General features: G+C 47.9%; 768 protein-coding genes, 2 tRNA genes, 7 rRNA genes, 1 pseudogene, 2 riboswitches and 1 other annotated feature (1 of these 781 cut by a window edge). Of the genes and pseudogenes, 400 read left to right on the top strand and 378 right to left on the bottom strand.

The window, feature by feature from the left end; genetic code table 11:
- Positions 1–185: 185 nt before the first annotated feature.
- The 5 genes from EL633_RS31595 to EL633_RS31575 form a co-directional block, all read right to left on the bottom strand.
- A complete protein-coding gene (locus tag EL633_RS31595; RefSeq protein WP_126631193.1) occupies positions 186–944 on the bottom strand; it encodes a hypothetical protein in 759 nt (252 codons plus the stop codon).
- A 262-nt stretch (positions 945–1,206) separates the two neighbouring features.
- A complete protein-coding gene (locus EL633_RS31590; protein WP_126631192.1) occupies positions 1,207–1,680 on the bottom strand; it encodes a hypothetical protein in 474 nt (157 codons plus the stop codon).
- A gap of 95 nt (positions 1,681–1,775) precedes the next feature.
- Positions 1,776–2,414 carry a hypothetical protein gene (locus EL633_RS31585; protein ID WP_126631191.1) on the bottom strand — a complete coding sequence of 213 codons (639 nt, stop codon included), beginning with the start codon at positions 2,412–2,414 and terminating at the stop codon, positions 1,776–1,778.
- Between the two features lie 51 nt (positions 2,415–2,465).
- Positions 2,466–3,359, bottom strand: a complete 894-nt coding sequence (locus EL633_RS31580) for a pentapeptide repeat-containing protein (protein WP_161982617.1) — start codon at positions 3,357–3,359, stop codon at positions 2,466–2,468.
- A gap of 50 nt (positions 3,360–3,409) precedes the next feature.
- Complete coding sequence (locus tag EL633_RS31575; RefSeq protein ID WP_126631189.1) at positions 3,410–4,321, bottom strand: pentapeptide repeat-containing protein; 912 nt, start codon at positions 4,319–4,321, stop codon at positions 3,410–3,412.
- A 437-nt stretch (positions 4,322–4,758) separates the two neighbouring features.
- Between EL633_RS31575 and EL633_RS31570 the strand changes: the two genes are divergently transcribed.
- Positions 4,759–5,286 carry a DinB family protein gene (locus tag EL633_RS31570; protein ID WP_161982616.1) on the top strand — a complete coding sequence of 176 codons (528 nt, stop codon included), beginning with the start codon at positions 4,759–4,761 and terminating at the stop codon, positions 5,284–5,286.
- A 277-nt stretch (positions 5,287–5,563) separates the two neighbouring features.
- Positions 5,564–5,956, top strand: coding sequence for a VOC family protein (locus tag EL633_RS31565; protein ID WP_126631187.1), 393 nt, complete (start codon positions 5,564–5,566; stop codon positions 5,954–5,956).
- A 156-nt stretch (positions 5,957–6,112) separates the two neighbouring features.
- Here the strand turns inward: EL633_RS31565 and EL633_RS31560 are convergent, their stop codons facing one another.
- The 4 genes from EL633_RS31560 to EL633_RS31545 all read right to left on the bottom strand — a co-directional run bounded on the left by EL633_RS31560 (position 6,113) and on the right by EL633_RS31545 (position 9,694).
- Positions 6,113–6,661, bottom strand: coding sequence for a P-loop nucleotide/nucleoside kinase family protein (locus EL633_RS31560; protein WP_246039302.1), 549 nt, complete (start codon positions 6,659–6,661; stop codon positions 6,113–6,115).
- A gap of 271 nt (positions 6,662–6,932) precedes the next feature.
- Positions 6,933–7,850, bottom strand: coding sequence for an alpha/beta hydrolase (locus tag EL633_RS31555; protein ID WP_126631185.1), 918 nt, complete (start codon positions 7,848–7,850; stop codon positions 6,933–6,935).
- A gap of 72 nt (positions 7,851–7,922) precedes the next feature.
- Positions 7,923–8,573 carry a flavin reductase family protein gene (locus EL633_RS31550; RefSeq protein ID WP_126631184.1) on the bottom strand — a complete coding sequence of 217 codons (651 nt, stop codon included), beginning with the start codon at positions 8,571–8,573 and terminating at the stop codon, positions 7,923–7,925.
- Positions 8,574–8,992: 419 nt separating this feature from the next.
- A complete protein-coding gene (locus EL633_RS31545; RefSeq protein WP_126631183.1) occupies positions 8,993–9,694 on the bottom strand; it encodes a hypothetical protein in 702 nt (233 codons plus the stop codon).
- 466 nt (positions 9,695–10,160) lie between these two features.
- On the opposite strand from EL633_RS31545, the gene EL633_RS31540 reads away from it, so the two are divergent.
- Positions 10,161–11,144 (top strand): LLM class F420-dependent oxidoreductase, encoded by a 984-nt coding sequence (locus EL633_RS31540; protein ID WP_126631182.1) that lies wholly within the window; start codon positions 10,161–10,163, stop codon positions 11,142–11,144.
- Between the two features lie 168 nt (positions 11,145–11,312).
- Here EL633_RS31540 and EL633_RS31535 read toward each other — a convergent pair whose 3' ends face one another.
- Positions 11,313–11,744 (bottom strand): NUDIX domain-containing protein, encoded by a 432-nt coding sequence (locus tag EL633_RS31535; RefSeq protein WP_218027620.1) that lies wholly within the window; start codon positions 11,742–11,744, stop codon positions 11,313–11,315.
- Positions 11,745–11,853: 109 nt separating this feature from the next.
- On the opposite strand from EL633_RS31535, the gene EL633_RS31530 reads away from it, so the two are divergent.
- The gene (locus tag EL633_RS31530; RefSeq protein WP_126631181.1) at positions 11,854–12,084 is read left to right on the top strand and encodes a hypothetical protein; all 231 of its coding nucleotides are present in this window, start codon (positions 11,854–11,856) and stop codon (positions 12,082–12,084) included.
- A 178-nt stretch (positions 12,085–12,262) separates the two neighbouring features.
- On the opposite strand, the gene EL633_RS31525 is transcribed toward EL633_RS31530, so the two are convergent.
- Together EL633_RS31525 and EL633_RS31520 are read right to left on the bottom strand one after the other, a co-directional pair.
- Positions 12,263–13,000, bottom strand: a complete 738-nt coding sequence (locus tag EL633_RS31525) for an SDR family oxidoreductase (RefSeq protein ID WP_126631180.1) — start codon at positions 12,998–13,000, stop codon at positions 12,263–12,265.
- 114 nt (positions 13,001–13,114) lie between these two features.
- Positions 13,115–13,696 carry a TetR/AcrR family transcriptional regulator gene (locus EL633_RS31520; RefSeq protein WP_126631179.1) on the bottom strand — a complete coding sequence of 194 codons (582 nt, stop codon included), beginning with the start codon at positions 13,694–13,696 and terminating at the stop codon, positions 13,115–13,117.
- A 159-nt stretch (positions 13,697–13,855) separates the two neighbouring features.
- Between EL633_RS31520 and EL633_RS31515 the strand changes: the two genes are divergently transcribed.
- Together EL633_RS31515 and EL633_RS31510 are read left to right on the top strand one after the other, a co-directional pair.
- Positions 13,856–14,122, top strand: coding sequence for an ATP-binding protein (locus tag EL633_RS31515; protein WP_126631953.1), 267 nt, complete (start codon positions 13,856–13,858; stop codon positions 14,120–14,122).
- Between the two features lie 298 nt (positions 14,123–14,420).
- On the top strand, positions 14,421–14,600 hold the full coding sequence (locus EL633_RS31510; protein ID WP_126631178.1) for a hypothetical protein: 180 nt from the start codon (positions 14,421–14,423) through the stop codon (positions 14,598–14,600).
- A gap of 70 nt (positions 14,601–14,670) precedes the next feature.
- On the opposite strand, the gene EL633_RS31505 is transcribed toward EL633_RS31510, so the two are convergent.
- Positions 14,671–15,273: a Uma2 family endonuclease gene (locus EL633_RS31505; RefSeq protein WP_126631177.1), complete on the bottom strand. Its 603-nt coding sequence runs from the start codon at positions 15,271–15,273 to the stop codon at positions 14,671–14,673.
- 287 nt (positions 15,274–15,560) lie between these two features.
- On the opposite strand from EL633_RS31505, the gene EL633_RS31500 reads away from it, so the two are divergent.
- From EL633_RS31500 to EL633_RS31490, 3 genes are all read left to right on the top strand, one after another.
- Positions 15,561–18,812: a S41 family peptidase gene (locus EL633_RS31500; protein ID WP_126631176.1), complete on the top strand. Its 3,252-nt coding sequence runs from the start codon at positions 15,561–15,563 to the stop codon at positions 18,810–18,812.
- Between the two features lie 932 nt (positions 18,813–19,744).
- Complete coding sequence (locus tag EL633_RS31495; protein ID WP_126631175.1) at positions 19,745–20,119, top strand: hypothetical protein; 375 nt, start codon at positions 19,745–19,747, stop codon at positions 20,117–20,119.
- A 1,339-nt stretch (positions 20,120–21,458) separates the two neighbouring features.
- On the top strand, positions 21,459–22,841 hold the full coding sequence (locus tag EL633_RS31490) for a WD40 repeat domain-containing protein (RefSeq protein WP_126631174.1): 1,383 nt from the start codon (positions 21,459–21,461) through the stop codon (positions 22,839–22,841).
- A 154-nt stretch (positions 22,842–22,995) separates the two neighbouring features.
- Here EL633_RS31490 and EL633_RS37155 read toward each other — a convergent pair whose 3' ends face one another.
- From EL633_RS37155 to EL633_RS31475, 4 genes are all read right to left on the bottom strand, one after another.
- On the bottom strand, positions 22,996–23,247 hold the full coding sequence (locus tag EL633_RS37155) for an alpha/beta fold hydrolase (RefSeq protein ID WP_174845189.1): 252 nt from the start codon (positions 23,245–23,247) through the stop codon (positions 22,996–22,998).
- A gap of 17 nt (positions 23,248–23,264) precedes the next feature.
- Complete coding sequence (locus EL633_RS31480) at positions 23,265–24,203, bottom strand: hypothetical protein (protein WP_126631173.1); 939 nt, start codon at positions 24,201–24,203, stop codon at positions 23,265–23,267.
- Positions 24,204–24,762: 559 nt separating this feature from the next.
- Positions 24,763–24,888, bottom strand: coding sequence for a DUF6368 family protein (locus tag EL633_RS38330; protein WP_503826496.1), 126 nt, complete (start codon positions 24,886–24,888; stop codon positions 24,763–24,765).
- 52 nt (positions 24,889–24,940) lie between these two features.
- A complete protein-coding gene (locus EL633_RS31475; protein ID WP_126631172.1) occupies positions 24,941–25,444 on the bottom strand; it encodes a hypothetical protein in 504 nt (167 codons plus the stop codon).
- Positions 25,445–26,089: 645 nt separating this feature from the next.
- Here EL633_RS31475 and EL633_RS31470 point away from each other — a divergent pair.
- The 4 genes from EL633_RS31470 to EL633_RS31455 all read left to right on the top strand — a co-directional run bounded on the left by EL633_RS31470 (position 26,090) and on the right by EL633_RS31455 (position 29,345).
- Positions 26,090–26,680 (top strand): NUDIX hydrolase, encoded by a 591-nt coding sequence (locus EL633_RS31470; RefSeq protein ID WP_161982615.1) that lies wholly within the window; start codon positions 26,090–26,092, stop codon positions 26,678–26,680.
- Positions 26,681–26,769: 89 nt separating this feature from the next.
- On the top strand, positions 26,770–28,143 hold the full coding sequence (locus EL633_RS31465) for an amidohydrolase family protein (RefSeq protein WP_126631170.1): 1,374 nt from the start codon (positions 26,770–26,772) through the stop codon (positions 28,141–28,143).
- A 76-nt stretch (positions 28,144–28,219) separates the two neighbouring features.
- Positions 28,220–28,696 carry a GtrA family protein gene (locus tag EL633_RS31460; protein ID WP_161982614.1) on the top strand — a complete coding sequence of 159 codons (477 nt, stop codon included), beginning with the start codon at positions 28,220–28,222 and terminating at the stop codon, positions 28,694–28,696.
- A 145-nt stretch (positions 28,697–28,841) separates the two neighbouring features.
- The gene (locus EL633_RS31455) at positions 28,842–29,345 is read left to right on the top strand and encodes an SMI1/KNR4 family protein (RefSeq protein ID WP_161982613.1); all 504 of its coding nucleotides are present in this window, start codon (positions 28,842–28,844) and stop codon (positions 29,343–29,345) included.
- A gap of 65 nt (positions 29,346–29,410) precedes the next feature.
- On the opposite strand, the gene EL633_RS31450 is transcribed toward EL633_RS31455, so the two are convergent.
- The 8 genes from EL633_RS31450 to EL633_RS36820 form a co-directional block, all read right to left on the bottom strand.
- Positions 29,411–30,004, bottom strand: coding sequence for a hypothetical protein (locus EL633_RS31450; protein WP_126631167.1), 594 nt, complete (start codon positions 30,002–30,004; stop codon positions 29,411–29,413).
- Positions 30,005–30,535: 531 nt separating this feature from the next.
- Complete coding sequence (locus EL633_RS31445) at positions 30,536–31,264, bottom strand: class I SAM-dependent methyltransferase (protein ID WP_126631166.1); 729 nt, start codon at positions 31,262–31,264, stop codon at positions 30,536–30,538.
- A gap of 447 nt (positions 31,265–31,711) precedes the next feature.
- Positions 31,712–32,293: a dihydrofolate reductase family protein gene (locus EL633_RS31440; protein ID WP_126631165.1), complete on the bottom strand. Its 582-nt coding sequence runs from the start codon at positions 32,291–32,293 to the stop codon at positions 31,712–31,714.
- 63 nt (positions 32,294–32,356) lie between these two features.
- Positions 32,357–33,934, bottom strand: a complete 1,578-nt coding sequence (locus EL633_RS31435; protein WP_126631164.1) for a hypothetical protein — start codon at positions 33,932–33,934, stop codon at positions 32,357–32,359.
- 125 nt (positions 33,935–34,059) lie between these two features.
- On the bottom strand, positions 34,060–34,902 hold the full coding sequence (locus EL633_RS31430) for a helix-turn-helix domain-containing protein (RefSeq protein ID WP_126631163.1): 843 nt from the start codon (positions 34,900–34,902) through the stop codon (positions 34,060–34,062).
- 439 nt (positions 34,903–35,341) lie between these two features.
- Positions 35,342–36,478: a hypothetical protein gene (locus EL633_RS31425; RefSeq protein WP_126631162.1), complete on the bottom strand. Its 1,137-nt coding sequence runs from the start codon at positions 36,476–36,478 to the stop codon at positions 35,342–35,344.
- 89 nt (positions 36,479–36,567) lie between these two features.
- Positions 36,568–36,924: a winged helix-turn-helix transcriptional regulator gene (locus tag EL633_RS31420; RefSeq protein WP_126631161.1), complete on the bottom strand. Its 357-nt coding sequence runs from the start codon at positions 36,922–36,924 to the stop codon at positions 36,568–36,570.
- Positions 36,925–37,326: 402 nt separating this feature from the next.
- Positions 37,327–37,473 carry a hypothetical protein gene (locus EL633_RS36820; RefSeq protein WP_161982612.1) on the bottom strand — a complete coding sequence of 49 codons (147 nt, stop codon included), beginning with the start codon at positions 37,471–37,473 and terminating at the stop codon, positions 37,327–37,329.
- Between the two features lie 105 nt (positions 37,474–37,578).
- Between EL633_RS36820 and EL633_RS31410 the strand changes: the two are divergent.
- Positions 37,579–37,983 (top strand): annotated as a pseudogene (locus EL633_RS31410) (NADPH-dependent F420 reductase); the annotation flags it as partial.
- Between the two features lie 61 nt (positions 37,984–38,044).
- Here EL633_RS31410 and EL633_RS31405 read toward each other — a convergent pair.
- Positions 38,045–38,671 (bottom strand): TetR/AcrR family transcriptional regulator, encoded by a 627-nt coding sequence (locus EL633_RS31405; RefSeq protein ID WP_126631159.1) that lies wholly within the window; start codon positions 38,669–38,671, stop codon positions 38,045–38,047.
- A gap of 192 nt (positions 38,672–38,863) precedes the next feature.
- On the opposite strand from EL633_RS31405, the gene EL633_RS31400 reads away from it, so the two are divergent.
- Together EL633_RS31400 and EL633_RS37960 are read left to right on the top strand one after the other, a co-directional pair.
- Positions 38,864–40,366, top strand: coding sequence for an MFS transporter (locus tag EL633_RS31400; protein WP_126631158.1), 1,503 nt, complete (start codon positions 38,864–38,866; stop codon positions 40,364–40,366).
- Positions 40,366–40,497: a hypothetical protein gene (locus tag EL633_RS37960; RefSeq protein WP_281275962.1), complete on the top strand. Its 132-nt coding sequence runs from the start codon at positions 40,366–40,368 to the stop codon at positions 40,495–40,497. The genes EL633_RS31400 and EL633_RS37960 overlap by 1 nt, the downstream gene beginning before the upstream one ends.
- A gap of 216 nt (positions 40,498–40,713) precedes the next feature.
- Here the strand turns inward: EL633_RS37960 and EL633_RS31395 are convergent, their stop codons facing one another.
- Positions 40,714–41,598 carry an alpha/beta fold hydrolase gene (locus EL633_RS31395; RefSeq protein WP_126631157.1) on the bottom strand — a complete coding sequence of 295 codons (885 nt, stop codon included), beginning with the start codon at positions 41,596–41,598 and terminating at the stop codon, positions 40,714–40,716.
- Between the two features lie 102 nt (positions 41,599–41,700).
- On the opposite strand from EL633_RS31395, the gene EL633_RS37955 reads away from it, so the two are divergent.
- Positions 41,701–41,829 (top strand): hypothetical protein, encoded by a 129-nt coding sequence (locus EL633_RS37955; protein WP_281275961.1) that lies wholly within the window; start codon positions 41,701–41,703, stop codon positions 41,827–41,829.
- Between the two features lie 141 nt (positions 41,830–41,970).
- On the opposite strand, the gene EL633_RS31390 is transcribed toward EL633_RS37955, so the two are convergent.
- The gene (locus EL633_RS31390) at positions 41,971–43,269 is read right to left on the bottom strand and encodes an MFS transporter (RefSeq protein ID WP_126631156.1); all 1,299 of its coding nucleotides are present in this window, start codon (positions 43,267–43,269) and stop codon (positions 41,971–41,973) included.
- A 1,643-nt stretch (positions 43,270–44,912) separates the two neighbouring features.
- On the opposite strand from EL633_RS31390, the gene EL633_RS31385 reads away from it, so the two are divergent.
- The 4 genes from EL633_RS31385 (at position 44,913) to EL633_RS31370 (ending at position 47,483) form a co-directional block, all read left to right on the top strand.
- A complete protein-coding gene (locus tag EL633_RS31385; protein ID WP_126631155.1) occupies positions 44,913–45,554 on the top strand; it encodes a tetratricopeptide repeat protein in 642 nt (213 codons plus the stop codon).
- A gap of 108 nt (positions 45,555–45,662) precedes the next feature.
- A complete protein-coding gene (locus EL633_RS31380) occupies positions 45,663–45,896 on the top strand; it encodes a hypothetical protein (protein WP_126631154.1) in 234 nt (77 codons plus the stop codon).
- Between the two features lie 82 nt (positions 45,897–45,978).
- Positions 45,979–46,293: a DUF8820 family protein gene (locus EL633_RS31375; protein ID WP_218027619.1), complete on the top strand. Its 315-nt coding sequence runs from the start codon at positions 45,979–45,981 to the stop codon at positions 46,291–46,293.
- On the top strand, positions 46,293–47,483 hold the full coding sequence (locus tag EL633_RS31370; protein ID WP_126631153.1) for a DUF6745 domain-containing protein: 1,191 nt from the start codon (positions 46,293–46,295) through the stop codon (positions 47,481–47,483). The genes EL633_RS31375 and EL633_RS31370 overlap by 1 nt, the downstream gene beginning before the upstream one ends.
- Positions 47,484–47,743: 260 nt before the next feature.
- On the opposite strand, the gene EL633_RS36815 is transcribed toward EL633_RS31370, so the two are convergent.
- Entirely contained in the window at positions 47,744–48,028 is a 285-nt protein-coding gene (locus EL633_RS36815) for a pyridoxamine 5'-phosphate oxidase family protein (protein WP_246039342.1), read from the bottom strand.
- A 5-nt stretch (positions 48,029–48,033) separates the two neighbouring features.
- On the opposite strand from EL633_RS36815, the gene EL633_RS36810 reads away from it, so the two are divergent.
- Both EL633_RS36810 and EL633_RS31360 read left to right on the top strand, forming a co-directional pair.
- The gene (locus EL633_RS36810; RefSeq protein ID WP_161982608.1) at positions 48,034–48,255 is read left to right on the top strand and encodes a hypothetical protein; all 222 of its coding nucleotides are present in this window, start codon (positions 48,034–48,036) and stop codon (positions 48,253–48,255) included.
- A gap of 73 nt (positions 48,256–48,328) precedes the next feature.
- Positions 48,329–48,604: a Tn3 family transposase gene (locus EL633_RS31360; RefSeq protein WP_161982606.1), complete on the top strand. Its 276-nt coding sequence runs from the start codon at positions 48,329–48,331 to the stop codon at positions 48,602–48,604.
- A 13-nt stretch (positions 48,605–48,617) separates the two neighbouring features.
- On the opposite strand, the gene EL633_RS31355 is transcribed toward EL633_RS31360, so the two are convergent.
- Together EL633_RS31355 and EL633_RS31350 are read right to left on the bottom strand one after the other, a co-directional pair.
- Positions 48,618–49,640, bottom strand: coding sequence for a PQQ-like beta-propeller repeat protein (locus EL633_RS31355; protein ID WP_161982605.1), 1,023 nt, complete (start codon positions 49,638–49,640; stop codon positions 48,618–48,620).
- Between the two features lie 181 nt (positions 49,641–49,821).
- Entirely contained in the window at positions 49,822–50,043 is a 222-nt protein-coding gene (locus tag EL633_RS31350) for a hypothetical protein (RefSeq protein ID WP_126631149.1), read from the bottom strand.
- Between the two features lie 567 nt (positions 50,044–50,610).
- On the opposite strand from EL633_RS31350, the gene EL633_RS31345 reads away from it, so the two are divergent.
- The 7 genes from EL633_RS31345 to EL633_RS31315 all read left to right on the top strand — a co-directional run bounded on the left by EL633_RS31345 (position 50,611) and on the right by EL633_RS31315 (position 59,729).
- Positions 50,611–50,877, top strand: a complete 267-nt coding sequence (locus EL633_RS31345; RefSeq protein WP_126631148.1) for a site-specific integrase — start codon at positions 50,611–50,613, stop codon at positions 50,875–50,877.
- A gap of 753 nt (positions 50,878–51,630) precedes the next feature.
- Positions 51,631–52,254: a DoxX family protein gene (locus EL633_RS31340; protein WP_126631147.1), complete on the top strand. Its 624-nt coding sequence runs from the start codon at positions 51,631–51,633 to the stop codon at positions 52,252–52,254.
- Positions 52,255–52,312: 58 nt separating this feature from the next.
- A complete protein-coding gene (locus tag EL633_RS31335) occupies positions 52,313–54,487 on the top strand; it encodes a hypothetical protein (protein WP_126631146.1) in 2,175 nt (724 codons plus the stop codon).
- 135 nt (positions 54,488–54,622) lie between these two features.
- Positions 54,623–56,107 (top strand): protein kinase family protein, encoded by a 1,485-nt coding sequence (locus EL633_RS31330; RefSeq protein WP_126631145.1) that lies wholly within the window; start codon positions 54,623–54,625, stop codon positions 56,105–56,107.
- 65 nt (positions 56,108–56,172) lie between these two features.
- On the top strand, positions 56,173–57,738 hold the full coding sequence (locus EL633_RS31325) for an amidohydrolase family protein (protein WP_161982603.1): 1,566 nt from the start codon (positions 56,173–56,175) through the stop codon (positions 57,736–57,738).
- Positions 57,739–57,818: 80 nt separating this feature from the next.
- Complete coding sequence (locus EL633_RS31320) at positions 57,819–58,526, top strand: hypothetical protein (RefSeq protein ID WP_126631143.1); 708 nt, start codon at positions 57,819–57,821, stop codon at positions 58,524–58,526.
- A gap of 240 nt (positions 58,527–58,766) precedes the next feature.
- Entirely contained in the window at positions 58,767–59,729 is a 963-nt protein-coding gene (locus EL633_RS31315; protein WP_126631142.1) for a TIGR03560 family F420-dependent LLM class oxidoreductase, read from the top strand.
- 66 nt (positions 59,730–59,795) lie between these two features.
- Here the strand turns inward: EL633_RS31315 and EL633_RS31310 are convergent, their stop codons facing one another.
- Positions 59,796–60,698, bottom strand: coding sequence for a polyprenol monophosphomannose synthase (locus EL633_RS31310; protein ID WP_126631141.1), 903 nt, complete (start codon positions 60,696–60,698; stop codon positions 59,796–59,798).
- Between the two features lie 340 nt (positions 60,699–61,038).
- Here EL633_RS31310 and EL633_RS31305 point away from each other — a divergent pair, with 340 nt between their 5' ends.
- The 6 genes from EL633_RS31305 to EL633_RS31280 all read left to right on the top strand — a co-directional run bounded on the left by EL633_RS31305 (position 61,039) and on the right by EL633_RS31280 (position 66,358).
- Positions 61,039–61,899, top strand: coding sequence for a YwqG family protein (locus tag EL633_RS31305; protein WP_161982602.1), 861 nt, complete (start codon positions 61,039–61,041; stop codon positions 61,897–61,899).
- Positions 61,900–61,947: 48 nt separating this feature from the next.
- A complete protein-coding gene (locus EL633_RS31300; RefSeq protein ID WP_174845188.1) occupies positions 61,948–62,637 on the top strand; it encodes an HNH endonuclease signature motif containing protein in 690 nt (229 codons plus the stop codon).
- Positions 62,638–62,876: 239 nt separating this feature from the next.
- Positions 62,877–63,140, top strand: a complete 264-nt coding sequence (locus EL633_RS31295) for a hypothetical protein (protein WP_126631139.1) — start codon at positions 62,877–62,879, stop codon at positions 63,138–63,140.
- A gap of 513 nt (positions 63,141–63,653) precedes the next feature.
- Positions 63,654–64,673, top strand: coding sequence for a zinc-binding alcohol dehydrogenase family protein (locus EL633_RS31290; RefSeq protein ID WP_126631138.1), 1,020 nt, complete (start codon positions 63,654–63,656; stop codon positions 64,671–64,673).
- Between the two features lie 99 nt (positions 64,674–64,772).
- Entirely contained in the window at positions 64,773–65,405 is a 633-nt protein-coding gene (locus tag EL633_RS31285; RefSeq protein WP_126631137.1) for an NUDIX hydrolase, read from the top strand.
- 236 nt (positions 65,406–65,641) lie between these two features.
- Positions 65,642–66,358, top strand: coding sequence for a hypothetical protein (locus EL633_RS31280; protein ID WP_126631136.1), 717 nt, complete (start codon positions 65,642–65,644; stop codon positions 66,356–66,358).
- 171 nt (positions 66,359–66,529) lie between these two features.
- Here EL633_RS31280 and EL633_RS31275 read toward each other — a convergent pair whose 3' ends face one another.
- The 13 genes from EL633_RS31275 to EL633_RS31215 all read right to left on the bottom strand — a co-directional run bounded on the left by EL633_RS31275 (position 66,530) and on the right by EL633_RS31215 (position 81,870).
- Positions 66,530–68,350, bottom strand: a complete 1,821-nt coding sequence (locus EL633_RS31275) for an ABC transporter ATP-binding protein (RefSeq protein ID WP_126631135.1) — start codon at positions 68,348–68,350, stop codon at positions 66,530–66,532.
- Positions 68,351–68,353: 3 nt separating this feature from the next.
- A complete protein-coding gene (locus EL633_RS31270) occupies positions 68,354–69,442 on the bottom strand; it encodes an energy-coupling factor transporter transmembrane component T (RefSeq protein WP_126631134.1) in 1,089 nt (362 codons plus the stop codon).
- A 234-nt stretch (positions 69,443–69,676) separates the two neighbouring features.
- A complete protein-coding gene (folE, locus tag EL633_RS31265) occupies positions 69,677–70,366 on the bottom strand; it encodes a GTP cyclohydrolase I (protein WP_246039300.1) in 690 nt (229 codons plus the stop codon).
- A gap of 53 nt (positions 70,367–70,419) precedes the next feature.
- On the bottom strand, positions 70,420–71,181 hold the full coding sequence (queE, locus tag EL633_RS31260; protein ID WP_126631133.1) for a 7-carboxy-7-deazaguanine synthase QueE: 762 nt from the start codon (positions 71,179–71,181) through the stop codon (positions 70,420–70,422).
- 3 nt (positions 71,182–71,184) lie between these two features.
- A complete protein-coding gene (locus tag EL633_RS31255) occupies positions 71,185–71,640 on the bottom strand; it encodes a 6-pyruvoyl trahydropterin synthase family protein (protein WP_126631132.1) in 456 nt (151 codons plus the stop codon).
- 276 nt (positions 71,641–71,916) lie between these two features.
- Positions 71,917–72,660 (bottom strand): 7-cyano-7-deazaguanine synthase QueC, encoded by a 744-nt coding sequence (gene queC / locus EL633_RS31250; RefSeq protein WP_126631131.1) that lies wholly within the window; start codon positions 72,658–72,660, stop codon positions 71,917–71,919.
- 42 nt (positions 72,661–72,702) lie between these two features.
- On the bottom strand, positions 72,703–73,152 hold the full coding sequence (queF, locus tag EL633_RS31245) for a preQ(1) synthase (RefSeq protein WP_126631130.1): 450 nt from the start codon (positions 73,150–73,152) through the stop codon (positions 72,703–72,705).
- A 256-nt stretch (positions 73,153–73,408) separates the two neighbouring features.
- The gene (locus EL633_RS31240) at positions 73,409–74,470 is read right to left on the bottom strand and encodes a DUF2332 domain-containing protein (protein ID WP_126631129.1); all 1,062 of its coding nucleotides are present in this window, start codon (positions 74,468–74,470) and stop codon (positions 73,409–73,411) included.
- Between the two features lie 150 nt (positions 74,471–74,620).
- Entirely contained in the window at positions 74,621–75,163 is a 543-nt protein-coding gene (locus tag EL633_RS31235; RefSeq protein ID WP_161982600.1) for a GNAT family N-acetyltransferase, read from the bottom strand.
- A gap of 266 nt (positions 75,164–75,429) precedes the next feature.
- Positions 75,430–77,556 (bottom strand): PP2C family protein-serine/threonine phosphatase, encoded by a 2,127-nt coding sequence (locus EL633_RS31230; protein ID WP_126631127.1) that lies wholly within the window; start codon positions 77,554–77,556, stop codon positions 75,430–75,432.
- 80 nt (positions 77,557–77,636) lie between these two features.
- Complete coding sequence (locus EL633_RS31225) at positions 77,637–78,467, bottom strand: hypothetical protein (RefSeq protein WP_126631126.1); 831 nt, start codon at positions 78,465–78,467, stop codon at positions 77,637–77,639.
- A 53-nt stretch (positions 78,468–78,520) separates the two neighbouring features.
- Complete coding sequence (locus EL633_RS31220) at positions 78,521–80,374, bottom strand: anti-sigma factor (RefSeq protein ID WP_126631125.1); 1,854 nt, start codon at positions 80,372–80,374, stop codon at positions 78,521–78,523.
- The gene (locus EL633_RS31215; RefSeq protein WP_126631124.1) at positions 80,374–81,870 is read right to left on the bottom strand and encodes a DMT family transporter; all 1,497 of its coding nucleotides are present in this window, start codon (positions 81,868–81,870) and stop codon (positions 80,374–80,376) included. Before EL633_RS31215 ends, EL633_RS31220 begins: the two co-directional genes overlap by 1 nt.
- Positions 81,871–82,328: 458 nt before the next feature.
- Between EL633_RS31215 and EL633_RS31210 the strand changes: the two genes are divergently transcribed.
- Positions 82,329–82,613 (top strand): hypothetical protein, encoded by a 285-nt coding sequence (locus EL633_RS31210; RefSeq protein WP_126631123.1) that lies wholly within the window; start codon positions 82,329–82,331, stop codon positions 82,611–82,613.
- A 636-nt stretch (positions 82,614–83,249) separates the two neighbouring features.
- Positions 83,250–84,137, top strand: coding sequence for a Stp1/IreP family PP2C-type Ser/Thr phosphatase (locus EL633_RS31205; RefSeq protein WP_126631122.1), 888 nt, complete (start codon positions 83,250–83,252; stop codon positions 84,135–84,137).
- A gap of 79 nt (positions 84,138–84,216) precedes the next feature.
- Here the strand turns inward: EL633_RS31205 and EL633_RS31200 are convergent, their stop codons facing one another.
- Positions 84,217–88,095, bottom strand: a complete 3,879-nt coding sequence (locus EL633_RS31200) for a DUF6788 family protein (RefSeq protein WP_126631121.1) — start codon at positions 88,093–88,095, stop codon at positions 84,217–84,219.
- A gap of 415 nt (positions 88,096–88,510) precedes the next feature.
- Between EL633_RS31200 and EL633_RS31195 the strand changes: the two genes are divergently transcribed.
- Positions 88,511–89,299: a phosphotransferase gene (locus tag EL633_RS31195; RefSeq protein WP_126631120.1), complete on the top strand. Its 789-nt coding sequence runs from the start codon at positions 88,511–88,513 to the stop codon at positions 89,297–89,299.
- 43 nt (positions 89,300–89,342) lie between these two features.
- On the opposite strand, the gene EL633_RS31190 is transcribed toward EL633_RS31195, so the two are convergent.
- The 4 genes from EL633_RS31190 to EL633_RS31175 form a co-directional block, all read right to left on the bottom strand.
- Positions 89,343–90,254, bottom strand: coding sequence for a phosphotransferase family protein (locus EL633_RS31190; RefSeq protein WP_126631119.1), 912 nt, complete (start codon positions 90,252–90,254; stop codon positions 89,343–89,345).
- A 61-nt stretch (positions 90,255–90,315) separates the two neighbouring features.
- Entirely contained in the window at positions 90,316–91,125 is an 810-nt protein-coding gene (locus tag EL633_RS31185; RefSeq protein ID WP_161982598.1) for a class I SAM-dependent methyltransferase, read from the bottom strand.
- A gap of 432 nt (positions 91,126–91,557) precedes the next feature.
- On the bottom strand, positions 91,558–91,947 hold the full coding sequence (locus EL633_RS31180; protein WP_126631117.1) for a secondary thiamine-phosphate synthase enzyme YjbQ: 390 nt from the start codon (positions 91,945–91,947) through the stop codon (positions 91,558–91,560).
- Between the two features lie 171 nt (positions 91,948–92,118).
- On the bottom strand, positions 92,119–93,075 hold the full coding sequence (locus EL633_RS31175) for a helix-turn-helix transcriptional regulator (RefSeq protein WP_126631116.1): 957 nt from the start codon (positions 93,073–93,075) through the stop codon (positions 92,119–92,121).
- A gap of 176 nt (positions 93,076–93,251) precedes the next feature.
- Between EL633_RS31175 and EL633_RS31170 the strand changes: the two genes are divergently transcribed.
- Complete coding sequence (locus EL633_RS31170; protein WP_161982597.1) at positions 93,252–94,478, top strand: M20 family metallopeptidase; 1,227 nt, start codon at positions 93,252–93,254, stop codon at positions 94,476–94,478.
- Positions 94,479–94,536: 58 nt separating this feature from the next.
- Here EL633_RS31170 and EL633_RS31165 read toward each other — a convergent pair.
- Positions 94,537–94,611, bottom strand: a tRNA-Asn gene (locus tag EL633_RS31165).
- Positions 94,612–94,998: 387 nt separating this feature from the next.
- On the opposite strand from EL633_RS31165, the gene pulA reads away from it, so the two are divergent.
- A complete protein-coding gene (gene pulA, locus EL633_RS31160) occupies positions 94,999–97,470 on the top strand; it encodes a type I pullulanase (RefSeq protein WP_161982595.1) in 2,472 nt (823 codons plus the stop codon).
- 93 nt (positions 97,471–97,563) lie between these two features.
- On the opposite strand, the gene EL633_RS31155 is transcribed toward pulA, so the two are convergent.
- Positions 97,564–98,007, bottom strand: coding sequence for a response regulator (locus EL633_RS31155; protein WP_126631113.1), 444 nt, complete (start codon positions 98,005–98,007; stop codon positions 97,564–97,566).
- 258 nt (positions 98,008–98,265) lie between these two features.
- On the opposite strand from EL633_RS31155, the gene EL633_RS31150 reads away from it, so the two are divergent.
- Complete coding sequence (locus EL633_RS31150) at positions 98,266–99,066, top strand: phosphatase PAP2 family protein (protein WP_126631112.1); 801 nt, start codon at positions 98,266–98,268, stop codon at positions 99,064–99,066.
- Positions 99,067–99,164: 98 nt separating this feature from the next.
- Here EL633_RS31150 and EL633_RS31145 read toward each other — a convergent pair whose 3' ends face one another.
- A complete protein-coding gene (locus tag EL633_RS31145) occupies positions 99,165–101,432 on the bottom strand; it encodes a peptidase domain-containing ABC transporter (protein WP_126631111.1) in 2,268 nt (755 codons plus the stop codon).
- Between the two features lie 3 nt (positions 101,433–101,435).
- Positions 101,436–101,999, bottom strand: a complete 564-nt coding sequence (locus EL633_RS31140) for a hypothetical protein (protein ID WP_126631110.1) — start codon at positions 101,997–101,999, stop codon at positions 101,436–101,438.
- Positions 102,000–102,533: 534 nt separating this feature from the next.
- On the opposite strand from EL633_RS31140, the gene EL633_RS37055 reads away from it, so the two are divergent.
- The 6 genes from EL633_RS37055 to EL633_RS31110 all read left to right on the top strand — a co-directional run bounded on the left by EL633_RS37055 (position 102,534) and on the right by EL633_RS31110 (position 107,422).
- Positions 102,534–102,818 (top strand): hypothetical protein, encoded by a 285-nt coding sequence (locus EL633_RS37055; RefSeq protein ID WP_170216740.1) that lies wholly within the window; start codon positions 102,534–102,536, stop codon positions 102,816–102,818.
- A 131-nt stretch (positions 102,819–102,949) separates the two neighbouring features.
- On the top strand, positions 102,950–103,231 hold the full coding sequence (locus EL633_RS31130; RefSeq protein ID WP_126631109.1) for a hypothetical protein: 282 nt from the start codon (positions 102,950–102,952) through the stop codon (positions 103,229–103,231).
- Between the two features lie 359 nt (positions 103,232–103,590).
- Positions 103,591–104,826, top strand: coding sequence for a glycosyltransferase family 4 protein (locus EL633_RS31125; protein ID WP_126631108.1), 1,236 nt, complete (start codon positions 103,591–103,593; stop codon positions 104,824–104,826).
- 86 nt (positions 104,827–104,912) lie between these two features.
- Positions 104,913–106,145, top strand: coding sequence for a glycosyltransferase (locus EL633_RS31120; protein WP_126631107.1), 1,233 nt, complete (start codon positions 104,913–104,915; stop codon positions 106,143–106,145).
- A gap of 152 nt (positions 106,146–106,297) precedes the next feature.
- Positions 106,298–106,654: a CU044_2847 family protein gene (locus tag EL633_RS31115; RefSeq protein ID WP_126631106.1), complete on the top strand. Its 357-nt coding sequence runs from the start codon at positions 106,298–106,300 to the stop codon at positions 106,652–106,654.
- A 132-nt stretch (positions 106,655–106,786) separates the two neighbouring features.
- Positions 106,787–107,422, top strand: coding sequence for a histidine phosphatase family protein (locus EL633_RS31110; RefSeq protein ID WP_126631105.1), 636 nt, complete (start codon positions 106,787–106,789; stop codon positions 107,420–107,422).
- A 149-nt stretch (positions 107,423–107,571) separates the two neighbouring features.
- Here EL633_RS31110 and EL633_RS31105 read toward each other — a convergent pair whose 3' ends face one another.
- From EL633_RS31105 to EL633_RS31080, 6 genes are all read right to left on the bottom strand, one after another.
- Positions 107,572–108,132 (bottom strand): dihydrofolate reductase family protein, encoded by a 561-nt coding sequence (locus EL633_RS31105; protein ID WP_126631104.1) that lies wholly within the window; start codon positions 108,130–108,132, stop codon positions 107,572–107,574.
- 81 nt (positions 108,133–108,213) lie between these two features.
- Positions 108,214–110,280, bottom strand: a complete 2,067-nt coding sequence (locus tag EL633_RS31100) for a molybdopterin-containing oxidoreductase family protein (protein ID WP_126631103.1) — start codon at positions 110,278–110,280, stop codon at positions 108,214–108,216.
- Positions 110,281–110,421: 141 nt separating this feature from the next.
- Positions 110,422–111,387, bottom strand: coding sequence for a GNAT family N-acetyltransferase (locus EL633_RS31095; RefSeq protein ID WP_126631102.1), 966 nt, complete (start codon positions 111,385–111,387; stop codon positions 110,422–110,424).
- A gap of 1,823 nt (positions 111,388–113,210) precedes the next feature.
- Positions 113,211–117,281, bottom strand: coding sequence for a DUF6788 family protein (locus EL633_RS31090; RefSeq protein WP_161982593.1), 4,071 nt, complete (start codon positions 117,279–117,281; stop codon positions 113,211–113,213).
- A gap of 592 nt (positions 117,282–117,873) precedes the next feature.
- A complete protein-coding gene (locus EL633_RS31085; RefSeq protein ID WP_161982591.1) occupies positions 117,874–118,323 on the bottom strand; it encodes a YiiD C-terminal domain-containing protein in 450 nt (149 codons plus the stop codon).
- A gap of 266 nt (positions 118,324–118,589) precedes the next feature.
- Complete coding sequence (locus tag EL633_RS31080; protein WP_161982590.1) at positions 118,590–119,540, bottom strand: phosphotransferase; 951 nt, start codon at positions 119,538–119,540, stop codon at positions 118,590–118,592.
- 224 nt (positions 119,541–119,764) lie between these two features.
- Between EL633_RS31080 and EL633_RS31075 the strand changes: the two genes are divergently transcribed.
- A complete protein-coding gene (locus EL633_RS31075) occupies positions 119,765–120,724 on the top strand; it encodes an HAD family hydrolase (protein ID WP_126631098.1) in 960 nt (319 codons plus the stop codon).
- Positions 120,725–120,844: 120 nt separating this feature from the next.
- Here the strand turns inward: EL633_RS31075 and EL633_RS37150 are convergent, their stop codons facing one another.
- Both EL633_RS37150 and EL633_RS31065 read right to left on the bottom strand, forming a co-directional pair.
- Positions 120,845–121,744: a hypothetical protein gene (locus EL633_RS37150; protein WP_174845187.1), complete on the bottom strand. Its 900-nt coding sequence runs from the start codon at positions 121,742–121,744 to the stop codon at positions 120,845–120,847.
- Between the two features lie 168 nt (positions 121,745–121,912).
- On the bottom strand, positions 121,913–122,446 hold the full coding sequence (locus EL633_RS31065; RefSeq protein WP_126631097.1) for a hypothetical protein: 534 nt from the start codon (positions 122,444–122,446) through the stop codon (positions 121,913–121,915).
- Positions 122,447–122,806: 360 nt separating this feature from the next.
- Here EL633_RS31065 and EL633_RS31060 point away from each other — a divergent pair, with 360 nt between their 5' ends.
- The 3 genes from EL633_RS31060 (at position 122,807) to EL633_RS31050 (ending at position 127,933) form a co-directional block, all read left to right on the top strand.
- The gene (locus EL633_RS31060) at positions 122,807–124,087 is read left to right on the top strand and encodes a glycosyltransferase (protein WP_161982588.1); all 1,281 of its coding nucleotides are present in this window, start codon (positions 122,807–122,809) and stop codon (positions 124,085–124,087) included.
- Positions 124,088–124,134: 47 nt separating this feature from the next.
- Positions 124,135–126,867 carry an alpha/beta fold hydrolase gene (locus EL633_RS31055; RefSeq protein WP_161982586.1) on the top strand — a complete coding sequence of 911 codons (2,733 nt, stop codon included), beginning with the start codon at positions 124,135–124,137 and terminating at the stop codon, positions 126,865–126,867.
- Positions 126,868–126,973: 106 nt separating this feature from the next.
- Complete coding sequence (locus EL633_RS31050; RefSeq protein WP_161982585.1) at positions 126,974–127,933, top strand: amidohydrolase family protein; 960 nt, start codon at positions 126,974–126,976, stop codon at positions 127,931–127,933.
- Positions 127,934–127,942: 9 nt separating this feature from the next.
- Here EL633_RS31050 and EL633_RS31045 read toward each other — a convergent pair whose 3' ends face one another.
- On the bottom strand, positions 127,943–128,419 hold the full coding sequence (locus EL633_RS31045; protein ID WP_126631093.1) for a hypothetical protein: 477 nt from the start codon (positions 128,417–128,419) through the stop codon (positions 127,943–127,945).
- 478 nt (positions 128,420–128,897) lie between these two features.
- Here EL633_RS31045 and EL633_RS31040 point away from each other — a divergent pair, with 478 nt between their 5' ends.
- Positions 128,898–129,827 carry a DUF6612 family protein gene (locus EL633_RS31040; protein ID WP_161982584.1) on the top strand — a complete coding sequence of 310 codons (930 nt, stop codon included), beginning with the start codon at positions 128,898–128,900 and terminating at the stop codon, positions 129,825–129,827.
- A gap of 74 nt (positions 129,828–129,901) precedes the next feature.
- Here EL633_RS31040 and EL633_RS31035 read toward each other — a convergent pair whose 3' ends face one another.
- A complete protein-coding gene (locus tag EL633_RS31035) occupies positions 129,902–132,316 on the bottom strand; it encodes a peptidase domain-containing ABC transporter (protein WP_218027618.1) in 2,415 nt (804 codons plus the stop codon).
- Positions 132,316–132,879 carry a hypothetical protein gene (locus tag EL633_RS31030; protein WP_126631091.1) on the bottom strand — a complete coding sequence of 188 codons (564 nt, stop codon included), beginning with the start codon at positions 132,877–132,879 and terminating at the stop codon, positions 132,316–132,318. Before EL633_RS31030 ends, EL633_RS31035 begins: the two co-directional genes overlap by 1 nt.
- 452 nt (positions 132,880–133,331) lie before the next feature.
- On the opposite strand from EL633_RS31030, the gene EL633_RS31025 reads away from it, so the two are divergent.
- The 7 genes from EL633_RS31025 (at position 133,332) to EL633_RS30995 (ending at position 140,912) form a co-directional block, all read left to right on the top strand.
- A complete protein-coding gene (locus tag EL633_RS31025) occupies positions 133,332–133,550 on the top strand; it encodes a DUF2795 domain-containing protein (protein ID WP_126631090.1) in 219 nt (72 codons plus the stop codon).
- Between the two features lie 290 nt (positions 133,551–133,840).
- On the top strand, positions 133,841–135,199 hold the full coding sequence (locus EL633_RS31020) for an ABC transporter substrate-binding protein (protein ID WP_126631089.1): 1,359 nt from the start codon (positions 133,841–133,843) through the stop codon (positions 135,197–135,199).
- Between the two features lie 155 nt (positions 135,200–135,354).
- The gene (locus tag EL633_RS31015; protein WP_126631088.1) at positions 135,355–136,284 is read left to right on the top strand and encodes a carbohydrate ABC transporter permease; all 930 of its coding nucleotides are present in this window, start codon (positions 135,355–135,357) and stop codon (positions 136,282–136,284) included.
- A 49-nt stretch (positions 136,285–136,333) separates the two neighbouring features.
- Positions 136,334–137,239 (top strand): carbohydrate ABC transporter permease, encoded by a 906-nt coding sequence (locus tag EL633_RS31010; protein WP_218027617.1) that lies wholly within the window; start codon positions 136,334–136,336, stop codon positions 137,237–137,239.
- 330 nt (positions 137,240–137,569) lie between these two features.
- Positions 137,570–139,150, top strand: a complete 1,581-nt coding sequence (locus EL633_RS31005; RefSeq protein WP_126631087.1) for a PTS transporter subunit EIIC — start codon at positions 137,570–137,572, stop codon at positions 139,148–139,150.
- Between the two features lie 24 nt (positions 139,151–139,174).
- The gene (locus EL633_RS31000; RefSeq protein ID WP_126631086.1) at positions 139,175–139,624 is read left to right on the top strand and encodes a PTS sugar transporter subunit IIA; all 450 of its coding nucleotides are present in this window, start codon (positions 139,175–139,177) and stop codon (positions 139,622–139,624) included.
- 97 nt (positions 139,625–139,721) lie between these two features.
- Positions 139,722–140,912: a cytochrome P450 gene (locus EL633_RS30995; RefSeq protein ID WP_126631085.1), complete on the top strand. Its 1,191-nt coding sequence runs from the start codon at positions 139,722–139,724 to the stop codon at positions 140,910–140,912.
- Between the two features lie 46 nt (positions 140,913–140,958).
- Here the strand turns inward: EL633_RS30995 and nth are convergent, their stop codons facing one another.
- Positions 140,959–141,633: an endonuclease III gene (gene nth, locus EL633_RS30990; RefSeq protein WP_126631084.1), complete on the bottom strand. Its 675-nt coding sequence runs from the start codon at positions 141,631–141,633 to the stop codon at positions 140,959–140,961.
- A 171-nt stretch (positions 141,634–141,804) separates the two neighbouring features.
- Complete coding sequence (locus tag EL633_RS30985; protein WP_126631083.1) at positions 141,805–142,692, bottom strand: NAD(P)-dependent oxidoreductase; 888 nt, start codon at positions 142,690–142,692, stop codon at positions 141,805–141,807.
- A gap of 180 nt (positions 142,693–142,872) precedes the next feature.
- Here EL633_RS30985 and rfbB point away from each other — a divergent pair, with 180 nt between their 5' ends.
- Positions 142,873–143,913, top strand: a complete 1,041-nt coding sequence (gene rfbB, locus EL633_RS30980; protein ID WP_126631082.1) for a dTDP-glucose 4,6-dehydratase — start codon at positions 142,873–142,875, stop codon at positions 143,911–143,913.
- Positions 143,914–144,109: 196 nt separating this feature from the next.
- Complete coding sequence (locus EL633_RS30975; protein WP_161982582.1) at positions 144,110–145,171, top strand: beta-galactosidase; 1,062 nt, start codon at positions 144,110–144,112, stop codon at positions 145,169–145,171.
- An 83-nt stretch (positions 145,172–145,254) separates the two neighbouring features.
- Here EL633_RS30975 and EL633_RS30970 read toward each other — a convergent pair whose 3' ends face one another.
- Positions 145,255–146,172: a heme-dependent oxidative N-demethylase family protein gene (locus EL633_RS30970; protein WP_126631080.1), complete on the bottom strand. Its 918-nt coding sequence runs from the start codon at positions 146,170–146,172 to the stop codon at positions 145,255–145,257.
- 664 nt (positions 146,173–146,836) lie between these two features.
- Between EL633_RS30970 and EL633_RS30965 the strand changes: the two genes are divergently transcribed.
- Entirely contained in the window at positions 146,837–147,736 is a 900-nt protein-coding gene (locus tag EL633_RS30965) for an NAD(P)/FAD-dependent oxidoreductase (RefSeq protein WP_161982581.1), read from the top strand.
- Between the two features lie 558 nt (positions 147,737–148,294).
- Positions 148,295–149,659 (top strand): GNAT family N-acetyltransferase, encoded by a 1,365-nt coding sequence (locus tag EL633_RS30960; protein ID WP_126631078.1) that lies wholly within the window; start codon positions 148,295–148,297, stop codon positions 149,657–149,659.
- A 51-nt stretch (positions 149,660–149,710) separates the two neighbouring features.
- Here the strand turns inward: EL633_RS30960 and EL633_RS30955 are convergent, their stop codons facing one another.
- Positions 149,711–150,481 carry an HAD-IIA family hydrolase gene (locus EL633_RS30955; protein WP_126631077.1) on the bottom strand — a complete coding sequence of 257 codons (771 nt, stop codon included), beginning with the start codon at positions 150,479–150,481 and terminating at the stop codon, positions 149,711–149,713.
- 405 nt (positions 150,482–150,886) lie between these two features.
- Between EL633_RS30955 and EL633_RS30950 the strand changes: the two genes are divergently transcribed.
- Positions 150,887–151,210, top strand: a complete 324-nt coding sequence (locus EL633_RS30950) for a nucleoside triphosphate pyrophosphohydrolase family protein (protein WP_126631076.1) — start codon at positions 150,887–150,889, stop codon at positions 151,208–151,210.
- 68 nt (positions 151,211–151,278) lie between these two features.
- Positions 151,279–153,834: a glycoside hydrolase family 3 C-terminal domain-containing protein gene (locus EL633_RS30945; RefSeq protein ID WP_126631075.1), complete on the top strand. Its 2,556-nt coding sequence runs from the start codon at positions 151,279–151,281 to the stop codon at positions 153,832–153,834.
- A 131-nt stretch (positions 153,835–153,965) separates the two neighbouring features.
- On the opposite strand, the gene EL633_RS30940 is transcribed toward EL633_RS30945, so the two are convergent.
- Positions 153,966–154,406, bottom strand: coding sequence for a hypothetical protein (locus EL633_RS30940; RefSeq protein ID WP_126631074.1), 441 nt, complete (start codon positions 154,404–154,406; stop codon positions 153,966–153,968).
- A 273-nt stretch (positions 154,407–154,679) separates the two neighbouring features.
- On the opposite strand from EL633_RS30940, the gene EL633_RS30935 reads away from it, so the two are divergent.
- The 3 genes from EL633_RS30935 to rrf (EL633_RS30925) all read left to right on the top strand — a co-directional run bounded on the left by EL633_RS30935 (position 154,680) and on the right by rrf (EL633_RS30925) (position 157,152).
- A complete protein-coding gene (locus EL633_RS30935) occupies positions 154,680–155,693 on the top strand; it encodes a LacI family DNA-binding transcriptional regulator (RefSeq protein WP_161982580.1) in 1,014 nt (337 codons plus the stop codon).
- Positions 155,694–155,951: 258 nt separating this feature from the next.
- A complete protein-coding gene (locus tag EL633_RS30930; protein ID WP_126631072.1) occupies positions 155,952–156,836 on the top strand; it encodes an SCO6745 family protein in 885 nt (294 codons plus the stop codon).
- Between the two features lie 199 nt (positions 156,837–157,035).
- Positions 157,036–157,152 (top strand): 5S ribosomal RNA (rrf, locus tag EL633_RS30925).
- Between the two features lie 138 nt (positions 157,153–157,290).
- Here the strand turns inward: rrf (EL633_RS30925) and EL633_RS30920 are convergent.
- From EL633_RS30920 to thiO, 5 genes are all read right to left on the bottom strand, one after another.
- Positions 157,291–157,363: transfer RNA gene (locus EL633_RS30920), tRNA-Ala, on the bottom strand.
- Between the two features lie 105 nt (positions 157,364–157,468).
- Positions 157,469–160,428, bottom strand: a 23S ribosomal RNA gene (locus tag EL633_RS30915).
- Between the two features lie 137 nt (positions 160,429–160,565).
- Positions 160,566–160,715 carry a hypothetical protein gene (locus EL633_RS36805; RefSeq protein WP_161982578.1) on the bottom strand — a complete coding sequence of 50 codons (150 nt, stop codon included), beginning with the start codon at positions 160,713–160,715 and terminating at the stop codon, positions 160,566–160,568.
- Positions 160,716–160,737: 22 nt separating this feature from the next.
- Positions 160,738–162,224, bottom strand: a 16S ribosomal RNA gene (locus EL633_RS30910).
- Positions 162,225–162,861: 637 nt separating this feature from the next.
- Positions 162,862–163,998: a glycine oxidase ThiO gene (thiO, locus tag EL633_RS30905; protein ID WP_126631071.1), complete on the bottom strand. Its 1,137-nt coding sequence runs from the start codon at positions 163,996–163,998 to the stop codon at positions 162,862–162,864.
- A 606-nt stretch (positions 163,999–164,604) separates the two neighbouring features.
- Here thiO and EL633_RS30900 point away from each other — a divergent pair.
- On the top strand, positions 164,605–166,566 hold the full coding sequence (locus EL633_RS30900; protein WP_126631070.1) for a S9 family peptidase: 1,962 nt from the start codon (positions 164,605–164,607) through the stop codon (positions 166,564–166,566).
- 78 nt (positions 166,567–166,644) lie between these two features.
- Positions 166,645–168,141: a beta-N-acetylhexosaminidase gene (locus EL633_RS30895; RefSeq protein WP_126631069.1), complete on the top strand. Its 1,497-nt coding sequence runs from the start codon at positions 166,645–166,647 to the stop codon at positions 168,139–168,141.
- 72 nt (positions 168,142–168,213) lie between these two features.
- Here the strand turns inward: EL633_RS30895 and EL633_RS30890 are convergent, their stop codons facing one another.
- The gene (locus tag EL633_RS30890; protein ID WP_126631068.1) at positions 168,214–168,606 is read right to left on the bottom strand and encodes a response regulator; all 393 of its coding nucleotides are present in this window, start codon (positions 168,604–168,606) and stop codon (positions 168,214–168,216) included.
- A gap of 919 nt (positions 168,607–169,525) precedes the next feature.
- On the opposite strand from EL633_RS30890, the gene EL633_RS30885 reads away from it, so the two are divergent.
- Entirely contained in the window at positions 169,526–170,023 is a 498-nt protein-coding gene (locus EL633_RS30885; RefSeq protein WP_126631067.1) for a hypothetical protein, read from the top strand.
- 10 nt (positions 170,024–170,033) lie between these two features.
- On the opposite strand, the gene EL633_RS30880 is transcribed toward EL633_RS30885, so the two are convergent.
- From EL633_RS30880 to EL633_RS30855, 6 genes are all read right to left on the bottom strand, one after another.
- Entirely contained in the window at positions 170,034–171,515 is a 1,482-nt protein-coding gene (locus EL633_RS30880; protein ID WP_126631066.1) for a helix-turn-helix domain-containing protein, read from the bottom strand.
- 303 nt (positions 171,516–171,818) lie between these two features.
- Positions 171,819–172,028: a hypothetical protein gene (locus tag EL633_RS30875; protein ID WP_126631065.1), complete on the bottom strand. Its 210-nt coding sequence runs from the start codon at positions 172,026–172,028 to the stop codon at positions 171,819–171,821.
- A 385-nt stretch (positions 172,029–172,413) separates the two neighbouring features.
- A complete protein-coding gene (locus EL633_RS30870) occupies positions 172,414–173,124 on the bottom strand; it encodes a ubiquinone/menaquinone biosynthesis methyltransferase (RefSeq protein WP_161982576.1) in 711 nt (236 codons plus the stop codon).
- Between the two features lie 17 nt (positions 173,125–173,141).
- Positions 173,142–173,876, bottom strand: a complete 735-nt coding sequence (locus tag EL633_RS30865) for a DUF2071 domain-containing protein (protein ID WP_126631063.1) — start codon at positions 173,874–173,876, stop codon at positions 173,142–173,144.
- A 123-nt stretch (positions 173,877–173,999) separates the two neighbouring features.
- Positions 174,000–174,728 carry a TetR/AcrR family transcriptional regulator gene (locus EL633_RS30860; protein ID WP_126631062.1) on the bottom strand — a complete coding sequence of 243 codons (729 nt, stop codon included), beginning with the start codon at positions 174,726–174,728 and terminating at the stop codon, positions 174,000–174,002.
- 255 nt (positions 174,729–174,983) lie between these two features.
- On the bottom strand, positions 174,984–175,361 hold the full coding sequence (locus tag EL633_RS30855) for a hypothetical protein (RefSeq protein WP_126631061.1): 378 nt from the start codon (positions 175,359–175,361) through the stop codon (positions 174,984–174,986).
- A gap of 445 nt (positions 175,362–175,806) precedes the next feature.
- On the opposite strand from EL633_RS30855, the gene EL633_RS30850 reads away from it, so the two are divergent.
- On the top strand, positions 175,807–176,808 hold the full coding sequence (locus EL633_RS30850) for a sigma-70 family RNA polymerase sigma factor (protein ID WP_126631060.1): 1,002 nt from the start codon (positions 175,807–175,809) through the stop codon (positions 176,806–176,808).
- Between the two features lie 641 nt (positions 176,809–177,449).
- Positions 177,450–178,091, top strand: coding sequence for a TetR/AcrR family transcriptional regulator (locus EL633_RS30845; RefSeq protein WP_161982575.1), 642 nt, complete (start codon positions 177,450–177,452; stop codon positions 178,089–178,091).
- 142 nt (positions 178,092–178,233) lie between these two features.
- Here EL633_RS30845 and EL633_RS30840 read toward each other — a convergent pair whose 3' ends face one another.
- Positions 178,234–180,075: a glycoside hydrolase family 15 protein gene (locus tag EL633_RS30840; RefSeq protein ID WP_126631058.1), complete on the bottom strand. Its 1,842-nt coding sequence runs from the start codon at positions 180,073–180,075 to the stop codon at positions 178,234–178,236.
- Between the two features lie 341 nt (positions 180,076–180,416).
- On the opposite strand from EL633_RS30840, the gene EL633_RS30835 reads away from it, so the two are divergent.
- Entirely contained in the window at positions 180,417–181,124 is a 708-nt protein-coding gene (locus tag EL633_RS30835) for a dienelactone hydrolase family protein (protein WP_126631057.1), read from the top strand.
- A gap of 596 nt (positions 181,125–181,720) precedes the next feature.
- On the opposite strand, the gene EL633_RS30830 is transcribed toward EL633_RS30835, so the two are convergent.
- From EL633_RS30830 to EL633_RS30820, 3 genes are all read right to left on the bottom strand, one after another.
- A complete protein-coding gene (locus EL633_RS30830; RefSeq protein ID WP_126631056.1) occupies positions 181,721–183,058 on the bottom strand; it encodes a PP2C family protein-serine/threonine phosphatase in 1,338 nt (445 codons plus the stop codon).
- Positions 183,059–183,117: 59 nt separating this feature from the next.
- On the bottom strand, positions 183,118–183,366 hold the full coding sequence (locus tag EL633_RS37050) for a hypothetical protein (RefSeq protein WP_126631055.1): 249 nt from the start codon (positions 183,364–183,366) through the stop codon (positions 183,118–183,120).
- Positions 183,367–183,974: 608 nt separating this feature from the next.
- The gene (locus tag EL633_RS30820; protein WP_126631054.1) at positions 183,975–184,754 is read right to left on the bottom strand and encodes an aminoglycoside adenylyltransferase domain-containing protein; all 780 of its coding nucleotides are present in this window, start codon (positions 184,752–184,754) and stop codon (positions 183,975–183,977) included.
- Positions 184,755–187,460: 2,706 nt separating this feature from the next.
- On the opposite strand from EL633_RS30820, the gene EL633_RS30815 reads away from it, so the two are divergent.
- Entirely contained in the window at positions 187,461–189,170 is a 1,710-nt protein-coding gene (locus tag EL633_RS30815; RefSeq protein WP_126631053.1) for a DUF3987 domain-containing protein, read from the top strand.
- Between the two features lie 12 nt (positions 189,171–189,182).
- On the top strand, positions 189,183–190,814 hold the full coding sequence (locus EL633_RS30810) for a hypothetical protein (RefSeq protein WP_126631052.1): 1,632 nt from the start codon (positions 189,183–189,185) through the stop codon (positions 190,812–190,814).
- Positions 190,815–191,202: 388 nt separating this feature from the next.
- On the opposite strand, the gene EL633_RS37950 is transcribed toward EL633_RS30810, so the two are convergent.
- The 3 genes from EL633_RS37950 to EL633_RS30800 form a co-directional block, all read right to left on the bottom strand.
- Positions 191,203–191,328, bottom strand: coding sequence for a hypothetical protein (locus EL633_RS37950; RefSeq protein ID WP_281275959.1), 126 nt, complete (start codon positions 191,326–191,328; stop codon positions 191,203–191,205).
- Positions 191,329–191,715: 387 nt separating this feature from the next.
- Positions 191,716–192,255, bottom strand: coding sequence for a transposase (locus tag EL633_RS30805; protein WP_126631051.1), 540 nt, complete (start codon positions 192,253–192,255; stop codon positions 191,716–191,718).
- Positions 192,256–192,787: 532 nt separating this feature from the next.
- Positions 192,788–195,883 carry an FtsX-like permease family protein gene (locus tag EL633_RS30800; RefSeq protein WP_161982574.1) on the bottom strand — a complete coding sequence of 1,032 codons (3,096 nt, stop codon included), beginning with the start codon at positions 195,881–195,883 and terminating at the stop codon, positions 192,788–192,790.
- A 339-nt stretch (positions 195,884–196,222) separates the two neighbouring features.
- Here EL633_RS30800 and EL633_RS30795 point away from each other — a divergent pair, with 339 nt between their 5' ends.
- From EL633_RS30795 to nudC, 5 genes are all read left to right on the top strand, one after another.
- The gene (locus EL633_RS30795) at positions 196,223–197,005 is read left to right on the top strand and encodes a CPBP family intramembrane glutamic endopeptidase (RefSeq protein WP_126631049.1); all 783 of its coding nucleotides are present in this window, start codon (positions 196,223–196,225) and stop codon (positions 197,003–197,005) included.
- A 162-nt stretch (positions 197,006–197,167) separates the two neighbouring features.
- Positions 197,168–199,273 carry a GAF domain-containing sensor histidine kinase gene (locus EL633_RS30790; RefSeq protein ID WP_126631048.1) on the top strand — a complete coding sequence of 702 codons (2,106 nt, stop codon included), beginning with the start codon at positions 197,168–197,170 and terminating at the stop codon, positions 199,271–199,273.
- A gap of 21 nt (positions 199,274–199,294) precedes the next feature.
- The gene (locus tag EL633_RS30785) at positions 199,295–199,957 is read left to right on the top strand and encodes a response regulator (RefSeq protein ID WP_126631047.1); all 663 of its coding nucleotides are present in this window, start codon (positions 199,295–199,297) and stop codon (positions 199,955–199,957) included.
- Positions 199,958–200,021: 64 nt separating this feature from the next.
- Entirely contained in the window at positions 200,022–200,855 is an 834-nt protein-coding gene (locus EL633_RS30780) for a 5'-3' exonuclease (RefSeq protein WP_126631046.1), read from the top strand.
- A 242-nt stretch (positions 200,856–201,097) separates the two neighbouring features.
- Complete coding sequence (gene nudC, locus EL633_RS30775; RefSeq protein ID WP_126631045.1) at positions 201,098–201,958, top strand: NAD(+) diphosphatase; 861 nt, start codon at positions 201,098–201,100, stop codon at positions 201,956–201,958.
- Between the two features lie 121 nt (positions 201,959–202,079).
- Here nudC and EL633_RS30770 read toward each other — a convergent pair whose 3' ends face one another.
- Entirely contained in the window at positions 202,080–202,712 is a 633-nt protein-coding gene (locus tag EL633_RS30770) for a TetR/AcrR family transcriptional regulator (RefSeq protein WP_126631044.1), read from the bottom strand.
- 333 nt (positions 202,713–203,045) lie between these two features.
- Here EL633_RS30770 and EL633_RS30765 point away from each other — a divergent pair, with 333 nt between their 5' ends.
- Both EL633_RS30765 and EL633_RS30760 read left to right on the top strand, forming a co-directional pair.
- Positions 203,046–203,987 carry a serine/threonine protein kinase gene (locus tag EL633_RS30765; RefSeq protein ID WP_126631043.1) on the top strand — a complete coding sequence of 314 codons (942 nt, stop codon included), beginning with the start codon at positions 203,046–203,048 and terminating at the stop codon, positions 203,985–203,987.
- A gap of 528 nt (positions 203,988–204,515) precedes the next feature.
- Positions 204,516–206,321 carry a hypothetical protein gene (locus tag EL633_RS30760; RefSeq protein WP_174845186.1) on the top strand — a complete coding sequence of 602 codons (1,806 nt, stop codon included), beginning with the start codon at positions 204,516–204,518 and terminating at the stop codon, positions 206,319–206,321.
- A gap of 113 nt (positions 206,322–206,434) precedes the next feature.
- Here the strand turns inward: EL633_RS30760 and EL633_RS37045 are convergent, their stop codons facing one another.
- Together EL633_RS37045 and EL633_RS30755 are read right to left on the bottom strand one after the other, a co-directional pair.
- On the bottom strand, positions 206,435–206,590 hold the full coding sequence (locus EL633_RS37045; protein ID WP_170207753.1) for a DUF5679 domain-containing protein: 156 nt from the start codon (positions 206,588–206,590) through the stop codon (positions 206,435–206,437).
- A gap of 353 nt (positions 206,591–206,943) precedes the next feature.
- Positions 206,944–208,371 (bottom strand): MFS transporter, encoded by a 1,428-nt coding sequence (locus EL633_RS30755; RefSeq protein ID WP_126631042.1) that lies wholly within the window; start codon positions 208,369–208,371, stop codon positions 206,944–206,946.
- A gap of 234 nt (positions 208,372–208,605) precedes the next feature.
- Here EL633_RS30755 and EL633_RS30750 point away from each other — a divergent pair, with 234 nt between their 5' ends.
- The 5 genes from EL633_RS30750 to EL633_RS30730 all read left to right on the top strand — a co-directional run bounded on the left by EL633_RS30750 (position 208,606) and on the right by EL633_RS30730 (position 217,925).
- Positions 208,606–209,904 carry an acyl-CoA thioesterase/bile acid-CoA:amino acid N-acyltransferase family protein gene (locus EL633_RS30750; protein ID WP_126631041.1) on the top strand — a complete coding sequence of 433 codons (1,299 nt, stop codon included), beginning with the start codon at positions 208,606–208,608 and terminating at the stop codon, positions 209,902–209,904.
- A gap of 203 nt (positions 209,905–210,107) precedes the next feature.
- Positions 210,108–211,388, top strand: a complete 1,281-nt coding sequence (locus EL633_RS30745; protein ID WP_126631040.1) for a hypothetical protein — start codon at positions 210,108–210,110, stop codon at positions 211,386–211,388.
- A gap of 1,848 nt (positions 211,389–213,236) precedes the next feature.
- On the top strand, positions 213,237–215,390 hold the full coding sequence (locus tag EL633_RS30740) for a hypothetical protein (RefSeq protein ID WP_126631039.1): 2,154 nt from the start codon (positions 213,237–213,239) through the stop codon (positions 215,388–215,390).
- 1,064 nt (positions 215,391–216,454) lie between these two features.
- Complete coding sequence (locus EL633_RS30735; RefSeq protein ID WP_126631038.1) at positions 216,455–217,222, top strand: ParA family protein; 768 nt, start codon at positions 216,455–216,457, stop codon at positions 217,220–217,222.
- Positions 217,206–217,925, top strand: a complete 720-nt coding sequence (locus EL633_RS30730; protein ID WP_126631037.1) for a hypothetical protein — start codon at positions 217,206–217,208, stop codon at positions 217,923–217,925. Before EL633_RS30735 ends, EL633_RS30730 begins: the two co-directional genes overlap by 17 nt.
- 342 nt (positions 217,926–218,267) lie before the next feature.
- Here EL633_RS30730 and EL633_RS37145 read toward each other — a convergent pair whose 3' ends face one another.
- The gene (locus EL633_RS37145) at positions 218,268–219,182 is read right to left on the bottom strand and encodes a hypothetical protein (RefSeq protein WP_174845185.1); all 915 of its coding nucleotides are present in this window, start codon (positions 219,180–219,182) and stop codon (positions 218,268–218,270) included.
- A gap of 664 nt (positions 219,183–219,846) precedes the next feature.
- Here EL633_RS37145 and EL633_RS30720 point away from each other — a divergent pair.
- Together EL633_RS30720 and EL633_RS37040 are read left to right on the top strand one after the other, a co-directional pair.
- Complete coding sequence (locus EL633_RS30720; protein ID WP_161982573.1) at positions 219,847–220,707, top strand: nucleotidyltransferase domain-containing protein; 861 nt, start codon at positions 219,847–219,849, stop codon at positions 220,705–220,707.
- Between the two features lie 309 nt (positions 220,708–221,016).
- Positions 221,017–221,682, top strand: a complete 666-nt coding sequence (locus tag EL633_RS37040; protein WP_126631035.1) for a hypothetical protein — start codon at positions 221,017–221,019, stop codon at positions 221,680–221,682.
- Positions 221,683–221,748: 66 nt separating this feature from the next.
- Here the strand turns inward: EL633_RS37040 and EL633_RS30710 are convergent, their stop codons facing one another.
- The 5 genes from EL633_RS30710 to EL633_RS30690 all read right to left on the bottom strand — a co-directional run bounded on the left by EL633_RS30710 (position 221,749) and on the right by EL633_RS30690 (position 226,566).
- Positions 221,749–222,924 (bottom strand): mandelate racemase/muconate lactonizing enzyme family protein, encoded by a 1,176-nt coding sequence (locus EL633_RS30710; protein WP_126631034.1) that lies wholly within the window; start codon positions 222,922–222,924, stop codon positions 221,749–221,751.
- A gap of 14 nt (positions 222,925–222,938) precedes the next feature.
- Positions 222,939–223,988, bottom strand: a complete 1,050-nt coding sequence (locus tag EL633_RS30705) for a zinc-binding dehydrogenase (RefSeq protein ID WP_126631033.1) — start codon at positions 223,986–223,988, stop codon at positions 222,939–222,941.
- An 89-nt stretch (positions 223,989–224,077) separates the two neighbouring features.
- Positions 224,078–224,968 (bottom strand): fumarylacetoacetate hydrolase family protein, encoded by an 891-nt coding sequence (locus EL633_RS30700; RefSeq protein WP_126631032.1) that lies wholly within the window; start codon positions 224,966–224,968, stop codon positions 224,078–224,080.
- A 36-nt stretch (positions 224,969–225,004) separates the two neighbouring features.
- Positions 225,005–225,700: a FadR/GntR family transcriptional regulator gene (locus EL633_RS30695; RefSeq protein ID WP_126631031.1), complete on the bottom strand. Its 696-nt coding sequence runs from the start codon at positions 225,698–225,700 to the stop codon at positions 225,005–225,007.
- Positions 225,701–225,792: 92 nt separating this feature from the next.
- Complete coding sequence (locus tag EL633_RS30690; protein WP_126631030.1) at positions 225,793–226,566, bottom strand: hypothetical protein; 774 nt, start codon at positions 226,564–226,566, stop codon at positions 225,793–225,795.
- A gap of 220 nt (positions 226,567–226,786) precedes the next feature.
- Here EL633_RS30690 and EL633_RS30685 point away from each other — a divergent pair, with 220 nt between their 5' ends.
- Positions 226,787–229,867: an Eco57I restriction-modification methylase domain-containing protein gene (locus EL633_RS30685; protein WP_161982572.1), complete on the top strand. Its 3,081-nt coding sequence runs from the start codon at positions 226,787–226,789 to the stop codon at positions 229,865–229,867.
- 410 nt (positions 229,868–230,277) lie between these two features.
- Here the strand turns inward: EL633_RS30685 and phnD are convergent, their stop codons facing one another.
- Positions 230,278–232,020, bottom strand: coding sequence for a phosphate/phosphite/phosphonate ABC transporter substrate-binding protein (gene phnD / locus EL633_RS30680; RefSeq protein WP_126631028.1), 1,743 nt, complete (start codon positions 232,018–232,020; stop codon positions 230,278–230,280).
- A gap of 208 nt (positions 232,021–232,228) precedes the next feature.
- Between phnD and EL633_RS30675 the strand changes: the two genes are divergently transcribed.
- The 6 genes from EL633_RS30675 to EL633_RS30650 all read left to right on the top strand — a co-directional run bounded on the left by EL633_RS30675 (position 232,229) and on the right by EL633_RS30650 (position 238,715).
- Positions 232,229–232,909 (top strand): HAD family hydrolase, encoded by a 681-nt coding sequence (locus EL633_RS30675; protein WP_161982570.1) that lies wholly within the window; start codon positions 232,229–232,231, stop codon positions 232,907–232,909.
- Positions 232,910–232,926: 17 nt separating this feature from the next.
- Positions 232,927–234,102, top strand: coding sequence for a TIGR03364 family FAD-dependent oxidoreductase (locus EL633_RS30670; protein WP_126631026.1), 1,176 nt, complete (start codon positions 232,927–232,929; stop codon positions 234,100–234,102).
- Positions 234,103–234,348: 246 nt separating this feature from the next.
- Complete coding sequence (gene phnC, locus EL633_RS30665; RefSeq protein ID WP_126631025.1) at positions 234,349–235,128, top strand: phosphonate ABC transporter ATP-binding protein; 780 nt, start codon at positions 234,349–234,351, stop codon at positions 235,126–235,128.
- Between the two features lie 97 nt (positions 235,129–235,225).
- A complete protein-coding gene (gene phnE, locus EL633_RS30660) occupies positions 235,226–236,458 on the top strand; it encodes a phosphonate ABC transporter, permease protein PhnE (RefSeq protein WP_246039299.1) in 1,233 nt (410 codons plus the stop codon).
- Between the two features lie 70 nt (positions 236,459–236,528).
- Entirely contained in the window at positions 236,529–237,464 is a 936-nt protein-coding gene (locus EL633_RS30655) for a phosphate/phosphite/phosphonate ABC transporter substrate-binding protein (RefSeq protein WP_126631024.1), read from the top strand.
- 438 nt (positions 237,465–237,902) lie between these two features.
- Complete coding sequence (locus EL633_RS30650) at positions 237,903–238,715, top strand: class I SAM-dependent methyltransferase (RefSeq protein ID WP_161982568.1); 813 nt, start codon at positions 237,903–237,905, stop codon at positions 238,713–238,715.
- Positions 238,716–238,717: 2 nt separating this feature from the next.
- Here the strand turns inward: EL633_RS30650 and EL633_RS30645 are convergent, their stop codons facing one another.
- A complete protein-coding gene (locus EL633_RS30645) occupies positions 238,718–239,314 on the bottom strand; it encodes a GNAT family N-acetyltransferase (RefSeq protein WP_126631022.1) in 597 nt (198 codons plus the stop codon).
- 242 nt (positions 239,315–239,556) lie between these two features.
- Here EL633_RS30645 and EL633_RS30640 point away from each other — a divergent pair, with 242 nt between their 5' ends.
- Positions 239,557–240,942: a cytochrome P450 gene (locus EL633_RS30640; RefSeq protein WP_126631021.1), complete on the top strand. Its 1,386-nt coding sequence runs from the start codon at positions 239,557–239,559 to the stop codon at positions 240,940–240,942.
- 86 nt (positions 240,943–241,028) lie between these two features.
- On the opposite strand, the gene EL633_RS30635 is transcribed toward EL633_RS30640, so the two are convergent.
- Positions 241,029–242,336: a serine hydrolase domain-containing protein gene (locus EL633_RS30635; protein WP_161982566.1), complete on the bottom strand. Its 1,308-nt coding sequence runs from the start codon at positions 242,334–242,336 to the stop codon at positions 241,029–241,031.
- Positions 242,337–242,739: 403 nt separating this feature from the next.
- The gene (locus EL633_RS30630) at positions 242,740–243,174 is read right to left on the bottom strand and encodes an SRPBCC family protein (RefSeq protein WP_126631019.1); all 435 of its coding nucleotides are present in this window, start codon (positions 243,172–243,174) and stop codon (positions 242,740–242,742) included.
- A gap of 353 nt (positions 243,175–243,527) precedes the next feature.
- Here EL633_RS30630 and EL633_RS30625 point away from each other — a divergent pair, with 353 nt between their 5' ends.
- Positions 243,528–243,752 carry a hypothetical protein gene (locus EL633_RS30625; RefSeq protein ID WP_126631018.1) on the top strand — a complete coding sequence of 75 codons (225 nt, stop codon included), beginning with the start codon at positions 243,528–243,530 and terminating at the stop codon, positions 243,750–243,752.
- 5 nt (positions 243,753–243,757) lie between these two features.
- Here EL633_RS30625 and dinB read toward each other — a convergent pair whose 3' ends face one another.
- The 3 genes from dinB to EL633_RS30610 all read right to left on the bottom strand — a co-directional run bounded on the left by dinB (position 243,758) and on the right by EL633_RS30610 (position 249,809).
- On the bottom strand, positions 243,758–244,867 hold the full coding sequence (gene dinB / locus EL633_RS30620) for a DNA polymerase IV (RefSeq protein ID WP_126631017.1): 1,110 nt from the start codon (positions 244,865–244,867) through the stop codon (positions 243,758–243,760).
- Positions 244,868–244,877: 10 nt separating this feature from the next.
- Positions 244,878–248,945, bottom strand: coding sequence for a tetratricopeptide repeat protein (locus EL633_RS30615; RefSeq protein ID WP_126631016.1), 4,068 nt, complete (start codon positions 248,943–248,945; stop codon positions 244,878–244,880).
- A 225-nt stretch (positions 248,946–249,170) separates the two neighbouring features.
- Entirely contained in the window at positions 249,171–249,809 is a 639-nt protein-coding gene (locus EL633_RS30610; RefSeq protein ID WP_161982564.1) for an NAD(P)-dependent oxidoreductase, read from the bottom strand.
- Between the two features lie 379 nt (positions 249,810–250,188).
- Between EL633_RS30610 and EL633_RS30605 the strand changes: the two genes are divergently transcribed.
- The gene (locus tag EL633_RS30605) at positions 250,189–250,722 is read left to right on the top strand and encodes a hypothetical protein (protein WP_126631014.1); all 534 of its coding nucleotides are present in this window, start codon (positions 250,189–250,191) and stop codon (positions 250,720–250,722) included.
- A gap of 91 nt (positions 250,723–250,813) precedes the next feature.
- Here the strand turns inward: EL633_RS30605 and EL633_RS30600 are convergent, their stop codons facing one another.
- The 3 genes from EL633_RS30600 to EL633_RS30590 form a co-directional block, all read right to left on the bottom strand.
- Positions 250,814–251,554: a YtxH domain-containing protein gene (locus tag EL633_RS30600; RefSeq protein WP_218027616.1), complete on the bottom strand. Its 741-nt coding sequence runs from the start codon at positions 251,552–251,554 to the stop codon at positions 250,814–250,816.
- Between the two features lie 179 nt (positions 251,555–251,733).
- Positions 251,734–253,254, bottom strand: coding sequence for a S1C family serine protease (locus EL633_RS30595; protein WP_126631012.1), 1,521 nt, complete (start codon positions 253,252–253,254; stop codon positions 251,734–251,736).
- 467 nt (positions 253,255–253,721) lie between these two features.
- The gene (locus EL633_RS30590) at positions 253,722–254,396 is read right to left on the bottom strand and encodes an HAD family hydrolase (RefSeq protein WP_126631011.1); all 675 of its coding nucleotides are present in this window, start codon (positions 254,394–254,396) and stop codon (positions 253,722–253,724) included.
- 535 nt (positions 254,397–254,931) lie between these two features.
- On the opposite strand from EL633_RS30590, the gene EL633_RS30585 reads away from it, so the two are divergent.
- Positions 254,932–255,180 (top strand): hypothetical protein, encoded by a 249-nt coding sequence (locus tag EL633_RS30585; protein WP_126631010.1) that lies wholly within the window; start codon positions 254,932–254,934, stop codon positions 255,178–255,180.
- A 40-nt stretch (positions 255,181–255,220) separates the two neighbouring features.
- On the opposite strand, the gene EL633_RS30580 is transcribed toward EL633_RS30585, so the two are convergent.
- The 6 genes from EL633_RS30580 to EL633_RS30555 all read right to left on the bottom strand — a co-directional run bounded on the left by EL633_RS30580 (position 255,221) and on the right by EL633_RS30555 (position 264,509).
- Positions 255,221–257,488 carry a PAS domain-containing sensor histidine kinase gene (locus EL633_RS30580; RefSeq protein ID WP_126631009.1) on the bottom strand — a complete coding sequence of 756 codons (2,268 nt, stop codon included), beginning with the start codon at positions 257,486–257,488 and terminating at the stop codon, positions 255,221–255,223.
- Between the two features lie 268 nt (positions 257,489–257,756).
- Complete coding sequence (locus tag EL633_RS30575; RefSeq protein WP_126631008.1) at positions 257,757–258,902, bottom strand: zinc-ribbon domain-containing protein; 1,146 nt, start codon at positions 258,900–258,902, stop codon at positions 257,757–257,759.
- Positions 258,903–258,962: 60 nt separating this feature from the next.
- Entirely contained in the window at positions 258,963–259,664 is a 702-nt protein-coding gene (locus EL633_RS30570; protein WP_126631007.1) for a hypothetical protein, read from the bottom strand.
- Between the two features lie 285 nt (positions 259,665–259,949).
- Positions 259,950–260,816 carry a maleylpyruvate isomerase family mycothiol-dependent enzyme gene (locus EL633_RS30565; protein ID WP_126631006.1) on the bottom strand — a complete coding sequence of 289 codons (867 nt, stop codon included), beginning with the start codon at positions 260,814–260,816 and terminating at the stop codon, positions 259,950–259,952.
- Positions 260,817–260,885: 69 nt separating this feature from the next.
- Positions 260,886–261,560: a TetR/AcrR family transcriptional regulator gene (locus EL633_RS30560; RefSeq protein ID WP_126631005.1), complete on the bottom strand. Its 675-nt coding sequence runs from the start codon at positions 261,558–261,560 to the stop codon at positions 260,886–260,888.
- A gap of 447 nt (positions 261,561–262,007) precedes the next feature.
- The gene (locus EL633_RS30555) at positions 262,008–264,509 is read right to left on the bottom strand and encodes a DUF2298 domain-containing protein (protein ID WP_126631004.1); all 2,502 of its coding nucleotides are present in this window, start codon (positions 264,507–264,509) and stop codon (positions 262,008–262,010) included.
- A 452-nt stretch (positions 264,510–264,961) separates the two neighbouring features.
- On the opposite strand from EL633_RS30555, the gene glpK reads away from it, so the two are divergent.
- Entirely contained in the window at positions 264,962–266,464 is a 1,503-nt protein-coding gene (glpK, locus tag EL633_RS30550) for a glycerol kinase GlpK (protein ID WP_126631003.1), read from the top strand.
- Between the two features lie 132 nt (positions 266,465–266,596).
- Here glpK and EL633_RS30545 read toward each other — a convergent pair whose 3' ends face one another.
- The 4 genes from EL633_RS30545 to EL633_RS30530 all read right to left on the bottom strand — a co-directional run bounded on the left by EL633_RS30545 (position 266,597) and on the right by EL633_RS30530 (position 271,308).
- Positions 266,597–266,896, bottom strand: a complete 300-nt coding sequence (locus tag EL633_RS30545; RefSeq protein ID WP_126631002.1) for a GlsB/YeaQ/YmgE family stress response membrane protein — start codon at positions 266,894–266,896, stop codon at positions 266,597–266,599.
- 362 nt (positions 266,897–267,258) lie between these two features.
- Positions 267,259–267,819 carry a hypothetical protein gene (locus tag EL633_RS30540; RefSeq protein ID WP_126631001.1) on the bottom strand — a complete coding sequence of 187 codons (561 nt, stop codon included), beginning with the start codon at positions 267,817–267,819 and terminating at the stop codon, positions 267,259–267,261.
- A gap of 472 nt (positions 267,820–268,291) precedes the next feature.
- The gene (locus EL633_RS30535) at positions 268,292–270,070 is read right to left on the bottom strand and encodes a cation:proton antiporter (RefSeq protein WP_126631000.1); all 1,779 of its coding nucleotides are present in this window, start codon (positions 270,068–270,070) and stop codon (positions 268,292–268,294) included.
- A 467-nt stretch (positions 270,071–270,537) separates the two neighbouring features.
- Positions 270,538–271,308, bottom strand: coding sequence for a ChbG/HpnK family deacetylase (locus tag EL633_RS30530; RefSeq protein ID WP_126630999.1), 771 nt, complete (start codon positions 271,306–271,308; stop codon positions 270,538–270,540).
- Between the two features lie 434 nt (positions 271,309–271,742).
- Between EL633_RS30530 and EL633_RS30525 the strand changes: the two genes are divergently transcribed.
- Positions 271,743–272,789 carry a substrate-binding domain-containing protein gene (locus tag EL633_RS30525; RefSeq protein WP_126630998.1) on the top strand — a complete coding sequence of 349 codons (1,047 nt, stop codon included), beginning with the start codon at positions 271,743–271,745 and terminating at the stop codon, positions 272,787–272,789.
- 141 nt (positions 272,790–272,930) lie between these two features.
- On the opposite strand, the gene EL633_RS30520 is transcribed toward EL633_RS30525, so the two are convergent.
- On the bottom strand, positions 272,931–273,791 hold the full coding sequence (locus tag EL633_RS30520) for a class I SAM-dependent methyltransferase (protein WP_126630997.1): 861 nt from the start codon (positions 273,789–273,791) through the stop codon (positions 272,931–272,933).
- A 505-nt stretch (positions 273,792–274,296) separates the two neighbouring features.
- Between EL633_RS30520 and EL633_RS30515 the strand changes: the two genes are divergently transcribed.
- Positions 274,297–276,027: a hypothetical protein gene (locus EL633_RS30515; protein WP_126630996.1), complete on the top strand. Its 1,731-nt coding sequence runs from the start codon at positions 274,297–274,299 to the stop codon at positions 276,025–276,027.
- On the opposite strand, the gene EL633_RS30510 is transcribed toward EL633_RS30515, so the two are convergent.
- The 3 genes from EL633_RS30510 to rrf (EL633_RS30500) form a co-directional block, all read right to left on the bottom strand.
- Entirely contained in the window at positions 276,012–278,171 is a 2,160-nt protein-coding gene (locus EL633_RS30510) for a WD40 repeat domain-containing serine/threonine protein kinase (RefSeq protein ID WP_161982562.1), read from the bottom strand. The genes EL633_RS30515 and EL633_RS30510 overlap by 16 nt on opposite strands.
- A 362-nt stretch (positions 278,172–278,533) precedes the next feature.
- Entirely contained in the window at positions 278,534–278,836 is a 303-nt protein-coding gene (locus tag EL633_RS30505) for a hypothetical protein (RefSeq protein ID WP_161982560.1), read from the bottom strand.
- Between the two features lie 825 nt (positions 278,837–279,661).
- A 5S ribosomal RNA gene (gene rrf / locus EL633_RS30500) occupies positions 279,662–279,778 on the bottom strand.
- 826 nt (positions 279,779–280,604) lie between these two features.
- On the opposite strand from rrf (EL633_RS30500), the gene EL633_RS30495 reads away from it, so the two are divergent.
- From EL633_RS30495 to EL633_RS30490, 3 genes are all read left to right on the top strand, one after another.
- Positions 280,605–282,091, top strand: a 16S ribosomal RNA gene (locus EL633_RS30495).
- A 41-nt stretch (positions 282,092–282,132) separates the two neighbouring features.
- The gene (locus EL633_RS37945) at positions 282,133–282,264 is read left to right on the top strand and encodes a hypothetical protein (protein ID WP_281275958.1); all 132 of its coding nucleotides are present in this window, start codon (positions 282,133–282,135) and stop codon (positions 282,262–282,264) included.
- Between the two features lie 137 nt (positions 282,265–282,401).
- Positions 282,402–285,362 (top strand): 23S ribosomal RNA (locus EL633_RS30490).
- A 391-nt stretch (positions 285,363–285,753) separates the two neighbouring features.
- On the opposite strand, the gene ureG is transcribed toward EL633_RS30490, so the two are convergent.
- The 6 genes from ureG to EL633_RS30460 form a co-directional block, all read right to left on the bottom strand.
- A complete protein-coding gene (ureG, locus tag EL633_RS30485; RefSeq protein ID WP_126630993.1) occupies positions 285,754–286,467 on the bottom strand; it encodes an urease accessory protein UreG in 714 nt (237 codons plus the stop codon).
- A 48-nt stretch (positions 286,468–286,515) separates the two neighbouring features.
- Entirely contained in the window at positions 286,516–288,240 is a 1,725-nt protein-coding gene (gene ureC / locus EL633_RS30480; protein ID WP_126631947.1) for an urease subunit alpha, read from the bottom strand.
- A 573-nt stretch (positions 288,241–288,813) separates the two neighbouring features.
- Positions 288,814–289,662 carry an NAD(P)-dependent oxidoreductase gene (locus tag EL633_RS30475; protein ID WP_246039298.1) on the bottom strand — a complete coding sequence of 283 codons (849 nt, stop codon included), beginning with the start codon at positions 289,660–289,662 and terminating at the stop codon, positions 288,814–288,816.
- A 54-nt stretch (positions 289,663–289,716) separates the two neighbouring features.
- Positions 289,717–290,628, bottom strand: a complete 912-nt coding sequence (locus tag EL633_RS30470; RefSeq protein ID WP_126630992.1) for an SDR family NAD(P)-dependent oxidoreductase — start codon at positions 290,626–290,628, stop codon at positions 289,717–289,719.
- A 56-nt stretch (positions 290,629–290,684) separates the two neighbouring features.
- Positions 290,685–291,095 carry a MerR family transcriptional regulator gene (locus tag EL633_RS38325; RefSeq protein WP_126630991.1) on the bottom strand — a complete coding sequence of 137 codons (411 nt, stop codon included), beginning with the start codon at positions 291,093–291,095 and terminating at the stop codon, positions 290,685–290,687.
- 393 nt (positions 291,096–291,488) lie between these two features.
- A complete protein-coding gene (locus EL633_RS30460) occupies positions 291,489–292,283 on the bottom strand; it encodes a GNAT family N-acetyltransferase (protein ID WP_126630990.1) in 795 nt (264 codons plus the stop codon).
- Between the two features lie 299 nt (positions 292,284–292,582).
- Here EL633_RS30460 and EL633_RS30455 point away from each other — a divergent pair, with 299 nt between their 5' ends.
- Positions 292,583–293,431: an AraC family transcriptional regulator gene (locus EL633_RS30455; protein WP_126630989.1), complete on the top strand. Its 849-nt coding sequence runs from the start codon at positions 292,583–292,585 to the stop codon at positions 293,429–293,431.
- 14 nt (positions 293,432–293,445) lie between these two features.
- On the opposite strand, the gene EL633_RS30450 is transcribed toward EL633_RS30455, so the two are convergent.
- Both EL633_RS30450 and EL633_RS30445 read right to left on the bottom strand, forming a co-directional pair.
- Entirely contained in the window at positions 293,446–294,810 is a 1,365-nt protein-coding gene (locus EL633_RS30450) for a hypothetical protein (protein ID WP_126630988.1), read from the bottom strand.
- Positions 294,811–294,812: 2 nt separating this feature from the next.
- Positions 294,813–295,781 carry a GNAT family N-acetyltransferase gene (locus tag EL633_RS30445; RefSeq protein WP_161982558.1) on the bottom strand — a complete coding sequence of 323 codons (969 nt, stop codon included), beginning with the start codon at positions 295,779–295,781 and terminating at the stop codon, positions 294,813–294,815.
- Between the two features lie 479 nt (positions 295,782–296,260).
- Here EL633_RS30445 and EL633_RS30440 point away from each other — a divergent pair, with 479 nt between their 5' ends.
- The gene (locus EL633_RS30440; RefSeq protein WP_126630986.1) at positions 296,261–297,085 is read left to right on the top strand and encodes an alpha/beta fold hydrolase; all 825 of its coding nucleotides are present in this window, start codon (positions 296,261–296,263) and stop codon (positions 297,083–297,085) included.
- Positions 297,086–297,308: 223 nt separating this feature from the next.
- Here EL633_RS30440 and EL633_RS30435 read toward each other — a convergent pair whose 3' ends face one another.
- The 4 genes from EL633_RS30435 to EL633_RS30420 form a co-directional block, all read right to left on the bottom strand.
- Positions 297,309–297,641: an urease subunit beta gene (locus EL633_RS30435; protein ID WP_126630985.1), complete on the bottom strand. Its 333-nt coding sequence runs from the start codon at positions 297,639–297,641 to the stop codon at positions 297,309–297,311.
- Between the two features lie 19 nt (positions 297,642–297,660).
- Complete coding sequence (locus tag EL633_RS30430) at positions 297,661–297,963, bottom strand: urease subunit gamma (protein WP_126630984.1); 303 nt, start codon at positions 297,961–297,963, stop codon at positions 297,661–297,663.
- 42 nt (positions 297,964–298,005) lie between these two features.
- The gene (locus tag EL633_RS30425; protein WP_126630983.1) at positions 298,006–298,866 is read right to left on the bottom strand and encodes an urease accessory protein UreD; all 861 of its coding nucleotides are present in this window, start codon (positions 298,864–298,866) and stop codon (positions 298,006–298,008) included.
- Between the two features lie 169 nt (positions 298,867–299,035).
- Positions 299,036–299,743: an urease accessory protein UreF gene (locus EL633_RS30420; RefSeq protein ID WP_126630982.1), complete on the bottom strand. Its 708-nt coding sequence runs from the start codon at positions 299,741–299,743 to the stop codon at positions 299,036–299,038.
- 186 nt (positions 299,744–299,929) lie between these two features.
- On the opposite strand from EL633_RS30420, the gene EL633_RS30415 reads away from it, so the two are divergent.
- Positions 299,930–300,502, top strand: a complete 573-nt coding sequence (locus EL633_RS30415) for a TetR/AcrR family transcriptional regulator (RefSeq protein ID WP_126630981.1) — start codon at positions 299,930–299,932, stop codon at positions 300,500–300,502.
- A 67-nt stretch (positions 300,503–300,569) separates the two neighbouring features.
- Here the strand turns inward: EL633_RS30415 and EL633_RS30410 are convergent, their stop codons facing one another.
- The 4 genes from EL633_RS30410 to EL633_RS30395 all read right to left on the bottom strand — a co-directional run bounded on the left by EL633_RS30410 (position 300,570) and on the right by EL633_RS30395 (position 304,733).
- Positions 300,570–301,745 (bottom strand): zinc-dependent alcohol dehydrogenase, encoded by a 1,176-nt coding sequence (locus tag EL633_RS30410; protein ID WP_126630980.1) that lies wholly within the window; start codon positions 301,743–301,745, stop codon positions 300,570–300,572.
- A gap of 12 nt (positions 301,746–301,757) precedes the next feature.
- Positions 301,758–302,522, bottom strand: coding sequence for a YgaP-like transmembrane domain (locus EL633_RS30405; RefSeq protein WP_161982557.1), 765 nt, complete (start codon positions 302,520–302,522; stop codon positions 301,758–301,760).
- Positions 302,523–303,032: 510 nt separating this feature from the next.
- Positions 303,033–303,296: a 4Fe-4S dicluster domain-containing protein gene (locus EL633_RS30400; RefSeq protein ID WP_126630978.1), complete on the bottom strand. Its 264-nt coding sequence runs from the start codon at positions 303,294–303,296 to the stop codon at positions 303,033–303,035.
- Positions 303,297–303,467: 171 nt separating this feature from the next.
- On the bottom strand, positions 303,468–304,733 hold the full coding sequence (locus EL633_RS30395) for an MFS transporter (protein ID WP_161982556.1): 1,266 nt from the start codon (positions 304,731–304,733) through the stop codon (positions 303,468–303,470).
- An 859-nt stretch (positions 304,734–305,592) separates the two neighbouring features.
- Here EL633_RS30395 and EL633_RS30390 point away from each other — a divergent pair.
- From EL633_RS30390 to EL633_RS30380, 3 genes are all read left to right on the top strand, one after another.
- On the top strand, positions 305,593–306,354 hold the full coding sequence (locus EL633_RS30390; RefSeq protein WP_126630976.1) for a glycosyltransferase family 2 protein: 762 nt from the start codon (positions 305,593–305,595) through the stop codon (positions 306,352–306,354).
- Between the two features lie 253 nt (positions 306,355–306,607).
- The gene (locus tag EL633_RS30385) at positions 306,608–307,540 is read left to right on the top strand and encodes an ABC transporter ATP-binding protein (protein ID WP_126630975.1); all 933 of its coding nucleotides are present in this window, start codon (positions 306,608–306,610) and stop codon (positions 307,538–307,540) included.
- Between the two features lie 19 nt (positions 307,541–307,559).
- Positions 307,560–309,002, top strand: a complete 1,443-nt coding sequence (locus tag EL633_RS30380) for an ABC transporter permease (RefSeq protein WP_126630974.1) — start codon at positions 307,560–307,562, stop codon at positions 309,000–309,002.
- Between the two features lie 266 nt (positions 309,003–309,268).
- On the opposite strand, the gene EL633_RS30375 is transcribed toward EL633_RS30380, so the two are convergent.
- On the bottom strand, positions 309,269–309,448 hold the full coding sequence (locus EL633_RS30375; RefSeq protein ID WP_126630973.1) for a hypothetical protein: 180 nt from the start codon (positions 309,446–309,448) through the stop codon (positions 309,269–309,271).
- Between the two features lie 288 nt (positions 309,449–309,736).
- On the opposite strand from EL633_RS30375, the gene EL633_RS30370 reads away from it, so the two are divergent.
- Both EL633_RS30370 and EL633_RS30365 read left to right on the top strand, forming a co-directional pair.
- Entirely contained in the window at positions 309,737–310,684 is a 948-nt protein-coding gene (locus tag EL633_RS30370) for an aldo/keto reductase (protein WP_126630972.1), read from the top strand.
- A gap of 269 nt (positions 310,685–310,953) precedes the next feature.
- Positions 310,954–312,066, top strand: a complete 1,113-nt coding sequence (locus tag EL633_RS30365) for a dipeptidase (protein ID WP_126630971.1) — start codon at positions 310,954–310,956, stop codon at positions 312,064–312,066.
- A 91-nt stretch (positions 312,067–312,157) separates the two neighbouring features.
- Here the strand turns inward: EL633_RS30365 and EL633_RS30360 are convergent, their stop codons facing one another.
- Positions 312,158–312,766, bottom strand: a complete 609-nt coding sequence (locus tag EL633_RS30360; RefSeq protein ID WP_126630970.1) for a DUF4388 domain-containing protein — start codon at positions 312,764–312,766, stop codon at positions 312,158–312,160.
- 533 nt (positions 312,767–313,299) lie between these two features.
- Between EL633_RS30360 and EL633_RS30355 the strand changes: the two genes are divergently transcribed.
- Complete coding sequence (locus EL633_RS30355; RefSeq protein ID WP_126630969.1) at positions 313,300–314,184, top strand: hypothetical protein; 885 nt, start codon at positions 313,300–313,302, stop codon at positions 314,182–314,184.
- A 56-nt stretch (positions 314,185–314,240) separates the two neighbouring features.
- Here EL633_RS30355 and EL633_RS30350 read toward each other — a convergent pair whose 3' ends face one another.
- The 5 genes from EL633_RS30350 to EL633_RS30330 all read right to left on the bottom strand — a co-directional run bounded on the left by EL633_RS30350 (position 314,241) and on the right by EL633_RS30330 (position 318,519).
- Positions 314,241–314,540: a putative quinol monooxygenase gene (locus EL633_RS30350; protein WP_126630968.1), complete on the bottom strand. Its 300-nt coding sequence runs from the start codon at positions 314,538–314,540 to the stop codon at positions 314,241–314,243.
- Positions 314,541–314,578: 38 nt separating this feature from the next.
- A complete protein-coding gene (locus EL633_RS30345; protein WP_126630967.1) occupies positions 314,579–315,637 on the bottom strand; it encodes a saccharopine dehydrogenase family protein in 1,059 nt (352 codons plus the stop codon).
- Between the two features lies 1 nt (position 315,638).
- Positions 315,639–316,622 carry an NAD-dependent epimerase/dehydratase family protein gene (locus EL633_RS30340; protein WP_126630966.1) on the bottom strand — a complete coding sequence of 328 codons (984 nt, stop codon included), beginning with the start codon at positions 316,620–316,622 and terminating at the stop codon, positions 315,639–315,641.
- 254 nt (positions 316,623–316,876) lie between these two features.
- The gene (locus EL633_RS30335; protein WP_126630965.1) at positions 316,877–317,887 is read right to left on the bottom strand and encodes a CE1 family esterase; all 1,011 of its coding nucleotides are present in this window, start codon (positions 317,885–317,887) and stop codon (positions 316,877–316,879) included.
- Between the two features lie 53 nt (positions 317,888–317,940).
- Entirely contained in the window at positions 317,941–318,519 is a 579-nt protein-coding gene (locus tag EL633_RS30330) for a P-loop nucleotide/nucleoside kinase family protein (protein WP_126630964.1), read from the bottom strand.
- Between the two features lie 269 nt (positions 318,520–318,788).
- On the opposite strand from EL633_RS30330, the gene EL633_RS30325 reads away from it, so the two are divergent.
- The gene (locus EL633_RS30325; RefSeq protein ID WP_126630963.1) at positions 318,789–319,406 is read left to right on the top strand and encodes a GNAT family N-acetyltransferase; all 618 of its coding nucleotides are present in this window, start codon (positions 318,789–318,791) and stop codon (positions 319,404–319,406) included.
- A gap of 99 nt (positions 319,407–319,505) precedes the next feature.
- Here the strand turns inward: EL633_RS30325 and EL633_RS30320 are convergent, their stop codons facing one another.
- The 3 genes from EL633_RS30320 to EL633_RS30310 form a co-directional block, all read right to left on the bottom strand.
- Positions 319,506–320,453 carry a hypothetical protein gene (locus tag EL633_RS30320; protein WP_126630962.1) on the bottom strand — a complete coding sequence of 316 codons (948 nt, stop codon included), beginning with the start codon at positions 320,451–320,453 and terminating at the stop codon, positions 319,506–319,508.
- Positions 320,454–320,563: 110 nt separating this feature from the next.
- Positions 320,564–321,451 (bottom strand): D-Ala-D-Ala carboxypeptidase family metallohydrolase, encoded by an 888-nt coding sequence (locus EL633_RS30315; protein WP_161982555.1) that lies wholly within the window; start codon positions 321,449–321,451, stop codon positions 320,564–320,566.
- Positions 321,452–321,826: 375 nt separating this feature from the next.
- Complete coding sequence (locus EL633_RS30310) at positions 321,827–322,561, bottom strand: SDR family oxidoreductase (protein ID WP_126630960.1); 735 nt, start codon at positions 322,559–322,561, stop codon at positions 321,827–321,829.
- 159 nt (positions 322,562–322,720) lie between these two features.
- On the opposite strand from EL633_RS30310, the gene EL633_RS30305 reads away from it, so the two are divergent.
- Positions 322,721–323,038: a winged helix-turn-helix transcriptional regulator gene (locus tag EL633_RS30305; RefSeq protein ID WP_371865604.1), complete on the top strand. Its 318-nt coding sequence runs from the start codon at positions 322,721–322,723 to the stop codon at positions 323,036–323,038.
- 227 nt (positions 323,039–323,265) lie between these two features.
- Here the strand turns inward: EL633_RS30305 and EL633_RS30300 are convergent, their stop codons facing one another.
- The gene (locus EL633_RS30300; protein WP_161982554.1) at positions 323,266–324,318 is read right to left on the bottom strand and encodes a LacI family DNA-binding transcriptional regulator; all 1,053 of its coding nucleotides are present in this window, start codon (positions 324,316–324,318) and stop codon (positions 323,266–323,268) included.
- 156 nt (positions 324,319–324,474) lie between these two features.
- On the bottom strand, positions 324,475–325,929 hold the full coding sequence (locus EL633_RS30295; RefSeq protein ID WP_126630957.1) for a GH39 family glycosyl hydrolase: 1,455 nt from the start codon (positions 325,927–325,929) through the stop codon (positions 324,475–324,477).
- A 328-nt stretch (positions 325,930–326,257) separates the two neighbouring features.
- Between EL633_RS30295 and EL633_RS30290 the strand changes: the two genes are divergently transcribed.
- Positions 326,258–329,416 (top strand): alpha-mannosidase, encoded by a 3,159-nt coding sequence (locus EL633_RS30290; RefSeq protein WP_126630956.1) that lies wholly within the window; start codon positions 326,258–326,260, stop codon positions 329,414–329,416.
- A 59-nt stretch (positions 329,417–329,475) separates the two neighbouring features.
- On the opposite strand, the gene EL633_RS30285 is transcribed toward EL633_RS30290, so the two are convergent.
- Positions 329,476–330,297 carry a MerR family transcriptional regulator gene (locus EL633_RS30285; RefSeq protein ID WP_126630955.1) on the bottom strand — a complete coding sequence of 274 codons (822 nt, stop codon included), beginning with the start codon at positions 330,295–330,297 and terminating at the stop codon, positions 329,476–329,478.
- A gap of 290 nt (positions 330,298–330,587) precedes the next feature.
- A complete protein-coding gene (locus EL633_RS30280; protein ID WP_126630954.1) occupies positions 330,588–331,508 on the bottom strand; it encodes an NADP-dependent oxidoreductase in 921 nt (306 codons plus the stop codon).
- Between the two features lie 142 nt (positions 331,509–331,650).
- Here EL633_RS30280 and EL633_RS30275 point away from each other — a divergent pair, with 142 nt between their 5' ends.
- Complete coding sequence (locus EL633_RS30275) at positions 331,651–332,070, top strand: winged helix-turn-helix transcriptional regulator (protein ID WP_126630953.1); 420 nt, start codon at positions 331,651–331,653, stop codon at positions 332,068–332,070.
- 166 nt (positions 332,071–332,236) lie between these two features.
- Here EL633_RS30275 and EL633_RS30270 read toward each other — a convergent pair whose 3' ends face one another.
- Positions 332,237–334,432 carry a tetratricopeptide repeat protein gene (locus EL633_RS30270; RefSeq protein ID WP_126630952.1) on the bottom strand — a complete coding sequence of 732 codons (2,196 nt, stop codon included), beginning with the start codon at positions 334,430–334,432 and terminating at the stop codon, positions 332,237–332,239.
- Between the two features lie 400 nt (positions 334,433–334,832).
- Here EL633_RS30270 and EL633_RS30265 point away from each other — a divergent pair, with 400 nt between their 5' ends.
- Together EL633_RS30265 and EL633_RS30260 are read left to right on the top strand one after the other, a co-directional pair.
- On the top strand, positions 334,833–335,267 hold the full coding sequence (locus EL633_RS30265; RefSeq protein ID WP_126630951.1) for a hypothetical protein: 435 nt from the start codon (positions 334,833–334,835) through the stop codon (positions 335,265–335,267).
- 253 nt (positions 335,268–335,520) lie between these two features.
- Positions 335,521–335,829, top strand: coding sequence for a hypothetical protein (locus EL633_RS30260; RefSeq protein ID WP_126630950.1), 309 nt, complete (start codon positions 335,521–335,523; stop codon positions 335,827–335,829).
- A gap of 66 nt (positions 335,830–335,895) precedes the next feature.
- Here the strand turns inward: EL633_RS30260 and EL633_RS30255 are convergent, their stop codons facing one another.
- Complete coding sequence (locus EL633_RS30255) at positions 335,896–337,662, bottom strand: MDR family MFS transporter (protein WP_246039297.1); 1,767 nt, start codon at positions 337,660–337,662, stop codon at positions 335,896–335,898.
- A 471-nt stretch (positions 337,663–338,133) separates the two neighbouring features.
- Here EL633_RS30255 and EL633_RS30250 point away from each other — a divergent pair, with 471 nt between their 5' ends.
- Positions 338,134–339,072 (top strand): MBL fold metallo-hydrolase, encoded by a 939-nt coding sequence (locus EL633_RS30250; RefSeq protein WP_126630949.1) that lies wholly within the window; start codon positions 338,134–338,136, stop codon positions 339,070–339,072.
- A gap of 70 nt (positions 339,073–339,142) precedes the next feature.
- Here the strand turns inward: EL633_RS30250 and EL633_RS30245 are convergent, their stop codons facing one another.
- Both EL633_RS30245 and EL633_RS30240 read right to left on the bottom strand, forming a co-directional pair.
- The gene (locus EL633_RS30245; RefSeq protein ID WP_126630948.1) at positions 339,143–339,568 is read right to left on the bottom strand and encodes an ACT domain-containing protein; all 426 of its coding nucleotides are present in this window, start codon (positions 339,566–339,568) and stop codon (positions 339,143–339,145) included.
- Between the two features lie 185 nt (positions 339,569–339,753).
- Positions 339,754–340,752: a helix-turn-helix transcriptional regulator gene (locus EL633_RS30240; RefSeq protein ID WP_126630947.1), complete on the bottom strand. Its 999-nt coding sequence runs from the start codon at positions 340,750–340,752 to the stop codon at positions 339,754–339,756.
- 768 nt (positions 340,753–341,520) lie between these two features.
- Between EL633_RS30240 and EL633_RS30235 the strand changes: the two genes are divergently transcribed.
- The 9 genes from EL633_RS30235 (at position 341,521) to EL633_RS30195 (ending at position 357,733) form a co-directional block, all read left to right on the top strand.
- Positions 341,521–343,374 carry an ABC transporter ATP-binding protein gene (locus tag EL633_RS30235; protein ID WP_126630946.1) on the top strand — a complete coding sequence of 618 codons (1,854 nt, stop codon included), beginning with the start codon at positions 341,521–341,523 and terminating at the stop codon, positions 343,372–343,374.
- Positions 343,371–345,227 (top strand): ABC transporter ATP-binding protein, encoded by a 1,857-nt coding sequence (locus EL633_RS30230; protein ID WP_126630945.1) that lies wholly within the window; start codon positions 343,371–343,373, stop codon positions 345,225–345,227. Before EL633_RS30235 ends, EL633_RS30230 begins: the two co-directional genes overlap by 4 nt.
- Before the next feature lie 693 nt (positions 345,228–345,920).
- Positions 345,921–347,654 carry a peptide ABC transporter substrate-binding protein gene (locus tag EL633_RS30225; protein WP_126630944.1) on the top strand — a complete coding sequence of 578 codons (1,734 nt, stop codon included), beginning with the start codon at positions 345,921–345,923 and terminating at the stop codon, positions 347,652–347,654.
- 130 nt (positions 347,655–347,784) lie between these two features.
- On the top strand, positions 347,785–348,747 hold the full coding sequence (locus tag EL633_RS30220) for an ABC transporter permease (RefSeq protein WP_126630943.1): 963 nt from the start codon (positions 347,785–347,787) through the stop codon (positions 348,745–348,747).
- A 12-nt stretch (positions 348,748–348,759) separates the two neighbouring features.
- Positions 348,760–349,896, top strand: a complete 1,137-nt coding sequence (locus EL633_RS30215) for an ABC transporter permease (protein WP_246039296.1) — start codon at positions 348,760–348,762, stop codon at positions 349,894–349,896.
- A gap of 455 nt (positions 349,897–350,351) precedes the next feature.
- Complete coding sequence (locus EL633_RS30210) at positions 350,352–352,913, top strand: tetratricopeptide repeat protein (RefSeq protein ID WP_126630942.1); 2,562 nt, start codon at positions 350,352–350,354, stop codon at positions 352,911–352,913.
- Between the two features lie 405 nt (positions 352,914–353,318).
- Positions 353,319–355,931: a PAS domain S-box protein gene (locus EL633_RS30205; RefSeq protein ID WP_161982553.1), complete on the top strand. Its 2,613-nt coding sequence runs from the start codon at positions 353,319–353,321 to the stop codon at positions 355,929–355,931.
- A 174-nt stretch (positions 355,932–356,105) separates the two neighbouring features.
- Positions 356,106–357,260: a sensor histidine kinase gene (locus EL633_RS30200; RefSeq protein WP_126630940.1), complete on the top strand. Its 1,155-nt coding sequence runs from the start codon at positions 356,106–356,108 to the stop codon at positions 357,258–357,260.
- Entirely contained in the window at positions 357,260–357,733 is a 474-nt protein-coding gene (locus tag EL633_RS30195) for an SRPBCC family protein (protein WP_126630939.1), read from the top strand. The genes EL633_RS30200 and EL633_RS30195 overlap by 1 nt, the downstream gene beginning before the upstream one ends.
- On the opposite strand, the gene EL633_RS30190 is transcribed toward EL633_RS30195, so the two are convergent.
- On the bottom strand, positions 357,734–358,216 hold the full coding sequence (locus tag EL633_RS30190; RefSeq protein WP_126630938.1) for an NUDIX hydrolase: 483 nt from the start codon (positions 358,214–358,216) through the stop codon (positions 357,734–357,736).
- A gap of 32 nt (positions 358,217–358,248) precedes the next feature.
- Complete coding sequence (locus EL633_RS30185) at positions 358,249–358,995, bottom strand: HAD family hydrolase (protein ID WP_161982552.1); 747 nt, start codon at positions 358,993–358,995, stop codon at positions 358,249–358,251.
- Positions 358,996–359,898: 903 nt separating this feature from the next.
- Here EL633_RS30185 and EL633_RS30180 point away from each other — a divergent pair.
- From EL633_RS30180 to EL633_RS30170, 3 genes are all read left to right on the top strand, one after another.
- Positions 359,899–360,804, top strand: a complete 906-nt coding sequence (locus tag EL633_RS30180) for a PP2C family protein-serine/threonine phosphatase (protein WP_126630936.1) — start codon at positions 359,899–359,901, stop codon at positions 360,802–360,804.
- 189 nt (positions 360,805–360,993) lie between these two features.
- Entirely contained in the window at positions 360,994–362,064 is a 1,071-nt protein-coding gene (locus EL633_RS30175; RefSeq protein ID WP_126630935.1) for a phosphotransferase enzyme family protein, read from the top strand.
- Entirely contained in the window at positions 362,064–362,564 is a 501-nt protein-coding gene (locus tag EL633_RS30170) for a HEAT repeat domain-containing protein (RefSeq protein WP_126630934.1), read from the top strand. The genes EL633_RS30175 and EL633_RS30170 overlap by 1 nt, the downstream gene beginning before the upstream one ends.
- Before the next feature lie 10 nt (positions 362,565–362,574).
- Here the strand turns inward: EL633_RS30170 and EL633_RS30165 are convergent, their stop codons facing one another.
- The 3 genes from EL633_RS30165 to EL633_RS30155 form a co-directional block, all read right to left on the bottom strand.
- Positions 362,575–363,093 carry a hypothetical protein gene (locus EL633_RS30165; protein WP_126630933.1) on the bottom strand — a complete coding sequence of 173 codons (519 nt, stop codon included), beginning with the start codon at positions 363,091–363,093 and terminating at the stop codon, positions 362,575–362,577.
- 259 nt (positions 363,094–363,352) lie between these two features.
- A complete protein-coding gene (locus tag EL633_RS30160) occupies positions 363,353–363,874 on the bottom strand; it encodes a PaaI family thioesterase (protein ID WP_126630932.1) in 522 nt (173 codons plus the stop codon).
- Positions 363,875–363,888: 14 nt separating this feature from the next.
- Positions 363,889–364,905, bottom strand: a complete 1,017-nt coding sequence (locus EL633_RS30155) for a helix-turn-helix domain-containing protein (protein WP_126630931.1) — start codon at positions 364,903–364,905, stop codon at positions 363,889–363,891.
- Positions 364,906–365,136: 231 nt separating this feature from the next.
- On the opposite strand from EL633_RS30155, the gene EL633_RS30150 reads away from it, so the two are divergent.
- On the top strand, positions 365,137–365,973 hold the full coding sequence (locus EL633_RS30150) for an SDR family oxidoreductase (RefSeq protein WP_126630930.1): 837 nt from the start codon (positions 365,137–365,139) through the stop codon (positions 365,971–365,973).
- Between the two features lie 249 nt (positions 365,974–366,222).
- On the opposite strand, the gene EL633_RS30145 is transcribed toward EL633_RS30150, so the two are convergent.
- Entirely contained in the window at positions 366,223–366,699 is a 477-nt protein-coding gene (locus EL633_RS30145) for a GNAT family N-acetyltransferase (RefSeq protein ID WP_126630929.1), read from the bottom strand.
- A 249-nt stretch (positions 366,700–366,948) separates the two neighbouring features.
- Positions 366,949–367,770, bottom strand: a complete 822-nt coding sequence (locus EL633_RS30140) for a sugar phosphate isomerase/epimerase family protein (protein ID WP_161982551.1) — start codon at positions 367,768–367,770, stop codon at positions 366,949–366,951.
- Positions 367,771–368,015: 245 nt separating this feature from the next.
- Here EL633_RS30140 and EL633_RS30135 point away from each other — a divergent pair, with 245 nt between their 5' ends.
- Together EL633_RS30135 and EL633_RS30130 are read left to right on the top strand one after the other, a co-directional pair.
- Positions 368,016–368,594 (top strand): NUDIX domain-containing protein, encoded by a 579-nt coding sequence (locus tag EL633_RS30135; protein ID WP_126630927.1) that lies wholly within the window; start codon positions 368,016–368,018, stop codon positions 368,592–368,594.
- Between the two features lie 301 nt (positions 368,595–368,895).
- Positions 368,896–369,255 (top strand): hypothetical protein, encoded by a 360-nt coding sequence (locus tag EL633_RS30130; protein ID WP_126630926.1) that lies wholly within the window; start codon positions 368,896–368,898, stop codon positions 369,253–369,255.
- 95 nt (positions 369,256–369,350) lie between these two features.
- On the opposite strand, the gene EL633_RS30125 is transcribed toward EL633_RS30130, so the two are convergent.
- Together EL633_RS30125 and EL633_RS30120 are read right to left on the bottom strand one after the other, a co-directional pair.
- Entirely contained in the window at positions 369,351–370,625 is a 1,275-nt protein-coding gene (locus tag EL633_RS30125; RefSeq protein WP_126630925.1) for an adenylosuccinate synthase, read from the bottom strand.
- Positions 370,626–370,630: 5 nt separating this feature from the next.
- A complete protein-coding gene (locus EL633_RS30120) occupies positions 370,631–371,521 on the bottom strand; it encodes a TrmB family transcriptional regulator (protein WP_126630924.1) in 891 nt (296 codons plus the stop codon).
- A gap of 176 nt (positions 371,522–371,697) precedes the next feature.
- Between EL633_RS30120 and EL633_RS30115 the strand changes: the two genes are divergently transcribed.
- Complete coding sequence (locus EL633_RS30115; protein WP_126630923.1) at positions 371,698–372,498, top strand: AAC(3) family N-acetyltransferase; 801 nt, start codon at positions 371,698–371,700, stop codon at positions 372,496–372,498.
- Between the two features lie 143 nt (positions 372,499–372,641).
- Here EL633_RS30115 and EL633_RS30110 read toward each other — a convergent pair whose 3' ends face one another.
- The 6 genes from EL633_RS30110 to EL633_RS30085 all read right to left on the bottom strand — a co-directional run bounded on the left by EL633_RS30110 (position 372,642) and on the right by EL633_RS30085 (position 381,579).
- Positions 372,642–374,291, bottom strand: a complete 1,650-nt coding sequence (locus EL633_RS30110; protein ID WP_126630922.1) for an efflux permease Rv1217c-related protein — start codon at positions 374,289–374,291, stop codon at positions 372,642–372,644.
- Complete coding sequence (locus EL633_RS30105) at positions 374,278–375,207, bottom strand: ABC transporter ATP-binding protein (protein WP_126630921.1); 930 nt, start codon at positions 375,205–375,207, stop codon at positions 374,278–374,280. The genes EL633_RS30110 and EL633_RS30105 overlap by 14 nt, the downstream gene beginning before the upstream one ends.
- Positions 375,208–375,339: 132 nt before the next feature.
- Positions 375,340–375,624 (bottom strand): hypothetical protein, encoded by a 285-nt coding sequence (locus tag EL633_RS30100; RefSeq protein WP_126630920.1) that lies wholly within the window; start codon positions 375,622–375,624, stop codon positions 375,340–375,342.
- A 373-nt stretch (positions 375,625–375,997) separates the two neighbouring features.
- Positions 375,998–377,410: a F0F1 ATP synthase subunit beta gene (atpD, locus tag EL633_RS30095; protein ID WP_218027615.1), complete on the bottom strand. Its 1,413-nt coding sequence runs from the start codon at positions 377,408–377,410 to the stop codon at positions 375,998–376,000.
- 175 nt (positions 377,411–377,585) lie between these two features.
- A complete protein-coding gene (locus EL633_RS30090) occupies positions 377,586–380,411 on the bottom strand; it encodes a tetratricopeptide repeat protein (RefSeq protein WP_161982550.1) in 2,826 nt (941 codons plus the stop codon).
- Positions 380,412–381,012: 601 nt separating this feature from the next.
- Positions 381,013–381,579, bottom strand: coding sequence for a GNAT family N-acetyltransferase (locus EL633_RS30085; RefSeq protein ID WP_161982549.1), 567 nt, complete (start codon positions 381,577–381,579; stop codon positions 381,013–381,015).
- Positions 381,580–381,725: 146 nt separating this feature from the next.
- Between EL633_RS30085 and EL633_RS30080 the strand changes: the two genes are divergently transcribed.
- Positions 381,726–383,033, top strand: coding sequence for a glycosyltransferase (locus EL633_RS30080; RefSeq protein ID WP_126630917.1), 1,308 nt, complete (start codon positions 381,726–381,728; stop codon positions 383,031–383,033).
- A gap of 147 nt (positions 383,034–383,180) precedes the next feature.
- On the opposite strand, the gene EL633_RS30075 is transcribed toward EL633_RS30080, so the two are convergent.
- Complete coding sequence (locus tag EL633_RS30075; RefSeq protein ID WP_126630916.1) at positions 383,181–383,366, bottom strand: hypothetical protein; 186 nt, start codon at positions 383,364–383,366, stop codon at positions 383,181–383,183.
- Between the two features lie 467 nt (positions 383,367–383,833).
- Here EL633_RS30075 and EL633_RS30070 point away from each other — a divergent pair, with 467 nt between their 5' ends.
- Positions 383,834–384,865 carry an NAD(P)-dependent oxidoreductase gene (locus EL633_RS30070; RefSeq protein WP_161982548.1) on the top strand — a complete coding sequence of 344 codons (1,032 nt, stop codon included), beginning with the start codon at positions 383,834–383,836 and terminating at the stop codon, positions 384,863–384,865.
- Positions 384,866–385,150: 285 nt separating this feature from the next.
- Positions 385,151–386,311, top strand: a complete 1,161-nt coding sequence (locus EL633_RS30065) for a sensor histidine kinase (RefSeq protein ID WP_126630914.1) — start codon at positions 385,151–385,153, stop codon at positions 386,309–386,311.
- 176 nt (positions 386,312–386,487) lie between these two features.
- Here EL633_RS30065 and EL633_RS30060 read toward each other — a convergent pair whose 3' ends face one another.
- The gene (locus EL633_RS30060) at positions 386,488–386,679 is read right to left on the bottom strand and encodes an Lrp/AsnC family transcriptional regulator (RefSeq protein ID WP_161982547.1); all 192 of its coding nucleotides are present in this window, start codon (positions 386,677–386,679) and stop codon (positions 386,488–386,490) included.
- A gap of 706 nt (positions 386,680–387,385) precedes the next feature.
- Here EL633_RS30060 and EL633_RS30055 point away from each other — a divergent pair.
- The 8 genes from EL633_RS30055 (at position 387,386) to EL633_RS30020 (ending at position 394,323) form a co-directional block, all read left to right on the top strand.
- The gene (locus EL633_RS30055) at positions 387,386–387,625 is read left to right on the top strand and encodes a hypothetical protein (protein ID WP_126630912.1); all 240 of its coding nucleotides are present in this window, start codon (positions 387,386–387,388) and stop codon (positions 387,623–387,625) included.
- A 208-nt stretch (positions 387,626–387,833) separates the two neighbouring features.
- Complete coding sequence (locus EL633_RS30050) at positions 387,834–389,114, top strand: ABC transporter substrate-binding protein (RefSeq protein ID WP_246039295.1); 1,281 nt, start codon at positions 387,834–387,836, stop codon at positions 389,112–389,114.
- Between the two features lie 25 nt (positions 389,115–389,139).
- Entirely contained in the window at positions 389,140–390,099 is a 960-nt protein-coding gene (locus tag EL633_RS30045; protein WP_126630910.1) for a carbohydrate ABC transporter permease, read from the top strand.
- A gap of 15 nt (positions 390,100–390,114) precedes the next feature.
- Positions 390,115–390,978 (top strand): carbohydrate ABC transporter permease, encoded by an 864-nt coding sequence (locus EL633_RS30040; protein WP_126630909.1) that lies wholly within the window; start codon positions 390,115–390,117, stop codon positions 390,976–390,978.
- Positions 390,979–391,023: 45 nt separating this feature from the next.
- On the top strand, positions 391,024–391,548 hold the full coding sequence (locus tag EL633_RS30035) for a GNAT family N-acetyltransferase (RefSeq protein ID WP_126630908.1): 525 nt from the start codon (positions 391,024–391,026) through the stop codon (positions 391,546–391,548).
- Positions 391,549–391,786: 238 nt separating this feature from the next.
- A complete protein-coding gene (locus tag EL633_RS30030) occupies positions 391,787–391,999 on the top strand; it encodes a hypothetical protein (RefSeq protein ID WP_126630907.1) in 213 nt (70 codons plus the stop codon).
- Between the two features lie 636 nt (positions 392,000–392,635).
- Positions 392,636–393,460 (top strand): hypothetical protein, encoded by an 825-nt coding sequence (locus EL633_RS30025; protein WP_126630906.1) that lies wholly within the window; start codon positions 392,636–392,638, stop codon positions 393,458–393,460.
- Positions 393,461–393,468: 8 nt separating this feature from the next.
- Positions 393,469–394,323 carry a hypothetical protein gene (locus EL633_RS30020; protein WP_126630905.1) on the top strand — a complete coding sequence of 285 codons (855 nt, stop codon included), beginning with the start codon at positions 393,469–393,471 and terminating at the stop codon, positions 394,321–394,323.
- 13 nt (positions 394,324–394,336) lie between these two features.
- Here the strand turns inward: EL633_RS30020 and EL633_RS30015 are convergent, their stop codons facing one another.
- The 4 genes from EL633_RS30015 to EL633_RS30000 form a co-directional block, all read right to left on the bottom strand.
- A complete protein-coding gene (locus tag EL633_RS30015; protein WP_126630904.1) occupies positions 394,337–395,170 on the bottom strand; it encodes a cold shock domain-containing protein in 834 nt (277 codons plus the stop codon).
- Positions 395,171–395,404: 234 nt separating this feature from the next.
- Positions 395,405–395,917 (bottom strand): universal stress protein, encoded by a 513-nt coding sequence (locus EL633_RS30010; RefSeq protein ID WP_126630903.1) that lies wholly within the window; start codon positions 395,915–395,917, stop codon positions 395,405–395,407.
- 24 nt (positions 395,918–395,941) lie between these two features.
- Complete coding sequence (locus EL633_RS30005) at positions 395,942–397,249, bottom strand: ArsB/NhaD family transporter (RefSeq protein ID WP_126630902.1); 1,308 nt, start codon at positions 397,247–397,249, stop codon at positions 395,942–395,944.
- Positions 397,250–397,388: 139 nt separating this feature from the next.
- Positions 397,389–397,886, bottom strand: a complete 498-nt coding sequence (locus EL633_RS30000) for a hypothetical protein (protein WP_126630901.1) — start codon at positions 397,884–397,886, stop codon at positions 397,389–397,391.
- A 320-nt stretch (positions 397,887–398,206) separates the two neighbouring features.
- Here EL633_RS30000 and EL633_RS29995 point away from each other — a divergent pair, with 320 nt between their 5' ends.
- From EL633_RS29995 to EL633_RS29985, 3 genes are all read left to right on the top strand, one after another.
- Positions 398,207–398,842 carry an RNA polymerase sigma factor gene (locus tag EL633_RS29995; RefSeq protein WP_126630900.1) on the top strand — a complete coding sequence of 212 codons (636 nt, stop codon included), beginning with the start codon at positions 398,207–398,209 and terminating at the stop codon, positions 398,840–398,842.
- A 115-nt stretch (positions 398,843–398,957) separates the two neighbouring features.
- Positions 398,958–399,176 (top strand): hypothetical protein, encoded by a 219-nt coding sequence (locus EL633_RS29990; protein ID WP_126630899.1) that lies wholly within the window; start codon positions 398,958–398,960, stop codon positions 399,174–399,176.
- Between the two features lie 645 nt (positions 399,177–399,821).
- Complete coding sequence (locus EL633_RS29985) at positions 399,822–401,210, top strand: lipid II:glycine glycyltransferase FemX (protein WP_126630898.1); 1,389 nt, start codon at positions 399,822–399,824, stop codon at positions 401,208–401,210.
- Between the two features lie 271 nt (positions 401,211–401,481).
- Here EL633_RS29985 and EL633_RS29980 read toward each other — a convergent pair whose 3' ends face one another.
- Both EL633_RS29980 and EL633_RS29975 read right to left on the bottom strand, forming a co-directional pair.
- Positions 401,482–402,195: a LysM peptidoglycan-binding domain-containing protein gene (locus tag EL633_RS29980; protein ID WP_126630897.1), complete on the bottom strand. Its 714-nt coding sequence runs from the start codon at positions 402,193–402,195 to the stop codon at positions 401,482–401,484.
- Positions 402,196–402,632: 437 nt separating this feature from the next.
- Positions 402,633–403,499, bottom strand: a complete 867-nt coding sequence (locus tag EL633_RS29975) for an alpha/beta hydrolase family protein (RefSeq protein ID WP_161982546.1) — start codon at positions 403,497–403,499, stop codon at positions 402,633–402,635.
- 384 nt (positions 403,500–403,883) lie between these two features.
- Here EL633_RS29975 and EL633_RS29970 point away from each other — a divergent pair, with 384 nt between their 5' ends.
- From EL633_RS29970 to EL633_RS29960, 3 genes are all read left to right on the top strand, one after another.
- Complete coding sequence (locus tag EL633_RS29970) at positions 403,884–404,870, top strand: D-alanyl-D-alanine carboxypeptidase family protein (RefSeq protein WP_126630895.1); 987 nt, start codon at positions 403,884–403,886, stop codon at positions 404,868–404,870.
- A gap of 439 nt (positions 404,871–405,309) precedes the next feature.
- Positions 405,310–405,789, top strand: coding sequence for a response regulator (locus tag EL633_RS29965; protein WP_126630894.1), 480 nt, complete (start codon positions 405,310–405,312; stop codon positions 405,787–405,789).
- 271 nt (positions 405,790–406,060) lie between these two features.
- Complete coding sequence (locus EL633_RS29960; RefSeq protein WP_126630893.1) at positions 406,061–406,714, top strand: uridine kinase family protein; 654 nt, start codon at positions 406,061–406,063, stop codon at positions 406,712–406,714.
- A 77-nt stretch (positions 406,715–406,791) separates the two neighbouring features.
- On the opposite strand, the gene EL633_RS29955 is transcribed toward EL633_RS29960, so the two are convergent.
- The 5 genes from EL633_RS29955 to EL633_RS29935 form a co-directional block, all read right to left on the bottom strand.
- Entirely contained in the window at positions 406,792–408,198 is a 1,407-nt protein-coding gene (locus EL633_RS29955; protein WP_126630892.1) for a hypothetical protein, read from the bottom strand.
- 4 nt (positions 408,199–408,202) lie between these two features.
- Positions 408,203–409,960, bottom strand: a complete 1,758-nt coding sequence (locus EL633_RS29950) for an NAD(P)/FAD-dependent oxidoreductase (protein WP_126630891.1) — start codon at positions 409,958–409,960, stop codon at positions 408,203–408,205.
- A 366-nt stretch (positions 409,961–410,326) separates the two neighbouring features.
- Positions 410,327–410,737, bottom strand: a complete 411-nt coding sequence (locus EL633_RS29945; protein WP_126630890.1) for a cupin domain-containing protein — start codon at positions 410,735–410,737, stop codon at positions 410,327–410,329.
- Positions 410,721–411,569: a phosphoenolpyruvate hydrolase family protein gene (locus EL633_RS29940; protein ID WP_126630889.1), complete on the bottom strand. Its 849-nt coding sequence runs from the start codon at positions 411,567–411,569 to the stop codon at positions 410,721–410,723. The genes EL633_RS29945 and EL633_RS29940 overlap by 17 nt, the downstream gene beginning before the upstream one ends.
- Before the next feature lie 14 nt (positions 411,570–411,583).
- Complete coding sequence (locus tag EL633_RS29935) at positions 411,584–412,837, bottom strand: Tm-1-like ATP-binding domain-containing protein (RefSeq protein WP_126630888.1); 1,254 nt, start codon at positions 412,835–412,837, stop codon at positions 411,584–411,586.
- Positions 412,838–412,979: 142 nt separating this feature from the next.
- Here EL633_RS29935 and EL633_RS29930 point away from each other — a divergent pair, with 142 nt between their 5' ends.
- From EL633_RS29930 to EL633_RS29920, 3 genes are all read left to right on the top strand, one after another.
- Positions 412,980–415,706 (top strand): PAS domain-containing sensor histidine kinase, encoded by a 2,727-nt coding sequence (locus tag EL633_RS29930; protein ID WP_126630887.1) that lies wholly within the window; start codon positions 412,980–412,982, stop codon positions 415,704–415,706.
- A gap of 47 nt (positions 415,707–415,753) precedes the next feature.
- Positions 415,754–416,215: a response regulator gene (locus EL633_RS29925; protein WP_126630886.1), complete on the top strand. Its 462-nt coding sequence runs from the start codon at positions 415,754–415,756 to the stop codon at positions 416,213–416,215.
- Positions 416,216–416,470: 255 nt separating this feature from the next.
- Positions 416,471–418,735 carry an FUSC family protein gene (locus tag EL633_RS29920; RefSeq protein ID WP_126630885.1) on the top strand — a complete coding sequence of 755 codons (2,265 nt, stop codon included), beginning with the start codon at positions 416,471–416,473 and terminating at the stop codon, positions 418,733–418,735.
- 289 nt (positions 418,736–419,024) lie between these two features.
- On the opposite strand, the gene EL633_RS29915 is transcribed toward EL633_RS29920, so the two are convergent.
- The gene (locus EL633_RS29915; protein ID WP_126630884.1) at positions 419,025–419,894 is read right to left on the bottom strand and encodes a DUF6585 family protein; all 870 of its coding nucleotides are present in this window, start codon (positions 419,892–419,894) and stop codon (positions 419,025–419,027) included.
- Between the two features lie 154 nt (positions 419,895–420,048).
- Positions 420,049–421,350 (bottom strand): NCS2 family permease, encoded by a 1,302-nt coding sequence (locus EL633_RS29910; protein ID WP_126630883.1) that lies wholly within the window; start codon positions 421,348–421,350, stop codon positions 420,049–420,051.
- 1,085 nt (positions 421,351–422,435) lie between these two features.
- Between EL633_RS29910 and EL633_RS29905 the strand changes: the two genes are divergently transcribed.
- The 4 genes from EL633_RS29905 (at position 422,436) to ybiA (ending at position 427,063) form a co-directional block, all read left to right on the top strand.
- A complete protein-coding gene (locus tag EL633_RS29905) occupies positions 422,436–423,020 on the top strand; it encodes a hypothetical protein (RefSeq protein WP_126630882.1) in 585 nt (194 codons plus the stop codon).
- Positions 423,021–425,345: a peptidase domain-containing ABC transporter gene (locus EL633_RS29900; RefSeq protein WP_218027614.1), complete on the top strand. Its 2,325-nt coding sequence runs from the start codon at positions 423,021–423,023 to the stop codon at positions 425,343–425,345.
- A gap of 187 nt (positions 425,346–425,532) precedes the next feature.
- Positions 425,533–426,570: a DUF4097 family beta strand repeat-containing protein gene (locus EL633_RS29895; protein WP_126630881.1), complete on the top strand. Its 1,038-nt coding sequence runs from the start codon at positions 425,533–425,535 to the stop codon at positions 426,568–426,570.
- Positions 426,571–426,610: 40 nt separating this feature from the next.
- Positions 426,611–427,063 carry a riboflavin biosynthesis intermediates N-glycosidase gene (gene ybiA, locus EL633_RS29890; RefSeq protein ID WP_126630880.1) on the top strand — a complete coding sequence of 151 codons (453 nt, stop codon included), beginning with the start codon at positions 426,611–426,613 and terminating at the stop codon, positions 427,061–427,063.
- 71 nt (positions 427,064–427,134) lie between these two features.
- Here ybiA and EL633_RS37375 read toward each other — a convergent pair whose 3' ends face one another.
- Entirely contained in the window at positions 427,135–430,473 is a 3,339-nt protein-coding gene (locus EL633_RS37375) for an efflux RND transporter permease subunit (protein WP_246039293.1), read from the bottom strand.
- Between the two features lie 135 nt (positions 430,474–430,608).
- Positions 430,609–431,256 carry a TetR/AcrR family transcriptional regulator gene (locus EL633_RS29870; protein WP_126630879.1) on the bottom strand — a complete coding sequence of 216 codons (648 nt, stop codon included), beginning with the start codon at positions 431,254–431,256 and terminating at the stop codon, positions 430,609–430,611.
- A 352-nt stretch (positions 431,257–431,608) separates the two neighbouring features.
- Here EL633_RS29870 and EL633_RS29865 point away from each other — a divergent pair, with 352 nt between their 5' ends.
- Both EL633_RS29865 and EL633_RS29860 read left to right on the top strand, forming a co-directional pair.
- A complete protein-coding gene (locus tag EL633_RS29865; RefSeq protein WP_126630878.1) occupies positions 431,609–431,869 on the top strand; it encodes a DUF4834 family protein in 261 nt (86 codons plus the stop codon).
- A 516-nt stretch (positions 431,870–432,385) separates the two neighbouring features.
- Positions 432,386–432,958 (top strand): hypothetical protein, encoded by a 573-nt coding sequence (locus tag EL633_RS29860; protein WP_126630877.1) that lies wholly within the window; start codon positions 432,386–432,388, stop codon positions 432,956–432,958.
- Between the two features lie 270 nt (positions 432,959–433,228).
- On the opposite strand, the gene EL633_RS29855 is transcribed toward EL633_RS29860, so the two are convergent.
- Together EL633_RS29855 and fgd are read right to left on the bottom strand one after the other, a co-directional pair.
- Complete coding sequence (locus EL633_RS29855) at positions 433,229–434,308, bottom strand: diacylglycerol/lipid kinase family protein (RefSeq protein WP_126630876.1); 1,080 nt, start codon at positions 434,306–434,308, stop codon at positions 433,229–433,231.
- A 138-nt stretch (positions 434,309–434,446) separates the two neighbouring features.
- Positions 434,447–435,460 carry a glucose-6-phosphate dehydrogenase (coenzyme-F420) gene (fgd, locus tag EL633_RS29850; RefSeq protein ID WP_126630875.1) on the bottom strand — a complete coding sequence of 338 codons (1,014 nt, stop codon included), beginning with the start codon at positions 435,458–435,460 and terminating at the stop codon, positions 434,447–434,449.
- A gap of 230 nt (positions 435,461–435,690) precedes the next feature.
- Here fgd and EL633_RS29845 point away from each other — a divergent pair, with 230 nt between their 5' ends.
- On the top strand, positions 435,691–435,882 hold the full coding sequence (locus EL633_RS29845) for a hypothetical protein (protein ID WP_126630874.1): 192 nt from the start codon (positions 435,691–435,693) through the stop codon (positions 435,880–435,882).
- A gap of 27 nt (positions 435,883–435,909) precedes the next feature.
- A complete protein-coding gene (locus tag EL633_RS29840; RefSeq protein WP_126630873.1) occupies positions 435,910–436,794 on the top strand; it encodes an MIP/aquaporin family protein in 885 nt (294 codons plus the stop codon).
- 168 nt (positions 436,795–436,962) lie between these two features.
- Here the strand turns inward: EL633_RS29840 and EL633_RS29835 are convergent, their stop codons facing one another.
- Positions 436,963–437,184: an ATP synthase subunit C-like protein gene (locus EL633_RS29835; RefSeq protein WP_246039292.1), complete on the bottom strand. Its 222-nt coding sequence runs from the start codon at positions 437,182–437,184 to the stop codon at positions 436,963–436,965.
- Between the two features lie 272 nt (positions 437,185–437,456).
- Between EL633_RS29835 and EL633_RS29830 the strand changes: the two genes are divergently transcribed.
- Complete coding sequence (locus EL633_RS29830; protein ID WP_126630872.1) at positions 437,457–438,146, top strand: response regulator transcription factor; 690 nt, start codon at positions 437,457–437,459, stop codon at positions 438,144–438,146.
- Positions 438,147–438,173: 27 nt separating this feature from the next.
- Here the strand turns inward: EL633_RS29830 and EL633_RS29825 are convergent, their stop codons facing one another.
- The gene (locus EL633_RS29825) at positions 438,174–438,656 is read right to left on the bottom strand and encodes a hypothetical protein (protein ID WP_126630871.1); all 483 of its coding nucleotides are present in this window, start codon (positions 438,654–438,656) and stop codon (positions 438,174–438,176) included.
- Positions 438,657–438,818: 162 nt separating this feature from the next.
- On the opposite strand from EL633_RS29825, the gene EL633_RS29820 reads away from it, so the two are divergent.
- Positions 438,819–439,070 carry a hypothetical protein gene (locus tag EL633_RS29820; RefSeq protein WP_126630870.1) on the top strand — a complete coding sequence of 84 codons (252 nt, stop codon included), beginning with the start codon at positions 438,819–438,821 and terminating at the stop codon, positions 439,068–439,070.
- Positions 439,071–439,677: 607 nt separating this feature from the next.
- Positions 439,678–440,667, top strand: a complete 990-nt coding sequence (locus EL633_RS29815) for an NAD-dependent epimerase/dehydratase family protein (RefSeq protein WP_126630869.1) — start codon at positions 439,678–439,680, stop codon at positions 440,665–440,667.
- 96 nt (positions 440,668–440,763) lie between these two features.
- Here EL633_RS29815 and EL633_RS29810 read toward each other — a convergent pair whose 3' ends face one another.
- Positions 440,764–441,828, bottom strand: coding sequence for a lactonase family protein (locus EL633_RS29810; RefSeq protein ID WP_126630868.1), 1,065 nt, complete (start codon positions 441,826–441,828; stop codon positions 440,764–440,766).
- Positions 441,829–442,107: 279 nt separating this feature from the next.
- On the opposite strand from EL633_RS29810, the gene EL633_RS29805 reads away from it, so the two are divergent.
- The 4 genes from EL633_RS29805 to EL633_RS29790 all read left to right on the top strand — a co-directional run bounded on the left by EL633_RS29805 (position 442,108) and on the right by EL633_RS29790 (position 446,670).
- Positions 442,108–443,379, top strand: coding sequence for an ArgE/DapE family deacylase (locus EL633_RS29805; RefSeq protein ID WP_126630867.1), 1,272 nt, complete (start codon positions 442,108–442,110; stop codon positions 443,377–443,379).
- 377 nt (positions 443,380–443,756) lie between these two features.
- Positions 443,757–444,059 carry a hypothetical protein gene (locus EL633_RS29800; RefSeq protein WP_126630866.1) on the top strand — a complete coding sequence of 101 codons (303 nt, stop codon included), beginning with the start codon at positions 443,757–443,759 and terminating at the stop codon, positions 444,057–444,059.
- Between the two features lie 273 nt (positions 444,060–444,332).
- Complete coding sequence (locus EL633_RS29795) at positions 444,333–445,607, top strand: acyl-CoA dehydrogenase family protein (RefSeq protein ID WP_218027613.1); 1,275 nt, start codon at positions 444,333–444,335, stop codon at positions 445,605–445,607.
- 1 nt (position 445,608) lies between these two features.
- A complete protein-coding gene (locus tag EL633_RS29790; protein WP_126630865.1) occupies positions 445,609–446,670 on the top strand; it encodes a phosphotransferase family protein in 1,062 nt (353 codons plus the stop codon).
- A 527-nt stretch (positions 446,671–447,197) separates the two neighbouring features.
- Here the strand turns inward: EL633_RS29790 and EL633_RS29785 are convergent.
- Entirely contained in the window at positions 447,198–448,169 is a 972-nt protein-coding gene (locus EL633_RS29785) for an aldo/keto reductase (RefSeq protein ID WP_126630864.1), read from the bottom strand.
- 172 nt (positions 448,170–448,341) lie between these two features.
- Here EL633_RS29785 and EL633_RS29780 point away from each other — a divergent pair, with 172 nt between their 5' ends.
- Positions 448,342–449,253 carry an LLM class flavin-dependent oxidoreductase gene (locus EL633_RS29780; protein WP_161982545.1) on the top strand — a complete coding sequence of 304 codons (912 nt, stop codon included), beginning with the start codon at positions 448,342–448,344 and terminating at the stop codon, positions 449,251–449,253.
- A 16-nt stretch (positions 449,254–449,269) separates the two neighbouring features.
- On the opposite strand, the gene EL633_RS29775 is transcribed toward EL633_RS29780, so the two are convergent.
- Together EL633_RS29775 and EL633_RS29770 are read right to left on the bottom strand one after the other, a co-directional pair.
- Positions 449,270–449,854, bottom strand: coding sequence for a Chromate resistance protein ChrB (locus tag EL633_RS29775; RefSeq protein ID WP_126630862.1), 585 nt, complete (start codon positions 449,852–449,854; stop codon positions 449,270–449,272).
- A gap of 13 nt (positions 449,855–449,867) precedes the next feature.
- Positions 449,868–451,250, bottom strand: coding sequence for an amidohydrolase (locus EL633_RS29770; protein WP_126630861.1), 1,383 nt, complete (start codon positions 451,248–451,250; stop codon positions 449,868–449,870).
- A 424-nt stretch (positions 451,251–451,674) separates the two neighbouring features.
- On the opposite strand from EL633_RS29770, the gene uraD reads away from it, so the two are divergent.
- The 9 genes from uraD (at position 451,675) to EL633_RS29725 (ending at position 462,062) form a co-directional block, all read left to right on the top strand.
- Positions 451,675–452,208: a 2-oxo-4-hydroxy-4-carboxy-5-ureidoimidazoline decarboxylase gene (gene uraD / locus EL633_RS29765; RefSeq protein ID WP_126630860.1), complete on the top strand. Its 534-nt coding sequence runs from the start codon at positions 451,675–451,677 to the stop codon at positions 452,206–452,208.
- 54 nt (positions 452,209–452,262) lie between these two features.
- The gene (gene pucL / locus EL633_RS29760) at positions 452,263–453,207 is read left to right on the top strand and encodes a factor-independent urate hydroxylase (protein ID WP_126630859.1); all 945 of its coding nucleotides are present in this window, start codon (positions 452,263–452,265) and stop codon (positions 453,205–453,207) included.
- 12 nt (positions 453,208–453,219) lie between these two features.
- Positions 453,220–453,582 carry a hydroxyisourate hydrolase gene (gene uraH, locus EL633_RS29755; protein WP_126630858.1) on the top strand — a complete coding sequence of 121 codons (363 nt, stop codon included), beginning with the start codon at positions 453,220–453,222 and terminating at the stop codon, positions 453,580–453,582.
- A gap of 2 nt (positions 453,583–453,584) precedes the next feature.
- A complete protein-coding gene (locus tag EL633_RS29750) occupies positions 453,585–454,832 on the top strand; it encodes an allantoate amidohydrolase (protein WP_126630857.1) in 1,248 nt (415 codons plus the stop codon).
- Between the two features lie 5 nt (positions 454,833–454,837).
- Positions 454,838–456,208 carry an allantoinase gene (locus EL633_RS29745; RefSeq protein WP_126630856.1) on the top strand — a complete coding sequence of 457 codons (1,371 nt, stop codon included), beginning with the start codon at positions 454,838–454,840 and terminating at the stop codon, positions 456,206–456,208.
- Between the two features lie 61 nt (positions 456,209–456,269).
- Positions 456,270–457,673 (top strand): FAD binding domain-containing protein, encoded by a 1,404-nt coding sequence (locus tag EL633_RS29740; protein ID WP_126630855.1) that lies wholly within the window; start codon positions 456,270–456,272, stop codon positions 457,671–457,673.
- A complete protein-coding gene (locus tag EL633_RS29735) occupies positions 457,670–459,850 on the top strand; it encodes a xanthine dehydrogenase family protein molybdopterin-binding subunit (protein WP_126630854.1) in 2,181 nt (726 codons plus the stop codon). Before EL633_RS29740 ends, EL633_RS29735 begins: the two co-directional genes overlap by 4 nt.
- A 194-nt stretch (positions 459,851–460,044) precedes the next feature.
- On the top strand, positions 460,045–460,461 hold the full coding sequence (locus EL633_RS29730; protein ID WP_126630853.1) for a DUF3830 family protein: 417 nt from the start codon (positions 460,045–460,047) through the stop codon (positions 460,459–460,461).
- Positions 460,462–460,619: 158 nt separating this feature from the next.
- Positions 460,620–462,062 carry a serine/threonine protein kinase gene (locus EL633_RS29725; RefSeq protein ID WP_161982544.1) on the top strand — a complete coding sequence of 481 codons (1,443 nt, stop codon included), beginning with the start codon at positions 460,620–460,622 and terminating at the stop codon, positions 462,060–462,062.
- A gap of 22 nt (positions 462,063–462,084) precedes the next feature.
- Here EL633_RS29725 and EL633_RS29720 read toward each other — a convergent pair whose 3' ends face one another.
- The 4 genes from EL633_RS29720 to EL633_RS29705 all read right to left on the bottom strand — a co-directional run bounded on the left by EL633_RS29720 (position 462,085) and on the right by EL633_RS29705 (position 468,614).
- Positions 462,085–462,843 (bottom strand): DeoR/GlpR family DNA-binding transcription regulator, encoded by a 759-nt coding sequence (locus EL633_RS29720; RefSeq protein WP_126630851.1) that lies wholly within the window; start codon positions 462,841–462,843, stop codon positions 462,085–462,087.
- A gap of 162 nt (positions 462,844–463,005) precedes the next feature.
- Positions 463,006–464,622, bottom strand: a complete 1,617-nt coding sequence (ggt, locus tag EL633_RS29715) for a gamma-glutamyltransferase (RefSeq protein WP_161982543.1) — start codon at positions 464,620–464,622, stop codon at positions 463,006–463,008.
- A gap of 441 nt (positions 464,623–465,063) precedes the next feature.
- Positions 465,064–466,824 carry an ATP-binding cassette domain-containing protein gene (locus EL633_RS29710; RefSeq protein ID WP_126630849.1) on the bottom strand — a complete coding sequence of 587 codons (1,761 nt, stop codon included), beginning with the start codon at positions 466,822–466,824 and terminating at the stop codon, positions 465,064–465,066.
- Positions 466,821–468,614, bottom strand: a complete 1,794-nt coding sequence (locus tag EL633_RS29705; protein WP_126630848.1) for an ABC transporter ATP-binding protein — start codon at positions 468,612–468,614, stop codon at positions 466,821–466,823. Before EL633_RS29705 ends, EL633_RS29710 begins: the two co-directional genes overlap by 4 nt.
- A 533-nt stretch (positions 468,615–469,147) precedes the next feature.
- Between EL633_RS29705 and EL633_RS29700 the strand changes: the two genes are divergently transcribed.
- From EL633_RS29700 to EL633_RS29675, 6 genes are all read left to right on the top strand, one after another.
- Positions 469,148–470,290 (top strand): aspartyl protease family protein, encoded by a 1,143-nt coding sequence (locus EL633_RS29700; protein ID WP_126630847.1) that lies wholly within the window; start codon positions 469,148–469,150, stop codon positions 470,288–470,290.
- 421 nt (positions 470,291–470,711) lie between these two features.
- Complete coding sequence (locus EL633_RS29695) at positions 470,712–471,599, top strand: RDD family protein (protein ID WP_126630846.1); 888 nt, start codon at positions 470,712–470,714, stop codon at positions 471,597–471,599.
- Positions 471,600–472,226: 627 nt separating this feature from the next.
- On the top strand, positions 472,227–472,766 hold the full coding sequence (locus EL633_RS29690; RefSeq protein ID WP_161982542.1) for a TetR/AcrR family transcriptional regulator: 540 nt from the start codon (positions 472,227–472,229) through the stop codon (positions 472,764–472,766).
- Between the two features lie 142 nt (positions 472,767–472,908).
- Complete coding sequence (locus EL633_RS29685; protein WP_126630844.1) at positions 472,909–473,460, top strand: DUF6036 family nucleotidyltransferase; 552 nt, start codon at positions 472,909–472,911, stop codon at positions 473,458–473,460.
- 130 nt (positions 473,461–473,590) lie between these two features.
- On the top strand, positions 473,591–474,040 hold the full coding sequence (locus tag EL633_RS29680) for a hypothetical protein (protein ID WP_126630843.1): 450 nt from the start codon (positions 473,591–473,593) through the stop codon (positions 474,038–474,040).
- Between the two features lie 404 nt (positions 474,041–474,444).
- Positions 474,445–475,791 carry a hypothetical protein gene (locus tag EL633_RS29675; RefSeq protein ID WP_126630842.1) on the top strand — a complete coding sequence of 449 codons (1,347 nt, stop codon included), beginning with the start codon at positions 474,445–474,447 and terminating at the stop codon, positions 475,789–475,791.
- A gap of 157 nt (positions 475,792–475,948) precedes the next feature.
- Here the strand turns inward: EL633_RS29675 and EL633_RS29670 are convergent, their stop codons facing one another.
- The 6 genes from EL633_RS29670 to EL633_RS29645 form a co-directional block, all read right to left on the bottom strand.
- Positions 475,949–476,758, bottom strand: coding sequence for an alpha/beta hydrolase family protein (locus EL633_RS29670; protein ID WP_126630841.1), 810 nt, complete (start codon positions 476,756–476,758; stop codon positions 475,949–475,951).
- Positions 476,759–476,863: 105 nt separating this feature from the next.
- Positions 476,864–477,388, bottom strand: coding sequence for a DUF4385 domain-containing protein (locus EL633_RS29665; RefSeq protein WP_126630840.1), 525 nt, complete (start codon positions 477,386–477,388; stop codon positions 476,864–476,866).
- 377 nt (positions 477,389–477,765) lie between these two features.
- Positions 477,766–478,872 (bottom strand): ABC transporter permease, encoded by a 1,107-nt coding sequence (locus EL633_RS29660; RefSeq protein ID WP_126630839.1) that lies wholly within the window; start codon positions 478,870–478,872, stop codon positions 477,766–477,768.
- Between the two features lie 39 nt (positions 478,873–478,911).
- Positions 478,912–480,024, bottom strand: coding sequence for an ABC transporter permease (locus EL633_RS29655; RefSeq protein WP_126630838.1), 1,113 nt, complete (start codon positions 480,022–480,024; stop codon positions 478,912–478,914).
- A 14-nt stretch (positions 480,025–480,038) separates the two neighbouring features.
- Positions 480,039–481,025, bottom strand: a complete 987-nt coding sequence (locus EL633_RS29650) for an ABC transporter ATP-binding protein (protein WP_161982541.1) — start codon at positions 481,023–481,025, stop codon at positions 480,039–480,041.
- Positions 481,026–481,281: 256 nt separating this feature from the next.
- A complete protein-coding gene (locus EL633_RS29645) occupies positions 481,282–482,157 on the bottom strand; it encodes an aminoglycoside 6-adenylyltransferase (RefSeq protein WP_161982540.1) in 876 nt (291 codons plus the stop codon).
- A 344-nt stretch (positions 482,158–482,501) separates the two neighbouring features.
- Here EL633_RS29645 and EL633_RS29640 point away from each other — a divergent pair, with 344 nt between their 5' ends.
- The 5 genes from EL633_RS29640 (at position 482,502) to EL633_RS29620 (ending at position 487,947) form a co-directional block, all read left to right on the top strand.
- Positions 482,502–483,347 (top strand): class I SAM-dependent methyltransferase, encoded by an 846-nt coding sequence (locus EL633_RS29640; RefSeq protein WP_161982539.1) that lies wholly within the window; start codon positions 482,502–482,504, stop codon positions 483,345–483,347.
- Between the two features lie 168 nt (positions 483,348–483,515).
- The gene (locus EL633_RS29635; RefSeq protein ID WP_161982538.1) at positions 483,516–484,037 is read left to right on the top strand and encodes a DinB family protein; all 522 of its coding nucleotides are present in this window, start codon (positions 483,516–483,518) and stop codon (positions 484,035–484,037) included.
- 411 nt (positions 484,038–484,448) lie between these two features.
- A complete protein-coding gene (locus EL633_RS29630) occupies positions 484,449–485,330 on the top strand; it encodes a polysaccharide deacetylase family protein (protein ID WP_126630833.1) in 882 nt (293 codons plus the stop codon).
- A 162-nt stretch (positions 485,331–485,492) separates the two neighbouring features.
- Entirely contained in the window at positions 485,493–486,263 is a 771-nt protein-coding gene (locus EL633_RS29625; protein WP_126630832.1) for an SDR family oxidoreductase, read from the top strand.
- Between the two features lie 412 nt (positions 486,264–486,675).
- A complete protein-coding gene (locus EL633_RS29620) occupies positions 486,676–487,947 on the top strand; it encodes an MFS transporter (RefSeq protein ID WP_161982537.1) in 1,272 nt (423 codons plus the stop codon).
- Positions 487,948–488,062: 115 nt separating this feature from the next.
- Here the strand turns inward: EL633_RS29620 and EL633_RS29615 are convergent, their stop codons facing one another.
- On the bottom strand, positions 488,063–488,701 hold the full coding sequence (locus EL633_RS29615; protein WP_126630830.1) for a hypothetical protein: 639 nt from the start codon (positions 488,699–488,701) through the stop codon (positions 488,063–488,065).
- A 358-nt stretch (positions 488,702–489,059) separates the two neighbouring features.
- A complete protein-coding gene (locus EL633_RS29610; RefSeq protein WP_218027612.1) occupies positions 489,060–491,000 on the bottom strand; it encodes a pectate lyase-like domain-containing protein in 1,941 nt (646 codons plus the stop codon).
- Positions 491,001–491,659: 659 nt separating this feature from the next.
- Here EL633_RS29610 and EL633_RS29605 point away from each other — a divergent pair.
- Positions 491,660–492,082 carry a hypothetical protein gene (locus EL633_RS29605; RefSeq protein WP_126630829.1) on the top strand — a complete coding sequence of 141 codons (423 nt, stop codon included), beginning with the start codon at positions 491,660–491,662 and terminating at the stop codon, positions 492,080–492,082.
- A gap of 183 nt (positions 492,083–492,265) precedes the next feature.
- Here the strand turns inward: EL633_RS29605 and EL633_RS29600 are convergent, their stop codons facing one another.
- The 4 genes from EL633_RS29600 to EL633_RS29585 all read right to left on the bottom strand — a co-directional run bounded on the left by EL633_RS29600 (position 492,266) and on the right by EL633_RS29585 (position 497,488).
- A complete protein-coding gene (locus tag EL633_RS29600; protein WP_161982536.1) occupies positions 492,266–492,997 on the bottom strand; it encodes a 3-keto-5-aminohexanoate cleavage protein in 732 nt (243 codons plus the stop codon).
- Between the two features lie 286 nt (positions 492,998–493,283).
- Positions 493,284–494,237 (bottom strand): GNAT family N-acetyltransferase, encoded by a 954-nt coding sequence (locus EL633_RS29595; protein ID WP_161982535.1) that lies wholly within the window; start codon positions 494,235–494,237, stop codon positions 493,284–493,286.
- Between the two features lie 345 nt (positions 494,238–494,582).
- Positions 494,583–496,145: a DEAD/DEAH box helicase gene (locus tag EL633_RS29590; protein WP_126630826.1), complete on the bottom strand. Its 1,563-nt coding sequence runs from the start codon at positions 496,143–496,145 to the stop codon at positions 494,583–494,585.
- A gap of 326 nt (positions 496,146–496,471) precedes the next feature.
- Complete coding sequence (locus EL633_RS29585) at positions 496,472–497,488, bottom strand: aldo/keto reductase (RefSeq protein ID WP_126630825.1); 1,017 nt, start codon at positions 497,486–497,488, stop codon at positions 496,472–496,474.
- 243 nt (positions 497,489–497,731) lie between these two features.
- On the opposite strand from EL633_RS29585, the gene EL633_RS29580 reads away from it, so the two are divergent.
- Together EL633_RS29580 and EL633_RS29575 are read left to right on the top strand one after the other, a co-directional pair.
- Entirely contained in the window at positions 497,732–498,265 is a 534-nt protein-coding gene (locus EL633_RS29580; protein ID WP_126630824.1) for a DUF1269 domain-containing protein, read from the top strand.
- 298 nt (positions 498,266–498,563) lie between these two features.
- Positions 498,564–499,022 carry a nitroreductase family deazaflavin-dependent oxidoreductase gene (locus EL633_RS29575; protein WP_161982534.1) on the top strand — a complete coding sequence of 153 codons (459 nt, stop codon included), beginning with the start codon at positions 498,564–498,566 and terminating at the stop codon, positions 499,020–499,022.
- A 103-nt stretch (positions 499,023–499,125) separates the two neighbouring features.
- On the opposite strand, the gene EL633_RS29570 is transcribed toward EL633_RS29575, so the two are convergent.
- Both EL633_RS29570 and EL633_RS29565 read right to left on the bottom strand, forming a co-directional pair.
- On the bottom strand, positions 499,126–500,226 hold the full coding sequence (locus EL633_RS29570; protein ID WP_126630822.1) for a hypothetical protein: 1,101 nt from the start codon (positions 500,224–500,226) through the stop codon (positions 499,126–499,128).
- Positions 500,227–501,006: 780 nt separating this feature from the next.
- Positions 501,007–503,244 (bottom strand): FUSC family protein, encoded by a 2,238-nt coding sequence (locus EL633_RS29565; protein ID WP_126630821.1) that lies wholly within the window; start codon positions 503,242–503,244, stop codon positions 501,007–501,009.
- A 204-nt stretch (positions 503,245–503,448) separates the two neighbouring features.
- On the opposite strand from EL633_RS29565, the gene EL633_RS29560 reads away from it, so the two are divergent.
- The 3 genes from EL633_RS29560 to EL633_RS29550 all read left to right on the top strand — a co-directional run bounded on the left by EL633_RS29560 (position 503,449) and on the right by EL633_RS29550 (position 507,663).
- On the top strand, positions 503,449–504,564 hold the full coding sequence (locus EL633_RS29560) for a carboxylate-amine ligase (protein ID WP_126630820.1): 1,116 nt from the start codon (positions 503,449–503,451) through the stop codon (positions 504,562–504,564).
- A gap of 678 nt (positions 504,565–505,242) precedes the next feature.
- Entirely contained in the window at positions 505,243–506,376 is a 1,134-nt protein-coding gene (locus EL633_RS29555) for a hypothetical protein (protein WP_126630819.1), read from the top strand.
- 84 nt (positions 506,377–506,460) lie between these two features.
- Positions 506,461–507,663, top strand: coding sequence for a Gfo/Idh/MocA family protein (locus EL633_RS29550; protein ID WP_126630818.1), 1,203 nt, complete (start codon positions 506,461–506,463; stop codon positions 507,661–507,663).
- A 63-nt stretch (positions 507,664–507,726) separates the two neighbouring features.
- Here the strand turns inward: EL633_RS29550 and EL633_RS29545 are convergent, their stop codons facing one another.
- Positions 507,727–508,518, bottom strand: coding sequence for a Nif3-like dinuclear metal center hexameric protein (locus EL633_RS29545; RefSeq protein ID WP_161982533.1), 792 nt, complete (start codon positions 508,516–508,518; stop codon positions 507,727–507,729).
- 274 nt (positions 508,519–508,792) lie between these two features.
- Here EL633_RS29545 and EL633_RS29540 point away from each other — a divergent pair, with 274 nt between their 5' ends.
- Together EL633_RS29540 and EL633_RS29535 are read left to right on the top strand one after the other, a co-directional pair.
- A complete protein-coding gene (locus EL633_RS29540; protein ID WP_126630816.1) occupies positions 508,793–509,101 on the top strand; it encodes a 4a-hydroxytetrahydrobiopterin dehydratase in 309 nt (102 codons plus the stop codon).
- A 201-nt stretch (positions 509,102–509,302) separates the two neighbouring features.
- Positions 509,303–509,776 carry a peroxiredoxin gene (locus EL633_RS29535; protein WP_126630815.1) on the top strand — a complete coding sequence of 158 codons (474 nt, stop codon included), beginning with the start codon at positions 509,303–509,305 and terminating at the stop codon, positions 509,774–509,776.
- Positions 509,777–509,927: 151 nt separating this feature from the next.
- Here EL633_RS29535 and EL633_RS29530 read toward each other — a convergent pair whose 3' ends face one another.
- On the bottom strand, positions 509,928–511,103 hold the full coding sequence (locus EL633_RS29530; RefSeq protein ID WP_161982532.1) for a lipid II:glycine glycyltransferase FemX: 1,176 nt from the start codon (positions 511,101–511,103) through the stop codon (positions 509,928–509,930).
- A 1,194-nt stretch (positions 511,104–512,297) separates the two neighbouring features.
- Between EL633_RS29530 and EL633_RS29525 the strand changes: the two genes are divergently transcribed.
- Positions 512,298–512,549 (top strand): helix-turn-helix domain-containing protein, encoded by a 252-nt coding sequence (locus EL633_RS29525; RefSeq protein WP_246039291.1) that lies wholly within the window; start codon positions 512,298–512,300, stop codon positions 512,547–512,549.
- A 357-nt stretch (positions 512,550–512,906) separates the two neighbouring features.
- Positions 512,907–513,629, top strand: a complete 723-nt coding sequence (locus EL633_RS29520; protein WP_126630813.1) for a YjbE family putative metal transport protein — start codon at positions 512,907–512,909, stop codon at positions 513,627–513,629.
- A gap of 317 nt (positions 513,630–513,946) precedes the next feature.
- Here the strand turns inward: EL633_RS29520 and EL633_RS29515 are convergent, their stop codons facing one another.
- Together EL633_RS29515 and EL633_RS29510 are read right to left on the bottom strand one after the other, a co-directional pair.
- Entirely contained in the window at positions 513,947–515,092 is a 1,146-nt protein-coding gene (locus EL633_RS29515; RefSeq protein ID WP_126630812.1) for a methyl-accepting chemotaxis protein, read from the bottom strand.
- A 19-nt stretch (positions 515,093–515,111) separates the two neighbouring features.
- Positions 515,112–515,651 (bottom strand): hypothetical protein, encoded by a 540-nt coding sequence (locus EL633_RS29510; RefSeq protein ID WP_126630811.1) that lies wholly within the window; start codon positions 515,649–515,651, stop codon positions 515,112–515,114.
- A 477-nt stretch (positions 515,652–516,128) separates the two neighbouring features.
- Between EL633_RS29510 and EL633_RS29505 the strand changes: the two genes are divergently transcribed.
- The 3 genes from EL633_RS29505 (at position 516,129) to EL633_RS29495 (ending at position 519,138) form a co-directional block, all read left to right on the top strand.
- Entirely contained in the window at positions 516,129–516,944 is an 816-nt protein-coding gene (locus EL633_RS29505) for an alpha/beta fold hydrolase (RefSeq protein WP_126630810.1), read from the top strand.
- 356 nt (positions 516,945–517,300) lie between these two features.
- Positions 517,301–518,215, top strand: coding sequence for a LysR family transcriptional regulator (locus EL633_RS29500; protein WP_126630809.1), 915 nt, complete (start codon positions 517,301–517,303; stop codon positions 518,213–518,215).
- A gap of 140 nt (positions 518,216–518,355) precedes the next feature.
- Complete coding sequence (locus tag EL633_RS29495) at positions 518,356–519,138, top strand: PadR family transcriptional regulator (RefSeq protein ID WP_126630808.1); 783 nt, start codon at positions 518,356–518,358, stop codon at positions 519,136–519,138.
- 87 nt (positions 519,139–519,225) lie between these two features.
- On the opposite strand, the gene EL633_RS29490 is transcribed toward EL633_RS29495, so the two are convergent.
- On the bottom strand, positions 519,226–520,779 hold the full coding sequence (locus tag EL633_RS29490) for an alpha-glucosidase/alpha-galactosidase (protein WP_126630807.1): 1,554 nt from the start codon (positions 520,777–520,779) through the stop codon (positions 519,226–519,228).
- A gap of 317 nt (positions 520,780–521,096) precedes the next feature.
- Here EL633_RS29490 and EL633_RS29485 point away from each other — a divergent pair, with 317 nt between their 5' ends.
- The 8 genes from EL633_RS29485 to EL633_RS29450 all read left to right on the top strand — a co-directional run bounded on the left by EL633_RS29485 (position 521,097) and on the right by EL633_RS29450 (position 531,026).
- Complete coding sequence (locus tag EL633_RS29485; RefSeq protein WP_126630806.1) at positions 521,097–522,152, top strand: LacI family DNA-binding transcriptional regulator; 1,056 nt, start codon at positions 521,097–521,099, stop codon at positions 522,150–522,152.
- Positions 522,153–522,293: 141 nt separating this feature from the next.
- A complete protein-coding gene (locus EL633_RS29480; protein ID WP_126630805.1) occupies positions 522,294–523,550 on the top strand; it encodes a hypothetical protein in 1,257 nt (418 codons plus the stop codon).
- Positions 523,551–524,025: 475 nt separating this feature from the next.
- Complete coding sequence (locus EL633_RS29475) at positions 524,026–524,688, top strand: TMEM175 family protein (RefSeq protein WP_218027611.1); 663 nt, start codon at positions 524,026–524,028, stop codon at positions 524,686–524,688.
- Positions 524,689–524,826: 138 nt separating this feature from the next.
- Entirely contained in the window at positions 524,827–525,459 is a 633-nt protein-coding gene (locus tag EL633_RS29470; RefSeq protein ID WP_126630803.1) for a TetR/AcrR family transcriptional regulator, read from the top strand.
- 255 nt (positions 525,460–525,714) lie between these two features.
- A complete protein-coding gene (locus tag EL633_RS29465) occupies positions 525,715–527,043 on the top strand; it encodes a cytochrome P450 (protein ID WP_126630802.1) in 1,329 nt (442 codons plus the stop codon).
- Between the two features lie 165 nt (positions 527,044–527,208).
- A complete protein-coding gene (locus EL633_RS37370; protein ID WP_218027610.1) occupies positions 527,209–527,754 on the top strand; it encodes a VOC family protein in 546 nt (181 codons plus the stop codon).
- Positions 527,755–528,015: 261 nt separating this feature from the next.
- Positions 528,016–529,341, top strand: coding sequence for a nickel pincer cofactor-dependent isomerase, group 22 (locus EL633_RS29455; RefSeq protein ID WP_161982531.1), 1,326 nt, complete (start codon positions 528,016–528,018; stop codon positions 529,339–529,341).
- A 62-nt stretch (positions 529,342–529,403) separates the two neighbouring features.
- On the top strand, positions 529,404–531,026 hold the full coding sequence (locus tag EL633_RS29450; RefSeq protein ID WP_126630799.1) for a UxaA family hydrolase: 1,623 nt from the start codon (positions 529,404–529,406) through the stop codon (positions 531,024–531,026).
- A 63-nt stretch (positions 531,027–531,089) separates the two neighbouring features.
- Here the strand turns inward: EL633_RS29450 and EL633_RS29445 are convergent, their stop codons facing one another.
- Together EL633_RS29445 and EL633_RS29440 are read right to left on the bottom strand one after the other, a co-directional pair.
- Positions 531,090–532,760 (bottom strand): thiamine pyrophosphate-binding protein, encoded by a 1,671-nt coding sequence (locus EL633_RS29445; protein ID WP_126630798.1) that lies wholly within the window; start codon positions 532,758–532,760, stop codon positions 531,090–531,092.
- Positions 532,761–533,046: 286 nt separating this feature from the next.
- Positions 533,047–533,988 (bottom strand): ArsR/SmtB family transcription factor, encoded by a 942-nt coding sequence (locus EL633_RS29440; protein WP_126630797.1) that lies wholly within the window; start codon positions 533,986–533,988, stop codon positions 533,047–533,049.
- Positions 533,989–534,857: 869 nt separating this feature from the next.
- Between EL633_RS29440 and EL633_RS29435 the strand changes: the two genes are divergently transcribed.
- The 5 genes from EL633_RS29435 to EL633_RS29415 all read left to right on the top strand — a co-directional run bounded on the left by EL633_RS29435 (position 534,858) and on the right by EL633_RS29415 (position 540,555).
- Positions 534,858–535,907 carry an ABC transporter substrate-binding protein gene (locus tag EL633_RS29435; protein WP_218027609.1) on the top strand — a complete coding sequence of 350 codons (1,050 nt, stop codon included), beginning with the start codon at positions 534,858–534,860 and terminating at the stop codon, positions 535,905–535,907.
- Between the two features lie 103 nt (positions 535,908–536,010).
- Positions 536,011–537,567 carry a sugar ABC transporter ATP-binding protein gene (locus tag EL633_RS29430; protein ID WP_126630796.1) on the top strand — a complete coding sequence of 519 codons (1,557 nt, stop codon included), beginning with the start codon at positions 536,011–536,013 and terminating at the stop codon, positions 537,565–537,567.
- 1 nt (position 537,568) lies between these two features.
- Positions 537,569–538,585, top strand: coding sequence for an ABC transporter permease (locus tag EL633_RS29425; protein WP_126630795.1), 1,017 nt, complete (start codon positions 537,569–537,571; stop codon positions 538,583–538,585).
- Between the two features lie 48 nt (positions 538,586–538,633).
- Positions 538,634–539,641, top strand: coding sequence for an ABC transporter permease (locus tag EL633_RS29420; protein WP_126630794.1), 1,008 nt, complete (start codon positions 538,634–538,636; stop codon positions 539,639–539,641).
- Positions 539,642–539,961: 320 nt separating this feature from the next.
- Positions 539,962–540,555 (top strand): copper resistance CopC family protein, encoded by a 594-nt coding sequence (locus EL633_RS29415; RefSeq protein ID WP_161982530.1) that lies wholly within the window; start codon positions 539,962–539,964, stop codon positions 540,553–540,555.
- A 1-nt stretch (position 540,556) separates the two neighbouring features.
- Here the strand turns inward: EL633_RS29415 and EL633_RS38320 are convergent, their stop codons facing one another.
- A complete protein-coding gene (locus tag EL633_RS38320) occupies positions 540,557–540,736 on the bottom strand; it encodes an N-acetyltransferase (protein ID WP_126630792.1) in 180 nt (59 codons plus the stop codon).
- On the bottom strand, positions 540,669–541,115 hold the full coding sequence (locus tag EL633_RS29405; protein WP_126630791.1) for a hypothetical protein: 447 nt from the start codon (positions 541,113–541,115) through the stop codon (positions 540,669–540,671). The genes EL633_RS38320 and EL633_RS29405 overlap by 68 nt, the downstream gene beginning before the upstream one ends.
- A gap of 185 nt (positions 541,116–541,300) precedes the next feature.
- Between EL633_RS29405 and EL633_RS29400 the strand changes: the two genes are divergently transcribed.
- Positions 541,301–541,501 (top strand): hypothetical protein, encoded by a 201-nt coding sequence (locus tag EL633_RS29400; RefSeq protein WP_126630790.1) that lies wholly within the window; start codon positions 541,301–541,303, stop codon positions 541,499–541,501.
- A 172-nt stretch (positions 541,502–541,673) separates the two neighbouring features.
- Positions 541,674–542,678: an NAD-dependent epimerase/dehydratase family protein gene (locus tag EL633_RS29395; protein ID WP_126630789.1), complete on the top strand. Its 1,005-nt coding sequence runs from the start codon at positions 541,674–541,676 to the stop codon at positions 542,676–542,678.
- A 134-nt stretch (positions 542,679–542,812) separates the two neighbouring features.
- Here EL633_RS29395 and EL633_RS29390 read toward each other — a convergent pair whose 3' ends face one another.
- Positions 542,813–543,295, bottom strand: a complete 483-nt coding sequence (locus EL633_RS29390; protein ID WP_126630788.1) for a DUF4153 domain-containing protein — start codon at positions 543,293–543,295, stop codon at positions 542,813–542,815.
- Between the two features lie 469 nt (positions 543,296–543,764).
- On the opposite strand from EL633_RS29390, the gene fdhA reads away from it, so the two are divergent.
- A complete protein-coding gene (fdhA, locus tag EL633_RS29385) occupies positions 543,765–544,955 on the top strand; it encodes a formaldehyde dehydrogenase, glutathione-independent (protein ID WP_126630787.1) in 1,191 nt (396 codons plus the stop codon).
- A gap of 107 nt (positions 544,956–545,062) precedes the next feature.
- Positions 545,063–545,623 (top strand): L,D-transpeptidase, encoded by a 561-nt coding sequence (locus EL633_RS29380; protein ID WP_161982529.1) that lies wholly within the window; start codon positions 545,063–545,065, stop codon positions 545,621–545,623.
- A gap of 105 nt (positions 545,624–545,728) precedes the next feature.
- Here the strand turns inward: EL633_RS29380 and EL633_RS29375 are convergent, their stop codons facing one another.
- Positions 545,729–547,540 (bottom strand): glycoside hydrolase family 36 protein, encoded by a 1,812-nt coding sequence (locus EL633_RS29375; RefSeq protein WP_126630785.1) that lies wholly within the window; start codon positions 547,538–547,540, stop codon positions 545,729–545,731.
- Between the two features lie 320 nt (positions 547,541–547,860).
- Between EL633_RS29375 and EL633_RS29370 the strand changes: the two genes are divergently transcribed.
- Positions 547,861–548,733, top strand: a complete 873-nt coding sequence (locus tag EL633_RS29370) for a hypothetical protein (RefSeq protein ID WP_126630784.1) — start codon at positions 547,861–547,863, stop codon at positions 548,731–548,733.
- Between the two features lie 103 nt (positions 548,734–548,836).
- Here the strand turns inward: EL633_RS29370 and EL633_RS29365 are convergent, their stop codons facing one another.
- From EL633_RS29365 to EL633_RS29345, 5 genes are read right to left on the bottom strand one after another with little or no spacing between them, the layout of a single operon-like run.
- Entirely contained in the window at positions 548,837–549,745 is a 909-nt protein-coding gene (locus EL633_RS29365; RefSeq protein WP_126630783.1) for an ABC transporter ATP-binding protein, read from the bottom strand.
- Positions 549,746–549,773: 28 nt separating this feature from the next.
- A complete protein-coding gene (locus tag EL633_RS29360) occupies positions 549,774–550,559 on the bottom strand; it encodes an ABC transporter permease (protein WP_126630782.1) in 786 nt (261 codons plus the stop codon).
- Positions 550,556–551,296, bottom strand: coding sequence for a hypothetical protein (locus tag EL633_RS29355; protein WP_126630781.1), 741 nt, complete (start codon positions 551,294–551,296; stop codon positions 550,556–550,558). The genes EL633_RS29360 and EL633_RS29355 overlap by 4 nt, the downstream gene beginning before the upstream one ends.
- A gap of 39 nt (positions 551,297–551,335) precedes the next feature.
- Complete coding sequence (locus tag EL633_RS29350) at positions 551,336–552,577, bottom strand: HEAT repeat domain-containing protein (protein WP_126630780.1); 1,242 nt, start codon at positions 552,575–552,577, stop codon at positions 551,336–551,338.
- Positions 552,544–553,158 (bottom strand): RNA polymerase sigma factor, encoded by a 615-nt coding sequence (locus EL633_RS29345; RefSeq protein WP_126630779.1) that lies wholly within the window; start codon positions 553,156–553,158, stop codon positions 552,544–552,546. The genes EL633_RS29350 and EL633_RS29345 overlap by 34 nt, the downstream gene beginning before the upstream one ends.
- A 347-nt stretch (positions 553,159–553,505) precedes the next feature.
- Between EL633_RS29345 and EL633_RS29340 the strand changes: the two genes are divergently transcribed.
- Positions 553,506–554,471 carry a hypothetical protein gene (locus tag EL633_RS29340; protein WP_126630778.1) on the top strand — a complete coding sequence of 322 codons (966 nt, stop codon included), beginning with the start codon at positions 553,506–553,508 and terminating at the stop codon, positions 554,469–554,471.
- 118 nt (positions 554,472–554,589) lie between these two features.
- On the opposite strand, the gene EL633_RS29335 is transcribed toward EL633_RS29340, so the two are convergent.
- Positions 554,590–555,021, bottom strand: a complete 432-nt coding sequence (locus tag EL633_RS29335; RefSeq protein ID WP_126630777.1) for an OsmC family protein — start codon at positions 555,019–555,021, stop codon at positions 554,590–554,592.
- A gap of 254 nt (positions 555,022–555,275) precedes the next feature.
- Here EL633_RS29335 and EL633_RS29330 point away from each other — a divergent pair, with 254 nt between their 5' ends.
- Positions 555,276–555,875, top strand: coding sequence for a GNAT family N-acetyltransferase (locus tag EL633_RS29330; protein WP_126630776.1), 600 nt, complete (start codon positions 555,276–555,278; stop codon positions 555,873–555,875).
- Between the two features lie 208 nt (positions 555,876–556,083).
- On the opposite strand, the gene EL633_RS29325 is transcribed toward EL633_RS29330, so the two are convergent.
- Entirely contained in the window at positions 556,084–558,270 is a 2,187-nt protein-coding gene (locus EL633_RS29325) for an alpha-galactosidase (RefSeq protein WP_126630775.1), read from the bottom strand.
- 513 nt (positions 558,271–558,783) lie between these two features.
- Here EL633_RS29325 and EL633_RS29320 point away from each other — a divergent pair.
- Positions 558,784–559,167 (top strand): hypothetical protein, encoded by a 384-nt coding sequence (locus EL633_RS29320; RefSeq protein WP_126630774.1) that lies wholly within the window; start codon positions 558,784–558,786, stop codon positions 559,165–559,167.
- A 488-nt stretch (positions 559,168–559,655) separates the two neighbouring features.
- Positions 559,656–560,027: a DUF7475 family protein gene (locus tag EL633_RS29315; protein ID WP_126630773.1), complete on the top strand. Its 372-nt coding sequence runs from the start codon at positions 559,656–559,658 to the stop codon at positions 560,025–560,027.
- Positions 560,028–560,167: 140 nt separating this feature from the next.
- Here EL633_RS29315 and EL633_RS29310 read toward each other — a convergent pair whose 3' ends face one another.
- The 5 genes from EL633_RS29310 to EL633_RS29290 form a co-directional block, all read right to left on the bottom strand.
- On the bottom strand, positions 560,168–560,611 hold the full coding sequence (locus tag EL633_RS29310) for a GNAT family N-acetyltransferase (protein WP_126630772.1): 444 nt from the start codon (positions 560,609–560,611) through the stop codon (positions 560,168–560,170).
- 276 nt (positions 560,612–560,887) lie between these two features.
- Complete coding sequence (locus EL633_RS29305) at positions 560,888–561,868, bottom strand: D-alanyl-D-alanine carboxypeptidase family protein (protein WP_126630771.1); 981 nt, start codon at positions 561,866–561,868, stop codon at positions 560,888–560,890.
- 126 nt (positions 561,869–561,994) lie between these two features.
- The gene (locus EL633_RS29300; protein WP_126630770.1) at positions 561,995–563,314 is read right to left on the bottom strand and encodes a phospholipase D-like domain-containing protein; all 1,320 of its coding nucleotides are present in this window, start codon (positions 563,312–563,314) and stop codon (positions 561,995–561,997) included.
- Between the two features lie 162 nt (positions 563,315–563,476).
- The gene (locus EL633_RS29295) at positions 563,477–564,226 is read right to left on the bottom strand and encodes a YqjF family protein (RefSeq protein ID WP_126630769.1); all 750 of its coding nucleotides are present in this window, start codon (positions 564,224–564,226) and stop codon (positions 563,477–563,479) included.
- A gap of 91 nt (positions 564,227–564,317) precedes the next feature.
- Positions 564,318–565,535, bottom strand: coding sequence for a 6-phosphofructokinase (locus tag EL633_RS29290; RefSeq protein ID WP_126630768.1), 1,218 nt, complete (start codon positions 565,533–565,535; stop codon positions 564,318–564,320).
- 633 nt (positions 565,536–566,168) lie between these two features.
- On the opposite strand from EL633_RS29290, the gene EL633_RS29285 reads away from it, so the two are divergent.
- Positions 566,169–566,765 carry a sensor histidine kinase gene (locus EL633_RS29285; RefSeq protein WP_126630767.1) on the top strand — a complete coding sequence of 199 codons (597 nt, stop codon included), beginning with the start codon at positions 566,169–566,171 and terminating at the stop codon, positions 566,763–566,765.
- A gap of 230 nt (positions 566,766–566,995) precedes the next feature.
- Here the strand turns inward: EL633_RS29285 and EL633_RS29280 are convergent, their stop codons facing one another.
- From EL633_RS29280 to EL633_RS29265, 4 genes are all read right to left on the bottom strand, one after another.
- The gene (locus EL633_RS29280) at positions 566,996–567,430 is read right to left on the bottom strand and encodes a transglycosylase SLT domain-containing protein (protein ID WP_246039290.1); all 435 of its coding nucleotides are present in this window, start codon (positions 567,428–567,430) and stop codon (positions 566,996–566,998) included.
- 1,136 nt (positions 567,431–568,566) lie between these two features.
- A complete protein-coding gene (locus tag EL633_RS29275; protein WP_126630766.1) occupies positions 568,567–568,755 on the bottom strand; it encodes a helix-turn-helix domain-containing protein in 189 nt (62 codons plus the stop codon).
- Positions 568,756–569,229: 474 nt separating this feature from the next.
- On the bottom strand, positions 569,230–570,993 hold the full coding sequence (locus EL633_RS29270; protein WP_126630765.1) for a peptide ABC transporter substrate-binding protein: 1,764 nt from the start codon (positions 570,991–570,993) through the stop codon (positions 569,230–569,232).
- Between the two features lie 385 nt (positions 570,994–571,378).
- A complete protein-coding gene (locus EL633_RS29265) occupies positions 571,379–571,744 on the bottom strand; it encodes a winged helix-turn-helix transcriptional regulator (RefSeq protein ID WP_126630764.1) in 366 nt (121 codons plus the stop codon).
- Positions 571,745–571,909: 165 nt separating this feature from the next.
- On the opposite strand from EL633_RS29265, the gene EL633_RS29260 reads away from it, so the two are divergent.
- The gene (locus tag EL633_RS29260) at positions 571,910–572,431 is read left to right on the top strand and encodes a DoxX family protein (protein ID WP_126630763.1); all 522 of its coding nucleotides are present in this window, start codon (positions 571,910–571,912) and stop codon (positions 572,429–572,431) included.
- A gap of 185 nt (positions 572,432–572,616) precedes the next feature.
- Here the strand turns inward: EL633_RS29260 and EL633_RS29255 are convergent, their stop codons facing one another.
- The 3 genes from EL633_RS29255 to EL633_RS36800 form a co-directional block, all read right to left on the bottom strand.
- Positions 572,617–572,802, bottom strand: coding sequence for a hypothetical protein (locus EL633_RS29255; RefSeq protein ID WP_126630762.1), 186 nt, complete (start codon positions 572,800–572,802; stop codon positions 572,617–572,619).
- A gap of 42 nt (positions 572,803–572,844) precedes the next feature.
- Entirely contained in the window at positions 572,845–573,027 is a 183-nt protein-coding gene (locus EL633_RS29250) for a hypothetical protein (protein WP_126630761.1), read from the bottom strand.
- 473 nt (positions 573,028–573,500) lie between these two features.
- Positions 573,501–573,638: a hypothetical protein gene (locus EL633_RS36800; protein WP_161982528.1), complete on the bottom strand. Its 138-nt coding sequence runs from the start codon at positions 573,636–573,638 to the stop codon at positions 573,501–573,503.
- Between the two features lie 835 nt (positions 573,639–574,473).
- Here EL633_RS36800 and EL633_RS29245 point away from each other — a divergent pair.
- On the top strand, positions 574,474–575,466 hold the full coding sequence (locus EL633_RS29245; protein WP_126630760.1) for an RIO1 family regulatory kinase/ATPase domain-containing protein: 993 nt from the start codon (positions 574,474–574,476) through the stop codon (positions 575,464–575,466).
- An 81-nt stretch (positions 575,467–575,547) separates the two neighbouring features.
- Here EL633_RS29245 and EL633_RS29240 read toward each other — a convergent pair whose 3' ends face one another.
- Positions 575,548–576,222, bottom strand: coding sequence for an HAD-IA family hydrolase (locus EL633_RS29240; RefSeq protein WP_126630759.1), 675 nt, complete (start codon positions 576,220–576,222; stop codon positions 575,548–575,550).
- Positions 576,223–576,342: 120 nt separating this feature from the next.
- Positions 576,343–577,173: a GNAT family N-acetyltransferase gene (locus EL633_RS29235; protein WP_126630758.1), complete on the bottom strand. Its 831-nt coding sequence runs from the start codon at positions 577,171–577,173 to the stop codon at positions 576,343–576,345.
- A 495-nt stretch (positions 577,174–577,668) separates the two neighbouring features.
- Here EL633_RS29235 and EL633_RS29230 point away from each other — a divergent pair, with 495 nt between their 5' ends.
- Complete coding sequence (locus EL633_RS29230) at positions 577,669–579,210, top strand: serine/threonine protein kinase (RefSeq protein ID WP_161982527.1); 1,542 nt, start codon at positions 577,669–577,671, stop codon at positions 579,208–579,210.
- Between the two features lie 342 nt (positions 579,211–579,552).
- On the opposite strand, the gene EL633_RS29225 is transcribed toward EL633_RS29230, so the two are convergent.
- Complete coding sequence (locus tag EL633_RS29225; RefSeq protein ID WP_126630756.1) at positions 579,553–579,747, bottom strand: helix-turn-helix domain-containing protein; 195 nt, start codon at positions 579,745–579,747, stop codon at positions 579,553–579,555.
- Between the two features lie 1,141 nt (positions 579,748–580,888).
- On the opposite strand from EL633_RS29225, the gene EL633_RS29220 reads away from it, so the two are divergent.
- Together EL633_RS29220 and EL633_RS29215 are read left to right on the top strand one after the other, a co-directional pair.
- Positions 580,889–581,440, top strand: a complete 552-nt coding sequence (locus tag EL633_RS29220; protein WP_126630755.1) for a hypothetical protein — start codon at positions 580,889–580,891, stop codon at positions 581,438–581,440.
- Between the two features lie 205 nt (positions 581,441–581,645).
- Positions 581,646–582,242: a hypothetical protein gene (locus EL633_RS29215; RefSeq protein WP_126630754.1), complete on the top strand. Its 597-nt coding sequence runs from the start codon at positions 581,646–581,648 to the stop codon at positions 582,240–582,242.
- 39 nt (positions 582,243–582,281) lie between these two features.
- Here EL633_RS29215 and EL633_RS29210 read toward each other — a convergent pair whose 3' ends face one another.
- Positions 582,282–583,181: a LysR family transcriptional regulator gene (locus tag EL633_RS29210; RefSeq protein ID WP_126630753.1), complete on the bottom strand. Its 900-nt coding sequence runs from the start codon at positions 583,179–583,181 to the stop codon at positions 582,282–582,284.
- Positions 583,182–583,392: 211 nt separating this feature from the next.
- Here EL633_RS29210 and leuC point away from each other — a divergent pair, with 211 nt between their 5' ends.
- Positions 583,393–584,835 (top strand): 3-isopropylmalate dehydratase large subunit, encoded by a 1,443-nt coding sequence (gene leuC, locus EL633_RS29205; protein ID WP_126630752.1) that lies wholly within the window; start codon positions 583,393–583,395, stop codon positions 584,833–584,835.
- A 22-nt stretch (positions 584,836–584,857) separates the two neighbouring features.
- A complete protein-coding gene (gene leuD, locus EL633_RS29200; RefSeq protein WP_126630751.1) occupies positions 584,858–585,490 on the top strand; it encodes a 3-isopropylmalate dehydratase small subunit in 633 nt (210 codons plus the stop codon).
- A 117-nt stretch (positions 585,491–585,607) separates the two neighbouring features.
- On the opposite strand, the gene EL633_RS29195 is transcribed toward leuD, so the two are convergent.
- Positions 585,608–586,642 carry an SIS domain-containing protein gene (locus tag EL633_RS29195; protein WP_126630750.1) on the bottom strand — a complete coding sequence of 345 codons (1,035 nt, stop codon included), beginning with the start codon at positions 586,640–586,642 and terminating at the stop codon, positions 585,608–585,610.
- Positions 586,643–586,858: 216 nt separating this feature from the next.
- Positions 586,859–587,117 (top strand) — a binding site (T-box leader).
- Between the two features lie 126 nt (positions 587,118–587,243).
- Between EL633_RS29195 and leuS the strand changes: the two genes are divergently transcribed.
- Positions 587,244–589,745, top strand: a complete 2,502-nt coding sequence (gene leuS / locus EL633_RS29190) for a leucine--tRNA ligase (protein ID WP_246039289.1) — start codon at positions 587,244–587,246, stop codon at positions 589,743–589,745.
- Between the two features lie 143 nt (positions 589,746–589,888).
- Here leuS and EL633_RS29185 read toward each other — a convergent pair whose 3' ends face one another.
- From EL633_RS29185 to EL633_RS29160, 6 genes are all read right to left on the bottom strand, one after another.
- A complete protein-coding gene (locus tag EL633_RS29185; RefSeq protein ID WP_161982526.1) occupies positions 589,889–591,739 on the bottom strand; it encodes an MraY family glycosyltransferase in 1,851 nt (616 codons plus the stop codon).
- 501 nt (positions 591,740–592,240) lie between these two features.
- The gene (locus EL633_RS29180) at positions 592,241–592,678 is read right to left on the bottom strand and encodes a Fur family transcriptional regulator (protein ID WP_126630748.1); all 438 of its coding nucleotides are present in this window, start codon (positions 592,676–592,678) and stop codon (positions 592,241–592,243) included.
- Positions 592,679–593,038: 360 nt separating this feature from the next.
- On the bottom strand, positions 593,039–593,935 hold the full coding sequence (locus EL633_RS29175) for a metal ABC transporter permease (protein WP_126630747.1): 897 nt from the start codon (positions 593,933–593,935) through the stop codon (positions 593,039–593,041).
- Between the two features lie 9 nt (positions 593,936–593,944).
- Entirely contained in the window at positions 593,945–594,859 is a 915-nt protein-coding gene (locus EL633_RS29170; RefSeq protein WP_126630746.1) for a metal ABC transporter permease, read from the bottom strand.
- A 15-nt stretch (positions 594,860–594,874) separates the two neighbouring features.
- Positions 594,875–595,663 (bottom strand): metal ABC transporter ATP-binding protein, encoded by a 789-nt coding sequence (locus tag EL633_RS29165; protein ID WP_126630745.1) that lies wholly within the window; start codon positions 595,661–595,663, stop codon positions 594,875–594,877.
- A gap of 27 nt (positions 595,664–595,690) precedes the next feature.
- The gene (locus EL633_RS29160) at positions 595,691–596,614 is read right to left on the bottom strand and encodes a metal ABC transporter solute-binding protein, Zn/Mn family (protein WP_161982525.1); all 924 of its coding nucleotides are present in this window, start codon (positions 596,612–596,614) and stop codon (positions 595,691–595,693) included.
- A gap of 518 nt (positions 596,615–597,132) precedes the next feature.
- Here EL633_RS29160 and EL633_RS29155 point away from each other — a divergent pair.
- The 3 genes from EL633_RS29155 to EL633_RS29145 all read left to right on the top strand — a co-directional run bounded on the left by EL633_RS29155 (position 597,133) and on the right by EL633_RS29145 (position 599,323).
- A complete protein-coding gene (locus EL633_RS29155; protein WP_126630743.1) occupies positions 597,133–597,522 on the top strand; it encodes an SCO5389 family protein in 390 nt (129 codons plus the stop codon).
- Positions 597,523–597,743: 221 nt separating this feature from the next.
- A complete protein-coding gene (locus tag EL633_RS29150; RefSeq protein ID WP_126630742.1) occupies positions 597,744–598,760 on the top strand; it encodes a phosphotransferase family protein in 1,017 nt (338 codons plus the stop codon).
- Between the two features lie 194 nt (positions 598,761–598,954).
- Positions 598,955–599,323 (top strand): hypothetical protein, encoded by a 369-nt coding sequence (locus EL633_RS29145; protein WP_126630741.1) that lies wholly within the window; start codon positions 598,955–598,957, stop codon positions 599,321–599,323.
- Between the two features lie 127 nt (positions 599,324–599,450).
- Here EL633_RS29145 and murA read toward each other — a convergent pair whose 3' ends face one another.
- Positions 599,451–600,743, bottom strand: a complete 1,293-nt coding sequence (gene murA, locus EL633_RS29140; protein ID WP_126630740.1) for a UDP-N-acetylglucosamine 1-carboxyvinyltransferase — start codon at positions 600,741–600,743, stop codon at positions 599,451–599,453.
- 546 nt (positions 600,744–601,289) lie between these two features.
- Between murA and EL633_RS29135 the strand changes: the two genes are divergently transcribed.
- From EL633_RS29135 to EL633_RS29120, 5 genes are all read left to right on the top strand, one after another.
- On the top strand, positions 601,290–601,976 hold the full coding sequence (locus EL633_RS29135) for a DedA family protein (protein ID WP_126630739.1): 687 nt from the start codon (positions 601,290–601,292) through the stop codon (positions 601,974–601,976).
- A 368-nt stretch (positions 601,977–602,344) separates the two neighbouring features.
- Positions 602,345–603,118 (top strand): HEAT repeat domain-containing protein, encoded by a 774-nt coding sequence (locus EL633_RS29130; protein ID WP_126630738.1) that lies wholly within the window; start codon positions 602,345–602,347, stop codon positions 603,116–603,118.
- 207 nt (positions 603,119–603,325) lie between these two features.
- Positions 603,326–603,472: a hypothetical protein gene (locus EL633_RS36795; protein WP_161982524.1), complete on the top strand. Its 147-nt coding sequence runs from the start codon at positions 603,326–603,328 to the stop codon at positions 603,470–603,472.
- Between the two features lie 46 nt (positions 603,473–603,518).
- Positions 603,519–604,775, top strand: coding sequence for an MFS transporter (locus tag EL633_RS29125; RefSeq protein ID WP_126630737.1), 1,257 nt, complete (start codon positions 603,519–603,521; stop codon positions 604,773–604,775).
- A 136-nt stretch (positions 604,776–604,911) separates the two neighbouring features.
- Complete coding sequence (locus EL633_RS29120; RefSeq protein ID WP_161982523.1) at positions 604,912–606,195, top strand: MFS transporter; 1,284 nt, start codon at positions 604,912–604,914, stop codon at positions 606,193–606,195.
- Positions 606,196–606,213: 18 nt separating this feature from the next.
- On the opposite strand, the gene EL633_RS29115 is transcribed toward EL633_RS29120, so the two are convergent.
- Positions 606,214–606,753, bottom strand: coding sequence for a GNAT family N-acetyltransferase (locus EL633_RS29115; protein ID WP_126630735.1), 540 nt, complete (start codon positions 606,751–606,753; stop codon positions 606,214–606,216).
- 187 nt (positions 606,754–606,940) lie between these two features.
- A riboswitch (cobalamin riboswitch) is annotated at positions 606,941–607,089 on the top strand.
- Positions 607,090–607,231: 142 nt separating this feature from the next.
- Between EL633_RS29115 and EL633_RS29110 the strand changes: the two genes are divergently transcribed.
- Entirely contained in the window at positions 607,232–609,688 is a 2,457-nt protein-coding gene (locus EL633_RS29110) for a ribonucleoside-diphosphate reductase subunit alpha (RefSeq protein WP_126630734.1), read from the top strand.
- A complete protein-coding gene (locus EL633_RS29105) occupies positions 609,642–610,754 on the top strand; it encodes a ribonucleotide-diphosphate reductase subunit beta (protein ID WP_246039288.1) in 1,113 nt (370 codons plus the stop codon). The genes EL633_RS29110 and EL633_RS29105 overlap by 47 nt, the downstream gene beginning before the upstream one ends.
- Before the next feature lie 52 nt (positions 610,755–610,806).
- On the opposite strand, the gene EL633_RS29100 is transcribed toward EL633_RS29105, so the two are convergent.
- The 3 genes from EL633_RS29100 to EL633_RS29090 form a co-directional block, all read right to left on the bottom strand.
- Entirely contained in the window at positions 610,807–611,940 is a 1,134-nt protein-coding gene (locus EL633_RS29100) for a potassium channel family protein (RefSeq protein WP_126630733.1), read from the bottom strand.
- A gap of 190 nt (positions 611,941–612,130) precedes the next feature.
- Entirely contained in the window at positions 612,131–612,679 is a 549-nt protein-coding gene (locus EL633_RS29095; protein WP_126630732.1) for a Dps family protein, read from the bottom strand.
- Positions 612,680–612,868: 189 nt separating this feature from the next.
- Positions 612,869–613,192, bottom strand: a complete 324-nt coding sequence (locus EL633_RS29090; protein ID WP_126630731.1) for a hypothetical protein — start codon at positions 613,190–613,192, stop codon at positions 612,869–612,871.
- A 254-nt stretch (positions 613,193–613,446) separates the two neighbouring features.
- On the opposite strand from EL633_RS29090, the gene EL633_RS29085 reads away from it, so the two are divergent.
- Complete coding sequence (locus EL633_RS29085) at positions 613,447–614,169, top strand: response regulator transcription factor (protein ID WP_126630730.1); 723 nt, start codon at positions 613,447–613,449, stop codon at positions 614,167–614,169.
- A 123-nt stretch (positions 614,170–614,292) separates the two neighbouring features.
- Positions 614,293–615,873 carry a sensor histidine kinase gene (locus tag EL633_RS29080; RefSeq protein WP_161982522.1) on the top strand — a complete coding sequence of 527 codons (1,581 nt, stop codon included), beginning with the start codon at positions 614,293–614,295 and terminating at the stop codon, positions 615,871–615,873.
- Positions 615,874–615,881: 8 nt separating this feature from the next.
- On the opposite strand, the gene EL633_RS29075 is transcribed toward EL633_RS29080, so the two are convergent.
- Positions 615,882–618,893 (bottom strand): NACHT domain-containing protein, encoded by a 3,012-nt coding sequence (locus tag EL633_RS29075; protein WP_161982521.1) that lies wholly within the window; start codon positions 618,891–618,893, stop codon positions 615,882–615,884.
- Between the two features lie 370 nt (positions 618,894–619,263).
- Here EL633_RS29075 and EL633_RS29070 point away from each other — a divergent pair, with 370 nt between their 5' ends.
- Both EL633_RS29070 and EL633_RS29065 read left to right on the top strand, forming a co-directional pair.
- Entirely contained in the window at positions 619,264–622,560 is a 3,297-nt protein-coding gene (locus tag EL633_RS29070) for a type 2 lanthipeptide synthetase LanM family protein (RefSeq protein ID WP_126630727.1), read from the top strand.
- Positions 622,561–622,777: 217 nt separating this feature from the next.
- Complete coding sequence (locus EL633_RS29065; protein WP_126630726.1) at positions 622,778–623,032, top strand: mersacidin/lichenicidin family type 2 lantibiotic; 255 nt, start codon at positions 622,778–622,780, stop codon at positions 623,030–623,032.
- Between the two features lie 150 nt (positions 623,033–623,182).
- On the opposite strand, the gene EL633_RS29060 is transcribed toward EL633_RS29065, so the two are convergent.
- From EL633_RS29060 to EL633_RS29050, 3 genes are all read right to left on the bottom strand, one after another.
- Positions 623,183–624,343 carry a carboxylate-amine ligase gene (locus tag EL633_RS29060; protein ID WP_126630725.1) on the bottom strand — a complete coding sequence of 387 codons (1,161 nt, stop codon included), beginning with the start codon at positions 624,341–624,343 and terminating at the stop codon, positions 623,183–623,185.
- 424 nt (positions 624,344–624,767) lie between these two features.
- On the bottom strand, positions 624,768–626,552 hold the full coding sequence (locus EL633_RS29055; RefSeq protein ID WP_126630724.1) for an MFS transporter: 1,785 nt from the start codon (positions 626,550–626,552) through the stop codon (positions 624,768–624,770).
- 13 nt (positions 626,553–626,565) lie between these two features.
- Positions 626,566–627,165 (bottom strand): helix-turn-helix transcriptional regulator, encoded by a 600-nt coding sequence (locus EL633_RS29050; protein ID WP_126630723.1) that lies wholly within the window; start codon positions 627,163–627,165, stop codon positions 626,566–626,568.
- Positions 627,166–627,518: 353 nt separating this feature from the next.
- On the opposite strand from EL633_RS29050, the gene EL633_RS29045 reads away from it, so the two are divergent.
- Positions 627,519–628,802: an LCP family protein gene (locus EL633_RS29045; RefSeq protein ID WP_126630722.1), complete on the top strand. Its 1,284-nt coding sequence runs from the start codon at positions 627,519–627,521 to the stop codon at positions 628,800–628,802.
- Positions 628,803–628,955: 153 nt separating this feature from the next.
- Here the strand turns inward: EL633_RS29045 and EL633_RS29040 are convergent, their stop codons facing one another.
- Positions 628,956–631,211, bottom strand: a complete 2,256-nt coding sequence (locus tag EL633_RS29040; protein ID WP_161982520.1) for a PAS domain-containing sensor histidine kinase — start codon at positions 631,209–631,211, stop codon at positions 628,956–628,958.
- A gap of 588 nt (positions 631,212–631,799) precedes the next feature.
- Between EL633_RS29040 and EL633_RS29035 the strand changes: the two genes are divergently transcribed.
- Both EL633_RS29035 and EL633_RS29030 read left to right on the top strand, forming a co-directional pair.
- Positions 631,800–634,808 (top strand): ATP-binding protein, encoded by a 3,009-nt coding sequence (locus EL633_RS29035; protein WP_126630720.1) that lies wholly within the window; start codon positions 631,800–631,802, stop codon positions 634,806–634,808.
- Between the two features lie 36 nt (positions 634,809–634,844).
- On the top strand, positions 634,845–635,225 hold the full coding sequence (locus tag EL633_RS29030; protein WP_126630719.1) for a response regulator: 381 nt from the start codon (positions 634,845–634,847) through the stop codon (positions 635,223–635,225).
- Between the two features lie 86 nt (positions 635,226–635,311).
- Here the strand turns inward: EL633_RS29030 and rrf (EL633_RS29025) are convergent.
- Positions 635,312–635,416 (bottom strand): 5S ribosomal RNA (gene rrf / locus EL633_RS29025).
- 384 nt (positions 635,417–635,800) lie between these two features.
- Here rrf (EL633_RS29025) and EL633_RS29020 point away from each other — a divergent pair.
- Together EL633_RS29020 and glk are read left to right on the top strand one after the other, a co-directional pair.
- The gene (locus EL633_RS29020) at positions 635,801–636,736 is read left to right on the top strand and encodes an ABC-2 transporter permease (protein ID WP_126630718.1); all 936 of its coding nucleotides are present in this window, start codon (positions 635,801–635,803) and stop codon (positions 636,734–636,736) included.
- Between the two features lie 281 nt (positions 636,737–637,017).
- A complete protein-coding gene (glk, locus tag EL633_RS29015) occupies positions 637,018–638,034 on the top strand; it encodes a glucokinase (RefSeq protein ID WP_126630717.1) in 1,017 nt (338 codons plus the stop codon).
- Between the two features lie 224 nt (positions 638,035–638,258).
- Here the strand turns inward: glk and EL633_RS29010 are convergent, their stop codons facing one another.
- Positions 638,259–639,269 (bottom strand): aldo/keto reductase, encoded by a 1,011-nt coding sequence (locus EL633_RS29010; RefSeq protein WP_126630716.1) that lies wholly within the window; start codon positions 639,267–639,269, stop codon positions 638,259–638,261.
- A 149-nt stretch (positions 639,270–639,418) separates the two neighbouring features.
- Positions 639,419–640,138 carry a ThuA domain-containing protein gene (locus EL633_RS29005; protein ID WP_126630715.1) on the bottom strand — a complete coding sequence of 240 codons (720 nt, stop codon included), beginning with the start codon at positions 640,136–640,138 and terminating at the stop codon, positions 639,419–639,421.
- Between the two features lie 375 nt (positions 640,139–640,513).
- Here EL633_RS29005 and EL633_RS29000 point away from each other — a divergent pair, with 375 nt between their 5' ends.
- Entirely contained in the window at positions 640,514–641,953 is a 1,440-nt protein-coding gene (locus EL633_RS29000) for a hypothetical protein (protein WP_126630714.1), read from the top strand.
- Positions 641,954–642,047: 94 nt separating this feature from the next.
- On the opposite strand, the gene EL633_RS28995 is transcribed toward EL633_RS29000, so the two are convergent.
- From EL633_RS28995 to lepB, 5 genes are all read right to left on the bottom strand, one after another.
- On the bottom strand, positions 642,048–643,562 hold the full coding sequence (locus EL633_RS28995; protein ID WP_126630713.1) for a hypothetical protein: 1,515 nt from the start codon (positions 643,560–643,562) through the stop codon (positions 642,048–642,050).
- A 687-nt stretch (positions 643,563–644,249) separates the two neighbouring features.
- A complete protein-coding gene (locus EL633_RS28990; protein WP_126630712.1) occupies positions 644,250–645,692 on the bottom strand; it encodes a hypothetical protein in 1,443 nt (480 codons plus the stop codon).
- A gap of 255 nt (positions 645,693–645,947) precedes the next feature.
- Positions 645,948–647,030 carry a uroporphyrinogen decarboxylase gene (hemE, locus tag EL633_RS28985; RefSeq protein ID WP_218027607.1) on the bottom strand — a complete coding sequence of 361 codons (1,083 nt, stop codon included), beginning with the start codon at positions 647,028–647,030 and terminating at the stop codon, positions 645,948–645,950.
- 109 nt (positions 647,031–647,139) lie between these two features.
- Positions 647,140–648,213, bottom strand: coding sequence for a uroporphyrinogen decarboxylase (hemE, locus tag EL633_RS28980; protein WP_126630711.1), 1,074 nt, complete (start codon positions 648,211–648,213; stop codon positions 647,140–647,142).
- Between the two features lie 131 nt (positions 648,214–648,344).
- A complete protein-coding gene (gene lepB, locus EL633_RS28975) occupies positions 648,345–648,893 on the bottom strand; it encodes a signal peptidase I (protein WP_161982519.1) in 549 nt (182 codons plus the stop codon).
- A 337-nt stretch (positions 648,894–649,230) separates the two neighbouring features.
- Between lepB and EL633_RS28970 the strand changes: the two genes are divergently transcribed.
- Positions 649,231–651,015, top strand: coding sequence for a protein kinase domain-containing protein (locus EL633_RS28970; RefSeq protein WP_126630709.1), 1,785 nt, complete (start codon positions 649,231–649,233; stop codon positions 651,013–651,015).
- Positions 651,016–651,143: 128 nt separating this feature from the next.
- Here EL633_RS28970 and EL633_RS28965 read toward each other — a convergent pair whose 3' ends face one another.
- A complete protein-coding gene (locus EL633_RS28965; RefSeq protein WP_126630708.1) occupies positions 651,144–651,425 on the bottom strand; it encodes a hypothetical protein in 282 nt (93 codons plus the stop codon).
- A gap of 459 nt (positions 651,426–651,884) precedes the next feature.
- Positions 651,885–652,991 (bottom strand): DmpA family aminopeptidase, encoded by a 1,107-nt coding sequence (locus tag EL633_RS28960; protein ID WP_126630707.1) that lies wholly within the window; start codon positions 652,989–652,991, stop codon positions 651,885–651,887.
- Positions 652,992–653,314: 323 nt separating this feature from the next.
- Between EL633_RS28960 and EL633_RS28955 the strand changes: the two genes are divergently transcribed.
- The 3 genes from EL633_RS28955 to EL633_RS28945 all read left to right on the top strand — a co-directional run bounded on the left by EL633_RS28955 (position 653,315) and on the right by EL633_RS28945 (position 655,084).
- Complete coding sequence (locus tag EL633_RS28955; protein WP_126630706.1) at positions 653,315–653,758, top strand: pentapeptide repeat-containing protein; 444 nt, start codon at positions 653,315–653,317, stop codon at positions 653,756–653,758.
- Positions 653,759–653,836: 78 nt separating this feature from the next.
- Entirely contained in the window at positions 653,837–654,298 is a 462-nt protein-coding gene (locus tag EL633_RS28950) for a nitroreductase/quinone reductase family protein (RefSeq protein ID WP_126630705.1), read from the top strand.
- A 261-nt stretch (positions 654,299–654,559) separates the two neighbouring features.
- On the top strand, positions 654,560–655,084 hold the full coding sequence (locus EL633_RS28945; protein WP_126630704.1) for a GNAT family N-acetyltransferase: 525 nt from the start codon (positions 654,560–654,562) through the stop codon (positions 655,082–655,084).
- Between the two features lie 69 nt (positions 655,085–655,153).
- Here EL633_RS28945 and EL633_RS28940 read toward each other — a convergent pair whose 3' ends face one another.
- Positions 655,154–657,058 carry a bifunctional homocysteine S-methyltransferase/methylenetetrahydrofolate reductase gene (locus EL633_RS28940; RefSeq protein ID WP_126630703.1) on the bottom strand — a complete coding sequence of 635 codons (1,905 nt, stop codon included), beginning with the start codon at positions 657,056–657,058 and terminating at the stop codon, positions 655,154–655,156.
- Between the two features lie 288 nt (positions 657,059–657,346).
- On the opposite strand from EL633_RS28940, the gene EL633_RS28935 reads away from it, so the two are divergent.
- Positions 657,347–657,898 carry a DUF6585 family protein gene (locus tag EL633_RS28935; RefSeq protein ID WP_126630702.1) on the top strand — a complete coding sequence of 184 codons (552 nt, stop codon included), beginning with the start codon at positions 657,347–657,349 and terminating at the stop codon, positions 657,896–657,898.
- A 106-nt stretch (positions 657,899–658,004) separates the two neighbouring features.
- On the opposite strand, the gene EL633_RS28930 is transcribed toward EL633_RS28935, so the two are convergent.
- Together EL633_RS28930 and EL633_RS28925 are read right to left on the bottom strand one after the other, a co-directional pair.
- Positions 658,005–659,489, bottom strand: a complete 1,485-nt coding sequence (locus EL633_RS28930; protein WP_126630701.1) for an FGGY-family carbohydrate kinase — start codon at positions 659,487–659,489, stop codon at positions 658,005–658,007.
- A 121-nt stretch (positions 659,490–659,610) separates the two neighbouring features.
- Positions 659,611–660,375, bottom strand: coding sequence for a 2-phosphosulfolactate phosphatase (locus EL633_RS28925; RefSeq protein ID WP_126630700.1), 765 nt, complete (start codon positions 660,373–660,375; stop codon positions 659,611–659,613).
- Positions 660,376–660,746: 371 nt separating this feature from the next.
- On the opposite strand from EL633_RS28925, the gene EL633_RS28920 reads away from it, so the two are divergent.
- Complete coding sequence (locus EL633_RS28920) at positions 660,747–661,787, top strand: ADP-ribosylglycohydrolase family protein (RefSeq protein ID WP_174845184.1); 1,041 nt, start codon at positions 660,747–660,749, stop codon at positions 661,785–661,787.
- 513 nt (positions 661,788–662,300) lie between these two features.
- Here EL633_RS28920 and EL633_RS28915 read toward each other — a convergent pair.
- Positions 662,301–662,648 carry a hypothetical protein gene (locus EL633_RS28915; RefSeq protein ID WP_126630699.1) on the bottom strand — a complete coding sequence of 116 codons (348 nt, stop codon included), beginning with the start codon at positions 662,646–662,648 and terminating at the stop codon, positions 662,301–662,303.
- Positions 662,649–663,038: 390 nt separating this feature from the next.
- Here EL633_RS28915 and EL633_RS28910 point away from each other — a divergent pair, with 390 nt between their 5' ends.
- Positions 663,039–664,076: an NAD(P)-dependent alcohol dehydrogenase gene (locus EL633_RS28910; RefSeq protein WP_126630698.1), complete on the top strand. Its 1,038-nt coding sequence runs from the start codon at positions 663,039–663,041 to the stop codon at positions 664,074–664,076.
- Positions 664,077–664,193: 117 nt separating this feature from the next.
- Entirely contained in the window at positions 664,194–665,864 is a 1,671-nt protein-coding gene (locus tag EL633_RS28905; RefSeq protein WP_126630697.1) for a CocE/NonD family hydrolase, read from the top strand.
- Between the two features lie 132 nt (positions 665,865–665,996).
- On the opposite strand, the gene EL633_RS28900 is transcribed toward EL633_RS28905, so the two are convergent.
- Positions 665,997–667,649 (bottom strand): L,D-transpeptidase, encoded by a 1,653-nt coding sequence (locus EL633_RS28900; RefSeq protein WP_161982518.1) that lies wholly within the window; start codon positions 667,647–667,649, stop codon positions 665,997–665,999.
- Positions 667,650–667,919: 270 nt separating this feature from the next.
- A complete protein-coding gene (locus EL633_RS28895) occupies positions 667,920–668,501 on the bottom strand; it encodes a TetR/AcrR family transcriptional regulator (protein WP_161982517.1) in 582 nt (193 codons plus the stop codon).
- A gap of 171 nt (positions 668,502–668,672) precedes the next feature.
- Between EL633_RS28895 and EL633_RS28890 the strand changes: the two genes are divergently transcribed.
- Positions 668,673–669,272: a class I SAM-dependent methyltransferase gene (locus tag EL633_RS28890; protein ID WP_126630694.1), complete on the top strand. Its 600-nt coding sequence runs from the start codon at positions 668,673–668,675 to the stop codon at positions 669,270–669,272.
- A gap of 141 nt (positions 669,273–669,413) precedes the next feature.
- Positions 669,414–669,740 (top strand): DUF998 domain-containing protein, encoded by a 327-nt coding sequence (locus tag EL633_RS28885; protein WP_281275950.1) that lies wholly within the window; start codon positions 669,414–669,416, stop codon positions 669,738–669,740.
- Between the two features lie 190 nt (positions 669,741–669,930).
- On the opposite strand, the gene EL633_RS28880 is transcribed toward EL633_RS28885, so the two are convergent.
- Positions 669,931–670,668 carry an SMI1/KNR4 family protein gene (locus tag EL633_RS28880; RefSeq protein ID WP_126630692.1) on the bottom strand — a complete coding sequence of 246 codons (738 nt, stop codon included), beginning with the start codon at positions 670,666–670,668 and terminating at the stop codon, positions 669,931–669,933.
- A gap of 478 nt (positions 670,669–671,146) precedes the next feature.
- Between EL633_RS28880 and EL633_RS36790 the strand changes: the two genes are divergently transcribed.
- The 4 genes from EL633_RS36790 (at position 671,147) to EL633_RS28865 (ending at position 675,863) form a co-directional block, all read left to right on the top strand.
- Positions 671,147–671,320, top strand: a complete 174-nt coding sequence (locus EL633_RS36790; protein ID WP_161982516.1) for a hypothetical protein — start codon at positions 671,147–671,149, stop codon at positions 671,318–671,320.
- A 996-nt stretch (positions 671,321–672,316) separates the two neighbouring features.
- Positions 672,317–673,006 (top strand): zinc ribbon domain-containing protein, encoded by a 690-nt coding sequence (locus tag EL633_RS28875; protein WP_126630691.1) that lies wholly within the window; start codon positions 672,317–672,319, stop codon positions 673,004–673,006.
- Between the two features lie 305 nt (positions 673,007–673,311).
- Positions 673,312–674,397, top strand: coding sequence for a WD40 repeat domain-containing protein (locus tag EL633_RS28870; RefSeq protein ID WP_161982515.1), 1,086 nt, complete (start codon positions 673,312–673,314; stop codon positions 674,395–674,397).
- A 398-nt stretch (positions 674,398–674,795) separates the two neighbouring features.
- Positions 674,796–675,863 carry a fatty acid desaturase family protein gene (locus EL633_RS28865; RefSeq protein ID WP_126630689.1) on the top strand — a complete coding sequence of 356 codons (1,068 nt, stop codon included), beginning with the start codon at positions 674,796–674,798 and terminating at the stop codon, positions 675,861–675,863.
- Between the two features lie 93 nt (positions 675,864–675,956).
- On the opposite strand, the gene EL633_RS28860 is transcribed toward EL633_RS28865, so the two are convergent.
- Positions 675,957–676,328, bottom strand: coding sequence for a hypothetical protein (locus EL633_RS28860; RefSeq protein ID WP_126630688.1), 372 nt, complete (start codon positions 676,326–676,328; stop codon positions 675,957–675,959).
- Between the two features lie 89 nt (positions 676,329–676,417).
- A complete protein-coding gene (locus EL633_RS28855) occupies positions 676,418–676,909 on the bottom strand; it encodes a hypothetical protein (protein WP_126630687.1) in 492 nt (163 codons plus the stop codon).
- A gap of 428 nt (positions 676,910–677,337) precedes the next feature.
- Between EL633_RS28855 and EL633_RS28850 the strand changes: the two genes are divergently transcribed.
- From EL633_RS28850 to EL633_RS28825, 6 genes are all read left to right on the top strand, one after another.
- Positions 677,338–677,721 carry a hypothetical protein gene (locus EL633_RS28850; protein WP_126630686.1) on the top strand — a complete coding sequence of 128 codons (384 nt, stop codon included), beginning with the start codon at positions 677,338–677,340 and terminating at the stop codon, positions 677,719–677,721.
- Positions 677,722–677,898: 177 nt separating this feature from the next.
- Positions 677,899–679,134, top strand: a complete 1,236-nt coding sequence (locus EL633_RS28845) for a glycosyltransferase family 4 protein (RefSeq protein WP_126630685.1) — start codon at positions 677,899–677,901, stop codon at positions 679,132–679,134.
- 165 nt (positions 679,135–679,299) lie between these two features.
- Complete coding sequence (locus EL633_RS28840; protein WP_126630684.1) at positions 679,300–680,343, top strand: LacI family DNA-binding transcriptional regulator; 1,044 nt, start codon at positions 679,300–679,302, stop codon at positions 680,341–680,343.
- A gap of 101 nt (positions 680,344–680,444) precedes the next feature.
- The gene (locus EL633_RS28835) at positions 680,445–681,602 is read left to right on the top strand and encodes an RNA polymerase sigma factor (protein WP_126630683.1); all 1,158 of its coding nucleotides are present in this window, start codon (positions 680,445–680,447) and stop codon (positions 681,600–681,602) included.
- 84 nt (positions 681,603–681,686) lie between these two features.
- Positions 681,687–682,541: an LLM class flavin-dependent oxidoreductase gene (locus EL633_RS28830; RefSeq protein ID WP_126630682.1), complete on the top strand. Its 855-nt coding sequence runs from the start codon at positions 681,687–681,689 to the stop codon at positions 682,539–682,541.
- A gap of 483 nt (positions 682,542–683,024) precedes the next feature.
- Positions 683,025–684,038 (top strand): DUF4349 domain-containing protein, encoded by a 1,014-nt coding sequence (locus tag EL633_RS28825; protein ID WP_126630681.1) that lies wholly within the window; start codon positions 683,025–683,027, stop codon positions 684,036–684,038.
- A 264-nt stretch (positions 684,039–684,302) separates the two neighbouring features.
- On the opposite strand, the gene EL633_RS28820 is transcribed toward EL633_RS28825, so the two are convergent.
- Together EL633_RS28820 and EL633_RS28815 are read right to left on the bottom strand one after the other, a co-directional pair.
- Positions 684,303–684,824, bottom strand: coding sequence for a hypothetical protein (locus EL633_RS28820; RefSeq protein ID WP_126630680.1), 522 nt, complete (start codon positions 684,822–684,824; stop codon positions 684,303–684,305).
- A 210-nt stretch (positions 684,825–685,034) separates the two neighbouring features.
- A complete protein-coding gene (locus EL633_RS28815) occupies positions 685,035–685,427 on the bottom strand; it encodes a response regulator (protein WP_126630679.1) in 393 nt (130 codons plus the stop codon).
- Between the two features lie 923 nt (positions 685,428–686,350).
- Here EL633_RS28815 and EL633_RS28810 point away from each other — a divergent pair.
- Positions 686,351–688,111 (top strand): MptA/MptB family glycosyltransferase, encoded by a 1,761-nt coding sequence (locus tag EL633_RS28810; RefSeq protein ID WP_126630678.1) that lies wholly within the window; start codon positions 686,351–686,353, stop codon positions 688,109–688,111.
- 327 nt (positions 688,112–688,438) lie between these two features.
- The gene (locus EL633_RS28805; protein WP_126630677.1) at positions 688,439–690,157 is read left to right on the top strand and encodes an MDR family MFS transporter; all 1,719 of its coding nucleotides are present in this window, start codon (positions 688,439–688,441) and stop codon (positions 690,155–690,157) included.
- A gap of 123 nt (positions 690,158–690,280) precedes the next feature.
- On the opposite strand, the gene EL633_RS28800 is transcribed toward EL633_RS28805, so the two are convergent.
- The 3 genes from EL633_RS28800 to EL633_RS28790 form a co-directional block, all read right to left on the bottom strand.
- Entirely contained in the window at positions 690,281–691,099 is an 819-nt protein-coding gene (locus EL633_RS28800) for an ABC transporter permease (RefSeq protein ID WP_218027606.1), read from the bottom strand.
- Positions 691,083–691,796 carry an ABC transporter ATP-binding protein gene (locus EL633_RS28795; protein ID WP_126630676.1) on the bottom strand — a complete coding sequence of 238 codons (714 nt, stop codon included), beginning with the start codon at positions 691,794–691,796 and terminating at the stop codon, positions 691,083–691,085. The genes EL633_RS28800 and EL633_RS28795 overlap by 17 nt, the downstream gene beginning before the upstream one ends.
- Positions 691,797–691,940: 144 nt before the next feature.
- Positions 691,941–693,071 (bottom strand): CHAT domain-containing protein, encoded by a 1,131-nt coding sequence (locus tag EL633_RS28790; protein WP_126630675.1) that lies wholly within the window; start codon positions 693,069–693,071, stop codon positions 691,941–691,943.
- 393 nt (positions 693,072–693,464) lie between these two features.
- Between EL633_RS28790 and EL633_RS28785 the strand changes: the two genes are divergently transcribed.
- The 3 genes from EL633_RS28785 to EL633_RS28775 all read left to right on the top strand — a co-directional run bounded on the left by EL633_RS28785 (position 693,465) and on the right by EL633_RS28775 (position 696,907).
- The gene (locus tag EL633_RS28785) at positions 693,465–694,862 is read left to right on the top strand and encodes a peroxidase family protein (protein ID WP_126630674.1); all 1,398 of its coding nucleotides are present in this window, start codon (positions 693,465–693,467) and stop codon (positions 694,860–694,862) included.
- 111 nt (positions 694,863–694,973) lie between these two features.
- A complete protein-coding gene (locus EL633_RS28780; RefSeq protein ID WP_126630673.1) occupies positions 694,974–695,987 on the top strand; it encodes a zinc-dependent alcohol dehydrogenase in 1,014 nt (337 codons plus the stop codon).
- Positions 695,988–696,097: 110 nt separating this feature from the next.
- Positions 696,098–696,907 carry a carbon-nitrogen hydrolase family protein gene (locus EL633_RS28775; RefSeq protein WP_161982514.1) on the top strand — a complete coding sequence of 270 codons (810 nt, stop codon included), beginning with the start codon at positions 696,098–696,100 and terminating at the stop codon, positions 696,905–696,907.
- On the opposite strand, the gene EL633_RS28770 is transcribed toward EL633_RS28775, so the two are convergent.
- Positions 696,904–698,118, bottom strand: coding sequence for a class I SAM-dependent methyltransferase (locus tag EL633_RS28770; protein ID WP_218027605.1), 1,215 nt, complete (start codon positions 698,116–698,118; stop codon positions 696,904–696,906). The two genes, EL633_RS28775 and EL633_RS28770, sit on opposite strands and share 4 nt — an antisense overlap.
- A 260-nt stretch (positions 698,119–698,378) precedes the next feature.
- Between EL633_RS28770 and EL633_RS28765 the strand changes: the two genes are divergently transcribed.
- Entirely contained in the window at positions 698,379–699,353 is a 975-nt protein-coding gene (locus EL633_RS28765) for a DUF4352 domain-containing protein (protein ID WP_126630671.1), read from the top strand.
- 77 nt (positions 699,354–699,430) lie between these two features.
- On the opposite strand, the gene EL633_RS28760 is transcribed toward EL633_RS28765, so the two are convergent.
- Positions 699,431–700,225 carry a phytanoyl-CoA dioxygenase family protein gene (locus EL633_RS28760; RefSeq protein ID WP_126630670.1) on the bottom strand — a complete coding sequence of 265 codons (795 nt, stop codon included), beginning with the start codon at positions 700,223–700,225 and terminating at the stop codon, positions 699,431–699,433.
- Complete coding sequence (locus tag EL633_RS28755; protein WP_126630669.1) at positions 700,218–700,508, bottom strand: hypothetical protein; 291 nt, start codon at positions 700,506–700,508, stop codon at positions 700,218–700,220. The genes EL633_RS28760 and EL633_RS28755 overlap by 8 nt, the downstream gene beginning before the upstream one ends.
- A gap of 248 nt (positions 700,509–700,756) precedes the next feature.
- Between EL633_RS28755 and EL633_RS28750 the strand changes: the two genes are divergently transcribed.
- From EL633_RS28750 to EL633_RS28740, 3 genes are all read left to right on the top strand, one after another.
- Positions 700,757–701,566: an AraC family transcriptional regulator gene (locus tag EL633_RS28750; RefSeq protein WP_126630668.1), complete on the top strand. Its 810-nt coding sequence runs from the start codon at positions 700,757–700,759 to the stop codon at positions 701,564–701,566.
- A 208-nt stretch (positions 701,567–701,774) separates the two neighbouring features.
- Positions 701,775–702,299, top strand: coding sequence for a GNAT family N-acetyltransferase (locus EL633_RS28745; RefSeq protein ID WP_161982513.1), 525 nt, complete (start codon positions 701,775–701,777; stop codon positions 702,297–702,299).
- 127 nt (positions 702,300–702,426) lie between these two features.
- Positions 702,427–703,407 (top strand): DUF929 family protein, encoded by a 981-nt coding sequence (locus EL633_RS28740; RefSeq protein WP_126630666.1) that lies wholly within the window; start codon positions 702,427–702,429, stop codon positions 703,405–703,407.
- 122 nt (positions 703,408–703,529) lie between these two features.
- Here the strand turns inward: EL633_RS28740 and EL633_RS28735 are convergent, their stop codons facing one another.
- From EL633_RS28735 to EL633_RS28710, 6 genes are all read right to left on the bottom strand, one after another.
- Positions 703,530–704,630, bottom strand: a complete 1,101-nt coding sequence (locus EL633_RS28735; RefSeq protein ID WP_126630665.1) for a Gfo/Idh/MocA family protein — start codon at positions 704,628–704,630, stop codon at positions 703,530–703,532.
- Between the two features lie 13 nt (positions 704,631–704,643).
- Positions 704,644–705,699: a glycoside hydrolase family 130 protein gene (locus EL633_RS28730; RefSeq protein ID WP_126630664.1), complete on the bottom strand. Its 1,056-nt coding sequence runs from the start codon at positions 705,697–705,699 to the stop codon at positions 704,644–704,646.
- A gap of 43 nt (positions 705,700–705,742) precedes the next feature.
- The gene (locus EL633_RS28725) at positions 705,743–706,651 is read right to left on the bottom strand and encodes a carbohydrate ABC transporter permease (protein ID WP_218027657.1); all 909 of its coding nucleotides are present in this window, start codon (positions 706,649–706,651) and stop codon (positions 705,743–705,745) included.
- Positions 706,652–706,927: 276 nt separating this feature from the next.
- Positions 706,928–707,689, bottom strand: coding sequence for a carbohydrate ABC transporter permease (locus EL633_RS28720; protein WP_371865603.1), 762 nt, complete (start codon positions 707,687–707,689; stop codon positions 706,928–706,930).
- Between the two features lie 346 nt (positions 707,690–708,035).
- Positions 708,036–709,358 (bottom strand): extracellular solute-binding protein, encoded by a 1,323-nt coding sequence (locus EL633_RS28715; RefSeq protein WP_126630662.1) that lies wholly within the window; start codon positions 709,356–709,358, stop codon positions 708,036–708,038.
- A 279-nt stretch (positions 709,359–709,637) separates the two neighbouring features.
- Complete coding sequence (locus EL633_RS28710; protein WP_126630661.1) at positions 709,638–710,654, bottom strand: LacI family DNA-binding transcriptional regulator; 1,017 nt, start codon at positions 710,652–710,654, stop codon at positions 709,638–709,640.
- Between the two features lie 379 nt (positions 710,655–711,033).
- Between EL633_RS28710 and EL633_RS28705 the strand changes: the two genes are divergently transcribed.
- Entirely contained in the window at positions 711,034–711,498 is a 465-nt protein-coding gene (locus tag EL633_RS28705) for an SRPBCC family protein (protein ID WP_126630660.1), read from the top strand.
- Positions 711,499–711,517: 19 nt separating this feature from the next.
- On the opposite strand, the gene EL633_RS28700 is transcribed toward EL633_RS28705, so the two are convergent.
- Positions 711,518–711,976, bottom strand: a complete 459-nt coding sequence (locus EL633_RS28700) for a hypothetical protein (protein WP_126630659.1) — start codon at positions 711,974–711,976, stop codon at positions 711,518–711,520.
- A 221-nt stretch (positions 711,977–712,197) separates the two neighbouring features.
- On the opposite strand from EL633_RS28700, the gene EL633_RS28695 reads away from it, so the two are divergent.
- From EL633_RS28695 to melA, 3 genes are all read left to right on the top strand, one after another.
- Positions 712,198–712,917 (top strand): YczE/YyaS/YitT family protein, encoded by a 720-nt coding sequence (locus EL633_RS28695; protein ID WP_126630658.1) that lies wholly within the window; start codon positions 712,198–712,200, stop codon positions 712,915–712,917.
- A gap of 94 nt (positions 712,918–713,011) precedes the next feature.
- Entirely contained in the window at positions 713,012–714,070 is a 1,059-nt protein-coding gene (locus EL633_RS28690; protein ID WP_126630657.1) for a LacI family DNA-binding transcriptional regulator, read from the top strand.
- 97 nt (positions 714,071–714,167) lie between these two features.
- On the top strand, positions 714,168–715,469 hold the full coding sequence (gene melA, locus EL633_RS28685) for an alpha-galactosidase (protein ID WP_126630656.1): 1,302 nt from the start codon (positions 714,168–714,170) through the stop codon (positions 715,467–715,469).
- Between the two features lie 209 nt (positions 715,470–715,678).
- Here melA and EL633_RS28680 read toward each other — a convergent pair whose 3' ends face one another.
- From EL633_RS28680 to EL633_RS36785, 7 genes are all read right to left on the bottom strand, one after another.
- Positions 715,679–716,128, bottom strand: coding sequence for a hypothetical protein (locus EL633_RS28680; RefSeq protein WP_126630655.1), 450 nt, complete (start codon positions 716,126–716,128; stop codon positions 715,679–715,681).
- Between the two features lie 339 nt (positions 716,129–716,467).
- Positions 716,468–717,325 carry an NAD(+)/NADH kinase gene (locus tag EL633_RS28675; RefSeq protein WP_126630654.1) on the bottom strand — a complete coding sequence of 286 codons (858 nt, stop codon included), beginning with the start codon at positions 717,323–717,325 and terminating at the stop codon, positions 716,468–716,470.
- A 167-nt stretch (positions 717,326–717,492) separates the two neighbouring features.
- Complete coding sequence (locus tag EL633_RS28670) at positions 717,493–718,152, bottom strand: hypothetical protein (protein ID WP_246039286.1); 660 nt, start codon at positions 718,150–718,152, stop codon at positions 717,493–717,495.
- Positions 718,153–718,221: 69 nt separating this feature from the next.
- Positions 718,222–718,674 (bottom strand): CoA-binding protein, encoded by a 453-nt coding sequence (locus EL633_RS28665; RefSeq protein WP_126630652.1) that lies wholly within the window; start codon positions 718,672–718,674, stop codon positions 718,222–718,224.
- Positions 718,675–718,771: 97 nt separating this feature from the next.
- Positions 718,772–719,269, bottom strand: a complete 498-nt coding sequence (locus EL633_RS28660) for a CoA-binding protein (RefSeq protein WP_218027604.1) — start codon at positions 719,267–719,269, stop codon at positions 718,772–718,774.
- Between the two features lie 2 nt (positions 719,270–719,271).
- Entirely contained in the window at positions 719,272–720,597 is a 1,326-nt protein-coding gene (locus EL633_RS28655; protein WP_126630651.1) for an O-acetylhomoserine aminocarboxypropyltransferase/cysteine synthase family protein, read from the bottom strand.
- A 306-nt stretch (positions 720,598–720,903) separates the two neighbouring features.
- On the bottom strand, positions 720,904–721,140 hold the full coding sequence (locus EL633_RS36785; protein WP_161982512.1) for a DUF2795 domain-containing protein: 237 nt from the start codon (positions 721,138–721,140) through the stop codon (positions 720,904–720,906).
- 215 nt (positions 721,141–721,355) lie between these two features.
- Here EL633_RS36785 and EL633_RS28645 point away from each other — a divergent pair, with 215 nt between their 5' ends.
- Together EL633_RS28645 and EL633_RS28640 are read left to right on the top strand one after the other, a co-directional pair.
- A complete protein-coding gene (locus tag EL633_RS28645; protein ID WP_126630649.1) occupies positions 721,356–722,072 on the top strand; it encodes a DsbA family oxidoreductase in 717 nt (238 codons plus the stop codon).
- A gap of 318 nt (positions 722,073–722,390) precedes the next feature.
- Positions 722,391–722,708 carry a hypothetical protein gene (locus EL633_RS28640; protein ID WP_126630648.1) on the top strand — a complete coding sequence of 106 codons (318 nt, stop codon included), beginning with the start codon at positions 722,391–722,393 and terminating at the stop codon, positions 722,706–722,708.
- Positions 722,709–722,844: 136 nt separating this feature from the next.
- Here the strand turns inward: EL633_RS28640 and EL633_RS28635 are convergent, their stop codons facing one another.
- Positions 722,845–723,591, bottom strand: a complete 747-nt coding sequence (locus EL633_RS28635) for a 3'-5' exonuclease (protein WP_126630647.1) — start codon at positions 723,589–723,591, stop codon at positions 722,845–722,847.
- A gap of 158 nt (positions 723,592–723,749) precedes the next feature.
- Here EL633_RS28635 and EL633_RS28630 point away from each other — a divergent pair, with 158 nt between their 5' ends.
- Entirely contained in the window at positions 723,750–724,781 is a 1,032-nt protein-coding gene (locus EL633_RS28630; protein ID WP_126630646.1) for a hypothetical protein, read from the top strand.
- Between the two features lie 137 nt (positions 724,782–724,918).
- Positions 724,919–725,137 carry a hypothetical protein gene (locus EL633_RS28625; protein ID WP_126630645.1) on the top strand — a complete coding sequence of 73 codons (219 nt, stop codon included), beginning with the start codon at positions 724,919–724,921 and terminating at the stop codon, positions 725,135–725,137.
- Between the two features lie 59 nt (positions 725,138–725,196).
- On the opposite strand, the gene EL633_RS28620 is transcribed toward EL633_RS28625, so the two are convergent.
- Together EL633_RS28620 and EL633_RS28615 are read right to left on the bottom strand one after the other, a co-directional pair.
- Entirely contained in the window at positions 725,197–726,489 is a 1,293-nt protein-coding gene (locus EL633_RS28620; protein WP_126630644.1) for an AGE family epimerase/isomerase, read from the bottom strand.
- A 182-nt stretch (positions 726,490–726,671) separates the two neighbouring features.
- Positions 726,672–727,961: an NAD(P)/FAD-dependent oxidoreductase gene (locus EL633_RS28615; RefSeq protein WP_126630643.1), complete on the bottom strand. Its 1,290-nt coding sequence runs from the start codon at positions 727,959–727,961 to the stop codon at positions 726,672–726,674.
- A 573-nt stretch (positions 727,962–728,534) separates the two neighbouring features.
- Here EL633_RS28615 and EL633_RS28610 point away from each other — a divergent pair.
- From EL633_RS28610 to EL633_RS28585, 6 genes are all read left to right on the top strand, one after another.
- The gene (locus tag EL633_RS28610) at positions 728,535–729,845 is read left to right on the top strand and encodes an NF041680 family putative transposase (protein ID WP_126627163.1); all 1,311 of its coding nucleotides are present in this window, start codon (positions 728,535–728,537) and stop codon (positions 729,843–729,845) included.
- Between the two features lie 105 nt (positions 729,846–729,950).
- Positions 729,951–730,967: an AAA family ATPase gene (locus tag EL633_RS28605; protein WP_126630642.1), complete on the top strand. Its 1,017-nt coding sequence runs from the start codon at positions 729,951–729,953 to the stop codon at positions 730,965–730,967.
- Positions 730,957–732,009 carry a DUF58 domain-containing protein gene (locus EL633_RS28600; RefSeq protein ID WP_126630641.1) on the top strand — a complete coding sequence of 351 codons (1,053 nt, stop codon included), beginning with the start codon at positions 730,957–730,959 and terminating at the stop codon, positions 732,007–732,009. Before EL633_RS28605 ends, EL633_RS28600 begins: the two co-directional genes overlap by 11 nt.
- Positions 732,006–732,950, top strand: coding sequence for a VWA domain-containing protein (locus EL633_RS28595; RefSeq protein ID WP_161982511.1), 945 nt, complete (start codon positions 732,006–732,008; stop codon positions 732,948–732,950). The genes EL633_RS28600 and EL633_RS28595 overlap by 4 nt, the downstream gene beginning before the upstream one ends.
- 164 nt (positions 732,951–733,114) lie before the next feature.
- Positions 733,115–734,026 (top strand): R2-like ligand-binding oxidase, encoded by a 912-nt coding sequence (locus EL633_RS28590; protein WP_126630639.1) that lies wholly within the window; start codon positions 733,115–733,117, stop codon positions 734,024–734,026.
- Between the two features lie 140 nt (positions 734,027–734,166).
- Positions 734,167–734,748, top strand: a complete 582-nt coding sequence (locus EL633_RS28585; RefSeq protein WP_126630638.1) for a PadR family transcriptional regulator — start codon at positions 734,167–734,169, stop codon at positions 734,746–734,748.
- Positions 734,749–734,768: 20 nt separating this feature from the next.
- Here EL633_RS28585 and arsM read toward each other — a convergent pair whose 3' ends face one another.
- A complete protein-coding gene (gene arsM, locus EL633_RS28580) occupies positions 734,769–735,707 on the bottom strand; it encodes an arsenite methyltransferase (protein ID WP_218027603.1) in 939 nt (312 codons plus the stop codon).
- Entirely contained in the window at positions 735,685–736,401 is a 717-nt protein-coding gene (gene sigZ, locus EL633_RS28575) for an RNA polymerase sigma factor SigZ (RefSeq protein WP_126630637.1), read from the bottom strand. The genes arsM and sigZ overlap by 23 nt, the downstream gene beginning before the upstream one ends.
- A 336-nt stretch (positions 736,402–736,737) precedes the next feature.
- Here sigZ and EL633_RS28570 point away from each other — a divergent pair, with 336 nt between their 5' ends.
- On the top strand, positions 736,738–739,332 hold the full coding sequence (locus tag EL633_RS28570) for a DUF8189 domain-containing protein (RefSeq protein WP_161982510.1): 2,595 nt from the start codon (positions 736,738–736,740) through the stop codon (positions 739,330–739,332).
- Between the two features lie 66 nt (positions 739,333–739,398).
- Here the strand turns inward: EL633_RS28570 and EL633_RS28565 are convergent, their stop codons facing one another.
- From EL633_RS28565 to EL633_RS28550, 4 genes are all read right to left on the bottom strand, one after another.
- The gene (locus EL633_RS28565) at positions 739,399–740,361 is read right to left on the bottom strand and encodes a LolA-like protein (protein ID WP_126630635.1); all 963 of its coding nucleotides are present in this window, start codon (positions 740,359–740,361) and stop codon (positions 739,399–739,401) included.
- A 239-nt stretch (positions 740,362–740,600) separates the two neighbouring features.
- Positions 740,601–742,505 carry a glycosyltransferase gene (locus EL633_RS28560; protein WP_126630634.1) on the bottom strand — a complete coding sequence of 635 codons (1,905 nt, stop codon included), beginning with the start codon at positions 742,503–742,505 and terminating at the stop codon, positions 740,601–740,603.
- A gap of 374 nt (positions 742,506–742,879) precedes the next feature.
- Positions 742,880–743,416 (bottom strand): NUDIX domain-containing protein, encoded by a 537-nt coding sequence (locus EL633_RS28555; RefSeq protein ID WP_161982509.1) that lies wholly within the window; start codon positions 743,414–743,416, stop codon positions 742,880–742,882.
- A gap of 148 nt (positions 743,417–743,564) precedes the next feature.
- Positions 743,565–744,476, bottom strand: coding sequence for an EamA family transporter (locus EL633_RS28550; protein WP_126630632.1), 912 nt, complete (start codon positions 744,474–744,476; stop codon positions 743,565–743,567).
- A gap of 513 nt (positions 744,477–744,989) precedes the next feature.
- Between EL633_RS28550 and EL633_RS28545 the strand changes: the two genes are divergently transcribed.
- Both EL633_RS28545 and EL633_RS28540 read left to right on the top strand, forming a co-directional pair.
- A complete protein-coding gene (locus EL633_RS28545) occupies positions 744,990–745,271 on the top strand; it encodes a class I SAM-dependent methyltransferase (RefSeq protein ID WP_126630631.1) in 282 nt (93 codons plus the stop codon).
- Entirely contained in the window at positions 745,261–745,773 is a 513-nt protein-coding gene (locus EL633_RS28540; RefSeq protein ID WP_126630630.1) for a class I SAM-dependent methyltransferase, read from the top strand. The genes EL633_RS28545 and EL633_RS28540 overlap by 11 nt, the downstream gene beginning before the upstream one ends.
- A 109-nt stretch (positions 745,774–745,882) precedes the next feature.
- Here the strand turns inward: EL633_RS28540 and EL633_RS28535 are convergent, their stop codons facing one another.
- The 3 genes from EL633_RS28535 to EL633_RS28525 form a co-directional block, all read right to left on the bottom strand.
- Positions 745,883–746,413 (bottom strand): DoxX family protein, encoded by a 531-nt coding sequence (locus EL633_RS28535; RefSeq protein ID WP_218027602.1) that lies wholly within the window; start codon positions 746,411–746,413, stop codon positions 745,883–745,885.
- A 183-nt stretch (positions 746,414–746,596) separates the two neighbouring features.
- Positions 746,597–747,244 carry an HAD family hydrolase gene (locus tag EL633_RS28530; protein ID WP_126630629.1) on the bottom strand — a complete coding sequence of 216 codons (648 nt, stop codon included), beginning with the start codon at positions 747,242–747,244 and terminating at the stop codon, positions 746,597–746,599.
- Between the two features lie 102 nt (positions 747,245–747,346).
- Positions 747,347–748,477, bottom strand: coding sequence for a serine/threonine protein kinase (locus EL633_RS28525; RefSeq protein ID WP_161982508.1), 1,131 nt, complete (start codon positions 748,475–748,477; stop codon positions 747,347–747,349).
- 483 nt (positions 748,478–748,960) lie between these two features.
- Here EL633_RS28525 and EL633_RS28520 point away from each other — a divergent pair, with 483 nt between their 5' ends.
- The 8 genes from EL633_RS28520 to chrA all read left to right on the top strand — a co-directional run bounded on the left by EL633_RS28520 (position 748,961) and on the right by chrA (position 758,919).
- Positions 748,961–749,848: a helix-turn-helix transcriptional regulator gene (locus EL633_RS28520; RefSeq protein WP_161982507.1), complete on the top strand. Its 888-nt coding sequence runs from the start codon at positions 748,961–748,963 to the stop codon at positions 749,846–749,848.
- Positions 749,849–749,989: 141 nt separating this feature from the next.
- Positions 749,990–750,859 (top strand): phytanoyl-CoA dioxygenase family protein, encoded by an 870-nt coding sequence (locus EL633_RS28515; RefSeq protein WP_126630626.1) that lies wholly within the window; start codon positions 749,990–749,992, stop codon positions 750,857–750,859.
- A gap of 546 nt (positions 750,860–751,405) precedes the next feature.
- Positions 751,406–752,476 (top strand): BMP family lipoprotein, encoded by a 1,071-nt coding sequence (locus EL633_RS28510; RefSeq protein WP_126630625.1) that lies wholly within the window; start codon positions 751,406–751,408, stop codon positions 752,474–752,476.
- A 248-nt stretch (positions 752,477–752,724) separates the two neighbouring features.
- A complete protein-coding gene (locus EL633_RS28505; RefSeq protein ID WP_161982506.1) occupies positions 752,725–754,059 on the top strand; it encodes an ABC transporter permease in 1,335 nt (444 codons plus the stop codon).
- A gap of 2 nt (positions 754,060–754,061) precedes the next feature.
- On the top strand, positions 754,062–755,009 hold the full coding sequence (locus EL633_RS28500) for an ABC transporter permease (protein WP_246039285.1): 948 nt from the start codon (positions 754,062–754,064) through the stop codon (positions 755,007–755,009).
- Positions 755,010–755,021: 12 nt separating this feature from the next.
- Positions 755,022–756,611 carry an ABC transporter ATP-binding protein gene (locus EL633_RS28495; protein ID WP_126630623.1) on the top strand — a complete coding sequence of 530 codons (1,590 nt, stop codon included), beginning with the start codon at positions 755,022–755,024 and terminating at the stop codon, positions 756,609–756,611.
- A 396-nt stretch (positions 756,612–757,007) separates the two neighbouring features.
- On the top strand, positions 757,008–757,523 hold the full coding sequence (locus tag EL633_RS28490; protein WP_126630622.1) for an NUDIX domain-containing protein: 516 nt from the start codon (positions 757,008–757,010) through the stop codon (positions 757,521–757,523).
- 166 nt (positions 757,524–757,689) lie between these two features.
- Entirely contained in the window at positions 757,690–758,919 is a 1,230-nt protein-coding gene (chrA, locus tag EL633_RS28485; RefSeq protein WP_246039284.1) for a chromate efflux transporter, read from the top strand.
- Between the two features lie 274 nt (positions 758,920–759,193).
- Here the strand turns inward: chrA and EL633_RS28480 are convergent, their stop codons facing one another.
- Complete coding sequence (locus EL633_RS28480) at positions 759,194–759,451, bottom strand: hypothetical protein (RefSeq protein WP_126630620.1); 258 nt, start codon at positions 759,449–759,451, stop codon at positions 759,194–759,196.
- Positions 759,452–759,759: 308 nt separating this feature from the next.
- Positions 759,760–760,308, bottom strand: coding sequence for a TetR/AcrR family transcriptional regulator (locus EL633_RS28475; protein ID WP_126630619.1), 549 nt, complete (start codon positions 760,306–760,308; stop codon positions 759,760–759,762).
- Positions 760,309–760,537: 229 nt separating this feature from the next.
- Here EL633_RS28475 and EL633_RS28470 point away from each other — a divergent pair, with 229 nt between their 5' ends.
- Entirely contained in the window at positions 760,538–761,809 is a 1,272-nt protein-coding gene (locus EL633_RS28470; RefSeq protein WP_246039283.1) for a cytochrome P450, read from the top strand.
- A 78-nt stretch (positions 761,810–761,887) separates the two neighbouring features.
- Here EL633_RS28470 and EL633_RS28465 read toward each other — a convergent pair whose 3' ends face one another.
- Entirely contained in the window at positions 761,888–762,535 is a 648-nt protein-coding gene (locus EL633_RS28465; protein ID WP_126630618.1) for a thiamine diphosphokinase, read from the bottom strand.
- A 329-nt stretch (positions 762,536–762,864) separates the two neighbouring features.
- On the opposite strand from EL633_RS28465, the gene EL633_RS28460 reads away from it, so the two are divergent.
- A complete protein-coding gene (locus tag EL633_RS28460; protein ID WP_126630617.1) occupies positions 762,865–765,003 on the top strand; it encodes a hypothetical protein in 2,139 nt (712 codons plus the stop codon).
- Positions 765,004–765,094: 91 nt separating this feature from the next.
- Here the strand turns inward: EL633_RS28460 and EL633_RS28455 are convergent, their stop codons facing one another.
- The 6 genes from EL633_RS28455 to EL633_RS28430 all read right to left on the bottom strand — a co-directional run bounded on the left by EL633_RS28455 (position 765,095) and on the right by EL633_RS28430 (position 770,224).
- On the bottom strand, positions 765,095–766,066 hold the full coding sequence (locus EL633_RS28455) for a glycoside hydrolase family 16 protein (protein WP_161982505.1): 972 nt from the start codon (positions 766,064–766,066) through the stop codon (positions 765,095–765,097).
- 231 nt (positions 766,067–766,297) lie between these two features.
- Positions 766,298–767,146: a CHRD domain-containing protein gene (locus EL633_RS28450; protein WP_126630615.1), complete on the bottom strand. Its 849-nt coding sequence runs from the start codon at positions 767,144–767,146 to the stop codon at positions 766,298–766,300.
- 301 nt (positions 767,147–767,447) lie between these two features.
- Positions 767,448–768,173 carry an aminoglycoside adenylyltransferase domain-containing protein gene (locus tag EL633_RS28445; protein WP_161982504.1) on the bottom strand — a complete coding sequence of 242 codons (726 nt, stop codon included), beginning with the start codon at positions 768,171–768,173 and terminating at the stop codon, positions 767,448–767,450.
- A 177-nt stretch (positions 768,174–768,350) separates the two neighbouring features.
- Positions 768,351–769,238, bottom strand: coding sequence for a LysR family transcriptional regulator (locus EL633_RS28440; protein WP_126630613.1), 888 nt, complete (start codon positions 769,236–769,238; stop codon positions 768,351–768,353).
- 189 nt (positions 769,239–769,427) lie between these two features.
- Complete coding sequence (locus EL633_RS28435; RefSeq protein WP_126630612.1) at positions 769,428–769,814, bottom strand: cupredoxin domain-containing protein; 387 nt, start codon at positions 769,812–769,814, stop codon at positions 769,428–769,430.
- A complete protein-coding gene (locus EL633_RS28430; RefSeq protein ID WP_126630611.1) occupies positions 769,814–770,224 on the bottom strand; it encodes a hypothetical protein in 411 nt (136 codons plus the stop codon). Before EL633_RS28430 ends, EL633_RS28435 begins: the two co-directional genes overlap by 1 nt.
- A 199-nt stretch (positions 770,225–770,423) precedes the next feature.
- Between EL633_RS28430 and EL633_RS28425 the strand changes: the two genes are divergently transcribed.
- Entirely contained in the window at positions 770,424–771,101 is a 678-nt protein-coding gene (locus EL633_RS28425) for a response regulator (protein ID WP_126630610.1), read from the top strand.
- Positions 771,102–771,116: 15 nt separating this feature from the next.
- Positions 771,117–772,649, top strand: coding sequence for a sensor histidine kinase (locus EL633_RS28420; RefSeq protein ID WP_161982503.1), 1,533 nt, complete (start codon positions 771,117–771,119; stop codon positions 772,647–772,649).
- Between the two features lie 123 nt (positions 772,650–772,772).
- On the opposite strand, the gene EL633_RS28415 is transcribed toward EL633_RS28420, so the two are convergent.
- Together EL633_RS28415 and EL633_RS28410 are read right to left on the bottom strand one after the other, a co-directional pair.
- Positions 772,773–773,552, bottom strand: coding sequence for an enoyl-CoA hydratase (locus tag EL633_RS28415; protein ID WP_126630608.1), 780 nt, complete (start codon positions 773,550–773,552; stop codon positions 772,773–772,775).
- Positions 773,553–773,573: 21 nt separating this feature from the next.
- A complete protein-coding gene (locus EL633_RS28410) occupies positions 773,574–775,154 on the bottom strand; it encodes an acyl--CoA ligase family protein (protein ID WP_126630607.1) in 1,581 nt (526 codons plus the stop codon).
- A gap of 540 nt (positions 775,155–775,694) precedes the next feature.
- Between EL633_RS28410 and EL633_RS28405 the strand changes: the two genes are divergently transcribed.
- Positions 775,695–776,090: a PPOX class F420-dependent oxidoreductase gene (locus tag EL633_RS28405; protein WP_126630606.1), complete on the top strand. Its 396-nt coding sequence runs from the start codon at positions 775,695–775,697 to the stop codon at positions 776,088–776,090.
- Positions 776,091–776,207: 117 nt separating this feature from the next.
- Here EL633_RS28405 and EL633_RS28400 read toward each other — a convergent pair whose 3' ends face one another.
- A complete protein-coding gene (locus EL633_RS28400; RefSeq protein WP_126630605.1) occupies positions 776,208–776,717 on the bottom strand; it encodes a cupin domain-containing protein in 510 nt (169 codons plus the stop codon).
- A gap of 43 nt (positions 776,718–776,760) precedes the next feature.
- Positions 776,761–777,381: an HdeD family acid-resistance protein gene (locus EL633_RS28395; protein ID WP_161982502.1), complete on the bottom strand. Its 621-nt coding sequence runs from the start codon at positions 777,379–777,381 to the stop codon at positions 776,761–776,763.
- Positions 777,382–777,641: 260 nt separating this feature from the next.
- On the opposite strand from EL633_RS28395, the gene EL633_RS28390 reads away from it, so the two are divergent.
- Entirely contained in the window at positions 777,642–778,148 is a 507-nt protein-coding gene (locus EL633_RS28390) for a nucleotidyltransferase domain-containing protein (RefSeq protein ID WP_161982501.1), read from the top strand.
- Between the two features lie 25 nt (positions 778,149–778,173).
- On the opposite strand, the gene EL633_RS28385 is transcribed toward EL633_RS28390, so the two are convergent.
- The 5 genes from EL633_RS28385 to EL633_RS28365 all read right to left on the bottom strand — a co-directional run bounded on the left by EL633_RS28385 (position 778,174) and on the right by EL633_RS28365 (position 782,887).
- Positions 778,174–779,049, bottom strand: a complete 876-nt coding sequence (locus tag EL633_RS28385) for an ABC transporter permease (RefSeq protein WP_246039282.1) — start codon at positions 779,047–779,049, stop codon at positions 778,174–778,176.
- Positions 779,006–779,806, bottom strand: coding sequence for an ABC transporter ATP-binding protein (locus tag EL633_RS28380; RefSeq protein WP_126630602.1), 801 nt, complete (start codon positions 779,804–779,806; stop codon positions 779,006–779,008). Before EL633_RS28380 ends, EL633_RS28385 begins: the two co-directional genes overlap by 44 nt.
- Positions 779,790–780,233: a MarR family winged helix-turn-helix transcriptional regulator gene (locus EL633_RS28375; RefSeq protein WP_126630601.1), complete on the bottom strand. Its 444-nt coding sequence runs from the start codon at positions 780,231–780,233 to the stop codon at positions 779,790–779,792. Before EL633_RS28375 ends, EL633_RS28380 begins: the two co-directional genes overlap by 17 nt.
- 313 nt (positions 780,234–780,546) lie before the next feature.
- Positions 780,547–781,845 (bottom strand): zinc ribbon domain-containing protein, encoded by a 1,299-nt coding sequence (locus EL633_RS28370; protein ID WP_126630600.1) that lies wholly within the window; start codon positions 781,843–781,845, stop codon positions 780,547–780,549.
- A 379-nt stretch (positions 781,846–782,224) separates the two neighbouring features.
- Positions 782,225–782,887 carry an alpha/beta hydrolase gene (locus tag EL633_RS28365; RefSeq protein ID WP_126630599.1) on the bottom strand — a complete coding sequence of 221 codons (663 nt, stop codon included), beginning with the start codon at positions 782,885–782,887 and terminating at the stop codon, positions 782,225–782,227.
- 648 nt (positions 782,888–783,535) lie between these two features.
- On the opposite strand from EL633_RS28365, the gene EL633_RS28360 reads away from it, so the two are divergent.
- From EL633_RS28360 to EL633_RS28340, 5 genes are all read left to right on the top strand, one after another.
- Positions 783,536–784,369 carry a MetQ/NlpA family ABC transporter substrate-binding protein gene (locus tag EL633_RS28360; protein ID WP_126630598.1) on the top strand — a complete coding sequence of 278 codons (834 nt, stop codon included), beginning with the start codon at positions 783,536–783,538 and terminating at the stop codon, positions 784,367–784,369.
- A gap of 188 nt (positions 784,370–784,557) precedes the next feature.
- A complete protein-coding gene (locus EL633_RS28355; protein WP_126630597.1) occupies positions 784,558–785,538 on the top strand; it encodes a methionine ABC transporter ATP-binding protein in 981 nt (326 codons plus the stop codon).
- Positions 785,538–786,206 carry a methionine ABC transporter permease gene (locus EL633_RS28350; protein WP_126630596.1) on the top strand — a complete coding sequence of 223 codons (669 nt, stop codon included), beginning with the start codon at positions 785,538–785,540 and terminating at the stop codon, positions 786,204–786,206. Before EL633_RS28355 ends, EL633_RS28350 begins: the two co-directional genes overlap by 1 nt.
- The gene (locus tag EL633_RS28345) at positions 786,199–786,384 is read left to right on the top strand and encodes a hypothetical protein (RefSeq protein WP_126630595.1); all 186 of its coding nucleotides are present in this window, start codon (positions 786,199–786,201) and stop codon (positions 786,382–786,384) included. The genes EL633_RS28350 and EL633_RS28345 overlap by 8 nt, the downstream gene beginning before the upstream one ends.
- A gap of 188 nt (positions 786,385–786,572) precedes the next feature.
- Positions 786,573–788,420 (top strand): ice-binding family protein, encoded by a 1,848-nt coding sequence (locus EL633_RS28340; protein ID WP_126630594.1) that lies wholly within the window; start codon positions 786,573–786,575, stop codon positions 788,418–788,420.
- A 181-nt stretch (positions 788,421–788,601) separates the two neighbouring features.
- Here the strand turns inward: EL633_RS28340 and EL633_RS28335 are convergent, their stop codons facing one another.
- The 3 genes from EL633_RS28335 to EL633_RS28325 form a co-directional block, all read right to left on the bottom strand.
- A complete protein-coding gene (locus EL633_RS28335) occupies positions 788,602–790,074 on the bottom strand; it encodes a beta-galactosidase (RefSeq protein WP_126630593.1) in 1,473 nt (490 codons plus the stop codon).
- Positions 790,075–790,290: 216 nt separating this feature from the next.
- Positions 790,291–790,986 (bottom strand): class I SAM-dependent methyltransferase, encoded by a 696-nt coding sequence (locus tag EL633_RS28330; RefSeq protein WP_126630592.1) that lies wholly within the window; start codon positions 790,984–790,986, stop codon positions 790,291–790,293.
- A gap of 16 nt (positions 790,987–791,002) precedes the next feature.
- On the bottom strand, positions 791,003–793,828 hold the full coding sequence (locus EL633_RS28325) for a winged helix-turn-helix domain-containing protein (RefSeq protein ID WP_161982500.1): 2,826 nt from the start codon (positions 793,826–793,828) through the stop codon (positions 791,003–791,005).
- Between the two features lie 265 nt (positions 793,829–794,093).
- Between EL633_RS28325 and EL633_RS28320 the strand changes: the two genes are divergently transcribed.
- The 3 genes from EL633_RS28320 (at position 794,094) to EL633_RS28315 (ending at position 797,098) form a co-directional block, all read left to right on the top strand.
- Entirely contained in the window at positions 794,094–795,731 is a 1,638-nt protein-coding gene (locus tag EL633_RS28320) for a peptide ABC transporter substrate-binding protein (protein WP_246039281.1), read from the top strand.
- Positions 795,732–796,517: 786 nt separating this feature from the next.
- On the top strand, positions 796,518–796,862 hold the full coding sequence (locus EL633_RS37710; RefSeq protein WP_246039348.1) for a hypothetical protein: 345 nt from the start codon (positions 796,518–796,520) through the stop codon (positions 796,860–796,862).
- Entirely contained in the window at positions 796,778–797,098 is a 321-nt protein-coding gene (locus tag EL633_RS28315) for an RNHCP domain-containing protein (protein WP_246039341.1), read from the top strand. Before EL633_RS37710 ends, EL633_RS28315 begins: the two co-directional genes overlap by 85 nt.
- A gap of 80 nt (positions 797,099–797,178) precedes the next feature.
- Here the strand turns inward: EL633_RS28315 and EL633_RS28310 are convergent, their stop codons facing one another.
- A complete protein-coding gene (locus tag EL633_RS28310) occupies positions 797,179–798,390 on the bottom strand; it encodes an MFS transporter (protein WP_126630590.1) in 1,212 nt (403 codons plus the stop codon).
- Positions 798,391–799,077: 687 nt separating this feature from the next.
- Between EL633_RS28310 and EL633_RS28305 the strand changes: the two genes are divergently transcribed.
- Positions 799,078–799,296, top strand: a complete 219-nt coding sequence (locus tag EL633_RS28305) for a hypothetical protein (protein WP_126630589.1) — start codon at positions 799,078–799,080, stop codon at positions 799,294–799,296.
- Between the two features lie 268 nt (positions 799,297–799,564).
- Complete coding sequence (locus EL633_RS28300) at positions 799,565–801,085, top strand: alpha,alpha-trehalose-phosphate synthase (UDP-forming) (RefSeq protein WP_126630588.1); 1,521 nt, start codon at positions 799,565–799,567, stop codon at positions 801,083–801,085.
- A gap of 75 nt (positions 801,086–801,160) precedes the next feature.
- Here the strand turns inward: EL633_RS28300 and EL633_RS28295 are convergent, their stop codons facing one another.
- Positions 801,161–802,141, bottom strand: a complete 981-nt coding sequence (locus EL633_RS28295; RefSeq protein WP_218027600.1) for a hypothetical protein — start codon at positions 802,139–802,141, stop codon at positions 801,161–801,163.
- 251 nt (positions 802,142–802,392) lie between these two features.
- On the opposite strand from EL633_RS28295, the gene EL633_RS28290 reads away from it, so the two are divergent.
- Entirely contained in the window at positions 802,393–803,883 is a 1,491-nt protein-coding gene (locus tag EL633_RS28290) for a cytochrome P450 (RefSeq protein WP_126630586.1), read from the top strand.
- 57 nt (positions 803,884–803,940) lie between these two features.
- On the opposite strand, the gene EL633_RS28285 is transcribed toward EL633_RS28290, so the two are convergent.
- Positions 803,941–804,855 carry an EamA family transporter gene (locus EL633_RS28285; protein ID WP_126630585.1) on the bottom strand — a complete coding sequence of 305 codons (915 nt, stop codon included), beginning with the start codon at positions 804,853–804,855 and terminating at the stop codon, positions 803,941–803,943.
- Between the two features lie 245 nt (positions 804,856–805,100).
- Between EL633_RS28285 and EL633_RS28280 the strand changes: the two genes are divergently transcribed.
- A complete protein-coding gene (locus EL633_RS28280) occupies positions 805,101–805,973 on the top strand; it encodes a hypothetical protein (RefSeq protein WP_126630584.1) in 873 nt (290 codons plus the stop codon).
- A gap of 566 nt (positions 805,974–806,539) precedes the next feature.
- Positions 806,540–806,764: a hypothetical protein gene (locus EL633_RS28275; RefSeq protein ID WP_126630583.1), complete on the top strand. Its 225-nt coding sequence runs from the start codon at positions 806,540–806,542 to the stop codon at positions 806,762–806,764.
- A gap of 38 nt (positions 806,765–806,802) precedes the next feature.
- On the opposite strand, the gene EL633_RS28270 is transcribed toward EL633_RS28275, so the two are convergent.
- A complete protein-coding gene (locus EL633_RS28270) occupies positions 806,803–806,997 on the bottom strand; it encodes a hypothetical protein (RefSeq protein ID WP_126630582.1) in 195 nt (64 codons plus the stop codon).
- A gap of 223 nt (positions 806,998–807,220) precedes the next feature.
- Here EL633_RS28270 and EL633_RS28265 point away from each other — a divergent pair, with 223 nt between their 5' ends.
- The 6 genes from EL633_RS28265 to EL633_RS28240 all read left to right on the top strand — a co-directional run bounded on the left by EL633_RS28265 (position 807,221) and on the right by EL633_RS28240 (position 813,731).
- Positions 807,221–807,805, top strand: coding sequence for an RNA polymerase sigma factor (locus EL633_RS28265; RefSeq protein WP_161982499.1), 585 nt, complete (start codon positions 807,221–807,223; stop codon positions 807,803–807,805).
- A gap of 4 nt (positions 807,806–807,809) precedes the next feature.
- Positions 807,810–809,714, top strand: coding sequence for a HEAT repeat domain-containing protein (locus EL633_RS28260; RefSeq protein WP_126630580.1), 1,905 nt, complete (start codon positions 807,810–807,812; stop codon positions 809,712–809,714).
- Positions 809,715–809,819: 105 nt separating this feature from the next.
- Positions 809,820–810,440: a TetR/AcrR family transcriptional regulator gene (locus EL633_RS28255; RefSeq protein ID WP_126630579.1), complete on the top strand. Its 621-nt coding sequence runs from the start codon at positions 809,820–809,822 to the stop codon at positions 810,438–810,440.
- A 65-nt stretch (positions 810,441–810,505) separates the two neighbouring features.
- A complete protein-coding gene (locus EL633_RS28250) occupies positions 810,506–811,828 on the top strand; it encodes an MFS transporter (RefSeq protein ID WP_126630578.1) in 1,323 nt (440 codons plus the stop codon).
- Positions 811,829–811,931: 103 nt separating this feature from the next.
- Entirely contained in the window at positions 811,932–813,173 is a 1,242-nt protein-coding gene (locus EL633_RS28245; protein WP_161982498.1) for a copper resistance CopC/CopD family protein, read from the top strand.
- Positions 813,174–813,425: 252 nt separating this feature from the next.
- Entirely contained in the window at positions 813,426–813,731 is a 306-nt protein-coding gene (locus EL633_RS28240) for a hypothetical protein (protein ID WP_126630576.1), read from the top strand.
- Positions 813,732–813,845: 114 nt separating this feature from the next.
- Here EL633_RS28240 and hypF read toward each other — a convergent pair whose 3' ends face one another.
- Together hypF and rpoD are read right to left on the bottom strand one after the other, a co-directional pair.
- Positions 813,846–816,182: a carbamoyltransferase HypF gene (gene hypF / locus EL633_RS28235; RefSeq protein WP_126630575.1), complete on the bottom strand. Its 2,337-nt coding sequence runs from the start codon at positions 816,180–816,182 to the stop codon at positions 813,846–813,848.
- Positions 816,183–816,437: 255 nt separating this feature from the next.
- Entirely contained in the window at positions 816,438–817,562 is a 1,125-nt protein-coding gene (gene rpoD / locus EL633_RS28230; RefSeq protein WP_307720627.1) for an RNA polymerase sigma factor RpoD, read from the bottom strand.
- A gap of 1,087 nt (positions 817,563–818,649) precedes the next feature.
- Here rpoD and EL633_RS28225 point away from each other — a divergent pair.
- The gene (locus tag EL633_RS28225) at positions 818,650–819,819 is read left to right on the top strand and encodes a metallophosphoesterase family protein (protein WP_126630573.1); all 1,170 of its coding nucleotides are present in this window, start codon (positions 818,650–818,652) and stop codon (positions 819,817–819,819) included.
- A gap of 301 nt (positions 819,820–820,120) precedes the next feature.
- On the opposite strand, the gene EL633_RS28220 is transcribed toward EL633_RS28225, so the two are convergent.
- Entirely contained in the window at positions 820,121–821,014 is an 894-nt protein-coding gene (locus EL633_RS28220; protein ID WP_126630572.1) for a LysR family transcriptional regulator, read from the bottom strand.
- 327 nt (positions 821,015–821,341) lie between these two features.
- On the opposite strand from EL633_RS28220, the gene EL633_RS28215 reads away from it, so the two are divergent.
- The 5 genes from EL633_RS28215 (at position 821,342) to EL633_RS28195 (ending at position 826,636) form a co-directional block, all read left to right on the top strand.
- Positions 821,342–823,102 carry an MFS transporter gene (locus EL633_RS28215; RefSeq protein WP_126630571.1) on the top strand — a complete coding sequence of 587 codons (1,761 nt, stop codon included), beginning with the start codon at positions 821,342–821,344 and terminating at the stop codon, positions 823,100–823,102.
- 245 nt (positions 823,103–823,347) lie between these two features.
- Complete coding sequence (locus tag EL633_RS28210) at positions 823,348–824,115, top strand: SDR family NAD(P)-dependent oxidoreductase (RefSeq protein WP_174845183.1); 768 nt, start codon at positions 823,348–823,350, stop codon at positions 824,113–824,115.
- 51 nt (positions 824,116–824,166) lie between these two features.
- Positions 824,167–825,201, top strand: coding sequence for a sugar phosphate isomerase/epimerase family protein (locus EL633_RS28205; RefSeq protein WP_126630569.1), 1,035 nt, complete (start codon positions 824,167–824,169; stop codon positions 825,199–825,201).
- Between the two features lie 52 nt (positions 825,202–825,253).
- The gene (locus EL633_RS28200; protein WP_126630568.1) at positions 825,254–826,039 is read left to right on the top strand and encodes an SDR family NAD(P)-dependent oxidoreductase; all 786 of its coding nucleotides are present in this window, start codon (positions 825,254–825,256) and stop codon (positions 826,037–826,039) included.
- A gap of 210 nt (positions 826,040–826,249) precedes the next feature.
- A complete protein-coding gene (locus tag EL633_RS28195) occupies positions 826,250–826,636 on the top strand; it encodes a VOC family protein (protein WP_126630567.1) in 387 nt (128 codons plus the stop codon).
- A gap of 123 nt (positions 826,637–826,759) precedes the next feature.
- On the opposite strand, the gene EL633_RS28190 is transcribed toward EL633_RS28195, so the two are convergent.
- The 3 genes from EL633_RS28190 to EL633_RS28180 all read right to left on the bottom strand — a co-directional run bounded on the left by EL633_RS28190 (position 826,760) and on the right by EL633_RS28180 (position 829,360).
- Complete coding sequence (locus EL633_RS28190; protein ID WP_126630566.1) at positions 826,760–827,794, bottom strand: redoxin domain-containing protein; 1,035 nt, start codon at positions 827,792–827,794, stop codon at positions 826,760–826,762.
- Between the two features lie 278 nt (positions 827,795–828,072).
- On the bottom strand, positions 828,073–828,924 hold the full coding sequence (locus tag EL633_RS28185) for a sugar phosphate isomerase/epimerase family protein (protein WP_126630565.1): 852 nt from the start codon (positions 828,922–828,924) through the stop codon (positions 828,073–828,075).
- Between the two features lie 172 nt (positions 828,925–829,096).
- On the bottom strand, positions 829,097–829,360 hold the full coding sequence (locus EL633_RS28180; protein WP_126630564.1) for a hypothetical protein: 264 nt from the start codon (positions 829,358–829,360) through the stop codon (positions 829,097–829,099).
- Between the two features lie 516 nt (positions 829,361–829,876).
- On the opposite strand from EL633_RS28180, the gene EL633_RS28175 reads away from it, so the two are divergent.
- Positions 829,877–832,108, top strand: coding sequence for an ATP-dependent Clp protease ATP-binding subunit (locus tag EL633_RS28175; protein ID WP_126630563.1), 2,232 nt, complete (start codon positions 829,877–829,879; stop codon positions 832,106–832,108).
- A 449-nt stretch (positions 832,109–832,557) separates the two neighbouring features.
- On the top strand, positions 832,558–834,786 hold the full coding sequence (locus EL633_RS28170) for an ATP-dependent Clp protease ATP-binding subunit (protein WP_126630562.1): 2,229 nt from the start codon (positions 832,558–832,560) through the stop codon (positions 834,784–834,786).
- Between the two features lie 87 nt (positions 834,787–834,873).
- On the opposite strand, the gene EL633_RS28165 is transcribed toward EL633_RS28170, so the two are convergent.
- A complete protein-coding gene (locus tag EL633_RS28165) occupies positions 834,874–835,779 on the bottom strand; it encodes a PDZ domain-containing protein (RefSeq protein ID WP_161982497.1) in 906 nt (301 codons plus the stop codon).
- 165 nt (positions 835,780–835,944) lie between these two features.
- Here EL633_RS28165 and EL633_RS28160 point away from each other — a divergent pair, with 165 nt between their 5' ends.
- The 7 genes from EL633_RS28160 to EL633_RS28130 all read left to right on the top strand — a co-directional run bounded on the left by EL633_RS28160 (position 835,945) and on the right by EL633_RS28130 (position 841,563).
- Positions 835,945–836,583 (top strand): NADPH-dependent F420 reductase, encoded by a 639-nt coding sequence (locus EL633_RS28160; RefSeq protein ID WP_126630560.1) that lies wholly within the window; start codon positions 835,945–835,947, stop codon positions 836,581–836,583.
- 64 nt (positions 836,584–836,647) lie between these two features.
- Positions 836,648–837,418: a type 1 glutamine amidotransferase domain-containing protein gene (locus EL633_RS28155; RefSeq protein WP_126630559.1), complete on the top strand. Its 771-nt coding sequence runs from the start codon at positions 836,648–836,650 to the stop codon at positions 837,416–837,418.
- Positions 837,419–837,623: 205 nt separating this feature from the next.
- Positions 837,624–837,731, top strand: a riboswitch (TPP riboswitch).
- A gap of 153 nt (positions 837,732–837,884) precedes the next feature.
- Complete coding sequence (locus EL633_RS28150) at positions 837,885–838,673, top strand: ABC transporter ATP-binding protein (protein ID WP_126630558.1); 789 nt, start codon at positions 837,885–837,887, stop codon at positions 838,671–838,673.
- Positions 838,670–839,440 (top strand): ABC transporter permease, encoded by a 771-nt coding sequence (locus EL633_RS28145; protein WP_126630557.1) that lies wholly within the window; start codon positions 838,670–838,672, stop codon positions 839,438–839,440. Before EL633_RS28150 ends, EL633_RS28145 begins: the two co-directional genes overlap by 4 nt.
- 33 nt (positions 839,441–839,473) lie before the next feature.
- Entirely contained in the window at positions 839,474–840,526 is a 1,053-nt protein-coding gene (locus EL633_RS28140) for an ABC transporter substrate-binding protein (RefSeq protein WP_126630556.1), read from the top strand.
- Positions 840,527–840,697: 171 nt separating this feature from the next.
- On the top strand, positions 840,698–840,985 hold the full coding sequence (locus EL633_RS28135; protein ID WP_126630555.1) for a hypothetical protein: 288 nt from the start codon (positions 840,698–840,700) through the stop codon (positions 840,983–840,985).
- A gap of 38 nt (positions 840,986–841,023) precedes the next feature.
- Complete coding sequence (locus EL633_RS28130; RefSeq protein WP_126630554.1) at positions 841,024–841,563, top strand: fasciclin domain-containing protein; 540 nt, start codon at positions 841,024–841,026, stop codon at positions 841,561–841,563.
- Positions 841,564–841,577: 14 nt separating this feature from the next.
- Here the strand turns inward: EL633_RS28130 and EL633_RS28125 are convergent, their stop codons facing one another.
- From EL633_RS28125 to EL633_RS28115, 3 genes are all read right to left on the bottom strand, one after another.
- Positions 841,578–841,994 carry a response regulator gene (locus tag EL633_RS28125; protein WP_126630553.1) on the bottom strand — a complete coding sequence of 139 codons (417 nt, stop codon included), beginning with the start codon at positions 841,992–841,994 and terminating at the stop codon, positions 841,578–841,580.
- Positions 841,995–842,484: 490 nt separating this feature from the next.
- On the bottom strand, positions 842,485–843,255 hold the full coding sequence (locus tag EL633_RS28120) for a glucose 1-dehydrogenase (protein WP_126630552.1): 771 nt from the start codon (positions 843,253–843,255) through the stop codon (positions 842,485–842,487).
- A 180-nt stretch (positions 843,256–843,435) separates the two neighbouring features.
- Complete coding sequence (locus EL633_RS28115) at positions 843,436–844,146, bottom strand: CDP-alcohol phosphatidyltransferase family protein (protein ID WP_126630551.1); 711 nt, start codon at positions 844,144–844,146, stop codon at positions 843,436–843,438.
- Between the two features lie 355 nt (positions 844,147–844,501).
- Here EL633_RS28115 and EL633_RS28110 point away from each other — a divergent pair, with 355 nt between their 5' ends.
- The 21 genes from EL633_RS28110 to hypE all read left to right on the top strand — a co-directional run bounded on the left by EL633_RS28110 (position 844,502) and on the right by hypE (position 862,253).
- Positions 844,502–845,065 (top strand): hypothetical protein, encoded by a 564-nt coding sequence (locus tag EL633_RS28110; RefSeq protein ID WP_126630550.1) that lies wholly within the window; start codon positions 844,502–844,504, stop codon positions 845,063–845,065.
- 34 nt (positions 845,066–845,099) lie between these two features.
- Positions 845,100–846,080, top strand: coding sequence for a glycosyltransferase family 2 protein (locus EL633_RS28105; protein ID WP_126630549.1), 981 nt, complete (start codon positions 845,100–845,102; stop codon positions 846,078–846,080).
- A 200-nt stretch (positions 846,081–846,280) separates the two neighbouring features.
- Entirely contained in the window at positions 846,281–847,627 is a 1,347-nt protein-coding gene (locus EL633_RS28100; RefSeq protein WP_126630548.1) for an AAA family ATPase, read from the top strand.
- Positions 847,628–847,694: 67 nt separating this feature from the next.
- Positions 847,695–849,794, top strand: coding sequence for an acetate--CoA ligase family protein (locus EL633_RS28095; RefSeq protein ID WP_161982496.1), 2,100 nt, complete (start codon positions 847,695–847,697; stop codon positions 849,792–849,794).
- 250 nt (positions 849,795–850,044) lie between these two features.
- Positions 850,045–851,073 (top strand): NADH-quinone oxidoreductase subunit B family protein, encoded by a 1,029-nt coding sequence (locus tag EL633_RS28090; RefSeq protein WP_126630546.1) that lies wholly within the window; start codon positions 850,045–850,047, stop codon positions 851,071–851,073.
- A 106-nt stretch (positions 851,074–851,179) separates the two neighbouring features.
- Positions 851,180–852,919 (top strand): nickel-dependent hydrogenase large subunit, encoded by a 1,740-nt coding sequence (locus tag EL633_RS28085; RefSeq protein WP_126631919.1) that lies wholly within the window; start codon positions 851,180–851,182, stop codon positions 852,917–852,919.
- Positions 852,920–852,999: 80 nt separating this feature from the next.
- On the top strand, positions 853,000–853,578 hold the full coding sequence (locus EL633_RS28080) for a NifU family protein (RefSeq protein WP_126630545.1): 579 nt from the start codon (positions 853,000–853,002) through the stop codon (positions 853,576–853,578).
- Positions 853,579–853,583: 5 nt separating this feature from the next.
- Positions 853,584–854,240: a DUF5947 family protein gene (locus EL633_RS28075; RefSeq protein ID WP_126630544.1), complete on the top strand. Its 657-nt coding sequence runs from the start codon at positions 853,584–853,586 to the stop codon at positions 854,238–854,240.
- Complete coding sequence (locus tag EL633_RS28070) at positions 854,227–854,880, top strand: DUF6084 family protein (RefSeq protein ID WP_126630543.1); 654 nt, start codon at positions 854,227–854,229, stop codon at positions 854,878–854,880. The genes EL633_RS28075 and EL633_RS28070 overlap by 14 nt, the downstream gene beginning before the upstream one ends.
- Positions 854,871–855,875, top strand: coding sequence for a hypothetical protein (locus EL633_RS28065; RefSeq protein ID WP_218027599.1), 1,005 nt, complete (start codon positions 854,871–854,873; stop codon positions 855,873–855,875). The genes EL633_RS28070 and EL633_RS28065 overlap by 10 nt, the downstream gene beginning before the upstream one ends.
- Positions 855,872–856,159: a hypothetical protein gene (locus EL633_RS28060; protein WP_126630542.1), complete on the top strand. Its 288-nt coding sequence runs from the start codon at positions 855,872–855,874 to the stop codon at positions 856,157–856,159. The genes EL633_RS28065 and EL633_RS28060 overlap by 4 nt, the downstream gene beginning before the upstream one ends.
- The gene (locus EL633_RS28055) at positions 856,159–856,713 is read left to right on the top strand and encodes a hydrogenase maturation protease (RefSeq protein ID WP_126630541.1); all 555 of its coding nucleotides are present in this window, start codon (positions 856,159–856,161) and stop codon (positions 856,711–856,713) included. Before EL633_RS28060 ends, EL633_RS28055 begins: the two co-directional genes overlap by 1 nt.
- Positions 856,713–856,832 (top strand): DUF6893 family small protein, encoded by a 120-nt coding sequence (locus EL633_RS38315; protein ID WP_371865579.1) that lies wholly within the window; start codon positions 856,713–856,715, stop codon positions 856,830–856,832. Before EL633_RS28055 ends, EL633_RS38315 begins: the two co-directional genes overlap by 1 nt.
- A 61-nt stretch (positions 856,833–856,893) precedes the next feature.
- A complete protein-coding gene (locus tag EL633_RS28050) occupies positions 856,894–857,313 on the top strand; it encodes a hydrogenase maturation nickel metallochaperone HypA/HybF (RefSeq protein ID WP_126630540.1) in 420 nt (139 codons plus the stop codon).
- Positions 857,270–857,959, top strand: a complete 690-nt coding sequence (gene hypB, locus EL633_RS28045; RefSeq protein WP_126630539.1) for a hydrogenase nickel incorporation protein HypB — start codon at positions 857,270–857,272, stop codon at positions 857,957–857,959. The genes EL633_RS28050 and hypB overlap by 44 nt, the downstream gene beginning before the upstream one ends.
- 47 nt (positions 857,960–858,006) lie before the next feature.
- Complete coding sequence (locus EL633_RS28040) at positions 858,007–858,279, top strand: HypC/HybG/HupF family hydrogenase formation chaperone (RefSeq protein WP_126630538.1); 273 nt, start codon at positions 858,007–858,009, stop codon at positions 858,277–858,279.
- Between the two features lie 16 nt (positions 858,280–858,295).
- Positions 858,296–858,946 (top strand): D-sedoheptulose-7-phosphate isomerase, encoded by a 651-nt coding sequence (locus tag EL633_RS28035; RefSeq protein ID WP_246039279.1) that lies wholly within the window; start codon positions 858,296–858,298, stop codon positions 858,944–858,946.
- A complete protein-coding gene (locus tag EL633_RS28030; RefSeq protein ID WP_126630536.1) occupies positions 858,943–859,275 on the top strand; it encodes a HypC/HybG/HupF family hydrogenase formation chaperone in 333 nt (110 codons plus the stop codon). The genes EL633_RS28035 and EL633_RS28030 overlap by 4 nt, the downstream gene beginning before the upstream one ends.
- Positions 859,256–859,924, top strand: coding sequence for a D-sedoheptulose-7-phosphate isomerase (locus EL633_RS28025; RefSeq protein WP_246039278.1), 669 nt, complete (start codon positions 859,256–859,258; stop codon positions 859,922–859,924). Before EL633_RS28030 ends, EL633_RS28025 begins: the two co-directional genes overlap by 20 nt.
- Before the next feature lie 44 nt (positions 859,925–859,968).
- Entirely contained in the window at positions 859,969–861,120 is a 1,152-nt protein-coding gene (gene hypD, locus EL633_RS28020) for a hydrogenase formation protein HypD (protein WP_126630535.1), read from the top strand.
- Between the two features lie 38 nt (positions 861,121–861,158).
- Positions 861,159–862,253: a hydrogenase expression/formation protein HypE gene (gene hypE / locus EL633_RS28015; protein WP_126630534.1), complete on the top strand. Its 1,095-nt coding sequence runs from the start codon at positions 861,159–861,161 to the stop codon at positions 862,251–862,253.
- 100 nt (positions 862,254–862,353) lie between these two features.
- Here the strand turns inward: hypE and EL633_RS28010 are convergent, their stop codons facing one another.
- Positions 862,354–862,536 carry a hypothetical protein gene (locus tag EL633_RS28010; protein ID WP_126630533.1) on the bottom strand — a complete coding sequence of 61 codons (183 nt, stop codon included), beginning with the start codon at positions 862,534–862,536 and terminating at the stop codon, positions 862,354–862,356.
- A 217-nt stretch (positions 862,537–862,753) separates the two neighbouring features.
- Here EL633_RS28010 and EL633_RS28005 point away from each other — a divergent pair, with 217 nt between their 5' ends.
- From EL633_RS28005 to EL633_RS27990, 4 genes are all read left to right on the top strand, one after another.
- Positions 862,754–863,920, top strand: coding sequence for an oxalate decarboxylase family bicupin (locus tag EL633_RS28005; RefSeq protein ID WP_126630532.1), 1,167 nt, complete (start codon positions 862,754–862,756; stop codon positions 863,918–863,920).
- Between the two features lie 466 nt (positions 863,921–864,386).
- Positions 864,387–865,445 carry a T4 RnlA family RNA ligase gene (locus tag EL633_RS28000; RefSeq protein WP_126630531.1) on the top strand — a complete coding sequence of 353 codons (1,059 nt, stop codon included), beginning with the start codon at positions 864,387–864,389 and terminating at the stop codon, positions 865,443–865,445.
- Positions 865,442–866,290, top strand: coding sequence for a phosphatase domain-containing protein (locus tag EL633_RS27995; protein WP_126630530.1), 849 nt, complete (start codon positions 865,442–865,444; stop codon positions 866,288–866,290). Before EL633_RS28000 ends, EL633_RS27995 begins: the two co-directional genes overlap by 4 nt.
- Complete coding sequence (locus EL633_RS27990; RefSeq protein WP_246039277.1) at positions 866,290–867,315, top strand: phosphotransferase enzyme family protein; 1,026 nt, start codon at positions 866,290–866,292, stop codon at positions 867,313–867,315. The genes EL633_RS27995 and EL633_RS27990 overlap by 1 nt, the downstream gene beginning before the upstream one ends.
- Before the next feature lie 104 nt (positions 867,316–867,419).
- Here the strand turns inward: EL633_RS27990 and EL633_RS27985 are convergent, their stop codons facing one another.
- The 4 genes from EL633_RS27985 to EL633_RS27970 form a co-directional block, all read right to left on the bottom strand.
- Positions 867,420–868,241: a sugar phosphate isomerase/epimerase family protein gene (locus tag EL633_RS27985; protein WP_126631915.1), complete on the bottom strand. Its 822-nt coding sequence runs from the start codon at positions 868,239–868,241 to the stop codon at positions 867,420–867,422.
- Entirely contained in the window at positions 868,241–869,413 is a 1,173-nt protein-coding gene (locus EL633_RS27980; protein ID WP_126631914.1) for a dihydrodipicolinate synthase family protein, read from the bottom strand. The genes EL633_RS27985 and EL633_RS27980 overlap by 1 nt, the downstream gene beginning before the upstream one ends.
- Before the next feature lie 2 nt (positions 869,414–869,415).
- Positions 869,416–870,579, bottom strand: a complete 1,164-nt coding sequence (locus EL633_RS27975) for a Gfo/Idh/MocA family protein (protein ID WP_126630529.1) — start codon at positions 870,577–870,579, stop codon at positions 869,416–869,418.
- A 179-nt stretch (positions 870,580–870,758) separates the two neighbouring features.
- Positions 870,759–871,463 (bottom strand): VC0807 family protein, encoded by a 705-nt coding sequence (locus EL633_RS27970; protein ID WP_126630528.1) that lies wholly within the window; start codon positions 871,461–871,463, stop codon positions 870,759–870,761.
- 484 nt (positions 871,464–871,947) lie between these two features.
- On the opposite strand from EL633_RS27970, the gene EL633_RS27965 reads away from it, so the two are divergent.
- Together EL633_RS27965 and EL633_RS27960 are read left to right on the top strand one after the other, a co-directional pair.
- Positions 871,948–872,994, top strand: a complete 1,047-nt coding sequence (locus tag EL633_RS27965) for a COX15/CtaA family protein (protein WP_126630527.1) — start codon at positions 871,948–871,950, stop codon at positions 872,992–872,994.
- 165 nt (positions 872,995–873,159) lie between these two features.
- Positions 873,160–873,987 (top strand): sugar phosphate isomerase/epimerase family protein, encoded by an 828-nt coding sequence (locus EL633_RS27960; protein ID WP_126630526.1) that lies wholly within the window; start codon positions 873,160–873,162, stop codon positions 873,985–873,987.
- A 59-nt stretch (positions 873,988–874,046) separates the two neighbouring features.
- Here EL633_RS27960 and EL633_RS27955 read toward each other — a convergent pair whose 3' ends face one another.
- Together EL633_RS27955 and EL633_RS27950 are read right to left on the bottom strand one after the other, a co-directional pair.
- Positions 874,047–874,577, bottom strand: coding sequence for an NADH-quinone oxidoreductase subunit B (locus tag EL633_RS27955; protein WP_371865602.1), 531 nt, complete (start codon positions 874,575–874,577; stop codon positions 874,047–874,049).
- A gap of 37 nt (positions 874,578–874,614) precedes the next feature.
- Positions 874,615–875,568 (bottom strand): NAD-dependent epimerase/dehydratase family protein, encoded by a 954-nt coding sequence (locus EL633_RS27950; protein ID WP_126630525.1) that lies wholly within the window; start codon positions 875,566–875,568, stop codon positions 874,615–874,617.
- A gap of 404 nt (positions 875,569–875,972) precedes the next feature.
- Here EL633_RS27950 and EL633_RS27945 point away from each other — a divergent pair, with 404 nt between their 5' ends.
- The gene (locus EL633_RS27945; protein ID WP_126630524.1) at positions 875,973–876,863 is read left to right on the top strand and encodes an RNA polymerase sigma-70 factor; all 891 of its coding nucleotides are present in this window, start codon (positions 875,973–875,975) and stop codon (positions 876,861–876,863) included.
- A gap of 56 nt (positions 876,864–876,919) precedes the next feature.
- Here EL633_RS27945 and EL633_RS27940 read toward each other — a convergent pair whose 3' ends face one another.
- The gene (locus EL633_RS27940) at positions 876,920–877,663 is read right to left on the bottom strand and encodes a Nif3-like dinuclear metal center hexameric protein (protein WP_126630523.1); all 744 of its coding nucleotides are present in this window, start codon (positions 877,661–877,663) and stop codon (positions 876,920–876,922) included.
- A gap of 188 nt (positions 877,664–877,851) precedes the next feature.
- On the opposite strand from EL633_RS27940, the gene rbp reads away from it, so the two are divergent.
- The gene (gene rbp / locus EL633_RS27935) at positions 877,852–878,178 is read left to right on the top strand and encodes an RNA-binding regulator (protein ID WP_126630522.1); all 327 of its coding nucleotides are present in this window, start codon (positions 877,852–877,854) and stop codon (positions 878,176–878,178) included.
- Between the two features lie 71 nt (positions 878,179–878,249).
- On the opposite strand, the gene EL633_RS27930 is transcribed toward rbp, so the two are convergent.
- From EL633_RS27930 to EL633_RS27905, 6 genes are all read right to left on the bottom strand, one after another.
- A complete protein-coding gene (locus tag EL633_RS27930) occupies positions 878,250–879,290 on the bottom strand; it encodes a PP2C family protein-serine/threonine phosphatase (RefSeq protein WP_126630521.1) in 1,041 nt (346 codons plus the stop codon).
- Positions 879,291–879,294: 4 nt separating this feature from the next.
- Positions 879,295–879,624 (bottom strand): PadR family transcriptional regulator, encoded by a 330-nt coding sequence (locus EL633_RS27925; RefSeq protein WP_246039275.1) that lies wholly within the window; start codon positions 879,622–879,624, stop codon positions 879,295–879,297.
- A gap of 258 nt (positions 879,625–879,882) precedes the next feature.
- Positions 879,883–880,671, bottom strand: coding sequence for an SDR family NAD(P)-dependent oxidoreductase (locus EL633_RS27920; protein ID WP_126631912.1), 789 nt, complete (start codon positions 880,669–880,671; stop codon positions 879,883–879,885).
- A gap of 320 nt (positions 880,672–880,991) precedes the next feature.
- Positions 880,992–883,046: a GMC family oxidoreductase N-terminal domain-containing protein gene (locus EL633_RS27915; protein WP_126630519.1), complete on the bottom strand. Its 2,055-nt coding sequence runs from the start codon at positions 883,044–883,046 to the stop codon at positions 880,992–880,994.
- Positions 883,047–883,185: 139 nt separating this feature from the next.
- Complete coding sequence (locus EL633_RS27910; RefSeq protein WP_126630518.1) at positions 883,186–883,941, bottom strand: carbon-nitrogen hydrolase family protein; 756 nt, start codon at positions 883,939–883,941, stop codon at positions 883,186–883,188.
- A 126-nt stretch (positions 883,942–884,067) separates the two neighbouring features.
- Positions 884,068–885,111, bottom strand: coding sequence for an NAD(P)H-dependent flavin oxidoreductase (locus EL633_RS27905; protein WP_126630517.1), 1,044 nt, complete (start codon positions 885,109–885,111; stop codon positions 884,068–884,070).
- Positions 885,112–885,498: 387 nt separating this feature from the next.
- Between EL633_RS27905 and EL633_RS27900 the strand changes: the two genes are divergently transcribed.
- From EL633_RS27900 to EL633_RS27885, 4 genes are all read left to right on the top strand, one after another.
- Positions 885,499–886,056, top strand: a complete 558-nt coding sequence (locus tag EL633_RS27900) for a fascin domain-containing protein (protein ID WP_126630516.1) — start codon at positions 885,499–885,501, stop codon at positions 886,054–886,056.
- 503 nt (positions 886,057–886,559) lie between these two features.
- Positions 886,560–886,919, top strand: a complete 360-nt coding sequence (locus tag EL633_RS27895; protein ID WP_126630515.1) for a cupin domain-containing protein — start codon at positions 886,560–886,562, stop codon at positions 886,917–886,919.
- A 468-nt stretch (positions 886,920–887,387) separates the two neighbouring features.
- On the top strand, positions 887,388–888,521 hold the full coding sequence (locus EL633_RS27890; protein WP_126630514.1) for a ParM/StbA family protein: 1,134 nt from the start codon (positions 887,388–887,390) through the stop codon (positions 888,519–888,521).
- A 25-nt stretch (positions 888,522–888,546) separates the two neighbouring features.
- Entirely contained in the window at positions 888,547–889,002 is a 456-nt protein-coding gene (locus tag EL633_RS27885) for a hypothetical protein (RefSeq protein ID WP_126630513.1), read from the top strand.
- A 107-nt stretch (positions 889,003–889,109) separates the two neighbouring features.
- Here EL633_RS27885 and EL633_RS27880 read toward each other — a convergent pair whose 3' ends face one another.
- From EL633_RS27880 to EL633_RS27870, 3 genes are all read right to left on the bottom strand, one after another.
- A complete protein-coding gene (locus EL633_RS27880) occupies positions 889,110–889,724 on the bottom strand; it encodes a GNAT family N-acetyltransferase (protein WP_126630512.1) in 615 nt (204 codons plus the stop codon).
- A gap of 133 nt (positions 889,725–889,857) precedes the next feature.
- Positions 889,858–891,126: an RNA polymerase sigma factor gene (locus EL633_RS27875; protein WP_126630511.1), complete on the bottom strand. Its 1,269-nt coding sequence runs from the start codon at positions 891,124–891,126 to the stop codon at positions 889,858–889,860.
- 111 nt (positions 891,127–891,237) lie between these two features.
- Complete coding sequence (locus tag EL633_RS27870) at positions 891,238–891,588, bottom strand: YciI family protein (RefSeq protein ID WP_126631911.1); 351 nt, start codon at positions 891,586–891,588, stop codon at positions 891,238–891,240.
- Positions 891,589–891,842: 254 nt separating this feature from the next.
- Here EL633_RS27870 and EL633_RS27865 point away from each other — a divergent pair, with 254 nt between their 5' ends.
- The 3 genes from EL633_RS27865 to EL633_RS27855 all read left to right on the top strand — a co-directional run bounded on the left by EL633_RS27865 (position 891,843) and on the right by EL633_RS27855 (position 893,899).
- Entirely contained in the window at positions 891,843–892,376 is a 534-nt protein-coding gene (locus tag EL633_RS27865) for a hypothetical protein (RefSeq protein ID WP_126630510.1), read from the top strand.
- A gap of 108 nt (positions 892,377–892,484) precedes the next feature.
- Complete coding sequence (locus EL633_RS27860; RefSeq protein WP_126630509.1) at positions 892,485–893,585, top strand: threonine aldolase family protein; 1,101 nt, start codon at positions 892,485–892,487, stop codon at positions 893,583–893,585.
- An 86-nt stretch (positions 893,586–893,671) separates the two neighbouring features.
- The gene (locus tag EL633_RS27855; RefSeq protein WP_126630508.1) at positions 893,672–893,899 is read left to right on the top strand and encodes a hypothetical protein; all 228 of its coding nucleotides are present in this window, start codon (positions 893,672–893,674) and stop codon (positions 893,897–893,899) included.
- 103 nt (positions 893,900–894,002) lie between these two features.
- On the opposite strand, the gene EL633_RS27850 is transcribed toward EL633_RS27855, so the two are convergent.
- On the bottom strand, positions 894,003–894,620 hold the full coding sequence (locus EL633_RS27850; protein WP_126630507.1) for a TetR/AcrR family transcriptional regulator: 618 nt from the start codon (positions 894,618–894,620) through the stop codon (positions 894,003–894,005).
- A gap of 158 nt (positions 894,621–894,778) precedes the next feature.
- On the opposite strand from EL633_RS27850, the gene EL633_RS27845 reads away from it, so the two are divergent.
- Positions 894,779–895,672: a TIGR03621 family F420-dependent LLM class oxidoreductase gene (locus tag EL633_RS27845; protein ID WP_246039273.1), complete on the top strand. Its 894-nt coding sequence runs from the start codon at positions 894,779–894,781 to the stop codon at positions 895,670–895,672.
- 38 nt (positions 895,673–895,710) lie between these two features.
- On the opposite strand, the gene EL633_RS27840 is transcribed toward EL633_RS27845, so the two are convergent.
- Together EL633_RS27840 and EL633_RS27835 are read right to left on the bottom strand one after the other, a co-directional pair.
- The gene (locus EL633_RS27840) at positions 895,711–896,958 is read right to left on the bottom strand and encodes a DUF790 family protein (RefSeq protein ID WP_126630506.1); all 1,248 of its coding nucleotides are present in this window, start codon (positions 896,956–896,958) and stop codon (positions 895,711–895,713) included.
- On the bottom strand, positions 896,945–898,321 hold the full coding sequence (locus EL633_RS27835) for a DEAD/DEAH box helicase (protein WP_161982495.1): 1,377 nt from the start codon (positions 898,319–898,321) through the stop codon (positions 896,945–896,947). The genes EL633_RS27840 and EL633_RS27835 overlap by 14 nt, the downstream gene beginning before the upstream one ends.
- Before the next feature lie 728 nt (positions 898,322–899,049).
- On the opposite strand from EL633_RS27835, the gene EL633_RS27830 reads away from it, so the two are divergent.
- The 4 genes from EL633_RS27830 to EL633_RS27815 are packed head-to-tail and all read left to right on the top strand — an operon-like array spanning position 899,050 to position 903,493.
- Positions 899,050–900,474 (top strand): ATPase domain-containing protein, encoded by a 1,425-nt coding sequence (locus EL633_RS27830; RefSeq protein WP_371865601.1) that lies wholly within the window; start codon positions 899,050–899,052, stop codon positions 900,472–900,474.
- 2 nt (positions 900,475–900,476) lie between these two features.
- Positions 900,477–900,845 carry a response regulator gene (locus tag EL633_RS27825; RefSeq protein WP_218027597.1) on the top strand — a complete coding sequence of 123 codons (369 nt, stop codon included), beginning with the start codon at positions 900,477–900,479 and terminating at the stop codon, positions 900,843–900,845.
- 6 nt (positions 900,846–900,851) lie between these two features.
- Positions 900,852–901,901, top strand: coding sequence for a sensor histidine kinase (locus EL633_RS27820; protein ID WP_126630502.1), 1,050 nt, complete (start codon positions 900,852–900,854; stop codon positions 901,899–901,901).
- Positions 901,902–901,903: 2 nt separating this feature from the next.
- Positions 901,904–903,493 carry a hybrid sensor histidine kinase/response regulator gene (locus tag EL633_RS27815; protein ID WP_126630501.1) on the top strand — a complete coding sequence of 530 codons (1,590 nt, stop codon included), beginning with the start codon at positions 901,904–901,906 and terminating at the stop codon, positions 903,491–903,493.
- A 117-nt stretch (positions 903,494–903,610) separates the two neighbouring features.
- Here the strand turns inward: EL633_RS27815 and EL633_RS27810 are convergent, their stop codons facing one another.
- Positions 903,611–903,880 (bottom strand): transglycosylase, encoded by a 270-nt coding sequence (locus EL633_RS27810; RefSeq protein WP_126630500.1) that lies wholly within the window; start codon positions 903,878–903,880, stop codon positions 903,611–903,613.
- A 264-nt stretch (positions 903,881–904,144) separates the two neighbouring features.
- Here EL633_RS27810 and EL633_RS27805 point away from each other — a divergent pair, with 264 nt between their 5' ends.
- The 4 genes from EL633_RS27805 (at position 904,145) to EL633_RS27790 (ending at position 917,317) form a co-directional block, all read left to right on the top strand.
- Positions 904,145–906,658 carry an alpha-L-rhamnosidase N-terminal domain-containing protein gene (locus EL633_RS27805; RefSeq protein ID WP_126630499.1) on the top strand — a complete coding sequence of 838 codons (2,514 nt, stop codon included), beginning with the start codon at positions 904,145–904,147 and terminating at the stop codon, positions 906,656–906,658.
- Between the two features lie 562 nt (positions 906,659–907,220).
- Positions 907,221–913,823, top strand: a complete 6,603-nt coding sequence (locus EL633_RS27800; RefSeq protein ID WP_126630498.1) for a type I polyketide synthase — start codon at positions 907,221–907,223, stop codon at positions 913,821–913,823.
- A gap of 504 nt (positions 913,824–914,327) precedes the next feature.
- On the top strand, positions 914,328–915,533 hold the full coding sequence (locus EL633_RS27795) for a S53 family peptidase (protein ID WP_161982494.1): 1,206 nt from the start codon (positions 914,328–914,330) through the stop codon (positions 915,531–915,533).
- Between the two features lie 356 nt (positions 915,534–915,889).
- A complete protein-coding gene (locus tag EL633_RS27790; RefSeq protein ID WP_126630496.1) occupies positions 915,890–917,317 on the top strand; it encodes a spinster family MFS transporter in 1,428 nt (475 codons plus the stop codon).
- Positions 917,318–917,414: 97 nt separating this feature from the next.
- Here the strand turns inward: EL633_RS27790 and EL633_RS27785 are convergent, their stop codons facing one another.
- On the bottom strand, positions 917,415–918,896 hold the full coding sequence (locus EL633_RS27785; protein ID WP_126630495.1) for an alpha-N-arabinofuranosidase: 1,482 nt from the start codon (positions 918,894–918,896) through the stop codon (positions 917,415–917,417).
- A gap of 431 nt (positions 918,897–919,327) precedes the next feature.
- Here EL633_RS27785 and EL633_RS27780 point away from each other — a divergent pair, with 431 nt between their 5' ends.
- A complete protein-coding gene (locus EL633_RS27780) occupies positions 919,328–920,362 on the top strand; it encodes a LacI family DNA-binding transcriptional regulator (protein WP_126630494.1) in 1,035 nt (344 codons plus the stop codon).
- Between the two features lie 33 nt (positions 920,363–920,395).
- Here the strand turns inward: EL633_RS27780 and EL633_RS27775 are convergent, their stop codons facing one another.
- The 3 genes from EL633_RS27775 to ilvA form a co-directional block, all read right to left on the bottom strand.
- Positions 920,396–920,926, bottom strand: coding sequence for an HD domain-containing protein (locus EL633_RS27775; protein ID WP_126630493.1), 531 nt, complete (start codon positions 920,924–920,926; stop codon positions 920,396–920,398).
- Between the two features lie 220 nt (positions 920,927–921,146).
- Positions 921,147–921,752 carry a hypothetical protein gene (locus tag EL633_RS27770; RefSeq protein WP_126630492.1) on the bottom strand — a complete coding sequence of 202 codons (606 nt, stop codon included), beginning with the start codon at positions 921,750–921,752 and terminating at the stop codon, positions 921,147–921,149.
- A 122-nt stretch (positions 921,753–921,874) separates the two neighbouring features.
- Positions 921,875–922,746: the 3' portion of a threonine ammonia-lyase gene (ilvA, locus tag EL633_RS27765; RefSeq protein ID WP_126630491.1), read on the bottom strand. 439 nt of this gene lie beyond the right edge of the window; the window shows 872 of its 1,311 coding nt (coding positions 440–1,311); the start codon falls outside the window, past its right edge; the stop codon is at positions 921,875–921,877.

The following is a 922,746-nucleotide window of genomic DNA, read 5'->3' as shown; positions in this document are numbered from 1 at the left end:
CGCCAAAAGTCGCAAACAATCACACTGTGCAAGCTGTGCAATCAGGTTTGAGCGCGATAGTGATGCTGCCCAGCATATCAGGTAACAGATAGGAAGGCGAGTACACCAACTTTCTTCATGACTACCCATTGTTCACCCACGCTATAGTATTTGGTCGTTGGGCGACCCCATTGGTAGTGGTGATATCAGTAGCCCGATACCATCTTTTTCCAATCAAGATGAGTATGTAAAGCCTCACGTAATTTCTTCGTTAAAGGAGAGGTTTGAGGATCCATGCCATAATCCATCCAATCAGCAAAGGCAAAGAATACGCCACCGTCTAAAAAATATTCGACCCAGAGTGCATTATGAAATAGTGAAACGTCTCGTTGAAGCTGACGCATAAGTCCTGGACCAAAAAAAGTCCAGTCAAGAGGTAAAGATTCGTTAGTCTCAAGAAGTTCTTGCAATCCTATAATAGGGATCCAAGGGCTTTGAACGCCGTAAATAGGATGGACGTGATTATAGACTACCATCCCTATGTGTGCAAACGTTCTCATATTTTGCTCTGCTATCTGCTGAGGCAATTCTTCAACCAGGGTATCATAACTACCACCAATGGCCACACCACATGAAAGGTTATCAATCTCTCTCACACTGAATGTTATCTCTTCTTTTCCAGACGCAAATGGCGCCTCAAATCTAGCTGCAATAAGTGTGTGTGGGACAAGTTGTGTTAATTGAGCCTGTATCATCTTTTCTTGTTCTTCTACAGGTACAAGACTTGTATCAATCGATACATAAAACGTATCATCATAATCGTCTTTATCTATGAGGTATGGAGTACATTCTAGTGGTTCCAGCAGCGTATATCCACTTTTAAGCAACCCCTGTAAACCAGCTATTCCTACATCACGATATGATGTACCATACACACAAAAAGAAGTCGCCATTCGTGGCATCATTTTCTTATTCCTTATTGTACGTACATCCTACGGAGTAAATATCGCTTGTAATCCATAGAATACACATTATTCTACTCATGCCAGAAACCTATTTCTATGGACCCTTCATATAACTCTTCACAAGGTAGGAAGTCTTTACTTTTTACCCTAAATGTGAGTGAACGCCAAATCAGGTGCATAACGTTCGAAATAAGACTGTAGGGGTCCATCTTCCCACTCGCCTTTAGGGACATATAAAAAAAGGGGATGCGGGCGGATGAACTTATCTTTGGTAAAAAGTGATCACTCGACCTTCTTCACCTCCAATATTATCTCCTATCTCAACAACAAAGTCTTTATCCGGAAAAAGATTCTTCAGTCTCAAAGCCCAAAAGAATTTTAGTGTTTCTCCAAAGGCATCCAGGAGTTGTTCATTTTCCAATATCTCTAACTTCTCTGCATAAAACATTTGCCCCAAAGATGAAGCATTCATCACACGTTCCAGAGAACGTCTCTCCTCTTGAGTTCTCTTTTGTTCGTATCGTTCTAGACCAATTTCATCCTTTGAGGGCTGATATTGTTCCGCTAAAAATATCAGGTCTCCTACTTCAACAATACGAGGCCAAAATACACTGGCTACCGCAAGAGTTGCTGGTAATCCCACAAAATTTGTAGCATAGTTGGCTAAGGTGGGAGAACCTTTATCTGGAAAATCGCTAAGCAAACTTTCTTTTACTATACTCTCGTAAATCTTCACCAATCATTTACTCTTTTACCAGCATGACGTACATAGATTATCACCAGATGATGTCTAGCACAAAGCTAGACATCATCCTGAGATCATGAGAAGTCTTAAGGCAATGAAATAAAACCCCAGCTATTTCCCTCCCATAATGGAAAAGGATCAAGGACGGATAATTTTGTATTATAAATGAGTGCAACTTCTCTCCAATGCAATTGCTGATCTCGAAAAGAGAGAATTTGGGACTGTGCTTCCTCCAGTGAATTGGTCATCTGAAGCAAATTGAGTTGCTTTGGAAATGTAGAAATATCTTCATCCCAATACAATCTTACCTGTATAGGGTTACATATTGCATACAAATTTATACTACAATTGATGAATGTATTTAATAGTAACTTTGTGTCGTCAATACTATCAGCATTGAACATACCTTCATCAAGGGTTATATCCAGTTGCCAGAAATCATTATTTTGAGCAAGCGACACCTGGACATAAAATGCACTGTTAGGTAACCAAAAAGACACAAGGACGTCATCATGGTCGTCATAAATAGTTGACCACAAGTCACGAAAAGAACAGTAGATGTCATCGCCCTCGGTGGTAGAAAAATAGACGCCTTTATGATCATTTCTTTGGGGCACTGGAAACCTCAATAAGCTCTTATGCATTGCCTCAAATATCAGTGGCCACCAATACATTTTCTCTTTACTTGATTCCAGGAAAAAACATGCATATAAATAATCGCTCAATATTACCTCCTGGTTACCCCTGTCGCAAAGAACGCCTCCAAGAGTGCATGATTACGCTTCTTCCCACTCCTCCTTATCATGTTCGTTGTCCCACTTCACCCAATCCTCAGAATAGATTTTATGCTTCGAGGTCAATAAACCATTGGATAGAGTCACTTGATCCCAATCCACGAGAGCACCATCGAATAAGGTATCTTCTACCATCGTCTGATCGAAGAAAGCCTTCGTAAGATTAGCTCCTCGTAGATCCGCTCCTCGTAAATCCGCTTGTTGGAAATCGACTTTCCTCAAATCCATCTCTCTCATGAGCGCTCCACGCAAATTGGTCTCGGACAGATAAGCACCACGAAGTTTGAGATGCGTCAAATCAAGACCATTGCGAGCTTCTACTATGTTTGTTCTCGATAAACTGGTCCATCGGAAATCAGCACCGGTCAGATCAGCACCAGCGAAATTGACATCATACATCATACATTCACTCGCATGTATTCCCGCGAGGTTCGCACCACGCAGATCCGAACGTTCAAGACTAGCTTTGCGTAGCGTCGCCTTGCGTAAATCTGCAGCACACAGCTTCGCATCATTCATAATGGTACGCACAAGAAACGCGCCTTGCAAGTTGGCAGAACTCATATTCACACAACTACACATACCATCAAATAAATCAACACCACGCAGATCAGCCCCCACAAAAGACGATTCAGCTAAGAACGCACAGCTAAGGGAAGCACCTACTAAACAAGCCTCATCAAAATTGGCCAGCGTAAGATCCATGTAATGAAATGTGGACCCCGAGCCATTCACACGTTGGAATTCTCGCGTACTCGTTTCACCACCTGAAAAATCAGTTGCTCGTAAATCCGGTACAATGTGTGGATAGGATTCACGCCATTCATCCCAAAGCTTGTCCTCAAAAAACAACCGAACATGTTCTGGATTAGCCATTATAGGTACTCCCTTCATACACACACAACTATGTTCCTCACCGAGAAGAATCACGAACCTGTTTCTCCTTCATTCCATTTCTGGATGTCTCGCCAACGTTGGCGTGGATTTGTAGCCAGCCACCACTTTGGCATCGTATGCAGGGTCAAGAGATCATCAGATCGCGTTATCATATCCCAATTGAGCAGAGCTCCATCTAGAAGCGCTCCAGCAATCATCGTCTGGTCAAAAATGGCGGCAGTCAAGTTGGCGCCTCGTAGGTCAGCTCCTCGTAAATCCGTGCGTTGGAAAGAGACTTTTTGTAAATCCATCTCGCGCATGACCGCTCCCCGCAAATTCAACTCGTTCAAATTCGTGTAGCTTAAGTGTATCTGGGTAAGATCATGTCCACTTTGCGTTTCCAATATATTGACTCTTCGTATATCAGCCCCTTTCAAGTCGGCACCAGTGAGATCAGCGCCAGCAACGTTGGCACCCACAAGCAGCAATTCACACGCTCGCGCTCCTGCAAGCGTTGCCCCTCGAAGATCAGCGAAACGCATGTCAGCTTTCCTGAGGTATGTCTTCTGCAGATCAGCCGCCCTCAACTGTGCATACCCCATCTTTGTATTCGCCAAGCATGCTTCCTGCAGGTTGGCATAAGACATATTCACCTCTCGACAACTTGCAAAGGAAAGATCCACCTGACGCATATCAGCAAAAGCAAAAGAGGCATTGCAGAGTTGTGCCGAATTGAGGAACGCATGGGTAAAGATGCCTCTTTCAAAGTTCACATCTGCCAAATCCATATAGCTCAGATCGGCTTCTGACCAATCGACCTGTTGTACATTTCTGCCATCCATGTGATCAAAAGACGATATATCACTCGCACGTAAATCTGGCACGATGTCTGGGAAGCGCAGGCGCCACGCCTCCCACTGCTGCGGGTCACGAAATAACTGCAGATGCTCTGAATTAGCCATCCAGTTGCCCTTTCCATTTCATTCAAACAAGTTACAACTATGTATCAGGTAATTATCTCTGTGCAGAGGCAGCAAGCAAGGCGTTTACCAAAAGACCTTTTTCTGCATTCACTTTACCCTTATACATATTTATCCTTTAATCCCAAATAAATATAACCTCAAGCTTGATACTGTTGCAATACTCCAACAGGGTTAAGATACCAAAAGATTGTGGTGACTGACGTCATAACTGGCATATTGATTCGGGATGTTGCTCAATGTGAATTATGTATACGCATCTGGTCCAGCAATGTTCGAGGCCGTGTTTTGGAATGCGCAGCGGTGATCCTGCGTGGCAAGAAGAGCAAGATAGAAGAAGTTTTGTTCCTTTCTCTCTGCTATGCTATTCACACTCCTCCTCATGGGAGCACATAATCAGAAGCAAGGAGCAGGCAGCTATGACAGAACAGGTATCTCCCCTGGCCACGTTTTACAAACCAGGTTGGGAAAACTATCAACGAGCCATGGTCAAAACGATCGCACCACTTTCCTCCAAACAACTTGCCCTCTCTGTGGCACCACATTCTGTGTCCATCGGAGAGCTTCTCGCCCGTATGATCGGTACACGCGTCAACTGGTTCTTTGCATGGATGAGGGAAGAAAATGCCGCGATGGTCGCTATAGACCGCTGGGCGTCCAGCGATGAGTCAGCTGTGCCTGAGGCCGCTGAACTGGTCGCCATGTTTGAGGAGACCTGGCGCGTAATCTCTTCCGCCCTGGACCGCTGGACCTCTGCGGATCTGGAACAGCTTATTGTACCTCCGGCTTCTCAGCAGGAATGGCGACGGAGCCATGGGCAAGAGGAAGAGCCTCCACATACACGGCAGTGGATTGTCTGGCATGTCATGGAACAGGAGATCCATCATGGAGGCGAGCTTTCCCTGGCATTGGGAACCTATGGGGTAGACAGTTTCTATACCTGGTGAGGATCAACGATCCTCATACTTGATCCAGTGCTACGTGGTAATAGCATGACTGTCCGACGTTTTTTGAGGTGAAACATGGGAATCAGCCAGGAAGAGGTCAGAAGAACCACTTTCGATCTGAGTTCTGCCATCGCCATTTTGCAAATTGGGGCTACATTTGTGGAAAATGCTGTTTTTCATCTCGTGTGCGAGCACAGGTTGAAAAGTACAGAGTTCAATTCACAATAGGCAAAAACCTTGCTGTGATAACTCACTCAAGAAAGAAGGGATACAAACGATGTTTCACAAAATTGATGCAACGGTCTTATTCGTTCAGGACCTCTCCAAATCTATTGAATTCTATCGGGATACGCTGGAACTCTCGCTGGTCTTTCAGGACGCTGGCTCAGCGACGTTTAAGATGGAAAACCAGTATATTCTCCTGCTAGCCCCCTCGACGGCGACGAATCTGCTCAGTGATGAGGCAAACCCGGTCAAGATCGAGGGGAGCGCGCGCTTTCTGCTAGCAACCGGCGTAGAAAATGTTGACGCTACCTATGAAACGCTCAAGTCCAGGGGTGTGACCTTCCTCAAACCTCCCATTAGCCAGCCCTGGGGACTACGCACGGCACATTTTACCGACCCTGAAGGCAATATCTGGGAAATTAACCAATCTATAGAAGAGAATTAGAAGAGAGGCGAGCCATCCACAGGCTCCTCGCAAAGGGACCTGGATGGTAGATTGGAGAGTATGTGTATAACTGCCAGTACCACTGCAATTCATACGAACAGGATCAGCAGTACACCGCACATCCCGAACAGGATCTCATCGTAGCATTTCAAATGCTCATGCATATTCATCGGGGAACGACGGCCAGCGCGAGGCCGCCCAGGCAGACCAGGACTCATATCCAGGAGGGGCATCCTCCAGGATGGTACCATTTAACTCGGCTTCATCCGGTTCGTTTTCGTGAAAGAAGGCACGCCATTCCATCAGTTCCTCTTCGCTCATCTGCCATGTCTGGTCCGGACTCTCTCCATAGCGGCGTTGGACACGCTTCCGTTGCGTTTCCGGGTCAATCGGCAAATAAATCACCTGACTTTTCGCTCCTATCTGCCTGGCGATCCATCTCAGAGACGAGCGTTCATCTTTGCTCCAAAATCCGAAATCCAGGATGACATTGGTATGAAGCTGAAGAGCACGCAGAGCTAGCCAGATCAAACGACCTTCCAAGATATCTCTTGTTGCCGGATCGTTTCTGCCAAATAATGTCTTCATCCACTCATCTGGAGTCAATCGTAAGGCGGAGGCTTCCACTTCTAATTGCCTGGCTTTTGTGGTCTTGCCAGCGCCTGGAAGCCCCACCAGGAGATACAATATTGCTGGTTCTTTCATTCCTACATTATGGCACATTGAGGGGCCATGACGGCGAGTCTATCCTGCTGGCGTTTGTTCGGTTTATCAATCGCTTTGAAAAAAAGCAACCAGGAGATGAGAGAAAATTGCACTGCCATAGTATAAGAGAGAAGTTTTTCTCAAAAATCGCCTCAATGCGCTCTTCAAGCCAATCTGTATTTCATCTACGTTTTTGCGTAATTCCTCTCGCTCAGATCTCATCTTTAGGCACTCTACGAAAGCGGGTCAAGTCCACTCCTGACCTCTGTGGTTACAAAGTGTCCTTACTCATTGGCATGAGATGAGTCAGAAACCACTCTCTTGCCGCCGCACTCGCTTCTGCAAATGTCCCTACATAGGGTGTGAAATGTTCGCCAGGAAGTAATACCAATCGTTTTGGCTCAAGTGCCTGCTCATATGCATGAAGTGCTAAGTCCGTAAAGGTAACCGTATCGGAATCGGATACAATCATTAAGAGAGGCGTTGGACTGATGCGAGCGATGTAGCTTCCTGGCTCATAGTCACGAGCCATCTCATTCGAACGGAGGGTAATCGCATTGTGCCAGGTGGCTGGTCTGCTTTCTGGGCGTGAGAAAAACGCGACCGCATCAGGGCTGCCATAACGTCCTTGCCCTCCTGCTGTCTCAGGGATTACAGGGCCTAACGCCGGTGACCCACCCGCATAGACACGCTCATGATCAATGGCGAACGCTTCATTCATTCGAGTGATTTGATCTGGTTGCATGCGTCTGAGCCAGGCCTGATAACCACTAATCGTGGGAACCTGTGCCACCACACACCGGATGCGTTTGTCAATCGCACCAAGCACGAGCACATGTCCCCCACTATAGCTGGTTCCCCAGACACCAATACGGTCAGCGTCCAGTTCCTTGCGCGTCCGTGCATAGCTGATCACATTACGGTAGTCACGGATTTGCGCCCACGGATCACTCTCTTGACGTGGCTCACCGTCACTCGTGCCGAAATTGCGATAATCAAACACCAGGGCCGCCAAACCTGCTTGTACAAATACCTCGGCAAAGTGAGCAAGATACTGCTCTTTGACTGCGGCGAAGCCGTGAGCCATAACGATGACAGGGACAGACTCATTGTGCGGCGGCTCTGGAAGGAAGAGCCAGCCACGAAGTGTTACCCCATCCGAAACAACGTTCACCTGTTCGTGCTGCATTACTTTTCCCCTTCTTCTTTCCTTGTGTTTTGCCTTTTTCTTGCTGTTCTAGAAGCGAACCTCTGCTCTCCATCATCCCTTGAGAGGAACAACAGTGCCGCTCGCCGGATCGTAATGACCACGAACGATGGAGAAGGTTTCGTGAACGTAGGTATAGTCTGAACCTGCAAGTCTTCCCAGAGGACGTAGCTTCCGAATATCAATATGGAAACGTTCATCGATGATCTCATCACGAACGTACATCAGAAGCACCTCACCGAGAAGCAGTGTCGCGCCACTCTGCTCCGTTCCTATCGGCAATAGGCCGTAGAGACGGCATTCCATACTGATAGGGGCTTCCGCCACTCGTGGAGCGCACACCTTGCTTCCAGGGACAGCCGTCAGCCCAGCCATCGCGAACTCATCAACATGAGAGGGATAGTCCGTCGCAGTCTCATTCATCGCCTGTGCAAGCGTCTCGTCCGCGATGTTGACCACAAACTCACCACTACTAAGGATATTCTGTAACGTATCTTTCATCTGACTCCTTCCAGGTTCATGAAGCAGTGAGATGCTAATGATTGGAGGATCGTGACTCACTCCATTGAAAAAGCTAAATGGTGCAAGGTTGGCGATGCCATTTCGATCCACCGTCGAAACCCAGGCAATCGGCCTGGGAACAATCGAGCCGGTGAGGACCTTATAACGTGTACGGGCCTCCAAAGCATGTAAATCAAGTTCCATCGTTGTTCCTTTCAACAATGCTTATGCCTCACGAATAAAGGCGAGACGAAGCCGATCCGCTGAATAATTATTCATTGAAATAAATTTCAATGAATAAAGAGAGTATAAATGAGAGTGGCGGTAATGTCAAGGGGAAACAGGCTGAAATCCATTCAGAACCTGGACGTGATGAATGACAACCCTGGTCAGATATCAGAAATGACGAAGCACAAAGCGTTGATCTGGCGAGAGGACGCGTGGTCCAGAAAGAAGCCATAACGAAGAGAGAAGTTTGCAAGCGGAAGACTGGCGGACGGATGATTACCTACACGATTTCCAGACAACATTGGCAGCAGAAAGCCAGGATCCGCAAGCATTTGAGGCAGAGAGAAACACAGATTCTTAACATGCAGGGGGATATGAACCGACTCCCAGGGAGTCTACTCGGTCTGCATAGGATCAAATGGCTTTGTCTGCTCTGAGGGCAACAGCAGGTGCTCCGTACACACGGCACGATAGCGATCATTGAGACGCAACCCTTCGGGCAGAAGGTCAGGTAAGGTCTCCATATCAAATACTCTGTTATCACGGACATCATATATTTGACTATTGCGCGCGACACGTCCGCATTTTGGATCGCGCTCACCATTCACTGGATATGCACACCTGGCTGTACACACGACAACTTTTGCGCCATATCTACGAGCATCTAGCACCAGACCAAACTGATTACCGCTCGCTCCTTGATCAAGTCCTGCCGCATACACGCGCTCGATCCCAGCCAGAGCCCAGCGTCCCATGATTTCACGATAGAGACCTGAGATGGGCCTCCGCTGCTGATCAAAGCCAAACATGAACCACTCTTCCAGAAAAATAGTCTTGATACCGCGCCGTACAAGCTCCTCAACCGGAATATCACCAAGCGCTTCTACAGCTGTACAGTTTGGCGTGAGGGCCTCATTTGCACTCACGACATAGCCACGAGGAGCGATAACCACCTCTCGAACATCCACTCCCGGCCGATATGCTTCATAAGGAACGCCAAGGTGGGTAAGTTCGCCCATCTTGCCATAGAGTCGTGTCGTTTTACCAGCACCCATAGGCCCCGTATAAACGGTTACTTCCGGCAACACCTTCGTCATTAATAATAACCTGATCTATTCAAAATTCAGAGCTTTCGCATCTGTGATCCGCAAAATGGAGAAGCTTTGACCATAAAATCATAAAAAAATACAGCTCTGCCGATTTTGCGACCCGTCAGGCTGCCTCTTTCTCCACGATAAATGGAGAGATACTGATCAAAACCCGTACGCGTAGTATATCACCTCAAAGATGAAATGCCTACGGTACTGGCTCCTTCGGTTAACCGTTCTAAAACAGGTGATCGTTGCTTGCTTCAAACAAAATGGTACAAAAAGAAAAAGAAAAAATAACAATGCTACATCTGGCAAAAAAGCAATAGAATATGTGTTTTTTTGCTTATTTAGAAAATTGTATATACTATATTCATAGCTGCCGTTATAGCAGCATTCCGTTATATCATGATAGCGATAAGTAAATTCTATTGTACTTTGTTCTTTTTGTAGAAAAAACAGGAGGTACATTTTTATGCCAAACAAGAAACCGTTCCGATTTGGTGTCATTACCGAGAGCGCCCCATCACGTGAGCAATGGATCGCACTGGTACAGAAAACCGAGAGTCTTGGCTATGCCACATTTTTACTGGCAGATCACTTTGTCAATGAGTTTCCGCCCCTGGTGGCGCTTATGGCCGCAGCGGACGCCACGAAAACGCTGCGCGTTGGCACGTTTGTGTTCGACAACGACTTTCGCCATCCGGCACTGCTCGCCAAAGAAGTCGCGACACTCGATCTCCTCTCCGGTGGCCGTTTTGAGCTTGGCATGGGAGCCGGATGGCACCGACCCGAATACGAGCAAGCCGGACTCACCTTTGATCGAGCGGGTGTGCGTATCAGCCGCATGGAAGAGGCGCTGAAGGTCATCAAGCAGTTTTTCACCCAGGAATCGGTCACCTTTGCTGGCACCCATTATACGGTGACCAATCTAAAGGCCTTTCCCAAACCACATCAACGTCCTCATCCTCCCATTCTGGTAGGTGGAGGTGGCAAAAGGCTCCTGACGGTAGCAGGACAAGAAGCCGATATCATCAGTCTGCATCTAAGGGTCAAAGATGACGGCACAGTCGATGCCTCTGAGTATACCGATGCTGGCATGGCACAAAAGGTGGAGTGGGTGCGGCAGGCCGCGGGAGAACGATTTGAGGATCTGGAACTCAATCTTCTCATCAATCGCCTGATTATCACGCAGGATCCGCAACAAGCGGCTGAACAGTATATTCGCGAACGCGGGCAATCTGGAGTAACGGCCGAACAATTCTTAGCCAGTCCATATATGTTTGTTGGCAGTATCGAGCAAATCATTGAGAAAATACAACGACTACGTGAACAATTTGGCATCTCGTATTTTGTGCTCGACGCTGATTATATGGAAGAATTTGCACCAATTGTTTCCCGTCTCGCAGGCAGCTCTCCCAACGAAGCAATAGAGCAAACCTGGCCAGATGAGGCTTGACATATATGTGCAGTATTCAATACAAAAACCCTGCGTGCGGTCGCCAAATTAGGTAGGAGTACCTGGTCAATACGTGCAATGAGTAGCAGCCCCGTCAGCCATGTTGCGCCCATGCGTGAGAGTAACGTTTTGATTGGCACCTGCATGGGCGCGCGTTTCCTGGCTACCTTACTGGTTCGCTTGCTCCAGAAAGCGCTCTACAATCAGCCTTATCGTGGGAATCAAATCCAGGTCAAGCACTCTTTCGAGCGGCGTAAAAACCATAGCCTGCCCTTCACCCAGGACAATATCTTCCTGGCGGGCCTGGGTCTGGGTAGAGTAGACATGCCATTGACGATAAACTCCTGGCAGGGGGCCAGCAGGAAGGGTGCTCTCCCAGAACAACTTGAGGTTGCCATTCACCTTGAGGCCTGTCTCCTCTTCCAACTCCCTGCGGGCCGCTTCTTCCGGGGTTTCGCCCGGCTCAATCCCGCCTCCCGGTAGGCCCCATTTGTACGGCCACGCATATGCAGCGCCATCGCGGTGCTGCATCAACAGCTGGTTCTGCTGATCTATGACAAGCACCACGGCAATATCCTGATCCCGAATCTTTTGCTCCATTTTGTATGCTCTTTCTGTCTCTATTTGAGATGAGGGTGCTTCCTAACTTGACCGCGTAGGAGAAACTAATCCGAAATGAGGTTTGCTCCCTCCTCCAAGAGATCAGCTTATGATACCTACGATCATCAACCAAGCAGCACCTGTGGCCCCACCAGCATATCATAGAGTGCAAGGCCGGTCGGGTCCAGCCATGCATATTGATGCCCTCACCCTCGTCAGTACATTGCATCTGCTGGTTTTGTGCCGCCTGGCTGTGCGTCTGGCGTATCGAAGGCTTCTCTTACTCTTTCAAGATTCTCAAGAGCTAATCCTCCACCATAATGAGCGACGGCTTCGTTAGGATTGAGTTTAGCAGCCTGTTCAGAGGAACTGCTCAAAGAAGGTGCTACACATTGGTCCCCTCTTCTCCAGCAGGCTGCTACTGATCCCCTCGCATTTCATCAGATGATTAAGGGGCTGCTCAAATTCGTAGTATTTGGATCGCAGCCCCACGTGAATGTGTGCTCTTTTTTATCACATCAGATCTGTTGCTGTGCTTTATCCCAGTCAGCTTGTATCGGCTGGTAAAAGGATTTTTTGTCACTAGCAAGCGCAGCTTTAGCATAACGACTGGTTTCGTCTGCCAGAACCTCTTCCTGACCGTTGATAACGCCTTCAATAACGCTGGTGGCAACATCTACGGGGCTGACTTTTCTTGAAGGGTCAACATGAGTTGCCATATCCGTATCCATAAAACCAACATGCACTGCGACTACCTGCGTGCCCTGCGATCGTAGCTCAACGCGAATGCCATCGGTTAGAAGTAATGCAGCAGCTTTGGTTGCAGCATAGCTAGTGGTGGTTGGTGTCGTAAACCAGCTAAGAACTGATAACACATTGACGATCGTGCCCCCACCGTTCTTTTTCAGGATAGGCGCAAACGCTCGAACCATGGCCAGCATTCCAAAATAGTTTGTTTCCATAATATCACGTGCAATCTGTATCGATGGTTCTGTGAGCACAGATGTGGAGGATGCGATGCCTGCATTGTTGATCAGGATGTTGACATCCTGTGCTGCCTCAGCCACAGCGGCGATATCTTGCTCGTTTGTAACGTCAAGCTTGATGGGTTGAAGACGTGGATCAGTAGCCTCTATTGGTGTGCGACTCCCGACATAAACCTTCTTCGCTCCCGCCTCAAGTAATTTCTGGACAAATGCTTTACCCAGTCCACGATTGCCGCCGGTAACAAGCACAATGGAACCTTTTATATCCATTTTAGTATTCCTTTCCGGATCACTCTCTCTATAGTGATGTTTGAATGATTATTCAAACATCACTATAGAGAGAGTGATGTTTGAATGATTATTCAAACATCATCGCAAAAAAATTTAGCGAAACACTGATATTGCCGTTTTGGCCATATCTTCGAGGATGCGACGGCTTTGTTGCGCGCGTGCCATAACACGAATGCTGACCAGTGTTCCCAGCAAAAAATGCGCAAGTTGATGTGGATCACACGTCCAGGGCAGTTCGCCTGCAACCTGTGCTTTGATCAAGAGGCGATAGAACCCCTCTTTCATCTCTTGCAATGCAAATTGTGTTAGCATGCTGATCTCTGGGTCTTGCGGAGCCATCTCTAATGACGCATTGACCAGGAAACAGCCTCGGCGAGCAGGATCACTGAGCAGAAGATCAATACTAACTTGAAAAAAGCGTTCAAGGATCTCATAAAGTGACCCACTTTGGTCTTGAAGTGCGAGGATCGGCCCCTGGTATGTTGTCATGTAGCGTTTAAGCGCTGCAAGGTACAGCGCATGCTTATCGCCAAAGGTATCATAGAGGCTGCCGCGTCCAAGACCAGTACACTGTACAAGGTCCTCAATTGATGATCCTTCATATCCCTGCTGCCAGAACAGGCCCATAACTTTTTCCAGAGCCTGCTCTGGCTGAAATGATTTCTTTCCTGCCATCGTATTTTGCTGTCTCCCTTTCTATTTTGATAGTATACATCATCATGGAACGATCAGTCAAGGATAATATCTCCTCCTTCTTAACGGCATGTATAGCGAGGTCAAGCGTATGCAGCATCTGGTTGAGGAGTTGCTTGCTCTTACACCCCTGGATGATGGATACATGAAACACAGATCGGAACGGTACCCATAGCTCCGCTGATTGGTATTCCGCCAAAAGATCTGCCCTATGTCTTTGATCGTTTCTATCGTGCCGATTCTTCCCGAACTCGTCTGTCCCTGCAGGCAGGCGGAAGTGGCCTGGGCCTTTCCATTGCTAGAGAAATCGTTGAAGCACACGGAGGTAAGATAGCTATCAGGAGTTCCTCTGGCATAGGAATCTTTATTGACACCCTGCCTTCAAGCATATTGCGGGCTATAAAGTAATCAGGCTAAAATAAGAATCGATGCTACCTGGCTGGCATAAGCTGCTTATGAACCTTATAAGCTCTACGATGAAGCGATCCAACCACTATAGGATTAGAATGTATGCCGAAGGATTACCTTATCTTTATACATGGTGTCTATACTCGGGGCAACCCGCGCAGCGTCTCATATGCTGATAGATTATTTCAAAGTGTGCAAGAACAGGTAGAACGGAGAAATCCCTCTCGTACGCTTGTCAAGATACCACTCTACTGGGGTGATCTAAACGAGTCAGAGGAAGAGAAGCTAAAGAAAGCCTTTGCCAGTTCACCGCACTGGTCCAAGTTCCATCCTGGCCCTGGCCAATACTGGTAACGCTCACGGAAGTTATTGGCTAAGCACAAAGGTTGCCGAGAAGATTGCCGAGGCGCTTCTCGTATCCACCAGACAATCGTCCCAATCGAAAAATATCAATCAAGCTCGGGATAATATGCTATGATTGCGCCCATAAAGTAAATTACCCAGTAAAAGTCGCTTCTTACTATTTTTAGGGATGTATTGAATCAAGTTCAATCTTCCTCTTGCACCAGAGTATCAGGGAGAGGAATGCGCAAACCAGCATAGATATCATCTACGGACAAGGAGATATCAAGGCAGGCAAGTTGAAAGGTTTCATGAGCATTATAGGTTTGATATGTCCAGGGGTCGCCAGGATTACCACGGCTAAAAATTTCTACCATTTGCATGCGTGTATTGATAAGCATATATTCCTGAATACTGGGATGGCTACGATACCAGTTCAGTTTCCACCCTCGGTCAATGGCTTCTGTGCTCGGAGAAATGACCTCAACAACCAGGCGAGGAGAAAAGAGAGTATCCTGCTCTCCTCGATGATCCTTCTCATCACAGGAGACCGTAACATCTGGATAGACGTATTGCCGTTTGGCAACGAAGACACGTATATCACTATTATAAGTAATACATGAACCTCTGGTGCCCAATGCCTGAGTCAACAGAAAAAAAAGATTACCCGCCAAACGGCTATGATTGACAGAGCCGCCTGACATTGCCACAGCTTCCCCATCGAGATATTCATATTTTGTGTCGCTGGCTCGATCAAACGCAAGATATTGCTCTGCTGTCATATATAAACGTTGTGGATGCGCTGCCATCACCGTATTCCTCGCTCAAATTGGTCTTTTGCTGCAAAAAATCTCTCATTTCTTGCTTTATTATATCATGATTTCTCATAAATCTTCTGCAGACAAGATGTAGACACCCATCGTTCTCGGATAGCTGTAATTATCCTTCTTTTGTCCGAACGGATGTGCTATGAATGCGTTGTAGGCTCCTGGGAAACATCGCTGTTTGTCGAACGGTTCAGATTTTTGCTACAATAACATATATTCTCTCACTCAGCCTCGTTGCACGGCTGGAGTACGTTCCTGAAGGAGGATTCATGGGAACCACAGGCTATTTTCGCTTTCCGACCATTTATCGCGATCAGATCGTCTTTACCGCAGAGGATGACCTCTGGCGTGTCCCCGTTGACGGCGGTCGCGCCGAACGATTAACCGCTGGCGTGGCGGCGGCCACCAGGGCGCGTTTTTCGCCGGATGGTCAGCAGATTGCCTTTACCGGTTGTGGCGAAGGTCCAGATGAAGTCTATGTCATGCCCGCCGATGGTGGGCCATCACGTCGCCTGACCTATCATGCCGGGCGCGCTGAAGTAATTGGCTGGCAGCCCGACGGAGCGCAGATCATTTACGCCAGTTCGGCCGGGTTGCCCTCGCCCCGCTGGCGCATGCTCTCTGGCGTCTCCCCTCAGGGCGGTGAGCCCGTTCGGCTGCCCTATGGCATCGCCAACGCCATCGCCTTTGGCCCCGATAATGCCGTTGTGCTGGGCCGTAATACCCGCGAGCCAGCCTTCTGGAAGCGCTATCGCGGTGGGACCGCTGGCTACCTGTGGATCGATGCGCAGGGAACAGGCGAGTTCAAGCGGCTGCTCGATCTCAACAGCAATATCGCTGCCCCGTGCTGGGTGGGGGATCGTATCTTTTTCCTTTCTGATCACGAGGGCATCAGTAACGTCTATTCGTGCCTGCCCACCGGAGAGGATCTACGGCGCCATAGCAACCAGGAAACGTTCTATGCTCGTAATCTAGCGACCGATGGGCAGCTCTGTGTCTATCACGCGGGTAGCGATCTGTTTGTGCTCGACCCAACAACCAACCGTGAGACGCGGCTGGATGTCGATCTCGCGGGGTCGCAAACGCAGCGGGCGCGCCAGTTTGTCCCTGCGGGCAAGTTTATGGACTCCTATGCACTACATCCCAGGGGCCAGGCGGTCGCCCTCACGACGCGCGGCAAAGCCTTCAGCTTAAGCAATTGGGAAGGGGCCGTATTCCAGCATGGGCAAACCGATGGTCCGCGCTATCGCCTGATAAACTGGTTGGCCGATGGCAAGCGTCTGGTCGCTATCAGCGACGCGGGCGATGAGCCACGCCTGGCGGTCTTTTATGCCGATGGCTCAGTACCTGATCGCATCCTGAGCCCGCTTGATATCGGCCATGTAACCGCACTGTCTGCCTCGCCGGTTGGCGATCAGGTGCTGCTGGTCAACCATCGCAACGAACTGCTGCTGGTGGATCTGGCAGCAGAGACAATGCGCATGCTTGACCGCAGCGACTATGGCCGCGTTGAAGATAGCGACCTCGTGAATGGCATCGCCTGGTCGCCTGATGGACGCTGGGTCGCCTATGAACAGGCTATCCACGCGCAGCAAATCATCATTAAGTTGTGTCGTATCGAGAGTGGCGAGACCTATCAGGTAACTGACGCGGTGCGGCGCGATACCAAACCAGCCTTCGATCCTGCCGGGCGCTACCTCTATTTCTTGAGCGCGCGCGACTTTGATCCGGTGCCCGATGCCATGCACTTTGAATTTAGCTTCCCCAGGGGCGTGCGTCCCTATTTAATTACGCTGCGCAAGGACCTGCGCTCACCCTTTCAGCCGGAATCGGCGCTACTGCGTCCGGAAGATGAGGTGAAGCAGGCGGAGAAGAGGCAGAAAGAGAACACAGGCCATACATCCGTGCCCGAACCGGTGGAGATTGATCTGGATGGCATCGCCAATCGCATCGTGGCCTTCCCCATTCCTGAGGGTCGCTATGGGCAGGTTCTCGGCACCCGCGATGGCGCGCTCTTTACCTCGCTGCCAATCGAGGGATTGCGTGCTGGTGAGACCTCCGGTGTCAAACTGAAGTCGAATGGCAGTCTGGAGTGGTATGACTTTGAGAAGCGCAAACAGGAACATATCGCCGATGAGATTGGCGCTGTCAGCGTCACCGCCGATGGCACAACAATGCTCTATTACTCCCATGATCGGCTACGCGTCCTCAAGGCTGGTGAGAAGACACCAGAACTTTCCGCCCATGCCACTGACAAGCCTGGCCGGGAATCAGGCTGGCTCGATCTGGAACGCATCAAAGTTTCGATCCACCCGGGCGCCGAGTGGCGCCAGATGCTTGGTGAGGCGTGGCGCTTGCAACGTGAGCAGTTCTGGGTAGCTGATATGGCGGGCGTGGATTGGCAGAGCGTCTACGCGCGCTATGCCCCGCTGGTGGAACGGCTGACCTCACGTGGCGAACTCTCGGACCTATTGTGGGAGATGCAGGGCGAGCTTGGCTCGTCGCACGCCTATGAGTTGGGGGGTGAGTATCGTCCCCATCCCGATTATCGCCAGGGTTTCCTGGGTGTGGACTGGCGCTTCGATGCAGATGAGAAGGTCTATCGTATCACTCGTATCCTGCGCGGCGATCCCTGGAATCTGAAAGAGACGTCGCCGCTGCTGGCACCAGGAATAGATGCCAGGGTTGGCGACGCGGTGCTGGCGATCAACGGGCAGCATCTTACGGCGGAACAGGGACCGCAGCATCTGCTAGTAAACCAGGCGGAGGCAGAGGTGCAAATTCTCCTTCAGCCCTCCAATGGCCCGGCACGCAGCGTGACCGTGCGCACCCTCGCCTCGGAATTCGGCGCGCGCTATCGTGATTGGGTAGAGGCGAACCGCCGGCTGGTCCATGAGCAGACACATGGCCGCGTAGGTTATGTGCATGTTCCCGATATGTGGGCAGATGGCTACGCGGAGTTCCACCGCTATTACCTGGCCGAGTATGATTACGAGGGGCTCATCATTGATGTACGCTGGAATGGCGGCGGCGCCGTTTCCGGTTTGCTGCTGGAGAAGTTGGCCCGACCGCGGCTGGGGTATGCGTTCCAGCGCTGGTCGCCACCCGATCCGTATATCACTCATTCCCCGCGAGGCAAGCTGGTGGCAATCACTAACGAGAACGCGGGCTCCGACGGTGACATCTTCTCCCATGCCTTCAAAATGATGGGACTCGGGCCGCTGATCGGCAAGCGCACCTGGGGCGGCGTCATTGGCATCTCCCCCTATATGCCGCTGGCCGATGGGACCGTCACGACCCAGCCAGAATTTAGCTTCTGGTTCAAGGATGTGGGCTGGGGAGTGGAGAACTATGGCACCGATCCAACCATTGACGTCGACTACACGCCCCAGGATTACGCGCGTGGCTTCGATCCACAGCTTGAGCGCGGCATCACTGAAGCGCTGCGTCTGGTAGAGGAGCATCCTGCCGCGACACCGACGCCAGAACAGCCCCCCTATCGAGGCTATCCCAGGCAGTAAGGGGATACACTTCCCGTCAGCCGTTTCTGTGACACAAAGGAACAAGCATTGACCTTACGAGAGCCTGCTGGGACGGATACTCCTCTTTTGTCTCACCTGTTCAGGAAGAGCAACATACTGCTCTTCCTGAACTTTCACCAGGAGTGAATTGCCATGGCTTGTTCCGTTAGATACAGATAGTGATAAAGACATGGAACTGTAGCGACCTTCGCCAGAGCAACAAGAGTCAATACCAGAAACATGAAAAACACTCATCTCCACAGCCCAGAAGATAGGAATCTATCTTCCTGATACATTCATACAGCTTCTGGTCTCAAAAGACTTACAACATTGCATTTCATCCTGCACCGCATGTTATTTTGATCCTTCCGGAAAGCTTATTCCATGCCTAGAAATGAAAAAGGCTTTCACACACCAAACAACTATGCGGTGAGGCGGCGAAACTACCATGATGATCACTTCACGCCTCACCATACAACGAACTTCTTGAGCTTATTGAGATTTTCTCCTTGATCCGGCAAAATATGTGAAGAATAAAAATCAAAGAGCTGTCGATAATCAGCTTCAGAGTGCAATCCTTATCGAAGCTGAGAAGGGATACAAGCTCACCAATCGTAAAAAACTCAGGATCCTGCAATATATTCCAGCCTGACTCTACCCGTTCATATTCATCTATAGACAGTAATTGTGGCATGGACGGATTACGAGAGTAAAATGAGGAAAGAAATCATAAAAATTCTTCGTACTGGTTCTTATATTTATTAACGCAATCGCCAATGCAGTTGAATGCGTTGATGTTGATGAGATTGTTTTCATTAATATTACCAATACAAATTCAGGTGATCAAATTGATTTTGTTGATTTTGTAAAAATTACTTTACCAACAACCGTAGAATATTTGTTGCAAGGAACATATAAAGAATTAAGCTTTAATGGTCCACCGAGAAACACTACTGCTCCAAAAGCAAAAAAAATTTGGCCCCTATCAGAAAATAAAAGAGATACTCGATGGGTCCCAGGTTATCAGGAGAATTAATTATGAGCATTTAATACCAGAGATTGAAGCACTTAAAGGAAAATATATTAAGGAAGATCCACATATCAGCATGGCGATGTATTGGGTCCACTCCTGGGATCCCTTCGATCGAGCGGGGATCGTTGAACGCTATCTGGAACAGCATCATCTTTCATTTGCTGAGTTTGCGCCACGGGTCGCCCTGCGCTGTTTGCGGACTCTGCAAGAGACACTTCCAGTTTGTGGTGGGGAAGATGTACGCGATGAATGGGATTTTGAGAGTCTTGCCTAGACACGGGAGCGGCTGTTGGGATTGCTTGGGCGAATGATGAATGTGATGAGTCGCTCATCTCTATGAGTGAAGCACTCTCGATTGATGGTTGAATCAGGACTGAAGAGAGCCATTAGACGAGCCGATTTAGAGGTGCTTTCATTCAATAGCATAGAAATGGCCATTTCTTTCTTTTCTGAAAAAGGCTCATTTCGGCCCTAAACCGGCGCGTAATTACGTCGGCGTTAATAATACTTCATGACCATCATAACGCACCAAAAAGGGTCAAAATTCACTTATTTCTGAGAGCCCATGTGTTCAACAACAATAATGCTGGCTCTCCCCTCTCATTCGTGCTTCAAGAACGACTCAGTGGTACCTACCCATAAGAAAGACACTTCGAAGGTAAATCGAGACAAGATCCTTTTTGAGGAATGCGGATATAGGCACCAGAGATGTGGAAGATTCTGAAAACCGCAGGCTAACCTCCTGATCCCATTTGACATTGGAGCATACTCCTTTTCCATCCTCACATCCAATGTACACTCTTAACCAAATTGGGTCAGACACATGCACTTACGTGTACCAGGCGGCATGTGTTTTCTTGCAAACTATTCCGCACATGATCACAGATACAGGCTATATAATAAAGATTAACAGAAAAACTGGTGATCGTGGCAGGACAATAAACTGTACGTACCTGGTATACTCTTCAAAAGTAACCTCTCATTCTGCTGTCTTTCTCTCACAAGGGAAAGGGTTCAAGACGAAAGGAAATCGTTTGATGATGCAACGTTGAATTGGGCATGCATTCCTTTTTATCCCGCCACCACCGCTGAAAGAGATCGAGACCATTCCCTGGCACAAGATCCAAGCTGCCAATGGCACCGCCGAACATGTACCTCGGTTGCTTCACCAACTCTTATCCCCTGATTTGCAGACACAGAAGCAAGCCGTCACAGAATTAGACTATGCCTTGCTGGACACCTATCTATTATCTATCACCTCTTATACACAGAAAAACTTTTAGGGCTACTCTTTGAGGAAAGAACGAACCAGCAAAACGCTGCAGCTCTAACAGAGCAACAGAAAGCAACCCTTTTTCTTCTGTTGAGACGAGAAGATCTCTGGAAGAGTGGAGACTTTGTCTGGCTCCTTCAATCCTACGGTTTGCCCAGGAAACGAGAGGAGTTGGCAGCCTATCTAGAAGAGTTGTGATGCTCTCCTTGGGTAATGCACAAATGAGTGGAACATACACTCAGATATAATGTATGCTAACCGAGTAGAAAATGACAATGGACGTGTGAGATACTAAATAAGAAGTAGCCTCTTCACAGCTTGATGCAAGGAAAACTGGAATATGATGAAAGATGATTCTGCCAATACCTATCGGGAAGGTGGTCAACAGTGGCCAATTCATCAAGAGCACTCTACTCCTTCACGGCATAAAGTATCGCGCCGAGCCTTCCTTATAGGTGGTCTGAGTAGCCTCGCTGTTGGATCACTTCTTGCCACCATCATTGGCAGCAAAATTTTGTCGCATCCTCCTCAGTCGCATCCGTTTCTCACTATCCCCGCGGAGGATAAGAACTCAGGCCAGGGAACGCTCTTCTGGTCACCAGATGCCAAACGAGTCGCCATCTGCGAAGAAAACAGTATACGCATTCTAGATGGGCAAAGTGGACATCAACGCTGGAAATATCATTTCCCTCTCCCGAAAGTGATGATTGTCCCTCCTACGTTAACCTGGTCCCCTGATGGCAAGCATCTTTACTATGTCGAAAATAGAGACTTGTATGCTCTGGATGCGGATAGCGGCAATCTCCTGTGGAAAGATACCCTTACCTCAACCCCGAATGTCAATGATATTACCAGGCTAGCCTGGTCTCCCGATGGGAGCCGCTGCGCGATATATCCTGGAACCATCCCATCAGAAACCTCTTCATTGGGGAAGGAGCAAGTTATATTCGTCTGGAATATTGTTGATCGCCGTCGGATCGCCGTCTGTTCTATACCACCTACCATTACGCCACCAGATTTTTTGAGTGAATTGGCATGGTCGCCCGATAGCAGTCAACTTGCATCCATAGATACAAATGGCATTGTCATGGTCTGGCCTGCTTCTGGCGGTCTCCCAACCTGGTCATCACCCTCTGTAAACTATTATGGCTCATCCACTACAATGACCCCATGGATACGCTGGTCCGGAATAGACACACTTACCTCTGGACATTTTCTGGGAGAATATACGCTCTGGCAAGCTTCTTCTGGCAAACAGCTTTTCCAGAAAAAGCCTGACCAGGGACAATACAGCGTATATGGATCAGCAGGCGCCTCTTGTTCACCCGATGGGACACGTCTGACGCTTTTTGCATTCCAGGACCTGGACAATCTACGTTTACAGGTTTGGAATCTCCAAAGCAATCAGGTCCTGTTTACCTGTCAGGGTCCACAAGGATATGCACAGGATATAGCATGGTCGCCCAATGGAAAGTATGTGGCAGCCTGTTATTCAGGCTCGCCAGATAATGCAGACGTTGGTATTCAGCTCTGGGACGCAAGCAATGGGAAGCCCTTTGCTTTCTATAACGTCCTGCTTTCTCCATCTAAACTGCGATGGTCGCCCGATAGCCGCTTTATAGCAATATATACACCAACAGACGAACAATGCAATGACTCAATAATACGTCATGCTTGCCTTTTGATAAAAAACGTTTATCATATCTTTAAGATCTCATCATAATTCTGCTCATAATGACTGTTCACCTCCCTTTTCCTGGTGTGTAATCAAATTGAACCTTATTGGCTAGCGTGAAGCAACTCAAAACGTTTGCGGGCAATCGACGCAATCTCCGAGCTGACTTCCCACCGCTTTTGGAGCCGAGTAAAGCGTCGCTTCACACCACGCGCCCACTCTCGCGTGTGCGCTTCGTCTTGTAATGCATGGATAAAATCAAGCTTGGCCCCACGGCCGTGGTCACGTCGTAGGGAGGTTCTCCGGTAGATCGGCCACAAGCGCGTTGATCATAACGATAGACCGTCATGAGATCATCGATCATCTCTGCTACTGGCGCAAGGTAGTCCCACAGGCCGGGGCCACCATGGCAACACACCAAATTTCGTATGGCATCAGGATTTCGACATATCATATCCTTCACTGGAACAGTCAATCTTCCAGGAACGTGCTGATCATCTCAGCATCTGCAGGAATGATCTGAAGACTGCACCAATCAACTAGATACAGACGATAGGTTGTCATAAAATGTTGCAATGCATAAACGATATCCTCTTTTTTTGTTGGTACACTCGCTCCTACTTTTATCCCCAGCATCTTTACCATGCCATCAACATGCTGGCCATAGAAAAGATGTGTTGCGACGCTGAACGCAAAGCCGCCTTCTATCAGACCATCGGATCCCTGATATGCAATACCATCATAACGCGACAACATCGGGGCGAAGAAATCGGTAAGCTGATCTAACAGGATCCCTTCGGGCAGCAGAACATCGATGGGTTGTCTTACATGGATATGCTTAAAGACAAAAAATTGCCCATTGCTGACGCTGAATTTCTGATAGATGTCCCTGATTTTTGTGAACTCATCGTCAATAGCATCTTGCTGAGCAATGGAGATAAACTCAATTTGTCGCCAGTCATCCTCGTGAAGTTCGCAGATATGCTTCCCCTGTTTGGTTGAACCAGCAAGCACCGGCGGAATTTCATCACAGAGCGTCGGTAGTGTAAATAAAATATCTTTTGCCGGTACCTTGACGACTTTTTGGAGCGTAAGCACCAATTTACCAGTTCTCATAAACTCTTCAGCGGTCATCGGTTCCGCATTAGCCACCGTCCAGTCTTCATCTCCGATATGCATAGTTGTATCCAGTGCAAAACTTTGCGGCAGATTTTCAACTGGCATCTCCGCTTTTCCGAACACTTGTCCAGTACTATTATCAATAAATATCGTCTCTATAGTCGCCATATTCATCTCCAAGCATAAAAAGGCGCTTTGTATTGTATCAATTCCAGGATAGCAGTAGTAATAACCATAGACACTTTTAGTCCCACCATACACGCTCCATACGCTCATAAGAGTATAAAGCATAATGACGTCTCCAACAACTTTTTTAATCTGGCGATTCCTTTTAATATCTCATCCCGATTTTTCGCACTCTTTATCCAAGCTGGGAGTCTACTTGCCATGGTGGTATTTCTGATCTGCCCTCCTGCCGAGAACTTGAGGCGTTGTTCGGCCATGACATAGCGCTCTAAAAAACGTAAGTGTTCCTCATTAAAAGCCCAGAGAATGTTTCCACAACAAGGGATTTGCAACCACAATGGGAGCCCAAAATACCAATCGTACTGACCACGTCCGCCTCGAGTATTTCCACGCCAGATCCTGGTATAGCTACAGTGGAGGCAACTTAACTTCCTGGAACTGAAACTACGCTTAAAACGCTCGGAACCAGAATCATCAGCGCCATTAGCAAGGATCATCTCTTCATCGGTAGCCATACGCTTGACATAAGCACGCTTGTGACATTTTGGGCAGCACACATACATGGTGTCAGCAAAATCTTCAAGTGTCTGTCCCGAATCTGTAAAGATAGACATAATACGCGTTCCCATCCTCAAAAATAACAAAACGGAGAGACATGTGTAAGCTACTTGATCATATGGAAATGCAGGTGTTGCAACCAAGCGCGGAGAAAATCAGGATCAACGAGATGATATATCCAGGGAATATCTCTTGCGGTCTTGTAATACATGTGAAAAATGCGCCCAAGCAACGATCCGGTGCACCTGCGATCGCCTGAAATCAGTATTATATACTGCAAAAAATTACCGTATTCTCAATAAAAGCATATCCTTACTATATCGAAGTATATCTTGAGATACTATCCGAAGATCCCAAAGAACGCTTGAAACATTTTTGTGCACATCCTGGTAATAGAGATGATTAGTAGAATCCTCCGAAGTTAAATGTTGGGCCCAATGCTCAATAATATGCTGCATCCCATCATCACTGAGAGTCGCTATGGCTAAAGGAAACGTTGGTGAGATAAGATCCACCCAAACTGATTCCTCATCCGACCAGACTTCCTTCATAAGGAAACTTGAACAAGTATTAGGAACATTTAATCCTTCTGCCAATAGTAACTGGCAAAGGACATCAATATCTTCAGGCCAATGTATATGAAACGAAAAATCGGCATGCGAATGAAGAGTATATAATTCATTATGCCAGAACTTTTCATCCTCATCATTCTCTGCGTTCAACCATTTTTGAAGAGGGTGAAGAAACGTCGATGTTTGAGCAGAAAAAAATATAGCTGTAACGCTCATTACAATACCTGACTACTAGTATGACTGACCTATTCCGGACAGATCCACGGTTATCTAAAATGTTTGTGAGTTTGGCACTTCCTCACCATCGATGGCTCCATGTCACCTGGAAAGCGTGACCTATCTCATCCATATCCTGGACCGAACACACATCTCTACACAGAAGATGAGTGCATCTAGTCGCCCAACTAACTGACCAGGCTCAAGCAAACTTTGGTTCATTTGTGTCATATCCTTGCGTTGTCCATAGGCCTGGTAAAAAATCCGAAGAGGAACAGGCAGACGAACACCAAGCCGTGACTCCGCATTCACGATTATCAATCTTTCATACCCATCGCCTGGCTGCCAGGGATGATAGAGGGTACGAATATGAGCTGATTGCTCCGACCAATCCAATTCCATACATGCCCCAATCGCTATTCCAATCCACACAACAACACTATGAGTATAAATGCCGCTCCCATCCTTGTCGAGAGCATGTAGCGACCATAGATACCACTAACTATAGGAATGCGCCATGCCTGTAATCTCGTTGAAGTGACAAACCTTCGCTACGCTCGTATTACTAAGTACGGCCCAATGGCAAGGGGTTGTCAGGCGCTATACTACGCCTGGGAAAACTTCATTCGAGAAAAAAGGAAAAGGATGTCCGAAGAAATAGAGAAGCAGAACAAACCCTGGCAAGTTCTTAAAAGCCATATTACCTACGAAGATCGTTGGTTCAAGCTACGTTCGGATACGTGCCAAACAGCTGAGGGGCACATTATCACACCATATCACGTCATAGAGGCGACTACCTGGGTGAATGTTGTTGCTTTAACCCAGGAGCGCCACATTGTTCTCGTGCGCCAATATCGTCATGGGGTTGGACAGATCTTAACAGGCCTGCCAGGCGGTGCCATGGAAGAAGAGGATATCAGTCCACGAGAGACAGTTCGACGTGAGTTGCTTGAAGAGACAGGCTATGGCGGAGGCGAGATCATTGCCACGGGACAGAGTTATGCCAATCCCTCCAATCAGACCAACATGGTCTACTCGTTCTTAGCACGAGGAGTAGAGCGTATCCAGAACCACACCGACGAACTGGAAGGAACAGAACTCGTCTTGCAGGATTTCGCATGCTTTCAGCATCAGGCCTGGAGCGGAGAGATTCCCATGCAGGCTCTGCATCTGGCTGCTCTTGGTTTTGCCGAACAACATATGCCTGATCGTAATTTCAATCTCAGCTTGCCATAGAGTATCATGGATGCACGGCTTCTCATTACGACAGTTCTGTCACTCGCTTGTCTGGATACGCAAGAGGCAAGCATCTTGAGGAGGATCATTTGCATAACTCAAACATACTCACAAGTTGTGAGCTACATATGCATATTCTCGGCGCCTATTACGCTAAAGATGTTCTGGCACTCGGCAAAGATGTCTATCAACAAGGTGCCTGGGATGAATATCATTACGAAGACACCTATCAAGCCCTATTTGGAGTCAGACCTGATCCCAAAGCTATTTTTATGGAGGCTTTAAGCAACGAGGATAAGGGCGTTGAGTTCATCAAGCGCTGGCACGTCTATACAGAGGAGGATGGGGGGGACTTTGCTCGCTGGGAGGCCAAGTTTAACTTCTTTATGGGCATCTGGACACGCTATCGCCACATCGGTGGGCAAGCCGATGTGACACTCCTCCAGCGAATGATCGATCAATATTGGAGCCAGGGACTGGATTACATTGAATACCGCTGTGGAACTGGTCTCAATCTCAATGGCTTTCTCTACTTCCATAGCCTCTGTGCTCGTTTACTTCAGGAAACGTCAGACACACACAGAACCGCACGCTATATTCTCAGTTTACAGCGTTGGGCACCGCTAGAGGCATATGCCAATGTCCGGCAACTTTTTGCCAACCATCCCGAATTGATTCCAACCATCGTGGGAATCGATTTTGTCAGTGTCGAACAGGGTTTTCCTCCAAAAAATATGCGTCCATTGTTTGAACAAATTGCGAGGGATAACCAACAACATCCTGAACAGGCATTAGATATTGTCTATCACGTAGGTGAAGAGTTTTTTGATAAATCGGTTGAGAGCGCGATTCGTTGGTGCCATGAAATCGCCGCGATGGGAGCACAGCGCCTCGGTCATGCGATCGCGTTAGGGCTGGATCCTGATGTTGCAACCCAACGCCGGTCAGATGCTCATGTGTATGAAAGCGTCAGTGAACGGCTCGACCAGATTGAGTATGACCTTCGATACCAGCGAGATTTGCGAACGTATAATATAGAAATAGATGAACAGGCCCTCCTTGCTGAACGGATAGCTTTACAACAGATGCAGCCAGAAAAGCCAATCGAGCGCCGTTACACGAAATCACGTCTGGACGAGATTCGTAGACGGCAACAATTTGTGCTGGATCACCTGATACAATGGGGAACAGTCATTGAATGCTGTCCCACCTCTAACTTGCGGATTGGAGGAGTACCAGAAGCAAAGCATCACCCCGTACATCATTTCCTGGCTTCAAATGTCAACCTGGTCATTTGTACTGATGATCCTGGCAACTTTGATATCACATTAGCCTCAGAAATCGACTGGGTCTTGCGGCAGGCAGGAATGAATGCAGAGACCTTACTGCAACGCCTGGGAGATCCTCGACGCTTCCGGTTAGGACAACAACGAGAGATAAAGAGACCTGACCGAATGGTATAAATGCTTTTACGAAAAAAGAGAAATGTTAGGATGCAATAAATGTATTTGCATTCGCAATGCAATGAGCCTATTTAGTATGATTTCATTAATAAGGCGATTCTTAAAAATCCGCCTTGTTCGCTATAGCCTGGTTGGTGGAGTTGGTATCTTCATCAATGAAGGTGCACTATTCTGCTTTATGCATTTCCTGGGTCTGGTAATCTCTTCAAAAAGCGTGTTTCTCTATCCCGCGTCCTGGGTTTGTGCCTTTGAGGTCAGTAATCTCGCAAATTTTACCCTGAATCAGTTTTTCACCTATAGTGAACAGGTCAAATATATTCATGGATGGGAATGGATCCGACGGGCTTTTAAAGGCCAATTGACTAGCCTCTCGGCTATGTTAATCTCTCTAGCAGTTTCGTGGGGCTTGTATTTTGCCTTCCACGTCGACGTGTATATAGCCAGCTTTATCGGCATGGTCATGCAATTTTTCTATAACTTCTTTATCTCAAACAAACTGGTCTTCCGCACCATTGACCAGGCATTGCCCAAAGTTAAATCTCCATCGAAATAACAATACATCTAGAAACGGGGCCTCCCCGGCTTGATAGAGGCTCCAAAACTGAAATGAGCACACATGATGAATTCATTAGAGCAGTTGAATCGCATAAAAACGAAGTTGAAATCCTTGCAACACCACGATACGCAGTTTCAGACGTTTGGAGCAAGCGAACATATTTATAAGCTGTAATCCTCCTTTAACAGCTGATGAAGTGTCTGCATTTGAACAGAAACATAGCATTATCCTGCCAGAAGACTACCGAAACTTCTTACGTTTCATAGGAAATGGAGGAGCTGGCCCCTATTACGGACTCTTGCCTCTACACATGTATAACTGGGAGCTAGATACTGTCCAGGATCATTTTTTGACGCTCCCCTTCCCACATCAAGCAGCGTGGCGACCCAATTCAGGTACAATTGATAAAGAAGCGCTCGATGAAAATCATACCTACTTTGGAAATTATTGGGTTCAGGGAACGATGAGAATTTGCCACTTTGGATGTGGGGTCTATATATTGCTAGTGGTAAGCGGACCAAAACGAGGAACTATCTGGTTTGATGACCGCACCAGTGACTATGGTATCTATCCTGCAGAGTGTGATTTTCTCACCTGGTACGAAACATGGTTAGATGATAGTTTGCAAAATCTAAAAGCAGATTGATAGAAAGGAAGGATCCTTATGAAGAGATTGAGCGGAAAGCTATATTCTTCCTTTCATTCTTTGAATCACTTGAGCGCTATCAATATGCGCTCAAAAAGGTTACTCCATGGGCGTGCCGGGAGAGTAAGAGCGCCCACACGTTCAGCTTCTTGCTTAAGCCATTGTCCATAGAGCCAACTCACCTGTGCACGCTTTTCTTGCAGACCATGCTCGGGTTCACGTTGCAAAAAATTGTGGCGGAATTGTTCTTCACTTTCTTCATACAAGAAGAGTGCTCGTACCTGGTTCTGGATCGCGCTTTCTACAAAAGAAGTGGGGAGGATGAAATCCCCTTCCAAAACAATCGGCGCCCGGCTCTCAATATGATTGGCAATAACCGCTTCCAAAGCAGGGGCCATCACCTGGCCAACGGCGATAGTGTGTTTGACAATCTCCTCTGCAGCCTGGTTTCCAGCTTCAGGATGGGTATGCCAATAGTGTAAAATAGGCTGCTCGGTAGGAGTTGTCATGCGTTCGAGAATCACCTGGAAATCATCAACCTCCGTGATACCAATTCCGAAGTGATGAGCCAACCGGTAACTGACGCTGGTTTTCCCAACGCCAGAGGGACCTCCAAGCAAGAGAACCTGCCATGAACGGTGAGGAAGGTCAGTATTCAATGAGCGTGATCTCCTTTTGGATTGATAAGTGCAAGAGAACTGTACCATACCAGGGGTAAAAAAGGCAAGAAGAGATTTGATCTCCTTTTTCATTGTCAGATGGTCCAAATTCTGATGCAAAATTGGTCTTCAACAAGATTTTATTTCTAAACTATAAGAAATACTCATGCGCGTGATACAGTGCTATGTTTGACTATTATAATAGTGTATGCAATATTCTTTGCGGACCTATCTTCTTATTTGCCTTCGTTCATAACTAAAATGATACATTCTCCCTCTCTGAGAAAGCAAAAACGGTGTTTCATTTAGCTCAAACGATTTGGCCAACACATGGCTTTCCTGCATCACCCCCACAAGAATTAGGAATGAATCAACATATCTTAGCAGACTTGGATCGCGGTTTAGCGATGATACGCAACAGTTGCAAGCAGCATGTGAGCATCTCTGGCAAGGGATCACTATTTAGGCGCAGGGCAATCGCATCTTCTTTTCATCGGAGCTGCGATTGCCTGGCAGAGAACAGGCTACTTGCTAGCCTTCATACTGGCGCGAGTAAAGACAGTAGTGATATTCGACGCTTGTTCCCTGGTGCTCATGCAAGATCTGTCGAGCGAGCTCACCTGGAAACTCAATGCTCACCACCGCTTCGAGATCTGCCCTGCTCTGAAAGCGCCACTCGCTTGCAATTCGATGGAGGGTAAAGCCATGATGTGCCCAGAACTGCTCTACCTCATCGGGGGTTGTTGATCCCACCCAGGGAGAGCAACGCACCCACGAGGCAAACGTTCCTGTACGTAAGTCATTATCAATGATAAAGACCGTCCCCTCAGGACGGATAACGCGGGCAACCTCTTGTAAGCCGGGTTCACAATCAGGTGCAAAAAAGTAGGCGAAGCGCGCATGGATCATATCGACAGACTTATCGGGTAAAAGGATCTGCTCTGCCGAACCAGTCAGGATTGATGTGCGAGTAAGGCCTGCTGCCGCTACACGGGCCATTGCACGCAACCGCGAGGGATCATGTGGTTCCACAGCGAAAACGTGCGCGGCTGATTCATGAAAACGCGCCAGATGAAAACCAGTCCCAGCACCCAGATCCAATACAATCTTATCATGCCAAGAAGCTAACGTTGCCATGACTCTTTCGATGGAGTGATCAGGATCAGCAGCGCAATTCTCGATCTCATAGATGTCTGGAGCTTTCTGAATATTGGGGGACGCATGCACTCCTGGAAGTAAAAAAGGGGTGATATCGCTCATACGTTATCTCCTCTGTGTCTTGTTCAATTGCAGAGAAAACCCACGCCAGTTTCAGCACAGGGCAACCTGAACCATCAGAAGATACATTCTCCACGAAGGAGAGCAAGACAGTCCAGCCTCTCTATTTACTTCTTCTGTCAGCAAAAACATCATCCCTTCTGAGCTGAGGAGAGAAGTTTCTCCTATGCAGAAGGATTTCTCTAATGTTGCTGTCCTTACTCGAAGAATAGACACATCATAGAACGCAGTACCTCTTCTTTACCTTTTCTTGAGCTACGTGCATTCTACCTGTCCTGAGAGAGCCTGTCAAGCGGGTGAGTGCGCAAGACAATCCCATCTGAATACCTCGGAACGTTTTGCCATCATCCGCCCTGCTTGGAAAACAATATCCCTCAACATGTTTCCCCTCACGTGGGGTGAAGCGAAGGTGCCGCTTCTCGACCGGTGCTAGCTCCGGACGTGGTAGCGGATATGGGTGGCCTGCGGCGTGTCGATCACCCGGACGACCTCCAACTCGACGCGCGACGGCAACACCTCGAAGAGCCGTCGGCCACCGCCGAAGAGCACCGGGATCAGGTGGATCTGCACCTCATCCAGCACCGAGGCTTTGAGCGCCTGTTGCGCCGTGTACGCGCCATGCACCAGCACATTGCGATCCCCGGCGGCGGCCTTGGCCTGTGCCATCGCGCTCTCGATCCCATCGGTCACGTAGGTCACCAAAGGATAGTTGGCCACCGCGGGACCAGGCGGCCGGTGACTGACCACGAAGATGGGGACGCCGTGGTGGTCCCCGCCCCAGTGATCGATCTGCTCCGCAAGCCGCCGACCCATGAGGACTGCGCCAGTCGCGTTTATTTCGTCTATCAATTGTCCCGCCTCCCCGGACGGTCGGAAGAACGCCCCGTCTGGATTGGCGAACCACTCATGCAGCCGCATGAAGCCGTCGCCGCCGGGGTTGCCCACTTCATCGTTGGGGCCGGCGATGTAGCCGTCAAGGGACATCGACATGTAGAGCACTGATGTAGACATTTGACCTCCTCTTTTCTCGATTCACGTTTCCATGGGGCGAGCGAAACATCTCGCCAGAACTGTTCAGCCTTCTCGTCGCTTGAGATAGAGCACGCATGGACCAGTCATGGTGGCCTTTGGGGTGAAGGAGATGGCTCCTGATCTCTCGACGAATTTCTCCCCATCAGCTTCGGTCTGACGCAAGCTTATACTCAACCATTCAATCGTGTAAGTACCCGACTCCAATGTCACGGTAAATGGAGAGACCTCCTCATTTGGCTGGAGCACGAGATATTCTTCGCCTGGATTGGCGAGCGCATAGCCGGTTGAGCTGAGGTCAGAGCGCGGCGTCATCGCGATCAACTGGATGCGTGAGGCAAAGCACAACGTATCGCCCATTGCGTAGCGAGCTGGTTCCAGTGACTCGTAGGAGGGAGCGCCAAGCTCGGGATCAAGCGGATGAACGATATCGATGATTCCATAGTCCATCAAGATCGGATGATGGCCGCGCAGAAACGATTTCCAGGCCCACAATGCGTCACCTCCGCCTGGGGCATAGTGATCGGTATCACTGAGCACTATCTTCCTTCCCTGATTTTCGGGCGGATTCGTCATCCACCGACCATTGGGAATCTCATCATCGTAGCCCGGCGAAATCCAGTCTGCCGGGCTGCTCCAGAGCACGTCGTTGACCTTCCTTTGATCTGGGACAGGATACTGCATTGTCATGCCAATGCAATGCTTGTCATATCCCTGTTGCTGCTCGTAGCGCCTGACGAAATCAATTACCCAGAATTGCCACGCGGTGGAGTCACCCCACTCTGTCGCCTCCGTCAATCCCAGTGCATCTGCGAAGCTCTCGTCGACGGCCCCACCACCCGACGATTCGTTGGCGACCTCGTAGAGAACATTAGGCAGATCAGCAACGGTATCGACAACCTTGCGGAGGTATGCCTCCTGCAACTCCTGGACACGTGAATCGAGAGGAAGCACCTGGTAATCAACGATGGAGGTAATCGAGATCCCGTTGATGTTGTTGGCCGTGTGGAAGGGATGGCCCTCGACGTTGTCTGGTGGCGGACCCAGGTGAAGCCCCCAGCCATCGAAGAACATGACTGCGACATAGATACCTTCCTTGCCCGCAGCGACCACACGCTCACGGAGCCGGGCGAAGTAAGCATCGTCGAATCGGGAGAGATCGAACCTCGGCTTACCGTCTTTTGCTAGCCCAGGACCGGTTCTTTGCCACGGCTGTGGCGTCATACATAGATGAAACCCGCCTCCGACTGACTGGGACTTGAAGTGCTCCCAGCGCCACAGCCGGATAAAGTTGTGGCCATGTTCCTTGAGAAACGTAAGGTACGCGCCGTAATCGTTCTGTTCTGGTGTCTGGGAGCAGGCTGGGCCAGGACCAAGCCCATCATGAAAGTTATTCCAAATATGCGAGCCGGTCAGGTAGACTGCCTTCTGCGAACCTGCTGAGTCGGAGGCAATGGTGAAATAGCGCGGATTCGTCGCACAGACGACCAGAGGTCCAGGAGCGTACTCTGAAAAAGGGGTAATTTTTGATGATACATGATTCTCTGACATATGCAGGCTCTCCTTCTCTTCTTGCTTGTACTTCTGCCACGATGACGTACCATAGTGCTTCCTTCTCCCCATCCTGTTGGCTCAAGAAACACGCTCGGGATCAGCCAGATACCAATTCCCCCTGTCCCCTTGATGCACGCCCGTGGAAACGATAGGTTTATCATAGCAAAAGTTGCGGACAACCTGCTTGTAAAAATTCACTCAATTGGCAGTTGGCCCAGAGACTGGCCCTGTTGTGGATCCTGAGTCGAGATCCTGCGGCGCAGCCGCAGATAATTGGTTGGGCTGTAGCCAGTCAACGTCACAAAATCCTTGTTGAAGTGGGATTGGTCATAGAAGCCGGCCTGGTGCGCGATGAACGTCCAATCAACTGGCTGCATTGGATCAATCGAGCGCAGGACAGAGAAAAATCGCGAAAGCCGTGCGAATTCCTTCGGGGAGATGCCAACCAGTCGTTTGAACTGAGTGTTCAGGTGGTTCTGACTGATCCCAAGTTGATCACTGAGCTTGCGAATCGACAGGGTGCCATGATGGTGGGTAATTTCTCCAAGAGCAGAATGCACCAGGTCTAACCCTGGCAGATTCCAAGAGAGGCGAGCAAGCAAAAGTTGCTCAAAGAGGGCAAATCCTGCCTGAATGGTTGGCGCGTCATGGAGCCGTTCCCGCATTTCGGCGGCGGAGGGTCCCCAGAGAGCATCCAGCGCAACGACCTGATTATGTAATTCAGAGAGGGGCACGTGCAAGAACGCAGCGGCTCCCCCCGGTCTGAAGTGAATGCCGAAAAACTGCACGGAGGACGGCCAGTCCACGATGTGGGAGGTGCTAAACATTCCGACCCACCAACTCTGCCTACAGGTAGCAAAGGGGTGGGCTTGATCCGACAGTGACACAGAGAAAGCCTGGCCAAAGTTCACCATCAAGTGCGGCGATGGCACAGGAAACGTTTTCAAACGGGAATGAGGGGCAGGGCCATCCAGGTAATAGAGGTCATCAATATACAAGTTGAGCGGGGAAGATGGAATGTGACTTATGTAAATCATGCAAAGGATCCTCCTCTAGTTTTCTGGAAAAAACCGCGCGTTCCCCTTGTGGGGGAAGCTGCATTGTTGGGCTTTTTCGAGGCCTGCTGTGTTGGGTTGACGTTTCACAATTGTTGGTTTCTTGCGACACGAACCAAGAAACCAACGATGAGGCACGCAGAACCATCGCTAACACGAGAGATGCGCGAGCCGACGCTCAAGACCATTTTCGCGCCATCAATCGACGCCTGCTCTGTTCATGAGCCATGTTCCTGATTGACATTATATGCTCTTTCTCCTTCTCGAAAAAGCCAAAAGTTATGTTCCAGCATATTATTTTATCCTTATCTTTTTTGTCCGCTGAGGTATCCCATACAATGCATAGAAGAAATCACCATCGTTTTTGACGCCACAAGCTCTTGCATGATTTTCGTACGATTACGACTCGCCTCCATATCCATCAGTTGCATCCCATGGCCTGGGAGGCAACATAGTTACAATCTTCACAAAGAAAGAGGCTACGAAAACCATCACCATACGCACGAATTCCACTGGTAACGGTACAAACATGAAACATCAATCTGTGACAGACCGGGCAATTCGGTGGCTCGGCCAGACCCAATGGAGGCCCTCCCACATCACCATAGACACCTTCAGTCTGCTGCGTGTGGCCGTTACAATAAATGAGGCGATCATCATATGGTAAAAGGACGACTTCTCCTCGCGTCGCGGTTTTCCAGGTATCTGCTTGCTGTCGCCAATACGCTTCATCCTCAAAATCTGTATCTTCAGCAGCACGCAATGTTGCCTGCGTATACCGATTCTGCGGTGAGATCGCACAAAAGAGGTTCCATTCCCCATTAGAAGGCGAACTCACCAGATGAGCCTGCGAAAAAAGCGTGGCAGGAAGTCCATCAATCTGAGCGAGATCAAGCGTCACATAGTGCCAGACAATGAGATCAGGTACTGGTTCCTCGGCGATGAAAGAGAGCGGAAGTCCGACGGGATGAGATCGCGTTTCCTGTTCACTGGCTGACAACGCCTCATCAAGAGCTTGAAAACGCATGGCGCGACGGTGATGCGTAAAACGAGGCACGGCGCTTTTTCCACCACCTGGGAGCCAGAATCCCATCTCCCTGAATACGCGTTCTTTCTGATTTCTCTCTGCATATTCAGCCATCGCAGCCAATGCAGATGGCGTTCCTATTGCGGCAAGCATTGACTCAAGAAAGTGGGAAGTGCTTCCCTGATGAGGAAGCTGGAGGCGTTGCATGAGATGATCAACACAGAAATCAGAAGCTCCTCGAAGCAGATAGAGGTATTCAGCAAAGGAAAAACAAAAAAAGTCAAACTGCTTGCCGGTCAACCGCACCATCGCCTCATGTAAGGGACGAACATATTGTGGATAGAGCGCACCAATATAGTAAAAATGATCCTCAATATCCCTACGATAGCGCTCTCCCGCCAGAGGGCCAGCCGTCAAAGCAAGGGAAAGCGCTTTTTCAAACAATGCAAGAACATCGGCCTCGGTTTCAACAGGCATCTGCAATTTTCCACCACTGGGATGTAAAGGCATAGAGATCCTCTCTTCATCCATTTTTTTGGCTCCCTGAATAGAACCAACCCCAAAGAGTCAAAAATATCATACTCAATAATTATTCTACCCATAAAGAGCTAACGCCTCTTCTATCGCTCCAGACTCAACTCAAATGGCCTGATAGTCAATCCCTCTCGGTTCGCGATCTCTGTTCCCAACATACACAGCGGCTTACAAGCCTCGGCGAGGGCCATTCCACTTTCGGTGAGCGAGTAGACCACCTTCGGAGGGACTTCTTTGAAATCCTGCCGTATCGTGATGTTGTCCGCCACCATCTCTTTCAACTCCTGGATGAGCATCTTCTCGCTGACTCCCCCAACGAGCCTTCGCAACTCACCGAATCGCTTGGGTCCGCTGGCGAGGTTCCACAGGACGAGAAACTTCCATTTGCCCTCGATCAGTTCGAGGACGACATCCAAACCACAGGTATAGTGCGTCTTCTTCATACCAGGTAACTCCTTCTCAAATGGTGAGGACCTCCACAGATAGTGAGGGCATCATTCCTTCCTCGGAAGCAACGGCAAAGAGCGGTCCTCATGTACACCTCTATTTGCCCTCTTGCGAGCAACTCAAGCCTAAATGACACTTACCAAAAGGTCAGTACTTGTCATAAGGCAATCGCTCTTCTATACGCTATCACAGTGATTGAGGAAACACAAAACGCATGTCTCTCAACCAGGAAAACAAAAAGGACCTCGTCTCAACATGACAGGTGCGGATCTGATGAACGACGGTGGCATCGGCCAGGTATGATGACCGGATGTCGATATTAACTACGCGTCGGGACAGGCTGGAGCCGACGTTCGCCCAGGCGATCTCCCTGTTCCCAACGACTATCAAAGGAGAGTTCAATGAGCTATGCAATTATCGGGTTTGGCAAGATTGGGACGGCCATCGATCTCGTTGTCGACGGGGGCATGTCTCAGGTCTGACCCGACGCGGTCCTGCGGCTGGCGCTGGTGAAGCAAGCTCCCGATGTGTTCTGGTGCACTCATCAGAAGCTTCTAGAAGATCTCGCAAAGGTCGCCATGCAGCGAAGCGGTTAACCCGGCGCCGTTGAAGGCCGGGGAATTAATATCAACATGAATTGGAGAAACATTATGAGTTATGCAATTATAGGATTCGGCTCGATAGGCCAGGCCCTCGCCCACGCCTTCGCCCGCAAAAGCATCGACGTAACCGTCGCGAGCCGCAGGCCGCCCGAGGCGTTGGCACCTCAGGCTCGGGCGATTGGACCCACGGTCGTCGCCAGGTCGCTGCGGGATGCACTCGAGGCCGACACAATCATCTTAGCGGTCCCGTTCTGGGAACACCGCGAGGTTGCGAAGGCTTTGCCGAGCTGGGAAGGTAAGACGATCATCGACGCGACAAATACCAATGCTCCCGTTGAAGACCTGGATGGTCAGCCGTCGTCTGCAGTTGTCGCCAAAGCGTTTACCGGCGCCAGGTTCGTAAAAGGCTTTAACCATCTGTCCGCTGCCGTTCTGGCCGCTGATCCAAACGTGATATGCTTCACAAATCGGAAATTGCAGGCCAGCCCACCTGCTTTGCACGAACAACGTGCCGTCACTTACGATGCTCTTCTACTGAGGACGCGAACGAGCGCACATAGCTGAATGCCGTGCGCAGCGCAATCTGTAGTGGCTGTGTCGTCTTGCGAGTCTTGGATAAGAGGAGTCCTCCCTGCAAACTGGTCATCACCGCGACCGCGAGTTCGGCCGGGTTCGCATCCTTTCGGAGTTCACCCCGCTCTTGCATAGCAGTCAAGCCCTCGATCAGGTAGCCTTCCCATTGATCGAAAGAAGTGACCAGGGCCACACGACTTGCCTCGTCCTGATCGGCCAGCTCACTCGCCAGTGAGCCAAGTGGACACCCCCCGATACATTGCCGTTTTTCTACTGAGGCAACCAGAAATGCCCCCCAGCGTTCGAGATCCTCCCAACTGTCTAGATGATCGAGCCAGGGCTGTTCTTCGGCCAGAACATTGCTCGTCTGCCGTTCAATGATCGCCAGCACGAGGTTCTCTTTATTAGCAAAGTAATGGTACAACTGGCTTTTACTGACAGCCATCGCCGCGCAAATGTCGTCCAGGCGGGTGCCCTGAACACCCTTCTCATAGACCAGCTGCGCGGCCTGCGTGAGAATACGCTCACGACTCCTATACCCTCGTGGGGTGAGAAACTCCTTCTGCATTGTTGATTCTCCTTCCTCTCCTGTGCTCCCATTTCGTCGTCACAAGGTGCGAAAAGAGAGTATTCTTGCCTCTGAGTATACCATAATCTGGACTTCCTAGTCCACTTCTGCTATAATGGACTGCATGGTTCAATTTAATGGACTAAATGGTCCATTTTCAAATATTTCCAGGTATAGAAAAAGGAGATTCCTATGTCCACATCGGCTATTCCGCTAGAAGAATGCACTCTCATAGAACAAACAGAGGCAGGACGATCGCAGGAAACACTTGTTCATCCGCATCGCTGGCTTGTTCTGGCAATTGTTATGATTGGCACATTTATGGCGATCCTCGACATTTTTATCGTAAACGTCGCCGTTCCTTCTATCAGTAAAGAGCTGCACACAGACTTTAGCTCGATCGAACTGGTAATCGCTGGTTATACGCTCGCCTATGCGGTTTTAGTCATCACCGGAGGTCGCCTGGGCGATCTCTATGGATACAAACGCCTCTTCATGATTGGAATAGCAGGTTTTACTCTGGCCTCTGCGGGCTGTGGGCTGGCTGCTACCATCCCTATCCTTATTGTGGCACGTGTGATCCAGGGGATCAGCGCCGCACTGATGTATCCACAAGTCCTCTCTATTATCCAGGTCACCTTCACTGGTCGTGAGCGCAATATCGCACTCGGAGTGTTTGGCGCCGCTATGGGCCTGGCTGCTATTGCAGGTCAACTGCTCGGTGGCATTCTGGTTCAAGCCAACCTCTGGGGCTTAAGCTGGCGACCAGCATTTCTGGTCAATATCCCATTCGGCGTGCTCGCACTGGTGGGCTCAAGCATCCTGCTGGTCAATCAGCCAAAGCCCAAGGGTCGCATGCAGCTGGATATCATGGGGGTAGGGATTGTAACGATAACACTCCTACTGCTGGTCATCCCCCTGGTTGATGGCCGGGAAATTGGCTGGCCGCTCTGGATGATCGGTCTACTCATCGCCTCGATCCCCTTCTGCGCCCTGTTTATCTGGTATGAACAACGCGTGACACGGCGTGGGGGAACACCACTGGTGAAACTGGCATTGTTTAAACAACAATCCTTTGCGGTAGGAATGGTGATCGCAATGGCCTTTTTTGCTGGAAATGCTGGATTTCTCTTTGTTTTTACCCTGTTCCTCCAAGTCGGTCTTGGCTTCTCGCCTCTCCACGCGGGACTTACCTTTCTTCCCTACTCGGCGGGCTTCTTCGTTTCATCACTGCTGGCCCCACGGCTGCTCCCACATCTGGGACGAGGCATCCTGAGCCTGGGCTATATCACAACAGCCATAGGCGTCTTTCTCGTTCTGACATTTATACTGTTAGCGGGCTCTTCCGTATCTAGCTGGATACTGACCCCTGCTTTAATTATTCAGGGCATTGGACAAGAATTTGGGTTAACACCACTCGTAGGTTCAATCGTCAGACGCGTGCAAGGCCAGGACGCTGGCGCTGCGGCTGGTGCCCTATCCACAGCTTTCCAGGTAGGCAATATTCTGGGGATAGCAATTATAGGGTTGATCTTTTTTTTCTTTCTAGGGACACAGCCCACCACCAGCGCCCATACTACCCAGTATATCGCAGCCATTAGTGGCACACTACCTTTTATTGCGGCCTTAAACCTCATCTCCTACGCTCTGGTCTTTCTGATCCCTCATTCTGACGATGAAAAGGAGAAAAGGTAATGCGCATGCTTGCCGTAAGTAAAACTACTTCCACTGCTACCCCTGAAGCTATCCAAAATGCCAGAAAAGCTGAAGCAGAACAGGGTATGAAGCTTTTTGAGCAAGGATTGCTCGTCGAAGGATTGTACTAAATGCCTGCTATCCACGCATGCAGTCTGAAACTATTGCAGAAGTCGTGGATTGTGTGATCGGGATGCATGACACCATAGAAGATACGGCCGCAATCTTGTTTGCGGCCTTATTCTACCGAGCGATCTGTTTTGGTCGATCAGTTCAGGAAGCCTTCAAGTAAGGAAGAGAAGACGGCACTCCTTCTGGAAGGGATTGCGGAAGATTGTACAGTAGCTCTATGCAGCTAAAGTCTTTTGCAAAAAAAGCAGAGTCGACTGATTGAATGTTGTTGGATTTTCTATGTTAAGTAAAACATGACTATAGGGAATATATGCTTTTTGTGTATATGGAAGTAATTTTTGTAATGTGTTCGCGGTCTTAGATATGCCAACAGGTGCATTCGTGCCAATCAACATCAAAATTGGCACTTTGATGTTGGGTAATATCGACTTTAAATTAATAAGGCCTCTTACATTCGCTTTTTGAACTCCAACGTTGGCCGAAAATGTAGGAATATTTTTAATAGTCATGTTAAGCAACCATTGATACGTTTCTAAAGAAAGGGAAGAAGAATCTATATTCCATTTCTTTAGAAATAATTGGCCTACAGCATAATCATCATTCTGTCGTAATGCTGTAAGAATCGATAACATTTCTCTCGTATAAGAAATCGTTCTTGGAAAAGAAAGCAAAGCAGATCCCAATGTTTGTATTTCTGGAGAGGTGAGTACCAACGCATGTATTCTTTCAGGATGGTTATATATAAGATCAAAAGCGAATTTAGTTTTTGAAGTAATGATACAAGCAGAAGAGCAATTAAGATGATCTAAAAGTGAGATAAGGTCATTTACATCAGAATAGTAGGTTGTATTTGTATCAGAACTTAAGGATCGCCCAGAACCACGTAAATCGTAGCGGAGAGTACGGTAGTGCTGTGCAAAAAAGGAAAATTGAGTATCCCAGATACCGCAGTCAAGTGGTAATTCTTGTGGAGCAAGAACAACAGGATAGCCTTCTCCAGCTATTTCATAAAAAATTTGATTATTATCAATATTAAAAAAATCAGAAATGTGAGCTGAATGTTTGCGTTCAGAGGGATTACTATGCTCGTTATTATTCATGAGTTTAAAATCCCTTCTTATACATTAAATTGAACAATTAGTTTGTTCGCTAAAGAAAAATTATAGCACATAATTTATGAGCGAAATAGGTAAGAGATGTTCTTGTGTGTTTCGGAGAGTAAGGTTGTAAACCAGAACAACAATAGCATTACGTTCAATTATAATGCGACCGATAATCGTCTGGTGGATGCAGCGGTCGATACGCAGAGACGCACCACCTCGTATTTATAGTTTCATGAGCCGATTGACGAGTTTCAAAATCGTGCGTTTTTTGCAATGAGTTCACCCATTTCCTTAAGAAGTTTATGAGAAGGAAGAGGGAGGGCAATATTTCTCCTCTCCCTCAAAAGCAAGCGATAGGGCAGAACTTTTTCAGTTCTCTTCAAGCGATAACGATGCAGCCTCTTGTTCACCACCAGACGTTTGCTCTTTCGCCTGATGCTTCTGAAGAAGCGGAAGAGCGATCCATAGACAGGCAATGGCGAGGATAGTGCTGAACGAAGCCAGGGCATATGCTTGAAAATGCCCCCATGCTGCGTACACGAAACCGCCGACGAGCGGTCCGACAACCCATCCAAGCGATTGCAGCGATTGCGTAGCTCCAATCACACGACCCTGTTCGCTCCGTCCAACCATTCCAGAGATGAGACCTCGCACAGCGTTTTCGACAAGGCTACCCGAACCTGCGAAGAGTGTGATTCCGACAAGCAAGAGAATTGGCGTGGCGAGAAACGCGAGAGAACCAAGCAATAGATAGCTGATGCCGACAAGCACGAAGGCAATGAGACCGAGTTTGATGTTGCCTAGCATTGCGAGTAACCAGCCAACGAGCACACCCTGTACCAGAATATCTACCGCGCCAAGCACAGTGATCACGAGACTGGCCTGCGTGACATTGAAGCCAAGACTATCTTTCATCAAGACAGTGATCGTCGTCTGTAACATGCCCACCGGAAAAGCATACAAGAACCAGGCCAGCAGGAGCCAGCGCAAGTTTGCCACACGAAATGCGGACGCCAGTTGTTTCAAAGGATTGAGTTCGCTCATCGCAATCGAAGTGATGCGGTGCTCTTTGTGCAGACTCTCTGGTAAAAAGAAGTATCCCCAGACAAGAGTAAGCAGGAGAAGGCCCGCGGCGGCAAAAAATGGTACGCTATAGTTGATTGCAGCAAGAAGTCCACCAAGCACAGGGCCAATGAGAGTACCGATACTTGCCGCAGCACCTAGCATACCGAAGTACTTGCCACGGTCCTTTGGTTCCGTGATATCAGCGACATAGCCAAACAAGACACTGATGTTGCCGCCTGTCAGGCCATCGATGATGCGTCCGAGGAAGAACAGCCAGAGCGCACCACCAAGGCCCAGGATGAGATAGCCAAACACGGAACCGAGCAGGCAGATGAAGAGAATGGGGCGTCGCCCAAAACGGTCGCTCAGAACGCCTAAACCTGGCGCGGCAATCAACTGGCAGATCCCATAGGCTGCGGTCAGCCATCCCACAGTGACTGCGAGATTATTCGAATGAGCCAGGTATCGGAGCAGGAGAAACGGAACAATAGGTACAATGATCGTTATACCCATCGTATTCAAAAGTGCGATAACGAGAAGAAGCACGAGAGACGTGCGTCCTACAGACGGATTCGTGTTCGTAGGAACTGTTGATTTGTTCATGAGGTATGCTACCTTTGCAAAAAAATTCTCTACGACTCCTTCACAGATGAAGAAGTAGCATGAACCTTTTCAAACAAGCTTGAGCTTTTTCGCGCGGTAGATACGCTGCACACCTGTTTACGAACGGTATTCACGGAGAAGAAGAACTGGTTTGTACCCAGAAAGAATGGGTAATGGTAGAGCCTCTATTTCTGCTCTCTCTCCTCACCGTGCGCCACACGCGGCGCGAACACATTCGTAAGATGAGCAAAAACGCTGACAATGAACATTCGTTGGAGGAGTTGTCAACGCTTCACCATTGCTTCATCAATATATTTTCTGTGATATACTGCTGTTTGCTTTTAAAAAAGTTGTGCTTATTTTATCACAGGGCGTTTCTGTCAGTCAAGCGTCGTTTCCGCTATCTCGGCATCACATTGTTTGTAAATTTGAAATGAAGCTGGTAATTTCTTGGTAATTATTCTGGCAGTCAAGTATACTAAGAGGGAATGATGTTGTTAGATTCTTTTATGCGAGAAGGTATTTATCATGGATGAGCATCCTTGCCGCTTATAGCCCTTTCAGAGGCCCAAAGAACGCAAGCGTTGGAACGTTTTGCTATCATCCGCCCTGGGTTGGAAGACAGTATCACCCAGGTTCAGCTTGCGCGTGCCTATCAGATATCCCCTAGATCAAACACTATCGAGAGAAGGGTTTGGCAGGACTGGCAAGCAATATTGCGCGCATGGATAAAGGAAAGTCTTATCGTCTGCCAACAGATCCAACTCGTGACGAAAGATGTGGTCGAGACGGCATAACAGAATCGGATCATTGGACCCAATTGAACGATGCTCTCTTGATGAGGTGTCTCAAAACCGTTCGTTTTCTGTGACAATGAGAGGGAGAGAAAGAGCGGGGGAACAGATATGTATGACCCATCCTGGGATGAGGCGAAACAAAGAGATTGGATAGCTTTGAATAAACGGCTTGAACAGGAGATTTTTCTACAGAGCCTCCCATCTCTCCTGCCATTCCCATTCGGCATTGTTCTTGGCCTTGCAATTATCTTTGAAGTTATCTTCCTCCCTTTCACACTTCAACCTTACATCCTTACAGCAACCTCCATCGTGTCGTTGATTGGTTTTCCGATATGTATGTACGTCATAAAGAGGCGCGATTTCATTGCTATCCTGCAGCCTGGCTTTCATGCCTGGTTCACACAGTATGGAGTGGAGGCAACCGCAACAGTGATAGACTGTGAGGCCAGGATAGACAGAGATGGCAATTTGATGCACTGGCTTGAATTCGTATGGCATCATCCAGAGACCCAACAACGTTATACCAGGAGGGTATCTACTAGCAAGGCAAATTACGTTGCCTGTCCATTAAAGAGTACGCATCCAGTGCTTTTTGATCCCGTTCATCCCACTATCTGCCAATTCTATAGCTCTCAGGTGAAAGCGACTGAGATCATAGCGGGATACTTGGGATAGGGCTAGAATCTCTGGACAATTCTTTGTGAGAGATTTAGGACATCTTAGTCTGCTTCTTAATGCATCTCACAACCGGCCGTTTGATGAGTCTTGAATTCGTTCGTTTACTTGTAACACCAAATCATCTTTAGGGCGCGAGCCTCGCCTCGTAAATGAGGAAAGGAGCAGTTCATGGAAACAGATCAACTTGGCAGAGCTAGCAGCTTGCTCATGCTGGCAGACCTCTACCGAAAACAGGGGAAAAATAGAGAGGCTGAGCCGCTGTATCTGCAAGCACTCTCCATCTATGAACAAGAGGTGGAAGCGGACCATCCGCTCATGGCAACCAGTTTGAACGCTCTCGCTTTCCTCTACCACAAGCAAAGAAAGTATAGAGAGGCCGAGCCATTGTATCAGCGGGCATTGACGATTCGCAAGCATCGGTTGGGGACGAACCACCTTGACACCGCGATCAGCCTCAACAATCTCGCGGCTTGCTACCTGGAGCAGGGGAAGGGTACGGAAGCTGAGCCATTATTGAGAAGCGCCCTGACCATCCGTGAACGGCTCCTAGAGGCCAACCATCTTGATATAGCCACCAGTCTCAACAATCTGGCTTTCTTCTATCACCAGCGAAGAAAGTATGTGGAGGCTGAGCCATTGTACCGACGAGCGCTCGTGATCCGTGAGGAGCAACTCGGTCCTCAACACTCTGACACAGCATTCGTCCTCAACAACCTTGTGGTTTGTTATCAGGAGCAGGGGAAGGTAGTGGAAGCTGAGGCGTTGCTCTTGCGCTCCCTTGCCAGTCATTCACAGCAAGAAGAAACCTGACCTTTATCCAGAAGAGTGCCCAAGACTCTGATGAGGTCATTCCCAGAGGAGTCGCAAAACCGTCGGCTTTCTAAGAAGGACGTCCTTCATGAAAGAGGAGAGAGTGACATGCTTGAAGCTGGACAACGCGAACTGAAACTTTTCCAGGAATTTAAAGCGTTCATGCGTCAATATTCTGGTTGGTATATATTTTTCCTCTTTCTTGACATTCTTCTTTATTATGGCATGCTTGCATTACCTGCAGCATTCATATGTATCTGCATCCTTTCTTCGATGGGATTTTATGCATTGGTGCCTGGAAATGAGTGCATTGCAGCATCTCGTAATCGACCGGTTTTATGAGCCGATTGACGAGTTTCAAAACCGTTCATTTGTTGCGACCGGGGACAAAACACCACTGAACAGATTGTGTACAGGAGGCTTTATGGACCAGAAAATCATCATGCATCGGCAGGGCGATGTCCTGTTTGTCAAAGTTGCTGACCTACCAGATGCACTGGTTGAGCGCAGAACAGACATCCTTGTTGAAGGAGAGGCCACTGGCCACGCCCATCGGCTCACCACAGGCCAGAGCTGGCAGAGCAATGCCGGACAGCTCTTTCTAAGTGCGGTGCTTGGGAGCAAGATCGTCCACGAGGAGCATGCTCCTATTGAGTTGGAACCGGGATATTGGCAGGTCATTCGGCAGCGCGAGTATAGTCCTAAAGCGTTTCGAAAAGAGGAACTGGTGAGAGACTGATGAACTTGATAGACTCCTCTGGACAAATTCAGCTGCATTTGCTACTCAGTGCTCAGCAAAAAGCCTATGCTCACGAGTATGCTCCCAAGTTTGTCAGCGAACAGGTTGCTGCTCTGCTCTCTACCGCTCCTATTGATGAAGAGGAAGTAAAAACACTTCTCTATGACATTTATTGCAGTGCCAAACGTGCTCCCCCAACTATTCGCTGGCTCGATTCTCCTTTCCCCTTTGTACAGGAGTGTCTGAGGATACCGTCTACCAAATATCGCCAGGATTTTTCTTTATCACTCCATACAGACTTGAGTCGCTGGCTTGAATTTAGCGATCAATCCTTCTTGAGCTATGCTATAGGTACTGAAGTGTATTCTCTTCTCGGTGGTATAAAAGAAGATGTAGCATCACGTGTGAAAGAGAATGTGAGGAACATATCATGGGCGCATGCGAGGGAATATCTGTTAAGGCTATATACAGGGGACAACACATGGGGGGATAGATGGTGGCGGGTAGAAGTAGAGTTCTGTGTATCTAATAGCGCTAATGCCTACGAATATGCCCCTAAACTTGCCTGCGCTCGCTTCTTACACGAAGTCTTGGAACGGATTCCTGAGCAACAGCTACAGGATGTGCAAGCACCCATCGACCACATCATACAAAACAAGTATCTCAATTTGATGCGACTCAGCGAACTCGTCTGGGGGTATCAGTTGCACGACCAGGAAGCTGTGCTGGTGCGCAAGCCAGTGTTTCTGGAACGTGACGAAGAGGGACGTTGGCATAATGCATCAGGTCCATGTCTACAGTATCGCGATGGCTGGGGTTGGTATGCCTGGCATGGGGTCACGGTGCCGAAGAACATCATCCTGCACCCTGAGCGCTTGACGAAACGGGACTGGATACAGCAGCGGAATGTGGAGGTACGGCGTGCCATCCAGGAGCGCCTTGGCAACGAGCGTTTTGTCGAGATGATTGGCGGCAGGCTCATCGATACGGGCAGACGTGGTAAGCTCATCGAGATCAAACTGGGGTACCGCGATCCCGAGCGCGTCGCCCGCTTTGTTCAGGTCCAAGACCCCTCCACCAAGAGGCAATACTATCTGCGTGTGCCCCCCTTGATTAATAGCGCTGATGAAGCCATTGCCTGGACCTTTGGAATGAATGCCCAGGATTATCAGCCTGATCGGGAAACGTGAAGAGTATTCACAAGTTCTTTCATTCCTGCTTCCATCCCTTTGCTCTCAAATGCCAGACCTGTGAAACAGGTCTGGATCGATATGGAACATTTACAGCGTGGCTCAGAAGCATTTTTATCTACCGGGAGCGATAGGTGTGGCTGTGAAAGGCCGCTTCCTCACTCTCCCTTGGAACGTATCACAGGACAATTACATCTAAAAAAGCTCATGTCTGCAACTGGCTGGTTGCAGAAGTTGCAGGCATGAGGGGGCAGTACCGCCTACACGTACCCCAGGATGCGGTCAACCTTTATGCACAAAACCACACGCGGATCACCACGATAACGCAAGGAGGAGCCATACTTTTCTGCTAGGGTATTAAAAAAGGCTACAGTGGGATCTTCCTCGATCTTATCAACCACCCCACGAAACTCGGCACAAGTGTACGGGTCATCAGGGTCAGTAATCGTGATAGCCACACGCGGCTCACGCTTGAGATTCTGGTACTTCTGACGTTCAGTGGTATGGGTAAACTTGATGTATTCCTCATCCCACAAAAACCACATCACTGATGAACCGATCGTTGGATGCTCATGAAGTCGCGCATGCTCATACAGACTACCTGGCGCTCCAGCAAGCCCGGGCTGAAACAAAGGCGACGTTGCAAAAGATGGCCGAGGATGCAGCAGCCAAAATCGCTGAGGCAAATCGCCGCTATCAGGAACAGATGCGAGCATCACAAGAAGAACTGGAGAGGATGAAGAGAGCGCATGCTGTACATGTGATTACTTGATGGCGGTAAAATTGGACAATTCTCTAGCGGCATGCTAGGGTTGCCTTTTTCTTTCCCATCGTGGTGCAAAGGCTTGAAAAGCCGATTGAGGAACGTGTTTGTTGAGAAGGCCCTCTGCAAGAAGCGCCACGGAATTATCAAAAAACTACGCCATTTAGTAATCATATTTACCATAAGTAATGTCCTCAATGGGATGGCACAAGAAGGTTTTGTCTTGACCAACGAGGATCTTACCGCGCTTTCTCCCTACCACCCCCAACACATTAAGCGCTTTGGAAACTATGAGGTTGACCTAAATAAGTTGCCACAAGCCATGACCGATGATTTAACCTTTGAAATCGATCGGTAATATGAAATATGGGTCATCCAAATGTTGGATCAGAAGAGAGAAGCTTCTTGCCCAGAGTATTCCAAAGTTGAACCCCATCATCACCTCGTAGCGCGTACATTCCGCCAATGGCGCTGAAGTAGATGTTTCCCTCCAGTGCTAAAGGGTGTGATGAGATTCCACCTGCATAAGGAATACTCCAAGACCACTTTTGAGAACCATTGTTTGCATCGAGCGCATAAACTCTCGTAGACTGGAGAGATTCTAGATCAGCTTTTGTAGAATGAGGGTTTACCATACCTGGAGTTGATGGTGTCTGGATTACTGATGCCACACAATAAATTGTGTTACCCTCTACTGCGGCTATCTTGGATGTGAAGGTGGGGTTTGTCCAAATGATTCTATCATCTTTGGTATCTACTGCATATAACCCTTTACTCATGCTAGAGATGTAGAGTATGGTATCGCTTGCTATCATATGCCTGCCCTCAAAATTATTTAAAGGAGAGCCATCGTTTGCACATAACACATAAATACGGCTATGCTCATATGACGGAACATAAACCTTTCCACTTCTTATCGTGAGATAGGCTGGTGTAAGGCGGAAACGTGGATCATGCCAGAGGAGTGCTCCATCGCTGGCCTGAAGTGCATAAAGACCATCTAAAAAGGTATAAACAACGCCCTTAGTAACTGTCGATACTCTATTGTTTGTATGATGGCTCTCCGGAGACGAAAATTGCCAGATAAGAGATCCATCATACGCATTATAAGCGTAGATTCCGTTTGAAGATCCAATGTATATTGTCTGATAAACGATCCTGGGAGAAAGGTGGAAAAATGTATCATGAACTGTTTTTTGCCAGAGAAGTGTCCCATCTTGGGATCTCAACGCATAGATAATCCCTGTTTCAGTACCAACGAATACTGCCTTTGTTGAGGCAGAAAGACCACCAATCAGTTTTTGACCAAGGGCGTGTTGCCAGAGAAGTGTCCCATCTTGGGATTTCAACGCATAGACTGTGCCATCATTAGATGACATTGTGTAAATACTCATATATTCATAACGAAATCCTCGTGGCTTTTTTGGCTTTGAAGAATATCGCCTCTCCTTTCTTTTCAAACATAATATTAACGCTACTCTGTGAAATCGCTTACCGCAAGCAAAAGTTTTTTTGCAATTCAGAGCGTATCTACAGAGTAGCATTAATATGCGTTACCTTCTCTGCTGCAAATACCTAGCAGCCATAACTGATACGAATAGAAGATAAGCTATCGTTAGGCAGACGGAGACCTTGACCATCAAGGTATTGAGCCTGATTACCTGCAAAACCTTGAGAATGACCTTTCTGATTTGTATCTGTATAGAAGACGCCATTAGTGCAGCCTGTCACATAGCTACTTCCCTGGTCGTTCCAATTCCACCAGTAATAAGGAGCAGGACCATAATAATCAGTCATATTAACGTTTCCACTGCCTTGGAAACAGATAGTAAATCCACTATAGCCTGCATCAGAAAATATTTCCAGTGAATTATCATCGCAACCAACCACACCCGTATGTGATTTTATTGATCCTTTGTTGAGGTTATCTAAGCATGTTGATATATTTTTTGTGCCCTGCACTTTTACCAAAATATGAGCACAATGAGCTAAAGTAACCTTAGATGGGTTGGTGTTGTTGAAGCTACAAAAGCAGATGGTTCAAAAGAAAAGCTCGAAATAGTTAGAACTAATCCTACAAGAAAAATCACAATTAATAATTTACAATTAAAGCTATTCATGAATCCTCCGTTTCTCGAAAAACACGTTTGTCGTCAATCCGATAATGACTAATATGTGACAATTTTGTGGTAGACCGTTCTGAGACCGCTGATTCATCAGGATAATTGTTGGATTTTTACCATAATAATGGGATTTACAGCCTATCAGTCTGGAGAGCGGATTGGACAACTTGAAAAAGCTGTTTGATCTAACAATCCCGACAGGTATGTGTCCAATAGGTCGTGGCGAGGTTAGCCGTCATCCCTGCGGGCACAATTCAAGGAGGCTTTGCAGAAAGCGAACCTGCCAGATATCCGCTTCCACGATCTGCGCCACTCGGCGGCCACCATCCTGTTGTCCATGGGAGTCAACGTCAAGGTGATCCAAGAACTGCTGGGTCATGCCAATGTCAGCATTACGCTCAACATTTACTCGCATGTCACTCCTGCCATGCAACGGGATGCCATGAGTGAACTCGACCACCACTATCAGATCGCGAAAAAAGGAGAGATTGTGATCGGATCAGTTTAGCCATAAGGGCAGGTAGAAACAGGGTTTGTTCAATGCGGCTGGACACCAGATTTTGACAGCCCTATTTGACAGCCAATTTACAAAAACGAGGCGGTTTACGCCGGTTGATAACGGTTCGGTACGAATGCACTTTTGAGCTTACTTCTTCAGAAAAGACATCCTCTGCGCTCCTCACGATAAAGCGGAATTGGTAAGACTGGTATAAGACAAAGCTGTTTTTCTTTTTTTTGGCACAAGACTCTTATCTTTTCTTATACAGAGACATCCAACTTTACTCGCTAGCTTCTACATATATCTCCGTTTTCTGTTGACAGAATGCTGGTATAACACACCTCCGATTGCATTTCACACACGCATGACAGGCATATCCCGACAGAATCTTGCTCTTAACGTCTTTGATGATGGCAGCTTTGTGCTTTTCTACAGGCTCTTTTGAGCTGTATTAAGGCAGCGTAAAGATGGCGTCAACGCCATTCGAGATGCTGCCGAAGAAATTTGGGAGATCATGGAAAGCTTGGGACTCTATACTCACAACATAGATTTCGGACCTGTAGTGATATCACCTGGATAGGAAAACACTTTCCCGTTGGCAGAGGGAGAAAAATAGGAGAACCAGACTGATCGGGAAGCGGCATCTGGCTCTTCTATCCTACCAGGAAGATGGATATTGTAGTTGAAGTTTTAAAGCTTGCGAACAAGCTCGCAGACAATACCTCTTATGCATGCAAGAGCGGCGTGCCAGGAGAAGTATTTGTGAAAAACAAGTTAATTTTAGATGTGCAAGATGTGCAACAGGATCGTAGGCTGGCCGAGAAAACGTGGCTGGCTAAAGCGGATGTCGCCCGGTTTGGCGCCACTTCGCATGCTCCAATGCCGCAAGCCATTTCTCGACCAACGACAAATGTGGAGCTGGCACTCTGGCGCTGGCGCACCGTCGTTCTGTTGCGGGTTCTGATGGGATGTTTTTGTGTGGGGGACGCATGGCTGAAGTGGCATGCAAACATTGAAAATACCTATCTCTTGCTGCTGTCACATGCCGCGAGTAGCCAGACACCGGTCATCTCTAACTGGTTTGCTTGGTGGCTACACCTCGCGCAGATAAATGTCCATGCGTTCGTGGTCATGATGCTCTTGCTGGAAATAGGCCTGGGCATGGCCCTTATCTTTGGAGCTTTCACGAAGCTTGCATGTACTATAGGTATTGCTCTCACCCTGCTAGGCTTCATGGGGGCCGGGCTACTGGATGGTTTCTTTGGACAGGGCTCATTTGATGTGGGTGTGATGATTGTTTTTCTGCTAGTTTTTCCTGGCTTATTGCTAAGTAGTGCGGGCCAGTATCTTGGCCTGGATCGCTGGCTCCGACCAGCTGGCAGATAACCGGGGCAGCGCTGGCTGCACTGGGAAATAGTGTATGTGTAGTCTGAGAGGATCATTTATGGCTTACAATGAAGCATCTCAATTTTCGGGCTACCTGGGTGGACCGGCGAGTAATCAGCTTCCTAATCCGATGATGCCAAACTCTGGTCCCGCCTTTGGGCAGGAACAGATGGCTGGCCTCGGACAACCTAAAGCTCAGGATACGTCGTTCTTCCATGGTGAGGCCCTGGCACGGGACTACTGGGCCGAACGCTATGGACCCTGGATCGTGCTGGGATTTTCCGCAGCCTTCTCGCTGTTCCTGATAGTTATGGTTCTATTTGGACAGGTACCGGGTAAGAGCTTTTCGCTGAAGAGCGCTTCTGATGTACTACAGTTTATCGGCGAGGGAATCGGTTTCGTCTTTTGTGCTCGTATTGCTTTGCGCTTATATAAGGTCTCCAATCAGGTACGCCATCAACTGATTTTACAGAAAGCGGAACGGCGTTCACCTAACGAGCTGGCGAATATCCATAATGAAGCACAGGCGGCTCACCGGGCGTTCCTGGCCTGGGCATTCCTGGCTATTGCCCTCGCCCTCTATGCCAGTGGACAGGCGCTCTGGAGCAGTTATGATGTGCGCATGAATAGCGCTGAAGTACCATTTCCAGGCATCTATGATATTGGCTTTGTGGCTTCGTATCCGTTCTTTTTGCTGGGTACGCTCTTCTTGACGCGCCGCAATAAAGCCTCTGCCGGACGGGCCCGGCTCCTCCTGGATGCTCTGGCAGTTATCGGTACAGCGCTGGCACTCTCCTGGTTCTATCTGCTAAGTCCGTTGATCGCTAGCCTGGCACAATCACCCAGCGCCGGTGCCTCAATTCTCTCTATCTACTTTCCAACCGGAGATCTGTTTCTGGTTGCCATCGGTGCATTCTTAATGTTCAGTCCGCTGGCCAATCGCGCCCAGCAACCTGTCTTTATCCTATTATGTATGGGCCTATTCTTCCTGGCGGTTACTGATAGCTTGCTGGCCTTCTATAATCTCTCGGGCAGCTTCAATACGGGCACGCTGCAGGATGTACTCTGGCCGTTGAGTCTCTCACTGATTGGTCTGGCCGCGGTCGAGTATCCACGTAGTGTGGCTCGCGAGCAGGAGCAGGATGAGCGCTTAAAGAATATACGCCTGACAGGTAGTTCACATTTGATGCCAAACCGCCTGACACAGTTTAGTATGACTGCCCAGACGATCGCTCCGTTTATCCTGGTCCTGGGTACCTGCGCTATTCTTCTGACAGATGTGGCTCGCCATGGTGGCTCAGTATTGATCCTGGCTGATGTGGTTGCCCTGGCCTTGATCCTGATCGTGATCGCTCGTCAGGCGATGACATTGCTGGAAAATAACCACCTGACGATGCAGATGCGCGGTGAACTGGTAATCTCTCGTCGGGAGTTACAGGTAACACGCCGGGAGGCTGATGAGGCTACACGTTCAGCACAGGATAAGCAAGCAATGGAGGAAGGGATTGCGGCCCTGCGCGAGGTGCATGCACGGGTGGCTCGCGGTGATATCATCGCTCGCGCTCCAACAGTGAGTGGTCCCTTGCTGCCGATCGCGATGAGTTTAAACCTGATGCTGGATCGTATCAGTGCACTCTCTCAGCGTGGCGCTAAATATGATCAACTGACACAAGAGTGCCGCCTACTGCAAGAAGGTGTAGACCGCCTGGGACAGGGATTGCCTCCATGGTCACCCAATCAGCAGATGCCCCAGGGGGCGACTGAACTACGCTCGGTCTATCTGGGACTGGCCCATATCCAACGCCGGCAGGAAGGGCAGTGGCGACGCATCGCGGGTGCACTGGGATCGATTAACAATCTGACAAGACGTATCCATGAAGCATTGAATGAGATCAAGCAGTCCAGTCTGTTTACAAGCCAGGCAAATGCTAATTTTGAGCGTATGGTCCTGGATCGCGTCATCCGTGAGGTTGATCTGCTACAAGAGCAGCAGAACAATATCATGGGACAGGTTTCCCAAAGCACGCTACGTGATGAGCGCCAGAAGAACACCGGTGATGCTCAATATCAGCAACCAGTCCGGCAACCCAGGACCGATGCGGCCCACCCTGTACGCCCACTCTTGCCAGCTGAATCTGAGCTTTCACGGGCACTACAGCCAGAAAAACAAAATGCATTTCATCGTCACCTGTATCAATCAAATCACTTAGAACCTTTAGATAGAAACAGCTAAACATACAAGCAAGAGGGATAGACAAACCAGGGGCACTACAAGGCAAACAGGTATCCCTCCTGCTTGATATCTTGATACCGTCAAAATGTGTTATGTAGGAAGGCTTCCACTATCTCAGAAGAGAGGCAGAATGAGATGGATCACAACACACAATACGAGCCACAGGGCAGGCACATGGCTCCGTTTTGTCTTGGACATCCTTCGCACGCGCTACAGTCGGAGGAGACCATTTGCCGCGTATGTGGCGCGCTGGCGGCTCATACTACCCTGGGGATCTATCAGGTCCACAAACTTCTGGGTATTGGAAGAAGCGGTCATGCTTATCTAGCGCACCATCAACGCTCTGGCCAACCGGTGGCCATCAAGTTATCCGCAGCCAGCACGGCGAATCCTGAGCTGTGGCAGGCAGCCAGACGTGAGGTAAGAGTAGCGACAACGTTGCGCCACGACTCGATCCTATCGGTTTTTAGTTGTAGTACCTGGTCACCGGAACAACCAGCCAGTGGTAGTGGCGCGTTTTTCGGACGCCTGGATACTCCACCCCAGACGTACTTACTCACGCTCTGTCAGTATATTCCTGGTACCATCCAACAATTTGTAGCTTATCTGCAAAATAAGGATAACCAGCGCACCCTGTACGAGAAAGGCAGTTCATCAGCCGCAGTACTGTTACAGGTCCTGCAGCAATTGGGGACCGCATTGGAGGCGGCACATGCACGTGGACTCAACCATGGAGCGCTGGTGCCCGGAAATATCTTGTTCTCCAGCCCTGAACGCGCCTGGATCGCCGATTTTGGTCTGGCCCGTTTACAGCCACCACCAACACCGTACTTGCCCGCGGAACTCTACCGAGCAGCGCAGGCAGCTCAACAGGGCAATGCCCAGGCGTATTGGAACGCGGTCAATCCAGCTAGCGATCAGTATATGTTCGCGGTCCTCTGTCAGCAGTTGTTTCCTCAGGTATTGCAACGCCATGAATATGAACCACTATTGCCAGTCTTGAATCGTGGCATGCACAATAAACCGGAGCGCCGCTATCCATCTCTCCATCTGCTGGTACAGGACCTGCTAACATTGATGAGTCGCTCGGGAAATTCCCGGGGAATGCAGCAGTTTAAACAGCCAAATATGAACATCGATGCTGGCTGGTCTTCCTCATCTGGATCCTTGTCACGCGTTCCACCAACAGGACCTGGCAGCTCGGGCAGTTCGCATGGATATAGTAATCCTGTTACACCCATACCAGCTTTGATGGCCGGCCCCATGACACCGGCTCTGCCCGCCACACCAATCACACCAGGCACGCCCTTAACGGCCGAGGATTGGGAGAAGCGGGGGGACAAGTTATTCACCCTGCGGGAGTATGATGAGGCGCTGAAAGCGTACCATCGTGCGATTGAGGTTCATCCAGAAAAAGCTCATATCTGGGTGGCACTGGGAGATACCTATTTCGCCCTTGAGCGCCATAAAGAAGCGTTGATGGCTTATGAACAGGCGATGCATATTGATCCTAATGATCCACAAACATGGACGAACCGTGGTACCGCACTGGATGCGTTAGGACGCCATCGTGACGCAGTAGATTGCTATGATCGCGCTGACCAGCTACGTTCAGCATGAGCGCTGCAGTATGAAGTGATCATCCATCATTTATGCTAAGTGGTTGCACTATAGAGGAGATTTGTATGCAAACGGTTCCACGCTTACAGTCATATGCGCCCGGATCATCTGTAGAAGATACCAACACAGGTCTACAGTATTTGCTTATCCGTGGCTGTACCTTGCTGGCACCAGATGAACCAGGAAAATTATTGCATGAGCAAGATATTCTGATTGCCGGTCAAAGGATTGCGGCGGTTGGTCCAACTGGTAGCTTAACTTTTAATCCACAGCAGGTTGAAAGAGTCATTAGAGGTAAGAATCGTTTAGTGGTGCCTGGTCTGGTAAATGCCCATACACATTCTCTGGAAAATCTCATGAAGGCTACCTCTCTTTCGATGCCTTTGGAACTATGGTTGGTACCGTTATTTGGAGATACGCTTGAATGGTCGCCGAATTTAGTGTATCTTAGCACCTTGCTGGGTGCTTTAGAGATGCTGAAAACCGGCACAACGGCGGTCCTGGATCATCTCTGGACGAGTGCTGGAGTCTCAACGGAATATCTGGATGCGACGATGCATGCCTATCATGATGCGGGCATCCGCGCGGCTGTGGCCCCATCGATTGAGGACCAGGATCTGGTGCTTGAGGCTGGCAATAAATATGGGATGACCTTTCCAAGCCATCCGTTTACCGATCGCTTTAAGGACTGGGCACCTATCAACCAGCAGGTCAAGGCACTGGAACGGTTTATCTCAACCTGGAACAATACGGCGAATGGACGCTTACGCTGCCTGGTCGGCCCAAGCGGTATTCACTGGTGTAGTCCTGAGTTGTTAGAGACTTGTCTGGAACTTTCAGAATGCTATCATACAGGTATGCACCTGCATGCAGTCGAGACAGAGCTACAGGCGGCGGTCATTCGCGACACACTTGGACAGGGGGGTATTCGCTATCTGAAACACATGGGACTACTCCGTCCTGGTACGTCTTTAGCTCATACGATCTGGCTAGAGCCCGGCGACCTACGCATCCTGGCAGACACGGGTACCACGGTCGTGCATAATCCAATCAGTAATCTACGCCTGGGCAGTGGCCGTTTCCCATTATCCGAGGCCCTCGATCAGGGAGTAATTATGGCTCTGGGTAGTGACGGCTCAGCCAGCAATGATCGGCAGAATATGTTTGATGTGCTGAAACAAACAGGATTGATGCATAATTTGCCAGATGTAGATTATCATCAATGGCCTCAGCCAGCTGAAATTTTGCACGCAGCCACCGAGGGAGGCGCCGCAGCCCTGGGGCTTTCAGCCGAGCTCGGTCGTATTGAAGAGCAGCAACTGGCAGATCTCCTTTTGATCGATCTGGAATCCGATGCCTTTCTACCATTACGCGATCCCTACCTTCATTTGATCTATTGCGAACATGGAACGGCTATCGATGGTGTGATTGTCAATGGAGAAGTGGTGGTAGAACATGGGAAGCCACTCAATATAGATGAACAAGCACTACGACAAGAAATCAGAGAACAATATCAGTTCGCGCTAAAATCTACAGCTAACATCGCCACTAGTATGGCCAGTACAGATAAAGTTCTCGCCCAACTTAACAAATTACGTCACTTGATTCTTCAGAAAAATCAAGGATTGTAGTTCTTTATTAGTAGACACAATATTTATTGTTCTTTTCAGCTCACTATTTTTGCAGCATTAGCAGAAAGGATTTTTCCTCAATGGAAGATTCATTGAAACAGCCCGACAGAGTCAACGTTGCCCATGATTATCCAGATGAGCCACCCCAGGTAACTGGTAGTGAATCTACCAGTGTGCGCTACTCGTTCCGCTTCACTGGCTGGCCCACGCTTTCTCAGCTGGTCACGGTAGCCGTAGCTACGGCTGTCTACACGATATTATCCTGGTTGACTATAGCCTTGGTGCCTAATCCAGCTCTTGGTGTCAGCCCACTCTTTATTGCCATCGGCTTCGGTATTCCTTTTGCACTCTGGTTCGGCGGCTGGGCCTTCGTGATCGCCTATATCGGTAATTTTGTCGGCGCAGGCCTCATGTCCGGCTTCCCGCCAATCATTGCCATTCCATTTGGAGCCGCTGATTTTATTCAGCTCTGCATTCCCATGCTGCTCTATCGCTTCTTCGCCTATCGCTTCGGCGTAAGCCCAATCGGCAAAGATGTCTTCACCAAACGCGGCTTCCTCTTCTTCCTGGTCTGTGCCGTACTCCCTAACAACATCATTGGTGGACTCTACGGCAACTATATACTGCTCAATGCAGGCGTTGAGACCGCCAATCAGTTTATTCCCAGCTGGATCACCTGGGCCGTCGTCAATATCATCGTCACTACAGTCATCGGCTCCGTCCTACTCGCCAAACTAGGACCAATCGTCGAACGCTTTGGTCTTACTATCCGCGACGCCCTACGCTAAATCACAGCAAGCCATAGTAAGCAAAGTAAAAGCAGGAAAGAGATTAATGTTCTCCTTCCTGCTTTTATTTTTCCCGTTGAACTCACCTTTTCATCTAATCAAACTGTATGTATGTGTGGTGAGGTGGATGCGCGGCCGCGGCCGCGCATCCACCTCACCACACATACATACAATATTGCGCTTTCAGCTTTCAGCGGTGTATAGTCAAAACATAAACTCAAGGAAGCTGAGGATATTTCTATGGTAAAAGTCTCTATAATGATTGAAGGCCAGATGGGCATGAACTGGCCCTACTGGAAACAGATAGCCGCAACGGTAGATCAGTCAGGCTTCGCCGGACTCTTCCGCTCAGATCACTTCACCAATCCTAATCCACCTGATTTAGATTCTTTAGAAATGATCACGTCGCTGACATACCTGGCGGATCGCACCGAGAATATTCATTTTGGACCACTGGTCGCGCCGATCTCTTTCCGTGAGCCAACGTTGCTGGCCCGTCAGGCCGCCGCTATCGATGATCTTAGTGGAGGTCGCATGATCCTCGGTCTGGGTGCAGGCTGGCAGGAACGCGAACATCATCTTTTCGGACATGCTCTGGGCGATATCAAGACACGGATGGCCCGCTTTGAGGAGGGGTTGGAGGTTGTGACGCGCCTGATACGTAGTGATGAACCGGTGACATTTGAAGGTCGCTTCTTCCAGTTGCATGAAGCCATCCTGCTCCCACGTCCACAGCGATCCGGTGGAACACGCATACTGATCGGTGGCAATGGCGTCAAACGCACGCTACCGCTGGTTGCGCGCTACGCGGATATCTGGAATGGGGTCTTCCTGTCGCCACAGGACTTCCAGGAGCGCTCGAAGTTGCTGGATAATCTCTTACAACAGGCAGGCCGCCAACCTGGTGCCGTTCAGCGTACAGCTATGCATGGACTGATCTTTGGGCGCGATATGGCTGAACTTGAAAGCAAGCTCAGCAATTTTCGGCAGGATGCTGCATTCAAGCACCTCTCAACAGAAGATTTGGTGGCCAGACTGGTCGCAGATAATAAATCCATCATTGGTACTGCTGAACAGATCGTGTCACAGCTACGAGCTTATGAAGAGGCTGGAGCTGAAGAGGTCATGTTACAGTGGTTTGATTTTGATGATATGGAACGTCTACGTGCCTTTGCTACCAGCGTGCTCCCACAACTCTCATGATCCACACACAATACATATGGACGCCAATAGTTGCGTCCATATGTATTTTTTGTATCTCAACATCTGTTATGACCGGCGCGTCGGGCGTGGTGGTATATGGAAAGGCCGGCTACGTGTGCTGCTTGCTGGTATAGTAGCAGGTTGATCATGTACTGCTGGATCGCTCGCACTGGCTGGCGGATTACGAGGCACGAGGGACTCTACACGCTGGGGTAGAGGGACAAGTGGTAAGATTTTATGCATATAAGCTACGCGCTTACGCGTGCTAAACAGGCTTTTCATGCGCGTTCTGATTACATAGGTGAAGGCCTCTACCATAATAGTACGCGACATTTTAGATTGACCAAGGCGGCGATCAACAAACGTAATAGGAGTCTCATATACCTTGAGACCGTGGTGCAGGACACGATATGTCATCTCAATCTGGAATGCATACCCCCGAGACTGTACAGCATCAAGATTAATCGCCTCCAGGGTCTGGCGCCGATAGCAGCGAAAGCCACCGGTACAATCCTGAACCGGTATATTCAATATGCGGCGGGCAAAGATATTACCACCTCCACTGATCAAGCGTCGTGGAAATGACCAGTTGGGTGTACTACCACCCGGGATATAGCGTGAACCTATCACCAGGTCTGCCTCAGCGATGGCAGAAATAAAGGCCGGCAAGTGCTGGGGATCATGAGAAAAATCGGCGTCCATCTCAAATATGGCATCATATTTATGAATAATCGCATACTTAAAACCGGCAATGTAGGCCGTTCCTAAACCTAGTTTTCCTGGCCGATGCAGAATATGAATATGTGGATTCTGCCTACGCATTTCTTCGACCAATCGTCCCGTTCCATCAGGAGAATTATCGTCCACAATGAGCACATCCGTATGGGGAACATAGGAGAAAATACCACTCAAAAGCGACGGCAGATTTTCGGCCTCATTATAGGTGGGAATGATAATCAGTGTCTTCATGTGCTTTCCTTTTGTTGCGCTTCTCTTTAGACGATAAGACTCTGTTCAACACAACGCTGAACAGAGATATTCAGCTTCACAATAAAGTTTACTTCTCACGCAAAATCTCCCTGGCCAGCGCTGGCTAGATATGCTCGTTGGCAGAAAAAAGAGCCACTACGGTTTTATCCATAAGAAAGGCTGGCTCAAAAAACTCGGCTGCAACGTACTATAAGAGTATGTTTTCTGCTGTAGCAGTAAGCTATATGTAGCACTGTCTTTCCGATTGATAACACTATTAGCCTCGGTAGAACAGTGATCGAGATGATATTTAATATAAATGTGATGGAGGATGAATAGCATGGACCTTTCTGCTACTCAAAGCGCCCTGCAAAAAGAGGGGCTGGAACGCCTGAAGCAGTATACTGATGTATTATTGCAGCCAGCAATCCAGCTTGAAGCCACGCCAGTGACGGATGCAGGAGCAGAAGATAAATTAGAGGTTGGTATTTCTAAAATCGGGGGTGTGCCCGATCTACCAGCAGCACAGCAATGGCCGATGTGGAAAGATCTTCCACAATCCTTTGTCGCTCAAATTCGCCTTGCGGATATCACATCCTATGATACGAATCACTGGCTGCCACAGCAGGGGATGCTCTGGTTTTTTTATGATGCTAAACAAGAAACGTATGGCGACGATCCCCAAACTTCTGGCGGCTGGCAGGTTCTTTATAGTGCGGATATACAACATTTGGAGCGCGCGGTAGTACCAGAAAAATTGCCAAAGGAAGCACGCTTCAAAACTTGCGCGGTAAAGGCTAAATCGGAACTCACGATGGCACAACAGCCTCAGCTAGAGATCGCAAATTTAAAGTGGAGTGATGAGGATCAGGAGCACTATGATACTGTCTACGGGCAATTTAATGATGACAGAGATAAGACACTACCACGCCATCTGATGTTTGGTTATCCGGATACCCTGCAAGATGATATGCGTCTTCAGTGCCAGATGGCGAGCAATGGGGTAACCGATATTAATGATCCTAAGGTCAAAGACCTGTCGAAGGACAGCAACGATTGGCATCTCCTGCTGCAAGTAGATAGTGATGACAGAACTGGCATGAACTGGCCCGGTTCTGGTATGCTCTACTATTGGATAAAGCTATCAGATTTAAAAGCGCAAAAATTTGATCATATCTGGCTGGTGGCTCAATCAGCATAAATTCATCGGGAATTTTTAAAGGATTAATTACAAGGAGGTCGCGTTCTCATGAAGAACTCATTTAAATGGCTAGGGCTTGTCTGTCTTCTCGCCCTGATGCTCAGTGGCTGTAGTGGCGGCTCAATCAGTGTTGGCACGAGTCCAAATGGCAACCAATCGTATGGAGGAAGCCAATCGGGCAGTAATAGCAATCCATCATCAGGCTCATCAGGTTCTTCAAATTCATCAGGTTCTTCAAATTCATCAGGTTCTTCAAATTCATCGCAGGCAGGAGAGCCCAATTGGGGTAAGCAGACCCAGACAAGCGGCTGTAAAATAAATGGACCGCTACAGGACAAAGATTGTACACCTGGCGCAATTTTTCCTGATGCTACCAAGGAAAAAATCTGCGTCTCTGGCTACTCAAAATCTGTTCGTAATGTGCCAACCAGTGTAAAGACCAAAGCTTATTCATCCTATGGTATCCTCAGTCACACTACTGGCCAATATGAAGTTGATCACCTGGTAAGTCTGGAATTGGGTGGATCCAATGATATCTCAAATCTCTGGCCAGAAATTGCCACCCCAAAACCTGGTTTTCATGAAAAGGATAAAGTTGAGAATTACCTTCATGCACAGGTCTGTGATGGCAAAATCTCGTTGAAAACCGCCCAGATCGAGATTGCTACCAACTGGATAGATGTGTATAACAAAATGCCCAAGTCCTCCTCCAGTCAATATGATAGTCCTTCTGAATAACGCGTAAACAGGCAATAAAAAAGGTCTCACAATCTATGGGTGAATGTAGATTGTGAGACCTTTTTTATTATGTAAGGCCAACGTAACCTCTTTTTCACTACTATCTTTCGTTCTTATCTTCTCAAGTTCTTACGTTGACACGATGACAATAAAATTTTATAAAAATTTGTTTATGCGAATAGAGATTACCGTTTTGATGACAGGCAAAAAGAATATATATGCGAGGAGGAAATAAAGCTATGGCACATTTACGATTCATGAATCCTGCCAACTCCCAGATCACTGGATCGATCAAACGCGCACAACAGCTTATTCGTAGTCAATATATCTACCTTGAGGATCATCCTCAGTTTGCACCTAAAAATTTCCGCCATTTACGTAATCTGGCTCTGCGCCTGGAGAAGTTAAGTCGTACCGATCCCCGCAACGTCAATGAAGTGGAATTGAATAGTATCCTCAAAGAACTTTCCTCTATTGTTGATAATTTACAACATGCAGCTTAAAGATTTTTAAATATAGATTGCTCTCAGTCTCGTGCCTGCGGCACGAGACTGTTTTTGTATGGTGGTGTGGTGTGGGCGCGCCCACACCACACCACCATACACAATATGAGTCATCGCTGACTTTAATGCCGTGAGGACGCGCCCTCACCACACCACCATACACAATATGAGTCATCGCTGACTTTAATGCCGTGGGAGGCCTCTTATGGTTTTTATTAAATAACGCCATGTGCAATTTTTCCACATACCTACTCTTTTAAGGAGGAAAATGGCGAGGCGGTCGCGACCGCCTCGCCATTTTCCTCCTTAAAACAAGCGAGCGCCGTAGGCGCGAGGTGTGAGGGATAAAAATTGCACATGGCGTTAAATAGGTAACTAGAGTTTAGATACTAATCATGCCCTATTGAATACGATTGAGACGCGATGGCACACTTGAACGTGCCTACAAAGAGGTTACAACCTGTTCTCAGCAGTGTCACTAGCATATATTGTTTTTAACAGGAAGGTTATGCAATGAAAGCAATCGGATTATATCGCTATTTGCCCATTCAGGACCCTGAAAGCCTGATCGATATAGAAGTCGATACACCAACTCCTGGCGGGCGAGATCTCCTGGTGAGGGTCAAGGCAATCTCTGTGAATCCCGTGGATACAAAAGTGCGTGCTCCTAAAGCCCAGGAAGAAAAGACTCCTAAGATCCTGGGATGGGATGTCGCTGGCGTGGTGGAACAGGTCGGTCCTGATTGCCATCTCTTTAAAGCTGGTGACGAAGTTTACTATGCTGGGAGCATGACGCGTCCCGGTGCCGACAGTCAGTTTCATCTGGTCGATGAATATATCGTCGGACATAAACCCAAAAGCTTGAATTTTGCCGAGGCGGCGGCCCTCCCATTGACGGCTCTCACGGCCTGGGAAGCCTTGTTTGATCGTCTGGAAATCAATCATAATCCAGCGAACAATAGCAACAAAAGTATTTTAATTATCGGGGCGGCCGGTGGCGTTGGCTCAATCGCAACCCAACTAGCATCCATGGCCGGCTTAAACGTCATTGGTACGGCTTCGCGTACCGAAACGATCGACTGGGCCAAAGATCATGGTGCCCGACATACCATCAACCATCACAAACCCTTTGCCGAACAGTTAAAAGCGCTGAATTTAGAGACGGTGGATTACATCTTTTGTTTAAATGCTACCGATAAACACTGGGATCAGATGGTCGAGATCATTGCTCCACAAGGCAAGATCTGCTCGATCGTTGAAACCCATCAACCAATCAATCTGAGTGCGCTCCAACAGAAAAGTGCCACCTTTGTCTGGGAGTTCATGTTCACCCGCTCCATGTTCCAGACTAGCGACATGATCGAGCAACACAAAATTCTGGACGCCCTGGCCGAACTCATCAACCAGCAAAAAATCAAAACAACCCTTACCGAGACCCTTACACCCATCACCGCTGCCAACCTGCGCACCGCACACGCCAAACTAGAATCCGGCAGCACCATCGGTAAAGTTGTCCTGGAAAACTTCGACTAACATTACCTCTATGTTTGTAGTACTGGCACACCCTCACGGCTACCATTACTACAAACATAATGGATCCAACCACATATTTGAAAGGATAGTAGTAGAAGAATGGAAACGGAACAGCTAGTTATTTTTACAGAAAAGATGGAGCGCATTGGCGTACGTACCAGGGCAGAGATTCATGAACAGGGATACTGGCATGAGACCTTTCACTGCTGGTTTGTACAAGAGGTAGAGGGGAAAGCTTACCTGCTCTTCCAGAAACGTGCGGCCCAGAAAAAAGATTTTCCTTCGCTACTCGATATCACAGCTGCCGGCCACTTATTATCCCATGAATCTCCACGTGATGGCTTACGCGAAATACAGGAGGAGTTGGGACTGACCCTCTCATTTACAGACCTCGTTCCAGCTGGCATTATTCAGGATCCAATATTGCTAGGATCATTGCTGGATCGCGAGTTCTGCCATGTCTATCTTTATATGTTCACAAAGCCAATTCCAACTCTGGTCTTACAACGCGATGAAGTTGCAGCTATCGTGCAAATCGCGTTGCACGATTTTGAACAACTACTTCAGCAGAGGAACAGTACGATTCCTGCCCTTGTCTATCTTGCTGATCCAGATGATACGCAAAAAGTCACATCAGCCCACTATACACTAACAGATTTCTGTCCGCATAATACGCATTATTATAACGCGGTACTGCATGGTGCGGAACAGCTCCTGCGCGCAAAGAGATAATCACGGTACAGTGAGTTGGAACTGGTCCACACCTGACGCAATGATAAGGCCCTATTTTAAATGGCAAGATTACAGACTAAAAAAAGGCGTGAGAGCCTCTTTCCTCCTTTCAAAGCAATGCACTAGTATATGTAACCATATCAATGATAAGATAATGCATATCTAAGCGTTCTTCACGCCCGCAGACCAACAGGTTCCACTTCAAAATCGATACCCGAGAAAGATGGAGGAAACGCATGGCCTTAGAGCAAGATAAACAGCCCTTATCAGAGAAAGAAGACAACAGCACTCAATCAGTAATCCAACAAAACACCGACATGGATCAGCCCTCTATCGTGGCAATGATGACCACTGAACACTACAATCTTCAGTCTGGACGAGCAATGACCATCTCAGAATCCAATGGCCGTTCAGGCCTTTTTCTCAGTACCGTTTCGACCGCGCTCGTCGCCTTAGCCTTTATCGCACAAATTTCAAAGTTAGGAACAGAGTTTTACGTTTTTGCCCTGATCCTTCTGCCATCACTCTTCTTCATCGGACTCGTCACGTTTGAGCGAACAGTTCAGGTCGCAATTGCAGATATCACCTATGCCCGTGGCATCAACCGCATTCGGCATTTTTATATAGAGGTCGCGCCACAAATCGCTGATTATTTTGTACAGCCATATTACGATGATGAAACCAGTGTGTATGGGAGTGAAGGCGCAACAGCCTCCTGGTGGCCAATTTTTCTCACAACATCAGGTATGATTGCCGTAATTGACAGCGTTATTGGGGGTACCTTGATAGGATTACTGGCCTATCGCTTTCTCGCACTCTCTCTCCCAATATCATCGTTATTTGGATTATTCGCATTTATTGCACTTTTAATATTATTTCTCCGTTATCAGTGGACGCGTTGGGGGAATGCACAGCGACAGTTGAAGACGCTCTTTCCACGCCCGAAGCAATAAACTCAATGGACTCCAAAAACAGTTATTCTGTCTGGCCATTATCAATTCCACAAATAAACGTATCCATTGGCGCTTCTATACTATGTGATGAGCTTGCCAGGTCGCGACCTGGCAAGCTCATCACATAGTATAGAAGGTATAGAAAAAGTCGTATAGCGCGCACGATAGTAATTATGAAAGCAAGACTTCTTTCCATTGTTGCGCGGTCAGCAGGGACGGTAGGTCTGGCTGGCGTTGCCGCAGGCGATCCGCCAGCGCGGCGGCAGCTGGTGGGCGCAGTCCTGTACGTTGCAGATTCTCATTGTTATTGAACAGTTCATCGGGCGTACCAGTGAAGGATAGCTCTCCATCACGGAAGGCTACGACACGCTGACAGTACTCGGCGACCAGCGTCATATCATGAGTAATCACCAGAATAGTCTTGCCCTGCCGCTGCAAGTCACCTAACAAGCTCATAATGCCAAGGATAGAGTGATGATCCTGTCCTGTGGTGGGCTCATCCACTACCAGGATATCAGGTCCCATAGCCAGCACGGCAGCTACGGCCAGACGTTGGCGCTGTCCTTTGCTCAAGAAGAGTGGATCTTCGTCGGCATAGCTTGTCAGGCCGACTGCCTCCAATGTTTCTGCAACGATAGTCTTACGCTTTTTGGCTTCCATACCCAGGTTTTTTAAGCCATACTCGATCTCATCGCTCACCTTACGACAGAAGAGCTGGTGGTCTGGATTTTGGAAGACATAGCCAACCGAGCCTGGGAGGCGCGCCCGCACTTTACGCTTAGAGGCATCCTGTCCAAAAACGTTGAGCTGTCCGCCGGACGCTCGATAGATGCCGGCAATGATCTTTGCGAAGGTGGTCTTCCCACTACCGTTTGGCCCTAGCAGCGCCAGCATCTCGCCACGATAGAGCGTCAGATCGACTCCCTTGAGGGCCAGCGAACCATCTCCATAGTTATAGATCACGTTTTTGGCCTGGACGACTGGTTCGGACTGTGTTGATGGAGTTGAAGTAGGACATACAGGCAACAGCTTGCGCTGCTGGATGACTGGTTCAAAGGCTGCTTCAGCTTCGGTAAGATTTAAGGGGGGCCGGCCCTGATAGGTATAGTTAGTAAGCCAGGAAATCTGGGCCAGCTCACCTACTGAGGCGCCACAGCGCTCCAGGATCTCTTGTTGTGCATAGAATTCTGTTGGCGGCGCGACCAGTTGGATACGTCCCTCGTGCAGGAGAGCGATCCGATCACAAAAGGTGGCCAGGATATCAGGATCTTGCTCGACCAGAACCACAGTCATACGGTAGTCCTGGCGCAGGCGCGCAATAGTCTCGATGACTTCGCGTTTCCCGACAGGATCCAGATCGCTGGTGGGTTCATCGAGGATCAGCACTTCAGGCCGTAGCGCTAAAAAGGCGGCGATGGCAATGCGCTGCTTCTGCCCTCCCGACAGATCGGAGGGATGCAGATAGAGCGCGCCATGCCAGAGCTTTTGTAGGCCAACCCATTGCAAGGCAACATAGATACGCTGCAGGATCTCTTCCTGGGACACACCTTGAATCTGTAATCCCAGCGCAAGCTCATGCAAAAGACTCATACGTAAGAATTGATTCTCTGGATCCTGTAAGACCATACCTATTTTATGGGAAGACGCCGTTTCATGGGTGACGGGTTCACCGAGAATCTCGATCTGGCCGCGATAATGATGTGGCTGCTGCTCTTTATTCAAGCGTGTCGTATGCGGAATAATACCGATTAAAGCCCGGCAGAGCGTGGTTTTTCCGGCTCCACTAGGACCCGTAATCCCAAAGCACTCACCCTGCTTGATCGCCAGATCAATATTGCGTAAGGTCCAGGCACCCGCCTTCTCGCTGAAGGTAGGGTAGCGCCACCACAGACCCGTGGTCTTGATGGCCGCCGGCACTGCTGTATCCATCGGCTCTGACTCTTCTATCTGCACGTTGGAAAACGGCTTTTCGCTAAATTCTTGTGCCACCATCGTTTACCACCATCTCTGAAATAGTGCCGTCAGGCCTGGAAAGGGTCCAACAGCCATGTACAACAAGACGAGACAGATCAACATGATCACCAGATCGAGCGGCTTAAAAGGACTCTTCTCATAGAAATCTACATCTTTTTGGCGCAACGTATAGCCACGGGCCAGCAGGGCATCTCCAATTTCGCTTGAACGGCGAATCATCATCGCCACCATAGGTACGGCGATACTGGCCATATCGCGCAGGTGCTGAATAAAGCTACGTGGGCGGGCATCAATCGCACGTGCGATCTGTGCCTGGTGGATGGTCTCGAAGTCCGTTAGTGCCAGATTTAAAGCTCGAAATACCGTACTTAAAAAGAAGATGATCGGCCTGGGAATGTGCAGCTGGCGCATCAGGCCCATTAACTCAACATCACGACTGGTAACTACCAGGGCTACCGTCAAAAGCATCATCCCTGAGTAACTGACAACTTTGGTCAGGGCCAGTATCAATCCCTGGTCGCTGATAGAAATGGTCATGGGAAAAAGCAGTGGGAGCCGGCCAAAGGTCCAGGATGGCAATGGGAGCAGATAGCATAGAATGATGGCAACCACACTGGCCAGGAGCACTCCGTTGATGATGCCACGCTTCCACTTGTAATAACCAATCACAATGGCGAGCCAGATCAATTGCCAGACAGCCAGACTCAAAGTGAGAAAACCAGGATAGACCTGCTGCCGCACAAATACCACGTTTCCAGGCACAGGATTGAGCAGGGTCCAGGATAAGAAGAGGCTGATCATGGTTGGTAGGATTAAGAGCAGGTAGATACGTGCGACCTTGCCATGCATGCCACTCAGTACAAATATAGCGATACTGGGCACCCATAAAACAACCGCTCCTAACAGGTCAGGATGAGCCGTGTTCATTGTACGCAATTGGGCCGCAGATAAACAGAGTACCAGTAGGGAGCGCACCAGTAGATGCACATGGGCTAAAGGCGCATCCGCGCGACGCGTAAAGAGAAAAGAACGTACATAGCGGCGTCCAGGAGGCGGTTGCAGATATGGAGCCTCCTCAGTCATAGTAGCTAGTGACTTTTGATTAAACAAGCGATCTGGCCTCCATACGCGATGAAACAACTTGACACGTACAAATTATACGATATACGCCTGACATAAACTCATCAGAACATCTTACCATGGTCAACATCCTGATAGCAGCCAGTATATAGAAACAAACCGCGCGTCCTCATGGTTTCGGACAGAAGTCCCGCTAAAAGGCTAGAGCCACAAAAAAAGTGGTTGGCGTCATAGCGATACCAACCACTTCTGTTATATACACCACTATTGTGGTTGAACCATCTGCATGAATTCCATACGCAGGTCGCGATCATTACGGAAAGCGCCGCGCATAACGGACGAAGTCATGACGCCTGGTGTACGAATACCACGGGCAGACATACAGAGATGCTCACCCTTGACGATCACAGCCACATGATTTGTGCCCGTGATACGGCTCACTTCGTCCGCGATCTGCTGGCCCAATCTTTCTTGAATCTGAAGCTGGTGCGCAAACTGATGCGCGATACGTGCGAATTTTGATAGTCCCAGGACTTTATCTCCAGGAATATAGCCAATCGCGACGTCACACCACATTGGTAACAGATGATGCTCACAAAGCGAGAAGACACGCATCCCAGAGACACAAACGATTTGATCGGTCGATACAGAACTAAAAGTTGTATCGGTTGTGCCTGGATCATATTCAACAAACTCACGCCACCAGTCGGCCCAGCGGCGCGGTGTGCCAGCTAATCCTTCGCGATCGGGATCTTCTCCCAGAGCGACAAGTAACTCTCGACCAAGCTCCAGCAACCGCGGGTAATCAACCTTCGGGGTAGCTGTAGCTGCCTGCTTTTCAGCAACAACCACCTGCTCTTGTTCCTGTTCTAAAAGGGGTACGTCTTTCCGGTGCCCATTGTTCTGAGCATGGCCATTGTTCATAGAATGATCCCGATCTAAGTGCAATACCATAATTTATTTATCCTCATTTCAGTGCATTTCGCTGCGTTGCCCTCACGAGGGTTTTATACGCCACGCTTGTTCCCCCACAGCAATGTATGCAGTTGAGGAAGCACCGTCGCCTCATACCAGCGGTCCGCGATGGTACGCTGGATGAGCCAATCCATACGATCCAGGATGCCAGATATATCTATCTCTTGAGCCTGTTGCGGTGGTGTATGGTTTCCTGCCTGCAAGTACATGGGTAAAGCAGGATACCGTTCCGCGACAGATCTGGCATAAGCATAGTCTTCCTCATTAAAGATAACAATCTTGAGGCAGATTTGTATTTCACGATCGTACTTATTGGTTGTCGCGTATAATATACTACGATCCAGACGCTCCCAACGAGTCACTTGCTTACTACTCGGTGGCTTGGGAGAGAGTGTCAGGTAATCCAGACTGGAAAACCATGGCTGCGCGACACTCCCCTGGGTCTCGATGGCAAAGGTATAACCATGTTGATGACCCAGATCAATGAGTTCTTCGAGCGGCTGAATGGCGGGATTTCCACCGGAGAGCGTCACCAGAATAGGTGTGTTATTGGAGAGGCGTTGTATTTCCGCGAAAACCTGCCGGGTATCCATGGATGCCCATTCAGCTTTATGCTCGGGTAACACAGCATACAGGCTGTCGCACCATGCGCAGCGATAGTCACATCCGCCCGTACGGACAAAAACGGTTGGTTTTCCGATCAGTGCCCCTTCACCTTGAATGGTGGGACCAAAGATCTCGGAAACCTGAATGGTTTTTGTGCGCACGCGATTATTCTCTATGGTCTGTGTCATACTCTATACCTCCCCGCGCTCTGCCTGCGTAATCTCCACATATCCTTTTTCCGTTTCCCATAATCTGATGCGGTAAAGTAGTGGATCGGGTATACCGCCTGCTACCAGGGCGTCCCAGATCCAGTGTACCAGGTTTTCAGCGGTCGTTCGGATGCCGGTAATGGTGTTGAGGTCGTTATGATCCATGCCACCTTTTTCCAGCGGGCCCGCTGCGTCTCCACGCGGTACAGCATCTGAGAGGTTGTCGATAATGGTGGTATTGACAATGCTTTTCAGGTCGTCGAAATCCATGACCATGCCATCACTGGATTCGCCTGGCGCTTCTATAATGGGTCCGCGCAAGGAAATCTGGAGGCGATAGGAATGACCATGAGGGCGACGACATTTGCCGCGATGATTCGGTAGGTGATGCGCGGCTTCAAAAGTGAATTCTTTGGTGATTATTGCGTATTTAGTCATCAGATTTCCTCGCATTATGGTGTTAAATGCCACCTGCGGTGGCAGGGGGAGGGGGGATAAACCGGGGCACAGCCCCGGACCCCAGGTTAAGGGCTCGCCGCCCTTAACAATCCCGCTTGATCTCTGACATCCCAGGTAAGGGGTTGCCGTCCTTAACTATCCACTTACTCCCTGACATCCCAGGTAAGGGATTGCCGTCCTTAACTATCCCGCTTGATCTCTGACATCCCAGGTTAAGGGGTTGCCGTCCTTAACTATCCCGCTTACATCCTGGACTTATTTGCCTGGGATGTGTAGATACTGTTCTGGATCGTTGGCATAGGTGGTTGGATCAGGTATGCCGGCGATTTTGAAGGCTTCGTATCTTTCGACACAGGTACCGCAGATGCCACAGTGTTGATCGCCAAGTCCTGAATTGCCGCCTTCGTAGCAGCTCCAGGTTAGCTCAAAGGGTACCTTCAGGCTAGCTCCAAGTTGGGCAATCTGGGCTTTGGTGAAGCGCATAAATGGCGATTCAACTTCGATCTTCTGCCCTTCCATGGCTACGGCGAGCATGTCGTTAAAGGCGTCCACAAAAATTTTACGGCAGTCAGGATACTGTGAGTAATCTCCCTGGTGGGCGGCGTAGGCTACCACGCTGGCATGCTCGTTCCAGGCGACGGTCGCGGCTTGCAGGAGCATGTTTGGATTGCGATAGGGTACGACGGTGGCCTTCATGCTGTCATCGGTATAATGACCATGAGGCATCTCACGTTCAGTATTGATCAGGGCTGAGTCCGAATTGGTCAGCAGACTGGCAATTGGTAGATCAATAGTATCATGAGCGATCTCAAGCTGGCTATAGCGTGTACGCAGATCGTTGATATAGCGCTCGGCGTAGGTGAGCTCCTTGACGTGCTTTTGCCCGTAGTCGAACGAAAGCAGGTGCAGGTGGAAGCCCGCGGCAGCGTAGTAGTGGGCCAGTACACAACTGTCCATGCCTCCGCTGACAATTAAAACTGCCCGGTTGTTTGTAGGCATAAAGATTTCCTTTCTGAATGCGATGAAGATGCAGAGAAAAGACTAGCCGTTAGCGGGCAAGTAGCGTTTCAATTCGGGTCGTGGACCAGTATATTCGGGGTGGGCATACTCGGTCGTAATTACAGTTTTGATATTGCCACGCACGGTAAAGTCTCCAACCACCCTCATCCAACGTGGTGCAAGCAATGCAACCAGATCATCCAGAATGGCATTGGCCGATGCCTCATGGCTGATCTGACGGTTTCTATAGGTATTAATATACAACTTTAAGCTCTTCAATTCAACAACGCTTTTGTCTGGTACATAGTCGACAATGATTGTAGCAAAATCGGGAAAGCCCGAGCGGGGACAAAGACAGGTAAATTCAGGAATCTCAAAGTGCGTGACATAATCACGATCAGTATAAGAGTTAGGCCAGGCCTCAAGCTGATTGGCTGCAATTTCTTCAAAGCCATAACGACCGGGCACGCGCGTCTGTTCAGTTTCTTGCATAATTGACCTCCCACATAGTGGTAAAATGATTCTTCCAATAGCAACGATATCACATTATGCAACAGATTTTACCCCAAAAAATCACCATGAACAGCCATGTCATATGGGGGTTTTGCTGCGACAGAATCCAGTCCTAGTATGGAGGTCCAAAAAAGAGGCGATCTCGTGTTTCTTCTGGCTGATCGTACTGGCCTGTTCAAGCCACACTGCTTGATGCGTAAGACAGACCAGTAAAGAGGCATGTGAAGTGATGCCGCTAGGCGAGCCATTCCAGCCAGTTCCCATGCGGTGCGGCGTGCGCCAATGTCTGTCTGTTTTCTAACCCTTTTAGATAGAGATAGAGATCGATAGTAGGATCTATTGAGTCCGCGGTAGCCTCATAGGCAATGCGGAAAATCTCGCGTGTATGGCTGGCTGTGACGAGTATATTCGAGAGCTCATTGCGAGCCGTCTCGGACATCTGGTTAGTGGTAAAGGAATGGAAAACACACAAGGTGGTGTCGGCAGGTATATTGGCCATAATACCTGGTAATAATTTAAGTGCGTCACCGGCCATGACCAGGGGCCTCTGTTGCCTGGCGATTTCCAGTGCATTCTGTAAACGTGTTACACGCTCTTTATGTTCGGGCCAGATCAATGCACGCAGCCAGAGTACGGCATCTGGATTAGTGATGTTGAGAGGATGCAGATCGAGCCCGACACGCAACGTCACTTCCGGCAATTCAACGGGCAACGGCGGCACCTTCTGTCCTCGTAGCTTGCAGTCCAGCTGGACTGCCGATGTCCTTACACCTGAGTACAGAGCATTGCCATACCTGTATCCATATTGGTCCCAGAGCAGATTTAAACCGGCACTGGTGCCTATCTCAATAATGGCTAATGGACGCTTACGGCCAAGTTGCGAAACTATTTCAAATACAGGTAACAGACAGGCACAGCGGCAGACTTCGTTGGTCTGGACGCGCTGTGTACTGATGATCTCACTTAACTGTTCCTCGTATTGCTGGCAAAAAGAGCGAAAAGCTGGATAGACACCTCTCAATATCATAGGCGATGAAGTCAGATCTGGATAAAATTTGGCCAGAGGATGCTGTATCCCACCTAATAATAAATAGTGGACTGCGGCCAGAAATATATTAGCTACCGGCTGGTCAGGCCTGGCCCGGCTGGCCAGGGCGAGCATGGCTGGATCGGTGGCGATGTTGCGAGCAAGGAAGCTATAAAGCGGGGAAAAATTGGCTTCACTTTCTCTTTGAGCAAACAGTTGAAACTGGTGACCAATACTATCCAATCCACTCTCAAGGTGAGAATGAGGCATACAAAGCTCCCTTCAAACATGTAGAACCCAAATTCTATAACAGGTTACATTCTTAGTAATCAAGTAAGATCAGAAGTACTTTTTATAAATCTTACTTGATATATATTTAAGCATGCTATTGCATTCTATCACATCTTATCATTTTGGGAACTAAAATATTTTCCATTCGCGCTCAAGAATGGAAAATATCAGTGAGTCACATATAACACCTTTAATCATTTTGTTCGCACGCAAATGACCTTCTTGTTGCATGCTAATTTTTTGCATGACACGGATGGAGGCGGTATTTTCGGGGGTGCAGATGCCAATGATGCGCTGCAATTGTAAGGTCTTGAAGCCATAGTTGACCATGGCACGTACGGCTTCGGTCATATAACCATGGCCCCAGTGGCTGCTATGTAAGGCATAGCCCAGTTCAGCTTCGTGTACCTCACGATTGGTGAGCTTTAAGCCACAGGTGCCTATCAGTTGCTTCTGGCGCCGTAAGACGATGGCGAGATGAAAGAGGATGCGATGGGGATCATGCTGGTGTTCTACCAGGAAGTCCAGGTCGCTTTGACATTCGTCTGGTGTTGAGGAGGAGTAGGCCAGGTAGGGTGCTACCTGCGGGTCTGTTTCGTAGGCGTAGACTGCTTGCCAGTCTGTGCGTTCAAATTCTCGTAGGGTTAGGTGGGTAGTTGTTAGTTGTTTCATGTTATCTTCCATTGGCGATTTTTTTTGTTGCGGACACCTTACGCCTCAGGAATAGGCTTGTCAAGGTGTTTGTGGGGGATTGAGGTAAGGGTGTGTTAAACTCACACCCTTACCGGGGAAGGTACAGCCTGCCATACGCGGGTGCTAAAGCACCCACCCTTCTTTTAAATCTATGAAATGCGCGCCTTGCGCGCATTTCATAGATTTAAAACCCTTAGAGCATCCATTTTTCAGCATTTCGCCGCTCATAGATTTAAAAGAAGCGCTTAGAGCATCCAGTTGTCGGCATCATCGCCGCTGGTGAGGCCAACGGCGATGACGCTGATGTTGTCGGCGCCTCCGTGATTGAGGGCTGCCTGGACAAGCATGGCGCTCATCTGAGATGGGTTGTGCGCGGATGATGCGATGATTTTTTCAATGGCGGGATCGCGTATCATTTCCCATAAGCCGTCTGAGCAAAGTAACAGGATGTCGTTGACTTGTAGGGGAATGGCGAACGAGTCAATTTCAACTGAGGCATGCTCACCAAGGCAGCGATAGATCTGATTGCGTTGTGGATGGGTATAGACCTCGTCACGCGTGATTACCCCATCCTCAACAAGGCGGGCAACAACCGAGTGGTCGTGGGTGATCTGTGTCAGTCCCTGATTGGAGCGATACAGATAGGTGCGACTATCACCAACATTGACGATATAAGCCATACGATCCACTACCAGGGCTGCTGTGATGGTGGTGCCCATCATCCGTGTCCGTTCACGGTTACGGCGATAGAGGGCCAGGTTGGCCTGGTGGACCCCATCCTTGAGCATATCCTGGAACAGGGTCTTTTCTTCTTTGGCGCTACTCCCACTGACATCGCGCAGCAGCGCAGGTGCAATCACATCACTGATAGCATGGATCGCCGTCCGGCTTGCCTCACGGCCATTGGCATGTCCACCCATGCCATCCGCGACCATAAAGAGTCCTGCCGGCTTAGAGCCCTCATCGGTCACACGGATACCTTGAATAGCAAACAGACTATCTTCATTGGGAGAATCCTTACGAGCAAGTCCTGGATCCAGACCAATGCCAACCACAAAACGGGGCGCGGCATCGGCAGTCGTCGTCGTCGCAACTGGACCAGTCCTAACCTTTTTTGCTGGCGGCAAATACTGCTGCTGGTCAAAGTCGAATTCTCCTGAATCAGCGACCTGCGCCTGCATACGGGCAACGCGCTCAGATCCAGGCATGGTATCATCCAGACCAGCCAGGGTATCATACTGCGCAAGGTCAATATCGTCGTCTTCAAAGTCACCTGGACGAGTTTCCCAGAGATCTACGTCCAGTCCATCCTCCTGCTCAAGTTGCTGCTGACCGTATGCTTCCGGCTCTTGTTCAAATGGCTCATCTTCGTATTCGGCCTGTTCTTGCTCAAGCTGTTGACGTGCATATTCAGCTTGTTCTTGCTCGAATTGTTGACGCGCATATTCAGCCTGCTGTAGTTCAAATTGCTGGCGTTTGTAGGCCGCCTGTTGCTGCTCACGCTCCGCCTGCTGGCGTTCCGCGCGCTCGGCCATTTCAGCAAAGGCATGCTCAACATCCACATCTTCCGAGGTGTCGGGCCGCTCACGCAATGCGGCTGGTGGCACGCTACGTAGAGGTCTACGCGAGCTTCTGGCGGGTGTAGTTGGATACTCTGGCAGATCATCCTGTTGTATGGGCTGAGTCTGTGGATAGGATGGCTGCCGCAGGTCTGTGGTGCGTCGGTTGACGGCGGGAGCCGCAGGACTGTTTCCGGTCGCATGGTAGACTGGTGTTGGATAGCTCAGGCCAGGAAAACTAATCTCCCGTGGCGCACTGGCATAGGCGGCCTGACGCGCGGCAGGTACGGGCTGCGTCTGCGGATCCTGGCTCGGCCGTGAAGAGCGTGGCTGGCGAGTCGCTGGCTGCTGATATGGCCGGGACGGCTGCGCCAGTGTAGCAGTAGAGCGGGTGCGCATCGGCATTGGCGCGGGTGCCTCTTCTTCCTCTGCCAGTTCCTGATCTTGTACGGCTTGTTCAGCCATGAGCTCAGCTTCACGCAGGTCGTCCGCAAAAGAGGTTGGCCGGGTCTGAAAATCATTCCAGATATGTTTGATGACTTTCACCAACAGGATACCAATTACTATCCACAAAACAAGGAGCGATAGCGAAAGCAGGCATAAACCCACCAGTGGCAACAGCATCGCGGCTCCCTGCATCTGCCAGAGGATCGGGATTTGCGGTAACACCTGCACCAGGAAACGCCAGGCCCAGGGTGGGAAGCCTCCTGAACAGACCAGGAGGAGCAGGCCGCCGAGCACCAGACCGGCTAAGGCGACCAGCTTAACCCAGCGATATTGTCTATAGGCGTCTTTTAATTTTTCGCTCATCATTTTCCATCCAGACTTTTTGCTTCAGATCATTTACGTGACCACAGTACATATATCAGGCTCTTCCATATACATACTATCCTTTATAGATCATTTCCCATGTTGGCAGGTGTAACTATAAATGATGTAATACTGATTACCGTGGTGGGCTGCACAACCACACGGAGGCCGGCTTGTCCGGTTTTGAGCTCAGGATCAGAGATGCTGATCTGCCAATTGTTGGGTTCCGGGCTATTGCTACGCCAGACTTTGGCGAAGAGCATGGCACCAATCGCACGAAAACGGATACTATATAGCTTGTCGTTTTGAGCATCAAACCCCACACTGCGCACCTGGGTAGAAGTCCCATTAACCCTTTTAAGGATACTGAGATGCTGGCCGTCAATCAGGGCCTTGTACCAGTTTTGTCCATTCGTCCAGCGTAACACCACTCCCAGATTGACCCCGTTGCCAAATTGATTGATCGAGCCATTAGCCAGCACATCCACATTGTCAGTGGCCGTACCCAGCACAGCATTAGCGGTACCCTGTCCGTGAGAGATCAGTCCTGTAGCACCAGTAATAGAAAACACCTTTGAGGTATTGGCATCCCCTTCCCATTTACGACCATCGGAAGATTGTCCCCAAAATGGCTGATTGGTGCGCTGAAATGTATCCTGGGCCAACACATTGGCCTGGTTAGGATTCATTTGATTAGGCATGCCACCGGCATTGGGAGTCTTCGCTTGCCCTGGCTGATTCGCCCCGGGCTTGTTCGGCTGCATCGCCGGGGGCTGTGGGGCTTTGTTATTGCCCATAGCATTTGTCATAGCTGGTGTCAGGGCCTTTTGAATGGGACCAGAATAGATACCTGCAATCAGTCCGCCAATAACCAGCATAATGATCAGCGTAATGATCGATAACCGTTTGTTCATGCGCTTTTTTCCCCCATCATTATGCGAATACACTCTATTTCAAAGTTCTGAGTCTATCTGATTTCTGGCGTTCCATCATCTTTTAGCCCGATACGGTAAAAGGCCCTGGGACTTACTTTGCCCGGTAGGATCTGTGGAATGACGCCACTGGCATTGGGTTTAACTTCTTTGAGCTCTAATGTGGCCAGAGATTGCATATGATCATGCAGCCAGATCACGCCCTGACGCATCTGATTCGTCGATGGATCAAGCTGTCCGGCGAAGGCATGGTTAGAATTCGCGATCATATCATTGATGAGTGTCAGCGTTGGTGGCTGTTTTAGCTGTGCATCGCTCATATTGACAATCTGCCGCGCATCGACGCGTACCTGAGCAAGCCACGCATTGATATCACTCATCGAGGAGGTCAGGTCACTCATCTGCTTACGCAGAGCAGTAGATGAATCATCCGCCTGGAGGAGTCCGCGCAAGTGATGATCAATATGGGCCATATAACTTGGCGGCTCCTGATTGGGACCATTGACCTCTAGCAGTCCGACCCGGGCCAGACGCTCATTGACGAGGAGCGGCGATTTGGGCGGCAGGTCTTTATAGAGGAAGGTCGTACCATCCAGATAGGCCAGCACACGCATGGTCTGACGGCGAATAAAGGCGCTATCCTTGGTATCCTCCCAGGTTTCGCGCATGCTCCCACTCCACTCAACAATCTTACTGGTATTGCGATACAGCCAGTTATTCAGTCCACCTGGAAGTTCCATTTCATTCAGCGTTGGATCCGAAGCCAGCAGATGGCGCAAATGGTCCAGATAGCTATAGTTTTTGACGTTGTCGGCGGCCTTGATCGGCGTACTCGAGAATTCTCCGTAGTAACGCCAGCTTTGCATATCCATAGATGGCGAGAGTGGCGTTACCGTCGCATCTTCTTCAGTGACCAGTACACGGCTGGTTGTCAATAAGAGATTTGAATGTTGCGCATCCCCCGCATACATCAGATGTGCGTTGCCAGCGGTAACATTTAACGCACCCAGTGCGATCGAGGTAGGATCATTCTGATTTTTATCACCAAGCAGCCAGGCATAATATTTTTTGCCCGCTCGTGGCGTGGGCAAGCTATGTACATCCAGCACGACTTGATCAGCGATACCCTGACTTGTATTCTCGTTCACTTGTCCGCTACTAATAAAGGAGAGATGTCCAACATCAGCTGGCGCGGATGCTTCTAAAGCCGTCGATTGAAACGAATGCGAAAAGATTAAAAAGGAACCAACAACGGCCAGTATTAAGGCAACCGTAATCACGGTGATGATGGCAGGCAAACGCCTGGAGCGCGGCTTTGGCGGCGTGGCAGCAACCAGAGGCGGCTGTTGCGGTGCCTGGCTCGGTGCTTGCAGCGGTTGCGGCTGCGGCTGTGGTCGCTGTACCTCTGACAACAACTGCTGTGGTTGACGTTGTGTCTCTACTAATGGTGATTGCTGTTGATAGGGAAACTGTTGCTGCTGTACCTGCATCGGTTGTGGCGGCAATGGTCTGGTTGGTATAGTTGGTGTTGCTCTTGCCGTATCCAGAGGAACGGTAGGCCGGGTCAGGGCGCGCTGACGTACCAGTTGTCCACTGCTGACCGCATGCGCGAGCTGATCCATCGATTGGTAGACGGGAAAGCCATTTTTTGCGGCCAGCTGGGCAATCTGCCCGCTATGCGAGATCACAAAAACGATCGTCAGTTCATATTGTCGCTTGATATGTTTCAGTGTCGTAAAATCATCGGGCCGCTGAAAGATGCGGGCCTGCTCAGCCAGCAGCAAGACGACCGGCTTCTTCAGTCCAGCCAGAACTGGAAAGAGTTCCACCCTGTCATCTTCAGGCTCTACATACAATACACTGAAATCGCCGGAATCATTTTTCTTCATTATTTTCTCGCTTCCCTAGCTCCATGCTCGCCCCCCCAGGGCCAGCGATCGCTCAGTGTCTCGCTGTATTCCTGCTTTCGCGTTACAATTGTGCGTCTACCAGGAACATGGGTTGGAGCTTCATATATTTCATCATCATGCGGTTCGATATGCGCCAGACGAACTCGACGATGGAGACGGCGTTGCTGATAAAGTTCTTCGCTTGCTTCTATACTGTGTGGTCTGGTTGGCTGGACTACCGGCACATACGGCGTATAACCCATTTGCCGGATGCTGCGCCCGTCCACTGCGGCGGTGGGCGCGGCCGTACTAAATAGCTTGCTGCTGACGCGGTAGCAGACCAAAATGCCCATGGTGATAATCGCGAACCAGGCAATCAACCAGGAGAGTGATTGCGCCAGGAGCAAGATAGCATCCATGCGCTGCGGGCCTTGTAGCTGACTGTCGAGTAGCGGCCAGCTCTGATATAAATCCTGCCATGCAACCGGCGGAAAGCCACCCATTTTCGCTACCAGACAGGCTCCCAGGATACAGAGGATCAATGGATACATGAAAGACTGTAGCCAGGAGGGTTGTACAGGTTCGCGCAGCCGTGTCTGTTGCGTCACGCCCTGCAACCTGCGACCTGGACGCTCAACCGTACCCCAGGTATGGATCAGAACACCGGCAACGACCATAAATCCACCCAGATAACCGTCCAGCGGCAATACTTCATGGAGATAGAGATAAGCGACAATAGCTCCAAAGATTGGTTCCAGAATATAGATAAAGGAAACCGTCACCGGTGAGATATATTTTTGCAGCAGGACGGTGAACAGGGTCGGCAGAAAGATGGTGCCCAGGCCGATATAGGCAATTACTCCAAGATCCTGGGGCAGCGCAATATGCACCATATGCCAGTCCCCGAAGAGTAAGGCCAGTAGATTGGCCCAAAGCGCCATCGTCAGCAGTTCCACCCCAAAGAGCGGCCAGTAAGCTGCCTGATCCCGCTGCTCATGGTCCGCCAGAAACACATAGAATGTACAGAGCATGCCCCCGATAAAAGCGATAATCGCACCACGAGCACCACCCATCGATGCATTGGCCATCAACAATATCGCCCCGGTCACTGAAACGATGCCAGCAAACCAGGTCGCCTTAGAGATTGGTTGGCGTAGAAAGAGCCAGGTAAAAATAGCTGCCAGCAGACCATTCAGGGACGGGAAAAAGGCGGTTCCGGTAGCACTGTTATATTTTAAGGCGACCGCTAAGGAAAACAGGCCAAGGCAGAGGCAGGTTCCCAGCAGGAAACCACTCTTCACCGCATCCCGCGTCATATGTCGCCTGGAAAAAATCAAGATACAGATCGCGACAGGTACCAGCGTCATCATGGTAAAAAAGGTAAAGACAATAGGATCGATACGGCCAAGCATGCCTTTACCAAAAGAGTAATAGGAGCCAAAGAGAAAGGTATTGAGCACAAAGGCCAGGCCAGCCAGCCATTTCAATTTCTTCACAAAGACACCTACCTTATTATATGTATCGCACTTTCACCATGAGCCGATTAACTATCAATAGAAACATGCCAGCTACAGGCATATATGATCTACAAAGTTGGGGTGCATGGATGTCTCAGACAGCTAGAGCGCAGCCAATCTGAGCAAAGAGCTTAACAAGCGTAAGGCGGTAGGAAGCGGTGTACCGTATATCATTTTACGAGAAAGCAGAAACACCCTATGAGCGAACTGTTCCGGTAATGTCGATACGCCTCTCAAGTTCTTATCTACATACACCCTGCCAAAAGTATACCTGAGGGTGGTCAAGGAATGGGGCGGTTTTATCTACAAATTGCCTGTGCATGCTAGCAGAGCAAGACCAGAAAGCCATTACAATTTTGGATGGTGTGATAGAGAATCTGCGTTAACACATCGCCATTTTTTTGGACGTCAGATGTACCAATCCAGGGAGGAGGAGAATGGCAAGACGACAACGGAGACCGATAACACATAATCAAAGCACACGGTCACACTCCAGTGTCTTTATCATCTGGGGCATCCTGGCTGTGCTTGGCGGCATCTCCCTGTTTATCCTGAATATCCTTTTTATCTTCTTCAAATATATACCTGCCCACCCCCAGTTTAAGCTAACCTTTGCCTCCATGCTAACACTCATTTCAGGTACAGTTATTATAGAAGCTCTATTAGTGATACTAGGTATTCTAGGTATCGTAATTGGCCGTAAGCTAAATAAAAATAAGTAGTACTTTGGGTGATAGGAGTATACTAATTTACTTTCCCGTAGTATAAAATACTATAAAATATTTCTATATGACAACGCTTCAATCAACGTAAATACTTTATAGGATGTAAACAAAATTTGGCTCTGCTGATCTGACCCACTTCATATGATGGGTTGGTTACCCGCTACGCGGGCGGGAGGGGAGGAGGTCGGGGGCGCACAGCCCCCGATCCCCCAGTCAAGGGGTTCGCCCCCTTGCATCCCCGCTTGGCCGTCACATGAGGTCTGACAGACTACTGAGGCGCATTCAATAACTTTTTGTATGCTGTGGTGTAAAAGATGGGCAGTGCCCATCTTTTACACCACAGCATACAAAAAGCAAGTTCCCGTCAGGGAACGCGTATGGATATGTGGCATGAGCACGATAAGCATGGGAATCAACCCATTCGAAAGATCGAGCAAATTCAACTTGGATCAAAGAGTATACTGGTAATTTGAGAGCATTGCTGGCGAAAATATAGCCAGAAACTTTAGAAATTACGGCAATTGTGATATTCTTTTTATTAAGCGAGAGAATAACAACAATCGCCATATGATAGATAATAAGCGAGCAATTTAGTACACATATTCCATAAATGATGGGAATTGGAGAAGCATAATGGAGATACTTCCTTCGCATACCATTCATGACCTATCCACACAGCCACAGAAGGAACGACGTCAGGGGGTTATCTCACGTGTACGGCATCGTTTCTTTAAGCAGACCGAGACGGCACAACCCAAACAGAAGACCAGGCCCCTTGGTTTGAATGTCGCCCAGCGCACAGATGTTGGCCGTAAACGTCAACATAATGAAGATAGTGTTGCCTATATTATCCCGAAAGATCAACAGTTACTAGAACGCAAGGGTGCACTCTTTATTGTCGCGGACGGTATGGGTGGACATGCTGCCGGTGAGGTGGCCAGCGAAATCGCAGTTGATACAGTTTGCACGCTCTATTATCAGGATCCAGATACCGATATACCCACAAGTATAACGCGCGCTATTCAATATGCCAATGCGACTATTTATCAGCGCGCCACGGAAAATGCGCAGCATAGTGGCATGGGTACCACCTGCGTGGTCGCGATCTTACGCGGATCCACAGCCTATATTGCCAATGTTGGTGATAGCCGCGCCTATCTAGTCCATCGCGGCCACGTCCGACAAATTTCACAGGACCATTCATGGGTCTCGGAACAGGTTCGTATGGGACAAATGTCAGAGGAAGAAGCGCAGATGCACTCGATGCGCAACATCATTACACGCTCCCTCGGACCCTTTCCAGAAGTAGAAGTAGATGTTTTTGTGGAACAGGTTGAAGAGGGCGACGCTATGGTTCTCTGTAGTGATGGCCTCTGTGGCATGATTAACGATCAGGAAATCACCAGTATCGTGGAACAATTTGGTCCACAGGAGAGTGTATATCGCCTGGTGGAATATGCGAATGCTCAGGGAGGTATCGATAACATCACGGCTATCGTTGCGCGTGTCTATCAACGCTAAGTACAACCAGCCCAGGACAAACGCCTATAAACACCAGCATTGCTGGCGCGCAGACCAGAACTTATGCTGGATCATGGTGCTACTTTATTTGTGATAATAACACATCAACGCGCCGTACTATTTGTAAATGCTCTGACTTTTTGGCTTCACTCCTGACTTGTTCAAGTACTGCGCTAGCTTGTTGTGGTTGACTACGTAGCAGCGTAATCTGGGCCAACGCCAACTGCCCCTTCATGCGCACCTCTGCCTCCACTCCCAGTTCTAATGCCCGCTCAATATCTTGTTGCGCATGTGACAACAACAGGATGCGCCTCTGCTTCTCCAGATTTTCCGACATGGACTGAGCGATGCGTAAATTACCAAGGGCCACCAATGCCTGACCAATACACGGTGCATTGTGCATAGCACGGGCCGTGGAGAAGGCGGTGTATATACAGCTGGCCGCCCCTTGCAAATTACCACGCTCCTGCAATATGCCAGCCAGACCGGAGTTCCATTTACTCATATACTGTGGATCTTCCAGCAGACTATTAAGTTTTAATGCACTGTTATATTGTTTCTCAGCCTCATCTAAATTACCAACAGCAGCGCCCAGTTCACCAAGGTTACTATGGACCAGGGATAATAAAGCCAGGTCTCGCATTTGCTCAGCCCGATTCAAAGCCAGCCTGAGCGCGGCAGCCGCCTGCTCATACTCGGCCATTTTCAGATGGATAAAACCAATATTACACGAGAGATGGGCAATCTGCCGTAACTCACCCGAATGCTCAAAAAAGGCCAGCGCTTGATTCTGATATTCCAGCGCCAGACTGAGTTGTCCCATGTCGACCACAATCGCACCGATATGCCGCTGGATCCGACCAAGCAGATCTGGATCACCATCGATAATGCGTTGAATCTGGGTTTTGCTCCGACCGGATGGCGCTGGAGCGATACTCTGCTTCTGGCTGGCTTCAAACAACGAAGCCGCCTGCTGCATACTATCCAGAGCCCGATCATACAGACCTTCGGACTGATAGATATTCCCTCTGGTATAGTAGAGCCGTGCCCAAACAGGACCGCCAGCGATGCCAGCACTGGTCAAAAGCTGTTCTCCATGATACAGACACTCCCAGGCACGACGTATATCGCCCCGATAACGCCAGGTCCAGCTGATTTGATCCCAGAGCAAGGCCTGAATGCGGGCTTCCTCTTGCGGTTCAACGGTAGCTTGCTTATAACGACGCCTCAGTTCCAGAATACCCATAAAAATGTCGCAGACCTTGCCATAGTTGCCACCACTATTCACAGTACATTCAGCCAGACGCTCTAATAGAGAAATCAGGCGCGGCACTTCAGACTCTACCTGGACGGTTTCCAGGTAATCAACAACTTTCTGATAATGGGTGGCCGCATCTGCATACGCAGAGATGACATAGGCATTATTCCCGGCCAGCTCAGCATAGTGGGCAATCTTCTCAGCGTCGGCACCTGCTCTCTCCAGATGGATGGTGACTGTGGCGGCTACATCCTCTTCACGACCCTTATTCATGTAGAGGATGGCGTCAGCGGCCCGTCGATGCAGGCGCGCACGACGCATAGAGGATAGGCCTTCCTCATAGAGATAGGTGACGAGTAAAGGATGCCAGAAGTGATAGGTGATACGCGTACCACTACCTTCATCGGTAAGAACCTTAGCCTCCAATGCCTCTTCTAACAATGGCAGGATAACATCATCTTCATCAATATCTGAGCCTGTTTCCATCATGCACACAATCGGTAACTCAAATGAGCCTCCGAGGACAGCAGCATGAGCGAGCAATTCACGGCACTTTGGCTTAAGATGCTTCATACGATAGCCAAGTGCCTCGGTGATTGTCACCGGCAAGGTCTCCTTCGGCGACCGTGCCAGTTCCTCTGCGAAGAAGGGGTTACCAGCGGCATAAGTTTGAATATGCGTGACTGTTTCTTCAGATAGGTTCGAGAGACTGGTCACCAGGAGCTTGATCTGTTCAGGGGAAAGCGGCTCAATATCCAGGGTTCTAATGGTATGTTCCCGCTGCATCTCCAGGATAAGTTTGCGCAATGGATGCGAGTTATCCTTTGGAATCTCGCTCTCACGGCAGGTGGCGAAAAACACGATGGGATAGCCCGTGAGCTGGCGTGCAAGATGTCCGAGCAGTTCATAACTACTTACATCAGCCCACTGGATATCGTCCAGCACAATCATCAGGGGCCCGTTCTCACTGGTCTTTTTAAGAAGGTCGCAGACCGCATTATAGAGGACATATCTGGCCTGTTCTGGAAGCAGCATGTGTGGTGTCAGATCAGGATGGATGTCAGGTGGCAGCAGGTCCAGCAGCCCAGGTAAGGTTGAAAGGGCACGCAGGGATTCCATGCCAAGTAGCGACACGACGTTGGTGCTGGCACCTAATATCTTGCGCAGCGCTTCAATCCAGACACGGTAGGGGACGCCGCTCTCCTGGTTGTAGATATGATTCCAGATGACACTCCAGCCGCTGCGCTGGGCGTCTCGTCCCAGTTCCTCGGCGAGACGCGTTTTTCCGATGCCGGCATCACCTTTCAGGAAAAGCAATTGTGGCTGGCGCTGCGTGTCTAGCGGGATACTACCAACCCGGCGTGAACTTCCCAGTTGCAGCCGGGCATTTCGCTCAACATGCTGCAACATGGTGCGTAACAACTGCAATTCAGCATCTCGACCAATCAATGTACCTGCATGGGCACGTCCTATTGGCTCACTCAGGGGTGAAGTGATGGCCCGATGCCTGAAACGTAAAATGGGAGAGGGATTGGCAAGACTATCTGGCGGCGGCTGGATGGACTCCGAGGTCAGGGGGAGCGGTAAGGCGGCAAATATATTTCTGTCTGGCAGTCCTTCACCTGAACGGACCACTTGATACAAGTTGAGCGTCTCTGGGGCTGGGGTGGCTTTATAATCACGCAATAGCGTGTTCTCAAAACGCTGATATGCCCGTAAGGCTTCACCACGGCGCTTCAGATACATCAACGAAATCATCAACTGCTGGATCGCCAGTTCATTGGTGGGATCTTTGACAAGTAAACTATTGAGCACGTTGATGGCCTGCGCGTATTGGTTGTGCGCCATATGCCAGTTGGATAGCGTCAATAAGAGCTCGATCCACTTGCGGCGTAGCGCCTGCCGCCGGGTCATAACCCATTCAGCGCTACGCTCTTCAGGCAGGAAATCCCCACTATAGAGCGTAATGGTTTTTTGCAAGAGCTCTTCATAAGCTGGCGACTGGCTATCGGCCAGTTCGACCTGTTGCGCCAGTTTCTCAAACTCATCCACATCAATCCAGACACGCTCTTGCTCACCCAGGATAAACCAGTCTCCATCTGTCCTGAAACGCTCAACTTGATCCGACTGCGAGGTCTGTCCCGGTTTTACTGATGGATGTCCCAGAACTTTCCGTAGCACATTCAAGGTCTTATTCAAGGCACTTCTAGCTGCGGTCAGATCATCGTCAGGCCAGAGGGCCGCGATAGCCTGCGACCTGGTTGAGCGCCGGTCTGGACAACAAATCAAATACGCCAGCAAGGCCCGTACGGAACGCTGCTGCCAGGCGGCTTCATCGATGACATGCCAGCTACGATTTTTCAATTTGCTACGAGCCTGCCCGCGCTTCTCTAACCGAAACTGGCCCAGGGTCGAAATGCGTAGCACCACATTATCCGCAGCAGTTTCCTGAGGTGTACGAACCGATGGGTGTAAGGCCACAGCGCTATCACCCGAAGGCGTTAAAGAGGCCTCTGGATAACTTTGCACCTCAGAGGGAAGTTCTTTTCCAATATAGGTGCGTGTAGTCTGCCCGTTCACCGTCTGGTAAGCATACCAATATGGACCATGTCCAATCCCCTCCCGACATCTGCGACACCGTGGCTTACCACAATACGTCACTTGCTGATGATAAGTGATCTTATTAACTTGCTGGGTCATGCCACACGCTCCTCTTTCAGATCCATATCTGCTTTGTTAGCCACAAATCTCTGTTAGTGCCAAAGTCTTCTCAGGATAGCCGACGCAAGAGCTTAATACGCCTCAACTAATGAAGGTATCATATTATTTCAAAATCATCAATATTTCCGAGGGCCAATCTTGTTATAATGGCGCCGGATGGTGGACATTATTCACATATGAAGATCTATCTTCTTATCCTATAAAACAATTTTACTACTATTTTGTAGAAAAATACAAAAAATAGGAGCTATTATTTCAGACGTAGTACATTGTACTTTGATCAAATGTCTTTTTTGTGCAACGGCAGATCACAGCAAGGTGGAAGCATGGGGTGGACTGGGGTATGATAATGGTTGCGGGCTTTGTTTGTGGGAAGTTTATGAATGGAGAAATTATGGGTGAAGAGGAAATAGTGCTGGCGGGCGGTAATGTGTCGCGGGTGATTCGGATTGGGGAGACGGTGCGGCGCACAATGGGTCCGTGGAGTTCGACGGTACATCACTTGCTTCTCCACCTTGAGGGCAACGGCTTTGCGGCGGCACCACGCTTTCTGGGTATAGATTCACAAGGGCGTGAAATATTATCTTTTATTGCTGGCGCGGTGGGACATTATCCTTTACCACCTGCGTTCTGGTCTGATGAGGCTCTGACAAAGATAGCGGATATGCTGCGAGAGTTCCACGCTATTACAACGTATTATGTATCGCCGCAGGAGGCTCAATGGCAGATTACCTATGCGGATGTGACCAGACATGAGGTGATCTGTCACAATGATGTGGCTCCATATAATATGGTTTTTCGGAACAATATTCCGGTGGCTTTGATTGATTTTGATACGGCTGGTCCTGGACCACGGGTATGGGATCTGGCGTATGCGGCGTATCGTTTTGTGCCATTGCTGCATAGCGGTGACGATGAACTACGCTCGACTGGTTTGCTAGAACCAGAGGTCCAGGCCAGGCGTTTGAAGCTTTTTTGTACGACCTATGGCTCAATCGAACCAATGTCAGTGCTGTTGATGGTGGAAGAACGGCTACAACATCTGTGTAATCTGATCATCACACGTGCCGAGGCTGGTGATCAAGCCTTCCAAAAGATGCTGGCGGAAGAACATCTGGTCAACTATCAACGCGAGATTGCGGCTCTGCCTGGGCAAATAAAAAATCTTCAGCCTTATCTTTAAGTTCAGCCACAGGCTGGTTGGGATTGGCTGCCAGGAAGCAGAGCTACAATTCTAGCCAGCTATTGATAGCTTTCAACATACGCTCCGTCCATAATCCATGACCCTCCCCAGGATCTTCAAATTGAAATTTCAAGAAGTCGATGGCATGGATGGCTGAATAAAAATTAACAACCTGCCGCTGCTGCTCCGTTATCTGCCAGCAACGGCATAGCTCTTCTACATAGAAAAGTCCAGGTTCTCCCACATCACTCAATACGCCGGTCTGTGTCAGGCTGAGATTGAATAGAGGATCTCCGTAGCAGACACAGTCAAAGTCTATACAGCCTTGCAAGCGGCCATGCTGGATCAAAACATTTTTGGTGGTCAGATCATCAAGAAAACAGGTGGGAGGAACATGCTCAAGATAAGCCTCAAACTGGCTGAGCTTGTTGCCGATATCTGGCATCTTCTCTCCAAGAGGACCTTGACGCACAACCGACAGCGACTTATACACGGCGTCTTTTATCAACTGTAGCCATGAGGCATAAGGACCCTCTCCACCAATCGCAACAAATCCATAACCACGTCCAGGCGCGAGCGCCATCACTTTGTGCTGAAACGAGACAATCTGTTGCGCCAACACCGTCATCTGCTCATGACTCATTGCAGCCAGCTCGTAGCGCAGATCACGACCAGGAATTTTATCCAGCAACATGTAGCCAAACGGGACATGTGTCATTGTCAGGTCAGTAGTAATTATATGGGGAACTGGAAGACCCAATCGCGCCAGAAGCGTGATGTTGCGCTCAGTATGCGCAAAAACAGAAGCATTATGATGCGTACGCACCATTATATGCCGCTCAGGCAACTGTACATCATACGTCAGGCTATTATGCCCAAAATTCATATGCCTGACCGCTAGTACATCAACGTCCAATACATCCCTGACCAGATCACTTATCGCTTGCTCTTCCACAAAACGAAACCTGCATTCTTTTTATTTGTTATGATACTATCTGCTATTTTGATCTATAATATCATAGCTTCTGCCCAAAACATATATAAATTGGATATTGCAGATGATATTCATCCCACTCTTGCATCGCTGAACTCAAACAGCCGTCAAAGTAATCAGAACTATAATGAAAGTAGGCCATGCATACTTCTTTAAATGACTGCAAGACAGCCGTGAGATTCGTTGCCATAAGCGAGCCAATACGGCCACCCCATTTGCCCACAGGCAATTTTACTACCTTTTTATGCACATTGATCGCGCCAGCCGCCTGCAATAATTCATCAATGGCACTGGCCGGAAGAAGCTCACTGCGATTCATAGTTGCCAGTTGAGCCATATTCTCCATGAGCTGGGCGGTCATGGGTCCCATGGATGTAAGCTGCTCACCACTGGCATCAACCAGCTCGATCCATCCTCCAGGAATAGCAATGTGTAATAGCCTGCTTATAACTATAGGCCATTCCTGAGCGGTAAGAGAACTGATCAGGAAACGCTGATGGATATAGTCAAATGTACCTGGCGCAAACGGCAAATCCTGCCGTATATCGCCTTGAATCAGGCGATAATTCGCAGGCATGTCTGCCCGTGTGACGAGTTCTATATCCAGCCCATAAATTTTTGTTTCAGGAAAATCGCGGGCTATTTCACAGCCCCAAAAATTTGTCCCACTACCAACATCTAAAATCATATGTGGCTGCTGCGTGACTCCAATCGGGGCCAGATAATTGCCACCCAGCGCTGTACGCAAAATAAAGTGCTGAAAATCCAGGCGCTTTATTTCATTGGCATTTTTAGAACATCTATAAGGTATGCTTGAAGATCCTGACAACATTCCTTTTCCCCCTGCTACACCCCAAACAGCCCGGTCGCTAGTTGCCTGTTTGCCAGGCCGAAATCCAAACATAAAGGCGAAGCCTTTCGTGATAGCATACATACTACACGTTTTTACTGTAAAGATTATAAGGCCCTACATGCAAAAATCATATGTAAATTTCATCAAAAAAACATTAATATAGCGCTAAAATCATAAGAGGGTGTTTTGCTATGTATATCTCTTGTTTAACATAAACAAGAGATATACATAGCAAAAATTGCAAGATACTGATGATAAGCCCGCTACGCGAGAGAGAGAGGGGGGAAGAACCAGGGCTGTGCCCTGGAACCCAGTCAGGCCTGCACCCCTGCTTCTGGGGGGCTCAAGGCGTAGCCCTGGAACCCAAGTCAGGGGATTGCTATCTCCTGCACCCCTGCTTCTCATATTTTGTTATAGGCAGGATATTTGTACAGTTCGTTGCCTGGGGCCATCGAGCTCGACTAGCACGATCCTTTGCCAGATACCAAGTAGCAGGCGACGATTGGTATAAGGGATGACCAGAGAAGGCCCGATTAAAGATGATAGGATATGGTCGGGCGCATGTTCTGGATCATGGGGATGGCGATAGTTGAGATCGGGTTGGATAGCTCTCAGGGCATTCAGAAAATCCAGGTCCGTACCGGGATCAAGGTCTGCTGTTGTAATGGCACAGGTGGTATGGGAAACAAAGAGTATGCACATACCGCTATCATTTTTTGATTGCTGTACATATTCTTCAACTGTGTCGGTGATATCTTTGATTTCGTCTTTTTTCTGGGTACGGATATTTAATGTTTTCATTTGGGTATCGATATACTGCTCCTTTACAAGTACTATCGTTTTGTCGGGTATAGAAATTATACTTTGTTATAGCAAAAATAGTCTTTAATTGCGGATACGAGCAGTTTACCAAAAATGTAACAAGGGCTGTCCAGGTTCGATTACGGCGGCTCTGATTACATACTGCCACACCTATTGTTTATAGTGCGCAAGGACGGTTTCGGCGAGTTCAATGATCTGCTGTTTCAATGCAACAGGTTCAAGCACTTCGACTTGAGCACCAAAACTCAGGATGAAGGCACATGCCTCGCTATCATTATCGAAGCGCAGATGCAGGGTGGTCCAGCCCTGCGTATCAACGATCTCTGTTTGCTCGATCCTGAATAGTCGACTGGATCCATAGACACGTGGCAGGGCTTCAGGGGCTACGCGCACACTGGAGTGGTAGCAGCGCAAGGTAGACGTGAAATTCTTTGAGGATTGGGCCCAGAAGGCAGCCAGATCAAAATCAGGTGGACGTACGGCTACTTGCTCTAGCAGTTGAACAGACTGGATACGGGATACACGATAACTGCGTATCTGTTCATCTATGGCGGCCACAAAATACCAGGTGTTGCCCTTGGCCACTAAGCCGAGAGGATCGGCCAGGCGCTCTACACAGTTATCACCACGTAAATAGGTGAAGCATATCTTGCAGCCTTGCCATAGCGCCTGCTGGAGAAATGGGAGGGCCGGAATAGCCTCTTCGCGGTTATGCCAGCCACTGGCATCAATATGGATGCGCTGACTGACATACTCGGCGTCTCTGCGCTGGATGGCAGGTAGTACAGCTAACAATTTGATCAGGGCCGCCTCAGAGGCTTTATGTAAGCCCAGATCATTTAAGAGATGCGAGGGCTGGGCCAGGAAAAGAGACTGGATCTCTGGCTCGGTCAGGCCAGTCAGATTGGTCCGATATTCTTCGAGCAAGCTCCAACCGCCACCCGTTCCACGCTCGGCTACGACTGGGATGCCAGAAATACTGAGCGCCTCCATATCTCTATGGATGGTACGCTCAGACACCTCCAGTCGCCGCGCCAATTCATGGGCGGTCATCTTGCGGTATACTTGCAAGAGCAACATAATAGATAACAGGCGATCTGCACGCATAGTATACTCCCTGCACTGGCATACTTGTATCTTTACAATCTTAACTCTAACCTACAAATATGACAACTAATGTCATGAATGATCCAGAGTTTAAGCAACTATGCTTGTATTTATCGAGTGTGTTACTATTATCAAGGATGCAAGCCCGCATATCTTTTAAAGGATGGAATATATACGTGAGTAATACAGAGATCCAACAAAGCGAATTATGGGAAGTTTCGCGCCAGTTGATCGGCTTTGATACGGTCAGCGCACATAGTAATCTAGAGGCAGTGCATTATCTTGAGGGCTATCTAAAAGAGATGGGCTTTAATGTAAAGGTAATTGTAGATCAGGTGGATGGCGTTGACAAAGCCTCTGTGCTGGCCTGGTATGGTCCTGCGGTAAGTAATGGCCTGATGATCTCGGGACATATTGATGTGGTTCCTTTTGATGGTCAACCAGGTTGGAAAACAAATCCACGGGTAATGCAGACCGATGGCAAGCGCATCTATGGGCGTGGTACGGCCGATATGAAGATTGCGATGGCCCAGGCACTGGTCGCGGCTAAGCAGGTAATAAAACAACAACAGGACTTCAAACGACCTCTGCTCTTTATTTTTACCTATGATGAAGAGGTAGCGGGCCAGGGTTCCGGTAAATTAATCAAGATCCTGCCACAGTTCTTTAAAGAGACGCTACCAATGCCTGAAGTGGCCTTGATCGGTGAGCCGACCGACTTTGAGATTTTTCCAGCTCATAAAGGATACGCGACCTTTGATCTGGTGGTACACGGTAAAGGTGGCCATAGCAGCGTGCCTAAAAAAGGCTTGAACGCGATTGAGAAGATGGGCGATGTGATTCGCATTATCTCTGAGATCGACACGGAACTTGAGGAACGGATTACAGCCGAGAATATCGAACTCTTCCCCGAATGCCCTCCTTCGGCCTTTAACTGCGGTATCATCAATGGGGGTCTGGCTGGCAATATGATCGCCGACACCTGTCGCTTAAAAATGAGTCTGCGTGTCTCGCCAGGCGATAGTTCAGAGGAGATCATTGGTACCTTAAAGGAGCGCATCGAAGATAGAGTTGCCCGTAAGATGCGCGAGTTTGCGCCGGACTGTGATGTGGTTATTGAAAATCTTCATTCGACTCCACCAATGAAATCACCAATGCAGAGTTCATTAAGCGCCTTGCTCAGTCGTGTGATGGAGAAGCAGGTAGTGCATGGTGCTCCTTATGGGACCGATGCAGGTAACTTCCAGCACCTGGGTATCAACTCGTATATCTGTGGCCCTGGCGCTCTGTCCGAGGCACACCAGCCAAATGAGAGCATTCCTGTTGAACATTTTTTGAGCGGCCAGGAAAAATTGGAGCAAATTATTGCAGCCTGGTGCGTTAAAGATGAGGGAACCCATTAAGGGGACAGGTTTGTAGGATAAAAGAAAAGGACCACTTGATGAAGTGGTCCTTTTCTGGTGGCTCCCCGAATAGGACTCGAACCTATAACCGATCGGTTAACAGCCGATTGCTCTACCATTGAGCTATCGAGGAATGTGTGCTCTTTGATGAAAATAATAATAAACGTTCGAGCTTTTTTTGTCAATACTTTTTTGGACTTTTTTTTTACTAACTTTTGGCTATCTATAAGATTTTATTTTTGACACCTCGCGCCCATGGCGCTCGCCATCTTCTAGGTGTGGAGTGTGTGTGGTGCGCGGCTGCAGCCGCGCACCACACACACTCCACACCTAGAAGATGGCGTCGCAGACGCCAAAAAGGAACATGAAAAAGCCCTGCTTATATGGTGCAAAACTTGCCTTTTTCAGGCCGTAGGTATACTTTTAGTAGATGAGCCCAAATGACCATACCTGGCTTGCTCCTGGCAGGAAAAGGGGAGATAGTGGTATGGAATATATACTCTATAGGATTGGTACTAACGTGAACAGCTCAGAAAAAAACTTGCCCTCGCTAATGAATGCATATCTGGATGATGACACAACTCTGCTGGTAGCACTCACTGCTGGCATTCCTCTACCTTATGCGACGAGCAATGTTACCGTCACAGATACGACCAGCGGCCAGCAGCTTGAGGTGGCTGCGCTTAAAAACGCGCATAGCTATCATGCCACGGTGGTTGGGGATCTACAAAAACTCTTGGGGGCCTCCAATAATTGGAATACTGAGGATGAGCATACACTCCTGAAAGAAGTAAACCCTAATCTGTATCAATATACGGCGACCCTTCCTGCCGGTGAGTATCATTATAAGATAGCTTTTAATAATAGTTGGAGCGATGTAATCCCACATACAAACATTAATTTGAGTATTCCTGCGGACAATACTGAAGTCACTTTTTCGTATGTGCCATTTGATGTACAGGTGCAACAACCTCAGGTCTATGACTCTATTAATACCCCTAATGCGATCTTACCTTCTGCTATTGATGTGACCACAAACCTATTAGCAATAACCTTAGCTACGACTCCCGATGTGAGCCACACGTTGATGCTAAAATTACATGGCATGTCAGAGGTGCCAATTATTCCACGTAAGATCCTGAACGCGGAACGCTATACCTATAATGGGAATGATCTGGGATGCACTCTGAGTGAAGATGGGACCAACTTTCGCCTCTGGGCTCCAACGGCGCCCGATGTACAGTTGCTTCTCTTTGAGAGCGAGACTGGTCCGATTAGTCAACAAATATCCATGCAGAGAGCCGAGCAGGGAACATGGCTGGCCAGTATTCCCAATTCCTTAGAAAACTGGTATTACCTCTACCTGATCACGGTCCAGGGAAAAACCCATACCGTGGTTGATCCATATGCACGGGCCCTGGCGGTCAATGCAAGCAGAACCATGATTGTTGATCTGGCTAAAACACAGCCTGAGGGTTGGGAGAATGACCGGCCCGTGCAGCTGAATAATCCTGTTGACGCGATCATTTATGAACTACATATACGCGACTTCTCAATCCATGAAAGCTCAGGCATGCTTCATCGAGGAAAATTCCTGGCCTTCACCGAGCGTACTAGCAGTAGTCCAGATCAACTTTCGACCGGCATCAGTAGCTTGAGTGATCTGGGTGTGACGCATGTTCAGGTGCTACCGGCCTATGAATTTGCCACGGTTGATGAGTTTAAAGAGTATCAATATAACTGGGGTTATGATCCACGCAACTATAATGTACCCGAAGGGGCATATGCAACCACACCTCATGGAACAGCCAGGATTACTGAGTATAAGCAGATGATTAAAAGTCTCCATGATGAACAACTGGGTGTGGTAATGGATGTCGTCTATAATCACACCTTTGCGATTATGGATTCAGATTTCGATAAGATTGTGCCACAGTATTACTATCGTACCGATGCCTTTGGACAGTATACCAATGGTTCAGGAATTGGCAATGAGATTGCCAGTGAGCGTCCAATGGTGCAGAAGTTTATTCGTGATTCGCTGATCTATTGGATGCAGGAATATCACGTCGATGGCTTCCGCTTTGATTTAATGGCGTTGCTGGGAGTAGCACCGATGCGTCAGATCTCTCAAGAGCTTTTTAAGCAAAATCCTCATGTGCTTCTCTATGGTGAACCATGGACTGGAGGCGCTTCAGCCTTGCCAGATCAACAATTGCTTTTAAAGGGGAAACAACAGGATCTGGGTATTGGGGTCTTTAATGATAATCTACGTAATGCGCTCACTGGCAGCGTCTTTTCACGCGAGGCAAAGGGCTTTGCAACCGGTGATCCCAGTCTGGTTGATGCGGTGGAGCGCGGTGTGGTTGGGAGCATCTTCGATTTTACGGCCCACCCTTCCGAAAGCATCAACTATGTATCCAGCCACGACAACTTCACCCTCTGGGATAAAATCACTGCCAGTAATGCTCAGGCCAGCGAGTCAGATCGTATTAAGATGGATAAACTGGCACAGGCTATTATTATGACATCACAGGGAGTCCCATTTTTCCAGGGTGGTGAAGAATTTCTCCGTACAAAAGGTGGCAATGATAATAGTTATAATGCGGGTGATGCAGTCAATCAATTCGACTGGACCCGGAAAGCATTCCATAAAGATGTCTTTGAATACTATAGAGGGCTTATTCGTCTACGCAAAAACCATCCCGCCTTCCGTATGCAGACATCCGAGGAGATTCAGGCACATCTGAAGTTGATGGATAGTCCATCTGGCACCTTGATTTTTCAACTTGGTCCATACGCCAATCAAGATAGTTGGAAACAGATTCTGGTCATCTATAATCCTACAACTACCACAATTCCACTCAAGATACCAACTGGTACCTGGACACTGGTTGGTAGCAGCGAGTTGATCAGTGAGCAAGGCATACGCCAGGTTTCCAGCCTGCTAGAGGTTCCTGGTATCTCTTGCTTGATTCTCTATCAGGCCTGATCCGCCCGCTTTTCGTACTGTGGGGTAGGTATACAGACAGCCATATATCCACCCCCACAGTATGATGGTAAAGAGTAGGGAGATAGCATCGTTTTATTGAGAGATATAGGCGTTCACAACTTCTTGATCGAGCAATGTGTAGGTAGCAGTAACGGGCGAGAGGTAGACCTGGCCGACGGCGGCGGCACGGATGGCAGTGCGTAGATCTGTGGCCTGCGCATTTTTGAGGAGGTAGCCGATTGCACCCGCGCGAATAGCTTTGATAATATCCAATCCATTGTGGGTATCCGTTAGAATCAGGACTTCAGTGGTGGGAAGATCCTTCCGGATGATGGCGGTAGCGCTAATACCATCCATGGTTGGTAGTACAGTATCCATCAAGACGACATCTGGCCGCCATTTCAGGGCCTTCTCTATGGCATCCCGACCATCGGTAGCTTCAGCAACTATTTGTAGCTCTTCATCTGGCTGGAGAAGCGCACGTAAACCTGCGCGGATCACACAATAATCATCCACAATCAAAATACGAATCGTCATCAGAGCGCCTCCTGTTCAAGTCAGTTACCTGCTATGGTGTACGTTCTAAATGACAGTAGATTAAAGCATATAATAATGCCTCTGGATTACGCAAGGTGAACAAGCAACCAGTATATTTGATGAAGAAATTATAAGTCTGCTCCACACACAATACGGATATATTGATGCACTGCTATCCCTCTTCTTGCATCTCAATACATGTCAGTAACGTGTACACAAATAGCTATTTCATAGCTGCAATAAATATGGAGGAACCATATGTCCAAAACTACTGATCCTGAAGGACAGGAGCTTATGGAGGCGCGCGCCGAAAATAACACGACACTTGGTGGTGAGGATGTGCATGATACGCGTGTGCGTCGCATTATTGAGCGGGTGCTCTGGTTTATTGGCTTGTGCGTGTTGCTATCATCAGCGTACTTTATTCATCTCCACAAAGGGCCGCTACCCGGCGAGGTAGATTTTTCCCGTGCGGTACAGTCTATTCATTATTGGCCCTGGCTGCTTTCAGTGCTCACCTTCTTCAGTACATTTAACGATATCCAACCCTCAATCATTGAAGTGAGCGTGGTATTCGTCTTCTTTCTGCTAATTCGCTGGTGGAAGGATGCATTCTTCTTTCTTTTAAGTATTGGACTCGGCAATGGACTCAACATTTTAATTGGTGATTATGTGGTACGCCCACGTCCCAGTCCTAAACTGATTCATGTTTATACCCCACTCATGTTTAATAGTTTCCCCTCAGGCCATACGGAGCATGATGTGGTTTTCTATGGTGCATTGCTTTATATCACCTTCACGAAAGATGTTCGCGAGTGGCGTTATCATTGGATTCTTATTCCTTTCCAGATTTTTGCCTTTGCCGCTATTCTGGGCATTGGTTATTCTCGTGTGTTAGAGGGTGAACATTGGCTTAGTGATGTGCTTGGTGGATATCTTTCGGGTCTGTTGTGGTTGTTTTTGATGATTTTTGTGTATCGTTGGGTGACAAATCTCCAACATAAACATCAGTTGAAAAAAGAGGGCATGCGTCAGGAGGCATCTTCCGTGTCTATATAATGAAGATATGTGTTTTGCCTGCGGTGCTCGCCTGTTTTAAACAATAAAACTGTGGAAGGTTGTTGCCTTCCACAGTTTTATTGTTTAAAGCTTAGGGGTTAGAAGCGGCGGAGCAGTAATCGAGGGGATTTGGTTTCTATTTGTTGTTTGACCAGATTGGTGTAAAAACCGTTTTTGAGCAGGAGATCCTGATGGGTGCCACTTTCGACGATGGTTCCCTGGTCCATTACGAGGATCAGGTCGGCGTTGCGAATGGTGCTCAGGCGGTGGGCGATGATAATCTGGGTGCAAGGGACGTGTTCAAGATTTTGTGCCACCATTTGTTCGGTGACGACATCGAGATTACTGGTCGCTTCATCCAGTAGCAGTATGGCGGGTTGGTGGGCGATGGCGCGTGCCAATGAGAGTCGCTGCCTCTGTCCACCGGATAAGGCACTACCACCTTCAGCGACTGGTGTTTCGTAGCCTAAGGGCATTCTACTGATATCCTCGTGGATGGAGGCCATCTGGGCGGCACGTACGCCATATTCTTTATCCAGCTGAGGGTTATTGAAGAGAATATTTTCCATGATGGTGCCACTGAAGACAGTGGATTCTTGTAGGACGACACCAAACTGACGCCGCACTTCTTGATATTGAAGGTTCTGGAGGGGGATGCCATCATAGTAGATCTGCCCTTCTGTGGGGATATATAGACCCAATAGCAGCTTGCCGAGGGTACTTTTTCCTGATCCAGTACGACCAACGATGGCAACTTTCTGGCCAGCCACGATGTTAAGGTTGATCGAATGGAGTACGCGGGGCATTTCAGGCGCATAGCGAAAGCCGACATTTTCTAGTCGAATATAGCCAGCTAGCTTTGGTGGCGATTGGACCGCCTGGGCATGCTGCTCCGGCTCAGCTGTCATGATATCAGCCAGACGATCCAGGTGCGCCTGGACAATCTGGAGCTGCTGGCCACTACTTACTAGCGAGGAGAGCGGCGAGAGAAATGAGGTTGCCAGTGAGCTAAGAGCAAGCATGGTACCAATAGTCAATGAGCCATTGAGAACCTGCGTGGCACCTACCCAGAGCAAGGCTAATGGCGCAAATCCACGTAACAGGAGCAAGGCGGTACTGGCGAAGGTGGAGAGGTAACTTCTGCGAATGGAGATGTTGAGCTGATCAAAGAAAAGATTCGTCCAACGATCGTGGGCGCTATATTCCGCGCCCGCCGCTTTCAGAGTGGCAATACCTGCCAGCGCTTCAGCCATATAACCCTGAGACTTACCTTGTGCGGTCAGTTCCTGGGCGGCCATGCTGGCAATGGGACGATAGACACTCAGGATCAAAATCACTTGCAAAAAGCCAATCACCAGGGCTAGTAGTCCAAACGTGGGGGCCTCCACCAGCAAGATGCAGAGGTAGAGAATCACCATACTCCCATCTAGAAAGGTGGAGATCAGCTGGCCGCTGAGTGTGTCGCGGATAATAGTGTTACTCCCCATACGCGTAAGCAGGTCACCACTGGAGCGCTGTTGAAAGAAACTATAAGGTAAGAGCAGCAGGTGCTCAAAAAAGCTAAGCATCATATGTGTATCAATACGTGCTCGTACATAGATAAGCAACCACTCGCGTAGCAGGGTAATAAAAGCCTGCGAGAACAGCATCATTAACATACCTGCACCCAGTAGAGGCAAGGCATTATTAACATGAAAAGGAATAATTTTGTCAATGATGGTCTGGGTCAGAATGGGCGGAATCAGGCCGAATACCTGAAGTAATAGCGAGGCCAGAATCACCTGCACCAGGGCAGATGGAGCCTGCCGCACAGCCTGGATAGCATACATCTTTAAGGAGAGCGGTGATGAGATTTTACGACGATCAAAATTCATGCCCGGCTCTAGCATCAGCACAATGCCGGTAAAGCCCGCATTAAATTCCTCGGCATCCATCTGCCGACGTCCAGAGGCAGGATCTACAATGGTTACCTGTTCAGGCGTCCAACGCTCAACAATAATAAAGTGGTTGAATTGCCAATGAATAATGGCGGGAAAAGTCACGTCTCTAAAGTCGTTTTTCTGTAAAGCCACGGCACGCGAAATCATGCCCAGGTTACGGGCCGCCTTCACCAGATTCAAGGCCGAAACGCCATCGCGGCCTGCCCCATAGTTTGTACGTAGCTCTGAGATCGAGGTTTGACGACCATGATAACTGAGCACCATCGCCAGACAAGCCAGTCCGCATTCCACCTCACTCATCTGGAGCATCACCGGTACCCGTTTGTGCCATATCTTATTGACAATCGAGCGTCTTAGATATGCAGCAGATTCTTTTTCTCCTTGCTTTTGAACTACCTGTCCCTGTCGTTGTTCGCTGGTATTCATACCCTACGCCCTCACAATACTACCTATACCCGGTAACAACGAGAGAATTCGTTGTGATCCAGTTTTTACATTTGCTACAACTAAACTACCTGCATACGTGGATGTTGGTAGAGCTTTCATTTCTATCAACACGACAATGGATGGCTGTGAGACCACCTGTGCCACCACGCCATAGCGTTGACGAACAAGATTCGGGCTGATCGCGCTGGCTTCAACCTTGATGACTTTACTGGCAAGCTCTTCTTTAGAAGTACCAATATGCACAAGTGCCAGCTGACCAACCCGAATTTGTGCTGCCTGAGTTCCCACCAGGAAAAGCGCAGCCACCGTATTATGCTGGTTAGTTGACCCCGGACTCTCCTGATCCAGAATAATCCCAGGGGCAGTTTGATATATAGGTATCTCTTCGTTCCATGCCAGCACACCGACCAGCACTACAAGTCCGAGCAAAACCCATAATAAAAATGTTACAGGAAAAGGCATAAAGCGGGTTAATGTTGTTTTATCTTTACGCTTTTTATACTGCTTTATTGCCTCATCACGAAAAATTGAAGGAGGTGTCGGCATAATTAAGATCCACCAATATTCAATACTTTATAAATTAGCTACTGATTATAGTATAAGAATTCACCCAAATAACTCTTGTAAGATCATCGTGCACTTCGCATTTATAACTTTTATTCATTTTTCCAATTTTTAGCGCAAAGGAGAAAAATACATCGCGAATGAAGAAAAATGAGTTCATAACAGTGTTTCAAATCAACTCGAGAAGCTATTTTTGTCGCGAGAATATGAATGTTTTATTCACAAATTTCTAGCATAACACTTTAATCCTGCATCTTTATGAAATTTTTTTTATATTCATACATACTCTTTTACCGCATGGTTGTTTTATAGATTTTTATAATGCATTTAGGTACCGGGTTAAAGAAAAGTTTAGTGAATTAGAGAAACAAATGATGCTTTACATAGCAATGTATTAAGACCAAAAACAGGTTCTAATGCTATTGCAGAGTATATGCTTCACGTATCTCTTAGTAAATTTGTGCGGTACCAGAAAATTTCGTATCTTTGCAAGAGCAGAGAGAAAGGATACATAACATGAACACAGAAAACACAATCGAGCTACAGGATGCTGATCTTGAGGATGTAAATGGAGCCTTCGGTGGCCATTGGGGTCATCATCACCACGGTGGCTGGGGCTACGGCGGTGGCTACGGTGGTAGCTTCTACGGTGGCTATGTCGGCGGTGGCTGCGGCTATGTCGGCGGTGGCTGTGGTGGTTACGGTGGTAACTTCTACGGTGGCTACTATGACGGAGGCTGTGGCTATGCCGCTGGTTGCGGTGGACCTGCCATTTATGCTACTGGCTGTAGCGTCTGCTAATAATAGCTTCTGATGACTATAACTACTTTATAGTCGCCTGCTATGAGCACCATTGGTGCCATAGCAGCCCTTAAGGATAACTATGCACAGTTATCCTTAAGGATCTTCAAAAATGAAAAGGACAATCTAGTATGTTTATTGAATTAAATGATAACGAACTGGCGACCATCCATGGTGCGCTTGGTATTGGAACTCCGGTTACTGGCAATTGTGATGGCAGCAATCTGCTCAACATTAATTTAAGCCTTGGCGCTAGCGGCAGTTGTGGCAACGGTAGCAGCGGCCCAGCCTACTATGCTCAGGGCGACGGCGGTTACTGTGGTAGCGGTAGCTACTGGAACCAGGGATATGCCGCTAATCCTGGAGGTTGCTGCGGCGCTCCCAGTTACTACTCGGCCTGCGGTTCCTGCTAATATAGTTAGCCCGAAAAAAGCTATCTAAACTTTACGAGCATACAAGTAATTACCGCTCGCCAAAGTAGCAGCTTAAATCCAGGTACCGCAGCACGGCTCGGATCGTGTTGCGGCACTCACCACCATACATACATCCTCCTCCTCCAATCCCCTGATTCCAGCCTGATATTTCATTTTCCTACGAGTACACATGGAAAAAGCTCAAGCTATCCCCCATTAGCTCTACAAAGAGATCCTTTTGTTATGTGGCACGTTCTAAGAGATAAGAGATAAATTCGCCGAGAGTTTACTTTCCGGTGGGCGGACAATAAAGGGTATATCATTAAGTAGCAATTGTTGTTGCAGAAGGTGGTGGTGGAATGCATATCCTTTTTATCTCACGCTATTATTATCCTGACAAGGCCGCGGCGGCGGTCTGCGTTGGTGAAACCGCGAAACGCCTCGTCCACTTTGGACATCAGGTAACGGTGCTCACGACCTTTCCCAGTTATCCAACTGGGGTTGTGTCACCTGAGTATCGAGGACGCCTACGACAGATTGAATTTATTGATGGGGTGCGCGTAATCCGCACCTGGAGCTATGCCAGTGCTAACCGTGGCTTCTTTAAACGCATCTGCTCCTATCTATCCTTTGGCTGTCTGGCAGCCCTGATCGCCCAGACCGCATTGGGAGCGCCTGATCTGATTATTGTTGAATCTCCTCCTCTCCTCAATGTAATCGTCGCCCATCTAATCGCCTGGCGGCAACATATTCCCTTTATCTTCTGGGTGGCCGATCTCTGGCCTGAAGCCGCGATACAATTGGGCGCACTGCGTAATCCGATCTTGATCAAATTAGCCCAATGGCTGGAATGGCAAACCTATCAACGCGCGCAACTGGTATGGACAGTGACGGAGGGGATGTACGCAGCGCTCATAAAGCGTGGACTCCAACCAGAGAAGGTTTTTTTTCTTCCAAATGGCGTTGATACCAGGCGTTTTCATCCGATCCCACAAGCAGAGGCCCGTAAGCAGCTGAGCTGGCCTGAACTGTTTACCGTTTTATATGCTGGCACCCATGGACTAACGCATGGACTTGGGACGCTACTGGATGTCGCTGAGAAGCTACGTGAACAGTCGGCTATCCACTTTTTACTAATCGGAGATGGCGCGGAAAAAGCGACCTTGATGGCACAGGCGCAGCAACGACAATTAACAAATATCCACTTTTTACCACCTCTATCCCATGAAGAGATCCCGCTGGCATTAGCTGCCAGTGACATTTGTCTGGCCCATACGCGCAAACTTCCTCTCTTTGAGAGTATGTTGCCGATGAAAATGTTTGAAGCCATGGCCTGCGGGCGCCCGCTTTTGCTGGCCCTGAATGGAGAAGCATGTCGCGTGGCCGTCCAGGAGGCCGGGGCGGCCATCCATTGTGAGCCAGAAAACCCAGAAGCTCTGGTGATGGGTATCGCCTATCTCTATACCCATCCTGATGTCGTTGCGCGCTTAAGCCAGAATGGACGGAATTATATTCAGACCCACTTTGATTATGACTATCTTACAGCCAGACTCCATGAACAGTTACAACAACTCATAGCACAAACAGATTGCTAACGACGGTATGACGGCTTTTTAAGTGGATTGTGTGTGACGTATACGTATACTCGGCAGGCAAAGGATGCGGAGAAAGGACGGCTCTGATGAAGAAGATTTCCTCTCTGTGTGAGGATGAGGCGGAAGATAACCGCTATATTCCAGGCTCGATGCATGTATGTATGCATGTAGTTAGGGATGTCCAGATCGATATTCGAGCACAACGTACGGCGGAAACTCTGGCGCGGGCAGGCTGCCAGGTCACGGTACTGGATGTAGCCACGCTAGAAAATACTATAGGAAATACCAGCGCTACTGGTTATATCGTTCAGCATATTAATGTGGCAACCGATTTTGGCGCAACACGTTTTACCCATGCAGCCTGGAGCAAGGCCCTCTCTATCTTTGTGCGAGGTACACTGAACTTACTGAAGCAACCGGCAGACGTCTATCACGCCTGTGAATTGACGGCTCTGCCCGCCTGTTATCTGGCCGCAACACTCAGGCGCAAACCATTAATCTTTGAAGCCTATGAACTTCCTTTGCAAGATATCCACTATAAAACTATCAGCAAGAGCCATCAACTCTGGTATGGCTTCATGAAAATCGCTCTGCGCTATTTGCTGGCACACTGTACCGCTGTTATCGCGGTCTCTCCCCCGATCGTTGCCGAGCTACAACGACGCTATCATATTTCGCGGATACTATTGCTGCGCAACATCCCTTACTACCAACACCCCATCAAGACTGATATGCTGCGCCAACAATTACGCCTTCCGGCCAGCAAGCGCATTGCTTTGTATCAAGGCAACCTGCAACCTGATCGCGGACTGGATCGCCTGGTGCGGGCCGCCGCTTATCTTGAACCTGAAAATATCATTGTCATGCTGGGACAAAATATCGGTACGACCCGTGCTGAACTTGAGCAGTTGATTATGCTGCAAAAAGTTCAGGCCCATGTGAAAATTCTAGCGCCGGTCCCTTATGCAGAACTTGCGACATGGACGGCCTCGGCAGATATAGGACTGACAATTATCCCACTGGACTATACGCGCAACATGAAACTCTGTCTGCCCAACAAGCTGTTTGAATATATTCAGGCCGGACTGCCGGTCCTTTCGTCTCCCCTGGAGGCTATACGCGATATCCTTGTCAGCTACAATGTCGGCAAGGTCGTACGCTCAATGAATCCAGCGGAAGTAGGTATGGCCATCAATAGCATGCTCAAAGATCCTGATGAACTAGCCTGTATGCGCGCTAATGCTCTGCGAGCAGCCAAACAGGATCTCTGTTGGGAGCGGGAGAGCCTGAAATTAATCGACCTGTATCGCACTATCTAGCCAGAGTTTGTGGAGAGCGATATTGTTGACACGTGGATAAAGCCAACAGTATAATACACGCAACATATCCATGAAACCCATTGCCATTTTTAACAGGTTCTATTAACGTAGAAATATTTCTATGTACTCAACTTGCACAACTGGAGTTTGCGATGACAATTATCAAGGATACTCTGACAAATACAGACGGACAAGAGATCGCTATGTATATTGAGGTGGATAATGTGCGGCAAGCGCCAGCAACGCGTAGCGCTGATCCTTATGGAAACACGCGAGGTGTTCCCCAGCAGGCACAGGACCTCTTTACCAAAGCCATGGGCCTGATCCAGCTCTGTGCCGAACAGGTCTCTACGAGTGTAGCGAACATCACCGAGAAAGCACGTCCACACTCCTTCGAGGTACAATTTTCCGTGAAAATCGACGCCGAAGTAGGTGCCGTCCTGGCGAAATCGAGCAGCGAGGCACAGCTACAGGTCACCCTCATGTGGGGCGAACACACTACCAAATAGCGTTGCCTGCTCAGAGGCATGCGGTCACGCTATTTTGTTGTTATAAGCTGGACCGTGATATAGTAAATGGGGATGATACAGTGAGCAAGGGGGAGGGTGAATATTTCAGCGTTTGAAGGATAGATAAAATTCATGGCGACTACAAAGACAACCATGTATATTACCAGACATGGTCAAACAGAATGGAATGCGGAGCGGAGGATGCAGGGGCATACAGATTCCCCGTTGACTGCCCTGGGTGTACAGCAGGCTTCCTGGCTGCATGATGCATTGAAGGATATAAATTTTTCAGCAATTTATGCCAGTCCACTTTTACGCGCGTATCGTACAGCCGAAATTATCAGAGGAGCCAGGCCAGAGGCGGTCATTCCCTGTGATGAGCTTAAAGAGATCGCTTTAGGAACATGGGAAGGACATCTTGGCAAAGAGATCGAGAAGGAAGATCCTGCCGAGTTTCTGGCATTCTGGAAGTCGCCTCAACAGTACCAGGCACATAATGGTGGTGAGACATTTGCACAGGTGCGCGCACGGGCTGTACCTAAAGTTGAGGAGCTACTGGCAACCCACGCAGGCGAAACAATCCTGCTGGTCACACATGCGGTAACCCTCAAAACCATCCTGAGCGAGTTTGACCAGCGTCCACTGGAGCTCTTCTGGGAACCACCGTTTATCCATCCAACCTCCCTTAGCAAGATTGTCCGCGACACCGAGGCAACAACCATTGAGCTTTACGCCGATATCTCTCATTATCAAGATAAAGAAAAATAGCAACAAGTAGCGGCAAGTCTTGCACCTGCAACCAGTTCACGTACGTAATGTTGTTCAACATGTGATCATGTAAAAAAGGAACCATCCAAATATATACCGCTTTGCATGGTCGTACGTCTACAGGTTGCAGGTGCAAGACCTGCCGCTATTTATATCGTTTGCCGGACAACACGGAACCAGAGGTCGGTTCTGGTGGAGGATTCGAGTATACGTGTTCTTTCTAGCTTCAGCTGCTCGTAGTTTAACGGCTCAAAGAAGCGTAGACCTTCACCGAGCAGGATAGGGACGATACCAATGTGGATTTCGTCCACCAGTCCTGCCCTCAGGCATTGTTGCGCGGTATCGGCTCCACCTACGACCATGACATGTTTATCACCTGCGGCTGCTTTTGCCTGCGCAATCGCGCTTTCAATGCCGGTGGCGACAAAGGTAATCGTCAATTTGTCGTTCTCTCCTCTGGCAGCTTTTTCTGGCACATGGTGCGTCAGGACAAAAATGGGGACTTGATATTCGTATCCGGTCATATCACCTTCTGCCATGTCATAGGCGTGTCGACCCATTACTACCGCACCTGTTGTGCGTATTTCTTCGCGCAACATCTCTGTATTGTGTAGCGCTTCAAAATCTGGGTACAGGCGGCTCACATCACCATTGCGATCACTCATAAACCCATCCAGTGACATGGTTGCGCCAGTAATAACTTTTCCCATAATCCCTCCATAGAATAAGTAGCAGTTTCTGCACTACTCCTATCCTACCCCCTTTGCTAGGAAAAAACTTCTTCTAGCTTGCTACTTTTCTGTATGTGCCGTTACCAGGGGCAGGACTTCAACCCAGGCGTCATAGGCGGCCTGGCCTCCAGGGATACCAGGGACGATGGTGTTGGCTTCAATGGATACGATGGGATCTCCACTGGTGACACGATTGATGCCACTCCAGCCATCGCGCATCCAGACTACTCCCTGGAGAACGTCATCGGTGACGTGGGCTCTGGCTTCAAATTGACCACGCTGATTGCTGATCTGAATCGCGCTCCCATCGGTTATGCCGCGTTGCAGGGCATCCTGGGGATGAAGCCATAATTCGGGTGCGGGATTAGCTCTGGCAAGGGTCGGTAAGGCCTGGCCTTCGTCAAAAAAGGAATGGAAGGCGGTCAGGGTGCGGCCCTGGCAGAAGCGTAATGGATACTCGCTGCCAGCTGGCTCGGTATAAGACGGCAAGGGGGCGATGCCAGCTTGCCTGGCACGCTCACTCCAGAATTCGATCTTTTGGGATGGGGTCTGGAAATTGTGGCCCTGATAGGCAATATGTGAGAGCCCGTTCTTCTGCCAGTAGCCTCCCTGCCGTTGTAACTCGGCGATGGTGAGCGGCTCGCCATCAGCCGTCTTTTGTCCGGCGAGCAGGGCGTTAACATAATCATCTTCATCCTGCCAGGGAAAGAAGTTGGGGATGTTGAGTTTTTGGGCAAGTTCACGCAGAACCGTGATCAGATTACGGCACTCGCCTGCAGGAGTAAGGGCCTGCTGCATAAGATAAATGTGGGTTGCGGTCTGCTTGAGTCCGATACCTTCCAGCCAGGCGGTAGCAGGCAGGATAAGATCAGCAAAGCGGCGGGCGGTCGCGTTCATAAAGAGATCGTAGGAGACGATCAGTTTGATCTGAGCCAGTCCACGGGCCAGTTCATTGGCGTCCGAGAAACTGGAGAGCATATTAGAACCAAACAGGAGCAATACGTCAAGCTGACCGTTAGCTAACGCCTTTGAGATGCTTGTCATATGGCTAGGGATCGCGGCCTCATCTGGCAGGGCTGGCATGGCGTCGGCCAGTACATCCGCGTAACCAGTTCCTTCTGGAGATGCTCCATGGCGCTGACCCAGGCCGCCGCCTGCGATGCCAAATTGACCGGTTAGAGCAGGCAGACAGGCAATGGCGCGCGCAGGCTCCCAGCCGTGCTGGTGCTTGAACATTGAGCTACCACCGAGCACGATGACGGCTGGCTTATCGGTAGCATAGCGGCGTGCCAGCTCACGAATACGCTCAGGCTCAATACCGGTAATCTGCGTGGCCCATTCAGGTGTATATTGTTGCAGATGAGCTTTAAATTCAGCAAAACCCTGTGTATATCTATCAATAAAGTCCTGGTCGTGTAATCCTTCTTGCAGAATCACATGGGCGATCGCCAGGGCGAGCGCGGCATCGCTCCCCGGTGGGAGCAAGAAGATTTCATCGCAGTGGCGGGAAACTTCTGTACGCCGGGTGTCGATCTGAATGACGTGGGCGCCGCGTTTACGAGCCGCAATCAGGTGTGGCGCGAGATCAGGCTGACTGGCCAGGGTCGCGCCCCAGAGAATAATGGTACGCGAGTTGGCGGCCATATCCTGTTTGGTATTGGTCTTCAGAGCGCCCGTCAGACCCAAACCATATCCACCCATGGCCCAACATACAATCGCAGTGATCCACTGCTGATACCCACCCAACAAACCAAGACGACTGAGTAGCACGCCTCCAAGTGGTCCATTGGTGCCGATGCCATGTCCACGCCAGAGTCCTACCCGCTCAGGCTGTGTCTGCTGAATCGCATCAACGATCAGCGTATAAGCATCCTCCCATGAACAGGGCTCCCAACGATCCTCACCCCGCGCACCCACACGGCGCAACGGCTGCAACAAACGTTTCGGATTATCAAAAATCTCGGCGCTAGCCTGCCCCCTGATACAAAGGAAGCCCTGGCTATCGGGATTATGCTTATCGCCTTTGATAGCTATGAGCTTATTATCCTCAACCTCAACAGTCATACCACATTGGGTTGGCAAACAATTCATCGGACACATCGTGGTGATCTGGCGCTTCACAACCATGAGAACTCGACTCCTTTTATACTACTCGATGCTTTTATCCTCTGCTATATAGGCAGCATAACAGATAACGCTATTATAGACAACGGCCAATAATAGCTTAAATTTCACGGAAATACCGGATTGGATGGTCAAGCTTGCGCACTAGAGCTCTCGGCCAGGACGAAGTTCCTTTTCATAGCGGCCAATGCGCATAGATACCTGCATGCCAACACTTTCATACAACCGCTGAGCACCGGTCAGACTCTGTGAATCCACACCGAGACCAACACTGGTGCTCTGCCGTTGATAAAAAGCACCAAAGGACTGATAGAGTAATGCTTTGCCCAGGCCCTGCTTACGCCAGGGGCGACGTACTCCCAGGGCGGAGATCCAACCTTTATTATCCTCAGTAGTACGACAGCGAGCTACGCCTGCGACCTGCTCGCCATCCATAGCGAGAAACCAGAGACTGGGATCAAAGTGCTCGTGCACATGGCCCTTTTTCCATGTCTCATAGCTCTGTGGATTATGAGCCCACATGTCGCGAAAACTGTCCTCGGTTGCTGCATAGACTCGATAAATATCCTCAGGACTGCCATCACAGACTCGCAACGTGATATGAGCCGGCCAGACTGGAGCTAGTGGCGGCTCCGTTAAGGTGATACTCATGCGAAAATAAACACGTGTCAATGTATAAGCGAACTTTTCCAGCAGATTGATCGATGCATTGCTACTAGCCACAACATTATTCACCAATACCAGGCGTGTATCTCCTGGTACCTGCCGCACAATTTCAGCGGCCCGTGCCTCCAGCAACTCGATCAAAGTTGTACCGATACCATTATTATAGTGGCGAGGATGTACATAACCATCAGCCAGCAAGCGTCCACCAGACGACTTAAACGTCAACGTAGCATAACCACACAACACACCATCATCCGCCACGACCACCCAGCTATCTCTGGCTACATCCAGCCCCAGCCAATCATGTTGTATATCCTCAGTCGGATAGAGATCAGCCTCGCCAGTCTCATATTCATCAAAAGCATAGATCAGCTGACTTATCGCAGGTATATCAGCAACAGTTGGGGGGCGCACACTATAGCCAGGACGTAAATGGGGATACATAAAAACCTCTCTCCGCTGTTATTATATGTTGAGCCAGAACAAAGCAAAGGTCCATATTAGAAGATAGATATAGCTAGACTTATTAAAGTCTACATAGTATAAACATCCGCATCAAAAACTTCAAGCCACTCGACACCACGAAATTTATAAGAGGAGCTCCAAAGTAGCAGCATTTCTTGCCCCTGATACCTTTTCATGTAATAAATATCGCTCAAATACACATTATCGATACTGGCAGATCAAAGCGCGACAGCCCCTGGCCTGGACCTGCTCTTACCTGGTAGCAATCGCAAAGGGAGGCCCAATACAGCTCTCGTAGCGGTATTTCATATCCGACATGCTCATGACCAGGCGCTGTAACATAGGCTGAGGAGACGGCCCACGTCAATGTACCCAACATGGTCATGATTGATGATCCGGTTTTGGCTGGTGCAACGTGTGAAGCGGACCGAGCGTACGTCGAGTGGGCGCCACACGCAAGGCCGCACTGCTGAGTTTACGTGGGCCAATGTGCGAGAACGAGACGCAGTGCTGTGGCGCCTACACGCATCTTATTTAGGGTGAGCTAGATACACAGGTACGTTTTAGAGTGGAACGTCCCAGTTCCACCCGTGCCTGGATCAACAGGATCACGAATCATGATGCGTATGCTTAAACATTGCTCAACGATCATGCTTGAAGAATATTGATCAGTGTAGGCGCCACAGGCATGCGCTGCTGACTCAACACGTTTCGCCCTTGATCAAGCCGCATGCCGACCTCGCGTGTGGCGCCCACTCCACGTACGATGCGCTGCTTTTTTATGCCACATCTTTTATAGCCACAAAAGCGCTTAACCGAAAAGTGTTGGTGCTTGTCGCTGCGAACGTATCCCCAATCCACAGCAAGCAACCAGAACCCACCTCGCTCAGAACCTTGCCCCCCCCCTCCCCCACGCAAACACTCACATCCATTTGAACCTTCTATAACCCCATACCTCACAACCAAAAAAGAGAGGCCCACCTTCTAGATCATTCTCCTGATCACGGCGGGCCGCTTCTTGTATCTTATCTACTTATGCTCAAGCTAATCAAAGTGAGACATATTCAACCTCGCTTTCATATGAAAATCACTATAGTTCATATGGACAACATGAAGACATGTTTACCGTACAGTCTCAAATTAACTAAAACCAGGGAACAAAAACATTTGGCTTTACATTAAGCGCTTGCCACATATTAATGTGAGCCAAGCTCAACACAATAAATGTCAAGACTAAGAGGGATAAAACTACCAATACCAAAAGTGCCATAACTTGTTTGTTACGAAGTGAGAGAAGCATCTGTGGCAGTCCTTTCGCTAAATGCGCGTTTCGTTAAATGTGCATAGTCTTTTCAGGGCGCAATGTTTAGTATTCGGTAGATTCAAATAATCTTGAAACGAAGACTAACACGGTTCCTTGTAACAACAAAAACAATGATTGGTTTTTTAGTTGCATGATTTAAAGCCTAAAATGAAGTCGGACATTTATTTCAAAAGCAACTATATCGTCTTCAGCTTGTGATTAAAATATACACGTTTTATGAGGAAAACATGGTCGATTTTGTCCATAAACTAGAGGACTGCCTATATATTGAGAACGAGAAGAGGACCTTCTATTTGTTTGAAGGTATTAAAAAAATTGGGTGGAGATCACAAATTGGGAGGTGTATCACATTATGAGGTGGACATCCAAAAATTGGAAGATGTTTCTTTGCTATTCACAAGTTCACCCCCCTGGGATCTTTGATTAAAAGGGGGGATAAATATCATATCGAAAAATACCATCTGATATGTATTTGAATTCAAGTCCTTTTTACTAAAAGTTTTAATTTTTCCATTTCCATACTTAGTTCTTGTAAATCTAACTCAGCACCACAGGCATCAAATATTTGATAGGCTTCTTGAAGGTAATTTAGTCCACCTTGATTAACTCCTGTATTTGCTTCTACCATCTCTAACAACAAACTACCATAATTTTTCAGAATACGAGCATATTCGATTTTCATACCGCTTTTACGAAAGACGGGAAGCGCTTGTTCATAATATCTGATAGCTTGTTCATGTAATCCACTATGAGCACATAAATAACCTAAAACGTGTTGGGAACGTGCAACAAGCCAACTCAATCTAAGTTGTTGCGCTTCTTTTAATGCAAGAGTGGAATGTAGACGAGCATCCTCATATTGCTTTAGTTGAAATAAAACCTGGGAAATAATTAGTCTTCCTTCAATTCTTGACTCCATTTCAAGACTTTCAGAATTAAGTGCTCGTAACAATGCTTTTTTTGCATTCTTTAGAATGCTTTTTTTATCTGCTTTACTATTGTTATTATCATCACCAATAATATATTTTTTATATTGTATCAGATGTAAATATCCCAGCATTACTAAAGTAAAACTCACATAAGGTAAAACATGTGTTTTACGCCCAACAGTTATAGCATTAACTAATACTGATTGTGCTTCAGAAACTTTTCCCTGTTCCAATAAAGAAAATGCTAGATAAGCGCTATATACACAAGTAGAGGGAGGATCTTTAACCAAATCTAGTGCTCTTATTAATTCGTCAGATGCATCAGCAAGATTTCCTATACGTATATTTAGAACACCCATATTACATAAAATCATTGACTCAAGCGGCTTATCTTCAATATACTCAACAATATTATAGGATTTGCGAAGTACGGATTGTGTTAATGTATATTCTGCCGTTCTCAAATACAAATCACCCATATCACAATTGATAATAGCGATCTCTCTCTGATAATTATTCTGCTCAGCTATTGCAAGAGCTTTATTGAGATGGGTTAGAGCATCCTCACACTGCCCAAGAGCAGCCTCAACATGACTTAGCAATGTATGAATTCGACCAATTTCAACAAGATTCCCATTAAGTGCCCTCTTCTTTATTGACAAATATGACGAATCTTCATCTAATGAATTTGTTTGTATTTCAGAAAAAAAGTTCAAAGCCTCATTCGCTCTTATCTTGGTTTCACTATAATTTCCCTGTCGCAACAAAACATAACTTTGTTGAAATTTAATTTTTGCCCACACAATACCATTAATAACATCCACGTCGTGTAAAGTTTTAGCTGCACGCTCAATATATTGCATACATTTTAATAAATCTCCTTGGCTATACCACGACACACCTATTTCCCATAAAAGCATTGCTTGAACTTGAGCGTCTTGCTTAATTTCAATGGACGGTTTGTTATGTGTTTGAAAGTGTAGCTTAAAAGCATTTTCATAAAAATGACGAGCTTTTTCAAATTCTCCTCTGACTCTATTACACTCCCCTATACGCTCTAGTAGGTACGATACTCGCTGCCAATCATCATGATTTGCCCCTAAGTGCTCAAAAGCAATTCGATAATGATCTTCAGCCTCGCGATAAGAAGAGAGTAATGAAGCATTGTTTCCAGCTAATTCTGCGTATTGAGCAATCAATTCATCGTCGGCTCCGCCCTTTACCAGGTGGTTAGTAATAGTAGCCGCGCCCTCTTCTTCGTGGTTTTTGTACATTTTGCGGAAGACTTCGGCGGCTTTGCGGTGCTGGCTGGCACGGCGGGCGGCGGACGAGCGGTCGTAGAGGTAGGTTGAGAGCAGCGGGTGCCAGAAGTGGTAGGTAATTTTGGTGCCGGTACCTTCTTCTGTAAGCATGCCGGAGGTGAGGGCTTCTTCTAGCAGTTCCAGGACAAGGTCTTCGTTTTCCAGGGTGTTGCCTTTGGATTCCATTTCGCTGATAACCTGGAATTCAAAGGAGCCTCCCAGGACGGCGGCTTTGCCGAGCAGTAGCTGGCATTTTTCGCTGAGACGGGCCATACGTAGGGCGAGGACGGCGCTGATGGTATCGGGCAGGATGTCGTTGCCGCTCCTGGCGAGGGCTTCAAGCGAGGGGAGGTTTTCGACGACGCTACGGGCCAGTTCTTCAGCGAAAAAGGGGTTGCCGGCAGCACGATCGGTGATCTTTTCAATCATGGGCTCAGGTGCGTGCGAGACCTGGGAGACGAGTGAGGTGATATGGTCGGCGCTCAAGAGGTCCAGGGAGATAGTTTCTACGGCGTTCTCGCGGCGCAGGTCGGTCAGTAGTGGCCGTAAGGAGCTATTCTGCTCCAGTTCGTTTTCACGGCACGTGCCGACAATTACAATGGGATAGCCATAGGTACGGCGGGCCAGGTAGGCGAGCAGTTCACAGCTACTACTATCGGCCCATTGCAGGTCGTCGAGCGCGATCAGGAGTGGTGTGCTCTCGCTGATCAGGGTCAGCAGCTCACGAGCAGCTTCCCAGAGGCGCAACTGCTCTTGCTCGGGCGAGAGCGATGAGGGAAAGTTGACGGTCGAGAGCAGATCATGGATCTCGGGTAGCAGGGTACCCAACGGCTGAAAGACCAGGGGCCGCCGCTTGACTTCTTGCCGCTGCCAGACACCCTGGTCCATGGCTTTGCGCAGAACTTCGGTCCACAAGCGATAGGGAATATTACCTTCCTGCGCATAGACACGGCTCCAGGCTACGGCCCAGCCCTTTTTCTTGGCTTCCCGTCCCAGTTCCTCGGCCAGCCGCGTCTTGCCAATACCGACATCACCCATCAACAGGACACATTGGGGGCGGCGATTTGGATCCAGCGTAGCCACCGTCGAGCGGCGCTGTGATCCCAGGCGGAAACGAGCCGTCTGCTCGGTCGCGGCAATCAGGTCCTTGAGTTGAGTAAGTTCCTGCTGACGACCAACCAGAGGACTTTGATGGGTACGTCCAATCTGGACCGCCGCAGACTCACTCACCCCCATAGGAGCGCTGGTGACCTCACGAACCTTGCCATCAACAATCCTCTCATCATGGGGCTGACCATCTTTATTGCTACCGCGGCGCAGATCTTCATACAGCTTGCGCGTATCTGGCAAAGGCAAAATCGCATATTCCTGCTGCAACACATGTGCCAGCTTTTTATAGGCACGGAGCGCCTCACCACGACGTCCCAACTTCTCCAGCACAATCATCAGGCGCTGCACGCCCGCCTCATTGGTAGGATCGGCCGATATCAACTTATCCAGTGGCTCAATCGCATGCAGGAGGGCATCACGATTAATCATCAGATCCGCCAGTTCCAGCAACAAACCAATCCAGCTGCGCTGCAACGACTCACGGCGTGCCCGTGTCCATTCATTGCGGCGATCCTCAGACAAAAATTCTCCGCCATACAGGCTGGCCGCCTCTTTGAGCAACTTCTCCTTCGTGCCAAGATCCTCATCACCCCTGATCTCATGAGCCTTCACAATCAGCTGCTCAAAGACATCAGCATCCACCCAGATCTTTGAGGAATCCGCCAGGGATAACACTTCGCGCTCAGTCAGGAGCAATGGAGAGGTCGCCGGACGATTACGGCCCGGCTCAAATACTTGCCGTAGACTATAGACCGCCCGATCCAGCCGACCGACCGCCGTTTCTATATCCAGGTCCGGCCAGAGCGCATCCATCAACTGCTCACGACCCAGTTTACGCCCACCCACACTGATCAGACAGCCCAGCAGAGCCCGTACACGCTGCTGCTTCCAGGCCGCATCGGTCGCCGTCTGCCAGTCCAGATGATCATGTGGATCGCGGCGCTCAAGCCGAAATTGCCCCAACGTATAAATACGGATAACCGACTGATCCTTCTCAGCCGCCTGCGCTGCCGCCGCCGACTGATTCCCCTGCATCGCAGCCTCTTTATCAGCCGGCAAATGCTTCCCAATATAAGTACGAGTCGTACGACCATCTATCGTCTGGTAAGCATACCAATAAGGACCATGACCAATACCTTCACGGCACCGCTTACAACGAGGCTTTCCGCAATAACTGACTTGCTGATGATAGGTAATTTTATCATTCATCACAGATACTCCTGACTTCTCAGTTAAGTCTAAAGCCACAGCCACAGCCGCCTGACATAGCATTATTCCTGTGGACCGGAACGAGATGCAGTCGCGACATACGCGCTATTTCGATATCCCTGACTGAAAAGTACATAATCGTGAAAGGGATGGCCATGGGCAATTTAGGATCAATACAAAGACGAACGATACCCCCGCTACATCAAAAAACTATCAGAGTAGGAGTATACAGCATATTAGATAAAACATCATCATTGCAAAGAAATTGCATTAAGATTTTATAAACATTGTCCGGCAAAACAGGGTTGCGCGCCAGACAATTGTCATAGGAAATGGTCGGTAGTTTTACATTAGCAGCGAAATAGAGAGACGAAGAGGGCATAAAAAAAAGTCTTTTCAACAGTGCGAGAAAGACATATAGTAGTAGGTCATAGCGCTATCAAAAAGACCTTCAACAAGTCAACCCGGATAATGCATATTTTTAGTATATGGATCTCAAGCTCAGATACACATATTTCGTGCTCACCTGAACTTAAAAACTAGCATATACTATCAAATACAATTCATCAACAGATGCTGACAAAAGGTACATTTATTCTAACAATACAACATAGCGACCCTGAAAAGAGACGGCCAGCGTGTCACCTTCACGGATATCGGCCTGCAATTCCAGGCGTCCTTTTTTATGGGTACGCAACATACGATTGAAGCGCACAATCTGTTCCGGCATAGGCCGATAACAAAAGGCCGAAAAATCCCTTTTAACGGGATGTAAATATTTACATGAGCTATCTTGAATCACGATCTCGCCCGTCACATTACACTCCTGCAGCACAAACCAGACCATGCTCCATCCAGCCAGCGTCAACAGAGCACTGAGACTACCACCAAAGGCCGTGCCAGCGTGATTCACATTTTCGGCCAGCGGCGCATCCAGGCGCAACATACGCTCATTATAAGCGCCCACGGTCAGATGAAAATGCTGCGTAATCGGTATCTCTTTATAGAGTAGAGCTTGCAACTCTTGTAATTGATCTTGCATTGGATAGTTGCCTTCCTCCCCCTGAAAAACACACATGTCTACAGTGTACCTTTTTTTCGGCCGCTAATCAAATGCTGAAAATGTTACATAATAAAACATTTTAGCGATTCATGCCCATGGATAATGACAGAGCTTATCCCTGCGACCAATACTCCGTAAGACCAGGTACCAACCAGAGGGTGGACGTACCTGAATTTTCCAGCCTCAAGGCGACGTGTTTAAGCGGCATAGCATACGTGAACCGGTAGCAGGGACAAGCCCTGCCGTTACTTATGTGTTTTGGGAGGGTATTGTTCGATATTGCGTATCATGGCGGGGATCCACTTTTTGGATTCGGGCAGAACATACATGGCTTCGGAGAGGATCCAACGAATGCTGGTGATCAGGATGCAGACGGCTCCGATGGCGATTTGCCAATCGATCGGCCGACTAAGCATGGGACGGATGCAGTCGTAGGTGCAGGCCCAGCGTTTGACTTCGGTTTCATAGGCCTGGATGATCACATTGGCTTCTACTTTGCGAAAGGTGCCAGCATGGACCAGACTGTACATGTCTCCCAGATACGGACTTATATATGCCATAGCCCAATCGACCGGGACGACGGTATCGTCGCTAATCACGAGATTCTTGACATGGTAATCGTTGTGGCAGAGCACGGCTGGCAGATTGGCATAGAGCTCCTGTAACTGCTCTGGAAACCATTGGGCGACTGCGCTCAAGACTGCTTTTTGCGTGCTATCCAACCCTTCATGTTGTAAGAGAAAATCCAGGGCCTCTATGTAGTAGTCGAGGGTGACTGTATATTGATCAGATAATACTATATGTGCTGTCTGTAGTTGAACTAACGAGGCACAACGTAAACGGGCCAGTACACGGGCCGCTTCCTGAAAATGCTCGGTCTGGGGCTGCTGTTCCAGGGTATCCAGGCCAACATCCTCTAAGATAAACAACTGCTCTGCTTCCGCCTGCCAGTACGAGTGCAACTGAGGTCGAGGAGCATGCAGGGGCACCAACACGTCTTGATAGAGTGGCAATTCTATCGCCATTGATCCTCGACTGCGCTTGGCAATCCACGTCTCCCCATAGCGTGTGGTCATACGCCAGACTTCCGAGAGTCCCCATTGACGTAGAAGATCCCAGCGCACCGTCTCCGCCAGTACAGGTAATTGCCAACTATAATTACGCCAGGGCAGCGGAATAGTATTTATGTTTTGCATATATTTTCTCATTGTTATAGATAACAAAATACAGCACTACACACGATAGTATATACGACATTTTGCCTTGCTAGCAACTACCTGCTGAACACTGGATGTTCATGCCTATACCTCTACAAAAAAGGAAGGGCTTTTCAATTGTCCTGATTACGGAGTACACTAGAGTAGGTGTCGTATGCCTGGCATTGGACGACACTTTATTGTCATAAGGAGACAACTATAAAATGACAGATCAGACAACTTCGACATATGAAGAACCATTACAGTCCTGGCAGGATGGTGCTACCAGGACTGCAATTATAAATTTTGTTCAACGCGTTACAGATAGTACTCATCCAGCTTATGTCCCGCCAGCAGAGCGTATTGCGGCCTTTGATAATGATGGTACATTATGGTGCGAGAAGCCTACCTATGTGCAGGAAATTTTTATTATCAAACATTTCCATAACCAGGTTGAGCAGCAACCAGAACTGCGCCATGTCCAGCCCTACAAAGCTTTCTGGGAGAATGATCGCTCCTATTTCGAGACGTTAGATATGGAAGCAATAAATCAGCTTATGCTGCAAGCAATATCCTCTATTCCACAAGCTGAATATATTCAAAGAGTGCAAGATTTTTTTAGAGATATACGTCATCCACATTATAATCGACCGGTTACCGAGCTGGCCTTCACACCAATGCTAGAACTAATCGAGTACCTGAATGCTTACCAGTTCCAGATCTATATCGTCACCGGCGGCGAGACCGATTTTGTCCGTGAGATATCCGAGAAAATGTATGGCATCCCACGTAGTAAGGTCATTGGGAGCTCGGTCGCGGTCAAATTCGAGCTGCACAACGGCCGTCCAGTATTGGTCCGACAGATGAGTATGCTGGAGCCATTTAACGAGGGTGAAGGCAAAGCCATCAATATCCATCATCATATCGGTCAGCAACCGATTCTAGCCGTTGGCAATTCTAATGGTGATCTGGATATGCTGCTCTACATCGAAGATCAGCAACGTTCAACCCTGCCACTATTGATCCATCATGATGACGCCGAGCGTGAATTCGCCTATGAAGAGGGTGCCGAAAGAGCGCTGAAAGCCGCCGCCGAACGTAACTGGAATATTATCAGTATGAAAAACGATTTCAAACGTATCTTCTCATTTGTGCCCGAGCGTGTAACCAGCACATCTAAATAACTTATATACTTTAGAGGAGGAAAATGGCGAGACGGTCGCGATCGTCTCGCCATTTTCCTCCTCTAAAGAGTGGGTATGTGGAGAACTTGCATATGGCATTAACTGGCCATGAGTTACTCCTTAACGACCATCGGGATAGTTGAGACGATCATCCACAGGAGGCTGCTCACGCTCAGTTCGCTGTGGCTCAGGCGTCTCATTAGGACGTCCAGGTGCCGGCTGACCAGCATAGGATGATGGCTGACCAGGCTGTGGATAGGGCTGCCATCCATAAGGTGGTTGACCCGGGTATGACGGCTGCTGTGGCTGGCCTGGGTATATTGGCTGCCCCGGATACGGAGGCTGGCCCGGCTGTGGATACGGTTGACCAGGATGCGGCTGACCAGGATATGGCTGACCAACAAAGGGCTGACCAGGATATGGCTGACCAACAAAGGGCTGACCAGGATATGGCTGACCAACAAAGGGCTGACCAACAAAGGGCTGACCATAGGCATAACCAGGATGGGCCTTATTAAAAAGATGACGTCCAAGCAATCCACCCAGCGCGCCTACGCCTGCGCCAATGCCAATAGTAAGCAATAATACAAAAATCAAACTAAAAATACTTGTAGCAGCAAGAATTGAGCGCGTGGCATCTGGTCCGAGTTGAGAAGAAGAGCTGCTAGACGGCAACTGATTAAGAGTTTTAGGTAATGAATACGAATAAATGACGATCACGGCAAAAATAGCATAGGGAATTCCATCAAAGATAGCAGTCCATATACCTGCGATAGTACCAGTGCTTACTTTGCCTGTCTTGCGCGCTGCCAGCACACCAACCAGAAACAAGATACCTAACACAAGCAGCCAGTCAAGTCCAGTAGTCAATAGACCAAAACCAGCAACGGAAGGTGAAGCAAGTAAAAATGTATTGATGCTATTATTAATCGCTCCCAGCACAAATAATCCCAGACCAAAGATCAGACCATGGTAGAATGCAACTTTTCCTCCCTCAGGAGGATTATAATCAGGCTGCATACGATACTCCTTGCTAAAAAGCAGAGCGGCATTTCAAATCATTGAATATGCTTTTTTCATTTTAAACTTGTATATAGTTTATTTTGTCCCCGCCTTATTATAAAAGAAAAAAAGCCATATCACCAGCGCTTTAGCGATGATATGGCGGCAATTTGTTAGCTGATCAACTTATTGGTTGTAAGGGGTATCTGTAGGAACCCCTGCTGGAGCGGCTGCCGGACGAGCCTGGCTACGTCCAACCAGTCCAGCCAGTGCACCAATACCGGCGCCCAGGCCAATCTGAACCGCCAGGGCTATAATCAAGCCGATAATAAAGGCGGCAATTGTAGCGCTCTGCAACGCCGCAGCCGATTGATGGGTCTGAGCAGCAGCCCTATTAATAGAGTCCTGTATGTTAGCAGCGCCAACAGTGTAGAGGCTAATAATACCCCAGATCAGGCCAATGATGCCACCAACCAGACCGGCAGCCAGGCCTGCAATTGTAGCGGCCGATACTCTGCCAGTCTGACGTGCAACCAGGAATCCAACCGCACACAGACCAACCAGCCAGACCAACCAGCCGATAATGCTAAAGAAGCCAAGTTTAGTAAAAGTATCCAAAAGACTGCAAATAACGCCAACGACGCCAATACCGGCGCCATAGATAGCGCCCTGACGAAACGCAAACTTCCCTGTACCAGGCTGATTTACAACAGGTTCCATTGTTGTAGCTCCTATCACTAAAATAAAAATACCGTCACAAATTTTGTAGATAAAGATCGATTAGAATGCTAAATGTATTTAGCACCTTATAACTAATTATAACACGTAAGATTGATAAAAATAGATTCTATTCTTTTGGTTTTTTTCTTAAATACACTTCATTTCTAAGCATTTTCTTAACTTTGAGTCAATGCTTGATTCCACTACTATCATTAGGGATAAGTTGTTCATTCATACTTGAACGATAAAAGGCCCATGCCCTCTTTATTCATAGAGATCACTCCAGTATTACGATTACTTGCGTATACTGAAATGGAAAAACACTTAGCAAAGTATTTCGTGAGGAGGGAGAGGTTCATTATGCGCATTCTCTTTGTGACGCCCTATATTCCATCATCAAGCTGCATACGCTCATTTAATTTAATTAAGGCGCTTTCAAAAGAACATGATATCTCTCTTGTTTCCTGGCTGGTAGATCAACATGAATTAAAACTGGTAAAAGAGATCGAGAATTATTGTACCTCGATCGATCTGGTAACCCATTCGCGGCGCCAGGCTTACACCAATTGTCTACGCGCCCTTGTGGCAGAGTTGGCCTTTACGCGTGAGCGTATGCCTTTACAGTTGGCCTACTATCAATCTGACATATTTGTGCGTTGTCTCAAAGAAGTTATTCGGCGACAGAGGATTGAGCTGATCCATGGCGAGCAGATGAGGATGGTACCCAGCCTCAAGGCGCTGCGTAAAGAGAGCAAGCTGCCCATAGTTTATGATGCCGTTGATTGCTCCTCGTGGCCTCTGGAACATACGATGGATCTGTCAGGACATCCATTGAAGAGGCTGTTTATTGCCAGTGAGTTGCGGAAGATGCGCGACACTGAACAGCATGGCTTAAAGCATTTTGATCAGCTAGTAACCACGAATGCAGCGGACAGAGATCGGCTGAGACAATTGTTAGGACCTACATACAAAGTCGCAGCGATAAGCAACGGCGTGGATGTCGATTATTTTACACGTCAGATGCCCCATAGTACGACCTGTTCTCTTGTCTTCTATGCTGAACTTGACTCTTTTCCTAATACTCAGGCGCTATTGTATTTCCGTGAACATATTTTGCCTCTCGTCTGGCAGGAGAAGCCAGAGACGACATTAACGATTGTGGGCGCTAATCCACCACCAGCCGTGAAGGCGCTGGAGTCGGATCCAAGGATTGTGGTTACCAGCGATGTGGCCGATGTACGGCCGTATCTGGAAAATGCGACGGTGGCGCTGGCACCTTTTCTCGTAGCGACTGATATCCAGTTCAATATACTGGTAGCAATGGCTATGGCGCTTCCTCTTGTCACGACCACGCGCTGTAGCCAGGCGTTACGCGCCATACCTGGCCGCCACCTGATGGCCGTCGAAGGTCCCTATGCCTATGCTGAAGCGATTTTGACGCTACTCAATTATCCTTATCTGACTCGCACCCTGGGAGGGCGCGGCCGGCAATTTGTGGTGGATCACTATAGTTGGACCAGCACCAGCAGGACACTTAATCAGCTCTATCACCTCATATCTGATATTACTCCTTATCCAGCAATTGAAACACCATTACCTTTTCCACATAATCCACACACAGAACAGACACGCAAAGTATGAGGCGCTCTATCATAGCGGACAACAAACATACAGAAAAGAGGAGTCCCATGGGAACCGGGCAACATGTACGAGCACTACTCAAACGTTGGAAATTGATCCTCCTGTGTACCCTGGTGCTGGGATCAGGAGCATATCTGGGCAGTGAACTGATTGTGCCCAGGTATCAGGCGACAGCAATCATTGAGATCATGACCCATCCAGAACATAGCTCAATGGATATCAATACTGTGCTGGCCAGTGGCCAGCTGGTACAGACACAGGCACAGCTGGCTATCAGCTTACCTGTACTACGCGAGGTCGCCTCCCATTATCCGGACATGACCATCGAGCGGCTGGCCACCGATATCAGCGTCAATCCTAAAGCAGGCACACAGCTTTTCTCTATTGATGTGCTTGATCAAGATCCCTGGCGGGCGGCGGCGCTCGCGAATGATGTGGCGACAACCTTAATCAAGCAGCAAATTGAACTGATCCAACAGAATAAATCTATCTCACAAAAACAGATTCAGCAGGACATCAAGCAGACACGACAACAGATCGACGTAACCGAGAAGCAACGTTCCCGGCTCCAGGGGACACCAAAAAGCGATTTTGATGTGCGCGCACTGGACGCAAAGGCAGAGGATTTACATCTCCATTATAATCAACTGCAATTATTACTGACGCAATTAGAGTTAGCTGAAGCCCAGGGAAATACGCTGCTACGTATCGCCCAATCCGCCCAGCCCGCCACCAGTCCTGTTCAGCCTGATATAACGGTGAACACCGCTTTAGGATCGCTCCTTGGCTTGTTGGTTGGTTTGCTACTGGCCCAACTCTTTGAACTGCTCGATCCCAGGATCCGTTCTGAGGAAGCCTTGATGCGACTGGTAGATTGGCCGGTGCTGGCCACCATCTGGCGTGAGAAGCAGAAAAACAGCAAAAAGCACGCGGGTAAGAACAATGAACTGCTTCTACCAGAAGAGCATAGCGCCAATATCGAAGCATATCGGCTGCTACGTACCAACATCAGCCTGATCCAGACGCATAAGCCACTGCGCTCAATTTTGCTGATCAGTGCCACGCCCCAGGACGGGAAGAGCACGGTTGCGGCCAACCTGGCAATTTTCATAGCGAAGGCGGGCAAAAAGACATTACTGATCGATGCCGATCTGCGTCGGCCAACCCAGACACGAAAGTTCCAACTAACAGGCGAACGTAAAGGCTTAAGTAGTGCCATTCAATACTGCTCGCAGGAATATCTTATCGCCTCTTCAACCCGTCCCACACACGAACAGGTACGGACAAATTTAAGCTTGCCACTCACTGATTATGTCTATACGACGGATATTCCTGCCCTCTCCATCATGCCAGCAGGTCCCTTGCCGGCCAATCCACCAGATGTCCTGGACTCACAGGCAATGAATCTCGTACTGGCCAATCTGGAGGCCAGTGACTTTGAGATGATCATTTTTGATACACCCCCCTTGCATGGCCTGGCCGACACCACCATTCTATTAGCGAAAGTCGATAGTGTCTTGATCGTGCTCGACATCACTAAAACACACAAAAAGAACTTGAAACGTATGCAAACGCTATTAGAGCAATATGGCAACCAGATTCTGGGTTGCGTCATCAACAAACAAAAATATAATCCAAAAGAAGTTCCTTATAGCTATTACCGCAATCAACCCGTTACGAAAGATGATCGCAGCACCAGCGTACTTCCAGAACAGGAAAAAGCCGATACGAAACGGAAGAAGTCCTATGCAGAAGTTATTGTTACTACGAATACATCCAGAGCAGCCGGCGTAAAAGGAGTGACGGCAGACAAACAGATCGCGGAACAGGATACACTACCAGTCATGGCGACGGGTGATCAGCAACAGGAAGGCTATCTGACCCTTGAGGATGGCATACACCTCTACTATAAGGTCATCGGCAATCGACCAGAGACGCTTATTATTCCAGCGGCTAGCTGGTTGGCCGCTGACCTGGAGGCGCTGGCGAAAGAATATACGCTGATCTTTTATGATCAACGTGGACGTGGCAGGTCCGCTGCGCTGATAGATACGTCCAAAATTGGTATGCAACATGATGTCAGTGACCTTGAAGCGATCCGCCGCCACTTTAAGGTGACCACCTGTTCACTGCTAGGCTGGTCGTATCTGGGTGGAACCACCGCGCTCTATAGCATGCAGCATCCTAAGCGTGTGCAATGCCTGATCCTGGTAGCACCAATGGCCGTGCGCTATGGTGAATATGCCGACGATAGACAGCTTGATCCTGATAAGCGCCTGGACCCTAAAGCAATTCAGCGCTTAAAAGAGATGCTGGACGCAGGTATGGACAAAAAGGAGCCCGGTACATACAACAGAGAATACATCAAAGCGACGCGCTTACCCAGACAGATGGGGAAACCCGCAGCCCTGGCACAGATGAAAAGCGATCCCTGGGTATCATCTAATGAGTGGCCGGAGGCCCTTTCAAACTACTTTGATCAATTCGCCGCATCCATGGGCGAATGGGACTGGCGCAGCATGGCAACCACACTTGAAGTACCAACGCTGATCATACACGGCGCCGAAGATCTGCTTCCTCTGGCAGCATCAAAAGAGTGGGCCGAGACCTTACCCAATAGTCAGTTACTGATTATCCCTGGCGTAGGTCATTATCCCTGGCTTGAAAGTCCTGAGATTTTTCTGCCCGCGATTGCCAACTTTATCAGAGCAACCTCTTCCCAAAAAGTAGTGCCAGTACAAAAAGTAGCAATCCAGCAGAGGCGACGTAGTAAGGGATAATAAGTACTTTTATCATTATCCATTGAAATAATGCACAAAGCATGCTATAACAGAACAGTTCTGAATACCAGGAATGAATAGAAGAGCCATTGGGAAAGGATGCACCATGACGTCACAGGACCTAACTCGCCTGATTGATTTTCATAGCCACTATTATGATGAGGGCTGGCTCCCAATACCAGTTCCACAAGGGACAAACGGCGCTGCTCGCGCCTGGCCTTTGTTGACCAATATCGAAGCACAACTGGCGGCAATGGATGTTGCGGGCATCGACGCCAAAGTTATTAGCGCCCCTGCCAGCACGATAGTGTCACCGGTAGAACAACTGCCATTGATTCTGATGGAGCGTATCAACGATCAAATAGCCAGCCTGGTGGCTCGCTATCCCGATCGCTTATCCGGGCTGGCCACCATCGATGCCTTCCAGGGCAAGGCGGCGGCCCGTGAAGTTGTACGTGCAATAAAATCATTGCATCTGAGCGGGATCTGCGTAGATTGTTCGCAGGGAGGGCGCTATCTGGACGCGATCGAGGCCCGGCCAGTATTAGAAAGCGCCGCCGAGCTTGGCATCGCCGTCTTTGTGCACGCAGTTAGTCCAGCGGGCCTGACCGAACGGCTCTCCCATCTGGGTCATACAGGCACACTTCTGGCCCGAGGTACCGAAAACGCCGCCAGCATCCTCTCGCTCTTAAGTAGTGGTACCCTGGACAAATATCCAACCCTTAGAATTGTCTTGCCAATGATTGGTATCGCATCTCTCTTCTTCTCAGGCATCGCAGAGCAAGAATATCGCCACACAGATAGCTGGAAAGGCTCAAGTCCTGCCAGCCTCCGAAAAAATCTCTATATCGACACTATGGGCTTCGACATTCCCACCCTACGCTTCGCCATTGATCTGCTCGGTCATGAGCATGTGCTTATCGGTAGTGACTGGCCAATTATGCCCATCACCACGCGCCGCCGTGTCGATGAACTCCTGGCAACGCTCAATTTAACCGAGGAGCAAAAAGCCGCCATTCTCAGTAAAAATACAGAACGCCTGCTCACCCCGCTAACAGAACAATAAGCGCCATTCTCATTTTTCTGCTGGCTGGATAAAACGCGTATAGATGCCTGTCCATCCTACTGTACACAACACATTCTTAGCGGGATCGTAGGTCATATCACCTTGCTTCTGTAAATGCAATTGGGTTGGCGTGGGCAATCGTGCCAGCAACGCTTTAGCAGGCACCCTGGACGATGGATACCCAAATACCTGGAAAACCTTCGTGGGCTGATCACACACCTTCTGTAATCCTGTCATCACAGTCGCTTGATGCTGATGAATGGTCTGGATCGCCTGGGTCTCATCGGGTAGCGGCAAAAACCAGATGATACTTAACGCGCAAAGCACAATCAGAGAACAAATAAGACGCCAGCGGTAACGCCGCATTTGATGAATAGACTTAAATAGAGCCAGGCGCTGGCGAACCATAAAGCGGTCTAATTCATCAGGAGAGCGCAAGCCTTTTGCACCCGACGGAGAGGTAAAGCCACGAAATAGATATTTCATTGCACTAATCCCCATTAAGTTGCCGGATAAACCTGGAGGTTGTGGAAAGTACAGTGGACGCTTTCAGGCAATGGTCATGATTAGAAGTACGTTGATCTACATTAATAATAATATAAAAAGCTCTAGAATGGTAGCTTTCGGATGGATAGGAGTGTTGTCTTTAGCATAAACACAAGCACAAATTTATGTTAAGTCAGCGTATACTATAATGAAATCTATGGGGTGCTCTATTCTAGTTGAGCGTGTGGATGACTCCCTCTTTCGTTGGTGAGCATACAACCAGCCGCACGCGGGCGCTAAAGCGCCCATGCTTTTTTGTTTAATGTGGTGTGCAATTGTGGGCAAAGCCTACAATTGCACACCACATTAAACACAGTGTTTGCCAGACTTTTTTTGTATAAAGATGCGTATTAAGCATGGTTGCGCAGAAATTCATAAGGGATAATTGATACCATAAAAAAAGAGGAAGATGATAGTTATGAAAAAAGTTTCTGGAATCATGATGCTACTAGGGGTCTGGATACTGGCTGTCTTTTTTAGTGGGTGTTCGACAGATCTGGGTGCGAGCAACAACGGGAAACAGACTCAGCCATCGACCCCCAGGAGTTCTTATACACTGCAGCAGGTGGTGCAAAAGAGCTCGGATGCGATGAAAAATTTGAAATCTGCGCATATTGAGCTGGCCTCTGAAAGCAATAATCAATTGAGTAGCGGAAAATCTGTCAGTACCATCAAAGGTTCCGGTGATCAGATGCAACCAGATCAACAGCAGTTGAGTTTGACCTTGAATTCCTTTGAGCAGACGATTCCAATTACAGAGATCATTAAAGGCGATAAAGTCTATATTCAAAATCCTGAGAAGAAATGGTTTGTGACCAGTACCAAGACCTACACCAGTATGGGCGCCAATCCCTTTGCAGGTGTGACATTTGATCCACAGGATCTGTTACTGGCCCTGTCACATATCACGATTCAGGATCATGATTTAGAGGCGGTTAATGGCCAGAATATGCGACATATAACGGCGACGCTGGATAAAGAGGCGTTAAAACAAATATTAACTGGTTCCTCACAATTGCAGCAAATCCAGGGGCAGCAATATATCCTGGCTTTACTCAATAGTGCGAATAATTTTCAATCCAGCATAGATATCTGGATCGATGAAACAAACTTTTATATTCACCGAGGCCAGCTTAAGATTCATCTACAGACGGGCACAAATACATCAACGCCAACCAATACAGACACCACACCACCCATACCAGGAACCAACGCCACGATTACGGCCATGGATTTAAACACGACGCTCGATTGGAGCAAGTTTAACGAACCTGTAACCATTACCACTCCTGCGGATGCGACACCAGTTGACAATCCAGAAACAATTTTCAACACCGCCCGCCCTTAACATGCAAAGGGGACAGGACCAGTGCCTGATCAAAGCCACAAGGTCGCACAGAGATCCTGAGTCGATAGGAGTTGCTAATCGCTCTTGATTTCGCCGCGTTCAAGCTGGCTTTGAATCAGTCTGGCGTAGAATCCACCCGCCTTCAAGAGGTCGTAATGGGTCCCGCATTCAATAATCCTCCCCTGGTCCAGTACCAGGATCTGATGGGCATTGCGAATGGTGCTTAAGCGATGAGCAATAATGATCTGTGTACAGGTAAACTTGCGGAGATTGTGCTCAACGACGGCTTCCGTCACGACATCCAGACTACTGGTAGCTTCGTCCAGCAACAGAATGGCGGGCGCGGTCGCGATAGCCCGTGCTAATGCGATACGCTGACGCTGACCACCGGAGAGGGCACTTCCACCCTCAGAGACAAAGGTCTCATACTCCATTGGCATCTGCATCACATCATCATGCAGGGACGCGATCTGGGCGGCCTTAATAACGCGCTCCATGGTCATAGTAGGATCATTAAAGGCGATATTTTGCCGCACCGAACCGCTAAAAATATTGGCCTCTTGCATGACCACGCCAAACTGAGCACGCACCAACTGATAATTCATGGTGCTGAGCGGAATATTGTCATAATAGATCTCACCACTGGTTGGCAAATAGAGTCCTAACATCAACTTCCCCAGCGTCGTTTTACCAGATCCGGATTTACCAACCAGCGCAATCTTCTGACCGGCCGCGATATTGACATAGACATGCTTTAAAATAGGAGCCGAATGCGGATCATACTGGAACGAGACATTCTCCAGCCGCACATTACCCAGCAGGCGCGGCGGTGCTGTAACGGCAGTAACATCCTGTTCCGGTGAAGCATCCATCACATCCGAGATGCGCTCCAGATGCGCCTGGATATATTGCAATGTCTGGGTACTACTGATCAGGGACGAAAGTGGCGTCAGGAAGGCGATCGCCAGTGCATTCAGGGCCAGCATAGTACCAGGGAGCATGCTGCCATTCAAGACCTGCAGGGTTCCAACCCAGAGCAGGAGAAATGGTGCCAGCGAGGACAACGATCCCATTCCCGTAGAGATCAGTGAGGAGATATAGGTGCGTCTGGTCGCCACGTTCATCTGCTCAAAAAAGAAATTGGACCAGGTGGTTCTGGCGCGCTGCTCAGCGCCTGCGGCCTTAAGTGACACAATCCCTTTGAGAACTTCTGAGAAGTACCCCTGCGCTTTGCCATTGGCAATCAGTTCGCGACGTACCAGATCGCGGACAGGACGTGAGGTGCCAAGTAATAGAACGGCCTGAAATGATCCAATCAGGAGCACCACGCCAGCGAGAAATGGCGAGGCCAGCAGAAGGATCAGAAAGTAGACCAGTACAAAGACGCCATCCAGGGCCGTTGAGATCAACTGGTTGCCGATGGCATCGCGGATCACCAGATTGCTACTCAGGCGTGCGATCAGGTCACCACTGGAGCGCTGCTGGAAAAAACGGAGTGGAAGCGTTAATAAGTGATCAAAGAAATGCAGCATCATCTCCATATCCAGGCGAGCTTGTAGATAGGAGAGGACGGTTGCACGCAATAAGGTCGTAACTGTCTGCGATACGATGATTAAGAGCAGGCCAACACTGACCAGAGTCAGGCCGTCATTCAGATGAGCAGGAATTATCTGATCAACCACAACCGCAGTGAAAATAGGCACCACCAGACCAAATACCTGTAACAAGAAAGATGCCAGCATGATTTGTCCCATGACGGCCGGGGCCAGACGCAAATAACGCCGCGCATAAGAACCAAGGTTTATATTCTGGGCACGAGAATGCTCAGGAGAAAACGCTAGTCCTGGCTCCAGCATAATCACGATACCGGTGAAACTACGATCAAACTCCTCGGCAGTAACACTACGCCGGCCAAGGGCCGGATCCACCAGTTGCACCTTTTTGGGTGACCACTTCTCAACAATCAAAAAGTGATTAAACTCCCAGTGCACAATCGCGGGGAGCATGATATGGCGAAAATTATTCTCCTCTAAAGAGATCGCCTTTACCTCCATGCCAAGGGCACGAGCAGATTTCATCAGGGCCAGCGCATTCAAACCATCGCGTCCAACGCCACAAAACTCGCGCATCTCAGTCACCGTCGTCCTGCGACCATAATAACTTAAAATCATAGCCAGACAGGCAGCCCCACACTCCACCGCTTCCATCTGCTGCAAAGAAGGCACACGATACGTATGCTTATGTTTCCTGACGTTAGCTGACTGTGTAGCGAATTTTGGGGTAGGAGGAACAGCATGACGTACAGGTTCCTCCTGCAAGGATACCGTCTGCGTAAGCAACGCATCCTCACGGTGGGAGACTAAATCGCGCACCTCAGGACTAATTGGATGATCCGGTTGGGTATCGCCCTGTAAATCCGCTAGATAAGCCTGGCGACGTTTTCCACTTAGCCGGATGGTAGCCTCCCCATCACCTGGTTTATTCTCCACTACGTATCCTCCACCAGCTGGCTAATCCCGGGTAGCAAGGCAAACATGGGACGAGATCCTATCTGCAACCTGACATCTATACTGCTACCGGCAAAAGCTTGCAACGAAATTTGCGGCATCGACCTGATCTTGATCACCAACGAGGGTTCTCTGATTACTCCCCAGGCGCTACTCCCTAGATTGAAGTGCTGACGCGCCGTGGCTGGCGTCATCACGTCAGTTCCCACATGTTCAATTGTAGTCGTAAAGGTTGGACCATTACTGCCCACATGAACCTGTACTGATTGCCCGGCCCGCACATGCCGCGATTGGCCCGCTGGCAAAAAAATGTAGAGGCCCTCAACGGTCTGGCCACTCATCTGCCCCAGTACAATTCCCGACGCAGCAGTAAATGTGGGAATACGCCCGAACCACGAAACAACCACCGCAGCCAATAGAACCGCAAGCATCGCCCACAAATAGCCTACCAGACGCAAAGAGATAAGGCGAGGCACAACCACAGTCTGACCTTGCTGCGCATAATGCGCTAACGCACGCTCACGATAAGGAGGAAGACCCGACATAGCATCATACCTTCTTGAAGAAATTACCACACCACTATACAAACATCACATCCAGCCAGCAAACGCAGAAATCGGCATTTTTTGAGCGAATAATATGCCAATACGTTAATACTATTCTGCGGGAATGTCAATCGAAATACATAAATATATCCACCTTTCCTCACCCGCATCACCAGCCTTTTTTTCTCGTGCACCCGGATAAAATTCCAGCGAAAAAAAATAGGCTCAGCTTAAGAAAATGAGTGGGAGGCCGAACATAATTAGTGGTGAAGTAGACGACAAGAAAAAAAGATAATGGCAGGACATGAGCAGTTCTAGCCATACTTTTTAGCGCTACTATCACTTCAATAGCCTGGCTACCTTTAGCTAATCTATTGAGAATGTGTCGATTACGAATAGTGATTGTTCAGCTCTCTATACTCATGAACTGAACCTTAAGGAGGATTTTCACAATGACCAAGGCAGATTCAACCAATATTGATACGTACTTAAAAGGTGTAAAATTTCCAGCACAACGTGAAGAGCTTGTTAATCATGCCCGCAAACAAGGCGCCAATGAGCAGGTATGTCGTCAATTAAGCCAGTTACCTAATGTACATTATCGTTCAATCAATGAAGTAAACCGTGACCTGGCCCAGGGTAGCAATCCTGGTCAGTCTGGCCGCAATTAACTTACCCGATGGGCAGATAGTGTATCAATGCATCCATTTTTAACGCTATCTGCCCATCTTCTTCCAGCGCGGCCTCATGAAAATTGCTATTTTTGCCTCTCAGCTTCCCTCCCATTCTTTTATGAAATTTTCATGTCAAAAAAGCCTCTAGATTGTAACCTCAGGCGACATTTTTGTGTTCTCCCTGGTAGAGATCAAAAATAATGGCTATAATATAATCCGCAGAGATGGATTATTGCCAATTTTTGCAATAATACCGGATCATTCTATCCAAGGGAGGATTCATCCTTATGATTCATGAGCAACGTCAAGCTCTCGATGAAATGATTGTTAAAATGCGCTCTGGTCGCCTGACACGCCGTAGCTTTATGCAGCGTGCAGCCGTCATTGGCCTGAGCAGCTCAGCAGCAGTTTCGTTACTGGAAGCCTGTGGAGGTAGTTCAAACAGTACTGGTGGAAATGGAGCTTCAACCAATATTGTTTGGCAGAGTGATAACGATACTACAAACACTTATAAAGGTATAGTTGATAAATTCAATAGTACTATTGGTAAGCAAAAAGGTATCCACGTCACCTGGCTGCAAGGACCAACACAAACACAGGACATGTTGACCAAATACAACAATATGTTCCGTGCTCGTAGCCATAGTAACGATATTATCTCTATCGATATTGTGTATCCAGCCCAGTTTGCGGAGCAGCAGTGGACGGTGCCGATCGATGAAAGCAAATGGCCAGCCAGTGAGCGGGCAAAATATTTGCAGGGACCAATCAAAGGTTGTACCTACAATGGCAAGCTGTGGGCAGTTCCATTCCGTACTGACCTTGGTCTGCTCTACTACCGTAAGGATCTCGTGCCAACAGCACCAGATACCTGGGACGGTCTGACCAAGGCGGCACAGGGTGTTTCGCCTTCGAAGGCAAAGTACGGCTATGTATGGCAGGCTTCCCAGTATGAAGGCCTGGTCTGTAATTTTGTTGAGGTACTCTATGGCTTTGGCGGCTCCGTACTGGATGCCAATGATGCCACGAAAGTTACCGTTAATAGCCCTCAGGCCTTGCAAGCTCTGACCTTAATGACCAGCTGGGTTGGTGGTATTTCCCCATCTGCTATCACCACCTACACCGAGGATCTGTCACTGGCAGCCTGGGAGCAGGGGAACGCAGCCTTCATGCGTAACTGGCCATATGCCTATGTAAAGAGCAATAACCCACAGGAATCCAAGATTCCTAATAAGTTTGATATTGCGCCTATGCCCCATGGTGGTTCGGAAACCGCTGGCCACTCGGCTATCGGTGGATGGAATATCGCCATCAATGCTTACTCACAGCAGCAGGACGCCAGCTGGGAGTTCGTCAAATACACGCTCACCCCTGAGTCTCAGAAAGCGGGTGCAATTGGTGCCAGCTACACCGTCACACTGCAAAGCATCTATGATGACAAAGACGTACTGGCCAAGGTACCTCTCTTTGGCAAGCTGAAACCGATTCTGCAAGACGCCCTGCCTCGTCCAGTGTCACCAAAGTATGTTGATGTCTCGGATGCCATCCAGCGCAACGTCTATAAGGCATTGAAAAAGGAATCAACCCCTGCCGATGCTTTAAAGCAGCTTGAAGCTGACCTGAAAAAAGTCGTCACATCCAAATAGTGTTCCCGACCTGCTGGTAATGCTTGCATAGCATTACCAGCAGGTTTATCAGTCCAATACAAACTTCTAAGCGCAGACTAAAGATAGCAGGCACTTATTATCGATGATGTTCTACGGCCTCTATTATCTTTTTTGAAGTAAAGCGAAAGAGAATCATGGCAACACAACAAGCTGAAATAAGCACAAAGAAAACACCAACGCCACGAGGGCGTAACAAAGATGGCAGTGGAATTTTGCCATATGTGCTGGTGCTTCCAACGATTTTGCTTATCGTGGTGGTCGCAATCTATCCAATGTTGGATTCGCTGCGCATCAGTCTCCTCAATAACCCATTTCTGCCCTCACCAAGTATTGTCGGCCTGGACAACTATACCAGAGTCCTTTCCGATCCCGTCTTCCAAAATTCAATTTTGAATACGGTCATTTTCACCGTTGTGAGTGTGGCACTCGAAACCGTCTTTGGTCTGGGAATCGCATTACTGATCAACAAAACTTTTCCTGGCCGTGGTCTGGTTCGTGCAGCTATTCTGGTGCCGTGGGCCTTCCCAACCGTCGTGTCAGCCCAGATGTGGTTCCTGATGTACAATGATCAGACAGGTATCATTACCTTCTTTCTCCAGTGGATCCATCTACTCAAACCCGGCGACACGCTGATTGGAAGTCCAAGTGGTGTCATTATTGCCGCACTGATCACCGACGTCTGGAAAACCACGCCCTTTATGGCTCTGCTGATCTTGGCTGGCTTACAGGTTATTCCTGACGAACTCTATGAAGCAGCCGGTGTAGATGGGAGCACCCGTTGGCAATCCTTCTGGAGTATTACCCTGCCATTACTCCGGGATTCCATAATCATCGCATTGATGTTCCGTACCCTGGATGCGCTGCGCGTCTTTGACCTGTTCTATGTGTTCGGTAAACGCTCAGTTGAATCCATGTCAACCTATGCTAACTACTTTATGTTTGGTGGCACGACTGGCGATTTCACGCCCGGTGTGGCGGCTGCGGTCATTGTCTTCATCTTTGGTATTATCATCAGTCTGATTTATGTCTCACTGATGGGCAATAACCTGAAACGGTTGAATTAAAGATGTTTACATGCAAGAAAAACATACTTTTAGCAGAAGGAAAAAGACAATGGCTGTAATGGAACAAAGAAAAGATCATACATCGATAGAGGCGGCCCGCGCCCGTATCGTTGCAAAACAACGCATGGAAACAGCGGGAAAAGTTGGGCGCTATATCGCGGTGGCGGTAATTGTTATCGTTTCACTGGCCCCACTTTACTGGACATTTGTGACTTCCGTCAAAAATGGTATTGAGATTAATGCTTCACCTCCCACCATTTTTCCACAGCAGATTGATTTCAGCAATTATGCGCAGGTACTGACCAATTCAACCTTTTTCTTACCAACACTGCGCAATAGCGCGATTATTGCTGCGGTCACGACGGTGCTGGCGCTGCTATTTGGTATTCTCTGCGCCTATGCCCTGGGACGTATGAAATTCAAAGCCAAGCCGGTTGTACTGGGAACGGTGCTTTCCGTCCAGATGTTTCCATTTATCGCGCTGCTGGGACCTCTGTTCGTGCTGTTCACAGGACCAATCTATCTGTACAATACCTACTGGGCTCTGATTATTGCTGACCTGGTATTGAATATTCCACTGGTCGTCTGGTTCCTGACCTCGTTCTTCCGCGATTTACCACCTGATCTGGAGGAGGCTGCCCGCATCGATGGTGCCTCACGGCTCAGAGCGCTCTGGTATGTCATCATGCCATTGACGGCTCCTGGTATCTTCTCGTCAGCAATTCTCTCGTTTATCGCAGTCTGGAACGACTTCCTGTTCGGTCTAAACCTGACCGCCGATGAGAGCGCGCAACCAGTAACTGTGGGTATCACCCGCTTTAATTCCGAGCACGTCGTCGCTTATGGACAGTTGGCTGCCGCAGCCATCATTGTAACCATTCCATTGGTGATCATTGTCCTCTTCTTACAGCGCCGTATCGTCTCTGGCCTGACAGCTGGAGCGGTGAAAGGCTAATCATCAAACGTTTCGACGTCAGCGAGCAGCCGGCCTTAAATATCTAAGGCCGGCTGCTCGTTTTTTGTAGGCGAGGAATCGTCTGGTCAGTCCACTAGTGGTCTAGATATCTTGACATTTCTCGATGGATGTCTTATATTTCATGCATGATACTCATTTAATCCCGCCAAAAGAAAGTAGTCATCTTTATTTAGAGCAAGGCACATTTGCATCCTTGCTCCCACAACGTGCAGCTAGGGTAGACGGCAATGGCGCATGTTGATATAGCTGCACCTATGTGCTAAAAGGTAGCTTGAAGAGAAACCTTTTAGTAGTAGAGGAGAACTTACGATGAGTTCAGTCAGCACATCGTCGACAACGACAGGAGACCGGGTTCTTGGGGCTCTTCAAACTGTTGGTCGTTCTCTTATGCTTCCCATCGCAGTAATGCCGGCGGCGGCACTACTTCTGCGGCTGGGACAACCTGATATGCTTGGCATGATCCACTGGCATTTCATTAATTGGGAGATCCATCTGGATTGGATAGCCAAAGCAGGAGACGCTATTTTCAGCAATCTTCCCCTTATTTTTGCCATCGGTATTGCGATCGGCCTATCTGGCGGCGAAGGTACCGCTGCACTGGCCGCACTGGTCGGCTTTCTTGTCTTTGATGCCGTCTTCAAAAATATCATTCCCCAGATTAAAGCGGCGGATGGCACGTTCTCGCCAGATCCAAATATCACGATGGGAGTCCTTTCAGGCATTCTAATGGGTCTGGTCGCGGCCAGACTGTACAAAAGATATCATGATATCCGCTTGCCTGACTATCTGGGCTTCTTCGGTGGTCGCCGCTTCGTGCCCATTGTGACATCCTTCGCGGCCCTGATACTTGGACTTATCTTCGGCATAATCTGGCCTCCCATCGGACAGGTCATCAATGCGATCGGTAATGGGATAGTTTCTCTGGGTCCTGTTGGAGCGGGCATCTATGGCTTCTTGAATCGCCTGCTGATCCCTACCGGTCTCCATCATGTACTCAATTCATACTTTTGGTTTGAGCTCGGCAACTTTAAAGGTCCTGGTGGGGTAGTTGTCCATGGTGACTTGAACCGCTACTTCGCGGGTGATCCTTCGGCTGGAAACTACATGGCTGGCTTCTTCCCCATGATGATGTTTGGCCTGCCAGCCGCATGTCTGGCCATGATCCGTCATGCCAGGTTCCCAAAGGTAGCCGCAGGTATTCTGATCTCTGCCGCAGTAGCCTCGTTCCTGACCGGCATTACCGAACCAATCGAGTTCGCCTTCCTGTTTGTTGCACCAGTCCTCTTTGTGGTCCATGCCGTACTCACCGGGACCGCCCTGGCTGTCTGCTATCTACTCAATATCAAGATCGGCTTCGGCTTCTCGGCAGGCCTGTTTGATCTACTGCTGAATTTCAACAAATCCAATACCAGCAATCCCTGGCTGCTGATCCTGGTGGGCCTGGTCTATGCCGTCATTTACTATTTTGTCTTCAGTTTCTTCATCACCCGCTTCGATCTGGCCACACCAGGACGTGGTGAGGAATCCACAGGACTGGCCGCGGACTGGATTCTACCAGAGTCGCAACGTACACCTGCAGCTACCACACAAAAATCCATCGAGATTGATAGCACACCAGCAATCAATGAGGATAAAGATACGATCCTGGCTCGCGAAGTTTTACGTGCCCTGGGTGGTAAAGCCAATATTGAAAGCCTGGAAGGGTGTATTACGCGCCTGCGTATCTTCATCACCGAACCCGATAAAATCGACGAGCCGCGCTTGAAAGCCTTGGGATCCTCGGGCGTCATCAAGAAAGGCAAGATTGTCCAGGTGGTGATGGGAACACAGTCTGATCGCATTGCCAGTCGTATTAATCGCTTGCGAAAAGAAGAGACGATTGAAGCCTAAAAGGAAGTAGAAAGTTCGGAAATTATGACAAGGATAAACGTGGTGGCCCCCATTGATGGGACGGTCGTTGAACTTGAAAAAGTTCCTGACGACGTTTTTGCCCAGAAGATGGCCGGGGACGGCAGTGCGATCGATCCAACCGGATCCGTTGCGCTGTCTCCGGTGAGTGGTGAGCTCGTGAAATTGTTTCCTGGTGGGCATGCCTTTGCGCTCGTGGCTGGCGAGGTCGAGCTGATTGTGCATATTGGTCTGGATACCGTCGAGCTCAATGGCACTGGTTTCGAAAATATCGCCACCGAAGGACAAATGGTAGAAATCGGAACACCAATCGTGCGTTTCAATCGCGCCATTATCGAGGGAGAAGGTAAAAGTGTCCTCAGTCCGGTAGTCTCCTGTGGAAGCGGTACCATTGTCAGCCGGGCCAATGGATCGGTTAAAGCAGGCCGTGATATCCTCTTTGTCCTGGAAGTCTAACGCTACGCCTGTGAGTATAGTAAGATTATTATTACAATCGCATCATAAATCTTACTATACTCACAACCATAGCATCTATTAAAGGAAACTCGCCAGCATGCGCAACCCGGTAATTCCACCATCAGAGCAATCGCTAACCGCCCAGATCCTCCAGGACCCACTTCATCCTTTTGCTTGCTATCGCCAGTTGCGAGCACAATATCCGGTCTATTATTCCCATGAATTTCATAGCTGGTTTATTTCGCGCTACAACGATGTGCAGAATGTCATCAATGATCCTGTCATCTTCTCTTCCGAGCAATCGATCAGAAGCAGGCCCAAAGCCCGACAACAGCACGCTAATGCAGCCAGGACCCTGCTCTGGACCGATCCACCACGCCATCGACAACTACGTTCACTGATAAATCTGGCCTTTACACCACGCACCATCTCCAATCTGGCCCCACGCATCACAGAGATTGTACATACCCAACTTGACCACGTCGCCAGCCAGGGCCAGATAAATATCGTTACAGATCTGGCCAATCCCCTACCAATTATCGTGATCGCAGAACTACTCGGAGTGCCTATTCAGGATCAACAACAGTTCAAGCAGTGGTCCGATATCATTGTCAGTCCCGCACGTCAGGAAAAGAAGCAGGCGGTCATCGCCATGAACAGTTATTTCCAAACCATCGTCGATCAACGCCGCCAGCAAGCCAAGGACGATCTGATCAGTGCTCTGCTGAGTGCCCACATTGAAGGTACCTATCTCACAGAGGCAGAGATCCTGAGCTTCTGCCGTCTCCTCCTGGTTGCTGGCCATGAAACATCCACCAATTTGATCGGCAATGCCCTGCTCACCCTGGATGAACACCCACAGATCATGGAAGAATTGCAGGCCGATCTCACCCTTATCCCGGATACCATTGAAGAAGTCATCCGCTATCGCACCCCCATCCAACGCCTGCGCCGCGCCGCAACGGTCGATACACAGTTAGGTGGACAGGTGATTAAGGCTGGCGACATCGTATCGCCAATCCTGGGCTCAGCAAATCGAGATGAAGAGCGTTTTGGGCATCCAGAAGAGTTTGATATTCATCGTATCCCAAACCGGCATATTGGCTTTGGACACGGTATCCATTTCTGTATTGGCTCATCGCTGGCACGTCTGGAAACCAGGATCGCGCTGGAAGTATTGTTAACGCGCTTCAAAGCCTTGAGGAGAAAAACGGATAGTGAGCTTGAGCATGTGGCCAGTTCCTTTGTGTATGGCGTCAAAAGCCTGCCAATGACATGTGAGAACTGAGGTGAGACGTTTACGGCCTCACATTTGCAGGTGAGGCCGTAAGAGCTTACGGTGTAGGAGGTAGAGATGAAGCGGGACAGAGCTGAGCCAGGGTACATTGTTCGCAGTGTGGTTTACGCGCCACACAAACCGCTCGACCATGATAAATCATACGATGAGCCAGGCTGAGCCAGTGTTCACGCGGAACAAGGCGCATCAGTTCTCGTTCCACTTTAACCGGATCATCCTGCTGTGTCCAACCAAAGCGTTTGGCTAGCCGACCCACATGCGTATCAATAATAAAGCCATCTACAATCCCAAAAGCACTCCCAAGGATAACGTTCGCTGTCTTCCGTGCCACTCCCGGCACCTTTACCAGTTCCTCAATAGTCTGTGGTACTTCGCCCTGATGAACCAGCAGTAAATACTGGCAGGCAGCTTGAATCTGTCTGGCTTTCTTGCGATAAAAACCGGTAAGTTTTACATCTTCCTCTAGCTCTTCCACAGGAACCGCCACATAATCTTCCGCCACTCGATATTTTTGAAAGAGCTGTCTGGTTACAGAATTCACACGTTTATCGGTACATTGGGCCGCCAGTTGGGCCGCCACCAATAAATCCAAAGGTGTTGAGAAATTCAGATCATAGCGGGCAGTCGGATATAATTGCTCAAACTCATCAATGGTAAATTGAATAGGTAATGCGTCCACTGGTAGCGCAGCAGGAACTGTCTTCTGAGGCATCTCTTCCATTATGATCCTTTTTATACGAACTAAAGCCTTACAAGAAAAATCTGTTATCCATCTATTCTGATTCTCAATCACAGTTAAGGCAATAAAACAGGACAATTGTATAGCAAAAAGAGGGAAAGATGGTCTACAAAACATCTTTCCCTCTGCATTAATGGCGACTGGTTATTCTATGCCAGCGTCGTCCGCAATGCCACGCGTTAATTCCGCCCAGTCGCTCTCGCCACGGCCTTTAGCGATACCAGACAGAAGACGATCATGCAACTGGCTGGCAAAGGGCATTGGTGATTGAACCTGTTCAGAACTATCTAAGACCAGATTGACATCTTTTAAAGCGAGCCGCATAGGAAAACCAACAGGCTGAAAGTTTTTCTCAGCAATTTTCTTGCCATAATTCTTATAGATAGGACTACTAAAAATGGTCTGCGTCAGCATCTCAAAGATTTGGGTGCGATCAATACCACTCTTTTCAGCCAGCGCAAACACCTCGCCCATGGATTCCATGGCGGCGGCGATCAGGAAATTTCCGCTGATTTTGACGATATTGGCATGGGCTGGATCTTCGCCAAAATCAAAAATGCCCTGTCCAATGGCCTCAAGGATCGGACGAATCCGCTCTTTCGCGGCGGTATTTCCGGCTTCCACGATCCATAACTGCTGGGATTCTGCAGCTTCAGGCCGTCCAAAGACGGGTGCCGCGACATACGAGCAGCCCTCTTTTTCATGAAGCTCATGCATCTCACGGGCCAGATTGGGTGAAACGGTACTCATCGAGATATGGACACCGCCAGGGCCGAGATAATTTAACAGACCGTCATGGCCAAGCGTTACAGCTTTCAGCGCCTCATCGTTTGAGAGCATGGTAATCACTATTCCGCCGCGCTCCACAACCTCTGCCGGCCGTGCACCACTTCTGGCCCCCGCCTCCGTGATGGACTCAGCCTTACGCTGATCGCGATTATACACCTTCATATTATAACCGGCCTTCAGCACATTAATTGCCATCGGCTGACCCATATTACCAAGCCCAATAAAACCAATCGATTCACTCATAATTGATGTACTCCTTCCTTCTTATTTTTATCACGTTTAAAAAGGACCGCTTAGTTGTATTCATTGTATCAAGCTCATGTAATTGACAATCCCCTGCCGAAAATCTCCTCATTTTACACATAGTGCTATGATGAGAGCACGACAATAAAATTATAAATAAATGCAATGAGAGGAATAGGTATGCGTATACTCGTCACCGGTGGTGCCGGCTTTATTGGTAGCAACTTTGTCAGGCATCTGCTGGATCATTATCCTTCAGATGATATTCTTGTTTTTGATCTGTTGACGTATGCAGGTAATCTTGCTAATTTGCCATCATTACCGTCTACCGCTCGACTTTCGTTTATACATGGGGATATCTGTGATGAGCAAACGGTTGCACAAACAATGGCTGGCTGCGATGCGGTAGTACATTTTGCGGCGGAGACGCATGTTGATCGCTCCCTCTTAAATGCGCGGGATTTTATGGCTACCAATGTCCAGGGTACCTATATATTGCTGGAGGCGGCCCGTAAGCACCATATCCAGCGCTTCCTCTATATTTCCACCGATGAAGTCTATGGCAACGCCTGCTCGCCAACAGGAACCAGTCGTCCATCCCAGGAAACCGATACCCTACGGCCACTCTCACCTTACGCCGCCAGTAAAGCAGGCGCGGATACCCTGGCCTTCTCCTACTGGGCCAGTTACGGCTTGCCAGTCATCATTACACGCAGCAGCAACAATTATGGTCCTTATCAATATCCCGAAAAGCAGTTGCCCTTATTCATCCTCAATGCCCTTGAAGATCGCCCTCTGCCCATTTATGGAGATGGACAACACTCACGCGATTGGATCCATGTCTATGATCATGTAGCAGCGCTAAGCTTATTATTGCATCAATCAGAGAGCAATATGGATGGTGAGATCTTTAATGTTGGCGCGCATCAGGAACGCACAACGCTAGAGAATGCGACATTGGTTTTGAAGAGCCTGGAAAAGTCTCCGGAGCAGATCAGCTTTGTACAGGATCGACTGGGACATGTCAGACGGCACGCGGTCGATACCACAAAGATCTCTCAACAAGTGGGCTGGCAAGCTAAGATCTCTTTTGAAGAAGGTATCAAGCAAACAATTGAATGGTATCAGACACATCCAGAATGGATAGAAGGTATCCAACAAAAACAGAACGACTTCTTAGATACCGCTTTGCATCTAGGAGAGATGCGTTCTACCAGGTAATATATACTCGGTAGAGATGTTTGCTCCCATTTTTCAACTATATATGTATATCCCCATATCCATTGTGCCACTACAATACAATATGAGTGTTAGGCATATTGTATTGTAGTGGCATTATTTTTCATGCTTGTTCAAAAGTCAGGACCAGTGTATGAATGACAGATGGTATATATCATCCGGCCTCCAAAGCAAGCTTATGTGTGTCTCAATCCTATTACTGGCAGTTACTGCGCTGATTAGTAGTGTCATTCTCTTTTATCTACTTCAACCATCACATCAACCAGGCATAATCGACCAGGATCGACCTTATGGTATCACGATCCATAATCGCTTTCGTAAGCAGACCATCCAATACATGAAGTACCTTAACATCAACTGGATACGTTATCAGCAAAAATGGAGCGAGCTCGAACCCCAACAAGGCCATTATAACTGGAGTCGGCTAGATGCGGCGGTTGCGCTGGCGAATGCTCAAAAGATTCATATCACTTTTCCGCTTCAGGCGGCCCCTGATTGGGCATTACGTCAAACCTGTGCACATCGAAAACTCTTTCCCGGACCAGACGAGATGGCAAGCTATGGACAGTCCGTTGCTCAACGCTATAACGGCAAGAATGGACACGGCTACATTGAAAGCTATGAAGTGGGCAATGAAGAATTCGATAGTTTATGGACAGGGAACTGGCAAGAATCCATTAGCTGTCGTCAACCATCTTTCTATGGGCCACTTCTTAAGGCGACCTCCAAAGCAATCAAGAAAGCCTCACCCCGTGCTCTGGTCGGAATGGCTGCGATCTGGTGGGTGAATACTGCGCATGTAACCGCATATATGCACTGGCTCTATCAAAATGATTATGGTTCTTCATTTGATTATGCCAATTTTCACTACTATGTCTGTAATGGTGATCCTACACAAACAAAAGGTGACCGACCATCTCTTGATTTGGAGTGGAAGATTATGCATAAAATTATGCAAGAATACGGTGATGAACATAAGCCGATCTGGCTCACCGATGTGGGATGGACGACCAGTGGCGTCAACCATGATCCTCATTGTGTGGTCACACCGAAGACTCAAGTGCTCTACATGCTAGAAGCGACCCAGATGGCCATGAATTCACATGTGATTAATCATATCTTCTGGGACACGGTCGATCAGGATAATGATGGTATGAGTCTAACTCAACCACAAGGCAAGTTACCTGCTTATAATGCGCTCCATGATTTTGTCCAGAAACATCCATGCTGGTCAACCTGAAACCTCGCGCCCATGCGCCGGCTTTATATATGCTATGGGTGCTGAAATTATTATGCGGCCATGGTCCGCAATGAGAGATATAATTATTGTGCCTGAAGATAGTCCAGCAATAGTTGCGCAAAAGGCGTGATGCCCTTGTAGTCGAGTACTTCAGAGGGCGTACTGCCTAGCACGTTGGTCATGAGTCGCGTATAAACTTTGTTATGGACCAGCTCCGCAACGGATTGTTGATAGGTATGCACAGTGAAGAGAATCGCTCCAGTATGAGGTAGTCGAGAAAGGGTTTGTCGTTCGACACGTAGGAAACACTTTTCACCAATATTTTCTCGCGTCAAAGCCCGATAGGATTGCAGGATCTCTTGAGTGGCACGTGGGGTAATATCAAGTCTATCAATAGTTCGGAAAGCCCAGTTGAGACGCCAGACTGCACGGCCAATCTTTAAGCGCTCTAACAATAATTGTGAGGAGCGCCCAATGTGTTCCGCAAATAGAGGAACGGGAGTATGAATATGCAGAAAAGATTGTCCTAGCTTCTCCTCCAAACACCATGAATTTGGAAAACAAAGTTGTCCCGCCACCAGAGGAATACGACTATCAGAGCGACCATCCAGCAGTAACAGATCCTCTTGAATCTGCCGACCCAACCAATCCAACGGAGGCAACGGTAGACTGGAACTTATACCAGGCTGGAAGATAGTATGCTCCTGCAATAAAGAATTTCGCCAGGACCAATGCTCAGCCTGGCACGATAGTGAAAAGTGTTGAGGATAGCAGGCTGCCAGATGAGGTAAAAGATAGAGCAGGACATCCCATTGTAGCGGCTCCGTATGTGGCAAAGCCTGAAAATAGTACGCTGCATCTGCATTCAGAAGCTTCTGCTTCAATGCGATCTCTGTATAATATCGATCTAAATCAATCTCTACGACATGACCCTTGCCAAGAGCCTGTACCCCCATTGTCATCGCAAAATGCTCATCCTCAAAAGGAAAATACTGAAACAAAGAATTTCTCCCCTTGTATATGATGCAACTATCTATCACTCAACATACAAAGTACGTCACTCAATAAGCAAACACTCACCCAATAATTATTTCGCTGAGCATTTGGTACCTATTCAGTCTTCGAATTTTAAAAACGGGCGTTCTATTTTCCTCAATGCGCCTGAGAAGCGGGGGTGCAAGGGGCAGCCAGCCCTTTGCCGGGGTTCGAGGGGTGTCCCCTCGTTTCTCTTCTTCCCCCGCGCGCCGCCTGCGGCGGCGCGCAAAAGGAAAAAAAGGGAGTTTCGGGGCACACCCCCGCCCCCGGCAGGGCGCTCCGCCTCTGCACCCCGGTTTTAGATTTTTGTTCCAAACATTCGGGGTACTCATGATTTTTTTTGCTCTGTGGGGCGGAGTAAGGATATTTGTGCTCGAAGGGGTCTTGGATAGCTACAAGATTTTGAGGCTTCAATACAATATATAAAAAGGGACTGAAATAATATAAAACTTATATGCTGTGCTATGATTGCTACACAAATTTGCGTCATATCTGATTCAGATAACTATAGAATGCTAAAGTACTCAAATATAACATCCAACCATTCTTCATATTGCCACGCAAAGCATAAGACAAAGTTGCAAATAGCACAGCCGGGTCCCATCCATCAGAAAACAGGAGGCTTTTCAGGTGCTTGATGTAATTATTGTTGGTGCCGGCCCCGCTGGCCTGAGTGCAGCGCTTGTACTTGGCCGCAGCCGCCGTTATACATTAGTGTGTGACAGCGGACAACCGCGCAATGCCAGCTCCCGAGCCGTTCATAACTTTTTGACACGTGATGGTATTTCCCCTAAAGAATTCAGACAGATTGGCCGAGAACAATTACAGCCATACGCTAATGTCGAGCTACGGGCAACAACCGTCACAGAAATAAAACGGGAAGGGAATTTCTTTGCCGTCAAACTTTCTGACAATACCATACAAACAACCCGCGCGCTCCTGCTCGCAACCGGGATGACCGATACCCTTCCTCCCATCGAAGGGTTTACAAAATTCTTTGGTGCAGGCGTCTTTTTTTGTCCTTACTGCGATGGCTGGGAGGTACGCGATCAGCCACTGGTCGTTTTTGGTCAGGGGGCAGCCGGAGAAGCACTGGCATTACAACTCCTACAATGGAGCCGCGACATCGTACTATGCACCAGTGGTCCAAGCCAGCTAGATGCCAGAGAACTGGCTTTTCTTGCCCATAATGAAATAAGAGTGCGTGAAGATCCAATCGCCCGCGTAGAAGGCTTTGATCAACAATTAGAGCGCATTGTTTTTGCCGACGGATCCATACTACCTTGCCGTGCGCTTTTCCTGCAATCAAGACCTCAACGTCGCCTGGAGCTACTGGAACAACTTGGTATCGGCTTACCAGAAAGATATCAACAACCCATCGCCCCAGGAGTTTATATGGCGGGAGACGTCTATCAGACGCGCTGGGTAAGTGGTGCCGTAGCCGATGGAGTTGAGATTGGCATCCTCATCAATAAAGAGCTACAAAAAGAAGATTTGACCCGCAGCTATCGTGTCTTCAAAGAAGAATAAATACGTAGCAGCAACGAAACGACAAATGAGTGGGCATGATAGAGAGTCTGGTTTCTGGTTGCACGTCGGACTCTCTATCATGCATACAATAGGGCCTCACTGGATACCAGAAGCAAAATCAAGACCAAATAAAAGCTTGACAAAGATCAATAGATCTTTTATAGTTGTAATGGTTATTTACACATTGATATACACGATATTCAAAAAGGAGGTTTTCTATGAAAAAGTTAGCACACAAACTACCTTTAAATTCAAGCAGAAGCCTCTCTGAGAGAATCGTGTCCACCCTGATCTCTTCCATTAACCGTGTACACGCAGATCTTCAGACCATAGGGGCAGTGTGCCCTCTCTCGGTCGGATATGCATGCAGCATGGTTTCTTCTACCAGCTAAGGAATCAAAAGCATTCTCCGACCGTGGGCGCCAGCAGCATGTGAACCCACGGCTTTTTCTTGCCCGCTAACTTCCATGGGTTGCAGTTTCTGGCTTCCCCATTGTCTCACGATGTTTTTGCGGAGCACGTCCTTGAATTTTTACACCAGAAACGAGGAAAGCACCTATGTCGATTATCGCAGATATTGCCGCCGCCGATTATACGCGCAAGCTTGAAGGCGGCTTAATCGCCCGCTGGTCAACAGCAGCGGATACCGAAAATATTGCAGAACTGGTTAGTCTGGTCTTTCGTGAAAAAGAGGAAGATGAACCCAACAAGCATATCGCAAATATCGCGAGAATCCTTATGAGCGGCACAACGCCAGTTATGGGACCCGGCGATTACGCGCTTGTTGAGGATCCGCATAAAGAAGGTAATCCAATCGTAGCCGGTGTCTGCCTGCAAAGAATGGAATGGTTTTATGAGGGTATTCCATTTTTGATGAGCCGTCCTGAAATCGTGGCTGCTGATCCCGCCTATCGCAATCGCGGACTCATTCGTACCTTGTTTGAGTTTGTCCACGCACGCGGGGCAGCCGAAGGTCGGCTGGTAGATGCAATTACAGGCATCTACTACTTCTATCGACAATTTGGGTATGAATATGCGCTATCGTTAGAGGGCATGCGTGGTATCTATCTGCCAGCCATTCCTAAAGCCAAGGAGGGAGAGGCAGAAGCATATACCCTGCGCGAAGCCACACTGGAGGATGTGCCCAGACTGCACGAAATTTATACCCAACACATCGGGACAGGATATGCCATCACCACCAACATCGATGAAAACTATCTGCGCTGGGAATTGGAAGCATGGAAGGACCATCCTGAGCGTACTAAATTCAGTACAACCCAGCTCATTGTGAAGGCTGATGGCAGTATACAAGGCTGGTTTTATGCACGAGCCAGGCGTAGGACCAGCAGCTTAAATGTATGGGCGCTCTATCTAGCTTCACATGTGAACCTGCAAGCAATCATGCCACCATTGCTGCGTGCATTGCAAAATTATGGGCAGCAGATACCAACAGAAAAGCCAGATGCTGGAGCCTTCAGTGAAATCAAATTTTACCTGGGCGAGAGCCATCCTTTTTACGAGGTCATCGACAAGCTAGCAACGATCAAAGAGCCGTCCTATGCCTGGTATGTGCGGGTAGCCGACCTGCCCAAATTTATCCAGCATATCGCACCGGCGCTAGAAAAGCGCTTACTTGGCTCACTGGTAGAAGGATATAGCGGCGAACTCAAGCTGGACTTTTATCGTAGCGGCTTGCGTATGGTCTTTGAGCAGGGACGCCTCACCACAGTGGAAAACTGGCGCTCAACGGTGCTTAACAACACAGCAGATGGTGGCTTTCCACCCCTCGTCTTTCTAAAAGCACTCTTCGGCTATCGGACGCTCAATGAACTGCGTCAGGCCTATCCCGATGCATGGGTCAACAACGAAGTACTGTTCAACACGCTGTTTCCAGCCAAACCATCTCTCGCGATTCCATTGTAATGTAATATAAATTCTAGTTGTAGCTACACAGATAATCTTCTTGGAAGAAGGCTATATCTCAACCTCAGCAACTGAATTCAAGATCCAGGTGGGACGATAGGGAAAGCGTTCCACCTGTTCCCTTTTAGTGACCCCTGAAAGCACCAGGATTGTACGCAGACCGCTCTCGGTACCCGCCACAATATCGGTATCCATACGATCACCGATCATTGCGGACTCTTCAGAATGGGCATTGAGTTTGCGCAAGGCCATACGCATCATCAAGGGATTGGGCTTACCAACAAAATAAGGCTTCACACCTGTCGCGGAACTCACCAGCGCCGCCACTGCTCCTGTCGCCGGAACAAAGCCGCCTTCTCCAGGTCCCATCACATCAGGATTGGTCGCAATGAAGCGTGCACCATTACTGACCAGGCGCGCGGCCAACGATAGGCGCTCAAAACTATATGTCGTGGTCTCACCAAGGACCACATATTCCGGCTCTTGACTGGTCAAAATATAGCCCACATCATGTAAAGCAGTCGTCAAACCCGATTCGCCAATCACAAAAGCGCTACCGCCTGGACGTTGGGAGTGCAAGAATTGGACGGTTGCCAGAGCAGAAGTAAAGATAGAATCGGCAGAGACTGTTAATCCCATATAAGCCAGACGCACCTGTAGGTCACGTGGAGTATAAAGTGAATTATTTGTAAAAATCAAGAAAGGGATACCTTTATCCTGTAATTTATGTACAAAGTCCGCAGCTCCAGGAATAAGTGTCGAGCCCCATAACAGGACACCATCCATGTCAATTAAGTAGTTTTTGACTCCGTCCAATTGCATGCTCCCATTCTGTGTATATTATTAGCCTTACACCAATAGTAAACATCAAATAGTGTAGCCTACCCATCATTCTGCTGTCAATGTAAACAAAAATCCAACCAGGGCTTTTTCATTTTCAGCCGGGAGTAACTGTCAGGCAAATCATATACAGAGTATTTCTGGTGTGGTGTGTGTTCTGTGGGCGGCCGCGGCCGCCCACAGAACACACACCACACCAGACTCCGGCGCCGTAGGCGCCAGGAAGAGGAAAATTAAAAAGCCCTGAAATCCAACGGCAGTCCTAAAGATTTGACGTAAACTACCAGGATCGTTACATTACAGCAACACCTAAAGATTGTGTATTCTGTGTCATCTGGCTACATATATAAACACGCATAACACAAACAAAGTGGGAGAATTTCATTCATGGATATAGCAACCTACGCCAAAGAGGTTCAGAGAACCTGTGACATAAAAGATCAGAGAGAACGACTGATTTTAAGCGCCCTGGGTATCGCGGGTGAAGGAGGAGAAATTGTCGATCTCCTTAAAAAATCTCTCTATCATTCTCATGACCTTGATACCAGCGATCTCTGTAAAGAGCTAGGCGATCTCCTCTGGTATATGACCCTGCTCAGTGAAAGTGTGGGCTTAACGCTTGAAGATATAATGCAGGCCAACGTCACTAAACTACGTCAACGCTATCCCGACGGCTTTGATCCTCAGCGCAGCAAGAATCGTGAAGAATAACATATAATGATATCTATGTTATTGACGCGATGATGCTATGGTGCAAATCAAACAAAGGGAGTTGATGTATGCTTGATAAAGTTGAAGATCTGTTGGGCAAGTTGACATTAGAGGAGAAGGTCTCGCTTCTGGCTGGCGCTTCAATGTGGGAAACAGTACCAATTGAGCGGCTGGGCATTCCAGCGTTGAAAGTCTCAGATGGTCCGAATGGTGCGCGCGGTGAGGGCAATATCATGGTGGGAACGACCGCTGACGGCGAAGCCAATGCAGGCGTGACATCTGCGTGCTTTCCAGCGGGAATCTCACTGGCGGCCACCTGGAATCCAGAGCTGATTGAACGCATAGGCCAGGCACTGGGACAGGAGGCAAAATCCAAGGGGGCGCAGGTGTTACTGGCGCCAACGGTCAATATCCATCGCTCTCCACTCAATGGTCGTAACTTTGAGTGCTATTCTGAGGATCCTTATTTATCGGCCAGGATGGCGGTCTCCTATATTACTGGTGTGCAGAGTGAGGGCATCGGCGCTACGGTCAAACATTTTGTCTGTAATGATTCTGAATTTGAGCGCAACAGTATCAGCTCGGAAGTCGATGAGCGCACGCTGCATGAGATTTATCTCCCTCCCTTCAAAGCCGCCATCCAGGAAGCTGGTAGCTGGCTCATCATGTCCTCATATAACAAGATAAATGGCATCTACGCTGACGAAAATCCCTATACGCTGACAGAGGTACTGAAAAAGAGCTGGGGCTTTGATGGTGTGGTCATGTCGGACTGGTTTGGTACACAGAGTACAGCGGCCGCAGCCAACGCAGGGCTTGATCTGGAGATGCCGGGACCAGCTATGTGGCGTGGGGAAAAACTGCTTGCGGCAGTTCAAACGGGTGAAGTTGCTGAGGCTACCATTGATGACAGTGTGCGTCGCTTACTGCGCCTGTTTATCAAGGTAGGTTTGTTTGAAATCACTGAAAAGAAAGCCGAACAAGCAATCGATCTGCCAGAACATCGCGCGGTAATTCGTCAAGCGGGAGCCGAAGGTTGTGTCTTACTCAAAAATGAACAGAACATCCTGCCATTGGATCCTGAAAAAAGCCAGTCCATCGCGATCATTGGTCCTAACGCAAAGGTTGCCAGTATGATGGGCGGTGGGAGCGCCTTTGTTAATGCCCACTATGCGGTCACCCCGTATGACGCCATCGTGAAGCGCGTCGGTGCTCATGGGACATTGAACGACGAAACCGGCTTTAGCAACCATAATCTCTTACCACTCCTCAACAACGATGTCTACAGCAACAACGATCAGAACACCACTGCAGGCTTTATTATCGAATACTTCCGTAATAACAATTTCACGGACAAATTAGACGAGACCGACATTAGTACAAGCTCCGAGAAGGTCTGGTTTGGTCCTATCGCTGAGACAATTGATCCACGCAGTTTTTCAGCCCGCTTCACAGCTCATATCATACCCAAAGAGACTGGTTCGCATACCTTTGGACTGGCCAGTTCGGGTGTGAGCAAACTCTCCATCGACGATAAAGAATTAATCGATAACTGGGATAAGCAGGTCAAGGGTCAGACGTATTTTGGTATGGGAAGTACAGAAGCAACTGGCACAATTGATTTAACCGCTGGAAAAAAGTATCAACTGACGATCGATTATGCCAAAGTGGATCCAAACGTCCCGATATCAGCTGTTCGCCTGGGTTATCAGCCACCGGTATCCAGTACTGCACTGCACCATGCCATCGAGTTAGCCCGCCAATCGGATGTGGCCCTGATCTTTGCTGGCCTGAATGGTGAATGGGAAAGCGAGGGCTTTGATCGGCCGAATATGGATCTGCTACCTGAACAGGTTGAGTTGATCGAAAAGGTCGCGCAGGTCAATCCTAAAACAATTGTGGTCTTAAATACGGGTTCGCCAATCACCATGCCGTGGCTGGATAAGGTCGCGGGCGTGCTGCAATGCTGGTTTCCTGGACAGGAATGTGGCAATGCGATGACAGACGTCATCTTTGGCGATGTGACACCTTCGGGGAAACTGCCTCAAACGTTTCCTAAACGGCTTGAGGATAATCCAGCCTATATTAATTATCCTGGCGAAAATGGACGTGTCCATTACGGCGAAGGATTGTTTGTCGGCTATCGCTATTACGACAAAAAGAAAGTTGAGCCCTTGTTTCCATTCGGCTTTGGACTCTCCTATACCACTTTCAGCTATGGCTCTGAGCTAGAACTCAGCACGCCAACGTTACAACCCGATAACCACTTGCAGGTACGTATTCATGTCACAAATACCGGGGAACGTACTGGCAAAGAGGTCGTCCAGCTCTATGTGCGCGACATCAAATCCAGTCTCCACCGTCCAGAAAAAGAGCTTAAAGCCTTCGCCAAGGTCCAACTTGAGCCAGGCGAAACCAAACCAGTGACCTTTACCCTTGGACGCGATGCCCTGGCTTATTACGATGACCTGACTCACCAATGGATTGCCGAGGCCGGCGATTTTGAAATATTGGTCGGTTCCTCAGCTCAAGATATCCATGCTCGCGCCACCTTTACACTCACAGAGACAAGCCACTTCAGCGATGGTCAAGAATCTAAACAGGCCAATACAGCAACCCGTTAATTGACATCCCATATAAGTTCCTGATTACCAACTTTTGAAGAGGAAAATGGGGTGGCGATCATAATCGCCACCTCATTTTCCTCTTCAAAAACAAGCAAGTACTGCAAACTCAAGGTGTCTGCAATGAAAAATCACTTCACCTTTAAATAATTAGTAACCACCGAGATCTGATCTGCATGCAACACTTTAGCAGTATCAAGTTGACCACTGGCCTGAACGATTGCGCCTGGCTGAAGATCCTTATCATGTCCCATCGTAACGTTCTGACTGGATTTCCAGGTGACCGTAATGGTATGTTGAGTGCGTACATAGGAACCATCATTAGAGCGCTCCAACACATAGCCTGTAAGAGAATGGTTCGTGGAAGTAGAAATAATCTCACACATAACATTTGTCGAGCTTCCAGATGAGGCTGAAGCTAATTGTATATTGGTCGTAGGCAAAGATCCTTGTAATGTCAGGCTATGATTTGTATATAACAGATAGCCAATTGCCGCGGCTAGCAAAAGAATTAAGATTATTGGCAAGACACGACCAGGAGGACCTGATCGGCCTTTCTTCGCTTCTGGCATAATTATTGCTCCTCTTAAGAAATGGTAGTGCCAATAGCATCTCTCTATGCATAAAAGTTGGATATTACTTTGGCCACCAACGATTCCCTAAATATTTGCTCGCACCTTCAAAACAGCTTGACCATATCGATGAATATAGCATATGCCTATAATTGATGCAATGAAATATCCATAGAGTGGATAATCTTTCTTGGTCACAAAGATATTGACAATGTATATGTTACAGAGTAGAGTGATATGTAAGCGGTCACACATTTTCTAGTGGAGGTGCATTTGGCAAATATTTATGATGTCGCACGCCTGGCTGGTGTATCGACCGGTACAGTTTCTCGCTACTTAAGCGGAAATGGTTATGTTGGTGAGATCAGCAGGGGACGCATCCAAAAAGCCATCACAGAGCTCAATTTCAGTCCTAGTAGGATTGCGCGCGGCCTGACCAAGAAGCACACGCAGATGATCGGCCTGGTCGTCTCGGATCTGCTGAATCCTTTCATCCCAGAACTGGTACGTGGTGCCCAGGATTGTGCCGATGAGGCGGGGCACTGTACGTTAATCTATAACACTGACGGCAAGGGAGCGCGCGAGGTGCGTGCGCTTAACTTATTATATGAACGTCGGGTTGATGGCTTGATTATTACAGCTCCAGAAACAGTCGAAGGCAATCAGTGTATCCTTGATCTGCATAAACGCGGCTTGCCAATTGTCCTGATCGGGCGCAAACTGGCAACGGAGGATATCGATTACGTCACGACAGATACCTATAGTGGAGCCATTGAGGCGGTTATGCACCTGGCACAGTTGGGACATAGAAGGATCGCTTTTATTGAAGGTGATGCAGCCCATGATGTAGCTTCAGACCAGCAACGCGGATACCTGGATGGGTTAAAGCAGGCTGAATTGACCTACCAAGAACACCTGCTAGTTGCAACCACGTTGACCCGTGAAGGAGGCGCCGCAGCAATGATACAGCTACTTCACCTCCCTACTCCACCCACAAGTGTCTTCGCGGTCAACGATATTGTAGCGGTTGGAGCCATGCAAGAGGCACTTCGACTAGGATATCGTGTTCCAGAACAACTCTCCATCGTTGGTTTTGATGATATTACACTGGCAGCCAATACGCTGCCTGCTATGACAACGGTACGCCAACCAAAATCCCTGCTCGGTAGAACCGCGGTAGAGCTCTTATTGGACCGCATCGATCAATACGAAGATGGCACAGGACGGGAGCTCCAGCTTCCATGCGCATTGATTGTACGTGAGTCAACAATGCATCCGTTGATCTAATACCAGCCTATAATGATTCACCAATAAAAATAAAAACGTCATTTTCTTAGGAGTTGTGTAAGCGCTTACACAACTCCTAAGAAAATGACGTTTTGGATCTTAAATCAGAAAGTATCCAAGGAAGTTCAAACCTGCTTCTATGTATCGACCTGACCTGATCTACACTTGAGATCTGAACAGGATGTATACTCTTACATGATGGCTTTTTTGCAGCATAGCGTAGAGAGTAAGAGACCATATAGAAAATAGGAGGAAGATATGGATACGTTATTCCCTCTGAATACAAATCCCGATGAACATGCTTCACGTCTGGCCTGGAGGGCAATGGAGCCCTATCACGCGATGGTCTATTTTGCTCCTGAAACCAAAGCTGTTTATACGGCCGCTGGTTTAAAAGGTTATTGGATGGGATATTTTGCGTCACGGGCCGCTGCGCTTGGACCAGTTCCAGCTTCAGTGGTATGCGCGACTTTTTATAATTTCCATCCAAACATGGTCGCACGTGCTATCCCAGACGCCTGGCATTTCTCAACTCCCGAGCGCGTCTTAACAGCACGATTAGAGATAGCAGATCTTGCACTTCGGCGGCTACTCGGAGATTTGATTACATCCGAGGATCTGGCAGAGGCAGCCGAAATTGCTCGTATAGCAACCCAGGCATGTTCGGTTGCGGGCCGACCGCTATTCGCGGCCCACCTGGCCCTCCCCTGGCCAGAGCAACCACACTTAGCCCTCTGGCATGCGGCTACACTCCTACGGGAGTATCGGGGCGATGGACATATCGCCACGTTACTGGCCGAAAATATAGATGGCTGTGAGGCACATATCACGTTAGTGGGCACAGGCAGGATACCACGAGAAAATCTGCAACTAAATCGAGGTTGGAGCGATGAAGAGTGGAATGCGGCCAGTGATCGCCTGATACAACGCGGTTGGCTAGACGCATCAGGAACGCTCACAGCAGCAGGAAAAGAGGTCCGGCAATTCATAGAACAACGCACAGACAACCTAGCCCTTCCCCCCTGGCAAGCTCTTGGCATTGAAAAATTTGAACGCCTGCTCTCTTCAATGAACAAGTTCAGAAACACAATTCTCGCTCAAAAAGGCATTCCAGCATCCAGCCCTCTGGGAGATCTAAAATAACAACGCTACGACCTAAAGCTGACCAGAATTCAGGCTGAATCCTGGTCAGCTTTTGATCGCAATGATTTTTTTTGCTATAATAACAAACCACCTTGATCACAATGCAAGTTTAGAGGGCGTACATGGGGAGTAGGGGTTGACAAAACACAAACAGGATGGTATTATTCCATTTGTTAAGAACACCTGCATGTGCAGGTGAGCTGGTGACTTTAGCGAAGAGGGTACACCCGTTCCCATCCCGAACACGGTAGTTAAGCTCTTCCTCCCCGATGATACTACGTGGGCAACTGCGTGGGAAAATAGGAAGTCGCCGTCTCACCCGCCCACACAGGTGTTTTTTATATTGCAAAATTGGTCAAATGCTAGAAGAGAGTGAAATTCGTTATTTCTCGAAATTTAACTAAAAAGAGAGGTTGACAGTATGTTATGATACTGTCAACCTCTCTTTTTAGAGTGGAGACAAGGAGATTCGAACTCCTGACCTTCGCCGTGCAAAGGCGACGCTCTACCAACTAAGCTATGTCCCCGTAAGACAACCGAAATACGGTATATCCTCAATTTTGCCGAGTCACTGGTCAGCCATGATTGAAGCTGAGAAGCACTCACGCGAGGTCCACGATGAAGATACTATGTGAAACAAGCCGTACGATCATTAGGGCGACTTCGCTGCGCCTGTTACCAGGTGTCCACGTGTCGTCTATCTACCAGGTCGTCTTCCTGGGATCTTGACTTTCCGAAGAAAGTGGGAAAACTCGTCTTGGGTGCGGCTTCGCGCTTAGATGCTTTCAGCGCTTATCCCTTCTCGACATAGCTATCCAGCTCTGGCCCGGGCGGGCCAACTGGCGCACCAGCGGTCGAGCCATCTCGGTCCTCTCGTACTGGAGATGACGCCCCTCAATTTTCCTACGCCCACGACGGATAGAGACCGAACTGTCTCGCGACGTTCTGAACCCAGCTCGCGTGCCGCTTTCATGGGCGAACAGCCCAACCCTTGGGACCTACTCCAGCCCCAGGATGCGACGAGCCGACATCGAGGTGCCAAACCTTGCCGTCGATGTGAACTCTTGGGCAAGATAAGCCTGTTATCCCCGGGGTAGCTTTTATCCGTTGAGCCACACTCCTTCCACTCGGGAATGTGGGATCACTAAGCCCGACTTTCGTCCCTGCTCGACCTGTCCGTCTTGCAGTCAAGCTCCCTTCTGCCTTTGCACTCTTACGGGTGATGTCCATCCACCCTGAGGGAACCTTTGGGCGCCTCCGTTACTCTTTGGGAGGCGACCGCCCCAGTCAAACTACCCGCCTGATCTTGTCTACGTCCCGGCTCACGGTGACGTATGAGAAACAAACCGCAACGAGAGTGGTATTTCACTGTTGTCTCCCCCTCCCCCAAAGGGAAGGGTTCTCCGACTCCCACCTATGCTACGCACGCTTCAACTCGTTTCCAGGTCAAGGTGTAGTAAAGCTCCACGGGGTCTTTTTGTCCTGTCGTGGGTAACCCGTATCTTCACGGGTACTTCAATTTCGCCGAGTCCTCTGTCGAGACAGCGCTCAACTCGTTACTCCTTTCGTGCGGGTCGGAACTTACCCGACAAGGAATTTCGCTACCTTAGGACCGTTATAGTTACGGCCGCCGTTCACCGGGGCTTAGATTCGCAGCTACGTGCACCGCTCCTCGTAACCTTCCGGCACTGGGCAGGAGTCAGCCCCTATACTTCCGCTTTCGCGTTCGCAGAGACCTGTGTTTTTGGTAAACAGTCGGTTGAGCCAATTTCTTGCAACCCCCTCACGCTCCTGCAAGCAGGCTCGCTACTAGGGCACCCCTTCTTCCGAAGGTACGGGGTCAATTTGCCGAGTTCCTTAACAGAGGGTCGCTCGATCACCTGGGGAGATTTCCCCCTGCCTACCAGTGTCGGTTTGCGGTACGGGCGGAGAAGATTCTGGCGAGAGGCTTTTCTCGGCGGCGTAGGGGCCAATGACTTCCGCAGACTTGCGTCCGCTCGCTGCACGTGTCATGCACAGGAAACCGGGATTTTCCTCGGTTTCGCACTTCGCCGTACAGACCCATCCTGTCCAATCGATGGGCTCACCTTCCTTACCGCGTCCCCCCATTGCTCATCACAAATTTCTCCGGTGCAGGAATGTCCAACCTGCTTGCCATCGCCTACGACTATAACGTCCTCGGCTTAGGACCCGACTCACCCTGGGACGATTGACGGTGCCCAGGAACCCTCAGGCATTCGGTGTGTCTGGTTATCACAGACATGACGCTACTCATTCCGGCATTCTCACTTCTGATCGCTCCACCAGTCCTCACGGTCTGGCTTCTCTGCTCCAGAACGCTCCCCTACCAATCTCGTAAACGAGATTCCATGGCTTCGGTACCTCTCTTAAGCCTCGATACGTTGTCGGTGCCACGACACTCGACCAGTGAGCTATTACGCACTCTTTAAATGGTGGCTGCTTCTAAGCCAACATCCTGGCTGTTTGGGCGTTGTGACCCCCTTTGACACTGAGAAAGGATTTGGAGACCTTAGCCGATGGTCTGGGCTGTTTCCCTTTTGACGACGAAGCTTAGCCCCCGCCGTCTCACTTGCATGCATGCTGTCCTGGCATTCGGAGTTTGGTTGAGTTTGGTAACCAGCACTTGGCCCCTAGCTCATTCAGTGCTCTACCTCCAGGATAGTGTTTCATACAGCTGTACCTCAATACATTTCGGGGAGAACCAGCTATCTCCGTGTTCGATTGGAATTTCTCCCCTATCCACAAGTCATCCCCCAGTTTTGCAACACTGGTGGGTTCGAGCCTCGACGGACTGTCACATCCGCTTCACTCTGCTCATGGATAGCTCACACGGTTTCGGGTCGCATCGCCGCAACATATGCCTTGTTCAGACTCGGTTGCCCTGGGGCTCCCCAGCTTTAACGCTGGTTAACCACGCTACGACGATGCACTCGCCGGATCATTCTACAAAAGGCACGCCATCAGCCCTTAGTTCCGCAACGGAACAGTGGCCTCTGACTGCTGGTGAGTACGTGGTTTCAGGGTCTGTTTCATCCCCCTCTCGGGGTGCTTTTCACCTTTCCCTCACGGTACTTGTTCGCTATCGGTCGCTAAAGATGTGTAGCCTTGGAGGGTGGTCCCCCCAGCTTCCCACAAGGTTTCACGTGCCTCGTGGTACTCAGGATACCGATCCACGTTAACAAACCGTCCTCTACGGGACTCTCACCCGCTCTGGTCGCGCTTTCCAACGCGTTCAAGTAGTTCGTCATTGCTTGTTATCGGTCCTACAACCCCGACCATCTCGAAAGATGATTGGTTTGGGCTCCTCCCGGTTCGCTCGCCACTACTACGGGAATCTCGGTTGATTTCTTTTCGTCGAGTTACTGAGATGTTTCAGTTCACCCGCTGCCCCCCGTCACTGCCTATGTGTTCAGCAGGCGGTCTCCAGACATCACTCTGGAGGAGTTGCCTCATTCGGAATCTTGGGGTTCATGGCTTGTATGCAGCTCCCCCCAAACGTTTCGCCGGTCTCCGCGTCCTTCTTCGGTCTTTAGCGCCAAGGCATCCACCTCGTACTCTGTGTAGCTTGTTCTCTTCTCTTCATCATGTTTGATCTGTGAATGCTTGTTTACCGTTCCCTCTCTTGCGAGAAAGAACAGCGATCCTCTGCTTCAACTCTGGCTGACCTATCATGGCTCAGCAAAATTGAAGATATACGGTATTTGGTTGTCAAGGTGCGATGCTGGCAGGTACAACGCCGTAGCGTGGCCCTGTTGACCCCAACATCTGGAGAGTGGAAACCAGCCCAACTGCTGGATGAATACTTTCGTCGTCCTGTTCGACCTGGAAGTGTGACATCTTGCTGGCCATGATAGTCATGACCGATGCCAAAGCTCCCTAGAAAGGAGGTGATCCAGCCGCACCTTCCGGTACGGCTACCTTGTTACGACTTCACCCCAATCACTGACCCCACCCTCGACGCTTGCCTCTCTTGCGAGTTAGCCCAGCGGCTTCAAGTGTTGCCAACTTTCGTGGTGTGACGGGCGGTGTGTACAAGACCCGGGAACGTATTCACCGTAGTGTGCTGACCTACGGTTACTAGCAACTCCAACTTCATGGAGGCGGGTTGCAGCCTCCAATCTGAACTGAGGCCAGGTTTGACGAGATTGGCTCCCTCTCGCGAGTTCGCGACTCTTTGTCCTGACCATTGTAGCGTGTGTGTCGCCCAAAGCGTAAGGGCCGTGCTGACTTGACGTCATCCCCGCCTTCCTCCATTTTAAAATGGCAGTTTCGCTAGAGAAATTCAACTAACGACAGGGGTTGCGCTCGTTGCGGGACTTAACCCAACATCTCACGACACGAGCTGACGACAGCCATGCAGCACCTGTGGATCCGCCCCTAAGGGACAACCAATTACGGCTGGTGCAAATCCATGTCAAGCCTTGGTAAGGTTCTTCGCGTTGCATCGAATTAAACCACACGCTCCGCTGCTTGTGCGGGTCCCCGTCAATTCCTTTGAGTTTTAATCTTGCGACCGTACTCCCCAGGCGGACCACTTACTGTGTTAACTGCGACACTGAAGGGGTCGATACCCCCAACGTCTAGTGGTCATCGTTTACGGCTAGGACTACCAGGGTATCTAATCCTGTTCGCTCCCCTAGCTTTCGCACCTGAGCGTCAGGTACTTCCCAGGACACTGCCTTCGCCATCGGTGTTCCTCCGGATATCTACGCATTTCACCACTCCACCCGGAATTCCGTGTCCCTCTGAAGCCCTCAAGTCAGACAGTATCCGAAGTACTTCGTCGGTTGAGCCGACGACTGTCACCCCAGACTGATCTGACCGCCTGCGTGCGCTTTACGCCCAATAAATCCGGACAACGCTTGCCCCCTACGTATTACCGCGGCTGCTGGCACGTAGTTAGCCGGGGCTGATTCCTCTGGTACCGTCCGTTCTCGTCCCAGAGAAAAGCAGTTTACGATCCGAAAACCTTCATCCTGCACGCGGCGTTGCTCGTTCAGGGTTGCCCCCATTGACGAAAATTCCTCACTGCTGCCCCCCGTAGGAGTCTGGGCCGTTCTCAATCCCAGTGTGGCTGATCGTCCTCTCAGACCAGCTATCGATCGCAGTCTTGGTAAGCCATTACCTCACCAACAAACTAATCGAGCGCAGGCTCATCCTCAGGCGCCCTTGCGAGCTTTGCTCTTCCTCGCGAAAGAGCCTATGCGGTATTGTCGGCGATTTCTCGCCGGTATTCCTCACCTGATGGTAGATTGCCCACGTGTTACTCACCCGTCCGCCACTCCCTGCTTGCGCAGAGCGTTCGACTTGCATGTGTTAGGCACGCCGCCAGCGTTTATCCTGAGCCAGGATCAAACTCGCCATCCAATTTTATGATTCATTCCGACTCAACGAGCAGGAAGAAATTGCATGAGAATTGCGATCAAGGCCAAGTCTTCCAACATTGGCTGTAATTTGTTCGCAGATTATTGTGTGATCACCGAACGCGAACGCTCGGGATCGAATTGACAGGAACGTGAAACCTATTCATGTGTTCCAGTTGCTGTTCTGCTTTCCACTCTTCAGTTGTCAAGGTGCCGACGAACCAGAGTTCGTCTGTGTTTACGAGCAGATCATCTGTTTTCGTGTTTCTGTCTCGTGTAGCTGTAGTATCGCAGATCTGTTGTGATTTGTCAAGCGTTTTTCCGAGGAATTTTCGCCGACGCCCAAGATCTCGTGTCTCTCGCTTCTAAGAGCGAGTATCCACATCATCACCTGCAAAAAAGGCCAAAGCCTCCTTCTTTCTCACCACATTGGTTGGGAAATACACAGGAGATCGGTGATCTCGGGGGAGCCACCTTAGCGTGGCACAACGGATGCGAAAGGACAGGAGCACCAATACTCAGAGAGCTCAGTGATTGTCTTGTTTTCTGCAGCTCGATGATTATGCCATAGCGATGTAATTCTGTCAACCCTTTTTGGAACGAATTTCTAACCTCTTTTGAAGTTTGCTAATATTGCGGTATTAACTAAACTCTGGCGTATTAAAACGCTCAAGCCCAAATGGCTGTATAAGTTGGGGCAGATGACCAGTAGTTACATATTCAGCAATGCTCTGGCCCGTTACAGGACTCAAAATAATACCGACACTATTATGTCCAGTTGCCACAAGCAGATTCTCCCAGCCGGGTATTGGTCCTATAATTGGACATTTATCTGGTGTGGTTGGGCGTATGCCGGCCCAGCTTCGACTAATATTTTGAGAAGATAGTGAGGGAAGCAGTCGTAAGGCAGTGTTATATAATCTCTCGGTAGCTTGAGGAGTCACCTGAATATCAAAGCCGCTATCTTCTTTCGTGGCACCGACCAGGATCTCCTTATGTCTGGGGATAAGATATTTTGTGTCGCCAAAGATAATATGCTGTAGTGCTGGCTGAGGTTGGGATAAGGCAAGCATTTGTCCACCTGTAGGGCTCAAAGGCACTGAAATATCATTCAAGGAACGTAATAAGTGGGCGGACCAGGCGCCTGCCGTTACAATGAGCTGTTTACAGGTATAGGTATCGCCCGATGCGGTCCGTATACCTGTAACTTTTGTCCCACTATGCAGGAACTCATTTACTATTATATGTGGATAGATCTGCGCACCGGCTTGCTGTGCAGACAAAGCCAGGGCATTGATAAGCTGCACTGCGTTGACCTGTGACTCTTCCGGAGCGTAAACTGCTCCGCACACATCAGGGGCCAGTAACGGTTCCCGCTTTAGAGCCTCGACGCCTTCTATCCAATTTACATTTAATCCCAGGGTTTGCCACAACTCAAAACGCTGCTTGAGCCGGGCCAGGCGTTTAGCACTATGTACAACTCGTAGTGAACCTGTCTGCTGATACCCAACATCTAATCCATTAATAGCTTCAAGCTCTGACACAAATGCAGGAAATTGACGAAAGCTAGCCAGAATAAGATCAGCAAATACTCCTGGCGCGGGAATAGGACCTAACGGAGCGAGCAATCCAGCAGCAGCGCCAGAGGCTTGTCCACCTATCTCTCCTTGCTCCAGTATAGTAACATCAACACCTGCTTTGCGTAAGAAATAGGCACAAGAACATCCAATTATTCCACCACCAATAATAAGCGCATCCGTAGTTTGTGACCTGATCATTACACCCCTATTCTAAAAATGCCATACATACAAAATTCGCGCGTGAAATGAGCTGCGTATCATCATAGCGTAGAAAGAATGAGGTTAGCAAGCGGAAGGATAGAGGAAAAAAAGGAATACTGCAGAGATGGCAGAGAGTCAGGTTTACAGAACAAGAGAATACGAAGTACCAATAAAGGAAACTATTCATTGTAGATCCTGCTATACGGATGCCATACTCTGGCAGAGATCAGAGTATCATACAGCTGATCACCAACCGGTACTCTGCCTTTATTGGTACTTGCAATTTCCTCTGCAGCATTAACTTTAGTATAGGGCAAAGTTATGTGGAATATGTCAGGGAAAGATCAAAAAAGTATGAAATATTTTTTCGATATACGCAAAGATAATTGATATATCACCAGAAGAATCCACCAATCTACAAATTTTTAAACCCGTTTCTTAACAATTCACAAAAACATAGATGAGAGAATATACTATAATAATATGGTCGCGATTCGATGGAAAAGCCACCTACACTATCTTGCTGTCTACTTTTATGTACGGTCTTCACAGGTCCCTATCTTAGTTTAACTAAATTCTAAGGGACTAGAAAAGAGTTGAAGCTTGAATACATACACTCAATCTGGTATACAAACATCGCTTCAGGGACAGGCGATTACCCCTGAGACCTTTCTTAGCGTACGTACAGCCTCTAATGCCAGGATATCTCCTGACGGCAAAAAAATTGCGTTCCAGGTTGGTGAATGGCTACCGGGGGAAGATAAATATCGTAAGCGTCTCTGGATTACAGATGTTGCCGATGGGAATCCTGAACCATTAACACGGGGAAAACGTCAGGATGGTCCTCCAGCGTGGTCTCCAGATAGTCGCACGATTGCGTTTGCTTCTAAGGTTGAGGGAGAAAAGGGCAATAATCATTTTCAACTCTTTGTGCAAGACATGCAAACGGGTGATGAGCGTCAAATCTGCACGCTAGCAAATGGCATTAGCAATGTCTCGTGGTCACCAGATGGCAAACGAATTGCGTTTTGCTCGGTGGACGGTGAAGCTCCTCCCCAGGATCCACAGGTACAGTATCAGGGCGTGGGGCGTCATACCCGGCTCTGGACAGTGCGGCGGGATTATGATATTGCCGAACCGGTTACGGCGAATGGATTGACAGTCTGGCATTATGCCTGGTCACCTGACAGCAACCGTTTCGCGGTGTATTATGCTACCGGTCCGGATGAAACGGATTGGTATCGTGGTCAGATAGGTCTGGTCGCGGCGCATGGAGGGGCGATTCATCAGATCAGTCAGTTGAAACGTCAGGCTTTTGCGCTTGCCTGGTCACCCGATGGAACACGGCTGGCGTATGTATCAGGTGAATGGAGTGACCCCGATCGTGGTGGTGGTGATATCTATATACACTCGCTAGCCGATGGACAAACCCGCAATATGACACCAAAGATTGATTGGAGCCCTTCCTGGTTGCAGTGGCATCCTGATAATCGGCAGATCTTATGTGCTGGCTGGCATGGCCTCAGTACACGTATCGCGTTGCTGGATGAACCAACAGAAAATCTAACAACGATCTCCGATAATTTCTTACTGGGTGATCGCGGCTGGGCACATTTCTCCGCAAATGCTGACCTGAGCCAGATTGCTGTTACACACTCTGAACAACATCCTCATGATATCTGGTCAGGAGAGCTGACATACAAAGATAATCAATCTCCAACAATTACCTGGCAACGTCACACACAGCTTAATCCACTGGCTGAAGAGACCCTGGAGATGGCCACAACTGAGCGCATCCATTATGACAGTATCGATGGCTGGACCATTGAGGCACTGGTTACCTGGCCGAAAAAATCCACAGATGCGACTCCACCACCGCTGATCGTCAATGTCCATGGTGGTCCATCCGGCGTCTGGCAGGAAGATTGGGAATTCTATCGAAATCAGGTCCTGGCAGCGGCGGGATATGCTGTTTTATGTCCCAATATTCGTGGTAGCATGGGGAGAGGTGTCGCTTTTGCGGATGCTGTCATTGGCGATATGGGCGGTAACGATTATCAAGATGTGCTTAAAGGGATCGATTATCTGGTTGAACGCAAACTTGTTAACGGTGAGCGCGTTGGCATCATGGGATGGAGCTATGGTGGCTTTATGACTGCCTGGACAGTCACTCAAATAAAGCGCTTCAAAGCTGCCATTATGGGAGCTGGTATCAGTGATTTCCATAGTTTTCATGCCCAGACGAATATTCAGGATTGGGACATGCGCTTTCTGGGTAAAATCAATGAGCCAGTTAATCCACTTAGCGATATTGCTATCTATCGCGATCATTCACCTCTTACCTATGCCAGTCAGGTCACGACACCAACCCTGATCGTGCATGGGGAGAAAGATCCCTGTGTACCAGTCAATCAAGCCTGGGCCTTCTATCGCGCCCTACAAGAGCAAGAGATACCAGTAGAACTGATTACGTATCCCCGTGAAGGACATGGATTGACCGAGAGGAAACATAATCTCGATTATATGCAACGCGTGCTCGATTGGTTTAAGCGTTTCTTATCCTGAACAATCAGTGCATATCCTGTAAATTATATTCATGGATAGATAATAGTATTGCTCAATATCATCTTCAAGGAGTGAAACATGATGGATATATCAACGCAGAAGTCGATCAATGCTGATACAACTTTACAGAGACATCCACAGACCATTCCAGCTTTGCAAGAATGGCAGGCGAGTACAGGCGTATTTCACTTTGGTGAACAATCTCGTCTTATACTTGCGAACAGCACGGCTTCTCAACTACAAGTGGTAGCTGAAACGTTTGCCGCAGATTTAAAGCAGGCAACTGGCCTGACTATGCCCATTAATATCACGACAGAAGAACAACCAGGCGATATTGTTTTAATGTTATCTCCTGGAGAAATCTCTGTGGGGCATGAAGGGTATCTACTTGAGATCAGTGATACCATCAGGGTAAGCGCTCCGACAGAACATGGCGTCTTTTATGCAACACGTACGCTATTACAATTGCTCAAACAACATACAGACATCCCTGTGGGTACGGCGCGTGACTGGCCCACATACCCTCAGCGTGGTTTGATGGTGGATGTCGGTCGTAAATACTTTTCGCTCGCGTGGCTGGAAAGCCATATTCGAGAGCTGGCATATCTGAAATTCAACTATTTCCATCTGCATCTCTCGGATAACTATGGGTTCCGCCTGGAAAGTGAACGCCATCCTGAGGCAGTTTCAGCACAACATTATACTAAAGCTGAAATACGAGCATTGTTGGAGCTGGCACAACGCTATCATATTACAATTGTGCCGGAGATTGATATGCCAGGCCATATGGACACCATTCTGGCCCAACATCCTGATCTGCAGATCATAAGCAGAGACGGCAAACGTAAACCAGGCGATATTGATCTGAGTAATGAGCAAGCATACGCTTTAATGAAGGATCTATTGGACGAATTCATCCCGCTTTTTCCCGGCCCTTACTGGCACATTGGCGCCGATGAATATCTCATGAAAGAGGACTACAACGATTATCCTCAGCTTGCTCGCTACGCCCATGAACACTATGGTCCAGCTGCCACGGCCCGTGATACCTATCTGGGCTTTGTGAACTGGGCCAATGACATCGTAAAGTCCCATGGCAAGATTACACGCGTCTGGAATGATGGATTGTATGGGGGCACGGCAATCACCATAGCAACCGATCTTATATATGAACATTGGCTGGACTCTGGCCTGTCTCCTCAAGAGATCACTAAGTTGCCTGCGTCGATCATGAATTGTAATGCCGATCTTCTTTACTATGTGCTTGGATCTTATTTCCCAACTGGACCAGCTAATGTTTATGACAATTTCGAGCAGCATAGCTTCCAGGGGCATACAAAACTTGAGCCTGCCGATACTCAATTGCTGGGTGCAAAGCTCCATATCTGGTGCGATCATCCAGATCAACAGACGGAGCTCCAAATAGCAGATGGTATTAGTGCTATCCTGCGTTCACTGGCACAGGCTAACTGGGGTTCTCCAAAGCCTTTTCCAACCTACAAGCAATATCAACCACTGATTGATACAATAGGACAGGCACCCGGTTATATTGTTCCAGCTTCGACTACAGATTAAGTGGAGCCAGAATTTGTATTATTTATAATGCATGCGCCATCTGCATTGCACTTACTAAGCGTAGAAAGAGGCTTATTTAGCCGTAAGCTCACTGATCAGTTGTCGCAATGCACGTGGCGCAAACGGCTTCCGCAACAAAGGAACGTCATCTGGCAGGATACGCCGAAACTGCTCCAATGTCGGGCCGCTGACTGCAGTAATAATGATCACAGGCAGTTGCCAGGACTCAAATTCTTTCCGAATAGCGAAAAAGACATCTGCTCCAGTCATGGTTCCAGGAAGAAGCAAATCTAACACCACCAGATCATAAGGCTGTGCCTGCTGGTCAGAGGCGGAAGAAGGAAAGATCGCTTCTAGCATCGCTAAACCGGTGCTATGGGTTGTCACTGTATGCCCATCCATCTTCAAGGTGGTTGATAAAAAGGCAAGGATGGCCGGATTATCATCCAGAACGCCAATGTTCATTGTTTTACTTCCCCCTTAGTAAAAAATGCAGTATAAAAACACAGCAACATTATAGCCGATGTACTTATAAAGCACGAAAAACGTGAAAAGCACTCACGTGGAATATGCCTATGGTAACACAAAGAGTGATTCTGCGTAAATACATTTCGAGCATAAATATACCAAACGTCCTAAAAAGTTTTATATATCTGCAGAGCCTATCCTCATGGATAAGTATTTTCTCGCCACACTCGTTCCCTGACGGAAACATGATAGTTATGGCATGGTGAGAAAAATACGCTGCAGCGCATTTTTCTCACCATGCCATAACTATGGGATATATTATAAGAGTGGCTCGATCAACCCCTGCGTAACGGGCGTTCTGTCCTCAGATGAGCCAAAGGCTGTCAGAAGATGACGCACATAGTTCGGGGCGATTGCGTGTTGAGACCCACCTTTTTTATGTGCCGTGAAATTGTGCGCCAGGCGCACAATTTCACGGCACATAAAAAAGGTGGGCCCTTTAGGACCCGCGTGTGGCTGGTCAGATGTTCCTCGGAGAGAGCAGGAAGCAAACACTATCACAAAAAAGCAGGGCTGAAATGCTCAAGTAGAAAAGCAATTTAAAGAAAAACAAGCTATTCCCATCTTAGGACCTTTATTACACTTGAAGAATGCCAGAAAAACATCTCTCATAAGGCATTGATTTTTATATATATTCCGTGTATGTTTATCGTATACAGTATTTTGTGGATTTCTATGTGCCAGATTTTTTTAGGAGAAAACCCTTATCAGGTCACGTTCAATATGCAGTAAGCATATTTTCAACCACTCTTGTGATCGTTTCCATGCCTGTTATGGTCAGAGGAAAATAAGGTTCTCTTAGCGTGTATTTTTATCCCGGCACACTTATTGCGTTAGCCAGACAAGGAGCGCCACTATGCAAAAAGTTTCCCTGCGGAAGGTGAAAACACCTGTTAGTTTTTTGCAGGAAAACAGTGAGGAAGTCTTACATTTTTCATTGCAAGGCTTACTACCTTCAGGCCATACCCTTGCCCTCAACACCCCACTTGGGACTCTTTCGCATCTTGTTTGTAAGGATGATCGGCCACATATGCTGATGGAACAACAGTTTACCACCAGCGAAATTTGTGTCCTCCTCCCTCTTCTCGATGCATACCCCTACTATTGTCCTTACGAAGTCTTGCTGGCAAGTTTCAATAGTGGACGCGTAACTGAGACCGCTGTTGCCCGTAGCCGCAAGCGCTTACAGGAGGCCCAGGAAGCTGGTGTGTGGGATCAAGAGATGCGCCCGGTCCGTAATGTGCTCTCTCGAACACGTTTGAAAACTCGCTCCTTTGGCATTGAAATTTCTTCAATTCTAGAGACTGGTTATATCTTGATGCATATGCCCAGGCATAAACATCCAGAATTTTAAGCGTTCTGTCTTATAAGGGGATGCTTGTCTCAACGGTTTCATTGCTATGCAACTGATGGGCACGCAGGCGATATACTTTGAGTGCCATAAGGAGCGGTAGCCTGTATGGCATGTGATCTATATCTAATGCGCAAAGTTTCTGGATCCGACTGATACGCTGAAGTAGTGTGTTGCGATGTACATCCAATGTACAGGCGGTTTTAGCAATATTGCCACCGCACTCTAGATATACTTCCAGGGTATCTAGCAGGTTTGTTTTTTTGCGCAGATCGTAACGGAGTACTGCAAGAATGCAATCTTGATATTGATCGCTCAACTCCTGCGTTTGGGCAAATGGATAAAGATAGCGATAGGCACCAAGCTCGGCAAAATGAGTACAGTGAAGATCGGTTTTAAAACAAGAACCAACCTGCAAAGCTTCACTGGCCTCAGCATAGCTGCGTGAATAATTACTGATCGCCTGACAGCATGTACCTATCCCGATTGAGATAGAAACATAGCTCTCTTGCCGATTAGCTTTAATCAACGGCTCTAATTGAGTGTTCAAATACTCAAGCGTCAAGTCACTATCACATGGTAGCAAACAGACAAGTCCTGCTTCGCGCTCATCTATGAGCACACCTGGATAGAGAGCCTGCAGGCTCTGTTTGATGCGTGTCAGAGCAGTATTATAGTGGAGTGATTTCTCTTGTCCAGTGGTGTTGGAAACATTTTTGTCGTCAACTGTTTCTGTTACCTCGGACAATTCCACTACAGCAACCACATGGGATTTGGCCAGATCAAACCCTACTATATAAGCACGTCGTTGCAGAATAGCTTCGGCTTCAGCCTTGCCAGCTAAAAGATCATCTACAAATAATCTGATGAGATTATTCTGGGCAATAATATCTTCCTCAACATAGCGTCGATGTTTAATGGCCAGGGCTGTCTGATTAGCAATAGTATTCAGGATAAGTTGCTCATCCCGATCATAATCGAGCTCTCTCTGTGTATAACAATTAAGCAACCCCAGGCACTCATTCCCAACACATAAAGGAATACTGATAAATGTCTTATACGCATTTTCTTGCAGAGGATTCAGTTGGACCGCTTCCTGGCTGGTCAGGATTGGCAGGCACCCTTGCAAAGTGAATGTACGTAAGTGTTCCCACAATGTAGGACTAATGCGTAAATGTTGTTTCTGAATGTTACTGGTTGGTATTTCAGGATGGCTTGCACACTGACGCAAAATGTCGTTAGCCTGTCCGCGTAACATAATCATACAAAGATCAATATCCAGGGACTGCACAATCATCTCTGTTAAAAGATGCAGCATTTCAGGTAAACGTAATGGTAGCGTGATTGTATTAACAAGCTTAAAAAGCACTGCATGCAAATCAGGTTGCTGCTTTTCCGCGCTTGAATAAACTAGTTGTGGAGACTGCGTATAAACCGTTTCAGCGAGAGACAAGGATGCTAACATCTCTTTTTGAGCCAGGCCATGCGTCTTCATTGCTATGCGTCCATTTCTTCTATGCACAGCATTTTTTATATGCTTATGTATTTTTCAAAGGAGTCACATATCAGAATTCTATAAAATGAGCTTGAAATCTTTCTCAGCTTAGCACATTTTGTATGACCTGTCCATCCTAAAATGCATAAAATTTATATAAAATTCTTCACACAATGTCTTACAAAGTGAAATATAAGATTGGTATAAGATGAAGATCTTTTTGTTTTTTACTCAGCCAGGCTCTCCCGAAGTCCTTAAGGGGATTTTAGCTGGCATTGTGGCTGCCAGCCGGCCAGACACCTATTAATAACGGCGCATATGGTTGTCAATCAAATTGGAGAGGTAATCAATCGTCTCTTGCTCGGTCATTTCTGGATGTAGATCACGAATATCAATATTGCCACCAAAACGGTGAATCTGCATAATATCGGCTGCTAAATCTATCTGTCGACCTTCGCTCTCTTGTTCTTCTTCAAGCGCCTTTTCATTTTGTGAAACATGAAAAAGTTTCATTTCGTACCATCCTTTGCTGGAAATCAGGTTCTTGTGAACCAATCGTGTTGTTTGTCATGACTATCATGATATACATTCGCTTACTCATATGAGTAAGCTTACTCTATCAAAAACCTAATTCTGAATATAGCACCTTCCAGAATAGGTTCATTGATATGCCATTCAATTGCGTAAGTGGAAGAGCCTGACAGGCCGCACATGCACCTTTCTCTTGTTAAACAGTAGCGCTTTCCCTAGCCGCAGATGAACGATTATTCACGATTGCTTTACAGGGGCATATGCTAATACAACGCATCACCAAATTTTTTTCAGTCGTGTTCTTCAATATAACGCTGCTGACAACTCATTCTGATCCATGTATAATAAAATCTCTCACAACACCTCATCAAAAGCGCTTTGTGCCAATATGAATGGCGATCAGACCACCATGCAGATGATAAAAGTGTACGTCACTCCAGCCAGATGTTTCCATAATCTTCTTCAGATCAAATGCATCAAGAAAATGCTTGAGTGATGCAGGCAGGTATTGGTAGGCATCAAACTTCTGACCAAGCAACGTGCCAAAGAGAGGTACGATACGGTAAAAGTAACAATGAAACAGGATTTTGAGCAGCACATTTGACAGATGACTGACTTCCAGACAAACGATACTCCTCCCTGGACGGACAACACGCCACATCTCCCGAAAACATTTATCCATGTTTACCAGGTTGCGAACTAGAAAAGCGGAACCACAACGATCGATACTATTATCGGGCAATGCAATGGATGTAATATTGCCGTGCTGTAGTGTAATCTGATCCTGAAATCCTGGTTGATGCAATTTCCGGTAACCCTGTTCAAGCATCTCCGGTGCCCAGTCTATCCCAATCATGTGGGCAGTTCGATCAGAAATACGCATGACCGCGATGGCAAGATCAGCCGTTCCAGTACCTAGATCTAACCCAATTTCTCCGACATCCAGGGCAAGATAACGTGCCGCACGGTTACACCAGGAACGAATCAAGCCGAAGCTGATTAAAAAATTCATTCGGTCATAGATAGGCGCAATATGGCTGAATACATTCTGGCAGGCACCCTTTCTATCTCTCTGCATACATTTTTTTTCTTCTACTAGAGACATACCCTCTTATCCTTTCCAATAAGACCCATATATGTCCACTTGTATAGTCCTCCTGTTGCCCGAACAGCACTGTCAAACATTAGTTCACCATCAGGCCATAGATCATCCAGTAAACTATATTTAACAGTAGCGGTCAGCGCTTCATAGCGCGTATCTTCTTTCTGCAAATCAACACGGGCCAGAGCATTCCCTGAGGCGGCAGGCGTATAACTGGCCACACCTGACTTTATGAAATGAATGAAAGATGTACGTGAGTCAAAAATGTCGGAATTCAGTTCATCAGGACGAACACATGGCTGTACTAATGCGGAAAACAAACATTGATGATCCTTGTATTGGACATGAATATCTCTGACAGAGGCCGCCGAAGTAAGAAGAGCGCGCGCTTCAGGCATAGAACCTGCAAAGATCAATGGACCCAGACGAGAGATCAAGGCATGATCCGTATATCGTTTAAGAACATAGACCGCTGGCTTCCCAGCGGAATCGACGACGCCACAACGATAGGCACAGGAAATGGTTTTTAAGCCAGGCCACGCTGGTACTGGGGAGAGCATTACGTGATCAAGTTTCAACAGACAGAATGAGACCACACTCCAACCATGAATAACCTGGGACAGTAAAGAGGGAACGGGCAAATGTGACAAAAGCACATCAGGTCGCACGCGAAAGTTAAAAATGAAGCGTTCAACAAGCTGAGCATGGACTGAATAAGGAATAAACATAGTTACGGATCCTCCAGTGTATTATCTCCTCTTATAAGCTTTAACAGACAGAATGATGTCTGGTCATACGCACCTATTGCTTCTGCCTCCTCTTACTCATTACATATACCAGGATCAAACAAACTAGCGAGCTGTGTCGTTTTCTTGTGGTTTTTGAGTAAGGGCAGTCTTTCTCTCGTCGCCGAGCAATGGACCAATTATAGCGGCCAGCCTGCCCTGGGCTTGCGCAACGGGCGGAAGCCAGAGAATTGGTTGGAGCAATTTCAACATATCACGCAGAAATGCCAGCAAAAGGCGCGCTCTCCATGCTTGGGGAGTCTCATCAATAAGCCAGAAAAGTACCATGGCCAGATGCATACCATAGAGCACCGTCGCAAGATCTTCGCACTGAGACTCTCTCGGCGCATCTTTGGCACCCAGCACGATTCTTAAATAGGTATTTCTGGCACGTCTACGAATGTCAGCAGTATCCTTACTAAGTACACCTACACGTGAACGAGGATTAAGAGCAGTCCTAAACAGGGCACTGAGTGCTTCGCGATGGGGAGCCATCATTTCAAAATGTTCAGCAACGCTTGAATAAAAGCGCATAGCCAGCGTATCAGGCGCTAAATCACGCGTAAATGCATCCAGCTCCGTGCAGAGGTTCTGATAGAGTTCTAAAACCAATTCTTCTTTATTGGTAAAGTATTTGTATGTGAGTCCAGGTGAATATCCAGCTTCAGCCGCAATTTCACGCATCGTAGTCTCTTCATATCCCCTGGACCCAAACAGGCCTAGAGCACTTTGCAAGATACGCTGGCGCGTCTGCTCTCCTTTCGGCGTTCTCTTACTATCCGCTTCCTCGCCCATAATTTCTCTCTTCTGCTCTCCTCGTTTACTGATATCAATAAAAGTAAACGCGTTTACTTTTATTGATATAAATATAGCTGATAAAATCGGGCTTGTCAATGCAAATCAACACGTATTAAGTACCTTAGCTAAAATATATACAATTTCTCCGTCAATCAACTTTAAAAGAGGAAATTGGATGGCGGTTGCAACCGCCATCCAATTTCCTCTTTTAAGACCAGTGCGCGCCGAAGGCGCGAAGTTTCAGGGATAAAACTACGCTCTGAGCGTGCCACGATAGGCAATAGGGCCTTCATGTGGGCGTTGAAAATAGCCAAAAAAGCTACTCATATCTGATGCAAAACTGATGGCAAAGGAATTCCCCTGTTGATCGCGCCAGGATAAACTGGCCGGAGGAGAGCTGGTGCCAGCATCCACGTGCAGATTAAGGTCAGCAGCTGCATGCCATTCGATGATGGGTCCCCATGAGTTTTCTGTACGATAGGTATAAGTAGTTCCATTCCCAGGTTCAACGTTCTTTGTACTATGAGCAAAAGCGGTACTTACACCGGAAACCAATAGTGTAGCAATACTGGCGGCACTTGCACTTTTGATAAAATTGCGCCGATCTGAGGATACTTTTTTTGTGTCCATTGTCCCTCCTTTATGTTCATCATAAAATGAACAACCCGACCAAACCAGAATTCAAGTAAAATACTCTACTGTCATCTTACAGGGGGAACCAAAAATCGCACAATGGCCTCCAGCCGCTTTACGCTCTATACTCAATCTTTTGAGCTCCATTCTTCAGAAAAGACATCCTCTGCGCTCCTCACGATAAAGCGGAATTGGTAAGACTGGTATAAGACAGGTACATTCTTGCGCTTTTCTTCTGTAAAAAAACGGCTGGAAGTTTCCAGGATATGGAGGGATAGGTGTCGTGTCGGGGGTGGAGAAGGGGGGTTGGGCTGTTCGTGGAATATTTGGGCGTTTTTGTGCTGCGCATTCCGGAAGGAATGTAGGAGATCGTGGAAAGCTCACCCACGTATACTCAGTTTCATCAGAGGCCAATATAATCCATACTTTGGAGGGTGTCCAGATGAAAAGCACAGTGGAAACCGACGCAGCAGCACAGATGACAATAGATACTATTCAGCGTATTGAGGCGGATCCGGAAGTTCTGAGTTTGAATGATTCTTCCCGTTTCTATCGCTATGAGATTGGGCAGGTGGATTTACTTTCGTCCGATGAGGTGAAGAGTTTGGCCCAAAGGATTGAGAAGGCTCGGGCAGTCATAGGCAAACGGCAGCAGCGCGGTCTACAGCGTGTCCCAAAAGAGCCTAAAGAGGTTGAGGCGACACGTGAGGCCAATGAGGCTAAACATTTGCTGGTCGAGGCGAATCTTCGCCTGGTCTTGCATATTGCGCGCAAGTATAAGGGCTTCGGTGTTGACCTGATGGATCTCGTCCAGGAGGGCAATATTGGACTTATGCATGCGGTTGAGAAGTTTGATTATAAGAAAGGCTATCGCTTTAGTACGTATGCGACCTGGTGGATTCGCCAGTATGTGACGCGCGCCCTGGTTGAGCAGGCTCATATGATTCGTGTTCCTCTGTATAAGGTTGAGGAGATTAAGCGCCTGGGTCGCGTACGCCGGCGGATCCAGCAGGAACATGGGTTGGAGAATGAGCCAACCCTGGAGCAACTGGCCCATCAGATGGAGATCAGTGTCCAGCAGGTGATTACGCTCCTGTCGACGAATCAGGAGACAGTGAGCCTGGATATGCCACGCAAAGGTGGCGATGATGAGATCTCTTTGAGCGATATCCTGGAGGATGATCCTATTTATTCACCCGAGCGTATCGTTATTTCAGAGACGCTCAAGGAGCATATTCACGATATGCTGGATACATTGACTCTGCGTGAGAGGAGGGTGATACAGCTGCGCTACGGCCTGGATGGCCTGGGTGAACATAGTTTATCGGAAACGGGTAAAAAGTTAGGCCTGAGTCATGAGGCGGTCCGTCAGGTGGAGTTCCGCGCGTTACGCAAACTCGATCCACCGAGCCGCAACAAGAGGCTTCAGGACTTTTTGGGGTGATGCGATTGAGCCATTTCGATGATGAGGAACAGGAACACAGCTAGGTTCCTGCCAGACCAAAGGTTGAGCCACTCTTGCGCCTGCCAAGCGCATCCGGCTCGACCTTTTTTTATTGCGTTATGCTATTGATAGCCGCTGGTATATAAGAAAGAAAGGACCTGGTCAGAGTTTTCCCCTTGCCAAATAGCCTCCCGTATTCCTTGCCAGGGAATGCCTTTCCTCTCTTACCAGGCATTACTCGATGATGAGTACTTCTAGTCTACCATAGCCCTTCCTGTAACTGCATGAAAAAAGTATTAAAGAATCCACAAATTTGGAATTTATGTTCTATTTTGTTTGAGGTTTCAGGTATGCCAGATCAGGGCTTTTTAATTTTCTTCTTCCTGGCGCCTACGGCACCGGAATCTGGTGTGGTGTGTGTTCTGTGGGCGGCCGCCCACAGAACACACACCACACCAGAAATACTCTGTATATGATTAGCCTGACAGCTACTCCCAGCTGAAAATTAAAAAGCCCTGATGCCAGATTGGGAGCCTTGACGCTGTATGTGGTTGTTGTTAAAATAATGACTATACAGTCAGATAATTACCATGCATTCAGTATTATCATGGATTACAACGGTCACAGTGAGGGAGGCGGCTATGCCATCTATTCCTGTACATGTCTCGCTTAAGGAAAAGCAGCGCGAGGAACGGGAACGGCTTATCGTGCAGACGGCAGAGGAAGTGCTGCTTGAAAAGGGATTTTATGAGACGTCGATGGAGGAAATTGCTGCCCGCGTCGGTATTAGTAAAGGTACCATCTATCTTCATTTTAAGAGTAAGGATGAGCTGGTAACGGCGATTATACAGCAGAATTTGTATGTGTTTCGAGCCGATTTGGATGCCGCGATCACTCAACATACGACGGCCCGGGGAAAATTTGAGGCCATTCTTACCTATCTCTATCAGAAATTTATGTGCCATAATACGCAGTTTCTGACCTCAATTTATAGTGGAGTGGAGCTGCAACATAAGCTGAAGGAACAGAAGAATTTGTTTCGAGAGGTGATGGATTTTCTGTTGCTGCATATCAAGAAAATTATTGAGGATGGGAAGGCCGCAGGTGAGATTGATCCGTCTATTGCAACTCCGGTGATTATGCGTGCTTTCTTTAGTTTGATTACTCCGAGGAGCTACGATGTCTGGCTGGAACAGCATGATGATCTCTCACTCAGCTCGGATGAGTTGATTGCACAGCTCGGGCGGATCTTTTTCGATGGGATTGCGCAGAAAGCTGATTAGAAGCACCCTCGCACCCAATACATCTCATATAGCGACATTCCATACCCTACATGCTCCCTGATGGTGAGCATAACATAGGTCGAGGAGACGACCCACGTCAAAGCCGGGGTTCCCATCTCCTCGGCCCACGTCAAGGTCTCTATTAGCCTGTGAGGGTGCCATTGAGGGCGCGGTCCATGTTGTAGCAGGCGCTGATCAGGGCGAGGTGGGTGAAGGCCTGAGGGAAGTTGCCGAGGGCCTGGCCGGTTGGACTGAATTCTTCTGCATAGAGGCCGACATGGTTGGCGTAGCTTAACATTTTCTCCAGGATGAGGCGCGCTTCTATCAGGCGTCCGGCACGGGCCAGTACTTCGACGAGCCAGAAGCTACAGGGGGTGAATGTGCCTTCGGTACCGCTCAAGCCATCATTGGCGGCTTTGGCTGGATCATAACGATAGACGTGTGAGTCGCTGGTGAGTTCGCGCATGATGCGTTCAAGGGTGCTAATCATCTGGGGATCTGTAGGACCGCAGAACCTGGTTAAGACCATGAGCAGTGAGCTGGCATCAGCCTCAGTACTTCCATAGTATTGCACAAAGCTTTGCTTCTCTGAACTCCAACCATTATCCATAATATCGTCATAAATTTCAGCACTCGTATTTGTCCAATCGGTGATTGGAGCCGGGAGTCCGCGATGCCGGGCGATGCGCAGGGCACGGTCAAAGGCGACCCATGACATGACACGGGAATGGACAAAGTTGCGTGGACCTCCACGTACCTCCCAGATGCCTTCATCCGGAGTGCGCCAATGGTCTCCAAGCCAGCTAAGTAAATGACGCAAATGTTTCCAGAGATCATATGAGATATCCTGATGGCGATTAAAGATGTAGATGGAATCCAGCAATTCACCATAAACATCCAGTTGATTCTGGCAATAGGCTCCATTGCCGATGCGGACCGGTGCACTTTTACGATATCCTTCTAGATGTTCCAGAACCGTTTCGTTCAATTCACGCTTTCCATCAATGGTGTAGATTGGTTGCAGGGAACCGTTTGGCTCTAGTTCGTGACAACGCTGATCCAGCCAGCCCATAAAGGCTTCAGCCTCATCTGTAAAGCCAAGTGTCAATAGACCATAGAGAGTGAAAGAAGCGTCACGCAACCAGACATAGCGGTAATCCCAGTTACGCGGCCCACCAATATGCTCGGGCAAACTGGTGGTCGCGGCCGCGACAATGGCACCGGTAGGAGCATAGGTCAACAATTTCAAGACCAGAGCCGAGCGCTGCACCATCTCACGCCAGCGCCCCTGATAGGTACACTTCGCTAACCAGCCCTGCCAGTATTTCATGGTATCCTGAAAATCCTCCTCATAATGCCGCTCAGTGAGTGGATGGAGCTTCGCATCCCCTTCACGGGTGCACTCCAACAAAAAGTAGACACGCTGATTGGCCTGCAAAGTGAAACTGGCACGCACACCTTTGCGGGCATGTTCTTTTAAAGGGAGGCTCGTAGTCAGGGCAAGACACAAATGCTCGCTTTTAAAAATCACCCCATGCTCATTAAAATCCAGAGTATGCTGGTCGCGAGCATAATTGCAGGCCGGTTGACAGATCATCTCAAAGGGCAGTGATCCCTGCACCACCGATACCGAGCGAATGATATGATGGGGATGCGTGGTATCCCATCCCTGCTTGATCGGCATAAAATCGGTAACCTCGCCGATACCATCATCCGTCAAAAAGCGGGTCACTAAAATATTGGTTTCAGGATAATAGATTTGCCGTGACCGAATCTCCATAGAGTCCGAGAGGGTAGGCGAGATGCGGAAAAAGCCTCCTTTTTCGGCGTCCAGCAGCGCGCCAAAGACGCTGGGAGAATCAAAGCGTGGAATACAACACCAATCGATCGATCCGTTTTTACCTACCAGGGCCACTGTATGCAGATCTCCGATAATACCATAATCCTCAATAGGCTGATACGTAGATGTGCGCATATTTTCCATCGTTTTTTTTCCTTAGCTCGCAGCAAAAAGCGCATTGCAAGAAATAATCGGTTGCTAAACGCTACTATTTATGGATCGACAAAATTCTCCAAGAAATTTATGCTTGTCCTGACAATCATAAGACGCTGCAAAAGTGCAGAAGGAATACATACAAACGCTCCCTCAGGCCAATTCCAAATAGCAGATATAGCCAATTTGGAGGTGGTTGGATTCAGAAAGCAAACAAGGCAGTATAATTACGCGTATATGGGGAAAGGGGTGGGCTGAAATAGATGCGGCATCCCGATCTCGTGGTGCAAATATATGCCATAGAAAAATGAAGATAGATAAAGGTACAGCAAATGCTTATTCATTCACAAATTGTTGAATTTAAAGGGGATGGTACGTCAACCTATGGATATCTGGCCCATCCTAAGGGGGATAGCGGCTTTCCAGCGGTGGTCGTGCTGCAAGAGTGGTGGGGTATTGATACGCATATTCAACAGGTGACTGAGCACCTGGCTCAGGAGGGCTTTGCAGCCCTGGCCCCGGATCTCTACCGAGGTCAGGTGGCCACAACAACTGAGGAGGCCCAGGAGCTATCCCAGAAACTTGATCGCGTGCAGGCGTTGCAGGAAATAGAGCAGGCGATTCACTATTTAGAGACTTCCCCACTGGTACAGGCAAAACAGGTGGGTATGATTGGTTTTGGGATGGGCGCCAGTCTGGCCGCCATGCTGGCTTCGACGGGCCAAAAGTTGGGGGCGCTAGTCTTGTTCTACGGTGGGCGTGGAGATCCTGAGAATTCTAGCCATGAAGAGGCAATCCAGGCGATGAATGCTCCCTTTTTAGGAATTTATGGTGGGGAGGATCAGGCGATTCCCGTGGATTATGTACGCTGGCTTGAAGAGAAGTTAACAACGCTGGGGAAGGAACACCGCATCATTGTCTATCCCGAGGCTTCTCGCTCGTTTCTTAATCCCGGCCAGGAAGCCTATCGGCCCGATGATGCTAGCGATGCATGGTCACAGACCGTCACCTGGCTACAAGACCATCTAGCGCAGGCCTGAGGCCGGCCGAGCGTAGCAATAGCTATACCCGGCATGATTATGATTCTTGATCGGGTTCTTGATGGCGCAAACGTGATGAGCGGGCCGATCGTACGTCGAGTGGGCGCCACCCACATGATCGCGGTTCTTGATGGAACAACGTGATGAGCGGGCCGATCGTACGCCGAGTGGGCGCCACACGCAAGGCCGGCATGCGGCTTGATCAACGGCGATGTGTGTTTAGAGAGCATCACATGCCTGTGGCGCCTACACGAATCATGGTCATTCAACCTTGATCGTTGGGCGACGTGCAAGTACACCAATCATGGTTCGCGAACCTCTCCCACCAGGGAACAAACGTGACTTTTCAAACGTTCCTCATCAATTCCATACCATCCACCGTGATTGGTGTAGGCGCCACAGCACTGCGTCTCGTTCATACGCGTTGGCCCACGTAAACCCAGCAGTGCGGCCTTGCGTGCGGCGCCCACTCGGCGTACGATCGGCTCCCCACAACGCCCACTTGGCGTACGATCGGCTCCCCACAACGCCTACTCGGCGTACGATCGGACCGCCTGTGGTGCACCAATTTGCACGAGATGGATGGTGGTGGTTGATTAGATGTGCGCGACAACGATGCTGATGTTGTCGGCTCCACCACTACGCAGGGCGGTCTGGACCAGACGATCACATAGGACATGGGGATCGTCACAGGCGCGTACGATGCGTTCCATGGCGGGATCGCGCACCATCTCCCAGAGTCCGTCGGAGCAGAGCAGGAGGCGATCGTGGGCTTGCAAGTCGATGGTGAAGGAATCGATGTGCAGCTCTTCACCCTGGCCGAGGCTGCGGTAGATTTTGCTGCGCTCGGGATGTGTGTAGATTTCGTCGGGCGTGATCTCGCCGAAGGCGACTAATGAGGCAACCAGAGAGTGGTCGCGAGTAATCTGGATCAGGCCCGCGCTATCACGGAACAGATAGGTGCGGCTATCGCCAACGTTCACAATATAGGCGCGCTGATTAATCACCAGCGCGGCCGTCAGGGTTGTTCCCATATCCACACCATCGGCCTGCCCACGCTGATAGATGGCCATGTTCGCCCATTCAACTCCCCCGACCAGCATATCCATAAAGAATTCATCGCTAAACTCACGTCCCATGATAATATTCTGCAAGACGGTATGCGACATACTCTGCATAGCGATCTGGCTGGCAAGCAGCCCATCATCATGACCTCCCATACCATCGGCGACCACGAACAGGCCGAAGGGAAGCAACTGGCCCTGGTAGGTATAAGTACCCTGAAACACGACCACACTATCTTCATTGGGAGCAGCACTCCTGGTGAGTCCAGTGTGCCAACCAACTCCAACTTGTAAGGGCAGCACGCGCGGATTTGCGGTGTGAGCAGGTGCCGGAGCAACGCTCAACCGAGGCTCAGAGGCCGGTCGCGTCGGAATTTCTGCCAGATCAACGGTATCACGGCGTTGCGGTAGCGTCAGAGTCGCTATCTGTGCCGTCTGCGGAGCCCGCTGGGGAAGGCGCAAGCGCGGCACCGTCATACTCACCGTGTCAGGGGATACATGCGCGGCCGAAGCAGCCAGAGACAAGTGCTGTGATGGCAGCCAGCTCGCCGCAAGCTGTTGCGAGAGCTGCATTGAGCGCTGCTTATAATGCTGGAAAAGTGCCAGACAGAGACGCAAGAGTAGATACCATAATCCGCCCCATACCAATGACCAGATAAGAGGTGTTCCCAGGAACATCAGGGCCGACATGCGATCAGCAGACCAGTGAGCAGGAAAAACCAGGCATGCCTGAATGAGCAGCAACCATGACTGAGGAGGTAAACCGCCATCAGCAACAAGAAAAAAAACAACCAGGCACGCAACCCCAATCCAGGTCACATAGCGTAGCCAATGATGGATATCATACATGATCAAGAATTCAGCAAACATGCCATATCCCTCTGGTAAGTTTCATAGATCACAACCCACAAATGCATCCACAAAAAGCGTTACTGTGCTATAGGAACAGGAATAGAACCAGTGTCTTCCATCGTCTGCATATATAATTGACACACTACTTCAGTCGCATTATCTTCTCCCAGGTGATCAGCCAGACTATCCTGACAGGCCCCAATGCGATCCATACGAGCGTGAATAAAAGCATGTCGCGCGAATCCAGAAGACAATCCCAGCAATCCGCTGCGCATCGCAACCAGTTCTAGCTCAATCTGTTGGCGAAGTAAAGCAACTTCACTCATCGGAAACACCTCTCACAAAAGACATGTGCAGTGACGATATCTACAGCGTAAAGCGATAAAAACATTGTATCTACAAATTTAACATGCATTGTATGTGCAAACCTGACAATGCAATGAACATGTGTTGAGTATAGGTCACATTGCTTGTCGCGTTCTCCCCGTAAGCTTCAAAATCGACAAAGAGAGCAAGAAAAAAAAGCCCTACAGAGTCCCTTAGTGATAAAATATCGGCAAATGTACAGCCATCAGTACCATAACTATTGACAAAAAATGCACTATATCGTGTAAAATAAACGCATTGCCAAAGAAAATCGAACAAAGACGAGAAGGAATCCCAACCGAATAAGCGAGAGGTAATGCAAGCTGATATGCGAGCATGGAGGGTTAAAAGTGCCCGGGGATACAGGGTAGCGCGACACAGCAGGATCCTCTGCATCGGCTCTACGTGGAGAGAAAGGCAAAACAATCTTTTCTTATACGAAGGGCAATGATCTTATACATCTTATACCAATGTCTTCTATAAATCCTTCATAGTATGTCGTGTATGCCATCTTTTCAGCCATTTGAGCTCAATGAGCGCCAACCATGGACTATTCCCCAGACACATGCTACGTATTTTCTCGTATAGACGTGATGCTCTCTGTGATAAAGGCCAGAAGATGCCTGGTCCTGACGGGATCTAATTTTTCCTCCGTCTTGCCCGCGCGTAGGTCCAACGCCTGTTGTAGCAGATCACTATCAGGAACACGTGGCCTGGCCCAGTCAGTGGCCGCATCTTTTGAAGACCAGCGATTCTCTAGCGCGAAGCGCCACGCCCGACAGGCGTTGAGGATACTGGAATAACCAGCCTCATCATTCTCCGCATGCCAGTGCGCAGACGTAAGAATAGCATCCAGGGACCATGCACGAGGAATCACGCCGAAAATTTCATTGGCCGCCGGACCAAAAATGGGGATGGCATACTCACGTGCAATAGCGCGGTCCAGGATAAACCAGTGAGGAGGTTCATCTTCAGGATGATAGGTAACATGATATGACATACGCGGGCCAGAATTAAGATTAACTTCAAAGCTGGTTGTAACTGAAGGATGCCGGACCGTCTCTTCAGCATAAAGCACAAATTCACAGCCCCGCGTCGGACAGGGCAAGGCTGGATGTGAAAGCAATGCCACAATCTGCTCTTTTTCTTTCTGGCCAAGTGGTTGCGCACAGATCCCCTGTATATCGATATCGCTCTGCCCAGGAATAAATCCACCCAATGCCGCAGAGCCAAGAAGATAAACCCCCACCAGATTTTCCCGCAAATAGTCCTGAAGTCGCTCAACTACCTGCAAAGAATACGCCTGAATTTCCGCTGGTAACTGTTGCAATCGACGATCCAGATCCATAATACTCGACATCTCCTCTTATAATATTGCGACAAATTGATCATGGTATCTCTTATTGTAACAGAAAAGATATTATCTTGAGATCGGTAGCTTAAGACATTTAAGAACTTAGACACTAGAGACATGTGCAGAAATGTCTTAAGTTGGTAGTTCAACCTCGTTTTTAGCTCATAGCTTAAGACATTTAAGAACTTAGACACTAGAGACATGTGCAGAAATGTCTTATCATTGCAAAACTATGATATGAAAGCGTTTCATTTCCTTTTTATAGTAAAATTATCTTTTTCTATTATTATTAATTTATTAATAATATATATTATAATATATTTATATATATAAATATATTATAATAACATACATACGTATGTGGAACCTGGAATGAAGAATGTAAATGTACAAGACAATCCACTTCATTCTTGCACAGCCTGATTCTTCACTGAAATAACATGTTTCCTGATAACTTAAGACATTTTTGCCAATGTCTCTAGTGTCTAAGTTCTTAAATGTCTTAAGCTGTCAATCTCACACAGCTTTTTACCCCACAACTTAAGACATTTTTGCACATGTCTCTAGTGTCTAAGTTCTTAAATGTCTTAAGCTGTCAATCTCAAATCATTATGATAGATAAAAGAAGCGATCTCAGACTTAGCGGTAGGTCTTGTCCCCAATACCTTTCACGTAGCAACGTTGGGGACCACGAAAACGACGTGAAAAGCAGCGAATCGTCCATCGAGGAGAAGACGTGAGAATCCAGCTGAGCGTCCATCGAGAGCGTGATAAGCCGGCGTGACGTACGTCGAGTGGGCGCCACACGCAAGGTCGGCATGCGGCTTGATTAACGGCGATACGTGTTTAGCAAGCATCGCATGCCTGTGGCGCCTACACGAATCATGTTTCTTCATGCATGATCGTTCCGGAACGTTTTGGTGGGCGATCATGGGATCATTCCCTCACACACGTTCCAATATGATCAGGCCACCTCCACCGTGAGTGGTGTAGACGTACGTCGAGTGGGCGCCACACGCAAGGCCGGCGTGCGGCTTGATCAACGGCGATACGTGTAGAAAAGACCTCGCATGCCTGTGGCACCTACACTCATCTTGTTTCTTTAGGCATAATCTCTCCGCAATGTTTTGGTGGGCGATCATGGGATCATTCCCTCACACACGTTCCAATATGATCAGGCCACCTCCACCGTGAGTGGTGTAGACGCCACAGCACTGCGAGTCGTTCATGCACGTTGGCCCTCGTCAACGCAGCAGTGCGGCCTTGCGTGCAATACATCTCACGTAGCGATAGAGAAGCCCGACATGGTCATGATCAGGAACCTTGACGTAGGTCGAGGGGACGGCAACCCGCAAGGGGATTGCCCTACAAAATTCATTTCCAGGTCACTTTATCATGCAGGAAGAGGACAACTATCATGTTCTCTTTAAGAGGATGAAAAAAGAAAAACGACAGATGTAGGGCAATCCCCTTGCGGGTTGCCGTCTCCTCTCCACACGGTTCGGTCGCTGCAACATGATCCTGTCCAGGCCACAAATCGCTACGTGAGATGGATTGGGCCTTGCGTGTGCCCACTCGACGTACGATCCGGGCTGCTCATACCCCATACGACGTACACGACGCCACGCCATGGAGCGGGCTAACCGAAAGGCATTGGGGACGAACTCTGACGCGAAGTTGGGGAGCGTTATCTTTGGCGCTGCTAAATATGTCTCTATGATCTTTTTTGTCTTTGAGAATTTTTTACTTTTTATATTTACTCAGATCATAATATGCTGGCTTATATTTTGAATATCAATAAAAATCTTTGGGTGTATTTTGATGCTAAAACTATGCAATGCTATTTATTGCGATTCTAAGGGCCGCAGAAAGTCCTTGGAGCGATGTAATGTAACCATCAACGTGTATATCACGTAAAGCCTCAGAATTTGATTGTAGCGCTATTTAGAGCCTGTTGCAAAAATGCAGGAGATACTAACAGATAATGGACAGTGGTTTTCCAAAACAAAAAGGCAATAAAGTGGTGGAAAGAAATTTGCTCCTCCTGACATCCTATCGAGTAGTTCATGCTCTTTAGCCCTGCGTAGCTACATCTACGTATCTAGATAAATTCTCATCATGATTGACAAAAATGTCATCCAAAAATATCAATTCTCTTTAGTCAGATTCTTGTGCCAATCGATGTAATTGACAGATGTGTCATTTCTATATACCTATTATTAAATATATTTTTTATGAAATATCCATAGAAAGAAGTATATATTTGATTTATTGAATATTGTTTGTTTTTTTGGTTGAGAAATGGTTGTGTTTTGGTGAACATTTTTTTCTATGAGCACAGCATTGCTAGTATCAGGTAGAGATTTCTACACCTCCAGCAAAGTTGATCGTCTCTACTTATGTGGTGCAAGCCCCCTTGATAGGCTTCTTGACCATATATTTCAAATAGTTTATTTTTGGTTAAGAAATCTTTACTTCCATAAATGCTCAATATATGTTAATATGCGCCTGTAAAGACATATGATCTGTCGAAGAAAGGAGCATACAATGTCTGGTATGTTACAGATCCCATGAGTGTTGGCTGTTGCGATGTATGTGTTGCCATACGATTATAGGTGTACCTATAGCATGGCAGCGCAAAGTAAAAAAGCTTTGATTGTTAAACTGGCAGTTGTGTAGATAGTGAGGAAGCGAATAAGCATGATAACAGATCCAACAGAAGAGCAGAAAGAAGAGTTGGAGAATAACGTTAGAAAGTACATTGACGGGCTGCGTACGGGAAAACTGATAGAGCGTGCCCGCAACTATGGTGAGTGGGAGAGCGTCGTTCGCTCAATCGAAGATGTGTACAACGAGACAGGAGGAAATACGCGCAAAGTAGCGCTACTCCTCGACAATTTGTCTACCCAGAGCAAAGGTATATGTGACATCTTTGAACCTCCTCGTCCTACTCTGGAGCAGGTAGTGGATGCGGAAAGCGGCATGATCAGCTATCCAGAGTTGCCGGCTGAAGTGGTTCTATCACCTGAAATGAGTATTGGCGCATGCCGTTTTCTGGATGAATATGAACGTTTTAGCATAGCGGCCTCACCTGAGGGCTATGGTGATTTCCATGTTTTTTGCGGGCTGTGGTTGCTGTCGGTCGTTGCGGCCAGGCGCATCTACCTGCCGATGAAGCGCAAAAAGATGTACACCAACTTGATGTTTGCGATGTGCGCGCCTACCTCTTTGTATGCCAAATCGACCACCGCCCTGGTTGCCAAGGATATCCTCAAAGCGGCCCACCTGGGCCACTTGCTCGGACCTGACCGAGCAACGCCCGCCAAGTTGATGAGTGACATGGCAGGAGTTTCTGTGATTGAGGACTACGGAGATCTTCCCCTGGAAAAACAAGAGCTGATCAAAAAGCGGCTGGCACTGGCGGGACAACGCGGCCTGTTTTTTGATGAATTTGGAAAATTTGTGCAGGGTATGTTGAAGAAGGGAAGTTCAACGACGGATTTCTCCGAGCTGTTTTTGACGCTCGACAGTTGTCCAGATGAGTATGAGAGCGGGACCATTTCGCGTGGAGGTGAGTCTATTAAACAACCGTATCTGGCGGTGCTGGGTACAATGACGCCTGCGAACTTACGAGAAAATGCCAGTGCCGGTTCTGAACTATGGATCGATGGTTTCTGGGCTCGTATCGGTTTTGTGGTGGCAATGATTGATTCATATAAAGATCAGCCCCTGGATGCGGAAGAGTTGCCGATTCCGGTTGAACTTGTCAATATTATACGCGACTGGCATCAACGTCTGGGTGTCCCTGAGTGCCGCATTGATCGTACGGTTGATGATGTCCCTGGGCGTTCACAAAATACACGCTATCTTGTAGCGAGAGATCCATTACCAGAGACAGCCTGTACAATTTCTGAGGAGGCACATGATGCCTGGAAGCGCTATCGCAGTGCGTTAAAAAAGATGCTGCTGAGCTTTAATCATGAGGATTTCCATGGTAGCTATACACGCTTACCTGAAGCTGGTTTGCGTATGGCGCTTCTCATGGCAAGCCTGGAGAACAATAATCACATTGAACTTCGGCATTGGGCGAAAGCGCAAACCCTGGTTGAGCTGTTACGTAAAAATCTGCACGCATTGTATGCCCAGATCAATAGCGGTCACGTATCCGTAAAAGCGAAACTGGAAGATAAAATATACGAGAAACTGGCCCATCTGAAAGGCAAAGGTGTTTATGCGATCAGCGTCTCGCAATTAAAGAACTCGTATATGAAAACATTGAGCTCAAAAGAGTTGAAGGAGACCCTGGATAGCATGGTCCGAGTTGGTATCCTTAAACACGCTCCCAGCGCGTATTCTCCTTCCGGCAAATATTCTATTGCCGAGAGTTCAACGCGAACCGTTAGTCAGTAGGGGGAAACAAGAATGGCGATTGTTTCAAAGCTCTACGATATTACTAGTTTGATTGAACGCTATGCGAGCATCCAGGTGGTAAATAAAGCGGTCGTACGTGGTATCCGTGAGCTTCACTCCAATTGTCCCTGGTGTGGAGGTCATGATCGTTTCATATCGCGACCAGAAACCGGCCAATATACGTGTGCGACCCGCGCAAGCGGATGTGGACGCCATGGTGATGGGGTGAATTTCCTGGTTGAGTATGTCGGAATGTCGGTACGGGAAGCGATGACTGAACTGGGAATAGATGAATTTTCAGCGCATAAAAGGGCGGCGCCTATTCCTGCTAAGAGTAGCCGGGAAACGCCCCCCAACAAGAACTGGCAAGAGTCTGGCCTTAATTTGCTTGGGTATGCAGAAAAAGCATTATGGAATACATCTGGCGGGAAGGAGATGCTAAATTACTTACGGGGCAGAGGCCTGAATGATGACACTATTAAACGCAAACGCTTTGGCTACATTCCACCCAGGAAAGATGGAAACTGGTATATCGGCTCGTTTGAGGATTGGGGCTTTGATGTAGCCAGGCTCACACCAGAAGTGAAAGCGAAAAAAGGCGTGAGAATCCCACCTGGGATCCTCATTCCCTGGTTGTCCGCCGATGAATTATGGCGCCTGTCTATCAAACGTCCAGATCAGCCAAAGGGGAAAGATTCCGGACAGGTCCTGGGGAGTGGTGAAGGACTATACAATGTGGATCTGGTACGCTACGATCAGCCGGCAATGCTGGTCGAGTCTGAAATCTGCGCATGTAGTGTCGAACAGGAAGCGGGCGATCTCATAAACTGTGTGGCGACTGGCTCTGTCTCACGCGGTCGCTTACTACGCTGGATCGCAAAATTGACCCTGGCTTCTTTTGTGTTGCAAGGATACGATGAAGATGAAGCCGGGTATGAAGGGGCAGCCTACTGGCTGAAAGCCCTGAAGCACAGCTATCGCTGGAGTCCCACGATTGCGAAGGATCCCAATGATATTCTGCGCCAACAGCACAACAAAGCTGCCAGGTACACATTACGACAATGGGTAGAGTCCGGCATCGCGTCTGTACCTCAAGAACTGGTGGCAGAAGCGGCACCAGTAGCTATAAAATCAGTGGAGGTAGCCCCTCAGGAACCTCCGGTTATCCAGTCTGTTGAGCCAGATACGCCAATGGATCGAGAGACAGAGTTGCTCATCACAGCAAACACCGTCTCTCAAATCATCGACATCTTCGGCGGGCCTGAAAACGTGAAGTGGACAATGCGTGAACCTGGTGCCCCACTAGAGATTCCATACTATCCAGTCACGTTATCACAACTCCCCAGGAAAATCTGCCCCCATGTCCACTTACGTGAGCGCCGCATCTCAGCAAATGTCATCCGACCAGTAGCTCGTCAGTGTCCCAATCGTCCTCTCGCCTGTGGATGGTGTGAGGAGCATGCCACATCACACGAGCTACTGTGCCTCCTCTCAAAATTAGCCTATCCAGCCCTCGAATTAGGGGCACGCGGAATAGAGGCCGGCGTCGCCAATGCCGAATGGTATGCATGCCTCGTAAGCCATAAGCACGCAACCGAAGATATCCGCAGGCTAAAAGCCAGATTCTCCCTGGCACCCGCGTAGTAACGCACCCATGAGGTGAGGACCCCTCTCCCCCCACCACGCAAACCATCCCGTGGTTGCGTTTCTCTGCATGGCCTCTCTTTGTACTCATGCCACCACTTCGCGTACGCGTGGCTAGTGAAGCGAGGAGGTCATAAAGCAATATGATCGTGTTAAGAAACCTTAACGTGTGGCGAGGAGGTCGTAAAGCAATATGGTCATGTTAAGGAACCTTTACGTGAGGCAAGGAGACGGCAACCCGCAAGGGGATTACCCTACATCTGTCGTGTTTCTTGTTACATTGTTTGAAGATGCAATAAACGTTCATGCTTGACGTAGAGGAAAAAGCAACCTGGAAATGACTTTTGTAGGGCAATCCCCTTGCGGGTTGCCGTCTCCTCCGCCCTCGTCAACGTTCGTGTTGACGATCATGATCGCCGTCTCCTCCGCCCTCGCCAATGTCCCTGTTGGCGATCATGATCGCCCTCACATCGACACGTTGTTCGGTCGCTTCAACATGATCCTGGACAGGCAAACAAATCCCTACGTGAGATGGATTGCACGCAAGGCCCAATCCATCTCACGTAGCAACGTTTCAGCCCCGACATGCTCATGATCAGGAACCTTTACGTGAGGCGAGGAGGTTATAAAGCAATATGGTCGTGTTGAGGAACCTTTACGTGAGGCGAGGAGACGGCAACCCGCAAGGGGATTGCCCTACATCTATCTTTTCTCTTGTTTCGTTATTTAAAGATGTAATGAATCTTCACACTTTAAATAGATGACAAATCAACCTGGAAATGACTTTTGTAGTCTCCTCCGCCCTTACCAATGTCCCTGTTAACGATTATGGTCGCCATCTCCTCCGCTCTCGTCGAGGTATCTGGTTATGATCATGCCCAATGTTAGAAAAATATACAAGTTAGTCAGAAAAATCTTTCACATCTTTTCCTTCCATTTTCTTCTTTTCTCTCTCCTCTTGCTTTGCCCGTTGCTTCTCTTCAAACGCAGCTGGATTATTCAAAATGTATTTATTCTGCGCATCAAAATCTCGTTTACCTCGAACGATATGGTCATGAAATTGTGCTTGCCATATTTTACCTGGAAGATCAACGTTATTTTCTTTAATATACCGCAACCAAGCATTAGCCGCACACGACTTATAGGCACCAATGATTTGAGAAACACTCGCTATACCGGGTCCTTCTCCTTCTATAACCAAAATACAATGCAAATGATCATACATCACCATAATGGTTCCGGGAGCAACACCTTCATATCTTTGTGAAAGTTTGGTCCATTCCTCATAAAGGATAGCCTGTAAAATTGGATTTTGAAACAACCATTGACGATCTTCCGTACAAATGGTAATCACATATGCACCCGGCAACCGATAATCATACCCTTCTAGACGCAATTTCTTTCTCTGCGGCCAACCTTTTCGCCTCTTAGAATTTTCCATTCATTCCTCCTCATACAATTCTTACATAAACATATGTCTACATTCTCCCCAAAAACGGAAATAATGATAGTATCCCGGTGAAAATGCGAAGGGCTGGTAAAGCAATATGGTCGTGTTGAGGAACCTTTACGTGAAGCGAGGAGACGGCAACCCGCAAGGGGATTGCCCTACATCTGTCTTTTTTCTTGTTACATTGTTTGAAGATGCAATAAACGTTCATGCTTGACGTAGAGGAAAAAGCAACCTGGAAATGACTTTTGTAGGGCAATCCCCTTGCGGGTTGCCGTCTCCTCCGCCCTCGTCAACGTTCGTGTTGACGATCATGATCGCTGTCTCCTCCGCCCTCGCCAATGTCCCTGTTGGCGATCATGATCGCCCTCACATCGACACGTTGTTCGGTCGCTTCAACATGATCCTGTCCAGGCCACAAATCCCTACGTGAGATGGATTGGGCCTTGCGTGCAATCCATCTCGCATACGTTCGGTTGGCTCATACCGCCACTTCGCGTACGTGGGGCTGATAACGTTCCGGCTAGTCTTCGTTCAGGCGTAATGCCTGACCGAGGGTTGGACGGGAAACGACACGGACCATGGTGGCCAGGGCGATTCCATATAAACCGACCATGACGACGAGGCCCCAGATTAAGGTAGAGGGGAAGATCAGACGCGTTGGGAAAGCGGTTTGTAGGGAATATAGCTGGTCATTGTTGGCCAGGGTGGTATTTAGATCGGTGAATGAGAGCGCGGGAATCATGGTGTTGGCCAGTACCAGGCCAAAGCCGATGCCGAGCAACAAGCCAATCGTATAGACAATAGCTTGCTCCCAGGTGAGCATACTGGCTACTTCACGCGGGGTGGTCCCAATCGCTCGTAGGATCGCAAAGTTTGTCAGGCGCATGCGCGCACTCAACCAGGATGCCAGTAGATCACCCACCAGGGCCAGCAGTAACGCGGTAACCGTGCCAACTACCATCAATCCTGAAAGGATCAGATAGAGAGGATCAGTATTCAAGGAAGCCAGAATCTGCCAGCGATCCAGCAGATTTTGTAGCGTGTACTGAGGCTTCTTCAAGAAGGTGCGAAGACCAATCAACGAAGCATCATCCGACTTTGTATGCAGCCAGACATGATTCAAGCCCGGGACATCCGGCAAGAGAAACTTATTCTTCAGCTTATGCAACTTACTGGTATACACCGTCCTATACGTGGTATAGTCCATCAGGACACCGCCAGGGATCACGGCCCCCTGACCGCCAACCGCGATGCGATCATTGACCGTGGGAATATGCGGCACAATCCCCATCACCACACACGACATATCCTGCACATTTAAACCACTGATACGTACCGTCAGGGTGGAATTCACGTGCAGCAGTAAGCGATTAGCCGTATTCGTATCAATGATCACGGGCAGCACTTCCAACTTGGCCGCCACTTTATCTTTCGCGATCATCTGCGTTAAGAGCGCATTACCTTTCTTCGCCTCATCCTGCGAAGGCCAGATCACGGTCGAGCCAAAGGTAGCCGCATCCACCGCACGCACTTCCAGGCTGATGCCGCCGCCACGGCCACCGATGGCCTCGGTAGCATAGCCAGCACTGGCACCCAGCACACCAGGAGCGTTTTTATAGCGCTTGATCAAAGCGGTTGTATCAGGCTGACTCGGACCACCACCGATCTCACCACTCATATCAGCGCCAACCTGATAGGTAGAAATATCCTGAATATGTTGTGCCTGGCTCGCGGTATAGACAAGGGTAAAGAGCGCAAAAGCCGTAGCCAGGGCCAGCAACAAGGTCATACGGATAGATTGGCGTGGCGTACGACCAATTTGTGCCAGGGCCAGCATCGAGACAGCACCACGGCCACGTGCCACCAGCGAAGCCATGAAACGCAGGAGCAGCGGGAAGAGGCGCAAGAACAAAAACATAAAACCAATAATCAAGAAAAACGGCGCAATAATCGACAAAGGGGTCGCAATCAAGGTCCTGGCATCACCCTGGATCACATTACTGATACTGGTCAGGTAATATGAGATACCATAGCCCGCCAGCGCAATGATCGCCGCGATCACATCCAGGTTTAAACGTTGCCACAACGGACGCTTATTCGAGCGGCCAGACTGACGGCGAATCGCCAGCACATCTGAGCGCGAAGCCGCAAAGATCGAGATGGCCATGGTCAGCCACACCACCAGAATCACCGCCAGCGCATACCAGATACCTCTTTGGAGGGCCGCCACAGGATTATTCGTAATCACATTCAGCGCATCACGCGAAGCCACCGGTAACATGCGCGAGGCAATCGAATAGATCAGGAAGACCGCCAGCGGCAGAGCAATCAGCAAAGCCACAATGCCCAGGCTAATACACTGCGCCATCAAAGCCCAGAAAACCTGATTACTACTCGCCCCCCGCGAACGCAAGACCGCGATCGCCTCCGCCTGACGATCCACCAACAGATTCGTCATCAAGCTCACAAAAAAGAGGATCAGCACCATAATCATAATCGTCAGTACAGCCGCAGGAATCTGAGCCACCGCGATCCGACTACGAAAACGCTCCAGATTACTTGGATGATCAGAATAACTAAACAGCGTACTCGAAAGATCAATTTTAGAGACAAAAGGAAAGGTACGCGTCGAATCTCCGACAAAGGTGCTATCCCCATAATCAGCCTGATACTGATTCTGAAGGCCATCAATTCGGTTGATCAGTTCATCCAGATTTCCCACGGTAGCCATGGTAGGATTGAGATGATAGGACCATAAAAACGAATAGCTTCCGGCAGTAGTAAAGGCCGCATCAGCCTTATTCAGCGTCTTGACCTGCTCCACCATAGACACAAAACGCGTATCAGAAATCATGAAATTATACGTATAGAACGCTTTCCCTTGAGATGAAGTAATCAGTGGCTCATAATTATTCCCATGCCAATAGGCACTATTGGCAGAATCGATATCAAAGAGAGCAGACACACGCGCCGTTAAGGGCTGTTTCTTCTGCGGTGGAGAGGGATCATTCGAGTACGCGGTCGGAAGAGGTTTCGCGTAATAATTAAAATTCAATGGGAAGGTCGAACCCACCTTTAATCCCAGCCGCTTCGCTGTGGTAGGCGTCATCATCACATCAAGAGTATTAGGCTCGGCATTCGTCGTACCCGCCATCTTTCCCTTAAGATGAGAGAGATGCGGCTGCGCATGAGCCACATTCACAGCGCTCATCACCAAAGAACGCTGCTCCTTAGAAGGGGCCGCAAAAGAAAGATCGCCCGTCACAAAAGAAAACTCAGGGGCCTGGATATACGAACCCAGGCTCGGCTTCAACAAGCCATCAAACTGATCATGCATGGCCTGAATAGAGGCGGCAGAAATAGCAGACGTATTTGACGTGGCCACAATCTCCGAGTCATCGGGGGTTGAACGCAAGGTATTGCGTAAACCAGCCGTCGTCATCACATCCGAAAAAAGCGGAATAGAACTTGCGATAAGGACCGCTGCAATCATGCCAAGAGCAATAATGCTCAAAAGAAATCCCGTTTGTCGCCAGCGCCACATCGCGAGTGTCACCACAGATGAGAATGGGGAAAGACGACGATTACCACGTTGAGATCGCGTTGATTTGACCATAGAATCCTCTTCTAAACTCAGGGGACAAAGTAGATAATAGATAGAATGGCATTTTACATTGACATAGTGTACAGTATGCATCCACTTGCCTGGATAGGTCAATGCTTGCTTTATATCAATATATGCTGGATTGAGTGTTTACTATAGACACTCTCCAAAGCTTTTCATGAACGTTATTCGTAGTGACAGCTGTCATAAAAAATGTATGACAGCGGATATGACACTACTCACATCTCAATCAAGCTCCTTTTTCAGTATTCTATAATCACAAACACAAATATACAGACACATTTCAAAAAACAAGAAAAAAAGCCAGGATACTGAAAGTAGAGAAACGAAATGAATATCGCCACTAATCAGATTAAAAACAACACAGCCGCCACAAGTGAAGAAAAAGAAATTGCAGCGGCCGAGCAACATTCGCTCCTGCGCACCATCTTATTGCATCTAGTTCCGGGCGCCATCATCTACCTGATTTTCGTCCTGACCGCACCACTTTTCGAGCACTGGGGATATCCAGGATTGATGGGACTCTTACTTGGAGCGACCCTCGTTCTGTTTCCAACCCTGGCCGAACTATACCGCCTGGGGAAAAAGCGCAACGGCAAACTATCTTTGCAAGGCATCATGCTTTACCGCCAACCGATGCCATGGTGGCAATATGCAGGTTTCACCCTGCTCGCCCTGTTGTACGCCCTGGTCGTCACCATTGTCATCTTCAATCCATTTATTCAGCCAGCCATCACCAACTGGTTTAGCTGGTGGCCCGCCTATGAAGCCAGGACCGTCCTGGGACACTATGCAAGCGGACATCTCCTCATCACCGAAATCTTTTATGTAATCTTGAATACCCTCTATCCCATCATCGAAGAGATCTATTTCCGAGGTTACCTGATGCCCCGCATCTCACGCTTCGGCAAATGGACACCGTGGATAAGCATCACCCTCTTCTCGCTCTACCATTTATGGCAGCCCTGGAACAACCTCTTAAATGTCGCCTCCCTCTGGCCCCTGAGCTTCCTATCCTGGAAGAAACGCAACGTCTACCTGGCCATCTCGATCCATTGCACTCTCAACATTATCGGCATGCTACCACTACTTATCACCCTCGTAATGAAATAACACGTGCCAGCACATGAAAGTTGCAGCTTCAAACAACACAGCAACTTTCATGTGACAAACCCAGATATAATCAGTAAAATAGTAGGCGAAAAGCCTTAAGTGAAAGGTATCGGGGCTGTGCCCTGGTCATTTGAACATTAGTATATATAGAGGAAAAAAAAGATGTTGAGTATCAGAAAGCAAAGGATCCTGCAAATTCTCTGGATTTTGCTTGCGCTCGTCATGATCATTCATTCAAGCACCAGCATCTTTAGCATACAACCAGAAAGCTCACAGATCTGTAGTATCACCGGCTGTAGTAGCAACACCTATAGTAAACATGAATTACAAACCCTGGGTCTATCGCTGGCAGAGATCAATCTTTATACCCATATCCTCATGCTCCTCTTCTTAATCACCTGCCTGGGGCTCAGCGCATTACTGATGTGGAAGGTAGCCCATGAACGCATGGCATACTATACCGCCTTTACCCTGGTAGCCTTTGGAGGCACCGCCTTTAGCAAAATAGACACATTCTTCACATCATCCATCTGGGCAACAGGAATAATCGCCATCGCATGTGCAGGACAGATACTATTCTTCCTCTTCTTCTATCTTTTTCCTGATGGCAAATATGTTCCACACTGGACACGATATCCAGGCATAATCAATATCCCATTACTGATCATCTACTATATAGAAATCTATGTTCCCGTAATCTACCATACAGGAGCGATCCCCCCATGGCTCCACACGGGTCTCCTCACAGTGATCACAAGCTGGTCAATCCTGCTTTTCTCAAGCATCATCTTCGCGCAAATCTATCGTTATCGCCATAAATCCGATCTGCTCCAACGGCGCCAGACCATCCTGGTGATGCTATCTCTATTAAGTACACTCTTTGTGTATCTTGCCATTACCGCTATTCGTCCAACCATCATCGCCCACGTTCAAGGGCTCCTTCTCTTTGACGTAACCGCCACCACGATCATGACCATCTGCCTGCTATCGATTCCCATCACCATCGGCATAGCCATCCTGCACAATCAGCTCTGGGAGCTCAATCCACTGCTCAATCGCAGCATAGTGTATAGCACCTTAAGTATCTTGATTATCAGTATTTATATTCTGGTCGTAGGAACACTCAGTACACTCTTCCAGTCCAGCAACAACTTGCTGATCTCACTTATTGCTACAGGCTGTATCGCCATCCTTTTGCAGCCATTACGGAATTTTATCCAGCAAATGATCAATCGTTTGATGTATGGTGAACGCGATAATCCACAAATCGTCCTTTCCCGATTAGGACAACAGCTAGAGGCGGCGCTCTCAACCAGCACGATGCCTCAAACGATCGTAGACACGGTAACCCAGGCACTCAAGCTCCCATATGCGGCATTACAGATCTCGTATAGAGACAAACAGGCAACTGTAGCCAGTTATGGAAATAGCCAGGCGTATCAAGAGGGACAACTACTTCACCTGCCACTCATCGCGCAGAACGAAACCGTTGGTGAACTTATTCTGGCAACGCGCCGTCCCAACGAAACATTCACGGAAGCCGACAAGAGACTCCTGAAAGATTTCGCCTACCAGGCCGGACTGGCAGTACAGGCGGTCCGGCTCAGCGCGGATCTGCAACGCTCAAGAGAACAGCTCATATTGGCCCGAGAAGAGGAACGGCGGCGCATCCGTCGAGATCTCCATGATGGCCTGGCGCCCACGCTGGCCGCGCTGGCACTCGGGGCCAGTACCATCGGCGACGTAATCACGATCCAGCCCGCGCTCGCCATTGACATGGCTAAAGAACTCAATCAGAATTTACTAGACGCCATCGGAGATATCCGGCGCCTGGTCTATGATCTCCGTCCACCCACGCTGGATGAGCTCGGACTGCTGGCAGCTATCCATGAATATATTCAGCAACAAACACAGACAAGTCGGGGAACAAACATCGATGCCAGCATACAACTACCGGAACAGCTTCCCACGCTCCCGGCGGCCCTTGAAGTCGCCATCTTCCGCATCATCCAGGAGGCCTTCATGAATATCTTACGGCACGCCCAGGCCAGCCATTGCCTGCTTCAGCTGACCTATGATGAACACACAGGCATCCATCTCCATATACGCGATGACGGTATCGGCCTGCAAGAACAACATCGTATCGGCGTCGGACTGCTCTCGATGCGTGAACGCGCATCCGAGCTAGGAGGCACCTGTACCATAGCCAACACAGCGGCAGGCGGTACCAGTATCACCATCCAATTACCATTAACAAACGAACACTAGAGCAAAAAAAGGAACAATACCATGGAAAACGAACAACGAAGCATCTTGCTGGTTGACGACCATCCCCTCTTCCGACATGGATTATCAGCGCTGGTCGCGACCTGTGCAGATCTCCATGTCATTGCCGAAGCCACATCAGGACAGGAGGCCATCGAGCGGGCAGAAGAGCTCCAGCCAGACATCATCCTCATGGACATCCATATGCCAGACATCAACGGCATAGAAGCCACGCGCCGCATCCTGCACACCAGTCCGCATATCCGTATCTTAATCATCACCATGTTTGAGGACGATAGTTCCGTATTTGCGGCCATGCGCGCCGGGGCCCGTGGCTATATCCTCAAGGACACCCAGAAAGACGCGATGCTCCACGCCATTCGCGCCATTGGTCGTGGAGAAGCCATCTTTGGTCCAGCCATCGCGACCCGCCTCATGAACTTCTTTACGACAGCCCAACCCGCCACTCCAGGCCATAAAGAGCTGTTTCCCGATCTTACCCAGCGTGAACGCGAGATTCTGGAACTGATCGCCCAGGGCAAAAACAACCAGGAGATCGCCAATCAACTCATACTGGGACATAACACGGTGCGCAACTATGTCTCTAACATTTTCAGCAAACTACAAGTGGTCGATCGGGCCCAGGCCATCATCCGCGCCCGTGAAGGAGGTTTAGGTTTAAACTGACGACAATGGACAGGATGAGATAGAGCATGTACAATATTGAGAAATACAGAGGATAGCAATCATCATGCCACCGCTTGTCATTGTTGATGGACACAATTTATTATTTCGGGCCGCCTTTGGTTTTCCAACACCGATTAAAAGTCGCTCGGGCCAGGATAGGACCGCCACCTTTGGCTTTTTCGCCATTGCGCGGAAAGCGGCAATGGGAATAGGAGAGGCCGAGTGGGTGGTTTTCTTTGATGGTGCCCAGGGGACCGCGACACGTCTGGCCGAGGATGCTACCTATAAGGCGCAGCGCGTCTTGAAAGATCCAACCATCTTTGATGCCATGCCTGATATTAAAGCGGGCCTGGACCTGCTGCAAATTCGCTGGCTGGAACTCCCAACCACCGAAGCGGACGACTTGATCTCAACACTTGTCGGTGTTGAAGCAGAACAGGGTCGGCAGATCTATATTATGTCAATGGATAAAGATTTCTATCAATTAGTCAATCCGACAACCGTCATCTTAAATACAGCTCGTAAACGTGAACAATGGATTATTAGCCACGAAGACATCCTGGCCCAATATGGTGTCCTGCCAGCCCAGTGGTGTGATTTCCGCGCCCTCACCGGCGATCCATCGGATAACATCCAGGGCATCACCGGCATTGGACCGCGCACCGCTGCCCGTCTCTTAGCAGATGGTATGATGCTAGAGGAACTCGTGGACAGCGGACGCTTAAGCGGGACCATCGAAAAAAAGGTCATCGCAGGTTGGGAAAAGGTACTCCAGAACAGGCATCTCTTAAGAATGCGCCTGATCACCGATGCACAACTGGCCAACCTGACCACAGGAAAGATCACGAACTGGCTCCCGGCACAAACTATTCTCAGCCAACTCAACCTCTGGGAATAAGATAGTGTTTGTTTTTTTACTCTCATTGTGGAGCGTGCAGCCAGCCACACTCGGACCCTGAAGGGCCCTTGCTTCTGATACGTGTGGTGTGAAATTGTACGCAACGAGTACAATTTCACACCACACGTATCAGAAGGCCGTTAAAGCGTCAAAGGCGTGGGGAGGGACGCTGATCTATGAGCCGTAGATTTGATGGGAATCAGAGACATTCATTAAGGAAGATACAACCGTAAGGACAGACAATGGAAAATATCACGAGCAACACAGACACTCCCAATACAAACAATGGTTTTGAACGATTATATCCACCGATGCCGATACCCGATGGGCAGGCCATCTGGTTCCCATTTCAAAAACACAAACTCCTGGTGAAGTCCCAGGGCCAGCATATCAGCCTGCTACAGGGAGAAAAAACGCTCCTTGCCAATCTCAAACATGACGAATTATTATATCTCGGCAACCTGAACGGTATGCCCTGTATCGCCAGCGCCGTCGATGCTGAAGAACATATTCCAGCCAACTGGCAAGGGGTAGGCCTACGTGAGCTTTACAGCCTCATGGACGGCATTGAATACACCATAGCCACCTACGCCTCACAGATCATCAACTGGCACCAGACGAGCCGCTACTGCCCCGTCTGTGGCTCTCCAATGGCTTCAGTACCAGGAGGATGGGGAAGACGCTGCACACGCGGCGATTACAGTGGGTATCCACCAGTCATACCGGCGATGATCGTCTTGATCTATGACGGGGACCGCATCCTGTTATCCCATAAACCCGGCTGGGGGAAACGCTACGGCCTGATCGCAGGCTTCGTTGAGCCAGGCGAGACACTGGAAGAATGCGTGCACCGTGAAGTCAAAGAAGAAGCAGGCATAGAGATCGACAACCTGCACTATATCAAAAGCCAGCCCTGGCCATTTCCCAATCAGCTCATGGTAGGCTTCACCGCACGCTACAAAAGCGGAACCCTGCAACCGCAGGATAATGAACTCGACGATGTACGCTGGTTTACCCGTGAAACGCTACCAGAAACGCCTCCCAATATCAGTCTGGCATATATGCTCATTTCCGACTGGCTCAACAAGGAGCAAGATAAATAGTGAAGAAAAAACAAAATAAATAGTGAAGAAGCAACAAGGAAAAGAAGCGTTGCAGGGGAGAATAAAAAAAGACCTGACGCCAGGGTATTCATCAGGTCAGCACAAAAATAGCGAACAGCGTCTATAAATCCTCCACAGGAAGACGACCACCGATGCCACGAAAATAAATCCGCTCGACATAACGCATAACATCCATGTGGGAATACTCACCACTTTGGAACAAGCGGCGATGGGCACGAGGAGAAAGGACGCTGAAAAAGCTATTCAGCATAATGATCGTCGGAATATGCGGATCAAATTCATTGCGCTGCTTACCTTCTTCCAGATAGGACAAAACTTTATCCGAAATACGAGTGAGGGTCGTAGCTGATTTTTCTTTTAAAGTAATCTTAAAATCTTCGCTATTAAACAGAATATACAATAGATCTCCCCGCTTACCCGAAGGATCACTATACATAGCATGCACAATTACTTCCAATTTGGCTTGAGCGCTCATATCAGCAGGCAGAGGCTGATCAATGGTAGAAAGAATTTTCTGCATTTCCCGTTCAAAGAAAGCCACCATTAAGTCTTCTTTTTTAGCAAAATGAAGGTAGAGTGTCCCCTTGGCAATGCCAACCCGGTTAGCAATCTCGTCCATCGAAGTATCCCGATAGCCTTTTTCTAGCAATACATCTTCTACTACATGTAAAATTAACTCTTCACGCTCCTGGCGCTGTTTTTCCTTGAGAGAACGATGCACGGGCCTGGACATTAAGCTGCCTCCTTGCTAATTGAGTGTTCTATGACTATCCGTTTTAATTTATGACTTCCTGGTCAATATTTTAACATCCAGTCAGCAAAAGTCAAGCACAAATATAAACCCCTGCCCTCCTCGGATAGGAGAGTTGTCCCTTATCAGTTGACAAGTATTCCAGTCACAAGTACAATCGCAGTAATGGTTTTACTGCATAATAGCGACAAAGAAAATAGTAAAACTCAGATCAAGCTTGCATTTTTAGAAAAATAAGAATAATGTCCAAAAAGGGCAGCAAGCGATACATAACGTCAAGACGTGCGCGTAGCTGCCAACGAAATTTGGTAATTCATGAATGAATGCCGGTATGCAGATCAATACATTAGCCACTATCATATCAAGCAACTGTTAGGTAAAAGTGACCTATCAGAAGTTTATCTTGCCACAAATATTGAGGACCAGACGCAGGTGGCCCTGAAGCTTCACTATGGACGTTGGAGCGGGGAGAATGCAGAGAAGTTCCTGCATCAGACGACCGCCTTGATGAAGCTTGACCATCCCAATATTGTGCCAATTATGGATCTTGGCGTAGAAGATGATGTGGCCTTCCTGGTGATGAAATATGCTCCAAATGGCAGCCTCAGACAGAAGCATCCTAAAGGAACAAAAATAGCGTTTGAAACGGTCATGCAGTACCTCCAACAGATCGCACCGGCTCTGCAGTATATCCACAGTCTTGGACTTGTTCATCGGGACATCAAACCCCATAATCTGCTCCTGGGGGAAAACCACGAGATCATGCTCAGCGACTTCGGCACCACCATCATCTCCCATAGTCTGAGTCCAATTCATGCTTCTCTTCGTGAATTTGAAGGAACTGCTCCCTACGCCGCGCCAGAGCAGCTACAAGGCAAACCATGCCGGGGCAGCGATCAATATGCATTAGGGATCATGCTTTATGAATGGTTAAGTGGAGATTGGCCGTTTACAGGCACCTTCTACGAAATTACCCATCAACATCTTTTTGTTGCCCCACCCTCCTTTAAAGAGCGCGGCATCAATTATCCAGCCAATATTGAACAGGTTATTTTGCGTACCCTGGAAAAAGAGCCGGCCAAACGCTTTCCCAGCATCAAACGTTTCGCGGAAGAATTAGCATGGGCCTATAAGATAGCGCAGGCAAAAGGATTTCGTAGCACTCCCACGGAGCCTGAAACACCAACAGCAGATCCTCAGCCATCCATACAACCAGCGAAAAAACAATTCAAAACACCATTTACCTTCAAAGCCTGACAACGCACTTCTTTTTGTGTGGGGAAATGTGAGATTGCTTCCTTCCCCATAGAAGAATAGAAAAAGCCGACAAAGTACCAACACCTTTTGAGGTGGAACAGAGTATTGGATAAATCTCTCACATTCGCAATTATCTAGTACTAATTAACCAAATCTAAACCATCAAGGTTAAGATACCTCAACCTCAATTGGTACTTTTCTGTCATCTCATCCCCCTAAGAAAGCAGATATTGACTAAAACGTGCTACTATCCTAACAGTTACTGATTTAAAAGCACCAAAGTCATTCAAGGTGTTTCAGAACATTCAAACATGCGTGCATTTAAATATCTAGCGTACAGAAATTGTCAAAGTGGGAAAAAAGTCAGGGTCGGCGGCTCCGGCCATAATATTTAAAAAACTCAGTTGGCACCGCCGCCAGACCATTTCAGCGGACAAGCGGTTGTCCAGCACAAACATTTCTCTGTAAGCGTCCAATGTGCATGCACAGAACAAGTAACGGCACAAGAGTTGAAAAGGATTTTCTAGCGTGTTAACATTACCAAAACCAGGGCGCGCCAAAGACGCGAGCCCGATCAAGAAACCTGGCAAGCCACGTTTCTCACCACTTATGCTGATAAGTGCAGGCGTCACAGCAGTCCTGATCTTAATTGCAGGCATCGTAATTATTGTGCCACGCCTGGCTTCCCATGCAGCTGATGCCAATGCCAACTGCTCACTCATCGTTCCAAGAAATCCTCTCAGCGCCCGAGGACTAGCCACACCCTATCAGCTCGTTGCCACAGATCCCAACATGGGACCCTGCAACGAGGCCAATGCTGGACAAGCCGCATTCGTCCAGGGAGCAGTGATAGATCCCGCGACAGGAGCGGTTTCAGTCTACAATCCACTAGTCGTTGATAAAGGCACCCAGCCAGGCACCCAGCCAGTGGTACCAAAGTTGCCAGCCAATGCTGTCGTTGGCCTCTGGTTTGGTTTTAACGGTGACAACCTAACCCTGCAGGACAAAAATGGTAGCCTGGGCGATGGACGCTGTGTCAACGGAACCAACAACTCCATCTTTGGCCAGTTTGCCTACTGTAATGCCCGCGCATTTTTCGCCGCCGCCAACACCGCTATTCAGCGCGGAAAACTCACGCCACCCGCGCTGGGAATGGCCGCCGACGGCATGACCTGCCCAACGGTCCGTGATTTTAGCGTTATCGACATGGATCAAAGCGACAACGTCACCACCACCTATCTGGTCACAGCCGACGGGAAGACCGCACAAAATACAGCCGCCAACATCACCCAGCTGAAAAACGCGCAGACACAGATCAATGGTAGCGACAATCGCTTGCTCTCCATCGCTCTAGATGGTGCCCTTAATTGCCAACCATGGATGGCCCCCGATCTGGCCGATAATGGAAAAATGGTCCCGGCCCTGCCACTCAATGAACTGCAGGCCGCAGCCCATCAAGCAGCACCAATGGCCGTCGTGCCTCTGGGCGATCCTATGGCCCTCAACAATGGCAACCAGGACGCCAACAAAATGAATCTCTACCGCCGTGGAGTTGACCAGCTTACAGGTGCTGCGGCAGCCGATAAAGGTGACACCGCAACCTACTGTAAAAACTATCTGGCAGTCGCGCCTGCCCGTATCCAGTTGGACGCCCAATTCACCAAGAACCGGCCCTCACCCGATCCAGCTGCAGCCAACAACCTTTTCACCTTCCTGGCACAACGCTTTAACGCCGGCTTTGGAGATGGTGGACTGAACTGCACCAAACTCATCAATGCGCAGAGTCCTATCACCGTCACCACAGATGGTAATGGGGTTGCCACAGATGCAACCATCGCCCTCAATAACGGCAATGGTAATGGCAACGGTAATGGCAACAACGGAGCCGGTAATGGACAGGCTGCCGCACCAAATTGTAGCGTCAACGGAACGGTCATCAATGGTTGTACCGGTACCACACAGATCAACAACCAGACCTGCCAGGTAGCCTTTGATAAAGCCGCCAATCAGGTGAACCTGACCTGCCCGGCCACCCCAAACCAGGGTCAGCAGAACCCTCCTGGTGGACAGCAGCCTCAGCCAACCGCAACCCAGACCCAGAATCAACCGGGTCAGCAACCACAGCCAACTGCCACCCAGACCCAGAATCAACCGGGTCAGCAGCCAACGCAACAACCTCAGCCGACCCAGGCTCCCAATCAACCTGGGAAGAAACCATATCAGTATCAGAATCAGGGATATAATCAAAATACCCAGCCAGCTCAAGGGCAGGCCAACGCTCCAACATCAACCAATCAAGCAAACCCAAATTGTGACCAGACACCGACACCGTAAATAGGTATCAGGACACAAAAATAATAGCTCTACTTCATTAGTGAGGTAGAGCTAGAAACAAAATAAGTCCCACGCTCGAAAGAGCGATGGGACTTTTTCATGTCTGGAGAAGCTTATGCCTTCTGGCTAGAGAGAATACGAGTCAACTTGGTGCCGCAAACGGCGCAAGTTCCCTGCAGAGCAGGCTTGCCATTTTTCATCGTAATCTGGTGCGCCTCTTTCATGTCTCTTTTTTCTTTGCACTTGACGCAATATGCTATGTCAGCCATTTTTATATCTCCTCACTAATCTTTATTGTGTTCAAGTCCTGCATGAGCCTGATGTAAGGAGGCGATCATGCGCTTCTCTTGTTGTAACGGATCACGAATGCAACAGGACTCAGGTAGAGGAAAGAATTATCCCATGAGCATAGGAGAATCCACGACAAAGTCACCAGAGAACTCGTTCGCAAATGACAAGACAGCACAGATATATCCCCATTCGGGCAACTGCATACTAACAAATAAATGCGATACTAGCCTTCAGTATACAACTGCATACTATTTTTTCAACAAGCAGACGCTATTACATCGTAACGGCAGGTCTTGTACCTGCCGTTACGATATGATGGGAAATGTGCTCATCATTGCAGAAGATCATGCTTGTGCCGTCGCATATAGAGAACACTGATCATAGAAAGGATACCAAGCACGACCGAGAAGCCCATCAAGCCATTAAAACCACCCAGATCAACCGCCATACCGCCAACCGAAGCACCTACTAGCTGACCAATACCCAGCACAACTGAATATAATCCCATGACTGCACCCCGTTTACCGACCTTCCGTTCCGAGATAGCCGCCATATGCGTCAGAGAGGCTGGTGTAAAGCCACTCAGCAGCAATACCCCCAGAAGGACCGCAGGAAGCAATAGCCACAGGGTAGTATGGGCACTGGTACTTAGAGAGGCAATATTCTCTCCCAGGCCATTAATAGCGGTCAGAGACGCAATACACACCCCAAGCCCGATCAGGCCAATCGACATAATGGTTGTCCGGCGTAAACGCGGCAAAATCAACATCCAGAATCCCATGCCAATGAGAAAGAACAGCCCAAAACCGCCAAGAAGCATGGTCGCCAGATCCTTGCCAAAGCCTCCATATAAGAGCTGATGAGGATGACGAAGATCAGCAGCAGGATTTGGATAGGTCAGCATAATCACAATCAACGTTATCCAGGCACCTACCAGCGTATTCACAGACAACCAGGCAGGCAAAAAAGTAAAGATATGCTTATCACGCAGCATCTTCAGGCTTTCAACCAGTGAGCCATGGCTTTCAGCTGTTTCATGGGAGCGATGATGACTTTCCTTCACCAGGAACGTCACCACTAAAAGGTTCGCGACATGTAAACCAATCACCACAAAGAAACCCCAGTTCCCCATCCACTTGGCCACCTGGCCACCAAAAGGAATCGCCAGGGCCAATCCACCAACCGTAGCCACCTCAAAAGCCGTCATCACCCGCGCCCGTAAGCGATCCGAACCAATCGTGATATCCGTGATATAGCCAAGGCTTGCAGGCGTATTTAATGCCGTCGTAGCACCTTCTAATAAGCGTCCGCAGAGAATCAGCAAGAGCAAAAACAATAAGTGAATATCAACATGATTCGCATCTGGACGAGGATAGAGCGAGGCTCCTAACAAGAGCAACAGAGCCGCCAACGCTCCCAGAATAGGAGCAAGAAACAAGAAGGGCTTCCGCCCAATGCGATCCGATAAACTACCAGCCAGGGGAGCTAATAAAAGTTCACTGATATAGAAAGACTCAAGCACCAGCACCACAACCGTAGCCGAAGCAAAATGCTCGCCCAGATAAAAGCCAAGCAACAAAAAGCTCGTACGGCTCGCAATACGTAACAATAATGTAGAAAAGAGATTCGATCCAATTGAGAGATAATCGGGAGAACCCAATGGTTTCGTGACTGCCGGCCTCTTCTCCAAAGAATGTGTATGTGGCGAGACAGTCGGCGGCCCGGATCTATGTTGATCTTTAATGATATCTTGCTTCATAAATTTATTCACCTGATTTTCTTATGCGCACCGCGAACACTGAGTCCTGTCACAAACGACTCTTTAGAGAGCATAAAGCATGTGTGTTACGATTTGATCGCAAAGTTGTCTCAATTTTGTCATATTGATCACTTACACATAGTACAAACGATACTTCCCACGACTTGACCACATCCCAAAATACATTTTTCAACCAGGTGTGGAGAGTCAGCCAAGCAATAAAAGGAAAACTATATGCAATTCCAGATCAGCCCTTCAGACGCCCAGGTTGACCAGAAAGTCGCCATACAGATCAGCAACCTCTCTCCTCATCAGGAGGCAACAATCAACGCAAAAACCACAGACGAGAGTGGGACAATCTGGATATCAAATGCAACCTTCCAGGCCGACGAACATGGCATCATCAATCTCACCACTCAGCGACCTCAGAAAGGTACATACACACAGACAAATGCAATGGGACTCTTCTGGTCGATGCAGCCCCTTATTGAAGAGAAAAACAAAACATTCTTCGCCACACCCACAGGCCAATCACTCACCATCTATTTTAACGTTGAAGCAAAAGATCATTCACCAATTGAAGTCGTGCATAGACGTTCTTTCTCATCTACTCATTGTAGCGTAACCACAATCAAAGATCAGAGATTGCAGGCAACATCCTACCATCCAATAGACAATGGTCCTTACCCGGGAATCATTCTTCTCAGTGGCTCAAGTGGAGCCAGCAGAAATGCAGATGCGGCCTTACTGGCAGCGCATGGTTATTATACCCTGGCACTCAGCTACTTTGGTCCTCCCCCATTGCCTTCCAGCCTGCAGGAGATACCACTAGAATACATCCAGACAGCTATCCAATGGTTACAGGCATCGCCACAGGTGCGCCATGACCAGATTGCCATCATGGGCATTTCCAAAGGCGCAGAACTGGCACTGCTAGCGGGAACAATGTTTCCCGAGATCAAAGCCGTCATTGGCTACGCGCCCAGTGCTCTCGTTCATCAAGGCCTGGGTGCAACGCAGGAAGACGCAAGCGAGCGCTCCTCCTGGACATATCATGGAAAGCCAGTGCCATTTTTACCTTTTCGCCCTTCGCTGGCGTTTCAAGGCTATGTGACAAAGCAGCAACAGGTGCAAGAGCCCATAGCATTTTATACAGCGTATATGGACAGTTTGCGCAATAGTCAGTATCTTGAGCAAGCCAGCATACCAGTAGAAAAAATTCAAGGCTCAATAGTCTTGCTTTCAGGCCAGGATGACCAGATGTGGCCATCAGCCCTCTTTGGAGAAATGATCAAAGAGCGACTTGATACACATCACCATCCTTATCCCTATCAGCATATCATCTACCCTAACGCGGGACACAAACTGGGATATCCTTACGTGCCAACCACGGTTAGTCAGGCTCGGGGTAATGCCTATGGAGGAACACCAGAAGGAAACGCGCATGCCAACGAAGATGCCTGGCGAAGAGTCCTGAAATTTCTACAACAAACGTTTGGGCCCACTAAATTTGCATATAAGGCAAGCGAGTAAACATGACAGATCAACGCATGGACCCTTCACAAGAGTCATTCCATATGCTACCCTACCCACACAGTATAAAAATCTGCTATTACGATCATAGATAGTGGCTGGAGAACGCGGAAATGTACAGTACAATAAGAAGAGGACCAGACTTTTTCGCCATTACTCATGGATAGTGTAATATATAGCAAATATCCTGAAGGGGTTTTTTGATGGAAGAACATCAACAACAGGAGCTAAATCTCATACCAAACGAGAATACAGAAACATTCATTACGGAAGACCTTGAGAGCGAAAGCGAGGTCTCAACCCTCCTTGATCAGACCCTCGCAGATATTACTGATTATATGACGGAGGAAGAGGCGACCGAATATATCGCCCGTATTATGGATGGGGTCGAGATCGAGAGTGAAAATACCCTCTTTGAAAATGTCACGCCCTATGTGCCAGAAAACATTAAAGTCACCAACTATCGACCCGACCAGGCTGTACGTGAGGCATCACTAGCCCAGAAGAATATGTGGAAGCCCGGTGATGGCGAGATCTCGTATCTAGCATCCAATACCCTTGAAGTCTATCTGGGAACACCTGAACGGCCGCTAGAGATCCCCCAGGCATTAAAACAGATTCGCCAGTTGAGTGAGAGCACGGTTCTCACAGCTCGTATCGTTTTAGGACTGTGGAATATTCGCCGCCATAATGATCGTGTCTCTAAAAATGGCAGTGTCGCGATCTTACTGGAAGAGATCCTCCAGTGGCAAGGGGTACAAAAGCATAGCCGTGTGGCGCATCCAAATACAACGAAACGCTATACCGATGGCTATCGAACCGAGCAAAAGCAACGCGTCTTACAAGATCTAGCCTTGCTGGCCTCATGTAATGTCCGTGGCAACTGTACAATTACCGTTAAAGGTAAATCGGTCTCCATCCAGGTGGATGGCACCTATATGCGCTATTCGGTCGTCAGTCGCAAAACATTACTCAACGAAAGAATCATTGTTGGCTTTCTCGTGTCACCAGGCGACTGGATCAGTACCTATGAGCAGCACCAGAACTACTATCTCGCAGAAGTCGATACCCAGATATTCAAGCTCAATCCACAGAATGATCGCTATGCCTTGCGTATTGCCCTCTATATGACCGAGCGTTGGCGAGAGCAGGCCAAGCAGGGCGATTTCAGTACGCCAATTATGATGTCCGAGCTATTGGCCGCCAGTATGATAGAAGTAGACGAACGCCACATGACCTCTCGCTTCGTGCCACGTATCGAAGCCTCACTGCAAAAACTAGAGGAAATGGGCATTATTGGCAAGCAACTCTGTCTGACAGATGTAGATAGAAACCAGACACGTTGGAGTAAAGACTGGCTGGCATCCCGTTGGGAGATCTTACCGCCCATCAAGTTGATTCAGGAATATCAGTCAATGAACAATCCACTAAAAAAACGTATGCGCAATAAAACGCGCACACGTGAGCGTGAGCAGTCGTCCTAGATCCTCTCCGAGAGTAGCGTACTTATTTCCAACAAAATAAGCTCAGATACTCTCCCATGAAGTAGTAATCAAAACAATCTGCGCCGTACCCCACCAGGGTCTGGCGCATTTTTATATGATTAGCCTGATTTGCCCCACCAGGGTCTGGTGCATTTTTAACCCTATCATAGAACTGATGCCCACCGGGGTTCGGTGCATTATACAGCCATTGCGCTAAAAAATTCCCGCTAGAATCGGATACAATGCGAAAACATTAGTGTGTTATCAGACAAAATCTGGCACATCTCAATGCGGGCATCTGGTCAAAAACGCACCGAACCCTGGTGGGTTTTTTTGACCAATCACGTGCTAAAAAACCCCACCAGGGTCTGGCGCATTTCTCGTGGATCTATAATCTGAAACCCCCACCGGGGTTCGGCGCATTTTTGACTACCACCTCTATTGCTAACCCCACCAGGGTTCGGTGCATTTTTGCATGAAGATGAGGTGTATAACCCCACCAGGGTTCGGCGCATTTTCAGAAAGGCTGAAGATCTAAAACCCCACCGGGGGTCGGTGCATTTTCAGAACAGCTAGATGTCAGAAACCCCACCAGGGTCCGGTGCATTTTTCTCAGCTATCGAATAGCGACAAAAACATCATCCTTGATCAAAATACCATTCCATAATTTAAATCTATACGTACAGATGAAAATGCAAAAGATACGTACAAACAAATATACCCCACCGGGGTTCGGTGCATTTTAGAAAAGGCAAAAATGCATCCAAGCTGGTCAAGCCTTGTCTTAGCCCATAGCAACAGAAAAGTGTTAAACACAATAGCAAACCGGCTACTTATATTGCAGGGAGACAAACTCAATGAAAGCACGCATGGTTAGCCCCACCAGGGTTCGGTGCATTTTCAAGGTCCAACAAGCAAAAAATACTACGATCTTTCCAGCGCATAATGAGTACAAACCCCACCAGGGTTCGGTGCATTCTTGACTAATCATGCCGCGCATAACCCCACCAGGGTTCGGTGCATTCTTGACTGATTTCACTCCCAAAATCCCCACCAGGGTTCGGCGCATTTTACAACCAGACATTTCACACGAACCCCACCAGGGTTCGGTGCATTCTTGCTGACCCTCTGACTAAAAATCCCCACCAGGGTTCGGCGCATTTTACAAAAAATTGGTCAGAAAAAAGTCAGAAATGATCAGCAAAAATGCGTTACAAAAACCTCCCAAAATCCTCACAAGAACCCCACCAGGGTTCGGCGCAATTTCTACTGATTGTCACATTAAATCGACGATTTATATTAATGATTTGTATAACACCAATCCTCACAAGGATTGAATTTTATCGATTTTTACTCCTGCCATAAATACATAAATAGACATTCATAATTTTTTAACGGAGACAGAACCGGGTCAGGAAAAGGTAGTTAAACACGAAGCAAAGGAGCAAATACGCGGACATTTAGTGCTTATACCAGAAGTACTGTGCTCAAAAATAGAAACCCCACCGGGGTTAGGAGAAAACCCCACCGGGGTTGGGAGAAAACCCCACCATTGCTAGGTGCAATTTTGAGCGTGAAATGGTCAGAGTGGTATGGGTGTACTCGACCACATTACCACTGGTAAAAAGCGATTTTGCAATGTACTATGTACATCACGACTTGAAATAGCAATGCCGTGGAAAGTGCACAATTGGTTAAGAGAAACAATCATGCGGTAGGACTATCCGAAAAAAAATAGCAATCTTTTTAATCACATATATCACTGTTGAATACAATACCAGGTCCAGATAATACTCAGTAAATATGGGGATTGTGGGAGTGGGAAGTAACGTGGAAAGTGCAATACATATGGGTAACGTCTCGAAAGAGTATGCCGGCTTCGTGCCACCAAATATTGTTCATGAGGAAACGGAAATGTATATGCAGCCAGGTATAATAGATGCGCAGGAATGGCCAATGCCGAGGGTAGAGGGCCCTCAGCCTGCGCTATCCAGCGCTATCGCTCATAGTGCAGACTATGAGCAGGTAGATCCCTATACACTGGATATTATTGCCAGATTATTTCCGAGCAGTGGCCTCGAATTTCTTGCGCTCGTGCTACGTAATGCCACCATCAAACAAAATGTCTTACCTGGTATGGATGGGCACATGGAAAAGGTCGCGGTCATCAGTACCCGTACCATACGCACGCTCGCGAGTACAATCAAGTGGGGCTATGATACAACCCATAAATATGTGACTGTCTTCTGCGCGCTAAATTTGTTACGCAAAAGCAAACACAACAAAGAGTTACAGATCATCTTCCCTCTTGGGAAGTATCAGCCACCAGCAAGCTTACAAGCGCTTGACAACTTAATTACCCAGAGCCGTATCAAAGTCAGCCAGTTCACCAGGAAGGTCAAAGAGCGCTTCCTGTCTCTCAATCTAATGGCTATCCCTCAAATGTTCACACAAGGGACACAACAGCCCTCAGAATGCGATCCACGCGTACATCAGGCACTCTTCCGACCAATGGTAGCGATACTGAAGTCAGAAGGCATTGATGCAGTTAAGGGACAACATATTGTATCGCGCCTAGTTAGCGAGGTTATCAGTAAAATTACCTCACCACTCCAGTTCAACCGTGTCCCAGACAAAAGTCTACCCGAGTCTACCAACTATCAGGAAAGAGGTAGACTTCAGGATAGAAAAGTCTACCATGATGGTAGACCCACAAGCGAAAAAGTCTACCTGTCTGGTAGACTTGAAGATGAAAAGCCTACTTTAAGCGAAAAGTCTACCCAGACCGTTGAAAAAGTCTACCAGAATGAACAAAAAGGACACGCAACTCGGCCTGAAACGGTAGACTCGGTCTCTCAGTTGCTCTATACCTATAGCGATCTGCTTGAAGATAACAGCATAAACTGGGAAGACATGAGTCTACCACGAGACTTTTTCGAAGAACTCTATGCGCAAATAACCACATACTACTGGCGTCTCCATAACACAGGCTTATTGGCACGCACAAAAGGGAATATTTGGAAATCGGTTGAGCTCAGTATCATTAAAAAGATCGCGTATAGCTATCAGGTAAATGAGGATGCTGCCTGTGAATATATCTTTGCATGCACTGGACGCAGTTATCAGCCTCGGACAACGCAACAGGTAGCTACTTATCCAGCTCCGATACAGCCACAAGAGAAGTCAAAGACCATCCAGCAAGATCCGCTCCCAGAAGGGTGGTATGAGCCCCCAACTGGTGAGCAGCTGCAATCGATGGAAAGTCTACCCACGAGGGTAGACTCAAAAAATCAGCAGGTAGACTATTCAGCGTTTAAGTCTACTACAAGTTACGCCGAAGTAGACTATTCGGCGCCCGAGTCTACCACCAACCACGCAGAGGTAGACTATTCAGCGTTTGAGTCTACAGCCAACCAGAGCATGGTAGACTCGCAGCAAACCATGAAAACAGACGACCGGGATGTGGATAAAAGCGCTTCAGAAGCACTTTCAAACAGTATCAGCGACTACCTTACCGAACTCAACAGCCGCGAAAAAGTCTTACGCATACCCGCGCAGGTAGACTCAAAATCCTATGGGGATGAGCTCTATAACGTAATACGTAAACGTAATATAAATATATTATTTAATAAAATATATACTAACGTTACGTTACGTAAAGATGCTTCCAAGTTTATAACAAAAGTCTTCGATGACAAAGAGAGTGACAAGGTCCAGAAGATGAATGAGTCTCTATTGGCTAAATACAAGCCAGAGACAGTCGTGACTGCATTCATTGACACCATACTCTCCATGCATGAGCCTGGTGGAGACTCCCTACAGAAACCAGGAGCATATTTCTACTCTCGTTGCAAATATTATGCGCATGAACCTGTTGACGAAGAGACAGTAAAACTGGTTGATCTTTATGCCAATATGACCTATGAGCAATTTGCTTCTGAGATGAGAATACTTGTTAGCAGTGATAAAAAATTACGCAACAAACAGTATCGTGGTCACTAAACCGCGATCTGGTAAAAACTATTTGATACCAGATACCGCGATACTGAACCTCTATTTCATCCTCTCGTCTTACCACCCGGAGCTATCAGCGGGCTTGCCAGCTAGCTACAAAGCAAGCAAGCTCTGTTGTTTACAGAAAACGGCTGAGAACGTCAGGAAAGCCCTTCAAATAAATCAGACCAGTCATTATAGCTAAAAATAAAGCGAAGGCCATTAAAAAGCTTCTCCGCGCTAAATAAAGCCAGAAACGAATAGCCTATCCTTAAAGCTAATTGTAAAATCTCATAAATCTTCCTTTTTTGGCCACAGTTACCATCTCCATACCATTTTTAATGCTCACTTGCTTGTCTCCCGCATTGTTGGCTGCCTGTGTTGAATTGTGAACGTAAACAAAAGTTCATAGAACAGATGATCAAGTATGAATGAATTGTCAATTACCAATCTTAAAGGCGACTCACGTACAGCAGCGACAAAGATAGCTAGAGAAAAGAAGTCAAGGCCTATTTTCAGCACCTTTGAATTGCACGTATACGTATACGTGTACGTAGATGTACACGTATACGTATACGTCAAAAAAATACAAAATTGAGCTCAATTGAGTCAGTTGCGCCTGCTGATCGCCCCAAAAAATATGTTACAATGCAAGAGCCTATACGTCTTCTAATGTAGGGAGACTCCACGTATACGTAGATGTATACGTATACGTATACGTTAAATTATGCGTCGCAAAGATGTCATTTTAACCTTTGGGAAAGCAAAACCGTTCCTTATATAAGGAACACTTTCTTCATAAAGATGTAAGGAAAGTGGAATTTGTGGAAAAAAACGACCAATCAGATGTGGTCCCACAGGTTGGACTAAAGCCATTGGAGCAGTAGCGTGTGCAGGAGTTTCGTGAACCACACGATCATTCCTTATATATAAGGAACGGTTTCCTTCAAACGGATGATCATAAAAGATCTATAGATAGCAAATATTTTGGATATGTGTAAATGGACCAGGAATTATAAAGAGTGTCCAGTTGAGGATGCACTCTGTCCTGGGAAGGGAAAAAAGCGGCAATCATGACAAGAATTTTTACACTTTGTAACAACAAAGGCGGCGTCACAAAAACAACTACAGCTGTCAATCTTGGGTATGGATTGGCTCGCGCTGGTAAGCGTGTACTCCTGGTAGATACTGATGCCCAGAGTAACAGCACCTATAGTTTATTAGGTGTCCTGGATCAAGAGCTAACACTATTTGATGTTTTGACCCAGGGAGCAAAGATGGCCGATATTCTGGTGGAGTCTGCCAGCCAGAAAAATCTCTTTGTGGCACCTAGTTCGATCAACTTGAGTGCTGCGGATCTCTTAATGGCGTCCGCACCTGGTCGCGAGCATAAACTGGCGCGTGCCCTCAATCAAGTCAAAGACAATTTCGATTACATCTTGATCGATACGCCACCGAATCTAGGTGTGCTCACCGTCAATTCTTTTATTGCCTGCACAGATGTTATCATTCCTATTGCGCTGACTACTTACGCTTTGATCGGTATTAGCATCCTTGAAGCAACCATGCAAGAACTGCGTGAAAATCTTGATGTTAGCCTGCCAATCTTTGGTGTAGTCGCAAACCTGGATGATCACACGCGTCTCAGCGCCGATGTTTTAAGTGCTGTTCGTGAACATTTCGAAGGACTGGTCTTTGATTCGGTCATTCCCCGCAATATTAAAGTGGAAGAGGCCCATAACCAGATTGCCTGCCTATTTGATTACGCGCCCACCAGCACCGGTGCTGTGGCATATAGTAAATTGGTAAAGGAGGTACTTGAGCGTGCCGAAGGACACTAAAAAATTCATCAATCCTTTGCTGCGTCCAAGCCAGACCAGTGAAGCCAGACCCGCAGTACAGACGTCACCAGAAAACGAGCCTGTACATGAAGAAATTCAAGCACCAAATGTTCCCGTTGTAAACAACGTTGAGCATGAAGCTGCCCCTGCATCCGTAGTAGTTGAGCCTATCAAATCTGAGGATCCTCCACTGGATCCTCAGATCAAAGAGAATACTCCCAAAGGAACGCGGCTGGCTCCTGAGTTCAGTAACTCCAATGAAGCAGCAATCGAAGAAAGTAACTCTATCAGGAATAGTGAGACCTCCAGAGAAAGTGCCAGGACGAAGACAGAGCCAAAATCGCGTGCCAGCACCGAGCGTTCAGCAGAAGTTTCTGCCCCTAGATCCGGCCAGGTAACCGCCCGACGTGAACCTGCTACTCTCAACCGGGCAGGCACAGAGCGAACCGATCGTGCATCGGCAAACAGAAAATTCGATGATGATTTGACTGAGCTAGACCCATTGGATGAAGACGATCGTGCGAACGCCAAACGCCGCCGCAATATCCAGTCTTTTGAGAGCACCCACGAACGCATCACACTCTGGATGGATAAACGACTCAAGCAACGTTTTGAAGACCTGGCCTTTCAGCGCGAACTTCCAAAAACAGCTCTCATCAATGAAGCCGTCACAGCTCTATTGCAGAAATACGAAGATCGCTAACCGTTCCTTATATAAGGAACAATGTAACATCCCTATACTCTACCTAAAATAAATCTACCTGGCATATTTTTCACGTGTACGTGTACGTATACATCTACGTCTACGTACACGTACACCTCAAATCCTTACCCTTCATTCATCACGCTTCTATCAACAGCCTGGATTTTGACTACTGAACCTCTTTTGGATCTGGCCTGCTACAAATTTCTTATTAAAAACTATAAGAAGTCCGTATAAGAAAATTTCTACCTGCTTATTTCACTATCTTGAATGTTATCCTGAAAATCATAAAATTACAAAGTGAAAATATTTATATATCTATACCTTTTTGATCGATCGTCTTTAAAGTAGGGGAGAGAATGATTTCTTGTACACGTACACGTACACGTACACGTACACGTACACGTACACGTACACGTACACGTACACGTACACGTACACGTACACGTACACGTACACGTACACGTACACGTACACGTACACGTACACGTACACGTACACGTACACGTACACGTACACGTACACGTACACGTACACGTACACGTACACGTACACGTACACGTAGACGTACACGTACACGTACACGTACACGTAGACGTACACGTAGACGTACACGTAGACGTACACGTAGACGTACACGTAGACGTAGACGTACACGTAGACGTACACGTAGACGTAAACGTACACGTAGACGTAGACGTAGACGTACACGTAGACGTAGACGTACACGTACACGTACACGTAGACGTACACGTAGACGTAGACGTACACGTAGACGTACACGTAGACGTAGACGTACACGTAGACGTACACGTAGACGTAGACGTACACGTAGACGTAGACGTAGACGTAGACGTAGACGTAGACGTAGACGTAGACGTAGACGTAGACGTAGACGTAGACGTAGACGTAGACGTACACGTACACGTACACGTAGACGTACACGTACACGTAGACGTAGACGTAGACGTAGACGTAGACGTAGACGTAGACGTAGACGTAGACGTAGACGTAGACGTAGACGTAGACGTAGACGTAGACGTAGACGTAGACGTAGACGTAGACGTAGACGTAGACGTAGACGTAGACGTAGACGTAGACGTAGACGTAGACGTAGACGTAGACGTAGACGTAGACGTAGACGTAGACGTAGACGTAGACGTAGACGTAGACGTACACGTACACGTAGACGTAGACGTAGACGTACACGTACACGTACACGTACACGTACACGTACACGTACACGTACACGTACACGTAGAAACGGAATTGTTATAGCGTTTCAATATTTCTAAGTCAAAAGACGTATACGTATACGTCTACGTAAAACTGCTTTCACTTATCAGCTCTCATGATTGAGGAGTGGAGGATCAGACATGAAAGCGTTTGACGTTATTATTGTTGTTCGCGTGAAAGAATATTTGGACTGTGAAAGAAGAATGGTCTTATTTGCGATTCTAAGAATTCCTGATGGGCTTTAGATGGCCAAATGGTATAAGATTATATCTGATCTTTTTTAGGACCATTTTTTAGCGTCTGAGAGCGTTTATACTATGTTGATTTTTCTTGCCGCTCATGGCTGTCTCTTGCTTACGTGAGCAGCCTGCACTCTTGCAGTCTGAAAGGCATATTTTTACTCCTCCAACTGACTTGCCTGGGTGATCTGATCAGGAAAATTCCGATCGACTTTTTCTTCGAAGTCAAAACTTCCTTCTTTAACTAATTGAGCTCAAAATAACGTATACGTACACGTGTACGTATACGTTATTTTGAGCTCAATATTTCTTATAGTTTATTTTAGGGATTTTTGTCGTAGAGGGAGTTGGAATAGGAGAATTAAAAATTCTTTAAGGATACTTTTTCGTCTTTCATGGTATACTTTTGCCAATACATTGAAAGATTGAAAGGGAGATTTCTAGTAGTGGCACATGAAATATTGTTGCAGCAAATTGTTGAAAAATTGAACAATGTACGTGGTCTGAAAGCGATTGTTCTGGGGGGATCATATGCCAGTAATACGCAAAGACCAGATTCAGACCTTGATATTGGACTCTATTATGCTGCAGACAACCCTTTAGATATTGAACAGGTGCGTGCTATTGCGCGAGAATTACATGATTTTCCTGATCCTATTGTGACTGATTTAGGTGGTTGGGGCACCTGGGTGAATGGTGGTGCATGGCTAACTATACAGGGTCAACGGCTCGATTTCTTATATCGTGATCTCTCATTTGTGACCGCAACCCTCGATGATTGCTGTAATGGAAAAGTTATTTCCGACTATTGGCAGCAGCCAGCGTATGGATTTCACAACTTTATGTACTGTACAGAGACCAAAATCTGTCGTCCTTTGTATGATCCAGAGCATGTAATTGATGTTTTGAAAGCAAAAATTGCGGTTTATCCGCCACTTTTAAAGCGTGCGATTAGCCAGAATTTTCTCTGGGATGCCAGATTTACACATGAAAATACGTTCAAGGCGGTCGCTCGTGGTGAAGTTTATCGTGTTACAGGTGCCTGGACACGGACCATTCATTGTCTGGTACAGGTGTTATATGCGCTAAATGAACGTTATTATTTAAGCGAGAAGCGCCTGGCCGAGGATATAAATTCCTTCTCGATCAAGCCCGACAACTTTTTGGAGCGCATTTATCATCTGCTCGGTGCGACTGGAACGAGTAGTAGTCAACTACAAGCTTCTCAAATAGCGGTCCAGGCTCTCTATGACGAGGTTGCAATTTTGGTGAAGCGCGAACTGACAGCAACCATCTCGCATGTATGAGTAAACCAGGCAATATTACCATGTATGCTTTAAATTATTTTTCACTATAGTATGAGATTGAAAAAGGATTGAAGCTGCATTCATAGGTGTAAAATTATAAAAGATGTAGCTGAAAATATAATCATGGCATATTGTGCGTTGTATTGCCCAGGCGCTAATAATAGCGCTAAAAGATCCGAATATAATTTGGGGTAATATATAGACAGAATAAAAGAATATTGGTATACTCATCAATATTCTCTAATATAGAGATATGAATCTATATCTGTATTTTTATGCATACGTTTTTCCAAGAAAGGTCAAGCTTGTATGTTACTATCTCGTCGAATGCAGTTCTATGCTGTCTGTCTCTATCTATTCTTCTGCGTTATATTTCTGGCTGGATGCAGTAGTTCAGTCACGGCCATGGAAAATCACTCCACTCCAACGCCGACTCCCACAAAAATTATCCCAACTCCTACTCCGCTTCCAACCCCCACTCCAACTCCAGCAATCCCACAAAAGAACTATAGCGATCATAATTTTAGCCTATCTTATCCTAAAGCATGGACAGTCAAAGAAGAACAGAATGAGCGTTTTCATGTGACCACGATTACAGCACCGGGCGACTCAGATGATTTGACAATTGTTACCTCCGGCCCTTTGAGTAGTGATCTACAGGTCAATCTGAAAACTGGTATTGATAATCAGCTCAAATTAATCTCACAGCCACTCACCAATGTCGAGGATACCACCATTTCCCCGACAACTACCTTTGGAGGGCTGACCTGGCAACAAAAAAGTATCAGAGGCGACTACACCGCCAACAATGACACCTACGCGGTTTACTACACTTTATGGGGAACGGTCCATCCAAAGTATGGTGTCTTTTATATAACAACCTACACATCAGCTGATGATCAAGATCTAAGTGATAAAGAATATTTTCAGCCGATGATGCACTCTTTCCAATTTACCGATGCAAAAACCGTGTAGTTACGGCCTCTGTTAACTTATGAGAGTAAGTTAACAGAGGCCGTAAAGGTCGAAACTAGCGCTGATTTAATTTTTTTGTTGGGTGGCCTGGCGGTATTGCCAATCATCTTTAAAGAGATCAAAGAAGACATCTTCACGGGGATGAGCGGCAATAAAATCTTCGTTGAGTTTGATGCCAAGTCCGGGTCCTGTTGGAAGTGGGAAGCAGCCATCGGTGGGATCAACTTCGGGCATACCTGTAACGACGTCTTTGACCCAGGCATCGGCGAAGTCGTTGAAGTGTTCCTGGATCTTGAAGTTGGTGGTACTGGCCGCCAGGTGTAGCGTGGCTGCTGTTCCGACTGGACCACAGACATTGTGGGGCGCGATCAGCATGTAATAGGCATCGGCCCAGGCGGCGATTTTCTTGGTGGCCAGGAGTCCTCCCGAATGGGTGATATCTGCCTGTACAATATCGGCTGCCTGCAATTCAAATAGTTCACGGAATTCATAGGGTGTATGTAGCCGTTCGCCAGTGGCAATTGGGATTCCTAATGGACCCACGGCATCGCTGACCTTCTTGAGGACGGCGAGGTTCTCTGGCGGGACAGGTTCCTCAAACCAGCCGGGTGTGAAGCGGGCCATTTCACGTATCATCTCCGTGGCGGTGGAAGCATTGAAGCGGCCATGCATCTCTACAAAGATATCAATGTCGGGTCCAACGGCTGCGCGTACCGCCTCAATCAAGGCGATCGATTGGCGCTTCTCCTGGCGGCTCAATTCATAAAATCCAGTGCCAAAGGGATCTACTTTGAGGGCGCGATAGCCACGTTCTACCACTCTTTTGGCCGCCGCATGGAACTCCTCTGCTGAACGCTCAACGGTATACCAGCCATTGGCATAGGCCGGGATGCGATCACGGACAGAGCCGCCGAGAAGCTGATAGATGGGCACATTTAATGCCTGTCCCATGATATCCCAGCACGCAATCTCGATGGTGGCGATCGCCGACATCATGATCTCGCTGGCCCGCGCAAAATCGCGACGAAACATGCGCTGGGTGAGATCCTCAATCTTGAAAGGATCAGATCCCAGGATATGATGTTTGGTGGCCTCCTTTAAATATCCCAGCAAGGACTCGGTATGATTGACCATGCGTACCTCGCCAACGCCACGCAGGCCTTCATCTGTTTCAACGACAACATAGGTGAGATTCCTCCACGGAGTGCCAAGTACTAACGGACGGACAGCACTAATCTTCATGATGTATTTCTCCCTTAACCGACACGCAGGACAATCTTGGTGGCCGCCACCATCCCATCAACAAGTTCCGCGAAAGCGCCAGGACCAGCAGTCAGAGGGCGTTCCTCTAACCAATCTGTATCCGCTTGTAGCAGACCCTGTTCCAGATATGCGAAAGCATGGTCAAAGTCCGTGGGCGTATAGCTAAAGCTGCCGCTGATCGTGACCTCCTGGCGCACCAGATAATTTGCTTCCAGTGGGGATGATTCGTGATGAAGACCAATAAAGACAACCTGGCCGCCTGGAACCACGGCCTGAACCGCCTGTGCACGCGTTGCGTTGAGTCCTACGGCATCAATGACGGTATCTACGCCGCCAGGAAAAAGTCGTTGGATGGTTGTGATCAGATCCTGTTCGCCGACCTGGATTGTCGCTTGCGCCCCCCAGCGTCTGGCGATTTCCAGGCGCGAGGCAGACATATCACTGATCACAATGTTTTGGATCCCCTGTGCTTTCGCGGCGGCCAGACAGAACAGACCAATCGGGCCCGCGCCAAGGATGAGCAGACTTTGATCCGGCTGAACATGGCTCAGCGAAACGGCACGTACAGAGCAGGCCAGCGGTTCCGTGAGGGCCGCCACTGACGTAGACATAGTGGCGGCCAAAGGATAACAGAGATTGGCAGGCACCGCCACATATTCGGCGAAGGCGCCGGGTCGATGAATACCAACAATCTGGCGTGTGCGGCATAGATTTGAGCGTCCAGCGCGACAGCGATCACAGATGCCACAGGTAACCAGCGGATTAAAGGTGACCCTTACGTCCTCACGCGCCTGACTACCATCATGCAGATTGCCTGCTGTGACCTGTACAATCTGGCCGGATGCTTCATGGCCCATCACCAATGGCGGTACCCGCAGACTATTTTCACCCAGATAACCACTCAACTCAGAACCACAGATGCCGGCGGCACTGACGCGGATCAATACCTCACCATCCTTAAGGGTTGGTATCTGTGTTGAGCGCATCTCCATACTGCGTGGCCCAAGCCAGGTCAACGCGTCCATGTGTTGTGAATGATTCATCCCTGTTATCCTTTCAGTCTCGTCCTCTATGACTACAACTAACTGCTGACTATGGATCGATCGCGCTGCTTCCAGCCTGGCCTGTGTGATCAGATGAAGAAATTGTTGAGCTGACCCAGGTTGCCAACCTCGATGGTCACTTTATCGCCGGCTTTCATCCAGGGAAATTCTGGATGACCAGAGATGACGCCTTCAGGGGTGCCCGTAACGATGGTATCTCCAGGCTCCAGCGTAATATATTGACTGAGGTAGCTGACAATATAGGCCACAGAGAAAATCATGTCGCTGGTATTCGAATTCTGGCGTAGCTCTCCATTGAGCCAGAGTTTGATGCTTTGATTTTGAGGATCACCAACTTCATCCGCCGTGACCAGATAGGGTCCGATAGGCAGGAATTTATCAACGGTCTTACCAAGCATCCATTGTGAGGTACGGAATTGCAGGTCGCGTGCACTGACATCATGGCCATTACAATAGCCCAATACATAATCCAGGGCCTGATCTTCAGACACATAGCGGGCACGACGACCGATAACCAGGGCCAGTTCGGCCTCATAATCGTATTTCGTGGCATTGGCGGGCAATGGAATATCCTCGCCGGAACCTGCCAGCGTGTTGGCATATTTGGGGAAAAGTACCGGAGACTCAGGAACTGGCATATTTGATTCTGCCGCATGGCGACGATAATTCAGGCCCACACAAATAATTTTGCCGCTATGGGAGGTGCTAGGACCAAACTGTATCTTCCGCTCATCGAGCAGCCAGTCTCCATCTTTCCCTTCCGTGGCCGTCTCCAATTGCTTTAAACCCTCAAGCTCAACGGCCTCGCCGCTACAGAGAGCCTCAAAGGAGCTAGGAATGTTGGCGCTAGAGAGATCCCCGGACAAGGCTTCCTGTGCTGCGGCGACATCGATAATGCCGCGCTCGGTTTTGAGTCCTAGCTTTAAGCCTGTTGGTGAGTGAAATGTTACGAGACGCATAACGAATCTTCTCCTTTTATAATCCATACATCAGCATCAGTCCTGTTCGGCGAGGAGACGCTGCTCAATATGTTCAAGATGGGTAAGCATAGCGGCCTGCGCGGCCTCTGGATCGTGAGCTTTGAGGGCGGAAATAATCGCTTGATGATCCTGAATAGTCTGCTCAAATACACCCGGTAGGATCGATGTGCGCTCGCGGCTGGCGCGTCCAAGGCTGCGAATACTGCTCATAAAGCGGCTTAATAGCGGATTACGCGCCGCCTGGACAATGATTTCGTGTATGTCCAGGTCTGCCTGTAGATAGATTTCATGTTCCTGGGGACCAACCTTTGAGCGTTCAATACAGGCTTCAAGCTGGGAAATCTCAGCTTGCGTGATGTTTTTTGCGGCCAGGGCACAGATACCGGGCTCCAGGATTTTGCGGGTTTCGAGAAGTTGCAGGTAGGTTGAATCATCCAATGAAAAGACAAAATCAAGATGCTCAACCAGGGTCGCAGGTTCTAAGGCCGTCACATAAGTGCCAGATCCATGGCGTAACTCCACCACACGCATAATTGATAGCGTACGTAACGCCTCCCGCAACGATGGACGGCTCACACCGAGCATACTGGCAAGTTCACGTTCAGGTGGTAGCTTATCACCAGGACGCAACTTCTTCTCGCGAATTAACACCAAAAGATGATTGACAATATCCTCAGCCAGCGCGGATTTTGGGATAACCTGGAACGACATCGCCTATCCTATCCATACTAACAACGCAAAATTGGTAAGATGACTTGTCCAAAACGTACCATGCGCATAGTGTGATTGTCAAGGCAATATATTTACAATGCTGTAATACTCAGAAGGCCGACACGGAGAATGACTTTGCTGCCGGTGAGATGGATTGGACCAGCAGAGAGAAAGTTGGTCTTTGTGCTGGTGGCGTTACTGATGGTTCGGTCATCAATGAAGAGGCTTACCAGTGATCCTCGTACTTCGACGCGAAAGTCATGCCATTGTGTGCCCGGCTCAAAATCTGAGGTTTCAAAGCTGCCACGCTCCATCGACCCCAGGGGATCAATATAGGCCTGGACCTGTGGATGGCTGCCATTGGGATGAATGCCAGCCTCTAATAAGTTTTGTACACTGGCTTTATAACCATCCCGGCCGGGCTGTTTATCGACATCGATCGAGACATAGCCTCCATTGGCAGCCACATAGACAATCTGTAATCGTACATCGATGGCGTAATCAGAGACCTGAGGCTGATAAGGCACAGTAATCGAGAGCTTATCCATCGGCTCGGTTTGCAGATTTTTTCCCAGATGTTTCCAGCCCTGGGTCGCTTGCCAGCTATCCAGGCCAAAGGACCAGTTGGCTTCATAGAGGAGGGTGCCCGCTGGTATGGGGGTCGCCGTCGGAGTTACTGGTCGTATCTTGACTTTCGGTGGCGGGGTTGGTGCACTACCGCAGGCGAGCAATAACGTAGATAGCACCAGGAACAAAGATAGACAAAGAAATATTTTGTTGAACTTTGCGCAATAAGCTATGGCGCTCCCACTTCTTCGGGGGGCGCTATCGGTGATCACACCAGACGGTCCAATGAAGCCAGGCATGATATATCTCCTTAGGTCGATACATTCTGGGAATTCACAAAAGACTTTATATGATATACGCCTATTAAGCACATCCTTCTCACATGAAGACGATCGTGGGATCACAAAAAGCGCATACTGTAAGCTTTCCTGTATGAGTCATGCCTGCTAGGAAGGTTGGCTATACTAGATAAGCAGCCTGTGTGGAAGCGGAATGATGGTGTGGGATGGGAGGTTTGTGGTGGCGGATACAGATAGAGTCATAGCGTATTTTGCGACCGGTGAGCAGGCCGAGGCTGTGTTGGGGATCTTGCTGGAAGCATTGAATGCCTCCCATATGTGTCACTGTCAACTTGTTGCCAATCTGCGCCAGCAGCCAGATGGAACATTGTTGTCCCGGCGTCAGGCATTGGATGCACTGGATCAGGCGATGATCCAATTGATTATGCGCTGTGTCGTGCTCTTGTTTATAGAAGCACGACAACTATTGCCTATCTCCTGCCAGCCATATAACCTCGCGGCGCTCTATGAGCGCTTACAGTATCCTTCTTCCTCATCTTACCAACCCGCGGCCTGGACGTGTCTATGTACACTTTTCACCCTCCTTTATAATAGTGGATCTCTAGATTCTCCAGGTGGCGGCATGGTATTTCAAGCTGGCGATAAAGATAGCGCTGATGGTGTGTTGCGGGCCCTGGCGCTGTTTGAGGATCAAGGGGTGGTCAGGATCTCGGATGAGAGCGTGCTTAAGCTGCTAAGATTGCTAAAATATACAAACTGTCAGCCTGTCGATTTTACTCTCCTGCATGTGGAAGCTATCGGCCAGATCTATCAGAGTCTGCTGGATTTTCGTCTCTCTCTGGATGATCAGCAGACGCCGACTTTTTATCTGGCGCGGCGTAAAGACAGGCGCAAAAGTTCAGGGACCTTTTATACGCAGTCGCAGCTCACCCGTTTGATCGCGCAGCGAACGCTGGAACCATTGGTGTATACCACCGATGGTATACCACGGTCGCCGCAGGCTATTCTGGCCTTGAAGATATGCGATCCCGCCTGTGGCACAGGCTCTTTTCTCTCCAGCGCGCTCGACTATCTTGCCGCTGCACTCCAGCAAGCCTATCTCTATTATGATGAAGAGCCTGCCCCGCCTGAAAACTCTCTACGTAGACAGATCGCCGAGCACTGTCTGTATGGGGTTGATCTCTGTCCGTTTACAGTTGAACTGGCGCGGATAAGTCTGTGGCTGGAGGTGGTCGATTGCCGGCTGACACTACGATTTTTGAATCAGCATATCAAGACTGGCAACGCATTCATTGGCGCATGGGAATCGCCTCCCGTTGATGTTCATTCTTATAAGGAACGGAAGCAGTTCCATGATCGCTGGTGTGCGCGCTGGTTCTGTTCACCTGAACAGAGGCGCTCTCTAGATGGTCCGATGGCGGACACTCTGGTGGCACAACTGGCGGCTACACATCGGTTTTTTCATTGGGAACTGGAGTTTCCTGCGATCTTTCACACCGCCACTTGGGGCTTTGATGCCTGCCTGACGAATCCGCCCTGGGAGGCGCTTAAGCCTGGTTCACGCGAGTTTTTTAGCGCGTATGATCCAGTTTATCTCTCCTATCATAAACAGCAAGCTTTGTCGGCGCAACAGGATCTGTTTGAGGCGGATAAGGAGATCGAATTGGCCTGGTTAGCCAGGCAGGTCGACTATAAAAATATCAAGAATTGGATTAAGCATGCGGGCCTGTCCATGGATAAGCTAGCGGCAAAGCAGACCGCCACCGCTCCGCCGTTCCGCTATCAGGGGAGTGCCGATCTCAATACCTATAAGCTGTTTTTGGAACTTGCCCATTATCTTCTCAAGCCGCAAGGATATCTGGGCATGCTGGTGCCGGCGGCCATCTATAGCGATCAAGGGACGGCGTCTTTGCGTCGGCTCTTTCTGGAGCAGTGTGACTGGCGCTTATTAATTGGATTTGTGAATCGTCGGCATATTTTCCCGATCCACAGCTCGTTTAAGTTCGCGTTTCTCTTGATCCAGAAGGGTGGAAGTACCAGACATGTTTCGGCTAGCTTTCATCAGGAGCAAGCGGCGGCTCTAGAATGCCCTGAACAGGAGATGATCCAACTGTCACGCCAACAGATCGCCGCCTTGAGCCCTGGCTCGTTGGCGATCCTTGAGGTGCAGAAAGCACAGGATAGCGCGATCCTGGAAAAGCTCTATGCCCATGCGATCCCGTTAGGTGAGCAGGCGGAAGGCACATGGCGGATCCGCTATGCCCGCGAATTTGATATGACCAGTGATTCCGCACTCTTCTCCTCCATCCACCACTGGCAGCAACAAGGCTACCGGCCTGACCAGTTCGGCCGCTGGCGAGATCCTCAACAGCGCTACGCCTTACCGCTGTATGAAGGGCGTATGATCGGCGCCTTTGATCCCAGTGAGAAAGGCTGGATAAGTGGCAGCGGGCGCAGAGCACTCTGGAAGGATATTCCGCTGACACAAAAGAGTATCCAGCCACAGTTCCTGCTGCCATGGGAATGCTATCGGGACAGTGGTAAGGTGCTGCACGGCAACAAAATTGGCTTTATGGATATCTGTTCGGCCAGCAACACACGCTCAATGTATGCCAGTATGCTGCATGGTTTTCCCTGTGGCAATGTGATTCCGGTTCTACAGCCGGTCGACGCTGGCATTGTAAGTGTGGCGGCGCTGACCGCTAACCTGAACGCATTGGTCTATGATTACGCGCTCCGCTGCCGGCTAGGAGGTCAACATCTCAACTATTTTATCATCGCCGAAACACCGCTCCTGCCGCCGGCACTGATCACCCAGACTATGTCTAGCCAATGGGCGGCCCGGCTCAACCTGATCATGTCCTGTTACGCGCCGCAATGGCTGGAACTGCGAGCACAGTATCCACATCTTGGCCAGCAGCACTGGCGGCAACTCTGGGCACTCACCCCACACGAACGCCTGCGCCTGCGCTGTCTGCTGGATACGTTGATCGCCGATCTCTATGGCCTCGATTATCATGAACTGGCCTGGATCCTGCGTCCCGATCCACAGCATCTCAAAGGCTTCTGGCGTGTAGATAAAGAGAAGCCCTTTGCTTTACGACACACAACGCTTATCCTGGCCGCCTTCGCATACCTGAAAGAAGTTGGCCGAGAGCACTTTGAACGTAACGAGTGGCAATTTCCGATAGACATTGCCACTCAACTCGGTCCCCGTTTTACCCCCTGGCAGCTCCATGGCACCATAGCAGAGAGCTGGTCCGAATGTGAGCAGCTCGCCGAAAATATGTATAGAGAATAAGCGCAAAAGGGAGCCAGAAGCCATCGTTGCGTACGTCGAGTGGCGCCACACGCAAGGCCGCACTGCTGAGTTTACGTGGGCTGAGGTGTTAGAACGACTCGCAGTGCTGTGGCGCCTACACGAATCTTGTTCGTGTTGCCGTATTGCCCAGGTACGTGTGGAGTGACAACGCTTCGTCTTCATCGTCCCTGGACAAACCGGATCCCAAATCATGATTCATGTAGGCGCCACAGACATGCATGCCATGATGCATGTATCGCCCTTGATCATGCTGCATGTCGGCCTTGCGTGTGGCGCCCACTCGATGTACAATCGGCCTTGCGGGGAGCGTTCTCCTGGCATATACATGGCCGGTTTTATTACGATGCTTAGGATTGCTATGTGGAATGTTTTGGCGACAAGCGTTGCCGTTACTGGGTGCTTGCGGCATGAAATGTATGGGATGGGAGGAAGGAGTTATTAGCTGCTATCTGGAAGTGCAGTTCGATTTGTTCTTCGGGGATAAAGATGTTGAGCATTTTCAGCAGGCGGCGGGCGACCAGTGAGCCGAGATTGAAGCCGTTAAAGGTCAGACTGGGGATGCCAGCCAACTGGGCCACGCGGGTATTTCCGATTCCCAGGATGGGTAGTTGGAGCTGTTGTTGGGCCAGATATGTTTTGACGGCAAGCGCGGTCTCATCATCGGTACAGAGAAAGGCGGTAGTCTGATACTCTGCTTGCTGAAGGAGTTGAGGCCAGCCGGTCTGATTACTGCCGGGGTCCTGTAGACGCAGGTTGTCGCTGGCCAGCTGACTCCAGGCCTGTTGGGCCAGGGTTGGTTCAAGCAGGGATTGCGTGCCGGTGACCAGAATCAACTGCTGGTAGCCCTGTTGTTTGAGCCAATTGTAGGCGAACGGCAACCCTTTATCCAGAAGATCATGTTCGAGCAAAACATAGGGTCGGCGGCTCCGCACCAGGAGATCCATGGCGGTCGGGTCGAGGGCGCTCCAGTGGGTGAGGAGCATGGCTTCAAAGCGGCTGTTGGATAACATTTCAAAGTAAGCGGTATGCCGTGCCGTTGGCTGTGTCCGGGGTGTGTTGCCAGTAGGGCAGATCAGGAGCTGCATCCGCGCCTGCTCCAGCGTAGTCTGGATACCGTCGATGATACTATCAAGGCCAGGATAGGTCAGTGAGGGGAGCAACATGCCGATCAGTTCGCCATTGGCTTTATGCAGGCTGCGTGCATTGGCATTGGGGCGATATCCCAGTTCTTCGACTAGTTGTAGGACACGCGCCGTGGTGGCGGGCGAGATGCGGTCCCGGCCATTGATGGCGCGCGAGACGGTGGCGTAGCTGACTCCCGCCAGTTCGGCGATCCTTTTCAAGGTATGTTCGCGCTGTACGGCTGCCACAAAGCGTTGCTCGGGCATCTTGATCAGTCTGGCCCCTTCAGCCGCGTCGCTGGTATGGAGGTTTTCCAGAGCGGTCAGCAGTTTTTTCTCCAATTGTAGCGGCAAGCCGGGTCGTACGGCCAGGGGACCACGTGATAATAAGGCAGAGGTAGCCAGCAAGCGGATCGGCGGCAGGCCCTTGTCTTTTTTATAATAGACAAACTCCTCTTCCGCGATCGCACCGGCAACGACGTCCCCTTTACTGACCGCTTCAGCAACCGATTGATGGCTAAATAAAAAGGTTCCTTTCAGGTCCGTTTTCGCATCCAGACCCGCCTGCTGAAGCAGAAAGGTGGCGACCAGATAGCCTGAAGCTGACTGAGGATCCACAAAGCCAAATGTCTGTCCCTTCAACTGGACAAGATGGGTAATACCGCTATCGGCGCGGGTAAAGATCAGGCTGCGATACGGGATCGATGGCACGTTCTCGATAGAGGCGATATCAATCGAATTTACCAGTGCCCGGGCCCCAAAGCGGGCCTGGGCCAGCGCGAAGGCATATGGTCCCAACCGAGCGATATCGATGGTTCCAGCCTGCATGCGTGCTAAAATATCCTGATAATTCTCACTGAGGATAACATGCACCTCTGCATCCACCGCGTCACTCAGATAGTGTTCCAGTTGCGCAACTGCTTGCTCCGGCTGACTTACATTCAGCGCAGCCCCTGGTTCAGTTGCCAGGATCAGTTGTTGTGGCTTCCACTTTTCATTCCTCGAAGTCATGGGGTGGATTATAACACATCTATGCTTGCTGAGTGTAGTATCTCTTTGATCTTATTTGCTTTTTTTAAAAAGAATAACAGGGCTTAACATTTCTTTTGCTAATATTTAACACAAATACCGTTGACTTCCTCTGCTAGATGCGCTAAAAATACATGCGTAAAGCTTTACGCAAAGAAATACGATGTTTATTTGAGCAATGGAGGGAACAATGGGACCAATTCAACTGGTAGTTTTTGATATGGCTGGGACCACGGTGGATGATACGGGGAATCGTGTATTGACGTGTCTGATTGAGGCGGCGCGTATTCATGAGTTGCCGGGAACGCCAGACGAGCTGAATGCGCTGATGGGTATGAATAAGCGCGAGGTTTTTGAGATGCTGACCGAGCAGAAACTAGGCGAGACGTCCGATACTTCCAGGCACATGGCCCAGGAAGCGCTGGCAACTTTTGTCGAGCTGATGAAGGAGGCGTATGCGCAGAATGTGGCCGCTATTGCGGGCGCTGAAGAGACCTTTGCCTTTTTGAAGGAGCGCGGGATCAAGATTGCGCTGGATACCGGTTTTGATGCCGTTATCGGCGGGATTATTCTGGAACGCTTAAACTGGCTAGATCGCTATGTGGATTGCGCGATCTTTTCCAGCGATGTCTCTCGTGGTCGGCCGGCTCCCTTTATGATTTTTCGGGCTATGGAACAGCTGGATATTCAGGATGTGCGCCAGGTTATGAAGCTGGGTGATTCGCCGGCGGATATGGATGAAGGCTCTAATGCCGGCTGTGGCGAAGTGATCGGTGTCTTAAGTGGAGCCCATACAGCAGAGACGCTGGGACGTCAGCGCCATACGCGCATCATTGCCAGTGTTGCTGATCTGCCCGCCCTGTTCTCATAGAAAGATAGCTTGTTACCATGGGTTTACCAGCAAATACGCGTCATGCGGATATCATCGTGATCGGGGCCGGTGTCCTGGGCACATTCCATGCTTACTTTGCCGCGCGCAAAGGCTATAAAGTGCTCCTGTTGGAACGCAATACGGTTCCCGGTGATGCTTCAACGCGCAATTTTGGCATGCAGATGCAGACGATTGTGGCTACCAATAGTCCCTGGGCCCAGTTTGCCCTGGATAGTCGGGAGATCTACCAAACGATTCAGCAGAAGTCTGATATCTCGTTTGAGCAGAAGGGGAGTCTGTATCTGGCTGCCACTGAAGTTGAGCGCCAGGTGTTACAGGAATTTGCCGCGCAGTTCGCGGAAACATATCATTGTACTTTTATCGATGCCGCTGAAGTCCAGCGCCGCTATCCTTTTGTGCAGGACAGCTATTGTACCGGTGCGTTGTACTCCTGGGAAGATTGCATGCTTGAGCCACGGGTGACGATGCAGCAGGTGATTGAGTATGCTACGCGCACAGAGGCTATTGAGTATGTGCCGCAAACGCAGGTGGTTGAGGTCACCACCTCAAGCCAGGGTTGCGTGGTCAAAGATGCGCACGGCGATTTGTTTACTGCTGATCAGGTCTTTGTCTGTAATGGCACCCAGTACCAGACCCTGTTTCCTAAGCTGTTCCAGCAGAGCGGTCTACAGCTTTGCAAGTTACAGATGCTGCGCACCGTAGCTCAACCCCGGCAGATCCTGCCGCACTCGATCCTGTCCAGCCACTCCATCAGACGCTATCCAGCCTTCACGGCCTGCCCTTCGTACCATCTGCTGGCAGAGGAGCAACGCGATGATGCAGAGCTACAAAAATATGGCATCCATATGCTGGCTCGGCAGGCCGAAGATGGATCAGTAGTGCTTGGCGATTCACACGAATATATCCCATTCAGTGAGGTCGCCAGAGATACCTTTGAATATACCAACTGGCATATCAATGCCTTGCTCATCCAGTACGCGCAAAGCATGCTAGCCTTGCCAACATGGGATATTCAGGTGATGTGGAATGGTTACTACATGCTCCATCCCGATCTGCCCATCTATACGCATACGCTTGAAGACAAGATCCATATTGTCACCGGCATTGGCGGCAAAGGTATGTCCACCGGACCAGGTTTTGCCCGTCAGTATATCGCCGAAAGATTACACTAATTTAACAGAAAATTATTCTCGCGTTTATTGACTTAACCCTATTCCTGGGATATAAATTAAGTGCGTAAAGCTTTACGCATAGAAATAGCAAAACATTTTACTGGTTTGTTTACGCATAAGAGCAATGCATAGCGCTGCTTGAGGCGTGTCCGTATGGAACGGTAAAGCGATCTGTATAGAGAAATATATCGCCTATACAAGCGGCCAGGAGCAAAAGGGTTCGCGCTTAGTAGGACAGGTAAGAAATTGAGTGACCAGACTTTATTAGCGATACAGGATCTTTCTAAAGTGTATCCTAACGGATACGAGGCACTTGCCAATGTGAGTTTTTCAGTGCAGGCAGGAGAGTTTATCTGTATCATCGGGCGCAGTGGTGCCGGTAAATCCACGCTACTGCGCTGCATCAATGGCCTGGTACCGATTACCAACGGCAGCATCCAGGTACAAGGAACCGATGTGGCCAGTCTGTCTGATGAGCAGAAACTTTTGCTACGACGCAAGATCGGTTTTGTGTTCCAGGAATTCAATCTGGTCGGACGGTTGAGTGTCTTTCAAAATGTACTGACCGGCCGCCTGGGCTATGTCAACAATCTCCAGGCGCTCTTTGGCTACTTCGGACGTGAGCATCGCGAGAAGGCGTTGTCCTGTCTAGAGCGCGTCAATATCTCACATCGCGCCAATTATCGCGCGGATAATCTATCTGGCGGTGAGAAGCAGCGTGTGGCGATTGCCCGTGCGCTGGCGCAGGAGCCCTTGATCTTACTGGCCGACGAGCCCGTGGCCAGCCTGGATCCCGAGCTCTCCTGGAGCGTGATGGCCGATCTACGTAAGGTGGCCAAAGAAGAGGGTGTGCCAACGCTGGTCAACATCCATGATTTAGATACCGCCCGCCAGTTTGCGGATCGCGTCATCGGGATCGCCGAAGGCAAGATCCTTTTTGATGGAACTCCTGCTCAACTTGACTCCGCAACGCTGCGAGAAATATATCGCAATGACCTTTCCAATCCCACATCGCGCTACGCCTGAGTTGCCATAACCGGTAGCCTATGGCCAGAGTGCGGTCAGATAGATCATAACACGAACATGCGTATGTACATATGTCCGTATCAACAAGGAGCTAGTAGTGTCTATTAGAGAAGAAGAGGCGAAAACAGTAGCCAGTACACCTCCTCGTTCAGGCATGCGTAGGCAGTTCTTTCAACTGCCAGAACCAGATTTACGTCGGCCGCTAGGAGCGATACACTGGCCGATCGCGATCCCAGCGCTGGTACTGCTCCTGCTGGCAGGGCTCCTTTTTACACGGATCATCGATTTTGGCTCAATGCCATTTCAATGGACGCTTGCCTTTGATGTAAACATCTTGCTATCCTTGGTCATCCTGTTCGCGGGTGCGCTCGCCATTGTACCTGGCGCCATGAAGAACCGGCAGAACTGGAGAAATCGCACCACCTGGATCTCCATTGGTGTGCTGGTCCTGGTGGCGATCTTTTTCTTCTTCAAGCTCGTAAATCTTGGCACCTTCACCTATACCTTTAATGGACTGGATATCAACGGACTCTGCCTGATCGTGCTCGTGGCGCTCTTAGCCGCGCTGGCCTTCAAGGGTAGCAAGTTCGCGGGCCTGGGCCTGTTGCTCCTGTTCCTATGGTGGGGCATCAGCATCGACGGCTTTGGTCTGGGCACCTTCCAGGATATCTTTACCAGCGACAACGGCAGTCGCCTCTTTAGAGAGATGGTGCCACCCAACTGGTCTTATTTCGCCAATGTTACCACGCCCCTGTTCCTGACAGTCCAAACAGCGGTTCTGGCAACATTGATCGGCGTGATCGGGGCGCTGCCGCTCAGTATTCTGGCGGCCCGCAACACCACGCCCCATCCAGTAATCTATAACATAGTGCGCCTGATCATCAACACCGTGCGGGCCGTACCGGCGCTGGTACTGGCCATGATCTTCGTCACCATTCTCGGCCTCGGACCAGTCGCAGGCGCCTTTGGTCTGGGCGTGCATTCAATTTCAGTCCTGACAAAGCTCTATGCAGAAGCAATCGAGTCGGTCAAACTCCAGCCCATCGAGGCTCTGAGCGCGGCCGGCGCCAACGGCCTGAAGCGGTTCCGCTGGGGCGTCTTTCCCCAGGCCTTTCCCCTGCTGGCCAGCAACTCGATCTACTACTGGGAATCCAATACCAGAGACTCGACCGTGGTCGCCTTCGTTGGTGGCGGCGGACTGGGTTTCATTCTGAACTCAAATCTTTCCCTGTTTCAGTACGCTAACGTCTCGGTGATCCTGATCTCGCTGATCCTGACCGTCATGTTACTGGACCGCATCAGTGATTTCATTCGCTCGAAAATTATGTAGCGCCCTGAACAGTTTTACTAGATAAAAGTGCCTATTATTTTTATTCAATACACAGCCAAGGAGTTTTTTCATGTCTATTTCCAGCAAAGCCAAGAAGCTTATGCGCCTGGTGCCGCTCATGCTCATGATTATGGTCGTCATGGCCGCCTGTGGCAATTCATCCACAGCCTCGACCTCAAACAATGTCAGCAACGCAAAATGCGCGCATCCCATCAGCCTGAGCCAGATTAACTTCGGACTCATCCCAGCTGAGAACGCTACTCAGGTCCTGGACCAGACGAAGCCATTCGCTGATGCCTTGTCCAAACAGGTCTGTAAGCCAGTCAAATTATTTGTTGGTAACAGCTACAATGCGACCATCGAAGCCATGAGCAGCAAAAAAGTCGATGTCGCCCTGTATGGTCCTTTGAGCTACATCCTGGCCGCCGATAAATACAACGCCGAAGTCATCCTGCGCCAGCTCACCGTTGATGGCGCCGATCACTACTATAGTTACATCATCACCAACAAGAAAAGTGGCATCAAAACCCTGAACGATCTCAAAGGCAAACGTTTCTCCTTCGTCGATGCAAGCTCGACCAGCGGCAATCTGGTGCCACGCTACATCTTCTCAAAAAACAACATCGATCCTGATAAAGATATGAAAAGCTTCTACGCTGGCTCCCATGATGTCTCTGTCATGAGCGTCATCAGCGGCAAAGCCGATGCCGGCGCCGTTGCCAGCGACAACTTCGATGACCTGGTCTCCAAGGGCAAATTCAAAAAAGACGATGTCGTAATCATCAAAAAGAGCGATCCGCTGCCAGAAGGCCCTATCGCTGTCCGTAAAGAACTGAGCCAGAGCGACAAAGACTCGATCCGCGCCGCCCTGCTCGACATCAAAGACAAGGCTGCCCTCAACGCCCTGGTCGCTGGCGGCTTCGTCAAAGACACCAACGACAGCTACAACGGTCTGCGCGACATGGCCCGCGTTCTCGGCATCGACCTGAAAAAACTGGCCAGCTAAGCCACAACTCTTAACCTTTCCTCACCAAAGAAATGCCCTCTTCCGCTGTTTGGAAGGGGGCATTTTTCTTATATTTGTAGTTTTTCAACAAGAAACTGGATCTCTTTCAGCCCACGTGGCCCATACGTTTCGTTGAAGCAACGTTTGCCAGAAATGGTCTGGTGTGACCAGCGAGCGAAGCGTACGCCACATGTAAGGCCCAAGACTCACGTAACGGCATGCCCTTGCGGTTGCCCCCGTTCACGTACGTGCCGTTACGCTGGAGAGATGAATTGCATGAATTTGTTGTAACATTCTTTAAAAGATTGCTAAAGTGGATGTATTGGATTTAAAAATCAAAAGCATTAATTAAACTTTAGGGAATATCCTTCGTATTTATAATGATTCCAGCTCTCTTTTTTCTGTGTGATCATTTTAATGAAAAGGATGCTACGTTCTATGTTGCGTAAATCAAGATACTTTGCCCCTAAACATGCTGAGTCTTTTAAAGATCAAAGTATTGCTGAAGCGTATCATTATCGGCCACCATATCCAGCGGAGACATTTGTGAGCCTGGAGGGACTCGTTAAGGAGACGCCGCGCCGTGTGTTGGATGCTGGTTGTGGCATCGGCTATATCGCACGTAATCTTGTCGATGTGGTCGATCATATTGATGCGGTCGATTTCTCACAGGCCATGATCACCGAAGGCCAATCCCATCCCAATGGCAACCATCCCAATATCCGCTGGCTGCACGGTCCGATGGAAACGGTAGAGTTAGAGCCACCTTATGGCCTGATCACCGCTGGAGAAAGTGTGCATTGGATGGATTGGGAGATCGTTTTTCCGCGCTTCCAACAACTCCTGGTTCCAGAGGGTTATCTGGTCATTATGAAGCATAATACGGTACCTGATGAGTGGGACCTGCTAAGCACTATTATCCCTCGCTACACCACGAATAAAGATTATCAGTCCTTCGATATGATTGAAGAACTGGAACAGGTGAACCTGTTTAAAAAAGTCGGCGAGAAGACAACTGTTTCCATGCTATATCCCCAATCCATTGAGGACTATATCGCTTCTTATCATTCTCGCAGTGGTTTCTCTTGCGAGCGCATGGGATTAGAGCAGGCTGCCGCTTTTGATCAAGAAGCTGAAGATATTCTGCGCAAACTCTATCCCGACGGCATCGTTTCGCTACAAATAGCCGCCAACATTATCTGGGGATTGCCCGGCAAACGTGGCGGTCATTTTAGTACTGCATTGTTCTAAGCTTATGGAAACGTCACCAGTGGTAAACCAAGCAGCTGGGCTCCAGCCTGGGCACGTGCCGTATCTTCGCCAGCCACAAGTCCCAGGCCGGCATGATCAAGATGGAAAACACTATTGGCGATACTAAAGCCAGCCTTCGCAATGCCTTTCTGGGAAGCTTGATTGGAGAGCTGGTGGATAATCCAGAAGCGCTCATAATCTTGCTGTGTACGGCGGATAATCTCTTGCAGGAGCCGTGGATAACAGCCGCGTCCACGCCAGGGCAGCATGGTCACAAAATGATAGAGATAAAGGTTGTGCCCCGCCACATAAAAGTTGACATTGGGACTGCCAAAGGCGGCATTTCTGACCGCGCTCCATCCATAGGCCACCAGCTCCTGCTCAACATACGCCATATATGGACGATGTCCTTGCTCATAGCGCTCTTCAGTATTGCCAATCGTGAGATTAGAGATTTTAGCCGCTAAGGCCACATTATCAGATGACTCCACATGCCAGTGAGCAACTTCAGGTAACTTCGGCAAAGCATCCCCTTGCCACCACGTCCATACATAGCCCGCCTGCTTCCCCACATGATACATTTCTTGTTTATTTTGCATAGCATCATCCCCTTTCATTATCTATCCACAAAAGTATTCTATCCCAAAGAGCAAGCAACACGTATTTTGAGTACTTTTTCCTGTGTTGACTTCTGTTTTTCTTCCAGTTATTATATTATCGAGTATAAATACGCTTGCAATGCATAAAGATCAATTTTCGCATAGCTACCAGAGCAACTTGCCCGCCATAAAGATCAAACAGAAATCACGCTGTTTGCTTGTTCATCTCTAAACGGAGGAATATGAATACTACAGCCACCACGACAGCGTCTATTAGCAGACCAGTACCGGGTCCACGCGGTAAATTCCTGCTTGGCAGCCTGCCAGATTTTATGCGCGGTGCGCTTGATGCCAGCTATAAAGGCTTTCTTGAATACGGTGATGTCGTCCAATATCATCTTGGTCCCCGTACAATCTACATCGTATCGCATCCAGATATTGCCCGTACCATACTGATTGAAAAATCGCGCTCATTCCCCAGAAATGATTCCAAAGATGATCTCGGTCCCATTACCGGACAAGGTCTTGTCTCCAATGATAGCTATGAGTCCTGGCTAACGCAGCGCCGTATGATGCAACCCATGTTCCATAAACAACGCCTGACTACCATGGGGAAGCGCATGGAAGAGTCAGCACAGCGCCTGCTAGCACGTTGGGATACCTATCCCGCCGACCACACCTTAGATGTCTCTAAAGAAATGGTCGCCGTGACTCTGGATATCATCAATCAAACTATGTTTAGCACCAACGTACTGGATAAAGTAGATAAAATCGGTCCTGCGGCCGGCATCGCGATGCGCTACTTAGAGCATCACATCAGGAGTCCATTTAAAACCCCGCTAAGCTGGCCCACAGCACGCAATACCCAGTTTAAGCAGGCCAGAGCCACCCTGGATGATATTATTTATGGGATTATTCGTCAGCGGCGCCAGAGTGATGCTCAGCATGATGATCTGCTGGATCTCTTGATCAATGCACGAGACGAGGAGACCGGCGAGGGCATGAATGATACCCAGTTGCGCGACGAAGTGATTACCGTCTTTGGAGCCGGGCACGAGACGACCGCCCACACCATGACCTGGGCCTGGTACGTCCTCTCCCAACATCCAGAGATTCTTCAACATCTCCAGAACGAGATAGATCACGTCTTAGAGGGACGTACTCCTACTATAGCAGATCTGCCCCGCCTGCCGTATGTGCATCAGGTCTTCAACGAAGTCATGCGTTTGTATCCAGCGGCTCCGATCATGGGCATGCGTAAAGTCACCGATCAGACAACGCTCAATACTTATCAATTGCAGAGCGGTGCATTGATTACCGTCAATATCTATAATATTCACCGCCACCCCAAGTTCTGGGATAACCCAGAAACCTTTGATCCCGACCGTTTTAGTCCTGAGCGTAGCAAGGGTCGCCATCCACTGGCCTATATGCCCTTCGGAGCAGGTCCACGTAAATGCATCGGTTCTAACATGGCCCTGATGGAAGGTCCCTTGCTCTTAGCCATGATCGCCCAACGCTACAACCTTGAACTCGTTCCCGGCCAACGCGTCGAAGGAGAGGTCGCGATCACCTATCGCCCACGCTATGGCATGAATATGATCTTGAAGCCTCGCAATGCCATATAAAAACAGCCATAAAAAGGATTGGTTACGAGGGCTGCCTGACGGACGGTGTCAGGCAGCCCTCTTGGCTTTCTTATCATCTGGTTTTATTAGAGGGGAAAGATGGTGGCATATGCGGGCGTTTTGCGGGTGGCGATACTAAAGTGGAGTGGATAGTTGATGATGAGCGAGTGGAATGCGCCATTGCGTTCCTGGGTGAAGTGGTAGGCAACATCGTGGTCGGCTTCGGCGATAAAGGTGTTTTCACTGATTGGGAAGAGGGGAACCTCTTTGCTGCCTTTCCTCAGGAGGATGCGTTGCTCTTGTTTGAGTACTTCGATTGGCGATCCTGGCATGTCGTAGTGGCCGACAATCTTTTTGAAGGCGACGATCTCCTGGGAGAGGGCTTGATGCGTGATTGGTGGGAAGTTGATATATTGGGCGGCGATCTCCAGAGCGATGCGTTCGGTAGAGAATTCTCTATGGTTGGTCAGGATGAGTAATGTCAGTTCGTCTTCAATAAATCTGACGACGAGTGCACGGAAACCGTTGGCCCAGCCGCCATGGCAGGCCAGCGTTTTTCCTCGGTATGTGGAGAAGGACCAGCCGAAGCCGTATTCGACACAGCGTCCATCGGCCAGTCGTACGGGGGTAAACATTAAGCGCTGGGTCTCGGCGTCCAGCAGGCTATGTTTGTGCAGAGCCTGTTCCCATATCAGCAGATCTTCAAGGGTGGATTCCATCGCGCCCGATGAATGGGTGCTGATGGCACTGGTGAAGGGTGCCGGGATGATCTTGTTGTCTTGCGTGATATAGCCGCTAGCCCGGTTGGGGATGATAGGGGTGAGACACTGGAAGTAGGAGTGTCGCATACCAAGTGGCTTGAGTATTGTGCTGCGTATAAATTCCTCATAATTAGTCTGAGTGATGCGTTCGATGATCAAGCCCAGCAGGTGATAGCCGGAATTCCCATAGAAGAAGTTTGTGCCAGGCTCAAACAGGAGGGGCAGCGGCCGAAAAAGATTGATAACCTCTTCCAGTGAAAGATGACGGGCCGTTTGTGCCTGGAATTCTGGTAGCTCCGCGACATTGGCCAGTCCAGAGGTATGGGTCAACAGATGTTTTAATTTGATGTGCTGCCAGCCGGGTGGACAATCTGGCAGCAGGGTCGTCAGGGTATCTTCGATGTGTAATTTACCTTGTGCCTGTAGCATCAGGATAGCCATGGCCGTGAATTGTTTGGTTAGTGAGGCGATGCGGAAGACTGTGTCTGGTCGAATGGGGACATTCCATTCGAGGGAGGCCAGTCCATAGCCCTGGCAATGGAGCAGGCGGCCAGCCTGTAACACTCCAATGGCTGCTCCGGGACCACTGCCTTTCAGGCGTGCATCTACTAACGCGTCGATAGTCTGTCTCAATGCATACTCCTTGCAAGAAAGAGAATAAAAAGGCAGGCTATATGTGGGTGTCCTCTAGATCTGGTTTCGTGGGGTGAGCCGTTCTGACAAGGGGTAGTTCTGGCCGGTTGAACGAGCTCGACGAAACAAGGGTTTCCTCGATATCTATGCTCGCTCATCAACACCATCATGGTGGAGCACATAAAAATCAAAGGGGCATGCAGCACGCGACAATGCGTCAGTAGTGAAAGGACACTGAACTATATCCTATTTATAATCATAATGAATTCTTTGTCGAAATGCAATCATGCTATGTATGATGGCAGGACTTTTTCCTATGCCTGTTTGGCTCCTGCTGCCACACGTTGTAAAGTGTGTGGTGAGCGAATGTAGCCGTGCACCACACACACTGCTGAGATACTACTTACGCTTCAACCAGCCTTCTTAGTGCTGACAGGATGGCGTTTTCCTCTTCTTCGTCTGGTTCGACTTGTTCTTGTAGCTCTTGCTCTCGAGGATCATCCTGAGTGATGGTCAGGGTAGTTTTCCCATTGGCTTCTACCAGGGCATAGATCATAGTGAAGTAGTTTTCAGGTAGATCCTCCAGGCCTGGACGTGGTGCGAACAGCGAGAACTTCACCTGCTTTTGTGGCTCGACCTCAAGGATCGTGCCTTTTTGTTCGTATATGTTGCCATCCCATTCATTGCGATAAATAATTGGGCTACCTTCTTGCCAATCGGTGATCAAGGTCGTTCCATATTGCCACTGCTTGACCAGTTCTGGTTTGGTAATTGCCTCCCATACTCGATCTAGGGGAGCATGCATGGTAACTTTTGAGACGCTTATACGGTGGCTCATACTATCTTCTCCTCATCACTATTTTTTCTTATACATAGTGTCACTCTATCACCCATTCCGGTAATATCCTGTCCTTTATTTTCTTTTATAGCAGAAATAGTGGTATAGCCATAATACGATCGTTGGTTTTAGTCTGACTCATTTTCCTGGCCTTTGGGTACGGTTATTTGGGGAGTTATATAGTAGAAGTTACTTTTTATGTGTGTGTATCGTGGCATTATTAGACGGAACTCCTTATGAATAGGGCGCAAAGCAGCACATATTTTTCATGTGTTTTGGGCATGTTCTGTACTTGCATATTTATGGATGCCGCTATAGATTTAGCTGTGCTGGATGATTGGGAGGAGATTACCATGGCACAAGAGGAGATGCAGGGAGATGGTAGGCGTATTGATCGTGCGAAAAATGTGGCTATTTTCAAGCCTTTTCCATTACATAGTAAGATAACCCATGCGATCTGGGGTGAGGGTGTGTTTTTGCGCCAGGAGGATGATAAATTGATTGTGCTATTTGGGAGCGTTGGGTATCAGGCGCTTACACTGGATGATGTGGAAAATCAGGAGTCATTTTTGTTGTAGACCTCTCAGGCTGGCCAGGTGGATTCATCCCAAAGGGGGAGTGGGTAGATACGGGTAGGATCTTCCAGTTCGTCGTGATTGAGAAAATGGGAGACGGTTACGCCGACCAGGCGTACGCGTTTGGGACCACCTTCAAGTTGGCTGAGCAGGACCGGTGTGAGGATGGCGACCATGGTGCTGGCATCCTGGGTTGCCTGGGGGATGGTGATGCTGCGGGTCAGAATCTGGAAGTTGCTCCAACGTAGTTTTAAGGTGATGGTTTTGCCGCTCAGTTCAAGTTCTTTTAAGCGACGCTCTACCTGACTGGCCATCTGTTGCATAATCTGAAGCAGGCGTTCAGGATCACTGACATCTTCGGCGAGGGTAGTTTCCTTGCCAACTGATTTGCGGACCCGCGTGGGTTGAACTGCGCGTTGATCTTCACCACGTACATAGTGGTAAAGGACGCTCCCCTGTTTATGAAAGAGCTTTCTCAACTCTTCTTCTGTCAGGCGTTTCAGGTCGGCTCCCGTCTCGATATGCAATTCGTGTAGCCGTGCCGCGGTGACCTTGCCAACGCCAAAGAATTTATTGACTGGCAGCCGTTCTAAAAACGCGTTGGCCTTCTCTGGCGGCACCACCGTCAGCCCATCTGGCTTCTGATAATCTGAAGCTAATTTGGCAATAAACTTATTAAAAGAGACGCCAGCCGAGGCCCGCAAGTGTGTTTCCATGTAAATCTGCTGTTTGATGGCCCGTGCAATCAGGGTGGCTGAGGTCATATTTTTATGGTTCAAGGTAACATCCAGATAAGCCTCATCCAGCGAGAGGGGTTCGACCAGATCGGTATAGCTGCGGAAGATCTGCATGATCTGTGTGGATACCGAGCGATAAACCTCAAAGCGTGGCGGAATAAAGATCGCATGTGGACAGCGTTGATAGGCTTTCTGGGCCGACATCGCGGAATGAATCCCATAGCGCCTGGCCTCATATGAACAGGTTGCCACCACACCGCGCCGCTGTGGATCGCCACCCACCACCACCGGCTTCCCGCGCAACTCCGGACGATCCCGCTGCTCAATCGCTGCGTAAAAAGCATCCATATCCACATGGATAATCTTCCGGATCGTCTCCATGGTTGCTTCACTACTCCTTGCGCTTCTGTTTTGCATAGCGTTTTAGTAAATCATCGTATTTGCTGCGCACTACAGGATCCTGTGGATCAAGCGCTATGGCCTGTTCATAGGCGGCCAGTGCCTCATCGTGGCGACCCAGGCGCCGCAGGATCGTGCCTTTCTCCCCATGGGCTTGCGCCGTCAGTGGATTATGTTGAAGTGCCTGCTCGTAAGCTGCCAGTGCCTTGCTATATTCTTTGAGGCTATACAATATTTTCCCGATATTGATATACGCCGTAGCATCCTCAGGCGTTAGTTCCACGATATGTTCAAAGACCGCCAGGGCCTCCTCGTAGCGATAAAGTTTGCGCAACGTAATGCCCTGATGATAGTAGAACGCAATGTTTTGTGGCTCCATCTGGATGGCGTACTTATAGATCGCCAGGGCCTCCGTATAATATTTATACTCATGCAGCACCTCGCCATGTTGCTCTAACAGGGTGAGATAAGTGCTGCGCAGGCTCTCCATCTCTGGTTGTTGCTTCAAGCAGACCACACTATTTAGCAGGGCCCGAGCAATCTGTTCATCCGTGCCATACTGGCGCATGATGGCCAGATAGGTCAGCCAGACCGGAGTATAGGTGGGCTGTTGTTGTAACCAGTTAGCCAGTTCATCCAGCAGCGAGACGCGTTGTGCTTGCGTTCCATGTTGTTCCAGCAATTTCAGATATGAGGTCCAGACCTGGATACAGTCCCAATGCTGCCTCAGCCAATCGGCCGTAATCACCATCTGCCGCTCAATCTGCGTGCGCGAACCATAGTGTTCCACCAGGCGTAAATAAGCTGCCCGCACAAAGACATCATCACTATGAGTATCCAACCACGAGGCAGTAAAGTCAAGTGCCCACTGAAGCTGGTTTTCAGTCCCATAATGTTTGAGCAATCTCAGATAGATAGCCGGAATGGTTGCCGTTTCCGTTACTGGCCGGCACAGCAGGAAATTACCGGTGATCTGCAAGGCACGTAAAATCTGCGGCGTGGAACTGCAAGACTCTACCAGGTCCAGATAGGTCTCTAATACAAAACCATCGATACAATTATGGGACAGCCAGTGGGCGGTCAGATCCAGGGCGATCAGCACCTGTTCGCGTGGCGCATAGCGTTTGATTAAACTGAGATACATGGTAAGCAGATAACTGTCTGGTGTACCCTCCGCCAGCCAGCGGGTTGAGAAATGGAGCGCCTTATGCACCTGCTCGGTTGTGCCATGATATTTGATCTGCTGCAAATAGACTGTGAGCAGAAACGGATTCGGCGTATGCAGTGCCAGCCAGTCATTACTGAAATGCAGCATCTGTTGCATCTGGTTGGATGAGCCATGGCGGCCGAGCAGATTAAGGTAGGCCGAAAGCAGGTACGCACTGGTCTTTGATAGCGTTAAACGCTCTGTTGTAACAGCCAGGGCTCGCTGAATATCCAGCGCCGTTCCACGCTTGCCAACCAGATTAAGATAATGGACCAGCAGATTATCATCAGGTGGATGCCCGGACAGCCAGTGTTCGATGACGCCAATAAAATCCCTGACCTGCTCCTGGCTGCCAGCATGCATAATCAGTTCCATGCTCTGGGCCAGCGCGGCACTACTTTGCTGTAAGAGCGCAGACCACGCCTCGAGTTCAGCTAAGAAGTTCGCCGACTGCTCTGAGGTGCCATGATGATGAAGTAACTTGATATATGTTGCCAGAATATGCGTATTCTTCTTATGAAATGAGAGCCAGGCCTGAAGTGCCTCGATCAACGCAACGAACTGGACATTAGAGGCATGTTGTTCCAATAGTTCCAGATACATCTTGACTTCAGCGCTCTGACGTTTGGGGGTTAGCCAGACAAGCGCCTGCTCGACCGCCAGCGCCACATGCTGCGCCGAGCCGCGCTTCTGTACCAGTCCTATATAGGCGATGCGGATCGCCGCTTCTTGGAGATGGACCGAAGGTAATGCGCCCGTGGCCACAATGGCGGTATCCACTTGTTGAGGAATACCATGGCGCTCAATCAATTTCAGATAGGTTGCGCGCACATGTGCCTCATCGGGATGGATGGCCAGCCAGGCTGTGGTCGCATCGATCATCGCGATAATCGTTTCGCGATTCCCATAGCGATAGAGCAATTTCAAATACGCATTACGCACATAGGGGTCCTGTGGATGGGCCGTGAGCCAGGTTGCGGTATTGGTCAGGGCTTCAGCAATATCTTTATGGGTTCCATTCTGCCCAATCAAGTTCAGATAGATGGCGCGGGTATTGATGCTTTGTGGATTCATTTGTAGCCAGGCTTTTGTGGCCTGGATGGCGGTATGGACCTGCTCAGAACTGCCATGTTGCTCAACAATTTTAAGATAGGTGGCGCGGATCAAACTGCTCTGTAGATTGAGTGTAAGCCAGGCCGCCGTCTCATCGATTGCCTGCCTGACCTGTTCCGTCCTGGCATAATGACTGACAAGTTCCAGGTGCGTCGTGCGGATCGAGTAGTTATGCGGATACGCGGCCAGACTCTCCCTGGTTAACTCAATGGCCGCCACAATCTGCTCCTCGCTCCCATAGCGACGCATCATATCCAGGTAGGTATGTAACACATTGGTATCTGATATGGTCATAATCGCCTGGAATTCAGAAACATCCAGCATCGCACTGATCTGCTCCTTTGTACCCCGCCGCTCTAATGACTTCAGATAGGCCTGCCGCACATAGCAATCCTGTGGATTTTTGGCCAGCCAGCTGGCGGTTGTACGTAACAGGGCCGTTATTTGCTCGGCGCTGCCACAATGCTCGACAAACTTAAAGTACGCCTGACGGATATTTGAGATCTGTGGATGATCCTTAAGCCAGCGTGCCGTCGCATCGATCAGGCGCGTAATTTGTTGAGCATTGCCACAACGCTCAACAAAGATAAGATAGCTCTGCCGCACATGCACATCTTCAGGATGATCCTCCAGCCATATAAACGTCGTTTCGATCCAGCTGTTAATATAACTAGGAGTTCCCGTTCGCTCAACCATGCCTAAAAATGTCTGCCGCACCTGCGTATCCTCTGGATTTTCGGCCAGCCAGTGATCGGTTGAGTGTAGCAGGTTCGCCAGTTGATCTGCCGTACCCCAATGCTCAATAAACTTCAAATAAATCTGTCGCACATTCACATTCTGTGGATTTGCCTCCAGCCACTGTGCCGTCTCGCGGATCAAGCGAGAAATATCAGCCAGACTCCCATGGCGTTCAATAAAACCCAGATACGTATGGCGTACATTTGTATCCTGTGGATTTTGTTCCAACCATTGTGAAACCTGCGTCAACAGAGCCGCCTTCTGTTCAGGTCCCCCCTTCTGCTCCGTTTGTTTGAGGGCCGCCATCCAATCCAGGTCTGTTTCAGGCACCTGTTGCAAGCCCTGGAGCGTAATCTGTTCAGCGCCGCTTACATCGCCCACCATGGTATACAACTGGGTCCAATTCAGCAATTCCGCATTGCCACAATACGCAATAATTTTCCGACATTTTTCCTGCTGCTCTACCAGAATTCGCTGTACAAATGATAGCGAGACCTCACGCACCAGATATTCTAAGAGTCTTTGTAGAAACGTACGTTGCTCACGTTTATCAGCCGCAGCGCTTTGCATATATGTACTGACCATCTGATGGTGATCTGCTTGATAGAAATCCATGGCTTCACGAGCGATATCCGCATTCACCGTACGAATAAGGGCAGGTATATTTGTATCGCGGAACACCAGATCCACATTCGCTGGATGGCTCAGCAGCGCGTCTAGCGGGCAGCCTGGTGCCAGCAATGTCAGCAACGACTCAGGGATAGCCAGTTCATACTGACCTGCAAAATACACATATTTGAGCGCATGATAGATTGGCATCTGCTCATGTAGGAGTTGAGCCAGACTGGTACGGAGTTGGAAGCTTAGCTCGCTAGCAGATAGTGTCTCGGTAGTAGATGCTGCTTGAGGAAGAGGGGTGGTTGGAAGCGTATGTTCTATCGCCAGTATATTTTTTGCTTGTGTTAAGGGTAAGTCTCTATTCGAATTAGTATCCTCATTCATAAATTAAAAACTTTCTTCTATCTGGCATTCCATGGAGGATAAAGAATTGGTGATGTTTAATATACTAGAAATTGCCAGATAATACAACAAAAAAAAGGAAAGCCACTTTTCAGGAATTTGTCTTATGAATATGAGGGAAGGAAGAGGGAGGGGGGCCAGGCAAAAGACAGGCACCATCTGCCACCTGTGCGTGGTGCCTGGCTCTCAACGAGAGATGTTTACATATTAATCCGCGATAACTGGCAACTTCCGCAAATACTGTGTATCTGTCAATTCCTTGAGCATAAATGCTGCCAGGTCTGCCCGTCGGGTCGTGCGATCTTTAGGCGAGGGCCGTAAAGAGATACGATATTCATCGGTTCGAGGATAATCCGTCAACTGTGCTGGCCGCACCACAATCCAGTCCAGATTACTTTTACTGATCTCTCGATGCATCAACTTCATATCAGCATACAGTTTGCGCATAAATAATGGAATAATCACCGAGCCATAAAAGCCCGTCGGCGTAAAATTATCATCGGCTGGCGCAGCCGTCACACAGACCAGGCGACGCACACCATTCTTCTGCATCGCTTGCAGAATGTTCTTAATGCCCTCTGAATAAATACCATCGGGTTTGAACGCGCCCAGCACACCCCGTTTGCGGGTTCCCAGAGCAGAGAGCACAGCGTTCTTGCCCTTAATAACGGCATCAACCGATGCCAGATCAAAGACATCCGCCTTCTCAACATGCAAATGTTCGTGCTGGATAGGATAGTTAGCAGGATTGCGTACGGCCACCGTTACCTCATGACCAGCCTCCAATGCCTGTTCAACCAGGACCCTGCCAGTTCCTCCTGAGGCCCCAAAGATTACCAGTTTCATACTGTCGTTATCCTTCTCTCTTAAAAAAAATAGTGCTCTGATCGAGTTAATGGATGATCTTATAGTCTCTGACATCAATTCAGGGCTTATTATACACGATTGAAGCACTTTTTGCCCCTCCAGATTGAGCCGTGCCTCTAGTATCTACGCCCATGATAGAAAAGTGAGGATGCAAGGGGCTTGCGTAGCGGGCGAACAACCAACCAAGCGAAGTGTTACATCATGTGTGTTGTTTGCGTGTTGTTGGTAGAATTTTTTTTATCTACCAGAGGATAAGTTTTATCTGGTAAAGACTATTGGTCGAATGCAAGCATGTCTATATAGAAGCTAAAAGCAGAGGATTCCCATTATAGGAATATAGAAAGAAACGAGGTGTATTATGGGTACAGATAATGAAGCAGCACAATTTGCTAAAATATTAGAGAAGATTGGCCGCCGCATATTGATCTGTTGTGAAAACCTGCCTGACGATCTCTTGCAATGGTCTCCACCATTTTCAGAGGGCAGTTCACCCATGGCGCTGGCAATCGAACTGACTAAAGACATTGAGCAGTGGGTACTGATACCCATTGGTGGCAAAAAGACCGTTACTTTACCACCCGCTGACCCCAGGCCAATACACTCATTTATCGCATTGTCCGCTTGCTATGGTCAATGCATCAAAGATATGCACACCATATTAGATCCATTACCCGACTCATTTATGAACTTGTTTATTGAACCTAAAGCCGTACCAGAAAAAGCGCGTGGTAAGCATCGGCCAACTGTACGTACCTGTTTGCTAACCGCTGTTGAGCATGCCGCCTACTATCAGGGGAAGATAGAATTATCCTGTAAAGCTGTGAGTTGGAGTGCCATGCCGATGACTCAAAAATCCCATAACCACGCGCGCAACATGAAAATGCACGTCTAACCCCTGCGGCCGCTTGCTCCCTCACATTATCCTCATCTCAACGCGACCGCAAGGGTAGAATTTCCCATTTCGTTATTGAGGCCAGCATGTATTAAAACTTACGAGTTTTGTTGTTTGAGTGTGAATTTGTGGTCCGTTTACTTTGATCCGGTCTATTGTTGTTACTATTTGATGCGTTTGTCGACTCTGGTGTAGTATGAGCTGATTTAGGATTCTCGAACGTTTCAACCGGGAAGATGATTGGATCGTTATCTTCTTCATCCCAGGCACGCTCATAGGTATAACGTCTCGTGGGAGTTGTACCCGGCTTTGTTGTTTTGATGTGTTGGGCCGCAGTTTCGGAGGTCGCATCTGTTTTTATAATGGCTGGTGGTGCCTCAGGTCTGGATGGCGTGGATGTTGTATCAGGTTTGGATGTACTTGATTTACTGTTAAATGTTGCAGGTCGCGTCGTGCTTTCCGCCATACCACTATTGGACGTTGACTGTATCCCTGACATGTTTGTCGTGTCGCCAGTAACCGGTACGTCTTTTCCTGTTGTGCTCGCTCCTGTGAATGGCTGGCTGGTTGTTTTGGATGAGGACATGCCATCTGGTTTTGGACTTTTCATGTTCCTGGGTGGTAGCGTAATGGCTTCTCCACTATCCCCAGACTTACTATAGCCAACACGTTGCGCGTCAATAGAAGTGAGTGGCAGATTTGAACTGGACACTCTATGCTGAAGTTTTTTAAAGCGCTCCTCAAGCTGATTGCGTAGTTCTTCGCCCTTCATTGGAGCAATCAGCAAGCCGGCCGCTGCCCCCACTAAGAGGCCTTGGAGAAACTTTCCCATAGCAATTTACCTTTCTTTAAACGCGTACGCCACACGAGTCATTACGAGGTCTTCTATTAAAGAAATCCTGTCAAACACACGTTTTGTCGTACACAGAAGTTTCAGGATACGTATCCATACTCCTTTCTATTGTAAAGTCAAGGCAAATTGCTATACGGTTAGATTGTCTATCTACAACTTTAACTGTACCGTTGCTCTCCCAATCTGACTCTGGCTGTGCCCTGTTGAGAGCCGCGATAAATCTGTAACGTTATGATATCGCCTGGTCGCTTATTGATCAGGACATCCTGCAGGCTTGAGCTATCGGTGACCGGTTGATTGTCTGCCTGAACAATGATGTCGCCTCTTCTCAGACCCGCCTGGGCGGCCGGGCTACCAGGGACCACGTTTACGATGAGCGCGCCAGTATCTATTGGTAGTTGTGCCTGTGAGGCGATGTTCGAATCGACACTGATAATATTCACGCCCATATCCGCACGACCAGAATTTATGACCCGACCCGATTTGATCAATTGGGGGGCGATAAACTTGACCCGATTGGATGGGATCGCAAAGCCAACGCCTGAGGCAGGTGTTTTAAACTCTGGATCAATCGGGACCAGCGTCGGAATTCCAACGAGATCCCCTTGCATATTGGCCAGGGCTCCACCACTATTCCCAGGATTAATGGCGGCATCAGTCTGAATGGCATCGATGATCAAACTATTTGGACCCTCGCTGACATTACGTCCTAATGCACTCACAATACCACTGGTAACTGTTTGAGTGATGCCCAGTGGATTACCGATAGCCAGTACCGGTTGTCCAACCTGCAATCGGGATGAGTCGCCAATTTTTGCCACCGCCATATGCCGTGGTGGATTTACTTTAATTACCGCAAGATCATCTTGTGGATCTGTACCTGCTAGCGTGGCTGGTAGTTTGGTATTATCGTAAAGTACAACCTGATAAACCTGTCCACCCTGAAGGACGTGATTATTGGTCACAATATAGCCACGTGGATCGATGATCACACCTGATCCGATACCGCTTCCCTTTGGCGTTGCCACATTGATTTGCACTACCGATGGACGTAATTTGCCGGCCACCTGTTCAATAGGCTGAGTGCCATTAGGATTAAAGATGGCGCCCGCCGGACTACTGGTGGTGCCGCTGGACGTAAACCAGCCTCCGAGCGCTCCCATTAAGAGGGCCAGTATGGGGAGTCCTATCCATTTACCCTTGCCACTTGGTCGAGTACCGCCTCCTATTGGTGTCGTACCTGTACCTGTTGGCGGTCCTCCCCCCGGTGTCGTACCAGGAGCATAATAGCCCGTTTGCCTACCGTATGTTGTATCGACAGGCTGATTACCCAGGGATGTAGGGACCGTTGTATGTGGTATGCCATTTCCTGGCCTGTACGTTGTCGGAACATCAGCAGATGGTTGGTTCCCCGATGGATAAAGGGGTTGGTTACCTGATGGATAAGAGGGCTGGTTTGTTCGTGGCCCATTTCCTGATGTATACGTCGGGACGTTTGTTGGTGGCATACCTTGTGAATACGGGGGGGGTGTGCCTGATGGCACATAATACGGTTTTTGTGCTTCGCTAGCCGCGCGATAGGTTGATTGTTCAACCGTCTTTTCGCCGTTTTTTTCCGAAGGTTCTAGTGGACTGTTAAATGATTCTGAAGGATCTGGCTTCTGATCTGGATATGACATGAGGAATCCTCCTTAATCATGGCAGAAGTATGCTGAATAATTACAACAAATCCATAGTAAAGACTATAGCGTGTTGCCGTCCGTTTGTACTCCCCCAAAAGATGGATTACCAGAAACCTTCGATCTTATCACCTCTAATAAGCTGAACTGCAAATAAACTCTTCCCGCCTACGGCGGGAGGAGGGGGGGAGAGCAGCGGGGGACACCCCCGCACCCCCGGCAGGCGGGGCTGGCCGGCCCTCCTGCACCTCCCGGCTTCAAATAAACTCTTTCTGTTTACGATGGGAGAAGGGGGTGGAAAGAGCAGCGGGGGACACCCCCGCACCCCCGGCAGGCGGGGCTGGCCGGCCCTCCTGCACCTCCTGGCTTCAAATAAACTCTTCCCGTTTACGGCGGGAGAAGGGGTAAAGAGAGATGCGGGGGACACCCCCGCATCTCCTGGCTTTATTTACCTGGTATATACTATGTTAGAAATGTTCGCGTAACTCAGAGAATGATTTCAGGGTCAGGTGGCGACTGGGCCCATCAACGATAACTTCTTGCATCTCAAGGGTCCAGGTATGGGAATGAGGAATATAGACCGTGTTCAAGCCCGCTGCACGAGCCGCATTAATATCTGAGCGTGGGGAATTCCCAATCATCCAGGTGTGAGCAACATCCAGTTGGAACTCGGTAACCAGTTGATTATAGGCCTCTGGATGCTTCTCTGGTACTACCAGGGTATGCTCAAAGTAATCCGCCAGCCCTGAACGCTCAATTTTGAGGTGCTGTTCCTCGGCATGACCTTTTGTGAGCAGGATAAGCTGATGACGATGCGATAGATCTGCTAGCGTGTCCTGCACACCTTCAATAATCTCGATGGGATTGTTGGCTAATTGGGTACCAAAGGCCTGAATCTGCTCGATATCGCTATCGCTTACTGGCCGTTCGCTTAACTGTTTGTAGACTTCGATCAAGCTCTTGGTGAAGTTTGCGAAGCCGTAACCCATCTGACGCTCAACATCGTTGAGGAGTGCCTGTACTTCTTCAGGGCTGAGGGAGGAATGATTGAGGAAATTAATGAAGTCCTCGGTTGTCTGCTCAAAGTAGATATTGTTCTCCCAGAGTGTATCGTCGGCATCAATAAAAAGCGTGTAAGACATGATATATTTTCCTATTTGTCAACTATGACTATCTCCTGACAGGGCTTTTTAATTTTCCTCTTCCTGGCGCCTACGGCGCCGGAGTCTGGTGTGGTGTGTGTTCTGTGGGCGGCCGCGGCCGCCCACAGAACACACACCACACCAGAAATACTCTGTAGATGATTTGCCTGACAGTTACTCCCGGCTGAAAATGAAAAAGCCCTGATCTCCTGAGAGCGGGAATAGTATGGTAGATATTTACATATGTGTATAATGAACTCTACCAAAGAATAAGTACATGTGCAAGAGTTTGCTTCGTGACTTGTAGGGCTTTGCCATGTCTGCCGTGCCAGATTGGAGGTGTAGAGTGTACTGGTGCGTGGTCACGCACCAATACATCACACACTGGAAATAATAGTATGATAACTCTATGGGTGTGATACAGACGCGAAAAGAAAGGGTGTTGAAGGTAAGCGGTGGGTGTATACTAAATGTGTTGTATGATAATGAATGGATTACATTTTGTAGAAGGTTGGCGAGTTAGCGAGAATATGCGATGGTGTACAGAGAAGAGGGTACGGCGCGCTATAAAGGGATCACGATCTGGGTAGAGAAGATATCTGATTTTGAATTCGATGGTGTCTTCAAATGGAACGACCGGATCATTAAGACTGATCCTGCTTATGAATATTCGCCATCCCCGGCTGATGCGATTGAAAGTGCTAAAGGGGTGATTGATATTCTGATTGAACTGCGACGAGAGGGCGTGAATGTGGTGGATAGCGATGAGGAGCCCGAAGATTAGCTGTGGGCGTATTGAGATATTTGCTCTTGTTCATGGTACGTTATTCCGCTTTCAAGGGTAGTGTGAACCAGAATGTTGAACCTTTGCCAGGAATACTATCAACACCTACTTCTCCGTGATGCTGTTGAATAATCGTCTGACAAATATAGAGTCCCAGGCCCAGACCCTGCTTGTTATCCGAGGAGGTTGAGGATTCTTTGAGTTGATAAAATCGTTTCCAGATCTGCTTACGCGCATCTTCCGATAGTCCCGGGCCTTTGTCCTGTACCCAGACGCGTGCAACGTCTTCGTTGTAGTGCATGCCAATGCGAATGGGGCGCTCAGGGTCAGAGTATTTGATGGCGTTGGTCACATAATTGCTGATTACCTGGGCGATACGATCGGGGTCTGCTACCACATAGAGAGATTTTTTTGGTGATACCAGGAGTTTTAAGCTGCGTGTCGGTGTGGTTGAGCGCAGGTCGTCAACCGTGTCATGGATTAGTTTGACCAGATCGAAGCGTTGCATTTTCAGTTCTAGCTTATCGACGGTGATCCGTGTAACGTCGAGCAGGTCGTTGACCAGGCGCGATTGTGCATCTATCTGATGTAAGGCGTGGGCTAGATCCTCTGCATTTTTATTCTGTGCTGTCTTTATGGCTGGACTATGCGCTTCGGGCAAGGATGCCATGCGCTTCATGCGGCGCTGGATGAGTTGCAGTGAGCCTTTAATGACCGTCAGGGGTGTGCGTAACTCGTGGCTGGCAATGCTTAAAAAGACATCTTTTTGTTGTTCTACCTCTTTGCGCGCACTAATATCCAGCACGATAGCTACTCCCAGGGTTGACGAACTTTTGAGTTGCGCGATCGCCATCATAATAGGGACTGGCTTATTCTCCTTATTATGAATCGTTAATTCAAAGGGCTTGCTCACACCGGTCGCTAGAAACTCCTCGATCGCTTGAGCCTGGCGGGGCAAGGAATCAGGCACCGTCATGGCCGTCCATTGCAGTTTTCCGGCCGTAATTTCCTCGTTGGTATAACCAGTTATTGAGAGATAGGCCTGGTTAGCTTCATAAATATTGCCATAGATATCAACGACCAGCACACCGATAATATTGGACTCCACAAAGCGCCGAAATTTCATCTCGCTTTCTCGTAGAGCGCGATCCACTCTTTTGCGCTCGGTGATATCCTGATAATACACCGAGAGTCCTTCAGAAGAAGGATAGGCGTGGAGCTCAAACCATTTTTTCTGCGGCAAAGAGAAGGCTTCAAAATGTTGTGCCTGCTGCGTCTTAAATGCCTGCTGAAATTTAAGATGGAAAAAAGAGTCCGCAAACGTTGGTGTTACCTCTTCAATATGCTGACCAATGAGATCCGGCAACTTTTTGCCCAGCAACTCTTCCGCATGGGAATTCGCATAGGTATAGCGCCACTGCGTATCGATCATAAAGAAGGCATCACTGATACTTTCAAGGACAGTCGTTAATTTACTGGCGGCCTGTGATTGTTGAGCCTCGGCTCGTTTGAGTGCGGTAATATCCATCACAGCAGCAATCATGCGTACCGGAAATCCCTGTCCATCATAGAGCCAGCGGCCGCGCACCGTGAGCCAGTGGGTTGTCTGATTGGGATGGATGATACGATAATCCACACTATATTCGCTTTTGGCGACCAGGGCCTCTTGAATCGCTTGATCGCGTTGCGTCAGATCATCAGGATGGACGGCCGCCATCAGTTGCTCATAGCTAACCGTCTCATGGGTTGAAAAACCAAACAGCATTTTGCACTGATCAGTTAAGGTCAACACATCAATGCGTATATCCCAATCACATAAACCGATATTTGCCGCGGCCAGCGCCAGGTGCATCTGCTCCTCGCCCATCTTTCGCCGTTCATTATCACTGATCTCTTGACCGAGGACGATAACCTGAGCAATACTACCATCGGTCTTAGGGACAGGAATATAGCGCAGTCGTAGCAAAGGATAGCTACCATCGTGCCGATGGAGATGGCATTCGGTCTCTGTGCTATGGTGTGAAGCAACGGATTGCAAAAATGCTGCATGGGTTTCGATACGATCAAGGGGATGAATACTTTGCAACCAGTCAGGGCCAGCATAACAACCATCTTCCTGGCCGGTAAAGTTTTTCCAGCTATGTGTATACGTATTTTCAAAATGACCATCAGAAGTTAAGAGCCAGAAAACAGCCGCGCTATCCTGAGCCAATGCCAGGAACAGACTGATATTATCAGCTTGAAGATACATTTGCTGTTCTTCCGCAACCTGATCATGCCTTGAAAATGCGAGATGATCTGATTCCACTGGCTTAACCTCCACACGCAAAGAAATATGCTACTATCTTTATATTACTATATATACCTCGTCTAAGAGGCGCCATAGGAAGACAATTCGCCTATAATAGGAATATAGATGAGCCATGGAAGTGGCTTTAGAGCAAGCAAGCCAACCGCTAAAATCTCGTGTTTTAACGATTGGCTTACGTCCATCTCAAGGTGGATCCGCAAAAAGTCCGCAAGATTAGTGGCCAGTGTGGGTTGATTGTCTTTGGTCACCAGATGCGGACCTCTCTCTACGGAACCTGAAAGGGGATCGTGGCCTGATTTGTTGCGTCAGGAGTGTGCCCTGGCAGTAGTATGAAGGTCGCACTCGTGGTCTCTTGTGGCACCACGAAGGAGACCCGACCCGGAATATTTGTCGCGCCAGCCGCAGCATCGCCAATGACCGCTTGTTCGAGATTACTGGTCGTCCCACCATATTCCAGGCGAATGAAATCGGGCGGGAAGGCACTGTATCCTTCACTACCAGGATTATCAAGTGAGAGCGTGAGGACCAGGAAACGCTTGCCTTTCTCGACCTGTGTACCACTATCACTGAGTTTCCATGTAACCGCTTTTAAGGTCCAAAACATACTCCCAAAGGCTACACGTAAATTAGGAGCACTCTGTTTCGGTTGATACTGACTCAGGTTGGCATGTCCGGTTAACGGAACCTGTATTTGCTCTTCTGTGTCCTTACCAATTTGCAGGATCATCTGGTCCACTTTCAGGCCTGCGGCGGAGGGAAAATCAATCCAGGTCGTCTGATCCCCCTTACGCGCAGGTCCAGTGAGATCTTTATATCCTCCAGTTGTAACCTTGTTTCCTCCTGGTAAAAGCAGATCGAAAGATTCAGGATAGGAAAAAGGGGGAGCGCTCGCAAAGTACACATTGTTTGCATCTGATTGGATCGCGTGTAGATTGAGGCGCACCACTCCATGTGCAGGTGTATTGCGATCATTCGCAAAACTTGTTGCCTGCTGTGCACTAACAATCGTGATAGTGACACTTGCATAGTTGAACATTGCATTGATCGGCGTCGTTGTCAGCGGGGCCTGAGCTGGAATGGCCTGACTCTTTACAGCGCTATTGGTTGTGTTGCTGGCTCTACTGGCAATATAGCGAAAAGCAAAGAATCCACCTGTGCCAAGCAGAAGCAGCAGAAGTAGCAGGATTATTCCTACTTTCAGTATTCCTCGCGACGAGTTTTTTTGTGGCCGCGCATAGGGCAGCGGTGGCTGAAAACTTTGTAATGGTGGTTGATCCCGCTGATTTGGCGGGATCTTTTGTGTTGGAGCATAGCTGGCACTTGCTGGTGTTCCACAATGTGGGCAAAAACTCATAGACCCAGGGATAGATGCATGGCAGTGAGTACAAGTATGGGTGGTGGATTGTGACATCCTATTTTTCCTTTCAACACTCTCTATGGAGTGTAGCCAATCCAATCTGCTTCGACTCATCTAGACAAACTTGAATGACTGCAACATCGGTTGGAAGGCCGTGTTCTCCGTCTGGTCAAAGTCTTTGGCTGGCGCGCTGAACTGGATTTTGTACATTTTGGTGTTTGCATCGTGTGCGGGACGATTGAGAGCCATCGCGATGACCTTGGTCGACACTGGCTGACCATTGTAGGGCAAATCACCAATCGCGCCAGTCTGATCCCAGGACTCTCCTCCAATCGTTGTGTTGGACGCGAGATCCACTTTTTGATAGTGAGGTTTGGACTGCATGGCTGGCACGAGAGGATCGAGCGCAACGGAAGTTGCGGAGTTGGCATTGGGATTAGGTGAGACCGTCACAATGAACTCGATGGTGCGTGTTGGATTGATGAAAATGACCGAGGCAGCCGACGGGGATACCTTCTCGATAGTCCATCCCGCTGGATAGCCAATAGTAAAGCCATTACCTGTATAGTTTGTCAGGTTGGTAGCAGGTGCGGACGTAGGCTGGACAGGAACAGAAGTTGGAGGTTGGGTAGGAATAGAAGTAGGCTGAGTAGTCGCGGTAGTACTGCCACCAGTTGGGGTCGAAACCGTTCCAGTACTTCCCCCTCCCAAACCACAAGCACTCAGCAAAAGCACAAGAAGAAGGCTACAAGCGCTCAATGCGGGCCTGAAACCCGAAAAAAAGGACGGTGAGTGGTACTCGCGTGTGTGATACATGGTGATTTCTCCGTGATGTCATGAATTTATGCATATTGATGTAAAGATTATATGAGAATCAATACATGTAAAGTGAGTGGAGGAAATTAGATTGATCTTTGCGGAATAATCTTCTGCAAAGATGCATTTCATACATTAGAAAGTGGTAACAGTGAGTAGGAACGAGAAACCAGGCAACGTCAGGCGGCACTGCGCGATAATCAATTCCTTTTACACTTCATCATGCCAGACATCACCTACTTTGAGAATTGGCATCGCCTGGTGTGCTGTCATGTAGATTTTTCATTAGTACGGAGCAGCAGTATGTTTGAGGACTTCGCGGGCGAGAGAGGTCTCACCCTCAAACGTGACATGAGACCACACATCTTCTGGAGTGAGTCGCCCCGAAGCCAACAGGTTGAAATTAACGACATCGAGATGAAGCGTTGTCGTGGGAGGCATCTTTGGGCCAATTTGCCATATTTCCTCGATCCCTCCTGAAAGATGATAGACCATAGATGTATCGCGCAGGATCGGCGCAAGCTTCTTTGTTACATCACGCATGATTAGTGAGACGACGCGTCCATCATGCTCAGGGGTCATCACCATCTCGCACCCAGTTGCCTGACACAGGTCCAGTCGATGCATCCACATATCACGGGTATAGATCAGATCGGTCAAGTACCCAACAGGGACGATTCCCAGTGCTGGTAAGGGGACAGGAAGAGCACGTAACAGCCATGGAAGTCGTGCTCGTGTGGCCAGAGCGCGAGGACCCACCGTTCGTAGCTCTTCGATTAATGCTGCTGGTGTAGCAGTAGCGCGGTCATCGACCTGAATCTGGTTCAGGCTATCGAGATATGAGAGGCCAGACATCCGATAGGGGCGGTGAACCTTGAAACTATACTGGCGCCTGAACTCTGTGAAGCTGGCATAGGCAGCGGCTGCCCCTGTCACATGCGCAAGCATTTGTCGGACATTCCAGCGGGAACAGGCTGTTGGTTTCTCCCACGCATCTTCTGATAGAGAAGTCACAAGTGCCAGGAAGCGCTCCAATTCAAGCGTTGCCATGGCCTTTGCCTCACGATGAGAAAGCGGGAGGATAGTACTCGCATGCACAAGAGCGGGACGCGCAACAGAATCATCGCTGCTCATGTTCCTGACTGTTTGCATAATCGTTCTCCTGAACGCAATTCAAACTGAGAAGCCTCTGACAACTTCTGATAAAAAACAACCCTTAACTTATTTTTTCTCTTTTTGCTCGTCATCTATCTTAGATGGCTCCGGCTCCCATGCCGCATGAAACAAGGCAAGTGCCGCCGGAAGTAAGCTGCCAAAGCGACCCGAGCCCACGGGCAGTTCCGGCTCATTGGCCATATGTAACGCCGTCAGCCCATGCATCAAGGCCAGGAACAGGTCTCGGGCCTCCGGAACCGTAATCCCAAGGGCAAGACTTTCCCGCTCAATGCCCTTTTCGATGATAGTATCCGTCATCGTCAGCAAGCGACGGCTTTCTTCCATACTCTCCTCCGAAGGGACAAACCCCGGAACGGGACGTTCCTGGACGAGTTGATACAGTTCCGGATACTCCTGGGCAAACCTCATGTAGTTTTCTAATCCAGCTTGCGCTCGTCCCCAGAATTCATCAGTGCCCTCTGTTAAGCGATTCATGTATTGCGCGTACAGACGAACGCCCATGCGGAAGAGCGCATCATAAAGAGCCATTTTTCCTGGAAAATACTCATACAGGGAGGGAGCGCGTACACCGACTCGACGCGCCACCTCTTGCAGATTCAGAGCTGCAACCCCTTCCTCACGCATAACCTGTCGAGCAGCTTCAAGAATGGCATGCTCCATCTCTTCCCGATTGCGCTGACGACGTTCTTTGGGCGAGAGGATAGACTTCTTCTCTTTCATCGTTTCGCTACTTCTCTACAAATATTCATGTTATCCTAATGCCATTAGAAGAATCTATTTGGAATAGATTGTCCTAATGGCATTAGGTTAACTGATAATTATGAGTTTGTCAATGGTTATTTTTATAATTTTCAGGCTTCATTATTCTGGATGCTTTTAAGGATGCAAGATAAAGAATTATATGAGAATAGACTGCATATAGAATAATTGGAGAATAGAGGGAAGTAATATAAATCAAGGGTCAGAAGACGAGGTTGGGAGCTATGATCTTGATTTCCTAGAAGAGCATAAGGTTAAGCATACGTGGCTGGGCCGACTATGCTAGAACGTTGTTCGTAGTCAGTCCATTTCACTATTGACAGGCGTTCATGATGAAACAACCCTGGCAACACGCGCAATAAACAATCTGGACTGACTACGAGCCGTGAGCACAAAATTAATGGATGTTCAGGACTTTAGTTTGTAAATGGTGACGGTTGGGCTTTTATAGACCACCTGCATGAAAGAGGCGAAGCGATCCAGGTTCGCGTTGCCATATGTTGCGCGCTCCGATGCGCCAACATAGATATATTGTGCATGATAACGATTCATGGTGGCCAGGACACGTTTGGGATCGGGATCTGAATAGATCTGAGTGACATCGGCTTTGCGACTATCAAATTCAGCGGCATTGTCAGGACTACGATTAATCCATTGGATGCGCCATTGAATCTCGTGACCAATCCAACCCATAAGTGTTGGCAATCCGGTCAGGGCTGAGACGCGTGCATAGCCAGTATAATCGTCGCCGACCGCCTCGACTATGACTGGTGAGCCACTAACATGACTGTTGAGCCAGCGAATCGCATCATAATCTCCGGGCAAGGCATCATCATACTTAAGATAATTCAGGCCATCCAGACTATTGGTCCGAAACAGGCCGGTTTGATGGGTGGTGGGATCAACGCTGACAAAGCGATAATAGGGTGCGAACAGAGGATAGAGCGAGCCCGCCAGTAAAAAGAGGAGCAGGACAAGGCCCCAGAGAACTTTGCCACCTGTCACCAGATAGCGTCGAGTGGCTGCAAACACCTCCATGCGCCGGAAATTCTCCAGAATATAGTAGAGGCCAGCCCCGCAGGCAATAGAGAGCAAGATCCAGGCCTGGAAGTAAAACTTGAAGACCGTATTCATACGTGGATTATTATCCACAAACACATCGCGCAGAAAGACGATCTCGCATCCTGCCACCAGAGCTATTGCTACCGCGCCCAGCAATATTGTAAACGCATGAGCCCGATCATCTGTATGTTGTAGCAAGACCACTACCGCGGTAATCGTGATCCCCAGCGTAAGAAATAACGTTGTATTGGCGGGACTAAACAACTGACAGGCCAGTCCAATTGCCATAAAGCCCAGGCCGGTCATAATCCCGATAAATGGCCAGGAAAGATATCTTTCCTGTTGCTCCTCATCGGCCGCAGGCTTTGGATCTTCAATAGAGATTTCTTCATCAATTGGATGGTTACCAGCAATTTCATCCAGTGCGGCCTCTTTGTTCTCAATACCTGTAACTTGTTCCGTGGTTGAATTATGGCGAGCGGCAAGGACACGTGTGCCAATATTCGTGAAGAGGAGGGTTAGAAACAGAAAGGCAAACAGGCTATAAATCAATAGTTCATCGCGTAGAGGTGAGCGCTCATTGAGCGCCACGATGCCGATGCCCTGTGACGGTGAGATAAAGTTCAAGTGGAAAGGCAAGAACAGCAATACCGCCAGCGCGATCAATGCCAGGGCAGCGGAAATGATATTGAGGAGCAGGCTCCAACTCCAGCGTTTCTCGTGGCGCAACCACTGCTGCAAGCCGAGACAGACAATCGCCAATCCCATATACGTAGGCAGATCCCAGCCATTCATGACAAACAGACCACCAAGCAGCAAAGAGGTCGTGCCCAATGTCAACGGCAAACGCCAGCCGCGCCCAAACACAAAGATCCCCTGACCATCCTGCTCCAACAAAAGATTGAGCGCCATGCCAATACCCAGAATCGTAAAGGCCAGAGAAAGCACATGGGCATGGAAATCAGAGAGAAGAAAACTAAAGGCCGGAAACTCATTAATGGTGCGCGGAATAATACGAGTAGGATTAAACCAATCATAGCCACCTCCCACACTGCGATCATGAAACCACTGAATTGTCGAAGCCAGATTGCCCAGCAGTAATCCCAGTGCTACTGTTAAAGCCGCAAAAGGAGTACCAACCAGCAAGGCATTTTTTGTGGCATAGATTGGCTTCTCATGTACCTCTACATTCGCCTCATGAGCCTCTCGTTGCTTACGTACCCGATGTGACCAGGCGATAAGATTGCTTGTGACGCCAAACAAGCTGACCGCAGTCAGGCCATACAGCATACTTATGCCAGTATTGAACGCAACCGATGGGATCTGTCCCAGTAATTTTGCGAGTAGAGCCACAATATAATGGGCGTAATAATAATAGTTGATAGAGTAACCGGCATACCACATATCCTGTGGCGGAAAATGCTCACTACGCATAATCGAAGCCAGGAAACCGCCATCCATAAACATCTCATACGAGTAAATATCTGGCTTGAACGAGCGTAGCCAGCCTAACAGTAGCATCATCAGCAGAAAAACCGCCTCAACCACCGCGATATAGCGACCATTCGCACGCAGGATATGCTCAATCGTCTGGCGTGTACGCAGGAAGCCAATCACATTCAGGACCAGCAGCAGCAAGAGCATCACGAAAATAAACAACTGGCTGAACGGTAAAGCCTGTATCACCATCAAAGGCCACCAGACGCAGAAGGCCAGTACAAAGATAGCCAGAGCCTTACTCCAGGCCCAGCCACGATCCGGAATATTGCGAAAAACCGTTACTGTGAGAGGCAGGAAGAGAATACCCAGAAATTCAACCAGCGCCCACATCTGAAATAGTTCAAGCATATATACTCATCTCTACAAAAAAATCTGTGTCCTGACTTCTGGACATATGTTATTAAGTTTGCACCTGTGCAAGTATGAAAAAAGGCATCCCCAATGCCATTGCTACCTGATCGAGTAGTAGTAGTAGTTACTTCAGGTAAACTGTATCATATTTTTGCGTTTATTGGAGGAGCTTATCTTTTCTGTAGGGCTTTTGGTTACCAATACTCTAGCAAACACTTATATGCTCCCACCCTATGTATACCAAATGTCATAGTATCAAATATAACAGATTTCATCTTTTTTGTGTGGTGATAGAATGTGAGAGAGTTCTCTCTGAATTTCTTATAGCTCAGTAATTGTAATGAACGTATGTGGTTTGAGATCAGCCAGGTACTGAAGCCTGCAAGATCTCATACGATGATGTGAAGAAAAGCATGCAGAGCAATGCATCCTTTAGAAAGAAAAGTAGTATGGCAAAATACATTCTGGCCTTAGATCAAGGTACGACCAGCTCAAGGGCGATCCTATTTGACCACAGTGGATCAATTGTAAGTGTTGCGCAACAAGAATTTCCCCAGTTGTATCCGGCACCCGGCCTGGTTGAGCATGATCCCGAGGCGATCTGGTCCAGCCAGCTGGCGGTGGCGCAAGAGGTATTGAAGAAAGCCGGCGTGAGCGCGAGCGACATTGCCTCCTTAGGCATTACCAATCAGCGCGAGACAGCCCTGGTATGGGAAAAAGCTAGCGGAAAGCCAGTCTTCAATGCCATCGTCTGGCAAAGCCGTCTGACCGCTCCAATCTGTAAGGAATTGATCGCCAAAGGGTTTGATAAAGAGATTCGTGAACGGACCGGCCTGGTCACCGATGCTTATTTTTCGGGGACAAAAGTCAAGTGGATACTGGATAATGTTGAGGGCGCACGTGCCAAAGCGGAGCGTGGTGAGCTCTTATTTGGGACAGTCGATACCTTCTTGTTATGGCGTTTGTCGAAAGGCAGGATTCATGTTACCGATTACACGAACGCCTGTCGTACATTGCTCTTTAATATCCATACAAAAGAATGGGATGATGTGTTGTTGAATGAGCTGGGTGTTCCACGCTCAATGTTGCCAACCGTCATGCCATCCAGTATGGTCTATGGCGAGACCGATCCTGAGTTCTTTGGTGGGCCAATCAAGATGGCTGGTATTGCCGGTGATCAGCAGGCTGCAACGTTTGGGCAGGCCTGCTACGAAGTAGGTATGGCCAAGAACACCTACGGAACCGGTAGTTTTATGTTATTGAATACCGGCTCCAGAGCTGTACCATCCCAAAATGGACTCCTGACCACGATTGCCTGGGGTATGGGCGAGCCCTCCCATGCCGAGATCACCTATGCATTGGAAGGCAGCATTTTCGTGACTGGAGCCGCCGTTCAGTGGCTGCGCGATGGCTTGAAAGCTATTCAGAGCAGCGTTGAAGTTGAGGCCCTGGCAGAAACAGAGGAAGATAATGGTGGTGTCTACCTGGTGCCAGCCTTTGTTGGTTTGGGGGCACCGCACTGGGATTCATATGCACGTGGCACCATTGTTGGCCTGACCCGTGGCTCATCAATTGGACACGTAGCCCGAGCCACCCTGGAGTCCATGTGTTACCAGACTCGCGATGTCCTGGAAGCGATGATCGCAGATAGTGGTACCGACCTCAAATCCTTACGCGTAGATGGTGGAGCTGTACAAAATAATCTCCTGATGCAATTCCAGGCGGATATCCTGGGTGTACCGGTGGAGCGGCCACAGGTCGTGGAAACTACAGCGCTTGGTGCAGCCTATCTGGCAGGCCTGGCCGTAGGTTTCTGGGAAAGTATGCAAGAGGTGTCAAAATACTGGGCCATCGACCGCACATTTGAGCCGCAGATGAGCAAAGACCAGCGCGAACAGCACTATAATACCTGGAAGCGGGCCGTAGAGCGCTCCCTGCACTGGGACGTTTAAATTCTGGAAATGCGCACAAAAAAGGGCCCCCTTTTTCCACTCTGGGAAAGGGGGCCCTTTTTACGTTCAGCTCTTTAATAGCTGTGGACAATGATTTTTTGATTGTCCTTGAGGTTCATCGCTTGCTATGCGTTATACGCGGCGGCGGGTGCTACCACTAACGGCACGCAGGATGGCGATGAAGATACAAGCGCCGATGAAAGCGATGATGATTGAACCAACAAAGCTGCTGGAACCAAGACCGAATAGGCCGGCAACGAAACCACCAACCAGAGCGCCTACGAGACCAACAACGATGTCACCGACGATACCATAACCGCCACCGCGCATGACCAGACCAGCCAGAGCACCAGCGATCAGACCAACAACCAACCACCAAATGATAGCGCCAACTTCAAGAGCGGCGAATGAAAGTGCTGTAGCAGCGAACATGTATGTTCTCCTTTAAACTAACGATTCAATTTTCTAAAGCATTTAAGATTATTCAGGTTTGGAGAATTAATTTTGTTTCTCCGTTATGAGTATTATACGGTTACATAAATGAAAAGGGATACACATTTTTGGCTTTTGTGGGAATGTTAATCATTTACTTAAATAGCTTTAAGATTTCTAAGGTTAGGGAGGTACAGGCTGATAGCTTCATAAGGGATGGTATGGGATATTGTTCTTTTTATTTCAGGTGCTGGGTATGTGGTGTTTGAGGCGATGGCGTTTTTTAGGATCTCTCGAGCCAGCAATAAAAAGGAGGATGGCAACGATACGTTTACCATCCTCGCTAAAAAGTGGTATAGGAGCTATTTTGTGAAGTGGAATGAGTGTAGCATGGGGAGAAAATATTTGTCTGTATAGCAGTCGAATGCCGCTGGATCCCCTTCGGCATGCAGGACGAAGTGAGGAATATGGTCGGGATCAACTGGATTTTTGCTGACCCAGCCAATCTTTTCGTATTGTTTGCCTGTCAATTGATTGATGCCTGACGCTTTCCCTTGTTGCCATTCCACATTATTGACTGTAACGGTGGGAGTAATGGATTGTAGCGTACTATTTAGCTCGCCTGTCAACAATTGATCCAGGATCTGCTTATCCGAAGTTTGATCATGACTGGGATAGACATGAAATACATACGTGTTGGTCGGGTCTGTAAAAAAATCACCAACATAGCCACCTGAATTCGTGGTATTCGTATTGAATGTCCAGTCGCTGGGATAAGAGATGCTATAGCCATCGCCTTTATGTTCGATGAAAGTCACATCAGCCAATTTTAGCGTGTGAGCGTAGGCCGAGCCACTTATCAAGTAGACGCCAAGTAACACCAGTAAGCAGCTCGAAATGAATTGAACTATCCGTCTTCTCATGATACTGAACTCCATTAAGATAGTTGTGTAATGGACAAATACACATTTTTTATGTTTGCATATACTTTTTATTGAAAGAAAGTATATGCGCTACAAGTAATCTTTACGATATTGGAAAGTATCGTAACAGATCCTTATAGGCTGGCGTTATTATAACATAAAAGAGCGGTACAACAATCATGAACCAGGGGAAAAGGGTGCAGCCAGCTGTTTTTTCTTATATATTTCCTGGTATGATCAGGCCTATTACTAAAATGATTTGCAGACAAAGAAGGATACAGTTAGAGAAAAATCATGTATTGCGCAGATTGAATGGGGGCCATTAGAAGGCAAGTGCCCATGGCTGGTGGGCAGTGATGTAAGTTCAGGAGTGCATGGAGACACCGTAAGATGTTCCAGCACACCTGACCATTGATGAAGAAGGCTTTTAGCCAACGGCAGCAGAAAAGGGATATTTCTTGTGCCTGTAGCACTAGCTATTATTGCTAAGCGTTTGCGCCTGTATTCCTTCAAGCGCGTGCCGCTCTTCGTTTGTCAGATTATCGACATCGTAATGATCGTTACGCACACTATCTGTATAATCACGAATCTCTTTATTGGGGTAACCCAGCCGCAAGAGTGTCTGCTGAATAATCTCAAGTCCACCCTCTAATTCAGGTTGAATGACCGCCGTAGCTCCCTGTGCGAAAAGGCGATGCAGGCCCTCCTGCGTTACCGCACGAACAATAATTGGTACCTCTCTAGAGAGTTTGCGGATGCGCATAATGGCAATTTCTGCCGCAGTCTCATCGGGAATCGTAATCACGACGGCACGAGCTCGTTGGATCTGTGCATGGGACAGAATATCGGAACTGGCAACATCTCCGTAGAGCGTTGGAATATCCTGATTACTAAGGAGTTGAATGCGTTGCATATTTAATTCAACGACCACACGCGGCACATTCAACAGGCCAAGTAAATGGATAATGTGTTCACCTACACGGCCGTACCCAATGATTACCACATGCTCATGATACGCATCTGGATTGGCCGCCTCAATGGCTGGTTGTTTGTTCATACGTGACCAGAGAGCAGGCATCCGGGCCAATAGCTTTTCAGACTGAGGTAGAAAGCGGAACAGAAATGGATTCAGAATAATCGCCAGGATAGCGCTAGCCAGCAAGACTGAATACTGTTCAGTGGCTAAGAGTTTCAATGCGATACCAGTTTCGCCCAGAATAAACGCAAACTCACCGATCTGAGCGCGGCCCGCCGCCAGCACAAACGTGGTACGTGCTGGCCAGGCGAAGATCACCCCGAAAATCAACGTGAGAATATATTTACCAAGGACAATAACCGCCGTCAGCCCTAGAATCTCCCAGACATGTCCTGCCATCTGTAATGGGTTGACCAGCATACCAATAGAGACAAAGAAGAGTACCGTGAATGTCTCTCGGAATGGCAGAATCTCATTCTCTACTTGCTGGCTTAACATGGTCTCATTAATTACCGCGCCTGCCAGGAAGGCACCAAGCGCCAGCGAGACACCAAAGAATGCAGCGGCACCAATTGCGGTGCCGATGGTTACAACGACGATCGCGACAATAAAGAGTTCGCGCGAGTGGGTAAATGAGAGCCAGCGCAATACCTTAGGAATCACACGCGTGCCAGCCAGCAGCATAACAGCCGCGAAAGCGATCGCTTTCAGCAAGGCTAAACCGATCGTCTGCCAGAGCGGTGCTTCAGAAGCAGTGCTGGATAATGCGGGAATGAGCACCAGGGCCAGCACAGTGAGCAGATCTTCAAGGACCAGCCACCCAATCGCGACTTTGCCATGTACCGTATTAAGCAAGCCTTGATCCATAAGATTGCGTAACATCACCACTGTACTGGTCGCAATTGGTACCGCCAGACCAACCAGGAGACTACTAGGCAATGACCAGCCCCATTGTAAGGTAACAAGCATCACGAGTGGAGTGAGCACAAGCAATTGCAGCAGGGCGCCAGGGAACGCAATGCGGCGCACCATCCATAGATCCTGTATGGAGAAGTGCAGGCCCACGCCAAACATCAGAAATACAATGCCCAGATCAGCTAATTGTTTAATTGTATTGATATCACCAACATAACCCGGTGTAAAAGGGCCAATTACGACTCCGCCCAATAAATATCCAACCATCGTGGGTAATTTCACGAGACGAGCAAGCAAACCACCAACGACGGCTGCGACTAAAGAAACGGTAATATTAATTAAAAGCGGAAAATCGTGCATCAGGCATAGCCCTTTCTTTACAGGTACGAGAGAAATTGTTGCTAAAAATTTTATAGTAAGATGGCGCAATACAAGAGGTTACATGCAGAAATTAGAGGGTGGATATTTCCACATGCAGAGAATATTTACAGCTACGGGTTGTTTTTCTTGACAAAAAGCAAAGCGATAATGCTCTGTAAATCCAGTATATCACATAGAAAAGGCGCATTACCATGTGGCCAAAGGTCCTTAGCTACCTAAAAATTTTTCTGAACCAATTGGAAATCTTCACATAGGTTGCGCGTCTGTGGAGTGCGAGAAGGAAAGTCTAGTGTGATACCAAAAATGCTCTGAACACACTTTTGGTACCACACCACACATTTTAAACAAGTATGGGTAATCAGGTGTCCAAATGTGGAATGGACAATGTCATGGGACAAAATTAAAGGAAAACCATGGTGTTGATAAAAAGGTAATACATGAAATAATTAGCATTCATCGTAGCGTCTGAGTATAATAGCCCGATCCTGAATAATCTGCAGAACGCCAGGATCACAAAGCATCTGACGATCATTATCACGTTCCTGCGCCATCTGTCCTGCATCTGGAGAATTTCCTCCGGTCACTTGTTGCATCTCCTCATTATCATAAGCCGGGTGAGTAATCAACACATAGTCGCCCGCAGAAATATTTTGTAAGAGGGACTGTAAATCTCCGGCAGTATTACAATAAAGGGGTTGCAGGGCAAGGTCTTGATGCCAGATCAATCCCTCCTGGTGGGCCAGTAGTTGCAGTGCATGCGAAAAACGCCGATCCTCCGAATCAGAGAATAGCCAGCCAATGCCCATATGTTCATCCATATAGCGGATATTTAAATTCCAGGCGCGAGCCAGTGCCAGTTGTGCTCGCGCCTCAAGTAATAACTCATCTAGTATAACACCATTTTTAAATAGGTCATCACTTGAGCGAAAAAAGAATCCCTCCTGATCCAGGAGTGAGGTAACCTGTTCTGGTGCAGCGATTGGTCCCCAGCGCGGAGAATTCCATTCAGATGTGAGTGTGATATGTAAGCCGAGGCAAAGATCGGGTACTTGCTTCGCGAGTGCAATCGCCTGCTGAATATGGGGCGCAGGCATCATTATAGATGCGTTACGCAAAATACCGTATTCGTATGCTGAAATAATGGCCTGATTGCCTGCCTGGAAGGCACCCATATCATCGCCGCGCGTAATCAAACGGATACCAGATTGGTTCGCCATCAAAATCTCCTACTGCTTTTACCGCCTGAGGGCGGTCAGGTTCATACAATTGAGCAATCTTTATTTTAAAAAGAGGACAAATTGTAATCTACATATTCATCTTCCTGTTCTAAAACAGAGATTAATGCCAAAGCTTTTATTTGTCAAGCCTGTAGAGAGACCAATCTTTAAATAGCTCTATTTGCCTCTTATATTCATTTAATAGCAGCGCGTGCTTAGAACAGAGGTAAATTTTTATGTCCATATGCTTGACAAAGCTAATGAATCTGATTATTATTGTTTTAGAACAGACTTGTAGAGCGGCGTAGATGAAGACGAGTTGAACGGAGCAGATTATCAGAAATACAGAAGCCATCCAGATTGTAACACCCAGGCAGTTACGACAGGCTACTACAAAAAGAGCCAATGCTAAAGTTGAGGAAATAAGCAAAAGATTGCGTGAACTGGCTCTGGCAAAAGGTGCGGGAAGTCAGTTACCCACGGCGAGAGAACTTTGTACACAGCTACAAACCTCCAGTGCGACGCTGACCGCGGCCTTAGATCTGCTTGAAAGTGAGCAAATCCTTTGTCGTAAAGAACGGCAAGGAGTATTTGTGGCCGATACTCTCTATCAAAGAACCATCCATATTATCTTTAATATTTCTAATATGTCGAATATCGGGCAGTCTCCTTTCTGGTCGCTCTTATGGGTAAAATTGCTTGAAGAAGCGGAACAGAATGCTGCTTTCAAGAATGAGCAATATCGTTTCCACTTCTTATGTATTGACATGGGCCAGCCACTGCCAGATGATTACATTACCTTATTGAGTTCAGCCCAGGTAGATGGTTTTTTGCTCATTGGTTTAAACGCACGTGATCAAGAACATCGAAGGCTCTTATCCATTCCTCATGTCACGTTTGCTGGTGGAGGGGATATTACGATACAGATCGATCAGCAAGAAGCCGGGCGCCTGGCTGCAAGGCACTTGATTCAACTGGGATGTAAAAAAATTGCGTGTTGGATGCCTACCAACACAAATACTGACATTGATATTATCAATGCAGAGTTGCTTAAACAAGTCGTGGCAGAGCAAAATGCTACAGTATATCCAGAATTTTTCCGCTCGCCTACTTTGCCTCCATCGGTCAATCGAAAAGAGTTTATTTATCAGGAGCAGGGATATATGCTGGCGCGAGAAGTATTCAGCGTATCAAATGATAACAGGCCAGACGGTCTCTATATCACTGACGATATGCTTACCTCAGGCGCGCTCGTCGCGTTAGAAGAGCTCGGTATTCGTATTGGGAAAGATATCAACATCGTGACATATGCTAACGCTGGATCACCAATTTTATTTGGTCGCACGAAGCAGATGGCCGTGGTAGAAATAGATACCTCAGACATCGTCCATGCCATGTTCTCGTTGCTGGATGCCGCGATCAATAAAGGTTATGAACCAGAGGACACAATCATAAATATCCGCCCCCACCTCTCATTATAAGAGCAGATTGGATAGATAGGAATTGAATACAACTACTATGTATGATGATCACGCGAGGCATAATGATTTACAGCGCATACCATTTATCGAATGGAACGCTTGCGCTGTATCATCAAAAAAATGTGCAGTGATCACAAAAACTTAGGACAGAGGCTTATGTCCCCATGCAATCAATCCGAATGAGAGCGCAACAAAATCATGGCGCATCACATCGGTTCCCATCGTCTTATAATCCTCATCGAATACTGCCTCATCTACTACGTTTGATTTGACCAGATAAGGTTTGATCAGAGGATAGAGAAGCTCAATATCTTTGATGGTACTATAATGTAACTCGGCTCCAAATGAGGAATCCATGAAGAAAGATTTGCGGCAAATGTTCGTATAACCAGCCTGTTTCAGTAACTGACCCAACATATGGACAATCCCGATAGAGCGTCCGTTCACTGAGAAGTTGCGTTTTTGTTCATACAATGACTGGTAGATATAGCCACTTAGCCGCTCCAATGCCGCACTATTTGTAATCCCCAACTCCACCTCCGTCAACTGCAAAATCCCACCTGGCTTCAGTAAGCGCATACATTCCTTTAATAGATCGGGCCAGGTAGCGCGCGTGAGAAAGCTTGCGACAAAGCGCGTGTTAATCAGATCAAATGAAGCATCTGGAAAATCGAGCGGTTGGGAGGCATCCATGACCTCAAAAGAAACATTTTGCAGTTTTCTTGTGCGTGCCTGAGCGAAAGCATAGCGTATCATAGCAGAATTAATATCAATGCCAACAACCCCTAAATGCTTATAGGTATAAGCAACCTCTAACGCCCAGCCGCCTGGACCACAGCCGATATCCAAAACACTTTGAATTGGCGTCAGGTCAAGCTCTGTTGGAAAGAGACCTCCCTGAGCGCGATTATAGAGCATGTTCTGTTCAAGAAGCCGCGACGTCTCAGCACCCTCTTCAACATCTATGAGATACGTGCTCTCAGCATCATCTGTTGCTGACATTCTAGTAAAGCCTTTCTGTTCTTACACCTTTTCTTGAGGTGGAGAACATAAATACTTCTATATTACCTGCTAAGCATGAAAATACGCTTTCAAACCCTTTTTGCTATGGTTGATGCCAGTATAGTTACATAATGAGGAACATGTCAATGAATCTATGCATATCAGGCTACTTAAAATAGTAATCGGTACAAATAGGCCTCGATAGAAAAGCATTAAACGATGAGCAAAAGGAGGGGAAGGATGATACGCTTGAAAACATTAGATTCGATGAGCAGTCAGGAAAGTATTCTTTTATTTTTATTGTTGGTTTAAGCGTAAAAAAATATCTACAGATGAAAAAGTGAGAGTGATCATTTGCAGGAACAGTAGTTGTTACTGATTGTAGCCTGTTGGCGTGTTAGCAATGGTATCTGCAAGCTATCAGTGGCTTATAGACGTATTGAGCAGATTATTTATGGATAGATGTCGTAGGGAAAACACAGAACCACCATGAGGAGTGCTGTTTATGTCCCAGAATAAACTTGATACTCCTGTACTTTATCCAACCGCCAGCAATGCTGCTTTTGAGTACAAATTTCGCTTTCTGCCCTGGATATGCTTATTAGGAATCGTCGTAGTTATTACTATAGCAGATTTAACCTTTATTGACCGCCATTTCTGGCTCTATACCGTGATTTACCATCATTTGCATCCGGTGAAACGCCCCATAATTCCAGGTGCAGTTGGCGAGGCAATGCCACTTAATTTGATTAAATCATTACCCCTGACATGTGCATTCGTAGGATTATTTAGTATTCTTTTTACATTCTACTTTTTAGCTGTTCGCTTTCTGCCACGCTTAATAAATCAGCGCTATATCTTTCGTTCGACTATTTTAATGGGCATCGCCTATATCTTGTTACCTGTTGTCACTTCACAAGACATCTTCTCCTACATCGCCTATGCTCGCATGGCTGTGTTGTATCATTTAAATCCTATGGTGGTAGCGCCAACCGCCATCAAACCCGATTTCGTCTATGGTTTCTTATACTGGGTGAACCAACCTTCGGTCTATGGTCCGACATGGCTGGCCATTACTTCATTGCTACAGATCATAGCCAGTGTTATTGGCTTTAAGTATGTACTATCTATGGAGTTGTTATTACGTATCTTTGGCTTTATGATGCACCTAGGATCCACACAACTCGTCTGGATATTGAGTGCGCAACTGAGGAGCAGCAACGCAACCGTGTCTGAAGGAGACTGGCAGAGAAGAAGATTACGTACTACCCTGGCATTTGCCTGGAATCCGTTTTTACTATTAGAAGCCTGCGTGAATGCACATAACGACATCACCATCCTCTTTATGCTCCTGCTCTCACTCTGGTTCCTTATTCCACATCCTGAGAATAAGCGCATAGCATATGTAAGCGCCATAATTATATTAGCCCTGCTCGCCTGTCTGAAAATCTCCTATATCGTACTGCTACCAGGCATTTTATTATTTATCTTACTGCAAGGAGCCGCAGTTAAAAGTCTGCGGACACGTATCTTGCAGACGGTAGTATCGATCATCGTATATAGTGGTTTGATTATAGGTATGCATGCACCATTTTGGGATCATGGTGCTTTACTCAATGTATTGCAAGTGACGCCCTCGGCTTCACGCAACACAAATAGTTTTTATGAAACGGTTGTAAATATATATGCCAGCTTCAAAGGAATTCCCCTCACCCATAAAATGGACCATGGCTCGCGTTTAGAAATAATGTCACATATGGTAAGTACAGGCTTGTTTCTGCTTATCTATGCCGCAATCTGTATACGCTCGATATGCCGGCCACGATATATTAATACATGGCCGGCATTGGTGGCCTGGCTGGCCTTTACATGGCTCCTATATTGTGTGGTGGGTTCGCCATGGTTCTGGCCCTGGTACACCATCATTCTCTTTGGCTTATTTGCGCTATTAGAGGTAAACCAAGAGGAACAAACGACCAGGCGTGAACCTGTACATTTTGTGTTTGGCGCGTTGGATGTTGCTTTATTTGGACGTTTATTATCTGTGAGTATGGTTAGTCTCTATTGTCTCTGGATTTTCTACAATCTGGTCCCCAACTTTCAGTTTACCTATTTTACCAGCGTCTTTGTCTGGGGTATTCCTTTTCTAATCATCGGTATGCGGGCCGCCCAGAAACATATTAAGCAAAAGCTCCTCTATATTAAGCCATCTTTAGACAATCAGCCGAGCGTATAAGTGATGATATTTCCATCCGATAGAGCCGCAGTAAGGACCGGCGAACGTGTGCTGGGCGCAAGAGTAATCGAATTGAGCGCAGCCAGAGTATCATTCCCATTTTTGATAAGATACGGATCTGCCAGTTGAGGATTCCAACAATAGATATCCCCATTGTTTAATGCAATAAAAACACCATCAAACCCGGAATTATAGGCCAGGTCTGTTACAGAATCTGAAAATGTATAGCTATACTTTGTGTTTCCGTTCGTATCGATAAAACAGAATGTATTGTTCATAATGACAAGAATTTGATATACATCTCCAGGCTGCCAGGCAACCATCGTAATAGTTGAAGCAACTTCAGGTGACCAACTGTGGATTATTCGTGTATTTTGCGCATTCCAGAAAGCTATCTGGTTACGTGCTGTGATAGAAACAATTTGCCGCCCATCTGGAGACCACGCCAGATAATGGTTTTCATTATTTGCTTTGACCTTTGGATTTATAAGCGTGTTGGTATAATGACCTATTTCGATAAATTGGTTTGTCGGCGGCTGGAATTGCAGGAGATGTGTCGTACCCTGAAGCGTATCAACTATGGCCAGTATATAATTTTTAGGCGCCCAGGCAATTGTATAAGTGGTGGTATCTGTATCGGACTGCTGAGTCTGTCCACTATATACTAATGCAGGATCCAATAATTTCACAATCGCGTCGCCCTTTGACGTATCCCTTAGAACTTCCATCATATAGACTTCTTTTTTAGTAACGCAGGCCAGGTACTTTCCATCATAGGACCAGGAAAGTGCCATGATCGATGTAGGTGAAACCTGCATACTGGCCACAGGATCAGATATTTGTCCATTCCAGATATTCACGCTGCCCCGAGCGTTGCTTGAGGCATAATAATCTCCCTGTGGAGCGTAAAGTACAGCATTCACCCCCCCTTGATCCTGTTGCTTACGCGTATGGAGAATATTGAAGCGTTTCACTGGTATATGTGTAGGCGCATGGAATTGATTAGCAACCAGCCCTCCCACGCCCCCTACACCGCCAATCAGGATTCCCAGCGCCAACATGCGTTGGATCGTGTGACGTCGTGTAAGGAGCCTGGCCGGAGCTGGCCTCTGCATTTGCTGTTGACCGTTAGTAGAACTTGAAGTAGTAGTATTTGTAGCCAGTGGTTTTGCTATGGATAGTGTGCCAGGAGGACGTACTTGATGGGAAGAAGGGTTGTGTTGCGCATATAGACGTTCTAACTCAGCCTGTACTACCTGTATACTTGCAGGTCGTTGATCGACCTCGATAGAAACCATCTTTTGCAACATCTGATCCAGTGCGGCTAGATTAGTAGTAGCATACAGGCGTAGTGGTCCAAAATGAAAAGGATTTTCCGCAGGATCAATACCGGTTAATAACTGGTGAAGGATAGCTCCCAGACTATAAATATCAGCACGTGTAGTCGTTTGAGCCTTGCCATATTGCTCTGGAGCAGCATAACCGGGAGAGCCAAACTGCAGCGTGTCCCTGGCCTGGCCAGGCTTGAAATAGCGCGCGATCCCGAAATCGATCAAATAAAGCTTACCAGTTGGGGTACGTATAATATTGCCCGGTTTAAGATCTCTAAAGACAATCGGAGGATTATGTGTATGGAGATAATCCAGGACCGAGCATAATTGTATACCAATATCTAACGTTTCGGTGAGCGTCAATAGACGCGTGGCATCGGGCTGTTCTGGCCGCTGTAAATAGGCCTCTAGGGTTTCCCCATCAATAAAATCCATCACCAGATACCAATTATGCTGATCGGTAAAGTGATTATAGATACGTGGTAAACGGGCATGAGAAAGCCTGGAAAGAATACTTACCTCACGATTAAAACCATCCGTAGCCTCAATAGTCTCCTGCATCGTCAAATTGCGCAACATAATCTTTTTAATAGCCACAATTTTATGCTGTTGCTGTATATCTTGAGCTTTATAGACCGCGCCAAAGCCACCCAGGCCAACTTGAAAGAGGAGGCGATACCTATGTTGAAGTAATATCTCCTCATCAGCGTCTATTAATAGTTCATGCAAGTCATACTTACAGGCAAAACACTGTTGCGCAAGCAAATCATTCGCTGCCCCGCACTTCTGGCAGTAAAGAATAGACTGTTCCATTGATGTATCCTTGCTGCACATCCATAAATGTTTATCTGTGTACTATGACGAAGAACACAGGCAAGATATTGCAATAATGAAGTGAAAGTGCGAACGAACTTCTATATGGAACGTAGGAGTGGAAGCACTTCAACTCTCTCATGTAGAGAGTTGAAAAGGGCGGGTAGGCAACCCTGATTAGAGAAGATGAAAGTAGAAACGCGCCAGTTCTGCTATAGAAGGAGGCCGTGTCGAGTAGTCACGCCCGACACGGCCTCTTTCTATCTCATGCGATCGCCGTAGGCCAGAGGTGTCAAAAAAGAAACCACACAACTCTCAAGCACAGCAAAGTACACAAATAACATAGAAAAAATCTAAAAAACCTACACTACCGGAACAACCTCTAACAGCGCACAACGACCTCTGGTTTTTGTTGACAGCATATCTGACTGCTCCTCAGTACAAACCAGACTATAAACACGATAGAGTTGATCCGTATAAGAAGTAAAGTTGCCAATAATATCTTTAAAGCATTGCTCCAGATATTCAATTTCCTTATATACTTTTGTTTTATTGGCACTATCCATTGGTACGATCAACTGCATCTGATATTGTGTCATAGTGATATCTTCTCCTACAGCTCGAAGCCTGGTAAAACACGCCTGGGCAATATGTGTGGATGGCATAAAGTATCCCTGATCAATAAGGTAACGGATACTTGTGGAAAGGATTATCGTGTATCTGTAATAACAGACAAGGATAACTAAAAAGAGGAGAGACACTGAATGGATCTGTATTTCCCCTCGGCAAGGTCTTGTTTTTTGCGAACCTCATTCTATAAAAAGGCTAAAAGAAAATTGCAGAAGCCGTCCCTCATGGAGGGCTTATCACATCTTACTTCTCAATAGAAGAGGCACCTATGCCGAAGTGGTGTAGCCAAAAAACTACTTTGCTGCTGTGATATTTATCAGGTATATCCTGTATACGTTGATCATTCAACATATACTCTCCTGATAATACATTTGGAAGAGCGCCAGGGTTATATTCCCCTTGTTTTGCTTGTCCATATAGAATAACACGTCCACAATTATTATTCAATATCTTTGGGCCTTTGTTCTCAGGACTTTTTAATGTTCGTCCAGAGATCACTCGCAAGCGATCAGATGTACATTATTTCAGATGTGGAGTGTGTGGCGCGCGGCTGCAGCCGCGCGCCACACACTCCCAACCCGGCGCCGCAGGCGCCAAAAAGGAACATGAAAAAGCCCTGCTTTGTTCTGAATATCTGTGTAGTAGACGTTAGCAAATTAGTTTGTTGTCTTAAAGAGCCATTGATCAGCCAGGATGCTCGCCTTAATTAAAACCAGAAGTGGGAGATGTCTTTTATTCACTAAACTATATCGTCAGATTTTTCAATTTTGTTTAGCATGCTGGGATGCGTGTCGTTAAAGCGAAGATATGCATCTTTGGTGCTGAAAAGGGCAACAAAAAACCACCCATGTGGGCGGGTGAGACGGCGACTTCCTATTTTCCCACGCAGTTGCCCACGTAGTATCATCGGGGAGGAAGAGCTTAACTACCGTGTTCGGGATGGGAACGGGTGTACCCTCTTCGCTAAAGTCACCAGCTCGCCTGCACAGACAAGTGGTTTTTTCTGACGAAGTGTATCATACCCGAAAGACTGGTTCTTGTCAATACATTGGTGATCACTTGTTAAAAATTCGCTTTTTTTTCACTAAAAAAGAATTTGCTAAAAGGCAAGGCTTGACAAAATGGGAGGAGTGTGGGAGAATGCATCTTGCCGCTGAACGTAAAGGTAAAGCCGCCTGGGAAGACGGTTAAGAGCAATTTTCTCATTTACGAGAAAGATGCTTGACAACCATGACGGTCTGTGGCATAATCAGCGGGCTGTCGAAATGAGATAATCACTGAGCTCTCCGAGTATTGGTGCTCCTATCCCTTCGCATTTGTTGTGCCACGCTAAGGTGGCTCCCTCGAGATCACTGATCTCCTGTGTATTTCCCAACCAATGTGGTGAGAAATAAGGGGGGCTTTGGCCTTTTTTGCAGGTGATGATGTGGGTTCTCCCTCTTACGAGTGAGGGACACGAGATCTTGGGCGTCGGCGAAAATCCCTCGGGAAACCGCTTGACAAACCACAACAGATCTGCGATACTACAGCACGTGAGACAAGCAAACGAAAAATATTCAGCGCTTGTTGCACATGAAACAAACGTTTCACATGGTACCTTGACAACTGAAGAGTGGAAAGCAGAACAGCAACTGGAACACATGAATAGGTTTCATGTTCCTGTCAATTCGATCCCGAGCGTTCGCGTTCGGTGATCACACAATAATCTGCGAACAAATTACAGCCAATGTTGGAAGACTTGGCCTTGATCGCAATTCTCATGCAATTTCTTCACCCTCGTTGAGGATGAATGAATCATAAAATTGGATGGCGAGTTTGATCCTGGCTCAGGATAAACGCTGGCGGCGTGCCTAACACATGCAAGTCGAACGCTCTGCGCAAGCAGGGAGTGGCGGACGGGTGAGTAACACGTGGGCAATCTACCATCAGGTGAGGAATACCGGCGAGAAATCGCCGACAATACCGCATACGCTCTTTCGCGAGGAAGAGCAAAGCTCGCAAGGGCGCCTGAGGATGAGCCTGCGCTCGATTAGTTTGTTGGTGAGGTAATGGCTTACCAAGACTGCGATCGATAGCTGGTCTGAGAGGACGATCAGCCACACTGGGATTGAGAACGGCCCAGACTCCTACGGGGGGCAGCAGTGAGGAATTTTCGTCAATGGGGGCAACCCTGAACGAGCAACGCCGCGTGCAGGATGAAGGTTTTCGGATCGTAAACTGCTTTTCTCTGGGACGAGAACGGACGGTACCAGAGGAATCAGCCCCGGCTAACTACGTGCCAGCAGCCGCGGTAATACGTAGGGGGCAAGCGTTGTCCGGATTTATTGGGCGTAAAGCGCACGCAGGCGGTCAGATCAGTCTGGGGTGACAGTCGTCGGCTCAACCGACGAAGTACTTCGGATACTGTCTGACTTGAGGGCTTCAGAGGGACACGGAATTCCGGGTGGAGTGGTGAAATGCGTAGATATCCGGAGGAACACCGATGGCGAAGGCAGTGTCCTGGGAAGTACCTGACGCTCAGGTGCGAAAGCTAGGGGAGCGAACAGGATTAGATACCCTGGTAGTCCTAGCCGTAAACGATGACCACTAGACGTTGGGGGTATCGACCCCTTCAGTGTCGTAGTTAACACAGTAAGTGGTCCGCCTGGGGAGTACGGTCGCAAGATTAAAACTCAAAGGAATTGACGGGGACCCGCACAAGCAGCGGAGCGTGTGGTTTAATTCGATGCAACGCGAAGAACCTTACCAAGGCTTGACATGGATTTGCACCAGCCGTAACTGGTTGTCCCTTCGGGGCGGATCCACAGGTGCTGCATGGCTGTCGTCAGCTCGTGTCGTGAGATGTTGGGTTAAGTCCCGCAACGAGCGCAACCCCTGTCGTTAGTTGAATTTCTCTAGCGAAACTGCCATTTTAAAATGGAGGAAGGCGGGGATGACGTCAAGTCAGCACGGCCCTTACGCTTTGGGCGACACACACGCTACAATGGTCAGGACAAAGAGTCGCGAACTCGCGAGAGGGAGCCAATCTCGTCAAACCTGGCCTCAGTTCAGATTGGAGGCTGCAACCCGCCTCCATGAAGTTGGAGTTGCTAGTAACCGTAGGTCAGCACACTACGGTGAATACGTTCCCGGGTCTTGTACACACCGCCCGTCACACCACGAAAGTTGGCAACACTTGAAGCCGCTGGGCTAACTCGCAAGAGGGGCAAGCGTCGAGGGTGGGGTCAGTGATTGGGGTGAAGTCGTAACAAGGTAGCCGTACCGGAAGGTGCGGCTGGATCACCTCCTTTCTAGGGAGCTTAAGCATTGGTCAGGAGTCATCCTGGCACACATGATGCTTCACTTCCAGGTCGAACAGGACGACGAAAGTATTCATCCAGCAGTTGGGCTGGTTTCCACTCTCCAGATGTTGGGGTCAACAGACGCGCACTACGGTGTGCGGCCTGCCAGCATCGCACCTTGACAACCAAATACCGTATATCTTCAATTTTGCTGAGCCATGATAGGTCAGCCAGAGTTGAAGCAGAGGATCGCTGTTCTTTCTCGCAAGAGGGAGAATGGCAAACAAGCATTCACAGATCAAACATGATGAAGAGAAGAGAACAAGCTACACAGAGTACGAGGTGGATGCCTTGGCGCTAAAGACCGAAGAAGGACGCGGAGACCGGCGAAACGTTTGGGGGGAGCTGCATACAAGCCATGAACCCCAAGATTCCGAATGAGGCAACTCCTCCAGAGTGATGTCTGGAGACCGCCTGCTGAACACATAGGCAGTGACGGGGGGCAGCGGGTGAACTGAAACATCTCAGTAACTCGACGAAAAGAAATCAACCGAGATTCCCGTAGTAGTGGCGAGCGAACCGGGAGGAGCCCAAACCAATCATCTTTCGAGATGGTCGGGGTTGTAGGACCGATAACAAGCAATGACGAACTACTTGAACGCGTTGGAAAGCGCGACCAGAGCGGGTGAGAGTCCCGTAGAGGACGGTTTGTTAACGTGGATCGGTATCCTGAGTACCACGAGGCACGTGAAACCTTGTGGGAAGCTGGGGGGACCACCCTCCAAGGCTACACATCTTTAGCGACCGATAGCGAACAAGTACCGTGAGGGAAAGGTGAAAAGCACCCCGAGAGGGGGATGAAACAGACCCTGAAACCACGTACTCACCAGCAGTCAGAGGCCACTGTTCCGTTGCGGAACCAAGGGCTGATGGCGTGCCTTTTGTAGAATGATCCGGCGAGTGCATCGTCGTAGCGTGGTTAACCAGCGTTAAAGCTGGGGAGCCCCAGGGCAACCGAGTCTGAACAAGGCGGATGTTGCGGCGATGCGACCCGAAACCGTGTGAGCTATCCATGAGCAGAGTGAAGCGGATGTGACAGTCCGTCGAGGCTCGAACCCACCAGTGTTGCAAAACTGGGGGATGACTTGTGGATAGGGGAGAAATTCCAATCGAACACGGAGATAGCTGGTTCTCCCCGAAATGTATTGAGGTACAGCTGTATGAAACACTATCCTGGAGGTAGAGCACTGAATGAGCTAGGGGCCACGTGCTGGTTACCAAACTCAACCAAACTCCGAATGCCAGGACAGCATGCATGCAAGTGAGACGGCGGGGGCTAAGCTTCGTCGTCAAAAGGGAAACAGCCCAGACCATCGGCTAAGGTCTCAAAATCCTTTCTCAGTGTCAAAGGGGGTCACAACGCCCAAACAGCCAGGATGTTGGCTTAGAAGCAGCCACCATTTAAAGAGTGCGTAATAGCTCACTGGTCGAGTGTCGTGGCACCGACAACGTATCGAGGCTTAAGAGAGGTACCGAAGCCATGGAATCCTGCTTTGCAGGGTTGGTAGGGGAGCGTTCTGGAGCAGAGAAGCCAGACCGTGAGGACTGGTGGAGCGATCAGAAGTGAGAATGCCGGAATGAGTAGCGTCATGTCTGTGATAACCAGACACACCGAATGCCTGAGGGTTCCTGGGCACCGTCAATCGTCCCAGGGTGAGTCGGGTCCTAAGCCGAGGACGTTATAGTCGTAGGCGATGGCAAGCAGGTTGGACATTCCTGCACCGGAGAAATTTGTGATGAGCAATGGGGGGACGCGGTAAGGAAGGTGAGCCCATCGATTGGACAGGATGGGTCTGTATGATGAAGTGCGAAACCGAGGAAAATCCCGGTTTCCTGTGCATGACACATGCAGCGAGCGGACGCAAGTCTGCGGAAGTCATTGGCCCCTACGCCGCCGAGAAAAGCCTCTCGCCAGAATCTTCTCCGCCCGTACCGCAAACCGACACTGGTAGGCAGGGGGAAATCTCCCCAGGTGATCGAGCGACCCTCTGTTAAGGAACTCGGCAAATTGACCCCGTACCTTCGGAAGAAGGGGTGCCCTAGTAGCGAGCCTGCTTGCAGGAGCGTGAGGGGGTTGCAAGAAATTGGCTCAACCGACTGTTTACCAAAAACACAGGTCTCTGCGAACGCGAAAGCGGAAGTATAGGGGCTGACTCCTGCCCAGTGCCGGAAGGTTACGAGGAGCGGTGCACGTAGCTGCGAATCTAAGCCCCGGTGAACGGCGGCCGTAACTATAACGGTCCTAAGGTAGCGAAATTCCTTGTCGGGTAAGTTCCGACCCGCACGAAAGGAGTAACGAGTTGAGCGCTGTCTCGACAGAGGACTCGGCGAAATTGAAGTACCCGTGAAGATACGGGTTACCCACGACAGGACAAAAAGACCCCGTGGAGCTTTACTACACCTTGACCTGGAAACGAGTTGAAGCGTGCGTAGCATAGGTGGGAGTCGGAGAACCTTTCCCTTTGGGGGAGGGGGAGACAACAGTGAAATACCACTCTCGTTGCGGTTTGTTTCTCATACGTCACCGTGAGCCGGGACGTAGACAAGATCAGGCGGGTAGTTTGACTGGGGCGGTCGCCTCCCAAAGAGTAACGGAGGCGCCCAAAGGTTCCCTCAGGGTGGATGGACATCACCCGTAAGAGTGCAAAGGCAGAAGGGAGCTTGACTGCAAGACGGACAGGTCGAGCAGGGACGAAAGTCGGGCTTAGTGATCCCACATTCCCGAGTGGAAGGAGTGTGGCTCAACGGATAAAAGCTACCCCGGGGATAACAGGCTTATCTTGCCCAAGAGTTCACATCGACGGCAAGGTTTGGCACCTCGATGTCGGCTCGTCGCATCCTGGGGCTGGAGTAGGTCCCAAGGGTTGGGCTGTTCGCCCATGAAAGCGGCACGCGAGCTGGGTTCAGAACGTCGCGAGACAGTTCGGTCTCTATCCGTCGTGGGCGTAGGAAAATTGAGGGGCGTCATCTCCAGTACGAGAGGACCGAGATGGCTCGACCGCTGGTGCGCCAGTTGGCCCGCCCGGGCCAGAGCTGGATAGCTATGTCGAGAAGGGATAAGCGCTGAAAGCATCTAAGCGCGAAGCCGCACCCAAGACGAGTTTTCCCATCACATTCGTGTGATCAAGATCCCAGGAAGACGACCTGGTAGATAGACGACACGTGGACACCTGGTAACAGGCGCAGCGAAGTCGCCCTAATGATCGTACGGCTTGTTTCAATTAGTATCTTCATCGTGGACCTCGCGTGAGTGCTTCTCAGCTTCAATCATGGCTGACCAGTGACTCGGCAAAATTGAGGATATACCGTATTTCGGTTGATCAAGAACACAAGAGACGTTACTCAGCACGAGTAAGGTCTTTTTTGTTTGTCTCTCGCTTTTCTTCGATAAAGTTTGATTCGCATGAAATCCATGCTCCGCTCCTCGTTTTTGCGCCTTTGGCGCTCCAACGGTTTTAAATGTGGTGTCAAATCATGTGCAAAGCACACGATTTGACACCACATTTAAGAGAAGCATGGGCCCTTCAGGGCCCGCGTGCGGCTGGTTGCACCCGCGCTACTGAAGGTGGAAATCAAGCACGTATTTAAAAAGGGCTACTATAACAAATTCTTCAATGACTATGGCTGTGATCGTGATCATGATCATGGCTGTGGGGATGTCCCATATATGGTGCATGCGCGTCTATAATATTGCGGCGTTGCTGGGCCGGGACCATGAGATGTTGTTCGAGCCAGGTGATTACTGTTTCCAGGCCAACTCCTTCTTTCAGATTAGTGAAGACAAATGGCCGCTCACCGCGCTTGATCCGCGCATCATGGTCCATTACTTCTAACGAGGCCCCCACATAGGGTGCTAGATCAATCTTATTAATGATCAGCAGATCCGAACGCATAATGCCTGGACCGCCTTTGCGTGGAATCTTGTCTCCACCGGATACATCAATGACATAGATCGCGATATCAACAAGCTCCGGGCTGAAGGCGGCGGCCAGATTATCACCGCCGCTTTCAACAAAGATCAGCTCAAGCCCAGGCAAGCTTTCTTCCAGGTCGGCGATCGCTTCTAGATTCATCGAGGCATCTTCACGAATTGCGGCGTGAGGACACCCACCAGTTTCAACGCCACGTACCCGTTCCTGGGGAAGTGTACCCTGGCGAAGCAGGAATTCAGCATCCTCTTTTGTATAAATATCGTTGGTGACGACCGCCAGATTATATTTTGGCCATAGCTTTTTGCTCAAACGATCTACCAGGGCGGTCTTGCCACAACCCACCGGACCCGCAATCCCAACGCGAAAGGCACGTGTAAAGGTCGTATTCGTCATATATCATCTTCTTTTCTTTTTACCAGGCGCTATCTTATGAACAAGATTTTAGAATAAGAAATAGCGCTGTGCCAGTGGTAAACTCTCTGCAGGTTCGCAGGTCAGTAGTTCACCATCGGCCCGTACTTCATATGTCTCTGGATCAACCTCAATGTTTGGAGTAGCGGCATTATGAATCATATTGGCTTTTCCTATAGATCGGCAATTCTCTACTGCCACTACTTGTTTTCGTAGGCCAATCTGTTCAGGCAGACCAGCCTCCAGTGCAGCCCTGGAGACAAACGTAAGGCTAGTCGCGGCTGTCGCGCCACCAAACGAACCAAACATCGGTCGATAGAGTATTGGCTGAGGAGTTGGAATAGAGGCGTTCGCATCGCCCATCGCGCTCCACGAAATGAAGCCGCCTTTCACAATCATTTCCGGCTTAACCCCAAAGAGTGCAGGTTTCCAGAGAACAATGTCCGCTAGTTTACCAGGCTCGATAGAGCCAATATGCTGTGCTATACCGTGAGTGATAGCGGGATTAATCGTGTATTTGGCAATATAACGTTTGACGCGAAAATTATCACTACGGCCAGAATCTGGAGATAGTGGGCCGCGTTGAACTTTCATTTTATGTGCAGTTTGCCACGTACGCGTGACCACTTCGCCTACGCGTCCCATCGCCTGTGAATCGCTAGAGATCATACTGAAAACGCCCAGATCATGCAGAATATCTTCAGCCGCAATCGTTTCCGGCCTGATGCGACTCTCCGCAAAAGCCACGTCCTCTGGAACCGATGGATTGAGGTGGTGGCACACCATCAGCATGTCCAAATGTTCGGCAATGGTATTAATTGTATAAGGTCGGGTAGGATTTGTAGAGGACGGTAGAATATTTGGATAAGAGGCAATGCGTATAATATCAGGTGCATGCCCACCGCCAGCACCCTCGGTATGATAGGTGTGGATAGCTCGGTTACCGATTGCGGCAATCGTATCCTCTACAAAGCCTGCTTCATTGATGGTATCCGTGTGAATTGCGACTTGCACATCATATGTGTCCGCGACTTGTAAACACATATCAATGGCAGCCGGCGTGGTTCCCCAGTCTTCATGGAGCTTGAGACCGCAGGCTCCTGCACGCAACTGCTCTTCTAATGGCTCACGTGTCGAGGTGTTTCCCTTGCCCAGTAAGCCGAAGTTGACGGGCCAGTGCTCCACGGCCTGGAGCATACGTGCGAGGTTCCAGGCACCCGGTGTGCAGGTCGTTGCGTTAGTCCCTGTAGCGGGCCCTGTGCCGCCTCCAAGCATCGTTGTGATGCCGTTGGACATAGCTTCATAGATCTGCTGGGGCGAAATAAAGTGGATGTGCGAATCGACTCCGCCGGCCGTGACAATCATGTTCTCGCCAGCGATAACCTCGGTGCCCGAACCAACGATGAGATCGGGATCAACGCCGTCCATGGTATCAGGATTGCCCGCCTTGCCAACTTTAACGATACGTCCGTCGCGAACGCCGATATCGCCTTTGACAATACCCCAATGGTCGATAATGATGGCGTTGGTGATCACCAGATCCAGCGTGCCATGGGCTCCCTCACGGGTAGCACGGCTACTTTGGCCCATGCCGTCGCGGATAACTTTGCCGCCGCCAAAGGTGATCTCATCACCATAAACAGTATAATCCTTCTCAATCTCAATCAGTAACTCGGTATCAGCCAGCCGTACGCGGTCACCCGTGGTCGGGCCATAGAGATCCGCGTACATCTGGCGAGGGATGCGTAAACTCATACGTGTCGCCCTCTCGTCACTCTCTGCAATACTAGCGTAGCGTGCTATCATGAGAGACATTCCTCTGATGATGAATATTCTCTGATGTTTTGTGCGCCTTTCTCCGTGAGAATCTCTCTTTAGTATACTGTGAAAACGGCATCCTCGGTATTTGTCTACAACGTCACATGGTTGTTTTGTACATACTAAAGGTTGTCTGAGGATCATAGTTAAAAATAAGGGGGAGAGCCATTAAGGTGGTGCTTTGGGCTTGAGTTGAAAGATTACTGGTTACTGCGCTGGAAGGATTATAAATCGGAGGAGCATTATCTGTAACCTTATATGCATGTATGATCTTTTAGAAAGGATATAAAATGAAATATTGTGGCAAAATAGCCTTTCAATAAACACTTGAAGCCGTTCATGAAATGTGTATTTTCAGCTTGCGAACGAAGCGATCGTGATGCGGAACACTTAGCGTATGTTTTACCACTGCCAATCTAGAGACCCATTATTGACGAGGTGCCGCGCCACATCTCAAAAGGAGGTTTTATCCCTTTTGAGATGTGGCGCGGCCGTTCTGGTCTTAGCCGTTCACTTCACGTCGACCAATTGCGCGACAGCAGTCAGGCCAGTTGCTCCAGCCACGGCATATCTGGTAATGGCTTCTGCTTCGTAGCCGACTAACGTGACAGCTTCGGCGAACAGGTCCATATCGATGAGTTGGAGCTTCTGTAGATGGGAGGCCTTCTCGGTGGTAATGGCTGTTCCCAGCGCTTCGAGCGCGTAACTTCTTGCGGTTCCCGCACGTAGCACATCGACAAGAGCAGGGATGGCGAGGCCAATGTGTTCTCCAAATTGGAGGATGTCTTCAATATTCTTCTGATTCATCATCAATAAGGCATTATTGATAAGCTTGGCCATCTGCCCTGAACCTGCCGTTCCCATGTATGCGACTGTCTTTGAAAATGTTTCAAAGACAGGGCGACAACGTTCCGCCACCTCAGGCGCTCCTCCAACCATTGTCAAAAGCTGCTTAGCAACTGCAGCTGGATGGCCGCCGCTGACCGGTGCGTCGATAACGTTGACCTGGTATTTAGACGCAATGGTGGTGAGTTCGGCGGCAAACGCGGGGAGACCTGTCCCATGGTTGACCAGCACAGATCCCGGTTTCATATTTGCCAAAAGGCCACCGTCAAGAGCAATGTGCCAGATATCAGAGTCTTCGGTGAGGCAGAGCCCCACCACGTCACTCGCTGCCGCCATCTCACTGAGCGTGTCATATGCTTTATACTTCACTCCTGTTAACGCTTCGAGCGACTGTGGACGTCGCGTCCATACATGTAGCTCATAGCCAGCTTCAGAAATGGCGCGCGCGATCGGAGCCCCCTGATCCCCGAGGCCCACGAAGCCAATGGTCATGCTCGTTTGCAGAGTGTTCATGGTATTTCCTTTCCTTGAGTCATAAAGAGGTACATTGAAGAGAGAACAGAAGTATCAGGCAAGGAAGCGCAATGATGTTTCCCAGAGACGATCAGCATTCTCGGAATTGAGAGCATAGGATGCCACACCACTTATGTAGCCATTGCCATTCGTAACCACGAGAGCCTCATTGCAGTCCTCGAAGTATCGTCCACTCGCGCCCTGAAGGAGCGGCGATGCGGCCAATAAGACAGAAGTGGCTGCCCCCTGCTGTGGCATTTTCCGTCGTTCTGGAGGGGTCCGAAGACCTCCGACGTAACGCTGGAGGTTGGTTGCAATCGCCCCTGGCATCAATGCATTGGTTGTGATACCATCGTTTGCCCAGCGAGCAGTGGCTCCGACTGCGAAGAGGATAGTCGCAGTTTTGGACTGCCCATACGCAAGGAGTGGATCATAGGGGCGGAAGGCAAAGTGAATATCGTCGAAAACCACTGGCGAGATTAGATGCCCGGAGGAACTAACCACGACAATGCGTGCGTTCCCCGTAGCGGCCAGTGCGTCGTGAAGGCCGAGGGCCAGGGCAAAGTGTCCCAGGTAATTGGTGGCAAACTGCATTTCCCAGCCCTCAGGTGTACGCTGTTCTGGTGTTGCCATGACTCCGGCGTTAGCAATAAGGACATCTAGTGGTCTGGTCCACGTGGCAACAAACTCGGAGATTGATGTTCGATCAGCTATGTCGAGCCGGGCGACATGAACATTCTGGTTCCCTGTGGTGGTGATGATGTCTGTTGCAGCCTGTTTTCCTGCGTCGGTATTTCGCACGGCAAGTGTCACCTCGGCTCCAATGTGGGCCAGCGTTCGTGCCGTTTCCAGGCCGATCCCCGATGCCCCTCCGGTAATCACCACCTGTTTGCCTGACACATCAATGCCTTCTGCTACTTCATCAGCAGTAGAGAAAAATCCAAAAGGTGTCGTAATACGTTCCATAATTGTTCCTTTCGATCACTATATAAGCTTTGCAGCAATACGATGATTTTCTTCAGTTATGCTCTGGGCTGCCTCAGTATCTCTCCGTTCCAAGGCATCCCAATAGGCAACTTTTCCCTCAATATACTGTTTTCTAATTTGTAAGTGCTCGATTTGATATTCGAGTTCTTGCTATGCGTATGAGAGAGTTCCTTTTGTTGTATCGCACCCTGTGTTCTTTTCTCGAGCAATTGCAGATACGTTCGCATATCTTCTATTGGGAGATCACTGGCGCGAAGGCAAACAAGCGTCTTGACCATACGCACAGTATCGGCAGGATACCGTCTGTGACCACTACTTGGATCCCTCGGAACAGGTTGTATGATGCCAATCTTCTCGTAGTATCGAAGCGTGGGCTCAGGCAGACTACTCTGTTGAGACAATTCATGAATCGTGAATGATTCTGACTTTGGTATGCTTGATGCCATCTCTCATGGCTCTAGTATAGAAAACTTAAAGCGCTTTAAGTCAAGAGGTCAAAAATGAAACAAATTAATTACTCTGGAGGATGGGGGATGGGGACAATATGAGCTTCGCCTTTTTCAAGTTTCTCTAATGCCCGTTTCATTTCAATGCCGTAACAATAGTTTGAGGTCATGAAGTTGGCGCTTACCAATAAGAGCATGATATCTGCTGTATTTAATTCCTGGTCAGGACAGGGTAATGTCTATGTTGATGATATCTCTTTCAGTTAAGGTCAGGCGGCCGCAGGGATGAACTTTGCGGCCGTCCTTTACCAGATTCGTTGAGCCGAGTTATGTTGGACACTGGCTGCAAGCAGAGTGCGAATGGTGCATACTAAACGCCAGTAGATGGATGGTTCAGGCAAGGGTAAGGTCCTCAAAATAGGTTTCGCGATAGTACTCACGAAAGCCCAGGCTGGCATACAATCCTGCTCCCATGGCTGTGGACTGTAATACTGACCACTCGCACCCTTGCTTCTTTGCGAGGGCAAGTACGCGGGATAAGGTTGTCGCTGCGGCCTTTTGCCGCCGTGCCTCTGGTATTGTGGTGACCCAGTAGATGCCAGCCATCGTACCTTCTACTAAAAGAGAGGTGGCGCAGATCGGTTTTCCGGCGCGAAAACCGATAAAATTCCGGAAGGTGAAATGTGGTCCAGCGGCCTGGGCGGCATTGATGTATACACGTTGATACTCATGCGCCTGGTTCTCTCCAATCCCAAATCCGTCGCATAAGACCTTCCCCCAGACTTCCAGATCGGCCTGTGAAGAGGCCTCTGCAAGCGAAAAATCCTCTGGCTGCTCCTCATATTCAGAAAAATCACGTAACTGCAAGGCCATGGCTGTAAATTGTCCTTTATATGCATGTGGATAGCGGCTCAGCACAGTGGCCAGGGTATCTGGCGTGCAAAGAGGATCGATGATCCACGTGGTAGGAGCCTGTTTTTCTTGAAATATTCTCAGTACGGTCTCGACCTTTTCTTGTACAGACTCCTCCCGAAAGTGCAGGTCAAACACATAATTGGAGTGCGGGTATCCAGTATAAGACCAGCAGACCTCTGCATTGAGAGAAACTTTGCCCTCTGTCCCGTAGCCCAGCGTTTGGTTGAACAGAGACCGATTTGATGCCATTGCCTTTAGCAGCGTCTCATCCATTATAGTACCTCTTACTCCTCAGAACTATTTCATTTTCGCTTTCCTTCCGGGCCTGGCTCGCAAGCGAGCCGGAAAGAGGGAATGTTGTATGTGTTTTGCGAGCTCAGCTCGCAAAACACATACAACATTCCCTGGGCAAGCGCCGCAGGCGTGAGGAAGGACGGCTTTTAAATAGCCCTATCTTACTCCTCAGGGCTATTGACATTGAATGCCAATAATTATACAGTTAAATCTACCTTTTTGGTGTTTTTATTTTGACTACTTGTGTTGATATCTTGCTCTTTCTATGGAGGAAATGTGTGAGGGATTATGTGACCTTTCTCCCTCTGGTGAGCAAGCATGCACAGGAAAATCTCCTCTATTGCTCTATTGTCGGCTTCGCCAAAACTTCTCCTGATGAACGATTTTTTCGCAGTAATGTGCATAGTTATGAAATTTTTTATGTAACCGCTGGCAAAGGAAAACTCTTTGTGGAAGGTGTCCCCTATACGTTTGCGCAAGGCGATCTTGTGCTTTTAAATCTCCAGGCCGATCACGGTTATATCTCCGATGAATGTGATCCCTATGAATTTTTCTATCTGAATTTTCACTATCACGATTTGGCTCATCTGCCAGGAAGCTGGTTCCAGCTACAAAATCCTGTCATCTTGCATCTGGAGTCAGCGAGTATCGAATCTCTATTTATAAAGATTCTTGCGTATGTTGAAGGGCAGTCATCAGACTGGGAAGCGCAGGTTTCAGCGCTGATCTATCTGTTGCTTATGCAATTTTATGCTTTCCTATTTGCTAAAGCTGGAATGTCGTCATTCCAGCCTACCTGGATTGTGCCGGTGAAACAATGGATCGAACAACATCTGGAACAAAAGCTTGCTGTAGAGGACCTGGCAAAAATTGCGAACATCAGTACATACCACTTTATTCGCGAATTTAAAAAACATGTCCATGTGACACCCCTGGAGTATGTGATCTCACGCAGGGTTACCAGGGCAAAATACTTGCTTATGAAATCCAACCAGAGTATCGAGCAGATTGGCCGGATGGTAGGTTTTCCCAGTCAATACTCCATGATCCACAATTTCAAGCGCCTGGAAGGGAAAACACCATCAGCCTTTCGTAAATCGATCCAGGGATTGCACAATGTAGAATAGCGGCTAGTTTTTGCTTACAGGATTGAATGGAACGTCATTCGTTCATCGATATCCTCAAGTATGGCACCTATGCACTGCACCACTTTTATTCCTGTCTCTATTTTATTTATTTCTTTGATCGTTTGCGCAAATGCCTCGCGCCACTTACGTAGATCCTGCCGATACTGGCGCAATGTATCTCCTGGCAGGCGATCCAGGTAGATTGCTGGACCAGCCTCCTCACCGATCAGAGGCTCAAAATCGAACTCGCCTGATACCGGTTCTATTCTGGAAAAATAGTCTGTTTCGGCCTGTAAAAACAGCTGTACCAGATCTTCTCGTACCCCTGCATTACGCGGTGCGAACATGTCCTCCACTACCAGTGCTAGCCCCTCGTGCGTACTCATTGTTGGTTGGGTCAGTATTGTTCCGACAAATTTCGTCATCATTTCATATTGTGGGTTTACCAGCGGACCGGCGAAAAACTCAAACGCGTTGCCACCATCCGCTGCCAGGGATGCAATGTGGTTGCGACTTAATTCAGCATGTGGCAAAAACCAGCGTAGCCGGTCCCAACGCTGTGGAGGAACCAGGATTGTTCCTCCCAGAGAACCAAAACTACTTTCCAATGATTGGATAAGCTGCTTGCGGATCGGTCTGCTGCCTGTGATAGATTGGTCTGTCACATCTATCATATAATCTAATGGCGCGCTCATCTTGCGTAAATAGGGTATATCCGTTTCATCGCGAAACGACATGCCCCAGCCGCTTACCGCGATTGTCATCGCTGGCCATTTTGCTCGGATGTATGCTCCAAACTCAGCGTTTACGGCCGCATGATATTCCATTTCTCCCATCTTCCGACATTCATGGCAAGCGCATCTGCCCTGGTCCGCGGACTGCATCTCAAAGCCATCCAGGCCAAAATTGCCCATGAAATCGATCACGTTGCGTTGCCATACTTTAGCAAGTTCGGTGCTGTAGCACATAGCCACACCATTATCCGAGACAAAATTACCCCACCAAAAGCGGCCCTCCTCTTTTGCGACTTCTGGATATGTGCGAATGATCTCCTCAAAGCCCCAGCTATAGAGGCCTAATCCTCCCAGGACACGAATGCCCTGTGCATGAGCTGTATCAATTAGCTCACGAATATCGTGTTTACGCTTTTCACTAATGGAGTGCTTGATATCTGGATTCCAGCTATGGCTGATAAACAGGCCCCAGATCGCCACGGTATCAAAGCCCCATCGTTTGATTACTGAAAATAGCTCTCGATAATCGTGTAAGGTCTGCTCATCAAGATCAATGATCGGCCAGCGCTTTCCTCTGCGCGCGATCGTCGAGATATCGTTGATCCAATTCAAGAGTACCCTGTGGCGAAATGACGTAGCGGCCATATTTATACCTCTTCTTTCTGGGAAGTAGGATGATACACATATCCTAGTAGCAGTTCTTTCTCTATAAATCCCCACGCATAATACGTGTGAAGGGCGGCTGTATTATTCTGCGTCGTGGCTACCGTTGCCTCTCTGGCTCCAGCTTTATACATTCTGTTTAAGGCAGCGCCCACCAGCGTTTTCCCTATCCCTCGTCGTTGAACCTGTTCGTCTACCGATAGGCTGGCGATTGATCCCACCAGGCAACCTCTTTTACTCTGTAGATCTGGCAGCAGAGCCCATATCAGTTGTCCTACCCGTTTACCATCGATGAAAGCATGAATATGCTGAGGCTGAAGACCATGCCATGACTCTTTTTGCCATGCAGACTCAAAGGCCAGCAGTCCATCCTTCAGTTCAAGAGATCGATTCACATGCGCAAGAGGGGCGTGTTCATCCAGCGTTCTGGCCAGAAAGACGGAATGTTGTTGTAATTGAAATCCTTTCTGCACCAGCCTGACAACGACATGGGGAAGACTGGCCGAGAGCACCGGTTCGGTTCCCATATAGATGCCTTTATAAAAAGGATAGCCAGCCAAACTGGACCAGCCCAGGATCTCACGCGCACCCTGTTTCTGTAAATAGTTCAGTCCCTGTTCCAAGAGTGCATTTCCCATCCCCACCTCCTCCGTCGGAAAAAGCAGCAGCCGTATATTTCCTCGCGTTACATCCAGACCATGCTCTTTTTCTCTCCCAGGGGCGAATGTGCCATGAAATAGCCCCAGAGCGCGATTTCCATGATATGCGATTAGCAAGCCTTGAGCATCAAAATAGGATTTGTTGAGCACACGCTCTTCAAAAAGTGCTTCCGACATTTCTGCTACATAGGGAAAAGCTGAGGTCAGCTCCTGGAAAACGCGCACAACTCTATCTTTTTGCGCTGGTGTATATACCTCTATATGTAGAGGACCGGAAGTGTGTGGGAGTGCCATTGCTTTCTCTTCCTTCTGTGGGGTATTGTTTGTGCTGAACATGGGTTGGTAGGGATAACTATACTCTCAAGAATAGCCTTTGTGTTTTTGTATCTTGCTCAATACTATTGAAAAATTGCTGAATATCTACGATAACACTTCATTTTGTGCTATGAATTTCTATTGACTTTGTACAATCAATCGAGTACAATCACCAAATAAGCGTTGTTTTCCTCTAGTAATAGAAAGGAGCACTCCAATGGATAAGAACATTCTATTATGTGAGGCAGCCTTTCTGGACAGCATCTATCTGCCTCATTCTCTTTAAGATCTCATCACACATCTACTTATGAAGTAGAATTTACTTGCATAAGCCAGCCTTTTATTACTGACTATGCGTAGGCATTTTTTGTGTTGATAGGTCTCTCCTCCTGTTTGGAGAGCAGATGCTAGTATGTTCATAACAGATAGATATCTGTCTAATTTGCTGGAGATTTTTTGTGAAAACACTACAAAAAGAAACTGGTTTCCTTGGTAACAAGGGTGAGCGTTTATATTACGAAGTTGCGGGCTCGGGCCACCCTCTCCTCTTGATCCATGCGGGTATTGCTGATAGCCGGATGTGGGATGAGCAGTTCGATTTTTTCGCTTCTCATTACCGCGTCATTTCTTTTGATTTGAGAGGCTATGGTAGGACAGAATTGCCTGCTGGCAAGGTTTCAAATCATGCGGATGCAGCCAACTTGCTCAGACATTTACACGTGGAAAAAGCTTATGTTCTCGGTGTTTCATTTGGTGGGAAGGTCGCGCTCGATTTTGCTCTGGCTTATCCAGACATGGTTGCTGGTCTGGTCCTTGTTGCTCCAAGCATCAGTGGGCGCCCACCCGCAGAACAAGAGCGGCAGTTTGCTGTAGAAGAGAACAAGTATCTTGCAAAAGATGATCTGATTGGAGCTACCGAGCTCAATCTACGTATGTGGGTTGATGGTCCATACCGCACTCCTGAACAGGTCTCTCCTGCAGTGAGAGAACGCGTGCGGCAGATGCAAATGCATGCCTTCACTATACCTGTTCCAGAAGAAGCCGAAAATATTCCTCTGACCCCGCCAGCAGTTGATAGGTTGAGTGAAATATCTACTCCGACCCTGCTCATAGTTGGTGATTTGGATATTCCGGATAAACTTGTTATTGTGGATGAACTAACCAGGGGCATTGCAGGTGCCAGGCAGGTTCATATTCCACAGACTGCTCATATGCCTGGCATGGAGAAGCCTGAAGAATTTAATCATATTGTTCTGGATTTTCTACGCCAGCATGTTAATTAACGTCATGTGCGAATGTTATCCCGCACACCTCGCGCCTACAGCGCTCGCTTGTTCTTGAAAAGGAAGATGGTGAGGCAGTCGCGACCGCCTCACCATCTTCCTTTTCAAGAGAGTGGGTGTGGAGAGAACTTCAAGAGAGTGGGTGTGGGGAGAACTTGAAAAGAGCGGCCATGTGCAAATTTTGCACATGGCGTTTATTGGGCCTTTTGCTGCTAGCGTATCTTTATGCCTGGTCTTTTTTGATGGCTAGCGCGCCGTTGACGAGTCCATTATGGCCGTGGACGATACGGTTACCTCCAAGGGTTACCAGCTGAACTTCCTTTTCTTCTCCGGGCTCAAAGCGAACTGCGGTGCCGGCGGCGATATGTAAGCGCATGCCATAGGCTTGTTCGCGGGCAAAGTCTAGCGCTGTGTTTACTTCGAAAAAGTGAAAATGGCTGCCTACTTGAACAGGACGATCGCCCAGATTACGGACGAGCAGGGTCGTGGTTGTCCTGCCTGCATTGAGTTCGATATCGCCAGCCGCATCGTTAAGTAGATATTCGCCTGGTTTCATGGATCTCCTCCTGCGTTTTTTAGTTAATAGGATCATGGATGGTGACTAGCTTGGTACCATCAGGAAATGTGGCCTCGATCTGAACCTCGGGAATCATTTCAGCGATGCCATCCATGACATCTTCACGTGTGAGGATCGATCCTCCGAAGGTCATGACTTCGGCAACTGTTTTGCCATCGCGGGCTGCTTCCATGATTTCAGCGCTGATAATGGCGATCGCTTCTGGATAATTCAGTTTGAGTCCTCGGGCCTGCCGTTTGCGGGCCAGTTCCGCAGCCACAAAGATCAGCAATTTTTCTTGTTCACGCTGTGTCAGTAACATCGCTAACTCCTCTTCTCATCTGCCTTGAGGCAGTCTGATCGATTAGTATATTTTTCGTGGCGGGATGGCGTCCCGTCCATAAAGCGCTTGTGTTGCCAGATGCCAGAAGGTAAATAAACCAGCCGGAATAGCTGTGCCACGTTTACTGAGTCCGCGAACAACTAATCCATGCGCGGTCAGCGTACTTACTCCCCAGAGCATTTCGTTAGCAATGGTGAGTTGTTGAGCCATGTTATTTAGCTCGTGTTCAAGTTGTAACCATTGGCTGCCATCCAGGCCTACTTTACATATATAGAAGCTACAAAAATATGTATAGGGTCCAAGCCTTGCCAGAGAAGAAAGATTTTTTTGTTGGGGCTGCAATTTGATCTGTTCGATGGCGATTGGCCTGTTTGCCGCGCTAATGCGACTACTGATCTGAAGCAGGTCATAGTCAAATACTTCACCACGAGCCGTACGACCAGGCGCAATGGTCTCCCACCAGAAAAGCCCTGCTCCTTGCTCTAACTGGATCAGGGTTTGTTGTTGATAACGGGATCCCGCGAAAGGAATCAGTGGATCGGGAACATACTCCAGCAGACCGTTTGTGGCTACCTGGATGCTTGTTTTTTGTTGGGAGGGAGAGGCATCTGGGTGGGTCCGATAGAGACGTGTAGCGCTGGTGGAGGTGAGCTGGGCATAGGCACCTGCTTCGACTTCTACTTTTAGTTCTAACTGATCTCCACCTAATATGCCGCCTGAAATATTGTGGAGATGAACCAATGCACCACCAGTAGAGAGCGGAAAGGCTCGAATTACTTTGAGTGGTGGACTTTGCTCAAGTACCTGCATCCGCGTTCGTTGCATTATGGTATCGCAGGTAAAGTTGAGATGTAATGTACCCTGCACAGGCTTTTTGGACATGAGTATGGTTTGAATCTTTACGTACTCAACTTTCTATCTTCACAATATTTGTCTAATAGAGGAAGACAAATCATTGCGTGGAGCAGGCAGGCGCGGCATTGCGTTTACACACCAGATGCAATAGTATTGCTGCTCAGCGCTGAGCGGGGATAGATGCTTCTCTCTTATTTTAACTGATAAACAGTCGTGTAGTAACCAGTGGATGTCGCATGCTCCCTATATCAAGTAACGGTGTAAAAACTGTGAGTTCTTCAAGCTGCTCGCTGGTATCCAGACTTCTCTGGGACACATCGATCAGAATGGGTTTTAAGCGCCATAAGATACCGCTCGCCTGACTTTGTCCTAGGGGGAGGAGTCGCTGGCAGGCTGATATGAAGCCTGTCAGTGACTGTTGAAGATAGGCCAGGACGGTGGTTGTTTCATCAATACCTGAGATTGCGCTAACCAGGCCAAAGGCTGTACTATAGTGGATATCTGTTTGTTGGATTTTGGCTGTTTGTAGAATTTGGCGCAATAGCGCATTATCTTCCAGAGAGAGTACTAATTGTAAGAAACGGCGTCCCAGTGTGGCACTGGCAATTCTACTTTCACGAGCAGTTTTAAACGCACTCAAATGCATATTGAGTGTGGACCATTTGAGTGTTAGCTGGTCAGTATCAGGCAGTTGTGCCAGTCGATAGCTAAATCGACAAAAGCTGCTTTCAAGCTGACCTGTTTCCAACAGAAACTGTTGAAAAAAGCTCTCTAATTGGGTTACACTCAAATCATCTTCAACGGTCAATGTTTCTAGACCAAATGAATGTGCCGTTGAACCAATAGGTAGAGCACTATCAGCTAATTGAAGTAACTTTAAAAATGATAAAGTATCAATATGCATTCTCCTCCACTAAAGTTGTGAAGAGTCTATTTTCCTGAGCTAAATTTTAAAAACTACGAAATTGTTAGTAGTTTACCTCAGAGAGACAAAAAATACAATTTCCCAGCGTAAATTATTTGTGGGTCTTATCTATTTTTCAATACGGCATACAAACTGCTTCTAATATAAAATAGAGGAGTGTAAAATATGGCATCAACACGAGAGCGTATTCTTAATACTACCAGTAACCTGCTTAAAACGCAGGGATATCATGCGACTGGTTTAAACCAGATTTTGATAAAAAGTTGTACTCCCAAAGGTTCTCTGTACTACTATTTTCCAAAAGGGAAGGAAGAGTTGGCTGGCGAGGCTATTCGTTCTACTTCACAAACAATTGCAGAGCGCATCCAGACTCATCTGGCTACTTATACTGATCCAGCCGAGGCTATCTCGGTTTTTGTGGGATATATTGCTCAGTACATTGAGTTGTCGGATTATCAGGCTGGTGGACCGCTCATGATTGTTGCTCTGGAGACGGTTAATTCGAATGATGGACTGAATACTGTCTGCCGGGAAGCCTATCAATTAATCCAGGATGCTTTTTTTCATAAACTGGTTGATAGTGGCTTTTCCACTGAAAAAGCGAGCACTCTGGCAGAGTTTGTGGTAGCTTCAATTGAAGGTGGCACGATCTTAAGTCGTATCCAGCATTCGGGCGCGCCTCTTTATCGTATCGCAGAAGAATTAAGAGTGTTTCTGAGTGTAGCAGCAAAAGAATGATGTGCTCTATAAAAAAACACATGGACGACTGTAATCGTCCATGTGTTTTTTTATAGAGTGTAGTGCATTAGCCATTAGGCTTGAGGATAACTTTGATGCAATTATCTTCTTTATGTTTAAAAATGTCATAGGCATGGGGTGCCTCATCCAGTGTCATGCGATGGGTGATGACAAATGAAGGATCGATCTCCCCGGATTCAATTCGCTTGAGTAGAGGTTTGAGGTAGCGATGGACGTGTGTCTGTCCCATCTTAAATGTCAGACCTTTACCAAAGGCGGCTCCCATTGGAATTTTGTCCAGGTAGCCTCCATAGACGCCTGGTAGCGAAACCGTTCCACCTTTTCGGCAGGCCTGAATCGCCTGACGCAACACATGTGGACGGTCGGTTCCTAGATGTACTTTTTGCTTGACCGTATCTAAGATCGCTCCTGGTGAGGTTCCATGAGCTTCCAGGCCAACTGAGTCGATACAGGCATCCGGTCCACGTCCTCCGGTCGCTTGTTTGAGCAACTCGACAACATCCTGACCTTCGTAGTTAATGACTTCAGCCTTACTCTGTTCCCTTGCCATCTGCAAACGTTCGGGGACGCGATCAATGGCAATAACACGTTCCGCACCCAGCATATAAGCACTTTGAATCGCAAATTGTCCAACAGGGCCACAGCCCCAGACCGCTACCGTATCTCCCGGTTGGATCTGGCAGTTTTCCGCAGCCATATAGCCGGTGGGGAAGATATCTGACAGGAACAAGGCCTGCTCATCTGTTAGATTGTCAGGAACTTTAATCGGACCAATGTCGGCGAAGGGAACACGTACATACTGCGCTTGTCCCCCGGCGTAGCCACCATATATATGCGAATAGCCAAAGAGTCCAGCTGCCGATTGTCCATATAAGCTTTCCGCTAGCCATGCATTTGGATTAGAGTTGTCGCATAAGGACCACATTTCTCGCTGGCAGAAAAAGCAATGGCCGCAAGCAATGGTAAAGGGCACAACCACGCGGTCGCCCTTTTGTAGATTATCAACCCCTTTGCCGACTTCAACCACCTCGCCCATAAATTCATGGCCTAGAATATCGCCTTTTTTCATACTAGGAATATAGCCATCATAAAGGTGCAGGTCGGATCCACAGATAGCTGTAGTGGAGATCTTGATAATCGCGTCTCGTGGATTAAGTATTTCTGGATCTGGTACATTTTCAACGCTTACATTATGGGTGCCATTCCAGCATAATGCCTTCATATATTTACCTCGTTACTTTCTACCTTTTCCTGTGGGCTGTCCTTTGGTGGTTGCAATTTCGTTTGCCTCCATCAATTGTCTGAAGCGGCGTAGTATTTCAGCAACCTCATATTCGGATGCGGAACTCGCGACATGGCTTAACAGTTTACCAGCTGGATTTGTTTGGAAGAAGTCGAGTTCAAGCGTGACAATCGTTCCTCGACCCTCACTGGCTGGCTGAAAGTATACCTTGCCAGCATTAGCGGTGGTAGGTTGTCCATGCACATGCCATGCGATCAATTCTCCAGGTTTATCTTCCAGTATTTCCGCATTCCACTGGTTATCTCCACTGGCAGTCCAATGATAAGTTCTCTCACCAGTTTTATTCACAACCTTAATGCCAGGCATATAGAGAGGAGCCATTTCCAGGTCGCGCCAGAACGTATAGAGATCCTGCGCATTTTGCTGAACAGTTTGTGAACGTTTCACACGGATCCCTTTATCGCCAGGTATGATGCTCACATTCGCTGAAAGCTGCTGCCCACCAGTATTTATATTCAAAGCTTTATAAAGAGGACTACGTCCAGAGGCGCCACGATATATCAATCCAGCGCCAAGCATCGCCAATCCCACTCCCAGCCAATCCTTACGTGTAATCCCATAGGTTGAAATAACTCCGCCACCAATAGCCGAAATCCAACGCTCTACCTGTCCCACATTTGTCGCTGAAGTTTCCAATTGATTTATTATGTCAGGGGCATTAACTCCCAGTGTCGTTTTTGGTTGTACAGAAGCCATAATCTCCCTCATATTGTTTGCATAAATGAACTCAATTAAACATATGAGTATCACGCAACAAGAGAATCCCTGGTTTCGTTAGTTTCCATTTCTTATGATGCTCAGCATTTCTGATATCGATGAAGGAGTGGATCTTTCAACCTATGAAGCTGGTATCGTGAAGCAATAAATCTCTCAACCCATTTATCTGAAGCTGGCATAGTGAAGGAGTGGATCTCTCAACCCATTTATCTGAAGCTGGTGTGGTAAAAAATGGGCTCAGCCCATTTTTTACCACACCAGCTTCAGATAAGCCAGTTCCCGTCAGGGAACGAGTGCGCCTGTGCAAAATCAAAACGAACACAATACAAATAGAAACTCAACCCACACCAACCCAAAAAAAATGATATCCCCTGCATTCCGGTTTGACAAACCTGTTATCCGGAAGAGGCCTTGCAAGAGATATCACTCTATGTAATACCCTATTTTTTGCGAATCCTCAACTTTTTGTTGAGATAAGAAATAGAGCTATTATGCGCCCTGGAAGAAATCTGCGTTGATTTTGATCCATTGCTTCCACTCACCAGGCACAGCAGACTCTTCGAAGATTGCTGTCACCGGGCAAGCTGGCTCGCATGCACCACAGTCGATGCATTCGTCCGGATTGATGTAGAGCTGCTCATGCTCATCATAACCATCTTCGCCGGGCCCAGGATGGATGCAGTCAACCGGGCAAACATCCACACAGGAAGCATCTTTAGTGCCAATACAAGGCTGGGTGATTACGTAGGCCATATTCAAAAATCCTTTCAAGATTAACAATTAGGGAACAATGAACCCTTCCCCATATTATTGTACAATTCATGGCTGGTGTAAATGTTATTAGAGGTTTTTTTTGAAACCTCCATTTAATCTCCTATTTAAAGTATAGGACTCACTGATGGTTGATTTCCATATTTCGTAAAATTACATTTTTGCTGGGGAAACAGGATGCCTGGCAGCGCGTATTTGTGGCGCTAAACTGAATATTGTGGCGACGAGCATCAAGATGAGCCAGCCTGTAATGACAGTTGTCTGGACCCCATATCGTTCTAGTAATAGTCCCACTAAAAATTGTCCAACTGGATTACTGATCGCGGTAAACATGCGGCAGGCACTGATGACGCGACCCCGAAGTTCATCGGGAATAATTGCCAGTCGGTAGCTGAAATAGGCGACATCTTCAAAAGGATCAACGAAGCTTATGCAGGCTTCTATCAAGCCTAAGACAATAGGATGTGGCGCCAGGATATAGCAGGGCCAGAGTAAGGCGAAGAGCCAGCGTATCAGGATGAGTATTTGCCCGACTGTAAGGAATTTTTGTGCCAGCGGAGCCAGGAGGGATCCTGTGATTGCGCCCAGACCACCAATAACAAAGATGCTACTGATGGTTGAATCTGAGGCGTGTTGTTGTTTGGCCAGTACAATGACGATCAATGCACCACTTGGTACTACCAATGCTGCCAGCGTATTCATAACATTAACTATACGTAGTACCGGTTGCCTCCATGTCCATCGCAGCCCTTCTTGTATTTCTATAATTAGATGGCGTCTTACCTGACTGCGCTGTACTTGAAAGGGAGTGCGAATAGCTGACAACGTGGCAATAGAAATAATGTAAGAGATAACATCAGCCATAAAGGGGAAGATCGGCCCCAGGGAGAAAAGCGGTCCGGCAATGGCAGGGCCAAGCAGAATTGAGGTCCCTTCTACGACTTCTTGCTGTGCCATGGCTGCTGGTAATTGTTCTTCTGACGCTACCTGGCTTAAACTGGATGCCTGTGCCACTCCAAAGAAGACTAGCAGGGTACCTTCAGTAAAGGCGGTAATATAGAGTTGCCAGATGGTCAGACTATGAAAGGCCAGTGCAATTGGTATGCTAAGCAGGCTACAAGCCCGGCCAATATCGCATAAAATCATGACACGTTTGCGATTATAACGATCCACCAGGGCACCGGCCACCAGGAAAAAAAGCATATTGGGTAAGGTACGAATGGTGCCCGCCAGCGCGGCGGCCAGCGCTGAATGAGTCATGTAGAGTACAAGTAGCGGAAATGCAAGCTGAGATATGCCTCCTCCTACATCTGAGATCGTTTGGCCGCTCCAGAGTAAGAGATAATCCCTGTTGCGCCAGAGTGAACCAGGCTTTTGTGCCGGTGGACGGGTGGCTGTATGTTTGTTAGGTGTAGACATGATTGTCCCTTTCATGTCCCGACCAGCAATGACTGACCAGGTAGTACCAGCCTTGTGTTGGATGATATTTGTCATTGCAGACGGGATAAGACTTGCGCAGGGACATATGAATGGCGTTGCAATCTCTGCTGGCCTTTTGCGCGACTATTTGTGGCAATTTGAGCCGCTGTACAGGTTTAAGGCGATGATACTATATATAAGCCGGGTGATCCAGAGGATTGCGCGATCACAGACATATGCCCGGCTATCAGCGGCATCAATACAAAGATTTGCAAGGGTGGGAGGTAGAAGGGAGCTATATTTTTACGAAAGCTATATACAGCTTTTATAGAAGTATAATTGAAAATTAGCGCCCCCCTGAAAGCTACCACGTAAACCAGGGTGCCGGGCTTACGTGGCGGAGGTGCTTGTGGCGCGATTCCTGTTACGATGGATGAGCCATCCTAGTGTGTGGATGCTCAATTGTAAGGAATAGATGAAAGGGTTGTTCATGCATTTATATTAACAGATAATGACGAAATCAGTCAATCCAATATTTTTCGCTTGCTTTCATTTTATGTATTAACATTACCTTCTCTTATGCCTATTTTTTCGACTCTCCGTCCTGCTGGGTAAGATGGTGGGGGAGGAGCGCGAGGTGTCCTCGCGCTCCGTCATGGGCGGCCGCCCCTGCACCCCGCTTTCCCCTCAAGAACATAGAGCCATTTTTTCACTATAGCATTGTCTGCCAAAACAAATTCAGGGATTTCCCCGAAGCTTATCAGGTGTATTTCGTCTACACTACTTATAGTTACTTTTGTTTGGATTATCAAATAACTGTTTAGCATAATAAATGATAAGAAGGAAAGGCATTATCTTTATGCATTCTACTTCTTCTACAGGTAGTGAGCAGGGCGCTATGGAACCATTGACCCGATTGCGGCAAAGTTTATCGGTTGTGTTACCCGCACACAATGAAGAGCAGGTAATTGCTACTACCGTGACATATGCCCTTGAAATATTGACCCCTCTGGCGGGTGATTTTGAGGTAGTAGTAGTCAATGATGGCAGTACCGATCGTACTGGCGAAATCTTACAGGCTATGGCTTTAAAAGATAGACGTGTGCGCGTGATCACGCACGAAGTGAATCGGGGCTATGGCGCAGCCCTGGTGAGTGGTTTTGAGGCAGCGGCTAAGGACCTGACATTCTTTATGGATTCGGATGGACAATTCGATATTCGTGAACTTAAGATGTTCTTTCCTTTAATTGGCCAATATGATGCGGTGTTGGGCTATCGTATTGATCGCCAGGATCCCTGGATGCGTAAGTTGAATGCATGGGGCTGGAAGCTATTGGTGCGCCTCGTGCTTGGTGTCCGTGTACGTGATATCGATTGTGCCTTTAAACTATACAATACACAATTTCTACACACGAATTGTTTTGAGACGCGGGGAGCTATGATTAATGCCGAGTTGCTATATAAATTTAAGCGCGATGGCTATACTTTTACTGAAATAGGTGTACATCATTTGCCAAGGCGTACCGGAAAAGCCACTGGAGCCAACCTCAAAGTAATTGTGCGTGCATTTAAAGAGCTATTCTATTATGCATATAAATGGCGGCAAGAAGAGAAGAAGTAAACAACATCCTGATTCCCACCCCTTATGTCTACTGCCTCACTTATGTTTGAGGAGAAATGGAGAGACTTTCCATTTCTCCTCAAACATAAGTGAGCGCTCAAATTTTTATGTCTGGCAGAATGATCATTTCCAGGTTTTATGTTTGGTCAAAGGCGACGTCCTCTTTATATGTAATGGATTCTCTATACTAAATTTTTTCAACATGTTAGACTATTCATGGTAGAAATCTGTGGCAAGGTACGAGGAGTGATATATGGCACTGGTAGTAGATACTATTAATAAATCATTTGGGAAATTTCAGGCTGTGAAGAATTTATCCATGGAAGTTAAAGAGGGCTCTCTGTTTGGCCTGTTAGGCTCAAATGGTGCCGGTAAAACCACAACCATGCGTATGATCCTGGATATCTTTCGTCCTGATAGTGGACATATTACCTGGAATGGTAAAGATGTGCGGGAGATCCCTCGGCGTGAACTGGGCTATCTGCCCGAGGAACGTGGACTGTATTCAAAGATGGTAGTTGAGGAGCAGCTACTTTTTCTAGCTCAGCTCAATGGTTTATCAAAGCATGATGCAAAAAGGGAATTGGATGAGTGGCTCGATCGTTTCCAAATTAATGCAAATCGTAAAAAAAAGATCGAGGATCTCTCAAAAGGTAATCAGCAAAAAATACAATTCCTGGCAACGATTCTACATAATCCTTCTATTCTCATTATGGATGAGCCTTTTAGTGGGCTGGACCCTGTTAATGCCATTGTGTTGAAAGATGCTTTTTTAGAGATGCATCGCCGAGGAAAGACCATCATTTTTTCAACCCATCAGTTGGACCAGGTTGAGGAGATGTGTGAGGATATTACGATCATTAATAAAGGTGAAGCCATCGTAAATGGCAGTGTACGCGATGTACGCAGGCAGCATGGACGTAATATTGTGCGACTAAAGCTGGAAAATGATGACGAGGTGCCCTGGCTGGATACGCTGGATGGCGTGCACGTAACCAGGCGGCGACAAGATTATATTGAGCTGCAAATGCGCTCAGATCTCAATCCTAATGTGATTATCGAGGAAGCTCTGCGCCGTGGTGGCATCATTAATCGCTTTGAATTGGCGGAACCTTCATTGACGGACATCTTTATTGAGCGTGTAGGAAAAATTGCTCTGCCCGATGCTCCTGTTGCCATTTCTTAGTAGATAAAGAAGAGGACATATGTCGAATAAGACTGAGGTCAAGCCTACAACAGAGGTTGCACCAGCCAACCATAACGCTGAGGCGATTAGAGCGAGCGGCGATACACGCAGTAATACGATCCGCAATATTGGTCTCATTTTGCGCCGCGAGTATAAAAATCGTGTCACTCAACGCAGCTATATTATAACAACAATTTTGTTTGTCGTATTCGCCTTAATTGGCTCCTGTGTGCCAACTGCTATTCAATTTTTCGCGGCCCGTTCAAACTCACAATCGCATGTCACTATTGTGAATAATGCAGGTACGGTTGCTGGTTTTAATGATGATGCTTTAATGAAATACTTTAGCCAGAGTCTCAATGGTACTAATAATCAAAATGCTGGCTCTAGCCAGTCATCCAATCAATCCAGTACAAAGCCTCATTTTATCCTGAATACGGACTCTACAGATTCAGTGCAGCAGCTGCAAAAGAATATTACCGATGGCAAGCTTGAAGTTTTGCTGGTATTGGAGCGGGTGGCTGGAAAAGATGTGCATTTTACCTATTATACGGCTGCTGCCAGCCTTTCTGATACTGATCTAACCCAGATACAGACAGCCACCAGCCAGTTGAGCGTGCTGGATAAATCCTCTCATCTTGGTTTGAGTTCAGCTCAAACTCAGAATTTATTGACTCCGCCAGACTTTAAAGTAGTATATACGCAACCTGGTAAGGGGAATGCATCGGCTCTTTCTCTGGAGGGAGGCTACTTCCTGGGTGTGATCGGGACCGTGTTGATCTTCATGTCGGTATACCTCTATGGTATGTGGGTCGCTGGTGGTGTGGCTGATGAAAAAGGGAATCGCATTATGGAGATCCTGGTCAATGCGGCAACACCTTTCCAACTCCTATGGGGGAAAATTATCGGTATTGGTGCCGCAGGCTTGACCCAGATGGTTTGCTTGATTGGAGCCGCGTTCGCCGGTCTGTTACTCCAAAAGCCATTAAGTGCGCTGTTAAAGACTGAAGGAACAGGCTTTGACTTTAGTTATGTGAATACTTCGGCAACCATGTTGCTTCTCTTATTAGTGTACTTCATCTTAGGCTTTTTGTTGTATTCTACCCTGTTTGCCGCTCTGGGCGCGCTGGTCAAGCGTCAGGATGAGGTACAGAATGCTGTTGGGCCTCTCACGACCATTTGTATGGTTGGCTATATGGCCAGTTTTATTGGTGGCTCGCTTGGTGCAGATGCAACCTGGTTTAAGGTCATGTCGTTTGTCCCTTTCTGGACTCCAATGATGATGTTGATGCGTGCCGCTACAGGTACTGTCAGCAGCCTGGATATAATCGTGAGTATTGTGATTCTGATTGTATCAATCCTCATTTGTAGCTGGATTTCGTCTCGCATCTATCGTATGGGCATTTTGATGTATGGCCAAAAGCCCAACCTCGGCCAACTCATAAAAATATTACGCCAATAGTTGATCGTCTTAAAAAAGAAGGGTCGGGATATTAATCATGCCCGACCCTTCTTTTTTAACTGCTTGCTGACGCCTCGCGCCTGCGGCACCCACCACCTATAAAAATAAAGGAAAACTTCATCTGCAATTATTGAGGCGGTGTTAGCGCCCTGGATTTCCACTCTGTATAGAGAACTAGCTGGGCACTTGCGAACGCCCGGCTAGTTCTCTATACAGAAATAGGCGAGCGCCGTAGGCGCGAGGCGTCAGAGAAAAAACACCTGGTGCTAACTCACTTTGTGGGCGTTCTCTAGTTTTTCGTGTCCAGTCGCTTCAAGTTCACTATATGTCTCAAAGCCACACTTGGAGCAACGATAAGGTTGCCTATCCAGTGGACCACTCAAAAGTAGATATAGGCAGTACACAAATAGCACAAAACCGACACTATAGATAGTGACCTGTTCCATGTTAGGACTCCTTTTGTGTGTAGTAATAGCTAAAAATTCGGATAACCACTCACCTTATTTTTATTGTATGCCTGCCTAAAAATAAGTTATGTCTGTTGTTTTGTGTCAGCACGAATTTGGTCGGATAAACAGAGCTAAGTGGGCCATGTTACTATTATCTGGTTATAGCGTATAATGAGTGACTAAGTAACTCAATGTCCATATAGACGTACGAACATGAGTGCTGCTGGCGCAAAGCACCGGCCCACGGTGTTTATACTAATGTAGTGCGCAAACAAGGAGGGATTTATGACGAACTTTCAACCTACCTCTTCACTTCCTGTTCATAGATTGGGAAAAACTGATTTAGAGGTAGTAAATTTATGCGTTGGTTGTGCTCCGCTTGGAGATATGCCTGATACATTTGCTTATTCCGTACCGGAGGAGCAGGCACTAGAAACTATCCGCACTATTTTCAGAAGTCCGATTACCTTTGTTGATACGGCTGCCTCTTATGGCGATGGTGAGAGTGAGCGCCGCATTGGCGTTGTACTTAAAGAGTTAGGCGGCGTACCTGCAGGTTATACACTGGCTACCAAGGCTGATCGAGATTTAAAGACGAATGAATTTAGTGGGGATCAGATGCGCCGCAGTGTTGAGCGCAGTTTGAAGCTGCTGGGGTTAAGTAAGCTGCCCCTTCTTTATCTGCATGATCCTGAGCACATTACGTTTGAGCAAGCAATGGCTCCGGGTGGACCTGTTGAGGTGCTGCAGCAATGTAAGCAAGAAGGCCTGGTCGAGCATCTGGGCGTGGCTGGTGGACCGATCGATTTGATGACACGCTTTGTTGAGACAGATATTTTTGAGGCCGCCATCTCGCATAATCGTTATACATTACTTAATACCGAGGCCGATCCTTTTTGGGACGTCTGCCAGCGGCATGGCGTCGGTGCGGTCAATGCGGCCCCTTATGGCAGCGGTATACTGGCTAAAGGTCCTCGGGCCTACCCTCGTTATCAATATAGTGAAGCTCCCAAAGCGTATCTTGATAAGGCCTTAAAGCTTGAGGAGGCCGCCCAGAAGTATAATATTCCCCTGGCAGCGGTTGCATTGCAATTTTCTTTGCGCGATCCGCGTATCCACTCTACTATCGTTGGAATGACGCGTCCAGAGCGGCTAGACGAAACGGTAAAACTGGCTCAGATCTCTATTCCTACTGAACTCTGGACCGAGATCGATACCATCCGTCGCGGATAATTGCGCCAACAATTAGTGTTGTTTTTTCGCGCCTGTGGCGCTCCAAGGGTTTTACGTGTGATGTCAAATGTTGCGCATCGCGCAACATTTGACATCACACGTAAAAGAAGGATGGGCCCTTCAGGGCCCGAGTGCGGCTGGCTGAACGCTCCACGAAGAGAGTGGGAAACAAACACCATTAAAGAGAGACTCTTCCCCGGATGTACATTGGATAGATGCTATAATATTGGCGATAACTATGTCTCTTGCTTTGCTAGAAAGAAAATAGTATGACCCACTATCCAACCTTAATCGGCCATATCGATACTTTGCTGCGTTTTTATGAAATGGAGCAGCAGCAGCAGCCCACAACTGCGCGATCCGCTGAAGAACTTGAGTTTGTGCAGTCCTTCTTCTCACGTAGTGCGGAAGGGGATATTGATTATCCTCGGGCGCAAGAAGCTGGAATGTCAGGCGCCTTCTTCGCGGTCTTTGTGCCTACGCCAAAAAATGTGGCGGATTGCTGTACCCCTCCAACCGTTGCAGATATACCTGAGGAGCGCTGGTTTGAGCGCTATATCAGGCCCGCCATCGGTTTTGAGTATGCTCAGCAGGTTGCGCTACAGGTTATTTCATCTTTATTTCGTTTAGAAGCAGGCTCGCAGGGACGTTTAAAAATTGTGCGTAGCGTGGCTGAACTGGTTGCGTGCCAGCAACAGGGGATCATAGCCGCGATCATGCATATTGAGGGCGCCGAGATGATTGATGCGCAACTGACTACGCTTGATGTCCTGTATCAAGCCGGTCTACGTTCCTTAGGACCTGTCTGGAGCCGTCCCAATATTTTTGGTCATGGTGTGCCACTGGTGGTTGGTCATACGCCTGATACAGGCCCTGGCTTAACGGATGCAGGGAAGGCGCTGGTCCAGGCCTGTAATCGCCTCGGGATTCTGTTGGATCTATCCCATTTGAATGAGCAGGGTTTCTGGGATGTTGCGCGCCTCTCTAATGCTCCCCTGGTTGCTACCCATTCCAATGCGCATGCGATCTGCCCCTCGGCCCGTAATCTAACCGACAAACAACTGGCTGCGATCAAGGAATCTGATGGGCTGGTTGGCCTTAATTTCAATGTCTATGATATCCGCCCTGATGGTAAAGGTAACGTCGAGACTCCATTAGAAGAATTAATCAGACATATCGATTATCTGGTTGATCACGTGGGTGTGCAGCGCGTGGCGATCGGTACAGATTATGATGGGGCGACCATGCCGAAGGATCTCCGTGATATTACCGGTCTGCCTGGTTTATATGTAGCCCTCGCGGAGAGGGGGTATGATGAAAAGTCGTTGCGACTGATTGCCTCAGAGAACTGGTTACGGGTCCTGGGTAAAACCTGGCACTAATCTGGTTTGCATGAATAGTAGAGATATCTAAAAAGTAATCAGAGAATGAAGAACGATTGTGATTGATTTCACTGATCGCTTTTTTCTATCTTTACCTGTGTCTTATTAAACCAGTTCTTTCCAAATCCGCCAGGAGTTCTAGTAATTTTTCCGGCGCCCTTCCCATCAAATTGATCAGATCCTGGACCGAGCGCTGTCCATCGATTAACATATACAGGCGTCGATGTTCTCGTGTCATCCCTAGCTGATCTATATATGCGAACGCATTGCTATCCATCTGGGTACGATAGGGTATGCGAAACACTGCTGCAGAGCCAGCGGGAGACACATGTGTTCTGGGTATGGAAGGATTGGTTGTGGGTGGAAGTCCACGCGTATTAGGATAACCTGGCGCTGATGGCGGACCTGACCGACTGCCTATCGGGGATGTTGGCCCGGTTCCCTGTGATTGAGAGGGACCCCCTACCGTAAAAGAAAAACGGCAAGTTGTCCAGGAGGTTAAACGTCCCAGCGCAGTTGGTCCTCGTTGAACACCTGTTTGCGCGTCAGTAATTTGCCCATTCACAAAATTAATCATGCCCTCTTCAAATGTGTTACCCTCACCACGCTCAACTGATAAGGTTCCACTTCGGTGTCCAATCTGAATAAGTTGAATAATATCAGAAAGATTATTTGTCGTCGTTTCGCGTTGTTGGGGCATAAATACACCGCTCTACTCGTCAATGAGTTTGTATTTTATTTTCGGTGCGCTCTATAGGTATCGCCTTGATCTCAATACCAATTTTACTACGAGCACCGAATGACAGGACGTGAAAATAATAGCAGAATTATTATACCTATATTCTTGTGCTTTTACAATACATTTATATGGAATGACTTTTTGTTACAGTTACCCACATATTATTTTTATAATAGCAGTATAATAGCTTATTTTCAGCTTAAAAATCCTCTGTATGAAATATAATGGTACATTTTGACTTGTAAAGTATTATTGGTATTATCTGGTATTCTGTCGACTATTTGTGTTAATAATATGTTAATATTTAACTGACTTATTTATCAAAAAGAAAATTCTTTCTCTGTTACGATGAATAGGAAGTGATATCGCGAGGATCAGGAGTGGGAGGTAGTGATCACTTCAATATTGACTAGTTGAGGTAAAAGATAATAATATAAAGATGGTGATGTGCCTATACTGGAAAAATTATCGTTATGTGAAAAGAGGACCTTTGTATGACAAATCGTGAGCCATTTGATCAGCCACATACGTCTTACCCGGCTTTTCCTCCATCTCAGCCAGAGTTGGCTCCCCCGCCACCACCGGGATACGCTCCTGGTATGCCACAGAATAACTTTCCTGCTGCTGTCCCACCTTATCAGTATCCGCAATCACCGGTTCCTGCAGGGCTGCCTAACAATATGCCCTATACGCCTATGATGAATTATGGTGCGATGGGCTATGCTCCTCTGACCCCGCGATTGACGCGTAAAAGTGGCTGGGGGCTGGATAAAAAGCAACTCATTGCTATGGTGGTTGGCCTGATTATTGTAGGAGCGATCCAGTTTGCTAATTATAAATTTACTCCAGGCATGAACTCTCAGAGCGCCTTTTTTCAGCCTCTTGGCAACTCTTTCTACTTTCCTTCTCTTTATAGTATCAGTCTCGGATTGCTTCTGGGTATCATATTTTTCTTTGGTGTTAAATTTGGACCCTGGGTTGGACTGATACTTGCCCTTATTCCACCTGTAGCTGCCTGTATCCTATTTGATCCTCGTGGTGCTGGGGCGTTGCTAACTTTCTGGTACGAATATGCTGCTGACGCGTTTGCTGGATTTTTTGTTGGTATAACCTTTGTGATTACAAAGGATCGTTATAAGGCGAGTATGGTTATCCTGATTGCTTTTGGCATGAGTATGGTCGCTATAATTATCGATTCAATTGCTATTACGGTTGTTGATGCCCTCTATAATTTGCGTTATGCGTTACCTTACTTTTTGTCGAGTCTCTCGGCGGTCTTTCTCGCATCCCTTTGTAGCCTGGTTCCACTTATTGTTCTGCTGTTTATCTCTGAAAAGATTATTGGCAAGCGCACCAGAAGCACAAATAACAATGGCTAATTGACTTGTAGCCCTTGCTTTATTAAACTTGATGGCGCGCTTGTGCACATTGAATTTTAGAGATCGGATACGGATGATACTTCGTAGCGTTTGATGTCCATGTTGCTTGTCAGTATTGATTGTAGATAGGCGCCAAATGCCTGGAAATGGGCTGAGTGGAAATGTTGCAGCAATGCTTCAGCATTATCCCATTGCTCGAAGATAAAGAAAGTGTTGCGGTCAGTTGGTTCTACATAGAAACGATAGCTGTGGCAACCGGGCTCAGATGCTGATTGTGCACTCATTTGTTGCGCTTGCTGCATGGCTTCGTCCCAATATTCTGGTTTGATGGTGGCTTTGCCGGCAATAACTATCATTGTCTTTCTCCTCGTTTCATATCGTCTGTATGATTTATTCAAGCTACGTTAGTGCGTTCAACTCCGGGCATATTGAGAATGAAATCGGCTCCATAGACCTGGGATGGTGTATGGAAGCCAGATTGAATCTCGCCTGACAGTACGCGTTCGGCAATAGAGAGCGCGGTCAAAACGGTGAAATCATAGGCTTCGGGGCCGCTGAGACGCGAAACTACGTGTGTCCCGTGGCCATCAATTACCTCTCCCCATAGAATAGTCTTTCCCTGCGCTCGTTCCTGGGCATTGGGACCTGCTGGCTGACGTTGCGCCAGGCGTTTAAGAAAGTTTTGCAGTGTAGTGGAACTAAGTATACTCTTGAGTGGCTTGCTCAGGGCCATTACTATACGTAATGCCATGGGATAAACGGTGTAGGTTTTGATGGTAGGAATGCCCGTGCTATAGTAAGCGGTAAAGATGTCACCACGCCAGGGATTGGTTACTGCTGGCACCAATCCTGAACCGAAATCGATGTTCCGCTTCTGGGTTCCTGCGCGTATAGCAATAAGCTCACCACTCTGTCGTATCGCACCCGGGTTGGGCAGATCTTTCAAAGTGGTCAGCACAGTGCCACGTGAGATGCCCCCCTGTGCTTGAAATGCCAGGGACAATTGCACAGCTTCAGGTAGCCGTTGTTTCAAGTGAAGCGCCAGACAGTCCGAAGGCACAATACCGAATCCAACGCCTGGTAAAAGCATGATATTGGCTGCTCGAGCCGCCTCGTCATATGCATGCAGTGCCTGGAATTCTGGCACCTCACCAGCGATGTCTAGATAATGAGCCTGAACACGCACACAGGCCTGTGCCAGTTTATTGGCCGTAAAGGCGAACGGTCCAGCACAATTAAGAACGACACCCACATTAACCAGGTTTTCATCCAGCAGGACAGGATTATTCAAGTTAAATGCACGATACGGCAGCTTGAGTTCATCCGCCAACTTTTGCACGGTGCTGAGATTGCGACCAGCTAGAATAGGTTGCAAGCCACGTTGAACGGCTGCACGGGCGATCAACTCGCCAGTGTAGCCTGTTGCTCCATAGAGAAGAAATTGTGCTGGCATCTTACTTCATCCCTAACAACTGCATCTCATGCTGGAGTGTTTGTGTCAGGCCTTCTTTAAGCGAGCGTGGCTCATAGCCGAGCTCGCGCCTGGCTTTAGCATTGGTGCCAATATAGGTTGTTCCGCCATTGACGCGCAGATATTCGGAACTGTAATCATCAGGGACAGGGATAACCTTTTCGGCTATACTCATGATTGCACTCAACGCTTTCATGACCCCAGGAGCAATAATGCGGCGTGGAGCAGGAATACCTGTGATGGTCTGAGCCATATTCATGGCTTCAACCAGTGAATGGGTAGGTCCAGCGATGATATAGCTTTCACCAACGTTGCCTTTTTCCATCGCTAAAATGTGGCCGCGTGCAATATCTTCAACATGTGCCCAGGAGAATGTGGTTTCACCTGGAAGCATTGGTAATTTGCGTTGTAAGTATTGGATAAAAGTTGTACGTACACTACTGGTGTCTTCTGGTCCATAGATTACGCCTGGGAGAACGATAACCAGAGGGAGACCCTCGTCAATCATGGGATCAGCAACTTCATAATGTGCTACCCATTTGGTCCGGTCATACTCGCTCAAATGTTTGCCCGTAAAGTGATAGCTTTCATCGACCTCTTTTCCGTGGGTATCAGAATTAACAGCGAGCGTACTGGTGTAGACGCCTTTCTTGATGCCGAGCTCCTTCATTAGCTCCAGCACGTTGCATATGCCCTGGATATTAATTTTTTCGCCATCGCTCTTGTCCTTGATGCCAACCTTGTACCAACCGGCGATATGAAAAACACCATCTACATTGCGCATGGGCTCACGCATACTCTCTTTATTTGTCACGTCGCCTTGAGCGATAGTGACACCCAGTTTAGTCAACTCCTGAGCCTTTGCGGGATTGCGTACGATCGCGACTACTTCGTGTCCGCCTTCAATAAGCTGGCGTACAACGTGACTTCCTACAAAACCAGTTGCTCCAGTAACAAAATATCTCATCTGCGTTCCTCCTTCGCGTACATGCCATTCATGTTGTTCTATCTATATGCACATCTTACAGACCACTTTGATTAATGACCACGGGTCAATTATAAAATGACCGTGGGTCATTTGTCAAGGGCCAGGATGGCAGAATCCGCAGAATTTGGTGAGAGATGTTCTTGTTTGTATGCAAGCAATGAGGCATCTATATCTCTTTTAAGATGATCTATCGAAAATGTTGTAGCCGTATTTTTGATAGATCATCTTACATTTTATAAAGAATGGAGCTTAAAGAAATTCCAGATGACCTGTTGAGTAGGTTGATTGCCAATCATTGCTGGAATACTATGTTCGCCGCCTTCAATGCGATAATGCATTATAGTTGCATCCTGGCGGCAATTTGTCCAGCGCAAGCCACTGGTTTCCCCATCATGGAAAAAATTTTCAGGTCCTTTTGTGCAGCCATTACGTTGTGCCCAATCGTGGAGCCAATCCAGTACAGGTGGTAGCGGCCATTGTGGATTCACTGTGGCTGAAATGCCGTTATAGGGGACCGTTGAGTCATTGCTGCCATGTATTTCAAGGAGTGGAACGGGTCTTTTAGGATAGCAACCAGCTTGTAAGGGATAATAATTGCCGGCGATAGGGGCGACGGCAGCGATGCGTGTAGAAAGCTGGCAGGCCACAAAACCACTCATGCCACCACCATTAGAAAAGCCGGTAGCATAAACACGTTGTGTATCTACACAAAAATCCTTTGTGATTTTGTCCAGCATCGTATTCATAAAAGCAGTTTCATCGATATTATAATCAAAAGGACCAATGCTGGCCCACATGAATAATTGATTATCATCCCGTAAACCCTGTGGATATACCGCGATGAAATGCTCTTTGTCCGCGAGCTGAGAGAAGCCTGTACCCTGTTCTGTGCTTTCTGCTGATCCGCCATGGCCGTGGAAGACTATCACGACTGGAAAAGATTTTTTGGGATCATAAAGAGCTGGAACATGGACGAGGTAGGTGCGATAGTTCTGACCGCGTGCTACGGCAGGCTGTGCGGGCACGCTCTGGTTCTTGGTTGTACCGGCCTTAATGGGAGAGGCTTTTGTACACGTGCCAGCGTTTTGTGGGGTGGTATGAGCAGAAATTGGCTGATGCTCGGTATTAACTGATGTGCTTTTGGAAACGTGTGTGCTACTTGTCAGACAACCAGTTACCGCCATACAGCATAAATAGAGCGAGACAAGTAGAATTATTCGCCCTGGTCTTCGTAGATAGCGCATGAAAATCCTTTTCCTATATATACGTTGCCCTACGATGCTTCTCAAATACCTCTCTAGTGCGCTTCAGTGTGTACTAGTGCCGTACGAACTTGTTGTAGCAGGTCAGCATAATCAAAACTTTGAGGGGTAGTATTATCGATTTCAACCAGCTGACCACCGAGGTCCATCGGTATTAGTTGACCCTGTAAGAGGCGCTCCTTGTTTTCTTCAAGCCATTCCAGATCACTATGGCTGGAATGCCGATCTACTGATTCTACACGGTCCATGAAGCGTTGCAGGAGGAGCGTCCCATCTGTCCTGCACACAATTTGAAATGGCTCAAAATCGTGAGCACGTTGCAGTTCCAGAAATTCTGCTCCCCTTAATTCAGGACGCCCAAAGAATCCTTCAACCACTAATGCTTGACCTGCGGCCAATATTGTACCTGTGATAGAGTAAAGTAGTTTAAAGGCTGTACTACCAAGTAGTGGGGGAGCATTATTGTTTGTGTATTCAAGGGCATCGTATAGCGTTTCATATAAGCCATCTCGGGAGAAGACCGGGAGCTGTAGATCGGCTGCCAGCCGTTTGGCTAGGGTCGTCTTTCCCGCGCCAGGCAGGCCATTAATGATAATTAGCACTGGTTTTCGCATACTCTTCTACTCACCTTTCATTTTAAAAGCCTGATTTTCCAATCATGTTTCTATTATTGCACTTTTTTTGTATCCAGACAGTGAAGACGAAAAAAAGCGCACATGATTCGTGCTTGTAGCCATCTGGAGATGCAATTAAAGATGCAGGATTTTAGGAAGCTCTGGCTACAATACTATGCATTTTGTCCGTATGGTTGCTATAATAGAGTAATGTGCTCACGAGCATATGTCGAGCGGCTGTCATATAACTCACAGAAAGAAAGCATATTTTGAGCAACACTCCTGAAATTATTCACCTTAAGGAAGAGCAGATTCCCGCGATAGGTAAAATTCTATCGCAGTCGTTTTTTAACGATCCAATTGATGTGTATACACTTCCCGATCCAGAGCCTCGTCTGAACCTGTTTGCCTGGGTCTTCGAAGCGCTTGTACGTGACTCTTTTCCCCTTGGTCATACCTATACTACCATCGGGGGAGATGGCGTAGCTGTATGGTTGCCACCTCAAACAGGTGAAGCGCAGCCTGAGATGGGACATGAATTAGAGCAGATCGAGGAGCACCTGGGTCGGGAAGCTGCGTTGCGCTTTACCGATACTTTTGCATATCTTGAGGATGTTCATCATCAGTATATGCATGATCCACACTGGTATCTACAACTGCTGGGTGTGGCTTCATATCGACAGAGCCAGGGTATTGGTGGCGCCCTGATCGCCCCTATCCTTGCACAGGCCGATCGTGAGGGGACCCCTTGTTATTTAGAGACGTTTGTTGCCAGTAACGTTCCGTTCTATGAGCGTCGAGGCTTCAAGATCCTTACCTCTGGCGAAGAGCCAAAGAGTAAAGTGCCATACTGGGCCATGAGACGTGATCCACAGGCTGGTCGCTAATCCTGTTTGCGCCCGTGATTGAGTACAGGATCCGAACTGGCTTATGCCAGACCGGATCCTGTGTTTTTTTTGTCACCACAATGGCCAGGTTGTATTGAGCTAGCTGACAATATTTGTTGAATAGAGTAACTTACTTGCGGATGCCCGCACGCAGGAATTGGATGAATTGCTCAATGCCGTATACAGCGATTGCCAGGATTCGGCAGGCATATACGATGATTGATAACCATTCTGTGCCATGGTGCCAATAATGTTGAGGGCGCTTCCTTTGTTGGTGCATGCCCATGCACTTAAGGCCTGCCATTCTGGTGTATTGCCTGAGTAGTAAATTTCTGGCAAGGCGGCAGTATGGGGTGCGCCGGAGGAGACATACCAGACCTGGGCCGGCGTCCAGTTGCCTGCGCTTCCATCTCCACTGGCACCGGCAGGATCATCCCCGTAATCGACTAATGTCGCACTGGTTGAGGTGGTAAATCCATCGACGAAGGATTTTGCTTCCTGATAAGTGGAATAACCCAGTTCAATGTCGTCGGCTCCATAGACTTGGATGCGCTGATTTAAATGGATGTAATCATTGGTCGCGTTAACAATACCAGCCCAGGCCTTGCCTGCGGCCGACAATTGAGCGGTCGTGAGATGCTGAGAGTTATAGTTTGAGGTTCCTACCGCGACTTTAAGTTGCGTTGATTGGATCGAACAACTATTGGCCCCACGTAAGAAGTCAATCACATTACTCTGGATGCTGCTATCTGAAGCAAAGGTGTTAGCTGAGATCAATAGTGCTCCATAGCTGCCTCCAGAGAAGTATTGCTCGCCGTAATCCAACACCACCAGCCCGGGATTTCCGTGGGCGGCTGTACAGCCTTCATTCTGCATCGTTGTTGAATTTAGCGTGGTTTTGTAGTAGGAGGTTGTGTAGGCGGGTGGCGTAGTTGCCGCGTGGGCTGGTCCCGGAAAAAAAATAGCGTGTATACCGCCACCGAAGACGCTGAGCATGAGCACAGCCGTCAGGATAATAAATAGACGTTTATGGTTGCGCAGAGACATGCGAAACTCCTTTTTCTGCGAAGCATCTGCTGCATCGTATTAATTTGTACAAAAATAAGCTTTCAATGGAAAATTATGCCAGATATTGCAGTATCCACCATTGTGTGGTTCTACCAGTTGGTATAGGGAGGATTCTGATAAAATGAGCGCCAATCTGCATGCAGGTGTGGGACGTCGGGTTGCCATGGCTCGATATAACTGGCACCCTCCTGGGTCGCAAAGCTCTTCAAGCTTGTCCACATCGAGTAAGAACTGACGGCGATATCGACCGCCTGACCAAAAGTATGTGAACTACAGGTTGCTGAGCCATCGATTGAGGCGTTATGGGCTGGATCACGATAGCCACTGTTAATGCTTAATGCGCTTCCCCAATCGCTACGAATGTTCTGCATATGCTGGACCATGATCGGATCCACGACAACGTGTGTGACGGTAAGCGAATGTGTAAATTCGCTGAGCTGGAAATTGGTTGCAACGTTATAAGCGCCGTCGTTACTATCATTGGGGATAAACCAGACCGGGGTATTGTAGCAAGTATCGTTATATTGGGCGTAAGAAGCCGTCAGGCTTGCATCTGTGACCATCCTGATGTTCAGTCCTGAGGGATACTTGGCCAGACCAACCGTATTGCTGGTTGCCAGTCGATTGCCACTGGCATCATATGCCTGTAATTGAAAATAGCGATAGCCTGTTGATGAATCCAGAGACAGTGTGAGCGTTGAGCTTGTACCAGAAATATGTTGTGAAACGGCAAAAGCATTGCTCATATTTGGGCGTACAGCCGCCACCAGATTATAGCTATTCGCTCCGACACCACTCCAGGAAAAGCCTGCCTGATGATTGGTGTACGTCTCCTGTGGAATCTGTAATGTCAACTGAGCTGCATGAGCTCTGGGATGCGACGAGAATGACCATACCGCAGCAGAGATGAAAAGTAGCAAAATACAGAAGCGTAAAATCCAGTGAGATAACTTCCCTGTTACCAAAAACTTTGTCATTGTACCTCTTTCTTCTTCCATAACTATACTAATAAATTTAAATACCAGGTGCCATATATAATTATAAAAAGTTGGAGTGTACTTTGGCTTCATTTCTTCTATAAGATGTTGATAGTTATCTATGAGGAAATGGGGCACAGTTAAGTGGCAACAATAACCTTCTTTTTATCTCTTTACATAAGACATGATTGAAGAAAAGCCGATTCTGATTTGATGGCGTTCAGAGGTGAATCTATCTGTGCTGCCAGATCAATAGCGCTGATTGCTGATTTTGTTGGCACTATTGATATCTTTATGTGACAATGAAGAGGGTGTATTCTGCTTATATAGATACGCCCTCTTTATAGAACTTACATATTCTTATACCGAACGTTACTAGACAATGCCGCCGGTGGCGCGGATACGCTGACCGGTAATCCAGGCGGCATCGTCAGAGACGAGCCAGGCGATCGTACTGGCGATATCTTCGGGCTGTCCCAGTCGTCCCAATGGGGTCTGGGCGACCAGCATCTCTGTTTGCTCCTTTGACAGAACAAGGCCATCGGTCTGGGTGACACCCGGTGAGACGGTATTGACAGTGATACCACGTGCACCGATCTCTTTAGCCAGGGCCATACTGAACTGCTCAATTGCAGCTTTACTGCCAGCATAAGCCCCTCCTGCTGCCATACTCATGTCCGTTCCACCGGTTGAGATACTGACAATACGTCCATTGTCATTAAGTCGCTGCGCAGCCTCTTGTAATGTAAAGTAGACGCCACGTGTCAGATCGAACATGCTGTTATACTCTTCGACCGTCATCTCAGCGGTTGGCTTGAAGATATTTATACCGGCGGCGTTATTAACCAGAATATCAACCTTCCCGAAGCGTTGTACTGTCTGCTCAAAGAGCTTATGAATATCAGCGAGCTGCCGTACATCGCTCTGTACCGCTATAGCCTCGCTCCCCATGCCCTGGATGGCCGTGACGACATCCGCCGCCTGGCTGGCTCCTTTAATATAGGTAATCACGACTGTCGCCCCATCCTGTCCCAGTCTTTGGGCAATAGCACGCCCAATACCACGTGATGCACCTGTTACAATTGCTACTTTTCCATTTAACTGTGCCATAGTAAGATAGTATCCTTTCAGCTAACCTTTGTATATGCCTGTTTGCGGACCTTGTTTTCTGCTGGCTCTCACTATATAGTATGCTATAAAGAACAACAAGTACTTACTTCCAGGTAAGCATTTGAAAGTGAAGGAACGATTATGCAGGAGCAAGAGAATATCAGCCAGCGTTCTCTTGGTATTGAGGCGACGCTGGGGGTCATTGGTGGCAAATGGAAGATCCTGATCCTCTGGCACCTTATGGACTCTTCAAAGCGTTATGGTCAGTTGCGACGACTCCTCCCTAATGTGACGGAGAAGGTCCTGATTCAGCAGTTGCGAGAGTTGGAGGCCGATGGTATCGTTGGCCGCCAGATATATGAGTCTGAACCGCCCAAAGTCGTTGAATATAGCCTGACCGACTATGGGGCAAGCTTGATCCCGGCGCTCCAATTACTGTGCCACTGGGGTGATCTGCATCTACAACGTGTGCAATAGCAGGTGATGATAGGCCTCTTTACCCTGTAATATCCACACGCTTTCCTCCGACATACCTAATACCATACTGCATATGGGCGTGCTCCGCCCCGATCATGATGAAATCGATGCAATTGACAGCAAGGACAGCCGGGATGCCAGCGGTACTTTGATGCAGACCGGCTTCATAATTGTTTTGACTCCAGGGCATCTGATACAACTACCGGTGATTTGAAAAAATGTAGCCATTATGGCTTCGTGTACTGCTTGACGGATGCTCTTTCAATCAGTTGAACCTCTAAGAGGGTATGGCGTGCGGCTAACTGAGGATACTTCATGCGTTCTAAGAGATGCCATACTCCTTGCAAACCTAGCAGTTCGGTTTCTGATTTGACGGTGGTTAGAGGTGGATTCATCTGGGCTGCCAGATCGATATCATCATAACCAATCAGTGAACATTGGTCAGGAACGGAGATCCCATGTTCTTTTAATGCGTTGAGTGCTCCTAGAGCGGTTATATCGTTGCAGCAGAAGACCGCGCTTGGAACCTCAGGTAATTGCAGTAGCGCCTGCATTTCATTGTAGCCGCCCGTTATGTTGAGATCACCCATACGCACATAGTCGGCTCTCTCCTGTAAACCATATTCGTTTAAGGCACGCCGATAGCCAGCCAGGCGGCGCGAGACACTCAATAATTGCGGGGGGGCGGTGATCATTGCGGGTGGGGGAGAGACATGTCCATGTTCAAGGAGGTAGCGTGTGGCTAGATAACCACCGTGTTCATCATCTACGGTGACGCTATCAGTCCTTGCCGTATCCAGTTTATGTTCAACGAGCACGAACGGGAGCCCTAGTTCTTCGAGTATGGAAAAAAACGCAGGCTTAAAATAATCAACTACCAGGATCCCTTGAACCTCGCGACGCTGAATCATTAAAGGGAGTTCACTGCTATCTTCGACATTCTCATCGACGACTGAGTACATCAAGCTCATACCATGAGCGCTACAAGCTTTTTCAACTCCATTCAAGATAGGGGCATAATAGGGATTGATGGAGAGAGGGATAGGGGTGCCACGCACCAGAAAACTCAGTGTTGTCGTTTTACTATCGGTGACATCTGTTGGACGGCTGACACGCGGTGAATACCCCATCTCTATGGCGGTCGCAGTGACGAGTAAGCGTGTCTCGGGTGCAACCCAGGCATTGCCTGAAAAGACATTGGATGCGGTACCTATAGAAACGCCTGCCTGCCGCGCAACATCACGTAAAGAAACGCGTCGCGCCTGTTCATTTTTTTTCATTGAAAAAAACCTGTTTTGTGTTGCTGCCAGGAAACGTGCATAATTAAGCATAAGAATAGGCGAGAGGCTGATAATTGTCAAGGTGCTAAACAGAGCTAGCGACAGAATCACTAGCTCTTCTCTATACTGATGAAAAAGATTGTATCCCTTGCTATCTTACGCGTTGTCTGTGAAAGATAGCACGATTACTGTATTGGCTGGCAGATTATAGCCGTTCGAGCTGTTCAGTGCACCAATGCTGGTTGTATTGATCGATCCACCAGCTGCGCTTGCCTGTTTGACTGTTACGGCTGTACCATCATTGACCCCGGATGGAAGGTTGTTGAACGACAACTGGATAGACTGATCTGCTTCAGAACGGTTGATCAGGACAAACCCATGTTGATGGCTGTTATTCACTGCCATAATAACAACTTTCGTCGTGTCGCTCGAAGATGAATTGACCACGGCGCCCTGCATGTCTTCATTCATATACTGATATATATAAGCCGCTGGACGTGGATTGTAGCCGGCGTCAAGTTTACCATACCAGCCATCGGCTTCATTCCAGGCCATGCCACCACTTGCTCCATTGTTGACCAGCGAAACCATTGCCAGGGCATCAAAAATGCCACCAACAATCGTGTTCATTTTTTGATCAGGAGGATTCCAGCTAATGTTATATTCATCATGCAAATAGTCGATGTAATTTGATGAATATTTCTGGAACTCGTTGCGGACATTATCGGTAATTGGACCAATATTGGCAGCATTCCATACAGTCTGATTGCTGGCATTGGAGTCGCCGAGTGCGTAACTATGGTATGAGACAAAATCCATGTTGCCAGCCGCGACGGAAAAGAAGTCATCCACATTGTACGTCAGATCAGGACGTGCGAAGGCGGGTCCGCCAACTTTAATGCCTGCATCGACCTGCTTCATGGCCGCCGCTACCTTATTATAAATGCGTCCGAGCTCAGCCATATTATGATCATAAGCAGAACCTGAACCATTCTCAAGTTCATTAAAGATCTCAAAATAATGGAAGCCATAGCCACCATCACTGTTGATGATTTTTACCAGCTGTGCGCAGAGACTGGCATAAGCATCATACGCATCTGTACGTAAATGTCCGTGACCATCATCCAGGTAGGCGGGCCAGTTCACAATATCCATCAATCTGGTAGGACCATTACGGAACGCGCCGGAAGAGCCAAGTCCGGTGCGCAGCGCGTTATTGATCTTATTGATATCCCATTGATAGGATGACGTATTTGGATTGATAATCCAACCACTTCTGTCAGATGTCGAGTCATTCATTTGTCCGGCATAGTGCCAGCGCACAATGCCAGGTCGCATTGCCGCGACATTATTTTGATAGGTCGAGTTGGCCTGGGTGGCTGGATCATAACCATTATAGGCATTCAAGCCATACTGCATATGCGCAACGTTCCCGGTATTAGCGTTCCAGCCCCAATCAACGCTACCAGTAATAGACGCATCGGCATGCGCGCTGTGGAGCGGCCCCGAAAATAATCCCCCCACCAGGAATAGTAACACCATTGTCAGAGCAACCAGGCTGATCGCTAGATGTCGTTTTCCCATCCAGTGAAATGATGTAAAACGTGCCATAGTATATCTCCTTTGAATATCTCAACTTCGAGGAACATAAATACCTATCGTTTTACGGTTGTCCTCATGTGCGTCATGAGAGAGAAATAGGCATACGCTGTTGGGTCCCTCCTTACTATATTTCAATGAATTTCATTAATCAAAGCATAGTGTTCAATACTTGTTTTGTCAAGTCTTCCAGCTATAACTCCTAACAAGCTAGCTGCTTTTTTTATAGTGAATATAGTATCGTCTATTGCATCAATGTGTCGTGAAATTGGATAAGCGGCTGGTTGGTGGTGTGTTACAATGGGTAAAGTCTACTATACATAGTAAGGAGTATATTGTTGTGCTTCACCAGATTCGTTGGACGATTCCCAAAATTACGCAGCGCTTGAATTTGATTGAGCCGCTGGTGTATCGTCGGCGACAGGCATTGCCGCCGTTTCGTTTTCAGCCTTTGACTAGTCCACTGGAGAAACCAGCGGTGGAGGTTGAAGTTGATGATCGTGATTGGAAGACCATTGAGCCCTATGAGTACTGGGGTGAGTGGCGCCAGAATTTTGTATTGCGGAGCACTTTCCAGATTCCCGAGGAATGGGAAAAAGGCCTTCCGCTGGCGCTCTCGTTACCGATCGGTACGACGGGCGATTTTAGCCATCCCGAGGCGCTGGCCTATATTGATGGTGTTTCATATGCGGCCTGTGATCGCCATCATCATGAGTTCGCTTTACGAGCGGACTGGCAGGATGGTCAATCGCATATCCTCGCATTGCATGGCTGGACCGCTGCTCATGGAGAACATGGCGCGCAGTTGTTGATGAAACCCTGCGAAGTTGTGCAGCTTGATCAGCCAACCCGCGATTTTATCGCCACCGCTCGCGTAGCCCTTGGCGCGGCGCAGGTCCTTGCCGAAGAGGCACCCGCGCGTGGCAAACTCCTCTATGCGTTGAATCGCGCCTTTATTTTGCTGGATACCCGTGAACCCTTTGGCGAGGCCTTCTATGCCAGTGTGGCCGAGGCCCATGCCGCCTTGAAGGAAGGCATTGCCCAGGCAGGCGCTCCGCTGGATGCTGAGGTGACCGCGACCGGTCATGCACATATCGATGTGGCCTGGCTCTGGACGCTGGGTCAGACGCGGCGCAAAGCTTCACGTACCTTCCATACCGTCGATCGTTTGATGGAGCAGTTCCCCGACTATCACTTTACGCAGAGCCAACCACAACTCTATGAGTTTATGCGTCAGGATCATCCTGAGCTTTTCGAGGCGATCAAGCGGCGTGTTGCTGAGGGTCGCTGGGAGCTGACCGGAGGTATGTGGGTCGAGGCCGACTGTAATCTGAGTGGACCCGAATCTCTGGCGCGTCAGTTCTTACTGGGTCGCTCCTTCTTTGCCGAGCACTTTGGCGAAAATGTCGAGACTCCCGTCCTCTGGCTGCCTGATGTCTTTGGCTATGCCTGGGCGCTACCGCAATTGATCAAGCAGGCGGGTCTGGAGTATTTCTTCACCATTAAGATTGGGTGGAGTCAATATAACCGCCTGCCCTTTGATAGCTTCTGGTGGCAGGGAATCGATGGCACACGCGTGCTGACCCACTTCAGTCCCACTCCTGAGAAGGGTAGCGCCTATGCCAGCACCTATAATGCCATGGCCACGCCGGACGATATTCTTGGGACCTGGACCAATTTCCGTCAGAAGGATCTGGGCCATGATAATGTGACGCCGCCAGTCCTGACTGCCTTTGGTTTTGGCGATGGTGGTGGTGGTCCAACTCGCGAAATGCTGGAGAATCTGCGTGAGATGCAGGAGTTCCCCGCCTTCCCTCGCACGCGCCAGGGCGATGTGGGTTCCTTCTTCCGCCAATTAGAGGAGACATCGGGTGCCCAGTTGCCGACCTGGAATGGTGAGCTCTATCTGGAATATCATCGTGGTACCTATACTACACAGAGCCGCAACAAACGTTGGAACCGTAAGAGCGAGTTCCTGCTGCACGATGCCGAGTTCCTGGCTGCCCAGGCAAGCCTGCTCAATAGTGAATATCGCTATCCCACCAAAGAGATTACGCAGGCATGGCAGCTTATTTGTCTGAACCAATTCCACGATATCATTCCTGGCAGTAGTATTCACGATGTCTATGTGGAATCGGAACTGCAGTATGGGCAGATTACCGAACTGGGCAACAGCGTTCGTGACGGAGCCTTACAGGCGATTGCCGAACAGGTCGCCGGTGATGTTCTGATTGCCAATCCGATCTCCTTTGAGCGTCGTGATCTGGCCTTCTGGCCTGGAATGGTGCCGGCTGGACATTATCTTCAAGCCAGCCAGACCGGAGAATCCGTGTCTGTACAGGCGACCGACAATGGAACCTGGATCGATGCCGGGGCGTTCCGCCAGTTTAGCATCACAGGTTTACACATCGCTGAGGGTGAACAAGCGAAGCCGACCACCGAGTTAACCGCCACGTCGGAACTGTTGGAGAACAAGTATATTCGCATCGAGCTCAATAGCGCGGGCGACATCGTCCGTGTCTATGACAAAGTACACGAGCGCGAAGTCCTGCCAGAAGGCGCGATCGCCAACCAGTTCCAGGCCTTCGAAGATCGGCCAATGAGCTGGGATGCCTGGGATGTGGATATCTTCTATGATGATAAGCAATGGCTGGCTGATCCTGCCACCTCGATCCGCGTGCTTGAGAGTGGTCCCCTGCGTGCAACCATTGAGGTACAACGTCAGATTTTGCACAGTCAGTATACCCAGCTCATCTCACTAAACTATAATAGCCCACAGTTAGATATTACGACCGATATCGACTGGCGTGAGCGCCACATCCTGCTCAAAGTGGCCTTTCCCGTAGATATCCTGAATCCTGCCGCCACCTATGAAATCCAATGGGGCAATGTACAGCGTCCCACCCATCGCAACACTTCGTGGGACTGGGCGAGATTTGAAACCTGCGGGCAAAAATGGGTAGACCTGAGTGAAGGTGACTATGGCGTCAGCATTCTGAATGATTGTAAATATGGGCACGATATCAAAGAGAATGTGATTCGTATCAGTCTCTTACGTAGCCCAACCATGCCAGATCCTGAGGCGGACCAGGGGGCACAGCGTTTTACGTATAGTCTTTTACCTCACGTGGGTAATTGGGGTGAGGAGACCGTCAGCGCTGCCTATGCGCTTAATGATCCCTTCGTGGTGTATACACCTGAACGCAAGGTGAGTGTATCAGCACGCCAGCTAGTTCCGGCTCTGCTCTCGGTTGACAAACCACATGTTGTGATTGAGACGATCAAACGTGCCGAGGATGGCAATGGCTTGATTGTCCGCTTGTATGAAAGCCAGCGCCGTCGTGGTCTGGTCACGCTGACCACTGGTTTTGACCTGGCCGAAGTCTGGCATACCAATCTGCTGGAAAAAGAAGGTGACAAGTTGCCAATCCAGGGTAATCAGGTGACCTTCTCAATCAAGCCTTATGAGATTGTTACGTTGCGTCTGGTAAATGCATAAATTGCAGCATCTGTTTGAGCGTCTTCATGGCACCTCTCCTTATTAGGGAGAGGTGCTCTTTAGTTCTGGCTCTGTTTATAGTGTGCCAGTGCTTGCTGTAAAAACGCTGCCTCCTCTTTGCTGTAGCTATACTGGGGCAACGGCTTCTCTTCGGTAGGTAGCTGCTCATGGTTCTTCCACCAGCGTTGCACGCCGGCACATACATCGGTGTCACTCCAGGTTAATTGCCTGATCAACTCGCTATGTTGTTTTGCCAGCGCCTGTCCATCCGTACCGGTTGGATCTGACCCCGCTGCTACCAGTCGCCGCAACTCCGAGAAGACGGCGCTCCACTGCTGGTCCGCGCGTATTTGATCCTCTTCAGTCCAGTTCTTGCTCCATTCCGCCACTTTTTGTGCCGCTTCAGGGCTGTACGACTTACTAGAGATTTCCGCCATCTTCTGCTGTTGTTCTGGCGTCAGGTATTTATTGATCCACTTTTTATGCTGTTCCATTTGTATCGCCTGGATCACATTGATAAGCGATTCCCAGTCCCAGTGATTGCTCTGTAGCAATCCTTCAGCTTTTTCAATAGTCTGAATTACCGTATCTAGCTGGCTACGTTTCTCACGCATCATAGCTTTCTGTGTGGCCAGCGTCTCCTGCAAACGCTCTGGATTTGTCTGCAGACAGACTTTGATCTCTTCCAATGAGAAACCGAAAAATTTGAGCGCCAGAATCTGTTGTAAATTCCACAAATCTTCGTCCGAGTAGAGCCGATGGCCCGCATCAGTATAAGCAGAGGGGGAGAGTAGACCAACTTTGTCATAAAAGCGTAAGGTCCGCGCTGTCACCCTGGCTTTCTGCGCAAATTGACTGGTGGTATAGTGCTGACGATTCACGTGTTTCCGCCTTTCTGTTTCAAGTGTAAGGTATGACGTTACGTCATATGCAATACCCGGCGTGACCAATTTTAGCACGGAACAACTATATAATGCGGAGTTGTGGTGGTTAATCTTTGCATGATTGCTGGTGCAGAAAACGTCTTACGGTACAGGTGTGGGCGCACTTAAGGGCGTATCGATGTGGCATGGCACAAACGCTGTTCCCATTGGATAACACATTCGCGGTCAGAAGCTTTGAGCTTCTGACCGCGAATGTGTTATCCCACTACAACAAACAGGTAAGCAAGTTAAGGTACGAGCACAATCTTGCCATGGGTATGATGTTGCTCTAACTCGCGATACGCCTCTCGAACATCAGCGAGAGGATAGACGCGGGCAATCGGAAATTCTAGATCTCCCTGGTCAATCAGTTGGGCGAGCTCAGCCAGAACTGCTGGGTTCGACGCTTGAGAGCTTCCCTGGGCCTGGATGCCATACTTTTCTACCGCCGCGAAGTTGATAATCGTATTGATACGTTCTGGTCGCACCCCAAGCTTGAGCGCGAGTTCAACATAATCGGCACCGAATGTATCGATGAAGGCATCGAGATGATTGTCAGCCGCCGCGCGCAGACGCTCCTCAACACCTTCGCCATAGGCGACCGGAATAATCTGGTGATCGCTCAACCACTGATGATTGGCCGGGCTGGCCAGTCCAATCACTTTTGCTCCCGCTTTTTTTGCCAGTTGCACCACGATTGAACCTACTCCACCTGCCGCACCCGAGACTGCAACGATATCCCCTGCTTTCAGCGCGACAGCATGAATTGCCGCATAGGCGGTTGTTCCAGCGACAAACAACGAACCGGCTACCTCCCAGGGGACGTTGCGCGGACGACGAGTAAGGTTGCTGACCTCTACTGCGACAAACTCGGCATGACTGGCCCGATTGTCTGTGAAACCAATGACCTCATCGCCAACCGCAAAATTAGTTACACCCTCGCCCACGGCGGTGATGATACCGGCCAGATCACTACCCTGTCCGGATGGAAAGGTGGTCGGCCAAATCGCATGCAGCAGGCCCTTACGAATAGATGCCTCACCTGGATTAATACCGGCTGCCTTGACCTTGACAAGCGCCTGTCCTGGACCTGGCGTGGGTTGCTCAACCTCGACGACCTGTAACACATCGATATCGCCATACTGCTCAAATCTGACTGCTTTGGACATATTTCTACTCCCTTTTGGTCTCTTCGCTACTTTTTTATATGTTATCTTTGACTGCATATGTGAATGAAATATCACTTACAGTTACTATAGCTAAAAAACTAATATCTTGTAAGAAGGCACCAAAAAGTGATATAGTTACCAGATGGAGACTAAGCAACAAACATATCCTGATATTTTTCAGGCGGATTGCCTATCGCGGCGGGTGCTGCAATTGATCGCGGATCAGTGGACCCCTCTAGTCTTCTATGCCTTAGAAGAGGGGACGATGCGCTTCGGCCAGTTGCTCAAGCGCATCGATGGCATCTCGAAAAAGATGTTGACACAGACGTTACGGGCCCTGGAACGCAATGGGCTGGTCAAGCGCGTTGTCTACCCTGTAGTGCCTCCGGTGGTAGAGTATTCTCTTACGCCATTGGGACAGACACTGATAGAACCATTGAGGGCACTACAGGTCTGGGCTTATGGCCATCTGCAGGAAGTTGCCCATGCCCAGACGATGTATGATCAACGCGATCAAAAGCCGCTCCAGGAAGCGACCGCTGCCTTTGTTCAACAGCGTTAGCTACGGCAAACAAGAGCGTATCCTCCACGCAAACATACTTCATGGCGTGGAGGATACGCTCTTGTTTGCCGTTCATCTTCCAGTAAATCATCTACAGGAAAGCGTTATGAGTTCCTTTGAATTGTGATAATTCAAGGAAACTCATAGCTGGAATAGCAAAGATCTATTAGTATGAGGTATAGCCAGTGACGTTGGAGACCTTGCCCATGTCGACCGTACACATTGGTCCGACGTTAGCGACATATTCGGGTATTAATGAGGTAGTTGAATAGATGAATTCGACATATTCGACGCTTCCATTGTTTGCGTACCACATGAGATCATATGTACCTTGAGGGATACCCTGAAAATCGAAGCTCCCGTCAGCCTGGATGTCTGTTTTGTAAGGTGCCGTGTCCCACTTATTGAACAATTCACCCTGTGGCAGCTTACCCCGTAATCCCTGTACCAGCGCAATCTGAGAAAAACTATATGTTGACTCAGTATTGACAAATTTTCCTTTGACATCTGGTGGCGTGTTTAATTCTTGCTGTGCCTGTTGACCTTCGGGAGTATCTTTATAATCGTTGGCTAGCTGCTTATAGTATTGAATTGAATCGGTACAGGATTTTGAGCGCGTTGTTTGACCCAGACCCATGATTGATTTGGAGAGGTCCCCATGTACCTGCCTGGTCTTAGCTGGATCTGGATAGGTCTTGACGATTTCATTGAAAGAATCTATCGCACTACTATAGTCTTTATGCTGTAGTTGTTGTTCACCTAGCCCCAGGAGCGCTTTGGACACATTTGCGCGTGCATTCTTTGTCTCTTTTGCGCTGGGGAATGAATTTAGAATGTTCTTGAAACTGCTAATCGCATTGGTATAGTCCTTTGACTGCAATTGGCTGTTACCGACCTGGTAATAGGAGGTTGCATCCAGGGGTTGAGCCCGTTGTTTGCAGTTAGCATCACAGTATGGCAGGCTCAGCGTGGGATCTAGTGTGTTGATCGCCTCTTTATAGTTTTTGGCCTGGACATTTTGTTGCGCCAGCGCAATGCGGGTGTCAATACTGGTTGTTTGAGCTCGTTGTTTGCAGCCGTTATCACAGTATGCCAGTCCTAGGGTTGAGTCTATCGCACTGATCGCCTCTTTGTAATTTTTGGCCTGTATACTTTGTTGTGCCAGTATAAGGCGTGTCTCAATGTCCAATGATTTTGCTTTTTGTACCCATACCTCTGCGTTTATTAGACCAGAGATACTGTTATTCCCGTTGGTTTGGGTCGCCTTATCAGTATCAGGGGTACGAAAGTGTTCAATAACATAGGTGAATTTCTTTAGCGCATCATTATATTGATGGTTGTTTTTGAAAGCTAATCCCCATGAGGTGTATGTACGTGCCAGGTTCGTGCTGGTTGGTTCTACGTCGCCTGCAAACGTATATTCGTTGATGGCCTGTGGCCATTTTTTTTGGTCCTCAAAGGATTGTCCCTGCCATTGATGGATAGTTCCCTGGGCGGCTCTAGCCCAGCCTGAGAAAATTACCAGCGCCAGCAAGAATACTGTGGCGATAATGCGGCGTATTTTACTGGCAGGTACAATTGTGCGTATAGATGTACGTATCAGCCAGCCGATCGCGACCACCACCCCAATAATCAATGCGGCAACCGATGCCTGCGACACTCCTTCTGCCCAATCGCTGCCCAGCAAATACAATCCAATTAGCACTGCTATAGTTAATACAATACCGCTAATAAAGATCCATAAAGGCAAGGAAGCAGCTTGTTTCTTAGCTGGTCTGGCAGGCCTGGATTGGTAGTTCAGCGGTGGATAGGCTGGTCCAGATTGGTAATTGGGTGGCGGTGGGTAGCTTGGTCCAGACTGATAATTGGCACCGGATTGGTAATTAGGTGGCGGCGGATAGGCAGGCCCAGATTGATTGATAGGTGGCGGTGGATAAGCAGGCCCAGATTGGTGGTTTGTTCCGGATTGATCGGCAGGTAAACCACCTATATTAGCTTTATCATCTGTTGCAGAGATAGTGGGCTCACTAGAGATGGTGGGCTCACTAGAGATAGTGGGTTCACTAGAGATAGTCGCATCACTGGCCGGACTGGTTTGAACTGCTTCTGGAGAACTAACAGGGACGCTATTTTTCTGAGCAGGAATACCTGTAGCGGGGGGCACTAATCTTTGGGTAGCTTCTAATGCTGTGGATTGTGTTGACTGTTCTCCTTTTATTGTCTTATCCTCATCAATGGTAGATGATGATTGTGAAGGGGTTGCCTCGGGCTTTACTGCCTTCATTGCAGGTTGAGTGTCCTCATCATGATCTGCTTCACTAAATGATTGAGGCAAATTTTTATCATTCTCAGATGAATCCATGTTTATGCGAAACCTCCATGCATTGCATAATTAATAAATTATTTCGTATCTATGGCTTCTGGCTATACATATCAAAAAAGTAATTTTGTTAACCCTTTTGACATTCCCTATGTGACATGAACGAGTGGATAAATGCTAAATTTATTTGGATAATCGTTGTTATTTTAATTGATTACAGGCGTATTGTAAACATTATCGTCCTTTAATATAGGACGTTTTATTTTTCGTACAGCGGACAAAAAAAGAAGAAATTTTTGTGGCAACGCTTTTTTTTATGTACCTTTGTTTAAACTAAAAGTATTTTTGAATTTGTGTCGTTATACGTAATATATATATCGCTATAAAGTCATATATATAGGCAGGTTAAAGTGTTGTCGCATTCAGTAGAGGGAGGCGCACAATGTCAGGTGATGAGCATAATCTGCGAACACCATTCGGAACTAAAAGGTTGGTAGGCGTGGCGTTACTTCTCTTACTCTTCTTTTTCGGCAGCTTGTTTGTAGAGGTGAGTGTGGGGGAAGCTATCATCTGGTGGCAACCATTTTTAATCTTGTTGTCTTGTAGTGCTGGCGTTTACTATCTGTATTGTGGGATACAGACTTTGTGCTCGTCTCAGGCTACATGGGATGAGAAGATCTGGCATCGTAATGTGAATCTTGTGAATGGATTAGTCTGGCTTAATCTGGCTGCAGCCCTGGTGGTCGCCTGGTTTCTGGTCCTGGTGGTGTCCACGACCGTGCTGGCACTACTGATGGCGTTCTTTTTTCTGGGCGCGTCCTTGTCCCTGGGTCGTAGTATTCAATTGGTTGCCCCACCTATTCCCGCCAATTTTTAAAAGCACTTATGCATAGCAATGGTGCAGGAAGATTATGCATATCCTCCTGCACTGTTTTATTTTATGTGTGCTAACTCGTTAATAATAGATGTACCTGTCAATACAGAGCAATATATTTTTCAGGTACTTATTAAAGAGGATATGTATGATACCGGAACATGAAAAGAAGCCACCTCATCCCTTGTCATCGAGTAATACACGCTTCATAAATACTCTTTTCACTCTACTTATTGTTTGCGCTGTAGGTGTATGGATGGTTAATACCTATGGCGATGCTAATGCAGGCAAGCTTTTGTGGCATCCTTTAGTGGGAGCTGTTTTTGCGCTATTTGCTGTGTTCTACTTTATTAGAGGATCTCAGCAAATGATCGCTGGCCGCCAGCGTTCCTGGCTGTATAGCCGTTCTATTCTACTCAGTTTTTGCTGGCTCTGCCTCTCTATAAATTCCTGGTTACTGTGGCTTTTTGTGCCATCCCTGCCACTGGCTATTGTCCATCTTTTGCTCTCAATGGGAGCGATCGCCTTTTTGTTTGCCAGCATTATCCTGACTGCGAGAAGATAATAGTCTGGGCCAGTAGACGATCAGCTGCACCTACTATTTATATACGGCGGATCGTTCTGGCTCTTGTCAGTGCAGTATTACTGGGGGCGAATTGATCGATGTATGGTCTGCTGCTGGATTCGTAGTGGAATTGCTCCTGCGATCTTGCAACGGTTTCTCTTCAAGGAAGAAGACCAGGACCAGGCTTATGAGCATGAATGCCAGGCTGAGGATAAAGGTATTATAGATACCTTGTGCCAGACCCAGCCTGACCGCGTGCATTAGCTGTCTGTATTCGATCATTCCTTGCGGTCCCAGGATGGTAAATTGTTTGAGGACCGTGCTTTGTATGTCATGTGAAAGCAGAATATTGGGATTGTCAAAAAGAGCGATGACCTTTGTTGGTAGCAGTTGCCGCGTTGGCGCTGGAATCGATTGATGAAAGGTTGGGCGATAGCTGGCCGCCATCACAGATCCCATGGCGGCCAGCGCGATTGTGCCGCCAATCTGCCGAAAAAAGGTTAATGCTGACGTTGCCTGTCCAAGTTTATCTGGCAATGCGTTCTGTACAATCATTGAATAGAATGACATACCGAAGCCGGTGCCAAATCCCAGCACGATCATCGCGCTCCAAAGATCATTGGCGTTTGCATTAACATTGAGCCGTAGCAGCATAGCTGCCCCCAGCACACTGATAAGCATCCCTATAATCGCAATCATCTTATATTTCCCCAGTCGCGAAACGATCTGTCCTGAGATGATGCTACTCCCGACCAGCGTTAAGGTCATTGGGGAGAGCAAGAGGCCACTATCTGTGGCTGAGATGCCGAGAATACCTTGCGCGAATAGCGGTAGAAAAAAGACGCTTCCCAGCAGTGACATGTTGGCGGCCATTGTAATCAGGACGCTAATCACAAAGATGCGATTGCGAAATAGACTGGGATCGATGATCGGCTGTCTGTTCAAGTGTTCTTTACGTCCCTCAACCCATACAAAAGTGATGAGCGTGATGCCTGCGCCTGCCATAAGCCCTAAAATTTGAGGTGACAGCCATGCATAGGTACTGCCCGCCCAGGTAAATCCCAGGAGTAGGGCCGAGGTTCCCAGAATTAGTAAGGCTGCGCCTGAATAGTCGATTGTTATGCTGGTATTGCCACGTGTCGTCAAAGAGGGCATCAAGAAGATCAGCACCAGGAGAGCCAGGAGTCCAATTGGAAGATTGATATAAAAGACCCAGCGCCAGTTAGCGTTTTCAGTAATCCAGCCGCCAACAGCCGGTCCAATGACTGATGATAGTCCAAACACAGCCCCCGTGACCCCCTGCCATTTTCCGCGCTCACGTGGTGTAAAGAGATCGCCAACCACAGCGATCGCGATAGGAAGTAGTGCGGCCGCCCCTAATCCTTGAAAGGCGCGAAAACCTATCAGCGCATTCATCGATGGCGACATCCCACATAAAGCCGATCCAGCCAGAAAAAGCACAATTCCAACCAGGAAGATCGATTTTCTTCCATATAGATCTGATAACTTGCCATAGATCGGAACCATGACCGTAGACGTTAAAAGGTAGGCAGTCGTAACCCAGGTATAGCGATCAAAGCCTCTCATCTCTGACACAATATGCGGCATCGCAGTCGAAACAATCGTTTGATCTAACGACGCCAGCAACATCACCATCAGCACACCGGCCATCGTGAGCACGATTTCACGTTTGCTGTAGAGAGGCATATCTATGCCCGCCTGCAATGAATAATTTTTCTCCATAAGCCTTCCAAACAGTCCTGCAGCATGGGCCACAAATTCTACATCTATTATCTCTATGCCAGTGCCCCCTCCACCCTTGTGGAAAAGCATCAGTGCCCCTTCCACCCTTGTGGAAAAGCATCAGTGCCCCTTCCACCCTTGTGGAAAAGCATCAGTGCCCCTTCCACCCTTGTGGAAAAGCATCAGTGCCCCCTCTTCCACCCTTGTGGAAAAGCATCAGTGCCCCTTCCACCCTGTGGAAAAGTGCCAGTGGACCCTCCCTCACCCCGTGGAAAAGTACCGGTGCCCCCTCCACTCTGTGGAAAAGTGCCAGTGGACCCTCCTCCATTTTTGTGTGGTGAGGTGGGGCCGCAGCCCCACCTCACCACACAAAAATAAGGCGAGCGCCGCAGGCGCGAGGCCTCCGCTTAAACTGATGCATACCACTTAAATGTAAAGCTACTACAAACAATCGACCACAATAATCAACTTTGCTAGCTTGCCTTATCAGATCAGACATGATACCCTTGGGCTGGACATGCTTTTTGTCACTTTATATTCTGAAAACGAGGCCGTCGCTTTATGAGCTATTCTCTTTCCTCCTTCAATTCTCCATATTTTCAACTGGAACAGGTAGCTGATGGTATTTATGCTGCGCTTGCCAAAGGAGGAGCAGGAGCCTGGGGTAATGCTGGCATTGTGGATCTAGGCGGGCAGACACTGGTATTTGATACGTTTAATACGCCTCAGGCTGCGCTTGGCTTGCGGACAGTCGCGGAACAGTTGACTGGTCGCAAGGTTACGTACGTCATAAATAGTCATCATCATAGTGACCATATCTGGGGCAACCAGGCTTTTGAAGACGCGACTATCTATGCTACCGATAACACCTTTGATCTTATGCGTACCAAAGGAGTGGCCCGTCTGGAACGTATGCGTTCACAGCCGATTCCACTCCAAAGTTTGGAGGCGGCATTAGAGTTGGAGCAAGATCCTGAGCAGCGAAAAGATCTGGAGTTGTACATCAATGAGATGCGACAGGTAACTATGGCCTTGCCCAACCTGACGTTGCGCCTGCCCGATGTCACCTTTGAGCACCGTCTGGCCTTTGCTGGCTCTAAACGTACAGCCGTCCTGCTGACCTTTGGAGGAGGACATAGTCCCAGCGATGCTTTCCTCTATTTTCCTGAAGAGTCCCTGGCCTTTATGAGTGATATCGTACAGATTGGTTTTCATCCTGCTATGGGGGATGGCAATCCTGATGAGTGGTTACGTATTCTGGCCAGGATAGAGGCACTACAATTGACCACTATTGTTCCCGGTCATGGCCTGATCGGCACGGGACAGGCGGTTGGTGTAATGGGTCAATATATTCAACTGCTTCAGCAGATGGCTTATGCGGCCCCTTCCCTGGATGAATTGTTGGCGGTAGAGCCACCTGCTTTTTGTGCTTCATGGCAAGCCAGACCTGTATTTAAAGAGAACCTGCAATTTCTCTACAATCTAACACATAATCTTTAGCACCGTCTGCCTGAAGCATTGCTTCCTGGCACTGCCCATATGTTGAATATGTGTTTATTGCCAGGGAACGCTATTGGATGGCATAGGGAACTGTGACCTTGTTTTCGCTCCGAATGACATGTCCAGTCTGGGTCAGAAGCTGGATGGCGTGGTTCAGATTTTCTTCTTTGATCAATATATGGCCGGTATCAAAGGTGGTGGTGGTGAAGACGCTCAGATGTGCATTTGCCAGTGGGGTAAGGACCGACGCTAAAATCCCACTGGTATCATGGCTGAAAGGGCCCTCAATGCGTAGGCAGCGCCAGCCCTTTGTATAAATAACTTCTTCTGGTATGTTATCCTGTGGACAAATAATAGAGAGCTCTTCGTTGGTTTTGGTTATTGCTACAAAATTTCCGTTCAGGATGTCTTCTGAGATATGCGCCGTTGGTTCTAAGCGGCAGATCGCTAGCATATCTGGTTGAAGTGCAAGCACCAGTCTTTTATGTGTTGTCATCGCCTTATCCCTCTTCTTCTGCTTCTTCTCATATATCCATTCTTCGGCGTTATACCTCAACACTGAAGCTTCCTATTACATAACCACTTTTAGTGTGTCACATTCTCTGTGTTTTCTCAAATTGTGGAATAAATGTATTGGTGGGAATGTTTTGATTAAAGAGAGATGGGAAGAAATAAAAGATATCAGCTATATATTTTGGTGATTGCCTGGGCCGTCTGAGCGACAGCCATGCGGACGTGGGGAGGATCAAGCACAGTAGCATCCGCCCCTAATCCAAGGGCGTAAGAGATTGCGTCATCCATGGATTCCGCATTCACTTGCACAATGGCACTACCATCTGGTTCCTCTTTGAGGATCGTGACATCTCCATGCAAAGTACTATAGCGGGCAACCGCTTTTACATGGAGTTTGAAGATGATTGGTGGCTTTAGCTTTTCAAGCTGTTTGCGAGCTTCGCGCCAATAATCATGCAGATCAAAATTTGGTCGTGGTGTAATCGTCTCTTCATGTACATACACTTGTTCAATATCACTGACACGTAATGTATGAAAAGAGCGGCAGCGTTGACAGAACGCCACCAGATACCAGCGTCCTACACGTGCGTGCCGACGACTGAGGCCCTTAAAGACCAATCCATGAGGTTCGATACGTCGCCAGAGCATACCTGCTCCGGGATGTACCTGGCAGCAACTGGTATCTGAAAAAAGCACATCCAACTGATAAGAGTTCAATACGGCCGCCCGTATCGTCTCCAGATGAGTTGGTTCCTGCGTTTTGTTGCACCAGGCAGAGGTATCCACCAGGATATGTTCCCGGGCCGCCATTACATCTATCCGGTATTCTTCAGGCAGAACCGCCTCAAGTTTCACCAGTGCATGATGTAAATCGGTATCACCGGCAAATAAATTATGATTGCCAGAGATATCCGCACTCAGAATTAAAGAGATGGCTTCCTCACGTGTAAAAATAGCTGACTCTAAGTGATAATCATCCGGCAAATAGTAGCCGCCCCCTGGTCCATATTCCATGGAAACAGGAACATGTGCCAGTGAAAGGGTGATGATATCGCGATAGATCGTGCGTGTTGAGACCCCTAAAATGTTGGAGAGGCGCTGCGCTGTCATCTTTCCACGGGCCTGTAACAATACCGTAATTGCTACAAGTCTTTCAGTCTTTTGCATATCTTTTATTATGTGCTACTCATCTTTAAAAAACAAGAGGAAACCAGCATAAATCCTGACATTTTAGTTATTTTCATGTTGACTACTTCCCACCTGCGGCGGGAAGTAGTGATAGAGAAGTGTGAATGTGGTGTGTGGTGGCGGGCCACCACACACCACATTCACACTTCTCTATGATGATGAAGGTAGTAAAGCGGGGGTGCAGGGGCGGCGAGCCACCTGCCTGGGGAACGGGGGCTGTGCCTCCAAACTTCTTTCCTCTCTGTGGCGGCCAGAGGCAGCAAGAGAGATGCGGACGGTAAAGCGGGGGTGCAGGGGGCGGCGAGCTACCTGCCTGGGGGAACGGGGGCTGTGCCCCCGAACCTCTCTCTCCTCCCTGTGGCCGCCGCAGGCGGCAAAGATAATTCTAGCTGTATAGACAATGTAAAGCGTAATCACAGGCTAATTTCCGGGAAAAAATAAAATTTTCCGGAACGAGATAAAAACTCAATTGCAGAAATTTCCAAAAAAGAAGTGCAATGACTGACAAGCGTATGTCAGCCATTTCCTTTTAGACTCTAAATAGATGATACTAACCTGTCACATCCGTCGATGTATGTGACTATCGGCGAGTAATATTCGCCGAAAAGTTTTATACGTCAGGTATTAATGACAGCGCTATAGGTCATTTTTGTTGTATGGGCATGGCCAGAAATGCCCCGACGTGCGCTGGGTATGTGAACGGGCTCTCGCGGGTTAAAAGCACGTCAAGAAAGGAATAATCTGGAAATGCAGGTAAAACAGGTTAATCAACAATCTCCTTCATCCCCAGGTGTATCTCAGTGGAAAGAGAATTGGCGCATCTATATGCGCATTATCAAGTTGCTCAAGCCTCATTGGGGCCAGGCGCTTGGAACAGTGCTCTGCATTGCTCTGGCGACTGGTTTCTCCTTGATGGTACCTTGGCTCTTACAATGGGTAGTAGATGTAGGCATTCGCACCGGTCGCTTCCAGGATCTCTTGTGGATCGCGCTAGCAATTCTGGTAACAAGTGCGTTACGCGGTCTTTTTTCATATGGGCAAGGGTATCTTTCGCAAGCCATCTCATCCCTGGTCGCCTATGATTTGCGTAATACGCTCTATGATCATTTGCAGAGTCTTAGTTTTTCATTTCATGATGATTCCGAGACTGGTCAGCTGATGTCGCGTATGACGGCTGATATCGAAGCTGTGCGTAACTTTTTCCCAATGGGTCTGATGCGTGCCCTGGTGGCGGTGGCTACATTTGTTTCTGTGACTGTCCTATTATTGCGACTCGATGTATATCTGGCTCTTATTACGTTAATTTCTGTTCCTATTATGTTAATTCTCTCGGCGCAAGTTGTCAAACGTCTACGCCCTCTCTGGCTATCAGTGCAAAATGGCGTAGGTGATTTAAGCACGATCATGCAGGAGAGTCTGAGTGGTGTGCGTGTGGTGAAGTCGTTTGCGCGTGAGGACTATGAAATTGAGAAGTATGGCAAGAAGAACCAGGAGTTGCGCGAACTCAATATGAGTGCGATGCGCTTATCGGCCTGGAATCAGCCATTGATGGTACTTTCTCTGAACGTGGTGACGGTGCTGGTCTTGTGGGTAGGTGGTATCGCTGTCATCAATCGGACATTGAGCCTGGGGACGCTGGTTGCGGTTACCAACTACATTCTGTTGTTGGGTGCGCCCGTGCGTACGTTTGGTTTTATGATTAACTGGTGGGTACGTGGTTTGTCCGGCGGCACACGTATTTTTAGTGTGCTGGATACACCATCTGATGTTACCGATGCGCCCCAGGCTAAAACCCTGGAAAAAGTTGCTGGCCATGTGCGTTATGACCATGTTTCTTTTGCTTATGGCAATGGCGTAGAAGTGTTACATGATCTGAGCATTGATGCCCAGCCGGGTCAGACCATCGCTATTCTGGGTCCAACCGGAAGTGGCAAAAGCTCTCTGCTACACCTGCTGCCTCGTTTCTATGACACGAAGGATGGACGTGTGCTGGTAGATGGTTCAGATGTGCGCGACGTGACGCTGGCTTCGCTACGGCGTAACATTGGTCTGGTCTTGCAAGATGTCTTCCTCTTTAATGCGACGATTCGTGAGAATATCGCGTATGGTGTGAACGGTGCTACCGACGAGCAGGTCATTGAGGCGGCGAAGGCTGCCCGTATCCATGATTTTATCCTGGCCTTGCCGGATGGTTATGATACCTGGATTGGTGAGCGTGGTGTCACGCTTTCAGGTGGACAGAAGCAGCGTGTGGCGATTGCACGCACCTTGTTATTAGATCCAAGTATTCTGGTTCTGGACGATTCAACTTCCAGTGTCGATATGGAGACTGAATATATGATTCAGCAGGCGCTTGAAGAAGTGATGCGTGGACGCACGACGTTCGTGGTGGCATCCCGTTTGCGTACCATTAAAAACGCGGACCAGATTCTAATATTGGAGCGTGGCCGTATCGTGGAGCGCGGTACCCATGCCACGTTGTTGAAGCGTAATGGTCCCTATGCTCGACTCTATGACTTGCAACTGCGTGAGCAGGAAGAGTTTGAGGCCCAGATGCTGGCGACTGAGCCTGGTGAGATGCAGAGAGAGGTGTACCATTGATTAAGGAAAAGAAGAACGAGCAGACAGCCTCTTATGCTACCTATAAACGGTCCCATACGTGGATCGAGAATAGTCTGGCACATTCCGATGAGGAGGAAGGATCAGGCTTCGATTGGAAGCTTGTCCGCATGTTCTTTCCGTATATCGCGCAGTATAAGACGCCCGCCACCTGGAGTATGGTGCTGATGGTGGTCTATACCCTGCTCAACCTGCTGAATCCCTGGTTGATCGGGTTGGCGATCGATAACTTCATTACACGTAGCGACCTGGTGGGACTGGGAATCCTCAGTATCATCTTTCTGGGCGTGAACATTGCGATGTGGCAGGCGCAATACTGGCAGGTCTGGACGATGTCCTGGGCCGGTCAGCAGATCCTGTTTATTCTGAGCGCGGACATGTTTAAGCACTTACAGCGCTTATCTTTAAGCTTCTATGACCATACCCAGATTGGTCGCGTCATGTCACGCTTACAAAGTGATATTGATGTGCTGGAGGCGATGTTAAGTTCAGGCTTGCTTTCGATGATTGGCTCGGTGATCTCACTGATCGGCATTATTATCCTGATGCTGGCGATGAGCCCCTTGTTGGCCTTGCTGACCTTTGTGGTACTGCCAATCATGTTTGTGATCGCGGCCTACTGGCAGAAGTATGCGCAGAACTCTTTCCGGCGTACGCGTGCCTCGATCTCGCTGGTAAACTCGACCCTGCAGGAGAATATCTCCGGCATGCGTGTGATCCAGAGCCTGGTGCGTGAGGATCGCAATCGTTCTGAGTTTTCTGATCTTAATGCCTATAATCGTGATACCAACCTGGACTCCAGTAAGATCGCGGCGTTAGTCTTGCCTCTGGTCGAGGTTGTGGCGGCCCTGGCGATCTGTCTGGCGGTCGTCTATGGTGGTGTCCTGGTTTCACAGGGACATCTGCTGGTTGGTACACTGGTTGCTTTCGTACTCTACATCAACCGCTTCTTCGATCCTATTCGTGATCTGAGTCAGCAATATACGCAGTTGCAGCGCGCAGGCGTGGCGGCCGAACGTATCTTCCAGATCTTGAATATGAAGGTCGAGATCAAGGATGATCCTGAGGCGATCGAACTACCGAAGATTAAGGGTGACGTTGAGTTCCGCGATGTCGTCTTTGGATATAATCCTGAGCGTCCAGTCTTGCGTGGCTTAAACTGGCAGGTCAAAGCTGGACAGACAGTGGCGATTGTGGGACCAACGGGTGCCGGTAAAAGTACGATTATTAGCTTATTGACGCGCTTCTATGATATCCAGAGCGGCGCAATCACTATTGATGGCTATGATCTACGCAAGGTCACACAGAAATCCCTACGCCGCCAGGTAGGTGTAGTGCCACAGGAGCCATTCCTGTTTACGGGCTCGATTGCGGATAATATTCGCTATGGCCGGCTTGACGCCACGGATGAAGAGGTGATGAGGGCTGCCGAGATCGTCGGCGCGCATGACCTGATCATCCAATTACCAGAAGGCTATAATACTCCGATTCGTGAACGAGGCCGTAACCTGAGTATGGGACAGCGTCAGCTGATCTCCTTCGCACGTGCGCTATTGGCCGATCCACACATCCTGATTCTGGATGAAGCAACGGCCAACATCGACACCTTTACAGAAGCCATTGTGCAGCAGGGCTTGAAAAAGCTCTTGCATGGCCGTACCGCGTTCGTTATTGCGCATCGTCTCTCGACGATCAAAGACTCTGATTGCATCGTTGTTCTGCAAGCTGGTCAGATTGTTGAGCAAGGGACCCATAACGAGCTGCTCCAAAGTGAAGGTGAGTATGCGGCCCTCTATGCTATGGGCTTCCGCCATACTGCAGGAGCTGCAGTCTAACTGTAATCTTTTGTCATCTATAGATCAAAAATGGTTCTTCATGTTTAACATGAGGGACCATTTTTTTATATGCCAGTATATCTTTTCTCTTCGATAGTGTTTGTTTCCCACCCTCATCGTGGGGCGTACAGCCAGCCGCATTCGGGCCCTGCAGGGCCCACCCTTCTTTTAAGTGTGGTGTCAAATGTTGCGCATCGCGCAACATTTGACACCACACTTAAAACCGTTGGAGCGCCAAAGGCGCGAAAAAATAATCAGCGAGACATGGATTTGACACCACATGTAAAAGATTTGGAGCGCCAAAGGCGCGAAAACTTGAATGGAAAGATTGTGAAGAGCCTGAAGATAAAGTATTCGCTGGAGGCTGTAAAGGGTGCTCTGGAGTGTATTCCTGGCGATCGCCGAGGTGGCCGGAATGCGCATAGGTGGCACGGAAATTCCGCGAGTTTTCCGCGTTATTCGGCGCGATTTCCGCGAGTTTTATTGCCGTCTTTGTGTATTATGTCTTGTGTGTTCTGTGTGGGAGCGACATACAAGACTCTCTATGAGCGTAAGAAGTGCTCTATGTAAATAAATTGAGAGCAGTAAATCTTGACGCGGATGGTTGGGAATGCATGTGTGCAGATGCTCTCTGGCGTGCCCCGATGCTCCACAGGCACGACGCATACTTACATATGAAGGAGTAATTCACTTATGCGCTCAGGCAAAAAAATCACGACGATGCTGCTACCTACACTCCTTTGTTTATTCGGTGTCCTGCTCTCCGCCTGTGGCGGGGGCTCTGTACCTGGTAGTACTGGCAACACCAACAAAACAAAGGCCGCTGATAGCCAGCAAGTTTATCGCTGGGCTTTTCGTCTACCCGATATTGCTTCATTCGATCCTGGTATCGCTACCGACAATACCTCGATCCAGGCAATTAATATGGCCTTTACCGGTCTGGTGCAGTTAGACGATCAGCTAAATATTAAGCCGCAGCTGGCTCAATCTTACGATGTTTCTGACAATGGATTGACTTATACATTCCACCTGCGACCAAACCTGAAGTTTAGCGATGGTAAGAAGCTGGATGCAAACGATGTTGCATATACGCTTGATCGTTCTCTTTCACCAGAGATCAATGATCAGTCGGGCGTTGCTCTGACCTATTTAGGACTGATCAAAAATGCTCCTGAGCGCACAACAGGTAAGGTCAAATCAGTAATTGGCACAGGCGTGATCGTTAAAGATCCCAATACTGTGGTGATTAAACTGACCAAAGCCACCGCCTATTTTTTGGGCGCTCTGACCTATCCCACGAGCTTTATCGTGGAGAAAAGTGTCATTGAGAAGTATGGCAACAAATGGACAGATCACCTGGCCGATAATGGTGGACAGGGCGGTAATGGTCCTTTCAAGGTTAAAGAATATAGCCATAACACAGGCATCAAGTTTGTGCCTAATCCAAACTACTATGGTAAGCAGCCACAGTTGAAAGAAGTTGATTATCTGCCATATAAAGATCGTCAGACCAGCTATAACTCTTATCTGGCCGATCAGGTAGATATCACTGATGTGCCATTGCCACAGGTTCGCCAGGCGAAGAGCCGTCCTGATTTCACTCAGAACGATGCTCTCACCATCTTCTATGTTGGTATGAACTACAAAGTAAAACCTTTGAACAATATCAATATTCGACAGGCTCTATCCCTGGCTCTGGATCGTGACACCATTGTGAAGGCAGCCTGGCAGGGTGCTTATACACCAACCTGCCACATCATTCCTAAAGGTCAGTATGGTTACAATCCTGATCTGAAGTGTCCTGCTGGTTCAGATGCCCGTGGTGACAAGAAGAAAGCCGTTGAGCTGCTTGAAAAAGGTCTAAAAGAAGAGGGCCTGACCCGTCAGACATTCCCTCAGATTACTCTGACCTATCCTACGCAGTCACCTGAAGCTGCTAATGAGGCCGCGACAGAGGTTCAGATGTGGAAGAGCGTACTGGGTCTCTCGATTGGCTCAACATCAATCAGTCAGAATTCTCTCTACACTGCTCAGGTTCAGACACAGGGTAAAGATGGTCCATTGCAGATGTGGCTGGCCGGTTGGGGTGCTGACTTCCCCGATCCTCAGGACTGGATCTCCCTGCAGTTTGGTCAGGACGCACCAAACAACGCCTATAACTATGGCGACAACAACAGTTCCACCGTCGCTACCCAGAAAGATCTGCAAAAGCAGATGCTGGCCGCAGACGTTATGACTGACAAAGCTGCTCGCTTGAAAACATATAACAAAATTGAGCAGCAGCTGGTCGATGATGTTGCCTGGTTGCCGATTTATCAGCGCCCAGACATCCGTCTCTTGAAGCCATATGTCGTTGGTTTGAAGTTCTCTGCTGCATCGATTATTCCCCCTGATGAATGGGCCAATGTTTATATCGCACAGCACTAAACACTGGTTTCCTTACGCAAGAGGGTCATCCTCTCAAGCTTATCAGTAAAAGCAGGGATAGTGATACAAACAAGAGTATCACTATCCCTGCTTGAGCATCCTCTGACAAGAGAGAGGCGAGGAGTTTTGTATGGTTCAATTTATATTGAAAAGGCTCATAGGCCTGATTTTTGTGGTAATAGGAGTAACCTTTATCACCTTTACCATGGGTTATTTTGCTCCTGATGACCCGATTAAACAACTATTGGGACAGCACTATACTCAGGAAGCATATTTACAATTAAAGCATGCTTATCATCTGGATCTTCCATTCTTTCAGCAATACTTGAATTTCTTAACTGGACTTTTCCATCTGGATTTTGGTTTATCATTCCAATCTAAGGGTCGGCCAGTCTGGGATATTTTGAAGGATGGCATCCCTGTCTCGATCGAGCTGGGCCTCTGGGCTCTATTGGTGCAATTGGCCCTGGGTATTCCTCTGGGTATCTATTCTGCTATTAAGGCGCGTACCTGGGTTGATACCACCAATATGCTGGTTATGTTGATTATCTATGCCTTGCCATCTTTTGTACTGGCTACTTTTGCGCAGATTTTGCTGGTATATTTAGATACATCGATTCCAGGACTCAACTGGCCGGTCTCCAACTGGGGAACTCCCTGGCAGTATAGCTGGACTGATATTCAGTATAAGCTGGTGCCGATTCTTATTTATGGTGCTGCTGGCTTTGCTTATTACGCACGTCTGGCTCGTACCAGTATGCTTGAGGTACTCAATCAGGATTATATTCGTACCGCACGTGCGAAGGGCCTACTTGAGAAAGCAATTACCTTCCGCCATGCGTTCCGTAATGCTTTGATCCCACTGGTCACTGTGGTCAGTGTCTCTCTTGGTTTCCTGGTTTCAGGTGCGTTCTTTGTTGAGCATGTCTTCAATATTCCGGGTATTGCTGAGACAACCCTGTCTTCGGTGGGTGCGAGTGATTATCCGGTCATCCAGGCCACGACGGTGGTGCTTGCCATCGCTGTTGTGTTGGGTAATTTGCTTTCTGACATTTTGTATACCGTCGTTGACCCCCGCATTAAGTCAGAATAGGAGGATATGTAGATGAAGGATCGTACAGATCGGGGATTGAGACCCACGCGTTTTACTAGTAGTGGAACGCCAGTTACCAGTCCCTTTGATCAGCCAGGCGTTGTGGCTCCTGATAATACCGTAGAGCCAATTGAACCTGAGATGCAGCCTATTGCCGCATCCGTTTCCGGTGGGCCAGAAGATCCACGCAAGCAGCAGCGAACGCCGTTCCAGGAATCTTTCAGGCGTTTCCGCCGTGACAAAAAGGCTATGATTAGCCTGAGCGTGATTATCTTCCTGATTGTTGTAGCTATCCTTGGTCCTGTGATCTATCAGCATATTGGTGGGACATATAACAGTACCACCAACGGTGCCATCGGACCTGATCAGTACCACAGCTTCGGACATGCTGAGGTTGATCGCCTGACTGAAGGCCCTTCCGCCCAATACTGGCTTGGAACCGATGGTCTGGGACGTGATATTCTGGCTCGCCTGATGCAGGGTGTCTTAATTTCGATCGCGGTTGCCGTACTGGTTGAGGTTGTAGATATCATCTTAGGTATCATTGTTGGCGTGCTGGCCGGTTACTACGGTGGCTGGATTGATTTCCTGCTGGCTCGCTTCACCGATATCATGTTTGCATTCCCTGGCCTGCTCTTCTTGATCCTGATCTCAGGTATTATGGGACCATGGGCGGACAAGAACCTGAACCATATTCCGGTGATTGGCGCGAATGGTAACGCGCGTCTACTCCTGGTCTCGCTGGCCCTGGCCTTCACTATCTGGCCTCTGATGGCTCGTTATGTGCGTGGTCAGACCTTGCAATTGAAGCAACAGCAGTATGTTGAGGCCGCGAAGACGTTGGGTAGCTCTGACTTCCAGATCATTATGCGCCACATCATTCCCAATCTGTTCAGTATCGTTGTGATTGCTTCGACCCTGAACATTTCAAATACCATTATCTCTGAAGCCGGCATCAGTTTCCTGGGCCTGGGTGTCCAACCTCCCGGCTCCAGTATTGGTTTAATGGTCTCTGAAGGTGCGCAGTATATCCGTACCAATCTCTGGGTAGCTATTGTGCCCTGTACCATGCTGGCCATCATCGTACTCGCCTTCTCCTTCCTTGGTGACGGCGTGCGAGACTCCTTTGATCCTCGCGCCAAAGACTGATAAAGAAGCTAAAAGAAGAGGACGTGCCAGCTGGCACGTCCTCTTCTTTTAGCCTAAATTTCTTTCAGGGCTCTTTCCTCGCGCCTTTGGCGCTCGCCTAGATACCTTTATGCGTGTGTTGCAGGCTAGCCCGCAACACACGCATAAAGGTATCTGGCCCGATTACGGGCCGCGTCTGAAAGGAGAGCCAACATGAAATAGCCCTGATTTTTTTGCTGCTCTCTTCCTTTTTGAGGGGGAGATGTGATAAAGTAGATGAGTATGGATGGGACTATGGTTGGATGATCGTTGTGTTGAAGATTTCTTCTCGCGACCTATAGGCGGGCCTGGGATCGGGTGGGGGCGTACCTCATTTCTCTACTATACTCGCAAATTACAAATGATGTCTTATCAAGACTGGTATATACATATTTAATCGCAAAAGTATTTATGCGTCTGGGAAAACGGAAATTGCAGTGAAAACATCGATGGATGCTATTCAGTTTGGTAAATGGATGAGTGAACGGCGGCGCAAGCGTGGCTGGTCCAGCCAGCGTGCCCTGGTGGAAGTGGTACGCCAGGATCCTCTTTTTGAAGATAGCCATATATCGGAAGATTTTTTGGCGCGCTTAGAAGCCGGTCGCCTGGCATATCCTTTTCGTCGCAATGTGCGTCAGCATCTTTTTGTGTTAGCCTGGTTTCTCTGTACGACGCCGCGTGAAGTACAGTCCTATCTAAATGCAGCCTCCTTGCATGAGCTGACTCCCGACGAAAATGAGCTGGTTCAGCGTCTCTATACGCATATCTCTGGCGCTTCGATGCCAGCTATTGAACTTTTGCCTGTAAGACCGCATCACCTGATTGGACGGGAGGCGCTGGTCCAGCAACTTTTAGACCAGCTTGGTTCGCTGAACGGCGGTCTTTATGCTCTGACAGGGATGCCTGGCGTTGGTAAGAGTGCTATTGCCGCTGAGATCGTTCATCGCCTCGTTGCCGACAAACATCGACCGCTTTTTCAGCATGGCATCATCACGCTTTCCTGTAAAGGACGCCAGGGGATGCCTGGTCTGCTTGCGGTCTTGCAAGAGCTTATTACTATCCTCTTACCGAATGAAGAGCACGCATCACGCGCACCAGGATCCGCTGAGAGAGAGGCACGCGAGGCACGTGATGAAAAAGCCCTGATTTCTCTCTTTCATCAGATGGATAGTAATCTGGCCTATATGGTTGATCGCTTGCGCCTGCTCTTGACTGATAAAAACATCCTGTTCTTGCTGGATGATGTGGATGCACAATTCCCGTTGCGCGAAGCCCTTGAGGTCTTACTGGCCAACACACACCATCCGCTAACGAATAAAGTACATGCAGGACAGCGCGTTGTACTTACGACAGGCCGCTATATTCCCGCACCGGCTCTTGTTAGCTATCATCATCATGTACAGCCATTATTACATGATGATGCCTGTGAGCTGCTTGAGATCCTCATCTCGTCTGATACGTATCCTCTGCCAGGGTTGCCACAAGAAGAACACCAGGAAGCAATTGGCAAACTTTGCACTATTCTCGGCCATCTGCCCCTGGCGATCGAGTTGGCCGCTAATGCGATCGCTGTGAGAGGTATCCCTCTGAAGCTACTGGTTGCCAATGCTAGTGTTGATCCATTTCATCGTTTATTGGATGACGCAGGCATACTTACCACGCTATTTGAGCAGGCCTTTAGTGGTATCAAGCAGGAGCAGCGGGATCGCTTTGCGCTGTTAAGCCTGCCTGGTCCACAGGTTTTTAGCCTTGAATGTGCCGCCGCTCTTGCCGCTAATCGCTGGGCAGACGAGAAACAAGCACGCACAGATCCTTTGTCACTTTTCGCCTCTGCTTATGCTACCAGTAGAAGCGCCGATACTTCCGAGGAATATGTTTTGCCTTCCGCGCGTTCCCGCAGAAATCTGGCCGTCGACAGTACCTATGTGGCTTTTGAAACCCTGACCAATACCGCCTTAGAACTGGGACATTTTGTCAATTGCTCACTGCTAGAACGCGTTACGGCTACCGCCGGGGGAGCCGATAATGATAATCCCCAATATATTCTCCATCCTCTGCTGTTTGCTTATGCCCACGCTTATCTGCAGCGCATAGACAGGGAGAAGATTGACGTAGTCTGGCATAATACCCAGGCGTATGCTGAAGCGTATCTGGAACGCTATCAAGGCGATATTGTGATGCTTGAGCGCGAGTGTGGTGTCTTACTTGAGGTCTTTGCACGTGCCTGTCAGGAACAGCGGCACGAACGTGTTATGCACTGGGCCGCGAAGCTGGCGAGTATTACCAGTCGGATGCAGGATATGTATATTGGTAAGCGGCTCTTACAGGCGGGTATTCAAGCCAGTTGTCAGTTGCAAGATCAATATCAGCAAGCGTTCCTCATCATGCAACTGGGACATCTCTATTGCTGTCAGGGACGTACTGACAAGGCGCGCCTCTGCTGGGAAGAATGCCTGAAGATTGCGCAAGAACTGGGACATCCAGCCTATTTATGGCGCCCATATCTTTTCCTGGCCCACCTGGAATATATTCAAGGCAACCTCTCCGAGGCCCGCGCCCATATCGATGTATTTCTGCAACAAACCCGTGAAAGCGGAGACCTACGTGGTCTGGCGCTTGCATATTTTAAGCGTGGCCTCTATAACCGTGAACTGGACGATATGAATGCAGCCTATAACGATGCCTGTGCGACCTTAAGCCTGCTAGGCATGCTAAAAAATGATCCTTCCCTGTCTGACCAACTTCTGGAAGCAGAAGCGCAAGCCGAACTGGCTCGTATCTCAGGGGACTACACCGGCTCCCAGGAATTCACTACCATCGCCTGGAACCTCGGTTTGCAAGTTTCTGATGCCTATACACGAGCCCTGATCCTCCTGGTACAGGCGAAATTTGCTCGATACAATGGCCATCCACAGGACGCTGCAGCCCTCGCCAGACACATACCAATCCTGGTACCAGCAGCCATGCAATTGCACAAACAAGCCGCCAAATTCTTATAGTTTTTTAATGAAAAATCGTTGGTGCAATAATGGCATGCCCGCGCCATTACTGCACCAATCAATAAAACATGAATAGGGATGCCTGCGCTCCCGACTCAGCCTGGCTGAAAACTCATTACTTCCATGAAATCCGTGATTTGTCTAGCGCTGTTTTCGCGCCTTTGGCGCTCCAAGGGTTTTAAATGTGGTGTAAAATGGTGTGCAAAGCACACCATTTTACACCACATTTAAAAGAAGCATGGACGCTTTAGCGCCCGAGTGTGGCTGGTTATACCCTCGCTGCTGAAAGTGGAAATCAAACGCTGCCAGATTACGATGTGTCAGCCTATCCCCTGGCTCAGTAGCGTTCTCATATACTATAATGGATCTGATAGCATAAAGTATTTTTCCAGGAGTAGATCAGATATGCAACGTGGTTTGAGGCCTACCGTCCAGATTCATCCATATGTAGATAAGCTTGAGGCGTTACTGGAGGCTATTCCAGATGGGGTGGTGAAAATTGATACGGTAGGGCGTTTACAACGTGCTAATGTGACTGCTCAGAGGCTACTCACGCGCATTGCTTCTCTTCCACTTGAGGATATCTTGCGTCCAGATCAGGTTGCTACTTTGCGCGCGCGCGATGTGCGTGGACATTTATTGACGGCCGAGACTGTTCCGGTGGCACGGATCTTGCGTGGCGAGGTCTTATCAGGACAGGGTGCGCCGATTATCCGTTTTCCTATCACAGATGGACAGGAATTATATCTGCAAATCAGTGGGGCGCCACTACAAAATGAGCTTGCTCAGCTGACCGGTGGGGTCGTTATCCTGCGGGATATGACCGAATATATGCAGCGCCGGCGCTATTTGGAGGAGATGTTGCTCCAGGGGGTAATCGAGCAGCGACGGCTACGGGAGCGTGAGGAGCGTGCTTATCGCATCGCGACCCTTGTGCCGGAATCTTCATATCCTTACCAGTTGCGTGTCGCTGGCCATACGATTGAGTGTGTATGGACGACCGAGATTTTTAGTCGTATTACTGGCTATTCACAGGCAGAGGTTAACGCCGTCGGATGGTTTGACGAGTCCTTGTACCATCCCAATGATCATCCAGCCGTTCAGGCACGCAGGCAGGCACTGCTGGCTGGTGTCTCCGACGTGCAGGAATGGCGGCTGCTCACTAAAGCTGGCGAGGTACGTTGGCTACGAGATTCATGCCATCCTGTGGCTGATGAAACCAGCGGTATCTTTCACTTCTATGGCGCGGTCCATGATATTACCAGGCATAAAGAAGAACAGGATCAGATTCATCAGTTGAGCCAGCAACTTTCAACGATCTTTGCCGCTATCACCGATTGCGTGGTGGTCTATGATCGTGAAGGCCATCTGTTACAGATGAATCGTGCCGCTCAGGATCTTGGCGTCTTTGCTGTGCAGTCAGATTATCAAGCCTTGCCACTGGCGCGGCGTGCTCAACTTTTGCAACTCCATGATGGCCGTAATGCCCTCTCTTTAGAGCAGACTCCGGCCTATCGAGTCCTTCATGGTGAGAGCCTTAAAGGCTCGCAGGCAATGGATATTTTTGTCTGCGGCCTGGATGGATCTCAGGTTTGCTTGAATGTCACTGGAGCACCTTTGCGCGATATATCGGATGAGATTGTGGGTGCGGTGTTAATTTTTCGCGATGTGACGGCTAGACGGCAGCAGGAGCAGCGTACACAACATGCTCTGGATGCCTTGCTTGCTATGGCTGAAGCGCTGGTCCATTCAAACGAGCAGATAACTTTCCCTGATGATGTCGCTGACCAGGCAGCCTATATTTCAAAACAGCAGGTTATTCAGCATTTGCTTATGCTGGTTCGCGATCTGCTGAGTGGACAACGGACTTTAATTCTGACTATGGATGACAGCACCCAGCGTTTCACTCCGGTTGCGGTCGCTGGCTTCGCACCTGAGCAGGAAGAGGTTTTTCGCGTCGAGATCGCGCAGACATGTTTAAGTGCTTACTTCTCAACTGAAACCTGCGAACTATTATTAGCGGGCGAAGCAATGCTGGCTGATATGGAAGATCGGCCAGCCACCAATCTGCCAACCTATGGCATCTCGCATATGCTGGTTGCTCCTTTGTATATCGCCGAACACACGCTTGGCGTGCTGATCATGGACTATCCTACCAATGATCAAGAATATCCTGTCCATGAGGCGCTGACCTTATTGAAAGCGGTTGGGAAACTGGCGGCTGTGGTGATTGAGCGTGAACGCCTGATCCATGCGCGCATCATTGCGCAGGCACGGGCCCTATCCGAGGGCGAGGCAAATCGACAAAAAGATGAGTTCCTGCATATGGTTAGCCATGAACTGCGTAATCCACTGGCCACTATCAAGGCAAGCATCCAACTTACGCGACGCCAATTGCAAAATTTTACGACAGGTTCGCATAATGATGACCTTTTGGAGCAAATCGAAAGCATGCTCGATCGAGGTGAGAGGCAGGTAGCGGTTGAGAGTCGTCTGATCGGTGATTTGCTCGATGGCTCGCGTATCCAGGCAGATCAACTAAAACTACAAGTCAAGTTATGTAATCTCCTGGATGTTGTGCGCAATGTCATCGCCGATCTTCAAACTGGCAATACGTCTCGTGTGATTCAAATTATCGAGCCAATGGATGAGGATATGATTCCAGTCGTAGCTGATGTAGAACGTATTGGACAGGTTTTAACACATTATCTTGCGAATGCCATGAAATATTCTCCTGCTGATAAAGCAATTACATTACAGTTTCAGCTTGATGGTCAGAATGTTCGCGTCACTATTTCTGATGAAGGTCCAGGTATCCTGCAAGAGCTACAAACCAGGATCTGGGAACACTTCTATCAGGTGCCAGGGCGCATTGTCTATAGTGGATCAGCAGGATTGGGACTGGGGCTCTCTATTTGCCAGACCATTATTCGCCAACATTATGGACAGGTGGGCGTGGAGAGCCGTCCAGGTCAGGGGGCAGCCTTCTGGTTTACCCTGCCTCTGGCCCGTGTATAAGCCACTCATTCTGCTATCGGGATTGTCAACCTACGCTGAGTATGGTATATAAAGAAGACGAACTTATATGTGCTTGAAAAGAATATGCGTGTGCATTTACCTCTTTTTTTACCTGAATAGTAACGCGCACCAGACAACTCGTGTCAGCTTTTCTGCGTGAACGGAGCAAGTGTCTTGCAATCATTGTCTACCCTACCTTTATCCCTGCGTCACGCGCCTTTTCGCGCCCGCGTCATCACTTTTCTTGGCTGCTGCTGCATTGTATTTCCTATCATGATCTTTTGTCTGTTTGAATTTTCAGATGTAGAGATTATCACTAGCTGTGCTATTCCGGTCGCTGTCGCCTCCTGGATCTTTCGTCCCAGAATTGCGTATATCTGCGCTGTTGCTGTCCTTGTTGCATCCGCGCTCTTACTAAGCTTGTATCTACATACTTTCTTGTGGCCCTTTCGTTTGTGGGAAGGCTTTTTATTTGGCGTGCTGGTGATTATCATTGAACTGGGCTGCTTTGCCTTGCTCCATCATTTCTTAGAACTTTCGGCAGCAGCTAAACAGCAATCCTTGCAGGCTGAGCAGCAGCTGAATATTGCCTATGAGCATCAGCAGCAGTTAGAAATACTTCGCGATCAGTTTCTGATGAGTGTCAGTCATGAATTACGTACCCCACTGACCGAAGTAAAAGGATACATCAATTTATTACTTGAATACGGTAATAAAATAGATGATGAGACGCGGGCCGCTTTTATGCAGAGTGCATCGTATGGTTGTGATGAGCTTGAATTAATTATCAGTAATGTGTTGGGAAGTTCACGTATAGGGCAAGAGATCAAACCATTATCTATGCAAGAACTGCCCTTGTTATCTACAATTACAGAAATCTGTGAACACATTTATCTTGAGGAACACACATTACGCCTGGCTATTCCCGCTGATCTAATCATATTAGCTGATCGTCAGCAGTTGCGGCAGGTCTTACGTAATCTCATCTCGAATGCATGCAAATATTCGCCTGCACAAACCTTGATTGAGATCAGTGCCCTGGTAGAGGATGATTCAGAGCCCATGGTACGTATCTGTTTGCAGGATGCTGGTCCAGGCATCGCGGCCGATGAGATACCCCTGCTCTTTCACAAATTTTCTCGTTTGAAACGTGATATGATGGGATCTGTACGTGGTACTGGACTTGGCTTGTATATTAGTAAGCAGTTTGTGGAAGGGATGGGAGGGCGTATCTGGGTTGAGAGCGCGGGGGTGGCTGGTCAGGGGAGTTGTTTCTGCTTTACCTTGAAGCGTCTGCTTCCTGTTACATCGATAAAAAAGGATGCGTAATGCAACAAAATCATTTTGATATGGTCGCGTTAATTTCTGTTCCGCCCGAGGATGTGTATGCGGTGCTGGCGGATTATCGCCATGGGCACCCGCATATTCTGCCCGCAAAATATATCAGCCAGTTCAAGGTTGAGGCTAATGGACAGGGGGCAGGGACTGTGCTCCGTTATCGGATGCGCATCTTTGGTTTTGCACATGAGAGACGGGCCCTTGTCAGTGAGCCTGAACCTGGCCGTATATTGGTCGAGCGCGAAACAACTACCTCTTTAGTTACGACCTACGCGGTAACGCCCGCTAATAATGGTCTACACGCGCATGTCCAGATTGCCGCGCATTGGGAACCTGCTCACACACTCGCGGGCAAGTTAGAGCAGGCCTTTTATCCCTCGATACTGCGCAAGATGTTTACCTATGAGCTAGATGCCCTGGCGAAATTGGCCGCCAGGAAGAAGCGTGTCGCCAGCAGCCACTAATTATGGGCGCACATAGCTCCAACTGACCATCTCGCCATCGCGCCATGGCATGATTCCATGAAATTGACGCGGATCATCATCAAATACCAGTGGCAAAAATTCGTGATCGCTCGGCCAGACTGCCAGAGTTGGGATAGCACTGCGCTCAACCCATTCCAGTGTACCCTCGGCATTGCCAGCGTGCGCCTCACCATGCCAGCGATCGACAACGAAGATGAACCCAAACCAATCCTCACTATGCTTCCCAAAGCCGGGCCAGAAGATCGTTCCACGTAACGTCATATGATCCACAATCAGTCCCGACTCTTCCTCTATCTCCCGTATCATGCAACTGGCAATATCCTCATCGGGCATCAATTTACCGCCCAGACCATTATATTTGCCATAATGTATATCATCGGGTCGCTTATTGCGATGAATCATCAAAACCTGCGTGCCATCGGGCGATAAGATATATCCCAGTGTAGCTACAATCGATGCCATCCTCTACATATGCTCCTTTTGACTTAAAAAAATTATGATAGCTGTTCCCGTTTAACTGTATCAACGTGCAATCCCAGACCTGGCAACAACTCTGCAAATGAATGAATCGTCAGATCGGCCACATCTTGTGAAATATGTTCAGGCCAGTAGCGTTGCTCATGTTGAATCCAGACCGTTTTCATGCCAACCTGATGTGCTCCCCAGATATCAAACTCTGGATTATCGCCCACAAAAAGAATATCCTGCGTCGGCTTCTGCAAACAATTGGCCGCCGCCAGAAAGATAGAGGCAGCCGGTTTCTGCGCCCCAAAAGCCTTGGAGATAAAAATGCAAGAAGTATATTTATCGATACCCAGCCTGATAATCTTACGCTGCTGCTGCGCGCCTTCTCCATTGGTCACAATCCCAAATGGAATCTGACGTTCTTGCAATCGTTGCAAGAGCAACTGAATGTCATCCTCCAGCACAATATGTTCAATGACATCCCTTTGATATTCTATAATAAGTTGCTCAATTGATCCCTGTATCTCTGGATAGCGTTGCTTCGCCTGTCGAAAATAATCATCTCGTGGTCTATAGCCATGCATATCCAACTCGACCAGATACGCAATCATCGCCTCTAATTTCTCAGTCTGCTCGGCTGTATAATATCGCGCCGCAACCTCGCGTGCCCAGCCATCAAAAGCTTTACTTCTATGATGTAAGGTATCATCTAAATCAAATAGAATCGCGCTTGTCCCAAACGGTAGTGAATTTGATTCCTGTGCTAAATCTGACACTTTTCCATTCTCCATAACAAACAATAGCATAGCCTCGCTATACCCGACAATAAACATCATAACACACCCATACATTTCCCTCACATCTCGCACCTGCGGAGCAGAGCTTTATTGGCGCCTGCGGCGCCAGGGTAGGGGTGTGGAGTGTGTGGTTGTGCGGCCGCTGCCGCACAACCACACACTCCACACATAAAATAATGCATGGATCACCAGGTGGTAGTGACGTTCAGTTCTCCCACCCCTTTTTTATATATGTGTGGGCAGCGGCCGCACTCCACACACCCCACACAAGAAATAATCAATGAATCACCAGGTGCTAGTGACGTTCAGTTTCCCCACCCCTTTATATATGTGGGCAGCGGCCGCACAACCACACACTCCACACAAGAAATAATCAATGGATCACCAGGTGCTAGTGACGTTCAGTTTTCCCATCCCTTTATATATGTGGGCAGCGGCCGCACAACCACACACTCCACACAAGAAATAATCAATGGATCACCAGGTGCTAGTGACGTTCAGTTTTCCCATCCCTTTATATATGTGGACGGTGGTGGCCGCAGCCCACACATAAAATAATCAATGGATCATCAGGTGCTAGTGACGTTCAGTTTTCCCATCCCTTTATATATGTGGACGGTGGTGGCCGCGGCCACCACCGTCCACATATATAATCTTTGCGAGCACCGCAGGTGCGAGGCGTGCGGCAGCACAAACGCACACCATTCACCTGAAAAACAAAAACAATTTCCCTACCCCAAAATCAAGAAAAAGTAAAAACCAAAGAAAAAAGCCCCAACATGTGTTAAAATACTTCAAAATGATCCTTTATTCGGTTGATGCAAAACTTCTCTATTATTCTGTATATGCTAGATAGTATTCTCGAAGAAAGAGAGCTTTTAAATGACAGTCTCTGTTAAAGCTTCTTATACATCTGGCGCTACTCATTCAGCGCTGGCCTTTGTCCAGTACAGTGTGCCGCATGAGGGGCATGCCTATTATAATGATGATACTGTATTGCTAGATAGGCGTCGCGGGCTGGCCGCGGTCTTTGATGGTGTTGGCTCTGGTCCCGGCCAGGTTGCCTCACGCCTGGCTGCGCGCGTCATACGGCGTATCTGGAAGAAGCAGCATACCGAAGCAAGTATTATTATTGCGTCCGAAGAATTACATTTAGCAGACACCTTGCTGCATATGTTTAATGAGGCCCATCGCGAGATTCTCCTGGAAGGAGAACGTCGCGCTCGCAGTATGGAAGATTATGCCAGATATCCAGCAACCACGGCTGCCCTGACCCTGTTTTGTTATAACCAGGATACCCATGTTTACCATATGTTTTACGCGCATGTAGGCGATAGCCGTATCTACCTATGGCGGCCCGAGCAGCCCATTCAGCGTCTCACAGCTGACGATGGTTATCTTTCACTAAAAATATTAGATGGCTCAGTAACTCCTGAAGATGCGCTACGCATTGATCAAGCCGTTTCTATTGATGAGTTGAGTCGCATTGAGAAAAGCTACTTTGATAATCGCAATGGTATTACTCAAGCTCTGGGACATGAAAAATCCCTGGTTGTACACATTGGCGATATTGTAATCCAGCCGCGTGATCGAATTCTTATCTGTTCAGATGGTATTCATGATAATTTAACGGATAAAGACCTGGCAGTATTACTTGAAAAAGAAAATCGTCAGACTGTCGCCAGAAAAATTGTGCAGCAGGCCGTTGAGTGTTCTCATCAATCCACTAATACAAATATGCGGGCGAAGAGTGATGACATGAGCGCTATTGTGGTGACGTGTCATTAAATTTATTAAGGTTATGTAATATACTTGTGAATGTTTATAGACATCGATCAAATAGTCGATGTCTATGTTCTATTTTTGATGTATACTCTTCTTGTGTCTCAATATCTGTCCTATTATTGACACTACATATGCGAAGATATTTTATGGGAAGCAGATAGCTTTGCGCTGTAGTCTGTGGGAGTCAATCTATTGGAAAATTCGAGCTACAATGGTCAAGTTCGGCAGTTGCGCATTCTGGCTGAAGCTGCACTGACGCAATACGATATTGGAAGCGCTCGCCTGACGCTTATGTCTTATGGAGATCATGCCGTTTTTCGTGTTAGCGCGTATACAAAGCCTGGACTATCTGTTTTTGAAACTGGTGGCCAGACCGATGATGATCGTTTTGCTTTACATCTCTGTCGGTCGGAGGGATTTGATCGTCCATTGTGGAACTCTGAGCTCCAATGGTTATTGACCTTGAAAAGTGAGACGGACCTGCTAGTACCTGAGCCAATCGAGGCACGTGATGGAGCTTTGATGGTGAAGGTTCGGGTTGAGGATATTGAGCAGGAATGTATCTGTATGCTTATGCGCTGGGTTCCCGGTCGTAGCATTGATTCTGGCCTGACTCCGACCCTTTTTGAGCGCGTCGGTACGTTTATGGCTCGTTTACATCAATGTGCCAGAACATTTGTGCCCCCCGAAAATTTTGTACGTCCCCATTGGAGCTGGCAACATATAGTAGGGCCTGATACAGTGCTTGATCCCGATTTTGCGTCGACCCACTGCAATGGACTGATCGGTGGCCGAGAGTATCGTCTATTTTCTGAAGTAGCTGAACGTACGCGAGATGAGTTAGCGATTATCCCTACAACTCCGGACTATTATGGATTGATTCATGGCAATTTTCGTCAGGAGAGCTATTTCTTCTATAAAGGGAATGTTTCGGCCATTGATTTTCACAAATGCGCCTGGAATTATTATCTTTTTGATATATCGATTGCATTAAGTGGAATAAGCGGTCGTTCAGACGAAGAACGATTACGACAGGCGTTCTTTCATGGTTATGAGCGTGTGCGTAAGTTGCCAGAGCACTATGAAAAGTGGTGGCGTGTCTTTACTGCTTTACGTTTAATAGAACATATCAACTTCCTTTTTCAATCTGATGATCCTGTCAAGCGTGCCAGTGTCCGAACATATCTGGCACCTGGTCTTCAATGGTTGAACCTGTATATGGAATCTTCTATGAGTTTCACGGTTGCGCTTCCTAAAGGCTGATGGATAAATATATTCAACCCACAGAACTACGGGCGCAATTACATCATGATAAGAGCGCTATCCGTTTATCTGCGATCCAACAATTAGGGAAGCCAGGAAATACCGAGGCAATCGCGCCTCTGACCTTGCTGCTGGATGATCCGGAGGATACTGTACGACTCCATGTGGTCCTTGCGCTTCGTCAGATTGGTGGCCCTCTGATCTTTGATGCTCTGGTTTCTGCGTTGCATAACACATTACCTCCGGTACGTCGGGCCGCTATTGTCGCGCTTGGTAAAATGGATGATCCTCGCAACCTCGCTCCACTCCTCAAGGCAGTACAGGACCCTGATCAACGTGTCCGCGATTCTGCCGTGCTCACCATTGGTGAACTTGGTGATCAGCGCGCCCTGCCAGTTCTAGAGCATCTGCTGTCTATCCATCCTCAGAACGACGTTCAGCTCAACAAAGAATATTTGCACTATGCGCTTAAACGTATCCATCAACGCCAGCAGCGTTAAGATGGTATTTTCAAGCTCTGTGACTGATAGTCAAGCGACGGCGACCTTTGCGTCCCAGATATGCGCCTACCCAGGCGGCTGCAAGGCTTAACGGTACAAGGAGCAGCAGTTCAGTGGCAAAATCTAGCAGGAATGACGACATATATGTGTTGAGTGAATCAAGCGGAACCTGGATCAGTCCAACTTCAATGCCGACTCCTAAGCTCGCGATCGCATAGCAGCAGAGCGCAAAGAATGTGACCAGCAAGCTTGGTTTGATACGTCTCGTACGACGAGCAACCAGTTGTCCCGCGATAAAAGCTATCAGGATGCTTATAAGGATGTCCAGGGCCATATAACCGTAAGGTTGAGGTAATAGAAAGTCTAGTTGTGGAAAATTTGCGAAGATGAAAGCATGAACGATCTCCAGGGCTCCTGTGATTAAGGTTGCGATCAGGATGATGCGGCGATCCCATTTCTTATCGTCTGGTGGTGAAATAAATCCAGCAGCCTGATTGGGATGAGATGACGTGGGAGGTTCGTACGACATCAGTGTTCTCTTTCTTAACCATCTAAGCAGATATACTTTATAATTTTAGTAACTAGTCAGTGCTCTTTCTTGCTCAAATGCCTTGCTCTGCGAAGCAGAGCAAAATTGTTTCTTGTGCCATTGCGGAAAATTGTCGGCACTGCCGACAATTTTCCGCAATGGCACAAGAAGAGTCTGGTTGATGCCGGAGGCATCTATAAGACATGAGTAGTTACAGATTTTATCAGTTATATCTGCATACAATAAAGGAATTATGCGCTTAGCTGGACGGTTTCGATCGTTCGGGTCGCATAATCAGGCAGGTTGTGGTGGCATGGGCATAAAGTTTGCCTGCTTTATCAGTGGCACGCGCTTCAGCGGTTGCTATCCGCCCTCCCATATGAATAACTGTACCTTCGCTATAAATCATGCCTGTCGTATGTGTAACAGCCCGCACATAATTTATTTTTAATTCAATTGTGGTATATCCAGTTCCGGCTGGCAGGAGTGATTGGACGGCGCAACCGAGCGATGAGTCTAACAAACTAGCCAGTACACCACCATGTACACTTCCCAATGGATTATACTGATACTCAGCAGGCTCCAAAGCAAATGTCACACGCCCCTCTTTGACCTCAGTAATCTGCATATCGAGCAGGGGACTGATTGGTGGCGGTGGTAATTCACCGGCCTGGATGGCCTTCAGATATTCAAATCCGCTCATATTTTTTCCTTGCCGTAACGCGATCGTGGGATCTTCCCAACTAAAAGTACGCGTACGAGAAGGCTCTTGTTGATCCATGTCGATTATTGCTCCTATGATGTAAGACTCATGGTTAAAGCAGGTTGGGCGGTCATTGCCAGAAATTCTTGTTCAAAAGCCTGGCAGACTTGTAATTCGACTTCAGGACGGTTCAGTGGCGGTTGCTGGCGGGCAGCCTCAATCAGTATATTCGTAACACGAGTATTGTATTGATCCAGTATCGGCCCTTGAATCTCAGTGGAGGGCATAATACCCAGTGCGATCTGCTCAAAGTCATAGAATTCTGCTGACTCAAAGCCGAGCATAAAAAGATCAACATAACCATTCACCAGATTCACATGGATATCTGTGAAATACTGAGGTTGCATACTGATAATTGTCAGGGAACCAGCAATTTTATTCGCACGAATAAGTGGGCAACATATAATACTTTCCGCGGTCTGATCATAATGAGTAGGATAGAAGCGTTTTTTCTGGGTATGTTCATGAATGAGGATTGGACGTTGGAATTGAACTACATGACCATTCAAGGATTCCAGGCCGAAGAAGCGCATATTATTTTCCATCCTGTGCCAGGGTGGATTACCTCGCCCACTTACAATACGTAGACTACGCACCTTCTGACCCTGTACCGCGGGTCGCGTACATTGGCTGGCGTAGACCACCATTCCTCTCTGTTCAGGATTGAGATGAGCCAGTATTTGTTGTATCACCATGGACTGGACAGTTGTATTACGTATGCCCGGTGGCAATTGATGATAATCCTCCAACACCCTGGCGTAAAAAGCTGGTGGAATTTGTGCTGGCATTTCCTCCTTGACCGCAATATCTGTGCGGAATTCCGGAAACTCTTCAGCTATTAGTGCAATTAACTCTTCGCGCCGGGTGGGTAATGCATCTAGGAGCGCATACAGGTGTTTGGACCGTGGATTTGATGTTCCATTGGCCCAGCGGGTAAGGCTGACCGGATTGACACCAAGTATACTCGCTATGCGCTGCCGTTCACATGGATCGACAATAACCTTTTCTAAGAAGGTACGCCACCCTGACGGTTTATGTGTGTTACTCAATTACCACTCGTCTAACTATTACTAGCTAATCCGTAATGACTAGATAAGTATCTTACGTCAAAAAAGTAGTTCTCGTCAACAACTGGTGATACAATATGCAATTACCTTTTTTTATAAGCCAGGCTTCACCATGAAAATAGTATCTTTACTCTCTCCCTTTAGCCTATGTTACAATGATCATTGAACAGATAAATTTTACGTTGAGTACTAGTACCGCAAGAAAGAGTGAGCATGAATTACGAGTCACAACTTCAATCTTTTTTCACGATAAAGGGTCAGACGGCTGTTGTCACAGGTGGTAGTGGTGGACTTGGTAGTGCTATGGCATATGCATTAGCGCAGGCTGGTGCTAATGTCGCCATTATCGGTCGAAATGCTGATTCAGCGCAGAAGGTTGTCCAGGTAATTCAGGCTCAGGGTGGGAGTGCCCTGGCTTTAGCCTGTGATGTGGTGGATCGTAACGCATTGGAGCAAGCGCTCGAACATATCACGCAGGCTTTTGGTCCAGTAGATATTCTGGTCAATGGTGCCGGTGGTAATCAGCCAGCTGCAACAACCTCACCAGAGCTTTCCTTTTTTCAATTGGATAATGAGGCGATCGACCGTGTATTTGATCTGAACTTTTCAGGAACCGTCAAATGTTGTCAGGTGTTTGGTCGTGGCATGGCTGAACGTAAGCAAGGTTGTATTATCAATATCGCCTCAATGAACTCGCTCCGTCCACTGACTCGTATTCCTGCTTATAGCGCCGCCAAGGCTGCCGTCACCAACTTCACCCAGTGGCTGGCAGTCCATATGGCCCAGGAATATAGTGCCGACATTCGCGTGAATGCGATCGCCCCAGGCTTCTTTCTCACCGATCAGAATCGATTTTTATTAACTGACAAACAGACAGGCGAATATACCGCACGTGGACAAACTATCCTGGCCCATACCCCCATGCAGCGTATGGGTGAACCGGAAGACCTGATTGGAACTTTGCTCTGGCTGGCCAGTCCAGCCTCCAGGTTCGTAACTGGCATTGTCGTGCCAGTGGATGGTGGCTTCTCAGCTTTTAGCGGCGTTTAACCAGGAAAATCACCTGCTTAACAATGCCATGAGCAAGTTTTTACATTTCATCTTTTAAAAATTTAATGGTAAATGCGGGGTGCAATCGTATGCTTTTTACACGATTGCACCCCGCATTTAAAAGAAGCATGGCGCTTTAGCGCCCGAGTGCGGCTGCTTGTACCTTCACCGATGAAAGTGAAAATTAAACACTATTGCAGCTGCATTCATATTTTAGTATGATTTTATAATGGAAAATTATCTTTAGCGCTACAATACTTTCCGGAAAAGCACACGCGTACCCCCACGACCATCATAATTGGTTGTCACAGGTAAACCATTGGTCTCTGAATCACCGGGTTCAACGGTAAATCCCATACTCTGATGAAAAGCGATAGAGCGATCATTCGTTGGCGCCGTCACACTATGGACTTCAGTGCAACCCCACTCGCGCATTTGGGTAAAGAAACGTAAATACAGCAGGCGTCCAATGCCTTTTTTTCGGAAACGCGGATCAACCCCTACAAAGTGGATATATGCCTGATGTGGATAAGTTTGTGAGCGAAATCCTACCAAAAAACCGATGCGTTCTCCGTTATCTTCAACAATAAAGCTACTTTTCTGAAAATGGATAAAAAAGAGCTTCGGCAACATACTTGCCATTGGACGGTTATCCCACCATGCATCAACTACTTGAATAATAGGAGCATAATCATCTGCTTCGATTTGACGGATAATATAGCCCATGTATTACTTTTCCTCCTTGCTAATCTGTGCATATCCATTATACACCTTTTTTGGATATGTATCTTGTTCTATGTTATGAATATTGTATAAGTTTCTATAAAAGTAGGATCAATTACATTGTGTGAAGGAAAAAGCTTGTACATGATATAAAAAGCGGAGTCCACTTTTTATAGGACTCCGCTTGTGGTCGTGAAAATCAGCTACTGATCTCAATTTGGCGCATAGTAAACTCTGATAATGCTCAAGACGTTAGTTTGTCAGTTGCTTTTCGGCTGTATGTAGCCAATTAATATGCTGTGGTAAAGCGATTTCAGGCTCTTCGATCTCTGGATGCCAGCGTTTTTCCCATTCGACGGAGATATAACCATCGTAGCCATGTTTATACAGGCTCTGAAGCTGCTCCAGCACGGGTACCTCGCCTTCTCCCATCAGTACTAATTTCCAGCCAGATTTCTCGGACTCATCGCGGCGTGCATCTTTAACGTGGACGTGGGCGACGCGCGCTCCCAGTACCTGCCATACTTCTTCCGCACTTTCACCCACGCGATAGGGATGATGACTATCCCATAGCGCGGCAATGGCGGGAGAGTTTATGGCTGCAAGCACCTGAGCGGTACGGTGGGCGGAAGAAAAGCCATCATGAGTCTCTAAGGTGATCGTTACGCTAGCCTGTTCAGCCTCGGTGGCTACCTGGCGCAATGCTTCAGCTACCCAACGATTCTCCTGCTCAATATCCTCACCTTTTCCAGCCCCTCCAAATACACGTAGTATAGGTACTTTTAGCTCCTGTGCCAGAGCAATCCAGTGTTGTAAACTCTGCACATTCTTTGCGCGCTCAGCGGCATCACTAAAGTTAAACGTGCAGGATGTATCAAATGCGCAGACCTCAACACCGCGCGTACGGAACGTTTCGACCGCTTTGCGTACCTTGTCTGCGTCGCGCACAGGATCAATAATCTCATTATCCAGTAAACGTAATTCGACACCGTTATAGCCAAGCCGGACCGCATTGTCGGCCACCTGTTCAGTTGTCCACTGCGGACATCCCAGAGTACTAAATGCAAACTTCACTGCTTCTTGCCTCTTTCTACAGCTAAAAACGATCGTAGATAGACAGCATACTTTTCAAAAGCATGTTTTGCCTTATATTTATTATGCCACCATTCTCTATAAATGGATAGTAATGGTTTTCTATTGCTAAAGTAATAGTTCTCTTCCCATACTCACTGGCGCTTGTTTGCCACAACAGGATAACCTTGCGTATGATGATAGCGACCCCTTTACTGGTTGTAACCCTGTAATAAAGGATGGAGATAATGGATAAAAAAGTAGAAATTTTACAGAAGCGCACTGTCTATGATGATTTCTTCAAGATCGAAGAAGCGTACCTGCGCTTTCGTCGCTTTGATGGTAAGATGAGCGATCCTGTACGCCGCCTGCTCTTTGAGCGTGGTGATGCCGTGGCGGCGCTGTTGGTGAATACAGATACCCAGAAGGTCTTGATGACCAGGCAATTTCGCTATCCCACGCTGGAGAAAGGGCCTGGCTGGCTGCACGAGATCGTGGCAGGCATGATCGATGAAAATGAAGAGCCTGAAGATGCAGTCAAGCGTGAAATTGAAGAAGAGATTGGTTATCGTGCTCATGCCCTGACAGCTATCGCAACCTTCTATGTTTCGCCCGGCGGTAGCTCAGAGCGTATCTACCTCTACTATGCCGAAGTAAGCAACGCCGATCGCGTCTCTGATGGTGGTGGGCTGGCTGAAGAACATGAAGACATCGAATTGATCCAGATCACCTTTGAAGAGCTCTGGGACGTCCTCAAAAAAGGCGAGATTCGCGACGCCAAAACCCTGATTGCCGCGCAATGGCTACAACAACAGCAATCCAGATAATCATAAGGTGAAGGAGGGCCTCCCAGAGTTGGAGGTCTTCCTGCCTGGGTAGGCAGGAAGATTCGGCTACTGGTACTTTTTGTCAGTTCCAGGTGATGTATACTGCTATTTACTGAATAAACGCATATAATACCATTAAAGCTTCTACACTATAAAATTGACCTGTATATAATCCATCCTTTCGGACTAGAAACGGATAGTAAATTATTCAATTTATATATATGTTGGCGGCATGTGATTGAAGGGTATGTCTTCCTATAACTTATTGTTTGCCTGGTTTTTTTGTAGAAAAGGAACTGACGTGAGCTCTATAACCTATGAATTTGCGCTATCCGCACCACATGCTCTATCCATCAATAATGGCGGTGAGGCCCACTCTTATCTGCTTGCCGTCCAAACTACAGCCTCCACACCCGGGACTAATGCTGGTGCGCAACATAAGCAGACAGCCCCACCTAAACATGTTCCTGTGAATATTGATCCCACTGATACGCAGGCGCTGGTCGGACAGCCTGCTATGCCAACTATTTCCACTACGCCCTTTAATCCGACCCTTTTCCTGATCGGCCTATTTTTACTGGCCGTTTCTGGTGCCATGTTCTGGTATATGCTAAAACGGTTTCGGTTAAACAAGCCAGATATACAGAATCTCGTTCAATAATTTTGTTGTGGATTCAATTCTTTAAAGAAGGCGCCTTCAATATACTCATTGAAGGCGCTTTCTTTTGTGTTGTAGTAGACTGTATGGTGAGTGTTTTATGCCATCAAGGTTTGATCGCGATTGGGACCAACACCGACGCTGTGGATGCGTACACCAACCAGTTCGGAGAGGCGAGCTAGATATTTGCGGGCATTTTCTGGTAGCTCCTCCAAGGTTTTGGCGTTCTGGGTGGCTTGCTGCCAGCCGGGCAGGACTTCATAGACGGGCTCACACTGCTCATGGATAACAGGATCCGGCAGGTGCTCGATTAACTCGCCTTTGTAGCGATAAGCAGTGCAGACAGGAATTTCTGCCAGCGTGTCCAGCACATCCAGTTTGGTAATATTGAGGTCGGTGCAGCCGTTGATCTCGGTGACATAGCGGGTGACGACAGCATCGAACCAGCCGATGCGGCGTGGACGGCCCGTGGTGGCACCAAATTCTCCACCCAGCTCGCGTAGATGGCTCCCCATCTCGTCATGCAGCTCGGTTGGCATTGGACCGGTTCCAACCTGGGTGCTATAAGCTTTCGCTACGCCGATGACCTGATTGATATAGCGCGGTGGAATGCCCGCGCCAGCGGAAGCGCCGGCGGCAGTTGGAGACGAGCTGGTAACAAAAGGATAGGAACCCCAGTCGATATCTTTCATGGCACTGAGCTGGCCTTCGAGCAGGATCGTCTTGTTCTCTTGCAGGGCTGTACGTACAATTGGCATAGTATCTACAATGCGTGGCTTTAGCTGCTTGCCCCACTCCAGCGCATCAGCGATCAACTTTTCGACATCAAAAGGTTCCTGCCCATACACATGGAATAGAATTGCATTATGCTTTTTGAGGACCGCAGTCAACTTGTCGCGCAGAATCTGTTCATGTAAAAGATCATGGAAACGGATACCGATGCGGCCAACTTTGTCCGTATAGGCCGGGCCAATACCACGTCCGGTCGTCTCTACTCGATAGGCGCCACGAGCTTCATCCTCCACTTTGTCGAGGAGCTTATGATAAGGCATCACCACATGAGCTCGATCAGAGATATATAAATGATCGACCGAGACTCCCTGTTTAGCGATACCCTCCATCTCTGAAATAAGATCCTGTGGATCAATGACTGTGCCTGTTCCCATTACGCAGATGCAATTGGGATTAAAGATGCCACATGGTACCAGATGGAGCTTGAATTCGCCGTAGCTATTCACAACGGTGTGTCCCGCATTACCTCCACCTTGGAAGCGCATGCATAGATCAGCTTCCTTGCTTAAGAGATCGACAAGTTTGCCTTTCCCTTCATCTCCCCATTGTGTACCTACTACTACAGTTACTGTTCCAGCCATGACGGCTACTCCTCTCCAAGCTGCAATGCTTCTCGCATTGATGTATATAAACTCGATGGTAGATCGATTGGTCTTGATCCCATGGTGGTGATCGCGACAAGTTGTTCAGCATCCGCTGCTGGTAGTAATCCACTGCGCAAATTAACCAGGTGAGGACCAAAGGCGGCCTCTAGCTCTGGTGAAAGACGCTCGTAGATTGCGGCCAGATACGCTTCGTTCCGAATTAACTTTTCTACCACGCGTACCATTGTCCGATTTTGGGTGATCACGCCAGTCGCGGGCGCATCCAGTGATGCGACCAGGGCTTCTCCAAAGTCAATTGCCAGTGCGATAACATGGCCACCCACGACTTTTTCAGGTCCCTCGTGTTGATATATCATGGCATAATCGGCGCTGGCCTCACCAAACAGGTTCAGGATAACCGTGCAACCGCGCTCGCGTGCCTCCCGCAGAACATCGGAGAAGCGCTCAAGATCTTCGGCCCACAGGCTGGCGGCAATGCGATGTTGCGCCATCGTAATCAACTCGCGTAGACGCGCCTCAATACGTTTTTGATCATTGAGTTCCCAGAAGTGTCCTACCGAGTCAGGGCGTTCAAGTGCCGCAAATTGCTGCTCTAAATCCTGACAGCGTTGTTTGGTTTCGTCCTGAATACGCCGTAGCAAACGTGCCGGCGGCACAGGAGCGTAGCGCACAGGATCGGCACTTACAGCGGTAACACGTTCTTTTGTGGTCATAGTTTCAAGCGCCTGATACGTGTTAGCCCTGGGTAAGCCAGTGCCTTTGCTAATCTCGTAGCCAGTTGAGAGTGGATGCTGGAGTAAGAAGATATAAATTTGTGCCTCCGCTCCAGTGAAGCCTAAATGTTTCATCTCTTCAATGGTAGAGATACTCATTGCGACTGGCCTCCTTTCTCAAATCCATAGTAGTAGTATGCACTACTACTAGTAAATATAAGGATCAATCTTGTATTTGTCAAGGGGAGTTCATCTGTTGTTTCGCGTTTTTTTACTTGCTTTTGGGCACGAAGGATGGTAGGCTGATGACGTTGTTAGCTGAAAAGGACGAGGTTATGTCTGAAGAACAAGTTGTGCAAGCGACTTCTACGCTGTGTACGCGTGAGAGTCTGGTTGATGATCTACGCCGTCTGGGATTACAGGCGGGAATGACTGTGCTTGTACATTCATCATTACGCTCTTTTGGCTGGGTCTGTGGTGGTCCGGTGGCTGTGGTTGATGCTTTGCTGGAGGTGCTCACTCCCGCTGGTACTCTGGTCATGCCGACCCAGACAGGCAATTATTCTGATCCGGCGAACTGGCAGAATCCGCCGGTTCCTCAGCCCTGGTGGGACGTTATTTATGAGGCGATGCCAGCTTTTCGTCCTGAAATTACTCCCTCCTATAAGATGGGAGCTGTCGTTGAGGTGTTTCGGACGCATCCAGGAGTTGTGCGTAGCAATCATCCGCAGGTTTCTTTTGCAGCCTGGGGTAAGCATGCTGCTTTGATCACTGCGCATCATAGCCTTGAATATGGTCTTGGCGAACAGTCGCCGTTAGCTCGTATGTATGACCTGAATGGTTACGCGCTCCTACTAGGTGTAGGTTATGATAATAATACCACCTTTCATCTGGCCGAGTATCGTATTCCCGGCGCGAATGAAGTCATGTTAGGTGCCCCGATAATTGAGGATGGTAGACGTATCTGGAAACGTTTCAAGGATATTGATCTTGATGCTGATATCTTTCCAACGATCGGAGAGGAATTTGAGCGTACCGGTCAGGTGTTGATCAATAAAGTTGGACAGGCTGATGCACGCCTTTTACCGCAACGGGCGGCCGTTGATTTTGCCACCGCCTGGTTACGCCATCGCTGAGATAAAACAACGTAGCGGCAGGTCTTGCACCTGCAACCTGTAGACGTACAACCATGTAGAAACAGGCGGAACGAGCACGTACCTGGAAAGGTACGTTACGTACGTGAACGGGTTGCAGGTGCAAGACCTGCCGCTACACTGTTTTATTTGCCGATGTCTTTGTAGACAAAGCGTACTGAGGCCAGCGCCAGGACTATGATGGCAGCTACGAGCAGTCCCAGGGTGTTCCATAAGGGTAGGCCATGTAGTAGCGGTGTTCCATAGTAATAGAGGGCGGAGATCCGGAGTGCGTTATCGGACCAGTTGAGTTCGGGACCAACAAAGCTGATAAAGAACCAGATTACGAGTAAAAAGCTCAAGATGCCGGTGTCCAGCGCGGTACTCAACCAGCCCGAGAATAGGTAGCCGATCGCCGCCATCAGGAGTCCCAGCGGTATGATTGAGAGCGTGGCCGCGGCCAGATTGCCCATATCGAGTTTGAAGCCGGTGGCCAGCGATGCCAGCACCGTCGCGGCTAGTGTGAGTAGACCCATAATTACTGTGGCTGTGGTGAGCGCGCCAAAGCGGGCCAACAGGACGGTCAGGCGCGATTGCGGTGTTGCCAGTACCAGATCCTGCAAACCATCCTCTTCATCGGCGGACCAGCGACTGGCCTGCGTGACGGCAAAGGCCATCATCAGTAGCGGCAGTAGGATAAAGAGCGCGCTGAGCAGGGTCGCGTTGGTGTTTATATCACCGCCGCCAACTTTAGTGATAAAGCCTTTAAGGAGTGGCGAGCTTGTATAAAGAGCCGCGAGCTGCTTCTCCGTTTGTTCGGCAATGACGACCATCCAGCCAGCAAAGCCCGCGATACCCAGTGTCCACCAGCAGGCAGGAACTATGATCATCCCCAGACTGCGTGTATAGATTGAGCGCAATGACCAGGCATTGACTGGTAGGGCATGGGCTGGCTGTGCAGTCCTTTCAGGCAGACGCAGCCAGCGGGGCAGTTTGACCGTTCCTCCAACGTCGCGCCGCTCAAACAAGACAAGAGCCACACCGCTTAAGAGGATGTTTAATGCCAGCAGTAAGAGTAGTGCGCCAACATTGATGCCATACTTAGGGACAAGTGGTTTATTGAGGTTATAGTAATAGATGGGCGAAAGGCGGCTGATCCATTCTGTATTGGGAATGGTCCGATGGATCATGTCCAGGACGATAAAGATCAGTAGCAAGCCACCGGTGATGCCAGCCGCTGTGGCACGTTCCTGGGTGAATTGAGAGATCAGTAAGGCCAGCGACCCGAAGATGCCGCAGACGATCACCACATTGAGTCCGAAGAGCAAGGCATCAGCCAGATTAAAGTCTGCATTAATGCTTTTTCCGCCAGCGAAGGTCAGTAGCCCGATGAGCAAGCCCATTCCTGCTAAAGCTGTCCAAACGGCGGCCAGTTTTTCCAGTCCAACGCGCCTGCGTCCACGTGGTAGTGACAGCAGGACATCCATGATGCCACGTTCCTCCTCGCCACGTAGCAGGCGGCTACACGCCAGGAGCGGCCATAGAGCAATGATTAAGATGGTAAAACCATACTTAAAGGTAGCGTAACCGCCTGGAGTATCTACCGCGACCGGTTCAGCCAGCCAGGCGAAAGAGCTCGATAGACTGACAAGTGATGCCCGTGCCTGAGGTGTCTCCACCAATGAGGGATAGGCGGACAGTACAGCATATATGAGCAGGCCCATACCTATTCCCCAACCAAAAATGGCAATGCGGGCCTCGCGCAGCGTTTTGAGATAGATGCTATTGAACCACATGTGAGGCCTCCCTGGCAGTCTGGCCAGCGCTTTCGTAATAATGCATAAAGATATCTTCCAGACTGGGCTCGCGACTGATTAATGAAACAACGGAATGTTTGGCCGCCGCTTTGATTACCGCATCGGCAGGTCCTTGTACGGATAGATGCAGGCTGCGCCCGTCGGCCAGCGCTTCTACGCGCTCAACGCCATCAAGATCCTTGAACAGATCACTGGATACGGCATCGGCAAAGATAATGGTGATGTCGTGGCGCTTGATATCCTTCAGATCCTCTATCAGACCTACTCGTACGAGCTGGCCCTCGCGAATAATAGCCACACGGTTACACGTCTGTTCCACCTCGGTCAGGATATGCGATGAGAGAAAGACTGTACCGCCATCGTTGCGCACTTCCTCCAGCATGTGGTCAAATTCCTGTTGCAGCAATGGGTCTAGCCCGCTGGTTGGTTCATCCAGAATGAGCAGGCGTGGACGATGCATAAACGCTTGAATGATGCCGACTTTGCGTTTGTTACCACTGGAATACTGGCGCGACTTACGGCTGGGATCCAGGTCCAGGCGCTCGATCAGCCTCTTAAGATAGGCTTGATCAACGCCCCCGCGTAGGTGCCCGAAGTATTCCAGAATCTGTCCACCAGTCATTTTAGGATCCAGCGAAAGTTCGCCTGGCAGGTAGCCAACCAGCCTTTTAACCTCTACCGATTGCTGCCAGCTATCCAATCCAGCAATACGTGCTGTACCTGCATCGGCGCGTAGCAACGCCATGAGTAAACGAATCGTCGTTGATTTTCCCGCGCCATTTGGACCGAGAAAGCCAAAGATCTCACCCTCTTCCACCTGGAAGGATACGTCGGTAATGCCCCGCTTACTGCCATAGCTCTTAGTCAGGTTGTCGACTTCGATCATTTTTGCCATATGATTATCCTCTTATATTGAAACCGTTTTTGAACATACTAAGCTTAGTATGTAAGGCTACACTTGAAATGATGTGATGCGCTACTTGATAGATTGAAAAGCACCCGCTATAAGATTTTTTCTGTATGCTTGTCAGTAACCTGGTGGTGCGCCAAACAAAGAAGCTTTGGAGTGTGTTAAAGATGAAAAGATTGGATCTTGGATGATGAGGAGTATAAGCTGTTCGACCTGCTCGCTTAGATACTGAGCCAGTGCAAGCAATAATGCCGACCTGACTGCAACAGAATGGTAAAATGCTCCTGGCAGAGTGGCAGTTGCTAGCTGTGCATTGCCTCTGCTCATGATAGTATGTTGCGCCTCGTCGGGCCTGGCAGCGCGCTTCGCAGTATAAGCTGCTGTGTTAATACTATATACCATCACTTTGCTCTTCGTAATAAACAGAGAATTCGTCTATTAATAATAAAGAGTATAGGCCATTTATGAGCTTTTGTCAATAAGAGTTTCTGACTCCCACTCTCTTAGGGAAGCATACAGCTAGCCGCACGCGGGCCCTGAAGGGCCCACCACACTTAAAACCGTTAGAGCGCCAAAGGCGCGAAAATAACGATCAGCGGAGCGTGTATTCTATGCGAATAAAATAATATATAATAAAATTTATATTATGTGTATAAGTTGAATACAACAAAAATTGTGTGGTAAAGAAGCAACTGAGAGAGTCTCTTTACCGCACAACCGGAGCGAAGGATAATGTATATGGCGTTAACTATTTGGTATTTGTGTGGATTACGTGTTAGCGGCTTGCCTGGTGGCGTTGAACGACCTCGTCGATGCCACCGGCCATGTAGAACAGGTCCTCTGTAATCGCATCATGCTGGCCTGTCAGAATTTCATTAGCTCCTCGCAATGTCTCGGCCAGTGTCACATAGCGTCCTTCGAGTCCGGTGAAGACCTGGGCTGCGCTAAACGGTTGTGTCAGGAAGCGTTGCATCTTGCGGGCCCTGGTAACGGAGAGTTTATCTTCATCGGAGAGCTCCTCAATGCCCATGATGTTGATGATGTCCTGGAGTTCCCGATAGCGTTGGAGCAATTTCTGGACGCCACGGGCTATAGTATAATGCTCTTCACCCACAATATTGGGATCCATGATGCGGCTATTTGAGGTCAATGGATCGATGGCGGGATAGAGCCCTTGCTCAAATAATGTGCGTTCCAGGCTCACGGTTGCATCCAGGTGAGCGAAGGTGGTTACTGGCGCTGGATCGGTGTAATCGTCGGCCGGTACAAACACGGCTTGCAGGGAAGTGATTGAACCATTACCAGTGCTGGTGATGCGCTCCTGTAACTCACCCATCTCCTCAGCCAGATTAGGTTGGTAGCCGACCGCCGATGACATGCGTCCGAGCAAGGCTGAAACTTCGGCACCGGCCTGAGAGAAGCGGAAGATGTTGTCGATAAAGATCAGGACATCTTTGTGCTCTTCATCACGGAAATATTCGGCCATCGTTAAGCCTGTCAGGGCTACCCGTAAGCGTGCTCCAGGAGGTTCATTCATCTGACCAAAGACCATTGCGACGCGATCGATGACGCCGCGCTCAATCATTTCATGGTAAAGATCATTGCCCTCGCGGGTACGCTCACCAACTCCCACGAACACACTATTGCCATTGTGCTGGCGCGCAATATTATTAATCAGTTCCTGGATAATGATAGTTTTTCCGACGCCTGCGCCACCAAACGCGCCGATTTTTCCCCCTTTGACAAATGGACTGATCAGGTCGATAACTTTGATACCCGTCTCCAACATCTCCGCCTGTATGGTTTGATCCTCTAAAATGGGAGCCTCGCGGTGGATCGACCAGAGGGGGGCATCGGTAATGTTTTCTTTATTGTCGACAACCTGGCCAAGTACATTAAAGACCCGACCAAGGGTCTGAGGGCCGACTGGAACTGAGATAGGATGACCGCAGTTGATTACTTCTGCGCCGCGCTGTAGTCCATCGGTAGCGCCCATCGCGATACAGCGCACCCAGTTATTACCCATGTGTTGTTCCACCTCAAAGGACAGTGCCTGCTCCAGATCAGGTCCTTGTAATCGTAGCTCATCATATATTTTTGGGAGCTGGTTGGGAGGGAATTCTATATCAACAACGGCACCTAAGATCTGAACGATTTTTCCCGTGGCAAGTGTAGTAGTTGTCATCATATGCCTCCTTGGGCTTTTCTTTACTTTTTTTCTTCTGTCCCTACTGTACAAAAAAGCGCGAGGCGGCACATGACTTATATTACCTGGTTTTGGCTGACCACGTTTCTGCTCAAAACTGACTGGTATAGGTAATTTAACGTAGCCAGTAGCAAGATGTTGGCTGGAATATCGAGGCTCAGATGAGATGATTTTCCAGTGCGAAGCGGGTGGCGGCACTACGTGAGGAGACACCTAGTTTGGCGTAGATTGAGCGCAGGTGGGTGTTGACGGTACGTGGACTTAGCACGAGTTTGTGCGCGATAGTGACATCGGTCAGTCCATCGGCTACTAACTTCAGCACATCAACCTCGCGTACCGTTAAGCCTGCGGGAAAATGGGTGCTTTGTTTTTCCGGCTGACTTTCAGGTTGTACCTTTAAATGGACATTGGCGATCATGCCCAGGGTCTGGGGTAGACTCATATTTCGTCCGACACTCCAATTTTCGGAGAAGGCGGCCTCGCCAATATTCTTCTTATAGTTTTTTATGCGTTCTTGATATGCCTTTTGATACACCAGTTCTACCGGCGCGGCTATCGCCTCACGCATTGCGGCGGCGCTGCCTAGAAACTGTACTGCGCGTTCTGGTAAATTTAGTTGTCCACACAGCAGGGAGAAGCCTTCCAGGGCGATGGCCATTCCTAAGGTATCTCCTAGTTGGGAGGCCAGGTGGATGGCTTTGCGCATCTCGATGCCCGCTTGCTCATAGTTTTGCTCGACCAGCGCGACACTACCCAGTCCATAAAAGAGCGAAACCTTCGAGAGTTGATTGCCCATGGTTGACATCAAGGCAAGACTCTGAGTGTAGTATGTTCTGGCTTCGGCAGGTTTTTCGCACAGGCGAGCCAGGTCACCAAGATAGTACAGACTGAGGGCGCAACCCGCTTGATAGCTGATCTCTCGTGCGAGTTTTAAGCTCTCTTTCATATATTTCAATGCCTGGGCTGTCTGCCCCTGGCCCATGGCTACGTGGCCAAGCCCCAGTAGCGCATTGGCCCGCTCTCGCCTGGTTCCCAGGATGGTTGCTAGCTCCAGACACTCTTGTAGTACCTGTTGGGCCTCCGTGTAGTTGCCTTGCTGATAGGATGTATTGCCTATATTGTGCAGACACAGGACCTCTCCCCAGCGGTCTTCGAGCTTTTGATAGAGGAGCAAGGCTTTCTGGTAGAGGAAGTGGGCGGTGATAAATTTGCTGCGCTGATGCATAGTATGGCCGATGTTGACCATTACATCCGCCTGACTACGTATATCGCCAGCCTGGCGCAGTAGATGCAGGCTCAATTTATAGCGCACCTGGGCGGCCACAAAATCACATTGCTGATTAGCGATATTTCCACAGATACTGTAGAGTATGCCTCGACACCATAGATCCTGCGAATCCTGTAATGTCTCCAGGCTGGCTTCGGCTAGTGCGCGGGCCTGATCATAGTGTCCCTGGTGTGAGGTGAGCAGGGCAATGGCACCTTGAGAGAGCGCTAAGCTGCGTATATCCCCGGTCTGCTCAGCCATTTTGCTACTGGTCTCCAACCGTGTTTGCGCCAGTGCCAGATCACCGCGCAAATGTGCCATTGTGCCAGCATTATAGTAGACGCGCGCCAGCAGCTGGCTTGGCTGGCAATCCACTGAAATAGTAATCACCTCTTCGAGCCAGTTATGACCTTCACTTAGAGAGCTACGAAGCTGTAGAAAGCGGCCCAGGCTGCTGGCCAGGCGCTGTGCCATCAGTACTTCACGTTGCTTGATCACCAGCCGCATTGCGCTCCAGAGATTGGGCGTTTCCAGATCAAGCCGTGCCAGCCAGTGTTGTTGTTCGCTACCATATAAATGTGTTTCACTCTGTTGCGCGATCCAGGTAAAGTACTGCGCATGGCGCCGCTGGGCATCCAGAAGCTCATCCTGTTTCTCCAGACATTCCAGTGCGTACTCGCGAATTGTTTCCAATAAGAGAAAGCGCGTCTCGGTTCCAGCTGTATCTACTACCCGCACCAGACTTTTATCAACCAGTGATGAGAGTAGGCTAAAGGCCTCTTCTGGCTCATCATTACTGGTTAGTGCGATGGCGGCCGCACCCTCCAGAGTCCAGTTGCCAGTCAGGATACCAAGCTGGCGGAAAAAATGTTTTTCCTCGCTGCTGAGCAGATTATAGCTCCAGTCCAATGTATTACGGAGAGTTTGTTGACGTGAAGGAAGATTACGCGGGCCTCCAACCAGTGTACGCAGGCGAAACTGCAAGCGTTCCAGCAGTTCCTGGGGCGTCAGGATCTTGCTGCGCGCAGCTGCCAGCTCGATGGCCAGTGGCAAACCATCCAATTGGGTGCAGATCTCGGCTACGGCCTCAATATTATCCTTGTTGAGTAAAAAACCTGGTTTGACGGCCCGGGTCCGTTCCACAAAAAGTTTGATGGCATCTGAAGGTTCATCCAGAAATACTGCTGAGGATGTATGAGGATCAGGCAGGGTGAGGGGTTGAACTTCTACTATTTGTTCGCCATAGATATGTAGTGCTTCCCGACTGGTTGCCAGGATTGTGAGTTTAGCAGCCATTGTGAGTATGTCTGCAATGGCGATGTTAGCGGCGAGTACATGTTCAAAATTATCCAGGATAATCAGTATATGTTTATCTTGTAAGAACTCTTGTAGCCGTTCACTCAGGGAATCTGGGCCAGCCTCTTCGATATTCAGCAGCCGAGCCAGCATTGGCAGGACAAATGTATGCTCTCTTAAAGGAGCTAATTGTACAAAGACGACATCATCGCGAAAATAGTGGCGTAAGCGATAGGCCACTTCAAGGGCCAACCGTGTCTTGCCAACACCTCCTGGTCCTGTCAGCGTCAACAAACGCACGTGTTCATTGAGCAATAATTCGGTGGTGGTCTCAATTTCTTGCTCCCGCCCGATCGTCTGGTTCATCTGTACAGGCAACCGTTGTTTTATAGATAAATGTGGTCGATTATCCTGCTCCATAGCACCGTCCTTGCCCCCAGCAATATGCTCTCTCCAGGCAAACGTCATCACGCTTTGACGTAACGCACTCTTTTCTTTTTATTCTACCAGAAATTGACAGCAATGCCCAAAAAAAAAGATCACCCGGCGTTTCGCGTTGGGTGGTCTTGTGCGTTTCTGTAAGCGAGGGTTTTATTATATGTGCAGGAATGCAGCTTGTTTCTCTTTAACCGGTGTACCTTTGATATGGTGAGTAGAACAATGGACACAGTAGGAACGTAAAACTGAACTATGGGAACGCTTCAATGTGCAGGCGTGCTGACTGCAAATAGTTCTACCACATTCCATACAAGATTGTGTGTTCCACCACTTTAATTGTGTATTGCAAAGAGCGCATGTATGTCCGTGTCGTACTTGCTTCATCGCTCTCATCTCCTTCGAACATGCGATATTCAATCAGATAACATCTCTAATAAATAGTGAAATGCTATCGCTAACTATACATTCAGTTTAAATATTAGTGTCGGCTAATATCCGACTTGCCTACTAAGATATTAGCATAGCCTAACAGGTCTCGTCAAGGTAAATTGTAGCAAAAACGGAGCGGTTTTTACAAGCTAGCCTATAAAATCTTATTGAAGCGTAAGAGATTGCGGCCATTTCTGATTTCTGTACCCGCAGGAGTGAATTTGCTGCGCGTAATCACACCGATCGATCTGGCGTTGTCTGGTGCGATTCTGGCATAGAGGTGGCGGAAACCGGCTTCCCGGGCGATATCACAGAGCGCCAGTACCGTGTTGGTCATGATGCCGGAAGCTTGCTCGCTGCACCAGTAACCTATCTCTGCCCCATTAAGCTGATTGGATTTGATGTCTATCGTGGCAACTATCCTGCCCTCAGGATTCAGAACGACAAAGACAAACCAGGCGTTGTTTTTCCAGCCTTCGGGTCCCCAACCAAGAAAATACGCGGCTCTTTCCTCGTCATAAGGTTTTCCTTTTAAGCGTTCGCGAAAGATCCTGTCATAGAGAAAAGGTTCATTACTGGCGGCTATGAGATCCTGCCGGGCGGCGGCCGTGTTGGGAAAGCTGGCATCAAGCGAACGAAGTTGGTAGGGCTGATTATCTGGGAAGCGTAACACTATATGTTGCACCGGGAGGTTAAATTGCGGAGAATTCTGCATACTCATTGTGGTGATGATGCTCCTCTTTCTTCTGGCACTGGAATCCATCTACACAGGTAAAATCCATGTGGGTGTGCTCTCATTATGTATCTATATATTGTACTCTTCCGTAGACAAATTGAGAAGTGATTTTTAGTTTGGAGTACTACTCAATGAGAAGATCAGCACAACTAGATCAATATTCAGCGTATATTGGTGAAGATGTATTAACGACTATCTATAATAAAGCTGACAAATTACGTGGAATTCATGTCTCACATATCAATACAACGGCGCACGGTGGTGGGGTAGCCGAGATTCTAGCGGAACTGGAACCACTCGTGCGCGATTTTGATATTAAACACACACGTAAGATTATCCAGCTTGATGAGAAGGCGCATGATTTTACTTCTTCACTAATCGGTCTATTACAGGGTGGCCAGTCGGGCGATATTTCTGCCACCGATCGCGATAATTTTGTAGATTGGTTGGGTCAGGCGCGCTTATCAGAACATGATGACGCGGCAGATGCGTATATTGTCCATGATTATCAGTTGGTTCCGCTGGCTCAGTTGTATGATTGGATGAAGCCTGCGGCCTGGTTTTGCCATGTCGATACCGCCCATCCTAATCCACATGCCCTCAATTATGTGAAGAGTTTTCTGGATGCATATCAATTAGCTATTTTCAATACTGAGTTGTCAGTTTTCCCTGACCTCCCGACAAATTTTTCGCAGGTCATGATACTTGGTATTGATCCTTTTCAACGCAAGCATGCTCCACTTGAACATGCGCAAGGAGTCAAGATTTTACAGCAATGTGGTATTGATGTTCATCGTCCCCTGATCACCCAGGTCTCTCGTTTTGATCCCTGGAAGAATCCTAAACAGGTAATCGATGTGTATCGCCTGGTCAAGCAACAGCTACCAGAGGTACAACTTGCGTTTGTTGGCGCGATGACGGCCACGGATGATACCGGTGCGGTGGATGTTCTGCATGATTTACAGCATTATGCTGATGGTGATACTGACATCCATTTTCTCTCTGATCCTGCTATTGTAGGAGATGATCAGGTGAATGCTTTCCAACGTTATTCCAGTGTGATTCTCCAGCGCTCCTTGCGCGAAGGGTTTGGTCTGACCGCAACAGAAGCCATGTGGAAAAATCAACCGGTTGTAGGTACATCTGCTACTGGCTTACGCACACAACTTGTGGATGGGCAGAATGGCTATATTGTTGATGATACCGCTACCTGTGCTGAACGCACCCTGGAGCTTTTATTGAAGCGTGATCTCTGGCAGCGCCTGGGAACGAATGCCCATGAGCACGTGCGCACTCACTATCTTCTGCCAATGATGCTACTCAGCTATCTCGATGCATTGGAGAAGATCTATCTTACCCCGTCTCAGCAGACTGGAATAGAGAGTCAAGTTACTGTATCGGATATAGATCCTGAAAATACTGCCTCGCTGGCTGACTGAGGCGCTTATGCTTATGGTTGCAAGCTTGTGTGCAAGGACAGTGACATATTCTTCTGACTGTCCTTTGAAATCAAAATTGTTGCCGGAAACATCATTGCTCTGAGATGTTTTCCGGCAATCAATAGATCCTATTTGAAAGTGGACCCCTTAGCGGCGACGGCGATCAGTAGTATCACAGTCACAATAAGTAAATGTGTTGAGACAAGAGGGACAGTAATACTGCAAGTTACCTCTGTCATCTGTTTCTGGTATCACCTCTTCAAGGTCCGTAACTAGAATACCTTCTTCCTGGTCATAGGGACATGTCTGATATTTAATGCGCTCTAGATTCATGACTTTCTCCCTTTGAGTTTTTTGCCTCGCCACAATAGAGTTTTTTTCCATATGCGCTTCCGCGAGGTGATATTTCAATAACCACATCAGCGACCAGAATTTCTTGATCGCTATTACTGATGAATGTATAGTGGTTTTTTTCAATCCTCAATTTTTTCAACCAAATGTCCATGAAGTACTACTTTTTACCTACCATATTTCATGTATCTGGTTTTAATGGCTATATTTGCACTCTGGTGCTATCAATCTGAAGCATAATCCTACTTTTTGAGGAAGGAAGATGGGAGAATTTACAACCTGTTTCTGACATCATGTGCTATAACTTTAGCTGCATAGACAGAAGTGAGTATAGTATGCACGTATCTTCATTGAGCAATATACTCTATACTCTCTGTAGAATTAGATATCTACTTATGGATCCCTGGTTGTTAAATGTTCTTGATGCTTTAGAGAGGATTTGTCTACTTATGACCCCAGGTAAATTGCAAGCTCTGGCAACAGAAATAAAAGACGATGAGGCGAAGCACCTTGCCGAAAAATTGGCTGATCATGTGACATTGCGAACTACACCCGGTACCCTGGAAAATTTGCCTGCTGAGGAACTCAGCGCGGTTGAAGTGATCATGCCTTTTATTCATACACCAATTGGCCGTACTGAAATTAAGGCTATGCCCAATTTGAAGTTGATTGCCACACGCTCTACGGGTTTTGACCATATTGATCTTGAGGCGGCTAAAGAGCGCAATATCGTGGTCTGCAATGTTCCCGGCTATGGGGAGACCGCCGTAGCTGAATATACGTTTGCTTTACTGCTCAGTATCTCGCGCAAGGTTCACCTGGCTAACTCTAGAACCAAGCGTGGAGATTATACATTGGAAGGTTTGCGTGGTTTCGATCTGTATGGCAAAACCATTGGTGTGATTGGTGCAGGCGCGATCGGCCTGCGTGTCATCCGTATTGCAGCTGGTTTTGGCATGCATATTCTGGTATACGACGAATTTCAACGTAAACGCAATAGCCTTTTAGCCGAGGTACTGAATTTCACATTTGTCCCATTGGACGAACTCTTGGAGAAGTCGGATGTCGTGACCTTGCATGCTCCCAGTCTGCCTGCTACCTACCATATTATCAACCGTGAAAATTTGTCCAAAATGAAACACGGTTCTTATCTAGTAAATACCGCTCGTGGCTCTCTTGTGGACACTCCCGCCGTCGCCTGGGCGCTCGATCAGGGGATTCTGGCTGGTGTAGCTCTAGATACTTTTGAAGGCGAAGAATTTTTGCAGCGCGAAGAAGAACTAATGAATGAACCAGGGGCTGAAGAGAAGTTGCGCATGCTGGTGCAAGGTCACGTGTTGCAGCGCCATCCCAATGTCATTATAACTCCACACATGGCCTTCAATTCCAATGAAGCCTTACTGCGTATCCTCGACACCACCATCGAAAATGTTCAAGCCTTTATCGCAGGAGACATACAAAATGTAGTCCAACCTTATTAATAGCACGGAGATTGGTATGTAACACTGGCTGGCGCATGACTTTTGTCTGCGCCATTTATGCTATTTGGGGCTAGAATTATATATGTGTATAGCTATAACGTCATGTTAATGAGTATTTAACAGTATTTTATATCCTTTTATAGCCCATAAGTATAGAGAAATTGAGATTTTTAGCCTGCCTTTCGTTTATTTGGCTGTAAAGAGGAATATATATAAAGGATATATATACGAACCATCAAGTTTGTCATCGTTTCCATATATTTCCTCGTGAAAGGGGCATTGGGCATGCTTAGAGGCTATGCATTGCCAAAACAATTGAAGCAATTATCTCCTAAAATCTCATGGCGCCTATGCACATTGAGCTTTTTGCTTTGCTCTATTATTTTGATTCCGCACATGTTCATGCCGATCGAACGTGTGTTAATTGCGTTACTCTTGATCTCGGTAGCCGCGCTGGCCTGGATTTTTCGCATCAAATTGCTTTATTTATGTATCGGGGGCGTGATCCTGACCCTGCTTTTATTTTTGTGCTGGATTGGAAAGCTGATCTGGCCATCATCAATCTTGCTGAGTTCTTTGCTGGGCGGTGAAATTCTGCTGGCGGAGGCTTTTGTTGTGAGTTGTCTGCGCACAGCTATGAATGTAGCTGTAGGGGCGCGGCAGCAGAAGATACTGGCCGATCAGCAGATGGCACTGGCTCTGGAGCGGCAGCAGCATCTCAATGAGCTAAAGGATCAGTTTTTGCTGAATGTAAGCCATGAGTTGCGTACACCACTTACAGAAGTGAAGGGCTATCTTGAGCTCTTACGCGAAAACTATACACAATTAGATGCAGATTCGATGCGAGAATTCCTTGATCATGCTACCCATGGGTGTAATGAGCTTGAATTGTTGGTTGATAATGTACTTGAGGCCACTCAATTAGATGTGCTTACCACTTCATATGAACTTTCCTCTGTTTCTCTGGTAAAAATAGTGCAAGAAACACTGGAACAGATACCACATGAGGATCATGAAATTGTGATTGATATTCCCTATGACCTGGCCGCGCTGGCACATCGACAGCAATTAAAACGTGTCCTCTATAATTTACTTTCAAATGCCATCAAATATTCTCCCACGCATACCGTGGTGACTGTTAGTGCCACCTTGATGTCAGGCCAATTGGCTGCATGTCCTGATATCTGTTTTCGCGTGCAAGATCTAGGGCCAGGTGTGCCTGCGGCTGATATGCCCATGTTGTTTCAGAAGGTTATGCGTCTAAAGCGTGATTTGACTGGCTCGATTCGTGGGACAGGACTGGGACTATTTATTAGCAAGCAACTGGTGGAATCCATGGGGGGACGTATCTGGGTTGAGAGTACTGGCATTCCTGGACAAGGGAGTTGCTTCTGCTTTACCCTTGCAGGCGCGCCGATTACGCTGTTGCCGCTTCCTTTGAAATAGCTCTCTAGCTTACACGGAAAATGAGATATATTGTGTACAGAAACAAAAAAGCCAGCTACCGAAACGAAGGGTAACTGGCTTTCGCATATTGCATAGTATCCTTGAGTTATAAGTTTTACTCCCACTCGATACCATTATTGTTTTTTCATTTTTTAGGAACAATCAAAGCTACTAAATTAGTAACCCCATTTCCAGCCCTTCATCGTATCCTCAGCTACTGTTCTCCAGCCACGTGCTGCGGCCTCCGATTTGAGACCTGCCTGTTCCGCTAACTCGGCATCACTGATATTAGGATTTTTCTTCAAAATCTGAATAATTTTATCAGTGGTCTTATGAGTTGATGTTGATTTCTGCTCGGATGTGTTCACTACCAAACCTCCCTTACAATATGTAAATACCTAAGAATTACGACGCTTTACCGGGATGCTCATGCCACGTACGCTTCATTTTCTGTGACTCTTCTGGATTCCTGAGTTCGCTTATCTGAAAACGCCGATACATTTTTGTGTAGTGCATGTATTTTTTTTCGTGGTATCACTATTGTACAACTTTTGTTGGTTTGTAGCCACTCTTTTCAACCATTTAAGGGCAATATTGAGAATCTCCCTCAAGACTGCTCTCAAGCCGGTTGTTTTTTGTGGGTACTATCTCTTTTTTCTTAATTACGATGATTGCTTTAAGCTGCCAGGTTAACGTAACATTTAATTAACTCATCATTACCATTGTACTAAATTCTTTGGAGTATGGATACCGCCGATGGTGGTATTTACCTGTAGCGCAGCACAAATTTATAGGATATAATATGAGCGAGCGATCGAGTGACTATCCAGGAAGCTTGATCGTCCATTACAATAGGTGAAGAAACACGATAGTTCACCTGGCTTTTTTTGAAGCTATGCCCTATATATTATCCATGCAGCATAAGACCGGAATGAACCGGTGGGGACGAGGGGAAGCATCAATGTATAAATATATAAAAAAGTTAATTATGGTTCGCCAAGTTATGAGATCAGTGTAGTTCTTCAAGCAATGTGGTGCTTGGTGTGCCCTTTTTTGTGAAAAGAAGGAATCATCATGAACCTGTTCGGATTTTGGAAACGTCAATCTTTTGGAGCACCCGTAGAAGTTATTCAGGCCGCTTGTGATTTTTATGGTACCTCACCAGAACGTACGCCAGTTGTTAAGGCTGAAAAGCTGAAAGCATTGTCGAATAATGTCTGGGTAGTTAAACTTAACGATAATGATAGCGCCGTTGTTGCTTATACACCTAAGGAGAAGGAGCATACAATTACTGCCGCCTGGTATGGTGAATAAGCTAAAAAGCGTTTTCTAGATAGAACGACTTCTACCTGGTCATCGGAACAAACCCGATGGGCCAGGTTTTTTTCTGGCCTTTTTTCTGGTACTACTGGCTATTTTTCCGCATGTGGTTAGACGACTTGTATTGTATGAGCAGGAACGAAAAAGATTGCTATCAAGGCTGCGATGGCTGGTTGTCGTGTAGGATTTGGGGGATATGTTTATGCATAAGCGGAAAAATACATACATTTCTATGACTGTTATTTGTTTGCTCCTGTTCTTGCTGCCAGACTGTAGTGGATCTTCCTTTTTATCCGCTGGCGACACGGGTAATCCGGGTAAGATTACGCTGACTCTGTGGTATTGGAACCGTGCAATTGATGATGCGTTGATTGCTCGCGTTCAGAAGCAATTTCCACATATTCATTTTCGTCCCCTAAAGATCGGTGGTGGCTACGATGCCAAATTGCGTACCTCTCTGGCCGGTCATGCTAATATTCCCGACATTGTGAGTATTAATTCAAATATTGCCACCTATTTTCCTGATGAAGATCAATTTGTAGATATACGCACGCTAGAACCTCCAACGTTAAAGCAGAGTTATCTGGACTGGAAATGGCAGCAGGCGACGACTCCCGATGGATTTGTACTGGCGCTGCCAATGGATACAGGTCCGACCGCGCTTTATTATCGCGCAGATCTTTTCAAGCAAGCAGGACTTCCCACTGAACCTGATGCCGTTGCGGAGCGCTTAAAGACATGGGAGGATTATCTACAGGCAGGTCAACAAATGAAGCAGGCGACCGGGGGCAAGGTCTTTATGTTTGATAACATCAATACAGTGTTTAATCAGATCCTGGGCCAGGGGAATCTGCAGTATTTCACGGCCGCAAATCAGTATGTTGGCAATCAGAATCATGTGAAGCAGGCCTGGGATTACGCTGCCAGGGTCCATCAACTGGGATTGAGCGCTAAGGCGACTTCATACTCGACAGATTGGAGTGCGGCTATCAGTAATAATGCCATCGCTTCGTTTGTCGGGGCGGTCTGGATGAAGCATCGTTTGAAGGATGCTGGCCCCAAAACCGCGGGCCAGTGGCGGATCGCCTATGCTCCTGGTGGTCCTGGGAATGCTGGTGGTTCTTTTCTAGCTATAACGAAGGCTTCTCAACATCCTCAGGAAGCTTTTGAGGTGGCACGCTGGCTACTGTCTGCGCAGAATCAAGTTATCGCTTATCAGCATACAGGCCTGTATCCCTCGGCGCTTGCCAGCCTGGATAATACTGCCCTCTTACAGCCTGAGCCGTTCTTTGGTGGACAGATAACCACACGGATCTTTAGTCATGTTGCGACACAGATTAAAGCGGCACCAAATAATCCTGATAATGATGTGGTGCAGGGTGTGATACAGCGTACCCTGAACATGATTGAGTTGCAAGATGTTGACCCTCAGGATGCCTGGCAGTATGCTCAGCAACAGATACTGCGTGAACTGTCTCATTAATTATGGATAGAAGGGAGCTATAGTTATGAGTGTTATCAATAGCAGTCCACCACCAGTTATGATGCCCGCTCCAGTGCCAGGCATTGTGCGCTCGTTGCGGCGCAGAAATACATTTCAGCGTGCACTCCCGCTCTATCTTTCAGTTGCGCCATTTTATCTGTTGTTTGCCCTCTTCGGATTTTTTCCGCTCTGTTTCTCACTCTATCTCTCCTTCCACAAGTGGGATGGCATTGGGGCGATGACATTTGTGGGCTGGAATCAGTTTGCCTATCTGTTGACCGATACATACTTCTGGCAGGCGCTGGTGAATACTCTGGAGATCTGGCTGTTGGCGACTTTGCCGATGATCGGGATCTCAGTTGTGCTGGCGTTTTTGCTAGCGTCCCCACTGATCCGGTGCAAAGGATTTTATCGTGTGGCTTTTTTCTTGCCACATATTACTTCTGTAGTCGCTATTGCGCTTGTGTTTGGTTCTCTGTTTAGTAACCAGTTTGGTCTGCTAAACGCGCTTTTGACCTCGCTGGGCTTATCACGGATAGCCTGGTTGAGCCAGCCGTGGAGCATGAAGATCGCGATTGCCGTGATGATCCTCTGGCGCTCAATTGGCTATCATGCCTTGATTTTTATGGCTGGTATCCAGAGTATTCCTGTGGCTTTCTATGAGGCGGCCCGCATAGATGGCGCGAAATCAGCGCAGATCTTTTTCCACATCACCCTCCCATTACTACGACCGATTATGCTCTTTACCATCGTTACCTCAACCATCAGTGGTATGCAAGTCTTCACCGAGCCACAAGTTTTACTGGGCAATGATGGTGGACCCGGCCGCGCTGGCATGACGATTGTCCTGTATCTCTACCAGCAGGCCTTTGCCAGCTATCACTTTGGTTATGGTGCGGCGATAGGTTGGGGCTTGTTTGTCATCATTGTGCTCTTTTCGCTCCTCAACTGGTTTCTAGTCCAGCGACCGGGCCATCGTGCTTAGCAAGGAGGTGATGTTATGTCTGGATTTCAGCTCAAGCAGCAATCTCAGATTCCCATTGGCATTCAGGGCAAAAAGCTGTTACTCCATCTGATCCTGTTAGTCGTAACCGTCGCTTCGTTCTTTCCTTTTTACTGGTTGATCGTCATGGCGACAAACGAGACCAGTGACATTTTCAGTTATCCACCTAAATTAACTTTGGGGAGACATCTGCTTGAAAACGCTGGCAATGTGTTTAAGAATATCCAGTTCTTTGCTGCTTTTGGTAATACGCTCTTTATCGCCGTTGTCGAGACCACACTGGTCCTCTTCTTTTGTTCGCTGGCCGGTTTTACCTTTGCCAAATTTACCTTTCGTGGACGCAACATCTTGTTTATTGTCTTGCTTGTCACTATGATGATCCCATCCCAGTTATCGGCGGTCCCTTCCTTTGTCTTAATGGCCCGACTGGGCTGGGTGGGTAGCTTTAAGGCCTTGATCATACCAGGTATGGTGACCGCGTTTGGTGTGTTTTGGATGCGCCAGTATGCTGAGTCCTCTGTTCCTGGAGAACTGGTCGATGCCGGCCGGATCGATGGTTGCGGGCATCTACGCCTGTACTGGCATGTTGCCCTGCCTATTATGCGTCCCGCGCTGGCTTTTCTGGGTATCTTCAGTTTTATTCATGCCTGGAACGATTATATGTGGCCGCTCATTATACTGAACGATCCTGCTAAATATACCTTGCAGGTTGCACTTGCGCAGCTCGATAATGTCTATGGCGCGGATTATGGGATGCTCATGGCTGGTACACTCATGGCTACGGTCCCGTTGATCGTTATCTTCTTACTGGGAAGCCGCCATTTTATCGCGAATATTGCCACAGGCGCGCTAAAAGAATAATATGATTGAATACATTTACCATCATCATGGAGGAAATTCTCAGACATGGACACGTCATTACAGGTACGATTAGCTTCTGATCGTGATGTTGCATATATAGTCTCGCTGATTGATCGTGTACAAAAGCAACTTACGGCTTCTGGTAGTTTGCAGATCATTGGACCTCTACCACATGCGCTAGTGGCTGAATTTGTGGCTATGGAAGCCGCGTTTGTCTTTGAAAGTCCAGCTGGATTGCTGGGAAGTGTCTTTGTGCAACCGGCCACACCAGAGAGTTGTCCAAACTTGATCAGTTGGCAATTAACTGCCTGTGACCTCCATCCCTGGTTTCTGCAGACACTGGCCCTTGAGCCGGAACAACAGGGCCGTGGACTGGGGTTTCACTTCCTATCTGGCGTGCGCGCCCTGGTCGCTCAACGCGATCCGCAGGCCAACATTATTCTGGATTGTTGGGCTGGTAATACCAAATTGCGTACATTCTATACCCGCGCAGGCTTTACACTCCACGGAGAATTTATTGAAAAAGATCATTGGCTGGCAGTTTTTGTGCAATCTGCCGCCAGCCGCTAAACACAGCGTCCTGGCTGCTTGAGCCTCATTGGATCATGAGTGTAGCAAAGATTTCATGACCTATGTTTAACAAGGGATTCACATCCCTTTTTGCTATGCATCACTTCTTAGTACTTTTGCTATTACATTTTAGAATATGAGTATGCTATGCGTCTTTATAGGTAGAGCAGGTAGGATCGGTGTATCGCTTGCAAGCAGAAGTTTTTTTAGCGTGTAAGCATAGAAATGAGGCTAAAAGATGCACACACAACCAGCAGCGCAATGTCAATGTATGCACGATCATGGTATAGGGATGCTCTTAGTCGATATTGATACTGAGAAGCCACAATTGGATTGTCGTGGGAATTGGCAATACTATTGTCTGCTAGAGCACCATCTTTTTACGGTTCGCCCAACCGAAATTGAAGTGGCACCAGAAGAAAATACACAAAAAGTTGTTACTCTGGTCTAATTAAAGATATTAGCTTGAATATACATAGCCTATTCAAGTTTATGCATAAAAGCTATGGAGCACTTTGACTTCATAGTCTAATCTCAATGTGTCCTATAGCTCATGTATCCTGACATAATTATCCTATTTGTGCGCCGCAAATGCCCATAATTATTTAACGCCATGTGCAAGTCCCCCACATCCTCACAAGTAAGCAAGCCCTGTAGGTGCGATCTGTCAGGGAAAAAACTTGCCCATGGCGTTAGTTATGTGGAGTTGCAATGTACTTCCCCTCATATAAAGATTATCTCCTGGTCATAAAGTACATTCCATAAGAAGTATTGCGTTCTTAATCCCTGTATCTTTATTTGCATTTGAAGAATTTTATTATGAATCTAAACGTAATTATTTATGCGTATATTATATGGCATAAATAATTTTTTTCTATGTTTACACAATGCCATAAGGCAACTCTCCTTACTGTGCTTTTAGCTGCTAGAAGTAGTCGCGTCATTTTAAACATACAAACGAGATGAGCATGGTAAGGTGCGAAACTTGCCCGCTGGTTGTAACTGAATGATAGTGAGAGCAATAATGAAACTTAACGATCCACTAGCACGCAGTCAGCGTATGGCTCTATTAGGGTCTACGCCTGGCTTGATTATTCTTTCATTGAGATATGTTAATTATATAGTTACAGGAAAAATATTCATTGTGTCCTTTGAGAATATTTTCTATTGGCTTTTATTGCCATTGTATCTGGTCGCAATTTATGCATTGATTGACCGGCAGCGCTTCCTTTCACGGTTAGGGCGGAAACGGGCTATGGCTCTCAGCCATCAGGCTGATTTTCCAAGCATAAAGTTGTCCGAGCCCCATGATCTGACCATGATTTCTACGTCGCAATTGGTGCAGCGTCCACATAAGTTCATTCCCATGATTTCTACTGCACTTGTAGTGTTTCTTTTCCTTGCATTAGTCTGGATTTATGTTCTTTTCCTTAACAATTCTTCTCATATAGATGTATCTTTTGTTGTACTCACACTTATCATATTTTCTGTTGTCGTGATTGTATTGATGATCTTCTTCTTTTTCTTGTCGGGTATCCGCTATGAAGGATTACAACGTATTACCCTGACCGATGAAGGTATTACCGTTCGTAGCGGTGATGGTCAGGTGAATAGTTTGCGTTGGCATGAAATACAACTCTTTGCTACCAATCATCTTCCTGGTCAGGTGTGGGCTTGGAAGCGACGTCCTCTTGCGTATGAGGTGTCCAGTGATCAAACTCTGGTACGCTGGGTGCTTGCATCGGACCAGCAGCTGCGCTCAAAACACGTGGTGCTTGAGCCGGATATGAATGTCGCTGAATATCATACCTATATGCAACTGGTAAGCGAGCTGGTGGCGGCTAGAACTGGTTTACCTCTGTATGATTTTGATGCTGACTTCGACAAAAAAATACAAACTTCTCTTGCGTGAAGGAAAAGATGATGATGCTGAAAAAAGATCGAAGTATCTGGCGTATGCGGCTGGAAACGCTGGCGGCGATTGCTTGTTTTTCCTATCTGGTGATCAATACGTATTTGCTGAAGCAGAAGGATTTTGTGGTTGGTGGCATCATCTATCTTGTTCTGGCGGCTTACTATATCTGGCTTTTCAGTGTACGTGAAATGTACTGGCAACGTCTCTTCCAGCTACGTTTAGATGCAGCCGTTCATCGCGAACAGTATCTGGCACATGAGCAACCAACGCCCTCTGTCACCGCCTTGAGTTTGCCTATAAAAATTACCTTGCGCCCGGGCAAGAGGTTGTGGATCTTGTTAGCCGTGCTCTGTGGCCTTCCCCTGTTAATTTTAACGATTCTGGCTATATTCTTTAGCATTAGTGGTCAACTGGCTAATGTGTTATCCAGCTTTAGGTGGATAGGCATTATTCTACTTGTTCTGGTTTTATACTTTTTGTCGGATGCGTCAAATGAATTTTGTCCGACCATTTCTGTGAATGAGCAGGGGATGGCGGTACACTATTTATTACGTCGTACCTTTTTGCCCTGGTCCGATGCACGTTTGTTTGCGTATTATGATACCTATACCAATCCACTAGCCAAACAGCGTTTTCGTGTCTATGAGTTGTCTGGTGAGCATGCCTTTATACACTGGTCGTGGCGTATGTTCTTTAGCTATTGGTGGGAGGTGCGTGTGAATGGGCAAGGCATTGCTTCAGATAAACGCGCGGAATTTGTTGAGCACTTTAGTCAGGTTGTGATGGGCTATACCCATCTGTCACTATGCGAGCTGGTTGTTCCGACCCAGAAAAAGCATGCATGGAGCATGATATGTTAAGCTGATCGCCTGCTTAATTTATGAGCTGAATATTGCGGGCGCTCAGGCCATGCTGACCACTCACGATCTCAAATTTGACCGCTACACCGTGTTTAATGGTACGGTATCCCTGGCCGGGAATGGCGGTAAAGTGAAAGAAGATGTTCTGGTTTGAGTCCACCTGAGCGATCATACCGACGCCTGTATCGACATCAAACCAGAGGATGTTGCCATAGGAGACTGGAAGGCCATTGGAGCCAGCTGGTGGGGCGCCGTTTTCCCATTCTTGTTGCGGGATACGTATCTGTTTGATCTCTGGCTGATTGTAGGTTTCATATGTATAGTCAGAGCGTGTCTCCATAATAGCGCGTAGATCGTGCCGTAATTCTTCGAGCGTCGGTCGACCAACAAAGTACCAGCCATTGTAGATGGCATGGATTTGCAGTGTAGGTCGCAGGACAAAAGTATATGGTTGCGCGCGATAGGCGTATTCACCTTCGGTCTCATCTAAGATATTGAGCCGTGTGATGGTCCTCCTCGATTCATCTGATAAAAAAGTCCACGTAGCTCCCAGCCCGGCGCGAAAGGCGGCATTAACGATTGGAGCATCCACGCTAACCGTGACCAGTCTGGCATAGTTGACGGCAAGTTCATCTTGAAATTCCACCATCTGGCGCATCTGCTGCTGATCCCTTGGACAGAAGAAACCACGCAGGAAAATCACAATCAAAGGATAGCCATCATCAAAGCCAAGGCGCTGATCCAGTAGTCCTGGTTGGGTGAATTGTGAAAGTTGTACCAGTTTGTTATCCTGGTCGGGTAGGACCAGGTCAGGAAATTGATCATTGATCTGGAGATGCGTTGTCATATCCTGTGGGCTCCTCTGTCACTGGCGCGATTTGCCATATTTTATTGAGGATCTTCTTTTACTTGTAGATCTCAGTATAGTGCCCGGAGCACAAATATACAAACATAAACGACCAATATGCTATTGAAAGCACGTGTATGAACGACGGGCCTTTTTTCTTTATAGGTAACAGGATTATCAATGCTTCTCTATTATAATAGATCGGCCAGAAAAATGATCGTGAAGGAGTTCTGTTTATAGTTCACGTAGTGGTTTGCTTGGTGTACGTTTGATGGGAAAGGTCTCGTGTGTTTTCTTACGTACAAGTAGAACTGGACAGGGAGCATGATCTACTACAAAGCGAGCTACGTGTCCGACAGATTTAGGTCCAATCACTGTATTCGTATGCTGGGGATTGCGTGGACAGATAACGATCATATCTGCATCCCATTCGGCGGCCGCATTTACAATTTCACGTTCGGGTCGGCCAGTTTTTTGCAGGCTTTCAGCGCCAGAAAAAACCTGCTTGCCTTCAAATAATATATCCTGCGCTACGGCTACCTCGGCGGCCGCGATCTTTGATTCCTGCATTGGAGCATGGCGCAGAGGCCGCAGGAGTTGATCGCGTTTGCGTGCCATCTCGTCGCGGGGTCCATCATCAATCACATAGATAATACCAATGGTGGACTGACCAGCCTCCATAAATGGAGTGACTGCTGATTGAATTTGCTCTAGATTAGAACCATCCAGACAACAAAGTATGCGCATATAATCCCTCCTGCTTGTATTGTATTACAGTAATAGCCAGATGGCCAGGGCGCCAACTATGAGCATGATGGGTGTGGTAATAATGCCAATCTTAAAATAGTCCCAACCCGAAACATCCAGGTTGCGCTGGCGTAAGATGAGCAGCCAGAGCACGGTAGCCAGTGAGCCTACCGTCGTTAGATTAGGACCCAGGTCACATCCAAAGATGGTGGCCGCGATGAATCCATGTTGTACCGCCAGAGGACTATGCTGGATGCTTTGTAGCGAAGATGTCAGGACGACAGCCATCGGTACATTATTGATCAAGTTGGTTCCCAGCGCCGAACCAAACGTGCCTACCATGACTGCCCCAAATGGTGTGTTGCCTGAAAGATGTAGCAGCAAGCCACCAAATTGCGTGGTGAGTCCTGTACTTTCCAGCGCCTGAACGACAATAAACATGCCAGCGATAAAACCAAAGATACTCCAGGACAATTGTTTATTTAAGTCTGGCAGCGTTATTTGTTTCCAGGTGAGCGCGCCGATCAATAAGATGATGGCACCTCCCAGCGCGACCAGCGATAATGGAAACTGGGTGGCCGCCGCAATGATATAAGCGATACTGATAATGATGAGTGCGCCGCAGACATAGCGAAAATAAGCTTTATGGCGAATCGACTCCTCTGAGGATGGGAGCCGTTTGAGGTCAAATTGGCCGTTCAGCTGCTTGCGATACAACAAAAAGAAAATCCCAATATTGATACCGATCACCAGTAGCGATGGAATAAAGAGCAGACGCAAAAACGTCCAGAGATCCAATGGGAAGCGCGAGGTCACGATGATATTGATTGGATTACTCACCGGCAATAAAAATGATGCTGTATCAGCGATAAACGTGCAGGCAAAAAGAAAAGGTAAAATAGGGAGCCGCAACCTGGTCACCAATGTGTAAACAATCGGTGTCAGGATCAAGGCTGTGGCATCATTAGAAAGAAACATCGAGATCACAGTACCAAGCAAAAACGTATTAAAAAATAGCCTGCGGGCACTATGGCCAGAGTAGCGGGCAGCCTGAAATGCCAACCAATCAAATAGGCCCGCCACCTCAGCCAGAGCGGAAATACTCATCATGCCCAGAAAAAAGAAAAAGGTATTCCAATCACTGATTAATGTCACAAAAGCCTGCTGTGGCGTGATGAGTCCTAATAGTAGCAAGGCTGCCGCCCCTAATAAAGCAATCTGTGCCTCATTTGTTTTCCATGGACGAAACATAATACCTAACAACGTTACAACCGTAATCACGGCGATTAATATTGTCCTGATCTGTGTTGGTATATGTAAGAGAAGCGCCATCTTTGTTGTATCCTTATGTTTTTATGCGGTGAGCTTATGCCTTTAATACGACTGCTCCGCTAAAACAGATGGATTCGGTAACGCTTCCATTCAGCCTGACTGGCGACAGCAAGATTGATGGGATAGGGCACAAGGCATTTTACATATCTTTATAAAGATCATCCACGTTTGTGAAACCGATAGTGTGGCTGAAAAGCTCAAAAAAAGCCTGGTCAGTGTGATGGACATCCTGGGGATGAAAAATATTATCGGTATCAATACTAATAAATGCGCAGCCAGTGATTTCTAATTCCATCGTTTTTATCTTCGTGGTGCCATCCAAAAATGTGAGCTCATATTTAGTCCCGTTGTCCAGCGGACAATTATAAGTTGCGAAAGGTGAGACTCCAGGCAGTGCTAAAGCTGCATTATACAGTTTTTGGACTTCAGTAACGGCTGTGATGCGTTTTTCGAACATCGCTATCTTTGGCCTGAGCGGATTTTTTGGACGGACAACTTGTAATATATCAGGGTTTGCCTTTGAGTTAGCGTTAGCCACAAATACAAAAACGCCGGTTGCGAGTATTACTACTATGAGTAGCGCGCAGATGACTCTAACCGTTTTTAATTTCAGCACTGCTCGCAAGTTTTTTGCCATTGCCGTTCTCCTATTTTCTTGCTGATCCAATCAGGTAGATGCAAAACAACATTTAATGGAATTCAAGGTTATAGCTAGTGAAAGGCCCATAACATATAGGACGTTATGTATGGCAATAAAATTGCACACAATGATGAGTTTCTTTCAGTGTGGGCTGCCGCATGAGATTAGAAAGCTCTAAGCTTGAACTAAGCTGTTGTTAATCTCTTAAGTTTATGCTTAGACTAGCTTATGGAAGAGCTTATATAGGCTAAAAATGCTTGTGTTATTGAGCTAAAAAAACTATGATAATGGGGACGAAAGAAAGTGAGGTTGATGAAATGCAAGTTAGGGAAAACACAAAAGCAACTACACCCAATGATGAATTATCTGATGGTACATTAGTAAAACAGACGCTGGCAGGTGATCAGAGGTCGTTTGAACTACTGGTACGTCGTTATAATACACCTATCTTTAATTTTATTTGCCATCTACTTGGTGATTATGATTTAGCCTGTGATGTATCTCAACAAGTTTTTACTCAACTCTATATATCTATGCCTACGCTAAGAACTGGCGAGCCTTTGAAAGCCTGGTTGTTCCAGGTTGCTCGTAATCGTTGTCTGGATGAACTGCGTCGCAAACGCGCCATCCATTTCTCTGAGTTAGAGTCTTCTCATGATGAAGAGGATCTTTCACCGCTGGCCATTATTCCCGATGGCAGTCCTTTGCCAGACGAGATGGCTGAACGCAGCGATTTAAAGGAAAAGTTGCGTGAGGCGATCGATGCCCTGCCTCCAAAGTTCCGCATGGTAGTACTTTTGCGATACACCTCACAATTAAGCTTCGCTGAAATTGGTAAGACATTAAGTATGCCAGAAGCTACCGCGAAAACGTACTTCCAGCGCGCCCGCCCTCTCTTGCGCGCCTCTATGTCTCAGCACTGGCAGCCACGGGTCGCCCGCTCCGCATCCTAAAATTTTCCCAATTTTTAATAATTCTAATCTAAAGCTTGGAATTCTGAAACTTCCCTCTTATGTGCATCGTGTTAAAACCAGATGATTAACACGATGAATGTAAGAGGGATTTATTATGAACAAAGTATCTTTAGACTTTTTAAACAACAATGTGGCATTGGATGAGTTTGAGATGGATGAACTGTTTTCAGACCTTTTACAGGTAGAACCACCAGCAAATATGGTTGAGCGCATTATGTCAGCCGTCTCTACGCTGCCAAAGCCAAAACCATTATCCCAATGGAAAGATCTCGACTTCTTTGTCGCAGACGATACATACGATCAGCTTTCTTAAAAACACAGGTAAAACACAACCTGTGTTTTTCTTTGTCCTCAATCGCTCGCATAGCTATTATCTTTCAACCTGCCTATCTACAACTCCAATTGACGGTGTGTATTTAAGAAAAATACATACAAGGGATCGAAAGTCTTATTTGCATAGCCCGGCAGTCCTTCCTTCTCTATCTCTCCGTAATATCTTCCTGGGGTGAATCCCTGTATTCCCGATACCAGCAACAAGGGTCTGAAGCAAGGGCTTGTTTCTGCGACGGTACTCGGTTATGATGTATGTAAATGTTTTGCATCCGATTGTGATCTGGATTGGATGCAGTAATTGACGGAAAAGATGTTACATTTACGTACATATCCAATTTTGTGAGCTTCTCAACATCAAGCTTTCACGTTTGCTTGCTCATCTTCTACCACCAATTTTTGGCTAAAAGATTTTTCTTGTAAACACCAGATTAGCATGTTTGTCCTCACATCTCTTGCAGGTAAGAGGACTTTAGAGCTATGTCGTTGCGTCCTCCTACCTAAACAATATATAAAATCGTGGATATGTATCGTTCCCGAGCCGCTTTACGCGGATGGGAACTGCCGCCCTCAGTGGCTTCAGTAAATTTCTTATGATTATAAAATTATCAGGAAAAGGATAGAAAAAATGAAGGCGCAAATCATTACTGATCGCCAGCAATGGAATGACTTCGTGGCGGCGTCTGAGTTATGTAATCTTACCCAGACATATGAGTGGGGCGAGCTGATGGGTAAGCGCCATGCTGATTCGCTGCATGTTGGTGTTGTCAACGAGGATGGCTCGTTGTGCGCAGCTATGCTGGTACTCGTCTCTACCGTGCCCGCGCTCCGTGTACCTTATTTCTATGCGCCCCGTGGACCGATTATTGAGGATCCTGCTTCTCCAGCTATGACTATTTTGCTGAATTATGTAAAGGCTGAGGCTCATAAGCGCGGGGCTTGTATGCTGAAGGTGGAGCCAGGTGTGCCGGATGATGATCAAACCTGGCTGAATGCTCTGCGCCACTATGGTTTTCGTGGTATTCCTTATGCCCACCATCTTCGCCATGAGTGGGTCACCGATATTCGCGCGGACGAGCAAGAGCTGATGTCTAAAATGCATAAGAAGACGCGTCAGTATATTCGTACATCTGCAAAAACTGGTACAACTATTCGTGAAAGCCATGCTCAATCTGATATCGATGCCTTTTACCGTATCTATTGTGAGACTGGTGAGCGTAGCGATTTCATGGTTCTACCCAAAGAGTACTATGAGAATTTCTTGCGCCTCTATAAGGATAATGCGGTCCTGCTCGTCGCTGAATATGAGAACCGGATCATTGCGGCCGCGATCGTAGTACGCCTGGGACGTTGGAGCTGGAATATGTATGAAGCCGCCTCCGATGAGTCTCGTGAGCTGCGCGTCAATTATCTCTTACAATGGCAGCGTATCCTGTGGGCCAAGTCGCATGATTGCTGGTATTTTAACTCGCGTGGTATTCCTGATGTACTGGAAGAGGGTACCGAACTCTACGGCGTCTATAACTTTAAACGTGGCTTTGGTGGCTATGCTATGCGCTCACTGGAGACACAGGATCTGGTGTACCGGCCTGCCATCTATAAAACGTATCGTTTGTTATTGGATGGTAAGCATTGGTATGAGGAAAAGCAGGCAGCTAAGAAAAAGGCTGAAGAGCTGAAAAAAGCTGAAGAGAAGCGGGCAGCCAGACAGGCTGAACAGCAGGCCGCTCCAACTCCTGTTGCCCCTGCCGCTGAAAAGAAAGTCCAGCAGCAGCCTCAGAAGCCCAAAGTAGCTAAGACGCCACGACCGGATGCCGCGACCTTGTCTCAGGTGCTGCCACAACTGCCAGAGACGCCACAGCCAGAAATATTGTCAGGTACCGAGTCACAATCGCAAGCATCTGAGACTCCACGCCCACCAAAAGCAGCCAAAAAATCAAAGAAAGCTGCACAACCAGTGGAAGCAGAAGCGCTAGAAATCCAGTCAGCTGAAGTAGAGAAGACCTCTGGTCAATAAATAAACTATAGCTACTATAGTGGGCTATTTTCTCAAGTTCTTACGCTTATGGGGTGCAAGGCAACCGTCTTGCACCCCATAACTATGCGCTCCTGTCAAGAGTTGCGAGCACGACTATTATCCAGTTAGTGTATATAGTAAAAAGAGAACGTGCCAGGAGTTTTTTCGACAAAAATTCCTGGCACGTTCTCTTTTTTGGAATATTTTAGTTAAGTGAAGTTGTCTCTGACTTAATTAACTAATACTCTGTTCTGTGATTGGGTTTCAACCTCTAGCGGCAAACCCATTCGCGCCAGCTGTAGCCGTCACGCACAAAAATGTCATGTGCTGCGATAATGTTGGCTCTGGCATCATAAGGAGATATACCTGCCTGTGAAGTTGTATTCCATGTGCTTGGATAAAGGATCTGGAACACACCAGCGGCATGACTACCACCGATCGGCATAGGATTGGTAGCACCTGGATTTAATCCCGACTCACATACGGCCACGTGTTTGGCACTGGCAGCGTATGGACCAAAGATCTCGTCAATCATACTACTGACACTGGCATTAGCGGTTGTCGCGGGAGCTGCAGGAGCCGCCGGTGCTGCTGGGGCCGCCGGCACTGCTGGGGCAGCGGGAGCCACTGGGATAGCTGGAGCGGCTTTTGGAGCTGCGGGAGCTGCGGGAACTACCTTAGGCGCTGCTGGAATAGTCTTGGTAGCTTCTTTCGAAACTGCAGGAGCCGCCTTAGGGGCTGCTGGAACTGCGCTCTCGGTATGCCTGGCTGCAGGCTTAATAACTTTTCCTGCTGGCAGACAAATCTTTTGATTGACAAAGATCCGATCCGGATTAGCGATACCATTACTTGTCGCCAGTTTTTTCCAATCGGTATCAGCACGCTTGCCAATTTCACTCAGTGTGTCTCCGGCTACAACTTTGTAGGAGTTGGAACAATTGGGAGCGGCATGGGCCATGTTCGGGGTCGCAAAGCCAATTCCCATACTGGTTCCTAAGATACTTAGTGTTCCTACAACTGCAACTAGATGCTGTTTTTTGTTCGGCTTAATTTTTTCCGCCTTGAAAAAATTCTTTAGATAGTGATGTACTTGCAATGTTTCCTCACTTTGAATAGACAACTTCCGTTCCCTTTGACATGGGAGGTTCCTCGTCCACGCAAATTATCTTCGCGTAGCCTGTTGTTCAGGTCATCGTAGGCACATGCTTAGAATAGCATGAAACAGATTGGTATATCCAGAAACATGGATGATATTAGCCCTAATTACCTATGTATGAGGATAAAGGTTAAGATGACGTGGAGAAAGGAGGCTAAAGAAGGAGATTGTAATAGAGATGTTGTGTGGTAGATGCATGGCTTATATTGCACACTCACCATACCACACAGACAAGCACGATTAAGGAAAAATAGTTGCGCGGCGCATTAGCCAAGTTTAGTTTGTATGCTCGCAGGGAGCGGACCCAGATTCAGTTCTTGACAAAGCCATATTGCCCGATCTATACGAGCCTGGCCGTTGAGCTCATGGCTACTATCGTACCAGCGAATCTGTTTGGGCTTACTGGCTTTCTCCAGATATAAGAGTGCTTGCTCTTCTGAGACAAATTCATCTTGATTGGCGAACTGGAATAATATACTGGCCGGAGCCGTATTACCAATATAGTACACGGCGTCAAGGGGTTCGATCATATCGAGGTAGCGCTCCCATTCTGCGGGTGGCGTCTTCTCGCGTCCCTGGGCGATCATTGGATGTGTGCTCACGCGGTACACTTGGCTGGTACTGGCGTAGCCTGCCATCAAGACATATGTCTTGATACGTTTCTCAACGCCAGCAACGATACCTCCATTGGTAGCACCATAGCTATGACCGACATAACCAATGCGTTGTCTATCAACCCCTGGCTGTGCCATCAGTACATCCACACCACGGCGTACATCAGCTACAATTTGCAAGCCAAGATCTCTGGCCGCTGTTTTGGACGAGATAGGAGCTTTTAGACTGGTTGGACGTAGAAATGGTGCATCGATACACAGTGAAACTATGCCGATCTCAGCCAGAGTAATTGCCTCCTCTAGAAACTCGGTACGATCCCTCTGGCTCCAATGGACAAATATTACGCCCGCAAATGGTCCATTTCCCTGTGGAACAATCATATACGCAGGAACACGACCGCCTTGCGGACTGGCATACGTAATATCTTGTATCGTGATATTTCCACGACGGTTCTCTGAAATGAGCTTGATATCTGGCGTTGATTCTTCATCGTAAGCGAAGAAGGTAGGATTAAGCATGAGCGTTATCTCCATCATCCAGAATTGACTACTAAGCGTTCATAATGAGTAGATTCTGCAAGCAACGTAGCTAAGCGAGTAATTTTCTTCTTTTCTTTATCTTACACTATGGGGTATAGGAGCGCAAAAGCAATTTTATATGGAGTTAATGGAAAAAACATAAATGCTTGCGCTAGTTTTATTCTTGTTCGATTTCAAGTACTCGCATGATCTGAAGAATTACAAATCGAATAGTGATAAATAATAGATTGTAACGTTCAACTAAATAGAAGATAATTTTTTTGCGAAATCTCTCAAACTGTTAACAAAACTTTATTTCATTCGATACTATAAAGGGAGTGATGAGCCCACTAAAAAATTTATTGTTAGTTAGGAGTTCTGTGCATGGAGCGCCGTATTTTTGCCATTGTATTTATTATTGTAATACTTTTATTTGGCTCTATGGTCTATGTCTTTACATTTACACCTTTGAATAATCAGCTTATGGGGACCTTTGGCCTGTTGGAACCGACTGCGACTCCAACCCCCGAACCTGAACCGACTCCCACGCCCGAACCAACTCCAACCCCTATACCTACGCCAACCGCAACGCCTCGGGGTATGATGCCACATGTTCAGGCACCCGCCGTGTATATGGTTGATGGATATACAAATAATGTGCTTTCCAATGTCAACGCAACTATGCCTTTGCCAATGGCCAGTACCGCTAAAATCATGACGGCTCTGATCACAATACAGAGTGTTGGCTTGAATGACAGGGTCACGATTCCACAGGATGCAGTGGATCGGGTTGCGGATGGTACCGCTAGTAGGGCTGATCTGCACACAGGCGAGATTATGAAGGTGCAGGATCTCTTATACGGTAGCCTGCTACCATCTGGCGCGGACGCCGCCACAGCCCTGGCAGACTACGTAGGAGGCTCTACACCTGCCTTTGTTCAGTTGATGAATAATAAAGCCGCAAATCTTGGGCTGTCTAATACCCACTTTGTCGATGTAGATGGTTTGACGCTTGATGGTCCTAACAGTACTACGAGCGCGGCCGACTTGACCAAACTGGCCCAGGTCGCAATGGCGAATAGCACCTTTGCTACTATCGTCCAGCAAACCAGCTACGATGTGCCTCCAACGCAATTTCATTCCAAATTTCATTGGGAAAGCACCAACGGACTACTCAGTACCTATCCTGGCATGCTAGGTGTCAAAACAGGACACTCCACGCAGGCTGGTTTTTGCCTCGCCTTCGCCGCCGCTCGTGATGGACACTATATCGTCGGAGCAATCCTGAATAGTCCCGCTGAAGACCAACGTAATACCGACATCTCAAACCTCCTCGACTGGGGCTTCCTGAAAATCAGCGGCAAGTTATAAATATCTTTCAGTAAGCAAAACATATGCGAAGAAGCCCCCAACGTGCTTTTATAGATAGAGTGGAACAGTTACCATCACTCTTCCACGCCATCTATAAAACAGGCGTTCCCCCAGAAAATAGCTAACGCCATGTGCAAGTTTTCCACATACCCACTTTTGGGGGAGGAAAATGGCGAGGTGGTCGCGACCGCCTCGCCATTTTCCTCCCCCAAAACAAGCGAGAGCCGTAGGCGCGAGGTGTGAGGGATAAAACTTGCACATGACGTTAGTTAACCTCTATCCTAGCCTGATAGTCACTCAAAAACCATAAACCCTCATTTACAGACCAGGAATAGAACACAAGTATGATATACTGAAGCTAAATTGACTACTCAACCTTTTCGATCTGAGGATACTCATTTGGTACCTCTTCATACTCCTTGAGAGTGAGGCCATAGATATGCCATCCCACATAGTTGTTATCAATGATGACGAATCTATTTTGGATTTATTTCGTATGATTCTTGAAGGTGAGGGGTACAAAGTCTCCACTTCGGTTGAAACCATGGAAAATGTCAGGGACGTTGAACGACTCAAACCTGATGTTGTGATCCTGGACCTTAAAATTGGTCAGCAAGAAGAGGGATGGGTGATGATGCAAAAGTTGCGCATGTATCCACCAACCAGATCTATTCCCCTTATTCTGTGCACGGCTGCCCTCAACGAGGTTCGCCAGCAAGAAGATACTTTACAGGACAAAGGCATCCCGGTTGTCTATAAGCCCTTTGATATAGATGAAATCCTTAAAGCCATCAACAGCGTCCTGCCAGATCCAGATATAGAGAAACCGTCTGACGCATCCGATCATGAAGATGGAGAAAAATCCTCTGAGAAAAAAGAGGCACAGAAACAACCATCTGACAAGAAAAATAAGCGCTGATTGCGCTAGAAGTAAATAGATAAACACAGAGTGAACCGACCTGTAGTATTGCAGGTCGGTTCACTCTGTGTTTGATAAATCCTCTACTTAGAATTTTAATGCACCAGTGGTAAGACAAAAGCAACAGGGCTATAACATAGACAAATAACCAATTGTTGGATAGAATTATTAAATTAGCAGCAGATCGATAACAATCTCTTAATATAGCAATGCCAAACGACCATATATATATCAGGAGAAAAAATACAGACTCAGTCTCAAAGGAGTTAGAATGTTAAGGATGCCAACCCTGATTTCGCGGTTCGAGGATCTACCACCTGCACAAGTCTATCTGGTTGCGGGTCCGGCTGCATCAGGCAAAACGACCTTTTCGTCCCAATTGGCTAGCCATCTTCATGCCGCGGTCCTGTCTATGGACCACTATTTTGTGGATGAGGATCAGATCACGGTCGAGCACGATGAAAAATATGGTGAGGCTCCGCAGTGGGAAAGTCCAGAGGCCTATGATATCCAGACGCTAGGGCAAAATATTCGGGAATTGCTACATGATGGGGAGACGTTGATTCCTCAATATAGCTTTGTAAGTAATCGGCGGGTTGGCTATCAGCGTATGCACTTGCAGCCTGGGCAGCCACTGGTGATCGAGGGACTCTACACTATTCGCTGTGAACAATTTTTCCGTGAGTATGCCGACTCTCTGATCAAAGTTTTTGTGGTGGCCGATCTGGATATTCGGCGTGCCCGCGCCCGGGTCCGTGATGTTGAGGAGCGCGGTAAATCGCTAGAGATCTTTGAACTGCGCCGCCATTTTGTTGAGCTAGGAGAGCGCCGCTGGATCCTGAAGCAAGAAGGCGATGCTGATTTTATCCTGGAAATCCACAATGATTTCTCCTATGACACCTTTTTTAGTCGCACTCGATCTTAATATTTGTAGAGTGAGGGTACAGAAAAGTGTTGGCTGGGCCGACACTTTTCTGTACCCTCACTCCATGCTCTACCTCTTTAGCCCAGGATGATTGGTAATACGATGCCCAGACCAAGTGCGAACAGCCAAAGGGCAGGTGCAGATGTGCCTGCCGGACGGCTGAGTCGTTCCTCTTTCGCAAGCAGGCGGGGATCGAGTAATAGCCAGTCCATATGTCGCTTTTTGAGCCAGAAAAAGATGTAGCCGGTCACTCCCCCATAGATGATATGTCCCAGTAATGATGGCAGGAGGATATCTGCGGCCTGGATAGTCCAGGTGGCGGAAGCACCCAGCAGGATTGGCAACAGGGTAAGCGGGCCGATAAACCACCAGGCCAGTCCATAAAGGGTACCCCAGGCCAGGCTGGCTGCTACTGTCGTCGCTTCATGTTCAAACAGAAGTCCATAACTCATGCCGATCAAGGCACTGATAACCAGATGAACCACGAAACCTGTGATTGGTGATGATGAACCAATGAGTGCTGCGATGTGGGGTAGCACACCGGTTGCCAGCATGACCAGGCTGAATAGAAGTCCACCTCCCAGACTGGCTATGGCTCCCCACAGCAGCGAGTTCAAGGTATGGATGCCCGGCCCATCGATCTCGCGTTTGATAGGATCAGACGCGATAAATAGGGTGATCCATAAACGATCGAGTAAGGCATAGACGAGACCAAGCCAGATGCCATAGATGGCATGTCCAATCAAGGAACCAAAGAAAACTCCACCGTTGAGATAGGACCAATTGATGGATTGGTGCAGCATCGCTGGCAGCAGGGTTAACGGTCCCAGGAACCACCAGAAAATGCCATAGGCTAATCCCCAGCAGATACTAGAGCCAGGGCTGCGCAGATCGTGTTGGAATAACAGACCAAAGCTGGCTCCAATGATCATCGCAATACTATAATGGACCAGCATGCCTGCTAATGAGGTGTGTGAGTTGATAATACCCGCCACCAGGATAAAAGCATTATTTTGTGTAAACCAGATGCTAAAGGCCCAGCCCCCAACCAGGCCTGCCAGTCCACCGACAATTATGGCGCGTAATTGCGTTGATATTTTTAGTGGCTGCCGCGTCTGACGCCCATTCCACCATCCATCTAATAAGCCCAATGGCGCGCCCAGAAAAAGGAGGAACGAGACGAGCTGTGGAAAGTGCAGACGAGCACTATCCAACATGACCGCATTGCCTGCCATCATTGAGGGCAAGGCCACCGCTGTAATCAGCCAGAGTAGAAATGCATATCCAACTCCCCAGATTAAGCCGGAGCCAGGATGGACGATATCTTTTCCGATCAGCAAGCCAAAGAGCAGGCCGGCCAAAGCACCCAGCCCTATCATCAGCCATGGTGCGATTGTAAGTGGCGTTGCGTACCAGATGCAAGCGGCTCCCAGACCACCAGTGACAAGGTCAATCAAAAGCGTTTGTCGCAAAGTATGGTTCATAAATTTATCCTTGTGGCCGGCTACTAGCTACCGTTGGTAGGTTGCTTTCCGGATTGCCGATCTTTGTCTGCTCATCTAGATCGATGGTCTGGACGATGTCGCGTGGGAAGAAGAGCTCGATGATCCAATCGCTCAGCACACGTATTTTGCGTTCCAGGCCGGGCAACTTTGAGAGATAGATGCCGCGCCATAACATCCAGGCAAACAAACCTGAAAAGCGGAAGCCTTTGATTTCCGCGCAGGCCGTTTGATATCCCACTACGCAGAGAATGCCAAGCGCATCAAAATGAAATCCTTTCAGAGGCTGTTGATGAACACTGGCACCGATGTTGTGGGCCACCGTTTTAGCCTGTCGTAAAGCAAACTGGGCGGTCGGCGGACTGATCTGATTATTGATGGCATCAGTAACCTGTGCGCAGTCACCCAGAGCCCAGATGCCTGGCAGCTCGGTGACGGCCAGGTATTTATCAACAATAATGGCCCCTTGCTTACTGTGATTAGCTGGCAATGTTTGCATTAAAGGATGGGGCTTTACACCTGCTGTCCAGACAAGTGTACGGGTCGGGAGTTCTTCAGCCGTATTGAGGATAACCCGATCATCGAGTGCTGCGGTAAGCCGTGTATGCAGGCGAATCGTGACGCCACGTGCCTCCATATGGGTCATAGCGTAATCCGCTAAAGAGCTACTCAGTTCCGGTAGGATGCGATCCCGTGAATGCAGCAGCACAATTTTTACTTCCTCAGACTGGATACCGGGATAGTATGGAAGCGCACCACGCACAAGATCGTTCAGTGCTCCCGCTAGTTCGGTACCTGCGAAGCCCGCACCCGCAATCACAAAGGTCAGCATCGCCTGTCGCTTATCGGGATTCGTTTCGCGCTCGGCATATTCAAGCATGGCAATGATATGACCACGGATCCGAATGGCATCTTCAATAGATTTGAAGCCAAAGGAGTGACTTGCGATACTATCAATGCCCATATAATTAGAGACACTTCCGACCGCTAGCACCAGATGATCATATGGGATTGCCGCTTGTGGCGTGACATGGTTTTCGGTTGCCAGTAGTACTTGTTCCCGCTGACTATCAATCCGTTCTACATAGCCATGCACTACCTGTGTACGCCGCAAGCTTGTACGCAAAGAATGGCAGATGTGTGATGGCTCCAGACTGCCACCAGCAACCTCGGCCAGCATAGGTGTGAAGAGCAAGGAGTTCGTTGCGCTAATCAGTGTAATTGACACCGAAGGATCAGCTTCAAATGTATGCTCAAGCTGTTCAGCTGTAGTCATACCTGCGAAACCGCCCCCTATAATCACGATTCTGGTCGTCACCGCTGGCGCTGAACGCCGTACTGGTGTTAGGTCCGGACCAGCCCATAGGCTAACCAGATGATTGGAAAGTGGCAATAATAATCCCAGGCAGCCGCCATAAAGCACCCAGGCCACCAGATCTGGAAAAAGCTGGCGCATCTCAGGTGCCGTCCACTGTGGCATCTGACCCCGCAGCAACGGCAGGAGCAAGCAACTGAAACAGATCCAGAGTAGCATTCCCAATGCCGCTGTTGTCAGCATACTATCTGCGTAATTGAGCTTTCGGGTTTTAAGGGAGAGTGCATAAATGATAGCAAGAACTATTCCGGCAAAAAGATATCCAACCGATTTATATGGCATCAACAACAATAAAACAAAGCTGCTGACAATTCCGGCTAAGAAGCCAATCAAGCTACGGCGTACATAGCTATGTTGTAGGTACTGCATATATGCTCTCTTCTCTCAATCATGGAAACAATCAAGCATACTGACTATTATTCGAGCGCTGCTAGTGAAATTTTTGCCTTAATGTGTAATGGTAATCGGTCCGCAGAAAGACGTTTCAGCGCCTGCAAAATGGGTAGCCTCGATTTGTACCGCGACTCTCTTTTTTACCGTTCACTTTCTGCTTTGAAAAGCATCTTTTACTAATATACACTCATCCTTTAATTATATGTTTTCTTTCGCATATAAAAATGAGAAAGCTGCTGTCTGTGTATCATCACGAGTAAATGTAGCCAGATTTTCCAAACAAAAAAATAACCTTGCTACTACTTGCAGATAAAGGCCAGTAGCAGCAAGGTTTGTGCTATTTTACCGGTGGAGTTCAGGGAGTTTGCCTGCCGGAACTTCCTGGAAATCTGCTGCGGCTTCCAGCACCCTCTCGGCACCGGCTGGATTGTAGGTGGCGAGCAGGCGTAGCGGTTCCCAGCCTGTATTCATGGTTGAGTGGTACATGCCAATGGGCACATAAATGGTATCGCCAGCTTTGATGTCGAATGGATCATCGTCATCGATCATTTGTGCACCGGTACCTGAAAGCACATACAGGATCTCTTCTGATTCTATGTGGTTATGACGTTCATGCCCTTTGCCTGGCAGGAGAATAACCTCTCCAAAGGTGAGTCCAGTGCCCAGCGTGTATTCAGGCTTCACCAGCCACTTGATGATGCCCCAATCAAAGGTCTGACTGGGGACGCTGTGAGGATCAATGGGCTGTGCCATGCTTTTTTTCTCCTATCTGGATAGCTTTGAAGCGGTGTGTATTTTCGGTGATGGCGATTTCGGTTGGCAGTCGTTCCATACTCGATGCTCCAAAGAAGCCAACGACACCTCTGGTATGTGCCAGCACATAAGCGGCGTCCTCTGGCTCGGCAATCGGGCCGCCATGGCAGAGGACAATGATGTCTGGATTCACTTTTTTGGCGGCATCATGCATGGCTTGAATGCGTATGACCGCATCGTCCAGCGTCACCGCTGTATGGGCACCGATAGAGCCCTTAGTGGTAAGTCCCATATGCGGAACCAGAATGTCGGCGCCCGCCTCCGCCATGGCACGGGCCTCCTCCGGTTGAAAGACATAGGGGGCGGTCAATAGATCCAGTTCATGGGCCGTCCGAATCATCTCAACTTCCAGGCCGAAGCCCATGCCAGTCTCTTCGATATTCTGACGAAAGGTGCCATCAAAGAGTCCCACGGTCGGAAAATTCTGCACGCCGCTAAAGCCCATCTCTTTGAGTTGCCGTAAGAAGTAGGGCATGACACGAAAAGGATCTGTGCCGCAGACTCCTGCCAGTACTGGAGTATTTTTGATGATGGGAAGTACTTCGTTGGCCATTTCGACCACAATCGCGTTGGCATCACCATAGGGTAGCATACCAGCCAGCGAGCCACGACCGGCCATACGATAGCGACCAGAATTGTAGATGATAATCAGATCCACCCCGCCCGCCTCCACACTCTTTGCCGATAGACCGGTTCCAGCACCTGCTCCTACAATGGCGCGTCCCGCCTGCATCGTCTGTTGAAGCCGCTTCAACGTTTCTGTTCTTTGCATAATTATGCTCCTTGCTACGATGCCGTTATCGAGTTATTCGCAGGTTGCTTGATCTGCGCATGCACATACTCATCCAGGCGACTGGCCATGGCGCGTGCGAAACGTGGATCATTGAGGTCCATGTCAAGTTCGTGGATCTCGATCTCTTTATCAAGGTGCTCTTTAAGATTTGTAATCAAGGCCTGATCCGCTTTTGGATCGTAAAATGGTGCTCCCTCAACATCGATCATGGAGAAGCCACGCAGCGGAATAAAGACCACGACTGGTCCCTTTGCCTGGTTGAGTTTGCGTGCGATAACACGCCCTAGCTCGGCATTTTCCTCCTCAGTCGTGCGCATCAGTGTGACCGCCTCATTATGTTTATAGAGTTTGCGCTGACTGAACTTATCGGGGACCGTATCCATTGGCCCAAAGTTGACCATGTCGAGTGCGCCCAGTGAGATGATTTGTGGAATGCCCTGGGCTCCTGCCGCTTCGAGCCGCCCGGGTCCGGCACTCAAGATCCCCCCCACCAGCTCATCGGCCAGTTCGGTAGTCGTGGCATCGAGGACGCCAGCGAGAAAACCATCTTTGACCAGTGTCTCCATTGACTGTCCGCCAGTTCCGGTCGCGTGAAAAACCAGCACCTCGTAGCCACGCTCTTCCAGATATTTGCGTGCCTCGGTCACACACGGAGTTGTTACACCAAACATGGTGGCACCAATTAATGGTTTGCCGCTTGTCTGTGAGCTAAAGGCCTCATATGCCTGGGCCATGCCGGCAATGCCAGCCGCTGCATTGCTCAGGATATGTTCGGAGATACGGTTGATACCAGCAATGTCTACCACTGAATACATCATCGTAATGTCGACCGCGCCAACGTAGGGTCGGGTATCTCCGGCGACCATCGTTGAAACTACCAGTTTAGGCACGCCAATGGGGAGTGCACGCATCACCTGTGTGACCATCGTTGAGCCACCGGAGCCTCCCAGGCCAAATATGCCGTGTACACGTCCCTGCTGGAAAAGATCCAGCACGACCTTCGTCGCACCACGCGCCATCGCTTCTACTGCTGCGCCCCGATCACCGGCGGCCGCCAGCTGCGCAACATCCACGCCAGCCGCCTGTGCCACCTGTTCATGTGGGATATCTGGTTTTACCTGGGGTTGACCTTTAACACCAGCATCAATTAGAATGACATCACACCCTGCTTGCAGGATACGTTGACGCAGGTAATCATATTCCATTCCTTTGGTATCCAGTGTACCAATTAATATAACAGTTGCCATGATACTCATCCTTTATTTTTCTAAGAAAACACTACATTGTGCATGGAATGCTAAGCACTGTCATTTCAATAGTATAACTGATAGCACACTGTTGGTGGCATGAGATGAGAGCATAGATACAACTAACGAGGCAATCCGTGCTATGGAGCAAACGACACCGCACATTTTCCCACATTCAGAGCAACCTGTTATTTATCCCTCCTCATCAGATAGGGATGGAGGTGATGATACAGACGCTATGATTGAGGGGGAGACAGCATTGCTGGCCTTAGAGCAGGATGCCAGATTGGTAAGCGAGGTCGAAACGCTGCTGGAGGCTATTCCGGACGCTATTTTTCAATTTGCTACCAATGGTGAGCTTGAATCCTATAACATTGCCGCCCAGACCCTGTGGTCACGTATCTTTAATGAAGATCCGAGCGCTGCTAGTTCAATATTGCAGCTGTGGAGCGAGCGTAGCCAGGATCTTCAAGGACAGTCCTTTACACTTGAGACCTTTCCGCTGGCGCGGCTACTGCATGGTGAAACTCTAGCTGGCACTCAGGCCGCTACAATCCGTACTTTCACATTTGATGGACAGGAACTCTATCTACAATTAAGTGGTAAGCCTTTATTTGAGCAGCCAGGACTGTTAGCGGGAGCACTATTAGTGGTGCGGGATATGACTGCTCCCCATCAATTGCGACAGGATTTAGAGGATACATTGGTGCAGCGCTTACTTGAGCAACGCCAGCGCCAGGAGCGTGAGCAGCGGGTGGAACATCTTTCCAGTACCCTGGCGGAATACGCTTATGTCTATGATATTTTACCTGATGGACAGTTGCGTCATGAATGGGTTTCTGACACGCTCATCAATCTGCTTGGTTATAGTCTGGAAGAGTTGGACACCAGGAGCTGGAATTTTATTCAGCTTTTCCATCCCGATGATCTGGATGAGGTTGCAGCGCGTATTGCTGCTATGCATGCTGGTCAGGATGATGAGCGTGAATGGCGCATAATCTCGAAAAATGGTATTATTCATTGGTTACACGATAGCTGTCATACGGTCAAAGATAATTCAACAGGCTTCATTCGTATGTATGGGGTGGTCAAAGTTATTACTGAACGTAAAGAAGCCGAGCAGCAGATGTGGCAATTGAATCAGCAGCTGGATGTCATGTTTGAGGCTATCACTGACGCCATCATGGTTATGGGACCTGAGGGCAAACTTTTGCGTATGAACTCGGCGGCCCGAGATCTGATCGATCAGATTTTTTCTGATCCTGAATTTTCCCAGCTTTCTTTGCCTGAGCGTATGGCACGTCTGCAGATGAAAGATACCACCGGACAACCATTAGAATTTGAGCAGACCCCACATTATCGCGTCCTGCAAGGAGAAGTTCTGAAGAGCTCTAACACCGCAGATGCTGTGATTTCTACCAAAGATGGACGTGAGCTGATCCTGAATATCAGTGGAGCACCTATCTATACAGCCACTAAACAGCTCCTTGGTGCGGTCCTGATTCTGCGCGAGGTCTCATCACGTTATCAGCAGGCCCGACGTAAGCAGCAGGCGTTGCTGACCCTGCTCGAAATGGCTGAAGCACTGGCGCAGTTGCCCGATCAAAGCGAACAAACCGCGGTCCATAACAGTCAGGAGATTGCTACGCGTTTGCTGGAATTAAGCTGTGATTTGCTGGAGAGTAAGATTGGTTGTATTTTAACTATCGAACCAGAGAGTGGACGTTTCCAGCCACTCGCTGTTATGGGAGGTACTCTCAGCGAGCAGGCATCCATGCGGACAATATTAGCAGGTTTGGCCTTGAATGCATTCTTTGATCCGCATCAATTACTCGTGTTGCAAGCTGGCGAAGCCATACAGCTAGACGTGGCTCATTCATCGTCCCTGGCGGTCCTATTGACTGAATGTGGCATGAAAACTGTCTTGGTGGCACCTCTTTCCATCAACGATACCTATCCGGGTTTAATCTGCATTGATGGTAGTGGTATCGAACGCAGCTATCCCCGTCATGAAGCTATGATGCTCCTGAGAGCGGTCGGTAAGCTGATCGCACTGGTAATCGAACGTGAACGCTTGATGCTCGCCCGTACCGCAGCGGAGACGCGAGCCGTATCTGAACGAGAGGTCAATCGCCAGAAAGATGCCTTTCTCAGTCTGGCCAGTCATGAACTGAGGACCCCGCTGGCAACGATCAAAGCCAGCATTCAGATAGCGCGGCGACGCCTTAAACGTATCAAAGATGCGGCCAATGAGGACCGTGATCACGAACGTACTACAGCAATAGTTCAGCAAATTACAACACTGTTAGATCGGGGGGAGCGCCAGGTCACCTTAGAACATCGCTTGATCAATGCGATCCTTGACGTTTCCTATATACATGAGGAAAGCTTTGCTTTACAGCCGCAGCTTTTCAATTTGTGTGAAGTTATACAGCGGGTGATAGCGACAACTTTAACTGAAGAGAACACCCATCCTATCGTATTTGAGGATGCTAGAAGCGAGCAAGGTATTGCTGTCATTGCGGATCTGGAGCGTATTGAACAGGTCGTATGCAATTACCTTGATAATGCCATCAAATATAGTCCTGAGCATACACCCATCAGAATTTGTGTGCAGCTGGAAGATGCTATGGTCCGCGTTGCGATACAGGATCGAGGACCGGGTATTCCATATGTGGAACAAAAACGCATCTGGCAGCGTTTTTACCAGATTCCTGATCGCATTATTTATAGTGGTGTTGCTGGTATGGGGTTAGGGCTCTATATTAGCCAGGAGATTATCCGCCAGCACCATGGCCAGGTTGGCGTAGACAGCTCTAAAGATTCTGGCTCGACATTCTGGTTCACTTTACCAGTAGCACGTAGATAGTATAGAATGAAAAAAACACCATCACAAAAAAGAGAAATGAGTTTCTGATGAATTTAAGCACCCAGGCTCCTATTTTATTAGTGGAGGACAGCAACGAAGATATGGAATTGATCAAATGGGCACTCAAAAAATTGTCCATTTCTGTTCCTGTGGTGCGTTGTACAGATGGTGGTGAAGCCTTAGATTATCTCTATCAGCGCGAAGAATTTAGCAAGCCGGAACTTGCCCCTCGTCCTGCCTTGATTCTGCTCGATCTGCACCTGGTGGCTGTGGACGGGATAGAGGTGCTACAAGAGATTAAGCATAATGAAGAGTTATGTATGATCCCTGTCATTATTTGGACGACCTCATCCGATCCACATGATATCGAAGTGAGTTTCCAGCAGGGTGCGAATAGCTACATTTTAAAGCCTATGAGTGTTGAACGTTTACTGTCTGTCATTGACATGCTTAATCGATACTGGTTTGGTTTTGCTGTACTACCAGAGCACGACCTTGGTCCCTCCTGACACATAGCAGTAGAATATGTTATAATATCATACGGAAATACGGAAAGAATCTATCAGGTACATAGCTAATAACGTTATGTTTTGATGTCTGTACCTCTATATCCTTGGAAGCATCCTCTTTTCATCGGTGAAAACTTCTGCTGCTTCTCCCATCAACGCTTCGATGACTCTCACATTGCCTGGTGACTTCATGCCTTAAATACACAATTTATTTTATATGTGCTTACTCATTCGCGGCGGAGGTTTTGAGGAATAATGCATTTTGTTTATTCGTCTTCCAAAACATTTCTCAAACATATTCATACAAATCTTTCTCTGGATCGACCAACCATCATCAATGGTTTACGCATGACGGGCATTACCGTTATCCCTATTCTGGTCGGTATGCTTCTGCATGCCTATGAACTGGGTGTGATGTGTTTTCTTAGTGGCCTGTATGTAGCGCTGGCCGATGTGGGTGGTACCTATCGTTCGCGTGCATTTGCGATGGGTACGGCGACGGTAGGGGTGGCGTTGGCCGCGTTTGTGGCAACCCTAACCGGTAGTATCATCTGGTTAGCGGTTCCGCTGATGTTCCTCTTTGCCTTTGGCTTCAGTATGCTGGGAGTCTTTGGCAATATAGGTTCTAAGGTTGGCTTTGTCATTATTGGTATCTTTATTCTCATACTGGGACAGCCTGCAGATTTTACCCACGCCGTTGAACGCTTGCTTGCTTTTATTGCAGGTGGCCTGTGGGCAATGTTGTTGACGCTCTACCTCTGGCCCATCCAGCCTTTACAGCCGATCCGGCGCGCGCTGGCAGATTATTATCATGCCGTCAGCACCTTTTTAATGCGCTCCGCCAGTATGCAGCGCTTGGACAGCATAGCTTCGGATCAACATCATTGGAATGAAGCTGTCAGTCAGGAGCGTACGCGTGTCCTGGCGGCGCATGATCAGGCCCACACCAGTATCGTCTCCTTTCGTTCCGCGCGCCAGGGGGCGAGTCCAATCGGGCAGAGTTTTATGTTACTAACCCTGACCGCTGACCGCCTGTTTGATGCTTCAATCGCGTTAGCCGAAGGTATTGAAATTGCCTCTACGCAAACACGGGTAGAGCATATTCACGCCTTGCTGAATGGCTGTGTGCAACAAGTTTCTACGCTCATAACATCGTTAGCCGCTACCATCAAAGCCGGTCGAGCCCTGGATCAAGCGCTTTTTCAAAAGGAACTGGCTATACTGGAGGAGCGTGAAGCCGCGCTACGTGAGACGTTGCCACGTCTGGTTGACGACTATGCGGCCCTTGTCAGTGTGCGTAACGTAATTCGCTTATTGCGCACCGTGATTGAAGAGGTACGCATTGCCAGTGGATATCTACAATCATCCGCCGCCAATCCAGCTGGTAGCGTGGGTGAAGAGCGCCAGCACCGCTCAATCAGTGTCTGGTTCAAAAGCCTCCAGACCTTCCTGACCAGCCATTGGAGTATTCTCAGGGATAATATGAGTGGCCAATCCCTGATCTATCGCCACTCGCTGCGCCTGGCGGCCTCCACAGCTCTGGCCGTAGCCATCTATATGCTTCCTGGTATCCACTATGGTTACTGGATACCGTTGACCATTCTTTTCATTCTCAAGCCAGATTTTGGTGGTATGCGTAAGCGCGCCAATCAACGTGTGTTTGGTACGGTGATGGGTGGTATTATCGGAACATTGATTGCCGGTGTTGTGCATAATGAACTGATATTGCTGTTTTTATTGATACTCATAGGCTTCTACGCCTTTTCTTTACTCAATGCTGATTACGGTGTCTATGTTGCCTTTCTGACGCTGTTTGTAGTATTGCTATTGGATGTGCCGTTGCCCGGAAACTGGCAAGTGGCCTTGATCAGGATCTTCAATACAGTACTGGGTGGTGTCATTTCGGTAGCCGCTGGCTATCTGATCTGTCCTCAATGGGAGCGTGAGCGTCTACCTGTGCAGCTGGCTAAAACTATTGCCGCTAATCGTCAATACTTCCACTGTGTACTCTCAGCCTATCTGGGAGAGGCTGGTGAATATGAAAAGATTGCTCAGGCCGGCCGCAAGGTCCATTTAGAGAATTCCAATGCAGCCGTAGCCTTTCAACGTATGCTGGCCGAGCCAAAAAATAAACAGGGCGACGTTGAGCGTTTTTATGCGCTGGTAACATATAATCAACACTTCAGTGATCGTATCACGACCCTGGCAACTTATCTGCGTTCTCTTAGTGGTAAGCATCGACTGCCAGGACTGGATAGCTTTACCCGGCAGACTGAAGCGGCCTTACAAACGATCGAGGAAGCGGTACTCTCAGGAAATCGACTGAGCCAGCTTGACTGTCTGGAAGAAAGTTTGAAGGTGGTACAGAACTCACTGCAAGCACTGATTACCTTACGGATGAACGAGCTCGCAAGCGAGCAGATAGATACACCAAATCGTGAAGCCATCCGCGATTTTGTACTGGTGGGTTCGCAGCTCGATCGACTCACACATGATATCTCTGGTATGTCAAATGTGTAATAGCATTCTATAAGTAAAAAGGCTGAAGTAACGCGTTACTTCAGCCTTTTTACTTATAGAGTTTTTAATACATATGAGGTTCATGCCCCACTGATCGTTTTTTCACGCCTCTGGCGCTCCAACGGTTTTACGTGTGGTGTCAAAAAGTGTTCGGAGAACACTTTTTGACACCACACGTAAAAAAAGCATGGGCCCTTCAGGGCCCGAGTGCGGCTGGCAGCACGCTCCAAGATGGGAGTAGAAAGCAAACTTACACACAAAAGCGAATGCTATTCTTGAGATCGAGATCTTAGTGCCGGACGATAGGCAGCAATTCTTTAAGAATCAGGGCATTTTCGATATCGGCAGTGAGTTCCTCGAACCAGGCATGCTCTGTTTGTGCTTTAGACGTGATTCTAGTATATGTGTCACCGACTTCAAATGTTTCAATTTCATCCCAATCGAGCGTCTCTTCGTGATCTGTATTGGCATGTACATGACTGACACCATCCTGATCGATGATCAGATCTCCAAACTCCAGCTCTTCACCGAGCCGAAAAAGTTCCAGCATACCAGGCCGGCGATAGTCTGTATAGGTGCGCTCGATGCTGTCGCATAGCTCTGTTCGCTGCAATACCTTGGGCTCAAAAGCCAGGACGACATCTTTATCCGTGATAAATGTCAGCGTATCATGGCGCACATGACGGGGATGTTTGGGATCTAGCATGCCACGTAGCAGGCTTTCAATCATGTCCCAGCGTAATGCATGGCTCTGCTGGCGGCCTTCCAAAAAAACAAAACCATCCTCAAAAATATGCACCTGCTCGCGACGGCGATAATTGTACTCACGCAGATTGCGCCACCCCTGTAAAAAACAGCCAGACAACACAACCAGACTAACAACAGCAATACCACCAATGGAGCGTAGTGTCTGAGGATCAGCGAGTGTGGTGGCGAGTGCAATCTTACGGATCGCGTCAATAAGAAAGAAGAGTCCGATTGCACTGATCAAAAACCAGACAATCGCGTTAATGAGGAGCCTTGTTCCATTGATAGTCGATTGCGTATACGATGAACGTAGCTCACCTAGCTTCAATTTAGTAGCAATATTTTGTATTTCAGTATAATAGGGCGAGGGTGATCTATTAGCAATATCCTGAGTATCTTGCTGAAATTTCACGTGCGACTGGCCTCCGTTTGTGTGCTTTGTCCTATTATAGCATCATGCCATTCAACCGTGTGAGCTATACTGGCCGCGAATGAGTGGGCTTTTCAATAGTATGAGAGGGGGGTGGGAGAAAGTTCTCCTACTCCCCTCTTATAGGTATCAAACACTAGTGCTGGAAAAATGCTAGCTGTATCAGGAAGAGCAGACCAAAGATATAGATCAGAGGGTGCACTTCGCGCCATTTGCCACGAACTACCTTCATGAGCGGATAAAAGATGAAGCCCAGTGCCAGGCCGGTTGCGATGCTTGAGGTCAGAGGCATCGTCAGAATAACCAGGAAGGCCGGGAACGCTTCGTCAAACTCATCCCAAACGATATGCCGGACATTGCTGATCATCAATGAGCCTACGATGATCAGGGCAGGACCTGTGATGGCCTCGACGCCAGAGATAGCGCTGATAATTGGCGTGAAGAAGGCTGCGATGGCGAAAAGGATTGCCACCACCAATGCGGTGAGACCAGTACGCCCACCTGCTGAAATGCCTGCGGCTGATTCTAGATAGGCTGAGGTCGGACTGGTTCCAAAGATTGAACCAACCAGTGTGGCGGCTGAGTCAGCGAACAGGGCGCGCTCAGCACGAGGTAATTTTTCGCCTTCCATCAAGCCCGCTTGTTTGCCCAGACCGAGAATGGTGCCTGTGGTGTCGAATAGTGTTACCAGCAAAAAGGAGAAGACGGCGCCATACAATCCATAGTGGATGATGTCGCTGACCGCGGTGATCGGATTATAGGCCACAAGCCCTGCTGGTAGGGTGGGAAGTGAAACGATGCCTTTATCGAAATGGATCTGGCCGGTGAAGTAAGCAATGATTCCGGTGATCAACATGCCAATAAACAGTGCGCCCCGCACATTCAGGACCATAAAGATCAGGGTTATCACCAGACCGATGATGGCCAGAAATACTGGTAGCGAATGCAGGTCACCCAGCGTCACGATTGTGCTTGGATCTGCCTTGACCAGTCCGGTTAAGCGCAGACCGATAAAAGCGATAAAGAGTCCAATACCCGCACCAATAGCGTGCTTTAAATTATTGGGGATAATCTCAATGAGCTTTGAGCGCAGTGGTGTGAGCGATAAAATCACAAAAAGGATAGCTGAGATAAAAACGGCCGAGAATGCGACATGGTAATCCATGCCTTTGTGGGTCAGGGCCAGTGAATAGGTGAAGTATGCATTCAAACCCATTCCCGGTGCAATCGCGATTGGATAGTTGGCAAAGAATGCCATTAATAAGGTACCGGCCAGGGTGGCGATAATGGTGGCGGTAAACGCCTGTTCAAATGGAACGCCGCCCTGAGAAAGAACCAGTGGGTTGACGACCATCACATAGGCCATTGTCAGGAAGGTCGTAATACCCGCAATGACTTCTGTCCTGATTATAGGTTGAGTGCCTTTTACGTTGAACATGTAGATTCCCTTGTGCATGAGTTGGTTGGCGCTATAGCGTCGTGCAGAACCTTGCGTTATTCTATGCGAGAGACTGATAATGCAGAGGGAGCCGTCTTTGCCACCACATAACCGCTTCTTCGGTCCATGAAGATTTGAATATTCCTGCTGTCTCAAACGAAGGAATGATGAATAAGTGTTCTGAAATTATAGAGAGATAATCTTCTTGATCTACGCGTCGAACATGCTCATTGCTAGATTATTATTTAATAATAAACCCAGCAAGCTGATGTTCGGCAGATGCGTGTTACAAGCAAGATATGCTCTAAAGAAAATTTTTGTGAGGAATGAGTAGATATCAATTCCACTGAATGTTTTTTCATTGCTAACGCTAAAGCCAGACTAATCCCTAAAAGATAGTACTATAAAGATGTCGAATCACAGTGATATGGTAGCTTGAATCTGTGCCATTTGTCAAGAATAGCCTTGTTATCTATTATAGATCTTTGAATTATTACTATTATTTTATATTTTAATCTCGTTGAATATTTTTTATGTTGCTATGCTGAGTAAGAAGCATTGATCCATGTTTTTTAATGTGTAAAAACATGTCCCTCTCGCCTGCGGCAGATAAGATAGTGTTTGTTTCCCACTCTCATAGTGGAGCGTGCAGCCAGCCGCACGCGGGCCCTGAAGGGCCCACCCTTCTTTTACGTGTGGTGTCAAATGTTGCGCGATGCGCAACATTTGACACCACACGTAAAACCGTTGGAGCGCCACAGGCGCGAAAAACAATGATCAGGGGAGCATGGATTTCATGCAAAACAAACACTAGCTTAGCTCGACTTTCGTACAAAGTCGAGAAATGAGCTCGTAAAATGAGACAATCCAGGACCTTTCTCAGCTCAAAGAGCGAAAGATGTACAAAGTCGAGCTTAGAAGCAGAAGAGAGCTTGAATTTATTTATTTGATTGTTTGGGGTGCTTTTTGTGTATAAAATAATTATAAGTAGATGTTGAGCTTGACTGGAAATCGTCGATAGAGTACTACTAAGCGTACCGGGATTATGACTGTTGTGAAAATATGTATGAGATTTAAAAAAAGCTATGGTACCCGAAAAAAGACGTCCGCTGTTTCGCGAACATGCTTTACAACAATATATGCAGAGGCGCGAAAATGATATTTTGCCGCGAATTGTTTCTCCGCCTGTTTTTCTTTTTAGCTGGTTGCTATTTGCTTTAGTAATCGGTAGTGGAGTTGTCGCCTGGCTGACGCGGGTGCCGATCTATGTGAATAGCGCGGGTGTCGCCGTTTCAAATGAATATAGTATCAATGCCAGGCAAAGTGAAGTTAATGTACTGGTCTTTGTGCCTGTGAATACCAGTAATGCTGTACGAAGTGGGGCGCATGGGATCACACAGTTTGCCTCTTCGAGCCAGTCTTTTGAGGGCACAATTACCCATCTGGATTCAATAGTATTGAGTCCCGGGACTATCCAACGCCAATATCAGCTGAGCTGTAGCACGGCCCAACAGATACGTGTACCTTCGGTCGCAGTCTCTATGTATGTAGTGATCCCAGCTGGCATGCATATCTATAGTGGAATGCCACTACAGACACGTATTCAAACTGGTACCCAGCGGGTGCTGGCATTAATCCCCATTCTGGGTGGATGGATTGGAGGCCCCTGAATGCAACGCATGATCCGACCCGATGATCCTTCTCAGGAGCCGCCAAAGAAGGTTGATTCTACTACCCATAAAGAGCATTCAGGCGCTGCTGAAGTACCACCTGCTCCACAGACACTGCCCACAATTCTTGTAGCTGGTCTGCAAATGCTATGGGGGCGTCTGCATTTTACTCGGCATAAGCGTGTTCCTATCGTTCTGCAAATGAATGCTGTAGAGTGTGGCGTTGCCTGTCTGGCTATGATATTAAGCTATTATGGACGTAAGACGAGTATTGCCGAGATCCGCAATCGTTACAATGTGGGGCGTGATGGCCTTTCAGCACGCAGTATTGCTCAAGCTTCCCGTGATTATGGCTTGCGGGTACGCGCGATCTCGCTGCAACGGAACGATTTTCGCTTTGTAAGTTTACCCGCGATTGTGCATTGGGAGTTTAACCATTTTATTGTGGTTGAGCATTGGACTCCACAATATGTGGATGTGGTTGATCCGGCCGTTGGTCGTAAGCGCTTAACGGCAGAGCAGTTCAATGATGGTTTTACTGGTATTGTAATGATATTGGAGCCGGGGAACAATTTTTCACGAGTGGCTGCGCCGCGCACGTTGACCTTGAAAAGCTATGCTCGCCAGTATATCCGCCGGGCCCCGATGATTTTTGTGCAGATATTACTGGCCTCGATCTTTTTGCAGGTCTTTGGTTTGGCCGTCCCTTTACTGACCAAGGTGATCGTTGATCAGATCCTGCCGCTCCACCTGACTGCCATTATGCCCATTCTTGCCGTTGGTATGCTTGTCCTGATTGTTGGTGAAGGTTTAATCTTGCTTCTGCGCTCTCTCCTGGTCATCTATCTTCAGAATCGCATTGATACCCAGATATTACCTGACTTCTTTGAGCATTTACTGCACCTGCCGCTACGCTTCTTTCAGCAGCGTTCGAGTGGAGATATACTCACACGTATATCTAGCAATACAATTGTGCGCCAGATGATCAGTACACAATTAGTCTCAAGTCTGCTGGATGGTGGGCTGGTAATCGTTTATATGTTTATCCTCTTCTGGCAATCCTGGTCCTTTGGCGTCCTGGTCCTGGCGATCGGTTTTTTGCAGATTCTCCTGATGTTATTCTCCAATAAAACCAACCATCTCCTCTCTAAACAAGAGCTAGAGGCAGGTGGTAAAGCTCAGGGCTATGTGACCGAATTGCTGACCAGCATTGAAACTGTAAAATCCGCTGGCTATGAGCAGCAGGCGTTCCAACAATGGGCTAATTATTTTTACAATCAATTGAATATTTCAAATCGACGCAATACCTTTATGTCGATAATTAATACTGGCATGACTGTATTAGATATTATTGCTCCACTCTTCTTACTCTGGTTAGGAGCGGTGCAGGTTTTAAATGGCAGCATGGAATTAGGAACCATGCTCGCGTTGAATGCTCTGGCAGCCACCTTTCTCGCGCCATTAACGCTGCTGATGAATAGTGCCATCCAGCTACAAGTAGTCCAGTCACATATCGATCGCATCGGGGATGTGTATCAGGCTGGAATAGAGCAGGATATCCAAACAGTCCAGCCGCCACCGCAACTTACCGGTCGCATCGTATTGAAGCATATCAGTTTTCAGTATAATCCACAGCTCCCCAATGTTTTGACCGATCTCTCGCTGGTGATTGATCCTGGTCAGAAAGTTGCCATTGTTGGTCAGACAGGATCAGGTAAGAGCACGCTTGGTAAGTTGTTGTTGGGATTGTATGAGCCGACAAGTGGCGAGATTTTGTATAATGATCTGCCATTGCAACAATTAAATTATCAGGCAGTTCGTGAGCAGATGGGTGTGGTTATTCAAGAAGCAGGCATCTTTAGTGGTTCGATTCGTCAAAATATCGCTTTTGCCCATCCTGATGTGAATATGGAAGAGATTATTTATGCCTCTCAGATGGCCTGTTTACATGAAGAAATTGCTGCCATGCCGATGCGTTACGAAACCTTTGTCGCAGAAGGTGGGAATGCCCTCTCAGGCGGACAGCGCCAGCGTCTCGCCCTGGCACGAGCTCTCGTTCACCACCCCCGCATCCTCTTGCTCGATGAAGCTACCAGCTCGCTTGATGTCGTCACAGAGCAGCGTGTCCAGGAAAATCTGTCACAACTCTCCTGTACCCAGATTATCATTGCCCATCGCCTCAGTACCGTGCGCCACGCCGATGTCATCCTGGTCCTCGATAAAGGACGCATCGTAGAATGTGGTAATCACCACGACCTCCTGGACCTTAATGGCTATTATGCTTACCTCGTTCGCAACCAGCTTGAACAAAATCGATCCATTTAAAATGCACTGAAGTCGCCCAACTGTTTAAATTACCTCAACCGTTTGATTTTGACTTGATGATTACGTTCAATAAAAAGAACATCTATCTCAAGCTATGCGTTTTTATCCGTAATATTGTTGTGTTATTATAATGTACAGCATGTATTGCAAGTGTAAAATGTCTTTATCATTTTTAAAGGTGCCGATCATGAGTGAGCAAGAATCGATGCTTTATCCTTCTGAAGAACAATCGAAACAGGTAGTAGTAGAAGAAACGTATGAGCCGCGTGCATTAAATGCTGATCCACGCGAACAGAGTTCATCTGAGCAAGCGTGGCAGGAGCCGCTTGTCTCTGCATCTGATCCATTTGAGCAGAGCTATGAAGGTGGATATGCTGGTAGCGCGCAGACTATGGGCGAGAAATTGCGTCCTGAACAAGCTAACAAAAATGAGAAATGGATCTATCTGATCGTGGGTATCTGCATTGGTGTGCTCTTTGCATCCTCTTTTGCCACCAGTGAAGGAGCATTGTCACCACTCATCATTGTCGCCATTGCAGGTGTACTTTTCTGGCTTTTTACCGGCAAAAAACGCGTCATTGAAGAGCCAGTACGTTCATTTTCTGTGCAAGACATGGCTAGCCTGGTTGTGCATAATCCGCTTGGAAGCGTCAATATTCACCGTGGTGAGGCGCACAATATAGTGGTCAGAGCTACCAGACGAACCCAGGGACGTTTTTCCAGGGCCGAAGATCTTAGCCTGGTCTATATTCAGGAGGGAGATCGCGTGACCGTTAATGCGGTCCATAAGCAACCGAGTGGTAGTAGCGCTACGCTCGGAAATGTAGATCTGGATATTCTGGTTCCGGCTAATTGTGATCTTGAGACGCATCAAAATGTAGGTTCAATGTTACTCGATGGTATTGATGGGCAGTTGCGCATCAAGCAAAATATTGGCTCCATTTATGCTCGCAACCTGTTCCTGCGCAAAAAGTCCAGCATCGCTTCCAACATTGGCTCCGTTAAAATCGCCGCCCAGCTTGATCCCGCTGGCGTCTACGATTATAAAACGAATATTGGTAGTGTAGAGCTCCTGCTGCCTGCCACAACGAATTTTGAAGTACAGACCGCAACCACTATTGGTTCCTTTGATAATCAATTTGGCAGTAACGTTATTGGCAATGCTCCACGCGCCCACGTACGCATGCATGCAAATATTGGTTCGGTCGAAATAAAGAAAAACTAATTTATCCATCTATACTCATTAGAAAGGTAGATATTCAGCTATGGCTATTTACTTTTATAGTACACGTGAAGAGCCGTATGGTTGCTTTTCCAATTTCTCCAGTCATGGTTTTAAAGTGGATGGAAAATGGTGGCCAACCAGTGAACACTATTTCCAGGCACAAAAGTTTGCTGGTACCGAACATGAGCTTGTTATCCTCAAGGCACAGACGCCCAAAATGGCGGCGGAGTTTGGACGTGACCGGAGGCGACCTCTGCGCTCAGATTGGGAAGAAGTCAAAGATGAGATCATGTTACAGGCTGTTCTGCATAAATTTAAAACCCATATAGCCCTGAAGGAACTGTTGCTGGCGACCGGCGATGAAGAGATTATTGAGGATGCTCCTGGTGATTACTACTGGGGTATCGGTCGGGATGGTAGCGGCAGGAATCAACTCGGGATCACATTGATGCAGGTACGTTCGCTGTTACGTCAATCAGACACGGATAAATAAACCTTCAACACATAAAGCAGGCAGGTAGATCATTATGACCTGCCTGCCTGCTTTGTGGCTGGATTACTCCATTAGAGCGCTGGAGCTGGAGCCGGGTCTTCTGTTGTTTGTGGTTCATCGATTGTTTGTACAGGCTTTGAACCTGAACGTCCACGAATACTTTCGACGATCACATACAGTGTTGGGACCAGCAAGAGCGTCAGGATAGTAGAGGTGGTAAGACCACCAATTACGACGATTGCCAGCGGCTGTGAGATGAAGCCACCTGAGCCACCAAAGCCCAGGGCCAACGGCATCAGGGCCAGAATCGTAGCAATGGCCGTCATCAGAATTGGGCGTAAGCGATGGCGTCCGCCCTCAACGACCGCTTCCTGCGCATTCATTCCTTGCTCACGATATTGCCGTACCAGGTCAAGGAGCACGATGGCATTGGTGACGACGATACCTACGAGCATCAAGAAACCAATCAAGGCCGCAGCACCTAATGGCGTTTTGGTGATCAGTAGCAGGACAAATGAGCCGGTAGCTGCAAATGGAATAGAGATCAACAGGATTAATGGTTGCAACAGACTACGGAAGGTAGCAACCATAATACAGTAGACCAGCATGATGGCTACAGCCATTGCTAGCAGCAAGTTTCTAAAGGTATCTGACTGCTGTGAGGTTACACCACCCAGTGAATAAGTGGCTCCATTTGGCAGTGTAAGCTTCGAGAGACGCTGTTGAACATTGCTGCTCACAGCTCCAACGTTGGTGTCGGTAATCGTAGCATTGATTGACGCTGTTCGCGTACCATCGATATGGGTAATCTTGGTTGGACCATTTACGCTCTGGACGGTTGCCATATCACCAAGTTTGGCGCTACCAGTGAGGGTAGGAATGTTCAGATCACGAATCTTCTCGACGGTTGTAGCTGGAGTGCCAACGTAGATATTAACATCGCGCTGCGTTCCGTCCATCGTGATCTTGGTAACAGCAGCCGTACCACTGTAGATTGAGCGCATATTCTGAGCCACCTGGGCCGCCGTCATACCATACTTCGCGGCTTTTTGGGGATCCACATTCACCTCAATCTGAGGTACCGCGTCCGCGAGGTTACTGGCGACATCGGTCAGGCCAGAGATTTTGGATACTTCATCTTTTACCTGTTGAGCAGCATCATGCAGCGTCTTATCATCGGATGCTTTCACATCCACCTCTAAGTTAGAGCTGCTGAAGCCACCGCCGCCAGATGAGAGGGTCAACGTGGCTACACTTTTCAGGTCAGCCAGCTTGTTGCGCAAATTCTTTTCAAAGGCAGCCTGGTCAGCATTGTCATCCGCGACCAGTGAGAAGGTAGCTGTATTGGTACCACCGCCGCCGGTGAAGCTAGCAAAAAGGCCACCTGAGCCCACAATCGTCTGGGATGTTTTGAGGTGTGGCAGATTCTTTAACGAATCCTCCACCTTTTTAGCGGCTGCATCCGTTGTATCCAGGCTGGTAGCAGGCGGTAATGCCATTGAGACCGAATAGGTGTTTTGTCCCGAAGAACCAAACAGATTGGTTTGTAGCCGTGTCGTCAGTCCCAGGGTAATTACCAGGATAACCAGGGCGATAACCAGGGTCACGGCCCGCTTCCAGGCACGTCCGGTAACCCAACGTACCAGTACTGTGTAGCCGCGCTCCAGGAAGGAGACTTTCTCGGTTTTGATTTCTTTACCAGGTTTAGGCGCCTTCAGGAACCAGTAGGCCAGAACCGGGATAATCGTCAAGGCAACAAACAGTGAGGCCAATAGCGCAACGGTAACGGCGACCGAGAACGAGCGGAATAGCTCGCCAACAATGCCTCCCGTAAACGCGATCGGCAAAAAGACGGCAACGGTTGTCAGGGTTGAAGCCGTGACCGCACCCGAAACTTCGCGTACCGCCAGCGGAATGGCTTTATCTTTACTCTCACCCTGTTGTAGATGCCGATAGATGTTTTCCAGTACAACGATCGAGTCATCCACCACACGTCCAATGGCGATCGTCAAACCGCCCAGGGTCAGAATATTCAACGTGTAGTTGCCGAGATAGATACCGATCAAGGCAATCACGATCGAGAGTGGAATCGAGATAGCTGTAACCAGCGTTGAACGAATTGAGAGCAGGAAGATCAGGATCACAATGATGGCGAATGCCGCACCAATCAGACCTTCACGGGTCAGATCCTGAATTGACTTGGAGATCGAAGGGGCCTGATCCGAAATGACTGAGATGTTGGCATTATGTCCCAGCTTGTTTTTGAGATCTGAGATCTGATCGTGTACCGCATTTGAGATGGACACGGTATTGCCATTTGAAGTTTTAACAACCGACAGTCCCAGGCTGGGTTTGCCATTGGTTCGTGTCAATGAGGTCGAAGGAGCCAGTACCTCTTCAACTTTGGCAACATCTTTTAGTTTGACTGGCGTGGGAGCTGCGGTAGGTATGGCCGCACCTGCTCCAGCGCTAGCGCTACCAGCACCAGGGAAACTGCCTGTGCTACCAGTCGACCCAGCACCACCGGCACCCGGAAAGCTGCCAGCGCCGCCAGCGCCAGGAGTACTACCCGCACCGCCAGCTGCTCCAGCGCCACCAGCGCCAGGAGTAGTACCCGCACCGCCAGTTGCTCCAGCGCCACCAGCACCAGGAGTACTGGCCGCAGCACTTTTTGAGCCAACGATCAAATTATTAAGATCATCCAGTGATTTTAGTGTGTTGCCCACTTTGATGGGGACAGTTTTGCCATCGGCCGTGACATCACCAGCTGGTATCGAGAGGTTATTAGCCAGTAAAGCCTGTTGGACCTGGCTGGAACTGATACCGCTGCTCTTTAGTTTGGCAGGATCCAGTGTGATATTGACGATCTGGTTGCGCACGCCAGTTACATTGACAGTTCCAACACCATCGATGCGCTCCAGACTTGGCACAACCTCTTGCTTCAACTGAGTGGCAAGCGTCTGAGCATCCGCATCAGATGTGACTGCCAATTGAATAATAGGTAGATCGCCGATGCTGAAAGATTGAACCTGTGGAGTGACATTGCTTGGTAGACTCGATTGAGCCTGTGAGATACGCTGCGACAGGGTCTGACGAGCTTTATCCAGATCGGTTCCATAATCAAATGAAACGGAAATGAGGGAACTTCCTTCATTTGAAGAAGAGGTCAACGTCTGGACGCCCGCTATACCCTGGAAATTTTGCTCAAGCGGATTCGTGACATCGGTCTCCACAATTGAGGGTGAGGCACCCTGATAGACGGTAACTACCGACACTGTGGGAAACGAGATAGAAGGAAATAGCTCCTGCTTGATTGATGGAATTGTAATGCCACCAAAGATCAGAATCGCAATAGTGATCAGGGCGACGATACTTTTATTCGCAAGGCTAATCCTTGATAAAAAGGACATACCACGTGCTCCTTCCGGACAATTATAAAATCAAAAAATCCCTAAATAGATCCACTTATTAAACGTTTATTAAGTTAATACTATAAGGATGTGTACAACAGGGCAACAGGGTAGTATATACAGAAAGTCAAAATCTCATTCTGGCTTTCTAGTAATCCCATCTAATAAACAACTTACGATCGTCTCAGCGGTCGTGCTGACCGTTTCAGTTATGCTCGTTTCCTCTTCAGGCTGGAAGTGTCGTTTGAACTGTGTTCCCAGCATGATTCCTTCGAACATAGCCATATATGTCGTAGCAGGTATTTCCGATCTCAACTCACCACTATCTATACCTTGTTGAAAGATATCTTGTAGGTATTGTCGATGTTTCCGATTTTGTCGAAACAACTCGCCTTTATGAGGTTTATCGCGGCAAAATTCTTCAACATCTCGCATCAATGCAAAGAAGTTGCTGAAGCGGCGTGATAAAAATGCCTCGGCCACACCAATCAACTTGGCACGGGTTCCATCAACTTGAGAAACGGCTTCCATGGTTTGTTTAGCCCAGGTATCCATCGATTGTTTAACCATACTCATGAAAAGCTCTTGCTTGCCATGTGGAAAGTAGTAATAGAGCGCTGCGGCTGTCACCTGAACTTCATCAGCGATATCCTTCATGGATACACCCTTGAAGCCTTTGTCAAGGAAGAGTCGTTCCGCGACCCCCAGAATACGACGCTGAGTTTCTGGATCTCGTTCGGCCTGGCGCTTATCTATGTGAGCGCTTTCCTCATCAAAAATCATGTGTTATTTACCTGAGACTATGAAATTTACTTAATGAACATTAAATAAGTACAGTCAAACTATACTTTTTGCTACGAAAAATGTCAAGGATCTCAGTTGCGAGTACCAGCGTTCTTATTGACAAAAAGATTAGTATAAGAGACATGTATATTGAATTGCTGCTGTTGATCTTTTGTGTGTAGGACGTGATGGCTGCAGGGGTGATGCGTGAATCTCGCACATTTGATAATCGTATTAGCAGTACGTCTATCAAAGAATAGTAGTATAAAAAGCATCCACAAGAATCTGTGCGTGAGTGTGAATGCCATTTGGTTTTGCTCCAACTATTTATTCAAGGAGGAAGTAGTTGTTTATGAATAACTGGATTTTATTGCTTGGTGGTTTTCTCGCCTTGCTACTCATTATTGTCGTTCTCAATGTCATCTATGCCCTCTTTGGTGAAGGTAAGCGAAAAAACCAAAGTCGTAATCGTAAACGTAGCCGTAATTATCAGCCTAATCGCAAAACGCGCGATAATGATAATGCTCGCGATAGGGACCGTGACCGCGATCGTGATCGGGATGATGACCGTGAACGTGAACATCGGCGTGTCAGTGCAGCGTCTCGCCGTTAAGCTCTTGCTCCGCCATAAAATAGCCCACTGAAAGTTTTGTTAGAAGCTCTCATTGGGCATACAGCAATAAAAGCCGATCATGAGCCAGAGCAGGCGTACAGAGGGCAATCGGCCCTCTGATCCTGCCCGAGCCGCTATTATCTCCTCATATTCTGATGAGCAGTAGGTAAGCAAGAAAGTACTTTTATCCTAACTCTTAACCTCAAATCCTCTTTTTCCTTGAGTTGAGTGCATACATCCCGTATAATAAGAAAAACAAATCTTAATCCGGCGTAGAATAGCAATATTAAAAATATGCATCCAATGTATTAGTGTGCTCTGTTGTATTCTGAGAAGTGGTTGAGCTTCCACTATGAAATGTAAGTCTATTGTGAAGCGCACCTTTGATTGTTGAATTTATACATGCAACTAAGCGTATTGTAAATCTTTGTTGGATTTGAGCTGTTTTTTTTGTTGGATTGTCCTGTTTTAAGATGGTACACAGTGGCCTGTTTTTGTTATGTGGGGGGAGGATTTGTGGATATCTTTATGCGACAACCAAACGACGTGACAGATATTGATACCGTCTACCTACCTGTTGCAGGTAAATCAATGCATGACACTTTTGAACGAGAAACCGAAGTTGTTCCAGTTCTCTTTCAACCTCCTAGAGATACTCTGCAGGAAATTTTTACGACCCCAATTCCTGAAGTGATGGCGACGTCACCCACCAGTTTAGAGCGTTCATCTTACACTTTAAAACACCAACGGGATAGCTATGCGCAATCTATTGCGCTAGATATCGTGGTTGATAAAGTATATTCCTATGCTATACAAACCATATGTCCAACCAGAAATGTGCGGGATACGTTGATTACTATTGAATATCTGTGTGACCTCTTTCTGGCACGGCGCAAAGCACTACCCTTAGAAATATCCTTGCATTGGTTGGCGTGCCTGGAAATGCTGGCATCTGGACATAGCTGTTTTTCTTATACATTTTCCGACCAGAGAAAAGCCTCATCTTATCTGGCCGGGGATGTTGTGGAGATTCCTTTTTTCGCTCGTCCTATGGAAAACGAAAATATGATTATTGTAAGGGGAGGGTAATTTGGTGGAATCGTTGCCAATACACACATTCAATACCTTCCTGCGGTATATATGCGGAGCAGGTATCTGTGTGCTTATATTTGCCAGTTTTTGCTCGCTTGGATTATATATCGTACGGCGCCAGGTGCGTTATCGACAAAAAATGCAGTATTATCGCGCCCTTGGTGAATCACTTTTACATTTTCAACATGTTTCAGCGAGCGAGCGCCAGACCTGAACGCGTTTAGCGATTTTTGCTTGCCAGACAAATAGGGGTATGAGAAGAGTACACTAAGCTGGAACAATAATCTTTAAGCGTTCATTTGCCACGTGTGCATGCATGGGTGTTACGCCACGGACCTCACCATCCAGGGTAACATCGGTGCGCTTGTCTTTTGCGTAAATGATAATGCCCTGGGCTTGTACATGGTGGATACCTGCAATATTGGTTCGCTCGGCAGCCAGAAGTTCTGGAAACTGTGCATACCATCTTTCCGGATTGGCTTTCTGCGCGTTCCTGCGTCCAAAAAAGCGCAGGATTTTGAAAATAAGATGTTCCAACCGGTTATCCTCGATAACCACAATATCGAGCAGACGGTCATTCAGGTCCACTCCCGGAACAGTCGCTTCCAAGGCTCCCCAGAAAACAGGGGAGTTGACAATCGCGACCTGGGCAATCTTACTATGGATTGTAATGGGTTTGTCTAGAACCTTTGGCTTGCCTATTGGTTTGCCATTAACTTCGTGCTCATAGAGCGCCAATCCTTCAAAGCGCAACTCGACATCGATAGGCGTGTAACTTTGTAGTGCTCTGGCAACTGCGGCCGCATAGGTCAGATTCCCAAATTTTTTACGCATCTTCTTATCTGTTGCAAACTTGGCAAACTTTACGTTCAAGCCAATGGTCAGGGCGTGGACAAAATAACTATGCGGATGGTCTGCATTAGTAGGATTGCTATCCGCAAGATGATGGGGTTCCTGCTCGGCTGGCTCTGCAATCCCAATATCCATACTCATGGCTTTGCCGCTGGCAATGACTGCCACCGCTTTTGGAATATCCATAGGAATACCAACGGTGCGGGCAACATCATTAGCTGTGCCGAGTGGCAAAATACCCATCGGTAAGGAACTGGAGACGATATGCGAGGTCACACCACCAATCAGGCCATCACCGCCCGCCGCAACTACCAGATCAATACCGCGCTCTTGCCAGCATCGACCCTGTGGTGGCAATTTATCAAGGGCACTAATGGGAAATGTTTCAACAATTTCTAGGCCTGCCGTGCGCAGTCCATTGGTCGCTTCCGCCAGGCGGCTAGATTTTCCTGAAGCTGGACTGTGAATAACAATCGCCTTTTGTGGTATTGGCACTTTATCAAAAAATCTCCTTGCTGTTCTCTTGTTCTATATAACGCAAGTGTAGCCTGCATATCAAACGTAAAGAGACGCATCCAGATCCCTTATTATAGATCATGGACGCGTCCCTTTGCCGGTTAGCGCAGAATATATTTAGCCCCAGCGGCTACGCAGGCGTGGCAAGATTTCCTTTGAATAGAGTTGCAGGAAGCGAGACTGATCATCGCCTGGATAATGGAAAATCAGATGGGTGAAACCAAGCTCGATGTATGGACGGATCTGCTCGATATGCTCCTCTGGATCAGATGAGACGAGCCAACGGCGGTGAGCCTGATCGGCCACATCTTCGGCCCTGCGCTCCATTTCACGGGCATCATGGATGTTAACTTTGTCCTCGGCTGGTAGTGCGAGTGCTGACCAGATGCGCGTATCGGCCAGAGCGTGTTCACGATTCGTATCAAAGGCGACTTTGATTTCGATGGTGCGCTCAATATCATCTGGATTTTTATTGGCCGCTTTGGCTCCCTCTTCTACCGCTGGCAACAACTTGTCGCGATAGAGTTCATCGCCTTTGCCAGAGGTACAGATAAAGCCATCACCAGCACGACCAGCAAACTTGGCAGCAACTGGTCCACCTGCTCCAATATAAATGGGGACAGGTTTTTTGGGCTTATCATAAATGGTGGCATTCTTGGTCTTATAATATTGGCCGTCGAAATTGACCAGATCTTCAGTCCAGAGTTGCTTGATCAAGGCCACCGATTCGCGCAAGCGCGCCAGGCGTTCTTTAGGCTCTGGGAAGTCTGCGGCAGTGACCGCTACCTCATTAAGTGATTCACCGGAACCAATGCCGAGAATCACTCGATCAGGATAGAGGACACCGAGCGTGCCAAAGGCCTGAGCGATAATGGCAGGCTGGTAGCGGAACGTGGGTGTCAATACACTGGTACCGAGCTCGACACGTTTCGTGCGCTCTCCAGCTGCTCCTAACCATACCAATGCCTGCGGTGCGTGACCATTGGTATGCCGCCATGGCTGAAAATGGTCACTGATCCAGACACTATCAAAACCAGCATTCTCAGCCTCAACCGTATAGTCCAGCAATTCACGTGGACCAAACTGTTCCGCCGATGCTTTATATCCAAGTTTTAAGGGATGCTTTCCCATGGTATAAATTCCTCTCTACTACACGAGCACTATGAGGAAGATTTTTGTTACACACTATCTCCCTCTTAAGCTACGAAGGCATAGATATGTAGCGTTTCAAAAATCCTTGTTCTTGAAGCATACCACCTGGAGAAAAATGTCTCAAATCTCACGCTCTGGTGTTCTTAAGTTGAAATGCCCCTTGCTTTCGTTTGATAGCTGAACACTCTCGAATATGCAGACTCCAACCTATGAAAAAAGAGATTATGTATATTTACTCTCTTCTTTCTATATATGGCAAACGATTGAAAGATTCTTTCGCATTTTTGGATACTTATTATACTGTAATTAATAGTGGAAAGGTATTTAACGCTATTGCAGATCAGCAGAAGCAAAATTCTGGTGATTTGCAAGCAGGCATTGAAGTATCTTTTCAGTTGTAGCTGGAGATATGGAGAAGGGATTATTTAATGGATGATCGCGTACATGATGAGTATATTGATAATGAGTTGAGTCCTGTTGAAGATGCAGCGCTCACGAAAAGCCTACCAACAACAAAGCGGCGTATTGTCGTCGAACGCAAGGACATGAGTGCTGTCGTTGCTGAATGCATTGGATGTTTCTTATTTATTTTTATTGGTGCCGGTTCAATTCTAGCCAACACCTGGACACAAGGGGTGGTGGGATTGGTTGGCATTGCGGCGGCCCACGGTCTGGCCCTTGGTATCTTGATCACAATTTTTGGCGTTACCTCTGGTGGACATTTTAATCCCGCGGTCACCATCGCTTTTCTGATTGCCAGGCGCATCAAGCCTGTTCTGGCCCTCTGTTATATTGCCGCGCAACTTGCAGGCGCTATTCTTGGAGCTTTCTTGCTACGTATTGTGTTCCCTACCAATGTCTGGAAATCATCTCTGTTAGGAACACCCGGACTCTCTACTGGGATATCCGTGGGCGCCGGTATTTCAGTAGAAGCGCTCTTAACCTTCTTCTTGATGCTCACAATTTATGGCACTGCCGTGGATATCCGTGTACCTAAAATTGGTGGCATGGCTATTGGACTGACCGTGATGGTCAATATTCTTGGTGGCGGAGTGTTAACTGGCGGTGCCATGAATCCTGCTCGCGCCTTTGGTCCAGCCCTGGCCAGCGGCATCTGGGCCAACCAGTTTGTCTACTGGATCGGCCCAATCGTTGGTGCTGTCCTAGCTGCCTGCTTCTACGAATATCTGATTTTGCCCCGCTCTGAAGAAGAAGCTGACTTTCTTGAGCCACAAGATGGTTATGAGGAGAGTGTCGTTCCCCAACAAGTCAAAGAGCGTAACTTTATTGCTAACCATCCATCGAAGTTGTAAATAGCGTTATGGATCGGTTCCTTGCAACCTGTTATAGATACATATGTCCATTTGCATGAGAAAGAAAGCAGAATTGGTTATAACTGATTCTGCTTTTTAGCTCATGCAAATTGTTTTCTGAAAAAACTAGTATATTTTTTCATGAGATACAAGTATACGTGCGTGGAATTACTTGAACAGTAGTAGTATCGCGATTACCAGAGAATAGACCGCGATTGTTTCAGCAAAGACCAGGCCGAGTAAGAAGTTGAGACGAATGGCGGGAGCGGCTTCTGGATTGCGTCCGAGGGCCTCATAGGCTTTTCCATTAGCGAGCCCCATCGCCAGACCGGCTCCAATCCCGCCTAGTCCAATTGCCAGTCCAACTGCAAGCATTTGAAAATTCAACATAGTGGCTTCCTCCATCTTTCTTACGAGTCTTTTCCTCGTTTTTTCTGTTTCTTATTTCTTCTATCTATAGTTTACTGGTGCATGGCAGAAAATCCCATCATCCATCTGGCTGGTTTGGCATCCTCTAAACGGACGATGCTTGTTCTCATACTTTGTATGATCTTTCCTGCTCTGTGGTTACCATCCCGCTGTTTGATGGTTTTACCTCAATGATTTTTGTTATAATAGCAGTAGAATAATAGAAGAAAAAAAAGATTGTTAGAGGAAGAGCGATGGAACACCTGAAGCAAAAAAAGATCCACCTGCTCATTGCCAACACTTCCCATGTTGTTCATGCTGGTTTAAGAAGTATGTTGGCTGGCAACCCTGAGATTGAGCTGATTGGAAGTGCGCATAGTATCCCTGAAACATTGCGTCTGGTAGGTGAATGCCAGCCGGATGTATTGTTAATTGATCCACATATGCCACATCAAGATGGAGTACGAGCACTTGAAATGATTCGCGGCGAGTGGCCACAGGTTGCGATCCTGGTTTTTACTGCCCACGAGCCCGAGGAGCACCTGAAGCGTATCTTACACGCAGGTGTGCTGGCTTATCTAACTCTGCAGACCGAACGGGCCGTACTCATTCATGCTATCCATGCCGCAGCCCATGGGTATACACTGCTCTCACACAGCAACGTTGTACATTTATTGACACTTAGCTGTCTGCCACCGCAAGGTACTACTCCCGTTCAGTTGCAAGAGGCTGCTATCCTGACCGAACGTGAACGAGAAGTATTAGATTGTGTTGCTCATGGTGAGCGCAATAAAGAGATCGCCGTCCATTTAGGTATTAGCGAACCAACGGTGAAATCCCATTTAGCTAGTATTTACTACAAGCTTGGCGTTGACTCACGTGCCTCAGCCGTTGCGGTTGCCCTTGAAAAAGGCATACTCTCTCTTCAGAAAAATGCCTTATAGACGTGTATTCTGAAGAGAGGAGGGATCCTATTTTTCTGCTGTCCCTTGTTTACTAGCTGGCGCTGTTTGGAGCAGAAGCGCTTCCAGTTCGGCGGCTTTGTCCTGGCTCCATGGACCCTCACCGCGCCAGAGGATTTCGCCAGCTGCTGTCACCACAAACAGATAGATACGCTCTTCATCTGGAAGATTGAGTGCCTGCTTAAAGGCTTGTTTATCTAGATAGAGCGTAATTGTCGTGGCTCGTGCCGCCCTATCAGGTATCCCGGAGCGCATGCCGTTGTCGATCCACCAGCGGAAAAGTGGATTAAGATTGGTAATAGTAGGTAATTCATAGTAAGCAAGATCTGAATACTTTTGTGCCAGGTGCTTAACAGGTGGCATCCAGGTATCCACATCATCCTGTTGCCGTTCTTTAAATGCGACGATCAACAGATTCCGCTCTTTCTCTAAATCAGCTGGAATAGTAAATTTACGACCCGCTAGATTACTGCCACTTACTGCTGGAAACATGAGGTAACTCCTTTTTTTAATGCTTGTCATTACTGATGAGATGATATCAGTGATCTTTTCGGGGCAAACTCTGATCGTGACTTGTCCCAATGAAACTTTTGTTGTATAAGAGGTAGAGTGATTTTATTTTGTTTATCAAATCCTTTGAAAGAGATATGCATCGTGCAAGATCAGACAAATAGCCAACCAATCGCAAAAGATCAAGTAGAGGAAGAAGAGGAAGTTGCTGAAGTTCTTCCACCTCGTAAATTAAAACCTCTGACCATGGTACTCTGGATAATCCTACTGTTGGTCGTGATCGGCTTTGCCATTTTTGGTGTAACGACCCTGCAGCATCATGCACCAACACCACCGAACAGCACCGGTGCCATCTATCATACTACGGTCCTGGCTGTAACTATCCTGGTAAATTAACATCCTGCTTTTTGTTAATTCCATCTAAACGTTGTATGTGGGAAGATGCGAGATGATTACCTCGCATCTTCCCACATACAACGTGGGTAATGTTGACGCAACAATAGCGCGTATGTGCCATTGCTGCACCAACCAATAAAATATAAATGGGGCGCCTGTGCTTCCCAGGCAGGAAGCAAAAAGTGAGTCCGACGGACATATATCGGACTCACTTTTTGAGTTCCCTTTTTGGCTTGCTATGCCTGGTATTTTACTGAAATAAGTAAAATCCAGATTTCTATAGCCTATATTAGCTACGATATTGTTAGATGATAATAATATTCGTCTATCAAGCGACTACCTTTAAGTGAGTATAGTCGTGTTATAAGCAAGCGAAGGCTATGTAGCCATGCGTTGTACGAGGAAGTTTGTGAAAGGGTAAGGAAGGCAGTGGTGGTCATGATAATGGTTGGCAACAAGAAGCAGGTTCGTGTTTGGTCTTACGCCTGTAGTAATAATATATATTCAATGCATTAAAACGAGTTTTGTCTGTTTGCCTGTCTGTTAGAGGGAAGACTATCGAAGTAGATGGTTTTATTTCCGTGTATGAGATAAATAAGGTGTAAAGATGAAGATACTCGTTACTGGTGGTACTGGTTTTCTGGGCCGTCGTCTGGTTTCGGCATTGCTGGATCGTGGGCATCAGGTATATCTGATGGGTCGTAATTTTTCCTATGTTCAACAGTTACTGGCGGATGGCGCCATCCCTGTGGCTTGTGATCTGCGTGATCATACAGCGGTTTATGCAGCTTGTGAGGGGATACATACGGTTTATCACGTTGCCGCGCTGGTTACCCCATGGGGAAAACGAAACGATTTTTTTGAGATCAATGTACAAGGAACTGAAGCTGTACTGGAGGGATGTCGGATGCATGGAGTCAAGCGCTGCATCCACGTATCATCCTCATGCGTTACTTTTACTGGTCGCGATCAGCTAAATATCTCCGAGTCTGCCGCATATCCGCGCCATTTTTCCTCTCCGTATCCGCTTTCCAAGCGCTATGCGGAAGAACTGGTCAAGGCAGCTATGACAGATCTGCAAACGGTGATTATTCGTCCGCATGCTATCTTTGGTCCAGATGATCGCTGGCTCCCCCGTATGCTTGAGATGGCTCGTCAGCAGCGTTTCTATCAGATTGGGAATGGGCGTAATCGTGTGGATATGACCTATGTGGATAATGTGGTACACGCATTGCTGTTATCTCTCTATGCGCCAAAAGCTGTTGGTAAAACATATATTATTACTAATGATGAGCATATTGTATTATGGAATGCCTTTCGTAATATTCTTCAGCAACTTAAATTGCCAACTCAGTTGCGCACTCTACCATTACCAATTGCTCTGACATTGGCTTCAGCTATGGAGAAGCAAGCTGAATTGACTGGTGCAACCCCGTTGTTAACGCGTTATATTGCCAGTATGTTGGCTTGCAACCAGACATACAATATTAGCGCGGCCCGCAGGGACCTGGCTTATGAACCAGTTGTCTCAGTTTCTGAGGGTATTGAACATACACTAGACGCTTTGAAGATGCAGCGACGCTGGAGTATTTCTTAATAAAATTGCCAGGGTCGAAGAGACATGATGTCTACATACATATTTGCTCTTTGTGGTATATATGCAGACATTACGTCTCTTCATTGCAACATTTCTTTAATTCATGATTTGAATGCAAACAGGATGTGCGATATCGACAATTTCTTTGGTTGTACTTACTTTTCCTGTCTGCCCATCCAGTTTATATGTTACGACGTTATTGCCGTCCTGATTAGCGACCAGCAGAAAATCTCCTTCAGGTGTTAAGGCAAAATTTCGTGGTGTTTCTCCAAATGAGGAGATATGCCCGATCAAGGTTAGTAAACCGCTGGTAGCATCAAGAGCAAAGGTCACGATACTATCATGACCGCGATTCGATCCATAGAGGAATTTTCCCGATGGGTGGATTTTAATCTCGGCGGCTGTGCTCTCACCTTGATAGCCTTCTGGTAATGTGCTGATAGTTTGAATAGCATAGAGAGATTGTGTTGCCGGCTCATACATAAATGCAGTAATAGTTGAGCTCAGTTCGTTGATGACATAGGCATAATTACGTGTGGGATGGAAAGTAAAATGTCTGGGACCAGATCCTGCTTTGACGGTTGTTTCTCCTTGCAGTACCAGTTTCTGCGCCTCTTCATCGATTTTATAGCAAAAAATTTTATCCTGACCCAGATCTGGCACAAAGATATGCGTCCCATCTGGCGTCAGATTGGCTGAATGTGGATGGGCCGCCTCCTGCCTATCTGGATTAATGCTCTGGCCATGGTGCTGAATAGTATCAGCGAGCTTTCCAATGCGACCATCTTTGTCCAGTGGATACAGACAGATACTGCCGCCTGAATAGTTGACTACCACCAGGTGATTATGTGTGCCATCAAAGATAAGATGGCAGGGAGCGGCCCCGCCTGTGGATTGCTGATTGAGCAAGGTCAGTTCTTTGGACTGTGGATCAACGGCGAACGCGGCCACTGCCCCAGGCTCACTTGTGGTTTCGCTGACTGCATACACATATGACTGGTCCGGCGTCATGGTCAAAAAGGAAGGATTTTCAATCCCAGCGACACTACTGACAGGACTAAGTTTTCCTGTAGCTCGATCAAGCGTGTATACATAAATACCTTGATCGTCTTTCTCTGCATAAGAACCGATATACACATAAATGGTATTAGCCGTACTCATCGTAAACTCTTTCCTCTCTGGTACAAATACACCTACAAAAAAGCATCTACTATAGATGTTCTATCAATGAGGAGTTGGTCGCGTGTCTATGCCTGACATATAATCACTCGACCATCCATGTTTATAGTACCATTATGGCATTAAATACAGAGAATCGCGCTATACGATCTTATCTTGACGCTTGAAAAAAGGAATGTTACTCTCTCATTAAACTAATAGATGTATTGGCATGTTGATAGCGGGTTGCTCTTGTATTTCTTGTAGAAAAAGGTACTGCAGATGGCATTAACAGCAATTGAGCAAAATGTTCTGGCCTCATTGGATGAGCAAGGCTTGATCCAGACATTACGTGATTTTCTACGCATTCCTAGCAAAACGGGTCAGGAGGCTGTGGCACAGCGTTGGCTGGCGCAGCGCATGCAGGATCTGCACCTTGAGGTTGATCTGTGGAGCATTGATGTGCCAGCTCTGCAGCAACATCCTGATTTTCCTGGTATGGAAGTTGATCGTAGCCAGCATGAAGCTTTGGGCCTGGTTAGTTCCTGGCAGGGTAGTGGAGGAGCTGGTAAGCGCCTGATTTTCAATGGACACCTGGACGTTGTTCCTGAGGGCGATCTTACCCAATGGTCGCACGATCCCTGGGGTGCTGAATTGGATGATCAGTTTATTTATGGCCGTGGCGCCTGTGATATGAAAGGCGGCCTGATTGCTGCCTTATATGCCATTAAAGCCATCAAAGATTCTGGTGTCTTGCTACCGGGCTCTCTGGCATTACAGAGCGTGATTGGTGAGGAAGATGGTGGGCTTGGCACATTTGCGACTCTGCTGCGCGGACATACTGGTGATGCCGCGATTGTTTGTGAGCCGACTAATCTCAAACTGGTCCCTGCCCATGCTGGAGCCCTGACCTTTCTGGTACATATTTCTGGTAAATCTGCCCATGCCTGTGTACGCCTCGAAGGCGTCAGTGTATTAGAAAAATATCTGGAGATACACCGCGCCCTGATCCAGTTGGAGAAAGAGCGCAACAGTAACGTCACACATCCGCTACTTGGTAAGCTGGACCTTCCTTATCCGCTGAACATTGGCCGTGTACAGGCCGGAAACTGGTCCTCCTCGGTGCCCGATGAGCTATTTTTTGAGGGGCGCATTGGCGTTGCAATGGGAGAGAATTGCCAGGCTGTACGCGAACAGTTTGAGCAGACCCTTAATCGCCTATGTCAGGCCGACGACTGGCTCAAAGACCATCCCCTGGAGATCGTCTGGACCGGTGGACAATTCGAAAGTGGTGAAATTCCATTGGATCATCCTCTGGTCCAGTGTAGCGGTGTATGCCTCCAGGATTTAACGGGTCAATCGCCCGCAATTGAAGGCCTGACCGCAGGAACCGACCTACGCCAGCTCGTCAACTTCGGCAAGATTCCCGCCCTCCTCCTTGGTCCCGGAGATGTCCGCGTCGCCCATATGCCCAACGAGCGCGTCCGCACCACCGACATCCTACAAGCCGCCCGCGCCTACATCCTGATCGCCCTCCGCTACCTGCAGCAATAAAATCCCCCATTTGCAGGAGTGGTAGTAGCGAAGAGCAAGCATGCCCGGTCAACCTTCCTCCCATTTGTAGGAGTTGTGCTGGTGAAGAGCAAGCATGCTTAGCTAAACCTCCTCTCATTTGTAGGAATTGTGGTAGTGAAGAACAGGCATGCTCAGCCAAAATCCCTCCCATTTGTAGGAGTTGTGGTAGTGAAGAACAGGCATGCTCAGCCAAAATCCCTCCCAGCACAACTCCTACAAAACAAGCGAACGCCGTAGGCGCGAGGCCCCATTACTTTTAGCTTAAAACTAGCATCTTTGTTCTAAAGATGTTAAAATTTCACCAACCAATGAAATAGACAAAAATAGTACAGGAAGAAGATCGGGGGAGGAATAACATGCTATTTCATGAACCAGAAGAAAACAAACCTTTAACCACTTCACAAAATACACTCCTGCAAGAACTTGATCAGGAAGCACAATTCTTCAAACAGCAACGCCAGCACCTGGAAAAACAACGCGCACTCTTAGACCTTGAACACCACGAAATAAAACAGCGACTCTCTGAACTAGAGATCTCTTATGCCCTGGTTGATGCCCTCTGGAAACAACTTGATATACGCGAAACCATTCTCGCATCCGAATATGAGATCGTCCGTGCAACAGGAAAAAGATCTGGTCAACATATCCGACACCAGTAAACTACCTGCTACTGACTCTCTACCCATCTTCTAAAAGTCATACTATAAGATGCTTGCTATGTCAGTTCAGCGGATATCAGCGCAATTTGCCTTTTATTATCTGTACCTGTTATCATACAAATATTCTATTGCTGGTCCAGTAACCTGTACCTTTATAGATATCGTATAGCTATGCCCTTTTTATCTGAAATGCTTGTGTCAGGCAGAACTATTTCGATAATAAGTGCAAGTAGTTGAGGCGATGTATCTCTCTATTTATAAAGGAGTAAAGAAGTGTTTGACTTTAGTCTTTCTCCAGCGCTCATGGATCTGAAAAAGCGTACCGCTGCGTTTGTGCGTGAGCATGTTATTCCTGAGGAACGTTATCTGGATGAACATACCGGTTTTCCCCAGGAGAAATTGAAGGAGCTACGGCGTAAGGCGCGGGCCGCCGGATTATTTGCGCCTCATGTTGAGGAGGAGTGGGGGGGAATGGGCCTGAGTATGCGTGAGATGAGTGTGGTCTTTGAGGAGGCCGGCCATAGCCTTCTAGGACCTTTGGCCCTTAACTGTTCTGCTCCTGATGAAGGTAATATGCACTTGTTAGAGATGGTTGCGACCCCGGAGCAGAAAGAGCGCTATTTGCGTCCGCTGGTAAATGGTGAGATTCGTTCCTGCTTTGCGATGACCGAACCACCTCCCGGTGCTGGCACGGATCCTTCTCTTCTGCATACTACTGCGGTTCGTCGGGGCTCTGAGTGGGTGATCAATGGCGATAAATGGTATATCACGGGTGCTGAAGGGGCGGCCTTCGCGATTTGTATGGCCAGGACAGAGGATGGTCAGGGGCAGGATAGCCGCCAGCCACGGGCCAGTATGTTTTTAATCGATATGGATAATCCTGGTTTTCAAATCATACGTGAGATTCCATCTCTGGATGCTAATTTTGTTGGCGGTCATTGTGAGATTGCTTTGCGTGATTGTGTGGTGCCAGAAGAGGCGGTGCTGGGAGCCGTTGGTGAAGGTTTTAAGTATGCCCAGGTACGTCTGGCTCCGGCCCGCTTGACCCATTGTATGCGCTGGTTGGGCGTTGCGCAACGCTCTCTGGATATTGCGGCACAATATGCCAATACACGTGAAAGTTTTGGCCAACAACTAGGCAAGCATCAAATGGTAGCCGAGATGATTGCGGATTCCGCAACCGAGATCCATGCAAGCCGTTTGATGATCTGGCATGCGGCCTGGGTGCTTGATACTGGTGGTAATGGTAAATATGAGACCTCCATGACGAAGACGTATGTGGCTGAAGTCGTGAATCGTGTCGTGGATCGGTCTTTACAAATCTGTGGTTCGCATGGTGTCTCGATGGATCTGCCACTGGCCTTATTTTATCGGAGCGCGCGACCCTTCCGCATTTATGATGGACCCTCTGAGATCCACCGCACGGTTATCGCTCGCCAGGTATTGAAAGCTGCCGCTCAGGCGGCGCAGGTTGAAGGTTTTATTCCAGAAGGCGCGGCCGTGTCCCCTAAAACAAGTGAGCCTGAGCATCACGGGGAGGGACAGTAGGATGAGCAATGATATGGAACGTCGATTAGTGGATAGCGTTGCTCTACAAGCATATCTGGCCCAGCACCTCCCTCTGGTTGACGCAGATACAGCCTTGCAGATTGAGCGCATTCGGGGTGGGCACTCCAATGAGACCTTCTTTGTCAGCTCTGGTAGCCAGCAGTTTGTCCTGCGGCGTCCACCATATGGTCCTCTATTACCGACCGCTCATGATGTGGGACGTGAATATCGTGTCCTGCAATCCCTGGCCGATACTCCTGTCCCTGTCCCTCGCCCTTTGTTGTACTGTGAGGACATCAAGGTCATTGGTGCTCCCTTTTATCTGATGGAGCGTATTCCGGGTATTGCTATTCGAGATACACTGCCGCCTGCTTTTGAACAGGATATTCAATCTCGTGCCGGTATAGGCGAAGCTTTAATCGATGCTCTCGTAGAATTGCATAAGGTTGATTGGCAGCAGGTTGGTTTAGCCGGCTTTGGCAAGCCCCAGGGATATCTGGCGCGCCAGTTGCGGCGTTGGACAGGACAATTGGATGCCTCGCGTAGCCGGGCGATCCCTGATTTAGATGCGGTGACCGTTTGGTTGCAGGAACATCTCCCTGAAAGTCATGAGGCGACTATTGTGCATGGTGATTACCGCCTGGACAATGCTCTGATGGCCCCAGAGCCACCCGCACGGGTCCTGGCTATCGTCGATTGGGAGATGTCTACCCTGGGTGACCCTCTGGCTGACCTTGGCTATCTGCTCTCTTTCTGGCGTGAAGCTAATGATCCTCCATTTTCACTGGACGCATCCTGGCAAATCACTGGCCTACCAGGCTTCTCTAACCGGGCGGACCTTGTCCAGCGCTACAGAGAGCGCACAGACCGCAAAGTTGAGCACCTGGACTTCTATATCGCGCTCGCTATCTGGAAGCTAGCTATTTTACTCGAAGGTAGCTATAAACGTTATCTCGCCGGAACTACCGATGATCCCTTCTTTCCAGTGCTGGAACAGGGGGTGCCTGCACTGGCTAAAAGAGCCCTATCGGTCTGCCATGGTGAAATGAAGTTTTTGCCTTAAATAATGATGAGAGATGCAGGGAAGTTTGCATCTCTCGTTTGGATTCATTAAAAGCTTACACTTAAATAAAAAATTTTGATGCACAACATTTGATAATTAAAGTATGCTGCCGTTCATATAGATAAGATAGTAAATAAAGCAGCATGCAATTTATAGAATGGAGTGTATTACTGTTATGCAAATTATGGCTTTTTTTTCTCAACTTGTGATGCTGGCTGTTGCTCTCATTGGTATAGTTCTGCTCTTTGTATTAATGTATACAGCGATTCTGGCTTTGCGCAAATATTTACGCTCATGATTATGTTGAGGGCGAGAATTTATTCAATGGAGTAAACATTCACATGCAGGATATTCTCATAGCTGTTGGGCCTTTACTAATGCTGGCTGTTTATATTGCTGGTATATTTTTGCTCTATGCATTAATGTATACAGCGATCCTGGCGCTGCGCAAGTACATTAATTCCTGAGATTTTTACTATATGTGTGTTCCAGTAAGAAAGGAGCCTTTCTTACTGGAACACACATAATTAAGCATAAAAATTGCGGACCCAGCGATGATTTTTAAGCTTCTTTACCTGGTCGGCAGGTAGCCCCTTTCCATCTCCGATGGCGGTGTTGCGTTCGACGTTGCGCACTGAACGCATACCCGGAATGATGGTTGAGACGGCTGGATTACTCAATATATAGCGTAAAGCAAGCTCGGGCAGTTCATCAGTAGCTATACCCAGATCGGCGGTTATGCGACGCGCTCGATTATACACATCGGATTTGCGCGTGCCATGAAAATAGTGACTGCGAAAATCCTTGGGATCAAAGGTGCTGTCAGGCGTGATTTTTCCTGTTAGACCACCCTCATCCAGGGGTACACGCACGATAACACCGATATTATGTTTTTGGCAGGCCGGCAGTAGATGATCCTCAGGACTTTGTTCAAAGACGTTATAAATGACCTGGACCGTGTCCACGAGCCCGGTCTCAATCAAGCGTAGTGCATTATCGGGTTGATGATCATTGATCGAAACACCGAAGGCGCGAATCTTACCCTGCTCTTTTAACTGTTGGATTGCTTCCTGCCAGTCGCCTTGTCCCGCCCATTCATCGCTCCAAACATGGAATTGTAGTACATCCAGTGTGTCAGTTCCCAAATTGCGCAAGCTTCTCTCAGCGCATTCGATCACATGGGCCTTAGGAAAAGCTTCCTCTGCTTTTACGCCTGGTTGCGCCGGCCACTGGCCATTTTTAGGTGGTGCCTTAGTTGCTACATAAATACGCTGACCTGCATTCTTACGTACAACCTGTCCTATCAGTTCTTCGCTATGTCCATCACCATATCCCAGGGCTGTATCGATAAAATTCAAGCCTAGATCAATGGCCTTCTGAAGGGCTTTGAGGGATTCATCGTCATTAGCTCCAATCCACCCGGTCTGACCGATGCCCCAGGCCCCATAGCCAATCTCTGACACCTGAAATCCTGTCTTCCCCAATGTTCTATAGTGCATATTTATCCCCCGGCTTTCAATTACTGATATATCATCTAAAGCTCATTCTATAAATGATTATACCCTGAAGCAAGCACAACCATATACCATAGGTGCATCTCTATTCCATCTTGTATCCGTAGCAATCTTCTATATCGTATTGATGAGTGAAGGCAGAGCGAAAGGGGATTTTATGGCGAAAGTTGAATTTGGTTGGTCTATGCCAGCGGGCAATGGTAATATAGATCGAGATGCTTATCTGAGGGCAATTGCGAAGGGGCTGGAGATTATTCCAGGTTCTTTTGACTCTGCCTGGTTGTCTGATCATTTACAGTTTGGGACAGATGATGTGTTGGAATGTTGGACCGAGTTGACCTATCTGGCGGCCAAACATCCGCAGCTCAAATTTGGACATATAGTGCTCTGCCAGCTGTTTCGTAATCCAGCTTTACTGGCAAAAATGGCGGCTACATTCCAGTATATGAGTCGGGGCCGGTTGATTCTGGGTATGGGTGCAGGCTGGAATGAGGAAGAATGTCTGGCATATAATATCTATTTTCCGCCAGCTGATGTGCGTCTTGAGGAATTGGAAGAAGCGCTGGTAATCATTAATGCACTCTGGCGGCAGGATGATGTGACCTTTATTGGCAATCATCATCAAGTGCAGCATGCTTATTGCCGACCCAGGCCAGATCCCATTCCACCACTAATGGTCGCCGGTTTTCAGCCTAAAACGCTTCAACTTACGGCCCGCTATGCTGATTGGTGGAATATTATGGGGGCCGACCTGGATCTGGCTAAAAAACATATTGCAAATTGTGAGCGAGCCTGTGCTGAGGTAGGTCGCAATCCAGCTACATTGCGGCGTACCCTGCATGCTACATGTCTATGTGCACCTAAGGAATCTATCGTTCATGAATTAACTGCGAACAGTACTATAGCCACCGAGCATGAATTTATTGGTACACCTAAACAAGTAATTGATCAGATACGTCCATTTATAGATATTGGCATTGATTACTTTATCCTTCATTGTGAAGGTTTCCCTAATTTAATTACCCTGGAAACACTTGCCAATGATGTTATTCCCTATCTCAGTCATTGAAGCAAATATGCACACTTTACGCTTCTGTGTTGGATAGGTCCGGGCTGGATGCGGATACTGTGGGATCATTATAGGTGTAGACCGTGATTGCGAATTCATATAATGCCTGGCTACACTGTGCATAAATGGTCTGGGTTGCCTCAGTATCCGCAGAAGGGAAAAAGTCGCGACTGCGAATTTTTGGGAGCCAGGCCGTTAATCTATGCAAAGCCCGCTCGTTTGCTTCCAGATCAGTAAATAGCCAGGTCTGAGCCTGGCTATCCTGCTCTATCTTATCGAGAAATCCCTGGCAATTTTGTCTGAAAATCTCATACTCCTGATGCACCTGGGCTTGAAATTGTTTGATCAACTTACGTTCTATGCTGGTATTTCCGGCCCGCGAAATGAAGAAAGAAGCACTTCCCCCATGTTGCTCAATGTCCGTAATCATCGCTACAATAAAATTTTCAAGCTCGATTGTGTATGGAAGCATCCAGAGATTATTTTGAGTTTGTAATGCACCTTTGCTTGACAGCCGGCGAGTAAGTGACATTCGTAGTTTATTGGCGGCCAGTGGTATTTGTGTAATAAAGACGAGCCACTCCTTTGGTTGCTGTTCCATGTTGACTTTCTTGTTAGCGTATAGGCCACTTTGGCTTGATATGGATACCGGCGCGACGATAGACCTGCTGTGCATGCTTGTTGGCCTGGGCAATGATTTCATCTTCCTTCATTGTCACCAGTTCCCCTTGTTGTACAACAATTTGCCCATCCACAAGCACCGTATCCACTTCACCGCCAGTGGCTGCATAAACCAGGGTCGAGACTGGATTGATTGAAGGTGTGGTATGCAGGCGCTCAAAGTCGATCAGGACAAGATCGGCTTTTTTGCCAGTTTCCAGGGAGCCAATTTCATGTTCCAGTCCTAGTGCCCGGGCACCATTAATGGTCGCCATCTCAAGTACAGTTTCTGCTGGTATCAACACAGGATTCAAGCTAACGGCCTTATGGATGATGGCGGCGAGTTTCATTTCTCTGATCATATCATAATCATTGTTGCTGGGACCACCATCACAGCCGAGCGCCACGTTAACTCCTTGTGCGAGTAGTTGGGGAACTTTACAAACTCCGGATGCAAGCTTGCTATTTGAGGATGGGTTATGAGAGACATGGGTGCCGGTCTCAACCAGCTTTGCGATATCGGTATCATTAAGCCAGACCATATGCACCATGACTGATCTAGGTCCAAGGAGCCCGACGCTATCGGCGTAGAGTACGGGTGAGAGGCCAAATTTTTCCTGCATGAATGCTTTATCCGCTTCGACCTCGGCCAGATGCATGGTGATGCCCATATTTTTCTGACGGGCCAGTTCACTCATTTCACGATAGAGTTCAGAGGTAACTCCACCAGGAGTACGGGGGCCAAACCAGACATGGATGCGGTCATTGGCTGCACCTTCCCATTTACTATGCATGTCTAAAACCCCTAGCAGACTGGTTTCGCGACTTTCAATCATGCCGGGATGCATAGAATTTTCCTGGGTAGCATAGGTTCCTATATCCATGACGATGCCCGCCAGGCAGGCTCGGATGCCGCTCTCTTGTACCGCGCGAGCAATGCCATCAAAGCCATAACGATGGGCCAGCATCGATTCTAGAAAGGTAGTCGTGCCCGATTTCAGCATTTCACCGATACACAGTCGAGCGCTGACATAACCGTCATCTTCAGTATAGTTGCCCTGCAGGACCCAGACGCGATCACATAGCCAGTGGAGCAACTCCATATCATCCGCGCAACCACGAATCATGGCCTGGGCAAGATGCACATGTGTATCAATTAATCCTGGAATAATGAGCTTATCGGTCGCATCCAGTTGCTCTTCCAGAGGATACCGTTCCACTAAAGCAGAAGTTTTATCTACCCCAATAATGCGATTGTCCTTGATGGCAATGGCGCCATCCTCGATGATCTCGCGCTGGGCGTTCATGGTCAGGATAGTGGCATGTGTGATCAGCATTCTCTACTCCTCTTAAACCGGCTCTATATCTTGGGCAATAAGAAGTAACTACCTCTATTCTAACATAAGCTGATATTGAAATACCAGGCACAAAAAATAGATATGTGTATATTATACACTTGACGGACCTGTATTGTCTGGATATACTATACACATCGGGAAATGTTCCTGATGGGCTTGGAAATTACATGTTTTTTTTGGTGACGGTCTTCATAGTTCAGATCTTTTCTTAATGCCATACACAGGGCTACCGCGACTGCCCATTTATGCTACCCACTGAATAGGAAGTGGTGCTGATAATGTGAGCATCTCGTTAAATAAGACCTTATTTAATTTCGCGCCTTTAATACTTTGTTGTTAATCGTATGACAACTGAGTTTTTACACCGTCGACGCCTTCTGTAAATCTTTTATAAAGGATATTCATGACGACGGGACATAAATTTACGCTACAGGAGATCAACGCACTGGACTGGGACAGTTTTGTTCATGCATTAGGTTCGGTGTTTGAAGGTCCTCCATGGATCGTTGCTGAGGCGTGGTCCGCGCGGCCATTCACCTCATTTGAGCAATTGCATGCTGCACTGTGTACTGTGATGCAGGCGGCTCCTGTAGACCAACAAGTTTTTCTTATCCAGTCTCATCCGGATCTGGTTGGGCGGGCTGCACTCGCTGGAACCCTCTCGTCCTCCTCAACCAATGAACAGGCCTCAGCTGGCCTGGATCGCCTTACCCCTACTGAAATTGAGCTGTTTTCACGCTTAAATCAGACCTATCGAGAGCGTTTTGGCTTTCCATTTGTGATTTGTGCACGCGAAAATAAAAAGGAAAGTATTTTAGCCGGTTTTGAGCAGCGTCTCCAAAATTCGCGTAGCCAGGAGATTGCGCTTGCTCTGGGTGAGGTGGAAAAAATTGCTGCTTTGCGACTCCATGATCTGCTGGATACTCAAACTTCCTGAACATTCCGTACCGGCCCTTTAATGGTTGGTGCTGGCTAGATAAAGGTTGTGTCTATGAATTCTGAGTTTTCATTCTCCACCAGTTACGGGAAATTGCGCGTTCCTGTCTACCGTGTCTATGCTACTCCCCTGCGTGACGTCATGCCTATTCCAGAGTCCGAGTTCGTGCGGCGTGAGAATATTTTGTTTGCCTATGAGATCGATGTAGATGTGCTTGGAGAGAATTTTCTGCCTGCTTATACCCATGGGGATAATTCTAATGTGGTGGCGACCGATAGCATGAAGAATTTTGTGCTACGACAGGCACTTGAGTTTGAAGGATCCACCCTGGAAGAGTTTTTGAATGCTCTGGGCCGGCGTTTTCTCTTCACGTACGCTCAGATGGAGCGGCTACGCTTGAGTGCTCGCGAGCTTCCTTTCGCTCAGGTGATTGTACCTGAACAAGGGGTCGGTATTTTTGTTGAGAGCCATTTACTCTTTAAACGCTCTCATAATGACTATGCGGTTGCCATGCTCTCATTTGAGCGTGATCAGCAGGGGGCTCCCTTGCTTACTGATCATCGTTGTGGCCATGTTGGGATGGAGCTTTTCAAAGTTACAGGTAGCTCATTCTCACACTTTGTGCGTGACCAATATACGACGTTACCGGAGCGCGTTGATCGTCCATTGTTTATTTTTCTTGATGCTTATTGGAAGTACCAGGATAGTGCTGCCTTGCTGGCCTCTGACCATGAATATTATGTGCCAGCCGAGCAGGTGCGTGACCTACTCCAGGTCGTCTTTCATGAGTTTGTGAGTGAATCGATTCAGCATCTGGTTCACGAAATGGGGAAGCGACTGCTGGCACGTTTCCCGCAACTGGCGGAGGTTTCTTTTGAAGCCCAAAATCGTACACGGGATCAAATTGCTGTCTCATCCAGCGATGAGACGGTGAAGGTCTATAGTGATCCCTTCTCCGCGTATGGTGTGATCAGGCTTACTGTTAGCCGTCAGGTTTGAGGGGAGGATTTGATGGTTGGTCGCCTGACAACGCATGTATTAGATACCATGCAGGGCCGTCCTGCGGCTGATATTCCGATTCAGTTGTGGCAACTTGAAGCAGAAGGTACTCAGCGTAGTCTGTTGAAGGTGACGCGTACAAACAGCGATGGACGTACGCCTGAAGCATTGCTGGAGGGGCATCAATTGATAGTTGGACGTTATGAATTACTGTTTGCAGTGGGCGCTTACTTTATCGCTCAAGCCGTTCCACTGACGGATCCCCTATTTCTAGACGAGGTACCGATCCGCTTTGGCATTGCTGATCCGATGGCTCACTATCATATTCCACTACTTATCTCTCCCTGGGCATACAGTACTTATCGAGGGAGCTAGCGATGATAATGCTTGATAACATGGCAAAAACCGTCATGGAACGCTGCGATATACTGGCGCGTTATAGTGAGGATCCAGGCTGTCTGACACGCCGTTTTGCGAGTCCACAGATGCGCCAGGTTAATACTCTTGTGGCTGACTGGATGCTTGCAGCTGGCATGACTGTCCATTCTGATTGTGTGGGCAATATTATTGGCCGCTATGAAGGACTGGAAAGTGATGCCAGAACGCTGGTCCTTGGCTCGCATCTGGATACTGTGAGCGCTGCTGGGAAATATGATGGGATCCTTGGGGTACTGGTGCCGCTGGCCTGTATTGAGCATTTACATGACCAGGAACGCCGGTTGCCCTTTGCCATCGAACTGATTGGTTTTGCGGATGAAGAGGGGTTGCGCTACCATACAGCTTATCTGGGTAGCAGGGCTGTGGCCGGTACCTTTGATCCTGCGGTCTTGCAGTTTACCGATGATGCTGGCATACCGATGTCGGAAGCTATTCGTCTGTTTGGCGGTCAACCTGATCCTGTTCTCCTCCAAACGCCGCGCTGGCAACGCGATAAGCTGCTTGGCTATTGTGAAGTGCATATTGAACAGGGACCTGTGCTGGAGGCGCGTAATCTGTCTGTTGGCGTTGTCTCTTCTATTTCTGGACAGCATCGTTATCTAGTGAATTTTTATGGGGAGGCTGGCCATGCCGGGACGGTTCCTATGCATATGCGTCACGATGCCATGTGTGCGGCCGCTGAATATATTTTAAATGTAGAAGATGTCGCTCGTAACACAACCGGCATGGTTGCCACCGTGGGTAAGGTCCAGGTCTATCCAGGATCCAGTAATGTTATTCCTGGTCGAGTCGCTGTGAGTCTGGATGTGCGACATCAGGAGGATCAAGTACTAGATCAGGCCTGTAATGATCTCTATGATAAGGCAATTAGAATTAGTCTGGCGCGACGCGTAACAGTTGATTGGCAACGAATTCAGGAAGATAAGACGATCTTTTGTGCTCCCCACCTCTCTTTATTCCTGGCGCGGGCGATTGAGGATGAGAAGCTTCCGGTCTATTCATTGTCGAGTGGCGCAGGTCATGATGCGGTGGCATTGAGCGCTATCACCGAGGTCGCGATGCTTTTTGTGCGCTGTAAAGGTGGTATCAGTCATCACGCAGATGAATCTGTCAGGCTGGATGATGTGGGAATTTCTATTCGTGTCATTAATCGATTTTTAGAGTATGTATGTAGTATGGGAGGGTGAGGTCCATGAAATCATATGATCTTATTATCCGTGGTGGTACCCTGGTCACGGCCAATGGGACGCAACAGGCGGATCTGGCGATTGCTGACGAACGAATTGTAGAGCTTGCACCTGAGATAAGTGGGAGCGCGCAGGCCGTGATTGATGCTCACTTGCTGCATATATTTCCGGGCGCAATTGATGCCCATGTCCATTTCAATGAGCCTGGCCGTACAGCCTGGGAAGGCTTTGTTTCGGGATCGCGGGCTCTAGCCGCTGGTGGGACAACAACTTTTTTTGATATGCCGCTAAATTCCCACCCTCCAACTATCGATATCGCCAGTTTTGTCGCTAAATTAGCGGCTGCCAGAGCCTCTTCCTATGTAGATTTTGGCCTATGGGGCGGCCTGGTGCCTGAAAATCTTGAGCAATTAGCGGATTTGGCACATTGTGGTGTTGTTGGTTTTAAAGCTTTTATGAGTAATAGTGGCATCGATGATTTCCATGCTGTCGATGATGCTACTCTTTATTCTGGTATGGAGCAAGCGGCAAGGTTGGGCAAGCTTGTGGCCGTCCATGCGGAAAATGACCAACTGACGGCTGCTCTGGCTCAACAGGCGCAGGCTGCAGGCAAAACTGGAGTGAAAGATTATCTGGCTTCTCGTCCAGTGGTGGCCGAACTAGAAGCTATCGAACGAGCGATCCTGTTTGCTCAAGAAACGGGTTGTACTTTGCACATTGTTCATGTCAGTAGTGGTCGTGGGGTGAGGCTGGTAGCTGGTGCGCGGGCTCGTGGCCAGGATGTGAGTTGTGAGACCTGTCCCCATTATCTGGTGCTGACCGAAGAAGACGTTGAAGAACTGGGGGCCGTGGCGAAGTGCGCGCCACCGCTGCGTTCACGTAGCGAGCAGGAGGCACTGTGGCAACATCTTTTTGCGGGTACTCTCCCTATGGTTGCTTCAGACCATTCGCCAGCGCCGCCACAAATGAAGTTAAGTGCCGATTTCTTTAAAGTATGGGGTGGTATCTCTGGCTGCCAATCCTTGCTATCACTCTTGTTGACTGAGGGCTATCATCAGCGGCACCTGCCGCTACAGACCATTGTGGCGGCCACCTCGGCATATGTGGCCCGCCGCTTTCAACTACCTGACCAGAAAGGCCGTCTAGAGGTTGGCGCGGATGCTGATTTGTCACTGGTGGCATTATCGACCCCCTATCAATTGCAGGAGCGTGACCTGTTTTATCAGCATCCATATAGTCCTTACCTGGGTCTTGAGCTACGTGGAAAAATTGTGCGTACCCTGGTGCGCGGACATACTGTTTTCCTTGATGGTGAGATTGTAGGTATGCCAAAAGGACAATTTTTGCCTTCTTTTCCGCTAACAACGACCAGTTAGGTATCTTTTTATGTAGAGGGGACTAACAGATGTACATTTTAGTGTAGAAAGTCGATAGCCTATGTGGCAAACGTATCTCCAACCAACGAATGTGCAGCAAGCTTTACAACTGCTGGCCGACCATGGTGAGCGCGCGCGTATTATTGCAGGTGGAACGGATGTGCTGGTGGAGCTTCAGCGTGGGGTGAAGCCAACAGAGACTTTGATCGATATTAGTACATTGGCAGATCTTAAATATATCCGTGAGGAGAATGATGAGCTTGTTCTGGGAGCGCTAACCACCCATAATGATGTCCTGCTCTCTCCATTGTGCCAGCAATCTGCTCTCCCGTTAGTCCAGGCGTGCCAGGAGGTAGGTGCGCCGCCAATTCGCACCCGGGCGACGATTGCTGGCAATCTGATTACCGCTTCACCTGCTAATGATACCATCGCGCCTCTACTGGCCTTGAATGCTCGCCTAGTTCTGATAAATCAGCATGGGGAACGCCAGGTTCGTTTACAGGATTTTTATACGGGCCTGCGCCGTACCTTGCTCCAACCAGGCGAACTATTACGTGAGATTCGTATTCCCTGCCTGAACTCTCGGCAGCGTGGCCTGTTCTTAAAATTAGGCTTGCGGCGCGCCCAGGCTATCTCGGTAATTAATATTGCTCTGGTCCTTACCCTGGCTGATGATCTTATTGCTGATGCCAGTATTACACTTGGCTGTCTGGCTCCTACTGTTATCTATGCCAGGACGGTTGAGGAGTTTTTGCGTGGTAAGCGGCTTGAGCCAGCAGTCTGCCAGGAAGCAGGGTTGCTGGCCGTACACGATGTCCATCCTATCGGGGACGTGCGCTCTTCGGCCCAATATCGCCTGGATACCCTGGCGACCTTATTGAGCCATGGTCTGGAGCGGCTGTCCCATCCAGAAGAGCGTGATGCCAGCCAGCAGTCACCAGTCTCTTTGGAGACCAAACCGACTGGTGATGCAGTATTAGTTGAGCCATTTGACGAGTGTATCGAAACTACTATCAATAAACAAGCATATCAATTATGTCATGCTCAGCAGAAAACGCTATTGAATATGTTGCGTGAGGATGCTGGTCTAACGGGAACTAAAGAGGGCTGTGCTGAAGGAGAATGTGGGGCCTGTACCGTCTGGTTGAATGGACAGGCGGTAATGTCGTGTCTGGTTCCTGCCGTCCAGGCTCACGGTGCCATGGTGACCACCATCGAGGGACTATCCAGCGGTGAGCAACTGCACCCACTCCAGCAGGCATTTATTGATCGGGCGGCGGTCCAGTGTGGCTATTGTATTCCTGGTATGTTGATGTCAGGGGCTAAATTATTGGATGAACATCCGGATCCCTCATTTGAGCAGATTCGTAGCGCGTTAAGTGGCAATATCTGTCGTTGTACTGGCTACCAAAAAATCTGGGAGGCCGTCCAGAGCGTTGGCGAGAATCAGGAGAGGCATGTATGAGTGATTTGATTGGGGCATCGCTATCCCGGCCGGACGCGTTGGGTAAAGTGACCGGCGCAGCTTGCTATCCTGCCGACCTGGTCCGGCCAGGGATGTTGCATGTACAGGTCGTTTTTGCCCATCGACCGCATGCGCGTATCCTTGCAATCCAGCGCGAGTTAGCCATGCAACATCCGGGCGTCGTCGCGGTCCTGACCGCTCAGGATGTTCCCTATAATGCCTTTGGCTTGATTGAGGCTGATCAGCCTGTGCTGTGTCGGGATAAAGTGCGCTTTGAAGGCGACAAGGTAGCGCTGGTTGTGGCTGAAACCAGGCAGGCGGCGCGCGCAGGTGCTATGTTAGTGGCGGTAGAATATGAAGATCTATCGATGATCACAGACCCTCAGGCCGCACTGGATAGTCAGTCTCCGCTTGTGCATGAGCAGCGCGGCACAAATCTACTTTCCCATTTTCCTTTGCGCAAAGGCGATCCTGTCCAGGCCTTCGCTGAGGCGGATGCCGTGGTGGAGGATACATTTACCACAACCTGGCAGGAGCATGCTTTCCTGCAACCAGAAGCTGGTATCGCGTATATCGATGACGAGGGACGCCTGGTGCTGGAAACGGCAGGACAATGGTTGCATGAGGATCGCCGCCAGCTTGCTCAGATGTTGCAGTTGCCAGAGTCGCAGGTAGTAATACGCTATGCTGCGATCGGCGGAGCCTTTGGTGGACGTGAAGATTTGTCCATGCAACATGTGCTGGCTCTGGCCGCCTGGAAGCTACAACGGCCGGTGGCGCTTGTCTGGAGCCGTGAGGAATCGATGATCGGTCACCACAAACGTCATCCCGTGACCATCCATTGTCGTTGGGCTGGTAAATACGATGGCACCATTACCGCTATAGAGGCTACCGTCGTCGCGGATGGTGGGGCCTATGCTTCGACCAGCGTGGAAGTAATCAAGGATGTAGCGCTTTTCGTAAATGGGTGCTATGAAATTGCTAATCTGGCGATTGATGGTTACGCAGTATATACTAATAATATTCCTGCTGGCGCTTTCCGAGGATTTGGTGCTCCTCAGGCTCATTTTGCCTGTGAGCAGATGCTGACCCGTCTGGCCCTGGCCCTCAAGCTTGATCCAGATGCTGTGCGCCTTCACAATATTTATCGCGAAGGGAGCCTGGAGCCCACACAGCAACCACTTCCCACGGGCGTGAGCGCCTTACCAGTTCTGGAGCGCTGTCTGGAAGAGGCACGTAGCCGCTGGCACTATGGAGAAGCCATTCAGCCAACAGCCAGCCATCTAAAGCAAGGTATCGGTATCGCTTGCGGCATCAAAAACGTCGGCTACTCATTCGGTTTTCCCGAACAGGCCACCGCTACGGTCGAAGTTTACGGACAAGCCGAACTGGAGCGAGCCGTGGTACGCGTTGGAGCCGCCGATGTTGGCCAGGGATCGCATCTGATCCTGCGCCAGATCGCTGCCGAGACGTTGAAGCTACCGTTGGAGCAGATAACGATGATCTGCAATGACAGTAGTGAGTCACCAAATGCTGGCAGCGCTTCTGCCTCGCGCATGACCTTTATGGGTGGTCGCGCCGTCAAGGATGCGGCCCAGCAAGCGCGTGACAACTGGAGCTATACAGACGACTATCAGGCTCAGGCCACCGTCCAGTATCGCGCCCCCGCCACGACCGCGATCGATCCCATCACCTATAGTGGTATCCCTAATTACTGCTATGGTTACGCTGCCCAGGCGGTCAAAGTCGAAGTCAACACACTTACCGGACAGGTTCAGGTGCTGGGTATTATCAGCGTACATGATGTGGGCAAGGCCATCAATCTTCAACAGGTCACAGGCCAGATCGAAGGCTGCCTGGCACAGGCTCTAGGCTACTCATTACTTGAAAACTTCCAGATTGAGAAAGGCCATGTGCTTACACCATATTTCAGCACCTATCTATTACCAACTATCCTGGACATGCCGGAAGAAATCATACCCATCGTCCTTGAACTGGCCGACCCACACGGACCCTTTGGCGCGCGTGGCGTAGCCGAAATGCCTCTCGTCCCTTTCGCGCCAGCCGTAGCTAACGCCATCCATGCCGCCGCCGACATCTGGCTCACCCAACTGCCCATGACACCCGAACGTGTACTGACCGCCTTGCATCACCAAAAAACCAATTATAACTCGTGAATTAAGAATAAATCTAAAATTATTAACCTTGTTGCCCATCGTAAGCTCACCGAATAACACTATCCATCTTATATGTGTGTTGAGATTGAGCTGTGGCCGCGGCCACAGCTCAATCTCAACACACATATAAATAAAGCGAGCGCCGCAGGCGCAAGATATCATTTTATAATGGATAAACAGGAGCGTTGAACAGTATGCAAAAACTCAAAATAACCGCCGGCCCTTTTGAATTTATCGCCAGGGTAGAAGAAACCCTGGCCCCCAAAACATGGGACGCCTTCAGCACACTCCTCCCCTTTAAAAACAAAATCATCCAGGCCCGCTGGAGCGGCGAATCCGCCTGGATCCCCCTTGGAGACCTAGACGTCGGCTTGAAATTTGAAAACCACACCAGCCATCCCGGCGCAGGACAGATCCTGCTCTATCCCGGCGGCTATAGCGAAACCGAAATTCTCTTTCCTTATGGCAGCACCTGCTTCGCCAGCAAAATGGGACAACTGGCCGGCAACCATTTCCTCACCATCATTGAAGGGACCGACAACCTCCGTGAACTGGGTCGCCTGGTCTTATGGGAAGGTGCTCAGGATATCCTCTTTGAGCGTATTGAGTAAATCGCTTATCCACCTGATGAGTGTTAAGGGCCAGAAAGAAGGTGCTCATGGTACTAATGAGCGAATTTTGATGACACCAGTCCGGCTTCTCACGCGTGTAAAGACTGTTACTATGCAATTTTTGTGACAGGAAGAGCGAGAAGATAATGCAGGAGTTGGTGAATACAGTTATAGCACATTATGCTATAACCTGGCATATTGCTAAAGGCGGTATGTCTAATATTTATCTGGCGCGTGATATTTATACCGATCAAGAAGTCGCGCTCAAACTGGTGCATACGAGTCATGGGGAATACTGCCAACGTTTCCAACGAGAAGCACAGGTTATTGCCTCACTGCAGCATGAGCATATCTTGCCAGCCCTGGACTATGGCGAGGTAGGTTCGTGGTGTTATATGGTGACTCCTTATGTTCCCAATGGTACCTTGCGTGCGCGGACGCATGATGGCCCGTTGTCATTGGATGAGGCGGGCAAATATCTAACGCAAATTGCCTCTGCTCTGCACTATGCCCATCAGCGAGGCATTGTTCATCGAGATGTTAAATCGTCCAATATATTGATGCTCAACGAGGATTTTGTCTATCTGGCTGACTTCGGTCTGGCCAAAAATATGTCCAGCGTAGCCGAAAGCCTGACCGAAAGCGGCTTTTTAGTTGGTACGCCTGAGTATATGGCTCCTGAACTGGCGGAAGAGGCTGCAACTCATCTCAGTGATATCTATTCCCTGGGGATCGTTCTTTATCAGATGCTTACTGGAGATGTTCCCTTCAAAGGTTCAACCCCAGTAGGAACGTTTATGCAACACCTTTCCAGGCAACCAGCCCGACCATCACAAGTTAATCCGCGTCTTCCTACTGAGGTGGATAACGTTGTTCTGCGTGCACTGGCGAAAGAACCGGCACAGCGTTATCAGTCGGCGCTAGAACTTGCTCAAGCATATCAACACATGCTTGACAGCTCTAGACAACCATATATGGACGACAATAAAGACATTTCTGCTCTGCAAACCGTAACGCCTGTCGTTAGTGCTTCATCCCAACGTCGCAAACAGCCCCGGCTTATTGCGGGAGCGGCTGTAGTCTTGGCGGCATCGGCAGCACTTGCGCTGGGCGCACCTTCAAACATTTTCCATAGTATGAATATTCACCCTGATTCAGCTATTACCAATAGTGTCATTCAATCAGATATCGCCTCTGCCCATGCTAAAGCACCAATAATTATACAAAAAGATAAAAATACGAATCCAGTAAAATCGGTTACTCCTTCCTCTCCCATTAACAGTAATAGTAAAAATACTAATGGCAATACTCATACCCCATCTACTAATGCTAATAGTACGACTACCCAAACTGTGAGCGTTTCCAGACCGCCGAGTCAGAGTAATACTGGTAACTCGAAGAATGGTGGCACCAATAGTAACCAGCAGGGCGGAGGTAAGAAGAGTGGAGGCCCTGGAAGCAAACCGAGTGGTGATAAGAAGAGTGGAGGGCCTGCCAGTAAACCGAGTGGTGGTAAGAAAGGTGGTGCCGCCCATGGACATGACCATGGCGGAGCGAAGCCAGGGGGCGGACCTGGACATGGCAAAGGACACCATAAATAATAGGATCGTGGCATGATCGAAGCTAGCCGCTTGTTCTGATAACCTGAATTCCTTGCCAGGCATATGGTGCGAGGGTTTGTTCGTCGAGGGTATTGTCGGTGACGAGGTAGGTGAGGGCTTTGAGGGGGCCGACGATATAGGGAGCGGCGGTACCAATTTTGGCAGCTTCGGTGACGGCGATAATTTCGGCGGCTTGCTCAATCATGACGCGTTTGATGTAGGCTTCTTCTATCTCTGGTAGGCTGATGCCGATCTCTGGATGCAGGCTGCAAATACCCAGGAAGCAGAGGTCGGCACGGATCTGGCGTAAGGCCTCGATGACGGGTACGCCGATGGTAGCCTGGGCGTCTTTTTTGAGCTTGCCACCTAGCACTTGCACCTCGATCTGTGGATGTGTGGCCAGGGTTGCGGCAACTGGAATACTATTTGTGATAATGGTGGCGTGTAGCCCTGTGGGGAGCTGCCTGGCGATTTCATGGACGGTCGTTCCGCTATCCATAATCACAACCTGACCGTCGTGGATCAAGCTGGCGGCGGTCCTGGCAATAGCCACTTTGCTGGAGTTTTCTCCCTGCTCGCGTTGTTCAAATGGAGCGCTTTGTGCACGGGGAAGGGCGCCCCCGTGCACACGCTGTAAGATGCCCGCCTCCGCCAACTCATTGAGATCACGGCGAACCGTATCTTCCGATACCTTTAGCTGAATGACCAGATCCGTCGCCAGGATCTTCCCTTCCTGGTGTAAGCGCTCAATGATATAACGCTGACGTTCCTCTTTTAGCATCTCTTTTTTTTCTCCATCCCGCAGAAAACTGCAAACTTTCTCTTATTCATGCGGATTTATGCCGTTAGTCTTGCTATATTAGTGCGATTTTATGCGGGTTTGAGTTTGTTGTCAAGTAGGCATCAACTCATGTTTTATTCTTTAAGTACATTTAGGCCAGGATCACCAGCCGTTCGCACTGCCTTCGGCGCGTGGGTCTGAACCTCCCTGCATGACTCCATTTGTTGGATCAAAGACGATACCTTGTGCATAGCCCATCGTACTGAGCCAGGGTTCTCCTACCTGGACGTTATGTCCCATCTGGCGTAGTGCCTGGATGGTTGTGGCGGGAAGGCGTTCCTCAACCAGCAAGACTTCTTCGTTGCCCCCATAGGGTGAACCATGGATCCAGCGTGGCATCTCGATTGCTTGCTGGATGTTTAAACCAAAGCGAGCGGTCGCGCTATAAACCTGTAGCTGTGTCTGTGGCTGGCCGTCACCGCCCATCGTGCCAAAGACCATCGCAGGTTTGCTGTCCCGCAAAGCCATTGAAGGAATCAGTGTATGCAGGGTGCGCTTATTGGGGGCCAGCGCGTTGGCTGCCTGAGGATCAAGCGAGAAGTAGGCCCCACGATTATGTAGCACAATACCTGCATCGTCTACCACCAGGCCGCTCCCAAAGCCCATGTAGTTGCTTTGGATGAGCGAAACCACATTCCCTTCGCGATCAGCTGCGCACAGATAGATGGTATCTCCAGTAAAGCTACCTTCCGCTATGGTAGATTGGGTTCTCTGGAGATCGATCAAGGCTGCTCGCTGCTTTAAATATGCTTGATCAATGAGTTTTTCTGGCTTGACGCGCATATGCAATGGATCCGTCAGATAGGCTGCGCGGTCCGCGAACGCCAGTTTCTTGGCCTCAACGGCTGGATGAATGGTTTGAGGCGAGAGTGGATCACTGCCCAATGGTATTTGATCCAGGATGCCAAGCATTTGCAGCGCGGTAACGCCCTGGGTATTGGGTGGCATTTCGTATATCCGTAGCCCCGCAAATGGTATACTCAGTGGCGTGACCCATTCAGCTTGCTGGGCTGCCAAGTCCTCACGGCTGATAAGTCCTCCTTCACGAGCAAAGAACGCGGCGATCTCTTCAGCGATGCTACCACGATAAAAGCTGGCTGGACCTTCGTTGGCGATTGTTTTTAATGTCTGAGCCAGTGTAGGAAAACGCATGAGCGCGCCAACGGGTGGGATAGTCTTTTCTGGTAGAAAGTGTCGATGCCAGGATGGGTGGATCTCGGGACGGGTGCTGGTACTTGTCAGGCTGTGGTGTAAGCCTGGTCCAATCGCGAAGCCCTCTTCGGCATAGGAGATAGCAGGTGCCAGTATCTGTTCCAGTCCGAGCCGCCCAAAACGCTGGCTGGCGGCATCCCAACCACTGACACAGCCTGGTACAGTTATAGTATGTACACCATGAGTCGGCATCGTTGCATAACCCAGGTCGCGGTAGCGCTCAATGCTGGCTGTTCCCGCGGATCTACCGCTCCCGTTTAATCCATAAATAGTGCCGCTGCTGGCTTCATATATCATCATAAATATGTCGCCACCCAGGCCACAGACAAAAGGATAAACGACTTGAATCACCGCATTGGCGGCAATAGCGGCATCAATCGCGTTGCCGCCTGCCTTGAGTATATCTAGGCCCGCTTCAGATGCCAGATAGTGTGGGGACGCAACCATACCACGGCGTGCCAGCGTCGTTGGCCTGTGTTGTGGAAATGTATGCATAGGATGTGTCATCACAGGAACCTCCTTTTTCCTTAGAGAGTGTCTGACTCCCATCCCAATGGGAGTGGTGAGTTTTTAGCCAGCCTGGGGAGCGCAGGCGCCCCCATTCATGGTTTATTGGTTGGTGCAGAAATGGCGCATTCGCGCCATTTCTGCACCAACGAGGAAAGAGAATATGAGCTGCTACGCTGCTGAAGCACAACGAGAGAAAAGACGGCCATCATGGGAGTAAGATACACTCTTAGAACAGACTTGATGGCGTACTACTGACTATATAATCAATGATAATATATGTTTAAAGGAGCTCTTACTATTTTTCCTGCCAGCTTTGTTTAATTATATATTCCCCTGTAAAGAAAAAGTCACATCTCGGAAGTTTCTATTTTTTTAACAACGTGTACGTATACGTATACGTACACGTGGGTGGTGCATTACCAGTCCACATTGTGAGCTTCAGACTGTGCCATTCCAGATCTGTTGGAGTTCTTCACTGGTGGTAAGTAGCTCTTGCAGCGTTCCCATGGCGGCAATTTTGCCTGCCTGTAGGACAATAATGTTATCGGCCAGTTGCAGGACGGCTTTACGATGTGAGACGACCAGGCAACTATGCTGGCGTTGCTGTAATAGCTGTTGCCAGAGCTGGCTTTCGGTTTCAACATCCAGGGCGCTGGAGATATCATCGAAGACCAGTAGCTCACTATCGCGGATCAGCATACGGGCCGCAGCCGTTCTTTGTGCCTGTCCTCCCGATAATTTTACTCCTCTTGTACCAATTATAGTTTGAAGTCCATTCTCAAGTTTAGCTACATCCGGGGTTAGTACTGCCAGTTGAATGGCTTGCTGCAGTTTTGCAGGTTCTGCGTTTAGTCCAAGAAGAATATTTTCTTCAAGCGTTTCGCTGAAAAGATGAGGGACCTGGGGTGTGTAGGCACTATGAGGCGGCACAAAAAAGCTGGCTGGATCTTCAATTTGCCTGCCGTTCCAGGATAGATCTCCCGTATCTTTAGGCAATAGTCCCAGGATGGTTTGCAGTAGTGTTGTTTTACCTGCCGCGACACGTCCTGTAATCACAGTCAGGGTGCCGCGTCGCAATTGAAAGTTGATATTTTCAATGCCACGATCTGTGTCAGGATAATGATAGGTCAGATTGGCAATCTGTAACAATGCCAGTTTATCTATCTCAAGCTTTACAGGTGTATGAAGTTCAGGGATAGGTTTTTTTAGATAAAGTGGATCAGTTTGCACTAGAATCTCTGGTGATGCTCCCTGAAGCAGGTCTACCAGGCGTTGATGTGAAACTCTAGTCTGTGTGTATTGTGCTATCACGTAGGCGGTGGAGACGATAAAGGTGGTTATGGTGCCCAGATAAGAGATGAAGATGGTGATATCACCAGGACTGAGATGGTGGTAGAGGGCCGCCAGCACCAGGATTAGTCCTGTGCCGAGTCCGACGATATTACCAAAGACTGCTTGTAGCGCGCTGAAGAATACGGTATCGCGCAAGATCTGACGCTGGCGTAACTGGCTGAGTCGATGGAAATGTTTGACGGCATACTCCTCAGCACCTGCGATCTGGATAGCCTGGACGGAGCTAAAGATCTCTCCGATGGCACCCGTTAATATTCCGGTTGCTTCCCGGCTGGCCGTTCGTAGCCGTTGTTGCCGTTGCCTCATCGCCTGGGCCAGTGCCACGACACAGAGTAGTGGCAGGAAGACGCTGACGGTAATCAACGTATCGATATGCAGGAGAATCAGCATCGCAGGAATGATGAACGTGACGAGACCAATTGCATAGGCCATTTCTCCGAATAATCGGTCTACAACTTCAATATCATCGCGAAAATAGTTGATTGCCTCTCCCGTGGATCCTGGAATCGGCCTGGCTCCTGGTCTCTGTAGGATGTAGCGCAAAAGGTTTCTCTGCAGGAGGGCATTTGTTTTAAAGATGCTTGTAATCGTTGGTGATAAGGACACGAATTGAATCAGTGCCCGCAGCACTGCGGCCAGCGCTAATCCTCCTAAAAAGAGCCAGGGAAGGATAGTGTTACGTGCGGGATTATGATTGAGTGTGTTCAGCGTATTAAAGAAGCCCTGTAACATCAAGCCAAACGCTAGTCGTCCCACTCCGAAGAAAGCAATCTGGCCAAGCAGCGAGCCCAGGTAAAGCCAGGAACGGAAGCGGATCAGCCGCCAGATAAATTGATAGGTTTTCATCTCTTGTCCTCTTCCCTTGTGTCTGCATCATTATTCGCTGTTAATGCCTCTTCAACTGTCTCCTGACCACGTTGTAATAAGGCATGGAAACGCGAGTGTGGATCCTGGGCCAATATCTGCCGTGAGCCATACTCGCTGATCTGCCCGTCCTCTAACACCAGAATTTCATCAGCGCGTTGGATTGTGCTCAGGCGATGGGCAATAATCAATACCGTTCGGCCTTGCAATAATGTATCGATGGCATGTTCAACCAGGCGTTCAGTGGCGGGATCCAGCCGGGAAGAGGCTTCATCCAGGATAATGATACTGGGATTGGCCAGGAAGACGCGAGCAAATGCCAGGAGTTGTGCCTGGCCGGCTGATAGCCCCTGACCCGCTGAACCTATCAGACTATCCAGGCCCTCGGATAATGATTGGTACCAGGGCGTAAGGCCTATGGTGGATAGGGCATGCAGGATCTGTGTATCGGGAATATTTGGATTGAATAAGGTCAGATTATCCCGCACACTGGCGTGGAAGAGTTGGACGTCCTGGGTGACCATGCCGATCTTCTGACGTAGGGAGCGCAACTGTAGCGTTGGCAGCGCTACATCATCCAGGCGGATCTCACCGGCTTGTGGATCATAGAGGCGGAACAGTAAGCGGACCAGGGTGGTTTTGCCCGCACCGGTATGTCCCACAACGCCCAGTACATGGCCTGGTGCGAGCTCAAAAGAGAGATTGTGTAGAATTGGTTGATCCTCGCTATAGCCGAAGCAAATATTCTCAAATGTGATTGAACGCGCCTGACTCCCTTCAAGTCGCCCGCTACCATCCTTTAGGGCAGAATGCGTTTCCCTTAGCTCTTCAATACGCTGGATACATGCCTCCGCCTGCTGGAGATCCTGCAACTGCTCCTGGATCTGCTGAATTGGCTGGGAAAGCTGATCCGTATAGGAGAAGATCACATAGACGGTCCCAATAGAGAGTTTTCCCTGCATCCAGAGTATCGTAGCAATGGACAGAGACAGGGTTGTTCCAAGTACGAAGAGCATAAGGCTGATGATGCCCATGCTGGCCCCGATTCTTTGCGATCGCCGAAAGATTGGAAACCATTCACTTAACAATAGATAGAACTGATGTAACACATAGTTGTTGGCGCCATTCGCCCGAATATCCTCTGTGCCCGACAGGCGCTCACTAAGAAATCCATAAAAAGTCGTAGTAATCTGGCGCTCCTTTTTCTTGATTGGTATGGCGTGTTTGCGCATACGCATCAAGATCAAAAAGGCAATCCCTGAAAAGATGGTCATAGCACAGCCTTCTTGCCAGCTCATGGCGAAGAAAAGGATTAAGATACATAGCAGCAGGATCAAGCTGGTAAGCAGGTTGAGGACCAGTTGTGAAAAGAAGTTGGTAAGGGCATTAACATCCCCATCAATGCGCTCGATCATCTCGCCTGCGCTGCGAGTCTTGTGATAGTGCATGTCCAGGGAAAGACAGTGGGCGACCAGATCGCTACGCAATTGATTGGTCGCAGTCCATGCTACATGCGTGTCCAGATACGTGCTGAGGACAGATATGCCCTGTTTAGCAATAGAAATACCAATGAATAACAGGCCAAACTTGACCAGTGTGGTATTGGCGCCTTGAGCGACCGCCGTATCGATAAAGTGGCCCAGGATCTGTGGATTGAGCAGCTGTAATCCAATTCCTGAGCATAATGCCAGCGCTAGTAAAACGACATTACGCCATTGTGGTTTGAGGTAGGTACTGAGTAAGGTCAGATACCGTTTGAGGGAAGTGTGCATCGACTCCTCCTTATGAAGGTGATATGCGACAACAAAGACTCTAAACACTGAATGTGCCAGACTATTTTACATGAGACCGATCGCTAGAACATCGTCCAAACGAACGATGCGCAGATATTGACAATTGTAGTATAATAACATTGACAGAGAAGATGTGTCTTTTTCCCTTTTAATAATATTTTTTCTATTATTTATAGAAAAACTTCATTGTGTGACACGATTGCAGCCTGCTTTCCGTGTATAATGATAGCTGTGTAGAGGATGTGGGAGTGTTGAAAAATTTATCCGCAATCATGTGTGCTCGTTGTAGCATAGCTTTGCTATTTTGATCTATCAAGTTTCAGTCACGTAAAATGTACGCATCATATCCCATACTATTCAATCGTGTGGCGTAAGCGCCCGCAAGCTGGATCTTTGGAGAAGAATAAGATTAGCTTGTCATTGTTGAGGTGTGGCACTGACACTAGCCGCGAGTAAGCGGCCTTCACGATTATTTCTCAATAGCATGGCGTTTTCAGCGTAAAGGAGTCAGCATGACTGTACAGCAGCATGAACGTATCTCGCTTCACATATCGCATGATCGACCATATATTGACCTGCGTATTAATACACCTCGTGGTTACTCGCGTATGGCGCGTTTTCTGGTTGATACTGCAGGGCTAGCATTGATTTTTACTGAAGCCCTCGTACAAGATTTGGAACTGCCTTTACTGGATGAACCTTTCCTGTTTACCGATGAGCCCGTCTTTCGCCGTTTGCGTCCACCCACACTCGCTGTTGGACCCTATACCCTGGATCTATCACATACGACGGCACTAATGGCGGTAGGTACCTGTTCGCTATTTTCAGGTGAAGCGGTAGATGGGATCTTGCCTTGTCGTCTGTTATCCTCTTATTGTGTACTGCTCGATTATCCTGCGGAAACGTTCTCTTTATCTCTAACCTCTTCTTTAGCCATGGTGGGGGAGCCGGTTCCGATCTCAACTCATCCCCAAAGCCGCTTCTTGCGGGTCGAGGCCACAATCGCGGGTAACCAATATGGCCTGCTACTTGATACTGGCGCCTCATGTACCATGATCTCTGCGGCTGTGATGCAAACCTGGGAGCAACAATTTGCAGCCTGGCCACGCGCGCAAGCTGCGGTTGGTACTGCGAATATGGGGACACCAGGTGAGGAAGATGCTATAATGATGCGTATTCCGCGCGCAACCTTAGGTTCGTTACTCCTACGTGAAATTACCGTCGTCTCTCGTCCTGCTGGTATGTTTGAGGAGCACCGCTCGCGTTTTATGACCTCCCCTATTGTTGGCTGCCTGGCTGGTAATGTGCTCCGGCAATTTCGTATTGAAATTGATTATCGCCACGAAATGACTTACTGGGAATGGTGTGGTGCTTCCTATCCATATGACATGGATCTAGTCGGCTTAACATTATCATTGAATACTGACCATAGCTATTATGTAACGGCCGTATCAGACTGCAACTACGCCTGCGTCAAACAATCCGTACGTGTAGGAGACCGCCTACTCCAGATTGACGGCTTGATAGTCACAGGCCTCCCCCTGCCAGCTGTCATCAACGCCCTACGTGGAAGCCCAGGACAACACTATACACTCCTACTGGAACGCGAAGGTGAATTACGCAGCGTATCCGTTGCGGCCGCCCGCATTATCTAAAATTCTAACCAACTTCCATGAAAGCACACATTTAGCACACGAATATCACACCAATATTCTTCGCAGCAGTCTTATCAAAACTTGAAAAATCACTCAAGTTTGTACATAAAGTATCACACACATATTCCTCGCAATAGTTTTATCAAGTTGTAGAAAATCGTGCACTTCACATATAAAGTAGTGTCCCACTAACATGCTTTTTTATCAAGTTGTGGAAAATCGCGCAATGCGCGATTTTCCACAACTTGATAAAAAAGCATGTTCCCGTCAGGGAACGAGTATGGGTGCCTGAAACAATAGCCATAATAGTGGGAGTCTGCACCCTCCTGAAAAGCTTGCCTATTCTTAGTATAATAGAGGAATATTAATAGTTGCTAAACAACTACGTCTACCAATATCCTTCTCATAGAAGAGAGTACCTATGCTTACTGACAGTGTGGTTGGAACAAAACGGGAAAGCTCCGTATCACGGACACGTATTATTTGGATGCGCATCGGAGCCGGAGTAATAGACTTCATCATTCTCTCATGCCTACAAATCTGGATCAGCAGTATTTTCGGGATTATTAATCCTACCAGCGATGAACATTTAATCGATTGGGATGGCTTCTCATTCTCATTATCTGGCCTGGCCACAATTCAATCTTTCTGGTTGCTGCTAGCTGCATTCTTATATTTTTTCTTACAGGAAGCACTTGTGTGGACAACACCTGGAAAGTTACTTTTCGGTCTCCACGTAGTGAATATTCGCGGTGGACAAGTTCCCATTACTGCTATACTGCTGCGTAATGTGTTGCGCTTTATTGATGCCTTGCCAATTTTCTATATTGTTGGCTTGATCTCAGGACTCATGTCTCCAGCCTTCCAGCGCCTCGGCGATCGCGTGGCTCATACAACAGTATTCCCCATCAAATCGACCGAACCATCTATCTATACTCAACGCAGGATGCTCAAGCGTTATGCACTCTTCTGCGTCTTACTTCTTGTATTTGTCGGAATATGTTTAAATTATCGCTACTATTATCGACCACAATCGGTAGTACAAAGCTGGGTCAATATCAACAACTCCTACACCTTTCATTCTACAGCTACCGTTCCCCCATGTGGAAAAGTCACGCAAGGAGCTGGCGATTTTGTACTCAATCGTCACATTAAACTACTAGATATCAAAACCCCTGAATGGCACAATGATACAGTAGTTTATCCTATCGAATACGTTGATCAAATTCGCTGCTCGGCCACCATAACTTTACACTGGAATGGCATCCTCAATGGCTGGGCCGTCTCCGCTGTTAAGATCGATAGCTAATACCATCTCAATACTGTGAGGAGTGATCTGTAGAGATCACATCTCCAGCTCCCTCTTCACAAACAAGAGCGAGCGCCGCAGACGCGAGCTGCCACGATAAATTTCTCCATAAATGATCAGCAGAACCTGCATCCTGTGAATTATGACAATCTTGAATATTGATGGAATAATTTGATACCTGTCGCATCATCAAACCGTTTAAGGGTATAAGCTTACTATCTATGGTGAAACCTGTATTCCATGATATGTCCGAAGCTTTTCCTTGATTGGAGATCCATGTAGGTACATTGCATTGTTACTGCAAGGGGTCAAAGAAATGAAGCAGCAACTATTAAGTTTTTGGCACATGACAAAGGTTATCATTGTTGTACCTTTGATGAAGTCAGCCCTTTATTATTTGTGCGCCTTTCTGTTTTTAGGCCTGGCAGTCCTTCTTTTCCTCCTGCTCTGGGGGACTTCAGTTTCCTGGTTGCTATCAATCGTACATCACATCCATTAAGTAATGTGAGAGCGATTGCTTGCACTTCGACGTGTATACTTTTGTATATACGTCGAATTTTTTGGTTGACTTTTGGCACGGCCATGTCTAAAATGATACTAAACTGTTCCTTAGAAAGGCATCAGATCATGGAGCGAGAAGCTATTCAGGATATTGCGATCAAAACGCTTATTATTAACAATGGTGCATCGATGCATGATATCGCAGTAGCGGCTGGAATTGGCCGTACTACTTTGCATCGCTATTTTGCCAGTCGTGAGGATATGTTGCGTGCCTTATTACTGGCGGCCTTTCAGGATATTGAGCAGGCTCTAGTTGACTGCCATATTGAAAGTGGTTCCGCATCAGAGGCTCTAGAAAGGGTGATTACGGCCTTTGTGCCGATTGGACATCGTTTTACTTTTCTGTTAGGTGCCTGGCCCCTGGCTGACGATGATAAAGAGTTGAAGTCTCGCGAACTGCGTTTATTGTACCAGTTTGAGAGCCTCGTACAGCGAGGACAAAAAGAGAAGATTTTGCGAACAGATCTCTCTGTCCGTTGGATTATCGATACTATGACGGCTCTTTTGTTTATGGCCTGGCAGCGTATCTCTGACGGCTATATCGCTCCTCGCGATGCTACCAAATTGGTCATGACTACGTTAGTTGCTGGCGTTGGTATCCATTAATTCTGTTTACCATACGCACCTTTTCACCATCCCTGGCGTAGTATAACTTGATTTATACCAGAACCTGAAAAATATGTGATATATGCTATAGTAGTAGCATAATCGGATAAGAAATTAACGGGCGTGAAAGAGTAGACTGTACATGCAGCGGCAAGAGATTGAGAAATATTTACAGGAACTGGGAGACGAGTTGGAGTCGCGTGGTTTCCAGGCTCCTGTACGTGTGATGATTGTTGGTGGTGTTGCTATGTTGCTGCTGGCGGCGAATCGTGAGTCTACTGAAGATGTAGATGTGGTGCTGATGGACATTGAGGGTGACACATCTACCAATCCAACGAGCGAAACCAAGGCTTTTAAGTCGGCGGTCAATGCAGTGGCGAAAAAACATCAGATGAAGCGTACCTGGATTAATGATGATGTGGCGTACTTTATTCGCGATATGGCCCCCAATCCAGAGGCGACCCTCTGGCATGAGTATAAAAAACTCCATGTTTATCTGCCTTCTAAAGAATATATTCTCGCTTTAAAATTGATGGTCTATCGTCCAAAAGATATGCCTGATATTGAGGCGCTTCTAAAACAGCTGCATATTGAGACCCGCGAACAGGCTCAGGAGATTGCTGATCGCTTTATCCCTGATACGGCCTGGCAAGAGCATTATCAATTTCAAGACACTCTGGATGAACTTTTTTAAGTTGTTGAGTCTCCTATGATCCAGTAGCACAAGATATTTAGTGATAGTATTTGATTATGCTGGCTGCTGCAAATTTTTGTTTCTCGTGTTACAATATCTGTAGACGATAACACAGGAACAAGGTGAGGAATTGAAGACATATATCGAATTGCAGACAATCGCGGTGTCCTATCAAGAAATCTGTGCCGGAGCTGAACCGTGGTTACCTCTGGGCAATTTCATGAATGATTTTTTTGGGAATTTTACAGATCGTCGTGATGAACTATTACGTGATCCTATTCAAGAGCCAGCTGAGCCAACGGAAGAACAACATCGTTGGGCTGTCTTTTGTGTTGCCTCTGTTGAATATCTCTGCGAGAAATATGATCTTCCTGTACCTGATTGGACATCTGATCCTGCATACGCGGCCTTGCCTGAGGCCTGGTTCCACTCTAAAATGGCCTACAAACCTGTCGTTCAGCAACGTCTAATGCGGGAAACTCCTGAAGTGTTTGTGAAGCGCAACATCTATTGCGGTAATCGCGTGTTTGCCAACAAATATGAACTGGCTGCAGAACTGCGCCAGCGCCAATCAGCATAAACGCTCCCATGTTTGGGTGTTTACCCAAATGGCCACAATGCTAACAGGTTAATACATTAGAAACGATAGTATTAACCTGTTAGCATTGTGGCCCACTTCCTCCAAACTATTGACCCACTGATTACAAGACCATAACTATTTTCGCGATGGCTACCTCTATGTCTTCCACACTTCTTGATTTTGTAACGACCCCTCTCAAATGATGCTGTATGGTGAAGTTGGGCGCTAGATGTGATTAATCAGAAAAATATAATTATATCGTATGTAAATTTACCAATGTTTTAATCGATTTAATTGTAATTAAATAAAATATAAATATAATACATTTATGCATGTTGATTGTGCATGAATTTGAAATGCTAACTGTATCGTGGTGGATGGTTTCGCCAGCGAAAGGGAACTTTATGTTCAGCTATTGTTTAAAGGCATCCTACCAGAAACTGCAAAAGGACCAGACGGTTCTTCTAGCGCAACTAAGATCCTGGCGCGCTATCTTACTGATGGTCATGGTTTCTCTCTTTTATATTATTTGCTTCTTCATGAGCCATTTTGTACATTTTCCTTCTAGCTACCCGCTACATGTAGCCTCCACTTTGTATGTTGTTCCATCTGGAACTGGTCCGGGCCATGCTGGTGACCATTTTATTTATCTGGCGAATGCCTGGTTAGCAGGCCATCTCTACGTAGCGACTCCACCTGCTGGTATGTTAGGAGACTACACTTTCTGGCATAGACACTGGTATGTGTCCTTTCCTCCGTTACCGGCACTCTTTTTTCTTCCGCTCGTTGCGATCTTTCATTTTCAGCATCAATTTGCGCTATCAATAGCGGTAGAACTCTTTTTTTCTCTATTGAATGTTGGATTGATGTTCTTTTTGCTGCATCGTATGGTTGCAAAAGGCCTGATACATCTCTCATTCCCCAGTTTCGCCTGGCTCTTTGTTTTTTTTACCTGTGGCACAGAGCTACTTTATGTATCCATGCAAGCTACTGTCTGGTTTCTTGCTCATTTGATTGCGACTACTTTTTTGTTGCTCTACCTGCTTGAGCTGATTGGCAAACGTCGTAGCTGGCTGATTGCCTTCTGGCTTGGTACTGCTGCATTATCCCGTAGCACAACGCTGCTGGCTTTTCCCAGTTCTTTGCTTTTGATCTTTCTGTTGGAGCGGCAGAAGCCCTTGCTATTGTTGAAGCAATGTCTGATATTTGGTGGGGTGCTGGCTATATTTGTCGGTGGCATGATGCTCTATAATCTGGCGCGCTTTGGTTCATTACTGGAATTTGGCTATAGCAGTATGTATGTTAATGCTCGTCTTGTGCCTAATCTGACTAAGTATGGCCAATTTAACCTTCATTTTCTGCCAACCAATTTTTACTATATGTTGATACAGCCGCCGCATATCCTGGCGATGCTACCTTATATTCGGTTTGATCCGTTCGGTACCGGTATTTTCTGGACCATGCCGGCGCTCTATCCACTTTTCCGTACTTTCTTTATGCGTCCTCGCTCCTATCTGGCATGGAGTCTGCTGGCCGGCTGTCCTTTACCCATAGTCGCCCATCTACTCTACTTTAACACTGGCTGGTACCAGTTTGGCTACCGCTTTTTCTTAGATGTGATCCCACTTGTCTTCCTGCTTGCCGTGCTAGGATTCCATGAGCGCTTACGCGGGTATGAAAAGCTTGTGATTGTACTCTCAATCGGTATTAATATCTGGGGCTGGTTTGCATATACCTGTGTATCACGGTAATACTTGCAGTATCTTTAGAAGATATCTTTACACTTTGTCATAAATATCACCTCTTACAATTGTGGGGTACAGTGCCTGTCAAGTTGCACCCACACAATTGCTACCCAGTCTCAAGTCCTGCTATCTCTAGCTTTGTTACCTGTATGCTCAAGTCAGGCTATACAAGCATAAGTAAGCGCTTGATCTCGACCAGGGTTTGTTGCCATGCTTCTGAGGCTGGATCAATCAAGATAAAGTGATCGGCTCCAGGTAGCTCGATCAGCGTGACGTCATCTCCGGCTGCCTGTGCTTTCTGTTGATATGCCTGGCTGATAACCAGAGGGACGCGATCATCAGCGGTGCCATGGACCAGTACTTGCGGTATGTCTAGCGGCAATAGCGCGGCTGGTGAGGCCAGTTTATATCGTTCCAGCTGATCAGCAAAACTGCCTCCCAGCAATTCTTGTGCCGCATCATTCCCAAGATGCAGCTTGTCCGCATGTTCCAGATCTACTACGCCAGCCTGGCTGATCGCGCCTACTAATGGCAGGGGATCGTTCAGGATACGTAACTGGCTTTTTTGAGGTAGACGTTGCCGTGCCGCCAGCCAGAAGGCGAGGTGACCACCAGCTGAATGGCCAACCGTAATCACCCGTTGCAGGTCCAGTTGATAATGAGGAGCCATGCTACGTAGATAGTCGGCGGCCCTGGCTACATCTAATAATGTTTCCGGCCATGCGCCACCAGTATTACCTACGCGCCGATACTCAATATTCCAGACAGCAATCTGTTGTGTTATCAGTTGCTGCGCCAGGCCTTGCATCAATGTTAGATCATAGGCCTTTCGCCAAAAGCCACCATGGATCAAGATCACCACCGGGTGTGGTCCAGATCCTGCTGGCACATATAATTCTCCATACTGATACCTGTTACCGCCATAAGCTAACTTACGGAAAGGAGTTTTTTGAGGGGATGAAGAAGTATGCATGTTTCGTCCTTCTTAAATATATTATAGCTATCATAGCAGAATATTTCTCATATATACAGAGGAATCTAGCCAGTTAATAGAAAGTAGAATGAGAAGTCAGGCTCATCAAGCTTCAGGAGATTTTTTCCGTTCGTATTTTTCTACGTGTTGCTTTTTCAACTGCTGATATTCTTCATCATTTCTGGCAAGAAGATACACACCATAGAAGATGCGTGCTGACTCGGCTTTCTCATTATCTTCTGCCTGCGGAAGAATCTGTTTGCGCGCCTCGATCATAGCTTCATGGGTGTGCTCTTTTTGTGGATTCGCCTGATACTTGCGTCCACTTTGGTGATTCGCATAGCGCCGTGAGCGTGTGTATCCCATCTGTAAAAACTTGCGCGCCATGTCCATCCCCACAAAGTCTCCATGCCGCTTATAATCCAGAAATAGTTCGTAAATCTTATCCGCGGATTGTTGTGCAACGTCTGGCGTTTTGAAGCGCCAGTAAGGGAGGATTTCGGATTTATATGGCTCGACCATCAACACTCCTTGCTCGCCCTTGCCAACCTGGTACAGCTCAGGATGTACACGAAAATCAATCTCTTTGAAATTCTGTGAATAATCAAAACTTTTACTGGAAGCTCGCATTTTTACTCCACCTTACAGGTTTCACTAACAGCCTTGATGATCATACTGATTTGCGTAAATGGGTGTCTATGTATAGTGTACGTAAGCTGCTGTAATCCAGATCCTTTCTGAAGGAACACAACAGAAAATATACACAGGTCTGATAAATTATTGGATTGCGGCAAACAAATTTGCAGGGCTTTTTAATTTTCCTCTTCCTGGCGCCTACGGTGCCGGAGTCTGGTGTGGTGTGTGTTCTGTGGGCGGCCGCGGCCGCCCACAGAACACACACCACACCAGAAATACTTTGTATATGATTTGCCTGACAGTTACTCCCGGCTGAAAATTAAAAAGCCCTGACAAATTTGTTTTGGATGTAAATCGGTTATGCTCTTTTTTTATTTTGCAATGCCGCGCCGCATTGAGAGTACACCTAAGCCTAAAGCCGCCAGTGCACAGAGTCCTAAGATCAATATATCGTGGCCAAAGAGATCGGATGAGCTATAGAAAATAGCCTGTTCTAGCGCGTGAATTCCATAGGTGAGAGGAATAAAGGCGGCGATATTTTGGAGCCAGAGTGGCTCAAAGGCGAGCACACCTATCCCACCGGCGAGGAAAAACAGGTAGATGGTGATGTTAATCGAGATAGCGATGACTGGTTGTGATTTGTGTAATGCTGCCCCCAGTGCGACTCCCAGTCCCGTGCTAAAGAGTACAAGCACTGCCAGAATGAGCAGGCTGGTCAACCAATATATGCCGACAGGCCGCGTCCAGTCCAGGGCCGCCCCTATCAGGAGTACCAGTACACCAAGCAGGAAGGTGGTTACAAAGCCCGCGAGCACTTTGCCGACAATGATGGTAGTTCGTGATAGCGGTGAGAGGAGCATCTCTTTAATCGTATATGTCTCCCATTCGCGTGCTGTGGCGATGCTGGCGGTTACCAGTCCAGATAGTGTAAGCAGAAGAATGATGGTTGGTAGTACTGCATACTGAAATAGTTGAACATCACGTGTACGCAGGTCTTGCTCCTGGATCGTGACTTTGATCGGACTGGTGGTTCCCTGGGCCTGATAAAATTGTGTGATTGCATCTGGTACCGAACGGCGAATGTCGTTGGTGAAGTCGAGATTTAGATTGTTTACATGGACCTCGATTGGCGCAGGATCATGTGCCTGAATGCGTTGGGTGAAATCGGCTGGAATGGTAATTACCGCGATCACCTGGATGTTTTTGTACAAGTTTGCGGCCTGTGCCGGTGTGGCATCGGTGATGCGAAAGACGTCGGCTGCATGGAAAATATGTTGCATCTGCTGGCCTTTAGCACCAGCATCCAGCGTCACCAGCGCGACTGGACTACGTCCAACGGCGACCGCTCCGAGGGCTTGAATGAGCAGAAAGGCGATAGGGGGAACAACCGTCGCCGCGATATTACGTCGATTGCTGAGCCAGACACGGATATCTTTTTTGATAATCGCCCAGACTGAGCGAAAGAATGCTGGTTTCATATGCGCGCTCCTTTCTCTGCTGTACGTACTTGTAGCGCGTTAATTGGCGACTGTACTGCGATGCAATACTAATCCTGACAGCAAGAGCAGTCCGATAGCGAAACCAAACAGAATGAGTGTGTTTGTTACCAGACCATAGGTATTCAAGATAAACCCATGAAAGGCATACTGCTGGAGCACAATTGCATAATAGACAGGCGTGAGTTGTGCGAGCACTTGCAAGATTGGCGTGTTAAACGAAATTGGTCCAAAGGCCCCACTCACAAAGAACAGCGGGATCGCGATACCAATGGCCAGTCCTGTGAATGCCTGCCGCTGCCGCAAGAACGTGCCGAGCAGTGTCCCCAGCGCGATGAAGATCGCGAGTATGAGCAGGGTAAAGCCAATCATCGCCCCCCAGTGCAAGGGATGGACGCCAATAATAAAGATGAGTACGCCCAGCACCACCATGACAGAGATCAGGCTGACTACAAGCGCTGCGAGCATCTTGCCCGTGATAATTGCCCAGCGACTGGCGGGTGAGAGTAATAGTTCTTTCATCGTGGTATTTTCCCATTCACGCGCCGCCGAGGTACCGGATTGCAGCAGACCGCCTACGACCAGGGCGATAACCAGAATTGAGACGGTTAGATAAGGGATATAGTCGGTATCTTGCGTATATTGATCAGTTTCGTGAGGGACGATTGTCACGATGTCTGGAAATGCTTTTGCGTAGAAAGAGGTAATGGCGAGTGGTACTGCGCGCCGAATATCGTTGGTGAAATCCGTATTGAGATTATTGATATCTACAGACACCTTGACCGGTTGATTATGCTGGATGCGTGTCTCAAAGTCAGCAGGAATAGTGACCACTGCAACAATGTGTCCTGTTTGCAGGAGATTTCGTGCCTCACTGCTCGTGGCTTTCTGCAAAACAAATGAATGGGCACCCGCCATTGCATGATAGAATTGTTGCGCATAAGGGCCGCTATCATTCATCACGATTGCTGTCGGTGCCTGTCCACCGGATATTACAAATAAACTGAATAAAATTAAGAAATTGACGGGCAGAAACACACCGAGAATGATAAAAATGCGATCGGTGAGAGAAACTTGAATATCTTTCTTCATACAGGCCCAGATGACCCGCAGATGATAGCCAGGGCGTGACATACTATTTTCCTCTCCTAATCGCGTAACGCGGTCCCTGTGAGCCGCAAGAAAATCTCGTCAAGTTCTGGCTCACGGATTGTGATCGCGCGGATCTCGCTTTCTTGCGACACAATATTGATAATGTGCGGTACCACGTTGCCCGTTCCCTGGGTCGTAATCGTAAGGTGAGCGTTTTCCTGTTTGACTTCTTTGATACCTTCCAATGCCTGGATTTTATCTATGGCGCTGATGACATGAGCGGTTTCTAGCTCAACCACACTGCCACCATAGCTTTGCTTGAGATGGTCTGGTGTGTCAACGGCAATGAGCTTGCCATGATCGATAATTGCGAGCCGATCACACAATGCCTGTGCCTCTTCCAGATAATTGGTGGTAATCAATACAGTTTTGCCCTGGCTGCGTAATTTGAGGATGTAATCCCAGATGGCGCGCCGTGCCTGCACATCGATACCTAAGGTTGGCTCATCGAGATACACCAATTTAGGATCGTGAAGCAATGCTCTTCCCAGGGCGAGGCGTCGCTTCATGCCGCCAGAGAAGTCGCTGACACGTGAGTTTTTGCGGTCCGTGAGTTGTACGATTGCCAGCATATCATTGATACGTTGCTTTTTCTCACGGACAGGAATACCGAATAGGTCAGCATGAAAATCCATATTTGCCCAGGCTGATAGTTCTTCATAAAGCGCTGTCTCTTGCGGAACTGCCCCCAGGATCTGGCGTACTTCACGTGCGTTATGACGCACATCATAGCCAAGCACCTTGACCGAGCCGCTCGTTGGGACGGTCAGGCCACTGATCATATTGATGGTTGTGGTTTTGCCGGACCCATTAGGTCCAAGTAAGCCAAAAACCTCGCCCTGTTGGACCGTTAACGTAAGGTGATCAACGGCCTGGAATTTACCGAAAGACTTGCAGAGGTCTTGTATGGCAATTGCAGGGATCTGTGTGCTAGTCATTCCCTGTTGATCCGGCACGGTTGCATTTGAGCGTGCTACCTTCATAATCCTTTTTTCTTTCACTTCATAGCCACTATGATCTTCAACTATGGGAAAAGCCGTCTCGCTCATCCATCCCGTATTATGTCATCATATCTATTGCAAGCCCGGCAGTGAATGGTCCAATGGTCCTGTTTGTAGCGTACTCGGTTTTGGTCCTGTTTTCAAGGTCACATAAGCTTGAGCATAAATCTCTCTAACGGTGTGTCAAAGCAGGAACATATAACCCGGGATAGTAGTGTTCGAGAGTAGGAAATAATGCTTACTGTGCAGTAGTTGCATCTTTAGAAGGATTTTTGCTGGGGATCGTCTTTTCTATCAGTTCTTGGGCAAGGATCTCGGGCCATGGCCAGTGGCGTGCGGTTGCGATTGAGGTACAAACCTCTCTACCAAGCAATGCAGCGTGCACAAGGGTGTGCTGTAAACTTTCTGAGCCAGCCGCGGGGATGCAGCTATCCAGTTGGTCAAGCCGTTGTGGAGTGATAACCTGTTCGAGTTGCCATGAAGCAGACGAGGCCTGCCAGCGCTCAAATGCTCGTGCCTCAAATTTGAGTAGGGCCAGGAGATTTCCCATGGCCCAGGCATTGAATGCTTCACGGGCAAACCAGTGCTGACCACGTTGGAGTTTGCAATAAGCAAAGAGTAAGTAATACCAGAAGCCTCCACAGATCTTCTCAAATGTTGCCGCTTCATCAAGAGGTCCGAGTTGGCGACCAACCAGTTGTTGTACAGCATTGCTCAACTGCCCTCCAGTCTTGTCGTACCAGATCATCGCTTCGCGGGAGAGAGGACTATTGGGCCACGTTGCGATAATGTCAAGTTTTGAGGCAGGATGGAAAGCGAAGTCCACTTGTAACGGAACAGGCACCGCCTTGTAGACCGTCCATGGATGATCTTGAATACCAGGAAACGCCAGCAGCAGTTCACCAAATTGTGCCGCCCATGTTTTCCAACTTCCTTCAAAGGCAGGGAGGTCCGTATCCCGAATAAACACGGCGATATCAATATCGGACCATTGGTCGGCACGCCCCTCGCTCTCCGAACCATAATCCACTACGCCAACGATACGTTCATCGTGCTCCATGGTAGCACGTAGACGTGCGATCATCGTCTCGCGGGTAAGTGGTTCTTCATACATGGCTCGTCCTCCCAGTGTTTTTATTGTTTTGATAATAGATGCCATCGTACTATAGCAGCATATAGTTGTCCAGCGTTCAATACACTCCATGTTTCCCGGATTCTATCAGGACACGCCGTCAAACTTTACACTATAAAGTAGCAAGATACAAGAAGTTTTCTATACATACTGCATGTATGATACAGCGAGGAAGACGTTGTAGTCACTTCACTCGCTGGTCACGTCGCATCATCCACGCTTAAATGAAATCTGTCAGCCTTGATATATGTCATTGATGGTCCAATTTGCCCTGGGGCTTGATGCTCCACTGCAATAACAGGGTGAAGTCAGGAAAGGATAAAATAATGTCAGAGAGGGAACATGCAGGAGTACCCCAGCCAGAAAGATTGCAAGTAGCAGCAGAGGAAGCTGAGAAGCGAGGGCGCTTAAAAGATCTTCGTCAGCAATTATATGGTGTGGCTACTCGGCAGATGCTTGAGGCCGCTTATCTCAAGCCAGGAAATCAGGTCCTGGATGTTGCAGCTGGTACAGGTGATCAGAGCCTGGCGGCCGCCCGATTAGTTGGACCAGAAGGCAGCCTGCTGGCCATTGATATTGCTCAGGAAATGCTTAACGTTGCCGCCAGGCTCGCTAAGGAGGAAGGGTTGGGCAATCTTATGATGCGAACAATGAATGCTGAGCAGCTTGACCTTCCTGATAACAGGTATGATGCAGTTATCTCGCGCTTTGGTCTGATGCTTATTTCAAATCAGCGCCAGGCACTTTTGGAAATCAGGCGCGTACTCAAGCCGGGAGGCAGATTGGCTGCTCTTGTCTGGTCGAAGCCGGAGCATAATCCTCTCTTTGCTCCTTATGTGACGTTTGTTAATAATGCATGGGAGGCGGAGCATTCAGGAGAGAAGGCATCTGATCCTTTCTCTCTGGCAGACCAAGACTTTTTTGTGCGTACGCTGGAAACAGCAGGCTTGCGAGAGGTTCAGATACACGTTATCAAGCTCACTTTCCACTTCCCAACCTTTGATGTACTCACCAGCTGGTGGGGGACTCCATTCCAGCAGGCTTTGAGAAAGCTTGATTTTGTTTCAAGGCAACGTGTAGAGGAGAGTATCCAACAAACGGTGCGCCCATTTGAGGGGGCACAGGGGTTCGTGGCGCCAGCCGAGTTATTGTTGGGGACAGCTATGAAGTAAAGGATATTCTACTGGCGTGAATTTCATCGCCTCAGCAAGCAAGTGAACATGACATTAAAAGGATAAATAGCAAGATACAAGAAGTTTTGTCTGCTCCTGCATGCTATGCTAATCCCATTCTCCTTCTTCATGGGGGGACATAGTATTAGATCTAAGGAGCAGACACATATGGCCGAAAATTCACTGCCACTTATGACATTTTACAAAGGGTGGAATTCTTATCAGCGGAATCTTGTCGAAGTTATCGCGCCACTTTCTACTGAACAACTGGCTCTCCCTGCCTCATCACATCACTGGACGATTGGGATGCTGGCCCAGCATATTATTGGTAACCGAGTCTGGTGGTTCCAGATGTGGATGGGCCAGGGAAGTCCTGATCTTGCCCCCCTTGCGCATTGGGATCCCTCGGATGAAGTGGACGTACCCCCGCTTGATGCCGCTGCCCTGGTCACCGGACTCGAGTCCACCTGGAGCATGATTTCTCAGTCCCTTACGCGCTGGACCGGTGCTGATCTGGAGCAAGTCTTTCCTGTGCCATCGGCCATGAAAGAAGAAGAGCGGCAATACTTCAGCCCATCCTCCATGCAGTGGATTATCTGGCATGTGCTCGAACACGAGATCCACCACGGAGGCGAGCTCTCCCTCGCCCTTGGCAACTATGGATTGCTGGGTATCTATGGCAATATATAACGGCCCTTTTTAAAGGTCAGGGAACAACGTTGTTCCCTGACTCACCTTCACGCCACGGAATTTTAATGCTCATCTCAAAGATTATCTGCTAAGCACGAACACCACCATCACTATTCCTAGTCCAGACCAAATGCTCTACTGTATTAAAATACTACATCCTCAGAGAAGCTTCTCCAATCCTGCTCTTCTATTCTAGATATCATGACATATCTGTATCACATAAATAGTAATCATGCTAGAAGAGTATTTTATCCATATTAGTACTATTCGAGATAAAAATAGAGATGTTTGTATGTATTGTTGCGTTTATTTATACAGAGAAATGTATGTAACGTTTGCCCATATCAGGTTTTAAATAAACATATTTTTGAAATTTTAGACTTTATTTTTTCTCGAAAGAGGGAAAAACACATGCGACATCGGTTTTTACTGATGCTTATGCTCGTTGGGTTACTGTTCATTACTGTGGCATGTGCGGATGCACCGCAGCCAGAGCGGGTAATGGCCAGCCAGCTGACTTCTGTGACTCCCAACGTGCTTAAAGCAAAACCTACGCCGCCAAAGATACGTGTAACGCCGGCCCCCGTGATCAGCGTACCGACCGCACTGGTAGACACACTTGTCTATCATGGCTCAGAGAGCCGTAAAGAGGTTGCCCTGACCTTTGATGATGGACCAGACATTATCTATACGCCGAAGATCCTATCAATCCTCAGTCAATTCAATCTACGTGCCACCTTCTTCAATATCGGGCAGCACGTTGCGGCCTATCCCCAGATTGCCAGAGCCGTCTATGCGGCGGGCCATACTATCGGCAACCATAGCTGGAATCATCCCTTGCTCACCGCGATGGGACCGCTGCAAGTATTATGGGAGATGCAATATACCAACCAGGTTATCCAACAAACGATTGGTGTTAAACCGGTCTTGATGCGACCTCCCTATGGCGCTATTAATAGAATGGTACATATACAAATTGAAAACTCAGGGCTCTTGCCGATCATGTGGAATGTTGACAGCGAGGATTGGAAGCGTCAGGGCGTTACTACTATTGTACAAACAACCCTGAAAGAAACCAAAAATGGTTCGATTATTTTAATGCACGATGGTGGTGGTGACCGCTCCCAGACCGTGTCGGCTCTGCCAATAATTATTCAAGATCTAGAGCAGCGTGGCTATACCATCGTTCCCATGCAGCAATTGTTGAACCACTCTGCTGATGTGCAGACCAATCCTGTTGAGCCTGCGACCACACCAACAGCCCAGCCATATGTAAAATCAGCCGGCGATTGAAGCGGATCATAGAAATAATGAACCTGTTCGCATAAATATATGCTGAATAGAGAGAGAAAGACAACATCCCGTTTCCCTCTGCAATGTGTCAGGGTAGAAAAGGGATGCTGTTTTTTTACATAACGGGAGTATTACATAGCATAAAAAACAGGAGGAAGATTTATGGTTGTCCGAGGTAAAGAGGAGAAGGCTGGTGCGATCATTGTGACCGGAGCTAGTCGTGGGATTGGTGCCGCTATTGCCAGACTCGCGGGTGCGCATGGATTTCCTGTTGCCGTGAACTTTACCCGTGGCGAAGAGGCTGCCAGGGGGGTCGTTGCTGATATTGAGAGCGCCGGTGGTCGTGCGCTGGCTATTCAAGGGGATGTTGCTCGTGAAGAGGATGTCATCCGTCTCTTTGAGACCGCTTCGCGTGAGCTAGGACCAGTTCAAGGACTTGTAAATAATGCCGGGATCACAGGTGGTTTTGCTCGCGTTGAAGAGGTGCAGGCAGACGCTCTCTCACGGATGCTAGCGGTCAACGTTGTTGGGACAATCCTGTGCGCGCGAGAAGCCGTGCGCAGGATGTCGCTGCGTCATGGAGGAACAGGAGGTGCCATCGTCAATATCTCCTCTCTTGCCTCGCGTACCGGAGGAACAGGTGAATGGGTTCATTATGCAGCCTCCAAAGGGGCGATTAATAGCTTTACCATTGGGTTGGCACGTGAGGTTGCTAATGAAGGCATTCGTGTGAATGCCGTCGCACCTGGACTCATTGAAACCGATCTGCATGCCACAAATGGCGCGCTTGATCGCGTGGAAAGACTGAGCCCCTCCATCCCTATGCAGCGCGCAGGCACGCCACAAGAAGTAGCCGAGGGTGTACTCTGGTTACTTTCCTCGGCCGCCTCCTATACAACAGGAACCATTCTAGAAATCGGCGGTGGGCGCTAACAGGCGCGTGTAAGAAAATTTACTTGTATCGCATTGATCTTGAGAAGATTCTATATGTTATAATAGATAAATCACCTCGTTTTATTGTTCTGGCGTTTTTCTATGAAAAGAAAGATCGAATCGCTTGAATAAACTTCATAGCAGCAAGGGCCCAAAGGCAATTTAGCAGACACCACTGTTTTTGGGCTGGTTCTCCGGTGACAAGATAAATAAGCGGATCATCTTTTTTACTCTGCCATTGCAGAGCATATCTTTGCGCTGTAGTGGCAGACACAAGTGTTTTGAACCCTATCGACAGTATGGTGTATGGCTGTCTGAGGGTTCTTTTTTGTTGTGATACCATCCTTTGCTCTGCAGTAAGACTCCTTTTGACAGCATGCACCTTTATGTGCTGGGAGAAGGAGTTGAAGGTTTGAGTATCATCAGATATCTACATTTGACACGAGCCTTGCATTCAAGAGCATTTGCATTGTTGTGGTTGGGCCAGACTGTTTCCGTGCTGGGAAATGCAGTTTTTCTGCTGGCTATTGGCTGGCAGACATTGCAATTGACGCATTCGGCAACGGCGACCGCCATCGTGGAGACTGCCGGTATGCTGCCCGGAGTTGTTTTGCTTGTCTTTGGCGGCGTCGCGGCCGATCGCTTACCACGTCGTCTGATTATGTTTCTTTCAGATATTGGGTGTGGACTGGCAGTTTTGCTTATTGCATTCTTGACCTGGACGCATGATTTACACTATTGGCACCTGGTTGGATTAGTTGGTTTCTTTGGCATCACCAGTTCATTTTTTGGTCCTGCTTATGCATCTATCAGTCCACAACTCGTGGATAAAGATGCTTTGACCTCCGCCAACGCACTACGAGGACTGAGTCGCCAACTGAGTGGATTACTTGGACCATTGTTGAGCGTGAGTATGATCTCTTTTGGCGGATTCGCAAGTGTGTATGCTTTTGATGGTCTTACCTTTCTTGTTTCTGCAGCTTGCTTGCATCTGATGTATCTGTTACCTCCTGGTCCTGATACAGTTAACCATGGAAGGTTGAAGCAGAACTCAGGGGCCATAAAGCATCATACCCTGGGCTTGATCATTGTCGATGCTCGAGATGGACTTCGCTATATGATGCAGGTTCCCTGGCTGTGGATCTCGGAAGTGGTTTTTATTATGGCAAGTCTGGGAATTGCCGCGCCGGTCATTGTTGCATTGCCTAAGTTGATCACAAGCCATTATCATGCAGGTGCATGGCTACTGGGAGCCTATGTGACTGCCCGGGCGATTGGTTCGATGCTGGCGATACTCCTTGTTGGACAGCTTTCTCGCATCCGCCATCGGGGGTTACTGGTTTATCTGACCTCTATTATGAGTAGTATGGGGGTGGTTGCGTTGGGGTGGTTCAGTGTGCCTATAGCTGTTATCATTGTAGGCATATTTATGGGCTTCTTTGGAGGGCTTGCAGATACTTGGTGGCCGGTACTGATCCAGGAATATGTGCCAGCGGATAAACTGGGCCGTGTTAGTAGTGTCGATCAGATGGGCGCATCGCTGATATGGCCGCTAGGCTTCTTCCTTGCGGGTGAACTCTCAGATACTCTTGGACCCTCATGGGTATTCATTGTGGGTGGCCTTTTTAGTGTTCTTTTACGTATTTGCGCTTTGAGCTTACGAGATATTCGCCACCTAGAATAAATGATGCTGACAAAGCACATCGTTTGTATGGACGATGTGCTTTTATATACCCTTTAGGATATTTTGAGCACGAAAAGAAAGAGAAGAAAACGGATCAAATGAGCTCTATCTCAATTTATTTTCGTTCTCGTTGACGGAACTCTCTGAGTTGTTGTTCGGCCTGGTTCTTGTGCTCTTCGGCGAATTGATAAATAGGACTTTCTGGACGTAGTTCTCTGAGCTCTTTTTCTGATTGAGCTAACGCTTGCAGTAATCGTAGAAATTCGTTGGCCTGCGGTTCCTGGTTTCTTTCTGTCCAGTGTTCTGTGTACCTGCATTGTCCCAGTCCAACCATGATGAATTCGTCCTGGAGGGCTGGGTCGTTGGCCTGGATGCCAAAGTAGCGTAATACCTGATTGATGGCTCCAAAACCAAACGTCGCTGTGCTTAATGCAACCTGACCATCCTGCCAGATGATGGCCTGCTGACTGCCTGTTCCTCCCAGAAAACCAGCCTCGACATAGGCGATAGGCTCCGTTTCTGAAAGTTGTTGCGCGAAATCAGCAATAAATGTTCTGATGATGATTTCTCCTATTTGTTCGGAATGGACATGTGATCCAGCCGTGTTGCGGAGCTCCAGTTCGTTCCAGAAGGCAATGGTGAGTGGTATCATCTGTAAATCGTATCTGAGCGGAATCACGCATGCGGCCGGATATTCAAGAGGGACAGATGTAAGGATATCTCTCCCGATAAAAGCCGTTAATTCGTATCCCATAAATCCTCCACGCTACTTTTCGTTTTTCTGCATGCCTATGTATGAATTTTTACTTTTAGCGGTCTCTTCCAATACATATCCTCGGCAAATATTTTTCTCTTCTTTGATTGAAACGTTTGAATGCAGGAAAAGTAGCAGGAGAAAATCTTTGTGTTTACAGTATTTATTGTTTTAGGTGTGGCTCTCCGTTTTTCCAGGGGGAGGATGGAGGGGGAGGGGTGCGAGGACACCTCGCGCTCCGGCATGGGCTGCCGCCCCTGCACCCCGCTTTGCTCCTGATAGACTGAAAGCCTTAGAAGTGGCACATAATCCCCTCTCCCGTTGTCAGACAGGAGAGGGGCTAGAGGGTTTCAAACTATTATGGGTAACTTACTACGGTGACTGGGACGTCTGGATTGGCGCTGGTGGCTGATCCACCGGTATCGTTGACGACGTGTTGGGTACCACCAGATCCAGATGTGGAGAGGAAGATGGTGAGCAGATCGTGGAGGCTTGAGGCTGGCAGCGTGCTGGGAACTTCAAATGCGTGGGCGGCATAGATGTCCACACCCTGATTGAAGAAGTTATAGCTGGCCATGCCATAGCCGTTGAAACTGGTGACGGTATTGGCAATCTTGAAGGCTGCCCAGCCGTCGACACCGGGAGCCTCCATCCAGGCCGCCTGGCTGGGTGGATCGTAGGGCATTTCGTTCTGGAAGAAAATGTCTGTGCCACCATTTCCGTTCCAGATGACCTCATATTTCTGGTAGTGCTCGACGAATAGGCCATATGCGGTCACATTGTTGCCGTTGACAATGACACCGGTATCGGCAGTATTGCTTGTCCAGCCGACGCCATTGCCGTGGTCTGCGCGCCATGCCCAGATATCATCAAGGATGACATTGTTACTGTTAACGATCAGACTGGTTGTGGCGCTACCAGGCTGCGCTCCGCCAATGCGGAAGAACACATCCGATAGGGTTGTCGGATCAGATGCATTCTGATCACCGCGTTCGTGGCCATGGTCGTCGCGCTCATGATCACTGCCAATCTGTAGCAGTACCCGTGAGTTTTTAGCACCTGCGTCGAAGAGTATTCCTGAGAGCATAACCCCTCTGGCACTATCGACAGTCATTGCCGTATTGCCCTTATCAGGGATCAGGGTTGGGAAACCGAGTCCGAGTACTACTGTATCGGGCCGTGTGACCTTGAGGCTCTGCTTTAGATGATAGATGCCGGGTGTCAGGATCAGGTTCCTGCCGGACTCCAGAGCAGCATTGATTTTCTCAGCGGAGTCTGTAGGGCGGGCGATAAAGAATTTTTTGAGGGAAATGGATGAGCCGGGTGTTGCCCCACTACCCCATGTTGTGCCTGTGGAGTTGTGCTGTACCGAAGGCACGAAGACGTTGTACTGTTTATCTGCCCCCATATATAAATATGGTGCCTCGCGTGTCACCGGACTGGTTGCCAGAGTGGTATATGGTCCACCGCACGATGTTTGAGCAGGAAAACATTGGGCCGGCGCATTTGTCACCCCCGAAAATACCTGATTCCAGACACCATTGGTCCAGCCATCGAGCTGACTATTTCTGACCAGCCACTGCTGTTGTGAACCATTGATGACGGTGCCGCCATCAAACTGCGAATCGGCGATAAAACCGCCACTCGCATATGAAGGGGAAGTACAATAGTCCATCAGAGTGGTGGCCCCATTGATGTGGACACGACGCATCGGTGCGGCCTGTGACACTGCCCAGAATTCGCCGCTATAGCAGCCGGCGTTTGGCGTCGTCACATTGATGCTCAGGTTCGACAACGAGCGCCAGAAGTTGTCGAGCGCGATACAGTTGTTGGCACCGAAGCACTGATTACGCACATCAATAGATCCGTTAATGGTAACATCGTTCGGCGAGAGGCCAAGTCCTGCCACAGTAGTATAGTAGCCGACCTGAAAATTGAGCGGAGCCGTACTGGATCCATAGGTGCCAGGTTCGAATAGCAGGGCATAGCGTTGCGTGCCAAACTGGTTGGAGATCTGCTGATTTGCCACCATATCGACCGTTGCCTGAATATCGCTTAGTGGCATACTGGGGTTGAAGATATAGACATTTGAGCCGAAGTCGGGTTGGCCGGGCGACGTCGGAGGAGCCGCCAGTGCTGTGCTGACGTTGCTGGTAGTCAACACGCATGCGAAGGCCACAAAGGCACATACGGCGAAAATTGAACAACGACGTAGCTGTCTACTCGTGGTGTGGGCATGCTGCGTCCGCCATGTATCTGGCTTCCAATGCCAGCGGGGAAGGAACGTGAGTAAGTTCATCTCCTCATCTCCTTATCTCTAATTTGCCGCCACCATGCGGCGCCTGCACCTGTTCATTTGACTGCACTGCCATACCAGGTATTTGCCCGAACTGGTACGTCAGCCTCGGGTTTCCATAGAGCGCGGGCTTTTCAGGCGATCTAGTCTGGTCCTGCTCTTTAATATCCATATCGAAATCATTTGATTTATAATGGACTTTATAAACTATTTAGCCCGAATATCTCATAGTATAGCATGAGAAACCGGTTTATACAATGTATGTTTGAATTTGATCAGGACTTTTTAATTTTCCTCTTCCTGGCGCCTACGGCGCCGGAGTCTGGTTCTGTGGGCGGCCACGGCCGCCCACAGAATACACACTACACCAGAAATACTCTGTATGTGATTTGCCTGACAGTTACTCCCGGCTGAAAATTAAAAAGCCCTGGAATTTGATCGATTTGCTCGGCTATATGTGCGCGTTTTTTACATGTATTTAACAATTAGTAATGAGCTATATCAATAAATATATAAAATCCGTGTAAATCATTTAGTGGTATAATTGTTATATATTATTAGCGTCAGGCAGATATTCTTTTCAAAATATATAACTTGTTCTTATATCCGGGACACAGCATGCATCTTATGACTATCTCTTCATAGGAGAAAAAGGAGATTATATGTCAGATTGGCAACCTCAGGTAACCAGAAAAGAAACTTTTATCAATATACGTAAGCTGGCAGCCCTTGATATGGTCTTGCATGGTCCTCGATTTGTGCTGATCGAATTTGGGCTGGCAGTGATTTTTTGTGCGGGCTTTGGAGTTTTTAGCCTTGTTTCATTTTTTCAAAACCCTAATCATCCGCTTTTTACGCTCCTTATAGGAGTAATGCTGGCATGGATTGCTCTGAACTACGTGACGTTATTACTTTATAGCATTGTTATTGCCAGGCATCAGGAGTCCCGGCAGGAGGTCGCGGTTGAACTTGAAAATAAGGAGATTGATGCAAGGAGATATACATTCCAATCGATGTGGTTGTTGCTGCTGCCACTTTTTGTTCCTATTCTTGCGCTAATGCAAGAGTCGCAGCGATCTCATTGAAGGTCCTTCTAAATAAACTTAAAGTCAAGCAGGAGCTTTTTATATATGATGTCATAAAATGTATTTTATATTTTATGACATCATATATAATACCACTTTTGATGATTGCAGAGTTGAATGCCCTGGGGGGAGAATCAGGGAGCATGCAGATCAAGCACGTATTCAATGTTTGGTCCAGGTTGTTTAGCCTTCTTTGATGATGGTGGCTTGCTTCATGGCAAGAGAGACGAGTTCGGCATTTCCCTGGGTTTGTCCGCCATCGGGCAAGGTAAGAGTATCCTCCAGACCGATGCGTATATCATAGCCATAAGTCAGTGCAACATCGAGGATGGGCCAGGTTGTGCTCTCAGTGCCGTGTAATAATCTAGGTAACTGAAGATTTGTCTGGTTGAGCGCATAAATGATTTCAGCTATAGTATTCATGGCTGCTTCGGTTTCAGTTTCTGCTGGCTCGATCAAGATACGCAGACATTGTTCACGTAGACCAAGTTTTTGTAGCAGTTCAACTTCTGCTGCGCTTGAGATACCCGCTTCTATTCCTACTCCCAGATTACGCAAAGCTTGGCAGAGATCGGCGACACCTTGTTCAGAAAAGTTGACCGATGCGAAATCAGGCAAAACTCGCCAGTCCTGAATATTGCGCAACCGCAGCGAGAGATCCGGCTCAATCCAGATACCCGTACTCACACCGACTGCGATACCGGGACAGCGCGCACGAACAGCGGTCAGCGCGGCCGCTATATCCTGTGGGAGAAGTGATTGTTTCCCATCGGCCTGCCGAGGATGAATATGAAGTGCTTGCGCCCCCTTTGCCACTACAGTTTCTGCATCTCTCGCCAGTTCCTCTGGAGTCAAAGGCAGTGCTGGATGTGCTCCAGGTTCTCTGCTTCCATTAAGGCATGCTTGGATTAACAATTCATAGCTCCTTTTCTGATCATATATCACACCCAAACTATGCGCTTGAGCATCTCTTGATGGGCTATTTTTGCTATTTTCGCCGCAAAAAGCATACCTGATTTGTCTAAGATTCGCAACACACTACACAGAATTGCATGGCTTGATGTATAGCAGTATTGCGGATTCCCTGTACAGGAACTTTTGATACTCTCGGATTGAACGGATGGTGGCATAGAGCTACCGAGAAGCGTTTGGGTAGCCTGATTAAGTAGCGTACCCAAACGCTTCTCGGCACCGATACTGGCTATGGTTGAGCGGTTGTGATATCTAACTCCCAGCGCTCAAAGGTGCGGATTGGCTCGAAGCCCATCGAGCGGTAAAGGGAGACAGGGGCGACGGCACCGCCATCTACTCCAAGTGTAACCGTAGTGGCTCCCTGCTGGTGAAGATAATTTAATGCGATGGTCATCAACATACGTCCCGTCCCCTTACCACGCTGGGTAGGATCTACAGTTAAATTAGAGATCCAGGCCGATGTTTGATCATCTGTATTGTCGGCATCACGATTGAATAATACATGGATCGTACCCATCATGCGAGTATCGTCAGTTTGGTCAACGGCAACAAAGAAACCTTGTCGGTTGCCTTCAAGATCACTGAGGAGCGCGTCCATCGGAATCGGATGATAGTTCCAGGTGGTTTCCCAGGCACGGTTCAACGTTTCCAGTAGTGTTGCCTCTTCACCTTTACGCAAGGTACGCACAGTGATACCCTCGACCTTGCGGAGCGGTAATGGACTGGTTGGAACTGCTCGTGACATCATATGGCCTGTACGCAGGAGTATAAAATTTCTTTTCTGCAATGCCGTTTTTGCCCAGATCGCGCTGGAGGACGTAGGAATGCGTAGCCGTATGTTTGATCCTGTTTGTACTGTTAGCCGTACATGATCGACCAGTAATAGTGCCAGCGTATTTTGCCTGAATTCAGGTAGGAGAGCAAGTCGCGCCTCTACATCATCTTCATCTGGGATGTTATGAATAGCCGCCACACCAATGGCTGTGCCATTCTTTAGGAGGAGCCAACTATTGGTGGCCCAGGCATTCAAGGACCACCAACCGGTGCGTGGCCGGAAGGCGGCCTCGTCAGCGTCCTGTGATGTTCCCCAGATATGCTCCAGGGTCGCGATATCACCCTCTCCTGAAACACGCACCATTTTTACTCCATCAGGATTATGATCTTGTGCTGAAAATAGTGACATCCTCTCTATATCCTCGATATCCTTTGGTGTGCTATCCATTTCTGCTTATTGCTCCCTTTATGTCGATCTTTTTCGATAGATGATTTTAATTGTTATCGCCATTTAAAATGATTTAGTCTGTAGATCTCTAATATATCACATTCTTTGTGGTTATACCCGCACCCCGTGGGAGGGGGTATAAAAACTTTATCACAAGCACACAGAAATGACAAGCGAGAGAGGAGACCGAAGAAAGGGATGATGGTTGCTTGTAACTTTGCTACTTAAGTGATTAGAGAGATGAAGGAAGAGCAGTTTTACGACATACTCAGGTCTGTGTGAATGCTTATTAACTACTGAAAATCCTTAGCGGCGACCAGAACGGTTCGCAGCAGCTGCGCGGCGAGCAGGATTTGAAGTCACTACTTTGGACTTTTTCCTGGGCTCTGCCTGGAACTGGGACTCAGGCACGGCAAAGGCATGATCTTTTTCCTTATAGGTACTCTGAGATCTGCCAAAGCGAGCCGGGCGGCCTGTTCCTCGGCGGCCGTTGCGAGCATTGCCAGCACCTGGGTGCCGTGGACGTGAGACGTCTTCAGACTCCCACTCTGGCGCATCACTGACAAAGCGCTGTCTGGGCTGTCGAGTGTTTTCCAACATTGCATAACTATCACGTGACGTTCGTGTTCGTGGTCCTCGCTCCTGTGTGGAGAAAGACTGTTGGCGATCGCGGGTTGCTGGACGCTCACGTCTCTGCATTGGCTCCTCGATCACTGGAGCTACTGGTCTGACGAATGGTTTCGCCTCCAATGCATCTTCAGCGATTGTCAGGCGCTCCAGCGAGACCGCCTGACCCAAATTCTGGGACATGCGGCGCCATTTGCGTACATCAGATGGTGCCAGCAGCGTAATCGCGCGGCCCTGGCGGCCCATGCGACCGGTACGACCGATACGGTGTGTAAAGAGTTCGCTGGATTCTGGCAGCTCATAGTTGATAACCTGTGCGATCCCCTGAATATCCAGTCCACGGGCTGCGACATTGGTCGCCAGCAAGGTCTGTACCTGTCCATGGCGGAAGGCACTGAGCACCTCTTCACGAGCGCGCTGGCTCTTATTGCCGTGCAATGTACCAACGGTGAAGCCAAGCTTGCTGAGTTGTTTGCCGAGCTTCTCAACGCCAAATTTAGTTTTACCAAAAATCAAGCTACTTTCACCTTCAGCTGAGTTCAATAGGGTGCAAAGCGCGGCCATTTTCTGTTCCTGAGGAACCTGATAGGCAATCTGCTCGATGGTACTCTGACCACCGTCGGCAAGTGTGATAGATACTTTGACTGGATCCTTCAGGAATTTCTCCTGGATTTTAGCGACCCAGGTAGGCATAGTGGCTGAAAATAGAGCCATTTGTCGTGTATCGGGTGTGGTTGCCAGTATTTCTTCAATTGCAGGTGCGAAACCGCTGTCTAGCATCTGGTCTGCCTCATCAAGTACGCAGATGCGTAACTGACTGAGTACGAGTGTACCGCGCTCTAAATGATCCTGGATGCGTCCTGGTGTACCGACGATAATCTGCGATCCATATCTGAGTGCAGACATCTGGCTATTATAAGGACGACCTCCGACCAATAATGCGGTAGTCATACGACGGCTGGCGGCCAGTTTACTTAAGACTGCATTGACCTGAACTGCCAGTTCGCGAGTAGGTACGATTACCAGAGCTTGAACGACACGTTTATCACTGATGCGTTGTACCAGCGGCAGACTATAAGCCAGCGTTTTTCCTGAGCCGGTCGCCGACTGTCCTACGAGATCACTGCCAGCCAGTAAAGCTGGGATAGCCTGGGCCTGAATAGGGGTTGGCTCTGTAATCTCCATTTTTGCCAGTACAGCGCGCGTAGCAGCATGCAAAGAAAAATCCTGAAATGATGGCATGAAAAAAAATCCTTTCGACCATATGCGCCTTTGTGGACGCGCAACGTCTCCCTGGAGTAATAAGTGTCAGCAGGGAGTATCAGGAGCAGACCGTAGTAGGATACGAGAGCAATGCTGCTTGCTGATATCAGGTACGAACGTGAGTGCAGGAAGAGATTTATCTATAGAGGATTGCTCAAAGCCCTTTAGTGTCTTTACCGGGGAACAGTAGATGTGAGTAGTCTGTTCCAGGCCATGCAAACATTCATAACTCTGTGATTATATTTCATTGCATGGGGTTTGTCAAGTTAATAAAGGCAGATGGCCTGAATGCGGCTTCCATGCGCTCAATCATGGTCGGTTATATGGTTAATCGCTTGTATTTCATCGGAGCTAAAGTCTAACTGCTCAAGGGCGGCTACATTTTCTTCAATCTGCTCGATGCGTGAGGCTCCGATCAGGACACTGTTGACGGCGGGATGGTGCAGGCTCCAGGCGATGGCCATCTGTGGCAATGTTTGTCCACGTTGCCGGGCGATCGTATTGAGGCGGCGTACTTTTTCGCGCTTCTCCGTACTGGCCACATTTTCAAGGCTTTTTTTGCCCCATACATGTGTAGCTCGCGACTCGGCTGGCAACTCCTCCCCCAGATATTTGTCAGAGAGCAAACCCTTTGAAAGTGGACTAAACGCGATCACGCCAACGCCATTACTGCGCGTGTGCTCGAACAGGTCCTGTTCGCAGCGACGTTCAAAAATATTATAGCGTTGTTGATGGATCAGGATCCTGGTGAGATGCATATGTTGGGCGACCTGAATAGCCTGTTCCAATTGTGCTCCGGAAAAATTGCTGACCCCGATATAGAGCACCTTCCCCTGGCGGACAAGCTGGTCCAGAGCCACCAGTGTTTCTTCCAAAGGTGTGTGTGGATCTGGTCTATGGGCGTAGAATATATCGACATAGTCCAGTTGTAATCGGCGTAAGGATTGATCCAGACTGGCCACCAGAGATTTCTTCGTGAGCCCTTCCCCATATGGTCCTTCCCACATCCGATAGCCAGCTTTAGACGAAACCAGGAGCTCATCACGTGGCATCGCCTTAAGTATTTTTCCAATCAGTTGCTCGGCGGCTCCGGGAGGGCGACCATAGTTATTGGCCAGATCAAAGTGGGTAATGCCCAGATCAAACGCACGGTAGAGACAAGAACGTGCAGCGGCTTCATCCCGATAACTCCCATACGTTTCATGAGCTCCCAGCGAGATAGCTGACAATTGCAACCCTGAGTTTCCACAACGATGATAGTGCATCTGCTCATAACGATTCTCATTAAATACTTCGGGTTGTTCTATGAATACTTGTTCCATGCGCACTCTCCTTTTTAGGGATCGAGGTATGATCTGTCTCAAGAGAAAAGTCTACTCTTCTCTTTACTGTACACCTGTGTCCAAGTGGCAACCATATCCAGGGTATCAAGACTTGGCATAGATACTCAGTATGTTTATTCCAACTTTTGGTTGAAGGCATACGTTCTTTTATGAGCTACTATATCTGGGTAGTCGTTGGTAGATTGTTTTTGTAACCGACGTTCCCATCCAAGGAGAAAAAATATGTCTATGAAGCCTGATAAAAACAATCAGCTTGTTGTCAGTGTGTTTGATAATCTAGCTAAAGCGAAGCAGGCTCAGAAGGATATCGAGATGTGGGATGAGGCGCAACCTGATGTGAAGCTAGGCGGTAGCGCTATTATCTACAAGGATACTGATGGGAAGATTAAACATGAGCAGAGCTCAAAGTTTGATTGGAAGAAAGGCACTTTGATCGGCCTGTTGCTTGTTCCTCTGACCGGAGGTGTGTTACTGCCGGTCTTTGGTGCGGCTTCCGGATTGGCCGCCGCCTGGTTAAAGGGTATCAAGCGCGAAGATGTTGATAAAATAGCGACTAAAGTGAAAGAGGGCAAGGCAGCTCTGGCAATTCTTTGTGATGAATATGAGGTACCAATGGTATCCGTTGAGCTGAATCGTCTGGGTGGTACCGCTATCACAGGCTACCAGGTTCCCGCCAAGACCGCCTCTGATGTCCAGGATGCCGTACAGCACGCAGAAGATGAAGGCAAACTCAAATCTCATAGTATAGTAAGTTAACCTTACTCTAGAAGACTCCTTCCCTACAAAAAGGAAGGAGTCTTTTGCGTTTAATCATAGCACGATTCTTTTGTGTTTAATCATTTAATCATATGATGATGTTTTTCCATTGTTATGTGGGAAATGTGCATATACATATTTCCCACATAACAATGGAAAAACATCAGCATAAAAAAGCAGTTTCCCGGCAGGGAACGAGTATGAGCAAGAACAGATTGACATCTTTCTTCCTGGGAAGATACGCTAGTGTTAACTGCTATGTAGTTCTTTATATAGAAACCTGAAGGAGATGACGGCTATGGTCAGTGAGCAGAAAACATCTGGATCAGCAGGTATCCCACGTACTTTGGCGCGACTTTTTATGAATGGGCACGTTTCGCTTTATCGTCTAACTGGTGGGGCGATTGGTGGTAAATTGATTGGACTGCCCGCTTTAATTTTAACAACGATTGGACGTAAAAGTGGGGAGCCTCGTGTGACACCACTAACCTATATTCCTGATGGTGAGCGCTATATCTTGATTGCCAGTAATGGAGGCTCCGACCGGGCTCCAACCTGGTGGCTCAATTTGGTTGCCAATCCTGAAGCCAAAATTGAGGTTGGGCGCCAGAAGATTTCTGTACGAGCGAAGACGGCGGATGCACAGGAACGCGCGATCCTCTGGCCGCGTATTGTTGCGCAGGCTCCTAATTATGGAGGATATCAGAAAAAGACGGACCGCGAGATTCCTGTGATAATCCTTACGCGTGTTGCCTAATATTTATCTAACCTCTGTATGGTTCCTCACAAGGCAAAGATCTGCTGACATGCTTGTTGGCAGATCTTTGTTCTGGCAAATCGCTGGTGTGTCCTTTGCAACGTTACCTCTCATTTGGGTAGCGTTTAGGGATAGTGTGGGTTGAGGTTGAGGAAGATGTTTGCGATAGGTTGCTCCCGAGCAACTCACTGATGAGTGGATCAAGGTCAGTACCACCAGGCATATGGTAGATGGGACTTTGCGCACGCTTGCTTTCACGGACACTATGGATTAAGCGGATCAGCTCACTTTTGAGCTTTTTTAATTCCTGCTCATTGAGAGCTGTTCGTTGTAGGCGTGAGATGAGCATGTTGACAGCACTGCCAACCTGCCAGAGCATGTTTTCCTGGCTATATGGTGCGCGTACATTGAGGTTGCCGTTGGCAGCCTCTACCAGTGTTTGTAGGAGTATCTGAATGCCGATGTCAAGCTCTTTTTTCTGTTGGGCCATCTGGCTTTCCAATTGAGCGACCAGTTCAGCCTGATTGGCCCGCTCGATAGCTCTGGTTGCGTTACGTACCCACAGATAGGTAACAAAGGCAACGATGATCTGGATAGCGAGTGGACGTATCAGAATGGTGTAAGAGGTCTCGATTAAGACCTGATGGAGATCAGGGGTATGGGGTTGTATAAATAAATCTAAGCAGATGAATGAGCAGTTGAAAACCGCTATATATAAAACGCTCCTGACCGGCAGAAAAGATACTGCAATAATGATGGATAGGACAAATAAATCGTAGATTGGCACGGCGTTCTGCGTAAGCTCAAAGTTTGGATACGTAAGCATAACCGAGACTAACGCTGCATCGACTGCAATGACCAGTAGAAGTCCTAATGCCTGCACTTTGCCGAACTTGTTTAGAAACATTGCGATTATTGTGACCACCATCAATCCGAGTACTGGAGGCAAAACATGGTAGTTGGTACTTGTTAATCCTGAGGGTATAAAGGCGATACAGGTTAAAAAGGATACTAAAAGCAAGATACTGGCGATGCGCGTGCGATTAAGTGGATCGTCATTGATGTTGACGCTGTTTTTGTCTGGCTCAACAAGTCGATACCACCATGACAAGATGCTCTTCTTTTCTTGCTCTGGGGCCGCAAAAGGTACAGGACCTGGAAACTTCGTGTAGCGGCGATTGCCCGCTGGTCTCTTTACATCCATGCCAAGAGCACTCCTTATCTGTATGTAGTTGCTGGATATCTACCAGCATGCTCTCGCCTATTTACCTGTTATGCTTGTTCTTATGGCAATAGTAGGGAAAACAAGCGGATATCATGTGAGAAACAAATAAGCCATTAAGCTATCGTCAGTGATAAAAATGCTGCTTAAAAGTCAAGCATAGAGAAATAGGTGCTCCTTCGCGAATACTACCAATGAATTATATATTTGTCAATAGTTATGAGATATAGTACTTATCTCATAGAATAAAGGTTATTTTGTGACAATATTGGAGCACAGGTTAGTTTGTTGGATAAAAGTCTGGGTTTTATGTGTTATATGCTGTCGCTGGTGAGGGTATGTTCAGCCACACTCGGGCGCTAAAGCGCTCCAATAGTTCTTTTGCAGGTGGCGTTTGATTGGGCGTACTGCGCCCAATCAAACGCCACCTGCAAAAAATGGAATGGCGGGCCTTAAAGGCCCGAGTGTTGCTGGTGGCACACTCCTCAATGAGAGTGGGAAACAAGCAGTATCTTAGCTCGACTTTGTACAAAAGTCGAGAAATGAGTTCGCAGAATGAGACAATCCAGGACCTTTCTCAGCTCAAAGAGCGAAAAATGTACAAAGTTGAGCTTAGCTGGATTTTGTACAAAAGTCGAGAAAGGAGCTCTCAGAATGAGATAATCAGGACCTTTCTCAGCTCAAAGAGCGAAAAATGTACAAAGTTGAGCTTAGCTGGATTTTGTGCAAAAAGGGGAACGTGGGTTCGAAAATAATGGGTGATCAGGCACTCAGTTCGCCGGTCTGTCTGGCTTCAACTTGCGTATAGAGCAGTTGTTGCATGGTTTTGAGGTTGGAGATGATTTGTTTGGATTTATAAAGCACAAAGCTCAGGTCGGTAAACGCTGCTTTGTCCTGGTTGCGTAACTCATTACGTCTGGCTTCTAAACGGGGCAGTATGTTTTCTATCTTGGACATTGGCTCGACCGCCATTTGTTCACCATGCAGAGATTGTGCAATTGTGTCCAGTGCGGCTGTGATGGTGTTTTTAAGCGGAGTGAGGACAGTGAGAGGCGAATGTGAGGGCATGTTTAGTAAATATGCTTCAAGAGCGATGAGGTTTTTGGCTAATTGATCGGCATTGGCAATGAGTCCCTGGCTAATATTTTTGTCGAAAGGATATCTCTCTGGCTCGTTAAGGGCTCGATTGATTGCTGCTTCGGCATTTGTCCGTGCCAGGTGTGCCTGCTTACGGGCCTGGTGAATATCCTCGGGATCATAGTGGTCAGGGTCGATATATGCGTCCATGACTCTTGCGTAGTAGTGTTGTAGTGTCTCTAATCTGTCGGCGATATATGTGGATATCCTGAGATGTTCCCAGGTCGGCCAGCAAAGATAGACTAGTAATGCAAGTATGCCACCGATGATAGTATCAATGATGCGATAAAAACCCAGTTCAATGATATGTTTATCAACAAAGGTTAAGAGCACAATAATTTCGATCGTTACAAAATAAGAAAAAAGGCCATAGTTAACAATCAGCAGGGCATAGGCACCGAAGGCTGCAATAACCTCTACAATGAGCAGCGTCCCATAGGTCGGCGATAGGAAGTCCAGGAGTACTGAAATAGTCAATACTCCTAGAATTGTTCCGAGCAGGCGTGCAATACCGCGAGTAAAAGTCGTTGAAAAGTCTGGTCGGAGTACAAGTATCGCTGAAATCGGTATCCAGTAGCTACGCTCAATAGGCGAAAAGCGATAGATAATGGAGGCGATGACCATAAGAATCGCCAGCCTGACGGCGTGTCGAAAAGCCGTAGAATGGAGGGTGAAATTGGCCTGAATCGTTGAGAATGGATTTTTGAATTGAATCCCAGGATGTCTGGGTAGACGCAAATGCCAGTGTGGTAGATGGACATGCCAGGAGAGGATTTTATTGCTTTTATGTAACAAGCGTGCTTGCTTGTCAGCACTATGTAAGTAGTTACGTAAAGCTTTATAATGTATTTTGATTTGTTGTAAGCGGTAATTATCAGGCTCTTGCTCCACAAGTTCTTTGATCAATGCATCGGCGGCTGCATAGTGTTTCGCTAGTTTGTTCAAGGCTGTTCTTTGCTGAATACCGTCAGCAATACTTTGCAATATCGCTGCTATTTCTTGTTTGATACTGTCATTTTTGTGTGTGTGTTGCTTATCCTGGTAATAGGCAAATAAATCCAGCGCATCATTGAGGATGGTTAAGCGTAAGCGAATACTGGTGGCTTGCTCAAACAGACGATAATATATTTTGGCTTTTTTGCCAACCGGCTTATTTGATGTAAATGTTTCTTCAGCGTGGTTCAACTCTGTATCAGTCTGACGTATGTTGTCAATATCATTGGTATCGCTGGCATAGTCAGACAGAGCCTGGTAGGTGTTGGTGAGTACGCTACTCTCTGAGCCAACTTGTTGTCTGAATGGAACAAGCGAAAGTGCTATTTGCAGTAGTGCTCCAATGAACATCAACAGAGCCTGGAGTAAGGCCTGTACAGGACTGAGCGTAAAGTGTGTTAAAATAATCATCGCGATAGTTGATTGAAGTCCAATAATCATCGCATTCAAGCTGATGACTATGAACAGGCCTGTCGCAAAACTCCAGAGACCGATCGCCAGGATTGAAAGCCACGGATATGGTTCGGTCAGCGCGCCTATGCACGCTGAGATAGCTACTCCCAGAGCGGCCAATAGCATAGTACGCAGGCGTATGCTATGTGTTGCCGTCAGGCTGACAGTACCCAGGCTCGATGCACCACCCGCGATGGAGACGCCTTCGATGATATGTCCTGTCATGATACCAATTGCCAGTGGCAGCACAAAGGCGAAGGTACTGATAATTGAACGAGTAATAACGAGCTGAGAGCGATCGAGTTGAAAGACCATCTTCAAGGCATGCTGGAGAGCCTTGAGCCAGGATTGGCTTTGGACCCGTATATTATTTTTGGAATGTTTCTTTTTTCCTACAGTTCCTGTTGTTGATTCCATAGATTTTTAGTTCTTGCCACCAAATACTAGCTGTTTCTTTCTTTCTACACCTTATTATTTTTCACGATAATTGGCCCGATAACGATACATCTCCCCTGAGCAAACTCATCTTTGAGACAGCTTCATTCGTATATACATAAAGCTCTCATTATAGAGTGAGAATGTGTCCCATTTTGTATGCAGCAAATGGAGGAGTCAATCAGGATGCCATCAGATGCACCCGGTTTTACACTAGGAATAGAAGAAGAATATTTTATCATTGACCCTGAGACGCGGGAATTGTCCTCGTCAGCGAAGACTGTGCTGTCCAGGGCACAGGCCCAATTAGGTGAACAGATTCAGCCAGAGCTACAATTATCGCAGGTGGAGAGTGTCTCCCCTGTATGTGCTACTCTGGCAGATATCCGTCGGTCGTTAGTTCAGCAGCGCCGTTCTCTCATCGATGCAGCGGCAGCGGCAGGCAAACAGATTGCCGCCGCAGGGACACATCCATTCTCCCACTGGGATACGCAAGAAGTAACGCCAAAAGAGCGTTATCAGTCGTTGTTGCAACAGTATCAACAGCTTACCCGTGAGCAGGGAATTCAAGGGTGCCATGTGCATGTTGGGCTGCCTGATCCTGCTTTTGGCCATGCTATCCTTAATCGGGTGCGTTCCTGGCTCTCTCCGTTGCTGGCCCTTTCAGCCAATTCCCCTTTCTGGCTAGGTGAGGACAGCGGCTATGCCAGTTTTCGTACCGAGGTCTGGATGCGCTGGCCATTGTCTGGTCCGCCTCCTCTTTTTGCTTCACTGGAAGCCTACCACGGCTTGATTCATTCGCTGGTGGCGATTGGTGGTATTGAAGATCCCACCAAAGTATACTGGGATCTGCGGCTCTCAGAGCGTTATCCAACGCTGGAGTTCCGGGTGACCGATATTTGTCTGACGATTGATGAAGCCGTCATGGTAGCTGGCCTGGCCCGTGCGTTGGTGCAGACCTGCTATGAAGAAGAGTTAAAGGGTACGCCATATGCTGATGTCCATCAAGACCTTTTGCGTGCATCACATTGGCGTGCAGCCCGCTATGGTCTGGATGAGAAATTGGTCGATGTGAATGAGCAACAAGTTATACCTGCCCCTGAATTGGTGCAGCGTTTACTCGCCTTTGTGCGGCCTGCTCTGGAGGCTGAGGGTGACTGGGATGAGGTTTCGCTGCTGGTCGAGCGTGTGTTGCGCGAAGGAAATGGTGCCGCTCGTCAGCGGGCTGTCTATCAAATGACCGGTGATATGCAAGCAGTGGTTGACTTTATCGTAGCCGAGACCGCAGCCGGAATTAAATAAATTCTCCTCTAGAAACTCTACTCACCCGGGTGAATCTGGCGTTGAGAAACGCAGAAAGAGCCGCAATTATGAAAATTGCGGCTCTTTCTGCATTCTTGTGCTATTGCGGGGATTTGTCGGCAGTGCTGACAAATCCCCGCAATAGCACAAGAAAAGTCTGTTTGATACCGCAGGTATCAAACAGACCTGAATACTTACTTTATGTTATTATACGAACTTCTATATTGCATACTAACGCATAAACATATAGAAAACTATCAAAGCTACAACTATAATAATAAATACAATCCAGAGTATAATACTTTCAGTTTTGGACGATTTTGCCATCTGTCGACTGACACGTTCTGAACGGATTCTAGCACTTTCTTCAGCTGTAAAAGGATTCGGTTTTTGCATTGGTTCCATCCTTTGCTTTTCTTAACTGACTATTATTGCAATTAGCTTTTATAAATATTACATTATGCTATAAAATCTTGTCAAGGGTAATGAAGCTGTATTTTCTTGTGGATCATTATGTAGAGAGGATTCTTACCTCTTGCCAGCCATAAAAATACATCATACAATGAGCTTGATTTAAAGCGTATATCTGGTAACAAAGAAGTCAAAAAGCTATATATTGATATGTATGTATTTATGGGTATTGTAATCAGCTGATTTTGTCAACAGTAAGGAGCAGATATGCAACTGGCCTTCCTTGTAGGTATCACAACACTCTGCATTACAGTTTTTGTGTACCTCTGGTTAGCAGGTTTAGAAAAGACCAGGAAAACAACGATCCTGGCTGGACAAAGTTTTGTACCAGGCACGACCCCTATTTCTCGGACCTCAGTTGCAGATGCGGATACAGCTTCGTGGGAAGAGACTGCGACAGGCCATTTATCTTCTCCAGATGCGCTATCTTTATCGGCTTCGATATCTACCTCTGCTTCAGCATCAGGATCAAATGGGGGCGGTCAATCGTCATCCTCGCTATCAGCGCCTGAAACTGAGCTTTCTTCAGCCGATCACCTTGACATTCCCGTCTGGCAACGTAAGAGATCTTTGGATGAGATGAGCAGGAATAGTTTTCAGCTTGAAGATACGGTCGTTTTGCAGACTCCGTCACCAGCGCCTCTTGATAGTGAGTCCTATTATTTGCTTAAGCGCAGGCTGTGCATTACTTATAGTCGTCGGCTTCCTGCAGGAAAAGCTTGCTATATTTCAATCAAGATTGCTGGAGATCTGAATGATCTTTCCGCAATGTCCAGAAGTCAGCATACGACCTTGCAAGCGGCACCTAATAACTGGTTGCAGATCAATGCGCAGGATCCTACGCCAGTATTACAGGCAGAACTGCACTTTGTTGAAGGTGAATTTAGTTGTAGCCGGAAAGTGCTACGGCATCGTTTGCATAGACACGATGAAACCGAATTCCAGTTTGTCGTGAAACCACTAAAGGATGAGGACTGTCTTGTGACGGTTGAACTGTTCTATATGCGTGAAACGGCTTCGACAGCATCTCAAAATGAGACACAGATAGTTGCGGAAAAGGTTCTACTGGCCAATCTGGTCATTACTGCTACCAGTTTCTTTGGCCTTCATGCGGGACAGCTAGAACTGGTGAAGCGACTGGTAAGCATTGCGGGTGTCTTATTACTGCTTTTTCTGGCGATTCACGATGGACAATTTGTGACTAATTGTGATACCAGCCAGCTTAATTGTACAACCGATAGCAGTAAGTTATTAGAGTACTTTATCCTGATACTCGCAAACATTGCCAGTATACCTATGCTGGATGCACTCAATGCTCGCATCTCCACCTCACGCTATTGATGAGTGCAGGGTAGACGAAGAGGCTGAAGATAGCTTATCCTATACAAGAAGAAGACGTTTTCTTTTTTGTTAGGAGATCAATGCATGATCGATGTCTGTGTTATTGGGATTTCAGGTTTTGGGGATACGCATTATCATGATCTGGTGCGTGGGGTTGAGCATGGTTCTGTGCGCCTGTTGGGAGCGACCGTGATTAATCAGGATGAGGAGGTAGAGAAATGCCAGCGTTTGCGCTCTCTTGGTTGTGAGCTTTTTACGGATTATACGGAGATGCTGGAGCGTTTTAAGGGCCAGTGTGACATTTGCTTTATTCCTACTGGTATCCCTCTTCATGCTGTAATGACGGTGGCGGCTTTGCAGGCAGGCGCGAATGTATTTGTAGAAAAGCCTGCTGCCGCCACTATTCAGGAAGTACGAGCCATGCAGTCCTGCGCGACTGAAATGGGACGTTTTGTGGCAGTTGGTTTTCAAACTATGTATGCTCGCGAAACATTCTGGATGAAGCGTGCTATCTTAAAGCAAGAGATTGGCACCCTACAAGCGATTAAATGTTATGCTCTCTGGCCACGGCTAGATAATTATTATACACGTAATAACTGGGCTGGCCGTCTGAAAATAGCTGGGAAATGGATTCTTGATTCACCTTTTAGTAATGCGGTGGCGCATCAATTAAATATGCTGTGTTTTCTAGCAGGGAGCGAGTTAACTAGATCGGCCTCTTTAAAAAGTATCCAGGCCGAACTATATCGTGGACATGAAATTGAGAGTACGGATACGGCTTGCTTGCGTGTCCTTACCGATACTGAGGTTCCGCTGTACTTTCTGGTGACGCACTGTTCTGAAGAACTGGCTGGACCTGAAATTGTCGTTCGTGGTGATCGCGGTGAGATTCATTGGACCACTCATCGTGTAACTATCACGCGGGCCAATGGTACGCATGAAGAGCGTGAATGTGATACGGGTCAGGAACTGCGCGATCGTTTGATGGAGCATCTCATACATAAGGTATCCGATCCTGATAGCTTTGTCTGTGATCTCGATATTGCAGGTGCGCACGTACGCAGTTTTAATGGTGCCCATGAATCCTCATCTATTCATCAGCTAGATGCTCCATTAATACAACGTTACTCAGAAGCTGGATCCGTTAAGACTGTTATTGAGAATATTGATACTATTATTCGTGAAGCTTTTGTCGAGGAGAAACTATTTAGTGAGCTGAATGTTCCCTGGTCTCAGCCAGGCAAGATAGTTTCTTTGTCGCACTACGACTATTTCCCCAAAGACTGATTGGAAGATACAAGAAGGGCATGTCCTATCCATGCCCTTCTTGTATCTTTTATGTTCTAGAATCTAGACAACCAGGATAGGATCGCCGGCAGGTATAAAATGCATAGCGATATCTTCTAATTGAGGCTGTAACCATTCTATTAGATAGTGCATACCAGCTTCTTCACTGGTGGCGTGTCCAAGAATAATCAGCGCCTTGTTGTGTCCTGTCGCGATGGCGTCGCGCACATATTCGCAGGCCTGCCACTCGACAGTTTCACCACAGAGCACGACATCCAGGTCCGCCATGTGCAGGGCCTTGATCTGATTTTGGCCACCGATTGCTCCCAGCAGCATACCGACCCGCTCACAGGGCATATTGAGATCTCCCACCACACGCAGAGTAGGACGTGACAATTTTTGCTTGAGTTCCCCAATTAATCCTGATACCGTAGTGGGAGGAATGTGGACCACATACCGATTGTCCGTATGCTCAAAGCCTTCCCAGTCCAGGGCTTTTTCAACCCCGACTTGAATGCCATCTGGCTCATGCATATGCCAGTAATCATGGAAACGCCAAATCGTCAGATTATGCTCCTCAATGAAGGCCCGCTTGGCTGTATAGACTGGATCATCGCCGAGCCATGCGGTATTATCTCGATGCTCATAGAAGGTTGGCTCGTGGGTGATGATAAAATTGGCGTTGCGCGCGACTGCTTGTTTCAAAACATCCATGCTGGCGGTGAATGTGGTCACAATACCTGTAATTTCTCTTTTTGCATCACCACATTTAATGGTATCAACAGAATCTACTAGCGGTGCCCCTGGTATCCTGGCCACGATGAGATCAATGACCTCTTGAATAGTCTTTGACATACCTGTCTTCCTCTTGGTTGTACTGACCCATGCCAGAAAACACATCTGCTCTGGCCATGGATAGATAGTATTCGCGAATGCCTTACGCTTATAGCATAGCATGTTCTGATTACTGTCCTCCCGGATGAGCATAAAATATTTATGTAATTTTGAGGTATTTATGGCATTGGTAAGATCTAAAAATGTTATACTCGTGGAGGATATACCAGAGGATAAAAGCACTGGAGATGTTTTTTTGCCTATCACTATAATTTTTATAGGAAGGAGTTACATCATGCAAACTCAAAGCGCACGACTCAGCGATGAGGAAATTCAAGTGCGGCTATTAGGAATTTCTGATTGGCAATTAGAGCGAGGTGAATTGCAAAGTACATTCTCACTGGCTTCTTTTCCACAGGCGATCTTTTTTGTTGATGCGATTGCGCATATTGCGGAAGTTGAGCAGCATCATCCTGATATTGGCATTGCTTATGATAAGGTAACTCTGCGCATAGCGACACATTCTGCGGGTGGTATTACAGAGAAAGATTTTAAGCTTGCCCGCCGCGTTAACCAGCTCTGGCAGGTATTGAGTGCTTTGTAAGTAACAGTTTATTTGTCATTTGTGCTTTCATGGATACGTTTTCAGGCAACTTTGAAAACGTATCCATTTTGCTAGATACTACAAGTACTTTATATTGATGTGTTAGCATATATGCAGGTGCAACGTTTCTTTCTTACCCGAAGGAATACAATGCACCATCTCAAGAATATGCAAGTTATTCTGCGCAAGGAGTTTTTAATTATGGCTTCATCGACTACTGGTAAAGTTCAGGTGGGAGATAAAGCACCTGACTTTACATTACCAACTCAGGATGGGCGTATGGTGAGTTTAAAGGACTATTGGGGTCAGCAGGCGATAGTGCTCTATTTTTATCCTAAGGATGATACCCCCGGCTGTACAGCCGAGGCCTGCGCCTTTCGGGATAGTTATGAAGTATTTAAGGATGCTGGTGCCGAGGTGCTTGGTGTGAGCTCTGATTCTGTCGCTGCTCATCAAAAATTTGCCACGAAGCATCGCTTGCCTTTTCTTTTATTGAGCGATAAAGATGGATCTGTGAGAAAGGCATACGGTGCCGTTTCTGTGCTTGGTCTGTTACCAGGACGGGTAACATATGTGATTGATAAAGAAGGTATTGTACGCCATGTCTTTTCTTCTCAATTTGCTGCTGAGCAGCATATCGGTGAGGCCCTGTCAACCTTAAAAGCTGAGAAATAAGTATGTAGAAGCTGTTTTTTAAATGATGATGTGCGCCACAGCATACCATAGTACACTCTGGCGCACATCGTCATTAAGTCATATGAGAGCACCGTTGATGCTCCATACTTAGCAAGTATGAAGGTCAAGGGCAGCAAAGACTATCTCAAGTCTATTTGCTTGTTTCGACTGTGGGCTTTTCTGTGCTTGCGGGCATTGTTTGTTCTGCACTAGGTGCTTTGCCAGCATTTTGTCCGCGTGCCACGCGCTCCAATTCGAGTTGTGAGCGCTCTTTTTGACGGCGCGCACGTCGAATATCAATCAGCTTATTCCAGGCTTTATAGAGGATAGGATTATAGATATAGTCCTGTGTGTTGATTACCAGTCGGGAGAAGCCGTCAAAACCTTTTTTAAATTCATAGACACCCCACATCTCTTCACCAGGCTTCAAAATATTCGGGATCGCGCGGAAATCGAAGAAGCTACAGCCGTGCTCTCTGGCCCATAGGAAGCAATGATATTGGATCAGGTAGGTTGCTTTAAGATTGCGCTTACTATTGGTAGAACCACCAAACATATCCCAGCACCAATCGCCCATTTTGATCAGCATTTTGGTGGCGATTGCTTCTCCATCGTGTTCGGCCAGGAAGAGTACCGCCTGTCCACGCTTTTGATAGCGTGTGAACATTTCTTTATGATAATCTTTGCCATGAATAAAGAAGTCATCGCGCTCACCTGTGACAGAGAGAATATTATAATAGGTATCAAAGTCCGCGTCTGTGGTTGCCTCACGGATGGTAACACCTTTTCTCTGTGATGAGCGTACATTTTGCCGCCAGGTCATCTTAAAGTTGGCGAGCAGAGTCTCTGGATCTGGTCGTAGATCAAGGACCCAGCTGCGGCGCGAGACACCTGTGTGGGTATTTGTGTGAAATCCCAGCCTCTTGAAAGCACTGAGCCACTCCTCAACGCGGGCATCATCGTCTGGAATATTTGGATCTATGCGCAGGACAATGGCATGTTCCTTGCGGGCAATTCCCTGGGCATGCTTGACCAGAGCGGGCAGAGCGGGCGAATCTGGTCCCTCTAATACTGGACCACGAATACAGTAAAGGTAATTCAAGTGTAACACTGGCAAGGGGATCGCAACTGCATGTAACTGCATAACGCCGATCAATTGTCCATCTACCAGTGCTCCTAGCCGATAGACACGCGTTTTAAGATACTGATTGAGTTCTCCCCATTCATACGATTGCATAAGATGTACATATTGTTGTTGACTTACGAAGGCATTCCACTGCTCTCGGTCTGTAATCTCTTGAATAGTTATATGAGTTGATGTATTCATGATAGATAATACTTTCCGCTGAATTATGGATTGATACCGATGTTCCTTACAATAGACACGTGCATAACTGTTCAACACAATATGATTCGGTGCACTTTTTGACATCTTATACTCATTGCTTGATGCCTGCTTCCAGGGTGGTCTTGTGCGCAGAGGTAGCGCAAATCTTCTGCGCAGATTCCTACATGCTAACGTCTTTCTATCATTCTTCACTTTGTCATCACTTCAGTTGAGCCGCTGCCCTGGTATAGGACGACAAGCTATGCCATATAGCTCTGTTGACATGAAGCACAACATCCTAAAAAAACGCTCATTCTGCTTTGTTCGTGTTCTCTGCCCTTGTGACTATCTTCTTCTGCTTCGCACCGTGAATCTCTCTGTGCTACAGAACAGTTATTCTTTCAGCACTTTATTTGTATACCATATTTCATAGCTGAACCGATAGCAGACAGAACTTTTGGATTATCCCGGGACGCGTATTCGTAGGGATTGGGCTGTAATCAAAAATCTGCTTTTTCGACACAGCCGTTAAAAAGCGCGGCGAATACTCGCTATAGCTTAATTGACGCTGTGGCTGCTTAGGTTTTATGCATCATGGTAGGGGATAGTCGGCTCCTTCTTTTGAAGATGAACGCTATGGTGAGTGATTTTTTGCGGCTTATCAGTCGATTGCAGATAAAGCGTATTGCATGACTATTTTTTCGCTTTAATGGCGAGAAAATTGGCCTGCGTATATAGTGATAGTACGTGTTTTCCTTTGAGGTTATGCGATATGGTTAGACATGGCTTGTTGCTTGAACTTAGAGAATGCTACGTTCAGGCTGGAATGATGCTTTGCGTGTGGATGTTACCGCTAGGATGAAGTGTCGGCACTAAAACGGACTTTCTCGGTAAAACCATTGGACTTTACTTAGTTGCGCCGGTTAAGCTACATTATTTTTCTCTCATTTTTTGTGTATCGGTAGTAACTAGTAGTAAGTCTTTACCCTAAAACACATTGTTCAACGTCTTGATTCTATAAATTGAACTGTGTGTGCATTGACAGTGCTTTTACTATGAGTGCATAAAAATTGGAAATGCCACCATTTTTACACTCACATAAGACAGTTCAGTTATTGAATAGCAGATTCGTAGATGACATCATAGTGTTATATAGTGGAAGAGTATTTGTTAAGTACCAAAGGAGGTCAAATAATGGCCAGACATAAACAGACAGATACTAGCGAACCCCGTAAAATGACGGATACCGAAATGGGCGGCGACTTGCTCACGGTACGTGAGGTTGCTCGTCACTTAAGAGTTGATGATACAACGGTTCGTCGCTGGATCAAGTCTGGCGCACTAGAAGCCGTGGCGCTCCCACATAGTGGTAAGCGTTGTGGCTATCGTGTACGCAAGAACACCCTCGACGCCTTATTCAACACTGGAACCCCATCGACAGTTTAGTCGCCTGTTAAACATCATCTGATAGAAAAGTTTGATACAAGGGGCGGCGAGCCCCTTGACCTGGAGGGCCAGAGGCCGAGGCACGGCCTCTCTCCCTCCCCATACCCGCCCGCGTAGCGGGCGAACAACCCATAGCGGAAGAGGAGCAACACCTCCAGGTGTTACTCCTCTTCCGCTATGATTTGATATTTTAGAAACCTTTGCGTTTAACTAGTTATCCCATATCAGGTGGGTCTTGATTTATGCTGGTGTTTTTTATAGCTCAGCTTATGAGCCCGGTAATTGACGCCATGGAAATAGATAGAAAAATGCTACATAAAGAACTGCAGAAGAGTATTCATAGTAAGGAGAGTCTGCATGATGCCATGGATAACCGCTATAGGCGGCATCGTTTTATCCGATCTTGTTTTGAGCGGTGACAACGCTCTGATCATAGGAGCCGCCGCTGCCGGTCTCCCGCGTGGTCAACGCGGTTGGGCCATTGTTATTGGAGGTGGTGGGGCTATCATCCTGCGTATTCTCTTCGCCATTGCTGCAACAAAGCTATTACAAGTCCCTCTATTAGGTGCTTTTGGTGGCCTTATTTTGTTGGTAATCGCGATCCGATTACTACTAGATAGAAGTAAAGAATCCAAAAAATCTGATACAGAGAAACAACATGATCAGGAGGTTTTGACCCAGAAAGGTGCGAGCAGCCTCTGGGCTTCGCTGGCTACCATTCTCATTGCCGATGCTACTATGAGTCTGGACAATATTCTGGCGGTCGGCGCGCTGGCTGAAGGTAATATTCCTTTCCTGGTTATTGGCTTAATTCTTAGTATCGCCATCCTATTAGCGGGAAGCTCACTGATAGCCAATTTAATGGATCGATTGCCATGGCTATTAGATGTGGCTTGTATGGTACTTGCCTGGACAGCGGCCCATATATTACTGGGTGATGATAGCTTACAAGGGTTTTTTGACTCATTACCCTGGTTACAGTTTGTCGCTCCGGCCATCACAATTGCTATTGTGTTTGCTGCTGATCTTTATCTACGTAAACGCGATAGTGATAGTCAGGAAAAGCATGTTGCTTCATAGCATGTGATTATGATTTGCAGTGTGGAGGCGGTCAGGCACTGGTATTTTTATTGTCCAGGTGCGCATATATAAACATCACACGATCTGTATGTTTTGCTTATAACCCTTGCCGTCCTCCAAATGCTGCCCCTTGTTCCTCTCCTTTTTTCTTCGTGCAAGCATTTCCCACAAAGTCATTATTGCCAATGTATTCATGTTTTTGTTGCCAAAATCGTTCCCTTATGGTAAATTGCTTGTTTTATGATGTATTGCGAACCATGGGCACTGCCCATGGTTCGCAATACATCATAAACGTTTGTAAGAATGGTTTATATGTTTTACGTATATTTGGTCGGAGAGGACTGAGGAATATGATTATTGCCAGTTGGATGTGATGGATAGGCGCCGTTTGACTGTGAAATTGGTGACCGGGTGTAAGCCAGCGTTTTGCCTTGTAGGGAGGCGATGAGCGGATCAATCGCGGTCTGTGTGAATGGTATGCGCGGTGATAGGCGTTGTTGTTCGGCTGTTTGTACCGCACGGACAGATGAGTAGACGGCGCGCTCAACGCGTTGTAGTTCTTTTTCGGCCAGGACTGCTCGCTGTAGGCGTACAAGGAGGGTGTTTAAAGCACGCGCGATTTGCCAGAGCGAATTATCCTGCGTCAAAGGTGCTCGTGCATTGAGATTTCCGTTGGCAATGGCGACATGTGTCTGAAGGATCTTTTCGATTCCTTCCTCTAACTCACGTTTCTGATCTCCTAATGCGTGCTCCAGAGTGGCGACCATTTCTGCACGGTCAGCGCGGGCAATGGCTTTTGTTGTGCTCTTGACCCAGACGTATGAAACACCGGCAACGATGAATTGGAGCGCAATTGGCCGAATCAAGGTTGGAATAAATTGGGTTCTCATATCTAGATCAAAGAACATAGTATGGGGCTGATAAAGCAAACTGGCTACTATAATGGCACTATTGAAGAGGGCGAAGATAAACACACTGCGCACTGGTAAGAGGGAGACTGCGAGGAGTTCACCCATAATATACAGGTCATATAGCTGAATACTGGGCTCATCCAGGGGTGTAATAAGGGCGAGTGCCAGGGTTAGCATCAGCTCAAACATAATTACGACCGTCAGCGCCGCGATCAACGCATGACCACGTTTATTGATGATGAGGGCGACAAGCGCCGAGATAACCAGTCCTGCGTCGGCCCAGACTATCGCGGGCTGAGGCAGTAACAGACAGCAAGGTAGAAACACAACAACTACAATGGTATAGAAAAATAGCACTGTACTTAGAAGTTGTGACTTACGGACCGTCTCACGTTTGACAAAACTGGCATTTGGGCCGACTTCCGGCATAGATGTTGACTTATACCACCATTGAACTAACGAAAATTTTGTGGCAATCTTTGATTTATTGGTATAGCCTGGGGACCAATCCTGTTGTGGTCGGGGCGTTTCGGGAGATAAAAAATTTTCCATGATGAATTCCCTTCCTACATTACACCAAAATGATTATCTGTTTCATCGACAAAAGGACGCGTAGAGCCTCTTCAGTAACTGCAGGCGCTAGAGGCGATTTAGATTTGATTTCTTCTATGCTGATGACACCATCAATCAAATCGTAGACAATCGATAGCATGAGTTTTTGTCTGGATGTCCATCCCTCTAGCATCTCCAGGTTAAGGGGAGCAATTGTTTTTGGGATGGGCGAATTCGGTGTCGGACGCATAGGTATGACGATGTTTGGATTTGCCGCAGGTGGAGCTGGATTTGGTGAGAGCGTCCATTCGAAAGGACCACGCTCACTATCGACTCTAATAAGAAGACCCTGGTCTGTTGTATGACGTCGACCTTCCTTGTCTTCTATATAGCAAGTGATAATCTTGCCTTCAACCAGGTGCAAAAAACCCTTACAACGTCCACGAATGCCTGGTACATGCTGTATCTCTGCTTGTAACAGTCCATTTTTTCGGTACCGCTCGAACAATGCAAGGCTGAACTCGAGGCCAAGACTTGCATCAATGTTGTCTTTTCCCACAATGCACCTTTATAGGATACTTAGTCTGGCAACTGCTATATGCCACCTTTCACTTTTTACTTATATTCTTGTGTTATTCTTAATAGCCTCTTGTATAGCAAGAACATTTTCTATTGATGCCACAAGAATAATCAGGTCACAGACAAAAATGTAACATAAAATCATCTATAATGCTATTAATTATGTATTAATAAGTGTGTATATATAACCCCTGCTCTTATTTGGCACCTGTGGCGTCGTGTTGGAGGTGTGGAGTGTGTGGTGCACAGCCGTGCACCACACACTCCACACCTGAAAGACTATCTATCTCATCGCTTGTTAGTGACCCCCCCGGGCTGATGAAGTACTTGTTTGGAAATAGACAATTCTCTGGACTCCTGCTGTTTTTGTGTGGCCTGATAGGATCTGATGACGGTAGGTTGTATGGTATCTTTAGATCAAGATGTTGTATGAGAATTAGTGTAGGAGGAGATTCTGATGGCACAATGGCGTGAAGATACTGTGATGGCTAATGGTATCCATGTTCATTATACGCAAGCCGGTGAGCTTACTAAACCTGCTATTATTTTGTTGCATGGTGTGACGGATAGTGGGCTGTGCTGGACCCATGTGGCTCATGCGTTAGAGCAGGATTATCGGGTAATTATGCCTGATGCTCGTGGCCATGGACGTTCTGATAGGGTGACCGGCGAATTTTCTACGGAGATGTTGGCTGATGATGTTGCTGGTTTGATCCAGGTTCTGCAGCTTGAGGAACCTATCTTGCTTGGCCACTCGATGGGTGGAATGACGGCCCTGACTGTGGCTGCCAGGTATCCGAACCTGGTTCGAGCTATCCTTTTGGAAGATCCGCCCATTATAGATCGCTCACCTCAACAAGCAGAGGCTGGTTCCAGATCTTCACAGATGGTACATTGGCTGACTGGTTTAAAAGCTATGACCAGGGATGAACTGCTTGTTCATGTTCGAGCTGACAATCCTACCTGGCCTGAAGAGGATTATGTGCCCTGGGTTGATTCAAAGATTGATGTTGATCCAGCGGTCTTTCAAAGTATTGCAGGAATCTCACGGAGCTGGCGCGAACTGGCCGCGGATATTACATGTCCTGTGCTCCTGGTTATCGGGGACGTTGAGCGGCGTGCAATTGTGACTCCTGAGGCTGCTCAAGAGGCGCTGCGCTACTGGGCACAGGGTAAAGTCGTGCATATTGCTGAAGCTGGCCACAATATTCGTCGCGATAACTATCCCGATTTTATGCATGCGGTACAAGCTTTCCTTTCTACAATAAGATAGAGCTTTGTGCTGACTGTTCAACGGCCGTTGAACAGTCAGCACAAAGCTCTATTCTGCGTACTACAATCTTTCATACTTAGTAACAATTAGGATTACGACGTGTCCATTCAATGCTATCAATCTTGTCTCTGCTATCAATACCCCAACGTAGAGCAGCAAGATCTAACAGAATGATTGCTACCAAAAAGTACATGATCTCCATGGCTATGCCTCTTTCATGATATTGTCTTAAAAAATGATTTCAATAAATTTAACTACTTGTCTACTACCCTTGTATTAAGTATATTCGTATGTTACTATCAAGTCAAGGAAAGGTTTTTGATGATATGCATCGAAAAAAATGATAAGAGGTAGTGATGGAATTACGTCAATTATTTACGTTTCGGATGGTAGCAACCACGTTAAGTTTTAGTCGAACGGCCCAGACTCTCAATTATGTGCAGTCGAGTGTGACCGCTCAGATGCAAGCATTAGAAGAGGAATTAGGTGTACGGCTCTTTGACCGCCTGGGGAAGCGTATCGCCCTGACGGATGCTGGCAAGCGCTTCCTTCCTTATGCTGAAAAAATCCTCACCCTCTCGGATGAGGCGCGGCTGGCGGTGATCGATGGGAATGTTCCCAGTGGCACGATTACCATTAGTGCGCCTGAAACACTGTGTATCTATCGATTGCCGATGCTATTGCGCACGTTTCGTGACCGTTTTCCTGAGGTAAGGCTCATTTTTCGGCCTGAACCATTTGAAGATATACGACGCTCAGTGAACGAGGGTGCCGTTGATGTAGCTTTTATTATTGATGAACCTCAACATTCAACTTCCCTGATGATCGAGTCACTCATACCCGAACCTCTGCAAATTCTGGTATCGGCCGACCATAGATTGGTGAAACTCCCCTTTATTACAGCTAAAGATCTAGAGGGTGAACCATTTTTGCTCACAGAAGCTGGTTGTAGTTATCGTATTGTGTTTGAGCGGGCCCTTAGCGAGCAAGGTATTCATGCCACGACCAATTTAGAGTTTCGCAGTGTGGAAGCCATCAAACAATGTGTAATGGCTTCGATGGGAATTGCTTTTCTACCGACAGTCACGGTGGCGCAGGAAATCGCTCAAGGGCGCCTGGTCGCTTTGCATTGGCCTGACCATACATTTCAGGTGGCTACCCAGGTGTTATGGCATAAAGAAAAGTGGCTTTCGCCCGCGCTGGATGCCTTTTTAGCCGTGAGCCGCGAAGTTCTGGGTGAGCAAGCCATGATGACTGCTGTGCACCCTTGATGGGGTGAATCCTGTTCTGATTCTGGTGTTGTTCTATAAATCCAGGTAAAATACCTTGACAAAAATCCTTCGCCGATGTATTATAGATATATCGATAACGTATCGATGATACATCGTTACTATGAAAGGATTTTTAAACGATGAGAACATTAAACACAACATATGGAACAGGATTTAATCCGTTTCGCCATGTTCACGAACATGGCTGGCAGATGTCTATGGATCGACACGGACCCCATAGAGAAGATGCGTTTGGACCTGAACGGCGTGGTCGCCATGAGCGTCGTGGGCCTGAAGCTGAGGAATTTGGACACCATGGTCGACGTGGCCATGAACAACATGAAGAGGGACATCATGGGCCTGAGCGACGTGGTCGTGGACATCGAGATGAGCCCCCCTTTGGTCTGGAGCGACCTGGCCGTCATGGACGTCGTGGTGATCGTGGTGGTCCCAGAATTGGACGTGGTGATGTACGTTCCGCAATTCTGTTGCTGCTAGCAGAACAGCCATCTCATGGCTATCAAATCATCCAGCAGGTGAACGAGCGTAGTGGTGGTATCTGGCAGCCCAGTCCTGGATCTGTCTATCCAGCGCTACAGATGTTAGAGGATGAAGGTCTGGTAGTAGCAAACGAGCAGGACGGTCGACGCGTATTCCAGTTGACTGATACAGGACGCTCCTATGTAGAGGGCCATCAGGATGAGTTGAATACTGTCTGGAAGTCTGTTACTGATACTGTTGATGATAGCGAGATAGCATTACAGGATCTTTTCCAGCAAGTGGGTAAAGCCTTGCGAACGGTAGTTAATGAAGGTACCGCGACCCAGATTAGCTCAGCCCGTGAACTGCTAAGCAGTACTCGCCGGCAACTGTACTTGATCCTGGCTGGTGAGGATGCCACTTCTGACAATGATCGCCCATAATGTGTGTTCATCAGAGAACATCACCTGTGGAAGTGATATTCTCTGATTTCAGGGTCAACGAGATGGCGGGATCCTTCCCTTTTGCAATCAGGATACCTTCGTCATCTTGCCTTTGTCGGCAGCACCGGCGTTGGCCTTAGCCTCTGCGCGATTGCTTTCCATTTCTGCGACCGTTTTGACATGCAGGCGGGCGGCTCCTTCAGTCTCTATGGTTTTGACGCGCGTCCCATTTTTGACAGCCGCTTCAAGACGGGCTTTGGCCTGTGGAATCTCTTTTTGATATTGTGGAAGCCACTGGGCTTGAGCGATAAGGAGCTCATCGGTCATCTGCCAGACTTCTTCAGGATTGCAGACGGCACCAACCAGTGGATCATGGAGCATGGATTGCTTGAGCAAGGTCACATCGCCATGGACGGCTGCCTCCATGCCCATCTGTTGTACGCGTACACTGGCGGAACAGGTGGCGGCGCAGGCCAGCGGTAGATCGCCAACCACTGGCATATTGATGCCAGTTCTATCCACATAACCAGGAATCTCAATCACGCAGCCATCAGGTAGATTTGTGATGTGTTGCTGATTGACAACATTAAAATGCCCACGATACACACGACCGGTCTCCATGGCCTCAATAATATATGAGCCATGTTCCTCACTGCGTTTCGCTGCGCTAATCGGCTGGGGCTCTTCTTTAAGCCAGTTAGGGAAATCGGTCTCAAACCAGTTTCGTCCTTCAGTCGTGACGCGCAGGTAGCCACCAGTCTCCCCATTGATCCAGTTTGAAAGATCGATCCATTGGGAAATCTCGTTGGTGCGCTTGCGGTACCATGGGAGGTATTCGCTGAGGTGGCCATTGGATTCGGTGCTATAGTAACCGAAACGGCGCAGAACATCGATACGGACCTTTTCGGTCTGTGGAAATTGTGGATGGGCCTCAAATAGCTCTAACAGGCGTGGAAGCATATCCATGCCACGCCAGTTTACCTTGATGAACCAGGTCTGGTGGTTGATACCAGCGGCGATAACGTCTACGTCTCGGCGGTGTATATGCTCATTTTCTTTGAGTAAGCCTTCTTTTTTCGCCCAGAGTTCGATGCAGGTGGTAATCTGCCAGTGCGCGCCCTGAACACCGTGGCATAGACCGACCGTGTTGACACCACCATATTGATTGCAGGCCCAGACGTTCATGGCCATAGGATTTGAATAGTTGAGGAAGAGGGCTCCAGGTTTTGCTACCTCGCGAATATCCTGACAGAAATCCAACAGAGCAGGAATGGTGCGCTGCGCATACATCAAGCCGCCAGCGCAGAGTGTGTCACCCACACATTGATCCACGCCATATTTAAGCGGAATATCGATGTCAGTCTGGAAAGCTGGCAGTCCACCCTGGCGAATAGTGCTGATCACATAATCACTGTCCGCTACGGCAGCGCGTCGATCGGTTGTAGTGGTAATGCTGGCAGGCAAGTTGCTAGCCGCAATCTCACGCTCGCATAATTGCTTGACCATTTCGAGGTTCTTCTCAGAAATATCCGTGAAGGCAAATGTCGTATTGGCAAGCTCGGGTACGGCTAAAATATCACGTAATAGTGTACGTGTAAAGCCGATAGAACCTGCGCCAATCATCGCAATTTTAATCGCCAATTGTTTTCTCCTTTGAATCGCTGAGTCCTGCAACGAGTAAGTCGTCTATGTCTGTATTGCATCGCACCTCATCAACTACCAGGCGTGATAAAAATAGAGCTGGGATATTTTCTTGTGATGTAACAATGTAACATCTTTATGAAGGATATCCACTATAATCTTTGGCGCTTGAAGCAATTGTAACTTTATAAGCGATGTTTTGTCAATGGTTTATGCTTGACAGAAAATATTTCTTATGCGATAGTAATTGATACATTGTTACAATTGTACATAGAATATTATGTAGACTCAACAATATAAAAGAGGTAGGTAGGATTATGGTGACAAGTGAGCAAGTAGCTCGGCTGGCGGGTGTTTCGCGGGCCACGGTATCGCGTGTTCTGAATGGATCAACTGCTGTGAGCGAGGAAACAAAAAAGCGTATCTATGAGGCTATCGCGACGCTTGGCTATGGTATAAATACCTTTACACCGGTCGCCCCTCCGGGCCGTTCACGTCTCATCGCACTGGCCTTGTTCGGGAGTGAAGATGGTTCGAATTTTTCGCAGATGACGATGACGCAATGCCATTTTTATCTAGAACTATTGCAATATATCGAGCGCTCGGTCGCACGTGCCGGTTATGATCTTTTCCTTCCTGCACGTCCTTATAGCGCATTCGCGGACACAGATGATCCTGCATTAAATTATGTCTTATCTTTGCAAGCTCGGGGCATTGAAGGCGTGATTACTGTGGCCCTGCGTGCAGATGATCCGCGTATCCAGAGCCTATGCACTTCCGTGCTACCAGCGGTATTTATTGATAATCTTTTTCAAGGCCAGCACGTGACGTATGTAAAGTCCGATTATATGGGTGGCGCTATTCTCGCGACTGAACATCTGCTGAAGTTGGGACATCGACGCATTGCTTTTTTTCCCGGGTCGCTTTTTTCGGTAACTGGAACAGAGCGTTTTGTGGGGCATCAGCAGGCACTTGGTCGCGCTGGCCTGTTTGTCAATCAACAGCTTGTTCGGCAGTCGGGCTGGGAGATGCAGGATGCATATGAGGCGGCCATGAAATTGTTACATGAGCGCCGCGATTTTACGGCTATTGTTGCTAACAGCGATATGCTGGCCTTTGGTATTTTGCGCGCCTTACGTGAACATAATATTCGTGTGCCTGAAGAGGTTTCAGTTATCGGATTTGATGATATTGATCGTAGTCAGTATGTTGATCCACCTTTGACTACCATTCAACAAGATAAACAGTCAATCGGTGAAGGTGCCGTAGATAGACTTCTCCAATTAGTTGATCAAAAAAATGCACTCGATCCGCTGATTGTTCCCACAAAATTAATTGTCCGAGCCTCGACCGGACCTGCCCCGGCTGAATAGCTTGGAATGCTATGCTATATTTATAGTTGCGTGATGTAATGGGAGCATTTCACAACTGTCTCTCATCCATATCGCATCAAGCAAGCAGTTCCGCAGGAATGTGGCTTCAGCTAGAATATTGGTGAATGCAGGTAGCTACTTATGACCACTAAAAGATCTCTCAAGAACGTTCTAAAAATTTTTGCAATTATTCTACTGGTAATCTTATTGGATGCAACCGTCAACCTGGAGTGGTCAATCAATGATGTTTTGCGGGTTGCAGGTGGTACTCAGCCCGGTATTCTTCAGCCTCCTACCCGCAATGCCTTTTTCTTCCAACTGGCTCCACCCTGGGGTTCTGCCGTTTTAGATGGTCAGCCGTTACTTACTTTGCCACAAAATAAAGCTGAAGCTCCTTTGAGTTTACCGATAGGTGAACATAGAGTCCAATGGCATGCCGAACCGTTTGGTACCCAGGAATGTATTTTTAGTGTACCGGTAACCTCTGAGGCCAGACATACCTGCCAGTTGACCAGTGTTGCTGATTCTTCAGATGCTAACGCTACTTATACTGTTAGTTTTGCCGTGCGACCAACATTGAACTCTCTATCTGTAGAGCAACGCAAGGCATTGATACAGGCCACCCAGAAGTATCTGGATACTTTGCAATCCCATGAAACGATTCAACCTGGAGAACCATTTCGCTACAATGCCAGTTCGCCTGCGTTAACTGCTACGAAACCGATTTCAGCGCACCTACGCTTTTTATTAGATACCGACACGACGACAATTGCTAACTGCCAGGGTCCATCGATTGGAACACAGTGCCGGGACGGGTTGGATCATGATTGTCGCTTATTTTGTACCCAATTCCTGGCACAGCCTGATCCTACCAATGCTAAACCAGCCTGGGAGGTTTTTGTGGTTACGCGACCAACCTGGGATTATCGGCAACCTGACGGATCACCGGTGTCTGCAGGACCACAAAAAGATCGTCTGGGTGATCAGCAGTATTCGTTATTGCGTATACTCTGGGATCAGGATGGCTGGCATGTGGAAGGCCATAAGCAGGGAGATAGTTCTTTTGATGATCCTAATTGTACATTGATGATCAGTCAGATCCTGGATTTTTCAACCTTGAGCTCCACAGACCCTGCTCCAAATAGTGATGCGCATCATATTACTATTAAACATTGGACGTTTGCTTCAGCTCAGAATAGGGCGCTGGGCTGTCTGTCGACGCTAACGGCCGCCAGGGCTGATGGATCATCAGTGCCTGCCTTGTTCTTATGGCGTTTTGGCGTCCTTTTGACTGCCAATCAAGCAGCCAGTTCTTTTGAGCCACATATTCCGCCTGCCCATCCCACGATCGGGCCAATAATTCAAGCCATCAAAGATCATCCCGCCTTTGTCTCTTAATTAACGCCAGGTGCAAGTTTTATGCCTCACACCTCGCGCCTACGGCTCTCGCTTGTTTTGAGGAGGAAAATGCCGAGGCGGTTGCGACCGCCTCGGCATTTTCCTCCTCAAAAGAGTGGGTATGTGGAAAAATTGCACATGACGTTAATTAAACAGGATCTTTTGCGTTTGCTGTCAAAAAATGAGCTTTGCTCATTTTTTGACAGCAAACGCAAAAGAAGGATGAGCCCTTCAGGGCTCGCGTGTGGCTGCTCGAATGATCCTTAGCGTGAATAGGAATCAATAACTCACCTTAGATAATGGCATAGACCAGTTTATTTTCTTTGCATAGATAAAAGACAAATGGCAACTTTTTGACGCTGACAAAAATCATCCAATAGCTTATACTGAGAATGCCCGCAATTGCATAGGTTCATGTCTCGTCAAAGAAAAAAGGGTTCCGGTTACATTTTTTTTGAGTAAAGGATAATCGCTGGTGGATGAGAAAGATACTACCCGTTTAGAGGCGTTTAGCGATGGAGTCTTCGCTGTCGCGATTACATTGCTTGTGCTGGATATCAAGCTACCTCACGCCGATGTTACTGGTAAATTGTTGGATAATAGTGAGCTCTGGCACGCGATATTTGAGCAATGGCCCACGCTCCTGGCATTTGTGAGCAGCTTTTTTACTATTGGCATTATGTGGTTAAATCACCATCGTATTTTCAAGCATATTAAGCATTTGGATACACCATTAATGTTTTTGAATATGCTACTTTTGATGATCATCGTGTTTATTCCTGTCCCAACTTCTTTATTGTCTGAATATATCATTTATCCCGATCAAAAAACTGCCGTACTCCTGTATAGTGGAACCTTTTTTGCCATGGCATTATGCTTCAATGTGCTCTGGCGTTATGCTTCTCATAAAGGCCGTCTACTGGGTAAGGACGCGGATATGGTTGGAGTGGAGCGCATCAGCCGGCAGTATCTCTTTGGTCCACTTGTCTATATTGTGGCATTGGGTATTGCCTGGATTAACACACCCGCCAGCCTTGTGTTTAACTTGCTACTTGCCATATTTTTTGCTCTTCCCGATACCCCTGTGAGGATCGGCAAGAAAGAGCCAGCGAATCAAAATCTTTATAAAGACGGTTGATAATAGCACCGACATGCGTTATCCCCTGACTATTCAGTATCCTTGCGAACTCGCAAACCTCGATCAGTCCTGGGTAGTTGCAAGGTAACGCATGTTGTATAGTTTAATCAATGTATCCGATTGGGAGAAGGCAAGAGTATGGGGTCACGTAAAACTGTGGAGGATGCACCCTCAAAACGGGCCGCAATTTTAGCGGCTGCACGCAAGCTTTTTGTGAAAAAGGGCTATGAAGAGACAACCATAGCTGATATTGCCAGTGCGGCAAATGTTGCTGTGGGCACAGTTTATCTGTATTTTCGTAATAAGCGTGATATCTATACGGGAATGGCGATAGATATAGAGGCTATGATCGCAGATGCCTTTGACGATCCATACCTGCTGACGATACCTTTTGCACAGATCCCCAAAACGTTGGTAGATGCGCTTTTCGCTGTAGGTCGTGCGCATATGAAATTGATTGCGTTTTTACAAATAGATATTCAATCAGATGAAGAACTTCTACAGCATAAGCATGTAAATGATCGTCTTTGTACTTCGCTTGAGACGATTTTTCAACTCGCCATTGAGCGCGGTGAGCTGGCACCATTTAATACTGCAATGTATGCGCAGATGCTTAATCTGTTGGGTGAGAATATCATGCACCAATGTTTCGCGGTGGAGAATGGTGAGCGTGAGGCTATGTACCATACTTACTTCCTTGAATTGTCTGAACGACTATTCTTTGGTCCTTCATTACAGACTGGTTATCCGCAGGTTGCTCCTAAAGGCTAAAATTGGCCCTTGCCGTTACAACTTTAGTTGTATCAATACGTAATCATTACTGAATGAAGTTCATTCATTTTTCATAAGCTCAGTGTGTATTGCGTTTTGTGTAGATTGGGAACCTTTTGATAAGGATGAACTGTATCAGGTAGTGTGTTTCTTTGCAGTAGATCTCTGTTGTTTACGGTTTTCACAGCTTGCAATATGTGTTTTTTCATAAGCAAATGGATGTATTTCATTTGTTAGTAAGCAAGGAGTAGCGATATGAGTCAGATTGATCAGCTAGACCAGGCTCTTCCTTATGAGGCGATCCCATATGTGCAAATGCCAGAAGATTATCAACTTCGGTTAGGAGAAGTGCTGGCAGATGCCTACGCGCAGCATGGTCCCATTTTTCGGGCCGCTTTCTTTGATATGCAAGATATTGTATACATGGTTGGTCCCGAGGCAAATCGTTTTGTGATGGTGAGTAATCGCCAGAAATTTTCTAACTATGTAGGGTGGGGCACGATCTTTTCTGTGGTAGATATGTTTGGGCGTGGCTTGCTGAGCATGGATGGAGCCGAACATGATCAACAGCGCAAAGTGATGAATCCGGCGTTTACTGTCAGCTATATGGATCGTTATTTGCCCCTGATGAATCGCGTCATTCGTGAGCAGGTAGCGACCTGGACAGAGCGCCCAGAGGTTAACATCTACGATGAGGCGCGCAAACTTACCTTTGCGGTGGCCGCAGAGGCTCTAACCAGCCTGAAAGCGGGCCATGAAGTCGATCGCTTTCGTGAACTTTATATGTCACTATTAGAAGCTCCTGCAACAATTACCACACAGGAAGAATTTTTAGAGCACTTAAAGCGCACGAATTATGAGATTGCTCAGCTTCTAGAGCCCAAGATTGAGGAGCGCCGTCAACATCCTGGTGATGATGTCTTTAGCTTGTTGGTCAATGCGCGCGATGCTCAGGGAAATGCGATGAGCAACGAGCAGATTATCGCCCATGTGAATATTCTCCTGATTGCTGGCCATGAAACCTCAACCAGTCTAAGTGCCTGGTTGCTCTACCTGCTCAATCAACATCCCGACTATACACAACGTATCCTTGTTGAGCAGGAACAGATTCTGGGTCAGAAAGCTGATCCTGGTCTGGATGATGTGAAGCGCATGAAGGTATTAGAGAACGCATTGAGCGAAGCCGAGCGCATGTATGCTCCTGTTCCTAATGGACCACGTGGCGTAACTGAAGATTTTGTCTTCAATGGATACCGGGTACCGGCCGGTTCATTCCTGTTTTATTCTATTATTGGCTCGCACATGCTTCCCAACATCTTCAAAGATCCAACAAAATTTGATCCCGACCGTTTTGCCGCCCCACGTGAAGAGCACAAAAAGAATCCTTATGCTCTGGTTGGATTTGGCGGTGGCCCCCGCATCTGTATTGGTATCAACTTTGCCCAGGTTGAAATCAAGGCCATGGTTTCTCATATTCTTCGCAACTATAAACTTGAATTGGTCCCAGACCAACACATCGCCCAGATGTATGGAGTAACAGGTCAGCCACAAAATGGTATCTATATGCACGTTAGCAAACAATAAGCGGTCGAGGTTATATGCAACAGGCGAGAAAGATTCAAATCTTTCTCGCCTGTTGCATATATGTAGCTCACGCAAATCATCTCTTATATACTATAGCCTTGAATTCTTGTTGCTAGTATGATAGCATATTAGTATAGTAGTATGCTAGCAACAAGAGAGGTAACTATGAAATCGGAGAAGCAACAGTTTAATGTCTATCTCACGCCTGAAACCGTTAAGGGTATGAAACATCGTTCAGTTGATGAGCAGCTTTCTCTTTCGGATCTGGTTGAACAAGTCTTTAGTGCTTATCTTTCAAATGGACAAGAGAATCAGGGTTTGGACTCTCATCCGAAGGCGGATGAAGCGACGATCCGTTTACAACCGATGTTACACGTCGATGATATGAGTAAAGCTGTGGACTTTTTCCGCCAGCTTGGTGCCACACTTCAAAATGGGAGTCGTGATGGTGACTGGTCTTTATTGAGCTTTGGTGCTGCTGAACTAAGTCTCCTGGCTCATCCGGCCAATCCAGAGCAGAATGAAGATAAACTTGAACTCAATTTTGAGTATACCGGTGCATTAGAAGAGTTAGAGAAAAATCTGCGTCAGGCGGGCACCTCTATTGTGCGTCCAACAGGTGATGAGGGCTTTGGCTATCAACTTCAAGTGGAAGGTCCTGATGGGATGTTAATTAAAATTAATCAGCTTGATCCCGACCTGTATCGTTAGAATAGAGTGTATGTGATCAGAAATTTTTTGTCATATACACCCATAAAACGACATAGCTATATTGAAAATCATGTCGTGTTCTATCCTTAATGTGTTATGATTGCAGAAACCCATAAAAATAAAGCGTCGATAATGGAAAAATGAGTCTGAACAATAGATGTATTGGTAGCGCTCATTTTTCCACAATCAACCATGAGGATTGGTTGCGGTTTTTCTGCATCGTGCTGTTGCGATGTAGGTGTCCATGCCCGGAGGTTTGCTATGGCTTTGCAGCCCTATAAGGATACCTATCATATATTTGACTCTGTCCCCCTGCCTCCTCTGCAATTAGTGCGCCAGCGCTTTCCACGGCCTCGTGCGCAAGATATTCCCGAAGCTGTCTCTTTAGCCCTGGCGTCACAAGCTGTAGCCACGCAGTTGAAGCCAGGCGCTAGAATCGCGATTGCGGTGGGGAGCAGAGGCATTGCTGATCTGCCCTTGATCATTCGCTCACTGATCACCAATCTAAAACATACGGGTGCTGAACCTTTTATTGTTCCAGCTATGGGGAGTCATGGGGGAGCAAGTGCGGAGGGACAGCGAGAGGTGGTAGAGAGTCTGGGTGTAACAGAGGCGTACTGTGGCGCTCCGATTATTTCGTCGATGGATGTGGATCAGCTTGGTTCTTTATCCAATGGCATGCCTGTCTATCTGGATCGTGCGGCCCATACTGCTGACGGCATCATTATTGTTAACCGTATCAAGCCACATACTGATTTTTCAGCGCCGATTGAGAGTGGTTTATCCAAGATGCTGGCGATTGGTCTGGGCAAGCATCAAGGGGCGCTGACAGTGCATTCATGGGGACTGAACGGACTTTGCGTGCAGGTGCCAGAGGTCGCAAAGTTTTCTGTCGCACATGCACCGATCCTGTGTGGACTCGCGGTTATTGAGAACGCGTATGATGAGGTGGCTGAGATTGTCTGTGTGCCACCGGCTGGTATTGGTACTGAGGCTGAGCGCTTGCTTTCTGAGCGGGCACGATCATTGATGCCACGTTTACCCTGGGATGGATTGGATGTACTGGTAATTGATGAGCTAGGCAAAAACATCAGCGGTGCCGGTATGGATCCGAATATTATTGGGCGCATGCGTTGGGGTCCACAGAAAGAGACGGCGGTAGAGGTTACCGCGATCTCTGTGTTGCGCCTGACCGAACCTTCGCATGGAAATGCCATTGGGCTCGGACTGGCAGATTTTACCACGGCCCGGCTATATGAGCAAATTGATAGTCAATCTTTTTATATTAATAGTTTAACGGCTGGTGTGATCGCTTTGAACTCGTCCAAGGTGCCTGTGGTGCTAGAAACTGAACGCGAGGCGGTAGCGGCAGCGATTCGCAGTTGCGGACGTCCTGATGCAAATCAGGTGCAATTAGTGCGCATAAAAAATACACTGAGTCTGGAATATCTTCTGGCGAGTCCTGCCAGTCTGGCATCCATACGCTCTACTGCCGATGTTGAGTTGCTTGGATCCACTCAGCCTTTTTATCTGGCTGAAGACGGTACCTTACCGGCTTTTGAAGATATATTACGGCAGCTATCCTGACTAATTTTGATTCCTCCGTTTATCGTACTATCAAGCATTGAAAAGGAAGCGAATGGTGGTCTATGGACATCTCTAAAGTATCTGCAAATGCGCCCCAGTTACATACAATTGAGACCGGTGTAGGTGGACGTGGAAAGACTGTTGATTTGAACGATGTCGCGGTGCTGCTTCATCCAGAAGATGATGTGGCAATTGCGCGTGTGCCCCTCAATCGTGGTCTGGTCCTGCGACTTCCCGCAGCATCCGGGTCTATTGAGGTCGCACAGCGGATCCTATCAGGACACAAGGTGTCGTTGCATACTATTGCTGAAGGCGCTCCAGTGCGGCGTTATGGTTCGATTATTGGTTTTGCCAGTCAGGCTATTCAAGCGGGTGAACATGTGCATAGCCATAATCTTACGGTCGGAACTTTAAAGCAGACCTATGAATATGCTGTAGATGTGCGCCCGCTTGCGTTTGTCGCTGAGCAAGAGCGCCGAACTTTTATGGGGTATCGGCGTCCAGATGGCAAGGTTGGGACACGCAATTATATCGCTATTATCAGCTCGGTTAATTGTTCTGCTTCGACGGTGCGCGCCATCCAGCAGCACTTTGGACCTGAACAACTGCGCGCCTATCCAAACGTCGATGGCGTGATTGGACTGACTCATAAGAGCGGCTGTGGAATGCGGACCGGTAGCGCTGCGGTAGAGCAATTGCAGCGTGTATTATCTGGTATGGCTGTACATCCCAATGTTGGTGCCTATTTGCTGGTGGGATTGGGCTGTGAGAGCAATCAGTTGCAGGATATGATCGCGGCCATGCAACTGGATTCCTCGCAGCAGTGGAAGCAGCCACATGTGCTGACCTTGCAAGAAAATCATGGTATCGCCCATACGGTTGCTGAAAGTGTGCGCATTATCGGTGATCTTCTGCCCCAGGTTAATGCCGTCGAGCGTGAATCAGTGCCGATCTCAGAATTGAAGCTGGCCTTGCAGTGTGGTGGTAGTGATGGTTGGAGTGGCATCACAGCCAATCCAGGTCTAGGATTTTGTGTGGATGAACTGGTGCGGCAGGGAGGCACTGCCGTACTGAGTGAGACGCCTGAGATTTATGGTGCCGAGCATATCTTGTTGCGACGTGCGCGTAGCCAGGAGATTGGTGAGCAGTTCGTTGAGCGGTTGCGCTGGTGGGAACATTATACCGCTATCAACGATATGGAGATGGATAATAATCCCTCGCCAGGCAATAAATTAGGTGGTCTGACAACCATCTATGAAAAGTCACTGGGTGCCACTGCCAAAGGTGGCACGACACCGCTCAATGCCGTCTACAAGTATGCAGAAGCCGTCACTGAGCGAGGTTTGGTGGTCATGGATACTCCCGGCTATGATCCAGTCTCGGTTACCGGTCAGGTAGCGGGTGGCTGTAACATTATTGTTTTCACGACTGGCCGTGGCTCGGTATTCGGTTTTAAGCCTGCTCCATCCATCAAAGTGGCGACGAATACACCATTGTATGAAAAGATGACTGATGATATGGATATCAATGCTGGTGTGGTGCTGGATGGGGTGAGCACTGAAGAGATTGGTCGACGTATCCTGGATGAGGTGATTGCTGTAGCCAGTGGTAAGCAGAGCAAGAGTGAAGCTCAAGGTATTGGTGAAGAAGAATTTGCTCCCTGGATTTTAGGGGCAACCATGTAGTCCATTGTGCATATACCCCAGGACGATCCACCTGCATTCATAGATGGATCGTCCTGGTTTGTCTTATGCCAGTGTAATAGCTGTGTGCTCGGTTGACTGTTCTTTCTGCCATGGGCGTACCAATAATGGTACCTCAATGACCGTTGGTCCAGCATGATTTGCGGACTGCTGAATGGCTGTACTTAACTCTTCAGGTGTGGTTACGCGCATGCTTTCAGCATGGAAGGCACGTGCCAGGGCGACATAATCTGGCGCGAGTAGATCTGTGGCAATATAGCGGCTATCATAGTTCTGATGTTGATCGGTCTTAACTCTGGTGAAGGTAGCGTCGTTGAAGATAACCACGATGACCGGTAGCTTCTCCTGTGAGGCGGTTGCCAACTCGCTACTATTGAGCAGGAACCCACCATCTCCGCACAAGGCAATTACCGGTCGTCCGGGCAAGCCCGCCTGTGCTCCAATCGCCAGTGGCAGACCGCTACCAATTGTGCAGAGTTCAGCTGGATGAATAAAGGTGCGAGGATGGCGCATTGGGAGATATTGGGCGGCTGCATATCCCAGCATCGTCATATCTGCCACCACGACGGTATCCTCTGGCATCTGTTCCAGAGCGGCACTTACCCCTTCAAGCATGCGGAAATTTTCGCCCTGATATTCTACTGTATGCAGGTAGAGTGCTTCACGTAGATCATCCAGTGCGCTATAAGGAGCCCGGCATTCTTGTGGAAACTCCTTCAGGAATTTGTAGAGTGCCTCAAGCGCCACCTTTGCATCCGAGACAATACCAATCTGGGTGCGATAATTATGTCCAATCTCCATTGGATCGATATCAATATGAATGAGCTTTTCGGGAAGTGGTAAACGGCGGTCAGCTGTTCTCTCGGCTCCTAGTTTGCTACCTACGACCAGCACTGCATCGCGAGTGGCGATAAAGGCATCCAATTCAAGTGGAAGATTGTCGTTGGTGGCCAGTACCAATGGATGCTGTGTTGGAAGTACGTCATGGCTTTTACTTCCCAATAGCACCGGTGCTTGCAGGAGTTCCGCCAGTTGCAAAAGTTGTTTGTTGGCATTGGAGGCGGTGACACCGGCACCTGCGATAATCAATGGGCGTCGGGATTCGCGTAGCACTTCGACGGCATTAGCCATAGCCTCGATGGAGGGTAAGGGGCGCTCCACGGGTCCGGCGATGGTGATATCTACATCCGCTGATTGGGTGAGCAGATCATAAGGAATCTGGATATAAGCGCCACGGGGACGCCCCTGTTGCATCATGCGGAATGCATCGTGGATCGCTTCTGGAATTTCTTCGACGTAGTTAACTGCTCGTGTCCAACCAACCAGGGATTGCATGACGCCAAGCTGATCTTTGACTTCGTGTAGTTCGCCACGAGCGCGGCCCTGTGAAGCGCGCGACAGTGAACTGCTAATAATCAATAATGGGATAGAGTCAGCGTAGGCACTGGCGGCAGGAGTGGTCACGTTTGTCACACCAGGACCTGTAATGGTACAGACGACGCCAGGCCGTCCGGTGGCCCTGGCATAGCCTTCGGCCATAAAGCCAGCGCCTTGCTCATGGCGGGCTAAAATGTGGCGCAGGCCGGGTTCATGATAAATGGCATCATAGATTGGTAATGTATGTACACCAGGAATTCCAAAAATGGTATCAACATTATATGCGCGTAATGCGGCGGTGACTGCTTGAGCTCCAGTAAGATGCTGCCTGTTGGTCACGCGAGAGACTCCTCTATGTATAATATTCTTTAACGCAGTGATAGGACGCCTATCTGGACGTTCCATGAATATATTTAATGTATGTATATTTTTTTATTAGCTTACCACATCGTGAGTAATCAAGCACCCTCAATGGGACTGGTATCTTATGGCGAGAAAAATGGGTGTGAAGTAATCTTTTTCAGTGAACCGCCCACAAAAAAACAATCTGGCGTTTACCACCCGATTGTTTTTTTTATGTTAATTTACTGCCTGTTTCACAGCATCGACCAGACCCGAGGTAAAATTATAATTTTGGATATTCGAAATTGACTTTAAGTACAATGGGCTGGGGGTAATTACCGAAGCGTTCGCCAAAAATATTCATGCCACCAACATGCTGAGCGTTTGGCTTGACGCCTAAACGAACTTCAATATAGGGTTTTTCCTGTAACTTTAACTGGTCGATTGGTATTTTACTGATATTTTTGCCATCAATAAAGCTACCTTCTTGCGTTACAGACCAGATTTTCAAGAGGCCGTATTGTGTATCTTTGGTTTCCCACCATTCGGGAGTCAGTAGCCCTCTTTCACCCCCGAAGTCAGCAGGACTTGTCCAGGTTCCGATCTCAATTCCATTGATCCAGACGGTGATATCTGATGGCCAGTTCAAATGATGGAGTGGAGCCTCTGAACAGACTTCAGCACTTAGATCTAAACGAATGGCAGCGGCGGTAGCGGGAAGGTGATTAGGGAAGCGGTAGGTTACATGACCATGCCCAAACCATAGTAACTGAGCTGAAACATGTTCTGGTTCATAAAAACTGGAAGGGGTATCCAGTAATCCTATCATGTGTTCTGCGTTGACTAACCCACAGGTCGGGTGGACATCAAAATCGACAAATTGTCCAATGGGCATGGCGATACTGAACGTATGTTGAGACGTTTCAGGGATACGTTCCAGGCGTATATGCACATCGTCATATGTGCGGGCGCAAAGTTTTTGTAATCCATGGGTCGCAGGAATAAACTCGGTTCGTATCAAATCGGCTTTTTCCAGGATCTTGATATGCGTGGTTGCCGACGAGGGCGCGATTTGTAACGCGAGCGCGATTTCATTGACATTAACCGTTCGTTCGCCTAAATAGGCAAGAATCGCCAGACGTGTCTCAGAGCTAAGCGCTTTGAGCAAGGTGAGTGCTGTCTCACTATTTTCGGTAAGATCTAGAAGTAACACTTTACCTGCCATACAATCACTACTGCTTTTTTCTTTTACTAACATTCGAGTGAATGTGCTTTGCTTCGCCTTTTACCTAATCAATGAAAAACAGTATAAGTTATTTCGAATCTAAAAGTCAATGGCTGTGTTTCTAGCAACAGGGCTTTTTCCTGTTCCTTTTTGGCGCCTGCGGTGCCGGGTTGGGGTGTGGAGTGTGTTGTGCGCGGTTGCAGCCACACACTCCACACCTGAAATAATGTCCACCTGATCGCTTGCTAGTGCTCTCCCTGCTACCCCAGTTTTGGATAGGTGAAGTGTACCGGATGTAAATATCTTGCTTGTTTTATGCTAGCTTGTATAAAAGAGCTTGTAAGAAATTTATAATTTGCAGACGTATTTATAATAAAATCAAGATTTGTAAGCATGCATAAAATTAAAAATAACAAAATTCTTTTGAAATTATGAGAAATACCGAAAAATATCTTGACAACGCAGTTTTTTTCATCTAAACTAATAACATTCGATTAAGAAAAGTATGAAGTAAAGCAGAGACAAACGCTTTATTTCGGACAATATCGAATATCAGTAATCCTTTACCTTAGTCAAAGTTGACTCGATTCGTAATGTGACGAAGGATAAAACTGTGAGGTAGTTAGCAGCGTGTGCTTCAGTTTTTCCATAGCTTTATTGTCTTTTTTTACTGGCAATAGCTGCTGATGCGATGCTGTACAGGGTAGTAACTATAGATAGTTGCCGCGCTGAAAATAACTTCTTTCTCTGTCCCCTGCGTTACCAGTTTGCATCTGTACTTGCGTACAAGTGTATGGTATGTCCTCTTCTTTTATTTTTAAACGGGTAGACCTGGAGAACATTTGTCATCTCAAGGAGAATGAGCAACTATGAAACGTTTCAAATCTCTGCGTTTAGGCATATCTCTTTTCTCTGGTTTCCTGGTGTGTGGCGCTTTAATGGCTGGTTGTGGCGATGCACCTGCTGCGACTAATCCCAGTGGTAATAATGGTGGTACTACTAATGCTACTTGCAGCAGCCCGCCTGCATTGTCCAAAACTACTGGCTTGAAGGTTGGTTTTTCACAAAATGAAAGCAATGGTCCATGGCGTGTGGCTGAGACCAAAAGCTTGCAGGATGAAGCGACTAAGCGTGGTGTGACCCTCTCGATTTCTGATGCTGCGAGTTCTGACGCCAAGCAAATCCAAGACGTGAAAAACTTTGTTTCGCAGAAGGTAGATGTTATTATCCTGGCCCCTCATACCGAAAAGCCGCTGGCAGCCGCTGTACAGGCCGCCAAGGCCGCCTGTATTCCGGTCTTTTTGATTGACCGCGATGTGGATCATACACTGGCTCAGCCAAACAAAGATTATGTAACCTTTATCGGATCTGACTTCGTCAAACAAGGCCAGCGGGCCGCCGATTGGTTGATTGCAAAGACTGGTGGTAAAGGAAATGTGATTGAGCTGGAAGGTTCAACCGGCGCGTCCGCCGCAACCAATCGTAAAAAAGGCTTTGATGAGCAGCTTGCTGCCAAGGCTCCCGGTCTGAAGATTATTGCTTCACAGGATGGTGATTTCAACCGCGAGACTGGCCGTAAGACGATGCAAACATTACTCCAGGCTCATCCAGAGGTGACCGCGGTCTATGCCCATAATGATGAAATGGCGATTGGGGCGATTACCGCCTTGAAGGCGGCTGGTAAGAAGCCAGGCAAGGATGTCATCGTCGTCTCGATTGACGGTGAGAAAGATGCCTTGAATGCCATCATTAGCGGAGAATTGGGCACGACCGTTCAATCCAGTCCTTTCTTTGGTCCTGTAACCTTTGACTCCATTGAGAAATATGGCAAAGGCACTAAATTGGATGATTGGATTGTGGTACAGGACCAACAATTCACGAAGGACAATGCTCAGGCAAATCTTGCCAACTCGTTTTAAGCTATTCTGCCAGTGTTTATTCCTCTGGGGCTCCAACGCTTGGAGCCTCAGAGCCAGCTTTAGTGAGCTGTCTTTATTCGTTTTGGTCAGAAGGGAGTAGTAGATGTCACAGACTAACCCGCTACTTTCTATGGAGCATATTTCCAAAGCTTTTCCTGGTGTGGTCGCGTTGACGGATGCACACCTGGATGTCCTGCCTGGTGAGGTACATGCGCTGGTTGGACAAAATGGAGCCGGCAAATCGACTTTGATTAAGGTCCTGACTGGTGTGGAACGTCGAGATAGTGGTGAGATTCTCTTCGATGGGCGCCCAGTTGATTTTCATTCCCCCCAGCAGGCACAGAATAATGGCATAAGTACGATCTATCAGGAAATCAATCTGGTCCCGTTTCGTTCGGTTTCTGAAAATATTTTTATGGGTCGAGAACCCCGTCGTTTTGGTCTGCTTCATTGGCGTAAGATGCACCAGGATGCGGAGAAGTTACTTCAGCGCTTCTCTATTATGATCGATGTAACCCAGCCATTGATGACGTATAATATCGCCACTCAGCAGATGGTGGCCATTGCGCGCGCGGTCTCTTTCCAGAGTAAACTGGTGGTGATGGATGAGCCCACCTCCTCTTTGAACGAAAGTGAAGTAGCGACACTTTTTGAGCTTATTCGACAATTAAAGGCTGATGGTATCGCAGTCATTTTTGTGGGCCATCGTCTGGATGAGTTATATGCAATTTGTGATCGCGTCACGATTATGCGTGATGGTCAGACGGTTGCTACCCAGTTTATGCATGCAATCCCTAAAGTGGAACTGGTAGCGAAAATGCTTGGGAAGGCACTGGGTGAAGTTCGTCATAGTCAGACCAGTTTGGATGCCAGTCAGCATGATATTGAAGAAAAAGTGCTGCTAGAGGCCTATGATTTGCGGCGTGGGACGCGTCTTCAGGGCGCGAGCCTGGATATTCATGCTGGTGAGATTGTTGGGCTAGCGGGTTTGTTGGGTTCTGGCCGTTCTGAGGTGGCGCGAGCAATCTTCGGGGCGGACGCGCTAGAGGGTGGAACTGTAATGCTCTCAGGAAAGGAACGGCATTTCCGTTCGCCCGCAGATGCCATTCGCGCGGGTATTGGTTTTTGTTCTGAGGATCGTAAGGCCGAAGGTATCATTCCCTATTTATCTGTGCGCGAGAACCTGACGCTGGCCGCCCTGCCAACGCTGTCCAGGTATGGCATCGTCTCGCGTGAGAAGCAGCAGCAGATTGTTGAGCAATTTATTCAGCGCATTGGTATTAAGACCTCAGGTCCTGATCAGTTAGTGCGTGAACTTTCAGGAGGCAATCAGCAAAAGGTATTATTGGCACGCTGGCTCTGCTTAAATCCTAAATTATTATTGCTAGATGAGCCGACGCGTGGCATTGATATTGGGGCCAGGGCCGAAATTCAGTCTTTGATTGAAGAGTTTGCTGAGAAAGGCCTGGGCGTGCTGATGATCTCTTCAGAATTAGAGGAATTAACGGAGGGGAGCGATCGTATCGTGGTTTTGCGTGATGGGCGTTCAGTCGCTACTTTGGAGCATGCACATATCAGCGAGAACGCTATCATGGCCGCCATGGCGCAAGATGACGATGAGGAGAGTCCTGTGAACAAAGATAGAGATGAGGTGGTCTAGCATGGTGAAGGTTGATCAGGTGCTAACGCCAAAGGCTCCGGCGACACGTCGCTCGCCAGTACCAGAGCGCCTGCGCACATTTTTTGCTACCTATCCAACGTTAATTGCTCTGGTTCTATTGATTATTTTTAATGTAATCGTTACTCCTCACTTTGTTTCATTGCAATCATTGTATTTGAATTTGACGCAGGTGGCACCTACCATCATTGTGGCGACCGGGATGACACTGGTCATTGCTACGGGTGGTATTGATCTGTCAGTTGGCTCGTTGATGGCGATTGCAGGTGCGCTGGCCCCGGCTATTTTCCTTGGCAAATTTGTGCCCTTACCACTTGATTGGTATATCAATATTCTGGCGGCCTTTGTGGCAATTCTGGTAGTGGCCTTGTTTGGGTTGTTCAATGGTGTTTTGATCACCGTTTTTCGCATTCAACCAATTATCGCGACCTTGATTTTATTTATCGCCGGTCGTGGTATTGCTCAAGTCATGACAAATGGCAGTATCCAGGATTATGACAATGCTGGCTTTAACTTTATTGGGCGTGGCTCACTACTTGGGATTCCCTTTCAGGTGATCATCGCTCTGGTGGTGGTGGTGGCAGGCGCTTTGCTGGTAAAGGCCACCATTTTCGGTCGCTATGTCCAGGCGATAGGTGGCAATGAGGCGGCTGCTCGGCTGGCTGGGATACCCGTCAGTACGGTGAAGCGTATGGTCTATGTACTCAGTGGTGTACTGGCTGCGATTGCTGGACTGATTTATATTGCAGTCAATAGTTCTTCAGATGCCAATCAGGTAGGCCTGAACGCTGAATTGGACGCAATTGCCGCGGTAGCGGTTGGCGGTACCTCTTTACTTGGGGGGAGTGCGAATATTCCAGGGACGCTTATTGGTGCATTAATCATTCAATTAATTCGTACGACCTTGATTTCCAACAATATCTCCTTTGATATTGCTCAGATGATTAATGCCGCCATCATTCTACTGGCAGTGTATATGCAACGACGGCGTAAGTCATGATGGATACAGTCTTTTCCAGCGATGGGATGACTATTTATGGGAGTAATTATGGCAGATATTGTCACATCTGGTAATAACCGCCGCTCCAACTGGTCCCAGGGATGGACGCGCGGAAAAAGTGCATTGCAACGTCAGGGAGCATTGATTGCGCTCATTGTGCTGATTGTCTTTGGTTCTATTCGCTATACAGGCTTTCTGACGGTTTATAACATTAATTCGGTCCTGACCTATAATACAACCTTTGCTCTGGTTGCGTTAGGGATGGCTTTTGTGATTATGTCCGGTGGGATAGATCTTTCGGTTGGCTCCGTGGTGGCTTTAACCAGCGTGGTGGCCGCGTATGCCAGCCAATATGGCTTACTGTCCGCGCTGGCTGCGGCTGTGTTGACGGGGACCGCGATTGGTTTATTCAATGGTTGGGTTATTGCCTGGCTGAAGATTCCACCATTTATTGCGACTCTGGCCATGTTGCTAGCAGCACGCGGACTGGCTCTATTCCTGGCGCATGATGCTACGGTTACCGTAAATACCACCAATGACTTTACCTCGATCTGGAGCAATACCCAGTTCCACATACCTATCCCTTTATACTTTTTGGTTTTTGCTTATGCCTTTGGCCTGATTGTCTTGCACCTGACCCGCTTTGGACGCCATGTCCTGGCGGTTGGTGGCAATGAGGATGCAGCGCGTTTGATGGGACTACCGGTAGAGCGCATTAAACTGATGGTCTATGCTATGAGTGGCGCGCTTGCTGGTATCGCTGGCGTTTTGTTGGCGGCTCAAACCTATACCGGACTGCCTAAAGAAGGTCTGGGATGGGAACTGACTGCTGTCGCTTCGGTAGTCGTGGGAGGTACGTTACTCTCGGGTGGTATGGGATCTGTAGCGGCCACTCTGGTAGGATCGCTCTTGCTTGGCTTGATCTTCACTATGCTGAATTTCGAGAATGGGCATGGTTTTATCACGTTATCGCCTTACTGGCAGGCGGTTATTCGTGGAGTTTTCTTGCTGATCGTTGTATTGTTACAGACCCGATTGGCGCGCCAGAAAAAATAATAGCCAACCTATCACTTTTAGTGAGCAGGAGAATAAGCAAGCAAGTGTTTCCACAAGCCGTGTAGCTGATCTCCTGTTTGCTAAGCAGGATTGATATTTCTTCTGTATGTCGATGAGGTATAATATTGATACATATATTTTTTTGGTGGGTGTAGGATTGTAGTGTGTGAGGAAGTGCTAATATGTATGGCGTCCAATATGGTTTAATGCATCGCAAAGCTGGCTGGTTGCCTGTTAGATGGAGGGTAGGTGTGTGGCGTGGATGGAGAGTAGGTTTGCTGGCTGGAATGGCCACTTGCCTCTTACAAGGTTTTTTTTCATTGGCAACACTGGCATATCCTGTATCCGTACAATATGCTGAATATGTAAGTTCAACCCCTGCCGCCAATGCCTCGTTAAATAGTGCTCCTGCTACCGTGCAGGTGCGTTTTTCTGCCCTCATTGATATCCAGCGCAGTAACCTTATAGTGGAAGATGTTGATGGCAAACAAGTAAGCACTGGTCGCCTTAATCCAGCTCATATTGAGCCTGAGACCCTTGTAGTGCGTATGCAGGCCGATCAATCAGAAATTTACGTTGTGAACTGGCATACTACTTCGAGTCAGGGAGGATACCGGGACAGTGGTAGTTTCCGTTTCTTTGTTCATGTCAGCCCTCTGCTGCAAAGCACCTTGAGTAAAATGTCTTCATTGACGCCAGCAGTTACGCCCTCCTCTACTTCGATACAAGCACGTAAGCCGGGAACCGTGCCAGTGTCGTCATTAAGGCTACAAATACCGCTATGGATCGCCGGCGTGATCAGCCTGATCAGCCTCATATCCGGCATTGGTTTGACCTGGATTTTTTCTCAACAAGCCAAAGAGCGCCGTGCGATCGCGCTCATTGAGCCCATGGCAGATGAAGATGATGAATAGTTTAGAGCTCTTTTCTCATCAGTCTATGTTCTCTCTGCGTGTTGATTGAAGGTGCTTGTTTGTTCGCTTCAAATCCCATGCGTTGCCAGAAATGGTAGGCCTGGATGTGCTGTTCAGGAACGCCCAGATAGAGGGCATCCGCTCCATGAGAGGTGGCCCAGTCCGCGAAAACGGTATACATTTTTTCTCCTAAGCCTTTGCACCATGGGCGCTCGACGTGCAGGCGTGAGACGCCGGCCGAGATTGCGCTTAGCTGGATCAAGTAAGAGTAGATTCAGATACCATTCATGCTCGGTAGGATAATGGCGAATCGCATCCAGGATGCCAATCAACTTTTCACCTGGTGTAAAGATGCCAAGCAACAATTTATCGTTATACGTTTTGCCAGCAGGTAACTCTGTAAAGATACTCTGGACGGTCTCTGGTCCAGGTTTGTCACCAGTCACTAATTCAATATAGTCAGCGCAACGCTCACAAAGATTTAGTACCTGGATATGATCGGCCAGGGTCAAATAACGAATCATATAGTCATTTACTAATGGCAATGTTTCTCTACGCATTTGTTTTAACCTCAGCTTTTTTTCTGGAGTACTACTTGTACAATACACCATACTTGCTACTGTTACCAGATTACAGTGCGCGAAATTTAATAAAAGCCTGGCCCATACGTCTTTTTAATACAGCCTTAACATATACCTACCTTGTGGCGCTCTTTTTAGGGTAGAAAGAAAAGGAGAGTACCCATATGACGAATACATCTGCGCGAAACTCTCAATCAGATTCAAACGTTTCAAGGGCCATGCAATGTAAGAATTGTCATAAGACCTTTACGGTTGTGCTGACCGATGGGGGCAAGGATATCCACTTCTTAAACATGATCAGTTGGGATTGTCCGGCATGTAAGAGAAATAATCTTACACCATTTCTACGTAATATCGCCTCTTAGATCGCCGAATTTGCCTGTATCGGATAGTCCACTTTTTTCGCATACTATCATCTATGCTGAGAGCATATGTACCTGTAGTAACTATGCTCTCAGCATTATTTTTGCCTTTCCTTGCTGTTCAACTGACTGTTATGATACGTGATAGATAGATATGAACGAAAGGGAAGTACAAATGAAACTTTTAATTTTAGGGGGCACTGTTTTTCTTGGTCGGCATCTGACCGAGGCAGCCCTGGCCCATGGACATGAAGTGACGCTCTTTCATCGTGGTGTTCATGGTAACGAACTTTTCCCTACAGTTGAGCGGCTACATGGGGATCGTGCTGGAGATCTTTCGGCCTTGCAGGGGAGGGAGTGGGATGCGGTTATCGATACCAGCGGTCAGCACCCTAAGCATGTACGCTCCTCAGCCCGGTTGCTTTCACAGGCGGTGAAGCATTATACATTTATCTCTAGTATTTCTGTTTACGCTGATTTTTCTCAACCAGCTATGGACGAATCGGCCCCTGTTGGTCGTCTGACACCCGAGCAACTCACCTCAATTGAGCAGACAGATGCTCCCTCCCTCGAATTTTATGGTCAGTTGAAAGCTCTTTGTGAAGAAGCCGCCGAAGAAGAGATGCCTGGAAGGGTCTGTAACGTACGGCCGGGCCTGATTGTAGGACCATATGACAATAGTGATCGCTTCACCTATTGGCCTGGTCGTGTTGCCAGAGGGGGCGAAGTGTTAGCTCCTGGACGTCCGGATAAGCAAGTCCAGTTTATCGATGTGCGCGACCTGGCAGCCTGGATCCTGCATGTGGCTGAAAGTAGTATGACGGGCGTCTATAATGCGACCGGCCCCGCTGAGATCCTGACAATGCAACACCTCCTGGAGGAGTGTAAGATGGTGAGTGGCAGTGATGCTGTCTTTCGCTGGCGTGACGATGTTTTTCTCATAGACAAGGGAGTGGATCCCTGGATGGGATTGCCTCTGTGGATCCCTGATAGTGAAAAAGACATGGCCGGTTTTCTTTCCGCCAATATCCAGCGCGCGCGCGCTGCCGGACTGACGTTTCGCCCTTTATCTACAACCATTAAAGATACTCTGGCCTGGGATCTGACACGTCCAGTGGGAGAGCGACGTGCGGGACTCAAAGCTGAACGTGAGGCAGAATTACTTGTAATGCAGCCTTAATGAACACCATCTGCAAGTTTTTTACATACGCAATCTTTTGAAAAGGAAAATGGCGAACTGGTTGTGACCAGCTCGCCATTTTCCTTTTCAAATACACGTGAGCGTTGTAACTGTGAGGCGTTGCGGCATAAAACTTATATGTGGATAAACAGCACCACTAGAAATACAACTGCTGTCACAACATGCCAGAGACGAATACTCTTTTGGAAATTTTTATTACGTAATGAGGATTGATAGCGTAGGCCGAAAAGCGCCAGACACAATAAAACCAGCCAGGCGACAATACCCGTTTGCATACGCCGACTTAAATCTGAAAAAGGGAAAAAGTAATAAACTGCATGGATGGTGGCTGCCGTAAGCACAATCCAGCCCCATAAAGGATGCGATTTGCGCAAGAAAAGAAAGATTGGGCGCAGCAAATTTTGTAGAGCTTGGAGTTTTCCTTTTTTGAGTAGAAGATACACTTGCCTGCTCACCCAAAGGGCCACTGAAGCCGCTGTGACAATGATCGCAAGTTTAGCGGTGATATTGCTGATTTTAGTAAAAAGCAGGTTGCTTGTGCCTGTACCATCCTCTGATACTAACAGAATAGTGGCGATGATCCCTTTAATGAACATAAATAACTATACCCTCTAAAATCTGATATTTATTTTTGTATATACTATAGTAAACGTAAATGAGAGCCAGATAAGTTTTATAGCTCTTGCTTTTAGTACTATGAGCACATAATATTTTTATGTCAATTATAGATCAATATATAGTTTAATCTGATCTATTAGCGTAATTTACTCTGGCACTCTTCATTGACATACTCTATTCTATATGCTACCTTCTTTTTATATCAATAATTGAGCAATAAGATGAGTTAAAGTTCTTATGATTTTAGTGCATGTATTGCTAATCGTGTCTCCTTTCTATTTCCAATCTTCTGCTTCAACACCGTTGTGTTACTACTACACCTTGTAGCGTGGATCGTAATCTTTCCCTGCCGATTTGCCATAAGCTTTGGGCGTTATGGTTATTTTTCATTGTATCCCGGCTATACATTGAGTGTGAACGTCATTGATCCAAAGAAGGAGAAACGAGATGGCAGGTAATAAATGTGTTGTATATGTTGAACCGGGTAAGGTTAAGGTTGAAAATATAGAGTATCCCAGGCTTGAGTTGAAAGAGCAGCATCGTAAATGTAACCATGGTGTCATTCTACGCGTTATCGCGACCAACATTTGTGGTAGCGATCAGCACATGGTACGTGGTCGCACAACAGCTCATAAGGGTCAAACGTTAGGCCACGAGATAACTGGTGAAGTTATCGAAGTCGGACGTGATGTTGAATTCATCAAGGTTGGTGATCTTGTTTCAGTTCCTTTCAATATCGCCTGTGGCCGTTGCCGTATGTGTAAGGCTGGCAATACGCATGTGTGCTTGAATGTTAATCCAGAACGTCCGGGAGCGGCATACGGCTATGTTGATATGGGTGGTTGGGTTGGAGGTCAGGCTGAGTACGCGATGGTTCCGTATGCAGACTGGAATCTTTTGAAGTTTCCTGATAAAGAGCAGGCAATGGAGAAGATGAAAGACCTGACGATGCTCTCTGATATCTTTCCGACCGGCTATCATGGTGCTGTCTCAGCTGGTGTGACCACTGGATCGACGGTCTATGTGGCGGGTGCCGGACCTGTGGGACTGGCCTGTGCGGCTTCGTGCCAGCTTTTGGGTGCGGCCGTTGTGATAGTTGGTGATATGAATCCTGAGCGCCTGGCACAAGCTAAGAGTTTTGGTTGTGAAACAGTTGACCTGCGTAAAAATGCGGATCTTCCAGATATGATTGCACAGATTGTTGGTGAGCCGGTGGTTGATGCTGCGATAGACTGTGTCGGTTTTGAAGCACGCGGACATGGCAAGGACGCTGCTGAAGCTCCTGCAACAGTGTTGAATGATATCATGGCTATTACACGTGTGGACGGCCGTCTGGGTATTCCTGGTCTCTATGTGACGGGTGATCCTGGTGGTATTGATGAGAATGCGAAGACGGGCCAATTGGGAGTGAATTTAGGACTCGGCTGGGCGAAAGCGCTGAGTTTTACGACCGGTCAAACTCCTGTCATGCGTTACCATCGCCAGTTAATGATGGCGATCCTGAACGACAAAATTCAGATTGCCAAGGCCGTCAATGCTACTGTGATCCCTTTGGACAAGGCGCCACAGGGCTATAAGGATTTTGATAAAGGGGTCGCTAAGAAGTTCATATTGGATCCACATGGTTTGATTAAATAAACCTGGCCAACAGCTTGAGCAGTCATAGAGACGCAGGGAATGGATGACATGTTCCTTGCGTCTCTTTTTTATTAATTTTGCGTTCTATGAGAGAGGAGGTTGATCGTATGAAGAACATACTGAACAAAGTACTTGTAACTGTTTTGCTTACTTGTCTGCTATTCGTCGTGTTTATAGCAAATGCCTGGATGTTACCTTCGGCTAAAGCTGCTACTGCCAGAGCCCCAAAAGTCTCGGCTGCAGCAGTAGGAGGGAAGGTTATAGACGTTGACCTCACGCAGCAAAGCCTCACGGCGTTTGAAAATGGTCGTGCAGTATTCTCGACATTGATATTGACTGGTAGAGCAGGTTTAGATACGCCGACAGGGACGTATCAAGTGTTTAGCAAAGCCAGTCCTACTACCTTTTACTCACCCTGGCCCGTAGGTTCTCCCAATTATTATCCGCCCACGACTGTCAGCTATGCGCTGGAATGGAAGCCAGGAGGTTTCTTCCTACACGATTCCTGGTGGCATACGGTATATGGACCCGGTACGAATAGTATACATAGTGATCCAGTCTATGGTCCGCAAAATGGATCCCATGGATGTATCTCTATGCCGTATGCATCTGCACGCTGGCTTTACACCTGGGCTCCAATTGGCACACCAGTTCGTATCCATATGTGATGAGGTAGCTGTTTGGAGAACAAAAGATCCCAGGCCTAAACCATGGCACAAGCCTGGGATCTGAGATTTTATCACTGGTAATATGATTATTACTGTGTGCTAGTGTTAACGGAAAAGGATAGTGCCAGCCGCTGGAACGGCGATCGGTTTAAGGCCAGCAGTTAACTCCAGCTCTTCTTCTCGTACAAGCTTACCCTGACAGTCTCGCACCTCAACGAACCGTTTACCTGCATTTTCCGTCATTTCTAGCATGATTCGCTGTTCCATGGTGCCATTGACAATTAATAGCTCGGCAGGAAAAGTAGGATCCACAGATAGTGCCGTATTGAGATATGCTACGACCAAACTTTTCTCTTGTGTGGACGCCGTTACCGATGAGTAGAGTATTTCTGGATGCAGTGGTTGTAATGTGCCATCTAACAAAAGGTCGCGGTGCTCGCGCCAGAAGGCCAACCAATACCGTACCACATCTAGATGGGCGGATGGGATTTTGTCGAGCATGACTGAAATTTGTGGAACTGAGAAGAGAATATTGATGATCTGTAGTGCTACCACTTCTGCAGGCTCATCGGGATGCCACATCAGCATATCGGAGTGAGCGGCAGTCTCTCCACACATCAAGCGTATATCCAGGGTCCTGACGCGATTGGTGATAAATTCATAGGGACAATCACCTGCGCGGAACATATTGCCGTATTTACGCATAAGTGGACCGACATATGACTGGCGGAATTCGATTAAAATGTCAGGCTTAATCGCCTTTAGCCGGGCCATCACGGCGGTTAGTAGTCGATCTACGGCCCGATCAATTGATTGTTCGTCCCGTTCATCGTTAGCTAGATCAATGTGTTTATGTGTGTGTGGAGGGACAGGTGCACCCCTAGGAAAGCGAGGCTGGGGGCGGAATGCATCCACAAAATCTAATTTAAAACCGTCAAGGTCCCATTCTCGCAGGGCCTTTTCGTATAATTGAATCAGGTATTCGCGTACATCTGGATAGCGTGGATCGAGTACTCCCGCCCCTAATTGATCTATTGTGTAGAGGAGCTTATGCTTGAAGCGGGACCAGACATTACTTTCTTTACCCACAAAAGGAACTGAATACCACAAAATATATTTCATGCCCAGTTCGTGTACGCGTGCCACATGGGCTTGCATGTCCGGTATCTTTTCGGTTGCCACCTGCCAATCCCCGCAGTAGGCATAGCCACGTTCATTATTGATGGTTTGCCAGCCATCATCGACAATGACAGCTTCGCAGCCCAGGTCTTTGGCGATACGACATTGAGCTTCAATGGCGCCTGGCTCCAACTGCTGATGGAAACTATACCATGTTGAGTACATTGGCAGTCGTGCATGTTCAGGAACCGCTAAGGGCTCATAATCTGGCTGTCCAGCCCACCATTGCTGGACCTGGTGAAGGGCCTGGTAATATGCAATAGCGCGTGTATCCAGTCTTAGGGTTGCTTCGTAACTGGCCAACTGCGGAGTTGATTCAACGAATAGATTAAGCGCGCAATGCAGTTCGCCCGTCTCTTCGCTGACACCAACCTTCATCTCAACGGCTTCCAGGGCATCTGAGAATGCAAAGGTGAGCCTGTTTTGTCCATGATAATTATAAAGACTGGTCACAGGCATTTGTGACGTTACCTTCGCAATCGTTCCTGATGTCCAGTTGGGTGCCAGACTTTTATTGCGATCACTACTGGAATTCCATATGCTATAAATATCGTGCATGGGAATAGACCATGCAATTTGAATATGGGGCATTGGCTGAGGCTGGTGGTCTCTCGTCTTGAAGGTAAACGCAATCAGATCTAGACCTTCTTCCAGCCTGGTAGTTGTTTGCGTAGCGATGAAATGATCGCCAAGACCATTAATCGTGATTACAGCTGTGCTGGTGGGTGTGGATGCCATAAGAGGAAAACTCCATTGTCGTATGCTAACATTGCAATACTTTACGTAAACACAAACTTGCCGGTTATAGTTATATACTATTGCGAGCACTTACATCGTTTCACGATGAGCCGGTTTTACTGTCTACCCTGGAGTCTACCATATCTGAACTGTCTGGCGCTACGACGACTGTTTTTCTGACTTTTCTTGAGTGGAGGACCTTTCTCTATAACTGCCTCCAGGTTTGGACGGACCAGTATACTGTAAAGAGGATTATCACCTGCTGATCCTGATAATCAATGCAGCAATACGAGTTCTCCACTGATAAGGAGTATATCTGCGTGGATAGTGTTGAATTTTTAGACTATATTGAATCGTACATCGAAGCATCTGTAGATTACATTGTACAGGACATGCAGCTGTGTGGCTTATATAATGGTAATCGCCATGATACATTCTGGAATATGCTCTTTGAAGAGATTGGGCATTTTCTTGTGCGCACTTATGACGCTTACGAGGTTGAAGAACTGGCAGAATCGGATGGAACGATGTGCTGGGCCTTTGGTTATGATGAAGAGGTTGCGGGCTGGACATGGATACGAGGCGAGGAAACACATATGCGCCTCGAAGAAGGGCCTATTATCAGTGCATTACGCAATACTCATATGGATATTGTCGCTTTCTATGAGCGCTATCCGCAGAAGCACTGGATAGAGATCTGGTATGGTCCTGGTACAATCAAGTTGCTGCGGCATAGAAATGAGCAGGTGTTACTGACCTTACCCGCGTTTTTGGAAGCTCGTCTTGAATTACTTCAGCATCGCTTGAATCAGTATTATACAAAAGATCATCAGAATGAGCGTGAGCTTGAAGCAGAAAATGCAGCCGGCATGGTCGTGAAGATTCGCCAGAAACAGCTCAGCCAGGAAGGGCATGCAGAAAACACGTTTCAGTATACCTGTCAGATCGAGCAGCCGCGTGGCTTGATTCAATTTAGCAGCGAAAAGTTTCCTTCAAATTCATTGGATGAGCTTATCTTAATGCTCTGCTATGATTTCATCGACTTTGAGTATTTCTTCACACGTAATCGTTTTGAGGAAGTGATCGGACCAATACGCACCAGAAATGCTGTTCTCGCCTGGAATACCGTCTCACAAGCTCAAGAGGTGGCGCGAGCACGCAAGGTAATTAAAGAGGACGAACAAAACGCCTGATCCACCAATACCAGGTAACACTTTGCCATGTTGCCTGGATGGTCATTGCGCGATTACAGGTGAATGTTACCCACAACATTCACCTGTAGATTTTGCTCCGGCTTTAATAGGCTGGTTCTTTAGTCTGTACGCGTTGTTCGCGCATCAGCCAGACATAGCCATCTTCTAATCCTGGCTCGACAGGGACGGTTCTGGCAGCAGTTAGCTGATCGATTGTGCTTTGATCAGCGATCACGCGATATTGTATGCCCTGTGCTAAATGCAGGGTAGAGACAACAATAAGATCTCCTTGTGGCTTCTGACCCTGTGTGGTCACAAGCCAGACTTTGCCTTGTGTTTGTTCAACCAGTTTAGCGGTTGTACCCTGAAAGATGACTTCGCCATTTTTCATAACGGCCAGATTGCGACAGGTCTGCGCAATATCTTCCACGATATGTGTTGAGAGCAATACAGTACGATTACCTCCCAGATCGCTCAATAGATTGCGGAAACGGATACGCTCCTCTGGGTCAAGTCCTGCGGTTGGTTCATCAACGATTAAGAGTTGTGGATTATTGAGTAGGGCTTGAGCGATACCAACACGGCGTTTCATACCGCCGGAGAAGGTTTTGAGTTTGCGTTGGGCCACATTACTGAGTGCCACCATTTCGAGCATCTCATTAACGCGCGCCTTTCGTTGTTGCCGGTTGTCAAGCCCCTTTAAAATCCCAATATAATCCAGGAATTCGCGGGCACTGAGATCTGGATACATTCCCAGGTCCTGAGGCAAGTACCCTAACGTTTTTTTGATGGCTGTACGACCTTTTTCTGTACTCCCATCATATTCACCCACCTTAATCGTACCAGAGGACGGATAAAGGATACCTGCCAGTATACGCATAAGTGTGGTTTTGCCCGCCCCATTTGGGCCGAGCAGGCCGAACATGCCACTTTCAATAGAGAGGTCGAGTCCCTTTAATGCCTGGATATTGCCGCGATAGGTTTTTGTGAGATCATCAATGATTATGTTCATGGTGCAAGAATCCTTTGCCATCAAAAAATTATTTTACGGCTTGTTGCCAGCGTAAAACTATGTAAAGCGTACCTAGCGCTACCAGCGCCAGTGCAGTTAAGAGCAGGACACTTTCCCAGCCTTGTATTGGCGTAGCCGAGACATCCATGTGGTTGAGCCCAAAGATGCCAACGGCCATGAATTTACCTGCTGGTGCGAGAAGCGTATCACTTAACGTAGGAATCCCATTGCGTGAGCTTAAGAAGTTGCCCCAGAACCAGTAGCCAACAAAGCAAAATTGGTAGAGGGGGACCCACATCACTGCAGGACAGGCGAGTGAAAAGGCACTTATGAAAAGGATGCCTGGTAATGTAATGATCATGAAGACTGGTATGGCCAACAAGATGCTTTCGAAATTTCCTGTGCGATAGAGAATAAAGCTCACTCCTGCCAGGAAAAAGAGCAGCATGGGTATCAACGTGGCACAGACACTACCCAGGTATTTGCCAAGCAATCTGACACTCAGCGCTCCTGGTAGCGCATTGAACAATTCTTCCATTTTGGTGCGTCGATCGCGTGGTACACGGTCCGCGATCATGCAACCAAAAGTTGCGGGTAAGAAAAAGTTAAGCAAGAGGGCCAGACTTGCCAATGTCTGGGGCATCGGTAGATCGAGATCTCGCTGGACAAATTGGTTTACGAATGGCGAGCGTGCATAGATGGCAATTTCTAAGGCCCCAATCAAAAGCATCCCAATCCATAAAGAACGCCTGCGTATTTGCATGAGAAATTCATAGCGAAATGTTCCTTGAAAGACGGCCAATTGATTTATCATTCTTCTGTGTTTCCTTTCAACATACGTTCTGTATTGTGTAATAAGAACCAGGAGAGCACGAACAAAACCAGAGCCGTACCAATCAACTCAAGGCGCGTATCCAGAAAGTATTTATAATAATCTGCTGGCATGATATCTGTGGCTGGAAATTTGAGCAACGTGGCAGGAAAGAGCAGTGCCGGGCGCAACCAGTCGTTCAATGCGATAAAGTCTTTGAACACGATCTCGGCAATCCAGATACCTCCAAGTAATGCCACGCCAGCCGTCTGGCTCTGAATGAGTAAGGAGAAGCATAGACCCACCGCCAGGCACCAGAGTAAGGGAGCCAGCCATAATGATTGGATGATGATGAACTTGAGCCATGGTGACCAGCTCTGCATAAATGTTGGCAGATAGATCAAGTTTAAGCTTGCCATGCAGTTGATGTAGAGCATAGCTACAATGATAGACAGGATCAGTATGCTGGAAAAACGTATGAGCGCCGTATGTTGATATTTACTGGCTACGGTTAACTGTATTTCCAGGGCGGAATCCTGCGCAAGAACCGTTCCAATAACTGCCCCCATGGCTATCGGGAGCATCATTTCCACTCCGCCTAATAACGCCCGTGCTGGATTAATCTGCCGGGCCTGTAAGAATAGTGCCAGCAGGATAAATCCTATGACCAGGATTAACGGGGTAAGGAGGGTTCGTTTCCCGAGCAGTTTGATTTCATAGTATAAGCGATCAAAAGACATAATTCCTCCAAACATGTGTATGTGCCTGGCATGAATCTACTATGCAAGGCTCGCCAGGCGTGGTTGACGTGGTGCATAGTAGATAGCTACAAGTAGTAGAAGTAAAGGAACCACAAATAGATATGGATTGTTGTCCCAATTCATATGCATGAAAAAGTTAAAGTTTAGCTGTAAATTGTTGAGCTGAAGTTCAAAGACGTGTAGCGCTTCTATCCCAAAGGTCACTAGCAGTGCCAGCCAGGAACTGATCAATACAGACATTGAGAACGTTGTCAGTGCAACCAGCAACAGTGGTTCTAACCAGAGATGGATGATCTCCCAGAGATTCCCGCCATAAATCAGGGCAACCACTCCAGATGCGATCAAGGCAACCAGTAGATTGTAGCCAACCACAATCAAGAATCTGAATAGCATCATGATACGAATAGAGGTTGGTGTTGACAGTGTGAGCTCGAGTCCACTATCGTTCTCACCACCGAAGAGAAATGCTGCCCCCGCACCAGCTGAGATGGTGATAAACATGGCCATATAGACACCCGCAGCCTGCATGTTTGAAGGTTGGCTTGCTAAAGAATACAAGGTCATGATCATGCCCAGCGTTGTTACTAATACCGCCCCGAGCCAGATACTTTTGTGTATTAAGGGGATCTGTCGTATGAATAGCACACTATAACGTTTAGTAATCGTAATTAATGTTTCACATAATATTTGTTGTGCTGATCGGGTTGTGTCTACTTCTACCTGTCTATGATTTGAAGATGCAATGGACGGCTGTGCATATTCCTTTTTGTTTTTAGCCAGTACATATTGCGCTGCTTCGCGAACAGGCGCATAGGGATCTTTCTGCGCTACCTGTAATAAAGAACCGAGTAAGTCTGATGTTTGTATATTGATCTCCGCCAGGGTCAGAATGACCATTTCTCGTACTTCCCATTCAGGATCTGCCAGCGCCTGGAGTAGATATTCTAAGGGAGCCTGTTCCCCCAACTGGCCTAGTACGCGGAGTGCCGCAACTCGAACCAGACGATGTTCATCTGCTAATGCGGCTTTGAGGAGTTCTGGATCTGTATTACCATCGAATGTCCGCACGGTTGCTGCCCGTATTTCCCAGGCACTATGCTGCAATCCAGCGTGTTGTTGATTTGCTGCTAGCCCCTTTTCCAGATAAGGTTGTCGTTCTGCCAGGCGACCAAGCACCTGAGAAAGAAGCGTCTCTGGAGCCTGTTGCTCCTCTGACCAGGATATTTCTATCTCCTCCGGGTTGAATCCTTGTTGATCCATGGTTTTTCTCTCCCTTCCTGTACGCGATTATTCTCCTCAAAAAATGTGCGCAACTGACGTATACCCCTTGAGATAGCAGATTTGACCGTCCCTAATGGAAGATCCAGCAGCGTTGCGATCTCCTGGTAGCTAAGGTGCTCAAAATAGTAACAGGTGATAATGATGCGGTATCTTTCAGGTAATTTTGCTAAAAGTTGTCCTAGCTCTTTTTGTGTTTCTAATTGTTCAAATAGTATTTCTGGTTGTTCTTCTATATGGAGTGGTGGATTATTCTCGGTCAGATCTAATGGCACGATGTGTAATCGTGTTTTGCGTAGCCAGTGGGTATAGACATTGAGCGTAACCCTGTATAGCCAGGCTTGCAACTTGAGTAGCCGTATCCGCTCAGGTGGATAATTTTCCAGGGTCACGTAGGCGCTCACAAACGCTTCCTGCACAATATCTTCAGCGTTTTGCTGGCTATTGCATAAACGATAGGCAAAGGTATACAGGCGGTTTTGGTAATGTATAACTACTAGCTGGAAATATTCATGCAGGTTGATAGCGAGTAAATTTTTCAGATCATCGTCATACTGGCTCATAGCATCCTTTCACAAAGTATTTAAATTCTTATCAGGTAGATACCATAAATCCCTTGGGGGGTTGCATCTTGAGGCAATTGATTTTTATCATTGGAGATAGTACTTTGTAGGGCGTCTATATATTCATCGTTATATTTTATTCTTTGATCTCGTTTATAATTTGGGACATATTGTAAGCTATTCGATCAAATGCAATCAAACTTAATTATGCAATGCAGCTTCAAGGTCCTTATGCAAAAAATCTGTTTTTTGAGCTATGTGAATAAGATAAAACTTTGAATGCGTCCCCCCAGTCCTTGAATTTATCCTTTAGTTCCTTTGAGCTATTTCAGGTGAGGAGAAATTATATGCAGTGTCGTGTATGTGGAGCGCGCGTCCCAGCTGGTGCTAACGCCTGCCCATCTTGTGGTACTATTGTGCAGACACCAGGAACTAATCCACAGGGTCAGTTGCCCCCCACCGCTTATGCCGGTCCGACTACAGCAACTAACTATGGAAATGCACCTGTGCCGCCACCGCCTTCGTATCCAGGTAATTCTTATCAGAACCCAACGCCGGCTGGTTCATCACCGTATCAGCCAATATATCCAACAGATCCTTATCAGCAGCCAGGGCAGCAGTATCCATCATCTACGCCATATAACAATCCGCCGGGTGGACCATCATATCCTGGTGGCCCAAATACACCGTTTCAAGCGCCGCGCAAAAAGTCGCGTACTGGTCTGATCGTGGCAATTGTGGCAGTTGTATTGGTGCTTGGGTGTATTGGCTCAGTGTTTGCCGCGAACAAATGGGCGGGGGGTACCGCCGATAATGGTACAGCCACACCCACTACCGCAGCAACTACTCCTACGGCTAGCCCGTCGTCGAACGTGACACCAACACCAGCCACGACGAATACGCAGCCTGGCGCCACACCTTCTGGCACGCCGATTGATCCCGTGGCCTCAAAAATCATCATCCATCCTCAAACGGCGGGTGACGTTGATAAGAAGGCCTATACGCCAATCGAGAGCACGATCGGCACAACTTTTAAGGTCAATAAACCAATTTATGTCACCTTTAACCTTGATCCTAATAAATACAATGTAGCCCAAACTCCAGCCTGGGTGAACGTACGCTTCTATCGTGGATCGGATAAAATCCTTAAAGATGATCCACTAAAGGTGGACGACGGTGTAACCGTAGGATACTTTGGAGTGCAGTATTATCTGCCTACACCCGATGCAGCTGCGGAAATTTACTGGTGCAATACACAAAATTGTAGTGACGGTAAACTTGCTCAGGTGGTGCATTTTACGGTGACTGAGTAACAACTGTAACGCACTATTCATCCACTTCAAGCTTGAGCAGAGTTCGGGCACAGGAGATCTGTGCCCGAACTCTGCTTTTTTGGCGGTTTCGCTCCCGCGGCTTTGGCTACTGTTGCTATCACATATTTTGTATTGAGAATGTATGTGTAATCTGTGTCGTTTGATCTATCATTAATCCTACCGAGCAATAGCGCTTTTCTACTAATGAGATGGCTCTTTGAATAGCATCAGCATGAATATTGCTTCCAGTAAAATGATGCTCCACTGTAATTGTATGAAAGATATGTGGTGGTTGGGGGACTTTTTCTCCATGTGCCTCGATCGCGTAGTCGTGTATATCCTGTTTCATTTTACGCAGGATAGTCATGATTTCTATACCCGCGCAACCAGCCAGAGCTGAGAGTAACAACTCCATTGGACAGGGGCCAGCGCTCTCTTCTCCACTATCTGGCTCGTCTGTGTCCAGGATGAGTGAATGACCTGTGCCCGTGTCTATATTAAAGCGCAAAGCTGAATCTAGTTTTGCCTGAACATTCATCTGCATGTGCATCGTAACTGGTTTCCTTTTGTTGAATCTCCACACTAAATATCCAGACCTTTATTGTACAGCATTTAGCAGCCCTGATGTATGCATATCGAATTGTTGCTAACTATCCAGCTGCTTTCGGTCCGTTATAGATAGATAATGGTATGGTTATGATAGATAGTGGTATGGTTATACGCTGGCAAAGTGGATATTCGCAGCTTTCTGAACCTGCCTTATAATGGGTTGAAGCAAACGATCAGAAAGGATTTTCCATAGCTATGATGCATGTTGAGCCGGTGATATTAACAGGCAAGCTTGTGCGCCTGGAGCCATTACAATTGAGTCATGTTGAGGATTTATTACGTGCGGGCCATGAAGATGCAACCTGGAAATATATGTCTTTCAATCCTGGCGTCTCTGAGCAGGCAATGACACAATGGATTACGGAAGCCTTGAGATTACAGCAGGCTGGCGATAGTCTACCTTTCGTGATTATTGATCAGCGTACTGGCCAGATTATCGGTTCGACCCGTTACCTGGATATCAGGCGAAAGGACCGTGGTTTGGAGATAGGCTGGACCTGGCTTGCTCCCGAAGCCAGGAGGACTGGAGTGAATACTGAGTGTAAATATCTCTTGCTGGGACATGCTTTTGAGAAACTCCAGGCTATTCGCGTGCAGCTGAAAACAGATAGTCGTAATATACGGTCGCAACAGGCTATAGAACGCATTGGTGGCAAAAAAGAGGGTGTATTGCGCAATCATGTGATTATGCCAGATGGTTATTATCGCCATTCGGTCTATTATAGTATCCTGGATACCGAGTGGGAGCAGGTCAAGAGTAATTTAAGTGCAAAAATGGAGCAGGTATATTCTTAATATATCTTACGCCTATCATTGCGGGAAGCTTGCCGTTCTTATGCGCAGGGCGCTGGCGCGCGCCAGGATTTTTTACTTATATGGTGCCAGAAGTGCGCACAGCGCACTTCTGGCACCATATAAGTCCCTTTGCTGGGGACGAAACTGGCTCATCTCTACAATCATTTTCATAGATTGTAGAGATGAGCCGATTTTAGCACTGTATTCTCTATATCTGCTGGATATGGAGAATGCAACTGGCGTATGAGCTTCTACCTAGTGGTAGTGTTAGACCTTGATGCATTAATGTGGCACCCGAAAGCTCGATGGCCGGGGTTTCTGATTGTCCCATTGTCTTTATGCGGTAGCGGGCGTCAGGTTGTAATCCCTGGAAGCGTAGTGGTGGGGTGGTATTCCAGAAAGGATTGGTACGGCGGTAGGCAAAGGCGACCGCTTCCCGGGCGTCTGGCGTTAGACATTCAACGGCGGCCCAGGTACCCTGACTGGCGGTCGGAGAGACCAGCCAGTGCTGTTCACCATCCTGTACAATATGGCGAATTTGCTTATAGGCATCAATCCATATCCTGGCCTCTGCCATATCCTCGTCACTCCAATGGAGCAGGTGACCACCTATTCCGAGCATTCCCATCATTGAGACGTGGAAACGATAGCGCAGAGGAATTTCGTTCCAGACACGATCACTCGGGGTGTCGGTGACCCAGGCTCCCATGGTGCGGCCAGGAAGAATATGTGAGATACCTTCTTGAATGAACAGGCGTGCATCGGGATGGGTATTGTCGCTGGACCATACCTGGTCGGTCCGGGTAAGTATGCCCAGGTCAGCGCGGCTACCACCACCTGAACAGGACTCGATACTTAGTTGTGGGTGACGTGCCCGCAGGGTATCCATGATCGTATAGACGCCCTGGACATGGCGTACCCAGATTTCCCGTGCATCATGACCGGACTGCACATATTCTGGCCAGCCTGGTTCAGACAATGGTCTATTCATATCCCATTTGATGAAACTGACGCCATGATCACCAATCAAAGGATCGAGCAGACCAATCAGATATTCCTGTACGTCTTTGCGACCAACGTTAAGCACGAGTTGGTTACGGGCTTCACTGCGTGGCCGCTCAGGGAAATAGTAGATCCAATCTGGATGTGCCCTGTACAAATCGCTATCGGGATTGACCATTTCAGGCTCGACCCAGATACCAAACTGCATTCCCAGTTCATGGACGCGCTCCACTAATGGTCGTAGACCGCGTGGGAATTTTTGTGGATCAACGCGCCAATCGCCAAGTCCTGCGCGATCATGAATGCGAGCGGGGAACCAGCCATCATCAATCACAAATAGTTCAACCCCCAACGTGGCGGCTCGTTCGGCCAGCTTACTTTGACCTTCTTCTGTTACATCAAAAGTAGTGGCCTCCCAGGAATTATATAGGACGGGCCGTGGCTGGTTGGCCTGAGGCTGTGGGAGTACATGCTCACGTACATAGCGGTGCATGCGCTGGCGCGTACCATTAAAACCATTGCGAGCGAATCCAGCGATGAAATCGGGCGTCTCAAAGCTCTGGTTCGCTGTCAGGATCCAGGCGAAATCATGTTCATTGATACCACCCGCGATGGCTGTCTCACCTGAAACGCGGGTACTGACGCGTAGGTTCCAACTACCACTCCATGCAATTGTACCGAAATATACTTCGCCTTGATGTTCGTTGGCCTGGGTATCAATCGCGAACCACGGATAAGCATTGGAGCCAGGAATGCCTTTGCGCGACTCAATCTGCACGGTATCCGCGACAATTGGTCGTTGCTGGACCAGTGTTTCCTGCGCCCATTGTCCGGCTAGCGTGGTCAGGCGGCGTTGCTCAAATTGTTGGGGCAGGTGCCAGACGGCCGAGAATGCTTTCTTCAGGACGATAGGTTCTTTACCCGTATTAGTAAAACTGGCTGAGCGTATGATAAGGTCATTTTCACTATCGACCCGATAGGAGAGGATGACCTCAAATGGATAAATAGCATCCCGTAGATGCAGCCGTAATTCTGGTAGTCCCTGGCGCTCGCCGATCTCAGCATCCTGATAGCGCAGATCCATATCACGTGTACCATCGGCAAAGAGCGCCTCAGCTGCGAGCTCTCCATAACGTAAGCCTCCAAAGGCTGGAAATTCTTCACGAGCCAGCGTGAGGGCTACATCATGTGAGGAACGTTCATGTGGTATTTGGGCTTCCGGTAAGTCGGCAAAGTTGGGGAGACGCGTACCCCAATACAACTGTAAGAGCAAGCCTTCAGACGTGATCCCTACAGCATATGTGCTGTGCTTTGTCACTAACATCCAACTATTTTTATCTGAATGACGATGAATACCCGGCGCGAGCATATCTGTGAATTGATTGGCTGACATGCAGTAAATACACCCCTTCTTCTGCGGCTACACTGCCGATATAAAGACTGTGATTGTGTTTTTAGCCTTAGACAAGAATCGAATTCCTTTGATTTATACGTTAACCCTTCTTTGCATAGCTGTCAATGCTTTATGGCTGCTTGCCAGGACTTTTTAAAATCCCTTTTTGACGCCTGCGGCGCCGGGTTGGGGATGTGGAGTGTGTGTGGTGCGCGGCTGCAGCCGCGCACCACACACACTCCACGCCTGAAATAATGTACATCTGATCGCTTGCCAGAGATCGCAGGGGTAAATCGTGAAATATCGATTTTATGCTAATTTTTATGAAAAATGGATTTTCTAAGCTTTTGTGCTATAATTTTAATAGTTTCTATTGTGATGCTGCGCAGGTTTTATCGGCAAGATTGAAATGGAAGTGATTCGATGAAGTGGTGGAACGCTCATCAACCGTAGTCGTTGTCTGAGATATATCCATGAGAGCAGTTGTGGGTGTTCGTGAAGGGGGAGAAGAAGATGCTCGACTTGAATGATCTGGTGGTGAAATTATCCTTTACCAATGGTGGCAACGGAAACTGGAGATGTAAGAATGGGGTAATCTTATTAGGAGAAATTTTAACTTTCTATCGCAATAATGGTGGACCTTACCTGTTTGGTATCCCTCTGGCCAATGAAATCCATCTTCCTCAGTATCCTAATACTGCCATTGTACCCTGTGAGCGCGCCATTATTGCCTTTGATCCCGATCGTAAAATTGATTCCCCTCCCGCTAATGGTCCTTGCTATCTTCTACATATAGACTCTGGTGTTGGTCAGCAGTTATTGTTACAGCGTTTAAATGCCGTGATCCAGAGCCTTTCTGCGAAGTTGAGCCAGATAAACTCTTTATCTCAAATTTGATGGCATCTATGTATAGTAGAGGAGGTACTCACCATGATTTATCATTATGAGTAGAGACAACTTTTCCTATACTCATTGGCATGAATACCCATTCTATTGATACAAGTAGTCTCTTTAGGCATAGATAACGCGCTTAGAAAGCAGACATTTTTATGGATAGTGTTTTTTTCCCACTCTCATCGTGGAGTGTGCAGTCAGCCGCACTCGGGCCCTAAAGGGCCCACCCTTCTTTTACGTGTGATGTCAAATGTTGCGCATCGCGCAACATTTGACATCACACGTAAAACCTTTAGAGCGCCAAAGGCGCGAAAACAATGATCAGCGCGGCATGGATTTCATGCGAAACAAACACTATCTAGGAGTTGTGGATGTGTTATGCAGTGCTCGCAGTACTGCTAGCTACTTTGTAGCTCGTATCACTTTTTGGGTAAGTAGTAGAGCGAGTTTACAAAGCAGCATTCGTGGAGAGAAAGGGGTACTGTAGTTTTATGACGCAAATGTCGCAATCTCGTACGCAGACGGGAGCCTTGCAGATCGGAATTATCGTTTGTACACTGGCAACTGCGCTGATCCATCTGTATCTGGCCATGCAGCCAGATGAAGACTTACGTACCTGGTTTATTCTGAACGCTATTGGCTATCTTGTTTTATTGGTAGCTCGATTTTTACCGCAGCTAGCGTCCTATCGTAGGATAGTAAATTATGTGTTGATGGCTTATACAGCTGTGACGATCATCATGTGGCTTTTGATCGGATTACCATCAGAACCTATTGGATACGTAACCAAAGCAATTGAGGTGGTTTTAATCATCTTATTAGTGCTCGATGATCGGAGTATGCGTAGCCATGCGGTACTATGACCGGTGGCTTGCGAACAACTAGCCCTTGTTCATTTTTCGTCGTAGTATCCTGGTAAGAATCTAGTGAAATGTACGATGCAGGGATGCATCTCCCCTTTCTGAAAATTCCTCATTCCTTTATCTATCCATGTCTAAGGGCTTTACACTTTATCTTGCGTTTCCTGATAACGATTGTTTGTGTAGCGAGCTACCACTTTACGCCAGAAAAGCTGGGCGGTTTCGTTCTCAACATCCTGTCGTACCCGCCAGCGTCCAGGGAACATGTCGAAGATCTGGTGAGCTACCACCTGACCGAGTCCTTGTTGACGATATTTACGCAAAATAAAGAACTCGATGATACTATATGTGGCCGGTTCATCGACTTTTTGTACAAGCACAAAGCCAGCCAGTTTATGCTCGACGCGAATCAAAAAGGGATAGCGGTTCGGATCGGTCCAGTAGTGGTCTAAATATGGATAGTCGAAGAGCCCGAAGTCGCCAATATTTTTTGCGTTGAACTCGCTGGAGTCGTGCTGGCAAAGTTCTAGTAGATTGCGGATGATAAATTTCTCTTCGAGTGTGGCAATGGTAATTTCAACTTTCATCTTAACTGTGCCTCTTCATCTTTGAATGTAAAAATAATGCATGAGGATGGCTAACTATGCTGGCGTTGCTTTTGTAGTTATCCAGTAAATATTCTATGCTATGTGTGTATGTATCGATGTATCTACTATCAATCATAACGAATGAGTGCGGCGAGAGGTCTTGCAGTTTCTATTGACTTCAGGTATTGATTACCATTCCGAAAAGAATGAAATGAAAGCAGATGAGTTTCAACTGGAGTATAGCTGTATTGAAACTCATCTGCTTGCGTACTCCCACTATTTATTTTTAGGCGTTGGAGTCGGGGTAGGTGCGCGCAAAGGAAGAGCAAATCCCCATTGTAATAATTCAGGTGCATCGGTGAAGCGGTCAGTTTTTTCTTTTCCCTGGAGGAGCACGCCAATCAAGGTATGCCGGACATCCCGGCCCGCAAACACCAGGCAGGACCCTGCCTCAACCGTAAATCCTGTTTTGACGCCAATGACACCTGGATATGATTGCAGCAAGTCATTGGTTGTGACCCAGTTAAATGCACCGTGGTCCGCCGTGGCTGGTAGTTGATAGTGCTGAATTTGAATGATCTGAGCGAAGATTGGATTTTGTAGGGCGTAACGTGTTAGTTGTGCCAGATCAGCAGCGGTACTGTATTCATTGGGATCGGGTTTTTTATCGGCTCCAATATAGTAGGTAAGTCCGTCTGGATTGATGTAGTGGGTATTATTCAAGTGAAGTTTGTGCGCATAGTCATTCATGAGCTTGACGAAATTCGCCGGGGAACCACTGATCGTGTCAGCGATAGCAATCGCCGCATCATCGCCCGAAGGTATCATCAGTCCATAGAGCATATCGATCATGCGTACTTTGTCACCTGCCTTAAGATTAGCATTGCTGCCCAGATTTTCTGTTACCTCTTTGACTGCATCTTCTTTGACCTCTACAATCTGGTCAGGTTTGCTTTTTTCTAAAGCGATGATGGCGGTCATGATTTTTGTGGTACTGGCAATAGGTAGACGCTCGTTCCCACGTACATTGGCCAGAACATTGTTCGTGTCTGCATCCAGGAGATACATCACTGGCGATTTGATGGCGGGAGGTGTCAGGCCGTTCGAACTGAGAACAGGCATCGGTGTGGGTGTGGGTGTTGGATTGAATGTATCTACAACTTTTGTACCGACAGGCGTAAATATCATCAATGGAATGATCAGTATAATCTCAATTGCCAGCACAAATAGAACTGTAGCAACTATATATCGTTTCATAATAGCGTCTATCCCTCTAATTTCTAGATCGTTCGGGTCAGAGGAGCATCATTGTTATTGTATATACTCTGTAATAGGCTTATTTTTTGGCATCCATCCACTCACTTCTTCACCTCGTCGTCAGTACTACATCATAAAACGCAGTGGAGCCAGAATATGTTCACTTAATTTGTTATACCAGGGTCGCTTATGCCATTGTTTGGCACTGAGCTCTATGACATCCTCTGTATCGCAGGCGAAGAGCCGTTCCATTTGTTGCGCAAATTCTGAACTATACACCTCAACATTAATTTCATAGTTGCCAATTGAGCTTAAACGATCCATATTTGCCGTCCCGACCGTTGACCACTGGCCATCTATAGTACAGGTTTTCGCATGCAACATAGCGTGTCGATAACCTAATATCTTGATGCCGGCCTCTAAACATTCGCTGAAGTAACTATGGGATATCCAATCGGTAACCACATGATTAGATACCCAGGGAACTAGAATGCGTACATCAACGCCACGCAACGCGGCCTCTTTTAGTGCGTCCAGCAGGCTGCCATCGGGCACAAAGTAAGCGTTTGAGAGGTAGATTGAGTGTTCAGCCCGATGGATTGCTTCTATATACATATCGCGAATAGGGAAGGTCAGCCGTAACGCGTCATTGCCATGCAGGTTGATAAGCGGATCAAATCTACGGGGGTGATGGCGGCTAATTTGCTTATCGCGCGGACAAAAACGATTCCAAAAATCCGTGAAAGAGCGTGCAATCTCAGCTGAGGCTGGTCCTTTAATACGCAGATGGGTGTCTCGCCATGTGTTAGCATACAGGCTCCCAATATTGTAGCCGCCAATAAAGCTGGTATGACCATCCACGATGAGTAATTTGCGGTGATCGAGCGCATAACGCCGTGGATCAATGATATGTTGAATTAAGCCAAAGGCTTGATATTGTAGCAAGTGGATGGCTGGATCGAAGGAGGTTTTAAATTCCTGAGGCACAACGAGATTGCCAATCTGATCAAAGATTACATAAACATCGATTCCCTGTGCAGCTTTTTGGGCCAGGTGAGCTTTGAATTCCCAACCGGCTTCATCGTCTTTCCAGATATATGATTCAATATATATGCTCTCTTCCGCATTATCAATTGCTTCCAGCATATCTTTATACAGTTCGCGTCCATAATCATATAATTGTAAACGATTCTCTCCAACCTGGACCTCTTTCAGGTCAATATGTGGAAAGCTACGATCCTTTTTATGGCGATCCCTGATCGCAGTAATGATGAGCAATATAGTGGCGGTGAACAATTGAACCGAAAAGATGGTAACGAGGATATTGCGCAGTAAGAGCCGGATCGAAAAATGGTCAGGCCAGAGCTTTGATACGTATGTGTCGAGTTGAGATGGTAAATCTGTCTTTTTGCGGTGGAACTGTGATGCTCGTAATTTTCTTTCCATCTGTTTACATCAATCTACTAAGATAGTATAGGAACAATAGTAATTTATACGTTTTCTTTTATTATAACATGTAACCTTTTAAGCCAGCGTATGGTACTGGTGCAAGGCCAGGACTATTTTATTTTCGCCCTTCTATACGCTCTTTTCAGGGGTACAAATGGGCTATTGGATCTTTTGTATCGGCCAGACTAACACGTCGAGGCGATGTGAATAGTAAAGCAAAGGATCGGTGTCAGGTAATTGAATACCATGGGCGAGTGCCATGGTGTTGCGACTTATTTCTAACGCGGCAGGTTGTAGAGGCCAGTGGAGATGGTGGATGTTGGCCCGATATGCCTGTTTCCCTACATTTGTATACAGACAATAGCGATCAGTGAGCCAGGCTTCGATGGAGGTATGTTGTGCATACGCGATATCGCCGGTAGGTTGATAGCGAGCAATAAAATCAGCCGCTGGCGCCCCGCGATGAGTTCGATGACTGCGATAGCTGATGGTATCACCTATACGTTGACATTGCATCAAGGCATTGAAGTAAGGAAGGTGAAATATCGAACGTGCCAGAGCGACCGCAATGGGGTTTCCGGCTTCAAGACTAAAGAAGTAGACTCCTGGCCTCCCATTATGTGTGACATAGGTACGCACATTTAATTCTGGAAATTGGGAAAGGGATGGTAGTGCAACCAGTCCTCGTGGTCGTACATCGGTCATTCTAAAGGGCACGATCCCTATCCAGGCTTCACCTGCAAACGTATCGACTTCGAAGCAAGCGGGCATAATAGCTTGCAGGGTCGCGGGCGCAATTGGCCAGTGTGCAAAAAGTAATTCATGCCAGCTTTGCCGCATAATCCAAGGCTGATGGGGTGGTGGATAGTCACGATGACTTACTGTTTGTAATATTTCTCCGGACTTCATGTGCACCTCTGCAATTAGGTAACAGCATGAGATGATATTTCTCTCATGCTGTTACCTGGAAAAAGAGTATGGTACCCCCCAAATTGTCCACTTAACGAATTTGCGGTTGATATGGACCACTGATGCGCTCAAAGCGTGGGCGGTAACGCGTCTCATGATAATCGGCTGGATCAACGCGCCGGGCTGGAATATCTTTGCCCGGGATATCGGTGCAGATATAGTCGCCATTGCGATGGGCAGCCATCACGTTGTACATGCCTTCGCTCACCTTGCTCATGATGAGATTAGCGAAGTGAATCGCTATATCCTTATCATAAACTTCTGGTTCACCACTACGCAAGAAATAGGTCAGATCAATAGGGAGGAAGCGCACACCCGGGATGCGGCTGGTCAATTGCTCCCCCAGGAATTCTGCGACATTGGCTTTTTTCTTATGTCCATAGGCGTCAGCCTCACCGACAGTGGGGACTGGCACACCCATGTTCGCTCCCTCGGACATGACGACAAATGAATAACCCTCGGGATTTTGTCGATCCTGCAATACTAGATCAGCCAGACGGTCAATGTTGATAGGAACTTCAGGAATGATGAGCCGATCAGCCCAGGTTACGGCTGCGGTTTCGAGTGCTGTAAAGCCGGCATCGCGGCCAAACATACGGAAAAGTACCGTCTGGCGGTGCGAACCTGCGGTTGAACGGATACGATTGATAAATTCCCCCGCGCGGCTGATAGCGGTTTGAAAACCAATACAATAGTCAGTGCCGGGTACATCATTATCCATCGTCTTTGGAATGGCCCATACAGGAATTCCCTCGTTTGCCAATTTGGCTCCGTAGCTCAATGTGTCATCGCCGCCAATGGCAACCAGTCCATCTAACTCTAGAAACTCCAGATTCGCCAGAACTTCTTTTGTCAGATCCACCCGATCTTCAGGTTTATGTCCTTCTCCGTAAGATTTCAGATGTTCAGGAAGTTCACTGACACGCATATTGGCGGGATTGGTACGCGATGATTGCAGAATTGTACCGCCCTGGCGATCAATGCTACGTGTATTGAGACGGGTCAATGGCATTAAATAGCCATCTTTCCAGGTGGAAGCCTCTTCCACCTTAAAGACCAGTTCATCCTGTTTGCGGGAGCGATCCAGAAAGGTGATCCCCTCCCAGCCAGCGCGTAATCCCATGACGCGGATACCCATAGTTTCGGCACGGTACACCAGGGCTTTAATGGCCACGTTGAGTCCTGGAACATCCCCACCGCCAGTCAGAACGCCTAATGAGCGGATAGGTCTTGATACATGTCCTGGCATGTTAAACCCCTTTTCGGTTTTTACATTACTCTCTATTACTTAATACCTTCCGAATTCTAAGAGACAAGAAGGTATTTTCCTTTTCTTTATTGGTCTGGAATTTTTTCCTTCCCACAAAGATGTACAGGAGAAATTATACCACTTTTGCCGATCAGAAACCTTATATCTGCATGGAACTATATCACTATTCATTTTAGTTCCTGTGTGTATTGTTCACACATTTAATGCCAATATTGGTCTTTATAAGTGTCAGCTCTTAGCTCTCAGCTTTGCGTATGCTTTTGTATAAATACAGTAATATTTGCTCTCTTTGTATTATGATAGCGGGACTATCATAATGCCTCTGTGTTTGAATTGGTAGCTTTATCTTGCTGGATGCTTATACGTTCTGTCCGTATTGATGATTGTTCATGTTTATGCTATTGAATAAAATCGAATCTCGAAGGTTGTATATGAGCAGAGGAGCAAAGTTGAGAACCATCACTTAAAAAATAAATAAATCTATCAATAAAATATAGCTAAGCTTGCTTTAGTAGTTACATATAGTGTTATATAGTATTGGTAGAAAAAAAGTATGGCAAGCCAATATTAGTAATAAAGAATTCAATACTCTTACGAGCTATGAGGTAAAGAATGAATTCGAATGCCGCTAACAAATCTAAAGAGGATGTGAAGTGCTTATCTTCTCTACGTGATATGGATCTGAAAGCACAGGATGATTTGCGAGATGTTACGCACCTGCAAGTAGGAAGGTTAAAGCTCAATATCGAGCCTTGTGATCTGGTCGCGCTGACACGCCGTGTGGTCAGACGTTTACAGATAACCACCAAAAAACATCGCCTTCAAGTTCATACGCGTTTGCATTATTTGATTGTACTGGTGGATGCATTACGTATGGAACAGGTGCTGATAAACTTACTAAAGAATGTCATCAAGTATAGTCCTGATGGAGGCCGAATTGACCTTGAGATCACGGAGGGACATGAGTCGGTGCAGGTACGCGTAGCAGTCCTCCTTATCAAGGACTATGGTATTGGGATGCCAGATGAGCAACCTTATCAGGTTTTTGGTTGTGCGAGTCGAGCAGAGAATGCGCTAACTTTTAAGGGCTCCAGCCCTGGTTTCTATGTAAGCCGTTCTTTAATAGAACAACAAGCTGGCTATATCTGGTTTGATGCAGTGGAGCAGCAAGGCACTACTCTCTACATTACGCTTCCAGCGTATGCGTGATAAAAATACACCACTATCTTTAAACAATTGAGAGAGCCGTAGGAAGCCACTACTATTTTAGTGTAGAAGCAAGCCTCCCGCTTGGACAATTCGTCCGAGCGGGAGGCTTGTTTGAGTTAGAAAGAACCCGAGAAAGAAATGGTATCTATGGATACATTTTATTGTGTTTTTACTATAAATCGTAGTATAAAACAGCTTATATGGTTCTATCTGTGAATAGGAATGTATAGTTATGCTTTACACTGCCACTGTCTCCAGGTGTGGCCATCTCTGCTGAATAGCTCATAGGCGGCCCGGGTGTTGGCTTGTGGATTAAATGGAGATTGAGCTGCCTGTGATGTACCCCTCCACGTGCTTGGATAGAGGATTTGGAAGAGGCCTGATGCATAACTTCCACCAATTGGTGTAACGTTACGAGCATTTGGATTCATTGTTGATTCGCATTGGGCGATACGAATGGCTTGATTTGAGTATCCACCGAAAACGCCGCGAATAATATTGACCATATAGGTCTCATTGGAGGCAGCATGCGTTGTACGTGTCTGGAAACCAAGCATGGCACCAAACATCATCATGCCTAACAATAAGGCAAAGGTAAGGGTGACAATACGACGTTTTGGGCTGTTTGTTGAACGATTTACGCTTGTATTCTGTAATGAAGTCAAGTTTGTACTCCTTGTGATGAGAAACTACATTGCATCGTTGCTAATCGATGCACTGAGCTCTGCTCTTTTACATTCATTTCCGTAGTGTGCCTGCTTTTACCAATGTTGTTCCGCTTACACATTAGGATGAGCACACATAAGTATGTATGCAACTACTTTCTTATCTCCAATAGCTGACTGGGAAAAGGGCGAAAAACACAGCCTGATCCTCGGTCTGGCGAAGTGGGAATGTAGACCTGAAAACTTCTACTATTTGGAGGTTGTTATTGTGAAACCACGGGAGATGCCGGGGACTAGTCAGGTTGAAGCTACGAGAATGAACGACTTGTCGTACGGTTTGTCGTTTTACTATTCAAACAATCAATTGGATTGAGATTGTTGAGGAAAGTATCTTCTCCTCTGAAAACTATCTTACCCTATTGTTGATTAGCCACGTCCTGTTGTCAAATCTTGGGGAGTATAGTGTACTGCGCTAATTTGTCTACGTCATTGCACTACTATAAATGTGACCTATTTTTGTTTTGCTGTCAAATTTGTTAGTACTAAATGTCTAACAAATTTCGCAGTTCGCATTGAGTGGAACCCGATGTGGATACGATATTTATAATAGTATCGCGTGATTGATATCTACTGTCAATTGTGATAGGTACTTAGTACTGTTACACTTATGACCGATGTTTTTATCAACATTACTGGTCTCTATGTAGTAGTCTTAGTGTAACTTGACTGAGAACTATCGTCAAATGTGATAGGAATCAGGTACTATTTAAGTTCATTATCACCATGGCAATGAGCACTGGTCTCTTTAAAAATGTAGATCGTATCACCTGATTAATAACGATTTCAGATCGTATTACCTGACGGTGATCTACTTTCGATAGTATAGACCGGTTAATAGGTATCGTCAAATATGGTAGGAACCAGGTACTATTTAAGCTCGATTTTGTGTTTGTGTAGACTCGAAACTACCTGTTAAAATTGCCGTGCAAGGAGTACTTGCTCACATCGCTTTATTGACTCATACACATAGAATTGTAGAGCTAAAGATTATGTGACGAGCAGATAAAAAAAGAAGAGACTGTACATTTTGTAAGTACAGTCTCTTCTTTTTTTATCTGTAGCGATATATTGAGAACTTACTGAAGTTCGATTTCGCTGCCCAAGACGCGATTTAATGTCTCGCGTTTGATGCGATATGCCTGGCGGGCGTTGACGTGTGGCAGTACTACAGCTTCCAATGCACCCTGTTTTACCCAGCGGCGAACGGTGGTGTCGTCGACACGAAGAATTTGTGCCACTTCTGATACGGTTAAAAGATCACTCATTGTATATGTCTCCTTTAATAGTGCTATATATGCTTACACTTATTTTTGTCTATATAGACTGAAAATAGTGTGAAACATTGTCGTAATTTGATATTACGCAAACATTGTATAACAATGTTATGAAATTGTAAAGCAGTGATACTTTATGGGGAATGTGTGTGTCGTTTTCCTTACTCTTAGTGCTTAGAAGTAAAACAAATAGTCTATCCATGTGCAACATGAATAGTCTATTCTCTGGCTCTTTATATTCTATCACAGCGTGTTTGAAACATTTTATCAAAGCATTAGACCCTGACAAGGTCACGGGTATCGCGATGGGTGAAGACAGGTTGCTAGGATCTGCTGCTAAAAGCGCTTACGTCATTTTTGTAGGATGCTTCGTAACAAAAGACGGGTCTTTATTACAAAACAAAACAGGACGCGGTAATCATCCGCGTCCTGTTCTGTTTTTTATAAGGTGTACATGCTGTTTAGCTATTTATACTTGCTCGCATCCGCACAGTTAGCATTGGTTGAGATATAGATTGAACCCCAGTCATCTGGAGGTGTCAATCCCTGAGCATTATCAACCATGCCTACGATACAAGTTTTTCTCACCGATGTTGACGTTTCCTGAGCGGTTGGAATCCAGGCAACATCGTTTACCAGTGCTTGCTCTATTTGATTGTACTGTTGCATGCGTTCAGTGTCATTTGTGTTGGCATCAGCTTTGAGCATGAGTGCCTGATTGGCCTGTTGGGCGGAGTTATAAGGTTGCTTATTCTGACCATAATTCATCCCATTTTTGCTGGCGTTACTGCCAAACAGCAGAGTCAACCAGTCCTGTGGATCTGGATAGTCAGCGTACCAGTCTGCATACCACATCTGGATACCCTTAGGATTATTGGCGGCTGCATTTGCCTCGTCCAGCAGGGTACCAAATTCTGTATCTCGGATCTTGACGTTGATGCCCAGCGCGTTTTTCCACATTTGTTGCATGGCACTGAAGGCATTCGCTGCGTCCGCCGAGCCCTCGGTAGCAACTGTAAAGGTGACTGTGGGGAAGTTAGCAGCGGTATAGCCCGCTTCTTTCATGCCCTCATCCAACAACTTTTTGGCCATTGTGGCATCCCCTTTGGTCTCTTTCACGTTCTGGGGGCCGGTCAGATTTTGGTTGTAGCCAGGCATACCCTTAGGTACGATGTGGTTGGTCGCAATAGTGGTGTCCTTATTCACATTGTGGGCCAGAGCATCTTTATTCAAGGCTAAGGCAAATGCTTGCCGAATTTTCAGATTATCAAAAGGTTTGGTAAGGTAATTCATGGCAATGAAATCAATGGCCAGAATTGGCGTCTGGTGAAACTGATTATCAGGGAGCCCACGAGCCGCAGTCAGCATTGATGATGGCACGCCAGTGGAATGAAGTTGCCCATTTTGATATTCCTGATAAGCGGTCTGGGAATTTTTAAAGAATGGAATGACGACCTTTTTGAGTTTGGGCTTGTTGCCGGAATAATAGGGGTTAGGGACCAGCACAATTTGTTTGCCGTGCTCAAACTTATCAACTTTCCAGGGACCGGAGGTACCACCTTCGTTGAGGTGATCGGTAAAGTTGGCGCCATATTTGTCGATGAGTTTACGCTCTACTACAAATGAGGTGTTGTAGGTCAGGGCTTCCAGGAAATAAGCTGCCTTCTGGCTGGTTTTCAGAATGATGGTTTGATCGTCAGGTGTGATGATACTATCATTGATCAATGATGAGACCTTACCAGTATTTCTTTTATCTGCATCTTTGAGCAGGCCTAGATAGGTGGTTGAAACCGCCGATTGTACCTTGGGATCCAGAGCTCGATCAATACTGTAGGCAACATCTTTAGATGTCAGTGGCTGACCATCACTAAATTTGAGGCCTGGCTTTAATCTGAAGGTCCAATTCAAACCATCCTGGCTGACTTCATATGATTGGGCCAGTTGTTTTTGTACTTCGAGCTTATCATTGAGCGTTACGAGACCGGAAAAGACCATGTTTATAGCATTGATGGAGTTAAGGTCGCCGGCCAGGGCTGGATCAAATGTTTTGAGGTCGGCGCGGCCTGTAATAGGTCTAACGAAAACTTGTTTATCATCTGAAGCTTTATCTGAACCGGCATTTGATGGGGGTGGGGTGGATGTTTGGCCGCCGCAGGCGGTGAGTAGCGTTGCCAGTATACATAGCAGGATTGGAATTACCTGACGACTCATAGGTTTACTTGGTCTCATTTGTGACGTCTCCTGATTCTATGGGGATGTTTCCTCTATATTTGTGCTTGCTATCATCTATTCATCTGCACGAGAGCATGGTCACAGATCTTTGACGAGTGTGAGCTCCTTCCTATCCTCGCAATCTGATTTTGACTCTTTAGAAAAAAGAAACCATATGAATACTACGTCAGGGGTTTAAAAGATCTCACAGTAAAAATAAGTATGTATAGAAATCTGTAGAAAAAATTTACTATATAGAACGGGGAGTTTATCGCAACTTTCTAGGATATGATCCTTTTTTAAGTGACGCATAAGGTAAATTTTCCACTACGAGCTTATTTTTTCGACGAATGTGTCGGTAGTAGTTGGAGGGAGGACACAAGATTTATTTTCTCGATTTTTTTTATTCTGAGTATGGAGACTGTTCTTCTAATGCTTCCTGCCCATTTTGTGGCAAGGGAAGCCAGTCTGTTCCCCAGTGCTCAATGGCATCAATAACTGTACTGAGTGCCTGGCCCTTGTCTGTCAGCATATATTCAATCCTTACTGGTATCTCAGGGAAGACTATGCGCTGGATAATTTCCTGTTCTTCTAGTTCTTTTAAGCGCATGGAAAGAACTCGATCACTGATAGCGCCAACTGCTCGTGCGATCTGTCTGTAGTGCTGTGGCCCGGCCAACAATACTTTTACTATGAGTGGCATCCAGCGCTTACTAATTAAATTCGCTGCCTGTTGATAACGGCTACACATTGGCTCCTGATCTTCCATGAGATATTCCCCCTGATGATAGTGATACTGAACTGGATCTTTGTGTTTCTATACTAACATAAAATTAGTGACTTGATAAAGATTAGCGACGGGTGTATAGTATCTGCATGCGTTACTAACAAAATAAAAGTAACAAAATACAGGTTACTCAGAAGGGATTTACTCATGTCTTTATCTATTGGTCTACTTATTCTACGGGTCGTGATTGGTGCAATTTTAATGGGCCATGGTTCGCAAAAACTTTTCGGTTGGTTTGGAGGTCACGGTTTTACAGGTACAACCGGTTGGCTGAAATCTCAGGGTTTTGCGCCTGCATGGTTCTGGGCTCTACTGGGAGCGTTAGGTGAATTTGCTGGCGGTCTACTGCTGGTCCTTGGTTTTCTTACGCCACTGGGTGCGATCGCAGTGTTTGCCAGTATGCTAATGGCAGTTATCCGTTTCCACTGGGCGAATGGTTTCTGGTCCACACAAGGTGGTTACGAATATCCATTTGTATTGATGATTATTGGTCTGGTCATCGGTTTAATGGGTCCTGGTGCTTATTCAATTGATGCTCTGGCCCATATTGTTGTACCTTCGCTTCTATTCTGGGTCGGCCTGGTGCTGGCTATTATTGTGGTGGCGATTGGTGCAGTTAGTAGTTATAGACAAACTGCCAAACAGGCCCCGGCTCAAAAGGCTGCCTAAATTTTTCCAGGCTTCTCAATTTTTCTTTCCAGCTATGTATCTGAACTATACATAGCTGGAAAGTTTTATTGGCAGATAGATATGTTGCAGGAACATCATCCTTTTTATGCAATACTGCCCAAACAAAAAGTCCAGCGTTTAGCATCACTACTAAACGCTGGACTTTTTGTTTGGGCTACAAAAACTTAGTATGCTTTTTTGATGATAGGGCGGACCATCATTCCTTTCTTGAAGATCCGGCCACGTGTGTCTTGGGGCTGCTGAAACTGTGTGGTGAGTACGACACGTTTCTGAGCAGTTTGACCCCATTTCAGATCTTCCACCTGGTCGATCTGCTTAAAGACCATCATACCCTTTTTGAACTGTACCATACGTTCACCTCTCAGCATCTCTAACTGTTTTTTGACGTTCCCCTAATACAAACCCTTGACAGTCGAACCAACCATCATACCTTTTTTGTACATTCGGCCGCGTGTCTCCTGCTGCTGCATTCGTGTGCTTAGTACGACACGCTGCTGAACAGTCTGACCATACTTCACAGCGGTTGTCTGCTCAACCTGATTGAAGACCATCATACCCTTCTTGAACTGTATCATACTTCACCTCTTATCTCGTGTAATTTTTTTTGCCGCTGAGACAGGATTGCGGCCGTTTCAAGAACGACTAGCGTGGATGTTTCTGGCTATTCAACTCTTTTTACTACTTACGGTTCTACTACTATATTCTTTATCGCCAGCTCGAAAGCGGCAATTTTTGCACTATAAATCCTAATCTCATGGCGTTTTTCCTCTCTTCTGTGTATCCGTTCTGTGCGAATGTAGCCGTGAAAATGAGCACAAAAAACCGGATGATACAGTTATAGTGCAAAAAATGCCAAAAAGATCAACTTATTCTGTCGTATTAAAAACAGGAAATTCGATATGCGCTCTATAATTACTGCTGAATGAGTAAAGTAAAAAACGCCTGTTGAATTCCAGGTACTGCGCTGAAAAAAATGGGAAATTTGCTTCAGACACCACTCGGGCCGTCGCATGAAGCAGTAAAAAACAAAAGAGAGTTGGGGAGGGCTCTATGAGAGCTCACTACCGCCAAATTGATAGATGTCTTCACCTTGCTGGTCTGTCAGACATCCTGTAAAGTAGGGGTTTAAGAGATGGGATATCAGGACAGACTGCACGCGACGGTTAAAAAGCATTGGTGCTTTCATTGTTTACCTCCGTGCCTTTCTGTCTAGATATTCAAAAAAATGTAGAGTGTTTTCTATCGATGTATTACAATACAAAGATAACATAAAGCACTACTATTGTCAAGCTAAATTTGGACAAATATTTTTACGTTGTAAAAATTAGTGTATAGGTGATTTTATATGTATTTGTTCTTTGTACTTTTAAGCGTCCGGGTGATTACGGGTGCTTGTAGAAAAGCACGGTCATATCTTATATTTTTTATCTGGCATTTGCAGATGTTTTTTGCTTGACACTGGAATTATTTAATGATACACTCTTCCCAGATTATGCACTCAAAGGAGGTACAAATAATGACTTTAATTTCTACTACTATTCCCTCCGCTCGTTCTGGGCTTGAGCTTTCGGCTTTTGTTGTGCTGGAGCCTGCCCGGAGGTAGGTGCATTTCATCACTTCCATCAACTCCTTCTATTCCTTTGTGATGACGCGGAGATAGGAACATGCGTGCTTTTTGCCGCTTTTCCTATCATTATGGTACGCGTTACCTGCTTGATGGACCACTGGTGCACTGCCACCTGTGGTTTTTTTATGAGCAGTGAGCCACAGGTACAGCATGCTGTCGCCGTGGCCTGAGCGGTCTATCCTCAATGTTTATGCTCCACGGCCTTTTGGGGTATGATTGTGCCTTTTTGGCTGCTTAACATCTAATCTTCCCCGCTACAGCGCATAAATCTGCTCTCTGGTTTTTCCAGTTTCATTACCCATGCGGGTATAGAGGTTTAGCGTATGTTTTCTTGTGCTGCGCCTGTGTATCGATGTGTCGATAGTATGTCTGGTGTGTTGAAGGAGTATGGATTATGGTAAAGAAACTTGCAAAAAATATCCATCCAGGTGAACTTGAGGATCAAGGGGATGAGCCAAGCGTGCGGTGGGAGCCTATTCGACGTCCACCAGTGCGTGTCAAGCAGGAGAAGAAGACCAGTTATGAGAGTAGCGAGGATGTGCAGCGCTGGCTGAAAGAGCAAGGCATTGATGCACAGCAACCATCTACATTTAATCCAACCTTTCTGTCTTCCCAGCGCGATGCTCCATGGATTCTGTCTTCCTTGACTCCATTATATGAGCAGAAGTTGATTGTCGATATTCTGCATGTTGTGAAAAGTGGAAAAGAAGCAACCGTCTTTTGTTGTTCCGCCCATCCAGATACAGGTCTGGAATATCTGGCGGTAAAAGTCTATCGTCCGCGCATGTTTCGTAGCTTGAAAAATGATGCGGATTATCGTCATAATCGTACGCAGCGGGATGAGCAGGGGCGCGTTGTCCATGGTGATAATCGTTTACGCGGTGTTGCGCGTAAGACGGCTCGTGGTCAGGCTGCCCGTGTCGTGTCCTGGATCGATTATGAATTTACTACTCAGCAAAAGTTGTATCAGGCCGGTGTCCATGTACCAATGCCTGTGGCACATGTTGGTAATGCTGTTTTGATGCACTATATCGGGACCAGAGGACATGCAGCTCCACTTCTGCGGGATGTGCGCCTGGATGCTGAAGAGGTTGTTCCTCTGTTTGAACGCTTGTTGGCGGACATTGAGTTAAGTCTGGCTACAAATCGTGTTCATGGGGATCTTTCCGAGTACAATATTCTGTATTGGGACCATGAGGTTACCATTATTGATTTTGCCCAGGCGGTTGATCCTTGTTATGATGACGTGTTTCCGCTGTTCGCACGGGATGTGGAGCGCATCTGCCAGTACTTTGAGCATTATGGTTTGAAAAATGATGCTCAACGGCTTGCAGCTGAGATATGGACGCGTCATATGGGTGGCCATGTAGAGGATATTATCCTTTAACATGTAAGTTTTGCTATGGTGCTCAAAAAAGAGAGGTCCCTATCAGACCTCTCTTTTTTGAGCTATTGAATGAATAATGGATTACTCGGAAACAGCCAGAGCTATCTCATCTTCTTCGCTATCGATGATGCTTAATAATTCAAGTGAGGGAATCCAGAGTTCCGCACTCTTTAATTCAGTGCGCGGATGGGTTGTTCCTACTGCTATGGCTGGTATATGGGCTTTATGCGCTGCCTGGATGCCAGGCAGTGAGTCTTCAATGACAAGACACTCTTCTGGTTCGGCTTGCATCAATTCCGCGCCTTTAAGATATCCCTCGGGATGTGGTTTGCCCTGTTTAACATCATTACCGGAAATGAGTAGCCGGGGTAGCGGTAGTCCTGCGGCGCGCAAGCGTGCCTTTGCCAGGATGGCTGGTCCCGATGTTACTACGGCCCATTGTTCTGGTGCCAGTTGCGCCAGCAATGCAGCCGCACCTTTGGTGGCAGCGACACCATTCGTATCCAGTGTCTGAATATCGTCCAGATAGCGAGCCTCTAATTCAGCCGGTAGATTGGGTGCGACCTCACGAATGGTATCAATGGTACGGCGGCCATGAATTGTGGCCAGTATCTGTTTAGCATCTAATTGATGGCGTTGTGCCCAATCACTCCAATGGCGCTCCACATTGGCGATCGAATCGACAAGGACACCATCTAAATCAAAAAGGAGCACGCGACAGATAAGAACTTTTGTCGGATCTTTTTTCTTTGTCATAAGTAAGTGTGTTATTGAATCCTTTCTTGATTAAAGGCTTTTTTGATATGCTCTTTATATAGTACGGGACAGGACTGTCCTTCTTAAAGACGTTGTTTCGAACTATGCAAAAATCTGGCCTTATTCTTCTGGCGCCCAGAGATAGAGCTGGATACGGCAACATTCACGGAAACCAATGGCATGATAGAGATTATAGCCAGCTGGTGATGATTGCAAAACACTGACATTGTATCCTAAAGCGCGTCCAACTGATAGAGGCACGATTGACATCATGCTGCCAATCCCCTGTCTTCGCGCTTCGGGCAAGGTTCCTACTGAATAAAGGCCAACAACATCTGTCCCTAAAAAAATGGAGGAAGTGGCGACGGGTTTGCCATTGAGACGACCTAAAAAGCGTCGATAAGGAAGTTCCTTCCCCCAGCCAAGACAGCGCTCAAATGTAATATAGTCTGGATCGATGGATGGTGTATCACCTCCAAATGCTCGGGCGGAGACGGTTATCCATTCCTGCAGGTCCTCATCACTGGTAACTTCTTCAATACTAAAGCCTGGCGGATTGCTTTTATCTGCGGGTAGCCAGCTAAGATCCAGTACCATACCTGGCTCTATCCCATTAGACTGGATTCCACATTGGGTCAGATATTCTCCTATGTTTTGTGGTTGAGTGCCTGGAAAAATCCACCAGAGCATCGGCACCTTTCTGGCTTTGAACGGTACCATGATCTCTTCAATACGAGTGAGAATAGTTGCTTCATCCATAAGCGTACGCATGACGACATTAAGAGAGGGTTGTGGAATTCCCGTGATGGCAGCAATATGATCAAAACTACGATAAGCTTGTGCATCAGGAATACAACTACAATACATGATAAATTCAATGAGATTGTTTTCCATGGCCTGAATGACTGCTGGATACTCAATCTGCTGAAGGACGTCGCTACGTACACTCATTACGCTATCCTTTGTCGCTGTTCTTACTCCAATGTATGTACTGTTAATCCTACCATGATGTATTCACCCAGGCAAGGGAAGCACAGTAGTCCTGTAACCCCTCTCTTAATAGTTTGAGGGGGCAAGTGCTATAGGCATGATGCGCAATCAGCAGAAATATAATTATAGTCAAATGTCCCAATCTGTATTATAATGTACTATAAGCTCAGAAATACTATACGTATTTTTCTTCCCATGTAAATTTGCGTTATACGTTAGAACTTATTCGTTATATAAAGGTATGAAGGGGTATATCATCTTAAGGCGACCGTGTTGTTTCTTTTTCAGCACTAGACGCTCTCAAAGAGTGTAAAATAGGAAAATGTGTCTATGGCCAATACTGTACTGCATGACATTTCGTTTTCTTTTGATCAGCCGGATCAAGTTTTGAATTCCTTCCTTAAGTTATTGCAACAAAGATTGAGACAGCCCCTGGCGACGAAAACATCAAGGGAGATGATTGTTCGGAATGCGCTTACTGTTTTAATTATTGATGCCCACCAGGAACGTGCTCAGTACATAGGCGGACTCTTAACCGCGGTGGGATATCGGCCGGTCACTGTGGCAAATGAGCTCGACGCCTTTACCATTTTCTTACGTGGTGGATGTTTACCGCTAGCTGTGGTCCTTGGTAAAGAAGATGGCTCAAATCGTTTATTTGTTAATCGCCTGGTTCAGCAGTTAATACAGCGTTATGACTGGGAACCCTTGATGATTCGTTTGCAAGATATGCAGTCTTCTGCATTTGGCGCTAATACGTTTCCTTCGCCAGCTTCAAATTCTTTGCTGCCTCCTCCTTCGACCCATACAACCCGTCCTTTGTCAGGAAAAATACGTGAGCAAAAGGAGTCTGGAAACCCTTCGTGGTCTGGTAGTGGTAACGTTCATGCTACATCAGTTTCACCTTTTAAAAGTGAGCCCTTGCCTAATGTGTCAGGTAGCTCAGCATCTCGTAATGCTATTTCGCGTGTCCAGCCAGCGCCAAATGATTTTGCTCCTACACCTGTAATGCAGCCTGATGTTGCGAAAAAATCTTCAGGCGTGAATTTTCCCGCTGCCCAATCCCGTTCTTCCGATGCATTTACTCTGAAGGAACTGAAAAGTGATCCTTTATTAGAGAAGGTTGAGGTGATCACACAGCAGAAAGTTTACCTGGATGGACAGAGCCTTGGCCGCTATCAGATACGGGCTCGCCTTGGTAGTAGTGTTTATAGTGAAGTATATCGTACCTATGATCGCTTGCGTGAGCAGGAGAGCGCCCTGAAGGCGATCCAGGTTGATATGGTGCCTTTCTATATGATGAAGGATTCTGTGGAGGAGGTGACTGTTTTCCAACTAGAAGCGGAGTTGTTAGGCCCTTTGCAACATCCTCATATCTTACCTGTGTTGAACTGTGGAAAATCATATATCAGTGGCACGAACTTTATTTATAAAAATATGCCCTTGTGTATTGATGGATCTATATCCAGTTGGATACATCATCATGGAGGGCCAGGTTCCTTTACGTTGAAGGATGTGATGCCGATCATTCTTCAACTGGCAGATGCATTACAATTCGCGCATAATTATCAAGTGACTTACCAGAATTTTAAACTTTCAAATATTCTGGTTCTCAATCAAGCCAAACGTATTCAGAAACTAGAAGTTGCTCTCGCCGATTTTTCTGTGGTCCAGGATGGAACATATTACTCGAAACTCGCCGAAGGTTTTCCTTATATGGCACCTGAGCGTTGGGAAGGTTCAGTCTATCCTGCTTCTGATCAGTATGGCCTGGCTGCGATCACCTATGAACTGTTGACAGGTCGGCCACCATATCAGGGGACTTCAGAACACGTTATGCGTATTTTGCATACCACTAAAACCCCTCAACCTGCATCATCGCTGAATCCTAAACTCCCTAGATCTGTGGATGCTGTTCTTTCAGCCGCGCTAGCGAAAAAACCTGGCGATCGCTTTGGATCAGTCGCGCTTTTTGCTCAGACTCTTCAACGTTGCTGAGTTGTTATTGCTGTAATTATATCATTGGTGATATTGATTGCGTATGATAAAAATATGAGGGATGGGTAGCATAAAAAAAACTACCCATCTTTTTTTGTAGATAAAATTGAGTGCTATTATTCATAATATATAATTTTGATTTACTACTTCATTTTATTTATATCAAAAGTATTAACACAATGTTCTGCCGAATGGACAACAAAGCCTTGCAATTGCAAACTTTTCTGCTATAGTGTTCGTATATAATTTGTTCCTACTTTATGGCATTAAAGAACGGATGTCCGAAGACACCCGTTCTCTTTTTTAGCCAGTCACGATATATGAATAGTAGCCTTGTTCAGACTAAGCGTGGGCAAGTTCTGTTTCGCCAGACAACAATTTGTTGAGGGTTTCACGTTTGATGCGATAGGCCTGACGCTCATTGACGTGGGGAAGAATGATCGCGTCCAGGGCACCTTGTTTTACCCAACGACGTACAGTGGTATCATCAACTCTAAGAATATCTGCAACTTCTGATACAGTTAATAGCTCGCTCATGTGGTGTTGACTCCTTCTTTCACTCTTAGTTATTTGGTACCGTTTCAAACGGTGCTTTATTCAATAACAGCATTCTTCTGCTAAAATGCCTGCTAATGAATAAACTGGTTTGTATTTACTTTTATATTGTATAACAATGAATGACAAATGTAAAGATCTATCTATGCAAATCCATGAATTTAGTTTTGCATAGCATTTCTACGGTATTCAGATTTTTATCATCATTATTCTGAACTATAATGGCAATGATGATAAAAATTTCTTTGTTATCTAATAAGACTAATGCTTTATAGTCTTATATATATATACGAATGAATTAGGAAATAGGTGACTACTACTAACCTATTATGCTACCTTTGCTTGTCGGTCAGTACCTATAAAATCGAAATGTGTATAGGACGGAACCACTATACAAGTGTTGTTCTTATGATTATTTTCTTACTAAATTCTCTACAGCACATATATTTTTAGCAAAGAGTTTTTTAATACTTTATACTTGATGTTTTTTAGAGTCTTCCTGATCCTCACGGCGGAGTGTGCGCGCCTTCGGCGCGCAAGAAGGATTCTTGTGTCGTACACAAAAGTGCGCCCCGGCGCACTTTTGTGTACGACACAAGAGAGGAAGTAGAGGGCGCACTTTTGTGCACGATACAAGAGAGGAAGTAGAGGGCGCACTTTTGGCACGACACAAGGGAGGAAGTAGGGGGCGCACTTTTGGCACGATACAAGAGAGGAAGTAGGGGCGTGCTGGTGTCCATCTGCACAAGAGCGGCAAGCTGTTCATGATGATGAGAAGCAGATACGTCCATAGATAGTGTTTGATGCGCATGAAATCCATGTCCTGCTGAGCGTTGTTTTCGCGCCTTTGGCGCTCCAAGGGTTTTACGTGTGGTGCCACAAACTGAGCAAAGCTCAGTTTGTGGCACCACACGTAAAAGAAAGATAGGCCCTGAAGGGCCCGAGTGCGGCTGGCGGCACGCTCCACGATGAGGGTGGGAATCAAACACTATCATACATTGGTCGCCACTATCTTGTGTGGGATATTATAATTATGTGGCACCACAAATAGTAAAGTAAGCATATCCTTTTGATCAAGATTAAAATTTTTGTATCCTCTAAGAAAGTAGATTGTTTGATCAATATGCAGCAGAATTTAGATGAGCAAATTCATCATAAACAGAGAGAACGTACAATTATCAAAACCATGTATGCGGTTCAGCGAGGAGCTTTTTATCTGTATATAGGGCTTGTGCTATTACTATTTCTCACCATCTTTCTCGGTTTTCTTGCCAGACAGACGCCATGGGGAGCTTTTTTGCTGAGTACGGCTGTTCCATGGAAATGGATCGTGCCTTCGTTGCTGGTGATTGGTTTCCTTTTTATTTTTACTGACACGTTCATTCAAAGTCGTGAGGAAGCGTGGTTTCAGTTGTATGGTTCACAGGTACTGACAAAGGTCGTCGCCTTTGATGAAGTACGCAGTTTTCGGTGGGCTCGCCGCTTCTTTTCGGATTGGACAGAATATCGGTTACGGCTAGAGTGGACCTCTCCCGAAACCGGCCAGGTCTATAATTTTTCCCAGCGCGTTCGGGACCGCAAGTTACCTGTGATGGGGGCGCAGATTCCGGTTGTGCTTGATTTGGCTAATCCAACGTATTATTTGCAGGCCGACTTTAAGCGCTCTTATCGTTAAGCTGCGAGTAGCATGGTGCCTTCGCTTGTGCCTCCTGACATGTATGGCTGATATGTGTTTAAGATGTTCAACAAATTTATGTATGTTGTTGGATGGTTTGAGATTTTTCTTGCTTGTGGTCGTTATGTATTTAGAGGATCTGTTATTTGGGTCTGGCTTCTGGTCGTGATGATATGGTGCTATGGAGAAAGTTGAGTGTGAAATCATGACACGAAAAAGAATGGTGTCAATTGCTTGCTATGCACTGGGATTCATTGCATTGGCATTCTTGCTAGGGGGAATGCCGATGGATAGTGCTGTGGCTACCTCTACTCCTGCTGTTACCGCCACAAAAGTGCTGCACTTTGTTCCTACTGGTATACGCTCTGGTGACGTTTCTGCAGGAGATTGTTGGGTGACATCTCTGGCGGCGCCCAGGAACGATGCCTGGCGCTGTATGGTTGATAGCGTCATTTATGATCCTTGTTTTAGCTCACCAGCTCAAAAAGATTTTGTCCTGTGTGATGCCAGCCCGGCTGGTAACACCAACGGTATTAAGGTGAAGCTCACGAGTCCATTACCAGCCAGCACTGCTGAGAATGGAGATGGGAAACCATGGGTTTTACATCTATCTAATGGCGCTTATTGTACTTTTATGACGGGAGCTACCTCACTAGTTGGTGATGAACGTGTCAATTATGCTTGTACCGATAACGCGCTGATTCCTGGTTTTCCTAAGGAAGGTACTGTCTGGACGGTTCACGTTTTGCATGATGGACAGAAAGATCCTGTGACTACAACAGTTCTGCAGGCCTGGACGTAATTGTTTATGTTTATGCGTGTATAACATACTGGTCTGCACTTAATCCGCGAGCAGGGTATCCAGGGTGGTGTTGATAAAGTGGCGGGCGGGCTGTGAGATATGGCGTAAGCGATGATAGACCAGGGCGAAAACGAATTCTTCAGTGATGTCAGCTATGGATAGTAAAACGACCTCACGATCTATCTCGCTGGCATAGAGCAGAGCTGGTAACATGAATGTGATGCCTTTGCTTTGCCTGACAAGCTCTTTTAGGCCGGCCAGCGATTCGATTTCTACTACTGGCTGGATACTCATGCCTTGCGCTGCGAATACTCTCTCAACCGCCCGGCGTAGGCGGGAATTTTCCCCAAGCAGGAAAAGCGGTTCGTTAATGATCTGGGCCAGGGTGACTGCTGCTGGTCTTTGTTGTGCTAATGGATGATTGGCGGCAACCATGATTTGTAGCGGTTGACGAAACAGTTCTTTGACGACGATAACCTCCGAACGCACGCTGGGATTAAAAATCAAGCCGAGATCTAATTCTCCATGTTCAATGAGTTTCAACAATTCATCTGTTCGGCTCACACGCACTTTAAGCTGAATATGTGGGTAGCGCTGGTGAAAAATGGGAAAGATGGTTGGTAAGAAGGCTGTCGTGAGCGGTTCGATGCTTCCAATATGAATGGTTCCATGTTCACCATCCTGAAGACGGGCCATTGCCTGTTGCCCCTGCTGCAATTGATCAAAGGCTTCTCTCACATACGTCGCAAATTCTTGTCCAGCTGGTGTTAAGACGACACGTTGTTTGACGCGACGGAAAAGCTCGATGCCAAGTTCTGCTTCCAGGGCGGCTATTTGCCGGCTAAGCGCTGGCTGAGCGACGAGGCAGATTTCAGCGGCCTTGCGAAAGTTTTGGGTCTGGGCGGCCGTGAGAAAATAGGTAAGTTGACGTAGCTCCATATCTCTCGTACTCCAGTGATATCAATTTGTTATCAAGGTTAGTTAAAATAGGTATTAGACATATCAATTCTGTGTTATTATACTGCACATAATAACAGCGCCGCTTGATAGATGGTAACTGGCAAGGAGGCCAGATTGGCAATTTTGTGTTACCAGCTTTATATTACAAAGCGGTTGATAGGATTATTGTTAGTCAAGAGAAGAGGTGCATATGGTAGCAGATAACCGTGCTGTGAATGGCGAGCAGCGCCGGCCACGGACCCTGTTTGAAAAAATTTGGGATGCTCACGTTGTGAAGGATCAGCCAGGTGAGTCTACTCTTATTTATATTGATCGTCACCTTGTGCATGAAGTAACATCTCCGCAGGCTTTTGCTGGTTTACGAACTGCTGGCTTGCCTGTACGGCGACCAGATGCGACAATCGCGGTACTTGATCATAATATTCCTACAACTCAGGGTCGTCGGAAGCTGGATATTGTTGATACAGCGATCAGCACTACGATCACGACGCTGGAACAAAATACCCACGATTTTGGTTTAACCCTTTTTGATATGCAGGATTCTCGTCAGGGAATTGTGCATATTATTGGGCCTGAATTGGGAATTACTTTACCTGGTATGACGATTGTGTGTGGCGACTCTCATACTTCAACCCATGGCGCCTTTGGCGCGCTGGCCTTCGGAATAGGCACGAGCGAGGTCGAGCATGTGCTGGCCACCCAGTGTCTCTGGCAGGAGAAGCCCAGGACCATGAATATTCGGGTGGAGGGAAAGCTCGCGGCAGGTGTAACGGCGAAGGATCTGGCTCTGGCCATTATTGGAAAACTGGGTACAGGGGTTGGGACCGGCTATGTTATTGAGTTTAGCGGCTCGGCGATCCGGGAACTCCCAATGGAAGGTCGGATGACGCTATGTAATATGGCAATTGAGGCCGGAGCGCGTATGGGAATGGTGGCTCCCGATGAGACAACTTTTGCCTATATTAAAGATCGCCCTTATGCCCCCAGGGGAGAGCTGTTTGAACAGGCTGTGGCGGCCTGGCGTCAACTGGCAAGTGATGCTGACGCATCCTTCGATGCCGTCCATGAGATTAATGTTGATGGCCTGGGACCACAGGTCACCTGGGGTGTCAATCCGGGTATGGTTGTTGACGTCAGTAAGAATGTGCCGGATCCTGCGGCTCAGGCTGATCCTCTGGCACGCCAGAGCTATGAGCGCGCTTTACAGTATATGGGTCTACAGGCTGGCCAGAAGATTACGGATATTCAAGTTGATACCGTCTTCATCGGCTCCTGCACCAATTCACGACTGGACGATTTGCGCATGGCCGCAAAGTACGTCCAGGGCAAGCATGTCGCTCAAAATGTACGAGCCCTGGTCGTTCCTGGCTCAATGAATGTACGCCGTATGGCTGAAGAGGAAGGTCTCGCTGATATCTTCCGCGAGGCAGGTTTTGAGTGGCGTGAAGCCGGCTGTAGTATGTGTATTGCTATGAATGGCGATCAGCTTAGCGAAGGTGAGCGCTGCGCCTCGACCAGCAATCGTAACTTTGAAGGTCGTCAGGGACGTGGTGGACGTACGCACCTGGTGAGTCCAGCCATGGCGGCAGCGGCAGCGGTGACAGGCCATTTTGTTGATATTCGCGAGTGGTAGCTGAGAGGAGAGACAAGAAGTTATGCAACCATTTACTACGCATACCGGCCTGGTTCTACCATTGGATCGGGTGAATGTAAATACCGACGAGATCTTGCCGGCTCGCTTCCTTAAGACCATCAAACGGACCGGTTTGGGTGAGGCTTTGTTTGCTAACTGGCGCTATCTAGATGAACAGAAGACCCCCAAGCCTGATTTTGTCTTGAATGAGCCCCGCTATCAGGGTGTGAGTGTACTGATCGCGGGCGACAATTTCGGTTGTGGCTCATCACGTGAGCACGCTCCCTGGGCCCTGGCCGAATATGGTTTTCGTGCAATCATTGCTCCCAGCTTCGCAGATATTTTCTATAATAACTGCTTCAGCAACAGTATACTTCCTATAGTCTTAAAAGAGGATACCGTTAATAACTTGCTCCGTGAAGTCGAGGCTACTCCCGGTTATACGTTAACTATAGACCTCGCTGCCCAGACCGTGACACTTCCTGATCAGCAATTCCTCCACTTTGAGATCGACGCTTTCCGCAAGGAGCGCCTGCTCAAAGGCCTGGATATGATTGGTTGGACATTGCAAATGGGTGATGATATTGCTCGTTACGAGCGGCGCCGGCAGCAGGAAGCCCCCTGGTACTTTTCTAACGAGCCGGCTACTCGCTAGCTGCATTGTTTGGCGCCTGATGCAGGTAAAAAAATTGTATGTATTGGGAAATGATGTGCATTGTGCATCATTTCCCAATACATACAAAAATTATGAAGAGCACTTCAGCCGTCTATTTTAGTGCGTAAGCGTGATTTTGTTCAATCCACGTGGAGTATCTGGCTCCAGACGTTTGCTCAATGTCAGATGTAAGCCGAAGAGCTGGCCAGGAATAATTGCGGCGATAGGGCTAAGCCACTCAGGTATTCCACTCGGAATTGCGAAGCGTGTCTGGGCCAGTGCCAGCGCTTCTGCAGCATCTGAAATAATTAATAGCTCTGCTTTACGCTTCTGCAAATCTTTGGCCAGCTCAAGCATGTCGGCAAAGGTTGCGCCGGTCGGCATGATGAGAATCGTGGGAAGCCCTTCTTCAATGGTCGCGATCGGACCATGGCGAAAATCTGCGGATGAGTAGGCGGTGGCCATGACGTACGTTAGCTCTTTCAATTTGAGGGCCAGTTCAAATGAGGTAGAATAGTTGTAGCCACGCCCGACGACGATACATTGGTTCATATAGCGATAGCGTTCCGCATGTTGAGCGATTTCACCGCTACTCTTCAAGGTTTGCGCTATGATTTCCGGCATCCTCTGTAGTTCATTCAAGCGCTGCCCATCCCCATTCCAGATTGCTGCGAAAAGCATCATGATAGCTAATTGTGCTGTATACGTCTTGGTGGCGGCTACGCTGCGTTCCTGGCCAGCGTGTAACTCAACCACATGATCAGCAGCTTTAGCCAGGGCAGAATTACCATCATTGGTGATCGCGATAGTGGGGCGTCCCTGACGTCTTCCTTCTTCAAGCACTCCAACGATATCTGGCGATTGGCCCGATTGCGAAATACCTACTACCAGGGCGTTCTTCATGCGGGGAGGAGTTGCATACAGTGTTTGTAATGAAGGGGCAGCCAGCGCAATTGGATAACCAGCCATGGTTGCCCAGGCATATTTTGCATATGTAGCGGCATGATCTGATGAACCACGGGCCGCAATCAAGATATAATCAAATGCTGGCAATTGCGCCACAATCTTTTTGATATGTTCGGTCTCTTGCTCCAATAGATGAGCAATGACCTCGGGCTGACTATGGATTTCCTGCTCCAATAATGATGACATTATATCCTCCAAATAATCTATTCGATACAAGCGAAGATCCTTATAACCACCAGATAATTCCATGTTGCTGCCTTAACTATATCACAATTTCTGGTATAGTGGTCTAGATGACTAAACGAAAAACACGATTATAAAAAAATGAAATCGTGCTGTCAGGCACTTGACAAAGCGCATAATACCAGGTATTTTTCTTAGTAGAAGTAAAAATTAAATAATCCAGCAGCAATGAATGAGGAAAGTAAGGATCGCTGAGTCCACAGAGAACTGGCGGTTGGTGTGAGCCAGTGGCCCGGTTATCCCCAAGCTCCCTCATGAGCAGTGTCGGTGAAACGTGGTTTGACGCAAAGTAGTCGGCTCCGGGTACTCCCGTTACAGGGTTCGGGTGTGTTAGCACTCAGAAGGCTATCCCTGCAAAGTGATAGTGAAACAAGGTGGTACCGCGAAAGTGAGTCTGCGCGCACTTTTCGCCCTTGGGGGCGGAGGGTGTTTTTTTGTTGCCTGTATGCTGATTGCAGAAAGTCCTCCGCTGAAATGCTGGTGTTATAGTATTCCGTTCAAGCGTGTGAACGGCGTTCACGAATAGGTTAATCAGGAGGACTCCGTGTCTGAAACAAGTAGACCTGCTGCTGATATCAAAGCAGCGTCTGAACCCCCTCCCCATCGGGATATGACTGGTATGCGTGCACCGCACTATGATTTTGCGGACTTCGAGGCGCGCTGGCATGAGCGCTGGGAAGACCAGAAGCTTTATCAGGTGGATCTGCAACGCGCTCAACGTCCCTATTATAATTTGATGATGTTTCCTTATCCCTCGGCCGAGGGCCTGCATGTTGGGAATGTATATTCCTATGTAGGCTCAGATGTGCATGGTCGCTTGATGTCGATGCAGGGTTATGATGTCTTTGAGCCCATGGGTTTTGATGCCTTCGGTATTCATAGCGAGAATTTCGCGATCAAGCAGGGTATCCATCCGCGCATCTTGACGGCCAGAAATGTCGAGCGTTTTCGTGAGTTGCAGTTGAAGCGGATTGGCAATCGCTTTGATTGGTCACATGAAGTGAACACCACTGATCCCGAGTATTATCGCTGGACCCAGTGGATCTTCTTGCAACTGTTTAAAGCGGGGCTGGCTGAACGTAAGGCGGCTCCGGTTAACTGGTGTCCTAAGGACAAAACAGTGCTGGCCGATGAGCAGGTAATCAATGGTCATTGTGAGCGTTGTGGCTCGCTGGTTGAGAGACGTTGGCTGGAACAGTGGTTTTTGAAGTCGACCAACTATGCCCAACGCTTGCTGGATAATCTAGATGCATTGGACTGGACTGAACGGGTGAAGTCGCTGCAACGCCATTGGATTGGTCGCTCGGAAGGTCTGGAATTCCAGATGGCTGTTGATGGGATACCTGATCAGCATGTACAGGTGTATACAACACGGCCCGATACCATCTTTGGCATGACGTTTGTGGCCCTGGCACCGCATCATCCTTTGGTGGCTGCAATCACTGATCCTGTTTATCAAAAAGCTGTTATCGCTTACCAGGAGCAGGTCAATAGCCTGCGTAGCAGTCCAGATGATGCTATGACCGGCGTTTTTACTGGCATGTATACACCTCATCCATTTACTGGCGAGCGTATTCCAATCTGGATCGCTGATTTTGTCCTGGAAGGTTATGGAGCGGGCGCGATTATGGGTGTGCCGGCCCATGATGAGCGAGATTTTGCCTTTGCGCAGCAGATGCATTTGCCTGTACGCCAGGTTGTGCAATCCACCGATACAACTATCTCAGCTGAAACTCCTCTCACTGAAACATTTACCTCAACCGGGATAGTGATTGATTCAGGAGAGTATTCTGGCCTGACATCGGAACAGGCTCACAATGCCATCTGTACCTGGTTTGAAGCGCATCAATCAGGGCAACGTAGTGTAAAGTATCGCCTGCGGGACTGGCTGATTAGCCGTCAGCGTTATTGGGGACCACCTATTCCGATCATTTATTGTCCAGATCATGGAGCCGTGCCTGTACCAGAGGATCAACTGCCGGTCTTGCTGCCGGAGGCAGAGGATTGGATGCCGACCGGTACAGGTGTTTCACCGCTGGCCGCCATCGAGAGCTTTGTGCACACAACCTGTCCGATTTGTGGCCAACCAGCCCGTCGTGAGACGGATGTGAGCGATAACTTCTTGGATTCAGCTTGGTACTACTTGCGTTATCCTTCGAGTACTGATCAGCAGCATGCCTGGAATCCAGAAATTACGCGGCGCTGGCTGCCTGTAGACATGTGTGTTGGTGGAGCGGATCATAGTGTTCTGCATCTTATGTATGTGCGTTTTATTGCTATGGCTCTACATGATCTGGGCCATATATCCTTCAGCGAACCCTTTAGCCGTTTTCGCGCTAATGGAACCATTACGATGGCTGGTGCTAAGATTTCAAAATCGAAGGGCAATGTGATTAATCCTGATGACTATCTGGATTATCTGGGAGCTGATGCATTCCGTGTGTACTTGATGTTTATGGGGCCGTATGAGATGGATGGCGATTTTACTGATCGCGGCATCAATGGAGTTGTACGCTTTCTCGATCGCATCTGGCAACTGGTTACCTCGCATACTGGATCCTGGCCGGAACGTCCTTTAGAGGGTGAGGAACGACGTCTATTGCACCTGACAATTAAGCGTGTGAGCGAAGATACTCCGGTATTCAAGTATAATACTGCCATTGCAGCGATGATGGAATACTTGAATGTACTGGAGCGTAAGCCAGAGCAGACCAGGCAGGATATTGAAACCTTGATTACTCTGCTTGCTCCCTTTGCTCCTTATATCACCGAAGAATTGTGGGCGCGGCTGGGCCATAGCGACTCTGTACACGCAGTTTCCTGGCCTGGTTATGATGCCGATGCATTACAACAAGAAAGTATGATCTTGCCCATCCAGATTAATGGCCGAGTTCGTGATCGTATCCAGGTTGCCTCCGATACACCAGAAGACGCGATTAAGCAGCAAGCCATGGTAACGGAGAAAGTTCAAAAGTTCGTGGCTGGCCACCATATCGCAAAGGTCATCTATGTACCTGGTCGCCTGGTTAATATAGTAATTAATTGAATAACGCCATGTGCAAATTTTTTTCCTCACATCTCGTGCTTACGGCTTTCGCTTGCTTGTGAGGAAGAAAATGGCGAGGCGGTCGCGACCGCCTCGCCATTTTCTTCCTCACAAGATCTGGTATGTGAAAAGAAGTGGGAGCATCAGGATTGACTTGGAGGGGTTTCGTTATCAGGAACCAGCGCCTTCCAGGGGCTACCAGTTTTACCGCTATTGACTTCTTCTTCACTAATTGGTTCATAAGGGTTAGGCATGTCGGCTGGAGGCAAGTTGCCAGTCAGAATGGGCTGTTGCTGCTCCTCGATCTTGGCTCTTAGCTGGTCACGGCGCATTGGTTGGGTTTCCTGCTTATCCAATGCTAAGCGATTATCTACCTCTGTCAGGAGCCGGGCGATCTCGGGCCTGAGCCGGCGATTCCGTTCAGGGATACGGTTCCATTGCGCCATAGCGGCTGGGAAATAGCCTGCACGATAGCAATAGAGACCAAGCATAGCACGGGCATCAAAGATCGTCATGCGCTGAAAGAGGGCGATATCCTCTGTCGGCGTTTCAATGACATCTTCGCTGGCTTCTATGCTCTCGACATGATGATACAGCTTGATTCCCATGATACTGACAGGATAGCCATAGTAGAGTGCAAGGCGTAGATGTCGGGTACGTCCAGAGTTTGGTTGTTTGCCCACGAAGTAGCTTTTAGACCAGGTTCCACTGGACCAGATGGCCGCCATCAGAACAAAGGCGAGAAAGCGGGCCATGTAGCGTTGCCAGCTGATAGGATCCACCGAAATGAGCACGCTTAAAACGGCAAAGATCGCTCCAAGGGTCCAGGCCGCATAAACGAGATGTTTACGATTCCATCCTAGCAGGTCAAAGTGGTGATGGAGTGGCGTGGCCAGGAATGGTAATGGAAATTCAGTATGGGGGATAAAATCATTTTTATAGGCAAAACGTAGAATTTTCATGCGCTTACGATAAAATGGTGTCAGTATGCGCGTTGAGACGATTACGGAGAGGGCTTCCAGGACAAAGACGCCGCCGATGGTTGTCAGTAATAAAATTTCATTACGTGAGAAAAGAGCGATCATCGCCAGCAATCCACCAAGCGCCAGCGCCCCGCTATCTCCCATATATATTTTTGCACGGCGTTTGGCACCTGCGCTACGTCGGGCTGCCCATGGGGATGGCCAGTTCCAGGGTAGAAACCCCAGGACAGCCCCAGCACAGATTAATGAGAGCACTTCCAGCACAAGACCCTCTGGATGGGTACCAAGATCGTTTAGTCGGCCTGTGACGGCAATGGCCAGGGCCAGTGCGGCACTAAAAACTAATCCTCCTGCCAGTCCGTCAAAACCATCGCTGAAATCGACCGAGACTGCGGTGGCCGTTCCTGTAAAACCCACCAGCAATATCAAAAAAATAAACCAGCCAAAGTAAGCAGTCTGTGGAAATACGACGCGACATGGAAGATCACCCAGGGCTGGATTACTGCAGATTAAATGCCCCAGCAGAGGAAGATCTTTCCAGAGGCTGTAGGATTCCGGTCCGGCGGAAAAGAAAAAGAAATAGCAGACAGCCGCTACGACGGATACCAGGAAGACGCCGCTAAATTTAGTGAATTCTGATAAGCCTTTGTTTCTATAGACTTTACGCCAATCATCTAGAAAGCCAACCACGGCGTATCCTGCTGTGGCACCAAGGGCGATAAAGAGAAGATTCCATTGGTTTTGGTCTAAATTTAAAATATAACCTGCACTGATACCAGTAATAATGATGGCAATAGTGAAGGCTGGCCCTCCTACCAGGGGCAGTTCAACTGTCTTGATTTCTCGTCCTACGGTCGGCATATCCATGCGGTGCGTGCCGGGTTTATGTTCGCCGCTGCGAAACGTGGGGAAGAGCTTTTTGGCAATGCCACATAAAAGCAAGCTTCCCGCCAGACACGTGGCAAAAATGAGAAGGAGCCAGCAAACTTGTTCAAATTGTATTGCTCTCATCGCTAAGTCAACCCTCACGATCGATTTATGAAATGTAAGCATTTTGCTATCGGGTTTAAAACGGCCTGTTTGCTATATATGTAACTTTATCGTTGTGGCATTAGGAGAAAAGTATAGGTACCCTGGTTTTTCCTTTATTTCCTTCCTGTGTAATCACGGCTAATTGTATTGTACTATAGTAGTACGCTTTCCACATGTGGAATTTGAGTATGCCTTTTTATGCATGAAAAGAGTTGTTGCTAGAGAGGTTTGTTTAAATACTGTCAGACTTCTAGGGGAGCGTGCGGATCGCCGCACTCGGGCGCTAAAGCGCCCATGCTTCTTTTTAACGTGCTATAACATTGTGCGCACCGCGCACAATGTTATAGCACGTTAAAAACTGTTGGAGCGCCAAAGGCGCCTGTTGGATTATACTGGTTGCTTGGCGGGTAGAATTGGGGGTAATTCTATGGGCAGATGGATCTAGCTGGGAGGTGGGCTCACCGCTGAGAGAGCCACACGTCAGGAGCGGCAGGCTTCGCAGCGGCCAAAGAGTGCCAGGGAATGTCCTTCGATTTCAAAGTTGGCTTGATCGCCAATCGCATGAATTTGATCTGCCGGTAAGCAAAGATCAACTTCTACCACCCGATGGCATTGAGTACAGGTCAGGTGATGATGATGGCTTCCACCGCACACACGGTAATGATGTGTCCCATCTGCGAATTCAATACGGTCAAGCAGCCTTTTGTCTACCATCTTTTCAATAGAACGGAATACGGTAGCGCGACCGATTTTTGGATCTATTGCTCGTAGCTCTTGCCATAGATCATCTGTCGTGAAGTCATTGCCGTTATTGGCAAGCTCTACAAGCCGCTCGGCAATGAGACGGCGTGGGCGGGTATTGCGTTGGCTCATTTCGTCAAACGCGCTGTAAATTTTCTCCGCTATCTCCTTTGACATGCTTATTTCTCCAAATTTTCTGCGCATATGTGCTCTATCCAGGCAGCTTTTCTTAGACCTTTCGCGTCTGATGAACAACTAATGGCTTGCATAGCATTTGCTCACTGATTACTATAGTCTATCACAACTAGCTCAATCTAACTACTACTCTCTTGTATTTTTCACACAGCTTTAAAGCAAGCTCTTGTCTTTATTTATCGCTTTTTTGTTTGCCATGGCTCAAATCCTGGTTAGAAGCTTTTAAGTCTATAGATCGCATATATCCAGGTGTTTTTACACGATGTTTTTCAGGCGCGTGGGTAATGTTGCCACGAAGTAGCGGCTTGACTTACCCGCTTGAATAGTGTTGACGACTGCTTGTCAATAACATGGTGTAGCAGGCTCTTCTCTATCGGTACAACGTTTCAGTTTTGGCGTCCGTTTGGGTGCCTGGATGATGCCCAGGCGATTAATGATGATTGAGACAAAGTAGAGACCCGCTGCCAGGGCGGAAATATAAAATCCAACCGGCAGGTATTTCCCAAAACTGCCGGTAAAGGCAAGTGTCAGGCCAATCCATGTACATGCCAGGCTCAAAATAATGGCCAGGCTGATTGATGTCCTTGGATGATGGGTCAGCCTCAGCGCGGTGGCTGCCGGCGCGATCAACAGGGCAATAATCAACAGGACTCCTACCACCAGGATAGAGACTGAGATGGTGGCTGAGAGAATCAATAAAAAGATCATTGAGAGGAAGCGAACAGGGACTCCACGTGTTCGAGCCACCTCTGGATCGATGGAGGCAAAGAGGAGTGGCCGGAATAAGATGATCAGAAGTATCATAATCAGGATACTGCATATCAAGGCGACGATGACATCTGATCTTTGGACGCTTAGGATAGAGCCAAAAAGAATGCCAACGCCTGCATTGGCGTTAGCGCTTCCTGTTTGCGTGTAGATGGTCACAAAGAGTACACCCAGGCCTAACGCAAAGGAGAGTACCATGCCAATCTCCACATCTCGTCCACGAATGCGTTCTCCCAATGCTCCCATGCCTAATGCTGATATGAGTGAAAATAGAAGCATGCCGACCAGTGAACTGAGGCCAAATACGATGGCGCCAGTTGCTCCTGCAAAGCCAATGTCTGAGAGGGCCTCACTGGCAAATGTCTGTGATCGTAGCACAACGAAGTAGCCAACAAAGGCGGCAACGATCGCAACAATGGTGCCAGCGATGAAGGCATTTTGTACAAATTCGTGTGTAAAAAGTTCTAGCATAATTGCTTTTTATCTCCCTCTCACTTCAGCATGCTCGGCTATGGATTGTCTGTTGCTTTTCGAAACATCGCTCAATACTCTGATTGGTTGCCTATCACGTTGACTACGTTCTAGCCAATAAGGAGAGAAGATGCGTACGGGAAGATAAACAGCAAACGAGATAGTGGCGATAAAGAAACTGGCCGGCCAGAGGCCGTTAGTGACTGAAAGTAAAATGCCGAGCCACATATAGCTAAGTCCCAGGATGATGGCAATCAGGATCGCCCAGACCGGGCGTCGCGCGATACGGACAGCAGTGGCGGCCGGGCCAATGAGCATGGTAAAGACTAGTAGTGCGCCTACAATCTGGATGGCGATTGAGACGGCCAGTGCTACCAGAACCAGAAAAACGATGGCGAGCCCTCGTACAGGTACTCCTCTAGCTTCGGCAACCATGGGATCAAATGAGCTGAAGAGTAGTGGCCTATAGAGAAAAACGATGGCTCCAATGGTCAGGAGACAGGTAATGAACAAGGTCAGGACATCCAGTCTGTCAATTCCCAGGATCGTCCCAAACAGGACATTATAGACGCGCTCTGCATAACCTGAATAAAGCGATAGAAACATGAATCCCAGGCCCAGCGCAAAGGTCATAATAATGCCGATGGAAATATCTCGCTCTTGTACCTGTTTACCCAGGAGTCCGATGATGACACCGGCCCCAATCGTGAAGGCAAACAGCCCATAGACTGGATTGACCCCGATCAGTACCGCGCCTGCCGCTCCTGCGAAACCAATATTGGGCAGGGCATGGCCGGCAAAGGTAAGTCCGCGTGCAATTAAGAAATAACCTACCAGCGCGGCCACAATAGCAATGCATGAGCCAGCGAGTAAGGCGTTGACGACAAATTCATATTGTAATGAGTCAATGATCGAATTCAACATAGAAGTTTCCCTGAACTACGTCTCTGCTCCAACAACAAACATTCTTCCAAGGGCTTTTACAACTTCTACAGGTGATCCATAGAGTCTTGTTAGCGTCTCGGTCGTAATAACTTCGTCTGGTGTTCCGATAGTACTGTTACCATTAGCAACATAGATTACTTTGTCTATCACGTTTAAGAGTGGATTTACATCGTGGGCGACCAGTAAAACTGCCGCGTTGCGGGCTCGACAGACATTCCTGACCAGGGTAACGATTTCCTGGCCATGGGTAATGTCCAGATTTGAAAGTGGTTCATCCAGTAAGAGCAGGCGTGGATTGGTTAAGAGGGCCTGGGCAATCAGCAGGCGTTGCTGCTCACCACCGGAAAGCTGTCCTACGGGCGCATTGGCAAAGTGGAGCGCATTGACTTCTTTGAGCGCTTTATCAATAATTTCATTGCGCTGGCGACTCGGCCACCCCGGACCCCAGCGGTGCCCATCAAGTCCAAAACCCACAACATCACGTGCGCGCAGTGCTAGATCCGCTTCGAGCACGCGATGTTGGGGCGCGTAGCCAATATCAGTATTGCCACGCCGTGGCGCTCTTCCCAGTACGCGCACTGAACCAGAACTCTGCTTAATCAATCCCAGTAAAAGTTTCAGTAACGTACTCTTACCAGCGCCATTAGGACCCAGGATCGCGATAAACTCACCTTCGTTGACCGTCAGGCTAATGTCTTCCTGGATGGTGCGATTCCCAAGCTGGATGTGGACATTTTCTAATGTGATAATTGGTGTATTGCGTTCTGCAACATCATTTTTCACGTTCTTCGTTCCCGTTTTCTCTTTGCGTTATTTATTGCTCGCTAAACCTTGCTCTACATCCTCTAACTGACTCAACATCCAGCTTTGATACGTTTTGTCTGGAGGCATTGTTTCTGTGACTGCAATAACTGGTATATTTTTTGCGCTGACGTCGCTTTGAAGTTTGGTCGTAATGGCTGACTGTGTTTGTTTATTATAAATAAACACTCTAATCTGTCGCTTACTGACCTGATTCTCGGCTGTTACAACGGTATTGGCTGGAGGATCATTGCCTTCGGCCAATGCTTTTTGGAACTCAATTGGGGTGAGCACATTCAAGTTCATTGGACCTGTCTGATAGAGAAAAATCGTTTCAGTTAGACCCACGGGTGCATGTGCATATTTGGCTTTGATCTCTGCCATCTTCTGCTCTATCTTGCCGACCTCATTCTGAAAGGTTTTGAGATTCTTATCATAGTCCGTGGCGTGGGTGGCGTCAATTGTTTTTAAGTTCTCTGCTACCGCGCTGGCAATATCTTTGGCATTGGCTGGACTGTACCAGACGTGTTCGTTATCTGGCAATTTGGTTTTCGCTATATCAAAACCTTTGATTACCTTACGATCACTGCTAGGTGTACTGTCAAGGAGTTTATCCATCCAATCATCATAGCCACCGCCATTTGCGATGATTAGTTGTGCCCTGGCCACGGCTTTAACCTGATTGACGTTGGTTTCATATGTATGAGGATCAACGTTGGGATCTGCAAGGATACTGGTTACATTGACATGAGTACCACCAATCTGGCTGACAATATTACCATAAAAATTTTCAGCCGCAACCACTGTGATGGTGCCATTACCTTGCGCAGATGGTGTGCCAGCGCTTCCTATTGTACTTCCACAAGCGCTAAACAGAAATAAGCCTGCGAGAGCGATGAATAATCCTATCCGCTTGTTTTGTCCTGGAGGCATGAATTTTCTCCTGATAACGTGTGGCATGGTCTTTTGCCGTATTTTTGTTATCTCATCGGCTATCCTGAAGTGTTTGTGTGGTGAGGTAAGGCTATGTTTACATCTCACCGCACAAGCATTTCAACAAGCGCCTCAGTAATTTGGCTTTATGCAAAGAACTTACACATGGCGTTATATGTCTTTATTGGTACTTCGTACCGTTATTAATGAGACTAAATATCTATATGGAAAGATAGCATACAATGTGTGAGCTTGTCAATGAGATATATTCTCATTAACGAATTTGTCTATTTTTCCCTTTTTCAGAACAGCCGTTGAATGCTCTTTATTCCTTGTTTGGTCTCCTGATTATAATTAATACATAGTCTCATTAGTAGCGTTTTCTGCGATATCTCATGTCATATCCCTAAGCGCAACAGAACGTTGTAGCTGCTAGATTGTTTATGCATGAGAAATTGCTGTGTGCTATCTGTAGTAATCACGAAGTGATGGAGTAAAACGCCAGGAAGGATGAAGATATGTCTCTTGATGTATCACCAGCATTGCTTGAACAGGCTCAGGTCGGCGATATCCGTACCAATGATTTTTTAAAATGTATTGAAGAATCCTTGCCTTATGCCTGGAAATTAATCGAGGGGCTTGCCTTGCGTTTAAAGCAGGGCGAGGCTGCTTTTGTGGATAATCAGGTACCCCCTCCAAATGAACAGGCTCGTGGACAATTATTACGCCTGCTGGCTAGCGATGCGATGCGCAATGCGGTTGAACAGTATTATGGTGTCAGGTTGGCTTTTCAGAATTGTCACCGGGTCGCATTATTTCCACAGGAGGCTCTGGGCGAGGAGTATACCGATTTCATTACTCCTCGTAGCCAGATCCTTAATCAGAGTCCTGAATTGCGTGATTGCTAGTGCTTTTGTTTCGCATTCCATTACGTTTTCTTTGCTAAACTCATGGTATAGGCAAGTTTTCTACAGACTCACTTTTGTGAAGCGGGTTGGGAAAAGGCGGAGAAATAGCATTATAGCTATTTCTCTGTTTTTTTATTCTCAAACCTTGTGGGTGGAATTATCGTAATAGTTATTGAGAAAAAGTGTGGTTGCATATGTTATAGTCAGAAAGGCCTGGATTGATGAAATACAGCTCTATTCAACGTCCACCGGATGCTTTTCAGCGCTTTATCCAACCAGAATTACTTGAGACTATGTGCCAGCGAGCCTTTGGTGATGATGTGCAAATTGAGGCTATTACTGAGCTTGCTGGCGGGCTCTACAATAATACCTATCTAATCGAGCGTGTGGCGGAGGAGAACGTTGTTTTGCGTGTTGGCCCCGATATTTTATCCGATCCGGATAGCAAGATGATGCGTAATGAGCTTGCTGCCCAGCCTTTCTTTGCCCCCATTGCTCCATTGCTTCCCCGCACAATTATGGCTGATTTTACCCAACAACTCATCAATCGCGATTATATATTCCAGAGTTTTATGCCAGGTGAGCAGTGGGAGAGCATTAAGGATGAGCTAACAACAGAACAGAATGAAGCTTTATGGCGCCAACTAGGGAGCATTCTCAAGCAGATTCATGCTGTGCGCGGCACAAATTTTGGCAGCCCCTATCCTTTCCCATTGTTGTCGCGCTGGAGTCTGGCTGTTTTTAATTGGCTGGAACAAACGATTATAGACGTTGAGCGTGCTCAATTGGATGCTACAGATCTTAATGAAGTACTGGCGATTGCCCGTAAATATGCTGATATCCTGGATGAGATCAAGCGTCCGTCTCTGCTTCATGGCGATTTATGGACTGTTAATGTGTTGGTCGTGCGAACCGATGATCCAACCGTGAGACCAACGATCAGCGCTATTCTCGATGCAGATCGTTGCTCCTGGGGAGACCCGCTGGCTGATTGGACGATGTTTCTTTTCCGCTATCATCGTGATGCCGAAGCACCTTTCTGGCAGAGTTATGGACGTCCAAAACTAGATCGTGCCGCTCAATTCCGCTCACTTATCTATGCCGCTTGCTTCATTGGAGGAGCACGCCTGGAATATCATCGGCACCATCATCCTGAGAAGGTCGAATTTTCTTATACCGATATGCAATCCCTGCTAGCAGAGCTGAACAGCGTTTTTCTATCAGGCGCACTTTACTAAAAATCCATTGACCTGCAAACCTTTTCTACATCTTGCCAATCTGCTTTGTCTTCCGAATGTTGCAATAATACGTGTAAGGGGGAAAGAGTTGAAGTCCTGTGAAATGTTCGCTTGCCTGCTATTAAAATAGAATTGAGCAAGCATGTAGTTTTAGAAGACTGCTGAGAGTAAGGTAGAAAGGATGTTTACCTATAATGTCTGAAGAAAAATTATTTGCCAGCACCAATCCTGGTAACTATTCTATAGGTTCAGTCTATGGTCCTGATCTTGTTGAGGGACAGGCCCTGAAAATTTTCCTGGGAGGACACTGGTTCTCTGGTCGAGTCCGAAGGCCTCATACAACGGTTGCCGCTGGCTCATCGTCAGCAGGAGAAGATGAGGTGCAAGAAGCTTCAGAGGAGTCATTTCCCGCCAGTGATCCGCCTGCCTGGACGGCCGAAAACCCTGAGCGCTCTTTCGCTTCTCAATCCACTAGCGGGAGTGTGGATAGCTGCTATTTTGTGGTTGATGAGGATGGTAGTATCTGTGGTTTATGTGCTGGTATGCTGGTAAAAACGCAGTAAAATAACTGTTCCATAAGGACAAAATATGTCCTCACGTGCTTCAAATACTGCCTGGGGAGATTCCATTGATAGATATATTTATGGAGATCTCCCTATCAGTATTTGTTGAACTGTGCAAGGAAACGTATTATTGTACGAGTGCTTCCTGGCGTTCTTCCTCGATGTTCAATCCCAGGCGTGTTAAGCGTCGAATGATTGAGCTATATCCCCGCTCGATCATCTGGGCATTGTCGATAATTGTTTCGCCCTCGGCAACTGCACCCGCGATGATTAAGGCACTTCCTGCGCGGAGATCATGGGCCCAGACTGTTGCACCTGAGAGCCGAGATGGACCAGCGATGACTGCTGAACCGTCTTCAAGTTTGATGTTGGCTCCCATTCTGTTGAGGTCGTCGGCGACTCCGAAGCGCTGATCAAACAGTGTCTCACGGATATAGGACGTTCCTGAGGCCAGGCTGGCCAGGGCCATGAGTGGCGATTGCAGGTCTGTAGGATAACCCGGATAAGGCCAGGTGATGGCGTTGACAGGTCGTAGTTCACCAGGGCGGCGTACACGAATGACAGGACCATCTTCCTGTAGTTCTACGCCCATCTGCTCTAACTTGGCGCGTACTACGCCGAAATGACGGAGATTGGCACCAATTAATGCCATATCGCCCTGTGTGGCGGCGGCTATGATCGCCATTGTGCCCGCGTCAATGCGGTCGGGCATGATCGTATATTCAACGGCTGACAGTTCTTTGACACCTTCAATCTGGATAATTCCTGTGCCTACGCCTGAGATTTTTGCCCCCATCAAGTTTAAGAAGTTGGCAACATTGGCGATCTCGGGCTCTAGCGCGGAATTTTCAATGATGGTGGTTCCTTCTGCCAGACATGCTGCGGCCATCAGGTTTTCTGTGCCTGTATGGCTTGGTGTGTCCAGATAGAGATAGGCACCTTTGGGATTGTTCATACGCACAGAAATGGCTTGCTCATCTTCTGTAACTTCAGCCCCCAGGCGCGCAAAACCACGATAGTGGAAGTCCAGGCTACGCTTACCCAGATTACAGCCTCCAACTTTTTCGATGGTAACCTGACCTGTCCTCATCATGACTGGGGGGAGAAAGAGGACTGACCCACGAATCATGTTGGTGAGCTCTGGTGACAGGCTGCTGGATGTGATGTTTGAGGCATCAATAACCAGGACTTGTTCTTCTTCATGGAGTTTTATCTTAGCGCCCAGGTCGCGGGCAATTTCAATAGCAACGTAAACATCATTAATTAATGGGACGTTGTGCAGAATAGTTTGCCCTTTTCTGGCCAGCAGAGAAGCGGCAATAATGGGTAATGCGGCATTTTTAGCGCCTTGAATAATCACAGTTCCTTCAAGGCGTTGTCCGCCACGTACGTGATAGCGAACAGGTTGTCGTATCGACATAGAATTCGAATCCCCTTTAATGTATGTGCATAATCTATGCGCCATTAGCATATCATATCGTTAGGGATTGGATGGAATTGCCAGCATAAAGGACTAGTAGCAGTTCCCCTCCTTCGTAACCTGGAGGTGAAACCAATCGTAATTAAATTGTAATAAGCGAGAAAAAATGTTTTTAACTTGCATTGCACGCCTTACATGCGCGTATATAAGCCCATGCGTCAAGAATTAGCCATAAGGTACTATGCAAATACCCTGATCTTCTCTGATGACATGCTCAAACACAAATTGCTGAGTAGCAAAGTTGTAAATAATGTTAATTATGGGCTGCTACTTCAGTCTTCCACTATAATAGAGCTAAATTGGCCATTTTGAAGCTTGAAGGTGGTTGTTTGAAAATTGATACGCGAAGCCACGGAAGTATTGAGGCCTTGTTTGCAATTGAAGATCAGAGAAAGTTTTGCTGATCTACTTATAGAGTAACTATGTCCACTGCATTTTTGTGTGTTGTGTAAACTGTCGTTTCATAACGTCAAGGAGATTATCGATATGATCGTAGCATCTGTGATATCTGTGCAGACCCTGCAAGATATGCTACACGTGATCGGATATCCGGCTATTACCTTATTTATTATGATTGAATGTATTGGTATACCAATCCCTGGTGAGACCATGTTGCTGCTGGCCTCTTTCTATGCAGCAACCGATCCAGCTTTACAGCTTCCGATCGTGATTGCTTGCGCGGCTTTCGGGGCTATAATGGGCGATAACATTGGCTATTATATTGGCCGGACGGGTGGCCGGGCTGTAGTGGCTCGCTTTGGTCGCTACTTTTTTATTAAAATGGAACACCTGGAGTTAGCGGAACGTTTTTTTGCGCGTCATGGAGCCAAAACGGTTTTTTTCGGACGCTTTGTTTCTCTCCTGCGTATCTTCTCGGCTTTTCTGGCTGGTGTTAATCGGATGCACTGGCGCACGTTCATGATTTATAATGGCCTGGGAGGCGTGATCTGGGCTACCTATGTGGGCCTGTTAGGTTACATTGCTGGACGCTATTTTCATGAACATTTTGATCAGGTTGAATGGTTGGCGAGAACGGTTGGCTGGGTAGGATTTGTAGTTGCCGCTGTGATTATGATTGTGGTGGTTATACTGGTGAAAAAGCGCATCGCTCGTAGTATTGCGGAGCCTGTTTCTGCAGATGCATCCAAGGAACATTCGCTGACGAAAAGCTAATGCCTGTTCTTAATCAGAGTTCGGACACTCCGGCGATTGATAACATCTGGAAATAAAGTGAAGGCGCTAAAGAGGATGCGTTTATAGACACACACTATAAACGCATCCTCTTTTACTATGAAAATTATTTTAGTTCTGGCTTTTCTACCATTTCTTTATAAAATTTTCAGACAAAAAACAAGTTTATCCTGTAATATAGAAAAAGCTAGAAAAAGCTAAAATATTCTATAAAAGTAAGGGTTTACTATCGCTGGATACCTTATTGATATTCTGAGACCGTAAGTGCTCCTGGTGAATTGGGGAATGTGGCAGTGATTGAGTCGCTTATTGCTATACTCTTAAATTCAAATGAACACGAAGGTAAAGCTATGGATGTAAGTGTTGTTTCAAGTCTTGTCTCCGCCCTGCGTAAGCTAAATGATGCACGCGCAGTAGAACCCCTCCTTGCGGCTCTTGAGCGTAAAGATGAGCAGACGCGTGCCGTGATTGCTCTTTCTCTAGGAAGCTTTGGAGATATGTGTGCAGTAGAGCCTCTGATCAATCTCCTTCATGATCAGGAACCATTGATACGGCGTGCCGCCGCCTGTGTCCTGGGAGATCTAGCTGATCGGCGTGCTGTACCGCCGTTGCTGGCAATTTTGGATGATCCCGATTTAGAGACGCGGAACAGTGCTATCAAAGCTCTGGGCCTGCTGGGAGATATACGTGCCGTTATGCCACTACTATGCTTACTCGAGCAAGCTTCTCCTTCTTATCGGCGCATCTTCATTATCGAAGCACTGGATCGTCTTGGTGATCTCAGGACCGTTGAAGCTTTTATCGCTTGTCTAACAGATCCTCTAGAAGAAACAGAAGTACGCATCGCCAGTATCGAAGCCGTTGGCCACCTTGCCGCTAAAAGCGCTGTTCCTGTGCTCCTCCCAATGTTGTCCGCCCCAACTGATGACGAGTTCTCCGAAATGCGCTGGCGTACAGCGGTAGCCCTGGGACAAATAGGTGATACGCAAGCCATTCCATCATTACAACCTCATCTCTCTGATCCCGAACCAGTAATGTGCATGGCTGTAAGCAACGCCTTACAACAGCTAGAACTAATCAAAGTAGTTGAATCCGCTCACGAACTCCATCAGACAGCCCAATAGACGCGCGTAGTCGCGCACCTATTGGGCTGTCCTTCCCTCTTAATGAACTCCTCAGGCGCAAGAATATAGATAACGCCATGTGCAAGTTTTCCACATACCCACTCTTTGGAGGAGGAACATGGCGAGGCGGTCGCACCCGCCTCGCCATGTTCCTCCTCCAAACAAGCGAGAGCCGTAGGCGCGAGGTGTGAGGGATAACACTTGCACATGGCGTTAGATAAAAACACACTCGCATATACATCAATTTACCTCACCAAAGAGAATTTACTAAAAAATCCAGTTACCCCGGTAGGTAGAGAACCGTCTATGGAAGAGGGAAAAGTTAAAAAAATACTTTTAAGCCATCCTTTTTAGCCGTGAATCTGCTCCCTTTTTTTATGAAACAACAAAAAAGAAATACATGAAAAACACTACGCAATCACTATTGCGCCAACCATTTGTGCGCAATCGCTTTACCTGGCTAGCATATATCGCCTTAGCAATCTTCGCTTTTTTGCAAGCCTCCCCTGGACCTATTGTCCCATTCTTACACTCAGAAATGCATCTCAACTATACTGTTGATAGTTTACACATGAGTGGGATCGCATTGGGAATGATTATCGCTGGCCTGACAGGCGATCTCATCGTGCGCAATTGGGGACGACGCATAATGTTCTGGGGCGGTGCCTTTGGCATGTTAGTGGGCGCACTGTTAGTCCTCTTTAGTCATCATCCTATCTTTAGTATCGCTGGTATGTTTATTATTGGCTTGCTCGGAACCTTTTTGCTCGTAACTATTCAAGCTACGCTATCGGATATTCATGGTATACATCGAGCGACAGCGATTACCGAGGCGAATGTAGCTGGAAGCCTGGGTGCTGGTCTGGCCCCTTTATGTCTGGGTGGTCTGGTGCTGGTAGGAGCTGGCTGGCGCAGTGTATTACTTATTCCTGTTGTCGTGGTTTTATTGCTGGCCCTCTGTTATTGGAAGGTGCCTGTACCAGAGGCACAGTCATATGGTCAGAAACGTTCAGTAACTGGACGCGTCAGACTGCCGGCGTCTTTCTGGCTTTATTGGCTGGCTCTGGTTATGGGTGTGGCTGCTGAGTGGGGCATCTCTTTTTGGGGCTCTGGCTATTTAATTAATGGAGTAGGACTCGAGCGTACCAATGCGGCGTTCCTGATGAGCATTTTCTTTCTCGCCTCTGTACTTGGCCGGATAATTGGTAGCCGTTTAACACAGCGTATTGCCGTAGAAAAATTATTATTGCCGGTGTTACTGGTGGCCTTACTAGGTTTTCTATTATTCTGGTTGGGACCAACTGTCCCACTCCATGTGGTGGGTCTGTTTATCGTGGGGTTGGGGGTGTGCAATCTCTTTCCCTTTACCTTTGCTTCATCGGCTAACCGGATCCCCCAGTATGCTGATCTCGCCAGTGCCCGTGCTGCGCTCGGTGGTGGTGTGGCAATTTTTGTATCACCATTGGTTCTGGGCCAATTAGCTGATAAACTAGATCTAAAGCGGGCATATAGTGTCATTCTTATTTTGTTTATACTTGTTGGTGTATTTGTTTTGTTAGCAAGTAAAGCCACCCGGAAGATGGATCTACTTGCCAGTACAGAACAAGATATAGTCGAGCTACCTGAAGGCTGTGTTGAGTTATCAGGTAGTAAATAAAAAACAGTCATAGTTGACAGCATGAGCCAGGATAGGAGCGCCGCTGCTTTTGTATACTGGCTTTATTCGCGTGCCTATGTTTACATTTTCTCTTTCTTTTTTTTATTCAATTTTTTGGGGACTTTACACACAATCTATGGAAAATATCGCTATCTCGTCTGCGCAACAGCCGTTTGTGCGCAATCGTTTTACCTGGCTCTCCTATCTTCTCTTGGCGGCCTATTGTTATCTACAAGTTTCACCCGGCTCAATTGTACCTTTTCTTCATGCCGAGATGCACCTGAACTACACTATTGATAGTTTACATGTCAGTAGCCTGGCTATGGGCATTATCTTATCTGGACTATGCGGAGATCGCATCGCCCAACGTATTGGTCGTCAGCTTATGTTGTGGCTCTGTGTGACTGGTATTGCTCTGGGTGGTATATTGCTCATGTTGGCCCATCATCCGCTTGTAAGTATCTCTGGCATTTTATGTATAGGTTTCTTTGGTTGTACGCTGTCTAATATCGTACAATCTGCTTTATCCGACTATTATGGTAGTCAACGCACCATTGCGATTACTGAGGCTAATACCATTGCTTGTCTCGGTTCGGTGACAGGCCCTATTGTCCTTGGTTTGTTCCTGAGTACCTGGTTAGGCTGGCGCGCCATGTTCCTGGTCCCATTAGTCATGATGGCTCTGCTGGCCTGTTTTTTTCATGATGTGCGTCTTCCCGTTAGCGCTCGTGTGGAACATTCTCAGACTACCAGGACGCGCGCCCATTTTTCGCGTGCCAGCTGGTTTTATCTGGGTGTGATGGTAATGGTAGTAGCTTTCGAGTGGGGGACATTTACTTGGGGCTCTGGTTACCTGATCAAGATTGTTGGTTTTGAAACCAGGACCGCTTCAACCTTGATGAGCCTCTTCTTCTTTGCGGAAATGTTTGGCCGTTTTATCGGTAGTATCCTGACGCGGCGTTTCTCCGCTGATCAACTATTGGTTGTGGCCCTGGGGATTGCAGGAACTGGCTTTCTCCTCTTCTGGTTGGGTCCCACACCAATCCTACATGTCCTTGGTCTCTTTGTCGCGGGCCTGGGAATTGGCAATCTTTTCCCGCTGACCTTTACGATTGTGCTTAACGAGGGAGCTGACAATACTGATGCCGCCGCTGCTCGCTCTTCATTAGCGGCAGGATTGGCAATCTTTATTGCGCCATTGCTGCTGGGCCGTGCAGCTGATATCTTTGGCCTGCGAACTTCCTATAGCTTGGTGATGATCTTGTTTGTGCTGGCTTGCATCATGCTCGTTTTTGCTCGCCAGGCCACACATAAGAAGCAGGCTACTCCTTTGGAACTGGAAATTGAGCAATTCTTGCATGAACAAGCCAGGCCTTTGGATGAAGTGATACCCTCTTTGGATCTTACTTCAGTTTCTTAAAAAATATCAGAAGTTTTCTCAGGAGAAGGAGTTGTATACTTCTTCTCCTGTATTCTTTTCAAGCGAGCGGCTCATTTCAATAAATTCTCGTTTGCCATGTAGCTTGCTTTCTTGCATATAGCTTCCGACACGCCTGAAGCCCATCTTCTCATATAAATGAATTGCTCGTTGATTGAATGGTAGGACAAACAGGCGAACCTGATCAGGCGCAAATTTTTCTCTGGTAAAAGTTAATATCGCTTTCAGGAAGACTGATCCCTGTCCCTTACCGGTTAGATCTGGACGCATTCCAATGCCAATAGTGATGATGTTGTTCTCGCCATATAATGCAGGAACCTCGCTGCCCCAGACTTGTGCCGATGTACCAAAATTGGCAAATCCGATCAACTCTCCTTGCTCATCTTTAATGCTATAATGTGGGCTTCGTGGCTCAAGCATCTCCTGCAAATAGCCATCGCTAGCTGCATCCAGATTATAAATACTATAAGGTTCTTCATACCGCCATTGAGCAATAGTATGAGCATCTTGCGCCGTCATAAATGTAAATCGTAGGGACATGTTTTTACCTCCTCTATCAATAAGACGCTTATGCGTTCTCGTTGAGTACGAGCTATTTGGTATATGGCATCATTGGCCTGCATCGGCGTAATTGAAATTGACGCGAAAAAGATGATGCTTGACTTTTTGAATCAATATATGGTATTGTTGCACACGTAAACACTATATGTTGTGTGTTAGCACAATAAATAAAGTAAATGCCATAGGCCTATGCTTTTGTCGCATAGGGAAAATGGGGGAAGTCCGGTGAAAGTCCGGCGCTGTCGCGCAACGGTAAGGCGTAAGTAAGAAGATAGACCGCCAAGCCCGAATGCCCATCTATGTTGTTATGGATTGATCCCTTCGCGTGAAAGGGGCGACCCGCAAGTTTTTGTTGCCTGTGTATTTGTTTACTCGACAGATAGCCTGGTATTCTTGCACGTCAGCCTGTTCTCGCCTGAGGGGAACAGGTTTTTTGTTTGTGGAGGAATGCTTCGTTATGTCATTATCCTTTTCTGATGCTTCGCGCGTTAACGAGCAGCAGGCTGATAGTAATGTGCTCGCGGTTATTGCTGACGTCTGTCAGGATCTTGCTCCTGAAGTTGATGCAATGCTGCTCCAGGCTGATGTGCAGGCCAATATCTATTCCGGTGCCTCAGCGGCCGAGATCTGGAAAGCGTTGGTGATGGCGGCCCGTGCCCATATCGAGTTCGAACCTGCCTATACCTTTGCTGCGGCCCGCTTCCTGCTCTTATCCCTTTATAATGAAGTCCAGCCGCCAGTCGTTCAACAAAGGCTCAAACTGAAGGATGCTCCAGCTATCTATGCTAACTATTTTTCTGGCTATATTCAGCGTGGCATCGCATCCGGGGCCCTGGATACGCGCCTGGCCACCTTCGATCTTACCACCCTGGCTCGTGCGATCAAGCCAGAGCGGGATCTGCTTTTTGCGTATCCAGGTTTGCAGACCCTCTATGATCGTTATCTTTTACAGCATCAAGGACAGCGTTTTGAATTGCCACAATTGCTCTGGATGCGTGTTGCGATGGGTCTGGCTCTGAATGAGGAGCAGCGAGAACTGCGAGCAATTGAGTTTTATGAGCTGATATCACAGTTTTATTTTACGCCTGCTACGCCAACTCTTTTCAATGCTGGCACCGTCCATCCACAACTCTCGTCCTGTTATCTTACGACAGTGCAGGATGATCTCTGGCATATCTTTAAGAGTGTTCAGGATAATGCGCTGCTTTCCAAATGGGCTGGTGGACTCGGCAATGACTGGACGTATGTACGGGCATCAGGTTCTCATATCAAAGGTACTAATGGCAGTAGCCAGGGTATTATTCCATTTCTTAAAGTGGTCAATGATACTGCCGTTGCTGTTAATCAGGGAGGGAAGCGCAAAGGCGCTGTCTGTGCATATCTGGAGAACTGGCATCTGGATATTGAGGATTTTCTGGATCTGCGTCGTAATACTGGTGATGAGCGGCGCCGTACCCATGATATGAATATCGCCTGCTGGATCTCGGATGAATTTATGCAGCGCGTCCAGCAAGGTGCGTCATGGACCCTGTTTAGTCCAGATGAGGTGCCTGATCTCCATGATCTTTACGGTCAGGCTTTTAGCACGCGCTATCGTGAATATGAGCGACTAGCGGATAATGGCCAGTTGAAACAGTTTAAGCGTATGCCCGCAGTGGACCTGTGGCGTAAAATGCTTACCAGGCTCTTTGAGACCGGCCATCCATGGCTGACCTGGAAGGATGTTGCGAATATACGTTCGCCACAGGATCACGCAGGTGTGATTCATAGTAGCAACCTCTGTACCGAAATTCTATTAAATACCTCACAGAATGAAACGGCGGTCTGTAATCTGGGTTCACTTAACCTGGCTGCTCATCTGATTGCTGGCAATCTGGACCATACGCGTCTGCAAGCGACGATTCGGACGGCTGTGCGTATGCTGGATAATGTCATTGACATCAATTATTATCCTACCGTTGAAGCTCGTCAGGCCAATCTTCGCCATCGTCCAATTGGTCTGGGCTTGATGGGTTTTCAGGATGCTCTTTTTCAACTCGGTGTCAGCTATGCCAGCCAGCAGGCGGTCGATTTTGCTGATCACAGTATGGAAGCTATTGCCTACTATGCCCTGCTGGCATCTAGCGCGCTAGCTGAGGAGCGCGGAAGTTATCAAAGCTATCCAGGCTCTAAGTGGCAACGTAATCTCCTGCCACTTGATACTATTGCTCTCTTAGAGCAGGAGCGGGGTACTGCCATTGAGATGGACCGGACCTCCACGTTGGATTGGCAGGTTGTGCGTGCGGCTATTCAACAGCATGGTATGCGCAACAGTAATGTGCTGGCTATCGCTCCCACTGCGACCATTTCCACTATTGTTGGTGTCAGTCAATCTATTGAGCCCGAGTATAAACATCTGTATGTCAAAAGCAATCTTTCTGGCGAATTCACGACTATTAATACATTTCTGGTCGATGATTTAAAGGCTGCTGGCCTCTGGAATGCAGAGATGCTGCAGATGTTGAAGTATTATGATGGCTCGTTACAGGATATTCCTGTCGTGTCGGAGGAGTTGAAACAGCGCTACCAGACTGCTTTTGAGATTGATGCTCACTGGTTAATTGAATGTGCCAGCCGCCGTCAAAAATGGATCGATATGGGGCAGTCGCTCAATCTGTATTTGATCGAGCCAAGTGGAAAAAAATTGCACGATATCTATACCCTGGCCTGGCGGAAAGGTTTAAAGACCACTTACTATCTGCGTACTGCCGCGGCAACCCAGATTGAGAAGTCTACAATCGATGTAAATCGCTGGGGTATTCAGCCACGCTGGATGAAGCATAGTAGTCCTTCAAGCACTATTCAGCTTGCCCGTGAGACTACTCTTGATGCCACCATCTGTTCGCTGGATGATCAATGCGAAGCCTGTCAGTAAATTAAAGTTACAGTTGGAATATGAGGTAAGAGCAGTGACACTTTCTTTTGAGCACGAAACGTTGACAGAACAGAAGCGTTTATTAAATGGTCAGCAGGTGACCGTCAATCAATTGATGCCGCTTAAATATCACTGGGCCTGGGAGCATTATCTTAATGGTTGTGCCAATCATTGGATGCCGAATGAGGTTCCGATGAATAAAGATATTGAGACCTGGCGTAATAACACGTTATCTGTGGATGAGCGTCTGGTGATTATGCGCAATCTGGGCTTTTTTGCTACGGCTGAAAGTCTGGTTGGCAATAATCTGGTGCTGGCCATCTTTAAACATATTACGAATGCTGAGTGCCGTCAGTATCTTTTACGCCAGGCGTTTGAGGAGGCTATTCATTCCCATGCCTTCCTCTATATCGTGGAAAGCCTGGGCTTGAACGAGCAGGAAATCTTTACCATGTACCATACGATTCCTGCCATTGCCCGCAAAGATGCCTTTGAAATAAAGCTCACGTCCGCTTTGCTGGATCCTGATTTTACTACCGATACCGTAGAGGGGGCGCAGACCTTTCTGAAAAATGTAATTGGTTATTATGTGATTATGGAGGGCATCTTCTTTTATAGTGGCTTTGCCATGATCCTTTCCTTTCATCGTCGCAACCTGATGACCGGTATCGGTGAGCAATTTCAGTATATCCTGCGTGATGAGTCTATTCATCTGAACTTTGGCATTGATCTGATTAATGGTATCAAAGCTGAACATCCTACCCTCTGGACAGCAATGTTTCAGCAGGAGATTATTGCGCTTATCCATGAAGCCGTTAAATTGGAGATCGCATATGCACAGGACTGCTTGCCGCAGGGGATCTTAGGTTTACAGGCCAGTGCCTTCCGGCAGTATGTGCAGCATATCGCAGATCGACGACTGGAGCGGATTGGTTTGCCTCTTCAATATCATTCTTCCCATCCATTTCCCTGGATGAGCGAGACGATTGATTTGACGAAAGAAAAGAATTTTTTTGAGACCCGGGTTACGGAATATCAGGCAGCCTCTACCCTGCGCTGGGATTAATTATCCTCTCTACTATGCAGGCAAGCCTATTGCTACTTGCCTGCATGTATTTCTATTCGCGTCCTTTCGCGCGATCCACAGCATAAGGAGTAGATGGTAAGAAGTGATCCCAGGCACTGGTTTGCCAATCATCTATTTGTTCTCCCTGGATGATCCATTCTGGTATTGGCATCAATAGATGATCCGCCAGCGAGACCAGAAATGGTTCATAGGTACCCCGAATCTCGGCCAGGCGCTGTTCTGCGGTCTCTTCGTGGACGAATGCCAGGCCAACTTCAGCTAACCTGGCACGCAAGGCCTGAAAATTCTCACTGGAAAGTCGTTTGGTACTGAAGGTTGGTGGGGTCCCATAGGTTTGGGCCAGATCTACTGCTGCGTGGCGTGCAATCGCAAAGGTGAATTTCAGCGGTTTTGCCGGTAAGTTCTCAATACCAACTATTGCCAGTGCGCTTATATCAAGCACCGTTGCCAGGGCCGCCAGCCAGGATTGGCGGTCGTGCTGTGAGCGGTAATAGGTTAATACTGGATATGAGATATGGCTCTCTAGCAATTCCGCACACCATTTTTCCCATTCACGCATAAATTCCAGGAGTTCATCTGGATAATTGCTATGTGCATGACGCTTAATTAATTCAATTGCCGATGGTGGCGAGCCTGCTCGTGCATCCAGCAGGACAATATTGGTCTCCCGATGTGAGAAGGCCTGATAAATAACCGGTACATATCCAATGATAAGTGCTAGAAATGCCAGGCCAAATCCTGCCTCTATGGCTACCAGAGCGCGTGATAGACTGGAGAGTGGAATAACATCCCCCAATCCAAGTGTCACAAAGGTTGTCCCACTCATGTAAAGATAGGTGCCAAAGGAAATATGCCGGTCAGGTGAATGCAAGGGTGAGGAAAGGCCCCATTGTATCAGGGCAAAGCCTATGACAAAAGCGCTGGCCCATACTGCCAGTAGTAGAAATAGCGACAGGGGGCCATAATAACTTAAATATTGGCTGCGCCGATTGCTTTGGCGCATCTTTCTGGCTGGCCCTGACCACAAAATCCAGGTACAGGCATAAAACAGGCGTGTCAGGCGAATTTTCTGAGCCACACGACGGGGCAAGATGATGGCTTCGAAGCCATCTTGAGCGATCAATAAAATAAGTAATGAACCGATAATGATTGCAATGATGCGCATACTTTATCCCTATTCTCAATGCAGAGATGTATCTTTTGCTGGCACTTGTATTGTATTCATTTCATAGCTCGATTGTCTAGATCGCAAGCCACAGCCGTTTATTAAGTGTGACGGTGCAGAAAAGTGTCGGCTCAGCCGACACTTTTCTGCACCGTCACTCAAATTCTTGCTCTGCGTTTCCCAGACAGAGCTAGTTTGTGTTATCTTTCCCCTGCATAATTTCAAACAGGAACCATTTGCGGCGTTCGGCCTGATCCAAAAGGTCCTCAAGGATACTGGCGGTGGCCCGGTCGTGATTTTTGTCGGCAATCTCGGTTACAGCACGTAACATCTGAGCCATATGCGTATTATCTTCCATCAAGCGTTTGACCATGGTTCCTGCTGGCACAAAGTCGTCATTATCATCGCGGATCGTTTGCATCTGGCCAATCTGCCCAATACTACGAATGGTTGTGCCGCCAATGCGTCGTACGCGCTCTGCCATCATATCGATGGATTTGAAAATGTCTTCGGCCTGTTTATCAAACAGAAGATGATAATCTCTGAAGTGTGAACCTGATAAGTGCCAGTGGAAGTTTTTGGTTTTGACGTACAGTGCAAATGCGTCGGCGATGAGAGGATTCAATGCATTGGTTACTGCCTGTACTTCTTCGTGCGTTAAATCGGTTACGGTCGCAAGTTGGGCAGGGACTGGTTTGGCGCTTGTTGTATGGCGAGTTGATTTTTCCTTGGTTGTCATAATGTTTCATCCTTCTTCGACACAATCACGAAGACACTTTTTGCAGTTCTGTTTTATACATGAACTGCTGCTTTTAACACTACAGTGGAATTTATATGTCGGAATTGTTTATGTGTTTATCAACCGACATATTGTTGTTAACTATTGCCTACACGGTTTGAATAAGGAAAGTGTGACACTTTCTCCATGCTAAATATAATTGCTAAGCAAGCAGGATATCAGCAGAGCACCACCTAAAATGATGCTTCCAGCCTGTAAAAGTGGTATAAATGTAAGCCAGCCTAGAATAGAGAGTGCACTATAACAAAAGATGCCAGCAATAATTTCGAGAACGAAGAGATGTCCCCAACGGATAAATAGTATTTTGCTCCCATAATTTTCTTTTGTTGTGTGGACAACGTGGTATACAATGCGTGGACCCATAAAAAACAATAGTACGCCGCTTATAAGTATGAGATAGGCCCCTGCGGTTTTCAATATACTTACTAGTGCGTCGATATTTTCTACTGTCATGGCGTCATCCTTTTTCTCGTACTGCTTGCCTTTAGTACCACATTGTTTGTTTACAGGTCAGGATATGATGGGCTTTTCACTTCCTGGTGTTATCATATTTCCTGAATATCGCGCTTGTATCATGGAAGTGTCGCAATTTTGTCGCAATCTGTCTGTAATCTATCTAATCGGGTTGAGAGGCGTTTATCTACTGTCTTTTAGCAGGTATAATTGTGTTACATTAACTTAGCTGGATAGAGAGAAGAGATAGGTGAATGACAACGATATTGCTGGTTGAGGACGAATTAGCTCTGGCTCAGGTAGTTTTACGTGAATTGGAGGCATCTGGTTATTCTGCTGTGCATGCGGATGATGGGCTGGCAGCGGTAGCTTTGCATGCAAGTACTCAGATTGATCTGGTAATTTTGGATTGGATGTTGCCTGGATTAAATGGATTAGATGTATTGCGGCAGATCAGACAGACCTCTTCTACTCCTGTTTTGATGCTCACGGCACGCAGTGAGGAAGCTGATCGTGTTGTTGGTCTGGAGGTGGGTGCGGATGATTATCTGACCAAGCCCTTTAGTGTGCGTGAGCTGATTGCCCGGGTACGTGCGTTACTACGCCGGAATGAGTTAATCTTGCAGACCTTGCATGCGGATCGCCGCGATGCTGGTACGAGTCTGGTACGTGGACCACTTCAGCTCAATCCACAAACACATGTCGCGACGTTACATGGTGATGCGTTAGATCTAAGTCCAACCGAGTTTACATTATTGCAATTATTATTACGCAGTCCTGGTCGCGCTTTTAGTCGTGCCTACTTGATTGAAACTGTGTGGAGTGAAACATATGTGGGTGGTGATCGCTCGGTTGATAATGTTGTCTTGCGTTTACGTAAGAAGCTAGGCCCATTGGGCGATGCAATTGAAACCGTATGGGGGGTTGGCTATCGTCTACGACCTGAGTCGCCGGCCACCAGTCGCCCTCACGCGTGATAGTGGTAATGAAAGGCTGTGGAAATCTTTATGGTAGGTAGCAGGATATCTCGTTGGAACATATTCTTACGAGCACGGATGTGGCGGGCTTTCGTTGAAATAGTACTTTTGCAAGCATTGATCGTGCTTTTAATCCCACTTTCTCTATTTACGCGTGCCGGGGAAAGAAGCCTTCCTGCGAGATATACGACACCATTTTTCATCATTTATGGATTTGTCTCTTTACTATGGCTGGCCTTTCGTTGGCGCTTGCGGCAGCCTGAACGTACGGTCTGGCAACAACTCTTGATTGAAATTGAGGTTTCCGCCCTTTTTTTAGGAGAATTATTTTGTAGTATCATTGTATTGTGTTGGATGTTTGGTCAGCCATCCCCTGTAGATTTGGCTGCTATAAATAAGCTAGATGCCACTTCTTTAGTTGTGTCATTCTTTTTAAGTTGCATTGGTTTTTTTTCATTGCGTATTATTTTACATGTGCTTGCATTCTGGGAAAGGTTGCGCGTGAAGCGTTTGCGCTGGGCCGTTACCCATTCGCATTTAATGGTGGTGGTGATAGGATCAGGTGTTATCAGTGCGGCTTTTGTCTTTTTACAATTACTGCTCGGTGTAGGAAAATTATTTACGGATGCTACTCCCCTTTATGCAACGATAGTCTTTCTATTCGCTATGTTTCTGCTGACTATTTTTGTGGTTGCGTGTGTTTTGCCCCCTTCTATTTTATCCTCATATATCTTTACCCGTCGCATAACGCGTCGTATTGAGCATCTGGCACAGGCCACCAGTATGTTGCGTAGTGGTAATTATAGTATTCGTGTACATGTCGAGGGAGAAGATGAAATCGCGCATTTACAGGCCGACTTTAACGCGATGGCATCAGAGCTGGAACGGACGATGCATGCATTGAAAGAAGAGCGGGATAATGTGGAGATGTTGCTCAATGCACGCCGTGAACTGATCGCCAGTGTCTCCCATGAGCTACGTACGCCTGTAGCAACGGTTCGTAGTTATCTGGAGTCAGCATTGGCAAACTGGCACAGTGATCAACCACCAGCCACATTAAAACAAGATATGCATATTATTGAGCAGCAGACTATTCGTTTGCAATCGCTGATTAACGATTTATTTGTGCTGGCACGTGCTGAAGTGGGTCGTCTGGAGATGCGTTGTGAGCCGACGAATGTAGAAATGTTGGTAAAACGTGTGGTGGAGACGATTGCGCCAGTGGCCTGGCGTGGGAGCCGTGTTGAGGTCCTGGCTGAAACGGCTTTGATCGCTCCTGAGTTTCCCCAGGCGCTGGTGGATCGTAATCGGCTGGAGCAGATCCTGCATAATCTTATTCATAATGGTACGCGCCATACCGCTCCTGGTGGGATCGTTGCCGTTGTTGTGAATGCTAATGAACGGCAGGTCATTTTCCAGGTGAAGGATACGGGAGAAGGGATCGCGGCAGAGGAATTGGATAAGATCTGGGATCGTTTTTATCGGGCCTCAAATGCTCAGAAAGGAAGTGGGACCGGCCTGGGCCTGGCTATTGTCAAAGAGTTCACAGTGGCTATGGGCGGCTCTGTTTCCGTCGAAAGTGTGGTTGGTGAGGGTTCCTGCTTTACGCTTTGTTTTCCTCGCGCGCAAGAACCCCATACTGTGGCCGCAAGTTTTGGGCTAGACCCGGCCTCTATAAAGACAATGCCACTATCTTTGTCTTAGTTTTTTCATTAATGTTGGCTTATTCTGGTCGCATTAGGCAGGTCTGCCCCCTGTGCGCGTAAAGGTACCCCCCTTTCTATGGGTGCGACTGTAGACGGATCTGTGGTTTGCCTGGGGACGAGGGCGGCAAAATAATCGAGTAGCAAACGATGTACAAAGATATAGCCACCCCCCACTTTGCGTAATAGAATGCGTTCAGTGGCAAAATCAAGAAATTGTGCATAGTTCCAGGGCATCACTCCACTTCGCCAGAGAAGGATACGTAGGATTATATGTTGAATGCAGGCCCAGCCCCCAATTAATAAACCTACTAACAGTCCGCAGGATGGTCCGATAAAAAGTGCATTGTGTAGTCCAAAGCTAAGCACTTCATTCAGTCCTTGATCCAATAGTATGTTGAGTTGCTGTCCTGATTCATCACTGAGCAACAGACCAAGGCCACGGCTGAAGAGATAATAGGATCTGGTGAAAATGAAGAGCATCAGGATATGGATGCTCCAACTGGCACAGGTGCAGATTACACCTACGATCAGGCCATTACGCGCTGAACGGCCGATGCCCTGATTGGGTGTCAGGCGGCGATGTTCCTCTAGTCTTTGATTGGAAAGCCCATTTAAAAGTCCCAGGATGAAGCAGTATGTCATGCCAATACTTAAGCCAATACTGAGTCCAAACACCAGACCCACGATAGCTCGATAGATAAGCTCTATATCTTCTCCCAGCGCTAACAAACTGCCTAATTCCAGGCTCAAGCTTCTGGCCAGTGCTACACTGGGTCCAAAAATCAGGGCATTGCTTAGTCCGACACCTATTCCTACCAGACCACTTACCAGCAATCCTTGTTTCAGATAATGGGTACTGAATAAGCCCTTCAATAAGCTTTTAGGACTCCAGGTGATGATCTCTGTAAGTTGAATCGTTGGGCTCCTCTGGGAAAAGAAGAGCAGCAACAGCAACGAGATCAAGCCAAAACTGATACCGACAATTAAGCCGAAGCCGATACCAACGATTGGCCCAATTAAAAAGCCAAAGCTGAGTCCAGTACTTAAACCGATCAGGGTACCAATAAGAATACCTTGTTTGAGTAAGTTGTAGGTGCGTTTTTTGCCATTTCTGCTGGAGACTGGTGCCAGGAGAACGCTCAGGAGCATGCTTGTAAGTCCAAAAGAGCAGCCAACGACTAATCCTTTTAAAGGCGCGTGCCAGGTATAACCGCCAGGGATAAGGATGGTAATCAGTGCCACGCTCAGGCCATTGCGAGTTGGTCCATGGGTGATCAGTTGATTGAGCCAGGAATACCAGTGGCGGCGAGGCCGTGTTGCGTTCTCTGCGGCGGGCAGTGGTTCAAGTGTTCGACCGCTCAATAACCCTCCTAACAGCCCACCCATCAAGGCATAAATAGTACGCGTGGTGATAGGCATACTTCCCAGGAAGAGGAAGCTGACAACCAGGCTGATCAAGATACCAATACAGGTGCCAATTAATTGTATTGCCAGCCTTTCATATATTCTCTGTGTACGTGGCTCTTCAAGCCAGTCTGGCTGGATATGTTCGATATAGAAGACACTCTGGTTCTGATGCTTCATTTGTCTGGCCAGATAGGCCAACCATTGGATGGTAGGTGCTGGTGGATGGCTGGTTGAGGTACCCCGGCGGGTGAGCATCCGTTGGACATAGGTCGCAAAGATCTGTTGCCGTTTGTCCTCAAGTGTCTTGTTCTTAAGGATTTCATCCAGTGGCATCCCATGATATGCCAGGGCCAGTACGCTGAGCATAAGTGGCGTAGTTGCTAATTCTTGCAAATACAGATCTTGCTGTAATGCCACCCGCAGTGCTTCCAGTGGCTTGCCTACAGTTTTAAGATATCTTTCTGTCTGCTGAGCGGTGAGGGGTTGGATCACTACCGCCATTTGCAGGCTGAGTTGCAGTGATAGCGTATGATATTCAGCACTGCGGCTACAGACAACGATAGGAACCAGTCCATATTTTCGCCGAAAGGTGTTAATCGCGTCAATGCAAGCTGTACGGTGAATAGTGTTAACTTCATCCAATCCATCGAGCAAGAGCAGTAGCCCTTCGTTCTCTACCCAACCCTGACCAATTTTACGGGGCACCTGATATTTATCATGTAGTTCTTCAACCAGCCAGTCCTTGATGGGTGCTCGTTTAATGGCCCAGGATGAAAGATTAAACACCACTGGAATAAGATGGAATTCGTCTTCCTCGGCCCGGTTTAGCAAATGTCTGGTGAGTTCCAGCAGCAGTGTTGTTTTGCCTGCTCCTGGTTCACCCAGTATCAATAAGGCTCCATCGGAATCATCATAGACCTGCGCAATTGATGTATGGGGGGGAAGTGTGCGCTTGGCTTGAGCATATTCTTGTAACAAGTGCCAGGGATTGATCAGAGCATCCGGCCGTGTTTGAAAACCTAGCTCAATCAGTGCCGCGTGGTGGAGTGAATGTTCCAGCACATCGGTAATCCAGAAACGCCGTACGCGTTTTAGCAGGTGCTGACGATTGTTTTTGTCCTGTGGCAAGAGCGCACTTTTTATATTCCTGGATACTGTATTATCAATACTTGAGTTTGTATAGAAAAAAGGGGCCGCTGCTGGCATCTGCCCTGGTACTTCGGATGCTCTGATATCATTGCGCAGATTATAGTTGACACGAGTGGGGGGAGGAGGTATTTCAGCACGTGTACTATAGTTTGCATGCTGGTGATATTCTTCTTCGTTGTAGGCGACTGTGCGATATTGGTCTGCTTGTTGGTCAACAATATTGCCATTCCCATCAATTGGTGGTGAGGTAAGTCCAAGGGCGTATGCATCCATTTGAAAGATGGTGCATAGTGCCTGACAATAGCGTGGACCTGGAAAAGTGATACCTTGTTCCCAGTATTCTACCATATGGGGATCTGGATCTCCTGGACCAAAGTTGTGTAAACGATTGATGTATTGGGCGACATCTTCAAGCGTCCAATACCGTCTTTCCCTTTCGTGTTTAAGCCTATGATTTGGCATTCTCATTTCTCGTGGACAAATTTTTTCTCCCATCCCTTTCTTCCTCCTTCACATTGCCCTTGAGGTATTACTTCCACCCTCTTCCATCTCTACGCCTTCTATGCTTTTTATACTCTTTCATTGAACGATGCAAGATCATTATAGCATGTCGCCCATAGTTAAGCACATGTATCTCCTATTTTTCCTATGCTATAGTACTTGTGTTTCTTGTATATCTGGCATAATATTCCTACCCACTTATAAATTGGTCCAAATAGTCGTATATTCTAAATGAAGTCTCACCTGAAATGATTAATGAGAAAACGTACTTTGCACATTTTGCGATAAAATTATAATGTGAAATGAAGTGGTCTTGAGAAGGGGCGTGTTGATGATTGATGAGGGGCATAAGACAACACTTGACCGAGCACAGAAGGAAATTCCAGCTTCCTGGTATCGTGCTCTGACATTGAACGAGCGATGGGCTTTGTGGTGTGCCGATGGGAAAAAGAAGGTTGCCCCTGATCGCTTGCATGCGGATTTAGCTGCTCGTAAACTGAGTTGGTGGAAGGACCTACCTCCATTTAACCAGGGCAACCATTTTTCAGAACGTCTGGCGATAGATGAATTAACAGAAGAGGATCTGTTTTACTTGCTGGCCGAGCCTATTGAGGCGATGCGGCAGCGTGTTTCCGGCGATTTGATCTGGTTAGATAAACTGATGCAGTCTTTTACCTTGGAAGAGAAGGATATGCCATGTCCTCTTCCTGATCTGCATGATGACGAAGGCATTGATCTCCTCTTGCGCGTTATTCGTCCTCTCTTACGCAATGCCTGGAAACGCGTACATGTGGAAGTGCAAATTTTGTTGCAGCGGCAAAAGCAACCGCCTTTTGATCCACAGACGATAATGCGGCTACTTTTTATGCGCTTGCCCGGACAATTATTAGTAAAGGTTAGCAAGGTTCTGGCACTTGAACTTAACATCATGCGTGTAGAAGGGCGCCTTCAGGGTGAGACGCCCGAAGAGCGCTTCGCTTTTTTTGTGGAATGGTGCCGTCAACCTCAGGAGATGCTAGCGATTCTTGCTAAGTATCCTGTCCTGGCACGACAGTTAATAGCCCAGATAGATCAATGGCGTGAGACATCCCTAGAGTTTTTGCAACGACTATGTGCTGACTGGAAAGAGATACGGGCGCTCTTCTCACCTGCCGATGATCCTGGTGTATTGACTGAAGTCTTAAGTGGTGCGGGAGATGCTCATCGTGGTGGCCGTAGCGTTTTTCTTTTACGCTTTACCTCTGGCATGCGCCTGGTATATAAGCCAAGGTCCCTGGCGGTCGATGCTCATTTCCAGGAATTATTACACTGGTTAAATGTACGTAGTAAGTTGCCCGCTTTTCGTTTGCTCCATTTATTGGATAAAGGCACGTATGGTTGGGTAGAGTTCATTGAAGCCCGTGATTGTACCTCACCGGAACAAGTTGAGCGTTTTTATGTCCGTCAGGGTGCTTATCTGGCCCTACTTTACACAGTATCTGCCACAGATGTCCATGCAGAAAACCTGGTAGCGGCTGGTGAGCAGCCGATGCTCATCGATGTAGAGGCTCTGTTTCGCCCACGTATCAGTCAATCTCCTCAGAAGGAGGCCTTATCCACAGGTATCGATGAGGTATTGCAATCTTCTGTGTTGTCTGTTGGCCTTCTGCCATATCGTTTCTGGTCTAATGAGCAGCGTGGCGGCATGGATATGAGTGGCCTGAGTGAGATTGGCGGGCAGGTCGTTCCTGTGCCTGTGGCGACATGGAGCAATGTAGGAACTGATCAGATGCATATTATTCGGGATTATATGACGCTTGCTGGTAGTCATAATCGTCCTCATTTGGATGGGCAGGCAGTGGATTTATGTACCTATCAACACTATATCATCTTTGGCTTTGTGACTATGTATCAGCTGTTATTGGCCTGTCGTCAGGAGTTGCTGGTAAACGTGCTGCCGCGTTTTGCACGCGACGAAATTCGTGTCATTTTACGTCCTACAATGGCATATAGTTTGTTATTACAAGAAAGTTTTCATCCCGATGTTCTACATGATGCGCTAGATTTATATCGCTATCTGGATCGTCTCTGGGTGATTACTGTGGATCAGCCACATATGGCCAGTGTGATTGCCGCGGAACGTGCTGATCTGCTTTCGGGTGATATTCCTTTTTTCTTGACGCAGGTGTCCAGTCTGGATCTTTATACCAGCCGGGCTGAGCGTATTACCGCCTTTTGCTCACTGACTGGCATGGATATGGTGACGCAGCGTTTACAACGTCTGGATGAGCATGATCTACTGCGGCAAGTCTGGATTATCCAGGCTTCGCTGGCATCTATTGCTGAACAAGAAGTGCATTTTCAACCTTCTACATTACAGTTGCGGCCCCCTGAGACTCCGGGTACTCCTGAACGTTTACGCCTGGCTGCGCAGTCGATCGGATATCGTTTGGCGAATCTAGCTATTCATGATGACGCCGGCACTAACTGGTTGAGTTTATCTATAGGCCCATATCAAGCCTGGCAGATTGGTGGAAGTGGTCTTGATTTCTATAATGGCCTGTCAGGTATCGCCTTTTTCCTGGCCTATCTAGGGGCAGGTGAAGGGCAAGAGGAATATGCTGAACTGGCTCATTCTATGGCCTTAAACTTACATCAGCAATTAGATGGCTCGCTTGCTGGTCCTGGTGAGTATATTGGCGCCTTTGCTGGCTGGGGTTCGCTGCTCTACGTCTTTTCTCATCTGTACATGTTATGGCATGAATCCTGGCTGCTGGATGCGCTTGAAGATGTCATTGAGCGCATTGAGCCACTGATCGAACTGGATCAGCAACTCGATATCATGCACGGTGCGGCTGGCTGTTTACTGGCACTGCTCAGTGTTTATACTGTTACTCCAACACCTCGTATACTGGCAAATGCGATTCGTTGTGGAGATCATATTCTACATAAACTTGGACTGGATGCCCACATCGTCTCTTCTGAACAAATGCGCCAGAAAGGCTTGTTGACCGGTTTTGCCCATGGCGCGGCTGGTATCGCTTTAAGTCTGGTGAAATTGTCGGCTGTCTGTCAGCAGGAACGTTTTCGTACTGCCTCGCTAGCGCTACTGTCTTTTGAGCGTCAGTTATTCTCGCCGGCCAAAAAAAATTGGCCTGACCTGCGTGCTGTTCCCTTAACGATAGATTTTAAGCAACTGGCGGATGCCGCAGATACTGGTTTTGTGGTTGCCTGGTGTCATGGCGCGACCGGGCTGGGACTGAGCCGGATGGAACTCTTGAAGCATGGAGAGTATGAACTACTACGTCAGGAAGTGGACGTGGCCTTGCAAACAACACTAAAGGAAGGATTTGGTTCTAATCATTCACTTTGTCATGGGGATCTTGGCAATTTAGAATTGCTTTTGACTGCTACACAACAATTGGGTATGGTTCAATATTTGGAGCCACTTGCTCAACTTACGGCGATGCTGCTGGAATGCGGCGAGCGCACAGGTTGGGTTACGGGGCTTCCTCTCGGTGTCGAAACTCCTGGGATGATGCTGGGGCTGGCGGGGATTGGTTATGAACTTTTGCGGTTAGCGCAGCCACAACTGGTTCCTAATATTCTTCTACTGGCTTCTCCTATTATTCGTACGGTGGCTGGATAGGACCACCGTTCAGGAGGGGACGCATTGTCATCTTTTCTGTTTCTGGCTATTCAATGTTTTACTACTGACCCAAATAAAACATTGGATGCGCAATAACTTGATGGGGACGAGAAACTTCAGCACTAGTTGGCTGATAGCCCTTTATCGCCCATCGTAAGCCCATGTACTGTAGCATTCGGAATGGATAATGCCATTCTCGTTAAGAAAGGATTTTCCCATGTCTGTAGATATTGTGCGTGCTTGGACCGACGAAGCGTATCGCCGTAGTCTGGGACCTGCCGAACTGGCATTGCTTCCAACCAATCCCGCAGGTGAGATTGAGCTTGTTGATGCTGATCTGGCGACAATTTATGGTGGAACCGGTATTGGTATCGGGGTTGGTGTGGGGCGACCAAATGAACAATTTTCCCATGGTTGTTCCGCTGATTGTTTGCGTTCTTCCTATTGTTTTACCTTTGGACCGTGCTGCTAACCGTTGGCTCTTTGTCTCCTTTTACTGCTCAGGACACCGGGTATGCTGATATATGTTGAACTCGGTGCAGTGCGGATGTCATAAGGTGCATCCGCACTGATTTGAAAAATCATAAAAAAATGTGTTTGTATAGTCTCTGATTCTAGCTTTTTAATACGATGACGTTTGGTTTTGTGAATTGAGGATAAGAGGTTCCTGGGCAGTTCCTTCAGCGGTCTCAGCTACCATAAAGTCTACGACATCTTGCAGGCGTCCTGTTTTTTGGAAGATCATGCGTTGACGCATCGCACCATTCCCATGGGTGAGCGTCCTTTGTACGTGGCCTGCAATTTCATTCCATTCAGCATTTGCCTGTAATACAGGACGCAGTAGTGTCAGGAAGCGTTTAATCAATTCTTGAGCTGGTAGACTTGTGCCAGCATTGGCGTCTATCAGCTCACTTTCTAAGCCATAGCGTGCGGCGCGCCAGTGGGCAGTTCTCAGTATTTCGTTAGGTGTATGAGGATAGGGAATGCCCTGTCTGGCCTGTTCGGCGCATGTTTGTACCAGCGCACGAATAAGTCCTGCCAACATGACGGTTTCGTCAATTGTCATGCATACATCCATAATGCGAAACTCGATGGTTGGGTAACGTTCCGAAAGGCGGATATCCCAGTAGATATGGCTGGCATTCTCAATAGCATTGGTCTTAATCAATGCACGTATGAGACTGTCATAAGAGGCACTTGAATCAATATAGGGTGGTGGCCCGGCCATGGGCCAGCGCGACCAGATCATGGTGCGGAAACTGGCATAGCCGGTATCCCGCCAATGCAGAAAAGGGGAATTGGCGCTGAGTGCCAGTAATGGTGTCAGCCAGAGACGGGCCCGGTTAACAATCTGCAAGGCAGTCTCGTGGTCGGGACAACCAATGTGTACATGGCATCCCAGGATAACTTGTTCACGCGCAAGTTGTTGATAACGCTGCTCTATGAGAGCGTAGCGGTGCTTGTCTGTAATGTGTTGGTCCTGCCAGTGTGAAAAGGGATGGGTTCCGCTGGCGGCAATCCAACAGTTTGCCCTGGCGGCTGCTGTGAGTAATGCTTGGCGTACATGGGTAATACTACTACGAACCTCTGTAAGTGTGTGACAGATGGGGGTTGCTGTCTCAATCTGACTACTTTGCATTTCGGTATCAATAAATTCTTGCTGCTCTGGTTCTACAAGGGAGAGGATACGGCTAGATGAGGGAGATAGGGCGCGGGTGATGGGGTCAATGATTTGATACTCTTCTTCAATACCAATGGTCCAGCTTGTTGTGTCAAATGACATAGGTAGCTCCTTATTTGGAAGATAGCCTGGTAGAACTGTTGTGGAATCTTCAACACTGGAGCTGTTAAGAGAGAGTAGTATCCATCTTTGATACACTCATTCATTTCTCTTTTCTAGTGTGCCTTGTATGGTGCACTATTTTGTGTGTTTTTGTCTCACATTTTTGCAATGTATGTCCAAAAAAAACGTGATGTCAGTTTTTATAAAATTTTATTTGTAACTGTTTGATGCCGTGGGTGCGTCTTGGTGCTGACTGCTCACGCCGCCGGCGCGAGTTTATGCGTTATGATGGGGAAATAGAGAGGCGATCGCGACCGCCTCTCTATTTCCCCATCATAACAGGTGTATGCAGGAAGAACTTGTACATGGCATCAATCTAAGTAAAGTCAACGTACTTGTGTTGTCATTCCAGGGTCTGTGAGATTTAGTCTGCGATGATTGCGACTGGATCCTGTTTTTCTGCCTGGTTCGCGGCTTTTCTTGCTGCTTGAGGACGGTGTAGAATTAATGAGACTATGGCTGATATGAGACCTGCTACTGCGAAACCAGCCGCTACGATCCAGGCGCTGATGAAGGCATTGGTGGTCTGGCTCTGGAACTCATGGCTGATCTTGTTGCCTACTAGCGCCAGTTCAGTTTTGATCGCGGCTTTCTGGGTGGCTGGCATTTGCGCTGGTAGTTTGTTAACATATTGCGTGAGATCAACCTGCTGAGATGAGGAGTTACCGCTTCCGCCTTCGGATGCCGTGCTTGCATTGCTGCTCTGTTTCAAACCTGTAATGATGCCAGCTTGCATTTGCTCGGGCAAATTTTTATCGGCTTTGACAATGGCAATCGCATTGGTGCCCGCTTGCGGGATATCTGTTTGAATGCTACCAGTAAAGACGCTGATCAAAATCGCGACACCCAGGGCGAAACCAATTTGACGAAATGTATTAAAGATACCGCTGCCTACACCAAATTTTGCGGGTGGTACGTCCTCTAAAGAGAGTGCCGGTAAACTCTGGAAAATCAGTCCCATACCCGTTCCCAGGAAGAGGCTACGCCAGGCAACGTCGATGTAGCTGCTATCTGCATTAATAAAGCAGAGGAGTCCAAATCCAATCACTAAGAGCAGCATACCTATGATGGCTATGATGTTGGGGTTGATCTTTCTACTCAGGCGTCCAGCAATGATCGCAACGACCATTGAGGCCAGTGGGACCGGTAGGGAAGCATAGGCGGCCTGAAGCTGATCATATCCACGGCCATTGATAAAATAGAGAACGAGAATCAGGAATGTACCCTGGATAGCGATGCCAAAGAAAAACATTGTCAGGTTGGCACCGGTAAAGCTGATCGCTTTAAACAGGCTAAAGTCGACGATGGGTTCCTTCTGATATAATTCGGCAACTATAAAGAGAATCAGGCCAGCCACGGCTCCAATAAAGAGTCCTATCGTGGCTGCTGATGACCAGCCCCAACTGTTGCCTTGAATGATGGCAAGTACCAGGCAGAAGATTGAAACGGATAGGGTGAGGATACCCGCTATATCGATGCGTTTGCTGACACGTGGATTGCTGGTTTCAGGCACGAATAAAGCTACCATAATCAAGCCAACAATACAGAATGGAATATTTACAAAGAAAATCCAGCGCCAGTCAAAATTTTCCACCAGGAAACCACCGAGTACCGGACCACCAGCGGCCGCGATGCCTGAGCTGGCTCCCCAGATACCAATAGCTGCTCCCCGTTTCTCGGTGGGAAATACTGACATAATAATTGCCAGACTGACAGGATTGAGTCCGGCGGCTCCAATTGCTTGTAGGGCACGGAAACCAATCAGCCAGTTAACGGCTGGTAGACCTGTGAACTGACCGAATGTTTCAGCCATGGCGCAGAATAAAGAACCAATACTGAAAATGACCATCCCAATCATAAACAAGCGCTTACGCCCATATTGGTCGGCAAAACGACCCACCGTCACCAGTAGTACAGCAAAAACGAGGTTATAGGCGCTTAAGACCCAGCTAACCGTTGTCAGGTCGGATTTCAAACTGCTTTGAATGGTTGGAATGGCAATATTGACAATGGTTGCATCCAGTAGCGCCATAAAGAAGCCGAAGATAAGCGAGCCCATTACAAGCCATGGTCGTACTGGCTTGCCTCGCACGGTTAGCGTTGGCTGTGTTCCCGATTGTATTGGGAGGGACTTTTCTGTTTTTTGCATGAATGAATACCCTTTAATTGATTGAAGTTGATGTATTCTCAGTCTGTTCTGAGAAGATGGTTGCGACCTCCTGATCGCGGAGTTGGGTGGCCCAGGCTAGCTCTAACTGCCATTGATTAGTAGAGTGGTGGAGCATATTGATCACACGATCTTGCATAAATTCCCATTCGTCGCCCCACCCGGGTGCCTTTAAGCGTATGTCTTCTGCTTCGTTGGTTTTATGGTGAATATGGGTCTGGCAATAGGTAATGTAGTGGTCAATAATGTGTAACCGCTCAATCGGCTCTAGTAAGTGGAGATAGCAAGCTTTTTGGGCGAAAATCTTTTGATACTCGCCTGGATTTGCCGTTGTATCTAACATTAAGGTATAAAAGCGCTTTTGACCTGTCTCGGTAATCTCGTAGGCCCGCATTGGCCGTCCTCCATGAGGGCATAACGTTGGTTCTCTGGCAATGGTGATTAAGCCATCTTTTTCAAGTCTGGCTAATAATGGATAGAGCCTGCCATTACTCATTTTTGTATATGGACCAATAATGTGGTTAATGATTTTTGCGATCAGATACCCATGTGCTGGTCTTTGCATGAGACGAGCAAGGATAATCAATTCATACATGCTCGTTTCTACCCCTTTATCTGAAAACGCCGACCAGTGTCACTTTTAATAGGTCTCTGTGACATATCTATGCTTATCATATGTGGTAGTGCTGGAATATGTCAAGATTACAATTGGTGAGTTATGTGAGGTGTCCATCTCTTATATACTCATCGCAATGAACACATTGCGAAAAATTTGTAGCATTCATTGCAAATTGTGAACTAGATCATACCAGATAGAAGCTGATTTATCTATAATTGTACAAGAGTAATTTTAGTTTTGCATATTATGAAGTTAAAAAAATATATAAAAATTTTTCTGGTAGATTAATGCTTAATACAAGCATTAATCTTTATAAAAGGTAAAGTGCTTTGAATAAATTTTCTTTTGATGATGAGAAAACACAGCGTATACCTCCTTCATCTCAAGGTGCCGGACCTGGTCAACAGGGTAAGTTGGTGCTGGGAAATAACTCGGTGCAACCTGATTATCGACAGCATCAACCCTATGCTGCTTATCCACAGGTGCAGCATGCTCCAGTTGCTTCACAGGTAGATCAGCTGGCTCCAACAATGTATGTGCAGCCGCCGATGTCTGTGCCTCCACAGAGTGCTCCTGTCTATCCACAAATAGCACAACCTGGACAACCTGGAAACAACAAAAAGATGCAGGCAAAACGACCCCGTCGTATGGGTTGCCTGGTTGGCTTAGGGATATTGCTGGTCGTATGTATTCTGTCTGCGATAGTTTCTCAACGTGTGTTGGCCTTTGGTTCAGCCATTTCTCCACAGTCACCTTTGAGTACACAGACAAATTATATGGGGACAAGCGACCGCGTAAATATGTTGGTGATGGGATATGGTGGTGGAAATCATGACGGAGCGAACTTAATAGATTCAATGGTGGTGGTGAGTACGCTTCCGCAGAACCATCATACCTCTCTGATCTCGATACCGCGTGATCTCTATGTACAGTATCCACCCAATTCTGGTAAATACGTCAAGATGAACGAAATTTATGAGGATGCTTCACAAAATGGCGCGCAGCGTATAGCCGGTAGCGATGCCACGGTTGCTAAAGTCAAATTGGTAACCGGATTAGATGTGAAGTACTGGTTGATGATCGATTTTAATGGCTTTCGCGAGTTGATTGATTCCATCGGTGGTGTGGATGTCTATGTGCCAGATGCGTTTACGGCTAAATATCCAAAAAATGATGATGCGAAGCAGGATGCCAGTTGGATTTATCCGCATTTCTCAAAAGGCAATCAGCATATGGATGGTGAAACTGCGATTCGTTATGCACGTGCCCGGTATGCTACCGATAATCTGGCTGAAGGTTCTGATTTTGCTCGTTCGGCTCGACAGCAGATTATTATTAAGGCTGTGCTGGCAAAAGTAAAACAGGTATCCACGTGGCCGAGCATGTTTAATGCTTTGGATGCTTTACAGAAAACCATCTATACCAATTTATCAATGGCTGATCTGATGCAATTGGCATTAAAGGTTGATTTGAATGATGTTAAAACGGCCCACATTGGCTTGAGTAATCAAAATGTATTGGAAGATGCTTATATACCTTTTTATGTTGCTCGGCCGAAGAATGGGGATTGGTCGTTGATCAGTCGTTATGTGCAGGCGCATTTATATAATTAATGCCATGTGTAAGTTTTAGCGTTGACAGCTTGCAGCTACGGTGCTCGCCTGGTTGTGAGAAGGAAAATAGAGCGGCGGTCGCGACCGCCGCTCTATTTTCCTTCTCACAACAGTTGGCATAAGGGAAACTTATTCATGGTGAAACGGAAGTGGTCATTTACTCTTTGGTGCCTGATGGTCATTATGAGTGGTTTGTGTCTGATCGATAGGTAGTGAAAACCAGAAGGATGAGCCCTTACCTATCTGACTGTTGACCCCGACTTCGCCATGGTGACGCTGGACCAGTACCTGGCAAATATAGAGTCCCAGGCCCATGTTAACGCCAGCTCCTTTTTTATCCCGGGCTTCAGTGGAACGATAATAACGGTCCCAGATATGTTTTTGCGTCTCCTCAGAGAGACCTTGTCCTTGATCATGAACCCAGACCCGCGCTTCCTTATCTGTATATGTGATCTCTACGGTAACTGGATCTTCAGGATTAGAATATTTCAGGGCATTATTAACGTAATTGGCAACTACTTGCCCGATGCGATCACCATCAGCTCGTACCGGTATATACCTCTGCTCGGGTAATATCAGATAAATAGGATGATTCCCTTCAGTATAGCGTAGGTCCTCGACGGTTTCTTCAACAATATGGATAAGATCGTTGGGCTGAAGTGCGAGCTCTAATTTATCAACCGCCAATCGGGAGGCATCAAGCATATCGTTAATTAAGCGGTTCTGTACACGTGTCTGGCGCAAGGATTGCTCCAGTAACTTTTGCAATTTACTGATCATGATTTGCACATCAGGAGGTAGCTCTTCTGGTCGCTCTTGAACAAAGCGTTGAATGCGTCGTTGCGCGAGCTGAATACTCCCATTGATTGCGGTGAGTGGCGTCCGCAGCTCATGTCCCACTATGCTCATGAGCGTATCTTTTTGTTTTTCCAGTTCTTTTTGCGTTGTCAAATCAACAATAATGGCAGCACAAAGAGCGGGATCATTATCTATGGTTACCCCTGCCATAAGCACAGGCACACGTTGTCCGCGTTTATTATAATATTCTTTTTCCACAGGCATAAATATACCAGTGGCCTTGAGATCACTTACCGCTTGATCGTCGATATTTCTATACTCGGCTGGCGTGAGGTGACGCCAGTTTAATTTTCCGTTGATCAGATCTTCTCTGGTATAGGCAAGCATGGTGAGTAATTTGTCGTTCGCTTCAAAAATATAGCCATCCAGGTTTGCCAGTGTGAAGCCTATAAGATTGGCGTCAATCAAATGTTTGAATCTTTGTTCGCTGGCACTCAGTGCCTTTTCAGTATTTTTGTATGTTGTCACATCATTGTAATAGACGGACAGCCCTTCTTTCGTGGGATACAGATGAATATCAAACCATAGTTGTACTGGTTCAATAAATGCTTCAAAGTGCTGATTTGTCTGAGTTTGGATGGCTTCGATTGCTTTTTCTCTAAAGATACTTTCTTTAAGATACGGTAACTTCTCCCAGATACTTTGCCCTAGCAGCGTTGAACTAGAACGTTGCAAGATTTTTTCTGATTGCTTATTTACATAAGTGAAGCGCCAGTCATTATCAAGATGGAAGAAGGCGTCTCGAATGCTTTCTAAGACCGGATGCAAATGGAGATTAGAGTTGTACTGCTGGGCTTCCTTCTGCCGTTGTTCGGTGATATCGGCGGCGATACCCACCATATTGATGGGTTTCCCCTGACCATCATAGATGACACGTCCCTGTAGGCTGACCCAATGTTTGATGCCATCGGTATCTATGATTTGATACTCAGCATTGTACTCTTCACCAGTCTCAATGGCATGGCGGATCGCTTTTCTGGCTCTTGTACGATCTTTAGGACGTAGCACACGTAAAAGTTGGCGATAGGTGATTGGGGAGCCAACAGAGAGGTTACAGAGCCTGGCTTGTATCTGATTATTGATGCGTGAAGTATTGGTGATAATATCCCAGGACCAGAAGCCGATCTCTTTTGCTTTGGCTGCCACTGATAATTGCTCAAGCAACTTTTGCTCTGTGCGCCTTTGCTCAGTAATATCTTGATTGGTAATTAAAATATTTGTTGGCTGCCCTTCGGCATTCCGTAGAAGTTTCTGGTTGCTCTTTATAATGAGCTGAACCCCATTTTTGTTGAATTGTACTACTTCTCCCTGCCAGTAATCGATAGTTAACAGGATTGTGTAGCTATCCTGATCTACCATCATGCTCTGGGCTGATAGAAGCTCGCGGTAATTTCGTCCAATGCTCTCTGCGTTGCTCCAACCATACAACTTTGCGGCTTTATTATTCCATGACAAAATGGTATACATTTCATCACAAATGATGATGGCATCGTGTGACATCTCAATGATTTCTGTATAGAGCTGCAGGTGATTTTTTTGTTTTACCGACATATGCATCCCCTCGTGCTTATTCGGGTATGGCTTGAATGATTTTTTGTCAGACGTAAGCATTGACCGATCCTTCCCCAATTTTACCTCGCAGTCTGGTTGCACTATCTTACTTATCCAACTGGTTGAGTTCTGTTGTCCTTGTATCCATGGGGATGCTGCATGTACAATAAGAACGTCCATTTTTGCTTTATATCTGTGATCTTGTGCTCATATAAAATTCTGGTCAGGCTGGCAAGGAAAAAAGGATTGTGCAGCGCTCATGTCTGGTTCGGATCAGGGATATTGTATCTGACCTATGAACATGGATGGTTATTATCAGGCTTTTCAGCCTATTATAACATAGGATCATCTACACATCATAATTCTTAAAACGTATGAGTTTATTTTTGTCGTGATCTACTGTAACTTACAGTGTTGATGAGGTATGATAAGAAAAAGCAATAGTTTGATATTTCAGCTATCGTATTGATTGGTTGGCTCGTGGTCTCTCCACCGCTTTGTGGGAGTGTGAAATGTGCCAGATAGATGTATCTAGCCCCAAAGGAGAGTTTGATAAGGCTCTCTTTCGGGTAGAGTAAGAGTAGATTCATGAGTAATACCTCGCGACTAAAAATTATGCCAGGTGCGAAACGCAGTTTGATTACACAGCTTCAATGGCGCTTTTTGCTTTCAATGCGACTTTTTTTCATTTGTTTGTTGTTGAGTTCTCTGACCGGTATTTATGTCTCCTCCCATCAACAGGCATTGGGTGAGCAAAAGGTTGCTTTACACGATAATGTGAATGGACTCTTACAATCCATGGTTGATCAGGAGACCGGTTTACGGGGGTATATTGCTACTAGTAATCCAATATTTCTAGAGCCTTTTTATAGCGGCCAGAAAAATTATGCCAATTATTTACAAAATCTCAAAGCTACAACCTCTTCAAGTAACTTTAGCAATTCTGCTAATGCTCTATTACATGTACAAGAACGATCTACAGCCTGGATGCTTCTCTACGCTAATCCTCAGTTATTAAATGTGAAAGAAGGAAATTTGGCAGCTGCCCGGTCAGACGACAAAAATGCTCAGGGGAAGGGCCTCTTTGATGAAATCCGTAAAGCTGTGGCTTCGTTACAACGTACCAGTGATGCTGAACTGGTAGCTTTGCAGAATCGAGATAATCTGTGGAGCTGGGGCGCGCTTGGATTTTTAGGTATTTTTATGCTGGCTATGATTGCCTTTTTATGGTCTACACTCAAGTTGTTTATGCAGGTCTGGCGTGAACACTTGAACAATTTCAAAGAGGCCACCACTGCATTCGGTAATGGAGACCTGACTGTTCGTGTTAAAGAAAGTAGTGATAGTGAGTTCAACGAAGTTGGTCATACATTTAATCAAATGGCAGAGACCTTACAAGAGCAACAACTGGCTCTCAAGGATCGCGATATTCTAGAGCAAGTGATGCAATTAAATACTGGTTTGACTACAGGCCTTGATCTTTCTGCGTTAATGCAGCACTTTTTCCAGCGCATGTTTAGTTTATTAGATGTCCAGGTTGCTGCTCTGTACCTCTATGAGGAAGAACAGAAACAATTGGTGCTGTTCAGCTCCCGTGGCTTACAGGCGGAGCATAGGCAGCCTGTCTTTGCCATGGGAGAAGGGCTAGTTGGCCTGGTGGCTCAAAACCGTGAGCCTTTATGGCTTAACCGTCAGCAACAGGAGGCCGATGTTTTTGCGGTGAAAACGCTGATAGGTGATGTCTTTCCCTCGACGTTATATCATCTGCCACTTATGCAGGGGAATGATTTGCTGGGTGTGCTGGTGGTGGGCTCTGTCTTTGCTATGGGTGAGCGTTCGCGGAATGTCCTTCAGGTAGTCTCTAGTAATCTGGCTGCCGCCATTCGCAATACACAGACCTATGAACATACTCAGCAGCAGGCCCAGGCATTGGCTGAATATGCGCATCAGCAGGAATTGAGTAGTCATGCTTTACGCCAGCAGCGAGATGAATTAACGGTCTTGAATGCTGCATTAGAAGAGGCCAATCGGGTTCGTAGCCAATTTTTGTCTACGATGTCCCATGAATTACGCACGCCTCTGGCCTCTATTATTGGTTTCAGTCAGATGATGACGCGTTCAACCCGCCAGTCACCTCTCTCTCCACGGCAGAGTGAGAATGTTGATCGCATCTTGCGAAATGCTCAGCACTTGCTTGCGTTAATTAATGATGTATTAGATCTGGCTAAAATTGAAGCTGGTCGGATGGATATTAATGCAGCCCAGGTGAATTTAGCGGAATTAATTGCCTCGGTTGTAGAGGAGACGCGTTCAATTGCGGTGGATCGTAAGTTAGATTTGACGGTTTCTCTTCAAGAAGGAATTACCTTTATTGAGACTGATCCGCGTAAAGTGCGGCAAATTGTATTGAATCTGGTCTCGAATGCCTTGAAATTTACGGAACAAGGATCGGTTTCAGTAAAGGTGGTACGCCAATCTCTAAGTAATGTCCACGATCCTTTAGCCGATCAAATTGCTATTTCAGTAACAGATACCGGTATAGGTATCAGCGCTGAAAAGCAAGCGCACATTTTTGAAGCTTTCTATCAAGTTGATAATAGTAATAGTCGCACTTATGGTGGAACTGGTCTGGGGCTTTCAATTGTGCGTGAATTGGCCACACTTCTAGGTGGAAGGGTTGAAATTCATAGTGAAGAAGGAGTCGGATCTACTTTTACAGTGATTCTTCCTGTCCATTTACGTGCTCAACATCTTATTCAGGATGTGAGGCTGAATGCGCTCCCCGTTTCGAGTCTTGAAGCGCATACTCATTCAAATGAGGATATGGCATTGGCGGAGGATTCAGCAACATTAAAGGCGGTACATAATATCGAACCTCCAGGTGAGGATGCATATCTGGTGGTGGCGGTGGATGACAATCCTGATGTATTGCAATTGATTACCTCTTCGTTAGAGCAGACACCGTATCGAGTTGTGGGTGTACAGGATTCGACCAAAGCACTCGAAGTAATTCGAGAACTTCGTCCTAAGGCGATTACCCTGGATATTATGATGCCCCAGATTAATGGTTGGCAACTGCTACATCAATTGAAATCCAATCCTGTGACGGCTTCTATCCCGGTTATCCTATTAACGGTCCTTGAGGATCGCTCGGCTGGTTACGTTCTGGGTGCTGATGAGTATCTGGTCAAGCCGGTTGAGAGGGATGCTTTAATTGAAGTGTTACATCAACTCATGCATCGTGATTCAGTTGCCGCCATCGATGCAGATACTTCATCTATATCTGAGTATGTTCCCAATAATGTAGATCTTCCTCAGCCAGATGCTACCAATAATGTTGTCAGGCCGCTTCTGCTTGTGCATCGCGAGCCAAATATTCATCTGCTCGTTGAAAAGCTACAAAATAAAATTGGCTATGTCGTTCAAAAAACCTCTGATAGTCAGGATGTGCTGCAGATTATTGAGCAGGCTCGACCAGATATGTTGATGATGTTGGTGCATGCTAATGACAGCAGATTTTTAGGTGAGCATATAAAATCTGTTGTTGAGCAAAATGTAGCTATCACACCTCCCAATCCTCAATTGGATGAGGGCTAAAGAAATAAGACGTAGGACCTTTAGAAGGAAAATTATATGGAGCAAAGATCTAAAAAACGTATTTTAATAGTTGATGATAGTGAAGATATGCGCGAATTGCTGCAACAAATTCTTGAGGAAGAGGGCGCGTATGAGCTATTTTTTGCTGAAAATGGTTCACAGGCCATTGAGCAGGCTAACATTAATCAGCCAGATCTTATTTTAATGGATATGTCTTTGCCTGGTATGAGTGGCTGGGAGGCCGTGACGTCTCTGCGTAAAACTGTAGCATTCCGTGAGACCCCAATTGTAGCGGTGACTGCCCATGTTTCTCAATCTGATCAAGAGCGAGCGTATGCGGCTGGTTGTACTTCTCATCTGGGCAAGCCATTTGATGTGATTACCGTACTGGATACTATTACAAAACTATTGCAGTGATTTTTGTAGATAACGCTGGCGAATTGTGCTTGTGGCTGAATAATCTTTCTCTTGCAGTATAAAAAAACCACCCACGTAGGCGGGTGAGACGGCGACTTCCTATTTTCCCACGCAGTATCATCGGGGAGGAAGAGCTTAACTACCGTGTTCGGGATGGGAACGGGTGTACCCTCTTCGCTAAAGTCACCAGCTCACCTGCATATGCAGGTGGTTTCTTCAACAGGACTAATAATACTCTACCTTTACTGCTTTGTCAATAGCTGCAGGTCATTCTCAGGGCTTTTTCATTTTCAGCCGGGAGTAACTGTCAGGCAAATCATATACAGAGTATTTCTGGTGTGGTGTGTGTTCTGTGGGCGGCTGCGGCCGCCCACAGAACACACACCACACCAGACTCCGGCGCCGTAGGCGCCAGGAAGAGGAAAATTAAAAAGTCCTGGGTCATTCTTTTGGACGATGTTGGATACCTTTCTCTTGATGTACACTGAATTTCAGGCCTGTATGTTGAATGCTGGTGTCGGGAAACGTAATCGGAGAGCGTTTGCATTTCTCTTTATAGTGGGAGGGTAAACTTGATGTCGCAACATATGTCTGCTCCTGTACTGGATAAATCAAACTCTGAATTTTATACGCATGGTTGGTTTGCCCAGACCTGGCAACTGGTGCTATGGAATCTGTATCATTTGCGGCGGCGCTTAATGACGCGCATATTGCTGGGTATTTTTTTTGGGGGCTATGCCCTATTATTGCTGATAACTATTCTCTCGCATATTCTCCTTGGTAATAACCATGGACCTACCATTGGGGCCGATCCAATTATGGCTCTGGTCTTTCCCGGCTCTTTACAGTTTATGCTGGGTTATCTGGGTTTACTCGCTCCGATCTTTTTGTGTATTATTGCTGGCGCGCTGATAGGTGGTGATTATGGCTATGGCTTACATCGGCAAATGCTGACACGCGGATTGAGTCGTGCCCAGGTTTTTACTGCCCAGGTACTTGCTCTGAGCCTGCTCGTACTGGGATTTGTAGGGATAGCCATTTTACTCTCAATCCTGTTGGGTATGCTGATTGGTCCTTTGTTTGGGATTGCGCCCACCTTGTTGCCTCTAAATGGCTGGCTGGGCGTTGTTTTAACCTGGTTAACACAATCAGTACGTTACTTTCTCTATATGCTGATTGCGGTACTGGCCGCCACTATTGGCCGTTCAGTCCTGGCTGGTATCGCCTTCTCGATCGGGTATGTTTTTGTCGAGTTCCTGGCGACGACCATCCTTTTTAGTCTGGTGGGAGGACTGAGTGTGACCGTTGGAAATGCTATCGTGTCCTTTGTTAGCAATCTTCCAGGTGTGGTCACCAATACACTGAATAGTTATAGTACAGCCGTGATTGTAGGACAGCCAATCGCCTCTTTAAGCGAGTTGCCCTGGCAAATCTTCTTGACTGTTGCCTATTGTGCGATTTTGATTGCAGTGAGCTATTTTGTTTACAGCAGGAGTGATATCTTTGATTAGCTTTCCCTTTTGTTGTTTTTCTCGAATTTTCCTGCGGATAGTGTGGTATTATTTGGTTGATATGTTAAACGATTGCTGATCTGAATTGTAATAGAGGTTAGCAGGCGTAAATTTGACTATTATTTTTTTGTACCTGATGCTTATCAGACGACTAAATATGGTGCTTTGTCAATATTTAGTCGCGCTTGAATTTAAATGTGACGAGACCTTTTTTTTTGTCGCTGACTGTGAAAATAAAGTGTTCTGGTTGCACAGTATTAATTGAAAGGTTGAGCTTAACCATGTTACTGGCTGGTGACATTGGAGGAACCAAAACCAATCTGGCTTTATACGCCTCGAAGGATGACCTTCGTACACCGCTGCGCGAAGCAAAGTTGCCTAGTGCTCAGTATGCTACGCTGGCTGCATTAGTCCATGATTTTATCAAGCAGGTGGATCTGTCTGATATTAAAATTGAGCGTGCGGTCTTTGGTGTTGCAGGACCAGTAGTAGCGGGAAAGGCAAAAATCACCAATCTTCCATGGCGTATGGAGGAGAAGCAGCTAGAGCAGACATTAAATATCCCTTCGGTGACTCTGCTAAATGATCTGGCGGCGATGGCTACGGCTATTCCTCTTCTTCGTTCGACGGACCTGCATATATTGAATGCTGGTAAGCCTGCGAGCCATGGGACACTGGCTGTTGTTTCTCCTGGTACCGGTTTGGGTGAGGCGACTTTGACCTGGGATGGTGCTCACTATCGGGTTCATCCATCTGAAGGTGGGCATGTGGATTTTGCTCCCACCAACGCTTTTGAAATTGGCATGTTGATCTATTTACTTGAACGTATGCCGCATGTGAGCTATGAACATGTTTGTTCGGGTATTGGCCTTCCTAATATTTATGCATACGTGAAAACTTCGGGCATGTTTGATGAGCCCGCGTGGTTAAGGGATAAGATGGCGCAGACAAAGGATATAACTCCTTTGATCGTGCAGGGGGCCATGGGAACTTCTACGGACGGCTTGGCGGGTTCTCATGAACAGGAGCCAATTTGTGTGGCTACAGTTAAAGCTTTTGCATCTATTCTGGGGGCTGAAGCTGGCAACATGGCCTTGAAAACATTGGCGACGGGGGGGATTTATCTGGGTGGTGGTCTGCCTCCACGTATGCTGCCTTTCCTGGAGGATCCAGAATTTTTGCGCGCCTTCACAAGTAAGGGGCGTTTTGCCGAGATGCTTAAAGACTTTCCTATTTATGTTGTTTTAAATAGTAAAGTTGGTTTGATTGGTGCTGCATCCTTTGGTTTCAATTTGTAGCCTCGCACCTTCGGCACTCAAAAAGTAATCTTGTGTGGTGCCAAAAGTGCGCTGCGCACTTTTGGCACCACACAAGAAAAATTATTGGTTGGTGCAGAAAAGGCGCGAATGCGCCATTTCTGCACCAACCAGGAAAACATGAATGGGGCGCCTGCGCTCCCAGGGCTGCCAGAAAACTTACCAAATCCAGTATTGGTAATTATAGAAATTGCCTGTGACTCTCTCTAGAAGGTTCGTGGCACAATTTCGTCAATGGCTTTAAGTTCCTCTTCGCTGAATTCCAGATTGTTCAGGGCGGCTACATTTTCTTCGATTTGTGCAACTTTTGATGCACCAATCAAAACGCTGGTAACGGCCGGCAAGCGTAGATTCCAGGCCAACGCCATCTGGGCCAGTGTTTGACCACGTTCCTGGGCGATCTTGTTCAGGCGCTTGATCTTACTCAGTTCGTCACCCGTTACAACATCCTCATTGGCTTTACGCCCCCACCATTCTGCGGCCCGTGAGTCTTCTGGCAGATTTGTGCCAAGATATTTATCACTTAAGAAACCCTGTGCCAATGGGCTAAAGGTGATCACGCCAATGCCATTGCGAACAGTATGATCAAAGAGGTTATGCTCTTTATCACGATCCAGCAGATTATAGCGTGGCTGATGGATGGTAATCGGTGTCAGTCCCATCTGTTTGGTGACCTGGACAGCTTGCTCCAGTTGATCACCAGGGAAATTACTGACGCCGACATAGAGCGCCTTACCCTGACGTACTACCAGATCGAGGGCCGCCATTGTTTCTTCTAATGGTGTCTGTGGATCCGGACGATGGGCATAGAAAATATCTACATATTCTAATCCCAGGCGCTTTAATGATTGATCCAGGCTGGCAACGATATATTTTTTCGAGAGCCACTCACCATAAGGTCCGGGCCACATCCGATAGCCAGCTTTACTAGAAATAATTAACTCGTCGCGTGGCATATCCTTGAGTACTTTGCCGACCACCGTCTCGGCATTGCCAGGAGGACGTCCATAGTTATTGGCGAGATCAAAATGGGTGATGCCTAGATCAAAAGCGCGATAGAGACACTCACGAGCAATTTCTTCTCCCCGGTATCCGCCAAAGGTCTCCCAGGCTCCCAGTGAAATTGCTGGCAGCATAAGTCCTGAGCGGCCGGTACGACGATATTGCATCGTATCGTAGCGGTTCTCTGCAAACTGATAGCTATCCTGTTCAGGCATAAACTTTCTTTCTCCTTTGTCCAGGTGACTCTATAAAAAACACATTGGTATTTTCGAGGTAGAAACGTGTCTGACTACACGCGCGATCACATACGTTTCTACCTCTAAGCGTAACTGTATCAAGATTTTCCAGCATGGCTTGGAGAAAGTTATTTTTCCAATGCTGGGGTGTTACCACGAATCAGTTTACGGACGGCGGTAGGATTGGCCCAGCGTACTGCGTTGCCAATAACTTGCTGTACCTCTTTATTGTGGTAGGTCGGAAGTGTTTCGTGGCCGGGGCGGAAATAAAAGATCTTGCCTTGTCCTCGTGTGTAGCAGCAACCACTACGGAAGACCTCTCCACCGGTGAACCAACTGATAAAGACCAGGGTTTCTGGTTCAGGAATACCAAAGGGCTCGCCATACATTTCTTCATGTTCAATTTCAATATAATCGCCAATACCCTCGGTAATTGGATGATTAGGTGCAACAACCCAGAGGCGCTCTTTATCATTGGTCTCACGCCATTTGAGATCACAATCTGTACCGAGCAACTTCTTGAAAATCTTTGAAAAATGGCCTGAATGCAAGACAACCAGACCCATCCCATCTAGTACGCGCTGATGGACTTTGTTGACGATCTCGTCTTTTACTTCTCCATGGGCCATGTGGCCCCACCAGATCATAACGTCGGTATTCTCTAGTACCTCGTCTGTTAAACCATGTTCCGGCTCATCGAGGGTGGCTGTACGTACTGTGAAGCCCTTGTCTGCCAGAACTTTGGCCAGGGTTCCATGAATGCCTTCTGGATATATTTTTGCGACCTCTTCAGAGCGTCGCTCGTGACGATATTCATTCCAGATGGTGACACGTATATTTGCTGTCATTAAATGCCTCTTTCTAGCAAGTTGCGTTGGCATACTTATCGCTTCATTGAGAATCTTCTATCTTGCTCGTGCAGTTGAACAAGATGGCCCATGTGCTTAGGGATGGGCAAACCTATCTTTGCTTGCTTTTATTGTAACACGTGCTTCTTGAAATTGCATGGCGTTCCCCTTAACTTTTTTCTTTTTTGCATCTCTCTAACTTTTAATATTTTTGACGATTATATTCTTTAGCTTAACTGTATTTGTACGTAAGCATGTTTTTTGGATCAGATTTTAGCTATGTTTGGTGGAATGATTCCATGCAAATGTGAGAGGAATTTTTTCTCATTTTTCTCCAATGTGATGCAAGATGCGCTCTAAGAAGGGATAAAATAGATGCATCAATTACAGGAGCGACCACCACAAAAGGAGTCTGAACCATCTCTATGGCGGCGCTATCGAACTTCCCGCAAGGCTCGTCGGGCCACCGCAATTATTCTCTATGTTCTTCCAATAGTAGTTTTACTCACATTAATGTTTACCGTGTTTATCAAGCCTCCCTTCAATCCTAATGAAGGTAAGGTCGTCGACTCGCATGAGAAGGCGTTAACCACCGGACCGGTATCTGGTGAGCGTACCAATGATCTTAATGCTCTTGTTCTACAGGTACTGAACGATATGAATGCGCATAGTTGGGATGAGCAAAATCATACTGTCCTCATCAATTGGCGTAAGAGTGATGTAAATCAGATTAATTGTGGACCCAATCATTGCGATCAGCGTGGTCATTCAACCCGCAAGGATAGTTTGAATGATCTACGATTACTAGAAAATCTCTACTGGTATAAAGCTCGCCATCCTGATGATACGACAATGGATGCATATATCAAACGTCTTTTGCCCACTACCCAACAAGAGTGGGGCAATACCGTTCAGAATAAAGGCTGGATCTACTTTACCCTGTTGCGCATGCGGGATTTTAGCCATGATACCGCTTATTGGAATCATACGTTAGAGGGTTGGGCAACCGCCGAGTATAAACTACTTGATCCTAAACTGGGCCTGCCACATGGCGGTGTGGATAGCTCTGCCGGGAGTGATAAGATCCGCTTGCAGGATGGTTATCGGGTTGATCATGCTCTGGAAACTAGCCTGGCCCTGGTGGATGCCGGAACGCGTTTTCACCATCCCGAATGGGTGACCGCTGGTAAGCACGGGGTTGATGTGGTGATTCAGCAGGCATACAATAAGCAATATCATCTGTTTGGACGCATCTATATCCTTAGTGATCCCCGCTTTGGCGACCATAAATTGCTGGATACCCAGGCGCGTATGGGGGAGATTGGCCAGGAGATTGAGGCCCTGGTGCGAACAGGGGTTTATACCAATAATCAGTCCTATCTCTCATTGGTGAAAGAGATGCTGGATAACTTACAGGCTTCGCCTCTGAGAGACACCAAAAATGGTGGCTTCTACTTTAAGTTGTACCTGGCTCCATATCAGGGTTTTGATACCGGTCATCTGGATAAAGGTATGAAGGAGACACGCCAGTTACATGTACTGATTGCGACACATCTGGCTAACCTGGTTTTCAATAACCGTTGGTCTGATTTAGAGCAGAATCTTATTCAAGTAACTACCCAGCGTTTATTCTTACCGGCACCGATACCAGGCTTTAGCTATCGCGTGCTCACTGATGGTGCTATGTATCCCTGCAAGCCCTGTAAAACTGCTCCCAAAGTCGAGGATTGGATTACATCTGAAGCGGATAACATTGCTCTTGAAGCGATGCAAACCGTATTGTCTGAGCGACGACAACTGCTTCCTACTCCATAACTTTTTATTAGAAAGGGATGAGATGGCTCGAGCCACCTCATCCCTTTCTAATAACGCGAGCACCGCAGACGTAAGAATGTATGCATGATGTTAACTACCCATTACTGCGCAGATTGATGCGGAAATGGTATTCATTCCCATGATTTCCATAAACCCCATCTAGATAATTACTGAGCGCATCACCACCACGTGGCACATTAAACGTGGGTGCGTGGCAGAAATCGTCATCTGTACAGCCTGGAAATTTAGATATGTCCAGATGAATGGGAGCGGTAAGTTGGGTCCCATCTGTATCTTGGGCGCTTCCCGGATAGATATTAATATTCTGACCTTGATCATCTATGGTGATTACATAGAAATGGCCGACCGCATCCTGTATGATACGCACCTTATTTGGAGCAGTAAAATCCTGACGTACATTTTTTGTGATTACTCCATGATCGACGATGACATGGTGTACACCATCATACATATTGTTATAGAGAATGTGTGTGCGCCCCTGCGTATCCATATATGCATCTGTTAAATACGTTACATCGGCATCATTATTATTTTGCGGCTGAACCTCGGTAACTTTGAGTTGCTGCATCACAGGATTATTGACATTACTGATATAGAAGTATTTGATTTCATTGAAGATGTAGTTAAAGTCTGATGCATCTGGAAAATTCAGGATTGGTCGTTTGACATCACGCATCGCAACCATGGTGAGATCATTGTTGTAGCCAGGGAAAAAGAAGGCATAGGTATGGCGATAATCCATCTGGCTGGTATGGAAGGTCCATTGATTGGTGACTGGTGAATAGTAAGTCCAATAAAAAACACCAGGAACATCATCGCCAGTCTGAAAGAAGACGATATCACCTTTTTGATTTATGGCGGCCCCACTATAACCCTGGTCATCGGCCCATTGTCCTTGCAGGATTTCATCTTTGAAGGATTGACCAAGATCTGTGGAGACCATATGGTGAGCTTCTTCTTGTGTGCCAGGCCATGTGAAAATATGGATTTCATCATGGATGCCACGAATAATATTGATGGGCTCGGTACCTGCATTGCCTTGTTTGATATCGTTCCAGGTACTGCTATTAGGTCCTCTATGCATCAGATGCCAGGTACGATTTTGTGTATCGTTACCCTGGGAAATGAAGACGGTGAACAGGTCACCAGAGGTTGTGCGGATAATGCGCAATTTATGTGCACCCCAGCTATTAGGAACATAGTCTCCTTCATTACCAAAGGCCTGGTCGGTGACTTGATCCAGATTATCCAGTGAGGGAATGCCTGGAATTGTCGGTTGAATAGTTGTTAACTGCCCGGAAGTATTCTGTGGTTTCGAAGTTGGCTTTGAGGTTGGTTTGGGTTTAGGGGTGGGCTTCGGCGTTGGTATAGATGGATGCTGCTTTAATTGTACTCCAACACCTGGTAGGGTAGGGATAGCATTTGCAGTTGGTGTTGTGATTGGTTGTGCCTGGGAATGTGTTTTTTGCGCATAGATTAAAATGGATGTGCTAACTACAATGATTGCCACCAGTGAGATGAGTATGGTTCTGGGTCGGCCGGTTATTTTTATACTCCCTTTGAATTTTGTAAACAATGAATTCTTCAAATTCCCAAACCCCCTTATGAGCTTTCTTATAGAGCTGATCTATCTATTTATCGTAATGTGCAATATCCCTGATGCATAGCAAGCAGACAAGGTACTGAAAAAATTACACATCGTATTATTACTTTTTTTATCGTAACTATTCAGATCTGATTGATGCCTCAAGCATCAACCAGACGTTTCTAGTGCCGCTGCGGAAAATTGGGCGGTAGCCGCCCAATTTTCCGCAGCGGCACTAGAAACATTTTTGCTCCGCGAAGCAGAGCAAGGCGTGTGCATATTGAGTATATTGTAGCAAGTAGGATAGTGTATTCTCGTGAACTAACAGCGTAGTATTATTTAGCTGCCAATAGTATTACTATCCGGAAGTGCTAATAGGACTCAAATGTATAAACGGAATGATCCGCTACTTTTAAGTAAGCTATTACTATTTGCTTATTATTGGTCCTATGATCTGGAAGAACATATCCGCAACATTTGACTTAATCAATGAAAGTTGCAGTATATTACAGCCGAGCACTTCCGACAGTATAAAAGGATAAGATGATACGTGGATTAAAAAATTGGGGAGAGAAAAAAGCACAGCTAATGTATATAGATTAACTGTGCTTTATCATACGCAGCAGGCGACCACTTCTATTCTGACACTTTGGCTGGTCAGGAGCGTGGTGCTTTACTCTGTTTGAACTTCTAGCTGTGTTTTTTCTCATCATCATATAATGCTAGTGGTAAAAGTCTGGGCATCTGAAATGACTGTGCGCCCCCCGTTTTGTTCCCGCGTAGATTGATGCGGAAATAGACCTCTTTATTGAAATTACCATAGACACCATCGATACTATCTGATAAGGCATGTCCATTACGTGGAACGGTAAAGGTGGGTGAGTGACAAAAATCATAATCTGAGCAACCTGGAAAATGGGAAATGTCTATACTGGTTGGTGCCTCGATGGAGGTTCCATCTGTATCTTCTGGAGTGCCTGGATAAACATTTAGATGCTTCCCCTGCTCATCGATTGAAATGAGATAGAAGTGTCCTTGTGTGTCCTGCGTTATTCTAACTTTTTGTCCGTAAGTGACATTAGGCATAGCCACATCCTTAATGATTTTGCCATTTTCAAGGATCGCTTGATGTGGTCCATCATATTCGTTCAAATAGAGTATATGCATCCGACCAGCCGTATCTACATAGCTATCGGTAACATAGGTCAGATCGCGATCATTGGTATCATTTGGGTCTTTCGGTTTGACCTCTTTCACCAGGACTTGATCAATCTTTGGTTCTTTGGGGGTGATATCGTTGATGTGAAAATATTTGACCTCGTTAAATATCCAGGGATTCCCATCTTGTCCCTGAGGCAGATTAAGTAAGTGGCGTTGTACATCGCGAGTCGCTACGATCGAGAGATCATTATCATAACCAGGAAAAAGGAATGCGTAAGTATAACGGAGATCCAGTATATTTTGATGGAAGGTCCATTTATTGGTTACACTGCTGAAGTACGCCCACAGAAACTTACCTGGTTTGTCCTCTCCTGTTTGAACAATCACCATATCACCACGATCATTGACACCGACACCGCTATATCCTTGTTCCTGTCCCTGTTGCCATGTGCCTGCAATCCATTCACTATGAAACGTTTTACCATTATCGGTAGAATAGAAATGTTGAAGCTTGCCTGCAGTCTGCGGCCATGCGAAGAGATGGATACTATCATTTTTGCCCAGAACAATGTTGATGGGCTCGGTGCCTGCATTGCCAGCTTGAATCTCTTGCCAGCTTGCATTTGGCGCTTTATGCATCAGATGCCACTGGCGGTCATTGAGTCCATCACCCTGGGAGATGTAGGTCATGAACAGATCACCTTTTGCGGTCCGCACAATACGGTCCTTGTGGGCACCCCAGCTATTTGGCACATATTGATCTTCACTACCAAAGGCCTGGTCCGTGACAAGCTCAAGCTTAACCAACGCGGGCTTGCCGGGTTGTGACGCCTTTGGGGTAGCAAATAAATGACCAGCTACATCGTCAGGCGTTGATTTGACATTCCATAAATAAATGGCAAGCACTACAATAGCTACAAGTGATAACACGGATGTTATGAGGATAATTGCTGATTTTCTACTAATTTTCAATGCACCCATCTCCTTTTAAGAGGTCGCAGCTTTTTCCTTGCTAAGCTCATATATCACAATATACCAGAACAATAATCTGCCGACAACAGCTATACCTTTTTCTTGATCATTAATATGTTTGTTGAAGAATTATGCTAAAGAAGTTTTTACCAATTATAGATGGACAGAAGAAGAGACTTACGACTATTCTCGTAAGTCTCTTCTTTTGTCCATCTAAAGAGGTGAGCGCGGTTATGGTGCCAGATTGCTTCCTACTTATAACTGAACGGCTGTATAGTCATGGACAAAATCAACCAGTTGACGAACATTTTCTATCGGTGTGCCTGGAAGGATGCCATGGCCAAGATTGAAGATATGGCCTGGACGTCCTTTGACCCGGTCAAGGATCTCTCGTGTGCGTTTCTCAATTTCTGACCAGGGGGCGAGCAAGGTAACGGGATCCAGGTTGCCCTGTACCGCTGTTTCCTGTTTAAGGCTGTCCCAGGCCCTGTCCAGATCAATATGCCAGTCTACACCTATCACATCACCGCCGGCCTCCTGAATGAGGTCTAACATGCCGCTGGTGTTGGTGCCAAAATGAATGATTGGGACATTCCCTTGACGCGCGATCTCGATGGCATGCTTGCTATGTGGCAAGATATATTCGCGATAATCTGCGGGACTCAAGGCACCGACCCAGCTATCAAAGAGTTGGAGTGCATGGGCTCCTGCCTGGGCTTGCGCTAATAGGTAGTGGCCAACGACTTCACTTAATTTTTCCATCAGGAGATGCCAGGTGGGGGCATCGCTCATCATCAGGCCTTTGGCATGGAGATATGCTTTGCTGCTTCCACCTTCAATGGCATAGGAGGCCAGTGTGAAGGGAGCGCCACTAAAGCCGATCAAGGGAATACCACGTGGATCAAGTTCCTGACGTGCCAGTTTGATTGCTTCTAGCGTGAACGGTAAGCTTTCGCGAGGATCTGGTACATGTAAGGCTTCCACATCGGCCCGATTACGAATTGGATTGTGGATGACGGGTCCCTCGCCTTTGACAAATTCGAGGCTGATGCCCATGCCTTCTAATGGTGGGAGAATGTCGGCAAAAATAATCGCGGCGTCCAGATTATAGGCGCGAATAGGTTGCATTGTAACCTCAGCAGCTAGCTCAGGAGTTTTGATGATGTCTAGAATTGGATGTTTAGTGCGTAACGCACGGTATTCTTCCATATAGCGACCAGCCTGGCGCATAAGCCAGACGGGTGTAGCATCCACAGGGAGTCGGCGGCAGGCGCGTAAGAAGCGGCTCTCGTTGATCGTCGTTGCAGGCATAGCTGCGGGTGATGGTGTTGTATTCATATAGTTGCTTTTATATATCTCCAATCTGCACGATAGCATCCTGTTCAGTTCATCTTGCTTGCTTATTTAAGATGCCCGCTACAGGGGTTCGGGTGTATATATAGGATTTTTAGTTTGCTTTGCGGCCAGTATGTGTATGGACAAGATCGACCAGCTGGCGTAAATAATCAGGATTTGTGGCTGGATGAATGGCATGACCGAGGTTGAAGATATGGCCAGGTCGCTGCTGGACACGTTGTAGTATGTCTTCCGCACCCTGCTGTACTGTTTCCCATGGGGCAAGCAGTAACGTGGGATCAAGATTCCCCATAATGCTATGCTCAAAACCTATTTCTTGCCATGCTTTGTCAATATCAACACGCCAATCCACACCAATGACATCTCCACCAACTGCGGCTATGTCCGCTAAAAGGCTGGCGTTTCCGGTACCAAAATGAATGCTTTGTGCACCTGCCTGTTTGATGGCTGTGAAGATCTTTTGTGCATATGGCTTAACAAATTGTTGATATGTGACTGGACCAAGTAGGCCGATATTGCTCTCAAAAATTTGAATGGCATCTGCACCAGCTTTTACCTCAGCCTGTACATAGCTGATCAAGACCTGTGTGATTTTATCCAGTAGTGCGTGCCAGGTGGCAGGTTCCTGATACATCAATGTTCTGGCTGTACTGTAATCGCGGGTGGGAATACCTTCGATCATATATAAGGCGAGAGTGAAAGGTCCACCGGCAATACCAATAAGCGCTTGCCGATTGGATAATTCACGTCTGACCATGCGAATCGCTTCCATCACAAAGGGGGTAGCCTCTTCGGCGCTACTGATTTGTAGCGCTTCTACATCTTGCAATGTGCGAATGGGATTATGAACGATAGGGCCTCGAACTGGATCGAGCTCGGCGTGCAGTCCCATCCCTGGGAATGGAAGGATAATATCTGTATACATCACAGCCGCATCAACGCCATATTCTGTTATTGGTAGCAGTGATACCTGTGAGCATAATTCAGGGGTGCGGGCGATGGTTAAAATGTCATATGCTGCACGTATCTTGCGATACTCAGCTGATGCATGGCCGGCCTGGCGCATAAACCAGACAGGCGTAGCGTCTGTTCCTTGTTGCTGGCAAGCAGCTAGAAAACGCTCTCTCCCTGTCTGTATTGGACTTGATTGAAACGATGACTGCATACGACTTCCTTATATATTTGCTTAAAAGCATTTTAGCTTTCCATATCATAGCGTGAGTATCGTCGTAATGCAATGATAAAACTGCAAAATTCTCTATCTTTCTGCAGTTTTTTAGAGATTTTGTAGGTTTTTTAGGGTTGGTCTTTTATCTGTGTATAGGTAGATGGGTAGCTATTAATGATTTGCCAGGTATTGACTGGCCAGAAAACGACTACTGCCTTGCCTACGATCATATCTCGATTCACCGGCCCCCAATTGCGTGAGTCGTCTGTCATCTGGCGATTATCGTTGAGGATGAAATAGGCATCGGCTGGCACTTTCCATTCATGCCCTTCAGGATTAAAAGGTGTTTTGACATAGGCTTCATTAAGGACCGTGCCATTCACCGTGACATGTTGATTATCCGTTTTAATGGTATCTCCGGGTAGACCTATGATCCGGCCCATCACATCAATATTGGTGTCAGGTGGATAATGCAAGACCACTGCATCGCCACGCTGAGGCTTGCCGAGCATATAGGAAGTTCTATTCACCATGACATATGCATCGGTACTGATAGCAGGCTGCATATTGGCGCTTTGCATATGATATCCGTGAATGATAAAACGGATAACGACGAATAGCAACAATGTAATAACGATGAGCTCTATTATTTCACGCGTGAAGTGCGATCGTTTCAATATCTATCTCCATAGGACGGTGCAGCCTCCACTGGCATTTCGGATGGATACTGCGCGCAATATATTTGCAGCCGCTTCAGTGCAACTCGTAGGGCTAGTATAGCGCAAGGCATTCTAAAATTTCGAGAATGCTCGATAGTGTAGCCCAAAACTACCAACTTATCTGGCTCTTGCTACTGTAATGTATTGTGATGCATTCTGGTGTAGAAGGCTACTTTTTTATCCACAAGTCCTATACTTGTCTCAATTCTATTGACGCTCAATGTGTACAGTATATACACTTTACCTGATGAGCAGCTTGCAGTAATTATTTGATGGCGGATCAAGGGGGGATAACATGCTCTTACCTGTGGAAGATCTCGTGGGGCAGAAGATTGGGGATTATCACCTGAAGCAATTAATTGGCCAGGGAACGCTGAGCGCGGTTTATATAGCTCAGGGGCAGGGTGGAGAGCAGCAGGTAATGCTCACGGTGTTTATTCTTCCTTCTGATTGTAAAGGTGCCGCGCGTGAGCGTTTCATGACACGCTTTATGCGGCAGGCGGGTGCTTTAAGGCAGTTACAACATCCTTATATTGTGCCTACCTATGATTTTGGTGAGGCACTTGGCTATCCATATCTGGTGACCCCATTAATTGAGGGCGAGACCGTGGCTTCCTTCCTGAAGCGTAAAGAGCGCTGTAGCCCTGAACTGATGCTGGCATTATTGCGTCAGATCGCAGAGGCTCTGGATTATGCTCATAACAATGATGTAATCCATGGTACGCTCAAGTCTTCAAATATCTTGCTCGTGCGTCAGGGCGGTCCTGATGGGCTATATAGTGTTATGGTTGCTGGCTTTGGCCTGGCCCATATGTTGGAAATGAATGGTATCGGGCAGGTTGCTCATCAATATCCATCCTTATTTAGTATCGCCGGCACCTTGTTGACCAATCCTATCTATATCGCTCCCGAGGTAGTATTAGGGGGAGCATTTGATGCGCGTGCAGATGTGTATGCGCTAGGTATTCTGGTATTTGAGATGCTTTGTGGACATCCACCATTCACCAGCACAGATCCCTTTGAATTGGTGCAAAAGCATGTTGAGGAGCGTATCCCCTCGCTCCAGGTGGTGGCGCCTGAGATTTCTCCCGCTTTAGATATTGCTTTACAGCGAGCGCTTGAGCGCGATCCAGCGTTACGACTGCAGTCTGCCGGGAAACTGGTCTCCGCCTTCGAACGGGTGATGAATGTCATGGAAGAGGCCGCCCGGCCGCCTGTACAGACTCCTGGTACTCCTTTGCCGATGAAAATACATTTGACTCTGGTCAATACACTACCACCTGACGATAGCAGTGAGAATGTAGTTGCCATGCCAGGTATCACTTCCAGCCATATCCACAAAGTGTCCTCATCTTTTCCGGGCAATACTTTGCAGTTGCAGAGTATTCCTCGCGCACAATCGCTTCCGCTTGGAGCCAATACGCAAGCACCTGCTTCCACTATAGTTATTCCCGAGAAAGGTCAATCAGGACCTTTCCCATCCACCGCATGGGCACGTGAATCTTCTCCTGTGCAAATAATCAAGCCTGAGCCCGATTTGGCTGCTGGCACTACCTCAAAGCAAGCGGCGCTTCCTAAAGAGCAGCAGCCATCCTCACGTCCCGATATGGGCCGGCGGCGGGTGGTGATGGCAGTCAATGGCACAATTACGGCCGCCGTGCTGGCTGGTGGTGGTTTTAGCTTACTGAAACTGGTGCAAAATGGCACGATCCAGTTGCCAGGTATAGCCAATGCCAGTAAGCCGACCAATAATCCTACTGCTGAAACCGCTCCCGTCATTAGTCGTAACAAACCCGCGAAAAATGCTGCACTCAATTTTACAGATCCTTTAACACATAAAGAAAGTATTTTGCTGCATTTGCCCGATGATAAGTTGGTCGCCTATGATCGTGCTTGTACCCATGAAGGGGTACTGGTGACGTATGATCCAAAAACGGGGAAGCTGGTTTGTCCAAGGCATCATGCACAGTTTGATCCACAGCGTGCCGGGGCGGTTGTCAAAGGGCCAGCCCAGAGACCGCTTAAGCCAATAGCGATTCATGTCAATGGAGATGGGTCGATTACAAGGGGAGCTTCTTAAATTCAAAGCCTGTTTTTAGTGCCAAACCATTAAAAACAGGCGTAAATGTTTTCATTGGATGCAGTGATGGCCAGGAGAAATAATGACAGGGTTCGCATGACAATCTTTTGGCTCATGCCTGTGACACATTATGCTTTTAGCTGCTCGTGTCCCTCTATATAATAATCCACAACATAGATTTTGCTTTTTAGGCGCTGCTTCTGGCTTGGATGAAGTAAACTGGTTCTCGCGATGGAAGGCTGTTGAGGGGCTGTCTGTTTCTCCTCTATCGCAGGTTTTATGTTGGGGTGGATCAGGCCGTGGAAGGCTTTTTTTAAGGATTGTGTGTAGCAGCGTGCTCCTTTATGCAGCACGATCAAAGGCTCGGCTTGTCCATCCAGTGTAAGAAAACCACTCAATGTATCTTTCATCTGCCTGTCCCTCCTGTGAATTACATAGCTCAACTATATGTGTCTGTTTGTATCAGACGCAAATGTATCCATTTTCTCAAATGATCAGTTCGGGATGATTGACATTGTAGACGGCTTACATAAACAACCTATACTGTATTGACGTCACATGAGGCTTAACTTTGACAAGTATATTGGAACACGTTATCAAAATACAAGCATTTATCGTTCTGAAAAAGGGTATAATCTGGCTTGTGAAGCGGATCTGTACTAAATTTTTCGAGTTTAGCATTGTTGACCAAATGGGCTACAATTTGTACCATATATATGTGTGTTTCTATCTAACGCCATGCGCACGTTTTATCCCTCGCGCCTACAGCGCTCGCTTGTTTGTGAGGGAGACAATGGTGCGGCGGTCACGACCGCCGCACCATTGTCTCCCTCACAAAGATCTGGTGTGTGGAAAACATGCGCATGGCGTTATCTCTGTGGTTGATAGCGCTTCATGATCCTTTGTAGCTCATCCAGGGGAAGTGCTTGAGCACTATGCCCTTGCCAACCAACCATACTTTCGGCTGCTGTCAGGGCATTAAGGATGGCTTCTTCTGTTGCTTCGGCGGCGGCCTCAAAGAAAGGATCGAGCTGATCATGGGGAAGCATCTGGAGGTCGAATGGTTTATTCTGCTGCAAAGGTAAATGATTGCCGGTAGCGAAAGCCAGAAAGATATCTCCACTGCCATTATGTCCAACTCCACCTACGCGTGCGAGTCCGACTGTTGCCCGTCTGGCAAGTCTGTTACATTGGGTAGGAATGAGAGGTGCATCGGTAGCGAGGATGACGATGATTGAGCCACCTTTGGGTGGTGCTGTCCAGGGATCGGCAACTTTCGTGTAATCTATCTCAAGTCCAACGGGTACCCCATCAACGCGCAGCAAGCGTCGGGCCCCATAATTTGCCTGAACGAGTACCCCAACTGTATATTGTTGATCAAAGCAGGTGACGAGACGTGAGGAGGTGCCGATACCGCCTTTGAACTCATGGCAGATCATGCCTGTGCCACCACCAACATTACCCTCGGCCACAGGACCCGTTTGAGCCTTCTCCAAAGCCTGATAAACGTGTTGTTTGGTTACATGGAAGGCTCCGATATCATTCAGCCAGCCATCCCAGGTCTCAGCTACCACTGGTAGCGAGCCTTGCCAGCTAGAGGCGATCGAGGGTGGTACATGCCATTTATCGCTCATATCCAGGGGATAGGCTACGATGGCATCCCGCACGACTCCTACCGAGTTGGTATTGGTAATCCCTATTGGTGTATGGAGAACGCCTGATTCCTCTACCCAGGGCAGACCAGTCATTTCTCCGCAACCATTAAAACTAAAGAAGCCAGCAAATGCATGATCCGTCCAGATATGGCCGGCGCGAGGAACAATCATTGTCACTCCTGTGCGCGCGATACCAGGTTCGTTAAAGATCAGAGTTTCATGTCCAACCAGAATATCTGGTACATCGGTGATTGCATTATATGGTCCGGTTGGATGAGTTCCAATCGGGATGCCTAAATCGCGTAAACGTGCTCCTGGCATAGTATGGTTGCTCCCCCTTCGCGCCCACTTATGTGAGCGAAACGTGCTGCTGTACGTGATCAATTCCAGAACATGTGCTTTGATCGTGTAAGCTGTGCCGGCTGCGTATGAACGTCATTCTCGCTATATTGTAAAGTATAATAGACAGGTAAGCCATGTCTAATACATATAACTTGTTGGAGTGGTATGCTTAGAGAAGAAAACGTTGCTCAAAATGTTTTCTATAATCATTTTCATTTTAAAGACACTTTAGCTGGTCTTGTACTTTGCTACATAGTCGAATGTTAACTATATAATTTGCCTGCTCCAAGGAGAATCAAGCGATGGATAAAATTGATCTTATTGAGTTGATGAGAACAAGTTTGCCGCGCGACTGGAACACATGGCGTAGTGATCATCCTGATGTCGCACTGGATTTATCTGGTGTGGATCTAAGTGGGGGACGCCTGGGAGAGTTTGATCTTTCGAGTGCCGATCTAAGTGGTGCTAATCTGGCGGGAACTGATTTGTTTCAGACGATATTAAGGGGCGCTCGTCTAGTGGGAGCCGATTTAAGCGGTGCTAATCTCACTGAAGCTGATCTACGCGATAGCGATTTAAGTCAGGCTTATTTACGTGATGTGGATCTGCGTTCCGCTACTCTGGTCAGAGCGAATCTGACGAATGCTGACTTAAGCGGAGCATATCTAAATGGCGCCCATCTGGCGGAAGCGCAGGTAACCTTAGAGCAGTTGCGCAAGGCTCACGCGCTACATGATGGTCTGTAAATAGTTCATTATTCACCGCTTTTAATGATAGAATACAGGTAGTGTTGTAGCTGAATTTTCTTCTGGAGGTCAACTTTTATGTCGACTGATGCTATTTCGAGCACGCCGCCACGCAATCCGCCCAAATTTTTGAACAATGTTATGAAATTCGTGCTTGCCTCGCCTTTACACAGTATATTTAGTAAGAGTCTCCTGTTGTTGACTTTTACTGGACGCAAGAGTGGAAAATCTTTTACCATTCCATTGGGATATCGGCAGGATGGAAATACTATTTTTCTATTTACGGACCATAAATGGTGGAAAAATCTGGTTGGCAATGCACCGGTGACTCTCCACTTAAAGGGGAAGCAGGTCAGTGGTACGGCCGAGGTGATTGAAGATAAAGAGGTGACTGAAAAAGAATTACAGACCTTTTTACTTGTGAACCCCAATGCGGCCAGAGCGTATTCTGTGACGATGGATGCTGCTGGACAACCTGACCCTAACCAATTGCGCGATGCTGCGCGTCGTTTTATGCATATACGTATTCATCTGGCGTAATTTCCATTGAATTTCTTTCGTCCAGGCGCGTAGACTTCATTTTTAAGGCTCTATGCGCCTGGACGTTTCATTCTCAACCATATTTCTTAGCGTACTCCAATTCAATGTTGAACTAAGCAGAGTCGATTATTATTTTAGAGTATCTTGCAGAATGCTTATCAGCTCTACTTGAAGCGCCAGCAATCCGGTTGAAATCTTATGGACATAGGGATACAGGTGTTATATGCTGAAGTATAAATTCTATAAAAGGAAGAAAAACGTATGATACGTGGAGAAAAAGTTTGCTTACGTCCTGTGCGGCGTTCAGATTTAGACATTTTGCATGATCATGCTAATGATGTGAATTTTGAAAGTGAGTATAACTATTTTGGCCTGAAGCGGGACCAACATTTGCAGTCTGCGTTTGACTCTGACGGACTCTTGAGTACAGATTTTGGTACTTTAATCGTGACGACTCTGCATGATCAGTTTGTGGGATCTGTCAGTTATCATCCAGTGCGCTATGGTCCAGGTGTTTCTAGTCTCCATTACAATATTGGTATCAGTCTGGCGCCTGAACAGCGAGGAAAGGGCTATGGGGTAGAGGCCCAGCAATTGTTGGCGGACTATCTGTTCCGTACATATCCAATTGGACGCGTTGAAGCTTCGACCGATATAACCAATATTCCTGAACAGCGTGCCTTGGAGAAGGCTGGCTTTACACGCGAGGGTGTGTTGCGCCGGGCTCAGTGGCGCAATGGCGAGTTCCACGATCTGGTTCTTTATAGCAAAATCCGTGGGGAGTAGTCTTTTGTATAGCCTAAATTGCGTTTACGAGAAGGTCAAAGGTAGTAGATGCTTTGACCTTCTCATTTTTTATTGTGCGGTTCGTTGTCGAATATAGGGAATCAAGTCTTCAATCAGTTCAAAGCGATCAAGGGGCATAATATATGTTCCCTGGACCTCAGCTTTCAGTTTGTCGAACAGTTCTTTGATGATTTCCAGACCAACTGCTCCACCACCTTCGCCTGCCTGTTGTAGGCGTTGGCGAATCTCTTCAGGAATGACAATACCTGGTACTTCGTTGTGGAATTTCTCTGCTTGCTGATATGAATGTAGCGGCTGCAAGCCGATGAGAATCGGTATCGGAATTTCTCCATACTGATCTTTGTATTTGTTGATATAATAGAGAAATGTTCCCGCATCAAAGACGGGTTGTGTCATGATATATTGTGCGCCGCCTTCGATTTTCTGATGCAAGCGCTCAATCTCTATGTCCAGGTCCGATGCGGCTGGATTGGCGGCGCAGCCGATAAAGAATGAGCTGGCGGCCGCCAGTTTACGCCGGTTGCCATCGAGCCCTTTATTTAAGTTACTCAGTATTGAGATCAAGCCAATGCTATCGACATCCCAGATGCCGGTGGAATTAGGGAAGTCTCCATGACTGGGAGGGTCGCCAGTAACGGCCAGGATGTTGCGGATTTCAGTGGCATGCGCTCCAATGACATCACTTTGGACTGCCATCAGGTTGCGGTCGCGTGGTGTAAAGTGTACGATAGTTTCGATGCCAACGTTTTGTTGGATCAGGCGGGCCGCGGCCACATTATTCATCCGTACACGGGCCATGGCATTATCGGTGATGTTGATGGTATCGGCTCCACTATCGCGGATAAGCGTGGCGTTCTGTAAGAAGCGCGTGAATTTTACGCTTCTAGGAGGGCTCATCTCAATACTGATGACAAATTTTCTTTCCTGGAGCAAAGCAGCTAACTGTGTGGGGGCTGGCTCACTTTCAGCATTTTGAGCGGCACTCTCTTGTATGCGCTCACGAAAAGCTTCCAGGGTAGGAGCGCTGGAAGGCTTTTCCATTTCTGGTGAGATGGTTGGGGCTAATTCTGTGATGACCTCGTGCATCGCCGCGATATGTCTGGGTGTTGTACCGCAGCAACCACCAATCATGCGTATGCCAATACTTAAAAAGCGTCGTGTATACTCGGCAAAATATTCGGGTGTGGAAACATAGATAAATCTATTCCCGACGCGTCTAGGGAGCCCGGCGTTTGGTTGGACGGCCACAAAGAAATCGTCGCTATTATAGCTACACATACGTTTGGCGACATCAAACATGCTAGCAGGACCAAGGGCGCAGTTGACGCCAAAGACGTTCGCTCCGAGGTCGCGTAATGTCTCGGCAACGACTTGTGCGTCTTCGCCACTGACAATGGTGCCGTCTTCACCAAAGGTCATCAAGGCCACTACTGGTAGGTCGGTTATGCTGCGGACCGCCATCAATGCTTCGCGCATCTCGGCCAGATCGGACATGGTTTCAATGATGATCAGATCGACCCCTGATTGGAGCAGAGCTTCGGTCTGTTCTATAAAAGCAGCACGTGCATCGGCCGGTTGAATGGTACCTATTGGAGCCAGGGGACTACCCAGAGGACCAATATTGCCAGCCAGTAAGATTGGTTGCTCGCTTAGCTCACGGACCTCGCGCGCGATCTTGGCTCCGGCCCGATTGATCTCAACAACTTGATTGTCGAGTCCATGTTCAGCTAGCCGGTAGCGATTCGCACCAAAGGTATTTGTTTCAATGATCTGGGCTCCCGCAGCCACATAATCTAGATGAATGGATTTGATGAGCTCTGGATTGGTGAGATTTAACTGCTCAAAGCAGCGCTCGTAGGAAATTCCTCGGGCATAGAGCTCGGTTCCCATTCCTCCATCGCATAGTAGAGGACCATTACGCAGGCGTTCTAAGAATGGATAGTGTGTTTGCATGGTTGATCTGACGCTTTCTTAGCAATGGAACTGTAATCCCTTAACCTTGATGCTTTACTGCCTCACCAATAATGACGATCTGAGTAAGTAAATAGCTTCGACTTTTGTTATTGCTTAGTGAGATAGTGTTTTATTTACAGCAGTATATCACATCTCAGTTGAAAGATTTGCTGCTTAAACAAAGAAATACCCTTGTCGGGATTGGTCAAAGTGACTTCTGGTTCGTTTATATAAGCAGAGGCGATTCTGTTTCTTAGTATTTGTGGTAGCTATGGAGAACAAGTTTTTATGGAGCGTAACCTACCAGCAGAGGCATATCAGCTCGCAGAACATTATCAATTGGGCAGTCCAGGTCGCAGGTATGGTGCTGATGGCTGGCAACTGCTTTCTTTGCTGGCTTTCTGCGCGTTCTGGCTTCTGCTTTTTGTGTCTTTGATCTTGATGCTTATGCTCTGCTATCAAGGTGTGATACTGCCTTCTCCTGGATTTATTGTCCTGGGACTAAGTGTGGCCACGCTGACTGTGGTGTTGCTTGTTCTTCTTACCCGGATGTTGCTTCAAAGGATCAGCCTTTTTCGTCATGCGCGTATTTATATGTGCGAGCACGGATTTATTTTTCTGAATAAGCGGCAAGAACTGAGCATTCGCTGGGACCAGATTGAGCATATTGAGACAATTGTGTCCAGGACTAAATTTAGAAATGAAACAACACAGTTTTTATTAGTGAATGGTCAGCGGGTTAATATAAGTACCTCCTGGAATAGAAGATTACCAACCTTGATCAGGTATCGCGTGACCCTTTATCGCAACAGACTGAAACAGGTTCATTCAGAGGGCTAATGCTATGTGTAGCAACTATCTAGAGAGATTAAGGAGCGTGTGCTCACTTCTTAATCTCTCCGCACATAGAACTGATACTGGAAAAATTGTCCATGGCGCCAGTTCATTACGCTTGCTCTTGTAATGTGGCTAACTGATGCGTTTGCTTGAGGGTGGCAGGATAAAGATCTCGATAAATAGTGTAAAGTTGATTGTAAATCTGTTGCGTTTTCGGATCAGGTTGGATAAGCGCAGCTTGCCTGGTCCAGGGTTGTTTTTCATGAGCCAATCCAATAGCGATTGCAGCCAGCCAGGCATCTCCATAGCTTGCCCCGATGGTTTGTGCAGGTAGTTCTTGGTTGCGACCAGTGATATCTGAAACAATCTGGGTCCACAATCCTCCTCTAGTGCCCCCTCCCACGGCCACAATACGTTGTTCCGTGCTACCAGCTTCGTGCATCGTTTCTAATATATGCCGTACTCCATAAGCGGTCGCTTCCAGGAGGGCGCGATAAATATGGCCTCTTCCATGACTCAGCGTTAGCCCACTGATGAGGCCACGCGCCTTTGGATCAAAGATGGGTGTACGTTCACCAGCGAAGTAAGGCAGGATAACCAGGCCATCAGATCCTGGTTTAACGGCTGCAGCCTCTGTCAGCAATTGCTCATAAGGCAGGTCATTAACAATGTTACGAAACCAGCCCGTAAGCGCGCCTGACGTTGCCATGCCAGCCGCTAGCGTCTGTGTGCCAGGGAAAATTCCTGCGGTTCCCCAGAGCCTGGGAGTTGGATGTAGTTCTTTCAGTACCTCAACAAAAAACATCGTGGTACCATACATAATCATCAGATCACCAGGTTCTCGCACTCCTGCGCTGGCAGCTTCGGCCCAGGCATCTATTGTACCCGCAGCTACCGGTGTGCCCTCGGGAAGTCCAGTGCTTTTAGCCGCAGCCGCAGTGATTTTCCCGGCAATTTCAGCGGGCCAGAGTAAGCGTGGTAGTTCTAAGCCAGGCGCGATCTCTTGTGCCCATGCTGTAATCCAGTTGTTATGTTGAAGATCATAGAGAGGATCACATTGACTGGCGGAGTGATGATCAAGGATATATTCGCCAGTCAGGCGTAGGACGATGAATGAACTGGCCATCAGCATGTAACGCGTCTTTTTCCAGATTTCTGGTTCATAGTGTTGCAGCCAGAGTAGTTTAGGGCCGATGGCCTGAGTCGTGAGGGCGGAACCACCACGTGACAGAATGGTATCAGGACCATAGCGTTCACTGAGTTCAGCAATTTCCTGGGTTGCCCGTGTATCAATACCGTAGAGGATGGCTGGTCGTAAAGGTTTGCCATTGGCATCCGCGACCTGTAGGCAAGGACCAATGCCGCTAACACACACGGCGGCAACATCCTGATCCGCTTGTGGAAGTAACTCATGGCAGATCGCGGTAAAATCTTGCCACCATATAGTCTCCGCATCGTGCTCGGCCCAGCCTGGCCGTGGTAATGATAGTAGGTGAGGCCGTTCGCTGGTCGCGATAATCTCCCCATTGTCCCGTGCCAGTACACCCTTTGTACTGGAAGTACCAATATCAACACCCAGTAATAATGCGCTCATATCTTCTCCATCCGATCTACGTTCTAAAAAAGACCCTACACAACTATACATCGCTGTAGTCTTTTCCTGCTCTGTGTAGGAACTTTAGTGGATGCTTGAGCGCTGCAATTGCATTAGTGCGCTAAATACTAACCAATTCAGATACTGGATATGCTAACCGGAGAAGTCCTGTTTCGGCTTCAATGCCTGTAACAACAGGGACACAGGTGCTATTATTTTTACTGAGACAATATTCTAGATCCTTTTGTTGTCCCAGGGCCAGTAAATCCAGGGATGATTGGGCTTTTTCCAGCAAAGCGGCGGGCGGATAATTTTCGTAGATGGTCATGGCACTATGAATACTATCGTGGATCGTGAGATCAGAGCTCAAGCTGAGTAACTCTTTAGCCAGATAGCCTGCGCAAGCCGCATCTTCCAGAGCAAAATAGCCATATTCAGCGGCACAGACAATCGCGATATTGCTGCGTTTCTCTTGTGCTAGTGCCAAGGCAGTGGAAGCAGCAGCAGTTCCATTATAGAAGCAACCGACCAGTCGAATACTCTTTTCGGGACAAGCAAACAGGGCACGCGTGCCATTGCTTGTTGTCAGCACTAGTTCCTGATCCGTAAGATCCATGCGGGCAAATTCAGCGGGTGAGTTGCCAAAATCGAAACCAGCAGGAGTTTTGGTGTGATATTCACCACAAAGTATGCGGCCAGGTACTCTTTGACCTGCTTCTAGCGCTTGTTCAAGGCTTTGAGCAGCCAGTACATGTCTGGCACCTTGTTCAAACATGATCGTCATTGTCGTGGTGGCGCGCATAACATCGATAACAATATAGATATCTTCCGCGGAGGTTTCAACAAAGTTAAGTTCGGCAGGATTAAAGTAAATTCTGAGCTGCAAACGAATCTCCTCTTACACTTGTACGCTACTGGTATGAACTGTTAAAAGGGATTGTATAAAAAAACGCGCTGTTCCAGATCCTTTTTATGTCTGGAACAACTTCCATCCTTACTATACACGATTCCGCTGAGAATACAATCACACCAGTTGAGAATAAAATTCAATCCGATTATGTACATAATGCCTATAGCCGCGTTTTGCGGTCACTACCCACAGCGAGCGTCGCAGGCGCCGGCGTGCAATGGAACCTTCGAGCAATACATTAAAAACACTGGATATTATTGCATCCTCTATACAATGAGAATCTTCCTATGTTATATTAGAGTCATTCTATCATCTTTGCTATGTCAAATCAGAGAGTATGTACATATATGCAAAACCCTATCGATAGAGTCCAGCGTATACAAAGCGCCACAGGATGTCTCTTTGGATTGGCTTATGGAGACGCTTTAGGCGCTGACACAGAGTTCCTTTCCGTGGAAGAAATTGTGCGTCGCTATCCCCCTGCGGGCCCACATGATTTATCGACAACTTTTCCAGTTCGGGTAACAGATGATACACAGATGGCTTTAGCTGTAGGTGAAGCTTTACTGGTTGCCCAACGTCCATATACCGTGAAGACCCTGGAAGATCCACTACGAGATGCTTTTATTGCCTGGAATGAGAGCCCTGAGAATAATCGCGCTCCAGGAATGACCTGTATTCAAGCGTGTGATTATCTTGCCTGTGGCTTGCCCTGGTATAAGGCGACCATCAGCCATTCAAAAGGCTGTGGCGCGAATATGCGTGTGGCTCCTGTGGGATTGCTGAAGATTGGTAAGGATGGCGTGACCGCTCAGAGTAGGGCCGCCATTGCACAGTTTCAGGCCGCATTGACCCATGGACATCCTACCGCTCTGGCAGCGGCTGATCTGACCGCTTATGCGATTGCTGATCTGGTTGATGGGGGTAATCCTACAGGTCTACCTGAACGTTTGATCACTTATGCGCAGAGCCAGCGTAGCATCTATCATCAGGATTGGTTAGGACCACTCTGGCGGCGTCCGGCGGCGGCATCTCCTGAGGCATTTATTGAGCGCGGCTGGGATGAGTGTTTGCAGGTATTGGAACGTCTACGGGTTGCTATTGAGCAGATGGATCGTCAGAGCGATCCTTGTTTGGCCACCGGAGCCGGTTGGATCGCTGAAGAAGCTCTGGCAACTGGCTTACTGTGCTTTTTGATGTATCCAGAAGATCCTGTTTCAGCTATTCAACGTGCGGCCACCAGCTCTGGTGATTCCGATTCCATTGCCTGTCTGGCTGGCTCTTTCGCCGGTGCGCACCTTGGCTTTGCCGCCTGGCCAGCAGCCTGGTTGCAACGCATCGAGTACCGTGAGCGCCTGATGCGTTTAGGTGATGCGCTGGATGCATGAAGCATAACAGAAGTTTTCACCAGTAATGCTCTCTTAAAATTAGTTAGCGCCATGTGCAAGTTTTCCACATACCCATTTTCTTGCCTCAAGCCAGTAAGCACAACGGGGATGCAAGGAGCGGCGAGTCCTTCGCATCCCTGCTGTGCCCCCGACATCTCTCCCTCCCGCCCACGTAGTAGGCGAACAAACTATCAAACGAAGTTTGACAATGCTCTGCTATCGGCATGGGAGGCACCTGCCAATCTTAGGGTCTTGAGAAGCATATACATATATCACACAAAATATATGTAATATTGTCTATTTCTTTCGAATATTATAATGAGTGTAGAGAGGGAAATATAATGTGGTATTCCACGTTTCCTTAAAAAACCATTTTAGGATCGAAAGGAATGTTCATGAAGAAAAGTAGCAAGTGGAGCATGCTGAAATATGTACTGGTTGCATTCATCGCAACTATTGCAATTTCCGTAAGTTTGTTAGGTAGCGGGCATGTTCTTGCAGCAACTACAACTCCTACTCATACCCAATCTGCTCAACCTGGAGGGCCGTATCCTCAACCCCCTCTAGTGGGAGGATCATACCCTCAACCACCTTATGTTTATCCTTATCCATCTGGCTGGTGTTCTGGTCTCTATGCTCCAGGCTGGTGGAGTGGCCCATATGGACAAGTGTGGTGTGATGAATATCATATTCCAGGCTGGTGGGATTGGTATCACCATAGTTGGTATCCACCATATTATGAATATCAGACCAATTATGGCCATGGCCATGGATATGGACATGACCACGATCATGACCACGATCACGGTCACGGTCACCACTAGTATGGGCGCCAGGATTTTCCTGGTACGTTGGTAGCATATGGTTTAGCCTGAGTAGTAGAAATTCTATTTCTATCCTCAGTGCACGCGGTAGAAATTCTCAATGTCCGTTTGCGTTTTTCTCTCTCTGTCTATGTATGGATGGTATAACGCAAATAAATATACACATAGATGATGCACCCACATTGGAACGCGAACGAAAAAGAAGTATCCAACGGACTCTGTGAAAGATGAGTCTGTTGGATACTTCTTTTCTTGAAAAGATAGCACTAAAGAAGGTTAATTGGTTTAAATGCTATAATTGAGTGTATCTAATTGTGTCATGCATATACTATTATTCAGAGATGCTGAGAAGAATGTTGAGGTGGATTGAACAGATGGAATAGGTAGGATCAGCATCTGATCTGCTGCTAGAGAGATGAGGTTTATTATGGTTGCTCTTGTTTTAGAGAAGGCTCATGAGTTGTCATTGCGTGACATTGAGCTTCCTACCCAATTAGGACCCCAGGATGTGCGTATTGCTATCCATACAGTTGGCATTTGTGGTAGCGATGTGCATTATTACGAACATGGTGCGATCGGCCCGTTTGTGGTGCGCTCACCGATGGTGTTGGGTCATGAGGCCTCGGGAACCATTGTGGAGTGTGGTGATGAGGTGACGAATCTTCATGTTGGCGATCGTGTTTGTATGGAACCAGGTATTCCTGATCCCAATAGTAAGGCTAGCCGTCTGGGTATCTATAATTTGGACCCGGCTGTACGCTTCTGGGCGACGCCTCCTGTGCATGGCTGCTTAACACCATTCGTGGTGCATCCGGCCGCCTTTACATTTAAGTTGCCCGATAGCGTGAGTTTTGCTGAGGGTGCGATGGTTGAACCGCTGGCTGTAGGTATGCATGCGGCCAACAAGGCAAAAATTCATCCCGGTGATCTGGCGGTGGTGATGGGTGCGGGCCCTATTGGAATGGTTACAGCCCTGTCCGCGCTGGCAGGTGGATGTAGTCAGGTGGTTATAACCGATGTCGTGCAGGAAAAATTGGCATTAGCTCAGACCCTGGGACCGATTATACCTGTAAACGTTGCCAAACAAAATCTAGTTGAGGTTGTTCATAAGCTGACGGATGGTTGGGGTGCGGATATCGTATTTGAGGCAAGCGGTAATGCGCGCTCCGTTGCCAGTGTCTTCGAACCTTTGTGTCCTGCTGGGCGTGTTGTCTTTATTGGCATGCCTGGTGCTCCGGTGGCGTTGGATATCGTTGCGGCGCAGGCCAAGGAAGCCAGCATTGAAACCGTCTTCCGTTATGCACATGTTTATCCACGTGCTCTGGCCTTACTTGGTAGTGGTAGATTGAATGTAAAACCACTCATTACTGATACCTTTCCTTTTCAGGAGAGCATTAGCGCATTCGAGTATGCAACCCATATGAAACCTACTTCTGTGAAAGCCCAAATTGTGCTTCCCTCTTAACGGATCACCATTGCCAGCCTTTTTTAGACTGGCAATGGTGATAGGATTTACTGTATATATTGAAGAATATTTTGACAGTCGCAATTACCTTGAACATTAGAGAGGGAGAACTTATTCATGGCGGCATCATATCCTCGTGAGCTACAAATTCAATTCGATCTGCGTGTACCGATGCGTGATGGTATTACACTATCTGCCGATATTTATATGCCTGTAGCTAACCAGGGAAAGATCAACCGGTATCCAGTTATTTTATCCCGAACTCCATATATGAAGGCTGATGTAAGCCTGGAAAATGCCAAGTACTTTGTTCGTCATGGCTATATTTTTGTCTCGATGGACGTACGTGGCCGTGGCGATTCAGATGGTGATTTTGTCCCTTACTTTAATGAGGGTCGCGATGGCTATGATGCTATCGAGTGGTGTGCTGAGCAGCCCTGGTCAGATGGTAATGTTGGTACGATTGGCGCATCTTATGGTGGTCGCATTCAATGGCTAACCGCCGTTGAACGTCCACCACATTTGAAGGCAATGGTTGTGCTTGTACCACCATCGGATCCTTTTGTTGAGACGCCCACAGGCACACCAAGTCCCATGCATCTTTGCTGGCTACATCTGGTAAGTGGACGTGCCTTACAATCTATGGATGTGGTTGAGTGGGAGCAGGTCTATCAGCATTTGCCTTTAGTGACCATGGACGAGCGTGTTGGACGCCGTATTCCTTCATGGCGTACTGAGATGCAGCATACGCAATTAGATTCTTATTGGGAGCCGCTCTGTTATCAGCAGCATTTTGAGCGTGTGGAGGTGCCTGCCTTGCATATTTCGGGTTGGTATGATGATGAGCAGATTGGTACACCATTAAACTATGTGGGCATGACTGCCAGAGGAGCGAACGCTGAGGCGCGTGCCCATCAGCGTCTGTTGATGGGACCCTGGGGTCACGATACGAATGCTAGTTCTAAACTTGGGGCGGTTGATTTTGGACCACAGGCGATTATTGATCTGCGGGCCGAGCAGTTGCGCTGGTATGACCATTATTTAAAAGGGCAGACGGTAGAGGTAGGTGCACCTGTTCGGATTTTTGTGATGGGCAGGAATGAATGGCGTGATGAGCATGAGTGGCCACTGGCACGTACGCAATGGACACCATTCTATATGCATAGTCAGGGACGAGCGAATAGTCGGTTTGGGAATGGTACCCTTACACGTGTGAAGCCAGATGCCGAGCAGGTCGATACATACCTTTATGATCCAGCCGACGCTTTTCCATTTATTACTGATGCGACATCCTCACAGATCGGTGGTCCTGATGATTATGCATCACTGCAACGCCGCGACGATGTCCTGGTTTATACAACCGAGCCACTGGAAGAAGATATTGAGGTAACGGGTCCTATCAAGGTAGAATTGTATGCCGCTTCTTCGGCTCCTGATACCGATTTTATGGCTATGCTCATTGATGTCTGGCCGAACGGTTTGCGCCAGCGCCTCTGTGACAGTATGGTGCGCGCCCGTTTCCGTAAGGGAATGGATAAGCCTGAGTTGATTGAGCCTGGACAGATCTACCACTACACTATTGACTGCTGGAATGTCTCACAGGTTTTTAAAGCGGGTCATCGTATCTGTATTCAGATTACGTCCAGTGCTTTTCCCAAATATGATCGTAACCAGAATACTGGTGAGCCATTGGGCATGGCTACCGAGATAGCCGTAGCTGAGCAGCGCATCTATCATGACGCAGCGCATCCTTCGGCTGTAATTCTCCCGATTATTCCCTCTAACTGATTCGCAAACGTTGTTTCTCATCATAGGAACAAGAAAGGGTGTCTGGACGGTCATAGCCGTCCAGACACCCCTTTCTTTTAGCGCGTGTCGTAAACACAAGGTTTCGGACACCGAACATGAATATCGTATGAACTAATAGACGATCGCAGTGATTGTATCGGCACCATTAGGATCAGTCGGCGTGGTGAATTTCCACAACCAGGTTGCTTCATCCAATGACATATTAATACAACCGTGTGTGCCTTCATTGCTAGCATTAGGTGCATAGTGTGGAAACTGTTTGCCAGGACCATAATCGTCATCGGCTCTCCACCAGCTATCATGGAAGTAATATTCGCCTGTATGATACATCATCGCATAGTTGATCTTGGTATCAGGATAGTAAAACGGCGAATTCTTATCTTTTTCGAAAGACTTGAATGTAGCTGGCGATTGTCGATTCGTAACGGTGGTAACTCCTGGAGGGGAGGGTTTTTCCGGCATACCTGAAACTACCTGCATTGAGTGTATCAGTTTCCCATCCTGGTAGACACGCAGAGCACCATTATACAAAGAAGCCAGAATGACCTTTCCTTTGGTTGCATTAAACGCCTTCATCAAGGTAAGGTCGCTTTGATGAGCAACGTTATATGGACTTGTATCGCCCGCGTCGGTCTGCATACCTTCAAAAAGTGTCCTTTGATCCTTGGCGCCATCGATGATGGCCTGGAAATCATCAGACGTCTGAGCATAAGAAAGTTGGCTCTGTAAATCATAGAGCGTTCCATTCCAATAATCATAAGCCTGATCGTAAGATTGGCCATTCCAGCTATCATGATACTGATGGGCATGGCCCCAATTCTTTGTATCAGTCATTAATTGATTGACATCGTGGGTCGCCTGTAACTGCAACAGTGGCAGGCGAATATCAGTCATATCTTTTTCTAGTTGAGCTGAGAACTTGACAAAATTACCGCTATCCAGCAACGCCTTATCACTATCATATTGTTTTTGATATTGATCTGGATTGCCACCGAAACTTTTTACTTTGTCAATGGACGTTTTATATAATCCCAACCTGTACTGCCCCAGATAAGGCACTGCCTGGGTTGAAATTGTATTAGCAGTCTGCGTCTGTGCGCTAAGCTGTTTGATGATCTGATGAAAATCGCTGGGTTTGTTCGCCACTCGGAACTGTTGGACATCTTCATCTGCCTGCTTCTCTAGCGCAGTTGTGTCCAGATTAGAGTCCTTCAATGTCTTGATCAGCCCTTTAAATGACATCAAGCTATCATTGGCCGTACCTAAAAGCTTTAATGATTCAGTTGCCTCTTGCGCCTTCTGGCTCACGTCAATAAACTGCCTGGGAAATTGCGCCTGATTCATCTGTTGTTGAACCTGAGTCAACGTATTTGCGAAATTTTGTGCTTCGACATAACCCTGAGACTGGCGTTGTGAGAGCAATGAAGAAAAGCTTTTTAAGTCTATCGATGCTTGATGTCCATACTGTTGGGTTGACTGATATTCAAGCCCGCGCACCTGTAACGTTAATGTTTGATAGTTTTTAGCAACGTTTGAATAATAATTTGTGGCAGGCTGACTGGAGAACAGCGTAACTGGTTCATGCGTGCCACTTAATTTATTTGCCTGTGCTCGGATTGGATTGAGAAGAGTGTCAGGAACCCCAACACTTTGCGCATGAGCAATAGCTTTATCAAACTCGCCCTTATCCGTTGATGCCTGACTTTGAACCTGTGGATCGCCGCAGGCACTCAGCATCATCAAAAGGAGTAAGGTAACACTCATAATTGTTAGCACTCTCTTCGAGCGCCGCCAACCGGGCTTATTATAAACCATTATGAGATGTGCCTCCTGGATCCAGTTAAATTAAAAAATTTTACATAGACATTGGCCATAAAGATAGGAATATATATATCTCTATACTCTATTATAATCGATTTTGAAGGCAAAATGTTGCACTTCTAGGACTAAAAATGATCAATGGTAATAGTTCATATATCGCTGAAGAGAAACAAAGAAAGGTTTCCCATTTCTCTAACAGGGTCCGATTTCTGTTTACTTTTCCTTGAGCATGGTCCACACTCCGGGCAGTGCCAGTTGCTGGAAGATGCTTTCCATCTGTTCTGGTGGGTAGGGCATGTCAGCAGCGACCCACCATTTGAGCAAGGTGAGAAAGGCCCCGGTCAGGTACTGTGAGACCACTGGCAGAGGGATCGACGGGGAACGCTTTTCTGCAAAGAAGGTGGATAGGATTGGTTCAATCGCTTGAGACAGTACCGTTTGCAAGGCTTCCCACAAGGGCTCGCCCGCACGGCTGCGCATCAGCGCCCGGAACTGCTGATTCGGAGAGTCGTAGATATGCTCAAACAACTCCAGACTGGGTATAACCCGTTGTCTTGCTGGTGCATGGGAGATCTGGTGCGTGAACAGCTTCAGTTGCTCTGCTATCATACTGCTCAAGACATCCTCTTTATCGAAATAATGGGCATAGAAGGTGGTACGGCCAATGTCTGCTCGATCCAAAATATCCTGTACTAGAATCTCCTCGTAGGGTTTTTCTCCCAAGAGTTCAGCAAAGGCGGAACTTACCAGGCGGTAGGTACGTTGGGAACGACGATCTGCTTTCTGTTGTTTCACTCCTATTCCCTCCTTCTTTGACGAACAATCAGGCCCAGTTGTTCGGTAGAGAATGGTTTCCCTGGTGTGTGCTTGCTAGAGAGCACACTCCCTTGTATTCTCTCCTCAGAATACCATATTCGGTAAAAAACATGCCATTCTGAAAACTTGAAAGGAGAAGGAAAACAGACAATGAAAAACACACACCACACACTTGATGTTGAACTCTTTGAGCGCTGGGGATCGACGTACGAACGTTCCTGGATGCAGCAACGCCTGTTTGATCCTGTTCACTTGGCAGTATTACATCAAGCCGCCAGCCGCTTCAAACCAGCGCGTGTGCTGGATATCGGTTGTGGCAGCGGGAGACTCTTGCGGAAAGTGCATGAATATTGGCCGGAGGCACACCTTTCTGGGGTTGATCCGGCGCACAAAATGCTGGAAGTCGCACGCCGGCTCACCCCAGAGGCTCGTTTTTTCATGGGTTCCGGTGAGGCATTGCCACTGGAGAATGCCTCGGTCGATCTAGCGCTTTCGACCATCTCTTTTCATCACTGGCGGGATCAGGCTGCCGGTATGCGTGAGGGTGCCCGAGTGTTGCGACCTGGCGGCTTCTTTCTTCTTGCTGACTTCACCTTACCCACTTGGTTTGTTTGGCAGTTTCCACGTGTTCACAGTGCAGCGCAGATGCGTGTGCGTTTTGAACAGGCGGGTCTGAATGTTCAGGCGCAACCAGGTCCTGTTGCGCGCTTTGTGCGTATCACCATCGGTATGAAGAGAGCAGATGATTGATACCGATTTCTTCCATAACTTTCCGTCACTGCAAATGGTTGGTGGTGGAGGGGCTAGTCTTGGCTGCTGCCTGGCTTTCTTGCTGACGTGACTTTAATATGAAGAGCCTATTCACCAAAGCAATCGTGAAAGACTGACCCGGTGCTGGGGTACCCAGCAGGAGCGTCCAGCATGGCAACCGTTCCTGGAACCTTTCATAATCTCCTTGGCCAGCTTCAGTTCATTTCGCTGGCTGCTGCTTGTTTTGTGCTGGCACGGCGCGATGCCGCCGATCCTGCCAGGCGCGGCTGGGTCTGGTATTCGGTTGTTACTGGCCTGCTGGTCTTCGCCTCTGATGTTGTCTTCGTCCTCACCTTCAAATTGTTGGACGGGGGGCCAGTAGGACTCATTGCACGGATTGGTATCCTTGTTAGCGGGTGTTGGATTGCTCTGCTGGCGATTAGACTTATGAGCAAGAAGGTTCTATAGGTGCCTGTCGAATAAATAGGTCTTACACGCGGACCGGGTAAACATAATGAAGGGAGGTCCATGTTATGTATGAAAACCACCCATACGTGACCCAACCCGTTGAGAGGCCGACCAGATAGACAGTTGTAATCGTCTTTCTGGTCGGTCTCTCGAAAAACAAGCGAGCACCATAGGCGCGAGGTGTCAGCAATTAAATCAGCTCCCCCCAGAAAGGAACCCTTTTATACACCCCATATCTCTCTTTACTAAATCGACGACTTTCGATATGCAAACGCTGCAACTCCTTTTTATCTAAATGAAGCAAATCCGGAAAATCCTTACACAAAAAAGCATAAAAATCAGGACTATAAATAAGCATTTTCGATTGGTGCAGAACTAAAATAGGATTTCCAGCCACATTCGGTTCCGCCAAAAGAAAACAATGCCCATAAATCGGAATCAACTTCGGAGCTTCCGCAATAAGCTTCTCTATCTGTTGACCCTGCCCATATCTAGTAACAGGCTTCCTTCCCCATCCAGATTTCCATAAGTTATTATTTAAGACATCATAAATCAGATCTTCCCTGAGTTGTTGATAGACAGTTTGTATGTTTTCCGTATCCGTTAGCCAGTTTTGAAATAAAATAGCATCAGAAGGAATGATTTTTTTTATGTTCGCATCATACTTAGCGATGATGACCGGTTTATCCATACAATGTAAAATTTTTAAGAACAAGCGATAATCCGGTGGAAATTGCAGTGACCATTGTTTCTCAAGTGCATTTAACTCCACGTCACTTAATCCCAGCCACTTAGTCCCTTGTTGCCAGATATAACTTGCTTTATCCTGAGCGAGAAATTCGTCAAAGGTTAGCGGTTTACTGTCGCGCCACGTGGTTTCCGTTTGCTCTCGAATTTGCTCCAGGATGCGCTCATTAATGTGTGGCATAGATCGTTACCTCTACTAGCTTGTATTGGGCAGCATGATACGTGCGTATACAAGCCTAATATGCTCTGCCTTTCTTGTCAACAGTGACCATGCATGACTCTGATCTGTATATGCTGATACGCACATTAATCCGCTCATTGAATCCGGCATTTCTTGTGTTATAAAATATCTTCATGATTGAATTATCCAAGAAGTGATATATATCACAAAAAACATGTGAAGTAGACAACTGTATTTCAAATGCAGCTAAATTATACTATGGCACATAGGAGACATACACTTGCGAGTGGGTGGTTCTTAGAAGCAAGTAGTGCACTGTAAAAAATGCCGGTTGTTGCCGGTATGTATTAAAGTCACAAGCAAGAAAGGGAATCTAACATGAAGTTTTCAAACGTGTTCCGTAAAAGCCAGAGCGTCACATCAATTGCCCAGGCTCCTGAGCTCGAGTTGGATGAGCAGGTATTGAAGAATGTAAACGGTGGCCATGGTTGTGATTCGCGTAATTACCGTCATGAGTCCCATCGTGGCCGTCACAATGGTTATGACAATTGCCATCGTGATTATGATGATTGCCATCGTGATTATGATGATTGCCATCGCCATTCGCACGATTGTCGCTAAGAACTTGCCCGATCTTTCACTGTCAATATAATGTAGGCTGATTGATGAGAAAGATAACATGGTGGTCTATCTGCCTATCATGTTGCGCCCATGTCTTTAGCATCCATCAAACTGCGAAAGCTGATGAAGCCGGCTCTGGAGCCAGCTTCATCAGCTTTTTTCTGTCTTGATCTATTGTGGTGGTAGCACCTGAGGATAGAGTGCTTGTGGTCTCTCATCATATGAGTAGTAGGAGGTCAGATATTGATAATGCAAGGACTGACTCTCTTCCTGATACACAAACTGACTATGATGGGGAGTGCGGACGTGGTGTGGAAGTATTTTTTTTCTAAATATACTCAAAATTGTCGGATATAGTCTGTATATAAAGATGCATGGAAGAAGCCAGATGCCGTTTTGGCTCAGCGATAGTAATGCGGCAAGAAAGATCCACATGCTGTGTATAAAATTGCGTCTTCTCTGTCCTGGTTGTGACAGGGCGATAGCTTTTAGCAGAAATACTCCTGTCAGTAGAAAAAGAATGAAGGGGATGGTGTAGTGTAGTAGGTGCTGCATGCCTGCCTTTCCTTATGCTTTATATGTGTATTGTGCTGGCTTTTTTTAGTATAAATAGTCTGTTGCTATGGTATATGTCGCTTTATGATTGTTTTTGCAGTGTTGGTTTCTGGTAAATATGTGTTTTGCTGATGTTATATTTAACGTCATGTGCAAGTTTTATCCCTCACACCTCGCGCCTACGGCTCTCGCTTCTTTTGAGGAGGAACATGGCGAGGCGGTCGCGACCGCCTCGCCATGTTCCTCCTCAAAAGAGTGGGTATGTGAAAACTTGCACATGGCGTTATTTAGGTTGATGCCTGACGCCTCGCACTTGCGGTGCTCGCTTGTTTTTGAGAGGCTGACCACCACTCCCTGGTCAGCCTCTCAAAAAGTTTTTACTGGAATTTTGTATGAGCTTGTTAGAAATGCAAATAAAGCTTTTTGCTAACGTATATAAGGTAATGAACACAAATTATGAGAGGAAAGTTTTATGAGTACACGTTTTTATCAAGCGCCTGGACTGAGTATTGAGCGTATGATACGGGATTTTGAAAACATTTTTCAGGCGCAAGGATATCAGGTTCAGCATTTTGGGAATCCGGGACATATGGTGGTTCAGCTACGCAAAGGTGGTGATTTTGAGGCCATTCTGGGTATGCAGGCTGCGTTGACGGTGATCTTTCGGAGTGCTCCTGGTGGTGTGGTGGCTCTGGTTGGAGAGCATCGTTGGGAAGATAAAGCGGCATCAGGCCTGCTGGGGATGATCTTTTTCTGGCCGTTGCTCTTTACAACTGGTGCTGGTGTGCTGCGTCAGGCTGGTCTTGAATCCCAATTGTTTGAGGCGCTAGATGCTGTCGCATTACAACAGCGTTCAGATGTCCATATGGGACCAGTCCCTCCTCATGTTGAGGCTCAGATGCAGCAGGGGGCTGGACCTATGCCTGCTGGCCCACCTCCTCAGACCCCACGTTCAGCCCCTCAACCAGATTCACCTCCAATGAGCTCACCCGGCCAGAAGCGTTGCGGCCATTGTCAGAAAATGAATGATAGTGATGATCTTTATTGCTCATGGTGCGGAACAGCGTTAAAGCCTCAGCAGCTCTATTGTCCACGTTGTAAAGCTGCACTTAAGCCTGGAGCTCCTTTCTGTTCTAAATGTGGTGCTGCATCCCCCCAGTAATATTGAAGAATCTCATTATATGCCCTCACAGTGCTTTTGCTAAGGCAACAGGGCCGGAAAGCTCTTTCTTTTCGGTCCTTCTTTCTTGTATCTCCCAGTTGATCCTATTTGTTACATTTACTGGCTCCAATAGTACCTTCTATTATTAGGGTTTAAATTCGTTCTATAAAGTCTTGTATTATTGGAACATCTCATTCTATAATGGAAAACGTGTTCTGTTATTACTACTGAAAAAAGTAAATGAGAAAAAAATGAGAGATCAAACTGCTAAAACTTTACCAACTATGGAGGAGAGGCAAGATGTAATGACACCTGGAAAGAAGCTATCCCGCGTCAATCGAGGGAGTGTTTACGCTTTACGTTTTGCCCTCCTGGCTACAGTATTACTTTTTTTGTTTGTCACCGGTAACTTGCTTATTCAGTCAATTAATGCTTTTCAATCTGGTGGAAAAATTGGGAATACTGTGTTTAGCCAGGATGGACAAGCGACGAACAACGTGACTGCGGTTGCGTGGTCTCCTGTTGGGGACCGTGTTGTAGCGGCAGGAAAAAATGTACAAATATGGGATGCGCTAACCGGGGCTCATCCAGTAACGTTAAACACCAATGGCGCTGATGTTACGGCCGTTGCCTGGTCACCTGATGCACAACAATTGGTAACGGGCAGTTCACAGATCGTTGTCTGGAATGTGCAGACAAATAAGCAAAAATTTGTCTATACTACTCAGGGCCAGAAAAATTTCTCACCTGAATCGCTACATGTGAATGCTATGGAGTGGTCACCAGATAAAACAATGGTTGCGACCGCCTATACCTATGCAGGCACGGGGAACAAGGCATCAACTCATTGGGTCGATGTTTGGAATGCAGCAACTGGAAAAGCTATTTTCACGTATCGCGGCCATAAAAATGATGTTGTGTCATTGGCCTGGTCGTCGGATAGTAAGCGTATTGCTTCAGCCAGTACCGATGGGGTGTTAGTTGTTTGGGATGCAGGCAACGGAAAAAACGCCGTTAAATATGCAACTACTGGCAAAATCACTTCGATATCCTGGTCGCCGGATGATAAATATCTGGTTTCAGCCACCAAGACGCTTCAGATCTGGGATATAAAGAATCCTAAAAAGCCTGTGGGAACCATCGATACACATACAAATACCGCAACTTCACATGTAAGATGGTCTCCAGATGGTGCTTTCATTGTCTCAACTGATACTGCAGTTCATATCTGGAATGCTACCAGCGGGAATGAGGTTTATACATATAGTGAGCACCATCATCCCGTTAAAGCAGTCGCATGGTCGCCAGATGCTACTTATCTGGTTTCTAGTGATGCTGGCTCCAATAAAGATGGTGATGCTGGCTCCATCAAGGTCTGGCAGGCTTCTTAAACGACATTGTTGGCCTCAGGTTTCTCTCTGACACCACACGCCTATAGAAAGACCCCTGGCAGGGTGACCACGACCACCCTGCCAGGGGTCTTTCTATAAAAGGTAATATTTGAAACACTTCATAGTTTTATGTTCCTTTTTTTTCGGATTCATTTGCTAAATGTCCTATTCGGGTCATGGAGTGAAACAAAATTGCGTTTTATTCTCTCCTATATATGATGAGTTCTATAAGAGCGTTTGATTATGTTTGTGTATTTTGTTGTATGAACGGTTTCAAGATGAGCCATACGGCAGGTTGCATGCACGAATCAACAATTTAAAAAGCAATTCCGGTCTCAAAACGTTGATGTTTCATAGACCTTACTAGTATCACAAATTTGTGTTAAGGAAGCCGCTTAATGAAGAAGAATGCATTGCTCACTTTGCCGGACAATGGTCCCGCAGTGGCAAGTTTGTCATCTGAGACCTCGAGCCACGATTTCGTCGAGTTGAAGCAGATGATAAAGAAGCGTGGTTTGTTAGAGAAACAGCCTGTTTACTATGGATATCGTATCCTTTTATTGACGGCATTACTGGTTCTCAGTGTCGCCTTGCTGTTTTCCGTTCATGTTTTCTGGTTACAACTGCTTAATGCTGTTTTTATGGCCTTTGTTTTTACTCAGATTGGCTTGCTCAGCCACGAAGCAGGACATCGTCAGATGTTCAATCGTTCCTGGAAACATGACATGGTTGCTTTGCTGGGGGGAAATCTGTTTATTGGTATGAGCTATGGCTGGTGGTTAGATAAACATAACACTCACCACAGTCATCCCAATCAGTTAGATATGGATCCAGATATCGAGATTCCGTTTCTTGAATTTACGGGTATGGAAGATGTTTCTCAAATTAGTAAGTTCCGGCAATTTTTAGTGAAGCATCAGGCTTTCATTTTTCTGCCTGCACTGATGACGGTTTCTGCGAGTCTACAGATTAATAGTGTGCGATTTCTCTTACGCAACAAAGCCAAGTATCAGGCTGCTGAATGGGCTTTGATGATTGCGCACTTTGTGCTGTACTTTGGGGCAATCCTATATAATATGAATTGGTGGCAGGCCATCATTTTTATTATGATCAACCAGGCAGCCACAGGCTTTTATCTGGGTTCGATTTTTGCTCCCAACCATAAGGGTATGCCGGTAGTGGAGAAAGAAAGCAAAATTGGTTTCCTGCATCGTCAGGTCATGACTTCACGTAACATCTATGGCAATCCCGTGGTTGATTTCATCTATGGTGGCTTGAATTATCAAATTGAGCATCACCTTTTCCCCAGCATGCCTCGCAATAAATTGAAAGAGGCACGTCATATGATTAAGCTCTTTTGTGAAGAGCATGAGATTCCTTATCATGAGACCTACCCTCTGCAATCATTAAAAGAAATCCTGGTGCATCTGCATCAGATTGGTGCTCCCTTGCGTGGAGCCGCTTAGCACGCGTGTAACTTTGATGCCATGCAATTGTGCGAGCCATGAGTGAGTAAGTGGCATGCACAATTGCATTTTAATTCCATGGCACAAAAGAAGTTAGCCGACTTGATAGGCGAGATCAATTTCGCTGAGAGCTTGTTGAACTTCTTTGTGCCTGATCTCGAGGATGGTATTGAGTTCTTGTAGCTTTTCCAGTGTCCTGGGATCGAACGTGTCACTTATCCATTGTTCTACTTGATTCAACTGACTTTGTTGTTCCATGATCCAGAAGCGAATACGCTGTTGTATCAGAGGTAAACTACTATTGTTGATGGGAACATAGCCGATGAACATTTCTTCTTCAGCATTGTGTTCGAGGGAGATTTGTAGAATGCCTGCTGGTAGTTGATTGGCACCTGTTCGCACCTCACGCACATGAAATTTTCCATACTGCTTGATGGTAATACCGCATTTTTGTAGCGCCTCCATAAAACCCTCCCGACTGGTTATGACATTCTCTATCCAGTATAGTTGTGCGCTCAAATGCTTGCTAGACATGCTTGCAGGCATGTTCATAGTTAAATATCTATGGCTGGTTGGCTTGATTGGTTGGCAATCAGATTGTAGGTTGTTTGCTGGAGCTTTTCGGCCTGTGCTATATCGGAATAACTGGTTGTTTTTCCTCCACTATCCCGGATGCGTAGTTGTCTGGCTGAAAGCGGATAGGGGATGCGTGGATGATTGAGATTATCCACTCCCTCGATCTCATCCAGCAACCACTCGCGGGCAACTCCTTGATCATGTATAAAAAGTCGTTTATCTGTAATGACAAAGTTCCCTTGTTGGTAGCGGATGATTTCGCGGATCAGATAAATACAACATGCCAGTAGGAGTAAGAGTGAGATACAACCAACGGCGCCATAAATGGAAGGGAGGAGGGTGGCACAGACAATCATGATCAACAGGAGGCAAGCCATCGCAATTGCAGGGCGTACTAGAATGATGATATGGTGCCGTGTCTCAAAAAGTGTTTCTTCTTCGTACTCTTCTTGCGTTAGTTCCTCGTCCACAGCGCATCCTATCTTTTTCGTTGTTATGTTGTTATCAAGATAATTGTGCTTTTCGCTTGCCTATAATAATAACATAGCTTGAAAAGGTATGCTAGAATAACTATATTCCTGCTTCTCTATCCACGACTTTCTCCTATCTTCTTATGATTTTGGCATGTTCAAACGTCAAGAATAAAGAGATGGATCGTGGATCTATTATAAATGTTCATGCGTATCTGTTTTATCAAGAAAATTTTATGACGCCAACGAACACCTACATAAACAGAACAATGAACAATATGATTATGATCGGGAGCTTTGAGATGATCGATTGACTTGATGTGATGACTTTCAGATCTTGTCATGATGATGGAATAAGTAGAGGCGTGCACTTGATAGCACGCATGCATTTGTTTATAATGGATGAAAATCTGTTTGAGGGACAATAAATGATGCAACATTCAGATCAAACTTCTTTAACTACTGTGAATGCTCTTGCTTCTGAGCTGGTTTCACCATATCGGCCTGAAGATGTTGATATTTTCGTTGGGGCGGCTCGCCATGAAAAGACACTGAAGTTTATCAAATATGCCTTGTTGTTAGATGCAATCGATGAAGGTTGGTTATATGAGCAACAAGGCTGGATGTTTAATCAGCTTGAGCGTTACCGTGAGGCTTTAGAGGCATTCGAGCGTGCTCGTAATCTGGGATATGCAAATGATGGTTGGCTTTATAAGCAGAAATCGTATGCTCTTGATCAGCTAGATCGCGATGAAGAGGCTTTAGAAGCATGCGAACGAGCACGCCGACTTGGCTATGTTAACGAGGAGTAAACAAGCCTGTGCATGGATACCTGGTGGAACAAATCACCATGGGAACGTGCCCAGGCTTTTTTGACGCCGTAAGTACTACTTTTATAGGGAGATGCTAGCTTTTCGTGCAGCAGATTTTCTATACTGGAGAAAGGAGATAGTCAAGCATTGCCTGATGCTGTTTGGTAAGGATCTATCATGAAGTTGTTTCAAGCGAGCTTAGAGTTTCTGGTTGCGAATCATTCATTGCTTTTTTTAGGTGCGGTGGCGGCATTCCTTCTGACATATGTTTTGACTTTTTGCGTATTGGCCGTATGCCGCAAGTATAATTGGTTCGAACCCGTGGTAGCCCACAAGGTTCATAAAAAATCCCTTCCACGCCTGGGCGGCCTGGCTATTTTTGCGGCTTTTCTCTTCTCCTCTCTCCTCTTTTACCTGCCAACGTTATTTGTGCAACCAGGAAAACAAGAATTTATCTGGGGCCATTCTATATCACAGGAATTGATTATTTATGTGCTGTTTCTGCTGGCTGCGCTATTGATTGTGGCTGTCCATGCCTACGATGATGTTAAAGGCATGAAGCCTTTACCAAAGCTGCTGGCTCAGACTGTAGCCGTTCTCATTTTGATGGGACCGGGATTGCAGCGCTTCCATGGAGTCTTGTTCTTTGGCGTCAATAATCCATTTGTTCATGTTGGACTGGCTTATACTGCTGCTTTACCCTGGTATCAGCAGCCGGAACTGACGTTGTTTATCCGAGAACCGGTTGTGTCATGGTTGGCGATACCCGCTGTCTTGTTTACCTGGTTCTGGTTTGTGGGCATGATGAATGCCATTAATTTTATTGATGGGCTGGATGGTCTGGCTGCAGGAATTGTATCTATTGTAGGACTATTTATTACGATTATTAGTTTTCAACTAGGACAGTATACCATTGCGACGCTGGCCGCCATTTTTACTGGTGCGGTGGCAGGTTTCTTGCCTCATAACTGGAATCCAAGTCGTATGATCATGGGCGATACGGGCTCACAATTCCTTGGACTTGCTCTGGCGATGATCTCGATTATGGGAGGAGCCAAATTTGCCTTGATATTGATGATACTTGGTATTCCTATTCTGGATATTGCCTGGGTCATGCTGAATCGTATACGGCGCGGCCAGAATCCTATGCAGCGCGATCTTCTGCCACAATATTCTCATAAAACACATCTCCATTACCGTTTGCTGTTTGGTGGACTGAACGCTCGGCAGGTGTGTTACATTCTCTATACCGTGACTGCCATCTTTGGATTGAGTGCATTGACATTACCTCGCATCTTAAAATTTGTGGGTTTTGGGCTGGTTGGCTTGATCGTATGTGGGCTCTTCTGGTGGAGTATCTTTCTGCAACAAAAAAAGGCTCAACAGAAGCCACACGATGCTCAGCAAGCTTGAATGTATTTATAACTGTTCAATAGCAGGCGTGAAAATAAGACTTTTGGACAGGGCAAAATAATATGGCTTGACAAACAAATAAATGCTCATTAGACTTTGTACAAGCCGGAATTTATTTGCGGCGATTAACAGGGTAACTATTACTTGATCAAATTGAGGCTTTAGTTGGAGGATAGACAAGCAAATTCTGGTATACGTGAGTCCCGCACCCTTATCTGGGATGTGGCTCGTAAGTCGGGTGTCTCTATCTCAACCGTGTCGCGGGTGCTGAATGGACGTCCAGATGTCTCTATTGCGACTCGTGATAAAGTGCTGGCACATGTGCGGGACCTGGGTTACAGTACTCCCCGCCATGCTCGTGGCATGGCCCGCCCACCTCTTCAGCGTATCGGGGTGAGTATACCTCATGATGAGCATTTTATGGGGATACTGCATGGCATTACCGATGCCTTGAATAAACAAAAAGCTCAATTGGTGCTCTGCTCTTCATCCCTATATTCAGGCTCTAATAGCACATTACTGGAGCGTTTCCTGGGGGATGGGGTTGACGCGGCCCTGTTTGTGTTACCAGCTGAGTCTGATGACGAATTACTCCAACTCCGTCAGGCTGATTTCCCCTTTGTGGTTATTGATCCTCGTACTCCTTTGAGCGATGCTATCCCTACCGTGACCGGAGCCAATATCGGTGGTGCCAGGGCGGCGACTAAACACCTCTTGTCTTTAGGACATCGGCGGATTGGCATTCTGGTTGGTGATGCCAGCTGGTGTATGAGTATTGATCGTCTGGCTGGTTATCACGCGGTGATGTTTTCCACTGGTTTATCACAAGACCCTACCTTGATTCGCGAGAGTGAGTTTACCCTTGAAGGTGGCTATCAGGCAGCCAAAGAATTACTGAGTCTGCCAGATCGACCGACTGCGATCCTGGCTTTTAGCGATGATATGGCGGTTGGAGCGTTGCATGCTGCTGCCGAGCAAGGGCTGTCTGTTCCCGGTGATCTTTCAGTCGTTGGTTTTGGTGATGCTAGCTTTGCCTCTTTTGTTACCCCTACCTTGACGACCGTTCATCAACCGCGTTATGAGGTTGGTTATACTGGTGTCGATGTCCTCTTCCGTAATCGAGCTGAAGCTCGTCTAGATGCCATGCATACCTCTCTTTCAACTCGTCTGGTTGTTCGTCAATCAACCGGTCCATGTCCTTTATCGTAATTGCAAGCTGTTTGCTTCTCTCTTTTGATAAATTGACGCAAGGAAAGTTCTATTTATGCTGACTATAGTGTAAAGCAGAATTGAAGAGAGACAGGTATTTGATGATGAGATCTGATGATGCGCTAGAGTTGGCTCGACCGCGCCTTTTACGCCAGGCTACTGCCTATGGCATTCCGCTGGATGCTGTAGATGATGTTGTGCAGGAGACATTAATTGAAGCCTGGTCACACGTGGATGGATTACGCTCGCCAGAGCGTTTTGAGGCCTGGTTGAGTGGTATCTGTCGCAATGTGTGCTTGCGCTGGTCTACAGGGCATAAACGGGCTCTCCAGCGGCATACGCAGGGACTGGGACAATGGTTGGTTGATCCAGTTCAGCATGATGAGCCATACGGTGAAGAACTGGTGGATGAGCAGGCTAGTGATCCTGTGGATGTGGTGATCAGTCAGGATCTGCGTTGTCTGGTGGCGCGTATGCTCGATCAACTTCCACACGAGTATCGGGTGGCGGTGGAGTTATATTATCTGGCGGAGTTGCCACAGCGTGCTACGGCTTTACGGCTTGGATTAAGCGTAAGTGCTCTGGAAACACGCTTACATCGAGCTCGTCGGCAGTTACGCGACCTGTTAGCACGCGAGTTCCGTGATGATGCCCTGGCCTTTGGTTTCGCGCCTGAAGCGTGCTCAGACCTTAACTGGCATGCTGCGCGCATCCCTTGTCGTCAGTGTGGTCATTATCAACTATCAGGGACCTTTGAAACGTTGCCTGATGGTGGGATAAATTTGCGTACACGTTGTCCTGGTTGTGAAGCTGAACGTGAGACCAGAGGATTAATTCCTTTGCATGGTGTACGTTCAGTAAAACCGGCGCTTAAGCGAGTAGAGCATTGGATTTTACAGCATTTGACTCCACAATTGCAACATGGCTGGCACACGTGTCCCTGGTGTGGACTCTGTGCGCCAATGTTAACCGTCATGCCTATCGAGCAGGCTCTGGCTGGCGACCTGCTGCTGTCTTTACACTGTCCCGGCTGCGATAGAGAGGCCAGTACCTGGGCCTGGAAATGTCTTCATCGTCATCCTGAGATCCAGCATTTTATGCTTACCCATCCACAATGGATCTCACGTTCAGCTCAACCTGTGCAGTTTAATGAACTGTCTGCCTGGTGTCTGCGGTTAGATGATCGTAAAAGTAGGGAGCGCTTACTCCTCTACGTTCATGCCCAGACCCTGGCAGTACTTGCAACCGTCCACGAGTAATCCACAGCCGTCTCTCTTTTACTCATCTGCTTACTCATAGATACGATGCCTGTTTGCTGAGTGCAAGGAAAAGGACAAGTACAGATGCAATATGGACTTTACATGCCCAATCTTAGTGTGGCTGCCGATCCTCGCTTATTGATTGAACTGGCCCAGGAGGCTGAGGTAGCTGGCTGGGATGGTTTTTTTCTCTGGGATCACATTTCACTTGGACTGTATGAGATGGCCGTGGTTGATCCCTGGATTGTTATGGCTGGTATCGCTTCCCATACCAAACATATTCGCTTTGGTCCGCTGGTCACCCCATTGCCACGGCGACGCCCGTGGATGGTGGCTCGTGAGGCACTGGCGTTGGATCATCTTTCAAATGGTCGCTTTATTCTCGGGGTAGGCGTTGGGAACGAGCCATTTTCCCTGGATAATTTTGGCGAGGAGACAGATATCAAACGCCGGGCGGCCATGACTGATGAGGCCCTTGATATTCTGGTAGGTCTTTGGAGTGGTAAGCCGTTTAATTACACTGGCTCTTATTATCAGGTAAAGGATACTGTTTTCCTGCCAGCACCAGTTCATCCTGGAGGCATTCCAATCTGGGTGGCGGCGACCTGGCCACATAAGGCTCCTATGCGTCGGGCGGCGCGTTGGGATGGGGTGGTACCTTCAGCTGGCAATGTGGATAAGCATATAAATGTCGCGACGTATCGTGAATTTGTGACATATATACGTGAGCAACAGGCCACCGCTAAGCCATTCGATTTTCTTTATTATGGCACCACGACTGGCGATGATCCTGGGCGGGATGCTGATACTATTCTCCCATTGGCGGATGCTGGTATGACCTGGTGGTTGGAAGATATGCGTTGTGGAGCTGACTTAGAACAGTGGAACTCTATTGATGCAAGCCGCAACCGCATACGTAAAGGACCACCTCGATTGTAGCTTTGTTATGAGCTGGAGGAGATATATACTCTCTTCCAGCCTTTTTTATTTGTAGGCGTACCTATTCGGAACCCCTGCGCGCAAGAATGCTCTGGTTCTGCTTCGCAGAGCAAAAAATTTCGTGTGGTGGCGCAGAAAATTGTTGGCTGTCCCGACAATTTTCTGCGCCACCACACGAAAAACCTGGTTGATGCCCACGGCATCAACCAGACATGAATAGTTACTTATAGGCAATACAAGTAGAGAATTTATCAATAATCATGAGATATATAGGCGTGCAGTAACGTATTTTAATATAGATAGCACTTGTGGGAACTATTGCAAAGCTTCTGACGTCTTTCTCGTAGATTGAATAAGTCTTTATGGTTTTAATGACGTATTTTTATAACATCTGTTGAAATTGATTATATATCTGGCCTGACGAACTGATAGGTGGAGGACCTGACGGCCTGATGGCATGGATGAATCTGAAGGAGTAGGCTTATGGAACATACACGGATGTCTCTACACAAAGCCTCATTGTTTATCACCAGTTTTTTGCTGCTGGCGATTTTTTTAGTTGCTTGTGGTAGCGCAGCTTCTAATAGTGGCACTTCTACAACCACTAGAGCTCCTTATCGCCCGTCTAGTAGTGGTGGTAATACTAACTCTCAGGCTAGTACGGCCAATAATCAGCCTGGGGCGGCAAAATCGAATTCGGCCAATTCTCAATCAGATGCAGGATCCGCGCAGGGAGGTCCACAGTATTTGATTAAGACGCTGAATGTAACGATGCAGGTAAAAGATACGCGTAAAGTTGCCAGCGATATTCAGACCTGGATCGGCGCTACCGATCCCCGTTCTTCTTCGGCTGGCGGTGAATATACGCAGGTGGCTGACAATTTTTATAATGTAAGTCTGACCTTTTCGGTGCAGGCAAGTATGTATACACAAGTGTATAACCACTTGCGTGACTACAATCTTCAGGGGGCTACAGGTGGCAAGTTAGTGGCATTTAAAGAGACGGTACAGGATGTCTCTAATGATTATGTGGATACCCAGTCACGTATTAAAAATTATAAAGTTGAGCAATCGCGTTTGTTAGAACTGCTTAGCCATGCCCAGTCTGTTGGCGATATCGTGACTGTTGATCAGAAGTTGTCTGAGGTTGAAGGCAATATCGAGAATGCGGAAGCGCATTTAAAGCTATTGTCCAGCCAGGTTACCTATTATACGGTGGTTGTAAGTCTGCAACCAATTATCCCGGGTGTGGTGACACAACCCGCCACAACTCCAGGTTGGACTGCTAGTAGCGTTTTCTCAGATGCGTTTGCCGCTTCCTTGCACTTTGGACAGGCTATACTGACGTTCCTGATCTGGTTGCTGGCTTTTTGCATCTATATCGTCCCAATTGCAATCATTACCTGGCTTGTGAGGCGCTATCGCTCACGTATCGCTAGCGTTTTACAACCGTTGAAGGCCACGATTAGTGCTTCGCCTCCACCACCACAAAGCTAATGTATGTATAGAGAAGTAACTGGATGACAGGCTACCCATAGCTATCATCCAGTTACTTCTCTATACAGTGTTTGATCTGCATGGAATCCATGCCCCGCATACCATTTTTTTTCGCGCCTTCGGCGCTCCAACGGTTTGACGTGTGCTGTCAACAAGTAAGCGAAGCTCACTTGTTGACAGCACACGTCAAAGAAGCATGGGCCCTTCAGGGCCCGCGTGCGGCTGGCTGCACACTCCACGATAAGAGCGGAAACAAACACTATCTTAATATTGTATCTGCTTGACCGCTGGTACCAGGCGGCCTCCGCAATTGCCGCAGAAGGTATCGCTGAAATAAAGATCGGCATTGCATTGAGGACAATTATAATCTGGTTGTTCTATTGCGCTTGCATAATTTGCCTGTGGGATGTGGGTGGTAGGAGGACGGAATACTGCTCTAGGAGCTGGTTGCGGGGTCTGGTGTTGCGCTACGTGTAACGGAGATATCCAGGAAGGCGCTGGACTGTAACCATGCATTCCCTGTTGACCATAGGCAGATAAAGGTTGTACAGGTGCCATACTGGCGGGTGGTAGCACAATTCTATGGGTTGCCGTTCCACAGAAATTACAAAAGTTATCGTCGTTTTGCAGGCGTTTAGCGCAGATGCCACAAAACGTTTTCTTTCTCCTGTTGAGCAGGAAGAAAACGAGCAGGAAGGTTGCTATGCCGCAGAGAAATACTGCCAGGTAAACGTAGCTGATAAAGGCTAGCGTTATCGCTCCTTCCAGACCGAGTATTGATGCCACAATTATATCTCCCTGTCTAAAAACTCGCCTTGCTCTTCTAAACTTTATGTACCCTTCTTACGATATAGTACACGAGCCTTGTTGGTTTGGTCAATAGAAAAGGTATTTTTGTGGCCCAGATTACCTTTTTCTGTCTGTTTTTAGTCTGGATGTGGGTAGTAGGTCAGCTACGCATTTTTATGTGTAAGTTCAGATAATTATATATTTTGCTTAGCAGGTCTCCAGAGGGGCGAGTGCAAGCAAATTTTGTATTACCTGTAAAAGTTCTTCAACATCAAATGGCTTAAATACCACATCGACGCTAGGTGTTTTCAAGGCATCTATCTTTTCCCGGAGTTGGTGATCTCCTGCTGTACTTAGTAATAAGGGTATAAAAGAGGTATCTGGATGTTGGTGAACCATTTCTAAATATTTCCAGCCAGCCTCTTTGCCTCCAATCATCAGATCCAGAATGATCAGATGGGGCTTGATCTGTTTTATGGCTGTGAGATCATTATAAACCGTGTCATGGGTGTAGACCTCATAACCTTCTGTCTCCAGGAGCATGCGATAGAGTTCTAAAATATCTGGCTCATCTTCGATGACAAGAATTCGTGTCGTCACGTTTATACCTCAAAAAAAGACTGTTTATCCCAGTCTGGCGTATAAAAAATAGCATACGATTTTATAAGAGTAATTTGACCTCTATCGTAACTATTCAGGACCCTTGCGAGCTAAAATGCCCCTGCTCTGCTTCGCAGAGCAAATGTTTGTGATGTCGTTGCGGAAAATGTCGGCACTGCCGACATTTTCCGCAACGACATCACAAACATTTGTCGATACTGGAGGCATCGACTGGTTCTGAATAGTTACTTTCTATCCTTTGGGATGAAATTCCAGTTTATATGCTAATCCTGATAATTGATAAATCTTTTTTGTGAGCTTATAAGTAAGTAGTATATCAGAATATCTGACCTCTTGTGTGTTCAATATCTATTCACTTTTATTTATGCGTTTGTATAGAAGGCTAGGGGCTCTTATCTGACTCTGTTCTCCTTGCTGTATGCTGGTGTTGTGCATCAATCTATAGTATTTATGGGCCAGGCTTTTTGTCAGTTACAACCGGGCGCATTTTCTTAGGTATTGTATATGTAATGATTGTTTGTGTTATCGTTATGCAATAACTGTTTAATATAGTGCCTGATGGAATTCCTGACCACCTTTTGCCCTGCTGATGCGACTTTATGTTAGCGGTGCCTGCTTGTTGGTAGAACCACTATAAAGAGAGTATAAGCGCGTGCTACATCCCCAATGAGGGTGAGCATCAAGCAGGCTTGTAAGTTATAATACTGTCAATGACGTGTTGCTTGCAAATATGACGCGCAAAATGGTGAAAGAATTAAATGAGTTAGCATGTTTAGTACTCTTTTTCTGTCAAATGGTTACCTCTGTAATTTTATCTCGTATTAGACAAGTGTAGTGTTTGCGCAATCTATGAATGTTGCGGGCATCTTAAGATGTAGACATATTGAGTGTAGAATGATTATATGAATAAAACGATAGAAACTGGAAAGTCATCATCGAGTCAGTCAGTAGGACATAAGTATGCTCGGCCCTGGTTTATGATTTTTTGTGTACTGGCTATTGTCGTATGCATTTTGTTGAGTACCACGCCCATTTCGCGCCTTGGGCACCTTGGTTATACTGGCCTGACTGAAGATATAGCAACTCCCCGTGGTTTCTCTCCTCCAGCGTTGCCCTGGTTGACTGGTTGGGGACGATGGCTGCCGATGCATTTCACGCATTCGGATCCTGTGGCTTTGTATCTAACGGGCAATATTGAGATTCTCTTGTTGCTGGCCATGGCATTTGTCCTATATGGGCTGGCAGCATACTTTATTGTGAAGCGTGCTCAGCCTGAGCAGGTACCAACCATACGCCGCTGGATGTGGATTGGTGCAATTGTCGCAGGACTCATCTTTGTCTTGACCCCCGGTATGGCTTCAAAGGATCTTTTTGTTTATGCAGATTATGGCAATCTCGTGGGGGCGCATGGAGCAAATCCATATTTTACAACCCCGAGACAGGTTGCATTTGATGATCTCCTGACACATATTGATGGATGGAGTGAGGCTTCGTCTGCTTATGGTCCTGTGTGGGTCTATCTTGCTGGCTCTCTTTCGTTGATCTTTGGTGACCATCCCCTACCATATTTTTATATTTATCGCTTTCTGGGTCTGGCTTGCCATCTGTTGAACACTTTTTTGATTGGGCGTATCCTGCGCACTACAGGCCGTTCAGAACGTACTGTGACCATTGGCATGTTTCTCTACGCGCTCAATCCTTTAATGCTCTTTGAAGGGCCTCTGGGTGCTCACAACGATGTTTTTATGAGTACGCTTTTGTTATATGGCTTTGATTTGTGTATTACTGCGAATAAGCGCGGTTTTACGCAGGTCAAAAATTATTGGCCCGCATTGGTAGTACTCACCCTGGGAGTGCTGGTGAAGTTTACCTCCATTCCTGTGATTTTCTTTTTCTTGTTAGTATTGGCAGCCAAAACCCTTGGAACTCCACATACTCCGGTGCGTGAGATGCCCTGGTTTGCGGCTATTAAGAATGTGGTTATCGCAGGTGCCTTGTTCGCTGGTATTGCGCTGCTGGCATATTTGCCCTTCTGGATTGGTCATGGTCTGGGAGAGATCGTGCGCAGTTTTGGAACGCCACCATCCTCTAGTGGGGCGCAGAACTCCTTAATGCGTGTGGCTATGAACTGGCTGCAACTTCGCCCGACTATGAAATCGAATTCGCTGGTTGGCTTTGCCGCCCATGCATTGGCAAATCGTGGCTTCTGGAGTAAAGTCGATATCCTGGTGATGGGTGTGACTATCCTGGTTGGTGCCTGGTATGCCTGGCGTTCACCTTCGATGCGGACCCTTGTTATTGGAAGCCTGGCTACGATGACAATCATTCTGCTCGTGACCCCCTGGTTTTATTCCTGGTATGTGGTCTGGCTGGTTGCTCTGGCTCCCTTAACCCTGGCATTCCCTCAAGGTCGCCTGACAAGGGCACTGCTCGTATTTTGTCTGGTGTTTTCCGCGAGCTCCTTACTAACGTACATGAATCTGGTGTTTTTCCGCTTTGGTGGCTATCAATTAGGGATTCGCTATTTCTTGATGATGCTGTTTCCTGTTCTTGCTGGCGTCCTTGTTTACCTGTATGGTCGCCTGAAAAAAGACAAAGAGCCCGCTTTAAATGCCGCATCAGTAGATATGGTTACTGAAAATGCCAGTGTCGCCGCAAAATAATATTATCTTGTGATTTTACATCGGAAAAACTCATAGAAAGAGGCTCGTTTCATAGGTGAAACGAGCCTCTTTCTATGAGTTTTTTCGTTTTCATTGATCCCTCTTGACTTTATCATGACTGCATCGTAAAATTATGACTGTATGGTCAGGCAAGGAATATATGGTCAGGAATTAACCAGGCGCCTCTATAAGTAATTGTTTTGTGCCAATGAAGGCCCCTACAGCGAGATAGGTGCTTTACTGCCTCTACTCCTACCTACTTTGTTTTAATCAGCCTTTCTGTGACCTCTTTTTGATGAAATAGTTACGAATTGATAAGGATGCTTGATGAGCGCTTTAGAAACCAATACTTCTGGTGAGATTTCGGTAGATACGACCGATGCTCCACGCTATACCAGACGTGAGACACTTTTAACTATGGCTGGTGTGCTGCTGGTGATGCTGTTGGCCTCCCTGGATCAGACAATTGTTTCGACTGCGATGCCACATATTATCTCGGAATTCAATGGACTGGATCGCTATACCTGGGTGACCACCGCTTACTTGCTGACCTCCACCGTGATGATCCCGATCTATGGTAAGCTCTCTGACTTGTTTGGACGTAAGTCGATTTTCCTGGTGGGTGTTGTCCTCTTTTTAGTTGGTTCAGCCATCTGTGGTATGGCTCAATCTATGAATCAGTTGATTCTGTTCCGTGCGTTCCAGGGACTGGGCGCGGCGGCTTTGATGCCAATTGCGATTGCGGTAATCGGCGACCTGTTCCCTCCTCGTGAGCGTGGTAAATGGCAGGGTTTGACCGGTGGTGTCTTTGGTCTCTCTTCGATTGTGGGACCTGCAGCAGGTGGTTGGATTACTGAAAATGCCAACTGGCGCTGGGTTTTCTATGTAAATCTGCCAGTAGGCATTGCGGCCCTATTAGTACTGATCTTCTTGATGCCTTCTCTGCGTAGAAAAGTGACGAATGTCTCGATTGACTACTTAGGTGCGGCTTTACTGATTGTTGGTACTGTACCATTGATGCTTGGATTTACCTGGGCCGGTACTCAATATGCCTGGCTCTCAATCCAGACTATTGCTTTGTTTGGGCTGTCACTGGTGGGTTTTGTGACTTTCTTTGCTTACGAGGCTTACCTTGAACGTAATGGAAAGCAACCAATCATCGATCCTAGCCTGTTCAAAAATAACATCTTTACCATTTCCATTGCGATTGCAATGATTACCAGTATGGCGATGTTCGGCGCGATCTACTTTCTGCCTCTGTTCGCACAGGGCATCCTGGGAATCTCGGCGACGAATAGTGGTTTGCTGCTCTCGCCTATGATGTTGTCCTTGATCGCAGCCAGTGTTTTGTCTGGTCTGCTGGTCTCGCGCACTGGTAAATATAAAATTATCGCTATTGTTGGTATGGTTATCAGTGTGATTGGTGCATCTTTGCTGTTACGCCTGAATGTCAATTCGGGGGCTAACGATCTCTGGGTTTCGATGGTGGTGATGGGATTTGGCATTGGTTGTGGTATGTCGCTCTATACCTTGATTGTCCAGAATGCACTACCTGACCGTATCGGGCAGGCAACCTCTGCTCTGACGTTTTTCCGTCAGATTGGTGGTACGATTGCTTTGTCTGCTATGGGATCTGTGATGACTTCTGCCTACCAGCCAGCTTTCCGTAGTGCTGTGCCGGCATCGGTAAAGCAGTTTGCTACAACTGTTCAGGAGCGCTATCATAAGGACGTGCTGGGCATTTTTGACAATCCTAATATTCTGCTTTCGAAGGATACGCAGGAAAAGATCTTGCATAGTTTTCAGCAGTTTCCTGGGGGTACGAAGATTTATGATCAGATCCTGGAGGCTGTAAAAGTAGGTTTGTCTCAGGGTATTCATAATGTCTTTATCTTCAGCGTATGCTTTATGGTTGCTGGCTTGTTGATGGTCTTCTTCCTGAAGGAAATTCCTTTACGTAGCGGTCGTGGTAAAGTCAATGCTGATAGCGTTACTGAAGGCGTGAATGATGGCTCGGAATCGTTCAGCCCTGCCATTATGCACTAGACTAGTCTCTTCCAGTTGCATACTATTCAATCTAGCGAAGCCAGGAGCAACTCTCCTGGCTTCGCTATGTTTTTTGTCTAGTCTATGTGGTGTTGGCATGTTAGGAAACAAACAAATGTTTATTTATGCGGCTTTTGCAACTTTTGGCCGTAGTGTGAGTTGTTCAGCGGATGAGAAAATGGTGGTGCGTAGGAGAAGTCCGCTGATGAGTCCGGTGAGGGTGCTGGCGGCAAAGAGCATAGCTATAGCGGCAAACTGATATTCGGCGGCGTAGATTGGATTGGCTCCGGCGAGCAACATACCACTGGCCAGTCCTGGAATGAAGACGATGCCGAGTGAGCGCAAGGTATCTACGGCAGGAATGATGCTGGCATAGACTGTATTATTCAGATAGGTTTCGATGACGGTTGCGGGTGGCGCCCCTAGTGCCAGACCAGCCTCAATCTGCCCTACATGGGATTCGATTTCGGCCCGGAAACGGTTGAGGGCGAGTGAGTTGGTGCGCATCGAGCTTGAGATAATCATGCTGCCAACCGGAATCAGATTCGCGATTTTGGGCTCGATAACTCCTACCAGGGCCATGACTATGATAGTGATACCCGAACCTATGCCGATGGCCAGAAGCGATATTTTAAAGGCGCCTGGTAGGCCTTTGCCGCGTTTATGCGATAGCACGGCGGCGAAGACGCTCATCATGGCCAGGACCAGATAACCAAAGACGATAGAGGTATTGATAATAAGGACCAGGATGATGCCGACCAGCAGAATCTGCACAAAACCACGAATCATTGACGTGATGGTTTCTCGGGCTACCTTCACGCGATTGAATGAAGCGATGAGTACAACTATAAGTACGAGCACTGAGGCTGCGGCAACCTGGATTAAACCATTGATGACCTGGGGTGAGGTCATAGATGTCAGTATGTCATGCAATAGTGTCATGTAAGACCTCTTTTACCGTTCCGATGCGTTCTATTTTTCCACTTTTAATCACAGCAACACGATCAGCCAGCCGGGCCGCCTGTGCCATATCATGGGTAATAATGATATTGGTTAAGTCCTGGCTATGCATAATCGTATTGATCAGCTGCTCGACGCTCGCACGGGCATCCTCATCCAGGGCTGAGGTAGGTTCATCGAGTAAGAGGACATGGGGATCATTGATAAGCGTGCGGGCCAGTGAGACGCGGTGGGCTTCACCACCGGATAGGCCGTTGATATCCCGTTTCTCATAGCCGGCTAGTTGTACATGCTCGAGTAATTCCTTGACGCGCGTCTCCGAAACCTGCTCCCCACGTGAGCGTGGTCCAAAGGTGATATTGTCCGTGACAGTACCTGGAAATAAGTAAGCGGACTGCATAACCATACCAACTTTACGACGCAGTACCCGTGGTGACATCGTCGTGTAGTCCACGCCATCTAACAGTACTGTCCCGCTCGTTGGTTCATCCAGGCGATTAAGCAAGCGTAAGAACGAAGATTTGCCTGAGCCAGAAGGTCCGACGATTGCTAATGTCTCACCTTTATGTACTGCCAGTGAAATATCATTGACAATCGCTTTGTCTCCATCGACAACCCTGCGCAAATTTTTCGCCTCCAGAACGATCTTTTCTTGATCTAGAGATGTAGCTGTATTCATCTATATTATTCTCTTGCCTCCGAGTACAAATGTGCTCATTATCATAGCACAGGAACTGTGCTGTCTATTTATACTCACGAGCAAGTATCTCATCTGGACTAAACTGGCAGTGGGTGGATTGAGTTTTGCTCAACCTCTTGCCGCTTAAGCCTTTTTGGCGGTAATTTTATTGATCACATTACGCACCTCCTGGGCCACCTCAAGTAAGGCGCTATCTCTATCAGCCCAGGCGGAAATAGGTTTATGGTTGCGGGGAAGTGCCAGCAGACCAACGAAATTTTTATCCTCTTCCCAATTAGCGGTTGGTTTGATCAGGATAGGGATAACCCAGGTCAAGCCCTGGTCGCGCCTTGCGATCGCTGGTTTGAGTTCGTTTTCGTACAAGCTATCGGATGCAATGAAATCCGGGCTTACCAGGAAGAGCACAATGTCAGCAGCATTTAAATATTCCGTTAATCTTTGCTCACTGAACTGGCCGGCCAGGGCGTTATCAAAGCGCGTGAGTTTAATTATGCCCAAACGCTTCATGGTAGTAAAATGCTTATCTAATCTTTCGTAAATCTCTTTGTCCTCGTTCGCATATGAGACAAATATTGATATTTGTCTATTTGTTGAGGTTGCCTGACCTTCAGCTTTATTGGCCCTACCCATTACTACCGGAGGCTTGATAAGATCTTTCCATGTAATTTTGCTGGCATTAATACCCTGACGTGTGAATAGTTGTGGGTTGTGCTCTTCAGGGATATTTTTAATTTTAAGTTGAGTGATACCCTGATCAAATGAATTTTGTAGTGAATTTCCAAAACTCAAGGCCTGATAAAAACGAGAAATAAATTCGATAGCGGCTTGATCGCTAACTTCATAATTCATCCCAATCACCACATCAATATCCTGAGCAAGCATCTGAGCTTCTTGATATGAGTGACATGCGTTTAGCACGACCATATGTACACTATCTATAAAATTGCGCATAAGAGCTTGTAATGTTACACCTGGGATGGGTCTGATGGTTCGGTCTGGGCCTTCTAAGAGAAGTTCTCCTGTCTCTGTACCATGACCACTAAAATGGACAATGTTAGGATGATATATGTTCATGAATTCGAGGAGTGTATTATCCTCTACCGCCCATTCATTTTCAACTTTGAAATGATCTCTATTGCTGCCATGGCGAATATTTTCTTTAATAGTACGGTTTTCAAGATCTAACTGCAATCTTCCTGTTTCGGTAGGAGAGGCGGCTAGAAAAAGTATCTTTACTATGTCTTTCTCGTCCATGAGTGTTTTTCCTTCGGGTGTGTCTGATCTTCACGATCTTCAAGTCTGAGTTTGCGCGCCTCTGGCTCGAATTTTTGCTTGTGTGGTGCCAGAAGTGTGCGCACCTCTGGCACCACACAAGCAAAAATTCGAGCCAGATAAATTGATACATTTATATTTATAACTAATCTATGCAAGATTATATAAGATGGTAAGCCGGGTTTCAACCTGAATGCATAAATTATGTGGGAATAAGAGCAATATTGATGTGCTTTGATAAAGTGCTTTGCTGGCAATGGTTGAATTAGTAATTGTATGTTGCTATGCCATATACTAGCTGTAGGTTGGGGATGAGATTGGTGGGCTGGAAATTGCTTTGTTGCTGTCGTGATCATACCTTGAAAGGAAGTACAGATGAGTATACATAGTTGCGTGATTAGTCCTCATCTCAAAAGTTCGCTTTCGCCACATGCGCAGGATGTAGAGAAGAGTCAAGGTAAATATGGACGTCTCTTTCCTGAGTTGCCTGCCCTTTCGGTGGATGAGCAGGTGCTTTTACTGCTTGGACGCTCTGGTTCGGTGATGGATGCCAGTACAGCTCCTTCACCAGATATGCAGGACACTTCAACTGATAATCCACGTATTCCAGCTGGATTTACTTTTTTGGGGCAATTTATTGCGCATGATATTACTGCTGATCGTAGTCTGTTACTGCATCATGCGCGTCTCAATGAATTGCGGAATTTTCGCCGTCCACGCCTGGATCTTGAGTGCCTGTATGGTGCTGGACCTTCGGGCGATCCTTTCCTGTATGATCTGGATGATGCCGATAAGTTTTTGCTGGGCATCAATGATTCTGGTGCGCTAAATGATGTGCCGCGAAATCGACAGGGGCGAGCACTGGTAGCGGATCCGCGCAATGATGTGCATCTGTTTATTTCTCAACTTCATCTGGCGCTGCTCAAGTTTCATAATCAGGTGGTTGACGCCTTACGTTTGCAGCAGGTACCTGCCGCCTCAATCTTTGATGAGGCACGGCGCCTGGTACGCTGGCATTATCAATGGATTATTGTCCATGAATTCTTGCCTCTGACTGTAGGCGATGACTTGATGGAGAATATTCTCGAAATAGGTCCACAATTTTTTACTCCTGAACCAGATGAAGATCCATTTATTCCCGTAGAGTTTGCGGATGCGGCGTATCGCTTTGGGCATAGCCAGATTCGGTCGCGTTATCTCTTAAATAGCCGTGGCGCCAGCGGCCAGGTCTTTCCCGACTGCGCAGGAACATGTCCTGTGGATCAGGCTCGGACGCTAGAGTGGTCTTATTTCTTCAAGATTCCTGGCGCGGCCCTACCGCAGGCCAGTAAGCGTATTGATGCAAAGCTGGCCCATCCTCTGATTGAGTTGCCTGCCCGTGTTGTCGGTGATACGGATATTCCAGAACAGAAATCTCTGGCGTATCGCGATCTTGAACGGGGAGAGGCGCTTGGTTTACCCTCAGGTGAGGCTATTGCTCGTTTGATGGATGTGGCTCCATTGACCGCAGACCAGATAGGATTGTCTGCTATGGGGTGGGAAGGTGAGACCCCGCTCTGGTACTACCTGCTTAAAGAGGCTGAAGTTTACACTGGTGGCGAGGCAATGGGACCTGTTGGTGGTCGTATTATTGCTGAAGTTTTGCTTGGTCTCCTGGTGTGTGATCCTACCTCCTATTGGCATGCTCCAGATGGTTGGTCGCCTACCTTGCCGGCTGCCACTCCTCAGGATTTCACGATGGCTGATCTCTTGCGTTTTGCCGGTGTAGCATAAGCGTTTCAATCAAAGAGCAGAAAGGTTGTATGCATCAGGTTGAATGAACATGTTATAGTTGTAGAGATTATTGTAGATATGCTCGACGAGTAACTGTTAAGGAGCCAATGCATGCAATCTTTAAATATTGTATTTACTGGTAAGAATCAGGTGGAGGTTAATGAGGAGCCAATACGTGAGTTGAAGCCAGATGAGTTTTTGGTCCAGGCGACAAAATCATTAATCAGTACGGGTACCGAAGGTATCTGTCTTGGGCGCCTGTTTGATCCAGGTACTCATTGGGATCAGTGGGTGAAGTATCCCTTCCATACCGGTTATAGTCTGGTTGGACGTGTGGTTGCGGTCGGTACGCAAGTGCAGCATGTACATGAAGGTGAGCGTGTAGCCTTGCGCCTCCCGCATAGTCAATACCACGTGGTGGGACCGGATGAGGTAGTTTATCATATTCCTGAAGGGGTTTCAGATGAAGATGCGACCTGGTTTCATCTGGCGACCATTGTGCAGAACGGAATTCGTCGTGCTCAACATCAACTGGGGGATAGTGTGGTCGTGATTGGCCTGGGCTTATTGGGACAACTGGTGGTGCAGTATACGCGGCTGTTGGGGGCTCAGCAGGTGATTGCAATTGATGTGGCTGAGAAACGTTTAGAGATGGCGCGTGCCCATGGAGCTACAACTGTATTGCAAATGGGGGCCGCCGAGGCACGTGAGCATGTCCTCGCGTTAACAGAGGGGAAGGGAGTTCATGTGGTCTATGATGTCACTGGCGCAGCCCCCGTCTTTAGTCATGCTCTGAGTCTGGCCCGCAATTTTGGTAAGATCATTATACTTGGAGATACAGGCTCGCCAGCCGCTCAGCAACTGACCGGTGATGTGATCAGACGTGGACTGAGTATTATTGGCGCCCATGATGGCAATCCTCCATCCGTTTCAACCGATCATGCTTACTGGTCTCATCTGCGTATGGGTGAGTTATTTTTTACGTACGTGGAACGTGGGGATATGCACGTTAATGACCTGGTTACACACCGTTTTGCACCCACGGCCGCCCCTGAAGCTTATCGTTTGCTGCGTGAAGAGCGCGCGACCGCAATGGGTGTAATATTTGATTGGCAAGAACTGTGACTTCGTATAGACAATGATTAGTGAAGCAAAACAAAAATGTTTCTACTATCGTAGCGGAAAAGTGTTGGCAGCATTGCTAACACTTTTCCACTACTGAGGAGAATATGTTTATGTCGACAAGCATTGCACTGGCCCAGTTGCAGTCCGAGGTAGACCCAAAACAGAATCTGGCGAAGGCGGTAGATACTATTTATCGAGCCGCCGCTCGTGGCGCTCAACTGGTGATCTTTCCAGAAATTTTTATGGCCCTACTCGCTAAAGAAAAATTTAATGCTGCTTACGCCCGTAGTATCTCGCAAAGTTTGGATGATTTTTATGTGACCGGTTTGCGTGAGGCGGCTGAGCAGGCCGGTATCTGGGTGGTCAGTGGTATGTTGGAGACGGCCGAGCAGATGGGAGATAAAACGTATAATACCACGGTCATTATTGATGATCAGGGTACCCTGGTTTCCTCGTATCGTAAGACCCATCTCTACGATGCCTTTGGCTTTCAAGAGTCGGCGGTCTTTGCCAGTGGTGAACAACTATTTACCCCGCTTGAGACGCCATTTGGTCGCATGGGATTGTTTGTCTGCTATGAACTACGCTTTCCTGAAATTGCCCGTTATCAGATGGAGCAGGGAGTGGATTTCTTTGTGATGCCCTCCGCCTGGGTTATTGGGGCGCTCAAAGAGCTGCACTGGCAGCATCTGGTAGCGGCGCGAGCAATTGAGAATACCGCTTATATGTTTGCCTGTGATCAGGTAGGCAATGTATATCTGGGGCGCTCGCTGCTAGTTGATCCATTGGGTGTGGTGCTGGGTGAAGGAACCGAGGGCGAGTGTGTCATTTATGGTGAACTTGATCTGCAGCGACTGGCTGCTGTACGCCAGATGGTACCAGCCTTAACGCACCGGCGTCCCGAGCTATTTCAACGCTAGTGCTGTGCATCGAGCTGAAAGAGCGGACGTTCAGCAAGCAGGGTAAATGTTTTAGGTATGCCGATATCATCGATCTTGCTATTGGGTTCTTCATCCAGGCGGCGAATAAAGAGTCCGGCGGCTGCAAAGGCGGTCACTATCTCTCCAAGTCCCCATTGTCGGAGATAGACCTGTTGTGGTGCCTGCTGCGCCCCTTCAGGTAGATGTTTGCTAAAGGCAACGTTACTGGTATGCAAACCTTTATCAAAATAGTTGCCGTCCACTTTATGCTTTTTACCTTTTGAAGTGATCAATTTTGTCGAGACCGGATGGAAATCCTGTAGTAACAGTTGACCACCTGGACGGAGTAGCTGTTGAACCAGTTGCGCTAATGGAGTAAGGTCCACAAAATAATGCAGGATACCAAGCTCCATAAAGACGAGATCATAGCTACCTGTCTGTTCCTCGATGGGGAGATTGAGCACATCTGCCACTAGATAGCGCAGCTTTACGCCAGCCGCAGCAGCTACTTCACGCGCATACTGGGCATTCTCCTGTGAGATATCTACAATTGTTACATCTGCCCCCAATAGTGCCATCGCGATGGCCTTACTTCCATGTGAGCCCAGGAGATTGATGATTGTCTTGTCCTGTAACACTGGCAAATACTTGCTGAGGGAAGCTAAACGTGTCCAGGGATCTTTCTGAATGCGTGCCGCCATGGCTTGAGGCGTTCCATGGCGATGAACCCAGGCATCATAGGCCACCTGATTCCAGGCGGCCTGGTTAAGCTGGCTGTTCTGTTGCTGCAATTGTCGCATATATAATTTGATTGCCTGTCGATCCGGATTATCAGCGGCTAATGTTTGCTCATAAGAATCTGGCGCTTTCACCCAGATTTTTTTATGATCATGTTCTATTGCCAGACGATCCGGATCGGTTACGACGACTGTATTGAGGTAGCCAATTATGACTACTTCTAAATCTTGATAATAGACGCGAAAAATTTTAGCACTTGCCTGGGTCTCTAACCCACTATCTGCGTGCAACGCCTCATAAGCCAGTGGCATCAGATCCCACTGGAGCGAAATTTCTAGCTTATCTACTCTGCTGATAGGGAGTATACCCTGTGCGAACAGGGCGGAGGAGCCAATCAAGGTATAGTCGGCTGAAATATCTTCCAGCGTGTTGTTCACTGACAAAAGAGCCTGCCACCACTGAATTTCGGACACCAATGCTTTCACCTCAAAGAAGAATTTTTTCCATTTTATACCATCTCTTATGGAATAGATAGCAGAAAGATGGTGCTTGAAAAAATGGTACAATACCGCATAATAAATGAGAAGATTATCTAATACCATTCCATTGCACCTGCTTGTCTTCAATGGTATATTCAGTTATACTATGCATTAATTGAAACATGAGAATACGCACTTGAGCCGTTGGGTACTCATGTTGCTTTGTTATTATTGGAGAGGATTATTTCTTTTATATGAATCAAAATCCTGAGCAGCCTCGGCAAAACGACTATTCGCAATATCCGCCGTATGAGCCCACACAGGCTGCAACACCCTATGATCCACAGGCGGCTCCCCCTGCTTATCCTGGCCCGGGTTATCAGCCACCACAAACACCAGGAAGTGGAGCGTCCCAGTATCCTGTCCAATCTCCTTATGGGGATCAATCACCGTATTCCACTCCGAATGCTTATCCACAAGCTGGTGGACAACCTAACTCGTCTGGTATGTATCCGCCGCCTGTTAATCCTTACGCGCCCAATAATGTGCCCCAGTTTCCAGGTCCAGGCTATCCACCGCCAACTCCCAAGAAGAGCAAGACCTGGCTCTGGATTACGCTGGGTGTTGTTGGGGTACTGCTGGTCGCATTGATCGTTTCTTGCTCCGTTTTTGCTAATGGAGTCTTCAACATTGCAAAAACAATTGCCACCCCTACAAGTGTGTATAACAATCAAAATACAGATAGTACTCCAACAGTAGGTAGTACCCCAACCGCTGATACTTCAAATTCAACGGGAACGACCAATACTGAGACATCAAACACGAATAATGCTAAAATTGGTGATACCCTTGCCATGCAGGGCGTTGATTGTACTATGACTCTGGCCAAGCATATTGATGGTGATACATATTCCCAACCCAAAGCTGGCAAGGAATTTGTGCTTGTACATGTCAAAATTGTGGATAAAAGCAATCCTAAGGGGCATTATAATCCGCTTGATTTTCATCTGATTAGTTCTAATGGAGCCAGAGTAACCCATTCGTACCTTGTTCCAAGTGCATATTCAGATCAGTTGAGTTTTGGTGACATGAAAGTTGGCTCTACAGCTGAAGGTGATCTGATATTTGAAGCGCCTGTTGGTGATCATGGTCTAAAGTTAGACTGGACTCCAGTCTCTAATGACTTTACTGACAACCCTGGCGTTGCTCAATGGAACCTGGGTTTATAGTCTGTTATAACATCATCGTATCCAGGGCGTCCCTGCCAATGAAGCAGGGACGCTTATTTTATTGGTTGGATGGGCGATCAGGCTAGAATTGACATTCTGGTTAGCGCATTTTCAAAGGAGACATCAACCTTATCGTCTCCTGTGACGTAGCGCCAGAGTCTTGCGCGCTGCATATGTTCCAATCGGGCCTCATTTCCCTGCCACGTTTGATAGCCTTCGCGTATGATCTGACTCACCTCTGGACTGCTATAGTCGTCGGTATTAAAAAGCCCACGCTGTACCTGTCCGGGACGTAGTCTGAGCTTGAAAACGTAGCGTGTCTGGTCGGTACGATTTGGCTGCGCACAATGCCAGATGCCATGGTGCATAAATACAATGGTACCGGCTTTAGCTACCAGCTGGCGTTGTCCGACGATGTTTTTGTAGCGTGCAATACTGGATGTGTTTGTTTTACGGAGATGTGAACCCGGGAGGACGAGGGTTGGTCCCATTTCGGCAGGCGCATCGTGTGCGAAATAGAAGGCCTGCACATCAAATGCATATGGGCGTACATCAATGATCGAGTCGGCATGCCACTCCTGTGCCTTTAGCTGGCGCGCTGGAACCACATGGAGAAACGAGTGATCATAGCCAGGATTGACGCCGACAAAACTTTGAATCGCGCCTTTGACCTGAGGCTCCTCAAAGACCTGGCGTAAGACCTCGGTCTGGTGCCAGAAGTTGGAGCCAGAGCTTTGCCAGCTTTTCTCTGCTGCTAAAACGGCTGTATTTAAATGCTGAGGTACAACATTCTCAACCATCAGAAAGCCATCAGTGACAAAGTGTGCCATTTGTTCGGCTGTAAGCAGGTGGTGTCGTTCTACTTTACTCATGAATGGTCACCTTTCGTTCCAGCACATATTCATAGGGTAGATTATTGCTTTCGTGTTCATGCCCGGGTGTGGGCACAGGAAGGGTAGCTAATTGGATCACATTCCAGCCAGCACGCATAGCAGCCAGCACTGAACCATAAGGTGGTTCCTGCTCATCCCCTGACTGCATTGGCAGATCCTCATCTGAACTGGCACCATCGTATAGTGACCAGGCAATCGTTTTGGATGCCAGATCAGAATTAACCAGGTGGAGAATCAATATCTGTTGCCGAACCTCACTCATCTTCAATACCTCCTCTTTGAGCTCACATGTAATTTTATTTGAAGCACACTATGATCTTGATCTGCTTTAAAGATACCTTCTGGACTCCTGAAATCCTATCTTTATATCCGAGCAATTTGTGTCTGATAACGACTTTTGGCGGCACTTTGTGCTTAAAATGTTATAATATTATGCTAGTTATCTGGCGGTGGGAACATCTCTGCTTTCCATGGTCAAGCACACGAAAATATATATGTAATTAAGGAATTATGATTGACACAATTCATCTCCGATTACTCAACCATCACATTGTGTTATTGCAGCCTCCCCAGTGGCAACTGCCAGATGTACAGAGCCATTTCTGGCGTTTTTACATGAATGACCGTGCTGGTGCCCAGCTCGATTTCCAGGGTACTCCTTATCCGCTAGAGGCTGGGAAGCTCTATATTATTCCAGCTGAAGTACGTTTTAGTACCCGGTTGGATCAGCCAGTCAGGCACTTTTTTGTGCATTTTGACGTACTTGGACTCTCCTCAACCATTTATCAAGAGATATTTTCGGCTCCAATCTGCTTACCCGATTCCTGGCATTTACAACAGAGCGTCAGGAATTTAATCGCGGAGATGGATACGCAGGACGGTATAATGCTGGTGCAGCAATTTCAACTTAAGGCTATTTTATATACAGGTCTGACACTGTACCTGCAATATCTGTCTCCCGACCAGCTACAGCGTTACTCCCAACTGATAATGGCCCTGGAGCCTGTTGTACCTGCTCTGGAGCATATTGACGCGCATTTAGCTGATCCATTATTATGTAAGAATCTGGCTCAAATTTGCCATATGAATGTCGACTATTTTACACGCCGCTTTCATGAATGTGTGGGGCAGCTCCCTAATTCTTATATTCAGTTACAGCGGGTCAAACGGGCGGAACAACAATTACTCTTGACCGATGCAAGCATCGAGCAGATCGCAGCTAATAATGGCTTTGGTAGCCGTTACTATTTCTCGCGCATCTTTGCTCGCCATACTGGAGTTTCTCCAGCCGCTTACCGCAAGGGATTATTAGGAAACTGACTATGAGGCTCGTTTATATGCTGTGGTTTTTGTAGTATACTTCGGTAGTTCTTTATGATGGAATTTATTAACTGTTCAGCATCCTTTTGCGCTTAAATGTTCTTGCTCTGTGCACAGCAAAAGTTATCGTATGAGCTTGCCTAACTGAACAGGTATGAAATTCATCAATAATTTTGCAGGGTCATTCATTTTGAGGGAGGGTGATCAGATGTATGTAAGTTCAGCCAGGTTAGAGTGGATTCCCTTGACTGCCCCTTTGATTCGTTTAATATTAACGGATCGTGCTGAGTTTGCTCATGTGCTGGGGGCAACTGTGCCAGCAAATTGGCCGGGCGAGGATTTTGCTCCTGTGCTACCGCTTATACTGAGTGGATTTGACCGGGAGCCACACCATGAAGCATGGGATGGAGCGATTTTGCTTGTAGGGGAGCCGCCAGTTTTGATTGGTGCCATGGGACTGAAAGGAGGGCCTGATGAAGCGGGAACGGTAGATCTGGGTTATAATATTTTGCCCGCTTACCAGAATCACGGTTATGCGACCGAGATGGCTCGTGCATTGATTGCCTGGGCTTTTGAGCGTGGCGATGTCCAAAAAGTGATTGCCGATTGTCTGCCGGATAATCAAGGTTCGATCCGTGTCCTGCAGAAGGCAGGCCTGCATGAATTGGAGCCTGAGGATGGTATGTTGCGCTGGAGCCTGAGTAAACAGGAATGGCAAGCTACTCAGCTCTGATGGTGTTATTTGTTCAATAAGTGGCAAAATGACTTTTGGTCGTATTCTGGTAATGTACATATTTGCATTGCTATAATACGATATATTTATATGTGGATATTTATCGCAGTAGATAAAAGGGGGATACATGTCCAGACAAAAACCCGTCTCAGCCTCTAAGCGGCGGGCACAACAGCGTCAGCAACGTGATCAACAGGCACGGACGCAGCAATCTCGTGGACGCCGTGAGCGGCAGACTTCAAAATCCGGTTGGTGGCTGGTTGGAGGTATCGTTCTATTGGTGGCCGTGATTGTGGGAGCCTTTTTATTTGTCGCTCGTTATGAAGCGCAGCAATCACAAATTGGTAGTGACAAAGCCCTTAAAACCATTACCTCAGTCGATGCGAATATTTTTGCCCGTGTCGACAAAGGCACCTTCAGTGGCCATCTTTCTCCTGTTAAGAGCACACCTATTTTGAAAGGACCAGATGGCAAACCTGAGGTGTTTTATATGGGCGGTGAATATTGTCCCCATTGCGCGGCCCAGCGTTGGGTCGTTATTGCCGCTTTAAGCCGCTTTGGGAAATTTAATAATCTGACACCTATCCTCTCAGGAGAAGGGCAGGTACCCACCTATACCTTCTATAAATCGACCTATAGCAGTGATTATATCAACTTTGAATCGAAAGAGACGGCTGATAATGGTTATCCCACGCCGCAGCAACTAGAATCTTTATCTGCTGCCGATCAAGCCATCGTGCAGCAATATGCGAAGCCACCCTATGTACAGGATTCAGGTATCCCGTTTATGTCGATCGGCAATCAATTTATTTCCTCGGGAGCCTACTATCCAGAGAATGTACTGACGGGCCAATCTTATCAGAATATTTCGGATCAGGTTACTGATTCGAATAGTGATCTTTCCCGTGGTGTTATCGGTGCGGCCAATATATTAACGGCGGCTATCTGTGTCGCGACAAATAATCAGCCCGCTAAAGTCTGTGCTGCAGATCCTGTGCCGGGGCTGCAGAAGACGCTCCTGGCACAAGCGAGCGCATCAAGTGGCAATCCTATGCAATTGGCAAGCATAAATCAGCCATTGGCATGGGATCTACGCCGGCGCAACTGATCCTGTGCATGGTCGTACGTGAACAGGTTGCAGGTGCAAGACCTGCCGCTACGTTACGTTGGGGGCATGGGTGGTATGCTGATTATCTCTGCGTACCACCCATACGTATGTGACAAGATTGATTAATAGGCGAGGTTATGACCTTGATCTATCGATTGTTGGGCTCGATAGGCCAGCCGGAAACTGGCATAGCTATCCTGGAGGCTTACCTGTGGTTGATAGGCGGGATCCTGGATACTGCGGATGAACTCGGATAAACCACCGATTACCGCCTGTGAGTAGTCGGCGGTACGATCTTCTCGCGTTACTTGAGCTGTCACTATTTCTCCAGCCGTGGCACCTGTGATGCCTTCGGGCGCAGGTACGGTGGTAATGTTCAATTCTACCCCGAGTAGTTCGGATAATTCCGCATAATGCTCACTGGATAATGTGCCCTCGATCTCCAGGCGATCAGGAATCCAACCGGTAACAATTGCGGTACCCCGTTCCATGACGACGCGCAGTACGGTTTGTTCCAGGATGGCAGGGCGGTCAAAGGCATGATAGAAGTTGGCTAGAATGCCATTGTTGTAGGAGACCGCCGCCATCACACGATCCTGTCGACCATCTTCAGCTGTGTGGGCATGTCCTGAGATATCTGCCGGTTCGCTCTGACTGAGCTGATTGCAGAGATCAAAGAAGTGTACCCCATGCTCAATGAAGATACCACCACTATACTGGCGTTTCCAGAACCAGTGATCTGCGTGGAGCGCCTCATTTGAGGCTACATTTTCCAGTCGCATATAGGTGATCTTGCCAAGCAGATTGCTGGCAGTGAGTTTTTGCAGGATAGTGTAGATTGGCACATGGCGCAGGACGTAGTCGATGCTTAAACGAACCTGCTTTTCCTGTAGGATCTGCATGAGCGCATCGGCATCGGCGAGGTCGGTAGCCAGTGGCTTCTCAAGAAAGATATGTTTTCCTGCCAGGGCTGCTTGCTGTGCCTGGGCGGCGTGTAGCCAGGGAGGTGTATTAATCACCACAATATCTACGGCTGGATCCGCCAATAGCTGTTCATATGTCTCATAGGCCGTGGCCTGATAGATTGAGGCTGCCTCATTGCGGCGGGCGGCATTTACATCCGTGACCGCAACGATCTTTACCTCTGGCATTTGTGCGTAGGCTTTGGCGGTAAATTCGCCAAAGCCGCCGTAGCCTACAATGCCCAAACCTGATTGTTGCATAGTATGTAATTTCCTAGTGTAAACTTGCCAGAATCTCTTTGATTGAGAAGGTTGCGCCACAGACTACTAGATCGGAGGCTCCATAATAGACGGTGAGTTCGTCGCCATTTTCGATCACGCCATTGGTGAAGATCACGCTCCCAAAGAAGCCATTCGTCTCATATGTAGGGGTTGGCTCCATGATTGGCTGCTCCGAACGTGCAATAACTTTGGTTGGATCATTCAGGTCAAGCAAGAGAGCACCCAGGCAGTAGCGATTCTCCTCATTAGCTCCGTGATAGATCTCCAACCAGCCCTCCTCGGTACGTGTGGGGGCGGCACCGGCACCAATCCTGACTGAGTCCCATTTGCCAGGACGTGTTCTGGCAATACAGGTATGATGACCCCAATGTTTCAGGTCGGGTGAACTCGCGGTCCAGATATAGTTGCCTCCCAGTCCAGGACCAAGTGTAGGACGATGGAGAGCAAAGTAGTGGTCACCAATTTTCTCTGAGAAGATGGCGCTATCTTTATTATTTGGTGAAACGATCAAGCCGTGGCGCTGGAACTGCTTCCAATCCTGTGTGCTGATCATACCAACACCATAACCATCAGCAGAAACAGCTGTATAGGTCAGGTAATAGGTGCCTTCAATCTCGACAACGCGGCAATCCTCAATACCAAAGGTTTCCAATGGTCCCTCACCAATCAGCGTTGGTTTATCCGCGATCGTGAAATGCACACCATCTTCGCTTGAGGCCAGGCGTAAATGTGAGAGGGTGGTGAGATAGGTCTTGCCCTGATAGGTGAAGCTACGAGGATCAGAGAGATACTCCAGTTCAGGATCGCCTTTTTTACAGGATAGGATTCTCATCCCTTGAGGTGCAGCAGGATCAATGACGATGGCACTGACGGTATCCTTGCTCTGCTCCGGCCGTTCAGCGACGCGCAGGAGCAGGTACGTCTTGCCCTCAAAGGTGAAGGCACCTGGATTGAGCAGGCACTCAACGACCAGTCCTTCCATACTAGGTTTGACATCACGAGGATGAAGGATTGGATTGGCTGTAAAGCGTTTAGCTAAATCTGTCATGATATTCTATTTCCCTTTTATTTAGATGAATGTTGTATTGTGGCTAATTTGCACCGTAACGATGACCCCAGTATTCAGTCAGGCGTCGAATAATAACGATTGAAATTAGCGTCACAATGGCGTTTAAGAGCGCGACAGTTGCGCCATAACCAGAGCGGAACTGGTCAAATGCTTGATAATAGATTTCTAATTGCCAGGTCTGGGTCGCCATCTGTGGCCCTCCATGTGTCAATGTAAAGGGCTCGGTAAAGATTGAGAATGAGATGCCGACTGCCAGAATTAAAACAGTATAGAGCGAAGGATAGAGCATGGGTAATGTCACGCGCCAGAACTTTGTCCAGGCGTTGGCACCGTCGATCGAGGCCGCTTCATACACTTCATTAGGAATACCCTGTAGGCCAGCTACAAAGATCAATGAGTAGTAGCCAGCGAATTTCCACACCAGCATGCCAACAATGACGGCCATGGCGCTCGCTCCATTCCCCAACCAGTCAGGCGATGTGCCGAAGACTGAACGTAAGAATGTATTGACCGGACCGTTATACGAGAGTAGGCCACGCACAATCAACGAGGAGACCACACCTGACGCCAGATAGGGCAGGAAGAAGCCTACGGAAAAGAGTGCTTTAAACCTGGGTATATGTTGAATGATCAATGCAAGCCCAATTGATCCGATCATGACTGAAGGGATAAACAGGACCATGAACTGATACGAGACCAGGAAAGCCTGACGTACACGGATACTGGAAAATGCCTCTTTAAAATTATCCAGCCCCACAAAGATTGGCGTTGGTGAGATCAGATCCCAGCTTTGAAAGACCAGGTAGATGCTATAAACCAGTGGGATCAAGAAAAAGATCAAGGTAAAAATGAGATACGGGCTTGATAAGAGCCAGCCCTGGATCTCTTTATGTATGTCGGAGCGGTTTGCTTTTTTCCGCTTCATTGGCATTACGCTCATCAGTCAAACTTCCTTTGTTTCTGCTCTATTGAAAACACTTTTTTTTGATGGTGTTCGGTTCTCACTCTTATCGAGGAACATGCGACTGACCACACTCGGACCCTGAAGGGCCCGGCCTTCTTTTATGTGTGGTGTCAAAAATTGAGCAAGGCTCAATTTTTGACACCACACATAAAACCCTTGGAGCGCCAGAGGCGCGAAAACAACGATAAGCGGAGTATGAATTTCATAGCAATCAAACACTATCTCTCTTTGCTGCAGGACAACTTAGCGCAGAACGAATTGGACGCCCTTAACAAAATTGCGGCTGAACAAAATGAACAGTATGAGTATTGGGAATGTGAGCAAGGTAGCGGCGGCATAGAGTGGTCCAGGGTAGGAACCATACGGGCCAAACATTGTTGACAGGAGTACATTCAAGGTCTGTTTGGTCGTATCTTTGACGACGATCAAGTCCCACATCAGTTCGGTCCAACGTTCCATAAAGACAAAGAGGAAAATGATCGAGGTAATTGAGCGTGAGATAGGGAGCATGATGCGGAAAATAATTCCGATTTCGCTGGCACCATCCATACGGGCGGCTTCAATTACTTCTTTATCAATGGATCCGAAGAAGTTTGTGTACATGAAAATGGCCCATAAACTGAGCGCTTTTGGGATCAGCATGGCCCAGTACGTATCGTAGAGGCCGGCGAAGCGAATGACCAGGAAGGTTGGCACCAGCAAAATGATTGCTGGATAGAACATCTGGAAAAGAATAAAGTTATTAACAATTCTGCGCCCTTTGAACTCCAGTACCGAGAGCGCGTACCCAACGATCGCACCGAATGCAACCATACAGACACTATCTACCGTCGTGACCAGCGTGCTATTGAACAGCGCGCTCAGCCAGGGTTGGGGCGTAAAACCCCCGCCTGTCCAGATCCATTCATATGAGCGCAGGGTAAACGAGGTTGGAATAAAGGTATTGTTCACCTGATCCCAGGCAGCAAAAGATTGGAGGAGCAGATAGATATATGGTAGTACCATAATCAGCAGCACAGGAATCGCGATGATGTACAACCAGTTGTTCCTTTTTTCGTGTTTGCCCTGTCGGGCTTTCACCGCTTTTGGTTGTGCTGCCGCAACCACGCTGCTCTCGTTATGTATATGTGACGTTTGTGTCATAGCAACATCCTTTGAAAACACTGCTAAAGACAGGCTGCGGACGCAGGGATGGACTAAGAGCGGACCAGCGTATACCGGCATATTGGCCGCGCCTGAAAAGAAGAGCATCCGAAGGTTCACAGAGCTGAGCAGTGAGGGAAGGCGGCCTCTATTGCCTTTCAAGCATAACTTGCATATCTGCTCTAGAGGCCACCCACTAAATCAGGAACTATTTATTTAATGATGGTTGGATCGCTGACTTCCAGTCTTGCCAGGCTTTGTCAGGCGTTGTTTTGTCCTGCACAACCGGGATGACCGCGTTGGTCCCCAGCGCAACCTGGATATCTGTATAGCTAGGAATGGTCAGAGGTGGCACGCCATTGGGAATATTTTTCGCATATTGTGCCAGCTGGGGATTTTTGTCCAGGTATGGCTTAAAGGTCGGATTGGTATTTAAGTCATCACGAGCCGCAGGCAGACCAGTTTGCTGAATCCAGGTCAGATCGTGGTTTGGATCTGAGAGCGTCCATTTGACGAAATCCCAGATTTTAGCCTGTTGATCAGCAGAAGCCTGCTTGTAGATGACAATACCTTTAGCATCGGCAAATGTTTTGGTGTTGGTATCATTGACGCTGCTTGCCATGCTATCAGGAACTGGAGGTGGAACCAGTTCATAGCTATCATGCAGTTTCAAATTCTGGTATTTCTGATCCCAGACTGAAAAGCGCCATGGACCAATGACATCGGCCACTGCCAGACCAGTCTCAAAAGGATCGGTTGCTGTCTGGGTCATCAAAGATTTTTGTTTGGCCATATCATTGAGGAAACCCAATGTACTGACGGCCGCCTGATCATCAGCTGTGATTTTGTTACCAGTAATAACTGATTTGCCATTGCTGGCGGCATCATACAGCGTGAAGAAGTCAAACCAGCGCTCATACCAGGTATCTTTGACCAGCGCATCACGTGCCCAGATAAACTTATTGGGGAATTTGGCTTTCAAGGCTTTACCAGCGGCTAGCACTTCGCTATACGTGCGGGGAGCCTTAGTGATGCCGACCTGCTTTAAGATATCCATGCGCCAGCCGAAGAGCATTGCATTGGAATACATTGGCAGAATGTAGGTATGTCCATCGCTGAACTTCCAGCTCTGAACAGTTGTCTCCATATGGCGTGCTTTTAGCACATCATTCCAACCGGGCATCTGGTCGAGGGGAACAATGGCCTGAGACTTTTGGAGCTGTCCACCGAAGCCAGTGAAAATATTCTCCGAGGCGGTTGGACCGGTACCACCCGCCAGAGCCGCCTGTAGACCAGCCTCTGATGAAGGGGATTCTGGAATTGGCTTGACGTTGATTTTTACATCAGGATGTTTCGCGGTGTATTCTTTCGCCATCTGGGTCCAGAATGCCAGCTGTGGAGGATTTGAGGCCGCCCAGAAAGAAATCTGCCCATTATTGGAACTTCCACTGGAACCGTTTCCACATCCCGTCAGCGAAATGAGCATCCCAAGTAGAATGATCATGGGAGCCAGCGTTTGTTTTAGCTTCATTGCTGAGTAATCTCCTTTAAAAGTAAGTAGCTATCTTACACATGACTGCTTGTCATGCATTTAGGACAACAGCTTGAGATGATTTGTCCAGATATGTATCTTTATGCATAATGCTTTTCCGAGTCTGGCTAGTACTTTGTCAAACATCGTTTGATAAGTTGTGCGCCCGCTACACGGGCGGGAGGGGCGGTGCCAGGGGCACTGCCCCGACTCCCCCAGTCAAGGGGCCGGCCGCCCCTTGCATCCCTGCTTTTTTATCAAATGATGTCTGACAGACTACTAGCAGCCACAAGAGTGGCGTAACACTAACTCAGAAGCCAGCAGGGTTTGGACTGTATGCCGTTCTTCTTGCTCTGTTTCTGCCAGCATGGTCAAGATACGCCGTGCCGCCAGCATGCCCAATTCACGCTTAAAGACGCGCATTGTCGTTAGCGTTGGTGAGCTTAGAGCACTATATAAAGTGTCGTCATAACCAATGACCGCAACATCTTCAGGTACACGCAACTGATTTTGTTGTAACCAGCGAATTGCGCCAAAAGCCATTGCATCATTGGCAGTAAATATCGCGGACAGTTTTGGGAGGGCGGTTAAGGCTTCTTTGATCAAGGCCATACCCGTCTCCATATTTGTGTCCTCGGCTCGGAAAATATGCGGTGTGAGCTTCGCCTGTTGCATGGCCAGTTGATAGCCAAGCCCGCGGCGAGCAGAACTAAACCAGGTTTCAGGTCCTAACAAAGCTACAATCGAGCTATGTCCGTGCGCAAGCAAATGTTCGGTTGCCCATTGACTGCCCTGTAAATCGTCAATATTTACCGAGTCGATGGCTGCGCTAGGAAGATTGTTATCGATAAGGACAACTGGCATCCCGATTTGTTTTAATTCGCTAATGAAATTTGTCGAAATATCTGGACCTGCCAGGATTAAGCCATCGACGCGACCTTCGGCCACTGGCTTAAATGTCTCAACCGAGTCGACCTGTCTGCCATTGATTGTCGTCAGGAGAAGATGATACCCATGATTGGCCAGCTCTTCTTCAACCCCACGCATAATGATCGGATAAAATGGATCATCCTCAACAGGACTATGCAGCTGATTGACGACATAGCAGATTGTCGCCGTCTTTGTTGCTGACATGGCGCGATTAGCGAAAGAGCTTGTCTGTTGCAACTCTTGCGCAATAGACAATATTCGTTCGCGTGTCTCTGGTTTGACACCATCCTTGCCATTTAGTGCACGTGACACCGTGGCAATTGAGACTCCCGCCCTGGCAGCAATATTGATTAAACTTCCTGACATTTAGCCCTCAATGTAAACATTTCGTAAACGCATGTGTTGAGTATACAGAAAAAACCTTAGTAATGTCAAGCACTGTTTGCAATAAAAAAGAGAATTTTTGCAAAAATATCTGCGAAGGAGCCGATAATTCCTTTTAATTCGCGAAAAACATGCAATAATGCCCGATTGTAAGTGACTGTTCCGCAAAATAAATGTAAATAAATTTACAATATTTTACATTTATTTACATTGATGGGCTTCTAATGAGTTGTGGAGTTGGGAAACCCAAATTTTCCTTTCATCCATATGCCCAGGCTTCAATAGTGGATTAATACGAGCGAACTATGGTACCTTTGCAGTAGCAAGAATCTTTCTATAGTGAGTAAGCGAGAAAAAGCCAATGCCAAAAATGCGTTTTCAAACAGTTATCCAACGCCAGCCAGAACCACTCTATCAGTTGATTCTGGATTTATCGGGTTACAAAGCCTGGCTACCATCCTCAACGTTGTATAGCGAGACGGCATTAACCTCTGACTACCCGCTTCAGGTTGGCTCAAGCTATGTTGATCGTGGTCAAGCCAGCATTATGTATGGTGAAATAACAGTATTAGAGCCAGGTAAACGTATTGTATTTCGCCAGACAACCAATCCTCAGTTACATTCCTTTTTCAAGAATAGTTTAACTATTACTATTTACTACACGCTTGAACCAGTAGCAAAAGGTACAAGTATAACCAGGGAATGTACGATACAGGCGCAGGGCATTTTTATCTTAGCGCAAGGTTTGCTTTTACATAGCATGCGGCAGGAGAATACGCGGATACTGGCAGCTATGAAAAGCTATATGGAGTCTCGTGTTGCTTGAACCACTCGAGGAAAGCTGTTTAGCGTGTGTCTGAGTTCGTTTGTAAGCGCTCTATGAGCTTTTGCAGGCGCGATACCATAAACAGGTCGGCAATGGTATAGAGTGCAGCTAGTAGCCAGCCGCTGGAGAGTAGCATAAGTAGAGCAATCCAGGCCCAGGTGGCAAGATTGCCCTGATGCGCCAGAAGGAGGGATAGGGTGCTGGCAGCAATAGGATAAATCAGTAAGCCCGTTCCCAGTCCAATCAGGCTTGCTCGCAGGCGGGTTGGTTTGCGTGGACTTAAAATGACAAAGAGCCACAGAAACGTGTGTATAATAGTTGCGACAATTGCGCCAGCAAAGGTACTTAGATTGACGAGGCTATTATGAAAGTTGCGCTCTGAGATAGCGATAGCAATTACTGTTGTTACAATTGCTAAAATGATCAAAGTTAACGAATACAGTAAGCCGCTCACGTTTGTACGCACTTTTGTAGACATTGATAGCACGACCTTCCTTTGCGTTTTGCTTAATTGTATGTATTATCATCTATCTCAGTAAAAAATGGAAGGGGAGGAAATGAAGTGCAGGTGGATTGGCTGTTCTATCACTAGCGCTTTGGCTGTTGTTTCCTCACGCCGAGTTTTTTATAGTTAGAAGAAGAGCTATACAGTTTTTATACTCATGATTTTTGGTAATCTACACAAAAGGAAATATTTTGATGTATACGTTTTCCTGGCGCACAATTTTCTCCTGGACATATGTGCTACGTTTTGTCGTATTGATTTTTGGACTCTTTCTTTATTCTACTGGCATCGTCTGTCTGTACCGCTCCAGTTTTGGCCTGGATCCCTGGGATGTACTGCATCAGGGTATTAGCTTACATTCTCCCCTTTCCTTTGGTCTGGCTAATGTTGCTGTTGGCGCTACGCTGATAGTGATTTGCTTGTTTTTAAAAGTGATTCCTGGTGTTGGAACTGTATGCAATATGTTATTGATTGGCTTATTTGTAGATGCGCAGATACGCCTGAACTGGTTGCCTGATCTTAGCCATGCTTCCTTGCTGGTGCGTTTCCTGGTCAATGTATTGGGCGTACTGGTGATAGGTTTTGGGACCGCTTGCTATATTGCACCTCATATGGGAGCCGGCCCACGGGATGGTTTGATGCTGCGCCTGCATACATTAACAAAATTACGTATCTGGATTGTGCGTGCCATCATTGAGTGTAGTGTGCTCTTGATAGGCTTTTTGCTGGGTGGTACCGTTGGTCTTGGCACCATAATTTTTGCCGCAGGTATCGGTCCCGCGGTAGAGATCAGCATTAACCTGCTCAACAAAATGCGTATCACCGAACGTCTGGTTCCACCTGTGGAGACTTCCACCCCTGCGACAGCATCTGAACTTGACCAGATCCAATCTACGGCTGAAAACCCTTGTTAGAATTCTTTATTGCTCGTGTAGCCCTTGACAGAATCACTTCTGCATGTCATGCTATATGTACACGTGTACATGCACTTATGGGGGAAAAAGAGGAATGGTTACAAGTGAGCAGGTTGCCCGATTGGCAGGCGTTTCGCGGGCCACAGTTTCACGGGCACTGAATGGCTCGCCGCGCGTAAGTGCGGAGGCCAGAAAGCGCATTGAGGAGGCGATTGTTTCGCTGGGATATGAGCCCGATGTCGTTGCGCAAAGTCTGGTACGCCAGCGTTCACGGACAATCGCGCTGTGTCTTTTCTTTGGGAATGACAACTCAACTGTTCTCTCACGGTTTGGCGAGACGCAACATTATTTTTATCTGGATATGTTGCGGGACGTTGAACAGGAGATTGCAGTAGCTCACTATGATTTATTGCTCCATTCAGCTTCTACCACGAAGAAAAATTATATTCGTAGCTTACAGACACGTCATATCGCGGGTATTCTTGCCATCGCGATGAATCCGACCGATGTCCGTATCCAGACATTGCTTGAGGCGGAGATACCAACGATCTTTATCGATAGTATCAGTCAGGGTGTGCATTCGACCTATGTGACCTCAGATAATCTGGATGGTTCACGTCAGGCGACCGAGCATCTTATCCACCTGGGCCATCGGCGTATTATGACGTTGATTTCTGGTACGGATGGTCCTGTAGGCTCGAAGCGTCTGGCTGGCTATTGTCAGGCCTTGCAGCAAGCAGGACTACCGGTTGACGAGCAGTTAATCTATCCTGCCGGTTGGAATACGGAGGAGGCTTATCAGGCTACCATGACATTGTTACGCGAGCGCCAGCCACGAGATTTTACTGCCATTGTCGCGGGCAGTGATCTGATGGCGATTGGTATTTTGCGTGCCATTCATGAAAGTGGATTACATGTTCCCAATGATATCTCTGTCATCGGGTTTGATGATGTTGATCTTTGTCGCTATACTGAACCCCCACTTACCACTATTCGGCAAGATCGTTCAGCGATGGTACACGGTGCTGTACAACGTCTTATCCAGATGATCGAAACAGATGATAAGCAAGAGGAATGTCGGCTATCACCTATCATTACTCCCACAAAATTAATCGTGCGCGCATCGACTGGACCGGCTTTTCTACAGGCATGAGTCGATTCTGGTCGGTATACATGCGCCCGGTGGTGTCGGAGGACTGATAACATTTAACGCTTGAACTGGCTCTAATAGAGCAAGGAGTTTTTCAACGATGACAAAAATTACCTTTATGGGTGCTGGTAGTACAGTATTTGCCCGCCAGTTGATGACGGATATTCTGCATATTGATGGCTTGAACGAGGGTACATTTGCACTGGTGGATATTGACGCTTCACGTTTGGAGCTTGCCCATCAGATTGCAGAGAAGTTAGTGGCTCATAGTGGCCGTAACTGGAAGGTGGAGTCTTCAACCCAGCGTCGGGATGTGCTGCCTGGCACCAACTTCCTCATCAATACCATTGAAGTAGCGGGCATGGCCAATGTACGTTATGACTTTGATATTCCCATGAAATATGGTGTTGATCAGTGTATTGGTGATACGATTGGACCAGGTGGTATTTTTAAGGCCTTGCGTACCGGTCCTGCCTGGCTGGATATCCTCCATGATGCCGAGGAACTGTGTCCCAATGCATTGGTATTAAACTACACAAATCCCATGTCGATCCTCACCTTTGCTGCCCTGACAGGTACAAAGATGCAGACCGTGGGTCTCTGCCATAGCGTTCAGGGTAGCTCCAAGCAACTGGCTGATTATCTGGATGTGCCATATGAAGAACTGGAATGGCGCTGTGCGGGTATCAACCACAATGCCTGGTTTACCGTATTACGCCATAATGGTGAAGATATGTACCCACGCTTGCGTGAGCGCATGAAGCAGTCAGAGATTTACGAGAAAGATCCTGTGCGCCTCGAAATCATGCTCCATTTTGGCGCATTCGTGACTGAAAGTAGTGGACACTTTTCCGAATATGTACCGTATTTCCGCAAACGTCCAGAGTTAATTGAAAAATATTGCCGCCCTGGCTATCTGGGTGAAACCGGGTTCTATGCGAACAACTGGCCAACCTGGCGTGCCAACAATGAGCAATATATCAAAGATCTGGTTGATGGTACCAAAGAGTTGCCCTTCAAGCGTAGTCACGAGTATGGTTCAGATATCATTGAGGCCGTATCACAGCATCGCCCCAAAGTTATCTACGGTAACGTGCGTAACACCGGTTTGATTGATAACCTGCCAGATGGTTGTGTCGAAGTTGCCTGTCTGGTGGATCGCAATGGTATCCAGCCCACACACTTTGGCAAACTGCCCGAGCAACTGGCTGCCCTGAATAAGGCCCACATGAGTGTCCATTCGCTGATGTGCGAAGCCCTGCTCAAGCGCGACAAGCAAGCCGCCCGTTATGCCTTAATGCTTGATCCACTGACCGCAGCCGTCTGCTCACCAGCCGAAATTAGCTCCCTCTTCGACGAAATGTGGGATGCCGAACGCGAGTACCTGCAATTCTTCGAATAAATCGCCTTACCAATTCTCTAGATATGCAAGCGCAGCCCTCTTCAACAAGAGGGCTGCTTCTTATTATAAAGCCATCTGTCATTTCCCAAAATTCTGAGGGGAAGATGCTGAGGCGAGGCGGCCGTGACCGCCTCGCCTCAGCATCTTCCCCTCAGGAACAAGCGAGAGCCGTAGGCGTGAGGTGTGAGGGATAAAACTTGCACATGGCATTATTTAGGAAAAAGCTTCCTCACAATAAAGTTCAAGCTACCCAGTACAACAGCACCCAGGATGAAGACCGTGAGTAACGTCCCTTTAAACAAAACAACAATCACCAACGCAATCAAGATCAACAGCAAAGGATTGCGATACCACAACTGAGATGCCCGCTTACTTTGAAAGTAGAGTCCCACCAGTAGCACCAGATAGAGTGGAATGAGCAGCACAATCGGAATATGAAAGAGCGCCACCGGACTAATAAATAGGATTGCCAGGGGAAGCAAGAGCCAGGTATTAGTGTGCCATGGACCATCCTTTGGTCGCTGGCGAAATGCGATCCAACAAGCCACCACAAGTGCCACACTCAATCCAATCGCATACAAAGTAAACCTTGTCGTCCCACTGAATAGCGTTGACACATCCAACCCCGATTCCAGAACAGAACCAGCTATGCTGTACATAAATTTGTCCTTGAATACTACACATATGATCTTATACTATACAAGCCCCACCACAAAAAATGCAAGCCGCAAAACCAACTAACGGAGCTATGTCATTTTGCTCTTTGGCGCCTGCGGCACCACCTATGAAATATTGTGAGTCTGATCATTGCCTCTACACGACTTCTACTTGAAAATGAAATAGCCCTCACCATCCAATCCCCCATCCCATAAAGCCACCCAATCCTCTTTAGTATATGGTGCTGAAAAAGGCGCTGAGCGCCTTTTTCAGCACCATATACCACTTCTTATCGCGCCGTAGGCGCGAGATCCCTCCGAGACCAAAAACCCTGTCTTAATCTAAGATAGGGTTTTATCCTCCCCATCATTTTGGTGACCGCGAATGACCTGGTAGAAGTGGGTACGGGGTTTGCGACGGATAAAGCGTGTGATGTTCGGACTTTTTTGAATGGTGACCACCGCCCCATCTTTAAGTTCGCAATTCCATTGTCCATCGGCAGAGAAAACACCATCCTGTGAATTCGTCGCAATTTGTAATTGAATCGTGGATTGCAATGGAATAACCACCGCCCGATTAGACGCCAGATGTGGTGCAATCGGCGTCAGGATACAGCCCTCAATTTTGGGATGCAGGATAGGTCCCCCAACTGATATATTATAGGCCGTTGAGCCGGTCGCCGTGGAGAGAATGAGTCCATCGCCATAGAACGTATCGAAAAATAGCTCATCAATCCAGGTGCGTACATAGACACCACGAGGCCAGGTACCACGGGCGATCATGATATCATTGAGGGCTTGAAATTCTTGTTGCTCCTCACCATTTGCGATCGTTGCCTGGAGCATTGAACGCTCATCGATCCAGATCGATTTGTCGCCATTAAGATAATAGGGCAACTCTTGTTCTAACTCATCCGGTTCTAACTCTGTCAAATAACCGACGCGTCCAAAGTTGATGCCCAGAATTGGTGTGCCTTGTGCCTGCTCAAGATGGGCAGCATGGAGAATCGATCCATCACCACCCAGCACGATCATCATCTTGCTGGCCTTCAACTCGCTATCCAGGATTGGTTGTTCTTTATCGGTGATGTTGATCAGATAGGACTCATAGCCATAATGTTGCAAAAGTTTGCTCAAATGAGGCACCAGTTGGAGTGTTTCTGGTTGAGATTCAGCATACAAAAGTGTAATTTTCTTCATTGCCCTCTTTCCCTCAGGATCTATTGTCAAAGTTATATAAAGGATCGGAATGGTGGTCCTGCTTATGACTTTGTTATTGTAGTATTGATAGAGTACTAAACTCAAAACTTGTCCAGTTTCAACGATCAAGTTTTTTCTATTACTCTATACTACCACTACGATCCAGATCATTTTCGATCACTCTTTTGTGGCAATTGATCACCAGAGTATATCTCAATGAGGCGTTCTGCCAGGGTCTCCCATGGACGCGCAACCACTACAGATATATTGTATTTATGCGCTTCCTGTCTCAACCATTGTCCATAAAGCCATTTTGCCTGCGCTTCCCTCTCTGTTTCTTGTAACCTATCGCGATTGATACCACGCCCGCGAGCCTTAATATTGGCATGCAGGACTGCTACCTGTGATTCGTATAGAAAAACAGCCTGGAGGTGTCCATTTTCTTTATAGCGATTGAGTTGTGGACGAGCCAGTAATTCTGGGAGAATACCATCTCCTTCAATGATCAGTGGGGCGTTGGTGTCTATATGATTGGCAATGATTATTTCCAGTGCTGGCATGAGGGTATGTCCCGTCGCGACCAGGCGATCACGTAGGATTTCAGCTGGTTGTTGCCAGATATCTGTCGTGTCTGCAAAAAAATAAAGATCTTTTGTGGCGTGTGGTTGTGGCAACGTGACCTGACTATATTGGAAGGCGAGACGTATATCATCAACCTGCATCCAGGGGATTCCTAACTGTACTCCCATTTGGCGAGCCAGCTGCGTTTTCCCAACACCAGAGGAGCCCCCAATTAAAAGGACCAGCCAGGAGCGTGTTTGATTCATAGTATGTGACACCTTTGTCATTATTCATGAATTTGTTCTTACGACCATTTTGATAGCAGGTATGCTGACTTAAATGATGGATAAGCCACCGAAGAAGCGTGCGTGTTCAATCTTGATACATCTGTTTTGTACAAAAAGTAATCCGGCTTTCTGAGCTCTCTCTCTGGTTTCTTCGTTGGCTATGCCGAGCTGTAGCCAGAGCGCGCTGGCACCAGCACTGGCGGCTTCGTCAACAATTGGTGGTGTCTGTTCGCTGCGGCGAAAAACATTGACTAACTCGATCTGCTCACCAGCCGCCTGTGCATCTGCCAGGGTAGCATAAACGCGTTTGCCTAGGATTTGTTGACCGGCATAGACCGGATTAATGGGAATGATATCGTATCCGGCTTCCTGCATATATGCTGACACATCGCGGCTGGGACGGCGTGGTTTGGCTGAAAGACCCACCACTGCAATATGGCGATAGTGTTGCAAAATGTCAATCACCAGATCCGGCATGCGATCGTCTATCGTATTCTCCATAGCTCACTTTCTCCTTTAGTCTTCGAGTGGATAGTTGCCTCCTTTCTGATAGTATAGTTGGAAAGGAGGCAGTTTGTGCTAATATTTCGTACTACTCTTACAGTTTTCGTGAAAGGATCACGCCGGTATTGAGGCCGATGGTGTGTAAGCCGCCGAAGAAGCGGGCATGCTCCATTTTGACGCAGCGATCCTGTACAAAGACCAGGCCGGCTTCACGGGCCTGCTTGCCTGTTTCTTCATTGCGCACGCCCAATTGCAGCCACAGTACCTTAGCCCCAATCTTAACAGCTTCCTCAACGAACTGTGGTGTATCTTCGGCCTTGCGAAAAATATCCACGATCTCGATCTGCTCACCAGCGGCCTGTGCCTCTGCCAGCGATGCATAAACACGTTTGCCGAGGATGGTTTTACCGGCATAGCGTGGATTGATCGGGATAATATCATATCCTTCAGCCTGCAAGTAGATGGCTACGAAATGGCTTGGTCGATAGGGATCGGCTGAGAGGCCAACGATCGCAATATGGCGATACTGTTTCAGCAGCTGCAGACGATCATACATATCTGGCGTATCTGTGTTGGCGGGTGTCTCGGACATGATTATGCTCCTTTTTCTGCATTCTTCGCTACCGCCGCCGCTTTTCCCAGAGCCTGTTCTAGATCCCAGGTGATATCTTCAATGTTTTCCAGTCCAATGGAGAGACGAATCAGATCGGGCGTGACTCCGCCTGCGATCAGATCCTCTTCTGACAACTGTTGATGGGTTGTACTGGCTGGATGAATGATCAGGCTGCGAGCATCACCAACGTTGGCCAGGTGCGCGAATAGTTTGACGTTGTTAATTACGGCTTTGCCAGCTTCATAGCCACCTTTTACGCCGAAGGTGAAGATGGCACCACCACCACGGGGCAGGTAGCGTTGTGCCAGACTATGTGAGGCATCAGCGAGTAATCCAGAATAGCGTACCCAACTGACGGCTGGATGTTCCTGGAGAAACTTCGCAACCTGTAATGCATTCTGGCAGTGGCGATCCATTCGGAGTGAGAGGGTCTCCAGACCTTGAAGCAGTAAAAACGAGTTGAATGGACTCAGGCTGGGACCGGTATCGCGTACCGTTTCAACGCGGGCCTTCATAACAAAGCAGAAGTCGCCAAAGGTTTCATAGAAACGAACGCCATGGTAGCCAGGGGATGGATCCACGATATGGGCGAACTTCCCATTATCCCAGGGAAATTTGCCGTTTTCGATCAAGACACCACCAATAGATGTGCCATGTCCACCAATGAATTTGGTGGCTGAATGGACCACAATATCCGCGCCATGCTCAAATGGACGACAGAGGTAGGGAGTGGCAAAGGTATTATCAATAATTAATGGTACACCCGCTTCATGGGCGATATCAGCGACGCTCCGGATATCCAGCACATCTCCACCTGGATTCCCGATGGTTTCGCCATAGAATGCCCGTGTCTTTGAGGTGACAGCGCGTCGAAAATTCTCCGGATCGGTGCTATCCACAAAGATAGTGTTAATACCCCAAGTACGTAAGGTCAGATCAAACTGTGTATGCGTGCCTCCATAAAGGTTGTTGGCGGCGACAAGTTCATCGCCTGGACGTAAAAGTGTCATCATCACAGCCATCTGGGCCGCCATACCTGAGGCGGTTGCTACTGCTCCTGTGCCCCCTTCAAGAGCCGCGATACGTTCCTCAAAAGCGGCCGTGGTTGGATTCATGATGCGTGTATAGATATTCCCAAAGCGTTGTAGCGCAAATAAGTGCGCGGCATGGTCGGTATTATCAAAAATATATGAGGTTGTTTGATAGATTGGTACAGCCTGTGCCCCCGTAGTGGGATCGGGCCGTTGTCCTGCATGTAGGGCTAATGTATCAAAACCGAAAATGTGGTCCCCATCGATCTCTGGCATGGATATCTTTTCTCCTGCGAAATAGTGCTAGCGCCTATCTGCTCTAAGCGATACAGTTTTATCAGGCAAACGTTGTCATGTAACAAGAACAACGTGCACACCTTCAATTCATCCTTTATATGGTGCTCGTTTTTATTTTCATGGGTGGCGCGATCGACATGAAAAGGGACCATGCTGCAAGAAAAAGCATAGGACATACCTTTTCGCACCATGATCCCTTTTTACGATTGCCCATACAAGAAATTGCTGTTTAGCTAAGTGTGTAGCAGGAGCTTTTTTTGTGTATGTTGATATCGTATGCAGGAACTAGAACTCGCGTTTGCCTGACTGGGCTTTGTTGTGATCGCCAGACTCAGCATTGAGAGCTTTGTTGATCTCGCTTACTGAGTTGAACTGCTGTTGAGCAGGCAACTGACGCAATGCATTGCAAACCTGCTCGCTGGCACCTTGCTGGCGGGCAAAGTTAACAACCTCTTCCCGTTTGGCAGGAAACTTCATATTCTTCAAGTGTGTTTCAAGATTCATTGATTCTGCTGTAGCCATGGTAAATTCTCCTTTAAAAAAATCCGTATTTATACGAATCGTACTTGCGAAATACCTCAAATTTGTACTGAAACAAATCTGAGTGACTTCTCTTATCAGGGTACCTCTAGCTAGAAGACAAAAATGCTCATGTGTGTATATTTTTAAGTATTTCAGCATAAAGAATAAAATTGATCTCAATATTGTTGTGATAAGCAGAAAGTGAGGTTCTATTGATGAAAGTTGAAATCTGGTCGGATGTGGCCTGTCCCTGGTGTTATATTGGTAAACGTCGCTTCGAAGCTGCGTTGGATCAGTTTGCGCACCGAGATCAAGTGGAAGTTATCTGGCGTAGTTATCAGTTGGATCCTTCAGCCCCGCGTGACTCTGATCAGAAGATGACAGAGATACTGGCGCAAAAATATGGGGTGAGTGTTCAGCAAGCTCAGGCTATGAATAAGCGTGTGGAGGATCAGGCAACTGAGGTGGGACTTGAATATCATCTGGATAAAATCCATCATAGCAATACTTTTGATGCCCATCGTTTAATTCATCTGGCCGCCAGCCATAATGTGCAGGATGCGGCAAAAGAGCGCTTGCTGCGGGCTTATTTTACCGAGGGCGCGGCCGTTGGCGATACCGAGACTCTGGTGCGGTTAGCGACTGAAGTTGGTATTGATGCCGAGGAGGCTCGTTCTATGCTGGCTGGTAGCGCTTATGAGGATGATGTAGATGCTGATATTGAGCGTGCCCGTATGTTTGGTATTCAGGGTGTGCCATTCTTCGCGTTTGATGAAAAATATGGTGTTTCTGGCGCTCAACCGACCGAGGTCTTTACGCAAGTTTTAACACAGGCCTGGACTGAGTCCCATCCACTTATCAGTGTCGGTGCTGCTAACGCTGATGCTGGTTATTGTGAAGGTGACAATTGCGTCATTCCACAGGCTGACTAAATCTTTTTAATCGATACTTCTTGTAGTGTGAGGTGGCAGAAAATTGTTGCCTCAGCCAACAATTTTCTGCCACCTCACACTACATTTTTTTTGCTCTGCGAAGCAGTGCAAGGGCATTTGTGCTCGAAAAGGTCCTGAATAGCTATGAACTAAAATGAATATGCTAGCTTGCTTAGCTATGAAATGACCCTGAATGAAGAAGGCAAACATCATAGATATGTCGATATCGTAAGAAGAAATCGTTCAGCGTACATTGTACAGGTTATCTTCACTTTTTCTGCCAGGCAGATAGTCGCTAAAAATGGAGGATTGTGAATCATGCCAGAACGAGATAGCAGTCCACAAAACGCAAATTCTCATCCCCAGGACGCTGGAAAATTTGATGCGGCACGTCATATGGCTGAGCGACGGATTGATAAGGCGATTGATCAATATGCCAGGAAAATCCCCGGCGCCAAGCAGTTTGTAGGTCAGGCGAAGAAAGCTTCTTCAGATGTGTTAGATAACCTCGAGAGGCAGGCAGAAAGTCGATTGGGTGGTATCAAGAGTGGCGCCGGTGGTATTGTAAGTGGGGCTGGTGACCTTTTAGGGGGTCTGTTTGGCAAACGTAAACCCAAGGAACCTCCTCCACAATAAGCGTTATGGTTAACCCTGGTTTGTTATCGTAAAACCAGCGTATGATCCTTCACGCTGGTTTTACAATCGTCGGTTGGTAGTTGAAGACACTTCTGTTTTCTCCTGCCGACTGACTGTTTGTTTTATGTGGCAGACATCAAGCACTGATATTTGCCAGGACCAATAACAGCTGTCTGATTGCCTCTGCATTATCGCTGGCCCGTTGTGTTCCTGTTGAGATGCCAAACTCGCTGCATGCCTCTTCTAACGAGTGCATCTTATACTCGCGTTCTGAGGCTTTGACACCTGCATACAAGGCATATTTGCCCATCATGCAATGTGAGACGATCGCAGGCAAGGCCAGTTGGTAGCGTGTGGCCGTCTGGCGTAAGACACGCAGATAGAAGGCCGCATGATAAATAATCAGCTCATTTTGGATGAGTAATGGATAAATTTGTTGCCAGATGTCGGTGAATGTTGGCGCCTGTGCCAATGTATTGGTGGCAATTCCGTGGATGTCGCCGATTGTGGCCCCTATAGGTTGGCCTGGTTTCACAGGCGAACTGAAAATCACTTGTCCAGCCAGATTGATTATCGCCAGTTCAATAATTTCATCAACAGTTGCTATGTTGGTTGTCTCAATATCGAGAATGAGAGGTTGACGTCTGACAATTTGCTGGGCCCAGCGTAATACTGCTGGTCGCTCGGCTAGATTCACTGCTGTCGCCACGGGTGTAGAAACGGCCTTTTGTTGCTTCTTGATGATCTGTAATGCCTTTTCGGACGTGGTCGTCTTTCCTTGTGGATCCTTAAGAATCCATTGGTTGTTCTCCTTAGCCCAGCGATAGCCATGCTGTTTTAATAAGGCATTATTCTGGCTACGCTCATCATTATCAAGCGCCATGTCTTCTGGTCTCCTCTCAAGCAATCGATGTTCTAGGTGAAATATATCATATTCTCCTTTTAAGGACCAATAGTACCACTTGTTCCATCCATTGCCTTCATGATATCTTTTCAACGGTATCTAGAGAATGGATGGTATGTTTGGAAAGGGGAAATTTGATGAAGTATTATCAGCGCGTGCTTATGCTGACTGGTATTTTTCTGTTGGTATTAGCCAGTCTGGCTGCATGCTCAAATAGTGTCTCAAATGGAAGTTCTTCAAGTAATGGCTCACAGAATGGGCAGGGTGCTGATAGCACACCGTATGTCCGTAGTACTGCTGGTTCCAGTACAGCCAAAGGAACCCGCCGTGTCCTTTTTGATGCCGCCCATGCTGAAACTTCTGGGAACGCGGATTGGATTATCAGCACCAGCATGCCTGATCCTCTCAAAGAGAACGCGCATCCCACTCGTGAAGATGACTGGACTGGTGGTATTAGCGCCTGGGGTGTAGCATTGCTGCAGTCCAATCGATATGCCTTAAAGACCAATACCCGTCCTTTGACATACCACAATAACAGTAATGCGCTTGATCTGGGTAACTTTGATGTGCTGGTCTTGCCTGAACCAAATAAGTTATTTACCAGTTCTGAGAAGATGGCCATACTGAATTTTGTCCATGCGGGTGGAGGTCTCTTTGTGATTGCCGATCATGCAGGTAGTGATCGTAACCACTATGGCTCTGATTCGCCCACTATTTTGAATGATGTGATGAATACTGGAAGTACAACCCGCAATGCCTTTGGTTTTCAATTTGATGAGATAGATATCAACTATGATAACCCCCGTGTTCTGGCCAGTACCTCTGACCCGCTGCTGAAAGGTCCTTTTGGTCAAGCGAAAGGGAGTATTATCCGTGATGGGACGACTGAGAGCCTGTATCCCAAGGTGAATCCCGCTGTTCGTGGTGTGATCTATCGTAAAGGAGCCAGTGCTGGTAGCGAGCATGGCGCATTTGTAACCCGAAGTGCATATGGGAGTGGCCGCATTGTCGCTATTGGAGATAGTTCGGCTATCGATGATGGCAGCTGTTCTTACAACAAGAAATGCTTTGATGGTTGGCACGATCCAGCCGCTCAGGATGATATTCTGATCCTCAATGCGACAGAATGGCTAGCTGGCAGTAGCACGAATGGTTCATTCAATAATTGATCAGGCTCTCATATAAGTTGTTATATATGCAGGCAGATTATTTCTAAAATGATTTTACATAAAGGACATAGCCTGACTGCATTGATTGCTTTATCCAGTTCTTATTTGTTTCTTATAGTAGAAAGGTCTTTCCAAGTATGAAATCAACCAAACTGATGCTAATGGGAATATTGTTGATGTTGTTGGCGGTCAGTCTGGGGACCAGTATTGCTCCGGCATTATTTAATATATCGGCAAGCAACCCATTTTTTGTGATCAAGTTGTTTCCTGGTATCGAGGCCTTCCTGGTCGTGATTGGATTTGTGATGGGTGTGGTAGGCTTCTTTCAGAAGGATGGACCAAAAGAGAGATTGTAAGCATACTCCGGGGGATCTTCTGCTTGTTTGCATTTTTGAAGATCCCCTTTTTCTCTGGCTTAGAATGGAACAATATTCATTTCTGTCTGCTGCAGTGCGTCTAGGACGATGCCCATTGCTTCGGTGGTAAAGTAGTTCTCGCTTTGTGGCTGGCCATCAACGTTTTTTGAAATATAGTTCTGAAACGTTGGCGTAAGCCTGTAGAAGTAGCCATGATAGTTGGGTTCATAAAAACTGCCGGTTAGTAGATTGATGAGTTGTTGCTGCTTATCCAGATACTTTGGCTGTCTGCCAAGCTGCCGTAATATTTGATTGTAGCGGTAAAGGCCGATCAGCGTATGGGCCTGTGATCTGGTTTCTTTATATTTTTGCTCTAGTTTGCCACTATTTAAATCCAGGGCAAAATAGAGTCCTCCGTTGTCTTGATCCCAGAGGCCGCTACTAAATAGCAGGCTTTGCAGGACTTGGTCCGCAATATCCAGGTATTGCTGGGTATGTGTAATGGTGTAAGCATCCATCAAGGCTTCAACGATGCTCCCCTGTGTGCCAGGTTTGGCTTGATCATTGAGTACTACCTGTGTGCCATTGTCGTTGACCGACATATTGTTATAAAAAAGATGGGCCCGTAAATTGTAGGATGCTGCCATGGCGATATTCAATGTGTTCTTGCCGGCCTGTAACCACTGAGGATTATTCCAGCGCGTACCTGCATCAATCAAGGCTGCGCCGGCGGTAATGGTATGTTCAACACTGTAAACACCAGGTTCATGGGCTTTATTGTAGAGGAGATTAAGATTGGTATCATACCAATTATTGTAGTAGTTGGTGGCCGCCATATTGGCCTCATTTATCAGTGTGAGATCGTTGAGAAATAGCCCTGTGCGCAACAAATAGAAATAGATCCAGCCTTTCGGCAGGTTATAGTTAAAGAACTCATAGTGCACAATAGGTGAAATCTTCTGGATATCTTGATCATAACTGCTATCGCCAGGATGGAGATATTTGTATTCAGCCATGCTGTTCAGATAATAAAGATCGGTCTGGCTATCGTGGCTGCCGGGTGGATCATCGTTCGTGCTCACATTGAGTCTATTGGTCTGGGTAGGATCATTCATTTGCCAGTTGACGTAGAGCCCCCCTGTCACAAGCCCCTTTGTTTTTGCATTGGCATTAAAGCCATTTGCACGCATGTTAAGCAGTACCTGTCGGGTTATCTGATCGACAATTGTATTAAGGGTTGAGGCTTTTTTATCTATTCTGGCTGCCTGCGCTCCAGTAGTAGAAAATATATTGGTGATGCCGAAGCAGCATACAAGAAATATCGCCAGAATGATGCGCTGTTTTTTTGCCATAGACCACCTACCACTTCTTTAAAACGGGATTACCACACATCTGTATTGTAGCAAGTACCTTAACAGATAAGATGAAATGTGATAATTTTGTTGGTCTATGGTCAGGCGAAAAAAACAACGCCGCTACCAATACACATGCGTATGGAGTCGCGTCGTTTTTTCGCCCCGTTAGTGGCAATTCATTACGCTTTAAGGCTGGCCAGATCAAATTTGCTATCGGCAAGTTGCTGCCCGTTACCAGGAACAGTAACCTCAGAGATGATTAATTCCTTCAAGAGGTCCATCTGGCTATCATCATTAACCATCAAGGCGGCTCGTAGCACACCTTTATCCAGGTAGAGGGCCGTAAATGTACCCTTAGCTATATCTCCGCGGATAATGCTCTGGTGCCGACTGGATGGGTAGCCGACCATGTTGATTGAGAGGTCAAACTGATCCGAGAAGAAGTATGGAATATGGCGGTAAGGGGTATCCGCTCCAACCATGTTGTCGCCGGCAATCTGGCCTGAGGCTATGGCATTATCCCAGTGCTCAAAGTGCATAACACCGGAGATCGGATCTGGATAGGCGGCAACATCGCCTGCGGCAAAGATGCCCTCGACCTTAGTTTCCAGATGTTCGTCGACAATAATGCCATTACGCTTGTCGATCTCCAGTCCTGCTGATTCCGCGAGTTCAATATTGAGTTGAATACCAATACCAGCAACGGCAAAATCGCATGGAATATCTTCTGTTTTATTTTTGTCACCGGTGGAAGTAATGCGGACACTGGCGAGCTTACCATCCTTGCCGGCTACAAACTCGGTTGCGCCATAACCATAGCGCATGGTTGCTCCCTCTTTCTCAAATTTTTGGCGAAAGAACTGGGATACCTCAGGTGAAACGATGTTTGACCAGATACGTTCTTGTGGTTCTATGATCGTAACTTTTGCGCCCTTTGTTAACGCGCTGGCTGCTACCTCCAGACCAATAAAGCCGGAGCCAATGATGACGATATGTTTGTTCTTACCAATCAGTTTACGCAGTTCATTGGAATCATCCAGAGTACGTAGAAGATGAACGCCTGGCAGATCCGCGCCAGGAATATTGATCTGACGTGGTCGTCCTCCTGTAGCAAGCAATAAGGTGCTAAATTTTAGCGTCTGTCCATTATCGAGTTGAACAGTGCGTGCCCGGGTATCCAGCGCGGTCGCCTGCGTCTTTTCTATTACCTCGACCCGTTGCTCTTTATACCATGGAGCCATCTGGACATAGACACCCCCCTCACCATAGATACCATCCGCATCAATCTCTGCGCGCAAATATTCTTTTGACAATGGTGGTCGATTATAAGGGATATAGTGTTCCTGTGTCACTATGACTATACTGCCCTTATTATCTTTTTTGCGAATCTCTTCTGCGGCCGTTGCGGCTGCTAAGCCACCACCTATTAATAGATAATCTATGACGCGCTCAGAATTTTGCGTTGACATATAATTGTCCTCTTTCTTTTATGTTTTATCCAGTGATGTTCAGGCTCCTCTTTCTGTATGGACGAGAACATCTTTATCACTGGACTTTACACGTAGTAGGCTCCCTGATGGTTTCCCTCAAGAACTCAATATTACAGTTCAGACAAATGGGGGTCGTTGTTAATCGCATCTGTTTTTTTTGCGGTAACTCAAGAACTCAATATTACAGTTCAGACACATGGAGGACCCGCTAGATGGCCGCGGCCATCTAGCGGGTCCTCCATGTGTCTGAACTGTAATATTATGCGAGCGCCGCAGGCGCGAGGTGTGTGGTAGCACACAAAGAAAAATATCACGAAAAAAAACAACTATATAAATGAACCCCTTTGCCGATGAGTAGGTATAGTATATAGCAGTTCAGCTTTTTTTAATGATAGCGTTAAAAACCCGCATTGGGCACCAGAATGTATTTGCTAGCAGAACCAAAAATTGACGTTTAAACTAATTTAGACAAAAGGCCCCCAACCTTGCGGAGGGCGGCCTGATCAAGTAAAGTTTCGATACTAAATCAAACAAAAACGGAGCTTTACTTGTATGAACCTTAACACATTGAGACGCTTTCGTCACGAGATCTATGATTGTTGTGAGCGAGCCAAAGATGCGCTCTTTACGACCATGGATGCCCTGATCACCCAAACCCAGGCTCGTTCGTTGCCCGAATTGTCGCAAGATCCTCGCTTCCAACGGCATTGGTCGAGTGTCTACGAAGCCTTTGAAGATGGGCGCATTGATCGCAAGCGGTTGCAAGAGGTTTTTGTGCGCTATCTGCCCGCGCCCCCGCAGGGCCGTCGACTCTGGATTGGGATTGATGCCAGCAGTATCGCTCGACCAGCGGCTCGTACCTCGGCGGATCGGACGGCCCAACCGGTGCACAATCTGCCCAAGAGCAAGCAAGCGATCACCTACGGTTGGCAGTTCTCGACGGTGGTAGCCTTGCCTGAGCAACCCAGCAGCTGGACCTACCTGCTGGACCAGCAACGCATCGCTTCCTCGACCACTGCCATTGAACTGGCATTCACGCAACTTTCGGAATTGGCGCCGCAATTGCCAGTTCACAGTATCGCGGCGCTGGATCGTGGATATGATTCGACTTGGCTGTGGTGCCGCTGTAGCACTTTGCCAGTCGGTGTGCTGGGCCGTCTGAAGTGCAATCGTCGCTTCTATCGACCGGCGCCCCCACCAACGGGAAAGCGAGGAGCGCCGTGCAAAGATGGGGCGATCTTGCAACCCAAAGATGAAGCGACCCATGGCGAGCCAGATGGAAAGGCGGAATGCACCGATCTGAAAGGTCGTCCTGTTGAGATCAGCTGGTGGAAGCATCTGCATGTCAAGGAGGCACGGTGGCTGGAACTGAGTGTGATGCGTGTGCTGCGACCACATGCTACCAACCAGGAGCGCGATCCGCGCATCAGCTGGTTTGTCTGGATTGGCGATCCCAATGCAGATCTCGCCGACATCGCGTTGGGCTATGCACGGCGCTTTGGTCAGGAACACGGCTATCGCTTTGACAAACAGGCATTGTTGTGGGAGAAACCGCGTTTGCGTACTCCCGAGCAATTTGAACGCTGGAGCCAGGTGGTCGCGATGGCGCATAACCATGTGGTGGTGGGTCGAGATTTGGTGCAAGCGCATCTGCACCCATGGGAAAACAAGCAGCGCCCACCCACGCCACAACAAGTGCGACGCGGGTTTTCCAAATTGTTGGTATGTTTGGGTACCCCTGCCAGATCGCCACAAGCACGCGGAAAAGCGAAAGGCCGGATCAAAGGAGCCACGATACGCAAGGCGAAGCGGTATGCACCAGTTCGCAAGACGCCGAAAGTGCCTCAACTTGTTCCATCCTGATGCAGATGTGCGCACCAACATCGATCATCTTTCTTTGAACGGAACTTCTCTTGAAGTTCTGGTAGGACGGATTAGTTTAAACGTCAACAAAAAAGGACCACATTTATGACATATCCTCAGCGGCTTGTGCCGCCACCTCAACTCACCCAACCTTCGCCAATCGAGCCTGTCCTATTTGAAGTTAAGCGCTTGATTGTGGGACAGGATCATTTGCTGGAGCGCTTACTGGTGGCTTTATTGGCACGTGGCCATGTCTTGTTGGAAGGGGTACCTGGTCTGGCTAAAACGGCGACCGTTAAGGCCTTAGCCAGGGTAGTCGGAGGAAATTTTGGGCGTGTCCAGTTTACGCCCGACCTGGTGCCGGCTGACCTGATTGGCACACGTATCTACAATGCGAAAAATGCTGAATTTGTGACTGAACTTGGACCTATTTTTGTGCATCTACTACTGGCCGATGAGATTAATCGTGCGCCAGCCAAAGTCCAATCGGCTCTGCTCGAAGTGATGCAGGAGCATCAGGTGACAATTGGCAAGCAGACCCACTTTGTGCCTGATCCATTTCTGGTTCTGGCCACGCAAAATCCGATTGAGTCTGATGGCACCTATCCTCTACCAGAAGCTCAGTTGGATCGCTTTATGTTTAAAGTGCTGGTCGGCTATCCTTCTTATGAGGATGAAATTGTGATCGTTGAGCGTGTGACCGGCGCGAATATTGTCCTCCAGACATTGCTGAATCCTGAAGGGCTGCGCCACTTTCAGCAGGAGGTTGAGCGCGTGTATGTGGATCCGCATGTGGTGCTCTATGCGGCGACGCTGGTACATGCTACGCGTGAGCCTGCCCGGCATGGATTAGCACGGCTGCATGGAGCATTGCTGTATGGGGCCAGTCCGCGTGCCTCGATTAATCTGGTCTCTGGAGCGCGTGCGCTGGCTTTTATGCGCGGCCGACCCTATGCGTTGCCACGTGACGTGGCTGATCTGGTACCAGATGTGTTGCGCCATCGGATGGTTTTAAGCTATGAGGCGGTGGCCGATGGCTTAACTACCGATATGATTGTGGCCGAGTTGCTCCAGCGTTTTCCACCGCCGCACATTGATCTGGGAGATCGCTATGTGGGGTGATAAAAAGTGGCGTCAGCTTTTTTCTGGTCTCTCGACCGCATCTTCTGTGCCAGAGCTTGATGATCAGTCCCGGGGTTCGCAAGAATTTCCTGAACGTTTGTTGCAGCGTTTGAACTGGCACCTTTTGCGCCCGCTGGCAAGCCATCTGGGTGGAAGTGAGCATTCGCAATTTCTGGGTCCCGGCGTAGAATTTTCTGAGATTCGGGCATACCAACCCGGCGATGATATTCGCTTCATTGATTGGAACATATCAGCGCGCACTGAACAGCCGATGGTCCGCGAGGCGCATGTAGAGCGGGCGGTCGATGTCTGGTTTTTGATTGATGTCAGTGCTTCCACCCGTTGGGGAACGGCTCAATGCCTTAAGAGTGATTGTGCGCTTGATTTTCTGGCGATTGCTGGTCAATTGCTGAATCGCGCTGGCAATCGCCTGGGTGCGGTTATCTTTGCCGAGCAACCGCTGGCCGTGTTTCCTCCTGCTCTAGGACGCTTGCATTTGCTCCATTTATTAGCGCGCCTGAAGGCGGTAAAAACTGACTGTGCGGGTCCAACAAATCTTATTGCGGCCTTGAACAAAGCATATGTGGTACTCCGCCGACGTTCGCTGATCGTGATTGTCTCTGATTTTCTGGTTGAGGATGGCTGGCAACTGGCACTTGGCAAGCTTGCGCAGCGCCACGAGGTTGTGGCCGTTCGCCTGATGGATCCTCGAGAGGGCGCGTTGCCAGATGTAGGCCTGGTCTGGTTGGAAGATCCTGAGACCGGTCAACAACTTTATGTGGATACTGGCGATGCTAAATTGCGCGCCCGCTTTAGCGAGGCGGCTTTGCGACAGGAAGAATATTTGCGTATGAGCCTGGCCCGCTGTCGGGTAGAATTACTCCAGATTGGAACTGATCAGGATCTTATTTCAGCTATGGTACATTTTTTGCAGAGGCGACAGCATAATCGCACACGCAAATTCCCTTTGCCTCAATCCTCTATGTCCCACGCTGTCCCGCTGGTTCCGGCTGCCTCTCCATGGAAAGGAGACCTTTCATGAGCTTCCAATGGCCACTCTGCCTGCTTTCTCTGGTATTGATTCCACTGCTCATCTGGCTTTATCTGGCCGCGCAAAAGCGGCGCCGTGCCTATGCAGTGCGCTTTACCAATCTCTCCTTGCTCCATAGCATTGTGGGTAAAGGACCAGGGCTGCGACGGCATATTCCCCCCCTGATCTTTGTGCTTGCGCTGAGCGCATTTGTTCTGAGCCTGGCTCGTCCTATGGCGGTTGTCGCTGTTGCACGTGATCGGGCCAATGTCATGCTCGTTTTTGATGTATCAGGTTCAATGAATTCACCTGATATGGCTCCCAGTCGCATCATGGCTGCTCGTCAGGCTGCGCATGCATTTGTCTCTGCCCTGCCCGATAATATTCAGATTGGGTTGATCAGTTTTAATAATGCTGCGTCCGTGCGAGCACCCCTGACCTTAGATCATCAACTGGTGCAGCGCTCGATTGATACTTTAGTCCCTGGTGGTGGTACTGCCATTGGCGATGGCTTGAATGCAGCATTAGATCAATTACAGCAATTTCCTCGGGATGATAAAGGGACACCTATTCCCTCTACGATTGTTCTCCTGTCAGATGGCGCTAATAATATGGGCATAGATCCTCATATCGCTGCTTTAAAGGCCAGGCAGATACGTATTAAAGTCAACACTGTCGGTATCGGCCAGCGCAGCACCCTACCTGGTCCTGATGGCAAAGCAAGCGGAGGGGTAGACGAGGGTGCTTTGAAAGAAATTGCCAGTCAGACAGGGGGCCGTTACTTTTATGCGGGAGCAACCAGGACGCTACTAAGCATTTATGCTGATCTGAGTAAACAGATCAGTTGGATTAAAGAGCCAACTGAAATCACCGCCATTTTTTGTGCTGTTGGCGTCCTCTTCTTTCTGCTTGCAGGTTTCCTCAGTTTACACTGGTTCCAGCGTTTCCCTTAATAGAATATGTTTAAGGAGTTTCCAATTTTTCCTCATTGCACAGCAAGATTTTCTAGTACCGTAGATAAGAACAAAAAATTTAAAAGAAAATAGTTTATAATTATATTGGTGCTCTTGTATTTTAGTGTGTGTTTTCGGTAGTAAAAGAGAAAGCAGGTACACAGATGGCACTTTCCTTCCAACATTCCTCTTTCCAAACGACAAGTAGCCAGGGGCTGCGCCAGGATATCTTGCCGATGCGTCTCTACCATAAAGCGAAAAGATTAGGCATATGGGATCCAGCTAGCATCGATTTTACGCAGGATGCTCTGGATTGGCAGCAGTGTAGTCCTGAAGAGCGGGAAACAATGTTGACGTTGACCTCTCTTTTTCAAGCGGGCGAGGAGAGCGTGACCTTAGATGTCCTGCCGCTTATCTCTGCCGTGGCTCAGCAGGGACGGTTGGAGGAAGAATTATTTTTGACAACCTTTTTATTTGAGGAGGCCAAACATACAGAATTCTTTCGACGTTTCTTGGATGATGTAACCCATACGACCAAAGATTTACATGGGTACCTTACGCCAAGTTATAAAAAAATATTTTATGAGGAACTTCCTCAAACAATGGGTGCCCTGAGCACTGATCATTCTGTACAGGCTCAGGCGCGCGCCGCTGTTACGTATAATATGATTGTTGAGGGGGTATTGGCTGAAACTGGCTATCAAGCTTATTTCGATATGCTCGATCGTAATCACATTATGCCGGGTTTGAAGCAAGGCGTGACATATGTGAAGCGTGATGAGTCGCGGCATATCGCTTATGGCATCTTTTTAATTTCACGTCTAGTAACTGAGGATGCAAGTGTGTGGGATGTAATTGAGCAGCGCATGAATGAACTGTTGCCATATGCTCTGGGCGTTATTCAAGAAGCAGATAATTCTCTGCCAGCGGGAGAAGAGAATAGATTTGGCCTCCGGCTGACAGACTATGTAGATTTTGCCGTTACCCAATTCACTAAACGTTTACATAAAATCGAGCAGGCGCGTACACAATCGGTGGAGCAACTCTATCAGGATCAGCCAGAACTCCTGCAATAGTAGCTAGCCAGATACAATAATTGTGAACGCCACTCACTCGTGGCTAGTGCCATCTGGTTTTTTACCTTTGGTACAATGAAGTAGTAAAAGGTATCGCGTATCTTTTACTACTTCAAAAAAAAAGTGGGTATTATAGAGAAATGGCTGTTACAACGCTTGGCTATGCTCTGCTAAGTTTATTAGCGGTCAAATCCTATACAGGATACGATCTTGGCCGCCTGATGCGCTCTCCCATTAGTGTTTTCTGGGAAGCACGCTATAGCCAGATTTACCCTGAATTATCCAGATTGGAATCTCAGGGTCTGGTTACCTATCAAGCAGTAACCCAGCATGATTTTCCTGACAAAAAAATCTATACTATTACCGATGATGGACGTGCTCTTTTGCGGATATGGGCCACCGAGCCAGTTGATCCTCCTGTTATTCGTGATGAGCTTGTGATCAAAGCTTATTCGCTTTGGATGGTGGATCCAGAGCCGGCGCAAGAATTGTTTCGTTATCATGAACAATATCATCTCGCCAAGCTTCAACAATATGAAGAAGTGCAACGTGACCTTGAGGCTTCTCCTGAGGCCTTGAACGATCCGACCTCACCTACATTCGCTCAATATATTATCTTGCAACGTGACCTTGGTTTTGAGCGTGAATATGCGGTGTGGTGCCATTGGGTCGTTGAGCGCCTGGAGCAGACGATGCGTTTTTCTTCCCCACCCATTAATTGATCTATCATCCTGACTTCCCCTTATACCTCCTGTTCTTCAGGTTTGCGTGCTCGAATGAAGGCACTGATAAATCGTCCATCAACGCTCGTTCGTTCTTCAGGCGAGAGGGAGGCTATAGTGGCATTTATTCCATTTGAAGCAATGTCAGCGAGAGAATAGCGCCGTGTGACCTCAACCTCGATATCGATAAATCCAGCTGCTTGTAGCAACGAGCGATAGGTATCTTCTTCAAGTGCCCCGGCCATACATCCAGCCCAGGACTCCATATCGCGGCGGATGGCGGGTGGGAGATCACCTTGAACGACAATATCGGAGACGGCAAAACGGCCACCAGGTGTCAGAACGCGGTGGGCTTCACGCAGTACCTGACGCTTGTCTGCTGAGAGATTAATTACACAGTTGGAGATGATGACATTCACGCTGTTGTCAGGCAATGGTATCGCCTCAATAATACCTTTCAAAAACTGGACATTCTCGATGCCCGCATCTTTCTGATTGTGCTTTGCAAGTTCCAACATAGGATCAGTCATGTCCAGACCGTAGGCAAATCCCGTTGGTCCGACGCGCCGGGCCGAAAGTAGCACATCGATGCCCCCTCCACTGCCCAGATCCAATATTGTCTCACCAGGCTTCAACTCAGCAAGCGCAGTCGGATTGCCACAGCCAAGCGAGGCCAGAGCCGCTGCAATGGGTATCCCGCCCAGTTCCATTTGTGTGTAGAGATCAGTCGTAATCGGGTCTCCCTGATCGGTAATGGAGGAACAACAGGTTGACACACAACAGGAAGATGACGTTTGAACTGGTTGTATTGCTATCTTCTCAGAGGGCTCACAGCAGTCTGGCCCACAACAGGATGGCGCATGTTCCGCTGGAGTACCCAGCACCTGTAAAGCAGCTCGCGCATATTTTGCGCTCACCTCTTGTCGCAACTGTTCATCATTTTGAGGAATGGTATTCATTGTGATCCTTTCCATTTCTAGCTGCGAGAAGAGCACCACGCTCCTCTCGTTTGCCTTTGCTAGAAGAGACGGAGTTCGACAAAAAAGGACGCACAGGGTGAGGTGTGCTGGTGGTATTCGTATCGTCACAACAGACGTCCGCTTCACAGCAGTCACAGCGCGGTTGATAGTTCAGGATGTGCCCACGGCGATCTAGTTCGAAATGGCAACAAGCCAGTAGTTCCTGCTTGAGCTTTTCCCTGGCCCGTTGCACGCGTGATTTCGCTCCAGAAAACGAGATACCTAGCCGTTTTCCTAGTTCTTTCTGCGTCAGTCCTTGATACTCTGTGAGGATCAATGCCTGCCGATGCTGGTCAGGCAAGGCCAGGACCATGGCGCGCACACAGGGGAGCAGTTCGCTTACGATATCATCGTCTGGTAGGTCCTCTGGCAGATCCAACTCCGCATCTGTGTCTAGGGATGTCATCGTCTGGTGGCGGGTTCGGTAATAATCAATGATAAGATTGCGCGTGATCTGGTAGATCCAGCTTTCCAGGCGTCGAGCATCCCGCAGATCTTCTCCTCGTTGATGAATTTTGAGAAAAACCTCTTGTAACAGATCCTCTGCGCTGGCTTCATCCGCCACACGGCGGCGAATGAAGTGGTACAGAGGCGCGTGAAACGCATCCCATGCTTGCTCTGTGATAGTAGTCATTGCTTTTTTCCCTTTCAGCATCTCTCTTGCTCTTCTCTTGAAGACGAATGTAGCGCCAAAAGGACGCATTGTATCTCCATTAGCGTCATAATAATTAGCTGTTTTGCCATTATTCGATCGGCAAAGTAGTACTTTTCGCTTTGAATTCTTATAGTTTAATGGGTAAGCGTTCCTTCATGGTAAAATAGCATTGCTCATGCATTAGAGAAATTGCCTATGCAATTTCGACTCTCGCCTCATATAGGTATAGTTGGGAATGATACGTTTTTAGGGAGAGTTGTCTGGTGGCAATTTATCGAACTTATATATTGTCTGGGCGGGAGGAGAAATATCGCGATGGCTTATGATGGCAGTAAGATGCTAGGAAATTATCGGCTGCTGGAACTGCTTGGTCAGGGTGGCTTTGCCGATGTATACCTGGGTGAGCATATCTATCTGAAGACATCGGCGGCTATCAAGGTGTTGCGTGTCCAACTGGATCGAGATGCTCTTGAGTCGTTTCTGGCTGAGGCGCGTACTATCGCTCGCTTGCGTCATCCCCATATTACGATTGTGCATGATTTTGGCATTGAGCATGACGTGCCTTTTCTGGTGATGGGTTATGCTCCCTATGGCTCATTGCGCCGCTTGCATCCGATGGGAAGTATCGTTCCGCTTGCGACGGTGGTTGGCTATGTTAAACAGATGGCCCAGGCTTTACAATATGCTCATGTGCAACAGATTATTCACCGCGATGTGAAGCCCGAGAATATATTATTGGGTGAGCAGCAGCAATTGTTGCTGAGTGATTTTGGCATTGCTGTCGCAACTCAGAGCATACCAGGTAATTCACTGGTGCCACGGGCGAAACAGAGCGCGGCGATTGGTACAACGACCTATATGGCGCCCGAATTATTTACCGCGGACGCTGTGTTCGCGAGCGATCAATATTCTTTAGCAATTGTCGCTTATGAATGGCTGTGTGGTGCACCTCCCTTTAGTGGCTCTGATATGGAGGTTGCTCTGCAACATGTCCATATTGCTGTTCCATCTCTCTCGGATAAGGCTCCAGAAGTCACGTCCGAGGTTGAGAAGGTGATAATGAAGGCACTGGCCAAACAGCCGAGGGAGCGCTATCCTTCAATATTGGACTTTGCAACGGCTTTTGAGCAGGCATTGTCAGCGCGGAAAGTCGAGATTGTCTCTTCTTTTTCCGCGGATAAAACAGAAGCTTTTCCGTTTCCAGCGCCTGTGACTCCACCACCATTGTTGCCCTCTCCTGGTCCAGATAAATCCATGGTTAACCTGCCCCCTTCTGTTGCGCGGACGCGTTTGCCCGGCTCTGATAAGCCTGGCTTATTGTCAGCCCCTCCCGTGCGACCAGCTAGCGATAAACCGATAACACCTGTGCCTGCTGTCTCGTTGAAGTTACCTGCGCATGCGGCTGGTACTACAGGACGCCTGTCAGACTATGCCGCGCCTGCGGAAGTGGGAGGTGATATTGACGAAAATAAATCCAGACCTTTGCGTCTCTCGGCATTTATGCCTGTAGTTGCGTCAGATGCTGATGTCCGCGATGTAGCTTCTGGAGAACAGGAACAATCGGTGATTGTTTCCTTGAAGCATCTGTGGGTGGATAAAACGATGCCGGCGGCCAAACATTTGTGGCTAGATAAAACGCTACCGGCGGCCAGGCATTTATGGATAGATCAGACGGTGCCAGCGGCAAAGCAATTTTGGTCCAGGCAGGCAGTACCGGCCGCGAAAAAGCTGTTATCTATTCCTTTGTTATCACCCGATCCACCGCAGGAGGCCCTCCCTCCTCTATATAATCGTTCCAATGGTTTGCATTCGACGCAGTCGGTACCGGCGGCGCGTAAGATAGTGCAGACGCAGTCGGTACCGGCTATACCGCCACCTGGCATGTCAGCGAATGGCGCAGGGATGTCACGGCGAATGGTACTTGGTGGTCTGGCGGTAGGCGTTGGAGTAGCCGGTCTGACCGGCGTGATTGCGACAATGTACTGGCAGAACGCTTTTCAACCCGCGGCATCATCCGCCCCGACGCCTAAACCTCACCAGCAGCCAACCGCTGCTCCCACCGCCGCCGCTACGCAGGCTCCCACGGCCACACCCACTCCACAGAATATGGTGGTACTTGGTCCTACACGCCCAACTGTTACTACCTGGGGTCCAAATCAACTGGACCTTTTTGTGCGTGGCACAGATGGAGCTCTCTGGCAACGGCATTATGATGGCAGCTGGCATCCCTGGACTCAGGCCCTTGCTGGCATGACTTTTGATCCTACGGTGACAAGCTGGGGAGCTGGCCGTTTTGATGTGTTTGCGCGTGGTGTGGATAATACCTTACAACATAGCTGGTACGATGGCAGCTGGCATCCCTGGGAATCGCTGGGTGGCGCATTGACTTCAGATCCAACGGCTGTGAGTTGGGGGCCAAATCGCCTGGATATATTTGCGCGCAGTGTCGATAATGCGCTCTGGCATAAAGCCTTTGACGGCACATGGCATGACTGGGAACGGCTGGATGGGGTGCTCCTGTCAAGTCCCTCGGCCGCTACCTGGGGACCAAATCGCCTGGATGTCTTTGTGCGTGGTTCCGATAGCGCGCTCTGGCATCGTGGCTTTGATGGCAGTTGGCATGACTGGGAATCGCTGGGCGGCTCATTTGAATCAGATCCGGCGGCTGTCTCTATCGGTCAAAACCACCTGGATATATTTGTACGTGGCGCTGGTAATGTCCTGCAGCGACGTAGTTATGATGGCAATTGGCATGACTGGGAGACGCTCAGTGGCGTATTGACGACCAGTCCCACCACCACCACATGGGGCACTGGTCGCATTGATGTTTTTGCGCGGACCGCCAACAATGTTTTGCAACAAACCTGGTACGAAGGCGGCTTGTGGCAGCCCTGGGTTCCTCTCACCTGATAACTTACGCTTGTGGACCCATTATCTTTTAACTGCGCTTATCAACAGATGAGAGGGGTCAGCCTATTAACCACGGGCTGGTGGATAGATCTGGCTCAAATCGCTGGCCGGAATAGCATTTACTGGTATGTCAATCCGTATTGACTGATTGAAATTTTGACATTTAAATTTGAGTGTTTGTTGAATTGGGATGCCATTACTCAAGGTAGTAGTAATAAGGTTGCTTAGCTGATAGACATAACCCGTATCTTCGTCGATCCAAAAATCTGTACTACCAGCAGTAGTCTGAGCATTATTATATTCTTGCCTGCTAGATTTATTTTCGACATCTAAGTCTTGTAGCGCGGCTAGCCCTTCTCCAGTAAAGCTCACTTTGATATGCCGTAAGAGGCGGTCACTTATATTTTCTTTCCCTTTGTCGCTGATCTGTCCTTTTTGTAGCGCTAGATCGAGCAGCGAACGAACCTGGGCAATGCCTGCCACTGCATAGACCTGGGTAGAGGGTGTCTGTTGCAAGATTTTTTTATCAATCACATACCATTTCTCGTGATTGTATAGACCTCCTAATATATATACGCTGTCGCCTTGTATGCGTTGATTGAGGCTAAAGGTTGCGCCAGAATGGGCTTGAAAGAGCTTGCCATCCGATTTTTCTTGTAATGTGATCTGTGATATTGTGCCATCTGTTTCATCCCCTTGTCCCTGGCTCCACATATTGTAGTTGGAGGTGCCGGGCATAGGTAGGAGTGTCTGTAATAGACTGGCAGTTGGCGTCGTTTGATTGTTGCTGATTTGATGTTTGGCGTCGAGTGTGAAATGGACCGAATGAATATCTTTCATGGCCTGTTGGCTTTTTTCGAGTAATTGTTTTGCCGAAAGTGGTTGCTGGGTTGGCTCTTTGGTAGTTATCGTGGCGGTTGGTTGTGTGATAGTTGTCGTATTTATAGATGGACTATTATTACAGGCTGCTAACAACGATAATAGAAACAAGAGACACAGGATGCGACAGAGATGAGCGATCATTTTCATAACACACCATTTTCTCCTCTATAAGATCAGGTTAAAACATATATAGATGCATTGTCGTTTCTCTTATAGTATGGGCGGCCAGGTGTTTTTAATACACATCATCACCACATCATCTACCCATCATCTTCACCTCTTTTTGCCTCGGCCAGGCATAAAATTGTGCTCGTACGTAAAAAAAGAAGCTTCCTGATTTCATGAGAGGAAGCTTCTTTTTATCTTGTTGTTAGTCTTGTTGGCAGTCAGGCGGCTAACTCTTCAGCGTTCTGTTGTGCTAGCGCTTTGACCCATTGATAGTTACCTTCGATCTCTTCATTCGCCAGTAATTCTGTGGCCAGATGTAGCCAGCAGATAGCATTCGAGACGGTCAGGTAATCGCGATTGGCCAGTGTGGCTGCCGCGGTACTCATGCTATTGTAGAGCATCTCATCTGTCAGCAGGTTGTATATGTGTTGTGCCACCTGGGGCGTATTCCCTGTTTCTACCAGATAACCAGTGATTTGATCCTGGATTTGTAGAGGAATACCACCAACACGATATGCCACAACCGGTTTGCCCTTTAAGAGGGCCTCGGTTACCTTGACTTCAAAACCTTCTTTGATCGAGAGCTGCAGGACTACTGCGCTTCTGCGTAATAGCGTGTTTAGAATCTGATCACGATGAGGCAGGCGCGCTACTTTGATATCATCTGCGAAATGAACATATGGTTCAGTTTGCAGAGTACGTTTGATCAGGCTATAGACTGGTACTCCGTCTGGATCATCGATGGAGCCGTTGCCTGCAATCACGAGTTGTGGAACTGTTTTCTGTTCTGCTTCCAGTTTACTGCGCAGTTGGCGATAAGCATCCAGCACATCAGGAATACCTTTAGAAGGATCAAAGCGAGCAATCTGTACAATATAGGGTCGCTGGCTGTCCAGGGGTGTTTGACCTTCATTCTCCAGGATACGGTTAAAATGCTTGATATAGGTATCCATCTGCTGTTCGCTTAATGGCTTATTTAAACCATCAACGGGATCCGTGGTAGCAGGCATATAAAGTACTTTTTCAGCTGGAACATCGTCGGGCACAAACATCTTCATCGGATGACTGATAAAAAAGTCAGCCTGACGAATAAAGTCCCACAGGAAGCTCCAGGTTGTATGCTGTGGTGTCCCTTCCCTGGTAGCCAACTCGGCGACGATCTGGATATGGGATCTGTAGAGCAGTTTGCAGTCTGGATTAGCTTCTCGAATGTAAGGAATCAATCCTGCCGGCTGTGGATCATCAATGACGATTACATCAGCTGTTCTAAAGACTGGATCCAGTTGCTGAGCGTTTTCTTTACTCCAGGCAAGATAGAGTTGTTTTTCTTCATCTGTTAGCCTGGTTGATGGGCTGGCGACGTTCTGTAGCACATTGTGAATTTTGGTCTTCGTAATGTCGAAGATCTCTTTCTTTGGTAAGAGAATGTGCCAGTGTGCATCAACTCCTAGTAAGCGCAGCAAGCGAATCAAGGCATGGCGCATCAAAGCTACGCCCCCACCTTGTGGTGTGGCGTTAATGAAGACCAACTTCTTCCCTTCAAACTTTTTCGCCAGTTGTGTGACCAGTTCAAAGTCTTCCGATGTGACGGCGCTACGATAGTCTTCCAACGTGACCAGTTCACTCACCACAACTTCACGTTCAGCAGTCAATGGGACTTGAACCAGATCATTCTGGTCGAATTGTTGTCGCACCTCTTGTATCATCTCTTCAGCAGTTAGTTGCTCATTAGCCGTAGCTTGTCCTTTCAAGGGAACAATATCGGCTTGCATCCATAACTTTGCACCGAGATCGGCTGAAAAATCATCTTGGCGTAAAGAGGCTGCGATGAATTGCAAATTACGCTCATCGGCATTTTGTTTCAGCCAGGTGAGAGCCGCTTCATTGGGATCAGCATCAAGTAGAGCCTTTTCGTAACTGATCACAGCATGACCAGTATCTCCTTCGGCTATTCGTAGATGCCCATTTTGTATTTGTAGGCTCGCATAACTTGCAGTTGGAATATTTAGCTCTTCAATTGGTGTGGCTTGAGTATATTCCTCTTGTACCACATCATTATTCTCTTGGAGTGTGTTGGTTATTTCTTCTTCGTTCATAAGTACTTCAGTAGTTGTATTTGTCATAATTCCCTCAAGATCATAAGGATGATGCGTATCGATTTAGCAAACATGATCTAATGGACTCACCAGTTGATATACATACTATAACAATAATTGAGCATGGTCTATTTCGCTTTTATCTTATAGTAATTCCGTACTATGGAATCTTCACGAAATAAATTTTTGGTAGATAACTATATGTTTGTTTTTTAGAGCAATGGTTTTTCGATCATTTGTCAATACTTGAGTTATAGATTTTTATCAATGATATATAGATACAATATATAGCAAATTTTTTCAAGTTTCTGTAATCTACTTCACTGTTCTCGTCCAATTTACATGGACAATAGCTATTCAACTTCTAGCAATCATGAGATTATTTGTGTGCTATCGCGTCATTATTTTGTGATGCCTGCTATGTCCACTTTTGTATAGGCCAGTTCAGTGGGAGGTGTCGCTCGGGGGCTTTCTATGTGCTGGATGATTGCTGGCACTCCAACCAGACTCTTGCCTGCCAGCAGCTCCTGGGCCAGAGTTTTGATTTCTTTCGGCCTTAAGGGCAGTGAAGCTACCTCTATGAGTGGGATCCAGACAGGGACTGGAAATTCAGGACCTTCTTGTTGGAGGGTTTGGGCCGTTGTAGTTGGATGGGCATAAATATGAACTTCAAGGGTATAGCCATAGTGCATTCTTTTATGCGGGCATGGCGCATGAGTAGGATAGACCCACTCTCCTAAAAATGCAATACTGGTAGCCTCCACCTCTATGCCTGTCTCTTCACGTACCTCGCGGACCGCGCATTCCAGTAGGCTTTCATATGGTTCTAATCCACCTCCGGGTAAACTCCAGGTGTTCTCACCATGCAATAATAATATTCGCTCTTGTTCCAGGACGATCACACGTGTACGAATATTGTCGTAGATATTCTGATTCAATTTTTCGCTCCTTTCTTTGTTTAAATAAACTACTTCATTCTCAATCTCTGGTAGTTGTATCACAGGGTCGAACGAAATACTAGAGCTATTTCACATGAAGATGCCCGTATTTTACTGAGAAAATACGGGCATCTTCATGGAGTATGTTTTAATTTCTGTACTGCAGGCGTTTCCTGAACGTTTTCTGGCTAATGATACGTTGTTCGGAGATGCAAATGCCGACCAGGATCAAGATGACACCCAGCCATTGTATAACTGTAATGTGTTCTTTTAAAATCAAGGCTGATGTGATGATCACGATCGGTAATTCAACTGAGCCCAGAATTGAAGCCATCGCTGATCCTATGGTTGGTATGCCTTGAGCATAGAGATACGGTGGAATAATCACGCCAAAGAGGCCTAATAGTAAGGCGTAGATCCAGAGTCCCTGTCCGATCGAGTCATTGAATAGGAAAAGTGGTGGAAAAATCAACAGGGTTATTACCGCTCCTCCTGTCACCATCAATGTGCTTCTCAGGATTGGTGAGACGCTGAGTGCCACGCGACCATTGACCGTAAGATTGCCGGTGTAGCTGGCGGCTGCCAGTAGTCCAAGCAGGATCCCCGCGAGGCTGATGTGCTCAAAATGTAATGCTTCGTAGCCAGCTGCTAGAACGGTTCCAATCAATACAACAGCGATTGATAGCCATTGTTTACCACTCGGACGGCGTTTTTGTAGTATCCATTCTAGCAAAAAGCCCATCCATACAAATTGAAAGAGTAAGATAACCCCTAACGATGCTGACAACGATTGCAGAGCCAGGTAATAAAAGACACCTGTCAGTCCTGAGAAGATGCCACTGGCCAGCAATTTACCGATAGTGGCAAAAGAAAGCTGACGTAGCTCTTTGAAGGAGGGAATACCCAGGAGCCAGAGGATTACACAACCAAAGAGCAGTGGGCTGCTGGTAACTTCTGCAGTAGAAAAGCCCTGACTATAGCTTATTTTTACAATGGTAGATAAGACACCAAATGAGGCGGCCCCCATCAGGACCAGCAAACTGGCAGTAAACCTTTTCACAACGGGTCCTCCCTGTGAACATAGCGCTAGAGCCATGTCTTTTTTTCTTTACGACAGCCTTCTTGACAAAAAAAAGCTGGCTCTTACGCTCATAACATAGACGAGGTCTAGCTAGAGTGAGCCGATACTGCCGGTTGAAAAACCCGTATTTGTTATATGAAGTTAGATATGGAGATATATCTAAGCTTCTCTGCTCATTCAGCGATTGAAATGGGTGTTGACGACATGCAAATATTTTATTGCCTCACACCCGGTCAGGGATTATACCACTGTCATAAATTCGCTGTCAATAAAAAGAATTGACTATTATCAGGTTTGAGTTCCCTGGCTCGCATGAGTTTATTCATGCTATCCAGGTCGAGCTGATGCTTTGAGCGTATCAGTTTTTATACAAAGAAGTATTAGACATATCAACTGGTGGCATTTATACTTTTTTTAGTGGCATGAACTGAAAATTTATATATGGATGCACAAAGATCAACTGACACACCCGGTAAAAAGGAAGATGTTGTTATGACACATTTCAGCAATAATGAGCAGAACAAACTGATTCAGCAGCGCTTTGGAGTGGCAGCCAGCGATTATGTCGGTAGTTCCGTACATTCGCAGGGGCCTGATCTTGACTGGTTGGTACAGGCGGCAGAACTCAAGGGCTCTGAAGTTGTAGTGGACCTGGCTACCGGCGCTGGCCATGCGGCTTTTGCGTTGGCTCCGCATGCTCATGAAGTAATCGCTATCGATTTTACTGTTCCTATGTTGGAGGCCGCTCAAAAGAGCGCTGGATATGCATATTGAGCATATTCGCTTTGTCGAAGGTGATGCCCATCATTTGCCTCTAGCAGATTATAGCGTGGATGTGCTTGCCTGCCGCCTGGCGGCCCATCACTTTGTAGATGTTCCGCAGGTCATACGTGAATGGAAACGCCTCCTCAAGCCAGCTGGTAAATTGCTACTGATTGATAGCATTGGAGCTGAAGATGCAGAGCTAGATGCCTTTATCCACGAGATTGAGGTCCTACGCGATCCTTCGCATGTACGCAATTATGCTGTTTCCACCTGGCTAGAGATGCTAAAAGCTGTGGGTATCGAGGCACATGTCCAGCATAGCTGGGGTATTCATATGGATGTGCCGACCTGGACACAACGTCAGCGCACCTCGCCCCAGCATGTTGAACGTATCCTGCAGCTCTTTGCTACCGCGCGCCCTGATGTGCGCCAACATCTACATATAGAGCAGCAACATGGTATTTATAGTTTTGATCTACCAGCTGCTTTGATCGTTGGCACAGTCGTATAAGCGTTAATATCGATAAAGAAATTTGCTCGTTTTATGCTGGTGCAAAGGATGATGGATAAGCATTTATCCTTTGCCCATCGTGATTTGCCTACAATTTTACTTTTTTGGGTCAGGCTTTATCGCTGGTGTATGTCTGCCCTTGAGGAACTGTGGATATATTTCCTACCACACTGGCGGTTTTCGTCTGTTTACTGCGTCCCGCGATCAGAGTATCAAGTGACCATGAGCCGGCTCCGCAAACGATTAATGCTAGCGCGATGCCAATGGCAAGAATAAAGAATTCAACACCCTCACCTTTTTGATGTCCGGCCCAGTTCATAAAAAATCCATTGGCTAGATGAACCTTCGTCATCGCTACGACTACAACACAGAGCAGACCTAGCGCTGCTAGTCGGGTGAGGAGTCCCAGCAGTAGTGCCAGGGGTGCCAAAAATTCTGTGAGAATGGCGATTACTGCGAGAAAGAGTGGAATCTGCATACCATTGGTAAAACCCGTCAATGTTGCCTGGAAGCCGTGACCACCAAACCATCCCAGTACTTTTTGTGATCCATGCACAATAAAGACCGCGAACAATGTCAGGCGCAATAAAAGCAGCCCTGTATTGACCATTGTGTCCGTAGGAAAACTAAAAAATTTCATCGTTGGCTCCTTTTTAAGTAAGAAAATAAGCCAATTTAATGCTTATCTTCCTGTGGACAAGCCTGAATAGATAAGTACATCTACATGTCCTGTTGACGATACATATCTGTTCAGAGTAATAGTATTTCTTTAGGACGAACTAACAGGTGAGAATTAGTAATGTGTCAGTACTTTTGTGTGATTTTAGCTCAACAACTTTTGGAGTTCTGGTACTAATCCAACGCGTGGTTCAATCTGCCGATAGTCAATGCCAAACGAGCTAATAATCTGACCATATTGCTCATCGCCATCATCAATCAATACGCTTTCGCCGTAGCCAATCTGGTGTGTCTGTAAATAGTCACCAAAGAAGACACTCTTGCCGTCGGCAGTTTTATCCATTTTCAGCCCTTTGAGTTTATAAGAATTCAAGACATCATCAAAAATATTTTGCAGTTTCAATGCGGGTACAGTCCAACGTGAAAAAGTATCCATATTGTCAGTTGCTACTACAACTTTGATGCCCATTGTCTGGAGTTGATGCACATACGCTGGAATCTCTGCCGAAACAAATTGCATCTGACTACAGCTTAAGGCCAGTTCTTGTAACAGAAGTTGTGGATCAAAAGTAGGATTTTGCTGACAGATAAAAGCGATAACGTCCTCACTACTCAATTCGCCGCGCATCCAATCGGTCATCTGACTAAAAGAGCTGTTTTTGCCGAAGAGCGTTGCCTGAATAGCCTGGAAGGTTGGATAGTGAGGATTTTCTGGATCATCAAGATGATTCCAGAAAAGTGAGTTGGATAAAGTAAATGCCCAATCAAGAAACACACATTTATATGGAGCCAATTTGTATCTCCTGCCAGTCAGTTTTTAGACAGTGTCAAGCGCCCATTCTTCTTTTAAATGTGCTGTAAAATTGTGTGCAGAGCACACAATTTTACAGCACATTTAAAACTGTTGGAGCGCCAGAGGCGCGAAAGCAGTTTTGATTATCGTGGTAGTTGTGGCCTTTTGCGTTGCTGTCGTGGTCACTGTTATTGTGGCTGTTGGGTGTACAGCAGGCATGGCCTGTCCTATGACTTTCATATTGGTGAGTAATGCAATGAGAATGAGCAGGATCACCAGGGCTGCGCCAATGATCCAGACGATACGTGGTATGCCTGACCGTGGCGTTTGGACGGATGCCTGCCGGGGCACGACCTGGATCGAGGGTGGGAGTTTTGGCATGACACTCTGAATGCCTGCGACTGGTTGTGGTAGTGCATCGACTTTATAGGCCTGATGAAAGGCATTTGCAAGTGCTTTAGGTGTGCGGAAGCGACGAGTTGGATCCTTTTCCAATGTCTGTAATATAACGCGTTCAACATCCGGGGTGACGGCTGAATTGATTTGTGATGGCGGCACCGGTTGATCCCGCATATGTTTCATGACAATCGTGACCGGATTTGGTCCTCTGAATGGCACATTTCCGGTGACCATTTGATAGATCAGCACCCCCAATGCATAGATGTCACTGGCCGGTGAGGCTGCATCTTCAACTAGTTCTGGCGCCATATATTCAGGCGTACCAATCAGAAAACCTGAGCGTGTCAGGCTATAATTATCTTCAATACTTTTGACCAGGCCAAAATCTGTCAGGTAGGCATACTTCCCGTCCTTTAGCAAGACATTGGAAGCTTTAATGTCTCGATGGAGCATGCCCTTTTCATGGGCAAATTGTAGGGCGCCAGCGATCTGTTCCAGAATATCGCTGGCCTCATCTAGCGATAATAGACCTTCAGAAGAGACGCGGCGGCTGAGGGTTCCATATTCAATATAAGGTGTGACCATGTAGGACCAGTTTTCGTAATCGCCGTAATCAATGGCCGAGAGAATATGTGGATGGTGAAGCTGTGACATAGCTCGCGCCTCACGGCGGAAGCGTTCATAATATTCGCCAGCACTGCGGCGTACCATTTTCATCGCCACAATTTGCTGTGTTCGCTGGTCCCGGGCCAGATACACTTCTGACATCCCTCCCTTGGCGAGACCACGTTCAATATGGTAGTGACCTATTGTTATATTTATCAGCTCTTGCATGAGCATTTTACACTCCTTGCATCCCAGCTTTGTAGAAAAAGATGAGTATAAAAAGTATACGATCAGAAAGCAATTTTTGGATCGAGAATAGTATCTTATAGAAATGCTTTTAGTTTAGATTGGCTATATACAGTGTTCTGAGGACCTGTATTATGCACTCCACATAAACCAGGATGAGCGGCCATCTTTTTGGGATGCTGGTGTTGGCCCATATCTTCCCTCTGAATGCTGGTCGGGTCAGGTATGCGCTTTATTGTATGACATAGTGGCATCTATTACAACTACAAACAACGCATCACCTGCTCATGTTATGTACCAAAAGGACCGGTGGGGTAAAAATAACCTGTACTGGCAGTTTTTGTTCCTCCTGAGTTATACTTGATTTTATAGCTACTGTTCATGTGCTGACCCGCGATCATTGAAGATCAGGGAAAAATGCAGGTTGGAAGACCATTTATGCGGATACAGCCAGAGAAAGCCCATATGCCTCGCAGTTCTGAGGTATATATATGGCATAAAGAGATACGCTTTGATCTACCCTTTTCCCTGTTGCTAGAGAATCTTCTTTACATTGGGGTGGCAAGAAGTGAGTCCTGGCATGTGAGGCCTCATTTTCATGATCATTTCGAGATGTGTTATGTGGATAAGGGCCAGGGCTGGTTTACCATTGAAGATGTTCCTTATACTGTCAAGCAGGGAGATCTGTTTCTGACACGTCCAGGTGAGGTTCATCAGGGGGCTGCATCTGGTGAGGCTGAATTTTGCTTATATTATGTAGGTTTCCAGTTAGCGCGTTTAAGTACGCTGGAATTGGAGTACTATCAATTAGGTATTCAACGTGTCGCACCTGATCCCAGCCAACAGATCAAAGCTCTTTTTGATCAGATTTTCTTTGATGAGTTGCAGCAGCGTCAATCTCATGCGCTAGAGATGGTGCAGAGTTTGTTTTTGCAATTATTGGTTTCTTTGCTACGTATTTATGCGCAAGCAACCCGGCAAGAAAATAAGCCACCTGTACCGCTGAGCCCAGTGTTGCGGCAGGCATTGTATTATCTTCATTCAGATCCTGGCGGTTATACAACTATAGATGCCCTTGCGCTGCAATTCCATATGAGCCGTTCGCATCTGGCACGTGAATTTAAACATGCGATGGGTATCTCACTCGGATATTATATGCGGTCAATTGCGCTGGAGTGGGCTAAAATATACTTAAAAGAAACGCCAGATACCGTTTCCGTAATTGCAGAACGCCTCCATTTCTCTTCAATACATACGTTCAGTATGTTTTTTAAGCGCCATACAAATATGTCACCTCAGGAGTATCGCAAATCTCTCTTACATTCAGACTCATATCGGCAAGATGATCATTGAGCGTCTTAGTGGAGTGGTAGGGGTAATGAGTCAAATCTTTAAAAATGGGATCGCACTGGTGAAAGACAATCCACGTTTCCCCGCGTATAGTTAAAAATGTCGCAAGCGTGACATAGCTGTATAGCGCAAGGAGAATATTGGATGCAACTGACTGCTGAAGAAATACTTTTATTACCTACTGATGAGGATGTAGAGTTTTATCGTATTCATGGTTACTATAAATCCAAGAAGCTGTTTACCGATGCGGAAATTGCGTCGGCGTTGGCTGGGAGCGAACGCTATTATGCAGGTGAGCGTGATTTTACTTTGCCCGTAGATGTACGTGGTTGGCGGCCTGAACATGGGAATGTATTGCGCAAGAATGATTATGCTTCACTGCAAAACAGGGAATTAGCTACCCTGATACGTAAACCTCTACTGGCAGCGGTAGCCGCACGTTTATCTGGATCCTCTATAAGGCTCTGGCACGATCAGCTATTATACAAGCCAAGCAGTGATCCTCAAAAAGGGACAAATGTTGGTTGGCATACCGATCGTGGTTATTGGAAGACATGCTCATCAACGCAAATGCTGACTGCCTGGATTCCGTTTCATGACTGTGATGAACGCATGGGAACCATTACCATGATTGATCAGAGTCAGGATTGGCCCGATAACACTGATCAACTGGACTTTTTCAGCAATGACCTTCAAGGCCTTGAAAAAAAGTTTAATACCGGTGGTCATCCGATCCTGAAAGTTCCTGTCGAGCTTGAAATGGGTCAGGTAAGCTTCCATTCATGCTTGACTATTCATGGCAGTGGACCCAATTTTACGGCTAACCCACGTCGCTCCATTGCGGTACATTTGCAAGACGAGGGTAATCACTATCAGGAATATCACTATTCAAACGGAACCCTGGCCCGCCACAACAATGATCAACTCTGTCGCCATAGTGTCAATCAGCAAGGCCAGCAATATCCAGATTATACCGACCCGGCCATCTGCCCCCAACTCTGGCCAGTTCACTAATTCATCCCTGGAGGAATAGTCAATCTTTTCTGTCAGACTCCCCGCTCCTCGCCAACGGCAGGGAGCGTTTTTGCTTATGCTACAGCAGAAAGTGTCCAACACAAACTTTCTGCTGTAGCATAAGCAAAAATATGCGAGTGCTGTAGGCGCCTGATAGGAGTGGCAAGCAAATGTCCGATTAAGCAAACAGGCGGTAGTAATTTTGGTATAAAGTGTGCTTTATCACCCATAAATTTGTTATATTACTGGTGAGAAATATACACATCGGTACGTATATACTTATTGGGAAACGCAAACACCCCTCATTCTTTGTCGCCGGGAATAACTATGTCCAGGATACGAATGTATTTGTGGTGGTGGCATGCCTTGTCCCCTGGCTTTATAAAGATGGGAAACATCTCTTTCGCGCACTATCTATCTGGGCATAGAAAGAGACGGAATCTTCATTACTTTATAGACACATAACAAGTCCAGTAAGCACATTGCACGAACTTTGAATTTATTTTTTCGCAATCTCTTTGGAGACAAAGAAAGGATCCTACCTCTATGAGAAGGTCTGGCGCTCCTAGCCTAATTATCTCGCTCTTTGTGTTGTGCGGGATATTCCTGTCAGCCTGTGGTACTACCACCCCTGCTACCAATAACAATGGTGGCGGTTCCACCCCTGCGCCGAAGACTGTGACACTGGTCACGGACATCGGTGGCTTGAACGATCAGAGCTTTAACCAGTCGGCCAATGTTGGTTACACAAAAGCTCAAAACGAATTAAAATTCCGTCGTCAGGTTATTGAATCTAAATCTCAGAACGACTATGTTAGCAACCTGACTCGTGCCGCCCAGACCTCTGATATGGTAATCGGTGTAGGTTTCCTGATGGCGACAGCCATGGATCAGGTGGCAAAAGCCAATCCTACCAAATCCTTTGCTTTGATTGACTCCTGTGCGACAGATGCTAAGGGCAACTGCGATCCGCTGAAAAACGTGGCTCCTTTGTCCTTCAAAGAGCAGCAGGCTGGCTGTCTGGCTGGTGTAGTCGCCGGGCAGATGGAACTGCTGGGTAAGAGCAAACTCACCAAGTTGTCTGGTAACAATACTATCGCGGCTGTTGGTGGTCTGGCGATCCCACCAGTTGACCACTACCTGGCTGGCTATCAGTACTGTGCTAAAAAAGTCAATCCTGCGGTAACTGTAAAAATCAATTACTCCCAGTCCTTTGACAATACTGCTAAATGTCAGGATATTGCCAACAACCAGATCAGCTCCGGAAAAGCTGATATCATCTTCCAGGTTGCTGGTGGTTGTGGCGTTGGTGCCTTACAGGCAGCCAAAGCCAAAGGTGTCTACAGTATCGGTGTTGACAGCGATCAATCTAAGGTCAACGATAGCGTGATTACTAGCGCCATCAAGCGCGTGGATCAGGCTGTTTATCTGACCATTAAAGATTTCGAGGCGAACAAATTCTCTCCGAATCCTGCTCCTTTTGATCTGACCAATGATGGTGTTGGTCTGGCTGGCCTCAGCTCTTCCTTGCCTGCTGAGATCAAACCTGTGGTTGACAAATATATTGCGGATATCAAATCTGGTGCCATAACTGTGCCAGATGCCGTACAGAAGTAGTTAGCCGCATTTCTGTTAACATTGGCATGATTGGCGCTGATCTTCTTTCTCTAGAGAGAAGGCAGCGCCATCTGCATGTTAGTGAAAGCCCATTGCTAAGGATCATTGTTGCCCGATCCAATTTATGCATAGTGTATATTTTGCTTGTGGTTGCGTTTGTCTCAGCCGCAACTCAATGTTATGATACAGTTCAGTCTTATTTGTCATTGCAAATCTTCTTATTCTTTCTATTGCGCAGGAGGAGCCGTATGGCAATGCCAACAGTGCAGCGTAGGACATCTGCTCCTGCGTCTCGATTGGCCAGGTGGATGCAACAATTCAGGGCAGCCTTAGGGCGGCCATTGATTGCAGTTCTGGTTTCCTTTATTCTTGGTGGTATCATCATCATGATTACCACGCCTGGACAGCTGGATAATCGTTTTATCACTGCCGTTTCAACCTATTATTATCTGCTTGTGGGTTCCTTTGGAAGTCTCCAAAGTATCTCTTATACTCTTGCGAAGGCAACCCCCCTGATCTTTGCTGGCCTCGCCGTTGCGATCGCTTTTCGCGCAGGCTTATTTAATATCGGTGCTGCTGGCCAGTTAGCGGTTGGGTCGATGGCGGCGGGTGCTATTGGTATCCAATTAGCATCGCTGCCAGGATGGTTGCTGGTCCCTCTTATGCTGCTAGGAAGCATGGTCGCGGGTGGCATCTGGGGAGGCCTCGTAGGTGTCCTGAAGGCATGGCGTGGTGCCCATGAAGTGGTGACCTCGATTATGCTGAACTGGATCGCCTTCTATGTTTGTGCTTTTCTGGTAGAAGGACCTTTTCAAGCGCCGAAACTTTCGCAGCAGACCCTTCCTATGGCGCCGCAAGCAACAATACCTTCCCTTGCCAATTTCTATAACCAGACTCTCGGTACGTTTTTGCCGCAGATTCCTGACGCAGCTCAATATACAGTGGACGTTGGCCTGCTGATTGCTTTTGTCGCGATGCTCGTCTACTGGTTTGTGACTGTCCGGACGACCTTTGGGTATGAATTGCGGGTTATCGGCCAGAATCCTAAGGCGGCCCGCTACGCGGGTATTTCGGTGCGCAAAAATATTGTCATGGTCATGATTATCGCCGGCGCTTTTGCGGGCCTGGCTGGCTCTGTACGCTTGATGGGTCAGTCGCCTTACCAATTGATTAGTTCTTCCTTTGCCGTGGATTCCACGGGTTTTGATGCCATTGGCGTTGCCTTGTTGGGTCGCACTACCTCAACCGGTGTCCTGTTGGCCTCCTTACTCTTTGGTAGCTTACAGCAAGCAGGACCTTATTTGCAGAGTTATGTGGATGTGCCGGGTGACATCATCACCATTTTGCAGGCTCTGGTACTCTTTAGTATCGCGGTTGAGTACGTACCTTCACTTCAGCGTTTCCTCCCCACTTTTCTGAGCCGAGGCTCCAGACCTGGACTGGTTCCTGGCATGATCAAGGTTAAGCCTCCAGAAGAACAGGGGACGGCTGACCCGCAAGAGGCGGTTGTGAGTGGTAATAAAGTAGTAGGTGAGGGCGTAGAAAAGACCGGATTGCCCACATCATCGGGACAGGAGGAATAATTGTGTTTTTCCAAATATTAGGGAAGGTCTTGCTATCAGCGGATTTCTGGCAGGCGAGCTTGCAGTTTGCGGTGCTTCTCCTCTTACCTGCTCTGGGCGCTGTGCTTTCAGAACGTAGCGGTGTGATTAATCTTGCGATGGAAGGCCTGATGTTGATCGGTGCCTATGTTGGGGTGATGATGGCTATCGCTACCAATAACGTCTGGTTGGGTGTACTGGGTGCAGTTATTGCTGGCGGACTGCTGGCTCTGGTGCATGCGGTTGTCTCTATTCATTTTATGGCTAACCAGACTGTGAGTGGTATTGCTATTAACCTGGCGGCCCTTGGCCTGACTAATTTCCTGTTGCCTATTCAGACCCAGGGACAAGGTATTAAAGCGCTTGATGATGCGTTGCGCTTGCCACAATTACAATGGGGACCGCTGGCAAATATTCCTTTTATCGGTCCTGTACTGTTCCAACAAAATATTATTTTTTATGTTGCTGTAGTTATATTGTTGGCAACGCAATTTTTGTTGTTCCGCACGAATATCGGCTTGCGTATTCGCGCGGTTGGTGAGCATCCTCATGCCGCGGATACCGCTGGTGTTAATGTGCGTCTGGTGCGCTATGCGTGTGTGGTCAGCAGTGGCCTGCTCTCTGGTCTGGCCGGCGCCTTCTTGTCGCTGGGTATTGCTGGTATCTTTAATCAGAACATGACGGCTGGACAGGGATATATCGCACTGGCCGCGATGATCTTTGGTAAATATACGCCGTTTGGTGCGGCTGCCGCCTGTCTGGTGTTTGGCCTTGGTGAAGCTTTGAGCCCCCGTCTACAGGATACAGGTATTTCGGCCAATTTGCTGAGTACCCTGCCATATCTGCTGACCCTGGTGGCCCTGGTTGGCCTGGTTGGTCGTACGACAGCCCCCGCTGCGGATGGCGTGCCTTATGAGCCAGCTTCAGAGTAGGAGTGACAGATTATGCAAGAGAGTACTGTAATCGCGCGATCTGAAGAGAAATCGACTCCATATGCCGTGGAGATGCGCGATATCTATAAAGCCTGGCCTGGTGTGGTCGCAAGTAATCATGTAAACCTGCAGGTGAAGAAGGGCGAGATCCATGCCCTGGTGGGCGAGAATGGCGCTGGTAAGTCTACTTTGATGAATATCCTCTATGGAATCGTCAAGCCGGATAGTGGTGAGGTGCTGATTAATGGTACCCCTGTGCATATCGCGGGACCTCGCGATGCGATTCGCCTGGGTATCGGTATGGTGCACCAGCACTTTATGTTGATTCCTCCTCTGACAGTAGCGGAAAATATTGTGCTGGGTAGCGAGCCAGGAGGCATTGGTGCGGCCTATGATCGTAAGCGTGCCCGTGAGGATATCCTGGCCTTGAGCGCGCGCTATGGTCTTCCTATCGATCCTGATGTACGCATCGAAAAGTTGTCTGTGGGACAGCAGCAGCGTGTCGAGATCTTAAAGATGCTCTATCGCGGTGCTGATATTCTGGTCATGGATGAGCCAACCGGTGTGCTGACTCCACAGGAAACAGATGAGTTATTTGTGGTGTTACGTGACCTGGTGAAGCAGGGTAAGACCATTATCTTTATTACCCATAAGTTGCGTGAAGTGCTGGCTGTTACCGATGCGATTACTGTTTTGCGTCGTGGGCAGAACGTTGGGGAACTGATCACAAAGGAAACCAACCAGCGTGAGATTGCCAGGGCTATGGTTGGTCGTGATGTGTTGCTACGCGTTGAGAAGACGCCGGCCAATCCGGGTCCCGTGGTACTCCATGTCCATGAACTCGAAGCACAATCTGACCGTGATTTAGCGATCCTGCACAAAGTCAGTCTGGATGTACATTCTGGTGAGATCCTTGGTATCGCTGGCGTTGAAGGCAATGGACAGACAGAACTGGTTGAGGTCCTGACCGGTATGCGCAAGCCGACCGGTGGACAGATCACGCTGACGGCTGTAAAGGATGGGAAGGCTGGCCGCGAGGTGGATATCACCACCTTAGGTGCGCGTGGTGTGCGTGTGGCTGGTATGTCGCATATTCCTGAAGATCGTCGTGAAAGTGGTCTGGTGATTGCCGAATCGATTGAGGACAATTCAATTCTGGGCCGGCATCGCTGGCAGCAATTTTCCTGGCGTGGACTGGTTTTGCAACTCAAACATATCGCTGGCTGGGCCCAGAAGTTAATTAAAGAGTTTGATGTCCGTACCCCATCGGCTACTGCTGCTATGAGTACGCTCTCAGGTGGTAATCAGCAGAAACTGATCATTGCTCGCGAATTAGGGGCTGATCCAGTTGTATTGATCGCTTCACAACCAACGCGTGGCGTTGATATTGGCGCCATCGAATTTATTCATCGTCAGCTCATCGACCAGCGTGATGCTGGCAAGGCTGTCCTGCTTATCTCCGCTGAACTTGACGAAATTCGTTCTTTATCGGACCGCATTGCCGTCATGTATGAAGGCAAAATCGTCGATATCGTCTCCCCAGAAGCTAGTGAAGAAGAACTTGGTATCCTCATGACCGGTGGTCATCGGGATCCTCAGTAAAGTTTTCCTTTAGTGAAAAGAGGATCTATCATATACAGTGATAGATCCTCTTTATAATCCAATAACATTAATAACGCCAGAAATGCTTTTCACGCACATCTGGTGTTTTTAAGGAACAAATGGCGAGGTGGTCGTGACCACCTCGCCATTTGTTCCTTAAAAACCATGTGCAAGTTTTCCACATACCCACTCTTTTGAGGAGGAAAATGACGAGGCGGTCGCGACCGCCTCGTCATTTTCCTCCTCAAAACAAGCGAGCGCCGTAGGCGCGAGGTGTGAGGGATAAAACTTGCACATGGCGTTCCTTAAAAACAAGCGAGGTAAATGCCCGTAAATGTTTGTTGGTCTCTTCTTGGTAACACATGCTAAAATGGAAGTTGTAGAAAGAGGTGTTTTATGGAACAAATTGGTAATGTCTTAAAAGTAGAGCGCGATATTGCCTGGTTGCCACAGCCGAATGAGGGATCGCTTATATTGTCAACGGTATTACCGCCTCTTGATGCGATTGCGACGGCGTTCGTGCTGGCATTTTCAGGTGAAGAAATCGTGATGAGTCAGTTGACCGACCGAGGCTGGGACCTTCCAGGCGGGCATGTTGAACCAGGTGAGACGGTGGAAGAGGCGGCACGGCGTGAACTGTATGAAGAGACCGGAGTCCATGTGGGGTCACTGCAACTTTTGGGTTATCAACGTCTGCGCTTACTAGGCCCAAAGCCAGATCCTTATGCTTATCCTTATCCAGATAGCTATCAGGTATTTTATACCGGACAAATAACAGGACTTGAGGACTTTGAGCGCACTTCCGAAACTCATGGGCGCGGCTTTTTTGCTCCCGAAGAAGCACGCAGAATTGATTGGATTCAACGCCACGCTGGTTTTTATGAGGCTGCCCTACAAAAAATACAGCAATAGTATTTTTCATGTTTCCATCTGTATAGAGTACAGTGGTATGTATCAAACAACTGCTCAATACATACCACTGTACTCTATACATGTGCCCATTGAAAACTTGCATGTGGCGTTACCATAATTGGTAGTGACGAAGTTTATATATTCTATATAGATGAAATGGAATATTATGTATACTGAAGAGACAGCAGATCCTGTACAAGCAAAGGTATCCTCTGATGGATCGTTTCTTGAGGTCTTAGGCGTTTTCATCAGGTTAGGCCTGACCTCCTTTGGTGGTCCTGTGGCCCATCTCGGTTATTTTCGGCAGGAAATTGTGGTGCGCCGTAAATGGCTGGATGAGCAGAATTATGCTGACCTTCTGGCGCTCTGCCAGTTTCTCCCAGGACCTTCGAGTAGCCAGATGGGGATCGCACTGGGTATGACCCGTGCCGGTCTATGGGGCGGTCTGGCTGCCTGGTTAGGCTTTACTTTGCCCTCAGCGCTTGCTCTGGTGCTCTTCGCTTATGCGACGACAATATTCCATGCTAGTGCTCAGACAGGATGGTTGCACGGCCTCTTGATCGCTGCTGTCGCGGTTGTGGCGCAGGCTGTCTGGGGTATGGCTTCAACGCTGTGTCCTGATAAACCACGGGCCACAATCGCCATTGTGGCAGCGATTGTGATCCTCCTCTGGCCGGTAGCCATTGCCCAATTGATCATACTGGCGCTAGCTGGTCTGATTGGCTGGCGACTTTTTCACCAGATGGCTATACCAGCCTCCTCGAAATTAACCTTGATGGTGTCCCGGCGTCTGGCCGTATGTAGTATAGTAATCTTCTTCACCTTATTAATAGGATTGCCGTTACTACGGCTTATCGCGCCCAATCAAGGGCTGGCACTCTTTGATACATTTTTCCGGGTTGGTTCGCTTGTCTTTGGTGGTGGTCATGTGGTCTTGCCGTTACTGCAACGTGAAGTAGTTCCTGCGGGCTGGGTGAGCAATGATCAATTTATTACAGGCTATGCGGCCGCTCAGGCTGTACCAGGACCTCTCTTTACCTTTTCTGCCTATCTCGGGGCTGTTTCACATCCCAGCCCCAATGGTTGGCTTGGAGGTATCATTGCTCTGGTGGCTATTTTCCTACCCTCATTCCTGTTTGTAACCGGCATTCTACCCTTCTGGAACCAGCTACGCACCTATCAGCCCTTCCAGGCTGCGTTACGAGGCATCAACGCGGCCGTTGTCGGCATCCTCCTCGCAGCCCTCTACCAACCGATCTGGACCACCGCTATTCATGTTCCAGTCGACTTCGCTCTCGGCCTCCTCGCATTTGGCCTGCTCGTCATCTGGAAGTTGCCCCCCTGGGCTGTAGTCCTTATTTCAGCTCTACTAGGTATTCTCATACAACATATATAAAACCATTTGAACACTAAAGGAAACCCAAAGAAGTAAAAAATCCTCAGTGGCTGCAACATTTTAAACTGTTAAAACTCTTTATTTTAAATGTTAAAACTTCTTGTAAGTGTGTTGTAAAATCGTGTGCTTTGCACACGATTTTACAACACACTTACAAGAATCACGGGCGCTTTAGGGCCCGTGTGCGGTTGCACAAATGAGATGCTAAATTTATCCATAGAGTTATATGGCTAAAAAAATTATCTATATGGATTTAATAAACTTCTTAAGAGGATTATAACTTCAAGTAAACATAATCTGTGAGGTTAAAAAGCTGCTCAGTTTTGGTGCCACTGACTGGATCTGTATAGCTAAGATAGAGGCAATCGCTGTCCTGTCTGCTGCCAAGGACACGGACTTCTTCTTGCATCACAATAATAATGCTGCCGCGATCAATGAGTTGTACATTTCTCCAGGCATAGGTTGTTTGTTGCTGAGCAAACAGCATATGCTGTTGTCCACGACGTCCTTGCTGCACTCTTTTCTCAACCATAGATTTCTCCCTTGTTTGTCAGGCATCGTGAATTACCACAGTAAAAAAAATGTGTTTTTTTCCTGTTAAGTAGGCCAGAAAAACACAACTAAACAGCCACCATCTTATGGATTTCCCCTTCCTTATTATTATACCAGTTTTTCTATAAAACTGCCTCAAGTGAGTACATTTTTAACATGCTATATAGCATAATATAAGATCATATTGTATAAATTGGCTTTTTCCGTTAAAATAGTTTTATGCGCCTGAGGCTTATACCAGATCAGGCACGAAAGTACGTAAAACGCTAGTATAATTTTGCTCTGGTTTCAATCCTTGGGCAGGAAGGCCAGTTCAGTTGTTGGCTTTATGATCAGTTCTTCATAGATACTGCCCATCTGTTCTGCTGGGTAGGGCATCTTATGCGCGAGCCACCAGTCAATGAGTGCGATGCTAGAAGCAACAACATGATTTGAGGCGATTTCTAGTGGGATTTTGTTCTGGGTATGGCCACTATGTTCATTGAAGGTTGTCTGTGCCGCAGCCGCGATGAGTTGCTGACGCAGGTAGCCACTGTTCAGGAGTACATGTACCACTTCATGATGTTCCTCAACATAGCGAAATAGAAGTGGACCAGTTGTAGTTGTGCCTTGATTGCGCAATAGATCGATGAATTCCGTCAGTACAACATCCAATACATCTTTTAGCAAGCCGTCTTTATCGCGATAGTGGCGAAAAAACGTTGCATAGCCGATATCAGCTCTTTCAGTAATGTCACGGATTGTTACCGCATCGTACCCTTTTTCCAGTGTCAGAGCGATTAATGCTTTAGCCAGTGAATGTTGCGTGCGCCTCACCCGGCGATCCTGCGTATCCATAGATTCCCCCGTATATCAGTATGATGCATGTCCACTTAGAATATCACATCCATTCATGAACAGAATATTGCTGCCGATTAATTCTTGATATATGTGCCAAAAACAGTATCTATTGGCGTTTCTCTTGAATTTTTGCTGGTTTTTATGATATAGTATGTCTCATAATATATATATAATTTCGAATGTTTGCAACTATATCATAAAAATATTGCTAAGAAAGTAGGTCTTTATGGCACAGAATATTCCAACCATGCCCGAGGCGTCGGATGGCGCGGGGCGCTGTCCTATCGATCATCAAGCGTTATCGCGTCAGAAGACAGGTCGGACCGTTGAGCCGGTTGACCTGCCTATCGAGTGTGATGAAGCTGGCGTCTGGCATGTACGCGGTTTTGAGGAGGCACGTTTTATTCTGCGGAGCGGTGATACACGGCAGGCAGGATTTAATGCTGATCAGATCGCGGATGTCAAAAGTCTAGAGAATAAACCCATCCTTTATCAAGAAGGTAAGATTCACCAGCAGCAGCGTAAGCAAACGGCCCGCTTCTTTACGCCAAAAACAGTGAGTACCCAGTATCGACAATTTATGGAAACCCTGTCGGATCAACTGGTGGAGAAGGTGAAGCGTGAGAAGCAGGTTGATTTGAGCCAGTTGAGCCTGGCCCTGGCCGTACAGGTGGCGGCGCGTGTGGTTGGTCTGACCAGTAGCCGCTTACCAGGTATGGATCGTCGCCTGGATGCATTCTTTCATCAGAGCTCTAATGGACCAGCTCCTGATGCAAAGTCCAAACCAACGCTGTTTGATAAGATACGCCAGTTGTTAGGACAGCGGCAGATGCTCTCCTTCTACTTCCTGGATGTGCAGCCTGCTATTAAGGCGCGTAAACAGAAACCGCAGGAAGATGTTATCTCGCATCTGATTGGTCTCAAATATAGCGAGCCAGAAATCCTGACGGAATGTGTAACCTATGCGGCGGCTGGTATGGTTACCACACGTGAATTTATCAGCATGGCGGCCTGGCATTTTCTGGAGCATCCAGCGCTACGTGATCGCTATCTGGGCGGCTCAGAGGATGAGCGTACCGAGATGCTGCATGAGGTGCTACGCATTGAGCCAGTGGTTGGCAATTTGTATCGTCGCGCTACCGCTGATGTGACTGTACAGAGTCAGGGCAAGAGCTTCGTAATTCCTAATGGTGCATTAATTGACCTCCACATCTATGCTACCAATGCTGACCAGACTGTTGTGGGTGAGGAGCCCTTGTCCATCTGTCCCGAACGGCACTTGCAAGGGGATCGTGTGGCTTCGATGTTAATGGGCTTTGGTGATGGTACTCATCGCTGTCCCGGTTCATTTCTGGCCATTCAAGAGACCGATATCTTCCTGAAACGTCTCCTGGCCCTACCCAACCTGAGTATTGAACGCGCCCCTACCCTTACCTGGAACGACGTCAGTACCGGATATGAACTGCGCAAGTTCATATTGAAGCTTGAAGATAAATAAAGCGTTTATCGTTTGCGCACAGATAAAAGAGCACCCGGCAATGATTATAGAATCCATCATTGCCGGGTGCTCTTTTATCTATTCCTGTTCACGGCTGGTATGAATGATAAGTAGTTGACCTTGATCAATTGTGACAGTAGCCTGGGATTCCAGGAGTTCGTTACTGATGCCACGTGGAGTGCCAAAGCGCAGGTTTTCTCCTTTGAGTGCATAGGCCAGGTTGGCGGTGGTGATCGCTGTGACCTCCATCGTCATAGGGAAAAGCGAGACAAAGTCCCCTGATTGTCCGCTAATGCTGCTGCTGGCGGGTCCACTGAGCAGCCAGCAAGTAGAGGGACCATCAATGATCTGCACTGGGATATCGTGGAATCCGGTCAGCAGAAAGACGTTGGCCAGGCTATGCTCAATACGTGAACCACCAAAGGCCCCTAGAATTGTAATAGTGCTGGCGCCACGCTGCCGAGCCTCTATTAATGCCAGTTCTGTATCGGTTTCATCTTTATGCACGGAAGCTCTGATTAATTGACTGCCCTGTTGTTGTAACTCCTCTATCAGATGTTCAGGCAGCGAATCGAAATCCCCCAGAATCACAGCCGGAATATGCCCATAATCGAGCGCGGTAGCCGCTCCACTATCCGCAGCAATAATGAGATCGGCAGTTTGTAGTACCGCCTGTACTTTGGGCCCTGGACGGAGCTTTCCGCCTGCGAAGATAACAATATGCATAGAACTTTTCCCATCCGTTAAACGCTTTTTGGCTTTTCATTATAGCAGAAATGGCTTTACTTGAGAGGCATTTTTAGTGGCTATTATTTCTTTTTGTTTTTAGTTTCTCCTTATACTAAATATGAACTAGATAATGAGTCACATGCTAGCATTCATTTAAAATACCTGTAGGATTTTTGTGTGGTGCCAGCGCCTAACAATAGTAGAAAGTGTAATTTGTAATGAAGCGACCAGAATCAGTGAAGTCCAGCTTAAAGACAGGGTACTCCCCCCGATTTTCCCTTTGCTTTATCAGCTTCCTTTGCCTGCTATTCATGGGGAGTCAAGTATTGGCTGGTGGTAGCTTGCAATCTCAACCAGCGATTGCCCGAGGACCATTGCAGCAACACAATGTGTTGAAGACAAAAAAAGGTGTTTCCCATCAGCATACTCATGGAAAGCTGCAAGCTTCTTTACATAAAGCCAACAAAAATAGTGATAAACAACATACGTTAAAACATAAGCAACCTGTCATACCTGCAAAGGCGACTTCGATGGTAGCTGCAACTGCGACTGTCGCCGTTCTGGCTCCTTCAGAACCACTGAAGACAGCCGCAACTGCAATGTCGCTAGTAACGGCCGTTGCCAGAAATGCGACAAAGGCCTTCGAGCCATCTGTTCCTGCTCTTTATATTCGGCACATAAATCCTACAGCTAACCAATTGAAAGTTGGAGAAACCATTGTGTACCGCCTGGTAGTAGGAAATGGAGAGGGTACGGTTGCAGATACCAGGCAGGCTGGGATTGTCGTGATGAATGTTGTCCCGCTGGGCTTAACCCATCTTAAAGCCAGTGGTTTGAATTGGCAGATCACTCTGAGCGATACCATCGGACCAGCTGTATTGACTGCTAAATATACTGGTACAAAGCCTATTGATGCCAATACTGACCTGCCACCAATATTTGTGATTGGCACCTTGACTCGGGATGCTGAGCCAGCTATTACCAGTACCGCAACTGTGGATGGGCTTGAAAATCAAGATACCGATAAAGATATTACGACCACTACGCTATTTGTAGGTGCACAAAAGACTGAATATTTAGCCGCAAAAGCAACTGTGATACCTACGATGCATGTAATCATGACACCTGTGCCACACAAAATCTTTGCTGTACCTACACCTACTCCAAGAATTTTGCCTGTGACGCCCACGCGTGTAGCACATCCCAAGGTGATCCCTGACAAGATCAGGACGCCAATGTTGCGTCCAATTCCCAGAGCTACCCCATATATAAAACCAGAAATACATAGGAGGTCTGGTATTTCCCTCCAAGCAACTGTGACACCAGTGGCAACGGCAATACTGAACCCGCATGTAACCCCAACGTCGATCGCTGTAACAACTGTGTTGCCGAAGATTGTGCAAGCGCCTCTGATGAGTGCGCACCTTCGTCTGGTCATGGCACGACCTGATGCACCGGCTGATAATCATTATGCCATTGGGCAGAGAGCCAATTATGTGTTGAGTGTCAGTAATATGCAGGGCAATGAAAATCAGGTCGTGTCGATCGTCGATATTGTTGCTGTAGGTCTTAGCAATATAACTTATACTGGATCGGGTTGGACTATTGCTGCATCGAGTACCGTTGGGCCGGCTGCCATAGTGGCTACATTTAATGGACCTTATCCAATTGTGGCTGGTACAACTTTGCCGCCAATTACAATTAGTGGTGTGATCACCAGTGCCGCTGGACCCTTATTATCCAACGCATCGGTGGTGGTTTCCAACGATATTGTGGATGCGCCTGAGAATATCATCGTGGATTCCTTTGTGGTCGGAGCAACGGTTCCCGCAGAGCCTACTCAGACGAAATTGCCTGTCAGCACGCCAGTGCCGTCTGTGATGCCTACCCCAGTGACGCCTGTGTCCACTGTAGTATTAACCCATGCGGGGCCGCCTGTAGGCACTGCAGGCACAACTCCTACAACTAGTGTTGGTCCAGATCTGATGCTTGTGCATACCAATCTCTATGGTGATCATGCCACGGTTGGTGATAAAGTGGATTTTGTCATCGTTGTAGCTAAGACCAGAGCCGCCGAGGCTATCCCCAACTCCAAAAGCATCTCTGTCGATGAGGTGATGCCGTTGGGATTACGCAATTTGCAGGCAACCGGTAAAGATTGGCTGATTACTTTGAGTGATACCGTCAGTCCAGCCGTGATGCATGCACAATATATAGGTAAAATCGGGTCCCATTCCACTATCAATCTCGCGCCAATTGCCATCACGGGCGAACTCACAAATGACGCGCTCCCAATCCTCACTTCAACGGCTGCGGTTGATATTCCTGGCGATCCTGCTACTGACAATAATTTAGCTTCAAGTACACTACTTGTACAAGCTGCTCAGCCTCATAATATCCAGGGTGTAAAGCCACATGTCCATAGCTATGCACGCTTTGAGCATGATAAAACCCGTAGGCATTGACCAGCTTTTGGGTGTGAGGGTACAGAAAAGTGTCGGCTCAGCCGACACTTTTCTGTACCCTCACACCCAAATTTTTTGCTCTTGATTGGCGTTAGCCATTGTATTTGTAGATATGTACCCAATCTACATCCATTGAGACTGGAAAGGCCGTGTTGGGATCTGGATCGCCTGTGAATGCGTCTCCTGAACTGATGGCAATCCCAAACCACATTGAGAAATTGGGAATGTTCTTGGTTAATGAACCCTGGTCAACCCCATCTACCAGAAAACGGATACGTCCAGGTGTCCATTCATAAGTGAAGACATGGAAGGCATCAGCAAAATTGCCATGGGCCTGGACCTGATCAGACGTGCCATCGACTCCATGGTTGGTACAATAGAGCGTATCTTTGTTGACTGGTGGGCTTTCAAATAGATCGACCTGTGCAGAATTTGCTTGCTGGCTGTTAGGCCAGAGGATCGTATATGGATCAAGGCCTTTGCCATGTGGTAGTTGGGCTCGAAACTCATATTTTCCATAGACCTGTGCCAGGCCGAATGCAGCCAGGCCACCGGTAGTAATAGCGTAGCCACTGGTGGTTTTGCGTTCCGCCCCTACATGAAGCAATCCATTTGATACCTGTACCTCTTTGGGATCATAAAAGCTTTTCCCGCCGCCATGCGGGCCATTATAGGTCCCCCAGGGAGAGTTGAGACTGCTACCATTGAAATCGTCATTTAAAATCAAGCTCCAACCGGCACTACTGGTAGGTGGTGCTGGATTCGTCCCTACATTTGCCGCTGTGGGTACTGGCGTTGGTGTTACAGGTACTGGTGTTGGTGTGGGAAGAGCTCTGGGGGCGGTCGTTGGGTGAGGAGCTAATTGTAAATGCATATCCTTCATTGGATCTTTCGGATTGCTTTGACTCCTGGCTATACTGGTTGGCGTACTACCACTGACCGGTTTTGTTGTAACCTTGTTAGAGGATTGCGATAATGCAGGATAAATAAAAATTGTCGCAGTGATCAGTATGCACAACAATAGCAATGCGCCGGCAAGGAACAAACGCCTTCTTTGCTTCACAGCCTTGCATTCTCCTTCATCGATATTATGGACACAAAAGGACAGTGGTCGAGCAATAAAGCAAAAAATACTATTCTGAAAACGTGTCAACATGCACGCTACCTGTCCCACCGTCCATAGCATAGCACGTGGGTTGGGGACTATTTGTATATTTCGCTTAATACTAGCAGAAAAGTACTTCTGTATGGTACAGAGGAGAATCGCCCTCTGTACCATACAAGGATGGTAGCGTCAACTCGTTGTGATGTTTCCACATAAGATTGGATTGAAACCGGTCTGGGTTGAGAGATCGGTTGTGTAATGAATATTGATGTCCCAGCCAGTGGCAGGGATACCAGCGACACCATTGAATGACATTGTTTTTGTGGCGTTTCCCTGACTATCGGCCTGGAGTGGACTTAAATCGTAGAGGATCTGTTTCGTATAGTTGCAATCTCCGGCATGAATATGCGCGGCATGAGTACTGTTTGGCGCTAATCCACTTACATTCAAAGTGACGGTCAGGACTTTACCTTCAACACTGAGCTTACTATTCCCAATCGCATTTTCGTTAGGACTGGTGGTTGGTCCCAAGGGGGCACTGACTTCGTTGGCTGCATCGGTATTGAGAATAGTGGCGCAAGCGATCGGTGTATATTGATCTTCCGGCTGGAGTTTCGGCCCGTTATGAACGTTGATTAACCAACCGCTGGCGGGTATGCCATCAGGGACATTTTTGATTATGGTCGTTGTTTTGGCCTGACCTGTCATATCGCTGACTACATTTTGCAGACTATACTTGACGGGATCATTTGGATTCTGGCAGTTGCCTTCATGGATATGGGCCGGGTGAATACTGCTGGGAGCTAGCCCGATAAGAGTGGTAGTGACGGTCAACGTTTTCGTGGTGGCATTATAACTAAGATGGACGTTACCAGTGGGACTATGAGCCAGGCTGGCATACCCTACGCTAGCATCCTTGGTTTTAGCATAGGCCGCGCCTGGGAATACTGCTAAGCTTACCAGTAAGAGGATTAACGTTAGCACAGAGATACCAGCACCTCTCGTTTTTCCTGTTCGCATTGAAGATTTTAAAGACATACCTGGCTCCTTATCCTTCATGACGATAATGACATCCGTTACTATTATGTCTGTTTGTTTTTTTATGTTGCAATGTGAGCAATTGTATTTAGGAGCAACAGGAGCGGTATTTTCAGATGCATCAGTTTCCGTTCAATTTTACTGCGTCTTTACTATTGCTGGCTCTAGATGCCGACTTAGATACCTGATTCGGGGAGCAAGTTAAGCTGTTTCTGACATACATTGGACCGCCAGCTTTTGAAATGCAATTATCAATATCACTTAATGTCCAGGATACAGGAAGTAAGAACTATTGAGATGTTTATGCTTGTTGCCATGCCTGTATATAGTTGTCCATATAGTCGGCAAAGGTATCCAGGATTGCGTCTTCAAATGGACGTGCAGGTATACGACCGCGATAGATATCAAGTGCTTGAGTGATAGGATGAATAAATTGCACGGGAAATGTGGTCAGGCCGTAGATTCCTCCTTCATCTTTTGAGTAAATATGTCTGGCTTGAAGATAGGCATGGATACGGCACGCATTGAGGATAAAATACACTGAATTGTGTTGCTTTTCTGCGCGCTCCCCATAATAGTCATTAAGGATGGACTCAACATAGTAATTACTAGGAATCACTGGGAATGTTATCTGATATTCTTGTCCATAGAGGGTAATGCCGCGATTGCGAAGGATGGTGAGATGAGCGTCCAGATCTGTATCGGTCGCTTGTCTATCATTCCAGCGTTGCCAGGTATTGTTGATAAGCTCTGTCTGATAGTGTTCACGCCAGCTTTCGCTATAATGCAGGTCGAAGGGTACTGGATGTTGATATGGATTGAGTTGTTCATTATTCAGAAAGCTGATTTCAATAGGATGAGGTTGTTGTGAGCTTTCCAGCAGCAGGGTAATCAATTGGCGTTTGACAAAAACGCTCAGTGTATGCTGAACGGCGACCAGCAGATCAATATCGCTACGCTCAGGATTAAAGCATCCCATCGCTAAAGATCCATGGAGATAGATCCCTATAAGATTTGTGGTGAGCATGGTTTGTAAACCTTCACAAAACGTATTGACCTGTACACGCGTAGAAACAGGGCAGGATGCCCAACTATATTGAGCCAAATTGATACCGTATCCTTTCTTTTCCATCTGGCAACTCTGCCAGCGTATCATTATTACTATATACAATCCTGGCAATTATGCTGAGAATGCAGTTAACTATCACAATAGCAGTGTTTCTTCGCGTAAGATGCGAATAAAGTCATTGGCGGCGAGCGAGAGAGATGCTTCGCGTTCATGGCGTATTAATACACATTCTCTTTGCAGTGCAGGTAAGTCGTCTACCGGAAGTTCGACCAGGTTGCCTGCTTGAATTCCATGGTGGGCAAATGAGTGTGTCAGGAGAGCGGTACCAATGCCACTCATGAGTAGTTCATATGCTGTATGGGGTGGTACCTCGATGTTTGCTAGCCTGGTGGATTGAACATTTCTTTGCCAGTAACGTGCTTCCAGGCTCCAATCAATCTGGAAGAAAGGATTGCTGGCGGTTTGCAGATCATCCAGGGTTACCCGTTCTTTTTTAGCAAGTGGATGGCTAGCGTGGGCGATAACCATCAATGGCTCTTTAAGTTGCAGAATAGGAACCATAGCAGGTGAAAAAAATGGTCCTACAACCAACCCCAATTCGACAAGGCCATCGTGAAGCATTTCTACAATTTGTTGTGTATGGCCTGTATGGACCGCAATATCTAAAGCTGGATGAGCATGGCGTAGTCGTGCCAGGGTTGCTGCAAAGAAACTGGTTGTCAATGCTGGTAGCGTTGCCAGCATAAACTGGCCTTTTCTGCCTTGAATAGTGTCTTGAGCGACCTGAAGGCCAGATGTCATTGCGGTCAGCGCCTGAAGTGCATATGGTATGAAATTTCTACCCAATTGTGTTAGTTGCAATTGTTTTCCACCACGAACAAATAATGTATCCCCCAACTCTTGTTCCAGAGCCTGAATACGTAGACTAATTGTGGGTTGTGATATACCCAAACGACGCGCGGCCTTACTAAAACTTTTTTGCTGTATAACTTGATCAAAGGCCTGTAATTGATGAAGATCCATTATGTTTCCAGTGCCTCTATTTCCATCAGAAATGTCAATATCTATTATAGTCAATTTTATATTGCTCTTGAAAAGGATCTCGGGTCTTCTTCTTATAAATATATTGAGCAGGTGATACTGAAAAGTCCAGCTGGCCTGATCTTCAACAGGCCAGCTGGACTTTTCAGTGTGTTATAGTGTTTTACAGACTTAGTTGACAATAACTGTTAGATTCATTCCACTATGGACGGTACAATAGAGTTTATATGTTCCTGCTGTATTAAATGGGCCGACTGAGCCGGAGTTGTTGCCGCCGATGGTGATATTGTTGATTGCTGGCGCGCCTGAGTCTCTGCCTGGTTGCGCGCTCCCATCTTTCCAGGTGCCGTTGGCGATAGTGTGGCCAATAATGGTATCGGAGACCAGGGTAATGCTATCTCCTTTGTGAATAGTTATCGCTAATTGGGTAAAACTGGTATTATCCATATGAACCTGGTTGGCTGCATTGCCGCTATCAGCAGTAGTTGTTCCACATGCTACCAGCAGCAATGTTGTGGTGATGCATAGCCCCAGGAGTGCAAGTACTCTTTTTTTCATTATCTACTTCCAGAACGAGCGAACTGTGTTGCAGCATCTGATTGGGTGGTTGGTTGTTTCAGTACTTTATAGCGAGTCGCCATCCAGCCAGTAAACAGCATAGCACCAATACCAACGAGCATATGGGCAGTCTGGATCAACCAGTGGAGTGAGCCTGGTAGGATCGTGGATTGAGTAAGACCAAAGACGGGTACCAGGAGTGCATAGATGATGCCGATTATCCCCTGCAACCTCAACGCGCGCGTACTTACGGCAATACTACTCATGACCAGCAACGTTATCGCGACAAGCAGGCCAAACAGCATATGGATGTTGGCCAGATTAATGTTTGCAATCCAGTACAGTAACCCCAGGGTTAAAGCCGCCAGTCCAGCGATGCCTACAATAATTTGTATGATGCGTGTTGTCATATAAAATCCTTTTCTTTTTTATTATGTAATCTGCTTGTTTCTAGCTATGGCGTTAGTGTAGCTGGTTTACATGACATATCTATGAACTTAACTACCAATTTTTGTCATTGTTTTGTCATCTTGTTATGCAATAATGATTATCATGAGGATTACAGCAGGATTTTTATTGAGATCCATAGCGTGAGAGGAAGCCTGGCCTATGCGCATCCTGGTAGTTGAAGACAATCATCGCCTGAATAGTTCGTTGCAAATGAATCTTGCTCATGAGGGCTATAGTGTTGATACCGCATTTGATGGGCAAGAGGGTCAGGATCTGGCTGAATTGACGCCATATGACTTGATTATTCTGGATATCCTTTTGCCTGAAAAGGACGGCCTGGAGGTGTGTCGAGATCTGCGCCGCCGTCGCATTCATACTCCGATTCTGCTGTTAACTGCTCGTGATAGCGTCGATGATCGGGTGCGCGGGCTAGATTATGGCGCAGATGATTATCTGGCCAAGCCGTTTGCTATGCGTGAGTTGCTGGCACGGTTGCGTGCTCTACTCAGGCGTAATCATCCCTATACCAGTGGGCGTCTAGAAATAGGCGATTTGATTGTTGATCCAGTTACACATAGCGCGGAACGCGATGGACGTGTACTGGATCTAACACCCAAAGAATTTGCGCTACTAGAGTACTTTATGTACCATGCTAATCAAGTCGTGACGCGCGATATGATTGAGCAGCATATTTGGAATTATGATTTTGAGTGTAGCTCAAATGTAATAGATGTCTATGTGCGGCGTCTGCGCCGCAAGGTTGATGATCCTTTTCAAGTCAAGTTATTGACAACTATTCGTGGTATCGGTTATCGTCTGGCCCCACCACAAGTGTAGGAGCTCATGGAAGCTATGAAACGGCGAAATATCTTTTCTGTTCTTTACACATTTAGCTCAACCGTTAGAGTGCGCCTGACCTTATGGTATCTGGGCATCATGATTTTTATAATGATTATATTCGGTGGTAGTCTCTATGCTACCGAGACATTCCTCAACGTTAATACAGTAAATAGTCGTTTAGAAATACAATTATATCAGGATGCCCGGAAAATTTCTGGCACTTATCAGCAAGCAATCACGGACGGTAAGTCACCGGGAACTCTATATACACCTCTATCTTCGGGAGAATTTGTACTTTTGCTACGCCCCGATAAAAGCGTATTTGATCAACAGGGTACTCTACCACAGACCGCCGTACAGCAGTTGCAGAATAGGGTGGATAATAACCAACCTACCATTGATGTTTCCATCCCACAGTCTCAACATACCAACTGGCATAATATGGATGGTCAGTATCGGGTCCTGATTACGCCTTTGCTCAATCAAAATACACGTGTAGCGACCATGATTATTGGTTTACCTAAAGAATTTGCGGTCTCGATTGTGAGCATCTGGCTCTTTCATGGCACTATGGGATTGCTGGCTGCAGCTATTGGCGGCTACTGGTTGGCTGGAAAGGCGCTGCGTCCTGTCAAAATGATTACGCGTACTGCCAGAGAGATTAATGCAACCGATCTACGTCGGCGCCTGGATTTGCGGCGACGAGATGAGTTTGGTGAACTGGCGGCGACCTTCGATCAAATGTTGGGTCGTCTGGAAGCAGCTTTTAAGCGGCAGACGCAGTTTACAGCCGATGCCAGCCATGAGTTGCGTACCCCACTGACTATCATTGACCTGGAGATCAATCGAGCTCTAACCCAATTCGAAACCCCACTGGAATATCGGCAGGTACTTGAAGCTATCCAGGTAGAAAATGGGCAGATGGCCCAGATCGTGAATAGTCTGCTCTTGCTGGCACGCGCCGATAGCGGGCAGACGCTATTGCAGCGACAAGCTCTGGATTTAAGTGATATTGCTCTGGCCAGTGTTGAACGCTTGCTACCCCTGGCTCGCCAGCACCAGATCAATCTGGCCACTGGTGAGCTACCTGAACTCATTGTACAGGGTGACACACAGTATCTTAAGCAGATGTTGATCAATCTGATTGAAAATGCGATCAAGTATACCAGTGGAATCGGACAGCGTGTGCATGTTGAGCTGTCCTGCGAACAGGATCGTTGGGCCGTTGTGCGTGTGCAGGATGATGGTCCTGGTATCGCTGATGAGCATGTCCCTTATTTATTCGAACGCTTTTACCGTGCCGACAAAGCTCGTACGCGCAAGCCACATGATGCTTCAACAACAAGGGTGTGCGGCCAGGAATCTGGCGGGATTGGACTCGGCCTTTCGATTGTACAATGGATTGTTGAGGCGCATGATGGTCAGATTCAGGTACACAGCCAGGTGAACATGGGGGCAACCTTTGAAATTCGTTTGCCACTGTTGCAAGATACTGTAGTTGCTGGCAAGTCAGATAATGATGAAGTAACCTTTATGACAAATTGATGACAGAAATAGTGTCAGAGTTTCATGCTCTCGTCATGCTGCTTTTCTATTGTAATAACTGCACAAAAGTGCGGGTGGTCACCACCCGCACTTTTGTGTTACATACTGGATACATAGCTTCTCTTACTCACCGTGTTGGTCAAAGTTGGGTTGGCGTTTTTCCAGGAAGGCATGCATACCTTCGTTGGCGTCAGGTATCTGCGAGGCCGATGCCATGACACCCTGTGCATATTGATAGGCCTGGGGCTGTGGCATGTCTATTTGTGTATAGTAAGCTTGCTTGCCAATACAACGGGCGTTAAAACTATTGCTGGTAGCTGCCGCAAGCAGGTTTTGCGCCTCTGCATGTAATTGTTCAGGGGCAACCACGCGATTGATTAATCCCCAGTCAGCTGCGGTCCGGGCGTCAATGGGATCTCCTGTCAGCAGCATCTCCAGCGCACGTTTGCGGCCGATATTGCGGCTCAAGGCAACCATCGGTGTCGTACAGAACCAGCCTATTTTGATGCCGGGGGTTGCAAAGCTGGCATTATGTGAGGCTACCGCCAGATCACAGGTCGCGACCAGCTGACAACCAGCTGCAGTTGCAATCCCATGCACACGTGCCAGCACTGGCTGTGGAATCTCCTGAATCGTATTCATCAGGGTTGTACAGGTTTCCAGTAAGCGCTCCATAAAGTTCAGATCTTGATCCACCATTTCCGAGAGATCATGTCCCGAACAAAAGACCGCGCCATTGGCTGCCAGCATCACTCCACGGGCCTGGCTCTCACCTACCTCGCGAAAAGCGCTGATCAGTTCCTGCATATGTGCCAGTGAGAGCGCGTTACGCCGCTTCACATTATTCATCGTAATCGTGGCCAGACTATCTTCATAACTTACAGCTATTAATTGGTATTCCATTGTAGTGCTCCTTACATCCTGTTAATTGATACGCTTCTCTTTGCCCGCCCAGGCTTTATCGCGCAGGACATACTTTTGAACTTTGCCGGTCGAAGTTTTGGGTAGCAAGCCAAATTCGACGGCGGTCGGACATTTGAAATGGGCCAGCTTCGTTTTACAAAAGGCGATCAGTTCTTCTTCAGTTACCGTTTTTTCTGGTTTAAGAGTTACAAAAGCCTTGGGCCGCTCGCCCCACACCTCATCTGGAATCGCCACTACCGCGCACTCCAGGACAGCTGGATGTTGGACAAGGATCTGTTCAACTTCGATGGTGGAGATGTTTTCGCCTCCTGAGATGATGACATCCTTGGCGCGGTCCCGCAGCTCAATGTAGCTATCAGCATGCCAGACACCGATATCGCCAGAGTGGAACCAGCCCCCTTCAAAAGATCTTGCCGTAGCCTCAGGATTCTCAAAATAGCCTTTAGCTACGTTATTGCCGCGCATCAGTACCTCACCCATGGTCTGTCCATCGTGTGGCACATCCTGCATATCTGGACTAACCACGCGGGCGCGCTCCGCCGTCACATATCCCTGTCCCTGACGGGCCAGCAAACGAGCCTGCTCGCTAGCTGATAATTCTTCCCATTCTGGTTGCCATTCACAAACAGTATAAGGACCATATGTCTCGGTCAGTCCATAAACATGGATGGGACGGATATTGAGCTCTTTGAGTTGTCCTAAGAGTGTCGGTGATGGAGGCGCGCCTGCGATGGTAACAGTAATCTGGTGTTCCAGGCGATGAGCTTTAGGATGGTTGACCAGGAAGATGTGTACGGTTGGTGCTCCATTATAATGGGTAATCTGCTCCTGCTCAAACAGATCCCAGATACGGTTGGGATCAACCTTGCGCAGACAAACATGGGTGGCGCCAACGGCTGTCACCCCCCAGGTAAAACACCAGCCATTGCAGTGAAACATGGGCAATGTCCATAAATAGATGCTACTGCTATTGATGCCTGTTTCAATAACTTCAGAGAGCGCATTCAGATAAGCTCCACGATATGTGTACATCACACCTTTGGGATTGCCTGTGGTACCGGAGGTATAATTAATGGAAATGGTCTCCTCTTCGTCTTCCAGCCAACTCTCAATTGGTTCAGGAGAACCGGCCGCCAGAAATTGCTCGTAAGGATCTTCTGAGCTTCCGGTATCCTCAATACGGATAATCTGAGCCAGATATTCCAGGGGAAGTTCTTCAATTAAAGGTGCAAATTCATGGTCGACAAACAGATATTTGCTACCAGAGTGCTGTAAAATAAATTCAATTTCATGGCTACTCAAGCGATTATTGATCGCAACCAGGATTCCGCCTGCGGCTGGAATGGCATAATGGGCTTCCAATAGGGCTGGAATGTTGGGACAGAGGAAGGCGACGCGATCGTGTTTTTGCATACCTAGCGCACGTAGATGAGATGCCAGTCGATACACACGTTCTGCGAACTCTTGATAGGTATAGCTGCGCGTTTCGTGGATGACAGCTGTCTTATGAGGAAATATCAAAGCACTACGTTCAAGAAAACTCAATGGTGTTAATTCGGTGCGATAGACTTTCTGTGTCATCTCTTTGACCTTTCTCAGGGAAGGTAAACACCAATCGTCATTGTACCTTTATTATACGCTATGTCTCATCAAGTTTCTTAATCTGATGCCGCGTGCAAGTTTTATGGTTGACTTTTCGCTCCTGCGGCGCTCACTTATTAATGAGGCGGAAAATGGCGAGGCCGGCGCGCCGGCCTCGCCATTTTCCGCCTCATTAATAGTTATATGTTTCTAGTGGTCCGACTCGGCTCATGTATCAGGTGGGGATGCAAGCGAGCATGCTGAGGGCATGATCAAGCGGCGAGCCCCTTGACCGGGGGTTCGGGAGCTGTGTCCCCGTAACCTCCTCCTCGCGCCCGCGTAGCGGGTACACAAAGCACTAGTCTGACAGAAATGAAATAATTGGCGTTACTATTATGTTTGAATTACTGCTGGCGTTATCCATAGTTGAGTTTGGAGGCGTCTGTTGATTGAGCTTATTTTGTTCGTATATTAAGGGGAATCAAGCAGCCAACAGAGGTTATTGGTTTCCTGTATGTGTATAGAGGAGTTTTTGTATTTATGGCATCACAAGAGATTCATACTCAAGATCCATTTGCTTTTCTGGCGACACACGACTTTGTGGTGTTGACTACCTATCGTAAAAATGGGACTCCGGTTCCGACTACTGTCTGGTTTGCTTATGAAGATGGGAAAGTGTATATCACTACTTCTAAGGATGCGGGCAAGATCAAGCGCGTGCGTGCAACTGGCCGTGTTACCATGACGCCGTCGGATCGGGTTGGTAATCTGCTCGGTGAACCAGAAGTTGCTGGTGTTGGCCGTGATGCCGCGCTCGAAGAGCGTCCCGCTGCTCGTGCGGCCCTGGAACGTAAATATGGCGAGGCATTCCTGCGCATCGTTGGTGATGAAACACCTGATCGCGTCTATATCACTATTGAGCCTACTGCCAGGTAATCATCAAGCCTGACTGCTTTAGTGCGATACCTCTACATGAAAACTATAGAGGTATCGCACGTTTTTGTGTCACATAATAATTTCAGCACGTTTCTGCCAGGTGACAAACAAGTGCTATTATTGCTGGCCTTTCTCTTTGAAGTTAAGAGTAATACCAAATTGCTGTGAAAGTTCCTGCCACTTTTGGGCTGCCTGGGGCGTGAGATATCCTGGTTGGACGTGTTCCTGCTGAAATAACTGGTCCATCAGGGCAAAGTAGCGCTCCAGACCGGCTGGCATAATGTGGATAAGTACACGTGCAGTTTCAGTGTTGAGAACAAAGCAATGTTGAAGATAACGAGGTAACCAGACAAAGCTTCCTGCTGAAGCGGAAATGATCTGGCTATCAACATAGAAGGTGATTGAACCAGCTAAAATGTAGAATGCTTCATCCTCTCTTGTATGGGTATGTGGCGGTGGCTCCCATCCCTTCTGTATAAGTGCTTCACCCATAGTAAGTTGTCCCATGGTATCTTCGGTGGTTGCCAGATAGGTATAGCTGGCCATTCCTGGCTTTCCCTGCCCTGACGTAGTATGGATGTTGCGCGCATAAGGTATCATCGCTGGCTGGCGGACATCATTTGTCATCTCAATATCCTTTTTTCAGGAGATTTACAGGCAAGAAGTACCCTTATTCAGACCATTCTTGCACCGCCTCCATGACTGGTGGTCGCTCGCTAATAGCTGGTTCACGGTGCATACGTAAGGCCCGCACAATCAAGAAAACTCCAATCACAATCCCACAAATAGCCACGATTAAAGGTGTGGCTAATAGCAGTACGGCAAGTGAGACTGAGAAAAGAGCCCCTACAGGTACAATGAGTGTAAGCAGAATGAGCCCGATGACTGTACTGAGGAGGCCAACCCCAACATTATCTATGCCCTCACCAGTGAAACCCTGGATAATCTGCATAATGCCATAAGCAATGCCCAGTACAGCCCCTATGAGTAGTGCGATAGGTGGCAAAAGGACCACGCTCCAGAGTTGGAAGAGCATAATCAGCAGTCCTGCCAGCAGCCCTGTCGAAGCTAACAAAATTTCTGGCCCTGGATACTCTTTACGACGGAACATATTGAAAAATTGCAGCAATCCGGAGACAAACAGGTAAGCTCCCAGTAAACGTACCATGAAGATGGCGAACTTGAACGGACCAAGTAATATCAGTATACCGATAACGATAGCAAGAATTCCTTGCAGGAGCACGACCCACCAGGTTGTGCTTGAGCGGATAGAATTAATGTAGCGTTGCATGGTTGCTCTCCCTAAAAATTGGTACTCCATTCCTCGTTTGTTCTATGCTAAGAATTACCTTATCTCTCAGTGGAAATATAGCATGCTACCTGCGGGTAGAGTATCCTCCAAATGGTTGAAAAATGCGATGCAGAGGCAAACGATGTGAGTAGATTGTGTTTATTGTATAAATTGATAGAATATAGATGATGTGAGATTTATTGCGTACCATTGTATACTATATGCTGAGGCCTATAAAAAGAATCTCAGAGGTAATATTTATGATGTATGCGCATGATGTATTGACTGTCTTAACCATGTTGAAGACGGCAGGAGTTTCTGTCTGGCTGGATGGTGGCTGGGGGATAGATGCGTTAGTGGGCAAGCAGACACGCGAGCACATGGATGTGGATGTGGTGGTCTTGTTAACGCAAGCGGATCTGGCGCATGGTACTTTGGAGAAAGCTGGATATCGGATTACTGAGGATGAATTTCCAACGCGTTTTGTGATGCAGGATGAGGCGGGCCATAGTATTGATTTTCATCCGATTTTTATTGATGAGCAAGGCGACGGTGTGCAGCAGCTGCAAGATAGTAGCTTATTTCATTATCCTGTTAACTGTTTTGAGGGTACAGGCATAATTGATGGGCAGGCTGTGCCTTGTATAGATGCTGAGGCTCAAATCTTATGTCATTCTGGCTATGAACCAGCTGAAAAGGATCGGCATGATCTAGGGCTGCTGGGATCCCATTTTCAGCTGGAATTGCCACCGCACTATCAGAGCTAAAACGTTCAGGATGTGCGACTCTCTTTTATTGGACGATGCGGGGATAAAGCATCGCTCCCAGCGAGACGAGGACAATGGTTACGGCAAGGAGAATACCAAAGTCGCGACCGACATTGATTATATTCAGAGGTGTCCCGGCCAGCATCAATGAGCGCAGTCCATCCACAACATAGGTGAGTGGATTGATATGGGCGATAGCCTGTAGCCAGTCTGGCATGATGCTGATGGGATAGATAGCATTACTGGCAAAGAACATGGGCATCGTGAGTACCTGTCCGATGCCCATGACGCGATCTCGTGTTTTGAGCAGGCAGGCTATGATCAGCGAGAAGGTTGAGAAGCAGCCAGCACCGACAACCACAAAAAGTAGGACGCCTAGCAATGCCAGTGGATTAAAGTTCATTTTAACGCCAAGGATAAGTGCCAGTAGATAAATCACAATCGCCTGTGGCAGGGCTCTAATCCCTGAGGAGAGTGCTTTGCCCAGGACCAGGGAGCCACGAGGAGTAGGACTGGCCAGGAATTTATGGATGACGCCCAAATCACGTTCCCAGATAATGGCGATACCCGCGAAGATAGCAATGAAGAGGACGCTTTGGGCCAGGATTCCTGGCGCCATAAATTCTAGATAGCTTACATTGCTGCTTCCGGTTGGAATGGCTCGGATACGCGTAAATACTTCGCCGAAGACAAGAATCCACAGCGCTGGTTGGATGGCACGCATCACCAGGTCCGTGGCATCATGGCGTATCTTGCGTACCTCCCATTCAGCAATGGTAATGGTCTTGCGGACAAAGTTTGTCAGTATCGCAATGGGAGATTGCGCTTGATGTGTTGAAAGGACCTGCGCATTCGTCCTAGCCAAGTCTTCGTGCTGTACGTCGTGTTCGTGAAGTTTCACGGTAGCTTCCTCCTGACTCCAGTGCATCGCCTGCGAAATGGACAAAAACATCGTTCAAGGTAACATGTTCACCACCCACAACCGCCTTCAATTCATCTGGTGTGCCGATAGCCGCGATTTTTCCCCGATGCATGATGCCGATCCTGGTACACAGACTATCGGCCTCCTCCATCGAGTGGGTAGTTAAGAAGATCGTCATATTGGATTCCTCGCGCAGTTGCATCAAATGCTCCCAGATGGCCTGACGAGCGATTGGATCCAGCCCCACGGTTGGTTCATCCAGAAAGAGTACCTGTGGCTGATGGAGCAGGGCCTGGGCCACTTCCAGACGGCGAATCATGCCACCTGAATAGTGACGCACAAGCTGTGAGCCAGCATCCGTTAATCCAACAAACGAGAGGACTTCATTGACACGGGCATCGCGACCGGCGCGAGGTAGATCATACAGTTTGGCAAAGATCAGCAAATTCTCATAGCCGGTCAGATTCCCATCGGCTGATAAGGCCTGAGGGACATAACCAAGACTATGGCGGACCGCTGTGGTTTGATGCATAATATCAAAGCCATTGACCCGTGCCTGGCCAGCTGTGGGTGTGAGTAGCGTCGTGAGCATTTTGATCGTCGTGCTTTTACCGGCTCCATTTGGACCCAGTAGACCAAACACCTCACCTTTCTCTACCTCAAAACTCACATCATTGACGGCCGCATAATCAGCAAATTTTTTTACCAGATGAGATACTTCAATGATGGCTGTCATGCTTTTTCATTTCTCCCAATCCTTGTGCCTCCGCGGCATCCAGCAAACGTTCGACCAGTCGCTGTAACTCCTGCTGTTCAGGCTCATCTAGTACCTGTAACAAATGCGTTAAGGCTTCACGTCTTTGTTGGCGTACCGCATCGATCTGTTGGCGTCCTTGCTCAGTTAACGATACGTGTACCACGCGTTCATCGTCCTCCTGTCGTCGACGGGTAATCAAACCTGCCTTTTCCAGACGTTGGCAGGCAACGGTAGCTGAACCGGTCGTAATGCCAAGTGCCTGTGCCAGTTCACTGATACCCTGTGGCTCATGACAGCGCAGATGACGCAGCAACCAGTATTGTTGCTGCGTCATATCTGTATGTCGTGAAGGACGTAGTAGCCGCGTCAGTAAAAGCAGATCCTCGGTTAAACGCTCGGTCGTCATATCTGTTCCTTTGATACTCAATTGTTTTGATACTCAAAGTAATTATACATAGGAATATATCGAATAACAAGCCCTGATTGGATAAAAAGACGAGCGTGATTCAGGGCTTGTTAATTTTCAGCCGGGAGTAACTGTCAGGCAAATCATATACAGAGTATTTCTGGTGTGGTGTGTGTTCTGTGGGCGGCTGCGGCCGCCCACAGAACACACACCACACCAGACTCCGGCGCCGTAGGCGCCAGGAAGAGGAAAATTAAAAAGCCCTGAGCGTGATTGGCCTGAACTGGCCAACCACGCTCGTTGATGCTATGCTTTACTTGATCTGAAATGTGGTGGTAACTTCCTGGGTAGTGTTGAGTAGTTCGTTGGGGAGTAATACAAATGTGAAGTCGGTGCTATTTGCCGGCATAATAAAGACACATTCTCCACGTGAATTCATTTGGCCAGACGCAATACTGGAGCTCAGCGTATTAGAATCTGGTTTATTGGTGGTGCCGCCAGCGCGCAAACGCATGGTATCGCCAGGAAATGGATAGATATCTTTTTGGGAAGTATTATCAATTTTTAATTTTACCACCACAAAAATGCTATCTTTATCTACCTGCTTGGCATTGTAGCTGAGTTGCTTGGTTGCATCGGTAATTGTCCAATTAGCGCCTGCATATTGAACAAGTTTATTAGGTGTCGTGGTGACAGGCTGATATTTAGCCAGATCAGCATCAGCCTTCAGTGGTATCTCGATCTGTGACTCGGTGGTGGTACCAATTTTCAGCACAAGTTGATCTGGTTTGACTGTGATCGGAACTGCGAAATCCACCCAGTTGGTGCGTTTAATGGAGGCATCGGGCCCCAGAGAGCTTTTGGCGGCCAGTGGATGAACGCTTGTATTGTCGGGTAAGGTCAGGAGCATGGCATCGCCGTACGAGTAGTATGAACCCTGGCTGGAAGTGTTTTCCTCACTGAGGTCGATGCGTAGTACTCCAGATGTGTTGTTCGTATCATCTGTGAAATTTGAGGCCTGTTGAACATCCGTAATAATCATATTGACGCTGGCATAGGTGATTGGTTTGGTATTAAGTTTTGTAACCACAGGTTTAGGGGCTGGCGCTGTGCCGTCCGTATAAGTACTATTGGTCTTGTTCGTTTGTGTGGATGTATTGGAGGCCAACCTTGTAAGTTGGGTATAAGCAAAGTAGCTTACTCCTCCACAGAGCGCCAGAATTATCAGGATAGTCGCTAGTAAGCCACAGCCAACCTGTCTCAGGACACCGCGCGAAGAATCTTTGACCGGCGGGGCGGCCGCATAGCTCGGTATCTGTGCCTGTTGCATTGGGGTATCAGAGCGGTAATTCTGCTGTGGTTGATAGATGGGAGTATCCGCACGATAAGCAGGTGGCTGATTGCTTTCAAAGCTGCCCATTGGAGGAGGGGGAGGGGTTCGCCCTTCAAAACTGGATCCACCTGGTAGTGCTGTAGGTTCAGCGTCTACCGAGCGTGCGGTCTGCCTGCTGGTCTCTCCTTCAGCACTCCTACCACAATTGGCACAAAAACGTTGTCCTGCTGCGATTGGCGTGCCACAATAGCGACATGGTATCTGTATGTTCTCTGGCATGGTTCTCTCCTCAAATCAACTATAAATTGAGAATTATGATGTTTATAAAGGCCATTGCTTGCATATGAATCCTACTATCTAATCAACGCTACCAGGTAGGAATTCTATAGCATCGAAAATTGGCCTTGTGTGCTGGTTATTTCTTTATTTAACAGGTAGAAGCCAGGAGAATAAGATAAATTGTGGAAGCGAGAAAAGGTAGAGAAGTGCTGTTACGCTGAGATTTGCCGTATACTGTGCCAGAATGCACCAGACCCTGGTGGGGATGGTGAAAAAAGTGGCGAAATCCTCCAACGCTAAGCGGAGGCTGGCTCTTCTCGTACGCAGCCTCCTCTAGATCAGCTAAAGTGTTGGTTACAAACAGGATGAGTAAAGGGGTTTATGCCTCTAGTAACTGTTTCATCATAGCATTTACCAGTTCAATTTCCTCGTCATTGACGGTGTGGCCCATATTATGGTAGATGCGTTCCGTAACTTGTGCCCCCATACCCTGGAGAACTTTTGCGGATGCATCAACGCGCTCCTTAGGAATATGGGGATCACGATCACTACAACCGAGTAGGACAGGCGTATCTGCCAGAGAGCCTGGATAGTTGCGGTCGGTATCATTAGGACCGATCAGGCCACCACTGAGGCCTGCAACACCACCATAGCGTTGTGCATTACGCGCCGCATATTCCAGTGAAAGACAGGCTCCTTGTGAGAATCCCAACAGGATGGTACGCTCGGGTGTAATGCCTGCCGCCGTCAAACTCTCCAGAAGCTGACTGATCACCGAGAGCGCTGAAGAGAGTCCAGGCTCATTTCTGGCCAGTGGAGCGAGAAAGCTATTGGGATACCATGTGTTATTAGCCGCCTGAGGCGCCAGATAGACAAAGCCAGCCTGTGGTAGTTCCGCCGATAATCCCAGAATATCCTGCGCTGAAGCTCCGCGACCATGGATCATAATCATTGCTGCGCGTGCCTGTTCCAGTTGTTCACCCGCCATCAGCACTGGTTGACCACGGTGCGGCCCAGTAATTTTATTGGTTGGATGATTCATTATCTTCTCCGTTAAATGTACCGCTCTGTTTCACACTCATAGATTTCCGTTTTACAAAAAGGATAACTTTTACGCAATCGTAAACTACGAGCGTGTATGTATATTCACATTTCTGTGGAGAGTATAACCGCTGCAGCGTAAAAAGTCATGTCCTGATGGATCTGATCCTCTCCTCGTTGCTCAATTTTTTCCCGCGTATCCTCTATGCGGCAAAATTTCGTATTATTTAATAGCAAGGATAATATAGTTGACATAATTTATCAAGATTGTTATGATTGATATATAGGCGTTTACCAATATTGGTGTTGTAGAGATTTTCTATACATTCAGAAATCTGTTGCGTGAGGCTGAACGTTGCAAGTGGATATTTCTTGATCAGAAGTAGAAGAAGAGGTTGTGATAGAAAGTGAGAACCCCTCTCACTTTCCCTATTCTCGGAGGAGAATGTATTTCTACTTATCCGGAATTGTCCCTTTTTTATTGTATATAGATAACTACTCTTGATGATGAGAGTAGTCATAGTGAGAAGCGGAAAGTCCACAACTCTGCTTTTATCCACATGCTTAACGTGTCTCGCATGCAACAGGTTTATCTTCAGGGCTGGCCAACTGGCCAACCTTGTTTTTGTCAGAAGGGAAAACCTGTCTTATGCGTTCGATGAAACTTAACCTGGTCATTCTGTGTGCGCTCCTGGCAACACTTTTTGCTGCCTGTGGGGGATCCAGCCAGAGTGCAAGTACCTCCAATGGCAATGGACCTATCACGATCAAAGTGGGTGCGAGCCCCTCTCCTCATGCTGAAATTCTGCGTTACATTAAGGATAAACTGGCAGCTAAAGCCGGTCTGGATCTCCAGATCGTCGAGTTTACCGACTATGTGCAGCCAAATCTCGCGCTCAAAGATGGCCAGATTAATGCTAATTTCTTCCAGCATGTCCCATATATGGAAGATTTCAATAAGCAGCATGGCATGAATATGGTCTCGGTCGCGAAAGTACACATTGAGCCGCTTGGTGTGTACTCGCATAAAGTGAAAACCTTAAAGGATGTTCCCAATGGTGCCGTGGTCGCCATTCCTAATGATGCTACAAATGGTGGTCGTGCGCTACATTTACTGGCTGATAATGGTGTGCTCACACTAAAAGATGGCGTGGGTACCGATGCAACCATCCACGATATTGCAGCTAATCCTAAGAATCTACAGATCAAGGAGCTAGAGGCCGCCCAGCTACCTCGTTCATTGGATGATACGACCCTTTCTGTGATCAATGGTAACTATGCAATTACGACTGGTCTGAATCCTGATAAAGATGCATTGGCATTGGAAAAAGGCCAGGGCAATCCTTATGCCAACGTATTGGCAGTCATAAAAGGTCATGAGAATGATCCTGGTGTGACCAAATTAGCCAAATTACTGACATCTCCTGAAGTCAAAAAATTCATTGAAGACAAATATAAAGGTTCGGTCATACCTGCTTTCTAAGTTGTCTGTTGCTTACACTCGGGCGCTCACGCGCCCATCCTTTTTACTATGGTGCTGTATATCATGCGCCTCCATGCATGGTGTACGGCACCATAGTAAAAAATTTTTTATGTTCCAAAGGCGCGAAATTTTATGCATAAAAAATTGAGAGGACGTAAAGATCAGATATTTGCATGGGAGAAGCTGTGATGATAACAATTAATGATGTGAGCAAAGTGTATGGTCGTGGTGAAAAGGCTATCGTTGCGCTCGATGCTGTGAATTTAGAGGTGCCGCAAGGAGAAATATTTGGTGTACTTGGAGAGAGTGGGGCCGGAAAGAGCACGCTGATCCGCTGTGTAAATCTACTGGAGCGTCCTTCTTCTGGCTCAATTGTGGTCAATGAACAGGAAATCACCTCGCTAAGCGGTCCTGCTTTGCGCAAGGCACGTCAGCGTATTGGTATGATTTTCCAGCATTTTAATCTCTTAAGTTCACGTACGATCGCTGAAAATGTCGCGTTCCCATTAGAGGTGATGGGCTATAATCGAGCCCAGCGGCAGGAGCGCGTAAAGGAATTACTGGCGCTGGTCGGCTTAGAGAATCGTGCCAGGGCCTATCCTGCTCAGCTCTCTGGTGGTCAGAAGCAACGTGTCGGTATCGCTCGAGCCCTGGCAGGAAAACCAGATGTGTTACTTTCAGACGAAGCTACTTCGGCTCTTGATCCTCAAACGACACTTTCAATTTTAGAACTGTTGCAGGACCTTAATCAGCGTATGGGTTTGACTATTTTGTTGATTACCCATGAGATGGGTGTGGTGAAACAGATCTGCCATCGCGTTGCCATCTTAGAGGCTGGTAAAGTGGTGGAGCAGGGACGGGTCAGTGACCTGGCAGCCCAGCCAGATTCCCGCCTGGCCAGAAGTCTTTTCCCTCGTCCTCAGAGCTATGCGGCTCAACCGGGAGCCAGGGTTTTGACGATCTCATTCGCTGGTGAGAGCGCGGATGAGCCGGTGCTCTCAAATGTGATTCGTCAGTTTGATGTTGATGTCAACATTTTAAGTGGCAATATCGAAAAATTTGGCGAGCAACGCATTGGGCAGTTGCAGGCAGAATTTGTCGGCGGTCAGTTTGATGCAGCGCTAAACTATTTGCGCAATCTTGGATTACGTGTGGAGGTCAATGAGTAATGGATTGGAGTTACTGGTCATATCTACTGCCCGATCTCTGGCAGGCTACCCAGGATACATTGCTGATGGTCATTGTTTCAACCATTTTTACGGTGTTGATCGGCTTACCACTGGGTGTATTATTGGTCGTGACCGATCGCGATGGTCTTTTACATCTTTCCTGGCTCCATCAGATTCTGGGTTTTATTGTCAACATCGGTAGATCGCTACCATTTATTATTCTGCTGGTAGCGATTACGCCGTTTACACGCCTGGTTGTTGGTACGACCATCGGCACCAATGCCGCCATTGTGCCTTTGACGATTGCGGCCATCCCTTTCTTCGGCCGTGTTGCCGAAACCTCGCTGCGTGAGGTTGATGGAGGAGTTGTCGAGGCCGCTAAAGCTATGGGTTGCAATGGCTGGCAGATCGTCCTTAAAGTCTTGATTCCTGAAGCGTTACCCTCATTGATCCTGGGTGTGACGATTACTATCATCAGTCTGGTCGGGTACTCAGCTATTGCTGGCGCTGTTGGTGCCGGTGGCCTGGGAGACCTGGCCATTCGTTATGGGTATCAGCGTTTTGAGACAGGGGTGATGGTCGTTACCGTTGTACTGTTGATTGTTTTTGTACAAATTATTCAATGGATCGGTAACATCCTGGCCCAGAGAATGACCCGACATGCATAACTATTCAGGACTGGTCGATGCCGCAGGCACCGACCAGATTTTTCTTGTGCCGTTGCAGAAAATCGTTGGCAGTGCCAACAACTTTCTGCAACGGCACAAGATTTTTTTTGCTCTACAAAGCAGAGCAGGGGTATTTGATCTTGAAAAGGTCCTGAATAGTTACAGATTTTTATATTGATATTTGATGAACATAATGTTGCAGTACACTTTATGTAGGGAATAGAAATCAATACTCTGTTTGCTCTTTGCTCTTGGGTGCTATTCTGGTTCGGATGTCTTTCTGACTCCTTTGGCTCAATTATTTGGAGGATATCCCATTTTTGTATTCAAGGAGTAAAAAAATACATTAATTGGAGAAGTGGACTGATGAAAAGATTTTTTGGGTCAAATATAGGCTTCATTCTAGCAGGTGTGGTGCTCTTTTTTCTGTTTTGCACCTTTGTTCCCTTATCAATTGCTCGTCTACAAGCTTATGCCCGCCCTTACGCTACCCAGCCGCCGCTGGGAACGGCTGCCAGTTTTGCCGTACTTGGTGGCACTACGGTAACCAATACTGGTCCGACGGTTGTGAATGGAGATCTTGGCGTGAGCCCGGGGAGCGCCGTGACTGGTTTTCCGCCTGGAACTGTGAATGGTGCTATCCATGCCGCTGATGCGGTGGCACTGCAAGCTCAGAATGATGTGGCGATCGCATACGTGAATGCGGCCGGACAACCCTGCAATGTGAATTTGACGGGCCAGGATCTTGGTGGCCTCACCCTGACATCGGGGGTATACTGTTTCTCATCTTCTGCCCAATTGACCGGAACGCTTACCCTCAATGGCCAAGGAAATCCTGGAAGTGTCTTTATCTTTCAGATAGGTAGTACCCTCACTACGGCGAGTAATGCCAATGTGGTGTTGATTAATGGTGCTCAAGCCTGTAATGTTTTCTGGCAGGTTGGTAGTTCGGCAACGATAGGAACGACCACGAGTTTTGCTGGAAACATTCTGGCCCTCACCTCTATCTCCTTCTTAACAAATGCTACCTCTAACGGCAGCCTCTATGCCCGCAATGGCGCCGTGACGTTAGACACTAACGTTATTAATCGAGCTGTGTGTGCGACGCCGACCCCAACGGTGACGCCAACAGGAACGCCAACAGTAACACCGACAGGAACCCCAACGGTGACGCCAACAGTAACATCAACGGTAACACCAACAGGAACGCCGACGGTGACGCCAACAGTAACACCGACAGGAACATCAACGGTAACGCCGACAGGAACGCCAACGGTAACGCCGACAGGAACGCCAACGGTGACGCCGACAGGAACATCAACGGTAACGCCAACAGGAACGCCAACGGTGACGCCGACAGGAACATCAACGGTAACGCCAACAGGAACGCCGACGGTGACACCAACAGGAACATCAACGGTAACGCCGACAGGAACGCCAACAGTAACGCCGACAGGAACATCAACGGTAACGCCGACAGGAACATCAACGGTAACGCCGACAGGAACGCCAACAGTAACATCAACGGTAACACCAACAGGCACGCCGGCTCCACCCCGTATACCCGATCTGTCAATTATCAAGATGCATCAGAACACCAACAAGAGCAGTAACGACGATAAACATAGCGCTGATGACTATGTGTTTCAGGTTGGTGATACGGTTACCTATACGCTCATAGTTACTAACGCAGAGACTGCAGGTCCTGTGGTAGCACCAAACCAGGTTACCGTTTCGGATATTATTCCACTCGGCGAAAAGAATTTGCAAGCCTCTGGATCTGGCTGGACCTTTACAATTAGTTCAACAACAAGTCCAGCGGTAATCACAGCGACCTTTGTGGGACCATACCCGGTTAGGGCTGGTGAGTCGTTACCTCCGATTACTATCACCGCAATCCTGACCTCCGATGCCGTCCCTGCTATTACTGATACAGCCACTGTGGCTACACCAGGAAACAGAGGGGTGAATAGTACTGCAACCGATACTGTTTTCGTTGAGGCGCAACAAAATCAGCAGCATGAGGAGATTGATCACAACAAAACTGTCAAAAGCAGCAACGATGTTAGCAATAATAATAACAATAATAATGATGACAGAAACCATACCGAGTATAATAACGAGGGAAATACTCCTACAACCCATAGGACACATTCCCATCGCAATGGGACGCCCGGTTTGCCACTTACTGGGAGTGATCCAGCATCACATTAACGAAATTTTATGCCTGAAATGATAGAGTATTACGAAGTACAATACTCTATCATTTCAATCAGCAAGCATTCCACCTGATGATGTAACAGGAAGAGTGCCGCTAATAAGCCAACAATACCTTCCTGCTATTAAAACAGGGACTTTTGTTTCGGATATGATCGTATCGCTTTACTTCATGATGTTATTGGCATTCAATTATAACAGGTGTATCTTTGATCGGTAGGATTGTGTGGCCTTGAAATGTTTCCAGTGCAATCGTTTCCCCAAGTATGTCTGTTGCTGTGATTGGAGTCGCCTGATTGGTCCAGGTAAATGATGTAGCCGGAGCATCTTCCCCTGTGAAGGTATCGCGTTTCTCCCAGAGTATAAAGAGCGGCGAGCGTTGAGGACGTTGTACTGTAAAGAGATAAATGGTTGGCTTTTCTGGGATGTAGAGTCGCTGGATTTGTTGTACATCAGCTAAAGCAGCGGCCATGCGCTGGAATGTTTGAGCGGCTGGATAATATTTTTTTAGCTCACCATCCTCATAATCCATTAATTTATGCTTACCAAACATCAAGTTCATGAATTCATAGCGCTCGCCCGTGTCTGCCCACAAATTCCAATACAAGGTCTTCTGAGCTCCTGCTGAGAGAGCCAGGATAGAGCGGATGACCAGTTCACGGCAATTGATGCGCGCGCGTTTCTGTTCCAGTGCAGGTGAACAATCCTGTAAAAACATCTGTGTCTGAGGTGCCAGTGTCGCTATTTGTGCATAGAGTCCATGCATAGTACGTTGAATTTCCTGCATCTTTTGTGTTTGGCCTCCAGTATCCTGACTGGTCGCCCCTGTGATCCAGTCACCCATCATGTGCATATACTGCAAGTTAACCGGAAAACTGGTAAAGCCAGGACCATTGTATTCTGCGATAATGATGGGCTTCTCATAGCCGTAGCTACGCATCTGCTGACGAAGATAGCGTATCTGGGCGGGCAGCATATAAGGATCCATATATGAGTGGAGATCAAAGACATCAAAGTAATCAGCAGCCTCAGCCAGTACACGCTTAAAGAAGTCCAGGCCAGCCTTACTCCATGGATCGGCGTCTGGTTGATCGGGATCAAAAAGGCCATCGCAGCCGCCCAGGACAACTATAGCGTCTGGATCAGCGTCTTTGACGGCGCGGTAAAAAACTTCTGTCTGTGCTATGAATTCTTCGACTGTGCCTGCCCAGAAAAGTGGACTAGACGGTTCGTTATCGTTTTGCCAGTAGCGTATGCGTCCACGGCAATGACTGACCACCGTATGTACAAAGCGATAATATGTTTGTAAATCCTTTGCGGGTGAGGGCGGTAGCAGCGTTGTTGCCTGTCTGGTTGCCCATAGCGAGGCTGAATTCAGCGTGAGCAATGCCTCTTCAGGAGCCTGTAGCTGCTGTAAAAAGGTATCCAGTGACTGCCAATCAAAGCGCTTCTCTTCTGGTTCCAATTGATTCCAGCTAAAAAGGATGCGTGTCATGCCAGCTCCGATCTGTCGCAACTGCGGCATAAAGATCTCCGCCTTTACATCCTCATAGCCATACGTATAGGACCAGACAATGCCTAAAGCTGATCCTGGTAGTGTAATCGGCATATTCTCCGATGGTTCTTGAAATTGTGCACTCGTTTGTTTCATAAGACCTTCCCATCTTCTGCTCTATTCATGTAGGTTATGGATAAAGTTTAGTGGAGGAGGCGCCAGGCAAACATCACCCAGGTAGGTGAACCTCAGAATGATTACAGTAGGCTAGCCGGAAGAAGAATAGCTGTAAGCTGATTAGAGGTGGCCGGTGATACGTTCTTTCTGCTTTAATTATGAGGAATCGTATCATTCGGCCATAGGTATCCGTGGTTATTTTTGTGCGAGAATGAGCAGGCAAAAGAGCTGATCGGCGTTTGCGTGCATAATCTCTGCGGGCATATAACCTGCTGGCACGTCTTTGACAGGTAATTCTATCAGCTGTTGAATAGTCAGCCCTGCATTTGTAAGTGCATTGAGATAATCATTGACGGAATGGGGCATAGTAGGGAGCAGGTATTTTACACCGGTCTGAACAAATTGTGTACGCCAGCCATTCTCTACACTCATGGGATGAAAATCGGTGATGAGCAGGTGTCCACCCACTTTGACGACACGCGCGAATTCTGTGATGGCATGCTGGATATCTTGAACATGACAGAGCATCAGCGCGCTTATTAGTAGATCAAATTCATCTCTGGCGTAAGCAAGATCATTATTGAGCGAGCCTAGCTGAAAATCGATGGGGAGTTGTTCCGCCTGTGCTGCTTTTTGTGCAACTGCCAGCATTTCAGGTGATTGGTCTAGCGCCGTAACTTTGGCCCCCTTGCGTGCCAGTTTCAGAGCATAACGACCTGTACCCGTCCCGACATCGAGCACTTTATGATAGGTAACCTGTTCCAGCAATTGGTCCACGAACGCCTCTTCAAGAGCAATTAAAGCATTGTCTTCCTGATCATATGAAGCTGCCCATGTTGCATAACCTTCTTGCGTGTTTAGTTCTTGTTGGATGAATTGTTTGCTATCCATAGATAGTATTCCGTTTCTAGGAGAACTCTTGAAGCAAGTTTAGCTGGCGAGCAACCTCACTGGCTTCAACACGGTTTTCAACGTTGAGTTTCCGATAAATATTTTGAATATGGGTCTTAACAGTATTTGTCGAGACAACCAGTTCAGCCGCAATCTCTGGATTTTTGCGCCCACTCACCAGTAAACGCAGCACACGTTGTTCCTGGGGACTGAGTGCTTCAATAAGGACTGATGATGATGTGTTATTGATTGAGCCTGGGTTTGAGAATGCCCGTAATACTTTTTTGACAAAGACACTCTGGTGGGTTGCCTGGATATGAGGTAGGAGCGCTTGTAGCAGTGCGACCATAGCTGGACCTTGATCCAGAAATAGACGTTGATAATTTTCTGGACCGGCGTGGGCTACAACCTCTAGTAACAGACTCCTGGCTGTTTGCTGTTGTTTGAGCATGGCATGTGCCTGAGCCATCATTAACTGGCATTCCAGACTGTTGCGAATACGACCAGCCTGTTTAGCTGCATCCAGTATCGGGGTGAGGAGTTCCAGTGCGTCTTGTGCTTGCTTTTGTGAAATGAACCAGCGAGCCATCAGGAACTCCTCTTTTTCTTGCTGTACACGAGGCAAGCTTTCGGCATAATCTTTGCGGCTCTGAACCCAGCGTTCGACGGCCACGAGATCGCCTGACGCCAATTGCAGTTGAGCCTGGGCGGCGAGTATTTCGTAAAAAAATTGGCTACGCATTGGGATGCCATTGGGTTTAACCCATGCCAGTTTATGCATAAGTTGCTGGAGCGCTGCTACCGTTGTACCGTGAGCATGTTGGATGGCTACCAGGACCATTTCTGCGTGGATGATAGCTTCTTCATGGACCAATTGTCTGGCTAATTCTAACGCTTCTTGTGCTTGTTGCTGTGCCGTTGCGAGTGCATTTTGTGCATATGAAATTTTAGCCAGCCCTAATTGCGCATCGGCTATGTCATCCCGATCCTTGTCTTCTCGTGCCTCAATCAGAATTTGTTCCAGAGAGGCTGTAGCCTGGCGGAATTCAGCCTGCTCTATGCAGATCTTACTGAACAAAATGACGCCTGGCCGTGTAAAGGCACGATTATTAATGGACATTCGGTGTTGAAAGAGTTGCCGGGCCTCGTGTAACTGACCTGTACTTATCAGTCCCGCACCCAATACTCCCCGACAAGCCATATACCATTGAGACTGTTCTATTGGTAAGTAGTCTAAAGCTTGTTTGGCCAGTTGCAGTGCTTTTTCCATATATCCATACTGTTGCGTGATGAGGGCTCGGAAGGCCAGCACCTCACCCAGGTGAATAGTATTATTAGAACTACGCCAACTTGCCTCAGCCATATCCAGGCAGCGTTCGAGCCGCTGCATGTTTTCAGCCGTCAAAGGCACTTCACCCAGTACGTATGTATAGAGCCGGGCATTTGCATAACTAAAGCAGAGGTGTGGATGCCTGGCCAGTACCTCTTCGGGCAAGAGCTCCAGGCAACGACAGAAATCGTGGAAATCGGTAGCAGTATAAATTTTTTCGCTTGTGTTGGAATGAGTTGTGAGAATGCTCTCTTCCATTAATTGTGCGACACGTTCACCATCTTGAGCCTGTAAGGCCATCTCGACAGCCTGGATATGCATATTATGCTCTTCAAACCACTGGCTGGCTTTACTCGCTAGCTTTTTTAGTGTATCTTCACCCAGACGATGGCGGGCTTCGTGTTGTAGTACCTCGGTAAATAAGCTTGAATAGCGGTACCAGCGTTCTACTTCTGTTGGTATATCAAGTACTTCTATAAATAATCCTGCTAGTTCCAGGCTGGTGATAAGCGTAGCGCTATCACTTCTATCCATTACATCGTCAACTAAAGAGGCAGATAAACGACTCAAAATGCTTGTCTGTAGCAGGAATGATTGTGCCGCTTCTGGCTGGGAAGCGAGTATCTCATCGACAAAATAAGCCTGAATAGAGCGTTGTTCTGCGCTTAAATTGAGGATATATTGTTCGACTTCTTGTACAGAGTGTTTGTTGCGTAAGTTTAAGGCGATGAGTCGAAGTCCAGCCGCCCACCCTTCGAGGAGCGTGTCCAGATGTTGGAGCGCCTGAACTGAAAGGGATAAAGTCAGTTCTTGCTCAAAAAAAGTTGCTATCTCTTCCCTTGAGAAGCGCAGGTCGGTTGTATTCAGGTCGTAGATCTCGCCCCTGGCTCGCCAGCGTAATAATGGTAATGGTGGTTCGCTACGTGAGATGAGTATGACATGGATAGCCGGTGGCAAGCGCTCAAGGAAGGTAGTCAGTGTTTTATGGATGATGTTTTCTGTGATCACGGCATAATCATCAAGCACCAGAATGGCCTGTTGATTCAGTTGCATCAATTCGTTCAGCAAGCTTGTCACCACATTTTCCAGTGTAGGGAACGTAAAAGGTGTGGCTATGGTCGGGGAGAGTAAAGATAAAGATAGGGCTGTTGCCTCTGATTCTGGTAGAAACCTCTGACAGGCAGCGATGAGATAGCGCCAGAAGCGCAGTGGATCATTATCATCAGTATCTAAGGTTACCCAGGCGGTCGTAGCATTACGAGCGGTAATCCATTGACTGACCAGCGTGGTCTTACCAAATCCTGCCGGTGTAGACACAAGACTTATCTTATAATCCATGGACGCATCAAGATGTTTCCACAACTGATCTCGTTTGATTGTTCGTAAAGGAAGATGTGGAAGCTGAAGTTTTGTTTGTACAAGCGTCATTGACTGTGTGTCCATGCCGGCGATATGTTGAGTTGAGGAGGTTTGAGATGCAGCATGCTGGTTGTGGGTGCTTCGCCTGGACATTATTTCTCCATCTTCAAGCATGAGAAGTCATTTACTATTTATATGAACTTATATTATAGCACAGTTATCAGCTTCTATAATTTTCTTTTCACACATGTCAGGACATTTCTATACTGACACAAAGCAACGTGAGGTGCAGGATAAGGCTAGTAAAAGCTGGAATAATACCAGCATTTTTTGTGTTTTATATTACACTGTCTTTTGCATAACTGATTGATTGTCTTGAATATTCCGGTTTGTTAAGTAGTAGAAAGAGAGCGTCTGCATGATGTCCTCATTGCGGAAAAATCGTCCGCATTCGATATTTTTGTTTTTATTGGCTGTGTTCACAATAGTGCTTAGTGCCTGTGGTGGATCAACAAGTACACCTGACAAAGGAAGCACCACTCCTGATGCAAATCAAGTTCTGCGTTTTCCTAACGTAGGAACTGCCGATATTGGTAAGCTTGATCCGGCCAGTGGTCCGGACTCAAATTCAAATCTGGCCATTAACATGATCCTGACCGGTCTGGTCAAGCACGACAAAGATTTGCGTGTGTTGCCTGATCAGGCAAATTCATGGGACGTGTCGAAAGATAATAAAGTCTACACCTTTCACCTGCGCTCTGACGTAACCTTCTCTGATGGTACTCCCGTCACCGCCCAGTCTTATGTGTATACCTGGACGCGTGCGCTATTACCAGAGGTGAAATCTCCTAATGCACCAGTGTTGGAAGAGGCGATTGTAGGCGCAAATGATGTCATCACTGGTAAAAGCAAAACACTTAGCGGTGTTAAAGCCCTGGATGACCACACCTTACAGGTTAATCTTGTACGACCAACCTCTTACTTTCTACAGGTACTGACGGTCTCGCTTTTCTATCCACTTAATCAAAAAGTGATCGAAAAATATGGACAGGCCGATTGGGTCAATAACGTAGCTGGTAGTGCCATTGGTACCGGCCCATTTGTCGTGAAATCCTGGCAGCATGCAGCAAAAATGACTTTTGTTCCCAATCCTCACTACTATGGTAAAAAGACCAGACTCAAAGAAGTACAGATGTCCTTTTTGCGTCAGATCCCAACCGCCTTCAAGTCATATCAGGCTGGTCAGTTTGACTTTACCTGGGGCATTAGCTCAACGGATCAACTGCAGGCTCAGAACATACCTGGCTTTGTACGTAAACCCGTACTAGAGAGTGATCTCCTCTTTTTTAATAATAAGACCGCGCCTTTTGATAAAGCTGCAGTGCGTCAGGCCTTTGCCGCTGCCATCGATAAAAAGACGCTGGCAAAGGTAGTTTTCCATGATACTGTGACCCCCGCCAGCACGATCATACCTCCAGGTATGCCTGGAGCGCAGGCTGACTACCCTGGTATCCCTTTTGATCCAGCTAAAGCTAAATCTCTCATGAAATCTGCCTATCCTGATCTCAGTAAAGTTCCACCCATTTCTTTCTCCTATCCTTCTTCTCAGGTTCCGCCTGAACTGGCAGAAGCGTTGCAGCAGATGTGGCAGGAGAATCTGGGAGTCAAGGTTAAGTTGAACGGTATGGAATTGACGACCTATAATGCGGCCACAACCAAGCGTACAGTGCAGTTTGGCTTTACGCAGTGGGGCGTCTACTTTCCAGATCCTTATGAATGGTTGGATCTCAGCTTACTGTCAACCTCAGCGAACAATAATGGTAACTGGAGCAATCCAGAGTTCGACAAAACAGTCGCCCAGGCCGAACAGACCTCCGGTGATGCTCGTCTGGCCCTATATGCCAAAGCCGAGCGCATCGCCATCGACAACGTCGGCTGGTTGCCAATTGACCACCAATCTCAAGCGGCCATCATCCCCGATAAAGTTCACGGCTTAACCCTCAACAGCAACGGCCTCTACTTTGGCGACTGGTCCGACATCTATATGACCAAATAGCCAGCGCAAGCGCTGAAATAGACCTTATTCAGGTGTAGAGTGTATGGTGGGCGGCCACGGTCGCCCACCATACACTCTACACCTGCCCAACCCGGCGCCGCAGGCGCCAAAAAGGAACATGAAAAAGCCCTGGTAGCCATCCAGGGCTTTTTCATGTTTGCCCAGAGATCGCAGAGTGATCACGAGCAAGCGATCAGATGTCCATTATTTCAGGCGTGGAGTGTATGTGGTGCGCGGCTGCAGCCGCGCACCACATACACTCCACGCCTGCCTAACTCGGCGCCGCAGGCGCCAAAAAGGAACATGAAAAAGCCCTGATATCCATCCAAAAAAGCTTGACAACTTATCTATGGCTCAGTATACTAAAAAAAGAAATTCACTTCTAGGAAGGTCTTTTTTTATGCAAGTCCTCTCGATCATGTTTGTGGCGGGTAAGCGCTAAATAGCTAGAGAAACCTGTACAGTCAGAGTATTCTATGTAACTATTACATACGAGTACCCCGGTACAGCGTGATTAGCTTTGCAGGTTGTTCCACCTGCTTATTTAGCATGTGATATTTTCTTCGTGTACTCACAAAGGAAATATCCAACAGCAAATACCCTTATCATACCCTTCCACAAACCTCTCCATGTGCACTCCTTACATCACATTTTTCCTGTGCCTTATAACAGCATGTCTGCAGCCAGAATTTGTCTGCATAACCTGCAACAGGACACACTCGTCATTTTCTTATAGCCTAAATAAGGCTCTAGACTAGAAGGGAAGTTATTTCCATGGGTACTTATATGACAATACATTCGGTCCTCTTTTCTTTTTGCGCCATCGCAATGACTGCATTACAGGCAGGGATGGCGCTCTGGCGAACAACCTACCATTCACCTTTTGCTTATAAAAGAGATGAGGACTACCATTGCGCAGAACACGCAAAGATGCATATAATTCCTATTCCGAGTATGCCACACATAAAACAGCACGTCAGCATCGGCATAGCCGCTCCACAGAAGATGTGTTTAAGTGTCGAAATTGTCGCCGCTTCATTGGTCCGTTGCCTTATGGAGGCTATCACCGGAACCACTGTCCGTTCTGTCTCTACTCCCGTCATGTGGACACCAGTAAAGGCGACCGTTTAAATGAGTGTGGCTCAAGGATGGCCCCTATTGGTTACTTCCAGCGCCCAAATGGCGAGTATGTGTTGGTACATCGTTGCCTGGGCTGTGATTTTGAACGTTTCAATCGCATCGCAGGCGATGACAACTTTGATCTGGTACTGGCTTTACCGCTTGTGCCAGCACGTACCAGTCAGGATATGAAGCGGCAGGAGCTTCAGCAGTGGTTTGAAAGTACTGAAATAGTGGAGAGCGAGTAGCTACTTCACTTTAATGGCTATGCATTCTTCTTGCTTCAGAAAAGAATGCATAGCCATTTGTGGTAGTTATTACGAATATATTAATCTACTGCACGGACGGTAGGATGTAGTAAGCCGAGTGCGATGACTGTCGTGGCGACTGAGCCACCGATGATAAAGATTGGTGCCGCCCCGATACGATCGGCGGCAATACCAGCCAATCCATAGCCAATAGGGACAAGTCCTGAGGATACCAACATATCAATACTGGCCACGCGTCCTAGTAGATTGGCGGGTACAAATTCTTGCAAGCTATTTATCCACGCTAATCCCAGGGTCGTGATGGAGGCACCCTGGATAAAGAAGGCCAGGCTTATGGCAGCCACCGGTAGAGGTAGTCCCATGACCAGTAGCATCAGGCTGGCCAGCATCCATGCCCCATATGTGAGCAGTCCCCGCTTATGTAGCCGTTTTAAATGGCCCAGCCCGAGTGCGGCTATGATAGAACCCAGCGCTGATAGTGAGTTGAGCAAGGCATAAAGACCCACCTGTACACCAAAGCGCTGCTTTATTAGCAAAGGTAGGGCCGCCTCGGCCGGACCATCCAGAAAGATGGTACTGACACTGGCAACTACCAGTGTAACCCAGAGCCAGGGCGAGTTCAGGACAGTGCTGATCCCTTTCCCTATATCTTGCACTACTCCATTTTCTTTTTCCATTGGCTGTGTCAGCACCGGCACGCGTGGAAGCATGATTATGCAGATAGCTGAAATGAGAAAGGTCAATGCATCCACTGCAAATGCCAGCGAGGTGCCACCTATGGCAATAATGGTAGCCGCGATGGCGGGACCGATAAGTCCAGCTGCTTTAACGCTGATACTTCTCAGCGAGTTGGCACTTGAGAGCATCTCAACTGGTACCAGGTCAGGCACCAATGCTGTATAGGCAGGATAGAAGAATGCCTGTATCGTCCCAAACAGGGCGCTCATCACAAAGATCTGCCATAGTTCTAGCCGTTGCTGGAATGATAAGAAGGCGATCAGGAGCACTATACCCCCACGTATCAGGTCCGATGTAAGCATCAGGCTGACCCGAGGTAATCTATCTACCGCCACACCCCCAATGAGAAGGCAAATCAGCATCGGAATTGTAGAGCAGATCAATACAGTTCCCATCGCTGCCGCAGAGCCGGTTTTCTCTAATACCCACCAGGCTAACGCGATAGTGTGCAGGCTGTCACCTAGTCGGGAAATGATCTGTCCTGTCCAGAGCAACACAAAAGATCGATTTGAGAATGCACGGAAGAGTTTCATTAACGTTCCTTCTCTAAAAATACCTGCTCCACCTGAATTTTTGCACTAACAACGCACCAAATTACTGTTTTTTATGTTTAGTCTTTTATTAATTTTGTTGTTTTTGAGAAGCCATAATGCGCATTTGCGCATTATGGCTTCTCAAAAACAACAAAATTAAAGGCGCGCGTAGCGCCCGATTACGTGCAAGTGCAACGATCCTGATATGCGCCAGCTTCAAATACAATCTTAGCCTACATGATTTCCCTTATGGAGTCAATAAAGGAGAATACCCTTTGCTCGCTCTGGAACGGCTACAGATTTTATTTTGCCAGATGGATATACCAAAAGTGAGAAGCGATAGACAAGACAAAACGTATAGTAAGGATGTATAATACTCAAAAGTCATGTGTAACTCAAGTACAGAGCGGAAGGTCGTCCAGGATGTTCAAAAAGGATAATTTTTTAATCCTACTTATTCTCGCCTGTTCAATTGTTATAGTGTGTACACTTCAGCTTAATCATATGTTGTACGTGGTACGCTATATCGTTGCAAGTGAAGCGGTCTTATTTGTGATCATTTTTATTGTTAAGCTCTGGCAAAGTCCTGTAGGCTTAAAGCACAAGGGTTTGATGCTGCTCAGTTTATTTCCATTCATTTGCGTCCTCATCTTGCTTTTTCCATTCACGCACAGCAGCTATTCCCAGATGCCTTCAGAGGATACGACCATCCAGGCATTAAATACCATTAATGCTTACTGGGAGGCCGGTTGCGGGAGCGTCCTTTTTTGTTTTGTGACCTTTTTTGCCATTAAGGTGCAACGCTTTTATGGGGAAGTAGGTCAGCCAAAAGTTGTGCATATACAAGAAACCTCGAATGTGCCGCGGCGCAGGCGCGTGGTTTCTCTTATGGAGGATGGTGGTTAAAGAGAAGATAGATTGTCTTTTATCCTTTCTATCTATTAGAAAACATTAAGTGCATATTAAAAGAAACATGTTTCTTTTAATATGCACTTAATGTTTTTCATACAAAAATATTGCAAGAATACTATGCTTTTCTTTAGCTATTTTTTGTATAATAAACGCTGTGATCTTTATAATGATCTTTCTTTTACTTGTGTGTTACATTTTATATATGTGATACGTGAAAGAATAAGGACAAGAATTTGGTGTCACTAGAAGGTGGGGATTGGCTATGCCTACAGCTACAAAGAAAAATCCACAACATGAAAAAAATCAATTATCTATAGATGCTGATCGGCTTATCATCGCGACGAATCGCGGACCTGTTGAATATTTTAAAACGAAAGAAGGTACCGTCAAGTCCCGGCGTGGTTCGGGTGGAGTGGTAACGGCACTGACCAGTACTGTTAGTGCCGTTAATGCTACCTGGGTAGCGCTGGCAATGACTGAGGGTGATCGCGAGGCATTAAAAGATGCTGAAGATGGTGTGATGCCATCTCCGATCCGCGATATTAATGTGCGGTTACGCTATGTTACCGTGCCCAAAGCTACGTATCGTAAGCACTATGACATGATGAGTAATCGTGTCTTATGGTTTACCCAACACTATTTATTGGACCAGGCAAACGGGGTTTTTACTTCGCAGCAGATGCAAGATGCCTGGGAGAAGGGCTACTATAAAGTCAATCAGGCCATTGCTGATGCAGTATCCGCTGAAATTGAGAGTAAAGATTCTAAGGCGTTGGTGATGCTGCATGATTATCATCTTTATCTGGCTTCGGCTATGATTCGTAAGCGCCATCCCTCGGTGGCAATGCAGCAATTTATTCATATTCCCTGGCCTGAAAATCGCTATTGGGCTTCATCATTACCAACTGAGATGACGAAGGAGATCCATCAAGGGTTACTGGGTAACGATATTCTTGGTTTCCAGACACGCGGAGATGCACAGAATTTCCTTAATGGTGTGCGTGCGTTTTTTGAGGATGCTGAAGTCGATATGGACGAGCGTTTTGTGGTTTTTGAAGGCCATAAGACCTTTGTTCGTGATTATCCTATCTCGATCTCAGTCTCCGATGAACGGCACCTGTTACAAGGGGTAGCTGGCAAGCGTGCTACTGAAAATATCAAGCCGTTCCTGAATAAATACACGCTTATGCGTGTGGATCGTATTGAGCCCACGAAAAATATCGTCCAGGGTTTCCAGGCGTATGATACGCTGCTCGAACAACATCCTGATCTGCATGGACAGATTACCTTTCTGGCTTTTCTGGTTCCTTCGCGCCAATCTTTGCCGCTCTATCGTAAGTATCAGGACGAAACCATGAAGGCGATTGAAGATATCAATAGCAAGTATGGACGGAAAGATTGGACGCCGATTCATTCTTTTATTCAGAATGATCGTATTGCTGCCTTGGCCGCATTACAGTTTTACAATGTCTTGCTGGTTAATTCATTGATTGATGGTATGAATCTAGTGGCAAAGGAAGGGGCCGCAGTGAATACCACTGATGGTGTACTGGTGCTTTCGCGTACCAGTGGAGCTTTCCAACAATTAGAGAATGCTGCCATTGCTATCTCTCCATCCAATAGTAATGAGACGGCCGAAGCGCTCTATCAGGCCTTGACGTTGCCAGCCAGTGAACGCAAAAGACTGGCCGAGAGTGCGCGTCAGGAAGTTGAACACAACGATCTAAGTACCTGGATTGCCCAGCAGATTGATGATGTCAATAACTTACTGAAAACACGCTAAGGCTGGCCCGGCCTGATTGAACTCGCAGTGCAAAGTCGTGCTCTCAATACAACGAGAGCACGACTTTATCTTGTATCAAGAGATGGCCAGGGCCGATTTTTGTACCACCTCAAAAATTTCACTGGCAACCAGATCATTATTCCAATAGCTGTTATGGGCCCTGCCACCAAACAGAGCGATCTCGGCTAACTCTCCCAGAGAAGCGTTATTCAGGAATGGATCGAGTAGGCCCGGTTCCTGTGTCAGCACATCTTTGACATCGAGCAGTTGTCTGGATTGATCAATCATCATATACAACAAATCTTCAAGTGGATAGGCGACAGGATCGCCTGGATGGATATAGTTGCGCCAGGGAATTTTGCGCTTTAATACGCTGTGTAATGCTGTCAGGAGTTGTTGGAATTTTGGTGTAATATCGTGTGTGTTTGGTATCGAGTCATCTACACCATTACTATTTTTTACCATGATCAAGCTATACAGGCTGATCGGCGAGCCCATTGTATGAATACTGCACAGTGGCAGACCTGCCTCCATGGGCGCGCTTAAGCCAAAGATAGCCTGGCGAATCTGCTGAACTCCCTGATAGTCAGAAGTCTTTTCGGGATCCCAGCGGGCACTAAAAAGTGCATCAAAGAGAATAACCGTACCCATACTATGGGTCACCAGGTGGAGTCGATCGCCTGGCTTTATACCATGTAAACCATTTTTGTATAGCCCGGCTATCGTTTGCTGGCGTAACTGCTCGATTACCCTTACGCCCGCATAGCGGCTAATAAAGAGGGCGCCATCGCCGGTAAACTGTAAAAGTTGATTGCCACGGATACCGGTAAAGTTCATCTTTTTCCAGAGTGGAGAGCGCTGATATATATCCAGTAGCATCGCTTCGTCTTTTTGGGTGACATCCCCCCAGTAGAGCGGAATCATATTTAGATCGAGTTGTGTGTTCTGTGCTTCATTTTTGTGTAGCAATAGATGAATGAGATTATCCGCATAGGTCGGTTCTACTTTCGTTTCTCGTGTATTAACTCCGTGGATAAAGATAATATGATCCGTCATGATGCCCGTTCCTTTAGCATAGCTCTGAACTCCGCTTCATTGCGGAGTTAAATATATATGTATTCATATCTGCTCATATTATTATACGTATGCCTGTGGTTATTTTTCCAGGGGAAAGCGAAAGGATTTACCGGATATTTATCGAGCATGGACGTTGATAGCGTGCATAGTTGTTTAATTAACCGCTAATATTCTATGATAGAAGGTAGTCGGTTGAGTATGTGCATTGAGAGTTGGAAGAGAGAATTTTCATGACAACAGTAGCTCAAGATACAACAGACAACATCACACCATCACTTCCTCCAGGACCCCGTCCATGGCCTGTGATTGGGAACATGTTGTCTTTTCGGCAGGACCCGCTCGGTTATCTGCAGCACCTTCAGCGTACATATGGAGATATGGCTACCGTTTATCTGGGACGTGTGCCGCTGGTCTTCCTTTTTAAACCTGAGTATGTGCGTTATGTGCTGGTTGAGCACCCACGCAATTTTACCTCACGTGAAATTTCCCAACCGGATGAAACCACGGCCAGCGAGGGCTTGCTGACAATCGATGGGGAGAAACATCGCCAGCAGCGCCGTGCGGTACAGCCTGCCTTCCATAAGAAACAGGTTGAGGGTTATGCTTCCGCAATCATGCAATATACGCAAGAGGCAATATCCTCCTGGCATATCGGGGATAGCGTGGACCTGACACAAAGTATGCAGGAGTTGACGTTACGTATTATTGGTAAATGTTTGTTTGGGGTAGACTTTGCCTCCCAATTGGAGGCCCTGGGCAAAACGTTTGATGATATGATTGGAAGCCAGGCTGGTATTCTGGATACCGTGTTTAATCTACGCATTGATAATCCTGTGACCGCTTATGGTAAGCGCCTGTCTGCTATGCGCAAGTTGAATATGTCCATTTATACATTGATTGCCGAGCGGCGGAGCGATCCTACTGAGCGCAATGATGTGCTTTCACTCCTGTTGAAGACTGAAGATGGAGTTGTTCCCGGTCAATTGCTTTCTGATAAGCAGATCCATGATCACATATTGACTTTTATTGCCGCTGGCCATGAGACGACGGCGATTTCGTTAGCCTGGACTTTTTATTTGCTTTCCGAGCATCCTCATATACGGGCGAAATTACAGGAAGAGTTGCGTACCGTGTTAGGAGATCGTCCTCCCACTCTGGAAGATATACCAAAGTTGACCTATACCGATTGGGTCTTGAGCGAATCAATGCGCCTCTATCCACCTGCCTGGATTCAGGGCCGCTTTGCCGTTGATGAATTTGAACTGGATGGTGTGCGTTTTCCGGCCGGTACGCGTGTCATGATGAGTCAATGGATCATGCATCGTCTGCCAGAGATCTGGAAAGATCCATTGGTCTTTCGACCGGAACGCTGGGATCCTGAACATGGACAGCAGGTTCCTCCAGGTGCCTACTTTCCTTTTGGCGGTGGTCCGCGTACCTGTATTGGGATGCCGCTCGCCCAACTGGAAGGACGGCTGATTCTGGCGATGGTTATGCAGCGTTTTCAGCCAGAGATGCCTGCGGGATTTCAACCCGGCTTTAATCCTGTAATTACTTTACGCCCAAAGCACAATCTCAAAGCTCGCTTAATGCCAGTACCGACCCGAGACGAGGCTAGTGCTGCCGAGCGCCGTGTTCTTGTTTCATCGATGCACGATTTGAGTGATCGTAAAGGGTGCCGTACGGCTTTATTCGATTGGCTGAGCTTCTTTCGGCTATAAAAAAAAGATTGGCCCATGGGCATATCCCGCTAGAATATGCCCATGGGTTTGTGCGTATCAGTGCTTGGTTTTGCCTTCCAGCGAGGTTCCAATTGAAGCGGTAATGATCAATAGAATGGCCATGATCTCACGGAACGTAATCACTTCATGCAGTACCAGAAAGCCTATGATGGTCGCTATACCTGGCTCAACACTCATAAAGATACCAAAGACGCGTGATGGTAAGCGTCGGAGCGCCTCAAGTTCCAAGGTAAAAGGAATCATGGTGGAGAGGACAGAGACTCCCAGGCCGCTTAATAAGTTCTGAGGCGCGAAAACTGCTGCTCCTCCACTGATAATGCCAATTGGAGTACTAAGCAAGGCTGCCACAACCATCGATAGTGCCAATCCTTGTCCACCCGCGAACGCGCGACCGATCTGCACATTAAAGATAATATACAACCCCCAGAAGATACCTGCGATCAATGCGCATGCAACTCCAATTAGATCTATCTCCATCTTTGATCCCAGTGGTGCCAGTAGGAGAATGCCAGCCGCAGCCAGCACAACCCAGAGTACATCTTTTAACCGTCTGGACTGAATGATTGCAACGCCTAATGGACCCACGAACTCAAGTGTCACCGCGATTCCCAGTGGGATCCGATCAATGGCGATGTAAAAGGCACTATTCATACAAGCGATAGCGATACCAAAGGAAACCACTAAAAAGACATTCTTACGTGTTAATTGGCGAATATTGGGTCGCCACAGCAGCATGAAGAAGATGGCTGCGAAGCCAAGGCGTAAAAATGTTGTGCCCAATGGTCCGATAACCTGAAATAGACTTTTTCCAACCGAGGCTCCCATCTGGACCGAGACCATTGCCAGCAACGCAAAGATTTGTGGTGGAATATTATTGACTATTTTTGTTGATAGATGTTTATTTTTCGCTACAGATGACGTTTCAGACAATGATGATGAATTTTCTTGCATGGTTTCCTCTTATATAGACTCTATAAACGCTATCCCTATTATCACACATCATTGGAACTCTTCCTTATAGATTTTTCTTACCGGATGATAGTGAAATTTTCGTATGGCATAATCATTTCCGCCTGACCGCGGGAGGCAATGGAGAGAGAAGTGGAGTGCCATCATAGATGAAGTACTTTTGTGGATGAGCTCTATTTTGAATTGACACAGGGCTTTTTCCATTTTATGATGAATGAAATTACAACATGTCACCTGAACTGAGTATATGGCAAAATAATCTATTGGGAGAGAACTCTATGTTTGGACCACTACGTTTTAATAAGCTTCTCAAAGCTATACCAGGACTTGATCATCTGAGTTTGACGCCTCAGGCTGCCCACCATGCGAAGTCACATATCTATGAGCATGTCAAAGAAGAGATTAAGGTAGATAAGGTTCAGCATTCGAGCAAAGGGAATAAAGCGACCCATATCCACGAGGATATTGTGAAGGATGTAAAAGTGGATACGCAGCGAGGTGCTCATACTGCTAGCCGTCAGAAGAAGGTGACGGAAGACATCAAGGTTACCAAAATTGAGCAAGTTGGTGATGAGGTGGTCGAAACCCTGACCCATGTCCATGCCACTTCTTTTGATGTGGCCGAGATTGAAATGACCCCACCTCATCCCCCTCGCGAGTCCACTCCTATTTATATTCGTACCCATAATCGTCTTGTCAATAAATTGGATACTCCCTGTGCGATTTGTGGCGTGCGTAAATCAACGCTAAAAGATCCAGGAGAGAATCCTTTTCACGCCAAAGATATTGAGACGCATCATTATCCGATTGAGCGTAGTCTGCTGAATGCGTGCGATCCCAAAAAGCTACGGGTTACCTTCCCACAGATTAAAGATCATCAGACCCTCGAAGAGTTTATCGATTCAGAGGATAATATTATGGTCCTTTGCGATATCCATCATCGCCACCCGCATTATGGCATCCATCATTTGCTGGCACAGGATTTTTTTATTCAGCCCTATCTCTATAGTGGCTATCAGGTTGTGGCAGAAGTTGAAGAGCAAGCAAAGATTATGGCCGCGAATGAACGCGTCATCAAAAGGCATGGCGCAAAAAATTAGCTAACGGCATGTGCAAATTTTATCCCTCACACCTCGCGCTTACAGCGCTCGCTTCTTGTTGAGGAGGAACATGGTGAGGCGTCCGCGGACGCCTCACCATGTTCCTCCTCAACAAGAGTGAATATGTGGAAACTGGCACATGGCGTTAGCTAGCATCACCCTCAAGTAACCAGGTTTGTCGTGTGATAGGGCTGAAAATTGTCGGGCTGCAGCCCGACAATTTTCAGCCCTATCACACGACAATTTTATGCCCTGCGAAGCAGGGAAAGCAGATAGCAAAATTTGCAGATGATGCTAAACATATACCCATGTATTGCTTTTTATCTGTCCAATATTTATGGTATGGATCGTCTTGTGATTAGTAGAGTAACAAAAGTAATTTGAGACCTGTTCTAGTTATAGATCGTGATATACCATATTCATGTCTTTCATTGGAGTGAAGTGCGTGGCAGGATCGTGGATATGGGCGGTTCGTTGTTCTGAAGGGCATTGTTTTAGGGCTGATTCGATAGGACAACCGTACAAATTATGTCATTTGCATCTATAACAAGGAGAAGCTCGTTTATATGTTTTCATATAATAATCAGATCGTCTCATGGATGTACTTGCGTGCGCTTATGAAAGAAGCAAGTGAAAGGCGAACACTGGCTGCCTCCTCCAGACGATTTTCGTGGAAGCGAGGTCCCAGATTAATGCTGAGAAAAACTGGCATTCTACTGATGCGTATTGGTGGCAAACTGGTTTATTGGGGAACACCCCAATACTCAGATCCTGTGGCTGAAGGATTTTAGGCGCTGTGTGCAGTTCCTTTTTTACGTCTGATCTTAGGCTAAATTTGAGCAAGTGGGGTCGATGAAATCGTCTTCTGTAGAATGGCTGCGAGCATTTCCATTATTGCTGTGATTTTAAGTTTTCTCACTAGATACGGGCTGGCTCGCAGCCACTTTTTATTGATTTCTCTTTTTTCTGTTTTGCACATATCCTTCATTACGCCACAAAGCATATACGGATCGTGATTTGCCATGGCATTTCCCTGCCTGAGGCTCAATGCTGGTGCAGTTTAACCTGTTACCGTTTGTAGCTTTTTCATCTTGACGCTTCGTATTAGTAGTAGGCTCTACCGTTTCTGTGGGAGGGATTTTTATCTTTATTGCATTCAGATCTCCCTTTTTGAAGCGGATAGTGTAACCAGAAAGTATAGTATTGTGTTTTCTCCTATAGAAAGAACACGCTGGAGTGTTATGGATGTGAGTGCTGAAAAGAGCCTGGCTCAGTTTGCTGATGACGTGGATGCTTATTATGAAAAGCTGGTTGCACTCTATTGGCAGCAATTAAAGGTGTTTGCAGCATCACGTATCGGTAATCCACTGGATGCAGAAGATTTGGTGCAGGAAGTATTTATTCGAGCGTATGTAGCACTTGAGCGTTACTCGATTCGACAACGCCAGGACTTAAAAGCACGTGCATGGCTCTATAAGATTACCTGGAATCTCTATTATAATTTTATTAGTCGTTCGCCAGAGCAGCAAGGTTTATCTATAGCTTTAGGTGAGAAGCTTGAGCATGAGGGGCTGGAAATCGATGATGAGAACGGCGTTAATCCTGAAGAGATCTTTGAGCAGGCAGAGCGCCGACAGGAGCTAGAGGCTCTGGTGGCTGGTCTGCCACGCCAGTATCAGGCGGTTGTAAGTCTCTATTATTTTGAAGAGTTAAGCTTGCAAGAAGTGGCTGATGTACTTAATCAGCCACTTGGTACAGTAAAAGTATATGTACGCCGCGGTATTCAGCAGTTAAGAAAGACATTGCAAATGCGGGTGAACATGGTAGGGTAAGTAGATGGAAAAAAATGATAGTGATTACCAGGAGCCACCTGATGCATTGTCGTTGCGCAGGAGTATAAGGAGTGGAGAAAAAAGACAGGACGCTGACTCACCCTTGCCACCATTAACCTACCTGGGCCTTGGATCACCACTGGTATGCACTTTATCCACCGAGCAACTTGTCGCGAATTTGCGGCATAGCGATTGGACTATTCGTGTCGAGACATTGAAGTCTCTTGAACGTGGTCAGCGGCAAATTCCCCTGGCTGATATTTTAAGTTCTTTGCAGGATGAGCATAAGGCTGTGCGGGCAGCGGCAGTACGGGTACTTGGTAAATCTAATGATGACCTCTCGCTTGATCCATTGTTGGCTGCTTTGTATGATCCTGATTGGCATGTTCGTTCCTGTGCGCTTATGGCTCTGGGCAAGCATGTGCAACGCGTCCCTCTTGATCAGTTACTCTATGCGTTAGGTGATCAAGACGAATCGGTGCGGGCAGCGGCTGTAACCACCCTTGGCAAATTAGGTATCCAGGCGCCATTGGAGCCTCTGATCTCTGCGTTACAGGATCATTCATGGATCGTGCGCGAGGCTGCTGTAATGGCTTTGGGTGCACTAGGGGATCGTACCCCTATGGATATTTTGCAGCAGGCAATGGCTGATAAAGACAGTCATGTCCACCAGGCGGCGGAAGCTCTTCTGCAGCAACCAGCTACTGAAGTTTTTGGACGGCCGCAAGAACTGGTGATTGAGCCTCCTGTGTCCTCATGTGAGCCACCACCCTCCACTGATACCTTTGCCACTTCCTATTTGTCGGATCATCACCAACGGCTGAATTTTCCTATAGTGATAAGTCATATCCGCCGTGCCTCTCACGGTATTATTTCTATCATGATTTCTCTGGCATGTATCGTCGCTCTACTACTCGCTTTGAAAGTACCGCTTACCGCGCCCACCACTATCAATCCAATCATTGATCAGATGCATTATCATGCTGTGACTGGTGGCAGCGCTCGTATTAAGTGGTTAGGAAAAACGCAATTTGCTTGGTCTGATGAACAGGGCTCTGTTGGTATTGCTGATACTTTATTCAGGCAGGTTGTTACGCTATATCATACACCAGCCCGTATTCTGGATCTGGCGCGCGTAGATAATGCTTTTTATACAGTAGAATTCCAGGATAGTACTATTTTTGTACGCAAGGATAATCAGAAAGTAATCTTTTCACTTCCAACTACCTCACAAATTCCGCGTGCCTTCTTTTCTCCTGACGGTAAATATGTTGCACTGGCCTTAAATGAACCGGGGGCTATTACTACCATTTCTGTCTGGAATACTACTACGGGACGACATGTCAGTAGTTATACAGCCCAGCAAGGGACGATTACCAATATTTCCTGGCCGGATACAGGGAGCATTCTGGCCTCAGTCAATACTGCCATAGATCGTGATGGGCAGAGCAGCTGGAAAATTGAGCTATGGGATATGCATACAGGTCAATCTGTGCTCACTCAAACCTCCATCCCTTACATAAATCTCTCTCAACGTGTGATCGCCCTCTCCTGGTCACCTGATGGGACGCGACTGGCTTACACTCTGGCCGATGGCGTTGTACATATTCATGATCATATTACGTTAATTGATGGTACTTATAATACCAGGAGTTTGCTTAATAACGACTGGGATGGCGCGATCTCCTGGTCGCCGGATGGCAGGTATCTGGCGGCGACGAATGTTAATGGTCATGTTGAGATCTGGAACGTTTCTGGTGATACGAACGATGGTCATCTCGTCTGTACCTATCTACGTCACAAAACCCCCGTCCAATCTGTTGTCTGGGTCCCCAACTCCACCATTGATCGTCTCGCATCTATCGACACCAGTGGGAATCTGTTCATCTGGGATATAAAGGCTAACTGAGTTTACTGATATTCCGACCTCCTCCCTGGACTACCGGTTCCTTTATATGTTATTGTATAGACAGACCTGTCTGTCTAGTGGTATTTTCTTTGTCTGGAGGTAGTGATGGCTCGTGAGAATATAAAAGAGCATGTGCATGAGGATATATCTGTGGCATCGGCTCGCCTGCGTATTTTGCATGTTGCATCAGAGCTTTTTTATCATGAAGGTATTCGTTCGGTTGGGATTGATACATTAATAGAGCGCTCGCATGTAGCCAAGGCTACATTCTATCATCATTTTCGTTCTAAGGATGCATTGATAGCAGCCTATTTAGAGGCACGTAAAGAGGTTTTTCTCGCCTGGTTTGATGCTGCCGTTCAGCCGTTTGCAGGCTCCCCACAAGAACAACTGATGGCTCTTTTTGAGGCCTTACGCCAGAAAGTCTCTGTCCCTGCTTATCGGGGTTGCGCTTTTATCAACGCCTCAACCGAATTTCCAGATATTGCTCATCCGGGACATGTTTTACCACAATCGACCAAGCATGAAGTACTGCAACGCTTGCGGACCATTTGCCGCCAGACGAATGCTGCTCGACCAGATATGCTCGCTGATCAATTGATGTTGTTGATGGAAGGGGTCTTTGTAACCACTCCCATTTTTGGGGTTGAAGGACCTGCGAGTGGAGTTGAGGAGGCTGCCAGTTTGTTGATAGCAGCCCATTGTTCTGCTAAACCTGTGCTTTAAATTGATTGTATATACATTATGTGATGATGGCCCTTTAGAAAAAAATTACCATAGAAGGAAAAAGCATGCAGTTCTTCTCTCGTGCCCGTTTTCATTATAGTTGGATTATCGCCGGCGTGGTTTTCCTGGCGTTGCTGGCGGCGGCTGGTATGCGTTCAACTCCCAGTGTATTACTGGTCCCTTTAGAACATGAGTTTAGCTGGAGTCCTGCTACAGTATCGCTCGCGGTCTCGATAAATCTCTGTTTTTATGGTTTAAGTGGTCCTTTTGTGGCAGCTATTATGGAGCGCTTTGGCATCCGGCGTGTGATGGTTATTGCCCTGCTACTGATTGCTCTGGCCGCAGGTGCCACTGTCTTTATGCGTGAGCCATGGCAATTAGATCTCTTGTGGGGGTTATTGGTTGGACTGGCAACTGGTGCGATTGCCTCTGTCCTGGGCACGATTATTGCCAATCGCTGGTTTGTGAAACGCCGTGGTCTGGTACTGGGGTTATTTTCCGCCAGTAATGCTACCGGACAACTGGTGTTCCTGCCTGTACTGGCTTCGCTGGCCGTTACCTTTGGCTGGCGTTCTGCCGCGCTGACCACCGCGGCCGCCGCTCTGGTTGTTGTTCCTCTTGTAGCCATCTTTATGCGTGAACGACCACAGGATATGGGTCTACCACCGTATGGATCGGATGTGGTGGAAGCTACTGATCCAGCGTCAACACAAGCACAGAATCCCTTCCGGACAGCCATTCAAGGTCTGATCCTCGGTTTACGTTCTCCTGATTTCTGGTTGCTGGCTGGAAGCTTCTTTATCTGTGGAGCTACCACGAATGGCTTGATTGGTACCCATCTGATCCCCGCTTCGATGGACCATGGCATTACGGAAGTGACCGCAGCCAGCCTGCTGGCATTGATTGGTATCTTTGATCTGATTGGTACCACAGTATCTGGCTGGCTCTCGGATCGTGTCGATAATCGCTGGCTCTTGTGCTGGTATTATGGATTACGTGGTTGCGCACTCCTACTCTTACCTTATGCTCTGGGTTCATCCTTTCTTTACCTGGCTGTATTCATCGTGTTCTATGGTCTGGATTGGGTGGCGACCGTCCCACCAACTGCTCGTCTGGCAACTGAAATATTTGGCATACGGAATGCTGGTGTCGTGTATGGCTGGATCTTTGCCTCCCATCAGCTCGGTGCGGCTACCGCTGCTTTCTCCGCAGGACTCTTGCGTACCTGGCTTGGCTCCTATCAGGTTAGCTTTATCTCTGCAGGACTTTTATGCCTCTGTGCCTCGGGGATGGTTATCCGTATTGGTCGGCGTCCGCGTGTACGTAAACAGGTTGTATCCGATACTCTCGTGCGGGCCGATGCACCTGTGGTAGATGGTATCTCTTAACGTAAGCGTTGTTGTGCGATTGAAATGGATGAGAGTGTGTATGCGCGTCCCGCTTGTTAGTAGAACTGGCCTCCTGTGGCGGCGATTTTTGTGGCTATGCTCTGTGTTGGCTGTTATCTGGATGTTGCAGCCAGCATCGGTGCTGGCTGCAGCTTTGCATGCGACTCTCATACGCGCGGATCCTGCAGAAGGGAGTCTGTCGAAGACTTCTGTTACTACTGTGCGCCTGCTTTTTTCCGAACCCGTGCAACCACTTGGTCAGACTATTACTCTTCTATCTCCTACCGGCCAGCAAAGCGCGCATGGTGCAGTGAAGATTACAGGTAATCAGGTTGAGATGTCTATTGATGTGCATCAGCCAGGAAGTTATCTGGTGAACTGGCAGGTGCTCTCACAGGACTCCCAGCCTGTGAATGGTAGCTATATTTTTAGCCTGCAGCGTGTGGCTGGTCCATGGGCCAATACGACGGCACAGGATCAGCCTGGCGGCTTGTCTGCGGTTTTACAGACGCTTGCTCATGTGATCCATTTTGTTGGCTATGCGCTTGCCTTTGGAGTGCTGGCTTTCCTCTGGCTGGTAGTCGGCTCACTTGATACTCCTGATGACGATATAATCGAACAACGCTTGTTTAGACTGGTACATATAGGCATTCTCGCCTTGCTTTTAGCTGAACCATTGAACTTGTTAGCCCAGGCGCTTGCATTAACTAATGGCCAGGGTTTAAATCTGGATAGTATTGGTGGATTACTGGCGACCAGTTTTGGTTGGCTATTCTCTTTGCGTCTGGGGGCGGCGCTCTTGCTATGGAGCGTCGTTGGTGCTATTCAGCAAGGTGCAAAGCGCGGCATCCAATTTGCCTGTGGCTTAGGTATTGTGCTGGCCTTGATTGATAGTATTGGTAGCCATGCGCTTGGTTCTAGCTCACTCTGGCTGAGTTTGCTGGCCCATATCGGCCATCTTGTGGGCATGGGACTCTGGTTGGGAGGACTGAGTGGCCTGATCGTGTTGTGGAATGTGCAAGCTTTGTCTTCCCAGCGTACTGCACTCTTACTGCGCTTTGGACATTTAAGTGCTACCGCTGTCGCTGAACTTTTTATTTCAGGCATCTTATTATCCTGGCTTCACGTTGCTCGTCTCGCTAATCTTTTTACAACCTTTTATGGAAGGATTGTCCTCACAAAAATCTGCCTTTTCTTACTTATTCTGTCAACTATAGTTGTACTTATGCGTGCAAAAAAATATAGTAGCAGAGATTGGTGGATCATCGAGGCAATTGCTTTAACAGGAGTTTTAATTCTGGCTGGGCTTTTGATTTCACTATCTCCCCCTCTTCCACAGAACTAATTGACCTCGATCCTCTCCTCCAACGGTTCTTTTTGCCGATCATCTACACTATAAAAGTCTTTCTTGTGATGGTGGTGAAATTATAAATATATTCATTACATGTTTTAGATTAAATTATGATTAAAGCATAGGATTTCGTCGATTATAATAGTCTTGACATACAAATCATTTTAAGGTACATATGAAGTGGCACATAGCCACCTGGAGTTTTCCAGTGAGACTTCTTGATACTATAATGAAAGGACTAAAGTAATGTTTAACAGCAAAAATGACCAGGCCTGTTGTCGATCCTATCCAGAATTTTTGGAAAATGTTGATGTAGAGGAACTATCTGACTTACAGCTACAGTCAGTCTGTGGCGGTCATGGTAGTTGCGGCAGCTGTAGCGACTGGGGTGGAAGTTGTGGTGGTGTCTTCATCAGCTTTGGTGGCAGTTGCGGCAGCTGTGGAGACTGGGGTGGAAGTTGCGATGACTGGGGTGGAAGTTGTGGCGGAAGTTGTGGCGGCAGCTGCGGTGGACACCACCACCACCATCATCATCACCACCACAACAACTAAAAGTTTAGAGGATATCATGTAGATATATTATGTACATGGCATCTCTATATGCCCCGACACTGATCAACTCCTGAAATGTTGCTTCAGTGTCGGGGCGGTCCAATAGAACATTGGCTAATTTGGAAAAATCTTTTCCTTATCTCTCTCCATCTTTTTTCCTTCATTTAATTGGGCTGCTGCAACCGCTAACTGTCCCAAACTGATCCCTCCATCATTTGTAGGTACCTTGTGATTGAGGTAGACTATAAAATTCTGGCTTGCTAAGCTCTGTACGAGTTCCTCTAGTATCAGCCGATTTTGAAAAATACCGCCACTCAAGGCTACTTTCTGGACACCACTCCGCTTACTTACTTCAACGCAAGTGCTGGTCAGCAAGTGCGCAACCGTAAAATGAAAGCGTCGCGCAATCTGGGCTGGTGGCACATGTTTGAGAAGATCGTCGACAATAGTGCGGATCATTGGTAGAACATCTATCTGTCCGGTCTGGGCTAAGAGATCGAATGCATAAGGATGGGATGACGCTGGACATGTTGTGGCAAGCTGTTCCAGTTCAATGGCCGCCTGCCCCTCATATTGCACGTGTGAGCGTAGACCAATTAAGGCGGCAACGGCATCGCAGAGTCGTCCCAGGCTAGAGGTCGCTGGACAATGTAATTTCCGTTCAATCATCTGTGCCAGCGTTTTCCAGGTGCTATGATCCAGCTGTTGGATAAATGGCAGTGGTATGTGCTCAAAGTCGGATCCATAGGCTGCACAGAGATAAGCTGCAGCCATACGCCACGGCTGCTTGATTGCTTGCTCGCCACCTGGTAGCGGCATATATGCCAGATGGAAGCAGCGCTGAAAATGACACAGATCGGCCATCAGGATCTCACCGCCCCAGATTGCTCCATCAGGACCATAGCCTGAACCATCGGCCGCGATGCCGATGACCGGTTCGGTCAAGCCATGCTCAATAATGACACTGGCAATATGCGCGTGATGATGTTGCACACCGATCGCAGGCAGGTTTAGTTCAGTGGCATAGCGCGTTGAGAGGTAATCTGGATGGAGATCATGGACAACTACCTGTGGTGTAATGTCAAAGAGGCGTTGGAAGTGGGCAATTCCTTCTTTGAAGGAACGTAACGTTTCAAGATTCTCCAGATCACCAATATGGTGACTAACAAAAGCTTGTTGGTCTTTAGCCATACAGAAGGTATTTTTCAGTTGTGCGCCACAGGCCAGGATTGGTGTAGGGACTGGCCAGGGGAGTGTTAGGGGTTCTGGCACATAACCACGCGCGCGGCGCAAAATTTGTGGTCCTGCTGTTGTATGCCGCACAATAGAATCATCACAGCGTATAAAAATCTCCCGATTATGATATAAAATGCCATCACTGATTGGTCCCAGGCGTTCCCGCGCATCCTCATCTCGATAAGCGATGGGTTCGTCGCTGAGATTACCGCTGGTCATCACCAATATTACCGGCTGGCTCGTAGAGAATATGCGGCGGCACTGCTCAAACAGTACATAGTGCAGGGGGGTATAGGGAAGCATGAGCGCCAGTGTATTATGGCCGGGAGCGACATCGGATGCTACCTGCAGGCCTGAATGCTGCTGTAAGAGCACGATAGGCCGACGATATGATTGTAGTAATATCGCTTCATCATCTGAAATAGAACAAAATTGCCGGGCCACCTCCAATGTCTCGACCATCAGCGCAAATGGTTTGGCCTCCCGCCGTTTCCGCTGGCGTAGCCGCTGGACAGCCCTCTCATCCAGAGCATTGCAGGCTAGATGATATCCTCCTAACCCCTTGAGTGCCAGGACCGCTCCCCGGGCTAGCTGAGCCGCCGCCTGCTCAATACTATCCTGACTGTCAGCTGCTGTGGCTGTGCTAAAACGTATCTGTGGACCACACAGAGCACAGGCATCAGGTTGTGCATGGAAGCGTCGGTCGAGTGGATCCCTATATTCTTGCTGACAGTCAGGACACATCTGGAAATGGGCCATGGTAGTATTGGCCCGATCATAGGGGATATCTTGAATAATCGTAAAGCGTGGACCACAATTGGTGCAATTGATAAAAGGATAGTGAAAGCGTCGATCCTGTGGATCAAAAAGTTCTTGCAAGCAATCCTGGCAAATAGCGCTGTCAGGAGAAATCAGCGTATTTCGTTCTGCCTGACGCTCGCTCTCAACAATCACAAAGGACGACTCTTGTTTGTTGGCGATGTGGCTGATCTGCAGTGTATCAATATGCGCAAGAGGAGGTAAATCTGCCTGTAGGGCATGCTGGAAATCTTGCAACACCTCCGTAGATCCTTCAACTTCAATCACCACACCCTGGCTATTATTAAGCACAAAACCACTGAGCCGTCGCCGTAATGCCAGGGCATACACAAAAGGTCGGAAGCCTACTCCCTGCACAATACCCTGAACATGTATACACCATCGTTCTCTCTCCATGAGTCCATCCTCACAAGCGCGCAGCACGTGTTTTGAAGCATATGCTAGAATTTATTATACAGATATACCGTCAGGTGCTTTTTTCACGCTGGCATATGGGATTTAGTAACAGGCGGCCAGGCAGCAAACTCATATGAGAGACATAAAAAAGCACCGCTTATCTATTCCTATAAGCGGTGCTTTCATTTTTCGCAGTGACTATCATGAATGGACATATGCTCTGCATAACCGCAGAGAAAATTGCCGTTGCAGAACTTAGTCCAGATAGTCCTGCAGATGGTGCATGGTGCTGAGCTGGCGTAGTTTGCGCAACGCTTTCGCCTCAATCTGGCGGATACGCTCACGGGTAACATTAAACGTTTTGCCAACTTCTTCCAATGAATGGCTCTGACCATCTACAAAGCCAAAACGGATCTGGATGATCTTGCGCTCACGCTCGGACAAATTAGACAGGACTTTATTGATCTGCTCTTTCAGCAGCTGACGATCCGCACCTTCTGTTGGTGTCGCTGTCGTCTCGTCCTCAACATAATCACCAAGGCTGCGATCGCTATCCTCACCAATTGGTGTTTCCAGGCTGACCGGCTTCTGATTAACATGGATAATCTCAAGTACCTTCTCAGTAGAGATCCCCATCTTATCCGCAATCTCCTGTGGTGATGGCTCGCGACCCAGTTCTTGTACCAGGGAGCGGCTAACACGGCCCATGCGATTGATGGTCTCAGCCAGGTGTACTGGCAGGCGAATCGTGCGCGCCTGATTGGCGATTGAACGGCTAACCGCCTGACGAATCCACCAGGTAGCATAGGTACTAAACTTATAGCCCTTCGTATAGTCGAACTTATCGACAGCACCAATCAAGCCAGTGTTGCCTTCCTGAATCAGGTCTTGTAAAGACATGCCACGGCCAGTATATTTCTTAGCGACACTCACAACCAGGCGTAGATTAGCTTCAATCAAGTGCCGATGAGCCTCTTCTGCCTTTTGCATGATCATGCGATCTGGTAAAGTGTTCAGATGTTCCGCACGCATGCGCTCAATCTTGCCACGTTCAATTGCCTGAGCCAGACGTACCTCTTCCTCTGCTGTCAGCAGGGGGGCGCGGCCAATCTCACGCAGATACATAGCAACAGAATCATCGACTTCACTTGTACCTGGCATCAGCAGACTGTGGCTTTTCAGGTGAGCCTGGACCTCCCGGTCACTTTCTAGCTCATCCTCATCCTCGTCCTCTTCTTCCAGGAAAACTTCTCTATCTATATCATGATCATGAATATCACCGATAGTATCGTAATCGGGGGATATCTGCATATCATCCACCTCAAATGGAAGCGCTGCATGATTCCCCTCTTTATGTTGTTCTTTAAGCATAGTCGCCATAGGTATCTCCATTATATAGAATAATTACTGCGATAAATACATGTAGATGTGATATTCAAGCCAGATGGACTGTCTCAGCACTCTCTACCCACGTTAATAATGATAGACGACCGACATTGAAAAAAACTGAAAGCCATGAGCACATGACTTCAACGGTGATCGTATAAGTGAACGAGCGTAGTTGGAGAAATCTAGGAGTGCGTTTTCAACATCGTGCCTTTTTCATGCACATACAGTGGTGTGTATCATGGTATCTCATATATGATAACACATTTTTGTGCATTAATCTTCCCATTCCATACCTCTATTTGAAAACTACAAACCAGCATGCTCGCGTACCCAACTCAGCCCGTAAGGGAGCTGGCCGTGGTCGCGGCACTGTTAATACTTTTATGGCACCGTGTTGAATCTGGCAAGGATACTCGACAACTACGAGGAATTGCGGCTACATCGTCACAAATTTTCTCTGTTCATTTGACATTACTACGTATTACAGGTGACTTTCGTGACACTGCATGGCACTCTAGAGCTACACTACCGTATATATCTATCTGGTAGTATCCGCTTGCTCTATACGCAAACGCATCCCGTTACTTACAATCCATGCGGAATGAAGCATATGTTTCTGGCAATACGGAGCTGGCGGGTGCCATTATGCCTTTTTCATTGCGCTTTCTTCATTCCTTTCCCGTAGCGTTGGTTCGGATATGCATGAAGTACCATCACAATGAAAGCGTGAAAGGTTCGTAGTAAGTGTCACCTCTGTCTGCGTGTTTGTAATGCATCACAGACAGGGTCATGTGTATATGTGACAAATTCTCTTGCGATTATACCATAAAAGCCACATAAATGCAGGATATTTGGATGATAGCTATGACTTCTGGGCTATATGTGTCAGATTTTCAGGTTGTACTGAACCATTATCTCATGACGTATAGATGTCAAAATTGTTGTTGTCCGGTATGAATATCTATTTCATTGAATATTTTGTTTGAAATGTTGATTTTTACAATAAGTAATCTTATACTTATCATGACTGTAAAAATTTATTGTGATTCATGGTGATTCATGAAAGGCAAAGTAACCAATGAATAGTACTGATGCCAATAACCCGGATAACCGGCGTTTTGGCGCTGATGCGCCCAATCCTCACGGCACACAAATCAATCTCAGTCATCGTTCATTTTCCACGCAGCCTTTTCGTCCCTTGCCGCCGCCAACTGGCAAAGCCCCTTATCATGTCGCCTTAGAAGATATTCTGCCAGCGGAACGGATGCAAGCTATTATCGCTGGCCAAAAGATGGTCTTTCATACCATTGGTGATACTGGTGGTGTCAAACGGCCTGAGGATCAGCAACTGGTAGTCTCACATATGGAGAATGACTTCCTTGCCCCCGATCCACTTGATCGACCGGCCTTTTTTTATCACCTGGGTGATGTTGTCTATTATTATGGTGAAGAGAATCAGTATTATTCTCAGTTCTATGAGCCAAACTCCCATTATTCTGCGCCGATTTTTGCGATCCCCGGTAATCATGATGGCGATCTGATCGATCAATCGGTTCCTTCATTACAAGCCTTTGTGACAAATTTCTGTGCCCGCGAAGCCCAGCTTGCTCCATCTTCAGGGGATGCGCCCCGTGATACCATGACCGAGCCCAACGTCTATTGGACCCTGAATACGCCTTTTGCAACCTTTATCGGACTCTATACAAACGTGCCTGAAGGTGGTCGTTTAGATGCTACGCAGATTGATTGGTTCCATAATGAGCTGACCCAGGCGCCTGCGGATAAGGCACTGATTGTCGCAACACACCATCCAATCTACTCGGCTGATAACCATCACTCTGGTAGCCAGTATATGGAAGGCATATTGGATACAGCAATGCAGACAACCAGCCGTATTCCAGATCTGGTTTTGACCGCCCATGTGCATAATTACCAGCGCTTCACCCGCCAATACAATGATAGGTTTATCACTTATCTGGTCGCCGGATCGGGAGGATACTGGAACCTCCACTCGATACTTAAAAGTATTAAAGAGCCTCCCACACCAATCGAATTTCCCTACCAATTGCCTGATCGGCCCGATGTAAGCATCCACACCTTTAGTGATGATCGGCATGGATACCTGAAAATGACCGCCACTCCACGTGAAATTCTGGGCGAATACTATACCGTCCCCCGTTCACAAGAATCCTGGAAAGCGCCTGCGGTATTGTTTGATCAATTCTCTATCCCCCTTCACCTCTCATAATAAGTAGATTTTAGCTTCAACACATAGTTATACTGACTCTTTCTCACATGCCTCGTGGCTGCGCCGCAGACGCGAGGCCCCGCTCCAGGCGTAAAGGCAGGGCTTGTCCCTGCGCCAGTGCAACGTATGACCAGGTACAAGCCAGAATCCGGACGCGTTTGGCTGTGCTCGCCTCATCGTGAACACGTATTTAAGGGACATTTCATGCGTGTACCAGTAGCAGGGACAAGACCTGCCTTTACTGTTTTGTACTTACCTGGCATATTTTAGCGTGTATTTGTATATAGAGTGTGCGTGCGGATTAGCTTCCATTGCTGGCGAAGTAGTCGATAATAAACTGGCGGAATTCGCGCACGGCGGTTGAGAGATAGCGCTCTTTGGACCAGGCGAGACCGATGGTGCGCTCGCAACGTGGTTCTTCAATGCGTAGGATCGAGATGGATGGATCTGGCTGTTGTAAGATTTTCTGCCAGCTGACCGCGGATGTAAAGGTGAGGGCGAGTCCAGCTCGCACCAGGCCACGAATGGCGGCAGGCTCGTCACCTTCAAAGATGATTTTTGGTACAAATCCGGCTTGCTTACAATATTGATCGGTAATATCCCTTAGCCCATAGCCTGGCTTTAGATTGACAAAGGCTTCATCGGCAACTTCACTGAGCCGCACACTGCTCTGGGATGCCAGTCTGTGTTTGTGGGGCACCACCAGGAAAATCTCTTCGGTCATTAAAGATATCCAGTTGATGCGTGGTTCCTGGATCGGAGGGGAGGCCAGGCAGAGATCGATCTCGCCATGTTCCAGTTGATCGAGCATGGTGAGATTTGGCTGCTGGTAGAGCCGGAAACTGATATCGGGATACAGGCTGCAAAAACTGGTGAGTATATCCGCCAGCAGATTGACGTTGACGGTGGCAATTGAGATCTGCCCATGCTCCAGACCTGCCATATCGTGGATCTGACGTTTTCCCTCCTCTAACTCGAAAAAAGCACGTTCAACCTTCCGTAGAAAGGTCTGCCCAAATTTATTGAGCCTGATCTGTCGCCCGTGGCGGTCAAAAAGCGGCACACCAAGTTCTTTCTCCAGATGGGCAATCATCTTGCTGAGTGACGGTTGCGCGATCGTTAATTCTTCTGCCGCCCGCGTCATATGCTCATGGCGGGCCACGGTCTGGAAATATTTTAGCTGGAGTAGATCCATGATGATGTCCTCTTGATTTGTGCCTTATAGCCAGGAACGAATGATTATATAGCAAATTATATATTGGAAATTATGAACATTCAAGGGTATGCTTAAAGTGTAATAAAAACGCAGATTTTTATACAACCTTCTTGATGTTATGTCAGGCGCATGAATTATAAAATGACAAGGACTGTCATGAGCGCATTACTACATAGCATTCTTGTTCCTTCTTGTACATCTATTTTTACCTTCTTTGCGGTTTTTTTGTTGTGTTGTAATAAATAAGTGGTGGTGTCACAGTGCGGTGCAGAGATTACAATGTGGTCAAAAGTAAAAGGATAAGCTATGTCTCAAACGCAAGTTGCCAGGTCTGCCCATCCAATTGGTCCTAATTATAAATGGATCGCGTTATCAAATACGACGCTTGGTATGTTAATGGCAACCATCAATTCCAGTATTGTTTTGATTTCCTTGCCAGCCATTTTTACGGGCGTTGGTGTGAATCCTCTCGCTCCCGGTGAAACCAATTACCTGTTATGGATGCTGATGGGTTATATGATTATTACTGCGACCCTGGTCGTGACCTTTGGTCGTATCGGTGATATTTATGGTCGCGTCAAATTATATAATCTGGGTTTTGCCATTTTTACTGTTGGAAGTATTTTATTATTCCTCACACCAGGTTCTGGTAATACTGCAATCATTTTGATGATCCTCTTCCGCCTCGTGCAAGGCGTCGGTGCAGGCTTCTTGATGGCCAACAGTACCGCTATTCTGACGGATGCATTTCCCGCCCATCAGCGTGGTATGGCTCTGGGTATCAACCAGATGGTTGCTATTCTGGGCTCGATCCTGGGCTTGATTGTGGGTGGTGTGCTCTCAGTGATTAGCTGGCGCTATGTTTTCCTGGTCAGTGTGCCTTTTGGTATCTTTGGTACCGTCTGGGCTTATCTGAAGTTACGTGAGACCTCACAGATTAGTTCACGACGGCAAGGCATTGACTGGTTAGGAAATGTCACCTTCTTCCTGGGTCTGACGATCTTGTTGATTGGTATGACCTATGGTATCGAGCCATATGGTACTTCAGCCATGGGTTGGGGGAATCCGCTGGTAATTGCTGCCCTGATTATTGGCACGGTCCTGCTGGTCGCATTTGTCTGGATCGAGATGCATGTTACTGATCCTATGTTCCAGCTTTCACTGTTCAAGATTCGTACATTTACCTATGGAAATATTAGTGGACTCCTCTCTGGCCTTGCTCGCGGTGGTCTACAGTTTATCCTGATCATCTGGTTACAAGGTATCTGGCTACCGTTGCATGGATATAATTTTGAGGATACTCCACTCTGGGCTGGCATCTATATGCTGCCCTTGATGATTGGTTTTATTATCATGGGTCCGGTAAGTGGCTGGCTCTCGGATCGCTTCGGTGCACGTATCTTCTCATCGGTTGGTATGTTCCTGCAAGCCCTTGGCTTCTTGCTGCTGACCTTCTTGCCCACCAACTTTGACTATACTGGTTTTGCGCTTATCCTGTTTATCATGGGTATTGGACAAGGTATGTTTGCCTCACCAAATACCACTGAAATCATGAATAGTGTGCCAGCTTCGCAGCGTGGTGCAGGCTCGGGTATGCGCAGTACATTCCAGAATGCCGCTACCGTCATTAGTATGGGTATGTTCTTTAGCATTGTTACTGCCGGACTGGCTGTTAACTTGCCAGCGGCCCTCTTTGGTGGCTTAACAAAGGCAGGCTTGCCCGCTAACGTGTCGACGCAGGTAGCACACCTACCACCTGTCGCGGCCCTCTTTGCAGCCTTCCTGGGCTACAATCCTATGCAGACAATGTTGCCACCGGCTGTACTGCATAACTTACCACAGGCCAGCCAGAACAATCTGTTAGGAAAGAGCTTCTTTCCAAATCTGATGTCGGCACCATTTGTGGATGGCCTGCATATCGCTTTCTATATTGCTGCCGCCATGTGTCTGGTTGCTGGTTGTGTATCATTGATTCGTGCAAAATCGGCTGTATCGGCAGCGGAGATGGAGCATATTGAAATAGTCGCACCTGAGGTTGAAGCTGTGGCTGAATTAGCTAACGATTAAGCTTCCTTTGCTGTATATTCCCCTTTGGGATATGTGGGATCACTGGATTATCTCCAGTGATCTCATTTTTTTATGGACACTTTTGCCTTGACACACGCAATTGTACTCCTTAGACTTAACAGTATTCATTCAGTTTCGAGGAGGAAATTGATTCAGAAAGAACTGTCCCCTACCAATTTTGCCAGAGTATCCTCCCCTCTGATCTGCTTGTTTTGTGGTACATAGCGATGATAGAAGGTGTAAAAATGTATTTAGATCTCTTCAAACTACAAGGACGTGTGGCATTAATAACTGGAGGCCATCGTGGCCTTGGTCTAGTGATGGCGCAGGCGCTGGCCGAGGCGGGCGCGGATGTTATTGTTACCAGTCGACAGCAGGAGCGGGCTGAGGCCAGTGCAGCCGAAATTGCTCATACCTATGGCCATCGTGCTACTGGTCTAGCGGTAGATGTAACGCGTCCGGAGCAGGTCGAACATATGGTTCAGACGATTGTAAATGACTTTGGACATATCGATATTTTGATTAATAACGCCGGCATCAATATTCGTAAGCCGCTGGAAGAGTTTGATATCGAGAGTTGGGAGCGCGTTCAGGATACCAATTTAAAGGCTCCCTTTCTGTGTGCCAGGGCGGTTGCGCCTTTTATGAAGCAGCAGCGCTCAGGCCGTATCATCAATGTGGCCTCAATGCTTGGTATGGTTGGCTTGCCCGAACGGAGTGCCTATTGCTCCAGTAAAGGTGGTGTTATCCAGTTAACCCGAGTACTGGCCCTCGAATTAGCACCATATAATATTACCGTCAACGCGCTTTGTCCTGGTCCTTTTGCCACTGAAATGAATACACCCGTCATACAAAATCCTGAGACCAATCAATATTTCCTCAACCATGTTGCCTTAAAGCGCTGGGGACGACCTGAAGAATTGGGCGGGGCCATGATTTATCTGGCATCCGAAGCTTCAAGTTTTATGACTGGCGCCACTTTGACGGTTGATGGTGGTTGGACGGCTGAGTAGCTGTTTGCTAGCGTCATAGAGATTTTGCCACGAGCTGAAAGTGAGGTTGCTATGCGTATTGGGCTCTCTGTCTATGGTACTACCTTTAGTATGGGGATTCATCCCGCCTCTGAACGTCCCACATTTAGTCCTCAGCAATTGATGGAGCAAGCGCTAGAGTTTGGCCTTGAAGGCGTGGAATTGCCGTTTGTGTTATTGGATGGCGTTGATATTGGTGCGCTCAAGCAGTATGCGCAGGAGCGACAGCTTTTTATTACGCTGGATACGTATGGTTTTGATGCTGCACATCTGATTACTGTGCTTGAACTTGCCGACCAACTGGGCGCCAGTAGCGTACGTACCTTGCTTGGTGGCGCGAAATTGGGTGGTGATCGGCGTGAGATGGCCGGACACTGGCAGGCCTATCTGCAACAGGCGTTGAGCGGTTTGCAGCAAGCAGTTGTGGTCGCTGACAAATTAGGGATAGATCTGGCGGTCGAGAATCATCAAGATATTGCTTCAGAAGAGTTGCTTTGGCTCTGTAAGACAATTGCATCACCCCACTTTGGTATCATCTTTGACACAGGCAATCCACTGGCAACAGCTGAAGAGCCGTTGGAGTTTACCCGGCAGATTGCTCCTTATGTCAAGCATGTCCATCTCAAAGATTACTGGATCTATCCAGATCAGGAAGGCTATCGGCTGGTGCGTTGTCCTCTGGGACAGGGTGTGATCGATTTTCCTGCCATTATGGCGCTATTGAATGAAACCAGGCCCGATCTGACAATGGCGATCGAACTGGGTGCGTTAGAAGCCCGCCATGTACGTGTGCTGGCCGATGATTATTGGCCCGAATATCCACCGCGTTCAGCCTCCCAATTTGTGCGTCTCTGGCGTTTTGTGCAGGAACATGCCCATTCTCCTGGTGAGTGGAGGACCCCTTTTGAGCTAGGAGCTACCACGGATGTCATTGCTCACTATGAAATGCGCCAGTTGATTGCCAGCCTTGCCTATCTACAGCTCCTCTTTGCCAGGACAACCTGGTTGCCATCTCTATTGCATGATCCCGCTACCGCGCAGAAAATTGCTCAATCGGAAATACGCTAAGCCAGACCTGACTTCTAATGTGTGTCTCGATATTAGAAAAGAGAATTATGTTATGGCTACTGAAGAACTCGCAGGTAAAGTTGCTCTGATTACTGGATCAAGTCGTGGGCTGGGCCGCCATTATGCTTTGTATCTAGCTCAGGCGGGAGCAGATGTGATTATCCACGACATCAATGCCGGGGCGGCCTCGCAGTTTGGTGAAGCTCCTTCCGGTCAGGCTGTCGTGGAAGAAATTCAGTCCCTGGGTCGTCGAGCAGCGTTTTTTACGGCCGACCTGACAGATGCCGCTCAGGTAGAACGCTTTGTGCAGCAAGGGCTGGAAACCTTTGGGCAGATCGATATCCTGGTCAACAATGCTGGTGGTGATATCGGTGCCAGCACCCCACGTCCTGATCCTAATGATGCGCTGGATATTTCCGCTGAAGATATTCGCTCGGTGGTAGAGCGCAACCTCCTGACGACCATGTTTACCTGTAAATATGTGGGCGCACATATGCGTACACGTGGGACCGGAAAAATCGTCAATGTTGGCTCGGCGGCTGGCCATGTGGCCGTCAATACTGGTATTATTTATGCGGCCGCCAAAGCTGCGGTCTCCCAATATACCCGTAGCCTGGCTGAAGAATTGCGTCCTCATGCGATCAACGTCAATTGCCTATCACCTGCTCCCACCTATACCGGACGCTTCCTGGCGACGCGCGACGTGCACGACGAAACAGGTCTCTCCAAACTCCAACGCATTGCGCAGCCTGAAGATATGGCCAAAATTGTGTTGTTTTTGGCCAGTTCACAATCCGATATCCTCACTGGTGATACCATCGTTTGCTGGTATCGTTAGCTAAGCACATACTGAACCCAACCAATGCCCTGCACTTTTTGCCAAAACTGTAAGTGAGTGCCACAGGTGCAAGTAGGAAAGAGCAAGCTAGAAGAAGTTTTTCCAATCGATTACTGATAGACTTGTATATACTTACTCTTAAAAGGCTTCATGTTATCTTGAGGTAAGATCACCCATTGGCGACGGGTGTTTGAGTAGAAAGGACCAATTATGGGACAACCAGTTGTGCACTTTGAGGTGATTGGCAAGGATCCGGAGAAGCTTCGTAGCTATTATGGTGAGCTCTTCGGCTGGACGTTTGACACGAACTCGCCGGTATCGGAGGCTGTCTCGGAGGCGGGGAATTACGGTTTTGTGAGCCAAAGCACAACCAGTGACGGGGTTGGCATCCCGGGTGGCGTCGGTGGAGGCCAGGACTATGAGGGCTATTCGCTCTTCTATGTCGGCGTTCCCAACGTCGAGGCTGCGCTTCAGAAGGCTGAGAGCCTCGGCGGGACGCGTCAGATGGGCCCCAGCAGTAACCCGAAAGCAGGCCTGGTGATTGGCCACTTCACCGATCCTGAAGGACATCTGATCGGCGTGGCCGGGCCGGAGTAGGCAAGCGGTACGAAACTCTATATCCTTTATTAAAATGTTTAAACGTCAGAAAACGAAAAACCGTTGTCTGACGTTTAAACATTTTAATAAAGGAGGTGATCCTGCCTGCTATGTTAGACTTGGCTATCGGGCATTTTTGACATCAATGGCTTTATTCAATGCCGCCAATAGGGTATCGACGTCGTAGGCTTGATCGTGGCGCTGGCCGTTGATGAAGAAGGTTGGCGTACCGTTAACACCACTGCGGCTACCGGAGCTGACCTCCTCTTGGATGCGTGCTGTATAGGTATGATTCTCCAGGGCTTGACGAATCTTCTCGCGATCCAGCCCAAGTTGATCTGCATACTGCAACAACTGCTCATCCTCCAGATTATGCTGCTGCTCATATAAGAGATCATGCATTTCCCAGAATTTACCCTGGTCACCGGCTGCCTCGGCAACTTCTGCCGCGTGTTGGGCATGAGGATGCTGGTGGGTCAAAGGAAAGTTGCGATAGACAAAACGTACTTTGTCTCCCAGCCGTTTCTGTACTTCTTTGACCACTGGATAGGCATCTCCACAATCTGGACATTCGTAATCGCCATATTCTACCAGCGTGACCGGGGCCGTCGCAGGTCCCTGGGTATAATCATGCTCGTTGGCTGGCACGATCAACTGGCCTTCAGCTGCCTGTTGTCCTGACACCTCTGCTAGCGCCGCTAGAATGCCATCGGCGCCTGGATTGATGGCGGGATGTGAGACATAGCTCCAACGGATTGTGCCCTGCTCATCAATGACAAATAGTGCTCGTTCGGTGATGCCGTCGTTCTGGCGATAGGCTCCATACTGTCTGGCAATCTGGCCTTTAGGCTCAAAATCTGCTAGCAACGGAAATTGCAGGTGCTTCTGTTCGGAAAAAGCTTTGTGGGACCAGAGACTGTCAACCGAAATACCCAGGATCTGTGCATTGAAGTTCTGGAACTCTGGGAGTATCTCATTATATAAAGCCACTTGATCGCCACAGACAGGACTCCAGTCGGCTGGATAAAAGACCAGTACCACCGGTTGGCCACGGAAGTCGCTTAGCGATACCTTTTTGTCAGGTCCGGCTGGTAGGGTGAAATCCGGCGCAGGTGTTCCAGCTGGTAATACGCTGGTTGGTTTCTCGCTAGTATTCATAAGATGACTCTCTCTCTTTTGTTGTGATAGGTTGCATTATCTTAGCAATGCTTTTTCTGCCGGGTATTTATCCTGCTATGGCAGAATATTATCTTTAACTGACACGAATGAGTCAGGGTAAGTTATACAGATGCACCCGGCATATCGCCTTGGTTGCGTTGACAGGCCGCTTCAGGCAATGTTGAGATATGCTCATCAGCAAGCAAGACGCCCCTTACCATGAAACCAGGTAAGAGGGCGTCTTGCTTGCAATTTTTAGGGAGGTGGATAGTATGCTGTTATGCCTGCAGATAGGGTGTCACAAGCTCGCGTTCTCTGCTCAGGCCATGCCATTCATCAGGATTAGGACCGTCGTAAATTAATGTGTAAGGTCCTGAGAAGCCTGCGGCACGGGTGATATCGAGACAGCGGATGTAATCGTCTTTGTCGAGCTCATCGTTGGCTGAGAAGTGTGCTTTGGTATGGCAGGACTCAGCATAGGGCGCGATTGAGGTCAGGGCTTCATATTTGGTGGGGCCAGACCAGTTGCCAAAGTCGAAGCAGAGTCCGACGTGGTCTTCCAATTGTTCAAAGACTGTACGGACCGCGACCGGCTGTGAGAGCAGGCCGAACCAGTTTTCCGTCATTAGCCGTACACCCTGTTCTTCTGCATGGTTGGCTAATTGGCGCAGTCGCTGGATGCTGGTTTGTAGATTAGCCGCTGTTGGTGTTGTTTTACCCGCAATGGCACGCGCTCTTTTGGCTCCTAATTGTCCTGCGATCTCTATCCAGGAGCTCACCCAGGCCTGATCGCGCTCGCCGTTGGTGGGATGGGTAATATCGCCTTCATCAATCAAGAGCGAGAACAGTTCAATCTGCTCTTGCTGCAGGGTTGCGCGTAATTCCTTAAGGTAGCCTGTATCCAGACTGGGGAGATGAAAATGACAGATCTCCAGTGTCGAAATACCAAAGGCCGCCAGGCGTGCTGGCAGTTCCAGCAGAGTGAGCTGTCCATGTTTATCTGTATCGGTTAACGAGGAGGGATTTTCTGTGTCAGGACCATAGACGGCGTAGTCCCCCAGCGTGCGATGTAAGCTCCAGGTAGAAACCGAAAGGCGACGTGTACTGTTGGGTTGGTCTGTTCTAGGCATCGTGCCAGTTCTCCTTGACTCATGAAATAGACAGAGATATGTATCTATGTTGTGGGCTTTACAAACAGTAAGAGAGAGAATTACCTCTCTATTACCGCGTTCTCTCTCCTATTGTAGCCCATTTGCAATTTTTTAGCCTGGGAAAATGATCACTGGCAGGCAAAACTATTGTTTACGGCTCATCGACGGGCAGTTCCCGATCGTCGGGTGAATCAGATATCGGTGCGCTGGTCTCTTCCCGTAGGATTTCGGGCACTTCGTAGTCCGCATGAGTTCTGGCAATGTCTTCCAACGTTTTCTGATGCTGGGTGAGCCAGTGTAAGAAATCTAAAGCCTCATGGGGAGCCAGTGTCACACGCACGCCCTCTCCTGTGATGGCGAGCATGCCCTCTTCATGTAATTCCACCATATGCTTTCCTAAGTCGCGTGTACTCATAGCCGTTCCTTTCTCGCTACTCTCGCTACAGAAGGGAATGAATCTATCTCCCTCCCTGTTACTACTATATACCACATTCCTTTATACACGGACGCATAGGCTCGTTCGCTGCAATTTCAAAATGTAAATACTGTCCTTCTGGATATTTCTTTACCGTTTTAGCAGTCGACGTTTGGAATTGCTAAATGTGGGAATAAGAGCACTTTGCTGGGTGTTATGATAGGTGATTGGCAATCATGCCATGAGGTTGCTAACAAAGGAATAAGAGCTTCGAGCTTCGTGTTATTATAAGTGATTAGCAATCTCACAAGGAGAATGCTAACAGTGGGAATAAAAAGATTCGCCGCATCGTTATTATAGATGAATTAGCAATTAGCTAATGAGACTGCTAGATCCTGACAGGTTTATGACTGGAGTCAGGGACGCAATTGAGAAATCTTCACGCGAGGGAGTCGGCAAGAAGTTGATTCTCTTTCTATAAAATATACTAAAAAGAATCAGGAGCATACGTAAATTATGAAATGTGAACGCTGTCAAAAAAATCCTGCCAGGGTCCGTGTTGATCAGATGGTAGAAGGACGCCGTGAATCTCATTTTTTCTGTCAGTCCTGTGTTGAAGAACTGATGAGCATGATGAATCAGGCAGAAGGTTTTGATGGCCCCGAGACTTCGGGTGCTCCCTTTGGTTTTACTACCAATAACAACAATACTTCTTCTGCTGCGGCTGCTCGTGCCAATGGAGTGAATACTGCGACCGCTGAGCGCCCAGAGACGCAGAGCAAAACACCAACTTTGGATAAATATGGCCGTGACCTGACCGGTGAGGCTGCTGAAGGCAAATTAGATCCAGCCGCCGGACGTGAGCGTGAGCTGCGCCGGATGATCACTATTCTGGGTCGTCGTCAGAAAAATAATCCCGTCCTGATTGGTGAGCCAGGTGTGGGTAAAACCGCCATCGTGGAAGGTCTGGCCCGCAAAATCAATAGTGGTGATGTGCCCGCTAACCTGCGTGGCAAACGTGTCATCTCACTGAATATGGGTAATATGGTCGCTGGTGCATCATTCCGAGGCCAGTTTGAGCAGCGCATCAAAGCCATTCTCGAAGAGTTGCGCAATGCTCCTGAGATCATTGTCTTTATCGACGAGCTGCATACGGTTGTGGGAGCGGGTGCCGCCGAAGGCTCGGTGGGTGCCGCAGATATGATCAAGCCAGCCCTGGCCCGTGGCGAACTGCGCTGTATCGGTGCTACGACGCTGGATGAGTATCGCAAACATATTGAAAAAGATGCCGCTCTGGAGCGCCGTTTCCAGCCGGTACAGGTAGATGAGCCTTCGGTTGAAGAGGCCATCCAGATGCTGCAACTATTGCGTCCAAATTATGAGGCGCACCATGGCGTGAGCATTACCGATGACGCCATCGAAGCCGCTGTCAAGCTCTCCGATCGCTATATCAGCGACCGCTTCCTGCCTGACAAAGCCATTGACGTAATGGACGAAGCGGGTTCCGCGAGGGTGCTGGAAGCCAATGAAAAAGGTCTGGTCAGCCCTTCGGCTCTAGAAAAAGAGTTGGCTGAACTGCAGCAGCAGAAAGAGGCTGCCGCTGAAGCTGAGGACTACGAAAAGGCTGCTAGTCTGCGTCAGCAGGAACTGTTGACTTTGGAGAAACTGGAAAAAGCCCGCTCTGCATCAGAGACGACGCTATCCTTACTGGTAACGCCAGAGCAGATCGCGCAAGTCGTTGAGATGTGGACCGGTGTGCCGGTGACACAGATGCTGGACAGTGAGCGGAAGAATCTGCTGACCCTGGAAAGTGATCTGGGCAAGCGGGTGATTGGACAGGACGAGGCCATCAAAGCGGTTGCTAAATCGATCCGTCGCTCACGTGCCGGCTTGAAAGATCCCAAACGGCCCATTGGTTCCTTCCTATTCCTGGGACCAACCGGTGTTGGTAAAACCGAACTGGCCAAAGCCCTCTCAGCCGAGCTCTTTGGTGGTGAGGACCATATGATCCGGCTAGATATGTCGGAGTACATGGAGCCCCATACCGTTTCACGGTTGTTCGGGAGCCCTCCGGGATATGTCGGTCATGATGATGGTGGCCAGCTCACTGAGCAGGTACGCCGCCGTCCATACAGCGTGATTCTGTTGGACGAGATCGAGAAGGCTCATCCTGAGGTCTTTAACTCACTGTTGCAGATCATGGATGATGGACGTCTGACTGATGGTCAGGGTCGCACGGTCGACTTCAAGAATACTGTGGTGATCATGACCAGCAATGCTGGTAGTGCTGATCTCAAACGTGCGGTCAACATAGGCTTTAATACCCGCAAGGGCGAAGAGGCTAAAACTGAGCAGCACGAGGTGATGCGCTCCAAGGCAATGCTAGGCCTGAAGCAGGCGTTCCGACCTGAGTTCATCAACCGTATCGACCAGATCGTGGTCTTCCATACGCTGGACCGTGAGAATCTGTATCAGATCGTGGACTTGATGCTGGATCAGGTGCGTCAGCGCTTACAAGAGCAGCAGATTGAGCTGGTTGTCAATGACGAAGTACGCGACTTCTTGTTGGAAGTAGGCTTCGACGAAGAGTATGGAGCACGCCCACTGCGCCGTGCCATCCAGAGCTACGTCGACGATGCCCTGGCCGATGCTATTCTTGATGGCACTATCGCCAGTGGTAAACAAGCTGTTCTGACCATGATCGATGGCAAGATTGCCGTCCAATTAGCCGAAACAGTTCTGGCCTAACGTACCAGCCGTTTAAAATATCCTTTATCAAATCAGTGTTAAAGCGAACAAGATTGCGAACAAGCAACCTTGTTCGCTTTATCCTTTTATTCTTACTCTGTATTTGTGGACTGCCACCAACATCGTCAGGTGAGCACCGTAAACGTGCAGCTTCAGGCCAATGATTCACCTCTCATATTATTAGTAAAAAAAGGGAATAAGCAGCTCAAACTTCCTGTTATCATAACCAACTGGCAATCTTTAAATAAGAGTGCTAAAAGTGGGAATAAACCCTTTTCGCATACCGTTATAATATGTGAACGAGCAATTATCCAGTATGAGTGCCAGGAGACTAATGAATATCCTGATCATGAAAAACTAGCCATTCAATCACTGCTAATTGCATATCTCGTGGAGATCCCATAACGAGATTTCCGCTGCAAATATATAAGTGAGGAGCATTCAATTTCATGAAATGTGAACGCTGTCAGAAAAATCCTGCACAGGTGCGCGTTGAGGCAATGGTAGATGGTAAACGTGAATCCCATTTCCTTTGTCAGTCCTGTGTGGAAGAGTTAATGAACGCGTTAGACCAGACGGGCGGTCTTGGAGATTCTGATTTCGCCGGTGCTCCCTTTGGTTTTGCCGCGAATAATGATAAATCCTTCGCCTCTGCCTCTCGTGCAGGGGGTGTAAATACTGCTACCGCCGAAAAATCAGCGCAGCAGAGTAAGACTCCAACCCTTGACCAGTATGGTCGTGACCTGACTGGTGAGGCTGCTGAAGGCAAATTAGATCCAGCCGCTGGACGTGAACGTGAGCTACGCCGGATGATCACCATTCTGGGCCGTCGTCAGAAAAATAATCCCGTCCTGATTGGTGAGCCGGGCGTGGGTAAAACCGCCATCGTGGAAGGTCTGGCCCGCAAAATTACTAGTGGCGATGTGCCTGCTAACCTGAAGAATAAACGCATTGTCTCGTTAAACATTGGCGGTATGATCGCTGGTGCTATGTTCCGAGGCCAGTTTGAGCAGCGCATCAAAGCGATTCTCGAAGAACTGCGTAATGCTCCTGAGATCATTGTCTTTATCGACGAGCTGCATACGGTTGTGGGAGCGGGTGCCGCCGAAGGCTCGGTGGGTGCCGCAGATATGATCAAGCCAGCCCTGGCCCGTGGCGAACTGCGCTGTATCGGTGCTACGACGCTGGATGAGTATCGCAAACATATTGAAAAAGATGCCGCTCTGGAGCGCCGTTTCCAGCCGGTGAAAGTAGATGAGCCTTCGGTTGAAGAGGCTATTCAGATGCTACACCTGCTGCGTCCAAATTATGAGGCGCACCATGGCGTGAGTATTACCAATGACGCCATCGAAGCCGCTGTCAAGCTCTCCGATCGCTATATCAATGATCGTTTCTTGCCTGACAAAGCCATCGATCTGATGGATGAGGCGGGTTCTGCAATGGTGCTGGAAGCTGATGAAAAAGGTCTGGTTAATCCCACCGCTCTGGAAAAAGAGCTAGCTCAGGTACAGGAGCAGAAAGAAGCTGCCGCTGAAGCTGAAAATTATGAGCAGGCCGCCAGCTTGCGCCAGCAAGAGTTTGTCATCTTGAAGAAATTGGAGCAAGCTCGTAAGAATGGTGATACCACCATTTCGTTACTGGTGACTGCTGAACAAATCGCGCAAGTCGTTGAGACCTGGACTGGTGTGCCAGTGACACAAATGTTGGACAGTGAGCGGACGAATCTGCTGACCCTGGAAAGTGATCTGGGCAAGCGGGTGATTGGACAGGACGAGGCCATTAAAGCGGTTGCTAAATCGATCCGTCGCTCACGTGCCGGCTTGAAAGATCCCAAACGGCCCATTGGTTCCTTCCTATTCCTGGGACCAACCGGTGTCGGTAAAACCGAACTGGCCAAAGCCCTCTCAGCCGAGCTCTTTGGTGGTGAGGACCATATGATCCGGCTAGATATGTCGGAGTACATGGAGCCCCATACCGTTTCACGGTTGTTCGGGAGCCCTCCGGGATATGTCGGTCATGATGATGGTGGCCAGCTCACTGAGCAGGTACGCCGCCGTCCATACAGTGTGATCCTGTTGGATGAGGTAGAGAAGGCTCATCCTGAGGTCTTTAACTCACTGTTGCAGATCATGGATGATGGACGTCTGACTGATGGTCAGGGTCGCACGGTCGACTTCAAGAATACTGTGGTGATCATGACCAGTAATGCTGGTAGTGCTGATCTCAAACGTGCGGTCAACATGGGCTTTAATACCCGCAAGGGTGATAATGCCAAAGATGAGCAGCACGAGGTGATGCGTTCCAAAGCAATGGACGGTTTGAAGCAGGCGTTCCGACCTGAGTTCATCAACCGTATCGACCAGATCGTGGTCTTCCATACGCTGGACCGTGAGAATCTGTATCAGATCGTGGACTTGATGCTGGATCAGGTGCGTCAGCGCTTGCAAGAGCAGCAGATTGCATTGAATGTTGACGATACAGCTCGTGACTTCTTGCTGGAAGTAGGCTTCGACGAAGAGTATGGAGCACGCCCACTGCGCCGTGCCATCCAGAGCTATGTCGACGATGCCCTGGCCGATGCTATTCTTGATGGTACCATCGCCAGTGGTCAGCAGGCCTTGCTGGCGGTTGAAGACGGCAAGATCGTTGTTCGTTCCGAGGAGACCGTAAGCGCGTAAGCGTCACTACAAAATAATTCTTCAATGTATGTTGGGAGCCAGATTGCATCAAAGCAATCTGGCTCTTTTTTTTGTACTTTTAATGCTTTAAATGAGAGGCAGCCTGGCAGGAATAAGCTGGACCTGGCGTTGTTCAGAGCCACGTAGGACTTCTAGTGTGAGGTTTGTGTCAGGGGAGATGGCAAGTATTTGCTCATAGAGACTTTCGATTGAGCGTATTTCATGGCCGTTGGCGGAAATGATCAGATCACCTTCGCGCAGACCTGCGGTAGCCGCTGGACCTGGGATCACGACGCTCTGCACCAGTAGTCCTGCGATATCTGGCAGACCAGCGGCCAGGCGAATCTTGCGGGCATGATGCGCAGATGCCAGTGAGGCACCAATCCAGTGCGAGGGATGGTGTGGATCTTCTGCGGCGATCGGTTCGAAGCTGAGGAGGAGTATGCGTAGGAGTCCGGCCAGTTGTTCACGCTGTTGGGCGTCCAGCGCTGAGAGCAGGCGTTCTTCATTAGCAAGGTGTAGCGGCGCAACCTGATCGAAGAGACGCTCACCCTTTTCCGTTAACTGTACCAGCACACCGCGCTGGTCGTGTGGATCTGCACTACGCTCGACGATGCCATCCCGTTCCAGTCGGTCGATGCGCACGCTGATGGTGCCTCCTGTCAATTGCAAGGCATCCATCAAGGCGCGCTGTGAGCGTTGGTAAGGTTTGCCCGCCCGGCGTAAGGTGGCGATGACTGCGAACGAAGGGCCAGTCAGGCCGAAGCGCTCATAGAGGCTGGAAACCTCGGAACGCAGATAGCTTTGTAAACGGTCAAGACGCGTAATAATCCCCACCGGCGCGACCGGAAGCTCTGGTAGTTCCTGCTTCCATCCCTCAAGAACCCAATCCACATGATCCTTCAGGTGATCGGTCTCTGTCATCTTTTTTGGCCCTTGATAATCCTTCTCATCCGCCCCTGGCGAGGATAGATGTTCTTCTTGTTCTTGCATAATAGCCCTGCACCGTCCTTCAATACTCAGCCGTATTTTACATGGGTATTGTATCATATCTTTATGCTGGAATAAATCTTTGAACTCAAACGTTGTCTTAAAATGAACGGACAAAAATAGTATGTCTTGCCTGTTCGGGATAGTAAAAAGATACGAGGAGATAATATGTCTGAGAAACAACTAACTATTGCTGTGCTTGGTGCGGGCAATATTGGTGGCACTCTGGGTAAGAAATGGGTTGTCGCGGGCCACAAGGTACACTTTGGGGTAAATGATCCCAATGGGAAGAATGCCCAGACCCTGCGCGCCGACGCTGAAATTGGAGGACGGGCTGCAATTGGTACAACAGAGGAAGCGCTTGAGGGCGAGCCAGATGTGGTCCTGATTGCTTTGCCAGGTAGCGTCGTTGAGTCTGTCGCACGTGATTATGCTACGCGCCTGGATGGTCGCATCATTATTGATGCCGCTAACCGTATGGGCGAGGATTCGATGCACAATCTGGAGCATTTCCAGCGTCACGCGCCAAAGGCCCATGTGTATCGAGCTTTTAATTCGCTGGGCTGGGAGAATTTCGCCGCGCCTAACTTTGCTGGCATACAGGCTGATCTCTTTTACTGTGGCCCTCAGGATGCTGCACAAGCGAGCGTTGAGCAGCTCATTGCTGATGTCGGCTTGAATCCTGTTTATCTTGGTGGCAATGAGCAGATGGGTTTACTCGACTCGATTGCATCCCTCTGGTTTACACTGGCCCTGGCGCAGAAAAAGGGCCGTCATCTTGCCTTTAAAGTCCTAACAGATAAATAACATTGAAAATATGGATGTTTTCTATCGTGTTGGTGAAAGCCTCATCAAGGAAAGAGTATGAATCATGGCAAACACACTGAAGAATAGTGGTTCACATCATGCTGTTGTCGATGTTACACGTACACAGCCATTACGTATCCTGCAAGTAGTTGCGAATCCTACCACCTCTACTACAACAGGTTGGCCGGTTGGCTTCTGGGCAGCCGAACTTTCGCACCCTTATTATGAATTTACCGAGACAGGATACGAAGTTACCATTGCCAGTCCTGATGGTGGTAAGGTTGCTGTAGATGAACTCAGTGATCCCCGTGATCCAAGTAAGTGGTCGGCCGATGATCTGATCAGTATGGGATTCCTCAATACTCCCGAACTGGTAGCGCTGCTGGAGGACACCCCCAAACTGTCTACCCTTGACTATAGCTCTTTTGATGCGCTTGTTATCAGCGGCGGACAGTCTCCAATGTTCACCTTCCGGGATAATCAGGATCTACACGCAGCTATTCGTGCCTTTTATGAGGTTGAAAAGCCTGTTGCCGCCTTCTGTCATGGCGTAGCCGCCCTGGTAGATGCAACCCTTTCTGATGGTTCCTATCTGGTGACTGGCAAGACTATCACCGGCTTTGCTAATGTTGAAGAAGACTATTCAGACAAGGCGGCCGGTACCAAAATTATGCCCTGGCGCCTGGAAGACGCTCTCAAAGAGCGGGGCGCAAACTATATCCAGGCCGGCCTCTTCAAGCAATTCGCTATTCGTGACGGACGATTGATTACAGGCCAGCAACAATACTCTGGCCGCAAAGTTGCACAGTTGCTGATTGCTGCCCTCGGTCAATAGTCGCCCCAACCATAGTTATAGAGTATAGAGGCCGCCTGGCATTTGCCAGACGGTCTCTATACTCTATAACTATGGTTACTGGCCAGATTATGTCGTTCTCGGTGAATCCCTTCACAAAATTGTATTCATGCGGTATACTCAAAGCACACGTTACATACATAAACACTATTTCAATGCACATTATTTGCTCAATAGAATAAAGCCTGTTTGCTGCTAGGGGAGTCTACGGACTGAGAGGTGGACGCATTTAAGCGTACCGACCCTTGAACCTGATCTGGATAATACCAGCGTAGGGAAGTAGCATATCATCAGTTTGTCTGTCGGTTGGGATTCCATCCCATCTATGCCTTTTTTGGCCGATGGCACACCCATGATTGCCGCTACTCTACGTTTTGGGGGTAGCGTTTTTTTGTGTGCTTTGAGCCGATATGTAGAAGAGGTGGTGTCATTTCTATGCTGAGGAATTATGATGCATGACCCACAAAAAGATGGATTAAAGTTGGCCATCAAGGGTGTGACTAAAACCTATCAGGATGGACGTCGGCAGGTGGAGGCCCTGGCCCCGATTGATCTGACGGTAGGGCAGGGAGAGTTTGTCTCGCTGATTGGTCCAAGTGGTTGTGGTAAGAGCACCCTGTTTAATATCGTGGCGGGTGTAGATACTCCTACGACCGGTGCTCTGGCGATTGAGGGAGATTGGGAGGGCGAACGGGCCGGCAAAGTGGGGTATATGCCACAGCAGCCACTACTCTTGCCCTGGCGTAGCGTGGCAGAGAATGTCATGCTTGGACTTGATGTACGCCGTGTGCCGCGTAAAGAGGCTCAGCAGCGAGCCTATGAGCTATTGAAGCGCTTTGGCCTGCAGGACTTTGCGGAGAGTTATCCTGTGACCCTTTCCGGTGGTATGCGTCAGCGTATCGCTTTGTTGCGCACGATTTTATTCAATGCTTCCTTTCTGTTGTTGGATGAGCCGTTTGGAGCGCTGGACGCCTTAACTCGCATCACTTTACAAATGTGGTTACTAGAATTACTACAGAGCTTTCAGTCAAGCGTGCTATTTATCACCCATGATGTCAGGGAAGCGATCTTATTATCGGATCGTATCTATGTACTGAGTGCGCGCCCCGCCTCAGTATTGAGGATTGTGGATATTGATTTACCACGGCCGCGTCGACAGCAGATGTTGGCCGAAACGCGTGCGGTGGAACTGGAGCAGGAACTCATCTCGCTCCTGGTGAAGGAGCAGCCATTATGAGTCTTAAACGTCTGGCTGGTTATGGTCCTGCTGTGGTGCTGGCCATAAGCATCTTTCTGCTCTGGGAACTGGTCGTGCGGGTCAATCTGGTCAATATTCATCTCTTGCCGACCCCAACCTCGATTGTGCAGGCGCTCATCGCTAACTGGGATGTCATCTCGATCCACACGCTCCAAACCAGTCTGGAGACAGTACTGGGACTGGCCATCGCCACCGTCCTTGGTCTGGTGCTGGCTGTATTACTGGATCTCTCTCCATGGATACGCAGGTCCGTTTATCCGCTCCTGATTACCTCCCAGACGATTCCAATGGTGGCGCTGGCACCGCTCCTGGTAATCTGGTTTGGCCTGGATTTGACGCCCAAGATTATTGTGGTGACCCTGTATTGTTTCTTTCCGATAGCCGTAGCCTGCGCGGATGGACTGGCCAGTACTGATCCTGATTTGATGAAATTGTTGCAGAGTATGCGTGCCTCGCGCTGGCAAATCCTATGGCTGGTACGGCTGCCGGGTGCCTTACCAGCATTTTTCTCAGGACTACGTATTGCAGCCACGTATAGTGTTACGGGCGCCATCGTCGGTGAATATGTGGCGGCTGAACAAGGCCTGGGACTGTACATGAAGACAGCGGCAAGCTCAAATGCAATCGTGCTGGTCTTTGCTGCTATTGTCGTGACCGCCCTGTTAAGTTTACTGCTCTTTGGCTTGGTCTCGCTGCTTGAATATATAGCTCTGCCCTGGCATCAACGCTTTGGGCAAACACGCTAAGCCAAACCACTACATAGAAAGGTACTTATTTATATGAAATCACGCACTCGCTTATTTTTAAGCCTTGGTATTCCCGTGCTCCTGATCGTTATTATTGGTTGTCTCTACCTGGTCCAGCAGCGGGCCAGTAATCCTCCTCAACAGTCCAATACGACCAAACAGCCATTAACACCAGTCAAGCTGGCATTGGATTGGACTCCCAATACCAATCATACCGGTGTCTATGTGGCCATGGCGAAGAAGTGGTATGAGGAAGAAGGCCTTTCTCTTCAGATCCAACCATATTCTTCGAATGTGACCCCCGATGTGCTGATCAATAATGGCAAGGTTGATGTCGGTATTAGTTCAACAGAATCGATTGTCTCGGATGCAGCGGTTGGACAACCAGCAGTATCGATCGCGGCGATTGTGCAGCATAATACCTCCTCGCTGGCCGTGCTGGCCAGTTCTCCTATCAAACGGCCTCGGGACCTGGATGGTAAGACCTATGGTGCCTTTGGCGCTCCTTATGAGTCGGCTGTGATTGGCCAGATGATTAAGCAGGATGGTGGTAAGGGCAATATCAAGAGTGTGACGCTGGACATCGATCCTTTGCAAGCTCTGGAGAGCCATCGCGTTGATTTTGTGTGGATTTTTGATGGGGCTGAAGGTATTCAGGCCAAGCATCAGGGTGTACAGCTCACAACCTTTCCCATCATTAAATATGGCATCGCTGACTACTATACGCCAAACTTTATTGCCAGTCCCAACGAGATTAAAAATAAGCCGGAACTGCTGCGCAAATTTATGAAGGCGACGGCCCGTGGCTATGAATATGCTCGTACCCATGCTGAGGATGCGGCGAACATCTTGATGCAGCAGGTTCCCAAAGGCACCTTTCCTGATCAAGCTTATGTGACCGATAGTCAGCAGTATCTGAGCCCACGCTATGCCGATAGCGGTCGTCATTGGGGACAGCAAGATGCCTCTGCCTGGCAGGGCTACCCACAGTTTATTCTGCATGCTGATGGTGTGAAAGATGCGAATGGCAAGCCGGTTACCAGTTTGAATCTGAATTCCCTCTATACGAATCAATTCCTGCCATAGCTATGGGTGTACGTACACGTCTGGGGCTGCATATTACAACTCTCGTGGTTGTAATATGCAGCCTTTTTTTGTAGCAAAGTTTGTTGTCACCATTCAATCGGATCTGAACGTGCCATGGTTATGGCGAATGGATGTTTGCAGATATAGTATAGTTTGGAGAGAGATAGTAGCATGAATAATCCTCAAAAGAAGCAGCCAGTCGTATTACTATTGCCAACTAGTATTACTCAAACAATCGAACCCATTTATCCAATCTGGCCAACGTCGCAGCCTGGTCCCATGCGTAAGCTACCGCCACCGGGGATGCGCCCGGTTAATCCCTGGCGTAGCGATCAAATGGTGGAGATTGCATACAATCAGGAAACTGGCGAACCAGATGAAGTGGATATGCGGCGCTATTATCCTTCATGGGCGTTCCAGGGGCGTACCCATTATGATCAACGCGAGGCATATTCATAACTGATGCGCAAAGGTGCATTCTGTTAGAAAGGATTGATATGTGGGATATCAGTGATATTTTGCTGGCCAGGACCACCCCTTTTACTTTCAATGTTCTGCATTCGCTGCTTGAAGCGTGCGGTCTAGAGGATGAGCTTGAGGATTATGCGGATACTTTTACCCTGTTTGCACCGCCAGACGAAGCTTTCTCCATGCTCGATAAGAAGTCCCCGTTTGATCTGTTCAAAGACATCGATAAGCTGCGTCGTTTGCTAGATTTTCATATTGTGCCGCTTAAGGTAGAGTACGCCGATCTACAGATCTTCTTTCATCAAGCAAACGAAGAAGCGCCAGTAATGGAGCAAGCAACTGCTAACAAAGAGCAGCGCCGATTTTTGTCACTAGACACCTTATCCGGCCAGCCTCTACACGTTACGCTGGCAGATGATTTTCTGGTAGAAAATTCGCGTGTCCTCTATGCTGATATCCTGACCGCCAATGGTGCCGTGCATGTTATTGAGCGTATACTCTGGCCTGCAGGACTGAGTCCGGAGTCTTTTCATGGCAATGTTCCTTTTAGCAAAGCTGAACTCACTTGAAAGACTCAGGCGGTTTATCCTTCCAGACAATGATGCACAATTTCAACCAGTTCGTCCAATTCAAAGGGTTTTTTTAAGGTGATCATCTGGCGTTGGCGAACTTCTTTATATGGTAGATTGGCACTCATCAGTATAACTGGTATGTATTTATAATCTTCTAGTGCATGGAGCTGATCATAAAGCTGGATACCATTTATATAGGGGAGTTGATAATCTAATAGAATAGCATCAGGTTTGAGGTGTTTGATTACTTCAAGTGCCTGGCGGGCATCGATGGCCAGTGTTGCGTGATAATCAGTCTCATTATCAATCACTTGAATAATCGTTTCTCCAATACTCTCGTCGTCCTCTACGACAAGCAATGTTTTACCTATAGTATGGCTAATCGTGTTGGATTGTTCGTATGTTTTTATAAGTGGCTGCTCCGGCATTTTTCCCTCCCCTACAACACAGATACAAGGCTTTCTTTGTATACGTAACCTTTGAACAATAAGATGTGTGCTGATCTCTATTTTTGTCTACTTGTCAGACATATCTGTTCCTTCATGCAGATTTTATAGAGCACCATGAATACAAGGTTGTAAGAAAAAATCTGTGTGTGGCGTAGCGATTATCCCTCAAGGAAATTCACGCCATTGTGCTGAAAAAATGTATGAAATTTGCTTTTTTCGGTAGCATTTTTGGGCTACTTGTATCCTTATAGACGCTACCCTGGTTAAATTCTGGGGCAAAAAAATCCGTAGAGGTTCAATTCCAAGTCATGGATAAAATTTTTTCTGGCAGATCTGGTCGATGTTTGTGGCATCAATCAGGTTTTACATTTCATGATGATGTTGCAGGAGCTTCTCGACTCAGCCGAGAAGCTCCTACAACATCATCATGAAATTTTTGCTCTGCGAAGCAGAGCAAGTTGTGAGAGTTTTATAAGCCAGCAGTGTTGCGCATCAGGCCGCCATCGATAAAGAAGGTTGAGCCGGTAACGTAGGCTGCCGCATCGGAGGCCAGGTAGAGAGCCAGTTTGCCAATCTCTTCAGGCTGACCCATACGATGTAAAGGAATCTCATCCAGCAGAGCCTGGTATTTTTTGGGATCAGCTTTGACATCTGCGTCGATAGGGGTATCAATAGCACCTGGACCTATGTTGTTGACAGTGATGTTGTGAGGTGCCAGTTCCAAACAAATAGTCCGCATGAGCATACGTACGCCACCTTTGGCACAGCAATAGGGAACGTTCTCTGGCATTGGTAGATCTTCATGGACCGATGAGATGTTAATAATGCGTCCGGCTATCTTGCGCTTTACCATCTCACGGGCAGCGGCCTGTGCGCCGAAGAACGTACCTTTGAGATCTACTCCCAGCACACGGTCAAACTGCTCCTCGGTCACATCCATAAATGGACTGTGAATTTCCATGCCTGCATTATTGACCATGATGTCAAGGCGGTTAAACTGTTCAACCGTTTGTTGGATTAAGCCGTTGATCTGATCATATTTTGAGACATCGGCCTGAATCACCAACGCCTTGCCGTTCATCTTCTCAATACTTTGCCGAACTTCTTCTGCTTTATCTTTGGCGTGGGCATAGTTGATAACGACCGTTGCACCTTCTGCGGCGAACGCTAATGCAATTCCACGTCCGATGCCACTATCCGATCCGGTCACAATGGCAACTTTTTGATCGAGTTGTCCCATGCTAGTTATTTACACCCTTTCAGCTTGTATCCTCTTGAATAGAAAGTTGTGTGTCTGAACTTTTTCAGATTTCTCTATGTAGCACGGTTGGGCACACCAAAAAGTTGTCCTGCATCTTTCGCCGCATTGACTGCCGCGCCGTTATTTTCCTGTTGTAGCCAGCCAGTTGCGGCAGATAAACTAATGGAGTTCCTCTGGCGTAGGCGTTGGTGTACTGTTTGGCTCCACTTTAAGTGGTTGCTGCTGTCTGCTGCGTGCGTTTAGTGCCTGTTTATCAGTGACCTGCGTGGCCCGATAGACCGCATACATGCGTTCAACCGCGGTAATGTTGGAGAAGACCGCCAGGATTAGTAGGGCCCACATCGTGAGGCCAAAGAGTAGGCCTGCCGCCAGGATAATTACGCGTTCGGGCCGTGCCAGCAAACCGGTTTTGCACTCCACGCCCAGACCTTCGGCGCGTGCCTTGGTATAGCTGACCATGAGCGAGCCCACGATCGAAATATAGATTAACGCGATCATCCACAGCTGTACATGATCTGTAAACCAGAAATGATCCTGCATAGTGGGATTAAGTAGGGCATAGAAGAGGATACCTCCCAGAATGATCGCCTCTGAATAGCGATCCAATGTAGAGTCAAAGAAGGCTCCAAATATCGTAGCGATATTGCGCAATCGTGCGGTCGCACCATCAAACAGATCGAAGATGCCGGTAAAGAGCACCAGTAGCCCACCAATAAGGAAGTAGCCTTGACTAATGACAAGCGCGGTAATCACGCTAAGAATCAGTCCAATAAATGTGAAGGTATTGGGTGAGATGCCAAGGTTGGCCAGTGGACGAATAATTTGTGCCGCGAGATTGCGCACCCATTTTTGTATGTCGTTGTTGAACATCTATATCCTACCATTTTTGTGTTAGTAATGCTCAATCAAACTCAGATAGAGATCGATTGTGTTTATTATTGTAACATCTAGAAACTCATGAATGTCAGAGCCAATTGGGTGCTTTTATTATGGACAAGAAGATACAGTAAACATCGTAGCCCTACTGTATTTGTATAGCACGATTGGGCACAAGAAAAGTGTCATGGTCGATGTAATTTCTTATTGACATTGGGAGTGGAAGTTCTACTGGCAAAATGGCTTTTTGTCTCAAAAGGATCAGGATGACCGTGTCTATAAGAGTGAGGACGTTGCCCGAGTAAGATTACTATAGAATGCATACCATTGTGTTTTAAGGAGGTGTACTATGGCAATGACACAGGATTCCATCGTGGTTGGTGTCTTTGACAGCCAGGTGCAGGCTAAACAAGCGATAGAAGATCTTAAAGTGGCTGGTTTTGGTGATGATCGTCTGGGCTTCCTGGCGCGCGTGGCTGCCGAGTCTGATGTAACGATAGAGGATGTTGGCAAGCCCGCCGCTACCGGCGCGCTTAGTGGTGGGGTATTGGGTGGATTGTTGGGCGCGGCCGCCTCTCTCTTGATTCCTGGTTTTGGACCAGCGATCGCGGGAGGCATTGTACTGGCGACATTAAGTGGCGTGGCCATTGGCGCAACCGCCGGGGGAGCCATTGGCATCCTGACCAGCATCGGTTTTTCACAGGAAGATGTCAAGTTTTACCAGCGCGCTTTAGAACAGGGCCATACCATCGTGACGGTCAAAGTTTCCTATGATCAGGATGCTGCTATGGCGATCTTGTTACGCGATGGTGCATCGAATGCGGCGGTCAAATATAGCGAATTTAATGCTCCACCTTCTTTACGCCCTCGTCCAGATGATGAGGAAATGCGTAATATGGATCCAGAGCGTTAGTGCTTCCGTATCCTTAAAAATTATAGGCGGGCTTATGACCATCAAGGTTTCGGTTGTTGTTCCAACATATGAGCGTCCAGATTTTTTGGAGCGGTGCCTACGGGCACTGCTCAGCCTGGATTACGCGCCAGCCGATTATGAGATTATTATTGTCGATGATGCGCATAGCGCGGAAACGCGGCAGCAGGTAGAGGATTGTGCCCAGCAGGCTCTGGTTGATGGGCATCGTGTTCGCTATCTGGCGCTAACTGGAACGGCACATGGACCTGCGGCGGCTCGTAATGCGGGTTGGCGCCAGGCACAGGCGGATATTATCGCGTTTACCGATGACGATTGTATTCCTGAGTTAAACTGGCTCAAGGCTGGTGCCGCAGCTTTTGTAGATGATATCGCCGCCGCCTCTGGCAAAATAGTCGTACCACTCCAGCATGAATATACTGATTATGAATATAGTGTTTCTTTGTTAAGCCAGGCAGAGTTTGTTACGGCAAACTGTTTTTACCGGCGCTCTGCATTGCAACTGGTTGGTGGTTTTGATCAGCGTTTCAAAACAGCCTGCTGTGAGGATAGTGATCTCTATTTCACGTGTCTGGAACAGAATCTGCTCTGCGTCAAAGTCCCTGAGGCCATTATTCTGCATCCCGTTCGGCTGACGCGCTGGGGTAGTAGCTTAAGACAGCAACAGAAAAGTATGTATGATGCTTTGCTCTTCAAAAAACACCCTGTTCTCTACCGCCAGCGCATCCAGACGAAGCCACCCTGGAACTTTTACTGTATCCTGGGTGTCTTGCTCCTGATACTTCTAGGAGTGGTCGCTAAACTCTGGCTATTGGCTGGCATCGCTCTTTGTGCCTGGATCTATATGACTGCCCGTTTTTGTATCCAGCGCCTGCAAAAAACTTCACGTAAGCCTGGACATGTATTCGAGATGATTATCACTTCCGCCCTCATCCCACCTCTCTCTCTATTCTGGCGCTGGTGTGGCATGTGTAAATTTAGGACCTTCTTTTTATGAACATTTGTGTTGGCTGATATCGTCCATTGCTTCCCTCATGTCGTGTTACAATTTATACGCTTGAGACGTGGTGCGCTAAGTATGATAAATAATAAGAGTGGGTAGCATCTTGCTACGTTTCTACTTATTTCGGCTAGCCAGATTGAGATATGTTGGCATATCAAGTGTGTTTAGCGTAATAACGAAGGAGAACAGCAGCCATGACGACCAAAGATATAAAAGAGCAACGTATCGCTTTTGCTCCCTCAGCCAACAACGTTTTGCAGGGCGCTCAACGTGAGGCATTTCATATGCATGCTACAACCTATCATCCAGAGCATCTTTTCTTGAGTATTTTGCGCCTTGAAGATGAGTTGGACGAAAATATTTTTAGTCTGCTTGGTATGGATATTCGTGTTTTGCGTGGCATGGCGGTCGAAGTGGTGGGAAATGTGTTGCCAGAAAGCGAGCTAAAGCATGAAATACATCCATCCAAAGAAGCGCAGGAGTGTTTAGATTGGGCCATTGCCTTTGCGAAGCAGCGACATAGTCCGAAGTTGCGCTCCGATCACATTCTACTGAGCGTTTTACGTCACCCTCAAGTACAGCCGTTGTTACTGCTGATGTTTTCACCCGAGGATGTAATCCCGTCCTATTTGACGGAAGAGAGTGGGGCTGCTTATACTAATGCTATGGATCAGCTAATCCAGATCAAGATTCGGGAGCATAAGCGTCTGGGTAAGCATGTCTCTAATTTGCCGATGGTGACGTGTGAGCGTCCAACCGTTACTTTTAAAGATGTGCTAGGGGCGAATGCTGCCAAGCAAGAGTTGCGTGAACTGGTCGCTTACTTGCGCCGACCACAACTTTATCAACGTTCACGAACCACGGCCCTGGAAGAAACCTTGCTGGTTGGACATCCCTGTACCGAGCGCACGTTACTGGTGCATGGTATCGCCGGCGAGGCGGTGGTCTCGCTGGTCTCGCTTTCTCTGTCTAAGCTGGTAAACCTGATGAATGCTCTGGCTGTAAATATGGTGGATGCTGAAGATCTGGTCTGGCTTGAACACGAATATCCAGCTTTTTTACGCGATAATCTCACGCAGACCGCGCGTAATCTGTTACACTCTACTTTTGAACTGGCTAAAACCTGGTCTCCTTGCCTGCTCTTTATCGAGGACCTGGATGCACTTTTACGCTTGGAGAGCAAGGAACATCGGATGGCTTTGCAGCGACAGTTACTGGTAGAATTGGATGCCCTTGATTGGCAGAAGCCAATAGCTGTAATTGCAACCGTTTATAAGCCGGAACTGCTCGATCCAGAACTGATGGAGGTTGGACATTTTAATCGCCGTGTGGTGCTCAGTGAAAGTTATGCAATCCATCCTGCGGCCCAGACCAAACTCTGTCTCTCATGTAAGCACGAAGTATTAGCAAACTGGCACTATTGTGTTTATTGTGGAGCCTCGCTAGTCAAAGCGTGTCCTCATTGTGGAGCCCCACATGTAGAAGTTGAGGGTGCGCGCTACTGCTTCTCTTGCGGGAGTGATGTCTGGTCTCAGGCGTAGCTCTGCCGTTGTACCTTGTAGATGTGTATCTCTGTTTCAGCCACTTACCATTGGAGATACGATTTTTATGGTCAAAGAGCTCTTCAATATCAACTCGGTTGCCGTGATTGGCGCCTCAGGTAACCCGCACAAATTAGGGTATACCGTGGTTAAGAACCTGGTTGATTATCGCTTTAATGGTCCTATTTATCCTGTGAGCCTGCATGCCCAAACGATCCTCGGCATCCAGACCTATCCAACTATTACTGACATTCCAAAGCATGTGGATCTGGCGATAATCTCTGTTCCATCGGTTGCTGTACCACAGGCTCTTAGGGAATGTGTACAAAAAGAGGTTGCGCTGGTCGTGATTATTTCGGCAGGCTTTAAGGAGATTGGTGGGGCCGGTATTGAACTGGAGCAGCAGTTATTAGAGATTATTGCTGGTTCAAAGACCAGAATACTGGGTCCTAATTGCCTGGGCCTGATCGATGCAGGTAGTAATTTGAATGCATCGTTCGCTGCCAATTCTCCTAAATATGACGCCATTTCGTTTATCTCGCAATCTGGCGCCCTGGGTACGGCGTTTTTGGATTGGATCAGTGCTAATAATCTGGGCCTGCACTATTTTGTCTCGATCGGTAATAAAGCCGATCTGGATGAGAACTTTTTTTTAGAGCGTATGCAAAGCGATCGTCTGGTCGCCTGCTATCTTGAGGATATTAAAGATGGCAAGCAGTTTATGCAGATTGGTCAGAAATATAATGCCAGGCGGCCGGCGCTCATATTGAAGCCGGGCCGAAGCGCAGCTGCCTCAGCTGCGATTAGCTCGCATACTGGTGCATTGGCTGGTGGTTATGAAGTTGTCAGGACCGCCTTGCAGCAGTGTGGCTATATCGTGGTTGATACGGTGGGCGAGTTATTTAATACCCTGAAAGCTTTTGCCTGGCAACCATTGCCTACCTTTGATAAGGTTGCGATTGTCAGTAACGCTGGTGGAGCGGCCGTAATCGCGACTGATGTCTTGATGGAGGATGGATTGGAACTGGCCAATTTGAGTACCCATACCGTGGATACGCTTAGTAATGCTCTGCCACGGACTGTGAGTATCCATAATCCGGTTGATGTCGTGGGCGATGCGCTCTCGGGTCGTTATTTGCGGGCCATGGAGGCGGTACTGCAGGAAGAAGATGTTTCGGCAATGATTGTGATCCTGACGCCACAGGTGATGACCGAGATTGAGGAGACGGCGGCCTATATCGGTGAGATGCAGAAGTATGGTAAGCCGATCCTGGCCTCTTTTATTGGCGGCACCCTGGTCGAAAAAGGTTTAAAGCTGCTGGCCGAAAAAAAGATTCCTGCCTACCATTTTCCTGAAACGGCCGTCAATGTGTTGGCTCACATGGTCTGGTATGCTGAATATCGTAAACGTGCCTCATATAATCAAAACCAACCTGTGGCTACCGCTGGCGCGAGTCCCTATGCTGAGGAGCATAAAGAGGCTATTTTCGCGCTTTACCAGCAGGCTCGCGCTGTCCAGGCACCGGCCCTGCCACCCGAGAGTGCGGATGAATTGGCCCGACGCTATGGTATTCCCGTACCGGAATCCTATGCGTGTCGCAGTGTGGATCAGGCCGTTATGTGCCTGCGTTCGTCTATCGGCTATCCCTGTGTACTGAAGATTGCCGCTCCCTCGCTACTGCATAAATCTGATATTGGTGGGGTCATTACCAATGTGAAGGATGAGGTTGCGTTACGCGAAGGATATCTGCAACTTGAAGAGATTATTCGCCAGCAGCAGATACCAGAGGCAACCATCCTGGTTCAACAACAGGTAGGACAGGGCATTCCACTGATCATTGGTGCTACCCGTGATGCTAACTTTGGGACGGTGCTGATTTTTGGTAGTGGTGGCATTTATGCAGAAATCCTGCATGATATCTCCAGGCGTATTGCTCCCGTTGAAAGTCATGAGCTACAGAAAATGCTTGAAGAGACCAGGGTCTATACAATCCTTAAAGGGGCGCGTGGACAGAAAGCTGCGAATATGAAAGCTATTATGCAGGTCATAAAGGCAGTTGAATATCTGATGCAAGACTATGACTTTATTCAATCGATTGATATTAATCCATTGATGATCGATGCACAGGGTATGTGCGCTGTAGATGTCAAGGTTGTACTTGCCTGAAGTTGAGCAGTATGGGGCACCCTTTCACGCCAGGTGTGAAGGGGTGTCCCACGTTTTGTTCTTGACAGGTTCCAATGATCGAGTGTAATGTTTTTTTGTGTGCTTGCTTAGGATAATATAGGTGTCGAGCAACCTCCTCTTTTTTCTGCTCGCGAACTATTTTGTAGCTTGTGTTTATCCTGATTCTCCCCCCTGTAGTTGTAATCCTTCCAGTGTGAGTAGATAAGTGTGACGATCAAGAGGGTATACCATGGTCACCAGAACACGTGTGGAAGAAGTACACATCATTTGGATGACGGCGGGACTCAGTTGTGATGGAGATACGGTCTCGATTACGGCTGCGAGTCAGCCGAGTATCGAGGATGTACTGTTAGGCGTCATCCCCGGTTTACCGAAAGTGCATTTACACAATCCTGTACTGGCCTTTGAGACTGGTGCGAGTTTCATGTCCTGGTGGTATAAAGCTGAGCGTGGCGAACTGGATCCTTTTGTGCTGGTCGTTGAGGGTTCTATCCCGAATGAAAAGATTAAGCCTGAGGGCTATTGGGCAGCTCTGGGTACGGGCGATGACGGGCAGCCGATCAAGACAAATGAGTGGATTGATCGCTTAGCACCGAAAGCCTGGGCGGTTGTTGCTGCGGGCACCTGTGCTACCTATGGTGGCATCCATGCCATGGCTGGTAATCCAACTGGCGCAATGGGTCTGCCTGATTATCTAGGATGGAATTGGAAAGCGCAGTCCGGTGCTCCTATCGTCTGTGTACCCGGATGTCCCGTTCAACCTGATAATTTTATGGAGACACTCCTCTATCTTCTGTATCAGGCGGCGGGTCTGGCGCCGATGATTCCGCTGGATGAAGCGTTGCGCCCGACGTGGCTGTTTAGCAAGACGGTGCATGAAGGCTGTGATCGCGCTGGCTACTTTGAGCAGGGCGAATTTGCGACAGAATATGGTTCTCCAACCTGTATTGTCAAACTGGGCTGCTGGGGACCTGTTGTGCAGTGTAATGTGCCCAAGCGTGGCTGGATGGCCGGAATTGGTGGCTGCCCCAATGTGGGTGGCATCTGCATTGGCTGTACCATGCCTGGTTTCCCCGATAAATTTATGCCTTTCATGGATGAGCCACCGGGAGGCAAACTCTCGTCTGGTGTCAGTAGTTCATATGGACGTGTGATCCGTACCCTGCGTCATTTTACCAATGATACCTTGAACAAGGAACCTTCATGGCGTCACAAGGGTAAAAAACTCACGACAGGCTATCAACCGACGTGGAAATGATATCCAGCGCTGCTGCATGCATGCAATGGAGAAGGAGACATAGGATACCGTGAGCACTGAAATCAAACGTACAGACCTCGGTAAGGTTCCACCGCAGTTGGTCGAGATGTCCTGGGATCCGATCACACGTATCGTTGGAAGCCTGGGCATCTATACCAAGATAGATTTTAAGCAGCGTCGGGTGGTGGAATGCCATAGCACCTCTTCGATTTTTCGCGGCTATAGCCTGTTTATGCAAGGCAAAGATCCGCGTGATGCACATTTTATTACCAGCCGTATCTGTGGTATCTGTGGTGACAACCATGCGACCTGCGCGGTCTACGCTCAGAATATGGCCTTTGGTGTTGTGCCGCCGCCGATTGGTGAATGGATCCTCAATTTAGGTGAGGCGGCCGAGTATATGTTTGATCACTGCCTATACCAGGATAATCTGGTTGGTGTCGATTTTTGTGAGCAGATGGTCAAAGAGACCAATCCTGGTGTGTTGGCAAAGGCTGAACATACCGAGGCCCCACACTCGCACCTGCATGGCTATCGTACTATCGCCGATATCATGCGCTCGCTGAATCCTTTTAGCGGCGAATTCTATCGCGAATCCTTACAGATGAGCCGTTTGACACGTGAGAAATTCTGCCTGATGGAAGGGCGTCATGTGCATCCATCAACCCTGTATCCAGGTGGTGTGGGGACGGTAGCGACCGTCCAGGTCTTTACGGATTATCTGGTGCGTTTAATGAAATATGTCGAATTTATGAAAAAGGTTGTCCCCTTGCATGATGACCTGTTCGACTTTTTCTATGAGGCCTTACCAGGATATGAGCAGGTCGGACAGCGGCAGGTATTATTGGGCTGTTGGGGCTCCTTCCAGGATCCCAATGTGTGTGATTATGATTATCGCAATATGGAGCGCTGGGGGGAGGCGATGTTTGTCACGCCGGGCATCGTAATCGATGGCAAACTGCGTACGACGAGCCTGATTGATATCAATCTGGGCATGCGTATCCTGTTGGGCAGTTCTTTCTATGAGGATTGGCAAGACCAGCCAATGTTTGTTGATAAAGATCCTCTTGGCAATCCCATTGATAGACGTCATCCCTGGAATCAGACCACGCTCCCACGACCGCAGAAGCGCGATTTCCAGGGCAACTATAGCTGGGTTATGTCGCCACGCTGGTATGATGAGCGTAGCGGCAAATATCTGGCGCTCGATACTGGTGGTGGTCCGATTGCACGCCTCTGGACGACCGCGCTAGCTGGCCTGGTTGATATCGGTGGTTATGTTCAGGCGACCGGTCATAGTGTCAAGATCAAATTGCCGAAGACGGCCCTGAAACCTGCTATGGATCTGGAATGGCATATTCCCCGTTGGAGTAATGCATTGGAGCGGGATCGTGCGCGCACCTACTTCCAGGCCTATGCGGCGGCGGCGGCGCTCTACTTTGTGGAAAAAGCCTTAGAAGAAGTACGGGCTGGACGTACCAAAACCTGGTCAGACTTCAAGGTACCTCAGGAGGCCATTGGCTGTGGTTTCCACGAAGCGGTACGAGGTGTACTCTCCCATCACGTCGTAATTCGCGATGGCAAGATTGCCAACTACCATCCCTATCCTCCAACACCCTGGAACGCCAATCCACGCGACATTTATGGAACGCCAGGACCCTATGAAGATGCGGTACAGAATACCCCCATCTTTGAAGAGAATGGACCGGACAATTTTAAGGGTATTGATATTATGCGTGCCGTGCGTAGCTTTGATCCTTGTCTACCATGCGGTGTGCATATGTACCTGGGCAAAGGGAAAGAACTGCAAATTGTGCACTCGCCAACCTTTGGTGTGCAGCCCTGAGTATGCATAGGTAATGTAGGAGCCGTTCGCTTCTTCTCACCTCAGAAGAAGCGAACGGCTCGCTCCCAACGAAAGGTGCCATGATGCAATTAGATACGCAGCAGCAACAGCGGGCCGAACACATTGAGGCGTTGATCCAGGATCTGGCAACCCTCTCTGATCCACGCGCCCGTTCGATGGCGCAGGAATTGGTGCAAAGTATCCTGACCATGTATGGCGACTGTCTGACCCGTATGCTGGAGTTGAGCGGACAGCAACAAGACAATGGTCCCGCGTTGATTGCAGCCTTTGGCGAGGATGAATTGGTAGGGCCGCTACTCTTGCTGCATGGCTTGCATCCTGTCGATATGCAGACGCGTATCCAGCGTGTCCTGGAGCAACAACGTCCCTTGTTGAAGAAGCATGATGGTGACGTTGAACTGGTACGTATCGAAGCCGGGATTGGCTATTTTAACTTCAAGGGCAGTTGCCAGGGCTGCGCTGCTTCAAATAATAAGTTGTTACGTAGTATTGAGGAGGCCATTTATCAGGCAGCCCCCGAATTGGATGATATCGTGGCTGTTGAAACTGAGCAGTGCATGGTGCATCCCGTCAAATTTATACCTGCGCGCCATCGTAGCCCCGAGACGGTCGTGTCCAGCGGATCAGGAGAGGATTAAGGCTTATGCGTAGGTTGCGCCAGTTGCTGCAAGAATCCGCTGCTCCTGCTAGCCCGTCCATGGAGCACTGTGAGCTATGCCGTGAGCCGCTGGCCGCTAGCCATCGACATCTCTGGGATGGTCGACAACGCAACGTTGTGTGTGTCTGTAGTGCCTGTTCTTTGTTGATGACGCGTGAGGGGTCCGCTGGCGGTAAGTATCGCTTGATCCCACAACGCTATCTGGCCTTAACACATTTTGTCCTCACTGATAGTGCCTGGCGCGACCTGTTGATTCCGGTTAATATGGCCTTCTTGATTCAGTCGACGCAACCAGACAGGCATGTGTCGGCTTTCTATCCTGGACCTGCTGGTGCGGTCGAGTCTGAACTGGACGCCAGTCAGTGGCAACCTGTATTACAGGCGAATCCTGTGCTGGATACTATGGAGTTGGATGTTGAAGCCCTGCTGATCAACCGTATCCGAGCACCTTATAGCTATTATCTGGTGCCGGTCGATAGTTGTTATCAACTGGTTGGCTTGCTGCGACGTTCCTGGCATGGCTTTAGTGGTGGTGAGGCCGTATGGCAGATTATCGCGGACTATTTTGAGGCGATACAGGTGCAGTCTCATGTGTGGAACCAGCCCTTAACGGTGAAAGGATCAATGCATGCCAGATCTTAACTTTGAGGTTACTGGCGCTGAGGTCATGGCCTTTGCCGCCACGCCCACATTAGGGTTTACCTTGACTATCACCAATACTATGCCTGAACAACCTGTTTTTAGTGTTGCTTTACGCTGCCAATTGCAGATTACTGCACCGCAGCGTCGCTATAGCCGGGAAGAGCAGGAGCGGCTACAGGATGTGTTTGGAACGAGCGAGCGCTGGAGCCAGACGCTACATACCGTCTTGTGGCAACATATCAGTACCGTTGTACCCGCGTTCACCGATAGCATTACCATGACCTTGCCAGTAAGCTGTACCTACGATCTTGAAGTTGTCAGCACCAAGTATCTGGCCGCCTTGCAGGATGGTACTGTTCCACTGCTGTTCTTATTTAGCGGTACCATTTTTTATCAGAATGAAGAGGCGAACTTACAGGTTAGTCGTGTCTCCTGGTCCAAGGAAGCGGCCTTTCGGCTACCGATCTCGCTCTGGCAAGCCATGATCGAGCAATATTATCCCGATACCAACTGGCTACGTTTACAGCGAGATGTCTTTGATCAGTTATATCACTACAAAGTCCAGCATGGACTGCCAACCTGGGAGGAAGCGATCGGCCAGTTATTGGCTGGCAGCCAGGAAGTAGAGCCATGCAGCTAGCACAGATCAAAGAGATCGCTGATGCCATCCTCTATGAAGGATATCTGCTCTATCCTTATCGCCGTTCCGCGCTCAAAAATCGGCAGCGCTGGAATTTTGGGGTTGTCTATCCACAGGCATATAGCCTGGCGCAGGGGGGTCATGAACCATGGACAATGCGTACCGAGTGTCTGTTTCGTGGTAGCCCCCAGCAGACGCGTTTAATGGTGCAGGTTCGCTGCCTACATCTCATCCACAATCATGCGATCCAGCGTCAGTCCGGTCTGGATGGGGCGCATGAGGAATGGGATGAGGGGGTAGCGCGTGAAGTTGTGTTGTCTGATCTCTCACTGGCGCGCTTGTTGGTGCAGCCAATCAAGCAAGCTATCCTTTTTCCTGGCAGGTCCGCGCTATCAAATGATCCGGTAGAAGCATCGCTATGTGAGCAGCGGGATATCCAGGGCATGCTGCATATCTCAGTGCACCATGTGGGGGCAGATGTCTATAAGTTAGTGGTTGTCATCGAGAATCTGACGCCACAGAGTAATATCGATACGCAGCGGCGCGAAGCTATCCTGCTCCATTCATTGATCTCAACGCATACGATCATACAGCTTGAGCAAGGTACGTTCTTTTCGCTGTTGGACCCGCCTGATGATGTGCTTGAGGCGGCGCGTCGTTGCCAGAATTGCCATACCTGGCCGGTCTTGATTGGTGATGAAGGTGAAGTGCGGACCATGCTTTCTTCTCCCATTATTCTGTATGATTATCCTAAAATCGCGCCCGAAAGTGTTGGCTCCTTCTTTGATGGTACCGAGATAGATGAGATGTTGACCCTGCGCATGTTAACGCTATCCGATGATGAGAAGGAGGAACTTAGACATGGTGATCAACGGGCGCGCGAGATCCTTGAGCGTACCGAGGCCCTATCAGCGGAGCAATTGCTGAAGCTCCATGGTGTTATTCGTCGTTACGATGGTCATCCGTCAGGTGATGAAGGAGTGAATGGATTATGAATGAGCATGTTGGACTACAAGTGGTCGGCGTCATTGGTGGCGTGGCCAGACAGGGTGATCATGTACGGCTCCATCCGCATGCCAAAGCGGACGCGTTTGATCTGCTATTGGAGAACAGAATGGGTCGTATTGAGCTGATTGAGCAGGACTTTGAGAATCGCAAGTATCTGGTGGTGACGCTGGATGATGATCCTGGTCGCGAGCAGGAAGATGAGCGTATCCTGCCTGGCCATCGTTTCTTCTTTTATCCGGACGAAGTTGAGTTGTTGACGGAGGCGTCCTGATGGATCCCGTTACTGGCAGCGTAGCTCCTAGAAAGATCCTGATTGCCTGTATTGGCAACATCTTCTTTGGCGATGATGGCTTTGGCGTTGAGGTTGCACGTCAGCTTATGATCCGGCGCTATCCATCACATGTGCAGGTGGTTGACTTTGGCATTCGTGGTATGGATCTGGCTTATACCTTGCTAGAGGATTTTGATGAGCTTGTACTGGTCGATACGGTATCCTGGGGGCGTCCACCAGGCACTCTGTATCTGATCGAGCCCGATCTGGAACTGATCGCACAGGCGGGAGAGCGAGGTGTCTTCCTGGATGCCCACAGTTTAGATCCGGTAAAGATTCTATCTTTTGCACGTAGTCTGGGCGCCGCGCCAATCCATACATCACTGGTCGGTTGTGAGCCTGAGTCGTTAGGCTCTGAAGAAGATGAAATATCTGTGGGATTGAGTCCTACAGTGCAGGCGATGATTCCTGCGGCAATCGCGATGTTAGATAAACTTGTTGCAGAGTTGAGCTTTGCTAAGAAAGTAGAGGTAACCTCGAAAGGAGCAACCTGATGATTACCATTCGCTTTAACCTGCTGTCCCTGCTAGTTGTGCTGGCTATGTTGATGTTGCTGGTCATCGGTAGTCAACTTCCCGATATCAAGCGTTATTTACGTATGCGAGCAATGTAATAAATGTTGACGTTACTAGAAAGAAAAACACAGCCTGTCTTTGGGTACAGTAGGGATTGTTATGCATGAACTTTCTATCGCCGATGCAATTGCTGGAACCGTGCTAGAGCAAGCTATTCTGCATCATGCCAGTCATGTGAAAAGTGTCCATGTGCGGATCGGTGAGGCTAATGGGGTTGTTAGTGATGCTCTATCCTTCTGTTTTGAGGCTATTGCCAGTTCAGAGCCATTATTGATTGGAGCAGAACTGAAGATCGAGCATATTCCACATCGTGCTCGCTGTCGAGGATGTGGGAACGAGTTTCATGTGGTGCAGTATATCCTGCAATGCCCGAGCTGTGCATGCTGGGAAGCAGATGTACTTTCGGGTACGGAGTTTTTGATTCAGGACATGGAGATTGATCTGCCGACTTCAGAAGAGGAAGGGGAGAGCGCGTATGCACAAAGTACCCATTGTACAGAATATTCTGGCAGCCAATGAGCGCATTGCCCACGAAGTTCATCAACGGCTGGCTGCTCAACGGCTGTTTACGATCAATATGATGAGCTCGGCTGGTGCTGGCAAGACCACGCTTTTGGAGCAGACCATCAAGCGTCTGGATGGAGTGTTAAGGATTGGGGTGATTGAAGGTGATGTCGAGACGTGTACCGACGCTGTACGTATCGAAGCCGCTGGCGCCCAGTCCGTGCAGATCATTACCGAGGGAACCTGTCATCTTGAAGCGAATATGGTGCTGCTGGCACTGGATGAGTTAATCCTGGAACTGATCGACCTTCTCTTTATCGAAAACGTTGGCAATCTGGTTTGTCCGGCGGGATGGCAACTGGGTGAAGATATGAAAATGGTTGTCGTAAGCACAACCGAAGGTGATGACAAGCCAGCTAAATATCCTGCCATGTTTGCGGCTTCAGAGGTGATGGTAATTAATAAAATTGATCTGCTCCCTTATGTCGATTATGATGTGCAGAAGGTTAAACGTTTCGCATTGGCTGTTAATCCACAGCTGCAGATCTTTGAATTAAGTTGCCGAAGCGGGGAAGGGCTGGATACCTGGTGTGACTGGTTACAATCCTTGAGACATAAAGGCAGGCAGGCTCATCCTCTGCCGCAGCGCATTGAGTTTTAGCCCTGCATATTGGTGGTGGTCGTGCTTGAGAGTGAAGGAGAAAAGTGATGTGTCTTGGAATTCCTGGCTGCATCGTCGAAATCGTCGATGAGCGTTTTGATATCGCCAAAGTAGACGTGTCTGGCGTAAAGCGCAATGTAAGTATCACTCTGGTACGTCCTGAAGGGATTGCCGTTGGTGACTGGGTGCTGGTACATGTTGGTTTTGCGATGAGCAAGATTGATGAGAAGGAAGCACGCGAGACGCAGAAAGCTCTTCAGTTGATGGGTGCGCCATATAAAGATGAGCTGGCTATGTTTGACAGCAGTCAGATCGAATGAAGAAAGGATGGGCCAGATGGGAGTTGACCTTCCCGCCATGCTGGATGCGCGGCTGACACTGAGCACTACTGTACCTGAGGCATTCTTTCATGCCCAGGCTGGTTGTATTGCCGAAGCCTGCTGGTCTATGGCGCGCCGTTTCCATCAAGGTGGGCGCTTACTGGCCTTTGGCAATGGTGCCTGGGCTACCGATGCCCAGCATATCTCGGTCGAATTTGTGCATCCTGTCATCGTTGGTAAGCGTGCCCTGCCAGCTCTGGCCCTGACCAACGATAGTGCCACGCTTAGTGCTATGTCGATCGGTAGTGCGCAGCAAGACGACGCCTTTGCCCGCTATATTGATATCCTGGCGCGCTCACAGGATATTGCCGTGGGCTTTTCACCGGATGGCAATTGTGCCAACGTAAACAGGGCATTACGTAAGGCCCGTCATATTGGTCTGCTTACTCTAGGACTCTGTGGGGGTAGCGGTGGCATCATGGCCACTCATGTGCGTCCAGTTAGTCCTGAGTGTTTAGTATCGGCGAACGATCAGGCTTTTCTGGATTACTGTTTTGTGGTCCCAAGCGATGATCCGCTGGCTATTCAAGAGACGCATGAGACGCTCTACCACGTCCTCTGGGAACTTGTCCATGTATTTTTCGAGCACGAAGGAGTGTTACGATGAACACCAATCCACAACAGCAGTCTGCTACTCCTGAGTCTGCCCGCTTCTTTGATCCAACTTTAGCAGCCCCGGGCTGTAGTTCAGAGAGAGCTGAACATTGCGTGACCTGTTCTGATCAAGCGCTTGAGTTACTTGTGCTGCAGGTTGATGTTGAGCATGCGACGGCCCTGGTTGCCATTGATAGCGGGACAGAGGAGATTGATATCAGTTTACTGGAGGTCGTCGGGCCCGGAGACATTGTCCTGGTTCATGGTGGCGTGGCCCTTGAGCGCTGTGGATTGGCCATAAAGAGAGAGGGGACCGATGGTGATGGTTCAAGAAGGAAGTAAGTACGATCAACTATTCTATCCTTATTTGTTTGAGGGTGAGCAGACTTCGCGTGAGGATGTGATTGCACAGGTGCGACATTCGACACTGGAGAAGTGCCATGAGATTGTGGCGCTGCGGCGGCAGGTGTTTCAGGAGTCCGCCGCTGCAATCATGGCGACTGGACAGGCGATGGCACTAGCCTTTGCGAAAGGCGCGACCCTGTTTGCCTTTGGTAATGGTGGTAGCACGACCGATGCCCAGGACATGGCTGCCGAGCTGATCAATCCTCCCTATGCGCACTGGAAACCTTTGCCGGCGCTGGCTCTGACCAATGATATTGCCGTGATCACCGCCATCGGTAATGACGTTGGTTTTTCCTCTATCTTTGCTCGACAGTTGATTGCGCTGGGAAAGCCAGGCGATATCGCTGTAGGTATCTCGACCAGTGGCAATTCTGCCAACATTTTACAAGCCATAGAGCAGGCTAAAAAGCAGCAGCTTTTGACGATCGCCTTGAGTGGTTACGATGGAGGAAAGATAGCGCATTCACCTGCCACAGACTTTTGTATTACCGCGCCCTGCGACCATATCCCACGTATTCAGGAGGCTCAGGCCAGCGTTTATCATACTTTATTAGAAATTATCCAGGCTCTACTGAAAGAAACTTAGCTCCCGATGATTGGCGGGGAAGCGCGTGAAAGGAACAATTCACAATGAAGTATGTTGATGAATACCGGAACTCAAATCTGGCGGATCAGATTGCGCGCGAGATTACACGTCTTAGTGCTGGACGCCCGCTTAAATTTATGGAAGTGTGTGGTGGACATACCCATACGATTTATAAACATGGTATTGAGGATATCTTACCCCCTAACATAGATTTGATTCATGGTCCAGGTTGTCCCGTCTGTGTGTTGCCAATGGGTCGTGTGGATGATGCCATTGCTATCGCGCAGATGGACAATGTCATTTTTACGACGTTTGGCGACATGATGCGTGTGCCCGGTTCACATGGTAGCCTATTAGATGCCCGGGCCGAGGGAGCGGATGTACGCTTTGTCTATTCGCCATTGGATGCGCTCAAACTGGCCCGCCAGTATCCAGATCGTCATGTGGTCTTCTTCGCGATCGGCTTTGAGACGACCGCTCCCTCGACTGCCGTGACCCTGTTGCGTGCAAAGGCTGAGAAGATCGAGAACTTTTCGATCTTCTGTAACCATGTCACGATCATACCCGCTATCAAAGCTATCCTGGATTCGCCGGATCTGCGTCTGGATGGCTTTGTAGGACCAGGTCACGTCACTATGGTGATCGGTCTACGTCCCTATACATTTATCGCGCAGCAGCATCATAAACCGATTGTCGTTGCGGGCTTTGAGCCGCTGGATATTATTCAGTCCGTACACATGCTGGTCCAGCAGATCAGTACAGGGCGATCTGAGGTGGAGAATCAGTATGCGCGTGTTGTGCGGCCGGAGGGCAACGTTAAGGCATTGGAGTCGATGGCCCGCACTATGGAATTGCGACCATTTTTTGAGTGGCGCGGTCTGGGATTTATCACGCAAAGTGCGCTAAAGCTCCGTGCTGAATTCGCTGATTGGGATGCTGAATTACGTTTCTCTGTACCAGGATTACGCGTAGCTGATCCCAAGGCTTGCCAGTGTGGTGAGGTACTGAAAGGTGTAATCAAGCCATGGGAATGTAAAGTCTTTGGTACTGCCTGCACCCCTGAGACTCCAATTGGTACCTGTATGGTGTCACCAGAAGGTGCCTGTGCCGCCTACTTTAACTATGGACGCTTCTCTATGGCATCTGAACGTGGTCGCTTGCATATCGCTCCTGTCACACAGACACAGGGTCTGTAGTATGTGTAGTATGTCTAGCCTGCCGGGAGGTTTGAGTTATGGAATTGCAGTCAGCACAAAGCGATGAGGTATTGGCAAAGATTGAGCGTAGTCGGCAGGCCCGCCGTCATAAGTTCTACCTGCGTGATGAGCATGTCACCTTAAGCCATGGCAGTGGTGGTAAGGCCACGCATAATTTGATTGAAGGTATCTTTGCACCCGCTTTTGCCAATACTGTGCTGGATCGCATGGAGGATGCAGCCTCGCTCACGCTGGGTGGACTACGCCTGGCTTTTACTACTGATAGTTATGTGGTCAATCCACTTTTCTTTGCCGGCGGTGATATCGGACAACTGGCCGTTCATGGAACCATCAATGATCTAGCCATGGCTGGGGCGGATCCTCTCTATCTCTCGGTCAGCATGATCCTTGAAGAAGGCTTTCCAATCGATGTCTTGCGGCGTATCGTGGACTCGATGGCCCGAGCGGCCCGCGAGGCCGGCGTTTTAATTGTGACGGGTGATACCAAAGTTGTGCAGCGCGGGAAGGCTGATGGCATCTTTATCAATACTGCTGGTGTGGGTACTATACGGGCTGTCGCCGAATTAGGACAGACACAGGTTCGGGTGGGCGATCGTATCCTCTTAAGCGGCGCAATCGGTGATCACGGTGTGGCAATTATGCTGGCCCGTGAAGAACTTGATATCGAGACCGATGTGCAGAGTGATAGTGCCCCACTTCACACGCTGGTCGCTACCCTGTTAGACAACGTAGGAAACTCAATCCACTGTTTCAGAGATCCAACGCGTGGTGGTATTGCCACCTCGCTCAACGAGATTGCGTTGAGCTCTGAACTCTCGATCGCCCTTGACGAACAGGCCATTCCGGTCCATGCTGGTGTACGGGGTGCCTGCGAGATCCTGGGACTTGATCCATTGACCATTGCCAACGAAGGAAAATTGCTGGCGATGGTCGCTCCAGAAGCCGAGCAACTAGCCCTCAAGGTTATGCGTGCGCATCCACTGGGAAAAGAAGCCATGGTCATAGGAACCGTCCAGGCGGACCCTCCTGGTATGGTTTTCCTGCGTACCGATATCGGTGGTACCCGTGTCCTGGATATGCTGGTAGGTGATCCTTTACCGCGTATTTGTTAAAGTACTGATAACTAAGAGGTATTCTTTTTTTAATTTTATAAGATGAAGAATACCTCTTTTTTTTCTACTATAGAACAGAACAAAAGCGACTGCAGTAGCATCAGGATGCTGGTTGAACAATCTTTGCGGTCTGGATCTGTTTCATCGGCACCTCGATTTTGATCCAGGTATCGCAATCGATGCAGCGGAAAAGTGTGCGATCATAGGTAGCGGGTTTTGAACGATTATAGCTGGCATCTTTACGTACAATTTTCATAATATCATTGCATATTGGACAGTTCATAATGCTTCTTCCCCCTAGTCCTCTAAAATTATTGCCCCTACTAGATAGTATACTGATACATGCAATTGTACCTGTGAGGTTGTGGGGAGGTTTGGCGAATTTGTGCTGGTCAAATATGCCTTGCATGTAACCAGAGACTGAAATTTGGCGTGTTCAGACTGTTGGCATTGACATATAAAACTGCTTGTAGCCTTTAATGATGAAAGGGTAACATGTAATGAGTGATTCTACTCAGCAGGGAACGGCAGATTTAAAACAGGTTCCGCAGCCGATACGCAATGGGAGTGGTGCGACTGATCCAGGTCCGAGGAATGTTGTATTGGATCGGCTTAATCCGAACACTCTGACTCCACCCAGTACCGACTATGGTACATTACCTAATCTCAAGTTTTCGTTTGGGAATGCGCATAATCGTTTGAGCGACGGGGGCTGGTCGCGGGAAGTGACGGTCCGTGAATTGCCAGTGGCCACCACATTGGCAGGTGTGAATATGCGCCTGACCCCTGGTGGTGTACGCGAGATGCACTGGCACAAGCAAGCCGAGTGGTCGTATATGCTCAATGGTCATGCTCGTATTACGGCCGTAGATCAAAATGGCTGTAACTTCATTGATGATGTAGGTGAAGGTGATCTCTGGTACTTTCCTGCTGGCATCCCGCATTCGATTCAAGGATTGCAGGATGGTTGTGAATTTCTTCTGGTCTTTGATGATGGCATTTTCAGCGAAAATTCGACATTTCTGATCAGTGATTGGTTCATCCACACACCACGAGAGATCCTGGCTAAAAACTTTGGCGTTCCTGAGAGCGATTTTGCGACATTGCCCGAGCATGAACGCTACATCTTCCAGAGCCAGGTGCCCGGATCACTTGTATCCGACAAGGTTGTTAGTCCCAATGGACCAGTGCCTGAAACATTTAGCCATCATATGCTGGCTCAGCAGCCATTGCTTACGCCAGGGGGAAAGGTACGCATCACCGATTCGCATAATTTCTCTGTAGCAAAGACCATTGCGGCCGCGTTAGTTGAGATCGAACCGGGCGGTTTGCGAGAAATGCATTGGCATCCCAATAATGATGAGTGGCAGTACTATGTCCAGGGCAGTGGGCGCATGACCGTCTTTGCTGCGGAGGGCCGCGCACGAACCTTTGATTATCAGGCTGGCGATGTCGGCTACGTCCCATTCGCCATGGGTCACTATATTGAAAATACAGGCAACACAACGTTGCGCTTCCTTGAAATGTTTAAGAGCGACCACTTTGCCGACGTATCACTCAACCAATGGATGGCCCTGACGCCACCGGAACTGGTCCAGGCACACTTGAACCTTGATCAGCATGTCATGAACTCCCTCCAGAAACAGAAGCATCCAATCGTGAAGTAACTGAGAGAGAACTCAGCGGACTTGAATATGGCGTTGTGATAAGCACATACATAGCTGTTATGTATGTGCTTCAACATGTGTGGCTGAAACTTCTATCTGTTACTGCCTGCTCCTTTCGTGATTCGCAATGCCTATATTGACAGATCTGCTTGTTACAGGTAAGCTTGCTTTCAAAAGCAGCACAATAAAGGAAAGAGTTATCGCATTACATAGTAACTCGCTAACAAAATAAAGAACTTTTTATGCAGGTTTGATTCCTGCGAAATCTATGACCCGCCGAGCGCTGTTTTCGCGCCTTTGGCGCTCTAACGGTTTTAAGTGTGCTGTCAAAAAAATGAGCACAGCTCATTTTTTTGACAGCACACTTAAAAGAAGTATGGGCCCTTTAGGGCCCGAGTGCGGCTGGCTGCATGTTCTACAATGAGAACAGGAAGCAAACACTAGCTATGTTGAAAGAGAGTGCAATGTGGCAAATGCATTAAGTGTTATTGATGTAGCATCTTTTCAGGAGAGGCGGGCGCAAGGATTAATTACGGGCCGCCCTCATTCAAAGCATGATTTGATTATCTGGAACTACACTCCTAAATGCCAGTATGAGCAGGCATGGGATGAGGTGACGTTGCAGGCTCGTGGTCTGATCACAGAACCTGATGGGACCATTATTGCCCGGCCGTTCCGTAAATTTATGAATATGGAACAGCATGAGGGACCACTTCCACTGGAGCCGTTTAAGGCCACCGAGAAAATGGATGGTAGTTTGCTTATTGTGAGCACCTACAAAGGGGAACGCATTGTTGCTACCCGTGGAAGTTTTAATAGCGACCAGGCGCTAAAAGCCAATGAAATCATCGAAAAACGCTATAGAGATTTTGCATTTTTACCCGCTTATACCTATCTCTTTGAGGTAATTTATCCAGGAAATCGGATCGTGGTTGATTATGGCAAGACTGAGGATATCACCTTGCTGGCCCTTATTCATACAGCAACCGGTGAAGAGAAAGATATCCATCAACCTGAATATGCTACCAGCTGGCCATTTCCTATAGTGAAATATTATGATGGTATTACTGATATTGCAGTCCTCAGGCAGTTAGAGGAAGCCAATAAAGAAGGATTTGTGCTGCGTTTTGAGAGCGGTTTACGCCTGAAAGTAAAATTCGCTGAATATCTGCGGTTGCATCGACTGATGACGCAGATTAATGCGCGCATCCTCTGGGAACTCCTGAAAGATAATGAACCGCTAGAGCCGCTGTTAGATCGTGTGCCTGACGAATTTTATACCTGGGTGAAACAAACCTGTGCAGATCTGCAAGCACAGTTCCAGGCAATTGAGCAAGAATGCAGATTTGAGCTTGAGCAGGTAAAAGACCTGCCGACCAGAAAAGAGCAGGCGGCAATCATTGCCACGAAAAAATACCGTAGCGTGATATTCTCAATGTTAGACAACAAAAAATATCAGGATGCCATCTGGAAAATTATCTATCCAGCTGCATCCCGGCCATTTAAGATTGATGATGAGCTATGAAAACAGTGCTTTTCCTGAAAGGTTTGCCCGCTTCAGGTAAATCTACCTATGCCAAAAAACTGGTAGATGACCATCCAGGCAAATACAAAAGAATCTCTAAAGATGATCTTAGAGCAATGGTGGATAATGGTCGTTGGAGCAAGAGTAATGAAAAATTTATCCTGAACGTAAGGGATAATCTTATTCTGCTGGCTTTACAAGAGGGATATCATCCGATTGTTGATGATACCAATCTTCATCCAAAGCATGAGCAGGCCATACGCGAGCTGGTAAAGGGGCAAGCGACAGTGGAGGTCAAGGATTTTACTGATGTGCCGCTGGAAACCTGTATTGAACGAGATCGTCACCGTGCAAACTATGTTGGTGAACAGGTTATTCGTAAAATGTATCGTGATTTCTTGCAGGTAGCTCCACCCGTTATCAACGACGATCCTAAACTACCCAAAGCCATCATCTGCGACCTGGATGGAACACTGGCGGTCTTAAATGGTCGAAATCCATATGACGCTGCAAAATGTGAGCAAGATCTGGTCAATGAACATATTGCTACTATTGTGCGTTTTTATAGCCAGACCGTGCATGTTTTACTGGTGTCTGGTAGAAAAGAGTCTCACCGTCCACAGACCATGAACTGGCTGGCGCAGCACACTATTCCTTATACCTCACTGTGGATGAGGCAAGACGACGACAATCGCAAGGATTCTCTGGTCAAAGAAGATATTTATCGAGAGCATATTCAAGGGAAATATGCTATCCAATTTTGTCTGGATGATAGAAACTCGGTTGTCGACTTATGGAGATCTTTAGGCTTGATATGTCTGCAAGTTGCTGATGGAGATTTTTAGTGTCTGTACATGAAGAATTGAGCATTTCTGAGGAATATCTGCGCTCCTGTTTACAGGAACAGTACGGTTTGACGTCCACATCCTTCGAGTTTATTCCGCTTGGGCTCGATAGTCAGGCAGGCATATATCGTGTGATGTGTACAGATGGTCTTCCTCGTTTGCTCAAAGTTCGATCGGGATTATTGTATGAAGCGAGCTGTCTTATTCCTCGTTATCTGCACGATCAGGGGATCGCTTCCGTCGTGGCTCCTCTTCCGACCTTACAGCATAGCTTATGGACCCATTTCGGAGATTGGACCGTCTGTCTTTATCCGTTTGTTGATGGAGATACAAGTTGGGACGGGATGACTACTGAGCATTGGCGAGAACTGGGTGCTGTCTTCAAACAAGTGCATCAGGTTACGCTCCCTTTTTATTGCTTGAAGTCACTGCGTAAGGAAACCTTTGATCCGACGCAGTATGCCAGACAGATACACGATTTTGAAAGCCACTACCTTGAGGAACATCGTAATGATGGTGCAGCGGCGCAAGCCCTTTGTTCCTCCTGGCTGACCCATCGAGCTACTATTCATAGCGCGCTTTCTGCCCTGGAAAAGCTAGCATTAATGCTGCAAAAACAAGCTGGACCATATGTACTCTGCCACGCCGATCTGCATCCTGCCAATCTTTTGCGGGATCAAGCAGGACATGTGTTTGTGATTGATTGGGATGTGGTGATGTTGGCGCCTAAAGAGCGTGATTTTATCTTTGTGAGCGAATTACCCGCACCTGATCCAATGCCGCAAACTTCAACTCCTTTTTTTCAAGGCTACGGCCAGACGGAAATTGATTGGACAGCACTCACCTATTATCGCTGGGAACGGATTGTCCAGGATATAATTGCCTGTGCCCAGGATGTATTACTAAGAGATGATCTGGGCGAAGAAACAAAGGCCGATGCGGTTCGTTTGTTTGATATGATTTTAGCTGGCAAGCACGACATCCAGCTTGCCCATGCTACCGCCTCCCACATACGCCCTTTTTGAGCAGAGAAATAGATAGACTTGTTGGTCGTATGTGGGAGGCAAAACTTGTATATGACGTTACTTAGTCTGCCGCATGAGTAGCGCTACTAAGCCAGATATATGGTTCATACATGTGCAAGGAAACGTTTGGATACTAGATCAAGGACCTGATCTGCTGGCATATTCCAGATGCTTTGATTGAAGATTTCGACTTCGATAGGACCATGATAGCCGGCGGTATCGACGGCGTGGCGTAGTTTGCGTAGCTCGATGATGCCATCGCCCATCATGCCGCGACCAAGCAGGACATCAGGGAGCGGGACCAACCAGTCGCTGACATGGAAGCCGAGGATATGCCCGCTGGCGCGGGCGATTTGTTCGTAGACGGAGCTATCCCACCAGACATGGAATGCATCGATAATCACACCGAGGTTGGCATCATCTAGTTTCTCAACGAGTTGGTTGGCTTCGGCCAGACTGGTAATGACCGAGCGATCGCCTGCATACATAGGATGTAGCGGCTCGATGCCTAAGGCAATGTTATGCTTGCGGGCATAGGGGAGCAGTTGAATTAAGGCATCTTCTACCATCTCTCGGGCGGCTTGCATATCGCGATCCGGGGCGGGTCCGCATACCAGTACCAGTACCGCTGTCTGCAGTTCAGCAGCCTCTTCGATGGCACGCCGATTATCATCAATTCTGGCCTGTCGCTCGGCGGCCGTGGCCGCTGGAAACCAGCCGCCACGACATAAACTGGAGACCTTGATACCACTCTCACGTACGATACGCGCCGTCTCGGCCAATCCTGTTTTCGCTACTTTGTCGCGCCACAGGCCAATCGAAGGAATGCCCGTACGCAAGCAACCCTCAATGGCCGCGCGTGCATCCCAGCTATCGATCGTAGCCTGGTTTAAGCTTAATCTTGTCAGGTTGGTTAATTCCTGCATCAAAATGGTGCTCCTTCTTGTGTGATGCCAGCTTCTACTAATGTTGCTTGCATCCTGGCACTGGCCAGATCTGGATCAACCAGCAGGTGGGCCTGGTCTGCTAACACAAAGAGTTGAGCCAGATGTTGGATCGAGCGAGCCTTTTCTAATCCACCAATCATCTTAAAATGTTCTTGATGACCATTGAGATAAGCTAGAAAGACAATGCCCGCCTTATAGTTGAAGGTTGGCGCCTGAAAGATATGGCGCGAGAGTGGAACGGTGGGCTCAAGGATCGTGGTATAGCGCTCAATATTGCCAGCATCCAGCTGCTGTAAAGCGGCAGCCGCAGCGGGTGCGATTGCATCGAAGATACCCAGCAAAGCATGGCTATAGTCCTGTCCATCACCAAGCATCAGGTCCGCATAATTAAAATCATCGCCGGTATACATCTTGATACCAGCTGGGAGACGGCGGCGCATAGCGATCTCACGCTCAGCGTCCAGGAGCGAGATTTTGATGCCATCAATTTTAGTGGCATGGCGTTGCAGGATAGCCAGGCAGTTTTCCATGGCTATATCGAGATCATGCGATCCCCAATAACCGGTCAGGGCGGGATCAAACATGGCACCCAGCCAGTGAATGATGACCGGGTGTGCAACCTGGGATAAGATATGGTCATAGACATGCATATAGTCTTCAGGTGTTTGTGCCCTGGCCGCCAGCACGCGGCTGGCCATAAGAATGATCCTCCCACCGGCATCCTCGATAAAGCGACATTGCTCCTCGTAGGCGTGCTTGATATCTTCAATGGTTGTATCTGCTGAAAATACCAGCTGGTCTGTACCAGCCCCGCAGGCGATACGAGCTCCTGGATGTGTTTTAGCCGCAGCCAGTGAACGCTGCATCAACTCACTGGCCGCTGGCCAATCGAGTCCCATGCTACGTTGAGATGTATCCATTGCTTCCGCCACGGCCAGTCCCAGTGACCAGAGATGATGGCGATAAGCCAATGTTGCCTCCCAATCAATCTGGTTAGGCTGTGCGCTTTGCGTATCCAGCACAACATGGGCAGCAGCATATGCAACGCGACTATGCGCTATCGGAGCTGTACTCGCATAATGACTGGCAGGACCGGCTGTATACGTTTGCAAGGAGCCATCGGCCTGGGGTAATACAAGTTTCCTCGCCATCATCAGGACTCCTTTGTAAGGGTAAGTTCTGGTACATCTAGCCAGCGCCGCTCGGCCCAGGACTGTAAACCCAGTTCGGCTAATTGCACGCCTTTGGCTCCCTCATACAGATCCCAGCGAAACGGTGTATCATAGACCACATGCTTCAAGAACAGCTCCCATTGTGCCTTAAAGCCATTTGTGAAGGTCTCATTGTCTGGCACATCCATCCAGTTGTCCTGGAAACGAATGGAATTAGGCACATCAGGATTCCAGATGGCTCGTGGCGTGTTGACACGGCTCTGGACCTTGCATTCACGCAGGCCGGAGATCGCGCTACCATGGGTGCCATCGATCTGGAGCGTCAATAATTCATCGCGATAGACACGTACTGTCCAGGAGGAATTGAAGTGGGCAATGATGCCATTCTCCAACTGAAAGGTCGCGTAAGCCGCATCATCGGCAGTACACTCATAGCTTTTGCCCTGTTCGTCGATACGCTCAGGAATATGGGTTGCTCCCAGACAGGATACGGCTGTTACCCGGCCAAAGAGGTTATCCAGTACATATTGCCAGTGACAGAGCATATCAACAATGATGCCGCCACCATCCTCTTTACGATAATTCCATGAAGGGCGCTGGGCGCTCTGCCAATCTCCTTCGAAGACCCAATAGCCAAACTCACCACGTATCGAAAGGATCCGACCGAAGAAGCCACTATCAATCACACGTTTGAGCTTCAAAAGTCCTGGTAAAAATAGCTTATCCTGTACCACACCATGTTTGATACCCGCGCTATCCGCGAGTTGTGCCAGTTCGCGTGCCGTCGCGACATCCGTGGCAATCGGCTTTTCACAGTAAATATGTTTACCGGCAGCAATCGCTGCACGCAACGCATCAGCCCTGCGTGTTGTGGTCTGGGCATCAAAATAGATCACGTCGTCAGGATTAGCCAGGCACGCGGATAAATTCGTACTCCATCTCTCAATCCCGTGAGCCTGTGCCAGGGCACGCACTTTCTTTTCATCACGGCCAACAAGAATCGGATCGGGCCAGATTGTATCTTCACCTGGAACGTTAATCCCGCCTTGTTCGCGGATCGCCACAATTGAGCGGATCAGGTGCTGGTTAGTACCCATGCGTCCTGTGACACCATTCATGATAATCCCAATTCTTCTGGTCGCCATAATCTTACCTTTCTCCCCTTTTTATAAAAGAAAACGTTTACTATTCAAAGTCTAAACCGTGATGCCTTGATTGTCAACCTTTTATAGATAGAGGTAGCCGGATACAAGGGTGACTGTATCCGGCTACCTCTATCTATAAAAGCAAGCGCACTTGTAATTGCCTTGTGGTAATTTATGGTTTAATGTTCTGGTTTGCTGTGATCTGTTGTGGCTTTGCGTTTTGTTTCAATATATGAGAAGAGGGTGCCGCCAATTGTTGAGAGAACCATTAATACTGCATAGAAGCCATAGAAGACAAATGGTGAGACAGCCAGAAATCTGGACACATCCAATGTGAAGGCCAGGTATGTGCGTACAATGCCTTCGCTTAAAAGACCTGTACCCCAGAGGAGTGCTTGCATACGCAACATGCGACGCCATATATTATCTTGTTGCCATTTTTGCTCATATTTCTCAATTAACGCTGCTGAATTGCCTGTGGTAACGTAGCGCAAGGTATAGTATGTAGCGGGTTTAGGGAAGAAGAAAGAAACGAGAATAATTACGCTGGATATCATGCCGAGCAATGAACCACGTACCAGGTAGAGTTTGGGACTCCCACCCAGGGAAATGGCGAGCAGGGATGTGATGATTGAGAGAAAGGCTATGCCAGCCATAAAATCGATGCGCCGGTTTTTGATAATGCCAACCACGCTATCAATTATTGAAGGTATACCGGTAGCTAGCAAGGCTGGCATTTGTGCGACATGCAGGTAGTTAATCAGTCCATTATAGATGAGCCAGGGGCATAGGCCGTTAATGACTATGCTAATAATGATACCTCGTATAATGATTTTTTTATGGTTATTTGTTTGAGCTTGCATAAGATTTGTTGTGCTTTCCATCTTTTTTACCTCTCTCAAGTGTGTGTTGCGCTTCTCTCATTTTTAGCATGTAGTAATTTTATACTTGAAGGGTAGCAGTAAACATCACCCGCCTGGGTGAAGGTAGGGATGATCAATTCTAGTGTTTGATTTTTATTTGCATTGGGAGGGTATAGCCAGCCGCACTCGGGCGCTAAAGCGCCCATGCTTCTTTTAAATGTGCTGGAAAATTGTGTGCAATGCGCACAATTTTCCAGCACATTTAAAACCCTGTAGATAATTTTGGGATACATGGCATAGATGGCAAATATCCCCTATAATATGAAGGAAGATTCGCTTGAGAAAGAGCATGGGCCGACATGGAGGGAATGCAATGCCTGTTGCCATGTCTGGTTGACACACATTGATCCTCGGCTGACAAGGTATCCTTGTGGGGTAAGGGATAGATGGATAGAGGAGTATGCTATGCGCTTTCTTGCTGTAATTTATTTGGGAGGATCATGCATTGTTAAATAATCGTGTGCTGAGCAACCTGACAACTATCACTCCGTTGAAATATCGTTTGCTGAGCATTCTGGCAATTATCACTTCTATTGGTGCTTATTTTATGTTGCTGCTGGGCGCTGCCGTCACCAAGACCGCTTCAGGCCAGGGCTGCGGTAATTCCTGGCCATTTTGTCATGGCCAACTGATTCCTGAGTCTGTATCCATTGCGACGGTCTATGAGTATAGCCACCGCATTATGTCGGGAGCCGATGGCTTCTTGATTTTTGCACTGACCGTTATTTCCTGGTTGATGTATCGACGAGATTTTCGCGTCAAATTATTTGGTTTTATGAGTCTATTCTTTGTGGTGTTGCAGGCTATTCTGGGCGCGTTAACCGTGGTCTATGAAGGTACGTATGCCAAAGATGGACTGCTCTCTTTGCATTTTGGTTTTTCTTTGATCTCTTTTGCCAGTGTTATCCTGCTGACGATGCGCATCATGCAATTAAAGCATGTTGTGCCTGGTGCTCCTGAGCGTACGGCGCAACAAATTGCGCCAATCTCTAAAGGTATGCAGATTATTGTCTGGCTCCTGGCTGCCTATACATATGTTGTGGTCTATACAGGAGCCTTGGTACGGCATTCATCGGCGACCCTGGCCTGTGGACAGCAGTTCCCAACCTGTGGTGCGACCTACTTTCCTAATATCTTTACGGCAGCGGGCATTCAGGTTATGCATCGCTATGCGGCTGGGAGCATCTGGTTTTTATTGCTGGCTCTAATGGTCGTCATGATTCGCGTGGCTCGTGATCGACGTGATTTAATCTGGGGCAGCCTATGGGCGTTTGTCCTGGTTTCCCTGCAGGCGTTGAGCGGCATGGCTACCGTCCTGAGTGGAGCTCAACTCCTGGTTTCTCTGCTGCACACAACCATTATTGCCGTACTCTTCTCCGTTCTATGCTATCTGTGTGTACAGGTAGAGTGGCCCTGGAGGCGACACGTGGTAGATCAGAGTCCAGTTGTTGTGAATACATCCTCGAATGAGCTTCTACACGAAACGGTTTAATCGGCAGTGATTGAATAAAGAAGCCAGTAAGCAATTTTTGCTTACTGGCTTCTTTATTATCGCCATTTGATTAATGCTATAATCTGGAGAACTGACTTTTCGATCAGGAAAACAGTTACTTTTTTGTTATTATATAGTGCACTCGCTTTGAAGGAGACGTATTGTATGCAATTGCTTTTAGCTCGTCATCTGTGGGGGTTAACTGGTGAGCCTGAGGATCTGTTCCCACGTATTAAGTCTCAGGGGTATCAGGCTATTGAAAATGGCTTGCCCGAGCCTGATCAGGTTACACATTTTCAGGATCTCTTGCAGAAAAACGCTTTAACCTATATTCCACAGATCTTCACGAATGGAAATACTATTGAGGAGCATCTCGCGGATTTCCGCCGGCAGCTTGAGCAAGCGCAGGTATTTCAACCGGAAAAGGTGAATTGTCATAGTGGTAGGGATGTATGGAGCCTTGATCAGAGCTTGCGTTTCTATCGCGAGGCGGTAAAAATTGAGGCGGATCTGGGTATGGCGGTGGCCCATGAGACTCATCGTGGACGGGTCTTTTTTTATCCAGGTATCACAGCGCAGGTTCTGGAGCGTGTGGAGACGCTCAAGTTGTGTTGCGATCTCAGTCACTGGGTCTGTGTTGGTGAACGGCTCTTAGATGATCAGCTGGATATTGTGAGGCAGTGCGCGGAACGCTGTATCCATATCCATGGCCGTGTCGGCTATGAAGAGGGACCCCAGGTGCCAGATCCACGCGCGCCAGAATATCTCCCTTATGTTGAAGCCCATGAAGTCTGGTGGAATATCATCTGGAATGCACAGGAAAAGCAAGGCATGAAGGTATCTACATTTACACCAGAGTTTGGACCTCCAGGATATCTGCACACCTTACCCTATACGCAGGTTCCTGTGGCTGATCTTGAAGAGATCTGTAACTGGCAGGCGCAGCGTGAGCTTGAAGTGTTCGCACGCCGTCCACCTGCAAGTCATGGCTAGTAGTCACCTGAACCGGGCCAATCAATTGGCCCGGTTTTTGTCGCTAGCACAATACTGTGTTATGCAAGATCCGTTTGAAGTGTAAGCCCCTGCTTCTCGATTTTCTCGCGTAGTTTGAGTATTCCTTCTATCAGCGCCTCGGGACGCGGAGGACAGCCCGGAATATAGACATCGACCGGTACAACGGTATCAACTCCCTGAATAGTGTAGTAACTATCATAGAATTCTCCTCCCGAATTGGCACATTGTCCCATACTGATGACCCATTTGGGTTCTGGCATTTGTTCCCAGAGTAAGCGCAGGCGAGGAGCCATCTTGACCGAGAGCGTGCCCGCAACGATCATAAGATCCGCCTGGCGGGGACTGGCACGGAAGACCTCAGAGCCAAAGCGTGCGAGATCGTGCTGCGGAGCTGAAGCTGCCGTCATCATTTCGATGCCACAGCAAGCCAGGGCATAGGAAAAGGGCCATACTGAACGCGAGCGTGCCCAGTTCTTTGACCATTGCAGCATATCTTTAAGCGTGGTAAGCACCACAGGCATTTCTTGCTTCCCCGGAAGATACTCATCTGGATGGGTTGCCATCTTCAGTGGTATGCGTTGATGCGTTGGATGGGATAACAATTTTTCAGACATGGGAGGCCGTCCTTTCGTGTGTATTCTTTGCTGCCGCTATTAATGTCCATCCTTGCCGTGCATTAGGAACGGCTGGTTTCCAGGTAGTCAATTCTTTAAAGTGGCGATTGGAGATGCGCTGACTGCGATTGATCATATTCGCGGCCGCGCCCGTCATCAATTTCATGATGGCATTGGGGATGCGTAGGAGTCGGCGTTTTCCGACACTCTGTGCCAGGGCGTCTGCAAATTCATCGCGTGTGAGTGGTTCATCATCCACGATATCATAGACACCTGCTGGCGTATCATCTAGAGCCACGACAAGTGCCCGGGCAGCATCTTCTAGCCAGATGTAGGGGAGATAGGCATCTCCGGATCCTGGTAGTACCGCCAGACCCCTTTGCGCCATCTGGAATTGTTCCAGTGTGGATGGCACCTCTGGACCATATAAGTTTCCCATGCGTAGTACGATTCCACGACGGTTGGCTTGTGTGAAGCGTGCCACTTCCGCTTCCGCGTCGATGGTGGCTTGCTGGATGACATGCGACTGTGTTGGGGTAGCGCGTGCATCGATCCATTGCTCTCCGCGGTCAGGATAGACAGCGTAGAAACTGGGATAGATAAAGGTTTGTACCCCGGTTGCCAGAGCGGCAGCAACAAGTGTACGTGCACCATCGCGACGGATATGATCATTTTCTTGCCATGACGCTACCTTTCCCATCTGGGCCGTGGGTGGAATTTTTGTGGCTAAATGCATAATAGCCGTAGCCTGTGTAGACGCTAAAACTCCGGTGAGCGCATCACTGTTGAAGAGATCAGCTGTAATGGGTTCCGCACCCAATTGCCGTATGGCGGCCATATTCTTTTCCGATCGACTCAACGCGTAGACCTGATGAGCGGATGATAAAAGCAAAGGGATTACGAATTTTCCAAGTACACCCGTCGCTCCTGTAATAAAGATTTTCATTTTTCTTCTTCTCCTCAATATGGCTAGAATATTCATTTTGGTGTTTCTGCTGTGCGTGTGAACGTTAACAGCGTACTAGAAAGGAGACAAGTCAACTTATGAAAATGTGACAACAAGGGGGATAAAACTTTTTGTGCTAGTTTGCACCTTTGTTTTTCATGGCTTATGATAATATTGAGCATGATGATTGTTAGAGAGGCAGATGCCAGTCTGGGGTGTGCAGACGCGCCCAATCGTTTTATTGTATTTCGTTTGGTACAAAAAAGTGCGTATATGCACTTTTTTGTACCAAACGAAATACAATAAGTGAGTTCACTTCCGTGAAAAAGTATATGTAAATGTTATGATCCAGATATGTGTCAGCATCTGAAGCAATTTTATGGGAGAATACTTAACACAAGTCTATGGAGCAATTTCAAGAATATCGTCCGCTGCTCTTCTCGATTGCATATAGGATGACGGGGAGTGCAAGTCAGGCTGAAGATATTGTTCAGGATGCATATTTGCATTATCAGCAGGTAGATACTGCCTCTATCCAGTCATCCAAAGCCTATCTAACGAAGATGGTTACCAATCTCAGTCTCAATTATCTTAAATCTGCCCGGGTGCAGCGGGAAGAGTATATCGGCATCTGGCTACCAGAGCCCATGCTCACCTTATTGGCGACTGGGGAGTCGTTGGAAATGAATATTGAGCAGCAAGAGTCTGTGTCTACGGCATTTCTTGTTTTGCTAGAGACATTGACCCCTCCAGAGCGGGCTGTATTTTTGTTGCATGAAGTCTTTGACTATTCATTTGCTGAAATCGCTGAAATCCTTGAAAAAAGTCCGGCGAATTGTCGCCAGCTTTTTCATCGCGCCAAAAGCCATGTTACAGAGAAACGGCAGCGCGTGAATATTGAGCCTGAAAAACAGCACCAACTTATGGAGTCGTTTGTTAGCGCCTGCCAGTCAGGCAATCTGGATGCCTTAACGAAGCTGCTGGCCAGAGATGTGACGGCCTGGTCTGATGGTGGTGGTAAAGTCCATGCTGGTCTGATTCCTGTTGCCGGTCAAGCCATGGTTGCCCGCTTATTCCTGAATCTGATGCGCAAGGTGCCATTTGACGATCTACTCAGCATCGAGGAGGTGAATGGCGCACCAGCGCTTGTGTGCTGGAGTGCTTCACAGCTCCAATGGGTGTTGATCCTTGATATTCTCGATGATGCTATTGTGGGATTGTACAGTATTTTGAATCCTGACAAGCTGGTTTTTCTACAACACCAATTGGAGTTGCAGCAAGAAAAATCTGGTTGATGCTTCAGCTATCAATTAGATGTGAAGCGGGAAAAATGTGTTTGATGCTTCAGCTATCAATTAGATGTGAAGCGGGAAAAATGTGTTTGATTGGGCTGCGTAATTATACAGCCCAGGTCGGGCCAGCGTTCTTGTAGCAATGTACCTAGTGCACGTATCCCCCATTGCTCACCAGTGGCGTGGCCGATCACGGCTACGGCCATGCCGGTCTCCTGGACCGCCTTGCGGGCGGGTTGACGGAATTGGCCGGTGATATAGAGCTGTACACCCTGGGCGGCGGCTTCCCTGATGAGCTGGTCATTCATCGCACCTACGATGGCAATGCGCTGAATTTTCTCGGCATGTAGCTGGTGTGTCTCTGGGGGAATGGCGAACGTGTTTGTAAGTGTTGAGACAAAACTATGAAGGGATACTGTAGGAATATCGCCGAACATTCCATAAGGGATCGTGTCTCTGAAGGCAAATGGGATTGGATTATGCATTCCTAGTTGTGTGGCCAGAGGTGGATTGAAGCCAAAGGTGAGCATGAGGTCAAAGGAGAGATGGTAGGCCAGGATGCCAATCTCTGATGGAAATGTTGCTAACTTGATTTTCCAGGGACGGTGCAGAAAAAGCGCATCGAGCTCTTGCTCGCTTGCCCATTGTCCAATTCCGGCCCATGGTTCGATGGCCAGCCCGATGCGGCGAATGGGATCTTTGCCTGATCGGTAGATACCATGTTGATCAGCAGGAAAGCGCGTAACCTCTAGATACTGATCTAGAAAAAGAGCGATTGCTTCAAGTTTTGGATAAAACATCATGTAAATTCCCTTTCCGATCTTGCCATTTTAAAAAAAGATGTCAAAATTGGAAGAAATCGGGGAATATATCATTCAGTGTGGACGTTGTATATAGTGTATGACATCAAAAAGAATTGTAGCGCTTCTGTGAGAAATGGTTTCTTCGAGCGTCAATCTGTGGAGAGATGTCAACACAGGAGCACAAAAATATGAGACTTTATGTTGGTGGACTACCTTATCAGACCGATGAGCAGGAACTGCGTGATGTGTTTGGTCAGATTGGCAATGTTACTTTTGCAACAGTTATCACAGATCGTGAGACAGGCCGTAGCAAAGGTTTCGGATTTGTAGAATTTGAAGATGATGATCAGGCTCGCGCCGCGATCGATCAGCTGAATGGTTCTATGCTGGGCAACCGCACAATCACGGTAAACGAAGCTCGTGAGCGTCCTGCTGGTGGTGGTGGTAACCGCGGTGGTGGTTACAATGACCGTGGCGGTCGTGATCAGGGTGGTTATCGCGGTGGTCGCTACTAGTTAGCGGTATTTGCGAACTAACAAAGGAGAGGTCAGTCAAAGACTGATCACTCCTTTTTTTATAGATTTTTTTAAGCGATCTTGACGACAATAGCGGTAATATTGTCGGGTCCACCGGTTTCATTGGCGCGCTCAATCAATTTTTTTGAGCTCTCTTCCGGCGTATTATTTTCCACAATCAAGCGCATCTCTGTTTCTGAGATCTGACCATGCAGGCCGTCCGTACAGAGCACCAGTATATCGTCTGTTTTGACCTGGATGGGATCGCTGATATAGATCTCTTCTTGATGCTTGGTACCCAGGCAGCGAGTAATAACATTACGAGAAGGGCTTGTTAAAGCTTCCTCGGCAGTCATATTTCCTTTCAATACTTCCTGCGCTACCAGGCTATGATTTTCGGCCAGTTGCTTGATCTCCTGATCCGTAATCAGATAAGCCAGGCTATCGCCTACATTGGCGATATAGAGCGTGTGCTGTTTAACCACCATCGCGACACAGGTCGTGCCCATGCTTTTACCTTGTAGTTCAGGATTTTCCTTGATTTTGGCCTGACATATTTCGTAGATGACGGTATTGGCCTGCTGCATAGCGTTACCGAGTGCTGTTGGAATATCATCTGAGGTATCCTGATAATAGACCTCGCGAATCGTGTTCACGGCCAGTTCGCTGGCGAGCTCGCCATATGCATGTCCACCCATACCATCTGCAACGACGAAGAGGGCGCCCTTATCATTCATAATGGAAGCGTTATCTGGTAATACTGCAAGCAAATTATCTTCATTTGTAGGACGGCTACGACCGATATCAGTAAGCTGTGCAACCTGTAATTGTAGAGGGGCATTAAGCATATGATACTCCTTATCGTGTAGAACCAGTTTTCTTAATTGAAGAAATTGTTCAATAGTAACGCTTTTCACAAAATCATAAAAGACGGTACTCCAGAAAGGGAAGAGCCGCAATGTTCCGCCATCGTCTATCTCTTCGCGATAGCAATCCCGAAAGGTCTGGACCATTTCCTGTCCATATTCCTGCCTGAACTCAGATGGATAGGCCAGGAGAAGCCATTGATAGAGCCGTTCGGAACAGGATTGCATCCAGTGGAATGACGCCATACTTTTAAGCCTCTCCTTGTAATAGATGTTTCATCTGAGCGATGCTGACCAATTGTTCCAGCCGCCTGGCTTCAGCGCGTACAACGCGCTGACCAAAATCGGTCAAGCGATAATAGCGACGGCGTTCATCATCCAGATCAGGATCGGGTCGTGTGCCCGATTCCTCTAGCAAGCCATCCGCCATCATACGTTTGATCGAGCCATACAGCGTGCCTGGACCCATATGCACCTGACTATTGGTGCGCCGTGTGACCTCCTGCATGATTCCATAGCCATGGCGCTCCTTATCGGTTAACGCCAGCAGAATATGAAAGACCGCAGGTGTCAGTGGCAATAGGGATTCCGGTTCGCCTTTGTTCTTTTTGATAATCCTCTCTCCTGCTTCAATTGTTTGTGTATATCTGTTGCGGATATATCCGTTAGTGATATAGTAAACTGAAAATAGGCACTTGTCAAGTGGTTGCATTCTTTTTGCTGTACCTGTTATCCGGTACAAGTTTTCTACATAGCAACATCTAAGAGGATAAAAAATGGAGCGCTGGCCACAGCCAGCGCTCCATTTTTTATCGCTAAAATAAGCGAGTCATTTAATCTAAACAATGCTACGAACAAGACCACCATCTACCCGTAGCGCGGCCCCACTGATCGCTGAGGCAAGAGGACTGGACACGAAGGTGACAAAGGCCGCGACTTCCTCAGGTTGAATTAAGCGTTCTATTAGTGATGTGGGACGATTTTCCTGCATAAATTTGTGCTCGGCTGCTGCTGGTTTTTCATCAGGAAACAATGATTTGATGAAATCGGAGACGCCTTCTGTTTGTGTAGAACCTGGGAGTACTGTATTTACCGTTACATTGGTGCCTCTGGCTATCTCTGCCAGGCTGCGTGAAATTGAGAGCTGCATGGTTTTGGTGGCGCTATAATGGGCCATTTCGGGTGCGGGCGAGACGGCTGATTCGCTGGCAATAAAGATGATTCTGCCCCAATGTTTCTCCATCATGTGCTTCAGGTAGTAGCGACAGAGCCGCACTCCGCTCATGATATTGGTTTCAAATATTTTCTGCCACTGCTCATCGCTGGTATCGAAGAAATCCACTGCTTCAAAGATGCCCATATTATTTATCAAAATATCTATGTCTGGCTGTTCGTGAATAGCTTTTTGACAGCCTGCGCTGGTGCTCAGATCGGCTACCACGGTCACAAACGTTCCCTGTGGATTTCTGCTCTGAAGTTCTTGCAAGGTTTTCTGTGCCGATTGTTCTGAACGTCCATTGAGGATAACAAAGGCTCCTTCACGTGCGAAGGATGCGGCAATAGCTTTGCCTATGCCCATTGTAGATCCTGTGACGAGTACCTTTTTGCCTTGTAATTGTAGATCCATCATCTGGCTCCTATCAGTGATTGTGTGAGAACATCTTGTCTGATAGCACGACTGATGGCTTATGTTCGTTACTCAACCAGACGTTGGTGGCTGGTGTTTTGTCAAAGTTTGTTTGATGGGTTGTTCGCCCGCTACGCGGGCGGTATGGGGGGAGAGATGCCGGGGGCACGGCCCCCGAACCCCCAGTCAAGGGGCTTGCCGCTTGATCATGCCCCCGGCATGCTCGCTTGCATCCCCGCTTTTTAATTCAGAGAGAGGGATGTCGGGGTACTGCTCCGACTCCAGCCAAGGGGCTGGCTGCCCTTTACATCCTTTCTTTTCTAGAGTGTTATTTTGATGTATTGAGCAGCTTGATGGGCCAGACCCATGATACTGAGCATAGGATTGACTCCGCTGGCAGCTGGAAAGACGCTGCCGTCACAGACAAAGAGGCCCTGGATGCCATGGACCTGGCTATGGGCGTCGGTTACTGACTGTGTGGGATCATTGCCCATACGGCATGTGCCCATCTGGTGGGCGCTATAGACGATCAAGCGATTGACACCCAGACCATTACGTTCTAGCTGGCGATCAAAGGTGTTCCAGGCGCGTTTGCTATCAGCATCAATCTGCTGGCGTGAAAGCTGGCTACGCTTGCTTTGAATCGATACAACCTCGGTAGCGCCGGCGGCAAAATGGATGCGGGCAGCCTGACGCATACCATGTAAAAGATGTTGGCGATCAAAAACTGAGGTAACGTACTCTATGACCGGCTCTCCATGACGATCCAGGGTAATTTTGCCTTCGCCTTTGTCGCGGGTTAGAATGATGAACGTAGCGAGATGAGCTATCTTTGCCATCGTTTTGCGATAATCACGGGCGCCGTGCCAGGCTGTTCCCATGCCCAGGAGACCAGGATGGGTGGGCGGTACCTCTAGTTTATAGCCATAGCTACCATGTAAATGTCCAAATTCATCACTGTATGCCGACTGCATAACTCCCTGCCAGGGATACACTTTGTCTGGATAATGTCCTGCGATAGTGGTGGTTGGATGCAGGTGAAGGTGCTGGCCGATATGTTGATTGGTCAGACCCGAACGTAACAGTATGGCTGGTGAGTGGAGGGTTCCGGCGGCCACAATAACTGTGCGGGCATGAATCGTTACCTGATGATGTTTGCCTGTTTCAGGATCTTTAACGATAGCCTTGACGCCCACAGCTTTGTTCTGCTCAAGCAGGATCCGTTCAGCACTACAATGGACAATAATGCGGGCCCCCTGCTCATAAGCATCTTGTAAATAGGTCTTTAAAGTGGATTGTTTGCAGCCATAGCGACAGCCAAAGCCACAGGTGCCACAGCGCTGCTCACAGCCGACCGCATTGCGGCGTAAACTGTCCGCATGATAGCCAAGTGTTTTAGCTCCATCAAAGAGTAACTGATTCTGGCGATTATGCGCGCTATTGGCAGTATTGATACTGATACGCTGCTCAATAGCCGAGAAGCTTTGCTGTAAAGTGGGTCCAGTAAATACATCCTTGAGGCCTGATGTTTCTTCCCATTCGGATAAAATAGCGGGTGGAGTCCGAAACGATGTATCCCAGTTGACAATAGTTCCGCCACCTAACGTGCTGCCAGCTAGAATGGCTACGCCAACATCTTTAGTGGTGAGGGAGCCACTCTTCAGATAGAGGTCGGACATAGATTGGGCTTCCTGTAACGTAAAGTCGGCCTCACTATGATAGCCGCCCTTTTCCAGCACAATGACATTTTTGCCGGCCAGAGCCAGTTCACCTGCTACCACGCCGCCACCCGCGCCAGAACCGATTACGACCGCATCACATTCCAGGATACTATCCTGTGTGATCTCATATGGCTTGAGTGGACGTGGCACAGATGGTGGAGGCTCAGCTGCTTGATAATCCAGTGCCTCCCAGCTGGGATTATGGCCGTGTGGATCAGGCGTGGCAAAGAAGAGAAAGCCACTCAAGCGTTTCAGTACTTGATATCCCTGTCGTAGCTGTGCCAGAGAACTATGGGCCATCGCCAGTAAATATTTTTCTCGCTGCTCCTGTGTCAGTTCATTAAACGCGCCAAATTTTCCCGCCAGCAGTAATCCAGTCGCAGGACTTTGAAGTAATGCCAGCAAACGGTGAAAATCGGCCTGGGATTCCTCGTTTTCCTGTCCCAGCGTTTCCGCAATCAATAGCGCCAGATGTAAATCACTGGCTTTACTCTGATAGTACATTACCGTAGCTGGTGAGGCTCCTGGCGGGGGAGTGAGGGATGGAAAAAATGTATCACAAATAATCTCTAATAGTCGTAACTCGCTAGCAGAGAGCCAGTCTGCTCCTCTGCCTGGCCGGGTCGTGTCTGGTGAAGATGAGGTGACCTCCATGACGCCTCCTTTTGAGCTGTCATAGCTTACAAGCTGTTATCTCATTGAGCACTAACGTCAAGTATAGCATATCGTGAGATAGGCACCTGTAGCTTATGACAACTCAAATAGTCTGTTCCAGGTGACGATGCGTTGACTATTATTCCAGCACATCCCTTGGATAGAGCAGTTTGGCCTGCGCGCTTGTGGCCAGATCAATGTTACGTGTGACAAATGGTGTCTGCCGAGAGGTGGTTGCTAGAACATCACCATCGGGATCAATGATGACGCCATGGCCTGCAAATAAGTGTTCATCGACGCGGTTAGACGAGAGCACAAAGGCTCCGGAGGCAATCGCCGCCATACGGATCGCGACCATCCAGCGCTCAATATTCAGCGAAGACGCACGTGGTACCGCGATGATATTCGCTCCCTGCCGCCCATAATATCTGGCCCACTCATTAAACATTACTTCTGTACAGATCAAAAAGCCGATCTGCATATCCTGCACATGTGCCAATGAGAAATCGCGTTGATTACGATCAAACCAGTTACGCTCATAGAAATCTTCCTCATTGGGAAAATAATATTTATCGTGAATCCCTTGATATCCTTCTGTCTCAGTCCAGGTGAAGGCTCGATTAAAATGGTGTCCTTCCTCAGTCACCAGACGTGTTCCCAGAACGGTGGCTGGAGCCAGAGATAGTAACTGATCCATCATGGCATCATGTTCAGCCTGTGCTTGCTGCCAGATCTGCCCATCAAACTCAGGTGTCCTGGCAAACCACCTGACGAATGGTAACTCTGGCAAGAGCAGCAGATCACTCTGCTGCTCTTGCACATAAGCGACCAGATCTTTCCAGGCCGATACAAACGCATTACGATTATCGGGTAGTTCACAAACAGTTACTTTCATTTTTGTTTATATGTCCTCCCATGGATGAAAAAGCGTGGCATTTATTTTAAGCTCATCATACATTATCAATAAACCTCTGACCAGAGCATTTATTATGCATAATGCGTATGGGAGTCATTCTTTCCTTTAAGCATTGGGAGAAGTGGCCTGTCCATCTGGCGAATGCAGGACATGGTTGAGGCGGTACCTGATAATCTGCCTTGCCTCCTCCATCATTTCATGCACGATATCGGCGGCAGGCTTAACCTCATTGATCAACCCGGAACACTCGCCAGCGGTAAAGCACATTTCTTCCCAGTCGCCAGTGGTATCGGGAGTAGGCAGGAGCGCTGAGAACTTTGGTAGCGGCACCTCCTGGCCTCCAATGCGCGTCTGCCCGATAAATGTCGTAGGATTAGGATCATAGACAACTCTGGTCTCCTGGCCAGCCCACTCTTCAACCACACGATTACGAATAACGCGCATCGGTTGATGGGGCCACTCAGGTCCAAAGATCGTTGTGCGAACCGTATCAGCCCCCTCGGCTGCGACGATGCGCTTCTTATATTCTTCGTTGGCGTATGCTTCCTGGCTGGCCACCATGCGTGTGCCCACCCAGACCGCCTCCGCACCGAGTGCCAGGGCCGCCACTACCCCTCTCCCATCGGCGATGCCTCCTGCCGCGATAACAGGAATAGGAGCAATAGCGTCCACAACAGCGGGGATGAGCGTAAGGCTTGTTGCTGTACTACGATTGTGTCCTCCTGCCTCCGATCCCTGCGCGACCACGGCATCGACGCCACTGCGAACAGCCGTGCGTGCCTCGGCGAGCGAGCCAACCTGCATCCATACCTTTATGCCCGCTGTATGCAAACGCTGAATAAAGGTCTCGGGAGGATCGCCCCAGAAAAAGCTGACGACTGCGACCTTTTCCTCAATACATACCGCTATGTGTGGCTCGCCAATAAATGGCGTAATGAAGTTGACCCCAAATGGGCGTGTGGTCATTGACCGCGTCATATGGATCAGCGTACGTAAGTCATCGGGTGGCACCAGTGAGGCGCCCAGCGTACCCATACCGCCCGCATTAGAAACGGCGGCTACCAGTGGAGGCATTCCAATAAAGGCCATTCCAGCCGACACAAACGGCAACTCGATCCCATACTCTTCGGTCAAGCGTGTGCGTAACATCTCTTGCTCCTTCTATAGCTATGGATGCTATGGCTTTTTTTAACCTTCTTCTTATCTTACCTGGTGCTGCTGCACATTGGGTACGGCAGGAGTGGTAATAGAATAGCAGCTAAAAACATATTTCTAGTATTACTTCGATTTCAAGTTACAACCTATCAACGCATAGCACAACAATTTTATCGGTTGTGTTTATTGAGATATTGTGACCCTGATGGGAGAAACGCTTAACGACCATTAGGCGAGAAACAGATAAACCTTCTCGTAACAAAAAAATGGGTAAGATTACCGATGAGCATAACGTGCTGTTGCAGGTATATTAGGCCTATAGCAAATATGGAATGAAGAGGAATATGCAGAGCAACTGATTACACTTGAAGGAGAAGAAATATGAGTATCAAGAATCTACTTGTGCGGCTTGCAGGCATTACTACTGCCGTTATGATTTGTTTGTTGAGCCTGACAAATATGGCATCGGCAAGCGCTGCCCAACCATCATTCATCTCACCTACTGGCACGACCACAGGTTGTGCTTTTTTAACGAACAACGGGCACTTCCTTACCGCAATGAACGGAGGTGGAGGTACAACAGACTCTATTCGTACCAACGAGACGAGTATCCGGTCATGGGAGAAATTCTCCATAGTTGGCCTTGGGACCACAGGATACGCCATCCAAACGAGCAACCATAACTGGCTTACCGCTGTAAACGGTGGAGGTGTGGGTCTTGGGTCTACCGACGCCATCCATACCAACGCGACGGTCACCAGGTCATGGGAGATCTTCCAACTGGTTACCCTCTTTAGCGCCAACCAGTACGCCATCCAAACGAGCAACGGAAACTATGTCACCGCTGTAGACGGAGGTGGAAGAAAGAGCGAAACCATTCACACTGATGCGACAAGACTTGGATCATGGGAGATCTTCACGATCACCTGCGGTCACTAAGGTGAACATAATAGCTTTTGCATAAATCACATGTTATAAGGGCCAGTGGCTCCCTCCTCTTCTTTGAACCATATAAGCTTGATCCATCACACTACGAGTTACCTCGAATGTAAAGAACGAGCGTTCTGACTCCTCGTTTCTCTTCTTCCTCCTTTTGGGCACTGCAGCAGGCGGCGCCCAAAAGGAGGAAAAGGGTTTTTGGGATAAAATCGCCGCACCCCCGATTTTGGCCTTGCGAAGCAGGGCAGAGATATTTGAATTCGAAAGTATCCTGAATAGCTATGCTTTATCGCTTATACTATAGAATAGCTAGGAGCTAACGAGCGCTGCAAAGAAGCTCTTTGCTTGAGGCTTTGTGCTCAATAATTTTCTTATAGTGCTAGATTCTAGCCACCCTATCTGATATATGAGGGGCATGTTCAATGCGAGTTGACGCGTGTTTGTTAGGATAGGATATTATAGAACTGAGAGCAAAAATAGAAAGATGTAAAGGTTGAGATACTATGTTACAGAAAGTAGAACACGGTAGCATTTTCCCACGTGAAGATGGAAAGATCATAGATGAGCATTTTGGCGTTTTGAATACCGCGCAAGACGCATTTAGTCTGGCGCACATGTTCGCGCCGCCAGCCTGGCGTGAGCCTGCGCAGATCGCCGAGTTTGATGAAGTCGTCATCGGAGTCCAGGGCAAACTGGCAATCGAAGCCGACGGTCAACGCGTCGAAATTGGAGCCGGCGAAACCTGTCTGGTCAGTCGCGGTACCCGCGTCATCTACAGCAACGCCAGCGCAGAAACCCAATGCGAATACTGGTCCCTCTGCATGCCAGCCTTCCGTCCCGAACGCACCCAAATGGAAAGCTAGATAGCCCAGCCCCCGGATGAATACAATTGTGTTAACCCCATACACAACTGTATTCATCCACCCCTACCCCATGGAGGGTATCACGGCACTTATACCATCCCTGACCCATGGAGGGTATCACGGCACTCATACCATCCCTGACCCATGGAGGGTATCACGGCACTCATACCATCCCTGACCCATGGAGGGTATCATGACACTCATGCCATCCCTGACCCATTGAAGGTAGCGGGCGGCTGCGGCCGCCCGCTACCCTCAACTCCCCTACCTCGCGCCGTAGGCGCGAGCCATCAGCGAGTGACATTCTATATAATATTAGCCATTAACTGACATTAGTACCATAAAAGGGCAAAAAGTTATGCATCTCACCCCATCTCGTTGCAAAATTTAAATGAAATAATAATTTTACTGGTGGACTTGTATCACTTATTTTTATATTTAGAAGTCACAGAAGAGAGCTCAAAATCGATGAAATGGTACCCTTACGGACATGATTTTGGTAATGCCGAAATAGGTGGTGTTACCGTCATAAATGGGAAGACCGTATCGCTGAGTATACCGACCGCCTTTGCCAAAGTTGACACAACCGCATTACGCAATCTGGGTGTCAATGTCGATCAATCAAATGTGCATGTAATGCAGTTTGAGGAGGAAGAGGCGGCCTATGCAATTGGCGACCTGGCATTGCAGCAGGCAGTCGAAGTTTACCATGGACGTGGAGATATTCAACGCTATGCTAGCCGCTTCAGTTTACGTGGTCTACTCACCATTGCCGCAACTTTGATTCCTGATGCTGAATTTGGTATTTATGTTGTTACCGGCCTACCCGCTGAAACCTATATCAAAAATGCTGCCCTGCGTTCAGCAATCAAAGAATCATTGGATGGAACCTATACATTCACATTAAATGATGAATCGACCCCACGCCGTGTTGTAGTCGAACTGGCTACCGTGGTGATGGAAGGTGCGGGCGCACTGATCGCTTACAACGAGCGCTCAAGCAATAAAATGACTGAGAGCGCGGTCATTGATATTGGTGGACGTACCACCGATCTTTATGTGGCCCGTGGCCAGGTGCCCGTGGTCGAATATTGTAAAGGTAAACCAGTCGGGGTAGAAATGGCTACCCAGATGGTGATGGATTCCTTTGAGAATAAGTACGATCGACCGCTTTCCTTGTTTGAGTCTCGTGAGATCATGCATGCCTACGCGGCCCAGGAACAAGGAGAGATTGCGCGCTATCCCGAGATCTCCTCATATGGTCAGACGATTGGTCATTATGATTTAGAGCGTCTGGTCAAGGAAGCAGTCGCACAGGTTGGTAGTGAGATCGTGTCGTTTGTGGCGTCCGCCTGGCGACAGAGCGATCGTGACGCCGTTGCAGCCAGTTTTAAGCCGGTCCTTAATATTGGTGGTGGCGTCTTCTACTTTTACAGCTTCCTCAAAAAACGTATTCCTCATCTCTCCCGGCCTGATGATCCCGTGCATGCAAACTGTATTGGGTACTGCACACTGGCAGGTCGTCTCTTGATACGCAAAGTGCAGACCGGAAGTGCTACCAGCAGTAGCAATGGAAGCGCCGCCAATATTCGTATATTTTAGTTCATAGAGTAGAGAGTTTAGTCATATGACACAATCTTCATCAGAGAAATTCCTACATTTCACAGTTGGTCTGTTGAAGGACTCTGAAGCATTAGAGGCATTGAGGCAAGATGCTGTCAAGCATCATATGATTGATAATCCCGGACAACTGATAGCTTTACGTTTGACCGAATACTATGAGATGATGAATCAGGGTATTGTACAACCAGTTGTGCGTGTCCCTGCGGTTATGACCCCTGCCGCCCCTGAGGTGACACAGAAGCCAGAGGCTGAGAAACCTACACGTATGCAGCCACAAGCGCCAGCCGCGCCGCAGGCACCCACGCGTCTGGGATCCATCTCAGCGTATGAGAATGCGCCCGTACGTCAGCCAACTGGCCGTATGCGGGCAATTGTACCAGATACCGAATCAGTCGTTTCTACGTCCACCAATGCCGAGCAGAACGCTGATGATGCCGCCGACTACTGGTCAATCCTTTAAAGGATTGGTAGCAGCATCAAGCATAAAAATGGCGATCGTTACTGTTAACAGTGACGATCGCCATTTTTATGAATTGCAGCAGTACTTCAACATATTGGTTGCAAGAGTTATGTTCGTGGCTCATCTGGCACCATAATTTTATGTAAGATAGGACTGACAAACTCGCTGGCCAGACAATCCATATGAATAATATCCCAGAGCTGGCCGCGCATAAATTTGGCCTGCCGCCGCCGACCATATTCTTTGAAACCAGCTTTTTTATAGGCATGCTGGCCCGCCAGATTATATTCCCAGGTTTCAAGATTAACACTGTGCAGACCAATAACCGTAAAGGCATAATCGAGCATTAAACGCGTGGTCTCAGTTCCATAACCACGACCACGATATTCGGCTTCCCCGATTTCAATCCCAAAGCCGGCACTGCGATCGCGATAATTAATGTTATCCAGTTCGGTCCGACCGATCGGCGTCATCGTGGCACGATCATAGACGGTAAACAAGGCCGCATGGCGCACTTTTTCTTGCTCTACATCTTTCTCAAAGTAGGCTTCTATCTCCTCCATGGTGGAGGGACGAGGAATATACAGGGTACGCAGGACGGCAAAATCGTTGATCCAGCGATGGTAGAGCGGTATCAATTCCCGACGAATAGGACCCAACGCCACCTTTTCACCGACAATATTGATCACAGGCGCATCATTTACTTTTTGTGGACTATTCATGTCTCTTTAGCTCCTATACTTACTTTTAGCTCTTTTCAAGTATAGTTTATATGTCAATATTGTACGCATGTATTTGTGATTTTGATGCATATCGTTGAAAGAGTATGTGCTGTGATAGTAAAGCGTAATTGCGTTACTCGCCATTCTCGCACATTTCATTGAGGCGTCGCCGTAGGAAGGCTTGCTCGACAGTATTCTGCGTCAGACTTAATGCTTGCTGATAGGCCTGGCGGGCGGCAGACCAGTCTTTGTTGCGACGTAACAGATCGGCGCGGGCGGCGTGAAAGAGGTGGTAGTTTTGCATACTGGCTGTGTCTAATTCTGCGAGTAGTTCGAGACCCCGCTCAGGAGAACTGGCCATGGCTATCGCCACCGCCCAGTTGAGCCAGATTACGGGTGAGTTGTTATGCTTGATCAGCGCGGCATAGAGTAGCGTGATCTGCATCCAATCAGTGTCTTCAGGACTGCTGGCTCTGGAATGTAAAGCGCTGATAGCCGCCTGAATCTGATAGGGACCGGGTTTTCGAGCCATGAGGGCCTGATCCAGAATCATGATACCTTCTTGTATCTGCGCTTGATCCCATAAGCTACGATCCTGTTCTTCAAGGATGATTAGCTCTCCGGCGGGACCACTGCGTGCTTCGCGCCGGGCGTCATGTAGCAGCATCAATGCTAGCAGGCCAGCGACCTCAGGATGTTCTGCCGTATGCGGGACCTGTTGCAACAGCGATGCTAGCGCTCTGCACAGGCGTATGGCCTCACTACAGAGTTCGTTGCGCTGCAGCGTCTGGCCCTCGCTGGCGATATAGCCTGCATTGAAGATAAGATAAAGCACCATCAACACACCATTGAGGCGTTCCTCCAATTGATGGACCCGGGGTACCGAGTAAGGGATGCCCGCATCCCGAATTTTGCGCTTGGCGCGCACAAGTCGCTGGGCCATGGTACTTTCAGGAACCAGAAACGTATGGGCAATCTCTGTAGTTGAGAGTCCACCTAACGTTTGGAGTGTCAGGGCCACCTGAATATCTTGATTGAGGGCAGGGTGGCAGCAGGTAAAGATCAATTTGAGTCGTTCATCGGGAAAGAAATCTTCAGTTCCAAATGTAGTCGCATCATCGTAGAGGGTGCCCAGTAATTGAGCTTCGGCCTGTTTCTGGGCCAATACCTGCATACGGCGTAGACGATCAATCGCTTTACGCCGGGCGGTTACCAGGAGCCAGGCCGCAGGATTTGCCGGTATCTCATCCTGTGTCCAATGTTCCATCGCGCTGAGGCAGGCCTCCTGCAGAACGTCCTCGGCCAATTCGAAATCGTGTAAGTGGGCAATCAAGGTTGCACGCACACGACCGCCTTCTTGCCGAAAGATGTGATCCAGTTGTTGCTGAACATCGGTCGCCATAGTGTGCCTCCTGTAGAACATATCTACTTACCATTGATAGTATCATCACGTAAAAGGAAAAGGATATAGCCTATAAAGCTACATCCTTTTCCTTTTACGCTGGCTACAAATTTAATTCCACTCGACAATCGGGCGAATCTCGATAGAGCCATCAGTCGCATTGGGTACTTTAGCGGCAATCTCAATGGCTTCATCCAGGTTTTCTGATTGGATGATATAAAAACCGCCCAGTTGCTCCTTTGTCTCAGCAAAAGGACCATCGGTCGTCAAAACTTTGCCCTGGCGTACACGTACCGTCGTAGCGGAAGAGGTTGGATGCAGAGCTTCACCACCAAGTTGTACTCCACGCTTCTGGATCATTGAGGTGAAATCATTATATGCAGTCATCTCTGCCTGTTTTTCTTCGGGGCTCCTATTTGCTAGTTCCGCTTCGTTGCCATAAATGAGTACTAGATAGCGCATGCAGACTCCTTTTAATCCCAGGATCTTATCCTGATATTTGTACGAGGCCAACACTAATTGTTGTTCTCGTGAGAATAACGAATGGATACTGGTGAAATCGACACTTTCAATGACAAATTCGAACGAAATTTCGACTGCATCCACAAATCCTTTGTCAGACCGCCATGACAAGATGTTGCTGGTTAACTAACGTTAGTATTGTTATAATGTAGGCGGTTGAGCAATTTTATAAAGATGAAAAGGTGGGCGATTACATGGCTCTTTTTAATGAAACGCTGGTGGACGAGATTATGGCACAGGTGCGGCAGCATTATCAGGAACTTGCGGTGGTGCTGGGGATGCAGACTGGACTGGCGGGTGGGAACCAGGATACTTTGGGCGATGACCTCAGATTATTGATTCAGGTGGCTAACGGGGAATGTACGCGTTCTGTAGAGATGATGCATCAGGTTGAGTCCGCGCTGGATCGCGTGATGCAGACGTTGACGGGTAATGCTTTACAGATCCATGTACAGTTGCCGGACGCATTCTGGAAAACGGATACCGGTATTCTGCTCTCACGGACGCGCTGGTGGATCTCAGCAGACGATTTGATTACAATCAGTACTGCGGCGGCGCTGGCGTTTGGTGAGAATACCCAGGCCAATCGGATGCGCATCGTACGGGCCATGGACAAAGGTTTGCTGGAATGGGTGCCAGATCCTTCGGTAGTCAATCCGCAGCAGAATAAGCGTGTGTTGCGTCCACAGGTAGAACGCCTGCGGGATCAGCGTAGCTTGCCTGAATAGATTGTTGTTTCTACATGGCTAACGATTCCTACTTCTGCTACAATGCATAAAGATATATATTGTTATATGCTGGTAGTGTAATTCCAGAGAACGAGAAAGATCGCGATTATGACGAAGGAACGAGATCTAAAGCAGATTCGGAATGCGTGTAGCCGCTCATTGGCGGGACATTATCCGCAGCCGTTAGCAGATATTTTGCATGGGTTGGCTGAGACGGTGCGGGACGGTGAAGCTCCTGATATGTATGGTAGCGGAGAAATTATTCGGGATTTTGAAGCTGAGGTAGCTCAATTGCTTGGTAAAGAGGCGGCCGTCTTTATGCCCAGTGGTACGATGTGTCAGCAAATCGCTTTGCGTATCTGGACTGATCGTCGCCACCTGCCACGGGTTGGCTATCATCCAACTGCGCATCTAGAACTGCATGAATTTCAGGCCCCCCAACGCTTGCATGGATTAGAGACGGTATTAATTGGCTCTCCTTATCAACTTATGACCCTTAATGATCTGCAAGCCGTTGCCGAGCCGCTGGGCGCTTTGTTGCTGGAGTTGCCGCAGCGTGAAATTGGTGGACAACTTTCCAGTTGGGATGAATTGACAGCTATAATTGACTGGGCTCGTGAGCACAATATGGCTACTCACCTGGATGGAGCACGTCTCTGGGAATGTAAACCTTACTATCAGCGCGACTATGCTGAAATTGCTGGCCTGTTCGATAGTGTGTATGTCTCTTTCTATAAGATCCTGGGCGGTATTGCTGGAGCTATTCTAGCTGGACCTGCTGAGATGATTGCCGAGGCGCGTATCTGGCAACGTCGTCAAGGTGGTAATCTGAGCCGGCTTTATCCTTATGTCTTAGCCGCTCGGAAAGGCCTGACTGAACGCTTATCACGGATGGACGCCTATCATCAAAAAGCCAGGGCCATTGCCGCCGCGCTGGCTGGCTTTCCTCAGATCGAGATCTTGCCAGCCGTTCCTCAAACCAACATGATGCATGTCTTTATACGCGGCGACCGTGAGCAGTTGACCGAAGCGGCCCTCGACATCGCTGAGGAGACTGGTACCTGGCTCTTTGGACCTCTCGTGGCCACCCAACTGCCAGCCTACCAAAAATTTGAACTAACCGTCGGTGATCCATCGTTGGACCTGAGTACTGACGAAATAGTTACTTTATTTGAAAAGCTATTTGCGAAAGTAGAAGCCGCCCGTTAGCTGTATTGAAGTCTGCAGCTTTTTCATGTATTCTTTTCAGAGACTATTCAGAAGAAAGATTTTCAACCAAACGAAAGTGAAAAAACATGTCCGACGAATCCGAGATGGAAGAGCAATTTATTTCTCCTTTACAGAAGCAAGGAGAAGATAATGAGGAGCGTATTGCCCGCTTACTGCGCGCTGGAAGTGTACGCGATCTGATTACGGAGGCCCACTTCTGGTTGGGCTACTATCAATGGCATAATGACGCTGTGGAAGCGTTGCCTATTGCGATGTCGCTCTTAGAGTGTGCCTCTGAAAAATCCGTAGATTAATTGTTCACGGGTCTTGCATTTATGCTTATGTATTCAGGATGTATTATTTGTACATGCCTGAATACATAAGCATAAACTGTATATGGAAGTAGCTATGTTTGTACTATGAGAGTTGCTCTAGCGTTATCCATGCTAATTTATACACCAGTGGGGCAACTTCCTCTGGATTACGGGTCTTGCCAGCCAGACTATCAAAACATTCAAAGCTGGTGAGGGTAAAGAGTACATCAATAGCTTCTTCGGCTTTTTCAGGGGGAGGATACCCATAGCGCTCTTGTATACGTGCGACGAGCACTCCAACCCCTCTCCGCCGTCGCTCATCTCGTGAGTGAATGACCTGCTCAAATTCTGGATCCAGCCCAGCCAGGGCGCGGAGCCGCCGTGTTACTAGCCGATCGGCATGCCAGAAATGACCGAAAATAGTGATATATTGCTTCAGTGCATCACGTGGCTCTGGGAGTTGGAACGTGCCAGCCACCTGGGCCATCCCACCGTTTGCAGCCAGTGAATCACACAATGCCTCCAGTAAACCTATTTTAGAGCCAAACTGATGATAGACCGTCATGCGTGCCACATCGGCCTGGCGGGCCACCAGTTCTATTGAAAAATGGGTAAAACCATCATGAGTCATCAGTAACTCACGGGTCGTAGCAATGATACGGCTTCTGGTCTGTTCCGTGTTCGCCTGCCGTTGACCAAGTCGATATGGACGAGGACTCATAAAAAACCTTGACACCTCTCGTAATTTAATTGTATAGTCTGTATATCTAAATTAAATGAGAATTTGTATAGATTGTCTGGCTAATAATAAGGCCGTTTTGAGATTGTTGTAAAGTACCTATCCTATTCAAGGATTTATGCAGCGAAAAGGAAAAAAGCATGATGCAACGACCATTTCGTTTTGGAGTTGTTGGTGGAAGTGCCGCTTCCCGTGAGGCCTGGATTACCTATGCACGTCTGATTGAGGAACTCGGCTACTCGACCCTGCTACTGCCTGATCGGGCGCAGATGGGGCTGGCTCCTTTTGCCTCTCTGAGTGTAGCCGCGACCGCAACCAGTTCATTGCGCGTAGGTAGCTATGTTTTTTGTAATGATTATCGCCATCCCGCCATCCTGGCCAAAGAGATAGCCACGTTAGATCTGCTTTCGGATGGACGCTTTGAAATTGGCATTGGCGCGGGCGTTGGTCCTATGGATTATACGCAGATGGGGCTGCCATTTGAATCTGCTGGTGATCGTGTTGGCCGTGTTGAAGAAACGCTCACTATCATCAAGCAATACTTTTGTCAGGAGCGTGTCAATTTTAGCGGCAAATACTATACGATTACCGACCTGCCGGGACTCCCGCATCCAGTTCAGCAGCCGCATCCACCCATCTTCATTGGCAGCGCGGGCAAGCGCTTGCTCTCTATTGCTGCGCGCCAGGCCGATATCATCTCGCCGAACCTTAAATATTCGCCACAAGGAAGCGGTGCAACTGATGTATCGATGGCACAAAAAATCGATTGGCTGCGGGAAGCTGCTGGAGAGCGCTTTGAGCAGTTGGAGCTTTCCCAGGCAGTGTTTAATTATGTGATTACAGATAGCCCTGTCAAGGTCGCGCGTTTAGTTAATGGTCCACCGATGCCAATCCAGCCAACGCCGCTGAGTACCGAACAGGCTATTGAGAGCTTGCTAAAACAGCGTGAAGAACTTGGCTTCTCCTATATTCAAGTTGGTGAAAATCAGCTCGAAAATTTTGCTCCTGTTGTTGCCCGCCTGACCGGAAAATAAGCCTGCTAACCTATCCGTGGTGATGGATGGGTTAGCATTTAAGTCGATGCTGGACCGTAGATACGCAGGGCCATTTCTTCTACTGTTGCCATGACGTCCTTCAGGACTGGTTTATTGGGAAAGAAGAGGACTTCACTGGCAACACCCTGGAAGTCTTCTTCTGTGACATTGAGACCTTTGTAGACGAGTAGGAGAAGATGTGAGCAGTTGGCCGCGCGTACTTTTTCAATCTTGCGCCGCAAGTAATCGGGATGCCAGAAACCGACCAGTTCGACGAGGATACGTCGCCTCTCGTCACGATTATCGACCATGACAAAGTCGGGCACCATGACAGTATCACCAAGGACGAGTAGATCGCTTTCGCGTAGGAGCCTCCATTTGCCGCGCCGCTCGCCAATTTTAGCCGCGAATTCAGCGGCAAAGTCAGCTTCCAGGCGGCTATCAAACTCTCCTGAACGCTTAAAATGGGACTGTAAATTACTGGTATGATCCATCTGATAGTTCATTGCTCCACGACCCTGTGGTGGATACACCTCAGCGTGCATAGACCAATGCTCACAGAGGAAAAGAGCCGGCAAAAAGGCCGCCATCTGCCGTCCATAGCGCAGGGTCGCCCCCACGAATGGTGAGATAGGCCCATCAAGCTCAATGCGATAGCCTCCGCTAGATAGTGGCTGCGCAATAAACATTAATTTGAATAATTTGATGAATTTCCAGATATCTTTGTAATTATCCGCAATCTCGATTGTCAGGTGGGAGGCCCAATAGAGCACACCGCGTGCCAGTTCCAGGTTGTAGCGTGCCAGGAGCATGGTTGGGGTCCAGCTGGGTCCAGTCTCGGTCAGGAGATAGGAGGCATGGCGATCGGCAAAAAGCAATGTTTCAACATCCTCACGGGCCAGCTGAAGATTTTGCGCGACCGATTCTAGCACGCTATCACGTGAAACTGGATGCAGCATATCGCTATCAGGAAAAACAGGTCCATAAGCAAACATTGTCTCACGAACGACTGTAGGAGCGTATGTAGCCTGTACTGGTGTAAAATTCGCGTTATCCACCAGAACTTTCGCCAGGCCGCGCACAAAAATATAATCGATCCGTGCACCGATATAGGCATTCAGAGATTGTTCCCAGACTTCCTGTGAACGCCCGAGATGGGATCGGAACAGATCGATCACTTCACTGGCCGTCTTTTGTCGCTCAGGATCCTGTTGATTCACCATGGCAATGGATATATTTTTACCCTGCAAGCGTAACTGTGGCCGGATCAAGTCACTCGTTAACATCAACTATCCCCTTAGGAACATGACGGCGCTGAACTTTGCTTTCCTCGATGGTTTTGCGCGCCAAGAGCTCAAATAATACTGCTTGTTTTAACTCTTGCTTGCGTAAGATACGACCGAGTCGTTGGATGTACTCACGTTTACTGGAACTCCCACCCAATACGATGGCAATCTTAGCCTCAGGAACATCTATGCCCTCATTGAGGACTTTGGCGGTAATCAGTGCTCGATAGTGGCCCTGTTGAAACGCTTCAAGAATATGTTTTCGTTCAGCCACTCCAGTTTCATGGGTGATAGCAGGAATAAGATATTTCCGTGACAGGTTGTACGCCAGTGTATTAGACTCCGTGAAGATCAAAATGCGTTCCTGTGCATACTCGCGCAAAAGTTGCTCCAGCATAACAAGTTTCTCCTGACAGCCCTCAATAATCTCCCAGATGCGTTGCCGTGCCAGGAGCGCCTGACGCGCTTGTGGATCATACGCCGATAGTCGGAAAAGTTCCTGGAGCCAATGCGGTCCATGGCGACCCCGTAAGCGTTGTTCACGAATATATGAGCTATAAATAGCGTAGGTAGCATCATATTCTGTGCGCTCTTTGTCGTTCAGATTGACCCGAATCCGTTGCGTACGATAGTCCGCCAGTTGCTTGCCTAATAGCGAATCAATGCGTTTGGTATACACAATTGGGCCTAGCAGATCATCCAGGCGCCAGCGCTCACCGCTCTGTTCAGTATCTTCTGGATATGTGGCCGTCAGACCCAGTCGATAAGGTGCGGGTGTCATCAAGGCCGCCTCGCCCCAGGTCTTCGCCGGAAGATGATGAACCTCATCACAGATCAGTAAGCGAAACTCGTTGCCATGTTCCGCAAGCATGTCTCCGGCTGAGTGGTAGGTTGTTACTGTAATTGGCAAAACGTGCTTTTCCGCATGATAGTACACACCAATTTCGGTCTGGAACATATTTGTCAATACTACATACCATTGATAGAGCAAGCTAACCGTTGGTACCAGCACAAGCGTTGAGGCATTAACCTGCTTGATTGCATGTAAAGCAATAAACGTCTTGCCTGCTCCGGTGGGAATCACCACGCTCCCACGTTTATCTGCTGCTAACCAGGCATCCAGCGCTGCCAATTGATAATCGTGAGGCTCGCGTGGATTATGCAATGACAACTTTAGTCGTTGCCAACGTGGCACCTGATTACGGATTTTTTCTTCTTGTAGCCATGAAAGCACGAGAGGATAATGATAGGCTTCACAGCGCCAGCGCTGGTGAACGAACTGAAATGGAGCCGGCACTTTAAAATTATCGGGAATGCCCTGTAATACAAGCGTGCCGCCCAGAAAGAAGAGTGATGCTTTCATAGTTATACCATAGCAGAGCCTTACGCGCTTGTCTAGAGAGAGAAGATATATCCTTGCTGTCCTTTTTTGCTTTTCACGCCAAATCATATTCGATTTACATGTTTTCACAACTTGAGAAATTTTCCTGGAAACGCTATACTTCTCTTCACGAATAGCGAAGGAGGATTCGCAATGGGAGATACTGATTATAAGCCCGTCCTGAGTCTCTAGAATCCCCCCGATTGATGACAGATATTTTATAATATTCCTGGCCTGCTTTTGTCAGGGCTAAAATTTTATTATGAAGAGCGGACGTGTGTTGTAGACGATGATAGATGTGGTTCAAATGGAGCGGAGTTGATTTTACTTGTTGCGTAGCTGTTCCAGATAGTATGTATGTAGTATTCCAGTACAGGTCAGTTCGTACCTTGTAAAGTAAGGGATCAGCCTTAGCCTTTCTCGAAGTTGCCAGACAAGCATTGATAGCGTTTCCCGGTACTGGCCTTGTTCATTTCCTGATTGTGAACGGCCGCCTGTCTATCCTATGAGGATTCAGGAATAGATAAATATGACGTCATCGCAGGATACCGAGCAAAGGTGGCATCTGGCCACTACTGCATATTTCTAAGAATAAAGGAGAATTGGGTGTGACTAATAGTAAAACATCTCTTTCCGTTGAGGAAAAAAAATCCGCCCAGAATCAGCAGCGTCCGCATTCTCTTGAGAGAGCGCCCCGTGTCTCGACTGGTATTGCAGGTCTCGATGAAATTTTATACGGAGGTCTTATTGAAAAGCGTGCCTATCTGTTACGAGGTGGTCCAGGCTGTGGCAAGACGACCCTTGGGCTGCACTTTTTGACGGAAGGTATCGCTCGGGAAGAGCGCTGTCTGTTTATCACCATGGGTGAGCCAGAAACAGAATTACGAGCCAATGCCGAGGCACTCGGTTTTAATCTGGATCAGGTACGTTTTCTGGATCTTTCACCCAATGCCGCATTTTTCACAGAAATGCAGACCTATGATATTTTTTCTCCTGCGGAAGTCGAACGCGAGCCAGTGACCCAGCAGATCCTTGATCAGATTGGAGAGCTTAAACCTCAGCGTGTCTTCCTGGATGCGATGACCCAATTCCGTTACCTGGCTACCGATGCCTTCCAGTTCCGTAAACAGGTTCTCTCCTTTTTACGCTTCCTGGTTGAGCAAGGTGCCACCGTTGTCTTTACCTCTGAAGGCACGATTGCTGTTCCCGATGACGATCTACAATTTATGAGTGATGGCGTGATGCATCTGCATTTCAGTCCAGAAGGCCGAAGTGTTAGCGTGAGCAAGTTTCGCGGGTCTGACTTCCGCAGCGGTGACCATGCGATACGTTTGACCGATGCTGGCATGCTCGTCTTTCCGCGTCTTTCGCCAGAGGCACATAACAGAAAGTTTGTGAAGGAAACGATTGCTTCTGGTGTTCCAGAATTAGATGAACTGCTCCATGGAGGATTAGAACGGGGCACCATCACAATTTTGACTGGCCCGACTGGAGTTGGCAAGACAACGTTAGGGTTGCAGTTCATGAAAGAAGCCGCCGGACGTGGTGAACGCTCCGTCGTGTATACCTTTGAGGAAATGCAAGAGACGTTAATGCAGCGCTGTGAGTCTGTGAATATTCCAGTGCGCTCGATGGTAGAGCGTGGCACACTTTCAGTCGTACAAATCGAGCCACTCCACTTTACACCTGACGAGTTTGCGCGCATGGTGCGTACAGAGGTAGAGCATCACCGGGCATCTATTGTGATGATCGATAGTATCGCTGGCTATAGCGTATCGTTACGTGGCAGCAATGTTTCTACCCAGTTGCACGCATTATGTAAATACCTGCAAAACATGGGGACCGCCGTCATATTGGTGAACGAAGTCCAGTCTATTGCTGGAGAACTCCAGGTGAGCGATCTGGCGATCAGTTATCTCGCCGATAATATCGTCTTTTTACGCTATCTGGAACTCAAAGGAGAAATCCGCAAGGTGATTGGCGTGCTGAAGAAGCGTCTATCGAATTTCGAACGAACCTTACGTGAAATTGAAATGACGCGTTACGGCATCAAGGTGGGACGCCCGATGACAAATCTGCAAGGTATTCTGACTGGCAGAATCTCTTTTATTAAAGATGCAAACAGGGAGGAGTAATTGTGGAAACCTCCCCACGAACATTACTGCTCGTCAATCGTTTGCCACGCAATCTGCAACTGTTATCAGATTACCTGAAAAAAGAAGGCTATAATACACTTACTGCGAGCAATTATCAGGAATTTGATCAAGCGTTGACCCAGCAAGATAGCATTGCTGGATGCCTGATTGACATTGCTGGTTTTGATGCGGCGATTTGGACACGCTGTGAGAAGCTACGTGCCGCTAAGATTCCTTTTCTGATTTTTTCACCCAACCAGAGCGCAGCCGTCCAGCAGGCTAGCCTCTCTCATGGAGCCAAAGGTGTGATGTTCAAGCCGCTTGTGGTGAAGGATTTGCTTGGCGTAGTCCAGAGCATTCTGGAAGGATAGCATCTGATGAACCACATCCTGCTGCTACTTGATCATAAAACGAATCGTACCTTGCTCTCAGACTGGCTAGGGCAACATTATCAAGTGCTCTCGCCTGAACAAGGTACGATACCTGCGGCCCCTTTTGACCTTTGTTTGATCGATGGACCAGCCCTGGATCGCCTTTGGAAGGAAATACGCCAGCGTAAAACCATGGAGGATCCTGCGTTTTTGCCGGTGGTGCTTATTACTTCTAATCGCGAAGCTGAATTGCTGACCCGGCACCTCTGGAAGACCGTTGATGAGTTGATCAGGGTACCAATCGAGAAATTGGAATTACAAGCGCGTGTGGAAATGCTCTTACGCACGCGCCAGCTTTCGCAAGACCTCAAATTGCGCAATGAAGACCTGGAGTCCTTCTTTCACGCGATGACCCATGATTTACGTGCCCCATTGCGGGCCATCAAAAGTTTTACGCAGCTTCTGCAGGAAGAAGAAGGCGCGCATATAGGAGAGCAGGGGCAGCAAGATTTGCTGCAAATACACTCTGCCTCCGCGCAGATGGAGGAAATTATTGGTGGCCTGGTGGCCTTTGCGCGTGTTGAGCGCAGCAATCGCCAGATGCAATCTGTCTCTTTAGCATCCCTTGTTGAAACATGTCTGCGCCGCTTGCAGCCAGATATCCAGCAGCGTCAGGCTCAGATTGTGCTTGATGGCCGCCTGCCGGATGTGCAAGGCAATAATACTCTTCTCTCGCTGACGTTGACTAACCTGTTATCTAATGCCCTCAAGTTCATGCCACCTGGTGAACGACCTGTGATTGCGATTCGAGCAAGCACTTCCCAGCAAATCTGTCGATTAGAGATCGAAGATAATGGTATTGGTATCTCTTCAGAGGATCAGCAGCGCTTATTTCAGCCTTTTGTTCAGTTGCACGGTGTAGAGGTCTATGAAGGAGTGGGTCTGGGATTGGCTACGGTGCGTAAGGCGGTAGATTTGATGGGCGGACGTATTGGTGTCACCTCCACTCCAGGGAAAGGCAGCATCTTCTGGATAGAACTACATGGAGGAGCGTGAACATGCGATTTCTGCTTATTGACGATAATCCGCAAGATCGGGAATTGATCAAGAGAGCGATTAAGAAGGTCTTCTCGGATGTTACCTATGTAGAGGTCATCCATCAGCAAGCTTTTGAGGAGGCGCTCCAGCCTCTGGACTATCAGATCATCTTTACCGATTACCAGCTTAAATGGAGTACAGGACTTGAGATCCTCAAGACGGTCCGGCAGCACTCCTCATCCTTGCCAGTGATCATGGTCACTGATACAGGGAGCGAAGAGATCGCCGCGGAGGCCATGAAACAGGGTCTTAATGACTATGTACTCAAAGCCCATCTCTATCGCCTGCCTCTCGCCATTAACGAATGCCTGGAACGTGTCCGACTGGAGAAGGAGCGCGAAGAATTGCACATGCAGATCCAGCAAGCACAAAAGATGGAGAGCCTGGGATTGCTCGTAAGTGGCATTGCCCATGACTTTAACAATTTGCTGGCAGCAATTACCGGTTTTTCCGATCTCGGAATGAGGGGAACCAAACCTGGCATCTCCCCATTTTATGATTATTTCCAGCATATTCATCACCGCTCAGAGCAGGGGACACGCATGATCAAACAACTGCTGTCCTTCGCCCGTGGCACACCGATGGAGCCCCAATATCTTAATGTGAACGCACAGATCACGAACCACCTCGATTTTTTGCAAACCCTGCTGGGAACGAGTGTGCAGCTTGATTTTGAAGCCGATCCAGATTTAAGATCAATCTATGCGGATGCTACTCAACTGGAGCAGATACTGGTCAATCTGTGTTTGAATGCTCGCGATGCCATGTCTATGGGCGGAAACCTGAAACTACTTACCCGACAAATTGAGATTACTCAGGGCTCTCTGCCTATTCATCCCTATCTGCCATCTGGCTCTTATGTCTTACTACAGGTCAGTGACACTGGCATCGGAATGGATGAACGGGTGCAGGCTCGTTTGTTTGAACCGTTCTTCACCACGAAAGAGGTTGGCCAGGGAACAGGACTTGGCCTGTCTGTCGTCTATGGTATTGTGAAGCAACACCAGGGCGTGATCCGTGTGCATAGTCAACCGGGGCTGGGGAGTACCTTCTCACTCTACTTTCCGGCGGTTGAGCCTACAACGGAAGAGCTCAAGGAGCATGTGCCTTTTGTTGGATCCAAGATCGAGCGTGGTGGTGAAACACTCCTCCTGGTGGAAGATGATCCTGACATCCAGATTGTTGTGCGCGAGAGTCTGGAAGATTATGGCTATACGGTCATGCTTGCCGGTAATGGTGAGGAGGGCGTGGCCATCTTTGACGAACATGCCTCATCCATTTCTCTCGTTATTGCGGATATTATGATGCCCAAAATGAAGGGTAGGCAATTTCAGGAATATGTGCGCAGGAAGCGTGCGGATACCAAAGTATTGATTATCAGTGGCTATCAGGAAATGGACTTGAAGCGACGTGAACTGCTGGATACTAGAAGTGCGTTTTTACAAAAGCCTTTTGACCTTGATGTCCTTGTGGCCAAAGTACGTGAACTGATTGATCTAGAACCTGTTCCATCAAAAGTCGATCATGAACAGGAAGGTATGGAAAAGTGATGGCCTGTTCCAGATAGGATGAGCTAAGGTTATTGCGGATACAATGCGACCGTCACACGATCAATCATGTGACGGTCGCATTGTATCCGCAGCCGTGAATAGAAAAGAGACGCCTATTTATGGACGTCGATAAGAGATACTACTCCAGACAACGACAAGCATAATTGCAGCAATAATTGTACTGACGAGAGGAACGCCCTCAATACTTGGTTCGCCCGCAATATGAAAGTGGAAGAAACCCACGATCAAGAAGATGGCGAACAGGCCAACCATAACCGCACCCAGGATACCGGCTGGTGCGCGTCGACCAGCAATAACTTCACCCAGAATACCAACCAGAGCAGCGATTACAATCCATACAATTAATTGTATTGCTGTAACTTCCATGTCATACCTCCATGCAAAAAACAAATGATGCCAGATTACTAATTTAAACACGGCTATAAAGAGCTGATGGACTCAACTATCATGGTTGGTGATATACCATTATGAGGGTGAGGAAGAACAATACTCTCAAGAACTGTTATACTAATATATCAATATCAATTGTCTATCGTAAGACTTGCAAATTGCCTGCATATAGCAGATAAGTCTACACAGGACATTATTCTATAAAAGGAGAGTTCGCTTGTCAAGAGCGATAAATAGTGTATGAATCTTGCACCTGCTCGCTGGATCTGGTTTCCTTCTCGCCGTACATTACCAAATACCTTTGTGTTGTTTCGCAGATCGTTTACGCTGCCGGAGTTACCGCTGCGTGTCCATGGTTGGGTGATTGCCGATAGTCGCTATCGCTTGAGTGTGAATGGACAGCGTGTACAATGGGGTCCGGCACCGGCAGATCCACGTTTCTCCGAGGTGGATCCTCTAGATATTACTGTCTATTTGCACAAAGGCGACAATGTTATCGGTGTTGAGGTGCTTTATTATGGACATGGTGAGGGCACCTGGATCAGTGGCAAGCCCGGCTTGCTTTTACAATTAGCGTTTTCCTATCAAGATGGTCGGCAAGAGCAGCTTGTGACGGATGAAACATGGTTGAGTTTGTTAGATCGAGCGCATAAACCTGGACAATATAAACGCTGGTATTTACGAGCACTGCAAGAGGAATTTGATGCCCGCTTGCAGCCTGTCGACTGGAATGTATCTACTTACATGCCTGATGATAGCTGGCTGCCGGCGCAAATTTTAGATGCACCAGCAGATAAGCCAGCAGGCTGTGGTAGCTATAAAGATTATCTGGCCGATTCCGCGCCAGCCGCCAGCAATAGTAGTTTGTTACCCAGACAGATCCCTTTGCTAAACGAACAGAAGGTATCTCCCCTCAAGCTTACCAGTGCTGGTTATGTACACTGGCGACGTGATCCTTTAGATTGGTTTGAGATGCGCACGCCAGAGGCATTCTCCATCAGTCGAGATCTCACGGTGGTAGAGGCCCAAGAAGAAGAGCGCTGGCATTGCCTTGCACCCGAAGCAGAGAATAGCGCCCTATACCTCACATTTGAATGGACTGAGCAACTGGTTGGCTGGCCCTATTTTACGATTGAAGCTACAGAAGGCACCATCGTTGAAGTGATCCACCAGGAATCCCATGATCCAGCACATACTGAATGGCTGGATAACCATTTCTACTCCTGGTCGCGCTTTATTTGCCGGGCTGGTCAAAATACCTTTGAGTCTTTTGACTACGAGTCGTTACGCTGGCTACAACTGCACATCCGCAATATGACTGGACCCGTTACTATTACACATATAGGTGTACGTCGCCGTGAATATGCGTGGCCACAGATACCGCAGATCACCTGTGCCGAGCCGGAGCTTCAACGTCTGTTCGCCGCCAGCATCAATACTATTTATAATAGCGCTCAGGAAACATGTGTCGATGGAATGGGGCGTGAGCGTCAGCAATATAGTGGGGATGGTAGCCATCAACTCTGGGCGATTCGCAGTTTCTTTGGTGAGACGCGCCTACCCACACGTTTCCTGAACACATATAGTGCGGGTCAGACCCATGAGGGATATTTTTTGGATAGCTGGCCCGCCTATGATCGCCTGGTTCGTATCGCGCAACGTCAGGTCCAGACCTCGCCATGGGGACCAATACTTGATCATAGCATTGGATTTGTCTTTGATACCTGGTACCACTATCTGGAGACGGGCGATCTAGAGGCAGTGCGTATGGCATATGGTCATTTCAAGTTACTGGCAAGCTATCTGGACCAACTGCGCACAAACGATCCACATAACTTGTTGCCAGTAGAAAATATGCCCGTAACCATAGTCTGGATCGATCACGAAGCCTATCAACAGCAACGCCACAAGCAATGTGCCTTCAATCTTTACACGGCTGCCATGCTGCAGTATGCGTTGGTGCCACTGGCTCATGCTTTTGAAGATCAGCAGCTTGCGCAACATGCAGGCCAACTGGCAGAAGCCTTGCTAACCGCAACGATACAGCGTTTCTGGAGTCATGAGCGCAATATTTTTGTCAACAACCTCCCATGGTTGGACGAAGATGCTGGCCCACGTCTTTGTGACCGCTCGTTGGCCACTGCCATACTCTTCCAACAGTGTCCAGATAACCACTATCAAGCCGCACTGCAAGCTTTGGTAGAATGTCCAGCAGACATGGGATTCTCTTATCCCGCCAATGCGGGCTGGCGCTACTGGGCATTGGGACGTTATGGTCGCACTGACAGCATCCTGCAAGATTTCAGACAGCGCTGGGCCAGCATGAAATCCGTCAAATACAATAATACCCTGCAAGAGTTCTGGGATGCGGCAGCCGATTCAACCGCGCAATGGAGCCATTGTCCTGTAGCGCCGCTCTATATTCTTAGTTCTGAAATTATTGGCTTACGCGCCACCAGTCCTGGTTTTACTCACTACAGTGTTCAACCCCAACTTGCTGATCTGGCAGCGCTGAGCACCACCCTCCATACCGTGCGTGGTTCCCTCATATTTCACTCAGTACGTGAAGAGGCAGGACATCGCATCACTCTACAGACACTCATCGAAGGCGAAGGGGTGCTGATCGTGCCATTTCCCATCCAGACAGAACTCCTGCCACTCTCTATAGAGAGCAAAGGGCCACAACATTATCGCTTACAACCATCACAAACCATTACCTTCTGGTTGCCAGATGCCCCAGTGAAAGCTTATTAACGTCCTATGCAAATTTCTCTCCCATACCAACGTTTAGAGGAGGAAAATGGGGAGGCGATCACGACCGCCTCCCCATTTTCCTCCTCTAAAACAAGCAAGCGCTGCAGGAGCGAGATGTCGTCATTAAAACTACGCCCGAATTTATTAAGAACTTCTTAAACATTTTTTCTTATAGCTTGAACATATAGATGTAACTTGAATTCATATAATCGCGCTCTTTTTTCCTGCGTACATCGTAGGACGCAAGAAAAGGGTAGCTACTAAGACGCTATCCACCCGCTTGCAACTTTGTTTCACCAAATGTAAGCAAATGTATGACACCTCCATGGCAATGTTGCCAGGTTATCCTCTCTGGTTCACACATTGTAAGTAAGTAAATGTTTAATTTTGCTCAAACATGCATTGATGGTTTGAATATGCATTGTCATGCTCTGGTAATTACTTTGTCTTATGGTTATACTTTTTGTTGTATGCATGCATGTGTCCATAAGAAATGTAATATATTTCAAGTGATGTTCTACATTCTTTGTGTGATTGCTTTGGTGTTAAAAGGAGGAATGCTGTGCCAGGAAAAGAGCCTATTGCTATTGTGGGTATGGGATGTCGCTTTCCCGGAGCCAATAATCTCAAAGCCTTCTGGCAACTCCTCTTCGAGGGGACAGATGCGATTAAAGAGATACCAGTTGAGCGTTTTGATGTTGATGAGGTATACGATCCAACTCCTGGTTCTGCAGGCAAACTGATTACACGTTGGGGTGGTTTCCTTGATGACGTGGATCAGTTTGATCCTTACTTCTTTGGCATCTCGCCCCGTGAAGCGGCACGTATGGATCCTCAACAGCGTTTGTTGCTAGAAGTGGCCTGGGAAGCTTTTGAGGATGCTGGCTTGCCGGTGGAAAAACTGGCTGGCTCTAATACAGGCGTCTTTATCGGGATGTCAACCAACGATTACGAGGATTTAGCTTTTGCGGATCGTGAGAGCGTTGACTTATATATGATGACTGGCTGTTCTCGGGCGGTGGCATCTGGGCGTTTGTCCTATGTTTTGGATCTGCAAGGACCGAGCATGACCATTGATACGGCCTGTTCTTCGTCACTGGTGGCGGTACATCTGGCCTGTCAGAGTATCTGGAACGGGGAAAGTTCATTGGCCCTGGCCGGAGGCTCAAATCTGGTCTTAGAGCCTGAACAGGGGCTAGGCTTTTCCAAAATGGGTCTACTTTCGCCAGATGGACGTTGCAAGACCTTTGATGCGCGTGCCGATGGCTTTGTACGTAGCGAAGGTGTAGGCACCGTCATTTTGAAACCCCTGTCTCAGGCCCTGGCCGATCGCGATCCTATTTACTGTGTAATCCGGGGAAGCGCGGTGAATAACGATGGACGTACCAGTGGCTTACTTGTGACACCAGGGCAGAAGTCGCAGGAAGATGTTTTGCGCAAAGCGTATCTGGATGCGGGTGTGGCTCCCGAACTGGTACAGTATGTGGAAACGCATGGGACTGGTACGATTGTTGGGGATCGTGTAGAGGTTACTGCGATCGGAAGAGTTTGTGGGGAGAAGCGTTCAGCAGATCAAGCCTGTTTGATTGGTTCTGTAAAAACCAATATTGGCCATACAGAAGGCGCGGCTGGTATCGCTGGTCTGATCAAGGTGGCTCTCTCGCTTAAACATGGTATTATCCCCCCCAACTTACATTTACAACAACTGCACCCCAATTTGCCATTGCAGGAACTTAACTTACGCGTGCCACAGCAGGTGGAGCACTATCAACAGCGTGCTGGTAGACCGGCCCTGGCCGGAGTGAGTAGTTTTGGTATCTCCGCCACCAACGCCCACATGGTATTAGAGCAAGCGCCACTCTTAATACATAGTACTCATCAGGAAGTGAGAGAAGAGGCTCAATTACTTACCCTCTCCGCTAAAACTCCCGAGGCACTAAGTGCGCTGGCATATGCATATCAGACAGAACTTATGGTGTCCGCCGACACCACTGTGCCTATGCTCGCAGATATATGTTATACCGCCAGTTGTCGTAGGAGCCATCATCATCAGCGTCTGGCCGTGTTCGCACAAAGCACATCCCATCTTCTAGAGCAGCTACAGGCCTTTCTCCAACAAAAAGATCAACAGGGCATCGGCAGCGGCAGTGTTCCTGCGCGTAGACCTAAAATTGTTTATGTCTTTCCCGGCCAGGGTTCACAGTGGTTAAAGATGGGCCGGAACCTGGTAGCGCAGGAACCAGTTTTTCGTGAGACGCTCCAGCAATGTGAGCTGATGATGCGCCCTTATGTGGATTGGTCATTATTAGACATCGTAACCACAAATGAAGATCCCCTGTTACTTCAGCGCATTGATATCGTACAGCCCACCCTCATGGCGATCCAACTGGGCCTTGCCGCCGTCTGGAACGCCTGGGGTATTCAACCAGATGCGGTAATCGGTCATAGCATGGGAGAGGTGGCAGCGGCAGTTGTCGCAGGCGCGCTGAGTATGCAAGACGCGCTACAAATTATCTGCCAGCGTAGCCTGCTCTTGAAGCGTGTTGCCGGACAGGGTTGTATGGCTGTCGTCGATCTCTCGTTGGAGGAGGCGCAGCAGTGGCTGGTCGGCAAGGAAGAGCAGATCTCAATTGCCACCAGTAATGGGCCAAACTCAACCGTCTTGTCTGGCGATGTGGCTGCTATTGAGCAACTTATGTCTAAACTCCAGGCCCAAAAAATATATTGTAGTTTGATCAAAGTCGATGTTGCCTCTCACAGTCCGCAGATGGATCCATTGTTAGCTGAATTGCGGCAGTCCCTGATGAATATACGATCGCAGGAAGCACGGATCCCTTTTTACTCAACAGTGATAGGAGCTCCCCTCGAAGCAGAGCAAGAATTGGATGCTTGCTACTGGGCTCAGAACCTGCGGCAGCCGGTACTCTTTTTTTCGACTGTGCAACGCCTACTTCAGGACGGGTATAGTATCTTTTTAGAGATAAGCGCACATCCTATTCTGATGGCTGCGGTGCAGAAAGCGCTCCAGGTAGAAAAATCAGATGGGAGCGTTATTTGTTCCCTACGTCGTGACATGGATGAACGAGAGATCCTGCTCCAGTCCCTCGGCGAACTGTATGTTCATGGTATTGCGCCTGATTGGGATGCGTTTTATGCTACCAGAGGACAATATGTATCGCTCCCCAGTTATCAATGGCAGCGTGAAAAGTACTGGTTAAGTGAACATGAGTTAGAGCATCGGTTAGCACATACACATGGATTGCGTGCCCAAAAAACTGTTAACCATCTGCTTGATGACCTTTGCTTGACCTCGGCGGCCCGGCCTGGCGAATATGTCTGGGCGTTTGATCTGAGCAGTATGCTCTTCCCTTATCTATCCGATCATCGTATTCAGGGCAGAGTTGTTTTGCCTGCCACAGCCTATCTTGAATGTGTGCTGGCCGCTACAAAAGAGATTTTTGGCGTCGATCATTGCGCGATAGAGGATATTGCCTTTAAACAGGTCCTTTTCCTTCCCGACGATGGAGTCCAGCATGTTCAACTTATTATCGCACCCGCCATGCCAGGTCTGGCTTCGTTCCAATTTTTCAGCTTGCAAGGTGAAAGTTCCACTACCCATAGTCAATGGGAATTACATGTCAGTGGAACACTCCTCTTAAACCAGCAGGCTCAAGAATCGATGTTTGTCGATGCTTTAGATGTGGCGCGTATACAGAAAGAGTGCTCGCGTACACTTTCTGGAGCGCAACATTATCGTAATATGGAGCGGCAGGGACTTGAGTATGGCTCCAATTTCCAGGGAATAGAGCAGATCTGGCAAGGCTATGATGATGCGCTCTGCCAGGTACAGATTGTGCCAGCCCTGCGGGCTAATATTGATAAATACCAATTTCATCCAGCGCTGTTCGATGCCTGCCTGCAAGCTGTACTGGCTGCCTTGCCGCACTATGTACTGGATGATGAAGAGGCAGGAGCGCCAATTGTGCCGGTTGGCATTGGACACTTGAAGATGTATCAGCAGGCTCGCACAGCTTTATGGAGTTATGCTCGCGTCGTGCTGAAGCAGCCAGAAGGTGCCAATCAGTACAAACTATCATGGCAAGTACTGGATGAAGCTGGACAACTGGTACTTGAGGCCAGTGATGTCTGCCTGCAACGATTAGCGGTAGATGCTTCTTCTGAGAAGCAAGAAGAGATTGCCGACTGGTTGTATGAAATTCAATGGCATGGCATGCAGGAGAAGCAAGAGAAAAAGGCCACCGATCATGACCGAGGTAGCTGGCTGATCTTTGCTGATCGTGTGGGTGTAGCGCAGCAGGTAGCTGAGTTCTTAGAGATGTCTGGTGATCAGGTTGTATTTGTCTATCCTGGTGATGAGTATCAAGAAATGACCCACCTGGCACAGTATCAGTTGCATCCCACACGACCAGAGGAGTTCCATCACTTCTTTGCGACGATCAAAGAAGCTGAAGAACTGCCGCCCTGCCATGGCATTCTCCATTTCTGGAGCCTGGAAGCGGCTCCCTCTCTACAGATATCCTCGGAGCAGTTGAAAGCGGCTGAATTGTTGGGATGCGCCAGTACTCTGCACATTATCCAGGCGATAGAGGCGCTTGGCTGGTCACAGATACCACGCCTCTGGCTGGTTACCAATGGCGTACAGGCCATCGGTTCCGAGTGCCCACCTGTTGCTGTTGCCCAGGCTCCCCTATGGGGATTGGGAAGAACGATTGTTTATGAGCATCCCGAGCTACGCTGTGTCCGTGTGGATCTGAGTGTAGAGATCCGCACGACTGAGATCCAGTCTTTATTCCAGAGCATTTATGCTGATGAGTCTGAGGACCAGATAGCGTTACGGGGTAAACAGCGTTATGCGGCGCGGCTAGAGAAGGTCGAGCCAGGCAGCCTCAATACGCGTCCATCGTCGTATGCGTTTAATGAACCTAATCCTTTGCTTGCGGAGGCCAGGCCCTGTCGCATTGAGGTACCTCTTCCCGGCAGCCTGGATAATCTACGTCTCGGCATGGCGACGCGTCCACAGCCAGCTAAAGGAGAGATTGAGATCCAGGTTAGCGCGGCAGGACTGAACTTTAAGGATGTTCTTTTTGCTCTTGGGATGCTGGATTACCAGGATGGAGCGGTCCACTTTGGACATGAGTGTGCGGGACGGATTACTGCTCTGGGAGAAGGAGTGGAGGGGTTTCGGATTGGTGATGAGGTGATCGCGGTTGGAGCGCCAGCATGCTTTAGTCGTTTTGTGCTTAAGCCTGCCACATTTGTCTTGCCCAAACCACGTCAGCTCAATTTTGCCGAGGCCGCGAGCACGCCGCTTGTGTTTCTGACTGCTTACTATTCTCTGTGCCATGTAGGGCGTTTGACCAGAGGAGAGCGCATCTTGATCCATGCAGCCAGTGGTGGTGTGGGTCTGGCCGCTGTACAGATTGCTCAGTGGATCGGAGCTGAAATCTTTGCGACCGCTGGTAGCCCCGAGAAGCGGCAATTTTTACGTGAGCTGGGCATTCAACATGTGTTGGATTCGCGTTCATTGAGCTTTGTCGATGAGATTTTTGCGCTGACAGCTGGCCAGGGTGTTGATGTTGTGTTGAATTCTTTAGCAGGAGAAGCCCTGACGAGAAGTTTCTCACTCCTCGCCAATCATGGACGCTTCCTTGAGCTGGGAAAAAAAGATATCCAGCTCAACAATCAATTGAGCCTCTCTCCATTTGAAAGAAATCTGTCTTTCTCCGCCATCGATATATCCCTGCTCTTAAGAGAGCGTCCACACATCATGGTACCATTGTTGCACGAGATCTTGCATAAATTTGAAAATCGTACTTTCACGCCATTGCCAACCAGCGTGTTTCCTCTGACAGAGACGGTTGAGGCATTTCGTTTCCTGGCCCAGGCCAGACATATCGGCAAAATTGCTATCTCATTTGAGGCTGTACCAGTTGAAGATGCTGTTTATACTGCGTTGGACGCAGATCTATTCAACGCGCAGAGTAGCTATCTGATTACTGGTGGACTGGGAGGACTGGGCCTGACCATTGTGCAATGGATGGTTGAGCAGGGAGCACGCCATTTTGTACTGGTCGGAAGAAGCGCGCCTTCCGCAAATGCCGCAACGTTACTGGCCGCGCTCAAAGCCCAGGATGTTGACATTCTTGTCTCGCGGACTGACATCACCCAGGTGTCTCAGGTGGCTGACATGCTCAGTCAGGTCAAAGCCTCAATGCCGCCCTTGCGTGGTATCCTGCATGCGGCCGCCATTCTGAAGGATGGGATTCTTTTACAGACCGATGTAGCGCGTTTGCAAGAGGTACTGGCCCCCAAGGTACAGGGTGCCTGGAATCTGCATCAGCAGACGATAGATGTGCCATTAGATTTCTTTGTGCTCTTCTCCTCGACCGCATCCTTGATTGGCCTGCCCGGTCAGGGTAATTACTCGGCGGCCAATGCTTTCCTGGATGCGCTGGCGCATCATCGTAAAGCGTTGGGATTGCCCGCGCTGAGTATTAACTGGGGAGCCTGGTCAGAAGTTGGATTGGCGGCGGCGCAGGCCAATCGTGGTGGAAGACTGGCGCAGCGGGGTATCAAGAGCATTCCACCTCAACAGGGTCTGGAGACCCTGGCCTTATTGTTGCGTAGCCAGAAAGAACAGATAGGTGCTATGCCGTTTGATATTGTGCAATGGCAACAGTTCTATCCTTCGGTGAGTAACTCCGCTATGTTCGCCGGGTTGTTAGAGCGTAAGCAGGTTTATGCTGGCACAGCCGAAGCTGTACAGGAGCAGAAGACATTCACGCTTGATCTGTTACTTGCAGAGACAGAACGTAAACGAGAGGAGTTGCTACAGACATATCTGAGCAAACAGATTGCGCGCATCTTGCGTATTCCCGTGGCAAAACTTGACATACAACGTTCGCTGCATACACTAGGCATTGACTCACTGATGGCCGTTGAACTCAAAAATCAAATTGAGTCCGATATCGCCATCACCGTGCCAGTCGTACTCTTATTGCAGGGTATCACCATTCTACAACTGAGTGAATTCCTGGCAAGCGAAATAGTAGGAACATCCGAAAGTGATGAAGTAGAGCTTATTCCGGGGCGTCAGAATTTTGTTACCGAAATGAACGCACAGGGCGTCAAACCTTATAAATAGAGGCGAAATTTGCTCTGGCATGGTAATACGCGACGAGATTTGTATGATAGGACAGGTACCTGCACCTGTCCTATCTATTTATTGAGCGAGCATCGACTACAAAACTATCTCCAGCATGCTCAACAGGCATAAGATCTCCAGCATAAAATCCATATGTCGTGCTCATTAGCCCATTATGGCTATGTTTTATTTTGTATCAGTATGTATCAATACAAAGCATGTTATGCTATTCTCAACAATAAGCAAGCGGAGTTTCTTCTGTCGCTATTCAAGGAATGTCTGGTGGCAGCAGATTATGCTATTGGGTGTGCGTATTACTGGTGAACTGAGATACGTACAGGCGTTTTGTCCTCATGTGTATTCAGCAGAAGATGGCTATTTTTATACATCAATGAGGCCCATCTATACTGACAAGAGGTTGCCATGTTGATTTTACGTAATGACAAGTATCATCATGAATGTGGAGAATGTCCTCCCTCGGCAAATTGTAATCAGCATATTTATATGGCTGCAGCTAAAACACGCAAGAGCCTTATCGCAAAGAGCCTATTTTGTGTCGCGGTATTAATCTTTCTGCTTTTCCCTACTGCTATATTACACCTGTATAATTTTGATCTGGACAATATACATGAATTACAATCTCCTGATCCAGGTAGCCATAGTAATGCTCAAACACATACCACTCTTGATATGACTGCTTTAAAACACATGAAGCTGTCAGCCGCTTCCGCTTATGGATTGACACCGCAAGAATTGTGGAAGTTGTATAACCTGCCTGGCCTTAATGGTGGTGAAGGACAATTGATTGCTGAAGTGATTGATGGATCTATTCCAAGTATGGAGTCCGATCTCAACGCTTATAGTCAACGTTTTGGCCTGCCTGCGTGTACGGTTGCCAGTGGCTGCCTGACCATCCAAAATCAGGGTGGCCGATATATTCCAAAGGGAGCAGATCCGGCAGAAGGTATTCTGGATGTTGAGATCATGCATGCAATTGCCCCGAAAGCCAAAATTCTTCTTTATATCATGTCATCTGATAATACATCGATTGCCAGGGGACCAGCCGACATCATCAAAAAGCCTGGATTGAGATCTATCAATATGAGTTATGGCTTTGAAGGGAATGGCAAAAGATTTGCAAACCTTTACAATAATAATCCCAATCATGTGGCTCTGTTTGCTGCTTCGGGTGATGATGGTTATGGTAAGATCACGCCACCATCTATTTATCCTGGCGTAATTGCCGTTGGTGGCACCATTGTGAATGGTACAACAGAGATCGGATGGAGTGGTTCAGGTGGTGGGCTCAGCAAATTGTATCCAGAGCCAGCCTATCAGCAAAGTTATGGGATCCCCCAGGCCAATGGTCATCGTGGCAATCCTGATGTCGCAGCCGTTAGTGGTACACCAATTGCTATCTATGAAATGGGACGCTGGAGAGGTGAGCGAGGTACCAGTGTCGCATCACCCATCTGGACTGGCATCGCGGCTCTGGTGAATAAACCTATCACCAACGAATTGCTTTATGGTCTGGCCAAAGCGAAACCTGATTCGTTCGGGGATATTACATCTGGCGCCAACGGTAAATGTGGATTTTATTGTACCGCCCATCCTGGTTATGATTATGTGACTGGCCTTGGCACACCAAAGAACTTTGTCGCTAATGTCAACGCCATGAGTACCGCACAGGCCATGGCTTTAAAACCATAAAAATAACATCTGGTATAGCAATAAGAGGGCATCTCATGTTATAGGGATGCCCTCTTATTGCTATATTGCTTATATTTGGGCGTTGAAGTACCCGTATTTCTTATATATGATGTTGTGAAAAAAACTGTGCTCTTGCACAGTTTTTTTCACAACATCATATACTTCTTGAGCGCCGAAGGCGCGAAAAATCATGCATAGATAGTATGGTGAACATGAAAATTAAATATGGAGAGTAAGGACGAAAAATCACATTTTGATAAATACTTATATACAATCTATCTATAAGTATGTTATGGTAGAGATGGCGCCCCTCGCTTATTGTATCTACTTGAAATAATCCTACCCGGAGGTAGACTATGAAGGAGCTCTCATCCTCACCAGAGGTCACTACCAAACAGCAAGCCCCACGTTCGCGCTATCCACGCTATGTATTTATCCTCTTTTGTTTTATTAATCTACTCAATTTTTTAGACCGTAATATTTTTACCGGAGCCTCAAATGCCATTGCTAAAGATTTGCACTTATCCTTAGACCAGGTAGGCTATATTGCTTCCGCTTTTTTGATCGTATATACACTGGCGACGATTCCACTGGGATTATGGGCGGATCATTCACCACGTAAAAATGTTGCGGCTTTTTGTGTTGCCGTCTGGAGTATTGCTACTGCCTGCACCTCGCTGGTCTCAAACTTCACCTTGATATTTCTTTCACGTATGGTCCTCGGTATTGGTGAGGCTGGATATTATCCGGCTGGAACAGCCCTACTCAGCGATTATTTTCGTCGTGATCAGCGCGCCCGTGTTATGAGTGTCTGGGGAGTGGCGCAATATACCGGTATTTTTATCGGCTTTGCGGTAGGTGGTGTGTTAGGGGCTAAAGGACTCTGGCGGCAAGCATTTTTAGTGGCGGCTCTACCAGGTCTGGTGGCAGCATTTTTAGTCTGGCGTATGCGTGAGCCGCGACGTAATCAGGCCGATGAAGAAGCATTATTGCTGGCAGAACAGGGTGTGTTGCCCGCGATAGAAAAAGAGCTCCCTCCGCTACCAGCACGGCCAACCACCAGTTTTGCTGGCGTCCTCAAGCAGTGTTGGGAGTTGTTACACATCAAAACACTGATCGTCCTGATTGTTGTCCAGACCTTTGCTTTCTTTGTGCTGAGTGCCAATGTCACTTATCTGCCACTCTTTTTGCAGCAACGAGATACTTTCAACCTGAGCCAGGAAGTCACTGGCATTTACTCTGGTGGTGTGATCATTCTGGCAGGTATTATTGGTAATCTTTCAGGAGGATTTTTCGCAGATCGTCTGGAGCGGCGTTTCTCAGGTGCTCGCGTTCTGGTCAGTGGCCTGAGTTTTCTGGTGAGTGCTCCAGTGTTTGTGGTGGCGGTTCTAGCAAAAGACTTCACAGTCTTCACTGTTTTCTTATTCCTGACAGTTTTTCTCCTGGCCATTTATGGTGGCCCCTGTACTGCCGCCACACAAGATGTTGTACCCTCCTGGCTGCGCTCCTCATCCATCGCAGTTTCTATGCTGTTTGCCCACCTGTTAGGAGACGCCTTCTCACCTGCAATTATTGGTATCATGGCTACGAAATTTGATCCCACGCACGGACAACATTTCGCGCAGAACCTGGCGGGCCGTGATCTCGGGCAGGCTCTTTTGATTACGTGCACTCCTGCCCTGGTTCTTGCGGGTCTCGCTGGTATCTTTGGATCCCGTTGGATGAAAGCCGACGTAGATGCTGCCCTGGAAGCAGAAAAAGCTGGAGAACCACAGTCTGTATAAGAGCTTGATTGCCCTTACCCGGCCATCTATACTGAGTAGCCTGACATGTAGGATGACTCATTCACATGTCAGGCTCAACTCCCTTCTGTAAAAAAAGTTATTCGATGTGCAAACGTAGCATGGTGAGTGAGTGAGCCGGGAATGTATAAGAGTATGTAGAGTTCTCAATGTTCAGGCGTTGTTCATGGACCTGGACCGCATCTGGTTGTTCAAATGAATTGGTCGTGGTTGTTTCTGATGCATTGACTTCGTAGGCGACACCATGGGTAATTGTGGTTGGATCAGCAAATTGGATGGTGGTGGTATGGGCCTGCTCTAGATCTCGATTCACAACCGCAATGGCCAACTCATGTCCACTGGCATCGCAGGTGACGGTTGTATCCAGAACTTTAAAGGGTCCAAGGGATGCCACTGAATGCGCCCAGGCTGACTTATCTGTGTCCGCTGTCAATGTTAACTCTTTACAGTCAACATGTATATCCAGTGTAATCGCTTGCATTTGCTCTGCATAGAGGCGTAGGGGATGGTAGATAGTTTGCAGGAATAAGCCTTCCTGGCTGGTAAAAATAGGGGCGATGACATTCACCAGTTGGGCCAGATTGGCCATTTTTACTGTATCGCTATGCCGAATAAAGCTATTGAGGTAGGAGGAGACGGCCAGTGCATCGGAGAGATCGTATTGTTCCTCTAACGCACTTTCAGCACTGCGATGACGATACCAGACATTCCATTCATCGAAGGCTACATAAATAGGATGCTCGATCTTTTGATTAAAGCGCACACGCTCAATGGTGGTTCGGCAATTGTCTAGCGCAAAGTCAGAGAGTGCAGGCGCCAGTACATTGCTATAGTAATCCGTACTACCAGTATAGAGGTGGATACTATAATAATCGATGAAGGGAGCCAGGCCCTCGATCACCGTTTGATCCCATGCCGTCCAACCATTCTCGCCACAACCAACTAATTGAATACTGGGATCCGTCCATTTCATGACTTTGGCAAACTCACGCGCCTTTTTAACATAATCCTCGGCCGTGAGATGACCAATCTGCCAGTTGCCATAGACTTCATTGCCCAGGCCCCAGTATTTTACATTATAGGGTTCTGGATGTCCATTCTGGCGGCGTAGATTGGCCCAGTAGGTGTCTTCTGTACCATTACAGTACTCGACCCAGGATCGTGCTTCATCCATTGTGCCTGTACCCATATTCACACACAGGTAGGGCTCAATATGCATGACTTCACAGTAGCGCATAAATTCATCGGTGCCAAAGCGATTGCTCTCGACCGAGTGCCAGGCCAGTTCCATCTGGCGGGGGCGTTGCTCTACCGGACCAATGCCATCTGTCCAGCGATAACCACTGACGAAGTTTCCTCCGGGCCAACGTAAGACAGGTAGATGTAGCCCCTGTACAGCCTCCATGACATCTTTACGGAAACCATGCTCATCACTGAGAGGAGACCCTTCCTCATAGATACCACCATAGATACAGCGTCCCAGTTGTTCTATAAAGCCACCATAAATCTTAGGATCTACCGTACCCGAGCGACGAGATGCATCAATTTTGATCTGTGCCAATGCTCTCTCCTTGCGTTTTTTGTCACAACTCTGTCACAAATAGTAGGCGCGCAAGCATCTGCAGATGATTGGTTTTGCAACGTTGCAAACAACATAACATATAAATTTCTTGTTTGTCAATGCTACGCAGCAACTTGAGCTTAATTTCATTGACTGCATTTCAACCTCGATGATATAGTATGGATAACGTTGCAAAAGCATATGTCTGCATCAGAGCGCGTCAGACTCCCATGAAATGCGTGGTTCGCCTCTCGTTGTTTTTGCGCCTTTGGCGCTTCAAGGGTTTTAAATGTGCGGTGAAATTGTGCGCTTTGTGCACAATTTCGCCGCACATTTAAAAGAAGGATGGGCGCTTCAGCGCCAGAGTGTGGCTGGATTGCATCGGTACGCTTGAATTACATTACGATTTTGAAAGACGGAGATAGAAACCTTTGGCGGCAACACTCAAAGATGTGGCACTCAGGGCGGGAGTTTCAATACGTACCGTCTCTAATGTGGTGAATAATTATCCTTATGTTACGCCTGAGATGCGCGAGCGGGTCAAGGTGGTACTGGAAGAATTACATTACCAGCCGAATCTGTCAGCCAGGTACTTACGCAAAGGCAGTTCGGGCATTATCGCTTATGCTATTCCTGACCTGAGCAATGTCTACTTTTCTGAGATTGGCAATGCTATCACTGAGGCTGCCCGGCAACGTGCATATACGGTTCTGATCGATAGCACATCCGGCAGAGAGAGCGAGCGTCAGGTGGTACAGGGATTAACGCCCCATCTTATCGACGGTGTTATTTTGAGTCCTTTCGCCCTGGAACCTGAAGATCTGGCTCCCCGCGAGGGATCCATTCCCATCGTGTTGCTAGGCGATCGTATTTATGACGTGCCCTATGATCATGTCACATATGACAATGTCGCCACTGCACGGCTGGCCACGCAGCATATGATCAGCATTGGTCGCAGATATATTGCCGCACTGGGCGTGCAAGAGTCAGATTCGCATGAAACCGAGACCTCGCGCCTGCGTCTGCGAGGATATACAGAAGCATTGACAGAAGCGGGTATTTCTATCGATCCCCGACTCATTATCAGGGGTCTGCCCCTCTTTAATCGCGAGAATGGAGCCAGAGCCATCAGGCAACTCCTGGCACTTGATACACCACCCGATGGAGTCTTTTGTTTTAACGACCATCTGGCCTTAGGCGTCATTCGGGCCGTTCATGAAGCGGGTTATCGCGTGCCTGAAGATATTGCGGTTGTTGGTTTTGATGATATTGAGGATAGTCGCTATGCCATTCCTGCTTTGACCACTATTTCACCCGATAAAGATAAGATTGGTCAGCTCTCAACCGCCTTTTTACTTGGCCGTATTGATGGCACCCGTACCGGCCCACCTGAGCGTATCGAAGTTCCCTGTCAACTAATCATTCGTGAAAGCACTATCAGTAGACCGATCCGACTCCGCTCCTGAATAAGTTCAAGTTGACCAAAAAATGGCCAGAAGCTATTTGTTGATCACCTGATACAGCAATTGTTGATAAAATTCAGGATCCTTTACCGTATGTCCCGCTTTTTTACCAGCATCATCGCATTGGCGTAGGAAGAGCGCATCCGTAAACCAGAGACTATGGCGGAAGGCTACGATTTCGTCGGAAGACATGAGACCACCTTGATTGACCAGGGTCTTTTGCGAGACGGGAGAGAGTGTTGCCCAGTAATTGGTATCTACGGTGCAAATATAGCGTTTGGCCTCCGCATGGGCCCCAATCACCCATGCGATACGTTCGCTGAGTAGTGGACGTAGACTATGAGCTGCCCAGGCGGCATGATCGGAATCTTTGACGCGACCATCTCCCAGATCGTGTAACAGGCCGGCAATAATCATTTCACTGTCTGCTCCGCGCAAGCGTAATTCTTCTGCCGTTTGCAATTGATGCTGCCAGAGATCTATAATCTCTCCATCACTCATGCCTTGTTGCTCTTCAAGCGCGTGCCAGACCTCGTCGGCCGTGTGAAATGGTTCAATGAAATGCATCGATTTTAGGTGCCCTTCCTGGAAATAGTTGTTTTTGGCTGGGACCAGATAATTCTCCAGTAACCAGACGATAATTTTAGCAGACCCCTATACTACATCTCTTCAATTAAGCACATATTATGTAGAGATTAAAAATATTACCAGCCAGCACATTTCCTATAATAAGGAAGGATGGACCTTGAAATTATATATAGCTTGTTACATGAGTACTAGATTTTTGCTAGAATGTATCGTTATGATCTTCTCCTGTGGTTGCTTCACCAGCGATCAAGTTACGGGCAAGTTCTTCGGCGCTGATGGCTGGTATTTTGCGTAGTTCTCGTGGAATAAAATAGAAGACCAGACTGATCAAGAAGACGCCAATCAGCAAATAAATCCAGCCATCCCAGGCTCCTGCACCAAAATTAAAAAAGACCAGCAGGGCGCCACTGCAAAAGATTAGGCCAACCAGCATGATCAACACACGTATGATGATGTAGCTCCACCAGGGAATAGCACGGCCGTTGGCTTGCAAAAATAAACGTTGCCGTGCCGCCTGGCGATAGCGTTGTACCTCGGCATTGCCAGGGGCTTTATAGGCACGTGCAATCAGTACAATGCCTGCAATAACCAGCGCTAGAAAGCCGATCAGTAGTACATCATGCAGAAGTCCACCTGCTTGAGTAGGTAGCAATGAGCCAGGATTATCCAGGTACATAGATAGAAGTCCCAGCAGGCCCAGACCTCCAGTAATCAATAGCAGCAGTCCATAAATAGGATAATAGCGTCTGCGATGGAGCAATTGTTGACGATATTGTTCAAAGTCAGGATTTGGTGGTACAGACAAAATATCTCTTTCCCTCTTTTTATGAAACAGGTTTACAATCCTACAAATAATACAAGCGCCCATAGAGGGCGCAAGTATATCATATACTCATGATCGGTGATTTTGTTTATAGATAGGACAGGCTAATGCACGGCCTGAGCCTCCTCAACTTTATAGTGTGCGGCCCTCAGCGTACTCAGGATGGTTTCGCATTGGGCACGGTTACGCGTCTCGACTGTGATTACTGCCTCATGTTGCATGAACGGTATCTGACTGGAAACGCGCTGGTAATGGACATCTATAATGTTGACGCGCATAGACGCGATAATATTGAGCATATTGGCCAATTCGCCCGGACGGTCGGCCAGACTGGCGTGAATGGCGAAGTAACGGCTGGCACTTATCAGTCCATGTTCGGTGAAGCGACCCAGTAGATTGATATCGATATTGCCACCTGTGAGCGGGACCAGCACATGGCGATTTTTCAGTTCGATGGTACCATTCAGCAGCGCGGCAACACCGGCGGCTCCGGCTCCTTCTACCAGAATCTTATGGCGCTCCATTAAGAGCAGGGCCGCATCAATAATCTCTTCATCATTCACGACCACTACGTCATCAACTAATTGTTGAATAATCGGGAACGTGATTTTGCCAGGTTGTTTGATGGCGATACCATCGGCAATGGTCGCGATGGCTGGTAGCTTTAAGAGTTTGCCCGCATTCAGGGAAGCGCGCATACTGGCTGCCCCGGCGGCCTCTACGCCGATAATGCGGATTGAAGGTTTGAGTGCGTGAGCGGCAAGCGCGATACCTGAGATCAAGCCACCACCTCCAATGGGTACCACAATGGTATCAGCTTCCGGTAATTCGGTGAGCATTTCCAATCCCAACGTGGCCTGACCTGTGACAATATCAATATCATCGAAGGCTGGAATATAGATGGCTCCTAATTCCTGCTGTAACGTGAGCGCATGCTGGACCGCATCATCATACGTCGTACCCGAAAGAATCACAT

The sequence above is a fragment of the Dictyobacter alpinus genome (assembly GCF_003967575.1).
In the GTDB taxonomy this organism is placed as follows: domain Bacteria; phylum Chloroflexota; class Ktedonobacteria; order Ktedonobacterales; family Ktedonobacteraceae; genus Dictyobacter; species Dictyobacter alpinus.
This window is presented reverse-complemented; position numbering and strand designations above follow the sequence as displayed.

What these genes read in the sequence shown, in the direction of transcription:
- EL633_RS31595 (WP_126631193.1), bottom strand. Translation starts at nt 944, where the DNA reads ATGATGCCACGAATGGCGACTTCTTTTTGTGTGTATGGTACATCATAT.
- EL633_RS31580 (WP_161982617.1), bottom strand. Translation starts at nt 3,359, where the DNA reads ATGGCTAATCCAGAACATGTTCGGTTGTTTTTTGAGGACAAGCTTTGG.
- EL633_RS31575 (WP_126631189.1), bottom strand. Translation starts at nt 4,321, where the DNA reads ATGGCTAATTCAGAGCATCTGCAGTTATTTCGTGACCCGCAGCAGTGG.
- EL633_RS31570 (WP_161982616.1), top strand. Translation starts at nt 4,759, where the DNA reads ATGACAGAACAGGTATCTCCCCTGGCCACGTTTTACAAACCAGGTTGG.
- EL633_RS31565 (WP_126631187.1), top strand. Translation starts at nt 5,564, where the DNA reads ATGTTTCACAAAATTGATGCAACGGTCTTATTCGTTCAGGACCTCTCC.
- EL633_RS31560 (WP_246039302.1), bottom strand. Translation starts at nt 6,661, where the DNA reads ATGAAAGAACCAGCAATATTGTATCTCCTGGTGGGGCTTCCAGGCGCT.
- EL633_RS31555 (WP_126631185.1), bottom strand. Translation starts at nt 7,850, where the DNA reads ATGCAGCACGAACAGGTGAACGTTGTTTCGGATGGGGTAACACTTCGT.
- EL633_RS31550 (WP_126631184.1), bottom strand. Translation starts at nt 8,573, where the DNA reads ATGGAACTTGATTTACATGCTTTGGAGGCCCGTACACGTTATAAGGTC.
- EL633_RS31545 (WP_126631183.1), bottom strand. Translation starts at nt 9,694, where the DNA reads ATGACGAAGGTGTTGCCGGAAGTAACCGTTTATACGGGGCCTATGGGT.
- EL633_RS31540 (WP_126631182.1), top strand. Translation starts at nt 10,161, where the DNA reads ATGCCAAACAAGAAACCGTTCCGATTTGGTGTCATTACCGAGAGCGCC.
- EL633_RS31535 (WP_218027620.1), bottom strand. Translation starts at nt 11,744, where the DNA reads ATGGAGCAAAAGATTCGGGATCAGGATATTGCCGTGGTGCTTGTCATA.
- EL633_RS31530 (WP_126631181.1), top strand. Translation starts at nt 11,854, where the DNA reads ATGATACCTACGATCATCAACCAAGCAGCACCTGTGGCCCCACCAGCA.
- EL633_RS31525 (WP_126631180.1), bottom strand. Translation starts at nt 13,000, where the DNA reads ATGGATATAAAAGGTTCCATTGTGCTTGTTACCGGCGGCAATCGTGGA.
- EL633_RS31520 (WP_126631179.1), bottom strand. Translation starts at nt 13,696, where the DNA reads ATGGCAGGAAAGAAATCATTTCAGCCAGAGCAGGCTCTGGAAAAAGTT.
- EL633_RS31505 (WP_126631177.1), bottom strand. Translation starts at nt 15,273, where the DNA reads ATGGCAGCGCATCCACAACGTTTATATATGACAGCAGAGCAATATCTT.
- EL633_RS31500 (WP_126631176.1), top strand. Translation starts at nt 15,561, where the DNA reads ATGGGAACCACAGGCTATTTTCGCTTTCCGACCATTTATCGCGATCAG.
- EL633_RS31495 (WP_126631175.1), top strand. Translation starts at nt 19,745, where the DNA reads ATGGTCCACCGAGAAACACTACTGCTCCAAAAGCAAAAAAAATTTGGC.
- EL633_RS31490 (WP_126631174.1), top strand. Translation starts at nt 21,459, where the DNA reads ATGATGAAAGATGATTCTGCCAATACCTATCGGGAAGGTGGTCAACAG.
- EL633_RS37155 (WP_174845189.1), bottom strand. Translation starts at nt 23,247, where the DNA reads ATGATATGTCGAAATCCTGATGCCATACGAAATTTGGTGTGTTGCCAT.
- EL633_RS31480 (WP_126631173.1), bottom strand. Translation starts at nt 24,203, where the DNA reads ATGCTTTATACTCTTATGAGCGTATGGAGCGTGTATGGTGGGACTAAA.
- EL633_RS31475 (WP_126631172.1), bottom strand. Translation starts at nt 25,444, where the DNA reads ATGAGCGTTACAGCTATATTTTTTTCTGCTCAAACATCGACGTTTCTT.
- EL633_RS31470 (WP_161982615.1), top strand. Translation starts at nt 26,090, where the DNA reads ATGTCCGAAGAAATAGAGAAGCAGAACAAACCCTGGCAAGTTCTTAAA.
- EL633_RS31460 (WP_161982614.1), top strand. Translation starts at nt 28,220, where the DNA reads ATGATTTCATTAATAAGGCGATTCTTAAAAATCCGCCTTGTTCGCTAT.
- EL633_RS31445 (WP_126631166.1), bottom strand. Translation starts at nt 31,264, where the DNA reads ATGAGCGATATCACCCCTTTTTTACTTCCAGGAGTGCATGCGTCCCCC.
- EL633_RS31440 (WP_126631165.1), bottom strand. Translation starts at nt 32,293, where the DNA reads ATGTCTACATCAGTGCTCTACATGTCGATGTCCCTTGACGGCTACATC.
- EL633_RS31435 (WP_126631164.1), bottom strand. Translation starts at nt 33,934, where the DNA reads ATGGGGAGAAGGAAGCACTATGGTACGTCATCGTGGCAGAAGTACAAG.
- EL633_RS31430 (WP_126631163.1), bottom strand. Translation starts at nt 34,902, where the DNA reads ATGATTTACATAAGTCACATTCCATCTTCCCCGCTCAACTTGTATATT.
- EL633_RS31425 (WP_126631162.1), bottom strand. Translation starts at nt 36,478, where the DNA reads ATGGATGAAGAGAGGATCTCTATGCCTTTACATCCCAGTGGTGGAAAA.
- EL633_RS31420 (WP_126631161.1), bottom strand. Translation starts at nt 36,924, where the DNA reads ATGAAGAAGACGCACTATACCTGTGGTTTGGATGTCGTCCTCGAACTG.
- EL633_RS36820 (WP_161982612.1), bottom strand. Translation starts at nt 37,473, where the DNA reads ATGAGTGCACCAGAACACATCGGGAGCTTGCTTCACCAGCGCCAGCCG.
- EL633_RS31405 (WP_126631159.1), bottom strand. Translation starts at nt 38,671, where the DNA reads ATGCAGAAGGAGTTTCTCACCCCACGAGGGTATAGGAGTCGTGAGCGT.
- EL633_RS31400 (WP_126631158.1), top strand. Translation starts at nt 38,864, where the DNA reads ATGTCCACATCGGCTATTCCGCTAGAAGAATGCACTCTCATAGAACAA.
- EL633_RS37960 (WP_281275962.1), top strand. Translation starts at nt 40,366, where the DNA reads ATGCGCATGCTTGCCGTAAGTAAAACTACTTCCACTGCTACCCCTGAA.
- EL633_RS31395 (WP_126631157.1), bottom strand. Translation starts at nt 41,598, where the DNA reads ATGAATAATAACGAGCATAGTAATCCCTCTGAACGCAAACATTCAGCT.
- EL633_RS31390 (WP_126631156.1), bottom strand. Translation starts at nt 43,269, where the DNA reads ATGAACAAATCAACAGTTCCTACGAACACGAATCCGTCTGTAGGACGC.
- EL633_RS31385 (WP_126631155.1), top strand. Translation starts at nt 44,913, where the DNA reads ATGGAAACAGATCAACTTGGCAGAGCTAGCAGCTTGCTCATGCTGGCA.
- EL633_RS31380 (WP_126631154.1), top strand. Translation starts at nt 45,663, where the DNA reads ATGCTTGAAGCTGGACAACGCGAACTGAAACTTTTCCAGGAATTTAAA.
- EL633_RS31375 (WP_218027619.1), top strand. Translation starts at nt 45,979, where the DNA reads ATGGACCAGAAAATCATCATGCATCGGCAGGGCGATGTCCTGTTTGTC.
- EL633_RS31370 (WP_126631153.1), top strand. Translation starts at nt 46,293, where the DNA reads ATGAACTTGATAGACTCCTCTGGACAAATTCAGCTGCATTTGCTACTC.
- EL633_RS36815 (WP_246039342.1), bottom strand. Translation starts at nt 48,028, where the DNA reads ATGTGGTTTTTGTGGGATGAGGAATACATCAAGTTTACCCATACCACT.
- EL633_RS36810 (WP_161982608.1), top strand. Translation starts at nt 48,034, where the DNA reads ATGAACCGATCGTTGGATGCTCATGAAGTCGCGCATGCTCATACAGAC.
- EL633_RS31355 (WP_161982605.1), bottom strand. Translation starts at nt 49,640, where the DNA reads ATGAGTATTTACACAATGTCATCTAATGATGGCACAGTCTATGCGTTG.
- EL633_RS31350 (WP_126631149.1), bottom strand. Translation starts at nt 50,043, where the DNA reads ATGACTGATTATTATGGTCCTGCTCCTTATTACTGGTGGAATTGGAAC.
- EL633_RS31335 (WP_126631146.1), top strand. Translation starts at nt 52,313, where the DNA reads ATGGCTTACAATGAAGCATCTCAATTTTCGGGCTACCTGGGTGGACCG.
- EL633_RS31330 (WP_126631145.1), top strand. Translation starts at nt 54,623, where the DNA reads ATGGATCACAACACACAATACGAGCCACAGGGCAGGCACATGGCTCCG.
- EL633_RS31325 (WP_161982603.1), top strand. Translation starts at nt 56,173, where the DNA reads ATGCAAACGGTTCCACGCTTACAGTCATATGCGCCCGGATCATCTGTA.
- EL633_RS31320 (WP_126631143.1), top strand. Translation starts at nt 57,819, where the DNA reads ATGGAAGATTCATTGAAACAGCCCGACAGAGTCAACGTTGCCCATGAT.
- EL633_RS31315 (WP_126631142.1), top strand. Translation starts at nt 58,767, where the DNA reads ATGGTAAAAGTCTCTATAATGATTGAAGGCCAGATGGGCATGAACTGG.
- EL633_RS31310 (WP_126631141.1), bottom strand. Translation starts at nt 60,698, where the DNA reads ATGAAGACACTGATTATCATTCCCACCTATAATGAGGCCGAAAATCTG.
- EL633_RS31305 (WP_161982602.1), top strand. Translation starts at nt 61,039, where the DNA reads ATGGACCTTTCTGCTACTCAAAGCGCCCTGCAAAAAGAGGGGCTGGAA.
- EL633_RS31300 (WP_174845188.1), top strand. Translation starts at nt 61,948, where the DNA reads ATGAAGAACTCATTTAAATGGCTAGGGCTTGTCTGTCTTCTCGCCCTG.
- EL633_RS31295 (WP_126631139.1), top strand. Translation starts at nt 62,877, where the DNA reads ATGGCACATTTACGATTCATGAATCCTGCCAACTCCCAGATCACTGGA.
- EL633_RS31290 (WP_126631138.1), top strand. Translation starts at nt 63,654, where the DNA reads ATGAAAGCAATCGGATTATATCGCTATTTGCCCATTCAGGACCCTGAA.
- EL633_RS31285 (WP_126631137.1), top strand. Translation starts at nt 64,773, where the DNA reads ATGGAAACGGAACAGCTAGTTATTTTTACAGAAAAGATGGAGCGCATT.
- EL633_RS31280 (WP_126631136.1), top strand. Translation starts at nt 65,642, where the DNA reads ATGGCCTTAGAGCAAGATAAACAGCCCTTATCAGAGAAAGAAGACAAC.
- EL633_RS31275 (WP_126631135.1), bottom strand. Translation starts at nt 68,350, where the DNA reads ATGGTGGCACAAGAATTTAGCGAAAAGCCGTTTTCCAACGTGCAGATA.
- folE (WP_246039300.1), bottom strand. Translation starts at nt 70,366, where the DNA reads ATGGTATTGCACTTAGATCGGGATCATTCTATGAACAATGGCCATGCT.
- queE (WP_126631133.1), bottom strand. Translation starts at nt 71,181, where the DNA reads ATGACACAGACCATAGAGAATAATCGCGTGCGCACAAAAACCATTCAG.
- EL633_RS31255 (WP_126631132.1), bottom strand. Translation starts at nt 71,640, where the DNA reads ATGACTAAATACGCAATAATCACCAAAGAATTCACTTTTGAAGCCGCG.
- queC (WP_126631131.1), bottom strand. Translation starts at nt 72,660, where the DNA reads ATGCCTACAAACAACCGGGCAGTTTTAATTGTCAGCGGAGGCATGGAC.
- queF (WP_126631130.1), bottom strand. Translation starts at nt 73,152, where the DNA reads ATGCAAGAAACTGAACAGACGCGCGTGCCCGGTCGTTATGGCTTTGAA.
- EL633_RS31240 (WP_126631129.1), bottom strand. Translation starts at nt 74,470, where the DNA reads ATGCCTCATTCTCACCTTGAGAGTGGATTGGATAGTATTGGTCACCAG.
- EL633_RS31235 (WP_161982600.1), bottom strand. Translation starts at nt 75,163, where the DNA reads ATGAAACAACTAACAACTACCCACCTAACCCTACGAGAATTTGAACGC.
- EL633_RS31230 (WP_126631127.1), bottom strand. Translation starts at nt 77,556, where the DNA reads ATGATGAGCGAAAAATTAAAAGACGCCTATAGACAATATCGCTGGGTT.
- EL633_RS31225 (WP_126631126.1), bottom strand. Translation starts at nt 78,467, where the DNA reads ATGAACAAACGGTTATCGATCATTACGCTGATCATTATGCTGGTTATT.
- EL633_RS31220 (WP_126631125.1), bottom strand. Translation starts at nt 80,374, where the DNA reads ATGAAGAAAAATGATTCCGGCGATTTCAGTGTATTGTATGTAGAGCCT.
- EL633_RS31210 (WP_126631123.1), top strand. Translation starts at nt 82,329, where the DNA reads ATGGCAAGACGACAACGGAGACCGATAACACATAATCAAAGCACACGG.
- EL633_RS31205 (WP_126631122.1), top strand. Translation starts at nt 83,250, where the DNA reads ATGGAGATACTTCCTTCGCATACCATTCATGACCTATCCACACAGCCA.
- EL633_RS31200 (WP_126631121.1), bottom strand. Translation starts at nt 88,095, where the DNA reads ATGACCCAGCAAGTTAATAAGATCACTTATCATCAGCAAGTGACGTAT.
- EL633_RS31195 (WP_126631120.1), top strand. Translation starts at nt 88,511, where the DNA reads ATGGGTGAAGAGGAAATAGTGCTGGCGGGCGGTAATGTGTCGCGGGTG.
- EL633_RS31185 (WP_161982598.1), bottom strand. Translation starts at nt 91,125, where the DNA reads ATGTTGTCAGGATCTTCAAGCATACCTTATAGATGTTCTAAAAATGCC.
- EL633_RS31180 (WP_126631117.1), bottom strand. Translation starts at nt 91,947, where the DNA reads ATGAAAACATTAAATATCCGTACCCAGAAAAAAGACGAAATCAAAGAT.
- EL633_RS31175 (WP_126631116.1), bottom strand. Translation starts at nt 93,075, where the DNA reads ATGCGTGCAGATCGCCTGTTATCTATTATGTTGCTCTTGCAAGTATAC.
- EL633_RS31155 (WP_126631113.1), bottom strand. Translation starts at nt 98,007, where the DNA reads ATGACGATTCGTATTTTGATTGTGGATGATTATTGTGTGATCCGCGCA.
- EL633_RS31150 (WP_126631112.1), top strand. Translation starts at nt 98,266, where the DNA reads ATGTCCAAAACTACTGATCCTGAAGGACAGGAGCTTATGGAGGCGCGC.
- EL633_RS31145 (WP_126631111.1), bottom strand. Translation starts at nt 101,432, where the DNA reads ATGAATACCAGCGAACAACGACAGGGACAGGTAGTTCAAAAGCAAGGA.
- EL633_RS31140 (WP_126631110.1), bottom strand. Translation starts at nt 101,999, where the DNA reads ATGCCGACACCTCCTTCAATTTTTCGTGATGAGGCAATAAAGCAGTAT.
- EL633_RS37055 (WP_170216740.1), top strand. Translation starts at nt 102,534, where the DNA reads ATGAACACAGAAAACACAATCGAGCTACAGGATGCTGATCTTGAGGAT.
- EL633_RS31130 (WP_126631109.1), top strand. Translation starts at nt 102,950, where the DNA reads ATGTTTATTGAATTAAATGATAACGAACTGGCGACCATCCATGGTGCG.
- EL633_RS31125 (WP_126631108.1), top strand. Translation starts at nt 103,591, where the DNA reads ATGCATATCCTTTTTATCTCACGCTATTATTATCCTGACAAGGCCGCG.
- EL633_RS31120 (WP_126631107.1), top strand. Translation starts at nt 104,913, where the DNA reads ATGAAGAAGATTTCCTCTCTGTGTGAGGATGAGGCGGAAGATAACCGC.
- EL633_RS31115 (WP_126631106.1), top strand. Translation starts at nt 106,298, where the DNA reads ATGACAATTATCAAGGATACTCTGACAAATACAGACGGACAAGAGATC.
- EL633_RS31110 (WP_126631105.1), top strand. Translation starts at nt 106,787, where the DNA reads ATGGCGACTACAAAGACAACCATGTATATTACCAGACATGGTCAAACA.
- EL633_RS31105 (WP_126631104.1), bottom strand. Translation starts at nt 108,132, where the DNA reads ATGGGAAAAGTTATTACTGGCGCAACCATGTCACTGGATGGGTTTATG.
- EL633_RS31100 (WP_126631103.1), bottom strand. Translation starts at nt 110,280, where the DNA reads ATGGTTGTGAAGCGCCAGATCACCACGATGTGTCCGATGAATTGTTTG.
- EL633_RS31095 (WP_126631102.1), bottom strand. Translation starts at nt 111,387, where the DNA reads ATGTATCCCCATTTACGTCCTGGCTATAGTGTGCGCCCCCCAACTGTT.
- EL633_RS31090 (WP_161982593.1), bottom strand. Translation starts at nt 117,281, where the DNA reads ATGAATGATAAAATTACCTATCATCAGCAAGTCAGTTATTGCGGAAAG.
- EL633_RS31085 (WP_161982591.1), bottom strand. Translation starts at nt 118,323, where the DNA reads ATGCAAGATCAATTACAAGAGTTGCAAGCTCTACTCTATAAAGAGATA.
- EL633_RS31080 (WP_161982590.1), bottom strand. Translation starts at nt 119,540, where the DNA reads ATGCAAAACATAAATACTATTCCGCTGCCCTGGCGTAATTATAGTTGG.
- EL633_RS31075 (WP_126631098.1), top strand. Translation starts at nt 119,765, where the DNA reads ATGACAGATCAGACAACTTCGACATATGAAGAACCATTACAGTCCTGG.
- EL633_RS37150 (WP_174845187.1), bottom strand. Translation starts at nt 121,744, where the DNA reads ATGCAGCCTGATTATAATCCTCCTGAGGGAGGAAAAGTTGCATTCTAC.
- EL633_RS31065 (WP_126631097.1), bottom strand. Translation starts at nt 122,446, where the DNA reads ATGGAACCTGTTGTAAATCAGCCTGGTACAGGGAAGTTTGCGTTTCGT.
- EL633_RS31060 (WP_161982588.1), top strand. Translation starts at nt 122,807, where the DNA reads ATGCGCATTCTCTTTGTGACGCCCTATATTCCATCATCAAGCTGCATA.
- EL633_RS31055 (WP_161982586.1), top strand. Translation starts at nt 124,135, where the DNA reads ATGGGAACCGGGCAACATGTACGAGCACTACTCAAACGTTGGAAATTG.
- EL633_RS31050 (WP_161982585.1), top strand. Translation starts at nt 126,974, where the DNA reads ATGACGTCACAGGACCTAACTCGCCTGATTGATTTTCATAGCCACTAT.
- EL633_RS31045 (WP_126631093.1), bottom strand. Translation starts at nt 128,419, where the DNA reads ATGAAATATCTATTTCGTGGCTTTACCTCTCCGTCGGGTGCAAAAGGC.
- EL633_RS31040 (WP_161982584.1), top strand. Translation starts at nt 128,898, where the DNA reads ATGAAAAAAGTTTCTGGAATCATGATGCTACTAGGGGTCTGGATACTG.
- EL633_RS31030 (WP_126631091.1), bottom strand. Translation starts at nt 132,879, where the DNA reads ATGTCGGGTCTTCCTCCTTATCGTGAGCGTGCGTTAGCGCATTATGCG.
- EL633_RS31025 (WP_126631090.1), top strand. Translation starts at nt 133,332, where the DNA reads ATGACCAAGGCAGATTCAACCAATATTGATACGTACTTAAAAGGTGTA.
- EL633_RS31020 (WP_126631089.1), top strand. Translation starts at nt 133,841, where the DNA reads ATGATTCATGAGCAACGTCAAGCTCTCGATGAAATGATTGTTAAAATG.
- EL633_RS31015 (WP_126631088.1), top strand. Translation starts at nt 135,355, where the DNA reads ATGGCAACACAACAAGCTGAAATAAGCACAAAGAAAACACCAACGCCA.
- EL633_RS31010 (WP_218027617.1), top strand. Translation starts at nt 136,334, where the DNA reads ATGGCTGTAATGGAACAAAGAAAAGATCATACATCGATAGAGGCGGCC.
- EL633_RS31005 (WP_126631087.1), top strand. Translation starts at nt 137,570, where the DNA reads ATGAGTTCAGTCAGCACATCGTCGACAACGACAGGAGACCGGGTTCTT.
- EL633_RS31000 (WP_126631086.1), top strand. Translation starts at nt 139,175, where the DNA reads ATGACAAGGATAAACGTGGTGGCCCCCATTGATGGGACGGTCGTTGAA.
- EL633_RS30995 (WP_126631085.1), top strand. Translation starts at nt 139,722, where the DNA reads ATGCGCAACCCGGTAATTCCACCATCAGAGCAATCGCTAACCGCCCAG.
- nth (WP_126631084.1), bottom strand. Translation starts at nt 141,633, where the DNA reads ATGCCTCAGAAGACAGTTCCTGCTGCGCTACCAGTGGACGCATTACCT.
- EL633_RS30985 (WP_126631083.1), bottom strand. Translation starts at nt 142,692, where the DNA reads ATGAGTGAATCGATTGGTTTTATTGGGCTTGGTAATATGGGTCAGCCG.
- rfbB (WP_126631082.1), top strand. Translation starts at nt 142,873, where the DNA reads ATGCGTATACTCGTCACCGGTGGTGCCGGCTTTATTGGTAGCAACTTT.
- EL633_RS30975 (WP_161982582.1), top strand. Translation starts at nt 144,110, where the DNA reads ATGTGTGTCTCAATCCTATTACTGGCAGTTACTGCGCTGATTAGTAGT.
- EL633_RS30960 (WP_126631078.1), top strand. Translation starts at nt 148,295, where the DNA reads ATGTCGATTATCGCAGATATTGCCGCCGCCGATTATACGCGCAAGCTT.
- EL633_RS30955 (WP_126631077.1), bottom strand. Translation starts at nt 150,481, where the DNA reads ATGCAATTGGACGGAGTCAAAAACTACTTAATTGACATGGATGGTGTC.
- EL633_RS30950 (WP_126631076.1), top strand. Translation starts at nt 150,887, where the DNA reads ATGGATATAGCAACCTACGCCAAAGAGGTTCAGAGAACCTGTGACATA.
- EL633_RS30945 (WP_126631075.1), top strand. Translation starts at nt 151,279, where the DNA reads ATGCTTGATAAAGTTGAAGATCTGTTGGGCAAGTTGACATTAGAGGAG.
- EL633_RS30940 (WP_126631074.1), bottom strand. Translation starts at nt 154,406, where the DNA reads ATGCCAGAAGCGAAGAAAGGCCGATCAGGTCCTCCTGGTCGTGTCTTG.
- EL633_RS30930 (WP_126631072.1), top strand. Translation starts at nt 155,952, where the DNA reads ATGGATACGTTATTCCCTCTGAATACAAATCCCGATGAACATGCTTCA.
- EL633_RS36805 (WP_161982578.1), bottom strand. Translation starts at nt 160,715, where the DNA reads ATGACTATCATGGCCAGCAAGATGTCACACTTCCAGGTCGAACAGGAC.
- thiO (WP_126631071.1), bottom strand. Translation starts at nt 163,998, where the DNA reads ATGATCAGGTCACAAACTACGGATGCGCTTATTATTGGTGGTGGAATA.
- EL633_RS30895 (WP_126631069.1), top strand. Translation starts at nt 166,645, where the DNA reads ATGATGGATATATCAACGCAGAAGTCGATCAATGCTGATACAACTTTA.
- EL633_RS30890 (WP_126631068.1), bottom strand. Translation starts at nt 168,606, where the DNA reads ATGAACATTGGCGTTCTGGATGATAATCCGGCCATCCTTGCCTTTTTA.
- EL633_RS30885 (WP_126631067.1), top strand. Translation starts at nt 169,526, where the DNA reads ATGCAAAAAGTTTCCCTGCGGAAGGTGAAAACACCTGTTAGTTTTTTG.
- EL633_RS30880 (WP_126631066.1), bottom strand. Translation starts at nt 171,515, where the DNA reads ATGAAGACGCATGGCCTGGCTCAAAAAGAGATGTTAGCATCCTTGTCT.
- EL633_RS30875 (WP_126631065.1), bottom strand. Translation starts at nt 172,028, where the DNA reads ATGAAACTTTTTCATGTTTCACAAAATGAAAAGGCGCTTGAAGAAGAA.
- EL633_RS30870 (WP_161982576.1), bottom strand. Translation starts at nt 173,124, where the DNA reads ATGCAGAGAGATAGAAAGGGTGCCTGCCAGAATGTATTCAGCCATATT.
- EL633_RS30865 (WP_126631063.1), bottom strand. Translation starts at nt 173,876, where the DNA reads ATGTTTATTCCTTATTCAGTCCATGCTCAGCTTGTTGAACGCTTCATT.
- EL633_RS30860 (WP_126631062.1), bottom strand. Translation starts at nt 174,728, where the DNA reads ATGGGCGAGGAAGCGGATAGTAAGAGAACGCCGAAAGGAGAGCAGACG.
- EL633_RS30855 (WP_126631061.1), bottom strand. Translation starts at nt 175,361, where the DNA reads ATGGACACAAAAAAAGTATCCTCAGATCGGCGCAATTTTATCAAAAGT.
- EL633_RS30850 (WP_126631060.1), top strand. Translation starts at nt 175,807, where the DNA reads ATGAAAAGCACAGTGGAAACCGACGCAGCAGCACAGATGACAATAGAT.
- EL633_RS30845 (WP_161982575.1), top strand. Translation starts at nt 177,450, where the DNA reads ATGCCATCTATTCCTGTACATGTCTCGCTTAAGGAAAAGCAGCGCGAG.
- EL633_RS30840 (WP_126631058.1), bottom strand. Translation starts at nt 180,075, where the DNA reads ATGGAAAATATGCGCACATCTACGTATCAGCCTATTGAGGATTATGGT.
- EL633_RS30835 (WP_126631057.1), top strand. Translation starts at nt 180,417, where the DNA reads ATGCTTATTCATTCACAAATTGTTGAATTTAAAGGGGATGGTACGTCA.
- EL633_RS30830 (WP_126631056.1), bottom strand. Translation starts at nt 183,058, where the DNA reads ATGTTTGCTGAATTCTTGATCATGTATGATATCCATCATTGGCTACGC.
- EL633_RS37050 (WP_126631055.1), bottom strand. Translation starts at nt 183,366, where the DNA reads ATGAGTGAAGTTGCTTTACTTCGCCAACAGATTGAGCTAGAACTGGTT.
- EL633_RS30820 (WP_126631054.1), bottom strand. Translation starts at nt 184,754, where the DNA reads ATGGATCTGGATCGTCGATTGCAACAGTTACCAGCGGAAATTCAGGCG.
- EL633_RS30815 (WP_126631053.1), top strand. Translation starts at nt 187,461, where the DNA reads ATGATAACAGATCCAACAGAAGAGCAGAAAGAAGAGTTGGAGAATAAC.
- EL633_RS30810 (WP_126631052.1), top strand. Translation starts at nt 189,183, where the DNA reads ATGGCGATTGTTTCAAAGCTCTACGATATTACTAGTTTGATTGAACGC.
- EL633_RS30805 (WP_126631051.1), bottom strand. Translation starts at nt 192,255, where the DNA reads ATGGAAAATTCTAAGAGGCGAAAAGGTTGGCCGCAGAGAAAGAAATTG.
- EL633_RS30800 (WP_161982574.1), bottom strand. Translation starts at nt 195,883, where the DNA reads ATGGTCAAATCAACGCGATCTCAACGTGGTAATCGTCGTCTTTCCCCA.
- EL633_RS30795 (WP_126631049.1), top strand. Translation starts at nt 196,223, where the DNA reads ATGAATATCGCCACTAATCAGATTAAAAACAACACAGCCGCCACAAGT.
- EL633_RS30790 (WP_126631048.1), top strand. Translation starts at nt 197,168, where the DNA reads ATGTTGAGTATCAGAAAGCAAAGGATCCTGCAAATTCTCTGGATTTTG.
- EL633_RS30785 (WP_126631047.1), top strand. Translation starts at nt 199,295, where the DNA reads ATGGAAAACGAACAACGAAGCATCTTGCTGGTTGACGACCATCCCCTC.
- EL633_RS30780 (WP_126631046.1), top strand. Translation starts at nt 200,022, where the DNA reads ATGCCACCGCTTGTCATTGTTGATGGACACAATTTATTATTTCGGGCC.
- nudC (WP_126631045.1), top strand. Translation starts at nt 201,098, where the DNA reads ATGGAAAATATCACGAGCAACACAGACACTCCCAATACAAACAATGGT.
- EL633_RS30770 (WP_126631044.1), bottom strand. Translation starts at nt 202,712, where the DNA reads ATGTCCAGGCCCGTGCATCGTTCTCTCAAGGAAAAACAGCGCCAGGAG.
- EL633_RS30765 (WP_126631043.1), top strand. Translation starts at nt 203,046, where the DNA reads ATGAATGAATGCCGGTATGCAGATCAATACATTAGCCACTATCATATC.
- EL633_RS37045 (WP_170207753.1), bottom strand. Translation starts at nt 206,590, where the DNA reads ATGGCTGACATAGCATATTGCGTCAAGTGCAAAGAAAAAAGAGACATG.
- EL633_RS30755 (WP_126631042.1), bottom strand. Translation starts at nt 208,371, where the DNA reads ATGAAGCAAGATATCATTAAAGATCAACATAGATCCGGGCCGCCGACT.
- EL633_RS30750 (WP_126631041.1), top strand. Translation starts at nt 208,606, where the DNA reads ATGCAATTCCAGATCAGCCCTTCAGACGCCCAGGTTGACCAGAAAGTC.
- EL633_RS30745 (WP_126631040.1), top strand. Translation starts at nt 210,108, where the DNA reads ATGGAAGAACATCAACAACAGGAGCTAAATCTCATACCAAACGAGAAT.
- EL633_RS30740 (WP_126631039.1), top strand. Translation starts at nt 213,237, where the DNA reads ATGGGTAACGTCTCGAAAGAGTATGCCGGCTTCGTGCCACCAAATATT.
- EL633_RS30735 (WP_126631038.1), top strand. Translation starts at nt 216,455, where the DNA reads ATGACAAGAATTTTTACACTTTGTAACAACAAAGGCGGCGTCACAAAA.
- EL633_RS37040 (WP_126631035.1), top strand. Translation starts at nt 221,017, where the DNA reads ATGTTACTATCTCGTCGAATGCAGTTCTATGCTGTCTGTCTCTATCTA.
- EL633_RS30710 (WP_126631034.1), bottom strand. Translation starts at nt 222,924, where the DNA reads ATGAAGATTAGTGCTGTCCGTCCGTTAGTACTTGGCACTCCGTGGAGG.
- EL633_RS30705 (WP_126631033.1), bottom strand. Translation starts at nt 223,988, where the DNA reads ATGAATCATTCACAACACATGGACGCGTTGACCTGGCTTGGGCCACGC.
- EL633_RS30700 (WP_126631032.1), bottom strand. Translation starts at nt 224,968, where the DNA reads ATGCGTCTCGTAACATTTCACTCACCAACAGGCTTAAAGCTAGGACTC.
- EL633_RS30695 (WP_126631031.1), bottom strand. Translation starts at nt 225,700, where the DNA reads ATGTCGTTCCAGGTTATCCCAAAATCCGCGCTGGCTGAGGATATTGTC.
- EL633_RS30690 (WP_126631030.1), bottom strand. Translation starts at nt 226,566, where the DNA reads ATGCCTGGCTTCATTGGACCGTCTGGTGTGATCACCGATAGCGCCCCC.
- phnD (WP_126631028.1), bottom strand. Translation starts at nt 232,020, where the DNA reads ATGACTTCGAGGAATGAAAAGTGGAAGCCACAACAACTGATCCTGGCA.
- EL633_RS30675 (WP_161982570.1), top strand. Translation starts at nt 232,229, where the DNA reads ATGGGACCAATTCAACTGGTAGTTTTTGATATGGCTGGGACCACGGTG.
- EL633_RS30670 (WP_126631026.1), top strand. Translation starts at nt 232,927, where the DNA reads ATGGGTTTACCAGCAAATACGCGTCATGCGGATATCATCGTGATCGGG.
- EL633_RS30655 (WP_126631024.1), top strand. Translation starts at nt 236,529, where the DNA reads ATGTCTATTTCCAGCAAAGCCAAGAAGCTTATGCGCCTGGTGCCGCTC.
- EL633_RS30650 (WP_161982568.1), top strand. Translation starts at nt 237,903, where the DNA reads ATGTTGCGTAAATCAAGATACTTTGCCCCTAAACATGCTGAGTCTTTT.
- EL633_RS30645 (WP_126631022.1), bottom strand. Translation starts at nt 239,314, where the DNA reads ATGCAAAATAAACAAGAAATGTATCATGTGGGGAAGCAGGCGGGCTAT.
- EL633_RS30640 (WP_126631021.1), top strand. Translation starts at nt 239,557, where the DNA reads ATGAATACTACAGCCACCACGACAGCGTCTATTAGCAGACCAGTACCG.
- EL633_RS30630 (WP_126631019.1), bottom strand. Translation starts at nt 243,174, where the DNA reads ATGAGCCACCGTATAAGCGTCTCAAAAGTTACCATGCATGCTCCCCTA.
- EL633_RS30625 (WP_126631018.1), top strand. Translation starts at nt 243,528, where the DNA reads ATGGCACAAGAGGAGATGCAGGGAGATGGTAGGCGTATTGATCGTGCG.
- dinB (WP_126631017.1), bottom strand. Translation starts at nt 244,867, where the DNA reads ATGGAGACGATCCGGAAGATTATCCATGTGGATATGGATGCTTTTTAC.
- EL633_RS30615 (WP_126631016.1), bottom strand. Translation starts at nt 248,945, where the DNA reads ATGAATGAGGATACTAATTCGAATAGAGACTTACCCTTAACACAAGCA.
- EL633_RS30610 (WP_161982564.1), bottom strand. Translation starts at nt 249,809, where the DNA reads ATGAAACTGGTAATCTTTGGGGCCTCAGGAGGAACTGGCAGGGTCCTG.
- EL633_RS30605 (WP_126631014.1), top strand. Translation starts at nt 250,189, where the DNA reads ATGGGTACAGATAATGAAGCAGCACAATTTGCTAAAATATTAGAGAAG.
- EL633_RS30600 (WP_218027616.1), bottom strand. Translation starts at nt 251,554, where the DNA reads ATGGGAAAGTTTCTCCAAGGCCTCTTAGTGGGGGCAGCGGCCGGCTTG.
- EL633_RS30595 (WP_126631012.1), bottom strand. Translation starts at nt 253,254, where the DNA reads ATGTCATATCCAGATCAGAAGCCAGATCCTTCAGAATCATTTAACAGT.
- EL633_RS30590 (WP_126631011.1), bottom strand. Translation starts at nt 254,396, where the DNA reads ATGTCTTACACGCTTTTTATTGATGCCGACGATACACTCTGGGAGAAC.
- EL633_RS30585 (WP_126631010.1), top strand. Translation starts at nt 254,932, where the DNA reads ATGGTGTACAGAGAAGAGGGTACGGCGCGCTATAAAGGGATCACGATC.
- EL633_RS30575 (WP_126631008.1), bottom strand. Translation starts at nt 258,902, where the DNA reads ATGTCACAATCCACCACCCATACTTGTACTCACTGCCATGCATCTATC.
- EL633_RS30570 (WP_126631007.1), bottom strand. Translation starts at nt 259,664, where the DNA reads ATGTATCACACACGCGAGTACCACTCACCGTCCTTTTTTTCGGGTTTC.
- EL633_RS30565 (WP_126631006.1), bottom strand. Translation starts at nt 260,816, where the DNA reads ATGCAAACAGTCAGGAACATGAGCAGCGATGATTCTGTTGCGCGTCCC.
- EL633_RS30560 (WP_126631005.1), bottom strand. Translation starts at nt 261,560, where the DNA reads ATGAAAGAGAAGAAGTCTATCCTCTCGCCCAAAGAACGTCGTCAGCGC.
- EL633_RS30555 (WP_126631004.1), bottom strand. Translation starts at nt 264,509, where the DNA reads ATGCTTGAACTATTTCAGATGTGGGCGCTGGTTGAATTTCTGGGTATT.
- glpK (WP_126631003.1), top strand. Translation starts at nt 264,962, where the DNA reads ATGGCAAAATACATTCTGGCCTTAGATCAAGGTACGACCAGCTCAAGG.
- EL633_RS30545 (WP_126631002.1), bottom strand. Translation starts at nt 266,896, where the DNA reads ATGTTCGCTGCTACAGCACTTTCATTCGCCGCTCTTGAAGTTGGCGCT.
- EL633_RS30540 (WP_126631001.1), bottom strand. Translation starts at nt 267,819, where the DNA reads ATGAGAAGACGGATAGTTCAATTCATTTCGAGCTGCTTACTGGTGTTA.
- EL633_RS30535 (WP_126631000.1), bottom strand. Translation starts at nt 270,070, where the DNA reads ATGCACGATTTTCCGCTTTTAATTAATATTACCGTTTCTTTAGTCGCA.
- EL633_RS30530 (WP_126630999.1), bottom strand. Translation starts at nt 271,308, where the DNA reads ATGGCGAACCAATCTGGTATCCGTTTGATTACGCGCGGCGATGATATG.
- EL633_RS30520 (WP_126630997.1), bottom strand. Translation starts at nt 273,791, where the DNA reads ATGTCAGCAACAGATGATGCTGAGAGCACGTATCTCATAGATGTTGAA.
- EL633_RS30515 (WP_126630996.1), top strand. Translation starts at nt 274,297, where the DNA reads ATGTCCCAGAATAAACTTGATACTCCTGTACTTTATCCAACCGCCAGC.
- EL633_RS30510 (WP_161982562.1), bottom strand. Translation starts at nt 278,171, where the DNA reads ATGGAACAGTCTATTCTTTACTGCCAGAAGTGCGGGGCAGCGAATGAT.
- EL633_RS30505 (WP_161982560.1), bottom strand. Translation starts at nt 278,836, where the DNA reads ATGCCATCCACACATATTGCCCAGGCGTGTTTTACCAGGCTTCGAGCT.
- EL633_RS37945 (WP_281275958.1), top strand. Translation starts at nt 282,133, where the DNA reads ATGATGCTTCACTTCCAGGTCGAACAGGACGACGAAAGTATTCATCCA.
- ureG (WP_126630993.1), bottom strand. Translation starts at nt 286,467, where the DNA reads ATGACGAATACGACCTTTACACGTGCCTTTCGCGTTGGGATTGCGGGT.
- ureC (WP_126631947.1), bottom strand. Translation starts at nt 288,240, where the DNA reads ATGAGTTTACGCATCCCTCGCCAGATGTACGCGGATCTCTATGGCCCG.
- EL633_RS30475 (WP_246039298.1), bottom strand. Translation starts at nt 289,662, where the DNA reads ATGAACACTCTGCAAACGAGCATGACCATTGGCTTCGTGGGCCTCGGG.
- EL633_RS30470 (WP_126630992.1), bottom strand. Translation starts at nt 290,628, where the DNA reads ATGGAACGTATTACGACACCTTTTGGATTTTTCTCTACTGCTGATGAA.
- EL633_RS38325 (WP_126630991.1), bottom strand. Translation starts at nt 291,095, where the DNA reads ATGGCATCAAGCATACCAAAGTCAGAATCATTCACGATTCATGAATTG.
- EL633_RS30460 (WP_126630990.1), bottom strand. Translation starts at nt 292,283, where the DNA reads ATGGATGAGACGCTGCTAAAGGCAATGGCATCAAATCGGTCTCTGTTC.
- EL633_RS30450 (WP_126630988.1), bottom strand. Translation starts at nt 294,810, where the DNA reads ATGGCCGCTACGTCATTTCGCCACAGGGTACTCTTGAATTGGATCAAC.
- EL633_RS30445 (WP_161982558.1), bottom strand. Translation starts at nt 295,781, where the DNA reads ATGGCACTCCCACACACTTCCGGTCCTCTACATATAGAGGTATATACA.
- EL633_RS30435 (WP_126630985.1), bottom strand. Translation starts at nt 297,641, where the DNA reads ATGAAACCAGGCGAATATCTACTTAACGATGCGGCTGGCGATATCGAA.
- EL633_RS30430 (WP_126630984.1), bottom strand. Translation starts at nt 297,963, where the DNA reads ATGTTACTGACACAGCGTGAACAAGAAAAATTGCTGATCTTTGTGGCT.
- EL633_RS30425 (WP_126630983.1), bottom strand. Translation starts at nt 298,866, where the DNA reads ATGTCCAAAAAGCCTGTGCAGGGTACATTACATCTCAACTTTACCTGC.
- EL633_RS30420 (WP_126630982.1), bottom strand. Translation starts at nt 299,743, where the DNA reads ATGCATATTGATACTTTATCATTTTTAAAGTTACTTCAATTAGCTGAT.
- EL633_RS30415 (WP_126630981.1), top strand. Translation starts at nt 299,930, where the DNA reads ATGGCATCAACACGAGAGCGTATTCTTAATACTACCAGTAACCTGCTT.
- EL633_RS30410 (WP_126630980.1), bottom strand. Translation starts at nt 301,745, where the DNA reads ATGAAGGCATTATGCTGGAATGGCACCCATAATGTAAGCGTTGAAAAT.
- EL633_RS30405 (WP_161982557.1), bottom strand. Translation starts at nt 302,522, where the DNA reads ATGGCTTCTGTACAACCAAAAACGACACTGGGAGTTAATGCCCCTGAC.
- EL633_RS30400 (WP_126630978.1), bottom strand. Translation starts at nt 303,296, where the DNA reads ATGGCCTACGTAATCACCCAGCCTTGTATTGGCACTAAAGATGCTTCC.
- EL633_RS30395 (WP_161982556.1), bottom strand. Translation starts at nt 304,733, where the DNA reads ATGTCTACACCTAACAAACATACAGCCACCCGTCCACCGGCACAAAAG.
- EL633_RS30390 (WP_126630976.1), top strand. Translation starts at nt 305,593, where the DNA reads ATGCATTCTACTTCTTCTACAGGTAGTGAGCAGGGCGCTATGGAACCA.
- EL633_RS30385 (WP_126630975.1), top strand. Translation starts at nt 306,608, where the DNA reads ATGGCACTGGTAGTAGATACTATTAATAAATCATTTGGGAAATTTCAG.
- EL633_RS30380 (WP_126630974.1), top strand. Translation starts at nt 307,560, where the DNA reads ATGTCGAATAAGACTGAGGTCAAGCCTACAACAGAGGTTGCACCAGCC.
- EL633_RS30375 (WP_126630973.1), bottom strand. Translation starts at nt 309,448, where the DNA reads ATGGAACAGGTCACTATCTATAGTGTCGGTTTTGTGCTATTTGTGTAC.
- EL633_RS30370 (WP_126630972.1), top strand. Translation starts at nt 309,737, where the DNA reads ATGACGAACTTTCAACCTACCTCTTCACTTCCTGTTCATAGATTGGGA.
- EL633_RS30365 (WP_126630971.1), top strand. Translation starts at nt 310,954, where the DNA reads ATGACCCACTATCCAACCTTAATCGGCCATATCGATACTTTGCTGCGT.
- EL633_RS30360 (WP_126630970.1), bottom strand. Translation starts at nt 312,766, where the DNA reads ATGCCCCAACAACGCGAAACGACGACAAATAATCTTTCTGATATTATT.
- EL633_RS30355 (WP_126630969.1), top strand. Translation starts at nt 313,300, where the DNA reads ATGACAAATCGTGAGCCATTTGATCAGCCACATACGTCTTACCCGGCT.
- EL633_RS30350 (WP_126630968.1), bottom strand. Translation starts at nt 314,540, where the DNA reads ATGATAGTTATTGCCGGCAAAGCCACCATCAAACCAGAATATTGGGAC.
- EL633_RS30345 (WP_126630967.1), bottom strand. Translation starts at nt 315,637, where the DNA reads ATGCCAGCACAATTTCTTCTCTATGGAGCAACAGGCTACACTGGCGAG.
- EL633_RS30340 (WP_126630966.1), bottom strand. Translation starts at nt 316,622, where the DNA reads ATGAGATATTTTGTTACTGGAGCAACTGGTTTTGTAGGAAGTCACGTT.
- EL633_RS30335 (WP_126630965.1), bottom strand. Translation starts at nt 317,887, where the DNA reads ATGCGCTATCTACGAAGACCAGGGCGAATAATTCTACTTGTCTCGCTC.
- EL633_RS30330 (WP_126630964.1), bottom strand. Translation starts at nt 318,519, where the DNA reads ATGCGAAAACCAGTGCTAATTATCATTAATGGCCTGCCTGGCGCGGGA.
- EL633_RS30320 (WP_126630962.1), bottom strand. Translation starts at nt 320,453, where the DNA reads ATGTCTCTGCGCAACCATAAACGTCTATTTATTATCCTGACGGCTGTG.
- EL633_RS30315 (WP_161982555.1), bottom strand. Translation starts at nt 321,451, where the DNA reads ATGACAAAGTTTTTGGTAACAGGGAAGTTATCTCACTGGATTTTACGC.
- EL633_RS30310 (WP_126630960.1), bottom strand. Translation starts at nt 322,561, where the DNA reads ATGGCACAGTTAAATGGAAAAGTAGCAATTGTAACAGGTGCATCACGT.
- EL633_RS30300 (WP_161982554.1), bottom strand. Translation starts at nt 324,318, where the DNA reads ATGAAAAAAAATGAACAGGCGCGACGCGTTTCTTTACGTGATGTTGCG.
- EL633_RS30295 (WP_126630957.1), bottom strand. Translation starts at nt 325,929, where the DNA reads ATGGCACGTTTTACATCATTTCACTGGATGGGAAAACGACATCTAGCG.
- EL633_RS30280 (WP_126630954.1), bottom strand. Translation starts at nt 331,508, where the DNA reads ATGTCCAAAGCAGTCAGATTTGAGCAGTATGGCGATATCGATGTGTTA.
- EL633_RS30275 (WP_126630953.1), top strand. Translation starts at nt 331,651, where the DNA reads ATGGAGACTAAGCAACAAACATATCCTGATATTTTTCAGGCGGATTGC.
- EL633_RS30270 (WP_126630952.1), bottom strand. Translation starts at nt 334,432, where the DNA reads ATGGATTCATCTGAGAATGATAAAAATTTGCCTCAATCATTTAGTGAA.
- EL633_RS30265 (WP_126630951.1), top strand. Translation starts at nt 334,833, where the DNA reads ATGTCAGGTGATGAGCATAATCTGCGAACACCATTCGGAACTAAAAGG.
- EL633_RS30260 (WP_126630950.1), top strand. Translation starts at nt 335,521, where the DNA reads ATGGTTAATACCTATGGCGATGCTAATGCAGGCAAGCTTTTGTGGCAT.
- EL633_RS30255 (WP_246039297.1), bottom strand. Translation starts at nt 337,662, where the DNA reads ATGCTTTTCCACAAGGGTGGAGGGGGCACTGGCATAGAGATAATAGAT.
- EL633_RS30250 (WP_126630949.1), top strand. Translation starts at nt 338,134, where the DNA reads ATGAGCTATTCTCTTTCCTCCTTCAATTCTCCATATTTTCAACTGGAA.
- EL633_RS30245 (WP_126630948.1), bottom strand. Translation starts at nt 339,568, where the DNA reads ATGACAACACATAAAAGACTGGTGCTTGCACTTCAACCAGATATGCTA.
- EL633_RS30240 (WP_126630947.1), bottom strand. Translation starts at nt 340,752, where the DNA reads ATGCAAAAGACTGAAAGACTTGTAGCAATTACGGTATTGTTACAGGCC.
- EL633_RS30235 (WP_126630946.1), top strand. Translation starts at nt 341,521, where the DNA reads ATGCAGGTAAAACAGGTTAATCAACAATCTCCTTCATCCCCAGGTGTA.
- EL633_RS30225 (WP_126630944.1), top strand. Translation starts at nt 345,921, where the DNA reads ATGCGCTCAGGCAAAAAAATCACGACGATGCTGCTACCTACACTCCTT.
- EL633_RS30220 (WP_126630943.1), top strand. Translation starts at nt 347,785, where the DNA reads ATGGTTCAATTTATATTGAAAAGGCTCATAGGCCTGATTTTTGTGGTA.
- EL633_RS30215 (WP_246039296.1), top strand. Translation starts at nt 348,760, where the DNA reads ATGAAGGATCGTACAGATCGGGGATTGAGACCCACGCGTTTTACTAGT.
- EL633_RS30205 (WP_161982553.1), top strand. Translation starts at nt 353,319, where the DNA reads ATGCAACGTGGTTTGAGGCCTACCGTCCAGATTCATCCATATGTAGAT.
- EL633_RS30195 (WP_126630939.1), top strand. Translation starts at nt 357,260, where the DNA reads ATGCAACAAAATCATTTTGATATGGTCGCGTTAATTTCTGTTCCGCCC.
- EL633_RS30190 (WP_126630938.1), bottom strand. Translation starts at nt 358,216, where the DNA reads ATGGCATCGATTGTAGCTACACTGGGATATATCTTATCGCCCGATGGC.
- EL633_RS30180 (WP_126630936.1), top strand. Translation starts at nt 359,899, where the DNA reads ATGACAGTCTCTGTTAAAGCTTCTTATACATCTGGCGCTACTCATTCA.
- EL633_RS30170 (WP_126630934.1), top strand. Translation starts at nt 362,064, where the DNA reads ATGGATAAATATATTCAACCCACAGAACTACGGGCGCAATTACATCAT.
- EL633_RS30165 (WP_126630933.1), bottom strand. Translation starts at nt 363,093, where the DNA reads ATGTCGTACGAACCTCCCACGTCATCTCATCCCAATCAGGCTGCTGGA.
- EL633_RS30160 (WP_126630932.1), bottom strand. Translation starts at nt 363,874, where the DNA reads ATGGATCAACAAGAGCCTTCTCGTACGCGTACTTTTAGTTGGGAAGAT.
- EL633_RS30150 (WP_126630930.1), top strand. Translation starts at nt 365,137, where the DNA reads ATGAATTACGAGTCACAACTTCAATCTTTTTTCACGATAAAGGGTCAG.
- EL633_RS30145 (WP_126630929.1), bottom strand. Translation starts at nt 366,699, where the DNA reads ATGGGCTATATTATCCGTCAAATCGAAGCAGATGATTATGCTCCTATT.
- EL633_RS30135 (WP_126630927.1), top strand. Translation starts at nt 368,016, where the DNA reads ATGGATAAAAAAGTAGAAATTTTACAGAAGCGCACTGTCTATGATGAT.
- EL633_RS30125 (WP_126630925.1), bottom strand. Translation starts at nt 370,625, where the DNA reads ATGGCTGGAACAGTAACTGTAGTAGTAGGTACACAATGGGGAGATGAA.
- EL633_RS30120 (WP_126630924.1), bottom strand. Translation starts at nt 371,521, where the DNA reads ATGAGTATCTCTACCATTGAAGAGATGAAACATTTAGGCTTCACTGGA.
- EL633_RS30115 (WP_126630923.1), top strand. Translation starts at nt 371,698, where the DNA reads ATGTCTGAAGAACAAGTTGTGCAAGCGACTTCTACGCTGTGTACGCGT.
- EL633_RS30110 (WP_126630922.1), bottom strand. Translation starts at nt 374,291, where the DNA reads ATGTGGTTCAATAGCATCTATCTCAAAACGCTGCGCGAGGCCCGCATT.
- EL633_RS30105 (WP_126630921.1), bottom strand. Translation starts at nt 375,207, where the DNA reads ATGGCAAAAATGATCGAAGTCGACAACCTGACTAAGAGCTATGGCAGT.
- EL633_RS30100 (WP_126630920.1), bottom strand. Translation starts at nt 375,624, where the DNA reads ATGGTATATAGTATTAACACAGCAGCTTATACTGCGAAGCGCGCTGCC.
- atpD (WP_218027615.1), bottom strand. Translation starts at nt 377,410, where the DNA reads ATGATGACAACTACTACACTTGCCACGGGAAAAATCGTTCAGATCTTA.
- EL633_RS30090 (WP_161982550.1), bottom strand. Translation starts at nt 380,411, where the DNA reads ATGGAGCAGGATAATCGACCACATTTATCTATAAAACAACGGTTGCCT.
- EL633_RS30085 (WP_161982549.1), bottom strand. Translation starts at nt 381,579, where the DNA reads ATGAGTATGCAGAATTCTCCGCAATTTAACCTCCCGGTGCAACATATA.
- EL633_RS30080 (WP_126630917.1), top strand. Translation starts at nt 381,726, where the DNA reads ATGAGAAGATCAGCACAACTAGATCAATATTCAGCGTATATTGGTGAA.
- EL633_RS30075 (WP_126630916.1), bottom strand. Translation starts at nt 383,366, where the DNA reads ATGAATCTAGAGCGCATTAAATATCAGACATGTCCCTATGACCAGGAA.
- EL633_RS30070 (WP_161982548.1), top strand. Translation starts at nt 383,834, where the DNA reads ATGACCCCAGGTAAATTGCAAGCTCTGGCAACAGAAATAAAAGACGAT.
- EL633_RS30065 (WP_126630914.1), top strand. Translation starts at nt 385,151, where the DNA reads ATGCTTAGAGGCTATGCATTGCCAAAACAATTGAAGCAATTATCTCCT.
- EL633_RS30055 (WP_126630912.1), top strand. Translation starts at nt 387,386, where the DNA reads ATGAACCTGTTCGGATTTTGGAAACGTCAATCTTTTGGAGCACCCGTA.
- EL633_RS30050 (WP_246039295.1), top strand. Translation starts at nt 387,834, where the DNA reads ATGCATAAGCGGAAAAATACATACATTTCTATGACTGTTATTTGTTTG.
- EL633_RS30045 (WP_126630910.1), top strand. Translation starts at nt 389,140, where the DNA reads ATGAGTGTTATCAATAGCAGTCCACCACCAGTTATGATGCCCGCTCCA.
- EL633_RS30040 (WP_126630909.1), top strand. Translation starts at nt 390,115, where the DNA reads ATGTCTGGATTTCAGCTCAAGCAGCAATCTCAGATTCCCATTGGCATT.
- EL633_RS30035 (WP_126630908.1), top strand. Translation starts at nt 391,024, where the DNA reads ATGGACACGTCATTACAGGTACGATTAGCTTCTGATCGTGATGTTGCA.
- EL633_RS30030 (WP_126630907.1), top strand. Translation starts at nt 391,787, where the DNA reads ATGCACACACAACCAGCAGCGCAATGTCAATGTATGCACGATCATGGT.
- EL633_RS30020 (WP_126630905.1), top strand. Translation starts at nt 393,469, where the DNA reads ATGATGATGCTGAAAAAAGATCGAAGTATCTGGCGTATGCGGCTGGAA.
- EL633_RS30015 (WP_126630904.1), bottom strand. Translation starts at nt 395,170, where the DNA reads ATGACAACGCATCTCCAGATCAATGATCAATTTCCTGACCTGGTCCTA.
- EL633_RS30010 (WP_126630903.1), bottom strand. Translation starts at nt 395,917, where the DNA reads ATGCGCATACTTTGTTGTCTGGATGGTTCTAATCTAGAGCAAATTCAA.
- EL633_RS30005 (WP_126630902.1), bottom strand. Translation starts at nt 397,249, where the DNA reads ATGGCGCTTCTCTTACATATACCAACACAGATCAGGACAATATTAATC.
- EL633_RS30000 (WP_126630901.1), bottom strand. Translation starts at nt 397,886, where the DNA reads ATGGCAAAAAACTTGCGAGCAGTGCTGAAATTAAAAACGGTTAGAGTC.
- EL633_RS29995 (WP_126630900.1), top strand. Translation starts at nt 398,207, where the DNA reads ATGCAAGTTAGGGAAAACACAAAAGCAACTACACCCAATGATGAATTA.
- EL633_RS29990 (WP_126630899.1), top strand. Translation starts at nt 398,958, where the DNA reads ATGAACAAAGTATCTTTAGACTTTTTAAACAACAATGTGGCATTGGAT.
- EL633_RS29985 (WP_126630898.1), top strand. Translation starts at nt 399,822, where the DNA reads ATGAAGGCGCAAATCATTACTGATCGCCAGCAATGGAATGACTTCGTG.
- EL633_RS29980 (WP_126630897.1), bottom strand. Translation starts at nt 402,195, where the DNA reads ATGGGAATTGGCTTTGCGACCCCGAACATGGCCCATGCCGCTCCCAAT.
- EL633_RS29975 (WP_161982546.1), bottom strand. Translation starts at nt 403,499, where the DNA reads ATGCTTAATCCTACCTTCTTCGCTTACGATGAAGAATCAACGCCAGAT.
- EL633_RS29970 (WP_126630895.1), top strand. Translation starts at nt 403,884, where the DNA reads ATGGAGCGCCGTATTTTTGCCATTGTATTTATTATTGTAATACTTTTA.
- EL633_RS29965 (WP_126630894.1), top strand. Translation starts at nt 405,310, where the DNA reads ATGCCATCCCACATAGTTGTTATCAATGATGACGAATCTATTTTGGAT.
- EL633_RS29960 (WP_126630893.1), top strand. Translation starts at nt 406,061, where the DNA reads ATGTTAAGGATGCCAACCCTGATTTCGCGGTTCGAGGATCTACCACCT.
- EL633_RS29955 (WP_126630892.1), bottom strand. Translation starts at nt 408,198, where the DNA reads ATGAACCATACTTTGCGACAAACGCTTTTGATTGACCTTGTCACTGGT.
- EL633_RS29950 (WP_126630891.1), bottom strand. Translation starts at nt 409,960, where the DNA reads ATGCAGTACCTACAACATAGCTATGTACGCCGTAGCTTGATTGGCTTC.
- EL633_RS29945 (WP_126630890.1), bottom strand. Translation starts at nt 410,737, where the DNA reads ATGGCACAGCCCATTGATCCTCACAGCGTCCCCAGTCAGACCTTTGAT.
- EL633_RS29940 (WP_126630889.1), bottom strand. Translation starts at nt 411,569, where the DNA reads ATGCAAAGAACAGAAACGTTGAAGCGGCTTCAACAGACGATGCAGGCG.
- EL633_RS29935 (WP_126630888.1), bottom strand. Translation starts at nt 412,837, where the DNA reads ATGGCAACTGTTATATTAATTGGTACACTGGATACCAAAGGAATGGAA.
- EL633_RS29930 (WP_126630887.1), top strand. Translation starts at nt 412,980, where the DNA reads ATGGAGCAAACGACACCGCACATTTTCCCACATTCAGAGCAACCTGTT.
- EL633_RS29925 (WP_126630886.1), top strand. Translation starts at nt 415,754, where the DNA reads ATGAATTTAAGCACCCAGGCTCCTATTTTATTAGTGGAGGACAGCAAC.
- EL633_RS29920 (WP_126630885.1), top strand. Translation starts at nt 416,471, where the DNA reads ATGCATTTTGTTTATTCGTCTTCCAAAACATTTCTCAAACATATTCAT.
- EL633_RS29910 (WP_126630883.1), bottom strand. Translation starts at nt 421,350, where the DNA reads ATGTTCAACGTAAAAGGCACTCAACCTATAATCAGGACAGAAGTCATT.
- EL633_RS29905 (WP_126630882.1), top strand. Translation starts at nt 422,436, where the DNA reads ATGGTACCCGAAAAAAGACGTCCGCTGTTTCGCGAACATGCTTTACAA.
- EL633_RS29900 (WP_218027614.1), top strand. Translation starts at nt 423,021, where the DNA reads ATGCAACGCATGATCCGACCCGATGATCCTTCTCAGGAGCCGCCAAAG.
- EL633_RS29895 (WP_126630881.1), top strand. Translation starts at nt 425,533, where the DNA reads ATGAGTGAGCAAGAATCGATGCTTTATCCTTCTGAAGAACAATCGAAA.
- ybiA (WP_126630880.1), top strand. Translation starts at nt 426,611, where the DNA reads ATGGCTATTTACTTTTATAGTACACGTGAAGAGCCGTATGGTTGCTTT.
- EL633_RS37375 (WP_246039293.1), bottom strand. Translation starts at nt 430,473, where the DNA reads ATGTCCTTTTTATCAAGGATTAGCCTTGCGAATAAAAGTATCGTCGCC.
- EL633_RS29870 (WP_126630879.1), bottom strand. Translation starts at nt 431,256, where the DNA reads ATGATTTTTGATGAGGAAAGCGCTCACATAGATAAGCGCCAGGCCGAA.
- EL633_RS29865 (WP_126630878.1), top strand. Translation starts at nt 431,609, where the DNA reads ATGAATAACTGGATTTTATTGCTTGGTGGTTTTCTCGCCTTGCTACTC.
- fgd (WP_126630875.1), bottom strand. Translation starts at nt 435,460, where the DNA reads ATGGGAAAGCATCCCTTAAAACTTGGATATAAAGCATCGGCGGAACAG.
- EL633_RS29845 (WP_126630874.1), top strand. Translation starts at nt 435,691, where the DNA reads ATGAAAAAAGAGATTATGTATATTTACTCTCTTCTTTCTATATATGGC.
- EL633_RS29840 (WP_126630873.1), top strand. Translation starts at nt 435,910, where the DNA reads ATGGATGATCGCGTACATGATGAGTATATTGATAATGAGTTGAGTCCT.
- EL633_RS29835 (WP_246039292.1), bottom strand. Translation starts at nt 437,184, where the DNA reads ATGTTGAATTTTCAAATGCTTGCAGTTGGACTGGCAATTGGACTAGGC.
- EL633_RS29830 (WP_126630872.1), top strand. Translation starts at nt 437,457, where the DNA reads ATGGAACACCTGAAGCAAAAAAAGATCCACCTGCTCATTGCCAACACT.
- EL633_RS29825 (WP_126630871.1), bottom strand. Translation starts at nt 438,656, where the DNA reads ATGTTTCCAGCAGTAAGTGGCAGTAATCTAGCGGGTCGTAAATTTACT.
- EL633_RS29815 (WP_126630869.1), top strand. Translation starts at nt 439,678, where the DNA reads ATGAAGATACTCGTTACTGGTGGTACTGGTTTTCTGGGCCGTCGTCTG.
- EL633_RS29810 (WP_126630868.1), bottom strand. Translation starts at nt 441,828, where the DNA reads ATGAGTACGGCTAATACCATTTATGTGTATATCGGTTCTTATGCAGAG.
- EL633_RS29805 (WP_126630867.1), top strand. Translation starts at nt 442,108, where the DNA reads ATGGCATTAACAGCAATTGAGCAAAATGTTCTGGCCTCATTGGATGAG.
- EL633_RS29800 (WP_126630866.1), top strand. Translation starts at nt 443,757, where the DNA reads ATGCTATTTCATGAACCAGAAGAAAACAAACCTTTAACCACTTCACAA.
- EL633_RS29790 (WP_126630865.1), top strand. Translation starts at nt 445,609, where the DNA reads ATGAGCAATGATATGGAACGTCGATTAGTGGATAGCGTTGCTCTACAA.
- EL633_RS29785 (WP_126630864.1), bottom strand. Translation starts at nt 448,169, where the DNA reads ATGCACTATAGAACATTGGGGAAGACAGGATTTCAGGTGTCAGAGATT.
- EL633_RS29780 (WP_161982545.1), top strand. Translation starts at nt 448,342, where the DNA reads ATGGCGAAAGTTGAATTTGGTTGGTCTATGCCAGCGGGCAATGGTAAT.
- EL633_RS29775 (WP_126630862.1), bottom strand. Translation starts at nt 449,854, where the DNA reads ATGGAACAGCAACCAAAGGAGTGGCTCGTCTTTATTACACAAATACCA.
- EL633_RS29770 (WP_126630861.1), bottom strand. Translation starts at nt 451,250, where the DNA reads ATGCTGATCACACATGCCACTATCCTGACCATGAACGCCCAGCGCGAG.
- uraD (WP_126630860.1), top strand. Translation starts at nt 451,675, where the DNA reads ATGACGACGGGACATAAATTTACGCTACAGGAGATCAACGCACTGGAC.
- pucL (WP_126630859.1), top strand. Translation starts at nt 452,263, where the DNA reads ATGAATTCTGAGTTTTCATTCTCCACCAGTTACGGGAAATTGCGCGTT.
- uraH (WP_126630858.1), top strand. Translation starts at nt 453,220, where the DNA reads ATGGTTGGTCGCCTGACAACGCATGTATTAGATACCATGCAGGGCCGT.
- EL633_RS29750 (WP_126630857.1), top strand. Translation starts at nt 453,585, where the DNA reads ATGATAATGCTTGATAACATGGCAAAAACCGTCATGGAACGCTGCGAT.
- EL633_RS29745 (WP_126630856.1), top strand. Translation starts at nt 454,838, where the DNA reads ATGAAATCATATGATCTTATTATCCGTGGTGGTACCCTGGTCACGGCC.
- EL633_RS29740 (WP_126630855.1), top strand. Translation starts at nt 456,270, where the DNA reads ATGTGGCAAACGTATCTCCAACCAACGAATGTGCAGCAAGCTTTACAA.
- EL633_RS29735 (WP_126630854.1), top strand. Translation starts at nt 457,670, where the DNA reads ATGAGTGATTTGATTGGGGCATCGCTATCCCGGCCGGACGCGTTGGGT.
- EL633_RS29730 (WP_126630853.1), top strand. Translation starts at nt 460,045, where the DNA reads ATGCAAAAACTCAAAATAACCGCCGGCCCTTTTGAATTTATCGCCAGG.
- EL633_RS29720 (WP_126630851.1), bottom strand. Translation starts at nt 462,843, where the DNA reads ATGCTAAAAGAGGAACGTCAGCGTTATATCATTGAGCGCTTACACCAG.
- ggt (WP_161982543.1), bottom strand. Translation starts at nt 464,622, where the DNA reads ATGACACATCCTATGCATACATTTCCACAACACAGGCCAACGACGCTG.
- EL633_RS29710 (WP_126630849.1), bottom strand. Translation starts at nt 466,824, where the DNA reads ATGAAAACCTATCAATTTATCTGGCGGCTGATCCGCTTCCGTTCCTGG.
- EL633_RS29705 (WP_126630848.1), bottom strand. Translation starts at nt 468,614, where the DNA reads ATGCACACTTCCCTCAAACGGTATCTGACCTTACTCAGTACCTACCTC.
- EL633_RS29700 (WP_126630847.1), top strand. Translation starts at nt 469,148, where the DNA reads ATGACTGTACAGCAGCATGAACGTATCTCGCTTCACATATCGCATGAT.
- EL633_RS29695 (WP_126630846.1), top strand. Translation starts at nt 470,712, where the DNA reads ATGCTTACTGACAGTGTGGTTGGAACAAAACGGGAAAGCTCCGTATCA.
- EL633_RS29690 (WP_161982542.1), top strand. Translation starts at nt 472,227, where the DNA reads ATGGAGCGAGAAGCTATTCAGGATATTGCGATCAAAACGCTTATTATT.
- EL633_RS29685 (WP_126630844.1), top strand. Translation starts at nt 472,909, where the DNA reads ATGCAGCGGCAAGAGATTGAGAAATATTTACAGGAACTGGGAGACGAG.
- EL633_RS29675 (WP_126630842.1), top strand. Translation starts at nt 474,445, where the DNA reads ATGTTCAGCTATTGTTTAAAGGCATCCTACCAGAAACTGCAAAAGGAC.
- EL633_RS29670 (WP_126630841.1), bottom strand. Translation starts at nt 476,758, where the DNA reads ATGCATACTTCTTCATCCCCTCAAAAAACTCCTTTCCGTAAGTTAGCT.
- EL633_RS29665 (WP_126630840.1), bottom strand. Translation starts at nt 477,388, where the DNA reads ATGCGAGCTTCCAGTAAAAGTTTTGATTATTCACAGAATTTCAAAGAG.
- EL633_RS29660 (WP_126630839.1), bottom strand. Translation starts at nt 478,872, where the DNA reads ATGAAACCAGCATTCTTTCGCTCAGTCTGGGCGATTATCAAAAAAGAT.
- EL633_RS29655 (WP_126630838.1), bottom strand. Translation starts at nt 480,024, where the DNA reads ATGTCACGCCCTGGCTATCATCTGCGGGTCATCTGGGCCTGTATGAAG.
- EL633_RS29650 (WP_161982541.1), bottom strand. Translation starts at nt 481,025, where the DNA reads ATGAAGGTAGCACGCTCAAATGCAACCGTGCCGGATCAACAGGGAATG.
- EL633_RS29645 (WP_161982540.1), bottom strand. Translation starts at nt 482,157, where the DNA reads ATGTATGAAGAACCACTTACCCGCGAGACGATGATCGCACGTCTACGT.
- EL633_RS29640 (WP_161982539.1), top strand. Translation starts at nt 482,502, where the DNA reads ATGTCAGAGAGGGAACATGCAGGAGTACCCCAGCCAGAAAGATTGCAA.
- EL633_RS29635 (WP_161982538.1), top strand. Translation starts at nt 483,516, where the DNA reads ATGGCCGAAAATTCACTGCCACTTATGACATTTTACAAAGGGTGGAAT.
- EL633_RS29630 (WP_126630833.1), top strand. Translation starts at nt 484,449, where the DNA reads ATGCGACATCGGTTTTTACTGATGCTTATGCTCGTTGGGTTACTGTTC.
- EL633_RS29625 (WP_126630832.1), top strand. Translation starts at nt 485,493, where the DNA reads ATGGTTGTCCGAGGTAAAGAGGAGAAGGCTGGTGCGATCATTGTGACC.
- EL633_RS29615 (WP_126630830.1), bottom strand. Translation starts at nt 488,701, where the DNA reads ATGGGATACGAATTAACGGCTTTTATCGGGAGAGATATCCTTACATCT.
- EL633_RS29610 (WP_218027612.1), bottom strand. Translation starts at nt 491,000, where the DNA reads ATGAACTTACTCACGTTCCTTCCCCGCTGGCATTGGAAGCCAGATACA.
- EL633_RS29605 (WP_126630829.1), top strand. Translation starts at nt 491,660, where the DNA reads ATGTCAGATTGGCAACCTCAGGTAACCAGAAAAGAAACTTTTATCAAT.
- EL633_RS29595 (WP_161982535.1), bottom strand. Translation starts at nt 494,237, where the DNA reads ATGTCACTATTTTCAGCACAAGATCATAATCCTGATGGAGTAAAAATG.
- EL633_RS29590 (WP_126630826.1), bottom strand. Translation starts at nt 496,145, where the DNA reads ATGCCATCATTTCAGGATTTTTCTTTGCATGCTGCTACGCGCGCTGTA.
- EL633_RS29585 (WP_126630825.1), bottom strand. Translation starts at nt 497,488, where the DNA reads ATGGAACAAGTATTCATAGAACAACCCGAAGTATTTAATGAGAATCGT.
- EL633_RS29580 (WP_126630824.1), top strand. Translation starts at nt 497,732, where the DNA reads ATGTCTATGAAGCCTGATAAAAACAATCAGCTTGTTGTCAGTGTGTTT.
- EL633_RS29575 (WP_161982534.1), top strand. Translation starts at nt 498,564, where the DNA reads ATGGTCAGTGAGCAGAAAACATCTGGATCAGCAGGTATCCCACGTACT.
- EL633_RS29570 (WP_126630822.1), bottom strand. Translation starts at nt 500,226, where the DNA reads ATGGATGTAAAGAGACCAGCGGGCAATCGCCGCTACACGAAGTTTCCA.
- EL633_RS29565 (WP_126630821.1), bottom strand. Translation starts at nt 503,244, where the DNA reads ATGGAATCAACAACAGGAACTGTAGGAAAAAAGAAACATTCCAAAAAT.
- EL633_RS29560 (WP_126630820.1), top strand. Translation starts at nt 503,449, where the DNA reads ATGCCATCAGATGCACCCGGTTTTACACTAGGAATAGAAGAAGAATAT.
- EL633_RS29555 (WP_126630819.1), top strand. Translation starts at nt 505,243, where the DNA reads ATGCAACTGGCCTTCCTTGTAGGTATCACAACACTCTGCATTACAGTT.
- EL633_RS29550 (WP_126630818.1), top strand. Translation starts at nt 506,461, where the DNA reads ATGATCGATGTCTGTGTTATTGGGATTTCAGGTTTTGGGGATACGCAT.
- EL633_RS29545 (WP_161982533.1), bottom strand. Translation starts at nt 508,518, where the DNA reads ATGTCAAAGACTATTCAAGAGGTCATTGATCTCATCGTGGCCAGGATA.
- EL633_RS29540 (WP_126630816.1), top strand. Translation starts at nt 508,793, where the DNA reads ATGCAAACTCAAAGCGCACGACTCAGCGATGAGGAAATTCAAGTGCGG.
- EL633_RS29535 (WP_126630815.1), top strand. Translation starts at nt 509,303, where the DNA reads ATGGCTTCATCGACTACTGGTAAAGTTCAGGTGGGAGATAAAGCACCT.
- EL633_RS29530 (WP_161982532.1), bottom strand. Translation starts at nt 511,103, where the DNA reads ATGAATACATCAACTCATATAACTATTCAAGAGATTACAGACCGAGAG.
- EL633_RS29525 (WP_246039291.1), top strand. Translation starts at nt 512,298, where the DNA reads ATGGCCAGACATAAACAGACAGATACTAGCGAACCCCGTAAAATGACG.
- EL633_RS29520 (WP_126630813.1), top strand. Translation starts at nt 512,907, where the DNA reads ATGATGCCATGGATAACCGCTATAGGCGGCATCGTTTTATCCGATCTT.
- EL633_RS29515 (WP_126630812.1), bottom strand. Translation starts at nt 515,092, where the DNA reads ATGGAAAATTTTTTATCTCCCGAAACGCCCCGACCACAACAGGATTGG.
- EL633_RS29505 (WP_126630810.1), top strand. Translation starts at nt 516,129, where the DNA reads ATGGCACAATGGCGTGAAGATACTGTGATGGCTAATGGTATCCATGTT.
- EL633_RS29500 (WP_126630809.1), top strand. Translation starts at nt 517,301, where the DNA reads ATGGAATTACGTCAATTATTTACGTTTCGGATGGTAGCAACCACGTTA.
- EL633_RS29495 (WP_126630808.1), top strand. Translation starts at nt 518,356, where the DNA reads ATGAGAACATTAAACACAACATATGGAACAGGATTTAATCCGTTTCGC.
- EL633_RS29485 (WP_126630806.1), top strand. Translation starts at nt 521,097, where the DNA reads ATGGTGACAAGTGAGCAAGTAGCTCGGCTGGCGGGTGTTTCGCGGGCC.
- EL633_RS29480 (WP_126630805.1), top strand. Translation starts at nt 522,294, where the DNA reads ATGACCACTAAAAGATCTCTCAAGAACGTTCTAAAAATTTTTGCAATT.
- EL633_RS29470 (WP_126630803.1), top strand. Translation starts at nt 524,827, where the DNA reads ATGGGGTCACGTAAAACTGTGGAGGATGCACCCTCAAAACGGGCCGCA.
- EL633_RS29465 (WP_126630802.1), top strand. Translation starts at nt 525,715, where the DNA reads ATGAGTCAGATTGATCAGCTAGACCAGGCTCTTCCTTATGAGGCGATC.
- EL633_RS37370 (WP_218027610.1), top strand. Translation starts at nt 527,209, where the DNA reads ATGAAATCGGAGAAGCAACAGTTTAATGTCTATCTCACGCCTGAAACC.
- EL633_RS29455 (WP_161982531.1), top strand. Translation starts at nt 528,016, where the DNA reads ATGGCTTTGCAGCCCTATAAGGATACCTATCATATATTTGACTCTGTC.
- EL633_RS29450 (WP_126630799.1), top strand. Translation starts at nt 529,404, where the DNA reads ATGGACATCTCTAAAGTATCTGCAAATGCGCCCCAGTTACATACAATT.
- EL633_RS29440 (WP_126630797.1), bottom strand. Translation starts at nt 533,988, where the DNA reads ATGGCAGGTAAAGTGTTACTTCTAGATCTTACCGAAAATAGTGAGACA.
- EL633_RS29435 (WP_218027609.1), top strand. Translation starts at nt 534,858, where the DNA reads ATGAAACGTTTCAAATCTCTGCGTTTAGGCATATCTCTTTTCTCTGGT.
- EL633_RS29430 (WP_126630796.1), top strand. Translation starts at nt 536,011, where the DNA reads ATGTCACAGACTAACCCGCTACTTTCTATGGAGCATATTTCCAAAGCT.
- EL633_RS29425 (WP_126630795.1), top strand. Translation starts at nt 537,569, where the DNA reads ATGGTGAAGGTTGATCAGGTGCTAACGCCAAAGGCTCCGGCGACACGT.
- EL633_RS29420 (WP_126630794.1), top strand. Translation starts at nt 538,634, where the DNA reads ATGGCAGATATTGTCACATCTGGTAATAACCGCCGCTCCAACTGGTCC.
- EL633_RS38320 (WP_126630792.1), bottom strand. Translation starts at nt 540,736, where the DNA reads ATGTATACCGTTTTCGCGGACTGGGCCACCTCTCATGGAGCGGATGCC.
- EL633_RS29405 (WP_126630791.1), bottom strand. Translation starts at nt 541,115, where the DNA reads ATGCGTAGAGAAACATTGCCATTAGTAAATGACTATATGATTCGTTAT.
- EL633_RS29400 (WP_126630790.1), top strand. Translation starts at nt 541,301, where the DNA reads ATGACGAATACATCTGCGCGAAACTCTCAATCAGATTCAAACGTTTCA.
- EL633_RS29395 (WP_126630789.1), top strand. Translation starts at nt 541,674, where the DNA reads ATGAAACTTTTAATTTTAGGGGGCACTGTTTTTCTTGGTCGGCATCTG.
- EL633_RS29390 (WP_126630788.1), bottom strand. Translation starts at nt 543,295, where the DNA reads ATGTTCATTAAAGGGATCATCGCCACTATTCTGTTAGTATCAGAGGAT.
- fdhA (WP_126630787.1), top strand. Translation starts at nt 543,765, where the DNA reads ATGGCAGGTAATAAATGTGTTGTATATGTTGAACCGGGTAAGGTTAAG.
- EL633_RS29380 (WP_161982529.1), top strand. Translation starts at nt 545,063, where the DNA reads ATGAAGAACATACTGAACAAAGTACTTGTAACTGTTTTGCTTACTTGT.
- EL633_RS29375 (WP_126630785.1), bottom strand. Translation starts at nt 547,540, where the DNA reads ATGGCATCCACACCCACCAGCACAGCTGTAATCACGATTAATGGTCTT.
- EL633_RS29365 (WP_126630783.1), bottom strand. Translation starts at nt 549,745, where the DNA reads ATGAACATAATCATTGATGATCTCACAAAAACCTATCGCGGCAATATC.
- EL633_RS29360 (WP_126630782.1), bottom strand. Translation starts at nt 550,559, where the DNA reads ATGATAAATCAATTGGCCGTCTTTCAAGGAACATTTCGCTATGAATTT.
- EL633_RS29355 (WP_126630781.1), bottom strand. Translation starts at nt 551,296, where the DNA reads ATGTCTTTTGATCGCTTATACTATGAAATCAAACTGCTCGGGAAACGA.
- EL633_RS29350 (WP_126630780.1), bottom strand. Translation starts at nt 552,577, where the DNA reads ATGGATCAACAAGGATTCAACCCGGAGGAGATAGAAATATCCTGGTCA.
- EL633_RS29345 (WP_126630779.1), bottom strand. Translation starts at nt 553,158, where the DNA reads ATGAGCCAGTATGACGATGATCTGAAAAATTTACTCGCTATCAACCTG.
- EL633_RS29340 (WP_126630778.1), top strand. Translation starts at nt 553,506, where the DNA reads ATGCAGTGTCGTGTATGTGGAGCGCGCGTCCCAGCTGGTGCTAACGCC.
- EL633_RS29335 (WP_126630777.1), bottom strand. Translation starts at nt 555,021, where the DNA reads ATGCACATGCAGATGAATGTTCAGGCAAAACTAGATTCAGCTTTGCGC.
- EL633_RS29330 (WP_126630776.1), top strand. Translation starts at nt 555,276, where the DNA reads ATGATGCATGTTGAGCCGGTGATATTAACAGGCAAGCTTGTGCGCCTG.
- EL633_RS29325 (WP_126630775.1), bottom strand. Translation starts at nt 558,270, where the DNA reads ATGTCAGCCAATCAATTCACAGATATGCTCGCGCCGGGTATTCATCGT.
- EL633_RS29320 (WP_126630774.1), top strand. Translation starts at nt 558,784, where the DNA reads ATGCTCGACTTGAATGATCTGGTGGTGAAATTATCCTTTACCAATGGT.
- EL633_RS29315 (WP_126630773.1), top strand. Translation starts at nt 559,656, where the DNA reads ATGACGCAAATGTCGCAATCTCGTACGCAGACGGGAGCCTTGCAGATC.
- EL633_RS29310 (WP_126630772.1), bottom strand. Translation starts at nt 560,611, where the DNA reads ATGAAAGTTGAAATTACCATTGCCACACTCGAAGAGAAATTTATCATC.
- EL633_RS29305 (WP_126630771.1), bottom strand. Translation starts at nt 561,868, where the DNA reads ATGAAACGATATATAGTTGCTACAGTTCTATTTGTGCTGGCAATTGAG.
- EL633_RS29300 (WP_126630770.1), bottom strand. Translation starts at nt 563,314, where the DNA reads ATGGAAAGAAAATTACGAGCATCACAGTTCCACCGCAAAAAGACAGAT.
- EL633_RS29295 (WP_126630769.1), bottom strand. Translation starts at nt 564,226, where the DNA reads ATGAAGTCCGGAGAAATATTACAAACAGTAAGTCATCGTGACTATCCA.
- EL633_RS29290 (WP_126630768.1), bottom strand. Translation starts at nt 565,535, where the DNA reads ATGCCAGGACATGTATCAAGACCTATCCGCTCATTAGGCGTTCTGACT.
- EL633_RS29285 (WP_126630767.1), top strand. Translation starts at nt 566,169, where the DNA reads ATGAATTCGAATGCCGCTAACAAATCTAAAGAGGATGTGAAGTGCTTA.
- EL633_RS29275 (WP_126630766.1), bottom strand. Translation starts at nt 568,755, where the DNA reads ATGAGTGATCTTTTAACCGTATCAGAAGTGGCACAAATTCTTCGTGTC.
- EL633_RS29270 (WP_126630765.1), bottom strand. Translation starts at nt 570,993, where the DNA reads ATGAGACCAAGTAAACCTATGAGTCGTCAGGTAATTCCAATCCTGCTA.
- EL633_RS29265 (WP_126630764.1), bottom strand. Translation starts at nt 571,744, where the DNA reads ATGGAAGATCAGGAGCCAATGTGTAGCCGTTATCAACAGGCAGCGAAT.
- EL633_RS29260 (WP_126630763.1), top strand. Translation starts at nt 571,910, where the DNA reads ATGTCTTTATCTATTGGTCTACTTATTCTACGGGTCGTGATTGGTGCA.
- EL633_RS29255 (WP_126630762.1), bottom strand. Translation starts at nt 572,802, where the DNA reads ATGGTACAGTTCAAAAAGGGTATGATGGTCTTTAAGCAGATCGACCAG.
- EL633_RS29250 (WP_126630761.1), bottom strand. Translation starts at nt 573,027, where the DNA reads ATGATACAGTTCAAGAAGGGTATGATGGTCTTCAATCAGGTTGAGCAG.
- EL633_RS36800 (WP_161982528.1), bottom strand. Translation starts at nt 573,638, where the DNA reads ATGAAAGCACCAATGCTTTTTAACCGTCGCGTGCAGTCTGTCCTGATA.
- EL633_RS29245 (WP_126630760.1), top strand. Translation starts at nt 574,474, where the DNA reads ATGGTAAAGAAACTTGCAAAAAATATCCATCCAGGTGAACTTGAGGAT.
- EL633_RS29240 (WP_126630759.1), bottom strand. Translation starts at nt 576,222, where the DNA reads ATGACAAAGAAAAAAGATCCGACAAAAGTTCTTATCTGTCGCGTGCTC.
- EL633_RS29235 (WP_126630758.1), bottom strand. Translation starts at nt 577,173, where the DNA reads ATGAGTGTACGTAGCGACGTCCTTCAGCAGATTGAGTATCCAGCAGTC.
- EL633_RS29230 (WP_161982527.1), top strand. Translation starts at nt 577,669, where the DNA reads ATGATTGTTCGGAATGCGCTTACTGTTTTAATTATTGATGCCCACCAG.
- EL633_RS29225 (WP_126630756.1), bottom strand. Translation starts at nt 579,747, where the DNA reads ATGAGCGAGCTATTAACTGTATCAGAAGTTGCAGATATTCTTAGAGTT.
- EL633_RS29220 (WP_126630755.1), top strand. Translation starts at nt 580,889, where the DNA reads ATGCAGCAGAATTTAGATGAGCAAATTCATCATAAACAGAGAGAACGT.
- EL633_RS29215 (WP_126630754.1), top strand. Translation starts at nt 581,646, where the DNA reads ATGACACGAAAAAGAATGGTGTCAATTGCTTGCTATGCACTGGGATTC.
- EL633_RS29210 (WP_126630753.1), bottom strand. Translation starts at nt 583,181, where the DNA reads ATGGAGCTACGTCAACTTACCTATTTTCTCACGGCCGCCCAGACCCAA.
- leuC (WP_126630752.1), top strand. Translation starts at nt 583,393, where the DNA reads ATGGTAGCAGATAACCGTGCTGTGAATGGCGAGCAGCGCCGGCCACGG.
- leuD (WP_126630751.1), top strand. Translation starts at nt 584,858, where the DNA reads ATGCAACCATTTACTACGCATACCGGCCTGGTTCTACCATTGGATCGG.
- EL633_RS29195 (WP_126630750.1), bottom strand. Translation starts at nt 586,642, where the DNA reads ATGTCATCATTATTGGAGCAGGAAATCCATAGTCAGCCCGAGGTCATT.
- EL633_RS29185 (WP_161982526.1), bottom strand. Translation starts at nt 591,739, where the DNA reads ATGAGAGCAATACAATTTGAACAAGTTTGCTGGCTCCTTCTCATTTTT.
- EL633_RS29180 (WP_126630748.1), bottom strand. Translation starts at nt 592,678, where the DNA reads ATGTCAAAGGAGATAGCGGAGAAAATTTACAGCGCGTTTGACGAAATG.
- EL633_RS29175 (WP_126630747.1), bottom strand. Translation starts at nt 593,935, where the DNA reads ATGCTAGAACTTTTTACACACGAATTTGTACAAAATGCCTTCATCGCT.
- EL633_RS29170 (WP_126630746.1), bottom strand. Translation starts at nt 594,859, where the DNA reads ATGTTGAATTCGATCATTGACTCATTACAATATGAATTTGTCGTCAAC.
- EL633_RS29160 (WP_161982525.1), bottom strand. Translation starts at nt 596,614, where the DNA reads ATGCCTCCAGGACAAAACAAGCGGATAGGATTATTCATCGCTCTCGCA.
- EL633_RS29155 (WP_126630743.1), top strand. Translation starts at nt 597,133, where the DNA reads ATGTCTCTTGATGTATCACCAGCATTGCTTGAACAGGCTCAGGTCGGC.
- EL633_RS29150 (WP_126630742.1), top strand. Translation starts at nt 597,744, where the DNA reads ATGAAATACAGCTCTATTCAACGTCCACCGGATGCTTTTCAGCGCTTT.
- EL633_RS29145 (WP_126630741.1), top strand. Translation starts at nt 598,955, where the DNA reads ATGTCTGAAGAAAAATTATTTGCCAGCACCAATCCTGGTAACTATTCT.
- murA (WP_126630740.1), bottom strand. Translation starts at nt 600,743, where the DNA reads ATGTCGATACGACAACCTGTTCGCTATCACGTACGTGGCGGACAACGC.
- EL633_RS29135 (WP_126630739.1), top strand. Translation starts at nt 601,290, where the DNA reads ATGATCGTAGCATCTGTGATATCTGTGCAGACCCTGCAAGATATGCTA.
- EL633_RS29130 (WP_126630738.1), top strand. Translation starts at nt 602,345, where the DNA reads ATGGATGTAAGTGTTGTTTCAAGTCTTGTCTCCGCCCTGCGTAAGCTA.
- EL633_RS36795 (WP_161982524.1), top strand. Translation starts at nt 603,326, where the DNA reads ATGGCGTTAGATAAAAACACACTCGCATATACATCAATTTACCTCACC.
- EL633_RS29125 (WP_126630737.1), top strand. Translation starts at nt 603,519, where the DNA reads ATGAAAAACACTACGCAATCACTATTGCGCCAACCATTTGTGCGCAAT.
- EL633_RS29120 (WP_161982523.1), top strand. Translation starts at nt 604,912, where the DNA reads ATGGAAAATATCGCTATCTCGTCTGCGCAACAGCCGTTTGTGCGCAAT.
- EL633_RS29115 (WP_126630735.1), bottom strand. Translation starts at nt 606,753, where the DNA reads ATGTCCCTACGATTTACATTTATGACGGCGCAAGATGCTCATACTATT.
- EL633_RS29110 (WP_126630734.1), top strand. Translation starts at nt 607,232, where the DNA reads ATGTCATTATCCTTTTCTGATGCTTCGCGCGTTAACGAGCAGCAGGCT.
- EL633_RS29105 (WP_246039288.1), top strand. Translation starts at nt 609,642, where the DNA reads ATGCCACCATCTGTTCGCTGGATGATCAATGCGAAGCCTGTCAGTAAA.
- EL633_RS29100 (WP_126630733.1), bottom strand. Translation starts at nt 611,940, where the DNA reads ATGCGCATCATTGCAATCATTATCGGTTCATTACTTATTTTATTGATC.
- EL633_RS29095 (WP_126630732.1), bottom strand. Translation starts at nt 612,679, where the DNA reads ATGACAACCAAGGAAAAATCAACTCGCCATACAACAAGCGCCAAACCA.
- EL633_RS29090 (WP_126630731.1), bottom strand. Translation starts at nt 613,192, where the DNA reads ATGACAGTAGAAAATATCGACGCACTAGTAAGTATATTGAAAACCGCA.
- EL633_RS29085 (WP_126630730.1), top strand. Translation starts at nt 613,447, where the DNA reads ATGACAACGATATTGCTGGTTGAGGACGAATTAGCTCTGGCTCAGGTA.
- EL633_RS29075 (WP_161982521.1), bottom strand. Translation starts at nt 618,893, where the DNA reads ATGCCAAATCATAGGCTTAAACACGAAAGGGAAAGACGGTATTGGACG.
- EL633_RS29070 (WP_126630727.1), top strand. Translation starts at nt 619,264, where the DNA reads ATGATTGATGAGGGGCATAAGACAACACTTGACCGAGCACAGAAGGAA.
- EL633_RS29065 (WP_126630726.1), top strand. Translation starts at nt 622,778, where the DNA reads ATGTCTGTAGATATTGTGCGTGCTTGGACCGACGAAGCGTATCGCCGT.
- EL633_RS29060 (WP_126630725.1), bottom strand. Translation starts at nt 624,343, where the DNA reads ATGTCATTTGACACAACAAGCTGGACCATTGGTATTGAAGAAGAGTAT.
- EL633_RS29055 (WP_126630724.1), bottom strand. Translation starts at nt 626,552, where the DNA reads ATGCAAAAAACAGAAAAGTCCCTCCCAATACAATCGGGAACACAGCCA.
- EL633_RS29050 (WP_126630723.1), bottom strand. Translation starts at nt 627,165, where the DNA reads ATGTATGAATTGATTATCCTTGCTCGTCTCATGCAAAGACCAGCACAT.
- EL633_RS29040 (WP_161982520.1), bottom strand. Translation starts at nt 631,211, where the DNA reads ATGTCGGTAAAACAAAAAAATCACCTGCAGCTCTATACAGAAATCATT.
- EL633_RS29035 (WP_126630720.1), top strand. Translation starts at nt 631,800, where the DNA reads ATGAGTAATACCTCGCGACTAAAAATTATGCCAGGTGCGAAACGCAGT.
- EL633_RS29030 (WP_126630719.1), top strand. Translation starts at nt 634,845, where the DNA reads ATGGAGCAAAGATCTAAAAAACGTATTTTAATAGTTGATGATAGTGAA.
- EL633_RS29020 (WP_126630718.1), top strand. Translation starts at nt 635,801, where the DNA reads ATGTCGCAACATATGTCTGCTCCTGTACTGGATAAATCAAACTCTGAA.
- glk (WP_126630717.1), top strand. Translation starts at nt 637,018, where the DNA reads ATGTTACTGGCTGGTGACATTGGAGGAACCAAAACCAATCTGGCTTTA.
- EL633_RS29010 (WP_126630716.1), bottom strand. Translation starts at nt 639,269, where the DNA reads ATGCCTGAACAGGATAGCTATCAGTTTGCAGAGAACCGCTACGATACG.
- EL633_RS29005 (WP_126630715.1), bottom strand. Translation starts at nt 640,138, where the DNA reads ATGACAGCAAATATACGTGTCACCATCTGGAATGAATATCGTCACGAG.
- EL633_RS29000 (WP_126630714.1), top strand. Translation starts at nt 640,514, where the DNA reads ATGCATCAATTACAGGAGCGACCACCACAAAAGGAGTCTGAACCATCT.
- hemE (WP_218027607.1), bottom strand. Translation starts at nt 647,030, where the DNA reads ATGAATACAACACCATCACCCGCAGCTATGCCTGCAACGACGATCAAC.
- hemE (WP_126630711.1), bottom strand. Translation starts at nt 648,213, where the DNA reads ATGCAGTCATCGTTTCAATCAAGTCCAATACAGACAGGGAGAGAGCGT.
- EL633_RS28970 (WP_126630709.1), top strand. Translation starts at nt 649,231, where the DNA reads ATGCTCTTACCTGTGGAAGATCTCGTGGGGCAGAAGATTGGGGATTAT.
- EL633_RS28965 (WP_126630708.1), bottom strand. Translation starts at nt 651,425, where the DNA reads ATGAAAGATACATTGAGTGGTTTTCTTACACTGGATGGACAAGCCGAG.
- EL633_RS28960 (WP_126630707.1), bottom strand. Translation starts at nt 652,991, where the DNA reads ATGCCAGGAGCACGTTTACGCGATTTAGGCATCCCGATTGGAACTCAT.
- EL633_RS28955 (WP_126630706.1), top strand. Translation starts at nt 653,315, where the DNA reads ATGGATAAAATTGATCTTATTGAGTTGATGAGAACAAGTTTGCCGCGC.
- EL633_RS28950 (WP_126630705.1), top strand. Translation starts at nt 653,837, where the DNA reads ATGTCGACTGATGCTATTTCGAGCACGCCGCCACGCAATCCGCCCAAA.
- EL633_RS28945 (WP_126630704.1), top strand. Translation starts at nt 654,560, where the DNA reads ATGATACGTGGAGAAAAAGTTTGCTTACGTCCTGTGCGGCGTTCAGAT.
- EL633_RS28940 (WP_126630703.1), bottom strand. Translation starts at nt 657,058, where the DNA reads ATGCAAACACACTATCCATTCTTAGAACGCCTGCGTAATGGTCCTCTA.
- EL633_RS28935 (WP_126630702.1), top strand. Translation starts at nt 657,347, where the DNA reads ATGGAGCGTAACCTACCAGCAGAGGCATATCAGCTCGCAGAACATTAT.
- EL633_RS28930 (WP_126630701.1), bottom strand. Translation starts at nt 659,489, where the DNA reads ATGAGCGCATTATTACTGGGTGTTGATATTGGTACTTCCAGTACAAAG.
- EL633_RS28920 (WP_174845184.1), top strand. Translation starts at nt 660,747, where the DNA reads ATGCAAAACCCTATCGATAGAGTCCAGCGTATACAAAGCGCCACAGGA.
- EL633_RS28915 (WP_126630699.1), bottom strand. Translation starts at nt 662,648, where the DNA reads ATGCTACCAACGTACCAGGAAAATCCTGGCGCCCATACTAGTGGTGAC.
- EL633_RS28910 (WP_126630698.1), top strand. Translation starts at nt 663,039, where the DNA reads ATGGTTGCTCTTGTTTTAGAGAAGGCTCATGAGTTGTCATTGCGTGAC.
- EL633_RS28905 (WP_126630697.1), top strand. Translation starts at nt 664,194, where the DNA reads ATGGCGGCATCATATCCTCGTGAGCTACAAATTCAATTCGATCTGCGT.
- EL633_RS28900 (WP_161982518.1), bottom strand. Translation starts at nt 667,649, where the DNA reads ATGAGTGTTACCTTACTCCTTTTGATGATGCTGAGTGCCTGCGGCGAT.
- EL633_RS28890 (WP_126630694.1), top strand. Translation starts at nt 668,673, where the DNA reads ATGAAAAACACACACCACACACTTGATGTTGAACTCTTTGAGCGCTGG.
- EL633_RS28880 (WP_126630692.1), bottom strand. Translation starts at nt 670,668, where the DNA reads ATGCCACACATTAATGAGCGCATCCTGGAGCAAATTCGAGAGCAAACG.
- EL633_RS28875 (WP_126630691.1), top strand. Translation starts at nt 672,317, where the DNA reads ATGAGTACACGTTTTTATCAAGCGCCTGGACTGAGTATTGAGCGTATG.
- EL633_RS28870 (WP_161982515.1), top strand. Translation starts at nt 673,312, where the DNA reads ATGACACCTGGAAAGAAGCTATCCCGCGTCAATCGAGGGAGTGTTTAC.
- EL633_RS28865 (WP_126630689.1), top strand. Translation starts at nt 674,796, where the DNA reads ATGAAGAAGAATGCATTGCTCACTTTGCCGGACAATGGTCCCGCAGTG.
- EL633_RS28860 (WP_126630688.1), bottom strand. Translation starts at nt 676,328, where the DNA reads ATGGAGGCGCTACAAAAATGCGGTATTACCATCAAGCAGTATGGAAAA.
- EL633_RS28850 (WP_126630686.1), top strand. Translation starts at nt 677,338, where the DNA reads ATGATGCAACATTCAGATCAAACTTCTTTAACTACTGTGAATGCTCTT.
- EL633_RS28845 (WP_126630685.1), top strand. Translation starts at nt 677,899, where the DNA reads ATGAAGTTGTTTCAAGCGAGCTTAGAGTTTCTGGTTGCGAATCATTCA.
- EL633_RS28835 (WP_126630683.1), top strand. Translation starts at nt 680,445, where the DNA reads ATGATGAGATCTGATGATGCGCTAGAGTTGGCTCGACCGCGCCTTTTA.
- EL633_RS28830 (WP_126630682.1), top strand. Translation starts at nt 681,687, where the DNA reads ATGCAATATGGACTTTACATGCCCAATCTTAGTGTGGCTGCCGATCCT.
- EL633_RS28825 (WP_126630681.1), top strand. Translation starts at nt 683,025, where the DNA reads ATGGAACATACACGGATGTCTCTACACAAAGCCTCATTGTTTATCACC.
- EL633_RS28810 (WP_126630678.1), top strand. Translation starts at nt 686,351, where the DNA reads ATGAATAAAACGATAGAAACTGGAAAGTCATCATCGAGTCAGTCAGTA.
- EL633_RS28805 (WP_126630677.1), top strand. Translation starts at nt 688,439, where the DNA reads ATGAGCGCTTTAGAAACCAATACTTCTGGTGAGATTTCGGTAGATACG.
- EL633_RS28800 (WP_218027606.1), bottom strand. Translation starts at nt 691,099, where the DNA reads ATGACACTATTGCATGACATACTGACATCTATGACCTCACCCCAGGTC.
- EL633_RS28795 (WP_126630676.1), bottom strand. Translation starts at nt 691,796, where the DNA reads ATGAATACAGCTACATCTCTAGATCAAGAAAAGATCGTTCTGGAGGCG.
- EL633_RS28790 (WP_126630675.1), bottom strand. Translation starts at nt 693,071, where the DNA reads ATGGACGAGAAAGACATAGTAAAGATACTTTTTCTAGCCGCCTCTCCT.
- EL633_RS28785 (WP_126630674.1), top strand. Translation starts at nt 693,465, where the DNA reads ATGAGTATACATAGTTGCGTGATTAGTCCTCATCTCAAAAGTTCGCTT.
- EL633_RS28780 (WP_126630673.1), top strand. Translation starts at nt 694,974, where the DNA reads ATGCAATCTTTAAATATTGTATTTACTGGTAAGAATCAGGTGGAGGTT.
- EL633_RS28775 (WP_161982514.1), top strand. Translation starts at nt 696,098, where the DNA reads ATGTCGACAAGCATTGCACTGGCCCAGTTGCAGTCCGAGGTAGACCCA.
- EL633_RS28765 (WP_126630671.1), top strand. Translation starts at nt 698,379, where the DNA reads ATGAATCAAAATCCTGAGCAGCCTCGGCAAAACGACTATTCGCAATAT.
- EL633_RS28760 (WP_126630670.1), bottom strand. Translation starts at nt 700,225, where the DNA reads ATGAGTAAAGTAGAACGACACCACCTGCTTACAGCCGAACAAATGGCA.
- EL633_RS28755 (WP_126630669.1), bottom strand. Translation starts at nt 700,508, where the DNA reads ATGAGTGAGGTTCGGCAACAGATATTGATTCTCCACCTGGTTAATTCT.
- EL633_RS28750 (WP_126630668.1), top strand. Translation starts at nt 700,757, where the DNA reads ATGATTGACACAATTCATCTCCGATTACTCAACCATCACATTGTGTTA.
- EL633_RS28745 (WP_161982513.1), top strand. Translation starts at nt 701,775, where the DNA reads ATGTATGTAAGTTCAGCCAGGTTAGAGTGGATTCCCTTGACTGCCCCT.
- EL633_RS28740 (WP_126630666.1), top strand. Translation starts at nt 702,427, where the DNA reads ATGTCCAGACAAAAACCCGTCTCAGCCTCTAAGCGGCGGGCACAACAG.
- EL633_RS28735 (WP_126630665.1), bottom strand. Translation starts at nt 704,630, where the DNA reads ATGCAACAATCAGGTTTGGGCATTGTAGGCTACGGCGGCTTTGGCGAA.
- EL633_RS28730 (WP_126630664.1), bottom strand. Translation starts at nt 705,699, where the DNA reads ATGACAGATTTAGCTAAACGCTTTACAGCCAATCCAATCCTTCATCCT.
- EL633_RS28725 (WP_218027657.1), bottom strand. Translation starts at nt 706,651, where the DNA reads ATGCCAATGAAGCGGAAAAAAGCAAACCGCTCCGACATACATAAAGAG.
- EL633_RS28720 (WP_371865603.1), bottom strand. Translation starts at nt 707,689, where the DNA reads ATGGTACTACCATATATCTATCTGCTCCTCCAATCTTTTGCTGCCTGG.
- EL633_RS28715 (WP_126630662.1), bottom strand. Translation starts at nt 709,358, where the DNA reads ATGAAGCTAAAACAAACGCTGGCTCCCATGATCATTCTACTTGGGATG.
- EL633_RS28710 (WP_126630661.1), bottom strand. Translation starts at nt 710,654, where the DNA reads ATGTCAGGAAGTTTAATCAATATTGCTGCCAGGGCGGGAGTCTCAATT.
- EL633_RS28705 (WP_126630660.1), top strand. Translation starts at nt 711,034, where the DNA reads ATGCCAAAAATGCGTTTTCAAACAGTTATCCAACGCCAGCCAGAACCA.
- EL633_RS28700 (WP_126630659.1), bottom strand. Translation starts at nt 711,976, where the DNA reads ATGTCTACAAAAGTGCGTACAAACGTGAGCGGCTTACTGTATTCGTTA.
- EL633_RS28695 (WP_126630658.1), top strand. Translation starts at nt 712,198, where the DNA reads ATGTATACGTTTTCCTGGCGCACAATTTTCTCCTGGACATATGTGCTA.
- EL633_RS28690 (WP_126630657.1), top strand. Translation starts at nt 713,012, where the DNA reads ATGGTTACAAGTGAGCAGGTTGCCCGATTGGCAGGCGTTTCGCGGGCC.
- melA (WP_126630656.1), top strand. Translation starts at nt 714,168, where the DNA reads ATGACAAAAATTACCTTTATGGGTGCTGGTAGTACAGTATTTGCCCGC.
- EL633_RS28680 (WP_126630655.1), bottom strand. Translation starts at nt 716,128, where the DNA reads ATGTACAGCATAGCTGGTTCTGTTCTGGAATCGGGGTTGGATGTGTCA.
- EL633_RS28675 (WP_126630654.1), bottom strand. Translation starts at nt 717,325, where the DNA reads ATGAAGAAAATTACACTTTTGTATGCTGAATCTCAACCAGAAACACTC.
- EL633_RS28670 (WP_246039286.1), bottom strand. Translation starts at nt 718,152, where the DNA reads ATGAATCAAACACGCTCCTGGCTGGTCCTTTTAATTGGGGGCTCCTCT.
- EL633_RS28665 (WP_126630652.1), bottom strand. Translation starts at nt 718,674, where the DNA reads ATGGAGAATACGATAGACGATCGCATGCCGGATCTGGTGATTGACATT.
- EL633_RS28660 (WP_218027604.1), bottom strand. Translation starts at nt 719,269, where the DNA reads ATGTCCGAGACACCCGCCAACACAGATACGCCAGATATGTATGATCGT.
- EL633_RS28655 (WP_126630651.1), bottom strand. Translation starts at nt 720,597, where the DNA reads ATGCCAGAGATCGATGGGGACCACATTTTCGGTTTTGATACATTAGCC.
- EL633_RS36785 (WP_161982512.1), bottom strand. Translation starts at nt 721,140, where the DNA reads ATGGCTACAGCAGAATCAATGAATCTTGAAACACACTTGAAGAATATG.
- EL633_RS28645 (WP_126630649.1), top strand. Translation starts at nt 721,356, where the DNA reads ATGAAAGTTGAAATCTGGTCGGATGTGGCCTGTCCCTGGTGTTATATT.
- EL633_RS28640 (WP_126630648.1), top strand. Translation starts at nt 722,391, where the DNA reads ATGCCAGAACGAGATAGCAGTCCACAAAACGCAAATTCTCATCCCCAG.
- EL633_RS28635 (WP_126630647.1), bottom strand. Translation starts at nt 723,591, where the DNA reads ATGGCGCTTGATAATGATGAGCGTAGCCAGAATAATGCCTTATTAAAA.
- EL633_RS28630 (WP_126630646.1), top strand. Translation starts at nt 723,750, where the DNA reads ATGAAGTATTATCAGCGCGTGCTTATGCTGACTGGTATTTTTCTGTTG.
- EL633_RS28625 (WP_126630645.1), top strand. Translation starts at nt 724,919, where the DNA reads ATGAAATCAACCAAACTGATGCTAATGGGAATATTGTTGATGTTGTTG.
- EL633_RS28620 (WP_126630644.1), bottom strand. Translation starts at nt 726,489, where the DNA reads ATGGCAAAAAAACAGCGCATCATTCTGGCGATATTTCTTGTATGCTGC.
- EL633_RS28615 (WP_126630643.1), bottom strand. Translation starts at nt 727,961, where the DNA reads ATGTCAACGCAAAATTCTGAGCGCGTCATAGATTATCTATTAATAGGT.
- EL633_RS28610 (WP_126627163.1), top strand. Translation starts at nt 728,535, where the DNA reads ATGAACCTTAACACATTGAGACGCTTTCGTCACGAGATCTATGATTGT.
- EL633_RS28605 (WP_126630642.1), top strand. Translation starts at nt 729,951, where the DNA reads ATGACATATCCTCAGCGGCTTGTGCCGCCACCTCAACTCACCCAACCT.
- EL633_RS28600 (WP_126630641.1), top strand. Translation starts at nt 730,957, where the DNA reads ATGTGGGGTGATAAAAAGTGGCGTCAGCTTTTTTCTGGTCTCTCGACC.
- EL633_RS28595 (WP_161982511.1), top strand. Translation starts at nt 732,006, where the DNA reads ATGAGCTTCCAATGGCCACTCTGCCTGCTTTCTCTGGTATTGATTCCA.
- EL633_RS28590 (WP_126630639.1), top strand. Translation starts at nt 733,115, where the DNA reads ATGGCACTTTCCTTCCAACATTCCTCTTTCCAAACGACAAGTAGCCAG.
- EL633_RS28585 (WP_126630638.1), top strand. Translation starts at nt 734,167, where the DNA reads ATGGCTGTTACAACGCTTGGCTATGCTCTGCTAAGTTTATTAGCGGTC.
- arsM (WP_218027603.1), bottom strand. Translation starts at nt 735,707, where the DNA reads ATGAATACCATTCCTCAAAATGATGAACAGTTGCGACAAGAGGTGAGC.
- sigZ (WP_126630637.1), bottom strand. Translation starts at nt 736,401, where the DNA reads ATGACTACTATCACAGAGCAAGCATGGGATGCGTTTCACGCGCCTCTG.
- EL633_RS28570 (WP_161982510.1), top strand. Translation starts at nt 736,738, where the DNA reads ATGGCTTATGATGGCAGTAAGATGCTAGGAAATTATCGGCTGCTGGAA.
- EL633_RS28565 (WP_126630635.1), bottom strand. Translation starts at nt 740,361, where the DNA reads ATGAAAATGATCGCTCATCTCTGTCGCATCCTGTGTCTCTTGTTTCTA.
- EL633_RS28560 (WP_126630634.1), bottom strand. Translation starts at nt 742,505, where the DNA reads ATGACAAATACAACTACTGAAGTACTTATGAACGAAGAAGAAATAACC.
- EL633_RS28545 (WP_126630631.1), top strand. Translation starts at nt 744,990, where the DNA reads ATGACACATTTCAGCAATAATGAGCAGAACAAACTGATTCAGCAGCGC.
- EL633_RS28540 (WP_126630630.1), top strand. Translation starts at nt 745,261, where the DNA reads ATGCATATTGAGCATATTCGCTTTGTCGAAGGTGATGCCCATCATTTG.
- EL633_RS28535 (WP_218027602.1), bottom strand. Translation starts at nt 746,413, where the DNA reads ATGAAATTTTTTAGTTTTCCTACGGACACAATGGTCAATACAGGGCTG.
- EL633_RS28525 (WP_161982508.1), bottom strand. Translation starts at nt 748,477, where the DNA reads ATGCAAGAGCTGATAAATATAACAATAGGTCACTACCATATTGAACGT.
- EL633_RS28520 (WP_161982507.1), top strand. Translation starts at nt 748,961, where the DNA reads ATGCCTCGCAGTTCTGAGGTATATATATGGCATAAAGAGATACGCTTT.
- EL633_RS28515 (WP_126630626.1), top strand. Translation starts at nt 749,990, where the DNA reads ATGCAACTGACTGCTGAAGAAATACTTTTATTACCTACTGATGAGGAT.
- EL633_RS28510 (WP_126630625.1), top strand. Translation starts at nt 751,406, where the DNA reads ATGAGAAGGTCTGGCGCTCCTAGCCTAATTATCTCGCTCTTTGTGTTG.
- EL633_RS28505 (WP_161982506.1), top strand. Translation starts at nt 752,725, where the DNA reads ATGGCAATGCCAACAGTGCAGCGTAGGACATCTGCTCCTGCGTCTCGA.
- EL633_RS28495 (WP_126630623.1), top strand. Translation starts at nt 755,022, where the DNA reads ATGCAAGAGAGTACTGTAATCGCGCGATCTGAAGAGAAATCGACTCCA.
- EL633_RS28490 (WP_126630622.1), top strand. Translation starts at nt 757,008, where the DNA reads ATGGAACAAATTGGTAATGTCTTAAAAGTAGAGCGCGATATTGCCTGG.
- chrA (WP_246039284.1), top strand. Translation starts at nt 757,690, where the DNA reads ATGTATACTGAAGAGACAGCAGATCCTGTACAAGCAAAGGTATCCTCT.
- EL633_RS28480 (WP_126630620.1), bottom strand. Translation starts at nt 759,451, where the DNA reads ATGGTTGAGAAAAGAGTGCAGCAAGGACGTCGTGGACAACAGCATATG.
- EL633_RS28475 (WP_126630619.1), bottom strand. Translation starts at nt 760,308, where the DNA reads ATGGATACGCAGGATCGCCGGGTGAGGCGCACGCAACATTCACTGGCT.
- EL633_RS28470 (WP_246039283.1), top strand. Translation starts at nt 760,538, where the DNA reads ATGGCACAGAATATTCCAACCATGCCCGAGGCGTCGGATGGCGCGGGG.
- EL633_RS28465 (WP_126630618.1), bottom strand. Translation starts at nt 762,535, where the DNA reads ATGCATATTGTTATCTTCGCAGGCGGAAAGCTCCGTCCAGGGCCCAAA.
- EL633_RS28450 (WP_126630615.1), bottom strand. Translation starts at nt 767,146, where the DNA reads ATGTCTTTAAAATCTTCAATGCGAACAGGAAAAACGAGAGGTGCTGGT.
- EL633_RS28445 (WP_161982504.1), bottom strand. Translation starts at nt 768,173, where the DNA reads ATGCTCACCACAAATCTTATAGGGATCTATCTCCATGGATCTTTAGCG.
- EL633_RS28440 (WP_126630613.1), bottom strand. Translation starts at nt 769,238, where the DNA reads ATGGATCTTCATCAATTACAGGCCTTTGATCAAGTTATACAGCAAAAA.
- EL633_RS28435 (WP_126630612.1), bottom strand. Translation starts at nt 769,814, where the DNA reads ATGAAAAAAAGAGTACTTGCACTCCTGGGGCTATGCATCACCACAACA.
- EL633_RS28430 (WP_126630611.1), bottom strand. Translation starts at nt 770,224, where the DNA reads ATGACAACACGCATCATACAAATTATTGTAGGCATCGCTGGACTGGCG.
- EL633_RS28425 (WP_126630610.1), top strand. Translation starts at nt 770,424, where the DNA reads ATGCGCATCCTGGTAGTTGAAGACAATCATCGCCTGAATAGTTCGTTG.
- EL633_RS28420 (WP_161982503.1), top strand. Translation starts at nt 771,117, where the DNA reads ATGAAACGGCGAAATATCTTTTCTGTTCTTTACACATTTAGCTCAACC.
- EL633_RS28415 (WP_126630608.1), bottom strand. Translation starts at nt 773,552, where the DNA reads ATGGAATACCAATTAATAGCTGTAAGTTATGAAGATAGTCTGGCCACG.
- EL633_RS28410 (WP_126630607.1), bottom strand. Translation starts at nt 775,154, where the DNA reads ATGACACAGAAAGTCTATCGCACCGAATTAACACCATTGAGTTTTCTT.
- EL633_RS28405 (WP_126630606.1), top strand. Translation starts at nt 775,695, where the DNA reads ATGGCATCACAAGAGATTCATACTCAAGATCCATTTGCTTTTCTGGCG.
- EL633_RS28400 (WP_126630605.1), bottom strand. Translation starts at nt 776,717, where the DNA reads ATGACAAATGATGTCCGCCAGCCAGCGATGATACCTTATGCGCGCAAC.
- EL633_RS28395 (WP_161982502.1), bottom strand. Translation starts at nt 777,381, where the DNA reads ATGCAACGCTACATTAATTCTATCCGCTCAAGCACAACCTGGTGGGTC.
- EL633_RS28390 (WP_161982501.1), top strand. Translation starts at nt 777,642, where the DNA reads ATGATGTATGCGCATGATGTATTGACTGTCTTAACCATGTTGAAGACG.
- EL633_RS28380 (WP_126630602.1), bottom strand. Translation starts at nt 779,806, where the DNA reads ATGACAGCCATCATTGAAGTATCTCATCTGGTAAAAAAATTTGCTGAT.
- EL633_RS28375 (WP_126630601.1), bottom strand. Translation starts at nt 780,233, where the DNA reads ATGACGACCGAGCGTTTAACCGAGGATCTGCTTTTACTGACGCGGCTA.
- EL633_RS28370 (WP_126630600.1), bottom strand. Translation starts at nt 781,845, where the DNA reads ATGCCAGAGAACATACAGATACCATGTCGCTATTGTGGCACGCCAATC.
- EL633_RS28365 (WP_126630599.1), bottom strand. Translation starts at nt 782,887, where the DNA reads ATGAATCATCCAACCAATAAAATTACTGGGCCGCACCGTGGTCAACCA.
- EL633_RS28360 (WP_126630598.1), top strand. Translation starts at nt 783,536, where the DNA reads ATGCGTTCGATGAAACTTAACCTGGTCATTCTGTGTGCGCTCCTGGCA.
- EL633_RS28355 (WP_126630597.1), top strand. Translation starts at nt 784,558, where the DNA reads ATGATAACAATTAATGATGTGAGCAAAGTGTATGGTCGTGGTGAAAAG.
- EL633_RS28350 (WP_126630596.1), top strand. Translation starts at nt 785,538, where the DNA reads ATGGATTGGAGTTACTGGTCATATCTACTGCCCGATCTCTGGCAGGCT.
- EL633_RS28345 (WP_126630595.1), top strand. Translation starts at nt 786,199, where the DNA reads ATGCATAACTATTCAGGACTGGTCGATGCCGCAGGCACCGACCAGATT.
- EL633_RS28340 (WP_126630594.1), top strand. Translation starts at nt 786,573, where the DNA reads ATGAAAAGATTTTTTGGGTCAAATATAGGCTTCATTCTAGCAGGTGTG.
- EL633_RS28335 (WP_126630593.1), bottom strand. Translation starts at nt 790,074, where the DNA reads ATGAAACAAACGAGTGCACAATTTCAAGAACCATCGGAGAATATGCCG.
- EL633_RS28330 (WP_126630592.1), bottom strand. Translation starts at nt 790,986, where the DNA reads ATGGATAGCAAACAATTCATCCAACAAGAACTAAACACGCAAGAAGGT.
- EL633_RS28325 (WP_161982500.1), bottom strand. Translation starts at nt 793,828, where the DNA reads ATGTCCAGGCGAAGCACCCACAACCAGCATGCTGCATCTCAAACCTCC.
- EL633_RS28320 (WP_246039281.1), top strand. Translation starts at nt 794,094, where the DNA reads ATGATGTCCTCATTGCGGAAAAATCGTCCGCATTCGATATTTTTGTTT.
- EL633_RS37710 (WP_246039348.1), top strand. Translation starts at nt 796,518, where the DNA reads ATGACAATACATTCGGTCCTCTTTTCTTTTTGCGCCATCGCAATGACT.
- EL633_RS28310 (WP_126630590.1), bottom strand. Translation starts at nt 798,390, where the DNA reads ATGAAACTCTTCCGTGCATTCTCAAATCGATCTTTTGTGTTGCTCTGG.
- EL633_RS28305 (WP_126630589.1), top strand. Translation starts at nt 799,078, where the DNA reads ATGCCTTCAGAGGATACGACCATCCAGGCATTAAATACCATTAATGCT.
- EL633_RS28300 (WP_126630588.1), top strand. Translation starts at nt 799,565, where the DNA reads ATGCCTACAGCTACAAAGAAAAATCCACAACATGAAAAAAATCAATTA.
- EL633_RS28295 (WP_218027600.1), bottom strand. Translation starts at nt 802,141, where the DNA reads ATGACGGATCATATTATCTTTATCCACGGAGTTAATACACGAGAAACG.
- EL633_RS28290 (WP_126630586.1), top strand. Translation starts at nt 802,393, where the DNA reads ATGACAACAGTAGCTCAAGATACAACAGACAACATCACACCATCACTT.
- EL633_RS28285 (WP_126630585.1), bottom strand. Translation starts at nt 804,855, where the DNA reads ATGCAAGAAAATTCATCATCATTGTCTGAAACGTCATCTGTAGCGAAA.
- EL633_RS28280 (WP_126630584.1), top strand. Translation starts at nt 805,101, where the DNA reads ATGTCACCTGAACTGAGTATATGGCAAAATAATCTATTGGGAGAGAAC.
- EL633_RS28275 (WP_126630583.1), top strand. Translation starts at nt 806,540, where the DNA reads ATGTTTTCATATAATAATCAGATCGTCTCATGGATGTACTTGCGTGCG.
- EL633_RS28270 (WP_126630582.1), bottom strand. Translation starts at nt 806,997, where the DNA reads ATGGCAAATCACGATCCGTATATGCTTTGTGGCGTAATGAAGGATATG.
- EL633_RS28260 (WP_126630580.1), top strand. Translation starts at nt 807,810, where the DNA reads ATGGAAAAAAATGATAGTGATTACCAGGAGCCACCTGATGCATTGTCG.
- EL633_RS28255 (WP_126630579.1), top strand. Translation starts at nt 809,820, where the DNA reads ATGGCTCGTGAGAATATAAAAGAGCATGTGCATGAGGATATATCTGTG.
- EL633_RS28250 (WP_126630578.1), top strand. Translation starts at nt 810,506, where the DNA reads ATGCAGTTCTTCTCTCGTGCCCGTTTTCATTATAGTTGGATTATCGCC.
- EL633_RS28240 (WP_126630576.1), top strand. Translation starts at nt 813,426, where the DNA reads ATGTTTAACAGCAAAAATGACCAGGCCTGTTGTCGATCCTATCCAGAA.
- hypF (WP_126630575.1), bottom strand. Translation starts at nt 816,182, where the DNA reads ATGGAGAGAGAACGATGGTGTATACATGTTCAGGGTATTGTGCAGGGA.
- rpoD (WP_307720627.1), bottom strand. Translation starts at nt 817,562, where the DNA reads ATGGCGACTATGCTTAAAGAACAACATAAAGAGGGGAATCATGCAGCG.
- EL633_RS28225 (WP_126630573.1), top strand. Translation starts at nt 818,650, where the DNA reads ATGAATAGTACTGATGCCAATAACCCGGATAACCGGCGTTTTGGCGCT.
- EL633_RS28220 (WP_126630572.1), bottom strand. Translation starts at nt 821,014, where the DNA reads ATGGATCTACTCCAGCTAAAATATTTCCAGACCGTGGCCCGCCATGAG.
- EL633_RS28215 (WP_126630571.1), top strand. Translation starts at nt 821,342, where the DNA reads ATGTCTCAAACGCAAGTTGCCAGGTCTGCCCATCCAATTGGTCCTAAT.
- EL633_RS28210 (WP_174845183.1), top strand. Translation starts at nt 823,348, where the DNA reads ATGTATTTAGATCTCTTCAAACTACAAGGACGTGTGGCATTAATAACT.
- EL633_RS28205 (WP_126630569.1), top strand. Translation starts at nt 824,167, where the DNA reads ATGCGTATTGGGCTCTCTGTCTATGGTACTACCTTTAGTATGGGGATT.
- EL633_RS28200 (WP_126630568.1), top strand. Translation starts at nt 825,254, where the DNA reads ATGGCTACTGAAGAACTCGCAGGTAAAGTTGCTCTGATTACTGGATCA.
- EL633_RS28195 (WP_126630567.1), top strand. Translation starts at nt 826,250, where the DNA reads ATGGGACAACCAGTTGTGCACTTTGAGGTGATTGGCAAGGATCCGGAG.
- EL633_RS28190 (WP_126630566.1), bottom strand. Translation starts at nt 827,794, where the DNA reads ATGAATACTAGCGAGAAACCAACCAGCGTATTACCAGCTGGAACACCT.
- EL633_RS28185 (WP_126630565.1), bottom strand. Translation starts at nt 828,924, where the DNA reads ATGCCTAGAACAGACCAACCCAACAGTACACGTCGCCTTTCGGTTTCT.
- EL633_RS28180 (WP_126630564.1), bottom strand. Translation starts at nt 829,360, where the DNA reads ATGAGTACACGCGACTTAGGAAAGCATATGGTGGAATTACATGAAGAG.
- EL633_RS28175 (WP_126630563.1), top strand. Translation starts at nt 829,877, where the DNA reads ATGAAATGTGAACGCTGTCAAAAAAATCCTGCCAGGGTCCGTGTTGAT.
- EL633_RS28170 (WP_126630562.1), top strand. Translation starts at nt 832,558, where the DNA reads ATGAAATGTGAACGCTGTCAGAAAAATCCTGCACAGGTGCGCGTTGAG.
- EL633_RS28165 (WP_161982497.1), bottom strand. Translation starts at nt 835,779, where the DNA reads ATGCAAGAACAAGAAGAACATCTATCCTCGCCAGGGGCGGATGAGAAG.
- EL633_RS28160 (WP_126630560.1), top strand. Translation starts at nt 835,945, where the DNA reads ATGTCTGAGAAACAACTAACTATTGCTGTGCTTGGTGCGGGCAATATT.
- EL633_RS28155 (WP_126630559.1), top strand. Translation starts at nt 836,648, where the DNA reads ATGGCAAACACACTGAAGAATAGTGGTTCACATCATGCTGTTGTCGAT.
- EL633_RS28150 (WP_126630558.1), top strand. Translation starts at nt 837,885, where the DNA reads ATGATGCATGACCCACAAAAAGATGGATTAAAGTTGGCCATCAAGGGT.
- EL633_RS28145 (WP_126630557.1), top strand. Translation starts at nt 838,670, where the DNA reads ATGAGTCTTAAACGTCTGGCTGGTTATGGTCCTGCTGTGGTGCTGGCC.
- EL633_RS28140 (WP_126630556.1), top strand. Translation starts at nt 839,474, where the DNA reads ATGAAATCACGCACTCGCTTATTTTTAAGCCTTGGTATTCCCGTGCTC.
- EL633_RS28135 (WP_126630555.1), top strand. Translation starts at nt 840,698, where the DNA reads ATGAATAATCCTCAAAAGAAGCAGCCAGTCGTATTACTATTGCCAACT.
- EL633_RS28130 (WP_126630554.1), top strand. Translation starts at nt 841,024, where the DNA reads ATGTGGGATATCAGTGATATTTTGCTGGCCAGGACCACCCCTTTTACT.
- EL633_RS28125 (WP_126630553.1), bottom strand. Translation starts at nt 841,994, where the DNA reads ATGCCGGAGCAGCCACTTATAAAAACATACGAACAATCCAACACGATT.
- EL633_RS28120 (WP_126630552.1), bottom strand. Translation starts at nt 843,255, where the DNA reads ATGGGACAACTCGATCAAAAAGTTGCCATTGTGACCGGATCGGATAGT.
- EL633_RS28115 (WP_126630551.1), bottom strand. Translation starts at nt 844,146, where the DNA reads ATGTTCAACAACGACATACAAAAATGGGTGCGCAATCTCGCGGCACAA.
- EL633_RS28110 (WP_126630550.1), top strand. Translation starts at nt 844,502, where the DNA reads ATGGCAATGACACAGGATTCCATCGTGGTTGGTGTCTTTGACAGCCAG.
- EL633_RS28105 (WP_126630549.1), top strand. Translation starts at nt 845,100, where the DNA reads ATGACCATCAAGGTTTCGGTTGTTGTTCCAACATATGAGCGTCCAGAT.
- EL633_RS28100 (WP_126630548.1), top strand. Translation starts at nt 846,281, where the DNA reads ATGACGACCAAAGATATAAAAGAGCAACGTATCGCTTTTGCTCCCTCA.
- EL633_RS28095 (WP_161982496.1), top strand. Translation starts at nt 847,695, where the DNA reads ATGGTCAAAGAGCTCTTCAATATCAACTCGGTTGCCGTGATTGGCGCC.
- EL633_RS28090 (WP_126630546.1), top strand. Translation starts at nt 850,045, where the DNA reads ATGGTCACCAGAACACGTGTGGAAGAAGTACACATCATTTGGATGACG.
- EL633_RS28085 (WP_126631919.1), top strand. Translation starts at nt 851,180, where the DNA reads ATGTCCTGGGATCCGATCACACGTATCGTTGGAAGCCTGGGCATCTAT.
- EL633_RS28080 (WP_126630545.1), top strand. Translation starts at nt 853,000, where the DNA reads ATGATGCAATTAGATACGCAGCAGCAACAGCGGGCCGAACACATTGAG.
- EL633_RS28075 (WP_126630544.1), top strand. Translation starts at nt 853,584, where the DNA reads ATGCGTAGGTTGCGCCAGTTGCTGCAAGAATCCGCTGCTCCTGCTAGC.
- EL633_RS28070 (WP_126630543.1), top strand. Translation starts at nt 854,227, where the DNA reads ATGCCAGATCTTAACTTTGAGGTTACTGGCGCTGAGGTCATGGCCTTT.
- EL633_RS28065 (WP_218027599.1), top strand. Translation starts at nt 854,871, where the DNA reads ATGCAGCTAGCACAGATCAAAGAGATCGCTGATGCCATCCTCTATGAA.
- EL633_RS28060 (WP_126630542.1), top strand. Translation starts at nt 855,872, where the DNA reads ATGAATGAGCATGTTGGACTACAAGTGGTCGGCGTCATTGGTGGCGTG.
- EL633_RS28055 (WP_126630541.1), top strand. Translation starts at nt 856,159, where the DNA reads ATGGATCCCGTTACTGGCAGCGTAGCTCCTAGAAAGATCCTGATTGCC.
- EL633_RS38315 (WP_371865579.1), top strand. Translation starts at nt 856,713, where the DNA reads ATGATTACCATTCGCTTTAACCTGCTGTCCCTGCTAGTTGTGCTGGCT.
- EL633_RS28050 (WP_126630540.1), top strand. Translation starts at nt 856,894, where the DNA reads ATGCATGAACTTTCTATCGCCGATGCAATTGCTGGAACCGTGCTAGAG.
- hypB (WP_126630539.1), top strand. Translation starts at nt 857,270, where the DNA reads ATGCACAAAGTACCCATTGTACAGAATATTCTGGCAGCCAATGAGCGC.
- EL633_RS28040 (WP_126630538.1), top strand. Translation starts at nt 858,007, where the DNA reads ATGTGTCTTGGAATTCCTGGCTGCATCGTCGAAATCGTCGATGAGCGT.
- EL633_RS28035 (WP_246039279.1), top strand. Translation starts at nt 858,296, where the DNA reads ATGGGAGTTGACCTTCCCGCCATGCTGGATGCGCGGCTGACACTGAGC.
- EL633_RS28030 (WP_126630536.1), top strand. Translation starts at nt 858,943, where the DNA reads ATGAACACCAATCCACAACAGCAGTCTGCTACTCCTGAGTCTGCCCGC.
- EL633_RS28025 (WP_246039278.1), top strand. Translation starts at nt 859,256, where the DNA reads ATGGTTCAAGAAGGAAGTAAGTACGATCAACTATTCTATCCTTATTTG.
- hypD (WP_126630535.1), top strand. Translation starts at nt 859,969, where the DNA reads ATGAAGTATGTTGATGAATACCGGAACTCAAATCTGGCGGATCAGATT.
- hypE (WP_126630534.1), top strand. Translation starts at nt 861,159, where the DNA reads ATGGAATTGCAGTCAGCACAAAGCGATGAGGTATTGGCAAAGATTGAG.
- EL633_RS28010 (WP_126630533.1), bottom strand. Translation starts at nt 862,536, where the DNA reads ATGAACTGTCCAATATGCAATGATATTATGAAAATTGTACGTAAAGAT.
- EL633_RS28005 (WP_126630532.1), top strand. Translation starts at nt 862,754, where the DNA reads ATGAGTGATTCTACTCAGCAGGGAACGGCAGATTTAAAACAGGTTCCG.
- EL633_RS27995 (WP_126630530.1), top strand. Translation starts at nt 865,442, where the DNA reads ATGAAAACAGTGCTTTTCCTGAAAGGTTTGCCCGCTTCAGGTAAATCT.
- EL633_RS27985 (WP_126631915.1), bottom strand. Translation starts at nt 868,241, where the DNA reads ATGCAGGAATTAACCAACCTGACAAGATTAAGCTTAAACCAGGCTACG.
- EL633_RS27980 (WP_126631914.1), bottom strand. Translation starts at nt 869,413, where the DNA reads ATGGCGAGGAAACTTGTATTACCCCAGGCCGATGGCTCCTTGCAAACG.
- EL633_RS27975 (WP_126630529.1), bottom strand. Translation starts at nt 870,579, where the DNA reads ATGGCGACCAGAAGAATTGGGATTATCATGAATGGTGTCACAGGACGC.
- EL633_RS27970 (WP_126630528.1), bottom strand. Translation starts at nt 871,463, where the DNA reads ATGGAAAGCACAACAAATCTTATGCAAGCTCAAACAAATAACCATAAA.
- EL633_RS27960 (WP_126630526.1), top strand. Translation starts at nt 873,160, where the DNA reads ATGCAATTGCTTTTAGCTCGTCATCTGTGGGGGTTAACTGGTGAGCCT.
- EL633_RS27950 (WP_126630525.1), bottom strand. Translation starts at nt 875,568, where the DNA reads ATGAAAATCTTTATTACAGGAGCGACGGGTGTACTTGGAAAATTCGTA.
- EL633_RS27945 (WP_126630524.1), top strand. Translation starts at nt 875,973, where the DNA reads ATGGAGCAATTTCAAGAATATCGTCCGCTGCTCTTCTCGATTGCATAT.
- EL633_RS27940 (WP_126630523.1), bottom strand. Translation starts at nt 877,663, where the DNA reads ATGATGTTTTATCCAAAACTTGAAGCAATCGCTCTTTTTCTAGATCAG.
- rbp (WP_126630522.1), top strand. Translation starts at nt 877,852, where the DNA reads ATGAGACTTTATGTTGGTGGACTACCTTATCAGACCGATGAGCAGGAA.
- EL633_RS27930 (WP_126630521.1), bottom strand. Translation starts at nt 879,290, where the DNA reads ATGGCGTCATTCCACTGGATGCAATCCTGTTCCGAACGGCTCTATCAA.
- EL633_RS27920 (WP_126631912.1), bottom strand. Translation starts at nt 880,671, where the DNA reads ATGGATCTACAATTACAAGGCAAAAAGGTACTCGTCACAGGATCTACA.
- EL633_RS27915 (WP_126630519.1), bottom strand. Translation starts at nt 883,046, where the DNA reads ATGGAGGTCACCTCATCTTCACCAGACACGACCCGGCCAGGCAGAGGA.
- EL633_RS27910 (WP_126630518.1), bottom strand. Translation starts at nt 883,941, where the DNA reads ATGAAAGTAACTGTTTGTGAACTACCCGATAATCGTAATGCGTTTGTA.
- EL633_RS27905 (WP_126630517.1), bottom strand. Translation starts at nt 885,111, where the DNA reads ATGTTACGCACACGCTTGACCGAAGAGTATGGGATCGAGTTGCCGTTT.
- EL633_RS27900 (WP_126630516.1), top strand. Translation starts at nt 885,499, where the DNA reads ATGAGTATCAAGAATCTACTTGTGCGGCTTGCAGGCATTACTACTGCC.
- EL633_RS27895 (WP_126630515.1), top strand. Translation starts at nt 886,560, where the DNA reads ATGTTACAGAAAGTAGAACACGGTAGCATTTTCCCACGTGAAGATGGA.
- EL633_RS27890 (WP_126630514.1), top strand. Translation starts at nt 887,388, where the DNA reads ATGAAATGGTACCCTTACGGACATGATTTTGGTAATGCCGAAATAGGT.
- EL633_RS27885 (WP_126630513.1), top strand. Translation starts at nt 888,547, where the DNA reads ATGACACAATCTTCATCAGAGAAATTCCTACATTTCACAGTTGGTCTG.
- EL633_RS27880 (WP_126630512.1), bottom strand. Translation starts at nt 889,724, where the DNA reads ATGAATAGTCCACAAAAAGTAAATGATGCGCCTGTGATCAATATTGTC.
- EL633_RS27875 (WP_126630511.1), bottom strand. Translation starts at nt 891,126, where the DNA reads ATGGCGACCGATGTTCAGCAACAACTGGATCACATCTTTCGGCAAGAA.
- EL633_RS27870 (WP_126631911.1), bottom strand. Translation starts at nt 891,588, where the DNA reads ATGCGCTATCTAGTACTCATTTATGGCAACGAAGCGGAACTAGCAAAT.
- EL633_RS27865 (WP_126630510.1), top strand. Translation starts at nt 891,843, where the DNA reads ATGGCTCTTTTTAATGAAACGCTGGTGGACGAGATTATGGCACAGGTG.
- EL633_RS27860 (WP_126630509.1), top strand. Translation starts at nt 892,485, where the DNA reads ATGACGAAGGAACGAGATCTAAAGCAGATTCGGAATGCGTGTAGCCGC.
- EL633_RS27855 (WP_126630508.1), top strand. Translation starts at nt 893,672, where the DNA reads ATGTCCGACGAATCCGAGATGGAAGAGCAATTTATTTCTCCTTTACAG.
- EL633_RS27850 (WP_126630507.1), bottom strand. Translation starts at nt 894,620, where the DNA reads ATGAGTCCTCGTCCATATCGACTTGGTCAACGGCAGGCGAACACGGAA.
- EL633_RS27845 (WP_246039273.1), top strand. Translation starts at nt 894,779, where the DNA reads ATGATGCAACGACCATTTCGTTTTGGAGTTGTTGGTGGAAGTGCCGCT.
- EL633_RS27840 (WP_126630506.1), bottom strand. Translation starts at nt 896,958, where the DNA reads ATGTTAACGAGTGACTTGATCCGGCCACAGTTACGCTTGCAGGGTAAA.
- EL633_RS27835 (WP_161982495.1), bottom strand. Translation starts at nt 898,321, where the DNA reads ATGAAAGCATCACTCTTCTTTCTGGGCGGCACGCTTGTATTACAGGGC.
- EL633_RS27820 (WP_126630502.1), top strand. Translation starts at nt 900,852, where the DNA reads ATGAACCACATCCTGCTGCTACTTGATCATAAAACGAATCGTACCTTG.
- EL633_RS27815 (WP_126630501.1), top strand. Translation starts at nt 901,904, where the DNA reads ATGCGATTTCTGCTTATTGACGATAATCCGCAAGATCGGGAATTGATC.
- EL633_RS27810 (WP_126630500.1), bottom strand. Translation starts at nt 903,880, where the DNA reads ATGGAAGTTACAGCAATACAATTAATTGTATGGATTGTAATCGCTGCT.
- EL633_RS27805 (WP_126630499.1), top strand. Translation starts at nt 904,145, where the DNA reads ATGAATCTTGCACCTGCTCGCTGGATCTGGTTTCCTTCTCGCCGTACA.
- EL633_RS27795 (WP_161982494.1), top strand. Translation starts at nt 914,328, where the DNA reads ATGGCTGCAGCTAAAACACGCAAGAGCCTTATCGCAAAGAGCCTATTT.
- EL633_RS27790 (WP_126630496.1), top strand. Translation starts at nt 915,890, where the DNA reads ATGAAGGAGCTCTCATCCTCACCAGAGGTCACTACCAAACAGCAAGCC.
- EL633_RS27775 (WP_126630493.1), bottom strand. Translation starts at nt 920,926, where the DNA reads ATGCATTTCATTGAACCATTTCACACGGCCGACGAGGTCTGGCACGCG.